Raw genomic sequence first — 922746 nt, 5'->3', positions numbered from 1 at the left:
TCGCGAAGCTGATCAACGTGAAGCCCGGCGACGTGCTGCGCTTCGACGTGACGGGGCTGACTGTCGAGGCGCCGGTGACGAGCGTGCGCAAGCTCGACTGGGGTTCTTTCAAGGTCAACTTCTTCGTGCTGATGCCGCCGGTTTCGTTGCAGGATTTTCCGGCGACGTTCATCACGAGCTTCCATCTGCCGGTGGACAAACAGTCGACGATCGATGGCCTGATCGCCGCGTATCCCAATCTGACCGCGATCGATACCGGCCCGATCCTCGCGCAGGTGCAGCGCGTGTTGCAGCAGGTGATCGGCGCGGTGCAATTCCTGTTCGCCTTCACGCTCGCGGCCGGCGTGCTGGTGCTGTACGCGGCGCTCGCCGGCACGCGCGACGAGCGTATGCGAGAATCCGCGCTGCTGCGTGCGCTGGGCGCATCGCATCGTCAGGTGCGGGCGGTGCAGGTGGCCGAATTCGTCGCGGTCGGCGCGCTTGCCGGCCTGATGGCGGCGCTCGGCGCGCAGATCGTCGGCTCGATGCTGGCCACGCACGTATTCGAGTTTTATCTGGACTTCGATCCGTGGCTGCTGCCGGTGGGCATTGCGGCCGGCATCGCGTGTGCCGGTGTCGGCGGGTGGCTGAGTTTGCGGCATGTGTTGGCGCGGCCGGCGCTGCAGTCGCTGCGCGACGCGTGAGTTTTCCTGGTGATGTCTTTTTGCTGTCGAGCAGGGTATGAGCGATTTGAACGACGAAGTGTCCTCGGACAAGCCGACGGCCTTCGAACTGGTGGGCGGCGAGACGCGCGTGCGCGACCTGGTCGACCGGTTTTACGACCTGATGGATCTCGAGGCGGATTTCGCCGGGATTCGCGCGCTGCATCCGGGGTCGCTCGAGGGGTCGCGCGACAAGCTATTCTGGTTTTTGTGCGGCTGGCTCGGCGGTCCCGATCATTACATCGGCCGCTTTGGCCATCCCCGTCTGCGCGCGCGGCATCTGCCGTTCGCGATCGCGTCGAGCGAGCGTGACCAGTGGTTGAGGTGCATGGCATGGGCGATGGAGGATGTCGGCTTGCCGGAACCGCTGCGCGAGCGCCTGCTCGGCTCGTTCTTCGAAACCGCCGACTGGATGCGCAACCGCAATGGCTGACACGCCGCACCACGCCACCTCGGCACCGTACTCGGTCGAAGCCGACTATGCGGCGCTCGCGCCGCGGGCGCGCGAGGTTCTCGACTGCTGGTTCGGTGCGCCGGGCACGCCGCAGCGCGGCACGGAGCGCAAGTTCTGGTTCAAGCGCGATGACGCCGTCGATACGATGCTGCGCGAACGTTTCGGTAACCTGATCGATGCGGCGAACGCGGGTGAGCTCGACGCATGGAAGAGCACGCCGTTGGGTGCGTTGGCGCTCGTCATCGTGCTGGACCAGTTTTCCCGCAACTGCCATCGCAATACGCCGCGCGCCTTCGCGACCGACGGCAAGGCGCTGCAAACCGCGCAACGGATCATCGCGAGCGGCGCCGATCGGCTGTTGCCGGACGTGCAGCATCGCGCGTTCGCGTATCTGCCGTTCGAGCACGATGAAACGCTCGCGAGCCAGCAGGAGTCGCTGCGTCTGTTCAAACAGCTTGCGGCGGAGCCGGGCGGTGACGGCTACTATCAGTACGCGCTGCGCCACGCGAAAGCGATTGAACGATTTGGCCGCTTTCCACATCGCAACGGGTTGCTCGGACGTGAATCGAGCGACGAGGAGATCGCGTTCCTGCGCGAGCCCGGTTCGTCGTTCTGACTCGACGCGGACGCGCGCGCGAGACACTCGGCCGGCGCGACGCGTTGCGCGGCTCTATTCGTCGCCGTGCAGCTTGCCCGCCATCGGCGTGCGCACGAAGACGCGCAACAGCTCATCCGAATCGCCCGGTCGCGCACCGGACCAGAACAGCCGCCATTCGCCGGCCGGCGGCCGCGCGTTGTCGCGGCGGCTTTCCTCGATCAGCCAGGTGCAGGCGGTCGTGCGCGGATCTTCGCTCGGCTGATGCACGATGCCCGTGTAGTAGAAGAGCATCGGCGCTTCGGATTCGCCGAGTCCGGCGCTTGCCATGCAGTCGCCGTCGTTCCATTCGATATCCATCTTCGCGCCGAGGTCCCGGAACACCGAGCGGTAGCTTTTCGCGTAGTCGAGCCACGGCAACAACAGCGTGCTGACGAGCCCCCAGACGAGCATCGCGCCCGCGCACCAGCTGAGCGCGCCGCGCCATTTGCCCGCGTACTTGAACGACGGCAGCAGCCACAGCCAGCCGATCGTCAGCAGCAGCGCGCCGACGATCAGCGCGGGCGAAATCGGCAGCACCCAGTCGAGCGGCAGCCAGCGGCCGAGCAGATGCAGCGACGCATGCGTGCTCGCGGGGGTCGTCATGATCGACCAGACGAGCCACACGAGCGCGGCCGCGCTGCCGAACAGCACTCGGCTAGTCATATCCCAGCCGGTATGCAGGCGCGCCGGCAAACGTTCGACGCCCTGCATCGCGACCAGCGCGAGCGGCGCGATGAACGGCAGGATGTATAGCTCGCGAACCGTCGCCGAGCTTTGCAGCACCGCGAAACCGATACCCGCGAACAGCACCGGCAACGCGACGCGCGGATCGCGCCAGCGCCGCCATGCGCCACCGGCGAGCGCGGCCAGCGCGAGCGGTACGACCGGAAAGCCGACGCTCAGCACGGTGCGCAGTACGAACAGGTGGCTCTCGTTTTCGGAGCCGAGCTCGGCGACCGAAAAACCGAAGAAACGCCCGACGTTGTTATCCCACAGCCACACCTTGAAGAGAGCCTCTGAGCGCAGGTAGAAGCAGATCGGCCAGATCAGCGCGAACGGCGCGGAGACGAGCGCGGCGAGGCCGAGCGCGCCGGCGAAGCCGCGGCTGCGGCATGCGGGATAGAGCAGCAGCGCCGCGCAGGTGGTGGCGCCGAACACGAGCGGTACGAACAGCCCCTTGGCGAGCAGCGACACGCCGACGCCCGCGCCGAACATCGCCGCGCCGCTGATGATCGCGTGACGCCGCCCGCGGGCATCGAGCGGTTTGGTGTACCGGGCGGCTTGCGAGTGCGTCGGTAAATACGACGCGGCGCGCGGGTCGTCACGCAGATGCACGAGTACGAGTTCGAACAGTCCGCAAAAGCCGAGCGCGGCGCCGGCCATCAGCGCGACGTCGGTCATCATGTCGTGCACGTGCTTGACGACGACGAGCGTGCCGCCGAACAGCGCGAGCGTGCCGATCACGCGCAGGTCGAACCAGCTCGACGCAGCGACCGCGCGACGCGCGACCCGCGCGGTGTAATACACCGTCAGGCCCGCGAACAGCGCACTCGCGAGCCGTGCCGCATCGTGCAGCGGCAGATAGCGGCCGAACATCCACGCGAGGCCCGTGGCGACCCAATCGTAGATCGGCGGCTTTTCGACGAAGGGCTGGCCGGCATTGGTCGGCACGACGAGGTCGCCCGTATCGAGCATGTGCTGGACGATGCCGAATGTGTAGGTTTCGTCCTGCTTCCACGGGTCGTGGCCGAGAATGCCGGGGGCGAGCCATGCGCACAGGATCGCCAGCGCGACCAGCCACAGCAGCGGGCGGATCGCCGCGAGCGCGCGCCAACGCTGCAGGCCGCGCGTTGCGCGGTCGGCAGAAACGGCGGAGCCCGATGGATGGGCGGTGTCGGCGCTGTATACCGCTGCGGCCGAAGCCGCGGGGTCCCCGGCCGCCGGCTGGCTCTGCGCGCCGGCAAACGGGTGCGCGGTGCTGGCGGAAAGCGAAGCCTCGTGCGCGCCACCTGCTGGAGCGGCCGAGGTCGGGGCCGTCGCGTTGGCACTGTGCGTGCGCCAGCGCGTGGACTGCTTGTGTTGCATGGAAGTCTCTGGTCAGCGTACGCGGCGGCGTTGGCCTCGTACTTATGCTTTGCTTACGTCGCCTGCAGATGCATACGATCTGGTCAATTGTAGCGCCGCATTATTACTGAAGATTACACACGAACGAACGCGCGCGCATTCGATGCGCGACTGTGCCGGTTTCATGAGAAATCGACCAGGGTTCGTGGGGAAAGAGGAGAGGGGGAGCGGGCTGGAAAGGCGCGGCCGTAGTGGACCGCGCCAAGTGTTTAAGGCTTGCGCCGCGTTGCGTGCGGCGTTCGCTCAGCGGCCGCCGGCGACGTCGAACAGCGCGCCCGTCACGTACGACGACGCGTCGCTGAGCAGCCACACGATGGCCTCGGCGACTTCGTCGGCGCGGCCGGGGCGGCCGAGCGGCGTGGTCGCGCCCAGTTGCGCGGCGCGCTCGGGCTTGCCGCCGCTCGCATGGATCTCGGTGTCGATCAGGCCCGGACGCACCGCGTTCACGCGCACGCCCTGCGGGCCGAGTTCTTTCGCGAGGCCGAGCGTCATCGTGTCGATTGCGCCTTTCGACCCCGCATAGTCGACGTATTCGTTCGGCGAACCGAGCCGCGCCGCCGCCGACGAAACATTGACGATCGCGCCGCCCGCGCCGCCGCGCTGGGTCGACATGCGCCGTGCCGCTTCCCGTGCGCACAGATAGGCGCCGAGCACGTTGACGTCGAACACGCGTTTCAGACGCGCGAAGTCCATATCGGCGAGCTGGCTCGACGGCGCGACGATGCCCGCGTTGTTGACGAGCGCATCGATGCGGCCGAAGGATTGCTGCAGCGTATCGAACATGCCGGTCACGTCGGCTTCGTTCGCGACATCGCCGGCGATCGGCACCGCGCGGCCGCCCGCGTGTTCGACCTCTGCGACCGTCTGCTGCGCGGCGGCGAGGTCACGCACGTAGTTCACGCCGACGCACCACCCGCGCGCGCCAAGCAGACGCGCGGTGGCACGGCCAATGCCGCGGCTGCCGCCGGTGATCAGAACAGCTTTCGTCATCGCAATCTCGTCGTTGGGGTGGTGCGTGCGCGGCGCGCTTCGCTCGGGTTCGGCGGACCCGGGATTCAGATCGCGTCGCTTTGGACCGCCGCCCATTTGTCGCGCGCGGGCGGCGCGTAGCGTTGCAGCTTGCCGATCAACGCGAGCGGATCGGCGTCGATCTGCAGCATGTCGAGATAGGTCTTGCGCATGAAGCCTTCGTCGACGGTGTGCTGAAGCAGGTCGATCAGCGGCGCGTAGAAGCCGTCGGTGTTCAGGAGTGCAACCGGTTTGCCGTGGTAGCCGAGCTGCGCCCACGTGAAGACCTCGAACAGCTCCTCGAGCGTGCCCGCGCCGCCGGGCATCGCGACGAACGCATCGGACAGCTCGGCCATCATCTTCTTGCGATGATGCATGTCCGGCACCACGTGCAGTTCGGTCAGGCCGTTATGCCCCACTTCCTTGCTGACGAGCAGCTCGGGAATCACGCCGATAGCGCGGCCGCCTTCGGCCATCACGGTATCGGCGATCACGCCCATCAGCCCCACCTTGCCGCCGCCATAGACGAGCGCGAGATCGGCCTCGACCAGCGCACGGCCGAACGCGCGCGCCGCCTGCGCATACAACGGTTTGGCTCCCATCGAGGAGCCGCAATAGACACACATCGACTTCATGCTCAACTGTCCTTCGATTCGTTGCGAGGCGCGGCGCCTTCACGCGGCGGCAGGTAGTCGTAGAACTCGCGCTTGGGCAGCGTGCCCGATACGAGGTCGTCGAACAGCTGCCGCGAGCGGCCGCGCAGGTAGGGCGCCATCAGCGAGACGATCTGCACGCTGACCTGATGCAGCTCTTCGCGGATCGCTTCCTGCTCGTTGTATTTGCGCGGATTCATCACGAACTGATATGACAGCCAGTACGTGCCGATCACGCCGACGTTGGTCGCGATCACCTGCATTTCCTGCGGCGTCGCGACCATTTCGCCGTCGGCGACGAGCTGTTCGCAGAACTGGCTCGCGAAGCGCACCTTATGGCTGATGATCTGCTTGAAGTGCGTCTCGAGCGTGCGGTTGCGCGCGAGCAGGTCGTTCAGGTCGCGGTACAGGAAGCGGTAGCGCCACGTGAAATCGACCATGTACTGCAGATACGACCACATCTCGTCGATGGTCGCGCGATGGTCGTCGGGGAAACGCAGACGCTTCTCGATCTCCTGCTCGAACTGGCTGAAGATGCTGTTGATGATGTCGTCTTTGTTGCGGAAGTGGTAGTACAGGTTGCCTGGGCTGATTTCCATTTCCTCGGCGATCGTCGTCGTCGTGACGTTCGGCTCGCCGATTTCGTTGAACAGCTTCAACGACAGTTCGAGAATCCGTTCGCGCGTGCGGCGGGGAGGTTTGGCTTCCATGTCGTCCGGCCCTGGTTATGCCGGGCTGGGCGCGTGGCGGCGTGCCGCTGCTGCGTGTTCCACCCGGATGCGGTTGGTATATTGAGCTCTCCCGAACCCGCCGACACGCGGCGGGCCCCCCCGAAAGGGCAGGATGAGGCGAGGCGCGGATCCGTTTGCGCGAGCGCTTTCCTGTGAGACTGTTAAACGATTATAAACCGAGCGTTCTAATACCCAACCGCCTGCGCGGATTTTCATCCTGTGGGGCGTGGCGAAGCGTGCGCTTCAACCCGCATCGAACCTCAAAGCCACGCGCGAACCCAGCCGACGACCAGCGGCCCGACGATGACTCCCCACGTCATCACACACATGCCGAGCGCGACCATCACGGCCGCACTGCCGAGATCCTTCGCGCGGCGCGACAACTCGTGACGTTCGAGCGAGATCCGGTCGATTGCCGCTTCGACGCTCGAGTTGAGCAGCTCGACGATCAGCACGAGCAGCACCGAGCCGAGCAGCAACACGCGCGACACGGGATCGACCGGCACCACGAGGCCGCACGGAATCAGGATCGCGGCCAACGTGAGTTCCTGACGAAACGCGCTTTCCTCGCGAATCGCAACGCGAAAACCGGCCAGCGAGTTTTTCATCGCGTGCCATGCGCGCGTGAGGCCGCGGTTGCCTTTGTAGGGGTTGAAGGGCAGCGGGGCGAGCGGGTCGTCGGGGCTGAGCGGTTCGTTGGGGGCGTCGTGGCTCGAGTCGCGAGTCGTGTCGTGGGTGGCGTCAGGTTGCACGCCACCCGCGACGCTGGCGCCGCCGGTCATGGTCCTCGCGCCGTTCGCCCGATGCACGGTATCCGCATGCCCGGTCATAACCGGCTCGCGTACGTCGTCGAACGGTTCGATGCTGGTGGTGTCGCGGGTGGACTCGACGGCGCGCAGTGCGCCGTTCGACGCGCCTTCGGCGCTGGATCGACTGCTTCGCATGGATGGCTCCGCGCGCCGCATCACGCAGCGGCGCTTTCCTCACGATACGCCGTCTCGCGCAGCGGCTTCAGATGCGCGGCGAATTGTGCGGACGCCGCTGCCCACGAGAAGCGCTCGGCCCATGCGCGCGCATGCAACCGATCGATCTTCAGTGCCTCCAGACACGCTTCGCGCAGATCCTCGTGCATTGCACCGGCGCCGCCGTCGCCGAGCACGTCGATCGGGCCGGTGACCGGATATGCGGCCACCGGCGTGCCGCATGCGAGCGCTTCGAGCAGCACGAGTCCGAACGTGTCGGTGCGGCTCGGAAACACGAAGACGTCGGCGGCCGCGTAGACCTTCGCGAGTTCGGCCTGCGACAGCACGCCCAGATAGTTGACCTGCGGATAGCGCGACTTCAGTTCGGCGAGCGCCGGACCTTCGCCCGCGACCCACTTCGAGCCGGGCAGGTCGAGCTGCAAGAATGCCTCGACGTTCTTCTCGACCGCCACGCGTCCCACGTACAGGAAGATCGGCCGCGCGGTGTTGAGCACCTTCGAGTCCATCGGACGGAAGATTTCGAGATCGACGCCGCGCGTCCACAGCACGACGTTCGTGAAGCCGAACTTCTCGAGGTCCTGCTTGACGACGGGGGTCGGCGCCATTACCGCGAGCGACGGCTTGTGGAACCAGTGCAGAAACCTGTAGGTCGCCGCGAGCGGGATGCGAAAGCGCGCCTGCACGTACTCGGGAAAGCGCGTGTGATACGCGGTCGTGAACGGCAGCTTGTGTTCGAGCGCATACGCGCGCGCGGCCATGCCCAGCGGACCTTCGGTCGCGATGTGCAACGCGTCGGGCGCGAAACGGTCGATGCGCTCGCGCAGCCGGCGGCGCGGCAGCAACGACAGGCGTATCTCCGGGTAAGTCGGGCACGGGATGGTGCGGAATTCGAGCGGCGTCAGCAGATCGACCTGATGGCCGAGCGCGGTGAGTTCGCGCCGGGTGTTCTTCAGCGTGCGTACGACACCGTTGACCTGCGGCTCCCATGCGTCGGTGACGATCATGATCTTCATCGCGTTGTTCATCGCTGCGGGCCCTGTGGAAGTGGAGAGTGGAAGTGCTCAGGCAGTGGCGCGGGCTTTTTGCGTGCCCGCCTGGGGCGCGCGCAGCGCAGTCCAGAAGATCACCTTGAGCTCGCCTTCATAAGTCTCGACGAGCGCCGACAGACTCTCGACCCAATCGCCATCGTTGCAATAGAGCACGCCATCGATCTCGCGCATCTCGGCCTTGTGGATGTGGCCGCAGACGACGCCGTCGCAGCCGCGGCGACGCGCTTCGTCGGTCATTACGCGTTCGAACGACGAGATGAAGTTGACCGCGTTCTTGACCTGATGCTTCAGGTATTGCGACAGCGACCAGTACGGAAATCCGAGCTTGCTGCGAATGCGGTTGAACCAGCGGTTCAGCACGAGGATCATCGTGTACAGCGTGTCGCCGAGATAGGCGAGCCATTTCGCGTGCTGGATCACGCCGTCGAACAGATCGCCGTGCACGATCCACAGCCGCTTGCCGGCGAGCGTCGTGTGGAACGCTTCGCCGCGTACGTGGATGTCGCCGAACGCGAGGTCGCAGAACTGGCGCGCGGCTTCGTCGTGATTGCCGGGCACGTAGATGACCTGAGTGCCTTTGCGCGCTTTGCGCAGCACTTTCTGCACGACGTCGTTGTGCGCCTGCGGCCAGTACCAGCCTTTCTTCAACTGCCAGCCGTCGATGATGTCGCCGACGAGGTACAGGTACTCCGATTCGTTGTGGCGCAGGAAGTCGAGCAGATATCCCGCCTGGCAGCCGCTCGAGCCGAGATGGATATCCGAGAGCCAGATCGTACGATAGCGATGCGGATCGTCGTGGCCGTCATCGGGATGATCGGCGTGGGCATCGAGTGATGGCGTCGCGGGCAGCGGCAGGCCGTGTTGAGTAGAACCCGGAGCGGGCCGGAACGCGACGGGGTCGACGCTCGGTCCGGTTTGACGAAACAGGGAAGTCGCGGACGTATTGGGGTCCATGGCTCACGCGTCGAGTGGCGGTGCCCGTATTGGGCCGGGTGCGCGTGACTGCGACGTGACAGTCATGAGAAGTTCTTATTACGGAGGGGCCTTGGCGGGGCCTGTTTTTTCGTTGTTCTGGCTTGGTTGGCCTCTCCTTGTTGTCTTATCGGTCTATTAGCGTTGCCCCTGTGCGGGGCGGCACCTACTTTCTTTGCTGCTGCAAAGAAAGTAGGCAAAGAAGACAGCTCAAACCGCCAACTCTTAAGCGGGTCCCCTGGCTTGGAAGGGGTAGTGGTGCATCTGGAATCCGGGCCCCCGTACATTCCCCGTTCGTGACAAAGCCGTCATCCCTCCCGCTCCGCACTGCGTGCGTCGCGGACGGGTCTGCCAGGGAAACCAATGGTTTTGCCCGCGCAGCGGGGACCCTCGGCTGCGCTTCGGCGACGCGCCGAAACAACCAGTGGTTTTTGAGCGGGGTTTCGGCGCGCGCAGCGCCGCCGGAAGAATGACAGCCTTGTCACAAGCGCGGAATGTGCGGGAGCACGGATTCCAGATGCACCACTACCTCATGCAGACCGAGGGACCCGCTTAAGAGTTGGCGGTTTGAGCTGTCTTCTTTGCCTACTTTCTTTGCAGCAGCAAAGAAAGTAGGTGCCGCCCCGCACAGGGGCAACGCTAATAGACCGATAAGTCAGCAAGGAAAGGCCAACACCGCACGAACAAAGGCAAAAAAGGCCTCACCCCGCCAAAGGAGAGCAACGCATTCGGCCCATCGCCCACGCGCGCTAGCGCCCCACCGCTACCACCCGCGTCCCCGCGAGCCGATCATGCAAAAACTGCCGCTGCGGATCAAAACGCCCACTCGCGGCCCACACCACGAACCAGACGCCCGCAATAACAAGCGTCTGCGGCACCCGCAACCCAAGAAGTGGATGCAACGCCAGCGGCGGCAAAAACCACAACCAGGCGAACACATACCGCGCAATCGCCCGCCCAACCGAAACCGGCGCGCCATCAGCGCCAACAACCCGTAATCGCCAGGTTTTCATCGGCAGCGTCTGGCCGCCGTGCGTCCAGAACCAGACGAAGTACACGCCAACCACGAGGCCGATCCAGCCGGCGAGCAGGTTGTGATGCGCGAGCCCGTTACGCTGCTGCGTCAGCGTGCTGAACAGATAGCCGGCGAGAAACACGACGCCGAACAGAATGACCGCTTCGTAGAGCAGTGCCGCGAGCCGTCGCCGGACGGTGGGCGCCGTGCCGCTGGGTGCGGCGGCAGGCAGGGTGGGGGTGGCGAGCGGCTGGGACACGTAATGGGTTCGGGGTCGGAATCAGGAGCCGTGGAAGATTGCCGGCGCTTCGGCAGGCGACACGGGCACCGGCGTCGCCGGTACGAAGCTGCCCGCCGCCGGAATCGCAGGCGTTGCCGGCAGCGAGGCCGCGGCCGGCGCGGAGGCAGCCGGCGCGGCGCTCGCCGCCGCGGCAGCACTGGCGCCGTGCTCGCGCGCATTCACGAACCGGTCGATGCCCTTGATCTCGTTGCGAGCCGATGGCGGCGCGCTGACGACGCTGGGGCGACGCTTGCGTTCGCTCGCGGCGAGCCGCTCCTTCGTTTCTTCGGGCAGCTGTTGGTACGCTTTCCACGCGTTCTGGCGCGCTTCGCGCGGCAACTCCTTCGAAACCTGGTAGTTTTCGCGCGCGACGCGGCGCTGATCGGGCGTCATGCGCACCCATTCACTCATGCGCTCATGCAGACGCTTTTGCGCATCCGGCGACATCTTTGCGTATCGCGACGCAATCTTGATCCACTTTCGCTTGCGTTCGTCGCTAAACGAATCCCATTGCGATGCGAATGGGGCCAGCGCGGCGTGGTCGGCGGCGCTCAGGTGTGACCACGCGAGGGGGCTATTGCTGCCCGGCAGGCCGGGCAATTCGACGGAAAGTGCGGGGGCGGGGGCGGGCGCGGCGACGTTGACGCCGGGCGACGGATTGCCCGCCGACGATGGGCTCGGGTGAAAGCGCGGATAGGTCGCGACAAACGACACCAGGGCCGCGATCGTGCATCCGAAAACAACGGCCAGGCCGCGCTTGTAACTCACCCGAGGAATCTCCCGCTCAGTGGGCGCGTGAAAGATACGCGTTGAAGCCGTGGTCGAGATAGGCATTGAGCGGTAGGTCGTCGCTTAGCATGGCGGCATCGATATCGGCAAGTTCGGCGGTCCGCTGGTGATCTTCCCAGTACGCGATGCCGATCAGGCTCACGACCAGCGCGGCCAGCGGCCACGCGAGCGCGAAGCGGCGCAGCGGCCAGCGGCGGCGCGGCTCGAAGCCTCCCTGCGGTAGCCCCGCCATCCCGGCCGGCATGCCGGCGAACGCAGGCACGAACACCGGCGCGCTGACGGCTTCGGGCTTTTTGCGCGCCAACGCGGCACGACGCGCGGCAGCGAGCCGGTCGACGGTGGCGGGAGGGAGGCTGGCGGTGTTTTCGTCAAGCGCGCGGCGCAGTTGACGCGCAAACTCGAGTTCTGTGTTTTCAAGGGAGCTCATAGCGTGATTCCTTTCGCCTTGAGCGCTTGCGCCAGCGTGTGAGTGGCCCGGGAGCAGTGCGTTTTCACGCTGCCTTCGGAGCAGCCCATTGCGGCGGCAGTCTCGGCGACATCCATATCCTCCCAATAACGCATGAGAAACGCCTCCCGTTGACGTGCCGGTAATTTCTGGATCTCGTTGTCGATCGACTGCAGGACCTGCTCTCGTTCGAGCTTCTGTTCGTTGCTCTCGGCGCCAGCCGAACCCGCCTCGGCCTCGAAGGTTTCCAGCGGATCGAACTCGTCATCGTCGGCATTGCCGAGCGACGAGAATAGACTAACCCAGGTGTTGCGTACTTTGGCACGGCGGAAATAGTCGTGCGTCGCATTCTGCAGAATACGCTGAAACAGCAGCGGCAGCTCGGCCGCCGGACGGTCGCCGTATTTCTCGGCGAGCTTGATCATCGCGTCTTGCACGATGTCGAGGGACGCATCGTCGTCCCGCACGGCGTAGACCGTCTGCTTGAATGCGCGCCTTTCGACGCCCGCCAGAAAATTGGCGAGTTCCTTGTCTGATGCCATCCGGTTGGGGTCGGCGCAGCAAGCGTGCGCGTAATCGGTCGAAAAATGTCGTAAAACTCGCGGATGCTAACAAACTTTTGCTCCGATAGGGGTGAAACCTGCTCAAGCTTGCATTTGCATGACGGTCGACATTCCGTCCGATCGCGCGCTCCTACGCACGAGCCAATGGCAATATTTTCTTGACCGCGAGCGCGCCAGAAGCTATCGTCGCTGGTTCGCAACATAAGTGAGTTGTCTCAATTGAGGTGTGGCCCAAGAAGCCCGCCTGCCAACTGGACGCGCCGCTTGAACCCGAGTCACGAGCCCGGCAGAGAGCACCCGATCAATTTTTTGCCGAAAATTCGAAAGGTGAATCAATGAATATGCCCAGCGCGGAATTCTCCACGTCGGATACGACCCCCCATCACGAAGCAGACTCTATCGGCGCCACCGTGCTCATGAAGGCACTGGCCGACGAAGACGTCGAGTTCATCTGGGGCTATCCCGGCGGCTCGGTACTCTACATTTACGACGAGCTGTACAAGCAGGACAAGTTCCAGCATGTGCTCGTGCGCCACGAGCAGGCCGCCGTGCATGCCGCGGACGCCTACGCGCGCTCCACCGGCAAGGTCGGCGTGTGTCTCGTGACCTCCGGCCCCGGCGTCACCAACGCGGTGACCGGCATCGCGACCGCCTATATGGATTCGATCCCGTTGGTCGTGATCAGCGGCCAGGTGCCGACTGCCGCGATCGGTCAGGATGCATTCCAGGAATGCGACACGGTCGGCATCACGCGTCCCTGCGTGAAGCACAACTTCCTCGTGAAGGACGTGCGCGATCTCGCCGCCACCGTCAAGAAAGCTTTCTACATCGCCCGTACCGGCCGTCCCGGCCCAGTGCTGATCGACATTCCGAAGGACGTGTCGAAGACGCCGTGCCAATACGAGCCGATCAAGAGCGTTTCGCTGCGCTCATACAACCCGGTCACGAAGGGCCACTCCGGTCAGATCCGCAAGGCGGTGTCGCTGCTGCTGTCGGCGAAGCGTCCGTATATCTACACCGGCGGCGGCATCGTGCTCGCGGATGCGTCGCGTGAATTGAACCAGTTCGCCGATCTGCTCGGCTATCCGGTCACCAATACGCTAATGGGTCTGGGCGGCTACCGCTCGAGCGACAAGAAATTCCTCGGCATGCTCGGCATGCACGGCACGTACGAAGCCAATATGGCGATGCAGCACTGCGACGTGCTGATCGCGATCGGCGCGCGCTTCGACGACCGCGTGATCGGCGATCCGAGCCACTTCGCGTCGCGGCCGCGCAAGATCATCCATATCGACATCGATCCCTCTTCCATTTCCAAGCGCGTCAAGGTCGACATTCCGATCGTCGGCGACGTGAAGGAAGTGCTGAAGGAACTGATCGAGCAGTTGCAGACGGCCGAGCATGGCCCCGACGCCGCGGCGCTCGCCGACTGGTGGAAGGACATCGAAGGCTGGCGCGCGAAAGATTGCCTGAAGTTCGACCGCAAGAGCGACATCATCAAGCCGCAGTACGTGGTCGAAAAGGCGTGGGAGCTGACCGACGGCAACGCGTTCGTGTGCTCCGACGTGGGCCAGCACCAGATGTGGGCCGCGCAGTTCTACAAGTTCAACAAGCCGCGTCGCTGGATCAATTCCGGTGGCCTCGGCACGATGGGCTTCGGCTTACCGGCCGCGATGGGCGTGAAGATGGCCCATCCGGACGACGACGTGCTGTGCATCACGGGCGAAGGCTCGATCCAGATGTGCATCCAGGAGCTGTCGACCTGCAAGCAGTACGACCTGCCGATCAAGATTATTTCGCTGAATAACCGCTATCTCGGCATGGTGCGCCAGTGGCAGCAGATCGAATACAGCAAACGCTATTCGCATTCGTACATGGATGCGCTGCCGGACTTCGTGAAGCTCGCCGAAGCGTACGGACACGTGGGCATGCGCATCGAGCGCACGGCCGATGTGGAACCGGCGCTGAAGGAAGCGCTGCGCCTGAAGGATCGCACGGTGTTTCTCGACTTCCAGACCGATCCGACCGAAAACGTCTGGCCGATGGTTCAGGCCGGCAAGGGCATCACCGAGATGCTCATGGGTTCGGAAGATCTTTAACGACGGGGCGTCTGGATAACTCCAGCGCCGGCTTCGTGATGCGCGCCTTCAAAAAAGGCGAGGGCAGACGAGGCGGCGCCGCTCCGCTCGCAGACATCGACACATCATCTGGAAGAAGCGAAACATGAGACACATCATTTCCGTCCTGCTGGAAAACGAACCAGGCGCGCTGTCGCGCGTGGTGGGTTTGTTCTCCGCACGCGGCTACAACATTGAAACCTTGACGGTAGCTCCGACCGAAGACCGTTCGCTGTCGCGCATGACCATCGTCTCCGTTGGCTCGGACGACGTGATCGAACAGATCACGAAGCATCTGAACCGCCTGATCGAGGTGGTGAAAGTGGTCGACCTTACCGAGGGCGCCCACATCGAACGCGAGCTGATGCTGATCAAGGTGAGGGCGGTCGGCAAGGAACGTGAGGAGATGAAGCGGATGGCGGACATTTTCCGCGGCCGCATCATCGACGTCACCGAAAAGACCTACACGATCGAATTGACGGGGGCGAGCGACAAGCTCGACGCCTTCATCGAGGGGCTCGATTCCACGGCGATTCTCGAGACGGTCCGCACGGGCAGCTCGGGCATCGGTCGCGGCGAGCGCATTCTGAAGGTCTGACGTCGCGTTTCGCAAGGCCGGGCAACGCGGTATCGCGCGGCTGGCAATAACAACATTCGCAGTACCTGAATTTCTCTGAATCATCGAATCTAGCCAAGGAACCGACATGAAAGTTTTCTACGACAAGGACGCCGATCTCTCCCTCATCAAGGGCAAGCAGGTCACCATCATCGGCTATGGCTCGCAAGGCCATGCGCACGCGCTGAACCTGAAGGAAAGCGGCGTGAACATCACGGTCGGTCTGCGCAAGGGCGGCGCATCGTGGAGCAAGGCTGAAAACGCCGGCCTGCAAGTCAAGGAAGTCGCGGAAGCGGTGAAGGGCGCGGACGTCGTCATGATGCTGCTGCCGGACGAGCAGATCGCCGACGTGTACGCGAAGGAAGTCCACGCGAACATCAAGCAGGGCGCAGCGCTCGCGTTCGCGCACGGCTTCAACGTTCACTACGGCCAGGTGATCCCGCGTGCCGACCTCGACGTCATCATGATCGCGCCGAAGGCGCCGGGCCACACGGTTCGCGGCACCTACTCCCAAGGTGGCGGCGTGCCGCACCTGATCGCGGTTGCGCAGGACAAGTCGGGCGCGGCGCGCGACATCGCGCTGTCGTACGCAGCGGCTAACGGCGGCGGCCGGGCCGGCATCATCGAAACGAACTTCCGCGAAGAAACCGAAACCGACCTGTTCGGCGAGCAGGCTGTGCTGTGCGGCGGTACCGTCGACCTGATCAAGGCCGGCTTCGAAACGCTGGTCGAAGCGGGTTACGCGCCGGAAATGGCGTACTTCGAGTGCCTGCACGAACTGAAGCTGATCGTCGACCTGATCTACGAAGGCGGCATCGCGAACATGAACTACTCGATCTCGAACAACGCCGAGTACGGCGAGTACGTGACGGGGCCGCGCATCGTGACCGCTGAAACGAAGAAGGCGATGAAGGCCGTGCTGACCGACATCCAGACCGGCGAATACGCGAAGAGCTTCATCATCGAGAACAAGGCTGGCGCACCGACGCTGCAATCGCGTCGCCGTCTGACGGCCGAGCACCAGATCGAGCAGGTTGGCTCGAAGCTGCGCGCGATGATGCCGTGGATCGCGAAGAACAAGCTCGTCGACCAGTCGAAGAACTAAGCGTCTCGATATAGCGAGGTCCGGCGCGGTGCTTCGGCGCGGCGGCCGGAACAGTCAAAAAGCCGTCCAAGGGTGCTGAACCCTGGGCGGCTTTTGCTATCCTACGGTTTTACAAAAACACAGAAGCCATCCATGAATTACCCTCATCCGATCATCGCGCGAGAAGGCTGGCCGTTCATCGCCATCGCGGCCGTCGTTGCATTACTGGTTCACGCCTTCGGGGGGTTCGGCTTTGCGTGGCTCTTCTGGCTGATCCTGATCTTCATCGTGCAGTTTTTCCGCGACCCGGCGCGTCCGATTCCGACGCAGGCCAACGCGGTGCTGTGTCCTGCCGACGGTCGTATCGTCGCGGTAGAAACCGCGCATGATCCTTATGCGAATCGCGAAGCGCTGAAGATCAGCGTGTTCATGAACGTATTCAACGTGCACTCGCAGCGCTCGCCCGTCGACGGTGCGATCTCGAAAGTCGAATACTTTCCTGGTGCCTATCTGAACGCGGCGGTCGATAAAGCCTCGCTCGAAAACGAGCGCAACGCGGTCGTGATCGAAATGGCCGGCGGCCAGACGGTCACGTCGGTGCAGATTGCCGGGCTGATCGCGCGGCGGATTCTTTGCTACGTCCGTGCAGGCGAGCCGCTGACCCGCGGCCAGCGTTACGGATTCATCCGCTTCGGTTCGCGCGTCGACGTGTATTTGCCGGTGGGCAGCCGTCCGCGCGTGTCGATCGGCGAGAAGGTGTCGGCGTCGTCCACGATCCTCGCCGAGCTGTAAAGCGGCATACAGGAGGTTGTCCGAATGGCCGCATTCAAACCGCGTCGACCCCGCAGCAGTGGACCGCTGCCGCGGCCGTTTCGTCGCAACAAGCCGCCGGTGGTCACGGAGTCGCCGGTCGCCGACAGCCGGCGCGCGCAGCGTCAGCAGTTCCTCAGAAAACGCGGCATCTACCTGCTGCCGAACGCATTCACCACGGCCGCGCTGTTCTGCGGCTTCTTCGCCGTCGTGCAGGCGATGAACGTGCGCTTCGAGATCGCGGCGATCGCGATCTTCGTCGCGATGGTGCTCGATGGCATGGACGGTCGCGTCGCGCGCATGACGCATACGCAAAGCGCGTTCGGCGAGCAGTTCGACAGCCTGTCGGACATGGTGTCGTTCGGTGTTGCGCCCGCGCTCGTGATGTACGAGTGGATCCTGAAGGACCTCGGCCGGTGGGGCTGGCTCGCGGCGTTCGTCTATTGTTCCGGCGCGGCGCTACGGCTCGCGCGTTTCAACACGAATATCGGCGTGGTCGACAAGCGTTTCTTCCAGGGCATGCCGAGCCCGGCAGCGGCGGCACTGATCGCCGGTTTCGTGTGGCTCGCCACCGACAACCGCGTGCCGCTGAAGCTCGTCTGGCTGCCGTGGGTCGCCTTCGTGCTGACCATCTACGCGGGCGTGACGATGGTGTCGAACGCGCCGTTCTATAGCGGCAAGGCGCTCGACGTACGGCATCGCGTGCCGTTCGGCGTGATCCTGCTGGTGGTGGTCGCCTTCGTGCTCGTGTCGTCCGATCCGCCGTTGATGCTGTTCGGTCTGTTCGTGCTGTACGGTCTGTCCGGCTACGTGTTCTGGGCGTATCAGGCGGTGCGCGGCCGGGCCAATCCGGCGCGTTCGATGTCGCACGACCGTTGAGGATTTGAACCGCGCTGCATCGCAGCGACGTACGAAAAACGGCAGCCTGCAGGCTGCCGTTTTTCGTTGGTTGGTGCCGTTACGCGGTCGCTTCGGACAGCGCCGCAGGCCGCCCCGGCGCGCATTGCGCGGTGGCTGGAATGCCGCTATAGTCGTCGGATCAGTGCGTGGGCGTGGCCGATTTTGCCGGGTCGGCGAGGCCGTTCACTGCGCCGCGCCATCATGCTTCGTTCACGCCTTTATGCGTTTTTGCGTTCCGTCCGCACCGGCCGCGATCATCGTGATCGCCCTACCTTGCCAGCGGCGGCGCTCATCGTCCCATTCCAAAACCAAGTCCCACATCTGAACGACTCCCGAGGAGGCCCGACATGTCCGACAAACTGATCATTTTCGACACCACGCTGCGTGACGGCGAGCAATCGCCCGGCGCGTCGATGACGAAGGAAGAGAAGATCCGCATCGCCAGGCAACTCGAACGGATGAAAGTCGACGTGATCGAAGCGGGCTTCGCGGCCAGTTCGAACGGCGACTTCGACGCGATCCATACGATCGCCGGCCTCGTGAAGGACAGCACGATCTGCTCGCTTGCGCGCGCGAACGACAAGGACATACAGAAGGCCGCCGACGCACTGAAGCCGGCCGACCATTTCCGCATCCACACGTTCATCGCAACGTCGCCACTGCACATGGAGAAGAAGCTGCGGATGACGCCCGAGCAGGTATTCGAGCAGGCCAGGCTTGCGGTGCGTTTCGCGCGCAAGTTCACCGACGACGTCGAATTCTCGCCGGAAGACGGCAGCCGCTCGGATTTGGACTTCCTGTGCCGTGTGCTGGAAGCGGTGATCGCCGAAGGCGCGACCACGATCAACATCGCGGACACCGTCGGCTACGGCGTGCCGGAACTCTATGGCCAACTCGTGAAGACGCTGCGCGAGCGCATTCCCAACTCGCACAAGGCGGTGTTCTCCGTGCATTGCCACAATGACCTCGGCATGGCGGTCGCGAATTCGCTCGCCGGCGTGCAGATTGGCGGCGCGCGCCAGGTCGAATGCACGATCAACGGGCTCGGCGAGCGCGCGGGCAATACGTCGCTCGAAGAAATCGTAATGGCGGTGAAGACCCGCAAGGATTACTTCGGACTCGACGTCGGCCTCGACACGACTCAGATCGTGCCGGCCTCGAAGCTCGTGTCGCAGATCACTGGCTTCGTCGTGCAGCCGAACAAGGCCGTGGTCGGCGCGAACGCTTTCGCGCACGCGTCGGGCATCCATCAGGATGGCGTGCTGAAGGCGCGCGATACTTACGAAATCATGCGCGCGGAAGACGTGGGTTGGGCCGCGAACAAGATCGTGCTCGGCAAGCTGTCGGGCCGCAATGCGTTCAAACAGCGTCTGCAGGAGCTCGGCATCGCGCTCGACAGCGAAGCCGAACTGAACACCGCGTTCGCGCGCTTCAAGGAACTCGCCGATCGCAAGGCGGAGATCTTCGACGAAGACATCATCGCCATCGTCAACGAGGAATCGGCGGAAGCGCACGAGAAGGAGCACTACAAGTTTCTGTCGATGTCGCAGCATTCCGAAACCGGCGAGCAGCCGCACGCGAAGGTCGTGTTCTCGGTAGAGGGTAAAGAGATCACCGGCGAAGCGCGCGGTAACGGACCGGTCGACGCCACCCTCAACGCGATCGAAACGGAAGTGGGCAGCGGCTCCGAACTGCTGCTGTACTCGGTCAACGCGATCACGACCGGCACGCAGGCGCAGGGCGAAGTGACCGTGCGGTTGTCGAAGAGCGGGCGCATCGTCAACGGCACGGGCACTGATCCGGATATCGTCGCGGCATCCGCGAAGGCATATTTTTCGGCGCTCAACAAGCTGTATTCGAATGCGGACAAGGTGAATCCGCAGCGCTCGGAGTAACGCGAGCATGGCGCGCCGGTAGCGCGCGATCGCTTGTGTGGATCGGAGGAGAAGCCCCGTGGTGCTCGGCACACGGGGCATTTTTCTGCCGTCATCGCGCAGCTGCGGCGGCGCGATATGACGAAACTACTCCGCCGTCGTGCGCCGCAGCGACCAGCCGCGCGTTGCGCGGGCCTGCTCGCGGACTTGAAATCTGACGTCGACGGTAATCCCACGGCGAGGCGCATCGGCGACGAACGCGTCCAGCAGTTCGCGCACGTCGTGATCGACGAAATCGGCGCGTGTCGCATCGACGATAACGGTGGCGCCATCCGGAATCTGCTGCAGATAGTGCTTGAGCGGCACCTTACCGAGAAACGACACGTCCTTGCGAAACGACAGCAGGTAGTGATCGCCATGCTGCGCGAGCACGATCGGGCCGCGCAGGTTTGCGTACAGCGCGAACAGCATGCTGCACAGGATGCCGAGCACGATACCGATCAGCAGATCGGTGACGAGCACACCGACGACTGTGACGATAAATGGTGCGAACGGCACGAATCCCTGCCGCGCGAGCCCGGCGAACAACGACGGCTTGGCGAGTTTGAACCCGGTGAAGATCAGGATCGCGGCAAGGCAGGCGAGCGGGATCAGGTTGATCACGCTCGTGAGCGCGAACACACTGACGAGAAGCAACACGCCGTGAACGATCGCCGAGAGTCGACTTTTTGCGCCGGCATGGACGTTCGCGGAGCTACGCACGATCACCGCGGTGATCGGCAGGCCGCCGATCGCACCGGCGATCAGATTGCCCACGCCCTGCGCCTTCAGCTCGCGATCGGGAGGCGCGCGGCGGCGCTCCGGATCGATCTGTTCGACCGCTTCGAGGCTCAGTAGCGTTTCGAGACTTGCGAGGATGGCGATCGTGATCGCAACGCGCCATATGTCGGGATTGATGAGCTGGGCGAACCGTGGGCCGAAGTCGGCCGACGCGAGCACGGCCTGCAGTGCCGCGAACGATTCCAGCGACGGCAACGCGACCCGCCCTTCGGCGGGCGGTGCCAACGATGGCGCGACGAGATTGAGGGCGAGCGTCGCGCCGATGCCGAGCAGCACCACTGCGAGCGGCGCGGGCATGATGCGCACGACAGCGAAGCGGCGCAGCGCGCGCGTTTCCCAGCCGGCGAGGATCGCGAGCGACAGCAGTGTGATCAGCACGGCGGTCAGTGAGATTGGGCCGAGCGGCGTTGCGACCGCCGCCGCCGACTGGACGGAGTCGGCGGTGCCGGACAGCCCCAGCGCAACGGGGAGCTGCTTGAGGATCAACAGCACGCCGATGGCCGCGAGCATCCCCTTGATCACCGGCGACGGCACGTAGGCGGCGTACCGGCCGGCCTTGAGCATGCCGAAGCCGAACTGGATGACGCCCGACAGCAGTACGGCCAGCAGGAAAGCGGAAAAGCCGCCAAGCCGTGCGATGCCGTCGACGACGATCACGACGAGGCCCGCGGCCGGGCCGCTCACGCTCAGACGCGAGCCGCTCAGCGCGGCAACCACGAGCCCGCCAATGATGCCGGACACCAGTCCGGCAAACGGGTCGACGCCCGATGCGTGAGCAATGCCGAGGCAAAGCGGCAGGGCCACCAGAAAAACGGCCGTTCCGGCGAGCACGTCGCTCTGGAGCGCGGAGAAAGAGGTTTGATTATCCATGGTGTCGAAGAGCGAGAGGTGGGACGATGGGCGACGAACAGGGATGGCCCGATGACGATTCCGCTGTCGGCTCCGTCCGCGGTTCGAATGGGACGGGCGACGCGCTTCGCTAGGCCGCGCTGTGCGCCGCGGTCGTGCAGGTCATCGCGTCGTCGGCGGTATAGCCGGAGGTGAGAACCTTGATGCGCCCGTCGTCGAGCGCAAAGATCCAGCCGTGCACGAGCGGCGCCGGCTCAGCCTCGTGCACGATCGGGCTCGCCCGTAGCTGACGCACCTGTTCGAGCACGTTCAGCTCGGCGAGGCGATTGACGCGATCCGGCTCGGTCGCCGCGCCGTCCAGCTCCGAGTGATGCGTTTTGGCGAGTGCGCAGAGCGGCGCGATACGGCGGTTCACATGGGGCAGCGCGGGGTCCGGCGGCAGCAGCGCGGCGCGCACGCCGCCGCAGCCATAGTGGCCGCAGACGATCACATGGCCGACCTTGAGCACCCGCACCGCGTATTCAAGGACGCTCGCGACGTTGTCGTCGCCGGGATGAAACAGGTTGGCGATGTTGCGATGGACGAACAGATCGCCGGGCTCGCAATGCGTGATCGTTTCGGCGGGCACGCGGCTGTCCGCGCAGCCGATCCAAAGAATGTGTGGATTCTGTCCGCGCATCAGGTCGCGAAAAAATGCCGGATTACGCGTCGCGGTTTCATGGGCCCACGCGACGTTGGCGACCAGTAGGTGTTTGGGTCGGTTCATCGTAGCAACTCCGTATGAGAGGCAATTGACCTGGCACCGGACCGAAACCGCGTCTGCACGTGATTGCGAGCCGGTGCCCGAACGGCGTTTACAATAACCTTTCTTTCGCAAATTTGTTGGCGTAAACAGGATAAAATTCTGTTTTATGCTTAAACAATAAAAAAGCCGCCTATCGAAGGCGGCTTTTTTGAGATTTGGTGCTTCTTCCGAAGAGGGTGCTCAGTGCTCAGAACAGGTTGCGGCGGTCGGGGTCGTGCAGCGGGTCGGGGGTCTTCTGCGTGAGGCGCAAGATGCCCTGGTCATCGAAGTAGAAGTTGTACATCATGTACCAGACGTTGTCTTCGAGATAGCGATAGGTCCAGACTTCGCGCCTCATCAGCGGGAAGTACGACGTTTCGACCGGGCGGCCGAAGTTCACCAGCACGTCGCTGCGTGTCCATTTGCCGATCTCGGCGCGGTAGAACTCGTTGGGCTGCAGCACCTGGCGCACGTTGATGATCTTGCCGGCTGCGTTGATGTCGGCGGCGGTGGTGGTTTCGCCCATCGGTTGGGTCGGCCACATCAGACGCTTGCCGCCGTCGGGCAGATCATAGGTTTCGCGCGGCGGACCGAGACGCGCGATGACCGTCGATGCGTCCGCTCCCTGTTGATACTGCTGCCACGGCTGGGCGCAGCCGGCGAGCGAGAGCACGCTCAGGCAAACGAGCGCGGCGCGGCGCAGACTGGCGCCGGCCGGGGCTGTGATAGCAGCCGCCGTGGGGTGGTGGCGGTTCGGCATGTATTCCTCCGATGGCGTTTGAATAGCGGTTCTTATCATCGAAACGCACTATTTTGACACGCGCTGTGGCGAAAGAACGGCGTTGCTTGAACGTGCGTCGCCACCAGACGGTAACGGATGCGCCGGCTTGCCTATTCCGTGCGCGTCATCCTATGATCCGCGCTTCGAAGATTCAGAGCGGACGACCATGACGGCGATGTGGCGAGGGGCGGCGGCGGTTGCGCTGACGGCGATTTCGATGGCGGTGGCGGGAGTTGGCGTGGCTGAGGCGGCGAATCCGGCCTCGACGGGCGCGAGTCAGGCGTCCGCGCAGGGGACCGTTCCGCCCACCGGCAAGCCGGGGAGCCGCGCGGCCACGCTGGCGGCAAGCCCGGCCGGTAATCACGCAAGCAAGTCCGCCGGCCTGCCGGCCGGCAAACTCGCCGGTACGCCGATCCAGCTCGCGCTGATCGAAGGCATGTCCGGCCCGTTCGCGAACGCGGGCGCGGCGGTCGAGCGCAATCTGCGTTTCGGTGTCGAGCAGGTCAACGCGCACGGCGGCGTGGAGCTCGCGGACGGCGCGCATCCGTTCGAACTCGTCGTGCTCGACAGCAAGGGCAGCACGGAGGAAGCGCTGACGCAATTGCGCGCGGCCGCGGATCGCCATATCGGCTACATCCTGCAGGGCAATAGCTCGGCGGTCGCCGCGGCGCTGATCGGCGCGATCGAGAAGCAGAACAGCCGCGAGCCGGACAACCGCGAACTGTTCCTCAACTACTCCGCCGACGACCCCGCGCTCACCAACGCGGACTGCAGCTTCTGGCACTTCCGCTTCGACGCGCACGCCGGCATGCGGATGGCCGCGCTCGCCGAGGTGATCGAGCGCGACAAGGCGGTGAAAAAGGTGTACCTGCTGAACCAGGATTACAGCTTCGGACACGACGTGAGCAGCCTCGCGCGTTCGACGCTCGCGGCGAAGCGTCCCGACATCGCGGTGGTCGGCGACGAATTTCACCCGATCGGCCGCGTGAAGGATTTCGCGCCGTACATCGCGAAGATCCGCGCGAGCGGCGCGGATGCCGTGATCACCGGCAACTGGGGCAACGACCTGACGCTGCTCGTGAAGGCGGCGCGCGAGCAGGGCCTCGACACGAAGTTCTACACGTTCTACGGCAACAGCCTCGGCGCGCCGGCCGCGCTTGGCGACGCAGGCGTGGGTCACGTGATCGCGGTGGCCGAGTGGCATCCGAATGTCGGTGGCGCGGCCTCCGACGCGTGGTACGCGGCGTTCCGCGCGCGTTTTCCGGCCGCCCAGGACGACTATCCGGTGCTGCGCATGCCACTGATGATCGAAACGCTCGCCGCCGCGATGAGCCGCGCCGGCAGCGCCACTCCGACGGCGGTCGCGAAAGCGCTCGAGGGCATCCGCTTCGACAACGGTATTCACGCATCGTGGATGCGCGCCGATGACCATCAGCTGATCCAGCCCCTCTACGTGATGCAGATGGACAAAGCCGGCACACCCGGCGTGCATTTCGATAACGAAGGGTCGGGCTATGGCTTCCGCACGGTGCTGGCGATACCAGCCGAGCGCACACTATCGCCGACGGTCTGCCGGATGCGGCGCCCCTGAGCGCCCGCGAGCGACACTCAATCCAGCCTTGCTGGCCCGGGGTTCGCGGCCGGAATCGGCTGTGCTACAATACGCGTCCCGTTGTTGGGCTGGGTTCTGATTCAGTTAATTCAGCCACGACCGGGACTCAGTAAATTGTGAAACGGGTATCCCACGGCACGGCCTTTCTTCCGTGACCGCCTGTCCAGTTATCAAGGAAATTGACATGTCCGCAGTTGAAGCAAGCAAGAAGTCCGAAGTCGTCGCGCAATTCGCACGCGCAGCCAACGACACCGGCTCCCCCGAAGTTCAGGTCGCGCTGCTCACGACCCGTATCAACGAACTGACCTCCCACTTCAAGGAGCACACGAAGGATCACCACAGCCGCCGCGGTCTGCTGCGCATGGTGAGCCGCCGTCGCAAGTTGCTCGACTACCTGAAGGGTAAGGACGCGGATCGTTACCGCAGCCTGATCGAGAAGCTGGGTCTGCGTAAGTAATCGGCCAGTCGTTCAGCAAGATGCCTGTGTCAGTTTCGCTGATACAGGCATTTTGTTTTTGCGCGGCGCGCTTCGTGTAACGCGCACCGCCTGTGATCCGCGGCGTAGGCCGGTTCGCGCGGCGTCTATGGGCAAGCGCAGTAGCAGTAGCAGAACAGCAGTAGAAGAAGCAGTAACAGGAAACAAGGCCGGGCTTCAGGGCGGAGTTTTGTGTCATTCCAGCGGTTCGCGCGCAGTCGCAGCACGTGACTCTCTGGAATGGCATAGCACGACTCTTCCCATGCGGCGCCGGCCTGGCGTTGCCGCGCCGCTCCGGTCCGCGCGGCATTACGATGAGGAAAAGCAATGACTATGTTCAATAAGATCGTCAAAGAGTTTAAGTGGGGGCAGCACAACGTTCGCCTCGAAACCGGTGAAATCGCTCGCCAGGCGGGCGGCGCGGTGATCGTCGACGTCGAAGATACCGTGGTGCTCGCCACCGTGGTCGGCGCGAAGACCGCGAAGCCGGGCCAGGACTTCTTCCCCCTCACCGTCGATTACATCGAAAAGACTTACGCCGCCGGCAAGATCCCGGGTGGTTTCTTCCGTCGCGAAGGCCGTCCGTCGGAAGGCGAGACGCTGATCTCACGCCTGATCGACCGTCCGCTGCGTCCGCTCTTCCCGGAAGGCTTCTACAACGAAGTGCAGGTCGTGATTCACGTGCTGTCGCTGAATCCGGAAATCCCCGCCGACATCCCTGCGCTGATCGGCGCCTCGGCGGCGCTCGCGGTGTCCGGTCTGCCGTTCAACGGCCCGGTCGGCGCGGCGCGCGTGGCCTACATCAACAACGAATACGTGCTGAACCCGACGCGTCCGCAGATGAAGGAATCGGCACTCGACCTCGTCGTCGCCGGCACGGAACGCGCGGTGCTGATGGTCGAATCGGAAGCGCAGCAATTGAGCGAAGAAGTGATGCTCGGCGCCGTCGTGTTCGGTCACGAGCAGATGCAGACCGCGATCGACGCGATCCACGAACTCGTCCGCGAAGGCGGCAAGCCCGAGTGGGACTGGCAGCCCGCCGCAAAGAACGAAGCGCTGATCGCACGCGTGACCGAACTCGCGCAGGCCGATCTGCTCGCCGCTTACCAGATCCGCGACAAGCAGGCTCGCTCGACCAAGCTGAAGGAAGTCTACGCGGCGACCTCGGCGAAGCTCGAGGAAGAAGCGGCGGCAGCGGGCACCGTGGCGGCCGACAAGGCGTCGGTCGGCAACGTGCTGTTCGACATCGAAGCGAAGATCGTCCGTACGCAGATCCTGAACGGCGAGCCGCGTATCGACGGCCGCGACACGCGCACCGTGCGCCCGATCGAAATCCGCACCGGCGTGCTGCCGCGTACCCACGGCTCGGCGCTGTTCACGCGCGGCGAGACGCAGGCGATGGTGGTCGCGACGCTCGGCACGAAGGGCGACGAGCAAAACATCGACGCGCTCGAAGGCGAGTACCGCGAACGCTTCATGCTCCACTACAACATGCCTCCGTTCGCGACGGGCGAAACGGGCCGCGTCGGTTCGCCGAAGCGCCGTGAAATCGGTCACGGCCGTCTCGCCAAGCGCGCGCTCGTCGCGTGCCTGCCGAGCGCCGACGAGTTCGGCTACTCGATCCGCGTCGTGTCGGAAATCACCGAGTCGAACGGTTCGTCGTCGATGGCTTCGGTGTGCGGCGGCTGCCTCGCGCTGATGGACGCCGGCGTGCCGATGAAGGCGCACGTCGCCGGTATCGCGATGGGCCTGATCCTCGAAGGTAATCGCTTCGCGGTGCTGACCGACATTCTCGGCGACGAAGATCACCTCGGCGACATGGACTTCAAGGTCGCGGGTACGGAACAAGGCGTGACCGCGCTGCAGATGGACATCAAGATTCAGGGCATCACGAAGGAAATCATGCAGGTCGCGCTCGCGCAGGCGAAGGAAGGCCGCATGCACATCCTCGGCAAGATGACCTCGGCCGTGGCCGGCGCGAACACCCAACTATCGGAGTTCGCACCGCGTATGATCACGATCAAGATCAACCCGGAAAAGATTCGCGACGTGATCGGCAAGGGCGGCTCGGTGATCCGCGCGCTCACCGAAGAAACCGGCACGACGATCGACATTTCGGATGACGGCGTCGTCACGATCGCGAGCACGAACAGCGAAGGCATGGCCGAAGCGAAGCGTCGTATCGAAGCGATCACGATGGAAGTCGAAGTGGGCCAGGTGTACGAAGGCACCGTGCTCAAGCTGCTCGACTTCGGCGCGATCGTGAACATCCTGCCGGGTAAGGATGGTCTGCTGCATATCTCCGAGATCGCGAACGAGCGTATCAAGGACATCAACGACTATCTGAAGGATGGCCAGCAGGTGAAGGTCAAGGTCATCCAGACGGACGAGAAGGGTCGCGTGCGTCTGTCGGCGAAGGCATTGCTGAACGACGCGCCGCAAGGCGAGCCGACGCCGCAGTAAGGCGGTAGCGGACAAACGGCCGGCCGTGTCATGCGCGCCGGCCGTTTTTCATGCAGGATGGATTGCGTTGCGCATTCGAATCGCAGCGGTGCGCTACGGCAGACGGCAGCAACGGGTAGGTAACGCAATCCAATCTTGGAGTTGACGCAGATGAAAGCGATCGAAATCACTGAATTCGGTGCGCCGGAAGTCCTCAAGCTGGCGGAGCGTCCGACGCCGCAGCTCAAGGCTGGCGAGGTGCTGATCAAGGTGGCGGCATCCGGCATCAATCGTCCGGACGTGTTTCAGCGCAAGGGCGGCTATGCGCCGCCGCCGGGAGCGTCGGATCTGCCGGGGCTGGAGGTGGCGGGCGAGATCGTCGGCGGCACGATCGACGCGAAGAACAACCCGTTCGGTCTGAAGATCGGCGATCGCGTGTGCGCGCTGCTCGCGGGCGGCGGCTACGCGGAATTTGCGGCCGCGCCGCTGCTGCAATGCCTGCCGGTGCCGACGGGGTTGTCGGATATCGAAGCGGCTTCGCTGCCCGAGACTTTTTTCACGGTGTGGAGCAACGTCTTCAATCGCGCGCAGCTCGGCCAGGGCGAGGGCGGTGCGAATGAAACGCTGCTCGTGCAGGGTGGTTCGAGCGGCATCGGCGTGACGGCGATCCAGATTGCGCACGCGCTCGGCTTCCGTGTGTTCGCGACCGCGGGCTCGGACGAAAAGTGCCGCGCGTGCGAAGCGCTCGGCGCCGAACGCGCGATCAACTACAGGACTGAAGATTTCGTCGAAGTCATCAAGTCGCTGACCAACGATCGTGGCGTCGACGTGATCCTCGACATGGTGGCAGGCAGCTACGTGCCGCGCGAATTGTCGGCTCTCGCCGACGGTGGCCGTATCGTACTAATTGCGCTGCTCGGCGGCGCGAAGGCGGAGCTGAACCTGAACGAAGTGTTGCGCCGCCGTCTGACGGTTACCGGTTCCACACTGCGACCACGGCCGATCGAGTTCAAGGCGCAGATCGCCGCGCAACTGAAGGAGCGCGTGTGGCCGCATCTCGAAGCTGGGCGCATCAAGCCGGTCGTGCATCGCGTGTTTCCGGCCGCCCAGGCTGCCGACGCGCATGCACTGATGGAAAGCGGCACGCACGTCGGCAAGATCGTGTTGACGTGGGGTCAGGAGGCTTGACGTCATCGGTTTGACCCGATCCACCCCACGCAGTAAAATTGCGCGTTTTGCGCGCGCCGGATCAATCCGACGGGCGGGCCGTGAGCGCAGGAACAAACTGCAGCGAGGCGCGAGCGAAGTCCGCCGGCAGCAGGCCGGACTGGCAAGACAGGACAATACGAGACGATGTCGAATCAACAACGAGCCAAACTGGTAGTCGGTAACTGGAAGATGCATGGGCGGCTCGCCGCGAACGCCGCGTTGCTGCAGGCAGTGGCACAGGGCGCCAGTGAATTGCCGGCCGACGTGCGCGTCGGTGTGTGCGTGCCGAGCCTCTATCTCGGGCAGACTCAGTCGCTGCTCGAAGGCAGCCCGGTCGTGTGGGGCGTGCAGGACGTGTCCGCGTTCACGCATGGCGCCTATACCGGCGAAGTGGCTGCGCCGATGGTGACGGACTTCGGCGCCACGTTTGCAATCGTCGGGCACTCGGAGCGCCGCGCGTATCACCGCGAAAGCGCCGAACTGGTCGCGGTGAAAGCGCAGCGTGTGCTCGAGGCGGGTTTGACGCCGATCGTGTGCGTCGGCGAAACGCTCGAAGAACGCGAAGCGGGTTGCACCGAGCAGGTCGTCGGCGGTCAGCTCGACGAGGTGCTCGCGAAGCTGTCGGCTCAGGAAGCGGCTCGCCTCGTCGTCGCGTATGAGCCGGTGTGGGCAATTGGCACCGGCAAGAGCGCGTCGGCGGCACAGGCGCAGGCCGTGCATGGGTTCCTGCGCGCACGTCTCGCGGCCAAGGGTGCGGCGGACGTGCCGTTGCTATACGGCGGCAGCGTTAAGCCGGACAACGCGGAAGAACTGTTCCGTCAACTCGATATCGACGGCGGCCTGATCGGCGGGGCGTCGTTGAAAGATCGGGATTTCCTGGCGATCTGCAAGGCGGCCGCTGCGACCAGCGTGGCTGGTTAAGCTGGGCGTCTCGGTGAGGATGACTCCATTTCGCGCAACACACAGTGTGCGGCGCGGTTAAATAAAGACTCAGGTGAGTGTGATGCTGTATTTGAAAACATTGATTATCGTCGTTCAGTTGTTGTCGGCGTTCGGGGTCATCGGACTTGTGTTGCTGCAGCACGGCAAAGGTGCCGATATGGGCGCGGCTTTCGGCAGCGGCGCGTCGGGTAGCCTGTTCGGTGCGACGGGTTCGGCGAACTTCCTGTCGCGTACCACGGCAGTGCTCGCAGCGCTGTTCTTTGCCACGACACTGGCACTCACTTACCTTGGTGCGTATCACGTGAAGCCGTCGGCAGGCGTGCTGGGCGCGGCAGCTACTGCGCCGGTCGCGGCTTCGGCGCCGGCTGCGGGCTCGGCCCCGGTGGCGGCATCGCCTGCAGCGCCGGCTTCGCCTGCGTCGGTTCCGGCGACGGGCGTGCCGAAATAAATTTTCGGCGGACGTGGTCTTGTGCGTTGAACAATCTGCTTAAGCAAGTTACAATTCAAGTCTTGAAGCGATTCGCGGGTTTTGCAAGTTGTTTTCCCGGATTGCATATAGTGCCGACGTGGTGAAATTGGTAGACACGCTATCTTGAGGGGGTAGTGGCGAAAGCTGTGCGAGTTCGAGTCTCGCCGTCGGCACCAAATGTTATCTAAATGCCAGCCGTTTGCTTCGCTTCGGCTGGCATTTTCACTTCTGGCGTATCGCTGTACGGCTTACGTCATGCGCGTTGAGGAAGTGATTTCGCGTCAGGGGTGCTATGCTCCTGACGGCACTCAGAACCAACCGATTGAGGATTGTCTTGAACCTCGCAGCCTATTTCCCCGTTTTGCTGTTCCTTATTGTGGGCACCGGTTTAGGCGTAGCACTGGTCAGTATTGGCAAGCTCCTCGGTCCCAACAAGCCCGACACCGAGAAAAACGCACCGTACGAGTGCGGCTTCGAAGCATTCGAAGATGCGCGCATGAAATTCGACGTGCGCTACTACCTCGTCGCCATTCTCTTCATCATTTTCGACCTTGAGACCGCATTCCTGTTCCCGTGGGGCGTGGCGTTGCGTGACATCGGCTGGGCTGGGTTCACGGCAATGATGATTTTCCTGCTCGAGTTCCTGCTTGGCTTTGCCTACATCTGGAAGAAGGGCGGCCTCGACTGGGAATGATGGATTAATCGCCGGTTTGCGTGGGTGGCCAGGCTTGCCGCCCCGTCTGGAGTGGAAAGCAAATGAGTATCGAAGGGGTCTTGAAGGAAGGGTTTGTCACCACTACGGCGGACAAACTGATCAACTGGACGCGCACCGGCTCGCTGTGGCCGATGACGTTCGGTCTTGCGTGCTGCGCGGTCGAGATGATGCATGCGGGCGCTGCCCGTTATGATCTCGACCGTTTCGGCGTGGTGTTTCGTCCGAGTCCGCGTCAGTCGGACGTGATGATCGTCGCCGGCACACTGTGCAACAAGATGGCACCTGCTCTGCGCAAGGTTTACGACCAGATGGCGGAGCCGCGGTGGGTGATCTCGATGGGCTCATGCGCGAACGGCGGTGGCTATTACCACTACTCGTACTCGGTGGTGCGCGGCTGCGACCGGATCGTCCCGGTCGACGTGTACGTGCCGGGTTGTCCGCCCACGGCGGAAGCGCTGGTATACGGCGTGATCCAGCTGCAGGCCAAGATTCGCCGCACTAACACCATCGCCCGTCAATAAGGCCAACGCCTCCCCACAATATGGCAAGCAAACTCGAGACCCTGAAAGCAAACCTCGAGGCGGCCTTTGGCGGCCTCCTGTTGAGCGTGACCGAGTCGGTCGGTGAATTGACGATCGTCGTCAAGGCCGGCGACTACCTCAACGTGGCAAAGCGTCTGCGCGACGATCGCTCGCTCGGTTTCGAGCAGTGTGTCGACCTGTGCGGCGTCGATTATCAGACCTATGCCGAAGGCGCTTACGACGGCCCGCGTTTTGCGGCAGTGCTGCATCTGCTGTCGGTACAAAACAACTGGCGTCTGCGGCTGCGCGTGTTCGCGCCGGACGACGACATGCCGATCCTGCCGTCCGTCGTCGATATCTGGAATTCGGTCAACTGGTACGAGCGCGAAGCATTCGACCTGTACGGCATCGTCTTCGAAGGTCACCCGGACCTGCGCCGCATTCTGACCGACTACGGTTTCATCGGTCATCCGTTCCGCAAGGATTTCCCGGTCTCCGGCTACGTCGAGATGCGTTACGACCCGGAAGAGAAGCGCGTCGTTTATCAGCCGGTGACGATCGAGCCGCGGGAAATCACGCCGCGCGTGATCCGCGAGGATCGCTATGGCGGTCTGAAACACTAAGAGAACGTCATGGCAGAGATCAAGAACTACACGCTCAACTTTGGTCCGCAGCACCCGGCAGCGCACGGTGTGCTGCGTCTCGTGCTCGAACTCGACGGCGAAGTGATCCAACGCGCCGATCCGCACATCGGTCTGCTGCATCGCGCGACTGAAAAGCTCGCCGAAAGCAAGACGTTCATCCAGTCGGTGCCGTACATGGACCGTCTCGACTACGTGTCGATGATGGCCAACGAGCACGGCTACGTGCTCGCCATTGAAAAGCTGCTCGGCATCGACGTGCCGCTGCGCGCGCAATACATTCGTGTGCTGTTCGACGAAGTCACGCGCGTGTTGAATCACCTGATGTGGATTGGCTCGCACGCGCTCGACGTCGGTGCGATGGCGGTGTTCCTGTATGCGTTCCGCGAGCGCGAAGACCTGATGGACGTGTACGAGGCGGTGTCGGGCGCGCGCATGCACGCGGCCTACTATCGCCCGGGCGGCGTCTATCGCGATCTGCCTGACGCAATGCCGCAATACAAGGCGTCGAAGATTCGCAATGCGAAGGCGTTGTCGAAGATGAACGAAAACCGTCAGGGTTCGCTGCTCGACTTCATCGACGACTTCTTTACGCGCTTCCCGAAGTGTGTCGACGAATACGAAACGCTGCTCACCGACAACCGGATCTGGAAGCAGCGTCTGGTTGGTATCGGCGTGGTCAGCCCGGAGCGCGCGCTGCAGCTCGGCATGACCGGCGCGATGCTGCGTGGCTCGGGCATCGAGTGGGATCTGCGCAAGAAGCAGCCGTATGAGGTTTATGACAAGCTCGACTTCGACATTCCGGTCGGCGTGAATGGCGACTGCTATGACCGCTATCTGGTACGCGTCGAAGAAATGCGCCAGTCCACGCGTATCGCGAAACAGTGCATTGAGTGGCTGCGCAAAAATCCGGGCCCGGTGATGACGGACAATCACAAGGTTGCGCCGCCGTCGCGCGTCGGCATGAAGTCGAACATGGAAGATCTGATCCACCACTTCAAGCTGTTCACCGAAGGCTTCCATGTGCCCGAAGGCGAGGCGTATGCCGCAGTCGAACATCCGAAGGGCGAGTTCGGCATCTATCTGATCTCGGATGGCGCCAACAAGCCGTATCGTTTGAAGATCCGCGCCCCGGGCTATGCGCACCTGTCCGCGCTCGACGAAATGGCGCGCGGCCACATGATCGCCGACGCCGTGACGATCATCGGCACTCAGGACATCGTGTTCGGCGAAATTGATCGCTAGGACGTATTCATCGGCGCGCGTCTGCGGTCGTCGCACCGCCACGCGGGTCAAGCAAAGGAACGCCGGGTCTGTCGCAGTATGACGTGAGCGACAGGTTTTCGTTCGGTAGGAATTGAAAGAGTCGTGTCTGAAAATGATCTCAGCTGAAGGCCTGAAAGAACTCGATCGTGCGGTCGCAAAGTACCCCGCGGATCAGAAACAGTCCGCCGTGATGTCGGCGTTGGCCATTGCTCAAACGGAGCATGGCTGGCTGTCGCCCGAACTCATGCAGTTCGTCGCGGATTATCTCGGCATGCCGGCAATCGCCGTGCAGGAGGTAGCGACCTTCTACACGATGTATGAGACCTCGCCGGTCGGCAAGTTCAAGATCACGCTTTGTACGAACCTGCCTTGCCAGCTCGGCCCGGACGGCGGTTCCGAAAGCGCCGCTGAATACCTGAAGCAGAAGCTCGGCATCGACTTCGGCGAAACCACGCCCGATGGCAAATTCACGCTGAAAGAGGGTGAGTGCATGGGTTCGTGCGGCGACGCGCCGGTGATGCTGGTGAACAACCAACGCATGTGCAGCTTCATGAGCCGCGAGAAGATCGACCAGCTGCTCGAGGAACTTTCGAAATGACGGCTTTACACGATCGTCACATCAAACCGCTGATTCTCGCCGGACTGAACGGCGACAACTGGCATCTCGAGGACTATGTGGCTCGCGGCGGTTACGCCCAGTTGCGCCGCATCCTGGAAGAAAAGATTGCGCCCGAGCAGGTGATCGCCGACGTCAAGGCGTCGGGTCTGCGCGGCCGCGGCGGCGCGGGCTTCCCGACCGGTCTGAAGTGGAGCTTCATGCCGCGTCAGTTCCCGGGCCAGAAGTACCTCGTCTGTAATTCGGACGAGGGCGAGCCGGGTACGTTCAAGGACCGCGACATTCTGCGCTTCAATCCGCATTCGCTGATCGAAGGTATGGCGATCGGCGCGTACGCGATGGGCATCACGGTCGGCTACAACTATATTCACGGCGAAATCTGGGAAGTCTATAAGCGCTTCGAAGAAGCGTTGGAAGAAGCTCGCCGCGCCGGGTTCCTCGGCGACAACATCATGGGCTCTGGCTTTTCGTTTGAGCTGCATGCGCATCACGGTTACGGCGCGTACATCTGTGGCGAAGAAACCGCGCTGCTCGAATCGATCGAGGGCAAGAAGGGGCAGCCGCGCTTCAAGCCGCCGTTCCCGGCGAGCTTTGGCGTGTACGGCAAGCCGACCACGATCAACAACACCGAAACGTTCGCGGCGGTGCCGTTCCTGCTCGCCATCGGCCCGCAGAATTACCTTGAAATCGGCAAGCCGAACAACGGCGGCACGAAGATTTTCTCGGTGTCGGGCGACGTCGAGCGTCCGGGCAATTACGAAATTCCGCTCGGCACGCCGTTCGCGACGCTGATGGAACTCGCCGGCGGCATGCGTGGCGGCAAGAAGATCAAGGCTGTGATTCCTGGTGGTTCGTCGGCGCCGGTGATTCCGGGCGAGATGATGATGCAGACCGACATGGATTACGACTCGATCGCGAAGGCCGGCTCGATGCTCGGCTCGGGCGCAGTGATCGTGATGGACGAGACGCGCTGCATGGTGCGCTCGCTGCTGCGCCTGTCGTACTTCTATTACGAAGAGTCGTGCGGTCAATGCACGCCTTGCCGTGAAGGCACGGGCTGGCTGTATCGCGTCGTGCATCGTATCGAGCATGGTCTCGGCCGCCAGGAAGATCTGGATCTGCTGAACTCCGTCGCGGAAAACATCATGGGCCGCACGATCTGCGCGCTCGGCGACGCGGCCGCGATGCCGGTTCGGGGCATGCTCAAGCACTACTGGGACGAATTCGAATATCACGTCGCCCACAAGCATTGCCTCGTCGGCGGCCATGCCGGCACGGCGGTGCCCGAAACAGTGGCTGCCTGACGGTGGCTGGCTGAGTCGGCCCGCCAGGTTCGGCTGACGGATAACTACCAGACGAACACCTCAACCGCAGGATTCATGGCCCGAAGCGGGCGATGAACAGGCGAACGATTGAGCGGTAACAGGTTAAGGAAGATTGACCATCATGGTTGAACTGGAAATAGACGGCAAGAAAGTCGAGGTGCCTGAAGGCAGCATGGTGATCCAGGCTGCGCATAAGGTCGACACCTACATTCCTCACTTCTGCTATCACAAGAAGCTGTCGATTGCGGCCAACTGCCGGATGTGTCTGGTCGATGTCGAGAAGATGCCGAAGGCCGTGCCCGCGTGCGCGACCCCGGTGTCGGCTGGCATGATCGTGCGCACCAGGTCGGACAAGGCGGTGAAGGGCCAGCAAGCCGTGATGGAATTCCTGCTGATCAACCATCCGCTCGACTGCCCGATTTGCGATCAGGGTGGCGAATGCCAGTTGCAGGATCTGGCCGTTGGTTACGGCAAGTCGTCGTCACGCTATAGCGAAGAAAAGCGCGTGGTGTTCCACAAGAACGTGGGTCCGCTGATCTCGATGGAAGAGATGTCGCGCTGCATTCACTGCACGCGTTGCGTTCGCTTCGGCCAGGAAATCGCCGGGGTGATGGAACTCGGCATGCTGGGCCGCGGCGAGCATGCGGAAATCACATCGTTCGTCGGCAAGACGGTCGACTCCGAGCTGTCGGGCAACATGATCGACCTGTGCCCGGTCGGCGCGCTCACGAGCAAGCCGTTCCGCTACAGTGCCCGTACGTGGGAGCTGTCACGCCGCAAATCGGTGAGCCCGCACGATTCCGTCGGTGCGAACCTCATCGTGCAGGTGAAGAACAATCGCGTGATGCGCATTCTGCCGTTCGAAAACGAAGCGATCAACGAGTGCTGGATCTCGGACAAGGACCGCTTCTCGTACGAAGGCCTGAACAGCCCCGAGCGTCTGACCAGACCGATGCTCAAGCAAGGCGGCCAGTGGGTCGAAACCGACTGGCAGACCGCGCTCGAATACGTGGTCAAGGGTCTGAAGGGCATCAAGAGTGACCACGGCGCGAACGCGCTTGCCGCACTGTCGAGCGCGCACAGCACCGTCGAAGAACTGTTCCTGTTGAAGCAGATCGCGCAAGCGGTCGGCACGCCGAACGTCGACTTCCGTCTGCGTCAGTCGGATTTCTCGGCGCCCGTTACTGGCGCGCCGTGGCTCGGCGGCACGATCGCCGATCTGTCGAACGTCGATGCGGCGCTCGTGATCGGCTCGGATCTGCGCCGTGACCATCCGCTGCTCGCCGCGCGTTTGCGCCAGGTCGCACGAGGCGGTTCGGCACTTACGCTGCTCCAGGCCACCAACGACGACGCGATGATCCCTCAGGCGCAACGCGTGGTCGCGGCGCCGTCGGCATGGCTCGAGGTGTTGGCAGGCATCGCCGGCGCGGTGGGCGAAGCGAAGGGCGTCGCGCTGCCGGAAGCATTCGCGGGCACGCAGCCGACGGACGCGCACAAGCAGATAGCGAAATCGCTGACTACCGGCGAGCGCCGCGTCGTGCTGCTCGGTAACGAAGCGGTCCGTCATCCGGACTTCGCGGCGATCCACGCCGCGGCGCAATGGATTGCCGAGGCAACCGGTGCAACGCTCGGTTTCCTGACCGAAGCGGCCAATACGGTCGGCGCGCACCTCGTGAACGCGCTGCCGGGCGAAGGCGGTCTGAACGCGCGCGAAGTGTTCGAGCAGCCGCGCAAGGGCTATCTGCTGTTGAATCTCGAGCCGGAATTCGACACGGCCAATCCGGCGCGGGCGCTTGCGGCGCTGAAGCAGGCCGAAATGGTCGTCGTGATGTCGCCGTTCCAGACCGGCGCCGACTATGCCGACGTGCTGCTGCCGATCGCGCCATTCACCGAATCGGGCGGTACGTTCGTCAATGCCGAAGGCACGGTGCAGGCGTTCAACGGCGTCGTGCGTCCGCTCGGCGACACGCGTCCGGCCTGGAAGGTGTTGCGCGTGCTGGGCAGCCTGCTCGGCGCGCCGGGCTTCGAATACGACACGGTCGAAGAAGTGCGTGCGGCCGCGCTCGGCGACGGCGAGCTGAAGTCGCGTCTATCGAACCGCACCAGCGCCGCGGTGACGCGCGGCCAGGCCGCGAAGGCGGCGGAAGGCAAGTTCGAGCGTCTCGCGAACGTGCCGATCTATCATGCCGATGCGCTCGTGCGTCGCGCGGAGTCGCTGCATCTGACCGCGGCGGCCCGTACGGCGAATTCGGTCGGCCTGCCGGCTGCGCTGTTCGACAAACTGGGTTTGAAAGAGGGCGACGCGGTGCGCGTTCGTCAGGGCGAGCAAGCGGTGCAGTTGCCGGCCGTGCGCGATGCGAATCTTGCGGAGACGGTCGTCCGCGTATCGGCGGCTACGCCTGCCGGTGCAGCGCTGGGCAGCCTGTTCGGTGAACTGGTGGTGGAGAAGGCGTAAATGAGCTTGTTCGATACGATCAACTCGGGCGGCGCCCAACTTCTCGGTGTGGCATGGCCCACGGTGTGGGCGCTCGTGCGCATCCTGGTGGTGGCCGTCGCGATCCTGCTGTGCGTCGCTTACCTGATCCTGTGGGAGCGCAAGCTGATCGGCTGGATGCATGTGCGTCTCGGTCCGAACCGCGTCGGTCCCGCCGGGCTCTTGCAGCCGATCGCCGACGTGCTGAAACTGCTGCTGAAGGAAGTGATCCAGCCCGCTCAGGCAAGCCGCTGGATCTACATGATCGCGCCGATCATGGTGGTGGTGCCGGCCTTCGCGGTCTGGGCGGTGATTCCTTTCCAGGCGGGCGCGGTGCTCGGTGACATCAACGCGGGTCTGCTATACGCGATGGCGATCTCGTCGATCGGCGTGTATGGCGTGATTCTGGCCGGCTGGGCGTCGAACTCGAAGTACGCGTTCCTCGGCGCGATGCGCGCCGCCGCGCAGATGGTCTCGTACGAAATCTCGATGGGCTTCGCGCTGGTGGTCGTGCTGATGACGGCCGGCACGCTGAACCTGTCGGGCATCGTCGGCTCGCAGGAGCAGGGCTTCTTCGCCTCGCACGGCCTGAACTTCCTGTCCTGGAACTGGCTGCCGCTGCTGCCGATGTTCGTCGTGTACTTCATCTCGGGCATCGCCGAAACGAACCGCCACCCGTTCGACGTGGTGGAGGGCGAATCGGAAATCGTCGCGGGCCACATGATCGATTACTCGGGTATGGCGTTCGCGCTGTTCTTCCTCGCCGAGTACATCAACATGATCGTGATCTCGGCATTGGCTGCAACACTGTTCCTCGGCGGCTGGAGCGCCCCGTTCGGGTTCCTGTCGTTCATCCCGGGCATCGTCTGGCTCGTCGCCAAGGTTTTCTTCCTGTTGTCGGTGTTCATCTGGGCGCGTGCCACGTTCCCGCGCTATCGCTATGACCAGATCATGCGTCTCGGCTGGAAGGTTTTCATTCCGGTCTGCGTGGTGTGGCTCGTGGTGGTCGGCTTCTGGATCATGTCGCCGTTGAACATCTGGAAATAAAGGGCGGACGAACCTATGACCGCAATCCAAAACTTCTTCAAGACTTTCTTCCTCACGGAACTGCTGAAAGGCCTCGCGCTGACCGGACGCTACGCGTTCCAGCGCAAGGTCACCGTGCAGTTCCCTGAAGAGAAGACCCCGATCTCGCCGCGTTTCCGCGGTCTGCATGCGCTGCGCCGCTATGAAAACGGCGAAGAGCGCTGCATCGCGTGCAAGCTGTGCGAAGCAGTGTGCCCGGCGCTCGCGATCACAATCGAATCGGAAACGCGCGCGGACAACACGCGCCGCACGACACGCTACGACATCGACCTGACCAAGTGCATCTTCTGCGGTTTCTGCGAAGAAAGCTGCCCGGTCGATTCGATCGTCGAGACGCACATTCTCGAGTATCACGGCGAGAAGCGCGGCGACCTTTACTTCACGAAGGAAATGCTGCTGGCCGTTGGCGACCGCTACGAAGCAGAAATCGCCGCCAACAAGGCAGCCGACGCACCGTATCGTTGAAGCGTTTTCCCGCTTGCAGCAAATGCGGCAGTAAAAGCAGTAACACGGCCTGCAGTCGGGCCGACCGCCGCGGCCTGAACGCCGCGGCACGGCGCACCTGTGTGGCGGTTCTGGCGGTTTCGTCCGCTTTTGCCAGCCACGGGTGCCAAAGAACAATGCCTGACGATGGCCTAACGATGAACCGGTAATCATGGAATTCACGACCGTACTGTTCTACATCTTCGCGCTGTTCCTGGTGGTTTCAGGGCTGAAGGTGATCACCTCGCGCAACCCGGTGTCGTCCGCACTGTTTCTCGTGCTGGCGTTCTTCAACGCAGCGGCGATCTGGATGCTGCTGGAGGCCGAGTTCCTCGCGATCCTGCTGGTGCTGGTCTACGTCGGCGCGGTGATGGTGCTGTTCCTGTTCGTCGTGATGATGCTGGACGTCAATCTCGACGTGCTGCGCAAGGACTTCAAACGCTTCGTGCCGATGGCCTCGGCGGTGGGCGCGATCATCGTGATCGAAACCGCGCTGATCCTGTGGCACGGCTACGGCGCGACCACCACGGCGCTGCACGACACGGCCGCGGCTGCCGCTGGCATGGGCGACTGGTCGAACACGCGCCTGATCGGCAAGGTCATCTATACCGACTACATCTTCGCGTTCGAAATTGCCGGCCTGATCCTGCTGGTTGCCATCATCGCGGCGATCGCGCTGACCACGAGCCACAAGAAGGACAGCAAGCGTCAGAACGTCAGCGCACAGGTCAAGGTGCGCGTGCAGGACCGCGTGCGCGTTGTGAAGATGCCGTCAGAGAAAACCGCGGCGACCCTCGCTGCGGAACAAGCGGCTGCCGCGGCAGCTGCAGCAGCAGCCGACTCGGCGCCGGCCAAGAACAGCTGAGCGGACAGGAGATAGAAATCATGTTGACCCTTGCCCATTACCTTGTCCTCGGCGCGATCCTGTTTGCGATCAGCATCGTCGGCATTTTCCTGAACCGCCGCAACGTCATCATCATCCTGATGGCGATCGAACTGATGCTGCTCGCGGTGAACACCAATTTCGTCGCGTTCTCGCACTACCTGGGCGACGTGCATGGCCAGATTTTCGTCTTCTTCGTGCTGACGGTTGCGGCAGCCGAAGCGGCGATCGGTCTCGCAATTCTGGTGACCCTGTTCCGTAGTCTCGACACGATCAATGTCGAGGATCTCGATCAGCTCAAAGGTTAATTTCAGGAAAAGCGGTTATGTCCACGATACTCAATGAAAACCTGCTGTTGGCAATTCCGCTGGCACCGCTCGCTGGTTCCCTGATTGCGGGGCTGTTCGGCAAGGCGATAGGGCGGGCGGGTGCGCATTCGGTCACGATCCTCGGCGTCGCGATTTCGTTCATCCTGTCGGTCATGGTCTTTTTCCAGGTGATGGACGGCGCGAGCTTCAACGCTACCGTTTATCAATGGATGTCAATCGGCAAGACCCAGGTCGAAGTCGGTTTCCTGGTCGACTCGCTGACCGCGATGATGATCTGCGTGGTGAACTTCGTGTCGCTGATGGTGCACATCTACACGATCGGCTACATGGCCGACGACGACGGCTACCAGCGCTTCTTCTCGTACATCTCGCTGTTCACGTTCTCGATGCTGATGCTCGTGATGAGCAACAACTTCCTGCAGCTGTTCTTCGGCTGGGAAGCGGTGGGTCTCGTTTCGTACCTGCTGATCGGCTTCTACTTCAAGCGTGAGAGCGCGATCTACGCGAACATGAAGGCGTTCATCGTGAACCGCGTCGGCGACTTCGGTTTCCTGCTCGGCATCGGTTTGCTGTTCGCGTTCGCCGGCTCGATGAACTACGGCGAAGTCTTCGCGAAGCGTACCGAACTCGCGGCACTGAACTTCCCGGGTACCGACTGGGGCCTGCTGACGGTGGCTTGTATCTGCCTGTTCATCGGCGCGATGGGTAAGTCGGCTCAGTTCCCGCTGCACGTGTGGCTGCCGGACTCGATGGAAGGCCCGACGCCGATCTCCGCGCTGATTCACGCGGCGACCATGGTGACGGCCGGTATCTTCATGGTCACGCGCATGTCGCCGCTCTTCGAACTGTCGGATACGGCGCTGTCGTTCATGATGGTCATCGGTGCGATTACCGCGCTGTTCATGGGTTTCCTCGGGATCGTCCAGAACGACATCAAGCGTGTGGTCGCTTATTCCACGCTGTCGCAGCTCGGTTACATGACGGTCGCGCTCGGCGCGTCGGCATATTCGGTCGCCGTGTTTCACCTGATGACGCACGCGTTCTTCAAGGCGCTGCTATTCCTCGGCGCGGGTTCGGTGATCATCGGCATGCATCACGATCAGGACATGCGCAACATGGGCGGCCTGCGCAAGTACATGCCGATTACGTGGATCACGTCGCTGATCGGTTCGCTCGCGCTGATCGGCACGCCGTTCTTCTCGGGCTTCTACTCGAAAGACTCGATCATCGACGCGGTGAAACTGTCGCATCTGCCGGGCTCGGGTTTCGCGTACTTCGCGGTGGTCGCAAGCGTGTTCGTGACCGCGTTGTATTCGTTCCGTATGTATTTCATGGTGTTCCACGGTGAGGAGCGCTTCCGCAATCCGAAGCACCCGGAATCGCCGATGGGCGCAGAAGCAGAGTCGCGTGGGCATGACGCGCACGGCCACGACGACCATGGTCATGGTCACGACGACCACGCTCACGAGCCGCACGAAACGCCGTGGGTGGTGTGGGTGCCGCTCGTGCTGCTGGCGATTCCGTCGATCGTGATCGGCGCGATCGGCATCGGTCCGATGCTGTTCGGCGACTTCTTCCAGCACGGCGTCGCGTTCGACAAGGTGATCTACATCAGCGAGAGCCATCCGGCGCTGCATGAGATGACCGAAGAATTCCAGGGCTGGGCGTCGATGGGTCTGCACTCGGTGTCGGGCCTGCCTGTGTGGCTCGCGCTCGCAGGCGTGGTGGTCGCATGGTTCCTGTATCTGGTCCGTCCGGATCTGCCCGCTGTCATCAAGCGCGCATTCGGTCCGATCTACACGTTGCTCGATAACAAGTACTACATGGACAAGATCAACGAAGTGGTGTTTGCGCGGGGCGCGGTGGCCATTGGCCGGGGTCTGTGGAAGGAAGGCGACGTGGTCGTGATCGACGGCATCGTCAACGGCAGCGCACGCTTTATCGGCTGGTTCGCGAGCGTGATCCGCTTCCTCCAATCCGGCTACATCTACCACTACGCGTTCGCCATGATCATCGGCATGCTGGGGCTCCTGACCCTGTTCGTAACGCTCGGCGGCAAATAAGGCGAGGGACACTCATGCACGCTTATCCGATTCTGAGCATCGCGATCTGGTTGCCGATCTTTTTCGGTCTGCTGGTCCTCGCGATCGGCAACGACGAGAACCCCGCCCCCGCGCGCTGGATTTCGCTGATCGGCTCGGTTCTGAGCTTCCTCGTCACGCTGCCACTGATCACCAGCTTCGATTCGAGCACCGCCGAGCTGCAGTTCGTCGAGCAGGCGAACTGGATCGAGCGCTTCCACATCACGTATCACCTCGGCGTGGACGGCATTTCGATGTGGTTCGTTGCGTTGACCGCGTTGATCACGGTGATCGTCGTGATCGCAGCGTGGGAAGTGATCACGAAGAACGTCGGCCAGTACCTCGCGGCCTTCCTGATCCTGTCGGGCATCATGGTCGGCGTGTTCAGCGCGGCCGACGGCCTGTTGTTCTACGTGTTCTTCGAAGCGACGCTGATCCCGATGTACATCATCATCGGCGTGTGGGGCGGGGCGAACCGCGTGTACGCGGCATTCAAGTTCTTCCTGTACACGCTGGCGGGCTCGCTGCTGATGCTGGTTGCGCTGATCTATCTGTACAACCAGACCGGCTCGTTCGACATCGCCACGTGGCAGCACGCGCAGATCGCGATGACGCCGCAGGTGCTACTGTTTATCGCGTTCTTCCTGGCCTTCGCGGTGAAGGTGCCGATGTGGCCGGTGCACACGTGGTTGCCGGACGCGCACGTGGAAGCGCCGACCGGCGGCTCGGTCGTGCTGGCCGCGATCATGCTGAAGCTCGGTGCGTACGGTTTCCTGCGCTTCTCGCTGCCGATCACGCCTGATGCGAGCCATTTCCTCGCACCGGTCGTCATCACGCTGTCGCTGATCGCGGTGATCTACATCGGTCTCGTCGCGATGGTGCAGGCCGACATGAAGAAACTGGTCGCGTATTCGTCGATCGCGCACATGGGTTTTGTCACGCTCGGCTTCTTTATCTTCAATCAGCTCGGCGCGGAAGGCGCGATCGTGCAGATGATCTCGCACGGTTTCGTGTCGGGCGCGATGTTCCTGTGCATCGGCGTACTGTACGACCGCATGCACTCGCGTCAGATCACCGACTACGGCGGCGTCGTCAACGTGATGCCGAAGTTCGCGGCGTTCGTCATGCTGTTCGCGATGGCGAATTGCGGCTTGCCGGGCACTTCCGGTTTCGTCGGCGAATTCATGGTGATTCTGGCCTCCGTCCAGTACAACTTCTGGATCGCGAGTGGCGCGGCAGTCACGCTGATTCTCGGCGCGGCCTATACGCTGTGGATGTACAAGCGCGTGTACTTCGGCGCGGTCGCGAACGACCACGTGAAGAACCTGCTCGACATCGACCGTCGCGAATTTTTCATGCTGGCTGTGCTCGCCGCACTGACGCTGTTCATGGGCCTGTACCCGAAGCCCTTTACCGATGTGATGCACGTATCCGTGGAAAACCTCCTCTCCCACGTTGCCCAATCGAAGCTGCCGTTGCCTCAGTAACGACGAGCGGAGGAATTTAAGACCATGCAAAACGCCCCTATGACTGCTCTGTTGCCCGACGCACTGGTGATGTTCGCCATTGTCATCGCGTGGCTCAACGACACGTTCGTCGGCCAGGAGGGTCGCCGTACCACGTATTTCATCGCGTTCTACTCGACGCTCGTCGCCGGGATCTGGTTCGCGATCAATGCGTTCGACCCGCAAGTGCATTACTTCTTCGATCACATGTACGTGGTCGATCCGTTCGCCAATGTGATGAAGGCAGTGGTGTCGCTCGGCTATGCGGTGACGATCGTTTATTCGCGTCGCTACCTCGAAGACCGTAGCCTGTTCCGCGGCGACTTCTTCCTGCTCGGCATGTTCTCGCTGCTCGGCCAGATCGTGATGATCTCGGGCAATAACTTCCTGACGCTGTATCTCGGTCTGGAACTGATGTCGCTGTCGCTGTACGCGGTGATCGCGCTGCGTCGCGAAGTGGCGTCGTCGAACGAAGCGGCGATGAAGTACTACGTGCTCGGCGCCCTGGCTTCCGGCTTCCTGCTGTACGGTGTTTCGATGCTGTATGGCGCGACCGGCTCGCTCGACCTGAACGAAGTGTTCAAGGCGATCAGCACGAGCCACTACGATCCGACCGTGCTGCTGTTCGGCGTCATCTTCATCGTGGCGGGCGTGGCGTTCAAGATGGGTGCGGTGCCGTTCCATATGTGGGTGCCTGACGTGTACCAGGGCGCACCGACGGCGATGACGCTCATCGTCGGCGGCGGCCCGAAGGTCGCGGCGTTCGCGTGGGGTCTGCGTTTCCTCGTGATGGGCCTGCTGCCGCTGGCGGTCGAATGGCAGCAGATGCTGGTGATTCTGGCGGCGCTGTCGCTGATCGTCGGCAACATCACCGGGATCGTGCAGCGCAACGTCAAGCGGATGCTCGCGTATTCGGCGATCTCGAACATGGGCTTCGTGCTGCTCGGCCTGCTCGCCGGCGTGGTCGACCAGAAGACCACGGGCGCCGCGAACGCGTACGGCTCGGCGATGTTCTACAGCATCGTCTACCTGATCACGACGCTCGGCACCTTCGGCGTCATCATGCTGCTCGCGCGCCGCGACTTCGAAGCGGACACGCTGGAGGACTTCAAGGGCCTCAATCAGCGCAGCGCGGTATTCGCGTTCGTGATGATGATCATGATGTTCTCGCTCGCGGGTATTCCGCCGGCAGTCGGCTTCTATGCGAAGCTCGCCGTGCTGCAAGCGACGATGAACGCCGGCCTGACCTGGCTCACCGTGCTCGCCGTGATCACGTCGCTGTTCGGCGCGTTCTACTACCTGCGTATCGTCAAGCTGATGTACTTCGACGAGCCGCAAGACAAGTCGCCGATCGTGGCGGACACGAGCACGCGCGCGTTGCTTGCGTTGAACGGCGTCGCCGTGCTGGTGCTCGGTATCGTGCCGGATCCGCTGTTGCGCGCCTGCTTGCAGGCGATCCAGCACACGCTGCTGCTCTGATGTCCGCTGCGGGCTGGTTTATCGTGCTGTTGGCGCTGGTCGGCGCCAACCTGCCGTTCCTGAATCAGCGCCTCTTCGCCGCGGTGCCGTTGAAAGCGGCGAAGAAAAGCGCCTGGCTCCGGATTGCCGAATTGATCGTGCTGTATTTCGTGGTCGGCGCGCTGGGCTTTTTGCTCGAAGCGCGCGCGGGAAATCGCTTCGAGCAGGGCTGGCAGTTCTACGCGATCACGTTCGCGCTGTTCGTCGTGTTCGCTTTCCCCGGCTTTACCTTCCAATATCTCGTCAAACGCCGCTGACGGCGTCCCGCCGTCGCGCGCGCCTGGCTGTTCTGAGGTCCGCACATGGCTGAGCTTCCCAATCACGACGCCGCGCTAACCGAGACTTGTATCGACAGCAAGACGGTCCATCAAGGACCGTTCATGACGGTCAAGTACGATACGGTCCGACTGCCCGACGGCAAACAGGCAACGCGCGAATACGTTCAGCATCCGGGCGCCGTCATGGTGATCCCCTTGTTCGACGACGCTCGCGTGCTGCTCGAAAGTCAGTATCGCTATCCGATGGGCAAGGTGATGGTCGAATATCCGGCCGGCAAGCTCGACCCGAACGAGGGCGCGCTGGCCTGCGCGGTCCGGGAACTGCGCGAGGAAACCGGCTATACCGCGCGGGAGTACGTGTACCTGACTCGGATTCACCCGATCATTTCTTACTCGACCGAATTCATTGATATCTATCTCGCGCGGGGCTTGACCGCGGGTGAGCGCAACCTCGATGAAGGCGAGTTTCTCGAACTTTTCACCGCGACCGTGGAGCAGGTATCCGAGTGGGTGCGCACGGGCAAGATCACCGATGTGAAGACGATCATCGGTACCTTCTGGCTCGAGAAAGTGCTGTCGGGTACGTGGCCGACCGAGGCGCCCGAAACGGTATAAGTTCGCGTCTGCCCGATAGCTGATCCGCGTTGCAGGTGAACGGAGCCCCTGTTGGTCGATGACCGGCAGGGGCTTTTCATTGGCTTCGCGGTTTCTTTCTGGCTCGAAAAATAAGCCGTCTCCTATGCCATCTGGCTGGCTCGTCGTGGCGCCGGCGGCCGGCTAATATGAACCTCTCGATCACCGAATTCGTCGTCGATTTTGTTTTGGATGACTGAAGTTAAAGATCGCAGTGATCTCATTTCTGCTCCGGCGCAGGTTGTCAATTGACAACCTGTGCCGGAGCGACTAAATTGGAGGTCTCGATGGTTCGAGCAAGGCACATGAAGAAAGAGATCGAGGCCGCATTGGCATACGCGGAGCAGCACGGCTGGCGCGTTCAGGACGGCGGAAGAGGTCATGCGTGGGGAAAAATCCATTGCCCGTACAGAGACGCCGAATGTCGTTGCGGGGAGTTCTGTATATCGAGCGTCTGGAGTACGCCGAAGAATGCCGGCAATCACGCCATGCACTTGCGGCGCATCGTCGGCAACTGCACGGCACGGCGCTAGTGGGTTCGTAGGTATCACGCAGGTATCAAGCAGGAATCGCAACAACCTGGGCTCAACGAAGACAGGAGTAACTTATGGAATATGTGTTCACGTTGAAATACCGCCTCGCTGCGGAAGAATGCGATGCAGACGCAATCGTCGAGCGGTTGGGCGAAGCGGGGTGCGACGACGCCACGATTGGCGTCGGGCAACCCGGCCGCCTCGGGCTGCTTTTCACCCGTGAAGGCGCGAGCGCGCTCGCGGCTGTCACCAGCGCGCTCAAGGACGTGAAAGGCGCGGTGCCGTCCGCGCAACTGATCGAGGCGGGACCTGACTTCGTAGGGCTGACCGACGTGGCCGAGGTGGCCGGCGTGTCGCGGCAAAACATGCGCAAGCTGATGCTGAACAACGCAATCGACTTCCCGTCGCCGGTCCACGAAGGCAGTGCGTCGGTGTGGCATCTGGCGGACGTGCTCGAATGGCTGACCGCGCGCGGCGGGTACGAGATTGAGATCGGTGTGGCGGATGTCGCAAAACTCGCGAAGCAGATCAATCTGACGAAGGAGGCCCGTCAGATTGAACCGCGTGTGAGCCGTCAACTGAGCAATCTCGTGGCGTAGCAGTGCGCCGCAAGCGGGCCGTAGAGCGGAGCAGATGTGGCACCGCTTCTAGCCGGGCCGCCTTCGGCAGCACCTGCCGTAAAGCGTTAAAATCGCCCACCCGCGTCATATTCCCTTGCGGCTGCTGGCGGTTGCGCGTCGGCTCTAAAGTTTTGCGAACGACCGTTCACAAATTTCCATTTTGCGCTAAACTGGCACGCAAGCCCTGATTCCACATGAAGGTCCTCGATTTACAGTGTCCGCATGGCCATCGGTTCGAAGGCTGGTTCGCTTCGACCGATGACTTCGAGTCGCAGCAGTCCCGCAAGCTCGTCGAATGTCCGATCTGCGGTGCGAACGAGGTGAGCCGTTTGCCGTCGGCACCGCGTCTGAATCTGTCGGGCGCGACCGACTCGAAGGCGCCGGCGGGCGTGGAGCAAATGCAGGCGCACCTGATGCGCGCGCTGCGCGAGGTACTGGAGAAGACGGAGAACGTGGGCGACCGCTTCGCCGAGGAAGCACGACGCATTCACTACAACGAAGCGCCTGTGCGCAGTATTCGCGGTGTCACGACACCGGAGGATGCGCGTGCCTTGGTCGAGGAAGGCATCGAAGTGATGCCGCTGCCGGTCCCAGCTGCGCTGAAGGAACCACTGCAATAGCGCGGTGGCTCCAGGCGGCCGGGCGGTGGCGGCCAGGAGACACTACGCATGAATCTAGACTATTCCCCCGCTGAAGACGCGTTCCGCGCCGACATCCGCGCCTGGCTCGAAGCGAATCTGCCTCGCGAGTTGAGCGACAAGGTTCTCAATCACAAACGGCTTTCCCGCGAAGACTTCGCAAGCTGGCACAGGCTGCTCGGCACGCGAGGCTGGTCGGCAGTCGCGTGGCCGCGCGAATACGGCGGCCCCGGCTGGGACGCGACGCAACGACATATCTGGGAAGAAGAGTGCGCGCGTATCGGCGCACCTTCCGTGCTGCCTTTCGGTGTGTCGATGGTTGCGCCGGTGCTGATGAAGTACGGTAACGAGGCGCAGAAGCGCCACTATCTGCCGCGTATTCTCGACGGCACGGACTGGTGGTGTCAGGGCTACTCGGAACCGGGATCGGGTTCCGACCTTGCGTCGCTGCGCACCCGCGCGGAGCGCGTCGGTGATCATTACGTGGTCAACGGCCAGAAGACCTGGACCACGCTCGGCCAGCACGCCGACATGATGTTCTGCCTCGTGCGCACCGACAGCGGCGCCAAAAAGCAGGAGGGCATCTCGTTCCTGCTGATCGATATGAAAACCCCGGGCATCACGGTGCGGCCCATCATCACGCTCGACGAAGATCACGAAGTCAACGAGGTGTTCTTCGAGGACGTCAAAGTGCCGGTCGACAATCTCGTCGGCGAAGAAAATCGCGGCTGGACGTATGCGAAATATCTGCTCGGCCACGAGCGTACCGGCATTGCGCGAGTCGGAGCGTCGAAGCGTGAGCTGGCGTTTCTGAAGCGTGTCGCGCTGAATCAGAAAAAGAACGGCAAGCCGCTGCTGCACGATCCGGTGTTTGCGGCGAAGGTAGCGAGTCTCGAAATCGAGTTGATGGCGCTGGAAGTCACCGTGCAACGGGTGGTAGCCAACGAGGCGGGCGGTCGCGGCCCGGGCCCGGAAGCGTCGATGCTGAAGATCAAGGGCACGGAAGTGCAACAGGGGCTCACCGAGCTGATGTTCGAAGCAATCGGCCCGCTGGCCGCGCCGTTCGACGTGCCGTTCCTAGAAGGCGAACGCGAGCACAGTCTTGCCGGCGACGACGATGCCGCGCCGCTTGCCGCGTACTACTTCAACTTCCGCAAGACGTCGATTTACGGCGGCTCGAACGAAATTCAAAAGAACATCATCGCGCAGATGATTCTCGGACTTTGAGGAGCGGCGCATGGACTTCACTTTCAACGACGAACAACAGCAATTTGCCGATGCGCTGCGCCGCTATCTCGACAGGAGCTACGGCTTCGAAGCGCGCCAGCAGATCGTGCGCTCGGAGGCGGGCGTATCGGCTGTGCACTGGGCCGCGTTCACCGAACTGGGGCTGACCGCGTTGCCGGTGCCGGAAACGCAAGGCGGCTTCAACGGTGGTCCGATCGACATGCTCGTGGTCATGCAGGAGCTCGGCCGCGCGCTCGTCGTCGAGCCGTTTTGGGCGACCGCGGTCGGCATCGAAGCGCTGCGCCTTGCCGGCACCGGCGACGGCGAAGATGCCGCGCTGCTCGAACGGGCGGCCCAGGGCGAAGCGAGGCTGGCCGTGGCGTTTCACGAGCCGCATGCGCGCTACGATCTGTTCGACGTCGCGACGACCGCGAGCGGGCAGGGTGCGCAGCACACGCTGAGCGGCACCAAATCGGTCGTGCTGCACGGCGCGCAGGCGGACCACTGGATCGTGCCGGCGCGCCTCGATGGCGAGATCGCACTCTTTGTCGTCGCGCGTGACGCGGCCGGCGTCACGCTCACCGAGTACCGCACGATCGACGGTCAACGCGCCGCGACGCTCGAATTCAATGGCACGCCCGCGCGCCGGCTCGCCGGCGAACACGCGGGGGCGGCAACCCTCGAGCAGATCGCCGACTACGGCACGCTGCTGCTGTGCGCGGAAGCGCTCGGCGCGCTCGACGCGCTCAATCACGCCACCGTCGAGTACACCAAAACGCGCCAGCAGTTCGGCCAGCCGATCGCGCGTTTCCAGGCGTTGCAGCATCGCATGGTCGAGATGCTGATCCACGCGGAGCAGGCGCGCTCGATCACGTATCTGGCTGCGATGCGCTACGCGAGTGAAGACGCGAACGAGCGCCGTCGAGCGATCTCCGCGGCAAAAGTTCGGGTCGGCCAGGCCGCGCGTTTCGTTGGTCAACAGGCGGTGCAGTTGCACGGCGGCATGGGTGTCACGAACGAAGTGGCGGCCGCGCATCTGTTCAAGCGCCTCGCGATCATCGGGACCACGCTCGGCGACGTCGATCATCATCTCGCGCGGTTTGCCACGCTGCCCGGATTTGCGGTCGCCGAAGACTGATCGGGCCGTTCCACCGGACAAAGGAGGTGCACGATGAAAATCAGTTTCGAAGACATGGAAGTGGGCTCGAGCCGCGAAATCGGCAAGCACATGTTCACGCGCGAGGAGATTGTCGAGTTCGCGCAGAAGTTCGATCCGCAGCCGTTTCATCTCGACGAAGCCGCCGCGGCCGAATCGCCATTCCGCGGCCTCGTCGCGAGTGGTTGGCACACCTGCTCGGTAATGATGGGCATGCTCGTGCGCAAGGTACTGGCGGATTCGACATCGATGGGTTCGCCCGGGATCGACGAGATCCGCTGGCTCAAGCCGGTACGAGTCGGCGACACGATCACGATGATGAACGTCATCGTCGACAAGCGCGTGTCGCAGAGCAAGCCGGATCGCGGCATCGTGTCGACACGCTGGGAGGGCATCAATCAGCACGGCGAAACGGTGATCACCGTGCGCTCGAACGGCATGTTCGGCCTGCGCAATCCGGGAGCGGCGGCATGACGGCGAGCGCGGCGACGCTGGTCGCTTTCGACAATGCGGGTGCTTTGCGCGCGCTCATCGGCGCCGAGCCGCTCGTCAGCGAGTGGCTGAGCGTCGATCAGGAGAGGGTCGACCGTTTCGCCGAGGCAACCGGCGATCATCAGTGGATTCACATCGATCCCGAGCGGGCCAAACGCGAATCGCCGTTTGGCGGCCCGGTCGCGCATGGGTTTTTGACGCTGTCGCTGATTCCGGCTTTGCTCGGCAAAACGGTGAAGATCGAGCAGCGCATGGGTGTCAACTATGGCTTGAACCGCGTGCGTTTCATGTCGCCGGTACTCGTGGGGTCGTCGCTGCGCGGGAAGTTCGCCGTCGAGTCGGTGACCGACGTCGACAACAGCGGCGTGCAACTCGCGTGGAACGTGACGCTGGAGTGTCAGGGCAGCGAACGACCGGTGTGCGTCGCGGAGTTCATCACGCGGCATTACTTCTAGCGTTTTCCCTTCGCAGACGAAATGAAAAAGCGCGAGCCGGCAGGCATGCCGCTCGCGCTTTCTGTTTGTGTCGAGCCGTCAGCGAGACGGCCGAAACTAGTGTTTCGCGTACTGCGTCGCACCAAACAGCACCTCTTTCGCCTTGTCGTCCGTCAGCGGCGCGCGCGCCGACGCCAGCACGTCGACGCCGCGCACCACCGCCGGCCGCGCAGCGATCTCTTCATGCCAGCGCTTCACGTTCGGCAAGGTCTCGAGCTCGATGCCCTGATTTTTCCACGAACGGGTCCACGGAAACGCGGCGATGTCCGCGATCGTATAGTCGTTGCCCGCGAGGTACCGCGTCTTGCCGAGTTGCGTGTCCATCACGCCGTACAGACGTCGCGCCTCATTGGTGTAGCGATTGACCGCGTATTCGATCTGCTCGGGTGCATACACGCGGAAGTGATGCGTTTGCCCCAGCATCGGACCGAGGCCGCCCATCTGGAACATCAGCCATTGCAGTGCCGCGTAGCGCGCGGCCGGATCGCTCGGTAGAAACTTGCCGGTTTTCTCGGCCAGATAAATCAGGATTGCGCCCGATTCGAATAGCGCGAAGGGCCGGCCGTCGGCGCCTTTCGGACCTTCGGAATCGACGATCGCGGGAATCTTGTTGTTGGGACTGATGGCGAGAAATTCCGGCTTGAACTGGTCGCCGGCACCGATGTTCACGGCATGCACGTTGTAGGGTAGGCCCGTTTCCTCGAGCATGATATGAATCTTGTGGCCGTTCGGGGTTGCCCAGCTATAGACGTCGATCATCCTGGCTCCTTTGTTCGTCGAAGCGGCGCCGCAAAGAGGGCGCCGCCGTTGCCGAAAATTAGAGCATAGATCGCGCGACGCTGCTTGCCGCGGGCTCAGTCCCCACGCTCACACCGAGCCGAAGCACTCAAACGCGTGTGACCGGCATCTCAACGCGAGCCGCCGCGCCCGCATCCATATGGCGCGCAAGTTCGAGCTTGGCGATCGCGTTGCGATGCACTTCGTCGGGGCCGTCGGCGAAACGCAGCGTGCGCGCCGACGCATAGGCATACGCGAGCGGAAAATCGTCGCTGACGCCGCCGCCGCCATGCGCCTGAATCGCCCAGTCGATCACCTGACACGCCATGTTCGGCGCGACCACCTTGATCATCGCGATCTCGCCGCGCGCGCCCTTGTTGCCGACGGTATCCATCATGTACGCGGTCTTCAGCGTGAGCAGACGCGCTTGCTCGATCATGCAGCGCGCCTCGGCAAGACGCTCCTGCGTGACCCCTTGCGACGCCACCGGCTTGCCGAACGCGACACGCTGCAGCGAGCGCTTCGCCATCAATTCGAGCGCGCGTTCGGCGAGACCGATCAGGCGCATGCAGTGGTGGATGCGTCCCGGGCCGAGACGGCCTTGCGCGATCTCGAAGCCACGGCCTTCGCCGAGCAGCATGTTGGTAGCGGGCACGCGCACGTTGTCGAGTGTGATCTCCATGTGGCCGTGCGGCGCGTCGTCGTAACCGAACACCGTGAGCGGGCGATGCACGGTGATGCCGGTGGCGTCGGCGGGCACGAGGATCATCGACTGCTGCTGATGGCGCGGTGCGTCGGGATCGGTCTTGCCCATCACGATATAGACCTTGCAGCGCGGATCGCCCGCGCCCGACGACCACCACTTGTGACCGTTGATCACGTAATGGTCGCCATCGCGCACGATGCTAGTCTGGATGTTCGTCGCATCCGACGACGCGACCTCTGGCTCCGTCATCAGAAACGCCGAACGGATCTGCCCTTGCAGCAGCGGTTCGAGCCACTCGCGCTTGTTCTCTTCGCTGCCGTAGCGCTCGATCGTCTCCATGTTGCCGGTGTCCGGCGCGTTGCAGTTGAACACTTCCGGCGCCCACGGCACACGGCCCATGATCTCGCACAGCGGCGCGTATTCGAGATTCGTCAGGCCCGCGCCGCGCTCCGATTGCGGTAGGAACAGATTCCACAGACCGGCGTCGCGCGCCTTCTGCTTGAGTTGCTCGACCAGTTCGGTCGGCACCCATGCGTTGCCGTTCTGGCGGTTGCGCGCGATCTCCGCATAGAACGCCTGTTCGTTCGGGTAAATGTGCTCGTCGAAAAAGGCGAGCAGTTTTTCGCGCAACGCCTGGACCTTCGGGGTGTAATCGAAATTCATCTTGGACCTCGCGGGTAACGGACTGCGAATGATGGGGAGCAGGGCGCGCCCTTGTGTCTAGAGAACCTTCTGCGCATAGTGCCAGGCGAGTTCGGCCATCGGCTTCGCGCGCCGGCCGGCGTCGAGCGCCTGCGCGTTCGATGCGGTACCGTCGACGACGCGCTTCATGATCCCTTGCAGGATCGCTGCGATGCGGAACATGTTGTAGGCCAGATAGAAATTCCAGTCGCCACGAATCTCGAAACCGGTGCGTTGGCAATAGCGCTCGACGTACCGCGCTTCATCGGGAATGCCGAGCGCGGCCCAATCGAGTCCCGCGATGCCGCGGAACTGCGTGGGGTCGACATGCCACGCCATGCAGTGGTAAGCAAAGTCGGCGAGCGGATCGCCGAGCGTCGACAGTTCCCAGTCGAGCACCGCGAGCACGCGCGGCTCGTTGCGATCGAAAATCAGATTGTCGAGCCGATAGTCGCCATGCACGACCGACACGCGCTCGTTCGTCTCGGCCGGCATATGCTGCGGCAGCCATTCGATCAGCCGGTGCATCGCGTCGATCGGCTCGGTCTCGGACGCCAGATACTGCTTGCTCCAGCGGCCGATCTGGCGCGCGAAGTAATTGCCTGGCTTACCGTAGTCGGCGAGGCCGGCGGTGGCGGCGTCGACACTGTGCAACGCCGCGATCACGCGATTCATTTCGTCGTAGATCGCCGCGCGCTCGGTGGGCGTCATGCCGGGCAGCGATTGATCCCACAGCACGCGGCCTTCCACGAACTCCATCACGTAGAACGCGCGACCGATCACGCTTTCGTCCTCGCACAGCGCGAGCATGTGTGCGACCGGCACGTCGGTGTCGGCGAGCGCGTGCATCACGCGATATTCGCGTTCGATCGCATGCGCGGACGGCAGCAGCTTCGCCGCGGGTCCGGGCTTCGCGCGCATCACGTACGCGCGCGACGGCGTGATCAGCTTGAACGTGGGATTGGATTGTCCGCCCGCGAATTGCTCGAGCGTGAGCGGCCCCTCGAATCCGTCGACATGTCCGGCCAGCCACGCGGCGAGCGCGTCGTTGTCGAAGCGTTGCCGCTCGTTGACCGGGCGGGTGCCCTCGAAAGCCGAGTAGTCCTGTCTGCGTGCGGGTTCGCCGGTCTGCGTGGCTTGCGCCATGTGTCTCCTCCAGTTCGGTGTCAGCTACGCTGGTATCGGATGAATTGTGCGTAGAGCATTTCCATCGTGGTGTTGCGAACGTCGCGATGCAACGGCGACGGCGGTGAATAGTTGAGCATGCGCAGCACCCAGTCGCGCGGCGCGGCGCCGACGTCGAGCGCATTGATGCAGCCGGTCGCCTGCGCCAGATGACCGAAGAACGTGCGGCCGCCGGCCGTTAGCGCGTGCGACAGGATCGCGCGATTGACGCCGCCGTGCAGCACCAGCAACGCAGTGTCCCACGAGGTGTCTTCGCGCAGCGCCGTGACGGCCGGCAAAATGCGATCGAACAGCTCGCCGATCGTTTCGCCGTCGAGAAAGCGCATGCTTTCCGGCACGATGCCGTCGAACACGCCGAGAAAGGCGGCCTCGATATCGCTCGGCGGTATGCCGCCGAGCCGTCCGCCGCGAATTTCTTGCCACGCGGGCTCGATTTCGGGCTCGATCTGCTGACCCGTTTCGGCAAGCACGCGCCGCGCGGTTTCGATCGTGCGGGGCAAGCCGCTGACGATCACGCGGTCGAAGCGCACCTGCTGTTCGGCGAACACGCGGCCCGCCGCGCTCGCCTGCTCGCGGCCGTTCGCGTTCAGCGGCACGGTTTCGGGATCGATCGCGCGGCCGGAGTCGTCGAAGTAGGTGACGTCGCCGTGACGCATCAGGAAGATGCGGCGACGTTTCGGCAGTTGGTAGTCGGGCATGTCGGGCGGCTCTGTCGTCGTTTATTTGTAGATGGGGGCGCGTTTTTCGAGGAACGCGGTGATGCCTTCGAGACCGTCGCGATGATGCAGCGACGCGACGAAGTTATCGCGCTCGGCGACCAGATGATCCGCGAGCGGCTGCGTACCGGCCGCGGCGATCAGCCCCTTGATGCGCGCGACCGAATTGGGCGAAATCGCGCCGAGCTCGTCGGCCCACGCGAGCGCGTTATCGAGCGCGGTGCCGGCTTTCGTGAGCCGGTTGACGACGCCGAGTTCGTGCAGACGCGCGGCGCCGATCGGCTTGGCTTCGATCAGTACCTCGGTGGCCAGCTGGCGCGGCAGCGCCTCGGCGAGAAACCACGAGCCGCCGCCGTCGGGCGTCAGGCCGACGCGCGCGTAGGACATCGCGAATTTGGCGTTGTCCGCGGCGACGATCAGATCGCAGGCGAGCGCGAGCGAAAATCCGGCGCCGGCCGCCGCGCCTTCCACCGCGGCAATGACCGGCTTCGACGATAGCCGCAGTGCCGAAATCCATTGAGCGAGCATGTCGATGCTATCGGCTTGCACGGAGGGATCTTTCGCGCGATTTTCGAGCAGGCGGTTCAGGTTGCCGCCTGCGCAAAAGAAGTTATCGGCGCCGGTGATCACGACGGCGCGAATCGACGGATCGCGCTCGACGGTATCGAATGCCTCGATGCCCGCGGCGTACATGTCCGGATGCAGCGCGTTGCGCGCACCGGGGTTCGACAGCGTGAGGACCAGTGTGGATTCGCTGCTGGCCGGGCGTGAAGCGAGCAGGGCGGCGCTCATGATTGGGTCTCCGTTGGGATGTCGGCGGCGTCGCGCTGCGTGAGCGCGAGGCCGAGTTGCGCGCGTCTTGCGAGCCATGGCGACGGACGATAGCGCGGTTCGCCGAGCACGCTGTGCATGTTGCGCAGGATCGTGAGAATGGTGGTGGCGCCGAGCGCGTCGCCGAGCGCGAGCGGTCCGCGCGGGTAGCCGAGGCCGAGCATGACGGCGAGGTCGATGTCCTCCGGCGTCGCGATCTGCTTCTGCGCGATGTCGCAGCCGATGTTGACGATCGTCGCGACCACCCGCTGCGCGACGAAGCCGGTCGAATCGCGGATCACGGTGACGGGGATGCCGTCGGCGGCGAACAGCGCATGCGCGCTATCGCGCGCGGCGCGTGTCGTGGCCGGCGTGGTCATCAGCGTGCGGCGTTGCGCGCCGACGAGCGGGAATAGGGCATCGACGGCGACGACGCGGCTCGCGTCGAGCGCTTCGTCGACCGCGGCCGTGGTCGCGTCGTGGCCGAACGGCGTGACGACGATCAGCGAACCGGCGGCGGGCGTCGCGCCTTCGTCGAGCTGTACGCCCGCTTTGCCGACCAGTTGCACGACGGCCTCATACGCGTCGCGGTCGCGTTGGCTGACCCACACGCTTTGCGGCAGCGTGGTCGGCGCGGGCGCTTCGGCGGCAACCTGCTGCTTACCGTCCACGTAGCGATAGAAACCTTCGCCGCTCTTGCGGCCGAGCAGTCCGCCCGATAGCCGCCTGCCCGTGATCGGCGACGGCGTGTAACGCGGTTCTTCGTAGAACTGGTGATAGATCGACTCCATCACCGGATGCGACACGTCGAGCGCGGTCAGGTCCAGCAGCTCGAACGGCCCGAGGCGAAAGCCGGCCTGCTCGCGCATGATGCGGTCGATGTCCGCAAAGCTCGCGACGCCTTCGCCCGCCACGCGCAAGCCCTCGGTATTCATGCCGCGGCCCGCGTGATTGACGATGAAGCCCGGCATGTCCTTCGCGCGCACCGGCGTGTGGCCCATGCGGCGCGCGAGTTCCATCAGCGCGTCGCCGGCTTCGGGGTCGCTGCGCAGGCCGTCGATCACTTCGACGACCTTCATCAGTGGCACCGGATTGAAGAAGTGATAGCCGACCACGCGCGACGGATCGGTGCATCCCGCGGCAATCGCGGTGATCGACAGCGACGACGTATTCGACGCGAGGATGCAGCGGCCGCTGACCACCGTTTCGAGCTCGCGAAACAGCGCCTGCTTCACCTCGAGCTTTTCGACGATCGCCTCGATGACGAGATCGCAGCCGACCAGCTCGCTGATCGCCTGCACGCCGCTCACGTTGGCGAGCGCGGCGAGCGAGCGCGACTGCTCCAGCTTGCCTTTGGCCGTCAATTTGGCGAAAGTCTCCGCGAGATAGTCGCGCGCGGCGCCGACGGCGGCCGCGTTGGTGTCGTAGAGCCGCACGCGCAGGCCAGCGAGCGCCGCGATTTGCGCGATACCGCGGCCCATCGCGCCGGTGCCGACGATGCCGATGGTCTCGATGCTGAAATTGCGAGAGTTCATTGTGATGCCCGACTCCATGGGTTATTTTAGAATAGCACGATCGTGCAATTTCTTGGATGATTCGATGGAAAGCCGCTACTTCAACCTCGACGCGCGGTCTCACACACCATGACACAAGGAGACACCCCATGATCAAGCTGTGCGGTTTTGCGCTGTCCAACTACTACAACAAGGTCAAGTTCGTGCTGCTCGAACATGGCATCGAGTTCGAGGAGCAGTTCGTGAAGCCGAGTCAGGAAGAAGCGCTGCTCGAGCATTCGCCGCTCGGCAAGGTGCCATATCTGCAGACCGAGCACGGCGACCTCTGCGAGTCGCAGTGCATCGTCGAATATCTGGCTGCGCGTTTTCCCGACAAGCGGATCTTCTGCGCCGATCCGTGGCAGGCCGCCAAGGAACGCGAAATGATCTTTTTCGTCGATGTACATCTCGAGCTGACAGTGCGCAATCTGTACAAGGAAGCGTTTTTCGGCGGCACGGTCAGCGACGCGACCAAAGGGCGCGTCGAGAAGCTGCTCACGCATCACATCGCCGGTTTCAAACGGATCGCGAAGTTCTCGCCGTATCTGTGCGGCGAGCAATTCAGCGTGGCGGATACCGCCGGCTACGTGAGCCTGCCGCTCGTCGGTATGGCGACACAGACCATTTACGGCCGCGATCTTCTGCTCGAAGCGGGGATCGACTGGAAGCGCTACGTGAAGACGATCAACCCGCGGCCGGCTGCGCAGCGCGTGACGGAGGATCGCAAGGCCTGTGTCGCGGCGTCGCGTGCGTCCTGAGGGAATGAGCGCAGTGCCATGAAGCGCGCATGGGTGCGAAGCGCACACCCGTGCCGCGCCGCGCGATGGCAAGTAACGTGGGTTCGTTCGTGGCATCGCGCAAGGCATCCTAGAGCCGCGCGAGCCGTTCGAGCGCGGTAGCGAGCGTGCCTTCCTGCTTGGCGAAGCAAAAGCGCACCACGCCCGACTCGTGCGCCTCGTGATAGAACGCCGAGACCGGAATCGCCGCGACGCCGATTTCGCCGGTCAGCCATTGCGCGAATTCGGCTTCGGGCAGGTCGCTGATCGCCGAATAGTCGACGCATTGAAAATACGTGCCCGTGCACGGCAGCAGCCTGAAGCGCGAATTCGCGAGGCCCGCGTGGAAGAAATCGCGCTTGCGCTGATAGAACGCCGGTAGCTCCACGTACGGCGCCGGGTCCTTCATGTAATCGGCGAGGCCGATCTGCATCGGTGTGTTGACGGTGAACACGTTGAACTGGTGCACCTTGCGGAACTCGGCGCTCAGCGCGGCGGGCGCGGCCACATAGCCGACTTTCCAGCCCGTCACGTGGTAGGTCTTGCCGAAGCTCGACACGACGAAGCTGCGCTGCGCGAGTTCCGGATAACGCGCGACGCTTTCATGCGGCGCGCCGTCGTAGACCATGTGCTCGTACACCTCGTCGGACAGGATCAGCACGTTGGTGCCGCGCACGATCTCCTCGAGCTTGCGCATGTCCTGTTCGCGCCACACGGTGCCGGTCGGATTGTGCGGCGTGTTGATCATGATGAGCCGCGTCTTCGGCGTGATCGCGGCGGCGAGCTTGTCGAACCGGATCGCGTAGTCGGGTGCGTCGAGCGTGACGAAAACCGGCTTGCCGCCCGCGAGTTCGATCGACGGCAGATAGCTGTCGTAGGTCGGTTCGATCACGATCACTTCGTCGCCGGGATGGACAGTGCAGAGAATCGCGGTCAGCAACGCCTGTGTGGCGCCCGCGGTCACGGTGATTTCGCTATTGGCGTCGTAGTGGCGGCCGTACAGATTCGCGATCTTGTCCGAAATCGCCTGACGCAGCGGCAGCACACCGGCCATCGGCGGATACTGGTTGTGACCGTCGCGCATCGCGTTCGCGACCGCGTCGACGATGCGCGGATCGCAGGCGAAGTCGGGAAAGCCCTGACCCAGATTCACCGCGCCTTTTTCCGCGGCGAGCGCGCTCATCACGGTGAAAATCGTCGTGCCGACGTTCGGCAGGCGAGACGGAAACGTGGGGCTCGTGGGCGTGTCGTGCGGTGCGTTCATGGCGTTGTGGGTAGCAGTGCGATAAGGTGGGCCGGTTCTCGAACTGTCGTTGCGAAGGGCGAAGCCTGATTGTAGGGAATCGCGACACGCTGTGCGCGCCGCGGGTGTCACGTTGATCGTCAGAAGCCGCCTGACGATGAACCTTCAACATGCGCTCGGCTCAACGCGCCACCCGGACGGTCGGATTCACGCGTTGACGGGCTCGCCCCCAGCATTCTGCGCGATGCCGATTGCCGCGACGAACGGTGCCGGTTGCGCGATCCTGAAGCCGAAGTCGCGCGCGATCCGTTTCGCGAGCTTCAGCACCGCACGGTCTTTCGACACGAGCCAGTCGGCCTGCGCCGCATGCGCAAGCTCGAGAAACTTCTGATCGTCGCGATCCTTGCATTGGGGCAGCGGCCGCGCGTCGGCGGCGGACTCGGTCGGCTCACACGGCTCGACCAGTTGCGCCAGCCGCGCGACGACCGCGAGCGCAGCGGCTTTGTCGACAATGCGGTGCGCGAACTGCGGATAGTCGAGCACGTAGGCGAGCTCGGCGAGGCAGCGCGCGTCGATCAGCGCGGCGAGCGCGCCGCTTTCGAGCGCGGCGGCGATCGGCCGCGTGTGAGGGTCGTCGAATACGAGTATGTCGATCCAGACATTGGAATCGAGTACGACGCGCAACGCGCCGCTTGAGGCGAGGGAACCGGGCATTCGTTACAATCGGGCTTTCGTCTTTGACCGCCAGGCACGGCGTGCCTGCAAGCCTCTATGATAATCGTTCTGTCGCCGGCGAAATCGCTCGACTACGACACCCCGCCGCACGTCAAAAAGCACACGATCCCCGATTTCGTCGATGACGCCGCCGAACTGATCAGCGGCCTGCGCCGTTTGTCGCCGCAACAGATCGCTTCGCTGATGAGCATTTCCGATCAGCTCGCGCACCTCAATTTTCAGCGTTACGCGGACTGGTCGCCGCAATTCGGCATGCACAACGCCAAGCAGGCTGTGCTCGCTTTCAACGGCGACGTGTACGAAGGTTTCGATGCGAAGACGTTGTCGTCAGCCGATCTCGACTATGCGCAGAATCACGTGCGGGTGCTGTCGGGCCTCTACGGCCTGCTGCGTCCGCTCGATCTGCTGCAGCCGTACCGGCTCGAAATGGGCACGCGTTTCGTCAACCCGCGCGGCAAGGATCTGTACGCGTTCTGGGGCGAGCGGATCACGCACGCGTTGAACGCGCAGTTGAAGAAGAATGCGGCCACCTCGCGCGTGCTGGTCAATTGCGCATCGGGCGAATACTTCAAGTCGGTCAAGCCGAAGCTGCTCGACGCGCCGGTCGTCACGCCGGTGTTCGAAGACTGGAAGGGCGGCCGCTACAAAATCATCAGCTTCCATGCAAAACGCGCGCGCGGCTTGATGGCGCGCTTCGCGGTGGAAAATCGCCTCGATCGTCCCGAGCAGTTGAAGGACTTCGAGACCGAAGGCTACGCGTTCTGTGCCGAAGCCTCGAACGACTCCACTTTCGTATTTCGCCGCCGCGTTGCGGAATAAACGTGCCGCTGCGCTAAAAAGGCAGCGTGAATTCAGGCAGGGAAGACTCCGATGACGTTATCGATTACGAGCAATTTCGACGCAGGCGCAGTTGATGTGCTGTCCTGCGAGGACGCCGGCAATATTCGCCTGCGCGTACGGCCCGACAGCCACGCCGAGTTTGCGCAGTGGTTCTATTTCCGCCTGTCGGGCGCGGCGGGCGAGCGCTGCGTGATGACCTTCGAGAACGCCGCCGCGTGCGCGTTCGCGGAGGGCTGGCGCGACTATCGGGCGGTCGCAAGCTACGACCGCGTGAACTGGTTTCGCGTGCCGACGTCGTACGACGGCCGCGTGCTGACGATCGACCATACGCCCGATTTCGACAGCATCTACTACGCGTACTTCGAACCGTACAGCGAGGAGCGTCATGCGGAGTTTCTCGGCGCCGTGCAGCAGATGCCGCACGCGTCGCTGACCGAACTCGGCAAGACGGTCGAAGGCCGGCCGATTTCGCTGCTCACGCTCGGCACGCCGCCCGCCAACGATGCCGCCAACGCCGCGCCCAAAAAGAACATCTGGCTGATTGCCCGGCAGCATCCGGGCGAGACGATGGCCGAATGGTTCATCGAGGGGTTCGTGAAGCGCCTCGCCGGTTGGGGCGATTGGGCGGGCGACCCGGTCGCGCGCAAGCTCTACGATCATGCGGTGTTTCACATCGTGCCGAACATGAATCCGGACGGCAGCGTGCGCGGCAATCTGCGCACCAACGCGGCCGGCGCGAACCTGAATCGCGAATGGATGGAGCCGGACGCCGCGCGCAGTCCCGAGGTGCTGGTGGTGCGCGACGCGATTCATGCGATAGGCTGCGACCTGTTCTTCGATATTCATGGCGACGAGGCATTGCCGTATGTGTTCGTCGCGGGCTCCGAAATGTTGCCGGGCTTCACCGAGCGGCAGAGCCGCGAGCAGACGGCGTTCATCGAGGCGTTCAAGCACGCGAGTCCGGATTTTCAGGACAAGTATGGCTATGCGGCGAGCAAGTATCGCGAGGATGCGTTGAAGCTCGCGTCGAAGTACATCGGCAACGAATTCGGCTGTCTGTCGTTGACGTTGGAAATGCCGTTCAAGGACAACGCAAATCTGCCCGACGAGCGGGTCGGCTGGAACGGCGAGCGCAGCGCATCGCTTGGCGCCGCAATGTTGCAAGCGATCCTGCGACACGTGGAGACGTTCGCCTGAAGAAGCGGACGGATGGACACAAAAAACGAGGCGCGCACGGCAAAAGTGCGTGCCTCGTTTTTTTATTGGGGCGACTGATCGGACGGTGGCGCGGCTCGATCAGCGCCAGATGTCATTGGCTCTTCTTCTTCGAGTTCTTGTTTGCCGTTTTGCTCGACGTCGTGCGCGACGATTGGCCCGAGCCTGTCTTCGACGACTTCTTCGACGTCTTGCCGCCGACCGCGTGCTTGCCTTTGCCGCCTTTGTGCTGGCCCGATCCCGCGCTATGCGCGCGGTTTGGCGGTACCGGATCGTTCCAGCTGAATGCGAGCATCTGCGAGCCGACGTAGCCGCAGCGGAATTTCAGATCGGCCGGCTCGCCCGAGTTGTCCTCGCGCACGCCGACGCCCTCGACGGTGACGATGCTGTCCACCTTGACGCGCTGCTTGCCTTCGTCGAACGAGTCGTTCCATGGCGTGACCGACGAGTGCGCACTGTCGAACGAACTGGACGGGAATTCGACGTGGTCGAAAGCGGTCGACGTGCTCGCGACGAAGTCGCCATGCGCGGCGCAGTCCGCGACGAGCGGATCCGCGTGCATTTCGGTGATAAATCTATTGACGAGGTCGTTGTGCTGTTCGAGCTGATCAGCGAATGCGGGAGCCGCGCAGATGAGCGAGAGACCCGCTGCGCAGGCTGCCAACCGGCCGATCACCCGCAGCAACCGGCTCGGTACATTGGTGCGATCCATCTAGTTCTTTAGACGCAAATAGGAGATGAGGCAAATAAGATGCCGCGCGCAAGGGTTGAGTTCAATGTTGCTGCAAATATTCTGCCTTGTCCTGATGGGGGCGCCCGGAAAGTCTCCAGTGACGAGGCGCTGATTATCACAGATGCGCCGCACGCGACGTCAAAGCGCGCATTCTCAGGTGCGCGGGCCGCCCAGACGATAGCGCCGCACGTCGTAGGTGGTCACCCATGCGGGACGGTAGACCGCGATCAGCGCGGTCGCCATGCCAGTGAACCATGCTTCGCCGGTGGCGAGCAGCAGCACGCTGAGCGCGTAGCCGATCGGCACCACGGTCATCGAACCGCCGGACACGACGATATGGATGCCGAGCGCTGCCGCGGCCGTCAACGACACGGCAATGGCGGGCGAAACGAAGCCCTGGCCGAAGATGAACATGAAAAGATTGCGCGGTAGCCACGCGGTGCAGATGCGCTGGAGCAAGGTCGAGATGGCGACGGGCAGGGCTCCGTACACGAGGAACGTCAGCGCGATGCCCTGCCACGGCGCATCGAAGACGACGGCGGCCAGCCCCGCGACCACCGCCATCGCGATCAGGGCGAGCCCCCAGTCGAACAGCGTGACGACGAGCGTGGCGCCGAGCAGGTGCATCACGGTGCCGTCGTCGAGCCAGGCGTTGCTCGACCACAGCACCGACACCGCGACGATTATCGCGAGCCAGACATGCTGGAGCGTGCCGTCCTGAAGTCTTTTGAAAGGTTTTTTCCACAGCGCGAGCGCGATCACCATCGCAGTGGCAATCCAGCCACCGACAGCGACCCAAAACGGAAGCGGTGTGTAGAGGAAACCCATGTGTCTCATATTACTCGTTGGACGAGAAAAGGTGTGAGCGGATTCCATGCCAGCCCACCCTCGACGCTGCGCGCATGCGGACGTTCCAACCCATGCGCGCGGCGTGCCCCGCGCCCCTCGTCATGCGGAACCCGGCCCGACCGACTTCCGCGCGGGCCGGCCGGGTGGGGCCTCACCGTACGACGTGGCGGGCTCCGCGGCCATCGGTAGCGCGCTGCTGGTGTCGCTGCCCGGCAACGGATACTGGAAGCGCGCACGTGTGCGGCGCCGGAGCGGAACTGGGCCAGGCTGCCCGCGGATGACCGGCCGCGCGCTGTGCTCGCCGTTGTTGCGCAGCACTTGCAAATGATTCGTGAGCCATCCGTTGTAAAGCGCGACCGCCGCGGCGCGATTGGGCGCACCAAGTTGCTGGAATATGCTCGTCAGGTGGATCTTGACCGTACCTTCGCTAATGCCGAGCGTGCGCGCGATCATCTTGTTGGTGCTGCCCATGTGCACGCAGCGCATGATCTGCTCCTGCCGCGGTGATAGCCCGCCCGAGAGTTTGTTGCGGCGGGGCGGCGGACTTTCTTCGTCGAACGTACGGATCGCGGTGTCGGTCGGCAGCGGCGGATCGATCGCCAGCGCGCCGGGCGGCACGTAGTGACCGCCGAGCAGCACCATTTCCAATGCGCGCACGATCAGGCAGGGATCGGTGTCGCGTGGAACAACGCCGAGCACACCTTCGTCCATCAGCGCGCGCACGAGCGCGGGCAAAGTCCCGTCGGTGAGCACGCTGATGCGCAGGTCCGGAAAGTGGCTGAGCAACGCACGCACCTGCGCAACCGACATCCAGTCCTCCCAGTCGATCACGACGAGATCAGGCCGATAACGCTTGAACGGACGTTCGAGCAGACGCCATTCATCGGCTTCTGTGAAGCGTGCCAGCCGGTCGATCTGCCGCAGCAAGGCCTTGAGTCCATCACGTCGTTCTGCGTTTGAATTGAGAATCGCGAAGCGCATGCATGTCTCCAGATGTATCGGGCGAAATGGCGCGACGCATCTGTGGGACTCGTGGAGCTGACTCGATCACGGCGATGCGTCACCGTGCCTATGATGACAAATTCCCTTCGTTTTGACGGCTGTCCAAAAGGCATAAGAAATGCGGGCAATCAACAAAAAAGCCCCGTATATACGGGGCTTTTTTGCGATAAGGCAGGGATGTCGACTTCGGTGTCAATGGAAATGGGGTTGCGCGGGCTCGGCGTCTTCGGGCATTTCCGCGTGGACGATTTCGCCGAGCGGGTCCGCATACAGCGGCACGCCGCAGTCGTCGCAATATTCCGGCTCGAAGCGGCCCGCGTGGCGGCGCACATCCGTGATGCCGGTTTCCTTGAGCAGCGCGACGATTTCCTCGAGCGGTTCGTCCGAGCCGGTGATTTCCTCCGGCTCCTCGTCGATGCCCGCCTCGCCGTTTTCGCGGCCGTAGAGTGGCCATACGACACCGTAGATCACGTCGTTGCTGCCCTTGCGCGTGAAGCCGACGCGGTATTCGTCGATGCGCCGTTCGCCGAAGCCGGCGACCACCGCGCGCAGATCCTGCGGCGCCGCGCCAATAGTGTCGAAAAGATAACGCACGGCGGTACGCACGGTGTGCGGACGCACACTTTCATCGGCGTCGCGGCACGCCGAGTAGTACGCATCCGGCAGCAGACATTCGAATTCGCAGCCCGGCAGCACAACCGACAGATTCGCGCCGCCTTGGGTGGCCCATTGCTCGAGACATTGGCCGCGCTCGATGCGAGTGCCGTGCTCTTCTTCCTGCCAGCGGAACGTCGCGTCGCCGACGGGAGCGGCGACTACGGCAAGCAAAAAGCGCGGGTCCGCCAGAATCGGCGAGGTCTCCGGCAGTTCGCCGAAATTGAGCTTCGCGTTGCCGCCGCTGACCGCGGCTTGCGCAAGTTGCTGGGCGATGCGCCACGTTTCGACGTGATGGCGCGGCAACTGGTCGATGCTGAACAGGAACGGAGCCATTGCCACGCGCGTGTTGGCGGCGAGCACGTGCGCTTGCAGGTGCGCGCGCAGGGCGTCGGCGGCGTCGGACTTGAGCGGGCCGGACGGAATCACGTAGCGGGTCCAGGCGAGCACAGGCGCGGCGATCAGCAGCGCCTCATAAGACACGCCTTCATGTTCGATCACGAACGATTCGCTGTGCGTTTCCGCCATGTCGGCCAGCGCGCCGTAGGCATCCGGATGGTTTTGCTGCAGATGGTCGAGCGCGGCGTCCAGCGTAGTCTGGTTGGCGTTGCGCACGACTTTGGCCAGCAGCGCGTCGAGCTTCGCTTCCCAGAAGCGATCTTCGGTACGGCTGCCCGACGCGAAAAGCGCGAGCGAGAGACCGACGAGCTTGTCGGCGTCGGGAGGGAGACGTTTGGTGATTCGCGAGCGCATAAATCCAGAAAAATTGGGGGCACGGAACCTTATATTCTAGTCTTTTCCAGGCAGCTATATGGATTGGCCAGCAATCTCCGGGCAATTTGGGCGCTTTCATCTCAAAAAATGCGGTCGCCACCGGTACAGTCGCAAGCGACTCGCAACACCCTGGCGGGATGGTATAAGACACCCCGGACGCCCAACTCGCTTCTATACTGACGGCGTTCAGCGGGCGCCTGACGGGCGTGTGTCATGTCATTGCCACGGTCTGGCGCATTAGGAGATTCATCGTGAAATCTGACCAACTGATCGAGCGACTTGCCGCGGTATTCGCATTGATTGTGCTCGTGGGTGGGTCGTTGCTGGTGCTGGCGCCATTTACGACCGCGCTGCTGTGGGGCGCCATCCTCAGCTACAGTTCCTGGGGACTCTACCGGCGACTCACTGGCGTGGTCGGCGGGCGGCGCAAGCTGGCCGCGACCTTGATCGTGCTGATTATTCTGGTCGTGGTGCTCGGGCCGTTCGTCTATGCGGGTTTCGCGTTCGGCGCGCATGTTCACGACATCGTTGCGCTGGTGCAAAGACTTTTCGAGTCGGGGTTGCCCGATCTGCCGCCGTGGGTGCAGCGGATCCCGCTGGTTGGTTCGAGCATCGGGGCCTTTTGGGAGCGCTTGACCAGCAGCAATTCCGAGTTGATCGCGCAATTGCGCACGCTCGCCGCTCCGGCTGGGAAGTGGATTCTGGCGGCGGCGCTTGCGGTGACGCATGGGCTGGGGCTGCTGGCGTTGAGCATCGTGCTCGCGTTCTTCTTTTATACCGGTGGCGAGGGGGCGGCCGCCTGGCTGAAAGCCGGCATGCGTCGAGTAGCCGGTGAGCGCGCCGAGTATCTGCTGGCGCTGGCGGGCAGCACGGTGAAGGGGGTGGTCTACGGGATTCTTGGTACGGCCCTCGTACAGGCGGTTCTCGCGGGATTCGGTTTCTGGATGGCGGGCGTACCGGCGCCGGCGTTGCTCGGGCTCGTGACGTTTTTTCTGTCGGTGGTGCCGGGCGGTCCGGTCATTGTCTGGTTGCCGGCAGCGATCTGGCTGTATCAGAGCGGGTCGACTGGATGGGCGATTTTTGTGGTCATATGGGGCCTGCTGGTAGTCGGCATGGCCGACAACGTCATCAAGCCGATCCTGATTGGCAAAAACAGTGACATGCCGTTGATTCTGGTGATGCTCGGCATCCTCGGCGGCGCGTTTGCGTTTGGTTTTCTTGGTGTTTTCATCGGCCCGACGTTGCTGGCGGTCGCTTATACCGTGCTGCATGATTGGACGATCGGCGCATCCGCCGTCCAGACGCTGGCGCCCGAAGTGAAAACCCCATCGATAGATGACCCGGGCCGTATGGGAAAGATCCCCTAAGGAAACCCCCAGGATTTCGCTTGCAAGTTCTGGCTGCGGCGACTAGGATTCCGCTCTTTCGCGCTCCGGACGCCGGGGTGCGGAGAAGCGGGAAGCCTTTGATGGCGTGGGCTTCAGCGGCGTGGGCAGGTTAAGCGAGTGATAAAAACCTGTTGACGATCCGACGGAAGCTCTCCATAATCTCGTTTCTCTGCTGCAGACGCAGCGACGCAAACGAAGCGGTGCCGGGTGGTGGTGGTTCAGGTGGTTCAGGCACGGCGGGTTTGGCGGACCGATCTTTAAAAACTAACAGTCGATAAGTGTGGGCGCTTGATGCGGAATGCGGCGGCGGATTCTCCGGAGTCTGCTGTCAGGCAGAAGTATCAGAAGCCTCACACAGTATTAGAGGAAGGTTTGTCTGTCGAAAGACGGATCAATCATCGTCAGTACGTTGAGTGAGCGACCGGGTTCGAGAGAGCCCGAACACAGTAACAGGTTTGAACTGAAGAGTTTGATCCTGGCTCAGATTGAACGCTGGCGGCATGCCTTACACATGCAAGTCGAACGGCAGCACGGACTTCGGTCTGGTGGCGAGTGGCGAACGGGTGAGTAATACATCGGAACGTGTCCTGGAGTGGGGGATAGCCCGGCGAAAGCCGGATTAATACCGCATACGCTCGGGAGAGGAAAGCGGGGGATCTTTCGGGACCTCGCGCTCAAGGGGCGGCCGATGGCAGATTAGGTAGTTGGTGGGGTAAAGGCCTACCAAGCCGACGATCTGTAGCTGGTCTGAGAGGACGACCAGCCACACTGGGACTGAGACACGGCCCAGACTCCTACGGGAGGCAGCAGTGGGGAATTTTGGACAATGGGCGCAAGCCTGATCCAGCAATGCCGCGTGTGTGAAGAAGGCCTTCGGGTTGTAAAGCACTTTTGTCCGGAAAGAAAACCTCGTGGCTAATATCCGTGAGGGATGACGGTACCGGAAGAATAAGCACCGGCTAACTACGTGCCAGCAGCCGCGGTAATACGTAGGGTGCGAGCGTTAATCGGAATTACTGGGCGTAAAGCGTGCGCAGGCGGTGCTGTAAGACCGATGTGAAATCCCCGGGCTTAACCTGGGAACTGCATTGGTGACTGCAGCGCTGGAGTATGGCAGAGGGGGGTGGAATTCCACGTGTAGCAGTGAAATGCGTAGAGATGTGGAGGAACACCGATGGCGAAGGCAGCCCCCTGGGCCAATACTGACGCTCATGCACGAAAGCGTGGGGAGCAAACAGGATTAGATACCCTGGTAGTCCACGCCCTAAACGATGTCAACTGGTTGTCGGGCCTTCATTGGCTTGGTAACGTAGCTAACGCGTGAAGTTGACCGCCTGGGGAGTACGGTCGCAAGATTAAAACTCAAAGGAATTGACGGGGACCCGCACAAGCGGTGGATGATGTGGATTAATTCGATGCAACGCGAAAAACCTTACCTACCCTTGACATGTATGGAATCCTGCCGAGAGGCGGGCGTGCCCGAAAGGGAGCCATAACACAGGTGCTGCATGGCTGTCGTCAGCTCGTGTCGTGAGATGTTGGGTTAAGTCCCGCAACGAGCGCAACCCTTGTCCCTAGTTGCTACGCAAGAGCACTCCAGGGAGACTGCCGGTGACAAACCGGAGGAAGGTGGGGATGACGTCAAGTCCTCATGGCCCTTATGGGTAGGGCTTCACACGTCATACAATGGTCGGAACAGAGGGTTGCCAAGCCGCGAGGTGGAGCCAATCCCAGAAAACCGATCGTAGTCCGGATCGCACTCTGCAACTCGGGTGCGTGAAGCTGGAATCGCTAGTAATCGCGGATCAGCATGCCGCGGTGAATACGTTCCCGGGTCTTGTACACACCGCCCGTCACACCATGGGAGTGGGTTTTACCAGAAGTGGCTAGTCTAACCGCAAGGAGGACGGTCACCACGGTAGGATTCATGACTGGGGTGAAGTCGTAACAAGGTAGCCGTATCGGAAGGTGCGGCTGGATCACCTCCTTTCCAGAGCTGTGCATTCATTGCACTCAAGTGCTCACGCTTATCGGCTGTGGTTAGAAGAAACGCAGACAGACTTCAGGGGTCTGTAGCTCAGCCGGTTAGAGCACCGTCTTGATAAGGCGGGGGTCGATGGTTCGAATCCATCCAGACCCACCACGGTCTTGTCTGGTGAGCTGAAGGGCCGGGGCCGCTGGAATATCTGTGGGACTGGGGGATTAGCTCAGCTGGGAGAGCACCTGCTTTGCAAGCAGGGGGTCGTCGGTTCGATCCCGTCATCCTCCACCAATCCTCAATGCGCAGGGTTCTGCCTGAAGGCAGAGCGTTGCGCATTGGCGATTGAGCCAGTCAGAGCGGTATGAGGCACAGGCTTCATACCGGCTGCCGTTCTTTAACAATCAGGAAGAAGTAGTAAAGAGATTCACGAAAGGCACCTGGAGATGGGTGCCGAGTAGGTGAATCAGGGTTGTGATTGTATCGATGTATTTTAAAGGTGATCGAAAGATTGCCTTGGAATACGGCGCAACACGAATACTCAACCTGTAGCGAGTGCGTCTATCCCCTCCGGGGATGGGACCCACGTAAGCGCTAAAGCGCTAACGTGGGTCGACACAGAGACACACCCGTTATAGGGTCAAGCGAACAAGTGCATGTGGTGGATGCCTTGGCGATCACAGGCGATGAAGGACGCGGTAGCCTGCGAAAAGCTCCGGGGAGCTGGCAAACGAGCATTGATCCGGAGATGTCCGAATGGGGAAACCCACTCCTAATGGAGTATCCGTAGCTGAATCCATAGGCTACGTGAAGCGAACGCGGTGAACTGAAACATCTAAGTAACCGCAGGAAAAGAAATCAACCGAGATTCCCAGAGTAGTGGCGAGCGAAATGGGATCAGCCGGTACACGTTATCTGTATTGTTAGTCGAACGCTCTGGAAAGTGCGGCCATAGCAGGTGATAGCCCTGTAGACGAAAACAGCATGGAAGAACTGGGTGTACGAGAAGTAGGGCGGGACACGTGAAATCCTGTCTGAAGATGGGGGGACCATCCTCCAAGGCTAAATACTCGTGATCGACCGATAGTGAACCAGTACCGTGAGGGAAAGGCGAAAAGAACCCCGGGAGGGGAGTGAAACAGATCCTGAAACCGCATGCATACAAACAGTCGGAGCCCCGCTTTAAGCGCTTTCGACGCATTCATGAAATGAATGCGTCAAAAGACATCAAGTCTGAAACATGACCACTGCGCGCTTGAAGTGGATTTAAGCGCGAGAGCGCTTAAAGCGGGGTGACGGCGTACCTTTTGTATAATGGGTCAGCGACTTACATTCAGTGGCGAGCTTAACCGATTAGGGCAGGCGTAGCGAAAGCGAGTCCGAACAGGGCGTCCAGTCGCTGGGTGTAGACCCGAAACCAGGTGATCTATCCATGGCCAGGTTGAAGGCACGGTAACACGTGCTGGAGGACCGAACCCACTAACGTTGAAAAGTTAGGGGATGAGCTGTGGATAGGGGTGAAAGGCTAAACAAACCTGGAAATAGCTGGTTCTCTCCGAAAACTATTTAGGTAGTGCCTCGTGTGTCACCTTCGGGGGTAGAGCACTGTCATGGTTGTGGGGTCCATTGCGGATTACTACGCCATAGCAAACTCCGAATACCGAAGAGTGCAATCACGGGAGACAGACATCGGGTGCTAACGTCCGGTGTCAAGAGGGAAACAACCCAGACCGCCAGCTAAGGTCCCCAAATATGGCTAAGTGGGAAACGAAGTGGGAAGGCTAAAACAGTCAGGAGGTTGGCTTAGAAGCAGCCACCCTTTAAAGAAAGCGTAATAGCTCACTGATCGAGTCGTCCTGCGCGGAAGATGTAACGGGGCTAAGTCATATACCGAAGCTGCGGATGCACAGTAATGTGCATGGTAGGAGAGCGTTCCGTAAGCCTGCGAAGGTGCACTGGAAAGTGTGCTGGAGGTATCGGAAGTGCGAATGCTGACATGAGTAGCGATAAAGGGGGTGAAAGGCCCCCTCGCCGTAAGCCCAAGGTTTCCTACGCAACGTTCATCGGCGTAGGGTGAGTCGGCCCCTAAGGCGAGGCAGAAATGCGTAGCTGATGGGAAGCAGATTAATATTTCTGCACCATTGTGAAATGCGATGGGGGGACGGATCGCGGAAGGTTGTCCGGGTGTTGGAAGTCCCGGTCCTTGCATTGGAGAAGGCGCTTTGGCAAATCCGGGCGCGCAATTCAAGGGTGCGAGGCGAGCCACTTCGGTGGCGAAGCAACTGGAAGGGGTTCCAGGAAAAGCCTCTAAGCTTCAGTTTCACAGTGACCGTACCGCAAACCGACACAGGTGGGCGAGATGAGTATTCTAAGGCGCTTGAGAGAACTCGGGAGAAGGAACTCGGCAAATTGGTACCGTAACTTCGGGATAAGGTACGCCCTCATAGCCTGACTGGCCTGCGCCAGAAGGGTGAAAGGGTTGCAATAAACTGGTGGCTGCGACTGTTTAATAAAAACACAGCACTCTGCAAACACGAAAGTGGACGTATAGGGTGTGACGCCTGCCCGGTGCCGGAAGATTAAATGATGGGGTGCAAGCTCCTGATTGAAGTCCCGGTAAACGGCGGCCGTAACTATAACGGTCCTAAGGTAGCGAAATTCCTTGTCGGGTAAGTTCCGACCTGCACGAATGGCGTAACGATGGCCACACTGTCTCCTCCCGAGACTCAGCGAAGTTGAAGTGTTTGTGATGATGCAATCTCCCCGCGGCTAGACGGAAAGACCCCATGAACCTTTACTGTAGCTTTGCATTGGACTTTGAACCGGTCTGTGTAGGATAGGTGGGAGGCTATGAAGTTGGGACGCCAGTCTCAATGGAGCCGTCCTTGAAATACCACCCTGATCTGTTTGAGGTTCTAACCTTGGCCCGTGATCCGGGTCGGGGACAGTGCATGGTAGGCAGTTTGACTGGGGCGGTCTCCTCCCAAAGTGTAACGGAGGAGTACGAAGGTACGCTAGGTACGGTCGGAAATCGTGCTGATAGTGCAATGGCATAAGCGTGCTTGACTGTGAGACTGACAAGTCGAACAGGTGCGAAAGCAGGTCATAGTGATCCGGTGGTTCTGTATGGAAGGGCCATCGCTCAACGGATAAAAGGTACTCTGGGGATAACAGGCTGATACCGCCCAAGAGTTCATATCGACGGCGGTGTTTGGCACCTCGATGTCGGCTCATCTCATCCTGGGGCTGTAGCCGGTCCCAAGGGTATGGCTGTTCGCCATTTAAAGAGGTACGTGAGCTGGGTTTAAAACGTCGTGAGACAGTTTGGTCCCTATCTGCCGTGGGCGCTGGATATTTGAAGGGGGCTGCTCCTAGTACGAGAGGACCGGAGTGGACGAACCTCTGGTGTACCGGTTGTCACGCCAGTGGCATCGCCGGGTAGCTATGTTCGGAAGAGATAACCGCTGAAAGCATCTAAGCGGGAAACTCGCCTTAAGATGAGATATCCCCGGGGCTTCGAGCCCCTTGAAGGGTCGTTCAAGACCAGGACGTTGATAGGTCAGGTGTGCACGTACAGTAATGTACTGAGCTAACTGATACTAATTGCCCGTAAGGCTTGATCCTATAACAGGTGTGTCTCGACCGGCGTTAGTGCCTGAGCACTGACGCCGGTCCGATCCCCGAAGGGGATTGGTGTGAACTCCCGCGGGAGCTAACAGAAACGCACGGTTGGGATTCAGTGTTGTGCCAGAAACAACACAACCCCCCACACTCGAATCCTTTACGCTTCTTCCCGATTGGCTGCGGCGCAACCGGTTGACTCCAACCCTGCGACGCAGCAACCCGTCATGCCTGATGACCATAGCGAGTCGGTCCCACCCCTTCCCATCCCGAACAGGACCGTGAAACGACTCCACGCCGATGATAGTGCGGATTGCCCGTGTGAAAGTAGGTAATCGTCAGGCTCCCCCCCAGTCAGAAACCCCACCCGCCGCGGTGGGGTTTCTGCGTTTACGCGGCCCAAATCAACAGCAACATGCTCGACCGAGCACGAACAATAAGCGTGGTCGGACGCCGTTGCCAGCCACTGCCAAAAGTAGCCTGTTGATCGACGCTTTTTTGCGCATACGACCTGCGCACAAACAAGCGTCTAGCTCGTCCCGAGCGCTGCTCGGTGGCGTTCCCGCGCTCAACGCTAGCCTCCCGCACGTATCTAAGGACACAAGGACTCTCTTACTATATCGGATAGTCTTATGCGTATCAGTAAGCCAAATCATTACGTGGAAAGGGCGGTTTCAAGGTCGAAGCGCAACGGCGGGTAGAGAACGACAATTACCTTGGCCGGTCCTTTGACAATTACCTTGGCCGGTGGTGAGGAGTCGGAGGCGGCGTAGCCGCCGGAGACGACGAACCGCCGGCGGCGCCGGAAGAGCGGGGTTTTACGATGGCTGATCGCATCGAACAAGAAGCGAACAGCCATGCCCGGAACCTACGTGACGGACCAGCAGGTCCGACTCTTTATGAGCAAGCGCAAACATCACACGCAAGAAGTCGCCGCGGCCATGGCGGGTATGAGCGTTCGCACGGCCCGACGCATTGAACATGAGGGCCGTCTGCCGTCGCAGAAGCCACCGCGGACGTGGCGCACACGTCACGATCCGTTCGCTGAAGTTTGGGAGGGCGAAGTCGTGCCGTTGCTGCGCCACGCGCCCCGGCTCAAGGCCATCACGCTGCTGTGCAAGCTGCAGGAGGCGCATCCCGGCCTGTTTCCTGACAGCATGCGGCGCACGCTTGAGCGGCGCGTCAACCAATGGCGCGCACTGGAGGGCCCTGGCAGGGAGATCTTCTTCACGCAGCAGCACCTGCCCGGCGTGCAGGGACTGTCGGACTTTACCGACATGCGGGATCTGCGCGTGACGATCGCCGGCGCGCCACTCGATCACCGGCTCTAAGTGTTCCTGGTAAAACGGTTTGACTTTGGCTAACCTGGCGTCTTGGTCGGTGCCGGGGTCGTGGATGAAGTGTGTCGTAGTGTTGAAGGCAGTCGAGGAGCTGACATTGCAGCAGATGTCGATCAATCACCGTCATCGGGATACGCGCACACGCGCGGCGGGCCTGTTGATGCTCGGACGTGGCCTCAAGGCCCGCGCCATTGCGGCGCAACTGGGCGTGAGTGGCCAGAGCGTCTACAACTGGTCGCACGCATGGCGCGAGCGGGGCATATGCGGCTTGATGGGCGCACATAACGGCGGCCGGCATGCGCTGCTGACTGAAGCCCAGATCGCTGTGGCCCTTGAGATCGCCCGCGCCGAACCGCTGACCCTTGGTGGCATTGCCCAGCGCGTCGAAGCCGCGCTCAACGAGCCGCTGCCCTGCAAGGTCGAAACGCTGGGCGAAGCTCTCAAGCGCAACGGCTTTTCGTTCAAGCGCAACCGCTACGCGCTCAAAAAAAGCGCAACGAAGAAGCGTTCGCAATGAAACAGGCCACACTCGAGAAACTCCAACAGGCTGCACGCGGGGACGCCGTGCGGTTGGTGTATCTCGATGAGGCGGGCTTCCATGGATCGCCGCCGGTTCAACGTAGCTGGTCACCACGAGGCTTGCCTCACCAGGTCGAACCGAACCATCACTGCCGCCGCAGCGTGATCGGCGCACTGGACTTCGGCGAAAACACGCTGATCCACGCCGCGCATACCGGCACCATTAAAGCCCAGGATGTCGAGTGCTTCATCGACAGTGTGCTCGCCACCGGGAACGGTCTGCCCACGGTGATCGTGCTGGACAATGCCAGCATCCATCACGGTATCAGCGACGCGACGCGCCAACGTTGGCTGCTCGAACATAAGGTCATCCTGTTTTACCTGCCTGCCTATAGCCCCGAGCTCAACATGATCGAGATCGTCTGGCGGCACCTGAAATACCGATGGCGTCGAGCCCTCACCTGGACGCGCGAGACCATCGATGCCGAACTCGCAGCACTGCTAAGCAGGTACGGCGCCGATTTTCAAATCAATTTTTCCTGAACACTTATCACTTCGTGCTCGCGTTCTCGCACTGGGAATACGCCTATGTCGTCGAAGGCGGCGAGAGCTTCGAGGCCCTCTCCACCGGTTTGCAGAATGCGCTGTGGCAGGCCGGTGGCTGCCCATACGAGCATCGCACCGATAGTCTGTCGGCTGCGTTCAAGAATCTGCAGACAGAAGAGGACTTCACGGCTCGCTACGACGCGTTGCTGGCCCATTACGGCTTGGCCGGCACACGTAACAACGTCGGCGTGGCCCACGAGAACGGCAGCGTGGAATCCTCGCACCGCCATCTGAAGGAGGCGGTCGACCAGGCGCTAATGCTACGTGGCCATCGCGACTTCGACGATCGTGCTGCCTATGACGCGTTTGTTCGCGAGGTCGTCATGCGGCGTAACCGTCGCAACGCGGCAGCGTTCAACGCCGAGCGCGAACACTTGCTGGATCTGCCCGCGCATCGCACGACCGACTTCATCGAAGAGGAGGCACGCGTGACACGCTGCGGCACCTTCACCGTGCGCGGGATTCTCTACAGCGCGCCGTCGCGCCTGATCAGCCACCGCCTGAAGGTCCGTGTCTACCCCGATCACCTCGACTGCTATCTATCCGGCGCGCTCGTACATAGCACAGCGCGGGGCTCCCATGCCGCCAATAGCCGCCGTCGCAAGCTTGACTACCGTTACTTCATCGAGGCACTCAAGCGCAAGCCCCAGGCGTTCAAGGGGCTGGCGTTTCGCGACGACTTGTTCCCGCGCGAGGCGTACCGCCGGACATGGGAGCGACTCGAGGCTCAGCTCACGCAGCGCGAGGCTTGCAAGGCCATAGTCGGACTGCTTGAACTGGCTGCCAATCATGGCGTCGAGGCGGTTCTTGCTGAGCGGCTCGAGGCATTGCTCGCTGCCGGCGAACTGCACGATCTCGAGCAACTGCAGAACGAATTCGCGCCGCGGCAGGCGCAGTGCCCGGACGTGGAGGTCGATATGCCGCCGGCGGCCCTCTACGACACGCTGATCGGCGAGGAGGTATCGGTATGAACGCGCCAGCAACCTACGATGCCGCCCGTATGGGGCTGATGCTCACCGAGCTGCGTTTGCCGACGATCGCGCGGCTATGGCCCGAGTTCACGCAGCGCTCAGACAAGGAAGGCTGGCAGGCCACGCGCCTGCTAGGCGCACTGCTTGAGCATGAACTGGCCGAGCGTGCGAAACGGCGCATTGAACGGCACCGCGTCGAATCGCATCTGGACCCGAGCAAGACGCTCGAGACATTCGACTTCGGCTTGGTGCCGATGGTGTCCAAGGCGCATGTGATGGCGCTCGCGAGCGGCGACTCGTGGCTCGAGAAAGGCGCCACGATCCTGCTGTTCGGGCCTCCGGGCGCCGGGAAGAGCCATTTAGGCTCCGGCATCGGCCATGCGTTGATCGACGCCGGATACCGGGTGCTGTTCACACGCACCGGCGAAATCGTGCAGAAGCTGCAGGCGGCTCGCCAGAGCCTGCAATTGCCATCGATGCTTGCCAAGCTCGATCACTTCGACTTGATCATCCTCGACGACCTGTCATACGTGCGCAAGGATCAAGCGGAAACGAGCGTGCTGTTCGAACTCATTGCCGAACGCTATGAGCGGCGCAGTCTGCTGATCACGGCCAATCAGCCGTTCTCCGGCTGGAGCGACGTGTTCCCCGATCCGTCGATGACGGTGGCCGCCATCGATCGCCTGGTCCATCACTCGACGATCTTCGAGCTGAACGTAGAAAGCTACCGGCGTCGCAGCGCCGACGACAACAAGCGCGCGCGGCGGCGTCAATTACCCCAACCCGAATCGGACGGAGCGACAACTATGACGAACTGAGCAGCGACAACTAACCCCGCCGACCGGCCAAGATAGTTGTCCCTCGGGCGGCCATCGTAATTGACTGCGTATTCCACGCAAAGAGAACAGCCATTCGACGGCAAAGTGAATCGTGATTCCACGGCAAAGTGAACAAGGATTCCACGCCATCGCGAACAAACGGAGCGCAGCGACGCGGGACCTTTACCTTTTTACTCGGACTGCGGCTTTGCGGTCAATCGACTGCGCGTCTTGCGCAGCGATTCGCCCGCGAGCGTGATGCGATGAGCGTTGTGCACCAGCCGGTCAAGGATCGCGTCGGCGACAGTGGGTTCGCCGATCGCCTCATGCCAGTGGTCCACCGGGATCTGGGAGGTAGCGAGCGTGGAGCGGTGCCCGTGACGGTCGTCAAGAACCTCAAGCAGATCGCGCCGCGCGGAATCAGTCAGCGGCGCCATTGCCAGATCGTCGAGAATCACGAGATCCGTCTTGGCAAGTTGGGCGAGCCATCGCGCGTAGCGCCCGCTGCCGTGTGCGATCGCCAGTTCCTCGTTCAGTTTCGGCACGCGCAGATAGCAGGCGGAGAACCCCTGGCGGCACGCCTGGATGGCGAAGGCGCAACCCAACCAACTCTTGCCGAGCCCGGTCGGGCCAACCAGGATCAGGTTCTGCCTCTCCCGAAGCCACTCACCGGTCAGCAGTCGGGCGGTGAGCGCCCGGTCCAGGCCGCGGGCGGTGCGATAGTCGATGTCCTCGGGCGAAGCGTCGGGGACCTTCAGTCTGGCCCGGCGCAGCCGGGCCGCCGTTTGTCGCGAGTCACGTTCACTGGATTCACGCTCGACCAGCAGCCCCAGACGTTCTTCAAAGCCCAGTCGGTCAATGCCGTCCTGGGACTGTTGCTCGGCAAGCGCCGCCGCCATGCCGGGCAGGCGCAGCGCGTGCAGTTTGTCGACAGTGGGATGATGCAGCATATAGACTCCCTTTCAGCTTCAGTGGTAGTACGAAGGCCCGCGCACGTTGGCATGCACAAGCGGCAGGTCGGCCTGCCCGGTGGCAGGTTCGGGCTCCCGGTCCAGGCCGTTCTTCAGCGTCGAGTCAATGAACCTGTAGTTCGGCGCTTTCAGATCGATCGCGCGGCGGCAGGCAGCTTCGAGCCGGTCGCGTCCGTAATCCTTGCCCATGCGCAGCACACCCAGGCAGGTGCGATACGACTGCTGGGGGTGCTTGCGGGCACCCAGCAGGTGCTGGATGACAGCCGCCGTATGCGGGCCGATGTCGGCGGCCCAGTTGCGCAGCCGCTCCGGGTCCCAGCCCTTGGCGACCGCCAGGTGCTCCGGCGGCATGTGCGCGTCGATCGTGGTGTGGTAGCGACGGCGAGCGCTTTTGCCGTGAGCGGCAATGCGTTGGCCGCGATGGAAGATCTCGACGGTGTTGATCGTGTGGCGCACGTCGACCTGTTCGCGCGCGTAGCGATATGGGACCGAGTAATAGTGCTGATCAAGTTCAACGTGATAGTCAGGGCCGATACGCGCGACCTTCCACTCAGCGTACTGATAGGGCTGCTCGGGCAAGGGCCTGAGTGCCGGACGATCGATTTCGTCGAAGACGCTACGGCGGGAGCCGGGCAGTTTCTTGAAGGGCCGGTTGTTCAGATCGCCCAGTAACGCGGCGACCGCCCGGTTGGCCTCGCCCAGGCTGAAGAAGCGCTGGTTGCGCAGGCGGGCGAGGACCCATCTCTGCACCAGGAGGACCGACAGCTCTGCTTTCGGCTTGTCCCTCGGCTTTTTACTGCGAGCCGGGATCACAGCCACGGAGTAATGCCTGGCCATTTCCTGGTAGGTTGGATTGATGTCCGGATCGTAGAACCCCGGCTTGTGGACGCCCGATTTTAGATTGTCGGGCACCAGGATCTCGACCAGGCCGTCATAGAACGCGAAGGCGCGCACGTGCGAGCCGATCCAGTCGGGCAACTGCTGGGTCCAGGTGAGCTCAGCGAAGGTAAAACCGGACACGCCGAGCGCGGCGACGAACAGTTCAGCCTCGCGGACTTCACCGGTGTCCGGATTGATGATGCCGAGCTTCTTGCCCGAGTAGTCGACGAACAGCTTCTGGCCCGGCACGTGCGTTTGCCGCATCGTGACAGGAAGCCGCTGCGCCCATTCCTGGTAAGCCTTGCAGAACCAGCTATAGCCGCAGCCGTCCGGATGCTGCGCCTTGTATTCCTGCCACAGCAGATCGAGCGTGACGCCTTTCCTGCCGATCTCGCGATGCACCGCCGGCCAGTCCGGCATGCCGCGCGTTGGCTCGCGCCGTGCCGGCGGCGGATACAGTCTCGCCTCGAGCGCCGCGTCGTCCGTCAGCAGTTCCGGTGGCAGGGGCCAGCCCAGCCCCGCCAGCCGCGTGCGGCGCAGGTAATGCCACACCGTCGTTGTCGAGGCACCGACCGCGTCGGCGATCTCCCTCTGGTTGCGGTCACACTCGAAATGCAGCCGCAGCACTTCCCTGATTTTGCGCATGGTCAACCTGACATTTGCCATTCGGCACTCCCGACAAAACTGTCGATCGTGCCACCGTTGACCCGCGTCGCCGCCACCCCGAAACCGTGTTCGCGATGGCGTGGAAACCCTGTTCTTTTTGCCGTGGAATCGGCATTAACTTTGCCGTGGAATTCGTGTTCTTTTTGCCGTGGAATCCCTGTTCACTTTGGCGTGGAATATTCAAATTGACAATCTACATTTCGCTTGAGCACTTTCTTCAGCACCGTTCGACCATGCTCATTTACACCATGGACGGCAAAAACGTTCTTCGCCAGATCGATGCCAACTGTCGTAATCTTCATGATGGGCGCTCCCCTCGGTCAGGTGGTTGCTTCGACACATCCACTTTGGCACGTTGATGCCGCTTCGGGTGGGGCGTCCATCCCATTAGTCTTGACGCTAGCTCGTTCGACGGCAGCGACCACTTCTGCTTGTGCTGCGCGATGAGTTCGAGAACGGCCTGCAGTCGCAGGTTCGCCTGTGGCGCGCTGACCATGCGGACCGCCGGCTTCTCCCTGAATCCGTCGTGAAGCGCGACCTTCCACTGGGCGGCAGACAGTTCAAGCGACACTGCCAGGATGACGCCCTCAGCATGTGGTCCGGTAACGTGATTTGCGTCCATGATGCCCTCCGTTGAGCAAACCTTGGCACGGTCAATCTTACGACTCGGGCCTTGACGACTCTCACGCTACATAGGATCTGATTGTTCGCCGGGTCGCTGCGCGCTGGCCAACGTGCGGCCGCAATCATGAGCCTCATCCGCTCAGCGCAACTCAACGGTCACGAACCCCACGCATATCTGAAAGACATCGGGACACGGCCGCCCACCCACAGGGCAAGCGACATCGCCGCATTGCTGCCACATAACTGGCAACCTCTTACCGCTGTCGCCTGATTCACCGTCCGTCAACGTGGGTTCGCCAGCCGCTTACCGCACGCACGCAAGGTGCCGGATCATACGGAAGTTGGCCTGTCCCTGCCACGGAAACGCGGCCAGCACCAGCCGGATCGCCATATCGAAAGGCGTGCGTCGGCCGATTCCGAGTACCTCTAAACGGCTCGATGCCAGATGACAGTTGTGCGGGCGCGGCGTCGCGTCGGTGGGTGTGCGCTGGGGCGTCAGATGCGCGTCGAGTTGCAACGCTTCTGCCAGGCGCACGGCGATCTCGTACTTGTTCATCGGTTCGTCGCCCGACCATTGCACGATGCCAGAGACCGTTTCGCCGCGCGCGTGCCGCTCGAGCATCTGTCGAATCACGAAAGCGACATCGGGCGTGAACGTAGGATAGCGGATCGCCCAAGCGTCCATCCTGGCAGCCTGGGCCCCCGGCGCCGCCGCCGCTGCAATCGCCGGCACGAGGCTAGTCACGGCCGATTCCGACCAACTGACGATCGGACCATATAGCAGCGGCAGACGCAGCACGCATCCGCCCTCGGCCGTGTCGGTCAGCGCTCGCTCGCCTTCGAGCTTGCTCTGTCCGTACGCGTTCAGTGGCGCAGGTGTGCTGTCGTGACGATAGGGCGGGTGCGTGCCGTCGAACACATAGTCGGTCGAGATCGACAGTGTCCACGCGCCGTGTCGGTTCGCCGCCCCGGCGATCATTCGCACGGCATCGACGTTCAGCGCGCGAGCAAGCGCCGGGTCGCGCTCGCATACATCGGGACGGCGCTCCGCCGCGGCAATCACGACGGCATCCGGCGCTACGCGGTCGATGAAACGCTCGACCGCAAAGCTATCGCGAACATCCAACGCGACCATTCGCGGAGACGTTCGGCTATATGCGGTGGAGACGGTCTGCCAGCCGGTCTGGCGCGCGAGTTCGTCGTTGAGCGCGCGGCCGAGCAATCCGGAACCACCTATTACGGCAACCTTGAACATGCGCGGCACCCTCAGCGCACAGACGTGACCGTGTATCCGGCCTCGTCAATCGCGGCCTTCAGCGCATCGACGGGTTGCGCCGACTCCACGAGCACGCAGCCGGTCGCGAGATCCACTTGAACCTGCGCGGCGGCGTCGTGCTCGCGAATCGCGCTCGTGACAGCGGCAACGCAGTGCTGGCAGCTCATGCCTTCTACATGGAGTTCGATTGTCATTGCAAAGACCTCGGCGGAATCAGATTGCGGATAGTCGAATTATGCCTGCCGTACCTTGTTTGGGTAGCTGACCTTCCCACCATGGGAAGGTGTAGGATCGATTGGAGTTCAGCCGCAACCTTGAGGAAACAGTCATGAACATAGGCGAAGCGGCCCGCGTGTCGGGCGTTACGGCAAAAATGATCCGCTACTACGAAAGTGTCGGCCTATTGACTGCGAAGGCGCGCACGAGTGCCGGTTATCGCGTGTATGGCCCGCAGGAAGTGCATTCCTTGCGCTTTATTCGCCAGGCTCGCCGGCTCGGATTTCTGGTCGAGGATATCCGGCGGCTGCTTGCTCTATGGCACGACCGCTCGCGTGCAAGTGCCGAAGTAAAGCGGATCGCGCTCGAACATGTCGCCGAACTCGATCGCCGCATCGCCGAACTGACGGACATGCGCGACACTCTCGCGCATCTGGCCGATCATTGCCATGGTGATGACCGGCCAGATTGTCCGATTATCGAGCGACTGGCGGACACCGATCTTGTATCGGGACAAGGTTGCCGTCCGCTTTAGCGGCTAATCGAACTGCAACCCGGCCTGCCGATTCTTAAGGTCGAGCGATTCATGCACCGAAAGTGCGCATAAAACTTGCGGAAATGACGTCCACTTAAAGGACGCCTGGATGAATCCCAATAAAATCAGGAACTGCATTGCACCTTACCGGTGCACTATTCCAAAACGGAATGCACACCATGCGGGCATTTCACTGTTCAGGTTGCACCTTGAGGCTATAATGCGGGTTAACCCTTTTGCGGGAAATCCCTGATGTCAAATCACCGGGGATTCGATCTGATCCTTGGAGAACATCATGTTTGCATTCATTCTTGAGAAGCTCAGCACCTGGTTCGAAACCGCGGAACGTAGCCGTCGTGAGGCATATCTCGCCTCGTCGTCGGATATCGTTCAGCTCGAACAGCGCATCCGTTCGCTCGAAACCAACGGCTATTCGCTGTAAGTTTCCGCTTTGAGTTTGACCTGGCGGCGCCTGCTTTTGCGCGGCCGTGCAGTTGCAGTACCAATGTCGAGCCCCGTCAAAGCGGGGCTTTGTCGTATCTGGACATCGAAATCCGCGTGTGCCTTCGACGTTTTTTCGAGTGAACGGCGCAAGAAAGCTGCTGATGGCGAATATCGACTAGCTTCGTAACGCGGCCCGCGGTAATGTATGGCGTTTTTCGCGCAAGACGGCATTCATAACCAATTGGGCTGTCCATGTCCTCCGTCCGTTCGCTGCAAACTTTCCGAGCCGTGATGGCCGCGGCCGCCATCGCGACGCTCGCCGCCCTCTGCGCCGCGTCGGACGCATTCGCAGTGTCCGATAACGGGCGTCCCCCCGTGATCCTCGATACGCTTGGCGGCGTCAATAATGGCCAGAGCGGTACCGTACTGCTGAGCTCGCCGCCTGCGCCGGAGCCGATCGTCGCCGCGCCGCCGATCGCGGCACCGGTCGAGCTGCCTGCGGAATCGTCGCCGCCGTTCGTGGTCGCGCCGTATATCCAATTGCCGGCGGGTGGTGGCGTGCCGCCGCGGCCGATGCCTCGAGCGGTGCCCCTTCCGCAATAGGTACCGACGGCGCGAGAGATCGTCGGCGGTGCTTCTGCGGTCCCGTTTCTCCCCCATACGCCAGCTTGCCTCGCACCCGACAATCTCATTCGGGTTTGGGCGCATGGCGTCCGTGAAACCGTCCGACGACAATCGTTGCACGCCTCGTCGCCGTGAGCTTCGATCTCGGCAAGTGCGCCTGCGTCACTGCTTCGAACGGAACACACAACAAGGAGACGTCACCATGCTCAATCAATGGATGCAGCGTGCGACGCGCACCTGCGTGATGCTGCTCGCACTGGCTGCGTTGCCCGGCGCTGGGTTCGCGAAGGACACGCCGGAAATGCCGACACTGACGATGGCCGTCGGCGGCTTACCTGGCCTGTACTATCTGCCGGTCCTCGCCGCACAGCAGCTCGGCTACTTCAAGGACGAAGGCCTGAACGTCACGCTCGAAGACTTCGCGGGCGGCTCGAAAGCGCTCGAAGCGGTGGTGGGCGGCAGCGCCGAAGTCGGCGCGGGCGCGTTCGAGCACACGTTGTTCATGCAGGCGAAGGGTCAGCACTATCGCGCGTTCGTGTTGATGGGCCGCGCACCGCAGATTGTGATCGGCGTGGTGAAGTCGAAGGCCGATCAGATCAAGTCGCTCGCGGACTTCAAAGGCGCGAAGGTCGGCGTGAGCGCACCGGGTTCGTCGACGGATCTCGTGCTCACCGTTGCGTTGCGCAAGGCCGGCGTGCAGCGCAGCGACATTTCGGCGATCGGTGTCGGCAGCGGCGCGACGGTGCTGGCCGCGGTGGGCAGTGGGCAGATCGACGCGCTGTCCAATGTCGATCCAATGATGACCAAGCTCACGCGTAGCGGCGCCATCAAGGTGCTTGTCGATACGCGCACGGTGAAAGGCACGCAGGAGGTGTTCGGCGGCATGATGCCCGCGGCGACGCTTTACGCGGCCGAAAGCTTCATCCAGAAAAATCCGAAGACAACGCAGGCGCTGACCAACGCGATCGTGCGTGCGAATCATTGGCTGCAGACTGCGAGCGACGCGGATCTGCTGAAGATGGTGCCGCAAGCCTATCTATTGGGTGACCCGACGCTCTATCTCGACGCCTTTCACAACGTGCGCGACGCGTATTCGCCGGACGGACTGATGCCCGCTGATGGCCCGGCGACGTCGCTGCGCGCGTTGTCGTCGTTCGATAGCCGGCTCGATCCGAAGAAGATCGATCTGAGTGCTACCTATACGAACCAGTTCGCGAGCAAGGCGGCCGCGCAGTTCAAGTGAGCGTATGCGGAGAACGGGTTGCGCAAGACAGGTGACGGGGAACCGCGCGCGGCACGCTCACGCGCCGCTCATCACGTTCAATTGCCGCGATATTCGACCTTGAACGTCGCAGCCTTGTCCTCGCCGAGCGTTTTGACGAGCCATGGCATCTGATCCTTCAGCGTCCTGGCGAGCGTATACGGCGGATTCAGGATGAACATGCCGCTACCGAACAGCCCATAGCCGTCTTCCGGCGGATTGCTGACGGTCAGGCTGACGTGCAGCCAGTTGTCCTTCTGCAGCTGCTTCAGTTGATCGGGAAAGCGCTGCGACTCAGGGCGCTTGACCTGCGGATACCAGACCGCATACGTGCCGGTCGGAAACCGCTTCAGACTTTCCTCGACACAGCGCAGCGTGCGCCCGTAATCGCGCTTGTCTTCATACGACGGGTCGAGCAGGATCAGCGCGCGGCGCGGCGCGGGCGGCAACAGCGTGAGAATCCCGTCGAAGCCGTCGCCCGCATACAGCATTGCGCGTCGGCCCGCGTCGCGAAAATTGTGGCGCAGGACGTCGATTTCGGTGCTGTGCAATTCGAAGAGCCGCATACGATCCTGCGCGCGCAGCTGTCGCCACGCAAGATATGGCGAGCCCGGATAAAAATGCAACTGGCCATCGGCATTGAGCGCGCTGACTTCATCGACGTATTCGGCGAACAGCGGCGGGAGATCGTTGCGGCCCCACAGTTTCGCAATACCCGTCTCGAACTCGCCGGTCTTCGTCGCGTAGCCTTCCTTCAGCGAGTAAACGCCGGCGCCCGCGTGGGTGTCGATATACCAGTAGGCCTTGTCCTTCTGGCCAAGGTAGCGCAGGAGCTGCAACACGACGGCGTGTTTCAGAACGTCGGCGTGATTGCCGGCATGAAAGGCGTGGCGGTAGCTGAGCATGATGAGAGGACGCTGAGAGAGCGCAGGCTGGCCCGAAGGAGCCGGCGACGCGCGGTCGCGTATTGTACGCGACCGCGCGTGCCCGGTTAGCCACCCGGTGCATGGCGCTGCGCGCGCGATTACTCGTGCGCGTCGCCGATGATCTCCTCGATCCGCTGCTTTATCTCCGGTGTGATGCGCTTGGCCACCTCGGCGGACTGCATGTTTTCGCCGATCTGTTCGACCCGCGAGGCGCCCGTGATCACCGTGCTGACATTCGGATTCTTCAGAATCCACGCGATCGCGAGCTGACCGACCGTGCAGCCGAGTTCGTCGGCGACCGCGCCGAGCTGGCCGACCACGTTGTTCCGGGTCGGGTCCGTGAGCTGCTGACGCAGCCAGTCATAGCCCTGCAACTGCGCGCGACTGTCGGCTGGCACGCCGTCACGATATTTGCCGGTGAGCAGACCCGATGCGAGTGGGCTCCACGTGGTCAGGCCGAGGCCGATGTCCTCGTAGAGCCGTTTGTATTCCTGCTCGACGCGTTTGCGGTGAAACAGGTTGTATTGCGGCTGCTCCATGACCGGCTTGTGCAGATGATGCCGCTCGGCGATTTCATAGGCGGCGCGAATCTCGTCGGCGCTCCATTCCGAGGTGCCCCAGTACAGCGCCTTGCCGCGCGCGATCATGTCGCTCATTGCCCACACCGTTTCCTCGACCGGCGTGTTCGGGTCCGGACGATGACAGAACACGAGATCCACATAGTCGAGCTGCAGGCGCTTCAGCGACGCGTCGATCGCGTTCATCAGGTACTTGCGGTTCAGCGTGTGGTACTGGTTCGGCGCTTCGTTGAGTCCCCAGAAGAATTTCGTCGACACGACGTAGCTCACGCGCGGCCACGCGAGCTCCTTCAACGCATGGCCCATGATCTCCTCGGATTTGCCGCCCGCGTAGACTTCTGCGTTGTCGAAGAAATTGACGCCCGCGTCGCGCGCCGCGGCAAGCGATTCGCGCGCGGCGCGGTGATCCACCTGGTTGCCGTACGTGACCCATGAGCCGATGGACAACTCGCTCACTTGCAGGCCCGAGCGGCCCAGACGTCGATAATTCATGCATGTCTCCTGGTTGGTGATGCCACGGGAATGGAGCCCGGATTCAGCCCGAAAGCGTCCAGTTTAAAGAGATACGGTTCGATGTGCGTTTTACCTATGTCGTGTACAGGGTTCATGCACAATAGCAAAGTCGGCCGCCGCGCTGCATCCGCCGAACGGTCTATACCGTTTGGCCGACTTCTCGCCGCGCGCGGTCTCGTGGTCTCATTGCTCATCAACTGCATGGAGGTTCTGGATGTCGTCTCTGAACTCGAATCTGAACGGCAAGGTTGCCGTCGTCACTGGTGCCGCGAGCGGCATCGGCAAACAGATCGCGTTGACCCTGTCGGCCGCGGGTGCTGCGGTCGCGATCGCCGACCTGAACCAGGACGGCGCGAACGCCGTGGCTGAAGAAATCAGAAAGGGCGGCGGTAAGGCAATCGGCGTGGCAATGGACGTGACGAACGAAGATGCCGTCAACCAGGGGATCGACAAGGTCGCCGAGGAATTCGGTTCGATCGACATTCTCGTTTCCAACGCCGGCATCCAGATCGTCAATCCGATCGAAAACTATTCGTTCTCGGACTGGAAGAAGATGCAGGCCATTCACGTGGACGGCGCGTTCCTGACCACCAAGGCCGCGCTCAAGCACATGTACAAGGACAATCGCGGCGGCGTCGTGATTTACATGGGCTCGGTCCACTCGCATCTCGCCTCGCCGCTGAAGTCGGCGTACGTGACCGCGAAGCACGCTCTGCTGGGCCTGTCGCGCGTGCTTGCCAAGGAGGGCGCTGCGCATAACGTGCGTTCGCACGTCGTGTGTCCGGGCTTCGTGCGCACGCCGCTCGTCGACAAGCAGATTCCCGAGCAGGCGAAAGAATTCGGCATCAGCGAAGAGGAAGTGATCAAGCGCGTGATGCTGGGCGGTACCGTCGACGGTATCTTCACGACGGTCGAAGACGTCGCGCAGACCGTGCTGTTCCTGTCGACATTCCCGAGCGCGGCGCTGACCGGCCAGTCGTTCGTCGTGAGCCACGGCTGGTACATGCACTAAGGGGCGGCCCATGGCGCAACGCAATCTGAAGCGGGCGCGGGCGGGCGTGTCGGGCGACGGGGAGGGCGCGGGTCCGTCGGTCGCCGCCCGCCCGCGCCGGCATCTCCGGTTGCCCAACTACGAAACTGTCGCGCTGATGCTGCAAGGCGGCGGCGCGCTCGGCGCCTATCAGGCCGGCGTCTTTCAGGGACTTTACGAAGCCGGCATCGAACCGAACTGGATCGCGGGTATCTCGATCGGTGCACTGAATACGGCGATCATTGCGGGCAATCCACCGGAACGACGCGTCGAGCGTCTGCTGCAATTCTGGGAGACGATCTGCCAGCCGGCGTTCGGGGCGCCCTTGCCGGCTCCGATCGAGCACCTGCTGTTCAATTCGAGCGAAGCGGTGCGCAAGGCATTTACGGCAGCGCAGGCAATGAGCGCGATCGTCGAAGGGCAAAAGGGCTTTTTCGTGCCGCGTTTCCCGCCGCCGTTGCCCACGGTGTCCGGTCCGCCGCAATTGGCGAGCTACTACGACACCACGCCGCTGAAGGCCACGCTCGAGTCGCTGTGTGATTTCGACCGGATTAATTCCGGCGAAATACGCGTGTCGGTGGGCGCGGTGAATTGCGGCACGGGCAATTTCGCGTACTTCGACAATACCCACACCACGCTCAGGCCCGAGCATTTCATAGCGTCTGGCGCGTTGCCGCCGGGCTTCGCGGCCGTCGAGATCGACGGTCAGTTCTACTGGGACGGCGGCCTGATGTCGAATACCCCGCTCTACGAGATGCTCCAGTCCACGCCGCGTCGCGACACGCTCGCGTTTCAGGTCGACCTATGGAGTGCGATCGGGCCGGTGCCGGACAACCTCACCGACGTGCAGGGGCGCATGAAAGACATCCAGTATTCGAGCCGTACGCGTCTCGTGACCGACATGCTGCAGCGCTCGCAGCGTTTCCGCCACGTACTGCGCGAGGTGCTGGACCGTGTGCCAGAAGACCAACGCGACGATCCGTGGTGCAAGCTGGCCGAAGATCTGTCGTGTTCAAAGCGCTACAACGTGATTCACCTGATCTACCGGCACAAGGAATACGAAGGACACTACAAGGACTTTCAATTCGGTCTGTCGACGATGCGCGAGCATTGGCGAAGCGGTCTCGAAGATATTCTCCGTTCTCTCGAGCAGCCCGACTGGCTCGATATGCCGGAAAACGATGCCGGCTTCGTCACGCACGATATTCATCGGGATTCGCGCTGATTCCTCGCGGAGAGCCCCGACGTTGCGCCAACCAAGACCGAACCGTCAGAAAACAAAAAAACGGCGCCCTTTCAGAAAAGGGCGCCGTTTTTACAGGCGGTGGCAGCGGCGAACCTGCTGCACTTGCACGGCAAACCTCCGCGCTGTGAATCGCCTTACTTCAGCACGTGAGCAATCGCGGTGGCGACGACGTCGAGGTTGCGCGTATTGAGCGCAGCCACGCAGATGCGGCCCGTGCTGACCGCATAGATACCGAACTCTTCGCGCAGACGGTCCACTTGCGGTGCCGTCAGACCCGAGTACGAGAACATGCCACGCTGTGCGTTCACGAAGCCGAAGTCACGATCAACGCCGCTTGCCTTCAGACGCTCGACGAGACCATTGCGCATCGCGCGGATGCGCTCGCGCATTTCGCCCAGTTCGCTTTCCCACGTCGCGCGCAGTTCCGGCGATGCGAGCACGGCCGCGACCACCGAGCCGCCGTGCGTCGGCGGGTTCGAGTAGTTGGTGCGGATCACGCGTTTCAGTTGCGACAGCACGCGCGCCGCTTCTTCCTTGCTCGCGGCGATGATCGACAGTGCGCCGACGCGCTCGCCGTACAGCGAGAACGACTTCGAGAACGACGAAGACACGAACACGTTCAGTTCCTGCGCCGCGAACAGACGCACGGCTGCCGCGTCCGCTTCGATGTTGTCGCCGAAGCCCTGGTAGGCGATATCGAGGAACGGCACGAGGTTGCGCGCCTTGACGACCTCGACGACCTGCTTCCACTGCTCGACGCTCAGGTCGACGCCGGTCGGGTTATGGCAGCACGCGTGCAGCACGACGATCGTGCCCGCCTCATAGCTGTTCAGCGCGCTCAACATGCCGTCGAAGTTCACGCCGTGCGTCTGCGCGTCATAGTACGGATACGATTCGACGACGAAGCCCGCGCCTTCGAACAGCGCGCGGTGATTTTCCCAGCTCGGATCGCTGATCGCGACCTTGCTATTCGGATTCACGCGCTTCAGGAAGTCCGCGCCGATCTTCAGCGCGCCCGTGCCGCCCAGCGCCTGCGCCGTCACGACGCGGCCGGCCGCGATCAGCGGCGAGTCGTTGCCGAGCAGCAGCTTTTGCACGGCGGCATCGTAAGCGGCGATACCTTCGATCGGCAGATAGCCACGCGGCAGCGCGGCTTCGACGCGAGCCTTTTCCGCCTCGCGCACGGCGCGCAGCAGCGGAATCTTGCCTTCTTCATTGAAGTACACGCCAACGCCGAGGTTGACCTTGGTGGCGCGCGTATCGGCGTTGAAAGCTTCGTTCAGGCCCAGAATCGGGTCGCGGGGAGCAAGTTCGACGGCGGAGAACAGAGACATGATGGGTGGGCAGCAGTAGTGAAAAGAGGGCGGCTTCGCGCGCGAGCGGCCTCATCTGGGGCGTCTGCGGCGTTTCGCGGGTGGGCGTGAGTTCGACGAAACGCGAAAATCGGGGACGGCCTATGGACAGCGGCGAGCGAGCGCAACTTCGCATTGTAACGAATCCGGGCGCTTTTTTCGGACGACCAGACGGGCAAAAGGCGATTATTTGCTTGAAAAACAGGCACTGGAGGGCCATGTGGCAGTAAGGAATTCGAGCGGGCGTGGCGATGTCGACGGCGCGAACAGGCCGAGGTGCGCTGTCCATTGGCGTTGACTGCGCCACGATGACGCGTGGCGTGGAGGACAGAGCCCGGGATGGGAGTTCGCGGTAAACCCCGTCAGGGCGCGCAAGTCCGCAAAGGGCCATAACACACCGGCGCCCAGGGCCGCCCTACGTAAGCCCGCTCGATCTTCGCTTTCCGCAACCCGTTAGAATGATTCTTTGCCCAAGGCCCGGTGCCGCCCCTCATGTCCGAACACCATCTGACTGAAACCGACGATACGCTCGACGAATCAAAATTCATCACGTTCGAAGGTTCACCGTTCAAGCTCTACCAGCCGTATCCGCCCGCCGGCGACCAGCCCACGGCCATCGACACGCTCGTCGAAGGCGTCGGCGACGGTCTCGCGTTCCAGACGCTGCTCGGCGTGACCGGCTCCGGCAAGACTTTCACGATGGCCAACACGATCGCGCGGCTCGGCCGCCCGGCGATCGTGTTCGCGCCGAACAAGACGCTCGCCGCGCAGCTGTATTCGGAGTTCCGCGAGTTCTTTCCGCGCAACGCGGTCGAGTACTTCGTTTCGTACTACGACTACTACCAGCCGGAAGCGTATGTGCCGCAGCGCGATCTGTTCATCGAGAAAGACTCGTCGATCAACGAGCATATCGAGCAGATGCGGCTGTCGGCGACCAAGAGCCTGATGGAGCGGCGCGACGTGGTGATCGTCGCGACGGTGTCGGCGATTTACGGTATCGGCAATCCGTCCGAATACCACCAGATGATCCTGACGCTGCGCACCGGCGACCGGCTCGGCCAGCGCGACGTCATCGCGCGGCTGATCGCGATGCAGTACAGCCGCAACGAAGCCGACTTTCAGCGCGGCTCGTTCCGCGTGCGCGGCGACACGATCGATATCTTCCCGGCCGAGCACGCCGAGATGGCGGTGCGCGTCGAGCTGTTCGACGACGAGGTCGAGACGCTGCAGCTATTCGATCCGTTGACCGGCCGCGTGCGGCAGAAAATTTCGCGCTTTACCGTGTATCCGTCGTCGCACTACGTGACGCCGCGCGATACCGTGCTGCGCGCCGTCGAAACGATCAAGGCCGAGCTGCGCGAGCGCCTCGAATTCTTCTATAGCCAAGGCAAGCTCGTCGAGGCGCAGCGCCTCGAGCAGCGCACCCGCTTTGACCTCGAAATGCTGCAGGAGCTCGGTTTCTGCAAGGGCATCGAGAACTATTCGCGGCACTTCTCGGGCGCGGCGCCGGGTGAGCCGCCGCCGACGCTCGTCGATTACCTGCCGCCCGACGCGATCATGATGCTCGACGAATCGCACGTGCTGATTGGCCAGCTGAACGGCATGTACAACGGCGACCGCGCGCGCAAGGAAAACCTCGTCGACTACGGCTTCCGGCTGCCGTCGGCGCTCGACAACCGGCCGCTCAAGTTCAACGAGTTCGAGCGCAAGATGCGCCAGGTCGTGTTCGTGTCGGCGACGCCCGCCGATTACGAGAAGAGGACCGCGGGGCAGGTCGCCGAACAGCTTGTGCGTCCGACCGGCCTCGTCGACCCTGAAATCGAGGTGCGGCCGGCGCGCAGCCAGGTCGACGACGTGCTTGGCGAGATCAACGAGCGCGTCAAGGCCGGCGACCGCGTGCTGGTCACGACGCTGACCAAGCGGATGGCCGAGCAGCTCACCGAGTTCCTGGCCGACCACGGCATCAAGGTGCGCTATCTGCACAGCGACATCGACACGGTCGAGCGCGTCGAGATCATCCGCGATCTGCGTCTCGGCGCGTTCGACGTGCTGGTCGGGATCAACCTGCTGCGCGAGGGGCTCGATATTCCCGAGGTGTCGCTCGTCGCGATTCTGGACGCGGACAAGGAAGGCTTCCTGCGCGCCGAGCGTTCGCTGATCCAGACCATCGGCCGGGCGGCGCGTAACGTGAACGGCAAGGCGATTCTGTACGGAGACAACATCACGGACTCGATGCGTCGCGCGATCGACGAAACCGAGCGGCGCCGTACGAAGCAGATCGCGTTCAACGCCGCGCACGGCATTACGCCGCGCGGCGTCGTGAAACGGATTCGCGACATGATCGATGGCGTGTACAACGTCGACGAAGCGCGTGCCGAGTTGAAGGAGCAGCAGACTCGCGCGAAGTTCGAGGACATGTCCGAGAAGCAGCTCGCCAAGGAGATCAAGCGCCTCGAAAAGCAGATGATGGAGCACGCGAAGAATCTCGAATTCGAGAAGGCCGCGCAGACCCGCGACCAGCTAGCGCTGCTGCGTCAGCGCGTGTTCGGCGCGAACGTCGGCGACCACGTGTCGGGCGTCGAATAGCTAGCGTCCCTCCACCGCTTTGTCCACCACGAAAGGGCGCGGTTACTTGCCGCGCCTGTTCACATCGGCCGGCGCTTTAGGTCCCGCTGCAGCCGTCGGCGCGGCCAACCTGGCCGTGACGAATTCCGTCCCTGTTTCCCCGCCGCACGAAGGTTTCTTAAGCGAGCCTTAAGACCCTGCTGACATCAGGCAGAGCGTGCTGACAGGTTTGTTCTCGTCAACGATCGATGATAAACTCGCCCCAATATTGAGAATGGTTCGCATTTAAATTTACATCTGACTTGCGGCCGCAGTGTTTCAATGAAATCGATTCCAGTCTGATAGAAACAAGGAGCTTCAATGCGGATTTCTTCCTTTGTGCGCGGTGGCGCGGCAGCGGTAGCTGCTGTCGCGGCGCTGTCGGCCTCGGCCGCCGAATATCCGATCGGCAAACAGCAGATCCAGGGCGGCATGGAAATCGGCGCGGTCTACCTGCAGCCGGTCACGATGGAACCTGAAGGCATGATGCGCAAGGCGTCGGATTCGGACATTCACCTCGAGTCCGACATCCACGCGGTCAAGAACAATCCGACCGGTTTCGCCGAAGGCGACTGGATGCCGTATCTGCAGGTGCACTACGAACTGACGAAGGCCGGCTCGAACCAGCCGTTGAAGGGGGACCTGATGCCGATGGTCGCGAACGATGGTCCGCACTACGGCGACAACGTCAAGCTGCAAGGCCCGGGCAAGTATCACCTGAAGCTGATCGTCGAACCGCCGATGCAAATGGGCCACATGGCGTTCGGCCGTCACGTCGACAAGGAAACCGGCGTGGGTCCGTGGTTCAAGCCAATCACGCTCGAATACGACTTCACCTTCGCTGGCATCGGCAAGAAGGGCGGTTACTGATCGGCGCGCGGCGCCAACGCGGTCGCTCAACATATCAGTGAATGCAGCAGACGGCGCGCGGACAGTCGGAGTCATATCTGGCGTTGGCGCGACGCGTTTTCCGGAAAGGGCAATGAGAATCAACCGAAAGATCGCGATGCTTGCCGCCACGTTTTTCCTGGCGGCTACGGCTCATGCAGCCGACCTGCCGACCTTCAAGCTCGAAATGAACGACGGCAAACTGAACCCGGCCCGCATCGAAGTGCCGGCAGGCCAGCGTATCAAGATCGAAGTGCGCAACACCGGCAAGGGCGCGGCCGAATTCGAAAGCGTGCAGTTGCGTAAAGAGAAGGTTCTGGCGCCGGGCGCCGATTCGTTCGTCGTGATCGCTCCGCTGGAGCCGGGCGAATACAAGTTTTTCGACGACTTTCACCAGCAGGCGCGGGGCGTGATCGTCGCGAAGTAAGCAGTGGTCTCGATCGAATGCGAACGCGAACTCGCCACGGCAAGCGGGCGCTGTCGGTCGCGCGAGGCAACGGAAGCGGGCAGTAGAAGGATCGAAGGGAGAGCTTGAATGGGTCAGATTCTGTTCATCGTGTGGCGGGAGAGCGTCGAGGCGCTGCTGGTCGTCGGCATCCTGTACGCGTGGTTGAAAAACGGCGACGACGACGCCCGCCGCGGCTTGTCGTACCTGTGGGGCGGCGTGGCGGCCGGCGTGATCGCGGCGGTGGCGCTCGGCGCGGCGCTGGTCGGCTTCACCGAGGTGCTCTCCGGTGACGCGCAGGATTACTTCCAGACCGCGATGGTGCTCATCGCCTGCGTGCTGATCGTGCAGATGGTGCTGTGGATGAAGCAGCACGGCCGCACGCTGAAGCGCGACATGGAACAGTCGCTGCAAAAGAGCCAGCGCGATTCGAACTGGTGGGGCGTGGCGCTGCTGGTCGCACTGGCGATCGCGCGCGAAGGCAGCGAAACCGTGATCTTCCTGTACGGCCTCGGCTTTGGCCAGTCGGGTCAGGTCGACGGCAGTCAGATGCTCGCTGTCGTGATCGGTCTCGCGCTTGCGTTCCTGACCTTCTACGTGTTGCAGCTCGGCGGCAAGATCATCTCGTGGCGGCTCTTTTTTCGCGTCACCGAAATCATGCTGCTGTTCCTCGGCGCGGGGCTGTTCCAGACCGGCGTCGACAAGCTGATCGACAAGGAAATCCTGCCGACGCTCGTCGACCAGCTGTGGAATTCGTCGGCGATTCTCGATGACTCGAGCACCTTCGGTTCGCTCGTCGCGACGCTGACCGGCTACCGCGCGCATCCGGCGCTGATGAATCTGCTCGCCTATGCCGTGTATTGGGCGGTCGTTTATCTGCTCGTGCGCCGCGCCAGTCGCAAGCCCGCGCAGCAGACGGTAGGGCGCGCGGCATGAGCGCCGTGATGGCTTCCCGGCCGGGCCGCCTCGCGGCGGCCGGCCAGTGGATGCAGCGCCACGGCGCGGTGATTCGCGGCATCCAGTGGGTCGTGGTCGCGGTGTATGCGTTCCTGATCGTCGTGCCCGCGCTGATGCCGCTGCCAAACGATACCGCGCATCTGTGGAACAACCTGACGCTCGCCGCGCAGTTCGTGTTCTGGGGCATCTGGTGGCCGTTCGTGTTGCTGTCGATGGTGATGCTCGGCCGCGTCTGGTGCGGCGTGCTGTGTCCGGAGGGCGCGCTCGCTGAATTCGCGAGCAAATTCGGCCGCGGCCGCGCGATTCCCCATTGGATGCGCTGGGGCGGCTGGCCGTTCGTCGCGTTCGGCATCACGACGATCTACGGGCAGATGGTGAGCGTCTACCAGTATCCGAAAGCGGTGTTGCTGGTGCTCGGCGGCTCGACCTTCGCGGCAATCGTGATCGGTCTGCTATACGGACGCGAGAAGCGCGTCTGGTGCAAATACCTGTGCCCCGTCAACGGGTTTTTTTCGCTTCTGTCACGGCTCGCGCCGTTTCACTACAAGGTCGACGAAGACGCGTGGCGCCGCTCGTACACGAACGGCGAGCATGGGCATCGCGTGATTCCGATCAACTGCGCGCCGCTCGTGCCGTTGCGCAACATGAAGGGTGCGGCGGACTGCCATATGTGCGGCCGCTGCAGCGGCCACCGCGATGCGATCGCGCTGACGTGGCGCAAGCCGTCGACCGAAATCGTGCAGTTGGGCGACAAGAAGGCGAACCCGTGGGACACCGCGCTGATCCTGTACGGCCTGCTCGGCATCGCGATCGGCGCGTTCCACTGGACCGCGTCGCGCTGGTTCATCGACCTGAAGATGTTCGTCGCGACATGGCTCGTCGATCGCGACATCACGTGGCCGCTCGACACCAACGCGCCGTGGTTCCTGTTCACGCATTACCCCGACCAGAACGACGTGTTCTCGTGGCTCGACGGCTCGCTGCTGATCGGCTACATCCTGTCGACGGCGCTTGTCTACGGCACCGTGCTGCTGCTGTTGCTGACGGGCGCGACGCGCATGCTCGGGCGCTTCGACGCAACGCGTCTGCATCACTTGACGCAGGGGCTGATTCCGATCGCGGGCGCGGGCGTATTCCTTGGTTTGTCGGCGACGACGCTGTCGCTGCTGCGCGCCGAGCACGTGTCGCTGTGGTGGGCGTCGGGTCTGCGCATCGCAATTCTCGTGATTGCGAGCGCGTGGAGCGCATGGCTCGCGTGGCTCGTCACGCGCCGCTACAGCGAGCGCTTCGTGCAACGCGCGCTGGCGATGTTGTGGTTCGTCGCGGCGCTAGCGGTCGTCAATAGCGCGTGGTGGCTGATGTTCTGGGGCTGGGCCTCGAAGTAAGTCTTCAGCCTGTGTCCGGTGCGAACGCAGGCGCAAGCGCAAACGAAAAGCCGTGGGATGGTGACACCCCACGGCTTTATCATTTTCAGCGATGTACGCCGTTGCGCGCATCGGCTTTCGAGCGAGAACCAAAAAAGCGGCCTGGCTTGCTGCGACGGCTGGCTTGGTGTCTGCACGAAGGGGTCTAGTTCTCGCGTGCAAACCGTCGTGGCTGGCTAATGCCTAACACCTCTCTGGGAGGTGGTCCCCACAATACCCGGTACTTACCTCGTGTCTTGCTACTTCGTCAGGATCAGCTTGCCGAGGCGCGTCGCACGCAGTTGATACGTGTCGCCGTTGTGCACGATGCTGATGTGACTATGGCCTTGCAGCAGCGCGTCGCTGCGCACGACCCGTTCCGACGTCTCGCTCTGGCCGGCGGTGCCTTGCGCGCCGGGTTTCGCCGCGGGCGCGGCCGTCGTCGACGATTGCGGGCGGCTGGTTAGCGCGGCCGCCGAGCGGCGCAGGCTGAGCGTGGAGGAGCGAGTCATATCGGTCATTCGTTTTAGCTTGTTCGTCGATTCGATGTGATCATTCTAAATGATAACCATTCCTATTTGCAAGATCGAGAAATTGATCGGGTCCGAGTTTTGATAGCTGAATGAAAGTGCGTCTAGATGGCGATTCTGGAAGCCATTCTGACATGGCCCCGCGAAAGCGCGGGCAGGGCGCCCGCGCGGTATGTCAGTGCAACGGTCCCGGTTCCTGCCCGGCCGCGACGTACTGGCGGATCAGCCGCACCGTATCGATATCGTTCTCGCGATACGCGGACTTGACGATCTCCTGCGTCTGCACGGCGTCCTGGTCGGTCGAGACGGGCAGCGTGGTCGCGTACTCGAAGCGTAGGAACAACTGCAACTCATCGGGCTGCTCGATCGTCATCGTCAGGGAGCCGCCGACGTGCTCGGCGGTCGGCAGGATGTCGTAGCGCACGCTTTCGGTTTCCTGCAGCGTGACGCGATCGCGCACAGTGGCGTGGCCGTAGTGCAACTCACGCTCGAGCACATTGCCGTCGCGCGACAGGATCGTGCAGCTGTCGAGACCCATCACGAACAGTTGCGGCTGCTCGGCGCGCAGCACGAGCCCTTCCCACAGCTGCTCGCGGGTCATCGATTCGACGAAGGGATTCAACGGATCGTTGATCTGAATAAGGTGTTCGAAATTCAAGACGACTGCGTCCTATGAAAATATTGCAATACCCGTGACCCGAACGGACGGCGTCCGACCGTCCTATGCGCGTTTGCTGCGGCTGTTAAGCGACCGCGAGCGCGGAGCGGATCGAGATCGTGTGCGTAAGGATCTTGTGCACCGGGCACGCATTGGCAATTTGCAAAAGCCGTTCCCGCTGCTCGCCGGAGAGTTCGCCATCGAGCATGATCTGACGGTCGATCGTCGAGCCTGCGTCGCCGGTTTCCATCGACAGTTTGACGCGTACGCCCGCGAGCGGCCAGCCTTTGCGCTGCGCGTACATCTTTAGCGTGATCGACGTACAGGCGCCGAGGCTCGACAGCAGCAGCGAGACCGGCGTCGGGCCGCGGTCGCCGCCGCCTAGCGATTCGGGTTCGTCGGCAAGCCACGTGTGCTTGCCGTCGTCGAACACGACCTGGAAATTCGTCGAACCGATGTGGGCGGTGACGGTGGGCTCTGCCATACGCGCTCCTCTGATAGGGATCTAATAGCGTCGCGCGCCGCGGACTGTCGAAATCAACGCGGGCCGCGCGACATGAGCCGTTATTGTGAACGAATTTACCGGCGTTCGCGGCCCGTGGCGGATGATTTGGCGGCGCGCGCGTGGCTGGTGGCAAGCTTCGCCTCGCGCCGACTGGCGTGACAAACGCGCGGCACGCGCTCGCCTGTCAGTGCGTGATCGTGCCCATCCGCCCGGCCTGATAGTCGATCACCGCCTGACGGATCTCGTCTTCGGTATTCATCACGAACGGGCCATAGCGCACCACCGGTTCCTTCAGCGGCACGCCGCCGAGCAGCAGCACTTCGAGTGGTTCGTCGCCGGCCGTGATGGTCACCGCGTCGCCGTCGTTGGCGAACACCACCATCGTGCGCGCGTCGATGTCCGCGCGCGCGTCGCCTTCGCCATACACGCCCTTGCCGGACAACCCATACGCGAACACGCGATAGTCGGCCGGTACCGGCTGGCGGATCGTCGCGCCCGGCTGCAACGAGAAATGCTGATACAGGATCGGCGTGTGCGTTTCGATCGCGGCCTTGACGCCGAGCGCTTCGCCCGCGATGACCTTCACGCGCACCTGACCGTCTTCGGACGTCGCGGCCGGAATGCGTGTCGACGGAATTTCCTGGTAGCGCGGCGCGATCATCTTGTCGCGACGCGGCAGGTTCACCCATAGCTGCAGGCCGTGCACGCGACCGCCGGTGCGCGTGAATTCCGGGTCCGGCATTTCGCTATGCACGACGCCCGCGCCCGCGGTCATCCATTGCACGTCACCGGCGTGCAGCGTGCCGGAATGGCCCGCCGAATCCTTGTGGCCGAACTGGCCCTCGAGCACATAGGTGACCGTCTCGAAGCCGCGATGCGGATGATCGGGCGCGCCGATGGCCTCGCCTGGCGCATAGTCGACCGGCCCCATTTCGTCGAGCAGCAGGAACGGATCGAAGTCCATCAGCAGACGCGTCGGAAACGGTCGATGAACGATGAATCCGCCGCCCTCTACTGTGCGAACCGACGGGAACGTGCGTTCGATCGTGCGTGACGTAGTCATCAATATCACCTCGAAAAATGGGGAATAGCGCGATTTCTGAAACATGGGGCTATTATAGGGACCGTTTTTGGCGGTGCCAGCCGTCCCTCAGCAATGGATTGTTCTATTCATGGAACGATGAGATGAAGATCGATTCACACAATCTGAACGACCTCATGTACTTTTCGCAGGTCGTCGAACATGGCGGATTTTCGGCCGCCGAGCGGATGCTGGGCATCTCGAAGTCGCGCCTGTCGCGTCGGCTCACGGAGCTGGAGGCGTCGCTCGGCGTGCGCCTGTTGCAGCGTTCCACTCGCAAGCTCGCACTGACCGAAGCGGGGCAGCTGTTCTACCAGCACTGTCAGGCGATGCTCAGCGAAGCGCAGGCGGCGGTCAATGTCGTGCAGCAGCTGCGCTCGTCGCCGCGTGGCACGGTGCGCGTCAGCGTGCCGGTTACGATCTCGCAGACGATTCTGTCGACGATCCTGCCGGAATTCATGCACCGCTTTCCGGAGGTGCGCGTCGTGATGCGCGTGACGAATCGCGTGGTCGATCTGTTCGAGGATTCGATCGACGTCGCACTGCGCGTGCGTTCGGATCCGCCGGAAAACGCGAACATCGTCGTGCGGCCGCTGTGGCGCACCGAGCAGATGCTGGTCGGCGCGCCGAGCCTGCTGCAGCAGAATGCGCCGCCGCTGACGCCGGGCGACCTGAACCGCTTCGAAACACTCGACGTGCCGACGAGCGACGGCCGCCACGTGTACAACCTGATCTCGCCCGACGGCACGCGCCATGCTCACGAACACGAGCCGCGCCTCGTGACCGCCGATCTGATGACGATTCGCGAGGCGGTGCTCGCCGGCGTCGGCATCGCCGCATTGCCGGAGATGATGTATGGAGCCGCGTTGAGAGCGGGGCAACTGTCGCCCGTGATGCCGGGCTGGAGTTTTCCGACGCCGCAGTTGTACGCGGTGTTCGTGTCGCGTCAGGGGATGGTGCCGGCCGTGCGCGCGTTCGTCGATTATCTGGTCGAGATGCTCGATCCGGATGAGGGCAAGCACATCATCGGCGAGTGTCCTGAGCGCGCCGAAAAAGCGGCGGCGCAGGGATCGGTGGCGAGGGCTTCCTCCGCTGTGTCAGCGGCGGTTTCATGAGGCTCTGTGGCAACTTGAGGGGGCACGGTGCGCCGCGGGCCGCTAGCGCGCTTCGGAAATCGTTTTTAGCATTTAAGCGCGGCCTGTCATGATTACTTTCAATGGTCGTTTGCTTGAATGCGCGCGCACACAGGCATATAGTGAAATCCCTTTCGCTAAGGAGTGTCCTATGCGAAAACTCATGGCCGCTATCATAGCGGGCCTGATAGGGCTGACCGCGTTGTCCGTGTCGACCACGGCCCTCGCATGCGGTGATAAAAGCTATCAGTCTTCGGCCGATGGCAAATGATCCCGCCGCCCGAAGGCGCCGAGTGCGCACAAAAAAAGGCCTTCATCCGACGATGAAGGCCTTTTACTTTTTGGCCCTGTTTAAAGGGATGTTCCCGTGGACGAGCGCGCTGCTCCGCTTGCCACGTTACCGCTTACTTCGCTTTGGGCTGCGTGACGAAACCGATCTTCGTCAGTCCGCCAGCCTGCGCGGCGGACATCACCTGAGCGACCTTCTCGTACGGCACCTTGCGGTCCGCATCGAGATGCAACTCCGGCTGCGGGCTCGCCTGCGCGGCCGCGGCGATCTTCGCGGCGAGCGCCGCATCGTCGACCTTGGTGCTGTCCCACAGCACGTTGCCGTCCGCGTCGATCGACACCGTCACCTGCGCGGGCTTCGTGTCTTCCCTCTGACTGCTCGCGTGCGGCAGATCGATCTTGACCGCGTGACGGATCACCGGAATGGTCACCATGAAGACGATCAGCAGAACCAGCATCACGTCGACGAGCGGCGTCATGTTGATCTCGTTCATCAGGCCGTCGTCATCGTCTCCGGCGAAAGGGCTCATTGCCATTGGGATGCCTCGTCGATCAGTTGGCGCGGGTTGCGAGACGCAGGCCGTCGCCGCGCTTGGTCGACGACAAACGGGCACCGGTCACGAAGAACGCATGCAGGCCGTGAGCGAAGCGGCTCAGCTTCGCGACGATCGCCTTGTTGGCGCGCGTCAGCGCGTTGTAGCCGAGCACGGCCGGAATCGCGACGAACAGACCAAACGCGGTCATGATCAGCGCTTCGCCGACCGGGCCGGCGACCTGGTCGATCGACGACTGGCCGCTCGCGCCGATCGCGAGCAGCGCGTGATAGATGCCCCAGACGGTGCCGAACAGGCCGACGAACGGCGCGGTGCTGCCGATCGACGCAAGAATCGCGAGACCGCTCTGCATGCGCGCGACGCTTTCGTCCATCGTGTCTTTCAGGCAGCGCGTGACCCAGTCCGATACGTCCATGCGGTCGTGCAGATGCGGCTGCGTCTGGTGATGATGGTCGGCCGCTTCCTGGCCCGACAGCGCGAGCGCGAGGAACGGGTTGTCATGTGGCGTCGAGGCGCCGCCGCCGAGCTTCTTCACGCCGTCGGCGAGGTCGTCCGAATGCCAGAACGCCTGCTCGGCGTTCTTCGTCAGGCGCTTCAGGCGCATCACGTTCCAGCCTTTGACGACGATCACGCTCCACGACATCACCGACATGATCAATAGCGCCAGCGCGATACCGCGCGTCACGAAATCCCCTTGCGCCCACACGTGTGCCAATCCGTAGTTTTGCATTGCAATTCCTTGTTTTTGAAAGCTTGCTTCAGTCGGTCAGATTGAAGTTGAAAGGCTGGGTGTACGCGGCCCTGACGGGCTCGCCGTTCTCGAGATACGGTTTGCAGGCGCTCGCGCGCACGGCGGCCACGGCCGCGTCGTCGAGACGGCTAAAGCCGCTGCTTTTCTTCAACTCGATGTTCTCGAGCTTGCCGCTCAGACCGACGACGAAGTGCACGTACGCGGTGCCGGATTCGCCGCGGCGCCGCGATAGAGCCGGGTATTCGGGCTGGCTGATATTGCAATCGAGGTGCGACACGTTTTTCGGTGCGCTGATTTCCATCGTCGGCTTGCCGATCGCGGGCGCTGCCGCGGTGGGCGGTGTCGCCGGCGCGGCGGGCGCGGGCGGCGTCGGATCGGGCGCCGCGACCGGCGTCGGCGATGGCGCAGCGGCCTGTGGCAACGGAGTTGGCGTCGGCTTGGGCGTCGGAGTCGGCTTCGGCTGGGCTTTCGGCCTCGTATGGACGGGCGGCGTTGGCCGGGGCGGCGGCGGAGCGATCGATTGCAGCGCGACCGGCGCGGCGAGCGGCGCGGGCGGCAGCAGTTCGGCGGTCATCACGTGCGATTCGAGCGCGACCGGTACAGGCTCGTGACGCAGCGTCATGATCACGGCGAGCAGAGCGACGTGAACCGCGGCGACTATGGCAGTGGCCGTCAGCGCGCGGGAATTCGGTCGGGTGGACGACGCCAGCGTGGCGCCGGCGGAAACGGGATGCGGAGCCTGCATGGTCAGTGTGGCAGCGCACCGTGCGGGCGGCGCGTCAAACAGGGCATCGTCATGTTCGGAAAATCAGCAGCGAAATGAACAAAGTAGTCACGAAACCAATCAGCAATTCCATCTCGAACTCCTTTCGAAGGGGGAGCGGGGTAGCTGGCTGGTGCGGGTACTGGCTTGCTGACGGCAGTGAGATAACGGAGTACGGCGGACAGTACTGCGGTTGTGTTGCAGACGTGCGGCACATTCAACGTCGCATCGGAGCGTTACATAAAGCGTGCGTGAAGCAGAGGGACTTTTAGATGCACCGACACGGCCTGCACCGGCCCTGCTAGTTGAGCTCAGGCTGCCTTGCGCTCGTAGAACGCGACTTGCACGACCTCGGCGACGCTCTGCACCTGCCGATGCTCGACCACGCCGCAACGGCTCGCGCAGACACCGCTTTGCAGCATCACGTCACGCACGGATTCCTCGCATTTGCCGCAGCACGAGGCGACGCCGAGTTCAAACTGCAACTCGTCGAACGAGTCGATGCCGTCCGCAATCGAGGAGCGGATTGTGCGGTCGGATACGGATTTGCAGACACAGACGATCATGGCAGGCGTCATAGCTAAAGTTAATGCGAATTATTATCATTTTGTTTGGTTCGTTTGGCAAGCGTCCCGTGCGATTTTTTGTAACAAAACCAGACTCTTGGAATGGATTTCGTCGGCAGGAAGGGCGGGGCGCGCGCCGGTTGCCGGCGCTAGGCGGCGCGAGAATCCGATGCGGCCGTGCGGCCCGACGGTATCGATACCTGCTCGACCGCGGCCTCGATCCGCAGCAGCGTGGCGGCGAGTTGCTGCTGATGGACGCCGTCGTCGGTGGAATAGAAGCGCGGCAGCGGCGTGCCCCCGGCCGACACGGCGGCGCGCAGGCCGTGCTGCTCGAGCACGCGTTCGAGCTGACGCGCGATCGCCACGCTCGTGTCGATCAACGCGAGCCGCTCGCCGACGATGTCGCGGATCGCCGCGTCGAGAAAGGGGTAATGGGTGCAGCCGAGCACCAGCGTGTCGGCGCCCGCGTCGAGCATCGGTTCCAGGTAGCTGCGCAGCAGTGCGTGCAGCTCGGCCGAGCCGACGTCGCAACGCTCGACCGCCTGCACGAGCCCGTGGCCGGGCTGGCACAGAAAGCGGCAGTCGGCGGCGTAGCGTTCGAGCAGCCCCTGGAAGCGGGCGCTGCGCAGTGTCGCCTGGGTCGCCAGCACGCCGGCGACGCGGCTTTTCGATTGCAGCGCGGCGGGCTTGACACCCGGCTCGACACCGACGAGCGGAATCGGCAGCTTTTCGCGCACCAGCGCGATCGACTGCGCGGTCGCCGTATTGCATGCGACCACGAGCGCCTTCGCGCCTTGTGCGGCGAGCCATTGGCCGATGGCCAGCGTGCGGTCGGTGATGAAGTCGTCGTCGCGCTCGCCGTAGGGCGCGTACAGCGAATCGGCGACATACAGCAACGCCTCGTCAGGCAGTTGCGCGCGCACCGCGCGCAGCACGGACAGGCCGCCGAGCCCCGAATCGAAAATGCCGATCGGCGCCTGCGACGCGGCGCCAGCGGCAACACTGCGGACAGTCGGGGACGGCGAAGGGGCGGGCATAGGCGAAAAAAACGAGCGTGAAGTGGCGGTCGGCGAAAGGGGTGAAACCACGGTGAGGCGCGAACGAGCGCGCAAGTATATCGCCCGTGCGGTACGGTCCGGCGCGAATGCCTGCTGGGCAGGCGTCGTGCCGCTACCGCGCGAAATGCTTCAGCGTGCTTCGATCAGGACTCGACCGAGCCCATCGCGCTTTGCTGGTAGTTCTGGATACCGACCTTGTCGATCAGATCGAGCTGGGTTTCGAGCCAGTCGATGTGCTCTTCGGTGTCGTCGAGAATCTTCGTGAAGATTTCGCGCGAGATGAAATCGCGCACCGATTCGCAGTAGACAATCGCCTCCTTGCAGGTGCCTTGCGAAATCTGTTCGAGCTTCAGATCGCATTCGAGGATCTCTTTGGTTTCCTCACCGATCAGCAGCTTGTGCAGGTCCTGCAGATTCGGCAGACCGTCGAGCACGAAGATCCGTTCGATCAGCATGTCGGCATGCTTCATTTCGCCGATCGACTCGTCGTACTCGTGCTTGCCGAGCTTGTCGAGGCCCCAGTGGCCGTACATTCGGGCATGCAGGAAGTATTGATTGATCGCGGTCAGTTCGTTCTTCAACTGCGCGTTCAGATATTCGATGACCTTCTTGTCGCCTTGCATGTTATTTCCTTTTTCGGGAACCTTGAATTTCCAACAACAATAAACGCCATGTCCAAAAAAGCCAAGAGATCCGATACAACCGTTGGCGGCGTTGGCGGCGTTGGCGGCGTTGGCGGCCTTGTGCGTGCGGCGCCTTGCGCGTGCATGACGCACGGAAAGAAAAAGCCGGGATCGCGGCCCCGGCTTTTCGACTGACCTGAGTAGCGTTAATCGCGACTCATCAAGCCGTGGCGACCGGAATCTTGCCGATCCTGGCTTGCCATTCCTTCGGGCCGGTCTGGTGCACGGAGGTGCCGTTCGAATCGACGGCGACCGTGACCGGCATGTCCTGCACGTCGAACTCGTAGATCGCTTCCATGCCGAGGTCTTCGAACGCGAGCACCTTCGCGCTGCGGATCGCCTTCGACACGAGGTACGCCGCACCGCCGACGGCCATCAGATACGCTGCCTTGTGCTTCTTGATCGCCTCGATCGCGACCGGGCCGCGCTCGGCCTTGCCGATCATCGAAATGAGGCCCGTTTGCGCGAGCATCGTCTCGGTGAACTTGTCCATCCGCGTCGCAGTGGTCGGGCCCGCCGGGCCGACCGCTTCGTCGCGCACCGGATCGACCGGGCCGACGTAGTAGATCACGCGGTTCGTAAAATCGACCGGCAGCTTCTCGCCCTTCGCGAGCATGTCGGCGATGCGCTTGTGTGCGGCGTCGCGGCCCGTCAACATCTTGCCCGACAGCAGCAGCGTCTGGCCCGGCTTCCAGCCCGCCACTTCTTCCGGCGTCAGCGTGTTGAGGTCGACGCGCTTGCTGGTTTCCGTGTTCGGTTCCCAGTGCACCTTGGGCCATGCGTCGAGCGACGGCGCTTCGAGCCTGGCGACGCCCGAACCGTCGAGCGTGAAGTGCGCGTGGCGGGTCGCCGCGCAGTTCGGGATGATCGCGATCGGCTTGGATGCGGCGTGCGTCGGCGCGGCCATGATCTTCACGTCGAGAACAGTGGACAGACCGCCGAGGCCCTGCGCGCCGATACCGAGCGCGTTGACCTTCTCGTGCAGCTCGACGCGCAGCTCTTCGATCCAGTCCTTCGGGCCGCGCGCGATCACGTCCTGAATGTCGATCGGGTCCATCAGCGATTCCTTCGCCATCACCATCGCTTTCTCAGCGGTGCCGCCGATGCCGATGCCGAGCATGCCCGGCGGGCACCAGCCCGCGCCCATCGTCGGCACGGTCTTCAGGATCCAGTCCACGATCGAGTCCGACGGGTTCAGCATCGCGAACTTCGACTTGTTCTCCGAGCCGCCACCCTTGGCCGCGACCTGCACGTCGACGGTGTTACCCGGCACGATCTCGTAGTGGATCACGGCCGGCGTGTTGTCCCTGGTGTTCTTGCGCGCGCCTTCGGGCGGGCTCACGATCGATGCGCGCAGCACGTTGTCCGGATTCAGATAACCGCGGCGCACGCCTTCGTTGATCATGTCGGTGACGCTCATCGTCGCGCCGTCCCAACGCACGTCCATACCGACCTTCACGAACACCGTGACGATGCCGGTGTCCTGGCAGATCGGGCGCTTGCCTTCGGCGCACATGCGGCTGTTGGTCAGGATCTGCGCGATCGCGTCCTTCGCTGCGGGGCTCTGTTCGAGCTCGTACGCGCGGCCGAGCGCTTCGATGTAGTCGAGCGGATGGTAGTAGCTGATGTACTGCAGCGAATCAGCGATGCTCTGAATCAGGTCTTCCTGTTTGATGACGGTCATGGCTAGCTCAGTGGGGAGTGGCGCTTGTTGTCGGATCGCAGCACGGTGCGGTCAGTCTTGCGCCTTCATGGGAGTGGAAACCTTGATGCCGCCCACGGCGTGCAATGCCGCGGGCCCTTCGAAATGTTTGGGGAGCGTGTGCGTGGTGTTCTGGTCGGGGCTGATGAAGGTCTTCAGCAGATGGATCGGCGAAATGCTGATCAGCGCCATCGACAGCTTCACTTTCAGCACGCCGGCGTTCACGTGATCGAGCCATTCCGGTTCGTCCGGATGACCGTCGAGGCCGAGGCGCGATACGAACGTTTCATACCCGCCGATGATCACCATGATCAGCAGGTTCGAGATCATCACCACGTCGATCAGGCCCAGCACGACGAGCATGATGCTGGTTTCGTCGAGCTTCATCGAGTCGGTGACCAGATGCCAGACTTCCTTCAGGAATAGCACGACGTAGACCGCCTGCGCGACGATCAGCCCGAGGTACAGCGGCACCTGCAGCCAGCGGCTCATGAAAACGAGGTGGGGCAGCGCGCGCATGGGGCGGCGCGGACGGGCGGAGGCGGGTCGCGAAGCGGACATAGGCAACGGTCAGATGAAGCGCGGGTGACGGAACAGGGGCCAGGCGCCGACGGCGGTGCGGGGCGCGGCCATTGAAGGGGCGCGAGACTCGCGTCAGGCGCGCTATTGTACAGCGTCGGTCGAATCTGCTGCTTTGCGGCGGGCAGCGCGCCCGCCACACCGGAATTACGATGCGATCGGCGGCACGCTGCGCGCCTTCAGGCTCGCGAGGCCGATACCGGCGACCACGCAGGCAAGCGCGATCCCGTGCGCGAGCGCGCGGCCGTCGGGCCGCTCCTTCAGGATCAGCCACGACAGCAGCGCGACGACCGCCGGAATCGTGCTCGTGATCACGCCGGCCGCGACCGCGCTGGTACGCGCGACGCCGTTGAGCATCAGCAGCGTGAAGCCGAAGGTGCCGAATAGCGCCTGCAAAAACAGGTTGATCCATTCGTCGCGTCTGACGCGGCGCAGTTTGGTCACGCGCAACAGCGGCCAAAGCACGGCCATCGCGATTACGAAACGCAGTAGCGCAAACAGCGGGACGGGGACGAAGGCGACGATCGATTTACCGATTCCGACGTTGCTGCCGACCAGCAGCATCGAGGTAATGAGAAGCAGGGCGTAGCGATTCAAGCTGGAATCCGGACGGCTAGTTCAGTTAGCATTGTAAAAGGCCGTGCGAGAGAGCATAAGGGTGCGAAAGGGTGCGAAAGCGGGCGCGCTGGCGGTGCGTCGAGTTCGCATCAACGGTATGCAGTGTGCTGCGAGCGAGCGTAGAAGGCTCTGTAGAACGGCGATCTTTTTCGCGCGCATCTCGTCTGATCAACGCGTAACTGCGTCGATGGCTGGCGCGATCTAAGGGTTTTCGCTTGCAGATCAACACGATGCGCGTAAGTGGCCGGTAAGTTGCAGCGCATATGGTTAAGCCTTGACGCGGGATAGGATCGCGCAGGGTGCCCGCATGCACGGATGTTGCGATGCCGCACGCGCACGCGTTTGACGGTATCGCGAGGTGGGAGACAGCGCCGCTCGTGGCGGCTCGAACAGGATGAGGCCCGCGCGCCCGAAGCGCGCCGGTACAGGTTTTACGTTTCATCTTCACCAAGGGGTTGTCGATGTCTGCGATTGAATCGGTTCTTCAGGAACGTCGCGTTTTTCCGCCCTCCGCTGACACTGCGAAGGATGCCACGATCTCCGGCATGGACGCGTACCGGGCGCTCGCCGCCGAAGCGGAGCGCGACTACGAAGGCTTCTGGGGGCGTCTCGCGAAGGAGACGCTGAGTTGGCACAAGCCGTTTACGAAGGTGCTCGACGAATCGAAGGCGCCGTTCTACACGTGGTTCGAAGACGGCCAGCTGAACGCGTCGTATAACAGCATCGACCGTCACGTCGAGGCCGGCAACGGCGAGCGCGTCGCGATCGTGTTCGAAGCCGACGACGGTACCGTCACCAACGTCACCTATCAGGATCTGCTGCAACGCGTATCGCGCTTCGCGAATGCGCTGAAAAAACGCGGCGTGAAGAAAGGCGACCCGGTCGTCATCTATATGCCGATGTCGATCGAAGGCATCGTCGCGATGCAGGCGTGCGCGCGGATCGGCGCGACGCACTCGGTCGTGTTCGGCGGCTTCTCGTCGAAGTCGCTCAACGAGCGGCTCGTCGACGTCGGCGCGGTCGCGCTGATCACGTCCGACGAACAGATGCGCGGCGGCAAGGCTTTGCCGCTGAAGAACATCGCTGACGAAGCGCTCGCGCTCGGCGGCTGCGAGAAGGTCACGAGCGTGATCGTGTACCAGCGCACCGGCGGCAAGGTCGCGTGGGACGCAGGGCGCGACCTGTGGATGCACGAACTCGCGCAGGCCGAGTCGGATCAGTGCGCGCCCGAATGGGTCGGCGCCGAGCATCCGCTCTTCATCCTCTATACGTCGGGCTCGACCGGCAAGCCGAAGGGCGTGCAGCACAGCACCGGCGGCTATCTGCTGTGGGCCGCGCAAACGCTGAAATGGACCTTCGACTGGCGCCCCTCCGACGTGTTCTGGTGTACCGCCGACATCGGCTGGATCACCGGCCATAGCTACATTACGTACGGGCCGCTCACGCTTGGCGGCACCCAGGTCGTGTTCGAGGGCGTGCCGACCTATCCGGACGCCGGGCGCTTCTGGCAGATGATCGCGAAGCACAGGGTCACGCTGTTCTATACGGCTCCTACTGCGATCCGCTCGCTGATCAAGGCCTCCGAGGCCGACGCTAAAGTGCATCCGAAGAGCTACGACCTGTCGACGTTGCGCATCATCGGCACGGTCGGCGAACCGATCAATCCGGAAGCGTGGGTGTGGTACTACGAGAACGTCGGCGGCGGCCGCTGTCCGATCGTCGATACGTGGTGGCAGACCGAGACCGGCGGCCACATGATCGCGCCGATGCCGGGCGCGACGCCGCTCGTGCCGGGTTCGTGCACGCTGCCGCTTCCGGGCATCATGGCTGCGGTCGTCGACGAAACCGGGCAGGACGTGCCGAACGGGCAGGGCGGCATTCTGGTGGTCAAGCGCCCGTGGCCGGCGATGCTGCGCAACGTGTGGGGCGATCCGGACCGCTACAAGAAGAGCTACTTCCCCGACGAGCTCGGCGGCAGGCTCTACCTCGCCGGCGACGGCGCGGTGCGCGACAAGGAGACCGGCTACTTCACGATCATGGGCCGCATCGACGACGTGCTGAACGTGTCGGGCCATCGTCTCGGCACCATGGAGATCGAGTCGGCACTGGTGGCCAATCCGCTCGTAGCGGAAGCCGCCGTGGTGGGCCGCCCCGATGCGACGACCGGCGAGGCGGTGTGCGCGTTCGTGGTGCTCAAGCGTGCGCGTCCGCAAGGCGAAGAGGCCGTGAAGCTCGCGAACGACCTGCGCAACTGGGTCGGCAAGGAGATCGGTCCGATCGCGAAGCCGAAGGACATCCGCTTCGGGGAGAACCTGCCGAAGACGCGTTCGGGCAAGATCATGCGTCGTCTGTTGCGTTCGCTCGCGAAAGGCGAGGAAATCACCCAGGACGTGTCGACGCTGGAAAACCCGGCGATTCTCGATCAGCTCGGCGAGTCGATTTAAAGCGTTGTAAGCGGATCTGCGCGGACGGCGGCGGCGTGTCGATCGACACGCTTGCGGGCACGCCGCGCAGACCCGTTATTCGAGCGGACGGCTTGCGTCACGGCGTTGCGCGGACAATCCCAATTGCCTCGCCGATGCCTTTTTGATACATAGGCGCATGGCCGCGCCGCACCTATCCTCCCACGCCAGGTTGAACCCCCCGCCCGAACCGCCGCCGGTCTCGGCGGCGATGGCGCTCGCGCATCGCAGGTACTGGCGTTTCAACCTCGCGCTGATCGCGGTGCTGATGACGCTTGGCTTCTTCGTCTCTTTCGTCGTGCCATTGCTGGCGCCCGCGCTCGGGCAGGTGCACGCAGGCGGCTTCATGCTGCCGTTCTACTTTGGCGCACAAGGCGCAATCCTGATCTACCTCGCGTTGATCGTCGTCTATATCGTGCTGATGCAGCGCGCCGATCGTCAGTTGCAGCACGCGTTCGAAGCGGATTCGCAGCGCGATGCGGCAAGCGGTCCCGCCGCGGATTCCACCACCGGCGCGAACGATGACGTCAAGATCGACACAGACGCGCCGGCCGCGCGCGGGCGCTGAGCCGATGAAGCTCACGCATCGGCTGATCCGCTCGTACGCGCTCTATACGCTCGGCTTTCTGATATTCGTCTACGTGATGTGGCGCATCGAGCGCAGCACCGGTCCCGGGGTGTGGGTCGGCTATGTGTTCCTGTTCGTGCCGATCGCGGTGTATGCGGTGATCGGCGTGCTGTCGCGCACGTCCGACCTGGTCGAATATTACGTAGCGGGGCGGCGCGTGCCGTCGGCGTTCAACGGCATGGCGACCGCGGCCGACTGGTTGTCGGCCGCGTCGTTCATCGGTCTGGCCGGCTCGATCTACGCGACCGGCTACGACGGCCTCGCGTACCTGATGGGCTGGACCGGCGGCTATTGCCTCGTCGCGTTCCTGCTCGCGCCGTATGTGCGCAAGCTCGCGCGCTACACGATTCCCGATTTTCTCGGCACGCGCTATTCGAGCAACGCGGTGCGCGGCCTCGCGGCGCTCGCCGCGATCCTGTGCTCGTTCGTCTATCTGGTCGCGCAGATCCAGGGCGTCGGGTTGATCGCGACGCGCTTTATCGGCGTCGATTTCGCGGTCGGCATTTTCTGCGGGCTCGCGGGCATTCTGGTGTGCTCGTTTCTGGGCGGCATGCGTGCCGTCACGTGGACCCAGGTCGCGCAGTACATCATCCTGATCCTCGCGATGCTGATACCGGTATCGATGATCGCGCACAAGGACGGCCTCGGCTGGGTGCCGCAATTCAGCTATGGGCGCCTGATGGAGCGCATGGAAGGGCTCGAGAAACAGGTGCGCGACGCGCCGCTCGAGGAGCGCGTGCGCGACGACTATCGACGCCGCGCCGCGCTGATGCAACTGCGGCTCGATACGCTGCCGCAATCGTTCATCGACGAAAAGCAGCGGCTCACGCAGGAGGTCGGCGATCTGCGCCGCCATAACGGTCCGTTGCGCGAGATCAAGGAGCGCGAGCGCGCGCTCGAACAGTTTCCGCGCGATGCCGCCGCCGCGCAGATCGTCTGGAGTCAGAAGCGCGACGACATGCTGATGCGGGCGAGCGCGCCGGTGCCGATGCAGGAACCGTTTCCTGCTGTCGGTGAGGAAGACCGGAGCACGCACACGCGTAACTTTCTATCGCTGCTGCTGTGTCTGTCGCTTGGCACGGCGAGCCTGCCGCATATCCTGACGCGCTACAACACGACGACTTCGGTGGCGTCGGCGCGGCGCTCGGTCGGCTGGACGCTCTTTTTCGTCGCGCTGTTCTATCTGACCGTGCCGGTGCTGGCGGTGCTGATCAAGTACGAGATCCTGTCGAATCTGGTCGGCCATCATTTCGCCGATCTGCCGCAGTGGCTGATGCAATGGCGCAAGGTCGAACCGAGCCTGATCAGCCTCGCCGATACGAACGGCGACGGTATCGTGCGCTGGAGCGAGATCCAGATGCAGCCTGATATGGTCGTGCTCGCGGCGCCCGAGATCGCGGGGCTGCCGTATGTGATGTCGGGCTTGATCGCGGCGGGGGCGCTCGCGGCGGCGCTATCGACCGCGGATGGTCTGCTGCTGACGATCGCGAACGCGCTATCGCACGACGTGTACTACCACATGGTCGATCCGAACGCGTCGAGCCAGCGGCGCGTGACGATCTCGAAGATTCTGCTGCTGGGTGTCGCATTGTTCGCGTCGTACGTGGCGTCGCTGAATACGGGGAATATTCTGTTTCTGGTCGGGGCGGCGTTTTCGCTGGCGGCGTCGAGTCTGTTTCCGGCGCTCGTGCTCGGCGTATTCTGGAAACGCACGACGCGGCTCGGCGCGGTGGCGGGGATGGTCGCGGGGCTCGTCGTGTGCATCTACTACATCGTGTCGACGTATCCGTTCTTCACGCAGATGACGGGATTCACAGGTGCGCGCTGGTTTGGCATCGAGCCGATCAGTTCGGGCGTGTTCGGTGTGCCGGCGGGTTTTCTCGTGGCGATCGGGGTGAGTTTGCTCGATCGAAAGGCGGACGCTTATACGATCGCGCTGGTCGACTATATCCGGCATCCGTAGGCGGTTTGCGCGGGGCTTTGGCCAGGGTGTGGCGCAGGGCGCGAAGTTTGCTATAATTCGGCTCCCCGCCGGAGAGATGGATGAGCGGTTTAAGTCGCACGCCTGGAAAGCGTGTATAGGTTAATAGCCTATCGGGGGTTCGAATCCCCCTCTCTCCGCCAGGACACCAATGAATACGGGCCTTTCGGCCCGTTTTTATTTTCTACCCGCCAAAGAACCCACCAAAAGCGAAAACTGCCTTTTGGCCCCGTGATCGACCCCTGTGAGGAGTATGTCGTGGCTGGGTTGTGCTGAGGAACATTGCTGATTCTTCGAAAACGTCGGGCGCTACGCGCGCGCGTGATACCTGTTGTCATTCCTGTCCACCCAAACTTCAGAACGGCCCCCTAACGCGTGCTCAAACGAGCTTGCTAATAGGCTGCGTCGTTCAACTCTTTGAATTGGCCGGCAAATCATCCGCCACAGTACCCATTCAGTTACCCTTCCAAGAACAGGCTGGATCGCTAATAAGAAACGGGAAAACAAAGTGCAATTCATTGGCAATGGACCGGATATTCCGGATGAGCTCTTACAGGCGCAAGAAGAGGGCCGCGTGGTTTTTTTCTGCGGCGCTGGTATTTCCTATCCCGCCGGCTTGCCGGGATTCAGGGGGCTGGTGGAGCAGATCTACCATCTCAACGGCACGGCTCCCACCGACATCGAGCGAGAGGCCTTCGACCGCGGGCAATTTGACGCGACACTCGATCTGTTAGAGCGACGTCTGCCGGGGCAGCGCCTTGCCGTTCGACGTGCGCTGGTGCAAGCGCTAAAACCCAAATTGCGCCGCAAGGGCGCCACCGATACGCAGGCGGCATTGTTACGGCTGGCGCGCAGCCGTGAAGGTGCGCTGCGGCTTGTCACAACCAACTTCGACCGCGTGTTTCACGCGGCGGCCAAACGCATAGGTCAAGCGTTCCAGACGTATGCTGCTCCGATGTTGCCGATCCCGAAGAACAGCCGCTGGAACGGGTTGGTCTACCTGCACGGCCTGCTGTCCGAGAAGCCGGACGACACGGTCTTGAACCGGCTGGTACTCACCAGCGGCGATTTCGGCCTTGCCTATCTCACCGAACGCTGGGCAGCGCGCTTCGTGAGCGAACTGTTTCGCAACTATGTCGTCTGCTTCGTTGGTTACAGTATCAACGATCCGGTTTTGCGCTACATGATGGATGCGTTGGCTGCTGATCGGATGTTAGGCGAAGTTACGCCACAAGCGTGGGCACTGGGCGATTGCGGGCCGGGACAGGAGCACCGCAAGACCATCGAGTGGGAAGCCAAGGGTGTCACGCCCATCCTCTACGAAGTTCCCGCCGGGAGCCACGACCATTCAGCGCTGCACCAGACGTTGCAAGCATGGGCGGAAGTCTATCGTGACGGTGTGCTGGGTAAGGAACGGATTGTCGTCGGTCACGCCCTGGCGCGCCCATCGGCAAGTACGCAGCAGGACGACTTCGTCGGCCGTATGTTGTGGGCTTTGTCGGACAAGTCGGGACTGCCAGCCAAACGTTTTGCCGATTTCAACCCGGTTCCGTCGCTGGACTGGTTGCTGGAGGCCTTCTCGGACGAGCGTTTTCAGCACAGCGATCTGAGCCGCTTCCGCGTGCCTCCTCACGACGACGTAGACGCCAAGCTGCGTTTCAGCCTGATTCGCCGACCGGCGCCCTATGACCTCGCACCACCGATGCTGCTGGTCTCCGGTGGTCTCAGAGGCAGTCAGTGGGATGACGTGATGGCCCATCTGGCTCGCTGGCTGGTACGCCATCTGGATGACCCGAGACTGATCATCTGGATTGCGCAGCGCGGTGCGCAGCTGCACGATCGCTGGCCGTGGCTGATCGAACACCAACTGGATCGCTTTGCCTCACTGGTGCGTGACAACAAAACTGCCGAACTGGAGGAAATCCGCTCACAGGCGCCAAGGGCCATCCCTAGGCCGTTGATGCGCACGCTCTGGCAGCTGCTGCTGAGCGGCCGGGTGAGAACATCGTGGCAAAACCCTGATCTGTAGCGTTGGCAGGGGCGATTGAAGCGCGAGGGGCTGACCACCACTTTGCGACTGGAGTTGCGCGACCTGCTCGCACCCAAGGTAAACTTGAAAAAGCCGTTTCGCTGGGACGACGAGGCAGAAAACACAAACGAGCCCGCGCGCTTGCGGGAACTGGTGGATTGGGAACTCGTGCTGTCCGTCGATCACGTCCACTCGGCCCTGCGCGATCTCACCGATGAGCACTGGATGTCCGCGTTGCCCCAGCTATTGGAGGACTTCCAGCAACTGCTGCGCGATGCGCTGGACCTGCTGCGCGAGCTGGGTGCGGCTGACGACCGCAGTGACCGATCGCACTGGGACCTCCCGTCGATTAGCCCGCATTGGCAAAACCGTGGCTTCCGCGACTGGGTAATATTGGTCGAGCTGCTGCGCGATGCTTGGCAGGCAGTTCGCGAGATCGATAACGGCCGCGCCACGCGGATTGCTCTGGCGTGGTTCGATCTGCCGTACCCCACCTTTAAACGACTGGCTTTGTTTGCTGCCAGTCAAGACGCTTGCATCGCACCCGAGCAATGGGTCAGCTGGCTGTTGGCCGATGATGCGTGGTGGTTGTGGGCTACAGATACAGGCCGGGAGGTGTTCAGGTTGTTGGTGTTGCAGGGGCACCAATTGGCAGGAACAATTCAGGAACGTCTGGAATCGGCGATCTTGACTGGGCCGCCGCGTGAAAAGTACCGGCATGACCTTGAACCGGACCGGTGGCAAGAACTGGTGGCACGTTCGGTTTGGCTGCATCTGGCTAAGCTGAATGCATCCGGCCTCGCACTGGGGGTAACCGCTCAGACACGGTTGGCGGAGCTGTCCAGCGCATACCCGCAATGGCAGCTGACGGTGAACGAGCGCGACGAGTTTTCGCACTGGATGAGCGGCACTGGCGATCCGGACTACGAGGACAACCGCGACATCGACATTGCCCCCCGCAAGCGGAGAGAGCTCGTGCAATGGCTCACTAAGCCGCTGCCCGAAGGGCAGCCGTTCTATGAAGACACGTGGCGCGAAGTTTGCCGAACTCGCTTCTTTCACAGCCTTTACGCACTATGCGATTTAGCACGTGATGGAGCATGGCCAGTCGGGCGATGGCGTGAGGCATTACAGGTCTGGAGCGAAGAGGCGACGACATTGCGATCTTGGCGATATGCCGCGCCACTGGTGCAGACAATGCCCGACACCGTCATTCAGGAAATTGTCCACAGTGTGACGTGGTGGGCTGAGGCCGCGTCCAAATCAATCAACCGACACGAGGCAATCCTGCTGAACCTGTGCCGTCGCGTCCTGGCTCTGCCGCTCGAAGCAGGCACGGGCATAACGCGCAATGGCGAGCCGATTGGCCAGCCGGTTACAGAGGCTATCAATCATCCGGTCGGCCACGTCACGCAGGCGCTGATCAATCTGTGGTTCAAACGGAGTCCGAACGACAACGATCAGCTTCCTGCCGATATCGAACCGTTCTTCACTGAACTGTGCGATGCGCGGGTCGCACGGTTTCGTCATGGTCGGGTCCTGCTGGGGGCGCAACTAATCGCGCTCTTCCGCGTGGACCGCTCGTGGACCGAGCAGTACCTGTTGCCGCTGTTCAGTTGGAGTCGTCCGGCCGAAGCGAAAGCTGTATGGGAAGGCTTCCTGTGGTCCCCACGTTTGTACCAGCCCTTGTTGATTGCATTCAAACCGCAGTTCCTCGAAACCGCAAATCACTACGCCGACTTGGGCGAACACCGTCAGCAGTTCGCTGCTTTCCTGACTTATGCGGCGCTGGGGCCAATCGAGGGCTACACATTGGACGAGTTCCGATCTGCCACTGGAGCATTGCCTCAAGAAGGATTGGAGGAGTCAGCTCAGGCACTCTCTCAGACACTTGAAGGCTCTGCCGATCAGCGAGAAGATTATTGGAGAAATCGTGTGCAACGCTTCTGGCAGGACGTTTGGCCTAAGTCCCGCGACCTTGCCACTCCTCGAATCGCGGAATCGTTAACCCGACTGATCATTGCTGCCCGCGCTGAATTTCCGGCTGCTTTGGCTGCGGTGCAGGACTGGCTGCAACCAATTGAACACCCCGACTACATTGTGCATCTGCTGCACGAATCGGGTTTATGCGGACGATATCCGCAAGATGCTCTGCATCTGTTGACGGCGGCGTAAATCCGCACATAAATGGCGGCACAAGGTTCACCAGGACCGTCAACAATGAAGCGCCGTTGACGGCCTCGGTCGGGGTGGCCGGTCCCAATCAGAATGGATCGCCGATGTCGTTGAGATTGGGATCCTCGGGAGGGGAATGCTGTTCGTGCAGCAGGTCATGCAGGGCGAGGTCATAGTGCATGCAGATCCGGGCACGCAGATCCCCGATGAGTTCGACGACGGCGAGCGCCTGTTCCGGCGACCAGTTGTCCGGTATCAGGAAGTCGAGCCCACGGGTGATGCCCGAAGGCAGGTGTGCCAGGCGCTTCATGATTTCTTCTCCGCACGCGCGCTACTGCGTCTGCTGGCGCGTTGCTCGGCCCTCTCGCGCGCTTCCTTGACCCGGTAGGACTCGCCCTCGATGGCAATGACTTCGGCGCGATGGACCAGCCGGTCAACGAGCGAGACGACACAGGCGGCGTTCGGGAACACCTCGTGCCATTCGGAGAACGGTCTGTTGGTTGTGACCACGGTACTTGCCGATCCGTACCTGCGGCTGACCAGTTCGAACAGCAGATCGGCGTGGCGGTTTGAGTACGAGAGGTAACCGACCTCATCAATCACCAGGACGTCAGGGGATGCATAGCGGCGCAGGCGTCGACGCAGCGCCGAATCGCTGTCCAGTGCGGCCAGTTCGCCGAGCATCTGACCGGCGGTAGTGAACAGCGCGGTGTGACCGTGCACGAGCGCCTGATAGGCGAGATTGAGCGCGAGGGTTGACTTGCCGACACCATTCGGGCCGATCAACACGACGTTGGCGGTATCCCTGACGAACCCGAGCGACATCAACTCTTCAACGGCAAGCCGGTCGCAGCGCGTGGGCCAGCTCCAGTCGAAGTCGCACAGCGGCTTGAAGTTGCCCAGGCGGGCATCGCGGATACGTCGCTCCAGTGATCGGCGGGCGCGCTCATCCTCTTCCCACTGCAACAGCGGCGCGACCCACTGTTCGGCGGCCACATCGGTCCAATGCGCGAGCAGTCCGTACAGACGCAGGGCGTTCGCGCGCCCATGAAGGTTCTCAGGCGTGTTCATCGGCGCCTCCCGCAAGCTGGTCGTAGATGTCGAGCCGGTGTGGTGTCACCAGCGTGTCCTTGTTGCGCACGTGTTCGGGCAGGATGAGGGTGACTGGCGGCGGGGCCTGCCGTGCCTCGCGCCGGCGCTCAAGCGCCAGACGTACCGGATTGGGATGAGGCGCCGCGTCGCTGGCAAGGGTTTCCTCGATCGCGGCCTGCAGTTCGGCCGGGCCATAGCGGTCGAGCAGTCGCAGCAGGTGCGTGGTGATATTGCCCAGATTGCCGCCACGCTCAGCGGCGTGCAGCATCAGGGTCCGGCTGGCCGGCGCAGCCCGGGCCAGATGATCAAGACCGCGATGGTGACGGGCCTCGTGCTTCCTTGCGACGAGCGCATCGATGTGTGCGGCAATCTCGATCTGCGCGCCGCGATCGTAACTGCGTTCATGGGTGGCGAGCAGATCGGCGCCGTCGAGAATGCGTACGCGCCGGGGATCAGCTCGTACCGTGAGCGTGCGTCGCACATGGGTATACGGGATCGTATAGTCGTTCAGGTCGAAGCGCACGTAGGGCGTCTTGCCGACCTTCACGGCGAGAAGCAGCTCACACGGGTACGGATTCTCCGGCAACGTGAGCAGGCTGGGCTGTTCGCGCCCGAAGGCCTCGCGCACGGTGATCATGGGTTCTTCGCGGCAGGGCCGCTCAGCAGCGGGTCCCGCGCACCAGATTGCCGCCTGGGCGTTGAGATCGTCGAGGTCCGTGAATCTGCGAGCGGCAAAGAAGCTCTCGCGTACAAAGCGGATTGCCCGTTCAACGCGCCCCTTCTCGTTGCCCCGTGCGACAGCCACCGGACGAGGCTCATAACGATGATGCGCGGCGAACGCGAGCAATGTCGGGTGGAAGCGGATCGCATCGCCCTGACGCTCAAGCACGGCGCTACGCAGGTTATCGTAAAGCAGAACCCTGGGGACCCCGGACCATGCTTCGAAGGCGCCGGCATGTCCTGCCAGGAAACTGTCCATACGGGCATCGAGGAAGAAGCGCAGATAGATCTGCCGTGACCACGACAGCACCATCACGAAGGCCATCAGCGGTCGTCGTGCCCGACCGATCTGCAGGTGACCGAAGCTGGCCCAATCGACCTGCGCCTGTTCCCCGGGCAGCGTGCGCAGGCGCAGGTAAGCCTCAGGTACCGGGCGTGGCCGGTGCAGCGAGATCAGGTGCCGGAAGTGGTGGTGACTGCCCCGGTAGCCGCGCTCATACACCATCGCATACAGGCGACTGGCCGTGAGCGAGGGAAACTTCTTTAGCGTCTCGTGGATGAACGGCAGGTAAGCATCGATCTGTGAGGCTCGCTGCACGGCGCCAATCCTGGGCAGGCCGGCCTGGGCCAGCACGCGCTGGACGGTGCCGCGGTGCACGCGCAACTGGCGCGCGATGGTGCCGCAACGCCACTTCTCCACGTGGTAATAGCGCAGGATCTGCGCCTCGAGTTCAGCTCCAATGGTCATGGGTCGTTTCCTGTTCTGTCAGTAGTAGTACGAACATCACGGAAGACCCGACGGCGCAGTGGCCCGATGCGTACAAGGCCCGAACAGATGCGGCGACAGAAGCAGCAAGGCGTCGATCCGGGCGCGGCGACAGTGGATGTCGATGCGGTGGCCGTCGTCGTCGAAGTCAGTGGCAGTAGAGCATTGGCGACGGGTGTCGGGGAACGCTGATGCGTCACTTTATTGAGGCGCTGACGATAGCGACGCATCCGTTCGGCATGTGCAAAGCGGCCACGACGACTGAGTTGATAGCGTTGGCCAGCCTCGCGCAGGCGGGCGCGGCGCGAGGCCTGTGAGCAGTCGCCACCGCAGTAAATCTGGCCGCGATCGCAACGGCGGCACACGACGACCTGCGCCCGGCAGCGGGCGCACAGAAAGAGGCGGCCAGTGGCCGGCATCGGCAGTCCCCGTCAATGCCGAAGCGGAATCGACGAGGCGGATCAGCCGTGCCATACTGGCCCGGCACCCGTACCCCGTTGTGCGCGTGTGGGGCTCGACACTGGAATGAACTTGGCGGTTAGGACCGGTGTCGGGCCTGTTTCTTCGGCGGTCAGTTGTAGTCGTTCTTCTACCGCATCCCGATTCCCGCGTCATCCCCCTGCCGAACCGAACATCCCCGGTGCGTCTGCGCTCGCCCTACGGGCTCCCTCCGACGCACCCGAATGTGAGCCTCATGAAACGTCCCAGAGTCGCCGGGCTGAACAGCAATCGCGTCGCCCGGCTGTCCGACGCCGCCATCCAATGTCGGATTCCGACCGCCATTCACAGCATCTGCTGGACACAGTTATTGTCGACCAACAATGGGTCCCTCGGGAATTGGAGCAGTGTTTGAACGAGATCGAGAGAGCGGCGCCAGATCTTCTACGAGACACCCGTTACCAGCGTTTGCGCGAGTATTCGCGGAGAAGAGGGATGTCTTAACGAAGGGAGTCGCACTCCATGACTTAGCTCCGTCCTTAATGTTCGCTTGGGGTCGCCTGTCCGCCTATCCGCCTATCGCCCTCGGGGGGCGGCCGAAACCGGCTGGCGGATTCAAAGCGGACGTTGGAGCCGGTCGTTCACGGTGTCTCCCAGGCACGCTGAGAAAGCCTGTTCACGAAGACGGCTCCCTCACCTGCGGCTAACCCGACGTTCTCAATGGTGCTCCCGGTCACGCACATCCGGCAGCCCGCGCGCAGCCATCGCATCAGCGATTGGCGGTGACGACGCGCTGTCTTCACGTGACTGGTCGACACCGCGGGCAGGAAGGGCGGTAGACGCGTTCGAAATGGTGACATCCGACGATTCGGGCCGGCTGGGCGCCGCGGACGCATTTTGTACGTCAACGCTGCTCGTCGCGCGCACTGTCGCCCCCGACAGATTCGCGTCATTGAGCGTGGGCGCAGGCTCACTGGCCATCGGCGTCGCGTCGATGGCGGGGGTATCGACGGTAGAAGCAGGCCGCGAATCGGGTGTGGAATGAGGTACGTTTTTTCCACCAAAAATAGCCAAGGCGACCACGAAGATGACAATCGCGCCGATGCCGGCACCAGCTCTCCTCGTGTTCGTGCTCCGGCAGGCGGGGCTGTGGAGAGAAACCGAACGTCCTTTCGGATACCAGGTATGCCCGCATGCACCGCACGTGTTTAGCGGTCTTTTAGCCATTTCTAAATACGAGGTTTGCGACCATTCCTCGGCTTACTGGGAGCAGCTCATGCCCATATCGCGATAGCCGACATTGCATTCATAGTGGTTGCCGTCTGCGGCAAGGTGAGCGTTGTCGGGAATGAAGACAGGTGCGCAACGGTCAACCGTGTAGTGATATCCGTAGTTGCATGCCCAGCCAGACGGATTCTCTGTACGCGATCCATTGACGACACCCCTCAGAGTAAGGGCGCGGTTGTCATGAGATGTGGTACAGGGCTCAGTCAGCGGAGATCGATGGGCATCTTCCAGGGCAAGAGCGCGTCGTAGTCGTCGACGGTCTGTGCCAGCGGGAGACGCTGTAACAGCCAGGTGAGATAGCGATACGGATCAATGCTGTTCGCCTTGCAGGTTTCGACCAGTGAGTAGAGATTGGCGCTCGCGTTTGCGCCATCGACGGTGTCAGCAAACAACCAGCCGCGGCGTCCCAGGCAGAACGGGCGAATGGAATTTTCGCAAGGGTTGTTCGATATGGGCCAGTTGCCGTCTTCAACGTAACGGATCAGCTTCGGCCACTGCCCGTGCAGATAGGTCAGCGCCTTGCCGAGCAGACTGTTGGGGACGACGCCAGGCGAGTGCTCAAGCATCAGCTTTTCGATAACATCGAGTACGCACGCGCTGTATCGTCGTCGCAATCGCTGTCGTCGCCCAGCCGTCCACGTCTGGCTTCGCGCTTCGGCCGCGAACAGTTTTCCGATCAGGCTGATGAAGCGTGTCGCGAGCAGATCGGGCGGGCGCGCTGCTTTGGGGACATTGTCTTCCGCCTTCACAAAGTACCGTCTTGCGTGCGTCCAGCATCCGAGGTGCACGAGCTGGTACTGTTCAGCGATGCCGTTGTAGGGTTCGTATCCATCGGTCATCAGGGCGGCACCTTTACGGACACCGGCAAACAGCCTGTCAGCCAGCCTGGCGCCACGACCTGGCGTATAGGTGAAGCAACGGATGGGGATGCCCGAACCGGTCATCTGCGCCCACAGATAGCTTTTCGTTTGCGGCTTTCGCCCTTGCTCCTTCAGGACCTGGAACGTCGTCTCGTCGCCGTAGATCAGTTCGGCATCGAGCAGCGCATCGCGCATCAGGTTGATGACGGGTTGCGTCGCAAGACCGACGCGGACCATGCTCGCGGCAATCGTGTTCGACGAGATGTCGCCGCCGAAGCGACGCAGCAGACCGGCCTGGCGATAGAGCGGCATGCCGAACTGGTACTTGCCGGTGGCGATCCACGCGAGCGCCGATTCACTCAGCAGCCCCCGCGGGATGATACGGGGCGGTGCCGGCGTAACCTTGATGCCGAGATCGCAACATAGGCAGGCGTACTTGATACGCTGATGCTGGGTGACTCGCAACTGCTCGGGAATGACATTGAGCTGCTCACTGATCTCGACGCCGATCTCGACGAGCGCGTGTCCGTCGTGATCGCAGAAGCGCTCTGCCTCAGGGAGTTCGTGTCGCACGACATCACGCGGCAGATTGGGATCGAGAGGCTTGCGGTGGCCGCGCTTCTTGCGCTTGTGGGCCGCGACCTCGGTTCCGGGGGTATCTTCCTGCGCGGGAGTGGCGTTCGCGCCGAGCGCTTCGGCTTCGTTGAACAGGCCGAACTGGTCCGAGGCGCGCGCTTCGCTTTTCGCGCCAAACAGTTCGCGACGGTAAGCGCGCAGTCGTTCCTCGGCGAGATCGCGCTCAGCTGTCACGAGGCGCAGTGCGCTGCGAACCTCCTCATGATCGCGCTGAAGCGAACCATAGGCCTCTCGCATCGCGAGCAGTGCCTTGAGTTCGTCGGCGTCGATGATCACGTTGATCGGCATACCGCTTAGACCGGCACGCCGGTGACGTGTTCAGCTCACGCGTGCATAATTTCGACTGGGATGTCGCTGGACTGCGGCAATGTCGATGCCCTCGATAAGCCAGTGCAACTGCTCGACGCTCAGTGTCGCGACCCGGTTCGCGCTGTCAGGCCACACGAAGCGATCGTTTGCCTCGAGTCTCTTGAGCATGAGCCAGAAACCGTTGCCCTGCCAGCCCAGGATCTTGATGCGATCGCATCTCCGGTTGGTAAACACATAGAGCGAGGAATCCATCGGGTTCAAATGCATGGCCTGCTCCACGAGAATCGACAGGCTGTTCATGCCATAGCGGAAGTCGACTGGTTCCCGATGCAGGTAGACCTTCAGGCCTTCGTCGAACCGGAACACGGCATCCTCCCCAGCATCTGGACCACGGCGGTCAGTTCGTCGATGCTCGCCTCGCCGAGATCAAACTCGACGCCGTTGGACAGTCGCACATGCAGTGCGAGCGTCAGCGATGGCGATGGCGATGGCGATGGTGACGGTGACGGCGACAGCGACGGCGGTGCGGTTGGCAGTGCTGGTGGTGCTGCAACGACAGGCACGAATGCCGTGGGCGAGGCGACAGGTGGGGAGCGTTTGCGCGAACCCGGGATGTCAATGGGCGCGCCATCAATCACCGCGAGCGCGCCCTCCAGTACGATTTCCTCCGGGGCATGCGGACGTTCCTGTTCGCCGGTAGCATCATCCTGCGATGCCGGCGATATGCCTTTCTCGCGCTCCAGCAGGTACTTCGTGATCCACTTGCGTAGCAGGTTGGCGTTGATCCCGTGCTCCTGCGCCAGGCGGGCAACCGACACGCCAGAACGCAGCGCTTCCTCAACTAGCGCACGCTTGCCTTTATCGTCGTAACGACGGCGACCGTCGCTGCTGCGTCGAACTACTCTTAACTCTGGATCTTTGTCAGCCATAGGTGTCCACCTCCGAATAGGTGGACACCTATGCTCCTCGCTCCTGTCCCCAGCGGCTAGACGCCGAAAATGGATCGCTTACGATTCTCTGCAGCATGTGCATTGACGGGCACGACGACAGGAGAGCAGCTATCTCCAGCGCGAACATATCCGATGTCGCACGCCCATCCACCCAAGCCACCGATGCGATGCGCATGAAATGGCATTGCTGGCATCACGCAGCCGGTGGGGTCTCTCTGATACCCAGGCGGACATGCCGGACTGGATGCAGTCATCGCGCCGTACTGCGGCATCTGGCCCGGACAACCCAGCCTATCTACTCCGGGCGGGCAAGCACCCGGCTGATAGGCGCCGGTTTGTGTACCTTGTGCAGTGACCTGGCCCGGCGCGCTCGTTTGCGGAGTAGACGCTGGGCTCTGGTTATACGAGACATCCGGCACTGTCGCGACCGGCTTGCCTCGGAAAGCAGCGAGGAACGAACTGAAGGTTTCTGGCGGTTGCAATGGCGTCTGAGCGAGCGCGCACTGTATTGACCCGAGCAGCGCCCCGGTGAGCGTCAAAGCCCTGAAAAACGAAAGCAGCTTTCTCATACGCTTTTCAGGACCACTAGGTCTGCCTCAGCTTGAGCCAGCGTGCGCGATGCCGTGTCGACACGAAGCTTTGCCGTCCCCCGAATTCCGATTGCAGTAGCGTGCAACTGCTGTAACTGTACCAATCCGTCGCGCAGGACCTTTTCCGATTGAGTTCGCTGCATTGCCAAGCTCGCATTCAATGCGCTCACATCCTGCTGCGGAACGCCGCGGCTCGGGTCGAACACAAATCGCGTCTCCACACGTTGACGCCAGCTGACAAGTCTCCCCGCCAGCGCATCTCCGAAGCCCGGCACACGCATGACTGCATGGTAGCTTACATCGCGGGCGGTCTCGATGTTGAAGGACGCCAGGGCACTGACCCGTGCAGGACCGATGCCATCAACGTCGGCGTCAGTGATGAGAAAGCGGTCGAGGAATACATCCATCTGTCTCTCGCGTACTCTCACATGCAGATCCTGCAGTCCACGCTGGTATGCGGCTGGCAGCCCGTCAATCCGCGCTTTCGCAGCAGACAACTGTTGATACAGGGCCGTAATACGTGAATCCTGAGTGAGTTTGTTGTACTCCTCCAGCTCTGCCTCAAAGAGCTTCTTGGCTGCCTTAACCGCGCCTTGCATCACGCCAAGCTTCCCGCCGACAGGATGAGTTATCAGCCCAAGGATTGCGCCGCCCACAACCAACCAGAAGAACCAGAGCTCAGGCTCGTACGCAGTGAATGCGAATGCGGCAATAGCGACCGCAGACACAATCATGCGATACCTACTTCTTGCGCGCTTCTGGGTCGCCTGCGGCTGACCAGTCACGTTGTGCTGGGGCGCGGCATACACCGGGAGAGCTGGCAGCATCGAAAGCGCCTGTATCTGCCTCCATATCGTGGCGAGGTCGCCACTGGTGGCAGCAGCGCCGGGGGCTCCCGTTCCGCCTTGAGGAAGAAATGCCGGCCGCCCGGCCCGCTCACGTTCACACCACGGACACTGAGTCAGGTGCGGCGGGTGTTTGTGGTTGAGCGCTTGTGGACACGTGCGCAGCGAACTGCGCAAGCGGTCGAGCATGCCGGTCCACTCAGCTGCTGCCGGCCGCCCTGAGCTCGTCCCCGTCTCCGTGAACGCCCGCTCAAAAGCACGGCCTATTTCTGGGGGGAAAAAAGCGAGGCTGATGGCGTCTGGTGGCAGGTCAACGTGGCGTTGCTTGCGGTCGGGACCATAGGCGAACCGATAACGTGCGATCGACTCTTCAAGAGGCACGTCATTCCCTCCGAGAGGAACGCCCGAGAAGGGATGCCGGCCGAGAAGAAGGAGCTGAAAAATCAGGACGGCCAGACCGAAGTTGTCGTGATTCCGTGTGCGCTCTAGCCCGCGTAGAGAGGTGACGGTCTGCAGCTCCGGCGGCGTGAACAGTTTGACACCCACATCGCACGAGAAGCGTCGAGCTCCTTCCAAAATCTGGAAGGAGTCGCAGTCAATCAGCTTGACGATGCCGTTGCGTCCAACGAGAAAGTTGTTTTCGTTGACATCGCCTATCACATGGCCGTGTGCGTGCACTGCCTCAAACGCTGCGGCAACGTTTCGCGCTGCATGTACGAGGAAGGTGTAGTCGGCTGCGGGAAAAGTCTGCTTGCGGCTGGCCGGTCCGGACAAATGATGAATAGGCTCAAGACCTTCTACCTTTTCCATCAGAAAACCAGCCACCGAGCCATCTGGCTGGCTCAGAACGCTAACCGGCCATGCAGAGATCTGTTTCAGGTATGAGTTGCCGATGCGGACCATTGCCCGCAGCTTATCCTGCTTGTCCTGCGGGAGCGCTGAGTGGTAGACCTTGGCGACTTCTCTCCGGTTCAGGCCGCCACATTCAAAAACGTTGCCTTCACCGCCACGTCCAAGCTGCCTGCCCAAGGCAACGACCGTCCCGGCTTCATCCCGTAACTGGGTCACAGCCGGCTCCGGAAAGGCGTGAAATCAGGATAAGCGTCTTGTCGTCGTCGGTCCGCGAATTGACGGCCTCCGAATCCATGAACGCTGCGAGAGACGAGGACAGGTCGTCCGAGTCGTCGGGCGCATTGCGGAGCACGGTGAACATCGGCTCGAAAAAAGGCGCGTGAACGGCGCGAGTCGAAAAGACGAGCGCTAGCCGCTGCAATCCGTCCGTTAAAAGAGCAAGGTCGTTCGACGTTTCCATGACGCGGTGCTGAATCCGCTGAGGAGCGTCTGCGTCCGTGACGAAGAAGGTCGTGTTCGCATATTCACCTCCCTCAGGCCAAAACACGCATTCGAGCTCGTCTCCCTGCCGCGCCACAATAGCGCCGTCGCCTATCTGGAAGTAAAGAGTCTGTTCGGCACCGATAATCGCGGCGACGACTGTGCAGGCAAAGTCCCTCATTGAGCCGTTGAGCTCGTTTGCCTTAGCCCGGATCGCGTCTCGGACAGCCTCCACAACGGTGACTGGTACGATAGCCTCGACGCCATTTGTACTGCGAGCCAACACATGACTCAGGTGGCGGACGCCGGCATCGCAGGTCAGCTCAGCACCGGTTTGCGCGAACTTCGCACTGCCGGCGCCATCTGCTGCAATTGCGATCAGGTAACTGGCGCCATCTTGAGCTGACACCTCGACCACCAAGCGGCTGTCCTGACAGGGAAGGTCCTGTCTTGAATGAGATGTCCCTGTTACTGAGGCGCTGACGTAGCGCCAGTTCACACCACCGCCCATCCCGTCGGTTGCCTGAGCGCGACCTCAGTTCCCGGCGAGGACTGGGATACCGAACCGAGCGAACCGGACAGCCAGCTGAAAAGTTCGCGGAAGCTCAAGCCTTTCAGACCGAGTGGGTCTCTGACCGAAATCTGCCGCAGCGTACTCATGTCTGCGTTGTTGACGCCGACTGCAAAAAATGCGAATTTTTTCGCATCTTCGCCGGCACGTACGCGCGCCGCTGCTGCTCTCCATTCGTCCGTTGGCCCACCATCCGTGATGAGAAAAATCCACGGGCGGTAGTATGAAATTCCACTCGCGCGATATTCCGCTTTGCGGGTCTCAAGCGCGTCAATAGCAAGATTGATAGCTGCGCCTATTGGCGTGTCGCCCCCAGCGGTGAGCACCGGGGGGACGAAGTTGTGCGCAGTATGAAAAGCGGTGTCAATCGTGACCGGTCCAAAAGAAATGACCGTTGTCTCCACACGCTTGGCCGCAAGTGCGTCAGCAAGCAGTTCCTGCCGGAACACCGCCAAACCGGCATTGAGTTCGTCGATTGGCGTACCGGCCATCGAACCCGATCTGTCCAGCAATAAAACGCACGGACAACGCGGCTCTGGATTATCTGCAAAACTGTCAGAACCGAACGCCAACTGTCGGGCGAACGGATTTTCGTTCTCTGTCATGGTCTTCTCGCAACGCTACGGTGTACACTCGCCCGAATCGCGCATAGTTATTTTTGCCGTTCGATAATAGCAGCCGAAAAACCATGCAGGCAAGCAAAACACCGGCTTATGTTGCTCTCGTATCCGCAGTGGCACTAGGTGCTGCACTGTCATCAGCAATCCATCCCCAAAAGCCTTCCGCTCCCCCGGCAGAGGTGCAGCAGACGGCTGCCAATGTGCTGCCTGAGTCGACGCCCGCAGTTTCGCGGGAGGAGACGGTTTCCTGGAAGCAGACCGTACTGAACTGGCAGAACGTTCGCCTCCAACTGGAAGCACCGTTGCCTGATGGCGCGACGCCTTCCTGTAGGACGCCCACCGGCGGTGAAGATGAAGTGGGCACCTGCTATCAGGTAGTTCCCGGTCAGTCTCCCGTTCTCTGGCGCATTGCGACGGTCACCCAGCGAGACCGGTTCGTACCAGCAAAATGGTTTGCGGACGCGCAGTCGGCGATCAAATCAGCCCTTCAACCCCAGCAGGTCGCCGACATGATCAACGCGGATCTGGCAACAAGCTGGGGATTCTCGCTAACAAACGTTTCGATGGTGAATTCCACGACCGTCAGGGACGGCATTGCCATCAAGGGCCAAGCTACATACCGGCCAGATCAGACGTCGACCAACGTTGTGACGATGACTTGTCTAGTCGCATTCGTCCTTGCGGCGAACAGGCCGTCGCAGGTTCTCTACTGCACAGCGAATGCTGACGATGCCGAGAAAAGCGGCGCCAGACTTGTAGCTTCACTGCGAAAGCTGAATCCTTCCTTTGATGTGCAGAGAAATTCCCTTCAGGCGATAGAGCGCACGACCTATCAGCGCTACCTGAAGACCCACGGTGGAACTGCTGCGAACCCTGAAGTCGTACAAGGCGAAATAGAGCATTTCGCTGCCACGACCGCCGACTGCCAGACCTACGGTGCGATTTCCCAAGAACGGTATCTGTGCAATGAGCAGCACGCCAAGGCGCGCATGGACCAACTGTCCAGTCTGTCCGCGAGGCAGTAAGGGGCTTCACCCATCCCGGAGAGAACCAGCAGCGAAGGCGTTGCCGCGTGCGCTAGCGAACAGAAGCGCAGACAGAGTGCGACTCATATTCCATTGCCGACCGTCGCCGGAAGATGGTTAAGCCCTGAGCTCGCGATTCGCTGTCGTTGGAGACATACTCTGCAGCCGTTATCAGCATGTCGTCGCTGATAGCCACGTATCCGATAATTCAAAAAGCCTCCAGCCATTCTGTTCCTGCCTGAACCTACGCGAAAGATGGGCCCCATTTTGAAAAGCGAAAACGGGTGTGCCGGTGGGGCGAATTTCACCACAGCACGGTCGGGTTCAGCTCCAAGAAATCAGAACAGTATCTCCCAGCAACTGGTGACGTCGACCCACGTCACGACTGAGTTGCAATACCTGCGCCCACTCGGACGGGCAGGCTGCTGCACTCAACGCACTGGAACTTAAATCGCGCGCAACGGCGCGCGCGGCGCTGCCAGATAGTTGCGCGCTGGTGAGACAGGAAATACCGCACAATGTGCGACCGCTCAAGGGAATTTACCTATCGCCATTTGCGACGAGGGAGCAGGCGTCTACCGCTCCTTTCTGGGGGGAAATGGCAATCAGTCACGTTGAGGCCCGCGGTATCAACCGCGACAGTAGCGTAAGAGAGGTATTTAGTTGACCGCAGCTACGGGAAATTGCTGATACGTGCGCCGCCCACACACTCGCAATAGCAGCAAAAACTTGGACGCGTTTTACGGTAGTGTCCAATCAACTCCCTTTATCGTGGGCCATCGGTTACAAGCCAAGCTGGACAAGGGTTTTGGTGTAATCGAGCGACTCTCGCGAAGCCGCGTCGGTTACATGCGAAACCTTGCTGGATCAGTGTTGTAACCAGTAACCTGTGGTACGGAAGTACTGTGGGGGGCTGGAAAAAACGCAACTAAACTGCATCCCGAAACGATTGGCGAAAGCACACGGCGGCGATGCAAGTTCTCGCCTTGTCTACCGTCAATTGCGAAGGCCGGCCGTTTGAACTGTTATAAGCCGCCGGTGGGTTAAGCGTTGTCGCGTTTGATTCGACCGATAGTCCGTCGCTGTGTGAGGCATGCTGGGCCGATATGGTCGTGCTCCAGTGACAAGGGCAGGAGTTGCAGGGTTTTCGAGGATCAAACCGTTGTTCTGCGATATGTGGCGAAAAGCACACTGAATAAAGTCACCAGCTGCGTATCATCGATTTTTAATGGAAAGCATGCGCGTCGATTGGAAAACGTGCGCACCGTCCATCTGCAGTTTCGATGATCGGCGCAGTCCTTTTTGCGTTGGCGGATGTCATTCTGATGTTTAGAGCCGCATTTTCATCATAACCCAATCCGAAAAGCACAAACAATCGAGGTTCGGCAATGATTAAACGACTCGCGGGCTGCTTACTGCTCAATTTGCTTCTTTCTCTCTCGGCGAATGCTGATGAGCCCGCACAAGTTGTTAGAACCGCTGGCGTAGCACAACTTGAGAATGTGCACGATTTTTTACTATTCGCAGCAAGCTCGAAGACACCAGCACGCGTCCCCGGACTCATATCTGCCGGAACATCCATTCGCATTGCATATCTCAAGGATGGCCAGGTTACGGAGGAAGACTTTCCGGCGACCGAAATCTATATCCGCGGCAACCTTTGCTGGATCGAGAGTAAACCGCGCGACCGATATGACTTAACGCAGGGAGACAGGATTTATGTGCAACCGTGCACGAAATTGCGATAGCTGCTGTCTCTCTCGCACGGCGCCGTTTTTGCGTTAAAGCGCCACACCGCCTTGCCAGCGGGTCAATCTAAAAAACTAAGCGTAGTTTTCCGCTACGAGTTTGAAACGTCAATTATTCGCGCCGAACCCGCGGCTCAAGTTGCGTGCGAGGTATTCCACCGGTTTTGAGAGCTGACGATCAAGCTGTAACAGATGTGCGGTGTTTGCCATGAGCACTATTGTCGCTCCCCGATGAGCCGGTTTTCGGACGCAGCCACGCATCAGGGCTTGCTATCCCGTAAAGAGGCATTGAACATATCGGCGCCAGCTCCTTTATCCAAAGTACCGGCATGTTAACCGCAACGAACTCCCCGGTCAGATCAGCAAACCGCTCGGCCTGGGCCCGGATCCGGAATGGTTTCGTAAGAGACACACCCTCACGATTGCAGACCTGCCAACCGCGCCTGCCCAGTACGACCCGACGGCAATTTGCTCTGACTGACAGTCGGGCCTGATCCAGCGAGAGCCGAAGCGTTGCCGCCAGCGATCGGGCGGCGCCGGGCAGAAGCTTTTGATAAAGCAACTCGGGTAGCCGACAATCACGCCAGCGGGCCGACTGCAACTCTGCGCTACTCCAGGCCAGCCCTTCGACTCCCAGGCGCTGCGCCCACCAGATCATCACCTTCATCGACAATAGCGGCCACTCGGTACGGAAAGGGGCGTGTGGCACCGCTGTTTCGCGTGGTTGATGAGGGTCCGTTCGGGCCTTTGCGTGCAAATCAGCGTGCCAGTCACTTTGTATCTCGTCAAGGAACAGCACCTGACGACCATCCTGCGTCCGACGAAGACTGGTACGGATGTGGACGAGCACGTTGCGGGTGCGGTAGTGCCGCGGCGTATAGTTGCCAGGCCAGTCATCGAGCTGAAGGAGAATCTCGCGGTAGCCATCGCCACCGGGCAAGGAATAGCGCTCCCACTTTGACAGCAGCTGATCCTTGCTCCATGGAGCGAACCGCTGGCTCATTCGATATTCAGCGAAGTCCATGGCATTGTCGGCGCTGTCAAATCCGGGCACAGACTGCTGGATGAAACGTCCGCGCTCATCCAGCACGCCCCACCAGTCGCCACGCTCCGTTAGTAGATCGCTATAGCGAGCGTGCACTACGGCCCAACCTAAGGAACGATGTTGGTATCGAATGAGATACTGCGCACCGTATCCTGTGCCCAACAGACCCCGACGTTTGAACTCTGCCTCGGGAATGCGCTGGCACTTCTCCTTCCAACCGGACTTCATCACGAAGCCAAAACGTGATTCGCACACGAGTTTCGGCGCCACATGGGAAAGGTCGATCATTGTCAGAATCTTCGCCTGTGTCACTGTTGCCGCGGCGGCAGTTGCCCGCAAGCGTTCGAGAACGCCTGACTCCAGCAGTTCTTCAAGCTTAAGCCCCTTGGTGGTCAATGATTTCAAAGTCGCAAGCCACTGCCTGACGCTGGCTCGCTTCAGACCTGAATCACAAATCAAGCGGGGCAAGGACGACTCCAGAGGTGGTACGGCCAGCTCAACGCAATAGTGGTTATCCGGCACTCGGGGGCGTCGCTCAAGCTCTCCCAGATAGCGAGTGACGATCGACTCGTACCACCGCAGGAAACGGCTTTGGTCCGGGACAGAACGGTGACGTAAATCCGCGATCCATTGATCAGCCGTTTTTCCTGTAAACCGATATGTGTCAAATCCGGGCTCCTTATAAATCACGTCAAGCAGCGACGCGTAGTCCCAGCAAGATGCCTGCGTCGGCAGTCGAAGACGCTGACGGCGATGCCGTTCATCGAATCGACTGATGCTCAGGCCCAGGCGTGAGCCTTTGGCGTGGCCCGGAAGAAGCGGCGGATGCGCGTCGTTCGACATGCCTTACCTCGCAAAACGGGGGGAAGTCGGGGGAATGGCGCACAGCTTCGGGACCTGTGCTCGCGAGTGAACACTGGCGGTATGGCGCGCCGGCGCAATCATCGAAGCCGCGATGGGGTTAGAGTCTGCCAAACCCGAGCCGTCAAGTACGTGCGACTGTCCGCATATCAGCTCGGGGCGTTCCTTTCCGTCAAAACCTCCCTTTTCGCCGGTTACCGGTTACAAACCACGCGGGACAAGGCTCCCGGTGTAATCGGGCGATTGTTGAAACAAGCCTTCAGTTACGCGCCAAGCCATACGGGGTAGAGGTTGTAACCCGTAACCGACGGAAAAGGAGCACATTGATGAGAATCGGAAAAGACCGGGGAGCGCTGCAAACGGGAGAGAAAGCCCGGAATCCCCATCATGGTTTGTGCGGTCTATAGCCGGACGTGTGAAGGTCCGGCCTACCGTTTAATCCAGAAAGCTGGGAGTCGGTACCACAGACGCAGCCGGGTCCTCTTCACCATCAGACGGCACGTCCGTCAGATAGCGCTGAAACGCCTCCGCGAACTGGTCCAGTGAAAGGCTCTTTTTCACCCGGTTGCCGAACCGGACGGAACGGCTGGCGATAGCAAATTCGCGCAGTTTCTTGCCGAGCTGGCGCGCATTCATCGGACGGCCACGGTTCCAGGTGCTCCAGGGGGCTTCGTCGTCGGCCAGCAACTCATCCAGGAGGTCGGCCAGCGGGAGGGTGGCTACGAGCTTCCGGTCAAACGCCGCGCGAATGTCGGTGAGCAGTTCGACACCGGCACTGGGTGTGGCGTCGTCGCTGTCGGACAGCACGAGCGCTGCATTGTGCGCGATCGCCGGCCACGCGCCGCCGGCGACTGCTGCAATCTGCATCAGGGGCTCCCAGTTGTCGGCGGCGCGGTCGTGAAGCGATTCCGGTGGCGTGGGCCGGGCGAGGCGCACGGCTTCCGCGTTGTCGCTGGTCCAGCGAGCGAGCTGGCTGCGCAAACGCTTGAACGGCTCTTCCTCGTTATGGCGAAGCTTTTCAACGCGCTCGTGGGGCAGCTTGCGCCGGAGTTCGAGCAGGATGGCGCGGTCCATGAGAGTGGGGGCTAGGTGCCCGATGCCGGCCAACGCTTTCGCCCCCCATGTGCTGAAGCGCTTCGGCTGATGATCGTCGCCGACGGTGCGGAGAGCAAAGGCACTCGGGCGCGTATGCCCGGAATTCAGCAGCCCGCGCAGGTCCTCGTTTCCCTTCAGTGCCGCGTCCGTTTCATCCAGCAGGAGCGTAGGACTCCATGCATCGATGGCGCGGTACAGGGCGGCCGGCGAGATATTGCTGCTCGCGAGCGGCCGGAAGACAAGGCGGCTCATCAGATCAAGAAGCTGCGTCTTGCCGCAGCGCTTCTCGGGCGCCGTAATGACCGCGAGCGGCGCAATTCCGACGACGTGCATCAGCCAGCTCATCGTGATCCACAGCGCCACGGCCTGCGCAGTTTCCAGCTGGCACACGATGAAACGCTGCACCGTCGTGACCAGTTCGTTGAGCATCGCCTCGCCATTCACAGTTTCATGCCACGGCTCGACCGGCTCAAACAGGTCACCGCCATCAGCATTCGCGCCTTCGGCGCGAGCCTCCTTCACCGCCTTCTCCAGATTCGACACCTTCACGCCGAGGCGCTTGGCCTCGTCTCTGGCGATCCGGTCGAACTCCAGGGCGGAGAGATCTGCGAGTCGGGCGACGGCTTCATCCAGCGATTCAGCCGCCTTGAGCTCGTTCACCATCTTCACGATGGTTGCGTAGGTGACGGGTACCACACCCGGATTCGGGCGCGCGCGCTCCCAGCGATCCTCGAAGCCATCCGGGTCCGCCTTGCTGCCCTGATCCGTCCACTTGAGTGCGACTTCTTTCGCGTCGTCTTCCAGGTCCGTATCGCAGAACTGATGGTTGATCGCGCAGATCACCCTGAACCATTCGGGCTCGGGCATCTCCGGATCGAGCCAGCGCAGGTCATCGCGCAGGCGTGCGATCGTGATGTCTTTCAGGCGCGGTACCGCGCCGACCAGCGCGTCGCCGTGAGCAATCGCATGGCTCGGGGTGGTCTGGCCGGTGCCGTCGAAGTAACGCGCGTAAAGCGCGTCAATGTTCGAGACGGGCGGAATCGAGTTGTCGCGGCCCGGCACGGCGTGGCCGGTGATCGTGAAGAAACGGCCGTGGTCGTAAATCTCCAGGCCCGTGTCGCCGTGCTGCTTCTGCTTGCTGCGCGGAATCGGGGCGCGCAGGATGATTTTCACACCGGTCGCGCTGGGGCTGATCTCCGCGTAACCGGGCGCGCACGCCAGGACGTCCGTTGCAATGTCATTGAAACCATTGAGGAGATCATGACAATCGTCAATGTCGATACCCGTCCAGCCGTCGCCGAGGAAAAAGCCCAGGCCGGCGAGCGACGGGTCACGGCCGAGCGCCTTGACCGCCGTGTCGTAATCGCTCCAGGTCGCAGGATCATTGGACTTCGCGAAGCGCAGCGTGTTTGCGTCGACCGGCGTTTTTCCCCACTTGCGGCGCTGCTCGTTCAACGAATATTTCCAGACGCACCAGCGCGGTTCGGCCTTCAGGGCGGCGGGGATATGCCCGAACTTGACCGGCAGCGCAGCGGGCCTTGCCGGCGTCGAGGCGACAGCGCGGGATGCGCTCATCGGCGCAGCTTCATCAGTGAGGGGGAGGGGCAAAGAAGAATTCAGCACGCTGCGCCTCCACCAAGCAGCACAGCGCGCAGCTCGCCCACATTCCATCGGGTCGAACCACCGATCTTGCGCGGTGCGGGGAGTGCGCCGCGCTTCGAGCGCTCCCACACCGTCGCGACGTTGCAGGCGCACAGCGCCGCAACCGTGCGAACATCGACGGCGGCCGCGTTCGGCAGCTCGTCGAAGTCTTTAAGGCTTACGTTGCGTTTCATCTTGAAACCTCGCTTGTTGTTGAAACAAGACGGATTTCAGAATCGGCGCATACGCCTATCAAGCAATCGGCGCGCTACGGCGACAGCCGTTGCTGCCAAGGGTTTCGGCGCCGCGGTTGAATCGGCGTAGTGAATCGGCGCAGCATTGAATCGGCACGCCGATTCATTTTTCCCCTGACTTTCTCCCGTTCCTCGCCCGACCACCGGTAAGGCCGGTGGGCAGCAGCCTCTCAATGCCAGAGGGACTCAGGTACTGACCACGCTCGCCCCTGTAGCCGTTGCCTTGCAATTCTGCTGCAATGGTCGTCGCGATTTTTCGTTTGGTGAGCGACTTATCGGCGTTGTACATCTCGCGCGACCGCTGTTCGACATGCGCGGCGATGGCCTCACGGCTGTTCGGTCGGCCAATCCCGAGTCTAGCGGTACGTGCTTTGTCCCGACGTAGCGAAGCATCCCCGGGGACGGCCGCACGGGCATCATGGCCGCCGGTCGACTCCCGCGCTATCTGTGCGACAGCCCTTCGCCATTCTTCGACCCACGAGTGATACACAAGTCCCCGTCGTTGGGCTATCTCAAGCCACTGATTCATCGTGCGGCTTGCCCCGGGCTCAGCCTGTTGCAAAGTCTCGAATGCAAAGCGTAGTTCTCGATATGCCTCGGGCACGGTCTTCCGCTGGGTAACCTTGCCAGTTGCCGTGTCCCGAATCGCGAGTTCCTCAAGGCTCGTCTCCACGACCTCTTCCGCTCGATATTGTTCTGCGACTTTGAAGTCCCTGGGATTAATCCTGCACAGGACAAGGGCTGCCTGCGCGGGCGTGGTTTTCTGCTCCTGGTCAAACCAGTATTCCGCGCTCATCGCTTCCGCCCACCAGCCAGCGAGTACTCCGGATCCGTCGGCCGATCCACATGCGCGACGTCCACCCAACCCGGAACTGAGTGTGGCTCACCGGCTGAAACGCCCGGAATTCCGTCAACGTCCGCGGCTGGCACCCGGTCGTGACTCAGGTCATGCTTGATATTTGCACCGACAGACTTATTTTCGGACATGCGTTGATGGTCCTTGCTCGTTGGCGATGTTTGGACTGTATTCATGCGCCACCTGGTGTCCTCGCATGGTGTCGCCGGTTCTGTTTGGCATTGCAGTGCGACGGCCCTTATGCCGTTCGCTGCATCGAAATGACGGCTCCTTTGGGAAGCGGTGTCGTTATGAAAACGGCCCAATCGGTCATCATCCGCCGCCGACGCTCCAGCACATCACCACGCCAGTAAGCCGCTTCGGAAGCGTCGCCTTTCACGTGCGCGAGTGCCACCTCGGCCAGCTCGCGGGGATAGTTCGTGTGCTCGCCCGCCCAGTCACGGAACGTGGAACGGAAGCCGTGCGGCGTGGCTTGCAGTCCGGCGCGGCGAAGAATCGCCAGCAGGGTCATGTCGGACAGCGTCTTGCCGGTCGGACTGGGGAAGACAAGAGCGCTGTCATCATCCGGTCGCGGCAACGCCGTGAGCAGCGCGACGGCCGCATCTGACAGCGGCACGCGATGCTCCTTCTTCGCTTTCATACGTTCGGCCGGAATGCGCCAGACTGCCTTGTCGAGGTCAATTTCGACCCAGGTTGCTCCGCGGGCCTCGCCCGAGCGGGCGGCAGTCAGGATGGCAAACTCCAGACAGCGCGCGGCCGTCGTCAGTGTGTCGCGCAGCGACACCATGAATGCACCCATTTCGTCGATGGCCATCGCCGGATGGTTGCGAACGCGCCTGGTCTTGTTCGGCGCGGCCAGCAGCTTGTCCAGATTGCCGCGCCACGTTGCGGGGTTCTCGCCGGCGCAGTAACCCTTCACACGTGCCCAGTCGAGCACGTTCTCGATCCGGCCGCGCAGCCGTGACGCGGTTTCGGTCTTGGTCATCCAGATGGGTTCGAGCACGGCAAGCACATGCTCGCGGCCGACATGCGCGACCTGAAGCCTGCCGATCAAGGGATAGGCATATTCTGCAAGCGTGTTGCGCCACTGGTTCGCATGCTTCGGGTTGCTCCATTCAGCGGACTTCGCCTCAATGAATCGCTTCGCGGCGTCTTCAAAGGTGATTTCGCGTGCCTGATTCGCCCGTAGCTGGCTGATTTTCTCCTTGCGTGCCAGCACCGGATCCACGCCAGCGGCGATCTGGTCGCGTTTGGCGCTGGCCTGTTCGCGCGCAGTCTTAAGCGACACGGCCGGATACGCGCCGAGGCCGATCTCGCGCCGCCTGGCGCCGACCATCACGCGCAGGATCCATGAGCGTGCGCCACCTGGCGTCACCTGTAACGCAAGTCCTGCAACCCCGCCGACCATGTGTAAGCCGGGTTCTGTCAGGCGTGACACCGCCAGTGCGCCCAGCTCCCGTGCAATCTTCGGCATTCATCTACCCCCCAATCTACCCACCATAAAGTTTACGATTGGGGCCGATGAATTGCAACGGGGACCGATTGATTATTGTGGGGTCTTGGCGGTAATGCGTTGAAAAACAAAGAAAAGTGCGACGGATTACGATGAATGACGAGTGGTCGCAGGATGCGTTCTGGCGGACCCTCTCTCCGCCAGGACATCCAATGAATACGGGCCTTTCGGCCCGTTTTTCTTTTCTACCAACACCGCTACCCACACGACATCGAGCGGTGTAATTCCCTGCCTGTTGGCGGCCGGTTGGGTGCGTTGTCTACGAACAACATAGGTCGGGTTTTCCCCGGAGCGCGGCTCGACAAAGAGACTAACCGGGGAACAAATGAAAAGCCCCGCTCGGGGCGGGGCTCATTAAGGCCTGGGCCTAAGTCTTTCTGGCAGTTCGGTCGGCATGGCAAGAGAAGAAAATACCCGACAAGCTCTATGGCATGCGTCGCCCCCGCCAAAGCTGCGCCATCTCCGTCGCGCGCGCGAGAATCCACATTGGGTCGTCTGCTCCAACAATGTTGCGGGAATTTGGTCTCATATATCTAATCGCTGCCTCGGGGATACTCGACGATAAATGAGACAGGGTGTCGGTACTTCGAGGCGAACACCTCGGGGTGAAATGCAAACATTGTCGAGTGGATGCCCCGGGTGATATCGAACCAACCTCGCGCGGCGACGAGTGGATTAATCGCTCAGAAGACGCTTCAATTCCTCGAGAAACGAAGTGGTCGTATAGCCCCACAACTCCGGATCGAAATCTTGCCCGTAATCCGTTTCAAACGCTGAATCCAGATCATCCGGGTGCTCGTTTATGAACGAATCTATTTCGTGGATCATTTCGAGATGGCTTTCCCGTGGGCAGTCCCTCCTGTAGCACGAAACAATTTCCGGAATCGTTTCTCCCCATAAATCAGAATCCTGATTAAGGTATGCGCCAAACAACTGATAAAGTTTCGGGTAACGCTCTGACAGCATAATTTTCGCCTTCATCCAACATATGCGGTAAAAATGTAGTACGGCATTCCATTGTAGGTTTGATATTTCAGTACAACGACAACCTCATTCATCCGCGTCATTTTTCCTGTCTGTCGTGCAATTCCATAGCCGACATCACTCGCCACACGCTGCGTCAGTGTAAGGGGGCCGCCACTACCTGAGCACTCCGCCCATTTCCTGATTTGTGTCGTATGGGCGCGCATTACTTCTGATATTGCCCATTCCGCCCGCTCCAGGTTCGTGAATGACGACACTCTTTTTCGATGCGGTTCAAGTCTCAGTCTTTCGCGCAATTGCGCTTCGGTCCGCCCCACGTGCTTTTCGAGTGTGTGCCCTCCCAGCCTCGGATTGAGCGCTTTTGCTTCATGCATTTGCAGATCGATCCGGCCCATCGTAACGCTGGCCACGCGTGCAGCCTTGATCGAGCCAGCGAACCCGAACGGCACGATCATATCGACTGACAGGCCGATGTTGTTCGCCATGTCAGGACCGGCGTTCATCGCCTCGGCCAGCTTCGCCGTACCTTGCTGGGTCAGCGTGACCGTATCCCGGCCCGTCCAGATTTGACGCAAACCTGCCGACGCCGTATCTGAGCCATGTACGCCGAACACAACACATCCGGCCTTGCTCGCCATCGTCGGTTCCGGCAGCACACATAGCGCTGCCGCCCCGACCATTTCCAGCACCCCGCCGACAACCTGCAAGCCGCCCCATAGCCGGTTGGAACGCATCTCGGTAGGGCTGATCGACTGACGGGAGAGCACTGCCGCTAGTTGCGGCGCACTGAGCACCACGCGCACGCCGTCCGAATTCTGTTGATACGACATTCCGGTGTCCTCTGTAGCTGTTGGGGCTGCTACGCTAGCAGGCGTCCACAGGGGTATGGAATGGGCGATGGATGATTTTAGGCTTTCGCTTCGATCAACGAAATGTCAACATTTGTGCGCGCCGGAATGCGCGCCGTAGCGCGTATGGACAGTCTGGATAAGAACGGTTCCGTTCAGCAAGGCAGCGCTCGTATAGCGCAGCGTGGACATAGGGTTTGGCCATGCCCCCGTCGTCGCGCGTCGTTGTTCCAGCAGGTCCGTTCGGTGAGTGGCCGTCTCAACGTTGTTTGCCGCGGAATGCGCGAGCGCGCGCTGCGAGGTCTCGCGCATAGATCCGCCGGGACAGAACACAAAGTCCGGTCAACGAGAATTTTGTGCACGCGGGATCGTCCCGAGAGGCGCGAAGCTTCGACAAGCCTCACCCCTCATCCCCCTCCCGCAACTCCCCCGTATTCCCCCGTTCCGCGCAAGCGCCCGTAACAGGCGGCCGCCCCCGCGTCGCCTCTGACAGCGTCACTCCCTGCTGAATCCCAGCCTTCGCCAGCATATGTGCGCTAATCGGCGCGGTGAGAAACAGAAACGCCGGAATCAGCAGCTCATGCAGGCTCGCGAAGTTGTTATGCGCGCTGAAATACACCACCGACGCGAGCACGATGCCGCCCACACCGAGCGTGGTCGACTTGGTCGGACCGTGCAGCCGCATGAAGAAGTCGGGCAGCCGAGCGAGCCCGACCGCCCCGACCAGCGTGAACAGACTGCCGGCCAGCAGCAGCAAACAAACGATCGCTTCGACAAAAGTTTCCATCGGCATACCCCACGCTAGTTGAGTTCGATGATGTCGCCGCGCTGCAGGTACTTGGTGAGCGCGACGGTACCCACGAAACCCATCACGGCAATCAGAAGCGCAACCTCGAAGAGCACCGTCGAGCGCAAGCTGATGCCGTACACGACGATCAACGCGATCGCATTGATGTTGAGCGTGTCGAGCGCGACGATGCGATCGGGCAGCGACGGCCCGCGCACGAGGCGCCACAGCGTGAGCAGGAACGCAATGCCGAGGATCGCGAGCGAGATCGGAATCACGATGGTTAGCATGCGAAGATCTCCATCAATGGGGCTTCATAACGGGACTTGATGAGCGCGATGAGTGCCGCTTCGTCGCCGAGATCGAGCACGTGCACGGAGAGGCGCGTGCGGTCGTCGCTGAGTTCGGCGCACAGCGTGCCCGGGCTCAGCGAGACCACGCTGATAAGCACCGTGAGCGCGATCTCGTGGGTGCTGTCGAGCGGCACGTCGATGAACGCCGGGCGCATCCGCTGCGTCGGGCCGAGCACGAGCAGCGCGACCTCGACGTTGGCCACGATGATATCGACCAACACATGCCAGGCGAGGAGCACGAGCAGCCACGGTCGGCCGAAGCGCACCGGTCGCAGCCACAAGCCTTCGGCGACGCGAAAGGAGATCGCGTAGCCGAGCGCGGCGCCGAGCAGCAGATTGCCCGGCGAGACGTCGTTCATCAGCAGCACCCAGCAGATGATCAGGAAGACCGCGAGCCACGGGTGGGGGAAGAGCCTTTTCAACATCGTCAGTTCCCCTGTGCGTCGGCCGTGGTCGCGGCCGCCGCTGATGGCGAGGAGCGCGCCGCGGGCAGGATCGCGTGTACGTAGGCGGCGCGATCGAATAGCTGTGTCGCCGTATCGGTGAGATAGTGCCGCACCGCGCCCGCGCCGAGCGTGATGGCCACGACGCAGCCGAGCAGGATCGCGCAGGCGGCGAGCTTCGCATTACTGTCACGCGGTGCGCGCTCCTCTTTGCCGGCGGCGGCGCGCGCGGCCGGCGCGGCCCACATCAGGCGCGTGCCCGTGCGGCTCAGCGCGACGATCGAGAGCAGGCTCGACAGCAGTACGGCCGGCCACAGCACGACTGCCGCGCCGAGCGGCGTGGCGGCCAGCACCATCGCCTTGCCGAGGAACCCGGACAGCGGCGGCAGGCCCGCGGCGCCCACCGCGGCGATCAGATAGAGCAGCGCGGCGAGGTTCGACGGCCACGGTGCATGCGCGCGCGGGACCGCTTCGACCGTAGCTTCGGCTTCGGTGTGAGCCGGTTCCCCGACCAGCACGGCGAGCGCGCCGGCCGTCTCGACCTGCAGCGGCTGCACCCGCGCCAGCGTCGCCACCGCTTCGCCGTCCGGGTCGGGCGAGATGGCCGCCGCGGCCGCGTCGTCGAGCGCTTCGAGCGAGCCGGGCTCGATCGAATTGGCATCGGCGGAAACGGCGGCATGGGCGGCGTGCGGGGTCGGGGCTTGCTCGGGTTCGAGCGTGTCGGCGAGCAGGAACAGCGCGCCAGTGCAGAGCGTCGTGCTGATCAGGTAGTAGAGCAGCGCGCTCCATGCAAGCGGCGTCTGTAGTGCGATCGCCGCGATCAGCAGACCCACCGAAACCAGCACGAGATAGCCCGTCGTGGTCTTGAGACTCGACACCGCCAACGCGCCCAGCGCGCCGAACACGATCGTCGCGATCGCGAGCCACCACGCCCACTGATGCATGAACGCATCGAGCACGCCGCCCGCCGCGCCGAACACGAGCGCGTCGCAGCGCAGCATCGCATAGATGCCGACCTTGGTCATGATCGCGAACAGCGCGGCCACCGGGCCGATGGCGCTGCGGTAGGCCTGCGGCAACCAGAACGACATCGGAAACACGGCGGCCTTGAGGCCGAACACGAGCATCAGCGTCGCGCCCGCGAACTGCGCGAGCGGCAGCGACTCCGGCCCGAGACGCGCCAGACGTTCGCCCATGTCGGCCATGTTGAGCGTGCCCGTGACGCCGTAGAGCACGCCGATCGCGACCAGAAAGAACGACGAACCGACGAGGTTCATCAACAGATAGTGCAGCCCGTTGCGCACCCGTCGCGCGCCGCCACCATGCAGCAGCAGCGCGTACGAGGCGATCAGCAGCAGTTCGAAGAACACGAACAGGTTGAAGAGATCGCCCGCGAGGAAGGCGCCGTTCAGGCCCATCAGCTCGAACTGGAACAGCGCACGGAAATAGCGGCCGCGCCTCGCGTCCTCGCTCGAGGTGCCGAGCAGGCAGCAGACCGCCAGCACGGCGGTGAGCACCAGCATCAGCGCGCCGAGCCGGTCGAGTTCCAGCACGATGCCGAACGGCGCGGGCCATGCGCCGAGCGCGTAGCTGGCGATCTCGCCTTGCGCGGCGCGCGCCATCAGCAGGCACGCGACGGGCAGCAGCGCGATGATGGCGAGCGCGTTCAGCGCGCGTTGCAGGCGTTTCGCGCGCGGCGGCAGCACGACGATGACGCCCGCGGAAAAGAGCGGAATCAGGATCGGGAGCAGGAGAACGTGGTTCATTCGACGGGCGTCTCCTCGTCATTGACGTGATCGTTGCCCGTGATCGAAAACGAGCGCAGCGCGAGCACCACGGTGAAGGCCGTCATTGCGAAGCCGATCACGATGGCGGTCAGCACGAGCGCTTGCGGAACCGGATCGACGTATTGCGCCCCCGCCGCGATGACCGCTGGCTTGCCGATCGCAAGCCGGCCCATGCCGAGCAGGAACAGGTTGATCGCATACGAGAACAGCGTGATGCCGAGAATCACCGGCAACACGCGTGCGCACAGCAGCAGGTAGATGCCGCACGCGCAAAGCACGCCGATCGCGATGGCAAAGGCGGCTTCCATCAGCTTTTCTCCACGGACTGCATGTCCTTGTCGCGTACGCCGAGGTGCGAGACGATCGTGAGCGTCGTGCCGACCACCGCGCCCGTTACGCCGAGATCGAACAGCATCGCCGTGGACAGTTCGATCTCGCCGATCAGCGGCACGTGCAGGTGCCCGAACGCACTGGTCAAAAACGGCTGGCCGAACGCGAGACTGCCGAGCCCCGTGGCCGCGGCGATCAGAATGCCGAAGCCCGCAAGCGCGCGGTAGTTGAGGTGGATGCGCGACTCGGTCCACAGCACCCCGCTCGCGACGTACTGCAGCAACAACGCGATCGAGAGGATCAGCGACGCGATGAAGCCGCCGCCCGGCAGGTTGTGGCCGCGCAGGAACACGAACACGGCGACGAGCACGGTGAGCGGCAGCATCAGCCGCGCGAGGATCGCGAGCATCAGCGGATGCGATTGCGACGACCATGGCCGGCCATCCGGCCCCGCATCGGGCGACTTCAGGCGCAGCCCGCGCAGCAGCGCCTTGACGGCGAGCCCCGCGACCACGAGCACGCTGATTTCGACCATCGTATCGAAGCCGCGGAAATCCACGAGGATCACGTTCACGACGTTGTGGCCGCCGCTGCCGGGCAGCGCATTGGCGAGGAAGTACGGAGCGATGCCTGGCACCGGCGCGCTCGTCATGATCCTGTACGACACGGCGCCGAGCAGCGCGCCGCCCGCGAGCGCGAGCACGCCGTTGCGCAGCCGGACGGGGAGCGGCTCGACGGCGCGTTGCAGCGCGGGCAGGAAATAGACGGCCAGCACGAGCAGCAGGATCGTGACCAGTTCGACGGAGATCTGCGTGAGCGCGAGATCGGGCGCGGAGAAGCGCACGAAGGCGAGCGACACGAGCAGGCCGCAGGTGCTCAGCATCACGAGCGCGTAAAGGGTGCGCGCACGCACGCACACCACGCCGACGGCGAGCAACGCCATCAGCACGAGGCCGCTTAGCGTGAACGGATCGGGCGGCAGGCGGGTGTGGCTGCCGCTCCAGGTGTCGAGCGCGACGAGCGGCACGCCCGGCACGATCAGCATCGCCGCGATCATCCATGCGAGGTAGGCCGGCAGCGAGCGCGTCTCGAACAAGCGCACGATCACGCCGGCGCTCTGTTCGAGACGCTGCACGAAGCGGTCGAAGATTTCGCTCGCGTTCAACTCGGTGAGCGCCGTGCGATGGTGGGGGAACGCATTGCGGCGCAGGAAAAAGAGCGCCGCACCCGCCGCGAACGACACCGCGCTCATCACGAGCGGCGTATTGACGCCGTGCCACAGGCTCAGGCTGTAGTCGGGCAGCTTGCCGCCGAGCGTGACCCACGCGGCCGACTCGAGCAGCCTGCCGATGCTTTGCTGCGGGAACAGGCCGATCAGCAGGCACAGCGCCACGAGAATCTCGACCGGCAGCCGCATGAAGCGCGGCGCCTCGTGCGGCGGATAGTGCGGCAGATCGCGCGGCGTCTCGCCGTCGAAAAACACGCCCCAGACGAAACGTAGCGAGTACGCCACGGAGAGCGCCGCCGCCACGATCGCGATGACCGGCACGGCGAGGTTCAGCGGCCCGAACATGCTTTGCGCGAGTGTTTCGCCGAAGAACATTTCCTTCGAGAGAAAGCCGTTGAGCAGCGGCACGCCGGCCATCGACAGCGACGCGACGCTCGCGAGCACGGCCGTATGCGGCATGTACCTGCGCAGGCCGCGCAGACGGCCCAGATCGCGCGTGCCGGTTTCGTGATCGACGATGCCCGCGGCCATGAAGAGCGACGCCTTGAACACCGCGTGGTTGACCGTGTGAAAGAGCGCGGCGACAGTCGAGAGCTGCGTGTCGAGGCCGAACAGCAGCACGATCAGGCCGAGATGGCTGATGGTCGAATAGGCGAGCAGGCCCTTCAGATCGCGCTGCAACAACGCCATCCCCGCGCCGCCCACCAGCGTGACGAGCCCGGCCACTGTCGCCGTGTAAGCCCAGAGGTGGGTACCTTCGAGGACCGGATAGAGACGCGCGAGCAGGAACACGCCGGCCTTCACCATCGTCGCCGAATGCAGATAGGCCGACACGGGTGTGGGCGCCGACATCGCGTGCGGTAGCCAGAAGTGGAAAGGAAACTGCGCCGACTTCGTGAACGCCGCGAACAGCGTGAGCAGCAGAATGGCCGGGTAGAGCGGATCGTGCTGCACCTTGTCGTGCTGGGCGAGCACGTCGTTCAGCTCGTAGCTGCCGCATACGTGGCCGAGCAACAGCACGGCCGCAAGCAGCGCGAGACCGCCCGCGCCGGTGATGGTGAGCGCCATGCGTGCGCCGCGCCTCGCGTCGGGCCGCGATGGCCAGAAGCCGATCAGCAGGAACGAGACGAGGCTCGTCAGTTCCCAGAAGATGACGAGCAGCAGCAGGTTGCTCGACAGCACGATGCCGAGCATCGCGCCCATGAAGAGCAGCAGCAGCAGGTACAGACGCGGCAACGAATCGCTGCCGGCGAGGTAGTAGCGTGCGTAGATGAAGACGAGCAGGCCGATCGCGAGTACGAGCAACGCGAACATGAACGACAGGCCATCGAGGCGCAGCGACAGCGCGAGGCCGATGTCGGGCATCCACTCATGGCGCCATTGCAGCACGTCGTGGTCGCCCATGCCCACGCGCTCGCTCAGCAGCAGCGCGCAGCCGAACAGCGCCGTCGCGAACGCGATCCAGGTGCAGAGCGCGGCGGCGCGCGGCCTCGTGAGCGCAATGAGCGCCGCGGCCATGAACGGAAGTAGGACGAGCCACCCCAGTACCATTCGATGCCCTCCGGGAGTTCGAGTGTTAGACGGTGTGGCTGGCCGGTGGGACTGGGCCGGCGTGCCACCAGCCGGGCGGCTGCCCACGGGGCACAATCATAGCCGCAAACAGCCCGGCAGGTTCACATCGATACATCAAGCATAAATATACGCACCGCGAAGCGGGCGGCGAGCCCGACTGATGCCCAATCATGCCCATTGATGCGGACGCGCGTTCGATTTAACACCCGTCGCGTGACATGCGGCGCGCTGATGCACCATAATCGGCAAACTTGACGATCAATCGAGGCGCCAAATTGAAAGGAACTGAACTGGATCTGTATGCAACTGAAGAGCCAGGCCACACTTTGGCTTTCAATCTTTTCGATGGCACATGGGTGTCCGATGTGCCGGGCTACGGTTTAGGTATGGCGCCCCATTTCGACGATGGGCGTCTCCACTGGTTCGAGATCATGTGCGGCGGCTTTTCCGGAAAAAGCGTGCTCGAACTCGGACCCATGGAAGGCGGCCATACGTTCATGATGGCCAAAGCCGGCGCTTCACGTGTCCTTGCTATCGAGGCGAATTCGAAGTCCTTTCTCAAATGCCTGCTCGTGCAGAATGCATTGAAGTTCAATGCCGAATTCATGTATGGCGATTTCAGAGAATTGCTGAAAAAGCGCGATCAGCGATTCGATCTGATTCTTGCAAGCGGCGTGCTCTATCACATGATGGATCCGGTATCGCTACTGGAAGATATGGCATATGCGTCAGATTCGATCTGCATCTGGACGCACTATTACGATGCCGAAGTCGCGCGGACGAATGCGAACCTGCAAAGGCACTTCGATCCGACGCCAACCGTCTCGGAGTTTCGCGGACGCGAAGTGCATCTCCACCGACATAGCTATCTCGACAGCATCAACAACGTAAAATTCATCGGCGGGACTGCTCCGCAAGCCAACTGGATGACCCGTGAAAGCCTGATGACGGTCCTCGACGCACTGGATATGACGGTGATCGTCGGCGTGGACGATCGCGAACAACATCCGGCCGGCCCGTCGATTCTTCTTTACGCTGCTCACATTCCGCATTTCAACGAGGCGCACTATCTTCAGCGCAACCCCGACGTAGCAGAAGCCGTTGCGCACAAGCACATCGGCTCTGGCGCGGAACACTACATCCGCTATGGCCGTGCGGAAGGGCGCTCGTTCGAGTGATCGACACCGCACGGCCAGCGTCGTGTTCAAGCCAGTTACCCTAAAACGCGAACCCGGAAAGTTTCCCGAAAATGAATACTCTCGAGAATCATCGCTTTTTCGATAAGCCCGTCGTCGCGGACGTTCCGATCGACAATCAGACCCAGGTCTTCAAATTCGAAAAATTTCCCGCGGCGGGCCCCGTTCCCTGGCTCGATCGACCGGATGCGCTGGAGCGGGTTGCCGAGCTGTTGTCCCAAGGCGTAATTAGCGAGCAGCAGGCCGAATGGTGCCGCAAATGGGTGAGCGACGGCTACCTGATCATTGAGGGTTTCTTCAAGACGGAACAGCTCGATGCGACGTGGCAAGCCTACGAAAACGCGATTGCCGACGGCACGCTGCGGCCGCCGCCCGAGCCGCTTTTCGAAGGCGATACGCTGCCTGGGCGCACGCTGAATCCGCATTTCAACGTGCCGGCTGTTCGCGAGATGCTGTTCGACGCGCGCATGAACGAGATCGTGAGTCTGCTGCTGGGCGCGAAATCGGCGCCGTTCCAGACGATCGGCGGTCACAAGAGCAGCGAGCAACTCGAGCATTCCGATTCGATTCACATGTCGACCTATCCGAACGGGTATCTGGTCGCGAACTGGATCGCCTTCGAGGATATTCATCCCGACTCCGGGCCGCTCGTTTATCACCCCGGCACGCACAAGCTGCCGTATCTGATGTCGACTGAATTGGGCATGCCGTTCGGTTGCGGGTATTCCGCTTATCACGACATCTACGAACCCGCGATTCAGAAGCTCATCGCTGAACGTTCATCGGGCCCAAAGCACTTCTACCCGAAAAAGGGCGATGTGCTGTTGTGGCATGCGAACCTGCTGCACGGCGGCAGCAAGATGCGCGATCCGGAGCACGTGAGTCGCAAGGCACTGGTTTGCCATTTTTTCGCGGATGGCTGTTTGTGCTATCACGACCTGACCGGCATGCCGTCGAGCCTGACGCCAATCGTCGACTTCGACGGCGAGGCGTACCTCGAGGCCAATCCGGACGTCGCCGCGAGCGGCGGCAATGCATTGCAGCACTACATCTACTACGGTCGATTCGAAGGTCGCCCGTTGAGCAGCGCCGAATCGTTTCGACGCAAGGCGCGGCTTGCCCAACTGCCTGACGGTTTCGATCCGAAGCTTTACCTCGAAGCGAATCCCGACGTCGGCGCGGCGGGCGTCGACCCGGTCGATCACTTCGTCGACTTCGGCCGCGCGGAGGGCCGGCCGTTGCGGCCCTGAGTCATGCGTGGCACCGAAGCAGGCGAAGGCGACCTGCTTCGGCAAGTTCGCGGAAGGTGCATGTCGAAACCTTTGTCCGCGTCTCGCGCGCACAGTCACCCGGGTTGACGACCCGCCTGCGCCCAAAGCATGCGTTCGAGCGCGCCCGCCCCGGCACGGGCCGCCCGCCATCACGCCGCCCGTGCCAGCCTCCTTTGTGCATGCCCCTCCGGTCTTGCTCTAAACTAGCGCCCGCCCAACCCACGCCCCGATGCGCCCCGTCACGAGCAACGACCGATGCCCCCAGCCTCCATCGATCCCGCCGATTCCCCGCATTTCAGCCTGCCGAAACACCCGCCGTTCCAGCGTTTCTGGTGCACCCGCATCCTGTCGTCGCTGTCGTTCCAGATGCTCGCGGTCGCGATGGGCTGGCATGTCTACGCGCTCACGCATAGCGCGTTCGCACTTGGCCTCGTCGGTCTCGCGCAGTTTCTGCCGATGTTCCTGCTGACGCTCGTCGTCGGCCATGTCGCCGATCGTTACGATCGCCGCCGCATCGCCGCCGTCTGCCAGAGCCTCGAAAGTGTCGCTGCATTGCTGTTCGCGATCGGCACCTTCGGCGGCTGGATCAGCGCGCCGGTCATCTACGTGCTGGCTGCCTGCGTCGGCGCGTCGCGCGCGTTCGAATCGCCGGCCGTGGGGTCGCTGCTGCCGGCCGTGGTGCCGCGCGGCTATCTGCCGAAGGCGACCGCGTGGGCGACGTCCGCCAATCAGACCGCGCAGATCGCCGGGCCCGCGCTCGGTGGTCTGCTGTACGGCATCGGTCCCGGTGCCGCGTATCTCGCGTGCACGCTGACGTTCGCGGCGGCAGCCGCGTCGGTGTGGAGCATTCCGTTGCAGATGAAGCCGGCGAGCCGCGCGCCCGTCACGCTCGAATCGATCTTTTCGGGCATCGCGTTCATTCGTCGCGAGCCGGTGATTCTCGGCGCGCTGTCGCTCGATCTGTTCGCGGTACTGTTCGGCGGCGCGACCGCGTTGCTGCCGATCTTCGCGCGCGACGTGCTGCACGCGGGCCCGCTCGGTCTCGGCCTGTTGCGCTCGGGCACGGCGATCGGCGCGCTCGCGGGCACGATCTGGCTCGCGCATTTTCCATTGCGCAACCGGCCCGGCGCGGCGATGTTCGGCGGCGTGATCGCGTTCGGCATCGCGACGATCGTGTTCGGGCTGTCGCATCAGTTCCTCGTGTCGTTGTTCGCGCTGATGGTGCTCGGCGCGTCGGACACGATCAGCGTGGTGGTGCGGCTGTCGCTCGTGCAATTGCGCACGCCCGATGAAATGCTCGGCCGCGTCAGCGCGGTCAATTCGTTGTTCATCGGGACGTCGAATCAATTGGGCGAGTTCGAATCGGGCCTGACCGCGGGATGGTGGGGCGCGCAGCCGGCGGTGCTGGTCGGCGGTGTCGCGACGATCGCGATCGCGCTGTTGTGGATGCGGTTCTTTCCGGAACTGCGGCACACGCGCACGCTCGAGCGCGAAGAGGCGCTCGCGGCGAGCGCCTGATTGCCAGGGCCTGGGCGCCATCGCCCGATCCATGACACGACGAGGAGACGAACCGCATGAGCCAGTCCGAACTGCACCCCGCCGCGCCGGTCGCGGCGACGATCTATCGTGGCGAATCCGTCGAGAACACGCATCTCGCGCACGTCGCGGTCGTCGATGCGGACGGTCGTCTGCTGTATTCGTTCGGCGACGCCGCGCGCATGACGCTCGCGCGTTCCGCGGCGAAGCCGGCCCAGGCGCTCGCGGTGCTCGAAACCGGCGCGCTCGAGCGTTGCGGTTTCGACGAAGCCGATCTCGCGCTGATGTGCGCATCGCACAGCAGCGAGCCGCGTCATATCGAACGCACGCGCGGCATGCTCGCGAAAGCGCAGGCGAGCGAGGCCGATCTGCGTTGCGGCGGCCATCCGCCGTTGTCGGATGCGGTGTACGTCGACTGGATCCGGCGCGGCTTTACGCCCACCGGCGTGTGCAGCAACTGCTCGGGCAAGCACGCGGGCATGCTGGCCGGCGCGGGTTCGATCGGCGCGGCGCTCGCCGGCTATGAACTGCCGGGGCATCCGTTGCAGGTGCGTGTGAAGCAGACGGTCGCGAGCGTCTGCGATCTGCCCGACGAGGGCGTGCAATGGGCGATCGACGGCTGCAATCTGCCGACGCCGGCGTTTGCGCTCGACCGGCTCGCACGTCTGTTCGCGAAGCTCGCGGCGGCGCAGGATCAACAGGAAACCGAAGCCGCCGCGACGACGCCGCGCGCGGCCGCGCTCGCGCGCATCTATCGCGCGATGACGTCGTACCCGGAACTGGTCGGCGGGGAGGGGCGCTTCTGTACGCTGCTGATGCAGGCTTTCGATGGCGCGCTGGTCGGCAAGGTCGGCGCGGACGGCAGCTATGCGATCGGCGTACGCGCATCGCGGCAGACCGCGCGGCTCGGCGCGAAGGGCGCGCTAGGCATCGCGCTGAAGATCGAGGACGGCAATCCCGCCGTGCTCTACGCGGTCACCGCCGAGTTGCTCGCCGTGCTCGATATCGGTACGCCTGAACAACGCGCGGCGCTCGACGGCTTTCATGCGCCGCAGCGGCTCAACACGATGGGCGTCGAGATCGGCCGGATGGACTTCTCGATCGAGCTTGCCGCGCATCGTTGAGCGCGGCGACCCGATTCACTGCTCGACACCCCAGACCTCAAGCCGCCGCCGCCTTCGCCGGCGCGGCACCCAGCGCATCACGGATCGCATCGGCGAGCTCGCTCGCCGCGAACTTCGCGACATAGCCGTTGGCGCCCGCGTTCTTCACATGCGCCTCATTGGCCGCGCCCGTCAGCGACGAGTGAATGATCACCGGAATATCGCGCGTGCGTTCATCGGCCTTGATCTGGCGCGTCAGCATGAAGCCGTCCATCTCCGGCATCTCCAGATCGGTCAATACGAGCGCGATGGTGTCTTTCGCGCGCGCGCCGTTTTTCTGCGCTTCGCGCGCGACCTGCTGCAGCGTCTGCCACGCTTCGTCGCCGGTCTTCGTCATGATGTAGTCAGCGCCGATCGCGGTGAGCGCCTGTTCGATCAGCTTGCGCGCGAAGCCGGAGTCGTCGGCGGCGAGGATCTTCGCGCCGCGGCGGATGCCGAGCGCCTGGCCGACCGAGGCCGGATCGACGCTCGGATGCTGCGACGGGAACACGTCGCGCAACACCTGCTCGACGTCGATCACCTGGGCGAGGCGCGAGTCGCCGGTATTGCCGTCGATGCGCGCGATGCTCGTGACGAGCTTGCCGCCCGCCGAGCCATCGGCCGACAGCACCTGGTTCCATTCGAGTCGCACGATGTCGTCGACTTCCTCGACCGCGAAGGCCTGCGTCGAACGCGCGAATTCGGTGACCAGCAGGATGTTCAGGCCGCGCGTCGGCTCGCAGCCCATCAACCGCGGCAGATCGATCACGGGGATGATCTGCCCGCGAATGTCGACCGCGCCCATCACGTAAGGCGACGATCCGGCGATCGGCGTGACGGTCGGCATCGTCGAGATTTCGCGCACCTTGAACACGTTGATCCCATACAACTCGTGCGCGTCGCTGCCCGGCACGTGGCCGAGGCGGTATAGCAGCAGCTCGAACTTGTTGGAGCTCGTCAGGTTGCTGCGTTCGGTGTGGCGCTCGTGATTGGCACGGTGGTCGTCTGCCATCGGAATCGTTCTCCAGAATTGCGGTGCTGAGCGGTGCTGAGCGTGCCTGTATCTGGTTATCGGCGCCGATGGCGAAAAATCCAGCACTGCGTGGCAGCGTCGAGCGGCGCGCGATTCACGCGAATACGGCAAACGTGTGCGCATTCATATGAGGGTTACCTAAGGTTACAGAAGCGACAGCAGCGTTTCACCTGCCCGACGGCGTGGCTTCTAGAATCGGCAGCGATAAAAGCGTGGCGTCGCGCTGGGCTCGCAAGCAGTCCGCAGCGTTTTGCATCGCGCGCTTCGTTCGCGGCGCACACGTGTCCGTCGTTTTGCTTTCAGATGCTTTCACCTCAAGGAGAACGTATGATCCGCCTGCCTTCCGTCCCTTCCGTCGCTTTGGCCCGCATCGCCGCCGTTGCCTGCTTCGGTGGTCTTCTGACGGCCGCCTCGGTGGCCAGCGCGCAGAGCGCCGCGTCCACGGACACGGGCCGCCTGCATGCCGCCGACCAGACCTTCATCGCGGACGGCACGCAAGCCGTCGCGACGCAGCGCGATGCCGCGCGTATCGCCACCGCGCGTTCGGCCGACCGCGACGTGAAGGCCTTCGCCGAGCGCGTGTCGAGCGACGACGCCAGGATCACCGACGCGTTGCGCGCGGCGAGTCCGCGCGGTGTCGACGTGCCGAAGAACGATCCCGATGCGGCCGCGCTCGCAAGCATCAACCACCTGCGCGGCGCGGACTTCGACAAGGTGTACATCGAGCAGGTCGCGCTCGCGGGTGAACAGAAGGCACTGTCCGCTTTCCAGGCGGAAATCGCAGCGGGCCGCGACGAGCAGTTGAAGGCCGCCGCGAAACAGGCGCTGCCGACGATCCAGCAGCACTATGCGATGGCGCAGGATCTCGCGAAGCGCAAGCATCTGTCCGTGGCCGCGCAATAAGCGGCGTCACGTCGCTACGCGGCAGGCGGCGGTACTTCGAACCCGGGCTTTTCGGCGATAATCGTGCGCTTCTTCCGACGATTCTTCGCGCCTCCGATTCCAGGTACCGCATGAGCAAGCACGCCAGTCTGCCGCAACAGTTGGACCATCTGCTTCGACAAGCCGTCGCGCTCCAGCAGAACGGCGCGCTCGTCGAAGCCGAAGAGATGTATCGCGAGATACTCGAACTGAAGCCGAAGCATGGCGATGCGTTGCGCTGGCTCGGCGAACTCGCGCTGCAAACGGGCCGCTTGCAGGAAGGCGTCGATCTGCTGAAGAAGGCGCTCGTGGTCAACGCGAGACAGCCGGCCGTGCATTCGAATCTCGCCTATGCGCTGAACGCGTTGCAGCGCCATGACGAAGCGCTCGCGTGTGCCGAGCGGGCGCTCGCGATGCAGCCGAAATTCGCCGATGCGTTGAACAATCGCGGCAACGCATTGGCGGCGCTGAACCGTCCGCTCGATGCGCTCGCGAGCTACGAACGCGCGCTTTCGCTCGTGCCGGAGTTTGCGCCGGCGTGGAACAATCGCGCATGCGTGCTGCGCGATCTCGGTCGCTATGCCGATGCGCTCGATAGCTGCGACCAGGCGCTCGCGTTGCAGCCGAACTATCCGGATGCGTGGAGCAATCGCGGCAACGTGCTCGGCGATCTGAACCAGCCGCACGAAGCACAACACTGCTACCAACGCGCGCTGGAACTTGCGCCTGCTTTCGTCGATGCATGGAACAACCTCGGTCTCGCGCAGATCGATCTGAATCAGCGCGAACAGGCGTTGTCGAGCTATCAGCGCGCGCTTGCGTTGAATCCGGCGTCGGTCGAAACGCACTGGAACCAGGCGCTGTGCCTGCTGCAAATGGGCCGCTTCGATACCGGCTGGCGCGAATACGAATGGCGTTGGGAGCGCAGCCGCATCAAGGCCGGCAGGCGCGCGTTCGCGCAGCCGTTGTGGCTCGGCGATGTTCCGCTCGACGGCAAAACGATTCTGCTGCATGCGGAGCAGGGCCTGGGCGACACGTTGCAGTTCTGCCGCTATGCGCCGCTCGTTGCGAAGCTCGGCGCGAAGGTCGTGCTCGAAGTGCCGGGCGCGTTGTTGCGATTGCTGTCGACGCTCGATGGTGTCGATCAGTTGATCGAAGCGGGGCAGCCGTTGCCGCCGTTCGATTGTCATTGCCCGCTGCTGAGCTTGCCGCTTGCGTTCGGCACGGACGAAGCGAGCATTCCGGCGGCGACGCCGTATCTTTTTGCGCAGCCGGCGGCCGTCAGCGAATGGCGTGAGCGGATCGAACACGACGGCAACATCAACGCGGATGCCAACGCAATCAGGCCGCTGAAAGTCGGCCTCGTCTGGGCCGGCGAGAACCGCGCGCAGATCGCCGAGCTGCGCAAGATCGACGCGCGTCGGTCGCTCACGTTCGAGCAACTCGCGCCGCTCCTCGAGGTGCCGAACGTTCGCTTCTTCAGCGTGCAGAAGGGCGCGGCCGCACCGCAATTAGCCGAAAGCGCCTACGGTGAACGCGTCGCCGATTACACCGGGCTGCTGCACGATTTCGCCGATACCGCCGCGCTCGTCGCCAGTCTCGATCTGGTGATTTCGGTCGATACGTCCACCGCGCATCTGGCCGGCGCGCTCGACAAACCTGTCTGGATCCTGAACCGCTTCGACACCTGCTGGCGCTGGTTGCTCGAACGCAGCGACACGCCGTGGTATCCGTCCGCACGTCTGTTCCGTCAACCGGCGCTCGGCGATTGGGGCGGCGCGATCGATGCCGTGCGCGATGCATTGGCGGATCTGAGCGCCCCGCCTTCGTGACGCCTTTTGGCGGACACGCGTAGACTGAACCTCCGTTCATCGATGGCAATGCCACGGAGAGTTCTTCAATGGAATACAGACATCTGGGTGCATCGGGTTTCAAGGTGCCGGTGCTGAGTCTCGGCACCGGTACGTTCGGCGGCAAGGGTGAATTTTTTGAGGCGTGGGGCGCGACCGACGTCGCCGAAGCGCGGCGTCTGATCGACATCTGCTTCGACGCGGGCGTCACGATGTTCGACACCGCCGACATCTATTCGAAGGGCGCGTCCGAGTCGGTGCTCGGCGAGGCGCTGAAGGGCAAGCGCGACAAGGCGATCCTGTCGACCAAGGCGACGTTTCGTTTCGACGACGATCCGAACGGCGTCGGCTCGTCGCGCTTCCATCTGATCCAGGCGGTCGATTCAGCGCTCAAGCGTCTGCAAACCGATTACATCGACCTGTTCCAGCTGCACGGCTTCGACGCGAAAACGCCGATCCCCGAAGTGCTGTCCACGCTCGACGACCTCGTGCGCGCGGGCAAGATCCGCTATATCGGCGTGTCGAATTTCTCCGGCTGGCATCTGATGAAGTCGCTCGATATCGCCGACCGTTACGGCTATCCGCGCTATGTCGCGAATCAGACCTACTACTCGCTGGTCGGGCGCGACTACGAGTGGGAGCTGATGCCGCTCGGTGTCGACCAGGGCGTCGGTGCGGTGGTGTGGAGTCCGCTCGGTTGGGGGCGCTTGACCGGCAAGCTCAAGCGCGGCCAGCCGCTGCCGGAGACGAGCCGTCTGCACAAGACCGCCGACATGGGGCCGCCGGTGCCGGAAGACTATCTGTTCCGCGTGCTCGATGCGCTCGACGAAATTGCCGCCGAAACCGGCAAGACCGTGCCGCAGATCGCGCTGAACTGGCTGCTGCAACGGCCGACCGTCGCGACGCTGTTGATCGGCGCGCGCAACGAGGAGCAACTGCGGCAGAACCTCGGCGCGGTCGGCTGGAATCTGACGCCGGAGCAGGTCGCGAAGCTCGATGCGGCCAGCACGGTGCGCCCCGCGTATCCGTACTGGCATCAGGAAGGCTTCGCGGAACGCAATCCCAAGGCGGTTTGAGCGGCGGGTCGACCACGTTCCAGGCGCCGCAGCCGGCGCAATGCACTGGTCCAGCGCGGCCGCACGCTGGACTAGCGCATCCCATCAAGCCAAACCGCCATTGGCCCGCAATACCTGCCCATTGACCCAACCCGCATCCGGGCCGACCAGAAACGCGACCACGCCCGCCACGTCTTCCGGCTCGCCGAGGCGTTGCAGCGGCGGCATCTTCGCGAACGTCTCGATCTGCTCGTCGGTCTTGCCTTCGAGGAACAGCGCGGTCGCGATCGGTCCCGGCGCGACCGCATTCACTGTGATGTTGCGCCCGCGCAGTTCCTTCGCGAACACACGCGTGAACGCTTCGACGGCTGCCTTGGTTGCCGTGTAGATGCCATAGCCGGGCAGGTTCAGCGCGAGCACGCTGGTCGAGAAATTGACGATGCGCCCGCCGTCGTTCAGGCGCGCGGCCGCTTCGCGCAGCGTGTTGAAGGTGCCGCGCACGTTGATGTCGAAGGCTTGGTCGTAGAGTGCGTCGGGCGTGTCGGCGAGCGGCGTGGGCTTCATCACGCCCGCGTTGTTGACGAGCACATCCACCTTGCCGAGTTCGCGTTCGGTGATTTCGAACATGCGACGTACGTCGCCGGGCTTCGACACGTCGGCTTGCACCGCGACCGCCTTGCCGCCAGCTTCGCGGATCGCGCTGACGAGCGCGTCGGCTTCGCCCGCGCTCGCTGCGTAGTTGACGGCGACCGCGTAGCCGTCGTTCGCGAGCCGCTGTGCGATCGCCGTGCCGATGCCGCGCGATGCGCCCGTGACGATGGCGACTTTCGGTTGTGGATTCGTGCTCATGATTGGTTTCCTCATAGAAGGTGGTGGATCGGTGAGGTGAATCATGAACGCTTTGCGGGCAGAGATAATCCGGTTAGACTCGCCTTCATCATTCCGTTTGCTTTAATAATCCGCCGCTATGGACCGTTTCGAGGAAATGCGCGTATTCGTGCGGATCGCCGAGCGCCAGAGCTTCACGCGCGCCGCCGACGATCTGCAAATTCCGCGCGCGACCGTCACCAACCTGATGAAGCGCCTCGAGCAGCGGCTCGGCGCGCGGTTGCTCGAACGCACGACCCGCACGGTGCGGCTCACGCCCGACGGTGAAGCGCACTACCAGCGCTGCGTGCGCCTGATCGCCGACATGGAGGAGGCCGAGGGGGCGTTTTCCAATCTCGCGCCGAAGGGGCTGTTGCGCGTGAACGTGCAGGGCATGCTCGCGCGGCACTTCGTGGTGCCGGCGCTGCCCGCGTTTCTCGCGCGCTTTCCCGACATCGAGCTGATGATCGGCGAGGACGACCGGCTCGTCGACCTCGTGCGCGAGGGCATCGATTGCGTGCTGCGCGCGGGCGTGCTGCAGGATTCGTCGATGGTCGGGCGGCGCGTCGCGCAACTGCAGCAGGTGACGGTCGCGAGTCCCGCGTATCTGGCCGCGTATGGCGAGCCGGCCGATCCTGACGCGCTGTCGACGCATCGCGCGGTCAACTACGTGTCGAGCGCGACCGGCAAGCCGGTGCCGCTCGAATTCCGTGTCGACGGGCGGGATGCCGCGCTCGTGCTGCCGTCGGCGGTGTCGGTCAGCGGCGCCGAACTGTACACGGGCGCGGCCCTCGCCGGGCTCGGCATCGTGCAGGTACCGCGTTACCGCGTGGATGGCGAGTTGGCGGCGGGGCGGCTGCGGGTCATTCTGGCGGACTATCCGCCGCCGCCGATGCCGGTGTCGGTGCTGTATCCGCAGAACCGGCAGTTGTCGTCGCGCGTGCGGGTGTTCGCGCAGTGGCTGCGGGAGATTTTCGAGCCGGTGAGTTGAGGGAGCGAAAAACGCAAAGGAATGCGTTTTCGTGGTTAACGCCTGGACATGTGCGCCTCGCATAATGTCATTCTCAAGCGCGCAGAAAGCCGCCCGTGATCGAGGGTGGACGCACAGAACGACCGGGGGATCTGATCATGAATCGTTTTCGTTCGCTGGGTGTGGCGACGGGCGCGGCGCAGTTCGCCAGTGCCGACATCCTCAGCCGGATGAGCACGGCGTCGCGCCGGCCAGGCGCCGCGCGCCCATTCGATCTGATTTTCGAACCGCGCGCGTGGCAAGGGCCCGCCGCGCCCGAGGCGACGGACCCGCAGTTCAAGATCCACGTGTTCGACACGATGCGCGCGTTCGAAAAACGCGGCGTCGACGCGATCGTGCTGCCATGCTTTCTGAGCCACACCTTCATCGACGAACTCGCGGCCAACGTCAGCGTGCCGGTCGCCAACGTCATGACCGCGCTGTCCGCGCACGTGCGGCGCACCTATCCGTCGGCGCGCCGAATCGGCGTGCTGACGTCGACAGCGATTCGCGCGAACGGCCTGTTCGAGCGCTACTTCGAAGCCGGGCGGTTCGACCTGTGCTATCCGCGCAACGACACCGGTTACGACGGCGTGACGAGCGCCGTCCTTGGTGTCGGGGGCATCCGCGATGGGCGCCTGCACGGGCGGCCCGTCGAGCTGTTGCGCGCGGCGTGCGCGGATCTGGTCGCGCAGGGCGTCGACCTGATCGTGCCGGGGCTCGCGGAGATCGGCCTCGTGCTGCGCGCGCTCGGGCGCATTGAGGTGCCGCTCGTCGATGCGAACCAGGTGTATGCGCGCTATGTCGCGGCGGCGCAGTACACGCAGCCGGAGCGGGCGTTCCGCCTGGGCGTAGTCGGCGGCATCGGGCCGGCCGCGACCGTCGATTTCATGGCCAAGGTCGTGCGCAACACGCCGGCCGCGCGCGACCAGGACCATATCCGGATCATGGTCGAGCAGAATCCGCAGATCCCCGACCGCACCGCGGCGCTGCTCGAGCGCGGCGACGATCCCACCCTCGCGCTGTACGCGGCCTGCAAGACGCTCGAGGACGGCGGCGCGGATCTGATCGCGATTCCGTGCAATACCGCGCATGCGTTCGTCGAGCGGCTCCAGCCGGCGCTGCGCGTGCCGATCGTCAATATGCTGACCTGTACCGCCGATTATCTGCGCGAGACCTTTCCGGGTCTGCGCGAAGTGGGCGTGCTGGCCACCTCGGGCACGCTCGCGAGCCGCGTCTACGAACAGGCGCTCGACGCGCACGGCCTGGTGCAGATCGCGCCGTCCGCCACTGCGCAAGCGCGTCTGATGAACGCGATCTACGGCCCGCGCGGCGTGAAGGCGGGGCACACGTCGGGCGACTGTTGCGACGACCTCGCGGCGGCCGTCGACGATCTGGTCGCGCAGGGCGTGCAGGTGATCGTGCTCGCGTGCACGGAGTTGCCGTTGCTGTTGCGCGAACCGGTGCTCGCGTCTCCGGGCGGGCGCGTGGTGCGGCTCGTCGATCCGACCGAGGTGCTGGCGAGGCGTTGCGTTGCGTATGCGCTTGGCGACGGTGTCGCACGTGGCACACCGGCGGGTTGCGCGACGCCGCAGGCGGCGGGGTGCTCGCGGGTTGAAAGCGCGCTCGGCTAGTCAGGCAGCGTGACCGCGGCGCAGCCGTTTGTGCCTCGCCGCCGATCCAGAGGTCAAGGCGCGTCTGCGCCCGCCATGGAAAACTGTATAAACATACAGTATAGTATCCCCCTACAGCCAGGCTTCCGGGCGCTCCTCGCGCCGACCCGGCTGCACCGAACTTGCGCGGTCGCGAGAGCCGGCCGTGAGAGGTGACCCACTCCTTCAGACGGTCGGAAAAATTGTCCTCCAACGACGCAACCCTTGACACCCTCGCTGACACTCCCCAAGGCGGCAACCCGAGCGGCAACAAGATCCAGGGCACGATCCGCATTCGCGGCGCCCGCCAGCACAACCTGAAAAATGTCGACCTCGACGTGCGCACCGGCGAAATGACGGTCGTCACGGGGCCGTCGGGCTCGGGCAAGTCGAGCCTCGTGTTCGACACGCTGTATGCGGAAGGCCAGCGCCGCTACGTCGAAACCTTCAGCGCGTACGCGCGCCAGTTCCTCGACCGGATGGATCGGCCGCAGGTCGACCGCGTCGACGGCGTGCCGCCCGCCATCGCGATCGACCAGACCAACCCGGTGCGCAGCTCGCGCTCCACGGTCGGCACGATGACCGAGCTCAACGATCACCTGAAGCTGCTGTACGCGCGCGCGGCCGAGCTGTTCGACCGCCAGAGCGCCTATCTGGTGCGGCACGACACGCCGGAGACGATCTACGCGGAACTGCTCGAGCGCACCGCGCAGGAGGAGCCGCGGCTCGTCGTCACGTTCCCGGTCGAGCTGCCGGAGTCGGCGTCCGCGCAGGAGGTCGAGCAGTGGTTGTCGGCGAGCGGCTATACGCGCGTGCAGGCGCAGCGCGAAGTCGATTCGCCGACCGGCAAGCGCAAGTTGCTCGACGTCGTCGCCGACCGCTTCCGGCTGCGCTCGGTGGATAAAGCACGCGCGATCGAGGCGATCGAGGCATCGCTGAAGCGCGGCGGCGGGCGCGTCAATATTTACGTGCTGCCGGCTACCTCGGACGAGCCGCAGGCCGAAGCCGCCGAGCCGCGCATCTGGCGTTTCTCCACCGGCTTGCACAGCCCCGAAAGCGATCTGCGCTATGCCGACCCGCAGCCCGCGCTGTTCTCGTTCAACTCGGCCTATGGCGCTTGTGATGCCTGCCGCGGTTTTGGCCGCGTGATCGGCGTCGACCTCGGTCTCGTGATCCCCGACGCGCGCAAGACGCTGCGCGAAGGTGCGGTCAAGCCGATGCAGACGCCCGCGTGGAAGGAGTGCCAGGACGACCTGATGCGCTACGCGGCGAAAGCCGACATCCGCCGCGACACGCCGTGGGGCGAGCTCAGCGAGCGCGAACGCAGCTGGGTCATCAACGGCTCGCCGGACTGGAACGGCAAGTGGCAGACGCATTGGTACGGCGTCAAACGCTTCTTCGACTATCTCGAATCGAAGGCGTACAAGATGCATATCCGCGTGCTGCTGTCGAAATACCGCAGCTACACGCCGTGCGAAACCTGCGGCGGCGCGCGTCTGAAAACCGAATCGCTGCTGTGGCGCCTCGGCAGCAAGGCCAATGCGAACGACGTGCTCGCGCCCTCGCAGCGCTTCATGCCGCGCGGCGTGAAGTGGTCGCGCGCGCAGCTCGAAGCGTTGCCGGGCCTGACCGTGCACGATCTCATGCTGATGCCGATCGAGCGCATCCGCCGCTTCTTCGACGACATCACGCTGCCGAGCGCGTTGCTCGACGACGCGCTGAAGCTGCTGCTCGCCGAAGTGCGCACGCGCCTCAAGTATCTATGCGACGTCGGTCTCGGCTATCTGACGCTCGACAGGCAAAGCCGCACGCTGTCGGGCGGCGAGGTGCAGCGTATCAACCTGACCACCGCGCTCGGCACGTCGCTGACCAAGACGCTGTTCGTGCTCGACGAGCCGAGCATCGGCCTGCACCCGCGCGACCTGAATCGCATCGTCGAAGCGATGCACCGGCTGCGCGACGCGGGCAATACGCTGGTCGTGGTCGAGCATGATCCGTCGGTGATGCTCGCGGCGGACCGGCTCATCGACATGGGTCCGGGACCGGGCGAGCGCGGCGGCTCGATCATTTTCGACGGCGCGCCCGAGGCGATTCGCTCGACCGGCACGCTGACCGGCGAGTACCTCGGCGGCCGGCGCCATGTCGCGGATGCCGCGCACTGGTCGCGTCGCGCGGTCGACGCGAGCACGCCGCGCATCGTGCTCGAAGGTGCGAGCGAGCACAATCTGCGCGACGTCACGGTCGAAATTCCATTGCAGCGGCTCGTCTGCGTGACCGGCGTGTCGGGTTCCGGCAAATCGACGCTGCTGCAGGACGTGCTGTATCCGGCGATGGCGCGCCACTTCGGGCTCGCCACCGAAGCGCCGGGCGCGTTCAAGGCGCTGAACGGCGCGGACCAGGTCACCGACGTCGTGTTCGTCGACCAGTCGCCGATCGGCAAGACCGCACGCTCGAATCCGGCCAGCTACGTCGGCGCGTTCGACGAAATCCGCAAGCTGTTCGCGAAGGCACCGCTCGCGCAACAGCGCGGCTACGGCCCCGGCATGTTCAGCTTCAATTCGGGCGATGGCCGCTGCCCGACCTGTGGCGGCTCGGGGTTCGAGCACATCGAAATGCAGTTCCTCTCCGACGTGTACCTGCGCTGCCCCGATTGCGACGGGCGCCGTTATCGCGCGGAAATTCTGGAGGTGAAGATCGAGCGCGACCAGCCGGTACGCGGGTTGAGCATTGCCGACGTGCTCGAACTGACCGTCAGCGAGGCTGCCGCGTACTTCGCGCAGGACGCCGAAGTATTGCGCGTGCTGCAACCGATCGTCGACGTCGGGCTCGAATACGTGAAGCTCGGCCAGCCCGTGCCGACGCTGTCGGGCGGCGAGGCGCAGCGGCTCAAGCTCGCGGGCTTTCTTGCGGAATCGGCACAGGCGCGCGGCGCACGCGGCGCGAAGCAGGTGATCGCGAAGCGTCTGTTCATGTTCGACGAACCGACCACGGGTCTGCATTTCGACGACATCGCGAAGCTGATGCAGGCGTTCGGCAAGCTGCTCGCGAGCGGTCATTCGCTGATCGTGATCGAGCACAATCTCGACGTGATCCGCGCGGCCGACTGGATCATCGACCTCGGTCCCGAAGGCGGCGACGGCGGTGGCCGCGTGTTGTGCGCGGGCACGCCGGACGAAGTGAAAGCGTGCGCCGAATCGCATACCGGCGAGGCGTTGCTGCAATACGACCGCGCGATGGACACCGCAACCGCGGCGGAGCCCCAGGGCATCCCGCTGCAGAAGGCCCTGAGCGCGGCCCGCGCACGTCGCGCGATCGAAGGCGAGGACGTGGTGCGCATCGTCAACGCGCGCGAGCACAACCTGAAGGCGCTCGACGTCGACATTCCGCATGGCAAGTTCAACGTAATCACCGGCGTGTCGGGCTCGGGCAAATCGACGCTCGCGTTCGACATCCTGTTCCACGAAGGTCAGCGGCGCTACCTCGAATCGCTGAACGCGTATGCCCGCTCGATCGTGCAGCCGGCCGGACGGCCCGAAGTCGACGCGGTGTATGGCATTCCACCGACCGTCGCGATCGAGCAGCGGCTCTCGCGCGGCGGTCGCAAGAGTACCGTCGCCACGACCTCGGAGGTGTGGCACTTCCTGCGTCTGCTGTACGTGAAGCTCGGCTTGCAGCACTGCATTCACGACGGCACGCCGGTCACGTCGCAAAGCGCCGAATCGATCGCGGCGCAGTTGCTGCGCGATCACAAGGGCCAGCATGTCGGCTTCCTCGCGCCGCTCGTCGTGAACCGCAAGGGCGTCTATACGGACCTCGCGAAATGGGCAAAAGCGCGCGGCAATACGCATCTGCGTGTGGACGGCGAGTTCGTGCCGGTCGATCCGTGGCCGAAGCTCGATCGTTTCCGCGAGCACACGATCGAGCTGCCGGTCGCTGACCTCGTCATCTCGGCCGATCACGAAGCGGAGCTGCGCGAAGCGCTCGATCAGACGCTCGACATCGGTAAAGGCATCATGCATCTGCTCGCGCCGCTCGACGGTCTGCACGACGCGCTCAACGGCGGCGAGTCCACCGCGAAGCTCGGCGACGTGAAGGTGCTGTCGACGAAGCGCGCGTGTCCGGTGTGCGGCACGAGCTACCCCGAGCTCGACCCGCGCATGTTCTCGTACAACAGCAAGCATGGCTGGTGCACGAGCTGCGTCGGCACGGGACTGTCGCTGACGCGCGAGCAGCGGGCCGCGTACGACGACACGATCGTCGTCGACGACAATCGCGGTCGCGAGCAGAGCCTGCCCTCGGAGGAGCAGGAACCGGAAGGACTCGTCGACGAGCCGTGTCCGGATTGCGCGGGCACGCGTCTGAATCCGGTCGCGCGCGCGGTCACGTTCGACTCGCAGGCAATCGTCGACGTCGCGCAATGGACCGTGTCCGACACGCGCGCGTGGATCGACACGCTGCGGATGACGGGCCGCGACGCCGAAATCGCGCGCGACGTGGTCAGCGAAATCGGCAGCCGGCTGCAGTTCCTCGAAGAAGTCGGGCTCGGCTATCTGAGCCTCGATCGCGCGGCGCCGAGTTTGTCGGGCGGCGAAGCGCAGCGCATCCGGCTCGCCGCGCAGCTCGGCAGCAATCTGCAGGGCGTGTGTTACGTGCTCGACGAGCCGACCATCGGTCTGCATCCGCGCGACAACCAGATTTTGCTGAACGCGCTGCGCAAGCTCGGCGACAAGGGCAATACGCTCGTCGTCGTCGAGCATGACGAAGATACGATCCGGCGCGCGGATCACATCATCGATATCGGGCCGGGCGCGGGCAAGCGCGGCGGCACGCTGATCGCGCAGGGCAGCGTCGCGGACCTGTCCGCACAGCCCGATTCGCTGACCGGGCGTTTCCTCGCACAGCCGATCGTGCATCCGCTGCAGCCGCGCCGCGAGGTCGTCGCGCCGGGCAAGCGTGCGGCCGCGGTGCCGGAGAACTGGCTGACCGTGCATGGCGGCAAGCTGCATAACCTGCGCGACGTGACGGTCGGCATTCCGCTCGCGCGGCTCGTCGCGGTGACGGGCGTCAGCGGCTCCGGCAAGTCGACGCTCGCGCGCGACGTGCTGATGACCAATCTGCTCGATGCGGTCGGGCGCTCGGTGCTGTCGTCGCCGGCCGCGCGCCGCGCGCGTGCGGCCGCCGAGGAGAAGCCGGCCGCGAACCGGCGTTCGAGCGTGCTCGCGCGCTCGGCGCCGCGCGCGCCGCTGAACGTCACGCACATATGGCAGGGCTGCGATTCGGTCACCGGCTGGGAAAGCATCGACCGCGTGCTGGAAGTCGATCAGACGCCGATCGGCAAGACGCCGCGTTCGTGTCCCGCCACCTACATCGGCGTGTGGGATGCGATCCGCAAGCTGTTCGCGGGCACGCTGGAGGCGCGCGCGCGCGGCTATACCGCGTCGCGTTTCTCGTTCAACACGGGCGAGGGCCGTTGCCCCGCATGCGAGGGCCAGGGCGTGCGCACGATCGGCATGAGCTTCCTGCCCGACGTGAAGGTGCCGTGCGACGTCTGCCACGGCCAGCGCTTCAATCCGGAGACACTCGCGGTCACGTGGCGCGGCAAGAACATCGGCGACGTGCTGACCATGGAAATCGACGAAGCGGTCGAGTTCTTCGCGTCGATTACGAACATCGGGCATCCGCTGCAACTGATGAAAGACGTCGGGCTCGGCTATCTGACGCTCGGCCAGCCATCGCCGACGCTGTCGGGCGGCGAGGCGCAGCGCATCAAGCTCGTCACCGAGCTGAGCAAGGTGCGCGACGACATCACGCGGCGTGGCCAGAAGCCGCCGCACACGCTGTACGTGCTGGACGAGCCAACGGTCGGGCTGCACATGGCGGACGTCGCGAAGCTGATTCGCGTGCTGCACCGGCTCGTGGATGGCGGGCATAGCGTCGTCGTCATCGAGCACGATCTCGACGTGATCGCCGAGGCGGACTGGATCATCGACCTCGGTCCGGAGGGCGGCGTGGGCGGCGGTACGATCGTTGCGGCAACGGATCCGGAAAGCCTGTCGCGCGTGGCCGCGAGTCACACGGGCGCGGCTCTGCGGCCGGTGCTCGCGCGCACGGCCGCTACGTCGACGCTGGCCGGCGAAGGGACGAATGGCTGAGGCACGGTGACGAGCGGTGGCGCGGCCGTTGCGCGCCGCGATGCCGTTCCCCAGCCGACTGTTTGCTCGCATTCCCAGACGCGCGCATCAGGTATGCCGTTGCAACTTCGCAGGTTGCAACGGCCGGCGCTTCGTCGCGTGTCCGCCACACATGATTGCTGCGCTGCATCCAATCATCCGAGGTTCGATCAATGCGGCGCATGCGCGCGTTTAAATCATACGAAAGAGCTCAGCGATGTTTCAAAATAGAAACATTTTTAGAACCTCCGATAAATCAGCATTTGGATATTAATTTGTGGTGCGGAGCGAATGCCACGGAAATGCCTAATGCCGCGGGGAATAAATTTACGCTTTGCGAATAAACTACCGAATTGCCCGGACATAATAGGGCGATAAGCAGTTCACAATTGAAACATTTTTGAACCGCGCAAGAAACGTACTCGGTAACGCGCAATGGCCGGGCTTCGCATTATCGGCAACTTTGTCCGAATGCGCGAGAGTGCCGTCCATCAAGGCTTTGCGGTAAGATCTCCTCAAGCTCTTCGTGCGGCTTGCATAGTTGCCCGGCCTGTCGCGCGCTCATATCAATTGCTCAATAACCGCTTTTCCTCAGACATGGGCTGTCGTGATGAGATTTGTTTTTCAAATTTACTATAGCGATCCATTCCGCTAACATCACGCTTAATCCTTTATGCGGCGTGAGTCTGCTTTTTCGCCGTAATAACGCATTCTCTCGTTCCGTCTGATGGCGGGGCAAATCGGGGTCCGCAACGTATGACCGTTTGGGGAAGATCATGCCGCACATGCACCTTGATACAACGAGAATTACGTGGCTACACACGCCCGCTTTGAACGTCCGTACTGCAGCGCGGCGAATCGGCATTCTGCTGTTCGACGGCTTCTGGCTGCTCGGCCCCGGTACCGTCGTGGAAATGTTCCAGACCGCCAATGAGTTCGCGGGCACGCGAGCGGGCGAAGATCCGCCCTACGAAGTGCAGTTCCTGTCGATGGACGGCGGCAATGTCGCCAGTTCGTCGTCGGCGCGCATCTGGACTGACCGCATCGACACGCGCTTTGGCGGCGGTTTCGACGCGCTGTTCATCGCTGGCGGCTACGGCGCCCACGTGGCCGCGCGCGACGAACGCCTGCTGAACTGGCTGCGCGCCGTGCAATCGCGCACACGCGCGATCGAAACGATCGGCGAGGGGCGCCTCGTGCTCGAAGCGGCCGGCCCGACCGAGCATGACGGCCTGATGAGCCGCTATCCGGGCGCGAGCGCCAGCGAAGGCGCGTTCAGCGCGGCCAACGACCGTCACGACTGCGCCCGCAGCGCGCTGATGTTCATCAAGCGCGACCTGGGCGCCGAGCTTGCGCGCAGCGTCGCCGATCGCGTGATGCCCGGCATGGCTGCGACGTGGGTGCCGCTGCCGGCCGAGGGCGGCACGCTGAGCGTCGCCGAAAAGATTCGCGCGGCCGCGCGCTGGATGGAGGCCAACTGCGACCGTCCGGTATCGGTCGCCGATGCCGCGCAGGTCGCCGCAATGAGCGAGCGCAATTTCCTGCGCCGTTTCAAGCACGAGATGCAGATCACGCCGTCGGACTACCTGCTGCAGGTGCGGCTGCGTATCGCGTGCAACTTCCTGACCGAGACCGAATTGCCGGTCGACAAGATCGCGCGTCGCAGCGGCACCGGCAACGGCGATCGTCTCGCGAAAATTTTCCGCAAGCGTATGGCTTTGTCGCCAACCGAGTATCGCGCTCGCAGCCGGGCGGCCACTGAGGCGTAGCATGTATCTTTAGCATGCGATAGGGCGCCCGCGTTGCGGGCGCGCCTCGTCTGTCGGACGCGGTCGCGAGAGCGGCCGTATGTTCGCTGGCCAGCCTTTTTACGAGCACAGTGGCGATGGGCAACAGGGTCATGGCGACGGCATTGCCGGAGGTGAAACTCATCGAGCCGGAAGTGTTCATCGACGAGTTCGGCTTCTGCTTCGAGAGTTTCAGCGCGGACGAGTTTTCGGACGACGTCGCGCAAGGTTTCAACTTCGTGCAGGACCGCCATCTGCGCGCCGTGCATGGCGTGCTGCGCGGCTTGCACTATCAGGTGCAGCGTCCCCAGGGGCGGCTGCTGCGCGTCGTGCGCGGCGAGATCTTCGACGTCTCGGTCGACGTGCGCCTGAACTCACCGAACTTCGGCAAATGGAGCGGCGAGTATCTGAGCGAAGCCAATCATCGGCAGATCTGGGTGCCGCCCGGTTTCGCGCACGGCTTCGTCGTGCTGTCCGATGTCGCCGAATGCATGTGGAAGACCACCGAGTACTGGTTCCCCGAGCTCGAGCGCTGCCTGCTGTGGTCCGATCCCGACATCGGCATCGAGTGGCCGATCGACTTTCAGCCCATCCTCGGCAGCAAGGATGCGGCGGGCCGTCGTCTGTACGAGGCCGAAAACATCTCGTGAACGACAGGGCCAACCCTACACGTCGGGCATCCAGTCAGTACGAGGTGCTCAACGTGAAGCGTCGCGCAAGCCATCCGCAATCCGTTCCGGTCCGCTATGTGGGTCGCGCGTTTGCGCCGCCCGGCGCGCAGGGGCTCAATTGCACGTGCGTGGATCAGACCATCGAGACGACCCGCGGCCGTGTGCTGCGCGGCGATTGCCATGTCGCGGTGTATGAAGGACACATCGTCGGCACGATGACGCTTTATGCTTCGGATGGCGAAGCATCGTGCGAGCTATACCGGCACGGCGATGTCGCGAGCCTGCGTCAGTTCGCGGTCGATCCCGCATGGCAGACGCGCGGCATCGGCACGTTACTGATCGCGTTCGCCGAACATTGGGCCGCGAGGCGTGGCTATGTGCAACTCGCACTCGATACGCCGCAACCGGCCACGCAGCAGATCGCGTTCCATGACGCCGCAGATCGCGTATGCGGCCTGAAGCGATGCCGCATACGCCTCCGGCATACGGAGAAAAGAAGCGGAAGGAAAGCAGAGTTGAAGCGCCCGATGCTTCGGCAACTATTGCAATATGCTGCGGCAAGTATTGCAACGGCGACAGCGGCCGCGCAATCCTCAACGCGGTACCCACGCAGCGTGGCCGGTTCGCATCGGGCGAGGCGTGAATTCACCGAACGCTGTATGCAGCCGTCAGCGTCGGATCACGCCCATCAGCAGGGTGACGAGGAAGATCACCAGGAAGATGAAGAACAACACCTTGGCGATTTCGGTTGCGCCCGCGGCAATGCCTCCAAAGCCGAACACTGCGGCGATGATGGCGATGATGAAGAAAATCACAGCGTATCGAAGCATGGTGCCTCCACCGGTGGATTGTTGAAATGACGTTTGAACGGCGCCCCGTTGCGTACGTCACGCGGCTTCACGGGTGAGATGCCGGCGAGCGGATTTCAGCAATAGATGTGCCATCGCTTGATTGCCGCCGACGTTCCAGCGATTCACGATCAGATAGCCGACGAGCGCCGCCCGCCAAGCGCAGCGGTCCGCCGCGCGCGGCGGCTGGCCCGTCGACGACATCGGCGGCCTCGCGCTGCGTCTGCCGGAGGTCGAGACGGGGCGCTATTTCGATGCCCGGGCGAAGGAGGCTTACCAGCAGTCGCTGCTGAAGTGTCCGGTGCTCGCGCGGCTGATGAACCTCGTGCCGCGCGACGAAGCCGATGCGCCCGCCGCGCGAGGCGAGCCGCAAGAATCGGCGCTGAAATAAGGCCCGCGTCGAACGCTCAACGCAATTGCGTGAACGCGAGCAGCAACACCATGCTGCCGATCGCGCCATCCAGCACGCGCCACGCGGTTGCGCGGCGAAACAGCGGCGCGAGCATGCGAGCGCCATAGCCGAGCGCGACGAACCACACCGCGCTGACCGTCATCGCGCCGAGCGCGAAGGCGACCCGCGCGCCTTCCGGCTCACGCGCGCCGGCCGTGCCGATCAACAGGAACGTGTCCAGATAGACGTGCGGATTGAGCCACGTGAACGCAAGCGTCATCAGGATGGTCGGCAGCGCGCGTTGCGCAGGCGGCGCCTGATCGCGGGACGCGCCGGCCGAGCCATCGAGCACCGCGTGTCCGGGCCGCACCGCGCGGCGCAGCGCGCTGATGCCGAACCAGGCGAGATACGCGAGCCCAACATAGAGCATCGCGTGCACGAAGCGCGGGAAACGCTCCATCAGCACCGCGGCGCCGCCGACGCCCGCGCCGATCAGAATGAAATCGGACAACGTGCACAACAGCACGATCTTGCCGACATGCGAGCGCATGATGCCCTGCCGCAGCACGAACGCGTTCTGCGCGCCGATCGTGACGATCAGCGACGCGCACAGCGCCGCGCCATGGGAAAAAGACAACCAGTTCATAAATGGTCCGGAAAAAGGAAAGCAGCGGGGATAGACGGGAAAATCCAACAGCGCTAGTCTGCGGGTTGGCATCTCATAAGAGAAGCTAATTTGCTTAATGCCGATTAAGGAACGCTAATGCTCGACTACGCCTTGCTCGACGCGCTGGCCGCCGTGGTCCGCCACGGCTCGTTCGACCGTGCCGCGAGCGAGCTCAATATCACGCCGTCCGCGGTGTCGCAGCGGGTCAAGCTGCTCGAGGAGCGCGTCGGCAGCGTGCTCGTGAAACGCGGGCAGCCGTGCGTCGCGACCACCTCGGGCGCGCTGCTATGCCGCCATACCGAACGCGTGCAACTGCTCGAAGCGGAGCTGAACGGCCGCCTGCCGGCACTGCCCGGCGCGCTCGTCGAGCAGTGGCCGGCACTGCGCGTCGCGGTCAACGACGACAGCGTCGGCACCTGGTTCATCGACGCGGTCGCGCCGTTCTGCGTCGAACGCGAAATGCTGCTCGACCTCGTGATCGAAGACCAGGACTACACCGCGCAGCGCATTCGCGACGGCAGCGTGCAGGGCGCGATCACGACGCAGGCCGAACCGGTGCAGGGCTGTCGCTCGACGCGCCTCGGCCGCATGCGATACCTGGCGGTGTGCTCGCCGGCGTTTTTCGCGCGCTATTTCGTCGACGGCGTCACGCGCGACAGCCTGCGGCGCACGCCGTGCGTCGACTTCAATCCGAAGGATCAGCTGCAAAAGCGCTTCATGCGGCGCATTACGCGCGCGGAACTCGATCCGCCGCTGCACTGGATTCCGCACGTCGCCGGTTTTTTGCGCGCGTGCGTGATGAGCCTCGGCTGGGGCATGTGTCCCGAGCGGATGATCGCCGGGCCTCTGCAGCGCGGCGAACTGGTCGAGATCGCGCCGGGCAAGCATATCGACGTCGATCTGTACTGGCAGAGCTGGCGTCTGTCGATCGGCTGGCTCGACGATTTCAGCGCGATGCTCAGAAAGCGGGCGGGCGAGTTTCTCGATTGACTACGCGGCGGTGCCGCATGCAGAAATGCGGCAGCTGCTATAGCAACAGCTCGATCGAATGAAACAGGCGGCGCTGTTCCGGGTCCTGCGAGCGCGCGCCTTCGTCGATCGTCTCGCGCAGGCAGTCGAGAAAGCAGGCGGCCGCCGGGCTCGTGGGCGCGCCACGCCGCGACGTGATGCTGATGACGGTTTCGTCCAGCGTTTCACGCAGCGGCAGCGCCCACAGGTTTTCCTTCGCGCGTATCGCCTCGACGAGCGGCCACGGAAAGATGCTGACCATGTCCGTGTGCGCGAGCAGGCCCAGCACGATCGCGAGCGAATGCGCGAGCACGATCGTGTGCGGCACCGGCATGCCGCGCTTGACGAACAGATTGTTCGACATCGACTCGCGGCTCGCCGGGTCCCAGTTCAGTATCCATTCCGCGTCTTGAAGGTCGAGCAGCGTGCGGCAGCCGGCCTTCGGATGCTCGCGCCGCGCGACCACCGCCGCATGCGTCGAAAAGAGCGGCGCGTTCTGAAACTCCGACTGCGGCGACGCGGGCGGCGGCCGACCGATCGAAAAATCGAGGCTGCCGTCGCGCAGACGCGGCTGCACGACCGCGAGCAGGCCTTCGAAAAATTCCAGTTGCACCTCCGGCATCCGCTCGCGAAAACGCCGCACGGCAGGCGGCAGAAAAGTCAGCGCGACCCACGGCGTGACGCCGATCGACAGCTTGCCGGCGGCGGCTCCGCGCAACGCCTCGATCTCGGCTTGCGCGCGCTGCAACTGGCCGAGCACGAGCCGCGCATGCACGACGAGCGCACGGCCGAACTCGGTGAACGCGACACCGCTCGCGCTGCGCACGACGAGCGGCGCGTGCAGATCGGCTTCGAGCTCGCGCATCGCCTTGGTCACGGCGGCCGGGGAAAGCCCCAGCGAGCGCGCGGCCGCCCGGATACTTCCGGTATCGGCGATCGCCGCCAAGGTATTGAGCTGATGCAGTTTCATTCGAATGAGATGCGTGAAAGGGGCAACCATGGGTTGGCACCCGCAACGATTTTACGCCTGCCGCCCGAATCTCGGCGCCGCTATGCTGGGTTCACGCTGACAGGGGCGCAACCAGTTGCATGGGATCGGACCAAGCGCTGAAGCGCCAGGTCCGATCGACAGGAGATGGTATGGACACGATGGTCATTCCGGCGGGCATCGCCGAAGTCGAACAGGAAATGATCGCGCTGCGACGCAGCATCCACGCGCATCCGGAGCTGGCCTACGAGGAGTTCGCAACCGGCGATCTGGTCGCCGACCGCCTGCGGGAGTGGGGCTACAGCGTCCATCGCGGCTTGGGGCAGACCGGCGTGGTCGGGCAACTGAAGCTCGGCCACGGCACCCGCCGGCTCGGCCTGCGCGCTGACATGGACGCGCTGCCGATCCACGAAACCACGGGCCTGCCGTACGCGAGCAAGCTGCCCGGCAAGATGCACGCATGCGGTCACGACGGCCATACGGCGATGCTGCTCGCCGCCGCCAGGCATCTGGCGCGCGAAAAAAGCTTCGACGGCACGCTGAATCTGATCTTCCAGCCGGCCGAGGAAGGGCTCGCCGGCGCGAAGAAAATGCTCGACGACGGCCTGTTCGAACAGTTTCCCTGCGACGCCGTGTTCGCGATGCACAACATGCCGGGCTTTCCTACGGCCAAGCTGGGCTTCATGCCGGGGTCGTTCATGGCGTCGTCGGATACGGTGATCATCAAGGTGATCGGCCGCGGCGGCCATGGCGCGGTGCCGCACAAGGCGGTCGATCCGGTCGTCGTGTGCGCGCAGATCGTGCTCGCGCTGCAGTCGATCGTGTCGCGCAACATCGCGCCGCTCGATATGTCGATCATCACGGTCGGCGCGATTCACGCGGGCGAAGCGCCGAACGTGATCCCCGAAACCGCCGAGATGCGCCTGTCGGTGCGCGCGCTGCGGCCCGAGGTGCGTGACCATCTGCAGCAGCGCATCACCGAGGTCGTGACCGGGCAGGCGGCCGTGTTCGGCGCGCGTGCCGAGGTCGACTATCAGCGCCGCTACCCGGTGCTCGTCAACGATGCGGCCATGACCGCGCTCGCGCGCCAGGTCGCGCTCGACTGGCTGGGCGTCGACGGGCTGATTCACGACATGCAACCGCTGACCGGCAGCGAGGACTTCGCGTTCCTGCTCGAACGCTGCGCGGGCAGCTATCTGATCATCGGCAATGGCGACGGCGAGGGCGGCTGCATGGTCCACAACCCCGGCTACGACTTCAACGACGCTTGCCTCGCGACCGGCGCGGCCTACTGGGTCAAGCTCGCGCAGACGTTCCTCGTTTGACGCGGCGGCGGCGCGCGAGCGCCTTGCCGTAGCAGCCACAAGATAATGACGGAGACACAGATGGACTATTCAGCCACACCGCGGTCCGCGAGCGCCAATGGGCTCGATGCGCTCGATGCGCTCGATGCGCAGCGCCTCGCCGATGAACCTCAAAAGCGCGTCGGCCACGCGAAGGCGATCGCCGCGATCACGCTCGGCAACGGCCTCGAGTTTTTCGACTTCACGATTTACAGCTTCTTCGCGACGATCATCGGCAAGCTGTATTTCCCGGTCGAAGGTCAGCTCGTGCAGCTGATGCTCGCGGTCGGCACGTTCGGCGTCGGCTTCATCATGCGGCCGGTGGGCGGCATCGTGCTGGGGGGCTACGCGGACCGCGCCGGACGCAAGGCCGCGATGAGCCTGACGCTGTGGCTGATGACGCTCGGTTCCGCGATCATCGCGTTCGCGCCGACCTATGCGGCGATCGGCGTCGCGGCGCCGCTGCTCGTGATTCTCGCGCGGCTGATCCAGGGTTTCGCGCTGGGCGGCGAGGTGGGCGCATCGACGGCGCTGCTGCTCGAATACGGCAGCGATCGCACGCGCGGCTTCTACGGCAGCTGGCAGTTCGTGAGCCAGGGGATGAACACGGTGGTGGGGTCGCTGCTCGGCGTTGCCCTGGCCGCGACGCTGTCGCCGGCCGCGCTCGAAAGCTGGGGCTGGCGCGTGCCGTTCTTGATCGGCATGGCGATGGGGCCGGTCGGCATCTATATCCGGCGGCATCTCGACGAGACGCTGCCGGGTGTTGAAGATGGCACGGCAGCGTCTGGCGGCGCTGTTGCGCAGGCTGCTTCGGATACCGTTGCGAAGCCCGCTGCGCAAGTTCCGTCGCTACCTGTGCGCGACCTGTTCCGCGACCACGCGCGCTCGATCACGACCGGCGTGCTGACGACGATCGGGGGCACCGCGGCGAACTACATCGTGCTGTTCTACCTGTCGACGTACGCGATCCGCATCCTGCATCTGCCGATGGCGACCGCGCTGTGGGCCGCGTGGACCGGTGCGGTGGTCACGGTGATCTGCTCGCCGTTCGCGGGCGCGCTGTCGGATCGGGTCGGCCGCAAGCGCGTGCTGTGGGTATCGCGCGTGCTGCTGATTCTCGCCGTCTACCCGGCCTTCATGACGATCAACGCGTCGCCGACGGTGCCGGTGCTGCTTGCGGTGGTCGCGGGCCTCGCGCTGCTCGTCACGTTCACCGCGGTGCCCAATATCGTGATGCTGCCCGAGCTGTTTCCGCGCGCGATCCGCGCGACCGGCATGTCGATCGTGTACTGCCTCGGCGTGTCGGTCTTCGGCGGCTTCGCGCAGTTTTTCGCGACCTGGCTGATCCAGATTTCGGGCAGCAATCTCGCGCCGGCGTGGTATCTGATCGGTTGCAGCGTCGTGTCGTTGCTGCCGTTGCCGTTCATGCGAGAGACCGCGGGTAGGGCGATCGATTGACGTGATGGCGATCGGGGTCCGCTGCAAAAAGAGGCGCGATCTTTTCGATCGCGCCTCTTTTGCCATTTGCCCTGCTTCACGCTGACTATCGGATCTTGATGACAACCTTACCCTTGGTACGTCCGGTTTCGACATAAGCCAAAGCCTCCTGGGTCGACTCAAACGGAAAGACCCGATCGATGACGGGTCGTATCGCTCGCGCGTCGATCAGTGCGGCAATCCGGCTGAGCTGTTCTGCGCTGGCCCGCATAAAGAGAAATGTATAGCTGACGTCATGACGTTTCGCGGCCTTTCTGATGCGATAACTCAGAAAGCGCATCAGCGTTTTCAGGAACCACGACGCACCGATCTCTTTCGCAAATTCGGCATCAGGCGGACCGGCGATCCCGATGAGTTTGCCACCCGGCTTGAGCACACGCAGCGACTTCTCGAGCGCATTGCCGCCTTGCGTATCCAGTACCAGGTCGTAGTCCTTCAGGATGGTCGCAAAGTCGTCTTTCCTGTAATCGATGACGATATCCGCGCCGAGTTGCTTCACCAGTTCGATATTCCGCGCGCTCGCTGTTGTCGCGACGGTCGCGCCCACATGCTTCGCCAGTTGAATGGCGAAGCTGCCGACACCGCCCGAGCCGGCATGTATCAGCACTTTCTGCCCTTTCTTCAATTGCCCTTTTTCGATCAGCGCCTGCCAGGCGGTCAATCCCACCAGCGGGATTGAAGCCGCTTCCTCCATCGTGAGCGCTGTCGGCTTGAGGGCCACGCCATCCTCTTTGACCGCAATGAATTCCGCGAAAGTGCCGATGTGATCCTTGTGCGGGCGCGCGTAGACCTCGTCGCCGGGATTGAATCGCCGCACGCGCGAGCCGACGCGCACGACAACCCCTGCCAGATCGTTGCCCAAAATCAGCGGCAAACGATAGGGCAAAATGAGCTTGAACTCTCCGTCTCTGATTTTGGCATCGAGCGGGTTCACGCCCGCGGCGTGGATCTGGATCAATACGTCGTCCTCGCACGGTTCTGGAACCGGCATATCGTCGGATCGTAAGCCATTCTTGCGTCCATATCGATCGACGACGAATGCTTGCATCATGGTTCCTTGTCAGTTGCTCGTTAAGTCTGGTTGTTTCGCTGGCAGTAGCACGGATGCAGAGCCTTTGAACAGGGAGGGGACAGTCACGTCGTCTACGTTGCCAGCCGCAGATCTTTGCGGATACCGGCGTCCACCAGTCCAGCGGGTGCAAATCTGCGCAGCAATCGCAGACGGGCGGCGAGTCCGCCAGCGGTATAGCGGAGTTTCGGACGAGCCGCGATGGCGGCCTGCAGTACGGTTTCGGCCACGACCTCGGGACCGTCGGCGCCCTCGACCACTTCCTTCACTCGCTTGTCCACGGCCGAGCGCACCTCGCGGTATTCGTCGAGAGGGGCGTCGGGCGCGATGAAGTTCGCGTCGAAAGGCGTCTTGATGTAGGCAGGTTCAATGACCGATACGCGGATGCCCAGCGTACGCAACTCATGGTCGAGCGACTCCGAATAACCTGCCACCGCGTGCTTGGTGGCGGAATACAGCGCCATATAGGGCATTGGTAGAAAACCGAGCACGGAACCGATGTTGATGATGCGGCCGCTGCGTTGTCGCCGCATATGAGGCACGACAGCACGCGTCATGCGGATGATCCCGAAGAAGTTCGTATCGAAGATCGTGCGTGCCTGGTCGATCGAACTCTCTTCCGCGGCGGCAGGGGCGACGCCGAAACCGGCATTGTTCACCAGCAGGTCGATGCGGCCCTGCAGGCGCAGCACTTCGCTGACGGCGGCTGCAACGGATGCATCGCTGGTCACATCGAGCGGCAGCATGTCGAACGACTGTTGGCCGGCTCGTTGGCCGCGCCGACTGGTGCCGTAGACCTTGTATCCGGCCTTCGCAAGCCGCTTTGCCGTGGCTTCGCCGATTCCTGACGAGGCGCCCGTCACGAGCGCTATTTTGGTTTGCATGATGTTCTTCCCAAGATGTCTTTGCGTGGTTGGTTGAGCGTTCGTTTCACTCGAATATGATGGCAGTCATATTTGTGGTCCAACGAAAACCGGCACAGGGCCGGCGTTTTTACGCATCAGTCGGTGCGAGTTTTTTCAATGCCGCTTCAAGAAAACTCTCCGATAGTTTGGGGTCGTCGACGGCACGCGCCATCACCATCGTGCCAACCATTGTGGCGACCATCAAAAGCGCCTGTTCGTGCCCGCCTGGCTGACCCCAATCGGGCAATTGGCGCGCAACGACATCGATCATCTCCTTGATGCGGCGGGTGGCCGCGCGCCGTACGGCCGGCGCCTGGCGCGGCATCTCCGAGCCGAGGGCAGAGATCGGGCAACCTGTCTCGATGCCCTCGCAATGCTCCTTCGACAGATAGGCGCGCATCATCGCCGGCAACGCCTGTTCCGGCGGCACGGACGCGGCGATACGCTCCGACAGCGCCACGGATTCAGCTCCGGCGCGGTCAGCGGCTTCGGCAAGCAGCACCTCGCGCGACGGGAAATGGGCATAGAAGCCGCCATGCGTCAGACCTGCCTCCTTCATGATGTCAGCCACGCCCGTGCCGTCGTAGCCGCTGCGCCGAATCGCGCGTGCGGCGACCTCGACGATGCGCTCGTGCGTGATTTCCTTGCGGCTGGCTGGCTTCCGGGTGATTGGTGGATTTTTCATGATGACCATCATATATCATTCCGGCGGGATTTGCAGGGGCCATCCAGAGACCGACGGTTCAGGCGGTAACCGCTAGAATTGCGGCTTTAGCCCGGAATACGCCAATGTCTTTTGCCTCGCTTGGCCTGATCGATCCCTTGCTGCGCAATGTGCAGGACCTCAATTACCAGACACCTACGCCGGTGCAGGCCAAGGCGATTCCTGCTGTGCTCAGTGGCAAGGACGTCATGGCTGCGGCACAGACCGGCACGGGCAAAACGGCGGGTTTTGCGCTGCCGCTGTTGCAACGGCTGGTGCAACAGGGCCCGGCGGTGTCCAGCAACCGCGCGCGTGTTCTGGTGCTGGTGCCCACGCGTGAACTGGCCGAACAGGTGCTGCAAAGCTTTATCGCTTACGGCAAAGGCCTCGACTTACGATTTCTGGCCGCCTACGGCGGTGTGAGCATCAACCCGCAGATGATGAAGTTGCGCAAAGGCGTGGACGTGCTCGTCGCCACGCCGGGCCGTTTGCTAGATCTCCATCGCCAGAACGCAGTGCAGTTTGATCAGGTACAAACGCTGGTGCTGGATGAAGCCGACCGCATGCTGGATCTGGGCTTTGCGCGCGAGCTCAACGCCGTCTTTGCTGCCTTGCCCGCTCAGCGCCAGACCCTGCTGTTCTCTGCCACGTTTACCGATGAGATCCGCGCCATGGCGGCGGGCATTCTGCGCGGCCCGGTCAATATCAGCGTCAGCCCGCCCAATGCCACGGCCAGTAAGATCAAGCAGTGGGTGGTGCCGGTGGATAAAAAGAACAAGCCCGACCTTTTCATGCACCTTGTGGCTGAGAACGACTGGCAGCACGCGCTGGTGTTCGTCAAAACCCGCAATGGCGTGGATTACCTGGCGGCCATGCTGGATGAAGCGGGCTATGCGGTCGAAACGATCCACGGCGACAAACCGCAACCCGCGCGCCTGCGTGCGCTGGAGCGCTTCAAGACGGGCGAAGTACATATGCTGGTAGCTACCGATGTGGCTGCGCGCGGGCTGGATATCGACGATCTGCCGCTGGTGATCAACGTTGATCTGCCGATCGTGGCGCAAGACTACGTGCACCGTATTGGCCGTACCGGCCGAGCGGGCGCCAGCGGCGTGGCGGTGTCCCTTGTGTGCGCCGATGAAGCCCCGCAACTGGCCGCGATTGAAGCGCTGATCCGGCAAACGCTGCCCCGTGAAGAAGAGCCGGGTTTTGAAGCCGAACACCGCGTGCCGCAAACTAGCGCGACGGGCCAGATCATCAAGAAACCCAAAAAGCCCAAGAAGCCCAAAGTGCCGCAAGCTGCGCCGGGCGCCATGCAGGTGCTCAGCAAAAAACCGCGCCCGCAAAGTGGCGAAAACAAACGCAAGCCTGCAGCGCAACGCGCTGTGGCCGCGGGTAAAGGCACAAGCTTGTCCAGCGGTAGCCCATTCAGCGTGCAAAAGCCACGCAGCAAACCCGCCAGCAAGCCAGCTGCGGGTTCACGTAAGCCGGCTGGCAAACCCGCTGGTGGTCGCGGCAAACGCCAACCCTGATCCGTGTGTGACGGCAACACACACGCCATTCCATCTCACATCATCCGACCTTAGCGGATTCCGCGTTTGATCAACGGAATGAGCGAGTCGATCGTCGCAGGTGTTTGGACACCTGCGCCGGTGTTGATGGTCAGTCCCGCGAAATGATAAGCAGCCGAGAGCACGCATTGCGTGACCGGCAGGAAGCCTTGCAGATAAAGTTGCTGGTCGAGCGTCGCGGTGATGTATTTGCTCTGCAGCCCCGAAATCGTGGCCGGTGCCAGATCGATGCCACCAATGATGATTTGCCCCGGCTTCTTGCCAGCCTGCTGGAGCGCCTGCGGAATGAACCCGGTTACACCGCCGTGCTGAGTCCCAATCGCCTTCAGATTAGGGTGCGCCTGGATAAAGGCGACCAGGATCGGCACGGCGAGCGATGAATCGGAATCCACCTGAGGTGAGATATTGAGCCTGGTCACCTTTACGCCGGCCTTCTCCAGCGTTTCGGCAAGGCCACGGTCAGACTGACTGCGCACACTCTCGTTGAACACACCGTATTCCAGCGCCTCGTCGCCCTTCTTGATCCCAGCGTTGAGCATCGCCTGCGCGGTGATCTGCCCGCCTACGTAGAGTTCGACGCCGGCGTAGCCGAAGCCCTTCGCGTCGTAAAGTTTCTGGTTCTCGGGTAGCGGCGTGTTGCCGACGGTAACGATGATGCCCTGGTCGACCGCCTGCTTGATCAGTGGTGCGAAGGCTGGATCGCCCGGATGGCCCATGATGCCGATGCACGTCGGATGCGCCGCCATCGCCTGGCGAAACTGCGCAAGCATTGTCTCTGGGCTCCAGGCCGAGAACTGCTCGATCACCTTGATGCCTAAGGCATGCCCCGCGTCCGCAGCCCCGGTCTGACGTGGCAGCGTCGCGCCGTCGCCAGGGTTTCCGCCCATCTGCATATACATTGTCATACCGGCGCCGAGCGGCCCAGTCGTGGTCGGCTCAGTGGCACCGGCCGTCTGCGCGAGGCCAAACGCGAGAATACCCGCCCCCAGGAGGGATCCCGTCATGATCTTGATCATTTCTGCTCCTTTCTCCTGATTTAACGGCTTTATCGCCCCCCAAGCCTGAATCTTTCGCGCAACACGCGCAGCTTGGCGGGATTCTCTACCAACAGATGCAGCGTCACAGCGACGATGAACACCACCCCTTCGATCGCCTGTACCCAGAAGCCGGCGATACCTGTCGCAACGATTCCGGCCTCCAGCATGCCTATCACGAAAGTGCCGAAGAAGGTACCCACGATCGTCGCCGTGCCACCAAACACCGAGGTTCCGCCGATGAACACGCCGGCCAGCGCCGGCAGCAGATAGCCCTGCCCCTGGGTTGAAAAATAGTTCAGATTCTCGAGCGTGAGCAGCACCGTGGCGAAACCGGCCAGCACACCCATCAGCGTGAACAATTTCACCGTCTCACGCACGACATTGATGCCCACGACCTTCGCCACGTTTCGGTTGTCTCCGATGAACAGCAGGTGCTCGCCAAAACGGTGACGATTGAGGATGAACCACATGAACACTGCAAGCCCGAGCGCCCAGAGCGCTTGCATCGGGATCACACCGAACAACGTGCCCGCGAATACTGCATAGGCTGAACCGTTGGCGAGCTCCTGTAGCGCATTGGAGAGCCCGCCGGACAGGATCGAAGCAACCCCAGCCCAGAGGAACTGCGTGCCGATTGTCACGATGATCGAAGGCACACCGACCACCGCGACCAGCACCCCGTTCACCACGCCGACCAGCGCGCCGCCCGCCAATGCCGCGATCGCGGCTAGCCAGGCTGATCCGGTGGTGTTCACGCACCAGGCGAACAGGAAGCCCGAGAATGCCATCACGGAGGGGAAGGACAGATCAATTTCCCCCGCCGCAACCACCAGAGTGAGCCCGATCGCCAACACCGCCAGCGGTGGCACGGTGGTCAGGAACGAGAAGTAGATTGGCCAGCCTAAAAAGACGCGCGGTGCGGTTGCCATGAACAGGCCGACCACCGACGCGAACACGACCAGGCTCGGCACTCCCTCGATGCGTGCAAAATCCGGCAGGCGAAAACGCACCAGCCGCGCCGGCTGTTCGTCTTTTATCGGATCACTCACGTCCTTGCCCCGCAGCCATCGCCGGCCCGTGCCCGCTCTGCTGTAGCGAAATCAAGAACCGGGTGAGTTCCTCGAGGCTCATCTCACCCGACTTCATATCCGCGACGATCTGGCCACGATCGAGCACGACGAGCCGATCGGCGAGCTCGTGCACATGGGCGAGGTTATGTTCGATGTAGATGCAGGCGCGGCCGGACTCCTTGATCGACCGTACGAAGTCGAGAACCTTACGTACCTCGCTAATGGCAAGCGCAACCGTGGGTTCATCGAGAATGATCAGATCGCTGTCGAAATACATCGCCCGTCCGATCGCGATGCCCTGGCGCTCGCCACCGGAGAGTTTCGCAATCAGCGAATCCGCGTCGATCCCCACGCCGCGGAAACCGAGCTGGCGCTTCAAAATATCGTTGGCAATGCGCCGCTGTTCGGCAACTTTGATGAAGCCGAACCGGTTGGTGATCTGCCGGCCGACAAAAAAATTACGCCACAGCGGCTGCTTCTCGCCCAGCGATTTTTCCTGATAGACCGTCTCGAAGCGCAGTCGGTGCGCCTCGCGCACCGAAAAGCGGTTCCAGTCGACCTCCTCGTCGCGGATGAACAGCTTGCCCGTGCTCGGCCGCACGACACCAGTCAGTACCTTGATGAGCGTCGACTTACCCGCGCCGTTATCACCGATCAGGCCGACGATCTCGTTCCGCCCAATGGCCAGATCGATGCCGGACAGCGCCTGTATCTTGCCGTAGGACAGGCTGATACCTTGGGCGCGCACGATATGCTGATAGGCGCACGTACCGGGCGCTGCCTGGTTCGGCATCACGCCACGCTCCAGCTCGAATGACCCACAGCGATGTTGTGAACGACGACAGCCATAGATCTTTCCCCTTTGCTTATCGATCGCCGCATCAACTTACGTTGGAAATGTCCCTGAAATTTAGCAAGCCTTAGAGTCCAGTTCAAGAATCGCTTACGAGAGCGCTTATATTTCATCGGGAAAATATTAGTCCTGGGCACTTGAACAACGCACAACCTGAGGGATAGAAGAAGCGCGTCGGAAGGGTCCCCACAGGACGAGCGGCCACAAACGCCCGGTCAAAAAGGCGCGAAAAGCAGAGGTATCGGCATGCATCCGCCACGCCAGCGGCTATTCTTCAGACGCTACGACTAACGCGGTTCAGGCCGGCTCTGCGGGTCGTCGTCAGCCATTCCGCGCCCCACGCGGAAAAGGGGGGGGTGCAGCGTCTCCAGCGGCAACCGGTTGGTGATGGGCGGCATCTGCGCAGGCTGCTCCGGTGGTCTTGGCAGCGACGTTTACTGGGACGTCCAGAGTACTGGGCAAGCGTCGAGCGGCGGCAATCTACCTGCATCCAACGGGCTCACCACGGCCCAGATGAGCAACCCGGCCAGCTTCGTCGGCTGGGACTTCGGGCCGAACGGCGTGTGGGTCATGCCGACGGGCGCCACGCATCCAGTGCTGCGGTGGCAAGTGGAACATTAGCCTGGCGCGACGTTGGTGGAATTGTCCATCGCGCAGACGACCTGAGACCGCAGTGGGTCGATCCGAGCCATCGGTCTTGATGATCGCACGCGGGATGAGCGCATCGCTACGTCTGGTGACATTCGGCAGTCCAATCGATCGTATCGCGTCAGCCACAGATCAACGTAACCTCTGCATCCAACGCCACTTTCGAACCATCAAGGCCCAACTCTCTCGGCGCTCGTACGTTAGATGGCTACCCGTTTCGGCTCTTCGAATTCCGGGACGACATCCCCGATCGCGCCGATTTTTACCCTTAATCGATGCCAGCAGGGATGCAAGGACGATCAACCCACCACCGATTGCCGCAAGCACAGATACCCCTTCCCCAGGCCAAACGCTAGCGAAAGGCGCCCATCTCGCGACGCTCAGAGCGAGCGCGGCGCAACCGAACGACACAAAGCCGGATTGCACGGCCGTCATCGCTAACGGAGAAACGGCGTTGACCTGCATGACGCGCTTCGTTGCGCATACCGGTTGAAGTTCAACGCGGTCGTCGACGCCGGACATCCGGCGCAGAGCCAGATCTCGGTTACCCAGCCAAAACAGATGGCGCCGGGTTCGCAGATTCGAGCCTGGGCTGACGTATGGTGTGCGAAGCTAAACGCTTCGTTCCTGTTTCGCCCCCGAACCCGTTTGTGAAGGCCTTGTCCGTTCTCCGCCGATCGAGCAGTTCCGAATGCTCAGTGGTTTGTCCGCCTGGCCATTACGTTGCGAAAGCGTTATCCGGTCACTCCTGCCTCGCCACTCGCCGGCCAGGGCACAATGGCAGGTGGTATGGAACGCCCCGGGTACTGCTCGAGGGATGATTCGTGTGCAGTCCTGGAAAGATATGTCGGACCGCTAATACTCAACGGGAGGCGAATGCACGGCGACGAGGACGATATCGAATCAAGTTGGCCGCCGCTGCTGATCGCGCACGTATCGGAGTACGCGATCTTCAGGCTGACCGGGCACGGCGAGGTCGCCAGCTGGAACCCCGGCGCGAGACGCATCAAAGGCTACGCGGCCGATGAAATCATTGGCCGGCACTTCTCCGTCTTTTACACGGACGACGACCGGCACAGCGGTGTTCCCGACGCCGCGCTGCGCGCGGCGCGCGAGCACGGCCAATTTGATTCCGAAGGCTGGCGCGTACGCAAGGACGGCACGAAGTTCTGGGCCAGCGTTCTCATTACGCCTCTTTATGCGGCTGACGGCACCTTCATCGGCTTTGGCAAGATTGTGCGCGACACAACCGACAAACGCATGGCCTATGAAGCCGTGATCGAAAGCGAGCGGCGGTTCCGGCTGCTGGTGCAAGGGGTAGCCGATTACGCGATCTTCATGCTGTCCCCCGAGGGCCACGTGACTAACTGGAATCTGGGCGCGGCGCGGATCAAGGGCTATGAGGCCAGCGAAGTGCTCGGAACGCACTTCAGGCGGTTCTACACAGCCGAAGAGGCGGCTCAGGGTCTGCCGGAACACGGCCTGCATACAGCCGCAACGGAAGGGCGGTTCGAGACCGAGGGCTGGAGGGTCAGGAAAGACGGCAGCCGGTTCTGGGCCAATGTCGTGATCGATGCAATCCGCGACGAGGAAGGGACGCTGGTCGGCTTCGCCAAGATTACCCGCGACGTGACGGAGCGCAAGACCGCTCAGGAGCAACTGGAAAAGGCACGCGCGGCGCTGCTTCAGTCCCAGAAGATGGAGGCGCTTGGAAAACTGACGGGGGGCGTCGCACACGATTTCAACAATGTGCTGCAGGTGTTACGCGGCAATCTGGAATTGCTCGAAGGCCGCCATGGCCGTGATGCCTGGACAAGAGAGCGCCTCTACAAGGCAATTGATGCGGTCGAGCACGGGGCCAACCTGGCCTCTCAACTGCTCGCGTTCGGACGCCGTCAGGCGTTGCAGCCCATTGTCGTGAACCTGGCTGTCATGCTGCGGAGCATGGACGACCTGCTCAGACGGGCGCTGGGCGAAGTGATTGAGGTCGAAACCGTCATTGCCGGCGGGCTGTGGAACACGCTGGTCGACCCGAACCACCTCGAGAACGTGGTGTTGAACCTGGCCATCAACGCGCGCGATGCCATGCCGGAAGGCGGCAAGCTGACGCTGGAGCTGTCGAACGCCATGCTCGACGAGCACTACAGCGCGCTGGCCGCTGACGTTCGCGAGGGGCAATACGTGCTGCTCGCCATCACCGACACTGGAACAGGGATGACCCGCGATGTCCTCGAGCGCGCTTTTGAGCCGTTTTTCACGACCAAGCCGGAAGGGCAAGGCACGGGCCTGGGCCTGAGCATGGCGTACGGGTTTATCAAGCAAAGCGGAGGTCACGTCAGGATCTACAGCGAGCCCGGGCACGGGACAACCGTGAAGATCTATCTGCCCCGCTCGATGGAGAAAGCCGTTGACCTCGAACCCAGACAGCCGGTGACGCTCACCGGCGGGTCTGAAACCATTCTGGTCGTTGAGGATGACAGACGCGTTCAGGCAACCGTGGTCGAAACGCTCAGACAGTTTGGTTATACCGTACTGAAGGCAGACGACGCCCAGAGCGCGCTCGTGATCGTGCAAAGCGGGATACATATCGATCTGATGTTCACGGACGTGGTGATGCCCGGCACGATGCGCAGCACCGAACTCGCGAAACTCGCGACCAGGGTGCTGCCGCATCTGAAGGTCCTGTTTACATCGGGATATACCCAGAATGCCATCGTCCATGGCGGCCGGCTGGACACGGGTGTGCATCTGCTGAGCAAGCCGTACAGCCGGGAGCAGCTTGCATCGAAAATCCGCCGGATGCTGGGGCCGGCCGGCACGACCGAGGTGCACCCGCCGGTCGCATCGCCGTCGGCAGATTCGCCGTCGTCCGAGCCGTCTCACGCGCCAGAAAGCTTCGCAATCCTTGTCGTGGACGACGACAGAAGCGCGCGGGAGGCGATCAGTGAACTGCTGACCACCCTGGGCTATGACGTGCGTCAGGCTGCCGATGGAGAAGCAGCAATGCGCGCATTGATGACAGGGAAGACCGATGTGCTTCTCACGGACATCGTCCTTCCGGGGCGGTCGGGTATCGAGCTGGCGAGAGCTGCCGTCGAGCGCAATCCGGGCATCAGGATCGTGTTTGCTTCCGGTCGCGACGCTCCGACGCCAGAGGAGGTCGGATTCGATTGCACGTCGCTGCGCAAGCCATTCGCGATCGAACAGTTGCATGCGCTGATCGCGGCGATGCACGGACAGGTTGAACAAGGAAGAAACGGGTAAGGGCAAAGCAGTCGCCGGCAGCCGTACGGCCTCGCGCCCGCTCCCGATCAGATATCAGGACAGCGAACAGATGAGTCGTTGAATAATGGCCTTCCGGGCATTCCAAAGCCGCTCGATCGATTTTGATGACCGATCCGAAGCGAGGCAGCGCCGACGTGGGGCAACGACCGGCAAGGGCCGGCCAATTTCAGCCACTCGAAAAGGCTCGTTGGTCGTCCCCTTCCGGCTGGACACGAAACACTCGTCGATGTTGATTTGATCCCTGGTTCACCGCTCCGCTTCGCCCGTCGTCTTGCTACGAGAATCAGCGGCCCAACGCGATGGCTAGCCAGGCGATGCATCGCGGGCCCCAGCACTTCGTTGTGCATTTTCGCGGCGCCACGTCGAAACGCTGCAGCCGAAGCGGCCGTTGAACCAGCGGGAAAACGCGCTCAGCGATGAGAAGCCTACCAGCGTAGCCACTTCAGACAGCGGCCGGTCGCCGCTACTGACATACCGCATCACCTGTTCAACCCGCACCGCATCGACAATCGACAGAAAGCGGTCACCCTGACGGGCGAGGTGGCGATTCACGGTCGTGCGATCCACGCCCAGATGCTGCGCGATCCGGTCGGCCGAGCAGGTGCCAGACGGCAAAAGCGCAATGACCAGTTTCCTGACCTTGTCGGACATGGTTGCGTTGGACTGAAGCAGCATCGAATCCAGATACTGGCGCACCTGCTGCGCCATGACCGGATCGTAAGCTGGAATCGCGGCGTCGAGATCCGCTGCGAGGCACACGATGCCGTCGAAATCCTGGTTGAACTCAACGGGCGCGCCAAATACACGCGTATGCATGGCGAGGCTGGCTGGAGCGCTGTACGTGAGACAGATGGTGCGCGGCTTCCACGCTGCGCCCAGCACCAGGCCAAGCGTCCGATACAGGACGCCCAGCATCAACTCCGTTGCCTGGCGCATCGAGCCGGGCATGCCGCCCATGAGGTCTTCCCGGATGATGGCGAGTCCTGCCGTTTCCTCGACGCGCATCACCACCGCTTCGTTCTGCAGGCGCAGATAGTGCGCCATCGATTCGAGCGCGCGGCGCAACGTCGGCTGTTCCCGCATCGCAAAACCGAGAGGGCCAAGGTTGGAGAGGTGGCGGGTCTCGGCCATGCGCAGCGCGAAATCCTCGACGGCAGCGGCCTGGGCGGAGGTTTCCAGCAACCGCGCCACTGCCTCGGCCGGAATCATGATGTCGGGGTTCAGCAACGCGGAACGGTCAATGCCGGCATCACTTAACTGCTGGTAGGGATCAAGGCCCACCGATCGGGCCACTTCGACGTAACTGGTCAGGGCGGCACTGCGAAGCAGATAGGACATATGGTTTTCCCTCGTGCATCAAAATGTAAATTTTTTGCCTCAATCTGTCAAACCGCTATTTGCCAGTATCCGATACTTGCCTCCAGAGACGCGTGATGACCAACGCGTACGGAAATTCGAGAAGTTCGAGAGGAGGCGAAACAATGAGCAATGAGACGAGCCGCAGCGCGACCCCGGTCTGCGATCAGCTGCGCGCAACCGGCAACTGGAATCCCGCCTGGGATCCCATTGCAGAACTCGATCCTGTCTGGGCCGAGAAATTCATGGCGATGGGCATGCACACCGTGATGTCGGGTGTGCTGGAACCGAAGGTGTTCGAGTTCCTCGCCATCGCGGTCGACGCGTCCTGCACGCATATGTATGCGCCGGGCACACGCCGTCACATCCGCCGCGCGCTCGAACTGCGCGCCACCAGGGAAGAAATCGCTGCGGTCTTACAGGCGGTGAGCGTCCTTGGCATTCATTCCTCCAGTCTCGGCGCGCCGATCCTGCTGGAAGAACTGGCCGCCTTCGAGAAGGCAAACGTCGACGCTGCGCAGGCCGTTGCCTGACGTCAGCGCCGTCACTTCATTAATTTTCAAAAGAGGAACACAGACCATGCATTTCCTTGACGACTCCCTGCTGCCTGAAAACCAGGAAAAACTCGTGATCCAGGTGGCGCCCTATGGGCCGCAATGGATCCCCGGCGATTCGGACGATATCCCGGTCACGATGGACGAGCAGGTGCAGAAGGCCGTCGACTGCTACAACGCAGGCGCGACCGTGCTGCACGTGCACGTGCGCGAGGAGGACGGCAAGGGCAGCAAGCGTCTGTCGAAGTTCAACGACATGCTTGCCCGTCTGCGCGATGCTGTGCCGAAGATGGTGCTGCAGGTCGGCGGCTCGATCTCATTCGCGCCGGAGAATGAAGGCGAAGCGGCCCAATGGCAAAACGATGACACACGTCACATGCTCGCGGAGTTGAACCCCCGTCCGGATCAGGTCACCGTCGCGATCAACACCAGCCAGATGAACGTGATGGAGTTGATGACCGAGGCCGACATCGCGGGTACCTCGCTCATGAACCCGGCGCTGCAGGCTGCCTATCGCGACATGATCGTGCCGTCCAATCCCTCATGGCACGTCGAACACATCAGGCGTCTCGTCGCCAACGGCATCCAGCCGCAGTTCATGCTGGGGAATCTGACGCAACTCGAAACGGTCGAGCGTCTTATTCGCAACGGTGCGTATAGCGGTCCGCTGAATATCAATTACGTGGCAATTGGCGGCGGCGCGGCCGGGTTGCATCCCGCCGACATGATCGAGTTTGCCCGCCGCACCCCGGAGGGCGCGGTGCTTACGTTCGAAACGCTGAACCGGAACGTGGTGCCGATGAATACGCTGGCGATTGCGCTGGGCCTGCATGTACGGGTCGGTATCGAAGACACGCTGTTCGGCCCGAACGGCGAGCGGGCGACTTCAGTGCAGCAGATCGAGCAGATGGTGCGCATGGCGCGCGAGCTCAATCGCGACATCGCGAGCGGCGAGGATGCCCACCGCATCTATCAGATCGGCACCCAGTGGGGCTCGGTCGACGAGACGCTGGACAAACTGCGCATGGTCCCTAATCGCACGTCCGGCCGGCGCGACGTGCCGGCACGCAAGGCTGCCTGAGGGGAGATAACGGGGCGCAACGCGGCAGCGTATCGCGTTGCGCCTCGCTCTGAACCCTCTCAGGCATGGAGACAGATGATGTTCTGGAAGAAAAACCCCTCTGCGGTTCTGGCATCGCTACTGGTGATCCACTTGCTGGCACATATCGACCGCAATATGCTGCTCGGTTTCTCGCCGCAGATCATTAAAGATCTGGCGCTCAGCAACACACAATACGGCTTTCTGGTCGGCGCGGTATGGGTGCTGAGCTTCGGCGTGATGGCGATGTTCATGGGCACCCTTGCGGACCGCTTCAGCCGCACCCGGGTCATCGCCGCCGGCGTGCTGATCTGGAGCGCCTGCACGCTGGCCTCGGGCCATGCCCAGAGCTTTGAGCAGATGGTGGTGGCGCGCTTTTTCGTTGCCAGCGGCGAGGCGGCGCTGGTACCTGCCGCGGTGGCCCTGCTGGCTGAACTCTTCTCGGAGAAGCGACGAGGCACGGCACTGGGACTGTTCTTCATGGGGATCCCCATGGGCGTCGGCTGCAGTTTCCTGCTCGCCGGCAGCTTTGGCGCCACGCATGGCTGGCGGACCACGTTCTATGTCCTTGGCATCATCGGCGTCGCCGTTGCCTTGCCGCTCGCGCTGCTCAAGGAAGACCGTAGCCAACTCGCACCGCAGGAACGCGGCGCGCCGTTCCTGCCGCAAGCGCTGGCGGTGTTGCGCACCGTCGGTGGCAACCGTGCGCTGGGCTTCGTGATCGTTGGTTTCGTACTGGTCCACCTCGTTTTTGCCAGCTTTTCCTTCTCGCAGTTGTGGCTCGTCAACGAACGCGGCATGAACGCGGCTGGCATTGCCACCAGGATCGGCGCGCTACAACTGGTGTTCGGCACGCTGGGCGCGGTGATGGGTGGCGTCATGGGCGATCGTGTGGCGAGCAAACTGCGCGGCGGACACGCCAGCTTCATGGCGCTCCTTGTCGTGATCTGCGCGCCGTTGATGCTGGCCTGTCGTTTCGTCCCGGTCAGTTCGCCGCTGTTCTACATCGGCATGTGCGCGGGATTCTTCCTGCCGCTGGCGGTGTACGGCCCGGGGGCGGCGGCGATCATGAGCATGGCACCCCAGAAGATGCGCTCGACGATCTTCGGTTTCACGATGCTGTCGATCAACGTATTCGCCCTTGCCATCGGCACCGTGGTCATCGGGATGGCCGCCGACCATTTCATCAAGGCTGGCGCCACCGCTCCGCTGACGGGTGTCCTGATCGCCACCGACGTGCTGACGATCAGTTCGGCGCTGTTTTTCGCCCTCGCGGCGCGCGCCTCGCGCAGGCAGCGTGCGCTCGCGCTGCAAAACATACAACCTGCGAGGTAATGGAAATGCAAGACCAACATCGAAATCTGGAAGGGCGTGTCGCCCTCGTCACCGGTGCCGGTCGTGGGATGGGCGGTGCCATCGCCGTTGATCTGGCCCGCGCCGGTGCACGGGTCGCGATCTGCGATATCGACATGCCGGCCCTCGAAGAAACGCGCGCTGCCGTGGAAGCGGCCGGCGCACCGTGTCTGGCGCTGCGCTGCGACGTCTCGTCCAGCAGCGAAGTCGCCAACCTGTTCGCCGCGATCGTCGAGCGTTTTGGGACGCTGCACATTCTCGTCAACAACGCCGCGCTCGTGCCGAACACGCCGATCGATACGGAACGCCGCAACAGGCATTACGCCTATATCACCACGCCCGTGCCGCGGCAATCGCTGGCTTTCACCAGCAGCATCAGCGACGAGGAGTGGCATCGTTACTGGGACGTCAACGTGCACGGCCTCTTTTACTGCACCCGCGAAGCGCTCAGGCTGATGCAGCCGCAGCGCGACGGCAGGATCATCAACATCGCGTCGATTGCGGGCATCTCGGCCATGAGCGCCCATAGCCCGCACTACAGCGCCACCAAGGGCGCGGTGGTCGCCTTCACGAAGTCGGTCGCAGCCGAAGTCGCGGGTGCCAATATCTTCGTCAACGCGATGGCGCCAGGGGGTGTGGCCACTCCCGAATTCACGGAATACTTCGAGGCCGCCGGTGAGGAAAAGCGCAACCAGTTCTGGCAAGTGGTGCCAGCCGGACGCCTGGGCACGATGGAGGAATACGCCTCGATGGTGACCTATCTGGCCGGCGACCACTACCTGGTCGGCCAGGTGATCAGCCCGAATGGCGGCGTAGTGATATGACCGGGTGCGCCGCGTGACCTGAAGCGATCACGCCTGAAAATCCTTGCATCGACCTCTTCAGCATCTGCCATAACAATCAGTTGTGCGAATAGGACTGTGAGCGCGTCTGGAGATCGGTCTTTGACAAAAGACGACTGACCGGCGGTAAAAGACCGCAGGCGCCCAATGGCTCGAATGCTGCCGCAGGCGATGTCGGCTCGTGACCCTGCTTTAAAGAATGGACGAACGAAATGAACGGTTTGATGCTGCAAAAGCAGTTGCTGATTTCCTCGCTGATCGTGCATGCCGATCGCCATCATGGGGATACGGAGATCGTGTCGCGGCGGGTAGAGGGTGACATCCATCGCTACACCTTCCGCGACTGTCACCGGCGCGCGCGACAGATGGCCAATGCGCTCACGAGTCTGGGCATCAGGCCGTCCGACCGTGTCGGCACCCTCGCCTGGAACGGTTATCGCCACATGGAGCTGTACTACGGCATATCCGGCATGGGCGCAGTGATGCATACGATCAATCCGCGCCTGCACGCAGACCAGATCGCCTACATCGTCGACCATGCGGAAGATCAGGTCCTGTTCTTCGATCTGACTTTCCTGCCGCTGGTCAAGGCGATTGCCGGCCGCTGCAAGACTGTCAAGGCGTTTGTCGCGATGACCGATCGCGCGCATATGCCGCTGGATACCGGCATTGCCAACCTGCTGTGCTACGAAGATCTGCTCGAGCGCAGCTCGTCGACCTACGTGTGGCCGAATTTTGACGAGGATACCGCCTGTGCGCTGTGCTACACGTCCGGTACCACCGGCAACCCGAAGGGCGTCCTCTACTCGCATCGCTCGTCGCTGCTTCACACGTTCGCTGCCGCACTGCCGGATGCGCTGAACTGCTCGGCGCGCGACGTGATCCTGCCGGTCGTGCCGATGTTCCATGTCAATGCGTGGGGCATTCCGTATGTCGCGTGCATGGTCGGGGCCAAGCTGGTTTTCCCCGGCCCCGGGTTGGACGGCCAAGCGCTCTACGAGCTCGTCGAAGCCGAGCAGGTCACCTTCGCGGCTGGTGTGCCGACAGTATGGCAAGGCCTGCTGACCTGGCTCGAGCAAGGCGGCCTGAACTTCTCGACCCTGAAGCGCACCGTTATTGGCGGCGCAGCCTGCCCGCCCGCAATGCTTCACACGTTCCAGGATGGGTACGGCGTGGAAGTCCTGCACGCATGGGGCATGACCGAACTGAGTCCGCTCGGGACCATCGGCGCGTTGAAAGCAAGGCACCTCGCACTGGGTCCGGAAGACCGTTGCGCCCTGCAATCCAAACAGGGGCGCGCGGTATTTGGCGTCGATATGAAGATCCTCGGTGAGAACGGCCAGGAACTGCCATGGGACGGCGTGAGCTCGGGCGATCTGCTGGTGCGTGGCCCTTGGGTGGTGCGCAACTACTTCCGCAATGAAGGTGGCAACCCGCTGCGGATCGATGCCGACGCGCATGGCTGGTTCCCGACCGGCGATATCGCGACCATCGACGCCGACGGCTTCATGCAGATCACCGATCGCAGCAAGGACGTGATCAAGTCCGGCGGCGAGTGGATCAGCTCGATCGAGATCGAGAACCTCGCAGCCGCGCATCCTGCGATAGCGAGCGCGGCCTGCATTGCGGCGAAGCATATGAAGTGGGACGAGCGGCCACTGCTTGTCGCCGTGAAACAGCCCGGTGCACAGGTGACAGCCGAAGAATTGCTGGCGTTCTTCGAAGGAAAGATCGCGAAATGGTGGACGCCGGATGCAGTCGTATTTGTCGATGCGGTGCCGCTTGGCGCTACCGGCAAGGTGCTGAAGAACCAGCTGCGCGAAGCGTTTCAGGACTATCTGTTGCCCTCATGAAGGGCAGGCTGTCTTTTTTTGTGTTGAGCATGGATGCAGCTCGTTACGGGTTTTCAAAGCAATAAAACTGGAGACGCAATGAAAGTGAAATGGGCAGCGGCGGCTGCGGTGGCTGCAATGGGAAGCACGGCATACGCACAATCGTCGGTGACGCTGTACGGCGTCGTCGATTCGGGGCTGTTATATCAAAGCACCACGGCGGCCTCGTTCAGTCCGGCGGCGAAGAACCTCGGAGCGGTCTATCGCTACAAGGACGGCGGGATCTACGCGAGCATCTGGGGCATGAAGGGGACCGAGGATATCGGCGGCGGCTATCACGTGAACTTCAAGCTGCAGGGGTCGTTCGACAGCGGCACCGGCAAGTTCGGCCTGGCGGATACGCCGGGCGCGGTGGCGCAGTTCAACCAGTTCGCGACGCTCGGCGTGTCGGGACCGTTCGGTACGGTGAACTTCGGTCGCCAGATCGTGCCGATGGCCTACGCGATGGCCGATACCGACGTGCGGGCGGGCCAGTATTTCGGCAGCATCCTGACGGCATGGCTGGGCATGAACCAGGCCGCAGGCTGGTCCGGCACCAGCACCAACGGACCGATCGGCGCGCTGTACGACAGCAATGCGATCGTCTACGAGTCGCCGACATTCGCCGGCGTGTCCGCAGCGCTCGAATATGCGCCCGGCGGTGTGGCAGGCAGCTTCCAGGGCGGCACGCGCGAGTCCGCCGTGCTCAAATACTCGAACTATGGCCTCAATCTGAGAGCCGTCTATTACAACGGTCACGACACCAATCCCGGACCGACGACGGTGCCCACCGGACTCGCCAACAACCGCCTCTACTACCTCGGGGCGCTGTACACCTATCACGCCTTCTCCATTTCCGCGTCATATACCAACGGCAGGAATCCGGCGCACGCGAATCTGGTCAACCTCGACCTGTATTCGGCCGGCCTCGGCTATCAGTTCTCACCGGCATTCAAGCTCACCAGTGGCGTGTACTACCTGAAGGACAGGAACAGCTCGGCCAACAAATCGCTCGAGGTCGCCGGAGGCGCCGAATACAGTCTGTCCAAGGCCACTTTGCTCTATGGCCAGGTGGGCTGGGTGAACAACCACGGAGATATGACGCAGACGATTACGTACGGCCAGCCCGTCGCGCCTGGCCTCGGGACGACGGCGGTCATGCTCGGGATGCGCCACTACTTCTAGGGATCCTCCGTATTGGGCTCGAAATGAAGACCTCTGGCCGGTGAAGCGTGCCGGCTCGCCCCGCGGTAGCAGAACAGCGATTCCAACGGGGATCCCACAAGACTCAGGAAGACTGGAGAAAGCAATGAAGGTAATCAGGGCACTCGAACTGGCGGTCGGCGCACTGATCGTGACGACATGGATCAATGCATGGTCCCAGCCTGGCGAATCGGGCAGTGGGCCAGCGTCAACCATCATGGCGTCGCCGGGCAGCGGCGCTTCGGCGAGTTCCAGGCAGGCTGATCGCGCGCTCGGCAGGCAGGTACGCGCTGCGCTCATGAAGGACAAGGAGATCAGTGCTTCGAACATCAGTGTCCGTGCGAGAGGTGGCGCGGTGACGCTGTTTGGCACGGTGCCCGATGCAGCGCAGATCGACAGGGCGGCCGGGGTTGCCGAAACCGTGCCGGGCGTGACAACCGTGAAAAACAATCTGACACTCAAACGCGTATTCGGCCAGTAAGTGGTCCTCGTCAGTAAGTCCGGAGCGCTGCCAGGCTTGCACCGAAGCGACACTGCTCTGCCTACGACGTCAGTCTGCCGGCGCATCCGGTTGGCGGACGGCGCAAATGGATCGATTGCGCAGATGAGCCCGGTTTCGTCGAAGGGGTGACGGCATTCGTCGGGAGGCAAAACACCCAACGTCGACCGAGCGTGCCGCACCGTTCTTCAGCATTATCGAATAGACGAACCGACAGAAAAGTGCTGCTGTCGGTAACGCCCTACCTTGAACGGATCTCGGCAGCACAGAGGTCGCGCTGATGTGTGGCAATCTGCCATGTGTTTCCCCACGGATCTCTTACCATCGCTCGCCTGTCGCCGTAGGGCATGTCGGTCGGAACTTCGAGTGAGATCGCATTCGCCGCAATCGCTCGCTGGTAGGTCGAATCGGCGTCCTCGACGTAGACATACAGAAATGCCGGCATCGGATCGCGAAGGCCGTCTCCGCCGCTAACCATCACGACGGAATCGCCGATCATGATTTCGGCAGGGCGCCCGTGACGGAATTCGCCCTGTGCCTGAAACACCATCTTGATGAATGTGATCAGGTTTTCCGGATCCCGTACGACGATTCGGGGCGTGACGGTATGCCATCCATCGGGCTGAAATTTAGCCATGTTGGGCAGCCTCGGAAGAGATTCGCAAGGGCATTTTCCTCCGAGCGCCGGATGTCCGCAAAGGGGGCGAACTCGGCCGAAATTTTTCGCTCGTCGCCACGGCGCAGCATCATTTCACATCGCCGAGCGCATCGAGCATCATTGACCAGACACAAACGTCCGCCGGTTGCCCGAATCGTTGCAGCCCGCGCTCTCGAGTCTCGCGATCGATTTCGCGCGGCCTGCAAGCGTCATTACTGGCCGGTTGCGCTCTTCACCGCGCATTGCCCGACGATACTCTCGCCGTCACTGAATTTGAACGTGACGGGAACCGTCGAACCGACCGTCAGCGGCTTCTTTTCCTTCTCGAACATCACGTGATAGCCGCCCGGCGCGAATGCGAGTGTCCCGTTGGCCGGGACGGTCACCTTGTCGACCATGACCATCTTCGACGTGCTCCCGGTAGTCTGCGTCTGATGCAGCATGGACATCCCGAACGCATCGGTGCTAACACCTTCGAGATCGACGGGCTTGTCTCCCATGTTCATCAGCTTGAAGTAGCCGCCGGACGGCACGTCGCCCGGCATCGAGCGGATCCAGCAGTCGGACACCATCATGGCGCCCGACGAAGCGGCGAAAGCGGTTAGCGAAGCAGCCGCGAGCGGCAGCGCGATAGCCAGGCGGAAGAAGGGGTGGTGCATGGCATAACCTCCTGTTCTACATTAAGGAAAATGTGATGGGTTGGCGGGACGTACGTCGCGGCACCGGGGCGCCGCTCGATCGTCATATCGGTCGCATGTCTACATGGTCGCTCCGCTATCCGCCCGTCGGCGACGTATGGCCCAGCACCGCAGCCAGCGCAAGTACGGCGAGCATGACGATCGCTTCGACAGAGAGAACGCCGTCGAAGCGGCGTTGCGCGGCAGGGTAATCCGGATCGTTCCGCTCGGCAAGCACGAGCAGATCGGGCAGAATCGCCATCCGGTTCCAGCCGCCGAGCAATGTCACCAGGACCACACATGCAAGCTTTGCGGCGAGCAACCGGCCCCAGTGTGTGCGCAGCAGCGGCGCGCTGGCCTGCGCCGTGTCCTGAACGGCGTTGTAGAAACCGGTGACGAGAACAAACACGAGCGCCGCCGTCGCCAGATGAGACAGCGCCGAGCAGAACGCAGCCCTCCGGCCGGGCGGACGGCCTGGTTCGCGTTCGAGGCGGCGCAACAGGATCGCGGCGACGATGACACTGCCGGCCCAAAGCGCAGTCGCGGAAAGATGGACGACGTGGATCGCCTCACGCCACGAGAAGTCGCCGGAGTCGGCCGCATGGCTCGCGGCTGCCTTGCCCGCGACCCACAGGACGAACCCCGCAGCAAAGAGCGCTGAGCCGCGCTCTTTCTTGAGGCCACTCAACGCCGCGAGCAGCGCGCCGGCAACGCCGATCGACCATGCCTTACCGAAGTGGGACTGCGTCAGTACTGGGGCGATAGCCGAACCAGCTTCACCGAGCGGCGAACCGCTCATGATTGCGGCCTGAAGCCAGAGGTACGCCAGGGCGGTGAGAGCGAGTGCGACTGACGCGACGGTCCGCCAGACTCGTGTCGTGTCTTGCCCAGGCAATCCGCTACGCGCGCCCAGGACGCCGCATGCAAGAGCGCCGGTAGCGACGGCAAACAGAATGTCCTGCATCGCGGCCAGTGCAATCTGGGCGACGACGAGCGGATCCACCGTTACTTCACCGTGAACGTGTAATGCCCCTGGGTGCGATGGCCGTCGTTGGCAACGGCGACCCACGAGACGGTATAGGCGCCCGGCACGAGGGGATTTAGCCCTACCGACATGTGCTTCCTGTTCGACGGGTCAACCGCAGCTTTGCCGCTCGTCACGGACTTGCCTCGCGAGTCGGTGACGGCGATCGAGCTGAATGCGGGCTCCAGACCATCGTCGAAGTCGATCGCCACGTCCTTCTGCGAGGTCGTGACGGTCGCACCGGCCCCCGGCGCCTCCTGGGTCGGGTAGGCGTGCGCCTGCGCGAGATTGCAGCCGGCGATCATCAGCGCGGCGATGGCCGCGCGTGCAATCGTGTGCAGTTTCATGAGAGGACTCCTTACACGTTAGAACAGCGGCTTGCCGAGTGTTTTCGGCGCAATATCGTCGAAGAAAAGATGGGCCTGTACCAGGATGCCCACATGCGAACCGCTCGCGCTGTTGATTGGTATCTGGGCTTCGACACCGAACTGGCCATAGCGGTTGATCCAGATGAACCCTGGATTGATTGTGCCAGTGGTTTGGCCCTGACTTCTCGATAGCGGAAACTCGACGATGGGAACAATGTTCGAGAGCGGCTGCGGCAAGCCGAAATCATGCACCTGCTGCTGCAGATAGGGCAGGCTGTACTGGACCGTGAAACCGTAGTCGAAAGAATTGGGCTGACCGGCCCCGGTGGTCAACGAAGGCCCAGCTTCGGCGGTAATGGCAACGGGTCGGAGATAGGCCAGTGAGTCAGGCAGATCGCCCATACCCTTGCCCACGTAGATCGTCGGCGAGATGGTCGAAAAGCTGTTCGCAATCGCGTGGCTGCCGGTTCCACCCAATTCCGCATGCACCCCGACTGAAGTCATGAATTCGTGCGGGGCGTTCACATACAGCAGATACTTCAGGCCGACTCCAAAGTTATCGAACCCGTGCGCAGTCGGATTGTTCTGCATCACGTAAGCGCCGTCGACGGACAGGGCAAGCCTTGACGTGATCAGCTTGTCGTACTCGAAGCTGAACGTATTGATGCTTTGATCGCCGTTGTCTCCAGGAACACGCAGATGCCCGTATTCGAAGTTAGCTTCATCGCCGACACCTGGATCATCGACAGCCAACGTTGACGGAAAGACGCGGTCGCCCGCGATGGCATGGGCAGCGGCTGGCGATGAGGCGAGCAGGAGCGCAGTTGCGGCGAACGAGATCGATGCCGTGGCGAAGAAGGGTTTCCCATGGCGCAAGGTATTGGCATTCATGTTTCATCCATTGATTGAGGTCGTCATTGCGCCGCCGCGTGTCAGTGAAGAGACACGACGACGCCTGGCGATGCGTTCGTGCACGGCATCGCCACCAGGACTCAATTCAGGATGAAATGGGGGGCGCGCGCGGCTGGGCGGATGCCAGCGGTTCGACGCGACGGATGCTCTCGAACCGCGTCGCAACGCGATGCTGGATGGCCCAGACCGTGACCGCAAATTCAGGCTGGACGCTCGGCAGCACGGGCATGTGCGCAATCAGGTTGCAGTAGCCGCAAGCATGCCAGTGAGCAGCCAGCGAGTGGGAGGTGTCCTCGTTGCCCGGCGGATTGCCTGGAGTCGAATGTGCGGAGCAGAGCGAGGCTGAAGGAAGCCCAGCCTCGTTGCGGTCAGCCAGTGCCTGCGAAACCGTCGGCGCGAGCGTTGCCATCAGGATTGCCAGCAATCCCAGATAGGAGCCCAATTTCCGGCAGAAACAGCTCAGCATAAGGCCGACGATTCGATATTGGTCTGGTGAAGGTGAATGCGGCGCATTATGCCATGTGTTACTTGCAGGCATCGACCTGTGACAGCTTGCCGTGTTGCCAGAAGTCTCAAGTCGGCCATGACCTTCGGCCCCAAAGTGCAAATTGGTGACAATCGATTCGGCGCGATAGTATTCGCACAAGAAGTAAGCCTCGCGAATCCTTTGACCGGAAGCCGTTCCCAATGAACATCGCCTTTTCCGATACAACCGAGTCCGACGCCGACACACTGGTCGCTATTCGTATCGCCGCGATGCGCGAGAGTCTGGAGCGCATCGGTCGTTTCGACCCGCAGCGTGCCCGCGAGCGCTTCCTCGCGTCATTCGACCCTGCGCGGTGTCGATTCATAGAGGTCGATGGCGTTCGGTCGGGCTTTATCCTCATCCGCCCACAGGCAGACTACTGGCTACTGGACCACCTTTACATTCTGCCGGCGCACCAAGGGAAAGGAATCGGCGCAGCCGTCTTGCGGGACGTCTTCGCGAACGCCGACGCGCAACGCATGCCAATCCGCCTCGGTGCTCTACGCGGCAGTGATTCAAACCGCTTCTACCAGCGGTACGGATTTGTACAGACTGACGAAGGAGAATGGGATATCTACTATGTGCGTCAGCCAATCGACACACAGGAAGAACGCTAGGCTGCATTGGTATTCATAGGGCGCGGCCCATCGCTGGAGTCGGCGACAGAAGTTCGAGCGTCCAGACGCCTAACCATGTACTGCCGAGTTCGGCCAGTAGCGGTCAGTCGGCACGATCGCCCAAATTGCCGACACCTGGACCAGGACTACATGTGACTTCGAGTAGACATCGAAGAGCGGGCGTTTGTGTGATTTCGAACAGAGCAGTCATGCCATAGCACGTAGTGTCGCGCTCATGCTTGCATTCGCCGTCGGAGTCTGGGTCGGTATTGATCGGGCCGATGCGTATTTCACGCTGGCAGTCAGCGCTGTCCTCATCGTCGAGCCTGCGACACGGTCGTGTAGAGATCGTGGAACTTGTGGCCGATGGCGGCGTGCAGCCGGTTCCACGCCTGCCAGAACGTGACGGAGGTGTCCGGCTTGCGGTGCAGCGACAAGTCGCCCGCACGAGGTGGTCCGAAACGCCGCTCGCGCGGTCCATGGCGCCGAGCTTCTGGTCCAGCACGCGAGCGAAGGCAAGCAGATTGTTACGCTGGTTCTGCAGGGCAACGCGCGTCGCACCGATGCGCGATGGATCCTCCGGTTCGCGCCGATGAAGTTCCTCGACGATGAAGTCGACATTTCTTATCGCTTCTGTGGGGCAGCGCACGAAATACATCGCGGGCCTATACATTTCCCTAAACTTTTTACGTCACAATCGTGCGTAAAAGCAAACGAGAGAAAGGGAGAGAAAGGGCAACGGCACCTTCGCTTTTTCTGGTTATTTATCGAGATGAAATATGCAATGATCGCCGCGGAATCAGCGGAGCAGGTCTGAACCCCGCGCGAGCAGACGTTCCGGCAACCCTGCGGCGGGCTCAAGGACCTGTTCAGTGCAGAGCTGGTCGGTTAGGCGATGAGCGAGCGTATGACCAGGCATCTGGTGATGCAGGCGGTGTTTCGGGCGGTCGCGTCGCACCGACCGCCGGCCGGTCTGATTCACCACACAGACCGCGGCAGCCAATATTGCGCGCATGCTTACCAGAATCTTGTCAGCCAGTTCGGCATGCAAGCCTCAACGAGCAGACGAGGAAACTGCTTTGACAACGCATCGATCGAATCATTTTGGGGCACGCTGAAGAGCGAGTTGACCTATCGTCGGCGGTTCGCCAGTCGGCAGCAGGCGCAGCAAGAGATCACGGAATACATCGAGATCCTTTATAACCGGCAGCGGACACAAGCGCAGCTTGACTATCTGTCTCCCGCGGTTTTCACGCAGCGTTTCTACTTGAACAAGATCGCTGCTAAACCCGTTGGCGTCCACGGATTCCGACCGGCCTCATTAACTCTCATGCCATGAATCCACGCCATAACGCTACTACTGCGCCGCAACTCACCCGTCCTGCGCACGCGGCATACATCGACGGTTTGCGTGCGGTCGCAGTGTTGTCGGTCATCGTTTATCACCTGTACGCGCAGTGGTTACCCGGCGGGCTTGCAGGGGTCGACATCTTTTTCGTGGTTTCCGGGTTTGTTGTCAGCGCATCCGTTGGAAACCTCGAATCGGTGCAGTTTTCGCGCTTCGTGTTCTATTTCTATTCGCGTCGAGTGCAGCGGATCGTGCCAGCGCTCGTGGTGTGCCTGCTGGTGACCGGCTTGTTTTCAGCACTGTTCATTCCAAACGCGTGGCTGAGCGATACCAACAAATACACCGGCTTCTTTGCTTTCTTTGGGTTGAGCAATGTGGTGCTCGCGTTCATCGGTGATGACTATTTTTCGCCACGCGCCGAATTCAACCCGTACCTGCATACCTGGTCGCTTGGGGTAGAAGAGCAGTTTTATCTGATCTTTCCGTTGCTTTTCTTCATGTGGGTGAGCAAACGTCCGAGAAAGACGCTTTGCGTTGTTCTGTTCGCCGGCGGGCTCGCTCTGTCCGTGTTGAGCGCATGGTGGCTTTCGAGGCGAAATGAGGGGCTAAACTTTTACCTGATTCCAGGGCGTTTCTGGGAATTGGCATCCGGTATCCTGCTATACCAGTTCCTCGCGCTCGCGAAGCGCCCGCTCGGCGTGATCGACCGCAATGGGACGCTGGGTTCGATGGCGTTGCTCGTTGGTTCGCTGGTGCTGCTTGCGGCCGGTTTCAAGGTCTTGCGCCCGGAGCAGCTTCCTTTTCCGGGAGCGCTGCTGCCGGTTGCCGGCACGCTTGGCGTACTGTACGCGCTGCACGGAAGAGCGCCGCGGGATTGGCTGCACAGGCTGCTCATTTCACCAGCGGTGACTTTCGTCGGCAAGATCTCATATTCGCTTTATCTCTGGCACTGGTCTGTGATCGTGCTGCTGCGGTGGACGACGGGGATCGATGCGCCTGTCTGGCGCGTGCTTGCGGCCGTACTGAGCTTCGCGCTGGCAACAGCGTCCTGGTACTATGTCGAGAATCCCGTGCGGCGCTCGGCGGTCCTGAAAGGCATGCGGCGTCCCGCTCTCGTAGGTGCGGGCTTAGCTACGTTGACGTGCGGAGCGCTGTTGTGGGTCGGCATTCAGGCAGCCCAACTGAAACTGAATCTGTCGCTGAGCGTGGTGTCACAACGTGCCGACGACTGGTATCCGAGCCGCCCCCTTGAGCCCAGCAATGACGGATGTCTGGACACGTGGAATAGGACGAAGCTCAACGGGGGGCCCGTATGGACATATTCACGTGCGGGATGTTCGCTTCCGGCGACCTATCGCGGGCGCCTGTACGTGATCGGCGATTCGCACGCGATGGCCTACAACAGGATGTTGCGCGAATTCGCCCGGGATACTGGCGTGAAGGTCTTCGCGTACAACAATGGAGGCTGTCCGTTCATTGCTTTGCTGCCGCGCAAACAAGATGAGGTGGCGAGCTGTGCGCCGGGGACGGATGCGGCAATCGCTCAAATCGAGGCGCAGGTCAGGCCCGGTGACGTGGTCTTCCTGCCTTCGCTGCGGCTGCCACGTTTCTCCGACGAGTGGGCCCGCTTCGACGACTCGAGTGCCTGGGGCTACATGTTTGGTCCAGAGGCCGTGCAAAGCCGGGTAGACGGCGTGCGAGAGGCCATTCCAATCTTGCAGAAACTGGCAGCCAAAGGGGCGAAGGTCATCCTGGAGGGGCCGACACCCGAGTTTCGGAGCCAGCCGTTCCGATGTTCGGACTGGTTCAATCGCGACAATCCCATCTGTTCCGGCGGCGACCGCATCGCCCGTGCGGATCTGGAAGCCTTGCGGGCGCCGGTGCTCGAATCCTATGCGCACATCGTGCAGGCGGTCCCCGAAGTTAGCGTATGGGACCCGTTGCCACCACTGTGCCCAGATTCGGTCTGCTCAACGCACACCGCCGACGGCCGGCCGCTCGTCTTCGATGGCGATCACCTCAGCGGCTATGCGAACAGGCTTCTGTTGCCAAGCTTTAAGCAGCTCGTCAGCAAGCTTATGGAAGCGGGGTCCGCGAGCTGATGCGGGGAAGAGTTCCGGCGATGGCTGGCGAGGTAGTTAGTCCGAAGATCGAGTACCGGCTGTGCGAGCTTGGGTACTGTCAGGTTGACGGAGGGGGCGACGAATATAATGGGGCATGCAGAAAGGTTCCCTCTCCGTTCTGCCGTCGGCCGATGCACCGGTTTCGTTCAAGGGCTATGGAGTGCCGTTACAACCTATAGGGACGCTCCCTTTTTAGCAAGGTCGGTTCGTGGTTCATGTGTCTGTTGCCAGGTTCCCCGCCATGGCGGGCATTGGGCATCCGATTCGCAGCCCGCGTTGTGCAGTGATTTATACCGGCAACGCCCTTGGCAAGGGAGCCGAGGCTGCGGCGAACCGGTTCAACCTCACCGGTTGCAAGGTATTTCTGGAAAGCGAAAATCCGGCCAGCGTGAGCGTCCGTTTCGGATCAAGATAACAGGCCGTTGCGCGTCGCGTGCTGCCGATCGCAGCTCGTGTGAAGTTCAGGCAGCGTATGCTCATTGCATGAGACTGCAACCGGCCACTTTGAGCCATTCGACATAACGATGTAGATCGTCGACAAAGCTTGTCTTCGCCACCAAAGGTCAGGTGATTGCCGAGCACGACGGGTGCATTAAGCGCAGTCACGACCCTGGCGAAACCATTTACGACTGGCGTCACTGCCTGGCAGTTCTGCAGCGTAAACCTGGAGCGCTTCGCAATGGCGCACCCTTCGCCGCGTTTCCAGCCAGTTCCGCAAGTTGCAGGTGTTTTTGAAGTGTCCCGGCGGGGACCGCGAGATGGTCGAGATTCTGGCGCTGGTCCTGCTGAACGACAAACAGATGGTGCTCGCAGCCGTCGAGCCGGCGTTCGGAGCCGGCGCCCCAAACAAGCAAACGGCGCTGAACATCCTGAGCCGGCTGATCGACAGCCCGCCTGTGCCGCCGCTGCAGACGCCGCAGGCCTTCCAAACTGAAGGTTGAGCCTCGGCCAACGCGTGCCGCTACGGCCGTTTGAGGGGCCGGAAGGACACCTCACGCCGATTGATGAATGCAAGGTCGCTTCGAAGGCTCCGCATTTTCCGACGTCGCCCATTTTCGGTTACTTGAAAAGGCTCTTCAGGTTTCCGCAAAGCAAGTCAAGCTGCTGTGAATGCCGCGACTTCGCTTGTCAAGGCGTCGATCGCGCTGCGTACGCGTTGGGGCAGATGGGGCGTTGCCGGCCAGATCAAAGAGATGTCCGACACGATGGCGCCTGCGGCTGGGAGCACTTCCACGAGTTCACCGGCCCGAAGCCGGTCACGTACTAGCCAGTGCGCCAGCCAGGCCAAGCCAAAACCCGCTGCAGCAGCATCAGAGATTGCTTCGATATCGTTGAGGTTAAGCTTTGCCGGCGGTGTGACGTAACAGGGCGAACCGCCCGTCCGTAGAAACGACCACGACTGAACCCGCCCACGCCGACCATAAGCGATCGCTTGATGAGCGGCAAGATCGGCGAGCGTTTCCGGTGTGCCATTTTCCTCGAGGTAGCGAGGTGACGCGCACACCAGCATGCGTTCTGTAGCAATCTCGCGGGTGATCAGGCCGGCGCTTTGTCCTGGAGGTCCATTGCGCACGCAGAGATCGAATCCATCGTCGACAAGATCGACTAGCCGGTCGCTGAAATGCATATCCAGTTCGAGTTTCGGATGCGCCGCGGAGAGTCGCAAGAGGATCGGCGCGACACATCGGCGGCCGAACAGCACGGGCATCGACACACGCAATCTGCCGCGAATCTCGGTACGACCGGAGTCCATGAGATCCTGCCCGGCACGTAACTCGACGAGCGCGCGCTGGCAATACTCGTAAAACGATTGACCGTCTTCAGTGAGACTTTGCGCACGGGTGGTCCGATGAAAGAGCCGCCCGCCGACGCGCTCTTCAAGGCGCGAGACCGCCTTCCCCACAGCGGAGCGTGACAGATTCAGCCGACGCGCGGCATCGGAAAAACTGCCGGCTTCCACCACGGCGACAAAAGCGGGAATGTCATTGAATTCCTCGGTCACGATCATCCTCTTTGTATCGTTTGGAGCGCCAATATCGAGAAAATATATCCGCACTGTAGACTAAAAATCGACGATACGATAAGTGATCGACTCAGATCAGCGAGTTCAAACGTCACTTTGGAGAATTGACATGATCGATCGCCGGCATTTTCTGGGAGTCACGCTCGGCTCCTTTCTCGTTGCCAGGATGGCCGAGTCCAAGCCGGTCCCTGCATCAACACGGTTAAGCGAACTCGGCCCGGAGAATCAGACGCTCGTCGAGCGCACGGGTCTTTGGGACGTGACCGAGACGGTGTGGAGTTCGCCGTCGGCACCGCCTGAGACAACGAGCGGACTGGTCGCCGAGCGTCGCTTGATTGGCTCGATGCTGCAGGAGTTCCTATATCCCGCCAACGATCGCGCGGCGATCCTGCGGATTGATTATCTCAGTTTCAATCGGGTTGAAGGCCGGTGGGATTATGTATCGATGGATACTCGCGCCGCAGTCGGCATCATGCCGGCATGGAGCTTCGCGCGAGGCGATGCGGACAATATCACCCTCACGTTCGAGCCATTCGCCTTGCCTGGCAACGGCGAAGCAGTCTCTGGCCAGATGTTGCGAATGGACGAGGTCATCAGCCATCAGGGACTTGACCGGGACAGGAAAGACCAGCATTTCATCATGGCGGACGGAACCGGGATGGCATGGCTCGCGCATCAGTATTCGTACACGCGTCGGGAGCGGCAATAGGTTGCTCGCCGGGTGGTCGGGTTCCGCCGATCGCCGACAGGCAGGGGGCGGCCATGAAGAGACAGCCGCATTCTTGCGCGAACGGCCGGAGTGTTCGCCGTTGCGGCCGTTGGGCCGCCGCGAATCTCGTAGACCGTGGATGTTGGCCTTCGAGAAATCCGACTGATCACAGCGGCCCCGTTTCCGCCACTCGCAAACCCCGTCGTTCCGCTGTGCAGCGCATGAACTGAACGCCGACGGCGGTTCGATCCAGCGCTAGTCGGCGTCACGCGGGGTTCGCGTCTCGACGCGTCACGCTGGCCTCTGGGCGACGACAAGTACCACGGCGAAATTCATAGCGACGCCCTACAAGCTTCTCTTGTATGTGGCCTATCCCGCATTCAATCACTGTGACGGCGAGACAAAATATGCGAGATACAGCGAGTGAGGTATTGCAATGAGTGACTCTCCTATCGGAACAGTTGCAGCATACCTAAGCGCCATAGCCGCAAGCGTCTCGGCCGTTTTCGCATTTGTCTCGGCAAAAACCGCCGCGAAGAAATCCAAAGCAGAGCTTGCGCACAACATGGAAGAACTCCGGCAAGCCAACGACCGGCATCGAGAGGCCCTTGAACAATCCGCCAAGCTTCATTCCACAGAACTCCAGCAAGCAAACGACCGACATAAACAGGCCCTTGAGGTAAGCCACAGAGACATGATGCTAAGCCTTGAGCAATCCGCTACGCTTCATGGGAAAGAGATGAACCTGGGGCACTACATAAACATCACACAGCGAGTATTCGATCTCGGTCACCTGTTCATCGATCATCCGCACCTTCGCAAGTATTTCTACGACAACGCAGTCGTGGATTCTAGCGAGGATATAGAGAAAATTACTTCTTTCACGGAATATATACTTGATTTCTTTTCTTCAATACAAGAGCACGAACGTCTTCTGGGCGATGGAACTCCGTCATGGAAAGAGTGGAATGAATATATTTCGGACTTTTTTGGTCGAAGCCCGTTCCTGTGTGTTTATTTTGCGGAGCGTGCTTCATGGTACGAACCGGGTCTCTTTGAAATATTTAGACCTGTAGGTAGATCCCAGGAAGAATTAATAAAAAAGCAACGTTCCGCGCTTCCTCGGAAGTCGGAACATCTATGATGGGACTGATCCGCAGCAAATGTTGCACAATTAAATAATTAAAAATGATGCAAGACAACGGCCATCTCGCAAAATTCGATAATACGTTGATGCTCTTGGGCTTTGGCAGCGTGGGACAAGGACTGCTGCCACTACTGTTTAGACATTTTGATCTTTCGTTGGCAAGGGTACTCGTTGCGTCGGCAAGCGATGAAGGAAGCGAGCAGGCCAACGCAGCGGGGTGCGAGTTCATAAACGCGCGCCTTGCGGCGGATAATTTCCAGCTTTTCCTGGCGCGCTACCTCAAACGCGGTGATGTGCTGCTGAACTTGGCCGTTAATGTGTCGAGCTTAGCCTTACTTCAGTGGTGTCAGCCTCGTGGCGTCCATTACCTGGATACCTGTATCCCCCGGCGTCATAGTAGTTGTCGCCTCTGAACTTTCTTATCAAGAAGAGTCAGAGGTACAAGTTGAAGACGAAACAAACGTATTCTGTTGAGTTCAAGGAGCAGGCGCTGTCGAAGGTTCTGCAGCGCGGGAGCCGAACGGTTGGCGCCGTGGCTGACGAATTGAACGTGAACGTACTGACATTAAGGAATTGGATGAGAGGCACCGCCGCCGCGAACCGGAGCTCGAGTTCTGGGCACACAAGGCGTCCGGAAGACTGGTCGCTGGAAGAACGCCTGATTGCCTTGCAGGAGAGCCACGGCCTGGCGGACGAAGCATTGAACGGCTGGTGTCGGGAGCGCGGCCTGTTTTTGCATCATCTCGCGCAGTGGCGAGCGGATTTTTGCGCCGTTGGCGCAGCCGGTAGCCGACGTGAGAGCGCCCAGGAAGTACGGGATCTGAAGCAGGCCAATGTTCAACTGCGGCGCGAACTGAAGCGCAAGGAGCAGGCGCTGGCCGAAGCTGCGGCGCTACTGGTGCTGCAAAAAAAGTACCGCGCGCTCCTCGGGGACGAGGCCGAATGACGGCCCCTGAAGAGCGCAAGGCATTGATCGGCCTCATCAACGAGGCGACCCTGGCCGGGGCTCGGCAGGCGCACGCGTGCGAGATTCTGGGGCTCAGCGCGCGCACAGTTCAGCGCTGGCAGCGGGGCGAGCCTGACGCGATGGACGGGCGCTCGTTACGGCACCACGAGCCGCGCCACAAGCTCTCTGCCGAGGAACGCGCCGAGCTTCTGGCAGTCGCGAACTCGGCCGAATTCGGTCATCTGCCGCCAAGCCAGATCGTGCCGCGACTGGCAGACCAGCAACGCTATATTGCCTCCGAATCGACGTTCTACCGGGTACTGAAGGCCGAGAAGCAACTCGCCCACCGGCGCAGCGAACGGCCGGCCCACGCTCGCAGCAAACCCCGTTCAGTTTGCGCCGACGCGCCGAACCAGCTGTATTCCTGGGACATCACGTATTTGCCGACGACGATCCGTGGACAGTATTTTTATCTCTACCTGTTTCTGGATGTCTTCAGTCGCAAGATCGTCGGCTGGCAGGTCTATGCCGAGGAAAGCAGCGTACTGGCCAGCGAAGTCCTCAGGGACCTCTGCGCGCGCGAAGCGATACGGCCCAACCAGGTGATTCTGCATTCGGATAACGGCGGCCCGATGAAAGGCGCGACGATGCTCGCCACCCTCCAGGCGCTGGGCGTCATGCCGTCGTTGAGTCGCCCGGGCGTGAGCAACGACAACCCTTATTCCGAGTCGCTGTTCAAGACCCTGAAGTACCGGCCCGCTTACCCGCTCAAAGCGTTCGATACCCTGCTGGCCGCACGTACCTGGGTCGGCGCACTGGTGCGCTGGTACAACGATGAGCATCGTCACAGCGCAATCCGGTTTGTGACGCCCGCGCAGCGTCATGCCAACCTCGATCAGGATATTCTGGAACGACGCACGGCGCTTTACGCGAGTGCTCGGCAGCGCAATCCGCTTCGATGGAAGGGCCGCACGCGCAACTGGCAGCGCGTCGATGCTGTGCATCTGAACCCTGATCGCATCGATGACCAGGGCATCCATCAACAACGCCGCAATCTGGAGCGAAAGGCCGCCTGAAATTTATTCGTTGAGGCGACAACTAGCTTGAAAATTTCCGGTATCGAACCCTGGCAGGGGCATCTACTCGATACCAACCTTCCACTGGCCGAACGAACAAACTATGTCTTGCGCGAAGCGGCTCTCGCCTTGAAGGAGCACGACGATTGGGGGTCGACGGCACTGCTTGCTCATGGCGCCAATCCCGGATTGTCTTTTCACTTCCTCAAGCACGCATTGCTGGATTTAGCCGCCATATGCGGCCTGCCGTTGGGCATGCCTGCGGCCTGGCCAAAAACGCGGGAACAGTGGGCATCACTGGCATATGAGCTTGACGTCCGGGTGATCCACGTCGCGGAGCGCGATAGTCAGGTGGATGTGCAACCCAAGCAGACTGATGAATTCGTCAACACGTGGTCCGTGGACGGGTTTCTTGCCGAGAGCTGTCAGCCGGCTGAAATTGGATGGGGCAGTCACGAAACGCTGCTCCCGCCCGGAGCGGGCGCGCACCTGCAAGGCTGCCGAAGTTCAATCTATTTGCAGAAGCGAGGTGCGGCAACCCGTATTCGCAGTTGGACTCCGGCCGACGGCGCTGGCAACGCTTTCCTGATAAGTTTGTTCGATGCGGTAGCGATGAGTGACTACCTGAGCATCCACTGCGATGGTCAGCTTATCTATAGGCCTACAGTCTGCTACGCTTACCGGCCGTGCGACGATACGGAGCAGTCACTCCTGGAGTTGGCTGCGCGCGACTGGCAACCGCAGGCTCGGCAGCGCTTGCTGAAAACTGGTCTCGTCAGCGGACAGGACGAATTGGGCGTCTTGTTGCTTAGCCCGCGTTTCGGCGGCTACTGGTATGGATCTCTGCTATCTCTGGAAGAGGCCCGCAGGCTAGCTCCAAACAACAGTGCTACTAGCCTTCAGGTCGCGGCGGGCGTGCTAGCGGGACTGCTATGGGTGCATAGTCATCCGCGCGCAGGTCTGGTCGACCCGGGGAATCTAGCACACGACTTTATTCTCAACATCGCAGGCCCATACTTAGGCAAGGTGGGCGGAGTAATGACTGACTGGACGCCTTGCGCGGACGGCAAAGGGGATCCCTACCAGTTCGACTGCTTCCTACTTTGACCTCTCAAAAACTACCTGCCGGCTCGTCAATCAGCGGTGCCGGCGACATGCTGGCTTTCGGCCACCGATCTCCAGGGCAATATGGGTTGCCGAGGCTCCGCCGGGCGTGTTGCGTAGTCGGGAGGTGAACGGCCGCTTTTCCCGCAGGTTGGGACATTCGCAGAAGCTCTCTGACGGGCAGCAACGGGTCGACAACAGCCGAGCGCATCGGGTGGTAGCCGGCCCATCTCCAGCCATTCGCTCGCGTGCGCCCGCACGTGCTCTATCGGCGGTTCCGCATTGCCAGCGGATGTTCACGCTCGGCGCGTCATCAGCCTTAATCAACAAATACCACAGGGGCAACAACTGCGGCGCAAAGGTTGAGCGCTGCCGGGAATTCCGATCTGAACCAGTTCTTCAAGCATTTGCTGATGGGTCTTCGGCTGGCTCGACTGAGCAAAAACCGCCACAGCGACGGCGCCAACCACGGCGACCACGAAAGCTTCAACGAACGATTTCATGAGCCGTGGGAGCAAGGTGGCCGAAATGCATCGGCGTCGGCAGCCTCACCAAAACTGAGCCAGCTACAAACCACCTCAGTGGGCAAAGGAGATCTTGACTTCTCCCGATCGACCGCTCAAACCGACTCCCGCAGCACCAGCTGATGCTGCAGGATGCGCGACGCTGGGCGTTGGCCGTCGAGCAGCGCCAGCAGCATTTCGGCCGCCGCGGCGCCCAGCTCGACCATGGGCTGGGCCACGGTCGTCAGCCCCGGCTCGAAGATGCCAGCGATGGGCACGTCGTCGAAGCCCATTACCGCCACGTCGTGCGGCACCCGCCGGCCGGCTTTGCTAAAGCCCTTGATCGCGCCGATGGCCAACGTGTCCGACACGGCGAACACGGCGCTCGGCGGATCCACCACCGCCAGCAGCTTTGCCGCCGCCTGGCTTCCGGCGGCGTAACTATTGTCGCCAGTAACGCAGACAAGCTCGGGCGCAGGCGCGAGACCGGCGCGCAGTAGTGCTGCGTCATAGCCCTCGCGGCGCTGACGCGCATACAGGAAGCGCTCATCGCTGGTGATGAAGCCGATGCGCCGGTGGCCCTTGTTGATGAGGTACTGCACGGCATCCGTACCGGCCTGGCGGTGGTCGATGCTGACATAAGGCACGTCACTACCGGGCAAGAATTCCGAGCAATTGACCCATGGCTTGCCGTTCGCCGCCTCGCGCCGGGCTGCCGGGTCGGACATGGGCACGAGATTGATGACGCCGTCGCTCAGACTGCCGGCCAGCGTCGGCAGCGAGGCGTCCGCCGTGCCAGTCCAGGCTTCCAGGTCCGCCGGAAGCAGCGTGTAACCGGCCTGGCGACTGACCGCGCCGGCCCCGCGCACGATCTCGGCGTAGTAGGGGTTGGCGAAATCCGGCATGAGCATCAGCAGAATGCGACTCTGACCGGTACTCAGGCTGCGGCCGAACGGATTGGCCCGGTAGTTCAGTGCCCGTACGGCTGCCTCGACCCGCTCACGCGTGGCCGCCGTCACGGCCTTCGTCCCGTTGAGCACACGCGACACCGTGGCAATGGAAACGCCAGCCTCGCGGGCAACGGCTTCGATGGAGGGTTTGCTTCGCATTGGTTCGTTCAGGCAGCGGCGGGTCTGTCACCAGCAGGAAGGTAACAATTTTAGCATCACGGGAAAAGGCTTTCCCCCTCCATGCGTCATCGAACCTCAAAACTGAGCGGGGATTCAGACTCGGCTTGCGGGAATCCATGGTGTTGCTGCAAACCGCAGCGTTATGCAATCCGCTTATCCGAAGCTTCTCGCGTACTCCTGTTTGTGCCGATCCCTGCTGCATAGGGTAAAGCCCCTGTTCCAGGTAAACGGGAAAGCGCTTACCTTTTGGCTTGCGCCCAGCTCCGTAGGCCATCCGTGCCGCATCCACCTTGACTCTTTGGATTGACGACCATGAATCAAGCCTTGCCCATTTCCATCCAGATTTACAGCCTGCGCAATGCGGGCGAACTCGACCGGCAGTTCGACATTGCCGCCCAGGCCGGATTTCGCCAGGTGGAGCTGATCGGGTCCTTGCTCGAAAATGCGGCCGACACCCGCAACAAGCTTCAGGCGCGCGGCCTTAGCGCCTCCTCCAGCCACCTCAGCATGGCCATGCTGCGTGAGCGTTTGCACGAAGTGACCGCGGCGTGCGAGACCCTCGGTATCACCCAGTTGGTTATGCCCGCGGTGCCGCCCGCCGAGCGCGACAGTGACGCCGCATACTGGCGGGCGCTCGGCAACGAGTTGGGCAGCCTCGCCCATCGGCTAGCCGCTCAGGGCATCGCCCTCGCTTACCACAACCATGATTGGGAACTCAGCGCCAAGGAGAACGGCGCAACGGCGCTGGAACTGCTGTTCGAGTCCGCCGGGGCAAGGCCGCTCGGCTGGCAAGTGGATGTAGCCTGGCTCGTGCGCGGCGGCGCCGATCCTCTGCCATGGCTTCGTCGTTATACGGGCCGCGTGGTCTCGGCCCATGCGAAAGACCTCGCGCCCGCGGGTGAAAAACTGGACGAGGACGGCTGGGCCGACGTCGGTCACGGCGTCATGGATTGGCCCACGCTGGCCGCCGCCTGCCGCGAAGCGGGGGCGCGTTTCCTCGCCGCCGAGCACGACAATCCCAGCGACGGCGAACGTTTCGCCCGCAATGCCTTTGCCTATCTGCACCAGCTCGGAGCCTGATCCATGAAACCTGTCTTCGTCGGCATCATCGGTTGCGGCAACATCAGCGATGCCTATTTCACCGGCGCGGCGAATTCGGAATTCGTCCGCATCAAGGCCTGCGCCGACTTGCGTCCGGAGGCCGCCCGGGCCAAGGCCGCGCAGCACGGCGTTGCCGCGATGACGGTGGCTGCGCTGCTGGCCGACCCCGACATCGAAATCGTCATCAACCTTACGGTGCCGCACGCGCATGTGCCGGTAAGCCTGCAGATTCTGGAGGCGGGCAAGCACGTCTACCTCGAAAAGCCCCTGGGTACCGAGTTCGCGTCCGCACGCGCGATGCTGGCGCGAGCCGAGGCTTCGGGATTACGCGTGGGCTGCGCGCCGGACACCTTCTTCGGCGCGGCCCATCAGGCGTGCCGCGCGGCGCTCGATGCGGGCCGCATTGGGCGTGCCATTGGCGGGGCCGTGGCCGTGTTGTCCCGCGGCATGGAGTCCTGGCATCCCAATCCTGAGTTTTTTTTCAAGCCTGGCGGCGGCCCGATTCACGACATGGGCCCGTATTACGTGACGCAGTTGGTCAACCTGCTTGGGCCGGTGGCACGCGTGTCTGCTTGCGCCACCATCGGTTTTCCCCAGCGCATCATCTCCAGTGAGCCGCTGAGGGGCCAGGTCATCGAGGTCGAGGTGCCCACCACGGTCAACGGTATCCTGCATTTTGAGGGTGGGGCCAACGTGGTGATGAGCGCCTCCTGGGACGTGTGGGCCCATCAGCGTGCGCCTATCGAGATCTATGGCACGGAAGGTAGCCTGTTGGGCGTCGATCCCAATTTCTTTGGCGGGAGTCCGCGCGTGGCTGAACGTGATAGCGGCTTTAAGCCGCTCGACACACAGGTCCATGCTTTTGGCGTCGACAACTTCACGTTGAGGAGCGGTGCGCGGGTGGCCAATTACCGCGCTGTGGGCGTGCTGGACATGGCCATGGCGTTGCGCCGAGGTCGGCCGCATCGCGCGAGCGGCGAACTGGCGTTACACGTGCTGGAGGTGCTGGATGCCTTCGAACGCTCGTCGCGCGAGGGGCGGCACATCGATATGGAGACCGTCGTGCAGCGACCCGTCGTCGTCCCATTGGGTCGAGGCGAAGAGGTGTTTCTCGCCGACTGATTCACCTGACTTCCGCAGTGGTCAAGCCGGTTGCGACGTGATCCGACTGCGACCATCAGATCACGCCCCGGCTCATCCAGCTCGCGCGACTCACGTCGCCGCCGACTATCCACGACCGGGCACAGCCGCGCCGTCGCCGTTGCTGGCCGTCGCCGCGTCGCGCGTCTCGGGCATCGCCGCCCACACCAGCAGCACCGCGAGCGCACCGGCCGCCGCGAGGCCGAAGAAGCTCACCGTGTTGCCGAAACGATCGGCGACGAAGCCCGCCGCCGTCGTGCTCAACGTCGCGCCGATGCCGGCCGCGAGCCCGAACAGGCCGATACACAGGTTGTAGCGGCCCTTGTCGCCGGCGACGTCGGCGGCGATCAGCGGCAGCATCACGCCGAACACCGCGGCGCTCAAGCCGTCGAGCATCTGCACCGGCACGAGCAGATAGGGGCTGCTGATGCCCGCGAACAGCAGCGCGCGGATCGGCAACGCGGAGAAGCCGAGCAGCAGAATCGGCCGGCGGCCCCAGCGTTCGGCCGAGCGCCCGACCCACGGCGACATCATCGCGACGATCGCCTGCGGCACGATGATGCATGCCGCGATCACGAGCTGCACGTTGTCTCCCATGCCGGCCGTCACTTCGCCGGCGGCCAGGTTCAGCATCGCCGCGTTCGACAGATGGAACAGCACGATGCACGCGGCGAACAGCAGCATGCGCTTGTCGCGCAGCAGCTCGCGCAGGCTTTCGCGCCGCTCGAGCTGCTCGGGGGTGGGCGCCGCTTGCGGCAGCTCGATCGTGTCGGTGCGCTGGATCATCGCGAGCGCGATCAGCGCGGGAACCGCGAGGCCCGCGGTCAGGACGAACACCGCGCGCGGCGAGTAGTACTCGCCGAACAGTCCCATCAGACCCGCCGCGACCGCGCTGCCGATCGACGCCCAGCGCGCATTGCGGCCGAGCCGGTCGCCGAGATTCGCGCGACCCACCAGCGCGAACGAGATCGCCGCGAGCGCCGGCGTCAGCATGCAGCTCGCGAAGCCGTGGAACACCTCGGCGGCGATCACCGGCAGCACGGTCGGGCTGATCGCGAGCAGCATCGCGCTGAGGATGATCGCGCCGATCGCCCACGCGGCCGCCGCTTTCTTGTTGCGCAACGCGTCGACCGCGGCGCCGCCGGGCACCTGGCTGACCATCGCGCTGATCGTGCCGACCGACAGCACCATGCCGATCTCGCCCTGGGTCCACTTGTGCGATGCGAGGTAGGACGCGATGAACGGCCCGAAGCCCGTCTGCACGTTGGCGACGAAGAAGTTGAGCCAATCGAGCGCGCGCAGACTTCGCGCCGTGACCATAGTACGGACCGTCATCGGACCGCCCGTGCGTTGGAAACCGCGACGGCCGACGACGCGGCCGGCGGCGCCGAGACCGCCGGCGCGGCGCTGGCGGCAGGCTGCGCGGGCGGCGCCGGCGACACCGCGCGAATCGGCTTGTCGCTCGCGTAGGGCGGCGTCGCGTTGATCTGCGCGTCGCTCAGATCGATCTGCGGATGCAGTTCCTTGTCGCGCGTGACGAAGCGCAGCGCCGACCAGTTCGCGGCGATCGTGCGCCGGTCGGGGCTGACCATGCCGCCGACGTCGAGGACGATCGCCTGCGGCTGCGCGTTGCCGTCGATCAGCACGTCGACCACCCGGCCCACCTTGGCGCCGTTCGCGCGCTCGACGGTCGCATCGAGCAGCGCCAGTTCCAGCGGGTTCGATTTGTTCGCGGTGCTCGGCACGGCCGTCGGGTTCAGCGTGATCGGCGCCCCCTTCGCGGTCGGCGTGAAGTGGAACGCGCCCCACGGGAAGTTCACCTTGCGGTCGCCGACGCCGAGGAAGCCCTGCAGATTGACGACCATCTCGCGCGGCTTGCCGGCTGCGTCGGCGATCATGTCGACCGCGCGGCCGACCACCTTGCCGTCGGGCTTCTGCACCTGGCTGTCGAGCAGCGCGCGCGCGTCGCTGCGCTCGATCGTGCGCAGCACGATCAGCGGCGGCGGCGGCGGGGGCGGCGGCGGAGCCGGCACGACCACGGGCGGCGGCGGTTCGACCTTGTGCGGCTTCACGACCGGCTTCTTCGGTTTCTTCGGCTCCTCGGGCCCCTCGTTCGCCTCGCTCTCGACCGGCTCGGACGCGGACGCGGCGACCGGCGCGCTTGCCGGCTCGACCGGCATCACCGTCGCATCGACGATCGGCGCCTGCTGCGTACCCCACAGCAGGCTGCTGCAGCCGGACAGCGCGGCGAACGCGAACAGCGCGGCCACGGTGCACAGCCAGCGCAACAGTCGAAGCACATCGAGCGAATGAGGCGAATCAGGCGAATCGAGCGGGCGAAGCGATCCAAGCGGTCCAAACGGGACAATCGGCAGGCGCCCGGCGGGGCGCGGAAAACCGCCAGTCATCAGGAAAAACTCCACGGGCAGGTGCGGACGGGCGCGATGAGCCGCCGCGGTTGGATGGGGCTACGGCCCAGAGTTTAACCTGCGCTGCCGCGCGGGCAGCCTTTCGCCGGTTGCGTTGCAGACGGTTTCGCCGATGCTCTGTCGGGATAGCCCTGCACGCCGCGTGCCTGGAACGCGATCGCCGGGGTGGGTTCGGCGCGTTTCGCGGCTGCCCGTATGCCGTAGGTGTATACGCGCGCAGCGCTCGCGCGAGCGACCGTCGCGCAAAAGATATAAGTCGCGCGACATGTCCGGCATGCCATTCATGCGATTGGACACATAGTTCGCTTCACCTACATTTCGACTCAGAAAAGCGTTACCCACACCAACCAATCCACGAGACGAACCTGATGACGGCCGCTTTAGCGGCCGTTTCAGCGCGCTGATAAAGGAGGCACTCATCATGATGGAACCCCAGGCCCTCGCGAATTCCGACGTCGCGAGCGAATCCTTCGACACCGAATCATTCCGCGGTAAGGGCTTTCTCGACCGCTACTTCGACATTTCCGCGCGCGGCAGCACGCAGCGCCAGGAGATCGTCGCGGGCATCACGACCTTCCTCGCGATGGTCTATTCCGTGTTCGTCGTGCCCGGCATGTTCGGCAAGGCAGGCTTCGATACCAGCGCGGTGTTCGTCGCCGTGTGTCTGACCACGGCGTTCGGCTCGCTGCTGATGGGCGTGTGGGCGCGTCTGCCGATCGCGATCGGCTGCGCGATCTCGCTCACCGCGTTCACCGCGTTCGGCCTCGTGCTCGGCAAGGGCCTGCATCCGACCGTTGCGCTCGGCGCGGTGTTCCTGATGGGCGTCGTGTTCACGACGATTTCGGTGACCGGCGTGCGCTCGTGGATTTTGCGCAACCTGCCTGTCGGCATCGCGCACGGCACCGGGATCGGCATCGGCCTGTTCCTGCTGCTGATCGCCGCGAACGACGTCGGGCTCGTGGTCAAGAATCCGGGCGCGGGGCTGCCGGTGTCGCTCGGCAATATTGCGGCGTTGCCGGCGCTGATCTCGGTCGCCGGACTCGCCGCGATCGTCGGGCTCGTGCGGCGGCGCGTGCCGGGCTCGATCCTGATCGTGATCGTCGCGATCTCGGCGATCGGGCTCGCGATCGATCCGGCCGTGGCGTTTCACGGCATCTTCGCGGTGCCGTCGTTGAGCGCGCCGGGGCATGCGTCGCTGATCGGCGCGATGGACGTGAAGGGCGCGCTGTCGATGGCGGTGCTGCCGAGCGTGCTCGCGCTCGTGATGACCGCCGTGTTCGACGCGACCGGCACGATCCGCGCGGTCGCGGGCCAGGCGGGGCAGCTCGACGAAAACGGCCGCATCATCAACGGCGGCCGCGCGCTGAGCGCCGATTCGCTGAGCTCGGTCTTCTCGGGCCTGCTCGGCGGCGCGCCGGCGGCCGCGTATATCGAGTCGACGGTCGGCGTCGCGGCGGGCGCGAAGACGGGGATGGCGGCGGCGGTCGTCGGTCTGCTGTTTCTCGTCGTGATGTTCTTCTCGCCGCTCGCCGCGCTGGTGCCTTCGTATGCGACCGCGCCCGCGCTGATGTACGTGGGGCTGCTGATGCTGTCGAACGTCAGCAAGCTGCATATGGACGACATGGTCGACGCGATGGCGGGGCTCGTGTGCGCGGTGTTCATCGTGCTGACCGCGAACATCGTGACCGGCATCATGCTCGGCTTCGCGACGCTCGTGATCGGACGCGTCGTCAGCGGCGAGTATCGCAAGCTCAATGTCGGGACCGTGGCGATCGCAGTCGTGCTGGTCGGGTTTTATGTCGGCGGCTGGGCGATCTGAGTTTCGTTGCGGCTCCTTGACTTTCGCGTCAGCGTCTCTAAACCTTAACCTTGAGGTCAAGCCCTGCATCCGCAGGAAAGGAGACGCAGATGGAACCGCAACATCGCATCGGCAGCCGGGAAGAGTGGCTCGCCGCGAGCCGCGCGCTGCTCGCCGACGAAAAAGCGCATATGCGCGCCGGCGACGAACTCGCGCGCAAGCGCCGCGAATTGCCGTGGGTCAAGGTCGACAAGGTTTATACGTTCGATACGCCGGAAGGCCGCAAGACGCTCGCGGAGCTGTTCGACGGCCGCAGCCAGCTGATCGTTTATCACTTCATGCTGGGCCCGGACTGGGAAGAGGGGTGCGTCGGCTGCTCGTTTCTGTCGGACCATATGAGCGGCATTCTCACGCATCTGGTCCATCACGACGTCAGCTATGTGACGGTATCGCACGCCCCGCTCGAGAAGATCGACGCGTTCAAACGGCGCATGGGGTGGACCTTTCCGTGGGTGTCGTCGAGCGGCAGCGATTTCAATTTCGACTACCACGTGTCGTTCACGCCGGAGCAGCTGGCGAGTAAAAAGGCGTTCTACAACTTCACCGAGCAGGACGTCGGCATCGACGAGCAGCACGGCCACAGCGTGTTCTACAAGGACGCAAACGGCGACGTGTATCACACGTACTCATGCTACGCACGCGGCGACGAGCGCTTCGTGAACACCTACGCGCTTCTGGACATCGCGCCGAAAGGCCGCAACGAGAACAGTAATCTGACCGACTGGGTCAGGCATCACGACCGCTACGACGACCACGCGCGCGCGGCTTGCCCGGCGTGCGGATCGTACACGGTGTGAAGCGGTGAAACGGTGAAGCGGGTCGACGAAGGGGGCGAGGGGCGCGCGCCGCGCTAGCTGGCGCGGCGCCTCTGTGCTGCACGAGCGCTGCATCAGTTCGCTACAGCGCCATCTCGAAGGCGGGTCTGAGGAACATTTCCATCGCCATCACGATGAGGCTCATCGCCGCGGCCGCGAGCGTCAGCACGCCGTATTCGTCGTAGCGCGTGTCGTACAGACACGCGACGACGAACAGAATCGCCATCAGGTTGGTCAGCCAGTCGAAGTTCAGCGCGAAGCTCATCGGTCGAATCGGGGCGTGTGTGCGACGGTGGAATCGCACCGTCAGGTGCCCGCGATTTTATCGAAAGGAGCTTACGGATTCGCAACGACCGCGCTTACACAGCTTACGTTGCGCGGCGCGCAAAGCCGCGTCAAACGGTGCTTTGCGGCCCCGTCATGTCGCGTTCGATCCATTCGATCACGGACGTGCGCCGCGGTTGCCAGCCGAGCAGTTTGCGCGCGCGTTCGCCGCGCACGCGGCTGTTCGAGCCAAGACCGTACGAGGCCATTTCGTAGCCCCATTCCTGTTTCGCGTCTTCGAGCGGCCAGTCCTGTGGCGCGCCGAGCTTCATCGCGCGTGCGATCGCGGCGCTCATGTCGCGGAACGACGCTTCGCCGCTTTCGACGAAATAGAACGTGCCGGCAGGGGTTTTATCGAGTGCGAGGCGATACAGCTCGGCGACGTCGTCGATATGCACGTTCGACCAGACGTTGCCGCCGCTGCCCACATGACGCACGACGCCGCTTTTCTGCGCCTGGCGCACGAGTCGCGGCAACTGCACGCTCGCGCTGCCGGCCACCGCGCCGTGACCGTAAATCAGCGTGTTGCACAGCACGGCCGAGCGCACGTTGCGTTGCGCGGCGTCGAGCACCAGTTGATCGATCGCGACGCGCGCGGCCTTGTCGGCGGTCGGGGTGGGCAGCGCGTCTTCGTGATATATGCGTGCTTCACCCGCTTCGCCGCCCGACGCATCGCCGACGATGCTCGACCCGCTCGTGTGCAGGAATACCTTGCCCGAACCGGCGAGTCCGTCGATCAGCGCGCGTACCGCGCCTTCGTGATCGCTGCTCGCGGCGTTGATCACCGCGTCGGCCGCTTGCGCTTCGGCGATCAGCAACGCTCGGTCGTCGAGCGTGCCGAGCACGGGCTCGATGCCGAGCCGCTGCAACTCGCCGCTGTGTTCGGGTTTGCGAATCAGCCCGCGCACCTGATGGCCGGCGCGCGCCAGATGCGCCGCGATCGAGCCGCCGATAAAACCGCTTGCGCCAGTAACGAAAATCTTCAAGACGTTCTCCTGAGGGAAATGCCAAGACCGCAATCTCTTGCATGGGATCGGAGTAAGCGCTAAAGCGCCAACTCCGATCGACAGGCACGCAGTATCGCTCGCGCGGATTCTCGCAAAAAGCGTGTTAGTCTCAAATCAATCTTGATCTGAAATCAACAATGAAAACCTCCACCGACGAATTGCTGGTGTTTGTCACCGTGATCGACAGCGGCTCGATTACCGCGGCGGCCGAGAAGCTGGGGCAGACCGTCTCCGGCGTGAGCCGCGCGCTCACGCGCCTCGAGCAGAAGCTCGACACCGCGCTCGTGCGGCGCACGACGCGGCGTCTGCATCTGACCGAGGAAGGCGACGCGTTCCTGCGGCGCGCCCGCGCGATCCTCGACGCGCTCGAAGAGGCCGAGGAGTCGGTCGCGCGCGGGCGGCAACGGCCGTCGGGGCGCTTGCGCGTCGATGCGGCGTCGCCGTTCATGCTGCATTGCGTGGCGCCGCATATGACCGCGTTTTCGGCGCTGTATCCGGAGATCCGGCTCGAATTGACCAGCAACGAGCGGATCGTCGATCTGCTCGAACAGAAGGTCGACATCGCGATTCGCATCGGCGCGCTGCAGGATTCGACGCTGCATGCGCGCGCGCTCGGCGAGAGCAGGCTGCGCGTGCTCGCGAGCCCGGCGTATCTGGCCGAGCACGGCGAGCCGACCACGCTCGACGCGCTGCACGCGCATCGGCTGATCGGCTTTACGGCGCCGGAGCATTTGAATCGCTGGCCGTTGCGCGAAGGGGGCACGGGAACGAAGCGCGCCAAGGGGCAGCGGGACGAAGCCGCGCTGCTGAAGATCGAACCGTCGATCACCGCATCGAGCGGCGAAACCTTGCGGCAACTGGCGCTGTCCGGCTGGGGCGTCGCCTGTCTGGCCGACTTCATGACCGCCGGCGACGTGCGCGAAAACCGCCTCGTGCCGATTCTCGGCAACCTGCTCGTCGATGAACGGCAGCCGGTGCATGCGGTGTACTACCAGAGCGCATCGCTCGCGGGGCGCGTGCAGTGCTTTCTGGATTTCATCGCGGCGCGGGTCAAGCTCTGATCCGCGTCGCAGAGCCTTCTGTCCTATAACCCAGATATCGGCGGAGCCGGCGTGTCCGGCTTCCCGCGCAGCGAGAGCGCGCCAATTTTGGCCAGATGGCGACCCGCGCCGCGAAGGTGTATATACAACTGTGGGCTAAATCACGGCGGCCACGCCGACCCATGCGTCCAGGACCTGCCGCCTACGACCTGCCGCCAAACCCGCCGCGCTCCCGCCGAGTCACGTGCCAAATAATGGAAATCCCCAGGCACGAAATCTCGAAAAACAAGTTGTATATACAAGACCCGCCGGCTAGACTTATTTGAACTTGTATAGACAGGACGACAACCATGATTCTGAAGCCCGGCTACCTGACCCTCCCGCAACTGCGCCAGATCGCGCGTGAGCAGTTCACCCTGCAACTCGATCCCGCGAGCCATGCCGCCATCGACGCGTGCGCGCAGGCCGTCGCCGACATCACCGCCAGGGGCGAGCCGGCTTATGGCATCAATACCGGCTTCGGCCGCCTCGCCAGCACGCACATTCCGCGCGATCAGCTCGAACTGCTGCAACGCAATCTGGTGCTGTCGCACGCGGTCGGCGTCGGCGAGCCGATGTCGCGCCCGGTCGTGCGTCTGTTGATCGCGCTGAAGCTGTCGAGCCTCGGCCGCGGCCACTCGGGCATCCGCCGCGAAGTGATGGAGGCGCTGATCGCGCTGTTCAACGCCGACGTGCTGCCGGTGATCCCGGTCAAGGGCTCGGTCGGCGCATCGGGCGACCTCGCGCCGCTCGCGCATATGTCGGCGACCCTGCTCGGCGTCGGCGAAGTGTTCGCGAAGGGCGAGCGCATGCCGGCCACCGAAGGCCTCGCGCTCGTCGGTCTGAAGCCGCTGACGCTGCAGGCGAAGGAGGGGCTCGCGCTGCTGAACGGCACCCAGGCTTCGACCGCGCTCGCGCTGTACAACATGTTCGCGATCGAAGACTTGTACCGCACGGCGCTCGTCGCCGGCGCGCTGTCGGTGGATGCGGCGATGGGCTCGGTCAAGCCGTTCGACGCGCGCATCCACGAACTGCGCGGCCATCGAGGCCAGATCGACGCGGCCGCGGCGTATCGTTCGCTGCTGCAAGGCTCGGCGATCAACGTGTCGCACGCCGATTGCGACAAGGTGCAGGACCCGTACAGCCTGCGCTGCCAGCCGCAGGTGATGGGCGCGTGTCTGGACCAGATGCGTCAGGCCGCCGAAACGCTGCTGAAGGAAGCGAACGCGGTCTCCGACAATCCGCTGATTTTCCCGGACACCGGCGAAGTGCTGTCGGGCGGCAACTTCCACGCCGAGCCGGTCGCGTTCGCGGCCGACAACCTGGCGCTCGCCGTGGCGGAAATCGGCGCGCTCGCCGAACGCCGCATCGCGCTGCTGATCGACGCGACGCTGTCGGGCCTGCCGCCGTTCCTCGTCAAGGATGGCGGCGTGAACTCCGGCTTCATGATCGCGCACGTGACGGCCGCCGCGCTCGCATCGGAAAACAAGACGCTCGCGCATCCGGCTTCGGTCGATTCGCTGCCTACGTCCGCGAACCAGGAAGACCACGTGTCGATGGCGACGTTCGCCGCGCGCAAGCTCGGCGATATCGCCGACAACACCGCGAACATCCTGTCGATCGAACTGCTCGCCGCCGCCCAGGGTGTCGATCTGCGCGCGCCGCACAAGACCAGCCCAAGCCTGCAGAAGGTGATGGACCTCGTGCGCAAGGACGTCGCGCACTACGAGCTCGATCACTACTTCGCGCCGGATATCGCGGCGGTCACGAAGCTCGTGCAGGCCGGCGCGGTCGCGAAGCTGAGCCCGTTCTCGTTCGCGTCGGAACAATGAGTCGTCGAGAGCGCGGATCACACCGATGAACGCACCTGCTTATCAGGGCATCAAGGACTTCATCCTCGCGCGCATTCATGCGGGCGAGTGGGCCGAAGGCGACCAGGTGCCCTCCGAAAACGAGCTTGCGCGCGAATTCAGCGTCGCGCGCATGACGGTCAACCGCGCGTTGCGCGAGTTGACCTCGGAGCAGGTGCTGACACGTGTACAAGGCTCGGGCACTTTCGTCGCCCGTCCCAAGTACGAGTCGACCCTGGTGGCGATCCGCAGCATCTCCGATGAAATCGTTGCGCGCGGTCATCGCTATCAGGCGAGGGTGCTGAACATCGGCGCCAGCATCGCCGATGCAGCGCTCGCCGAAGAGATGCAGGTGAGCGCGGGCAGCCCCGTGTTTCATTCGCGCCTGCTGCATTTCGAAAACGAGGAGCCGGTGCAGCTCGAGGAACGCTGGGTCAATCCGGCCGTCGCACCCGAATACGCGCTGCAGGACTTCACGAACACCACGCCCAACCAGTACCTCGTGCGCGTCGCGCCGCTGCAGCGCGTCGAGTACCGCATCGAGGCGCTCGCCGCCGACGAGATCACGCGCGAGCTGTTGAACATGAGTGAACGCGAGCCGTGTCTCGTGCTGCACCGGCGCACGTGGTCGCAAGGCGAGGTCGCCTCGATCGCGAATCTGTGGCATCCGGGCACCCGTTACCGCTTCACTGGGCATTTCTGAATTCGCTTTTTCGTCTTCGCCGAATCTTTATCGAACCTCTTCACGCATTATTGGGGACACCATGAACAATCCGAAACACGTCGATCCGCGTCTCGATCCGACTCGCACGATCCGCGCACCGCACGGCGCGGAAAAGACCTGCAAGACCTGGATCGCGGAAGCCGCGTACCGGATGATCCAGAATAATCTGGACCCCGAAGTCGCCGAGCACCCGCACGCGCTCGTCGTGTACGGCGGCATTGGCCGCGCCGCGCGCAACTGGGATTGCTTCGATCAGATCCTCGCGTCGCTGAAGGACCTGAACGAAGACGAAACGCTGCTGATTCAGTCGGGCAAGCCGGTCGGCGTGTTCCGCACCCATGCGGACGCGCCGCGCGTGCTGCTCGCGAACTCGAACCTCGTGCCGCACTGGGCGACGTGGGAACACTTTCACGAACTCGACCGCAAGGGCCTGATGATGTACGGCCAGATGACCGCCGGCAGCTGGATCTACATCGGCAGCCAGGGCATCGTCCAGGGCACCTACGAGACCTTCTTCGCGGTCGCGAACCAGCACTTCAACGGTGACCCGAAGGGCCGCTGGATTCTGACCGGCGGTCTCGGCGGCATGGGCGGCGCGCAGCCGCTCGCGGCGACGATGGCGGGCTTCTCGATGATCGCGGTCGAATGCGACGAGACGCGCATCGACTTCCGTCTGAAGACGCGCTACGTCGACAAGAAGGCGAAGACGCTCGACGAGGCGCTCGCGATGCTCGACGAAGCGAAGCGCGCCGGCAAGCCGATCTCGGTTGGCCTGCTCGGCAATGCCGCCGACGTGTTCGCCGAGTGCGTCGCGCGCGGCATCACGCCGGACTGCGTGACCGACCAGACGAGCGCGCACGATCCGATTCACGGCTACCTGCCGCAGGGCTGGACGGTCGGAGACTGGCGCGAGCGCATGAAGACCGCGCCGGAAAGCATCGTCACGCCGGCCAGGCAGTCGATGGCCACGCAGGTGCAGGCGATGCTGACGCTGCAGGAACGCGGCGCGGCAACGCTCGACTACGGCAACAACATTCGCCAGATGGCGCTCGAAATGGGCGTGGAAAACGCGTTCGACTTTCCGGGCTTCGTGCCGGCGTATATCCGGCCGCTGTTCTGCGAAGGCAAGGGCCCGTTCCGCTGGGTCGCGCTGTCGGGCGATCCCGAGGACATCTACAAGACCGATGCGAAGGTGAAGGAACTGATCCCCGACGATCCGCATCTGCACAACTGGCTCGACATGGCGCGCGAGCGCATCGCGTTCCAGGGTCTGCCGGCGCGGATCTGCTGGGTCGGCGTGAAGGATCGCTATCGTCTCGGCCAGGCGTTCAACGAAATGGTCAGGAACGGCGAGCTGAAGGCGCCGATCGTGATCGGCCGCGATCACCTCGATACCGGTTCGGTCGCGAGCCCGAACCGCGAAACCGAATCGATGAAGGACGGCTCGGACGCGGTCAGCGACTGGCCGTTGCTGAACGCGCTGCTGAACACGGCGGGCGGTGCGTCGTGGGTGTCATTGCATCACGGCGGCGGCGTCGGCATGGGCTTCTCGCAGCACGCGGGCGTCGTGATCGTCGCGGACGGCACGCAAGCCGCGCACCAGCGCCTCGGCCGCGTGCTGTTGAACGATCCGGCCACCGGCGTGATGCGTCACGCGGATGCGGGCTATGAACTCGCGCAGCAGACGGCGCGCGAGGCCGGTCTCAATCTGCCGATGCTGGGCCGCTGATCGTGACCATGGCCAACCACGCGGGCGGCATGGCAGGCGTCACGCTGATTCGCGGCGCCGACCTCGTGGCGGCGCCGTGGAAAAACGGCGGCGGGTTCACGCGTGAGGTCGCGGCGTTTCCGTCGCACGGCGGCGGGCAGCGCGCGGCGAGCGCCGACTTCGTGTGGCGCGTGAGCGTCGCCGATGTCGCGCAGGCGGGACCGTTCTCGCGCTTCGACGGCGTCGACCGGACGCTGGTGTTGCTGTCTGGCGCGGGCATGCTGCTCGATGAGCTGGGCGACGCGGGCGTCGCCTCGACGCATGCGTTGCGGCAGCCGCTCGACATCGCGCGCTTCGATGGCGCGACGCGCATCGACGCGCGGCTCGTCGACGGCGCAACGCGCGACTTCAACCTGATGGTGCGGCGCGACGTGGCGCAGGGCGAGTTGGACGTGTGGCGCACTGGCACGCAGCAGGATGCGCCGCGCGTGCTCGACGGCGACGTGGCGCTGCTGTTTTGCGCGGGCGGCGCGGTCACGGTCGGACTGGCGGCGGACCACGCGCAAGCCGTGCGGCTCGACACCGGCGACACGCTACGCGTCGATGGGCCGAACGCGCTCACTTGCACGCTGACGGGCGACGGCGCGGTGCTCGCGATCACGATCCGCTACACGCGATGACGAATCAACCGTGATAGGGCCTCACATGCGCTCCATCGCGGACAACCCATCCACAGACACGCAACGAGCGGCAAAGAGCACGCGATGAAGCAAACCGTCTGGCATCACCTGAATTTGTGCCCGCAGGGCGATCCTCGCCACACGCTCGCCGATGCCGCGATTGCGGTCGACGGCGGCCGTATCGCGTGGCTCGGCGCTTTCGCCGATTTACCCACGCCCTATGCCGCATGGCCGCACGAAGATCTGCGCGGCGCATGGGTGACGCCGGGCCTGATCGATTGCCATACGCACCTCGTGTACGGCGGCCAGCGCGCCGACGAATTCGCGCAGCGGCTCGCGGGCGTCAGCTACGAAGCAATCGCGCGACAGGGCGGCGGCATCGTGTCGACGGTGCGCGCGACGCGCGCCGCGGACGAAGCGTCGCTGTTCACGCAAGCGGCCGCGCGGCTCGAACCGCTGCTCGCCGAAGGCGTGACGGCGATCGAAATCAAATCGGGCTACGGCCTCGATCTCGCGAGCGAGCGCAAGATGCTGCGCGTCGCGCGTCAGCTCGGCGAGCGCTATCCGGTCACGGTCTATACGACGTTTCTCGGCGCGCACGCGTTGCCGCCCGAATTCGCGGGCCGAGCGGACGCGTATATCGACGAAGTCTGCAACACGATGCTGCCCGCGCTCGCGGACGAAGGCCTCGTCGATGCGGTCGACGTGTTCTGCGAGCGCATCGGTTTTTCGCTGGAACAGAGCGAGCGCGTGTTCAACGCGGCCGCGCGCTACGAGCTGCCGGTCAAGATGCACGCCGAGCAGTTGTCGAACGGCGGCGGCACCGCGCTCGCGGCACGGCATCGCGCGCTATCGGCGGATCACCTGGAGTTTCTCGACGAAGCCGGCGTCGCCGCGATGAAGGAAGCGGGCACCGTCGCGGTGCTGCTGCCGGGCGCGTACTACTTCATCCGCGAGACCCAGTTGCCGCCGCTCGAACTGCTGCGGCGCTACGAGGTGCCGATCGCGATCTCGACCGACAGCAACCCGGGCACCTCACCGGCGACTTCGTTGCTGCTGATGATGAACATGGCGAGCACGCTGTTTCGCATGACCGTGCCCGAGGTGCTGCAAGGCGTCACCACGCAGGCTGCGCGCGCGCTCGGCAAGAGCGATCGGCACGGTGCGCTGCAGGTCGGTCGCGCGGCCGACTTCGCGGTGTGGTCGGTCGATTCGCTGGCGGAGCTCGCTTACTGGATTGGCCGGCCGCTGTGCGCGCGCGTCGTGCGCGCGGGCGAAACCGTTTATACGCGGCGCGAGTCGCGTGTGACCTGAACTAGAACCTGAGAGATGACGCAATCCAATCAATCGCTGTTCGCCGCTGACGCGTATCTGCCTGAGGGCTGGCGCCGCAACGTGCTGCTCGAATGGGACGCTCACGGCACGCTGAGCGCGGTCACGACGGATCAACCCGAGGCGCCGGCGGGTGTGCCGAAGGCGGCGGGCCCGCTGATGCCAGGCATGCCGAATCTTCACTCGCACGCGTTTCAGCGCGCGATGGCGGGGCTCACCGAATATCGCGCCAATGCGACGGATAACTTCTGGTCGTGGCGCGACCTGATGTATCGCTTTGCCGCGCGCATCACGCCGGAAGGCCTCGCGAGCGTCGCGCAGTGGCTCTACATCGAGATGCTGAAGGCGGGCTATACGTCGGTGTGCGAGTTCCACTACGTGCACCACGCGCAGGACGGCCAGCGCTACGCGAATCAGGCCGAGCTTGCGCAACGCGTGGTGGACGCGGCATCGGCGAGCGGGATCGGCATCACGATGCTGCCGGTGCTGTATCAGTACAGCGGCTTCGGCGCGCGCGCGCCGCGCGACGATCAGCGGCGCTTCATCAATACGCCTGAGAGCCTGCTCGATCTGCTCGGCACGCTACGCGCCGCGCGCCCCGAACATGCGGCGCTGCGTTACGGCGTGGCGCCGCATTCGCTGCGCGCGGTATCGGAGGCGTCGCTGCGCACGTTGCTCGGCGGCATCGACGCAACCGTGCCTGTCCACATCCATATCGCCGAACAGACCGCCGAGGTCGACGCGTGCCTCGAAACCGAAGGCACGCGGCCGGTGCAATGGCTGCTCGATCGTTTCGATGTGGACAGCCGCTGGTGTCTCGTGCACGCGACCCACGTCGATGCGAACGAAACGCTCGCGCTCGCGAAGAGCGGCGCGGTCGCGGGTTTGTGTCTGACCACCGAGGCCAATCTCGGCGACGGCATTTTTCCCGCGCAAGACTATCTCGACGCGCACGGCCGCATCGGCGTCGGCTCGGATAGCCATGTCGGCGTCGATTGGCGCGCCGAGTTGCGTCTGCTCGAATACGGCCAGCGTCTGACGCGCCGGCAGCGCAACGTGCTGGCGTCGGCGCAAGCTCCGCATGTCGCGGATCGTCTGTACGCGGCCGCGCTCGACGGCGGCGCGCGTGCGACCGGCCGCGCGGTCGGCGCGTTGCAGCCGGGCCATCGCGCGGACTGGCTCGTGCTCGACGCCGACCATACGAGCATCGCCGGGCATGAGCGCGAGGCGTGGCTGTCAGGCGTCGTATTCTGCGAGCACGGCGATACGCCGATCCGCGACGTCTACGCGGGCGGCGTCAAGGTCGTCGACGATCGCCGGCATCGCGACGAAGAGGGCGCCTATGCGCGCTATCGCGCGGCGCTCGTGGAACTGCTCAAATAACGGCCATGACCCGCCGAACTGATTCTCCGATCCCACTGATTCCGGACTGACATGACTGCTTCGAACCTCACGCCGGTTTTCTCGCTGCATCAGGGAAGCCTGCCGCTGCTGATCTCGATCCCGCATCTGGGCACGCAAATCCCCGCCGACATCGCCGTGACGATGACACCGGTCGCGCAACGCACCGACGATTGCGACTGGCATCTCGATCGCCTGTATGCATTCGCGAAGCGCCTCGGCGCGTCGATCCTGACGCCGACCTACGCGCGCTACGTGGTCGACCTGAACCGTCCGCCCGACGGCGCGAACCTGTACCCGGGGCAGGACACTACGGGTCTGCTGCCGGTCGACACGTTCGACAGGGAGCCGCTCTATCGCGACGGCCATCTGCCCGACGACGCCGAAATCACGCGCCGTCGCGACGCTTACTGGAAGCCGTATCACGACGCGCTGACCGGCGAGCTCGCGGCGCTGAAGGCGAAGCACGGCAAGGTGCTGCTGTGGGAAGCGCATTCGATCCGCTCGCGCGTGCCGCGGTTTTTCGACGGACGTCTGCCGGATTTCAACTTCGGCACGTCGAACGGTGCGAGCGCCGCGCCGGGCCTGGCTGACGAACTGGCCGCGCTGGTCGGGCGTCACGGCGGCTACACGGCGATCGCGAATGGCCGCTTCAAGGGCGGCTATATCACGCGGCAATACGGGCAGCCCGAGCAGGGCGTGCATGCGGTGCAACTCGAGCTGTCGCAGATCACCTACATGGAAGAGCGCCTGCCTTATGCATACGATGAAGACCTCGCCGCGAAGGTCGCGCCACTGCTCGAAGCGCTGGTAACGACGGCTCTCGCTCGCGTGAAATCCGCCTGAAGCTTGTATTCCTTTCTCACCACGCGGATCACGATTGCTGCAGGAACGCGCGGCATCGCGGTCCGCGTCGGCCTGCATCGGTCAGCGTATCGCGAAGGTGTAACAGCATGTGTCCGTGATTGCGTGCCGGCGCGTTCATATGGAATGGTTTGAGCGTCGAGCGCGCACAGCGTATCGTGCGCCGGCTGTTTCAAGACGCGGCGCGTCATGAAAAAAAGCCCCGCGAAAACGGGGCTTTTTGATGTGCACCGCGTCCATCGGACACGGTTTCACCGCCATTAGTGGCAGCGCTTTTCCCAATGATGATGCACGTGCACCTTATGGCACTCGTGGTGATGCTCATCGGCCTGAGCGGGGACGATCGCGCTCAGCGTGGCAACGGCTGCGGCGATGGCGAGAACGATTTTCTTCATTACAAAACCCTTAAGTCAGTGTTGTGGAGCAAGCCATGCGGCACGACGCGTGCCGCATCGGCGTGTAAGCATGCCACATCAAGCGGCCGCGGATAGGACCGGCGCGCGAATACGTGTGTCAATGCAACATGCGATGTGTCGTCAGCCCTGTTTTAACGCGCTTTGCGCTGAATTGGCCGGTGCGTACCGTGTCAAATGTGTACCTTCGACATCTGGGCCCCACCGCACGCAAAGCGGCATAGCGGCATTGCACGCGACACCGCGAGACGACGACCCTTTCAAAACGATGACATGCGCGACGCGGTCATCGATTCATCAGGCGAAAAGATGGAAGACCCAGCGATGGAAGATTCCGACGAATTGCTGCTGCCAGTCTGGCGCGCGAACCTGGTGTTGCTGACCAGCGAGGTCGGCGCCGCGAGCCGGCTCGCGCGCATGATGACGTTTTCCGCGAGCTACCTGAAGCTGATGCTGTCCGGGCAACGCGAATTCAGCGAGGAATTCGTGCGCGGCGTCGAGGCCGTCACCGGTTTGCCGGGCGGCTGGATGAACGTGCCGCACACCGGTCACGAGATTCCGGCGAATGCGCGCGAGGCGATCGACAACGAGCAGCCGCTCGCGCGCTTTCGGGGCACCGCGCATCCGGTGCGCAAGAAGACGGTGTTGCGGCCCGAGCCGATTTTTGGGCAGCCGCCGCCCGCGCGACGCCTCGAGGAAGAAACGCTCGATGTCGAAGCGCACCGCCGTCACGCGCATTTTCGCAAGGTGCGCGATCTCGCGACGCAGGAAGTGCGGCGCTTCGAGCGGCATCTGCTGCACGCGCCGGTGGAGCTCGCATCGATGCGCGCGAAGGTCGAGGACGTAATGGCCGCGGCCGAACTCGATGACCGCATTCAAGCCGACCTGGAGGGCCGGCTTGAACAGATCGACAAGCACCGGCACATGCTGCTGCGGCACGTGGAAAAACTGCAGGCGCTGCTGAGCCAGCTCGACGACGGCGAGTGAAGACGATCGACGCCGGCCGCTGCGTCGCGGGTGCGCCGGTGACTTCAATGCCGCTCGAGCTCGACGCGGCAACGCCGACCCCGGCCCGAAACACACGGGTCGGCGATGTGCTACAACGACGACACGAACCTGTCCGAGGTGGATCTTGGGGAACGTCGTCGTCACGTTGGCGCACACGTCGATCGCGATGATCGGGCTCGCGTGCCGCGTGCGCCGCGTGCGCGCCGCGGCGTTGCTTGCCGCGCTATCCGCCGCGAGCGGCATCGTCTTGCCCCTTTGCGTGGCAGCCGGCGAAATCGCCACCTCCACCAACGAACGTGCCCCTGCGACGATCGAGCGCGACGTCCATTTGTTCGTGATCCAGAAGGACGGTTCCATCGAGGAACACGACGACACGCTGATGCGCGCGGACACGGCCAGCGGCGTCGACGAGATCGCGCAACGCTATGTGTGGTTCAACAAGGACATCGAGCAGGTGCAACTGCTGGCCGCCGAAACGATCGACCCCGACGGCACCGCGCATGCGGTCGGTCCCGAGGCGATCCGCGACGTGCAGGAGCCGCGCTCGTCCGGCGCGCCGAGCTTCGAGGACGGTGTGTTGCGCACCGTGATCTTCCCCGGCGTCACGATCGGCTCGCGCGTGCACCTGGAATTTCGCAAGACCCGCGCGAAGCCGCTGCAAGCGGGCACCTTCGCCTATCTGGTCGAGCCGTCGCTCGAGCCCGTCGACGAGCAGCGTCTGATCTTCGATCTTCCCGTCGACGTGCCGCTCTATGCGGATGCGCGCGGCTACGTCGCGATGCCGCCCGTCACCGCGAACGGCCGCACGCGCTACGAGTTCGACTACCGGCACGGCCCCTATGCGCGGCTCGAAGCGGGCGCGGTCGGCTACGCGAACTGGGGCGACCGGCTGATGGTGTCGACGGTGCCGGACTTCGCGAGCTTCGCCGCGCGCTATCGCGGTCCCGCCGAGAACGACGCGACCCGCGACGATCCCGCGATCATCGGTCTCGCACAGCAACTGACGGCCGGCCTTACCGATCCTCGCGACAAAGCCCGCGCGCTGTACGACTGGATGCGTCTGAACATCCGCTACGTCGCGCTTTTTCTCGGCGAGACGGCGGCGATTCCGCACAAGGCGGCCGACATCCTGCGCAACCGCTATGGCGACTGCAAGGACCACGTCGCGCTATACGGCGCGCTGCTCGCGGCCGTCGGCATTCGCAGCGAGCCGGTGCTGCTCAATCTCGGTCCGTACTACACGTTGCCCGAGGTCCCCGGCTACGGCGCGAGCGCGATCAATCACGCGATCATCTGGATTCCCGAGCTGGCGCAATTCGCGGATACGACGGCGGGCGGCACCGCGTTCGGCTATCTGCCTGGCGGCGTCATGGACCGGCCGGTGCTGCTCGTCGACGACGGCGTGCTCGCGCGCACGCCGGCCACTCAACGGCGCGAACGCAAGGCGCGCGTGCAGATCGACATCGACGAAAACGGCACCGCACATTATGCGTACCGCGTCGAGGATCAGGGCTATACCGCGGAGCTCGAACGCAACACGTTCCGCCGCGCGACGCGCCAGGGCGCGCAGCAGCTTGCCGCCAGGCGTCTGCTGCAAACGGGCTTGCACGGCTCCGCGCAATTGCAGACCGACGACGTCGCCGTGACCGGCGGTCCGTTCGCGACGACGATGCAGGGCAGCGTGCCGCATCTGATCTGGCCGGACGGCACGACCGCCGTGCGGGCGCTCACGAGCCTCGCCGGCGGCATGGGCTCGCAGGTCGAGGCGTGGCTCGCGGAGCCCGTCAGAACGCAGCCGTGGGCGTGCATCGGCGGGGAGTTCGATGAAACGCTGGAAATGAGCTTGCCGCGCTTCGTGCGCGTGACCGACCTGCCGACCGACAGCACGGTCGAGGACCCGTTGCTCACGTTTGCGTCGCACTACGTCTTCGATCCGGCGACGCGCACGTTGCAGCTCAACCGGCATCTGCGCGCCGCGTTCGGCCATCAGATGTGTACGCCAAACGAATTCGCGGCGATTCGCGACGACCTCGTGCGCATCGAGCGCGATCTCGATGCCGAGGTGGTCGTCCGGGCGGCGAGCGCGCGGCGGTAGCGCGCCCCGCGCCGGCCACGCGCCGGGCAGGGCCGCGACGATCTACTGGACGTGGAGCTTAGGTGCCGCTCTTCGTCACGACCGGCACCCACGCGCCGTTCTTCACCTGATACAGCGTCGACGCGCCGCTCTTCAACGCGCCGGTGCTGTCGAACGAGATCTTGCCGGTCACGCCGTCGTAGTCGATCGACTTGAGCGCCGGACGGTACACGTTCGGCGAGTCGGATCTGGCCTGCTGCATCGCCTTGATCGCGACCCACGCGCCGTCGTAGCCGAACGGCGCATAGGACAGCACGTCCGCGCCGAAGCGCTTCTTGAACTTCGCGTTGAAGTCCTTGCCACCCGGCAGTTGCGCGAGCGGGCGGCCGTATTCCCAGGCCATCGCGCCGTCGGACGCATCGCCCGCGAGCTTGATGAAGTCCTCGTCCATCACGCCGCCGCCGCCGACCAGCTGTGCGTTCAGGCCGAGCTGCTTCATGCGCCGCGCGAAGCCCGCCGCCTGGCTGTCGAGGCCGGCGAAGAACACGAGGTCCGCATTGGCGCCCTTGAACTTGGTGATCTGCGTGCTGAAGTCGACCGCGTGGTTGTCGGTGTAGTCGCGCGCGACGATGTTGCCGCCGTGCGCCTTCACGGCCTTCTCGAACTCGTCGGCTTCGCCCTGGCCGAACGCGGTGCGATCGTCGATGATCGCGATGCGCCTGGCCTTCGTCACCTCGACGGCATAGGCGCCCGCATTGCCGGCGTTCTGCGCGTCGGTCGAAATCACCATGAAGGTGTTCGCGAAGCCGCGGCCCGTGATGATCGGATTCGTCGCGGCGGGATCGAGCACCGGAATGCCAGCCTGCTCGTAGACCTGCGAGGCCGGGATCGTCGTGCCCGAGTTGAAGTGGCCGACGACCACCGCGACGCCCGAGTCGACCAGCTTCTGCGCGGCCTGCACGCCGACGCGCGGGTCGGCCTGGTCGTCCTGCGAGACGATCTCGAAGTGCGCGACCTTGTCGCCGATCTTGATCTTCTGCGCGTTGGCTTCGTCGATCGCGAGCCGCACACCGTTTTCCAGATCCTTGCCGTAGCCGGCATTGGCGCCCGTCAGCGGCGCGGCAAAACCGATCTTGACCGGCAGGTCGTCGGCGAAACTGGCAACAGGCGCGACGGCAAACATCGCACCCACGAGCATGGCCAGCGGTTTCAGCGTGTTGCGAAGACTCATGGTCTCTCCTTGCATCGACGGTTGTTATGAAAGCGGTACGACAGCAAAGCGGTACGACACGTGAGGCCGAGGCAAACCCTCGCGCATCGCAAGACTACGAAGGATCGCTCGCCGCTCACAATGCTGGAATACGCGCACTGGCGTTGAGCCTCGCAGCGTGTTCGCGACGTCAATCTGGGGCGAATATAGAAAGCCAAATTGCCGTCGTCTTGGCAATTCGTGGCGTTTTGGATGAGCATTTCGGCATAGGCCGCAACAGGTGCATGTGGTGCACATGGAGCGTGCGTCAGGCATGCAAGCTGGCTTGCCGTGCGAAGGTCCGCCTGGGCTGCGGATTACGGCATATGCTTAAGAAGCCGGCGCGAGCGCGCCGGCCGGTGTTGCGGTATTGCGTTGTCGGAGGAGATTCGAGCCTTTTGCCTAGCGCTCGCCTTGCTGGCGCAGCAGCTCTTCACGCAGACGCAAAAGCGGCGCCTTCGTGTCTTCGTCGGCCCACGTGTCGAGATCGTCGATCGCGCGCTGGCAGCCGTCGAGCACCACGTCGAGATCGACCGGCACACCGTTGTTCAGCGCGAATCCGATCGTCTCGGCGAACTGCTGGCAGTCGTCCTCGCCGTACGAGATGTCGAGATTGTCGGCGATGATTTCGGCGATGTTGCTGCGTGCCTTGTCGTCGGCCGTCACCATGTCGACGATGCCGCGCGCGACGGCGGCCGAGTAGTAGAGCGCGATATCGAGCCATTGCGCGGGATCGAAGTCGGGCTGGTCGAACTGGTTCTCGAAGAACTCGATCGCTTCCTGTTCGTGCGCTTCGTCCGCGTCGACGCTGATGCACAACTGCTCAAAAAATTCTTCCCGCTCGCTGCGGATATGACCGTCCATCGAATGCCTCGTCTGCTGAATGCCGGATGCTGAAAATGCCGTGGCGCGAGGGCGCAAGCCCTGGTCCACGCGGCACGCATTATAGGACGGCCGCCAGCAGGGTGCTGGCGAGGGCGCTCGGCAACGAGCGACGTGCCTAAGTCATCTAAGCCGTCTCCGCGACCCACGCATCGAACCACTCGCGCGGCTGGGCGATTTCGTTTTGCATCGCCACCAGTTCGAGTTCATAGCGTCCGGCCTGCCAGGTCGCCTTGACGACCGCGTTGACCGCGGCGAGCGTGTGCTCGAAGGCCGAGCGGATCGAATCGCCGAGCAGCGTGCGCGCGACGAAGACCGCGCTCGTCAGATCGCCGACGCCGACCGGCTGGCGCGCGAACGGATAGAGCGGACGCTGTCCCATCCACGCTTCGCGCTCGGTGACGACGAGCATGTTGAAGCGGTCGGCGGGGCTGTTGCGATCGAGCAGATGCTTGACGAGCACGAGCTTCGGCCCACGCGCGAGCAGCTCGCGGCACGCGGTGACGGCTTCCTCGAACGTCTCGATCTCGCGACCGACGAGGCGCTGCAATTCGATGTGATTCGGCGCGATCCCGTCGGCGACTTGCGGCATTTCTTTCACGAGGAATTCCTGGATGCCGGGCTCGACCTTGTAGCCGCCCGTGGCGCCCATCACCGGATCGCAAAAGTACCAAGCGCGGGGATTGGCCGCCTTCACGGCCTTGACGATGTCAATCACCGCCTGCGCCTGTTCCTTCGTGCCGAGATAGCCGGAGAGCACTGCGTCGCAGCGCGGCAGCATGCCGATCGCGCCGATGCTGTCGACGAGATCTTCCATCTGCGATGCGTCGATCGCGCTGCCGCTCCAATGCCCGTATTGCGTGTGATTCGAGAGCTGCACGGTGTTGAGCGGCCACACGTTGACGCCGAGCCGGCACATCGGAAACACGGCCGCGCTGTTGCCGGCGTGACCGAACACGACATGGGACTGGATGCTCAGAACGTTTTTCGTCATGGTAAGGCTCGCGCAACCGGTCATGCGCGATCAACAAAACACTGGAAGGGGAGGCTCGCGCGGGCGGCCCGATGGCCCGGGCGCCGTGCGGCAGACATGCCTGATACAGATGGTGCAGGAAAAACCCACGAACTGCATGGCCGGCAAGTCAGCAAACGATACAGGAGTTTGACAGCCGCGAGTTGATCCGTCCCCGTGCTGTTGCGCCGAACCATCAAACGCGCGTGAAGATTAACGAAACCTGACAGTTCAGCGTGCGGCCGGATGCTTCAGACGAGCTCGCGATACAAGGCCAGATAGCGGTCGGCCGACGCGCCCCAGCCGAAGTCCTGGCGCATCGCGCGCCGCTGCGTGGCCTTCCATTCGGTGCGGCGTCCGTACAGCGCGAACGCGCGGCGGATCGCCGAGGCGAGTCCCTTCGGATCGAAGCGTTCGAACACGAAGCCGGTGGCGAAATCGTCGGCGAGGTTTTCGAGCGATGCGTCGGCGACCGTATCCGCGAGACCGCCGATGCAGTGCACGAGCGGCAGCGACCCGTAGGCGAGCGCATAGAGCTGGGTGAGCCCGCACGGCTCGAAGCGCGACGGCACCGCGACCACGTCGCTGCCGGCGATGATCGTATGCGCGAGGGTTTCGTCGAAGCCGAGCTCGACCGCGACCGATTCCGGATGCGCCTGCGCGACCATCCTGAGGCCATTCTCGAGCGCCGGATCGCCGGTGCCGAACACGACCAGTTGCCCGCCGCGCTTGACGATCTCGGGCACCGCGCCGAGCAGCAGATCGAGGCCTTTCTGCTCGGTCAGCCGGCTCACCACGCCGAACAGCAGCGCGTCGCTTCTCTGCGCGAGGCCGAAGCGCTTTTGCAGCGCTTCCTTGCAGGCGAGCTTGCCCGCCAGTCTCGACGCGCTGTAGTGCGTCGAGAGCAGCGTATCGGTGGCGGGATTCCACACCGTGTAGTCGACGCCGTTCAGGATGCCGCTCAGATCGTGTGCACGATGGCGCAACAGTGCATCGAGCCCGCCGCCGTGCGCGAGCGTCTGGATTTCGCGCGCATAGGTCGGGCTGACGGTCGTGATGCGCTCGGCGTAGTAGAGCCCCGCCTTCAGGAACGACAGCTGACCATAAAACTCGACGCCGTGCATGTTGAAGAAATCGTGCGGCAGGCCGAGCAGGCCGAACTGATGCGCGGGAAAAATCCCCTGGTAGGCGAGGTTGTGGATCGTGAACACGCTGCGCGCGGGCGCGCGGCCGTGCTCGCGTTCGGCGGCCTTCAGGTAGGCGGGCGCGAGCCCCGCGTGCCAGTCGTGCGCGTGGACGATCTGCGGCGACCACGTCGGGTCCGTTTGCTGTGCGAGTTGCGCGGCGACCCAGCCGAGCAGCGCGAAGCGCTGCGCGTTGTCGCCGTACGGCACGTGTTCGTCGTTCAGATACGGGTTGCCGGGGCGATCGTACAGCGACGCGGCGCGGATCACGTAGACGGCGAGCCCGTTGGTGGGCAGCGTGCCGCGTTCGAGCGTCACGTTCGGCGCGCCGAAGCGGCTGCCCAGTTGCGCGACCGGCTGCAGATCGCGCAGGCCGGCGAGCACGGCCGGAAAGCCCGGCAGCAGCACGCGCACGTCGGCGCCGCGCTCGATCAGCGCGGACGGCAGCGCGCCCGCGACGTCGGCGAGACCGCCCGTTTTGAGGAGGGGATACAGCTCGCTTGCGACGTGCAGGGCGCGAATCGTCATAGGCCGGGTCTCTGTCGGGGTGGCAGGGTTGCTCGGGGTCGGCAAATAGTCAGCGGTGGTTCGGGCGAAGCCGGGTGAAGCAAGGTGAAGCCAGGCGACGCCTGGCCGGCGGCGCGTGGCCGCCGGCGCGGGCAGGCGGCGGGCGCGCTACTACGGATGCTCGCGCAACGCCTCCTGCGTGACCAGCACGACGCCTTCGTCGGTGCGATAGAAGCGCTCGGCGTCGCGCGCCGGGTCTTCGCCGATCACCGTGCCTTCCGGAATCGTGCAGCCACGGTCGATCACGACCTTCTGCAGGCGGCAACTCGCGCCGACCGTGACCTGCGGCAATAACACTGCCTCATTGATATTACAGAACGAACTCACTTTCACGTTCGATGACAGCACCGAGCGCGAAATCTGCGAGCCCGAGATCACGCAGCCGCCGCAGACGATCAGATTGGTTCCCGAGCCCTGCAGCCCCTTCATGTCGCGTACGAACTTCGCGGGCGGCAACTGCTCCTGGTATGTCCAGATCGGCCATGACTCGTCGTACAGGTCGAGCGTCGGTATCGTCGACGCGAGATCGAGGTTCGCGGCCCAGTACGCGTCGATCGTGCCGACGTCGCGCCAGTACGGCTCGACGCTCGGGTCCGACGACACGCACGACATGCTGAACGGATGCGCGATCGCCACGCCCTGCGTGACGACGCGCGGCAGGATGTCCTTGCCGAAGTCGTGATCGGTATCGATCGCGGCGATGTTCTCTTCGAGCTGCGTGTACAGGTAGTCGGCGCTGAACACGTAGATGCCCATGCTCGCGAGCGCCGTGTCGGGGCGACCGGGTATCGCAGGCGGGTCGGCCGGTTTTTCGACGAAGCCGGTCACGTGGCGATTTTCGTCGACCGCCATCACGCCGAACGCGACCGCTTCCATGCGCGGCACCTCGATGCAGCCGACCGTGCAGTCGGCGCCGCTGTCCGCGTGATCGGCGATCATGCGCGTGTAGTCCATCTTGTAGATGTGGTCGCCCGCGAGCACGACCACGTACTTCGGGCGGATCGAGCGGATGATGTCGAGGTTCTGGAACACCGCGTCGGCGGTGCCGCGATACCAGTGCGCGCCTTCGACGCGCTGCTGCGCGGGCCACAGGTCGATGAACTCGCCCATCTCGCCGCGCAGGAAGCTCCAGCCGCGCTGCAGATGCCGCAGCAGCGAATGCGCCTTGTACTGCGTGACCACCGCGATGCGGCGGATGCCGGAATTCAGGCAATTGGACAGCGCGAAGTCGATGATCCGGTATTTGCCGCCGAAGTGCACCGCCGGCTTCACGCGCTTGTTCGTGAGCGGTCCGAGCCGGGTACCGCGTCCGCCGGCGAGGACGATCGCGAGGGTAGTGCGCTGTAAGTCGTTCAGCCGTGCCGGAGTATTCATATTTGTCTCCTGTCGATCGGAGTGAGCCCTTCAGCACTCGCTCCGACCGCATGCAAGATGGTTGCTTGATTGATATACCCCCGGGGATGATCTGGTCGCTTCCTCTGCGCTGATGATTCGGGCTGCCTGGCAGTCGTGCCGCATTGCCGTTCTTCGCTGCCTGTTTTCGCGGGTCCGTCCGTCAGTTCTAGCACCGATTGGACGCGAGCGAATAATCTTTATTGCGGGGGCCGCGTGGCGGACCATCCTCAAACGATCGCCTGTTACGGCGCGCTTTTCGGTGCGGCGCAACACATTGGCCATGAGGTCGTGTCCGGACGATGCTTGAGCCCAGAACGCGCAATATGCATGCCACATCTCCGCGGCCGCGTGCCGTGTCCGCAGTGCGCGACTGGCGGCGGAGTTCGGCGGCGCATCGTAGAATCGTGCGCTCCCTGCCTCGTGCATCCCTATTGCGTTTTTTGCAGAGCATCCCGATGAACCTTCACCGCCCATTCCTGCTTGCCCTGTCGAGTGTCTGCGCCTGCGCCATGTTGTGCGCGGCGTCTGTCGCGGAGGCCGCCACGCCGGCGGGCGTGCCGGTCAGCGAGGCGAGCCCGGCCGTCGCGAGCGCCGCGGCCGCGTCTTCGCTCGACGATTCCGGCCCGGCCTACGGTCCGGAGCTGCAGGGCTTCAGCTACCCGGCGCCGGTCGAACGTTTCGAATTCACCTCGCAGGGCGTGCCTTTGCAGATGGCCTACATGGACGTGAAGCCCGCGCATGCGAACGGCCGCACCGTGGTGTTGCTGCACGGCAAGAATTTCTGTTCGGCGACGTGGGACGCGACGATTCGCCGGCTGAGCGATGCCGGCTATCGCGTGATCGCACCGGACCAGATCGGCTTTTGCAAATCGAGCAAGCCCGAGCATTACCAGTACAGCTTCCAGCAACTCGCGCGCAATACGCATGCGCTGCTCGATTCGCTCGGCGTCAGCGAGGTGACGGTGGTCGGCCATTCGACGGGCGGCATGCTCGCCGTCCGCTATGCGCTGATGTATCCGCGCGAAACACAGCAACTGGTGCTCGTGAACCCGATCGGACTCGAGGACTGGAAGGCGAAGGGCGTGCCGTCGCTGTCGGTCGACCAGTGGTATCAGCGGGAGCTGAAGACCACCGCCGACGGCATCCGCCGCTACGAACAGGCGACCTATTACGCGGGGCAATGGCGCGCGGACTACGAACCGTGGGTGCAGATGCTCGCGGGCATGTATCGTGGGCCGGGCAAGCAGATCGTCGCGTGGAATTCCGCGCTGCTCTACGACATGATTTACACCCAGCCGGTGGTGTACGAACTGGGGCAGTTGAGCATGCCGACGCTGTTGCTGATCGGACAGAAGGACACCACCGCGATCGGCAAGGACGCAGCGCCCGCTGCGGTGCGCGCAAAGATCGGTCATTATCCGGAACTGGGCAAGGCGGCCGCGAAGGCGATCCCGCATGCGACGCTGGTCGAATTCGCGGAACTGGGACACGCGCCGCAGATGCAGGACCAGCAGGCGTTTCACAAAGCGCTGCTGGACGGGTTGGCGGCGGTGCCGGGGAACCGGTGAGCATTCAAACGATTTGTTGTCTTCCCACCGAACTCCCAGGTTGTGCACGGCCAGGCTAAAAGGTCTAGGGGCTATTTTTTTCGGCTCTTCGCCGGATTTCCCGGGAGACCGCTCGCGGACCGGGTTTAGTCGGCCACGAGGCGAAAATCGCCAATGTGCAGAGAAGAATACCGTTTGCCCTCCGTTGGGCGAGAGCGCTCCGCGTGCGTTCGATTGCCAAAGACCGCATTAACAACCAATAATCAAGAAAACCGTTGCTGTCTCCGAAAGACAAGGTTGACGAAGGGAGTGCCAAGGTTGACAATCTGGAAGAACAAGGTTGTCAAAAGGTGGCATATGATCAGCAAGGTTCGAGAAAAGGGAGAGTTGGTGCGCCGGTTCATACTGGAGCACATCGAGAGTCATAACGGTGACATCGCTGCGCTGGCAGCGGAACAGTTTGGAATCACTCGACAAGCGGTGAACAAGCACCTCACAAGACTGCGCGACCAAGGAACAGTGACAAAGGACGGAACGGGGCGTGCGTCGAGTTACAAGCTCGTACAGCTATTTGAGCAAACCTTCTCCTATACGATTACTGAGTCACTAGCAGAGGATGTCGTCTGGCGGCAGGACATTAAAGACACTATCTCGCCACTGCCCGATAACGTAGTTAATATCTGGCATCACGGCTTTACTGAGATGTTCAACAACGCGATCGACCACTCCGGCGGCACGACGATTGCCGTCAAAATTACAAAGACTGCGATTTCTACGGAGGTCGTAATTTCTGATGACGGCGTCGGAATCTTCAAAAAGATTCAAACTGAATTCGGTCTGCTCGACGAACGTCATGCGATTTTCGAGCTTGCGAAAGGAAAGTTGACCACCGATCCTCGCAACCACTCCGGTGAGGGTATCTTCTTCACTTCTCGGATGTACGATAAATTTGAAATCCTTTCGGGTGGCTTGTATTTCAATCACGAGAGAGGCAAACCGGAGGACTGGCTACTCGAACGCTCTAAGGCACACCCTGGTACTGCTGTCTTTATGGAACTGAACAATCACACGGCAAGGACCACAAGGAAGGTCTTCGATGAGTTTACGGAGAGCGACGACTACACTTTCGACAAAACGATTGTGCCCGTTAACTTGGCTAGATATGGCGCCGACGAACTTGTGTCCAGATCACAGGCAAAAAGATTGTTGGCACGAGTCGAGCTTTTCAAGCACGTAATTTTCGACTTCAAGGATGTCGACTCTATCGGGCAAGCATTCGCCGATCAGATTTTCCGCGTTTTTGCCAAAGAACATCCGGAAATCGAGCTTGTACCGTTGAACACTAACGCCGAAGTGGCAAAAATGGTCAAGCGCGCGCAGGCGGCAAAGGACGGGGAGTGACGCTCACAAGAGGACTGCGCGCCCGCTGTAATAGATCCGGCGCCTCTGTTTCATTTGCAACACTCCCGCCGCTCATGCGACGTTCATTGTGTTGCATCGACCGGTTGAATCCGCCCTCGCGAATAGACATGTGCGCGCCGATCCTGTCCGTCGCATCGTTGGCCAACCACTCTGACGTTCACATCTTTTTGTCTCGCGAGACTTTTGCAATCTAGCTGTGGTCGCTGACGAAGCCGAATTGCATCATTCACTATGCGTATAGAGCCTGTTCTCGCGGCTCTTCAAGACTTCTGCCAGAAACCAGTACGCCTCGCCCCAAGCGTTCAGGACGCGCTCCTCCGCGGCGTCGCCGAGCACATCCTTGATGGCGGGAAGCAACGCGTTAGCGACCGCAGGATAGTGCTCGGGCTTAACACGCATCGCTACGTGGCGTGCGGCGATGTGCTCTATCGCCGCTGTCAAAATGTCGAGGTTGTCCGCGTTACTCGCAAACGCGAGTAACGCGGCAGCCAGTCGCTTCGGTTGCTCCCCCGACCTTTGGGCCGCCTCATCGAAAAGCTCTCTCATTTCCGGATCGACGAAAAGTCGCTCGTACATCCGGGTCGTGATCGCCACGCCATACTGTTGTATGACGGGAGCAGTAGATTTAACGATGGCAATCGTTTCTGGCGAAAGAGGAGCGCTCATGCTTTTCTCCGAAAGGAAGCTAATGAAAGAGCGAGAGCAGCCAAGTCTGGCTGGCTCGCCTGTGTCTGACGAATGTACTTACCCGGGCAAGGTGCCTCTGGCCGCCAAAAATCTGCCGAAGCGTGTCAATAGAGTGGTAGAGGTTCCTATTGCGAAGTCAAGCCTCGTTTGCGACACCGTAGAGATGCTTGGTGCGGTGGCCACCACGCCGTTGTCGACAGCCCTCTGTTCGACTGCCGCATAGCCCGCTGCCCCCCTGAACTCCTACCAAAACTACGAATTGCGGGTAAACGGCCAGGCAAGATAACCGCGGCATGAATCGCACAAGAGAGCGCGCCAATGCGCTCCGGAATCGAGCGCACAATTCAGGCGCGGCATGAGCACCACTTCGACGATTGCTAAGTGCGGGCCTCGTTACATTTCCGGTGATCGCAACGAGAATCTGCCTTGGGCAATCGCTGGTGACCTGCGGGCAGTGCTCGGTAGGGTCAATTCGCGGCCCTCGATAGCCGACATTGCAGATTGCCCGCAACCGAGATGGCGTGAATGGCGGCTGTACCTTGAACGCGGCCGCTTACCCTGCGGAAGACCGAACGACGGCATCGGGTCGAACTGGGACGTTCAAAGTTGCTTTGCCCCTTCACGTGGGCGATAGTTCAGAGGGTGGAATGACAAACCCAAGGCCCGCCAGATATAGCCGCTCACTCCAGCTGTAGCGATTCTGTAGCAAACCAAAATTCACCCCGCGGTACCGCGCCCATAGCCCCGCGCGGCAACAATCGACCGATATCCGAACGTTGCGATATGACAGCGCCTCTTCATCCAAAAAAACCGTCTTATTTTCGCTCGAAATCTGTCACCATTTCATGCGACACCGACCGTGAGCGTAGCGTTGGTCCTGCATTGCGGAAGTGTGTCCTAACGGGAGAGTCCTGATGAGCAAGAAGTCCGAAACGAGCGGTAAGAGCGGCACGAATGAGTCGACCGCTGCGACGCTGGCCGCGCTGGCGAATTACATCAGTGAGTTCGTCGTCAATGGGACGCTCGACAGCAGATGCGCCGCGAAACTAGTTAAGCGCCTGAGAAAGGAAGCCGAAACCATTTTGGAAAATGGAAGCGCGACAAAGCTGCCACAAAAGGATCTGAAGAAAGCGTTCGACACGGTTGACGCTGCAGTCCAAGACCACGATGCGAAACTGCTGGTCACAGCTAACGCAGCACTACGTACAGCAGACGAGGGGAAAAAGGCGGAAAAGTCGCACTGAAGACTCGCACGCCTTGACGCTGTAGTAGCTGCGTCCTTCAGATAATGTCTTCAACGGCGAGATACGCCGCAGAATCACCTGTAGAACGGTCAGTACCGGCCAGGAAGCGCCGGTCGCCTGTATCGCCAGGCAGACTTTCGGGTGAGCATTTTGCACCAGCAAGCGGCCGTTCGCGCGCCGACCTCGTCCACGCAACCGCGGGCATCCGCAGTCCGCGCGGCCGCCTCGTCCTCTCACGTGCACTGACATGGACCCGACCGGCCCGCTCAGTGATGGTCGAAGATCGCGAGTTGACCGCTCTTGTACATCTGCCGGACCTTCGTACGAAACGACGCCTTCGGCGACTTCTGGCACTCGGCAACAAGCGCGTCGATTGGTGTCGCAGTATCCTCCACCATCGTGTCAGTTTCCGTTACGCCGAGCTTGTCCACTCCCGCCACGTAGTAGACGACAGCGGGTCGGTAAGCTTCATCTACCGCCACGAAGTCCTCGCATTTCATTTTCAGCGGATTCATTTTTGTCGGGGCTTGCGCCCATGCCGGCATCACGATAACGGCTCCCAGAAGACAGGTGGCAGTCACAAAGCGCTTCATGTAACACTCCCAGACTCATGCGGGGGACGGCAAAAAAGGCCACCCGCTATTGATGACCCTCGGAAAGAACAAGGGAACTGACCGATTCGGCGATTCCGCAAGGTCTGCGTGCAGCGTGCGGAATTTCCTTCAAGCAGTATCGGCGCCGTCGGGAGTGAAGGCAATTGGACTTTGGTATATATCGCGCCAACTTGACTCAGAACCTGGGCGGCGTCGGTTCGGCGTGGCCTCCCCCGAAATTGCCCGCCTCTTGTAACGAACGCGAAGAGCGATAACGCCGCCCACGTCCCAGCAGTCGGAGTCAGACGCGCGCCAAATGTTTCTTTTCCCTGGCCTTGGCAGTTTGGTCTACTTCTTTGTCATTTACTTGCCCACTCTGCGGCAGTCGCGTGGTGCGAGGGCGGCAACGAGGGCCATCTCGCAGCTTGTCGATCCCAACCGAGCGGTGCGCGAGGCGCGCACGGAATTCGATCGCGCGCCGACCGTCGCGCATCGCATGCGGCTGGGTGCCGCGCTGCTCGATGCCGGAAATGCCGCCGAAGCCCTGGAGCATTACCGATCGGCGGCCAATGGGCCGTTCTCATCCAATCCGGCTGTACTCCAAGGGCTGGCGCGCGCGCAGTTTGCCAACGGCAATGCTTGGGCCACGCAGACACGCTGGAAAAACCGTTCGCCGTTCATCCCCTCGCCCGCCAGCAACCCGAGCCTGCCTTGCTGTATCCACGGCTTTGGCCACGAATTGCGCACCAGGCACGCGCGCCGCGGTCGAGACGGCGCTCACCGGCGCAAGCGATGCTGCACCCTGTTGCCTGTACGCCGATTGGCTAACGGCGCAGCCCGACGATGCCGACCGCCAGCGTGCGCGCGAACTTTTCGTGCACGATGCCAAGCATTGGCCACGCCACGCCCGTGATCATAATAGCGAGTGGCTGCAACGGGCCCAGGCCGCCCTAAGCCGATAATCCACGGGCGCTCGCGGCAGAGCGGCAGACTTCGAAAGGCGCCAGGCGTCAACGAATGGCGGCTGGACTTGTAATGGTCTAATTCCCTCGGACAGGTCGATAGGAGGACAATCCGGAATCGACGAGGAACAGAGCTAGATGACAAGGAAGCGCCGACAATTCGATGCCAGCTTCAAGCTGGAAGTGGTGAAGATGATACGAGACCAAGGCTTGTCGGTGGGCGAGGTTTGCCGGTCGATGGACCTTGGCGAGACGGGGGTACGGCGCTGGCTGGCGCAGTACGACGCGGAATGCGCGGGCGGTGCTGGCGCGGGCAAGCCGCTGACGGCCGAACAGCAACGCATTCGGCAACTGGAGGCGGAGAACCGGCAACTGCGTGAAGACAACTCCCTGCTAAAAAAAGCCTCGGCCTTCTTTGCACGGGAACTGAAGTGAGTTACCGCGCGGTAGCCCACTTGCAAGAGAAGGCCGTATCGGTCAGTGCCGCGTGCCGGGTATTGGGGGTAAGCCGCTCGGGCTACTATGCGCACCGGCGCGCCAAGCCGAGCCCAAAGCGCCTGCATGAGCAGACCCACATCAGGGCAGCATTTGCTGCCAGCGGCGCGAGCTACGGCAGCCGGCGTGTGATGCATGCCGTACGCGAGCAAGGGCTTCGCACGGGCCGCCATCGGGTGCGCACGCTGATGCGCGAAGCGGACTTGCGCACGACGTGGAAGCGCAAGTTCGTTTCGACGACCGACAGCAAGCATACGTTGCCGGTGGCCGAGAACGTGCTGGACCGTCAGTTTGACGTGGCTGAGCCGAATCGGGCGTGGGTTTCGGATATCACGTATATCCGCACGGCCCAGGGCTGGCTTTATCTGGCGGTCGTGCTGGACCTTTACTCGCGCAAGGTCGTGGGCTGGTCCATGGCACCCAGCATGCCGGCCGGATTGGTCATGTCGGCACTGACCATGGCGTTGCAGCAACGCCGGCCAGTGCCGGGATTGGTCCTGCATTCGGACCGTGGCAGCCAATATGCAAGCGACGCATATCAAGCCTTGCTCAAGCGGCATCACGTGGTTTGCAGCATGAGCCGCAAGGGAAATTGTTGGGACAATTCGGTGATGGAACGCTTCTTCCTGAACCTGAAGATGGAGCGCGTATGGCAGCGCCGGTACGCCAATCACGACGAGGCACGGCAGGACATCACGCAGTACATCGTCGGCTTCTACAACCCCGTGCGCTTGCACTCGACTTTGGGCTATCTGTCGCCCGCCGCCTACGAGGCGAAATCGACAGCAAAAGAACCTATCTGCCTGTCCGAAATTACTTGACCACCACAACTTTTAGAACGGGACGTTGGGGGCACGAAGACCCGAAGGTCTGCAAGGGGTCGGCATGAGCCAAAACGCATCGGGCAGCAGGCGGCCATCAAGCGTCATTCGCCCCCGTTAGACAGACGTTCAGACGTCGGCTCCGCATTGCAAACGGTCCCTGGCCTTTGGGACACGAGCGCCGGTATCGTCCATCGCCATAGGCTGTCCACAGCACGTGTCACAGGCGACTGGCAGAACCCAGTCGCGTCGTGGCGCAGTTTCGCGTTGATTTCGTAAAAGCATCCGCAGATGCCGGTCCGCGCCAGGCGGCCACAAGCGCACAGAATAAAAGCGCGAAGAAGGCGCAAAACGCAGAGATATCGGCATGCATCCGCCACTCCAGCGGCTATTCTTCAGACGCTACGACTAACGCGGTTCAGGCCGGCTCTGCGGGTCGTCGTCAGCCATTCCGCGCCCCACGCGGAAAGGGGGGTGTATGTCACGTCCAAAACTACCTCGGCGCACGCGACGCGCACTGCATCGTCGGCAGTCAGCCGGACGCCGGTGGCTCGTCATCGGCAGCGCGCTCACCGGACTGTCCTTTGCCCATGCGACGCTCGCGGCGGGCAAACTTCCACAAGGCGGCACTTACGTGGCCGGCGCCGGCGCGATAGCAAGCCAGGGCAACGGCCTCGTGGTCACGCAACCGGGTTCGACGCGCGGCGTGATCGAGTGGAACAGTTTTTCGATCGGCAGGAACAACAGCGTGACGTTCGACAACGGCTCGGGCGCGACGCTGAACCGTGTGACGGGCGGTTCGCCGTCCGCCATCTTCGGCAGGCTCAGTGCAACGGGGAGTCTGTATGTGATCAATCCGCAAGGCATCGTCGTGGGGCCATCGGGCGTGATCAGTACGGGAGGCCGTTTCGTCGCGTCAGCGCTCGATGTCTGCGACTCCGCGTTCATGCAGGGTGGTGGTTCCCTCACGCTGTCGGGCGAGCGGGACGCAAGCGTGATCAACCTCGGCAAGGTCAGTTCGAGCGGCGGCGATGTGTTCCTGATCGCGCGGGGCGCCGTGATCAACGCGGGCACTATCACAGCGCCCAACGGTACGGCCGAACTGGCTGCAGGCGAACAGGTGTTGTTACAGGATTCGGGCAGCAGCAGACAGGTATTCGTGCAGATGGGCAGTCAGGGCACCGTGGTCAATAGAGGGCACATAAAGGCCGCGCAGGTCAGCCTGCAGGCCGCCGACGGCAATGTCTATGCGCTCGCTGGCGGCGGCACGCGCATCCGCGCGACGGGTACCGCGAATCGTGATGGCCACGTGTGGCTCGTCGCCGATGGCGGCCGTGTCAGTCAACTCGGCAAGATCTCCGCGAGCAACGCGGATGGCAGCGGCGGAACGGTCGACACGCAAGCGGCACAACTGGCCTTTGGCAGGCATGCCGCCGTTCACGCGGGCAGATGGAGCCTTTTGACGCCGGCTTTCACGATCGATGATGCCGCCGCGCGCGCGTTGCAGCGCAGCCTGAACGCGGGCACGTCGATCGATGTCACGACCACAGGCGCGAACGGCGCAACGGGCGACCTGGGCATTGCTTCGAGCCTGAACTGGGGCGGTCCGGCTTCGCTCACGCTTGCCGCGTACCACAACGTCTCCGTGACGACGGGCACGACGATAGCGAACAATGGTGCGGGCAATCTGGCCTTGCGCTCCGACGCTTCGGGCATCGATAACGGCGGCAGCGTCATCAACAATGGCACCATCGACTGGTCGAAAAGTACGGGCATCGTCAGCACGCTCTACGATATGAACGGCAGTTACAGCCCCGGCACGCTTGTCGGCAATGCGGCCTGGAGCGCGCCGCTCTACAGCGGGCTAGTGACGCAGATAACCGGCTATAAACTCGTCAATTCGGTCACGGACCTGCAGAGCATCGAGAACGATCTTGCCGGCAACTACGCACTCGGCAAGGACATCGATGGGAGCAATGTCGCGTTCACAACACTCGGTCCCTCATCGATTCCGGCGTTCAGTTTCACGGGCCAGTTCGACGGTATGTGGCATACGATTTCCAACGTCTTGCCGAGCGATTTCGCGATTTTTGGTGAGATTGGCGCAACCGGTGTCGTGCGCGACGTGAACGTCAAGTCGAACGTCAGCACAACGGCTAACAATCTTTCCTACGCCGGGATACTCGCCGTTTACAACTACGGAATGATCGCCAACGTCTTTACATCCGGGGCCATTGTTTCAGAGACCAGCGGTTCAACCGACTGGTTCGCCGGACTTGTCTTTGAGAACGACGGGCTGATCGCGCGCTCGGGCAGCAGCGCAACCGTTCGGGCTGGTGTTGCCGGCGGGCTGGTCATCAGTAACGAAGGCACGATCACTGAGTCATACACAACCGGATCAGTCACCGCAGATAACGTTTTCGGCTACGCAGGAGGACTCATGACCAACAGCGACCACGGAACGACCACACAGTCCTTCGCGACGGGTCCCGTGAGTTCGGCCTCGATCTTCGTCGGCGGCATCTGCGCCTACTACGGCTGCGTTAGCATTGGGAGCGACGTCTACTGGAACGTACAGACAACGGGACAGTCGTCGGGCGGCGGCAACCTGCCAGCATCGAACGGGCTCACTACCGCCCAGATGAGCGCCCCGGCGAGTTTTGTCGGCTGGGACTTCGGTCCGAGTGGCGCCTGGACGATGCCGCCCGGGGCCACGCACCCCGTCCTGACCTGGCAAGTCACCGGGCAGTGAGCGATACCACTGCACCGACGCTTGCATGAGCGTCGGACGCGTCTCGCGACGCGGCAGACGAGTTTTTCGCGAGTTTCGCCTTGCCAACCCCAACGCGAAATAGCCCGATCCTGATATGGTCGCAAGGTCGTGCGGGGTCCCGGGCGTTGGCCTAGGATTGCAGTTAGGGATGTCATGTGCCAAAGCGTGGCTCGATTCGAACTTCCAGGGTGCCGTCACGCACGCACTGGCCACACCGACGGCATCAGGCGCGCAGGGCTGCGCGCCTCCTTTGCTGTCAGCCGTGGTAGAAGCCGTCGGTGACCGAGTTTTGCAGCACGCCGTCGACATAGACGCCGACAGGGTCGCCATCAGCGGACGTGAGGATCGAGCCGATGTGCTGGCCGGGTAGTTTCATCCGGCCACCTTGGATTTTGGTCATCTCCTGGTGATCAAGTTCTGCAGCGTTCTGGATGTCGTCGATGGTCAGCGTATTCATGATGTGTCTCCTTGAACAAGAGGGTTGTAGAAACATTTAAGCGGCCGGCTGCTTGCAGCACACAACGCACACGTCATGCCATCCGGGCGTGATCTGCGCGGAGCGCGCATCCCCAGTGAATCGCGATGATGCCAGTTTGGGCGCCACCATCACTTAGCCAAACGAAGTTGGAAAATCGCTGACATGGCCTTGTTTTCCTTCTCTTACACGTACTTCAGGTCTGCCTGCTTCGCTGTGCGCCCGCCACTCATGTGCGTTCCCCCACATACACACCGAGGAAGCCGCCGCGCCAAGGTGTTCGTTACGCCCCGGATTACCGTGCACAGGGCATCTGTGCTCATGCCACTTTTCGCCGCAGACGGGAGACAGAGACGATGCAGACGCGTGAACACTGGCAGCAACTCGCGTTTGCCGGCACTGCGGCCTACGCGGCATCCGACGTTCAAGACCCGAAGTCGCCATTTTTAATTCATCCACTGAAAGGAAATCACCCATGGACCTGAACCTGACAGGCAAGCTCGCACTGGTGAGCGGCAGCACAGCCGGCATCGGTCTCGCGATCGCCAGCACGTTGGCGCAGGAGGGCGCTCGTGTGATCGTGAACGGCCGCGCCCAGTCATCTGTGGACGACGTGGTCGCGCAACTGAAAGCGCAGACGGGCAGCGACGTGCAGGGATTTGCGGGCGATCTCAGTACCGCCGCTTCAGCAGAAGAGCTCGCGCGACGCTATCCGGACGTGGAAATTCTGGTCAACAACCTGGGCATCTTCGAGCCCAAGCCGTTTGAAGAGATTCCCGATGCGGACTGGCAGCGGTTCTTCGACGTCAATGTCTTGAGTGGGGTACGCCTCGCTCGCCTGTTTTTGCCTGCGATGAGGCAGGCCAACTGGGGGCGCATCATTTTCATTTCGAGCGAAAGTGCGGTGCAGATTCCAGCTGAAATGATCCACTACGGGATGACGAAAACCGCGCAGCTGGCGGTCTCGCGGGGGCTCGCCGAAGCCGTTGCCGGCACGGGCATTACAGTCAATAGCGTGCTGCCGGGGCCGACGAAATCGCGGGGAGTCGGTGAATTCGTGGAGACCCTTGCCAAGGCCGACGGCAAATCGTTTGAAGCGTTCGAAACAGAGTTCTTCGAGAAGGTCCGTCCCACCTCGCTCATCAAGCGATTTGGTTCGCCGCAGGAAATCGCGTCGCTCGTGGCCTATATCGCCAGTCCGCTTTCGTCGGCCACGACGGGAGCCGCGTTGCGGGCCGACGGGGGCGTTATAAAAAGCGCCTTCTAGACCCCGAAGGCATTGGGCCGGCTTCTCACACGACCGGCCCCAACTCAGTGCAAAGACAAGCGCGGCTTGCCATGAGTCGCCCTTTTTTCGTGCGTCGCCGTGTCCGCCGATCGGTTCGCGAACCGCTTATCTGGCCGCCATCATTTCATCGCGCACCTCGGCGCCGATCTCGAACGAGCGCAGCCGCGCGGCGTGATCGTAAATCTGCGCGGTCAGCATCAACTCGTTCGCGCCGGTCTGCTCGATGATCGATTGCAGACCTTCGCGGATTGCGTCGCGATCGCCGAGCACCGTGCAGGCGAGCGCACGCGCGACGTTGTTCAACTCCATCTCCGACGCGTCGAGCCGCTCGACCGGCGGCTGCAATTGTCCCGGCGTGCCGCGCCGCAGATTGATGAACTGCTGCTGCAGCGACGTGAACAGCCGTGCGGCTTCGTCGTTCGTGTCGGCGGCGAACAGATTGACGCCGACCATCGCATAGGGCTTCGCCAGCGTCGCGGACGGCCGGAACTGCGTGCGATACACCTGCAACGCGGTCATCATGTAATCGGGCGCGAAGTGCGACGCGAACGCGAACGGCAGCCCGAGCGCCGCGGCCAGTTGCGCGCTGTACAGCGACGAACCGAGCAGCCACAGCGGCACGTTCAGGCCCGCGCCCGGCACCGCGCGAATGCGCTGGCCCGCGACCGGCTCGGCGAAATACCGTTGCAATTCGACGACGTCGTCGGGGAAGGTTTCGGCGCTCGCCTGGAGATCGCGGCGCAGCGCGCGAGCGGTGGTCTGATCGGTGCCGGGCGCGCGGCCGAGGCCGAGATCGATCCGCCCCGGATACAGCGACGCGAGCGTGCCGAACTGCTCGGCGATCACGAGCGGCGCATGGTTCGGCAGCATGATGCCGCCGGAGCCGACGCGAATCGTCTTCGTGCCGCCGGCCACGTAGCCGATCACGACCGAGGTCGCCGCGCTCGCGATACCGGTCATGTTGTGATGCTCGGCGAGCCAGTAACGCTTGTAGTTCAGCTTTTCCGCGTGCTGCGCGAGTGACAGTGTGTTCCTGAACGCGTCAGCCGGCGTGGCACCCGCGGTGACCGGCGAAAGATCGAGAACCGAGAAGGGGATCATTGTCTGTTGATTGCGATGGGCGGCGCTTTCGCGCGATGGGGCATTGTGGCAAAGCGGCGCCTTTTCTGCTGGCGGCGCGGCGATGCCCCTGTCGACGGAAGGGTCGGCAGGACCGATGAGGCGCGCTGAGGCGCGACCCATGGCGCGGAAATTGCGCATGCGTAGCGTGTTCGTGCGGCGGTGCTTCGCATTCGCAGTGCGCCCGAATCAGCAATCCAGCGAGTGACCGTGCGCCGATCGGAATTCGAGTGTACGGTTAAGTATCGGTGCGGTGACGCGACCCGTTGCCGGACATCCGGAATGTAGCGAAGGAGTTCCCGATCCCATGAATGTCGTCAAAGAGTTTCGTACCCGGTCATTCCAAGACGTGTCCCATGCATTGCTCGACCGCGAGGAGATCGCGCTTGTCGACGTGCGTGAGGAAGATCCGCACGCGCGCAGTCATCCGTTGTTCGCCGCCAATCTGCCGCTGTCGCGGCTCGAACTCGACGCGCCGCTGCGGCTGCCGCGCCCGGCCGTGCCGATCGTCGTGTTCGATGCCGGCGAAGGCCTCGCGAGGCGTGCGGCCGAGCGCTTCGCCGAACTCGGCTATACCAACGTCGCCTTGCTGGAAGGCGGCCTGCAAGGCTGGCGCGAAGCGGGCGGCGAGTTGTTCAAGGATGTCAACGTGCCGAGCAAGGCGTTCGGCGAACTGGTCGAAAGCGTGCGTCATACGCCGTCGCTGTCCGCGCAGCAGGTGCAGGCGCTGCTCGATCGCGAGGCCGATGTCGTGGTGCTCGACGCGCGCCGCTTCGACGAGTTTCAGATCATGAACATCCCCGGCAGCATCAGCGTGCCGGGTGCGGAGCTGGTGCTGCGCGCGCGGCAGCTCGCGCCGGATCCGGCCACGCGCATCATCGTCAATTGCGCGGGGCGCACGCGCAGCATCATCGGCGCGCAGTCGCTGATCAACGCGGGCGTGCCGAATCCGGTGGCCGCGCTGCGCAACGGCACGATGGGCTGGACGCTCGCCGGTCAACCGCTCGCGCATGGCAGCGCTCGGCGTGTCGAAGGCGCGGTCGACGACGCTTCCCGTCTCGCCGCGGCAGACGGCGCGCGCGCGCTTGCCGACCGGGCGCGCGTGCGCCGCACGTCGCGCGACGAAGCGCGCCGCTGGGCCGACGAAGCGATGCGTACCGTCTATCGCTTCGACGTTCGCAACCCCGAGGAATACGAGGCGGGCCACGTTCCCGGTTTTCGCAGCGCGCCGGGCGGCCAGCTCGTGCAGGAAACCGACCTGTTCGTGACGGTGCGCGGCGCGCGCGTGATCCTCGCGGACAGCGACGGTGTGCGCGCGAACATGACCGCATCGTGGCTCGCGCAGATGAACGTAGAGGTGTACGTGGTCGATGGCCTGACGGCGGCCGATTTCGCCGAGAAGGGCATGGCGCCGTTGGCGCGCAACGCGGTCACGCCGCCCGACGTCGACGACATCGCGCCGGCCGAGCTCGCCGCGCTGCTGCAGTCGACGGGAACCGTCGTGCTCGACTTCACGAGCAGCACGCACTATCTGAGGCGGCATATTCCGGGCGCGTGGTTCGTGATCCGCAGTCAGCTCGCCGACGCGCTGCGCACACTGCCCGACGCGAAGCGCTACGTGCTCACGTGCGGCAGCGACGTGCTCGCGCGCTTCGTCGCGCCGGAGCTCGCCGCGGCGACCAGGCGGCCGGTGCAGGTGCTGCGCGGCGGCACGATCGCGTGGATCGACGCGGGCTTGCCCGTGGAGTCGGGCGGCACGCGGATGGCGTCGCCGCGGATCGATCGTTATCAGCGGCCGTATGAGGGCACCGAGAACGCGCTCGAAGCGATGAGCGCGTATCTGGAGTGGGAGCATGGGCTCGTCGCGCAACTCGCGCGCGACGGCACGCACGGCTTTCGTGTGATTTGATGGGCCGGCCATCCGGCGGCCGGCGATCCGGGGGCCGGCCATCCGGGGGCCGGCCATCCGGCACCCCTCTTGCGCCGCGCGAATCTTCTGCCGATTCGGTGTAAACGCGCTCTCGTCGAAACTCTCCGATGCGTTTAGATTAGCGGCATCTGGAAGGCTTTTCGAGGGACCAGGGCGGCCATAAAAGGCAGCGGTTTGTCATTCGGCGATGGCGCAAGGTGAGTAGCCAAGGTTGCTCATCGCTTCGTCTGGAGCAGACCGCTGCGCGTCGTCCGCGGTGCCTCGCGCAAGGCGGCTAATGAGCCGCCGTCACTTCCGGTTGATCCTATCGACCGACATGGCGACGCTGTACACAGCGTCGCCTTTTTGCTTCTGGCGTGCCCATCTCGACGGACCTCAGCCGATCCATTAGTGCTGCGCGCAACACGTTGCGTGCGTAGCCGCACCCGTCGCGCCCGCGTTGCTCGCGGTTTTCTCCGTGCGCGGTTATCCTTGTAGTACACACTACAGACCGGCCAGGCGCCGCGACGACAGATCCCACACATCCGGACAGGAACCGAAGTGAGCCTCAAACCACTGGGCGTCACGCTACTGATAGCGTGCTTTGCGCTGACCGGCTGCGACCAACAGCAGAGCGATCAAGCCGTGCAAAAACTCAAGGACTTTTTCAATGCCGTCAAACCGGACGCGTTGCTGCTCAAGAACATGACACCGGGCGTCACGACCGAAGCGCAAATCCTCGCGCAGATGGGCAAGCCCGAGACCACGCGCACCTTCACCGACGGCTCGAAGCGCTTCGAATATCCGCGCGGCCCGCAAGGCCTGAACACCTACATGGTCGACATCGATCGCGACGGCAAGCTGCAGGCGATCACGCAGGTGCTGACCGCGGACAACTTCGCGCAGGTTCGCTCGGGCATGACCGAGGACGAGGTGCGGCGCTTGCTTGGCAAGCCTGGACAGGTCGCGGTGTTTCCGCTGAAGCCGGAAACCGTGTGGAGCTGGAAATGGCGCGAGGGCGGCGTGACCGAAGAAGGCATCTTCAACGTTCACTTCGACCGGAACCAGAGGGTGTACACCACGTCACGCTCGGACGTGATCCGCGGGCGATAGGCGGGGGCAATGTCGATCAGAAGACGGCCGGATAAGCGGGCCGAAAAAGCGGGGCAGGCATGATACGTCGACGTCGATACAGCCGGATCGGGCTGGTGTTGGGGGGCGGCGCCGCGCGCGGCTGGGCGCATATCGGCGCGATTCGCGCGCTGCAAGACGCGGGCATCAGGCCCGACGTCGTGTGCGGCACGTCGATCGGCGCGCTGGTCGGCGCGGTCTATGCGAACGGCGATCTCGACTGGCTCGAGGAGTGGGTGTCGCGTCTCACGTGGCAGACCGTGGTGCGGCTGCTCGATCTGCGCATCTCGGGCGGCCTGCTTGGCGGGCGCAAGGTGATCCAGCTATTCGCCGACAAATTCGCCGGCCGCTCGATTGCGCAACTGCACATGCCGTTCGCGGCGGTCGCGACCGAACTCGACACGGGCCGCGAAATCTGGCTGCAGGACGGCAGCACGATCGACTCGGTGCGCGCGTCGATTGCGATTCCGGGCATCTTCACGCCGGTATGGCACAACGGCGTGTGGCTCGTCGACGGCGGGCTCAGCAATCCGGTGCCGGTGTCGGTCGCGCGTGGCATGCGCGCGGACTGCGTGATCGCGATCGATCTGAACAACGACATCCTGAACGGCCGCGACTTCGGCGGCGCGGTCATCGAAACGCCCGCGCTCGATCCCACCGCGCCGCCGCCCGTCGCGCTGCGCCGCAACGGCAAGCCGTGGCCGCGCTGGCTCGCGCCAGCCGAGGCGAGCGCCACCGACGACGTGCGCGTGCCGCCGAAGCCAAGCGCGCAGGTGCCGTCGATGCTGAGCTCGATCGCGCAAAGCATCGACATCATGCAGGTGCGCATCACGCGCAGCCGGCTCGCTGGCGAACCGGCCGATATCCTGATCCAGCCGCGTCTCGGCGGCATGGGCATCTTCGATTTTCATCGCGCGGCGCCAGCCATCGAGGAAGGGCGCGAGGCGGTCGAGCAGATGCTGCCGGCGATTCGCGCGCGGCTCGGGCTCGACTGAGCGCGAGCTGTCAGGCGTCGGAGCCGGCGTGGACGCGCTGATGCAACAGCGCGACGCCTTCGGGCGGTGCCACCGCCGTCGGCGCGGCCTATCGAAAAAGCGACCCAAAACTTGCGAAATCGCCGCACGGCCAGGCGCGCGCCGCGCGTACGACAAGACGATAACCCCTGTGAAACCAAGCGCTACGAGCGTTCCCTCGTGCGTCGAAGCGCCATGTTGCGTCGCAGCAAACCACCCGCCCGGTATTTGAGAAATTGATTTCAGCTTGCGAGACTCCGCGCCATGCCGGAGCAGCGAGCAGCCCATGAAGCCGCCGCCATCCGCGCCAATTCTACGAACCTGGATGGAGACACGCGTGTTCCTATACGGCTTTGGTCCCGTGCTGCTCGCCGGCACGCTTCAGACGATCGAGCTGTCCGTTCTGTCGCTGGCGGCCGCTGTGTTACTCGGCCTCGCGGGCGCGGCGGCGAAACTCTCGTTCAACCGGCCCTTGCGGGTCATCGCGACCGGCTACACGACGCTGATCCGCTCGGTGCCCGACCTCGTGCTGATGCTGCTGCTGTTCTACAGCATCCAGATCTGGCTCAATGATCTGACCGACATGTTCAGCATCGAGCAGATCGACATCGATCCGTTCGTGGCCGGCGTGCTGACGCTCGGTTTCATCTACGGCGCGTATTTCACCGAGACTTTTCGCGGCGCCTTTCTCGCGGTGCCGCGCGGCCAGCTCGAAGCGGGCAGCGCGTACGGCATGAGCGGCGTGCGCGTGTTCACGCGCATCCTGTTCCCGCAGATGATGCGCTTCGCGCTGCCCGGCATCGGCAACAACTGGCAGGTGCTCGTGAAGGCCACCGCGCTCGTGTCGATCATCGGTCTCGCCGACGTCGTCAAGGCCGCGCAGGACGCGGGCAAGAGTACCTTCAACATGTTCTTCTTCATCCTCGTCGCCGCGCTGATCTATCTGGCGATCACCACCGTATCGAACCTCGTGCTGATCTGGCTGAACCGCCGCTATTCGATCGGCGTGCGACACGCGGAGCTCTGAGCGTCATGATCGACATCCTCAATCAATTCTGGAAGGCGTATCTGTTCTGGGACGGGCAACGCCTGTCGGGTCTCGCGGTCACGCTGTGGCTGCTGATCGCGTCGATCGCGATCGGCTTCGTGTGCGCGGTGCCGCTCGCGGTTGCGCGCGTGTCGAAGAAGCGCTGGCTGTCGACGCCGGTACGTCTGTACACCTACGTATTTCGCGGCACGCCGCTCTACGTCCAGCTGCTGTTGATCTACACCGGCGTGTACAGTCTCGCGTTCGTGCGTTCGCACAGTCTGCTCGACGCGTTCTTTCGCAGCGGCTTTCACTGTGCGATCCTCGCGTTCGCCTTGAACACCTGCGCGTACACGACCGAGATTTTCGCGGGCGCGATCCGCTCGACCTCGCACGGCGAAGTCGAGGCGGCGCGTGCCTACGGCATGAGCGCGTTCACGATGTACCGGCGCATTGTGATACCGTCCGCGCTGCGCCGCGCGTTGCCGTTGTACAGTAACGAAGTGATCCTGATGCTGCACGCGACGACGGTCGCGTTCACGGCCACGGTGCCCGACATCCTGAAGGTCGCGCGCGACGCGAACTCGGCGACCTACCAGTCGTTCAACGCGTTCGGGCTCGCGGCGCTGATTTATCTCGTGGTGTCGTTCGCGCTCGTCGCGCTGTTCCGGCGCGCCGAGCGTCGCTGGCTCGCGCATCTCGCGGTGCGCACGCACTGAGCGCGCGTTGACGACATAGCATCGGGCGCCTCGAGCTTCGGCAGGGCGGCGTCCGCACCAGACCGATCCGTATTCTCACTGGGAGAGCATCTTGCTCCATACCACTCAAACCGAAGCTTGCAAGCTCGCCGTACAGGACATCCACAAGCGCTACGGCGACAACGAAGTGCTCAAGGGCGTGTCGCTCAACGCGAACAAGGGCGACGTGATCAGCATCATCGGCGCGAGCGGCTCGGGCAAGAGCACTTTCCTGCGTTGCATCAATTTTCTCGAGCGGCCGAACGCCGGGCAGATCATCGTCGACGGCGAAGCGGTCAAGACGAAGACCGATCGCGCCGGCAATCTCGAAGTCGCCGATCACAAGCAGCTGCAGCGCATCCGCACGAAGCTCGCGATGGTGTTCCAGCACTTCAACCTGTGGGCGCACATGAACGTGCTCGAGAACGTGATCGAAGCGCCGATTCATGTGCTCGGTCTGAAGCGCAAGGAAGCCGAGGACCGCGCGCGCGAGTATCTGGAGAAGGTCGGGCTCGCGCCGCGTCTCGAGAAGCAGTATCCGTCGCATCTGTCGGGCGGCCAGCAGCAGCGTGTCGCGATCGCGCGCGCGCTCGCGATGGACCCGGATGTGATGCTGTTCGACGAGCCGACCTCCGCGCTCGACCCCGAACTCGTCGGCGAAGTGCTGAAGGTGATGCAGAAGCTCGCCGAGGAAGGCCGCACGATGATCGTCGTCACGCACGAAATGGGCTTCGCGCGCAATGTGTCGAACCATGTGATGTTCCTGCACCAGGGCCGTACCGAGGAGGAGGGCAATCCCGCCGAGGTGCTGAGCGCGCCGCGCAGCGAGCGCCTGAAGCAGTTCCTGTCCGGCAGCCTGAAGTAACGCGCGGCTCGTTTTTCACGGACACCCGATGGCCCGCACGTCCACCCCGGCTCGCACGACCCAGGTCGCGATCGTGGCACTGCCGCCCGTGTCGATGTCGGGCGTCGGGCCGATCGTCGACGCGCTCAGTCTCGCCAATGAAATCGACGGCCGTGCGCTGTATCGCGTGCAGGTATGTTCGTGGGACGGCCGCGCGGTGCCGCTCGCGGGCGGCGCGCAATGGCCGGCCGATGCCGCGTTCGGCGACGCGATCGCATGTGACTGGCTGATCATCATCAGCGAGCGGTTCCAGCAGTTCGCCGACTACCGGCTGTTTCTCGCGAGCCTCGCGCGCGTCGGTCAGCGCACGCCGCTCGTCACCGGTATCCACCACGGCGTGTGGTGGCTCGCGATGGCGGGGCAGCTGTCCGGCTATCGCGTCAGCGTGAACTGGGAAACCTATCAGCAGTTCTCTGAACAGTTCGAACGCTCGATCGTCACGCAGCAGATCTTCGAAATCGATCGCGATCGCGCGACCTGCGCGGGCGGCCAGGCGACCGTCGACTTCATGCTCGCGATGATCGGCCGCGAGCACGGGCCCGAACTCGCGGAGCGCATCGCCGATACGCTGGGCGTAGGCGTGCTGCGCGCGGGCGAGGAGCGTCAGCGCATTCCGTTCGTGACCGCGCCGGGCGAGCGCCACCCGCGCCTGAACGACGCGCTGCTGCTGATGGAAGCCAATATCGAGGACCCGTTGACCACCGATGAAATCGCCGGCCTCGTCGGCGTCTCGCGGCGGCAGCTCGAGCGCCTGTTTCGCCAGTATCTCGGCTCGATGCCGTCCAAATACTATCTGGGGCTGCGGCTGTCGAAGGCGCGCACGCAATTGCAGCGCACCAGCAAATCCGTCGTGCAGATCAGCCTCGCATGCGGGTTTTCGTCGGCGGCGCACTTTTCGAATGCGTATCGGGAGCGCTTCGGCGTCACGCCGCGCGAGGATCGCCGCAACTGGATCGACCGCCAGACCGGCGCGCACGGCGGCGCGAGCGAGCCGCGGCCGGCCGCGCTGATCGAGCGGCCCGAGCTCGATTGACGCAAGCCATCTGAAAGCGAAACCGCGGCAAGTTCAGCGCAAAGCTCGACAGCCGCGACGCGCGGAACCTCATAGAAAGCGTCGCGTATGCGCAAGACGTGCGGCGCGCGGTTTCCTACACTAGCTGTATTACCTGTCACCCGTAAAAGGAATTGCCATGAACGACCTGACTGTGACACGCCAGACCTTCGACGAAGTCATGGTGCCGGTGTTTGCCCCCGCCGCCTTCGTGCCGGATCGCGGTCTCGGCTCGCGCGTGTGGGACACGCAAGGCCGCGACTATATCGACTTCGCCGGCGGCATCGCCGTCACCGCGCTCGGTCATGCGCATCCCGAGCTGCTGAAGGTATTGCATGAGCAGGGCAGCAAGCTGTGGCACATCGGCAATGGCTACACGAACGAGCCGGTGCTGCGCCTCGCGAAGCGCCTCGAAAGCCTCACGTTCGCCGACCGCGCGTTCTTTGCGAATTCGGGCGCCGAGGCGAACGAGGCCGCGCTGAAGCTCGCGCGCCGCGTCGCGTTCGACCGTCACGGCGCGCAGAAAGATGAAATCATTTCGTTCGCGCAGTCGTTCCACGGCCGCACGCTGTTTACCGTCAGCGTCGGTGGCCAGCCGAAGTACTCGGAAGGCTTCGGTCCGGTGCCGGCCGGCATCACGCATCTGCCGTACAACGACATCGAAGCGGCGAAGAAGGCGATCGGCGCCCAGACCTGCGCGGTGATCGTCGAGCCGATCCAGGGCGAGGGCGGCGTGATCCCGGCCGATCCGGCGTTCCTGAAGGCGCTGCGCGAAGCGTGCGACCAGCACAACGCGCTGCTGATTTTCGATGAAGTGCAAACCGGCGTGGGCCGCAGCGGCTTCTTCTACGCGTACCAGGACACCGGCGTGACGCCGGACATCCTGACCACCGCGAAGGCGCTCGGCAACGGCTTCCCGATCGGCGCGATGCTGACCACCAAAGAGCTCGCCGCGCACTTCAAGGTCGGCGTGCACGGCACGACTTACGGCGGCAATCCGCTCGGCTCGGCGATCGCGGAAAAAGTGGTCGAACTCGTCAGCGACCCGAAGCTGCTCGAAGGCGTACGCTCGCGCAGCGAAGTGCTGAAGGGTCATCTCGCGAAACTGAACGAGCGCTTCGGGCTATTTACCGAAGTGCGCGGCAAGGGTCTCCTGATCGGCGCCGAACTGAACGACACGTTCCGGGGCCGCGCGAAGGACTTCGTCACCGCGGCCGGCCAGCACGGCGTGATCATGCTGATGGCGGGCCCGGACGTGCTGCGCTTCGTGCCGTCGCTGATCATGCCGCTCGACGACATGGCCGCAGGCTTCGCGCGTCTCGAGACGGCGTTCGGCGAACTCGTCGGCGCGAACGCGCAGGCGGCGTCGCATTGATGTTCAGGCAGTCCCGCACGCCCACGCTGATGCAGCGGATCATGCGTCACATTCAACAGGAACGATGATGCTCTTCGTACGTCCAGGCCGCCTTGCCGATCTCGATGCGCTCGAGCATATGGCGCGCACCGCGCAGCCGGTGCTGCATTCCCTGCCGCACGACCGGCGCGCGCTCGAAGCGCGGGTCGCGTTGTCGGAAGACTCGTTTCGCGCGGAGGTCGATTTTCCGGGCGAGGAGTTTTATCTGTTCGTGCTCGAAGACTCGGAGACCGGCAAGCTGATGGGCACCGCGAGCATCGTCGCGGCGGCCGGTTACGCGGACCCGTTCTACGTGTTTCGCAACGACGCGCTGATTCATGCGTCGCGCGAACTGCATGTGAATCGCAAGATTCACGCGCTGACGATGTCGCACGAGCTGACCGGCAAGAGCCGGCTCGCGGGCTACTACATCGACCCGTCGCTGCGCGGCGACGCGGCCGCGCAACTGATGTCGCGCGCGCGGATGATGTACATCGCCGCGAATCGCAAGCGCTTCACGCCCGAGGTGTTCTCGCTGCTGCTCGGCGTGACGGACGAAAACGGTGTATCGCCGTTCTGGGAAGCGGTGGGGCGCAAGTTTTTCGGCCGCGATTTCGCTGACATCGAAGTCGAATCGGGCGGCCGCAGCCGCACCTTCATCGCCGAAGTGATGCCGACCTATCCCGTGTATGTGCCGCTGTTGCCCGAAGCGGCGCAGCGCGTGCTCGGCGAGCCGGACGCGAACGCGCTGCTCGCCTACGAGATTCATCTCGAGGAAGGCTTCGAGACCGACCGCTACGTCGATATCTTCGACGCGGGTCCGGTACTGACCGCGCAGGTGGATCGCAGTGTCAGCGTGAAGCACAACGAAACGCGCGTCGTGCGCGAGGCATCTGCGACGCGCGGCGCAACGTACCTGATCGCGCACAACGGCGCCGCCGGCGAGTTCCGTTGCGTGCTCGGCGATCTCGCGCCCGGCAAGGAGTCGGGCGCCGGGTTGTCACAGGCGGCGCGCGCCGCGCTCGGCGTGCGGGAAGGCGATGCGGTGCGCTGCGTGCCGCTGCATCAGCCGCAGGATGAACAATCGGGAGAAGCGCAATGATCGTCGTTCGCGTAGTGCAACGAGGCGATGTGGATGCACTGATGCGGCTCGCGCAGGAAACCGGGCCGGGCCTGACCACCTTCAAACCGGATCGCGATGCGCTCGCGGCGCGTGTCGAGCGCGCACGCCGCACGATGGAAGATCAGGCCGCGCCGCACGAGGCCGGTTATTTCTTCGTGATGGAAGACACCGCGACCGGCGACGTGGCCGGCGTCTGCGGTATCGAAACGGCGGTGGGTCTGCAGCAGCCGTTCTACAACTATCGCGTGAGCACGGTCGTGCACGCGAGCCAGGATCTCGGCATCTGGACACGCATGCACGCGCTGAACATCTCGCACGACCTCACCGGTTATGCGGAAGTGTGCTCGCTGTTCCTGAGCCCGCGTTATCGCACGAGCGGCGTCGGCGGCTTGCTGTCGCGCTCGCGCTTCATGTTTCTCGCGCAGTTTCGCGAGCGTTTTCCGCAGCGTCTGTGCGCGGAGTTGCGCGGCCATTTCGACGAGCAGGGCACGTCGCCGTTCTGGCACGCGGTCGGCTCGCATTTTTACCAGATCGATTTCAACGCGGCCGACTATCTGAGCTCGCACGGCCGCAAGGCGTTTGTCGCCGAGCTGATGCCGCGCTATCCGGTGTACGTCGAACTGTTGCCGGAAGAAGCGCAGCGCTGCGTCGGCCTCACGCATAACGACACGATTCCCGCGCGCCGCATGCTCGAAGCCGAAGGGCTGCGCTATGAGAATCACGTCGATATTTTCGACGCGGGTCCGGTGCTCGAATGCCATATCGCCGATTTGCGCACGGTGCGCGAAAGCGTGCTGGTGGCGGCTGAAATTGGCGAGGCAGCGGAGCAAGCCGCGCAGGACGGGCCGAAGTCGATGGTATCGAATACGTCGCTCGGCGATTTTCGCGTAGGCGTCGTGGCGGGCGTGCCGCGCAACGGTGTGTGCCGCCTGAGCGCGGCCGAGGCCGACGCGCTTCGCGTGCAGGCGGGCGATCCGCTGCGGGTGCTGCCGTTGAAACACAAACAGGGATGATCATGAGCGAGCTTTTCATCGACGGCGAATGGGCCGCCGGCACAGGACCCGTATTCGCATCGCGCAATCCCGGCACGGGCGCGGTGGTGTGGCAAGGCAACAGCGCGTCGGCGGACGACGTCGATCGCGCGGTACGTAGCGCGCGCCGCGCGTTCGCCGCATGGTCGGCGCTGACGCTCGACGAGCGCTGCGCGGTGGTGCGCCGCTTCGCCGCGCTCGTGACAGAGCGCAAGGAAGCGCTCGCCGAAGCGATCGGCCGCGAGACCGGCAAGCCGCTGTGGGAAGCGCGCACCGAAGCGGCCTCGATGGCCGCGAAGGTCGAGATCTCGATTCAGTCCTACAACGAACGCACCGGCGAAAAGCGCTCGGCGATGGCCGACGGCACCGCGGTGCTGCGGCATCGTCCGCATGGCGTGGTGGCCGTGTTCGGGCCGTACAACTTCCCGGGCCATCTGCCGAACGGGCATATCGTGCCCGCGCTGATCGCCGGTAACGCGGTCGTGTTCAAGCCGTCCGAACTTGCGCCCGGCGTCGCGGCGCTGACCGTGCAGATCTGGCGCGACGCGGGGCTGCCTGCCGGCGTGCTGAATCTCGTACAGGGTGAGAAGGACACCGGCATCGCGCTCGCGAATCACCGGCAGATCGACGGACTGTTCTTCACCGGTAGTTCGGATACGGGAACATTGCTGCACAAACAGTTCGGCGGACGGCCGGAGATCGTGCTCGCGCTCGAAATGGGCGGCAACAATCCGCTCGTGATCGGTCCGGTCGCGGACCTCGACGCCGCCGTGCACCACACGATTCAATCGGCGTTTCTGTCGGCGGGGCAGCGCTGCACGTGCGCGCGCCGCATCTTCGTGCCCGACGATGCGTTCGGCGAGCGTTTCCTCGCGCGCCTGACGGAAGTGAGCGCGCGCATCGGCGTCGGTGAATACAACGCCAAGCCGCAGCCGTTCATGGGCGCCGTGGTGTCGGCGCGCGCGGCCTCGCGTTTGATCGGCGCGCAGGAGCGTCTGCTCGCGAGCGGCGCGAAGGCTCTGCTGAAAATGGAGCAGCGCGATCCGCAACTCGGCTTCGTCACGCCCGCGATTCTCGACGTGACCGACGTAAAGGACCTGCCCGACGAGGAGCACTTCGGTCCGCTCGCGCAGATCATCCGCTACCGCAATTTCGACGACGCGCTCGAACGGGCGAACGATACGGAGTTCGGTCTCTCGGCGGGCCTGCTCGCCGACGACGAAGCGCTGTGGACGCATTTCCAGCGCACGATTCGCGCGGGCATCGTCAACTGGAACCGACCGACCAATGGCGCTTCTTCAGGAGCGCCGTTCGGCGGGCCGGGCCGCTCCGGCAATCATCGGCCGAGTGCGTACTATGCGGCCGACTACTGCGCATACCCAATGGCCTCGGTCGAGAGCGCGCAACTGAACATGCCCGCGAGCGTCTCTCCGGGCCTTCAATTCTAAGGATCGACGATGCTGCAAGCCACTGAAGCCAATTTCGACGGCCTGGTCGGCCCGACTCACAACTACGCGGGCTTGTCGTTCGGCAACGTCGCGTCGCAAAACAACGAGAAGTCGGTCGCGAATCCGAAGGCCGCCGCGCGCCAGGGTCTGCGCAAGATGAAGCAGTTGGCGGACCTCGGCTTTCATCAGGGCGTGCTGCCGCCGCAGGAGCGTCCGTCGATGCGTCTGTTGCGCGAGCTCGGTTTTTCCGGCGACGATGCTTCGGTGATCGCGCGCGTCGCGAACAACGCGCCCGAACTGCTCGCGGCGGCGAGTTCGGCCTCGGCGATGTGGACCGCGAACGCGGCGACGGTGAGCCCGTCCGCGGATACGCACGACGGCCGCGTGCATTTCACGCCGGCCAATCTGTGCAGCAAGCTGCATCGCGCGATCGAACATGAGTCGACACGCCGCACGCTGCGCGCGATGTTCAGCGACACCGACCGCTTCGTCGTGCACGAGGCGCTGCCCGGCACGCCCGCGCTCGGCGACGAGGGCGCGGCGAATCACACGCGCTTTTGCGAGCAATACAAGGCGCGCGGTGTCGAATTCTTCGTGTATGGCCGCAGCGAGTATCGTCGCGGGCCGGAACCGAAGCGCTATCCGGCGCGCCAGACGTTCGAGGCGAGCCGCGCGGTCGCGCATCGTCATGGCTTGCAGGAAGCGGCGACCGTGTACGCGCAGCAGAACCCTGAAGTGATCGACGCGGGCGTGTTCCATAACGACGTGATCGCGGTCGGCAATCGCAACACGCTGTTCTGCCATCAGCTCGCGTTCGTCGAGCAGCAGGCGGTGTACGACGAGCTGCGCGCGAAGCTCGCGAGCCTGCACGCAGGGTTCAACGTAATCGAAGTGCCCGACGCCCAGGTCAGCGTCGCCGATGCGGTGACGTCGTATCTGTTCAACAGCCAGCTGCTGACTCGGCCCGATGGCAAGCAGGTGCTGGTCGTGCCGCAGGAGTGCCGCGAAAATCCGCGCGTGGCCGCGTATCTGGATGAGCTGACTGCGCACAGCGGTCCGATCGACGAAGTGCTCGTGTTCGATCTGCGCGAGAGCATGAAGAACGGTGGCGGCCCCGCATGTCTGCGTCTGCGCGTCGTACTCGACGACACCGAACGCGCGGCGGTCGCGCCGGGTGTGTGGATCGACGACACGCTGTTCGGCCGTCTCGATGCGTGGATCGAAAAGCACTACCGCGATCGTCTCGCACCCGCCGATCTCACCGATCCGAAGCTGCTGGTCGAGTCGCGCACCGCGCTCGACGAGCTGACGCAAATCCTCGCTCTGGGTTCGCTGTATGACTTCCAACGCTGAGCACGCGATGGCGGCCCCGAGCGCGATGCTCGACGATTTTCTCGCGTGGACGCTCGCGGGGTCCCGGCCTGCCGCACATCAAGCGCAAGGCACGGGTGCGAACGGCGTGCGCTGGACGTGGCAGGGCGACGGTGTCCTCGTCATCGAGCCCGCGGAGCAGCACGCGGACATCCGTAGCGTGCTCGTGTCGGCCGGCGTGCATGGCGACGAAACCGCGCCGATCGAACTGCTGTCGCGCATCGTCGCCGATATCGCGCAGGGCCGCGCCGTGCTTGCATGCCGGTTGCTCGTGATTCTCGGCAACATCGAGGCGATGCGCGACGGCGGCCGCTATCGCGACGACGATCTGAACCGGCTGTTCAGCGGCCGTCATCTACAACTGCCGCACAGTCATGAGGCGCCGCGCGCGGCCGCGCTCGAACAGGCCGCGACGCGCTTTTTCGCCGACGCGTCAGTCGCGCCCGGCGCGCGCTGGCATATCGACATGCATACGGCGATCCGCGCGTCGGTGTTCGAGCGCTTCGCGCTGTTGCCGCATACCGGCAAGCCGTTTTCGCGCGCGATGTTCGAATGGCTCGGCGACGCGCGTATCAGCGCGGTGCTGCTGCACACGACGAAGGGCAACACCTATTCGCACTTCACCGCGCAAGCGTGTGGCGCTGCTGCGTGCACGCTCGAACTCGGCAAGGTGCGGCCGTTCGGCGAGAACGACCTGACACGCTTCGAGGGCGCGGATCTCGCGGTGCGCGCGCTGCTGGCCGGCACGCGAGCCGACGCGCAAGCCGCTCTGCCGCGTGTGTTCACCGTCGTCGATCAGCTGACCAAGCAAAGCGACGCATTCGAGCTGCTGCTCGCGCCGGACGTGCCGAACTTCACGCCGCTCATAAAGGGCAGCTTGCTGGCGCGCGACGGCGACTATCAATACACGGTGCAGCGCGACGAAGAGCGCATCGTGTTTCCGAACCCGACGGTCAAGCCCGGCCTGCGCGCCGGTCTGCTCGTCGTCGACACCACCGCCGACACACTGTCCAGGCTTGTCTAGACAGGTTCCATGTACAATCGCGGGCTTCGCGGCTGTCGCATCTAAGGGTCACGCCGGCCGCGCGAGTCCGAAGCGCGGCCGGCGTAATCCGCCTGTGCGCGCAGAATCGGCTCGGTTTCAGTCCACACCGTAAAGGAACATCCGTAATGAAGAAGAATTGGCCCAACCTGGCCGCGCTCGCGCTGTTCGCGACGGCGCTGTTGACGGCAGGCAGCGCGTCGGCGGCTGAGATCAAGGAAGTGCGCTTCGGCGTCGAGGCGTCGTATGCGCCGTTCGAATCGAAGTCGCCCGCTGGCGAGTTGCAGGGCTTCGACATCGACGTCGGCAATGCCGTGTGCGCGAAGCTGAAGGCCAAATGCGTGTGGGTCGAGAACTCGTTCGACGGCCTGATCCCGGCGCTCGAAGCGCGCAAGTTCAGCGCGATCAACTCGGACATGACGATCACCGACCAGCGTCGCCAGGCGATCGACTTCACCGATCCGATCTACACGATCCCGAACCAGATGATCGCGAAGAAGGGCAGCGCTCTGCAGCCGACGCCCGCATCGCTGAAGGGCAAGCACGTCGGCGTGCTGCAGGGCACGATCCAGGAAACCTATGCGAAGGCGCGCTGGGCGCCGGCCGGGGTCGACGTCGTGCCCTATCAGACGCAGGACCAGATCTACGCGGACCTCGCGTCGGGCCGTCTCGATGCGTCGTTCCAGGACGCCGAAGCGGCATCGAAGGGCTTTCTAAAGAAGCCGCAGGGCGCGGGCTTCGAGTTCGCCGGTCCGGCCGTCAGCGACGACAAGCTGCTCGGCGCGGGTGTCGGCTACGGCGTGCGCAAGAACGACAAGGCACTGAAGGATGCGCTGAACGGCGCATTGAAGGAGCTGAAGGCGGATGGCACGATCGACCGCCTCGCCGCCAAATACTTCGACGTGAAGGTCGTGCTGAAGTAGCGATGCATCGAAGTGTGCAAAACGGCCGCTCGTTGCGAGCCGTTTTGCTTTCTGCACGCGTGTCGCAAACGTTCAACAAATATTTCGAGATATTGCCTCGTAAGCCTGTTCGTGCCCAATGACGCTGCGATAAAATTGCGACGCACAGTGCCGCGCGCGACGGAGCTTGCAACGTCACTGAAACGCGCCAACGTGCAGCGAAAAACAGAACATAGCGGCCAGGCGCCAGCGGCGCCGAGCGGGGGACTGGAATGACCACCATCGCAATCGAGACTCTGAGCCACAGCGGCACGACCGACGACGCGTCGCTCACCGCCAGCTACGCAAGGCAGCCCATTCTGAATCGGGACGGCATGCTGTGCGGCTATGAGATCAAGGTGCGTGCGCCCGAGCTGCCGCTCGCCGACGCGGACCTCACCGCCCCACAAAACAATACCGATCTTCATCCCGACGTCGACTCCTTGCCGGGCCGCGCGCCCACGCCGGTGCAACGCGTCGCGCGCGCGATCGTGCGCGGGCTCGTGCAGGGCGACGTGCGCGGCGCGCTGACCGGCCATCCGGCCTACGTCGACGTGAGCCGCGAGCTGCTGCTCGACGACGCGATCCTGAGACTGCCCGCCGAGCGCTTCATGCTCGAGCTGCCTTCATCGCTCGAAGTCGACGACGCGTTGATCGCGCGTATCGTGTATCTGCATGGCCGCCGCTACCGCTTCGCGCTCGACGACGTCACGCAGCCCAACGAGACTTTCGCGAAGCTGCTGCCGTACGCCGAAGTCGTCAAGATCGACGTCACGCGCACACCGCGCGCGCTGCTGCCGAAGCTCGCGAGCGTGCTGAAGTCGGCTGGCAAGCTGCTGCTCGCATCAGGTGTCGATGCGCAGGCCGACTTCGAAACGATGCACGAGCTCGGCTTCGACCGCTTCCAGGGTTATTACTTCGCGCGCGCGCAAAGCTCGGCGACGCGCCGCGTCAGCGCGCCGCGCCACGCGCTGCTCAATCTGCTGCAACTGCTCGCGGGCGACCCGACGGTCGCGCAGCTCGAAGCCGAGCTGAAGCTGAACCCGGTGCTCGTCATGCATCTGATGAAGCTCGCGAATTCGAGCGGCCTCGCGGTCGGTCACAAGGTGACGACGCTGCGCGACGCGATCAACGCGACCGGCACCGACCGCATCGCGCGCTGGACGCAGCTGCTGCTCTACGCAGACGGCCGCAAGGTTGCGCTGGAGGACGATCCGCTGCTGCAACTCGCGGCCACGCGCGCGCGCTTCATGGAACTCGCGATCGAGCGCATGCCCGAGGCGGGCCGCGACGAAGCCGATGCGGCCTTCCTGACCGGTGTGTTTTCGTTCGTCGATGCGGTGTTCGGCGGCTCGCTCGAAAATACGCTGAACATCCTTACGCTGTCGCGACCGATCCAGGCCGCGATCCTGCATCGCGAGGGCAGGCTGGGTCTGCTGTTGAGCGCGGTCGAAGCGCTCGAAGGCGGCGCATGGGAGCGCGTCGCCACGCTATGCGAGCGTCTTGCTCCGTTGACCGTGGAAGAGGTCGCGCAGATGGGTCTCGCGGCCGGCGCATGGGCCGGCGTCGCGGATCGCAGCGCGGAAGGGCTCGAGCGGATCGAGGATTGAGTGGGGTAAAAGCCCCGCACGGTGCCCGGATAAAATCGTTTTCGGGCAAACACGGAACGGATCGAAGTGAAGCGGCGTGATCAACGATCACGCCAGGTCTTCACATCGTCTCCATTTCCCGCATCTGCCCCTGGCCGAAAAAACGTCCTAACTCCCGTGCCAGTTCGTTGAGCACGCTCATCTCCTTCTGCGAGATGCGGCGCGCCTCCTGCGTATGCGACCAGTCGCCGTAGAGCAGCGCGACCGTCTGATCGGTTTCGTCGACGATCGGCAGCAGCACGAACGCGCGCGCGTCGTCGAACGAGCGCCGGAACCACTCGGGCAGCCGCGCGACCATCTTCGGATCGCGCGCATTCTCGATGAAGATGCCCACCGAGTTCGCGATCGCGAGATGAAATACGTCGGGTTCGAACGCGGTGCTGAACGAGAGCCGCGGCAGCGCCGCGTCGATCTTCGGCCCGAAGCCGAGACGCGCCTTGAACGCGCCGCTGCTGTGCTTGACGTACACCACGGTGCGCGAGAAGCCGAGCGCCGCGAGCACGGTCTCGGCGGCCATCGCGAGCGTCGGTGCGAGCGGGCTGCCCTCGGGCAGGCCGCGCAGATCCTTCACCCCGATCTCGATGCGCGCTTCGGGTGTGAGCGCCTCGCGCGCGATCGCATCGGCATTCGCGCGCAACTCGACGATCTCGCGCATCACGCTGTCGCCGCCATCCTCACGCGATAGCGCGACGCTCATCTGCAGCAGCACCTCGGGGTCGGTGTTCAGCGCGCTGCTGTAGTCGTGCGCAAGCTCGCCGATGCGTGCCTCGCGCTCCCCCTCGGGCATGTTCTGCTGGGTGAGCACGTCGGCGACCGCGGTCGAGTAATTGGTGATCGCGCGCAGCCACTGTACCTGGCGCGGTTGCGTCACATCCTCCGGATCGAACTCACCCATGCCCGAGCGGATCGTGTCAGGCAGGCGCCAGCGCACCGCGGCTTCGGCGCCGATTTCATCGAACGTCACGCCGAGCACGAGCACGCACGCATCGGTTTCGAGTGCGCCGCCGTCGATATGGCGGCGAATCTGGTCCCATTCGGCGTCGAGATAGAACACGACCAGCAGCTTGCCGATCTGCCGCATCAGCGTGCAGACCACCGCTTCCTCACCGGCGCGCAGGTCGCCGCGCTCGGTCAGCTTGCGCGCGACGCAGCCCGACAGCAGGGTGCGGTTCAGTTCGAGTTTCGCGTCGATGCGGCGCGGCGCGCTTTGATGAAAGTGATCGACGATCTTCAGACCGACGACCAGATGGCCGACCGCATCCATGCCAAGCACCATCAGCGCGCGCGACACGGTCGTGATGTTGCCGCCGAACGCCATGTACATCGCCGAGTTCGCGAGCCGCAGCACCTTCTGGGTGAGCGCGAAGTCCGACAGCACCACTTGCACGAGGCCGGTGAAGTCGAGGTCGTCGTTGGTCACTGCCGCCATGGTGGTGCGCAGCGATTGCGACAGCATAGGGAAATCGCCGCGCTCGCTCATTCGCGTCCAGAGCCGGTCGAGCACTGCCGCCTTTACCATGTGAGTCCCGCAAAAGCCATACGTGTTCCAGTGAATGCCATGCCGGTCGTGAGCCGGCTTGTTGCGCTGCCTGGGCGTCGTGTCTGCATCGCCCGTTACGCGCCGTGCAACTGAAGCTCGCGCGATTCGAAGCGCTGCGCGAGTTCCTCGGACGGCAGCGCCTTGCAAACGACCCAGCCCTGAATGTGATCGCAGCCCATCTCGGTGAGCAACGCGCGTTGCGCTTCCGTTTCGACGCCCTCGGCTACCAGTTCGAGGTCGAGCGTCTGCGCAAGGCCGACGACAGCGCTAACGATTGCCTGATCGTTTCGCGAGGTTAGCAGATTCTCGACGAAACTCCGGTCGATCTTCAGCTTCGCGAGCGGAAAACGCTGCAGGTACGCGAGGCTCGAATAGCCGGTGCCGAAGTCGTCGACGGCGAAGCGGATGCCCATCGCGGTCAGCTCTTCGAGCAAGCCTTTCGCGTGCGCCGGATCGTGCATCAGCAGACTTTCGGTGATCTCGAAGACGAGGCGGCGCGGATCGATGCCGGTCAGCTCGATCGCCTCGCGCACCGAGTCCTTGAAGCGCGGATCGCGAAACTGCTGCGGCGACACGTTGACGGCCACGTACTGCAGCACAATGCCCTTCGCGTCCCACTGGATCAGTTGCATGCACGCGACCTTCAGCACCCAGTTGCCGAGAAAGTTGATGAGCCCGATCGACTCCGCGAGCGGAATGAACATCGACGGCGGCACGAGGCCATGCACCGGATGCGTCCAGCGAATCAACGCCTCGACACCGACCACGCCCCGCGTGCGGCTGCTCGTGATCGGCTGGAAGTGTAGCGAAAACTCGCCGTTGCGTACGCCGTCGTAGAGGTCGGCCTCGAGCTTGAGGCGCTCGGCGTCGGCCGGGTTGTCGTCGGGTACGTAGAACGCGAGCGTGTTGCCGCCCGCGGCCTTCGCCTGCAACAGCGCGTGGTCGGCCCAGCGCAGCAGGTGCGTGTCGTGGCCGCCGGTGTCGTTGGCGTGGCGCACGTCCGGGTACAGCGCGATGCCGATGCTGGCCGACAGGTGCACCTGCTGACCCTTGAACACGTACGGCTGCTGGATCGCGGTCAACAGACGCCGCGCCAGCGCTTCGGCGGCCGCCGCCGCGTCGGTGCGGCTCGCGGCAGGCTTCACGAGGATCGCGAACTCGTCGCTGGCGACGCGCGCGATCGTTTCGTTCGGGCTCGTCATGTTCAACAGGCGCCGCGACGTGTCGCGCAGCATCTCGTCGCCGGCGTCGTAGCCGAGTGCGCGATTCACGCGCTGATAGTCGTCGAGATCGAGCAGCAAGAGCGCGACCGGCGTGCCGTGCGCGTCGGCCTTCTGTTGCGCGTCGAGCAACGCGTGCAGCAAGCCCGACTGGTTCGGCAGGCTGGTCAGCCGGTCCAGATGCAGCGCCTGGGTCAGGCGCTCTTCGGTGGCACGCCACGACGACACGTCGAAGCCGGCGATCGCGTAGCCGTCGACGCCGTCGTGGCTGCTGCGCACGACCCGCAGCTCGACCGTGATCGGATAGGTCAGCGACTTGACGAGCCCGAGCGTCGCTTTCTCGACGTTGCCCGAGGCCGCCGCGAGCTTGAGCAGCGCGTCGAGGCGCGGTACGTCGGCGGGCGCGACCAGATCGTGCAGCGTCGCGGTTTTCAGGTATTCGCGGTGATAACCGATGAAGCGCAGGCTCGCGTCGGACACGTAGTTGAAGCGCAGCGCATCGTCGACGTGCGCGAGCAGATCGACCGCGCCGACCACCTGTTCCAGTGGGGGCGGGCGGTTCGCGCTGCTCGGCTGGTCGTCGTCCTCGCGCCGGCCGAACGCCCGCAGCCGGTCGATGACCGTGCGCAAGGAGCCCCGGCGGGGCGCGGTGATCGTGTTCGCTTCCATGTTTGTCGCTGGCAACCTCGGTTCGTCCGCGGGCGGGGCTGCTTGTCCGCCGCTCCGGGCGGCCAGGAGATAGCAGGCCGCCCCATCAGAACGAGATAACGACGCATGCGGGGAAATCTTTAGCGGCCCGTGGAGAAAAACATCTGGTAAGGAGAAGCCCGGCGCCGTCGCCGGGACGATTCGGTTAAAGTGACGTCGCCTCGCGGCCGTTAATACGGCGAATCCCCTTTATTTGGCGACGCTGATGACGTCGCGCTGCATAGACTTTCCGAACCTTGCACTGATGATCCATGTCCGAACGCCCCGTCGTCAGGTCCGCCAGAGCCCCACGGCCCGTCCCGCGGGACGTCGAGGTGCGTGATGTCCTCGCCGGCGCGTCGGCCGGCTATCGTGAGCACGGGGAGCTGGACGCTGCCCCGCAGTACGTCTATGTCGGCCGCCAGCCGATTCTCGATCGCGATGGCGCGCTTCACGCCTACGAGCTGCTGTTCCGTGCCGGAACGTACAACTACGCCGAAATCAGCGACGACACGCAGGCCACCGCGCAGGTGGTCGCGCGCACGATCGGCGGAATCGGCGTGCCCGCCGTGCTCGGCCAGCATCGCGGCTTCGTCAATATCGACCGCGCGCTGCTCTTTAGCGACATCGTCCATCTGATGCCGCCCGAGCGCTTCGTGCTCGAAATCCTCGAAACCGTGCGCTACGACGCCTCGCTCGCGCGTCGTCTCGGCGAGTTGCGCGGCGCCGGCTTCCAGGTCGCGCTCGACGACGTGCACGATCTGTCCGACGAGCTGAGCGCGATGCTGCCGTACGCCGACATCGTCAAGATCGATTTCGTGCAGACGCCGCGCCGCACCGTCGCGAAGCTCGCGTCGACGCTGCGCGGCCACGGCAAGACGCTGCTCGCCGAGAAGGTCGAGACGCACGAGGACTTCGCGCTCGCCCACGAGCTCGGTTTCGATCTGTTCCAGGGCTACTTCTTCGCGCGGCCGCAGGTGCTGGCCGCGCCGCGCAACCGCTCGCTGCGTCCGGGCCTGCTGCGGCTGCTCGCGCTGCTGTCGCGCGACGCCGGCATCGTCGAGCTCGAGGCGGAGCTGAAGGTCAACCCGGGCGTGGTCGTGCAACTGCTGCGGCTCGTCAATTCGAGTGCATTCGGCCTCGGGCGCAACATCGCGTCGCTGCGCGAGGCGATCATCGCGACCGGCACGCGGCAGATCGCACGCTGGGCGCAACTGCTGCTGTACTCGGACACCGGCGAGTTGCCGTGGCGCGCCGATCCGCTCGTGCAACTGGCGGCGACGCGCTCGCGCTTCATGGAACTCGCCGCGAACTGGCTGCGTCCGGCCGACGGCGAATTCGCCGACGCCGCGTTCATGACCGGGATTTTTTCGCTCGTGCACATCGTGCTCGACAGCACGCCGGACGCGGTGCTCGAGAAACTCGGCCTCGCGCCGCAGATTCGCGACGCGATCGTCGCGCGCAAGGGCGAACTGGGCGCGCTGCTGCTGATCGCCGAGGTCGCGGGCGAGGGCGGCGACGCGGCGCCGGTCGCGACGGCGGCGGGCTTCCACGCGCTGACGCCCGACGTGCTGTCGGAGCTGAACCTGTCGGCGGCGGCGTGGTTCGGCGCGCACGTGGCGGAATTGGGCGTTTGAGGCGTCGAGCTCGCGCGCCGCACCCTTTCGATTCGCTTGTGCTCCGGGCGACGACCCGCGCCGCGTGCGCATCCGTGGTCCAATAGGAAGTTCAGCGAAGGCCTGTGACGTCGGCCGAAGCTGTCTCCGATGGACCCGATCAATTGCGTGCGCTCACGCGTGGAGGAGCAGATGAAGACAAAACACATACCGGCGGTACTGGCCGCCGTCATGGCGTTCGGATTCGCAATGCATTCGCCGCTCGCCTCGGCAACCCTGAAGCCCGGCGATACGGCGCCGACGTTTACCGCCGAGGCCTCGCTCGGCGGCAAGACCTACACGTATTCGCTCGCCGACGAACTGAAGAAGGGCCCGGTCGTGCTGTACTTCTATCCGGCCGCGTTCACGAAGGGCTGCACGATCGAGGCGCACGAGTTCGCCGATGCGGTCGACCAATACAAGAAGTACGGCGCGACGGTGATCGGCGTGTCGCACGACAACATCGATACGCTGACGAAGTTTTCGGTCAGCGAATGCCGCAGCAAATTCCCGGTCGCGGCCGACGCCGACGCGAAGGTGATCAATGCGTACGACGCGGCCATGCCGTTGAAGGCCGGCATGGCGAATCGCGTGTCGTACGTGATCTCGCCCGACGGCAAGATCATCTACGAGTACACGAGCCTGTCGCCCGACAAGCATGTCGAGAACACGCTGAACGCGCTCAAGGAGTGGTCGGCTGCGCATAAGGGACAGTGAGGGGCAGTGAGGGGCAGTGAGGAGCCGAACGCGCCGTCGCGTTTGCCCGCGCTAGCCGACTAAAACCATTTGCCGGATGAGCTTGCGATGCCGATTGTCGTTGCGTTGATTGCGCTGATCGCGCTGGGGTACGGCGCGGTGCGTGCCTTTTATGCGCTGCAGGCCGCTTTCGGGCTGGCGGTGGCGGAGGGTGTGGCTGTGCTGGTTGCGTTGCTGATCGCCGGTGCGCTCGCGTACTGGCGGCAGCGGCGCCGCGAAGTCGCGCCGAACGTGCGCGACGGCGACTGGACGCACGAATTGAAGGGCAGTTGGGGCTCGGTGCGGCTCGCGGCGGCCAAGCGGCTCTGCGAGATTCGCGTCGGCGACCAGCAGGGCGCGTATATCTTCGCCGATCTGCTCGGCGCCGAAGCACAGGGCCGCGACGCACAGGCGCGGCTCGCGCTGAAGGTCAAGGACTCACGGCACGGCGAGTGGCTCGTGCCGATGTCGAACGAGCGGGCGGCGCGCCGATGGCAGCGGATTTTCTCGCTGGCCATCGAGCAGAAGCTGTGAGCGCCACCTTCACTACGTCATGACGACGTCGGCGCCGCGCCACCCGCGCGGCGTGCCTTTCTCGCCTCCCAGCGCACGCGGATGCGATCCATGTACAGATAGACGACCGGCGTCGTATAGAGCGTCAGCATCTGGCTGACGATCAGCCCGCCGACGATCGAAATACCGAGCGGCGCGCGCATCTCCGCGCCTTCGCCGCTGCCGAACGCGAGCGGCAGCGCGCCGAGCAGCGCGGCGAAGGTGGTCATCATGATCGGCCGGAAGCGCAGCAGACAGGCCTGGTAGATCGCGTCGCGCGACGACATTCCCTTGCGCGACGCGTCGATCGCGAAGTCCACCATCATGATCGCGTTCTTCTTCACGATGCCGATCAGCAGGATCACACCGATCAGCGCGATGATGCTGAACTCGGTCTTGAACAGCAGCAGCGCGAGCAGCGCGCCGACGCCCGCGGACGGCAGCGTCGACAGGATCGTCAGCGGGTGGATATAGCTCTCGTACAGGATGCCGAGCACGATATACACCGCCGCGAGCGCGGCGAGGATCAGGATCGGCTGGTCGGACATCGACTGCTGGAACGCCTGCGCGGTGCCCTGGAAGCTGCCGTGAATCGTGGCGGGCATGCCGATCTCGGCCATCGTGTCGTAGATCGCCTGCGTGGCGGTGGACAGCGACACGCCCGGCGGCAGGTTGAACGAGATCGTAGAGGCGACGAACTGGCTCTGGTGATTGACCGATAGCGGCGTGGTGCCCGGCCCGAAGCTCGCGATCGCCGACAGCGGCACCATCGTCTCCTTCGCGGTCGACACCGCCGAGCCCGACGACGCGCTCGACTTGCCGCTCGCCGCGATGGAGTTGATGGCCTGATTGCGCGCGGAGTCGGCTGCGATGCTGGCCGCGCTCGTCGCGGTGGTGGCGGCCGTGCCGCCGGTTGCCGCGCTCGTCGTGGTCGACGTGCTGGTCGCTCTGGACGTCACGGTGCCGGCCGGCGCGTTGGTGGTCTGCGCGCCGCTCGCGCTGCCGCCCGACGTGCTGACGAAAATCTGCTTCAGCATCTCCGGGCTCTGCCAGTATTGCGGCGCGACTTCCATCACGACGTGATACTGGTTCAGCGGGTTGTAGATCGTCGACACCTGGCGCTGGCCGAACGCGTCATACAGCGTGTTGTCGATCTGCGCGGGCTTGATGCCGAGGCGCGATGCCGTGGCGCGGTCGATCGTCACCATCGCTTCGAGACCGCCCTGCTGCTGGTCGGAGTTCACGTCCGCGAGCTCCTTGCGTGCCTGCAGCGCCTCGGTGAGCTTCGGCCCCCACTTGTACAGATCGGGCGTCGAGTCGGCGAGCAGCGTGAACTGAAACTGCGCGTTCGATTGCCGGCCGCCGACACGGATGTCCTGCACCGCCTGCAGGAACGTGCGCGCGCCGGCCACGTCGCCGAGCGGCGCACGCAGTTGCTGGATCACCTGGTCGGCGGACAGCTTGCGTTCGCTCTTCGGCTTCAGCGACACGAACATGAAGCCCGAGTTGGTCTGCCGGCCGCCGGTGAAGCCGACCACGCTGTCGACCGCCGGGTTCTTGCCGACGATTTCCATCATCTGCGAGAACTTGCCCTTCATTGCCTGGAACGACGTGCTCTGGTCGGCCTGGATGCCGCCGATCAGGCGCCCCGTGTCCTGCTGCGGGAAGAAGCCCTTTGGCACGATGATGTAGAGCGCGATGTTCAGCGCGATGGTCAGCAGCAGGACGAGGACGATCAGCAGCGGATGCCGCAGCGCCCAGCCGAGCGTGCGCTCGTAGCCGCGCTGCATCGACGTGAAGCCGCGTTCGAGCCAGCGGCCGAAGCGATTTTCCTCATGCTTTTCGTACGGTTCGCGCAGCAGGCGCGAGCACATCATCGGCGTGAGCGTCAGCGATACGACCAGCGACACCGCGATCGCGAGCGACAGCGTCAGCGCGAACTCGCGGAACAGCCGCCCGACGATGCCGCCCATCAGCAGGATCGGCAGGAACACGGCGACCAGCGAGATGCTGATCGACATCACCGTGAAGCCGACCTCGCGCGCGCCGATGAACGCGGCCTTCATGCGCGGCACGCCGTCTTCGATGTGGCGCGAGATGTTTTCGAGCACGACGATCGCGTCGTCGACGACGAAGCCGGTCGCGATGGTCAACGCCATCAGCGACAGATTGTCGATCGAGAAGCCCATCAGGTACATCGCGCCGAAGGTGCCGATGATCGAGATCGGCACGGCCACGCTCGGAATCAGCGTCGCGCGCCAGTTGCGCAGGAACAGGAACACGACCATCACGACGAGCGTGACCGCGATCACGAGGGTGCGTTCGGTGTCGCGCAGCGACGCGCGGATAGTAATGGAACGGTCCGAGGTCGGTGAAATGTCGACGTCGGCGGGCAGCGACGCGTGCAGTTGCGGCAGCATCGCCTTCACGCGGTCGACGGTCTCGATGATGTTCGCGCCCGGCTGCCGGTACAGGATCACGAGCACCGAGCGCTTGCCATTGAAGAGACCGAGATTGCGCAGATCTTCGACCGAATCGACGACTTCGCCCATGTCGGAGAGTTTGACCGGCGCGCCGTTGCGATAGGCAATGACGAGGTCCTTGTATTGCGACGCCTTGCTCGCCTGGTCGTTGGTGTACAGCTGTACGCGGTTCTCGCCGAACTCGATCGAGCCCTTCGGGCTGTTGGCATTGGCCGCGGCGAGCGCCGCGCGCACGTCCTCGAGGCCGATGCCGTAATGCGACAGCGCATGCGGCAGCAACTCGACGCGCACGGCCGGATTCGCCGAACCGCTGACATCCACTTCGCCAACCCCCTGCACCTGCGACAACGACTGCTGCAGCACCGTCGCGGCCGAATCGTAGAGCTGGCCCGCCGTCAGCGTGCTCGATGTCAGCGCGAGAATCAGGATCGGCGCGTCGGCCGGGTTGACCTTGTGGTAGGTCGGGTTGCTGCGCAGGCTCGCGGGCAGGTCGGCGCGCGCCGCGTTGATCGCCGCCTGCACGTCGCGCGCGGCGCCGTCGATGTTGCGGTTCAGGCCGAACTGCAGCGTGATGCGCGTCGAGCCGACCGAACTCTGCGACGTCATCTCGGTGACGTCGGCGATCGAGCCGAGATGCCGCTCGAGCGGACTCGCGACGCTCGTCGCGACGGTCTCCGGGCTCGCGCCCGGCAGCGACGCCTGCACCGAGATGGTCGGGAAGTCGACCTGCGGCAGCGGCGCGACCGGCAGCTTCGTGAACGCGAATACCCCCGACAACGCGATGCCGATCGCCAGCAGCGTGGTGGCGACCGGACGGGAGATAAACGGACGCGACAGGTTCATCGCTCAGTTCCCTGCATCGGTGGCGGGCGGCGTGGCGCTACCGGACGAATCGCCGCGGTTAAAGCGCTCGCGCAGCCGGCGGCCGAGCGAATCGAACGCGAGGTAGATCACCGGCGTCGTGAACAGGGTCAGCAGCTGGCTCACGATCAGGCCGCCGGCGATCGCGATACCGAGCGGCCGGCGCAGCTCCGAGCCCGCGCCGGTGCCGAGCATCAGCGGCAGCGCGCCGAGCAGCGCGGCGAGCGTGGTCATCAGGATCGGCCGGAAGCGCAGCAGACACGCCTGGTAGATCGCCTCGCGCGGCGGCTTGCCTTCCTCGCGCTCGGCGTAGAGCGCGAAGTCGATCATCATGATCGCGTTCTTCTTCACGATACCGATCAGCAGCACGATGCCGATGATGCCGATGATGTCGAGATCGTGGCCGGTGATCAGCAGCGCGAGCAGCGCGCCGACGCCGGCCGACGGCAGCGTCGACAGAATCGTGATCGGATGGATGAAGCTCTCGTACAGCACGCCGAGCACGATGTACATCGTGACGATCGCCGCGAGGATCAGGAACAGCTCGTTGGCGAGCGACGCCTGGAACGCGAGCGCCGCGCCCTGGAAGCGCGTCTGGAACGACGCGGGCAGACCGACGTCCTTCTCGGCCTGCTGGATCGCCTTGACCGCCGCGCCGAGCGACGAACCCGGCGCGAGGTTGAACGACACCGTGGTGGCCGGGAACTGGCTCAGGTGCGTGACCAGCAGCGGCGCGGGTTGCTCGATGAACTTCGCGATCGACGACAGCGGCACCTGGCCGCCCGTCGACGTGGAAGAGGGCAGGTAGATCGAGTTCAGCGACGTGGTGTAGTGCTGCATCGTCGGCTGCGCTTCGAGAATCACGCGGTACTGGTTCGACTGCGTGAAGATCGTCGAAATGATGCGCTGGCCGAACGCGTCGTACAACGCGTTGTCGATCGTGGCCGGTGTGATGCCGAAGCGCGCGGCGGTCGCGCGGTCGATCTCGATGAACACCGAGCGGCCGTTGTCCTGCAGATCGGTCGCGACGTCCGCGAGCTCGGGCGACTGCTTCAACCGGTCGACCAGCTTCGGCACCCACGTCGTGAATTCGCTGATGTTCGGATCGGTCAGCATGAACTGATACTGCGTCGGGCTGACGGTCGAGTCGATCGTCAGGTCCTGCACCGGCTGCATGTACAGCGACGCGCCCGGAATATGCGCGACGTCTTTCTGCAACTGGCGGATCACCTCGCTCGCGGTATTGCTGCGGTCGTCGCGCGGCTTCAGGTTGATCAGCATGCGGCCGCTGTTCAGCGTGATGTTGCTGCCGTCCACGCCGATGAACGAGGTCAGGCTTTCGACGTCCGGGTTCTTCAGGATCTGGTCGGCGAGCGCCTGCTGACGCTCGGCCATCGATGCGAACGACACCGACTGCGGCATCTGCGTGATCGCCTGAATCACGCCGGTGTCCTGCACCGGGAAGAAGCCCTTCGGCACGAACACGTACAGCAGGCCGGTCAGCACCAGCGTGAGCACCGCGACGACCAGCGTGGAGCGCTGACGGTTCAGCACCCACGTGAGCGCGACCGCGTAGCGCGCGATCACCCAGTCGACGAAGCGGTGCGCCTTCGCCTCGAAACGGTGACTGTCGTGCGGCGGCGTGTGGCGCAACAGCTTCGCGCACATCATCGGCACGAGCGTCAGCGATACGACCGCCGAGATGACGATCGTCACCGCGAGCGTGATCGCGAATTCGTGGAACAGGCGCCCGACCACGTCGCCCATGAAGAGCAGCGGAATCAGCACCGCGATCAGCGAGACCGTCAGCGAAATGATCGTGAAGCCGATCTGCTTCGAGCCCTTCAGCGCGGCTTCGAGCGCCGTGTCGCCTTCCTCGACGTAGCGCGCGATGTTCTCGATCATCACGATCGCGTCGTCGACGACGAAGCCGGTGGCGATGGTCAGTGCCATCAGCGACAGGTTGTCGAGCGAGAAGCCGCACAGGTACATCACCGCGAGCGTGCCGATCAGCGACAGCGGCACCGACAGGCTCGGAATGATCGTCGCGTAGATGTTGGCGAGGAACAGGTACATCACCAGCACGACCAGCACGACCGACATCGCCAGTTCGAACTGCACGTCGCGCACCGACGCGCGGATCGTCGTGGTGCGGTCGGTGACGACCTCGACGTCGAGCGCGGCGGGCAGCGACTGCTGCAACTGCGGCAGCAGCGCCTTGATGCTGTCGACCACCTGGATCACGTTCGCGCCCGGCTGGCGCTGCACGTTCAGGATGATCGCGGGCGTGTTGTCGACCCATGCGCCGAGCTTCGTATTCTCCGGTCCCGCCACGATGCTCGCGACGTCGGTCAGCATCACCGGACGGCCGCTCTTGTACGCGACCACGGCGCTCTTGTATTCGTCGGCATCGGTCAACTGGTCGTTCGAGTTGATCGTGTAGTTGCGCGTCGGACCGTCGAAATTGCCCTTCGGCGTGTTGACGTTCAGGTTCGAGATCGTGGTGCGCAGGTCGTCGAGATTCAGGCCGTACGCGGCGAGCGCGCGCGGGTTCGCCTGAATGCGGATCGCCGGGCGCTGGCCGCCCGACAGGCTGACGAGACCCACCCCGGCGACCTGCGAAATCTTCTGCGCGAGACGCGTGTCGGCAAGATCCTGCACCTGCGTGAGCGGCAGTGTCTTCGACGTGATCGCGAGCGTGATGATCGGCGCGTCGGCCGGGTTGACCTTCGCGTAGATCGGCGGCGCGGGCAGGTCGGACGGCAGCAGGTTGCCCGCCGCGTTGATCGCCGCCTGGACCTCCTGCTCGGCGATGTCGAGCGGCAGGTCGAGGCTGAACTGCAGCGTGATGATCGACGAGCCGGCCGAGCTTTGCGACGACATCTGGTTCAGCGACGGCATCTGCCCGAACTGCCTTTCGAGCGGCGCCGTCACGGACGACGTCATCACGTCCGGGCTCGCGCCCGGATAGAAGGTCTGCACCTGGATCGTCGGATAGTCGACCTCGGGCAGCGCGGACAGCGGCAGAAAGCGCAGCGCGACGAGGCCGACCAGCATGATCGCCGCCATCAGCAGCGCGGTGCCGACAGGACGCAGAATAAAAGCGCGGGATGGATTCATGCGGTAAGTGCCGTGCCTTTACTTTATTGCGATGCTTGCGCCGCGTGCCGGCCGCGATGCGCGTGCGCGCCCGAGGCGCTCGCCGGAGCGCTCGCGCCGTGCGCGCCGGACGCGCCACGCGGCCGCTCGGCCGGAATCGTGATCTTCGCGCCTTCGCGCAGCCGGTCCGAACCGTCGATCACGACGCGCTCGCCGACCGCGAGGCCCGACTGGATGCTGATGCGCTCGCCGTCGACCGGGCCGACCTTGACCTGGCGCACGGTGACCGTGTTGTCGGGCTTCACGACGTACACGAAGGTACCCATCGAGCCGTTGAGCACCGCCGAGGTCGGCACGATCACCGCGTTCCTGATCGTATCGACGAGCAGGCGAGTGTTGACGAACTGGTTCGGGAACAGGCCGTTGTCCTTGTTTTTGAAGATCGCGCGCAGTTTGATCGTGCCGGTGGTCGTGTCGATCTGATTGTCCATCGTCTTTAGCGAGCCGACTTCGAGCGGATGCGTGTTACTGCGATCGTACGCGGTGGCCGACAGCGACTCGCCGTTCTGCGTGTGCTGGATGATCTGCTGCAGATTGTCTTCGGAAGTCGTGAACACCACGCTGATCGGATCGAGCTGCGTAATCACGACGATGCCGTTGGTGAGGCCCGAGGTCACGTAGTTGCCCGGGTCGACCTGACGCAGACCGACGCGTCCCGACACCGGCGCGGTGATGCGCGCGTACACGAGGTCGAGCTTGAAGCTGTCGACGTTCGCCTGATCGGACTTCACCGTGCCTTCGTATTGCCGTACCAGCGACGCCTGCGTGTCGACCTGCTGACTCGCGATCGAGTCCTGCGCGAGCAGCGTCTGATAGCGCTTCAGATCGAGACGCGCGGTGGCGAGCAGCGCCTCGTCGCGCACCAGCGTGCCCTCGGCGTTGCGCAGTGAAATTTCGTACGGGCGCGGGTCGATCTGGGCCAGTACGTCGCCCTGCTTGACCATCTGGCCTTCCTTGAAATAGACGTCCTGCAGCACGCCGCTCAACTGCGGCAGCACGGTGACGGTGGCGAGCGGCGTGACCGTGCCGAGCGCGGTCAGCACGACCGGCATCTCGCCCTGCGTCGCGGCGGCGACGTGCACCGGCTGCGCCATGTTGGCCATCGCGTTCGGACCGCCGCGGCCGAAGCGGCCGCTGTGCGCGCCGCTCGCCGCCCCCGGCGCGCTCGCGCCGCTGCCGGGCCCGCCCCACGGATGCCAGCGCCACAGCACGACGCCGAGCACGACCAGCGCCGCGACGATCAGCGCGACGGTGCGGCCGCGGTGGCGTTTCACCGCGCCGGGCGCGCTCGATTGCGCGCCGTTCGCGGACGGCTGGGAAGCGGCAGGGTGTTGGGTTTCCGGGTGCTTTTGTTGTTCGTCCATCGGTTCGGTCGGGTGGCTGGCTTGATGATGTGAGCCGCCGATGCGGTCGCCGCCATTCGAAGGGCGGTGGGCCGGCACATGGGCGGCATGTCAGGCGGTCGTGGCGGCGGGCGCCGCGCAATGTTCAGCGCGATGCTACCCGAGGCGCGGGACAGGGATGTTAACGCAATGCGGAATCATCACGGCTGGACGCGGCCGTTTCGACGACGCTCACGGCTCGCGGCGCGCGGTCCCGCGACGGGATGCGTGATCGTACGTTGCGGCGTCTGTAACAGTCCAGCCGCGTATTTTTCGGTTGATTACGAAGGTTACAGCATGTCGGCGAATCGTCGGGCGAGGGCGGGCCGCCGTCGCCACTCTCGCAGATCACGGGCGGCTGGCGCCACGTTCGATCCGCGCGGGGCGCCGTTTGGCGCCGGTTGCCGCCGACGGCTTATTCGTCGAGCCGGCGCCCCGGCGTGCCGCCGATCTCCAGGACGATCTTGTCGACGCATTCGAGCAGCGCGGGCGCGGCGCGCGCGATCAGCCAGTCGCGCGGACATTGGTCGGCCGAGCCGCCGCAATTGACCGCGTAGCGCTCGCCCGACGGCCCGACGAAGCCGAGCGCGATCGCGTTCAGCCCGTTGTACCACTCGCCGGTGGCGATTGCGAAGCCGCGCTCGAGGGTGTCCTGGATCGCGCTTGCGAGACGGCTGCCGATATAGCCCCAATCGTCACCTTCGGCCGTCTGCAGGCCGACCAGCAGACGGTCGCGGTCCGGTTGCGCGAGCGCCGCGAGGTACGCCCGGCCGACGGCGGTGCGCGTCAAGCTCATGCGCGAGCCGATTTCGAGTCGCGACACGAGCACCGCCGAACGCGGCCGGATCGCGTCGATGACGACCATGTCGTAGCGGTCGCGCACCGCCAGATGCACCGACAACGCGGTGCGTTCCGCGAGTTCGATCAGAAACGGCCGCGCGCGCGAGCGGATGTCGAAGTTGCGCAGAAAGCCGTTGCTCAGTTCGAGCACCGACGAGGTCAGCACGAAGCGCTCGCTGTCGGGTAGTCGCAGCAGAAAACCGGTGCCGACCAGCGTCGCGGTGATGCGCGACACGGTGGGCTTCGGGATGCCGGTCAACTCGGCGAGTTCGCGATTGCTGAGTGGTGCGTGTGCGGCGGCGACGGCGCGCAGCACGGTCAGGCCGCGCGCGAGCGCGGTGACTTCATCGCCTGGGCCGTCTCGGTCTTTGCTGGCGGGGACGTTGGCGGCGACGGGTTGGTTGGGAGTGGATCGGTTCATGCGCTTTTATGGAACAGCATTTCAAATTGTTCGTGCGACAACCTGTTGATGGCCGCTCACAGTGGCAGGGACATCTCCAAACCGGGGCACCCATTCATACATTTTTAAGAAAAGTCATTGTATCGGAAGAAATTGCCGATCGATGGTCGACTACATCTTTTTGCTTGACTTAGTCAGCATAACCATAAAAAATGGAACCTCATTTCGAAAGTCGCTTGTCTGCGCTGCATTGTGGTGCGCGCGAGCGGAAAAATCCCAAAATCCAGGATCGATTGCCCGTCCAATGCGCTTGCGCCTTTCGAATTACCTTCTCTCAGGTTCTAGCACGGCCCTCGGAATGGCTAGAACTTTTTAAGGCGTCACGGCAACGTGACGCTTTTTTTTTGGTTGTTACGGGTGCACAACAAAGTCTGCAGGAACGTAGGCTTCGTCTTTCGGGTACTGCAAAGTCTGCAGCACCGGGAAAATTCACTGTGCGATACACAATTCTGACTGAGCTTTGGCTACCGTGAACGCGCTCCCGATAGGCGGGTGAGTGCTCGTCGACGAACTTCGGTGGCATTCAAAGTGCCACTTGTTGACAAGCGTCGCTCGACAGGTGGCCGCTCCAGCGCGCCGAACACGTATTCGTTCGGCCATTCGATTGTCCGCATTTTCATTGAGCCACGCAGCATCTCGCCGAAGTTCTGTCGTGCGGCGGTCCCCGGTGAATTTGCAAGCCACTCCCTAACGGCGCTCATTCTGTCTCGCGCCCGGCACAGACGCAGAAAGCTGTCATCGGACAGCCCACGGTCATTGGAGGCGTACCGCATCGTTCGCGAACGCGATCACCTTCGATACCCTATTTATCTACTTGCTCCAGCGCTTCGCTCTTTTGGATGAATTGCCGCCAGGTTGTTGAGGAGGATGCGGCGGCGGTGTCCGGCTGAGAATCTGATGCAGTTGATCCAATCCAACTCTCTTGATCATCGCGCGATCGCGGTCCCTTACGACAATGCTTATATTTTCCTTGCCGCCCTGAACCTGATACACCCAATCCACGTAGCGGCGGAGCGTCTCGTAATTCACCCCTCTGGTGCTTACCTGCATTTACCACAACACATCTGATCGACAAAGATCTTTCATAGCTGATTTTGCCGAACGCGATGGTCGCCACCTGGCAATCCTTTTGTCGTAACTGGCCACCGCATACGGACCGTTTTCATTCTTCCTTGACGCCTGCTGCCCGACGGATAATCCAGCCAACCGTGAGCCCCTGACCCAGGATCGACGAAACGACCACACAGTACGTCAACGCGAGGACGATGTCGCGCCCCGGTCCAGGCTGAATCGATAGTGCCAGTGCAACGGAAATGCCACCACGCAGCCCGCCCCATGTAAGCACACTCCACGCTCCTTTCGGTAGCCGGGACGCCCGCCCAAGAAGCATGACAGGCAGTCCCACCGACACGAGTCGCGCGAGCAGTGCGACCAGTGCCGCACCGGCGCCAGCGAGTAGTATCCTGCCGGGGAACTCGACGAGCAGAACCTCCATGCCGATCAATACAAAAAGAACGGCATTCAGAATCTCATCGATCAACTCCCAGAACATGTCCACGTATCGCCGGGTCGTCTCGGACATCGCGTCGGCGCGGCCGCGGTTGCCGATCATCACGCCCGCAACCACCATGGCGAGTGGCCCGGAGACATGCAGATGATTAGCGAGCGCGTAGCCGCCGATCACCGATGCGAGCGTCATCAGGACTTCGACCTGGTAATGGTCGACGCTTTTGAGCAGCCGATATGTCAGATAGCCTACGACGCCGCCGAATAGCAGGCCGCCGCCGGCTTCCAGGATAAATGCAGCCAACCCCGTCTGGACGGATGGAGTGACGCCCGTGCTGGCCATCGTGAGCAGCAGAGAGAAAAGCACGACCCCGACGCCGTCGTTGAAGAGCGACTCTCCAGTAATGACCACCTTCAGGCCTTCGGGCGCGCCTGCGGACTTCAGGATGCCCATCACCGCGACGGGGTCCGTCGGCGAAATCAGGGCGCCGAACAGCAGGCAGAAGGGCAGCGCGAGTTCGACTCCGCAAAGGGGGAGCAGTTTCCACATCGCGAATCCGATCAGCAGCGTGGAGGTCGCCGTACTGAGCACAGCCAGACTGATGATCTGGGTCCGGAAAGCCCTCAGCTTGCGTAAATCCACATGCATCGCGCCGGCGAACAGCAAAAGCGACAGCATGCCTTGCAGAAGCACCTCACTGAAATTGATCGAGTTGACGAGATGCTCTTCTGCAACGCGCAGACCGTGCGCGACGCCAAGCTTGTCCAGTCCAACGATCGCAAGGGAGAGTCCGAGCGCCGTTACCATGACGCCGATCGTCGTCGGAAGCCTCAGAAAGCGGTGATTCACATACGCCAGTAGCGCGGTGACGACCAGACAGATGGCAATGATGTCGAGCATGCGGCGTGGTGGGGGATGAAGGTTCTGGGCTGGATTGAGCGGACCAGCGGCGCTGGATCATGTGATCGGATTCGCACGGGAAATCTATGTTGAATTTTCTGCATCCGGACTCCAGCCGTGCCTTGGGAAACGGGAGTATACGCGGTTGCCAAACGGGTCATCCGGCAGACGCGTGGGGCAGCCAGGCGCCTGAAATCCTGTCCCAGGCATTAACCCGGACACGCTCAGGAACGGCCCGAGCGGTATTCGGAAGCGTTTATTGTGCCTCTCGAGTAGCCAATTCCGCGTGCGGTGCGAACGATGACCTCTTTGCACCGTCCTCCGCCTGTTGCCTGTTCACGACGTGGAGCGTGCGCGTCGGGAAAGCGAATTCAATACCCCGTCTACCAAATTGCGTCATCAACTCGAGATTGATTCCCTGCTGTATGTCCATGTACAGGTTGTAGGCGGGATCGGTGACGTAATACACGACTTCGAAATCGAGCGAGCTGTCGCCGAACCCCTTGAAATGCGCACGATCAAAGCGGGTCTTTCCGGCGGATTCGACTGCCTTCTGTACCAAGGCAGGAACGGCGCGCAATTGCTCGGGACTCGCATCGTATGTCACCCCGAAATTAAACAGAATGCGCCGCTCGGCCATTCGCTTGTAGTTGTGAATCGTGTTTTTCAGCAGTTCGGTATTGCTGCAAACGATCTGTTCTCCACTCAGACTCCGGATGCGCGTGGTCTTGAGTCCGATGTGCTCGATGCTCCCGGCAATCTCACCGAAGACGATGAAGTCGCCAATCTCGAATGGCTTGTCGAGTCCGATGGCCAGCGATGCGAAAAGATCACTCAGAATGCTTTGTACCGCGAGTGCGACGGCAACACCACCCACACCCAGGCTCGCGACAAACGCGGTGATGTTCACGCCCATGTTGGCGAGCACCGCCAGCATAAGAACGGACCACAGCAGCGCGCGCAACGTCCACGACAGCATGGTCGTGATGACCGGATTGTGGGCGAGCGTCTCTGTCGCTTGCAGCCGCCGCCTCTCGGTCCATAGCGTCACGCCACGGTTTATCCACAGGGCCAGCTGAAAACCGATGATGAGAAACCAGAGATGGCCAAGACGGGCGTCCCACCTGTCCGGCAATGTCAGAAACTTCGTGCCGACCAGCGCTGCTGCCGCGAGTAGCGTAAGCCGGTGCGTGCCTTCAATGACCTGAACCAGCATATCGTCGAGACGGGTTGACGTTCGTTGGGAGAGCATCGAAAGGCGCGTGATGGCGAACTTCAGCAGATAGATCAACGCCAGGTAGCTGACGATGGTCGCGATCGCCGCATAGACCCACTCGCTGGCAGGGATACCCAGAAACACGTTCAGGTCGAGCCACTTTTTCATCGATTTTCCTCCCCAATTGATTCCGAGTGACGGAACTCATAGACGTGAGCGGTGTAAGCGCTCGTACCGGTCTGTCAGGCCTCCAGGAAGATAGTTCCCCCAATCAGTTCGAGTCGGTCGCGTGGATGCGCATTCCCCTTTGACTCGATCTGGCGCGGCCCGGGCGCTCGTCCGGCTCACCTCTTCAGAAATCTAGTGTCGTGCATTTCCTGAGAAACTCGATGCATTCAGGCTGGTTTGGCCAGCACGACGAAGCCGTTGTACTCGTGAAGCTGCTCTCGCCGCTCAGCCATGTCGGTCTCCATCGTCAAGTATGCGGAACCGCCGTGCGCGGCTCAGTCCCGGTTTTCGTCGCACCATTTGATAGCCCACGCTTTCGCGCAAGATATGGCATCGGCCTCGTCGGCGAACGAATCGATATCACCTGAATCATGCGTTTCGACGCGGTCTTCCGCGTCGCCCGGTCCGCGACTGATTCTGGCTCTCGCAACGTAACGACCATCGTTAGCGCGGTGCGCCCGGCAATCGATGTGAAATGTTCCGTAGTCGTACTGCATCGCGGCACCTCAACATTCGTTTGTTACATCAGTTGTCACGCAATCAGTCTGCATGTGCTCTTCAGCGGGGCTGCAACGCGCTGTCGCGTGGGTACTCGAGCCGATTGCGTCGTCGGCGTAGGGCGGCACGATGCGCCAATCGCCGTCGGTTAGCTCGCGCGATCGGCTGAATGTCCCAGCACCGGTTCACGGTCGTCACTGCGCTCAGCAGCCGAGAGATCCCTCAGAAAACTCGAACTCCACCAGTGCACATCGAACTGGCGGATCCGCCCCATCAATGCTGCGTGACGACTGATCCGTTCTTCGATTGACATCGTCAGCGCGCGCTGAATGACGTGCGCTGTCCCGTGCGTATCGTACGGATTCACAAGAAGAGCTTCTTTCAATTGTTCCGCTGCGCCGGCAAATCGGGAGAGAACCAGCACGCCGGGATCGCCCGGGTCCTGCGCGGCGATAAACTCCTTGGCGACCAGGTTCATCCCATCGCGCAGTGGCGTGACAAGCGCGACGCGGCTTGCGCGATATAGTCCCGGTAGCCGCTTACGGGCGACGTTGCGATGAATATAACGAACCGGCATCCAGTCAAGTTCGCCGAAGTCACCGTTTATCGCGCCGCAGAGGCTGTCCATCTCGCGGCGCAGATCGTCATAGGCACCCACGTCTTCCCGGCTCGGGGACGCGATCTGGATGAGTGTTGCACTGTTGCGGTTCTCGGGGTAGTTCGCGAGAAGCTCACGAAACGCGTGCACGCGCTGCGGTAGACCCTTTGAGTAATCCAGCCTGTCGACGCCGAGAAGCAGGCGGCGTCGGGAGTACTCCTGTCGCATACGATCGAACATTTCGACACCCTCCCGGTCCTGCGCGAGAGCGGCGAACTCATCGACGTCGATTCCTATCGGATACGCCCCGACCCGCAACGTGCGATTGAAGGCCCGAAGCTGTGCGCCGGGTAGCGCGTCAGCGCCGGCTTCGGACTCTACGTAGCGCGTAAAATGCGTTACATCCGCTTCGCTCTGGAAGCCGGCCAGATCGTAGGCGAATAGTGAACGCATGAGCCATTCGTGCTCTGGAATGGCCGCCATGATGAGAGGCGGTGGCATCGGGACATGCAGAAAGAATCCGATCCGGTTGCCGCACCCCATCGCTCTGAGTTCGGCAGCAAGGGGGATCAGGTGATAGTCATGGACCCAGATGATGTCGTCGGGCCTGAGCAACGGTAGCAGCTTTCGCGCGAACAGCTGGTTGACCCGCCGGTACCCTGCTGCGAATCGTACATCAAAATTCGCAAGGTCCAGCCGGTAGTGGAATACCGGCCATAAGACATCGTTCGCGTATCCCAGATAGTAGCTATCGTAATCCTGCTGGTTCAGGTCAAGCGTCACCAGTTGTATGTTCCCGACTGTTTGCAGTCTGACGCTGGTCTCGCTGTCAGATTCGGGTGCCGCGTCGCGAATCTTGCCGCTCCAGCCAAACCACATCCCACCTGTCTGTTGCAGACTCTCTTTTACCGCTACAGCGAGACCTCCCGCTGCGGCCTTCCGGAGGTCAGCAGTGCGATTCGAAACAACAACAAGACGGCTCACTCAATCCCCCGGTTGGATACCGCAGCGCAAGGCAAGGGCGTGAGCGTGTTATCAGCAGGTCCGATTTGCCCAGCGCTACCGCTTGTCGCGAGGACAAAACCGCCTTTACCAAGCGTCCGTTCTTTACTACAGTGTGTAAGCAATCGTAACACAGTAGTGTTAGCGCTATTCAAAGCCGCGAAGTTCACTACGAATGGGCTGGAAAAAGGCTCAAGGTTAGGGCCGGTGAGTGGGTGGGACAGGAATTGAGCAAGAAAAACACTTTCCATTCCTATCGAGGCGCCACGGCGAAGTACATCCTGCAGGCGTTGCTGCAGCCTGCAGCTGGCTGCGGGATGTTGGTGGCAATCGTCATGATTGCGCTATCCGCTTTCGTGCTATATCAGAGCCGTCGCGATGCCGCAGAATATACTCGAATCAACCTTCGCAATATCGCCCTGATTGCAGAGCGGTGGAATCGTCGTCCTGGTCATCAGTCTCGACTACTTTCGCGCCTTGCTGTTTCGCTAATCGGGAAGGATGGCGTCACGATCATGCGTCAACCTCTCGGTAATGGGATCCTTGGGAAGGACATCAGCCAGTCCCATACATTTCGGCGATTCATCTCGGCACCCGAGGGAAGCTTTAGTGAAATCGCATCGATTGACGGTGTGCGCCGCCTTTATTGGTTCAAGAATTTTCCGGGGCTACCTCTGATCATAATGGTCGCCGCGGCCGAGCGTGATATGTACGCGCTTTGACGCACACGTGCAATCACAATCGGATCGCTCATGTGCATCTTTTTGGGGCTGTGTTTATTGCGCTTTCGTTTTCACTTGCGGCTCAGCTTCGTCGCCGGATACAGGCAGAGGATGAACTGCGTTTGATTGCACGTACGGATGTGCTGACTGGCTTGAACAACCGACGCACTCTTGACGAAATCCTGGCGAAGGAATGGAGCACGGTGAAGCGAAATGGCTCGGAGTTCTCCTTGCTGTTTCATCGACGTCGCCGAAGGGCTTTGACGGGTTGAGCTGTTCGTACCACGCGACCATCGCGGGATCTGCCCATTGTGAACGCGCCATCTCTGTCTTGAAGGTGCCGGGTGCGATGCCGTTCGCGCAAACCCCTTTGATTAGCGGGCAACAGGCGGTCGGGTATGGACTAGCGGAATCGCATAGTTGCCTCCGGACAGTTGATGGACGAGGCCCTGAAACTCGCTGACAAGCTGCTCGCCCAGCCACACAACGCCCTTCGGGAGACCAGGAAGATCATGAATACGGTTCTGCGTCAGAGTGCATCGCACGTGCTCGACACGACGCTAGCAGCGCAGCTTTCCGCCACGCTAAGCGATGAGCATCATCAGCTTGCAGGAGCATTTCTCGCTGGCCAGAAGCGCGCCCGGCGCGCCCCGGACTGCGGAGTACTCCATGCGCCCTCAGCTTTTCAGCATCCGTATTACCCAGCTTCTCGACATACGGCACCTGTCTGATTCAAGTTTGTTACTGACGCCTACAATGGCGGCGTCCGCCCGAGCCGCCGGCAGATTAAATTTCTGTTGACGGATGTTTTGAGGCTAGCCGATAGTCACTGCCGAAAAGACCCGTCAATTCCAGGCTCATGCGTGAAAGACACAACCCAATCTCCCTCATCGCGCGCTGACCATGTTTATTTCAGCGTGCGCGACGATATCTTCGACATGCGCCTGCTGCCCGGCGATCGTATGACCGAAGGCAGTATCGCGGATCGCTTCGGCGTTTCCCGCACACCGGCGCGCGAGGCGCTGCAGCGCCTCCAAAGCGACGGGTTGATGCGCGGCTATGTGCGCGGCGGCTGGGAAGTCGTGCCGATCGATTTCAAGCGCTTCGAAGATCTATACGAAATGCGCAAGCTGATCGAGACGTTTTCGGTCAGCCGGTTCTTTGGGGTCGACGGCGCCTTATCCGCGACCGCCTTGCAGATGCTCGAGCGGCTCGAGCGCATCTGGAACGTTCCTCACGCACAGCGCGTTCGCGATGGCCGCGAGATGGTGGCACTCGACGAAGCCTTTCACGAGGCGTTGGTCGTCGCCGCCGGCAACGCCGAGTTGAGCGCGGCCATGCAGCGCGTGACCGACCGCATCCGCGTGGTGCGGCGGCTCGATCTCGTCTATGGTGACTGCATCGATGACACTTACGACGAACACATTGCAATTCTCGCGGCCATCCGCAATCTTGCGGCGGACAGTGCCGTCGAGTTGCTGGGACGGCACATAGAAGGGAGCAGGGCGGAGGTGCGCACGCTGACGACCGAGCGCCTGCAACGCGCCCGCACCGCATTGGAGCCTCACAGCGCTCCCTATGCACCACCAAGGTTGCGCGGCACCATCTAGCAACATACGTTGGAGCGGCTCGAGCTTTTAAGCTCCTTCTGCAGTCAGCCTCTGCGGGAATTCTGGCTGATGGCACGGTTTTCGCATAGAGATGGGTATGTATACAAGCAAACCTCTATTGCTCCCATGGCATCCAAATTCCTGAATCCGGGCCGCGGAACCCGCGGCATGGCAGTTGCGCCCCACGCGCTCGCCGCGCAGAGCGCTCTCGCCATCCTGCGTGAAGGCGGCAACGCCGTCGAAGCGATGATTTCCGCCGCCGCGACCATCGCGGTCGTCTATCCGCACATGAACAGCATAGGCGGGGACGGCTTCTGGCTGATCTCCCGTCCCGGCGCCGAGCCGGTCGGCATCGAAGCATGTGGCGCGGCGGCGCTGGCCGCAACAATCGACGAATACCGCGCGCGCGGACTGGCGGCGATTCCCGTGCGCGGCCCGCTCGCAGCCAATACCGTGGCCGGCACGGTGTCGGGCTGGCAGCGCGCGCAGCGCTGGTCGGCTGAAACGCTCGGGGGCAGGCTGCCGGTCAAACGCCTGCTGGAAGACGCGATCCACTACGCGAAGCACGGCGTGCCGGTCACGTGCAGCCAGGCGCAGTGTGTGGAGAGCCGCCTTGCCGAATTGCGCCCGATCGCGGGTTTCACCGAAACCTTTCTACCCGGCGGTTCCGCGCCCGTTACCGGCGAGCGCTTCGTCGCACCGCGTCTTGCCGCTACGCTCGAACGTCTGGCCGACGCGGGCTTCGACGACTTCTATCGGGGCGACCTCGCACGTAGCATTGCCGGCGATCTGCAGTCGGCGGGCTCCCTGCTGAGCCTTGCGGATCTCGAACGGCACGAGGCGCGCCTGCGAACGCCGCTCGCGCTCAAGCACTCGCTGGGCACGATCTATAACATGCCCCCGCCGACCCAGGGGCTGGTGTCGCTGCTGATTCTGGGCATCCTCGATCGGGTGCTGACGAAGGACATGGACCCGCTTGGTCCCGAGTTCGTGCATGCGTGCGTCGAAGCGACCAAGCTGGCGTTCGCCGTGCGCGACGCCGAGATTACCGACCCGGATTACATGCGCGTCGATCCGCGTGAGTTGCTGCAGCCGGCCGCGCTTGACGCGATGGCCGCGCAAGTCTCGATCACGAAGGCCGCGCCGTGGGGCGCCGGTCGCGGGCCGGGCGATACGGTGTGGCTTGGCGTGACAGACAGCAACGGCGTCGCGGTGAGCTTCATCCAGAGCATCTATCACGAGTTCGGCAGCGGCATCGTGCTGGCGGGGTCGGGCATCAACTGGCAGAACCGCGGCTGCAGTTTTTCGCTCGACGAGCGCGCACGCAATCCGCTGATGCCGCTGCGCCGGCCTTTTCATACGCTGAACCCGGCGCTCGCACGTTTTGCCGACGGCCGTACGATGGTCTACGGCAACATGGGCGGCGACGGCCAGCCGCAATCGCAGAGCGCGGTTTTCTCACGCATCGCGAAATTCGGCTGGAATCCGCAAGCCGCGATCGATGCGCCGCGTTGGCTGCTGGGCCGGACCTGGGGCCAGTCGACCGACACGCTCAAGCTCGAAGCGCGCTTCGCGCCCGGCACAGTGGCCCGGCTCGAAGCGCTCGGCCACCAGGTCGAGACGATGCAGGCCTACGACGAGGCAATGGGACACGCCGGCGCAATCGTTCGGTATCCAGATGGATTGATTGAAGCGGGCTACGATCCGCGCAGTGACGGGGCAGCCGCGGGCTGGTAGACGCACACGCGCGCTTTTTTTCAATCGGATTGCAGGTCCGGCCTTTGAGGCCCGGAGGACGCTGCACGTCTGCCGGGCGCCGGCAGGCATTTGCTCAGTAAATGGAGTTTCGATGACCACACCCACACGCTCGCAATCCATAGCGTCGGCGGACCTCCGCAGCGCTTCGACCACCGTGACAGACAACCGTTGGCTTCAGCTGGGGCTGGGTCTCGTCTGCATGATGGCGATCTCGAGTCCGCAATATGTATGGACGCTGATGACCAAACCGCTTGCCGCGAAACTCGGCGTAGCGCTACCTGAACTGCAAGTCACGTTTTCGCTGCTGATCATATTGCAGACGTTTTTCTCGGCGTTTCAGGGCAAGCTGATCGACCGCTTCGGACCGCGCATGCCGATCTCGATCGGCACGGCGATGGCGGGCCTGAGCTGGATTCTGGCCTCGCAGGTGCATAGCGCGCCGATGCTCTATCTGACCTACGGTGTGATCGGCGGGCTGGGCACGGGCATTGTGTATGTCGGCGTGGTGGGGCTGATGGTGCGCTGGTTCCCGACCAGGCGCGGCTTCGCGGCGGGCGCGGTGGCTGCCGGCTATGGCATGGGCGCGATCGTCACGACGTTCCCGATCGCCACGTCGCTGCAGACACGCGGCATCGAAGCCACGCTGTGGATGTTCGGCATTGCGTTCGCAGTGGTCGGTCTGCTGGCTTCGCAGGGTTTGCGCGTGCCGCCTTCGCACGACGATGCCGCCGGTTCCGCGGGTTCCGCGGGTTCCATTTCCGCGCCGACGGTCGCGAGTTTTCGCCCGTCGCAGACACTGAAGACGCCGCTCTTCTGGCTGATGTTCGCGATGATGACCATGATGTCCACGTCGGGTCTGATGGTCACCTCGCAGATGGCCACCTTCGCCGCCGACTTCGGCGTGACCAGGGTGCTCGTGTTCGGCATGGCTGCGCTACCGCTGGCGTTGACAATCGACCGCTTCACGAACGGACTCACGCGGCCGCTGTTCGGCTGGGTGTCGGACAAGGTGGGGCGCGAGAACACGATGTTCTTCGCGTTCGCACTCGAAGGCATAGCAATGGCGCTGTGGCTGCTCACGCGCGATAACGCCGTGCTATTCGTACTGCTGTCGGGCGTGGTGTTCTTCGGCTGGGGCGAAATCTTCTCATTGTTCCCGGCGACGCTGACGGACACCTTCGGCACGCGTCACGCCACCGAGAACTACGGCTGGCTCTACATCTCGCAAGGGATCGGCTCGATCTTCGGCGGCCCCCTCGCGGCATTGCTGCATCAGCACGCGGGCAGTTGGGAGCCGGTGTTCTACACCGCGATCACGCTCGACATCGCCACCGCACTGCTGGCCATTGCCGTGCTTAAGCCGATGCGCCGCCGCTTTCTCGCCGCACAGCGGGGCGTTTGACTCCGCCCGCCGTCTGCCGCAATGCACACCGAACCGTCGTCGAGGAACAAACATGCCCGTTCAGCTTGCCTTACGCAATATCCGCAAATCGTTTTCGAACAAACTCGGCTCGGTCGACGTCCTCGGCGGTCTGACCTTCGATATTCACGAACGCGATTTCGTCAGCATCATCGGGCCTTCGGGCTGCGGGAAAACGACCGTGTTCAACGTGATCGCCGGCCTGCTCGAGGCGGATAGCGGCGATATCGTCTATCGCGGGCAAAGCGTCGACGGCTTACGCGGCAAGGTCGGCTACATGATGCAGCGCGACCTGCTGCTGCCGTGGCGTACCGTGCTGCAAAACGTGCTGATCGGACCGGAACTGTCGAACATGCCGGCCGCTCAGGCGCTCGACATGGCGATGGAATACCTCAACACGTATGGCCTCGCGGGCTTCGAACATGCCTATCCCCGCATGCTGTCGGGCGGCATGCGTCAGCGCGTCGCGCTCATCCGCACGCTGATCAACGATCCCGACATCATCTTGCTGGACGAGCCGTTCTCGGCGCTCGACTATCAGACGCGCCTGTACCTGGAAGGCGTGTTGATGGAAGCTGTCGAAACGTTCCATAAGACAGTGGTGCTCGTCACACACGACATCGACGAAGCGGTCGCGTTGTCCAGGCGCGTGGTCGTGCTCGGCGGCCGGCCTTCGCAGGTGAAGAAGATCTATGACATCGACATCGCCGCGCGCTCGCCGATCGGTGCGCGCAGCGACCCCAACTTCGCGGGTTACTTTCATGCATTGTGCGGCGAGCTCGATATTCAGACGGAGGTAAAGGCAGCATGACACAGTCCATTTCCATCGATAAATCGGCACCGGCACGGCGTGCACCGAAGGCTCGCGTGCGGTACGCACTTGACAGCGGCTGGGGCCGCTCGCTGCTGCAACTGGCGGCCGTGATTGCGTTCTTCGCCATCTGGGAAGGGGCGGCGCGCCTGGGCTGGGTATCGAATTTCCTCGTCGGCTCGCCGTCGAAAATCCTCGCGGCGCTCGTGCGCGACATGCAATCGCATCAGCTTTTTATCGACACCGGCTATACGCTTTTCGAAGCCATTCTCGGTTTCGTGTTCGGCACGGCGGTCGGATCGGTGTGCGGGCTCGCGCTGTGGTATTCGCCGTTCGTCGCGCGGCTGATCGAGCCATTCATCGTCGCGATCAACAGTGTGCCGAAGATCGCTTTCGCACCGATCGTGATCTTGTGGTTCGGCACCGGGTTGATCTCGAAGGTCGCGCTGGCCATTTCGCTGACCGCGATCGTCGCGCTGATCGCCGCGTATGAAGCGGCCAAAGACGCCGATCCCGATTTGCAGGCGCTGCTTGTCACGCTCGGCGCGAACAAAAACGATGTCTTCATGAAAGTGGTGGTGCCGTTCACCCTACCCTATGTGATCTCCACCTTTCGCATCAACGTCGGCTTCGGTCTGGTTGGCGCGGTGGTGGGCGAATTCATCTCGTCAGAGAAGGGCCTCGGGCACATGATCTTCACAGCGTCGAGCCTGTATGACCTCAACACCGTGTGGGCGGGCCTGTTCGTACTGATGGCGATCGGCTTCGTTCTGTACTTTTTGATCGACCTGCTCGAGCGCAAGCTGCTGCCGTGGCGGCAGGCGTCGAATACCACCACGCTCAAGGTTTAACCCATTTCCGGCAGTCCAACCACTTCATCTCAGGACAGACGATGGCACTAACCGCAAGAAAGGCGCTGACCGCGCTTAGCATCGCTTTAACAGTGAGCGTTGCAGCTGTTTCGACGCCGGCGCTTGCCGCAGGCAAGAAAGTGACTATTTCGCAGGCGTTCCAGTCGATGCTGTATTTGCCGCTCTATGTAGCGATCGACGGTGGCTTCTTCGAGAAGCAGGGACTCGACGTTAGCAAGCAGACGGCGGGTAGCCCGAGCGCGGCGCTCTCCGCCGTGCTGTCGGGCAGCGCCGATTTCTCGCTGCACGGGCCGGAGTGGACGGCCGTGGCCGCCGAGAAGGGCGCGGATGTCGACGTGATCGCCAACGTCGTGAACGGTGCGGCGGTGTGGATCGCGGTTGCGCCGGACGTGAAGTTCAGCGGCATCAAGGATGTGAAGGATCAGGTTGTCGTGTCGGGACAGATGCCGACTACGAGCACGTCGCTGTTCTTCAAGCTGTTGAAGGAGAACGGCATGTCCCAGAGTGACATCAAGCTGGTTCAGGTGCCGCTCGGCTCGGAGATCGGACCGCTGGTCGCCGGTCAGTCGAAGATCGCGGTGATGTATGAGCCGGGTCTCGATCAGGCCGTCGCGAAGGGCATGAAAGTCGTGCTCGGCTTTCCGAAGCTCTATGGCGAATACGCGTTCTCGTCGATCTCCGCCAAACGCAGCGTCGATCCTGATGCGGCCGCGAGGTTCGTGAAGGGGCTGCAAAACGCGCTGGTTTTCATGCAGGGCCATCCTGCGGAAACCGCGGCGATCGCTCGCAAGGAATTCCCGACGCTCGATCCCGTGGTGGTCGATGCAGCCGTCAAGCGCATGCTGGACGAAGGCGTGTATCCGAAGAACGTCGGCATCACGCCGAAAGCGCTGACCGTCGCGATGGACACGCAGATCGCGCTCGGCAACCTGAAGCAGCAACCCAGCTACGATAGGTTCATCGTTCAGAGTTACATTCAGCCGGCGCTTGCCGCGAAATGACACCGTTTGCCGACGCTTCCATGACCATGTTCCCTGCTTCTTCCACCGTCGCCCCGATTCCCACTATCGCCCGGATTCGCGCCGAGGTCGCCTCGGGCAATGCAGACGTCGCGCAGTACGTCGTGCGCGCCTACGATGCCGCGTGCGAATCGCAGGCGTCATTGCATGCGTTCTGCTATTTGCCGGAGATCGCGCCGGTCAATGCCGTCGATGCGACGGCGCCGTTGGCGGGCGTGCCTGTTGCGGTGAAGGACGTTCTGGATACCGCCGACATGCCGACCGAATTCAACTCACCCGCCTACAAGGGCCGACGCCCTGAGCACGATGCGTGGGTGGTGGCGCGTCTGCGTGCGGCGGGCGCGTCGATTATCGGCAAGACCGTGACCACCGAATTCGCCTGGCGTCAGCCGGGCGCGACCGTCAACCCGTGGAATGGCGGGTACACACCGGGTGGTTCGTCGAGTGGCTCCGCGGCGGCGGTGGCGGCGGGCATCGTGCCGCTCGCACTCGGCACGCAGACCCAGGGCTCGGTGATCCGGCCTGCGGCGTACTGCGGCATCGTCGGGTTCAAGCCGACTTATGGCGCGATCGCGCGCACGGGCGTGTTGCCGCTGGCGTGGTCGCTCGATCACGTCGGCATGTTCGCGACGCGCGTCGCCGATGTAGCTTACACACTGGCGCTCGTCACTGGGGCCGATGCAGCCGATCCGCACGTCTCGCACGTTCCGCACACTGCCGCGACGACGCGCGGCACTGGGACGCGGCGCATCGGCGTGCTGTCGAAACAGGTCGGCGGCGAAGTCGAGCCGGCGCAGCAGGCCGCGCTGGACAGGCTCGCGGCCCAGCTCGCGCGAGACGGTGCCGAGATAGTCTCAGTCGATCTGCCTGCCGAGATCTTCGAAACGTCCGCGCATGCGTTGAAACTGATGTCCGTGGAAGCGGCCATCACGCACGGCGAACTTGTAGACCGCACGCCCGAGCTCGTGAGCCAGGCAATGCGCGGTCTCGTCGAAGAGGGACGCAAGCTGCCCGTCACCACCTACGCCAGGATCAAGGCGGCGCAGATGCCGATGGCGCATCGCTTTCACGACTGGCTGACGCGCACGATGGCGCTCGATGCGCTGCTGGTCGCGCCGGCCACGGGCGAGCCGCCGCGCGGACTCGACTATACGGGCGACGCATCGTTCTGCGCACCGTGGACGTTCCTCGGTGTACCGGCCGTGACCGTTCCGGTGGGATTCGGGCCGGCGGGCTTGCCGCTTGGCGCACAACTGGTGGGCGCCGCTCACGGCGACCTGGATTTGCTGATGTTGGCGGAGTGGGTGGAAGCGCGCACTGGCTGGCAAGCGACGGTGGCTCAGCAGCACGGCTGAGCGCAGAGGCAAGGCTGGGGGCAATCGAAAACCGCATATCGCCGAGGGGCCGGTGAGCTGGCCTTTGCCATCGGCCGGTGTTGATGTTCGTAAATTCCGCTAGCCGTGTTCGCAGCAGCTATCCGGCGGCGAAGGCCAATATCCCTGAACTGGCGAACGTCAGGCATGTGTTCGTCAAGGCGAGCGCTCGTGTCAACAACCGCGCAAAGCAGTCATCAGCCGACGCGCGAGCGCGAGCGCCGAATGCGTGGCTTCCGGGCCCCAGAGAAATTGAACAGGGCCTAGGCATCCGGATCGAAGCAACGCGTTCAGATCGCGTCGACGTCGACCGAGCTTTCGTCGTGCGCGAGCAACTGGCTGTCCGGCAGGCGCAAGGGCACGAGGTTGTCAGCGAGTTCAGGCTGATCTGCGTGTTGACCGCCAGCTCCAGTTCGCCATCATGCCTCACCCGCGCGCGAATGGACGAACGGGACGAACGGCCCAGCTGAGCCGCTTACGAGTCAATTGCCCGATCTTCGCGTGCAACACCTTCACATCGACCGGGGGCTCGGCCGATGTCTGGCCCGTCTCGAACACTTCGGCAACACGCTCCTGCAGTTGCTTCTTCCAGTCCGTGATCCGGTTCGGATGCTCCTTGTTGCCGGCCATTATGACCGACTCACGTCCCAGCTTTTCCACTTACCGACCTGTCCGAATTCTCTCGGCGCCACTTCTGGCGCCGCCATGCGATCAGCAGCAGTAGCCGTGAAGGTTCGAAAAGAACTCCATATCCTCGTCCCAACAGGGGCGGATAGGTGTCGTAGTGCTACATGAGCAATCAATCATCGTCATGCACCCGCCAGTGCCAAAGTGACATTTTTTGACACACCTTTCCAACAGATTTGAGGTCGCGATCTCTGTACATTCTCTTCTCGGCGCGCAATCCACTTCGTGCGCCCTCTATGTAAAGGAGGATGCTCATGAAAACTCGAACGTTTGCCATGCTGGTGGGTGGGGCTTTGCTCACATGCATGACTGCTTCCGCATTCGCCGGCGTGGTCGTCGGTGTCGCCGTGCCGGCCCCCGTCGCTGTCGTTCCGGCGACACCTGTCTATGCGCCGCCGACCGTGGTCGTGCAGAACGGTTACGCAGCCGCCGCCGTGCCGGCGGCAGTCGCACCGGTTGTGACGGTTGCGCCAGCGCCCCCACCTCCCATGGCGGTCGTCGTCATGCCGCGTCGTCCTGAGATGTATGTAGTTACGGTGCCGCGTCGCGTCTGGATGCCTGGTCACTGGGTAGGTGGGGTTTGGGTGGCCGGTCACTGGTCGTGAATTCTCTGCGCCGAACCCGTCTCGTGCGATACATCACCCCGCTCCATCAAAGCAGCAATGCCATGTAGCACATCGCTTCGGCGCCAACGCTGCTTGCCGCGGTCTGCTGGTTGCCGACTTTGTGCTGCTGGGCGTCCTCGGTGCACTTACGGTTGGAGGGTGCATGAGGCTGAATGGACGTGCACCCAAACGATTGTCCCCCGCAGCGATAATTCACCATCGTTTACAGCTTGGCATCGCAGTGCACAGTGCCGCATGCGGCGCTAATGAATCTGGCGGAGCTCGCGCGACGCTATGGCAATTCGTCCGCCATCCTTTTGGACGCGCTGTACGGCACGACCGCGCAAGTGGATGAGTGCCTTTCCCGGGCAAGGATGCAGAGGACCCACTGCGATCCCGGGACTGGTCAATCGAATGCAAAAGGCATCTGACTGTTTTATGTATACCTGCGTAGCAGGTCATCGAGAGAGCGAGATGAAAGGAAGCGGTATGTCGGTATGGCGGGGTTCCCTTTTCGCGCGCAACGTATTGCTGTTGATTGTACTGATGCTGACAAGTCAGATCCTGGTCTTTGCCGTCTATCTGAACTTTATCCAGAAGCCCAGAGTTGACGATGGCGCAGCGCTCGTGGCATCGCAGATCCGGATCCTGGACCGGCTGTTGTCAGTACTGCCGGACGACGAGCGAAACCGGCAACTGCTCGAAATGAACGGAGCGCCCCAAGGTGAACTGCCGCCGCCACAGGCTCGCGACGGGTTGCCTCCCGACTACATGGCGCACCGCTTTTTCGGTCGACTGGCATCGGAACTTGCCCCGGACGAACAGCTTCGCTGGGAGCGCGACGGGCACCGGATCTGGGTGCGTCTCCATGTGCAGGACGTGCGGTACTGGGTGGCGCTGCGTGGAACCTCGGCCATGAGCAGTACGCTGCCTTGGGCGCTGATCGGTCTGTTGTTAAGTGCGGCCACCCTTCCTGCTCTTGGGGCCTATCTGATCCACCGGCCGGTCGAACAGGCGCTGCGCCGGCTGGCGCGCGCTGCCGGCACCATCGAGCGTGGCGTTTGGCCCGAAGCGGTTCCCGTGAGCGGCCCGCGCGAGCTGGCAACAGTAGCGGAGGCGTTCAACCGGATGGCGTCGACGCTCGAAGATCTCGAAGCGACGCGCGCCGAAATGCTTGCGGGCATATCGCATGATATCCGCACGCCGCTGACCAAGCTGCGCATGGCCATCTTCGCGCCGGAGTCATTCGAGGCCCCGGCCGCCAGTGCGGAACGCTTTGTCGAGGAGATCGACACGATCGTCCAGCAGTTTATCGATTTCGCCCGTGGGTGGGATAGCGAACCGGCGACGCACGGCGATCTGAACGCGCTGATCGAACAGCTCGCCGCCGACTATGCAGGTCTCGGTCGCACGTTCGAACTGTCGCTCGCGGAATTGCCACCTGTTGCGTTCCGACCGGTCGGCATGCAGCGCCTGTTGATGAACCTGATGCAGAACGCGGTCGTGTACGGTCAGGTCGGGCTCGCAGTCCGGACTACCATGGACGCGCGAAGTGTCACGATTGCGGTTGAGGATCGGGGGCCGGGCCTGCCTCAAGAGCTTCTGTCGTTGATAAAGCAACCATTCCGGCGCGGCTCAGAGGCGGATCGAAAGGGCGGGAGCGGCCTCGGCCTCGCGATAGCGGAGCACGTCGCACAGCAGCATGGCGGCACGCTCGATCTCTTCCAGAATGCGCCGTCCGGACTCAAGGCCGTGGTGCAAATTCCCATTTCTTAACGGGCACTTGTCGGCGCGATGACTGCGCCGTCGACATGGTGTGCCAGGGACTACGACTTAATGTGACGCTCGAGCCCCGCCCAAAGGGTCGGGCAGGGCAGCGTGAGCATTTGATGAGATGGCCATTTTTCAGGTTGTGTGATGAAAAACCTTACAAGATACTTTGCGCTACTTAGTATATTCATGGCCGGCGTCGTGGCCGTCGGGTGGTTCCACCAGGCTCACGCTCACCGTCAGACGGCTGTCGCACCAGATCCGATCCCCGTGAGCGCGGTTGCGGCTTCGGTTGCCGATGTTCCTGTCTATATCGACTCGCTCGGCACCGTGACACCGACACGTACCGTCACGGTCATCACGCAGGTCAACGGGATACTGCGTTCCGTCGATTTCAGCGAGGGGCAGACGATCAGGAAAGGACAGGTGATTGCACGCATCGATTCGCGGGCGCTCGAAGCGCAGTTGCTGCAGGCACAGGGTACGCTGCGTCATGACCAGGCTGTACTCGCAAACGCGAAACTGGACCTGCAACGTTATCAGCAGCTGATCAAAGCGGGCTCGATTACGCAGCAGACGCTCGATACGCAAGTAGCTACCGTCCAGGAGGACGAAGGCACCGTGCTGGCGGACACGGGCAACGTGAACAATCTGCAGGTTCAGGTCGGCTATTGCACCATCACGTCTCCCGTGGACGGCGTGGTGGGCCTGCGCCTGGTCGACCCCGGCAACTACGTGAGCAGCACCAGCACGACCGGTATCGCGGTCATCACGCAGCTACAGCCGGCGACCGTGATCTACTCGGTGCCGGAAGACTACCTGGGACGGATCCGGCGGGCGATGTCGCGGGGGGAGGTTCAGGTGCTGGCCTATGACCGTGACGGCAAATCGTTGCTCGCGAAGGGCTCGCTGCTTGCGGTCGACAACCTCGTCAATACGAGCGCCGGCACGATTAACGTCAAGGCCGTCTTCCCCGATTCCGGCAGCGCGCTGTTCCCGAACGAATTTGTGAATGTCCGGATGCAGGTCGACACGCTGCAGCGGATTCCGGTCGTGCCGACTACGGCGATCCAGCATGGCGCGAACGGCGATTTCGTTTTCGTGATCGGCGGCGCAGGCGCAGTGGTATTGCGCAACGTGAAGACCGGACCGGTAAAAGGCGACGACACGGCGATTCTCGATGGCGGGGTGAAGGAAGGAGAGCGGGTCGCGACCGACGGTGCAGACAGGCTCGATACCGGCTCGCTCGTGAAAGTCGTGGCGCACTGAGCGGAGTCGACGATGAACGCTTCACGAATCTTTATCGAGCGACCCATTGCGACCGCGCTGTTGATGATCGCGTTGTTTCTGGCCGGGGTGCTGGGATACATCCTGCTGCCTGTTTCGGCGCTACCGGAAATCGACTATCCGACGATCCAGGTCTACACGCAGTATCCCGGCGCAAGCCCGGATGTGGTCAGTTCGTCCATCACCTCGCCGCTCGAAAGACAGCTCGGCCAGATGTCGGGGCTGAAGGCGATGAACTCGACGAGCTCGAACGGCACATCGGTGATCACGTTGCAGTTCGATCTGTCGTGCTCGCTCGACGTCGCCGAGCAGGAAGTGCAGGCCGCGATCAATGCGTCCTCGAGCTTTCTGCCGGCTAATCTGCCGTATCCGCCTGTCTACAGCAAGGTCAACCCTGCCGACCCCCCGGTGCTCACGCTGTCGCTGACATCCGACGTGCTGCCGCTGACGAAGATCGAGGACCTGGCCGATACCCGGCTTGCGCAGAAGATCTCGCAGATTTCAGGCGTGGGCCTCGTCACGATCAGCGGCGGTCAGCGGCCGGCCGTGCGGGTGCAGACCGATACCGGCGCGCTCAATGCACTCGGCATGTCGATCGACGACGTGCGCACCGCGCTCGGCAGTGCCAACGTTGACCAGGCGAAGGGCAGTCTCGACGGAAAATACCAGTCGTATTCGATCGGCGCGAACGACCAGCTGCAATCGGCGGCGGACTATCGCGACCTGATCATCGCGTACCGGCAAGGCGCACCGGTTCGGCTGGCGCAGATCGCCAGGTCGATCGACAGCGCCGAGAATTTGCAACAGGCGGCGTGGACCAACAGCACGCCGTCTATCGTGCTGAACATCCAGCGGCAGCCGGGCGCCAACGTGATCGATGTGGTCGATAGCGTGCAGAAGCTGTTGCCGCAACTGCGGGCGAGCTTGCCCGCATCGGTGAAGGTCGCCGTGCTGACGGATCGCACGAAGACGATCCGCGCGTCGGTTGCCGACGTCGAAACGGAGCTGGCAATCGCCGTGGCGCTCGTCGTGATGGTGATCTTCGTATTCCTGCGCAATGTGCCCGCTACCGTGATTCCCGCAGTCACCGTGCCGCTCTCGCTCGTTGGCACGCTCGCGGTCGCGTACGGGCTCGGCTTTTCGCTGAATAACCTCACGTTGATGTCGCTGACTGTCGCGACAGGCTTTGTCGTCGACGACGCGATCGTAATGATCGAGAACATTACGCGCTACATCGAGGCTGGGGAAACGCCCCTGAGGGCCGCGATCAAGGGTGCGAAGGAGATCGGCTTTACGATCGTCTCGTTGTCCGTGTCGCTGATTGCGGTCATGATCCCGTTGCTGTTCATGGGCGACGTGGTCGGGCGCCTGTTCCGCGAGTTCGCGCTGACGCTGTCGGTCGCGATCGTCCTGTCGGCGTTCGTATCGCTGACGCTTACGCCGATGATGTGCTCGCGCATGTTAAAAGCGCACCCACATTCGCATCGGGTCGATTTCTTCGACCGGCTCAACAGCAGGTACATACGCGGTCTCGACTGGGTGTTGTCGCATCGGCGCCTGACGATCGCATCGGTGGTGTTGACGGCCACGCTGACGTTCGTCGTGCTGATGCTGATGCCGAAGGGCTTCTTTCCCGAGCAGGACACAGGTCTGATCGAAGGTGTCGTGCAGGCCGCGCCGACCATTTCGTTCCAGCGCATGATCGGCCAACAGCAGCAGGTCGTCGACCGGATCGCACGCGATCCGGCAGTCGCAAGTCTCTCGTCGTTTGTCGGCATCGACCAGACGAGACCGACGATCAATCAGGGCACGCTGTTGATCAACCTGAAGGACAAGGGCGAGCGAGCGCGCATCGACGAGGTGATCCGCCGCCTGACCGATGACACCGCAGGCCTCGCGGGCGTGCGCCTGTTTCTGCATCCGGTGCAGGATCTGACGCTCGACGACACCGTCTCGACGACGAGCTACCGGCTCGGCGTGCAGTCGACCGATCCGGCGCTGCTCACTCGCTGGACTGGCGAGCTGGTTGGCGCGTTGCGCGGCGATCCGGCGTTTGCCGACGTGCAGAGCGAGGCGATGCAGTCAGGCAATCAGGTGCAACTCACGTTCGACCGCGATACCGCGTCGCGCCTTGGCATCACGCCGCAGGCGATCGACGACGTGCTGTACGACGCGTTTGGTCAGCGCCAGGTGTCGACGATCTACACGCAGTTGAACCAGTATCACGTGGTGCTGGTCGCGAAAAACAACGCCGACGACCTTGCGCATCTGCTTTCAGGACTCTATGTCGATACGTCGTCGGGCAGCCTCGCGCCGCTCGCGTCGATGGCGACGATGAAGGTAATGCCCGCGCCGCTGAGGATTGATCGCAAGGGCCAGTTCCCGTATGCGGACGTGTCGTTCAATCTCGCTCCCGGATACAGCCTCGGCACGGCGATCGCCCGTCTTGAGCGGGTCAAGGAGCAGATAGGGTTGCCGCAGTCCGTCCAGGTGTCGCTGGAAGGATCGGCCGCGACCTTTCAGTCGTCGCTGGCGAGCGAAGGGTATCTGGTCGCCGCTGCCGTGATCGTGGTCTATCTGATGCTCGGCATCCTGTACGAGAGCTTCATTCATCCCGTCACGATCCTGTCCACGCTCCCCTCGGCGGCGCTTGGCGCGCTGCTGGCGCTGCTGATGACCGGAACCCAGTTCGACATCATGGGCCTGATCGGAATCGTGCTGCTGATCGGCATCGTGATGAAGAACGCGATCATGATGATCGACTTCGCGCTGGACGGGCAGCGCAACCACGGCCTGTCCGCACACGCTGCGATCCGGCGTGCGGCTGAACAGCGCTTCCGTCCGATCCTGATGACGACGATGGCGTCGCTGTTCGGCGCACTGCCGCTCGCGTTCGGCTCCGGCATGGGCTCCGAGTTGAGGCATCCACTTGGCATCGCGATTATCGGCGGCCTGTGCGTCAGCCAGTTGCTGACCTTGTTCTCGACGCCGGTGATCTATCTGGCGATGCATCGTCTGGAAAGACGCTTTGCCGCGGACGAGCCGATCGTAACGGAGTATGTGCAATGAACCTGTCTGGCCCATTCGTCAGGCGGCCCATCGCGACGACGTTGCTGGCGGTCGCCCTTGCGCTGTTCGGTATCCTGGCATTCAGGCTGCTGCCGGTTGCGCCGCTGCCCGAAATCGACTTTCCTACGATCCTGGTGCAGGGGCAACTGCCCGGCGCCGATCCGACGACCGTGGCCACCTCGGTCACAACGCCGCTCGAGCGGCAGTTCGGCCATATTGCCGGCCTGGCCCAGATGACGTCGGTCAGCTCGCGCGGGCAAACGCAGATCACGTTGCAGTTCGACCTGAGCAGGAATATCGACGGCGCGGCACGCGACGTGCAGGCCGCGATCAACGCGGCGAAAACCAACCTGTCGCCCAACATGGACGGCAGCCCGACGTATCGCAAGGACAATCCCGCGGATTCGCCCATCCTCGTGATCAGTCTGACCTCCGACACGGCCACGCCAGCCCAGCTTTACGACGCGGCGTCGACGGTGCTGCAACAGAAGCTGATGCAGACAACCGGCGTGGGCAACGTGGTGGTGGCCGGCGCCGCGCTGCCGGCGGTGCGGGTCGAACTGAATCCGGATCGGGTGAGCCACTACGGCATCAGTCTGGAGCAGATCCGCAGCACGATCGGGAATGCAAATGTCGATTTGCCCAAGGGATCGATGTCGGCGAGCGGGCAGAACTATTCGATCGGCGCGAACGACATGCTGTATTCGCCCGCCGACTACGGACGGCTGATCGTCAGGCAGAACAACGGCAACATCGTGCGTGTGTCGGACCTCGGCTATGTACGTCAGGATGTCGAGCAGCTCGAGAACTACGGGCTGTCGAACGGCAAGCCGGCCGTGTTGCTGGTCCTCTATAAGGAACCGGGCGCGAACGTGATCGACGCCGTCGACAACGTGAAGGCCGAACTGCCGGCGCTCGAGGCGGCGATCCCGTCGTCCATCAAACTGGCGATTTCGGTGGACCGTACGAAGACGATCCGTGGCTCGCTGCTCGACGTCGAAATGACGCTGCTTGTATCCATCGTGCTCGTGACGGCCGTCACGTTCGCGTTCTTCCGCAGCTGGCGCGCGACGCTCATTCCGGCGATCGTCGTACCGCTGTCGCTGCTGGGTACGTTCGGGGTCATGTACGTCCTTGGCTACAGCTTGAACAACCTCTCGCTGATGGCCTTGACCATTTCGACCGGTTTCGTGGTCGACGATGCAATCGTCGTCGTCGAAAACATCATGCGGCATCTGGCGCGCGGCAAGAAGCCCATCGAGGCGGCACTCGCAGGGGCGCAGGAAGTGGGCTTCACGGTGTTTTCGATCAGCGTTTCGCTGATCGCGGTATTCGTCCCGCTGCTGTTCATGGGTGGCCTGATGGGCCGGCTGCTGCGTGAGTTCTCGGTGTCGCTTTCCGTTGCGATCGTAATGTCGATGCTGATTTCGCTCACGGTCACGCCGATGCTGACGAGCATTTTCCTGCGCGCAGGACCGCAAGCCGGGAACGGCGACGAGCATCACGAGAACGGATTTTCTCGCCTGTACGGCACGTCGTTGCGCTGGGTCATCCGGCATCCGCTATTGATGGGTGGCGTGACGGTGCTGGTGTTCGTGCTGAACCTCTGGCTGTTCACCGTGGTTCCGAAAGGCTTCTTCCCGGAGGAAGACACGGGGCTGCTGCTTGGCACGCTGCAGGCGTCGCAAAGCATCTCCTGGCACGAGATGCAGCATCAATTCCAGATGGTCAACAAGGCGGTGCAGGAGAATCCGAACGTCGCGTTCGTGGGTGGCTTCGTGGGGGGAGCGAACGCGCTCAACAACGCACTGCTGTTCGTCACGCTCAAGCCCCTGGGTGAGCGTCGCGCGACGGCCGATCAGGTGATCGCTCAGGTGCGCCGACGGCTTGCCGATATGCCGGGGACACAGCTCTATCTGCAGTCGTTGCAGGACCTCGCGGCCGGTGGCCGACAGAGCGCCGCGCAGTACCAGTACACCCTTACCGCGGACGACCAGGCGACACTCGATCAATGGGTGCCGAAGTTGGTCGCGCAGATGCACAAGATGCCGGCGCTGGCCGACATCAACACCGACCAGCAGGACAAGAGCATGCAGGTCGGCATCGACGTCGACCGCGACTCCGCCGCGCGAATGGGCGTGAGCTTCAAAGATATCGACGAGGCGCTTTATGACGCGTTCGGCGAACGGCAGGTCTCGGCCATCTACGGGAGCGCGAATCAGTATCACGTCGTGATGGAGGTGGCGCCCGAGTACTGGACAAGTCCTTCGGTACTGAAGGACATCCATGTTCCGGCGAGCCCGGCGCTCGCCACGAGCGGCGCGTCGACGACCGCCGCCGGGGGGGCAACCGGCGCAAGCGCCGCTACGCCGTCGGCCGCGGCCCAGGCGAACGGTTCAGCGTTGGTGTCGCTCGCCGCGATGGCCCGGTTCTCGACCGACCCCAGCGCCATTTCGATCAATCACCAGGCTACGTTCCCCGCCATTACCGTATCGTTCAATCTGCGCCCCGGTGCATCGATCGGACCCGTGACGCAGCAGATCAGTCAGGCCGTCGCTGCGCTCAGAATGCCGGCGAGTATCTCCGGCGCGTTCGCGGGCACGGCAGCAGCGTTTCGTGAGTCGATGGCGAGCGAGCCGCTGCTGATCCTCGCCGCGCTGTTGTCGGTGTACGTCGTGCTCGGCATGCTGTACGAGAATCTGGTTCATCCTTTGACGATTCTCTCGACGCTGCCTTCTGCGGGCGTCGGCGCTTTGATCGCGCTGCTGCTCACTCACACGGAGCTGTCGATCATCGCCTTGATCGGCGTGCTGATGCTGATCGGCATCGTGAAGAAGAACGCGATCATGATGATCGACTTCGCGATTGCCGAAGGGCGTCAGCATGCACTGCCGCCGGAGGAGGCGATCGTGCGCGCGGGCCTGATCCGCTTCCGTCCGATCATGATGACGACGGTCGCCGCAATTTTCGGCGCGCTGCCGCTCGTGCTGGGGTCAGGCTACGGATCCGAATTCCGCAAGCCGCTCGGTATCTCGATCATCGGCGGTCTGGTGTTCAGCCAGGTCATCACGCTCTATACCACCCCTGTCATCTATCTCTGGCTCGATCGGGCGTCGCAGCGGTTGCGGCGCCGAAGGAAACACGCATGAAATCGCCCATCGGATACCTGTCGGCCGTGTCGGTCGGCATGCGCTGCTGCGCCTGTGCGCTCGGCGCCACGCTTTGGCTTTCGGGCTGCGCGGTCGGCCCGGACTATCACCAGCCGGCCGTAGCGATTCCAACGCAGTTCAAGGAAGCGGGCACACAGTGGCGACTTGCGGCGCCCAACCCGCAGGCATCGCTCTCAACCCGGTGGTGGGACGCGTACGACGATCCCGAGCTGTCCCGGCTCGTCGACGCAGCACTGCAGTCGAATCAGTCGATTGCAGGCGCGGCGGCCGCCTATCGGCTCGCGCAGGCCACCGTCGCTGCAGACCGGGCGAGCCTGTTTCCGACGCTCGGTGTCGACGCGTCGGCCTCGCACAGCTCGGGCACGACGACGCAATATGCGAAGGCCGACGCGAGTTGGGAAGTCGATCTGTGGGGCGCCGTGCGCCGGCAGATCGAGTCGGGCAAGGCGAACGCGCAGAGCGCGGATGCGACGCTTGCCGGCGAGCGCTTGTCGATTGCCGCGACGCTGGCGACCGACTATTTCGACATCCGCCAGCTCGATATCGACATCGACCTGTTGCGGCAGCAGGAGGTGGTCAACGGGCGGATTCTCGCGATCACGCGCACAGCGCTGGCACAGGGGACCGCGTCGCAAGTCGATCTGCTGTACGCGCAGGACACGCAGGAGGCGGTTGTCGCGAACCTGCAAATTTCACAGACCTCGCGCGAGCAGGACGAGCACGCAATCGCGGCGCTCACGGGTGTGCCGCCGGCTTCGTTGTCGATTGCACCGCGGCTCGACTATGTGTTTCGCCAGCCGGAGGTGCCATCCGTGCTGCCGTCTGCGTTGCTGGAAAGACGGCCTGACGTGGTCAGCGCGGAACGCACCGCTGCTGCTGCGAACGCGCTTATTGGGGTAGAGAAGGCCGCATTCTTTCCCGACCTCGATCTACGGGCACAGGGTCTCGTGCAACACAACACCTTCGCGACGCTGTTCTCATTGCCGACCCGGATGTGGTCGCTTGGTCCCTCACTTGCCGCCACGCTGTTTGACGGTGGTGCCCGCGTGGCCGCCGTGCACAAGGCGCAGGCGACCTATGACGAAGACGTCGCATCTTACCGCGAAGCCGTGCTCACGGCGTTCCAGAACGTGGAAGACAGCCTGTCGTCGCTGAACCATCTGCGCCAGCAGGAGCACGCGTTTGCCGACATTTACCAGCGCAACCGGCAGTTGCTGGAGAGCGTCGCCGCGCAACTGATGGCCGGAACCGCGAGCGAGCAGTCCGATTTGACTCAGCAAGTGACGCTACTGACGGCCAGACAGAACCTGAACGACACGCAGGGGGCACTGGCGAAAAGCGGCGTTGGGCTGGTGAAGAACCTCGGCGGCGGCTGGATGTCGTCGAAGAGTTAGGCTCGATCCCATGATGGCGGGCGCGCCGTTGTGACGCCGTCTGCCGATCTGCGCGGTCCAGAGTCCGGTAGCGCCCACGGCCGTTTTTCAAAGTCCGCGTCTCGAACTGCGTGCAAGGCCCCGTTACGTCCACTCGTGCGGTATCGCTTCCCCGCGACGTGGCTTGACATGACATGCAACACATTTCCAACAACATGTAGCGCACAGGTTCCCTACATTGGCGGCTGTGTCATGCGGGGTTCGCCAGTGGGGCGAATCCATCACTTGGAGAGTGTGCAGTGAAATTTAAAATCGTTCTCGTGTCTGCTGCCAGTGCGGCAATTTCTATGGTCGGCACGGCTGGAGGCGCCGCGGCGGGGGCTCTGATCGGCGCCGGGGCGGGCAACGCCGGTGCCGGCGCCGCAATCGGTGCGGGTGCCGGACTGCTGCTCGGCAGCATGATGGGCTCGGCGCAGCACAATCAGACCGAAGCGTCGTTGCAGCAGCAATACGACAACGCGTACGCGCAATGCATCGCGGCGAAGGGATATACGATCGAAACACCGCGTCCGGCAGCGATCGTCGTGCCTGTACGCCCCGTGCCACCCCGCGCCGTAATCTATGGCGCCCCCCCACCTTACTACTACGCACCGTACTGATTTCGCTCATATGGTCGTGGCATGGCTTGACCTGGAATTCTGCCGGCTGGAAATCCTGGGTCGAGCTTTGTCCCCCGGCTATTCCGTGCACGCCATTCATTTCTTAACGGAGTCTTTGATGAAACGTTTATTCATTATTCTGGCTGCAACGTTCGCTGTGTCGTCTGCGTTCGCGCAGAGCAGCATGCAGCAGATGTTGGAAGCGCGCTTTACTGCCGCGAATGCAACTCATGACGGCAAGCTCACGAAAGAACAGGCGGAGGCAGGTATGCCGCGCGTCGCAGCCCATTTCGATGAGATCGATACTACGCATCAAGGGTACGTGACGCTTGAGCAGATCGAGCAGTTCGCCGCACAGCATCAGCAGTAAGCGCTTGCAAGGCAAGCTTCAATACCCTCGGCTGGTTTAACCGTGTATTGAATATGTCCCATCGGGTCGCCTCATCACGTCGAATGATGGGGCTGCTGCGCGCTCCGGCAACCCCGACGCTAGCAACCCGCCATGCGCAAGCCGATAGCTGGAAGTCCTGCGGGCCTGGCGCACCGAAATCAATCCCCGCGTGGCCCCCCCAAATGCGGATTACGGTCTGGGACACGAGCGGCGCGGCGTCCCCAGCGGTAATGCCTGAACGCATCCCTAATGCCAGTCGCTGAGCCTCAATTGAAAGGAGTTGAAATAATGCTTGATGCGCGTGTTCTTTGTCGCTTTGCGCTTGCTGCCGGTTTTTGCATGAGTGCCGCGGTGCTTGGCGGCTGTGTAGTCGTTCCGGTGGGTCGTCCAATAATGGCCCGGCCACTGGTTGTAGTCCCTCGACCGCCACTGATCGTCGCTCCCGCGTACTATTGACCTGAGTCTATTCGTGTCCGCCCCGTGGGCGGGCGGGATGCATAGCGGCCGCTTTGCATCCTGTCCGAAGCTCGCCGCAGGGACGATGCGCAACTGCGTCCAGTTCACGGATAGCGACCAGGATATAACGGCCGCTCAAAAATCGTGTATATCTGAGTGAGTCAGTTAGCCGGCGCTCGACTTATCTTCGATTACCCTTGCCATGGCGTTCGCGGTGGTCACCACCTGGCCGCTGCTACCGTATAGTAGTTTGGCGACTGGTCGCGCTCGAAGTAATAAGCGCATATTCCGCGAAAGGCGCAACAGCAGCATGAGGGCAACCAGAGACCTCAGTTATGCGAATGGTGAGTCGATGTGCCGGCAGCATGCTCTTCGAGGTCCGGCACGAAGACGTATCCGCACCCGCGAACGGTCTGGATGAATCGTGGTGTCGACGGGTCAGTTTCCACGATGCGGCGCAGACGATAGACCTGAACGTCGATGCCGCGATCGGCGGACTCGGATTCCGCGCCATGAAGTGACTTGAGCAGACGCCGGCGGGTGAGTGTGCACATGGGAGAATTAACGAAAATCTGCAGCAGCGCAAACTCACTGGCAGATAAGGTAAGAGACGTCTCTGCGCTATTCAGAGTGCGCGACTGAAAGTCCAGCGTGAACGCGCCGAATGTGTAAGGTTGCCGTCGTTGGGGAATGCCCGCATCGGGTACGGCGCGCTGGCGCCGCAGCACTGACTGAATCCGTGCTACCAGCTCACGCGGGTTAAACGGTTTGCGGAGATAGTCATCGGCACCCAATTCAAGGCCAGCGATGCGGTCCTCTTCGTTGGCGCGGGCGGTGAGCATCAAGACTGGAATGTCGTCGCCTGATGCGCGCAACCTACGTAGTGCCGTCAAGCCGTCGACGCCCGGCATCATAAGATCGAGCACTATCAGGTCCGGGCGTTCGTGTTTGAGCCGGTGTTCGAGCGAACGCGCGTCATGTAGCACTGACACGTCGAAACCCCACCTTACCAGGTAGCGGAGAGTCGCATCACACAATTCGGCGTCGTCGTCGATTAGAAGAATCTGAGCTGACATAGGAAGAGAATAACGCTCACAAACGAGTGATGACCGGGGCCGCGACTAACCGCAATGCGAGCGCACCGCAGAAGCTGCAGCACACGATCGATCGAAGAAATGTAGGCGAATTTCATAACGCCAGGTGTTAGCAAATCATGTCAAGAAATGTCATCGACGGGGCCTGTTTTTCTGTCTGCAAACGCACGGGTGCACTCGCTTTCTCGCTGACCACGAGCGACAGATGTAATATGAGCAGTCAGGATGGCATGCCCGGTACATACGGGTGGCGCCGGGCGGTCGTGGGCTTTCGCCAGTCAGTGTTGTGGCCAGCACAAACGGTGACATCTTTTGACATACCTTTCCAACACATCCAGTGCGGAGATCCTTGTATATTCCGTTCGTCGAACCATACGGAACTTCCTGTGGCATGCAGGCCGCCCGGCGCAGCCCGCTTCGACGAGATTGTCGCCGCCCACCGAGGCACGTGACGGCGGTAGCAAAGCTAAGCGGTTCGCCGCGTAGCATCGGAAACAGGAACTAAAAGACAGGCGTTATTAGAGGTGTCTGCTTAATCATATGTCAGATGATCTGCCAACCGGTCGCATCATCGTGCTTGACGATGATGTTGAAATCCGCAATATGCTGCAACGCTTTCTGACGGCACAAGGTTTCTCGGTGCGCGCGGTGAAGACAGGCATTGAGTTGGACGTATTGATCGAGCGCTACCCGTTCGACCTGTTGATTCTCGATATCATGATGCCAGGCGAAGACGGCCTGTCCATCTGCCGTCGGTTGCGTGCTCGGAGAGAGACAATCCCCATCCTCATGCTAACAGCGCGTGGCGATCCCGCGGACAAGGTCGTAGGTTTGGAGATTGGCGCCGACGACTATCTCGCGAAACCGTTTCTGCCGAGCGAGCTGATAGCGCGGGTTCGGGCGATGTTACGTCGGCAGCAGTTTCAGGTGCGCCTGCAAAACGTGCGGGGCGAGACGCTGCTCGCAGGCGAGTCGCAATGCTTGCGGTTCGGCGCCTTCAGGCTGGACGTTCGGCGTAGAGAATTGATGTCGGACGAAGCGGGCATCGTCGAACTCGGCGCAGCTGAAATGCGTCTCCTGTGTGCGCTTGCGGAGACGCCAAACCGTCCCGTAAGCCGCGCAAATCTGATAGAGCGCGCGCGCGGGTCGCAGTATGAGGCGAGCGCCCGCAGCGTTGACGTGCAAGTTCTTCGCTTACGACAGGTGATTGAGACAGAGGCAACCTCGCCGCGACATATCCGCACAGTGTGGGGCCTCGGCTACATGCTCGTTGCAACCTCAAACTAAAGCGTCACCTGTTGGACGCTCGAAAGTGACATTCAAGCCGCTTCCTCTGCTTTCCGTGTACACCGCGCGCAACGCCTTGGCTACAGCGTTCATCGGGTCTCTTGCGCTGCAACTCCCGCAACTCGTGTGGCTCCCGACAAAGCGTCGAGCGTGCCGCGGCTGCTCGGGTAAAACAACAAGGCAGGGTAGTTTCCGTCATCGCTTGCGCGAACGTTCAGCTATTTCAGGCCCTGTCCAGCGCCTTGATCGCAAGCGCAGCGCCAGCCGCGCGCGTCTCGACGTGCAGCTTACGGAACAGATGTTCGAGGTGCTTGTTCACCGTGCGCGGCGCCATGCCGAGAATGTCGCCGATATCGCGATTCGTCTTGCCGCGAGAGACCCAGAGCAGCACTTCGGCCTCGCGCGCCGTCAAATTGAAGCGCGCCGCGAGTGCGCTGCTGTGCACAGTGTCATCGGTCTCCTTGAGGGTGAGGATCCACTCTCCAGGATCGGGAGCGGAGGTTGCGCTCGCAGAACGCCGCACGTGTCCTGCGGTGAATTCGAGGACGGCGCCGGTCGGACTCCCGCGCCCGAGCCAGTCCGCAAACCAGTCGCGCAACAGCGGCGGCAACATGGGGTGCGCAACCGCTTGCACGAGGTCATCGGCGTGGCTGGCCCGGTAGGCAGAAATTTGCCGTGCCGCTTGCGGACTCTGCCAGCGGATCGCGCCATCGGCGCCGACGATCAGCGCCGCCCGCGCATCGAGCGACAGTGCCGCGTGCGCATAGAGTTGCGCACGTGAGCGCTGCACGTGTGCGCCAATGCGCGCGCAAACCTCCTCGGGACGCACGGGTTTCGTCACATAGTCGATGCCGCCGACGCGAAACGCGCGCACCACATGCTCGCTTTCCGTTAATGCCGTCATGAAGATCACGGGCAGATGTTCGTGGCGAACGTCCTGCTTCAGGTGGCTGCAGGTCTCGAAGCCATCCATGCCAGGCATCATCGCGTCGAGCAATACGACGTCGGGCGTCACGCGTGCGAGGCGCTTGAGCGCATCTTCGCCCGAGAGCGCGACCAGCACCGCGTAACCATGTGCCTGAAGCGTATCGGAGAGAAATGCGAGGTTGTCCGGCGTGTCGTCGACAATCAACACGACGGGACGCTCGCGCAGCCACTCGGGCGACGCATCGGTGGAGTTCATCGCGCGCGCGTCAGACGTCCGCGGCGCGAGACAGTCGGTCGAGTTCATGCTCAAGCTCCCTTAGCTGAAAGCGTTCCGCCAAAGCGCGCAACACGTCGATCTGCTCCTGTAGCGCGGGCCAGGTCGCGCGCGCCGAGTCGAGTTGTTCGATCACGCCTTGCAGGTAGCCGACTTCGAGGTGTGCGCGCAGCCGCTCGAGCACCGCTTTCGGCCACGCGACATCCAGTGATGCGTGCCTGACGGGCGGCGTGGCTTGCGCGGACGTGGACGGCTCGGATGCGATCCAGTCGAGCACGAGTAACTGCGCGAGCTTGTCGAGCAACAAATTGATCTGGAGCGGCTTCACGAGATATCCGGCGCATCCGGTCGCGCTCGCGCGTTCCCGATCGTCGGCAAATGCATTAGCCGAAAGCAGCACGATCGGGGCGTTCGACAACTGGTTTTCGCGGATCAGCCGGCTGGCTTCGTAGCCGTCCATCAGCGGCATTGAGATGTCCATGATGATCGCGTCGACGCTGTGTGTCGCCAGCCAGCGCAACGCGTCGGGGCCGCTCTCCGCCTCGGCGACGTCGAAGCCGAGCGGCGTCAGCAGTTGCACGACGATGCCGCGCTGATCCGCGAGATCGTCGACGACGAGAATCGCGCGCTTCGGCCCGGTATAGCCGCGGATCGCCGCGAGTTCAGTGCGCGCGTCGGCTGCGCTGTTCACTGCTGGCGCGAACAGTCGCACGATGAAGCGGGTGCCGCGCCCGACCTCGCTGTCCACTTCCAGACTGCCACCGAGTGCCTGCGTGAGAAGCCGGCAGATCGTGAGCCCCAGTCCCGCGCCGTGATCGTGCGCATGCGCCGCTTCGCCTCGCTCGAACGGCAGAAAACAGGCGCTCCATCTCGGCCGGAGGAATTCCAGGGCCGGTGTCGACTACTTCGAACTTCAACGTGTCGAGCACGTGACTCACACGCAGCGTCACAGTACCCGTGGACGTGAAGCGAATCGCGTTGCCGATCAGGTTGGTCAAAATCTGACCCATGCATTTCTGGTCGGTACGCACGGTGGCGGGCAGGCGGCCTACGGTCTGCACGTCGAAAGCGAGCGTTTTCTCGAGCGCCTGCGGGCGCAGCATTGAGGTGACGTGCGCGACGAAATCCACCAGTGACACGCGTGCGATGTTCAGTTCCAGCTTACCCGCCTCGATACGCGCGACGTCGAGCAGCCCATCGACGAGCGCAAGCAGATGTTCGCCGCTGCGGTGAATCGTTCGCACGGCACTGTAGCGCGTCGGCGAAAACTCCTCTTTCGCCTGCAAAAGCAACTGTGCGTAGCCGAGAATGCTGTTCAGCGGTGTGCGCAACTCGTGGCTCAAACCGGACACGTAGCGGCTTTTCGCCTGATTCGCCGATTCGGCGGCGGCCGTCGCGCGCTTGAGCGCGGCGTCGGTTTTCTGGTGCGCGTCGATTTCCTGCATCAGCAATTCGTTTTGCCGTTGCGATTCTTCCTGCGTGACGCGACGGCTTTCGCGCTCCAGCACGAACCACCACGCCGCTATGCAGCCGACGAGAGAAAGCGCGAAGAATATCTTCAGAAAACTGTGGCCGATCGCGCTGTCGATCGACGATCCGTCGACGGCGAGCGAGGTCACACTCTGTGACCAGATCAGATAGAGCACGCTCGCGAGCACCGCGAGTATCGCGCACATGAGGCTGGCATAGTGCATGAGACGCAGCGCGGCTGGGCCGAGCCGCACGCGGGGAAACACGCGATGTAGCGCACGATCGGCTTGCGACGCGAAGCGTGCGTGCGGCTTGCAGCGATCGTGGCAGCGCGAATCGAGCGAACAGCACAGCGAGCAGATCGTGCCGCCGTAGGCAGGGCAGAAGGCTGTGTCTTCCGGTTCGAACGCGTTCTCGCAGATCGCGCAGCGAAGCGAAGTGGCGTTGCCCGTGGGTTGGGCGGCGCGCGCGATGTAGTAGCGTCCGCGCGTGACGATCGCGAGCACCGGAGCACAGGCGAGCGCCACGCCGAACGCGATGAACGACGACATGGCTTGTGCCAGCAAGCCGAACATGCCGCTTCGCGCGAGCATCGCGGCGGCGGCGGCGATCAGCATCGCGCCTACGCCGACGGGATTCACGTCGTACAGGTGTGCGCGTTTGAATTCGATATGACGCGGGCTAAGCCCAAGCGGCTTGTTGATGACGAGATCGGCGAACAGTGCGCCGATCCACGCGATCGCGATGTTTGCGTAGAGCGACAGCACCCTGGCGATCGCCTCGAATACACCCATTTCCACGAGCAGCAGCGCGATCATCACATTGAACACGAGCCACACCACCCGCCCCGGATGGCTATGCGTCAGACGGGCAAAAAAATTCGACCACGCGAGCGAGCCCGCGTACGCATTCGTCACGTTGATCTTCAACTGCGAAACGATCACGAACAGCGTCATCGCGGGCAGCGCCCAACTCGCGAGCCCAAACGGATCGAGCAGCAGGTGATAGGCGACGAGGTACATCTGGGTGGGCTGCGTGGCCTCCGCCGGACTGACTTCATACTGGATCGCGACGAAGGCGAGGAATGCGCCGCCGAGCATCTTGAGCGCGCCGGGCACGATCCAGCCTGGTCCCGCCGACAGCAGCGCGAGCCACCAGCGCGTGTGGTTCTTTGCAGTCAGCGGCGGCAGGAAGCGCAAGTAATCCACCTGCTCGCCGACCTGCACGATCAATGCAAACACCACGGTCGAGGCCTGCCCGAACGCGATCACGCTGAACGCGCGGCCTTGCGGAGCGAAGCCGGCAAAGGTCGTCCATTCGTGCACCAGATCCGGATGGTGCCACAGCACAGCCGCATAGGGCAGCGCGAACAGTACCAGCCACAGCGGCTGAGTCCAGCTTTGCAGCCGATTGATCAGCGTGATGCCGAACATCACGATCGGAATCACGACGAGCGAGCTCAGTACATAGGCGATCGCCAGCGAGATATGAAAATAGAGTTGCAACGCGAGCGACATGATGGCCGCTTCGAGCGCGAAGAAAATAAACGTGAAGACGGCATAGAGCAGCGACGTGAGCGTCGAGCCGATATAGCCGAAGCCCGCGCCGCGCGTCAGCAGATCCATGTCGACGCCATGGCGCGCGGCGTAAAAGCTGATCGGCAGACTGGTGAGCCAGATAAGCACCGATACGACCGCAATCGCCCAGACCGCGTTCGTAAAGCCATAGTTGACGACGAGACTGCCGCCAATCGCTTCGAGCACCAGAAAAGACACGGCGCCGATTGCCGTGTTGGCGACGCGCAGTTCCGACCAGCGTCGAAACGAACGCGGCGTGAAGCGCAACGCGTAATCCTCAAGCGTTTCGTCGCCGACCCACGCATTGTAGTCGCGCCGCACCTTGACGATGCGTTGGGTACTGGGCGTGCCCACTGACGGGTGACTCTCGGGCATGGAGATGATCTGGATTGGTGCGGAAATGATCGGATCGGTGTCTGATGCAAATTACATTCCACTGCGACTGCGGGGAATACGTCAATCGACGTATTCCGGTTGCCAATTTGGCTTTCTACATTGCGTCCAACCTCGAACCAGCTCTCGCAAGAAGCGCAGGGCGACCGATAAGGAGAATGTGATGTCCGCAGACGATCGAATCGATGATGATGCTCGCACACCGTCGCCGTTGCGCCGGAAACTGATCGGCGGCCTCGCCGCCGCGCCGTTGATGGCGCTGGGGCTGCCACGTACTTCATTTGCTCAAACGCCGCCCACCGCGAAGGTGAACACCACCGGACTGGCGGTGACCGATACCACGGTGACAGTCGGCCAGTTGCATTCGGCGACCGGCACGATGGCGATCTCCGAAACCGGTTCGATCCAGGCCGAACGCCTCGCGATCGAGCAGATCAACGCAATGGGCGGCGTGCTCGGGCGCAAGATCCAGATCATTCAGGAAGACGGCGCCTCCGACTGGCCGACCTTCGCGGAGAAGTCGAAGAAGCTGCTCGAGAACGATCACGTCGCGGCCGTGTTCGGCTGCTGGACCTCGGCCTCGCGCAAGGCAGTGCTGCCGGTGTTCGAGAAGGACAACGGGCTGCTCTATTACCCGACCTTCTACGAAGGCCTCGAACAATCGAAGAACGTGTTCTACACGGGCCAGGAAGCGACCCAGCAGATTCTCTGGGCGCTCGACTGGGCGTCGAACACGAAGAAGGCCAAGACGTTTTTCCTGATTGGTTCCGACTATATCTGGCCGCGTACGTCGAACAAGATCGCGCGCCGCCATATCGAGCAGCATCTGCACGCGAAGGTCGTCGGCGAGGAGTATTACCCGCTCGGCACGACCGAGTTTGCGTCGCTGATGAACAAGATCAAGCTCGCGCGGCCGGACTGCATTTTCGCGAGCGTGGTGGGCGGCTCGAACGTTGCGTTCTACAAGCAGCTCAAGGCGGCCGGTATCACTCCGCAGAAGCAGTTCCTGCTGACGCTGTCGGTAACCGAGGACGAAGTGCTCGGCATCGGCGGCGACAACTTCGCGGGCTTCTATTCGTCGATGAAATACTTCGAGGCACTCGATAACGAGAACAACAAGAAGTTCGTCGCTGCGTTCAAGGCGCGCTACGGCCAGAAGTCCGTAATCGGCGACGTGACCCAGGCCGCGTATCTCGGCCCATGGATCTGGAAGGCCGCCTGCGAGCGCGCGGGCAGCTTCGACGTGGACAAGGTGGTGGCGTCGTCGGCGGGCATCGACGTGGCCAATGCGCCGCAGGGCTATGCGAAGGTCGATGCGAATCACCACCTGTGGAGCCGCTCGCTGATCGGCCAGGGCCAGGCAGACGGCCAATTCAAGGTCGTCGCGCAGTCCGACCAGCCGATCCAGCCGAATCCGTTCCCGAAGGGCTACATGTAATCCGTTAACCGCAGCTGCGCGGCGACGCAACGCGCCGCCGCGCGAGGAGCGCTCGATGTCCGCCACCGACATTTTCAACATCACGCTGATGCAGGGCTTCGCCGGTCTGAGCCTGTTCAGCGTTCTGCTCCTGATGGGGCTTGGGCTCGCCGTGATCTTCGGCCAGATGGGCGTGATCAACATGGCGCACGGTGAATTCATGACGATCGGCGCTTATACCGTCTACATGTTTTCGTGGTTCTCGCAGAACGTCTGGCACGCGTTCACGCCGGTGTACTTTTTCTTCGCGATCGTCGCGGCGTTCGGCCTCGCGTTCGCGGCGGGCTGGCTCGCCGAATGGGCATTGATCCGCCATCTATACCGCCGTCCGCTCGACACGCTGCTCGCTACCTGGGGTCTGAGTCTCGGCATGCAGCAAGTGTTTCGCTCGACGTTCGGGCCGAAGGAAGTGAGTCCTGCGCTGCCCGACTGGCTGATGGGCTCCTGGGAGCCAGCGCCAGGCCTGGATATTCCAGTCAGCGGGATGTTCGTGATGGGACTCGCGCTGGTCATGACAGGTGGACTGCTGCTCGCGCTCTACCGCTCGCGCTGGGGCCTGCGCGTGCGTGCCACGGTTGCCAACCGGCCCATGGCCAACGCTGCCGGCATCAACACGCGGCGCACTGACCGGATGACCTTCGCGATCGGCTGCGGTATTGCGGGGGTGGCGGGCGCGGCGTTCACAGCGATCGGCTCGACCGGACCCACCAGCGGTTCTCTCTATATCGTCGATTCGTTTCTTGTCGTCACCTTTGGCGGCGCGGCGAGCCTGCTCGGCACCGTGGCCTCGGCGTTCGGCATCGCGCAGATGCAGTCGATCAGCGAGTTTTTCCTGTCGGGTTCGATTGCACGTGTTCTTACGCTGCTGACGGTCGTCGTGATCCTGATGCTGCGTCCGCAGGGACTCTTTGCGTCGAAGGTGCGGCGCGTGTGAGTGCGGGGCGCCGTGCACGGCTCATTCACTGATTAATTCGTATGGAGATGCACATGGAACCCATCCAAGCCGTGGCGGGGAGCGTTTCCCCGCGATCCGGTCCCAGCGCGCCGGGAGGCTGGCGCGCGCTCGCGATGCGGCTCGACGCGTCGGGCTACGTGGGCATCGCGATACTCGCGGTGCTGATCGTTGTCGTGTTTCCGCTTGTGCTGGATACGTTTCGCTTGAACCTGATGGGCAAGTACCTCACCTACGCTTTCGTGGCGATTGGCCTCGTGATCGCGTGGGGCTACGGCGGCGTGCTCAGCCTCGGACAAGGCGTGTTCTTCGGCCTCGGCGGTTACGCGATGGCGATGTTCCTCAAGCTTGAGGCGTCCGACCCGGCCGCCACCCACACGCAGACCACGCCCGGCATTCCCGACTTCATGGACTGGAATCAGCTCACCGCGCTGCCTACGTGGTGGAGGCCGTTTCATTCTCTACCGTTCTCGATCCTCGCCGTGCTCGTGGTGCCTACGGCTCTCGCGTTCGTCGTCGGTTATGCGATGTTCAAGCGGCGGGTGGGCGGCGTGTACTTCGCGATCATCACGCAGGCGGTCGCCTTGATTCTTTCGGTGCTGATCATCGGCCAGCAAGGATATACGGGTGGCGTGAACGGGATCACCGATCTGCGTACGCTGCTCGGCTGGGACATCCGCACCGACCACGCGAAGCTGGTTCTTTATTTCGTCAATGCGGTGCTGCTGATCGGCGCGCTGCTCGCCTGTCGCTGGGTCCAGCGCAGCAAGCTCGGCACGTTGCTGCTCGCGATGCGCGACAAGGAGGACCGCGTGCGCTTCTCCGGTTACGACGTCGCGATGTTCAAGGTGTTCGCGTTCTGCCTCGCGGCGCTGCTCGCGGCTGTCGGTGGCGCAATGTTCACGTTGCAGGTGGGTTTCATGTCACCGTCGTTCGTCGGCATCGTGCCGTCGATCGAGATGGTGATCTATGCCGCAGTCGGCGGGCGCATGTCACTGGTGGGCGCGGTGTATGGCGCGATTCTCGTCAACCTCGGCAAAAGCTGGTTCTCGGAGAGCCTGCCTGATCTCTGGCTCTATCTGATGGCGGCGATGTTCATCGGCGTAGTGATGGCCTTTCCGAACGGGCTCGCGGGTCTCTACGAAGAGCATGCCCGGCCGCGTATTCGCCGGTGGCTCGGCGCAGCGAACAAGGAGATCTGACGCATGAGCAACACTGACTTTCTGCTTGCGATCGAAGATCTGAGCGTGTCGTTCGACGGTTTCAAGGCGATCGATTCGTTGAACCTCTATCTCGAGCGCGGCGAATTGCGCGTCGTGATCGGCCCGAACGGTGCGGGCAAAACGACGCTGCTCGATCTGATTTGCGGCAAGACCAGGGAAACCGCCGGCAGCATCAAGTTCCGCAACGAGGAAATCACGAATCTCGCCGAGTTCCGGCGGGTGCGCAAGGGCATCGGCCGCAAGTTCCAGACGCCGTCGATCTACGAAAACCTGAGCGTCGCGCAAAACCTCGAAGTGTCGTTTCCGCGCGGACGCAGTGTGTTCGGCGCGCTCGCCTATCGCGAGGATGCCGAAGTGGCCGACCGGGTGCGTGCGGTAGCCGATGAGATCGGTCTTGCCGCTTCGCTCGATCTCGAAGCCGGGCTGCTGTCGCACGGCCAGAAGCAGTGGCTGGAAATCGGCATGTTACTGATGCAGGACCCCGAACTCCTGATGCTGGACGAACCGATTGCAGGCATGAGCGCGCGCGAACGGGAAGTCACGGCGGAACTGCTCGATCACATTTGCCGCAATCGCTCGATGATCGTGATCGAGCACGACATGGCCTTCGTCGAGCGGATCGCGCACAAGGTCACGGTCATGCATCAAGGCAAGATCCTCGCGGAAGGGCCGATGGCGCAGGTGCAATCCGATCCTCGCGTGATCGATGTCTATCTCGGCCACTGAATTTACACGGAGAACACATCATGCTGGAAGTCGACGATCTCGTGGTCAGCTACGGCCAGAGCGAGGTGCTGCACGGCATCGGATTTTCCGTGGCGAACGGCGAAAGCGTCGCGGTGATGGGCCGCAACGGCATGGGCAAGACGACGCTTTTCAAGGCGCTCATAGGCATGCTGCCCGCCAATCGCGGCACGGTGCGGGTGGGCGGCGCCGACGTGTCCAAAGACGAGAGCTACCGGCGCGTGGCGAAAGGGATCGGCTACGTGCCGCAAGGCCGGCAGATCTTCGCGTCGCTGAGCGTCGAGGAGAACATCCAGACGGGCCTCGAAAACGCGCGCAGCCAGCTCGTGCCCGACGATCTCTACGCGCTCTTTCCCGTGCTGTTCGACATGCGACGGCGCAAGGGCGGCAACCTCTCGGGCGGCCAGCAACAGCAGCTCGCGATTGCGCGCGCGCTCGCGACCGATCCGAAGGTGTTGCTGCTCGACGAGCCTACCGAGGGCATTCAGCCGTCCGTCATCAAGGACATCGCGAAGGCACTCAATCAGATTCGCACGAGCCGCAACATCGCCATCGTGGTGTCCGAGCAGGTGTTGAGCTTCGCGCTCGACGTCGCCGACCGGCTCTTCGTGATCGAAGGCGGCCGCTTCGTACATCAAAGCACCCGCGATGCAGGCGACACCGACCGCATCCGCGAATACCTCTCGGTATGAGTGCGGCGCACCGAACCGCATTTACTGACCCTCGAACCACGGAGCGAACGCAATGCCCGAAACTCTCATCAAGGTGGATCTGAACCAGCCGGCCTACGAAAACACGCAGGTGCACAACCGCTGGCACCCGGATATTCCGATGGCTTGCTGGGTCAAGCCCGGCGACGACTTCATCCTCGAAACCTACGACTGGACCGGCGGCTTCATCAAGAACGATGACAGCGCCGACGACGTGCGCGACATCGATCTGTCGATCGTCCATTTTCTGTCCGGCCCGGTCGGCGTGCATGGCGCGGAACCCGGCGATCTGCTGGTCGTGGACCTGCTCGACATCGGTGCGAAGTCCGAGAGCCAGTGGGGCTTCAACGGATTTTTCTCGAAGTCCAATGGCGGCGGTTTTCTCACCGACCATTTTCCCGCCGCGCAGAAGTCGATCTGGGATTTTCACGGCGTCTACACGAACTCGCGCCACATTCCAGGCGTGAATTTCGCGGGTCTGATTCACCCCGGCCTGATCGGATGCCTGCCTGATCCGAAACTGCTGGAAACCTGGAACGCACGCGAAACCGGCCTGATCGCGACCGCGCCGGAGCGCGTGCCGCCGCTGGCGAATCCGCCGTTCGCCGCGACCGCGCATATGGGGCAACTCACGGGCGACGCGCGTGACAAGGCGGCGGCGCAAGGGGCGCGCACCGTGCCGCCGCGTGAGCACGGCGGTAATTGCGACATCAAGGATCTGTCGCGCGGCTCGAAGGTGTTCTTCCCCGTCTACGTGGATGGCGCAGGACTTTCCGTCGGCGATCTGCACTTCAGCCAGGGCGACGGCGAGATCACGTTTTGCGGCGCGATCGAAATGGCGGGCTGGGTACACATGCGCGTGAATCTGATCAAGGGTGGCATGGCGAAATACGGAATTCGCAATCCGGTATTCCAGCCGAGTCCTATCACGCCGAATTACAACGACTACCTCATTTTCGAAGGCATTTCGGTCGACGAGCAGGGCGCTCAGCATTATCTCGACGTGACGGTCGCGTATCGGCAGGCTTGTCTGAACGCGATCGAGTATCTGAAGAAGTTCGGCTATTCGGGCGCGCAGGCGTATTCGTTGCTCGGTTGTGCGCCGGTGCAGGGGCATATCAGCGGCGTGGTCGATATTCCCAATGCGTGCGCGACCTTGTGGCTGCCGACACAGATTTTCGACTTCGACATTCGCCCAAATGCCGATGGGCCCATTCAGCACATCAAGGGCGGTGTGGATTTGCCATGCTCGCCGGATCTCGCGAACGTCTGAGCCAACGCTACCAGGAGAGCTTGTCATGCCGATCTACGACTTCGAATGCGTGAGTTGCGGTCCCTTTTCCGTCATGCGGCGCATGGCGGACCGCGAAAAGCCTTGCCGCTGTCCCGAGTGCGGAGGGGAGAGTGGCCGGGTGATCAGCGCGCCGTCGCTAGCCTTGATGGCGAATACACGGCGCTCCGCGTACGCAACGAACGAGCGCGCGCAGCACGCGCCGCGCCAGTCCGGTGACGGGGCGCCGTTGCGTCATCGGGCAGGATGCAGTTGCTGCTCGGGTGGCAGCGCGAAGCTTGCGGGATCGGCTTCGGACGGACTCAAACGGCCGGCAGGACGACCATGGATGATCAGCCACTAATGAGTGTGTGCTGAAGCGGAGCGGGCGGCCCGAAGTCCGCCTGCGATCTGAGGGACCTAAGGAGGATATGTCATGCGACATGGCGATATTTCGAGCAGCAACGATTGCGTGGGCGTCGCGGTGGTCAACTACAAGATGCCGCGTCTGCATACGAAGGCGGAGGTGCTCGACAATGCGCGCCGCATCGCCGGCATGGTGATCGGCATGAAACAGGGATTGCCTGGCATGGATCTCGTCGTGTTTCCCGAGTATTCGACGCACGGCATCATGTACGACCGGCAGGAGATGTTCGATACGGCGTCGACGGTGCCGGGCGAGGAGACGGAAATATTTGCGGCGGCGTGCCGCGAGGCCAACGTCTGGGGGGTGTTCTCGATCACGGGAGAGCGTCACGAAGAACATCCGCGTAAGGTGCCGTACAACACGCTTGTGCTGATCGACAATCGCGGCGAGATCGTGCAGAAGTATCGCAAGATCATGCCTTGGACGCCGATCGAAGGCTGGTATCCGGGCGATCGTACCTACGTGACGGATGGGCCGAAGGGTCTGAAGATCAGCCTGATCATCTGCGATGACGGCAACTATCCCGAGATCTGGCGCGACTGCGCGATGAACGGCGCGGAATTGATCGTGCGCTGCCAGGGCTACATGTATCCGGCCAAGGAGCAGCAGGTGATGGTGGCTAAGGCAATGGCGTGGATGAATAACACTTACGTCGCCGTGGCGAATGCCACGGGCTGGGACGGCGTGTATTCGTACTTTGGTCACTCGGCGATCGTGGGTTTCGACGGGCGCACGCTCGGCGAGTGCGGCGAGGAGGAGATGGGCGTGCAGTACGCGGAGCTCTCGCTGAGCATGATCCGCGACGCGCGGCGCACGATGCAGTCGCAGAACCATCTATACAAACTTCTGCACCGCGGGTACACGGGCACGATCAATTCGGGCGACGGCGCGAACGGCGTGGCGGCCTGTCCGTTTGGGTTCTATCGCGACTGGATCGAAGACCCCGACGGCACGCGCCGCCGCGTCGAAGCACTCACGCGCCCGACGCCAGGGACGCCGGAGTGTCCGATTGAAGGGATTCCGAACGGGGCGTGAGGATTGGTTCGCCGGGCGTTGTCACGTTCGCGCGCTGGTCAGCTACGATGACGTGATGAAGAAGACGAAATCGCTCTACCATGGCCATCGATTCCCGGCGTCAGTCATCAGCCACGCGGTTCGGTGGTATTTCCGCTTTCAACTCAGCCTTCGCGACATCGAGGAGCTACTGTTCGAGCGCGGCGTGGTTGTCAGCCATGAATCGATCCGGCGGTGGACGGACAAGTTCGGCGCCGGTTTTGCGCATCAGGTCAGGACTGCCCGTCGCAAGCCGGGCAGCACATGGCCCGCGAAAACAGAGATCCCTGAGCTGGCGAATGTGAAGCACGTGTTCGTCAAGGCCTGCGCGCGCGTGAACAACCGCGCTGAAAACAGATCCTATGAAGCGTCCAAGTCGTCGACTGGCTAACGCCTAAAATTGGCGTACCGAGGTTTGCTCACGGGAGAGCATCATGCGTACAGATCAGGGATACACGCGTACTGAGGAACCGGCGCTGGCGGTGTCACTCGAACTCGCCGCGGCGAAGTGGAAGGTAGCGTTGCACGACGGGCAGCGGGAGCAGCCGGCGGTGTACACCGTAGCGCAACCGCAAGCCCCCGCGCGCCTACAGGCCGTGCTGGAAGTGATCGAACAACAGAAGCTGAAGTGGTCGCTGCCCGCGGGCGTGCACCTTGTCGTGAGTTATGAAGCCGGCCAGGACGCGTTCTGGATCTATCGGGCGCTACGGGCACGCGGTATCGAGTGTCATGTGGTCGATCCCGCGAGCATTCCGGTCGAGCGCCACAAGCGGCGTGCCAAGACTGACCGGCTTGATGCAATCAGGCTGGTGATCAGCCTGCGCGCGTGGCTGCGCGGCGAGCGCGACCGCATGCACGTGGTGCACGTGCCGTCACCGCAGGACGAAGCGTCCCGCCATCTGATGCGCGACCGAGGGGAACTGCAGAAGGAGGTGCTACAGCATCGTGACCGGATGCGCAAACTGCTTGTCACGCTCGGCTGCTGGGATGAGGTTGACCACACGGCCTTCGCCGCCCGCCTCGCCCGTGACCAGGTGCGGTGTCACGACGGTGCGCCACTGCCGCGCGAGCTGCGGGAGCGGCTGCTGCGCGAGTGCGAACGGCTGGCGCTGGCCGTGCAGCAACTCGCGGCACTCGAGAAAACGCAACACGCTGGCCTGCCCGCACCCGCACGCGAAAGGATCGATCTTCTGACGCAGCTAAATGGCATTGGCCCGGTGGGTGGCTCGCGTCTGGCGCTCGAGCTGTTCTGGCGGGACTTCCATAACCGGCGCGAAGTTGGGGCCTGCGTAGGGCTCGTTCCACAACCCTACGACAGTGGCGAGAGCCAGGTGGACCAGGGGATCAGCAGGCAGGGCAACCGTCGCGTGCGCGCACTGCTGATTGAGATGGCGTGGTGCTGGATCCGTTACCAGCCTGGCAGTGCACTGACGCAGTGGTTCAACCAGCGCACGCAAGGCACGGGACCGAATCGCCGCGTGCGGCGCATTGCGATCGTCGCAGTAGCACGACGCCTCGCGATCGCGCTGTGGCGCTACTTGAAGGACGGCGTGATACCCGAAGGCGCACAACTGAAGTCAGTCTGAGCCCGAAAGGTATCGCGACAACGCAATCAAGGGAGGAACGATACCTGTCGATAGAGAGTTTGAAGTGAACATGCCCGTGTTGATGGCGGGTTGCTAACGCGACCGATTAAACAGATGGGGCATGCTCCCGGAACAGGTTCCGGCGTAACGCGCATAAAGGATGAGGCTGGCCATACGCCAGCGGATAGAAGTTGGTGAGACGTTGCTGTCTTACGCGCGCGATAAGCGGCTTCAGGCTAACGACGTCGACCGGCCTGTAGCCATGGTTGAAGTTGAGGGCGGGTGGAATCCGCCGGACTGCCGCGAAAATGCGGCTTGTATGGCGGCGAGCGCCATCACCCGCGCTTGCCGCCATACGCCAGCATGTCACCACTTTGCAGCGAGGAGAAAGAGACTTGACCTATCCTTTGTAAGCCAGTTCGCAAATGGCCTTGACAACTTTCTGCTCATAGAAGCCATCAACCCACGCGCGAACGCGAGCGCCGGATGCGAGGGTTTCGCTTGCCCGAACGCACGCAGTCATCTGCTGAGCGCCTCGCTCTATCGCAAACAGCTCGCCGCGCGATTTGAAGCGTGGCGTCTCTTCGCCGGCATTGCCCAAGCTCCGTCCACCGTGTTCTGAGACACGCCTATTGGTTGCGTTTTTTTACATCGCAGCTCTGCGCATTTATTTTATCACTGTTTTCTCATTAACGGGATGGCGGGCGGAGAGACGCGCGCGCTGGTTTCGGGCGATCTTCGCACACAGTGGTTTTTTTGCAGCTGCAATTGGTGCGGAAGCGCACATACCGGTTGCCGCGCCTCCATGAATCATGCTCCGCATATCGAGCCGCGTGAATGCTTTCAATTTAAAAATTAAAGAATATAAAAATGAAAGGAAACGCAATGAAGAGATATTTCCACGTAAGAAAAAGGAAAACAAAATGAAGGCGATGCTCCCGGGGCTGGACATCCTGCGGTTCCTGCTGGCCTGCTATCTGGTCGTCTTCCACACGCTCGTCATTTACCCCGAGGCGAGGGCGATGCCAATGGCCGACTTCTTCAAATTCGGCGGCTGCGCGACGAGTATCTTCTTTATTCTGTCAGGATTCATTCTATCGCACGTTTCGGTGGAAAAGAAAACTGGCGAAGCGATGAAGGTTTCGGCGTCGAAGTTTTTTATCAACCGTTTTAGCAATATTTATCCCATTCACATTGTTACGTTAGCGCTGAGCGTTGCATTAATGGCTGTGAATTCCCATCCCTTCGACACCGAACTGAGCAACCTCGATTCAGCACCGCCGATTGTGCACACCATGAGCGGTGTGGAAGTGGCGGTCAATGCGGTTTTACAGATTCTGTTATTGCAGGCCTGGAATCCCTTTTATCTGTCATTCAACATTCCGTCGTGGTCGTTGTCGACGCTGTTTTTTTTCTATTTATTGTTTCCGGCGCTCGCGTCACGCCTGCTGTCGATGCGCTTGAAGTCCACGATGCTGATGGCGATGTGGGGCGCCAGCCTGTTGCCGGCCGTGATCGTCGTTGCAGGCGGCTGGTATCAGGTGTGGCCGATCGGTGTGTTGCATACCAATCCGCTGGTGCGGCTTCCGGAGTTTCTGGCGGGCATTCTCGCTTACGGGATATTCGAGGCGAACGCCGAAAGCATTACCGGCATGATCGCGAGTTGCCGGTGGATCATATTCGCTGCTACAGGGGCACTTTTCATCGGCGCCACTTTTCTGTTTACGGCGGGAATGCGTTCGTGGGAAGTACTTCTTCACAACGGCGCACTCTTGCCCGCGCAAGTCGCGGTGATTTTTGTTTGCGCGAGCGCACTGCAAAACGCGTCGCCGCGCGTAACCGCCTGGACGAGACGGCTCGGCAACGCTTCGTTGTCGATCTTCGCGCTGCAATACCCGCTATTTATCGGCTTTCTCAAAGTGCAGAAGCTGCTCGGCATTCCGTATTCGCTGTTGTCATGCGTGCATCGACCGCATGTTTGCCGGGAGGCGGCAAGCCAGGTGCCCGTGCATTTTTCCGCCTATCCGGTCTATCTGATCCTGGTGCTGGTGGCGTCGGTGCTGTTTCAGGAGCGGGTCGTGGTGCCGCTCAGGACCAGGCTGCGCCGCGTGCTGAAGAGTCGCTGGGACGCAGCGCGGCCCGCGCCGCTGCCTGCGACGTCGGTGCCGAAGACACAGTGAGACGCGCTGCCGGCCAGGTGCAGGCGTTTGCGCATCCCGGTCCCGCACTCGTCGATGTGATCACATCGAAGCATGAGCTTGCCATGCCTCCGAAGGTGGAATTTGCCCATGCGAAGGGATTCAGCCTTTATATGCTGCGTGCGATATTGAACGGACGCGGCGACGAGATCGTCGAGCTGGCTCGCACCGAGCTCAGATGAAAACAGGCGCGAGCCCGATTGCCGACGGCTCGGGCCCGCGTCCGTGATCCTCGTCAACGTGTGCGCCTCAGCGCGCCAGCAACGAAACCGTCGCGATGCCGAGAATCGTCATGATCAGCGAAGTGCTCAGGTGAATCGCCACTTCGCCCGCCGCCCAGCCGAACCGGCCGTCCTGCAGACGCTGCACGACCTCCGCGGAGAACGTCGAGAACGTCGACAGCCCGCCCATCAGACCGGTGATGACGAACAGCCGCCATTCCGGCGTGAGCTGGGGCACACGCGCGAAGCCCGCGACCGCCACGCCGATGATGTAGCCGGCGATCACGTTGGCGGCGAGCGTGCCGAGCGGCAGGTCGCTAAAGACCGGGTTAAGTCGAATGCCGAGGAACCAGCGAAACAGCGAGCCGAGTGCGCCGCCAATCGCGACAGCGAGAAAAGACCAATACATGGAAGAGGATCGAAACCGGAATGTCGACAGACCGGTCGATGCGGGCGAGTTGATGCCGCGTCCGCATAACCGGGCGTAGCAGGCATCATCAGCCCCAAGGGCGGTTAATGGAGAATGCCATCTCCAGCCGCGAAGTCTAACATCGGCGCGCGCATTTGGGGACAGGCGCGGGATTCGCGCCTCTCCTGTTTCCCGCGAGCGCCGCCTTCGTTCACTCCGGCGTTGCCGAAATCTTGTGAATCGACAGATCGGCGCCGTTGTATTCCTCTTCCTGGTCGAGGCGCAGACCGACCGTCATGCGGATCACGCCATACACGACCGTGCCGCCGAGCCCCGACACGACGATTCCGCCGAGCGTGCCGATGACCTGCGAGGCGAACGACACACCGCCCAGCCCGCCGAGCGAATGGATGCCGAAGATCCCGGCCGCGATGCCGCCCCATGCGCCGCACAGCCCATGCAGCGGCCACACGCCGAGCACGTCGTCGATGCGCCAGCGGTTCTGCACGCAGGTGAACATGTAGACGAACAGCACGCCGGCGATACCGCCCGTGACCAGCGCGCCGAGCGGATGCATGATGTCCGAGCCCGCGCACACCGCGACGAGCCCGGCGAGCGGGCCGTTGTACGTGAAGCCCGGGTCGTTGCGGCCCGCGAACCACGCGCTCAGCGTGCCGCCGACCATCGCCATCAGCGAATTGACCGCGACGAGGCCGCTGATCTTGTCGAGCGTCTGCGAGCTCATCACGTTGAAGCCGAACCAGCCGACCGTCAGCACCCATGCGCCGAGCGCGAGAAACGGAATGTTCGACGGCGGATGCGCGGCGATACCGCCGTCGCGGTGATAGCGACCGTGGCGCGCGCCGAGCAGCAGCACGGCCGGCAGCGCGACCCAGCCGCCGAACGCGTGCACCACCACCGAGCCCGCGAAGTCATGGAACGGCGCGCCGAAAGCCTGCGTGAGCCAGTCCTGGATGCCGAAGCGGTCATTCCACGCGATGCCTTCGAAGAACGGATAGATGAAACCGACCAGCACGAACGTCGCGAACAGCTGCGGATTGAACTTGGAGCGCTCGGCGATGCCACCCGACACGATCGCGGGGATCGCGGCGGCGAACGTCAGCAGGAAGAAAAAGCGCACGAGCGCATAGCCGTTGTGCTGGGCGAGCGTCGCCGCGCTGTCGAAAAACTGCACACCGTATGCGATCGTGTAGCCGATGCAGAAGTACGCGATCGTCGAGACCGCGAAGTCCACCAGAATTTTGACCAGCGCATTCACCTGATTCTTCTTGCGCACGGTGCCAAGCTCCAGGAAGGCGAATCCCGCGTGCATCGCCAGCACCATGGCGGCGCCGATCAAAAGAAACTCGGTATCGGCGCCGTATTTCAGACTTTCCATCGATATGTCCCGCTTATGCCAAAAAAGTGCGCTATGTCAGCAAGAAGCGGGCCAAAGCTGTGCTGGTCGCGTCGACACGGTGCAATCGGGCACCGGGATGGGCATCCGGTGGGTTTTGAGCCATGCGCCGCCCGAGCGCGTCATGCACCTGAACAGAGATGAATAGCACAAGAAAAGTGCATAAATCGACGCCCTTGCACAGATTGACCCAGACGAGGGCGAAATATTCGATGTAAATTACATTTTCATTCGAAGTCCTGACGCAGCGAGATGCTGGTCGGGCGCGTCGATGCCCATTTCTGGCGCACTGTGCGCGAACGGCAGAAGCTGCCGTCGACGCGTTCGTGCCCCTCTTTCTTTTCCCGCGCAAACGCCGACATAATGTGCCGACTCCGTGCACGATCCGCCGGCCAACCCCTCCCATGGGCACGCATGAGACTGACCACTAAAGGCCTGCTTCTGATCGCGATCCCGGCCGTTTTCGAACTCGCGCTGCTCACCGGTGTCGTGAAGGCCCAGGCGGATGCGACGATGGCCGAGCGCTGGGCGATGCATAGCGAGGAGGTGTTGCGCCAGACCACGGAGATTCTCGATCCGGTGCTGGCCGAATCGGTCGCGCTGCGGGGCGCGGTGCTCGCCAACGACGCGCATTTCACCACCCCGATCGCGGTATGGATGGACGTCGACCGGCGCATCGACGAGCTCGCCGAACTCGTCGCGGACGATCCGGCGCAGGTCGAGCGCGTGGCCGAGGTGCGCCAGGCGGTGCAGGCGTACCGCCAGTGGTCCGACCGGATCCAGGACATGCTGCACGCCGGGCGGACCGGCGAGATTCTCGCGCGCTTCCACGATCTCGCCCAGGCCGACGTGCTCGATCATTTCCGTGTGGAGGTGACCGCGTTCCAGGCCGAGGAGCGCCGTCTCGATAGCTCGCGCTCGAATGCCGTCGCCGCCGTGCGCGAACGGGAACAGACGCTGATCGTCGCTGCGGCGTTGGGCTCGCTGCTGTTCGTCGCGCTCGCCGTCTGGATGTTCACGCGCGGTGTGCGCGGCCGACTCGCGCTGCTGTCCGACAACGCGGGCCGGCTCGCCGGCAACGAGCCGCTCGCGCCGCTCGGCGCGGGTAGCGATGAAATCGCGCGGCTCGATCTGACCTTGCACGAGACGAGCCGCCGACTGCTCGAAGCCGAGCGCATCGAAGCTCGCTTTCACGCGGACCTCGAGCGGCGCGCCGCCGAGCTCGCGCGCAGCAACGAGACGCTGCGCCAGCAGACCCAGGAAAACGAAATGTTCATCTACAGCGTGTCGCACGACCTGCGCGCGCCGCTCGTGAACCTGCAGGGATTTTCCAGGGAGCTGATTCGCGCAAGCGACGAGTTGCGCGACGCGGTGCGCGGTTCGTCGCTCGCGATCAGCACGCGCGAGCGGATCGAGCGCCTCGTCGACGAGGACATCGGCGAGGCGCTGCATTATCTGCAGACCGCGGTGCTGCGTGCGTCGCACATCATCGACGCGCTGCTGCGGCTGTCGCGGGTCGGGCGGGTCGAGTACCGGCGCCAGAATGTCGATGTGCGCGACATCGTGCAACGTGTCGTCGATGCGATGCAGGGCTCGATCCGTGCGCGGCGCGCGCGCGTGACGGTCGGCGAACTGCCCGCGGTAAGGGGCGATCCGACCGCGCTCGAGCAGATCTTCGCAAACCTGATTGGCAACGCGGTCAACTATCTGGACCCGGAGCGCGAGGGCCGCGTCGAAATCGGCACGACGCCTGCGCCGCCGGGCGTGCATTCGCTGCGGATCTTCTACGTGCGCGACAACGGCCTCGGTATCCCGGCGATCGCGCTGCCGCGCCTGTTCACCGCGTTCCAGCGGCTGCACGGCAATGCCGCGGCCGGCGAGGGCATCGGCCTCGCGCTCGTGCGGCGGATGGTCGAGCGACATGGCGGCCGCGTGTGGGCGGAATCGAAGGAGGGGGTGGGCACGACGTTCTATCTGTCGCTGCCAGAGGCGGGTGCCGCGGGCGCGAAACCGGCCGCGGCTGGCGCGGCTGCGCTCGCCGCGGCGGGTCCGGCTCCGGCGGCGCGCGGTGCGCGTCAGAGCGTGCCGGGCGCTGCGGGGCCAGGCTTGGGCGCAGGCGGCGGGTCGTCCGCGCGTTCGATCGACGCGGTGCGAGGAATCAGCACGCGGTAGGGGGCGCTCGATCGTGCGGCGCGGATGGCGCTCGCCCGCGCATCAACCGGCGAAAATCCGCCGCGGCTTCAGCAGTTTTCTGCCGCGCACCGACCAGTAGCAACCGCATGCCAGCAGCACGGCGATGCCGGCGAACGTTTCGGCCGGTGTTGGCCGAATGCCGGCAAGACCTTCGACGGCAAACAGGCCGTGCGCGACTCCCAGCAGCGCCGCCCACAGTGCACACGCGGCCTGCATCAGCAAACGGGTCCCTTTCATATGCCGAGCGCGGGTGTCGTGCGACCAGGTGGGCAGCCGGCGCGCGCAGAAAAAAACGATCGCCATCAGCATGATGACGAGGGTGACGATCCAGTCGATCAGTTTCATCGAAACAGCACTCCCCAAAAGCAGCCGCGACTATAGGGAGGTGTTTCGCCTGCAACTGTCGGAAGATTCTGAATTGTGGGGCGATGTTGAGGCGAGCGCCGCTGCAAGTCGACGCTCGTTGCTGCACGTGGTCTCGGGGCTCGGTGCGCGATCCGCGTGCCGCCCAGCTGCGAGTACATCGATGTGCTCGCCAGATTTCATCATCCTCGCAGGGTTCGGGCGCAATGCCAGAACAGCGGCTCAACCCATGCCGAACCGCCGCTTTCCTTACTCAGGCAGCGAAGTCGGTTGAATACGACAGCTGCTTCCACGTTTCCGTTTCCTGCGTCACATAAGCGTTTTTCGCAGCGATGGCGGCCAGCGTATCCGTCCCAAGCGGCAGGCGCAACGGCGGGGACGCCGCGTCGACCAGCGCGATCATCGCGGCCGCAAGCCTGGTCGGGTCGCCAGGCTGGTTGTGATTCAATTGCATGGCCTTGCGGCGAACCGCACCCGAGGTTTCGTCGTAATCGTCGATCACCTCGGGCGCCACGACCAGCGAGGACGCATCGAGAAAGTCGGTACGAAAATACCCCGGCTCGACGACTGTCGCGCGAATGCCCAGCGGTCTCAACTCGGCATGCAACGCTTCCGTGATGCCTTCGACGGCGAACTTCGTCGACGAATACACGCCAAAGCCCGCCGCGGCACGATAGCCGCCAATCGATGAAACATTGATCACGTGGCCCGAGCGGTTCGCGCGCATGATCGGCAATACAGCGCGCGTGACGTTGAGCAAGCCGAAGACATTCGTGTCGTACATGCGACGCACCTCGTTGTCGGCGGATTCTTCCACCGCGCCAAGGAGACCGAACCCGGCGTTGTTGACCAACACGTCGATGCGGCCGAATTTTTCAATCGCGGCCTGCACCGCCGCCTTTGCCTGGGCCTCGTTGGTCACGTCCAGCTCCACCGGCAGCAACGCAGCCGACTCGCCAAGACGCTCGCTGATCGCCCCGACCTTGCGTCCGGCGGCCACCACCGCGTTGCCGTCCGCGAGCGCAGCTTCAGCTATCAACGCGCCGATGGCTCGCGATGCGCCGGTGATGAACCATACCCGCTTGAAACCACCCTGTTGAACGTTAGCCATGATGTCTCTCCTGCGTGTGTGATGAAGTGATGCCATCGTAAGCTCGGCGATTGACACAAACTAGCCGTACATGATTGGCGACATAATCAATTTTTATTTGCTAATTGGGGCTTCGCAATACTGCCGCGGCAAGAGGCGCGCGACGAAGACGATCGTTGAGGAAAGGGTCGCCTTTTGAATCGCGCGGACGTCAGCTCCATCAGGTTCGACAGAGCCGCGACCAACTCGCCGGGGCAATCCGAAGCGGGCGCGCCGCGCAACGGCGGTATCATGGGCACGTCTTCGCATGTGCGAGCCGCCCGACGCGGCTCCTTCCAGATCATGATTTCATCTGTTTCCTCATCGTTATTGCGCCGCGCGGCGGTCGTGGTCCTCGTGTTCGGCACGCTGGCCGCGTGCCAGAAGAACGACGCGTCGGCCGGCCAGGTCGCGGGCAAGCTGAACGACGCCGCGCAGCTTGCCGGTCAGAAGCTCGATCAGGCCGCGAGCTACGTCGGCCAACAGGTCGACGCGACCAAGGACGCCGCGCAACAGAACCTCGACTCGGCCTCCGCGCCGTCGCTCAAGATCGATCCGGCCGCGCTCGCGTCGAGCGCGCAGGCCAACCTGCAGAACGCGGCGAGCGCGGCCAACGCGCAGCTCGGCAAGGCCGCGTCGATCACGGGCCAGGGCCTCGAAACGGCGGGGCGCAAGCTGCAGGCTTGGTCGGCGCAGAATGCGGGCGCGTCGGCTTCGTCGACTGCATCGACCGATTCCGCCGACGCGCAGAAGCAGATGGATAAATGACCCGCGCCGTTCGATCCGGTTTCGCCGTTTGACATTAGCTTTATATGTAATTACGATGGATACACATTGTCGTTTCGGGACGGATCTGCCGTGAACACGAGTAGCCGGTTTGCCTTTGCCGTGCATGTGCTCGCGCTGTTGTCGCTACAGGGCGGCGTGCCATTGTCGTCGGAGATGATCGCGGGCAGCGTGAACACCAATCCCGCGCTCATTCGCCGGCTTCTGAGCATGCTCTCCGACGCCGGCATCACCGCCTCGCAGATGGGCGCCGGTGGCGGCGCGTTGCTTGCGCGGCGGCCGGAACGGATCACGTTGCTCGACGTCTATCGCGCGGTGGAAGACGCACAGTTGTTCGCGTTGCATCGCGAGGAGCCAAATCCAGCGTGCATGGTGGGGCGCAATATCCAGAGCGTGCTGAGCGGGATCATCGACGAAGCGCAGCAGGCAATGGAAGCGACGCTGGCCGCGCGCACGCTCGCCGACGCGACCGCCGACGTGGTCCGCTCGGAGAAGCAGCGCGAGCGCAAGCGCCGTGCTTGAGCGTGTCTTCGCGCGCAAGACTCGTCGGCGGTGAACGATAGAAGCGCAGTGTCGTAGGGCGCGGGTCGAACTATTCCGGCACGCGTGCCAAACAAAGGAACGGGGTGAGCGCCCCGCTTTTTTTCTCGTTATATGTAACTATAGAAGTTACATATAAGACAACCTGAGGAGTACGCTGATATGAGCAAGCAACTGAAGATCGCCCTGTTTGGCGCGACTGGCATGATCGGTTCGCGGATTGCCGCGGAAGCCGCGCGTCGCGGGCATCAGGTGACGGCGCTGGTGCGCGATCCGGCGCGCGTGCCGACCGGCGTCGCGAATCTGCATGCGGCGCAGGCCGATCTGCTCGACGCCGCGAGCGTCGGCGCGGCGGTGCGCGGTCACGGCGTGGTCGCAAGCGCGTATGCGCCGCCGCAGGGCGATCTCGCCACCCTGACGCAAGCGACACGCGCGCTGGTCGAGGGGGTGCGCGCGGCGGGGCTGAAGCGCGTCGTCGTGGTAGGCGGCGCGGGCTCGCTCGAAGTCGCACCGGGCAAACAACTGGTCGATACCGACGGCTTTCCGGACGCGTACAAGGGTATTGCACTCGCGCACCGCGACGCCTTCGAGTACTACCGCGGCGTGACCGATCTCGACTGGACGTTCTTCGCGCCAGCCGCGCTGATCGCGCCGGGCGAGCGCACCGGCAAGTTCCGCACGGGCGCGAACACGCTGATTGCGGACGCGGACGGCAACAGCCGCATTTCGGCCGAAGACTACGCGATCGCGTTCGTCGACGAACTGGAGCAGGGCCGCTTCATCCGCCAGATCGCGACGGTCGCGTACTGACGAGCGGCGGTTCGAATTCGCCGGCCGCGCAAGCGTACTAACATTCGGTTACGCATGTTCGGCCGCGCCGGGCGAAACTGCGGCTACACTGGCGTCTGCCGTTTTCTTACGGATTGCCATGCAGTCATGCCCGTCGCGGCGTGAGTCCGAGGCTGCGCCGTCTGACGGCGGGCAGCAGCCGGCGATTCTCAGCGCCCCCCATCTCTCCTCCGCTCACACCGCTCGCGATACTGCCAGCGGCGACGCCCGCCCGCGCGCGAGCACAGATGCCGTCGGTTGGTTTGCCGCGCTGCTGTGCGCCGCGCTGATTCTGTGCCTTGGCGCGCTGCCGCGCATGGCGCAAGCCGCGGGCCCCGCGGTCGGTGGCGGCACACCGGTGATCCCGGCATTGCAGAGCCTGATCAACAGCGCGACGGTGAACGCGACGCCGGCGTCCGCGGCATCGGGGGCGTCGGCGCCCGAGGCGGCGTCGGCGCCGTCGCCCGCGAGCCAGGCGGAGCTGGCGCGCTCGCTCGACAGCGTGATCGCCACGCTCGACAACGACCGCCAGCGCAGCGCGCTCGTTGCCCAGCTGAAAAAGCTGCGCGACGTGTCGCAAAGCGCCGCGCAAACCGTCGGGCCACCCGCGCCCGCGTCCGCGCAACCTAGCCCGGGCCTGCTCGGCGCGATCGCCTCGGGCATCGCGTCGTTCGAATCCGACGTGCATCAGGGCCGCACGCCGGTGCGCTACTGGAGCGGGCGCGTGACGGCGGCCGGCAACGAGCTGTACACGATCGTCTCGGGCCAGGGACACGAGGGTGTCGGCACGATCCTGTTGGCGATGCTGGGGATGCTGGCCGGCTGGGGCGCCTGTGCCGGCGCGCTGATCTATCTGCAGCAACGGCTGCACCGGCGCTTCGGTGTCGAGCTGGTGCTGCGGCCCAATCCCACCACGCGCGAGCTGCTGATCTTCGCGTTGCGCCGCGTCGGTCCGTGGATCATCGCGTTCATCGCGGCGCTGCTGTTCATGCGCGCGATGCCCGATTCGCTCGGCCGCACGCTCGGCATGGTGGTCGCGTATGCAATCGTCGCGGGCGCGGTGTTTTCCGCGATCTGTCTGATCATGTTTTCGCTGTTCGGCTCGGGCCACCGCCGCGTCGCGGTGCGCCTGCTGATCGATCACGCGCGCCGCGTGCTGTTCGTGATCGGCGTGTGCGGCGCGCTCGGCGACGCAGCCGTCAATTACGACGTCGAGCATCAGCTCGGCACCAACCTCGCCGCGCTGATTTCGACCGCGGCCAACATGACGGCCGCCGTGCTGACCGGCTATTTCGCGCTCGCGTTTCGCCGGCCGGTCGCGCATCTGATCCGCAACCGGCCGTACGAACAGCGCAACGACCACAAGGCCGCGACCGATGCGTTCGAGGTGCTCGCCGCGCTGTGGCACGTGCCGGTGCTGGTGCTCTCGGCCGCGTCGGTGGTCGCGACGCTCGGCGGCGCCGGCTCCAGCGAAAACGTGCTGCAGATCTCGATCGTCACCGCGCTGCTGCTGGTGCTGGCGTTCTTCCTGTCGGCGATCGTGCTGCGCATGACGCGGCCGCGCAGCGCCCGCGCGCGGCGCCGCTCGCCGTATCTGACGCGGCTGCTGCGCTTTTGCGGCACGTTGCTGACATTGTTCATCTGGCTGTTTTTCTTCGAATCCGCGGCGCGTCTGTGGGGCGTGTCGCTGGCCGCGATGATCGAGAGGAACGTGGCGGCGCGCGGCATCGCGCATGCGATGACGGCGATCGTCGCCACCGTGTTCATCGCGTGGCTGCTGTGGATTCTGGTCGACACCGCGATCACCGAGACGCTCAATCCGGGCAGCCCGCGCAACAAGGCGCGCAGCCCGAGCATGCGCGCCCGCACGATGTTGCCGCTGGTCCGCAACGTGTTGCTCGTCACGATCATGACGATCGGTGCGATCGTCACCGCCGCGAACCTCGGCATCAACGTGACGCCGCTGCTCGCGGGCGCGGGCGTGATCGGTCTGGCGATCGGTTTCGGCGCGCAGTCGCTGGTGACCGACCTGATCACCGGCCTCTTCATCATCATCGAGGACACGATCTCGGTCGGCGACTGGATCGACGTCGATGGCGGGCATGCGGGCACGGTCGAGCATCTGTCGATCCGCACCGTGCGGCTGCGCGACGGGCAGGGCGCGATCCACGCGATTCCGTTCTCGCAGATCAAGATCGTGAAGAACCTGTCGCGCGATTTCGCGTACGCGGTGTTCGAGGTGCGCATGTCGTTCTCGACCGATGTCGACGAGATCACGCAGCTGATTCGCGAAGTCGGCGCGGAGCTGATGGCCGACTTCCGCTACCGGCGCGAGATGCTCGGGCCGATCGAGGTGTGGGGCCTCGACCGCTTCGATCCGAACTGGATGGTCGTCAAAGGGCAGATCAAGACGCGGCCGCTGCAGCAATGGAGCGTCGCGCGCGCGTTCAATTTGCGGCTCAAGCGCAAGATGGACGAGGCCGGCATCGAGATTCCGGTCGCGCATATGCGGGTGTACACATCGTCGAAGGATCGCGAGGGCGAGCCGCTGCGCGACGATGAGATGACCGGGTTCGTCGCGCCTGTGAATGCGGGTGCCGATGACAGCCGGCATGCGCATGGCGAGGCGCAGCAGCCGGCGCGGGACGGCGAGCGCGGCAAAACCCATCAAAGGGCGCATGAACCCACTCGCGAAAGAGACCGCGAAGCGGCACACGAGTATCCGCGCGAAGCTGAGTATGAGGTGGGCGTCGTTGGCCCGTCGGCGCGCGCGTCGACACAGGTGCCGCTTGCGCCCGCCCGTGACGTGTCGCACGAACCGCGTCCGGCGCCGCCGACGACCGGACAGACCGCGCCGATTCCGCCGCAGATTCCGACGGCGGGTGATGTGGGTGGGAAGAATTGAGGCGGGGGTGTGTTTGGGGGCCGTGCAACCGTCAAACCATCTCCGCCGCGTCGGCCATGCGCACGATGTCGTTCACGTGCGTGCCGATCCGCGCGCCTTCGACGCCATAGATATGCAGCGACACCGCCGGCGCATCACTGCTGTTGCCAAGCCGATGAATCGCAGCACGGCCGCCGCGCACGAACGACACTGCGCCGCGTTTGCGCGTCTGAGCGCGCAGCGCGCTCGCGCATTGATGCGCGTCGTCCCATTCGAAGACCGTTTCGCTCAGCTTGCCCTCGACCACCGCGTAACCGCACCAGGTGTGATGCGCGTGCACGGGGCTCGCCTGGCCGGGCTGCCAGACCAGCGCGGCAATCGCATAGCGGCCTTGCGGATCGGCGATGAGCAGATGGCGCCGATAGGTCTCGGCGGAACCTTCGCGTTGCATCGGTGCGAGCAGCGCCGGGTCGGCGGCCGCCTCGGCGAGCGCGAGCCGCATGGTGCGCGCGAAGAACGTCGAATGCGACGGCTCCGGAAATTTCGCGCAGGCTTCGAACATTGCGTCGAGCGTGTCGCACAGGCGCTCGAGCGGTGTGCGCCCGATCTCGCCCAGCGTTTGTGTCGGTAACGCGGCCGCTTCAAGTCGGGCCGGGTCCGGCAGCGACTTCAGGTAGTCGGGAAGGTGCTCGAAAGCGGTGGCGCGAAGGTCGTCGCTCATGGTTTTATTGCAGCGCGGGCGCTGCTGTTCGGCAATTTTCGGTATCGATATTTATACCGGTTTTCCCGGAGAAAGAGTTTCCATATAATTCCCTCGACCGTCAGAAAAGTAGAATAATTTCCTATGAGGGGTGGTGGTATGAGTATGGATATCATCGATCGGAAGCTGCTCGAATTGCTGCAGGCAGACGCGACGATGCCGATCGCCGAACTCGCGCAGCGCGTGAACCTGTCCCAGACGCCCTGCTGGAAGCGGCTGCAGCGCCTGAAGGAGGCAGGCGTGATTCGCGCGCAGGTGGCGCTGTGCGACGCGCGCAAGCTCGGGGTCGGAACCACGGTGTTCGTGGCGGTGCGGACGAATCAGCACACGGAGACATGGGCCGCCGCATTTACGCAGGCGGTGCGCGATATTCCGGAAGTGGTCGAGGTCTACCGGATGAGCGGCGAGACCGACTATCTGCTGCGCGTGGTGGTCTCCGATATCGACGACTACGACCGGATCTACAAACAGTTGATCACGGCCGTGCCGCTGTACGACGTGAGTTCGAGCTTTGCGATGGAGCAGATCAAGTATTCGACGGCGTTGCCGGTGCGGCCGGTTGTGACTGTCACAAATAACGGCTAACGCGCGACATGCGATGGGGCGGTGACGAACGAACGGAACACGGGTTCGCTACGATGGCGACGTGGTCGATGCATTTAAGGCGACGGGAGAGCACAGACCAAAATCACCAGCAGCGACACGAGGCAGACCGGGTGCCGTCAGGAGCGCCGCTTGCTGCCTCGACAGTAAACGCGCCACAGCGCATCCCTACTGCTCCCCCGGCTGCAACGCGTGCAAGCCCACGGGGCGTAGAATGCCGCCTTCTCCGACCCATCCGCGACTGCGTCGCGAATCGAGCCCGCTTCATGACCAGACCGCCGCGCAAGAAGAATCCGACCTTTGGCATCTCCGTCTTTATCGTGGTGGCGATCCTGCTGGTGATTGCCACGCTGTTCTATAACGCGATCCGCGAAAAGCACGAGTTCGACAGCCAGTCCACGCAGGTGCCGCCGGTGGCTTCGCAGGCAGCCGCGGCGGCCACCGCGATGAAACCGGCGAGCGGCGCCGCGCAATAACGCCCGCGCGCTTCCTGCTTCACTCCTCCGGCAGCCGGATCATGCTCGCGTCCTTGCGAATCTGCGCGGACGCCGCGAGCATCTGCTTGCATTGATGCGCGAGCAGCTTCGTGTCATGCACGGCATCGGCCGTATAGTCCGGCGATTTCTCCGTTTCGACGACCATCGCATCGAGCTCGCGACTCATCAGTTTGATCTGCTCGCCCTGCTCGGCGGGCAACGCGGTGCCGGCTTCGGCGGCGCTCAGGTTATCGCGCACGAGGCTCAAAGCGCGCTGCAGCGGCTGTAGCGAGATATCCTCGACCTGGTGCTGCTGTTGCGCGGAAGCGCGCAACAGCGGCGCGGCGGCCGTGATCTGCGACGCGAGCACATGGCTGCGCACCAGCAGACCGTTCAACTCCGGCACGAACTTCTGCGCGGACTTCGGTTCGAGCATCATCCGCTGGAACGCCTGACCGAGATTCGCGAACGCAACGTGAACGTTCTTGCGCGCGAGCCGATAACGGTAATCGCGGTCGAGCGCGGTCGCCGCGGCGGCAGCGGCGACCGATGCACCGCTTGCCGGCCGCGCGGTCGCGTTGCGGATCGTGGTGGCGTCATGGCTGGCCTCGTCCGCGTTCGCCTCGGCATTGGCGTCGGCGACCGGCTGTGCCACGCCGGCGCGCCCAGCGCCGCGCGCACCGACGCCACTCGCCACTTCGGCTCCGGCGACGGCGAGCGCCGGGCCGCCAAAGCCGATCGCCGGATCCGCCATCGCCGCCGCCGGCGCGCGCGCGCCCGCTTCGGTCACGGCCGCGACCACCGCCGCGGCCGGTTTACCGCTCCACCACCAGCTCGCCTCGAGATACTGCCGCGTTGCGCTGATCATGTTGTTGACGAGCTTGCCCATCAAGCGGTACTCCCAGTACGGGAACAGGTGGCTCGCCGCGATCGCGATCGCGCAGCCGACTACGGTGTCGATCGCGCGCTCGCCGATGATGCGCATGCTGCCCGGCGCGAGCAGATGGAACAGCAGCAGCACATACGATGACGTGAACACGACGCTCGCCGTGTAGTTGAACAGCAGCAGGCTGTAGCTCATCACCATCGACGCGAACAGCACGACCATCAGGATGTGCGGCTCCTTCACGAAGATGATCAGCGTGATGCTCGCCGCGCAGCCGATCAGCGTGCCGATGATCCGCTGCCCGTTGCGCTGCTTGGTCAGCGAGTAGCCGGGCTTCAGAATGATCACGGTGGTCATCACGATCCAGTACGCGTTCGTGAGCGGCAGCAAGCGGCCGAGCCAGAAGCCCACGGCGACCGCGATCGTCACGCGCAACGCGTGTCGAAAGCTCGGCGAGGCCATTGTCAGATTCGACAGGATCTGCCCGAACGGCACGCGCCGGCTCGACACGAAGCGGCTCAGCGCCTGGTCGATGCGCAGTTCGGTTTCGGTCGGGCTCGGCTCGGTGGCAAGGCTTCGGCGCATCTTGTCGATCAGCCGCGTGGCGCTCCAGATGCGGCGGAAATTCGACGACACGGCCGAATACGCCTCCGGGTTCTGCGTCGGCAGCTCCTGCTTGCGCATCAGTTCGATTTCATACTCGATCGCGCGCAATTCCGCCTTCACGTTCACGCGCATGCGCGGCGCCTGGTTCTGCAGCACCGCGAGGCCGATCTCCTCAAGATCTTCGGCCGCCTTGCGGATCAGATCGCGATAGAACACCAGCAGATCGGAGCCGCCGAACGTGCTGCGCACGAGCGTGTAATCGGTTTGCGCGCCGACGAACAGCTCGTGCAGATCGACGCTATTGATGAACAGGTTGTAGAGCATCGCGCGGCGTGGTTCGAGCTTGCCGCGCTTCAACCTGGGCAGATTGCGCAGCACCATGTCGCGCGCGGCGTCCTGGCGATCGACCGCGGAGATCTGCTTGTCGACGAGGTTGCGATAGCACTCGTCGAGATCGTTGTCGAGATCGTAGAAGGCCGCGCGCGCGAGCAGATAGTCCGCGCACGCGAACACGCTTTCGGCGAGCGCCTGCTGCTCGATCCGATGCATCATCCAGCGGCTCACGAAGGTCGACCAGTACGTGTACCAGAGGCCGCCGAGCAGGATCCACGACGCGTTGACGAGCGCCTGCAGCGGCGTGAAGTGTTCCTCCAGCGTCATGATCATCATGAACAGCGTCGCGAAGCTGATCTGCGGCCAGCGATTGCCGTACACGACGATCAGCGACAGCACGAACGTGAGCGGCACGACCGTGCACCACAGCGCGATCGGATTGACGGTGGCGAGGCCGGTGGCGAGCGCGGACAGAAAGCCGATCACCGAGCAGGCCAGCATCTCGTTGTGCTTGTACTTGAGCGGGCCCGGCATGTCGACGACGCAGGCGCCGAGCGCGCCGGTCGCGATCGTGAAGCCGAGGTCACGATTGTGAAACACGATCAGGCACAGGATGGCCGGTAACGACACGCCGACCGCGATGCGCAGGCCGCCATAAAAATACTGGCTATAAAGGAATTTTCTTATTTCGACCGAATAGCGCATCGACTACCTGAATCCATTCACCGAGAAAACCGCAGTTGGAAAGACAGCGCGAAACTGCCGTCGAGTCTAACTGATTTTGCGCGCGTTCTGACCTCGTCCATTCGGCGAGGTTATGCCTTGGGGATGGGTTTGTTATGCTGTCGCTTCAATGTCCGCCGTGGCTCGCGCGCATCGCTCGCGGGCCATCAGCGTGCCAAATGTGATCCGGAATCCATGCTTCAGCTCTTCTACTCGAACCGCTACGAAACGCTGGTGGGCGCGCTGCTCGGCGACCTCGCGCAAGCGCCGTCCGATCCGTGGACCGCGCGGCCCGTGATCGTGCCGAGCGCGGCCGTGCGCCGGCGGCTCGAGCTCGATATCGCCGCGCGCCAGGGCATCTGCGCGAACGTTAACTTTGGTTATCTCGCGCAATGGCTGTGGGCGCAGATCGGCGGCGTGATCGAGGTGCCGAAGCATTCGCCGTTCGCGCCGGACCGGCTCGTGTGGCGCTGCTACCGGCTGCTCGACGACTCAGACGAAGCGCTGCCGTGGAACGCGTCGCCGCGTCTGCGCACCTATCTCGATGCGGCCGACGCGTCGATGCGCTACGAACTCGCGCGGCGCGTCGCGACCGTGCTCGATCACTATCTGACTTATCGCCCCGAATGGCTGCTGCAATGGCACAAGGGCGGCTCGATCTTCGCGAGCGGTGCGGCTGACGACACCGGTCCGCGTCTGACCGGCGCGAGCGACACGGCGCGCGAGGACGAGCGCTGGCAGGCGGCGCTGTGGCGCGCGGTGCTCGCCGAGCTCGCGCAAGCCGGCGGTCATGCGCAAACATCCGCGGCCGCGCTGCCGCCCGCGTATCGGTTCCTCGATGAAATCGCGGCGCTCGATCTCGAGGCGATCTCGAATGCGCGATGGCCCGAGGCGGTCAGCGTGTTCGCGCTGCCGACCATGCCGCCGCTGCATATCGCGTTGCTGCGCGCGCTGTCGCGCTGGATCGACGTGCGTCTGTACGTGATGAACCCGTGCCGCGAGTTCTGGTTCGACGTGGTCAGCGAAGGGCGCGTGCAGGCACTCGACGCGGCGGGGCAGCTCGACTATCAGGAAGTCGGTCATCCGCTGCTCGCCGAATGGGGCCGCCAGACTCAGGCGCAGCTGCATATGCTGCACGAGCTGACCGAAAGCGCCGCATCGGCCGAGACCGGCGACTTCACCGAAAACCCGGAGCCGAGCTGGCTCGCCGCCGTGCAGAACGGCATCCTCGCTTTGCGCAATGAGGCCGATGCCGACGAGTTGCCTATCGAGCGCGGTATCGAGGTGCACGTCTGTCATAGCCTGTCCCGGCAGCTCGAAGTGCTGCACGATCGCCTGCTCGGCTGGTTCGACGAATTCGACGATCTACAGCCGTCCGACGTGCTGGTCGCGGTGTCCGATCTCGCGGCGGCCGGTCCGCTGATCGATGCGGTGTTCGGCACCACGCCTGCCGGCGACACGCGCCGCATTCCGTACCGCATTACCGGCCTGCCGCCGTCGCAGGCCAATCCGGTCGCGCGTCTGTTGCTCGACTGGCTCGCGCTGCCCGAGCGCAGCGTCGGCGCGCCGGATCTGATCGAATGGCTGCGCGTCGATGCGGTCGCGGTGCGCTACGGCATCGATGCGAATTCGCTCGAAGCCGCGCAGGAATGGCTCGCGGCCGCCGGCGCGCGGCGCGGGCTCGCGCCGCTCGAACCGTTGGCTGAACACGTGCCGGTCGCGCGTCATACGTTCGCCGATGCGCTGACGCGCCTGTACCTCGGCTACGCGATGCCGGCAGGCGGCGAACCGGTCGATGCGTGGCTGCCGGTCGAAGGCGCGGGCGGTTCGGATGCTGAACTGCTCGGCCGTCTGTCGCGTTTCGTCGACGACATCGACAGCTTCGCGACGAGCTGCGCGATCGAGCGCACGCCGTCCGACTGGTCGCAACTGCTGCTCGAAACGCTCGGGCAGTGCTTCGACGGCGGCGTCGAGTTCGCCGATTCGCTCGCGGCCGTGCGCGACGCGCTCGATGCGATGAGCGCCGCGATGCAGGCCGGCGCGCATGATGTGTTGCTGCCGGCGTCGGTGGTGCGCACCGCGCTCACCGAAGCGCTCGACGACCCCGCACGCGGCGGCGTGCCGTGGGGCAGCGTGACGTTTTCTTCGCTGACGAGCTTGCGCGGTTTGCCGTTCCGCGTGGTCTGCCTGCTCGGCATGGACGACGGCGTGCTGCCGTCGCTCGCGCGTGCCGACGAGTTCGATCTGATGGCCGCGTTTGGCAAGGCCGGCGACCGTCAGCGCCGCGACGACGAGCGCAATCTGTTCCTCGATCTGCTGCTCGCCGCGCGCGAGCGGCTCTTCATCGCCTACACGGGCCGCAGCATTCGCGATAACGCGCCGCTGCCGCCGGCCGCGCTCGTCGACGAACTGCTCGATCATCTCGCGCAGGCGTCGGCGGGCGAGGACGCGAGTCCGGCCGAGGTCGACAGCGCGCGGCGCGAGTTCATCGTCGAGCATCCGTTGCAGGCGTTCGCGTCGGACTACTTCGCGGCGAAGCCCGACCTGTTCACCTACGACGCCGATCGCGCCGAGCTGGCCACGTTGCTTGCCGAACCGCAGCATGCCGCCGCCACGCCGTTCTTCGATCAACCGCTGCCGCCGGAAGATATGCACGAGGTGGAGTTCGACGACTTCGTGCGCTTCTGGCGTCATCCGGCGCGCGCACTGCTGCGCGACCGGCTCGGAATCGCGTTGTCGGATGCGCAGGGCGAGTTGCTCGACACCGAGCCGTTCGATCTCGACTATGGGGGCCGCGACGCACTCGCCGAGCGCCTGCTGCCGGTCCTGCTAGACGCCGGCACCGACGACGAGGTGATCTATAGCCGCGTGCAGCGCGTCGCCGAGGCGAGCCCCGAGTTGCCCGGCGGCGCGACCGGCGCGGTCTGGCGCGCGCGCGAGCTGTCCGCGCTGCGGCAGTTGGCGCAAAGCGTGCGGCGCGAAGTGGCCGAGGGCGTCGAGCGTTTGCCGTTCGTGCTCGACGTCTCGCCGCGCTGGCCGCAAGGCGGCGATGGCACCGACGGCGCCGTCTCCCTGTTTGGCGACTACGACGCGCTGTTGCTCGAGTCCGCCGAAACGCCGCTGCATTTGCGCGGCACGTTGAACCTGCTGACCGGAACGGGACAAGTGATCTTTCGTTATGCCAAAGCCAGCGCGCGAGACTATCTGTCCGCGTGGCTCGCGCATCTGGTCTATTGCGCGGCGCAGCCGGACGGCCCGCGCCGCACCGTGTGGCACGGCAGCGGCGAGAGCTTCGAGCTCGCGCCCGTCGCGGCTCCGCTCGACGAACTCGCGCCGTTGGCTGCGCTCTTCAATGCCGGCCGCCGGCTGCCGCTGCGCTTCTTCCCGAAAAGCGCATGGGCGCGGCTCAGCGAAAGCGAATCGGCGGCGCAAGGCGTATGGGTCAACGACCGAGTGCGCGGCGAATCCGACGACCCCGCGTTGCGCATCGCGCTGCGCGGCACACCGCTCACGCTCGACGAGCCGTTCGGCAGCCTCGCCGCGATCGTTTTCAAGCCACTGATCCGGCATTTGCGGAGCGCCTCATGAGCGACGCGCTGCGCCATCAAAGCCTCGCCGCCGACGAACTCGACGTGTTCGCATGTCCGCTCGACGGCGTGAACCAGATCGAAGCGTCGGCGGGCACCGGCAAGACGTGGAACATCTGCGCGCTGTACGTGCGGCTGCTGCTGGAAAAGAACCTGAACGCGGATCAGATTCTCGTCGTCACGTTCACGAAGGCCGCGACCGCGGAGCTGCACGAGCGCATACGCGGCCGTCTCGCGGAACTGCATCGCGCGATCGAGATGGACGACGACGGCGAGGATCCGTTCATCCGCCGGCTGTTCGAAACGACGCTCGCGCCGGAGCGCGGTATCGAGCGCGAGGCCGCGTTGAAGGTCGTGCGCCGCGCGCTGCGCACGTTCGATCAGGCCGCGATCCACACGATCCACGCGTTCTGTCAGCGCGCCTTGCAGGAAGCGCCGTTCGCGGCCGCGATGCCATTCGCGTTCGAGATGGAAGCCGACGACGCGGCGCTGCGTTTCGAACTCGCCGCCGATTTCTGGCGCGAGCAGGTCGAGCCGGTCGCGCATGCGCATCCGGCGTTCGCCGCGTGGCTGGTGGCCAAGCGCGCCGGTCCCGCGTCGCTCGACGAGCAGCTGGCCCGGCGCCTGAAAAAGCCGCTCGCGCAATTGCGCTGGGGCAGCGTCGGCGCGGACGGCGCAAGCGCCGATCCGCAGGCCGGCTTCGATGTCGCGTGCGCGATCTGGCGGGCCGAACGCGACGCGATCGTCGCGCTACTGGCCGAGGCACAGGAGCGCCTGAGCAAGACCACGCACAAGCCCGATCACGTGAGCGCCGCGATCGCCGCGTGGACCGACTACTTCGCGCAGGGCGATTGCCATGCGCCGCCGCCGCGCGCCGCGCTGAAGCTGACGGCGTCGGCGTTGAAGAAGGCAACCAAGGTCAAGTTCGAGCCGCCCGCACATCCGTTCTTCGAGCATGCCGACGCGCTGGCCGCGGCCGTGGTCGCCGCCGAGGCCGCGCAGCGCGCGCGCTGGCTCGCGCTGGTGCAGACATGGCTCGACTACGCGCCGGCCGAGTTGGTGGCGCGCAAGCGCACGCGTCGCGTTGTATCGTTCGACGATCTGCTCGCGAATCTGTATCGCGCACTGGCCGCGCATGGCTGGCTCGCCGATGCATTGCGTAGCCGCTATCCGGCCGCGCTGATCGACGAGTTCCAGGACACCGATCCGCTGCAATTCGCGATCTTCAGCCGCATCTTCGCGCCGGCGGGACCGCTGTTCCTCGTCGGCGATCCGAAGCAGGCGATCTACAGTTTTCGCGCGGCGGATCTGCATACGTATCTCGCGGCGCGCGAGTCGGCGTCCGCGTGCTACACGCTCGCGGTCAACCAGCGTTCGACCGCACCGATCGTCGAGGCGTGCAACCGCATCTTCGAAGCGAACCGCCAGGCGTTCGTCCTCGACGGGCTCGACTATCAGCCAGTGCGTGCGGGCGAGCGGCGCCGCGCGCCGTTTACCGATCCCGACGCGAGCGGCGGCGATTTCCGTATCTGGACGTTGCCGCGCGGCGCAACGCCGCTGGACAAACGCAGCGCGCAGCACGCCGCGAGCGAAGCGTGCGCGGCCGAGATCGTGCGGCTTTTGCGAGGGGCGCGCGAAGGTGTCGTGACGATCGGGGACAAGCCGCTCGCACCGGGCGATATCGCCGTGCTCGTGCAGACGCACAGGCAGGGCAGCCTCGTCAAACACGTGCTCGCGGCGTGGGGCGTCGGCAGCGTGGAGCTTGCGCAGGCGTCGGTGTTCGCGACGCTCGACGCCGAGCAGATCGAACGCGTGCTGGCCGCCATCGACACGCCCGGCGATCTGCGTCGCCTGCGCGCCGCGCTCGCCACCGACTGGCTCGGGCTCGATGCCGCCGCGCTGTGGCGTCTCACGCAGGTCGCCGATGCGCCCGCGGCCGCGGCCGTTGACGAACCCGCGCCGGCGCTCGACGCCGCCGACGCGATGGGCTGGGTCGAGCGTTTTTCGCGCTACCGGATGCTGTGGCACGAACGCGGCTTCGCGGTGATGTGGCGCACGCTGGTGCGCGAGCTGCGCGTCGCGCAGCGGCTCGTCGCGGGTGTCGACGGTGAGCGTCGGCTGACCAACGTGAACCATCTCGCCGAGCTCGTCCAGGCGCGCGCGGCCACCCAGCCCGGCATCGCGCCTACCTTGCGCTGGCTCGCCGCGCAGCGCGAGCAGGGCGGCGGTGACGAGGCCCAACTGCGGCTCGAGTCGGATCGCAATCTCGTGCAGATCGTCACGGTCCATAAATCGAAGGGACTCGAATACGCGGTCGTGTTCTGTCCGTTCCTGAACGATGGCGGCTTGCGCGAGCCGCCCTCGTCGGGCTTGCCCGATGCGCGCGAGTATCACGACGACAGCGGCGACGCGGTGCTGCACTACGGTTGCGACGAAGAGGAAGCCGAGCGCGCCTCGCGTTACGCGGTGCGCGAGCAGGCGGCGGAACGCGCGCGGCTCGTCTATGTGGCGCTCACGCGCGCGGTGTATCGCTGCTATCTCGTCGCGGGCACGTATCTGTCGTCGCGCTCGACGAAGGAGTCGCGGCGCAGCGTGCTGAACTGGCTCGTCGGCGGCAGCGGCCACACGTTCGACGCCTGGCTCGCCGAGCCGCCCGACGAAGCTGCGCTCGCGGCGAGCTGGCAGGCGCTCGCGGGCGGACCGGTCACGTTGCGGGCGCTGCCCGAAGTGACGCGCCGCGTACCGCTCGAAAGTCTGCGGGATCAGGGCGCGCATCTGCACGCGCGCGCGAATCGGCGGCCGTTGCGCGATCAGTGGCGCATGGCAAGCTTCAGCGGGCTGATCGCGGCCGGCGGCAGGAGCGGGGATGCGCACGCGCCGCAGGAAGACGTGCGGCCCGACCACGATGAAATCGCCGATGCGCTACGCTCCGCGCCGCTGCTCACGCCGCTCGCCGCGGCGAGCGCCCCGGCGCATGCCGACGACGACATCCTCGGGTTCCCGCGCGGCGCGGCGGCCGGCGATTGCCTGCATCGGATGTTCGAACTCGCCGATTTTACCGAGGCGCGCACCTGGCCCGACGCGATCCGCGGCGCGCTGCGCGAGCGTCCGGCGCCGGCCGCGCCCGAGCTCGCCGCGCGCTTGCCCGCGATGATGCATCGGCTGATCGCCGACGTCGTCTCGACCGAACTCGTGCCGGGCATGACGCTCGCGCGGCTCGATCCGCGTCGGCGCCTGAACGAACTCGAGTTTCTGTTCGCGGCCCCATCGCTGGATTTTCGGGCGCTGCGCGAGCTGCTGATCGAATACGGCTATCCCGACGTCGCGCTGGAGCCCGGCGTGCTGCGCGGGTTCGTCAAAGGATTTATCGACATGATCGTCGAGCACGACGGCCGCTTCTGGATCGTCGACTGGAAGTCGAACCATCTCGGCGACACCGCCGCCGACTACGCGGCCGCGCCGCTCGAAGCGGCGATGACGAGTCACGCGTACCACCTGCAGGCGCTGCTTTATACGGTCGCGCTGCATCGCTATCTGAAGACGCGCGTGCGCGACTATGCATATGACACGCATATCGGCGGCTACCTGTATCTGTTCGTGCGCGGCGTGCGGCCCGACTGGCGCGATGTCGACGGTGCCGCCGGTGTGCACAGGCGGCGTGCGCCGTTCGAACTGGTGGCGCTGCTCGACGCGGCGATGATCGGAGGTGGCGCATGAGCACGCCCGGCACGCTTGATGAGCGCGCGGCCGCGCCGCTCGGGCTAGAAGACATCGGCGTCAACCTGCCCGCGCCGGCCGATTTCAGCATCGCGCTCGCCGAAGGGTTCGCGCGCCGTATCGGCATGCTCGCGCGGCGCGGTGGCGCCTCGACCGAGGTGGTGAAGTGGGCGGCGCGCGGCGCGTTCGCCGCGAGCCGCGCGACCGCCGAAGGGCACGTGTGCGTGCCGCTCGCGACGCTCGCGCGCCGCTTCGACGCGTCGAGCGCCGAAGTGCGCGCGGCGCTGCTCGCGAGCGGCATGGCAAGCGATGGCGCAGCGGGCGCGGCGGGCGCGGCGGCGTTGCGCCCGCTCGTGATCGACGCGCAGGGGCGTCTCTATCTCGCGCGCTACTACGACTACGAGCGGCGCCTGGCCCACGCCCTGGTCGCGCATGCGACGGGCGAGGCGAGCACCGCGAAGGCCGACGCCGACACCGCCCCCGCCGCTTCGCGCGAACGCCTGCTGCGCTACTTCGGTCCGCCGCGAGACGACGACGTCGACTGGCAACGCGTCGCGGCCGTGATGGCGCTGTCGGGGCGGCTGACGATCGTCAGCGGCGGCCCGGGAACCGGCAAGACCACGACCGTGGTCGGCGTGCTTGCGTGTCTGCTCGATGCGCGGGCCGATTTGCGCATCGCGCTGGCGGCGCCGACCGGCAAGGCGGCGCAACGGATGCAGGAAGCGTTGCTCGCGCGCGCGGGCGACCTGCCGCCCGAACTCGCCGCGCGTTTGCCGCAGACCTCGTACACGCTGCATCGATTGCTGGGGTCGGGGCCGGGCGGGCGCTTCCGGCATCATCGCGATAATCCGTTGCCGTATGACGTGGTCGTGATCGACGAGGCGTCGATGATCGACGTGGCGATGGCCACGCATCTGCTCGACGCGATCGGGCCGCAAACGCGGCTCGTGATGCTCGGTGACAAGGACCAGCTCGCCGCGGTCGAAGCCGGCGCGGTGTTCGCCGAACTCAGCGCGCGGCCGGCGTTGAGCGCGCGCGGATTGCAATGGGTCGCGCAGGCGCTCGACATCGACGAGGCGCGGCTCGCGCGGGCTTTGCCGCGCGCGTTGCGTGAAGTCGATGAAGCAGCGTTGGACGATTTATTTGCGCCGCCCGAGACGCCGCAAACCTTCGAGTCACCCGCGTCGGGCGATCTGTTCGGTGACGGCGTGACATCGGCGACTGGCGAGCAGGCAGATCGCGATGAGCGATCGGCGATCGAACGCAACCCGCTCGCGGACTGCGTCGTCTGGCTCGAGCGCAACTACCGGTTCGGCCTCGAGTCGCCGATCGGCCGTTTGTCCGTCGCGATTCGCAACGGCTCACCGAGCGCGGCGCTCGACGTATTGCAGATCGACCCGACCGAGGTCTGCGCCGCGGCGCTGCACGAGGACGCTCACACGACGCTGGCCCAGCGCACCACCGCAAGACTTGCCGGTGGCTTCGCGCCGTACGCCGACGCGCTTGCCAGGGCGCTCGCTGTCGATACGCCCGATCCAGTGCCGCTCTTCGACGCACTCAACCGCTTCCGCATCCTCTGTGCGACGCGGCTCGGACCTCGCGGCGTCGATCAGGTCAACGCGGCGATGGCGGCTGAGGTGCGCCGCGCCGCGGGCGTCACGCTCGCGGTCGGCGCGCAGTGGTTTGCCGGACGTCCGGTGATGGTGACGCGCAACGATTACGCGCTGGGTCTGTTCAATGGCGACATCGGCATTGCGCTGCCGGGCGCGGGTGGCGCGCTGCGCGTGTACTTCCGCACCGGCGACGGCGGTGTGCGCGCGGTGTCGCCGGCCGCGCTGCCGCCGCACGACACCGCGTTCGCGCTGACGGTCCACAAGTCGCAAGGTTCGGAGTTCGAGCAAGCGGTGCTGGTGCTGCCGTCGGCGTTCAGCCGGGTGTTGTCGCGTGAGCTCGTGTATACGGCGATTACTCGCGCGCGCGAACGCGTCGAGGTGATCGGCGCGCGGGCCGTGCTCGCGCAGGCGATCGCGACGCCGACGCAGCGTGATTCGGGGCTGGCCGCGCGGATTGCCGAAGCATCGCGTTGATCGCGCGGCAGCAGGCAGAAAAAGCGAAGTGGCGGACTTGTGGTGCGAGCGGCGCTCAACCGGCAACCCCGCTCGCCCGCTCGATGGCCTCGACGCGGCTGCGCATCGTCCTGCGATACCACAGTGTCCACAGCGCGAGTCCCGCGTAGATGCCGTAGCCGATCAAGGGCGACACGACGAGGAAGCGTTCGATCGGCCACGTCAGCGCCATCCACGCGCGTAGCGCGGTTTCGGCGGTCAGCCCGATGCCCCACACGAGCGTCATGGTTCGCATCGCGGTGGCGAGACCGGGGCGCTCGCGCCATAGCGCCTCGAAATGCGCGGCGCCGCCTTCCATTTCGCGCGCGACCGTCGCGCGCGCGAGGTAGAAGATCAGAGGACGACGCATCGGCAGTGACAGCAGGAACACGACGCCGACCGCGCCGGACACCAGCGACTCGCGCAACAGCAGCATGCGCGGACTGCCCCCGAGCGCCATGGCCGCGACCGACAGCACGATGCCCGCCACCACCATCACGCTGAGCGCATCGACGCGCCTGAAGCGCGCGAGCTCGATCGCGCTCCACACGAGCGGCGGCACGGCGGACGCGATCAGCGCGCCGGTCTCGCCGACCCGCGGCAACGCGAGCCGGTAAGCAAGCCACGGCAGCAGAAAGTTGACGGCCAGTTCGAGCACGAAACCGGGACGGATTTTCATATGAATTTACGCCGTAAGCGAAAGAACCAGTATCGATGAACCGGTCGGGCCGACGCAAATGGTTTTTTTCGTAGCGTTCGCGAGCCGGTGCGGCCGGGCGCCGCACCGGGCGCTCCGCCGCCTTCCCGCGAGTTCGGGCATCTCGCGCCGAGCGCTTGTACACTGACGCATCTTCCTTGCCGACCACCCATGACATCCCGCTATCCGGTCCCGCCCAACGAAATCGAATTGACCGCCGTGCGCGCGCAGGGGGCGGGTGGTCAGAACGTCAACAAGGTGTCGAGCGCGATCCATCTGCGTTTCGACGTGCGTGCCTCGTCGCTGCCGGAAGTGCTGAAGATGCGTCTGCTCGCGCTGTCCGACCACCGGCTCACGCGCGATGGCGTCGTGATCATCAAGGCGCAGGAGCATCGGACCCAGGAGATGAACCGCGCGGCGGCGCTCGCGCGGCTCGATGAACTGATCGAAAGCATCAGCGTGACCCGCAAGCATCGGGTCGCGACGCGGCCGACCCGCGCGTCGAACCTGCGGCGGCTCGACAGCAAGACCAGGCGCAGCGAGGTCAAGTCGGGGCGCGGCCGCGTGCACGAGTAGCGGCGTGGGTCGCTAACGCCCGGCGCCGCGTCTGCCGGTGCGCACATCCGGCAGCGACGCCTCCGGCACGAAGTCGACGCACAGCACGTGCGTGCCGTCGCGCTCGAACGCGATCGCCGCGGTGTAGCAGTCCTGACCATCGGCGAGCGAATAATGCGGCCCCATCATCGCGACGCGGCCCGGCGCCGCGAGCGCGTGCCGGAAATACGCGCGACGCGACCAGTTGCTGCGCGTCTCCGTATAGAGCGGCGCGAGCCGCTTCGGAGGCGGCGGGACCGACGCCGCCGTCACCGAAGGCTGGGTCTGCTCGCCCAGGCCGTCGGTGAGGAACACGCGGCGCGCTTCGGGCAGATGCCAGACCTTTTGCGCGGCCTGTTCGAGGTCACCGGTCGTCTTGTAGGTGTCGGCGGCGGCCAGCACCGCTTCCGCGAAGCCCTCGAACCCGAGCCGCTGGTGGCCGGCGTGCGCACGCTCGTATTCGGCGAACTTGCTCCAGATCGACGCGACGAGCGCAGGCACCTTCGTGCAGGCGGCCAGCACGCTGCTCTTTGGCTGACCGAACCAGAACCCCTGCACGAAATCGACGTCGGCCTGCATCAGGATCATCAGCTCTTCATCGGTTTCGACGCCTTCGGCGAGCACGAGCGTGCCCGACTGATGGAGCATCGCGATCAGATGGCTGATCATCGATTCGTCGCCCTCGCGCTTGCCCGCGCGCGCGACGAGCGAGCGGTCGAGTTTGACGATGTCGGGGCGGAAGCGCCACACGCGATCGAAGTTTGAGAAGCCGGTGCCGAAGTCGTCGATCGCGATCAGAAAATCGCGCGGCTGCGAGGCGGCGAGCATGCTGGCGACGGCGGATTCATCGTCGGCGGGCTGCTCGAGCACTTCGATCACGATGCGCTCCTGCGGCAGCCCGAAATGCGCGGACAACTCGTCGATGAAGGCGCGCTGCGGCCAGCCGGTTTCGAACACCTGCGGGCGCGTGTTCAGAAACAGCCACCCGGTGCTGATGCCTTGCTCCATGAAGTTCGCCACATGCAGGCAGCGCGCGATGCGATCGAGTTCGCGCGCTTCGGCGGCCGAGCGCGTGCCCGAGAACAATACTTCGGGCGAGACGGGCAGACCGACGGGATCGAACGCGCGCAACAGCCCCTCGTAGCCGACCACGCACTGATGCGTGACCGACAGCACCGGCTGGAACACGCTGTGCAATGTCAACGCGCGCCAGGTCGCGGTCCAGCCCGACTCGTCGCGGACCAGGTGCGGGAGCAGGCCGCTCACGGTCAATTCGCTGACGGATGGCATAGAAGCGGGCATGAAAGCTGACATGGGATCGTTGCGGCAAGGGAATGAAGGGGCACGCAAACCCATTCGGCGCGTAGCGCTCGCACACCCGAAGCGCCGCCGGAACGAAACGAATGCGTCCCGCGAACACGGAGGGCGGTACCAGCCACGCTGGACTCCGGCGAATTGGTCAAAATGAGTCTAGCAGTTTGCAGCGCGCGACAATGTGCGGGTTATCACAAACGCATGGGCGCAAAATTGTGTGCAAAACGGCTGCCTACGGCCGCGCGGCAATCCGTTGCGGTCATGCGCCGGAGCGTCCCGCGCGCTTGCCACGCGCGAAACCGATTCTCAATCGCAATGAGTTACCGTACCACGCCGAGGGTAGCAGGGCGCCCAGTGGTCGCCCGCCAAACTCCAGGCCGACGGTGCTCACATGCTAGTGCCGCTGTAGGCGCTGATGCGGCCATTCGGGCGGCGGGCTTGGCACTGCTCTGCCGGGCGGATTCTGGCGCGAAGTGCAGGAGCCGCGCCGGTTCGTGTTCACCGAGCGGTGGGAAGCCAGGATGCGCTCGCGGCGCATGCGAAATCCGCGCATATCCAGGCTTATAAGAAGGCGGCCGCGGATTGGATCGAGCACGCGGAGATTCGCGTGGTGTCGAAGATCGCCTGGATTCGGGCGCGGGCGTCAGCGGCGCGCGGACACGCTGGACAGGTGGGGCGGCCCTGAGGCCGCCGGCGCGCCGTCAGCGATCAGTGGGTTGCTTGCGGGACATCGAGAATCAGGATGATGGTCCAGTCGGCGTCGCCGTCATGGTGATACTGGCGCTCCGCGACAATGAACGGCTCCTGCTTGCCAGCCGGGCCGAGAAACAGCACGTCGCCTTCCATCGGCAGGCATTCGACGGGCGGCAGCGCGAGGTACGCTTCCTGACCGCCACGCGGCATCAGTTTTTCGATCTTGCGAGATGCTGCTTCGGTCCATTCGATATCAAGCTGGATGTTGCTCATGCTGTCCTCCGCACCAGGGTGCGCACGGGTTAGGGGATGCCGGCGGCTCGCCGGTCGGTGCGCGACTTTAGCATACAGAGAGCAGAGCGCCGGCGGCTTGCCAAGCCGGTGCGCGCTCGGAGTGCCTTGCCAGCAGCGAGCGGGTCGCACAAATAAAAAAAAGCCGAAACCGGCGCTGCCAGCTTCGGCTTTTTCACCTTCACGACGAGGCCGCGAGGCGAGATCCGCGAAGTCGTTCAGGTGCCCGACGCGTCGGCACCCTTCTTCGGATGATGCGGAGCCATCTTGTGATGCTTGGCCGGCGCGGCCGGTGCGCTTCCCATCGACTGCTCGCGGTTTTGCAAATCTTGCGCACGCTGCTCGACGTCGGCGGCCTTCGCCGGATCGGTGCTCGTCGTGATGCCGTTGTCCTGCGCGTGAGCCGCGCCGGCTGCGGCACACAAGGAAACCAGGATCGCCATGGACACTTTCTTCATCGTTACCTCCGTAGAATGGTGGTGGACCCGAGTATTGCCTGTCCAGTGGGAAAGACAATGCATTCTATCGAGCAAACTCTTCTCCAGCCGATGGCTTTGTAACCGTGCTCAACACTTGTTACGTTTTGTAATAGCTCGAGGCTGGTTGAATAAACCGCGACGTCCTCGAGTGCGAGTGCGAGAGCGGAGCGGCCTACATCGTTCGTCAGAACCAGCCGATCGCGCGATACAGGTGAAATTGCGCGAGGCCGATTAGCTCATGCAACGCTATCTCCGCGGCCACGAGATTGGCGAAGCGCGGCAGCACGCCGATCCGCGCGCGCCGCGCGCTCGAAATCTGCGGCTGCGGCTCGACGCCGAAGCGCTGAAAATCGAGCAGCGCACGCGGCATGTGATACGCGGAGGTGACGAGTATCAACGTGTCGTAATGTGATTGACCGACAATAACCGAGACGTTGCGCGCGTTCTCATAGGTCGTGCGGCTGCTTCGCTCGAGCACGATGTCCGAGCGCGCCACCTGCTGACGCAGCAGATAGGGCAGGTAGGTGTCGGCTTCGGTCGCGCTATGCCGCTGCGGATTGCCGCCGCTGACGATCACCCGGCACGTGCTCGCCGTGCGCTTGCAGGCCGCGTAGTTCTGCGCGCTGACCTCGATGCGCGAGAGTACGTCGCGCGGTGGCACCAGCACGTGGTCGTGGTCGTAGACCGTGCCGCCGCCGAGCAGGATGATCGCGGTGCGTGGCGCAAAGGTGGCGGCCGTGGCGCTCTGTCGTTGCGGCTGCGCCAGATCGAGCAGTGGCGCGGTTAGCCAGCCGGCCGCGAGCAGCCAGAACAGCGCGATCATGCAGACGATGAGCGGCCGGCGCGCACGTTTCCATAGCACGATTGCTGCAAAAAAAAGCGCTAATAAAGTGAATAGAATCAATTTAAATGGGGTAACGTATGTCTTTCGGGACAAATCCACGGGCCTGCCATCGCGCCGCGGCGGTTGCATCGTCGGTTCATGGAGAGAACGCTAACATGCCGTTCTGACGGGGGTTCCGAAAACGAGACCAGGCAGCACCTGGCGGAAATCCGCCGTCAGACAGGCGGCGAGCTTCCGACCAGGAGCGGGTGCTACGCGCGTCGCCGGTGGCGCAGTGACGCGTGGGCATGAATGTGTCATAGCTGCACTTTAAGAAAGAAGTGAGATGACCACGTATTCCAACGAAGCGGTACTTGAAGGGCTGCGGCGAGCGCAATATCGTCAGGTTCCCTGGGCCAGAAGGCCGGGTGTCTTCCAATATCTTCGCGCGCTGGGGCTGATGGACACCGTTCGTCAGCGAACCGTCGCACCGGCGCCAGGCTTTCATGCTCCCGTCGACATCGCGGTGCTCACCGAACGCGGCAAAGCGGAGTTTGCGCGGCTCGAGCACGACGAGCGTCTGCTCACATGGACAGCGCAACGCATGAACGATTATGTTCTCGGCGCGGCCGAACCGCAGTCCGCCGCGACAGCCGAAGTCAGATCTTAGCTCAAGGTTCATCGCTTATCTGAACGGAGTCACTGTCCGCCCGGGCCTGTCACCCCCTCGGCGGGCCGTCGCTGACGTCGACCGGTCGCCGTGCGCGTCCGGGGGCGAATCTCCGTTTCCCATCGACAAGGCGGCGACGCGATCCGCGCAGGTCGTTGCCGTTGCGCGCCTTTCATGCCATCAACGCCTCGAGGGCGAAAAAAAGCCCGTATCACGAAGATACGGGCATACCGGAATTACTACTGCCACGCTGTGCTAATGGCGTTGAGTCAGACTGGTGCCGCGTCCGGTGGTTCCCCGATCGTAAGTGCGCAATGCAAGATACTGGGCGACCGCGTCGCGCCACGCGCCGTCCGAGCGGCGACTCAGCAAATCATCGCCGCCGCTGATCCTCACGCGGCGCATCGGGCCGTGCCCGCACATTGCTGGCGATATCGCCGCGCAGATCGCCACGCGGCGTCGGCGGCGTGAAGTCGCGATTATGGGCCTCGCTCTGCTGCCACGCTTCCAGCGTGGCTTGGCGGTCCGGGCGCCAGTTCCACCCTTGCGGGCGTTGTTGCGCAATTGCGGGCGCGGCCATCGATGAAATCACAATGCCGCACAACACCAGTGACATTGGTTTCATTCCGAAATCCCCCTCAACCTCGAGCCCCTCGACTCAAGGCCTGTTTGCATAAGTATTAACGTATGCCGGGGGACGAAAGCACGTTGTAATTAATAGTAAATGGATGTTTCACCCGGAGCTATCGGGTAGTTTGGCAGTCTGAGGCAGCGCGCAAGGAGCGCTGTGGTGGGCGTCCGGGAGGCGCGACGAAAGGGGCGCGCGAAGCGGAGAAGACAGCGTCTCGCGGCGACCGTCAAATGCTGGCGGGTCGTGGGCGCGCACGCAATCGTGGAAAAGTCGGCTGGATAAAAAACCGGGCGCCTATAGGCACCCGGTGACCGCGTAGTTTCGCGTCAGGCCATCTTGACCGGCGCGCGCCACGATTCCGGATTGGTCCAGAACGCGCCGCGTAGGCGGTCGCGGCTCGGCGGTGCCGGCGGTTTCGCGGCCGTTGCGCCGATCCGGCCGCGCAGCGAGATTTCGCGGCCGCTCGTGCCAAGCCGTTTCACAATTTCAGCGAGCGTGCCATCGGCTTGCCACTCGTCGAAGCGCCGGCGGCAAGTCGGGGGGGACGGGTAGCGGCCCGGCAACTTGGACCAGCCTTCGCCTGTCGACAACACCCAAAGCACGGCGTTGACCACCGCCCGAGCTTCCACGCGCGGTCGACCGCGCCGTTCGCTGCGCGCCGGCTCGGCGCAGAACAAAGCCTCGACCAGCGCCCACTCGTTATCTCTCAAATCGTCGAACAGCATCATGTTTCACCTCAGCGAAGCTAACTCCGGTGCGCTGCCCCGCGCCGCGCACTCTTCACGCACTCGATAGGCGAGTGCCAAAGGGGACGGGCTTGCCACGGATTGCCGTCGGAAATCATGGCGCCCTCCCTGTGCGTTTCACAACGCACGAAGTGTGCCAATCTGCTGCCGATTGCCTGAAAGCCCCGTGGCGGCGGGCCAACGCGGGCGCCAACCAGGGCCGTATAAGAATCCAAAAAACCCATCTCGCAAATCGGGACAATCACCAATCTGGGGCAGAAAAGCCCGGCCGGCGTGCGTTCGCGCTTTTTTGCTGCATTGCAGCGGCCGCGTGGACGGTGCTATGCCGCATGTATTTGGTCGTACAATGCGCATCAAGCTGCGCTATTGATGAGGTGAACAAATGAATGTGACGCTGCGACAGCTCAGGGTTTTCATCGAGGTGGCGCGCTTGCAAAGCTTCAGTCGGGCCGGCGACGAGATCGGCCTCACGCAGTCGGCGGTCAGTCGCTGCGTACGCGAGCTCGAAAGCGAGATCGGCCTGAAGCTCATCGATCGCACGACGCGCGAAGTGCAACTAACCGACGTAGGCGGCAACCTCGTGGCGAGTGTGTCGCGACTGCTGGGGGATCTCGACGACGCGTTGCGCGAGATCCGCGAAATCGGCGAGCAGCGCCGCGGACGCGTGGTGGTCGCGGCGAGCCCGACCGTCGCGTGCCGGCTGATGCCGCGCGTAGTCGCGTCGTGCGGACAGCAGTTTCCTTATGTGACGCTTGGGCTGCGCGACGACGTGCAAAGCGACGTAGTGCGCAAGGTGAAGTCGGGTGAAGTGGACTTCGGCGTGATCATCGGCCCGTTCTCCGACGACGATCTGCTCAGCGAGACGCTGATGACGGACTCGTTCTGCATCGTGTCGCGTGACGATCACCGGCTCGCCGCGCGCAAACAGGTTACGTGGAAGGACCTCGACGGCGAGCAACTCGTGATGCTCGATTATGCGTCCGGCAGCCGCCCCCTCATCGATGCCGTGATGCAGGCGCAGGGCGTGAACGCCACCGTGGTGCAGGAACTTGGCCATTCGGCGACGGTGTTCGGGCTCGTCGAGGCGGGCGTCGGGATCAGCGTGCTGCCGTGGCTCGCGCTGCCGCTGCCGGCGGGGGCGTCGCTGGTCGCGCGTCCGCTGGTGCCGCGCGCGGAACGCCTCGTCGAACTGGTGCGGCGGCGCGACCGGTCGCTGTCGCCCGCGGCCGAGGCGGTGTGGAATCTGATCCGCCAGTTGCCGGGCCGGGCCGAGGAGTTGAATTAACGGGCGGGATCGCCTGCGATCCGTTCGACTGGTGGATTGGCGCCGGGCGCGGCCCGCCGCCCACACGCCGCCCACCGCCCGCCCACCGCCCGCCCACCGCCCGCCCACCGCTACTCGCTGCGCCGCTGTCCGGTTACCCGGCGCGCTAAACTACCATCTTCATCGCGCACGCCTTCGCGGTTGCGCTTCGAGCCTCTTATCCTTCACCCACCCGGAAGCCTCGATGAGCGAATTGGACCTGCCCGTGCCCTCCATCCCGAATGCGCGCGACGCCGTACGCGCGCTGCGTCCATCGCAAATCCGTGAAGTCGCGAACGCCGGTTTCGGCGTCGACGACGTGCTGCCGTTCTGGTTCGGCGAGTCCGATCGCGTCACACCCGCATTCATTCGCGACGCCGCGAGCGCCGCGCTCGCCGCCGGCGCGACGTTTTACACGCACAATCTCGGCATCGCGCCATTGCGCGCGGCACTTGCGGGCTACGTCAGCGAGTTGCACGGGGCGACGTCGCCCGAGCACGTCGCGGTCACGAGCGCGGGCGTCAACGCGCTGATGCTCGCCGCGCAGCTGGTGGTCGGCGGCGGCGACCGCGTCGTCGCGGTGACGCCGCTATGGCCGAATCTGGTCGAAATCCCGAAGATTCTCGGCGCGCATGTCGAAACCGTCGCGCTCGGCTACGGCGAACGCGGCTGGGAGCTCGACGTCGGGCGATTGCTGAGCGCGCTGACGCCTGACACGAAGATGCTGATGATCAACTCGCCGAACAACCCGACCGGCTGGGTGATGAGTCGCGACGACCAGCGCAGCGTGCTCGAACACTGCCGGCGGCACGGCATCTGGATCGTCGCGGACGAGGTCTATGAGCGGCTCTACTATTCCGGCGATGACGCCGCCCAGGCGGCCGGTGTGCGCACCGCGCCATCGTTTCTCGACCTCGCGACACGCGGCGAACGCGTGATCTGCGTGAATTCGTTCTCGAAAGCCTGGCTGATGACGGGGTGGCGGCTCGGCTGGATCGTCGCGCCGACCGCGTTGATGGACGACCTGGCGAAGCTGGTCGAGTACAACACGTCGTGCGCACCGTCGTTCGTGCAGCAGGCGGGCATCGCGGCGCTCGAGCAGGGCGAGCGTTTTACGCAGCAGCTGGTGCGCGACCTGAGGACGTCGCGCGATCATCTGGTGCGCGCGCTGTTGGCGGTTCCCGGCGTCGATGTGAAGGCCCCGCTGGGCGCGATGTATCTGTTCTTCTCGATGCCGGGCTCGACGCGCAGTCTCGATTTGTGCAAGGCGATGGTGCGGGAGGTCGGGCTCGGCGTGGCACCGGGCAGCGCGTTCGGGCCGCAGGGCGAGGGGTTCGTGCGCTGGTGCTATGCGTGCGATACGGTGCGGCTCGATGCCGGCGTCGAGCGCTTGACGCGGTTTCTGGCGCGCCACGCCGGGGCCTGATCATGCGGCCTCGTACGCCCCCCGCGCTTCGTGTTGACGCACCGCGAGCGGCGAAAAGCTACGAATCGTGAGAATCTTCTTGCTGTCGACTCGACCCGGGCGGGCGCGGCTACACCGGTCGGCGCCGCAGCAGAAGATGCACGGCAGATCGCGGCTTTACGCCCCGGTCGTTTTTGCGTAATATGGCGCTCAGTCACGCGATTCCTTTCAGGAATTTCGCCGCTCCGTCCGGCTGGGTCTGGCTCGATAAGTCTGTTCGCCACCCCCCGGTGCGTGCTCCCATCAATATGACCGATCAGAATCGGGCGAGCGCGTCTTCAGTTCCACATCGTCTGTTTGATCCGGTTCTTTGACCACAGGGTCTGACCTAGCTGCATGAATACCCAAGAGGCGAAGATCGTCCTCGAGACTGCCTTGATCTGCGCGCAGGAGCCGTTAAAGCTCGGCGAGTTGCGCAAGCTCTTTGCCGACGGCGTGTCGGCGGACACTGTTCGGACCTTGCTCGAAGACCTGAAGCGGGACTGGTCTGGGCGCGGTGTGGAGCTGGTCGGGCTGGCATCGGGCTGGCGGTTTCAAAGCAAGCCCGCGATGCGTTCGTACCTGGATCGGTTGCATCCGGAAAAACCGCCGAAATATTCGCGCGCGGTGCTCGAAACGCTCGCGATCATTGCCTACCGGCAACCGGTGACACGGGGCGATATCGAAGAAATTCGCGGTGTGACGGTGAATACGCAGGTCGTCAAGCAGCTCGAGGATCGCGGCTGGATCGAGGTGATCGGTCATCGCGACGTGCCGGGGCGTCCGGCGCTGTATGCGACCACGCGCCAGTTCCTCGATGACCTTGGTCTAACGGCGCTTGACGAGTTGCCTCCGCTTGCCGATCCGTCCGCACAACTGAACGCGGATCTGCTGGGTCAGCACGCGATCGAGTTTGCCGAGGGCGACGCGCAAAGCATGCAGCAGCCGGTGCAGGATGCCGGGCACGACATCGCGGGTGAGGCTGGCGAGCCGGCTCCGCCGGAAGCGGCGCAGCACGCCGCGTCGGGATTTGAAGCAGCGCCTCCCGAGACGGTAGCCGAGTCGACGCTCGAACCGGAGCCCCCCGCGGAAGCGACCGGGCAGGCCGGCACGACGAATGCGTCAGACGCGTCGAGCGCGCCGCACGACACGCAACAACAGCCCGAACCGGCACCCGCGGCAGCGCATGCCAGCGTCGCCGGCTCGGCACAGCATTACGATCCGGTCGCCCAGACCGATCCGGCAACACCCGCGCACGGCTCGGGCGTAGCTCGCAATACGGAGCACGTTGCCGAGCCGAATCCGATCGAGGCGGCGCACGGCGATCCCGAGGATCGCCGCGATGCCGCGCAGGACGCAGGTTTTCTGACCGACGACGAAACCGAGTCGCGCAGCGCCTGACGTAACCGAACTTTTTTGCCGCGCCCGCAACGGGCGCGCGCGACCTGACATTTTGAGGTTGTTTTGACACATACCCACGACACCGATTCGTCCGAATCCGAGCGCCCCGTGCCGTCGGCGCGGACCGACGAACGCACTACGCAAGCGGCGGCAGGCGAGGGCGAGCGCCCGGCTCATGGCCCGGAAGCAGAGGGCGAAGAGCGCCCCCGCCGCGGTCTGCGTCGCGGGCCGCGCAGCCTGATCGCGCGACGCCGCGCCGGCGCGAAGACGAAGGCAGCCGAGGGCGCGCCCGCGCAAGGCGCGCCGGTCGTCGCCGAAACGCCGCCGGACGGCGAGGTCGTCGCCCAGGTGCGCACGCCGCGCAAGGACGCGGGCGCGAAACAGGGCGGGCGTCGTAACGCTGGCGGTGCGAAGCGCGAGGGCGTATCACGCGAAGACCAGCGCGAACGTCAGCCGCGCGAAGGTCAACGTGAGGGCCAGCGCCAGAATCGCCGCGGCGCCGATGCGGCAGCGGAGTCAGCTCAGGACGATCTGTTCTCATATGTGACGTCGCCCGCATTCGATGCCGACAACACCACGACTGGCGGCGTACGCGCGCCGATGCTGCGCCGTGGCCAGGCAGCGGGCCCGAAGCGCGTGCTGTCGCCCGATGACGACGCGCCGAAGCTGCACAAGGTGCTCGCCGAGGCGGGCATGGGCTCGCGCCGCGACATGGAAGAGCTGATCATCGCCGGCCGCGTGTCGGTGAACGGCGAACCGGCGCACATCGGCCAGCGCATCATGCCGACCGACCAGGTCCGCATCAACGGCAAGCCGGTCAAGCGCAGGCTCGCCAGCAAGCCGCCGCGCGTGCTGCTGTACCACAAACCGACCGGCGAAATCGTCAGCCACGCGGACCCGGAAGGCCGTCCATCGGTGTTCGACAAGCTGCCACCGATGAAAACCGCCAAGTGGGTCGCGGTCGGGCGTCTCGACTTCAACACCGAAGGTCTTCTGATGCTGACCACCTCGGGCGATCTCGCGAACCGGTTCATGCATCCGCGTTATAGCGTCGAGCGCGAATACGCGGTGCGTGTCGTCGGCGAACTCGCCGAGGGTATGCGTCAGAAGCTGCTAAACGGCGTCGAACTCGAGGACGGCCCGGCGAATTTCTTGCGCATCCGCGACGGCGGCGGCGAAGGCACGAATCACTGGTACCACGTCGCGCTCGCCGAAGGGCGGAATCGCGAAGTACGCCGCATGTTCGAAGCGGCCGGCCTGATGGTCAGCCGGCTGATCCGTACGCGCCACGGCCCGATCTCCCTGCCGCGTGGTCTGAAGCGCGGCCGCTGGGAAGAACTCGAGGACAATCAGGTGCGCGCACTGATGGCATCGGTCGGCCTGAAGGCGCCGGCTGAGGAGCGCGGTAGCCGCAATGCGGCGCCGGAGCGTCGTCAGCCGGATCCGATGCAGACGTCGATGGGCTTTATCAACCGCGAGCCGGTGTTGATGTCGCACAGCCGCTTCGAGCAGCAGCCGCGCGGACAGGGTCGCCGTGGCGCGGCAGGCGGTGGCTTCGGCGCGGGCATGGGGGGCGGCACTGGTTCTGGTGTCGGTGTGGGCAATCGCGGCGCCGGGGGGCAGCGCGGCCGCGACGTCGACGGCAACCGCGCGTCGTCGCCCAACGGCAACCGTGCGCGCACTGGCGGCAAGCGTGCCGGCGCGTCCGGCGACAGCGGCGGCAATCGCGGGCCGGGCGGCAATCGTGGCGGCAACGCCAACCGTGCCGGCGGCAACGCGGGTTCGGGCGGCGCGAATCGTGGCGGCGGCACGGCGCGCGGTCGCTCGCGCGGCCGTTGAGCGGGGCGCTGTACCGCGTTTGAGGGGTGGCCGTTGAACGGCCATACCCTTTGGTGCAGTTCGCATGACCTGCCAGGCTGATATGACTCCCGGTGTCAATCGGGATCGGGTTTTTAGTTTCTCGAATTCATGTTGCCGGAATTTCCTCAGGGCGGCGTAGCAGTACATTTCGGCGGCGGATCAAGCTGATATCCGCGGGTTGGGTACCGCACTAAAGATGTCCGCCCAATGAGCCTGCCGCTATCTGGAACCGCAAGTCGGATGCAGTAGTCCGTTGCGTAGCCTGGTCGCGGGTTACTCGTCCCAAGCGAGAGTAGAAAGGCCTTCACGCGTTGCCGTGCGCGCTTCAGGTCGTCTTTGGCGCCAGCCACGTCCGTGCCAGATCGCGGAACGCTTCGTCGTCGTCGCTCGGCACGTACACCGCGGAGAGGTCACCGGCGCGCAAAGACCGCACAAGCTTGATCGCATTACCCCGCTCAGTCTTGACCCGTTCACCCGGTTTTTTCGGAATCAGCGATCGGGCGCACACGATGCACCCGAATCCCTTCTGCACGAGCTGCCGGTAAAGTCCGTAGCCGCATGGACCGGCCTCGCAGACAACGCAGATGTGCCGCACTTTCGACTGCAGGCGCCTGCACAGGTGATCGATATCAGCCTGCGTCATACCGATCTTGCCCAGCAGTTCGACTTCGCCCGAGCCCGGCGCATACGCGACTGTGATCGAGTCCTTGTGTACATCGAGACCGACGCACAGCGTGCTGTCGTCTTCCATGCTGGCCTCCGTGCCGGAAATCGCCGGGAGCGGCCGTGTCCGCACTGTGCTGCTCTGGCTGCAATGCTAACCCGCGCTTGATTCCTTACGGCGGGCCAGCCATTGCCTCACGGGAGTCATACTGCATACTGACTAGCAATGTCGAGTGCTTCCCGGCCGAGCCGTTTATCGTTTTTGGCGATTTTATGCCGCCTCTTGTTTGCCGCGTTCGCACGGCGTTCCGATGCGTCAAACGCCGTGCGAAACTGCGCTGAAGACCGACAGGACGCATCGCCGCAAAGTGTTGGCGTAGCCCGTCCGGCTCCCCTTCCCGACGGCTCGGGCGACCTTGCAAAAGCCCGGATTTGCCGCCACATTGTCGAAAGATTCCTATCAAATCAAGCGGAAATGCGCATCGCCCGGCGTTCCGCGGATTGCGTTTGGGCCGGAAAATGGCTACAATCGCGAAGTCGCTGGGCGTACGGTTTCATGTGCGGCTCAGGTGCGACCACCGGCAATAAGATGATGGGCGTTCAGCCCATTTTTTTTTGCCGCTCAGTTCATCGTGGTTCGGCATCTCGGGTTCGCACGAACGTGCGCCGGCTTGGCGCGCGGCCCGCATTGGTTGTTTGCAGAAGAGGCGAGGCTCGCTGCGCGAACATCTAAGAGGGCACTGTGCAACTGACGGAACTGATTGAAACCACGGTCGTGGGACTCGGCTACGAGCTCGTCGATCTCGAGCGCACCGGGCGCGGCATGTTGTGTATCTATATCGACCAGCCAGCCGGCATCGCAATCGAAGACTGCGAGAAAGTCACGCGTCAGCTCCAGCACGTTCTGACGGTCGAAAATATCGATTACGAGCGGCTCGAAGTATCGTCACCCGGTCTCGATCGCCCGCTGAAGAAACTGGCGGATTTTGAACGTTTCGCGGGCAGCGAAGCGGTTATCACACTGAAAAAGCCATTGGACGGTCGGAAATCGTACCGGGGCATTTTGCATGCTCCGCAAGGCGAGACGATCGGTCTGGAATTTGAAGGAAAAGAAGGGGCCGCGATGCTCGATTTCACGCTCGCGGACATGGACAAGGCGCGCCTTGTTCCGAAAGTTGACTTTAGGAGCCGCAAACAATGAGTCGCGAAGTGTTGATGCTGGTGGATGCGCTGGCACGCGAGAAGAATGTCGATAAGGACGTGGTATTTGCCGCGCTCGAAGCGGCTCTCGCTTCGGCCTCCAAGAAACTCTTCGAAGAAGATGCGGATATCCGTGTCCACATCGACCGTGAAAGCGGCGAGCACGAAACGTTTCGCCGCTGGAAGGTGGTGCCGGACGAAGCAGGTCTGCAGGAACCGGATCAGGAAATTCTGCTGTTCGAGGCGCGCGAGCAGCAGCCCGATATTCAGCTCGACGAGTTCATCGAGGAGCCGGTGCCGTCGATCGAATTCGGCCGTATCGGCGCGCAGGCCGCCAAGCAGGTGATCCTGCAGAAGGTGCGCGACGCCGAGCGCGAGCAGATCCTGAACGACTTCCTCGAGCGCGGCGAACACATCATGACCGGCTCGGTGAAGCGCCTCGACAAGGGCAACTTCATCGTCGAATCGGGCCGCGTCGAAGCGTTGCTGCGCCGCGACCAGCTGATCCCGAAGGAAAACCTTCGGGTGGGCGACCGCGTGCGCGCGTATATCGCGAAGGTCGACCGCACCGCGCGTGGTCCGCAGATCGAGCTGTCGCGTACGGCGCCGGAATTCCTGATGAAGCTGTTCGAGATGGAAGTGCCGGAAATCGAGCAGGGCCTGCTCGAGATTAAAGCGGCGGCTCGCGATCCGGGCGTGCGCGCGAAGATCGGCGTGGTGGCTTATGACAAGCGCATCGATCCGATCGGCACCTGCGTCGGTATTCGCGGCTCGCGCGTGCAGGCCGTACGCAACGAGCTCGGTGGCGAAAACGTCGACATCGTGCTATGGTCGGAAGACCCCGCCCAGTTCGTGATCGGCGCGCTCGCGCCGGCAGCCGTGCAGTCGATCGTCGTCGATGAAGAAAAGCATTCGATGGACGTCGTCGTCGACGAGAACGAACTCGCGGTCGCGATCGGCCGCAGCGGCCAGAACGTGCGGCTTGCCAGCGAGCTCACCGGCTGGCAGATCAACATCATGACGCCGGACGAATCTGCGCAGAAGCAGAATCAGGAGCGCGGCGTCCTGCGCGACCTGTTCATGGCGCGTCTCGATGTCGACGAGGAAGTCGCCGATATCCTGATCGACGAAGGCTTCACGAGCCTCGAAGAGATCGCCTACGTGCCGCTCAACGAAATGCTCGAAATCGAGGCATTCGACGAAGACACCGTTCACGAACTGCGCAACCGCTCGCGCGACGCGCTGTTGACGATGGCGATCGCGAACGAAGAAAAGGTCGAGAATGTAGCGCTCGACCTGAAGAGCCTGGACGGCATGGACGCCGACCTGCTCGCGAAACTGGCCGAACATCAGATCCAGACGCGCGACGAACTCGCCGAGCTGGCCGTGGATGAACTGGTCGAGATGACTGGGATGGGAGAGGATGCCGCTAAGGCGTTGATCATGAAAGCACGTGAACACTGGTTCCAGTGAGAAATGACCATGGCGCACTGAATTGAACGCGGCCGTCAGGCCGCATGACCCGATGCTAACCGCAAGGAATCGGTCCTTGCATTAAGAGGAATGAATGGCGAGTAACAACGTAGCCCAATTTGCCGCGGAACTGAAAATGCCTGCAGGCGTGCTGCTTGAGCAGCTGCAGGCAGCTGGCGTCACAAAAGCGAGCGAAGCCGACTCCTTGTCCGAAACGGACAAGGCGCGTCTGCTCGACCACTTGCGCAAGTCTCACGGCTCGACTGATGCAGACAAGCGCAAGATCACGCTGACGAAACGGCATACGTCGGAGATCAAGCAGTCCGATGCGACGGGCAAAGCTCGCACCATTCAGGTCGAGGTGCGCAAGAAGCGCACGTTCGTCCGCCGCGACGAGACTGTCGCGGAAGGCGGGGATGCATCGAATCATGTGGCCGAGAACGCCGACGCAGAAGATCTCGAACTGCAGCGTCGTGAGGAAGAAGCACGTCACGAAGCTGAGCTGCTCGAAAAGCAGGCGCAGGAGCTGAAGGCGCGCCAGGAACAGCTCGAGCGCGAAGAAGTCGACCGTCAGGCGCGCGAGCAGGCCGCGGAAGCCGAGCGTCAGCGCGCGGAAGAAGATGCAAAGAAGCGCGCATCGGTTGCGGCCGAGGCGGCGGCTCGCGAGAAGGCCCAGCAGGCGGCGGCGAAAGCCGCTGCACCGGTTGCCGAGAAGGCAAACGAGCAGGACGACGAACGCGCGGCAGCGGAACGCGCCGCGCAACGCGAAGCCGCGAAGAAAGCGGAAGACGCCGCGCGCGTGGCCGCCGAAAAGGCGCGCGCCGAACAGGAAGAAATCGCCAAGCGCCGCGCGGCGGCCGAAGCCGAAGCGCGCGCGATTCGCGAAATGATGAACACGCCGCGCAAGGCGCAGGTGAAGGCGCCGGAACCGGCACCGAAGCCCGCCGAGCCGGCCAAGGCGGCCGAAGCCAAGGGCACGCTCCATAAGCCGGCGCGTCCGGCTGGTGAAGCACCGGCGCGCCCGGCAGCGAGAAAGCCGGCAACCGCCGCGACTCCGGCGCCCGCGAGCGCACCGTCGGCGGGCGACAAGAAGAAGCCGGGCGGCGGTAAGAGCGGCTGGCAGGACGACGCAGCGAAGCGCCGCGGCATCAAGACGCGCGGCGATTCGAGCGGCGGCGTCGATCGTGGCTGGCGCGGCGGTCCGAAGGGGCGTGGCAAGCATCAGGAGCAGAACACCACGTTCCAGGCGCCGACCGAACCGATCGTGCGTGAAGTGCATGTGCCGGAAACCATCACGGTCGCGGATCTCGCGCACAAGATGGCGGTGAAGGCTTCGGAAGTTATCAAGGTGATGATGAAGCTCGGCCAGATGGTCACGATCAACCAGATGCTGGACCAGGAAACGGCGATGATCATCGTCGAGGAACTGGGCCACCATGCGCTCGCGGCGAAGCTGGACGATCCGGAAGCCATGCTGGTCGAAGGCGAAGCGAGCGACGCCGAAGCGCTGCCACGTCCGCCGGTCGTCACGGTGATGGGCCACGTCGACCACGGCAAGACCTCGCTGCTCGACTACATCCGCCGCGCGAAGGTTGCGGCAGGCGAAGCGGGCGGTATTACGCAGCACATCGGCGCCTACCACGTCGAAACGCCGCGCGGCGTGATCACGTTCCTCGACACGCCGGGTCACGAAGCCTTTACGGCAATGCGTGCCCGCGGTGCGAAGGCGACCGATATCGTGATCCTGGTGGTGGCCGCCGACGACGGCGTGATGCCGCAGACGAAGGAAGCGATCTCCCACGCGAAGGCTGGCGGCGTGCCGCTCGTCGTCGCGATCAACAAGATCGACAAGCCGGAAGCGAATCCGGAGCGCGTGAAGCAGGAGCTCGTCACGGAAGGCGTCGTGCCGGAAGAGTACGGCGGCGACTCGCCGTTCGTGCCGGTGTCGGCGAAGACCGGCGCGGGCATCGACGATCTGCTCGAAAACGTGCTGCTGCAGGCCGAGGTGCTGGAGCTGAAGGCACCGGTCGAATCGCCGGCCAAGGGTCTCGTCATCGAAGCGAAGCTCGACAAGGGTAAGGGTCCGGTAGCAACGATCCTCGTCCAGTCAGGTACGCTGAACCGCGGCGACGTCGTGCTGGCAGGCAGCGCCTACGGTCGCGTGCGTGCCATGCTCGACGAAACCGGCAAGCCGACCAAGTCCGCGGGTCCGTCGATTCCGGTCGAAATCCAGGGTCTGTCGGAAGTGCCGCAGGCTGGCGAAGAAGTGATCGTGATGCCGGACGAGCGCAAGGCGCGTGAAGTTGCGCTGTTCCGTCAGGGCAAGTTCCGCGACGTCAAGCTCGCAAAGCAGCAGGCCGCGAAGCTCGAGAACATGCTCGAGCAGATGGGCGAGGGCGAAGTGCAGTACTTGCCGCTCATCGTCAAGGCCGACGTGCAGGGTTCGCAGGAAGCGCTGGTGCAGTCGCTGCAGAAGCTCTCCACCGACGAAGTACGCGTGCAGATCGTGCACGGAGCGGTCGGCGGCATCAGCGAGTCGGACGTCAATCTCGCGACGGCGTCGAAGGCGGTCATCATTGGCTTCAACACCCGCGCGGATGCGCAGGCTCGCAAGCTCGCGGAAGCTAATGGCGTCGACATCCGCTACTACAACATCATCTACGACGCCGTGGATGACGTGAAGGCAGCAATGTCGGGCATGCTGGCGCCGGAGAAGCGCGAAGTCGTGACGGGCACGGTCGAAGTACGCCAGGTATTCAAGGTGCCGAAGGTCGGCACGGTGGCCGGCTGTATGGTCACGGATGGTTTCGTCAAGCGCTCGTCGTCGGTGCGCGTGCTGCGCAACAACGTCGTCATCTTCACGGGCGAACTCGATTCGCTCAAGCGGTTCAAGGACGATGTGAAAGAAGTCCGTCAGGGCTTCGAGTGCGGTATGTCGATCAAGAACTTCAACGATATCGTCGAAGGCGATCAGTTCGAAGTCTTCGAGGTCACCGAAGTCGCGCGTACGCTGTAATTCGCGCGGCACGGCACAGCGGGCGGAACGGGCTTGACGCCCGCTCCGCCCGTTGTTTTTGAGCCCACAGTGTCGAGTTTGTTGCTGGCTTGGTTGCCGCGTTCGTCGCAAATGGACTCTCACCCCGCCGCGGCGACCGCGACGCCGTCGTATCGAACGAATATCGAACACGGCTCGCGCGAACCAATTTTTTGCATCCGTCTTAGCGGAGCACACAACACCATGCCTAAGAAACGTACTACTCCCAATCGCAACGTGCAGATCGCCGATCAGATCCAGCGCGACCTGGCTGAGCTTCTGCGCGAGGTCAAGGATCCGCGCATCGGCATCGTCACATTTCAGAGCGTCGAGCTAACGCCCGACTACGCGCACGCAAAGGTCTACTTCACGACGCTGACGGGCGACCCGCAGCAAACGCTCGAAGCGCTGACGCACGCTGCCGGCCATCTGCGCAATCTGCTGTTCAAGCGCCTGCATATCCACACGGTGCCGACGCTGCATTTCCACTACGACAAGACGATCGAGCGCGCCGTGGAGATGTCGCGTCTGATCGACGAGGCAAATTCCACGCGCGCGAAAGACGACTGAGCGTCTGCCGTGCCGTGGCGTTCCATGTAGCGCGCGGCGCCTTTTTTCGCATTTCCCGAACGTTCTGCCTCCCTCGACATGACCGCACCTCAACGCCCCCGCGTGCCGCGTCGCGCGCTCGATGGCGTGCTCCTGCTCGACAAGCCGCTCGGCCTGTCGAGCAACGACGCGCTGGTTCGCGCGAAACGTCTTTATCTGGCGAAAAAGGCGGGCCACACCGGCACGCTCGATCCGCTGGCAACCGGCCTGCTGCCGCTGTGTTTCGGCGAGGCCACCAAGTTTTCGCAAGACTTGCTCGAAGCCGACAAGACCTACGAGGCGACGATGCGCCTCGGTATCCGCACGACCACCGGCGACGCCGAAGGCGAGGCGTTCGACATCCGTGCCGTCGACTGCGACGAAGCGGCGGTGCGGGCGGCTTTGCCGAAATTCATCGGCGAGATCGTTCAGATTCCGCCGATGTACTCGGCGCTCAAGCGCGATGGCAAGCCGCTGTACGAGTACGCGCGCGCCGGCCAGACGGTCGAACGGGAAGGGCGGCAGGTGACGATTCGCGCGCTCGAGCTGATTGCGTGCGCGTTGCCGGATGTGACGTTTCGCGTGACGTGCAGCAAGGGCACCTATGTGCGCACGCTTGCCGAGGATATCGGCGAAGCGCTCGGCTGCGGCGCGCATCTGGTCGCGCTGCGGCGCACGGGCGTCGGCGCGCTGACGCTCGAGCATTCGGTCACGCTCGACGCGTTGTCCGACGCGACTGAACTCGAACGCGACGCATGGCTGCAACCGGTCGACGCGCTGCTGTCGACGTTCCCGCAGGTCTGTCTGAACGACGATGACACGCGCCGCTTCCTTCATGGCCAGCGCCTGAAGCTGTCGTCGCTGACGATCGCCGCCGACGCGGTGAATGCCCCGCGCGTGAGGGTGTACTCGGCGCAGGGGCGGCTTCTGGGGGTCGCGAAGCCGGGCGAAGGCGTGCTCGCGCCCGACCGTCTGATCGTGACGACGGAGAGCTAGAGGTCGCCGTTTTGCCAGCCCGGCGCGGACAATAAAAAAACGGGATCGCCATCGAGCGATCCCGTTTCGATCATGCCCTCCGGTGGAGCGGTGTCGAACTAAGGCAACACCACAAACGCCCCCCTCAATGTGCCGCTCCCGCCGCCGCTCCCGCATCGCCGCCTGCCCGTTCCGGCCGCGTGATCCAGATCAGCGCGATCAGCGCGACAAAAATACCGGCCGAAATGAAGAACAGATCGTTTACGCCGAGCTGCGCGGCCTGCTGCGTGACCATGGTGTTGAAGAGACCGTAGGTCTGCTGCTGATCCAGGCCCGCCGCGCCCATCTGATGAATCGATTGACCGAACACTGGGTTGTAAGCATTCGCCTGTTCGGTCAGTTGCGCGTGATGCATGATCGTGCGGTGATCCCAGGCGGTCTGGAAGATCGACGTGCCGATACCGCCGCACATGATCCGCACGAAGTTCGACAGCCCCGAGGCCGCCGGAATCCGATGGCCCGGCAAGCCCGACAGCGTGATCGACACGAGCGGAATAAAGAAGCCGGCCATACCGATACCTTGAATCAGCGTGGGCAGCATCAGCGAGTACGTATCGACGCCCGTCGTATAACGCGAGCGCATCCAGAAACACAGCGCGAAAATCAGGAACGACAGCGTCGCGATATAGCGCGGATCGGTACGCGGCAGCACCTTGCCGGTCAGCGGCGACAACAGGATCGCGAACACACCGACGGGTGCCATCACGAGTCCGGCTTCGGTCGCCGTGTAGCCGATATCGGTCTGGAGCCACAGCGGCAACAGCACGAGATTGCCGAAGTAAAGCCCATAGCCGATCGACAGCGCGATCGTGCCGCCGGTGAAATTGCGTCGGCTGAACAGCGACAGATCAACCACCGGATGCTCGGCCGTCAACTCCCACACGATAAAAAACGCGAGCGCGATCACCGCGACGAGCGCGAGCACGACGACCGTCGTCGACGAGAACCAGTCGAGGTCCTTGCCCTTGTCGAGCATCACCTGAAGCGAGCCGACCCAGACGATCAGAAGACCGAGGCCGACGCCGTCGATTGGCGCCTTCCTGATGACCGAATCGCGGTTACGGAAGATCATCCACGTCGCGGCGGCCGCGACCGCGCCGACGGGAATGTTGACGTAGAAGATCCACGGCCACGAGATGTTGTCGGAAATCCAGCCGCCGAGGATCGGACCGGCAACCGGTGCGATCAGCGTGGTCATCGCCCACATCGATAGCGCCATCGGCGCCTTCGCGCGCGGATAGCTCGCGAGCAGCAGCGTCTGCGACAGCGGGATCATCGGGCCGGCCACCGCGCCTTGCAGCACGCGCGACGCAAGCAGGAACGGCAGGTTCGGCGACAGCCCGCACATCCATGACGACAGCACGAACAGCACGATCGACGCCATGAACAGCCGCACCTGGCCGATGCGGTCGGTGAGCCAGCCGGTCAGCGGCACCGAGATCGCGTTGGCCACCGCGAACGACGTAATCACCCACGTGCCCTGGTCGGACGATACGCCGAGGTCGCCGGAAATCGACGGGATCGACACGTTCGCGATCGACGTGTCGAGCACGTTCATGAACACGGCGAGCGACACCGCGATGGTGCCGATCACCAGTTGCGCGCCCTCGAGCGGCGGGTGAGGGACTTGCGCCTGAGCCTGAGCCATTAAAAGAGCCTTCCATGAATCATCGGGCGGAGCCTCAGCTCTTATGGGCCGCCGGTTTCGCGGCGGCCGCGGCGCTCGCCGCGGTCGACTTCTGCGCGCCGCCGTTCGCGTTCGTGCCGGCGTTTTCCGAGATGATGCGTGCGATTTCCGCATCGGCTTCCGCGCCGTACTTGTCGAAGACGTTGGTCTGGTAAACCGTGGACGGCGCCTGACCGAGCTGGCCGCCGGTGTCGTCCTTGATGTTCACGTCAGCCTGCATCGACAGACCGATACGCAGCGGATGCTTCTCCAGTTCCTGCGGATCGAGCGAAATACGCACCGGCAGACGCTGCACGACCTTGATCCAGTTGCCGGTCGCGTTCTGCGCGGGCAGCAGCGAGAACGCCGAACCCGTGCCGGCCGAGAAGCCGACCACCTTGCCGTGATACGGCACCGACGAGCCGTAGACGTCGGCCGTCAGTTCTACTGGCTGGCCGATGCGCATGTGCTTCAGTTGCACTTCCTTGAAGTTCGCCTCGACCCATACGTCATGCAGCGGCACGATCGCCATCAGCGGCGAGCCGGGCGATACGCGCTGGCCGACCTGCACCGAGCGTTTTGCGACATAGCCTGTGACCGGCGCCGGCAGAGTATTGCGAGCGTGGTTCAGGTATGCGTCGCGCAGCTTCGCGGCGGCGGCCTGCACGTTCGGGTGATCGGCGATCGTGGTGTTCGCGGTCAGCGCGCGGTTTGCCGCGAGTTGCTGTTTGGCGGCGTCGAGCGCGGCTTGCGCGCTCTTCACGGAGTCGCGTGCGTGCGAAATTTCTTCCTGCGATACCGCGCCGGTCTGCGCGATCGTCATACGGCGCTTCAGGTCGTCCTGGGCGCGCGACAGATCGGCCTGGCTCGCCGCGACCCGCGCTTCGTACTGGCTGTCGTCGGCGAACAGACCGCGCACCTGGCGCACCACCTGCGCAAGATTGGCCTCGGCCTGTTCGAGTGCGACGCGCGCGTCGGCCGGGTCGAGCACGACGAGCGGGTCGCCGGCCTTGACGACCTGGGTGTCGTCCGCGTTGACCGCGATCACGGTGCCCGTGACCTGCGGGGTGATCTGCACGACGTTGCCGCTCACGTAGGCATCGTCGGTGTCTTCATGGAAGCGCGCGACGAGGAAGTAGTACAGGCCGTACGCGACCGCGGCAATCAGGATCACGATGACGAGCAGCGTCATCATGCGCTTGCGTTTGCCGTTGTTCGCCGCTTGCGGTGGAGTGGCGGGCTGCTGGGGGGTGCTCATTGATGTGCTCCGGGTTCTTTTGAACGTCGTCGTTTATTCGAGTGTTCGTGTGTATGCGTGTGCGTCGGCGCGGGCGGGCTCGCTCAGTTCGCGGCGGTGCTCGTGGCGTGGTTCGCGGCGTGGTTTGCGGCGTTGGCCGATGCGGGAGCATCGGTCGGCACGACGAGACCGGTCTGGGTTGCGTCGAAGCCGCCGCCCAGTGCCTTGATCAGACCGATCTGCAGACTACGGCGGCGCATCTGCAGACCCGTGACCGTCTGCTCGGCGGCAAGGCGGTTTTCGTCGGCGTTGAGCACCTGCAGCTGCGGCGACAGGCCGGCCTTGTAGCGGATTACGGCGAGCTGGTACGCCTTGCTCGACGCGTCGAGCGCGCGCTGGGCGTCACCCTCCTGACGGTCGATCGAGCGGATCGACGACACCTGCGTCGAGACGTCCTGCAGCGCGTTGATCAGCGTCTGGTTGTAGTTCGCGACGTCGCCCTCGAAGTCGGCGTAGCGGCCCTTCAACTGCGCGCGCAACGCGCCGGCGTCGAAGATCGGCAGATGGATCGCCGGGCCGAACTGGATCTGACGGCTCGACGCGGTCAGGAAACGGCCCCAGCCGAACGCGTCGAAGCCGAAGCCGGCCGCGAGATTCACGTCCGGGTAGAACTCGGCTTTCGCTTCCTTCACGTCATGCATCGCGGCTTCGACCTGCCAGCGCGCGGCGACGATGTCCGCGCGACGCGCCACGAGGTCGGCCGGGATGTTGTCCGGCAGAGCGACCACGTCGCCGCCGGTGAGCACCGGCTTGTCGATCTGCAGGCCACGGTCCGGGCCTTTGCCGAGCAGCGCGCCCAACTGGTAGCGCACGACGGTGATCTGTCCGTCGAGGTCGGTCAGGTTCGACTGGCTCGTCGCGACGTTGCCGGCGGCGGTCTGCTTCTCGACGTTGGTGTCGAGGCCGGCCGTCACGCGGTCATTCGTGATACGGCCGACGTCCTGGCGGTTCGCGATTTCACGCGCGGCGATGTCGCGAAACGCATACAGCTGCGAGAGCTGGTTGTAGGTGCTCGCGACCGACGCGGCGAGCGTCACGCGCGCCTGCTGCATATCGGCCTCGGCGGCTTTCTGCTGCGACACGGCCTGGCCGAGCCGCTGACGGTTCTTGCCCCACAGGTCGAGATCCCACGACGCGCTCGCGAGCACGTTGTTCTCGCTATACCAGGTGCCGCCGAACGGAGGCGGGTAAAGGGAGTTTGCCGAGTACAGCTCGCGGGTCCACGAATAGCTCGCGCTGACCTTCGGGAACAGCGCTGCGCGCGAGCTTTCGATATACGACGAAGCCTTTGCGAGCCGCGCTTGCGCCTGGGCGATCGACGGGCTGCCCTCGAGCGCTTCCGCGATCAGCTTCGGCAGTTGCGGGTCGCCGAACTGGTTGGCCCAGTCGAGCGATGGCCACTGGCCGCCCTCGTTGGGCAGACTCTGCGTCGACTCGTACTGCGTCGGCGACGCGATCTGCTTGTCGCTTTTGACGCCGAAGTAGTTCGCGCACCCCGTGAGGGCGAGCGCCGTCACCGCGGCGGCGACAGCGGCCCGGCTCGACAGCGCGGGCGCGGACAGGGAAAGGGATTTCATCGCTCGACTCTTTTTTGAGTGGAATGTATTGATGGACGCAGCAAGCAAGCTATTACGATTTGCTATCGGGATGGCTTGCGGCGTCGCGGGAAAGTCCCGTGTGTTCGCCGGAATTAACGAGCACGCGACGCAGCATGCTCTTCAGGAAGCCCACTTCTTCCGGGGTGAACCCGTTCAGCAGGTTATCGAGCACGCCATTGAAAATGGCCGGCATGCGAGCCGCGATCGCATGGCCTTCCGGCGTCAACGCGAGGCGCACGACGCGCCGGTCTTCGTTACTGCGCACCCGCGTGAGCAGGCCGCGCTTTTCGAGCCGATCGATCAGGCGCGTGACGGCGCTTGCGTCGATACCGTATTCACGCGCCAACTCAGCCGCGAGCAGGCATTTGCCGCTTGCCACCATGAACAGGATGCTGCCTTGCTGGCTGGTGATGCCGAGTTCGGCCATGCTGCGCTGCGTGATCAGGTTTGATAGCGTCGATTTCACCCGCGAGATGAGATAGCCGACGCTTTCGCCGAGCTGGTACTCGCTGGGATCCGGCGTGAATTTGTTGGACGGCTGCGTCATGATTCTCGTGCGAATGCAATGGTTGACTAGGCATTAGTATAGCTGGCTGTTGATTGACGCGACAAGCGTTAATACAGCTTAGGCAAGGATTATTTCGCGCTCAAGCAACAAACCGTACCGAATGACGTAGGGCGGGGCAAGGCGCGATTCGCGCAACTCGCCCAGGCGCGGAGAGCGGACGGTCTATCGGGGAATACCAGAAAAGGATCATCCGTGCGTGCTATAATTTTGGGTTCCCAAAAGTGCGCTTTGGGCTTGTTGTCGTGGTTTGGCTCCTCAACCAGCAGCATAAGCAAGCGGCGCACTCAACCGTCTTCAGGTTTCCTATGACCCGCGCCCTACGCAACATCGCCATCATTGCTCACGTCGACCACGGCAAGACCACGCTCGTCGACCAGCTCCTCCGTCAGACCGCCACGTTCCGCGAGAACCAGCAGATCGCCGAGCGCGTGATGGACTCGAACGACATCGAAAAAGAGCGCGGCATCACGATCCTGTCGAAGAACTGCGCGGTGGAGTACGAGGGCACGCACATCAATATCGTCGACACGCCGGGGCACGCCGACTTCGGCGGCGAAGTGGAGCGCGTGCTGTCGATGGTCGACTCGGTGCTGCTGCTCGTTGACGCGGTGGAAGGCCCGATGCCGCAAACCCGCTTCGTCACGAAGAAGGCGCTCGCACTGGGTTTGAAGCCGATCGTCGTGGTCAATAAGGTCGACCGTCCGGGCGCGCGGATCGACTGGGTGATCAACCAGACCTTCGACCTGTTCGACAAGCTCGGCGCCAGCGAAGAGCAGCTCGACTTTCCGATCGTCTACGCATCGGGCCTGAACGGCTACGCGGGTCTCACGCCTGATGTACGCGACGGCGACATGCGTCCTTTGTTCGAGGCAATCCTGCAGCACGTGCCGGTGCGCCCGGCCGACCCGGAAGGTCCGCTGCAACTGCAAATCACGTCGCTCGACTACTCGTCGTACGTTGGTCGTATCGGCATTGGCCGTATCACGCGCGGCCGCATCAAGCCGGGCATGGCCGTCGCGGTGCGATCGGGCCCGGAAGGCGAAATCCTCAATCGCAAGATCAACCAGGTGCTGTCGTTCAAGGGTCTCGATCGCGTGCAGGTCGACTCGGCCGAGGCGGGCGACATCGTGCTGATCAACGGTATCGAGGAAGTGGGCATCGGCGTGACGATCTGCTCGCCGGAACAGCCGGAAGCGCTGCCGATGATCACCGTCGACGAACCCACGCTGACGATGAACTTCCTCGTCAACTCGTCGCCGCTCGCGGGCCGTGAAGGCAAGTTCGTCACGAGCCGCCAGATTCGCGACCGCCTGATGAAGGAACTGAATCACAACGTCGCGCTGCGCGTGCGCGATACCGGCGACGAAACGACGTTCGAAGTGGCCGGCCGCGGTGAGCTGCACCTGACCATTCTGGTCGAAAACATGCGCCGCGAAGGCTACGAGCTGGCCGTGTCGCGTCCGCGCGTCGTGATGCAGGAAATCGACGGCGAGAAGCACGAGCCGTACGAAAATCTGACCGTCGACATGGAAGACACCCACCAGGGCGGCGTAATGGAAGAACTTGGCCGCCGCAAGGGCGAAATGCTCGACATGGCATCGGACGGCCGTGGCCGCACGCGTCTCGAGTACCGTATTTCGGCGCGTGGTCTGATCGGCTTCCAGTCGGAATTCCTCACGCTCACGCGCGGTACGGGTCTGATGAGCCACACGTTCGATTCTTACCAGCCGGTCAAGGAAGGCGCAGTCGGCGAACGTCGCAACGGCGTGCTGATCTCGCAGGACGACGGCGCGGCAGTCGCGTACGCACTGTGGAAGCTGCAGGACCGCGGCCGCATGTTCGTGGCGCCGGGAGAAGCGCTGTATGAAGGCATGATCATCGGCATCCACAGCCGCGACAACGATCTCGTCGTGAACCCGATCAAGGGCAAGCAGCTTACCAACGTGCGCGCGTCTGGCACCGACGAAGCCGTGCGTCTCGTGCCGCCGGTTCAGCTGTCGCTCGAATACGCGGTCGAGTTTATCGACGACGACGAGCTGGTCGAAGTCACGCCAAAGTCGATCCGTCTGCGCAAGCGCTACCTGAAGGAACACGAGCGCCGCAGCGCGAGCCGCAACAAGGTTGCCGGCGAATAAGCCGGACTCGAATATCCGTCTGGATAGCAGGAAGCGGAAGCCACCTTCGGGTGGCTTCCTTGTTTTTGGCGCATCAAAACGTTTGGCGCTGCATCATGCCTGCCACTTTCCGGGGCGGCACACATGTAGACACCCATTGCGCCGTTCGCCTTCATTTCTCACAGAACACTGTTGCGCGCTGTGAAAAGGCACCCCGTCGCCCGCGAAACGCCCGCCATCACAGGCTTTGCGCCTGTGCCGTTCGCTATCTGGGCTTTTCGTTCTGTGCTATGCTCCCGGGTGCAAAGTTTTAGGTCCTTCCAAGCAAGACTTGATTCGCGCAATCCGCTAAACGGTCAGGCCGTGTCGCGGAAGGTTCGGTAACCCGCTATTTCTCGAGAAACTCGAAGAAAGGTGAGCGTAAAAATGATGAAGCAATTCCAGTCGAACTCTTATCTGTTCGGCGGCAATGCTCCGTACGTTGAAGAAATGTACGAAGCGTATCTCGATAATCCGGCGTCAGTGCCCGAGACCTGGCGCAGCTATTTCGATGCGTTGCAGAACGTGCCCGCATCGGACGGCAGCAACGCCAACGACGTGGCCCATGGCCCGATCGTCGAATCGTTTGCCCAGCGCGCCAAGGCCAATGCCTTCCTGCCGCGCGCAACGGCCGGCGGCGAAGATCTCGCAACCGCCCGCAAACAGGTTTACGTCCAGTCCCTCATCGGCGCATATCGCTTCCTCGGCTCGCAATGGGCCAATCTCGATCCTCTGAAGCGCCGCGAGCGTCCCGCGATCCCCGAACTTGAGCCCGCGTTCTACGACTTCACCGAAGCCGACATGGACCAGGAGTTCAGCGCAACGAATCTGTACTTCGGGTTCGAGCGCGCAACGCTGCGCGAGATCGTCAAAGCCCTGCGCGACACGTACTGCGGCACGATCGGCGCCGAGTACATGTACATCAGCGATCCGGAGCAGAAGCGCTGGTGGAAGGAACGCCTCGAATCGATCCGTTCGACGCCGAGCTTCAACAACGACAAGAAGAAGCACATCCTGAATCGCCTGACGGCCGCCGAAGGCCTCGAGCGTTTCCTGCACACCAAGTACGTCGGCCAGAAGCGCTTCTCGCTCGAAGGCGGCGAGAGCTTCATCGCGGCAATGGACGAAGTCGTGCGTCACGGCGGTCTGCGCGGCGTTCAGGAAATCGTCATCGCGATGGCTCACCGCGGCCGTTTGAACGTGCTGGTCAATACGCTCGGCAAGATGCCGGCAGACCTGTTCGCCGAATTCGAAGGCAAGCACGTCGATGATCTGCCGGCCGGCGACGTGAAGTACCACAAGGGCTTCTCGTCGGACGTCGCGACGGAAGGCGGCCCGGTTCACCTGTCGCTCGCGTTCAACCCGTCGCACCTCGAAATCGTCAACCCGGTGGTCGAGGGCTCGGCGAAGGCGCGTATGGACCGTCGCGGCGACGAAAACGGCGTTCAGGTGCTGCCGGTGCAGATCCACGGCGACGCGGCTTTCGCTGGCCAGGGCGTCGTGATGGAAACGCTGAACCTCGCGCAAACGCGCGGTTATGGCACGCACGGCACGCTGCACATCGTCATCAACAACCAGATCGGCTTCACGACGTCGGACCCGCGCGACTCGCGCTCCACGTTGTACTGCTCGGACGTCGTCAAGATGATCGAAGCGCCGGTGCTGCACGTGAACGGTGACGATCCCGAAGCGGTCGTGCTGGCCACCCAGATGGCGATCGACTTCCGCATGCAGTTCCACAAGGACGTCGTCGTCGACATCGTCTGCTTCCGCAAGCTGGGCCACAACGAGCAGGACACCCCGGCGGTCACGCAGCCGCTGATGTACAAGACGATTTCGAAGCACCCCGGCACGCGCGCGCTGTACGCTGAAAAGCTCGTTCAGCAGGGCGTCATCAAGGCCGAGGATGGCGAGGAATTCGTCAAGGCTTATCGCAGGGCGATGGACGAGGGCCACCACACGGTCGACCCGGTGCTCTCGAACTACAAGAGCAAGTACGCGGTGGATTGGGTGCCGTTCCTGAACCGCAAGTGGACCGACGCGGCCGACACGGCCGTGCCGCTCGCGGAACTGAAGCGCCTCGCCGAACGCATCACCACGATTCCGGAAAACTTCAAGGTTCACCCGCTCGTCGAGCGCGTGATCAACGACCGTCGCGCCATGGGCCGCGGCGAAGCGAAGCTCGACTGGGGCATGGGCGAGCACCTCGCGTTCGCGTCGCTGGTCGCATCCGGTTATGCCGTGCGCCTGACCGGTCAGGATTCGGGCCGCGGCACGTTCACGCACCGTCACGCAGTGCTGCACGACCAGAACCGCGAGCGCTGGAACGACGGCACCTACGTGCCGCTGCAGAACATCGCCGAAGGTCAGGCGAAGTTCACGGTGATCGACTCGGTGCTGTCGGAAGAAGCGGTGCTCGGCTTCGAATACGGTTACTCGACCGCTGAACCGAACACGTTCGTCGCGTGGGAAGCGCAGTTCGGCGACTTCGTGAATGGCGCGCAAGTCGTGATCGACCAGTTCATCTCGTCGGGCGAAGTGAAGTGGGGCCGCGTGTCGGGCCTGACCATGCTGCTGCCGCACGGCTACGAAGGCCAGGGGCCGGAGCACTCGTCGGCGCGTATCGAGCGTTTCCTGCAACTGTGCGCAGACCACAACATGCAGGTCGTTCAGCCGACCACGCCGGCGCAGGTCTTCCACCTGCTGCGTCGCCAGATGATCCGCCTGTTCCGCAAGCCGCTGATCGTCGCGACGCCGAAGTCGTTGCTGCGTCACAAGGAAGCCGTGTCGGATCTGTCGGAACTCGCGAAGGGTTCGTTCCAGCCGGTCATCGGCGAAGTGGACGAAACCATCGACGCGAAGAAGGTCAAGCGCGTGCTGGCCTGCTCGGGCCGCGTGTACTACGACCTGGTCGCGCATCGCCGCGAAGCGAAGGTGAACGACGTCGCGATCATCCGTATCGAACAGCTCTATCCGTTCGCGCACAAGCAGTTCGAAGCGGAAATGAAGAAGTACGACAACGCAACCGAAGTGGTGTGGGTGCAGGACGAGCCGCAGAATCAGGGCCCGTGGTTCTACATCGAGCACCATCTGAAGGAAGGCATGAAGGAAGGGCAGAAGCTGGCGTACAGCGGCCGTCCGGCTTCGGCTTCGCCTGCAGTCGGCTACTACGCGAAGCACTACGAGCAGCAGAAGGCGCTGATCGAAGGCGCTTTCGGCCGTCTCAAGAGCGCGTCGATCGCTAAATAAAGAAACAGACGAGCCGGGAAAGCGCAGTGCGCTTTCCCGCGCCGCGCCGAACGTTTCCCATGAGGTTCAGGCGCGGCGTTCACGGTTCGCAGGCGGTCGTGAAGAAGCGCCGTCACCCGATACGTATTCAGGATACTCATAATGGCTATTGTTGAAGTCAAGGTTCCCCAGCTCTCCGAGTCGGTCTCGGAGGCAACCATGCTGCAGTGGAAGAAGAAGCCCGGCGAGGCTGTCGCTCAGGACGAAATCCTCATCGAAATCGAGACCGACAAGGTCGTGCTCGAAGTGCCGGCACCGGCAGCAGGCGTGCTCGCGCAAGTCATTTCGAACGACGGCGACACGGTCACGGCCGAGCAGGTGATCGCGAAGATCGACACCGAAGGCACCGCGGGCGCCGCCGCTGTCGAAGCCGAAGTGAAGCCGGCTCCGGTCGCTGCCGCGGCTCCCGCACCGGCGGCTCAGGCCGCTGTCGCAACGGGGTCGAACACCGCTGCTTCGCCGGCTGCCGGCAAGCTGATGGCAGAGAAGGGTCTGGCTGCGGGCGACGTCGCCGGCACCGGCCGCGACGGCCGTATCACGAAGGGCGACGTGCTCGTCGCCGGCCAGGCTGCTCCGGCTGCCAAGGCCGCACCGGCTCCGGCTGCCGCACCGAAGGCTGCGAAGCCGTCGCTGCCGGACGTCAAGGCCCCGGCATCGGCCGATCAATGGCTGAAGGACCGTCCGGAACAGCGCGTGCCGATGTCGCGTCTGCGTGCTCGTATCGCCGAGCGTCTGCTCGAGTCGCAGCAAACCAACGCCATCCTCACGACGTTCAACGAAGTGAACATGGCGCCGGTCATGGAGCTGCGCAACAAGTACAAGGACAAGTTCGAGAAGGAACACGGCGTGAAGCTCGGCTTCATGTCGTTCTTCGTGAAGGCAGCTGTCCACGCGCTGAAGAAGTTCCCGCTCGTGAACGCGTCGATCGACGGTAACGACATCGTCTACCACGGCTACTTCGACATCGGTATCGCTGTCGGTTCGCCGCGCGGTCTGGTGGTGCCGATCCTGCGCAATGCAGATCAGCTGAGCCTCGCCGACATCGAGAAGAAGATCGCCGAATTTGGCCAGAAGGCGAAGGACGGCAAGCTGTCCATCGAAGAAATGACCGGCGGTACATTCTCGATCTCGAACGGCGGCGTGTTCGGCTCGATGCTGTCCACCCCGATCATCAACCCGCCGCAGTCCGCGATTCTCGGCGTGCACGCCACCAAGGAACGCGCAGTGGTCGAAAACGGCCAGATCGTGATCCGCCCGATGAACTACCTCGCGCTGTCGTACGACCACCGTATCATCGACGGCCGCGAAGCAGTGCTGTCGCTGGTCGCGATGAAGGATGCGCTGGAAGATCCGGCTCGCCTGCTGCTCGACCTGTAAGCGCACGTTCCACCGACGCCGGCCGGCGGTTCGCGCGGGCCGGCGTCATCCGTAGCACGTCTTTAGCATTCCGCAGTACAGGAACGGCGCGCGCCACCTCGGGTGGCCCGGCGCCGTTCCGCCATCAAAGGGATTGTCATGTCCAAAGAATTTGACGTCGTCGTGATCGGCGCAGGCCCTGGCGGTTATGTCGCCGCCATCCGCGCAGCGCAGCTCGGCAAGACCGTCGCATGTATCGAAAAGTGGAAGAACCCGGCCGGCACGCTGAAGCTCGGCGGCACCTGCCTGAACGTCGGCTGCATTCCGTCGAAGGCATTGCTCGCTTCGTCGGAAGAGTTCGAGAACGCGTCGCATCACCTTGCCGACCACGGCATCTCGGTGGAAAACGTTTCGGTCGATATCTCGAAGATGATGGGCCGCAAGGACGGCATCGTCGAGAAGATGACCAAGGGCATCGAATTCCTGTTCCGCAAGAACAAGATCACGTGGCTCAAGGGCCATGGCAAGTTCACCGGCAAGACGGACGCCGGCGTGCAGATCGAAGTGAGCGGCGAAGGCGAAGATGGTGCAAGCAGCGAAGTCGTCACGGCGAAGAACGTGATCATCGCAACGGGTTCGAAGGCGCGTCATCTGCCGGGCATTCCGGTCGACAACAAGCTGATCGCCGACAACGAAGGCGCATTGTCGTTCGACACGGCACCGAAGAAGCTCGCCGTGATCGGCGCAGGCGTGATCGGTCTGGAACTCGGCTCGGTGTGGCGCCGCCTCGGCGCGGACGTGACCGTGCTCGAAGCGCTGCCGGAATTCCTCGGCGTGGCTGACGAGGCGCTGTCGAAGGAAGCGGCCAAGCAGTTCAAGAAGCAAGGTCTCGACATCCGCGTCGGCGTGAAGGTCGGCGAAGTGAAGACGAGCGAAAACGGCGTGACGATCGCCTACACGGACAAGGACGGCAACGCGCAGACGCTCGAAGCCGACCGCCTGGTCGTGTCGGTCGGCCGCGTGCCGAACACCGACAACCTCGGCCTCGAAGCGATCGGCCTGAAGGCCAACGAGCGCGGCTTCATCGACGTGGACGACCACTGCGCGACGGCCGTGCCGAACGTGTACGCGATCGGTGACGTGGTGCGTGGCCCGATGCTCGCGCACAAGGCTGAGGACGAAGGCGTGCTGGTTGCCGAAGTGATCGACGGTCAGAAGCCGCACATCGACTACAACTGCATTCCGTGGGTGATCTACACCGAACCGGAAATCGCATGGGTCGGCAAGACGGAGCAGCAACTGAAGGCGGAAGGCCGCGAGATCAAGACCGGCCAGTTCCCGTTCATGGCTAACGGCCGCGCGCTCGGCATCAACAAGGCGGACGGTTTCGTCAAGATGATCGCCGACGCGAAGACCGACGAACTGCTCGGCGTGCACATCATCTCGGCGAACGCATCGGACCTGATCGCGGAAGCCGTGGTGGCGATGGAGTTCAAGGCGGCGTCGGAAGACATCGGCCGTATTTGCCATCCGCACCCGTCGCTGTCGGAAGTCATGCGCGAAGCGGCACTCGCCGTCGACAAGCGCGCGCTGAACATGTAAGCACGCACGCCTGACCGAAACGCAACCTTGGCATCACCAAAGGCGGGCGGGGTTCAATCCCTCCCGCCTTTCTTTTTGCAGCAACACGATGAACGTCACCGAATACTACGAAAAAGAACTGCAGACGCGCGGTTATCAATCCGATCCGGCGCAGCGCGCGGCGGTCGACCGCCTGCAGCGGTGCTATGAAGAGTGGGTCGCATACAAGTCGCGCCGCTCGAACGCGTTCAGGAAGCTGATCATTCACCCCGATCTGCCGCGCGGCGTGTACATGTGGGGCGGCGTGGGCCGCGGCAAGAGCTTCCTGATGGACAGCTTCTACATGATCGTGCCGTTGCATCGCAAAACCCGTCTGCACTTCCACGAGTTCATGCGCGAAGTGCATCGCGAACTCGAAGAACTCAAAGGCCGGGCCGATCCGCTCGACGAACTCGCGCGGCGCATTGCGAAGCGCTATCGGCTGATCTGTTTCGACGAATTCCACGTGTCGGATATCGCCGACGCGATGATCCTGTATCGCCTGCTCGACAAGCTGTTCGAGAACGGCGTGCAGTTCGTGATGACGTCAAACTACGCGCCCGACACGCTGTACCCGGACGGCCTGCATCGCGACCGCATGCTGCCCGCGATCGAACTGATCAAGCAGAAGCTCGACGTGATCAACGTCGACGCGGGGATCGATTATCGCCAGCGCACGCTCGCGCAGGTGGAGGTCTATCACACGCCACTGGACGCCGCCGCCGGCAAGGCGCTGCGCGACGCCTTCGCGCGCCTCGCCGCGGTGCCCGACGAAAGCCCGCTGCTGCATATCGAGAAGCGCGAGCTGAAGGCGCTGCGCCGCGCGGACGGCGTGGTCTGGTTCGACTTCGCGACGCTGTGCGGGGGCCCGCGCTCGCAGAACGACTACCTCGAACTCGCGACCCGCTTTCACGCGGTGATCCTGTCGGACGTGCCGCAGATGTCGGTGCGCATGGCGTCGGAAGCGCGCCGCTTCACGTGGCTCATCGACGTGTTCTACGACCACAAGGTCAAGCTGTTGATGTCGGCTGCGGTGCCGCCGGAGCAGTTGTACGTCGACGGTCCGATGGCTAATGAATTCACGCGTACGGTGTCGCGCATCGTCGAGATGCAGTCGAAGGAGTATCTCGACACGCCGCGCCGGATTGTCGACACGTCCCTAACCTGAGCTACCGCGCACGACACATTTTCAGGAATCGGAGTGGTCTGATATACAGCGCACGGATGACTGGCTATCTTTTGTCGTTGTTCTGACAAAGGAGGAAGCATGAACCCGTATCGCGAAATCACCGATGAAGAATGGCAGCGCGTTGCGCCACTGCTGCCCGAACTCCGGCCGCGTACCGAAATGCGTGGCCGTCCACTTGCCAATACCCGCTCGGTGCTCAACGGCGTGCTTTGGGTCATGTATAGCGGCGCCACCTGGTCCGCAATGCCGCGCCGCTACCCGCCATATCAGACCTGTCATCGCCGCTTCAAGTCGTGGTACGAATCGGGCGTGCTCAAGCACGTCACGGAGCAACTGCTCGGCACCGCGAGCGAAGATTTCTGCAGATTGATGGAAGCGCGTATGCGCACGCACGCGAGCGTGCAGCACAAGCGCGCCGCGTCCAAGCGCGTGCCCGCGGCGTTTCGTGTTCCGGCCGCCGCATACAATCCGGTACCGGCCACGTCGGTGCCGGCGTCGCCGATTGCTTACGCTGCACCGCTCAAGCAGGCAGCATGACCATCGCAAACAGCTTGCCCCAATGAAAACGGCCGCGCGATTCTTGATCGCCGGCCGTTTTTTATGTTGCACCTCCTGGCGCAGAGCGCGCATCGTTGCAGCATCATGCGCACATTCAGGCGACGTGCCAGGCGCCACGCATGCGCCGCACGTCGACCCTCATTGCTGCCGTATCCACGTTTGCGAGCGGCCAAGCAGCGCGACCCCAATGTAGCCACGCACCACGAGCTTGTTGCCGCCGTCCTCGAGATGCATCTTGCATTTGTAGACCTTGCCGTTTTCAGGATCGAGAATCTGGCCGTGATCCCACGCGTCGCCATCCTTCTTCATGCTGTTGATGATGGTCATGCCGAGGACCGGTTGATCCTTGCGCGCGTCGGTGCATTCGGTGCAACGGCGATCCGGCTGGTCGTTCGCGCCGAGACCCTTGATAACCTTGCCGTTCAGTTCGCCATTGCCGTCTTGTGTGATCTGCACGAGCGCCTTCGGCTGGCCCGTGTGATCGTCGATGGTTTGCCACGTGCCGATCGGTGTATCGGTCTGCGCCATCGCGGTCACTGCGCTGGCGAGCAGGGCGCCGGCGAGCGCGGCGTGACGGGCGGTGCGCAGCGCAAGCGCGCCGGCACGTCGAGTGAATTGCGTCATTGCCTTCCTCCTTGATATGAGACAGCGCGATCATGGTCGCGCGGCGTTATGGGCATCGTGGTCGGATGTGCGGTACCAGCCCTCGCGATGCGTAACGGTGCCAGCGGTGTGCCGTTTGCATCGTCAGCGCAGAATACGCGAAAGTGCATGCGTCGTTTGATAGTGGAGCTTCTAATCCGCTCGCGGCACTTCTGAAGCGTGTCAATTCAGCTGGTAGCAGAACCTCGCGTTGATGCGCGGACTGTGCGATGCGCTCTCCACCGGCGCATCACCGACCGCTTTTCCGACGGACACATCGAGGCTGTCGCAGTACGCATAGGTGAAGCCGAGCGTGATCGGCCGGTTGGCCTCGACCGTCGCGCCCCAGCCGGAATCGCCCGACGCATCGCCCGGCTCATGGCATGTCCTTGCCGACGAGCGGTGTGAAGCGTTGCGCGACTTCGTCGAACGAAATCGACTTCCCGCCGTCGACCTGCACGGTCAGGTTCGGACCGCGGTGGGGCGCCTCGATCAGCGGCAGGGAATCGAACGGACCGTCGTCTACCGCCGCGCCGGTGAGGCGGGACTACGCTTGTGCCTGTTATAGAAGCAAACGCGCAAGTACCATATTTTCGACGAAGAGCCCGAAACCCGCGAAAGTGAGTAATAATTCCCCGTTTTCTACTAAAACAAAATCTGTTCAACAGGTATCACATGGACCGAAAGTCGAAGCTACGAGAGATTGCTCTGGCCGCATGCATCGTATTGGGGGCCCTTCAGGGCGCGAATGCACAGGCTCTGGAGAACAGTGGTGCGAGCGGTACGGTCGTGTCCCAGCCGGGTACGACGAGTGCGTTTCCCGACACCTCGCAGGCCGGCCAGGCGGAAACCACTGCACTGACGCCGGATGAAAACCGGCAATCCGCCACCGGGAACGTGGCTGAATTGCAGCAGATGATCCACGGCCCGGATCTGAGCGAATTGCGCACCACGTATAACGGCAGCTATGGCGCGAGCCTGCTGTTCTACGGCAAGGAGATGACCTACTACGTCGCGCTGTTCCAGCAGAAAAACTTCTGGCGCGTGATCAAGTCGCAGGACGCCGCGCGCGCCGAGCTGATCTACAAGGATTTCGCGCGGCAGACGATGCAACTGTCGGACATCGAGATCCGCCGTACGCAACTCGAAGCGCAGAAGGCGTTCACGCAGCGCATGGTCGCGCTGTCGCAGGAACGCGCGAGCCGGCTGCAGGCCGACCTCGACGTCGCGCGTCAGCAGCAAAGCATCGTCGCGAGCCAGCAGGAGCAGAAGCGCGCCGAGGCGACCGAACTGGCGCAGCAGAAGGCCGCCGCGCAGGATCAGTTGCGCGTCGCGCAGCGCCAGGTGCGCGACCTGCAGCGTCAGCTCAATAGCGGCTTGCCGGTGCATTGAGCACGACGGTGTGAGCCTGGGTGGAGTGGCGGGACGGCGCGGAAATCGGTGCGGCGTCCGGCTCGTCCGCGGGCGTTACCGTTGTTATGTTTGATCGGTGCTTTCCATACCCCGCCAGCCCGCGCATGCACTTTTACCGCCGGGCATTTCGGCATTTGCACTCGGCATTTTTCGCGAGCCCTGACGGCTCGTTGCCGCGTCGTTGTGCGCCGCCGTCGTACGACGCAAGACGGCGCGACTTCAATGCCGCTTGCGCGTATCCGCTTGCGTTTTGCGCATCCGTTCGCGAGGCGGCTGCGTCACGTCGACGGCGATCGGATCGCTGGCGGGAAAGCTTTCCATCAGCGCTTCGTCGAGCCGCGTATCGGCGGACGTCGGGGGCGTCCGGCGCGTGCGCGCCGGTCGGGAGGCATGCTGGTTTTTGCTGGTCATGGCGCGCTCCTTCGGTAGAGGGTCGATCATTCAGCATAGCGCATCGCGGCTATCGGCGAACGACCGCCAGATGGCGCAGGCGCGTCGTTTAAAGCCGGCCGGCATCGATTCGTTCTCCGAGTGGTGTCCCGGCCGCGCTTGAGCCGCGCTTGAGCCACGCTTGAGCCGCGAACGACACCTCCATCGATTCATCACACAGCGAACCTGATGAACGGGAAAAAGCCGGCGGGCTCGCGACGAGTGCTCGCAGCCCACGTCGTGGAAACCGAACTGGAACACCTGGATTGGGCGACACACCTGGATTGGGCGACGCGGCAACCGGCGCTGCACCTGTTCGACGCCGGCTACTGACGGCGCCGCGTGCTGGCGGTCAAGGGGAGATTCGAGCTGACCGAGCGTCAGCTGACCCAACTGGAGAAAATTCTGCGGCGCCTCGGTTCGTCCGCGGAGTAGCGAGGCGCGGCCGCTACAGCTTCTTCGTATTTATTCCTGATTGCCGCCGGGGCTGCCGCCGCCGTGGTTGCCGCCGTGGTTGCCGCCATGATTGCCGCCATGATTGCCGCTTTCGCCGCCGGTGCCGAACAGACGCCGCCGCCGCGTGACGACCACCGGACCTTCGGAGTTGCCGCTGCGCTCGCTCGGCGTGCGTTCCGCCGACGGCGTGCCGTACGATTCGCGCCCTTCGCGCGGCTCGCGATGTTCGCGCGAACCATGGGGACCGCGCGCGCCATGTTCGCCATGCGACGTTCGGCCCGTGCGCGGCGCCGGCCGCGTGCCGGTGTCGAGCTGGATCGTGGAGATCGCGCGCTTGTAGATGCCTTGCAGGCCAACCGGCGTGCGCAGCATCACCAGGTACTGATCGAACGACTCGATGCATCCGGTCAGGCGGATGCCGTTGACCAGATAGATTTCGACGCGCTTTCGTTCCTTGCGCGCAGCGTTCATGAAGTCGTTTTGCGGATGCGATTCTGCGGAAGCCATGGACAATTCAGGTTAGATAGACGGTGGTTCGCCGCGATTTTACCCTTTCTACCCTATGCGGGGGCAGAACGCGTCGACGGGGCGAACTTTGTCCACTATAACGACTTGCGAGCACATAAGCATCCGATAACGCGGGACTGTAACGTTGAGTTACGAATCTGCTGGTCAATGTCGTCTTCTTCCGGTCTCTCCAGGCATTGCCGGCATGGTTGGCGGAAAAGGAAGAACATAGGGGCATGTTGCGCGACCACGGCGGCGGCGTCGAAGCGCCGCGAAAAAGCCCGGAGAAACAGCGCAGCGAAACAGCGCCACGACGGCGGTGGAATAAACCACGCGATCGCGGCGTTAAGTCCAGTATGGCAGTACCGCATTCCGCGGCCTGCCGCCCGCCGCGCCGGTCGGTCGATCGTGTGCCGGGCATCTGCCAGGAGGCTCACCATGAAAGCATCCCGTATTCTGTCAGCGCTCTTCGTCCTGCTCGCGCTCGCGTGCGGCTCCCTCGCGCACGCGGCCGATACCGACAACGCCGCGTCGGGTTCGAACAGCAACAGCAACAGCAGCGGCGGCGGTTACTAACGCCGCGACCGGGCCTGGCACGCCGGGTGACATTCGAAGCGGAAGTGATCGCGTGGCTGCCCCAGCTGCGCCGCTATGCGCGCGCACTGACGGGCGACCGCGCCTGGGCCGACGATCTCGTGCAGGATACGGCGGAGCGCGCGCTTGCGCGCTGGTCGGCATTCCGGCCGAACAGCAACCTGCGCGCGTGGCTGCTGACGATCCTGCGGCATCTGTACATCGACCAGCTGCGCGGGCGCCGCGAGATCGCCGTCGACGACGAAAGCGCGCCGTGGCGCAATCTCGAGGCGCCGCACGGTGAGGTCGACGGTCTGGTGCTGCGCGACGTGCAGCGCGCGCTGTACTGCCTGCCACTCGAGCAGCGTGAGGTGCTGCTGCTGGTGTGCGTCGAGGAGCTGTCGTACCAGGAGGCATCGAGCGCGCTGGGGGTGCCGATCGGTACGGTGATGTCACGGCTGTCGCGGGCGCGCGAGCATATGCGCGCGTTGCTGTGCGAGGAGCCGCCAGGGCCGATGCACGGACCGCAGCCCCGTGCGCCGCGGGCGGCGCATAAAGTCGCGCCGCTGAAAGTGGTGAGAAACCGACAATGAACAACGATGACTCCGATTCCGGCTTGCATGACGAGCTCGATCTGCGCGCGCTGTCGGCCTATGTCGATGGCGAATTGCCGGAAGAGCAGCGCGCCGCGATCGAAACGCAGCTTCGCCAGCATCCGCAGGCCACCGCGCGCGTGGCCGCGTGGCGCGCGCAGAAGGCGGCGCTGCGGGCGCTGTGCGGCGCGCCGGACAGCGATGCGCGGCAAGCGCAAGCAGGGCAGCGGGCCGACGATCGGCAGCAAACCGCTGAAGCCGGCGAGCGAAGCTATGCAGGCAGCCAGCCCACGGAGGCGGAGGAGCCGGCTTTCATCGTCGTGCGTCGGACGCGGCCGTGGTGGCAGCGCGCGGGTCTCGCCGCCTGCTGGCTCGCGGCTGGCGCCGGGCTCGCGCTGGCCCTCGGTCCGCTCGCGCCGCGGCTGACCGGCGGCGCGTGGAGCGGCTTCGGCGGACAGCCGGCCGGTTTTGCGCAGCGCGCGGATGTCGCGTACGCGGTGTACTCGCCGGAGCGGCGTCATCCGGTCGAAGTCGCCGCGAGCGAAGAGGAGCATCTGATCACCTGGCTGTCGAAGCGGCTGAATCGTCCGCTGTCGGTGCCGTCGCTGCAGGAGTATGGTTATTCGCTGGTGGGCGGCCGGCTGTTGCCCGGCGAGGCCGGGCCGGCTGCGCAGTTCATGTACGAGAACCAGGCCGGCGCGCGCCTGACGCTGTACGTGACCGGCGTCACCCGCGACGAAACCGCGTTCCGCCTGTTTCGCGACGGCAACCGCCGCACCTTCTACTGGATCAGCGACGGCATGGGCTACGCGCTGTCTGGCGCGATCGCGGAAGGCAAGCTGCGTGAGATCGCGATCGACGTGTGCAGCGAGCTCGGTGGTAAGCCTGACACGTGGCAGCAGTAGCGGGCGGTAGGGTGTCGTCAAGGCCGTCAGCGGCGACGCACGCATAGCTGCCCGCGCGACTGCACCCGCGGGTTGCCCGACCGACAAGGAGACGCCTTGCCCCAGACGCTGCCGCCCAACCTGTCCGCCGCGCAGTTCGAGCGGGCGCTCGCCGGCTGGCGCGCGATCGTCGGTGAAGCGCACGTGCTGCGTTCCGACGCCGGCCTCGCCGCCTATGTCGATCCGTTCGCGCCTGGCGAGCCGGGGGCGTTTGTCGCGAGCGCCGCGCTGCTGCCCGCGTCGGTCGATGAAATCCGCGCGGTGCTGCGCATCGCCAATCAGTACCGGATTGCGCTGTGGACCGTGTCGACCGGGCGCAACTTCGCGTACGGCGGCGCGGCGCCGCGTCTCAGCGGCTCGGTCGTGCTCGACTTGCAGCGCATGAACCGCATCCTCGAAGTCAACGAAACGCTCGCCTACGCGCTGGTCGAACCGGGCGTCAGCTATTTCGATCTGTACGCGCATCTGCGCGACAAGGGTTACAAGCTGTGGGTCGATCCACCGGCTGCCGGCTGGGGCAGCGTGGTCGGCAACACGCTGGAGCGCGGCTTCGGCTATACCGACTACGGCGATCACGCGGCGGCCCAATGCGGGATGGAGGTCGTGCTCGCCAACGGCGACGTGCTGCGCACCGGCATGGGCGGCGTCGAGATCGGCACCGCGTGGCAGCTGTATCAGCCGGGCTACGGGCCGTCGTTCGATGCGATGTTCATGCAGTCGAACTACGGCATCGTGACGAAGCTCGGCGTGTGGCTGATGCCCGCGCCGCCCGCGTATCTGCTCGGCGAAATCCAGTTTCGTCGCGAGGCCGATCTGGAGGAGATCGTCGAGATTCTGCGGCCGTTGCGGCTCGACGGCACGATCCGCAATCACGCGGTGATCGAGGGCGGATTGCGGCGCGCGGCGAGCCTGTCGCCACGCCGGCAGTGGTACGACGGCGCGGGCGCGATGCCCGAAAGCGCGGTGCAGGCGATGCTCGACAAACTCGGCGTCGGGCGCTGGAACCTGCATTTCGCGCTGTACGGCACGCCCGAGTTGATCGATGCGCGCTACGCGCTGATCGAGCGCGCGTTCGCGCGGGTGCCAGAGGCGCGGCTCACGGCGGCGCGCTATGCGGGCGATGCTCAGCCGACTGGCGGCGGCGATCGCAACATGGCCGGCATTCCCGCGATGACCGCGTTTCGCATGCTCGACTGGCGCGGCGGCGCGGGCGCGCACGTCGACTTCGCGCCGATCTGTCCGGCGACCGGGCGCGACGCGATGCGCCAGTACACGATGGTGAAAGCGCGCGCCGCCGAATACGGCTTCGACTACTACGGTGGCTTTACCGCGGGCGCGCGGCATCTGCATCATATTTTCGCGGCGATTTTCGATCGCGACGACGCGAACCAGGTGGAGCAGGCCGGCGCGCTGCTGCGCTCGCTGATGAGCGACGCGCGCGCGGCCGGCTACGGCGAATATCGCGCGCATCTCGCGTACATGGATTTCGCGGCCGCGCAATACAGCTTCAACGACGGTGCGTCGCTGCGCTTCGCCGAAACGCTGAAGGATGCGCTCGATCCGAACGGCATTCTCGCGCCGGGCAAGCAGGGCATCTGGCCGGCGGCGTGGCGCGACCGGCGGGGGTACACGTGAACGACGCGTGCGGACACACACGGCAGACCGAAGCGCAAACAGAACGGAACGTACACGCCAATGGACCGACGCACTTTCATGCTCACCGGTGCATGCCTCGCGACGGCCGCGGGCGGCGCATGGCCGTGGCTCGCGCAAGCCGCCGCGTGCGCTGACGATGCGCGCGCGTTCGCGATCGTCGACTCGACGCTCGAATGCGGCGCGACGTTCGCACGCTATGCCGCGCATCTTCGCTTGCCGACCTTCGAGACCGGCGACGATGCGGGCGCGCTCTGGTTCACCACCCTTGCGCCACTGCTCGACGATGGGCGGACCCCGCACGTGATGCCCGCGCTGATCGGCTTCACGCGCGCGTCCGATTACTTCGTCCTGCAACACCTCGCGCTTCGCACGGGACGCTTCGTCGAGCATCGTCACGAAGCGCGCGAGGGGCTGGATGCGCAACCCGCCCATGTGGCCTTCGCGCTGACGCCGCGCAGCGCGCGCTAGAACTTGTAGGCCTTGTTCTTCGGATCGAAGGTCGAATCGTCGAATGTCTTCGGCGTGATGCTCTCGAACACGATCTGCTCGAAAATCTTGCCGTCGTTGTCGTAAGACTGGACGCTGCGAAAGAACGGATGACGCAGATCGAGCCCGAGCGTCTCCTTTTTCGAGTAGAACTGCGGCTGGCCGACCGGTGTTTCGAACGTGAACGCGACGACGCGCACACCGTCGATGGTCTTCACTTCGATCTGCACCGAACGCGGCAAGCCGGCCTCGGTGTATTTTCTTCCTTCACTCAGGTATTGATCGGCAACGTACTCGGTGCCGAGATCGCGCACGCTGTGATTCGATTGCGAGCGTGCGAGCGCGCCGGTCAGCGACGTCCACAACGGCATCACGTTCATGATGCCGCCGAGGTGGCCGTAGGTTTCGTCGCTACGTTTCGATTCGTCGTAGATGATTTCCTGGCCCGCGTGCGCGCCGTCGGGCAGCCACTTCGCGTAGATGCGCAGCGGGTCGTGCGCGACGCGCACCAGCATGTGATCGGGCTTGTCGGGCCAGATGCCGCGAATGCGCTCGGAGCGCGACATCGTGAACTCGTACGACGGGTAGTCGTTCGGCCCTTCCTTGATATAGCGCGGCAGCGCGAGCGGATCGAGCGACTGGAACAGCGCGACCAGTTGCGCGTCGTCGAGCTTTTCGAGCGTGCCGCTTTGCTGCGCGGCGCGCAGCCATTTGACCTGCTGGTCGAGCGTCAGCTTGCCGACCTGCGCGGCCGGCGTGGTGGGCGGCTTGACGGCGCTCGCGGTGTTGAGCGGGGGCGGGCGGTCGTCGTTCTGCGCGAAGGCCGTCGGCACCGACAGCAGGCCGAGCGCGACGAGCAGCGCACCCAGCAAGCGCTGTCGCAGGCGATGCGAACGGGCGGACATGCGGTGCTTCATGAATTTCTCCAGAAAGTGACGCGGCCGCTCATGCAACATGCAAGGCAATAACGCGAAGCAACAAAGCAATAACGCTTTGAAGCAACGCTTATTCCCGTCAGGCAGACTTCTGTTTCGCGAGTTCCTCGTCGCGCAACGCACGGCGCAGAATTTTGCCGACGTTGGTTTGCGGCAGCTCGTCGCGGAATTCGACGAGCTTCGGCACCTTGTAGCCAGTCAGATTCTTGCGGCAGTACGCAATCACCTGCTCGGCGGTCAGTGTCGGCGTGCGCCGCACGATGAACACCTTCACGCGCTCGCCCTGCGCGGGGTCGGACACGCCGATCGCGGCGACTTCGCGCACGTCCGGATGCGCGGCGATCACGTCCTCGATTTCGTTCGGATACACGTTGAAGCCCGACACGAGGATCATGTCCTTCTTGCGATCGATCAGACGGATAAAGCCGCGCGAGTCCATCACGCCGATGTCGCCGGTCGCGAGCCAGCCGTCGTCGTCGATCACCTTCGCGGTTTCGTCGGGGCGGTTCCAGTAGCCCTTCATGACCTGCGGGCCCTTCACGCACAGCTCGCCCGCCTCGCCGATATTGGCCCAGCTGCCGTCGTCTTTCCTGAAGCGCACCTGCGTGGACGGTGCGGGCAAGCCGATCGAGCCCTCGAAGTCGCGCAGATTGGTCAGATCGACCGGATTCATCGAGACGATCGGCGAGCACTCGGTGAGTCCGTAGCCCTCGATGATCGGCTTGCCCGTCACCGCCTTGAAGCGCTCGGCGACGGCTTTCTGCGTCGCCATGCCGCCCGCCATCGCGAGCTTCAGGTCCGAGAAGTCGCGCCGACAGAATTCCTCGTTGTCGAGGAACGCGTTGTAGAGCGTGTTGACCGCGGTCATGCCGGTGAATTTTTCGTGACGGATGATCATCATCACGCGCTTCATGTCGCGCGGATTCGCGATCAGGATGTTGCGTCCGCCGAGCCCCATGAAGATCAGCGCATTCACGGTCAGCGAGTAGATGTGATACAGCGGCAGCGGCGTGAGCACCGTTTCGCCCTCGCCGGACAGCTGCCCCGCGGCCCACGCCTTCGCCTGCAACAGATTGGCGAGGATGTTCCGGTGCGTGAGCATCGCGCCTTTCGCGACGCCGGTCGTGCCGCCCGTGTATTGCAGGAACGCGATGTCTTCGTGGGTCGCGCGCACCGGTGTGTGCGGCCGCGCATAACCGGCCGAAAGCGCTTTCAGGAGCGGCACCGCCTGCGGCAGCTTGAAAGGGGGCACCATCTTTTTCACGTGACGCAGCATGAAATTGAGCAGGTGTCCCTTCAGGTTCGCGCCGTCGGCGAGCAGATCGCCGAGCCCGGTCACGATCACGTTGCGCACCTTGGTGCCGGGCAATGCATCTTCGAGCGTCTTCGCGAAGTTCTCGAACACGACGATCGTCTGCGCGCCGCTGTCTTTCAGCTGGTGCGCGAGTTCGCGCACCGTGTAGAGCGGATTCACGTTGACGACCACCGCGCCCGCCTTGATCGTGCCGAACAGCGCGACCGGATACTGGAAGGTGTTCGGCAGCATGATCGCGACGCGCTCGCCCGGCTCCACGCCGATGCTTTGCAGGTATGCCGCGAACGCGCTCGCCTTGCGGCCCAGTTCACCGTACGTCAGGTTCGCGCCGACGCTCACGTACGCGACGCGCTCGCGGAACTGTGCGATGCATTCGTCGAAGAACTGATCGATCGACTCGTATTGCGTGACGTCGATGTCGCGCGGCACGTCGTCCGGATAGGACGCGTACCAGATGCCGTCGGTGTTCGGAGCGGGGTGGGGCACCGGGTTTTGACGAGGCGTGCCGCCTGCGTCCGGCACGTGCAGCGGGGCTTGGGTGGGCTCGGTCATCGGTTGCCTCCTGAAAATGTTGGTATGCGCTGCCGCGCTAGCGTTCCAGAATCGCGACGACCCCCTGGCCGCCCGCCGCGCAGATCGAGATCAGCCCGCGTGCGCTGCCGGCCGGTTTGTCGAGTTGCGCCAGCATCTTCGCGAGCGCGGCGACGATACGTCCGCCCGTCGCCGCAAACGGATGGCCGGTCGCGAGCGAACCGCCGTTCACGTTGAGCCTGGTGCGGTCGATCGCACCGAGCGCGCCGGCGAGGCCAAGCTGCGTGCGGCAATATTCGTCATCCTGCCATGCCGCGAGCGTGCACAACACCTGGGCCGCGAACGCTTCGTGGATTTCGTAGAAATCGAAGTCCTGCAACGTGAGGCCGGCGCGCGCGAGCATGCGCGGCACCGCGTAGGCGGGCGCCATCAGAAGGCCTTCCTGCTTGTCGAAAAAGTCGACCGCCGCGGTTTCCGACCAGCTCAGATACGCGAGCACGGGCAAGCCACGCTCGGCCGCCCACGCTTCGCTTGCGAGCAGTACCGCGGATGCGCCATCGGTCAGCGGCGTCGAGTTGCCGGCGGTCAGCGTGCCCGCGTCGCGGTCAAACACGGGCTTCAGGTTCGCAAGCCGTTCGAGCGACAGGTCGGCGCGCAGGTTGTTGTCGCGCGCGAGGCCTTTGTACGGCGTCATCAGATCGTTGACGAAGCCGCGCGCGTACGCATCGGCGAGCTTGCGATGGCTCTCGTACGCGAGCACGTCCTGCGCCTCGCGCGAGATGTTCCAGCGCTTGGCCATCAGCTCGCAATGCTCGCCCATCGACAGCCCCGTGCGGGGCTCGCCGTTGCGCGGCAACAGCGGCTTGAACAACATGCCGGGCCGCAGCCTGCTGAGCGCGGCGATACGCTGAGCGGTACTCTTGCCGCGATTCGCTTCGAGCAGGATCTTGCGCATGCGCTCGTTGACGCCGATCGGCGCGTCGGACGTGGTATCGACGCCGCCCGCGATGCCCGCGTCGATCTGCCCGAGCGCGATCTTGTTGGCGACGAGGATCGCGGCTTCGAGGCCGGTGCCGCAGGCCTGCTGAACGTCGTAGGCGGGCGTTTCCTTCGCGAGCGTGGTGGACAGCACGGACTCGCGCGTCAGGTTGAAGTCGCGCGAATGCTTGATGACGGCGCCCGCCGCGACTTCGCCGAGACGCACGCCGTGCAGGTCATAGCGATCGATCAGCCCTTGCAGCGTGAAGGTCAGCATGTCCTGATTCGATGCGCTCGCGTACGCGGTGTTCGAGCGGGCAAACGGAATCCGGTTGCCCCCGATGACGGCGACGCGGCGCGCGGCAGGTTGCGGGTGGGACATGCTCGGCTCCTTTGGGTCGTTCCCAGATTATTGGTCGATGCGAACGGCGCGCTCGCGGTTCACAGCAGCCGCCACTGCATGCGCCCGCGCAAATGCGGCTTTTCCCCGGCGATATCGCGCACCTCGAGATCGCGCTCGATCAGCGAAGGCGATGCGCTCCACAGCGACGCTTCGCCCGGCAGCAGCATCGGCACCTTGAACTCGGCGCTGAGCGTTGCTTCGGCGAGCGGCTTCGGCGGCTGCAGCGACGACGCCGCGCGCGCGAGCGTCCACATGCCATGCGCGATCGCGCGCGGAAAGCCGAACGCCTTCGCCGACAGCGCGCTGATGTGGATCGGGTTGTAGTCGCCGGACGCGCTCGCGTAGTCGCGGCCCAGTTGCGGCGCGAGCTGCCAGCGCGCGATCCGTTGCAGCGCATCGGGGCCGAGCGTCAACGCTTCGAGGGGATGGCCGAGCGCCGGCACCGCGCGCTTCAGGTAGATGCTGTCGCCGTCCCACACCGCCTCGCCGCGCCGATAGATGCGCGTATGCACGACGAACGCCTGGCCCTTGTCGTGACGCAGCAGCGCGCCGAATTCGACCTCGATGCGCAGCAGGTCCTTGTAGGCGAGCGGGCGGCGCAGCCGCACGTGATTGGCCAGATGCACGAGACCGAGCGCGGGCCACGGAAACGCGGGGTCGGTCAGCATCAGCAGATGCAGCGGAAACGCGAGCAGGTGCGGGTAGGTCAGCGGCACGCCGTGCTCGGGAATGAAGCCGCACACGCGCGCATAGCGCCACACGGGGCCGGGCTCGAGCACGACGGCGGGGCGCACGAGCCGCAACGGCGGCAGCCGCGTGTCGCGGCCGCGCTTGACGATGCCCGTCAGCGCGCGCCCGTACAGCTTTGCCGGGGCGGGCAGCGTTTCGATGACGACGGTTTTCGGCCGCGCGCCGTCGCCCGGCGCGGGAGCGAGCTGACGGCTGCCGAACGGATCACGCGGTTCGTCCATACCCATGCTCCCGTTCAGGCGCCAATCAGGCTTTGACCGCACACGCGCACGACCTGGCCCGTCACGCCCGCCGAGCCCGGATGCGCGAGCCACGCGATGGTCTGCGCGACGTCGACGGGCTGGCCGCCTTGGCTCATCGAGTTCATGCGGCGGCCGGCCTCGCGGATCGCGAGCGGAATCTTCGCGGTCATCTGCGTTTCGATGAAGCCGGGCGCGACCGCGTTGATCGTGATGCCGCGCGCGCGCAGTGGCGGCGCCATGCTCTGCACCCGGCCGATCACGCCAGCCTTAGACGTAGCGTAGTTGGTCTGGCCGGGATTGCCCGCAATGCCGCTGATCGACGACACCGCGACGATGCGCCCGCCGTCGCGCAGGATGCCGCCCGCGAGCAGCGCGTCGTCGATGCGTTCCTGCGCGCTCAGGTTGATGTCGATCACGCTTTGCCAGACGGCGCCGGTCATCTTCGCGATGGTCTTGTCCTTCGTGATGCCGGCGTTGTGCACGACGATGTCGACGCCGAGCTCGTCGAGCGCGGCGGCGATCTGCGCGGGCGCTTCGGGCGCGGCGACGTCGAACGCGAGCGGGCTGCCGTTCAGCTGCCGCATCGTCGCATCGAGCGCGTCGCGCGCGGACGGAATGTCGAGGCCGATCACATGCGCGCCCTCGGCCGCGAGCACGCTCGCGATCGCCGCGCCGATGCCGCGTGCCGCGCCCGTGACCAGAGCACGCCGGCCGGCGAGCGGCTGGCGCCAGTCGAACGCGGGCGCGTCGTGCGGCAGCGCGCCATGTGCCGCGATCCGCACCACCTGACCGGACACATAGGCCGAGCGCGGCGACAGGAAAAAGCGCAGCGTCGCCTCGATGGCGTTTTCAGCGCCTTCCTCCACGTACACGAGATTCGCGGCGATGCCGCGCCGCGCTTCCTTACCGAGCGAGCGCACGAGCCCTTCGAGCGCTCGCTGGGCAGTCCACTGACGCGGGCTCGCGCAGGCCTCGGGCGGCCGGCCCAGCACGACGATGCGCCCACACTTGCCGAGCGAGCGCAGCGTGTCGTGGAAAAAGCCGTGCAGCGGTTCGAGCAGGCTGCTGTCGTCGATACCGCTCGCGTCGAACATCAACGCGGCAAGCTTGCCCGGCGCACCGGCTTCGGCCGGCTCGAAGCGGCCGGTCATCAGGCCGTGGCGATGGGCGAGCGGCACCCACAGCCCGGCGCTTTCGTGCGCGACGCTCGTCATGCCGATGGTGGCGATCAGACTCGCGAGCGCGTCGAACAGGTGCGGCTCGCGGCCCGCGCCGATCGCGATCAGTCCGTCGAACTCGGGCCGGTCCGCGCGATAGCGCCGCAGCACCTCGGGCTTCGGCAGCCCGAGCGAGCGCGCGAGACGGCCGCCGAACGGCGAGTTGACGAACTTCAGGTAGGAGTCGTTCATGTTATCGGTTGCTCTGCTGGACGCGCCGCGGGCAGCCCCGTGATTTTCAGGGGCGCCGGACGTGTGTCAGTGTGCCTTGAGTTGCGTGACTCGGGTACGGTTTGCCGCGCCGGGTCGGTCGTTTTTTCTGCGTGAGCGCGCGCATCAGGCCACCAGTTCCAGCGCCTTTTCGAGCGCCTGCTTGCGCTGTTGCAAGCTCGCGAGCAGGTCGAAGTCGGCCGGGAAATCGTCGACCTTGACGACCTGCGCGCCGTAGCGCGCGTAGTCGTCGAGCACGCGCCGCTCGTCCGCGTCGACGAGGCCCTGGCGTTGCGCCGCATCGGTCCATGCGGCGAACTGCGGCAGGCTTTGCGGCAGCGGTTCGAGCAGACCCTGCTTCACCGCCTCGCGCAGCTTCTGCTCGATTTGCGCGAACTGCGGATTGAGCGCGAACGCGAGCTCGCCATAGCCGAGCGCATCGACGTCGGGGTGCGGCACGTACGAGTCGGCGACGAGCCGCTCGCGCGCGGCGCCGGGCGTTTGCATCAGTTCGGCGATCTCGCTGCCGAGCCGGTCCGACGGCTCGCGATGCGGCAGGCCGAACGGGAACGCGAGCACACGCACGAGCGTCGCGGCGACCCGGTTCGGGTAGTTCGCGAGCACGCCGTCGAGCGCGTGCTGCGCCTTGTACAGCGCATCCTCGACGCCCCACCGCACGAGCGGCAGGTCGTCGTGCTGTCGGCCTTCGTCCTCGAAACGCTTCAGCGTCGCCGAGATCAGGAACAGCTGCGACAGCACGTCCCCGAGGCGTCCGGAGATGCGTTCGCGACGCTTCAGATCGCCGCCGAGCACGAACATCGACACGTCGGCGAGCAACGCGAACACGGCCGACAGACGTGTCGCCGCGCGATAGTACGCATGGAGCGGCGCATACGCGCGGCGCGGCTTCGCGATCAGCGCGCCGCCGCTCAGCCCATACACGGCACTGCGCACCACGTTCGACACCGTGAAATTCACGTGACCGAAGAACGCCGCGTCGAACTCGCGCAAGGCTTTCGCGCGATCGGGCTCGCGCGTCGCCGTCATTTCCTTCAACACGTACGGATGGCAGCGAATCGCGCCCTGGCCGAAGATGATCAGACAGCGCGTCAGAATGTTCGCGCCTTCGACCGTGATCGAGATCGGCATTTGCTGATACGCGCGCGCCAGAAAGTTCGACGGCCCCATGCAAATACCCTTGCCGGCGACGACGTCCATGCCGTCGTTGATGACCATGCGCGCGCGCTCGGTGATGTGATATTTGGCGATCGCCGAAATGACGGACGGCTTTTCGCCGAGGTCGACCGCCTGCGCGCACAGGCGGCGCGCGGCGTCCATCACGTACAGGTTGCCGCCCATGCGGCCGAGCGCTTCCTGCACGCCCTCGAACTTGCCGACGGCGGTGCGGAACTGGCGCCGAATCGCGGCATACGCGCCGGTGCCGCGCACGGCAATCTTCGCCATCCCGACATTCGACGACGGCAGCGAGATCGCGCGGCCCGCCGCCAGACACTCCATCAGCATGCGCCAGCCGTTGCCGACCTGGGCGCGTCCGCCGATCACCCAGTCGAGCGGAATGAACACGTCCTTGCCCGAGTTCGGGCCGTTCTGGAACACCGCGTTCAACGGCCAGTGACGGCGGCCGATGTCGACGCCCGGGTGGTCGGTCGGAATCAGCGCGCAGGTGATGCCCGGTTCGTCATTCGCGCCGAGCAGATGGTCGGGGTCGAGCGCGCGGAACGCGAGGCCGAGTACGGTCGCGATCGGCCCGAGCGTGATGTAGCGCTTGTCCCACGTGACGCGAAAGCCGAGCGTCTCGCGGCCCTCGTGCAGGCCCTGGCAAGCGATGCCGACATCGGGAATCGCGGCGGCGTCGGACCCGGCATACGGGCTCGTCAGCGCGAAGCAGGGGATTTCCTCGCCGCGCGCGAGACGCGGCAGATAGTAGTTCTTCTGCGCGTCGGTGCCGTAGTGCATCAGCAACTCGGCCGGGCCGAGCGAGTTCGGCACCATCACCGACACGGCCGCGGCCGAGCAGCGCGTCGCGAGCTTCATGATCACCTGCGAATGCGCGTACGCGGAGAACTGTTTGCCGCCGTACTGCTTCGGAATGGTCATGCCGAGAAAGCCGTGCTGCTTGATGAACTGCCATGTTGGCGGCGACAGGTCCTGCCAGACCATCGTGGTTTCCCAGTCGTTCGCGAGGTCGCACAGCTGCTCGCATTCGACCTCGAGGAACGTCTGCTCTTCGGCGCTGAGCATGGCCGGGCCATAGCCGAGCAGCGTGTCCCAGTGCGGGCGGCCCGAGAACAGCTCGGCGTCCCACCAGACCGTGCCCGCCTCGATCGCGTCGCGCTCGGTCGGCGACATCTGCGGCAGGATCTTGCGGAACGTGTCGAGCACCGGTTTCGCGAGCCATGCGCGGCGCAGCGGTTTGATCGTCAGCACGAGGGCGGGGAGTACGAACACGATCGCGAGCAGTGTCGTCAGCAGCGGGCCGGCCGCGCCGCTCACGAGCGCGGCCGCGACCCAGACGATCAGCGCCGCGAGCCACCATGAGGCGCGGGCCTGAACGTAGACGAGAGCGAATGCGGCGATGACGAGCGCCAGGATGAACCACGGCATGACGTTTCCTCCTCTGTGGTGACGCAATCGCCGGGCCAGCTGCGAGTCGCTCTCTTGCGTCGGGCGTTACCGCGTCTTACCGACTCGACTGACGGGCACGGCGCAGCTGCGCAACGTAGATGTACTGCTCGGGTAAGCGAGCTCGATCGGGTTCCATGTACGACGTGTGGTGGTTACGTCGAGTGATGACGCGATGACGCCGTGAGACTTCGTCAGGCGGTGCCGTGCAGCCCATGCTGATAGCTTGCCGGCGCCGCTTCGATAGTGCCGCCGCGGCTGTTGCTGTCGAACGTGTCGCGTGCCACTGCGCACCCGGCCGCCTCGCCGCTGGTGTGTTCTTGCGCACTGGCGAACGTGCTATCTACGCCGCCGTCGGTCGCATCGCCGAGCACGGCGGCGAACGCGGCCAGTTGCGAGCCGTCCGGCAGCGGCGCCTTCAGCGCGGAGACCATCAGCGACGCAAGGCGCGCGATGAGCTGCAGATCGTTCATCGACTTGCCTTGCGAGAACTCGGCAATCAGGCTGTCGGTATCGGTGCCGGCGAGCACCCCCGACAGCGCGCCGATCGCGAAATGCAACCGCCAGCCGAGCTCCTCGCGCGGCAGATGCGGCAGCGCGCGCTGGAACGCGTCGAAGAAGCGCATCGCCACCGCTTCGTAATGCGCGTTCAGAAAGTCGCGGATGAACAACGAGGGATCAGTGTAGGCGCGCCCGAGCAGGCGCAGAAACGCTCTGCCGCCGACACGCGGATCGCGCGACAGACGCAGCGCCGGAATGAACATCGCGCCGAGCACGTGCTCGCAGGTCAGGCGCGCGCCGAGCATGACGTCGAAGCGGTCGAGCAGCTTCAGGCGCTCCCGGTTCAGCTGATCGAGCCGGCGCGACAGCATCGAGTGAATCAGCGATTCCTTGCTGCCGAAGTGATAGTTGACCGCCGCGAGATTGACTTCGGCGCGCGAAGTGATCTGGCGCAGCGACATCGCCTCATAGCCGCATTCGATGAACAGCGTCTCCGCGGCGTCGAGAATGCGTGACTTCGTATCGCCGGCATGCCGGCCGGGTGTGCGAACTGCCATGTTGCCGTCTCCCACTTGCCGGGGCTGCCGGCTCGCAAACACGCGATTCAAATCGATATTTGAAACGACCGTTTTTTTTAGGATAAGAAAGGATGGTCGGTGCGATCAAGGGACGGGCTCGACGAACTCCTCTAGAAGAGCTGTCGGGGAGCCATGCTGGCGAAGCGCGGCGCGTCATGCCGCGCGGAAAATAAAAAGGCCGTCCCGAACGAATCGGAACGGCCTCGTGTCGTGTTGCGATGTAATCTGGCCTTGCGCTCGACGGCCGGGTTGACCCGGCTCCCACGCGTTGACGCGTATTGGCTAGCCGTCTGGTTCGAAAGCCTCGAGCTCTTAAACTTGTCCTCCGACCGCGCCGCCCGTCGATTCCGCGCCGACGACTTCACGCGCGGACTGCGTCATGTCGATGCCGCGGCGCTCGCGGCTGAACGGAATCAGCGCGCAGATCAAGATCGCGACGATGCCGATCACGACCGCCATCACGAGCGCGTAGTTGTTGCCGTGCAGTTCGGCGATTTTCGCTTGCAGCGGCCCGTTGACCGACGCAATCAGATTGCCGAGCTGATACACGAGACCGGGGAAGGTCGCGCGGATTTCATCGGGCGAGATTTCGTTCAGGTGCACCGGAATCACGCCCCAGGCGCCTTGCACCGAGATCTGCATCAGGAACGCGCCGAGCGCGAGCAGCATCGGCGTGGTCGAGAAGACCCACAGCGGCAGCACCGGCAGCGCGATCAGCGCGGCGATGAAAATCGCGCGCTTGCGGCCGATCTTCTCCGACGCCCAGCCGAAGAACAGACCCCCGCAGATCGCGCCGATGTTCAGCGTGATCGTGATCCACGACACCGTGTGCGCATCGAACTGGTGCTGTACGCGCAGGAAGGTCGGATACAGATCCTGCGAGCCGTGCGAGAAGAAGTTGAAGGCGGTCATCAGGATGATCGCGTAGATCGACAGACCGACGTTCTGCTTGAGCGTCGCGACGAGGCCAGGACGGACCTTCTTCTCGAGCGTCTTGAACGCGGGCGACTCCGGCACGTGCGCGCGAATGTACAGCACGAGCAGCGCGGGCAGCACGCCGACGAAGAACATGCCGCGCCAGCCGATGTGTTGATAGAACAGGCCGAACACGATCGAGGCGAGCAGGTAGCCGCTCGGATAACCGGCTTGCAGAAGACCCGAGACGATACCGCGCGACTTCGGCGGCACGGTTTCCATGGTCAGCGCGCCGCCGACCCCCCATTCGCCGCCCATTGCGATACCGAACAGCGCGCGCAGCACGAGCAGCGTCATCAGGTTCGGCGACAGACCGGACAGCAGTTCGAGCAGCGAGAAGCACGCGATGTTGAGCATCAGCGTCGGACGGCGGCCGTATTTGTCGGCGAGCCAGCCGAAAATCAATGCGCCGAGCGGGCGCATCATCAAGGTCAGCATGATCGCGACCGCGACCGACGGAATGTCCGTATTGAATTCCTGCGCGATATCTTTCAATACGAACACCATCAGAAAGAAATCGAATGCGTCGAGCGTCCAGCCTAGATAGGCGGCGATCGTGACGTTTCTCTGTTCCCGAGTCCAGCTCATCGATTGTTCTCCTGAGTCTCCACAAAACCGCGTTTGATCGCGGACGGCACCGTAGCCCTTGCGCCTTATGGCAAGCGCTTCACGGCGAGTGTACGCCGAGCATTAAGCGTCTGCGTGATTGAAGCCGGTTTTCTCCGTGTTAATCCGGAGAGCAATTTTCGTGCTGAATTCGTCATGCATGTTTAATGTCGGAAAAATGTAATTGCCGGTTCGATTCATGTTTGTATTTTGTAATGTTTATCGGGATTTCCCAGCGCCCATTTTTTATGAAGTTTATGGCAATGGCGTTTTGACGGGGCGGCCCGTGCCGGTCCGCGCGCCGCATCGAACCTTCATGTACAGTTATTTCGCCAACTGATCGACATATCGCTATGTCCTTGACGCCATCGCCTTCGCTGCTCGACGAGATGCTCGACGCTGTCGCGCGTCGCTATCGCCTGCCGGCGCTTGCGGCCGTCTGCGCGCCGACGCAGCAAGCGAGACCCGCCACCGTGCTCGCGCTCGCGATCGAGCAGGCTCGCGAGGCGAGCGCGCGTGGCGAAGCGCCGGATGCGGCGCACCAGCGCTTCTTCGTCGAGGCGCTCGCGCGCATGATTCGGGAGGCGATGCGCGAGGAAGCCGGCGACCCGGTGTTTCAGGCGATGCTGCTACGGCATCGCAGCACGGTGGTGCGCGAGTACGCGTCGCTGGCCGCGCACGCGAGCGTCGATCGCCGGCTGATCTACGCGGCCGTCAATGCGATCGCACATCCGGCCAAACAGCAGCGGCTGCTACCCGGCCTGCAACGCGACGCGCTGGCGCGTCTGCACGCGCTGGCGTTCGCCGAAGCGTGGCCCGAGCTGGCCGAAGCCGTGCAAGCTTGCATCGATACGCCGCAAATCGCGCACGACGCGGCGCTGCAACGCGGCCTCGCGCAATTGCTGGAGAGTGCCGCTTTGCAGCGCTTGCGCCGTCTTTACGCGCTCGCGTCCGACGAGCGCGTGCGTCAGTACCAGACGCTGTGGGATCGCCAGGGGCCGCGCCCGGGAAGCTCGACTGCCGTGGCACGAGGCTTGAGTTCGAAGCAGCGCGGCGCCGCGGTCGAGGCATCGGCCGCCGATGCGCTCGACGCGCTCGCGCGGCGCCTCAATGATGCGCAGGGTGCGCTCGCCTCGTACCGTGTCGTGAACTCGATGCGCGTGCCGGCCGCGATACCCGCGAGCCACGAGCGCGCGAAAACCGAATGGGACGTGGTGCTGCTGCGCCAGGCACAGCCCCCGGCCGACGCGGCGGCGTGGGACGTATGCCTGCTCGTCGAAGCGAAGGCATCGGTCGATGCGGCCACCTCCGATCTGCCGCGGCTCGTGCGTGGACTGACGCTGCTTGCGCATGCGGACCCGCACACCGTCTACCCGTTTCGGACGCAGCAGGGGACGGTGGGTTTGAGCGGCGCGTCGCTCGCCGCGCTGACGAGCGACGGGGCCGCTCTTCGCAGGACCGTGCTCTATTGCTGCGACGCCCCCGTCGAAGCGGCGCCGCGCGTGCTGGGCCCTGCGAGCCGGATGCAGCTGCTGTCGGCGCACGCCAGCCTCGATTTCGCGGCCGCACTGGCGGATGGCCGCGATGCCGATTGCGCGGTGCTGGAACCGGTGTGGCATCAGTTGCTCGAATCGCCGAGATGGCGGACGGCGCTCGACCAGTACGCGACGCTGCGCGAGGTCCGCGAATTGATGGTTCATCCGGACGACTTGCGGGCCGCCGTCGGCATCGCCGACGCAAGACGGTTGAGCGCGGCGCGCTAGGCCTGCCAGGTCTGCCTGGGGCCAACGCAAGCGCTGTGCCGCAGTCGCGGCGCGATTGCATTGGAGGTGGCGCGCGCGTTGCTCGTAGCGATAGATCGTCCAGCAAAAGGAGTGGTGATGGAAACGCCGTCGAAGCGACTGTCGGACACACAGGTGCAGGTTGCCAGCAAGATCTACGGATTTCGTTCGCCACAGGAGGCGGACCGTTTCGTGCAATGTCTGCGCGACGGCGACGCGAGCCGCTGCGTTGCGGACGTTCCGCCCGAGACAGCAACCGATGCCTATCCCCCCGGAACCCGCACAGGGTCGGGCGCGGGCATGACGATCGGGCCGCTGCCGGGCGGGCTCGATAGCGACGAGTAACGCGTTTGCGCCGGGTCGCCGGGGCGGGCACGGTTCTGACGCCTCGGCGATCAGAAAGACAATCTCGACCCGGGCAATCCGTCGAACCTGCAATCACGACATTTGCGACATGCGCGTATTGCGACATGCGCGTGTTGCGACGCCCGCGTCAGCGCACCGGCCCCAGCGACGCCGATAGAGGTGCGGAGCCGCCGCCCAGCGTCCGGTCGATCAGATAGCGGCCCTGTTCGACGCCGGCGCGCAACGCTTCCGCCTCGGTGAGCCATTCCGGCGTCACGGGCTCCACGTTGGCCAGATTGGCGGGTATCTCCAGCGGCCGGCCCTCGCGGGAAATCGACACGTCGGCGATCCAGGCGCCTCGCGAGTTCCGATGCGCGGTCACCGTGATCAGCGCGCCGCGGTGCGCGTCATACATCGCGTGGTGGGAGCCGCGCTCGGCGCGCGCGGCCGGCATCGCGCGTCCGTCCGCGCTAGCCATATCGGAGCCGGTCTCGCCGATGCTTGCGTCGGCGCTGCGGTCAGTGTGATCGGTTGGGGGGAGCGGGGTCATGCTGTCCTCGGCGAGCGAATGATCTGCCTGATTCGAGCAAGCGCTGTGCCGACACGGCGAACGCGTGCAGGCATCCGGCCAGGAACGGGCACGCGGCGTGCGATCGCTCAGCGCGGGCCCGGCTCTTGCGCTGCGTTCAGCGCTGGCGTCGCTTCGCTCTGTCGGCCGAGAGGCGAAGTCTTTGCTGATTGCGGCCGCCGCAAATGAATCGTAAGGAGGACGGAATGTCGATCCATGCGAAGGTCACGAGGTGGCGCAACGTCGGGCGATTCTGCGTCGAACGTGTAACCGACTATAGCGAACTGTTCGCGCTTGAAGTCGAGGAGACGCGAAAGCGTCTGGTGCGCGAGTTGAGCGCACTCATGGCGTTGGCAGTCGCGGGCCTGTTCACGCTGTCCTTCATTTGTATCGCGATCATCGCCACCGCGTGGCAGACGCCTTACTTCCTTGCGGTGGTCTGGGGCGTGGCCGGCGCGTGGCTGCTCGTGTGCATCGTGTCCTTGCTCTTCCTGCGGGCGCAGAAACCGGCGCAATCGCTTCACGTGCTCAAGGCCGAGATTCATTCCGATCTCGACGCTCTCAGGGAGTCGCTCAAATGAGTCAGCCACATCACGCAAATGAGCTTGCCCGGGTCACCATTCTGGAACGCATGGAGGCATCGCGAGCCGCATTGGTCGCGGCGAACCAGACTGCCGCGTTGCCGGCGGGGCGGGCAGCCTCGCGCTCCTCCGCCGGCAATGTGCTCGCGTCGCTCGCCGAGGCGCCGCATGTTGCGCTGCTTCTCGCGCTGGTGATCGGCGGCATCGTGCTGGGGCCGCGCCGCACGCTGTCGATCGCGGGCCGTTCCGGTCTTGCGGCGTGGATCGCCCGCAATGTGCGGCGGTCGATCGCGCAGTGACGCCCTGAGCGAAAGCAGCGATCGGACCAGGCAAAGCAGAATCGCCTGGTTCTTGAACGCACGACGGTCGCTATCGTCACGTGTTGCCGCGGTGCGCGGCAACGGGACTTTTCCTCGCTTCCTTTTCCAGCCCATCGCCTCAGCGAACCGTGTGCAACCCTACCAGCCTGCTAGACTGGAAGTTGCCCTGCAAGCCATGGAGGGAGATATGACGACCGTCTACGTCGTAAAGACCGGCGAAAAGTTCCTCTGCACCGCAGAGGACGGCGATATCGGCATGGCACCGGAGATCAAGGAAGCCACGTCCTTTCGCTCGTATGAGGAAGCGAATAAAGTCGCGAACGAGCACGCCGACCCCGGATACGAAATCCTGACCATCGACGTTAAGAAACGCTGACGAGGTGTTAGCTGTTCGCGCCAGACGCTCAGCGAATGAACGCTGGCAATTCAACACGCGCCATGCAATATGGCGCTCGATCGGGTGCGTCCGAAATCGTCGTCATGACGGCTTCGGGCATTCAGGCGGCGGCCGAAATCACTCTGCAAGCGCGCATGGCACGACACTCCACGCCGTCCCCGGCGGGGAGGGCATGCTCTGCAGCGGCGAACTGCTCAGACGGGCAGGCTTACGATCCGCCAAAGAACACCGGCTTCATCCCACTCGTGCTGGCCGGATGACCCATCTGCTGCGTACCGCTGGTCGCGGGGCCGTAGCCGCTGCTCTGGCCTGCGGCAGTGGCGTTGGTGGTCGGCATGTTGGTAGGAAAGTCGACGGTATTCGCATTGGCCGGATTGAAGCCGGCTTGCTCGAGTTGAGCGATTTCTGCCTGCACTTGCGCGTGCGTCAGCGCCCCGTCCGACTGCGCCAGCGATGCAACTGACACAGCCATGACCGCGACCGCGCAAGCTGTGTGGACTAACGTCTTCATGATGGCCCACCTCCTTGTTGGTTACTCCAACTGACTCGCGTTTCGCTTTTCGCGGTTCAGCTGATCAAAGATTAGGTGAGGAACCGTACAGTGGTCGTTTATTTTTCATGGTAGGGGGTTCGTCCATCAGCCGACGCCGGTCGACGCTCGCGCCCGAACGCTCCGATGTCGGCCGCGCATCCGAGATGCGTACCTCCGGACACGAGCCGACATCATCGAAGCGTGGGTCAAGCAGCCGTTCGCGGGTCGTCGTCGAACATCCGCATTCCCGCGGGCGCCGTCGTCAAGAAAGCTCAGGTGCGCGTAATCGAAGCCCCACCGTCCACCAACGAAGCGGTACCCGTCACGAAGGACGAATCGTCGGAAGCAAGGTAGAGCGCCGAGCGGGCAATCTCTTCCGGCTTTGCGACCCGCTTGAGCGCGTGCAGCCCGGTCACGAACGTCTGCGATTCGGCCGTATCGTTCATACCGCGATACATCTGCGTGTCCACCGCGCCCGGGAGGATCGCGTTGACGCGCACGCCTTGCGGGCCGTATTCAGCCGCGAGCGCTTGCGTCAGTCCGATCAGCCCGGCTTTGCTCGCGGCATAGGCGGCGGTCCCCGGGAAGGCGAACGAGTAGCCGACGAACGTCGACGTGAAGATGATCGACCCACCGCCTTGCTTGATCATTTCAGGAATCTGATGCTTGGCGCCGATAAACGCGCTCGTCAGGTTGGTGGCCAACGTCGCTGACCAGCCCGCTTCCGATACGCCTGTGGACGGTCCCATTTCACCGAGCGTCCCCGCGTTGTTGTAGGCGATGTCGAGGCGGCCGAAGCGGCTGACGGCGAGTTCGACCAGCGCTTTCGCGAATTCTTCGGATTGCACGTCCCCTGCCAGCGAGACAGCCGTGCCGCCGTCGCGAGCGATCTCGCTCACCAGCGCCTCGAGTTCAGCTTCGCGGCGTGCGGCCACGACAACTTTCGCGCCTTCGGCGGCGAACAGCCTGGCGGCGGCGCGACCAATGCCCGCGCTGGCGCCAGTGACGATAGCGACTTTTCCTGTCAAGCGTTGCATGTTGAATCTCCGGTTTGATCATCGGCCGATGCCCAATGCGTCGGCTCGTTGAGACGTACTATAAGATTCCGTTCTTGAGACAAAAAGACCAAAAATATGGCGATATCATTCAGCTTTTATGAATGACAGGAGTGCCATATGGACCGGCTGCGCGCGTTTGAGATCTTCGTCACCGTAGTCGACCGGGGCAGCTTTGCGCGCGCGGCCGACGCGCTCGAAACCTCGCCCGCGAACGTGACCCGCTACGTGAATGAACTGGAGGCGCATCTCGGTGCGCGGCTTCTGAATCGCACCTCACGCAGATTGTCTCTTACCGAGGCCGGTGAAACGCTTTATTCGCGATGCAAGGCAATCCTCGAAGACGTTGCGGAAACGGAAGGGCTCGTGTCGACAACGTCGATCGAACCGCGTGGACGGCTGCGTATCAATGCACCGGTCAGCTTCGGCATCCTGCATCTCGCGCCGCTGTGGCCACGGTTCATGCAGCAATATCCCGACGTCGAACTCGACATCACGCTGATAGATCGCGTCGTCGATATCGTCGAGGAGGGCTTCGATCTCGCCATCCGCATCTCGCGCGCCGGCACGGTCGATCACGCGGCGCGCAAACTGGCGACGTCGACAAACATCCTGTGTGCATCTCCCGACTATCTGAAGCGTTGGGGACATCCTGAAACGCCGACGGACCTGCTCGGACATCGATGTATCGGCTATACGTATGCCGCCACGGCGGACGAGTGGCAACTGATGGACAAAGACGGCAAAACGCATGCTGTCGAGGTCGACTGCCACATGCACACCAATAACGGCGACACCGCGCGCGCGGCGGCGCTCGCGGGGCATGGCGTGATCTGGCAGCCGACGTTTCTGATCGGCGAGGACCTACGCGCAGGCCGGCTCGTCCAGGTATTGCCTGAATACCGTTTGCCGGATATCGATGTGCTCGCGCTGTATCCGAGCCGTCGCCACGTGAGCGCAAAAGTTCGTGCGGCAATCGATTTCCTCGTCAACGCGTTCTCGGGCGTGCCACCGTGGGACGAGACGTGAAGGGGATGTCTGATGTGTGTCGGCTACCCGGAAACCGGATGCCTGCAATTGGGGAAGAGGCCGCCGGGCGCGGCGCGCTCGATAGCACGATTCAACTGGAATTCGGTCTGTCACCGTTCTTTAATGTGTCGTATGGCGCGTCATGCAGGAGACCTGACACACCCGATGAAAACTGCACATTGAATCACCGGCACGGTCGCCCTCCAACGAGTTCACGCAGTGGCAGGTCTGGATCAGCGATGTCCCGGAACAAGAACCGACGGGAGACATTCGTGAGAACATTCGACGCCATCATGGCTGGTCTGATCTGCTGTTCATGCACAGCCGCGGCCTACGCCGCCGACATCAAGGGAGCCGGCAGCACGTTCGCCGCTCCCCTCTACACCCGATGGGCCGCCGACTACCAGAAGTCGGGTGGCGGCAGGGTGATCTATCAGGGCACGGGTTCGTCTGATGGGCTCAAGCAGGTCATCGCCCGGGAAGTCGACTTTGCGGGCTCGGACGCGCCACTGACCGACGATCAACTGACCCGCAACGGCTTGCGGCAATTTCCAATCGTAATCGGCGGCGTGGTACCCGTCGTGAACCTTCCGGGGCTCAAAGCCGGCGAGGTGATGTTGACGGGGCCGGTCGTCGCCGACATCTTTCTCGGCAAGATTCAGTTCTGGGACGACCCGGCAATCGTGCGGTTGAACCCAAAGATCAAGATGCCTAACTACCCGATTGCCGTGGTGCGTCGCCAGGATGGCTCGGGCACGACGCTGATCTGGACTCACTACCTCGCGCAGGTCAGTCCCGAATGGAAGCGCAGGGTAGGCGAAGGCACTAGCGTGCGATGGCCGCTCGGCATCGGCGGTAAAGGCAACGAGGGAATTGCCACGTACGTCGGTTATCTGCCCGGCGCAATCGGCTATGTCGCATGGGATTTCACGAAACAGAACCGCTTGAAGTACGTTGCCATGACCAATGCGGCGGGTAATGTCGTTCAGCCCAGCGCCGCGACCTTCAGGGCAGCCGCGGCGAGTGCCGACTGGTCGGGTTCTCTCTCGCAAGCGCTGACCAACCAGCCGGGCAAGGATGCCTGGCCGATCATGGGCGCGACTTATGTGTTGCTTCCCGCGACGCCGATCAAGCCGGGCCACGACGAAGCCACCTTGAAGTTTTTCGAATGGGCGTTGAGTCATGGTGGGCCGACGGTCAACGCGCTGGATTACATACCGCTTCCGGACCTGGTCGTGACGAAGATCCGCGCACAATGGCCCGCCGATACAGGCGAAAAGTCGGTGCACAACGCGGTCGCAGTGCCGTGACCACCTCGTGGCGGATCGGGGAGTTCTGTCAATGCTCACGGCAGCCAGACGCCGTTACGCTCATCGAGAAACGTTCTGAAAAATCGCGCAATCGTGTCTTGCGCGTGTCGATTTCTCCTATGATCATTCGTCGTAGTCACTGGAGGCGCCGTTGCCTCCAGACACTTTCGTCTTCAAAGGGAAAACCCAAATGCGCGTTATGGTCATGATCAAGGCAACCCCCGAATCGGAAGCCGGGCAAATGCCGAGTACGGAACTCCTCACGGCGATGGGGCAGTACAACGAGCAACTGGTCAAGGCCGGCATCATGCAGGGCGGCGACGGGTTGAAGCCGAGTTCGGCCGGCGCTCGCGTGAGGTTCTCAGGGAAGGACCGCACCGTCATTGACGGCCCGTTTGCGGAAACCAAGGAATTGATCGCCGGGTACTGGCTCTGGCAGGTTCAATCGATGGACGAAGCGATCGAATGGGTAAAGCGCTGCCCGAATCCGATGGTCAGTGATTCAGAGATCGAGATTCGCCCGTTCTTTGAGCCTGCGGACTTTGGCGAAGCTTTTACGCCCGAGCTTCAAGACGAGGAAAATCGTCTGCGCAAGCAAATTGACGGGCAGATGCGTTGACGAACTTCACCGCATCGGTCTGCGCGGTATGCGCAGGCAATCCCACTCCGACTGTCTGAGACTTGACGCGGGCTTCCGATGCATTGTCCGGAAGCCCGATGCCACGGGTCGATGATTGCCGTCGTCAGTGGCTGTCGCCCGGCCAGGCGTTCGAAGCCGGTCGGTGCGAAGGTATCTGCTCGATCCTTTCGGCGCTCAGGTCGCTCGGGAAGCAATCGCCCACATCCGGTTCGGCTTGAAGATCCCGCCGTTGGCATTGGGCGGGTTCACGACCGTACGCAACTGCTTTTCGGCATATAGTTGGCGCGTGCGAAACGCTTTCCCCGGAGATCGACGCAATGCCTTATCTACAGCTTGATGTAAACGATCACTACTCTGTCGAGAGTAAAAGACTGCTCGCGGCGAAAATGAGTGAGACCTATGCCCGGATGATGTCGGTGGACGTCAGGCGAATCAGCGTAGCCATACGCGAACTCGGTCCCGGTAGCGTCTGGCGCATTGCGCAGGAGAGCGGAGAACCGGTGCCCGTCGCGTTGATGATGCTCGATATCAGAAGGGGGCGGCCGCCCGAGTCGCGCATGGAGGTGGCCAAAGCGCTTTGCGCGCTGTGCATCGAAATTCTTGGCTTGCGCGAGGACCGACTCAACGTTGAGTTCACTCAGCACTCCGGCGATGAGATGTATCACCCGGCGCTTGGAGGTTACAGCCCGGAATGGGAGCCGGGCGAGCGATGAGGGTCCGGCTTCCGCGGCCTGTATTTGCGCATGGCCGTGTGACGTCGCCGATATGCGGGAACCACGAGGGCGCCAGGATCGGATCCGCCTGCGTTGCGCCACGACCTGAGCCAAAGTAGGAGGAGGGCCATGAGCGGGCTTGCCACATACCTGGCGGGTAATCGGCGGACGCGACCGTGGTGGATTGTCCTGATCACGACGGTGTTCTGTTTCTTATGCCAGAGCGTCGTCGCGCAAGCGGACGACGGCGCGGCTCGCCTGCACGCGAAATATCAAAGTCTGACGCAGCAACTCGCGCACAACCAGTTTCAGCGACCGCTGTACCTCGAATCGCAGGAGTTGCCGTCGGCGCTCAAGGGCGATATTTACGGGCTGCTCAACTATCCTTTCGCGGTGGTCAGCGGCGCGCTCAACGACCCGACTCAGGGCCCGGCCAACTGGTGCGACGTGCTGATCCTGCATCTGAACACCAAATACTGCCACGCGTCGACCAGCGACAGCGGTACGATCCTCACCGTGAACATCGGCAAGAAAACCAGGGAATCGCTTTCGTCGTCGTACCGCGTGCAATTCGACTTTCGTGCGGCAGCGAGCACCCCTGATTATTTTCGCGTCGAGCTCACTGCCGCCAGGGGTCCGCTGAGCACGAAAGATTACCGTATCGTGCTGGAAGCGATACCGGTGGGCGATAACCGCACCTTTATTCACCTGACCTACGCGTACGGATATGGCACGGCGGGACGGATTGCCATGAAAACCTACCTGGCGACGATCGGCAGCGACAAGGTCGGCTTTTCCGCTACGCCCGATTCGTCGACGAGCGAGCCGCAATACATCGGCGGCGTGCGCGGCCTGGTCGAACGCAATACGATGCGCTACTACCTCGCCATCGATGCCTATCTTGGCGCGCTTTCCAGCCCGCCCAACGCCCGCCTCGACAAACGCCTCGCTGACTGGTTCGATGCGACCGAGCAGTATCCGCGGCAATTGCACGAGGTCAGCCGCGCCGACTATATGCAAATGAAGCACGACGAGTATCAACGTCAGCAGATCGCCCAGTGATCCGCGCAGCGGGCGGGGATCTGATCAATGCAACGCAATATCGTGTTGAAGGTTTTTTCGGGGGGATGTCGATCCGATGGTGCGTCGATCGTCGTTACCTGGTAAGACAAATGGCCAGGAACCTTGGATCTGCCGTTTTGCGCCAAGTCTGGCCGCCATCGTCATCCGACCTGGGAGCACACTGTGAACCGACTCGACAATCCGATCCTGCAAGTCCTGGAGGGCTACAAAGCCGCGGTATTGGCAAAAGACGTGGACGCGTTCGTTGCGCTATACGACCGCGATGCGCTGGTCTTCGACATGTGGGGGACATGGTCGTACAACGGCATCGCATCGTGGCGCGCCATGGTGGAGGGCTGGTTCGGTTCGCTGGGTACGGAACGTGTGATAGTCGATTTCAGCGCGGCGCAAACGATCGTCGCCGCGGACCTCGCCGTCGTTCACGCCTTCGCGACATATAAAGCCGTCGACGCCGACGGATCGGAACTGCGCTCCATGGACAATCGCCTGACCATGACGCTGGGGCAGCAGGCCGACGGATGGAAAATTGTCCACCAGCACACCTCCTCTCCGATCGAGGTCGGCACGGCGCAGGTAATTTTCAGGCGCTAGCGGTCTGGCGGTTCGACATCGCGCGTCGGCTCGCGAATAATCACGGCTGCGTGACTTTCCAATTTGCGACCTACCTTCTGTTTAAAGGCAGCCATGAAACCATTGCTTGCCGGCCGATGCCTTTGCGGTGCCGTCCATTACTCGGTGAAGGACGAATTCGTCTATGCGTTGAACTGCCACTGTTCAAGCTGCCGGCGCGCGACCGGCTCGGCGTTCAAACCCTTCGCGGGAATCGAGCGCGACAAGCTGCGCATCACTCGGGGCGAAGACAGCCTGTTGATTTTCGGCGATCAACGAGCGTCGCATGATGTGCGCTGCAAAATATGCGGAAGCCTGATGTTCTCAGTGGTTCGTCAGGGGCAATACGTTCACGTCACGTTGGGAACACTCACGGACTCGCCCGCCATGTCTCCCACTGCCCACATTTTCGTGGGTTCAAAGGCACCGTGGTATTCGATCACTGACCAATTGCCGCAACACGACGAATTCGGGTGAGTCTCTTTCCTATCGCAACATCGACTCGAAAGATCGCACCACAGCGGCGTCGAATCGCTGATGGAACGCCGCCCGATCGAAGCCCGGCGCGCTGTCGCAGATCTCCGGGCGCAGCCGCGCAAGACGCGCATCGCAAGGCGGCAGAAAGTCGTAATGGCCGGCGTTGGCCGCCACGCGATAGTCGGGAGCGCGGGGCAGGTCGTCCCGCACCGGCTCGTCGTACCAGGGATGCGGCTGATGACGATCGTCGGCGGCGCTCCACAGCTGGAGCGGGGCGCGCACGCCGCTCAAGCCCGCGCGGCCGAACGCGAAGCCGAACGAAGGCGCCGCGATGACGACGGCCTTGATGCGCGCATCGTGGACCCATACGCCGGTGGGAACATTCGCGCCGAAACGAACGTCGACGCCCGCATGCCGCAACGCTTCGCAGAGGTCATGATCCGGGTGAACTTCGCAAAACGGGGCGATTTTCGAAAGATCCGGGACGCCGCCCGCGGCCACGAGCACGGTGAAGCCACCGTTGGAAAAGCCGAATGCGCCGACGCGGTTCGCGTCGAGCCGCTCGCGCCCACGCCAGTCGTCGAGCATGTAGTCCACCAGCCGATGAAGCTGCGCGGGCCGGCGCCAGAGTTGCAGCACGCGGCTCTGGTCATCGAAAGTGTCGCCGGCGTGGCTGACCGCCGCCGCGACGAAGCCCGCGCGAGCCAGCGCGAGAGCCGTGTCGTAATGGGCGCCGTACCATCCGCCGCCGCCGTGCGACAGCACGATCAGCGGCAGGTGATGGCCTGCGATCGGCGCGTCGGCCGCGACGGTCTGGGTGACGTCGCCCAAGGCGTGCGGCGTGGCCGGCGCATCGGTGGGATACCAGATTCCGGCAGTGAGCGGCGGCTCGGCGCCATTCGGTATGTCGACCTTCTGAAAGCCGACCCCGGCGGCGAGGGCAGGCGCGCCAGGCGTCATGGCCAGAAGAAGGGCGACGATGGCCATCAATCTCACGGTTTTCTCCATGATCGTCGGCGGCGGGCTGAGCTCCGGACGGCTCGAGGTCTATGAGACCAAAGTCCAATTGAATATTTCAGGCGCGGGTTCAATAGTAGTGAAACGCCGCGTTCTGTCGACGACAAAGCCGGCGCGATTCTCTTCTTAAAATGCCGGAATTGCAGGCAGGCCTTGGTATTGGCGTCAAGAACGTTCCAGTGGGTTTGAGTTTTCGCGATTGCAGGCCTATCACGGTGTCGCCGCCGAACCGCGACGCGACCTGGCGGGAGAACAACTTATGCTGCTCACACCGATTCCGCAACGGACTCCGTCCCGAGAGATGCTCGACGTCCTGATCCGCGCCGGACTCGTCGCGGTCCTGGCCGTATTCTGTTTTCGGATCTTCGCGCCGTTTCTTAACCTGATGGCCTGGTCGGTGATTCTTGCGATCACGCTCTATCCGCTGCAGGTCCTGCTTCGCTCCATGCTCGGCGGCAAGGATGGCCTGATCGCGACGCTGATCGTCCTTGTCGCGCTTGTCGTGATTCTGGTGCCAACGTATGCGCTGGGTCTCGCGGTAGCCGATTCGGTCGAGAAATCGATCGCCATTGCCAGGAGCGGTACCTTCCGGATTCCGCCTCCCGCGGAGTCGGTGGCGAGTTGGCCGCTGGTCGGCCAGCGTGTGTACGACTTCTGGCAACAGGCATCGACGGACCTGACCGGTCTTGCGCATAAATTCGCCCCGCAGCTGAAGGAGGCCGGGCTCGCTGTGCTTGCAACGGTGACGGGTCTCGGTGCCGGCCTGGTGATATTTTTCGTCGCGCTGATCGTCGCAGGAATCCTGATGGCCCACGGTGAGAAGGGCTATCACAGCGCGGTGCAGATCGCCTCGCGCATCTCGGGCCCCGAGAACGGCGCTCAGATCGCCGACTTGTGCACGGCGACGATTCGTGCGGTGGCCCAGGGGGTAGTGGGCATCGCGTTTATCCAGATGCTGCTGATCGGCATCGGCTTCGTCGTGAAGGGGATACCCGGCGCGGGGTTGCTCGCGCTGGCCGTGCTGCTGCTCGGCATCATGCAATTGCCGGCCACGCTGATCACCATTCCGGTGATCGCCTTCGTGATCGTCACGGACGGCGTGAACACCGCAAACATCATCTTCTCGGTTTACGTGTTCGTCGCGGGCCTCGCCGACAACGTGCTCAAGCCATTGATGCTGGGCCGTGGCGTCGCGGTGCCGATGCCCGTCGTGCTGATCGGAGCGCTCGGCGGCATGGTGACGGGAGGCGTCATCGGGCTATTCGTTGGGCCCGTGATGCTGGCCGTCGGTTATCAGCTGTTCTGGCGCTGGGTCCGAGACCAGCCTCAACCCAGGCAACCCGCGCAACCCACGCAGACCCACGAACAGAAGCAGACCTGAAGCTCGAGGATGGCTCCGTGTCACCGTTGATGCGTCCGTACGGGATCGCAGTGCTTTTCGGGGCGGCGGTTGGCCTGAGCGGATGCATGCGGGTGGGCCCGGACTTCAAGCCGCAGCATGAAGCGTGGAGCGAGCACTGGAGTAGCGAATCGATCACGCGGGTCACGCAACAGGGTGCACAGCCCGATGTGCGCCAGTGGTGGCTGATCTTCGACGATAGGAATCTCGAACGTCTGATCGCCGAAGCCGACGCGCACAACGGCGACCTGAAGATCGCCGGACTGCGCGTGCTCGAGGCGCGCGCGCAACTCGGCATCGCGCTCGCGGGACGCTATCCGCAGGTGCAGCAGGCGAGTGCCGATGTACTGGCTTCGGCGCGCAAGCGCTCGGATGGTTCCAATCCGCGCTCGGGCGCCTTCGTGCAGTACGGCGCGGGCTTCAGCATCGGCTGGGAACTCGATTTCTGGGGGCGTTTCAGCCGCGCGATCGAATCGGCCGACGCCGGGTTCTTCGCCGCGCAAGCCAACCGCGACGATGCGCTGGTTCTGTTGCACGCGCAGGTCGCGGATACGTATTTCACACTGCGGGTCGCGCAGGCGCGGCTACGTATCGCTCGCGAGAACGCCCAGTTGCAAAAACGCAGCTACGACATCGCTCAAAAGCTCTTCAAGGCTGGCGAATCCGACGAACTCGACTTCCAGCAGGCGAAGACGCAGTACCTCGGGACGCTGAGCAGCATCCCCGATCTCGAAAGCCAGATCGTGCTTGCGCGTCATGCGCTGTCGGTGCTGATCGGGCGAGCGCCGGGTCCGCTGCCGGAACTCGACGTGCAGTCGGGCAAGGAAGGCGTGGTGCCGCTGGTGGATCATGCGGTGCTGCAGGACGTGCCGGCCGATCTGCTGTTGCGCCGCCCTGACGTTCGCGCGGCCGAGTATCAGATGGCTTCGCAGTCGGCGCTCATCGGCGTGGCACAAGCGGATCTGTACCCGTCGGTATCGTTGCTCGGCACGCTGACGTGGACCGCCAGTTCGCTCGCGGGCGCACCGAGCACACTGCTCTTTGCCGCGGGCCCGAGCGTGACGTGGAACGTGTTCGATTACGGCAGGATCACGAACAACGTGCGCGTCCAGGACGCACGGCTGCAAGAGTTGACGCTCGCTTATCAGAACACGGTGCGCGAGGCGGCGCGCGAGGCCGACGACGCCGCGACGGCGCTGCTCGCCGCCTTGCAGCGCGACACCATTCTGAATGATGCGCAGGGCGCGGCGCGGCGCTCGCTGACGCTCGCCAATACGATCTATCGGGAAGGGTATTCGGACTTCCAGCGGGTCCTCGATGCGCAGCGCGCGCTGTTCGCGCAGCAGGACGCGTACGTGGTCAATCGCAGCAATGCGCTCGGCAGTGTGATCGCGCTTTACAAGGCGCTCGGAGGCGGCTGGGAAACCGAACAGCCGCTCGTCGACGCGGCGACGCGCGCGCAGATGCGGCAACGCACCGATTGGGGCGACCTGCTCGACCAAACGGCGCCGTCTTCCGGTACGCCGGGGCAAGCCGAAGGGGCGTCACGATGAGCGATACCCAGGATACCCGCGAGCCTCGAACCGCGGCCCCGCCGAAGTCGTCGACGCCTGCCGCCGACCCTTCGGGCAGGGCGGTCAAATGGGTCGTCTGTCTGATCGTGCTGAGCCTGATCTGGTATCTGCTCGCCGACCGTTTCACGCCGTATACGCAGCAGGCGCGGATTCAGGCCTATGTCGTGCCCGTCGCCGCCGAGGTGTCGGGACGCGTGACGCGGGTGTTCGTCCACAACAACCAGGATGTCAACGCGGGGGACGTGCTGTTCGAAGTCGATAGCGAGCCCTACCGCATTGCCGCTGACCGCGCGCGCGCCGATCTGGAGTCCACGCGCCGGCAGGTCGGTGCCAGCACGGCCGGTATCGAGTCGGCACTCGCGGCGTTGCGGGCCGCCATCGCGAACGAGGTCAAGGCGCGCCAGGACAGCGACCGTCTCGAGCGGCTCTATCGTGAAGACGAGGGCACCGTCTCCCTGCGACGCCTCGAGGTCGCGCGGGCCACGCATCAACAGGCGCTAAGCCAGGTCGACGGGGCCCGTGCCGAAGTCGAGCGGGCGCGGGAGCAGCAGGGCGGAAGCGAGGCGGAGAATGCGCAGTTGCGCAGCGCCGCTGGCGCGCTGGAGAAGGCCGAACTCGATCTCGCCAACACGCGGATCAGAGCCCGCTCGAGCGGCGTCGTGACGGATCTGCGCACGGAAGTCGGTCAGTTCGCCGCGGCGGGCAATCCGGTCATGACGCTGATCGCGATCCGCGACGTGTGGGTCAGCGCCGACATGACGGAGAACAATCTGGGCCATCTCAAACCCGGCACGCGCGTCGAGATCGCATTGGACGTGCTGCCCGGCGAAGTATTCGGCGGGCGGGTTCGCAGCGTCGGCTATGGCGTGAGCGTGGGGCAGAGCACGCCGGCGGGCAGCCTGCCCACCGTGCAGAATAGCCGCGACTGGCTGCGTCCCGCGCAGCGTTTCCCGGTAATCGTCGAATTCGACGACAGCGAGCGCGCGCGTCTGCGCGATCTGCGGGTGGGCGGGCAGGCCGAAGTGATGGCCTTTCCGACCCAGGGCAATCCGCTCAATCCGCTGGGACACGCGTTCATCCGGCTGATGAGCTGGCTCTCCTACGTCTATTGAGAAGCCCATGCAGCCCGCGACCCAGCGCCTCGGTTATCGCGCGATACGTGTGGCCATCGGAACGGCGATCGCGCTTGCCGTCAGCTTTGGACTCGATTTCCCGATACCCGTCGTCGCGCCGGTATTCACGGTTTTTCTGCTGGCCACGCAGAATCGCCCGCTATCGTTGAAGGCCGGCGTGATTCTTTCGCTGGTCGTGGCGTCGACCACCGGCAGCGGCCTGCTCCTCGTTCCGTTGCTTCGTCACTATGCGTTGGCCGGCATCATGATCGTCGGCCTCATGCTGTTCTTCGCGTTTCGTTACGGGCTGCGTGGCGGCAACAATCTCGTCGCGACTTTTCTGGTCGCGGGACTGACGATGATTTCCGCCGCGGGCACGGCCGACTTCGAACTGGCCCTGACGGTCGTCGGCGCGCTGGCGAAGGGACTTCTGCTTGCCGTGCTGGCGTCGACGCTGGCGCACAGATTGTTTCCTGAAAGCATGGGCGCGCGAGAACAGCCCGCCGCGGCAGCGATGGCGGAAGACGAGGCGGCCTATATCGCGCTGCGTGCCGCGCTCGTCGTCATGCCGGCCTATCTGCTCGCGATGACCGACCCGGCGAACTACATGCCGATCATCATGAAGTCCGTCAGCCTCGGCAGACAAACCTGCACGACCTCGGCCCGCGGCGCCGCACGCGATCTGATCGGCTCGACGCTGCTCGGCGGTCTGCTCGCCATCGCGTTCTGGTTTGCGCTGAGGCTGTTCGTGCATTTGTGGATGTTCTTTCTGTGGATGCTGTTGTTCGGCCTGCTGGTGGGACGCAAGCTGTACGGCCTGCAACCCACGCGTTGTTCGCCGGGCTTCTGGCTGAACAGTCTCGTGACGATGATCATTCTGCTCGGGCAATCGGTGCAGGACAGCGTGGCGGGCAAGGATGTCTACACCGCGTTTGCCGTGCGAATGGGGCTCTTTCTGGCCGTAACGGCCTATGCGTATTTGATGCTTCTGCTTTTCGAGCAGCACCGCCGTGCGGAGTGAGGCGGGGCGGCATGCTGCAAAGCCGACCCGATGATCGCAACAGGAGCGTGCAATGGGAAATGCGACAGGCGATGGCGCGGTCCGTCCTCGGGCCGGCGAGATCCTGAAGGAAATGGCGATAACCCTGTGGTTTCTGAGAGCGATTCTGATCGGCCTGCTTCTACTGTTCGTCCTGCTGACGTTTGGCATGTACTACTGGGGCGCGCCCGTCGAGACAGCGAACCGGACACCGTCGCCGCTGGGTGAAACCGTGTACTTCTGCGCGATCACGGCGCTCACCATCGGGTACGGCGATGTCGTGCCCACTTCGGCGTTCGGCCGGATCGACGCCGCATGCCTCGGGCTGATCGGCGTGGTATTCACCGGCTTGATCGTGGCCGCGGCTGTACGAGGTGTGCAGGAGGCCGCGCATCGGGCGGAAAGGACGGGATAGCAGGATGAAGCCGTCGTGGCCGTCAGCGATGCCGTGCGGCGCGCGCGTGCCGGCTTCAACGGCCTTTTCGATGGGGCTCCCGACTATTGACTACCGGCGCGAAAAGGGGGAGCGTGTCTGTCTGGCTTTGGATTCGCTGTTGTCTCGATCAGTTCGACTATCCGAGGTAACCATGTGGATCTTCCGTTTGGAGGCGCCTCGCCGTGGGGGCGTCCGTATTCGGGAATGGCGCCGCCGCGTGCGCCATACGATCAGGCTTCTCGTCCTGCTGCCGGGCAGCGCCGCCACTGGGCTGGTCATCCTTGGCCGGTCCAATACCTCCATTGGCAAGCTCACGACCCGAGCGGAGGTGGACAGATGAAACCAGCGGCTTCCACGCGCTCCCGTCTGCAACATTCGCCCTTTCTGCAGGGGCTTTTGCCCTTCAATTCCGCTCAACTGCCGCACGACATCATCGCCGGGCTCACGCTGGCGGCACTCGGCATTCCCGAAGTGATGGGATACACGAAGATATCCGGCACGCCCACCGTCACGGGTCTTTATACGATCCTGTTGCCGCTGGTGGCGTTTGCGCTTCTGGGTGCTTCGCGTCAACTGGTAGTCGCGGCGGACTCCGCGACGGCCGCCATTCTTGCCGGTACGCTGACGACCGTGGCTGCGTTGGGCAGCAAGGAATACATCGGCCTTACGAGCACGGTGGCCCTGACGGTCGCTGTGATGCTGGTGATCGCGCGTATCTTTCGGCTCGGTTTTCTGGCCGACTTTCTTTCCCGTAGCGCACTGATCGGCTTCCTGACGGGGGTAGGCGTGCAGGTCGCGGCGGGGGAACTCGCCGGGCTGATCGGGCTCGCGAAGCAGGGGCACGGCCCCGTCATGCAATTGGTGAGCGTGGTTCAACGTGTCGCCGAGGCGAACTATCCGACCACGCTCCTTTCACTTGCCGTACTCGCGGTGATCATCGGGTGCAAGCGTCTCGCGCCGCGCGCGCCGGGTGCGCTGATCGCCGTGATCGGCTCCATCGTGGCGAGCGGGGCGTTCAATTTCGCCGGACATGGCATCGCGGTGACGGGCGAAGTGCCCGGCGGACTGCCGTCGCTGTTCATGCCGCCGTTGCACATGAGCGGGGTCAACCAGGTGCTGGCGACGGCGGCCTCGTGCTTCATCGTCATCATCGCGCAGAGCGCGGCGACGGCGCGTGCCTACGCCACCCGCAACAACGAGAAGGGCGACGACAATGCCGATATCATCGGACTCGCGGCGGCGAACGCAGCCGCAGCGTTTACCGGCACCTTCGTCGTGAACGGCAGTCCGACCAAGACCGAGATCATCGACGACGCGGGAGGGCGCACCCAGGTCGCCCACCTCACCACGGCCGTGATCGTGCTGCTGGTGCTGCTGTTCCTCACCAGGCCGCTCAGCCTGATGCCGGCCGCCGTGCTGTCGGCTATCGTCTTCATGATCGGTGTGAAGCTGATCGACGTGAAGGGGATGGTCGAACTGTTTCGCATGCAGAAGGACGAATTCGTCGTTGCGTTGCTCGCGGCGGGTGTGGTCGTGTTCGTCGATGTGATGCACGGTATTCTCGCCGCCGTCGTGCTGTCACTGATCGCGCATGCGCGGCATAGCTATCGCCTGCGCACGCGCGTGTTGACGCGTGGCCCCACCGGCCACTGGATCCCCCATCACGTCGAGCCGAATCTGCTCGCGGCACCCGGCATCGTCATCTACCGGTTCGAGGCGGATCTGTTCTATGCGAACACGGGGCGCTTCACGGAAGAAGTGCTGAAACTCGTCAACGAGGCGAGCGTTCCGTTGCGCTGGGTCGTGATCGACGCAACCGAGATCAACAATATCGACTACACGGCAGGCAAGACGTTGCTCCAGCTGGGTGCGGAACTCGACCAGCGCGGCCTGGGTATCGCCGTGGTCGCGGTTCCGTCTGGCGTGCGGCACGAACTCGAGCGGTATAAGGCCCTGCGGGTGAGTGGCGCGCATCGCGAGATCTTCGCGACGGTCGATGCGGCGATCGACGCACTACGCGATCTGTCGCCACCCGCATCCGCGGCTGCACCGGACGCCGACAAACCGAGATGAAGCAAAGTGAAGTGAAGTGAGATGACGAGGCCCCTTGATCCCGATTCGAAAAAGGAGTGACGCGTGTCCGATTCCGCTGCTGCAAAGTCCATGGAACCCGCCACGGATCAGGCTGATCCGAGGACGCTGGCGGCCCAGGAAGATCCGTCCACGCTGTTCGCGGGGCGTGGCTCGCTGGCCGCGCGCGTCGAGCAGGGCAAGGCGGCGCGCAAAAAGGCGCCGCGCGCGGAGCTGGGGACCTGCAAGATCGACGATCGCGATCCTGTTGCTCTGCTCGATGCGTCCAACGTGGGCCGGGTGCCGGAGCTGATACCGATCCGCTACGGGCGGATGGTCGCGAGTCCGTTCGCGTTCTATCGGGGTGCCGCGCCGCTGATGGCACACGACCTGTCGAAGCTGCCGCATTCCAACGTGACCGTGCAGCTGGGCGGCGACGCGCATCTGGCCAATTTTGGGCTGTTCGCGAGTCCGGAACGGCGCATTCTTTTCGGACCCAACGACTTCGACGAAACCCTGCCGGGCCCGTTTGACTGGGACGTGCGCAGGCTCGCTGCCTCGTTCGTGATAGCCGCGCGCGAACGCGGCTTTGCGATTCGCGACCAGCGCGCCGTGGCGCGCCGGCTCTGCGAGACCTTTCGGCAACGGCTCGCCGGATTGAGCGGCATGGACACGCTCGACGTCTGGTATTGCCAGTTCAAGGCGGCGAGCATGCTGGCGATTGCCGATTCGGTGGAGGAGAGAAGGAAAGAACTGGCGGTTATCGAAAAGGCGAGGCAGCAGTCGTCACGTTCCGTGATGACTCGCGCAACCGAGCTTGTTAACGGCAAGCTGCGCATCAAGGACGCACCGCCGCTCGTGTACCACGTCCCGCTCGAGAACCCGCACGACCAGAAACAGTACCAGGCGTTGGTACGGCGCTTCTTCGCCGACTACCGGTTAACGCTTCCCGATGACAGGCGCGCACTGTTCGATCGCTATGAACTGGTGGATGTCGCCATTCGCGTCGTGGGCATCGGGTCGGTGGGAACGCGTTGCTACGAGGCGCTCTTCATGGCCGACGGAGAGTGCCCGCTGTTCCTGCAACTCAAGGAGGCACGGGCTTCCGCGCTGGAGGGGTATCTGGCGCCGAGCCGCTATGCCAATCACGGCCAGCGTGTGGTGAACGGGCAGCGTCTGCTGCAGTCGGCCAGCGACATTTTTCTCGGCTGGTCGAAGATGCATCACACCGGCAACGACTTCTATGTGCGGCAATTGCGCGACATGAAGGGTGCGTTCGACTTCACCACGTTCGACGTCGAAGATCTCGGCGAATACGCGGTGTCCTGCGCTCACGCGCTGGCCCATTCGATGGCGAAAGCTGGCGACCCTGCGTTGCTCAGCGGATATGTCGGCAAGTCGGAGGTATTCGACGAAGCCGTCGTGCAATTCGCGCTCGCTTACGCGGAACAGAATGAGGCGGACTGGACGGTATTGAATGCGGCAGTCAAGGCTGGACGTATTCAGGTCATTCGTGAATGAGGTTCAAGTCCCAGCCTGACTTTTTCTAAACCACATCGGCTAATTGCCTTCCGGCATTTTGGACGAGTGATGGCTGGTAATCAGCCACTTGTGTCCATTCCACGCGTAGGTGAACGTATAGCGCGCCTTGACGACCGAGCCGTCCGCGAACTTGAAGGTGTAGAGCCCCGAGTCGATCGCCGTGTTGCATTCGATCATGATGTCGCGGAAGTCGATCGTGCCGACCGGTTTGTTTTCGAGGAAGCGTTTGAAATAGTCGAGCTTTTCGTCGGCGGTCAAACGCGGCTTGTTCGAGACGGTCGGCAGCAGGATCGAGTTCGGCGCGTAGTTCGCCACGACCTTCTGCGGGTCGCCGGTTTTCAGCGAGTCGTTCCAGCGATCGAACAGTGCGGAAATCTGCTTTTCGGAGGTGGGATGGCAGGCTTCGGACCTCGCGAATGCGTTGCCATGGGCCACGACCGCAACCATCGCAAAGACGACGGACGGCCCGTCTACGCTAATTCTCATGATGCCCTCCGCGATCGTTGCCGGTGGTTGTCCCGCCAGTAAATCGAAACTGCGCACGGCATATCCGCCACAGCATCGACATTAGAGGACAAGAACCCGGGTTATTTGCGTCGGTTCAGCTCGCTTCTTCCAGAACCACGACACTGCGCGCCTCCACGCGCGACTGATCGCTTTCGACAGCGCCCTGTTGCGCCGCTTGCACGATGTCCTGCGGACTGTCGCGCGCGGTATCGACGATACGCCGCCAGTGCCGCCCGTCGGGCGCGGGCAACTGGACCGTGCGGGCGCAATCGTCCATGTTGAACACCGCGTGCAGTGCCGGCTCGCCAGGCGCTTCGCCGCCCAGCGTGACGGCGAGAAGCCGCGCGCCTGGATCGTGCCAGCCCGGCTCGTTCAGGCGCTCGCCGTGCCATGCCGCATCCGGCCGAGTCTGCCCCGGCGAGGGCCGGCCGGTCAGGAAATACCGCCGCCGCAAACTTGCGTGGCGCTTGCGCAGCTCGATCAGCTCGCGCACGAAGCGCGACATGGCCGAGCCGGCTTCAGTGGGTGTCCAGTCGAACCAGCTGAGGGTGTTGTCCTGACAATAGGCGTTGTTGTTGCCGCGCTGGCTGCGCAGCACCTCGTCGCCGGCGAGCATCATCGGCACACCCAGACTCAGGAACAGGATGGCCATCACGTTGCGCGCCTGGCGATGTCGCAGACCGAGAATCCCGGCGTCGCCGGTCCCGCCCTCGGCGCCACAGTTCCACGACAGGTTGTCGGAGCTGCCGTCGCGATTCGCGTCGCCGTTGGCTTCGTTGTGCTTCGATTCGTAGCTGACGAGATCGATCAGCGTGAAGCCGTCGTGGCACGTCACGAAGTTGACGCTGTTGTTGGGCAGCCTGCCGTCGTCCGCATAGAGGTCCGAGCTGCCCGCGATGCAGGTCGCGACCGCCCCGATGAGCCCCGGGTCGCCGCGCACGAAACGGCGAATCACGTCCCGATAGCGGCCGTTCCACTCGGCCCATGCCATGCCGGGAAAGGCGCCGACCTGATACATGCCGGCGGCGTCCCACGCCTCCGCGATCAATGGCACGCGCGACAGCACACGCGAAGACTCGATCGCCCAGGGCAGCGGCGGATCGACCATCAGCTCGCCGCGCTGGTCGCGCGCGAAGATACTCGCCAGATCGAACCGGAAGCCATCGACGCCGAGTTCTTCCACCCAGTATTCGAGGCAGCGCACGATGAACGTCGTCACCAGTGGATGGTTGCAATTGATCGTGTTGCCGCAGCCGGTGTAGTCCCGGTAGCGGCGCCGGTCGGCCGCGTCGAGGTGGTAGAAGATATCGTTGACGAGGCCCTTGAAGTTGATGACGGGGCCCGTCTCGCCCGCTTCGGCCGTATGGTTGAACACGACGTCGAGCAGCACGGCGAGGCCCGCGGCGTGCATGGCGTCGGTCAGCGCGCGAAACTCCTGGGGCGCGCGTGCGGGATCGCGGCAGTAGCGAGGATGCGGGCTGTAATAGCTATGCGTGCTGTAACCCCAGTAGTTGCTCAGGCCGAGGGCCGCCGTGGCGGGCGGAACGTCCTGTTCGTCGAAGGCCATCACCGGCAGCAGCTCGACGTGGGTCACGCCGAGCTGCGTCAGGTACGGAATCTTTTCGATCAGGCCGGCGAAGGTACCGGGATGCTGCACGCCGCTCGACGGATCACGCGTAAAGCCGCCGACATGCAGCTCGTAGATGATCGCGTCGTCGAGTCCGCGCGAGATACGCCCAGGGGACGAGGGCAGGGGTTCCGTCACGATCGCGCGGTGGGTTTTGTGCCCGTTGGGATTCGGCTGGCCGAGCGCAGGCCGCGTCCACAGCACGTCGCTAATCGCGCGGGCATACGGGTCGAGGAGTTCGCGGTCGGGGTCGAACGCGTAGCCGCTAGCGCGCGTATCGCGCGGACCGTCCACCCGCCACGTGTAGCAGGTGCCGAACGGCAGCGCTTCGACCATCACATGCCAGTAGTAGAAGGTGCGGTTGCAACCGGCGGCGAGCGTGATGATCTGGAACGGCTCGGGGCTGTCAGCCGCGTCGTACAGCAACAGCTCGACGCGCGTCGCGTGACGGCAGAAGATGCAGAAATTGATGCCGCCGGGCACCGCCCACGCGCCCACGGGAAACCGCGACCCGGAGCGAACCGCATGAGCACGCACCGATCCCGTTTCAGGGTCATTGATCAAGGGTGATCCTCATCGGGCGGATCTTCCAGATCTTGTCGCAGTATTCGCCGATGGCGCGGTCGGAAGAGAACTTGCCCGAGCGCGCGGTGTTCAGGATCGACATCCGGGTCCAGCGCCGCGTGTCCTGCCAGGCGGCGCTCACGTCGTCCTGACGCGCCACGTAGGCGGCATAGTCGGCGAGCACGAGAAACGGGTCCGCGTGCGTCAGATTGTCGATCAGCGGGCGGAACATCTCGCGGTCTCCTCGCGAGAAATGACCGTCGGCGATCAGTTGCAGCACTTCGCTCAGTTCCGCGTCGTCCTTCACATAGTCCGCGGGGCGATAACCCGCGCGCTTCACACGTTCCACTTCGTCGGCGCTCAGGCCGAACAGGAAGAAGTTTTCGTCGCCGACCTCTTCGCGGATTTCGACGTTGGCGCCGTCGAGCGTGCCGATCGTCAACGCGCCGTTCATCATGAACTTCATGTTGCCGGTGCCCGATGCTTCCTTGCCGGCCGTCGAAATCTGCTCGGACAGGTCGGCGGCAGGGTAGATGAAGTGCGCGTTCTTCACATTGAAGTCCGGATAGAACACGACTTTCAGCCGCCCGTTCACCACAGGGTCGTCATTCACGACTTCGGCGATGCCGTTGATCAAACGGATGATCAGCTTGGCCGTCGCGTAGCCGGGCGCCGCCTTGCCGCCGAATACGAAACAGCGCGGTGTCAGCGCGAGCTGCGGATCACGCAGCAGGCGCCGGTACAGCGTGATGATCAGCAACGCGTTCAGATGTTGCCGCTTGTATTCGTGGATGCGCTTGACCTGTACGTCGAACAGCGCGGCGGTGTCGACGCCGATGCCCGTGACGCCCCGGATATGCTCGGCGAGCACGGTCTTGTTCGACTGCTTCACGCTACGCCAATGCTGCTGAAACGCGGTGTCGTCGGCATAGGCTTCGAGCTTGCGCAGTCGCGCGAGATCAGTGACCCAGCCGGCGCCGATGGTCTCGTCGATTAGCCGCGCGAGCGCCGGATTGCAAAGCAGCATGAAACGGCGCGGCGTGACGCCGTTCGTGATGTTGTGAAAACGCTCGGGCCACAATTCGGCGAAGTCCCGCAGCACGGTCTGCCTGAGCAGCCCGGAATGCAGTTCGGCGACGCCGTTGACCGCGTGGCTGCCGACCGTCGCCAGATGCGCCATGCGCACGAGCTTGTCACCGCGCTCGTCGATCAGCGACATGCGTTCGATGCGCGCGTCGTCGCCCGGATAGCGCTGCCGGACCTCGTCGAGGAAGCGGCGGTTGATCTCGTAGATGATTTCGAGCAGGCGCGGCAGCAGGTTGCGCATCAGCGGCAGCCCCCAGGTTTCGAGCGCTTCGGGCAGCAGGGTGTGATTGGTGTACGCGAGCGCGCGCCGCGTGATGTCCCAGGCCTCGTCCCACGGCACCTGCCTGTCGTCCACCAGCAGACGCATCAGCTCGGCGACGGCGATCGACGGGTGCGTGTCGTTCAACTGCACGTTGAACAACTGCGCGAAGTGTCCGACCGGTTCGCCCTTGATCTCGAGCAGGCGCAGCATGTCCTGCAGCGAGCACGACACGAAGAAGTATTGCTGCGCGAGACGCAGGCGCTTGCCGATCTCGGGCTCGTCGTTCGGATACAGCACCTTCGACAGCGTCTCGGAGATGACCTTTTCGTTGACCGCCTCGTAATAGTCGCCGGCATTGAAGTCCTGCAGGTCGAACGACTCGACCGCCTCGCTCTTCCACAGCCGCAAGGTGTTGCACGTGTTGACGTGATAGCCGGGCATCGGCGTGTCGCAAGCCACGCCCTTGACCTGCCGTGTGGGTGTCCAGCGCACGCACAGGTGCCCGCGTGCATCGGTTTCGTCGTGGGTGCTGCCGCCGAACCCCACGTAGTACGCAACCTCCGGGCGCACGATCTCCCATGGATTGCCCTTTTGCAGCCACTTGTCGGTGGTTTCGACCTGCCAGCCGTCGCGAATCTGCTGGTCGAAGATGCCGAACTCGTAGCGGATGCCATAGCCGATGGCCGGTATTTCCAAACTTGCGAGCGAATCCAGATAGCAGGCCGCGAGGCGGCCAAGTCCGCCATTGCCGAGCCCCGGCTCTTCCTCGAGTTCGAGCAGCATATCGAGGTCGACGCCGAGCGCGCGCAGCGCTTCGCGTGCGTTGGCCTCGATGCCGAGATTGACGAGGTTGTTGCCGAGTTGCGGGCCGATCAGGAACTCGGCGGACAGGTAGCAGGCGACCCGCACATCGCTTCTGGCGTAGGTCTGTACGGAGGTTGCCCAGCGGGCCAGCAGCCGGTCGCGCACGCTATACGCGAGCGCCATGTACCAGTCATGCGGGGAAGCGATCGCCGGATAGCGGCCCCGCAGGCACAGCAGATTGTCGAGCACGCCGCGTTGGAGCGCGGCGGCGCTCAGGCCGGTGCGCGCTGCATCCGCGCTTTGCTGCGAGGTCGTGGTGGGAGCGTCGGCCATGATGCTTTCCTCGGTGCATGCTGCGCGTGACGTTCAGAAGGGCCAGACCCAGTCGGCGACCTCGGTGCGGTCCGTGCCATGCGTATGCGCATAGTTCAGGTTGCTGACGATCGCGTTCCTCATGTCTTCCCTGAGATGCGCGGATCTGCCCTGCAAGCGCGGCACGCGGTCGAGCACGTCGATCACCAGATTGAAGCGGTCCACCTGATTGAGAATCGCCAGTTCGAGCGGCGTGTTGATGTTGCCTTTCTCCTTGTAGCCCCGCACGTGCAGATTCTCGTGATTGCGAAAGCGATAGGCGAGCTTGTGGATCAACCACGGGTAACCGTGGAAATTGAAGATCACCGGCTTATTGGTCGTAAACAGGCTGTCGAATTCGCGTTCGGTCGAGCCGTGCGGGTGCTCGCTCGCCGGCTGCATCCTGAACAGGTCGACCACGTTGACGAAACGCAGCTTCAGTTCGGGCAGACGTTCGCGCAGGATCGCCGTCGCCGCCAGCGCTTCCTGAGTGGCGACGTCGCCGCACGAGGCCATCACCACGTCCGGTTCGGCGTCCTCGTCGTTGCTCGCGCGCCGCCACACGCCGATGCCTTTGGCGCAGTGCACGACGGCTTCGTCGATGGTGGTGAATTGCAGGTGTTTCTGCTTGTCGGCGACGATCACGTTGATGCAGTCGGTGGTGCGCAGACAGTGGTCGGCGACCACCAGCAGCGTGTTCGCGTCGGGCGGAAGATAGACGCGCGTGACCGAGGGGCTCTTGTTGGTGACGAGATCGATGAAGCCGGGGTCCTGATGCGAAAAGCCGTTGTGATCCTGCCGCCACACGGTCGACGACAGCAGAATGTTTTCCGCCGACACCCAGGCGCGCCATGGCACGTGATTGCGGCTGATGTCGAGCCACTTCGCATGCTGGTTGAACATCGAATCCACCACGTGCGCAAACGCTTCATAGGTATGGAAGAAGCCGTGGCGGCCCGTCAGCAGATAGCCTTCGAGCCATCCCATCAGCGTATGTTCGGACAGCATCTCCATCACGCGGCCGTCGCGCGCCAGTTCGCCGCCGTCCTCGTCCTCGGGGAGCATCTCGGCCATCCACACCTTCTTGCTGACCTCGTAGATCGACTGCAGACGGTTCGAGGCCGTTTCGTCCGGGCCGAACACGCGGAAGGTGTTCATGTTCGCGCGCATCGTGTCGCGCAGAAATTCGCCGAGTGGCCGCGTGTTCTCCTGCAGCACCTTGCCTGCGTGCTGCACATCCACCGCGTACGCGCGGATGTCGGGCAGCTTCAGTTCGCGGCGCAGCACGCCGCCGTTCGCGTGCGGATTGGCGCTCATGCGCCGCGGGCCTTGGGGCGACAGCGCCTTGAGTTCGGGGATCAGCCGGCCCTCGGCATCGAAAAGTTCGGCGGGCCGGTAGCTGCGCATCCATTCTTCGAGCACTTCGAGATTCGCGGAGTTGTTGCGCACATCGGAAAAAGGCACCTGATGCGAGCGCCACGAGCCTTCGACCTTGTGCCCGTTGATCTGCTTCGGTCCGGTCCAGCCCTTGGGCGTGCGCAGCACGATCATCGGCCAGAGCGGCCGCTCGAGATTGCCGTTCGTGCGTGCCTGCTGATGAATTGCGCGAATTTCGCCGAGCACGGTATCGAGCGTGTGCGCCATCTTCCGATGCATTTCCGCGTGATCCGATCCTTCGACGAAATGCGGGGTGTAGCCGTAGCCGACAAAGAGCGCTTCCAGTTCTCTGCTGCTGATGCGCGACAGGATGGTCGGATTGGCGATCTTGTAGCCGTTCAGATTCAGGATCGGCAGCACGGTGCCGTCGCGGGCCGGGTTGATGAATTTGTTCGAATGCCACGCGGTGGCGAGCGGCCCGGTCTCCGCTTCTCCATCGCCGACCACGCAGGCCACGATGAGGTCCGGGTTGTCGAGCACGGCGCCATACGCATGCGACAGGCTGTAGCCAAGCTCGCCGCCCTCATGGATGGACCCGGGTGTCTCCGGCGTCACATGCGAACCGATATGGCCGGGAAACGAGAACTGCTTGAAGAACTTCTGCATGCCCTCGGCATCCGCGCTCTTGTCCGGATAGATCTCCGAGTAGGTGCCTTCCAGATAGGTGGGGCCGAGCACGCCCGGTGCGCCGTGTCCGGGACCGGCCATGAAGACGACGTCGAGATCGTCGCGTTTGATCACGCGGTTCAGATGCGCCCAGACGAACGATAACGCCGGGCTCGCGCCCCAGTGTCCGAGCAGGCGATACTTGACGTGTTCGACTTTCAGCGGCTCCCGCAGCAGCGGGTTGTCCAGCAGATAGATCATGCCGACCGAAAGGTAATTGCATGCGCGCCACCACGCATCGATCAGCTGAAGTTCGTCGCTGCCGAGCGCGGTCTGCTGCGAAGCGTCCGCCGCGGGATGTTTGCCCATACCGACGTCTCCTGTGCTTGCAGCCGCAACCCGAGGGTGTGGATCGTGTCGGGCCCGCTGCGCAGGCGCTTCGATGATTGATGGGGTCCGAATCGCGCCTGTTGGCGGACCTCTACAACCGGGTATTCTTCGCCAGCCGATGAACATCCATAACGCAGAATATGTTACTGCGTGAAGATTGCAAGGATGATCCGACACCGTCTCGCGCGGCCTGCGAAACCGCGTCTTGTGTTCAGGCCGCGATCCGATGCTCGTAGAACGGCCGGTCCCGATCATCGAGAATCGCGTACAACGCCGCCAGATCGCGCGGATCGGGATTCAACCACGCGTCGATATGCTCAGGCTTGATCGGAATGATGCAGCGATCATGGCCGGCAGCGGCCACCTCGGGTGGCGGATCATCGGTGATGGCCGCGAAGGACAATAGATCGGGCTCGCCTTTGCCGCTCCAGCGGGACCATAAGCATGCGACCAGCATGTCGTGCGGCGGATTGGGCCGGAACTCGAGCCGGACATTTTCATCTTTCTCGCCGGGCGCCGGTTCGCGGCCTTCCATTCGCGCGCGCGAAACGTTCTCATAGAAAGAACTGGCCAGCACGAGTCCATGCGAATAGCCGAATAGCGCTTTCCAGAAACTTTCGAGACTGTCCCGACGAGCGTTGTACGTGCCGGGATAGCGGGTGTCGTACGATGCGGGCTTGCCGGCCAGGCGGCACTGATAGCGCATCGGTTTGACGACGCGCTGGCCATTCTCCGTCACCATCACCGGCGCGTAGTAGCCTGGAAAGATGCGCGAGTCGCTTGCTTGGGGAGCGGTTCGGCCGAGGTCGTCGAGTCGCTCGAGCGTGCGGTCGATCTTGTCTTTCGCGATCCGTTTGCTCTCGGTCGCCGCCTTGGTGGCTTTGGTCTGCAAAGAGCGCTCGGCATCGGCGAAGCGGGTGCGCTGTTTGAACAGTTCCTGTTCGAGCTTCACGGTCTGCTGCGATCTGAAGCGCTCGATCAGCGCCCAGACTTCCCGTTGCGCGTCGGACTGCGGTTCCGAGAAGGCGTCTTCCATCGCTTTGGGAATCCTGGCCTGACCGTCCTCTGCGCGTTCGAAGAAAAGACGCGCGAATTCCTCGATGCTCATGTGCGCGCCGAACATGCGGACGTAGCGCCGGTAGTCCGCCAGAATCTGAGCCGAATAGCACATGGATGCCTCCGTTTGCTGTTCCGATGATACGCATTTGCGCGCTCGCGTCAGCAGAAGTCTCTGCTCGTCGTTTGCAACTCGCCCAACAGATGAGACATGTCGACGAGCCGCTGCGCGACGAGGTGCCGTACTTCTCCCTGACACTGCCACGTGCCGTATACGGCGAGCAGCGCGGCGCCCAACGCTTCTTTGCGCTGTTTTTCGAGCAGACTCGGCCAGATGATCACATTGACGTTGCCCGTCTCGTCTTCGAGCGTGACGAACACGACGCCCTTGGCCGTGCCGGGACGCTGACGCACCGTCACCAGTCCGCAGCCGCGCGCGAGGCGGCCGTCGCGATAGGTCCGCAGCGTCGAGGCCGGCATCAGCCGGTTCGCGAGCAACTGCGGCCGGAGCAGTTCCAGCGGATGGCGGTTGAGCGTCAGGCCGAGCGAACGGTAGTCGGCGACGATGTCGTTCGCTTCGCTCGGTGCGCCCAGTTCGGGCGTTTCGTCCTGAGTCGCCGCAGCCGCGAGCATATCCTTGTCCGGCACCGCGACGACCGATTGCCACAGCGCTTCGCGGCGGTTTCCCGCGAGCGCTGCCAACGCATTCGCATCCGCGAGCGCATGCAGGTCTTTGCGGTCGAGCTGCGCGCGGCGCGCGAGATCGTTGACGCTCGCGAACGGGCGAACCGCGCGCGCGTTCTCGATCCGTTCGGCGGCGCCGTCCTTCATGCCGCGCAGCAGCGAAAGACCGAGACGCACGGCGGGGCGCGTCGCCCCCGCACGGTGTTCGAGCGAGGAGTCCCAACCGCTGATCGTCACATCGACCGGCAACACCGTGACGCCGTGCCGCTGCGCATCCTGAACCAGTTGCGACGGCGAATAGAAGCCCATCGGCTGGCTGTTCAGCATCGCGGCGAGAAAGGCTTCGGGTTCGTGACGCTTGAGCCAGCTGCTCGCATAGACCAGCAGCGCGAAACTGGCCGCGTGACTTTCGGGGAAGCCATATTCGCCGAAGCCCTTGATCTGCTCGAAGATCGCCTCGGCGAAGGCCTGGTCGTAGCCGCGCTCCTGCATGCCGAGCACGATGCGGTCATAGTATTTTTCGAGTCCGCCCTTGCGTTTCCACGCGGCCATCGCGCGTCGCAGCTGGTCGGCTTCGCCGGCGGTGAAGCCGGCCGCGAGAATCGCCACCTGCATCACCTGCTCCTGGAAGATCGGCACGCCGAGTGTGCGGCCCAGCGCGGTCTTCAACGCGTCGCTCGGATAGGTCACGGGCTCGAAGCCCTGACGGCGCTGCAGATAGGGATGCACGGCGCCGCCCTGAATCGGACCGGGCCGCACGATCGCGACTTCGATGACGAGATCGTAGAACTTCTCTGGCCGCATGCGCGGCAGCATGCTCATCTGCGCGCGCGATTCGATCTGGAACACGCCGACCGTATCGGCGGCCGAAATCATCGCGTAGGTCGCCTCATCCTCGGCGGGGATGTCCTGCATGTCGAAACGTTCTCCGCGCTGTTCCGAAACGAGGTCGAGCGTGCGCCGGATCGCCGACAGCATGCCGAGCGCGAGCACGTCGACCTTCAGCAAGCCCAATGATTCGAGGTCGTCCTTGTCCCACTCGATCACCGAGCGGTCGGCCATCGCCGCGTTTTCCACCGGCACGAGCCGGGTGAGCTTGCCGCGGCTGATCACGAAGCCGCCCGAATGCTGCGACAGGTGGCGCGGAAAATTCAGCAGTTGCGAGGCGAGCTTCGCCCAGGCCTGAATCAGGGGCTGGTTCGGATCGAGGCCGGATTCCGCGAAACGCGCGAGCAGATCCCGACTGGTATCGAACCAGTGATGCGACTTCGCGACCGCGTCGACGATCTGCGGATCGACGCCGAGTGCCTTGCCCGTTTCCCGCAGCGCACCACGCGGACGATAGGTCGACACCGCCGCCGCGATCGCCGCCCGGTCGCGGCCGTACTTGCGATAGATGTACTGGATCACTTCTTCGCGCCGCTGGTGCTCGAAGTCGACGTCGATATCGGGCGGCTCGCCGCGCTCCTTGCTGATGAAGCGCTCGAACAGCATGTTGCCGCGCGCGGGGTCCACCTCGGTCACGCCGAGGCAATAGCAGACCGCCGAGTTCGCGGCCGACCCGCGCCCCTGACACAGAATGTGCTGGCTGCGCGCGAAGCGGACGATGTCGTAGACGGTCAGGAAATATGGCTCGTACTGCAGGTCCGCGATCAGTTCGAGTTCGTGCTCGATCTGCTGCTGCACGTGATGCGCAATCCCCGCGGGAAAACGCCGCTGCGCGCCGACATAGGTTTCCTGACGAAGATACGAGGCCGGCGTATGGCCGGCCGGCACCAGCTCGTCGGGATACTCGTAGCGCAGCTCGTCGAGCGAAAACGTGCAGCGGCTCATGATGTCGACCGTCGCGGCCAGCGCGTCTTGCGGGTACAGGTTGGCGAGCCGCAACCTCGAGCGCAGATGCTGCTCGGCGTTCGGCGCCAGATCATAGCCGCACTGATGGACCGGTTTGCCGACCCGGATCGCGGTCATCGTGTCCTGCAGCGGCTTGCGCGAGCGCACGTGCATCACGACTTCGCCGAGCGCGACGACGGGCACGTCGCGGCTGCGCGCGACGAACTCGACCGCGCCGCGATGCAGGTCGTCCATCGCGCGTTGATGGAGCACGAGGCCGACCCATGCGCGGCCCGTGAACGTTTCGTCGAGCCATTCGACCTGCGCATCGAGCGCGTCTTCGCTGGCCGGGAAATCCGGCACGAGAATCGCGAGGCAGTCGGGCATGCCGAGCAGGTGGCGATACTCCTTCTCCGGCCGCGACAGATCCTGCGGCGTGAGCCGGTATTCGCCCTTGGGCGCGCGCATGCGCGCCAGCGTGATCAGCTCGGACAGATTGCCGTAGCCGTTGCGGTTGCGGGCGAGCAGGATCAGCCCGAACGCCGGCGAACCATCGGCGTTGACGAGCCGGAAATACGAACCGACGATGAACGGCAGCTTCGCTTCTTTCGCCGCGACATGCGCGCGCACGACTCCCGCGAGCGAGCATTCGTCGGTGATCGCGAGCGCGGAGTAGCCGAGTTGCGCGGCACGCTCGGCCAGTTCCTCAGCGTGCGACGCGCCCCGCAGAAACGTGAAGTTGGAAAAGCAGAACAGCTCGGCATACGCCGGCAGCATCGTGAAGGTGGTGTCCATGGCCGCTCATCCGCGCCTATCAGCCGAACAGGCCATGCAGGAACCAGCGTTGCTCTTCTTCCGCGTCGCGGCTGCTCACGCGCTCGCGGTAGATCCAGTAGCAGCTCTGGTCGTCCGCCTGCGCGACGAAGTAGTCGCGCGTGACGAACTCGCCGTCGAACCAGCCGCTCTCGATGCGCTCGCCCGGCGACACCATGCGCAACGGCGAGCCATAGAACGGGCGGTGCTGGCGCATCAGCAGACGCACGGGCGTATCGAGCATCCACGTCGGGCGGGGCAGATTCTGCGGCAGCGGGCCGGGCTTGACCGGCTGCGACACCGGCAGCCAGCGGTTCGCGATCTCCGGACGATGATCGGCGCTCGGCGCGGGTTTCAGCACGTTCTCTTCGCCGAGCCGCGCGACCAGCAGTTCGAGCAGCCGCGCGTGATCCTCCTGCGAGCCGCCCGGTTGGGGAAACAGCGTGTCGGACGCGGGCGCGGCCGACTCGACGTTCGACGCGTCGAGCCGCAACGCGATCACGGGCGCGGCGAGCTCGATACGATGCAGCCGCTCCTTGAGCAGGCGCATCAGATGTTCTTCGCGCCAGGTCGGCTCGCCGAGTGCGACGTCGATCGTGGTCGGCTCGATCGCAGCGCGTCCGCGCTCGTGTTCGAGCGACAGGCGAATGCCGGTGAGCGCGAGCTGTTTTGCGCACAGCCATCCGCACAGTTGCACGATCAGGCGCTGCGCGCCGAACACCGCGCCATCCGCGTGTTCGAGCCGGTCCGGCATCTCGATGCGCGCCGAGAACGTGGGCGGCAGTTCGAGCCAGTCGAACAGTTCGGGCGCGGTCCCGAACGCGCGGTCGAGCGAGTCGAGCAGATGTTCGCCGCAGCGGCGCTGCAAGCCGGCGCGGGGCAGGCGGCGCAGATCGGCGATGCGCTCGCAACCGAGGCCCGTGAACCAGTCGGCGAACGGGCGGACTTCGGGCACGGCGAGCATCGGCAGGGCGGACAGGCGCAGGTCGAGCGACGCGAGCTTCAGCACGCGCCGGTTGCCGAACTTCGCGAGCAGCCACGCGCCCTGGCCGGTCGGCGCGGCACTGATGCGCGCGGTGAAGCCGAGCGCGTCGAGGATGGCTTTCGTATCGCGGCACAGCGCGAGCAGGCCGCCGAAGAGCCGCAAACTCGCGCCGATCTCGACGACGACCGTCGCCTCATCGAGCAGCGCGACTTCGGGCGAGAAGCGCATCAGCGCGATACCCACCTCGCGATGGGCTGCCGTTTCACGGCCGCTATCGCGCTCATACATCTCGGTCTGCGGCGACAGCGTCAGCACGCCGCCGCGCTTCATGCCCGGACGCACGCCTGCCGAGCGCGCGGCGGGGTCGGCCATGACCACCTTGTCTTTCTCCAGCACCGCGCAGCCATGCGCGGGCTCAGGCGACCACTTCGGTCTGAAGACCTCGAGCGGCAACTTTGGCAGATGAACGGCGAGAAAGACGCGCATGTCGGGAAAGCAGAACGGGAGTGGGTTGAAGGGGAATCGACAGGGGCTCTGCGCGAGCGGGCCCTCGTCGTTTCACGATGTCGATGGTCAGACCTTCGGCCGATGGCCTGAGCGCGAGCCGCAGCAGCGCGGGGGATGCCTCCTGCGCGGTGGCGAGCGGCCGCACCATGATGAAAAGCGTCTCCGACGACTGCGCGGCCAGATGCAAACGGCGCAGCGAGGACGCCTGCGCGTACTGCGCCCAGAAGATCAGCGCGCCGCAACTGCCGGCGCGCAGGATCTGCTCGGCGGACCACAGCGCGTCGGCGGTTTTCGGCGCATTGATCCGCAGCACCTGCTGCAGCGACAGGCCGATGTAGTTGAGCCCGAGGCCGTCCGGCGTATGCGGCGGTTGCACGAAGACGAGCGGACGCTCGCCGACGGCGCTGAGCGCCGGCTGCAACAGCCGCAGTTCGCCGACGCCGGCCTGCTGCACGAGCAGATCGACCAGCGCGCCGAGCGGCCAGCCACCGCCGGGCAACTCCGCCGACAGGGCCGGATAACCGGTATCGACGCTGCGGCCGCGGCCAGCGCCAAGCTGGGACGCCCGCCACAAGGACGGGTGAATGGCTTCCGGTGCTGGCAGGGCGGCTGTCATTTGCGAAAATACCTGTATGGATATACAGTATCCTACATGGTTTTATGAGATAGCGAACAGGCACTTTTTGGGGGGCGGGTTCATGGACATGCGAGTGCGCAAGCCAGCCGGGCATCCGATGCCGGAGATCGCGGCGTTCGTGGCCGAACTGAAAGCGGTGTTCGGCGAGCAGGACATCGATGAAGCGATTCGCCGCGGCAAGGCGGGCGAGCCGACGTTTCATGCGCGGGAAAACGGGCGCTCGGCGGGGACGGCGGCACCGGTTGCGGCGAACGTCTGGCGCGTGGATCGCGCGGTGCGCGACCGCCATTACTGCGAGGGTTGCGACGGCTCGTGCATTGGCAGCGCGAAGTCGTGCCGTCCATAATGGCAGCGGCCCTCAACCCCGGAGAACCCCATGTTGCGCACGTACCTCGGAAGTTGCCATTGCCAATTCGTGAAGTTCGAGGCTCGCATCGATTTCGACGAGGGCACGTCGAAGTGCAATTGCAGCTACTGCAGCAGGCTGCGATTCTGGCACGTGCAGGTGCGCCGGGAAGATTTTCGTCTTCTTTCGGATGAAGCCGCGCTCAGCGAATATCAGGGGCACAATGCGGTCGCGCATCACCCGTTCTGCAAACGCTGCGGGGTCCACGTATTCGATCGCATCGATATGCCGAACGGCACAGGGTATCCGTATATCAACGTGAACATCATGTGCCTCGATGAACTCGATCTCGATGCCGCGCTGAATGCGCCAGTCACCTATCGCGATGGGCTGCACGACGACTGGGGCAATCCGCCCGCGCAAACACGGCATCTTTGATTGCACCGGTCAGGGCGCTCTTCGCGGATGGTGGGGAATGTCAGGCTGGTGGGCATCCAGTTGATGGCGTTCGGACGTGAACTGGGCGAACTCGGGCTTGAAAGATCGCCGCGAGGCGATAGCGGGCTTTGACGCGTTGTACGACTGACCGCGCGCTGGATTCATTTCAAAACCTCGAAAAATGTAATAACATTGTGGTTACCTCGCATTGGGCTGGGTATAACATTGTATATACGGTATAGCCATGAAAACGACGATTCGCAAAATGGGCAACTCGCAAGGGGTGTTGATCCCCAAGCCGATACTTGCCCAGCTTGGTTTAGAGGATGAGGTAGACATGGAAGTCGAGAACGACGCGCTAGTAATTCGTCGTCCGCAGAAAGCTGTGCGCGAAGGCTGGGCCGTTGCAAGCAAACGGGTTGCGGAAACCGGCGACGACGCACTGGTGATGGGTGAGTTCGGCAACGCAGGTGATGCGGAGATAACGTGGTAGTGCGCGGCGAGGTTTGGCTAGTTGCTCTCGATCCGACGTTAGGTAGCGAAATCCAAAAGACACGTCCTTGCGTCGTAGTCTCTCCGCCTGAACTGCACGATCACCTTCGCACGGTCATTGTCGCCCCGATGACCTCGAAGGGCCGCCCCGCGCCCTTCCGCGTGCCGGTGACTTTCAAGCGAAAGCAAGGATTGATTTTGCTAGACCAAATTCGCACCGTTGATAAGGTGCGGCTGGTCAAGAAAGAGGGTTTTGTTGCCGGGAATACTTTGATGGACACCCTGAGAACGTTGCAGGAAGTGTTCGCTGAATGAAGGGGAAAGTACTTGGCGCGCAAGCGCTCCGCACGCCGGCCGGTAGCCGATCTGGACAGATTGAAGATGGCAAACCTACTTTACGTCGACAACTCGAACGTCTGGATCGAAGGAATGCATGTGGCGGCTGGCAGAGCATCGTCCTGGTCTTCGATGCATGGCAGACCGTCTCGAGGTACTCGCGGCCCATCGACACGCTCATACGGCCGGCCGCGATCAGCGATTCGAGCACGTCGGCAAAGGGCGTCTTGTCGATTTGCCCTTGCGCGGTCAACGGCGTGATAGCAGGGGTGTAGATGCCTTCGAATTTCATGATGTTGTTCCGGATAGAGGGAAACGGGAGTCGAGACGATGGGCGTGCCGTTGCCTGATCGGCAACGGCACGCCGGTGAGCGGGTTAGTGATTCAGCGATGCCGCCTCTTGCCGGCTCAGCGAGCACGTCTCTGGCGCGAGGGCAAGCGAAGCGGCGAGACCGATGAACGACACCGCCGCGGCTGCGACGCAGCATCATCCGACCGGAGACGGCGTCAGCGTTCGCAAAATGCCGCTCGGGCGCCCATGCCGCTTGCGTAGCGGCGGCTTCGCGCACGGCGATGCCCAACTCGCGGAGCGTCACCGTTGCCGCGGCGATTGGAGCGTCGTCGGCTGCATGCTGCGGGAGGGCGTCGACGATGTCGCCGCGGGTGAGGAAGCCACGCGTGAGGCCGAGTTCGATCAGCGCCTGAAGGGGGGCCGACGCGTCCCCGTCCGACGGACCGATCACGGCATCGGCCGCGGCCATCGTGCGTGCGCCGCCTGGCGGCGCACCCACGGACCAGCGCTCAAACGCGTGGCGCATAGACGTTGCACCAGCCGTCGGCCGAAACGGATTTGCCCGGGAACATCGGGCACGGTCCGGCGGAGTCGCCCGCTGCGCCAGTGTAGAAACGACAGTTCGCGCAGTTCTGGCCCGCGTGGTACTTGGGGAACTTCGCGGCGTCGACGCTGCTCGCTTTCGCACGATAGCCGAGCGAGTTGGGCGTGGCGTCGTTTTCATCGACGGCGGGCGGCGCGGCTAACGCGAGGTCGGCGCTGGCGAGCGCGGCACACAGGCCCGCGGCCTGGAGAATGAAGTGTCTGCGGTTGTGAGAGACCATGATGATGCCCTGAGAAAAGAAATGGGTCGTCCATGCCGCATTCGCTTGAAGCGGCGTGGCGTCGTAATGCGGTGCGAAGCAACGTGTTAGTGGCGCGGTCCGGCGTTCAGCGGTGTGGTCGAGGATTGCGCGGCTTGCGCGGTCAGCTTCGCGCTGCCGGTGTCGTAGCCATTCGTATAGAGCAGGAAGGCCATCAGATCGGCGTACTCCTCGTCGCTCATCTTGCCGGGATGGTCCGCGGGCATGTTGGTCGACATGTACTGGTAAATGCCGCCGATCGTCAGATGCGAGTTCGCCGCTGGCGCGAAGGCCGGTCCGATCAACGACGGCGCGGTGTTGCCTTCGAGCTTCTCGCCGTGGCATTTCGCACACGAATCGGCATACAGATGTTCACCGTGGGTGACCTGATCGTGATCGAACGACGGTGTCTCGGTCGTCGCCGCAACCTTGATGAAGCCGCCGGCGGCGGGCATGCCGCCCACGCGCCATAGGTCCGCACGCGGCGACGCCTGGGTCGGGCCGTCGAGATAGCGCGCGAGATTCGCGTGAGTGCTGGCCGTGGTCGCCGAACCGCTCGCGAGGGTGGTTGGCAGCGCCCAGTTGCGCGTGAGCGCTGCGAGCCGGCCATCGCTGCGCAGACGCGTGAGCGCGTCATCGATGCGCTTTTGCAGCGGCTGCGTGTCGGGCCCCGACGCGAACACCAGATTCCAGTCGGCATAGGGCGACTCGGCGACGGCAACCTCGAAGTGCTGCTGCGGGTGCGCATGCCGATACGCCACCACGGCCGGGTACCAGACGATCGCGCGCTGGGCGCGCCCTTTCGCGAGGGCGTCGACGGTCAGCTCGGAGGTGGTTTCCAGATCGAAGCGCGCGTTCTTCTGCTGGACCGCGATCAGTTGCGACGGGCTCGACCAGGTGGCGGCAATGGTGATCTTGCCGTCCGGCGCCGCGACGGGGGTGTTGGCCGCATGGACGCCGCGCAGCGTGACGCTGACGTAACCGGAGTGCAGATAGCTGTCGGAAAAGAGCAGGTGCGAGTCGGAGCCGTCGGCCACGCTCGAACGCGGAAAGCCCGCGATCACGTCGCAGTTGCGCTGCAGCGATGTCGAGAGCTCGCGAGCGGAGATGCCGTCGTCGCCGCCGTCGTCGTCGATGCCGCGCGGCGCGAATGTCGCGGTAATGCCCGCCGCGCTCAACACCGCGCGTGCAACAGACTTGTCCAGCTCGGCCGAAGGGCTGCCGGGCATCGTGCACACGCGGACGCTGGACGACGTCCGCGCGGCCGCCTGGGCGGCAACATGTGCGGCGCCGGCGACGAGCGCGCTGGCGAGAGCAAGGTGAGTGAATCGAATGTTCATGATGGTGCGTTCCTGTGATGGCGGGAACACCGCGCCCGCATGGGCTGCGTGCGGGCGCGGAAAGATGCGGCTGCGAAGGCCGGAGGGGCAGAACGATGCGGGTGCGGTGGCTGCGCCTAGCTGCGATCGAGCGCGAACACGTACAGCGTGCCGCCGCGCGGAACGTCCTTCGCGACGTCGGCCATCGGGCCGCCCCAGATCGGATTCGCACCGCCGTAGCCCGCGAGCACGGCCACGTATTCCTTGCCGTCGACTTCGAACACGGAAGGTTGCGCGACGATGCCGCTCGCGAGTTGCGGGCTCTCCCACAGCACCTTGCCCGTCGTCACGTCGAACGCGTACAGATGGCCGTCGAGCGAGCCGCTGAAGGCGAGGCCGCTGGCCGTGGTGGCGACGCCACCGTTCCAGGGCATCCTGGTCCAGTGACCCCACAGCTTCTTGCCGGTATTGACATCGATGGCCTGAAGCTCGCCATAACCCTGGCTGCCCGGTTCAGGCTGGATCTCGAAGCCTTCGCCGAGGTAGGGCAGACCCTCCATGTAGCTGACCGACTTGCCGGACAGGCTCATGCACGCATGCAGCGAGGGCACCACCGCGATGTGCCGCTCGGGATCGTAGGAAGTCGACCACCAGTTCTTGCCGCCGAGAAAGCTCGGGCAGGTGTTGATCGTCGTGCCGGCCTTGGGAAACCGGCTGGCGTCCTGAACTGGTTTGCCGTCGGCGGTATAGCCCGTCACCGACAGCGCCTTGACGAACGGCTCCGCGTAGATCAGCTTGCCGGTCTTGCGGTCGATCGCGTGGAAGAAGCCGTTGCGGTCGGCATGGATGATGGCGTCATACTGCTTGCCCTTGTAGCTGATGTTGGCAAGAACCGGCGTGTTGACGCCGTCGTAGTCCCACGTGTCGTTACTCGTGTACTGATAGTGCCACTTCAGGTCGCCGTTCTTCGGATCGAGCGCGAGCAGGGAATCGGAGTACAGATTGTCGCCGGGACGCAGCGCGGCGAGCCACGGTCCCGGATTGCCGACGCCCCAGTACAGCGTCCGCGTGGCGGCGTCGTAGGTGCCGGTCAGCCACGCCGCGCCGCCGCCATGTTCCTGCATGCCGTCGGGCCACGTATCGCCGCCCTTGTCGCCGGCATTCGGGATCGTATAGCGCTTCCAGATGATCGAGCCGTCGTCGGGATCGAGTGCGGCGATATAGCCGCGAATCCCATACTCGCCGCCTGATGTACCGACCACGATCGCGCCGTCGAGCGCGAGCGGCGCGAGCGAGAACGCGTAGCCGAGACCCGGTTCGAACATCTGCTTCTTCCACACGACATTGCCGCTCTGCGCGTCGATCGCGGCTACCTCGCCGCTCAGCATGGCCACGTAGACGTTCTTGCCATACAGCGCGACGCCGCGATTCACTACGTCGCAGCATGCGGTCTTGAACGATTCCGCGCCGAGCTTCGGCTCGTATTTCCAGAGCTTCGTGCCGCTCTTGACATCGAATGCATAGACGTTGTCTTTCGGCGTGCTGACGAAAAGGTAGCCGCCGTTGACGATCGGGGTTGCTTCGAAGCCTTGCTTGAGTTCCGCGGGGAACTGATAGCTCCAGGCCTCCTTGAGCCTGGCGACATTCGATGCATCGATCTGCTTCAGTGGCGAATGTGACTGGCCGCTATAGCTGCGGTAGTAGGTGAGCCAGCCCGGGTCGCTCTGTGCTTGAGCGAGGCGCTCGTAGGTCACGGCGGGGTAGTCCGGGGCGGCGTGCACGGCAGCCACGTTCAGTGCCATCGCGATCGCGATGCTCGCTCCAAGGACAGCCAGCCGGCCTGCGGCGGGCGAACGGTTCTTCATGGTCGTCTCCTGAGTGTTTGTCGATGCAGTGCCGGGAGAGGCGTCGCCCCTTTGTTCCGTGTCGATCCGGTTGCGGTGCCGTTACTGCAAGTCACATGCCATTTTTGTGGGCGAGTCCGAAAGGGCGGCGCGCCTGAAACGTGCGGCGGCACATATCGCGCGCAGGGCGCTCCATGTGTTGCGTCCCGGTACAACGCCGGGCGATGGAGTGTTGAGAAACAGGACAGTTGCAGCGCCGGCGCGCATCGCTCGGGTCGAGGGCGACGCCAGGATCGCGGGCGAAGCTGTCGCTGAAATGGATGGCCCGGAGCTTGCTTGAGAGGACGGAGAAAAGTCTGGCAAGGTACCAGGCTTTCCAGGAGGGAGACAATGCGCGATGACGTTCACCGGGCCGTGGCTCAGACTGCCATACGGTCCAATGACTTTCCCGTGCCGGCAATTCGGAAAGCGCACGAACGCTCCGAAACGTTTGGTCTGTGCGCGTCGGCGCGGCCGGAATACGAGGTTCTTTCGAACGCGGGTCTCGTGCTCAAACGCGAGCAGAACCGGGTGTTGTGCGCGCATGCGATGCCGGTGATGGAGTCGCTGCACGAGCAGATCGCCGACACGCAAAGCATGATCGTGCTGACCAATGCCGAAGGGCTGATCCTGCATTCGATCGGCGACGACGACTTCCTCGCGCGCGCGGAGAAAGTCGCGCTGCGGCCCGGCGCGAACTGGGCCGAGGACCGCCAGGGCACCAACGCGATCGGTACGGCGCTGGCCGAGCGCTGCGCGATGGTCGTGCACGGCGACCAGCACTACCTGGCGGCAAACCGCTTCCTGACCTGCTCGAGCGTGCCGATTCTCGATCCGTATGGCGACGCGATCGGGGTGCTCGACGTGACGGGCGACTACCGCAGCTACCATCAGCACACGATGGCGCTCGCCAAAATGTCGGTGCAGATGATCGAGAATCATCTCTTTACGACCACCTTTCACGAAACGCTGCAAGTGTCCTTCCATAGTCGTCCGGAGTTTCTGGGCACGCTGATGGAAGGCATCGTGGCGTTCACGAGCGACGGACGCTTTCTGTCGGCCAACCGGAGCGCCCAGTTCCAGCTCGGCATGTCGCTCGCCGGGCTGCGCGCGCATACGCTGTCGTCGCTGTTCCAGACCACGAGCGCGCAATTGATCAATCGCGCGCGCGTGAGCCTCGACCCGCACCTGATGCTCAACCTGAGCAGCGGCGCGGTCGTCTGCGCGCGCGTGCAGTTCAGGCGGGCATCGCTGGCCGAGGGCAGCCGCCCGGTCGCCGTGCACGACGGCGCCCGCGCGGTGGCGCGCGAGGAGCCGCCGCAGGCGGCCGCCGGACTCTCGCGTCTGAGCTATCTCGACACGGGTGACCCGCAGGTCGCCGCGGTCGTTGCGAAGGTCAGGAGAGTGATCGGCAAGGACATTCCGATCCTGATCAATGGGGAGACCGGCACGGGCAAGGAACTGCTCGCGCAGGCGATCCACAACGATTCGCCGCGCTGCGCCGGGCCGTTCATGGCGGTCAACTGTGCTTCGATTCCCGAGACGCTGATCGAATCCGAACTGTTCGGCTACGAGGAGGGCGCATTCACCGGGGCGCGGCGCAAAGGCGCGATCGGCAAGCTGCTGCAGGCAAACGGCGGCACGTTGTTTCTCGACGAGATCGGCGACATGCCGTACTCGCTGCAAGTGCGGCTGCTGCGCGTGCTGCAGGAACGCGTCGTCAACCCGCTCGGCTCGACGAGGAGCATCGCGGTGGACGTCGCGATCATCTGCGCGACGCACCGGGACTTGCGCGAGATGATCGCGCAAAACCGCTTCCGCGAGGATCTCTACTACCGGCTCAATGGCCTCGTGGTGCGTCTGCCGCGGCTGCGCGACCGTACCGATCTCGCGCTCGTGATCCAGAAGATGTTGCTGCGCGAATCGATCGCCAGCGCGAGCGGACGGCCGCTTCACGTCGCACCCGATGTCATGGCGATGTTCGAGCGCTGTCCATGGCCGGGCAACTTCAGGCAGCTTGGCAACCTGCTGCGCACCGCGGCGGCCATGGTCGACGCGGACGGCGAGATCCGGCGCGAGCATTTGCCCGATGACTTCTTCGATGATCTGCGCTGCGGCGTTTCGTCGAGCGGCGCGGCGGATACGCCGGGCTCGGGCAATGCGTTCGCGCCGGAGTGCGCGCGCCTGCAGGACGTGACCGTGTCGGTGATTGCCGCCGCGCTCGCGCGGCATGGCGGCAACGTTTCGGCGGCCGCGCGCGAGCTCGGCGTGTCGCGCAACACGATCTATCGCAAGATGCCCGCGGTCGAGCCGGATCGTGAGGTGGACGACTTCTGAACCCACCGCGCCGCTTTCATCAGCACTTCTGTTTCGCCCACGTGCTGTCACACCGTTGTTGCCTCCCGCAGCAGTGGTGCTCCAAAAATCAACACTGCCCATCTCCCGAACGCGTCGTATGGCGACGCGTTTGTCCCGCTTACGTCAGCGAATTGACGATGTCGGTGCCCATACCCAGGCGAAGGCTTGCGCGAGCCAAACGAGCCTCGCGTGGCGACATCGGCATGTCCTTTGCTTTGAAGGGAACGGCCGCGCATCGAGTGCGGTTCTTCCGTCCCATCGCAAACAAGGAGACATGCCATGCAATGGATTACCCCGTCGTACGCCGAGGTGCGTTTCGGCTTTGAAGTCACGATGTATATCGCCAATCGCTGAGCGGGCTGCGGCGTACCGCCCGCAGTGCCGTAGTGGCGCCGCGGGCGGCGCTCGCCTCGCCGGGCACGCCCGAGGCGCAGCAGCGCGCGCTCGATATCCTGCGGTTCAAACTCGATATTCTCTCGTCGATCCTCGATGCGCTCGAAAAGGCCTGGCCCCCATGAACACGCGTGACGCGGATAGCGGCGTGCCGCTGCGCCCCCGCCTGCGGAGCGTCTTCCGCCTGCAGTGGGAAGTGGCGCAGGACGCCTACGTGCTGCTCTATCCCGAAGGGATGGTGAAGCTCAACGCTAGCGCCGGCGCGATCCTCGCGCGTTGCGACGGAGAACACGAGCTCGACGACATCATCGGCGAACTCGAACGGCTTTTCGGCACGTCCGAACTTGCACCCGACGTCTACCGCTTTCTCGATCACGCGCGGCTGCGCGGCTGGCTGGACTGACTTGGCCCACGACCATCCCGGTCCTTCCGTGCCTGGCGGTTTGGTCAGCCAGATCAGCGGAATGATCGCGATAAAGATCACCGCCGATAGCCAGAAAATGTCGTTTAAGCCCAGCATCGAGGCCGCCACGCAAAAATCGCCGATGCCAGCGGTATAGATCGGACCGCGCAAAAAGAAAAACCCTCGCTGGTATGGCAATTTCCACAACACATTGGCGCCGGTGAGGACACCGGCGACCATGGATCACGAAGTAAGCGGAGGAAGGCGCGTCGAATGCCGACGCGACCGTCAAAGACGGCGCGCGTGCTTCGCCGATCTGACGCTCATTGCCCGCGGATGATGTTTGCGAGCCGATTGCCGCGCGTCAGCAAACATTTTGCGAACGTTGCACAATACGGCTTGGGGACACCAGCCGGAATTGGCCAGTCGTTAGCCGCCACGCCCGGCCGCCATCAAGCCGCCATTAGCCAGTCAATCATGCCAACAGCAGAGGTTGAGAGTCTGCCCAGTCAACTGCCGGGAATGCTGCCGCGATTATGGGCGTTCTCGCTGCGCCTGTGCGGCAACAAGCACGACGCCGAGGATCTCGTCCAGCGGGCCTGTGTCCGCGGACTCGAACGCGCCCATCAATTGCAGCCAGGTACTTCTCCTCTAAGCTGGATGTTTTCGATCGTTCATTCCACCTGGATCAACGAGCTGAGAGCGCGCAACGTGCGCAACCGCTCGAGCATGGAATGGGACGACGATTTTCTGCAGACCGTTGCTGATCCCGATGCGCGCACGCCGGAAGAGAACCTGCTGAATGGCGAGATCATCGCGGCCGTCAACCGTCTGCCCGAGGCACAACGGACCGTCATGCTGCTCGTGGCCGTCGAGGGCCTGAGTTACGCCGAGGCCGCCAAGGCGCTCGACGTGCCGATCGGCACGATCATGAGCCGCCTGTCCCGCGCGCGGCAGACCCTTGGGGCGCAATTCGGCAATCGTGAAGCCACGGCGGCGCGCTCATCCAGCAGCGAGCGAGAAGTGTGATGACGATCGACGACACCACCCTGTTAGCGTACGTCGACGGCGAATTGCCGCCCGACGAACGCGCACATGTCGAGAGCGCGATCGGCAAGTCGGACGACGTGGCATCGCGCCTGTCGATACTGCGGGCCTCGCAATTGCCGTACGCTGAAGCGTTCAGCCAGCAGGCTTTGCCGCCGGTACCGGAGACGTTGCGCCGCAAAGTCGACGAACTGATTCGACAGCATCTGGCGGGTGCGTCGGCACAAGGCGCGGTCAATGCCGCCGACGCAATCGATACCGCGACCAGCGGTGAGTCATCGATCCCGTCCGGTGGCAATGTGCATCGGCTGAAGCCGCGCGCATCATTGCCGTGGCTGGCGGTGGCGTTCGTCGCGGGCGTGTTCTCCTGCGGCATTGCGTTCCGTCTGTTGCCGCAACTGACCGGTGGCGGCGCCATCACGACGGCATCGAATGATCCGGGCGTGTCGCCGTGGATCGCTGCGGCCGCCGGCTATCAGCAGCTTTACACACGCGACACCGTCGCCTCGTTGCAACCCGACATGCGCGCGACCGCCGCCACCGCCGCCAATATTCGTCAATACGACAATCTGGCGTTGCAGATTCCCGACCTGCGCAGTCAAGGGCTCTCGTTCAAGCGCGTGCAGCGCCTGAGATTTCGTGGCAAACCGCTCGTGCAGATCGTCTACCTGCCGGAGCATGGCGGCCCCGTCGCGTTATGCGTGCTGAAAGAAGCGAAGGCCGACGCGGCGCCCGCGCGCGATCGCGTCGGCGGCATGGACGTGGTGGCGTGGCGGCGCGGCCAACTCGGTTATGCGCTGATCGGCGAGCACGGCGGCGTCGATCTCGAAGCACTCGGCAAACGCCTTTACGACGGCCAGGTGTCGACCACCATCGGCCGCACGGACGCGCATGACGATGCCCGGTCGGGCTGATCACCAGCGAGGCCATGGCTTGTTGCTGCGCTGGCTCGCGGTTTTCGCGGCGCCTATGTTACTGCTGGCGCTGTTCGTCTGGTGCGCCGGATGGTTCCCGCCGCGCCTGACTTCGCAGCGGATCGTCGATGCATTCGAAGCGACGACGACGCCGCACCCGGGCTTCCGGCGCAACCACGCGAAGGGCATCTGCATCACCGGACACTTCGACAGCAACGGCAACGGCGCGTCGGTATCGCGCGCAAGCGTGTTCGAACGCGGCAGCTACGCCGTCGTCGGGCGACTGTCGAGGCCCGGCGGCAATCCGCAACAAGACGACGGCGAAGCCCTGGTGCGCAGCTTCGCGTTGCTGATCGCGCTGCCGCGCGGCGAGCAATGGCGTCTCGCGATGAATTCGACGCCGATTTTCGCGGTGCGCACGCCGCAGGCGCTATTCGAACAGCTTCAGGCGGAAGCGCTGGATCCGCACACCGGTCAGGCGAACCCCGCAAAAATGCAGGCGTTTCTCGACGGCCATCCTGAGGCCCGCGCGTTTCTCGAATGGGTCCGCTTGCACCCGCCATCGTCCCGCTTCGACAACGCGGCCTATTTCGGTATCAGTTCGTTCCAGACTACGGATGCGCAGGGCGCGAAGCGTTTCGTGCGTTGGGAGGTGGTGCCGGACAGTCCCTGGCGTCCTGTCGAAGCACGCGCGCAAAGCGATCCAGACTTTCTGTCGCACGCTCTGATGACGCAACTCGCGAAGGGGCCATTGCGCTGGCATCTGGTGCTGAACGTCGCGATGCCCGGCGATCCGATCGACGACTCGACGCGGCAATGGATCGACTCACCGCAACGCGAGCGGGTCGACGTGGGCACGATCGTCATCGATCGCGCGCAGGCGCAGATCGATGGTCCCTGTCGCGACATCACGTTCAATCCGACCATCCTGCCCGATGGCATCGCGCCATCCGCCGATCCGTTGCTGGCCGCGCGGTCGTCGACATATAGCGTATCGTTCAATCGCCGAACTCGGGAGGAGGCCGTTGCCGGATCGAATGGTCATTGAATGTCGTCTCTACCGCGAGGTTTCGGGAGCGACGCCTGAGAAAACGGTTGGCAATCGCAAGTCCTGGCCAGTGATCCACGCTTCATCCGCGCGCTGCGTACGACCTGCGAACAACGCGCAACTACGGTTATCATAGAATTTGATGACGAACGGGCGGTGCCCGCCTGCGCCTTGCAGGCGAATGCTGATCGCGCTCAACCTCCTTTAAGCCTATCGTCCTATGAGACCCGACGACAGTAAATTGATCGCGTATGTCGATGGCGAACTCGACCCGTCCGAGGCGGCATCGATCGAAAAGGAACTCGCCGTTTCGCCTGAGTTGCAGGAGAGCGTCGATTTGCTGCGCGCGTCGCAGCTCCCTTATCGCGAGGCGTTTGCAACGCAGAAGCTACCGCCTTTACCGGGCGAATTGCAGCGCCGTATCGAAGCAATGGCGAGCGCCGCACAGCGCGACGAATCGAATCACGCATCCCATCAGCCGATAACCGCAAGAAAGCCGCAAACGCGGCTGTGGCTTGCCGCGGCATTTGTCGCCGGCGCGTTTTGCGCGGGCCTCGCGATGCGGCTCGGACCTGCATGGCTGGGCGTGCCCGGCAGTGGCGGCGCGATTGTCGCGTCGAACGACGCGACGTCGTGGATCCATGCAGCGGTGGGCTATCAACGGCTCTATACACGCGATACCGTTGCCGACATCACGCCCGACCTCGGCGCGTCGGCGAAGACCGTCACGGCGATCCGGTACGTCGACGGCATTGCATTGCGTGTGCCGGATTTGCGGGAGGCGGGGCTGTCGTTCAAGGCAGTCGCGCGCCTGCGCTTCAACGACAAGCCGCTGGTCCAGATCGTCTATCTGCCCGACCACGGCGCGCCGGTTGCGCTGTGTGTGATGAAGGACGCGCGGCCGGACCAGGCGATCGCGCAACAGCAGTTGAACGGCATGACCGTCGTATCGTGGCGGCAGAACGATCTTGTCTATGCGCTGATCGGCAAACCGGACTCAACCGATCTCCAGTCGATCGCACAGCGGATCTCGAACAGGAGCGTGGACGCGTTGTTCGCGCTTAACGATGCGCCTGATGCGAAGCCGAGGGATGCGCGTACATGAGCGCGGCGCGATCTGATCGCAGTGCGGGCCATTCCGCGTGACGGCGTCCGGAGTCAAGTTCTGCCGGTTTTTTGCGTGACGGGGTATGACAGGAGAGTCGTAGTGAAACGAAACGATGACCTCGCTGGTCGTTGTTTCGCTCTATTCAGTAAACGGCGAGCCGTGAGCCGTGATTCGTAATCGAGGTCATAGCCACAAACGATTGGTCGCAACAGTGGTTTTTGGATAAAGATGCCCTGCGCACGCGTTAGGACAAAATCGAAATGGAGCGGCGCTGCCTTTGGCAATTCTGCAAGTATCCGCGTTCAAGCCGTTGACGAACTCCATGCAACGGTCCCAGATAAAGAGGTGGCGTCAGATCCGCCAAACCTCTGCTCGGCGAAGAGACCAATCAACCGGTCCAGAGAAATTCTGTCTGGCCTTGTTCCTGATGTGACCGGTGTTACGACGTGACCCTCAAGCGGCACGTCGAGCCGTCGTTCAAGGGCTCTACTCGAAATTGGCCACTCAACCATGTCCACCACTGTCGTTGAGAGTTTGTCGGATCTTTTACCCGGAATGCTGCCCAGATTGTGGGCTTTCTCGTTGCGCCTGTCCGGCAATCAGCACGACGCCGAAGACCTGCTGCAACGTTCGTGCGTACGCGGACTCGAACGGGCGCATCAACTGCAGCCCGGCACGGCGCCGCTCAGCTGGATGTTCTCGATCATCCATTCCACGTGGCTCAACGAATTGCGGGCACGCAGCGTACGAGGCCGGGCGAGTGTCGAGTGGGATGACGCATTGCTAGCCGTCTCCGATCCTGCCGCGCGTTCTCCCGAAGATGTGCTGCTGAGCCGTGAGATCATCGCCGCCGTCGGGCGCTTGCCCGAGGCTCAGCGCGTGGTGATGCTGCTCGTCGCGTTCGAAGGATTGAGTTACGCCGAAGCCGCGCAGGTGCTCGATGTTCCGATCGGCACGATCATGAGCCGCCTGTCGCGCGCGCGGCAAAGCATTGGCGCGCGCTTCGACAGCGGCGCGGGACCGGCCGCACGTTCGGCTCCGCCTCGGGTCGAAGTCGGGCGATGACGATCGACGACGCCGACCTGCTTGCTTATGTCGATCGTACGTTGGCTCACGCGCGCGCGGCCGACATAGAGCGAGCGATGCACGAGTCCGTCGATATTGCGAATCGCGTGATATGGCTGATGGCATCGAAGTTTCCATACACTGAGATCGTTGGCCGGCAAAGCTTGCCCGCATTGCCGGTAGCGCTGCGGTTACGGATCGATCGCCTGATCGCGGCCGCCTGACGATCGATCGGCGGCGCGAGCCGGGAGATTCAGGGTGGCGGGTCGTCGAAGGCACGCAAAAAAGCCTCGCGATCCACCGACGCCGGCAGCGCGTCGGCCAGTCGCGCACGGAAGGTCGCTGCGTCCGCGCCACGCGCGGCCCGCTCGGCGATCACGTGTGCGAACGGTCCGACGTGCGATGCGAGCCGCCGCGCAGCGGCCTCGACGTGCTCGGCATCGAGCGGCATGCACGCCGCGGATGTCGATTCGATGGGCAGCGTGCTGCGCTTCGAGTCATTGCCCGAAGCGATCACGTGCTGCTTGAGCAGCGTATCGAACTCACGACGAGCGGCGTCGTTGGACAAATGGCGCGCAAGCTGAGCCGCCAGTGTTTGCGAGTCGGCCGCGTGCGATGCGGCGCGCCGCACGAGCAGCGAGGCAATGGGGCCGACGTGGCTGGCGAGCCGTTGCTCCAGCTGGGCCAGAAACTCGGGTGGCCAGTCTGGTCTGGCAGCCCCCGCCGCTGGCGCAAGCGCCTGGCGCAACGGCTGCGCGCGCACGACGGTATGGTCGGGATCGAGCCGCGCCATGAACGAGTCGTGCAGCGTCAACAAGGCGTTGCGCCAGCTTTGCGCGGACGCATAGCGGTCGTCCGGCCGTTTGGCGAGCGCCTTCAGCACCATGGCATCGAGTTCGGCGGGCAGGCTTGTGACATGCGTCGATGGGGGCGGCGGCATCTCGTTCATCACCTGATGCATCACGGCGGCTGGCGCGCCGCTAAACGGGCATTGCCCGCTCAGCATCTCGTACAGAACGACGCCGGCGGAAAACAGGTCGCTGCGTGCGTCGATCTCCGCGCCTGCATACTGCTCCGGCGACATGTAGCTTGGCGTGCCGATCATCATGCCGGCCTGCGTCAGGCGTCCTGTATCGAGCTGTGCGATGCCGAAGTCGGTCACCTTGCATTCGCCGCGCGGCGCGATCAGCAGGTTGGCGGGCTTGATGTCGCGATGGATCACGCCGAGTTCGTGCGCATAAGCGAGTGCATCGAGCAGTTGCGCGAACCACGTGAGCGCATCGAGCAACGGCATCATGCTGCCATCGCGGGCGTGCTGCGCGAGCCGTTGCGCGAGGTTCTCGCCGCGTACGTATTCGAGCGCGATGAACGCGACGCCTTGCGCCTCGCCATAGTCGAACACGCCGACGATGTGCGGATGCACGAGACGGCCGGCAGCGCGCGCTTCGTTGAGAAAGCGTGCGGTCAGCTCCGCACCGGATGGCTCCGCCGTGCCTTGTCCGTCGTTCAGTGACGGGGTGCGAATCGTTTTTAGCGCCACCTCGCGCTGGATATGCGGATCGGTCGCGAGATAGACCGTGCCCATCGCGCCGCGACCGAGCACCCGTTCGACCCGATAGCGGCCGATCTGTCGCGGAGTCGCGCCGGTTCGGGAAGTCATGGAGTCGTCCACGATGTGTGCGGCACGCTTACGCCTGGCGCTCTTCGATCATCTCGAACGCTGCGACGAGGCTCGTGCGCATCCGTCCGAACGACACCGCGAGCGACGCTATTTCATCGCTGCCGCCGGCCGGCAGTTCGACGTCGCCGAGTTTGCCGAGACTCACCTCGTCCGCGGCGCGCGACAACATCTGCAAACGCCGCGTGACGAGGAAGTGCACCATTGCGTTCAGCACGACGAGCACCACCGCGAATACAGCGGTCAGTGAGACCATCAGGCTGCGCCATACCGCACGGCCGCGCGCGATCGACTCCGACATCGGCACCGACACGAACTCTGCGCCGATCACGTCGTTCATGGTCCAGCCGAAACCGTTGGCCGGCCCGTACTTGTCGATCATCGTGTGCGGCGCCGCGGACGGCGTGCTGTGACATTGCATGCACGCGGCGTCGGTAATGCGGCTCGGATGGGCGAGAAACAGCAACTGCTCGCCGCCCGGCGTATGACGCTGTCCGGTGGCCTGTTTCAATTCCGGATGGTCGTGCAGATGAGCGATCACTTCGCTTTCCCAGTCGCTTGGCCGGTCGCGCGGGTTGGTCGGATTGAGCATCGCCGACTTGTACGAGAAGTTCGGAAACGCGCTCTGCAACGAGTTCAGCATTTCGATGGCCGAGTACGCCGGCACCGACTCGGGCACGAACGAATATTTGATCTGCGTCGCGAGCAGCGGCGTGATGTGTTGCGCCGTGTAGTTCTGCATCGCGCTGGCGGCGTTCAGAAGCACGTCCGCATCGTGACGCGTTTCGTCGAGCGCCTGCTGTTGCAACACACGATCCGCGACGAATCCGATGGCGGTCAGTCCGATCGCGAAGATCGCGATGAACACGAGATTGAACTTGATGGCGAGTGACAGCTTCATGGGCGAACCGGAGCGGATGGGTAAGCGGAACGGTAAGCGGAACCGTAGACGGAACCGTAGACGGAACCGGTCTGGATTGCGGGGCTCCGTATCACGGCACGCGGTGGCGGCGGAAAGACCACCGCATGCCAGTCCGGCAAATCGCGAATGCGCTGCACGACTGCGCGGCGAAACGCGGGATCGGTCAGGCGCGCCCGAAAGCGTGAAGAGAAACGCGTCGATGGATCCCTGCGCACCGCGAGTTCGCTGTCGAGCCAGTCCGATACGTCGTCGTAAGCGACCGGTCGGATGCTGCCGGGCGGCTCGTTGCGTGGATGGGCCGGCATCGGCAGCACACGCAACGCGTCGCGGAATGTAACGGGCATCGCGGCGACGAAAGCGGGATCAGGGCCTGCTGTCACGGCAATCGTGTCGCTCGCCGCGGGATGCATGGCGAAGCGATGCGCATCGAGCTTGAGCGGCGCAACATTGCCGTGCGAAGCGCCGATGCCGAGAATGCTGGCCGCGCCGCTCTCACAGAACACTGCATCGGTGTCCTGGACGTTGGCGTTCCGCTCATTGCCACTCCGATAGTTCGTTGCCGTTGCCGCGATGACCAGCACGGTATCGTTCGCGGGCGTGAATCGCGTGCGCGCGGTGTCGATCACAGGCGCGGCGCAATTCGCCGTGTTTGCGTCGCACGCGTGCAGCACCTTCAGCCAGCCCCCGAGCACCGCGATATGCCCGTCGCGCATCAGCATCACGCGAGTGCCATGACCCAGCGCGACGCTATTGCCCGCGTCGTCCTGGATCTGCACGCCTGCGCTCGTCGGCGTTTCGACCATATCGTCAAGCGCAAAGCGCTGCCCGACATCTGCCTGATAACGCCCCGTCTCATGAATGACGGTGACGGGCGCATCGGCCTGCACGAGCGTCCACGCCCCATTGGCATAGGGTGCAAGCAGCAGCAAGGCGAACGGTACAGACCGCTTGAAAAGTCCGAAGATCATCCGGATGAGCCTGGTTGAGCGTTTCAATTGGCGAAGCGCGGTGAATACGGCGCGTTATATCGCGCGAGTATCAACAGAACAGCCGGCTCGCGGGTTTATTCCAGGGTTTCGATGATCACAAACTCGCCTTCGCGTGTCCCATATGGTGAGCCTGTCTCTGCGTGACGCACGCACGAAAAGATCCAGTCCACGACACAACGGAATATCTGCCCGGCTGGGCTGTTCTGATTTGCGCAGACGGCGGCGAGTGTGATCTGGAACATGAACGCAACAGTTTCGACAGACGTGGAATAGATCGCGATGCTGCGCTGTTCTGGGTGCATGGACGACGCGTCTGCAACGCGGCAAGTCGAGTGCAGGCTCGTAAGACGCATCGCCGGATTCACGAAACCCTACGGATACCAGAGGAAATCAGCGCATGGCAACGAGACAGAGCAGTCAGAAATTCATCGCGCGCAATCGCGCGCCACGCGTACAGATCGAGTACGACGTGGAGCTGTACGGCGCGCAGAAAAAAGTGCAGATCCCGTTCGTGATGGGTGTGATGTCGGATCTGTCAGGCGCCAATGCCGGCGATCTTCCGCCGCTCGAAGCGCGCAAGGCGGTGGAAGTGGACGTCGATAACTTCGACAGCCGCATGCAGTCGATGAAGCCGCGGGTGAACTTCAGCGTGCCCAACACGCTGACGGGCGAAGGCAATCTGGCGGTCGATATCACCTTCGAAGGCATGGACGATTTTTCGCCCGCCGAAGTGGCGCGCAAGGTCGACTCGCTCGCGAAGCTGCTCGAGGCGCGCACGCAGCTCGCCAACCTCGGCACTTATCTCGATGGCAAGTCGGGCGCGGAGAAGCTGATCGCGCAGGCGATCAAGGATCCCGCCTTGCTGCAATCGCTGGGCGCGGCGCCGAAAGCCGCCGACACCGAACCCGCACAGGAGTGAGCGCGATCATGGAAAGCCAGAATCAGATCGAGCAAGACGTCGAGGGTGCATTGAGCGGCACCGACGATTTCGCCGCGCTGCTCAACAGGGAGTTCAAGCCGAAGAACGAGCGCGCGAAGCAGGAAGTCGAATCGGCCGTGCGTACGCTCGCTGCACAGGTGCTGCAGGATTCGCACATCGTTTCGGATGACTTGACGCAAACCATCAACGCGTATGTCGCCGAGATCGACCGCAAGCTCAGCGAGCAGTTGAACCAGATCATGCACCACGCGGACTTTCAGAAGCTGGAAGGCGCGTGGCGAGGGCTGCACCATCTCGTTACCAACACCGAAACGGATCCGATGCTGAAGATCCGGGTGGTGAACATATCGAAGAAGGAACTCGCAAAAAATCTCAAGCGCTTCAAAGGCGTTGCATGGGACCAGAGCCCTGTATTCAAGCGCATCTATGAAGAAGAATATGGTCAGCTGGGCGGCGAACCGTATGGCTGCCTCATCGGCGATTACTACTTCGATCACGGTCCGCAGGACGTCGAACTGCTACGCGGCATTTCGCAGGTCGCCGCCGCCGCGCATGCGCCGTTCATCTCGGCGGCGGATTCGACGTTGCTCGGCATGGAAGGCTGGAACGAGCTGGCCAATCCGCGCGATCTGTCGATGATCTTCACGACGCCGGACTACGCGGGCTGGCGTTCGCTTCGCGAAATGGACGACGCCCGCTATCTCGCGCTGACGATGCCGCGCACGCTTGCACGCCTGCCGTACGGCGCGAAGACCGACCCAGTCGATGGGTTCGACTTCGAAGAAGACACCGAAGGCGCGGATTCATCGAAGTACACATGGCAGAACGCCGCGTATGCGATGGCGGTAAACATCAACCGTTCGTTCAAGTACTACGGATGGTGCACGCGGATTCGCGGCGTCGAGTCGGGAGGAGCGGTCGACAGTCTGCCGGTGCATACCTTCCCGAGCGACGACGGTGGCGTCGACATGAAGTGCCCGACCGAGATCGCGATCACCGATCGGCGCTCGGCCGAACTCGACAAGATGGGGTTGATGCCGCTCGTGCATCGCAAGAATTCGGACATCGCGGCATTCATCGGCGCGCAATCGGTCGCGAAGCCGGAAGAGTACGACGATCCGGCCGCCACGGCGAATTCGAATCTGTCGGCACGTTTGCCATACATGTTCGCGTGCTGCCGTTTCGCGCACTACCTCAAATGCATCGTGCGCGACAAGATCGGCTCATTCAGCACGCGCGAGCAGATGGAGAGCTGGCTGTCGAACTGGGTCATGAATTATGTCGATGGCGATCCGGTGAATTCCAGCGAGGAAACCAAGGCCCGCAAGCCGCTCGCTGCCGCGCAAGTCGTCGTCGAGGACGTCGAAGGCAATCCCGGCTACTACACCTCGAAGTTCTTCCTGAAGCCGCACTACCAGCTCGAAGGACTCACCGTATCGCTGCGGCTCGTCTCGCGACTGCCTTCCGCGCAGGCGGCCTGAGGCTTTCTGCTGCATCTCACCTTGCAGGTAATCGTCCGGAGCGGCAGCGTTCCGGTCCTGATCGTTCGCCGCTACGGCGAGCGCACTCTTTGGCTCACAAATAGAGGTCACTATGGCATTCGACATGCACCTGAAATTCGGCTCCGGAGCGGTCACGATCCAGGGCGCTTCCAATCACTCGAAGCACAAGAACCAGGTTCCGATCATCGCGTGGTCGTGGGGCGCCAGCAATACCGGCAATCTGCACACGGGTGCGGGCTATGCATCGGGCGGCAAGGCCAACATTCAGGACATCACCGTCACGAAGTACATCGACAGTTGCTCGAACGCGTTGCTAAACGCTTGCTGCACGGGCGCGCGCGTCGACAACGCCTATCTGTACGTCACCAACGCAACGGGTCAGCAGACCGACTTCCTGACCATCGAGCTGAGCGAAGGGGTGCTGGTCACGTCGGTATCCACGGGCGGCAGCGGTGGCGACGAACGACTCACCGAGAACATCACGTTGCATTTCGGGAAGTTCAAGTACTCGTTCCAGCCGCAGGACGATGAAGGCAAGGCAAACGGCGGCACCAAGGATTTCACATTCGATATCCAGCAGGTCACCAAGCAGTAAGCAGGCGGCGATACCGGTCTTTTCGCCCGCTTTCTTTCATTGAATGGAGCACATCCAGTGACACTTTCTTCAGTCGATGTCAAACCTGAAAAGCTGCTCGCGGACGGTCATTTGAACGACGCGTTGCAAGCGTTGGCCGCGAAAGTGAAAAACTCGCCGGCGGACGCGACGCTGCGCGTGTTTCTGTTTCAGTTGCTTGCGTTGCGGGGTGACTGGGAGCGTGCCGGAACCCAGTTGACCGTGGCGGGCGAACTGGAACGACAAAACGCGTTGATGGTCGCCGCCTACCGTGCGGCACTGGTCGGCGAACGCGAACGCGAAGCCGTGCTGGCCGCCCTGCGTAACCCGGCAACGGTCGGCGAGCGGTCGGAATGGGAGCGCTTGCTGTTGCAGTCGCTGCAACAACTGTGCGACGGACGGTTCGCCGAAGCGCTCGCATTGCGCGCGCGAGCCTTCGACGAAGCGGAAACGGTGCGCGGCAGCATCGACGGCGTGCCGTTCGAATGGATCGCCGACGCGGACCCGCGTTTCGGGCCGTGCCTCGAAGTGATCCTGAAGGACAGCTATGCGTGGGTGCCGTTCTCGCGCGTCGCTGCGCTGTCTTTCGATGCGCCCACTGATCTGCGCGACAAGATCTGGGCGCCGGTGCGAATCACCTGGAAGAGCGGTGATGAGGCGATCGGCTTCGTGCCTTGCCGCTATTGCGGCAGCGAGCGAGGTGAAGACGTCGCGCTCGCGCTGGCAAAGCGTACGGCGTGGACCGATCTCGGCGACGGCTGTTTCGTCGGCGTTGGTCAGCGCATGCTGATCACCGACGTCGACGAATATCCCTTGCTCGACGTGCGCTCGATCACGTTCGAAACAGCTTGAGGGGGCGCACGTCATGGCAGAACTGATGCCCCAGGAGCGTCTGCAGCCGTCGCTGCTCGATCGTCTCACCGATTTCGATCCTGCGCAGCGCGAGGAGAGCCGGGAGCAGCGCGTCATTACGGCCGCGCGTTTGCGCGAATACGTGACACGCGATATCGCGTGGCTGCTCAACTGCACGCGGCACTGGAGCAGCGACGAGCTGACCGGATTCGCGCAGGTGGGTAATTCCGTACTGAATTTCGGCATCCCCGATCTTGCGGGTGCGGCGTTATCGGGTATCGATGTCGAGCTGTTGCAGAACCGGATCCGTTCGGCGCTGCTCGACTTCGAACCCCGTCTGATCGCCAGCACTGTTCAGGTGAGCGTCGAGGTCGACGAAGCGCGCATGGGCAGCCGTTCGCTGCGTTTCCTGATCGAAGCCGACATGTGGGCGAACCCGATGCCGCTTTCTCTCTATCTTCGCACCGACGTCGATCTCGAGACCGGCGTGTTTCACGTGTCGCAACACTTCGGCTGATCGTCATGGACCCACGACACTTGCGCTATTACAACCGCGAGCTGCAACACGTCCGCGAGATGGGCGCGGAGTTTGCGAGCGAGTATCCGAAGATTGCCGGCCGTCTCGGCATGGAAGGTCTCGATTGCGCTGACCCGTACGTCGAACGGTTGCTCGAAGGCTTCGCGTTTCTGGCGGCGCGCGTGCAAATGAAGCTTGATGCGCAGTATCCGGTGTTCACGCAGCATCTTCTGGAGATGATCTACCCGCATTACCTGACGCCGATTCCGTCGATGGCGGTCGTGCAGTTGTATCCGGATCAAGCCGAAGACCTTCCTGCCACCGGACACCCGGTCGCGCGGCACACGGTGTTGCGCAGTCTCACCGGTTTCGGCGAGCGCACGGCGTGCGAATACCGCACCGCGCACGACGTGACGCTGTGGCCGCTCGCGATCACCGAGGCGAGATACCTGGACACACCTGCGGCGCTTGCCGCCGCTGACCTCGTGCCGCCGCCGTCGAAAGCCGGGCAGGTCCGCGCGGGTTTGCGCCTGAAGTTCGCAACGCTTTGCGGCGTGCCGGCGAACACGCTCGCGCTCGACAGCCTGCCGGTCTATCTCGCCGGCGCCGACGATCTGCCGCGATGGCTCTACGAGCAGCTGATGGCCAACCGCATCGGCTATACGGTGCGCGCAACCGCGCCGGATGGGCAAACCATCGAGACACAGCATGACGCGTCGGCGCTGCGCGCCAAAGGCTTCGACGAAGATGACGCGATACTGCCCTACGGTGGCCGTTCGTTCAGCGGTTACCGGCTGTTGCAGGAGTATTTCGCGTGTCCGGAGCGTTTCCTGTTTGCCGAGTTCACGGAGCTGCGCCCGCTGCTCGCACGTTCGCGGGGCAACGAGTTCGAGATCGTGGTGTGGCTCGAGCGCAGCGTGACGCGCCTGCACAACGCGATCGATGCAGCCAACTTCCGCCTGTTCTGCGCGCCGGCAATCAATCTGTTCGAGCGCCGCGCGGACCGTATTCATGTGCAGCAGGGCGACACCGAGTATCACGTGCTCGGCGACCACACCCGGCCGATGGATTTCGAAGTGCATAGCGTGCTGGAAGTGCAGGGCTACGGCGATCGCCAGGAGCCGGAGCAAAGCTTCCTGCCGTTCTATCACAGCACCGCTCGCACATGGCACGGCGGGCAGGCGGCCTTCTACACGCTGCGCCGCGAGCCGCGGCTGGTCTCGAGCCGCCAGAAGCAACGCGGCGCACGCTCGAGCTACGTCGGCAGCGAAACGTTTATCGCGCTCGTGGATGCCAACGACGCGCCCTATGCGACCACGCTGCGCCAGTTAGGACTGCGGCTGCTGTGCACGAATCGCGATTTGCCGCTGCATATGCCGGTGGGCAAGTCGTACACCGATTTCACGCTCGATACCGACGCGCCCGTGTCGTCGATCCGCTGTGTGGCTGGACCGACCCGGCCACGCGCGCCGACCGCGACCGGCGAATCCGCGTGGCGGCTCATCAGCCACCTGCAGTTGAACTATCTGTCACTGCTCGACGAGGAAGGCGAAACGGGCGCGGCGGCGCTGCGCGAAATGCTCGGCCTGTATCACGACGAGTTCGACGCCGCGACGCGACGGCAGATCGAAGGCATCAAGCATGTCGCGGCGAAGCCCATCACGCGTCGCGTGCCGGTGCCCGGGCCGATCACGTATGGCCGCGGGCTCGAGATTACGCTGAGCTGCGACGATGCCGCTTTTGAAGGCAGCGGCGCATTTCTGCTCGCGTCGGTATTGCAGCATTTCTTTGCGCGCTATGTCTCGCTGAATTCGTTCGCCGAGACGGTGTTGCGCACGCTCGAACGAAACGAGGTGGCCCGATGGCCCGCGAATCCCGGCAAGCGCCCGATCCTGTAGTGCTCGAAGCCGCGTTGCGCGCGAGCCCGGAAGATTTCGAGTTCTTCGAGGCGATGCGCCGTCTCGAATGCGCGTATCCGCAACGGCCGCGGTTCGGTCATTCGACCAGGCCGGCCGAAGATCCTGTGCGTCTCGCCCATGCCGCGGCACTGGAATTTCCGTCGCGCAGCATCGCGCGTTTCGAGGCGGGAAAGGCCGGCCGGCCGGCACGGCTGGTTGGGCTGTTTCTCGGTTTGTTCGGACCGAACGGGCCGCTGCCGTTGCACCTCACCGAATACGCCGTCGATCGGGAGCGGAACGCGAAAGACCCGACGTTCGTCGCGTTTGCCGACGTGTTTCATCACCGGATGCTGAGCCTCTTCTATCGCGCGTGGGCCGATGCGCAGCCCACCGTGCAGCTGGACCGTCCGGAACAGGATCGGTTTCGCACCTACGTCGGCGCGCTGATCGGCATCGCCACGCCGCACCTCGACGCACGCGACGCGCTGCCCGATCAGTACAAGCGCTTTTTCGCCGGGCGTCTGGTGCCGCAAGCGCGCAATGCCGAAGGACTCAGGCGTTTTCTCGAGCACTTCTTCGGTGTGCCGGTGCGCGTGCTCGAGTTCGTCGTCGGGTGGATGCAATTGCCTCGGGACGCGCGTTTGCATATCGGCAAGAGCATGGCCTCGATGGGCCGCGACGCATTGCTCGGCACGCATGTGCGCGGCGCGCAGCAGCGCTTCCGGCTGCGCGTCGGGCCGCTGACCCGCAACGAGTTCAACCGTTTTTTGCCGGGCGGCGACACGCTCCTGCAACTGGTGGCGGCGGTCAAGTTGTATGTGGGCGAAGAGAAGGGCTGGGACGTGCAGCTCGTACTGAAGAAAGAAGAAGTGCCGCTGACGCATCTGGGTCAGGCGGCCCGCATGGGCTTCAACACGTGGATGGGCCGCTATGCGCAGCACAACGATGCCGACCAGGTCGTGTTGAGCCCGGCCGAGTGACGTCCGGCGTACGCATGTCCGGGCATCTTTCAACTGAACTGGCGACTGCTTCGCGGCCGCCTCTGGTCATACAGGATTGGAATCATGGCTGAAATAAGTCGTGGCGCCTTGTTCGGCAAGCTCAACGCGCTGGCCTATCGGGGTATCGAAAGCGCTACCGTGTTCTGCAGGCTACGCGGCAACCCGTACGTCGAACTGGCGCACTGGATTCATCAGATCCTGCAGCTGCAGGATTCGGATCTGCATCGCATCGTCAGGCATTTCGGCCTGGATCCGTCGCACCTTGCACGCGACGTCACGGTCGCACTCGAACGTTTGCCGCGCGGCAGTACGAGCATCTCCGATCTGTCGGCCGAGGTGGAAGAAGCGGTCGAGCGCGGCTGGGTATTCGCTACGCTGCTGTTCGGCGAATCCCAGGTGCGCACCGGCTATCTGATCGTCGGCCTGTTGCGTACGCGACACTTGCGCCACGCATTGCTCGATGTCTCGGGGGAATTCGACAAGCTACGCGCCGAGACGTTGGCCGACGACTTCGCCGGCATCGTCGAAGGCTCGCCGGAAGACGGCCAGCTTGCCACCGACGGGTTTCGTGCCGGCGCGGTTGCGTCCGGCGCGGTTGCGCCGGGCGAGAGCAGCGGTGCGATGGCGCCCGCGCAGATGGGCAGGCAACAGGCGTTGCAGCAGTTCACGGTCGATCTGACCGCGCAGGCGCGCGACGGCAAGATCGACCCGGTGGTCGGCCGCGACGCCGAGATTCGCCAATTGGTCGACGTACTGATGCGCCGGCGCCAGAACAACCCCATGCTGGTCGGCGAAGCGGGTGTCGGCAAGACGGCTGTGGTGGAGGGGTTCGCACTGCGCATTGCGCGTGCCGACGTGCCGCCGCCATTGCGCAACGTGCAGGTACGTGCGCTCGATATCGGCCTGTTGCAGGCCGGCGCGAGCATGAAGGGCGAGTTCGAAAACCGCCTGCGTCAGGTGATCGACGAAGTGCAGTCTTCGCGCAAGCCGATCGTCCTGTTCATCGACGAAGCGCATACGCTGGTGGGCGCGGGCGGTACGGCGGGCACCGGCGACGCGGCGAACCTGCTCAAGCCCGCGCTCGCGCGCGGCAATCTGCGCACGATCGGCGCGACCACCTGGGCCGAATACCGCAAGCACATCGAGAAGGATCCGGCGCTGACGCGACGTTTCCAGCCCGTGCAGGTGGACGAACCGAGCGAAGAGAAGACCATCCTGATGATGCGCGGTACCGCGAGCGTGATGGAGCAGCATCATCGTGTGCAGATTCTCGACGAAGCGCTCGAAGCAGCCGTCAAGTTGTCGCATCGCTATATTCCCGCGCGTCAGTTGCCGGACAAGGCCGTGAGCCTGCTCGATACCGCGTGCGCGCGTGTCGCGATCAGCCAGCACGCGGTGCCGGCGAAAATCGACGACACACTCAAGCGGATCGAGGCGCTGGAGACCGAGCAGACGATCATCGCGCGCGAGAAAAGCGTCGGCATGGAGGTGGAGGCTCGCGAGTCGCTCGCTGCAGCGACGCTCGACGCGGAACGGCTGCGTTTGCAGCAGTTCGAAGCCGCGTGGGACAACGAGAAATCGCTGGTCCAGCAGATTCTGGCGTTGCGCGCGCGGCTCGGAGGCGAGGCCGCGCCGGGCGAGAGCGCCGGTAGTGCGCGGGAACCGATTGCGCACGGCGACGCGAAGTCCGACGCATCGACAAACTCGTTCGCGCCGCCGGCGCTCGACGATGACACGAGGGCAGAGGTGCTTGCCGAGTTGAAACAACTGCAGGCGCAGCTCGCCGAGCGGCAGGGCGAAAACCCGCTGATCCTGGCGAATGTCGACTACCAGGCGGTCGCGTCGGTCGTCGCTGACTGGACCGGCATTCCGGTCGGGCGCATGGTCCGTAGCGAACTGCGGACCGTGATGAATCTCGCCGACCTGATGTGCGAGCGCGTCGTCGGTCAGGACCACGCGATGGAGATGATCGCCAGGCGCATCCAGACATCGCGCGCCGGTCTCGACAACCCCAACCGTCCGATCGGCGTGTTCATGCTCGCCGGCACGTCGGGCGTCGGCAAGACCGAGACCGCGCTGGCGCTCGCCGAGGCGCTGTACGGCGGCGAGCACAACCTGATCACGATCAACATGAGCGAGTTTCAGGAAGCGCACACGGTTTCGACGCTGAAGGGCGCGCCGCCAGGCTATGTCGGTTATGGCGAAGGCGGAGTGCTGACCGAGGCCGTGCGGCGTAAGCCGTATTCGGTGGTGCTGCTCGACGAAGTGGAGAAAGCGCATCCCGATGTCCACGAAATCTTCTTTCAGGTGTTCGACAAGGGCGTGATGGATGACGGTGAAGGCCGCTCGATCAACTTCAGGAACACCTTGATCCTGCTGACCACGAACGTCGGCACGGATCTGATCGCCGGCCTGTGCCAGGACCCGGAGCTGATGCCGGATGCGCAGGGCCTCGCCAAAGCGCTGCGCGAACCGTTGCTCGAGGTGTTTCCACCCGCGCTGCTAGGCCGGCTCGTGCCGATCCCTTACTTCCCGCTCAGTGGCGCGATGCTCGCGAAGATCGTGAGACTGCAACTGGACCGCATCAAGCGGCGTATCGAGGATCGCTATCGCGTGCCGCTCGACTATGACGAGGCCGTGGCGCAACTGGTCGTGAGTCGCTGCACGGAGAGCGAATCGGGTGGCCGGATGATCGATGCGATTCTGACCAACACGATGTTGCCTGCGATCAGCCGCGAGTTTCTCGCACGCATGATCGACGGCGTCGCGATCGAGCGGGTTGGCGTGAGCGTCGAGGACGGCGATTTTGCGTATCGCTTCGACGAGTGTGCGCCGCTCATCACCGCGATTCCCGGCATTCCTGATTAGTGTGACCGGGGCGCCACACGCTGAGGCGGTCGAAAGAAATTGACCTTTACGAGGAGTTCAAAACGTGAAAGCTATTCCAAAGATAATTCATATTATCTGGATTGGCGGCGATGTCCCGCAACGAAACCGCGATTGCATCATAACGTTTCCAAGGTTGAACCCCGATTGGGAGGTGAATCTCTGGATCGACGCCAATCAGTTGCTGACAGGCGAACGTCGCCGCCAGATCAGCGTACAACACAATGCCAGCACTACGCCGAACCAATGGGATGAGGTGGCTCAACGTTTGGGTAAGGACGGGGGCGATTCGGCAACGATGAGATATCTGAACCAGTATCTGAACATGCGCGGCGAGGATTTGCATGGAATGCGGGGCCGCCAGGTCAACTCGATCATAAACTTCTGCGAGCAGAACAGGATCAAGCTGCGCGAGGTGCAGCATGATTTGAAGATGGGTAAGAACTCTACGATTTACCGACGCGAATTGGTCAATCGCGGAGCCAACTTCGGTTCGGCCAGCGATATTCTGCGAATCGAGATTCTTCTTCAGCATGGCGGTCTCTATGTCGATACCGACGTCAGCTGCGTCAGTCCCTTGGGGGAAATCATCTGCCACCAGTCTTACCCGCGATTCTCCGCCGTGCATTCCGCCTGGTATCACGGAATAAGCGAGAGCGACTGGGTGAATCCAAACTGGTGGGAACAGCACGTCAGAGACGACCAGACGCCATCGATCAGCAACTCAATCATTGCGAGTCACGCTGGCAGCGGTGGCTTGAAGTCCTACAAATCGCTCATACACAGCAACTTCAGATCGATCAGGAACAGCGATGCTCTGCGAACAGAATATATGAATGACGTCCGGAAGAGCACGATCAGAATGACGGGACCAAAGGCAGCAGCGGAGAGTTCAGGCTTCAAAAAGGTCCGGGACAAAATGTTCGAGGAGCAAGTCCGCTCTGAGACCTCGGATCAGAAACTGCAGAACAATCTATTCATGCGAGATAACTGGTACTTCCCCATGCACAAGGTCAAGGACAGTTACTTTCACGATTGGCTTGGCGTATGAGTTCTTCGAGCGAATCCGGGATCACGTCAATATCGGGTTGATCCTTAACACGCAGGACGACCGTCCCGCGGTCGCGAACGACCCGGTGGACAGTTCGCGGCGACTGGTCAATAGGGGTTCGGATCCGCTCACTCAGGAGACCTATAAGGAGACCTATATCAAATTCATTTGCGCCATGGCGAAGGAATAGATCGCGTGGGCCGGGTGTTCTGTTTGCCAAAGGGCGTACTAATCGCGCCGGGAGATGGAGCGATGCCAGCAGGCAAAAACCGTCGACCTGGAGGCGTCCGGTTCGCAACAGCGGCGCCGATACCGGTTCGATCACCGCGCTGCGGCTTTCCGTCCAGTACGACTTACCCGCAACGTAAAGAAGGTTCGCAGATCACGTCATGGCCCACGCAATCACACTCACTTCCAGTCTCGGCAGCAGTCTCCTGTTCGCAAACATGACCGCGACCGAGTCGCTCGGTCGGCTGTTTTCATATCGGCTCGAAGCGATCAGCAAGAACGCGGAAGTCGATCTGCGTTCGCTGCTGGGCACGCCGATGACGGTGAAGCTTGTCACGCCGCAAGGCTATACGCGCTACTTCAACGCGATTGTCCGCGAAGGCGAGCAAGGCGGCTTCGTCAACATCGACAACGTGCGCTATGCGGTCTACACGTTCACGCTCGTGCCGAAACCGTGGTTAGCGACGCGCAGACGCGACTGCCGCATCTATCGAAGCATGAGTGTGCCGCAGATCGTCCAGTCGGTACTTGGCGACATCGGCTATAGCGACCTGAAGGTGAGCCTCAGCGGTAGCTATCCGCCGCGCGACTATTGCGTGCAGTACCGCGAAAGCGACTTCGACTTCGTCAGCCGGCTGATGGAGCAGGAAGGCATCTACTACTTCTTCACGCATACGCAGAGCACGCACACGATGGTGCTCGCCGATGCGCTCGGCGCGCACTCGAGCGTGGCTGGCTTCGAGCAGATTCCCTATGCGCCGCCGATCGAGCGGGGCAAGCGCATGAAGGCGTCGATCAGCGACTGGGAGACCTCTCGCGCGGTCAACGCGACGAAGGTGCAGCTCGACGACTACGACTATCTGAAGCCGAAAGCATCGCTGCTTGCCACCGAAGAGCTGACCGACATGGAGGACGTGCACAACGTGAGCGGCCTCGACATCTACGACTATGGGTACGACTACGTTGGCTACGACGAGCGTCTGTCCGACGGCCAGCGCTACGCGCAGGTGCGCGCGGATGCGTTGAATGTGCCGCTCGCGATGAGCGCCGGCCACACCGACGCCTGTGGTCTCGCCACGGGTGCGCTGTTCAGGCTCAAGGACTTTCCGCTTGCCGACGCGAATCACGAATACCTCGTGATCGACGCGGTGACGCGCCTCGTCGAGCCGGACTACTCGGCGGGCGGCGGTGGAGACGATGGCGAGGCGCCGTTCAGGTGCGGCTTCAAGGCGATCCGCAGCCGCCAGCTGTTTCGCACGATGCCGACGACGCCGCGTCCGGTGATCGCTGGCCTGCAGACGGCGGTGGTGTACGGCGATACGCCCGAAGACATCGCCGTCGACAAATACGGCCGCGTGCAGGTCACGTTCTTCTGGAATCGTCAGGGCAAACCGAACGCGCGGAACTCGTGCCCGGTGCGGGTCGCGCAGATGTGGGCCGGCAAGCGCTGGGGCGCGCAGTTCATCCCGCGCGTCGGACAGGAAGTGGTGGTCAGCTTTCTCGACGGCAATCCGGACCGGCCGCTGATCATCGGCAGTGTCTACAACGCCGACAACATGCCGCCGTACAACCTGCCGGACAACAAGACCCAAAGCGGTGTGAAAAGCCGCAGCCACGAAGGTGGCGGTAGTGACGACTACAACGAGATCCGCTTCGAAGACCGGGTGGGCCGCGAGCAGGTGCTGATTCACGCGCAAAAGGATCTGCGCGAAGAGTCGGAGCACGACCACGATGTACAGGTCGCGCGCAACTACACGCTGACGGCGGGCAACCAGATCAGGCTGGTCACCGGACTTGCCAGCATCACGATGAACAGCACCGGCGAGATCGCGATTCAAGGCACCAGCATCTCGCTTAACGGAGACATGAACGTGACGATGGCATCGGGTCTTGCGATGGAGATCAACTCGAAAGCGAATCTGAACATGAGTTCGATCGCGGCGATGGAAATCCTGTCCGAGGCCGATTGCCTCGTGCAGTCCACCAACCTGCAGTTGATCGGGACCGCGACGGCGGTACTGGGCGGCGCGGCTCCGATGATCTTATGAGCACGCCGTCGATTTTCGAAGCAGCGCGCCAGATGCGGCTTTCCACGCGCGCGCAAGCGTGCCTGCGGCCGTCGATGGCGGCGCGTTCGGCGGTGCAGACATTGCTCGACGCCGGACATTCAGCCGATGCGTTGAGCCTGCTGGGTCGTCTGCTGCCGCGCCGTTATGCGGTGGCGTGGGCGTGCCAGTGCGGCCGCCGTCAGACGCTCGACGAACACGACCGCGCAGGTCTCGAACTCGCGGAAGCGTGGGTGCGCGATCCCATGGAAGCGCAACGCGCCGCGGCGCTCGCGTTCGCGAAGACGCATCGCTACCAGACGATCGGCGCATGGACGGCTGCCGCCGCAGGTTGGTCGGGCGGCAACCTGAATCCGCAGCACGAGCGGCCGACGCCGCCGCCGGAGCATCTGACGGCGATCGCGGCGACGGCCGCGGTGAGCTACATGGCCGCGCTGGTTCCCGCGCGGTTCGATGCACGCCGTGCCGCGTTCGTGCGCGATGCGCTGGGCCTGCTGAGTGTTCCTGAAGGTATCGATGGAGGTAGGCAATGAGCGCCGCGCAGAGGCTGATTCTCTCGATAGAAGGCGAGGGGACTGGCGGCTTCGACGCAAGCCGCGAGCAGGTGTTCGACTGCCGCGATGGCAGCATCGGCCGTTCCGACGAGTGCGACTGGGTGCTGGGCACGGAAGGCGTGTCGCGTCTGCACGCGCTGGTGCGCTACCTGAACGGCATGTATTTCATCGAGGACCGCAGCACGAACGGCATGTCGCTGAACGGCGCGCCACTGCGAAAAGGCGATCCGGCCGCGCTGAAGCAAGGCGACCGCTTGCAGATCGACACGTTCGATGTCAGCGTGCGCTTGAGCGGCAACGGATCGACCGAACCGGACCCGCGGGCCGGCGCGGTCGATCCGGGGCGCACCGCGTCTTTCGGTGCTGCCGCGCCGGCCCCTGCCTGCGCACCGGCGCCTGCGCCTGCGCAAAACAGGGGTCCGCTGGACCTGAGCCTGCTGCTCGCGCCACGGCGCGCCACCCCGGCGGACGAGCATGCGGGCGAGGCCGAAGGCCTGATTCCGGGCGTCGCCGATGGATCGGCGCCGGGTGCGAGTCTCGATCCACTCGCGTTGTTCGATGTGCCATCGTCCTACGCCGACGAACCGCTGCCTCGCGTATCGTCCGCGCTTGGTTGGAACCACACGCCTGCGGCGGCCGACCGCTTCCGGCCGCCGCAGGCCGAGGCAGCACGGCTTGGTGGGCCCGTGCTCCCGGAAGACTGGGACGCGAGCGCGAGCCTGGTCGCCGCGCGTTCCGGGCAGGGGCGGTTCGAACCTTCTGAAGATGTGTCCATGACGACTGGCGGGATCCCGGCGCTTGTGCCCGCACCGTCGCCGCGACAGCAACGCTGGTCGGGAGATCTGACCGGACCATTCGCGGTTGCGCCAACGCACGCATCGACGCCGACGCAGGTGCCGCCGCAAAATCAAACGCAGTCGGAAACGCCGATGCATTCGCACGCGTCGCCGGACTCGCCGGACACAACACCCGTCGTGATCGCTGCGGCAGTTGCGTCGCCGGCAGTGCCTGCGGTTCCGACCGCTCCGCTCGCCTCTGCCGCCCCGTCGCCCGCCGGCGAAGACGCTCCCGAATTGATGGAAATGTTCCACATCGCCGTCGACGCGATGATGGACGTGCTACGCGCGCGCGCCGAACTGAAGAACAGTTTCCGGCTGCCCGCGACGTTGATCCAGCGTTCTGAAAACAACCCGTTGAAGTTCGCGCCGACCGCGCAGGAAGCCGTCATGAGGCTGCTCGCGCCGCCCGATGGCGGCTTCCTCCGCGGCAACGCCGCGCTGAACGATGCCGCCGACGACATCCGCAATCACCAGATGGCGATGCTTGCTGGCGTGCGTTCCGCGTTCCAGTCGCTGCTCGCGCATTTCGATCCGGCGAGGATCGAACGGGAAGCCGAAGGCAGCGTGCGCCGTTTGCCGCTCGGTGGCCGGCCGCGTCACTGGGAGCGCTACAAGGAACAGTTTGAAGAAGTCACGAGAAATCCCGATGAATGCTTCAGGCGGCTGTTCGGCGATGAATTCGCGCGCGCCTACGAAGAACAGCTCGGACGCCTGAAAAGGCGGCGCAACGAGCCAACGTAACCAGCCAACGCGACCCGCCGGCGCAACGCGGTGCGGCGAGGCCCGAGGCCGTCGCGCCCGCACTCGTCGCGCGACGTGTGACAACCCCTATCCGGTTCACCGACATGACCCAGAGCAACAAGGTGGTATGGAGCGAAGGCCTGTTCCTCAGGCCGCAGCACATGCAGCAGCAGGAACGCTATTTCGAGCGTTACGTCGAGCTGCGCGCGGGCAATCTGCGTCCGCACGCATGGGGCTTTCACGAACTCGAACTGGAAAGCGATCTGCTCGCAATCGGCAAGCTCGGCATCAAGCGCGCACGCGGCGTGTTTCCCGACGGCACGCCGTTCGCAATGCCCGGCGATGATCCACTGCCGCCGCCGCTCGATATCGATGCGAACTGGCGCGACCAGATCGTCCATCTGACCTTGCCGCTGCGTTCGCCCACGCAGCCGGACAGCGCATGGCCCGGCGCCGGCAGCGATCAGTTGTTCCGCTATCGCGTGCGCGAAGCCGAAGTGCGCGATGCGTCGGGCAGCATGGAAGGCGTCACCGCGCTCGAAGTCGCGGGCATGAGCACACGTCTTTTACCCGAATCGCAGCCGATGGAAGGCCTGATGCGGATTCCGTTGGCACGAGTCGTCGAGTGCCGCGCCGATCGGCGGGTGATCCTCGACGATGGCTTCGTGCCGACCGCGCAGAGCACCGAAGCGGCCGGGCGGCTTGTCACGTTCCTGTCCGAGCTGCTAGGCCTGCTGCATCAGCGCGGCGAGGCGCTCGCGGGACGTGTGAGCGAGACCGATCGCGGCGGTGCCGCGGAAATCGCGGACTTTCTGCTGCTGCAGGTGATCAACCGCTATCAGCCGCTCGTCGCGCATCTTGCCGAGGCGCCGCTGCTGCACCCCGAAGCGCTTTACCGGCTGCTGCTCGAACTGGCCGGCGAGCTGGCTACATTCACGACGCCGGGCAAGCGCGCGCAGGCTTTTCCGCCGTATCGGCACGAACTGCTGCGCGAAAGCTTCGAGCCGGTGATCGCGGCGCTGCGCATCGCGTTGAGCGCGGTGCTCGAACAGAGTGCTGTCGCGATTCCGCTGCAGCAGCGCAAGTATGGCGTGTGGGTCGGCATGGTGTCCGATCTCACGCTGCTGGACACGGCGACCTTCGTGCTCGCCGCGAAGGCCGACCTGAAGTCCGAAGACATGCGCCGGCAACTGCCGACGCAATCGAAGATCGGTCCCGTGGAAAAGATCCGCGATCTGGTGAACCTGCAACTGCCCGGCATCGGCGTATCGCCGATGGCGGTCGCGCCGCGCCAGTTGCCCTACATGTCGGGCTTCCTCTATTTCGAGTGCGACAGAAACTCGCCGATGTGGCGCATGTTGAAGACGTCCGGCGGCATCGCGATGCACTTCGGTAGCGGCTTCGCCGGTCTCGACCTGCAACTGTGGGCGATACGCGCATGAATACCACCAACGACCGTTCCGCCGACGCAACCCGGCGCGGCGATGCGACGATGGTGCGCCCGCAGCGCGCCGTCAACGGCGATCCCAACGGCGATCCCAACGCCGACGCCGGCGAGCTCACGCGCATCGTGCGGCCGGCATCGCCCACTTCGCGCGTGATGCCGGCAAACCGGCCGTCGCAGCCGCCTGGCCCGCCGCCGCTGCGCGCCGAGCTGGGCGACTTCCTGAGCGGTGTCGCCAATCCGCTCGTCCGTGCGGCCAATCCGCTGCTGCTGCTGACGGTGCAATTGCGGCACAGCGTTGCGCCGCCCACCGACGTCGGCCGTCTGCGCGAACAGGCGGTCGCACAGGTGCGCAGCTTCGAGCGCTACGCACAGGGCGCGGGCATCGACACGCAAACCATCGTGGCAGCGCGCTACGTGCTATGCACGATGCTCGACGAGTCGGTGAACAACGCGCCGTGGGGCGACCTGAGCGGCTGGGCGCAAAAGACGCTGCTCGTGACATTCCACGGCGAGGCCTACGGTGGCGCGAAGTTCTTCCAGATCCTCGATCGCCTGAGCGTCGACTTCTCGCGCCATCTCGATCTGATCGAACTGATGTACATCTGTCTCGCGCTGGGCTTCGGCGGACGCTATCTCGTGGAACCAGGCGGCCTCGCGCGCCTGGCCGACATTCAGGATGATCTCTATCGACGCATTCGCGGGCTGCGCGAAGCGCCCGCCGCGGAACTGGCGCCGCATTGGCGCGGCGTCGAAGACCGCCGCAATCCGGTGATGCGGCATGTGCCGATGTGGGTCGCCGCGTCGGCTGCGGCCGTCGTGCTGCTGGGTGCATTCCTGGTGTTTTTCACGAAGCTCAACGCGCTCGCTGCGCCGGTCGGCGCACAGCTTGCCGCGATCGGTCTCGAGAACACGCCGCCGCCGCAAACCGTCGCGACGCCCGCGCCCACGGCCGCGCGCGTGACGCTCAAGCAACTGCTCGCGCCACAGGAACAGGCCGGCCAGTTGAGCGTCGACGAACAAACCGATGGCCGCGCCACGGTGCGTCTCGCCGCCGCCGAACTGTTCCCGTCGGGCGGCGCCGACATCGCGCCCGACGTGGTGTCGCTCCTGCACCGGATCACGTCGGCGCTGAATCAGGTGAAGGGCAGGGTGATCGTCGTCGGCCACACCGACGACCAGCCCGTGCGTTCGCTGACCTTCAAGGACAACTTCGCGCTGTCGACGGCGCGCGCGCAGAACACGCAGCAGATTCTCGCGCAGGGGCTCGACGATCCGCGTCGTCTCGAAGCGAGCGGCGCTGGCTCGTCGCAGCCGATCGCGACGCCGGCCGATCTGCCGGCGAACCGCACGCGCAACCGTCGCGTGGAAATCCTGTTTATCCCGGAGCACTGAACCCATGAACACGCTGAAAAACTGGGTGACGTCCCGGTGGTTCACCGTCGCGATCGGATTGCTATTGATCGCTGCGCTGATCTGGCTGGGCGGCCCCTATCTCGGGATCGGAGAACGGCAACCGCTCGCGAGCGCCGCGGCCCGGCTGGCGCTGATCTTCGCGATCGTGCTCGGCTGGCTACTGGTCGAACAGGCCATGCAATGGCGCGCGCGGCGCAAGACGTCGCAACTGTCCGGCGAGCTGGCTGGACAGGACGCGCAGCTTCCGCTCGACGAACCCGGCAGCGCCGAACGCGAGCAGTTGCAGCGTCGCTTTCGCGAAGCAATCGATATGTTGCGAAAGACCCGCAGGAATGGCAGCAATCTCTACGCGCTGCCGTGGTATGTGGTGATCGGTCCGCCGGGCTCGGGCAAGAGCACCCTGGTGCAGAATTCCGGGCTCGAGTTTCCGCTCTCGGAGCGCTTCGGCAAGGAGGCGCTGCGCGGCATCGGCGGCACGCGCAACTGCGACTGGTGGTTCACCGACGAAGCGGTGTTTCTCGACACCGCGGGCCGCTACACGACGCAGGACTCCGATGCGGCCGCCGACGCTTCTGCGTGGCAGGCGTTTCTGACGCTGCTGCGCCGCTATCGGCGGCGCCGTCCGTTGAACGGCGTGATCGTGACAATGAGCGTGTCCGATCTGTTGACGCTCGACGAAGACGCGCGTCAGCAGCACATCCGCACCGTGCGCCGGCGCCTCGACGAACTCGCGCAGCACCTGAAGGTGGCGGTGCCCGTGTATCTCGTGTTCACCAAGTGCGATCTCGTGGCGGGCTTCACCGAGTTCTTCGACGATCTCGGGCCCGATCTGCGCAGTCAGGTCTGGGGCATGACGTTTCCCGTCGACGCGAGTATCGAAGGTAGCGCCTGCGCGCGCTTCGCGGGCGAGTTCGACCTGTTGCTGGAGCGTCTGAATACGCGCGTGATCGAGCGTCTGCATGGGGAGCGCGATCGCAGCCGACGCGCCGCCGTGCTCAGCTTTCCGCAGCAGCTCGGCGCGTTTCGCGAAATTGCGCGGCAGTTCGTCGAAGGCGCGTTCGGGCGTCATCAGTACGGCGCAGCGCCGCTGTTGCGCGGCGTCTATCTGACCTCCGGCACCCAGCAGGGCGCGCCGATCGACCGCATGCTGAGCGCCGTCGCGCGCACCTTCGGCGTCGACGCGGCACGCGTGCAGGGCGGCGGCACGCAACGCCGGACCTTTTTCGTCGAACGGCTACTGAAGGAAGTGCTGTTCCGCGAGTCGGGCCTCGCCGGCACCAATCCACGGCTGGAACGGCAGAAGCTCCTGATGCAGGCCGGGATGTATATCGGCATCGCGCTCGTCACGGCGCTGCTGATCACCGGCTTCGCCACCAGTTACACGCGCAACCGTCTCTACGTCGCGCAGGTGCAGGACACCCTGGAAGACCTGCCGCCAGCCAGCAGCCTCGCCGGCGCACCGGATCTCAAGACGTATTTCGCGCGTGCGCTCGCGCGCCTCGAAGTCATCTCCGGCGCGCAGGGCGTCGCGGGCCAGTATCAGGGCCACGTGCCCTGGCTGATGCGCTTCGGCCTGTTCCAGGGACACGCGTTGTTCGGGCAGGTGCATGCCGCGTATCTGCGCGAACTCGACGGTACCTTGCTGCCCGGCGTCGGCGTGCGCTTTCGGGAAGGACTCAACGCCAGTGCCAACGCTCCGCAGGCACTCTACGACTACCTGAAGGGCTATCTGATGCTCGGCCAGCCGCAGCATCTCGATCCCGGCGAGCTGGCCGCGCTCGCGCGCATCGAATGGCAACGCATGTTCCCGCAGGACCCGGCGATCCAGAACGCGCTCGACAAACACTTTTCCGCGCTGGTCGACGATCCGGCGAAGCCGCGCGCGCTGACGCTCGACAACGCGCTGATCGATCAGGCGCGCGCGACGCTGAAGACCGCCGATCTCGCGACGCTGATCTACGGCAGCGTCCAGCTCGACGCCGGGCGTTCGGGGGCGCCCCCGGTGCGACTCGACCAGTCGCTCGGACTGCTTGGCAGCGTGTTTCGCCGCAAGAGTGGCGCGCCGCTTTCGCAACCGTTCCCCGCGCTGTTCACGAGGCCGGTTTTCGCCGCCGAGGTGAACGGCGGAATCGATCGGTCGGTGGACGGCTTCGTGAAGGACTACTGGGTCTTCAACGCCAGCCGCATCGATCCGCTCGCGCGCTCGCGCTACGAACAGCAGGTGCTGGCACTGTACGAGCAGGACTACATCAAGGCGTGGGACGCGCTGCTCGCCGACCTGCAACTTCAGCCGGTGTCTGACATCCAGGCCGCGAGTGCGCTGGCCGCGAAACTGTCGGGTCCGAGTTCGCCGCTGAAAGCGCTGCTGCATCTCGTGCGTGACAACACCAGCGACATGCTGCGCGGCGCCACGGCTGACGGTGCAACTTCGGCTTCATCGGCCTTGTCGGCTTCGGCGGTGGGCGCGCAGGCGGCGTCTGTAGGCGAGAACCTGGTCGCGAGACGCGCCGCGAACACGCGCCTTGCCGGCGAATTGCGCGATGCGGGCGCAACGTTGCCGGACGGCACCACGACCAACGGCACCGCAAGCACCAAACCGGGTTCGGGCGAAGCGCCGGCCAGCCGGGCGGGCGCCGCCATTGAGGCGCATTTCGCGCAGTTGAACCAGATGAGCGTCGGCACGCCGGGCTCGACGCCGCTCGATCAGATGTCCACCGTGCTCGACCAGCTCGGCAAGAACCTGTTGACGATGACTGACCTGAGCGCACCCGGCGCGCAGAACAATCCGGCCGTGCTCGCGGCGCGCCAGGAGAGCGACCAGTTGCCGCCGCAGGTGGCTTCGCTGATTTCCGGCCTCACCGGCAAGAGTGCGGATCTGGTCGCGAGCGGAAGCAGCGCCGCGCTCGCCAGCCAGTTTCGCGAGGCAGCGGGCAACGACTGCGCGAGCTTTGTCGATGGCCGCTATCCGTTTGCGTCGAACCGTGCATCGGACATCCCCGTGCAGAACTTCGCCGAGCTGTTCGGCAATGGCGGACGGTTCGACAGTTTCTTCAAGTCGACGCTCGCGAAATCAGTCGACACGAGTGGCCGCAACTGGCGCTGGAAGCCCGGCGCGCCGGCCGGCCCCGACGCCGTGCTGAGCGAAGCGCAGAGTGCCGACGCGATCCGCCAGATCTATTTCCGCAACGGCGCGCAACTGCAGGTCGGCTTTACGCTGCTCGCGCCGCAGCTCGATCCGGCAATCGCGAAGCTGACCGTCGAAATCGACGGGCAGAAGTACGACTACGCGGCGAACGGCCCCGCGAGCATGACGATGACGTGGCCTGGACCGCAGCCCGGACACGTGGTCGTCAGTGCGTTCGATACGTCCGGCCAGCCGGTCGGCACGCCGCTGAAATTCAATGGCGACTGGGCGTTCTTCCACGCGCTCGATGCGGCCCGTCTGCAAAAGCAAAGCGACCTGCGCTATCTCGCGAGCTTCGACTTCGGCGGCCATGCAGTGAAGCTGCCGATCGCGCCCGCGAGTCTGAAGAACCCGTTCCTCAACGACGAAGTCCGTCGTTTCAGGTGCCCGCGATGAACGGTGGAGTCGGCTTCTTCGGAAAATTGCCCAGCGCGGGCGATTTTGTTCAGCGACGGCTGCCGTCCGCGTTCGTCGAAGACTGGGACCGTGACTTCCAGCGCGCGGTCGAAACCGGGCGCCGCGAACTCGGAGCGCACTGGGACGCCGCATGGCGACAGGGCGCGGCGTGGCGCTTCGTGCTGCCCGCACCGGTGTGCGGCAACGTCGCGTGGTGCGGTCTGATCGGACCGGCCGTCGATCGGCTCGGCCGTGCCTTTCCGATGGTGCTGGCTGCGCCCTGTGGCGGCGATGTCGCGACCGTGCTCGGCAATCATGCGTGGTTCGACGCGCTCGAGCGCGTCTATCGCAGTGCGCAGCACGAGGTCGTGAGCGTCGAAACCTTCGATGTGCGCGTGGCGGCGTTGCCCGGTCCGCTGACGCACGTGCGACCAGCGACCGACATGGCTGCGTTCTGGCGCGCGCTGCCGTGGGACGGCGGTCAATGGCGACTGGCGATGCCCGAAGGCGCGGCCGATGGGATGGTGCTGGCCGAGGCATGGTCGCAACTCGGCAAGCGGCCGGGGCCGTGGTGCCTCTGGTGGACCGAACGTGCTGCGTGCCTGCTGGCGACGCGTGGTTTGCCGTTGAGCTACGCAGCGCTACTGGAGCCGGTGGTGTCGAGGGTGGGCGACGTGGGCGACATGGGTGACATGGGTGACATGGGCGAAGCGCTGCGCGAGTTCGGCTCGGCATCCGCTCGTCAGTGGGAGTCTGTTGCGTTGCCGGGCGATGAAGAGATCGCTGCCGGGCAATCCGGTCTGGACGCGGAGGATGGTCACGATGATCGAGTGTTGCCCGTCGGTTCATCGGCAGCCGGTCACGCTGCAGATGCCAGCGATGCGCTGCTGCTACTCGACGACGGCCGCACGCTGGTGCTGAGTGCCGATGACGGCCCGTCTCACTCGCACCAACGTGCAGCGCGCGCCATCCGCGAGACGGCGCAGCGCAGTGCGGCGGATCTGCCCAGTCTGCGGACCGGCCTGCTGGCGCTGCACGCGCAGCTGCGCGGCGCCCGGCACGATGCGCACGATGCGCACGATGCGCGTTACGCAGCGGCAGCAAACGGCGCAGCCCTCGTCGCGCGCTTTGACGCAGCGCAGGTGCGACTGCTGCGGATCGGCGCCGCGGCAGCCTGGCACTGGCGGCGCGGCCAGTTGCAACCACTGTTCGTCGAGCGGGCGGCAGGCGCGGGCGGCGAATTTGACGATCTGCTGTTCGGCGATGCATGGCTCGCGATGCCCGGCATCGGCGCCTCCGAAGAGCCGGATTGCGACGAAGCGTGCATCACGCTCGAGGATGACGATCGCCTGCTGTTGCTCGTCAGCCGCGCGCTCATCCAGCTTCCGCACGCGTGTCTGCTCGAGGCGCTGGCATTGACCACGAACGAGGACGCCCGCCTGCATCTCGCGATGTGCGCGGGCCTCGGCACGCAGCCCGCGCAATGGCCGCTGGCCGTGATTGAAGCCGGCTCATGACGACGCATTGTTGCTCCGCCGGCCGCACCGAGACAGGCAAGGTGCGCCGCCGCAATGAAGATGCGATTCTGGTTCGCGAGGACCTCGGACTGTGGGCTGTGGCCGACGGTCTGGGCGGCCATTCGGCCGGCGACTACGCGAGCACGCTGATCATCGAACGCCTTGGTGCGCTGACGCGCGAAGGCAGCGTCTTCGACTTCATTGCTGCGATCGAAGACAGCCTGCAGCAGGTGAACACCGAACTGCGCGAGGCCGCCGTCGCGCGACAAACCGACGTGATCGGTTCGACCGTCGCGCTGCTGGTGCATGACCAGCAGTTCGTGCTGTGCGGCTGGGTCGGCGATAGCCGCGTGTACGTTCAGGAAAACGGCGCACTGACGCAACTCACTCGCGACCACGTGCATGGTCAACCGGTCGACATCACGCATTTCGGACCACGCGCGCCGGCAGGCGTGGGCACTGGCGTGCTGACCCGGGCGGTCGGCGTCGACGAGACGCTCTACGTCGACTGGGCCATGGCCGGCAGCCGTCCCGGCATGCAGTTCCTGCTGTGCTCGGATGGCGTCAACAAGGAGCTCAGTGATGGCGAATTGACCGCCGCCTGTCGCGAGCAGCACAGTCCACGCCGGCAGATCGAGCGCCTGTTCGAGCTCGCCCTTGCGCGTCGCGCGCGCGACAACATTTCCGCCGTCATCGTGCGGCTCGAAGCATCGTGAAATTTCCGCCATGAACCATCCGGACCCCATCCCTTCCGCTTATCACGGGCGCACGCCGAAGCTGGCCGCGCTATCCGACGCTTTCAGGACACGTTGTGAGCGTCAGATCGACGTTCTTCGCAGCGGTTCGGCACCCGCGAGAACTGGCGCGCGTTCCACCATTTCATCGTCCGCACGGATGGCCGGTGCGTTATCGGCATCCGTGCGCCGCAACCACGGCATGACTATCGTGCCGCCCGCGCTGTCGGTCCGCAGCGATGTCGTGCAGTGCGAGTGGCTGCGACCGAGGAGGCAGCAGGCATGAATGTGGACGAGCAGCAGGTCAACGACGCGTTGCGCGCGCTCGACGAAGCCCATCGACTACAGCGGATTCAGCGCAACGAATACCGGTACCGCCGACGCATGTTGTTCGAATCGCTGGGGCGGGACACTGCGGGTACAGGCGACACCGTGCGGCGGGTCGTGCTGTCGGGCGTCATGCAACAGCCGGACGTGTTGGCGGAAGGTCACGATGCCGGAAGTGCGGCAAGTGCTGAAGGGGGGGCAGTGCGCACGGACCTCGGCGCGCGACCGCTCGCCGCGTGGGCCGCCGTGCTGTTCGGCGTGGCCGCGGTGGGCGTCATGCTGTTTTGCTGGTTTGTCTTCGCATATTGAGCCGCGTTTTCGAAGCAGCCAGTCCGAGCGCAACAGCCGCTCAATGTTGCGCCGATCTGCAGGGATCATTCTTCGTCCGGCCCGGATAGCGTCTGCAGTTCTGCGAGGCCGCCGGGCGCGATGTTTTGAAGGACTTCCGCGAAGCGCTTGCCGACCAGACGTCTGGCTCGCTTGAGCAGGATCGGCAGCGGACTGGACGGTTCGTGACGTTCGTAGTAGTCGCAGATTTCGTCGATGCACAGGACGACGTCATCGGGTCCCTGGATTCGTCCGTTATCGCGCCGAGGGGCAGGGTTCGTGGGCGCGTCTTCGCCGGTCGACACCAATCCGGCGGCGAGCGCTTCGCCGCGCTCTGGAAAGCGCCGCGCCAACTGTGCATCGACGAACTTCTTCAACTCTTCGATATCGTCGGTCAGGTGGCCCAGATCGGGTCCAGCGGTACCCAGCTTTTCGCTCGCAATTGCATCAATGGCGCGCGCGTGCTCTAGCGCTATCGCGAGTGCTGCGGCCGCATCGGGCAACTGGTGTTCGGGGCAATCCATGCAGCACGCTTCGAGATCGATCAGCGTGGGCGCCGGCATGCCCTCCGCAGAGGGTGGCGGGGTGATTGCGCCCGTCGCGATACGCAGATCGCGCAACGAAAAGCGGCCGAGTCGCGGTGAGCTCACGAAGGGCGCGTTGCGGAAATAGGCGAGTACGCTCCGGGGATCGCCGAGCGGCATGATCGCGTTGGTGCGCGCGGTAGCGTCGTCGTTGTCGTCGGCGGCGTCCAATTGCGGGTGCGCCGCTTCCCAGTAACGTTCCAGCAGACCGCGAACCAGCCCCAGACCGGCGCTCCAGCCTGCAATGCCATGAATGCGGGTCGAGGCGGCGGTCAGATGGATGGCCACACGCAGGTCGTTGGTACGGTTGAACAAAGCCTCGGCGGCGGTTGCCACCTTATCCCAGTCCGGTTCTACGGCGGCCTTCAGGCTGTCGCCCATCGCCCGCTCGGATGTCGGTGTGGCGAGGCGCTCCAGCGCGATGAACTCTGGATCGTATTCGAGGTTTTCGCCTGTCGGCGTGCTGTCGTCGATGGGGCGGAGCAGGTGATCTGGATCGAATGGCGTCATGATTGGCTGGCGAAAAAGGAAGGGCGCTGAGACTACAACGACAGGGCGCGTCCAACGAGCGCGCGGCATCATACGGACAACAGCTAATGCCCCGTAGTTATTCCGTCTCAATTGATCGTCAGCCTGGTACGCAGATCGAACTGCCGGGCGGCTGCCCTGATCAATGTTCTGTCGTGAGTTGGCAGCCGGTTGCCGCTGCGCCGTAACTCCCGCGCGGGCCGCCACAGGGGCGGTCCGCGAGTTTGTTCAGATCAGACCGCAGCGCCGCCGTGACTGGCATCCCCCGCGTCGCCCCTACCGCTCCCCCGTTCGAGGGATATTTCCGGATCGCAATCGCGCCGATGATGGCGTCACTCGGGATGCCAGCGTACGCGACATATAACGACGAACCTGTGTCAGCCCGCAGTCTATTTCTCGACTCAAGGAGATGTTGATGCAGGACGCAGTGCAAGACTCGACGCCATCCAACCATGCCTATCCGCTGCTGATCAAGCATCTGTTGCACACGCCGTTCGCTCAGGCGCCGGACCAGGAAATCGTCTACCGCGGGCAGCTGCGGATGACCTACACCACGCTGCAGGAACGTATCGCGCGGCTCGCCAATGGCCTCGACGGGCTCGGCGTGCGGCACGGCAGCACGGTCGCCGTGATGGACTGGGACAGCCACCGCTATCTCGAGTGTTACTTCGCGGTGCCGATGATGGGCGCGGTGCTGCAGACGGTCAACGTGCGGCTGTCGCCGGCCGAGATCGTCTACACGATCAACCACGCGGGAGCGGAAGTCCTGTTCGTTCACACCGATTTTCTGCCGGTGCTGGAAACGATCAAGGATCAGCTGGAAAAGGTACGCACCTTTGTGCGGATCGACGAGCCGGACAGCGACGCATGCGCGCACACCATCCCGTTCGCGACGGAATATGAAGCGATGCTGGCGGCGAGTGCGACGCACTACGACTTCCCGGATTTCGACGAAAACACCAGGGCCACCACGTTCTATACGACGGGCACGACCGGCCTGCCGAAGGGCGTGTACTTCTCGCATCGTCAACTGGTTCTGCACACGATCACGCTGATGGCCGCGCTGGCGAGCCCGGTGTCGGGTCAGCGCTTTCACCGTGGCGACGTCTATATGCCGCTCACGCCGATGTTCCACGTGCACGCATGGGGCATGCCGTACATCGCGACGGTGCTGGGCGCGAAGCAGGTCTATCCTGGCCGCTATATGCCGGATCGTCTGGTGCAGCTGGTGCGAGACGAGGGCGTCACGTTTTCGCACTGTGTGAGCACGATCCTGCACATGCTGCTCAACTGTCCCGAAGGAAAGTCGGTGGACTTCAGCAAGTGGAAGATCGTCATCGGCGGCGGCGCGTTGCCGCACGGCATTGCGCGCGCCGCACTCGAGCGCGGCATCGACGTGTTCGCAGGCTACGGGATGTCCGAGACCTGCCCGGTGCTGAGTCTCGCGCAACTGCAGCCGCGCAGCGAGCCGCTCGACCTCGACGAAGAAGTCCGCCTGCGTTGCAAGACCGGACTGCCGGTTCCGCTCGTCGATCTGCGCATCGTCAACGACAACATGGAGGACGTCGTGCACGACGGCAAGGCATACGGCGAGATCGTCGCGCGTGCGCCGTGGCTCACCCAGGGGTACCTGAACAATCCGGAAGCGTCCGAACAGCTCTGGGCCGGCGGCTACCTGCATACACAAGACATCGCGAACATCGATACCACCGGCAATCTGCAGATCACCGACCGCATCAAGGACGTGATCAAGTCGGGCGGCGAATGGATCTCGTCGCTCGAGATCGAGAGCCTGATCTCGCTGCACCCGGACGTGTCGGAAGTCGCGGTGATCGGGATCAAGGACGAGAAGTGGGGCGAACGTCCGGTGGCGCTGGTGGTGCTCAAGGAGAACGGCAGGATCACCGAGGACGAAATCAGGCAGCACGTTCTCCAGTTCAGCCACACAGGGCAGATCTCGAAGTACGCGGTGCCGCAGACCGTCAAATTCGTCGACGCACTGGAAAAGACGAGCGTCGGCAAGATGAACAAGAAGTGGCTGCGCGAGCAGTTCGCGTAACCGGTGACCAGGAGCAGACACGATGAGCATCAAGGAATACAGCATTGCAAAAATTGACGACTTCGTTGGCCGCGAGCTGGGCCTGTCGGACTGGGTTGTCGTTGATCAGGCGCGCATCGACGCATTTGCGGCGTGCACGGGGGACCGGCAGTGGATTCACGTGGACGTGGAGCGCGCGAAGCGCGAGAGCCCGTTCGGCGGCACGATCGCGCACGGCTATCTGACGCTCTCGCTGCTGGCGGCGCTCGCGATCGAGATCGGTCTCATCCCCGAGGATGCGTCGGCCGGTCTCAACTACGGGCTGGACAAGGTGCGCTTCATGACGCCGGTGAAGGCCGGCGCGCGAGTGCGCAACCGCGTGACCCTCGTATCCGTGGAGAAGAAGGGCAGCGCACGGATCATCGTCAAGACGATGAACGAGTTGCAGATCGAGGGCGAGGACAAGCCGGCGCTGATTGCCGAGTCGCTGGCGATGCTGGTGGCTTGACCCTTACCCGTTGACAAAGCTGAATGCGTTGTTTGAGGAGCATCAAGATGGCAGCAATAACTGACAAACCGTCGCGAATCGACCAGACGGACGATCTCTCGGCGTCCGCCACCGAAGGCATGCTGGGCCCCAACCCGTTTGTCGGGCTGCGTCCACGCGACTTTCTGGCGACCGCGCAACAGATCGGCACCCAGGCGCTGCGGCAACCCGCGCTGCTCATGGAGCAGGAAGCGGCGCTCGTGCGCGAGCTGATCGCCGCGCTGTATGGCAGTGCGGAAGTTATGCCGCCGCCGGGCGACAAGCGTTTTGCCGACCCCGCGTGGCGCGACAATTCGTTCTACCGCCTCACGCTGCAGAGCTATCTTGCATGGCGCAACGCGATGACCGGATTCGTCGAGCGTTCCGCGCTGGACCCGAAGAGCAAGGAGCGCGCGCAGTTCGTGATGTCGCTGGTCACGGACGCACTGTCGCCGACGAACACGCTGCTCGGCAATCCCGCGGCGGTGAAGAAGCTTGTCGATTCCGGCGGCGCGAGCTTCATTGGCGGCGCGAAGAACCTCGTGACGGACATGCTGCAGAACCAGGGCATGCCCGCGCAGGTCGACAGGAGCGCGTTCGAGGTGGGCAAGAATCTCGGCACGTCGCCGGGCGCGGTGGTGTTTCGCAACGAGGTGCTCGAGCTGATCCAGTATGCGCCGGCGACCGCGAAGGTCTATAGCCGTCCGCAATTGATCGTGCCGCCGCAGATCAACAAGTTCTATGTGTTCGATTTGTCCGAAGGCAAGAGCATCGTCGACCATCTGGTGAAGAGCGAGTTCCAGGTGTTTGCGGTGAGTTGGCGCAACCCCACCGCGGCACAGAGCCACTGGGATCTCGACACTTATGTCAGCGCGCTTATCGAAGCGATCGCGGCGGTGCGCGATATCACCGGCAGCGACGATGTGAACCTGCACGGCGCGTGCTCCGGCGCGATGACGATTTCGGCGCTGCTCGGCCACCTCGCGAGCCGCGGTGAAAAGACCGTCAACGCCGCGACGCTGATGGTCGCCGTGCTGGACAGCTCTGCCGACTCGCAGCTCGGTCTCTTCGCGACGCCCGAAGCCATCGCGGCGGCGAAGCAGAACAGCATATCGAAGGGCGTGCTCGCCGGCGAGGAGATGGGACGCGTGTTCGCATGGCTTCGGCCCAACGATCTGGTGTGGAATTACTGGGTCAACAACTATCTGCTGGGCAAGGCGCCGCCCGCGTTCGACATCCTCTACTGGAATAACGACGCGACCCGGCTGCCCGCGCGGCTGCATGGCCAGTTGCTCGACATCTTCGCGGGCAACCTGTTCAGCAAGCCTGGCGCGCTGACGGTGCTCGGCACGCCGATCGACCTTGCCGGCGTCACGTGCGACAAGTACGTGGTGGCCGGTATGACGGATCACATCACGCCGTGGAAAGGCGTGTACAACACGGCGCGTACCTTCGGCGGCGACACGCGGTTCGTGCTGAGTTCGAGCGGGCACATTCAGAGCCTGGTCAACCCGCCCGGCAATCCGAAGGCGAAGTTCTTCCTCAATCCCGAACTGCCGGCGAATGCCGAAACATGGCTGGCCGGCGCACAGGCCGAAAAGGATTCGTGGTGGAAAAACTGGGCGGACTGGCTGCGCGAGCGTTCCGGCGAAAGTCGTGCGGCACCGACGGCGCTCGGCAGCGAGCGGCATCCGGCGGGCATCAAGGCGCCCGGGACCTACGTAATGGAAGCTTGACACACACCCTGATTGGCCGGGTTATGGCTGTTATTTTCCAGATGCAATTTTGTGGAGATTCGAATCATGGATTCAACCAACCCGAATAGTATTTTCGCTGAGTACACCAAGGTCTTCGGACAGTTCAAATTGCCTGGCGTCGACGTCGGGAAGATCCTCGAGTCGCGTCGCAAGGACATCGAGGCGCTCGCCGAAGCCAACACGGCCGCGTTCGTGGGCGTGCAGTCACTCGCCCGGAAGCAGGCGGAAATCATGCGCGCGATGTTCACCGAGCTCCAGTCGTTCGGCGCGCGGCTCGCCGCATCGGCAAGCCAGCCCGCGAACGCCGGCGAAGTGGTTCAACAGGCCTTGCACAAGGAGTTGAAAACGCTCCTGCAACCGAAGAAGTAACTCGGTATGGTGATATGGCATGCCGAACCCCCGATGAAGTGTTCCGCCAAAAGGTCGTCCGGATGACAGAGATGCAACTCACCCCTGAGTCTTTCTGCGGTATGCAGGTCCAGATGGTCGATCTGGACGGCCAGGTCCTGCGTGTCGCGACGTGCAAGGGCAGCGACGCTTCGCCGCCGCTCCTCATTTTCAACGGCATCGGCGCCAACCTTGAACTGGCGGAGCCGTTCGTCGCCGCGTTGGAGGATGTGAGCGTCATCATCTTCGACATCCCCGGTGTGGGCGGCTCGCCCGCGCCCCTCGTGCCGTACCGCTTCTCGACGCTGTCGGTGCTGACCGACAGGCTGCTGTCGCGGCTCGGCTACGACGGGCCTGTCGATGTGCTCGGCGTATCGTGGGGCGGCGCGCTCGCGCAGCAATTCGCGCGTCTCTATCCGGTGCGCTGCCGCAGGCTGATTCTCGCGGCGACCTCGCCGGGCGTCATCATGGTGCCGGCGAAGCTTTCGGTGTTGACGAAGCTGATCGGGCCACGCCGCTATACCGATCCGGACTACCTCCAGCAGGTGGGCGCGGAAATCTATGGCGGCGCGTACCGGCGGGATCCGTCGCTGCTGAAGGAACATGGCCGCCACATCCAGGCGCCGCGCGGCCGCGGCTACCTCTACCAGTTGCTGGCTGCTTCGGGCTGGAGCAGCCTGCCCTGGCTTGGCGCGTTGCGCCAGACCACGCTCGTGATGCACGGCAACGACGACCCGATCGTACCGCTTGCCAACGCGAAGATTCTTGCGGCTCGCATCCGCCACGCGAGCCTTCATGTCATCGACGACGGCCACCTGTTTCTCATCACGCGCGCGAACGACGTCGCGCCGGTGGTGCGCCAGTTCCTGCGGCGGGAGGCGAGTTGAGCTTTCTCGCGAACGGCGGAGAAGGTCCGCGGCGCGCCGCGGCCGATGCGCCGGCGTATCGGAAAGCCCCGCGTTTGAAGCAGATGCGGCGGAGCGCGACATGTCTGCTCGTGGTCATGATCGCGCTGCTCTTTGCGTGCGTGGTTTCAGCCGTCAGGGCTAGCCGCTCCCGACGAGCCCCAGCGCCTGCGCGCGCGCAACCGCCTGTGCGCGTTTGTCGACCGACAGCTTCACGAAGATACTCTTCACGTGCGACTTGACGGTTTCCGGCGCAATGCCGAGGGTGCGCGCGATTTCCTTGTTCGACTGCCCCTCTGCGATCAGGCCGACGATATTGCGTTCCCGTGCGCTCAGAGACGCCCGCTCGGTGTCGAGTTCGGGTTTCCTGTCCCGCTGGTACAGTGCGCGCCAGCCGTCGAGCAAATGATCGATATAGCGCAGCATGTCCTGCGACTGCGCGCTCGGGTGCGTGTCGTCGCGAACAGCCTGCAGCAGCGAGCCGATTTCCGGACACAGGTCAATGATCGACTGGTAGATACCGGCTGCCGCGGCGTCCTTCAGGACTTCGCGAAAGATTTCGACGGCGCGGGCCCGTTCGTTCGCACTCAGCCAGACGAGGGCAAGCACGGTTCGTAGCCGCAGCGCGAGATAGTCGGCATGCCGCGCATTGGCGCCCTGCAGCGCGACGGTCAGTGCCTCGACAGCGTCTTGCGGTCGCTTCCCGGCCATCGCGACATAAGCCGCGCCGAGTGCGTGATAGGTCTGCGTCTCTGACGAGACGGTGCCCGAAGGGGCGGAGCCGGCGGCCGCAAACTGCTTCAGTTGCGCGACACATCCCGCGGCTTGCGCCGTTCTTCCTTCCACCAGATAGAGCCGCGTGCGCTCGACGAGGGCGGCCGCGACCAGCCGGTCCCAGCGGCGCGCGTGTCCCAGCGCCTGTCCCTGATCGAGCAACGCGTAGGCTTGCGCGGTATTGGACCGCGCGGCTGCGATCCGGACGAGCAACCGGTAGGCGATCAACGTGCTGTCGAGCAGCAGGACAGCCAGCTCGATCACCGGCATAAGATCGGCAAGCAATGCTTCGGCCTCGTCGAGCCGGCCCTGCTCGTATCTGATCTGCGCGATCATCGGCGCGCACAACGCGGTGGAGATGGATTGCGGACCGGCATGAAGCTCGGCCAGTTGCAGCGCCTCCATGAAATACCGCTCCGCCAACCCGAAGTGCATCTGCTGCATCTCCGCATGGCCGAGCAGGCAGAGCCGGTAGGCCGAAGCGAACACATTACGCTGGTCTTCTTCGAGCGAATAGGGGATCCACGGCGTCGCATGGAGCGCGTCGAGGTTGCCCGCTTTCCAGTGCCCGAAGCGCACGACGTTGGACGCGACATTCGTGGTCCAGAGGTCGTTCGACGGCCGCTCGAGGCACGGCTGTGCGATCGCGAGCGCCCGTTGCGGATCGTCCTGCAGCGCCGCTACCACCGAGCGGATCACCTGGCATTCCCAGCGGATGTTGCCGGGGTCGGCGTTCGCGCCGGCGTCGCGCTCGATCGCGTCCAGCATCGCGAGCGCCTCGTCGGAACGTATCGCGAGCGCCATGCCCCATGCGATCGCAAGCGTGACCTTGACCTGTCCGCGCATGAGATGTGCCGGAAACCGCCGTTGCCAGCCGAGCAGCGTGAGCAGATCGCCTTTCTTGACGAGCGCCATCGCGCAGTGGCCCATCAACGAGATCGCCTCGTCGGTCGCGCCCGCGGCGATCGCGTGCCTGACGGCGTCGGTCCACTGTTCCTGCTCCGCATACCACTGGCACGCGCGGCGATGCAGGTCCGCCACCTCATCGCGATACTGCGTTTCCAGCCGCTGGCGCAAGTACTCGCCCATCAGGTGGTGGTAGCGGAAGCAGTGTCCCTCCAGATCCATCGGCTCCAGCAGCAACTGGCGCGCGGCGATCGTCTCCAGCATCGCCTGGCCGGATTCGGCGCCGGTCAGCGCTTCGCACAACGACGCGGTTAGCCGCTCGAGTATCGCTGTGCGCAGCATGAACTCGACCATCCTGGGCGGCAGGCGTTCGAGTATGTCCTGGAGGTAGGCCGCAAACGGCCGGGACGCGCCGGATGGCACAGCCGGTTCCCAGCCCAGTCTGGCTTCCTCCCGCAATAGCACCGACGCCGAAATGCGCAACGCCGCGGCCCACCCTTCGGTGTTCGCGAACAGCGACTTGACGCCCGTGGCGCGCAGCTTGCCGGGGCATGCGTGTTCGACAAAGCTGCACGTTTCGTCGAAGTTAAAACGCAGCGCCGACGCGTCGATTTCCATCAGATCGTTTTGCGCCCTCAGCCTCGCGAGCGGCAGCGCGGGGTCCGTGCGCGTACACACCACCACGTGCACATTGGATGGCGCGTTCGCGATGAAGAACGACATCGCTTCGTGAATCGCGGGAAGGCTGATCAGGTGATAGTCGTCGAGGAAGAGATAGACATCGTCGTCGACGTCGACGAGCTCGTTGATCAGCGTCGATACGACGGCGTGCGCGGGAACCAGCGACGCCTCTGTCGTGAGGCCGATTGCCGAAGCGCCGACATTGCAGCAGGCGTTGTGCAGCGCCCGCGCCACATGATGGAAGAAGCGCGCCGGTTCGTCGTCCTCGCTGTCGAGCGCGAGCCATGCGATCTGCGCGCCGCTCGCCCGCAGCCGGCTGAGCCAGGTGAGCGCGAGCGACGTCTTGCCATAGCCGGCGGGTGCCTTGATGACTGTCAGCCGACTGTTTTCGGTCTGCTCGGCAAGACTGACGAGCCGGGGCCGATCAATCAATCCCGCGGGCAGGCGCGGCGGAAAAACCTTCGTGGCAAGAAAGGGAGGCGGCCTCTTGAGGGGCGCTGCTTCAGGTACGTGCATCGGCTGCTCCGGGTGTTCGGATTGACGCTGGCTGCATCGCCCATTCCTGCTCCCGCGCCCCCTGTAAGGGGGATATGGCTCGGCGCGGCGCTGGGACATCATGGATTCCATAGAGGAGATCGAAGTTGAGCCAGCCGGACCTCGGTGTGCGCCGGCCGATCATGCCCGGATGGTTTGCCGGGCAACACGGAAGCCAGTGCGCTGCTCACGAAATGATACGCCCAACCACCTCGAAGGAGGAGACATGTCAGCCACATCCAGTCACATTGCAGTGCACAAACTCGGACCTCTTGGTGCGGAGCCCGAATTATCGGAAATGGGTCAGATGGTCCAGCAGACGGTCCATCGCTATGCGAAAGAAGTGTTGCGCCCGACAGGCGTCAAGCTCGATCGCATGACGCCTGAACAGGTGATTGCGCAGGGTTCGCCGTATTGGGACGCACGCGCGAAATTCGTCGAGCTGGGATTCGGTGTCGACGGGCTGCTCGAGCTCGAACCCGCCGAACGGGCGAAGACGATGTGCATTCTGTTCGAGGAACTCGGTTGGGGTGATTCGGGACTGGCGATTACGTATGGCGCGGGTCTTCTTCCCGCGTTGATGTCAGCCATGTTCAACAACCCGTTTTGCCGCGCGTTGACGCCGGACGAGAAGCTCGGCTGCTGGGCGATCACGGAGCCCGATCACGGCTCCGACATGCTCGACGCAAACGGCATGATCTTCCATTCGCAGGGCACGTACGGCCGGCCCAACTGCGTCGCGACGCTGCGCGGCGAAGAAGTGATCATCAATGGGCAGAAGTCCGCATGGGTGTCCAACGGTATCTCCGCGGACGTGTGCATTCTCTACTGCGCGGCGGACAGCGGCTTCGGCGTCGACACGAAGCGCGGCGTGGTGGTCATCGTGCCGCTGGATGCCAAAGGCGTGTCGCGCGGCAAGCCGCTCGACAAGATCGGTCAGCGCGCGCTCAATCAGGGCGAACTGTTTTTCGAGAACGTCACGCTCTCGAAGGACCACCTTCTCGCCGGTCCCGATCAGTATCTCGACGCGGTCTACGCGATCCACTCGCTCGCCAACGCGGTGATGGCGACGGTATTTACCGGCACCGCGCGCGCCGCGTTCGAGCTTGCGCTCGCCTACGCGCACGAACGCAAGCAGGGTGGCCTGCCGATCATCCGGCATCAGTCGGTCGCGTCGCGGCTCTTTCACATGTTCCGCAAAGTGGAGGCGTCCCGCGCACTCGCGCATCGCGTCGTCCACTACAACTTCACCGCGCCGCAGCCATCGCTGCATGCGGCGATGACGGCAAAGATCACCGCGACCCAGACTGCATTCGAAGTCGCCAACGATGCGCTGCAGATCTTCTGCGGCAACGGACTCACGCGCGAGTACCCGATCGAAAAGATCTGGCGCGATGCCCGTGCGTCGCTGATCGAGGACGGCTGCAACGAAATTCTTGCGATCAAGGGCGGCTACTACCTGATCGATCCGGAACTGCTCTGAACGGCGGCGGACGACTGCACAACTGAATGGATGACTAAAGGACGGAGACAAGGAAATGGCAACGGCTTACGAAGTGGTGCTCTACGGAGCAAGCGGCTACACGGGCAAGCTCACGGCGTGGAAGCTCGCCGAACGCGGGATCCCGTTCATTGCCGCGGGTCGTAACAAGCAGCGGCTGGCGGAGGAAATGGCGAAGGTGCCCGAGCTTGCCGGACACGACTATCAGTGTGTGGCGCTCGAGCATGAAACCGGCGCGCTCACCGAGCTGTTCAAGGGCAAGAAGGCGGTGATCAACATCGTCGGGCCGTTCATGCAGCTTGGCCGTCCTGTCGTCGAGGCGAGCCTTGCGGCCGGCTGCCACTACTTCGACACGACCGGCGAAACCGACTGGATGTCGCTGCTCAAGCGCACCTACGGACCATCCTTCGCCGCGAAGGATCTCGCGCTGTGTCCGGCCAACTCGTACATGTGGACGGAAGGCAATCTCGCCGCGGAGATCGCGCTTCAGACGCCGGGCATCGACACGCTCGACATGCTCTATCTCGGCGATTCGGAGGTGAGCGTCGCATCGACGATGTCGTTCCTGCGGATGTGCACGCAGCCGCAGTTCTATCTGCGCAACAACGAACTGGTGCAGTGGCCGTGGGCGACGTCGTACCAGGTGCACGTGCCGGGCGAGCACGTACTGCTGAATGCATTGCCCTGGAGCGGCGGCGGCGAGCCGATCTGGTACGAAGACGATCCGCGCGTGCGCAACTGCCAGACGCTCGTGTCGTTCAGGAATCAGGAGCGCTTCAACGGCGTGATCGGCCTCCTGAAGAAGTTCGAGCAAGAGTGCCGGCAGCTCGATGCGGCGAGGCAGGAAGAAGTCACCAACGAGTGGGGCAAGGCCGTGACGCAGGTCGAACCTGCGCGCGAGAACCCGGATGTCAACCGCTGCACGTTGTCATGCCAGGGGCGCGGCAATACGAACTCCGTCAGCGTGGTGCTGCGCGGCAACTCCCCTTATGCGCAAACCGGCGTGCTCGGCGCGGAAGCGGTACGCCGCGTACTGCGCGGGCAACTGCATGCGACCGGCTTCGTTTCGCCCTCGCAAGCGTTCGGCGCGCGCAACCTCGTTGCCGCCCTGGCCGAAGAAGGCTATCTGGCCTACGAAGTGAAGCACGTCTGACAGCGAACCGGACCGTCTGCGTCGCGCACGCGTGGCGCGGACATTTCACCGATGGAGAGTAGAGATGGCCAACGAAGTGTATATCGCGGGTGTCGGGATGACGCCCTTCGGCAAGCATCTGGACACGAGCGTCAAAGCGCTGACGCGCGCTGCGGTGGAAGGCGCGCTCGCCGACGCCGGCTGCGACCGCGCGCAATTGCAGGGTGCGTTTTTCGGCAATTCCACACAGGGGCACATGGAGGGCCAGCACATGATCCGCGGCCAGCTTGCGCTGCGCGCGATGGGCGTGGACAGGATTCCCGTGATCAACGTCGAGAACGCCTGTGCGAGCGCAAGCACGGCGTTCCATCTCGCGGTGAACTACGTGAGGGCCGGGGCTGCCGACATTGTGCTTGCGGTGGGTGCGGAGAAGATGTTCTCAACCGACAAGGCGCGCACGTTCAGCGCGTTCGACGGCGCGTGGGACGTGCACGACACGGAGAACGGCACGCGCCGGCTGCTCGAGATGGGCAGCGGTGTCGAGCCGCCTGCCGCAAGCGTATCGCCGAAGCCCTATAGCGTGTTCATGGATATCTACGCCTCGATGGGCCGCATGCATATGCGCGAGTTCGGCACGACGCAGCGCCAGTTCGCCGCGGTGTCCGCGAAGAACCACGGGCACTCGGTTCACAATCCGCTCGCCCAGTACCGCCAGGCGTATTCGATCGACGAGATTCTCAGTGCGCCGCCGATCACCTATCCGCTGACGCTGCCGATGTGCTCGCCCGTGAGCGATGGCGCGGCTGCCGCGATCGTGTGCAGCGCCGCCGGCCTCGAACTGCTCAACGGATCTCGCTCGCGAGCGATTCGCGTGCTGGCGTCCGTGCTGCAGACCGGCAGCGACAGGCCGGCCACCGCGCTCGACCGGCATCTGGTCCGGCTCGGTTCGCAGAGCGCGTATGAGCAGGCCGGCGTCGGCCCGCAGGATGTGTCGGTCGCCGAAGTGCACGATGCGACGGCGATCGGCGAAATCATCCAGTCCGAAGTGCTCGGGCTATGCGAGCCCGGCTTGGGCGGCGTCGCGGCGGAACGCGGAGACACCACGATCGGCGGACGGATTCCGATCAATCCGTCCGGCGGCCTCGAATCGAAGGGGCATCCGATCGGCGCGACAGGACTGGGCCAGCTCTACGAACTCGTGATGCAGCTACGCGGCGAAGCGGGCGCACGCCAGGTGGAAGGCGCGCGCATCGCGATCGCGGAGAACGGCGGCGGGTTGTGCGGCGTGGAAGAGGCCGTTGCCAGCATCACGATTCTCGGACGTTGAGGCGCAGCCGTGAGAACCGCGAACCGAACCGCATCTGCAAGGAGATGAAGCGTCATGAGCACCCGACCCGATACCACACTGGCGGCGCTGATCGCCAACCGCGTCGAGACGATGCCCGATCTCGACGTGCTGACTGTCGAAGGCGGCGGCGTGCGGCCTGATGAAGTACGCACCTACCGGCAGCTCTGGGAGAACGGTCAGCGCCTTGCCCAGGTGCTGATCGATCAGGGCATGCGTCCCGGCGAGCACTTCGCGCTCCTGATGGCCAATCACGCGGAGTTCGTCGACGCGATGGTCGCGGCCTCGATCTCGGGCACGGTGTTCGTGCCGATCGATCCGCGCGCGAAGGGCGACAAGCTCGCGTACATGCTCGAGAACGCCAGGTGCAAGGGCGTGATCGCCGCCGACTACGCGCTCGGCAATCTGATGGCCGTCAAGGATTCGCGCGCGCGGTTGCAGTGGGTGATCGGGCTCGAAACCGACGAGGGAGCGAAGCCGCTTGCCGATTTCACGGGCGTGGCGTCGTACCGCGCGCTGCTGCCGGCGCATGTTCCCGAACTAGCCATCGACACCGGCAGCCCCGAGTCCGCGATGCAGCTGATCTTCACGTCCGGCACCACCGGCGACCCGAAGGGCATCGTGATGACGCATCAGCGTTATTGCGGGACGTCGGCGGCGGTATCGGCGCTGTTCGGCTACGCGCCCGACGACCGGCCTTACTCGGGATTGTCGCTGACGCACGCGAACGCGCAGATCGTGACGCTCGGCGCGTCGCTGATGGCGGGCATGCGCGCGGTGCTGTCACGCCGTTTCACGAAGTCGCGCCTGTGGGACATCGCACGCAAATACCGGTGCACCTCGTTCACGTTGCTGGGCGGCATGACCACGGCGATCTACAGCGAGCCGAACAAGCCCGACGATGCGGATAACCCCGTGCGCTTCGTGATTTCGGCGGGCATGCCGGCGGCCATCTGGAATGCGTTCGAGACGCGCTTCGGCGTGCGGATCGTCGAGTTCTACGGCGCGGCGGAAGGCGGGATCACCGTGAAGCCGCTCGGGACCGGTCCGGTCGGCAGCATCGGCAAGCCGGTACCGATCCTGACACACCGCATCGTCGACGACGACGGCAACGACTGTGCCCCCGGCGTGTCCGGCGAACTGCTGTTCCGGCCGGCGGACGGCTCGCCGTTCAAGGTCGAGTACTTCGGCAATCCGGAAGCCTCAGCGAAGAAGTGCAAGGACGGTTGGCTGTACATGGGCGACGTTGTGCGCGAGGACGGGAACGGCTGGCTCTTCTTCGAGTACCGCAAAGGCGGCGGCATTCGCCACAACGGCGAGTTTATCGATCCGGCGCCGATCGAGAGGGTGATTGCCGAGTCGGGCGCAGCCGAGGACGTCTACGTCTATGGCGTGAAGGCCGCGTCCGGCGCGCCCGGCGAGAAGGATGTCGTCGCTGCCGTCGTGCCCAGGCACGCGGCCGGCTTCGACCCGCAGCAAGTGTTCCGCGCCTGCCGCGCGAAGCTCGAAGCGAGCTCCGTCATCACGTGGCTGCAGGTGGTGCCGGAAATCCCGAAGACCGCGTCGGAAAAACCGCTTGAGCGCTTTCTCGTCGAGATGTTCGAAGCGCGGCGCGACAACGTGTTCACCGAGGAGGGGGGCAAGCCTCGGTGACCTGATCGACCTTCCCGCATGCGCTGCCGCAAGCGAGCAGGCCGCGCGTGCTCCAGACGAACGATGCGACATCCGGGCCCGCCTGCTTACAGGGCCGGCCGGGTGGAGCGCTTTTTTTCGAAAAACGGAGTAGGCAATGAAAGTACTTGTTCCTGTCAAACGCGTCGTCGACGCGAATGTGAGGGTCCGCGTGAAGGCCGACGGCAGCGCCGTCGACATCGCCAACGTGAAGCTGTCGATGAACCCTTTCGACGAAATCGGCGTGGAAGAGGCCGTGCGCCTGAAGGAGGCCGGCGCGGCGTCCGAGGTGGTCGTCGCGTCGTGCGGCGTGCAGGGCTGCCAGGAAACGCTGCGCACCGCGATGGCGGCGGGCGCGGATCGCGGCATCCTCGTCGAGACCGACGCCGAGCTGCAACCGCTGGCGGTCGCGAAGCTGCTGAAGGCGCTGGTGGACAAGGAGCAGCCGCAGCTCGTGATCCTCGGCAAGCAGGCGATCGACGACGACGCGAACCAGGTCGGCCAGATGCTCGCGGCGCTGCTCGGCTGGCCGCAGGCGACGTTCGCGTCGAAAGTAACCGTCGAAGCGGGGAAGGCCACGGTGACGCGCGAGATCGACGGCGGCCTTGAGACGATCGAGGTCGATTTGCCGGCGGTGATCACCGCCGATCTGCGGCTCAACACGCCGCGCTACGCGACGCTGCCCAACATCATGAAGGCGAAGAAGAAGCCGCTCGATGTCGTGACGCCGGACACGCTCGGCGTCGACATCGCACCGAGGCTGACGACGCTGAAGCTCGCGGAGCCGCAGAAACGCGAGGCGGGCATTCGCGTGGCCGACGCCGCGGAGTTGCTGGACAAACTGAGAAACGTTGCACAAGTCATCTGACCGGAGGGAAGCAAAATGCCCGTACTCGTTATTGCTGAGCACGACAACGAGGCGCTGAAGAGTGCGACTCTGAACGCCGTCACCGCCGCCGCCCGTCTTGGCGACGATATTCATGTCCTCGTGGCCGGATCGCAATGCGCGAAAGTTGCTGAACAGGCGGCGCGCATCGCCGGCGTGACCCGCGTGCGCATTGCCGATGCCGCGCATTACGGCCATTCGCTGGCCGAGAATCTTGCCGCGCTCATCGTCACGGTGGCCGAGGAGTACAGCCATGTGCTCGCGCCCGCCACCACGACCGCGAAGAACGCGATGCCGCGTGTCGCCGCGCTGCTCGATGTGGCACAAGTCTCCGACATCGTCGCGGTCGAGTCCGCCGATACGTTCGTGCGCCCCATCTACGCGGGCAACGTGCTCGCGACGGTGCGCAGCGCGGACCGTATCAAGGTCGTCACCGTGCGAACGACAGCGTTCGCCGCGGCGCCGGCCGAAGGCGGCGCGGCGACGATCGAACCGCTCGCGCCCGCCTCTGATGTCTCCGGCTCACGCTTCCTGAGCCAGCAGTTGACGCGCTCGGAGCGCCCTGAACTGACATCTGCGCAGCGCGTGATCTCTGGCGGCCGCGGCATGGGCTCCGGCGAAAACTTCGCGCTGCTGGAGGACATCGCCAACAAGCTCGGCGCGGCGGTCGGCGCATCGCGGGCAGCGGTGGATGCCGGGTTCGTCCCCAACGACTATCAGGTGGGTCAGACGGGCAAGATCATCGCGCCGCAGCTTTACATCGCGGTGGGCATCTCCGGCGCGATCCAGCATCTGGCCGGCATGAAGGACTCGAAGGTGATTGTCGCCATCAACAAGGACGAGGAGGCGCCGATTTTCCAGGTCGCCGATTACTGGATCGTCGGCGATCTCTTCAAGGTGTTGCCGGAGTTATCCGGTGAACTGGACAAACTGCAACAGCGTTGATACCGGAGCACATGATGAGCATCTACATCGCACCGCTGCGCGACATGCGCTTCGTGATGACGAAACTGGCTGGGCTCGACGCAGTATCGTCGCTGCCGGGTTTCGAGGAGGCCACGCCCGAACTTGCCGAGGCCGTACTCGAGGAGGCCGCGAGGCTGGCGACCGAAGTGCTGGCGCCGCTCAACAAGCCTGGCGACGAGCAGGGCGCGCGTTTGACGCACGACGGCGTCGTGGCGGCGGACGGCTTTGCCGCGGCCTACCGGCAATTCACCGCCGGCGGCTGGAGCGGTCTTTCCGGCGACCCCGAATTCGGCGGGCAGGGATTGCCCGAACTACTGCATGCGGCCACGGTGGAAATGTGGAACGCATCCAACATGGCGTTCGCGCTGTGTCCGCTGTTGACGGCGGGTGCCACCGAGGCGTTGCGGCAGCATGGTTCGGAAGAACTGAAGGGTCGCTATCTGCCCAACCTCGTCAGCGGCGAGTGGACGGGCACGATGAACCTGACCGAGCCGCAGGCCGGCTCGGACCTCGCCGCCGTGCGCACGAAGGCCGTGCCCGAAGGCGATCACTATCGCCTTCATGGCCAGAAGATCTTCATTACGTGGGGCGACCACGACATGACGAGCAATGTGATGCACCTCGTCCTGGCGCGTACGCCCGACGCACCCGAGGGCGTGCGGGGCATCTCGCTCTTCCTCGTGCCCAAGTTTCTGCTGAACGAAGACGGCTCGGCCGGGCAACGCAACGATGTGCGCTGCGTATCGATCGAGCACAAGCTCGGCATTCACGCGAGCCCGACCTGTGTGATGAGCTTCGGCGACGAGGGCGGTGCAATCGGCTATCTGGTCGGGCAGGAGAACAAGGGCCTTGCGCACATGTTCACGATGATGAACGAAGCGCGCCAGAAGGTCGGCATTCAGGGGCTGGCGATCGCGGAGCGTGCGTATCAGCAGGCTCGCGAATATGCGAAGGAGCGCGTTCAGGGACGGCTGGCGGCGAGCAAATCCGCCAGTGCCGTCGCGATCGTGCATCACCCGGATGTCCGGCGCATGTTGATGACGATGAGGGCGCAGATCGAAGCGATGCGCGCGTTCGCGTACGTGATGGCCGCCGACATGGATCACGCTCACCGCCATCCGGACGCCGGTGAGCGCGTACGCCATCAAGCGCGCGTCGACCTGCTGATTCCCGTGCTGAAGGCATGGTGCACGGAGCTCGGCGTGGAGATCGCCTCGCTCGGCGTACAGGTGCATGGCGGGATGGGCTACATCGAAGAAACGGGCGCTTGCCAGTTCCTGCGCGACTCACGGATCGCGACGATTTACGAGGGCACGACGGGCATCCAGGCGGCGGACCTCGTTGGCCGCAAGCTCGCGTCGGATCGCGGCGCCGCAATGGCCGAACTCGTCGCGCAGATGCGCGAGGTCGCGCTGGAGCTGACGCGCAGCCCTGATGCGCAGCTCGCGCCGATCGGCACGGCGCTGGCTACCGGCGTACAGGCGCTCGAGGACGCGACCGGCTGGATGCTGCGCACGCTTGCGACGCAGGTCGACGAAGCACTCGCCAGTTCCGTCGACTATCTGATGCTGGCCGGTTACGTGTGCGGCGGCTGGCAGATGGCGCGCGCGGCGCTCGCCGCATCGAAACAATGCGCGGCGGGCGACGATCCGGACTTTCACCAGGCCAAGCTCGCGACCGCGCGCTTTTACGCCGACAAGATCCTGCCGAAAACCGGTGCGCTGACGGAAGCCATCCGCAGCGGCATGTCCGGCGCGTCGAATCTCGCGGCCGAGCAATTCTGAGCGGTGCGACTTATAGGAACAGATCGATTTACAACTATCAATTCGCTATACGAAGAAGGGGAGAAAAATGATGAAAAAATCGCATGCCTTGCCCTGATACCGGGCGCGAGATGTACCACCGCTTTCGCGCAGAGTGCGGGCAGTTTCGTCACCAGCGTGGGCGGGGCGTGGCTCGACTTTGGTCCTTCGCCCGTGACGTCCTTGCAGAGCACGTCGGCCGCGGGCACGTTCACGTCGACAGGAACCGGCGGCCAGATACACGACACGTCGATGTCAGTGGAACGCAAGGGATCCGTAGAGAACAAAAAACCCCGTAAGACGTTGATCTTACGGGGTTTCTCGAACTACATCGGCTTACGCCGGAAGAACTTGTGGTGCCCAGGAGAGGACTCGAACCTCCACGGTGTTGCCACCGCTAGGACCTGAACCTAGTGCGTCTACCAATTCCGCCACCTGGGCACGTCTTCAAGCTAGACCGCTATTTTAGCAAGATGATTAAGTTTGTCAATTCCTGCTTCAAACAAACTTGCTTTTCTCATCCGCTCGGTTGAACGCGCAGCGAAGTAATGCAATCGCTACTGAACCACCGTCCTGCTGATCCGGCAATCGAAACACGAACAACGATTTCGACTACCAGGCCTTATAAAAAAAGAGAGCCGCCAAAAGGCGGCTCTACTTTTGAATCTGGTGCCCAAGAGAGGACTCGAACCTCCACAGTGTTGCCACCGCTAGGACCTGAACCTAGTGCGTCTACCAATTTCGCCACCTGGGCAGGTGATGAACAGCAAAGACCGCAATTATAGCGACAGATTCCGACCTGTCAAGCGATTTGCCGAACGCGATTCAACCTCGCGGCGAGCCCGGCGCACTATGCGTCCCAACCACCGCCGCAGGCCCGCGTGGCGCCCGACACGGGTGTTAGAATGCCTCGCAGTAGTTCGTTGGCTCGATGCACATCCGGCGTCCCGACGCGAGTGTCGACATGCGATCAGGCAGACGCGCGTCGGCTGGCGTCGAACGAGCCGGACCCAGGCAGTTTCCGGTGCAAATCGCAGTGGAGCAGAAGAGCAGAAAGCAGCAGGTGCAATGACCGAGCCAGCGCAGCCGCCGTGCAGATGCAGCCGAGCGCGACTGCGCGTATTACGCAAACGCCTTCCAGGCCGGATCACATCGCCGACCGACGTCCATGCAACGAGAAAAAATCATCGACAAGCCCTTGAGCAAATTTCCGTATCCGATTCCAAGCCGCGAAGAAATCCTCGGCGTGCTGCGCACGAGTGAAATGCCGCTTGCCGCGAACGACATCGCCGAAGCCCTGTCGATCAAGCGCCAGGAGCGCGAAGGATTTTTCAAGCGTCTCGGCGCAATGGAGCGCGACGGCCAGATCCGGCTCGATCAGCGCAATCTCTATCAACTGACCCATCCGTCGAACTTCGTCGCGGGCCGCGTCCAGGGCCATCGCGACGGCTACGGTTTCCTGATTCGCGACGACGGCCAGGACGACCTGTTCCTGCCCAACGGCGAGATGCAGAAGGTCATGCACAACGACCGCGTGCTCGCGCGCATCGTCGGCTATGACCGGCGTGGGCGGCCCGAAGGGCACATCGTCGAGGTCACCGACCGCGCGAACAAACGCGTGATCGGCCGTCTGCTCAACGAGAACGGCGCGCTGATCGTCGCGCCCGAAGACAAGCGCATCGGCCACGACATCCTGATCACGCAGAACACCCGCAAGGCGAAGGTTGGCCAGGTCGTGGTGGTCGAGCTGACCGATTTTCCGAGCCGTCATTCGCAGCCGCTCGGCCGCGTGGTCGAAGTGCTGGGCGATATCGACGACCCCGGCATGGAAATCGAAATCGCGGTGCGCAAATACGGCGTGCCGCACGAGTTCGGCGAGGCCGCGCTGGCCGAAGCGGCGAAGCTGCCCGACGAAGTGCGCCCGGCCGACATTCGCCATCGCGTCGATCTGCGCGACGTGCCGCTCGTCACGATCGACGGCGAGGACGCGCGCGACTTCGACGACGCCGTCTATTGCGAGCCGGTGCAGGTGGGCCGCGGCGACGGCTTCCGCCTGATCGTCGCGATCGCAGACGTGTCGCATTACGTGCTTCCGCAAAGCGGGCTCGATACCGACGCGATCGAGCGCAGCACGTCCGTGTATTTCCCGCGCCGCGTGATCCCGATGCTGCCGGAGAAGCTGTCGAACGGACTGTGCTCGCTGAATCCGCAAGTCGACCGCTGCGTGCTCGTGTGCGACATGATCGTCACCGCGCGTGGCGACGTGAAGGCGTATCAGTTCTATCCGGGCGTCATGCATTCGGCCGCGCGGCTCACCTACACCGAAGTCGCCGCGGTGCTGAAAAACACCAAAGGCCCGGAAGCGACCCGCCGCGCCGCGTTGCTGCCACAACTGCAGAATCTGTATGGCGTCTACAAGGCGCTGTTCGCGGCGCGTCAGAAGCGCGGCGCGATCGACTTCGATACGACGGAGACGTACATCGTCTGCAACGCGCAGGGCAAGATCGAGCAGATCGTGCCGCGCACGCGCAACGATGCGCACAAGCTGATCGAGGAATGCATGCTGGCCGCGAACGTGTGCGCGGCGGACTTCCTCAAGCGCAACAAGCATCCGGGCCTGTTCCGCGTGCATGCGGGCCCGACCGCGGAAAAGCTCGAGAACCTGCGTACCTTCCTGCGCGGCATGGGCCTGACGCTCGGCGGCGGCGACACGCCGCACGCGAGCGACTACGCCGCACTGATGGCGCAGATCCGCGACCGGCCCGACGCCTCGATGCTGCAGACGATGCTACTGCGCTCGATGCAGCAGGCGGTCTACAGCCCCGACAACATCGGCCACTTTGGCCTCGCCTACGAGGCCTACGCGCACTTCACGAGCCCGATCCGCCGTTACCCCGACCTGCTCACGCATCGCGCGATCTACGCGATCCTGCAGGGCCGTAAGTATCAGCCGCAGCCGCCGCACGGCGTCGAGCTCAATACCGCACTGTCGCCGCGCGCCCGCGCGATGCAACAGGCCGACGAGGAAAAGCGGGGCGCCCGCGGGCGCGCGAACAACGTGGCGATCTGGGAAGAACTTGGGCTGCACTGCTCGGCGAACGAGCGCCGTGCGGACGAAGCATCGCGCGATGTCGAAGCGTGGCTCAAGTGCTATTTCATGCGCGACAAGCTCGGCGAAGAGTATGGCGGCATGGTCAACGGCGTCACGTCGTTTGGTATTTTCGTGCAGCTCGATTCGCTGTTCATCGAAGGCCTCGTGCATGTGACCGAACTCGGCTCCGACTACTTCCAGTACGACGAGATCAAGAACGAGCTGCGCGGCGAGCGCACCGGCATTCGCTACCGGCTGTCGGATCGCGTGCGCGTGCAGGTGAGCCGCGTCGATCTCGACGCGCGCAAGATCGACTTCCGCCTTGTGCGCGATACGCCGATCAAGCCGCCTGCGGCACGTGGCATCGCGGCGGACAAGGGAGAAGGCGCTGGCCCGCGCGTGCGCGTGATGCCGCCGGTGGAAAGTGGCGCGTCGGTGCCGGGTCCGCGGCGCAAGAAGGCCGCGCCCGCGCAGAGCGCGGCGCTCAAGGAAGCGCGCGTGGCGAGGAAGCACGGTGTCGCGATCAAGGCGGCGTCGAAGCAGGCACGCAAGAAGCGCTGAGGCTTTCACAGCGCCGGGACCGCGCGCAGCGGGCACGTGAGCACGTGCCGGTTGCGCGCGGTCTGCCTTTTGGTTTCATATTCATCACAGTGGCGCGCGTTGAATGCGCGCCCCATCAAAGGTTGTTCAGTCATGGCACGTCATAAGGTCTTATACGGTTTCCACGCAGTGACCGCGCGTATCCGGCACGATGCGTCGACGGTCGAGGATGTCTATTACGACGCGACGCGCAAGGACCGTCGTATGACCGAATTCCTGCATGCGGCGAAGGACGCGGGCGTGCGTCTGATCGCCGCCGACGAAACGCGTCTGTGGGGCCTCGCGCGCACGGAACGTCATCAGGGCGTGGTCGCGCGCGCGGGCGATCTGCCGCTTGCGCAGAATCTCGCCGAACTGCTCGACGGCATCAGCGGCTCGCCGCTGATCCTCGTGCTCGACGGCGTGACCGATCCGCACAATCTCGGCGCCTGCCTGCGCGTCGCCGACGCGGCCGGCGCCCACGCGGTGATCGCGCCGCGCGATCGCGCGGTGGGACTGAACGCGACCGCCGCGAAAGTGGCGAGCGGCGCGGCCGACACGGTCCCGTACATCACGGTCACGAATCTGGCGCGCGCGCTGCGCGAACTGAAGGACGCGGGTGTCTGGGTGGTCGGCACGGCCGACGACGCGCAGAAGAGTGTCTACGAAACGGAACTCGACGGGCCGGTGGCGCTCGTGATGGGGGCCGAAGGCGAGGGCATGCGACGCCTGACGCGTGAAACCTGCGATGTCGTCATGAACATTCCGATGGCGGGGACGGTGGAGAGTTTGAATGTATCCGTGGCTAGCGGAGTGTGTCTGTTCGAGGCTGTGCGGCAGCGGGCGGTGAAGAAGTAGTTTTCTGTCGTCGTTCTTGTTGTTGGCCGATTGTGGGCGCCCGGAACGCGGTGGTGGTTCCGGGCGTTTTGCTTTGAGCGCCTTCTCCGCGCCACTCCGGTAAACTACGGGTTTTTCACGCTTTTCCCGCCTCTCCCATGACTCAAGACGAACTCAAGCAACTGGTCGGCCAGGCCGCCGCCGATTACGTGAATGCCAACGTGCCGCAAGGCTCGGTGATCGGCGTCGGCACGGGCTCCACCGCGAACTGCTTCATCGACGCGCTGGCCGCCACCAAATCCCGCTATCGCGGCGCGGTGTCGAGTTCGCTCGCCACCACCGCGCGTCTGCAATCGCACGGCTTCAAGGTGCTCGACCTGAATGAGATCGACTCGCTGCCGGTGTACGTCGACGGCGCCGACGAAATCGATCACAGCGGCGCGATGATCAAGGGCGGCGGCGGCGCGCTCACGCGCGAGAAGATCGTCGCGTCGGTGTCGGAAGTATTCGTCTGCATCGCGGATGCGAGCAAGGTCGTCGAGACGCTGGGCCATTTCCCGCTGCCGATCGAAGTCGTGCCGATGGCGCGCACCGCGATCGGCCGGCGCGTGACGGCGCTCGGCGGCGTGCCCGTCGTGCGTGTGACGAAAGAGGGTGTGCCGTTTATCACCGACAACGGCAACGAGATCATCGACGTGAAGGGCTTGAGCATCAGCGACCCGCGCACGCTCGAGGCGCATATCAACGCATGGCCCGGCGTCGTCACGGTCGGCCTGTTCGCGGGCCGCGGCGCGAACCTGTGCCTGCTCGGCACGGACGCCGGCGTGCAAACGATCACGTACGGCCAGAATTGAGCGAATTGCGTTTCTGTTCGCTCTGACGCGTGTGAGCCGCTCCAACGGTTCACACGCGTTTTTTGTTGCGGTCGTGCCGCACGATCCCGCTTGTACCACCCGCCGCGGCGGCAATCGCGCGCACCTGGCGGAAAATGCCTTGCACCGTGCGAAGACAATTAGCCGCCGATGTCCGCCGCGCGATGTCCGACACGCGCGCGTCGCCGATCATCCGCGCGCCAAGCGCTTCGAAGCGCACGCGCAACGGACCGTCCGACAGCAGCACCACTGCGTCGCGCGCCGTGCAGCGCACGGCGAATTCCCCCAGGGCCGAACCCGGCCCTCCCAACTGACTGCTCCGATCGCCAGACGGCACGCGAGGCACGCGAGGCACGCGAGGCACGACGGCCGTCGAGGTCGCTCGCCCGTCGCTCGCGCAGCGCTCCGATCGTAAAGGTGTGGGCTGGACTGGCGAGCAGGCGTGGGGCGATACGTCAGGCGTAGTGCACATACGAAAGCGCCGGAATGAAGCCGTGTTTTTGCAGACGCGAACGGACTCTCCGAATTACTCGCGTACTGTCGCACGTCGAATGTGGGCACGCGCACGCACGCTCAGGAACGTGGCACATACACTCTTCTCTGAGGCCAGGTGGCGATTCGTGACAGACAGGACGGGATATGAAAGTGGCGATCGTGCACGATTGGCTGGTCGCTCCCGGCGGCGCCGAGAAAGTGCTCGGGCAGATCATCGAGTGCTTTCCCGACGCCGACGTTTTCAGCGTCGTCGATTTCCTCGAAGATCGCACGCCGCTTGCCGGTAAGCCGGTCACCACGTCGTTCATTCAAGGCCTGCCGTTTGCGCGCAGCCGTTATCGCGCCTATTTGCCCTTGATGCCGTTCGCCGTCGAACGGTTCGATCTGTCGAGCTATGACCTGATCATCACCAGTTCATGCGCAGTCGCGAAGGGCGTATTGGTCGGCCCTCATCAGACGCACATCAGTTACGTGCACTCGCTGATGCGATATGCGTGGGATCTGCAGCATCAGTATCTGCGCGAAGCGAATCTGCTGCGCGGGCCGAAGTCGTGGGCTGCGCGGGTATTGCTGCATTATCTGCGCGGCTGGGACGCGCAGTCGACGAATGGTGTCGATCGTCTGATCGCGAATTCGCAATCGGTCGCGCGGCGCATGATGAAAACCTATCGGCGCGATGCCGCGGTGATTCCGCCGCCCGTCGACGTGAACGAATTCGAACTGCGCACCGAAAAAGACGATTTCTATCTGACCGTGTCGCGGATGGTACCGCACCAACGCATCGATCTGATCGTCGAGACGTTCAACGCCACGCCGCAGCGCAAGCTGATCGCGATCGGCGACGGGCCGCAGATGGCGTCGATCCGCGCGAAGGCAGGACCGAACGTGACGGTCCTCGGCTATCAGCCATTCGGCGTACTGAAGGAGTATCTGGCGCGCGCGCGAGCCTTCGTGTGCGCCGCCGAGGAAGATTTCGGCATCGTGCCGCTCGAAGCGCAGGCCTGCGGCACGCCGGTCATTGCGTTCGCCAGGGGCGGGGCGCTCGAAACGGTAGTGCCGGTCGGCGACCCGCACCCGACCGGCGTTTTCTTCGCGCGTCAGACGGCGGTGTCAATGCTCGACGCGATCGACCGCTTCGAGCGGTTGAGCGCATACATCACGCCGGCGGCCTGTCGCGAGAATGCCGAGCGGTTTTCGGCTCAGGTGTTCCGGCGGGCGTTCATGGCCGAGGTCACGCGCACGATTGCGGCGGTCGCTCAGGGTCTGCCCGCGATGGAGCTGGGGGAGCAGGTGAGGTGGGCGCAGCCCGATCTCGCGACCCGGGAACTCGGCATCGCCAGCGACACGGCGCCGAAAAGCAGGTGGAGGCAATGAGGTAAGGGTCTTTCGCTGTTCTCGCCTCGTGGAGTTTTCGATAGGAGAGAAAGAGGTTTTCGTCGTCATGCAGTGATTTCGCAACGGGCAGTAACGAGCCGTTCTGACCAACGCGTCCAGGCGGCTCTTGGTGTGGGCGCGTCCGCTTCGCGCTTTGTGTCGGCAGCGCGTATCGCGTATCGCGCGATAGGCGCCGCGCGTGCAAGGCCAGCCGCGGCGGGCCGTCGTCAAGCAAGCAGTATTGGACTTCAAAAAACGACATCGGGGTGCGCGCCACGCGCTGTGGGCGAGATATTCGCCGGCGCGGCATGCCTCGCGTGGCCATAACGACCTGAAGCAGACGTTCGCTATCGTGATCGCTGAATTTCCTCACTGCGAAGTTCGCCGTGCCGGCAATTCGGCGTGTCACGGCGATTCACTACAACAGGCAGTCGTCATTCGCGCGTCACCGATTAACGCGCCGACGGCTTTTGGACGAGGACGAATTTAAACTCATGAATGCCGATCGCCTTCCGGGACCCTTTCCCGACATCTCCGCAACGTGGGCTGCGCTGAAGAGCCAGTTGCCGATCACGCCGATTCGCACCGAAGAGGATTATCACCAGATGGTGCGAGTCGCCAATTCGCTGTCCGATCATCTAAGCGGCAACGACAACGATCCGCTCGCCGATCTGCACGCGATCGTGACGGAACTGGTCGGTCATTGGCAAGCGCGCAACCTGACGATGCCAAAAGCGGAGCCGCGCGAGGTCCTGCGCCATCTGCTGATCACGCATGGTCTCAAGCAGAAGGATCTGGCCGGCATCGCGTCGCCGACCGTGGTCAGCGATATTCTCGCGGGGCGCCGCGCGATCAGCAAGAAAGTCGCCAAGGCGCTCGCGGTACGGTTTCAGACCGATGTCAGCGCGTTCCTGTAGAGGCGGTGTCGCGCGGCGGACCCGTCCATGACGTGCTCCGTCGCGGCTGCTCATCTTGCGTCAACCACGGCGGCTGTCGATCGGGCCGCCGGCGTTGGCGCTTCTATTCGCAGCGGCGTGTACGCGTTGTTGCCCGGTTGGGTGTTTTTCTCGAATGGAACGCAGGCGCATTCCGGCGATCCTTCAGCGCACCGCCTTCAGTACCCGCACTTCGCATGCGCCGCAGTGCCGGCACGATGACCGACACTCCCGGATGCGATTCCCTCGATGGCGTGGTCAGAACGCGTTGCGGCCGACAAAGCCCTTGAAAATCGTGATGAAGACGATCTTCATGTCGAACCAGAACGACCAGTTCTGGATATAGAAGAGATCGAACTTCACGCGCGCTTCCATCTTCTCGACCTTGGTGGTCGCGCCGCGATAGCCGTTGACCTGGGCCCAGCCGGTGATGCCGGGCTTGATGCGGTAACGGTGCATGTAGCCGTATACCTGGTCCTTGTACAGATCATCGTGTTCGACCGCATGCGGACGCGGACCCACCACCGACATCTGACCGAGCAGCACGTTCAGAAACTGCGGCAGCTCGTCGAGACTCGTGCGGCGCATGAAGCTGCCGAGCTTCGTCACGCGCAAGTCGTTGCGGGTCGCCTGCGTGATCTGGCCGCGCTCTTCCTCGTGCACGGTCATCGAGCGGAACTTGTAGATGCCGAACGGCTGGCCGTCGACGCCCTTGCGGATCTGCCGGAAAAACACCGGTCCCGGCGAGGTGAGCTTGATGCCGATCGCGAGCACGGCGAACACCGGTGCGAGCACGATGAGCGCGAGCACGGCGAACAGGCGGTCGAACATCAGCTTGGGCCACATCTGCGGCGACGAGAATGGCGTCGCGCTCAGATTCAGCGTCGGCAAACCGACGACATCGACGATCGCATGATTGAACAGCGACAGACTGCGCACGTCGGGAATGAAGCGCAGATTGACGAAGTCGTGTCTGAAGGTGCGCGTGAAGCGGTAGATCGTGTGTTCCTCGGAAAGCGGCAACGCGAGCCACACTTCGTTCACGCGGTCATTGCGTACCTTCGTCGCGAACGCTTCCAGATCCGTCAGCACGGGTAGGCGGGTCAGACGCGCGCCATACGCGTCGTGGCCTTGCACGCTGGTGTCGAACACGCACACCGGTTTGAAGCCCGCTTGCGGCGCATGCTCGAGATGCGCGAGCAGCGTGCGCGCAAACCCCGGTGCGCCGACGAGCGCGACGGTTCGCGCGTTCATGCCGCGGCGACGTACGAAGCGCAGCACCATGTGCATGATGCAGCGTGTCGCGATGATCAACCCGCCGGAGATCAGCGTCGAGTAGCCGAGCCACAGGCGCGACACCGCATCCGTCCGATGCAGCGTGAACGCGAGCAGGAGCGCGGTCGCGACCACCATGAGCCACGCGGCGGCGATTCGCGCGAGCACCGGCGCGAGCGCCTTGCCGCGCCACGTCTCATAGACCCCGAAGCCCGGAAACAGCAACAGAACCAGCACACACTTGAACGCGATCAGAAGACGCTCGGTATCGGCCAACGCGATCGGTGCGGAAAAGCGCATCCAGTGGGCGAGCAGACCGCCTGCAATCACGAACAGTGCGTCGAGACATCGAGCAGTAATCCTGAACATCGGAAAATCGACCCCGGTCATCGAGCCGCGTGCCGCTTATTCGACGGTCTCGGCCTGGCGCAGTCGCGGCAGCAGGCGATCGAATTCGCGTTTCACGAGGCCGTAGCATTCGCACGCGCGGGCTTCGAGGCCCTTGCGGTCGAGCACCTTGATATGACCGCGGCTATGATGAATCAGGCCTTCGTCGTGCAGCTTGCCGGCCGCTTCGGTGATGCCTTCGCGGCGCACGCCGAGCATGTCGGCAATCAGCTGCTGCGTGACGTTCAGATCGTTCGACGCCACGCGGTCCACCTCGATCAGCAGCCAGCGGCACAGTTGCTTGTTGAGCGCGTGATGGCGATTGCACGCGGCGGTCTGCGCGACCTGGGTCAGAAGAGCGTGCATATACAGCAGCATCAGGCGGCGCAGAAAGTCGGACCGCGCGAACTGCTGCTTGAGCGCCTGTGCGCTCATCCGGTAGGCGAAGCCCGCGCATTGCACCTGTACGCGGTTGGGCATGGTTTCGCCGCCCGTGAGGACCGGCACGCCGGTCATGCCTTCGCGGCCGACCGCGGCGATCTCGACGGAGCTGCCGTCTTCCATCGTCGAGAGCATCGAGATGATCGCGGTGGTGGGGAAGTACACATGATGGATCCGTTGACCCGAGTCGCATAGCAGTTGCTCGGTGCGCAGATGAACCAGTTCGAGGTGGGGAGCTAGTGCCTGCCATTCGTGCGACGGCATTGCGCCCAGCAGATGGTTACCGTGCAAATCGGATTGAAGCGTCAACATGATCGGTCCTCGCATGAAAGTCGCGCCTCGCGCGACTCTCTCCGTTTATTTGATCCGATGCCCGCATCCTCGGGAGTGGGCTGCCCGGCGAGCAGCTTGGATGAACAGCATCGGCCCCGTTTTAGGCCTGTCTGCCACCGCCTCTGTTGTTGCGCTCGTGTGCGGTGGCACTCTGTTGCGTAGAGGTAGTAGCGAGGACCGTGCCAACGTTAGGGAAAACGCCTGCTGATGCGGCGCAGCGAAGAAACCCGGAGCGCGTCGGGAGAGTAAAAGCGGCTTTTTGTTTCAGTTCTGCACACCCCCGCCGGACGGGGAATGCATCGTATGAAAGCTTTGGGTTTGGGCGAATCCCTTGATATCAAAGGCTTCACAACCAAAAACGGGGGTGCTGTCGAAGTTGTCTCAGATTTGAACCTGGCGCCGCATGCACGTTTTGAAGCGCTCCTCGTGAAGTGCCGGAAATGATTCAGAAGTGTTAAATGGAGTGCGTGCGCTGTCGCACGTAAGGCCTTTCAAAGCAGGCAACAGTTGCGTTCGAGCCAACAGTGAGCGAGCCGGGCAGACAGTTCGAGACCTGCGAAACGAGCTTTGGGGCGCTTCGCGTCCGTGCGACTAGTTCGGAATGACCACTAGCCGTAGAAGATGGCGGATAGCGCATTGATCGCGCGGACTTCCCCCTGGGGTGCCCCGCATGTTTCATCCACTTTAAAGACCGCGTTTGATGCGCGAGCAACGAGTTCTTGCGGCGACGCCGCGAAGGCGCTCGGCAGCGGTTCGAGTGCATGCAGCGGCACGATACAGCGCCGGTTCGGCGCGAGGTGGAACCAGTCGCGCGCCGCGCGATAACGGGGGTCAATGATATGAACGAAGCGCGCAAAGCGCTTCGTTTCGATCGCAAGCTGCCAGCCGCTGCGCTCGCCACGACGTTCGACCTCGACGGTCATACCGAGGTCATCACGCGCGTGCACGCTACGCTCGGGAAGATGAAACGCTTCGGACACGATCTCGCCACTCGCGGCATCGTAGAGCGTTGCAATCGTGACATCGTGCGCGCGTGGGCCGAAGCGGTACGCATGCGTGAAATCGAAGAACTGGCCCAGATGCGCGGCCGCACTGATGCGTTGCAGGCTGCGCGGGGCAAGCGTCAGCGCGCGTCGCGCGGATGTGAGCTTCACGCTGCCGTCGCGCAGACAGACCAGCTCGAGTTCGCCGCAAAACGTTTGCGCGCGCTCGTTGATCAGATGAATATCGAGGCCGTTCAGGCCTTCGTCGGTGAGCGTGATCTGCAACGGCTGCAGTGTCTGCGCGAAGCCGTGCAGCGCGCTTTTCGGCCGTCCCGTCGCGTCGATCACGCCCCAGCCCGCGCCCGCGCGCAGATCCTGCAACTGCCACACGAGGCCGCCGCCGCACGACGAGCCCGCGCGCCGCCACTCGGCGAACACGTCGCCGATCAGCTCGGCAACCACCGCGCGCGACAGATCCAGATAACGCACCGCATCTTCATAGCGCAAGCGCGCCGGCTCGACGCCGTAAAGCGCCTGCAAATAATGATCGCGCACGTCGTCGAAATCCCAGCCTGCGCCAGGATCGCGCGGCACGGCGGCTTTCCAGCGCGGATCGTGCGTGTGGATCGTGCCGAGCGCGTCGTGCAGCGTCGCCTCGTCGGGGACGTTGGCGAATGCCAGGCATTCGGCCGCGAAGCGCACCTGCGCGCGGCGCACGTCGGCAAGCGGGCGCTGATACGCGCCGACGCCGTAGTAGTGCGTGACGCCCTCGTTAGTCGAAAACGGCCACGCGCCGCCCGATGGCGAATTGCTGACATAGGGCACGTCCTCGCGATCGCGCGCGACGAGCGCAGGCAGCAGCTCGGTAAACAACGCTTGCGCTCGCTGCGCCGCGGGCAGTCCGAACATCGCCGCCTGCTGGTCGACCTCGCTGCCGCCGCACAGCACCGCGAGCGAGGCAAAGCGACGCGTGCGACTCAGGAACTGGCTCGCTTCGCGCTCGATCAATGCGCTGAACGCGGCATCGTTCGGGTAGTCGAAATTCGCCAGCGCGAAGTCCTGCCAGATCAACAGGCCGTACTCGTCGGCGAGCGCATAAAACAGATCGGACTCATAGAGCATCGTGCCGCCGACGCGCAGCATGTTCATGCCGGCGGCGCGCGCGAGCTCGAACGTATGGCGCAATTGCGTTTCGGTGCCTGCTAGCGTGACGAGATCGGCGCTGGTCCAGCACGCGCCGCGACAGAATACGGGCACTTCGTTCACGCGCAAGGCGAAACCCGCAGCATCGGCGCCGCGGTCCACTTCGATACGACGAAAGCCGATCGAGCCCAGAGACTGAGAGATCACGTTGCCGTCGACGAGCTGCAACGTCAGAGGATATAAAGTGGGCTCTCCATGCGTATGCGGCCACCAGCGTTTCGCGTGGGGCACGCGCACGTCGCCGGTGAGTGTATATGCATCGTGCCATTGCAAAGACGAAACATGGTCGCCGCAGGAAAGTGTCGCGCGGCAGGCCGCGACGTCGTGGGGGCGTACGAAACGTAAAGTCAACGAAACAACCCCATCCTCTTGCTCGAGCCGGCTGGTCAGATCAATCGTGTCGAATGCGTGCGGCGCGTCGCCGAGTATTTCGATCGGACGCCACGGGCCGACCGTCTGAATCGACGGACACCAGCCGGGCATATGGCCGAGCAGCGTGGTGCGCACGCTGCGAAGCGTCGGCGGCGACACGAGCCGCGGCCGCCAGCGGGCACGCGAGCGTTTGGCCGCCAACGCTGGCGTCAGTGAGCGAAAGCACAGCACGAGCGTCGCGCGGCCGTCCAGGTCGATATCCAGATCATGGGCGATGAACATCGATGCCGAATCGAGCCGCTTCACATCGTCGAGCCACACTTGCGCGAGCGTCGCGAGTCCATGAAAACGCAAGCGGCGCCGCCCCGTACCGATCAGCGTGACGCGATACCAGTGATCGTCAAATGCGAGCGGTGGCGGGTGATCGACATCGAGCAGACCGGCGGCGAGCCGCGCGCTCGCGACGGTGCCGGGCACCTGCGCGGCGAGCCAGCCTCGCGCGGGCAGATCGGCCGGCGACGCATAGGCGTGCGGCGGGGTGCTCAGACAGGCCCAGCCGGTGTCGAGCCGTTGCGGCCATAGCGAGGGCGCGGCGCGGGCAGTGCCTGCATCATGCGCTTGCGCGATCGCGCCGGTCGCGCGCGCACGGCCAGCATCGCCCTCGTCAGCGGGCGGATCGAGGGTCGACACATCCACGGTCAATTCCCGGAAAAACCGCGCGGCACGAAGTGCGCGCAACAACGCATCACCGTATTAGCGCACCAGAGCGGCCAGCGGTGGCAGCGTTTTTTCATAAGCGCTTTCAAGCACGTCGAAGCAGTCTTCGCAGGTATCGCGACGGCCGCGCGCGATCGCGCGAATGAGCCGGAACTGCATCACCATCGACTCCGACGCGATGCGTTGCGCGGCGGCCGGTATCGTCGGCGGGATCTCGAAGCCTTGCGCGAACAGCCACTGCAGATACTTCGACAGGAACTCGAAGTTCGCGCCGAGCTGCCGCATCAGATTGAACGAGTACAGATGGAAGTACGCCTCGTCGCGCTCGAACAGCGTATCGAGATGCGCGGGAAACGCGGCACGCCATTGCGAAATCGGATTGGTCAACGGACGCCGTTCCAGATGCGCGCACAGCAGTTCCGCCGACGCCTCCGCGAGCGCGGTGCCTTCGAGCGCGGGCCGCGCCTGCTTGGCGAACTCGACATAGGGAAACAGCAGATCGGGCTGCGCGGTGAAATGCGGCAGCTTGCGAAACACGCCGTCGTAGTCGTCGCCCTCGAGCCGGTGGTAGCCGGTGTTGTGGAAATAGCCGAGGCGGCGCGCGGCGGTATCGACGAAGTCGATGCCGATCGTGGTCTTCGGATGCTCGCGGCGATACGAGGTCGCGCGCGTATCGGGGAGGTAGTAGCCGTCGACCTCGACGAGCACGGTGTGGCCGCGCAGCGTCTGCGCGAGCACGCGTTCTTCGAGCGAGTCGTAGATCGCGAGCTCCTGCACCTGGGTGCCATACAGACGTTCGAGATCGTCGAGCGGAAACTTGAAGAACGTGAACTGATCGCCTTCGAAATCCTGCGTGACCGTGAACGCGAGCGCCGCGCGCGGATCGAGCCCGAAGCCGTGCAGCAGCTCGATCCACAGATCGACATAGCAGTTGGTCTCCTGCCACACGCGTTCGCCCTGATGCAGCGCGTGCGCTACGTGCTCGCGCAACTGCGTGCCGGCACCGGGCAACGCGTGGGTCTGCTGATGCGTCGGCGGATCGCCTGCGCGTCGCGGCAGCGACGAGTTGGCGAGCGCGGCGGCAAGCGCCGAAGTCGATGATGGATTCATGCGCGCTCCTCGGCGACGGTCGCCGTTGGCGTCGCCCGCGTTGCCTGCAGCGCATCCGCGACGCGGGTCTCGGTATCGCCCCACAGCAGCGCGCGCACGTCGTCCGGCCACGCGTCGACGTCGAGCCCATGATGACGGAACAGCGCGAGCGTGATGCGTTCCATGCCGAAGCCGACACAGCCCGTATGCGCGGTCGCGCCATCTTCGCAGGCGATCTTCCAGATCGCGCCGAAGTGGTCCATGTGATAGTTGAACGACAGGCAGGCCGTCTTGCCGCGCGGATCGGCGACCGCGATCAGCAACTCGAACTTGAGCGCCTGCGCGCGCTGACTATCGGCGACGATCTTGCCGCCGCGGCCGAAGAACGGATCGTTCGCGAGATCGACTTCGACCGGCAAGCCTAGCAGCTTCACAAGCAGCGAGCCGCGCTCGATCCACATCTGCCGGAACGCCATCACCTGCTCGGGGCTGCCGAGACGCACGTATTCCCGTTGACGGAACATCTGCATGCGGCCCGGATCGAGCGACGGCTCATGACGGAAGCAGTACGACAGCACGTCGACGGTGCGGCCGTCGGCGGGCAGCGCGCCGCGCCGCGCCATCACCGGATAGATCGGATAGCAGGCGGCCGGCGTCAGCACGACGCGCGTCGGTTTCTGTTGCGCGAGCCACGCGTCGCCACGGTCGTCGTCGCTGTCGGCCATCGCATCGTCGAGCGCGCGCAGCAGACGGTGGTGGCCCATGTCGTCGCCGCAAAACGAATGGATGGTGCCCGCGAGATTCGGAAAGCTCTTCAGGTATTCGCTATCCTCGAAGTCGGTGCGGCGCATCGCGGGCGGAAAACGCAATACTTCGGCTTGCTGATCTTTACCCAGTTGCGTAATCACGAGGTTCAGCCGGTCGATCACGTCCTCGAAAACCTGGCTCCGGCCATACAGTCCGTTTTCGCCGGTATCGATCAGCAGGCCGGCGGCCAGCATCTCGTCGCGCAGCGTGAGCGAAGGCCCCACGTCCGCGGCGGCGGCGGTATCGGTCATCAGCTTCATTCAGGGTCTCCCCGGCGCGGCAGGACGTTGCGCGAGCAGCAGACTCGCGGTGTTCTGCGCGATACGGTCGTTATTGATCATCAAGGGCGCCGAGTGCAGGTCGCGCAGATGGCGGCCGACGCTATAGGGCGTGCCGTTCTTGTAGCCCGCCATGCCGCAGATCATCAGCACTTCCTGTACCACCTGCAGCGCGGTGGTCGAAATGCTGGTCTTCAGCGTGTTCATGTCCGACGCGAAACCGAGCATCGCCGCGAGCGGGGCGTCCGCCGGGGTCGCGCCCTCGCGTGCCTGATGCGCGGCGCGCGCGGCTTCCAGCGCGACCGATAGACGCGCCTGCATCATCTGCAGCAGCCCGACCGCTTCGGCGAGCCGCAGGCCCGCCGGCGGCATCGTGCCGGGCTTCGCGCGCGCCTGCGCGCGGAAGAACGCTTTCGCGCGATTGACCGCGTCGACGGCGATGCCGGTCCATACCGACGCCCACAGCGTGTGCGACACGGGCAGCATGGTCTGATCGGCGATGTCGGCGAACGGCGTCGCGAGGATCTGTTCGGCCAGTCCCGTCGCGACGAGCCGGAAGCCCTCGCTGCAGGTGCCGCGCATGCCCATCGCGTCCCAGCCGCCACGCCGCTCGAGCTGCGTATCGGCGCGCAGCGCGACGATCAGCACCTGGTCGGACGCGGCCGCGTCGGCGGTGCGCCGCGCGGTCACGAGGATGCCGTCGGCGTGCGCGCCGTACGAGATCGTCGGGGCGAGCTTTTCGATCCGAAAACGCGCGCCATCGAGCTCCACCGAGCACGCGCTCGTGCGCATGTTGCCGCCGATCGTCTCTTCCGACGTCGCCGACGCGAGCAGCCATTGCTGCTCGGCCAGTTGTGCAAGCAGGCTCGCTTGCCAGGCGGAGGCGCCGCGATGAGAGTCGATGCACGCGACCTGGATCTGATGCATCGCATAGATCATCGCGGTCGATGCGCAGCCCTGCGCCAGCGTTTCGCAGATCGCACCGATATCGGCAAGCGACAGGCCCGCGCCGCCGAAAGCGGTCGGCACCATCGCCGACAGCAAACGCTCGGCCTTGAGCGCGTCGAACGCCTCGACCGGAAAGCGCGCCTCGCGGTCCACGGCGTCCGCGTACTGCGAGGCGATCGCCGCGCAACGATGCGCTGCAGCACGCCATTCGGGACCGGTATCGAGCGCGCTCAGCGCCCCGATGGCAGCGCCCTGGCCGTCGCCGGTCCGGGCGTCGGTAGTCGAGTTCGAGGCCGCCCCGCAGGCCGCTGCGGCGGCCTGACCCAGCAGCGGCGCACTCATGCCGCCGCCTTGGCCTGCTGCAACTCCGTCATCGCGGCGGCCATCGAGTCGATGCTCGAGAACAGGCGGCGCGTCAGCATACGGTCAGGAATTTCGACGTTGAATTCGTCTTCCATGGCAAGCATCAGATGCACGGTCGCGAGCGATGAGAGTCCGGCAGCATAGAGGTCGGCGTCGTCGGCGAGGCTTTCCACCGGGACATCCAGGCGTGCGGATTCAGAAAGGATGCGTCTCAATGCAGTTTTCATGCAGTGCTCCCCTTATGGTCAAAGGTCTGCCGATCGGTGCCGAGGTCGAATGACGTCGGCACCTGATTTTCGTGTGCAGGTTCGTGCGGTGCGAAGACCGCGGCGTGCGTTCGCGATGGTGCAGTGCGGTGTTGCAGGCGGGCCTGCGTGATGCCATCCGCGCTACCGGGCGCACGTGGCAAGACTGCGATTCGTTGGCTCGTATTTAAGATTCGTCAACCCCGAGCGTCAGTGCGATGGCGCACGGAAGCACATCTTTCGCGCACGTTACCGTGTAGTCGATGATGAGGGACCGTCATGGATCGGCCCGCCGTCGCGCACGGCAGGCATCGCCGGACCCGCCGAAAATTCTGACAGCCGGGGGCGTGATGAACTGGAAAACGCTGGAGTTCGATCAGCTATCTGCACGTGAGTTGTATGTCGTGCTGCGTGCGCGCAGTGCGGTATTCGTCGTCGAGCAGTCGCATGTATGCCTCGACGCGGACGGTCGCGACGAGCAGGCCTTGCATGTGTTCGCGGTCGAAGACATGGCGCGGCCGATGCCGGTGCTCGCCTATGCGCGGGTGCAGCCCGGCGATTCCGAAGATCCGGAAGTGACGATCGACAAGGTGCTGACGAGTCCGCTGCGGCGCGGCGACGGCACCGCCGAGATGCTGATCGAGCGTGTGCTCGAAGCGGTCGCCCAACGCTGGCCGGGCCGCGCCGCGCGCGTGAGCGCACCGCTTGGCTTGCGCGGGTTCTACGAGCAGTTCGGCTTTCGCAAGACGGAGGGACCGTACCTCGAACACGGTATGCCGTTCATCGGTCTCACGCGTCAGGTGCGCGGTGCTCAGGCGCGCTTCGGTCTGAGGCGCCGCGAGCGCGACGGCGCATCGTTCGTCAATACGTTCGAACTGTTGTGATGCCGCGTCGGCTGGGTACGTGTTTTCAGCCTTGGCATTCAGGTCCGCCGACCGTGAACCAGCGGTGGACCGGCGCCATTGATTGCGCGCGCCGGGACTCAGCCTTGTGCCCGTCCGGACGACGGCGCGCAACGCAGCCAGAGCCTGTAAAGCGCGTCGCGCAACTCGCTCGACCCGCGCAGCGACATGCCGAAGTTCGCCGCGCTCAACGCGAGCGCGACGACGATCGCCAGCAGCAACCCGCTGATCGAATCCGCGAGCGCGAGCGCGACGAGCAGAAACGCGAGATGCGCGAGCATGTTGCGCACGATCGTCCATGCATGCAGCCGTGAGAACGCGAGCAGCACCGAGTAATCGAGCAGCGCCTTCAGCACGACGACGACCGCCGCGCCCATGATGCCGAACCAGTGGATGCCGCACCACAACGCGCCGGTAAAGAACGGCAACTGAAGCCAGCTGACGCTCGCCACTGCCACGGGATGGGTCTGCGCCTGCAACAGGCTGCCGAGGATGCTCGACTGGCCGCTCAGCCACACGCCGAGAATCAGCACGCTCGCGACCGGCGCCGCGGCGGCGAGCTGCGGTCCGAGCCACAGCAGCAAAAACGGCTTCAGGGCGAACAGCGCGATGATCACGCATGGCGTAAATGCTCCATTGAGAAACGCGAGCGCGTTGTGCGCGAGCGCATCCGCATCCTCGCGCGACGCCGCCGACAGTCGCGGAAACAGGGTGCGCACCATCGCGAGCGGCAGCAGGTTCAATCGATTGATCAGGTTTTGCGGCGTCGCGTAGTAAGTGACGAAGCGCGCGCCGAGCAGTCCGCCGATGAACACGCGGTCGAGCGTCGAGGCGATCATGTTGGCGCCGGAAAACATCAGCAGCCAGCGGCCGTTGCGGAACAGCCCGATCATCAAGCGCCATTGCGGCATCCGCATACGGCGAATGCCGAGCGCGCGAATGGCGGCCACGCCCAGCATCAGGCCGCCGACGAAACGCGCGATCACGGCGGCTGGAATCGCGATCGCGAGTGACGGCGAAAAGCAGAGGACCGCCGCGATCGGCAGCAACTGGAACAGCGCGGTGCCGAGCGTCTGGTTGATGTTGTAGCTCGTGAAGCACTCGACGCCGGTAATCGCGCCCGCGAACACCCAGGTCACGTTCGCGATCGGCACAGCGAGCGCGATCCACGGCAGGCTCGCCATCACTTCATGCTGGAACGTCGGCTCGATTTTCACGCCGTAGGTGATGTAGACGATGGCTGCGGCATAAATCAGCGCGCCGCCGATGATGCCGGTACCGAGATTCATGAACCACGCACTCCAGAAGATCGGTTCGATCGAATCGTCGCTGGCCGCGCGAGCCTTGGCGATCTGGTTTTCGGTCGCCAGACTGGTGCCCAGATCGAGGACGCTGAAGTAGCCGATCAGCGCCCACACCAGATTGATCACCCCGTAACGCTCGGCGCCCAGCAGATGAATGTAGGTGGGCACGGTCACGAGGGAAACGAAGGTCGGCGCGACGGCGCCGGCAAAGTTGATGAAGATGTTCCTGACGATGCTTCGTTCCATGTTCCATTGCCGGGCCGGTGAGAAGGGCCGCGCGGACACACGCGGCGGCATCAACTTTTCGCAGGTCTTGCATCTTGCCCCCGGGCGCCGCGTGACTGTGTGGGTGGCCGTACAGATAGCCGCGATCGGGAGGGGGTTAAATGGCAAAGGTCATAGGGTAGCGCGGTGGTTGGCCACGAGCCGGCCGCGCGCACCGCATTGCGGAGCATTCCTAAGCGCGCCCGCGCCGTCTCCATCACGTAATGCTCGCGGCACGCTGCACGCAGTCGCGGGCATCGACCATAGCGCATGACCGACGCGATCCGCCGCGCGTCGGTCCACGTGCGGGGCATGCTGCACTGCACAGCACGCTCATCGACACACGCCAGCGCAGCGCGATTCGGAACCCAAACTAATGTGGCGCGACGCACATATGCGCGAGAGCACCTTTGTTGTAATCATTTGAAAAGGAAGAGTAAGGAGCGGACCGTGAGACCCATCGTCTTCGACGGCAAATTCGGCTGGTTGCATCCAGCCAACGGCCCGGATGGCGTCGTGATGTGTTCCCCGTTTGGCTACGACACGCTGTGCACGTATCGCGGCATGCGCCGGCTCGCCGAGCGCCTCGCCGCGCGCGGCATGCCGGTGCTGCGCTTCGACTACCCGGCGACCGGCGATTCAGCCGGCGACCCGACCGACGCCGGCCTGTGGCGCGCATGGATCGACAGCGTGAAGCAGGCGGTCGCGCAGCTGCGCGAGGCGACCGGCGTCGAGCGTGTCAGCGTGTGCGGTCTGCGTCTCGGCGGCATGCTGGCCGCGCTTGCCGCGCAGGAACTTGGGGATGTGCACGGTCTCGTGCTGATGTCGCCGGTGCTGTCGGGCAAGACTTACCAGCGCGAATTGCGCGCGCATTACCGGCAGTGGTTGAACGATCCGGCCGCGATGGATTGCGTGGTCGAGCCCGATACCGACGAGTTCGTCGAAGCGTATGGCTTTCGCATGTATCGCGACACGCTGCAAAGCCTGCTCGCGGCGGATCTGTATCGCGAGACGAGCCGGCCGGCCGCGCGCGTGCTGCTGCTCGATTCACTGAACCCGGCGCGCGCCGGTGCGCTCGCCGCGCATTACAGCGAACATGGTGTCGAACTCGAGCGGCACCCGTTCGACGAATACAGCCGCTTCATGATGGAACCGCTCGAAAGCGAAATACCGCACGCCGCGTTCGAAACCATCGAGAACTGGCTGCTGGCGGGGAGCGCGCAAACGGCCCAAACGGCCCAAACGGTGGCGCGCGTGCCCGAGCGAGGCGAAGAGCCGGCGGGCGGCCACTATGTCGCGCCGAGGCTGCACGAGACGCCGGTGTGGCTGAACGAGGGCAAGGTGTTCGGCATCTACTGCCGGCCCGACGGCGCCGCGGCGGCGCGCGCCCCGGCGGTGCTGCTGCTCAATACCGGCGCGGTGTCGCGGATCGGCAATGGGCGTTTCGGCGTACATTTCGCGCGGCGTCTCGCACGCCAGGGGATCGCGTCGCTGCGCATCGACGTCCGTGGTGTCGGCGACAGCATGCCGTCGTGCGACACGTTGAGCCTCGACGCGCTGTACTCTCAGTCGAGTGCCGGCGACGCCGCGTACGCGGCGCGCTGGCTTGCCGCGCGCGGTCATGCGGGCGCGCTGCTGCTCGGCATCTGCTCGGGCGCCTACACCGGGCTGCATGCGGCGACGCGCGAAGCGGCGGTGGTGGGCGCGGTGATCGTCAACGTGCAGAAGTTCAGATGGCATAACGTCTGCGACGAACACGGCAAGCCGATGATCCCGGTGTCCGCGTTCGGCTCGACGCGCAACTACATGCGCTCGATGAAGCAGCCGGGCAAATGGCTGCGCGTGCTCAAGGGCGAGACGGGCGGCTGGGGCCTCGTGCGCGAGCTGGTGGTACGCCAGCTCGCGCGGACCGGCGAAACGCTGGCCGACCGGATCGAGCAACTGTGTGGCCTCGAATTCGGCGCGCGTGACGAGCGGCATCTGTTCGCGAACCTCGAAGCACGGGGCGTCGACACGCACCTGGTGTTCGGTGTGCTGGACGAAGGCGTCGAGGAGCTCGAGCGCTACTTCGGCGTGCGCGGCGCGCGGCTCGCGCGCTTCACGCGCATTCACGTGGCCTTCTGCAAGCACACCGATCACGCGATCCTGTCGTCGGTGGCGCAGGAAAACATCATGTCGTACGTCGAGAACGTCTATCGCGGCGGCTTCGCGAAGCTGCGTCAGCCCGACAGCGCGGCGCTCGACGGCGAGCTGCACAGGCACGATGAACATCGCGCCGCGGGGGCGTTGCGTCCGTTCGGAGAAGCATAGGGAGCACGCGGACAGACAGGGCCGCCCAGGCCGCAGTGTGTGTCGCGCGCATACGACTGAACGCGCGTGCGACCACGAGGCACTTGCTGGCGTCATGCCGGCCCGTGAACAGGATCTGGATTCGACAGGATCGCAAATGAATCGAATGGTAGAACCAGGTAATCCGCCTGCGCCGCAGGGTGGGACCGCCGCCGCGCTGCGCGAACTGACCGTGCAACCGGTGATTCTCGCGAGCGGCTCCGGTGCGAGGCTGTGGCCGCCGTCGCGCGAACGCAATCCGAAGCAGCGGATCGGGCTGATGGGCGACCAGTCGCTGCTCGAAGCGACGCTGCGCCGGCTCGACGACGCGTTCGTCCCGGCCGCGCCCGACGCGGCCCGCACCACGCCGCCCGCCGCGCCGCTGGTGGTCTGCTGCGAGGAACTGCGGCTGCCGACGCTCGAGCGCGTCGAGCAGTACCGCAAGCCGGTGCGCATACTGCTCGAACCGATGGCGCGCAACACCGCTCCGGCGCTGACCGTCGCGGCGCTCGCCGCGCGCGCGTCGGCCGCGGCCGGCGACAATCCGATCCTGGTCGCGCTGCCCGCCGATCATCCGATCGTCGATCAAGCGGCGTTCGGCGCGGCGCTCGACGAAGCGCTCGCGCATGCTTCGCGGGACGCGATCGTCACGCTCGGCGTGCCGCCGCAGCGCGCGGCGACCGGCTACAGCTATATCCGCACCGCCGCGGCCTTGGGAAACCGGGGCGCGCGGACGATCGAGCGCTTCGTCGAGAAGCCCGATGCCGAGCTGGCCGAGCGCTACTTCGCGTCGGGCGAGTACTGGTGGAACAGCGGCATGTTCGTGGTGCGCGCGTCGGTGTGGCTCGACGCGATCGGCCTGTGCCGTCCGCTGATCGCGGCGGCCTGCAAGGACGCATTCGCAGGCGCGAGCATCGACGAGGCCGGCGCGCTGCATCTCGCGCGCGACGCGTTCGCCGCGTGTCCGTCCGACTCAGTCGACTATGCGGTGATGGAGCGCATGGGCAGCGACGCGCGTCTCGTCGGCGTAACGGTGCCGCTCGACGCGGGCTGGTCGGACCTCGGCGCCTGGGACTCGGTATGGGACGCGTCGAGCAAGGACGGCGACGAGCGCTTCCTGCTGTCGGAGAATCAGTCGACGTTGATTCCGCTGGGCGTCAGGCATCGGCTCGAAAATGCTGGCAAGCCGCCGCTGGAAATCATCGAGGTGCATTCGGACGGCGATCCCGGCGAAGACGACATCGTGCGCTTGCACGGCTGATGGACACCGAGCTGTTCGGCGTCAGCGCGGCGCGGAACCACCTGCGCCGCTTGCGCTTCGCACGACATCTTTGTTCGCCGGAATACGCAGGCGTCCGACCACGTCCGTGCAAATCAGACAATTTCATCACGCCAACGTGCGAATGCGCACAAATCAATCCCCGCAACGCAGGCACGCTTGACGAGCGAGCTTTGTGCCTGACGAAACAGATGGCGTTACACGAACGAAACAAATCTTCAGAGGGATAACCCTGTCAGGAAGTGTCCCACTGGCGCATCCGTTTCGAAGCTTGCAACGTATCGGAAAACGATTCTATTGGCATAACAGATACGTACGGGCCCTTCAATCAACAGGCCACGCGGGGTCAACACCGCTTCGGGGATATGTCATGGAACACGCAAACAAGGATCGCTCGTTGGTGAGCAAAGTCATGGACGGGCTCGTCAGCGGCATCGTCGAGGAAAAATACGGCGCGATTCTGCCGCCGCAGGATGTGCTGTCGAAGGAATTCGATGTGAGCCGCACCGTGATGCGCGAGGCGCTATCGATGCTGCTCGCGCGCGACATGCTCGACGTGCGGCCGAAGATCGGCACGCGCATCCGGCCCGATGAGCGACTGGCGCATGATCGACGAGGACGTCGTCAATTGGCGTTTCCGCGCGAAGCCCGATCCGATGTTTCTGCGTGACGTGATCGAGTTTCGCATCCTGATCGAACCGCGCGCGGCGGCGCAGGCGGCCGCGCGCGGCAGTGCCGCGGAAGTCGCGGCGATTCGCGAGGCGTTCGAGGCGTTTCGCATGATCCGTCCGGGCGAGGCCGGCTATCAGGAAGCCGACGAGCTGTTCCATACGCGCATCGTGATCGCGAGCGGCAACCAGTTCTTCAAGCAGATGGCGGCGATCATTCGCGGCGCGCTGTCGACCCTCAATCCGATCGTGCACGACCGGGAAGGGCTGTGGGAGAGTGCGATCGCATCGCATCAGCGCGTCATCGAAGCGATCGAGCGGCGCGATCCGAAGGAGGCCGAGATCGCTGCGCTCGCGATGATCGATTACGCGGCCGAGGAGGTCGGCGGGCGGTTTTCCTCGGAGCCGCCGGCGCGGGTTTGAGCGTGATTGCGAGCGCGGGCTGAGCGTATCTGTGAACGTCCGGCCGCGGGAGCGGCGGGGTGGGGTGTCGAAGGTCGGTACGCGGCAGTGATGCCGCATGGTTCGATTGGCCGGGTTCGCCGCGTTCGCAAGCGGCATCGGTGACAATAGCGGCTGTTCCGAGCCGCATGGACCTTTGCACACACGATGACAGATACGACAGCGGCACCGCACGCAGCCACTACCCAACCGACCGATCGGGCAGCGCAGGACACCACTTCATCGCGCGAGATCCGCTGGGGGATCGTCGGCACCGGCCGGATTGCGCGCCGCTTCGCGCAAGGACTCGCGTTCGTGCCTCGGACGCGGCTCGCGGCGCTGTGGTCGCGTCGCGTGGAACCGGCCCAGGCGTTCGCCGATGAATTCGGCGGCGCCGTCTGCGACAGTTTCGACACTCTGCTCGCGAGCGGCATCGACGCGCTCTATATCGCGACGCTGCAGGACAGTCACGCCGACTATGCGATCGCCGCGTTGCAAGCGGGGCTGCACGTGCAGTGCGAGAAACCCGCGTGTATCAATCGTCCGCAGCTCGAGCGCGTGCTCGACACCGCGCGCGCTTCGCAACGGCTCTTCATGGAAGCGATGAAGCCGCCGTTCTATCCGCTCTACAGCAGGTTGCGCGAGCACCTCGCGGCCGAGCCGATCGGCGAGGTCGGGCTCGTGCGCGCGGGCTGCTCGGTGCCGGGCGTGCCGGCCGATCATCCGTCGCTGTCGTTCGAGCATGCGGGCGGCGCGCTGCTCGATATCGGCATCTACGAGATGTTTCTCGCGGTCGACTGGCTCGGCGCGCCACGCGACGTGCAGACCTTCGGCCGGCTTGGCGCGACCGGCGTCGATACGTTCGCGAGTCTGAACAGCCAGCACGAGCGCGGTGGTATCGCGCAGCTATTCTGCGGGCTCGATCTGCATGGCAAGGGCGATGCGCTGCTGATGGCCCAAGGCGGTCACGTGACGCTGCACGAGCCGTGGTGGAACCCGTCGCGCGCGACGATCCGTTACGCGGATGGCCGCGTCGTCGAACTCGACGAACCGTTCGAAGGCGGCGGCTTGAACTACGAGACCGCGCACTTTTGCGAGCTGATCCGCGCGGGTGTGCTGGAGAGTCCGCTGATGCCGCACGACACGTCGCGACAGATGATCGCGATGGCCGACGCGGCGCGCGCGGCGTTGGGGCTCAAGTTCGCTGGGGAATGAGCCGCTGGGGGCAACGAAAAGGAGCGTGCGGCGCTCAGTGCCGCGTCGGCAGCGACAGCCGCCGCTCGTACCAGCGCTGCGCCCACTCGAGCACCTGACACAGCACCCAGTACACGGCCGCGGCCGCAAGATAAAGCGGCAGCGGCTGGTAGGTCGACGCGATGATTTCCTGCGCGCTGCGCAGCAACTCGGTCACCGTGATGACGGACACGAGCGAGGTGTCCTTGATCAGGCTGATCAGGCTGTTCGACAGACTCGGCACCGCGATGCGCAGCGCCTGCGGCGCGATCACGTAGCGCAGCGTCTGACGCCGCGACAGCCCGAGGCTGTACGAGGCGAGCCACTGGCCCTGGTGGATGCCCAGAATCGCGCCGCGCATGCTCTCGGACAGATACGCGGCGACGTTCGCCGACAGCGCGATCACGCCGGCCGGCGTCGGATCGAGCGAAATGCCGAAGCTCGGCAGACCGTAATAAATCACGAAGATCTGCACGAGCAGCGGCGTGCCGCGCATCACGCTCACATAGACGCGCGCGATCCAGTTCAGCGGACGGCTGTGGCTGATGCCCATCAGCGCGAGCATGGCGCCGCCGATCAGGCCGAAGATCATCGACAGGATCGCGAACTTGATCGTCAGCAGCGCGCCTTGTGCGAGCACCGGCAGCGATTGGAGCAGCAGGGATGTGATGGACATGGGCATTGTTCTTATTGACGCACAAAGCGCACATCATAAACTTTGGCGCGCGTTCAGGCGCGGGTCGCGCGATGCGGCTTGGGGTATACGCGACGCGCGGCTCGGCTCCCGCAGCTCGCGTGGGCCGCAAAAGCGCGAAGGGCGGCATCGTGATCGATGCCGCCCTTCGTTCGACTCCACGCGTGTTACTTGATCGGCTTGCTGACGTCGATGCCGAACCACTTGTCCGAGATCTTCGTGAAGGTGCCGTCCGCTTCGAGCTGGGTCATTGCGTCGTCGATCGCCTGCGCGAACTTCGGGTTGCCCTTTCTGAACGGAATGCCCGACGGGTTGCCCGGGCCGACGTTCGCGCCGGTGCGCAGCGGCAGGTTCGAGTTCTTCAGCAGGTACGCGAGCATCAGACGGTCGTTCAACGCCGCGTCGAGCCGGCCGGCGGCCAGATCACGCAGGTATTCGGGTGCGCCCGGGTAGGTCTTCACGTCGATGCCCGGCACTGCCTTCGCCATGTCCATGTAGTTCGTGCCGAGACCGACGCCGAGCTTCTTGCCCTTCAGGTCTTCGAGCGAGGTGAACTGGCGCGTGTCGTTCTTGCGCTGGATCAGTTGCGCCGCCGAGTACGTGTACGCCGGCGAGAAGTCGAGCGTCTGCTTGCGCGCGTCGGTGATGCCGACCTGGTTGACGATCACATCGAACTTGCCCGCCTGCAGACCGGCGATGATGCCGCTCCACTCGGTCGTGACGAACTCGGGCTTCACGCCGAGCCTGGCCGCGACCGCCTTGGCGATGTCGACGTCATAGCCGACCAGCTCGCCCGACGGCGCTTTCGAGTTGAACGGCGGGAAGGTGCCTTCGAGACCGATACGCAGCGTGCCGCGCTGCTTGACCTGGTCGAGCAGGTCTTCCGCGTGCGCGGTAACGGCGCTCAGCGACGCGCCGATCAGCGCGGTGGCGAGGAGCTTCTTCAACAGGCCGAATTTCATCGTGTTCCTTGTACGTCTGATGTTTTGACGGTCCAGAGCATAACAAACGAGCCTATCGCAACCTAAATACCGTTTGTTTATGTCTATATGCGGCGGCGCGGATGCCTAGCGCAACGCCTGCGCGCATTCGGCGACGAGCGCCGGACCGCGGTAGATGAAACCAGTATAAAGCTGCACCAGCGACGCGCCGGCCGCGAGCTTCGCGCGCGCATCGTCGCCCGAGAAAATGCCGCCGACGCCGATGATCGGCACGGCCTCGCCGACTTCGGCGCGCAGCTTGCGGATCACCTCGTTCGACGCGTCGAACATCGGCTTGCCCGACAGGCCGCCGGCTTCGTCAGCATGCTGCATGCCGGCGACGGCGGTGCGCGACAGCGTAGTGTTGGTCGCGATGACGCCTTCGAATTGGTGGCGCAGCAAGGTGTCGGCGATCGACTTGACCTGCTCGTCGTCGAGGTCGGGCGCGATCTTCAGTGCGAGCGGCACGAGCTTGCCGTGCATGTCGGCGAGTCTTTGCTGCTTGTCCTTCAGCGCGGCGAGCAGCGCGTCGAGTTCGTCGGCGCCCTGCAGCTGGCGCAGGTTCTTCGTATTCGGCGACGAGATGTTGACCGTCACGTAGCTCGCGAACGGGTACACGCGCTCGAGGCAGTACAGATAGTCTTCAGCGGCGCGCTCGATCGGCGTGTCGGCGTTCTTGCCGATGTTAAGACCGAGGATGCCGCGATAGCGCGCGGCCTGGACGTTCTTCACGAACTGGTCGACGCCGGCGTTGTTGAAGCCCATCCGGTTGATCACCGCGTTCGCCTGCGGCAGCCGGAACATGCGCGGGCGCGGATTGCCCGGCTGCGCGCGCGGTGTCACGGTGCCCACTTCGATGAAGCCGAAGCCGAGCGCCGCCAGACCGTCGATGCACGCGCCGTCTTTGTCGAGGCCCGCCGCGAGTCCGACCGGGTTTCGGAACGTCAGGCCCATCAGGGTGCGCGGCGAATCCGGCACGCGCGCCGCGAGCGCGCCGGCGAGGCCGGTGCGACCGGCGGCGCCGAGCATGCGCAAAGTCAGATGGTGAGCGTCTTCCGCGTCCATGCGAAAGAGTTGGGCGCGAACGAGCGGATAAAGGGAGCTGAGCACGGGATGAAGCCGGACGGCCGGAAAATGGGAACCCGCCATTTTACCGGCTTTGGGCTTTGATGAGACTGGTGGGGCGTTGCCAGGCGACGAGCAGGACCCGGCAACGACTCGACGGACGGCGCCTCGACTACGGCCTGAGCGGCCCGCGTCGTCCATGCATCGCGAAATCGACCGGCGGCAGGTCGATGCTGGCCGGATCGAGCACGCGCCACGCGCCGTCGATCAAGCCTTCGAGCGGCCGGAAATTCGCCTTGTACGCCATTTTCGGGCTTTCGCGAATCCAGTAGCCGAGATACACGTACGGCAGGTTCAGGCTGCGCGCCTGCTCGATCTGCCAGAAGATGTTGTAGGTGCCGAAGCTCGCGTGCGGCAGGCTCGGCTCGAAGAACGTGTACACCGACGACAACCCGTCGCCGAGGATATCGATCATGCTGATCATGCGCAGCGCGCCCCGCGCGTCAGGTAGCCCGTCAGGTCGCCCATCGGGCTGCAGCGGCGCTGGCTCACGAAACTCGACGAGCCGCGAGTTGATCCGGCTTTGCAGCAGGAACTGCTCGTACTGGTCGCGGCTGTCGCGATCCATGCCGCCGCCCGCGTGGCGCGCCGACTGGTAGCGCATATACAGCGCGTAATGCTCCTCGTCGTAGTGCAGCGGCGCGACGGTCGCAATCAGGTCGCCGTGCTTTCTCCATACACGCCGCTGCGTGCGGTTCGGCTGAAAACGCTCGACCGGCACGCGCACCGGCACGCACGCGCGGCAGCCGTCGCAATACGGGCGATACGTGAACACGCCCGAGCGCCGGAAGCCCGCCTTGACGAGGTCGGTGTAGACGTCCGAATTGATCAGGTGACTGGGTGTGGCGACCTGCGAGCGCGCGATGCGGCCGTCGAGGTAACTGCAGGGATAGGGCGCCGTTGCATAAAATTGCAGCGCGGAAAGCGGAGAAAGAGGCAGCTCGTTGGGATGAGTCACGTTGGCAGCTCTCGAAGCGTCTCTGGTAATGCAAACCCGGCACGCCCGGCGGTTGATGCCGCTATTCGATGGGCGGCGGACCGGATTCGGCCTGATTTTTCCTACGCCGCCCGCGCGAGGATGTCGAGCAGGGCGGTCTTGTCGAAGCGCCACGGGATGGCCGGCGCGCCGACAGACGCGCGAACATGCGCGACAAACGCCTTGCGCGCTATCTCGCGGCCGCCGAGCGACGCCAGATGCGACGTGTTCTGCTGGCAGTCTATCATTTCTATTTCGTGACGTCGCAAGTGGCCGACCAGCGCGGCCAGCGCCATTTTCGAGCCGTCGGTGACGTCGGTATACATCGATTCGCCGAAGAACATCCGCCCGAGCGACACGCCATACAATCCCGCTACACGCTTGCCCTCGAGCCAGGTTTCGATGCTGTGCGCGTCGCCCAGGCGGTGCAGCGACGAATAGGCTTCGACGACGTCGGCGGTGATCCACGTGCCGCGCTGACCGTGGCGCGGCGCCTGCGCGCAGGCGCGCATCACGGCGGCGAAATCGTGATCGACGCGGATTTCCCACGCGCCGTCGCGCAACACGCGCTTGAGCGTCTTGCGCAGCGATGGCGACACCTTGAACTCGGCGGGGCGCAGGATCATGCGCGGATCGGGGCTCCACCACAACACCGGCTGGCCGTCCGAATACCACGGGAAGATGCCGCGCCGATACGCGTCGATGAGGCGCGACGGCAGCAGATCGCCGCTTGCCGCCAGCAGACCGGGCGCGCCGCTCGCGGCGCCGAGCGCGCGCTCGACGGGCGGAAACGGGTCGTCAGCTCCGAGCCAGGGAACCATGCGCGCCGCTCAGCCTTCGCGCAGGGAGCGGAAGATGTCGCCGGTATGCAGGCCGAAACTGCCGGCCGCGCGGTCGGCGAAAAAAAAGCGCAGCGTCTGGCCGACGGTCGGAAACGCGATCTCGTCCCACGGAATCTCGTGCTCCTCGAACAGCTTCACTTCGAGGCTTTCCTCGCCGGCGACGACGTCGAGATCGAGCAGCCGCGCCATGTAGAACAGATGCACCTGATGCACGTGCGGCACATTCAGCAGCGAAAACAGGTTCTGCACCTCGACGCGGGCGCCGGCTTCCTCGAGCGTTTCGCGCGAGGCGGCTTCGGCCGTCGTTTCTCCCATTTCCATGAAGCCGGCGGGCAGTGTCCAGTAACCGTAGCGCGGCTCGATCGCGCGACGGCACAGCAGCACCTTGTCGTCCCACACGGGAACGGTGCCGACCACGTTACGCGGATTCTGATAATGCACGGTGCCGCAACTGCCGCATACGAAGCGCTCGCGATTGTCGCCCGGCGGAATGCTCAGACTGACGCCGTGGCCGCAGACAGAACAGAATTTCATTGGAAAGGGGACGAGAAAGGGTGATAGGAGTTTATCACCGGGGCGGGGGATTACTGAGGCGCCGACAGGGGCTGCGCGAGACGACGTCCAAGGCGGCGAGCGCCGTCGCGTCTGACATTGATTGACAGTCGATTTTTGGATGCGCTGATAGCATCGATCCTGATGGTTGCGATGGAGGCCACGGCGTCCACCGTGGTCATCTTTTCTCTCTTGTACATTGCCTCGTAGCTTGGCGCGTCATTCAGTTGACGCGCTTTTTTTTCGCCTGAGGGTGGGGCGGTCAAGGGGATCGCCAGAGCAAGGCCACAAAAACAAAAAAGGGTTACACGCCAATGCGTTGTAACCCTTCAATGATTTCGGTTGGTTGCGGGGGTAGGATTTGAACCTACGACCTTCGGGTTATGAGCCCGACGAGCTGCCAGACTGCTCCACCCCGCGTCCGTCGAAGAAAAGATTATAGACCAGCCAGACGGCCAGCGCAATAGCCATGTAAGAATTGGCTTCATTGCGCTTCGCTCTGCCCGCGCGACGTCGCCTATCGGAAAGGCTCTGGAAATCCGTGCGCGGACGCTGCGCTAGAATTCAGATTCTCCACGCGGCTCGCCGGATCTTCACGACCGCGGCCCCTTTGACTCTGATGCTCCGACCCGTTCTGAACCCCATGGATATCGCTCACGACCTGCAGGTCATCGCCATTCAGGAAAAGACCCTCGTGTTTCCCCGCTTCGATGCCGACCGCGCGTGGCAAGTCGGTGCGTATCTGCACGAAGTCGCGAAAGCGCGCGGCATTGCCGCTGCGATCGACCTGCGCACGTTCGGCCAGCCGCTGTTCTTCTGCCTGCTCGACGGCGCGACGCCCGACAACGTCGACTGGGCGCGCCGCAAGGGCAACACCGTCGCGCAATTTCGCCGTAGCTCGTACGCGATCGGTCTGAAAATGCAGCTCGCGGGCGCGACGCTCGCCGACAAGCACGGACTGCCGGCCACCGAGTACGCATCGCACGGCGGCGCGTTTCCGCTGGCGGTGGAAGGGGCGGGCGTGATCGGTTCGATCACGGTGTCCGGTCTGCCGCAGCGCGCCGATCATGAACTCGTGGTCGAAGCGCTGTGCGCGCATCTCGGTCACGACTACGGCAAGCTCGCGCTCGCGAAAAACTGACGCGATGCGCGTACCCCCGTATGCGCTGCTCGCGATCGCGATCGTCGCCGAAGTGATCGCGACTTCCGCGATGCGGGCCTCGGACGGCTTTTCACGGCTGCTGCCGTCGATGGTCGTCGTGCTCGGCTACGGCATCGCGTTCTATTGCCTGTCGTTGACGCTCCGAAGCATTCCAGTCGGCATCGTCTACGCGATCTGGTCCGGCGCGGGCATCGTGCTGATCACGCTGGTCGCGCTAGTGCTGTACCGGCAGGTACCCGACGTGCCGGCGATCATCGGGCTGGGATTGATCGTCGCTGGCGTCGCGGTGTTGAATCTCTTCTCGAAGATGCAGGCGCATTGAGCGCCCGCGCCAGCCGCCGCGATTGCCGCCAGGCACGTAAATCGGCTTACTTGCAGCGCACGATCATTGAGCGGCCCTTCACGTTCGCCGACGCCACGTTCGTGACGCTGCCGCCGGCGGTTCCGCCTTCGTCGTTATCCTTCGACACGATGTCGTAGCCGGTCGCGCCGCAGGCCTTACCCGCTTGCACGTAGCACGAGGCCCAACTCGAGCCGGCGTCGGCGCCGCTGCAGTTGACCGCGAAGCCGGTCTGGCCGTTCGGCAGATTGATCAGCGTGGTCGTGTTCGACGACGCGCAGCCGCCCAGTCCCGCGGCGAGCAGCAGCGCGGCGGGCAAGGCGGCCGACAGCGACGCGCGACGCACGAGGGCAAGCGCGGCGCTGGATCGGAGGCGGTGGAATCGGCCGGCGCGTCGCGGTTGCGTCGTGAATTGCATCGTGTTGTGTCCTTTCATTCAGATAGAGGGGGTCTGCCGGGTGGGGTCGGCCGCTGTGGAGCGCGAGGGCGCGCGCCACGGCTCAGGTCGTTTCGACCGTGATGCCCGCCGCGTTGAGGAGCCGCCGGGCTTCCGCGCCTTCTTCAGTGGCTGCGTCTTCCCAGATGCCGATCGCTTTCGGGATGTCGATGCCGTGACTTTCGGCGTACTCGAACCAGCGGTTCGCCGCATCCGGCTCGGGCAGTTCATGATCCTGCAGAAAATATTTTCCCATATTGCGCTCGCTGGCCTCGAAATGGCGTCGTAACAGGTACCGTGCGACAGCATGGAGCATGCCGGTATGGACCGTTCGACCAGCGCGCGCGGCTGAAGTGCGGCGCGGCTCTTTGGCGCGGCGCGGGGGGCGCGTCTCGCGAGCAGAACTTATCGCGCTGCAACGCGCCTTATCGTTATGGGACGGCTGCCCGCACACACCCCGTGCAGCGGCGCGCCGCATGCTGAAGCATCAGGGCGGCGCCGTTGCGACTGGCGCCAGCTCTGCAACCGCAACAGGAGGACGAAGATGGCTGAACGGGTCAGTGGCCCTTATCGCGGCTATTACATCAGCGCCGCCGCGCGCCTCGTGCCAGGGGGCAGCACGTCGGGCCCGTCGGGCGACGCGCACACCAAAGCGGACGGTACTTACGTCGGCACGGTCAGCCTCGCCGAGCTCGGCCCGGACGATCCGCACCGGATGGAAACGCTGCTCGAGCTCGGCGACCGGCAACGCTTCGACAGTGAAGAAGAGGCGCTCGCGTTCGTCGAACGGGCGGCCCGCGAGTATGTCGACCGATTGCTGGATGGGCCGTGAGCGTGTCGGCGATTTCCGTGCAAAGGGCCCGCCGATGGGCTCGCCAAGGCAGCGCGCGATGCCCTGAATCAGGCGCCCGCGCGCGCTGGACCGTGATCCGGCGGCGCGAGTACCATAGCGGGACTTGCGAGGATCGGGGGCCCGCAGCGGCCTTCCGCGCGAGCTACGTTCCCGCCGCCAACTTCTGACGAGGCGACCATGAAAATCCGTTTTCCCGAAGACGCGCCTGCTTACCGCGACTCCAACCTGACCGTCGTGTTTTCCGCGCTGGTGGACGGTGAGCCGGTGCCGTGCGCGATCTCGGTGGAAGCGCTCGAGGATCATTTCGGCGCTTACAGCGAGGACCTCGACGGCTGGCTGCGCGCGTTCGATGCGGGCCGGCCGCGCATCGAGGCCGTTGCGCGTGAGCATCTGCAGATCAGTAACGGCACTCCCGTGCTGCTCAAGAGTGGCCACTTTCCGCCGGGGCAGATGGCAGGCTAAGCGGACCTGCCTACGGACCGTCGGCGCCAGAGGCCGGGTGCAGGTCCATCTCGGCGGTTTTCACTTCACCTACGCATCGCCAACGCCTTGCCGCTAATTCATGTCGCGTGCCGGCACTACCTCGCGCGCCGCTTCGAAGCACCGCCTGATCCCTTCCTGATACGACGTCTTCCTGAGCGGCCCGATCAACGTCGCCAGCGCCGAATCATCGAGCACGACCGGCTCGGTCATCAGATAGTTCATCTCGACCAACTCGCGCATCAGCGGATTGAATAGCCCGAGCACGCGCAGCATGCCCTTGCCGGCCACCATCAGCTTCGGCCCGGAGCCCGCAAGCGCGTAGGCCTCGCGAGCCGCCTCGCGCTGCGTGATCGTGCCGGCGCCCGCGAGATGCCACCAGCGACCGTAGGCTTCGGGCGTGCGCGTGAGTCGTTCGACCACGGGACCGACATCCGGCAGATAGATGAATTCGTGCGGTACGTCGACGGGACCGAGCACCTGCGCGCGCTTGCCGGTAGCGGCGCCAATGAAGACACCGTGCAACAGGCTGCGCTCGACCCCCGGTCCGTAGAAATCGGGCAGTCGCAATACCAGCGTTTCGAGACCTTTCCGGCCATGCGCAGCCAGCACGAGCTTTTCCTGTTCAAGCCGCATGCGGCCCTTGAACGTGTGCGGCTCGCGCGGATGATCTTCTCGGACCGGGTTGCCGCGCGCGCGGCCATACGGATACACGGTGCCGAGCAGAATGAAGCGCTCGACACCGGCGGCCGTCACGCCAGCCAGCGTTCTCTCCATCAACGGCGGGTGCTGCGCGAACTGGTCGTACGGCACGCCGACGAGGTAGATCACGGTCTGCAGACCGGCGGCCGCGGCGCAGATCGAGGCGGGGTCGTCGGGGTTCCAGGTGGCGATCTCCGCGTGCGGGTCGTCACCGAAAGTCCGTTGCAATACCTCGCGCGAGCGGCCGACCACCCGGTAATCGCGGCCCGCCGCGCCAAGCGCCGTCGCGATGCTTTGACCCGCAGCGCCCGCTGCACCGAATAAACCGACCTTTCCCGTGGCTTGCATGACGACCCCTCAGATGGCGGCACGACATCGTCGCGCGCTCGTGGCTGCTCGATTTGACAGATGAAAATTTATTGAACATTGTTCAGTAAACGATGTTCAGTTTAAATTGACTTTTCAGTTTGTCAATCTGAAAATTGCGAGTCATGGGAATCGCCGAACGAAAAAACCGCCAGAAGCAGGCACTGCGCGAACGCATCCTCGATGCCGCGCGGCGCATCGTCGTGGGTGAGGGCTTTGCCGCGCTGTCGATGCGCAAGATCGCTGACGCGATCGAATATTCGCCCGCCACCTTGTATCTGCATTTCGCGAGTCGCGACGACATCGCGCGGGCCTTGTGCGCCGAAGGCTACGCGCGGTTGCTCGCGACCTTCGTGCCACTCGTGCAGATCGCGGATCCCGCCGAACGGCTGAAGGCGCTCGGGCGCGCGTACGTCGCGTTTGGCGTCGAGCATCCTGAAACGTACCGGCTGATTTTCATGGAGGACCCGAGCTATACCGGCGCGGCGCTCAGTGGCGGGGTTGGCACTGGCAAACACGACGGCAACACGGGCGACACAAGCGCGAACGCCGGGACCGGTGGTTCGACCGCCTCGCTGGGCAACGCCGCCGGCGGCGTTGCCGACGACGATCCCGACGAGGCCGCGCTGCACATCATGATCGACGCGCTCGACGAGTTGCGAGCAGCGGGGCGTCTGTCGGCGTCGGTCGCATCGATGGAGCCGGCCATCTGGGCCGAGGCGTTGTGGGCGAGTCTGCATGGCATCGTCGCGCTGAATCTCACGTGCCCGGTGTTTCCGAGCGCGCCGCTCGAGACGCTCGTCGGCGTGACGCTGGACGCATGGCTCGGTGTGCCGCAGGCCGTGGCGACGGGCGCATCGAACAGCGCCGCAGTCCGCGGCAAGAAAACCGTCGCGCGGCGCCACGCCAAGTCCGCCGGCTCCACGCACCCGGCCCCCGAGCTCCCCACCAAACGCAAAGCGGCAGGCCCGTGATAACGTTCAGTTCCACCTCATGCCGCGCCGCCGCGCCCAGTTCTCCATGTCCACGTCCGCCTCGCCCGCCACTAGCGACGAAATCGCGACCCACGTAGCCAACCGCATCGGTCTCCTCGAACTGGAGCGGCCGAAAGCGCTGAACGCGCTGTCGACCGGCATGATCCGCGCGATCCACGCGGCGCTCGACCAGTGGCGCGAAGACCCCGAGGTGCTGGCCGTCGTCGTGCGCAGCCGGCACGAGCGCGCGTTCTGCGCGGGCGGCGACATCCGCTTCATGTACGAAGCGGCGCAAACCGGCGACCGGGAGGCGCGCGATACGTTCTTCAGCGAGGAATACCGGCTCAATCACGCGATCTTCGTGTATCCGAAGCCGTATATCGCGTTGATGAACGGCATCGTGATGGGCGGCGGCATGGGCATTTCGCAGGGCGCACATCGCACCGGCGGCCTGCGCGTCGTCACGCAATCGACGAAGATGGCGATGCCCGAAACCCGTATCGGCCTCTTTCCGGATGTCGGCGCGAGCTGGTTTCTCGCGCGCACGCCCGGCGCGATCGGCCGCTATCTGGCGGTGACCGGCGAGACGATCGGCGCGGCCGACGCGCTGTACGCGGGCCTCGCCGATGCCTACATCGACGGCGCGGCGTTGCCCGCGCTCGTCGATACGTTGAGCCGCGAACCGTTCGAGCGCGGTGCTGATGTGGTTGCGTGCGTCGAGCGCGAGACGCTCGCGTATCAGGTCGCGCCGCGGCCCGAGGAGAGCGCGCTCGCGAAAGCGCGGACGTTGATCGACCGGCATTTCGCGCTGCCCGACGTCGCGCGGATACTCAAGTCGCTCGAACAGGAACGCGAGCGCGGTGGCGACGCGGCAGAGTGGGCCGAGCAGACGATCGCGGTGCTGCGCGAGCGCTCGCCGCTGTCGATGGCGGTCTCGCTCGAAGTGGTCACGCGCGCGGAAGGGTCGATGGCCGACGTGCTGCGCACTGATCTCGATCTGACGCGCTCGAGCTTTCTGCGCGGCGATACGGTGGAAGGCATTCGCGCACGCATCATCGATAAGGACAACGCGCCGCGCTGGCGTTTCGCGCGCATCGAGGACGTCAACCGGGCTGATGTGGAGCAGATGTTCGACAGCCCGTGGCCGGCGAACGAGCACCCGCTGCGCGCTCTACGCGGCTGAACGCGCGGCCTCGCGAACCCGCCCGCGCGAATCTACGCGTTGCGCGAATTCATGTTCGCCGCGCTTATTCCTCTGCCTCGCTCGCCATGAACGCGCGCATGAACACGAGCGCACCCCAGCCCCACATCGCGTTCGCCGTGAAGCCCACCGCGAGGCGCGGCAGCATGTTGCCGCTCGGCCAGATGCCGCGCAGCGGATCGACGACGAACACGCTCGCCGCCGTCAGCACGATGCCGCCGAACACGAACGCGGGTACCCACGGCGCGCGCCGATGCGGCGCGACGCGCAGCAGCCAGGCCATCAGCACGGCCCAGCACGCGCTCCAGATTGCGTTCGCGATGAACTCAGGCAGGCCGAGCGGCAAAAACGGCGCGGTCGAAAAACCGCTAGGGTCGATCATGCCGGCAGCGTGCATCAGCGCCAGCGTCGATTCGCGAAAGAACAAAGAAGCCAGAAAACCGGCGACGAACGGCAGAATAATTTTTTGCATGCATTGCACCGGCAACGTACAGGCGACTCGCAAGGCCTGTACCGGGTGATTGGAAACGAGCGCCATTATATCGACCGGGGTTGGGCGGCCGGGGCCGCGTGTATAAAGCGCAACAACCCTATGCGGTAGAACCGGGCTAATCACGAAAGCGGAAATCCTAAGCTCAATAAAATCGTTCAAAAGCCGCGGACCGCTCCATAGACTGTTTCCTCATGCAGACGGCTCGGGTGTCGCCGTCGTCCGATAAATCGAGCGCATCACGCGCACGTTGGTCGAGGAAAGCCGTCGCAATGTCGAGCCTCACGCCGAATCTCCGTTGTCGCAGGGCCCGCGCGCGGTCGTGTTCGCGGTGTCGTCCGCCAGGCGCATAACCTTCATCGATTTGACGCAGTTGCCGATGGCCTGAGTCCATCGTCCGTTTCTCAATCCTTCAACGCGTCGCAGCGCTTTGCCGGTTGCCGGCTCGATGCGCGCGGCCGGCGCTCGCGCTCACCGTTTTCATTACGTCAGGAACAGGCAGGAGCAACAACATGAATGTGTTCTGGTTCATTCCGACTCACGGCGACAGCCGCTATCTCGGTACGTCCCAAGGCGCACGCGCAGCCGACTACGACTACTTCCGGCAGATCGCCGTCGCCGCCGACACGCTCGGCTACGAGGGCGTGCTGCTGCCGACCGGCCGCTCGTGCGAGGACGCCTGGGTCGTCGCGTCGAGCCTGATTCCCGTGACGCAGCGGCTGAAGTTCCTCGTCGCGATTCGCCCGGGGCTGTCGTCGCCGGGACTCGCCGCGCGTATGGCGGCGACGTTCGACCGGCTGTCGAACGGGCGTCTGTTGATCAACGTGGTGACGGGCGGCGACGCGGCCGAACTGGCCGGCGACGGCGTGTTCGTCGATCACGACACGCGCTACGAAATCACCGACGAATTCCTGCATATCTGGCGCAAGCTGCTCGCCGCATCGCACAGCAACGAAGCGATCGATTTCGACGGCAAGCATTTGCGGTCGAAGGGCGGCAAGGCGCTATATCCGCCGGTGCAAAACCCGCATCCGCCGCTGTGGTTCGGCGGCTCGTCGGCGGCCGCGCACGCTATCGCGGCCGAGCACATCGACACCTATCTGACGTGGGGCGAGCCGCCCGAAGCGGTCGCGAAGAAGATCGCCGACATTCGCGCACGCGCCGCGGCGCGCGGCCGGCAGATCCGCTTCGGCATCCGTCTGCACGTGATCGTGCGCGAGACCGAGGAGGAAGCGTGGGCCGCGGCCGAGCAGCTGATCAGCAAGCTCGACGACGACACGGTCGCGCGTGCGCAGGCGTCGTTCGCGAAGATGGATTCGGAAGGGCAGCGCCGTATGGCCGCGCTGCACGGCGGCAAGCGCGGCGGGCGCGAGCAGCTCGAGATCTATTCGAACCTGTGGGCGGGCGTGGGGCTCGTGCGTGGCGGCGCGGGCACCGCGCTGGTCGGCAGTCCGGAGCAGGTGGCCGCGCGTATGAAGGAGTACGCGGCGCTCGGCATCGAGACGTTCATCCTGTCGGGCTATCCGCATCTCGAGGAATCCTACCGCTTCGCCGAACTCGTGTTTCCGCTGCTGCCGCAACGCTTCAGCAAGGTTGCCAATGGGCCGTTGTCGGGGCCGTTCGGCGAAATCGTCGGTGCCAGCTATCTGCCGAAGGCGGCGAGCGCGAGTTGAGCGCGCGCATAGCATGGGTCGCGCGGCTTGCGCGACACGCGCACGACGATCGACAGGCAAGGAGAAAAGCCAACATGAGTGACACCACTTTGAGCACGGGAACGGCGGCAACCCCGCAGCCCGCGTCCACGGCCCGCGCTGCCGCGCTGCGCCGTTTCGGCGCGCACCTGCTGCCGTGGCTCGCGCCGATCGCGATCCTGCTCGCGTGGGAAATCGCCGCGCGCAGCGGAGCGCTGTCGACGCGCGTGCTGCCCGAGCCGCTCGCGGTCGTGAAGGCCGCATGGTCGCTGATCCAGTCCGGCGAAATGTGGGCCGACGTGAAGGTCAGCACCTGGCGCGCGGTGTCGGGCTTCGCGATCGGCGGGGGCATCGGTCTCGTGCTCGGACTGGTGACGGGTCTCTTCAAACCCGCGGAAATCGTGCTCGATTCGACCGTACAGATGATCCGCAACGTTCCCGCGCTCGCGATGATTCCGCTCGTGATCCTGTGGTTCGGCATCGAGGAACGAGCGAAGGTGTTCCTCGTCGCGCTCGGCGTGTTCTTCCCGGTCTATGTGAACACGTTTCACGGCATCCGTTCGGTCGACGCGAACCTGATCGAGATGGCGCGCAGCTATGGCGTCAAAGGTTTCGCGCTGTACCGCCACGTGATTCTGCCGGGTGCGCTGCCGTCGATTCTGGTCGGCGTGCGCTTCGCGTTCGGTCTGATGTGGGTCACGCTGATCGTCGCCGAGACCATTTCCGCGCAATCGGGCATCGGCTACATGACGATGAACGCGCGCGAATTCCTGCAAACCGATGTGGTGGTGGTCGGCATTCTGCTGTACGCGGCGCTCGGCAAGCTCGCGGACATGCTCGCGAAGAGCCTCGAGCGCGTGTCGCTGCGCTGGCATCCGGCCTATCAGCGAGGAGCAAAAGCATGAGCGCAACGACGCTATCGACGACGTTCGGCGGTATCGCGGGCAGCGATCTCGAGACCGAACTCGCGCAGCCGCGGCTCGCGGATCACGACGCGAACGAGGCTGCGGGGGTTGAGCGGGACGGGGCGGCGGTGGCGCATTGCGGCTCGCAACCGAGCTTGCAACCCGCTACCGCCCTGGCCCGCAGCGACGCGCGCCCCGCGAGCGACTACGCGGTGCAATTGCGCGGCGTCGGCAAGCGCTATGGCGAGCGCGAGGTGCTGTCGGGCTTCGATCTGTCGATCGAGCGGGGCAGCTTCGTCGCGATCGTCGGCCGCAGCGGTTGCGGCAAGTCGACCTTGCTGCGGCTCGTCGCGGGTCTCGAAGAAGCCAGCTCGGGTGTGCTCGAAAAGCGCGCCGGGAACGGCGGTCCGCTCGACACCCGCATCATGTTTCAGGATGCGCGTCTGCTGCCGTGGAAAAGCGTGCTGCAAAACGTGATGCTCGGCCTCGGCCGCGGCGCGCGCGACGATGCGCGCGCGGTGCTCGCCGAAGTCGGCCTGCTCGAACGCGCGAACGACTGGCCCGTGCAACTATCGGGCGGTCAGCGGCAGCGCGTCGCGCTCGCGCGGGCGCTCGTGCATCGTCCGCAATTGCTGCTGCTCGACGAGCCGCTCGGCGCGCTCGATGCGTTGACGCGCATCGAAATGCACAGGCTGATCGAAAGGCTGTGGCGCGAGCATCGCTTCACTGCGCTGCTCGTCACGCACGACGTGCACGAAGCCGTCGCGCTCGGCGACCGGATTCTGCTGATCGAGGAAGGCCGCATCGCGCTCGATCAGCCGGTCGCGCTCGCACGTCCGCGCGCGCGGGCGTCGGCGGGCTTCGCCGCACTCGAAGACCACGTGCTGCAGCGCGTGCTGAGAAACGCGCCGAACGACGACACGCTGGCGCATCGCGCGTATCAGCCCTATGACCCGTACGGCTTGCCCGAACCCGGCCGACTCACGCGGCCGACCGAAGTGCGCTGGGCCGTCTGAGTTTTCCTGGCAAATCGATCCGATCCGTTATCAACTGCTTCTGTGGAGTTATCTGAAATGAGCATTTCCGCCATCAACGTGCGCAATCAGTTCAAAGGCAAGGTCAAGGAAATCATCCGCGGCTCGGTGGTGTCCGAGGTCGACGTAGAGACGCCGTTCGGCATCGTCACGTCGGTGATCACGACGCGCTCGGTCGACGAACTCGAACTGAAAGCCGGCTCGGAGGTGGTCGCGCTCGTGAAGTCGACCGAGGTGTCGATCGCGCGGCTTTGATGACGCTCCGCCGATGCGAGCGGCGTGCGCAGCGGCTATTTCGCGTTTGCGCCGCTGGCGGGCGGCTCGTGCGACATGTGGTCGTTGGTCGGCTTCGCCGGCCGCTTGATCGGCATGTTGTCCGGGTTGCTCGAACTGCCGGCGCCCGATGCCGCCTCGGGCGGTTTGGCCATCGGCGCATGGCTGTCCGGCGGCGCGCTGGGCGCCGTCTGCGCGACGGCGCTCGCGCCGCTCGCGAAGAGCGCCGCCAGCGCGGCGGCGGTGGCCGTCAACGTGGCCCAATTGCCTCGCTTCATGTCGTTCTCCTTCGATGTCGCGTGCCGTCTGCAGACACGCGGCTGTGTGCACGATTAGCTAGTAGCAGGCCGCGTTCCGGGGCCGCTGCTGGCGCGTTGAGGCGTGCTCCTAACGGTCACGCCGGTTTCAGACGCCAATTGCCAGGCTCGACGCTCCGGGGAGCGGCTCGTCAGGCGCGCACACCTGCATCCGCCGATGAAACTTGCTACGATGAATTGAGCATTCCGACGGAGACGGCCATGTCGAAGTCCTTGAGTCCTGAAGCGGTCGAAGCGTTGCGGCGTCTGAACGACGTCGGCGTCGGACAGACGGCGCCCGAAGTCGCGCAGTCCGTTGCGGCGGAGTTGCTGGCATGCGACCTGGTTGCCGAAGCGGGCAGTGGTGGGGTCGAAATCAACTGCAACGGCCGGCAGTATCTTTCCGGCGATTGCAACTGATCCGCTGATCGGCGTCCGGCCGCACGGCCGGTGTGTAGAGCGAGGCGGCGCGTCGCGGGTGAGTCGCGAGCAGGTGATTGGCCAGCGCGACACCAACTGGACGCGCGTGTCCGGCTACCCGCGATCAGCGAAACCACGGAGACGAGCATGGAGCCGAAGGGCGTCGACATGGGCGACTATCAGGCGCGCTATGGCGACTACGACATCGAGGTGGCGGTGGAACAGGTACTGACCGGCGTCAAGGCGCATTTCCGGGTGCTGCGCGACGATTCGACGGTGGTCGACTGGCAGCTCGTGCATATCGATAGCTTGTGGTCCACCGAGCATGCGGCCGCCGAGGCGGCTTTTCGCGCGGCGCGCGAATTGATCGATGCAGGGCTGGCAAGTTAGACGTGGATAGCCGCGTCGCGACAGAACGGGACGCCGTGTTCGGATGAGGCAAGGAAGCGGCAGGCGCACGAGACAACGGTTGCAAACCGAACGCTACCCGGGCAACGTACCGGGTACCACGGCTGCCGTAAATGCAACTGGGCGCCGGCATCGATACTGCATGCGCGGCGCCCAGTTTGATCGCTGCCTCAGAGGCAGCGGATCTGACGGTACTGCTGGCGGCTTAGTGGCCGAAGAACACCGATTGCGGACCCGACGTGGGTTCGCTGCGTGTGCCCGATTGCGTCGACACGCTATTCACGCCGCCGTATGCATTCGATTGCGCGTTGGCGCGTTCAGCAGCGACGGTCTGCGCGTTCTGGCCTTGTTGCGAAGCCGGCGCGCCAACCGACGGACGGTAGTACGGTGCCGGACCATAGCCGCTGGCGAAAGCGGGAGCGGCGATCGAGGCGGAAGCGGCAATCAGCAGGGCGGCGATAAACTTGGTCTTCATGGTAGGACTCCGATAACGTTTCGACTGCATTTCAGGAAGATGTTGCAGGAGCCAGTCAACCAGGTGTCTGCAACGTCGATGGAAGCCAGTGTATACCCCTACTATTGAAAATTTGTGCCGATAATCTGAAATTACTATTCTCGACGAAGAAACAATCGCTCAGACGTACGCACCGCAAGGCGGACCGGTGATCCGGCCCTGTTGGCCAAGCGGTTTTTGAGAGGCGGGAGAAGGCGGGAAGGGGTGATTGCGGGGCGGAAAACCGCACAGATATCGTGGAAAACGCAGAAGGCCGTCAGCAAAACAAAAACGGCGTTGTGATTGCTCACAACGCCGTTTGCCTGAATTCTTTGGGGTGGCTGATGGGACTCGAACCCACGACGACAGGAATCACAATCCAGCCGTCAAAATGCCTCGCAGCCGGGTCAGACAACGGTCTCACAAACTAAATTCGGAACAGACGCGCCTTTTCACGCACGGTGGCATGCGGGTTCGCGGTGAGTCGTTCCGAAAATTGGACCGTGCATTGCGCTTCTGGGACTGTATGTGCATGCAGTGGTGTTGGTGGTGGCCCGCTCGTTGCGAATTGCGACGACGAGCACAGGCTCAGATCGACCCGGAGCGGACTCGCGCATGCCGACCCATTAGCGTCTCTTCGCGGAGGTGGAGCGGACCGTGTAGCGGCAACGTCCGCGCTTGGATCGCTGGCGACATTTTCACAATGTGCGGAGCCGTCAGCGTATGCAACTGCTCGCCTTTCCTGCCGTTAGTCTGCAACGTCACCGGGCGTTCATTGGCGCTAAGCGATTGCAAACGACAAAGCGCCGGAGCGAATAACGAATTCGCTCCGGCGCCAAACGCAATGAAACTGTCGCCAGTTCTAAAAGACGATGGAAGGCCAACCTACGCGACGCAGTGTTGCAGACGACGAAGCGGCGACGATGCCGCTCGCCATGTGTGTCACTACGCCGGGCGGTTCAAACCGCGCGGCCATTCGGCCGATAGCCGATCAGCTTCCTTTGTAGATTGAATGATCCCAGCCCGGCTGGGCGGGTGCGGCGGTGCCTGACGAGCCCGGCTTGGTGGGTGCACCGAAGGCTGCGGAGCCCGAGTACGCCCCACCGTAGCCACTGAGCGCCTGCTGCTGGTCCCCCACGCTCTCCAGCGCGGTTTGGAGAGGTGCGTGGGATAGTGCGCGTCACCGTGGTTGCGGTCGTAGCCGGCTTGGTGCAGCTGGACGAGTTCCGCGCGCACCTGCTCACGCGTCAGGGGACCGTTGCTGCTAGCGGACGCGATCGTGGGCAGCGCGAGGATGGGCACGAGTACGAGAGCGGAGATAAACGTTTTAGCCATGGTTAATTCTCCAATTCTAAAAGTCAGAAACAGAAATATCAGGTTAGCGAAACGACAATCACGGGGCGCCGGTATGGAAGCGGACAGCTTCAATGTCGCGCGACCTGAGCAGGGCTTGCATGTGACACCTCCTCGATAACCATGAAGAATCGTACGGAGAGGAGCTATCCACAGAAAGCAGAAGAAAAGATGCATGAGGTTCGAAAAAACCGAACTTCCTCCGTCGTGCGCATCGGCACCTGAACGCTCAGGCATGCAGCGAAGCCAGCACCTTTTGCGTCACCCGATGGTGTCGTCCGGGCCGGGATCCGCTGGCGTAGATTTCCTCTTTCACGGCCGGCAGCCGGCCGGGCCAGCAGGCTGCTATATCGGGTCGCTGGGGGGCGCCCTTCATCGCTGCTACATGGTCTACGGGAGTTCGGCTGCAACGACACCCCCTGATAGCCGATTTACCGTCCTCCGCGGCGCCGCAACTGCGCCTTCGTTCACGCCAGGACCGACTCAGCGTCCGCTGAAAACAAAATAACAACATCAAAGTTGACGATAAAATCAACTTTGGGTGTAATGTCGCCACTCGTCGTCGCGGGCGAGCGATTGGGCGGCATTAATCTCAGGATCCCGAAATCAACCGAACCGCTCTGTTGATGTTGGCGCTGCTTGCCAGTCAGGGATAACTGGTGATAGCTGAGAGGTTCGCGCGTAACCAGAGCCACCAATTGGGCGTAGTTCCCCGATGCCGCGCTGGCGTCCCATTTAAATGGAGTGAAGGCAAAGATGAAGAAGATTCTGATCGCCGCTGCAGTTGTTTTCAGCACTGGCGTCTTTGCAGGCGAAGTCCACGTACCGCAGGTCTATCACGAAATCGCGTCGCTATTCGATCGGTGCAATGCGGCGCTAGTAAGGGGCGACGCGGACTCCGTTGCCAAGGTGGTGTACGCACCCGATCCTGAAGGCATCACTATGCGCCCGTATATCGAGGCAACGCTAAACGCGGTGCCGGTATATCCCACCGGACAGGCGTTCCAGACTTTCGTGTGATAGCCCAATTCCGGTGGCGGCTGTAGTGTAAGGCCATACCCGATGCAGTCGCGCTTTACGCCACAATGGTCCCCGGTCTGACCCGCGCAGGCGGCTTTGAGCCAAATCGGGGTTCGTCAAAACATCGCGTCGTTTGTGTTCGCGGCAGCGCCGTCGCGCCGGCGCCGACAAGAAAATCTCATGAAACTTGCCCGTGTAACTCTGCTCGTCATTCTCTTTTCGCTTCAAGCTTGTGGGGGCGGCGGGGGCGATGGCAGCAGTGGAAACAGTAGCAGTAACAGTAACAGTAACAGTAACAGCTCCTCAGATACCGGCTTCTACGCGCCGAGCTACGGTGACGCGAGAAGCGACACCCGCTATGAGGCCGACCTCTCCAGCGTCACCCGTCAGGTGATCAGCTACCAGGACGTGGGAAAGGACCTTGTTTCCAACGTCGGGGTCTCCGACTCGATGGTCCAACTCTTCGGCAACTACAAGGTGCGGCTGACCCAGGCGAGCAAGAACAGTTGCCCGAGCGGCCTGGAAGGTTGTGACACGGCCGATTCGGACTCCTTGGGGGTGGGCCACAGCGCTCTTATCACGAATCTCGAATCCCTGAAGAGCGATATCAAAGATCAGAGCGAACGGGGCACGTGCGTAGCGTTCTCCCTGAACGCCGCAACGGAATTGCTGCTCTCGAGGCAGCAGAACAGTACTAAACTGTCGGAACAGAACACGTACTTCCAGGGAAAGCGACTGACCAACACCTGGAACAACGCCGGACTCGACCCGTACGACACCATCGCTGCATTCGTCGACAACAAGACCAAGTTCGTTCCGGAGAAATCCTGGCCATACAATGGCGATGACAAGTATTGCACCAACTACAACCGCAAGTATCCCAATGCCACCTGCTCGGCTACCGAGGCGCAGGGTGGCGGCAGCGATACCCGGCAGCAGGATCCTACCGCAGCGAGTTCCTCAGGATTTCGGACGACCACGGCGCACAAGCTCTATGCGTCCATTGGCCGGATCAAGCAAGCGCTGTATCGCGGCTACCCCGTGGTCATGGCCATCAACGCGAACCTCGACTTTCAGGTTGCGACGTACAAGGGCGGCGTCGTGTCGTGGGTCATCAAGGCGGACAGCTGCGGGACCAGCCTGTGCGGTCACGAAATTCTAGTCGTCGGCTACCAGGACAGCGATCAGGTCGCGGGCGGCGGATATTTCATCATTAAGAACTCCTGGTCATCGGGCTGGGGCGACGGCGGGCTGGCCTATGTCACTTACGAATGGCTGCAACACAGCTTGCTGGACGCACAAGCGCTGGTTCGGATCGACAGCGCGGATTAGTAGCGCGAAACGGTATCGTCAACTGACATTACTGGTCAGCTTGACGTTGCCCTCGTCTCGCGAGTCCTATAGCTGAGGGAACTATGCCGCTTCGCCCTGCCGAGCGGTGAACCAGTTCTGTCGAATGTCATGGGAGGGGGGCGGCTGCGCCGCCCCGCCCCAGAACCCTGAAGAAAGATAGGGCAAAACCAGCAGCAAGCCCGACATCTCTTACATGGTCGCCTCCCATTCGCAAGGCAATTCTTGATCACGAGAAAGGGTGGTTGTGGACTTATGTCCGGACTCTATCGCGGGCATGGCACAAGCGAGAAGCCGAGTGCCAGGCAATCGCGGCAGTGTCCCGCATCGGCAGGCTCACCGCCACGGCGCTGGGCGAGAAAGCCTGCGCGGGCATCCTCCGCCGAGCCGAAAAGCGGGGCAAGGAATTGCCCCAACCCTTAGCGCGCGCACTCAAGGCGGTGGTGGACTCGGGACGGACTTCGAGTGCGACGGTGGCTTGATACCCGAAATCGCGCGAGCGCTCACGACGAGCAATCAGCGCATCGACGCGGAATCTGAAACGTTGCTCGTCGCGCACTCATTGCGAGGAGAGGGCTTCGACGCGAGCGAGGACGGAACTGGGCGCGGCACGCCGCTCGTCCCGGTCGCTGGCACCCTGACAAGCTATTGGCACCACAGCGGCGGTGCATCGGCTGGAAACAATCCCGGCCTTATTAACCCGGTATGCAGGAGGCGGCCAGGTCCGGTCAGTCCGACTTCATGCGCGAATGACGGGTGCTTAGACCGAACCGGCCGGTCGTGTGCACTGCTGCAGCGCGGCTTAAAGATCCTGGCCAGTAATCTCGATGCGCTCTCCACTCGATGGAGGTATTTTGCGTTCCGCAACTCCCACTAACTTTTGCTTTCCCAACTGAAACGCGAGCAGCAACTGCTTCTGGCTTTCGTCTGCCGCTCCGAGGTATTCGCAAACAACCTCCGGTCTGAGTTCGAAGGCGCAGTATCCCCACCCGAAGCCATACGCGGAGAACCACAGCGCTGACCGGTTGTCGACGATTGGGGTTGTCAGTTTGATGTATGACGAATCCATGGCGTTCGCCCTCCAGACTAGTGGTTGCCGAACTGGATTGTCCCACAACGCGTCCTCATGGCCGGGTGCCAGGCGACATCACGCCGCACTGATGACAGGCGGCTTCGGCTGGTTGTCGAAGGCTGCCCGGCGGGGTGGCATCTTCTGGCTGCATACCAGTCACCTAAATTGGCGCTTTGAATGGCGCATAGGGGTCGCGTGCTTCCGATCGCAGCTCGTGCGAAGTTCAGGCAGCATATGCTCATTGCATGAGACTGCAACCGGCCATCTTCAGCCCTTCGACCGCGCGTCGTGGCGAACATTCGGATATCGGCTCTGAGCCGGACATCGGACGCTCGCCGGCCGGCCATCATGTAACTCGTAGCCATTGACGGAGGGCGGAGGCCGGCGACGCGATACCCTGAGGTGCAGAGTACGAGGCCGCCTTACGCTGAAACGGCTGGATCGACGGGCACCGTGAACTGAAAGATGGCGCCGTTACCGCCAGATTTTGCACGGATCGAACGATTACCCCGAGATCAAGGCAGGCACGCCGGCATGTAATCGCGCGCGGTTAGCACATGGCTTGAGCACGCTGCCGGAGTCGGTAGGCTAAACACCGGCTGGGTTTAAGGTCTGTCTTGGTCGCGAAGAAGTTACGACTCTCATTGCGCGCCTGTCCGGAACAATCAGGCAATGAATCAAGAGGATCTGACTAACATCCTCTTCCTGCATATGCCATCGTAAACGGAGCACTTTTCGATGGAGGAGCAGCATGCTTAAGACTCGGAAGCTTGGACGTGAAGGACTTGTGGTGTCGGAGATCGCGCTGGGCTGCATGGGGATGTCCTTTGCATACGGCACGCCGGACGACGAGGAATCGGTCGCAACGATCCATCGGGCGATCGAACTGGGTTGTACGTTTTTCGATACTGCGGAAATCTATGGCCCATTCACCAACGAAGAACTGCTCGGCCGTGCGTTGAAGGGGCGCCGGCACGAGGTCACGATCGCGACCAAGTTCGGTTTTGCCTTTGAAAATGGTGTGCGCGGCCTCAATAGCCGCCCCGCGCACATCAAGGGAGTGATTGATGCTTCGCTAAAGCGCTTGCAGACCGATCACATCGATTTACTGTATCAGCATCGGGTCGATCCCGATGTGCCGATCGAAGATGTTGCGGGCACGGTGAAGGATGCGATCGCGGCCGGCAAGGTGCGCTTTTTTGGCTTGTCCGAAGCGAGCGTCGATACCGTCCGGCGGGCGCACGCGGTGCAACCGGTTTCCGCCCTGCAGAGTGAATATTCGCTGTTTGAGCGCGGTGTCGAAGACAAGGTCTTGCCGGCGCTTCGTGAACTCGGCATTGGTTTTGTGCCATATAGTCCGCTTGGCCGCGGGTTTCTGACCGGCACGGCGAAGCGGGCGGAAGAGTTGCCCGCCGATGACTGGCGTGCTGCCAACGATCCGCGAATTCAGGGCAGCAATTTCGACGCGAACATCAAGCTCGCCGACTTCGTCAAGGCGCTGGCGAAGGACAAGTCCGTGACGCCGGGCCAGATTGCCCTCGCATGGCTGCTTCATCAAGGCAACGATCTGGTGCCGATCCCGGGCACCAAGCGGCGCAAGTACCTCGAGGAAAACCTGGGGGCGGCTTCAGTCACGCTCACGGCAGCCGAGCTGGAAAGCATTCGCGCTTTCCTCTCGCAGCACAAGACGGCGGGTGCGCGCTACCTGCCGGCGATGCTATCGAATCTCGATCGGTAGCGCAGCACGGACGATCAGGCGAGCTCCGCGAGGCAAGCCTCGAAGGTGGCGATCAGGCGGTCGACGTCAGTCGTCGAGGTTCGGTTTGTTTTTATTGAGCGCCTTGTAGTACCTTCGGCAGTTCCACATTCTGATGCATTGGCGCTGGATGATCGTCAGGTCATCCAGCCGCTCCTGACGAGCGTCAACGCAAATAGCAGCTTTGGCCAAGGGTGCTTGAGTCGTACACCGTGAACGTCTGCTCTACCTCGGGAAGAGCCGTAGATGGCTCGCCATGTCGAACGTCGGTTCAGGATCGTGTGCGGTCGCCGACGAACCGCCGCCCGGAAGTCTCGGCAACTGGTGATGACCGTTGCATCGTGCCGATCAAACGCGAGAATGTCGACGAGTGGTGGGCCGAGTCCCCTCCCTCGCACCACTATTGGTAGTCAAGAAAAAACCGGCCCTTCGTCATTTTCGGGCGCCAGCCAGACTTCGGAGCGGGGACGTGTCCTCTTCGCCCCGACTGAGACGCAAAAAAGCCCGCTCGATGGCGGGCTTATTCCGAAATCCTCGTTTTCGTTCCGAATTTCACTTTGTGAAATCCACGAGCTTTCAATAAACGATTGATTCTAATGAATTCTGTGGGGTGGCTGATGGGACTCGAACCCACGACGACAGGAATCACAATCCTGGACTCTACCAACTGAGCTACAGCCACCACTAACATCCGCTTGACTTGCTCTAAAAACCTGTCTCGCCGACGAAGAAACGAGATTATAGGGACTAGATGGTGGTTTGCCTAGTCCTTTATTCAAAAATGTCGATGGGCTCGCGCAGATGCTGTCTTGCTTCGTCGAAGATGGTCAGATCACGGGCGGCAAGTCGCTTGCTGTCGGACAAAACTCGACGCCAACCACGCGCACCCGCTTCGCCGCGATACAGCCCAAGCGCATGGCGCGTGATCGCGCCGAGATAGGTGCCGCGCGCCATTTCGGTCGCGCAATACTCGATCAGTTTCGCTTCGACCTGCTCGCGCGTCAGCGCCGCCTGCGCAGAGCCGTAGAAGCGCGCGTCGACATCGGCGAGCAGGTAGGGGTTGTGATACGCCTCGCGCCCGAGCATCACGCCGTCGACGTGCTGAAGATGCGCGTCGACTTCGTCGAGCGTCTTGATACCGCCATTGATGATGATTTCCAGCTGCGGAAAATCGCGCTTCAACTGATACGCGTAGTCGTACTTGAGCGGCGGAATCTCGCGGTTTTCCTTCGGGCTCAGGCCCTTCAGGATCGCGTTGCGCGCATGAACGATGAAGACCTCACAGCCGGCTTGCGCGATCGTGCCGACAAAATCGCGGACGAAGCCGTATTCCTCGACCGTATCGACGCCGATGCGGTGCTTGACCGTGACTGGCACTGATACGACGTCGCGCATCGCCTTCACGCAATCGGCGACGAGTTGCGGCTCGTTCATCAGGCATGCGCCGAACGCGCCGCGTTGCACGCGCTCGGATGGGCAGCCGCAATTCAGGTTGATTTCGTCATAGCCCCATTGCTCGCCGAGCTTGGCCGAACGCGCGAGATCGTCGGGCTCGCTGCCGCCGAGTTGCAGCGCGACTGGCGCTTCGTCGGGCGTGAATGCGAGATGACGCGGCACGTCGCCGTGCAGCAGCGCGCCGGTCGTCACCATCTCCGTGTAAAGCCAGGTATGGCGCGAAATCATTCGATGCAGCGAGCGGCAATGGCGATCCGTCCAGTCCATCATCGGGGCAACGGACACGCGGCGGGGGCTGGGAATGCGAGGTAAAGACATGGAGCGGCCAGGCGGCTTGAATCAAAACAATAATTTTACCGCAAGGCCAGAAACCGCCGGGCGCGCTGGAGCCCTATCACTGTCGCGACAGAGGCGGGCACCGGTTCGCCAATGCGTCAATGCCTTAATGTCCATGTCCCCCCATCCCGCCGCCACTGCTCCACGAGCTGCCGCCGCCGTGCATGCCGCCGTATCCGCCACCATGCCATCCGCCGTCCCCGCCGTCCCCGCCGTCCCCGCCGTCCCCGCCGTCCCCGCCGTCCCCGCCGTCCCCGCCGTCCCCGCCATGCCCGCCGTGCCCGCCACCGCCATGCCATCCGCCGTGCCCGTGCCCGTGCCAATACCCATGTCGGTAATAGCAGCACGACCCTCCGAAACCGCCATAGATACCAACCGAGCCGTACGCCGGTCCGTAGTAAGGCGGTCCATACGCGTAGGGATAGTAGGGTTGCGCATAGCCGTAGTCCGCTGGCGGCGCGACGACGCATCCAGTGATGCTCGCTGCCGCGGCCGCTAGCAGCGTCATCGATGCAATGAGCCTGGTCACGATTTTCTCCTTCACGTAAACCTCAGAAAAACCGCGCGCAACGGAGTTCAGCCGCGTTTGTGTCCGAGCGTTACCGGCGCCGGCGCGGCGGTGCGCGCTCGGGGCTTCGACCACGCGAGCCGTTGCCGCGACGCTCGACCGTTTCGCCAATCTTCTCGCGTATTACCGAGCGGCGTTGCGGTAACACTTCGTTAACCATCTGATACGTTACTGAAGGGCGTGGCTGCTAACTTCCATCGGACGATTCGTCGTTTAAGTCGGAAGCGATTCGCTTGCCCGCCCCGTTCGATCATCTGCTCAAAGGCAACGTGCTGTATCGCCAAGGCGTGCGCTACAACGAGGCGGAATCGCTTGGCCCGCTCGCGCGCTTTGCCGACAAATACCCGTTCAACTTCATCAACGTCGGCCTCATTGATCTCGCGCTGCCGAACGCGCGCATCGATCATGGCCGCCGCTCGCGATTGCAGACCTGTCTATCGATTTTCTCGCGCATTTTTCACGACGTGGCGTTCGGCTGCCACCTCGGCGAGCTGGGCCGCTGTCAGCGCGCGTACGATGCGTTGATAACGCACTGGCGGCGCGTTCTACACGCGGGCGTGATGATCGAGATCGAGCACGAGGAGCTGGTCGACGCTTGGGAAGCGAACGTGCGTCGCATGCTCGCGCATTGCGGGCTCGAGTGGGACGAACGTTGCCTTGCATTTCGCGAGACGATGCGGCGTGTCAGCACCGCGAGTTCGGCACAGGCGCGCCGACCCTTGTATCGAACGTCGATGCGGCGCTGGCAGCCGCGAGGCGAATTGCGTGAATCGCTATGGGAAGGTCTCGGCCCGGACCTGACGGCGGCCGACGCTCAACGCGCGATCGCCGATACGTGATGCAGCCACGGGTACACGCCGGCAATGAACGCCGCGTAGATCACGGCCATCGTTACGCCGGCGGCCGTGCCCCAGATGTCGCGCGAGACCGCGCCCTGGCGAAAATGCACAGGCAGTCCGACCACGACGTAGCCGATCACGAAGAACAGGATGACCGCGCGCACCGGCGACAGATCGTGGCCGATGAATTCGAGCAATGCCGACAGGTTGAATTGCGACATGGACATGCAGGGAGTCACGAAGGCGGGGGATCGCACGGCGCCGGAACACATCGAAATTGTTCAGCGAATGACGACTGATCCGCTTCACTCCCGACGTTTCACAGCGCGACGACCTATGGCGATTAAAGGCCACGCAAACGCGATCCGCAAGAAAAAACCTGTATGAATTTGTACTGTCCTACATTGCTTGCAGTTTGCCTGCGCCGCGACTTTCAGCCGGCCTGGCAACGCTTTCACGGCCACGGTCTCAACGCTCCAGGGGCTTCGGTTTGCGCAAGGGGGCGAGCAGCGGTCTCAAGCCGTTGTGATCGATCTCGTGCATCAACGCGAGCAGACGGCCAATCTCGCCGGGCGGAAAGCCGTGGCTCGCGAACCAGTTCAGATAGTGGCCGGGCAGGTCGGCGATCACGCGGCCTTTATATTTCCCGTAGGGCATCACGCGCGTGACCAGCAATTCGAGGTGTTCGTGATTCATGGCAACGAAGTCATGATGAAACGCGCATCGAGAGCGCAAAGCGCGCAACGCGCAAGCACCCGGCGGCGCGCTGCAACGCATGGCCCCGCATTCTAGCCGTGCTGCAGGTAATGCGTCGGCGTGGTAACGTCTGCGCTTTCCGTTCACCTCTTCAACAGGACAAGTTAGATGGAATACCGCAGACTCGGCGACTCCGACGTGCAGGTTAGCCTGATTGGTCTCGGCACGATGACGTGGGGCGAGCAGAACACCGAGCAGGAAGCGCACGCGCAGATCGACTACGCGCTCGATCACGGTGTGAACCTGATCGACACCGCGGAAATGTATCCGGTGCCGCCGCGCGCCGAAACGCAAGGCTCGACGGAGCGCTACATCGGCACGTGGCTCGCGCAGCACAAGAGCGCGCGCGAGAAGATCGTGCTCGCCACCAAGATCGCGGGCCCCGCGCGTCAGCCGCACAATCCGCGTCATATTCGCGGCGAGGGCAACCAGTTCGATCGCAAGAACCTGACCGAGGCGCTCAACGACAGCCTCGAACGTCTGCAAACGGACTACGTCGATCTGTATCAGCTGCACTGGCCCGATCGCAGCACGATGACGTTCGGCCGTCCGTCGTATCCGTGGGTCGACGACGCGTACACGGTGCCGATCGAGGAAACGCTGACGGTACTCGCCGAATTCGTGAAGGCTGGCAAGGTGCGCCATATCGGCGTGTCGAACGAAACGCCGTGGGGCGTCGCGCAGTTTCTGCGCGCGGCCGAAAGACTCGGCTTGCCGCGCATCGTCAGCATCCAGAATCCGTACAGCCTGTTGAACCGCACGTACGAAGTGGGTCTGTCCGAGTACGCGCATCGCGACAACATCGGTCTGCTCGCGTATTCACCGCTCGCGTTCGGCTGGCTGTCGGGCAAGTACGAAGGCGGCGCGCGTCCTGCCGGCGCGCGCATCACGCTGTTCGAGCGCTTCCAGCGCTATAGCAAGCCGCAAGCCGTGCAGGCGACCACGCGTTACGTCGAGCTCGCGAAGCGCCACGGCGTGACCCCCGCGCAATTCGCGCTCGCGTTCGTCAATAGCCGGCCGTTCGTGACCAGCAATCTGATCGGCGCGACCTCGCTCGAACAATTGAAGGAAAACATCGCCAGCGCGGACGTGAAGCTGTCGCCGGAAGTGCTGGCGGAAATCGACAGGCTGCACGAGCTGCAGCCGAATCCGGCGCCTTGACGTCGAGGTAAGCGCGACGCGCTTGCCGTGGCGGCCCCGGTCGATTGCCTGGGCGGCCGCGGAAGGCGCAGCGAATCACTCGGCGTCGGCCGAACTCAACCCGCGGCCTTTGCCGTATCCACCGTCTCGCGCTTCGCCGCAAGCGGCGAATTCTCGCCGAGATCCCAGAACAGTCCCGCCATCATCTGCAGGCCCTCGCGCACCACCGGAGCCAGAAGGTGCTCGTTCGGCGCATGCTGCGAGCAGGCCGGATAAGAATGCGGCACCCAGATCGTCGGCAGACCGAGCGTGTCGGCGAATACCTCGTTCGGCAGCGTGCCGCCGAGATTCGGCAGCAGCGCGGTCTTCTTGCCGGTGGTCGCTTCGAGCGACGCGATCGCCCACGTGACCCACGGATCGTCGGGATCCAGCCGCGTGGCTGGCGCGCCGCGTTCGACGTCGATTTCGACCAGCTGAAAACCGTGCGCATCGAGATGCGCGCGCAGGTGCTCGCCGAGGTTTTCCCAATCGGTGCCGACCACGAAACGCAACTGGCAGACCGCGAACGCCGACGGCGGAATCGCGTTGACCGGGTTCTCCGGATTGCCCGCCTTGAAGGCCAGCACTTCGAAGCTGTTCCAGCCGAACACGCGCTCGGGCGCGGAAAGACCCGGCTCGCCCCAGTTGTCATCGACGGTGGGGTCGCCCGGACCGTTGCCCACCGTGATGTCGGCAAGTGCGCGGCGCACGGCCTCGGGGATCGGCGGCGGACGCAGGCCGTCGACTGCGATCACGCCGCGCGCATCGACGAGACTCGCGAGCGCGTTGGCGAGCACCGTCGCCGGATTGCGCAGCAAGCCGCCCCAGTTGCCCGAGTGATGCGCGCTGTCGCGCAGGTTCAGCGACAGCCTGAAATTGACCGCGCCGCGCGAGCCGAGAAACACGGTCGGACAACGCGCTGCGAGACGCGGACCGTCGGAGGCGATCAGCACGTCGGCGGCGAGTTCGTCGCGATGCGCATGGCAGATCGCGTCGAGCCCCGGTGAGCCGGTTTCCTCGCCCATCTCGATCAACAGCTTCGTGTTGAAGCCGAGTTTGCCGTCGCGCGCGGCGAGCGTGCTCGCGAGCGCGGCGAGGTTGATCGAGTGCTGGCCTTTGTTGTCGGCGGTGCCGCGACCGAACCAGCGCTCGCCTTCCACGGTCACCGCCCACGGCGTCAGCGGCGCGCGCCACTGGCTATCGTAGCCGCGCACGACGTCGCCGTGGCCGTAGATCAGCACGGTCGGCAGATGATCGCCTTCGTGACGGTTGGCGATCAGGAACGGACCGAAGCCATCGACCGGGTTATCGACGATGCGCGTGCTGAAGCCGAGGCGCTCCGCTTCGGGCTGGATTTCGTCGGTCAGATAGGACAGCAGCAGTGCGCCGCGATCGCTTTCCTGGCTTTCGGTGCGAAAACCGACGCGACGGTTCAGATCGGCGAGAAAAGCGCCGGATTCGAAGTGCCGGGTGGCAAGCTCGATGGCCTGGTTGCGGCTCATGTCGATGTCTCCGATGCGGGGGATGGGTGAAGGGGCGGAGGGCCGCGAGGCTCGATGGCTCGATGCTCGGCGCGGCGTTCAGGCGAATCGTCTGCAACGTGATTGCGACCGATTCTAGAAGCGCGCCATTTTTGTCACAATGATCATGTTTCGAAGCTTGCCTTGCCGGAAAAGCAAAGCGTCGCGCGTCGGCTCGAACCGCGGCACCCGCCCACCCATGGCACCGTTGCAACTGATTCGATCGAGGCGTCCAGGATGGCACGTTCACTGCATGGCATCGCGTTGCGTTATTTCGTCGAAGTCGCGCGCAGCGGCTCGCTGAGCGACGCGTCCGAGCGGCTGCACGTCGCGGTATCGGCGATCAGCCGGCAAATCGTGCGGCTCGAAAGCGAACTCGGCGTGACGCTGTTCGAGCGGCGTCCGCGCGGCATGACGCTGTCCGAGGCCGGTGAGCGGCTGCTGGCGTACGCGCAACGCAGCCTGCTCGAAGCCGAGCACGTGATGAAAGAGATTAGCGGCCTCGCGAGCTTGCACGGCAGCCGGATCAAGATCGCGACCGCCGAGGGCTTTGCGGTCGACTTCCTGCCCGCCGCGATTGCGGATTTCCGCGCCGAGCACCCCGGCATCGATTTCACGCTGACCGTGATGTCGCCGGCCGACGCCACTCGCCACGTGCGCGACGGCGACGTCGATATCGCGCTGTCGTTCAGCCTCGCGCCGGAGAAGGGTGTGAAGGTCGAGCACACCGAACGCGCGCCGGTGTTCGTGCTGCTGCGCGCCGATCATCCCCTTGCGGCGCGCGCGAAACTGTCGCTCGCCGAGGTGAGTCGCTATCCGCTCGTGTTGTCGGAGACGGGCACCACGATTCGCCAGTTGATCGACATCACGTGCGCGCTCGAAGGCATCCTCCTCGAGCCGGACCTGATCTGCAACAACAGCGGCGCGAGTTATCGCTACGCGCAGCGGTCCGGCGCGATCATGTTCACGGGGCTGCTGTCGGTGCGCGACCGCTATGCCGACGACGGCTTCGTCGTGATTCCGCTCACCGACCCGCAGATGCGCCAGCGCAGCATCCAGGTGCAGACGATGGCGAGGCGCGAGTTGCCCCCGTCGGTGCGCACGTTTCGCGACCATCTGATCGCGCGGATCGCGGATGCGAAGCCGGTCGGGGCGCAGGCGTCGAAGGTCGCCGGTGGACGCGGTAAACGTACGCCGCGGCGCCCGCGAGCCGATGCATGAAATGCGACACATGCCCCGCACTAAGCGGCAAATGTTCTCCCGGAATCCGAATCACGACCTAAACTGTGGTGGACGGCAAGGACGGCCCTGAGAAAACGACCCTGATGGTGCGCGCCACGATCAGGGGAAACGCGGAACAATGACAGTCGAACCGCGGACCTGCCGCCCAGCCCGCGATGCTGCAATGCACACAAGCGGCAATAGATGGACCCAAATAGAAACGCGGCGCGTCGTCCCGATGGCGCGTTGCCCACGACAGAGCGATAGGACCAACACAGCCATGGCGCAACAGAAAACCAATCCAAAACTCGAGCAGGCTCTCACGCGCGGTGATCTCGCGATCCGTCAGGCAAACTCGGCGCGGGCGACCGCCTTGTTGCGTGCGCTCGCCAAGATGATCGTCGATGCCTCGGCGACCATCGGCGTGGAAGCCTTCACGCTGATTCACGACGGCGACAAGATCTACGATCCCGCCGATGGTCTATGGCCACAGGCGCTGCTGATTTCGCTCGACGGTCCGGTCGAGGACGCCGATCCCGACGAATTGCGCACGGTGCGGCTGATCGCGGATGATCCGGTCACCGTGTTCCGGGTGGAATGGCAGCGCGCCGATGGCAAGATCGGGCGTCACGAGGGCGGCCCGTTCGCGACGGTCGCGTTCATCTCCGACGTCGATATTCCGTGGACCGATGACGAGGACTGAGCGCGCGCAACGATAGCAAACACGCCGTGCGACGACCGACGCGGCGTCGTCTTGCGCGGGTGCAGGCGCGACGCGCCGCCCGCGCGTTCGGCTTACTTCATCATGCGACGCCGAAGCAGGATCGCCGACACGATGAAGCCGCCGACCGCATAAGCGGCCAGCACGCTCACATGGAGCGCCGCGTGCTCCATCGGCCGACCGAGCATCGCCGGGCGCATCAGATCGACCGCATTGGCGAGGGGCAGCGCGGCAGTCACCGCTTGCGCGGCGCCGGGCAGTTGCGAGATCGGGAAGAACACGCCGGAGAGCAGCAGCATCGGCGTGAGCACGAGCGTCTGATAGAACATGAAAAAGTCGTATGACGGCGCGAGCGCCGTCACGATCATCGCGAGGCTCGCGAACGCGAGACCGGCCAGCACGATGACCGGCAGCGCGAGCAGCATCGACGGAAAACTCGCATAGCCGAGCGCGCCCGCCACCAGCATGATCGCCACACCCGACAACACCGATTTGCTGGCGGCCCACACCACCTCGCCGAGCACGATATCGCCGAGCGTGAGCGGCGTATGCATGATCGCTTCCCACGTGCGCTGCACGTGCATGCGCGAAAAGCCCGAATACATCGACTCGAAGCTCGCCGACATCATCACGCTCGACGGCACCGTGCCCGCCGCGAGGAACGAGATATACGACACGCCGTCGACGTGCCCGACCATCAGCCCGAGCCCGAGGCCGAGACCGAACAGATAGATCATCGGATCGGCGAAGTTGCCGAACATCGACGCGATCGCGAGCTTTTTCCACACCAGGTAATTGCGGCGCCACACCGCGATCCAGTTCGTGGCATTGGCGGGGAAGGCACCGAACGGTTCTTGCGCCGATGGCGTGCCGTCGTGGGTTTCGTAAGTACGTGCGTCCATCAAGTGTCTCGCTATGGGTTCAGTCCTGCATTTCGCGACCGGTGAGCCGCAGAAACACATCCTCGAGATTCGCCGGCCGATGCAGATAGCGCAAATCGGCGCGCTGCTTGAGGCGCATATGCACGGGCTGCGCGTCGTTCACATAACAGAACAGTGTCTCGCCGCTGATCTCGGTGCGCTCGGCGAGCGGCGCGAGTTCGTCGCGCAACGCAAACGGATCGGGGCCGTAGATCTCGATCACGTCGCAGCCGATTTCGGACTCGATCAACTCGCGCGGCGCGCCTTCGGCGATCTTGCGGCCTTCCTCGATCACGCACAGGCGATGACACAGCCGTTCGGCTTCTTCCATGAAGTGCGTGGTCAGCAGGATGGTCTTGCCGCGCGCGAGCAGCGAGCGCAGCCGCTCCCAGATCAGATGGCGCGCTTGCGGATCGAGACCGGTGGTCGGCTCGTCCATGATCAGCACGTCGGGATCGTTGATCAGCGCGCGCGCGAGCGTGAGGCGCCGCTTCATGCCGCCCGACAGTTCGCTCACGCGCGCGTCCGCCTTGTTCTCGAGGCGAGCGAATTCGAGCAGACCCGGCACCGCCGCGCGACACTGCGCGGCGCTCAGACCGAAGTAGCGGCCGAATACGAGCAGATTTTCGCGCACCGTGAAATCGGGATCGAGGTTGTCGAACTGCGGCACCACGCCGACGCGCGAGCGCGCGAGGCGCGCGCGGCCCGGGATCGGCTCGTCGCACAGCCGGATCGCGCCGGCGTCGGGCGCCGCAATGCCGAGCAGCATGCGCAATGTCGTGGTCTTACCGGCGCCGTTGGGGCCGAGCAGCCCGAAGCATTCGCCGGTGTTCACATGAAACGACAATCCGTCGACGACCGTTTTTTCGCCGTAGCTTTTCCTGACCTGATGGAATTCGATGGGGGCGGTGGGCATGGCTCGAGCAAGGCTCCGGAAGAAGACACAACGTACGCGCAAGACACACAACATACCTGCGATGCACGCATTGCGCACGCGAAGCCGCTTACTCCAGGTATCGGATCGCTGATGCGAGCGGGTGTCCGGGAACGCGTCGTGCGTGGGGTGCGATGCGCTCGTCGGTGTCGATTGGCGCCGCTGATTGGCGGTGGCACGACTGGCACGTCAACCGGCCCGCAGTGTGTCGACGCAGCGTTCGCAAACGAAGTTTTGCATTGCGGCATCCGTGTGCAAACGCTGCGTCGGGTCGCCCAACGCTTGTGCAGACTGGATCGGCATGCACCGAGTATGCACTTAGCGTTTTCCATCCCTTGCAAGCCGAATTGCGGCGCACCATGATTGATTCAGACCGCGCTTTCCGCGCGAATGGAGAAAACAGATGGCGAGCTACCAGAAAATCCTGTTGTGCTACGACGGCTCGCGCGAAGGCCGCAAAGCCCTGCGTTGCGGTGCCGATCTGGCGTTGGAACTGAAGGCGGAAACGCATCTGCTGTCGGTCGTCGACATGCGTTCGAGCATCGCGCAGAGCGCGGGCCTGTTGACGGACGTCGCCTGCGGCAGCTTCGAAAAAACGGCCCGCGAGATTCTGCAGGAGGGCGTGAACTGGCTGACCGAGCGAGGCGTGAGCGCGCAAGGGCATTTCGCATTCGGTCATCCGATCGACGAGATCGCCAATCTTGCCAACGAGTTGCAGGTCGACCTCGTGGTGGTGGGCCATCGCTGCCGGACCGGTTTGTCGCGGTGGTGGATGGGGGCGGGCAACACGCCGCTGCTCGACCGCGTGTCGTGCAGCATTCTGGTGGCGTGCTCGTCCGCGCAGGAGCAGCAGCAGGCGGCTGCGGCGTAATGGGCTAGTGAGGGACGCGAAGCCGCGCGCCCCGTCATCTAGCCCAGAGGTGAATAGACCCTGTCGCGTGGCCGGCCCCGATGGCCAGCCACGCATCCCATCCGGCCAGGCTTCAATCTCACTCGTTCAGATTGATCGCCGCGAGCTTCCACGTGACCAGACCTTCGCGACGAAAGATTGCCGAATAGTTCGCGTTACCTTCGCCACGCCGGTACGTGATGACAAACTCGTTGAGACTGCGATAGCCGGCCGTGCTTTGACGCCCGGGCGGCGGGGCGCTTGCCTGCGTGGTGGTGTCGCCCGCGGCTGGTGCGGCCGGCGCTTCGCCGCCCGCGGCTGGCGGCGCGGACGGTTGCTCGCCCGGCGTGCCGCGCGGCGGCATGCCGTTCAGCAGCGCCGCGACGCCGTCGGGTGTCGCATAGGCATCGACGAGCGGGCCGATCAGCGTCACGCCGATCACCGCGCCGATCGTGGCCATCTTGTTGCCGGCATCCGCCTCGAGCCGGCGTGTCAGCATGGCGCCCACCTGTTGCTTCAGGCTATCGCGTAGCGCGGGAAAGTCCACGTACTGATTGACGGTTTGCACGTCGCGCGCATCGGCGGCGCGTTTGAGATTGTTCACCGCGAGATACGGTGACGCATAAATAAAGCCCAGCGCGGCAATCACGATCACCACGATCAGCGTGATCAGCAGCGGCCGGGTGGCGCTGCCCTGTGTGCGTTTCCGAATTGTCATCGAATGGGACTCCACGTCAGTGATGATCTAACGTCGACCACGGCGAGGTCGAAACGACCCTATCCCACGCGAATCTCTGAACATCCGAAGTGCTTGTTGCATGCGTACTCAGGATTCGCTCAGGCTTCGAACACCGCGCCGTGCACGTTGGCTTCGTCGGCTATGCAACGATCGATCATACGGCATACGGCGTCGACCGTGCCGACCATGATCAGTCGCGACGGTCCATGATAGACCCGCACCGGCGCGCGACGCGCGGGCTCGGCGATGTTCAGCGCCGAATTCAGCGACACGCGCGCGAATGCCGGCAACGACGACGGCAGACCGGAAGCTTCGGCAGCCGCGTCGAACAGCGACGGCGTGCGCGCAGCGGGCGCCTCGATTAGCGCGCAGGGCGTGAGCTTGCGCAGATGGCGCAGACGGCCGAACTGGCGAAAGGGCAACAGGCGGGCAAGGCGTTCCATGAGTCTCTCCAGGCGATTCGGCGTAGATGCGGGCGTAAATGCGGGCGTAAATGCGGCTTGGGTTGGACAAACCGGCGCAAGCGTTCCGGCGACAGCGAAAGATCAGAACTCGCTGGGGCGGATCAGCCCGACCGCGATCCCTTCGAGCGCGAAATCGGCGCTGCCGGATTCCACGAAGATGTTGTCGTAATCGGGGTTTTCGGCGATCAGTTCGATGCCGTTCGGCCGGCGCTTCAGACGTTTGACCGTTACGTCGTCGCCAAGCCGCGCAATGATGATCTGGCCGTCCTTCGCTTCGGTGCGCTTTTGCACCGCGAGCAGGTCGCCGTCGAGAATGCCCGCGTCGCGCATCGACAGGCCGCGCACCTTCAGCAGGTAGTCGGGCTTGCTCGAGAACAGCGCCGGGTCACACGCGTAGTGCTGCGAGATATGTTCCTGCGCGAGGATCGGGCTACCCGCCGCGACCCGGCCGATCAGCGGCAACGACAACTGCATCAGGCCCGCATGCGGCAGGGTGAACTGATACGGCGCGTCCTCCTGCCCGGACAGCAGGCGGATGCCGCGCGACGCGCCGGCCGCGAGTTCGATCACGCCCTTGCGCGCCAGCGCGCGCAGATGCTCTTCCGCGGAATTGGCCGAGCTGAACCCGAGTTCGGCGGCAATTTCCGCGCGAGTGGGCGGAAAGCCGGTGCGTTCGATCGCGCGGCGGATCAGATCGAAAACCTGCTGCTGTCGTGCGGTGAGTTTTGTCATGGCCACTGTATGTATGAACAGGTGACTGTATTTTTATACAGTATTCGGCGCATTTCAAGCTTTACTTTAAGTTCGGCGCAAGGGTCGCGCAGGGGCGTCGTTTATCGGCGACATGACGGCGTTGTCGGCGTCCCAACAGCCGACGCATCTGTCGTTACCACTTTTAAGCATTAAAAAATGAAGAAACATTATTTTTAATAATGAAAGCGCTTCGATAGACTGGCCTCCGGTTGGCGCTCATGTGCACGTGACCGCGACGCAGAACAACACCAGACGCTCATCAGCGGACATCACGCGGAGAAAAATCGAAATGAACCATCGGCATATGGGGCTTGCGGCTCGAACCAGAAAACGGATCGCGGCGCTCGCCGTCGGCGCGGCGGGTGCGCTCGGCATGTTGGGCGCAAGCGGCGTCGCGCACGCCGACACCACGCTGTTGAACGTGTCCTACGATCCGACGCGCGAGCTGTATCAGGACATCAATCAGGCATTCGGCAAGGAATGGAAGGCCAGGACCGGCGAAGCCGTCACCTTCAGGCAGTCGCACGGCGGCTCGGGCGCGCAGGCTCGCTCGGTGCTCGACGGACTGCAGGCCGACGTCGTGACGCTTGCGCTCGCCTATGACATCGACGCGCTCGCGAACAAGGGGCTCGTCGACAAGAACTGGCAAAAGCGTCTGCCGGACAACGCATCGCCGTACACGTCGACGATCGTGTTTCTGGTACGCAAGGGCAACCCGAAGCACATCAAGGATTGGGACGATCTGGTGAAGCCGGGCGTGTCGATCGTGACGCCGAATCCGAAGACCTCGGGCGGCGCGCGCTGGAATTATCTGGCCGCGTGGGCGTACGCCGAGCATCAACCGGGCGGCAACGACCAGAAGGCCAGGGAGTTCGTCGGTAAGCTGTACAGGAACGCCGGCGTGCTCGATTCGGGCGCGCGCGGCGCGACCACGAGCTTCGTGCAGCGCGGTATCGGCGACGTGCTGATCGCGTGGGAAAACGAGGCGTTCCTGTCGCTGAAGGAGTTTGGTCCGGACAGGTTCGAGATCGTGGTGCCGTCGGTGAGCATTCTGGCCGAGCCGCCGGTCGCGGTGGTCGACAAGGTCGTCGACAAACACGGCACGCGCAAGGTGGCCGAAGCGTATCTGAACTTCCTGTATAGCGAGCAAGGTCAGGAGATCGCCGCGCGCAATTTCTATCGTCCGCGTTCCACCAAGGTGCCTGCCGATCTGACCGCGAAGTTTCCGAAGCTGAAGCTGTACACGATCGACGATTCGTTCGGTGGTTGGACCAACGCGCAGAAGACCCATTTCGCGGACGGCGGCGTGTTCGATTCGATTTATCAGCCGCAGTAACCACCGCCTGAATCACCGCCAGGGGCAAAAGGGCGCGCCCAATGGGCGCGCTTTCGGCTAACCGGGGTCCGGTGGCCAGCAGTGCGGCAGTACCGCAGTACGGCAGCACGGCAAAACGAACAACCGCGCGAGCATCAACCATGAACGAGTATCCAGCATGACCATGTTGACCTTCCGCAAGCCGAGCGCATTGCCCGGTTTTGGCCTGACACTCGGCATCACGGTGGCTTATCTGAGCCTCGTGGTGCTGATTCCATTGGCGGCGACCTTTCTGAAAACCGCGACGCTCGACTGGGATCAGTTCGTGCGCGCGGTCACGTCGCCGCGTGTGCTCGCGTCGTATCGGCTGACGTTTTTCTCGGCGCTAGGCGGCGCGCTGATCAACGCGGTGTTCGGCTTTCTCGTCGCGTGGGTGCTGGTGCGCTACACGTTTCCGTTCAAGCGTATCGTCGATGCGGTCGTCGATCTGCCGTTCGCGTTGCCCACCTCGGTGGCGGGCATTTCGCTCGCGGCCGTGTATGCGGGCAACGGCTGGATCGGCCAGTTCCTCGCGCCGCTCGGCATCAAGATCGCGTTCACGCCGGCGGGCGTGCTGGTCGCGCTGACGTTCATCGGCCTGCCGTTCGTCGTGCGCACGGTGCAACCGGTGCTCGAGGAGTTCGAGCGCGAGCAGGAGGAGGCGGCCGCGTGTCTCGGCGCGTCGCGCTGGCTCACGTTTCGCCGCGTCGTGCTGCCGGCCGTGTTCCCGGCGCTGCTGACCGGCTTCGCGCTCGCCTTTGCGCGCGCGCTCGGCGAATACGGCTCGGTGATCTTCATCGCCGGCAATGTGCCGATGAAGTCGGAGATCACGTCGCTCCTGATCATCACGAAGCTCGAGCAATACGACTATGCGGGCGCAACGGCGCTCGCGGTCGTGATGCTGGTCGTGTCGTTCCTGATGCTGCTGTCGATCAACACGCTGCAGTGGTATCTGCAGCGGCGCACGAGCCGCGGCAAGACGGGATCGGCGCCAGTGGCCACGAGCGTCGCCGCTATCGGTGGAGGTGTGCAATGAGCCGCGTTCCGACCCACCCGGCGAGCGTGGCGCGTCGCCCCGATCCGGTCAGCGAGCCGGCGGTCGTGCGCCGGCTGCTGATCGGCCTCGCACTGCTGTTTCTCGCGCTGTTTCTGGCCGTGCCGCTCGCCGCGGTGTTCTACCAGGCGCTGAACAAGGGGCTGCGTTTTTACTTCGAAGCGCTCGCCGATCCGGATGCGCTGTCGGCGATCAAACTGACGCTGCTCACCGCGGCGATCGCGGTGCCGCTGAACCTCGTGTTCGGCCTTGCGGCGTCGTGGTGTATCGCGAAGTTCGAATTCCGCGGCAAGGCGCTGCTGACCACGTTGATCGATCTGCCGTTTTCGGTGTCGCCGGTGATCTCCGGTCTGATCTACGTGCTGATGTTCGGCGCGCAGGGCTGGTTCGGCCCGTGGCTCGAAGATCACAACGTGCAGATCATCTTCGCGGTGCCGGGCATCGTGCTCGCGACGATCTTCGTCACGTTCCCGTTCGTCGCGCGCGAGCTGATTCCGCTGATGCAGGCGCAGGGCAACGACGAGGAAGAAGCCGCGCACGTGCTCGGCGCATCGGGCTGGCAGACGTTCCGTCGCGTCACGCTGCCGAACGTCAAGTGGGGTCTGCTGTACGGCGTGATTCTGTGCAATGCGCGCGCAATGGGCGAGTTCGGCGCGGTATCGGTCGTGTCGGGCCATATTCGCGGGCAGACCGACACGATGCCGCTGCACGTCGAAATCCTCTACAACGAGTACAACTTCTCGGCCGCGTTCGCCGTGGCCTCGCTGCTCGCGCTGCTGGCGCTGGTCACGCTGGGGCTCAAGCTGTTGGCCGAGCGTCATATGTCGGCGGAACGGTCGGCGGCGCGCGAAGTGCCTGCGTATGCGGGGCCCGTGTCGCCTTCCGGCGCTTCGCAGGCCAATAGCGCGCAGGCCGCTTCGCATTCGTTTTTCGTCAACGCCGCGCCTGCGTCGCAGCGACATCCGCTCAAGCAAGGAGAGCTGTAAATGGGTATCACCGTTCGTAACCTGCAAAAGCGCTTCGGCGATTTCGTCGCGCTCGACAACGTGTCGCTCGACTTTCCACCGGGCGAACTCGTCGCGCTGCTCGGGCCGTCGGGTTGCGGCAAGACGACGTTGCTGCGTGTGATCGCCGGCCTCGAATACGCGGATGGCGGCCGGGTCGAGCTGCAAGGCCAGGATGTCGCGGCGGTCGGCGCGCGTGAGCGCGAGGTCGGTTTCGTGTTCCAGCACTACGCGCTGTTCCGGCATATGACGGTGTTCGAAAACGTCGCGTTCGGGCTGCGCGTGAAGCCGCGCAAGGAACGTCCGTCGGAGAAGGTGATTCGCGAGAAGGTGCATGAGTTGCTGAAGCTCGTGCAGCTCGACTGGCTCGCGCAGCGCTATCCGTCGGAGCTGTCCGGCGGCCAGCGCCAGCGCATCGCGCTCGCACGTGCGTTGGCCGTGGAGCCGAAGGTGCTGTTGCTCGACGAGCCGTTCGGCGCGCTCGACGCGAAGGTGCGCAAGGAACTGCGCAGCTGGTTGCGTCGCCTGCACGACGATCTGCATATTTCGACGATCTTCGTCACGCACGATCAGGAAGAAGCCCTCGAAGTGGCGGACCGCATCGTCGTGCTCAATCGCGGGCATGTCGAGCAGGTCGGCAGCCCACAGGAGGTGTACGACCATCCGCAGACGCCGTTCGTCTACGAGTTTCTCGGCGCGGCGAACCGTCTGCACGGCAGCGTCGATGCGCAAGGCTTCGTCGTCGATGGCGCGGCGCTGCCGGTCGCGATCGCGGCGGGTTTTAGGGGCCCGGCGTTCGCCTATGTGCGGCCGCACGATCTGCAGTTGTATCCGCAGACGGCGGGGCATCGCGAGGGCATTGTCGTCGACGTGCGGCGCGTGGTGACGCTCGGCGGTTCGGTGCGCGTCGAGCTCGCCGGTCGCGAGGGCAATCTGCTCGAAGCCGAACTCGATCGCGAAACGTGGCGTGATCTGCAACTCGCGGTCGGCGACGGCGTGAGCGCGGTGCCGCGCGCGCTGCGGGTGTTTCCGGCGCAGTGAGATGGCGGCGCCGCTGTGCGGCGCTGTGGACAGGAGAGAACGTATCAGCCGTACCGCGTGGATCGCCTGGCATTTGCGGCTCCAATAACTCAACTCTGGCAGAACCGGAGACACAACGATGAATTTCCAGCAATTGCGCTTCGTGCGCGAAGCCGTGCGGCAGAACATGAACCTGACCGAAGTGGCGAACGTGCTCTACACCTCGCAGTCGGGCGTATCGAAGCAGATCAAGGATCTCGAGGACGAACTCGGGGTCGACATCTTCATCCGCCGCGGCAAGCGTCTGACCGGGCTCACCGAGCCGGGCAAGGCCGTGCATCAGTTGATCGAGCGGATGCTGCTCGATGCGGAGAATCTGCGCCGCGTCGCGCGTCAGTACGCGGATCAGGACAGCGGCCACCTCGTCGTCGCGACCACCCACACGCAGGCACGCTACGCATTGCCGAAGGTGATTCGGCAGTTCACGTCGGTGTTCCCGAAAGTGCATCTGGCGCTGCGCCAGGGCAGCCCGCAGCAGATCGCGCAGATGATCATCAACGGCGAGGCGGATATCGGCATCTCGACCGAGGCGCTCGACCGTTTTCCCGACATCGTCACGTTCCCGTGCTATTCGTGGCATCACGTCGTGGTGGTGCCGAAGGATCATCCGCTCGTCGGCCGAGCGAATCTGACGCTCGACGAGATCGCCGAATTTCCGATCGTCACCTACGACCAGGACTTCACCGGCCGCTCGCATATCGATCAGGCGTTCGCGAAAGTGGGTGCGTTGCCCGACGTCGTGCTGACCGCGATCGACGCCGACGTGATCAAGACCTACGTCGAACTCGGCATGGGCATCGGCGTGGTCGCGGCAATGGCCTACGACCCGAAGCGCGACAGCGAACTCGTCGCGCTCGACACGCAGCATCTGTTCGAGGCGAGCACGACGCGTGTCGGCTTGCGCAAGGGCGCGTTCCTGCGCGCGTACGCCTATCGGTTGATCGAGATGTTCGCGCCGCAGTTGAGCGAGGCAGACATCGCGGCGCAGTTGCGCGAGGCGGCTTAGAGCCGCGAGCAGCTTAGGGTGGGACTTGCACCCGTCGTCAATACTTGTGGTGATGAGTGCAATTGGGCACCGCATGAGATTTAAGCCCGCTCGCGCGTTGCGCACGCTCGCGCAAGCCGAACCCGCGTCCGGTCTTCCACACATGGCGACGCGAAGCGCATCGCTTACAATCGCCGCCATGAATACCTCGACTTCTCCCTCTCTCCCGATTCCCCCCGGCCATAGCACCGCGCCGACGCTGCCGCGCATCGCGGTGCTCGCGACCGGCGGCACGATCGCCGGCGCGGCCCCGGATGCGGCCAATACGTCGGGCTATCAGGCGGGCGTCGTCGGCGTCGATCAACTGCTCGCGGCGGTGCCGGCGTTGTCTACGGTCGCGCGAATCGCGCCCGAGCAGATCGCCAGCGTCGACAGCAAGGACATGTCGCTGCCGCTGTGGACCACACTCGCGCAACGCATCAACGCGCTGCTCGCGACGGACGACGTCGACGGCCTGGTGGTCACGCACGGTACCGATACGCTCGAAGAAACCGCCTATCTGCTGCATCTGACCGTCAAGTCGGACAAGCCGGTCGTGTTGACCGCGGCGATGCGCCCGGCGTCGGCGCTGTCCGCCGACGGTCCGCTGAACCTGCTAAACGCGGTGACGGTCGCCGCGCACGCGGCGGCACGCGGGCAGGGCGTGCTGGTCGCGTTTAACAACCGGATTCACAGCGCGCGCGACATTGTGAAAACGAGCACCTATGCGGTCGATGCTTTCCAGTCGCCTGAGATTGGCGCGCTCGGCTGGGTGCAGGATGGCCGCGTCGAGTTCCAGCGCGGCGTGGTGCGCGCGCATACGGTCGCGAGCGAATTCGCAATCGATGCGGCGTGGCCGCAGGTGGAGATCGTCACGAGCTATGCGGGCGTGTCGCGGATCGCCATCGATGCGCTGGTCGCCGCGGATGTGCGCGGCATTGTCGTGGCGGGAACGGGCAATGGCTCGATCCACCAGTCGTTGCAGCAGGCACTGGCGGATGCCGCGTTGCGCGGCGTGGCGGTGGTGCGCTCGTCGCGCGTGGGTTCGGGGCATGTGATGCGCAACGGCGCGGCGGCCGACGATGCGCTCGGTTTCGTCAGCGCGGGTTCGCTGAATCCGTACAAGGCGAGGGTGTTGCTGATGCTGGCGCTGGCCGCGGGTCACACTGCGCCGGCGGCGTTGCAGAAGGTGTTCGATACGTATTGATTGGCGAATCCGACAGCCGGACACCCGACGACGACGTCTGACCGACCAAGGCTTCCCCGTCACCGACGGGTGCCGCTGCGGACCCCACTTGCCGCTCTCAGCCCAGAGCGGCGCGATTTGCCCGTTGCGCCGCGTCGGCAACCCAAGCTGCCGTGCAACGAACGGGCGCCCCACCTGTGTTCACCGTGAGCTCGCCGATGCCGAAGCGGCAACCGGCGGAATCAACGGCGAGCTGAACTGAAGAGGAAGCACGAAGACCTCAAGCCGCCTTCGCTTCCTCGCTATCCGGCGCCTGCGCGACCTCATGATTCGCCATGATTTCGAGCGCGCGCACCATCGCCGAGTGATCCCACGCCTTGCCGCCGTTCGCGGCGCAGACGCTGAACAGTTGCTGCGCGCTCGCGGTATGCGGCAGCGCGATGCCGAGCTTACGCGCGCCATCGAGCGCGAGATTCAGGTCCTTCTGATGCAGCTCGATGCGAAAGCCCGGATTGAACGTGCGCTTCGTCATGCGCTCGCCATGCACTTCGAGAATCCGCGACGACGCGAAGCCGCCCATCAGCGCGCGCCGCACCCGCTCTGGGTCGGCGCCCGAGCGCGACGCGAACAGCAGCGCTTCCGCGACCGCTTCGATGTTCAGCGCGACGATGATCTGGTTCGCGACCTTGCAGGTCTGACCCGCGCCGTTGTCGCCGATCAGCGAGATGTTCTTGCCCATCAGTTCGAACAACGGCTTGGCCAGCGCAAAGGCTTTCTCGGGACCGCCGACCATGATCGTCAGCGACGCATCCCGCGCGCCGATTTCGCCGCCCGACACCGGCGCATCGAGATAGTCGACGCCGAGCGCGTTGATCTTCTTCGCGAACGCCTGGGTGTCGAGCGGCGAGATCGAGCTCATGTCGATGACGAGCTTGCCTTTGGTGAGGCCGGCGGCGACGCCGTCGTCGGCGAACAGCACGTTGGCGACGTCCGGCGTGTCCGGCACCATGATGATGACGATGTCGGCGGCCTGCGCGACCGCGGTCGAACTGGCGACCACGCTCGTGCTCTTCGCGATGTCGTCCGGTACCGGATACGCGCCGTTCACGAACAGCGCGTGACCGCCCTTGATGAGGTTGCGCGCCATGTGCGCGCCCATGATGCCGAGTCCGATGAAGCCGATCTTTGCCATGTGTGTGAATCTCCAGGGTTATAGGGGGCGTGCGTTGAGGCTTCAGGGTTCCGTCAGGAACCCCAAGGCGCCTCAAGCCGCCGCATGCGCCGCGCCGCGCGCCTGACCTGCCACGCTTTGCACCCAGCCGAGGCCGGCATCGGTCGTCGTGCGCGGCTTGTATTCGCAACCGACGTAGCCGTCGAAGCCGAGCGAGTCGAGCAGCGCGAACAGATACGGATAGTTGATCTCGCCGGTGCCCGGTTCGTGCCGCCCAGGGTTGTCCGCGAGCTGGATATGCGCGATCTGCGCGAGGTTCTTTTCGATCGTCGCCGCGAGTTCGCCTTCCATCCGCTGCATGTGATAGATGTCGTATTGCAGGAACAGATTGTCCGAGCCGACCTCGCGAATCACGTCGAGTCCATCGCGCGAACGGTTCAGCGCGAAGCCCGGAATGTCGTACGAGTTGCATGGCTCGACGAGCAGCCGGATGCCGGCCTTCTTGAGTTCGCGCGCGGCAAAGCGCAGGTTGTCGACGATCGTTGCGCGGGCGGTGTCGGCGTCGACGTTCGCGCCCGCAATGCCGACGAGGCAGTTCAGTTGCGGCACCTTCAAGGCGCTTGCGTATTCGATCGCGCGGCCCACGCCTTCCTGAAACTCGGCGACCCGATCGGGCAGGCACGCGATGCCGCGTTCGCCGGCTTCCCAGTTGCCGGCCGGCAGGTTGTGCAGCACCAGCTTGAGGCGGTTCTGCTGCAGACGTGCACTCAATTCGGCGATCGAATACGGATAGGGAAACAGGAATTCGACGGCATGAAAGCCGGCGTTGGCCGCTGCCGCGAAACGGTCGAGGAACGGCACTTCGTTGAACAGCATCGTCAGGTTCGCTGCGAATTTAGGCATGGTGCTTTTGTCTCTCAGGTCGGTCAGGGAGTGGCGCGCTGGTCTCGATGAGGCGAGGGCGCGGAGCATGAGCCCGGACCTCGCGCATCGAGCGCGCTGAATGCTGCGAATACCGCGAAGACGCAACGCTCAATCGAGCAGGCTGATCGCCGTCGGCGCGTCCTCGCGCTTTTCCGCGAGTTCCTCGAACTCGTTGATGGCGTCGATCTCGGTGCCCATCGAGATGTTGGTCACGCGTTCGAGAATCACTTCGACGATCACCGGCACGTTGAACTCGGCCAGCATCGACTGCGCTTTTTGCAGCGCCGGCTTCAGCTCTTCCGGCTTGAGCACGCGAATCGCCTTGCAGCCGAGACCAACGGCCACCGCGACGTGATCGACGCCATAGCCGTTCATCTCCGGCGAGTTGATGTTCTCGAAGCCGAGCTGCACGCAGTAGTCCATTTCGAACGCGCGCTGCGCCTGGCGAATCAGCCCGAGGTACGAGTTGTTCACGACGACATGCACGTACGGCAGCTTGAATTGCGCGCCGGCCGCAAGCTCCTCGATCATGAACTGGAAGTCGTAGTCGCCCGACAGCGCGACGATCGGCCGTTGCGGATCGGCCGCGCGCACGCCGAGCGCCGCCGGAATCGTCCAGCCGAGCGGGCCGGCCTGGCCGCAGTTGATCCAGTTGCGCGCCTTGTACACGTGCAGGAATTGCGCGGCGGCGATCTGCGATAAACCGATCGTGCTCACGTAGCACGTGTCGCGGCCGAACACCTGGTTCATCTCTTCGTAGACGCGCTGCGGCTTCATCGGCACGTTGTCGAAGTGCGTCTTGCGCAGCATCGTGCGCTTGCGTTGCTGGCAATCGGCAACCCACGCGGCGCGATCCTTCAGCTTGCCCGCGGCCTTCCATTCGCCGGCGACTTCGACGAACAGTTCGAGCGCGGCCTTCGCGTCCGACACGATGCCGAGATCCGGGCCGAACACGCGGCCGATCTGCGTCGGTTCGATATCGACGTGCACGAACTTGCGCCCCTTCGTATAGACATCGACGCTGCCGGTGTGACGGTTGGCCCAGCGGTTGCCGATGCCGAGCACGAAGTCGGACGCGAGCATCGTCGCGTTGCCATAGCGATGCGAGGTCTGCAGACCGACCATGCCGGCCATCAGCGGATGGTCGTCGGGAATCGCGCCCCACGACATCAACGTTGGGATCACCGGCACGCCGAGCGTTTCGGCGAACTTCACGAGCAGGTCTTCGGCTACGGCGTTCAGCACGCCGCCGCCCGACACGATCAACGGCTTGTCGGCATCGTTGAGCAGCGTCAGCGCTGCCTCGATCTGCTTGCGGGTCGCCTTCGGCTTGTAGACCGGCAGCGGCTCGTACGTGTCGATGTCGAATTCGATTTCGGCGAGCTGCACGTCGATCGGCAGATCGACCAGACACCGGGCCCGGGCGGCCCGAGCGCATCAGATGGAACGCCTGCTGGAACACACGCGGCACCAGCGCCGGCTCGCGCACGGTCACGGCCCACTTGGTGACGGGCTTGGCGATCGATTCGATATCGACGGCCTGGAAGTCTTCCTTGTACAGACGCGCGCGCGGCGCCTGGCCTGTGATAGCCAGAATAGGAATCGAGTCGGCCTGTGCGGAGTACAAACCGGTGATCATGTCGGTGCCCGCGGGGCCCGAGGTGCCGATGCACACGCCGATGTTGCCCGGCTGCGCGCGGGTGTAGCCCTCGGCCATGTGCGACGCGCCTTCCACATGGCGCGCGAGCACGTGGCTGATGCCGCCGGCTTTGCGCATCGCCGAGTAGAACGGGTTGATCGCGGCGCCCGGCACGCCGAACGCGGTATCGATGCCTTCTTTTTCGAGCACCAGAACGGCGGCGTCGACGGCTCTCATTTTGGCCATGAATGTCTCCTCAAGGTCGGGAATTACGTCGGTTGAGGGACACTGTAGGCCTGCGCCAAAGGTTTGATAAGATCAGTCCGGGTCGCTTATTCCGAAACAAAAAGTATGGAATGACGTGAAGCCCGGCGCACGGCCGGCATCAGCCCGGCAAGGGACACGTGGGAGACGAACATGGACCGCTTCAAACAGATCGAAACTTTCGTGCGGGTCGCCGATGCGGGCAGTCTCGCGGCGGCGGCGCTTGAGGAAGGGGTGTCGCCGGTGATTCTCGGGCGGCGCATCGATGCGCTCGAGAAGCGCCTCGGCGTGAAGCTGATGTATCGCACGACACGGCGGCTCGTCGTCAGCGAGGACGGCGCCGCGTTTCTCGAACGCTGCCGCGGGCTTCTCAGCGAATGGGATCAGGCGGAAAACGAACTGAGCGCGGGGCGCCGCGCGGTGAACGGCCATCTGATCGTGTCGGCGCCCGCCGCGTTCGGGCGTAAGCACGTCGCGCCGCTCGCGCCTGCATTTCTGCGCGACAAACCCGAGTTGCAGATGTCGTTCAATCTGACCGACCGGGTCGTCGATCTGGTGCGCGAGGGCTACGATCTGTCGATCCGCATCGGCGGCGCGGTCGATCCGAACTTCGTCGCGGTGAAGCTCGCGTCGAACCGGCGCGTGGTGTGCGGTACGCCCGACTATTTTCGCCGTCACGGCAAGCCGAAGACGCTCGAGGATCTGCCGGCCCACAACTGTCTCGCGTTCAATCTGCAAGGCGGGCAGAACCGCGGCTGGTATTTCCGCCGCAACGGCAAGCTCGCGACGGTGCGGGTGGGCGGCTCGCTCGACTGCAACGATGGCGAACTGCTGCATCGCTGGGTTTCGGAGGGGCTCGGACTCGGCTGGCGTTCGACGTGGGAAATCCAGCGGCAGCTCGCGCGCGGCGAGCTCGAAACCGTGCTCGACGATTATGCGCTGCCCGATTACGACATTCTTGCGGTCTATCCGCAGCAGCGCTTCGTGCCGGCGCGGGTGCGCTATTTCATCGACTATCTGAAAGACGTGTACGCGAGCGACGACTACTGGAACCGGCCATCGTACTAGCTGGCGAGCGGGGCGCGCAGGCGATCGCGGTCTTTCTTGCGAACGCTCGCCTGAGTCGGGAATAAACTCGGTCTATGGCCAGTTCTGCTGTGAAAGACACGTCGGGAACGACACCACGCGGGACGCGCAACAGCGACCCGCACGACGCAGCCGCCATGCCCTTGGAGGGGCCCACGTGGTCCAGACCGATTCAGACGCTGATGCCGACGCAGCGAAAAGCCGCCGCTTCCAGCAGCTGGCGTTGCCGCATCTCGACGCCGCGTACAACCTCGCGCGCTGGCTGTGCGGCAATCCGAACGATGCCGAGGACGTCGTGCAGGAAGCGTTCATGCGCGCGTTCCGCTTCTTCGATACGTTTCGCGGCGACTCCGCGCGGCCGTGGCTGCTCGCGATCGTGCGCCGCACCTGGTACACGGAATGGCGCCGGCGCGCGCCGTCGCACGACATGCTCGAGTTCGACGAAACGATGGACGACGCGACCCTCGACGGCTGGAGCGCGGGCGGCGACGATCCGCAAACGCTGCTGATCCGTGACGAGGATGCACGCCAGGTACACGACGCGTTGGCGCGTTTGCCGGTCGAGTATCGCGAGGTGCTGGTCTTGCGCGAGCTCGAGGAGATGGGATATCGGGAGATCGCGGTGGTGGCCGATGTGCCGATCGGTACGGTGATGTCGCGGCTCGCGCGTGGGCGGCGCAAGCTGGCGGAGGTGTTGATGGCGCAGCAGCGAGGCGGGGGGGAGTCGGTTGGCGGGGGGCGCAAAGGCGGGCAGGGTGACCGGCGCGGGTCGACGCAAGCGCCGCTGGAGCAGGGGGCGCAGTCCGGGCGAGTCGTGCAGTCGGCGGCAGTCGCGCCCTCGGGGTCGTCCACGCCCTGCGCGCCGTCCGACCGGTCACCGCGAAGTTCCGGCGACGGCCGCGCGGCATCATCGGCGGTCGTGCCCGCCACCGCAACAGTGACGCAACTCCGGGCGTTTGCCGACGGCCGGCCCCTCAACATTCCCGGCGCTGCCGCCGACCCCGCTCAGGAGACGCCGGATGGACTGTAACGAAGCTCGGCCGCTCCTCGAGGCGAATGCCGATCACGAACTGCCGGCACCCGATGCGCGCCGGGTCCAGCAGCATATCGAGAGCTGCGACGACTGCCGGCGCGCGAGCGACAACCTGCGCGCGCTGAGCGGCGCGCTGCGCGCGGCGCCGTATCATCGGGCGCCGCAGTCGTTGCGGGCGCGGATCGTGGCGGGCTTGCCCGGCGCGGTCGAGGGAGGAACTGCGGGGTTGGCCACGACGGCGGCGCCTGAAGATGCAGAGGAGGAGGCTACCGGCAGCGCTAGCGCCGGGATGACCGACATGGCGACGTACGAACCTCAGCGTCAGCGTCGCTGGGCGCGGCGGCCAGCGTGGCTCGACCGGTGGCTCGGTGGCTTCAGCGGTCCGGGTCGCTCGGGCGGTTCACGCGGCCGGCTAATCGGCTTCAACGGACCGCATGCCGCCGGCGGCGCCAACCGCGTGGTCGCGCGCGGCGGTCTCGCGGTGCTCGTGATCGCGCTGTGTGCGGCCACCGCTGTCCTGACGCTGACGCTGCGCCGTCCCGCCGAATTCACGCCATTCACCGACGAACTCATCGAAAGCCATGTGCGCGCGCAGGTTTCCGGCCGCGACATCGACGTAATTTCGACCGACCGTCACACGGTCAAGCCATGGTTCAACGGTCGGCTCGACTATTCGCCGCCGGTCGAGGACCTCGCGGCGGCCGGCTTCGCGCTGGAGGGGGGCCGACTCGACTACCTCGCGCACCAGCGGGTCGCGGTGCTCGTGTACCGCTACGGCAAGCACGTGATCGACGTGTATGTGTTTCCGCAGTCCACGACGCGTGGCATTGACGGCGCGGCGCCGGCATCGCTCGCCCACGACGGCTATTCGATCGCGCACTGGGACGCGGGCGGGCATGACCTGGTGGGCGATCTCGGACGCCGCGCCCGATGCGCTCAAGGGACTCGAAGCGGCGCTCAGAGCGCGTTTGCAGAGCGGCAGCCAGCGCACGGAAGCGGGTTGAGGGGCAAGAACGGCACGACTTCCGCGACCCACCACCCTAAGCTCTTGAAAACACATCCGATTCCGCCGCCGAATCGGCGGAATTCCTTGCAACCCGTCCCCATTCGGGTTACACTCTTCGGCTTCTCACTTGCCGCACCGGTTCCGACGCCCGGGCGGCTTCTATCCAAAAGTCAGCACAAGGAGTGTGTAATGCGTCATTACGAAATCGTCTTTATCGTGCATCCCGATCAAAGCGAGCAGGTACCCGCCATGATCGAGCGTTACAAGGGCACGATCACGTCGCACGGTGGTCAGATCCACCGCGTCGAAGACTGGGGCCGTCGCCAACTGGCCTACATGATCGAGAAACTCGCGAAGGCTCACTACGTCTGCATGAACATCGAGTGCGACCAGACCACGCTCGACGAGCTGGAACACGCGTTCAAGTTCAACGACGCCGTTCTGCGTCACCTCATCGTCAAGATGAAGAAGGCCGAAACCGGCCCGTCGCCGATGATGAAGGAAGTGCAGCGCGAAGAAGCCAAGAAGTCGGCAGCAGCTCAGCCGACCGAAGCGCAGGCTTAAGACTCATTATTTAAGCTGCCAGACACGCAGCGTCGCTTCGCTCACGTACACGAAGACATAAACAGGTACATGAACCGGCTGCAACTTACGGCGAGCGTCGTCGAACGCGAACCGGTGCGGTACACCCCCGCCGGCGTTCCGATTGCAAGCTGCACGTTGCACCACCGCACGGAAGTCGTCGAGGCGGGCATTGCCCGTCAGGTCGAACTGACCATGCAGGCGGTCGCCGCGGGCGAAGCGAGCGGTAAGCTCGAAAACTGTCAGATGGGCGTCGAAACGCTCTTCACAGGTTTTCTGGCTAAAAAGCACCGTAACGCGCGAACTCTGGTATTTCACATCACAGCATTGCAGGACATTGGAAAGGACTAATCATGCCCCGCCCGACTGGTAAGAAATTCGACAAGCGTCGTCAGCAACAGAACCCGCTCTTCAAGCGCAAGAAGTTCTGCCGTTTCACGGCTGCTGGCGTCGAGTACATCGACTACAAAGACATCGAAACGCTGAAGGACTTCATCGGCGAGAACGGCAAGATCACGCCGGCACGTCTCACGGGTACCAAGGCGCATTATCAACGCCAGCTGGATACGGCTATCAAGCGCGCACGTTTCCTCGCGCTGGTGCCGTACACCGACCAGCACAAGGCCTAACCCGACGACGCGATAAGGAGCATCCGAATGCAAATCATTCTTCTGGAAAAAGTCGTCAATCTGGGTAACCTCGGCGACATCGTGAAGGTCAAGGACGGTTACGCACGTAACTTCCTGATCCCGAACAAGAAAGCTCGCCGTGCAACGAAGGAAGCCCTCGCTGAATTCGAAGTGCGCCGCGCAGAACTCGAAAAGCACGCCGCTGAAAAGCTGGCAGCCGCTCAGGCTCAAGGCGAAAAGCTGGCAGGCCAGACCGTTCAGGTCAATCAGAAGGCTGGCGTCGACGGCCGTCTGTTCGGCTCGGTGACGAACGCCGACATCGCCGAAGCGCTCGGCAAGCAAGGCTTCGCAGTGGAAAAGGCGCAAGTGCGTCTGCCGGAAGGCCCGCTGAAGATGGTTGGCGAGCACCCGGTTCAGGTTTCGCTGCACACCGACGTTCTCGTCGATGTGACGGTGGCCGTGATCGGCGAGCACGTCTAAGCCGACCGCATCAAGCATCAGGCAGGATCAGCCAGCGTATTGCTGGTGAAGAGCAGGGGCCGGGAAACCGGCCCCTGCTTTTTTTTTGTGCCCGACTATCTCTCGCATATCCCCGTATTTGCGTTTTTTCCGCTCGCAGCCGTCGCCGGATTGCCCGATAATTCCTCCCCATGAACGCACCGTCCAAAGATCCCCAACTCGAGTCGCTGAAAGTCCCGCCGCATTCGATCGAAGCCGAGCAATCGGTGCTGGGCGGCCTGCTGCTCGATAACGCGGCCTGGGACCGCATCGCCGACTTCCTCGCCCAAAGCGACTTCTACCGCTACGACCACCGCATCATCTTCGAGCACATCGGCAAGCTGATTGCGGCCACGCGGCCGGCCGACGTGGTCACCGTCTACGAAGCGCTCGGCACTTCGGGCAAGGCGGAAGATGTCGGCGGCCTCGCTTACCTGAACGCGCTCGCGCAGAACACGCCGAGCGCGGCCAACATCCGCCGCTATGCGGAAATCGTGCGCGACCGCGCGGTGCTGCGCCGGCTCGTGTCGGTCGCCGATGAAATCTCCGCCGACGCGTTCAACCCGCAAGGCAAGGAAGTCCGGCAATTGCTGGACGAAGCGGAATCGAAGGTGTTCTCGATCGCCGAAGACGGCGCGCGCGGCACCCAGGGCTTTCTCGAGATCGGGCCGCTGCTGACTCAGGTGGTCGAGCGGATCGACACGCTCTATCACACCGCCAATCCGAGCGACGTGACCGGCACGCCGACCGGCTTCGTCGATCTGGATCGTATGACCTCGGGCATGCACGGCGGCGAGCTGATCATCGTCGCGGGCCGTCCGTCGATGGGTAAGACGGCGTTTTCGATGAACATCGGCGAATACGTCGCGGTCGAGTACGGACTACCCGTCGCGGTGTTCTCGATGGAAATGCCGGGCACGCAGCTCACGATGCGTATGCTGGGCTCGGTCGGCCGGCTCGATCAGCATCGCATGCGAACCGGGCGTCTGACCGACGAGGATTGGCCGAAGCTCACGCATGCGGTGCAGAAAATGAGCGAGGCACAGATCTTCATCGACGAAACCGGCGGTCTGAACCCGATGGAACTGCGCTCGCGCGCGCGCCGGCTATCGCGCCAGTGCGGCAAGCTCGGGCTGATCATCATCGACTATCTGCAGCTGATGAGCGGCTCGTCGTCGGGCGAAAACCGCGCGACCGAAATCTCGGAAATCTCGCGTTCGCTGAAGAGCCTCGCGAAGGAGCTCGACGTGCCGGTGATCGCGTTGTCGCAGCTGAACCGCGGTCTCGAGCAGCGGCCCAACAAGCGGCCAATCATGTCGGACCTGCGCGAATCGGGCGCTATCGAACAGGACGCCGACGTGATCCTGTTCATCTACCGCGACGAAGTGTACAACCCGGACAGCCCCGACAAGGGCACCGCGGAGATCATCATCGGCAAGCAGCGGAACGGTCCGATCGGTCCCGTTCGGCTCACTTTCCACGGCCAATACACGAAGTTCGACAACTTTGCGGGCGCGCAGAACTTCTACGGCGGCGAGTGACGCAAGGCGCCGTGGGCTGTTGTAACGGCGCTGTCGCGAGTGCGGCAATGATGGGCGGAACGGTACAATATGGCGGTTTTATGTCAGCCATAACGTGACCCATTTCCAGGATCCCAATGTTCGGTCGATTCATGCCCACCGAGGGCAAGTTCTTTGAAATCTTCAACTCGCACGCAACGTGCATCATCTCGGCAAGCCGCGAACTCGAGCTCCTGATCGACAATCTGCAGGACGCCGAAACCCACAAGCAGAACGTACAAAAGGCCGAGAAAGCGGCCGACAAGCTCACGCACGAAGCCATCGACCTGCTGCACAAGACCTTCATCACGCCGCTCGACCGCGACGAGATCCACAAGCTGATCACGACGATGGACGACATCCTCGACCTGATGGAGGACGTCGCCACCGCGATCTCGCTGTACGACGTGCAAGCGGTCACGTCGGAGGCGAGCCAGCTCGCGCATATCTGCACTGCGACCTGCGAGCGCGTGCAGTTTGCGGTCAGCCTGCTGTCGGACATGAAGCAGGCGAGCCAGATCCTGAAGGCCTGCGAGGACATCGACCGGCTCGAATCGGAAGCCGACCGCGTGCTGCGCGCGGCGATGTCGAAGCTGTTCCGCGAGGAAGACGACGTCAAGGTCCTGATCAAGCTCAAGGCGATCTACGAGCTGCTCGAAACGATCACGGACAAGTGTGAGGATGTGGCCAACATCATCGAAGGCATCGTGCTGGAAAACGCATAATGCAATCGATACAACTCGCTATCTGGGTCGTCACCGGCCTGGTTGCCATTGCTTTGGTGTTCGACTTCATGAACGGTTTTCACGATGCGGCGAATTCGATCGCCACGGTCGTGTCGACCGGCGTGCTGAAGCCACAGCAGGCGGTGGCGTTCGCGGCGGCGTTCAACGTCATCGCGTATTTCGTGTTTCACCTGAAGGTGGCCACGACCGTCGGCAAGGGCACGATCGACCCGGACATCGTCGACCACTACGTGATCTTCGGCGCGTTGGTCGGCGCGATCGCGTGGAACGTGATCACCTGGGTCTACGGCATTCCGTCCAGTTCGTCGCACGCGCTGATCGGCGGCCTCGTGGGTGCGGCGCTCGCGAAGTCGGGCTGGGGATCGCTGAACTGGGATGGCCTGATGAAGACCGTCGCGTTCATCTTCATTTCACCGCTGCTCGGCTTCGTGCTCGGCTCGTTTTTCATGCTGCTGGTGTCGTGGCTGTACTTCCGCACGCCGCCTAGCAAGGTCGACCGTCGCTTCAGGCGTCTGCAATTGTTCTCCGCTGGCCTGTACAGCCTGGGTCACGGTGGCAACGACGCGCAGAAAACCATCGGCATCATCTGGATGCTACTGATCGCCACCGGCTTCGCGTCGATGAAGGCGGACGCACCGCCGCTGTGGGTGATCGGCGGCTGCTATCTGTCGATGGGTCTCGGTACGCTGTTCGGTGGCTGGCGCATCGTGCGCACGATGGGCCAGAAAATCACGAAGTTGAAGCCGGTCGGCGGCTTCTGCGCGGAGGCGGGCGGAGCGATCACGCTTTTTACCGCCTCGGCGCTCGGCATTCCCGTCTCTACCACGCATACGATCACCGGCGCGATCGTCGGAGTCGGCGCGACGCAGAAGCTGAGCGCGGTGCGCTGGGGTGTCGCCGGCAACATCGTCTGGGCCTGGATTCTGACGATCCCGGCTTCCGCGGTGCTGTCCGGCGGGGCCTGGTGGCTGGGCCACCACTTCCTGTAATCACCATGCAATGCAGGCCTGCGCTGCCGGGTTCGGCTGAGTTTGGCTGAACAGCACGCGCGGGCTTCGGCTACATGCCGCCCATGGCATCGCACCGGTGTCCCTACGCAGTTCGACTAAAAAGCGCGTTGCACGACGCGTTCAGATCAGCGGCGCGTTCGCACCATCCATCGGAATGATCGCGCCCGTCACATAGCTCGCGCGGCGGCTCGCGAGGAACAGCGCCACGTCGGCGATTTCCTCCGGCTTTGCATAGCGCCCGAGCGGCATCCGGGCCTGGCCGCGCGCCAGCGCTTCGTCATTGCCGATGCCTTGCTGCGCCGCTTCCAGCCGGACCGCTTCCTCGACGCGCTCGGTCAGCGTCGAGCCCGGATTGATCGCGTTGATGCGGATGCCATAGCGCGCGTAGTAGTGCGCGAGGCCGACGGTCGCGAGCATCAGCGCCGCGTTGGCCGCGCCGCCTGCGATATGGATGTCGCTCGCGACCTTGCCGCCCATGCCGATGATATTGACGATCGTGCCCGGCTCGGCACCGCCGTTGGCTTTCGCGCGCTCGGCCATACGGCGCAGCACTTCCTGCTGCGGATAGATATACGGGAAATACTTCGCTTCCATCGTCGCGCGGAATGCGTCGGCATCGAGCGCCTCGGGGTCGTACCGGCGCGCGGCGCCGGCACTGTTGACCAGTACGTCGATCGGGCCCACGGCGGTGCTGACTTCCTCGACGATATCGGCGGCGCTGTGCGCTTCGTGCAGGTCGGCGCGCGTGCGGTGCACGTGGAATCCTTCCTGTTTCAGCTGTTCGTAGGCGCGCGCAAGGTTGGCGGGGTCGCGCGACACGATCGCGACCTTCGCGCCTTCCTGTGCGAAGGCGCGCGCGCACGCGAAACCGATGCCTTTGCTGCCGCCGGTGATGAGCACCACCTTATTTCTGAGCCCGAGTTCCATGGTCGTTACCCGCCGTCGAAAGAATATCGATGACGATAGCAGATCACGGCGTCAGAAGTTGCCGTTCGCGAAACGGGCGATCGGGTCGTCGCTGCTTTGCGTGGGTGCGGGCACGCCGTGGGAAGCCGTCGACGCACGCATGAGCTGCACGGATCCAGTGCCTTCGGTCTGCTGCATCTGCCGCGCCTGGCGTTCCGCGATGGAGGCGGGTGGCGGCGGTTCGAATGCATCGGCGGCGGCGTCGATCGGGTCGGGTGAAGGTTGGGCAAGGGTGCGGGCGGTCGTCGCGGACTGCATCGGTTGAGCGGGCGAACGAGCGCCGCTTTCAAACGTGCTCGCCTGAGCCGCGGGGACCATCGTCGCTGCCACGGCGCCCGCTGAGCGTGCCTGCAGCTGCGCGGCGCCGAGGCCCGACGGCGGCGGCTCGAATTGATCGGCTTGCACGACGGACGTGCCGCCGCCTGCACGGGTCGCCGGCGTCGCGCTCGCGACCGGCCGGGCCGTTGCCATCGACGCCGCGCTGGACAGCGCCGTCGGGCCCGCGTAGGTCGACGCTGCCGGAACTGCCACGGTTGTTGCCGTGCCCGTCGCCGCGACCGCAGCACCTCGCTCGGTTTGCGGCGCCGCAGCCTGATAGCTCGGCGTATCGAACGGCGCCGGCGTTGCCGCCGGTCCCGCCATCCGGCGGATGCCGTCGAAGCGCTTCGCCCAGTAGGGATTGGTCAGATAGTCGAGCCGCACGGTGCCGCCCGTCGATGGCGCGTTGACGAAGCGCAGCTTGCCCACGTAGATGCCGACGTGCGAATGCGCGCGCCCGGTCGTGTTGAAAAAGATCAGATCGCCCGGCGCGATTTCGTCCGGTTCGATCGACTCGCCGCGCCCGCTCATCTCGGCCGTCGTGCGCGGCAGGTTCACCGACGCCGCGCGCAGCACGACGTACCGCACGAGCCCGCTGCAATCGAAGCCGCTGTCGGGCGTATTGCCGCCCCACCGGTAGGGCACGCCGACGAGACTCATCGCCTGGATGGAGATTTCCTCGCGGCCGATGCTGTGATCGACGAAGTGGGGAAAGCCGGGCGGCGGCGCGCGATAGGCGCCGTTCGCGACGACGCTGCCGCCTGACCCGCGCGACGTCTTCTGCGGCGCGCCGGCACAGGCGGCGAGCAGCAGGACGGGCAGCAGCGATAAGGCGAGTCGGCGCATGAAGACGGCACGGGCGGTAAGCGCCCATTTACTCACTGAGGATGTCGGGATGGTAGCCGCCCAACAAGGCTGCGGCAAGAATTGTTGATAAATTACTTGAAGTTTGTGCGCTAAGTGTTGCCTGCGTGGAACGTCGACGCAACAAAAAAAGCCGCGTCCGGAACGAACCGGACGCGGCCTGCGATCAAACGCCGGAAAAAAACGGCAAACCTCTAGAGAATCTCCGACGCGTAGTCAGCGAGGCGCGAGCGCTCGCCGCGCGCGAGCGTTACGTGTCCGCTGTGCGCCCAGCCCTTGAAGCGATCGACCACATAGGTCAGGCCCGAACTGCCCTCGGTCAGGTAAGGCGTATCGATCTGCGCGATGTTGCCAAGGCAGATGATCTTCGTGCCCGGACCCGCGCGCGTGACGAGCGTCTTCATCTGCTTCGGCGTCAGGTTCTGCGCCTCGTCGATGATCAGATACTTGTCGACGAACGTGCGGCCGCGCATGAAGTTCATGCTCTTGATCTTCAGGCGCGAGCGGATCAGCTCCTGGGTGGCGGCGCGGCCCCATTCGCCGGCGGCGTCGTCGGTTTTCTGCAGCACTTCGAGGTTGTCGTCGAACGCGCCCATCCACGGCTGCATCTTTTCCTCTTCGGTGCCCGGCAGAAAGCCGATGTCTTCGCCGACCGGGACCGTCGCGCGCGTCACGATGATCTCGTTGTAGCGCTTGTCGTCGAGCACCTGCGCGAGACCCGCCGCGAGTGCGACCAGCGTCTTGCCGGTGCCGGCCTGGCCGAGCAGCGTGACGAAGTCGATGTCCGGATTCATCAGCAGGTTCAGCGCGAAGTTCTGCTCGCGATTGCGCGCCGTGATGCCCCACACGTTGTTCTTGTGGTGGCCATAGTCACGCAGCGTTTGCAGCAGCGCGGTCTTGCCGTTCAGTTCGCGCACCAGCGCATGAAATGCGGGCTCGCCGTTCTGCGGCTCCAGATAAACGAACTCGTTGACCAGCATCGATGCGCACAGCGGACCCGTCACGCGGTAGTACGTGGTGCCGGTTTTCGTGTCCTGCCAGCTTTCCATGCCCTTCGCGTGCCTGGTCCAGAAGTCTTGCGGCAGCGCGCGGATGCCCGTGTACAGCAGGTCGCTGTCCTCGAGCACCTGGTCGTTGAAGTAGTCTTCGGCGGGCAGACCGAGCGCATGCGCCTTGATGCGCATGTTGATGTCTTTCGACACCAGCACGACCTGGCGATCCGCGCGATCGCGCTGCAGCGCGCGCACGACGCCGAGGATCTGGTTGTCGGCCTTGCCTTCGGGCAGACCTTCGACCGGCTCGATCGCGGTCAGCCGGGTCTGGAAGTACAGCCGCCCGGACGCCTCGCGGCTGCCCAGACGCGCGAGCGAAATGCCGTCGGCCATGTCGCCCGCGTTCGCGACGAGCGCGTCGAGCGTGCGGCTCACCTGACGCGCGTTACGCGCGACTTCCGACATTCCCTTCTTGTGGTTGTCGAGCTCTTCCAACGTCATCATCGGCAGATAGACGTCGTGCTCCTCGAAGCGGAACAGGCAGCTCGGATCGTGCATCAGCACGTTGGTGTCGAGCACGAAAAGCTTCTGCACCTCGGCTGGCGTGGCGCCCGTGCCACGTTTCTTGCGCGTGGCGGCAGGGCTCGCTGCGGCGGGCGCGGCGGCTGTTTCGTCCGTGCGCTGCTTCGCGGCAGGCGCGCGTGCGACGATCGTCTGCGCTTCGGCCGCGTCGGCTTCGAGCTGCGCTCGCGCGGACGGAACCGGCTGCAACAGCGCGGCGGTCTGCCTGGTCTTGCGGCCGCGCGCGGGCGCGGGTTGCGCGGCGGGCGGCGACTCGACGGCGGGCACGGGCCACAACGTGGTGGCGGCGTTGGCAGCGTGCGCCATCGGTGTGGCGACATTGACGCGGCCGTAATCGGCCGACTCTGCGGATTCCCCTTCACGCGCCTGTTTTTTCGCGGTGGAGCGCGCGGGCGTGACGGCTTTGGCCTTGTATTCGTCAGGCGACAAAAGATTGCCGAGCTTGTTGGGGGGAGTAGGCAAAGGCATGGTTTCCCTCGGAATGATCGGGTCACATATCGTGCGCCGCCCGTCGCATTCTGACGATGCCCTCATGGGACATCGAGTTTGCGCAAGGAGGCGCGCATTCGGTCTAGAGATGCCGGTTCGCCTGGTTTTCGATAGGCTCCTTGACGGAAGCGCGTGAACCAATGAACGAACGGTCGCGCGCAATTAAAAAAGCCGCCGCCCCGGCATTCGGGGCAAGCGGCTCGACGATGATGCTCACGTTGCGCCTCACGCTCCGAACGGCACCGGTGGATCCGGTCAGGCGGCCGTCAGGGCTGGCGCAGCGGAGAACAATGTGGGGTGGACAGGCACTCATTGCGGGCCAATATAACGCGCATCAAAGCGCTTGTACAGCCTCCAGAATGTCGTCGACGTGGCCCGGCACTTTAACGCCGCGCCACTCCCGGCGCAGCACGCCATCGGCGTCGATGAGGAACGTGGAGCGCTCGATGCCCCGTACCTCTTTGCCATACATTTTCTTCATTTTGATGACGGCGAAGAGGGCGCACAGCGTTTCTTCCGGGTCGGAAATCAGCGGGAAGGGTAGTTCGAGCTTAGCCTTGAAGTTGTCATGCGAACGCAGGCTGTCGCGCGACACGCCGATCACTTCCGCGCCGGCTTTCTTGAACTTCGGATACAGATCGCGGAACTGCAACCCTTCGGTCGTGCAGCCCGGCGTGTTGTCCTTCGGATAGAAATACAGCACCACCTTCTTGCCCCGCAGCTTTGACAGCGTAATTTCGCCGCCCGTCGCGGCGGCGGTGAAGTCGGGGATGGGTTGGTCGACTGCGATGGACACGAGGTTCTCCGGTTATTGGGGCTGGCGTCGCTAGGTGCCGCGGCGTCGGCCGGTCTGTCGTCGAGGTTGTTGTTGTTCGGGAATACGGTCGGCGCGCGGTTGTCCGATCGTCAGACCCGGCAAGGAAGCGGGCAACAGGCGGGTAACAAGCGGCGCGCCTTCTAACGACTCCCGCGTCGCGGGCCTTCAGGGCTGGACGATCAGTTCGCCGGAGCGTCCCGGAATCTCGCCCCACGCGACAGGGTACGATGGCAGCGTGTCGCGGTCTAGCGTGGCGTAGTAATCGCCCATCGTCGCGAACGTATGGCCCTGGGCGCGCCAGCCTTCGAGCAACTGTTCGAAAACCGGCGCGAGTTTCTGTCCTTCGAGTTCCGCGTGCAGCGTGAACACCTGGTCGTGCGGATTTTTTTCAGTTTGTTTCAGCATCCACGCGGCGACGTTGTGCGTATCGACACCATCGACACCGAGCACTTCGTCGAGCGTCGGGAGCGTGGTCGGCATCTGCACGTGCTTCAGCGTCCTGCCGTCGACCACCGGCAGATATGGCGAGTGGCCGCGGCCGTCGGAAGCGTAGCGCATGCCCCACGCGTCGATCTGCTCGAACGCGTGGCCGTTCATCTGCCAGCCCGCGGCCCCGTGCGTGACGGGCGGCGCGCCGAATATCTCGATGAACCGCGCGTGGCTCCGCTGCATCTGCGCGACGGTCCACGCGCGATCTTTGGCGCGCACGTTGTCCTGCCAGTACACGTGATCCCACGTATGGATGCCGCACTCGAAGCCGGCTTCGTGGATCGCGCGCATCTCGGCCGCGGCCTTCGCGCCGATGTCCGGACCGGGTAGCAGCACGCCGTACATCAACTGCCTGACGCCGTAATGTTCGACCACCGACGTGCGCGACACCTTCTTCAGAAAGCCCGGCCGCAGCACGCGGCGCATCGCCCAACCGGTGTGGTCGGGCCCGAGGCTGAACAGGAAGGTGGCGCGCGCCTTGAAGCGGTCGAAGATGCGCGCGAGATTCGGCACGCCTTCGCGGGTGCCGCGCAGCGTGTCGACGTCGATCTTCAGGACGATGCGAGCCAAGGACGCGCCCTTATTGCTGTTCGACGAGTGCGCGGGCTTCCGCGACGTGGCCGCGATACGCTTCGAAAATCTTGCGCAGCGCTTCGTCGAAAGTCGACGTGGGTGCCCAGTTGAGTTCCTGCTTCGTATTGTCGATCTTCGGCACGCGGTTCTGCACGTCCTGATAGCCGTTGCCGTAGTACGCGCCCGACGACGTTTCGACCAGTTGCACCTTCCTGGCCGAGTCCGCGTATTCGGGGAATTCGGCCGCGAGTGCCAGCATCTTGTGCGCGAGCTCACGCACCGAGAAGTTGTTGATCGGGTTGCCGATGTTGTAGATCTTGCCGGTGGCGACGCCGTTCTTGTTCTCGATGATCTTCATCAGCGCGCTGATGCCGTCGTCGATGTCCGTGAACGCGCGCTTCTGCGCGCCGCCATCGACGAGGCTGATGTTCTCGCCGCGCACGATGTGGCCGAGGAACTGCGTGACCACGCGCGAGCTACCTTCCTTCGGCGTGTAGATCGAGTCGAGGCCCGGGCCGATCCAGTTGAACGGACGGAACAGCGTGAAGTTCAGGCCTTCCATGCCGTAGCCCCAGATCACGCGGTCCATCAACTGCTTCGAGCACGCGTAGATCCAGCGCGGCTTGTTGATCGGGCCGTACGACAGCTGCGATTCTTCCGGATCGAACTGCTCGTCCGTGCACATGCCGTAGACCTCGGAGGTCGACGGAAACACCAGATGCTTGCCGTACTTGACGGCCGAACGCACGATCGGCAGGTTCGCCTCGAAGTCGAGTTCGAACACGCGCAGCGGCTGCTTCACATACGTTGCGGGCGTGGCGATCGCGACGAGCGGCAGAATCACATCGCACTTCTTGACGTGATATTCGACCCATTCCTTGTTGATCGTGATGTCGCCTTCGAAGAAGTGCATCCGCTCATGATTGACGAGGTCGCCGAGACGTTCGGTCTGCATGTCCATCCCGAACACTTCCCAGTCGGTGGTTTCGAGAATGCGTTTGGACAGGTGATGGCCGATGAAGCCATTCACACCCAGAATCAGGACTTTTTTCATGAATGAGATTGGATGAGCTGGGCGAATTCCGCCGGACTGACGGCAGACTCGCCGCCGTCGTGCTGGTGCCGCAATTCGTGGATGTTGATCGTGCGGCCGTCGCCGCAGATCGCGAAAACGGCATTATCGCTTACGTGCAGGCCCGGGGGCAAATCCGAGCGGAGCGCGCCGGGCGCGGCCAGACGCGCGCGCGCGACGATGAAACGGCGCCCGTTCAGCTCGGTGAACGCGCCCGGATACGGCGGCGCGACCGCGCGGATCAGGTTGTAGACCTGTTGCGCGGACTGATTCCAGTCGATGCGGCCGTCTTCCGGTTTGCGCCCGCCGTAGTAGCTGCCATGCGCGAGATCGTTCGGCAGATGCGGCGCCTCGCCCGCGAGCAGTGCCGGCAGCACGCGCCACAGCGTTTGCTCGGCGGCGACCGTGACCTTGTCGAAGACCTGCGCGGCGGTGTCGTCGGGCAGGATCGGCACCGGTGTTTGCGCAAGGATCGCGCCGGCGTCGGGCTTCGCGGCCATTTCGTGCAGCGTTGCGCCGGTTTCGCTTTCGCCGTTGAGCACCGCCCAGTTGGTCGGCACGCGTCCACGATACTTCGGCAACAGCGAGCCGTGCATGTTGTAAGCGCCCCGTGCGGCGATCGCGAGCAGGTCGAGCGGTAACATGTGGCGGTAGTAGAACGAGAAGATGAAGTCCGGCCGCGCGGCGCTCACCGCGGCGCGCAGTTCGGGGCTCTTCGGATCGGCCGGCGTGACGACGGCAATGCCGTGCCCGGCTGCCACCGATGCGACGCTGCCGAACCAGATGTTCTCGCTCGGGTTGTCTTCGTGGGTCACGACGAGCGCGACCTCGACGCCGCGCGCGAGCAGCACCTGCAGGCAGCGCACGCCGACGTTGTGATACGCGAATACGACGGCGCGCGGCTTCATGGATGGTGTCCCTGGTCGGCGACCGGCACCGGCTGCACGCCTTGCACGACGGTCTGACGCGGCGCTTCGGCGACGGCCCCGCCGTCGCGTTGCTCGAGAATGGTCTGCACCAGATAACGCGGCCGCGCACGCACCTGCTGATAGATCCGGCCGATGTATTCACCGAGCAGGCCGAGCGCGAAGATGATCACGCCGAGCAGGAAGAACGTGATGGCGAACAGCGTGAACACACCTTGCACTTCCGCGCCGATGATGAAACGGCGAATCAGCAGCAGGACGAACAGCGCCGCAGACCCTAGCGACAGGATCACGCCGATGAACGACAGCCATTGCAGCGGCACTACCGAGAAGCCGGTGACGAGGTCGAAATTCAGACGGATCAGCGAGTACAGCGAGTACTTCGACTCACCGGCGAAGCGTTCCTCGTGCGCGACCTCGATTTCCACCGGATTCTGCGCGAACGTGTACGCGAGCGCCGGGATGAACGTGTTGATTTCGCCGCAGCGGTTGATCGTATCGACGATATGGCGGCTGTAGGCGCGCAGCATGCAGCCCTGGTCGGTCATCTTGATGCGCGTGATGCGCTCGCGCAGATGATTCATCGCGCGCGACGCCTTGCGGCGCCACAGGCTGTCCTGGCGCTGCCGACGGATCGTGCCGACGTAGTCGAAACCTTCGCGCATCTTCGCGACGAGCTTGCCGATTTCCTCGGGCGGATTCTGCAGGTCGGCGTCGAGCGTGATCACGATGTCGCCGCGCGACTGCTCGAAGCCCGCGAGAATCGCCATGTGCTGGCCGTAGTTGCCGTTCAGCAGGATCACGCGCGTGGTGTCGGGGCGCGCGCGGAACTGCCCGGCGAGCAGCGCCGCGGATTTGTCGCGGCTGCCGTCGTTGATGAAGATCGCTTCATAACCGGTGCCGAGCGCGTCGAGCGCCGGATAGAGGCGCGCGAACAGCGCGGCCAGTCCGGCTTCCTCGTTGTACACCGGAATGATGATCGACACTTCCGGTGCGACGGCGCGATGTTCCGAATAAGTCATGTCCGCTTATTTTCCGTAGTGTTCGCAAATTTCGTTGACCGCGCGGCACACGCGCTCGACGTCGCCTTCGTTCATCAGCGTGAAGAGTGGCAGCGTGACGGTGGTGGCGCCGAAGCGCTCCGCGTGCGGGAACATGCCTTCCTTGAAGCCGCGCGCGCGGTACAGGGAAAACAGGTGCAGCGCCGGGTAGTGCACGCCCGAGCCGATGCCGCGCTCCTTCAGCTCGCCCATGAAGCCGGCGCGGTCGATCGACAGCTTTTCGAGCGGCAGCGTGATCTGGAACATGTGCCAGTTGCTGTTTTCGAAGTCCGCGGGCGGCAGGCCGACGCCGAGCCGAACGGCCGCGCCGCCTTCGAGTTGCGCGAAGTACGCGCGCACGAGCTTCTTGCGCTGCGCGATGAAGCGCTCGAGATGCGGCAGCTGGCCGAGGCCGACACGCGCGGCGACGTCGGTCAGGTTGTACTTGCCGCCGAGCACGTCGCAGTCCATGCCGTCGAAGCCGGTGCGCGTGATGCCCTGCAGCCGGTACTTCTGCGCGAGCACCGCTTCTTCCTCGTTGTTCAGCACCAGCGCGCCGCCTTCGACCGAGGTCAGGTTCTTGTTCGCGTGGAAGCTGAACGACACGATGTCGCCGAGCTTGCCGATGCGCTCGCCGTTCCAGGTGGAGCCGAATGCCTGCGCGGCGTCTTCGATCACGCGCAGCTCGTGCGCGCGGGCGATCCCGTACAGACGGTCCATGTCGACCGGCAGGCCCGACAGGAACACCGGCAGCAACGCCTTGGTGCGCGGCGTGATCGCTTTTTCGAGCAGGTCGAGATCGATGTTGCGCGTGATCGGGTCGATGTCGGCGAACACTGGCGTCGCGCCGGTTTCGAGGATCACGTTGCAGGTCGACACCCAGGTGGCCGGCGTCGTGATCACTTCGTCGCCGGGGCCGACGCCGGCGATGCGCAGGCCGATTTCGAGCGTCGCGGTACCGGAATTGAAGGTGCGCACCGGGCGGCCGCCGCAGAACTCGGACAGCGCGGCCTCGAACTTCTGGTTCTGCGGGCCGGTGGTGATCCAGCCGGAACGCAGCACGTCGGCGACGCCCTGGATCGTTTCCTCGTCGATCTCGGGTTTGACAAACGGCAAAAACGGGACTTGTGACTGGCTCATGAATGCATCGCTCGATTGAAAGGGGCGCCGCCCGACGGGCGCGAAGTAAACCACAAACTACCCGCAAACCCAAGGCCGCGGCTTAAAAAACGCAACCGCACAGCTTACCGCGGCCTACCTTACGTCACGCTTAGGCGGCGCGTGTGCCGCGCCGGTTCCTACGCGGGGCGCCGCGCCTAGCTGCGCGCGAGCACGACCACGCCGACGAGAATGATGCCGATGCCGACCAGCTTCTGCACCGACATCACTTCGCCGAACAGGTACCACGCGGCGATCGCGTTGACGACGTAGCCCAGTGACAGCATCGGATAGGCGATCGACACGTCCACGCGCGAGAGCCCGATGATCCACACCGCCACGCTGATCACGTAGCAGGCGAGTCCGCCGATGATCGGCGGCTGGGTTGCCAGCTTGAAGCCGATGGGCAGGATGTTCGCACGGGTGAATTCGAAGTGTCCAACGGCATTCGTGCCGGCCTTGAGCAGCAGCTGCGCGCCGGCATTCAGCGTGACGCCGGCCAGGATGCAGAACAGGGAAATCGGGTTCATCGAACGGTCTGGTTCTCGAAAGGGTTAGGGCTTTGCCGCGGGCGTGGAGACGGGGGCCGGCGTGGCCGATGCCGCGGGCCTCACTTCCACGACTGCCGAGGCGGCGTTAGCGGGGGTAGCGGGGGTAGCGGGCGCTGCTGCTGCCGCTGCGGCCGGGGCGGCGGCGGGAGCCGCGTCGGCGAGCGGCTTCATCACCACCACGCGGCGCGGATCGCGCGCGATCACCTGCATCGGCACGCCTTGCTTGACGAGGCGGTCGTAGGTCGGCGGCGGGATCAGCGCGAGCGCGTAGCGATCGGCCTTCCAGCGCTCGATCCACGCGTCGACCGTCGGCACCCATTTTTGCGGCTCGACGGACACGCCGAATGCGAGCTCGTCCGGGTGCGCGACCATGATCATCGTGTGGCCGATGTAGAACGGCAGCGTGTGGTCGAGCACGCCGACCGAGTAGAACGGCGTGTCGGGCGGCAGCTTCGCGAGCTCGGCCTTGATCGCGGGCGCGAGCGGCGCGCCGGAACTCAGGCGCCCGAACACGTCGTGGCCGGTGCCCGCGATGGTGCCGAGCAGCAGCCAGCCCGCGCCGAACGCGGCGAGGCTGCCGAGACCGACTCGCGCGTTGGCGCCCACGCCGCCCTGGCCGCGGCGGTTCAGCCACAGCGCGAACAGCGTGAGCACGAACGCGACGGCTAGCGCGGCGAGCACCCACACGCGGTATTCGGCATACAGCTCGGCTGGATTGCGCGCGGTGCCGAAGCGCGGCAGGAACAGCGCCGCAAACGCGGCGACCACGAAAAACAGCGCGTAGCCCGCCAGATGCCGGCGCAGCTGCTCGCGCGTGACGAGCGGCAGATACATGCCGATCAGCATCGCGATCGGCGGCGCGATCGGCAGCGTGTAGGACAGCAGCTTCGAGTGCGACGCGCTGAAGAACAGGAAAATGAAGACGATCCACGTGAGCATCAGCGTGACCGGCGCGAAGCCGTTCGGCTGACGCGGCTGGCGCCACGCGTGGCGCACGCTTTGCACGGTTACCGACAGCCACGGCAGGAAGCCCACCAGCAGTACTGGCACGAAGTAGTAGAACGCGCCGGGGCGATTCTGCTCGGGCGTCAGATAGCGCTTGAACTGCTGAACGACGAAGAAGAAGTTCAGGAATTCCGGATTGCGCTGCTGCACGAGGACGAACCACGGCGTCACGATCGCGAAAAAAACGATCAGCCCGCTCACCAGATGCAGACGCTTCCACAGCGCCCAATCGCGCGCGATCAGCGTGTAGAGCACCAGCACCGCGCCCGGCAGGATCAGCCCGACCAGGCCCTTGGAGAGCACCGCCAGCGCCATCGACGCCCAGCACACCCACATCCAGCCGCGCACGCATGGGGGCCGCAGATTCGGGCGCTGGGCGAGCAGCAGCGCGCACAGCGTGAGCGCCATCCAGAGCGACAGGCCCATGTCGAGCGTATTGAAGTGGCCCATCAGGTTCCAGTACGGCGAACAGGCGAGCACGAGTGCCGCGAACACGCCGGTCGCCGCGTTGAACACGCGGGCGCCGGTAAAGCCGATCAGCAGCACGCCGGCGAAGCCCGTCAGCGCGGTATAGAGGCGCGCCTGCCATTCGCCGATGCCGAACCACGCGAACGTCAGCGCGTTCGCCCAGGTTTGCAGCGGCGGCTTCTCGAAGTACTTGTAGGCGTTGTAGCGCGGCGTGATCCAGTCGCCGGTCAGGAACATTTCGCGCGCCATTTCGGCGTAGCGGCCTTCGTCGCTCGGCAGCAGATGGCGCCAGCCGAGCGGCACGAACCAGATCACGGCGAGAACCAGCACCAGCAACAGGATCGCGGTGCGATTGAGCGGTAGCCTCGACGGCGTATCGTTCATGAAATATCAACCCTTCTTGTTATCGACGGCGCGCGCACGGGCGCGACGCGGGGGGCCAGAACCGGGCACGCTCAGGCCTCGATCAGCAACGCGGCCGCGACCTTGCGGCCCTCGGCCATCAGAATGTTGTAGGTGCGGCAGGCGGCCTTGAAGTCCATCGTTTCTACGCCGATGCGTTTCGCGGTCAGCGCGGCGGTCAGGCGCGGGTGCGGGAAGCGCAGCCGCTCGCCGCTGCCGAACACGACCACTTCGGGCGCGGCGTCGACCAGCATCGCGAAATGCTCGGCGCTCAACTGCTCGAACGACGAGACGGGCCAGGGAATGACCGGCGCGTCCGGCAGCACGAGAATACTGCCCGCGTGACGCACCAGATTGATTTCGACGTAGTCGGCGCCGTAGCCGGTAACGGTATTGAGCGCGCCGCTGGAATCCTGATGTAATTTCAAATTGGTTTTCCGAAGTCGTCGTGAGACGTCATGCGTGTTGCCGGCCTGGCTGCACGTCGCACAGGCCGCGCGGTTCGACGCGTGTGACACACGAGAAGGCCGAAAAGGCTTGCCGATGCGGGTGGTGCATTGCGGAAGTCGGCCAAAATCCGCTAAATTATAACTTTTTAGCCGCCTTGCGGCGCCCCTCGCTCAAGTGCCGCCACAAGCCGCGCTGGGCGCATCGCCGTGGCCCACCGGCCACCTGGGTTGGCATCGCCCGCTTTCGCTGCGTTTTTTTTCACGCCGGAACCCGAAAAGCCGCGGCCGCTCGACAGTTCGACCCCATTTCGCGACTGGCCGCCGTCGCGTCCGAATTCCCCGTAGCGGTGAATCCGAGCGGCCCGGCGTCGTCAGCCAGGCCCCGTTTGCCCAAGGTTTGCCCCAGCCATCAACCAGGATCAAGTGCCCGCCGTGAAACCAATTCTCAAATCCAACAAGTTGTTGAATGTCTGCTACGACATTCGCGGGCCCGTCCTCGAACATGCGAAGCGGCTCGAAGAAGAGGGTCACCGCATCATCAAGCTGAACATCGGCAATCTGGCACCGTTCGGCTTCGAGGCGCCGGACGAGATCATTCAGGACATGATCCTGAACCTGCCCAGCTCGTCGGGCTACTCCGACTCGAAGGGCGTGTTCGCCGCGCGCAAGGCGATCATGCACTACACGCAGAAAAAGGGCGTGCACGGCGTCGAACTGGACGACGTCTACATCGGCAACGGCGCGTCCGAGCTGATCGTGATGGCGCTCCAGGGCCTCGTCAACGACGGCGACGAAGTGCTGCTGCCCGCGCCCGATTACCCGCTGTGGACCGCCGGCGTGAGCCTCGCGGGCGGCACGCCGGTGCACTACATCTGCGACGAGTCGAATAGCTGGATGCCCGACCTCGATGACATCCGCGCGAAAATCACGCCGAACGCGCGCGCGCTGGTCGTGATCAACCCGAACAACCCGACCGGCGCGCTGTACTCGGACGAACTGCTGCTCGGCCTGATCGAGATCGCGCGCCAGCACGGCCTCGTGATCTTCGCCGACGAGGTGTACGACAAGATCGTCTACGACGGCAAGACGCACACGTCGCTGGCGTCGCTGTCCGAAGACGTGCTGACCGTCACGTTCAACAGCCTGTCGAAGAGCTACCGCTCGTGCGGCTATCGCGCCGGCTGGATGGCCATTTCGGGCCTGACCGGCGAGAACCGCCGGCTCGCGAAAGACTATCTGGAAGGGCTCGGCATTCTCGCGTCGATGCGGCTGTGTCCGAACGTGCCCGGCCAGTACGCGATCCAGACCGCGCTCGGCGGCTATCAGAGCATCAACGACCTGATCGTGCCGGGCGGGCGCCTGTACAAGCAGCGCGAGCTCGCCTACGACATGCTGACGGCGATCCCCGGCGTGAGCTGCGTGAAGCCCGAGGCGGCGCTGTACATGTTCCCGCGCCTCGACCCGAAGGTGTATCCGATCCAGAACGACCAGCAGTTCATCCTCGACCTGCTGCTCGAAGAGCGCGTGCTGCTCGTGCAGGGCACTGGCTTCAACTGGAAGACGCCGGATCACTTCCGTGTCGTGTTCCTGCCGAACGTCGACGACCTCGCGGATTCGATCAACCGGATCGCGCGCTTCCTCGACGGCTACCGCAAACGTCACACAGCCTGAGCCGGGGTCGCGTACGATGTGGCGCCTGATGTGTCAAATGAGGCGCGCCGCTCGTGCCACCCCCGACACCCTCGACACCCTTTTCAAACCTCTACTAGAAACACACGCTGCATGGAACCGATCAAAGTTGGACTGCTGGGCTTCGGCACGGTAGGCAGCGGGACCTTCACGGTACTGCGCCGCAATCAGGAAGAAATCAAACGTCGCGCGGGTCGCGGCATCGAGATTGCGCGCATTGCCGTGCGCAACCCGGCCAAGGCGACCGCGGCGCTCGGCGGCGAAGCCGGCAGCGTGGCGCTGACCGATGACTTCAACGCGGTCGTCGACGATCCTTCGATCGCGATCGTCGCGGAAATGATCGGCGGCACCGGTATCGCGCGCGACCTCGTGCTGCGCGCGATCAACAACGGCAAGCACGTGGTCACCGCCAACAAGGCGCTGCTCGCGGTGCATGGCACGGAGATTTTCGAGGCGGCGCGCGCGAACGGCGTGATGGTCGCGTTCGAGTCGGCGGTGGCGGGTGGCATTCCGATCATCAAGGCACTGCGCGAAGGGCTGACGGCGAACCGCATCCAGTACATCGCGGGCATCATCAACGGCACGACGAACTACATCCTGTCGGAGATGCGTGACCGTGGGCTCGATTTCGCGACCGCGCTGAAGGCCGCGCAGGAGCTCGGCTACGCGGAAGCCGACCCGACCTTCGACATCGAGGGCGTCGACGCGGCGCACAAGGCGACGATCATGAGCGCGATCGCGTTCGGCGTGCCGGTGCAGTTCGACCGCGCGTACGTCGAAGGCATCAGCAAGCTCGCCGCGATCGACATCAGATACGCCGAGGAGCTCGGCTACCGCATCAAGCTGCTCGGCATCACGCGACGCACCGACAAGGGCATCGAGCTGCGCGTGCACCCCACGTTGATTCCGGAAAAGCGCCTGCTCGCGAATGTGGAAGGCGCGATGAACGCGGTCGTCGTGCATGGCGACGCGGTCGGCACGACGCTGTACTACGGCAAGGGCGCGGGCGCCGAGCCGACGGCTTCCGCCGTGGTCGCCGATCTCGTCGACGTGACGCGTCTGCACACGGCCGACCCCGAGCACCGCGTGCCGCATCTGGCATTCCAGCCGGACAGCCTGTCGAACACCCCGATCCTGCCGATCGAAGAAGTCACGAGCGGCTACTACCTGCGTTTGCGCGTCGCCGACGTGACCGGCGTGCTCGCCGACATCACGCGCATTCTGGCGGACACCGGCATTTCGATCGACGCGCTGCTGCAAAAGGAATCGGAGCTCGTCGACGCGAACGGCAAGGGCGAAACCGACATTCTGCTGATCACGCACGAGACGGTCGAAAAGCAGGTCAATGCCGCGATCAGGTCGATCGAGGCGCTCGAGACCGTCGTCTCGCAAGTCACGAAGCTGCGCATGGAAGCGCTGAACTAGGCCGAACTATGAACTACCTCTCCACGCGCGGCGCCGGAGCCGGCGAGCGCCATACCTTCTCCGAGATCCTGCTCGGCGGTCTCGCGAAAGACGGAGGCCTGTATCTGCCGGCCGACTATCCGCGGGTCACCGCGGACGAACTCACGCGCTGGCGCACGCTGCCGTACGCGGATCTCGCCTTCGAGATCCTGTCGAAGTTCTGCGACGACATTCCCGCCGACGATCTGCGCGCACTGACGCGCAAGACCTATACGGCCGCGACCTACTGCAACGTGCGCGACGACGAAAGCGCCGCGCAGATCACGCCGCTGAAGACGCTCGGCGTCGAAGACGGCGCGCCGCTGTCGCTGCTCGAACTGTCGAACGGTCCGACGCTCGCGTTCAAGGACATGGCAATGCAGCTGATCGGCAACCTGTTCGAGTACGCGCTCGCGAAGCATGGCGAAACGCTGAACATTCTCGGCGCGACGTCGGGCGACACCGGCAGCGCCGCTGAATACGCGATGCGCGGCAAGAAGGGCATCCGCGTGTTCATGCTGTCGCCGCACAAAAAGATGAGCGCGTTCCAGACCGCGCAGATGTACAGCCTGCAAGACCCGAACATCTTCAACCTCGCGGTGCAAGGCGTGTTCGACGACGCGCAGGACATCGTGAAGGCGGTGTCGAACGATCACGCGTTCAAGGCGAAGTACAAGATCGGCACGGTCAATTCGATCAACTGGGCGCGGGTCGTCGCGCAGGTCGTCTATTACTTCAAGGGCTACTTTGCCGCGACGAAGTCGAACGCCGAGCGCGTGTCGTTCACGGTGCCGTCGGGCAACTTCGGCAACGTGTGCGCGGGTCATATCGCGCGCATGATGGGTCTGCCGATCGAGAAGCTCGTCGTCGCGACCAACGAGAACGACGTGCTCGACGAGTTCTTCCGCACTGGTATTTACCGCGTACGCAAGGCGGCCGAGACGTATCACACGAGCAGCCCGAGCATGGACATCTCGAAGGCATCGAACTTCGAGCGCTTCGTGTACGACCTGCTCGGCCGCGATCCGGCGCGCGTGCTGCAATTGTTCCGCGACGTCGAGGAGAAGGGCGGTTTCGATCTCGCGGCAAGTGGCGACTTCGCGCGCGTAAGGGAGTTCGGTTTCGTGTCGGGCAGCAGCAGCCACGACACCCGCGTCGACACGATCCGCGACGTGTTCCAGCGTTACGACACGATGATCGACACGCACACGGCCGACGGCGTGAAGGTCGCGCGCGAGCATCTGCAGCCCGGCATTCCGATGATCGTGCTCGAGACCGCGCAGCCGATCAAGTTCGGCGAGACGATCCGCGAGGCGCTGCTGCGCGAGCCGGAGCGGCCGGCGGCGTTCTCGGGGCTCGAGTCGCTGCCGCAGCGCTTCGAGGTCGTGTCCGCGGATGCGCAGCGGGTGAAGGACTTCATCGTCGCGAATACCGGCGAATAAGGGCGAGCGGGCCGCGTGAGCCGTTTTACGGCTCACGCGGGATGCCGCGTCGCTTCACGTTGATCGACGCTCACGCCCGCACTACGAGAAAACGCTGGCCGCACCCTCCGCGGCCACGCATCGAAAAACACCAAAAGCTCCCCATAACGCCCGGCCGCCCAGGCTAACGGCATCGGCCGCTACAATGTTCTTTTAACCTGCGGCTTCCACCCTCCAGATGTCCACACCCACGCCCCGCGCCCCGATGCTCGCCACTGCCGATGCGCTGGCGATCCTGCTCGACGCCGCGCGCGCGCTCGACGGTATCGAAACGCTGCCGACGCTCGACGCGCTGAATCGCGTGCTCGCCACCGACGTCACGTCGCCGCTCGACGTGCCGCCGATGAACACGAGCGCGATGGACGGCTACGCGGTCCGCATCGCCGATCTCGCGCACGGCAGCCGCCTGCCGGTCTCGCAACGCATTCCGGCCGGCCATGCGCCGACGCCGCTCGCGCCCAACAGCGCGGCACGCATCTTCACCGGCGCGACGGTGCCCGCCGGCGCGGACGCGGTCGTGATGCAGGAGCAGACCGAGGCGGCTGGCGACGAGGTGACGATCGTGCATCGGCCGCAGGCGGGCGAGTGGATCACCGCACAGGGCGCCGATATTCGCGTGGGCTCGGTGATCCTGCCGGCCGGCACGCGGCTCACGCCGCAGGCGTTGGGACTTGCCGCGTCGGTCGGATGCGCGCGGCTCGAGGTGCGCCGCCGCGTGAAAGTCGCCGTATTCTTCACCGGCGACGAACTGACGATGCCCGGTGAGCCGCTGAAGCCCGGCGCGATCTACAACTCGAATCGCTTCACGCTGCGCGGCCTGCTCGAGAAGCTCGGCTGCGACGTGACCGACTATGGCATCGTCGCCGATCAACTCGACGCGACCCGCGCGACGCTGCGAGAAGCCGCCGAAGCGCACGATCTGATTCTCACCTGCGGCGGCGTGTCGGTCGGCGAGGAGGATCACGTGAAGCCGGCGGTGGAGGCCGAAGGGCGTCTGTCGATGTGGCAGATCGCCATGAAGCCGGGCAAGCCGCTCGCGTTCGGCGCGGTGCGGCGTGGTGCGGGTGGTGCGGGTGGTGCAAATGGGGGCGAGCCGGCCGAAACGTTTTTCATCGGCCTGCCCGGCAATCCGGTGTCGAGCTTCGTGACGTTCCTGCTGTTCGTGCGTCCGTTCGTACTGCGGCTGGCCGGCGTGCAGGCGGTCGCGCCGCGCGCGCTGTCGCTGCGCGCGGACTTCACGCAGGGCAAGGCCGATCGCCGCAACGAGTTCCTGCGCGCGCGCGTCAACGTGGCGGGAGGGCTCGATCTGTTTGCCAATCAGAGTTCGGCCGTGTTGACGTCGACCGTGTGGGGCGACGGTCTGATCGACAATCCGCCGAACCACGCGATCAGCGCCGGCGAAACCGTGCGCTTCATTCCGTTTTCCGAACTGTTGAACTGAGGCCGGTCGTCCGCGGCATGCGCGGCGTAGACCGGCGGTATCCCGATGAAGATTGAACTCCGATACTTTGCGAGCGTGCGTGAAGCGCTCAATACGTCCGCCGAAAGCGTCGAGGTGCCCGACGGCATCGCGACCGTCGGCGATGTGCGCGCGTGGCTGCGCGTGCGTGGCGGCATCTGGGCCGAGACGCTCGCCGAAGGCCGCGCGCTGCGCATGGCCTGCAACCACGTGATGACCGGCGCGAGCGCTCGCATCACCGAGGGCTGCGAGGTCGCGTTCTTTCCGCCCGTCACCGGCGGCTGAACCGCGCTCTCGCACATCACGTTCACGCCAGCGACAAAAGCCCTCAGGAGCCGTCCATGCCCGTTCGCGTCCAGACCGAAGACTTCGACCTCAGCGCCGAGGTGGCCGCGCTGCGCGCGCGCAATCCGAGGATCGGCGCGCTCGCGTGCTTCGTCGGCACCGTGCGCGATCTCAACGAGGGCAGCGCGGTCGAGACGATGGAGCTCGAGCATTATCCGGGCATGACGGAGAAGTCGCTCGAGGCGATCGTCGAGCGTGCGCGCGAACGCTGGCCGGGCATCGAGGTGCTGATCGTGCATCGCGTCGGCAAGCTGTATCCGCTCGATCAGATCGTGCTCGTTGCGACGACGGCCGCGCATCGCGGCGACGCGTTTGCGTCGTGTGAATTCGTGATGGACTATCTGAAGACCGAAGCGCCATTCTGGAAGAAGGAGAAAACCGACGCGGGCGAGCGCTGGGTCGACGCGCGCGTGACCGACGATGCCGCGCTCGCGCGCTGGGGAATCGATTCGGGAAATCGGACTCCGGAGTAAACGGGTCGCGGGCCGCGGAGTTGCGACGGCGCACGCGGCGTCTTTGTGTGAGGGGCGTCGGCGCCGGCCGACGTTCACTCGTCCCGCGAGCGTCCGATGATCGGCACCGGGAACGGCTCCCCAGCCGGCCGCGACGGATGCTCGCCATCGTCTTCAACGTCGCCATCTCGCGGCCGACGCTTCGGCGCCACCCGCTCGAGCAGCGCCTGCTGCTCCGGCGGGATCTTGTAATCCCAGCCGAAACGGCTCAGTTGCAGACTCTGCGCGATCCGCAGCGCCGGCTCCATGAAACGGACCGCCGCGGCCGGCTGATAGCGCGATTCGACCGTATCGAGGAACAGATACAGCCAGCGGCTGAAATGCTGCGGCTCGATGCCTTCGAGCGGCTGATGCGCCTGCTGCACGTTGCCGCGATACTGCTTCGCGCCGAGCACGAGGCTGCTCCAGAATGTGCACATCTTCGGCAGATGGTCGTCCCACCGGCCCGCGAGCTTCGCGTCGAAGACCGGACCGAGCAGCGGGTCGGCACGCACGCGATCGTAAAAGCCATAGACGAGGTCGCCGATATTGGCGTCGGTGGGTTCGGCCGCGCGTTCGACCGGCGGCGCGGCGGGGAAAGACGGATTCATGCGGATTCCAGAAAATTGCGGTTGCCGATGACGGCTGAACTGAACCTTGACCCCCCGTTTTTCTAACAAACGGTTGATGCGGAAAAAGCTACTATTGCTATCCGAAACAGTTTTGCAACGCGATTCGCGGAACGTCGCCCGCCGGCCAGTCATGCCCGCCAGTCATGTTAGGGCGTAGCGCTCGTTCCCGGCAACTCTTGCGTCGACGCGGTTATCGGGACGTTCAAGGCACTTGCTCGCAGCCTTTCAAGCTATACCGGGACCTATGAGACTTACCGACTATACGGATTACGCGCTGCGCGTGCTGCTGTACCTCGCGGTGCGGGGCGACGGATTATCGACGATTCAGGACATTTCGCAAGCCTACGGCATCTCGAAGAACCATCTGATGAAGGTCGTGCAGCAGCTGGGCGAGCTCGGCTGGGTCGAAACCGTGCGCGGCCGCAACGGCGGCTTGCGGCTCGGCGCGCAATCGCTGTCGCTGAGCGTCGGCGACGTGGTGCGGGTCACGGAAAGCGACTTTGCGCTGGTCGGCTGTCTGCCGGACCGGCAGGGCCAACAGCGGCCTTGCGTCATCACGACGCAGTGCCGGCTGCGTGGCGCGTTGCAGGCGGCGAACCTCGCTTTTCTCGCCGAGCTCGATCGTTTTACGATCGGCGAAGTCGCGCAACCGAAAAGTCCGCTCGCGGCGTTGCTCGGGTTAGGCTCCACGATTCAGATGGTGCCGCTGCCGATTACGGTGGTCTCGGATAGCACGCGCGGCGGCAGTCCGGCGACGCTGGGCCACAAGAACTAGAACATCCGGCCGGCTCCCGGGTGCGCAAACCCGCCCGGCCGCGCCACTGGGGAAGGATCGCGGCAGTTCTTGCGCTCAAATGTTAAATAGTTGCGACCGAGGCCAAAAAAGCGCTTGAAACCCTAATAAAACGCCTCATTTTGGTGGTAATCGAAATTGGAGGTCTCTTGATGAGAATCGACAAACTCACCACTAAATTCCAGGAAGCGCTCGCGGACGCCCAGAGTCTGGCGGTTGGCCACGACAATCAGTACATCGAACCCGTCCACGTGCTCGGGGCACTCGTCGCGCAGCAGGACGGCTCCGCTCGCTCGCTGCTGTCGCGCGCCGGCGTGCATGTACAACCTCTACAAACCGCACTGAACGACGCGGTCACGCGGCTGCCCCAAGTGCAAGGCACCGATGGCAACGTGCAGATCGGCCGCGAACTGACCGGTCTGTTGAACCAGGCCGACAAGGAAGCGCAGAAGCTCAACGACACGTTCGTCGCGAGCGAAATGTTCCTGCTCGCGGTCGCCGACGACAAAGGCGAGGCCGGCCGTCTCGCGCGCGAGCATGGGTTGTCGCGCAAGGCGCTCGAAACCGCGATCGCCGCGGTGCGCGGTGGCTCGCAGGTGCATAGCCAGGACGCCGAAAGCCAGCGTGAAGCGCTGAAGAAATACACGATCGACCTGACCGAGCGCGCCCGCGCAGGCAAGCTCGACCCCGTGATCGGCCGCGACGACGAAATCCGCCGTTCCATTCAGATCCTGCAGCGCCGCACCAAGAACAACCCGGTGCTGATCGGCGAGCCGGGCGTCGGCAAGACCGCGATCGTCGAGGGGCTCGCGCAGCGCATCGTCAACGGAGAAGTGCCGGAAACGCTGAAGAACAAGCGCGTACTGTCGCTCGACATGGCCGCGCTGCTCGCGGGCGCCAAGTATCGCGGCGAGTTCGAGGAGCGCCTGAAGGCGGTGCTCAACGACATCGCGAAGGACGAAGGGCAAACCATCGTCTTCATCGACGAGATTCACACGATGGTCGGCGCCGGCAAGGCCGAAGGCGCGATGGACGCGGGCAACATGCTGAAGCCGGCGCTCTCGCGCGGCGAGCTGCATTGCGTCGGCGCGACCACGCTCGACGAATACCGCAAGTACATCGAAAAGGATGCCGCGCTCGAGCGCCGTTTTCAGAAGGTGCTGGTGGACGAGCCGTCGGTCGAGGCGACCATCGCGATCCTGCGCGGTCTGCAGGAGCGCTATGAGCTGCACCACGGCGTCGACATCACCGACCCGGCGATCGTCGCGGCCGCCGAGCTGTCGCATCGTTACATCACGGACCGCTTCCTGCCCGACAAGGCGATCGATCTGGTCGACGAAGCCGCGTCGAAGATCAAGATGGAAATCGACTCGAAGCCGGAGGAGATGGATCGGCTCGACCGTCGTCTGATCCAGTTGAAGATCGAACGCGAAGCGGTGAAGAAGGAGAAGGACGAAGCATCGCAGAAGCGTCTGCAGCTGATCGAAGAGGAAATCGAGCGGCTCAACCGCGAATATTCGGACCTCGATGAAATCTGGACCGCGGAAAAAGCGGCGGTGCAAGGCAGCGCGCAGCTGAAGGAAGAGATCGAGAAGACGCGTGCGGAAATCGTGCGTCTGCAGCGTGAGGGCAAGCTCGAGAAGGTGGCCGAGTTGCAGTACGGCAAGCTGCCGGGTCTCGAGGCGCAGCTGAAGGAAGTCACGCGCGCCGAGGCCGAGGAGCAGAACAGTCCGAAGCGTCCGCGTCTGTTGCGCACGCAGGTCGGCGCGGAAGAAATCGCCGAGGTCGTGTCGCGGGCCACCGGCATTCCGGTGTCGCGCATGATGCAGGGCGAGCGCGAAAAGCTGCTGCAGATCGAGTCGAAGCTGCATGAGCGCGTGGTCGGCCAGGACGAGGCGATCAGCGCGGTCGCCGATGCGATTCGCCGCTCGCGCGCGGGTCTGTCGGACCCGAACCGTCCGTATGGCTCGTTCCTGTTCCTCGGGCCGACCGGCGTCGGCAAGACCGAGCTGTGCAAGGCGTTGGCGTCGTTCCTGTTCGATTCGGAAGAGCATCTCATCCGTATCGACATGAGCGAGTTCATGGAGAAGCACAGCGTCGCGCGTCTGATCGGCGCGCCGCCGGGTTACGTCGGCTACGAGGAGGGCGGTTATCTGACCGAGGCCGTGCGCCGCAAGCCGTATAGCGTGATCCTGCTCGACGAAATCGAGAAGGCGCATCCGGACGTGTTCAACGTGCTGCTGCAGGTGCTCGACGACGGCCGCATGACCGATGGCCAGGGCCGCACCGTCGACTTCAAGAACACGGTGATCGTGATGACCTCGAACCTCGGTTCGCAGGTCATCCAGGCGATGGTCGGCGAGCCGCAGGAAGCCGTGAAGGACGCCGTGTGGGAAGAGGTGAAGCTGCACTTCCGGCCCGAGTTCCTGAACCGGATCGACGACGTCGTCGTGTTCCACGCGCTCGATCGCTCGAACATCCAGTCGATCGCGCGGATCCAGTTGCAGCGTCTGCACGAGCGGCTCGCGAAGCTCGACATGCAGCTGGTGGTGTCGGACGCGGCGCTCGAGCACATCGGCAAGGTCGGCTACGACCCGCTGTTCGGTGCGCGGCCGCTGAAGCGCGCGATCCAGCAGGAGATCGAGAACCCGATCGCGAAGCTGATTCTGGCCGGCAAGTTCGGTCCGAAGGATGTAATTCCGGTCGAAGTGCACGACGGCAAGCTGCTGTTCGAGCGCGTCGTGCACTGAAGGCGATGGCTTGATGACGCGAAGGGACGACGGCAGGCGAGTCGTTCCCGCCAACGTTAAGAAACCGGCAACGAAGGTGACTTCGTTGCCGGTTTTCTTTTGCCCGCCGATTTCAAACCGGTGGCATCACCGTGGAGCGAAGGTCTCTGCAAGCCGCCAGCGCATGGCGCACAGCGTGCTTAAGCGTTGCCCTTGTTGCCGAGCAGCGCCGACAGGCCGCCGAGCGCGCCGAGCACCGTGGTCGCGTTCAGCTTGCCATCGGCCGGCACTTCGCCTTCCGGCGTGGCCGCGTTGACGACGTGCGGCAGGATCTGCGACAGCAGACCCGTCACCTGATCCGGCTGGACGCCGGCCTTGGCGGCGAGACCGGTCACGGCTTCCGAGCCCAGCACGTTATGCAGCGCGTCGGGTGCGATCGGCTGGTTTTCGCCATTGCCGACCCACGACGACACGACGTCGCCGAGGCCCTTTTCCTGGAAGCGCTGGATCAGGCCGTTCAGGCCACCAGGCTGGTTGTTGACGAATTCGAGCGCGGCGGCGATCAGCGCTTGCTGGCCGCCGCCTTCTGGCGATTTGCCAAGCAGGGAACCGATGGTGTCGAGTAGGCTCATGACGGTCTCTCTTCAATGCCGGCGCGTATGACGGCCGGGCGGGTGACGTCGACGCGCGGTTGCGTGTCGCGGTGAAACGCAGGGCGGCAGCCCCGCCGGCATCATGCGCCGGACGCAGCCGCGGCGGATGCCGCCTTGCTCTTCTTCGCTTTCTTCTTCGAAGCCTTGGTGCCGGACGCGTCGGCCGGTGCGCTAGCCGCGACGGCCGGAGCCGAAGCGGCTGCCGCTTCGGATGCTGCGGCCTTGTCCTTCTTCTTCGACTTCGACGGCTTCGCGGCCGAGGCGGGGGCAGCCGCGGCCGGCGCTGCCGTCGTGGCAGCGGGCGCGGCGGCGGTGGTTGCCGCGGGAGCCGCCGGTGTGGTCTTCGTGGCCGACTTGGTGGACGTCTTCGCGCCGGTCGGCGGTGCCGACGAGCCGTTGATCGTCAGTCCGGCCGCTTCGAGGTTCTCGACCGATTTCTGGCCGATGCCCTTCACACGCGCGGCGAGATCGTCGGCGTTCTTGAACGGGCCGTTTTTGGCGCGTTCGTCGAGAATCGCTTTCGCATGCACGGGGCCGATGCCCTTGACCGATTCGAGCGCGGCCTGATCGGCGGTATTCACTTCCACGGCCGCGGCAAATCCGGCCGACAGCAACAAAGCCACAGCGACGCAAAGCATGAAAAGCTTCTTCAGCATGGCAAGCACTCCATTGAGGGCAAAAAGTTAGCCGGGAACGGACGACCTATCCTGTCAGCGGGCGCTGCGTTTAAGCATAGGACAAATCGCAGGCCCGATTTGAGATAGCGGACGATTTATACCGATCGATTGATGACAAGTAAATCCGCCACACAATATTTAAAGCTTTTAGCGGCATGCAGTGCCGGTGAATTTATCGGTCGATATCGGTCGCGATAACTCGTCTGCGATAAAGAATGAGCAACACAAAGGAATGACAGCGTCCGACGCTTGACTTAGAGTGCACTCGAAGTCCTAACCTGAGTCCGTCATGTCGAAACACTCAACCGCGCTCACCATCGGTCAGGTCGCCGAAACGATCGGCGTGTCCACGCACACGCTGCGCTATTACGAACAGGCCGGCCTGATCCGGCCGGTCGGACGCACGCAGACGGGGCATCGGCTGTACTCGCCGGCCGATCTCGACTGGTTGTGCTTCGTGATGCGTCTGAAGGCAACGGGCATGTCGATCTCCGGCATGCAGCAGATCGCCGCGCTGCGCGCGCAAGGCCATCCGACGATGCGCGCACGCCGCGACCTGCTGGTTGCGCATCGCACCGCGCTGCTCGCGCGGATCGCCGATCTGCAGAGCAACCTCGGCGCGATCGACGACAAGATCGCGTACTACGAGGCGGCCACGAGCGGCGCGCTTGAGCCCGACCCGGCACGACAGGACGACGAAGCCTCGTCGCCCTCACACCCCGATAAGGACTCGCAATGGACTACGCACACAACGACCGCTACGCGCGGGGCTGGGACAAGCTCAGGGAAATCGACGGTTCGGCGGGCGAGCAGGTAATCGCCGCGCTCGCGCCCGTCGCGCCGGAATTCGGACGCCTGTTGATTGAATTCGGCTTCGGCGACATCTACAGCCGGCCGCAGCTCGATCTGCGCACGCGTGAGATTGCGACGATCGCATCGCTCGCGACCCTCGGCTGCGCGCAGCCGCAGCTGAAGGTACATATCGAGGCGGCGCTGAACGTCGGCTGCACGCGCGAGCAGATCGTCGAGGTGTTCATGCAGATGGCGCTTTATGCGGGCTTTCCGGCCGCGCTCAATGCGCTGTTCGCGGCGCGGGAAATTTTCGAGGCCAAGGATCGGGAGGGGCAGGCCGCATACGCGGCGTGAGCGGGCTGAGCTGCGTGGGGAACGGAAAGGCGGATGCAGAACAGGTCGTCTCTCACTCCGGCTTGGGCGCAACTGACGGTCCGGTCGGTGCTATTCGTGGCCTTCCCAACCCTCCATCCCCTCAAACAGCCGAATCAACCAGCGCCGCCGCAGCCTCGCGCAAATAGCGCTGGCTCACGAATCGCCAGTACACGAGCAAGCCGAGCCCGGCAATCGCGAGACTTGCGGTATTCGCGACCCAGAAGCCGCGCGCGCCGGTCAGCCAGGGCGGCGTGAGGCCGGTCGTATCGAAGCCGAGCGCATAGCCGCCGCCGAGCCCGACTCCCCACAGCGCCACCGCATAGATGATGGTCGGCACGACCGCGACCTTGTAGGCGCGCAGCACGAACGCGGTCGAGATCTGCAACGCGTCGAACAGGTGGTAGCAGGCGACGATCAGCACCAGCGGCAACGCCTTCGCCGCCACCTGCGCGTTCGTCGTATAGCCGTCGACGATATACGGCCGCAGCACGAGCACGAGCGCGCCATAGCAGCACGCGATCGCAACCGCCATCGCGATGCCGTGACGCGACAGCGTGCGCGCCGCCTGCGGCCGATGCGCGCCGAGCGCCTGCGCGACCAGCGTCGACGACGCGATGCCGATCGACAGTGGCGTCATATAGAGCACCGCGCCGACGTTGCCGGCGATCTGGTGCCCGGCGAGCGTCGTCGTGCCGAAACGCGCGATGAAAAGCGCCATGAAGGTGTACGACGTGACCTCGATCAGATACGACAGCCCCATTGGAATACCGAGCCGCAGTTGCGCGGCCTGGCGCTTCCAGACCGGCCAGCAGAAGTGCGTGAAGATGCCGAGTGCCTTGAAATCGTCGACGCGCGCGAGCAGCAGCATGCCGAGCGCCGCGAGTGCCCAGTTGAGCAGCGTGCTCGCGAGCGCGCAGCCCGGACCGCCCAGCGCGGGCACGCCGAGGCCGCCGAAAATGAACCAGGTATTGAGCGGAATTTTCAGCAGCAGCGCGGCGATCTGCAGGAACATCACGAGCCGCGGTTTGGCGAGCGCATTGGCAACGGAGCCGTAGACCCGGAAGGCGAGGCCGGCGGGCAGCCCGAACGCGAGAATCCGCAGGTACGCGAGCGTGCGCTCGTGCAGCGCGTCGGGCACCCGCGACAACGCCAGCAGCGCTCCGGGGAAGAACAGGATCAGAAAGCCGATCACGGTCAGCGCGGCAGCAAGCCACCATGACTGGCGGACCTCTTCGCCGATCTCGCCGTAGCGACGCGCGCCGTACAGTTGCGCGGTGATCGGCTGCAGCGCGGTCAGGATGCCGGTCAGGCCGATATAGACCGAGACGTAGATCGACGAGCCGAGGCCGAGCGCGGCCAGATCGACGGCCGAGTAGCGCCCGACCATCGCCGTGTCGATCACGCCGAACGCGATGATGGCCAACTGGCCGATCAATACGGGCCACGCGAGCGCGGCGATCTTCCGTACGTCGGCGAACATGGTCAGTCGCGCTTCTTGTGCCAGTTGCGGCGCTTGCCGGGCGGCGGCTTGGGACGGTCGATGCGCACGTACAGGCGGAAGCGCTCGTCGCGGTCCGCCGCGCGGCGGCCTTCCCACACGAGCTTCCAGATGTAGTCGGGCATCGCGCTCGGGTTGCCGTAGTCCTGCGAGTCCTGACGCAGGATTACGTCGCAGTCCTGGTTGAACGAGAAATGCATGTCGCCGAAATACGCGAATGTCGCGATCTGCGCATTGCCTAGGCGCACCGGCGCGATGCACGTGTAGTCATCGGGCAAGTGGGCGGCGATCTGCTGCGCGACGTCGCGATAGGTCCGGCTGTAGTTGACGACCGGCAGCCACAGCGTCATCAGCAACACCCACATCAGCGTGGTGCCGGCGCTCGACAGCACGACGCTGCGCCACAGCACCTTCGGATGACGCGCGAGGCGCCAGCGCACCAGCAGGAACCAGCACACGGTCACCGCGACCGCGCACACGAACGACAGAATCTTGAACTGCGGCACGAAGCCGGGCGCGAGTCGCGCGAGATTGCGCGCGAGCGGATGCGGAAAGCCGGTCAGGCCTGCCACATACACGAGCCATACGAAGCTGCCGAGGATCGTGAAGCTCAGCAGCGCGAACCAGTCGATCGCGTTGATCGCGCCGCGCTTGAGCGTCGGCAGCGCGAAAGTGGCGAGTACCGCAAGTGGCGGCAGCAGCAGCATGTAGAGTCGGTTCGACTGATGGCTTTGCAGCACGACGAGCACGAACAGCGGCCCGATCACCGACAGCGGAATCGCCACGTGCGGCGCGCGCCGCAGTCCCTGCCAGCTGAACCACGACCACAGCGCGAGTGGCCAGGCGGGCCATGTGAAGAGCGGCAGGTTTTTCAGCGCATACGCGGCGACCGAGCCGGGCGGGCCCGCGAACGAACTCAGGCTCACGTGCAGCCACTGGTTCAGATACCAGACAGCGTCGTCCGGGAACGCGGTGAGCGCGATGATCGGCCACGACACCGCGAGCACGAGCGCCACGGGCAGACCCGCGAGCAGCAGCCAGCGCGATCGCGTTTCGCGTACGATCAGCGTCATCGCGAGCGTGCCGAGCAGCAGCGCGCCGACCAGCACCGGGCTGCTCGCGAGTGTGACGAGGCCGATCGCGAGACCCCAGATCAGCGCGCCCTGAATCGGCTTGTCGATCATGCGCACGAGGCCGTACACGAGCATCGCGATGCAGACGAACTGCGCGAGCTGCGGCGTGGTCTCGTGACCGCGCTCGGCGAGGCCGAAGCACGCGAGCAGGATCAGCAGTGCGCCATCGGCGAGCGTGCGGCCATAGTCGCGCGGTTCCGGCTCGCCGCCGAACGCATATTTGAATGGCTGCACTTCGGCGCGCCGGCCGAGCAGATACGCGGCGTACCAGACGAACGCACAGCCCGCGCAGAACATCAGGCCCGTGAACACGCGCGACGCGTTGCTCGCGTCGACCCACGGTGCGAGGATGCGGATCGCACTCGCGCCGAGCCAGTAGCCGAGCGGGCCGTCCTCAGTCAGATATTTGCCGACGAGATTCGGCAGCAGCCAATCGTGCGCGCCGCCGTTCGCCATCGTCCACATCACACCAAAGCCGGCTGCGTCCTCGTTCTTCCACGGATCGCGGCCGAACAGGCCGAACGAGGCGTAGACGATACAGATGGCCAGCAGCAGCCAGCGCGGCAACGCACTGGTCGCAGAGGCGGTGAGGCGAACGACAGGTCTCATGCGGTGTGTGGAGTCTGGATAAACGATGCAGCCGGAGCGGCCCGGCAGGTCAGGGCGCGAGGGCCCGTTTCGAGCATCCGGCATTGTAGTCGTGCCGTGCGATGCACGTCACGGCCGGTAACGCCCGGCAACGTCAATGGACAAGCTGTAACACAGTGTCGCGAAAGCGCGGCGTGCGACCCAGCGGGCGCACAAGCGCAGGCGACAAAAAAGGGCAGCTCGCGCTGCCCTTTCTGTTTGCTCCGTTGCCGGCCGGTAGCCGGCACCGTTGCGGTATTACTTTACTGCCTTGCCCGAAGCACGTGCGCCGAACTTCTTATTGAACTTCTCGACGCGGCCGGCCGTGTCCATGATCTTTTGCTGGCCGGTGTAGAACGGATGCGATTCCGACGACACTTCGATCTTCGCGAGCGGGTAGGTCTTGCCGTTGAATTCCGCGGTTTCGCGCGTCTGGATGGTCGAGCGCGTCACGAACCTGAAGTCGTTCGACATGTCGACGAACAGGACTTCGCGGTAATTCGGGTGAATGCCTTCTTTCATGGTCTTTCCTTTAATCTGGCGGTAGCCAACCCGCGTGCAGCCTCGAATGGGACTGCCTTCAGGCGCGAGCCACTTGCCTACGGTCGAAAAACCGCGATTATGCCAGAAAATCAGTCGCTTGGCGATTTTTCTGCCAGCGGATTCTCTTGCGGCGCAAGCGGCACCCACATTCGCGGCGTCTCAAAGGGGCGTGAACGTCAAACCGACGCGCGCTGGATCTTGCCGGTAGTAGCGCGCGAGCAGTCGGTACAGTTCCGGATACTCCGCCTCGAACGCTTGGGGCCGCACGAACAGCGCCTCGCTGCATACGGCAAAAAATTCCGACGGATGGTCCGCCGCATACGGATCGATCAGCGACTCGCGTTCGAAACGCGCCCAGCGTCGCTCGGGCACCGCGTCGACTTTCGCACAGAAGTGATCGTATGCATGGTCGAACACATCGGCCCATGTCTGCGCATCGAGCGGCGCGTGCCAGCGGCGCATCAGCGGCGGGTGGCCATCCGCTTCGCCGTTGAGCATGTCGATCTTGTGCGCGAACTCGTGGATCACGACGTTGTATGCGTCGCTGCCATCGGTCATCTGCGCGTCTTCCCACGACAGCACCACCGGGCCGCCTTCCCACGCCTCGCCGCTGGCGTCGTGTTCGATCTCGTGCACGACGCCATCTTCGTCCTCAACGGTCTTGCGGATCACGAACTCGCCCGGATAGACGATCACGCCGACCCAGTCGCGATACAGATCGAGGCTCAGGTTCAGCACCGGCAGGCACGCCTGCGCGGCGATGCCGACCGTCATCGCATCGGTCAGCTCGAGCTCGTGCGCGGTCGAGAACTCCTTCTGCGCGAGGAAGAGACTCGTCATCTCGCGCAGCCGCGCGAGATCGGGCGCTTCCAGATGCGTGAGAAAGGGTAGGCCGGCGAGTGTCGCCTGCCACAAGGAATCGTCGATCGCGTAGTCGCGCAGCGCGCGCTCGCGACGCCGTGCGCCCAGCCAGTTCGTGAGTTTCGACAGCATGCTTGGAGCCCACCTTCAGTCGATCTGTTTTTGCTACGCGGCGAACGGGCCGCCGCATATCGCGACGCCGATCAGAAAATAGAAACCGTCGAGCGACGCGAGCAAACTGGCGCTGCTGCGCAATCGACCGGCTGATCGACGCGATCGCGAGCGCGTGCGCTTCGCTCGCCGCATGACCGGCGGCGGCGGAGCCGCGCGCCAGCGTCGCGAGCGCGTTCTGGTAGACCGGATTGTACGGATTCACGGACTCCGCGAGGCGACTTTGATGCAGCGCGAGCCGGTGCTGCTCGACGATGATCACCGAGGCGGTCGCGAAGGAGATGGTCAACTGCCGGACGATGTTTTTCAGCCGGTAGCCGTGCGTGAACCCCTCCTCGATCAAGAAGATGCGGCACGTCAGATTCGCGACCGGCGGCACGATGAACAGCAACAGCAGGCCGCGCAGCAGCAGCGGCAGGGCGAGCGCCGCCTCGCCGACGTCCGGTGACATGCGTGTCATCCGCCCGGCGGCGAACGCGGCCACCCCGAAGCCCGGCACGATGATCCACTTCTTGCGCGGCAGCAGCTTCGCAAAACGCAGATAGACGAACAGCGCGCTCGCCGAAATCAGCGACGTGGCGCCGACGAGCCGCCCGGTGTTCTCGACGGGGTAGCCGAGGCCCCTCCGAGAAACCGCGTGTACGTTCACGCTGATGTTGAGGCGGCGTATTGTCTCTGCGGACGATGGACGAAAAAAAACCGCTCGCAGTTTGCGAGCGGTTTTTCATGCGTTGCAGTTGCCGACTAATACGGCCAGCACGAACGTCGCGCGTTAGCTGCCGCCGCCACGACGCATCATGTCGAAGAACTCGGAATTGCTCTTCGTCTGGCGGATCTTGTCGAGCAGGAATTCCATCGACTCGACTTCGTCCATGTCGTGAATGAACTTGCGCAGTACCCAGATCTTCTGCAGCGCTTCGGGCTTGATCAGCAGCTCTTCGCGGCGCGTGCCCGACTTGTTCAGGTTGATTGACGGGTAGACGCGCTTCTCGGCGAGACGGCGCTCGAGGTGCACTTCCATGTTGCCGGTGCCCTTGAACTCTTCGTAGATCACATCGTCCATGCGGCTGCCGGTTTCGATCAGCGCCGTGCCGATGATGGTCAGCGATCCGCCTTCCTCGATGTTGCGCGCCGCGCCGAAGAACCGCTTCGGGCGCTGCAGCGCGTTCGCGTCGACACCGCCCGTCAGCACCTTGCCCGAGGCCGGGACCACCGTGTTGTAAGCGCGCGCGAGACGCGTGATCGAGTCGAGCAGAATCACGACGTCGTTCTTCATTTCGACGAGGCGCTTGGCCTTCTCGATCACCATTTCGGCGACCTGCACGTGACGCGCGGCGGGTTCGTCGAACGTTGAGGCGATCACTTCGCCGGCCACCGAACGCTGCATTTCCGTCACTTCCTCCGGACGCTCGTCGATCAGCAGCACGAACAGCACGACGTCGGGATGGTTCTGCTTGATCGCGTGCGCGATGTGCTGAAGCATCACGGTCTTGCCCGACTTCGGCGACGCGACGAGCAGGCCGCGCTGGCCCTTGCCGATCGGCGCGATCATGTCGATGATGCGGCCGGTCACGTTCTCTTCGCCACGCATTTCACGTTCGAGCAGCAGCACCTTGTTCGGGTGCAGCGGCGTCAGGTTTTCGAACATGATCTTGTGCTTCGAGGCCTCCGGCGGCTGGCCGTTGACCTTGTCCACCTTCACCAGCGCGAAATAGCGCTCGCCGTCTTTCGGCGTGCGCACTTCGCCTTCGATCGTGTCGCCCGTATGCAGGTTGAAGCGGCGGATTTGCGACGGGCTGATGTAGATGTCATCCGTGCTGGCGAGGTAGGAGGTTTCCGGCGAACGCAGGAAGCCGAAACCGTCCGGCAGCACTTCGAGGGTGCCGTCGCCGAAGATCGTGTCGCCCGCTCTGGCTCGTTTTTTTAGAATGGCGAACATCAATTCCTGCTTGCGCAGGCGGTTCGCGCTTTCGATCTCGAGGCCATTGGCCATCTCGATCAATTGGGACACGTGTAGAGTCTTAAGCTCGGATAAATGCATACGGAGAACCCGCAGGAGAAGGTGCGACGAAATGAAATCTGGGAGGAGGGTGAGCGGAACCGCTCAAAGACTTACACGTCTTTTCGACGTTTTGTGGATTCTAGCATAGCACACGCCAATTTAAGCCAGTGCGGCAGCGTGGCATCTTTGTTGCAAAGCGTGTTGCCGGTTGACAACACGCTTGACCGGCGGGCGCGGCGGTTTGCTCACCCGATGCGCCCGATTCTCCAACTGCCTGCGGCGCGCGATGGACCCGCGAGCGCCGCGGCGTACTGCTTGCTTTACAGGTTGCCGTCGAGGAACGCGGTGAGTTGCGACTTCGACAGAGCTCCGACCTTCTGAGCGGCAACGGCGCCGTTCTTGAACAGGATCAATGTGGGGATGCCGCGCACGCCAAACTTGACCGGCGTGGACTGATGCTCGTCGACATTGATCTTCGCGACTTGCAGGCGATCGGCGTAATCCTTCGCGACTTCGTCGAGGATTGGCGCGATCATCTTGCACGGACCGCACCATTCGGCCCAGAAATCGAGCAGCACGGGTTTATCGGATTTCACGACGTCCTGTTCGAACGATGCGTCGCTAATATGCTTGATTTGTTCGCTCATTTATGAATACCTCTCTCGGTTCGAGGCCCGCCTGAATTGCTCGCCACGATACGTCAAAAACTGGGAATACTTCCGTTCGCTTTGCCGCATCCAGAGCCTCGCCGCGCATGCCTGTGAAAATCAGAGGAACCGTCTGAAAAAACGCCGGATTTTCACGCAATGCGCGGAAAGAGTCGCGTATGCGGGTCTTTCAACTGGCAGTGTAGCTTAATTCGCTATGCGTTGCCGATGGCGATAGTACTCATCAACGCAGTGGGGCTAATAGGCCGCCGCCGCAGCGTCGGCCGGTTTCTGCGGCTCACGGCGACCGCGTTGCAATCTAAATGGTGTCGCGCGCGGCGAACTCAAGTGCCGCGCGTGGCGCGCGTCGCCGCGGTGGCCGGGAGGGTGTCTGGCGGCGTGCAGAAAGCGGCCGCAAACCGCGCGAAGCCGTTCGTAGCGGAGCGTCGTTCGCGTTTTGCTCGTGTCAACAGTCGCACAATGCGCGCGGCAATGATAGAATCCTTCGTGACGGGCCTCCTCGCATGGAGGGATGGTCAACCTGGTCAGGTCGGGAACGAAGCAGCCACAGCCGTTTTCCACCAGTGCCGAGGGTCGGGCTCGTCACCTTTCCTTGCTTTTTTCTCCGCGGCCGTTTTCACGGCTTCTGCGCAGTTTCTCCTCAGTCATTCCGAGCTTTTGTATTGATCGTTCGCCGTCTTCGGATGGAGCGTCGTCGTGGCCGTTTCGCGCATTTCACGCGTCTTCCCGAATCGGTTTTGCGCGCCATTGTTACTGATACAATTTCCGGATGACCTATCAAGTTCTCGCACGCAAATGGCGGCCGAAGGATTTCGCTTCGCTCGTCGGACAGGAGCACGTGGTGCGCGCGCTCACCCATGCGCTCGACGGCGGCCGTCTGCACCATGCCTATTTGTTTACAGGTACGCGCGGCGTCGGCAAGACCACGCTGTCGCGCATCTTCGCGAAGGCGCTCAATTGCGAGACCGGCGTGACGTCGACGCCGTGCGCCGTATGCCGTGCATGTCGCGAGATCGACGAAGGGCGCTTTGTCGATTACGTCGAAATGGACGCGGCGAGTAATCGTGGCGTCGATGAAATGGCCGCGCTGCTCGAGCGCGCGGTGTACGCGCCCGTCGATGCGCGCTTCAAGGTCTACATGATCGACGAAGTGCACATGCTGACGAACCACGCGTTCAACGCGATGCTGAAGACGCTCGAAGAGCCGCCGCCGCACGTCAAGTTCATCCTCGCGACCACCGATCCGCAGAAGATTCCGGTCACCGTGCTGTCGCGCTGTCTGCAGTTCAATCTGAAGCAGATGCCGGCCGGCCATATCGTGTCGCATCTCGAACGCATTCTCGGCGAAGAGAACGTGCCTCACGAGGCGCAGGCGTTGCGCCTGCTCGCGCGCGCGGCCGACGGTTCGATGCGCGACGCGCTATCGCTGACCGATCAGGCGATCGCCTATTCGGCGAACCAGGTCAGTGAAGACGCGGTGCGCGGCATGCTCGGCGCGCTCGACCAAAGCTATCTGATCCGCCTGCTCGACGCGCTCGCGCAGGGCGACGGCGCGGCGGTGCTGGCGGTCGCCGACGAGATGGCCTTGCGCAGCCTGTCGTTCTCGACGGCGCTGCAAGACCTGGCGAGCCTGCTGCATCGGATCGCGTGGGCGCAGTTCGCGCCTTCGTCGGTGCTCGACGAATGGCCGGAGGCGGCCGACTTGCGCCGTTTCGCCGACGTGTTGAGCGCCGAGCAGGTGCAACTGTTCTATCAGATCGCGACGATCGGCCGAAGCGAACTGGGCCTCGCACCCGACGAATACGCGGGCTTCACGATGACGCTGCTGCGCATGCTAGCGTTCGAGCCGGCGCCGACAGGCGGCGGTGGCGGAGCGGCGGGAGCCGCTGGCACGCAGAGCGGTGCGGGCGGCGCCGGCGCCGGTGCGCAGCGCTCGGGTGCACCGACGGTTGCCGCGCTGCGCGCGCTGTCACCGTCGTCCGCGACGGCCATGGCAACTGCTGCGCCCGTTCGTGGACCTCAGGTAGGCGTTGCCGGCGAGGAGCAGGGCGACGCGATGAAATCGACCGCGCCGACTGCAAAGCCGATCGCGAAGCCCGCAGCCGACTCCGCGCAATCTGAAGCAGCACCGCAATCGCCCAACGCCGAAGTCGCCCGCGTGACAGAAGCGCCTGCCATTACGGCACCCCCGCTGGCGCCGTGGGAAGACGCGCCCGCGAATGCCGTCGCCACGATCGCCAGCTCGAGCGCGCCGGTCTCGAACGAAGTTTCCGACATCGCACCTTCGTCCGCACCGAGCGCGCGTGCAACTGCCGCGCCTGGTCGCGCGGAAGAGGCCACGTCACCGGAACCGGAAGCGCGGCCGGAATTGGCGGCGCCCGCTTCAATGGCGGCACCGGCGGCCGCAGCCGACTCCGTGCCGCGCCGCGCGGGCGGCGCCAGCGCCGCGCTCGACGTGCTGCGCAACGCCGGCATGAAAGTATCGTCCGACCGTGGCCGCGCTAACACGGACGTGTCCGCGAAGCCGGCCGCACCGAAGCCGGCCGCACCGAAACCCGCCGCGCCGCGTGTGGTCGTGCCGGTGCCGACGCCCGGTGCGTCACGCCGCGTGTCGCAGGACACCGCCGCGCAGGCTGCGCCCACTCGCGACGCAAATAGCGGCGCGAGCAGCAATGCGCAGCAGAACAGCCCGTCGACCCCACCATGGGACGACATGCCGCCCGACGACTACCTGCCGTTGTCGGCCGCGGACGACGCGTACTTCATTCCGCCAGACGACAACTTCGTGCCGGTGTTCGACCACGGCCCCGACGACGTCCGCATGGACGGCGCGGCCGCGCAGGCCGCCGCGCCGGCGCCGGTCGCCGATACGCGCCCGCTGCCGCCTGCCGTGCCGCTCGATCCGCTAGGTTTCACCGGCGACTGGCCGGCGCTCGCCGTCGACCTGCCGCTAAAGGGCATCTCGTATCAGCTTGCGTTCAACAGCGAACTGATGGCGCTCGACGGCAGCACGCTGAAGCTCAACGTGCCGGTGCCGCAATACGCAGAAGCGTCGCAGGTCGCTAAACTGAAGGCAGCGCTCGTCGAGCGGCTCGGCCAGAACGTCGACGTGCAGGTCGAAGTCGGCCCGGCGCGCCGTACCGCCGCCGCGCACGACGCGAAGCTGCGCGCGCAGCGCCAGCAGGAAGCCGAGCGCGAGATCAGCGCCGATCCGTTTGTGCAGTCGCTGATTCGCGAGTTCGGCGCGAGCATCGTGCCGGGCTCGATCCGCCCGATTACCCCGGACGCCGCCCCGAACGGCGCGTCGCCGGCCCACTGATCCATCGTTCGCGGCGTCGTCGCGGCGCGGCGCCGGAATGCCAGATTCCACGCTATCTAGAAGGAGCACGTCCATGATGAAAGGCCAACTCGCCGGGCTGATGAAGCAAGCCCAGCAGATGCAGGAAAACATGAAGAAGATGCAGGAGCAACTCGCGCAGATCGAAGTCGAGGGGCAGTCGGGTGCCGGTCTCGTCAAGGTGACGATGACCTGCAAGAACGACGTGCGCCGCGTGTCGATCGACCCGAGCCTGCTCGCCGACGACAAGGACATGCTGGAAGATCTCGTCGCCGCCGCGTTCAACGACGCCGTGCGCAAGGCCGAGGCGACCGCGCAGGAAAAGATGGGCGGCATGACCGCCGGCCTGCCGCTGCCGCCGGGTTTCAAGCTGCCGTTCTGAACCTGTTCTGATTGAGAGAGGGCTGAAGCGGGTGAGCGCCGCGGCGATTGATTGCCGCGGTGCGAACGCAGACGCTCGCCGCCGCGCGCCGCGTGCAGGCTGGAAACATCGAACCTGCAGCCGTGCGTGAAAGCGTCGTCGCGGCGTGAAAGCGCGGCCCGGTTCGAGCAACGCCCCCGCATCCCAATTCGCCCACCCGAGCACCTCCCACGTCGACGCCGATCCGCATGAAACAACCTTCCGCCCTGTCGGCGCTCGTCGAAGCGCTGCGCGCGCTGCCCGGTGTCGGGCCGAAGTCCGCGCAGCGCATGGCGTATCACCTGATGCAGCACGATCGCGAAGGCGCCGAAAAGCTCGGGCGCTCGCTGTTGTTCGCGACCGAGCATCTGCGTCACTGCGAAAAGTGCAACACATTTACCGAAGCGCAGATCTGCGAGGTCTGCCTCGATGAGGAGCGCGATCCGTCGCTGCTGTGCGTCGTCGAAACGCCGGCCGACCAGATCATGCTCGAACAGACGATGACCTATCGCGGCCTCTATTTCGTGCTGATGGGGCGGTTGAGTCCGCTCGACGGCATCGGCCCGAAGGAAATCCATTTCGACCGGCTCGTGAAGCGCGCGTCGGATGGCGTCGTCAAGGAAGTCGTGCTGGCCACCAATTTCACCAACGAGGGTGAGGCTACCGCGCATTACCTCGGACAGACGCTGAAGGCGCGCGGCCTTGCCGTGACGCGTCTCGCGCGCGGCGTGCCGGTGGGCGGCGAGCTCGAGTATGTCGACGCGGGCACGATCGCGCGCGCGATGCTCGACCGTCGTTCGATGTAGCCACGCGGCTTTCGTTGGTCGCCGCCATATCCGTCCAGGCACGCATCGTCGCAAGTCGTTGCAAACCAGACAGACCGGGTACACAACGATGCAGAACCAGGGAGACTCATGAGCGCCACCCCCGAATCAGGCGCGAGCGCCGCACCGCATGACGCGTGCGGTCCGCTCGCCGGCGTCAAGGTGCTGGAACTCGGCACGCTGATCGCCGGGCCGTTCGCCGCGCGTTTTCTCGGCGAGTTCGGCGCCGACGTCGTCAAGATCGAGGACCCCAAAGGCGGCGACCCGCTGCGCAAATGGCGCAAGCTGTACCCGGAAGTCGGCGGTACGTCGCTGTGGTGGGCCGTGCAGGCGCGCAACAAGAAGTCCGTCACGATCAACCTGAAAGCCGAAGAGGGCAAGGAGATCGTGCGGCGCCTCGCGAAAGAGGCCGATATCGTCGTCGAGAATTTTCGGCCCGGTCTGCTCGAAAAGCTCGGGCTCGGCTACGACGTGCTGTCCGCCGAGAACCCCGGCCTCGTGATGGTGCGTCTGTCGGGCTACGGCCAGACGGGCCCGTATCGCGACCGGCCCGGCTTCGGCGCGATCGCCGAGTCGATGGGCGGTCTGCGCCATATCACCGGCTATCCGGATCTGCCGCCGCCGCGCATCGGCATTTCGATCGGCGATTCGATCGCCGCGCTGCACGGTGTGATCGGCGCGCTGATGGCGCTGCATCACAAGCAGATGAATGGCGGCAACGGGCAGGTCGTCGACGTCGCGCTGTACGAGGCCGTCTTCAACATGATGGAAAGCGTGGTGCCCGAATACGGCGTCTACGGCATGGTGCGCGAGCGTACCGGCGCGTCTCTGCCGGGCATCGTGCCGTCGAATACGTATCCGTGCCGCGACGGCAGCATCGTGATCGGCGGCAATAGCGATCCGATCTTCAGGCGCCTGATGATCGCGATCGAACGCGACGATCTCGCCAACGATCCGGCGCTCGCGCATAACGATGGCCGCGTGCCGCGCACGCAGGAAATCGACGCCGCGATCGGCGCGTGGCTGTCCACGCGCACGATCGACGAAGCGCTCGCGGTGCTGAACGCGGCCGACGTGCCGGTGGGCCGCATCTACAGCGTCGCCGATATGTTCACCGATCCGCAGTTCATCGCGCGGCAGATGATCCAGCGGTTCAAGTGGCAGGACGGCAAGGAAATCACGCTGCCCACGGTTACGCCGAAGCTGTCGGCGACGCCCGGTGAGACGCGCTGGCTGGGGCCAGAACTGGGTGAACATACCGATGAAGTCCTGCAATCGCTAGGTTATGATGCTGACGGCATCGCGCGGTTGCGGGCGCAACAGATCGTCTGATGCGCACAGCGCAACGCATGGAGAAAGGCGCGTAAAGCGCGGCGCTGACGCACGATTCGCGCCTTGCGACCGGCAGCCCCACACCGTGGCCAAGCGCTTGCGCAACGCGCACACGGGCGGTCAAAAAGCCGGACGACAAAAAATCTGGAGACAACGGACCATGCAACGCAGAACCTTCCTCGCCGGCGGTGCGGCGCTCGCGGGCGCCTCGCTCGCGGCCACGCCGTTCGCTTTCGCGCAGGGCAAGCCCGAGACCACCAAGGTCGCCATCGCGGTCGGCGGCAAGAACCTGTTCTACTACCTGCCGCTGACGATCGCCGAGCGCCGCAACTACTTCAGGGACGAGGGGCTCGAAGTCGAGATTTCCGACTTCGCGGGCGGCTCGCAGGCGTTGAAGGCGGCAGTCGGCGGAAGCGCAGACGTGGTCTCCGGCGCGTTCGAACACACGCTGCTGTTGCAGGCGCAAAAGCAGATGTTCCGCGAATTCGTGCTGCAGGGCCGCGCGCCGCAGATCGTGCTGGCGGTGTCGAAGAAGACGATGCCGAACTACAAGTCGATCGCCGATCTGAAGGGCAAGAAGATTGGCGTGACCGCGCCGGGTTCGTCGACGGCGATCATGGCGAGCTTCGTCCTCGCGAAAGCAGGGCTCAGTCCGAAGGACGTCGCGTTCATCGGCGTGGGCGCCGGTGCCGGCGCGATCGCCGCGCTGCAGTCCGGGCAGATCGACGCGATCGCCAATCTCGATCCGGTCGTCACGCGCCTCGAGCGCGCCGGCGACGTGCGCGTCGTGTCGGATACCCGCACGCTCACCGATACGCACATCGTGTTCGGCGGCGACATGCCGGCGGGCTGCCTGTACGCATCGCAGTCGTTCATCACGAAGAACCCGAACACCACGCAGGCGCTGACCAATGCGATGGTGCGCGCGCTCAAGTGGCTGCAGAACGCGAGCGGCAGCGAACTGATCAACACGGTGCCGGAGACCTATCTGCTCGGCGACCGCGCGCTCTATCTCGACGCGTGGCAGCACGTGCGCGAAGCGATGTCGCCCGACGGCCTGATGCCCGCCGACGGTCCCGCGACGTCGCTGAAGACGCTGAAAGCGTTCGATCCGGTGATCCAGAACGCGCAGATCGATCTGTCGAAGACGTGGACCAACGACTTCGTGAAGAAGGCGCTCGCGACCGTCAAGGCATAAACGACGCGGCGCGCGCACAGGCGCATCGAATGGGACGTGGACAGGGCGATTCGCCGCGTCCACAGCCGTCGCCCCAGCGTCGCCGCGACAACTCCCCGCTAACCCGATTCCCGAAGCGAGCCGTACGATGACCGTTGCTGCCCTGGCGCTCGAAAACATCACCTGCACGTTCGCCGCGCGTGACAACCGCGCCCAGCGCTACACAGCAGTTAAGGACACGACGCTGCGTATCGAACCCGGCGAGTTCGTGTCGGTCGTCGGGCCGACTGGCTGCGGCAAGTCCACGCTGCTGAACATCGGCGCGGGGCTGCTCCAGCCGTCGACGGGCGGCGTCAGCGTGTTCGGCGAAAAGCTCAGCGGCCTGAATCGCCGAGCGGGCTATATGTTCCAGGCAGATGCGCTGATGCCGTGGCGCTCGGCGCTCGACAACGTGATGGCCGGCCTGTCGTTTCACCGCGTGCCGGCCTCGGAAGCGCGCGCGAAGGCCGAAGAGTGGTTGAAGCGTGTCGGCCTCGGCGGCTTCGGCGACCGCTATCCGCATCAGCTGTCGGGCGGCATGCGCAAGCGCGTCGCGATGGCGCAGACGCTAATCCTCGACCCCGACATCATCCTCATGGACGAGCCGTTTTCCGCGCTGGATATTCAAACGCGGCAGCTGATGGAAAACGAGCTGCTCGATCTCTGGGCCGCGAAGCGCAAGGCCGTGCTGTTCATTACGCACGATCTCGACGAAGCGATCGCGATGTCGGACCGCGTGGTGGTACTGTCGGCCGGGCCTGCGACGCATCCGATCGGCGAGTTCCGGATCGATCTGCCGCGGCCGCGCGATGTCGCCGAAATCCGTTCGCATCCGCGCTTCGTCGAGTTGCATGCGCAGCTCTGGGGTGTGCTGCGCGACGAGGTGCTCAAGGGTTATCAGCAGCAACTGACCGCTGTTTAAATGTGCCGCGCATCCCCGCCTGCGCATCGAAAAGAAGACGTGTTCAATAATCGTCCAAGGCAAACCAAGTCATGTGGAAGACGTTGCGCCCGAGCCGGGCGAATCTGGTGATCTGGCAGTGGCTGCTGCTCGTGCTGTGCTTCGTGCTGTGGTACGTGCTGACGAGCCCGACGCTGATACCGCCGTTCTATTTCGACGATCCGAACAAGGCGGCGTTTTTCTTTGGCGAGCCGCAGAAAGTACTGCAGCGGATCTGGGAATGGTTCACGGGCGGCGAGATCTATCTGCATCTGTGGATCACGCTCGTCGAGACCGTGCTCGCGTTCGTCTTTGGCACCACGATCGGGCTCGGCGTCGGCCTGTGGCTCGCGCTCGCGCCGACCGCGAGCGCGCTGTTCGATCCGTACGTGAAGGCCGCGAACTCGATGCCGCGCGTGATTCTCGCGCCGATCTTCGGCGTGTGGTTCGGCCTCGGCATCTGGTCGAAGGTCGCACTCGGCGTCACGCTGGTGTTCTTCATCGTGTTCTTCAACGTCTACCAGGGCGTGAAGGAAGTGAGCCCGGTCGTGCTCGCGAACGCACGCATGCTCGGCGCGAACCGCAAACAGCTGCTGCGTTTCGTCTATCTGCCGAGCGCGATGAGCTGGGTGTTTTCGAGCCTGCATACGTCGGTGGGGCTTGCGTTCGTCGGCTCGGTGGTGGGCGAGTATCTGGGCTCGGCGCGCGGCGTCGGCTATCTGATCCTGCAGGCCGAGGGCACCTTCGATATCAACACGGTGTTCGCGGGGATTCTGGTGTTGACCGCGTTCGCGCTGATTCTCGATGCGATCGTCGGGACCGCGGAGCGGCGTTTGATGAAGTGGCAGCCGCGCACCGGGGATACAGAGAAGTTGTGAACGTGGATCGCAAGCGGCGCGGCGGCCGAAATCGCAATCGGCCGCCGCGCCGTTTTTGATGCTGCTTTATTGGTTGTGCTACGGCGTGATGACCACCTTGCCGATCACGCGGCGCTCGGCCATGTCGCGCAGCGCGCGGCCGGTGTCGTCGAGCGAGTAGCGGGCCGACACGTAGGGCTTGAGCTTGCCTTCACGAATCCAGCCGGTCATCTGCTCGAATGCCGCGCGATTGCGCTGCGGCTCACGCTTTGCGAAGTCGCCCCAGAACACGCCGACCACGCTTGCGCCCTTGAGCAACATCAGGTTCAGCGGCAGCCTTGGAATCTCGCCATTCGCAAAGCCGACCACCAGATAACGCCCCCTCCAGCCGATGCTGCGAAACGCCGGCTCCGCATACACGCCGCCGACCGGGTCGTAGATCACGTCCGGACCTTTGCCATCGGTGAGCGCCTTGATGCGCTCGCGCAGATCCTCGGTGTTGTAGTTGATCGTCGCGTCCGCGCCGTGCTTCACGCAGGTCGCGAGCTTTTCGTCGCTCGATGCCGCCGCGATCACGCGCGCGCCGAGCGCCTTGCCGATTTCGACCGCCGCCAGCCCGACGCCGCCGGCCGCGCCGAGCACGAGCATCGTCTCGCCCGGCTGCAGCGCGCCGCGATCGACCACCGCGTGATGCGAGGTGCCATACGCGAGCGTGAACGCGGCCGCGAGTTCGAACGACACGTCATCGTCGAGCGGCACGCAGGCCGCGGCGGGCGCAAGCGCCTGCTCGGCAAAACCGCCGGAGCCGGTGAACGCGGCCACGCGCGAACCAGGCTTGAACTGCGTGACGTCTTCGCCCACCGCGCGCACGATGCCCGCGGCTTCCGAACCGGGCGTGAACGGCAGCGGCGGCTTGAACTGGTATTTGTTCTCGATGATCAGCACGTCGGGAAAATTGACGGCCGCGGCCTTCACGTCGATCACGACGTGGCCAGGCGGCGCTTCGAGATCCGCCAGGTTGTCGACGACCAGGCTCTCGGGCGGCCCGTACTGCTTGCAGCGAATCGCGCGCATCGTGTCTCCGTATCGTTCAGGGTTTGCACTGTTTTCGAGTGTAAAGTAAAGCGCACGACCGTGCGATTTATTGCGCTGCGGGTTACAACGTGCAGCGCGCTTTTGATGCGTCGCGCGCGCTTCTCGCGCAAGCCGTATTGCATTGCACAGCGCGAAGTACGCACAGGATGCCGATTCACGACGAGCGCGCACGGCCGCGCGTTCAGTGCGAAGCAGCATCTTTGCGTTCGATACAAGCATCCGCGCACCTGGAAAATACTGGCTCGCACGACGCTTGTGCACGCCACGCGGACACGCCGTCCATGTCGTTCGCGTGCCATCTTTCCTCGGTTACAATCGGCGCATGCGAATCCTACTCAGCAACGACGACGGTTATCTGGCGCCGGGCCTCGCCGCGCTTTACGAAGCGCTGAAGCCGATCGCCAACGTCACCGTGATGGCTCCCGAACAGAACTGCAGCGCCGCGTCGAATTCCCTGACGCTGTGGCGGCCGCTGTCGGTTCTGCGTTCGGCGAACGGTTTCTACTACGTGAACGGCACGCCGACCGACTCGGTGCACATCGCACTGACCGGCATGCTCGACCATACACCGGACCTCGTCGTGTCGGGTATCAACAACGGCCAGAACATGGGCGACGACACGCTGTATTCCGGCACCGTCGCAGCCGCCACCGAAGGCATCATGTTCGGGGTGCCGGCCATCGCGTTCTCGCTCGTCGACAAGGACTGGGCGCATCTCGAAGACGCGGCCCGCGTTGCCGCCGAAATCGTCGCGCATTATCTCGCGCGGCCGTTGCCGGGACATCCGCTGCTGAACGTCAATATTCCTAACCTGCCGTATGACGAACTGCGCGGCTGGCAGATCACGCGACTCGGCAAACGTCATCCGTCGCAGCCGGTGATCCGCCAGACCAATCCGCGCGGCGAACCGATCTATTGGATCGGCGCCTCGGGCCAGGCGCGCGACGCGAGCGAAGGCACGGACTTCCATGCGGTGGCCAACGGCGCCGTGTCGATCACGCCGCTGCAGCTCGATCTGACCTACACGCAAATGCTGCCCGCGGCGCGCGACTGGCTGCGCGCCGGGAGCGGCAGTTCATGACCGGCGAGCGCGCGAAGCGCTTTCCGTTAGGTCTCGAGGACCTGGTGCGCGAACCGCGCCGGCCCGAGGGACGTCCGGGTGAGATGCGCGCGGCGGCGCTCGCGGCGAGCGCGGCGTTGAACGCACGGCAGCAGTCGGCGAAACCGACGCAGGGCGGCGCAGCCGCACGGGCGCAAGCGAGGACCTCAGCTGCTGCGCAATCTACGCCGGCGACGCGACCCCAGGTGATTCCCCAGGCGAAGACGCAAAGCGCTTCGTTCGGTACGTCAACGGCGGCGACCGGTGCAATGCCGCCAAAGCCGCAGGCCGCGCCAGTCGCAAAGACAACGGCGAACTCGTTGGCTGGTGCATTGGCGGGGCAGCCTGTCAAGCAAGCACCAAAGTCGTCGGTCAAGCCAGGCAAAAACTCGACGCATGCGTCCGGCCACAGCGCACGCGCGACGCCATCGCCACTCCAGTCGCAACTGCAGCAAAGCGCGAAACCCGCGCCGAACGCCGCGTTGGCCGGTGCAATGAGCGGCGCGATGAACAACGCCTTGGCGCTGACCTCGGAACGGGTTCGCGAACGCATGGTCGAACGCGTGCGAGCCAATGGCGTCAGCGATCAGCGTGTGCTGAACGCGATGGCGGCGGTGCCGCGCCACATGTTCGTCGATCCGGGTCTTGCGGCCCAGGCGTACGAAGATGCCGCGCTGCCGATCGGTCATCACCAGACTATCTCGAAGCCGTCGGTGGTTGCGCGAATGATCGAACTCGCGGCGGCCGGGCGCGCGCTGAACACGGTGCTCGAAATCGGCACCGGTTGCGGCTATCAGGCGGCGGTGCTGAGCCAGGTCGCGCGCGAGGTTTATTCGATCGAACGCATCAAGCCGCTGTCCGAGCGCGCGAAGACGAATCTGCGTCCGCTGCGCATTCCGAATATCCGGCTGCATTACGGCGACGGGCGGCTCGGTTTGCCGTCGGCGGCCCCGTTCGACGCGATCGTGATCGCGGCGGCCGGGCTCGACGTGCCGCAGGCGTTGCTCGAGCAGCTTGCGATCGGCGGACGTCTGGTTGCGCCGGTCGGCTCGCAGGAAGGACAGAGCCAGGTGCTGACGCTGATCGAGCGCCTCGGCCCCGCGCAATGGCGCGAGTCGCGGCTTGATCGCGTTTTCTTTGTACCCTTAAAATCCGGAGTGATTTGACACCGATGAGTATGTTGCGCGCGATGCAGAGAACCACCCCGAATACCCCCCTGACCGTAACCCAGCGCAGCGTGTGCGTGCTCGCCTTGTCCCTGTTGATGACGGCCTGTGCATCCCGGCTCGACCAGGCGCCCGTCGTCGACCGCTCCGGCGGCGGCACGCTCGCCACCGCGCAGGGCGCGGCGCAACCGGCGGTGCCGCTCGGCCCGCCGCCGCCCGGCTACTATCGCGTGAAGCCGGGCGATACGCTGTACCGCATTGCGCTCGAAAACGGCCAGAATTACCGCGACATCTCGACGTGGAACAACCTGACCAACCCGAATCAGATCGAAGTCGACCAGCTGCTGCGCGTCGTGCCGCCGGGCGCGAATACCGCGGCCATGACGCCGGGCGTGTCGACCGCGCCGATCGGCAGCACGGGCGCGGTGCAAAGCGCACCGCTGAACAACAACGCGCCGGCCGTGGTCGGCGCCGCGATGCCGCCGCTCTACGGCGGCGCGACGAACGGTACGCCCGCGAATGGTGCGGTAGCTGCGCCTCCGGCCAATCCCTCTGCGGCGAGCGCCGACATCGGCAGCGCCGCGGCAGGCAACGTAGCATTTGCATGGCCGGTGCGCGGTCCGCTGCTCAACACGTTCAACGACTCGACTAACAAGGGCGTCAATATCGGCGGCTCCGCGGGCGAGCCGGTTAAAGCGTCAGCCGATGGTCGCGTCGTCTATGCCGGAAATGGGCTGCGTGGTTACGGCAATCTCATTATCATCAAGCATGATGCAACTTATCTCACTGCGTATGCACACAACCGCGCTTTGATGGTAAAAGAGGGGGACGCGGTTACGAAGGGGCAGAAGATCGCAGAGATGGGCAATAGCGATTCCGACCGTGTGATGTTGCATTTCGAAGTTCGCCGACAGGGTAAACCAGTCGACCCACTGAAGTATTTGCCGCCGCAATAAGCGATACGACCATGCCGAAATCGAAGCGCCGCCCGCCCCAAGCCGAGTCTGAGACGATCAGCGAAGTCACGTCTGCCGCAGTGGACGAAAGCGGCGCTTCGGAAGTGGAAGAAGAGGTCGCGGAGGAGCGTGATCTCGACGAACGCCAGAGCGGCCTCGACGACAGCGAGAGCGCTGACGCGCGCGAAACCACCGGCGAGGCGCCGCCCGACGCCGACGATTTCCGCGCACTGCTGCAGGCCGAGCTCACGGCCGACACGATCCAGCATTATCTGAATCGCATCAGCGTGAAGCCGTTGCTCACCGTCGAGGAAGAGCAGAAATATTCGCGCCTTGCCAAGGCCGGCGAGTTCGAAGCGCGGCAGGTGATGATCGAGCGCAATCTGCGGCTGGTCGTCAGCATTGCCAAGGGTTATCTGAATCGCGGCGTGCCGCTGCTCGATCTGATCGAGGAGGGCAACCTCGGCCTCATGCACGCAATCGAAAAATTCGATCCGACGCGCGGCTTCCGTTTCTCGACCTACGCGACGTGGTGGATCCGCCAGAGCATCGAGCGCGCGATCATGAACCAGGCGCGTACGGTGCGATTGCCCGTCCATGTGATTCGTGAGCTCAACCAGGTGTTGCGCGCGAAGCGCCATCTGGAAAAGAACTCGATGAATTCGGGGGAGGCGGCCGAGCGCCGCGACGCGAGCATCGACGACATCGCTTATCTGACCGGCAAGACCACCGACGAAGTCACCGACATCCTCGCGCTGAACGAGCACACCGCCTCGCTCGACGCGCCGCTCGATCTCGATCCGGCGAGCAGCCTGCTCGATCTGCTGTCGGACGACCAGAGCCAGTCGCCAGACGCCGAAGTGCAGCATCGCGAGCTCGAAACACTGACACGCGCATGGCTCGCGCGTTTGTCGGACAAGCACCGCCATGTGATCGAGCGGCGCTTCGGTCTGAATCACATCGAGCCCGCCACGCTCGAGGAGCTGGCCGACGAAATGGGCCTCACGCGCGAGCGTGTGCGCCAGATCCAACAGGAAGCGCTGGTGCGACTGAAGCGCTTCTTTGCCTCAAACGGTGTCCGCAAAGACGCCGTTCTCTGACCTGATGACACCGATTCTTGTTTTCGACATCGAGACGATTCCCGATGTCGCCGGCATCCGCCGGCTTGAAGATTTGCCCGCGTCGATGAGCGACGCCGACGTCGCCGAGCACGCGTTCGCCGCACGCCGCGAAAAAACGGGCAGCGATTTTCTGCCGCATCACCTCCAGCGGGTCGCGGCGATTTCCTGCGTGTTCCGTGACAACAACGGTTTTCGCGTGCGCTCGCTCGGTACGCCCGAGGACGGCGAGGCGACGCTCGTGCAGTCGTTCTATCGCGTGATCGAAAAGTACACGCCGCAGCTCGTGTCGTGGAACGGCGGCGGTTTCGATCTGCCGGTGCTCAACTACCGCGCGCTCGTCAACGGCATCCCCGCCTACCGGTTCTGGGATCTCGGCGAGGACGACCGCGACTTCAAGTGGAACAACTACATCAGCCGCTACCACGCGCGACACACCGATCTGATGGACGTGCTCGCGATGTACCAGGCGCGCGCGAACGCGCCGCTCGACGCGCTCGCGAAGATGTGCGGCTTTCCGGGCAAGATGGGCATGGACGGCAGTCAGGTGTGGCAGGCGTTCCAGCAAGGGCGTATCGAGGAAATCCGCAATTACTGCGAGACCGACGTCGTCAATACGTACCTGCTGTATTGCCGCTTCCAACTGATGCGCGGCGGCTTTTCGCCGTCGGAGTATGCTGACGAGATCAACCTCGTGAAGAACGCGCTCGCGCTGGAAAGCGCGCCGCAGTGGGCCGAGTATCTGGCGGCGTTCGTGCAGTAAGCGCGCGCGAGCAGAGCCTCCGCCGGGGAGCCGCAATCCGGGCCGCGATCCGCACTCGCTCCGCGTGTGGTCCGCGTGTGGTCCGCACCGCATCGCAGGCAAGCCCGGCGCTTCGTCTACAATCTCGCCTTTCCCCCATAGTTTGTCAGGAAGTCCGCAGGTGTCCCGAACTGCCCCCCCACGTCGCTCGCCGCGGCGCTCATCGAAGCATGCCAGGGCGCACGCCCCGGCGCCGGCGCCCGTCATTACCGGCAACGAACCGCTCATCGAAATCGTTTCGCTCGATATGGAAGCGCGCGGCGTGGGCCGCACCACGAGCGAAGACGGCACGCCGGGCAAGGTCGTGTTCGTCGAAGGCGCGCTGCCGGGTGAACTCGTCAGTTATTCGACGCATCGCAGCAAGCCGAAATTCGAGCAGGCCGAAGTCGTTCAGGTGTTCCGCGAAAGCGTGATCCGCACGACGCCGAAATGCACGTACTTCAACATCTGCGGCGGCTGCTCGATGCAGCATCTCGACATGCGCGCGCAGGTGGCGGTCAAGCAGCGCGTGCTCGAGGACAGCCTGCAGCATCTGGCGAAGCTGCGCCCCGAAACGGTGTTCCGGCCGATTCACGGGCCGTCCTGGGGTTATCGCTATCGCGCGCGGCTCGCGGTGCGCTACCTGCCGGAGCGCGGCGGCATGCGCATCGGCTTTCACGAGAAGAAGAGCAGCTATATCGCCGACATGAAGACCTGCGAGGTGCTGCCGCCGCATGTGTCGGCGATGCTGATGCCGCTGCGTTTCATGGTCCGCAAGCTGTCTATCTACGACCGCATGCCGCAGCTCGAGCTCGCGGTCGGCTCGTCGGTCACGGCGCTCGTCGTGCGCAACCTCGAACCGCTGACGGCCGGGGACGAGCAGGTGCTGCGCGAGTTCGCGGACGAGCACAAGGTGCAGTTCTGGATCCAGCCGGGCGGTCCCGACACGGTCACGCCGCTTTATCCTCTCGACGTGCAGCTCGACTACACGCTGCCCGAATACGGCATCCGTATGCCATTCAAGCCAACTGATTTCACCCAGGTCAATCACGCGATCAACCGCGTGCTGGTGAGCCGCGCGCTGCGCCTGCTGGCGCCGGCACGCACCGACCGCGTGCTCGACCTGTTCTGCGGGATCGGCAACTTCACGCTGCCGCTCGCGCGAATCTCGCGGGAAGTGGTCGGCATCGAGGGTAGCGAAGTGCTGACCCAGCGCGCGCTCGCGAATGCGGAGCTGAATGGCGTCGCCGGGCATACGTCGTTCGCGTGCCGCAACCTGTTCGAAGTCACCGCCGACGACTTGCGCGCGCTCGGCCACTTCGACAAGTTCCTCGTCGATCCGCCGCGCGAAGGCGCGCTCGCGATCGCGAAGGCGCTCGCGGAGATCGCGCAGAGCGGCAACGGGCCGCTGCCGACGCGCATCGTCTATGTGTCGTGCGCGCCGGCCACGCTCGCGCGCGATGCCGGGCTGCTCGTGCATGAGGCCGGCTATCGGCTGGTGGGCGCGGGCGTCGTCAATATGTTCCCGCATACGTCGCACGTGGAATCGATTGCGCTGTTCGAGCGCGATTGAGTCTCGCGGCGCGCATAAACGAAAACGCCACGACCGAGGTCGTGGCGTTTTCGTTTTCAGACGAAGGTCAGTGTGCCGTCGGCGCGTGAGGGCTCAGAACTGCCACCACGACTTCGCCGTGCCGGGCCGTGCGTGGCCGGTCACGTACGGGCTGTCGGGGAAGGTGCCGGCCAGCACGCGACGAGTGTCGTCGGCGAGTTGCTGGTTGTTCAGCTTCTCGTACGACAGGATCATGATGTGCAGCGCGTCTTCGATGGCCGGCGCGTTCTTGTACTCGCGCAATGCGAGCTGCGCACGGTTGATGGCGGCGACATAGGCGCCGCGGCGATAGTAGTAGTCCGCGGCGTGGACTTCGTGCGATGCAAGCGCATTCACGATGTAGCGCATGCGCTGGGCGGCGTCCGGCGCGTACTTGCTGTTCGGGAAGCGGTCCACCACGACCTTGAACGCGTCATACGACTCGCGCAGCGACTTCGGATCGCGCTCGCTCATATCCTGGCCCGAGAAGCGGCCGAACAGACCGAGGTCGTCGTTGAAGTGGATCATGCCCTTCAGGTAATACGCGTAGGCGATGTCCGGATGATCCGGGTGCAGCTGGATGAAGCGGTCGATGGCCTGGTCGGCGGCGGCGTTTTCGTTGTCTTTCCAGTTGCAGTACGCGACGTTGATCTGCGCCTGCTGGGCGAAGTGGCCGAACGGGTCGCGGCCCTCGAGCAGCTCGAAATACTTCGCGCACTTGCCCCAGTCACCACCGGTCAGGGCGTCGTTCGCCTCCGTATATAATTTGTTGTTGTTCCACGCTGCCGTTTCGTCGGTCTTCTCCGGCAGGCCGTGGCAAGCCGCAACAGCGACGACGGCCGCGGCGCACGCAATGTATCCGGCCACTTTCCGGGCCGCCTTCTTGATGGCCGCCAAATTGATCGCCGCTTCAGTGATGGTGTTCAAGGCTCGCATTTTCCAGTCTAGCTTTACGTCCAGGTGACCCAGATTCAATGACCCGCTCAAATACTCCAGGCGCCGCAGGCGCCGGGAATAGCAACGAAGATTATAGCGTAAGCGCCGACCCGGCCGACGCGTTGGGCGTCGATTCCCTCGACGACGATTTCTCCAGCGACGCGCTCGCCGCAAGCATCCCGCAAGGCTCTGCGGCCGCGGCGGCACCCGTGCCCGTGCGCGCGGCCGACGAAGCGCCGCGCAGTGTCGTGGTACCCGACGAACTGGCCGGCGAGCGCCTCGACAAGGTGCTCGCCAAAGTATTCCCGGAGTTCTCGCGCAGCCGTCTGCAAAGCTGGATCGAGGCACAGCGGGTGCGCGTCGACGGCAAGGCGGCGAAGATCCGCCAGCCGGTGCCGCTTGGCGCGACGATCGAGCTCGTGCCCGATCTGCTGCCCGAGCAGCTCGCCTTCACGCCCGAGCCCGTGCCGCTCGACATCGTCTACGAGGACGACACGCTCGTCGTCATCAACAAGCCGGCCGGCATGGTCGTGCATCCGGCGGCTGGCAACTGGAGCGGCACCGTGCTGAACGGGCTGCTCTACCGCTATGGCGAGTCCGCGGCGGGTCTGCCGCGCGCGGGCATCGTGCATCGGCTCGACAAGGAGACCTCGGGGCTGATGGTGGTCGCGCGCACGCTCGAGGCGCAGACCGACCTCGTGCGCCAGTTGCAGGCGCGCACGGTCAAGCGCCGCTACCTCGCGCTCGTGTGGGGCAACCTGCCCGAAGAAGGCACGATCGACGCGCCGATCGGCCGCGATCCGCGCGAGCGCACGCGCATGGCCGTGGTGACGGGCGCGGCCGGCAAGCCGGCGCGCACGCATTTCCGGCGCGTGGCCTCGGCGATCTGGCAGCGTCAGCCGGTCACGGCGATTCACTGCGATCTGGAGACGGGGCGCACGCATCAGATTCGCGTGCATTGCGCGCACATCGGTCATCCGTTGCTCGGCGATCCCGTGTACGGACGCGCGCGCGGCAAGCGCTCGGTCACGCCGCTGCCAGACGGCTTCGCGCGCCAGGCGCTGCACGCGTGGCGGCTCGGCCTGATTCATCCGAAGACCGGCCGCTCGATGCAATGGCGCGCCGAGGTGCCGGCCGACATCGAGGCGTTGTCGGCCGCGCTCGGTCTGGGTCGCGACGACGCGGGCGAGTTCGACGATGCGTATGGCGAGGATGAGGACTACGATGCATCGGTCGACGACGGCGCGTACGATGAAGACAGCGACCACGACGAGGACGATCACGCATGAGCACCTATCTCCCGGAGCTGGGTTTTGCCGATGTCGTGCAACCCGCATGGAACGTGTCGCCGCGCGTGCGCGCGCTCGTGACCACCCGCGACGGCGGCCTCAGCGACGCGCCGTTCGGCCGCTGGCGCGACGGCGCCGACCAGCCCGGCGGGCTGAATCTGGGCATGAAGACCGGCGACGATCCCGCCGCGGTCGCGAGCAATCGCGCACGGCTCGTCGCGCTTGCCGGTGTTCGCGAGGCCGCGTGGCTCGAACAGATCCATGGCGCCGGCATCGTCCGCGCCGAGGATGCGATCGCGCACGCGCGCGAGCATGGTGCGCCGGCGCGCGCCGACGCGAGCGTCACCGATGGCGCGGGCATCGCGTGCGTCGTCATGGTCGCCGATTGCATGCCGGTGCTGTTGTGCGACGAAGCGGGGCGCGCGGTCGGCGCCGCGCATGCCGGGTGGCGCGGACTCGCGGCGGGCATCGTCGAGCAGACCGCCGCGCGGGTCGCGGCGCTGGCGGGTGTGCGGGCGAGCGAGCTGCATGCGTACCTCGGGCCGTCGATCGGGCCCAGCGCATTCGAAGTCGGCGCAGACGTGCGTGACGCCTTCATGACCGGTGCCGACGATGCACAACGCGACGCGACCGCGCAGGCGTTCGTCGCGCATCCCGCGAATGCCGGCAAATATCTCGCCGATCTGCCGGCGCTGGCGCGCCTGCGCCTGCAGCGGCTCGGCCTTACGCGCATCAGCGGCGGCGATCTGTGCACGGTCACGTTGCGCGAGCGTTTTTATTCGTATCGCCGTGATCGCGAGACCGGTCGCATGGCCGCGTTGATCTGGATCGACGAACAGGCGCAATCAATTGCCGATTAATTCGGGGTGGCGCGCGGGCGCATCTTGTCATACTTTTAAAATCGAGCCGTGGTTTTATTTCGCGTGAATGCGCACCGGGTCGTTATTCGCGAATCCCACTGCCGACCCCTCGCTGACGGCCCGTTCCCCGGCCTTCACACGCATTTTTTGTTGCGCCGCCGGAAGGCCCGCCGATAGCGCGAATCGCCCGCCGGCTGTGTGGGCGACCGAACGAATAAATATGCTTAAGTGCCATGCGCCCTAGGAGTTTTTCGGATTTACCCGCGGCAGGCCTCATTTGATTCGTTAAAGCGCGATTTGCCATACAGGGAAAACGATAATTAAAAAACTATCGCACTGCGGCAAAATCGGGAGCAAGCATTGACATGCCTTGTGATGGGGAGCAAGAATGTTCCTTCTAAGCTCCTCGTCGTTCATGGGACAGGGCGTGACGAAGTCGCGAGCAATCGCCACGTGCGCACGGACCTGCCTCTCAACCCGTCCGCAAGGACTTACCGGTCAAAAGCAGGTATGGCAGCATCTCATTCCTCAGCTTCCCCCAGCACCGACTCCTCGAAGGAGCAGACGCAGCAGGCCGGTACGAGCGGTGCATCGTCAGCCGCAGGCATGCAGCAATTTCTCGACGCCTGGATGAACGCCTGGCGTTCGTTCGGCGCGCAGCCCAGTGGCACGGCATTTCAGATGCCCTCAATGCCGCAGATGCCGGACCTTGCACAGATAACGGCGGGCTTCCCGCAAATACCGGCGTTTCCCGGCATGCCCGACTTCAGCAAGCTGGCCGCCGGTGCGTTGCCGTCGTTGCCGGGGCTGAGCATTCCCACCGCCGCGATTCCGCCCGAGCGTTTGCAGAAGCTGCAGACCGACTATTCGCGCGAGGCGATGGAGCTGATCCAGCAGGCCACCACGTCGGCGATCAAGGCGCCCGAGCTCAAGGACCGGCGCTTTAGCGCAGACGCCTGGAGCGCGGCGCCCGCCTACGCGTTCACCGCCGCGTGGTATCTGCTGAACGCGCGCTATCTGCAGCAGCTGGTCGACGCGCTCGACACCCAGCCGAAAACCCGCGAGCGCATTCGCTTCGCGGTCCAGCAGTGGACCGCGGCGGCCTCGCCGAGCAACTTCTTCGCGCTGAATCCCGAAGCGCAGAAAACGCTGCTCGACAGTAAAGGCGAGAGCTTGCGCCAGGGCGTGATGAACCTGCTCGCCGACATGCAGCGCGGCAAGATTTCCCAAACCGACGAATCGCGTTTCGCGGTCGGCGAGAACCTCGCGAACACCGAAGGCTCGGTCGTGTTCGAGAACGATCTGCTGCAGCTGATCCAGTACAAGCCGCGCACGGCGACCGTGCGCGAGCGGCCGCTCCTGATCGTGCCGCCGTGCATCAACAAGTACTACATTCTCGACCTGCAACCCGAAAACTCGCTCGTCGCGCACGGGCTTGATTCGGGCCATCAGGTGTTCCTGATTTCGTGGCGCAACGCGGATCAGTCCATCGCGCACAAGACGTGGGACGACTACATCGGCGAGGGTGTACTCACCTCGATCGACACCGTGCGCAAGATCAGCGGCCGCGAGCAGATCAATACGCTCGGCTTTTGCGTCGGCGGCACGATGCTCGCCACCGCGCTCGCGGTGGCTGCGGCGCGCGGCGAACATCCGGCCGCGTCGATGACGCTGCTCACCGCGATGCTCGACTTCTCTGACACGGGCGTGCTCGACGTGTTCGTCGACGAGGCGCACGTGCAGATGCGCGAGCAGAGCATCGGCGGCAAGAACGGCGCGCCGCCGGGACTGATGCGCGGCGTCGAGTTCGCGAACACGTTCTCGTTCCTGCGCCCGAACGACCTCGTGTGGAACTACGTCGTCGACAGTTACCTGAAGGGCCGCACGCCGGTACCGTTCGACCTGCTGTACTGGAACAGCGACTCGACCAGTCTGCCTGGGCCGATGTACGTCTGGTATCTGCGCAACACGTATCTCGAGAACAAGCTGCGCGAGCCCGGTGCGCTGACCACCTGCGGCGAGCCGATCGATCTGTCGAAGATCGACGTGCCGACCTTCATCTACGGTTCGCGCGAAGACCATATCGTGCCGTGGCAAACCGCATATGCGTCGGCGCCGCTGCTCACCGGGCCGCTAAAGTTCGTGCTCGGCGCGTCGGGCCATATCGCCGGCGTGATCAATCCGCCCGCGAAGAAGAAGCGCAGCTTCTGGAAGCTCGATACCGACGCGAACACGCTGCCCGAACGCGCGGACGAATGGTTCGACGCGGCGACCGAAGTGCCCGGCAGCTGGTGGCCGGAATGGACCGACTGGCTCGATCAGTACGGCGGCAAGAAAGTGAAGCCGCGCGCCAATTTGGGCTCCGACGAATTCCCGGTCATCGAGCCGGCGCCGGGCCGCTACGTGCGGCAACGGGAGTAGGTTCACGCACAGGCTCGACGCGCGCGGACGGCATTGCTGTCGACGTCGGCATAGTGCGCAGTCGGCCGGTGCATAGGTGTTTGGCAGGTGAATGAGCGTCTGGTTGATGAAGGCGTGAGAGCAACGCAAGTTGCAACGCAATTTTTAACGTAACGGGCTGTGGCGCAGTTGGCCGGGATGCCCGGAGGATATGGAAATGACTGATGTTGTGATCGTATCGGCCGCTCGTACTGCAGTGGGCAAGTTTGGTGGGTCGCTGGCGAAGATTGCCGCACCTGAACTCGGCGCGGTCGCGGTGCGCGCCGTGCTCGAACGGGCAGGCGTGAAGCCGGAACAGGTGAGCGAAGTTATTCTGGGCCAGGTGCTGACGGCGGGCTCCGGTCAGAACCCCGCGCGTCAGGCGCTGATCAAGGCGGGTTTGCCGGCGGCCGTGCCGGGCATGACGATCAACAAGGTCTGCGGCTCAGGTCTGAAGGCCGTGATGCTCGCGGCCAACGCGATCATCGCCGGTGACGCGGACATCGTCGTGGCAGGCGGCCAGGAAAACATGAGCGCCGCGCCGCACGTGCTGCCGGGTTCGCGCGACGGTTTCCGCATGGGCGACGCGAAGCTGATCGACTCGATGATCGTCGACGGCCTGTGGGACGTCTACAACCAGTACCACATGGGCGTGACGGCCGAGAACGTCGCGCAGGAGCACGGCATCACGCGCGAACAGCAGGACGCGTTCGCGGCGCTGTCGCAGAACAAGGCGGAAGCCGCGCAGAAGTCGGGGCGCTTCAACGACGAAATCGTGCCGGTCGAGATTCCGCAACGCAAGGGCGAGCCGCTGCGCTTCACCACCGACGAATTCGTGCGTCATGGCGTGACGGCCGAATCACTCGCGAGCCTGAAGCCGGCGTTCTCGAAGGAAGGCACGGTCACGGCGGCCAACGCATCGGGTCTGAACGACGGCGCAGCCGCGGTGCTCGTGATGTCGCTGAAAAAAGCGGAAGCGCTCGGCCTCACACCGCTCGCGCGCATCAAGGCATACGCGAACGCGGGTGTCGATCCGAAGGTGATGGGCATGGGCCCGGTACCGTCTTCGCGCCGTTGCCTCGAGCGCGCGGGCTGGACGCCGGCCGACCTCGACCTGATGGAAATCAACGAAGCGTTTGCCGCGCAGGCGCTCGCCGTGCACAAGCAGATGGGCTGGGACACGTCGAAGATCAACGTGAACGGCGGCGCGATCGCGATCGGCCACCCGATCGGCGCGTCCGGTTGCCGGATTCTCGTCACGCTGCTGCACGAAATGCAGAAGCGCGATGCGAAGAAGGGTCTGGCGTCGCTGTGTATCGGCGGCGGCATGGGTGTCGCGCTCGCGGTCGAGCGCGTTTAAAGTACGCTGGGTACGCCGCGCGCACTCGCGACCGGTCGCGCGCGGTCTTCGCCGGCACAGGCATCTGGCTGCGCCGCACGTCAACTGGCGGTGCGGCGCGTTGCAACAGGTGACTCGTGTCGGCAGTGCGCGTTGCCAGACGGTCGCCCGGCGGCAACGCGAACCAGCATCAGGCGAAGCACGAGGCCGCCGGCAGGCGCCTCGACAACGATAACGGAGTGTGGTTTATGACACAGCGAATTGCGTACGTAACGGGCGGCATGGGCGGCATCGGCACCAGCATCTGCCAGCGTCTGCACAAGGAAGGCTTCAGGGTGATCGCCGGCTGCGGCCCGAATTCGCCGCGCCGTGCGAAGTGGCTCGACGAGCAGAAGGTACTCGGCTACGACTTCGTCGCCTCCGAGGGTAACGTCGGTGACTGGCAATCGACCAAGGACGCATTCGACAAGGTCAAGGCCGAAGTCGGCGAGATCGACGTGCTGGTCAACAATGCCGGCATCACGCGCGACGTCGTGTTCCGCAAGATGACGCACGAAGACTGGACGGCGGTGATCGACACCAATCTGACCAGCCTGTTCAACGTCACCAAGCAGGTGATCGACGGCATGGTCGAGCGTGGCTTTGGCCGGGTGATCAACATTTCGTCGGTGAACGGCCAGAAGGGCCAGTTCGGCCAGACCAATTATTCGACCGCGAAGGCCGGCATTCACGGCTTTACGATGTCGCTCGCGCAGGAAGTCGCGACCAAGGGCGTGACGGTCAACACCGTGTCGCCGGGCTACATCGGCACCGACATGGTCAAGGCGATCCGCCCGGACGTGCTGGAAAAAATCGTCGCGACGATTCCGGTGCGCCGCCTCGGTCAGCCGGGCGAAATCGGCTCGATCGTCGCGTGGCTTGCGTCGGAAGAATCGGGCTTCGCCACGGGCGCCGATTTTTCGCTGAACGGCGGCTTGCATATGGGCTGAGCCATCGGCGCGCCGGACCGGAAGGCGGCGCGCTTCGGCTCAGATGGTTTCGCCGGCGTCCCGGCTGCGCAATGGATCCCGTTGCACAACCCGGACGCCGTTTCCGCGTTTGCTTAACTCGAGCTTAAAGGCGTTACATGACTACTACTACAAAGAAAACGGCCGAACGACTGATCAAGAAATATCCGAATCGTCGGCTCTACGACACCGAGACGAGTACCTACATCACGCTGACTGATGTGAAGCAACTCGTGCTCGATCAGGAAGATTTCAAGGTGATCGATGCCAAAAGCAACGAGGACCTGACGCGCTCGATCCTGCTGCAGATCATTCTCGAAGAAGAGAGCGGCGGCCTGCCGATGTTCTCGTCGTCGATGCTGTCGCAGATCATCCGGTTCTACGGTCATGCGATGCAAGGCATGATGGGCACGTATCTGGAAAAGAACATCCAGGCCTTCATCGACATTCAGGCGAAGCTTGCCGACCAGTCGAAGAATCTCTATGAAGGCAAGGCGATGAACCCCGAAGTCTGGTCGCAGTTCATGAACATGCAGGCGCCGATGATGCAGGGCATGATGACCAGCTACATCGAGCAATCGAAGAACATGTTCGTGCAGATGCAGGAGCAGATGCAGAATCAGGCGAAGACCATGTTCGCCACGTTCCCGTTTACGCCGGGCGGCGCGGTCAACGCGAGCAATGCGAGCAATGCGCCGGCCACGCCGCAGGCCAATCCGGAGACGGAGAAGAAGTGAAGGAGTGAATGGCGGCGAGCTCGCGGGAGTGCAGCCGCCGACGCGCTACAATGGCGGCCCGCGCGGGGGGACGCTGTTCCGTCGGAACCGGATTCCGGCCGCGGCTCGATGTCCGTTGCGTCCACTGCTGGCACACCGCTGCTTGCGCCGTTACCGTTTCTTCCGCTGGACCCGTCCTATGTTTCAAACCGTCTCCCCGATCGCGTCAGCGTCTTCCGTTGCGAAGGCCGCGCGGATCATTCTGCTCTGACCCGCCGTTCACCCACACCGCTCATGAGCCGGCTGTTTCTCGCCCCGATGGAAGGGCTCGCTGACTATGTGCTGCGCGACGTGCTGACGAGCGCGGGCGCTTTCGACGGCTGCGTATCCGAGTTCATCCGCATCACAGGCTCGCTGCTGCCAACCCGCGTCTACGAGCGCGAGGCGCCCGAAATCCTGCACGCGAGCGTGACCGCCAGTGGCACGCCGATGGTGATCCAGTTGCTCGGCAGCGATCCCGAGTGGATGGCACGCAATGCCGCGTACGCGGCCATGCTGTCGCCCTACGGTATCGACCTGAACTTCGGCTGTCCCGCCAAAGTCGTCAATCAGCACGGCGGCGGCGCGATGCTGCTCGCGAACCCGAAGTTGCTGAACCAGATCGTCTCGGCCGTGCGCGCCGCGGTGCCTGCCGATATCGCGGTGACGGCAAAAATGCGCCTCGGCGTGTCCGACACGTCGCGGGCGATCGAATGCGCGCAGGCGCTCGCGGACGGCGGCGCGGCCTCGCTCGTCGTGCATGCGCGCACGCGCGACGACCGCTATCGGCCGCCTGCGCACTGGGAGTGGATCGCGCGCATCGACGACGCCGTCGACGTGCCCGTCATCGCGAACGGCGAAGTCTGGACGGTGGCGGACTGGCAGCGTTGCCGCTCGGTCAGCGGCTGCGCGGACGTGATGATCGGGCGCGGCGCCGTGTCGGATCCGTTCCTCGCGCAGCGAATCCGCGGGCTCCTCGACCCGTGTCCATCTGCCGACGAATGGCAGCAGGTGCTGGGTTCGATCGTCGGCTACATGAACAAGCTGCGGGCGCATGGCACGCTGACCCATGAGCACGGCCGCGTCAAGAAGTGGCTCAGCTACCTGCAGCGGACCTGGCCGCAAGCCGCCGAACTGCATGCGGCGATCCGGCGAGTGCAGGACTCTGACGAAATTCTTACGGTAATCGGCCAGGCGCTGGCGGCCGGAGCCGCGTCGGCGCCGACGCGTCAGCACGTTTCCAGCGACGAAAATGGCGAGCTGAATCAACCCGATCCTGCCGAACCCATCCCCGTTTGAAGACTGGAATTCAAAGACTTACGAGCGGTGGCGGTGGCGAACCGCTACAATTCAGGGTTTAACGTCTTCAAGCGGTTCCCCATGTCTTCCACCCCCTCGAACGCTCCGGCCGTGCCGGGCGCCACGCCGAAAGTCGGCTTCGTCTCTCTCGGCTGCCCCAAGGCCCTCGTCGATTCCGAGCAGATCATCACCCAGTTGCGCGCCGAAGGCTACGAAATCTCCGGCACCTATGACGGCGCGGACCTCGTGGTCGTCAACACCTGCGGCTTCATCGACGAAGCCGTGCAGGAAAGCCTCGACGCGATCGGCGAAGCGCTCAACGAAAACGGCAAGGTGATCGTCACCGGTTGCCTCGGTGCGAAGAAGAGTGCGAGCGGCTCGGGGCTGATCGAGGAAGTGCATCCGAAGGTGCTCGCGGTGACCGGCCCGCACGCGCTCGGCGAGGTGATGCAGGCGGTGCACAGCCATCTGCCGAAGCCGCACGATCCGTTCGTCGATCTGGTGCCCGCCGCGGGCGTCAAGCTCACGCCGCGCCACTACGCGTACCTGAAGATTTCCGAAGGCTGCAATCACCGCTGCACGTTCTGCATCATCCCGTCGATGCGCGGCGATCTGGTGTCGCGCCCGGTCGCGGAAGTGATGCTCGAAGCGGAGAACCTGTTCAAGTCCGGCGTGAAGGAACTGCTCGTGATCTCGCAGGACACGAGCGCATATGGCGTCGACGTCAAATACCGCACCGGTTTCTGGAACGGCAAGCCGATCAAGACGCGCATGACGGATCTGGTCGCCGCGCTCGGCGAACTCGCCGCGCAGTATGGTGCGTGGGTGCGCCTGCATTACGTGTATCCGTATCCGAGCGTCGACGAAGTGATTCCGATGATGGCCGAGGGTCCGTACAAGGGCCACGTGCTGCCGTATCTCGACGTGCCGTTCCAGCACGCGCATCCGGAAGTGCTGAAGCGCATGAAGCGCCCGGCCAACGCCGGGAAGGTGATGGAGCGCGTCAAGGCCTGGCGCGAGATCTGCCCCGATCTGACGATCCGCAGCACGTTCATCGCCGGCTTTCCGGGCGAGACCGAAGAGCAGTTCGAGACGCTGCTCGATTTCATCCGCGAGGCGGAGCTCGATCGCGTCGGCTGTTTCGCGTATTCGCCGGTCGAAGGCGCGAGCGCGAATGAACTCGACGGCGCGCTGCCCGATGAAGTGCGTGAGGAACGTCGCGCGCGCTTCATGGAAGTGGCCGAGCAGGTGTCGGCCAAGCGCATCGCGAGGAAGGTCGGCAAGACGCTGAAGGTGCTCGTCGACGAAATCAACGCGGACGGCGGCATCGGCCGCACCGCGGCGGATGCGCCGGAGATCGACGGCGTCGTCTATATCGCGCCGTCCGCCAAGGCGTCGAAGCGCTACAAGGTCGGCGATTTCGTGTCGGTGAAGATCACCGGCGCGGACGGCCACGATTTGTGGGGCGAGGTCTAAGCGATGACGCACAGCGCGGCCGCACAGCCTGAAGCTCACACACCGGACATCCTCGCGCTCGGCGAGGCGATGATCGAATTCAACCAGTCGGCGAAGGATCAACCGAACTACCTGCAAGGCTTCGGCGGCGACACCTCGAACTTCTGCATCGCGGCCGCGCGCCAGGGTGCGAGGACCGGCTTCGTGTCGGCGGTCGGCGCCGATCATTTCGGACGCCTGCTGGTCGATCTGTGGGAGCGCGAGCAGGTCGACACGTCGTTCGTGCGCATCGATGCGCAGGCGTCGACCGGCGTCTATTTCGTGTCTCACGGCCCCAACGGCCACGCGTTCGACTATCTGCGCGCGGGCTCGGCGGCGAGCCGCTATGCACCCGCCGATCTGCCGCGCGACGCGCTCGCGGCGGCGAAGGTCGTCCATCTGTCCGGCATCAGTCTCGCGATCAGCGTCAGCGCCTGCGACGCCGCGCTCGAAGCGATCGCGCATGCGCGCGCGAATGGCGCGCGCGTGAGCTTCGACACCAATCTGCGTCTTAAGCTGTGGCCGCTGGCGCGGGCGCGCGCGGTGATGCTCGAGGCGATCCGCCAGACTGACATCTGCCTGCCGAGCTGGGACGATGTGACCGAACTGACGGGGCTGACCGGCCGTGACGAGATCGTCGATTTTTTGCTGTCGCATGGGTCGGGCGTGGTCGCGCTGAAGCTCGGCAAGGACGGCTCGTATATCGCGACGCCGAACGAGCGGCGCGTCGTGCCGGGTCACGTCGTCGACGCGGTCGATGCAACCGGCGCCGGCGACTGTTTCGGCGGCGCCTTCATCGCGCGCATCGTCGCGGGCGACGATCCATTTGCCGCCGCGCGCTACGCGAACGTTGCCGCCGCGCTGTCCACGCAAGGTTATGGCGCGGTCGCGCCGATTCCGTCGCGCGAGACAGTCGAGCGGCGGCTGGCGAACTAGGTTTTACGTAAGCCGCGCGCGGCGCAGCATGGCCCGCGCTGGTGCAATCATCCAGGCAGACTGGAGAGACAACAGGAGGGACAAGCGATGCAACGGGACGTAGTGGTGGTAAGTGGTGTGCGCACGGCAATCGGCACGTTCGGCGGCAGCCTGAAGGATTTCGCGCCGACCGATCTCGGCGCGCGCGTGGTGCGCGAAGTGCTCGAGCGCGCGAGCGTGTCGGGCGACGAAGTCGGACACGTCGTGTTCGGCAACGTCGTGCACACCGAGCCGAAAGACATGTATCTCGCGCGCGTCGCCGCGATCAACGGCGGGGTCGCGCAGCATACACCCGCGCTGACCGTGAACCGGCTGTGCGGCTCGGGCTTGCAGGCCATCGTCTCGGCCGCGCAAAGCGTGCTGCTCGGCGATGCCGATATCGCGATCGGCGGCGGCGCCGAAAACATGAGCCGCGCGCCTTACTCGATGCCGGCCGCGCGCTTCGGACAGCGCATGGGCGACGCGCGTCTGGTCGACATGATGGTCGGCGCGCTCAACGATCCTTTCCAGTCGATCCACATGGGCGTGACCGCCGAGAACGTCGCGCGCAAGTACGAGATCTCGCGCGACGCGCAGGACGCGCTCGCGCTCGAGTCGCATCGTCGCGCGGCCCACGCGATCACGAGCGGCTACTTCAAGGAACAGATTCTGCCGATCACGATTGCGTCGAAAAAGGGCGACGTCGTGTTCGACACGGACGAGCACGCGAGGCTGAACGCAACGGCGGACGACTTCGCGAAGTTGAAGCCGGTGTTCGCGAAGGAAAACGGCACGGTGACGGCGGGCAACGCGTCGGGCATCAATGACGCGGCCGCGGCCGTCGTACTGATGGAGCGTAGCGTCGCCGAGCGGCGCGGCGTGAAGCCGTTGGCGCGGCTCGTGTCGTACGCGCATGCGGGCGTCGATCCGGCGTATATGGGCATCGGGCCGGTGCCGGCGAGCCGCAAGGCGCTCGAGCGGGCGGGTCTCACGGTCGCCGATCTCGACGTGATCGAGGCCAACGAGGCATTCGCCGCGCAGGCCTGCGCGGTCAGCAAGGAGCTCGGCTTCGATCCGGCCAAGGTCAATCCGAACGGCTCGGGCATTTCGCTCGGCCATCCGATCGGCGCGACCGGCGCGCTGATCACCGTGAAGGCGCTGTACGAGCTGCAGCGCATCGGCGGGCGCTATGCGCTCGTCACGATGTGCATCGGCGGCGGGCAGGGGATCGCGGCGGTTTTCGAGCGTCTGTGAGCGCGCACGGCAGGCCGGCGCGACATAGGTAGCAAGCAGGAACCAGCAACAAGGATCGACGGGATGCAGGAAGCGAAAGTGACGAAGGGTTCGGCAACGCGCGCCTTGCGCCGGCGCGCCGGCGTGGTGGTGAGTGCCGCCGCACTGTTGTGCACGGGCACGGTGCTGTGGATGCCGTCGCAGGCGTGGGCGGAAAGCGATGCGGTCAAGGCACTGGCCGCGCCGCCGCCGATCCAGCTGCCGCTGAAACCGAGCCCCGAGTTCGCGAAGTTTCCGCGCTACGTGGGCACGCTCGGCGCGCGGCCGATCGTGCTGCGGCTCGGGCCCAAGACCGACGATCCATCTGGCGTGCACGGCGAGTATCAGTACACCGATAGCGGCGAGGTGATTCTGATCGCCGGCGATCGCGACGGCGATACGCTCGAAGTCGAGGAATCGAACGACGGCACGCATATCACCGGCAACTGGGTCGGCAAGTTCGCGGCGGACGGCTCGCTCGAAGGCGACCGCATGAACGTCGACGATTCGAACCCGCAGGAATTCAACCTGAAGCCGCTGGCGGCAGCCGGTTCGGCCGGCGGTGCGGCGACGAGGCCTGCAACCCCCTCACCGCAACCGGCCGCGGCCAACGGCGCAGCGGCGGCTCCCCCGCCGGCACCCGCTGCCGGCGGGCACCCAGTGGGCGGCGTCAGCAACCTGCAAACGGGCTACTGATGCGCACGCGCGCCGGGCATCCGGAATCGCGCAGCGCGGCCGTTGCTTCAGGCTCGCTTCACTATGTTTTTCACCGAGCTTCACATGACTGAATCCAAATTCAAACATGGCCTGCAGACCCGCATCGTGCGTGCCGAGGACCAGATCACGCCGGGCTTCGAATCGTTCTCGACGCCCGTCACGCGCGCGTCGACGGTGGTGTTTCCCGACCTCGCCGCGATGCGCGCGCTCGACTGGAAAAACGACGCGCAATGGCGCTACGGCCTGCATGCGACGCCGACGCAGATCGCGCTCGCTCAGCGCCTCGCCGCGATCGAGGGCGGCAATCATGCGCTGCTGCAGCCGTCGGGGCTGTCGTCGATCTCGAACGTCTACTTCGGCCTCGTGAAGGCCGGCGACGACGTGCTGATTCCCGATAACGTGTACTCGCCGAACCGCGACCACGGCGACTGGCTCGCGCGCGATTTCGGTATCACGGCGCGCTACTACGATCCGCTGATCGGCGCGGGCATCGCCAGTCTGATCCAGCCGAACACGCGCCTGATCTGGATCGAGGCGCCCGGCTCGGTGACGATGGAAGTGCCCGACGTACCGGCCATCACGGCGGCGGCGCGCGCGCGCAAGGTCGTCACCGCGATCGACAATACGTGGTCCGCGGGCCTCGCGTTCCGGCCGTTCGACCACGGCGTCGACATCTCGGTGCAGGCGCTGACCAAATACCAGTCGGGCGGCGGCGACGTGCTGATGGGCGCGACGATCACGGTCGACCGCGACGTGCATGTGAAGCTGAAGGCGGCGCGCATGCGCATGGGCATCGGCGTGTCCTCGGACGACTGCTCGCTGATCCTGCGCAGCCTGCCGAGCATGCAGTTGCGTTTCGCGCAGCACGATCGCGTGGCGCTGTCGCTCGCGACGTGGTTGAAGAGCCGGCCGGAAATCGTCGCGGTGTTGCATCCGGCGCTCGGTGACTGTCCGGGGCACGAAGTGTACAAGCGCGATTTCAGCGGCGCGGGCGGACTGTTCTCGGTGGTGTTCGACGAACGGTACAGCGCGGCGCGGATCGACACGTTTTGCGAGTCGCTCGAACTGTTTTCGCTCGGCTGGAGCTGGGGCGGCGCGCATAGCCTCGCGATGCCGTACGACATCGCGTCGATGCGCACTGCGGCGCAGTGGCCGCGTCGCGGCACGTTGGTGCGCTTCTATATCGGTCTGGAAGACGAGGCGGACCTGCGTGCGGATATCGAGCAGAGCCTGGCCAAGCTGGCTTAACACGCGTTAGCCCTGTTCGACACGTTGTTCGAGAAGCCCGCCGGGATGTGTTCCCGGCGGGCTTTTTTGTTGCCCTGAGTATCAGGCAGACCCGACCGTTCGGCCGAATGTTCGATGCCGCGGCGCGACGCTACGATCGTGTGCTTGCCGGATAACGTTGCGGCGCTCGGGGGACGGGCTTGGATGAATCTTTTCTTCTGGCTGTTGCTGAACCTTGCGGTGCCGATTGCCGGGCCGATCTTTACGCTCGCGCTCGTCGCGCCCGCGTATGGCTGGCGCGTTGCCAGGACGATGATTGCGGCGTCGGTCGAGGACGGGCAACTGTTCTGGTGTGCGATCGGACTTTGCGCCGCCGCGATTTATGAGGCGGTGATGGCCTTGGCGCAGGGCAGCGGGGAGACGTCGATGCTTGCGTTGGGGATCGTTGGGTTCTGCGGGTTGGCGTTCGCCTGTTCCATAGCCGTGATGGCGTGCTTACTCAAGGTGCGGCGGGACGGCTTCGGCACCGCTATCGATCACCGGCAGACCGAGTCCGTGGTTGGCGCGCTATCACGTGGGGCGATAGGCACGTCAATTTTCATGACCTGCCTGGCGGCGCTTCTTCTATCCGCGGCCCTGCACATTTACCTCAATTAGTTTTATTGGATAGTGCAGCTCTTATACTTGTTCTGTCTTGTGGAGGAGCTTATGAAACAATTTATCCTGTCATTGGAAATAGGCAAAAATCACGATCGCATCATGAAGGGCGTGTTGATCTTCAGCATCCTGATTTCCATCGGCATGTTCGCGCTGTTCCTGCCGGCCATTTTCAACAGATAACGCAACGGTTCGCGCGGCTCGCTAGCGCGTCGGTCGTTGTGCCGACGCGAGCGATGACGAATCCCTCGAGCGCCAGCCTCAAACCAACCGCAGCAAACCGTCCAGTCCAACGAAATTGAACGACACGCTGGCTGCTTCCCGCACCACCGGCTTCGCCCGGAATGCAACGGAGAGTCCCGCTTCGGCCATCATTTTCAGGTCGTTCGAGCCGTCGCCCATCGCAATTGCGCGCGACGGTTCGATGCCGAGCGTCGCGCAGGTTTCGCGCAGCGTGCGCGCTTTCACGTCGGCATTGACGATCTCGCCCATCACATTGCCGGTCAGCTTGCCGTCGATGATTTCAAGCGTGTTCGCGCGCGTGAAATCGAGCCCAAGGCGCGTCTTCAGCTTCGCGGTGAAGAACGTGAAGCCGCCCGACACGAGCAGCGTTTTCAGGCCCGCCTGTTTCGCGCCGGCCAGCATGCGTTCGGCGCCAGGCGACAACCGCAGCCGCTCCTCGTACACGCGCTCGAGCGCGCTGGCGTCGAGCCCTTTCAGCAGCGCGACCCGACGAATCAGGCTCTCGTTGAAGTCCTTGATCTCACCGCGCATCGCAGCCTCGGTGATCGCCGCGACTTCGGCTTTGAGCCCGCAGAAATCGGCGATTTCGTCGATGCACTCGATCGTGATCAGCGTCGAATCCATGTCCATCGCGACGAGGCCGAAGTCGCTCAACTGGCGGCCGGTTTCGACGAACGCGTAGTCGAGTCGATGCGCATAGCAATACGCTTCGACGTCGGCGCGTTGCGCGAGGTTCGCGTCGGCGATGCGAATCGCGTGCTCGTCGATCACGGCGGCGTGCGAGCCGCGTGCGAGCGCGACGAGCGTTTTGTGGTGGTCGGCGGAAAGGGGGGCGACGCTTTGAATGACGAGGTTCATGGACGACCGGTGACGCGGGAAGAAAGAGGCGCGTGGCGCGCGGAAAATCCCGCTATTGTATCGGTTCTGTGCGTTGGCCCGTTGCAGGCGGCTATGCCGGGCTTGCCGTGCGCTCCGGCGGCGTGCGGTTCATACTGGCGCATCGAATCATGTGATGCAGTCGTCGCGTTGGCTGAAGCCGGCGATCGGCGCATCGCCGTAACGGAACAGGCCGAACGAATACGGTCACACGAACCCACCACCCCACACGGGCGCAACAAGACGCCCCACGGAGACAACGCATGACCCCGGCAACCGCCAGCGAGGCATCCTCCCTTGCCCGCGACTTCGATCTGCGTCATCTGAGCCCGGCGTTCTACGCCGATCCCTATCCGGTCTATCACGCACTGCGCAGCTATGAGCCAATCCGGCGCATGCCCGACGGCTCGCTGTTCCTGACGCGCTTTCGCGACGTGCAGGCGGTCTACCGCGACCCCAAGACGTTCAGCTCCGACAAGACCGTCGAATTCCGCCCGAAATACGGCGACTCTCTCCTCTACGCGCATCACACCACGAGTCTCGTGTTCAACGATCCACCGCGCCATACGCGGGTGCGCAAGCTGATCGCCGGCGCGCTGACCGCGCGCGCGATCGCGGCGATGGAGCCCGCGCTGATCCGGCTCGTCGACGGCCTGCTCGATGCGGCCGCGCAGCGCGGGCGTATCGATCTGATCGGCGAATTCGCGGCGGCGATTCCGGTCGAGGTCATCGGCAATCTGCTCGACGTGCCGCACGATGAACGCGCGCCGTTGCGCGACTGGTCGCTCGCGATACTGGGCGCGCTCGAGCCGTCGCTGACCGACGCGCAGTTCGAGCGCGGCAATCGCGCGGTCAGCGAATTCGTCGACTATCTGCGCGGCCTCGTCGCACGACGCCGCCGCGAGCCGGGCGATCCGCAGCACGACGTGCTGACGCGGCTGATCCAGGGGGAGGGGCCGGACGAGCAGCTATCTGAAGCCGAACTGCTGCAGAACTGCATTTTCATCCTGAACGCCGGGCACGAAACGACCACCAACCTGATCGGCAACGGGCTCGTCACGCTGAGCGAGTGGCCTGACGAGCGTGCCGCGCTGCTGCGCGAGCGGGAGTTGATCGGCACCGCGGTCGAGGAGTGCTTGCGCTTCGAGAGTTCGAACCAGCTCGGCAATCGCATGGCCACCGTCGATACCGAGATCGGCGGCGTCGCGCTCGCGCGCGGCACACCGGTCACGCTGTGCATCGGCGCGGCCAATCGCGATCCCGAGCAGTTTGCCGAGCCGGACCGCTTCGATATCCGCCGCGACCCGAACCGGCATCTCGCGTTCGGGTTCGGGATTCATCAGTGCTCGGGTCTGTCGCTGGCGCGGCTGGAAGCGCGGATTGCGATCGGGCGCTTCGTGCAGCGCTTCCCGGCGTATCGCGTCGATGGTGAGCCGACGCGGGGCGGTCGCGTGCGGTTTCGCGGGTTTGCGTCGGTACCGGTCCTGCTCGAGCCTTGATGCGGGCGCCGCGTAGACCGCGCGCACCAGGAAAACCGTAGGTTTTGCCGCCTCGTCGCAAGACTTACAACCCCATGACAGCACGCCGCCGAGCCGAACCGCTCCTGCTTTACGCGTGGCAGCAGTGTCGAGCGCGCCGAAACGCGGGCACGCTTGCTGCTTCGCCTGATATCTCAGGGCCATGGGACAGGGAGCGCGCGATGGCACACATGATCTGGAAGGGCGCAATCAGTTTCGGGCTCGTCCACGTACCGGTGCAGCTTTATCCGGCGACGCAGTCGGAGAAGGTCGGCTTCAATCTGCTCGACAAGCGCACGATCGATCCGATCGGCTACAAGCAGATCAACAAGCGGACCGGCAAGGACGTGACCCGCGACAACATCGTGCGCGGCTTCGAGTACGAGAAGGATCACTACGTCGTGCTGTCGGACGACGAAATCCGCTCGGCGAACCCCGAGGCGACGCAGACGGTCGACATCCTCGCGTTCGTCGACGCCCCCGACATCTCGTTTCTCTATCTCGATACGCCGTATTTCCTGACGCCCGACCGCAAGGGTGAAAAAGTCTATGCGCTATTGCGCGAGGCGATGACGGCGTCGGGCAAGATCGGCGTCGCGAGTGTCGTGCTGCACAACAAGCAGCATCTGGCGGCGCTGATTCCGCTCGGTCCGATGCTCGCGCTGAACACACTGCGCTGGGCCGACGAGGTGCGCAATTTCGACGAATTCAACGTGCCGCCCGAAGGCATGAAGGCCGCCGGCGTGTCGGCGAAAGAACTCGACATGGCGAAAAAGCTGATCGACGACATGAGCGAGCCGTGGGACCCGATGCAGTATCACGATACGTTTCGCGACGACATCATGGCGCTCGTCGAGCGCAAGATCCAGGCGGGCAAGACCGAGGAGGTCGTCGAGGTCGAAACGCCGCACGAGTCGCGCAAGTCCGCCGACATTCTCGACCTGTCCGATCTGCTGCGCCGCAGTCTTGGCCGCGGCAAGGGCAAGCAGGCCACCACGGGCCGCAAGCGCGCCGCCGACGAGGACGAGGATCAGAGCGATAACGAGGCCGAGTCCGATGAAGAGGCGGCCGCGCCCGCGCGCAAAAAGCCGCGCGCGGCAAGCACGGCGCGCAGTCGCAGCGGTAGCGGCGGCAGCGGGCGCGCGACGTCGAAAACCACCGCAACGTCCCGCAAACGGCGCGCGGCGGCCTGAGCGCGCGGCCGAGCCGTCTATGGCACCAAACGCACCGGAGTCATCGCCATGAACGACCGGCTCGACCACTATCATCGCAAGCGCCGCTTCGAGGATACGCCGGAGCCGGCCGGCGCGACGACCCGCAAGCGCGCCGCGAGCAAGACCGGCAAGCGCGCGACGCGTGCCGCGCCCGATACGCTCTCCTACGTGATCCAGGAGCACGACGCGCGGCGTCTGCACTACGACTTCCGGCTCGAACTGAACGGCGCGCTGCTGTCGTGGGCGGTTCCGAAGGGGCCGAGCCTCGACCCGTCGGTCAAGCGGCTCGCGGTGCACGTCGAGGATCATCCGGTCGAATACGGTACCTTCGAGGGCGAGATTCCGCCCGGCAACTACGGCGCGGGAACCGTGATCGTGTGGGATCGCGGCACGTGGGAGCCGGCGGGCGGCGCGGCCGAAGCCGCGCGGTCGTACGCGGCCGGCAAGCTCAAGTTTCATTTGCACGGCGAGAAGCTACATGGCGGCTGGACGCTCGTACGGAGCCACATGCGCGGCAGCGGCGACAAGGAGCAATGGCTGCTGATCAAGGAGCGCGACGAGGAAGCGCGCGACGAAAGCGACTACGACGTGCTGAAGAAGCTGCCGGGCAGCGTGCTGGCCGACGGAGCTTCGAAAGGCAGGAAAACGAAGCAATCGAAAGCGCAGACGAAAACCGCGCGCGACGGCAAGGCCACGAGCGCGGGCAAGCCGGCGAAATCCGCATCCTTGCGCCGCGCAGCCGATCCCAAACGCCCCGACATCGTCGCGACGCGCAGCGCGCAGTCGCTACGCGAACTCGCCGCATCGCCATCGATCGAAGGCGCGGTCAAAGCCGCCTTGCCCGCGAGCCTGAAGCCGGAGCTGGCGACGCTCGTCGACAGCGCGCCGCCAGGCGATGACTGGCTCTACGAAATCAAGTTCGACGGCTACCGCGTGCTCGCGCGCATCGACCACGCCTCGAAAGCGAAGGGCGGTGCCGTCAGCGTTTTCACGCGCAACGGCAACGATTGGACCGCAAAGTTCAGCAAGCAGATCGAGGCGCTCGCGGCACTCGATGTGCAAAGCGCGTGGCTCGACGGCGAAGCGGTCGTGCTCGATGAACGCGACGTGCCGAACTTCCAGTTGCTGCAAAACGCGTTCGATGCGCATCGCCCACAGGACATCGTGATCTATCTGTTCGATCTGCCGTTTCTGAACGGCTACGACCTGCGCGACGTGCCGCTCGAACAGCGCCGCGCGATTTTGCGGGCGCTGCTCGAAGGCGTCGACGATCGCGTGCTGCGCTTTTCGAACGACTTCGCGTTCAGCGCCGACGAGCTGCTCAAGAGCGCGTGCGACATGGCGCTCGAAGGCATCATCGGCAAGCGGCGTGACAGCAGCTATGTGTCGGGCCGCTCGCCGTCGTGGATCAAGCTGAAGTGCCGGCGCCGCCAGGAGTTCGTGATCGGCGGCTATTCGGAGCCGGGCGGCAGCCGCGCGGCGTTCGGCGCGCTGCTGCTCGGCGTCTACGACGCCGATGGCCGGCTGCAGTACGCAGGCCGCGTCGGCACCGGCTTCGACGCCGCGCTGCTGCGCTCGGTCAAACAGGCGCTCGACGCGCACGCGAGCAAGCGCATGCCGTTCGCGAGCACACCGCGCGAGCGCAGCCGCACGCCCGTGCATTGGGTCGAGCCGGTGCTCGTTGCCGAATGCAACTTCGCCGAATGGACGGGCGACGGCATCGTGCGCCAGGCGTCGTTCGTCAGCCTGCGCGACGACAAGCCGGCGCGCCAGATCGTCAGGGAAACCGCCCGACAAGGAGTCGACGTGCAACAGCAAACCGAAACCGCCAGCGCCGATACGCCGCAAACAGGCGCGCCGAAAAAGCGCGCAACCAGCAAGACCGCCAGTGCCGCCAGGCCCGCCGCCAAGGAAAGCGCGCCCGCCCGAACCACGGCAACACGCTCGCGGGCACAGAGCGAAATCGCCGGCGTGCGCATCTCGCATCCCGATCGCGTGATCGACAAGAGCAGCGGCGCAAGCAAACTCGAACTGGTGCAGTACTACGAATCAATCGCCGAATGGATGCTGCCGCATCTGCGCGAGCGGCCCGTCGCGCTGGTGCGCGCGCCCGAGGATATCGGCGGTGAGCTGTTCTTCCAGAAGCACAGCCAGAAGCTGTCGATTCCGCACGTCACGCAGCACGAGGGACTCGATCCGGGCCATCCTCCGCTGATCACGATCGACACGCTTGCCGCGCTGGTCGGCGCCGCGCAGATGGGCACCGTCGAGTTTCATACGTGGAATGCGGTCGCGTCGAATATCGAAAAGCCCGATCGCATGGTGTTCGATCTCGACCCGGACCCATCGCTCGGCTGGGAACGCATGGTCGAGGCCGCGCAACTGACCCGCTCGCTGCTCGACGAACTGGGCCTGAAGTCGTTCTGCAAGACGAGCGGCGGCAAGGGCTTGCACGTGGTCGTGCCGCTCGCGAAGCAGGCCGGCTGGGACGAAGTGAAGGATTTCTCGCAGGCGGTCGCGCAGCACATGGCGACGACGCTGCCGCAGTACTTCAGCGCCAAGATGGGCGCGCAGAATCGCAAGAAAAAGATTTTCATCGACTATCTGCGCAACAACCGTGGCTCGAGCACGGTAGCCGCATTCTCGGCGCGTGCGCGGCCGGGGCTCGGGGTGTCGGTGCCGCTCGCGTGGGACGAACTGGAGAGCACGACGAGCGGCGATCAATGGGGCATCCGCAATGTCCACGAGCGTGTGGACGGCCTCAGAAACGACCCGTGGGCCGACTACGCAAAGACGCGTCAGCGCATCACCGCGGCGATGAAAAAACGTCTGGGCGTCGCGTGATGAGCGCTCGTCCGGGGGGCTGAATCCAACCCGCGAATGCGCCGTGCGTACTTGGCGCGCGAACGCGCTTCGCGAAGGAGCAATGCAATGAAGACCCAGCCGCAATCGACCGATGGCGACCCGCAAGCCGACCCGCACGCGAACAAGGATCCGAAGTCGCTGCAGGAAGCCGCGGCGCCGCTGCCGCATGAAGCCGACCAGCATCCCGAGTCGCAGCACGAGGACGAGCCGCGCCATGTCGGCAAGCAGGCGCATGACGACATCGAGCATGGGCAGCAGGATACCGACCGCCGCGGCGGCGGCGAGTATCAGCAACGCACGCAGAACGACGCGCATGCCGATGTGAACTCGGATCGCAAGCAGGGCGGCGCAAAGGTCGGCAAGCGCTGACGTGGCGTAGCGGGCATCGCGTCTACGCGCCCGCCAGACCAACCGGCTCGCGATCCCAGTACGGCGGATCGCCGAAATGCGCGGCGACGAAGTCGATGAAGGCGAGCGTCTTCGGCGGCAGGAACGCGCGGCTTGGATACACGGCCCAGATCGCGACGTCGTCCGCGAGAGGATAGCTGTCGAGCACGCTGACGAGTTTGCCGCTGCGCAGATAGGGCGCCACGTCCCATGTCGATTTCAGCGCGATGCCGAAGCCCGCGAGCAGCGCGTCGCGAATCACCTCGCCGTTGTCGGTGACGAGGCGGCCGCTCACGCGCACGTCGAGGGGACCGGCGGGCGTCACGAAGCGCCAGTCGCGCTGCGCCGACAGGATGATGCACTCGTGCCGCGCGAGATCCGACGGATGATGCGGCGTGCCGCGCGCGGCCAGATAGGCGGGGGCCGCGCACAGCACGCGGCGGTTGACCGCGAGCCGCCGCGCGACCAGCGACGAATCCTTCAGCACGCCGACGCGAATCGCGACATCGATTCCCGCGTCGACCAGATCGACCACCTGATCGGTCAGGCGCAGATCGACGCTGACCCCCGGATAGCGGCGCAGAAACTCGCTGATCACCGGCGACACATGCTGACGCCCGAACGACGACGGCATCGACACGCGCAGCCGTCCCTGCGGCTCGGCCTGCGCGCGGCCGACCGATGCGCGCGCGGCGGCAGCCGCGTCGAGCAGCGCCGCGGCGCGCGTCATGAACACTTCACCGTCCTGGGTGAGGCTGATGCGGCGCGTGGTCCGATGCAACAAACGCGCGCCGAGGATCTTTTCGAGTTGTGCGATCCGCGCGCTCGCGACCGCCGCCGACAAACCGAACTCGCGCCCGGCCGCCGACACGTTGGCGAGCAGCGCGGCACGCACGAACAACGCGACGTCGAGCAGATCGAGCCGTTCGCGTGCGCTGGGCACGGACCGGCCGGCCGGGCTTGAATCGTCCATTATTCTGAAAAACCAAAAAATGATTCAGTGATTATGGCTGTTTTATCAGAATAAGAACCATCCTACGATACGAGTCATGCGTGCACATCAACCGAACCCACAAGGAGCAGCCATGAAAGCCGTCGGACTCTACCGTTATCTGCCCATCGATCACGCCGAAGCGCTCGTCGACGTCGAGATCCCGAAACCCGAAGCGACCGGCCGCGATCTGCTGGTCAAGGTCGAAGCCATTTCCGTGAACCCGGTCGACACCAAGGTGCGCGCGCCGAAAGACACGCTCGAGAAGACGCCGCGCGTGCTCGGCTGGGATGCGGCAGGCACCGTCGTCGCGGCCGGGCCCGAGGTCACGCTGTTCAAGGTCGGCGATTCGGTGTTCTATGCGGGCAGCATTACCCGGCCGGGGGCCAACAGCGAGTTTCATCTGGTGGACGAACGGATCGCCGGGCACAAGCCGGCGTCGCTCGATTTCACGCACGCGGCCGCGCTGCCACTGACCGCGATCACTGCGTGGGAAGCATTGTTCGATCGCCTCGGCGTATCGCCGCAGGGCGCCGACGCAGGCCGTACGGTGCTGATTTTCGGCGGCGCGGGCGGGGTCGGCTCGATCGGCATCCAGCTCGCGAAGCAGCTCGGCAAGCTGCAGGTGATCGCGACCGCGTCGCGGCCCGAATCGGCGAAATGGGCACGGGAGCTCGGCGCGGATCACGTCGTCGATCACTTCGGCGATGTGCCCGCGCAGATGAAGGAGATCGGCATCGAGCAGGTCGACTACGTGCTGATCTTCAACGACACCGACCGTAATTTCCCGGCCGCCGCGCAACTGATCAAGCCGCAAGGCGGCGTCTGCACGATCGTCGAGAACAGCGCCGCCGTGCCCGTCGAATTGCTGAAGGCGAAGAGCGCCGCGTTTCACTGGGAGTTCATGTTCACCCGCTCGATGTTCGGCACGACCGACATGATCGAGCAGCACAAGCTGCTGACCGAGGTCGCGCGGCTCGTCGATGCCGGCACGTTGCGCACGACGCTCGGCCAGGGCCTCGGCCGCATCAACGCGGAGAATCTGCGTCGCGCGCATGGGTTGCTCGAAGCAGGACGCGCGATCGGCAAGCTGGTGCTGACCGGCTTCTGAGATGAAATCGACGCGCAGAAAGCGCGTCGCCGCAAGCGGGTTAACACCCGGGCCGACACGACACGCGCGGCAGCGCGCTTGGCGTTAGACTGACGACGCAGCATGCCAAAACGGTTGCGTGTCTTGCGGCGAGGCCAGCCGGTATGAACCGGTCGGCCCTCGGCAGTGCGCGAACAGTGCACAGGCAGTCGCGTCGACGCGAGCGCGCAGCGGCACAACAAGGAGGTGACAGTATGAGCTTCAGCTTCAAACTCTCCGCCGTTTCCGTTGTCGCTTCTCTCGCCTGCGCGCTCGTGCCGGCTGCTCGCGCAGCCACGCCGATCACGGTGACCAACAAGGCCCCGCTCGACGGTCCGATCCGCTACACCGTTCGCGTCACGTCGAAACAGTTCGGCAATTCCCAGGAGACCCGCACGATCCGCTCGGGCGAATCGGACGACTTCACGTGGAAGACCGTGCCGCCCGGCGGTCCGGTGGCCGCGACGGACGCATGCCCGGACTATGCGTCGCTGCCGGTCGACGAGAATGGCGCGATGATCCGCCAGACGCAGATCCGCTTCGCGCCGGTGGTGTCGAGCGACGGCACCGCGGCCGTCCAGCTGAGCTTCCAGGCGCAGACGCCGCATGGCGTGAAAACCGTGACGAGCGGCGGCAAGACGCTCAAGTGTCCGAACGATATGCGCGTGAGTCAGATCGTGCGTTTCACGATGCCGGTCAACGGCACGACGAAAACGCTGACGCTGACCGACGGCACGCAGATCGCCGTCACCGCGAAGCGTTGAAGGTTCGAGCGTGCGGCGTGATGGCCGCGTGCGCGACCGTAGCACGCGCTAGCGCGTCATCCTTGTGCGTCATCCTTTGCGTGCCTCACGCTCGCCGAGCCGCGCCGGCAAGAACTGATGCTCGGCCGAAAAGAGCCGCCGGTACGTGAGCAGCACCGCGCCCACGGTCCCCAGCGCCGCTGCCGCGGCGATCAGAAACATGATGACGATCTGATAGCGCACCGCCTGCAATGGCGACTGCCCGGCCAGCACCTGACCGGTCATCATGCCCGGCAAACTGACGACGCCGACCACCGCCATCTGGTTCAACGTCGGCATCATGCCCGCGCGCACCGCCTGGCGCGCCGGCGCCTGGGCGGCCTCCCAGCGTGTCGCGCCGAGCGCGAGCGCCATGTCGACGCGGTCGCGCCGCGCGGTCAGCTCCTCGGTCATCCGCTCGATGCCGAGCGATACACCGGTCAGCGTGTTGCCGAGGATCATGCCGAGAATCGGAATCGCATATTGCGGCGCGTACCACGGATGGATGCGGATCACGACGAACAGTCCCACCGCGGCCACGAGCCACGAGCTGACCCAGATCGACAGCACGCTGTCGGCGCGTTGTCCGGCATAGGTGTGGCTGCCGCGCTGCGCGCCGGCGAAACCGGCGATCAGCGTCATCACGATCATCAGCGGCAGCACCACGTACCAGCGAGCGAAACTGAACACCCAGCCGAGCACATAGCCGATCGCGAGCAACTGGACCACGGTGCGCACCGCCGCCCATGCGAGCTTGCGCTCGAGATCGAGCTTCAGCGCGACCGACACCGCGCCATTCACGACGATCAGCAGCGTCGCGATCGCGACGTCCCATAAGCTCAGATTCTGCAGGCTCATTGGCGGGGCTCCCGACGCTGGTCCGCGGGAGCGCGTTGGTCCGCATCGCGCCGCACGGAAGTGTGTTCGGCCAGTACGCCGGCGCGCATCGTCAGATGCCGTTCGCTCATGCGTGCCGCCTGCTCGACATCGTGCGACACCCACATCGATGCGTGAGCGCCCGGCGCGGCATCGAACCACGCCTGCACGAGCGCTTCGATCGCGCGCGACGACGCCGGGTCGAGCGATGCGGTCGGCTCGTCGAGCAACAGCACTTCGGGCGCGAGTTGCAGCACGCGGATCAGTGCGGCGATCTGCGCTTCGCCACCCGATAATTCGCTTGCGCGCTTGCCGAGAAAGTCCTCGCCGCGGCCGGCCTGCATCGCAAGACTGGCCGCGCGCGTGCGATCGAAGCGCGCGTCGCGATATGCCCGCAGCTCAAACGGATAGCGCAGATTGTCTTCGACGCTGCCGTCGATCAGCGCGGGCCGCTGCCGGATATATGCGATTGCGCGCCGGTAGCGCGGAATCCGCGCACGCTCGAGCGGCGCGCCATGCCACAGGATGCGCCCCGCATCGACCGGATCGAGCAGCGCGAGCGCGCGCAGAAACACGCTCTTGCCGGAGCCGGACGGTCCGGTAATCGCGACGCGCTCGCCGGCGCGCAGGGCGAAGGTGGTCGGCTGCAACAGCGTCTGGCCGCGTTGCGCATCGCGCCGCACGATGCCGTCGGCGAGGACGAAGGGAACATCGGTCATGGTTGGAACGTCGTGGGGAGGGTGCGCCGGTGGGGCTGTCGGCAAAGCGTGCGCCATGATAAAACGACGAGGCGCAACAGCGCACGACCGACGCGGCGATTCATGCTCGCGCGCCAGGTACGATAACTGCTGCACGGTGCACAACGTAGAACAATACGCGGAGCTTTTCAATGGCAGGGTCGAGCGGCACCGGACGACGGGTCGGAAAAATCTTTGCATGGCTGCTGGCGGCGCTCGTGATCCTGATCGTCGCGCTCGTCATCTTCATCCTGAGCTTCGACTGGAACCGCGCGCGGCCTTACATCGACGACAAGGTCAGCCAGGCGATCGGCCGGCCGTTTGCGATCAACGGCGACCTGAAGGTGGGCTGGCGTCATGCGGTCGGCGAGACCGGCTGGCGCGGCTGGGTGCCCTGGCCGCGCTTTTCGGCGGCCAACATCACGATCGGCAATCCCGACTGGACCAAACAGCCGCAGTTCGCGATGCTCGACGAAATCGACTTCGAGGTCGAGGTGCTGCCGCTGCTCGCGCACGACATCGTGATTCCGGCGATCAACCTCGTGAATCCGTCGGTCGATCTGGAACGTCTTGTCGACGGGCGCAATAACTGGACCTTCAAGCTGCCGTCGTCGAGCGGACCCACCGAGTGGAAGCTCGATCTGCACGATATCGCGTTCGCGAAGGGCAACATCGCGCTGTCGGATCAGCAGAAGAAGGTCGAGGTGCAGATGGTCGTCGATACGCTCGGGCAGCCGATCCCGATCGGCGACGCGCTGAAGCAGCAGGAAGCGGCCTCGCGCAGCGCGTCGGCTCAGGCCGTCGGCCGGGCGGGCGCGCGCCAACTCGCCGCGCAGGCCGAGGCACAGGCGGCCTCGGAGGCGAAGGCGGCTTCCGCAGCGGCGGCTTATGAAGCGGCCACGCCCGACGTTGCGGGCGCATCGGGCGCGTCCGCAACGTCGGGCGTGGCCGCGGTTTCCGGCGCGCTCGCGACGAGCGGCGCCGCCGCCCCAGCCGAAACCACCAGTGGGAGCGCCAGCCCGGCCGCGGCTGTCTCGGGGGCGAGCGGCACCGCACCTGGCGCCAGGCGCGCGACGCCGCTTTATGCGATCGGCTGGACCGTCAAGGGCACCTACAACCGCACGCCGGTGTCGGGCAGCGGCAAGCTCGGCGGCGTGCTCGCGCTGCAAGACGCGAACCGGCCGTTCCCGGTGCAGGCCGATGTCAAGGCCGGCGATCTGCATATCGCCTTCGTCGGCACGCTCACCGATCCGGCGCATCTCGGGGCGCTCGATCTGCGTCTCTGGCTGCAGGGCAACAGCATGGCGCGCCTGTATTCGCTGACCGGCGTGACCTTGCCCGAGACCCCGCCCTACGCGACCGAAGGCCATTTGATCGGTCAGTTCAAATCGAGCGGCAACGTGTTCACGTATGAAGACTTCACAGGCCGGGTCGGCGGCAGCGACTTGAACGGTTCGTTGACCTATACCGCGCGCGAGCCACGTCCGCTGCTGCGGGGCGAACTCGAGTCGCATCTGTTGCAGTTCTCGGATCTCGCGCCGGTGATTGGCGCCGATTCGAACGCGAGCAAGGCGAGGCGAGGCGACGCGGCCGCGCAGCCGGGCAACCGCGCACTGCCGGTCGAGGAGTTCCGCACCGAGCGCTGGAAGGCGATCGACGCCGACGTCAAGTTCACCGGCCGGCGCATCATCAAGAACGCGAACCTGCCGATCACCGATCTGTACACGCACGTCGTGATGACCGACGGCGTGCTGTCGCTCGTGCCGCTGAAGTTCGGCGTCGCGGGCGGCTCGCTCGCGTCGGACATTCATCTCGATGGCAGCGCGGCGCCGCTGAAGGGCCGCTTCGCGATGTCGGCGCGGCACGTCAAGTTGAAGCAATTGTTCCCGAGCTTCAAGACGATGCAGAACGCGCTCGGCGAGATCAACGGCGATGCGTCGCTGTCCGCGACCGGTAATTCGCCGGCGGCGCTCGCGGCGACTTCGAACGGCGAGTTGAAGGCGCTCGTGACCGACGGCACCGTGAGTCGTCTGCTGATGGAGGCGGCCGGGCTCAACGTCGCGAACGTCGTCTATGAAAAGCTGTTCGGCACTAGCAACGTGAAGATCAATTGCGCGGCCGCCGATTTCGTCGCGACCGACGGCGTGCTCGAAGCGCGCGTGTTCGCGCTCGACACCGGCGACGCGGTGATCAACATCGACGGTCACGTGAATCTGCGCGACGAGACGATGGACCTGGGCGTGCATCCGCATACGAAGGGCTTCCGGGTCTTTTCGCTGCGCTCGCCGCTGTACGTGAAGGGCACCTTCAAGGATCCGCACGTCGGCGTCAATGCGGCCGCGCTCGCGTTGCGCGGCGGCGCGGCGGTCGGGCTCGGGCTGATCAATCCGTTCGCGGCGCTGATCCCGCTGCTTGCGCCGAGCAACAACAAGCCGCTGCCGTGCGCGCAATTGCTCGCGCAAGTGCGGCAGATGCCGAAGGCGCCGCCGCCGGGCGTCAAGCAGCAGCCGAAGGCGCCGATATCGCTCGAGGGCGCGCCCGTCAACAAGTCTTCGGGCGGCGCGTCGTCGCCAGCCGCGGTGGATCGTAAGCCAGCGACGTCGTCGCCGGCGAGCGCGGCCGAATACAAGGGCAGCTGAGGCGCGGCGAGCGCGTCGATGATGCGATCGCCGAATCAACGGCATGATGCCGCGTGAGGAGCTGCGCGCGGTTGCCGTCGAGCCAGGGTTTCGATGAAGCGAAGAGAACGACCTGTCAGCAGCCCTGAACTTCAGGGTGCCCGATTGGCCTATCTGAGCGAACGTGGTGTTGCATCGCCCGACGCATCCTGGCGACGCACGCCGCGCCGGGTACCGATTCGTGTCGCGCCGAACTCCATCAGAATCTTGCCGCGCGCACGGCTCGCGAACACGAGGAAGCCGAAGCCGTCGGCCTCGTACCAGTAGCCGCCGTTCTCGAGACCATCGAGCGGCTGCTCCAGCGCGTTGGTAATGGATTCGAGGCAGCGCCGCCGCAATTCGGCTGGTGCGGGGTAGGGCGGCTGTGCGCCGCGCACACTGCATAGAAGCACGTCGAGTCCGGGCAGCACGTGTGCATAGAGCACCGGTTCGTCCTGCGCGCGAGCCCGCGCAATCTTGGTGTCGAGTTGACCGAACGGCTTGAAATGCCGCAGAACCGCGAGGAACGACTCGTCGCCGTCCACCTTCGCGCGTCTACGCTTTTTCGGGAAGGACATAAAAATTCGCCTGAAAAAGAATTGCAAGAATCGCTGCGTCCTCATGCGACCACTCCCGGCTTTCGCGCGCCGCACGTCGATGTTTTATAGCATACGACAAGGCCGGATTCACGATGATTCGACGCTACCGCATCGCCCCACCGCCTCCCGCACGAATCATGCCGAACCGCCTCGCCGCGCGCATTCGCATCCCAGCACACCTTGTCTCCATCATAGACGCAGGCGGCGCGGAAAAAACATCCCATCCCAATAAAAAAGTCATCTTTGTGTGGTCGAGCGCTTGCTGGCGCGTCGTTGAAATATCTCTGATTCACGTCGATAATGGCCCGTCCAGCCGCGCGGCGCCCGCCTTGCAGGGCGCGACGGGTGCGCGCGAGCCCCGCCGTTCGAGTGACAGCCTGAACCACAGCCTGAACGCCCTGACGGAACCATGAAACTATTTACCAAAGGTCTGCTGCTGATCGCGATACCGAGCGTGGTCGAACTCGCGCTGCTCGGGGTCGTCTTCGATACCCAGGAGCGGACCGCGCAGGCCGCGCGATGGGTCGACAACAGCAAGCAGATCCTCTACGAGTCGTCGGCCATCGTCGATCCGCTGCTGCGTCAGGCCGCGCGCGTGCGCACGGCGATGGTGACGGGCAGCGCCTCGCTGATCGACCGCCATGCGGTGTGGGTCGACCTGAATGACCGGCTCGCGAAGCTCGATGCGCTCGTCGCCGAAACGCCGGCCCAGGCCGAGCGCGTGCGCAGCATGCGGCGCGCGATCGACGCGTATCGCGAACAGAGTGTCGCGATCTCGCAGGCGTTGCACGAGGGGCGCAGTCTACGCCCCTATATCGCGCTCGAAACCGGCGAGTTGCCGGAGCAGATCGCCGTGTTCCGCGACGAGTTGGCCCAGTTCGGCGCGGCGGCGTCGGCGCTCGACGTCGAGCGCTCGAGCGCGCTCCGCGAGCGGCGCGAGCTTCAGCAGCGCGTGCTGATCGCCGCGGTGTTCGGCTCGATGTTGATCTGGGCGGTCACCGCCTTCGTGTTCGCGCGCGGCATCGGCCAACGCCTCGAAGTGCTGACCGATAACGCCGAGCGGCTCGGCAGCGGCCGGCCGCTCGCGGCGCCGTTGTCGGGCAGCGACGAAATCGCCGCGCTCGACACGGTGCTACATCAGACCGATGCGCGTCTGCGCGAGGCGGAAGCCGGGCAGGAGGCGCTGAAGACGGAGCTCGAAGCACGGGCGCGCGAACTGGCGGCCGTCAATGAGGAATTGCGCCAGGAAACGCAGGACAACGAGATGTTCATCTACAGCGTGTCGCACGATCTGCGCTCGCCGCTCGTCAATCTGCAGGGGTTTTCGAAAGAACTGCACGTGTCGTGCGACGAACTCGACGTGCTCGTCGGACAGGCTCGTCTGCCGGAGAACGAAGCACGGCGCATGACGCAGATCCTCGATGGCGACGTGCGCGAATCGTTGCACTATTTGCGCACCGCGGTCGCGCGCGCGGCGGCGATCATCGAGGCGCTGTTGCGCATCTCGCGCGCGGGACGGCTCGAATATCAGTGGCAGCGGGTCAGCGTCGAGCGCGCGGTGGCGCGAGTCGTCGATGGGCTGCAAGGCACGATCGGCCAGCGCGCCGCGAGCGTCACGGTGCGCGAGCTGCCGCCCGCATGGGGCGATCCGGCGGCGGTCGAGCAGATCTTCGGCAACCTGATCGGCAATGCGCTGACTTTCCTCGATCCGGCGCGCCGCGGGCGCATCGAGGTCGGCGCGCTCGCGCCCGAACCCGTCGACGAAAGCGAGCCGCGCGCGGTCCGTATGCGCACCTATTACGTCCGCGATAATGGGCTCGGCATTCCGGCCGTGTATCTGTCGAAGGTGTTTCGCGCGTTCCAGCGTCTGCACGGGGACGTTGCAAGCGGCGAGGGGATCGGCCTCGCGGTGGTGCGGCGCGCGGTCGAGCGGCACGGCGGGCGCGTCTGGGTCGAATCGGCCGAAGGCGCCGGATCGACCTTTTTCGTGGTGCTGCCCGAGCAGCCGGCGCGCCTCTGAGCGCGGCGCACGCCGGCGCGGGCACTGCCGCTGCCATTCTCCCGGCGGCATGGATGACGAATCGTTGGCACGGAGAGCCTATGAATCACGCGCAAGCGGTCAGCATCGTTCTGATCGAAGACGACGACGGCCACGCGACGCTCGTCGAGCGGAATCTGCGCCGCGCCGGCATTTCGAACGGTTTCGTGCGCTTTCGCGACGGCCAGCAGGCGCTCGATTATTTCTTCGACCCCGCGGCCGTTGAGCCGTTGACCGACGCCGACGGCTGTCCCTATCCGCCGCGCGAGAATCTGGCGAATTTCGTCGTGCTGCTCGATCTGAAGATGCCGCGCGTCGACGGCTTCGAGGTGTTGCGGCGTCTGAAGGAAGCCCCCGAGACCGCCGCCGTGCCCGTGATCGTGCTGACCACGACCGACGATCCGCGCGAAATCGCGCGCTGCTACGAACTCGGTTGCAACGTCTATCTCTGCAAGCCGGTCGAATACGATGCGTTCATCGAGGCCGTGCGTCGGCTCGGCTTTTTCCTGCAAGTGGTCAAACTGCCGCCGGGGCAGCGGCTCGCGCCGCCCTGAAGCTGTCCGAAAGCCGTTCATGACAAGATGAGCACCGTATCGAGCCGGAGAGCACCTGCATGATCGAAGAAGTGTCCACGCCGCACGCCGCCTATGTGCTCGTCGTCGATGACGACGAGGGCATCTTGCGGCTCGCGCGCAAGTCGCTCGAACGCGCCGGCTGCCGGGTGACGATCTGCGCCGGCGTCGAGGCGGCCCGCGAGCGGCTCGCGAGCCGCGCCCCCGATCTGCTCGTGCTCGATTATCAGCTGAGCGGACCGGAGACCGGGCTCGATTTCTTCCGGCGTCTGCGCGCGGAGGGCGTGCGCATTCCGGCGATCCTCGTGACCGGCTTCACCGACGAGTCGCGCGTGATCGAAGCGCTGCGCGCGGGCGTGTCCGACGTGGTGCCGAAGTCCGGCGACTATCTCGACTATCTGCCAGAGGCCGTGGAGCGCGTGTTGTCGCAGGTGCGGCTGCAACGCGCGTCCGACGAAGCGCTACTGCTGCGCGATCGCGAGCTGCATTACCGCACGCTGTCGGAGACGTTGCCGCATCTCGTGCTGACCTGCGACGCGGCCGGCGATTGCGACTTCCTGTCGAAGCAGTGGTACGACTACACCGGCTTGCCCGAACATGGCTCGCAGGGTCTAGCGTGGCTCGACGCCGTGCATCCCGACGATCGCGAGCAGATCCGGCAAAGCTGGCTGAAGGCCGTCGCGAGCCGCAGCGGCGACTATCGGCACGAGCTGCGGATTCGCCGCCACGACGGCGAGTACCGCTGGTTCGACGTGCGCGTGGTCGCGATGCGCGATGCCGATGGCAACGTCAGCAAATGGTTCGGTAGCTGCACCGACATCCACTCGCAGCGCGAGGCGATCGAGGAGCGCGAGCGACTGCTCGAGTCCGAGCAGGCCGCGCGCCAGGCGGCCGAACAAGCGAATCGCGCGAAGGACCGTTTTCTCGCGATGCTGTCGCACGAATTGCGCACACCGCTCACGCCGGTGCTCGCGGGCGCGAGCGTGCTCGAGATGATCCCGGAACTGCCGGAGCAGGCGCGTGCGAGCGTGCGCATGATCCGCCGCAACGTCGAACTGGAGGCGCGGCTGATCGACGATCTGCTCGATCTGACGCGCGTCGCGAACGGCAAGCTGCGGCTGTCGCTGGAGACCGTCGACGTACACGAGGTGATCGACAGCGTGCTCGAACTCTTTCGCAGCGAAATCCAGGTCAAGCAGCAGGACGTGCATGTCGAGAAGCACGCGACGCATCACTACGTGCTCGCCGATCGCGCGCGGCTGCAACAGATGCTGTGGAACCTGATTCGCAATGCCGCGAAGTTCACGCCGGACGGCGGCCATATCTATGTGCGCACACGCGACGAACGCATGCAGGTGCAGATCTCGGTCGAAGACACCGGCATCGGCATCGAGCCGGAGCAGATCGGCAAGCTGTTCAATGCGTTCGAGCAGGGCGACCAAAGCATGACGCGGCAGTTCGGCGGCCTGGGTCTCGGTCTCGCGATCACGAAGGCTTTGACGGACGTGCACGGCGGCACTGTGACCGCGCAGAGTCCCGGTCCACATTGCGGCGCGACCTTCACGATCACGCTGCCGACCGCCGCCGCGCCGGCCCCCGCGCCGCCGGTCATCGTGCCGAGCAACGTGCAGCCGGCGAGTTCGCTGTCCGTGCTGCTGATCGAGGACCATGCCGACACCGCCGACGTGATGGCCCAATTGATGCGCGGCCTGGGTCATCAGGTGATGGTGGTCGGGCGCGTCGACGATGCGCTTGCCGCGACGCAGTTGCACAGGTTCGATCTGGTTGTCAGCGATGTCGGATTGCCCGATGGCACCGGTCTCGATTTCGTCAAGGCGTTTCGCGAACATTCCGACGTGCCAGCCGTCGCGCTGACCGGCTTCGGCACCGACGAGGACGTGCGCCGCTGTTTGAGCGCGGGCTTTACATCGCATCTGACGAAGCCGGTCAATTTCGGCCAGCTCGAAGCGATGATCGAAAACGCCGCGCAATTGAAGCGGCGAAAGGATGAGTAAGGTTCGATAAAGCGCAGCGCGCTGAAGGCAGCGTGAAAACACAAAGGCCTATTGCGACGCCGATCGCAACAGGCCTTTTGATTTCACTGGTTCAGGCCGTCCAACCCGAGCTTGATTCGACGATTAACGCTGCTGGTTCGTCAGCGAATCGCGGATCTCGCGCAGCAGCAGCACGTCTTCCGGCGGCGGCGGCGGCTCCGCCGGCGCGGCTTGCGGCTCCTTGCGCAGTTTGTTGATGAACTTGACCATCAGAAAGATGATGAACGCGAGAATGATGAAGTTGATCGTCGCGGTAATGAACGAACCGTAACCGAACACCGCCACGCCACCCGTCTGCAGGTCTTTATATGATTCGGGGTTGCCTTTGTAAGTGGCCGGAATATGGCCCAGGCGAACGAACAGATTGGAGAAATCGAGGCCGCCGGTAGCGACCCCGACAACCGGCATGATCAGGTCTTTAACCACGGAATTGACAATGGTGGAAAACGCGCCGCCGATAATCACACCGACCGCCAGATCCATCACGTTGCCTTTGAGGGCAAATTCTTTAAATTCCTGGATCATGCTCATACATACACCTCCCTGATGTGAATAGCCGAATCATACCAACCCGAAGCGGATAGGCTAGTGCTTTAGCCGCAAGGCAACAAGCGCATTTGCTGCGCGTCGCTATTGAGGAAACTGTGACTCGCTATGGCGCGCGCGCTCCAGATGCGCGGCAAAACTGACCGGGTCGATATTGGCGCCGCACAGCAGCACGCCCACGCGTTTGCCCTGCAACTGTTCGCGCAGCGGTCCGAGCAATCCGGCCGTGGCGGCCGCGCAAGCCGGCTCGACCGCGAGCTTCAGCTGATTGAACAGAATCAGCATCGCCTCGCGCAACTGGTCGTCGGACACGGTGACGATCCGATCGACATGGCGGCGGCACAGCTCGTAGCTGTATTGCTCGGTATGCGGCGACATCAGCGAATCGGCGATGCTGTGCATGTGGCCCATTCTGACCGTATGGTTGGCGGCGAAACTCTTGCTCATCACGTCCGAGCCTTCGGGTTCGACGCCGTACACGTGCACGTTCGGATTCGCGAGCCGCAGCGCGGTGGAGACCCCGGCCGCGAGTCCGCCGCCGCCGATCGGCACGATCACCGCTTCGAGGTCGGGCGTTTGCGTGGCCCATTCGTAGCCGAGCGTCGCCGAGCCGAGCACCGTGCGATAGCCGTTGAACGGATGCACGAAATAGCGGCCTTCCTCGGCCTCGACGCGGCGCACCAGTTCGAACGCTTCGGCGAGATCTTCCGCATAGACGATGTCGGCGCCGTACTCGCGGCACAACGCGACGCGGGCCGGATTCGCCGCGCTGAACAGCACGACCTTGGCGCTGACGCCGAGCCGCATCGCCGCATAGGCGACCGCCACCGCGTGATTGCCGCCCGACACGCAGGTGACCCCCGCGCTCTTCTGCGCGTCGTCGAGCGCAAGCAGGTTCGTGAAGGCGCCGCGTGCCTTGAAGCTGCCGCCCGCCTGCAGCAGCTCGAACTTGAAATTGACGACGGTGCCGCGCAGCGACGAGAAGTCGAGCCGGTCGAACACCGGCGTGCGCGCGACCCAGGGCGTCAACGCGAAGTGCTGCGCGGCGATGTCGTCGAGCGTGGGGATCCGCTCACCGTCGATCGTGTGATCTGTGTGCTGCGGCATGGCGCTGGACATGGCGGTCGCTCCGGAGTCGTCGATGCCGCTGAGGCCCGTGGCTCGGCGCGCAGGTTCACTGCGGCTGCGCGCCGCTGCAACGAAACGGGCTAAGCGGCCTCGACCGACATGCTGTGGATGAACTTGCGCAAGAAGCGCTCGCACGCGACGAGCTGCTCGAGCTCGACGAATTCGTTCGCCTTATGCGCCTGCTGGATGTCGCCGGGGCCGCAGACGATGCTCGGAATCCCCGCGTTCGAAAACAGGCCGGCCTCGGTGCCGTATGCGACCTTGCGCTTGTCCTGGTCGGCCGTCAGCGCGCGGACGAGCTGCGTGATCGCGGCCTGTTCGGACGAATCGAGTCCGGGCGCCGCGGCGATCTTCGTGATCTCGATCGCGGCCGAGGGATGCTCGCGCAGCATTTTCGGCAGCAGCGTTTCGCGCGCGTAGCTGTCGATGCGCGCGAAGATCGGCTCGGGATCGAGCGTCGGCAGATTGCGGAACTCGAACTGGAACTGGCATTCGGCCGGCACCGTGTTGATTGCGTTGCCGCCCGTGATCGTGCTGGTCTGCGCGGTGCTGAACGGCACGTCGTACAGTTCGTCGAAGGGGCCTTGCGCGCGGAACTGGTCGGCCATGTCGCGGATGTAGCAGATCAGGCGAGCCGCGTACTCGATCGCGTTCAAACCCTTCGGCGTCAGCGACGAATGCGCGGCCTGGCCGCGTACGCAGCACTGATACGCGTTGATGCCTTTGTGCGCGATGATCGGGCGCATGCTGGTCGGCTCGCCGACGATGCAGCCGTCCGGCTTCACGCCGCGCTTCATCAGATCGGCGATCAGAAGCGGCGCGCCCACGCAGCCCACTTCCTCGTCGAACGACAGCGCGAAGTGGATCGGCTTCGCGAGCTTCGTGCGCTGCATGTCCGGCACGAGCGCGAGCGCCGCGCCGATGAAGCCCTTCATGTCGCAGGTGCCGCGGCCATAGAGCTTGTCACCGCGAATCTCCGGCTTGAACGGATCGCTGTCCCATTGCTGGCCGTCCACCGGCACGACGTCGGTGTGGCCCGACAGCACGACGCCGCCGTTCGTTTCGCCGTCGTGCGCGGGAATGGTCGCGAACAGGTTCGCCCATTTGCCGCCCTTGCCGTGCGTCAGCGTCGCGTCGATACCGACCGCGCGCAGTTCGTCGCGCACGGTTTCGATCAGGCCGAGGTTTGGATTGCGGCTCACCGTGTCCATCGACACGAGACGGGTGACCCAGGGCAGAGATATCGGAGAAGCGGGGGACGCGGAGGTGGCGGACGACTGCAACGATTGCGCTGTTTCAGCGACGTGAGACATGACATGACTCCAGCGTTTTGTGTCTATCGATCATATCCCAAATTGCATTTTCGTAAGGATGTCCAAAAAGCCGGGCTCGCGTTGGCGCAGCGCAGCATCGATGCAAAAAACGGGGGACGTCCCCCCGTTTTCTGCGGTTTTCACGAGCCTGTGCGCGCAGCGTGCCGCGCTCAGCGAGCCGGCGCCGCCGCCGTGCCGCGGCTCGGCGAACCGAGCGCGCGCAAGGTCTCCTTGACGGTCGCGACGCGCACCGCGAGATCCGGGCTGCGCGTTTCGATACGCAGCCTGTCCTGACCCGCGAGCTTGATGTGCTTGTGCTTCTGCACCATCTCGATGATCCGCATCGCGTCGACGGGCGGATTGGGGATGAACTGCAGGCCGATCACCGCTTCACCGGCATCGATCTTCGAAATGCCGAGCGGCTTCGCGGCGAGCCGCAGTCGATGCGTCTCCACCAGCGCATGCGCCTGCGGCGGCAGCTTGCCGAAGCGGTCGATCAGCTCTTCCTGGATGCCGTCGATCGAATCGTTGTGTTCGCAGTTCGCGAGGCGCTTGTACAGCGACAGACGTTCCTGCACGTCGCCGCAATAGTCCGACGGCAGGATCGCCGGCGAATGCAGGTTGATCTCGGTGGTCGCGGCGAGCGGCGCGGTGAGGTCTGGCTCCTTGCCGTTCCTGAGCGCCCTCACTGCGTCGTTGAGCATGTCGGTATAAAGCTGGAAGCCGATCTCGTGAATCTCGCCCGACTGCTTGTCACCGAGCACCTCGCCGGTGCCGCGAATTTCGAGGTCGTGCATCGCGAGATAGAAGCCCGAGCCGAGTTCCTCCATCTGCTGGATCGCTTCGAGCCGCCGTTGCGCCTGCTTGGTGAGCCCCTGCGGATCGTGCACGAGCAGATACGAGTACGCCTGGTGATGCGAGCGGCCGACGCGGCCACGCAGCTGATGCAATTGCGCGAGGCCGAACTTGTCGGAGCGGTGGATCAGGATCGTGTTCGCGCTCGGCACGTCGATGCCGGTTTCGATGATCGTCGTGCACAGCAGCACGTTCGCGCGTTGCGCGACGAAGTCGCGCATCACCCGCTCCAGTTCCCGCTCGTGCATCTGTCCATGCGCGACCGCGATGCGCGCTTCGGGCACCAGCTCTTCGAGCATCTGCCGGCGATTCTGGATCGTCTCGACTTCGTTGTGCAGGAAGTAGACCTGGCCGCCGCGCTTCAACTCGCGCAGCATTGCTTCGCGAATCACGCTGTCTTCCTCGCGCCGCACGAAGGTCTTGATCGCGAGGCGCTTTTGCGGCGCCGTTGCGATCACCGAAAAATCGCGCAGGCCTTCGAGCGCCATGCCGAGCGTACGGGGGATCGGTGTCGCGGTCAGCGTCAGCACGTCGACTTCCGCGCGCAGCGCTTTCAGCGCCTCCTTCTGACGCACGCCGAAGCGATGCTCCTCGTCGATGATCACGAGTCCGAGCCGCTTGAACTGCACATCGGACGATAGCAGCTTGTGCGTGCCGATCACGATGTCGACCGCGCCTTCGTTGATCTGCCGGATCGCCGCGTTGACTTCCTTGGTCGACTTGAAGCGCGACAGCTCGGCGATGCGCACCGGCCAGTCGGAGAAGCGGTCGCTGAAGGTTTGCGTGTGCTGCTCGGCGAGCAGCGTGGTCGGCGACAGCAGCGCGACCTGCTTGCCGCCCATCACCGCGATGAACGCCGCGCGCAATGCGACCTCGGTCTTGCCGAAGCCGACGTCGCCGCACACGAGCCGGTCCATCGGCTTGCCGCTCGTCATGTCGCCGATCACGGCCGCGATCGCGGCGGCCTGGTCCGGCGTTTCCTCGAAACCGAAGCTCTCGGCGAACTTCACGTAGTCCTTCGGTTCGAGCGCGAACGCGTGGCCCTCGCGGGCGGCACGGCGGGCGTACAGGTTGAGCAGCTCGGCGGCGGTGTCGCGGATCTGCTGCGCGGCCTTGCGCTTGGCCTTTTCCCACTGGCCCGAGCCGAGCGAATGCAGCGGCGCGCTGTCCGGATCGGCGCCGCTATAGCGCGAGATCACGTGCAATTGCGCGACCGGCACGTAGAGCTTGCTGTCGCCCGCGTATTCGAGGTGCAGGAACTCGGTTTCGCCTTCGCCGAGATCCATCGTCACGAGACCCATGTAGCGGCCGATACCGTGCTGCGAATGCACGACCGGGTCGCCGAGCTTCAGCTCGGACAGATCGCGCACCATCGAATCGACGTTGCTCGCCTGTTCCTGGCGGCGGCGTCCCGAGCGGCGCGCGAGCGGCCCGTACAGCTCGGTTTCGGTGATGATCGCGATGCCGTCGCCCGCCAGCGCGAAGCCGTTCGCGAGCGGCGCGACGCCGAGCGAGAAACGCGCGTCGCTCTTGAGCCAGTCGGCGAAGCTGTCGGCCGAGGCGGGCTTCAGCTGGTTGTCGGCGAGCAGTTGCAGCAGCGTCTCGCGGCGGCCCGCCGATTCGGCGGCGAACAGCACGCGGTTCGGCGTCGTGCTCAGATACGCGCGCAGCGCCGAGACGGGATCGTCGGCGTGACGATCGATCGCGAGGTTCGGCAGCGCGATCGACCAGGCGCCGTCGCCGTTGGTGGGCAGCACGAGCCGTGCGAACGGTTTCGCGAAGGTGAAGAAATCCTCGTCCGACAGGAACAGCTTCTGCGGTTCGAGAATCGGCCGGTCGCGGTCGTGCGACAGGAAATTGAAGCGCTGCTTCGTGTCGTTGGTGAAGCGCCGGATCGCCGCGTCCAGATCGCCGACGAACGCGAGTTGCGAACCGTCGGGCAGGTAATGGAAGAGGGTGGCCGTCTCCTCGAAGAACAGCGGCAGATAGTATTCGATGCCCGCCGACGGCACGCCGTTGCCGATGTCTTTATAGATCGACGCGCGGCTCGGATCGCCCTCGAAAGTCTCGCGCCAGCGGCTGCGGAATGCGGTGCGCGCGGCCTCGTCGAACGGGAATTCGCGGCCCGGCAGCAGGCGCACGTCCTTGACCGGATAGAGGCTGCGCTGCGTGTCGGGGTCGAACGCGCGGATCGAGTCGACCTGGTCGTCGAACAGGTCGATCCGGTAGGGCAGCGGCGAGCCCATCGGAAACAGATCGAGCAGCGAGCCGCGCACGCAATATTCGCCGGGACGCACCACCTGGCTCACGTGCTCGTAGCCGGCGAGCGTCAGCTGCGCCTTCAGCTTCGCTTCGTCGAGCCGCTCGCCTTGCGAGAACGAGAATGTGTAGGCGGCCAGAAACGATGCAGGCGGCATCCGGTACAAGGCCGTCGTGGCCGGCACGAGCAGGATGTCGCAGCGGCCTTCGCCGAGATCGTGCAGCGTTGCGAGACGCTCGGAGACGAGATCCTGGTGCGGCGAAAACGTGTCGTAAGGCAGCGTCTCCCAGTCGGGCAGGAGGCGCACGCGCGCGTCCGGCGCGAAGAAGCCGATTTCCTGCGACAGCCGCTGCGCGTCGACCGCGCTTTCGCAGACCACCGCAAGCAGCGGCATCTTCTCGCGATACGCGAGATGGTAGCGGGCGATCAGCAGCGCGTCGGACGAACCGCGCGTGCCGTCGAAGGCGAAACGCTGGCCGGCCTTGACGAGCGCGACGGGCGGGGAGGACTGCGAGGATGCGGCGATGTCTGACATAAAGGAGAAAAAGGGGCGGCTCGGGGCTCACGCGACGGCCAAGTTTACGCGTGTACGGGCGTGGATGCGAAGGACCTATTATAAAATCCGTCCTTTACTTTGATTTGGCGGCATCCGCACTCGTGACTTCCCGTCTCTTTGCCCTGATCCCGTGCGCAGGCTCCGGCAGCCGTTCCGGTGCCGCGATGCCCAAGCAATACCGCACTGTCGCCGGCCGCGACATGCTGCATTACTCGCTCGCCGCGTTCGACGCGTGCAGCGAATTCACGCAGACGCTCGTCGTCATCGCGCCCGACGACCAGCACTTCGACGCCCGCCGCTTCGGCAATCTGCGCTTCGCGGTGCGTCGCGTGGGCGGCGCGTCGCGCCAGGCGTCGGTGCTCAACGGTCTGCACGCGCTCGCCGAGTTCGGCGCCCACGACGCCGACTGGGTGCTCGTGCACGACGCGGCCCGGCCGGGCATCACGCCGGCGCTGATCCGTACGCTGATCGGTTCGCTCAAGGACGATGCGGTCGGCGGCATCATGGCGTTGCCGGTCGCCGATACCTTGAAGCGTATCGACCGCGCGTCGGCCGATGGCCGCATCGCCCATACCGAAGCGCGTGACGGCTTGTGGCAGGCGCAGACGCCGCAGATGTTCCGCATCGGCATGCTGCGCGAGGCGATCCTGCGCGCCCAGGCCGACGGCCACGATCTGACCGACGAGGCGAGCGCGATCGAATGGTCGGGCCACGCGCCGAAGCTCGTGCAAGGCAGCCTGCGTAACTTCAAGGTCACGTATCCGGAAGATTTCGATCTGGCCGAGGCGATTCTGAGCCGCCCCGCCGGTTCGTGAAACCGCGCCTGGGCACATTGGAAAGATTTAGAAAGGCTTTAAAGAAGCTTTAAAAGCTTCAGCACTTGAGGACGTGACGCACATGGATTTCAGAATTGGGCAGGGCTACGACGTGCATGCGCTGGTGCCGGGACGCGCGTTGATCATCGGCGGCGTAACGATTCCGTACGAGCGCGGGTTGCTCGGTCACTCGGACGCGGATGTGCTGCTGCACGCGATCACCGACGCGCTGTTCGGCGCGGCCGCGTTGGGCGATATCGGCCGCCACTTCTCCGATACCGACGCGAAGTTCGCCGGCGCCGACAGCCGCGTGCTGCTGCGCGAATGCGTGGCGCGCGTGAAGGCGGCCGGCTTTGCGATCGGCAACGTCGACAGCAGCGTGATCGCGCAGGCACCGAAGCTCGCACCGCATATCGAAGGGATGCGCGCCAATATCGCGGCGGACCTCGGTCTGCCGATCGAGCGCGTGAACGTCAAGGCAAAGACGAACGAGAAGCTCGGTTATCTCGGCCGCGGCGAGGGCATCGAGGCGCAGGCCGCGGTGTTGCTGGTCAGGAGCTGAACGGGATTTTTGTTTGGGTGACGGGCGGTGCCGCTTACAGCGTCGCGCCGCCAATCGCCCGATTGCTCGGACACAGCTCGTCCGTTTGCAGGCCGTCGAGGATGCGCAGCACTTCTTCGGGATTACGGCCCACGTACAGATTGTTGACCGACACGTGCTGGATCGTGTTGTCCGGATCGACGATAAAGGTCGCGCGCAGCGCGACGCCCGCTTCCTTGTCGCGCACGCCGAGCTGGTCGATCAGCTCGCCTTTCACGTCGCCGAACGAGTAGTGGTTGAGCCGGTCGAGCTCCTTGTACTCGCGGCGCCACGCGAGCTTCACGTATTCATTGTCGACGCTGCCGCCGAGCAGCACGGCCTCGCGGTCCTCGAACTCCTTGACGAGCTTGCTGAATTCGACGATTTCCGTCGGGCAGACCAACGAAAAATCCTTCGGATAGAAGTAAATGATTTTCCATTTGCCTCGAAACGACTGCTCGGTGATGTATTCGAACGCCGAGACGCCGTGTTCTTCGTGATGGTTGAAGCCCGGCTTGGCGGCAATGACGGTGAACGCTTCGAGTTTATCGCCAACGGTTTTCATGCAAAGGCTCCTTCGGAAGTCGCAACAAGCGGCTCACGCGCTTCTCGCGAGCGGAAACTCGATCGTCACTTCAAGCCCTGGTCCGGGCGAGCGGTTGCGCAGCCGTAGCGCGCCGCGATAACGGGCGACGAGCCGCTGCACGATCGCCATGCCGAGGCCCGTGCCGTTGGCCTGGGTGCGCGCCGAATTCACACGATAGAACGGCCGCGTGACGAGCGCGAGCTGGTCTTCGGGAATGCCGGGGCCTTCGTCGACCACCGAGAGTTCGACGCGCGAGTGCGACACGCGCGTTTCGAGAATTACGTGCGGCACACCGTCGCCGTCGCTGAGGCCATATTTGCGCGCGTTCTCGAGCAGATTGCCGACCACGCGACGCATGTCGGTTTCATCGGCCTCGATCACCGCCGACGGAGCGAGCCGCGTGATCAGCCGCATGCTGTCCTCGCTTTGCATGCGTGCGGCGAGTTCGCTCGCGATCACCGAGAGGTCCACCGGTTCCGGCACACGCTGAACGGGACGCGCGTAGTCGAGGAAGCGGCCGATGATCATGTCCATCTGCTCGATGTCGTCGACCATCGCGTCCTTGGTGGGCTGATCGGACGGGCTCATTTCGGTCTCGAGCCGCAGCCGTGCGAGCGGCGTGCGCAGATCGTGCGAGATGCCCGCGAGCATCAGCGCGCGGTCCGCCTCGAGCTGTTCGAGGTCGCGCACCATCTGGTTGAAGCTTCGATTGGTTTCGGCGGCCACACCCATGCCGCGCTCGGGCAGCGGCTCGGGCGATTGCCCCGAGCCGACCCGGCGCGCGGCCATCGCCAGACGCGCGAACGGCCGGTTCACCAGACTCGTGATGAACGCCGCGCCGAACAGCGACAGCGCGAGCGCGAACACGCCCCAGCCGGCCCATTGCAGGCCGGTGGCGTTGTCGAGCTGATCGCGGTCGAGCGCGACCCAGTAATCGTCGTCGTCGATCTTGAAGCTGATCCATACGCCGTTGATATCGTTGACGCTCTGCGCGATTATGGTGTCGTCGCCGAGACGGCCGCGGATGTCGTGCTCGATCAGGCGATTCAACGATTCGTCGGGCTGGAGTTTGTATTTGTCGGTGGCTTCGCGCGGGTACACGCGCACCCCTTCGTTGCTCTCCAGATCCTGCAACAGCGCGCGCCGCAGGTCGGGATCGGAATAGAGGAGTGCGGTGCGCGTGAGCTTGACGATCGCGACGAGTTGCAGAGCCACGCGCTGCGCGCGCGGCTCACGCTCGATCACGCGAAAGCTCTGGAACCACGCGGCGAGACTGACTGCGATCAACAGCGCGATCAGCAGAAAGGTCCGCCAGAAAAGGCCGCCGAACGCGAGCGTCAGGAGGCGCCGGTCGATCCGCATGGGCCCTTCTTATGTGACACAGAAACGAAAACGGAGCACAAACTCAGGCTGCACCGTCGGGGATGAAGACGTAGCCGAGGCCCCACACGGTCTGAATGAAGCGCGGGCTGCCCGGATCCGGCTCGATCAGCTTGCGCAGACGCGAGATCTGCACGTCGAGGCTGCGGTCGAAGACCTCGTATTCGCGCCCGCGTGCGAGTTCCATCAGCTTTTCGCGCGACAGCGGCTGACGCGGATGACGCGCGAATACCTTCAGCACCGAGAACTCACCGGTGGTGAGCGGAATTTCCTGGCCGGCCTTGGTCAGCGTGCGGGTGGCGAGATTCAGCGCGAACTCGCCGAACTCGAAGACCTCGGTGGTCTCGGACGGCGCACCCGGCAATTCGGACGGCGACTGGCGACGCAGGACCGCGTGAATGCGCGCGACCAGTTCGCGCGGATTGAACGGCTTGGGCAGATAGTCGTCGGCACCCATCTCGAGGCCGACGATGCGATCGACATCCTCACCCTTGGCCGTCAGCATGATGATCGGCGTGCGGTCGTTGCTGCCGCGCAGTCGCCGGCAGATCGACAGGCCGTCCTCACCGGGCAGCATCAGATCGAGCACCAGCAGATCGAAGCGCTCGCGCACCCAGAGCTTGTTCATTGACGGCGCATTTTCGGCGACGTAGACGTTGAAGCCTTGTTCGCCGAGGTAGCGGCGCAGAAGATCGCGCAGGCGTGGATCGTCGTCGACGACGAGGATTTTCGAAGGGTTTTTGGTTTCCATGGTCGGCATCTTAGCGCGATTAGAAAGTGGTGCGCGGTTACACCATTTCCGGGGTTACAGTCGGTTACAAAATTTACCCGCGGTGTGGCGCGACGTAAAGTATGCGCGTTTAGACTGCTTTACTGAATGCGGCTGTTCGGTGGATACTTCACTCGACAAAACTCTCGCACCCGGCTGTTACCGGGGTTTGTATACGCATCTGAGGTAGCCGGTTGCCGCGCCACGAAGGGAACAACATGAAGGGAGGGGTTTGGCCAAACGTGCGCCTGAGCGTGATTGTACTGGCGGTTGCCGGTACGCTGGCAGGCACACTGGGCCCGACGCTCGCTCATGCGCAGCCGTCCGCGGATAGAGCGGCGAGCGAGCATGCGCCCCGCCCGGGTAATGGCAGAACCAGCCGCCACAACCCGAGCATCGATCGCCCTGCCTCTGACGCGATGCTGCGCACCGCGGTTCCCCCCGATCTCGATCAACGTCGCCGCGACGGGCATATGACGCCCGAAGAGCGTCGGCTGTTGCGGCAGCACATCGAAGACGCCGTGCGCGAGTTGTACAAGCGTTAATCCCAGCGCGCGCATTGCCGCGTGAAAAATCCCGTTGCACTTACGAGCGCGCGCCGCGAAGCGATATCGCGACCTCCCGACTGTATTCAAGCCGATCCCAACGCGCGCCGAGCGCAACGCATGGACGCCGGATCAGCGTCACATCTCCGACACGCCGGACCCGGCACGCGTCGAGCCGATCGCCATGCAGTTTCGCGCGAGCGGTTATGACATCGAGGTGACGCTACGCGCGCTCGGCGAGAACCTATTCTATCCGCCGAACGTCAAAGGATGGCCGGGCGGCGCGTCCTGGATCAACAGTTCGACGCTGAAAGGCGGCAACGACGGTTTGAACACCGTGATCCCGTTCGCCGATCCCGCGTACCTCGTGCTGCGCAAAAACATCGGCATCAAACGCGAACAGATGATCCAGATCGACGAGCGCACCGCGCTGCATCCCGCCTTGGAGCCGCTGATGCCGCTCTGGCGCAGCCGGCAGCTCGCGATCGTGCAGGGCGTCAGCTATGCGCAGCCGAACCTGTCGCATTTCCGTTGGATCGAGATCTGGGATACCGCGTCACGCTCCGACCAATATCTGCGCGACGGCTGGCTCACGCGCGCGTTCGCGATGAGGCCGGTGCCCATCGGTTTCGCGGCCGACGGCGTCGTGATCGGCAGCGCCGAAATGGGGCCGCTCGCAAACGGCGCGCGCGCGATCGCGCTGGTCAATCCCGCGCAGTTCGTCAGGGCCTCTCGACTCGCGACGCCAGTGTCCTTGCACGAGCGCAATCCCGCGCTCGCGCCTATTCTCGACGTCGAAAACGACATCGTGAAAGCGGCCGATCGTCTGCGTGCGACGCAAGGGCAGCCTCAGTTGAAGACCGCGTTTCCGGGCGGCGCGTTCGGCAGTTCGATCAAACCGGCAATGCAGGTGCTGGCCGCTTGGGACACGCCGAATAGGGCCGGTGGAACGATACGCTCGTGATGACGTACGCGGAATTCGGGCGCCGTCCGCGCGAGAACCAGAGCAACGGCACCGATCACGGCACGGTGGCGCCGCACTTCGTGACGGGCGGTCGCGTGCAGGGCGGTTTGTTTGGCGTGCCGCCGATGCTTGCGCGGCTCGAGGGGAATGGCAACCTGCCGGTCGGCGTGGATTTTCGCCAGCTTTATGCGACGGTGCTCGGGCCCTGGTGGGGGTTGGACGCGCCTGCGACTCTGCAGCAGCGGTTCGAGCCGCTGCCGTTGCTGCGGGCGTGAGCGCTGGGCGCTGGGCGCGAATCGACGCGCCCGGCTGTCAGGCTACTTCGCGCGCCACGCGATCCATAGCTTGCGGATCGGCGTCAACGCGATGCGTTGATGCAGCACGTGATAACCGTCGCGCTCGATTTCATCGAGCAACGCCAACGCGAGCGCCGCGAGCGCGAGCAGCGTGCGCTGCGCGCGCCGCGCGCTGGCGGGCACCGCGGCGAGCGCGGTCTGCACCGCGTCGCGCGCGCGATTCGTTTCGAACCGCATCAGCTCGGTGAAAGCGTCGGTGTATTTGCGGTTGATCAGATCGGCGGCGGTGACGTTGTAGCGTTGCATCTCGTCGATCGGAACGTAGATGCGGCCGTGCCGGGCATCGTTGCCGGTTTCGGCGACGAACTGCGCGAGCATCAGCGCCTCGCCGAGCGGAGCGGCCCACGCCGACCCATGCGCGGCATCGTCGGCCGATCCGGTTGCAGCCGCGCGCGACACCAGCGACGCAAAATTGCCGCCGACACCATGCACATAGCGGCGCAGGTTCGGATAGTCGAGATAGCGTGCCTGGTCGAGATCCATCTCGAAGCCCGCGAGCAGTTCCTGCAGAGCCCGATATTCGGCCTGCGCGTCGGGCAGATAGGCCGCGAGTGCCTTGGACACCGGATGCGACGGCGAGCCCGCGGCCAGCGCGGCGATTTCTTTCTGCCACCACGCGAGCTTCGTGCGGCCGACCGCCGGATCGCTCGTCTCCTTGACCGTTTCCTCGAACTCGCGACGCAATGCGAAGAGCGCCGTCAACAGCGGCTGACTGGCGGCGCGCGCCTGGCGAAGCGCATAGTAGGTGCTCGATCCTGGGGGCGCCGCTTTCTGCTGGCAATAGTCGTCGAAATTCACGGGATGAGAGTGTGGGGAAGGACTGGCGAGACGGGCGCCGACGTCCGTTGCGGCGCCCGTCTCGACGAGCCGAAAATTGTAGCATCGGCGTCGCGCGCGCAGATACCGCCGGGTGCAGACAAGCGCGAATCAATCGGTTAGAATCTCGCGCTTACGCTTTCGGGCACGTGTTCAGCGCGCTTGGGAGTGCACAGGACAATCGGGCGCGACGCATTGCGGCGTACCCGGCTGCGAGGGTGGCGAAATTGGTAGACGCACCAGGTTTAGGTCCTGACGCCCGCAAGGGTGTAGGGGTTCGAGTCCCCTCCCTCGCACCACTTATTGGTAGTCGAGAAAAACCCCGTCAAGTCTTTGGACCGACGGGGTTTTTTCTTTTTTGCGCGGTCTTCTGAAAGGCCTCAGTGTTGCTCCGCTGCCTTTCATCGCGACCGCGCGACTCAGGCACCCGGCGTTCCCGGCGCTTCCTGCGAGCCCGGCAATTCCGCTTGCGCGGCGCCTTCGAGGAAACGGCGCGTCGACTCGAACGCCTGCAGCATCTGGTCCGGCCACGGCGTTTGCAGCATCACCGCCTGATGATTTTCAAATGCCGACGACAGCAGTTTCGCCAGTTCCGGCGAACGAAGATGCCGCAGCACGACGCTGACCGCGATCGCGGTCGCCTGGCTCGCGCCGGCGGTCTGGAGTTCCGACGCGGTGAGTGCCGCGACCTGTTTGTTGATGTCCACTGAAACGTCCCTGGATGAAAAAGAGGGTGAAGGCGCGTTGACCGAGGCTCAATTTTGACACGCGCCGCCCAATGCCGTGAAACGGCGCTTTTCAAACACGGCCGGTTCGCCGCGCGCTATCACTCCCGCGCGTTCATGGCACGGATCACCTTGTCGAGCGCCGCGCCGAACGCGGCCCTTTCCTCTTCGTCGAGGCACTCGAACATATCGCCGTTCCACTTGCGCGCGATCGGCATCACTTTGCGATACAGCGCGCGGCCTTCCTGCGTCAGCGAGACCAGCACGACGCGGCCGTCCGCGGCGCTCGCTTCGCGCTGCACGAGTCCCTGCCGGATCAGCGCTTCGGCCGCGCGACTCGCCTGGCTTTTGTCGAGATTGGCATGGCGTGCCAACTCCATGATCGAGAACGGTCCGAACGATCCCACCGTCGCAATCACCCGCGCTTCGGGCAGCGTCACGTCGAGCTTCGCCGCGTAGCGCGCGCTGATGCCGCGCTCGGCCAGTTTGTTCAGTACATGCAGACGATACGTGAGGAACTGCTCGAGCCCGGCTTTGGCGGAGTCCTTCATGGTCACCCCGTGATGAGTGGAACGGTCGTGGCGCTGTGATTGTTGCGGCAACCGTTTCACGGGTCAACGCACGCCGTATTTCAGGCGCGTCAGCTGCTCGGCTTCGTTGGCGAGCAGGCGCGCCGCGTCGCGAATCGCGACGTCGAGCGTGATCGGCCCCGGCGCCGGAGAAAAGCAGCCGCCGAAGTATTCGGCAAGACGCGGCAGCGCGGCGGGGTCGATCGCGCCGGACAGCAGCGTGGCGGGCACGCCCGCGGCGCGCGCATGCGCGCAGGCGATGAACGGCGCCTTGCCGTGCAGCGTCTGTACGTCGGAACGGCCTTCACCGGTGATCAGCCAGTTGGCGCCCGTGAGCGCGGCGTCGAGGCCGATTTGCCGCGCGACGGTTTCCGCGCCCGGCTCGAACTGCGCGCCGAGCATGTGCAATGCGAAGCCGAGGCCGCCCGCCGCGCCCGCGCCCGGCAGGTCACGCGCCGTGCGGCCGAGCGCGGCTTCGAGCAGATCGGCGAAGCGCGCGAGCGCCGCGTCGATCGGCGCGACCTGTTCTGGCTTCACGCCTTTTTGCGGACCGAAGATCGCGGTCGCGCCGTGCTCGCCGGTCAACGGATTGTCGACGTCCGACATGCCGACGAACTGCGTGTCGGCAAGCCGCGCGTCGAGCAGCGACGCATCGACCCGCGCCACGCGCGCAAGCTGCTCGGGTGTGCCTTCGAGTACGTTGCCTTGCGCGTCGAACAGTTGCAAGCCGAGGCCGGTCAGCAGGCCGGCGCCGCCGTCGTTCGTGCTGCTGCCGCCGAGCGCGACGAAAAAGCGCCGCACGCCGGCATCAAGCAGCGCGCGAATCGCTTCGCCCATGCCGCGCGTGCTGCGCGCCTCGACCGGCACGCCCATGCCGACGGGGTCCGTAATGCCGACGATTTCCGCCGTTTCGATGATCGCGCCGCCGTCCGTGAGCAGGCCCGTCAGCGCTGCGCGCGTCGGACCGGCCGCGCCGCGCACGCTAAGCGTGCGGCGCTCGCCGCCGCTCGTGAGCATTGCGTCGAGCGTGCCTTCGCCGCCGTCGGCCATCGGACAGATGCGCATGCTCGCGTCGGGGCGTGCGCGCTGGACGCCGGATGCGATCGCCTGCGCGACCTGTTCCGCGCTGAGCGAGCCTTTGAATGAATCGGGAGCGATGACGACGACAGGCGAGGACGACGAATTCGGCATGGTGTCTCTGAGAGGTTTGAGTCGTTGTAAGCGGTTGCTGGAGCGGATGAAGCGACCAGTTGCTGGTGACCGGCGGTGGCGGCCCGACCGAGTGCGTTAGCTTATCAGCATGGGGGCGTCGGCTGAATATGTCGAAAGGCATAGGCGGGATCGCCGCCACGACACGTCGGCCGCGAGCGGGTGCGAGCGTCCACGCGAACGTTCTGTTGCATGACGAAAGAGCGCCGAGGAACGCACGACGCTAACCGGATAGCGATGCCAGCGGCAAATCGCGCTCGCTGTGTCAAAACTAACCGAAAATGGCCCTCAAAACGCCCGGAATGCAGGGAAAACTCGATGCAATCATCGAATCCCGGCTAGGCGCGCAAATAGTTTGCTAAAATATTCGGCTCTTTGGACTCAACCGTGCTGCCGACGGCCTGCAAGCCCGCGGCGCAGGTGCGTGATCGATGCAATCGGCGCAAATCGATGCGAAGCGACATCGACGGGCAGCACGGAGAAGATAACTGATTCGCTCGAATAATTTTAGGACGATTGAAGTCATGGCTAACGTTGTTGAAAACCTCGGCAAGCTCGAACGCCGCGTGACGATTTCCCTGCCGAAGGATGCCGTGCAGAAGGAAGTGGATTCGCGTATCCGTCAACTCGCGAAGAACGTGCGCATGCCGGGTTTCCGCCCGGGCAAGGTGCCGCTCAAGATGGTGACGCAACAGTATTCGGGCCAGGTGGAAGCCGAAGTGTTGAGCGACAAGGTCGGCAAGGAATTTTTCGACATCAGCCGCACCGAAAACCTGCGTGTCGCGGGTCAGCCGAGCTTCGCGCCGAAGACCGACGCTGGTGAAGGCAGCTACGCGTTCGACGCGACCTTCGAGGTGTATCCGGAAGTGAAGCTGGGCGACGTCGCCACGGCTGAAATCGAGCGCACCATGACCAGCATCAGCGAAGCGGAAATCGACCGCACACTGGACATCCTGCGCAAACAGCGCGTGCACTTCCACGCTCGCGGCGAGGCAGGCGAGCACGGCGACGGCGGCGCGGACACGGCCGCCAAAGACGGCGACCGCGTGACGGTCGACTTCGTCGGCAAGATCGACGGTGAAGCATTCCAGGGCGGTAGCGCCGAAGACTTCGGCTTCATCCTCGGCGAAGGCCGCATGCTGCCGGAATTCGAAAAAGCGGCGCTCGGCTTGAAGGTCGGCGAAGCGAAGGAATTCGACCTGAAGTTCCCGGACGACTACCACGGCAAGGAAGTGGCGGGCAAGACGGCGCAATTCACGATCACGATGAAGAAGATCGAATGGCCGCATCTGCCGGAAGTCGACGGCGAATTCGCGAAATCGCTCGGCATCGAAGACGGCGATCTGACCAAGATGCGCGCTGAAATCAAGGACAACCTCGAGCGCGAAGCGAAGCGCCGCACGCAAGCCATCGTCAAGAACCAGGTGATGGACGCACTGCTGAAAATCTCGGAGCTCGACGTCCCGAACGCGCTGATCGAGCAGGATCAGGAGCGCCTCGTCGCGATGGCTCGCCAGGATCTGGAACAGCGCGGCGTGCCGAACGCGAAGGACGCGCCGATCCCGGCCGCGATGTTCAAGGAGCAGGCCGAGCGCCGCGTCAAGCTGGGTCTCGTGCTGGCCGAACTCGTGAAGGCGAACGAACTGCAGGCGAAGCCGGAGCAGATCCGTGCCGAAGTCGATGAATTCGCGAAAAGCTACGAAGACCCGAAGGAAGTCGTCCGCTGGTATTATTCCAACCAGCAACGTCTTGCTGAAATGGAAGCGTATGTCGTTGAAGCCAACGTCGTCGACTTCGTCCTCAGCAAGGCCAAGGTGACGGACAAGGAAGTGAGCTTCGAGGAACTGGCAAGCGCAACGGCGCAAGCGTAAGCGTCGCTGCAACGGCGTGCCGGCTGTCGGAGCGACCGACGGCCGGCACGCCGTTTTTTTGTGCCATGAATCTGTGTGACGTACCGGATCCGGTCGTGCGGCGCACACGAAGACGGCACTTGAATACGGGCTCGTCGCACCAACCTGTGTCCAGCAGCTAATATTCAGAATATTTCCAGACAAGGATCCATTGCATGACCTTTCGCGCCCAAATGCTGGACACGTTGACCTCCCAGTCGTCCCGGGATCTCGAAGCGCAGGCACTCGGTCTGGTGCCGATCGTCGTGGAAACGAGCGGTCGGGGCGAGCGCTCCTATGATATTTATTCGCGTCTGCTGAAGGAACGCATCGTGTTCCTCGTGGGCGAAGTGAACGACCAGACGGCCAATCTGGTGGTTGCGCAGATGCTGTTTCTGGAAAGCGAGAATCCGGACAAGGACATCTACTTCTACATCAACAGTCCGGGCGGCTCCGTGTCTGCCGGTATGGCGATCTACGATACGATGCAGTTCATCAAGCCGGACGTCTCGACGCTGTGCATGGGGCTTGCGGCGAGCATGGGCGCGTTCCTGCTCGCGGCCGGTGCTAAGGGCAAGCGTTTCGCGCTGCCGAATTCGCGCGTGATGATTCATCAGCCGCTCGGCGGCGCGCGCGGCCAGGCATCGGACATTGAAATCCAGGCGCGTGAAATCCTGTACCTGAAGGATCGGCTGAATCATCTGCTCGCGCACCACACCGGTCAGCCGGTCGAACGTATCGCGCGTGACACCGACCGTGACAATTTCATGTCCGGCGATGACGCGCAGGCGTACGGCCTCGTCGACCAGGTGGCGCACAAGCGTCCCTGATCTGGTACGGTTTTGCCCTGCTGTTTTGCCCACTGTTGCGGCAAAACCGTCATCGGGTCGGTTGTGAATGTTCAACTTCCGTCCGGGCGTCTGCGGCAAGCGCCGTTATCGTGCTCACTAGCCCTGCCGCGCCCAAACTGCGTGGCGGGGGCAAACGGCGTATTATCTAATCCGGTGTCCGGAGGCTCACACATCTATGGCGGACAAGAAAGGTTCTAACAGCGAAAAGCTGTTGTATTGCTCGTTTTGCGGCAAGAGCCAGCATGAGGTCAAGAAACTGATTGCTGGCCCGTCGGTATTCATCTGCGATGAATGTATCGATCTGTGCAACGAAATCATTCGTGACGAGGCTGCAGGCGCGGGCATCGAGGCCGGCTTGTCCAAGTCCGATCTGCCGACCCCGCAGGAAATCCGCGAAATTCTCGACCAGTACGTGATCGGTCAGGAGCGCGCGAAAAAGATCCTCGCGGTCGCGGTCTACAACCACTACAAGCGCCTCAAGCATCTCGACAAGAAGGATGAAATCGAGCTGTCCAAGAGCAACATCCTGCTGATCGGCCCGACCGGCTCCGGCAAGACGCTGCTTGCGCAGACGCTCGCGCGCCTTCTGAACGTGCCATTCGTGATCGCCGACGCGACCACGCTGACGGAAGCCGGCTATGTCGGCGAAGACGTCGAGAACATCATTCAGAAGCTGCTGCAGAATTGTAATTACGAGGTGGACAAGGCCCAGCGCGGCATCGTCTACATCGACGAAATCGACAAGATCAGTCGCAAGTCCGACAACCCGTCCATCACACGCGACGTGTCGGGCGAGGGTGTGCAGCAGGCTCTGCTGAAGCTGGTCGAAGGCACGATGGCGTCGGTGCCGCCGCAAGGTGGCCGTAAGCACCCGAACCAGGACTTCATCCAGGTCGATACGACGAACATCCTGTTCATCTGCGGCGGTGCGTTCGACGGCCTCGAGAAGGTCATCGTCGATCGCACCGAGAAGACCGGCATCGGTTTCGGCGCGAGCGTGAAGAGCAAGCAGGACCGCGACGCCGGCGAAGTGCTGCGCGAAGTGGAGCCGGAAGATCTGATCAAATTCGGCCTGATTCCGGAGCTGATCGGCCGTCTGCCGGTGGTCGCCACGCTCGGCAAGCTCGACGAAGCGGCGCTGATGAAGATTCTCGTCGAACCGAAGAATGCGCTGGTCAAGCAGTATCACAAGCTGTTCAGCATGGAGCGCGTCGAGCTCGAAATCCGTCCGGCCGCGTTGCAGGCCGTGGCGCGCAAGGCGATCCGCCGCAAGACGGGCGCGCGGGGCCTGCGTTCGATTCTGGAACAGGCGTTGCTTGATGTCATGTACGACCTTCCGCAAATGAAAGGTGTCAGCAAGGTCATCATCGACGACAACGTTATCGACGGCGACGGCAAACCGCTGCTGATCTACGAAGACGCGCCGAAGGTCGCGGGTTCGAACTGATCGGCTTTCGAGTTCTGCAAAAAGGCCGTTCATGGCGACGTGAACGGCTTTTTCGTTTATCGTGTGGTCAGGCTGGTTGTTCTCAACTATGGAGTCACTGAACCTTCGGAGTCACTGAACTTTTCCCACACGCGGAGGCTTGCAAAATTTTCTGCTGGCCTCACCTATCGAACGAACTGATTCCACTCATGGGGAAATGAAATGTCAGGAACCCAACTCCTCCCGCCGGAACGCATTACGCTGCCGCTGCTCCCGCTGCGCGACGTAGTCGTTTTCCCGCACATGGTGATTCCGCTCTTCGTAGGCCGCCCGAAGTCGATCAAGGCTCTCGAAGCAGCGATGGAAGGCGGCAAGCACATCATGCTCGTCGCCCAGAAGACGGCTGCGAAAGATGAGCCGACCGAAAAGGACATGTACGAAGTAGGGTGTATCGCCAACATCCTGCAGATGCTGAAGCTGCCCGACGGTACCGTGAAGGTGCTCGTCGAAGGCTTGCAGCGCGCGAAGACGCTTTCCATCGAAGAACAGGAAACGCAGTTCTCGTGCGAAGTCATGCCGCTCGAACCTGACCACGCCGACAGCGCTGAAACCGAAGCGCTGCGTCGCGCGATCGTGTCGCAGTTCGACCAGTATGTGAAGCTGAACAAGAAGATCCCGCCGGAGATCCTGACCTCGCTGTCGGGTATCGACGAGGCAGGGCGTCTCGCCGACACGATCGCGGCGCATTTGCCGCTCAAGCTCGACCAGAAGCAACACATCCTCGAGATGTTCCCGGTGATCGAGCGGCTCGAGCATCTGCTCGCGCAACTCGAAGCCGAGATCGACATCCTGCAGGTCGAAAAGCGTATCCGCGGGCGCGTGAAGCGTCAGATGGAGAAGAGTCAGCGCGAGTACTACCTGAACGAACAGGTCAAGGCGATCCAGAAGGAACTCGGCGAAGGCGAAGAAGGTGCGGATCTCGAAGAACTCGAGAAGCGCATCACGGCCGCCCGCATGCCGAAGGAAGCGAAGAAGAAGGCCGACGCCGAGCTGAAGAAGCTCAAGCTGATGTCGCCGATGTCGGCGGAAGCGACGGTCGTGCGCAACTACATCGACACGCTGATCGGCTTGCCGTGGCGCAAGAAGAGCAAGGTCAACAACGACCTGTCGAATGCGGAGCGCGTGCTCGACGAAGATCACTTCGGTCTCGAGAAAGTGAAGGAACGCATTCTCGAGTATCTCGCGGTCCAGCAACGTGTCGACAAGGTCAAGGCGCCGATCCTGTGCCTCGTGGGGCCTCCGGGCGTCGGTAAGACTTCGCTCGGTCAGTCGATCGCGCGCGCGACGAACCGCAAGTTCGTGCGCATGGCATTGGGCGGCGTGCGTGACGAAGCCGAGATTCGTGGCCACCGTCGCACGTACATCGGTTCGATGCCGGGCAAGATCCTGCAAAGCCTGACCAAGGTCGGCGTGCGCAATCCGCTCTTCCTGCTCGACGAAGTCGACAAGATGGGTCAGGATTTCCGCGGCGATCCGTCGTCGGCCCTGCTGGAAGTGCTCGATCCGGAACAGAACCACACGTTCGCCGACCACTACGTCGAAGTCGACTTCGATCTGTCGGACGTGATGTTCGTCGCGACGTCGAACTCGCTGAACATTCCGCCGCCGCTGCTCGACCGGATGGAAGTGATCCGTCTGTCCGGTTATACGGAAGACGAGAAGGTCAGCATCGCGCAGCGTTATCTGCTGCCGAAGCAGAAGAAGAACAACGGCCTCAAGGATGGCGAGGTCGATGTGACGGAAACCGCGATCCGCGACATCATTCGTTACTACACGCGCGAAGCGGGCGTCCGCTCGCTCGAGCGTGAAATTTCGAAGATCTGCCGCAAGGTCGTGAAGATGCTTCTGCTGAAGAAGGCGGAAGGCGCGGTGAAGGTCGACGGCAGCAACCTCGACACGTTCCTCGGCGTGCGCAAGTACGACTTCGGTCTGGCCGCGAAGGAAAATCAGGTGGGCCAGGTCACGGGTCTCGCGTGGACGGAAGTGGGCGGCGATCTGCTGACCATCGAAGCCGCGGTGATGCCGGGCAAGGGCAATGTGATCCGCACGGGTTCGCTCGGCGACGTGATGAAGGAGTCCGTCGAAGCGGCGCGCTCGGTCGTGCGTTCGCGTTCGCGTCGTCTTGGCATCAAGGACGAAGCGTTCGAGAAGCAGGACATTCACATCCACGTGCCGGAAGGCGCGACGCCGAAAGATGGTCCTTCGGCTGGTATCGCGATGACGACCGCGCTGGTGTCGGTGTTGACCGGTATTCCGGTGCGCGCCGATGTCGCGATGACGGGCGAAATCACGCTGCGTGGCGAAGTTCTGCCGATCGGCGGCCTGAAGGAAAAGCTGCTGGCGGCGCATCGCGGTGGCATCAAGCTGGTGCTGATTCCGGAAGAAAACGTCAAGGACTTGACGGAGATTCCGGACAACGTGAAGAACGCGATCGAAATCGTGCCGGTCCGCTGGATCGACAAGGTGCTCGAACTTGCGCTCGAGCGTGTACCGCAGGCGTTACCGGAAGAAGAACCGAAGCCCTCGGCGCCGGTTGGGGCTGAGCCGGGCAAGGATGCCGCGACGGACGTCGTCAAGCACTAAGGTTCGATGCGCATCAGAATGCGCTGACGCCAAAGCATTCTGCAGCGGTGTCGTTCGCTGAAGCAGAAAACCCGCGGTCAAGAGCCGCGGGTTTTTTTTGCCCGCGCGGCTTCGTCGCCAGGCCGCATCGCCAGTCTTTCCGCTGCAACATACTGTGACAAAAGCGCCCCTCCAAAATAACGCCGATCAGGCTCAACCCCGGTTGACACATGGGTTTCGGCCGCTTCTAATGAGGCGGCCTGGCGTTCGCGCCGGCCGCGTGGCGGGAGGTGCTGGAAAGCACTGTCACGATTGCCAATAAACATTCACGGGGGTTTGAATGAACAAGACGGAATTGATCGATCACATCGCACAGCAAGCCGACATTTCGAAGGCCGCGGCGGGCCGTGCGCTCGATGCAGTCATCGCGGGCGTCAAAAACACGTTGAAGAAGGGCGGATCTGTGACGTTGGTCGGCTTTGGCACGTTCGCGGTCGGCAAGCGCACCGCGCGCACCGGACGCAATCCGCGCACGGGCGCCGCGATCAAAATCAAGGCAGCGAAAGTTCCTAAATTTAGGCCTGGCAAAGCTCTGAAGGATGCGCTAAACTAGTGCGCTTGCTGCTTGAGGAATTGCTTAACCCGACTGCATGAACGATTCACGGGGAGGGCAGCGGCAAGGCAGAAAACACATCAAGCACTGAATCAGGAAACGGGTGCTTAGCTCAGTTGGTAGAGCGGCGCCCTTACAAGGCGTAGGTCGGGAGTTCGAGCCTCTCAGCACCCACCAGTTTCAGATTCGGCCGCAGTGTTTCCAGTCGCAAAAGTGCAGTATAAGGAGTGGTAGTTCAGTCGGTTAGAATACCGGCCTGTCACGCCGGGGGTCGCGGGTTCGAGTCCCGTCCACTCCGCCAGTATCCACGAAAGGCGAACTCCGGTTCGCCTTTTTTGTTGCCCGCTGTTGTAAGATCGGGCCTTCTGTTTTTGGCACCCCTCACGCATGCTCGATTTTTTCCGCAATCACCAACGCCTGATGATGTTCATGCTCATCCTCGTCATTTTGCCGGGGTTGGGTTTCGTGGGTATTCAGGGTTTCCGCGGCTTCCTTGACGAAAGTGCAAACGTCGCGAGTGTCAACGGTCACAAGATCACCCGTGTCGAATATGACGACGCGATGCGCCAGCAGATCGACCGCGGGCGTCAGATGCTCGGCGCGAAGTTCGACATGAAGTCGTTCGACACGCCGGAGCGCCGTCGCCAGATGCTCGACGGCATGATCGAGCAGCGTGTGCTTGCCGACGAAACGCAGCGTCTGCATCTGAGCGCATCGGACGAAGCGGTGCGGCGCGCGCTGCTGTCCGATCCGGTGATCTCGTCGCTGAAGAATCCCGACGGGTCGATCGACCTCGACCGCTACAAGCAACTGCTCGCGATGCAGGGCATGACGCCCGATCAGTACGACGAGCGCGTGCGCTACAACCTCGCTATGCAACAACTGCCCGCGAGCATCGAGGCGAGCGCGTTCACGTCGAAGACGCTCGCGCAGCACTTGACCGAGCTCGCGCAGCAGCAGCGTGAAGTGCAGGGCATCGCGTTCCATCCGCACGATTACGCGGCGAAGATCCAGCCGACCGATGCGCAACTGCAAGCGTACTACGACGCGCATCGCAACGACTTCGCGACGCCCGCTACGGCGACGATCCAGTACCTGGTGATGTCGCCGGCCGCGCTGAGCGCATCGGTGCAGCCGAGCGACGCGGACCTGAAGAAGTACTACGACGACAACATCGCCCACTTCCGCACCGAAGGCGAAGTGCGCGCGAGCCATATCCTGATCGCGGCACCGAAGGACGCGAGCGCGGCCGACAAGGCCAAAGCGAAGCAGAAGGCCGAGGAGTTGCTCGCGCAGCTCAAGGCGCATCCGGACCAGTTCGCGCAGATCGCGCAGCGGAACTCGCAGGATCCGGGTTCGGCATCGAAGGGTGGCGATCTCGGTTACTTCGGCCGCGGCATGATCGCGGGCGGCCAGGCGTTCGACGACGCGGTGTTCGCTCTGAAGAAGGACGAAATCAGCGGCATCGTCCAGACCGACTTCGGTTTCCACATCATCAAGGTCACCGATATAAAGCCGGCGGTCACGAAGTCGTTCGACGAAGTGAAGGACCAGATCGCCAGGGAGCTGAAGACGCAACTGGCGAGCAAGGCATTCACCGACAGCTCGGAAGGTTTCACGTCGCTCGTCTATGAAAAGGCCAAGAGCCTGCAGCCGGCCGCTGACAAATTCAAGCTGCAGATCCAGACCGCGACGGTCACGCCGCAGCCGGATCCGAAGCTGCCGCCCGACAGCCCGCTGAACAACCCGAAGTTCCTCGCAGCCGTGTTCGCGAACGACTCGGTATCGGCGCACAACAATACGCAGGCCATCGACGTCGGCAACAACACGCTGATCGCCGCGCGTGTGACCGACTACAAGCCCGCTGCCGTGCCCGCATTCGACGTGGTGAAGGACGCGGTGCGTCAGAAGGTGATCGCCGTGCAGGCGAACGAAGCAGCGCACAAGGACGGCGTCGCGAAACTGGCCGAGTTCGAGAAATCGAAGACGACCGCCGGTTTCTCGTCGCCGCTGAAGGTGTCGCGCAATGACGCGCAGGGCGTGCCACCTGCCGCACTGAGCGCAATCTACAAGGTCGATGCGCAAAAGTTGCCGGCCTACGTCGGTGTCGATCTCGGCGACGACGGCTATGCGATCTATCGCGTGAACCAGATCGTGCAGCCCGCGGCCACCGACGCGCAGCATCTCGCTGTCGCGCAGCAGCAGATCGCGCAGGTGGACGCGCAGTCGCAGACCGAAGCCTATCTGAAAGCGCTGCGCGAGCGCTCGAAGGTGAAGTTCTACGGTACGCTCGACAGCGCCGCCCAGCCGTCCGATTAGTAAGCCGCAGTAAGCATTACCTGCTCGTCCAAAAAAAGCCCCGCATTTGCGGGGCTTTTTTTATCTACAGCCGGGTGGCAGCTTTACAGACAGCCGCTGATCGCGCCGGTGGCGTTGCCACCGCCAGCGCCGCCGGCGCGAAAGCCGACCCACGTGCCCTTGCCGCTATACGAAGGACGGACCACCGCGGCCGCGCCGTTGGGCGGCTGCTGGCCCGGGACGTAGACGTCCATGGCCTGATCGTTGGCGAGGATGGTTTGCGAGACCACCTGTTGTTGCGAACTATCCGCCCATTTCTGCGCGATGCAGGTTGCGACGGCGCGAGGCGGCTGCTGGCTTTGACCCACCGACTGAACGCCGGCCGGCGGTTGAGCCGCGCAGGCCGAGATGGCAATGGTCAAAGCGATTAACGGTAAATATTTCAACGTTATCTCCTCAGAAGTCGCTCAAGAATGAGCCGGGTCGCAGGGATTGCCCATATGTCGAACGGCTCGGCGATCCGTGTTCCCCAGGTTCCGGAAACAAGTCGTTAGCAGGTCTTTCAGTGCGGCGAACTTGTGCGAAGAAGTGGCTTGACAGCGGGCCACACGTTGTCGAGTAGCAGCGGCTGTGCCTGCTGCGTCGGGTGGAGCTGATCGGCCTGGAACATGTCCGGTTTATCCGCGATGCCGGCGAGAAGAAACGGCACGAGCGGCACATGGAACTCCTTCGACAGCTGGCCGTAGAGGCCGTGGAACTTTTGCGTATAGTCGGGGCCGTAATTGGGCGGCACGTACATGCCGACGAGCACGACCTTCGCGTGGCCTTGCTGCGCCTGTTCGATGATCGTGCGCAGGTTGTCCTCGGTCGTCGAGAGCGGCACGCCGCGCAACGCGTCGTTGGCGCCGAGCTCGACGATCACGATGCTCGGTTTGAGCCGTTCCATCAGCGCGGGCAGACGCGCGCGTCCGCCGCTCGTCGTGTCGCCGCTGATGCTCGCATTGGCGACGCTATAATCGATGCGCTCTTCGGCCAGACGCTGACGCATCAACGCGACCCAGCCCGTATCGCGGGGCAGCCCGTACTCAGCGGAGATGCTGTCGCCGAGCACGACGATCACCGGCTTTGCGGGTTCGGGCGTATTCGCCGCGTGAGCCCGCAACGGTAACGAAACCAGCGCGGCGGCCATCATGGTCGCGCCGAATGCCGCAGACAGCGCCGCGGCGCGAGGGGCGATGGCGCGCACTTTCAACCTACGCTTCACCATGCCAAACAGAACTGATCCAGTCATTGAAGTGCGGGGTTTGTGCAAGAGGGTTAAGGATGCTGCGGGCGAACTGACGATTCTCGATGACATCGATCTTGCCATCGATGCCGGCAGCAGCGTCGCGATCGTCGGTGCATCCGGGTCGGGCAAGTCTACGCTGCTCGGCTTGCTCGCGGGATTGGACAGTGCTAGCGCGGGCTCGGTTCGGCTGCTCGGGCGCGAACTCGGCGAGCTCGACGAAGACGGCCGCGCCGCGTTGCGCAGCGGCGCGGTCGGCTTCGTGTTCCAGTCGTTTCAGTTGATGCCGCATCTGACCGCGCTCGAAAACGTCACGTTGCCGCTCGAACTGCAAGGCGGCATCGGCACACGCGAGGCCGCCGCGCGTGCGCGTGAACTGCTCGAACAGGTTGGGCTCGGACAGCGTACCGGTCATTATCCGAAGCTGCTGTCGGGCGGCGAGCAGCAGCGCGTCGCGCTCGCGCGCGCGTTCGTCACGCGCCCGGCGATCCTGTTCGCCGACGAACCCACCGGCAGTCTCGACGCGGCCACCGGCCACGCGGTGATCGATCTGATGTTCGAGATGAATCGCGCGCACGGCGCGACGCTCGTGCTCGTGACACACGACATCGAACTCGCGCGGCGTTGCGATACGACGGTGACGATCGAAGCGGGGCGGCTCGCTTGATGGTCCGGCGGATCACGGGCTTGCGCTCGCGTACCTCGGGCATGTCGTCGTCGAAGCAAAAACAAAGCGGGCCATAGCCCGCTTCGTTCTGTTTGTGGCGCGTTATCGCCCGCTATCGTGCGCTCCAGACTTCCATTCAGCGCTTCAACGCAGCCCGGGCCCGCGCGATCAGCGCCGCCGTCGACGAGTCATGCTTCTTCACGTCGGCACTCGCCGCGCCCAGATCGGCCTCGACCACCTTGCCGAGAATCTTGCCGAGTTCGACGCCCCACTGATCGAACGGGTTGATGTTCCACACCGACGCCTGCACCAGCACCTTGTGCTCATAAAGCGCGATCAGCGCGCCGAGCGTGCGCGCGGTCAACGCGTCGAGCAGCAGCGTCGCGGTGGGGCGGTTGCCGGGGAACGTCAGGTGCGGTGCGAGTTCCGGCTTGTCGGGGCCGGCCACCTTCTTCGCTTCCTCGAGCGTGCGACCCAGCATCAACGCTTCGCTCTGCGCGAAGCAGTTCGCGAGCAGCTTCGGATGATGGCTCGCGAGCGGATGCTCGGGCGTCAGCAGCGCGATGAAATCGATCGGCACGATCGTCGGGCCCTGGTGCAGCATCTGGAAAAACGCGTGCTGACCGTTCGTGCCCGGCTCGCCCCATGTGACTGCGGAAGTCGCATAGTCGACGAACGCGCCGTCGAGACGCGCGGACTTGCCGTTGCTCTCCATTTCGAGCTGCTGCAGATACGACGGCAGGAAATGCAGCGCCTGCGAATACGGCGCGACCAGATAGCTCTGCGAGCCGAAGAAGTTGCGATACCAGATGCCGATCATGCCGAGCAGCACCGGCAGGTTCCTGTCGAGCGGCGCGGTGCGGAAGTGCTGGTCCATCTCGTTGGCGCCGGCGAGCAGTTCGTCGAACTGTTGCGGACCTACCGCGATCATGATCGACAGGCCGACGGCCGACCACAGCGAGTAGCGTCCGCCGACCCAGTCCCACATCGAGAACACGTTCTCTTGCGCGATGCCGAACTTGACGACTTCGGCGGTATTGGCCGACACACCGACGAAGTGCTTCGCCAGCGCGCTTTCCGGGCAGCCTTTCTGGATGAAAAAGTCGCGCAGCGAGCGCGCGTTGGTCATCGTCTCCAGCGTCGTGAAAGTCTTCGACACGATGATCGCGAGCGTCTCTTCGGGATCGATCTGCTGCATCACGTTGTACAGATCGGCGCCGTCCACGTTCGACACGAAGTGCGTCGAGATCTCGGGCGTCGCGAGATGATGCAACGCGTGCACGACCATCTTCGGCCCTAGATCCGAGCCGCCGATGCCGATGTTCACGACATGACGGATCCGCTTGCCGGTATAGCCGGTCCATGCGCCGCTGCGGACCTGCTCGGCGAACGCGGCCATTTTCTTGCGCTCGGCCTGCACTTCGGCGAAGAACGGCGCCTTCGGGTCGGTTGCGCGCAAGGCCGTGTGCAGCGCGGCGCGGCCTTCGGTCGGGTTGACGACCTCGCCCGCGAACATCGCGTCGCGGCGCTTTTCGACGCCGGCTTCGCGGGCGAGTTGCACGAGCAGTTGCAGGGTTTCGTCGGTGATGCGGTGCTTCGAGAAATCGGCTGAGAGACCGCCGCCCGCGAACGTGAAGCGTTCGGCGCGCGTGGGAGCGGGATCGTTCTCGGGGGCGAACCAGTCGCGCAGATGCGCATCGCGAATCGTGTCGTAATGCGTCTGCAGCGAGGACCAGGAGGGGAGCGAGTTCTGGGTCATAGCGTCCGTCTAACCAAGGGGCACGAAGGAAGGCGCGCGCATGAAGCGCGGCCGAGAATGATGCGGCGATGCAGTCAGAGCGATGCCACGCGGCCCGGAGCGGGACAGGTGCCGACGATACTTCGCGAAGCGGGTGAACTTCGCGAAAACGCGAGGCGGCGCTCGCGCCCGCTGGAGTATCGCCGCGACCCGCGATCGATCCGACGCGCGGCGCAGGCAATCAGTATAGCGGGGATGCGCGACGGGCAGCAGTGCGTTGCGCGCGCTCGCGATGATTGGGATCGCGATGTTTCATCGGTGTGAACGAGCGCCGCGAACGCGATTCGTATTCAGAGCAATCGCGCGCGTCAAGCAAGCGGCGCCGAATAGAACAGCCGGTTCAACAAGGTACGCACCATCGGTGCCAGCTCGCCGGCCGTCAGCCCGGCGGGGCCGTGGCCCTGCGCGGTCAGAGCATCGGCGGCGAGGCCGTGCAGATAGACGCCCGCGAGCGCCGCCTCGAAGCGTGGCAGATGCTGCGCGAGCAGCGCGCCGATGATGCCGCCGAGCACGTCGCCGGTGCCGCCCGTCGCGAGCGCGGCGTTGCCGGTCGGGTTCAGCGCGAGGCGGCCGTCGGGCGCGGCGATGATCGTGCCGACACCCTTCAGCACGACGACGCTCGCAAAACGCGCCGCGAGCGCGCGTGCGGCCGCGAGACGGTCGCGTTGCACGCTCGCCGCATCGCTGCCAAGCAGGCGCGCCGCTTCGAGCGGATGCGGAGTGAAAATGCACGGATCGCCTTGCACGCCGCGCGCGGTGACTTCCGCGGCGAGCGCGGGATCGTTGGCGACCAGGTTCAGCGCGTCGGCATCGAACAGCTTGGGCACGTCGAGTTGCAGCACGTCGTGCAGTACCCGCGTCGCGCGTTCGCCGTGCCCCATGCCGCAGCCGATCGCGAGTGCGTCCATCGAATCGAGCGGCAGCGTGTCGATCGGATGCAGCATCAGTTCGGGGTGCGGCGGATCGTAGGGCGGGGCGCCTTCGCCGAGCAGCGCGACGTGGACCTTGCCCGCGCCGGTGTAGAGCGCCGCGCGTGCCGCCAGAATCGGCGCGCCGCACATGCCGGTGTCGCCGCCGACCACCGCGAGGCTGCCGAAGGTGCCCTTGTTGGTCGCGAAGTTGCGTGGGGGCATGAAGGGGCCGAAGAGATCGGGCGCGCTGAGCTGGATCGCCGCACGTGAGGCGCTGGTGGCAGCGTCCTGGCTGCCCCCGCCGTTGATCCCTGCCACGAGCCCGATCGGTGCGACCGTCACTCGCCCGGCGAGATCGCGGCCTTGCGCGGTGAAAAGCCCCGGCTTCGCGCCGATGAACGTGATCGTGTGCGTCGCATGGACCGCCGCCGCGCCGTTGCCGCCGATCACCGCGCCGGTGTCGCTGTCGAGCCCGCTGGGCACATCGAGCGCGAGCACGGCGCCTTGTGTCGGGCGCGCCTTCGTGCAGTGCGACAACTGCCGCGCGAGCGTCGCGAAGACGCCGTCGAGCGGCCGCGCGAGACCGATGCCGAACATACCGTCGACGAGCCAGCCATAGCCGTCGAGCGAGGCGGGCGACGCCGCGTCGATCGGCACGCCGGCGGCGCGCGCGGCGTCGAGCGCCCAGCGCGCGTCGGCGGGCTTCACTTCAACCGGCATACAGACTTCTACTGCGATGCCGGCCTTGTGCAGTTCTGTCGCGACGACCAGCGCGTCGCCGCCATTGTTGCCGGGGCCGGCGACCAGCCACGCGCGCTGCTGCGACTTCGTCACCGACGTATCCGCGGCAATCCGTTCGAGCAGCCAGCGCGCGGCCGCGTGACCGGCGCGCGCCATCAGCGTGTGCTCGGGCAGGGCCGCGGCGGCCTGGGATTCGGCGATCCGCAAGTCGGTCAGCGTCAGTAGCGGCAGCGCAAGCGGCTGCGAGTCGGTCAGCGGATCGAAAAGGGAGAGCAGCGAGTTTTCTGCGTCTGTCATGGCGAAACCTGGCGGTGCGCCCGCGGCGCGGCGGGCAGACTTTGGAATCGCTATGTTAGTGCCGATAGGCGCACGGCGTGCGGCTGTTTCGGTGCGTGCGGCGGAAGCGGCGCGATGAACGCGGGGTATCGACAGCGGGCTGTCAGCCCGCCATACCCGCCTGGAACCGCACGAAACCTTACTGGAACCGCTCCGGCCTCAATGCAGCGAGCGTGTCTTGCGGCAACGTCGGCGTCTGTCCCGACATCAGCTGTGCAACGAGCTTGCCCGCGCCGCAGGCGAGGCCCCAGCCGGCCGGGCCATGCCCGACGTTGATGAACAGCCGCGGATGCAGCGCGTTGCCGATCACCGGCAAGCCATCGGGCGACAGCAGTTTCAAGCCTTCCCACGGCAGCGCCGCCGAAATGCGCGCGGCGCCCGGAATCCAGTCGTGCGTCGCCTGGCCGAGCAACGCGAGCGCCTCCTTGGTCAGCGCTTCGCCGAGCGGCTTGTCGATCTGGCTCGCGCTTTGCAGCACCGCGCCGCCCGCGATCCGCAGCCGATGGTTCATGCGGCTGATGCCGATGCGCTTGACCGCATCGACGATCGCGACGTGCGGCGCGCATTCCTCGTGCGCGATCGGCGCGACCAGCGAATGCAGCCGCAGCGGATGCAGCGGCAGCCTGAGCCCCGCGCGTTCGAGCAGCGCGAGGCTGCCGTAACCGGCGGCAACCACGACCGCGTCGGCCTGGACCACGTCGATCTCGCGCGAGCGGGGCGCGCCGTCGCGCGGCGCCAGTTCGACCGCCGCGCGCTGACTTTCGAGACGAATCCCGGTCACCTCGCAGTTCGGCATGAACTGCACGCCGCCTTGGGTATCGAGCACCTGTTTGACGAGCTTGGTAAAAAGCGGACAGTTCGCGGTGCGCTCGTGCTCGAACAGCACGCCGCCGGCGAATTCAGGATCTGTGGGGACCGCATGCTCGAACGCCGCGCATTCGGCCGGGCTCAGCACGTGATGCGGCACCTCGAACCGGTGCAGCAGATCGAGCGCGGCTGCGTTCAGCTCCCATTCGTGGGCGCTGCGCACGAGGTACAGCAGACCGCTCGCCTGTTCGAATTCGAGGCCGAAGCGGGCTTCGACGTCGGCCATCGCATCGCGCGAGGATTCGATCAGCGGCCGCAGCAGCGCGTACTGGCGCGCGAACGCCTCGGGCTCCTGCCATGCTCCGAGCTGCTTGATGAACTGCCGCGCGGCGCCGTTGAAGCCGGTCTTGCTGATCACGCCATTTTTCGCGTTGTAGCGGCTCGCCATGAAGGTCGGGCCGAACCAGACGTCGAGCGGCGTCGGCAGCACGTTGCCGCCTTGTCCGTAGGTGGCGCCTTGCGCGACGGTCGCGTGACGCTCGACGACGCATACCCGGTGGCCGGCCGCGCGCAGGTGATAAGCGGTGGCGACGCCCGCTACCCCGCCGCCAATGACGATGACATCCATGCTCTGATTCGATGTGCCGACGGGCGGCTCGCGCGCGTTCCCGCTGGCTGTGACATGCGGCGCGCCGCCGGGTGAAACCCGGGCCGCGTGCGCCGATCTGGTGAAACGCGAATGATAGCAGTCAAAACACCCGCGCGGCGACGCGACGGGCACCGCGGCGACCGCCTCGCGCGGGGCCGGCGCGGCCCGCCGCCCACGCACCCCGGAGCCCGCTGGAAGCCCGTTCCCGGGGTATAATCTGCGACTTCCTTTCCGCCTCACGTCGCCTGCATGCGCGGCTCCCCGGCATCAATGAGCGACGCAACGTCAAGTCCCATGGCCCACTTCTCGTGTTTCCCCGGCGCTTCGGCCCTCTCCGATTTCCGTCAAACCCGCCTGCTCGACACGCTCACGCGCATCGACCCGAATATCACCGGCGTGCGCGGGCAGTATCTGCACTTCGTGAATGCCCAGACCGAACTGTCCGCTGAAGATAGCGCGAAGATCGAGGCGCTGATGCACTACGGCGATCCGTTCGAAGAAGGCAAGGAGCGTGGCACGGTCGAGACCGTCCTCGTCGTGCCGCGCTTTGGCACCGTGTCGCCGTGGGCCAGCAAGGCAACCGACATCGCGCATCTGTGCGGGCTCACTCAGGTGCGCCGCATCGAGCGCGGCGTCGAGTACTCGGTGACGCTGAAAAGCGGCCTGCTCGGCGGCAAGAAGACGCTGTCGGACGAAGCGCGCGCGGCCGTCGCCGCCGCGCTGCACGACCGCATGACCGAGAGCGTCGCGCCGTCGCGCAACCACGCGTTGCATCTGTTCGACGAATTGCCGGCCAAGCCGCTGCAAACCGTCGACGTGCTCGCGAGCGGCCGCGCCGCGCTCGAAACCGCCAACGCGGAACTGGGCCTCGCGCTCGCCGACGACGAAATCGACTATCTGGTCGACGCATTCACGAAGCTCGGCCGCAATCCGACCGACGTCGAGCTGATGATGTTCGCGCAGGCCAACAGCGAGCACTGCCGCCACAAGATCTTCAACGCGGACTGGACGATCGACGGCGAGAAGCAGGACATGTCGCTGTTCAACATGATCCGCAACACCGAGAAGCTGAACCCGCAGGGCACGATCGTCGCGTATTCGGACAACTCGGCGATCATGGTCGGCGGCATGGCCGAGCGCTGGTTCCCGCGCACGCCGGCCGACCTCGGCGCGAGCGAATTGCCCGAGCACTATGGCCGCAGCGTCGAGCTCACGCACACGCTGATGAAGGTCGAAACGCACAACCACCCGACCGCGATCTCGCCGTTCCCGGGTGCCGCGACCGGCGCAGGCGGCGAAATCCGCGACGAAGGCGCGACCGGACGCGGCGCACGTCCGAAGGCGGGCCTCGCGGGCTTCACGGTATCGAACCTCGAACTGCCGGACGGCGTCGAGGCGTGGGAAAACGCCCGCGACACCGCTCAGCCGCTCGTGCAGCGCAATCCGGCCGACCAGCACGAAGCGTACGGCCGCCCGGACCGCATCGCCTCGCCGCTGCAGATCATGATCGACGGCCCGCTCGGCGCCGCCGCGTTCAACAACGAATTCGGCCGGCCGAACCTCGGCGGCTACTTCCGCACCTACGAGCAGAACGTCGCGGGTCTCGTGCGCGGCTATCACAAGCCGATCATGATCGCGGGCGGCATCGGCAATATCTCCGACCAGCACACGCACAAGCACGATCTGCCGGAAGGCTCGCTGCTGATCCAGATCGGCGGCCCGGGCATGCGCATCGGCATGGGGGGCGGCGCCGCGAGCTCGATGGCGACCGGCACCAACACGGCCGAGCTCGACTTCGACTCGGTGCAGCGCGGCAACCCGGAAATCGAGCGACGCGCGCAGGAAGTGATCAACGCGTGCTGGCAACTCGGCGACAAGAACCCGATCCTCAGTATTCACGACGTCGGCGCGGGCGGTCTGTCGAACGCGTTCCCCGAAGTGGTGGACGGTGCGGGCAAGGGCGCACTGTTCGAACTGCGCAAGATCCAGCTCGAAGAAAGCGGTCTGTCGCCGCGCGAAATCTGGTCGAACGAAGCGCAGGAGCGCTACGTGCTGGCGATCGCGCCGGCCGATCTGCCGGTGTTCGAGGCGATGTGCAAGCGCGAGCGCTGCCCGTTCGCGGTGATCGGCAAGGCCACCGCCGAGCGTCAGCTGAAGCTCATCGATTCCGAACTGCAGGAAGGCGCGCACCAGCCAGTCGATATGCCGATGGAAGTGCTGCTCGGCAAGGCGCCGCGTATGCACCGCGACGTAAAGCGTGCCGAGCGCAGGCTCGAACCGGTCGACGTGACCGGCCTCGCGCTGCAGGACCTCGCGCAGAGCGTGCTGCGTCATCCGACGGTCGCGAGCAAGTCGTTTCTGATCACGATCGGCGACCGCTCGGTCGGCGGCACGACCGCGCGCGATCAGATGGTCGGTCCGTGGCAGGTGCCGGTGGCCGACGTCGCGATCACGACGATGGACTACGCAGGCTTCAGCGGCGAAGCGATGACGATGTCCGAGCGCACGCCGCTCGCCGTCATCAACGCACCGGCCTCCGGCCGTATGGCAGTCGGCGAGGCGATCACCAACATCGCGGCGGCGCCGATCGCGTCGCTCGACAAACTCAAGCTGTCGGCTAACTGGATGGCCGCGTGCGGCGCGCCTGGCGAAGACGCCGCGCTCTACGACACGGTCAAGGCGATCGGTATGGAACTGTGCCCGGCGCTCGGTATCGGCATTCCGGTCGGCAAGGATTCGCTGTCGATGCGCACCCGCTGGGAAGAGAGCGGCGTCGCGAAGGAAGTGGTCGCGCCGGTGTCGCTGATCATCTCCGCGTTCGCGCCGGTTGAAGACGTCCGCAAGCATCTGACGCCGCAACTGCAGCGCGTGAGCGAAGTCGGCGAGTCGGTGCTGATTGCGATCGATCTCGGCCGCGGCAAGCAGCGTCTGGGCGGCAGTATTCTCGCGCAGGTCACGCAGCAGGTCGGCGACACGGTGCCGGACGTCGACGATCCGGAAGATCTGAAGCGCTTTTTCAACGCGATCCAGGCGCTCAATAGCGACGGCAAGCTGCTCGCGTACCACGACCGCTCGGACGGCGGCCTGTGGGCGACGGTTTGCGAAATGGCGTTCGCGGGTCACGCGGGCGTGTCGCTGAACGTCGACATGCTCGTGCTCGACGCGCACCACGAATCCGATTACGGCGACGCGAAGGACTGGGCGAAGCAGACCAGCGGCCGCCGCGACGACCGCACGCTGCGCGCACTCTTCAACGAAGAGCTCGGCGCCGTCGTGCAAGTGCGCGCGGCCGATCGCGACGCGGTGCTCGCCGCGCTGCGCGAACACGGTCTGTCGGCCTGCTCGCACGTGATCGGCAGGACCAACGAGCGCGACGTGATCGAGATCTATCGCGACGCGAAGAAGCTCTACGAGGCGCCGCGTGCCGAATTGCATCGCACGTGGAGCGAAGTGAGCTGGCGCATCGCGCGTCTGCGCGACAACCCGGCTTGCGCCGACGCCGAATACGACGCGCTGCTCGACGCGGCGGACCCTGGCATCACGCCGGTGCTGAGCTTCGATCCGGCCGACGATGTCGCCGCTCCTTTCGTCCCCCAAGGGGACTTCCTTCGGGGCGTCCCCCAAGGGGACTTCCTTCGGGGCGTCCCCCAAGGGGACTTCCTTCGGGGCGTCCCCCAAGGGGACTTCCTTCGGGGCGTCCCCCAAGGGGACTTCCTTCGGGGCGTCCCCCAAGGGGACTTCCTTCGGGGCGTCCCCCAAGGGGACTTCCTTCGGGGCGTCCCCCAAGGGGACTTCCTTCGGGGCGTCCCCCAAGGGGACTTCCTTCGGGGCGTCGGCAAGGGCGCGCGTCCGCGCGTCGCGATCCTGCGCGAGCAGGGCGTGAACTCGCATCTGGAGACGGCCTATGCATTCGATCGCGCCGGCTTCGACGCGCACGACGTGCACATGAGCGACCTGCTCGCGGGCCGCGCGAACCTCGCCGATTTCGCGGGTGCGGTCGCGTGCGGCGGCTTCTCGTACGGCGATACGCTGGGCGCCGGCGAAGGCTGGGCCAAGACGATCCGCTTCAACGCGCAACTGGCCGACATGTTCGCCGCGTTCTTCAGTCGTGGCGACACGTTCGCGCTCGGCATCTGCAACGGCTGCCAGATGATGAGCAGCCTCGCGTCGATGATCCCCGGCGCCGAAGCATGGCCGAAGTTCACGCGCAACAAGTCGGAGAAGTTCGAGGCACGCTTCTCGCTCGTCGAGGTGCAGGCATCGCCGTCGCTCTTTTTCGCCGGCATGGAAGGCTCGCGCATTCCGGTCGCGGTCGCGCACGGCGAGGGCTTTGCGGACTTCTCGCAGCAGGGCGACAAGTCGAAGGTCGCGGTCGCGATGCGCTATGTCGATCACCGTGGTCAGGCGACCGAGCAGTATCCGTTCAACCCGAACGGTTCGCCCGAGGGCATCACCTCGGTCACGACGGCCGACGGCCGCTTCACGGTGCTGATGCCGCACATGGAGCGCGTGCATCGCGCGGTGCAGATGAGCTGGCATCCGCAGGGCTGGGGCGAGATCGGCACGGACGCGAGCCCGTGGCTGCGCGTGTTCCAGAACGCGCGTCGCTGGCTCGGTTGATGAGTCAGGGGGCTGCCGCCCGCGTGCGGCGGCTCCTGTTTGCGGCAGCCACGCACGCCGCCGCTGCAAATCTTGCGGCAACAAAAAAGCCGCCCACGGGCGGCTTTATCGCATTCAGGCTTCAGAGCCAGGCGGACTATCCGAAGACAATCTGCCCGCCGACCCTTACTGAATCTTCGCGTTCTTGCGCAGATTCTCTTCGAACGCCTGCAGCTTTTCCTGCTGGATCTGCTGCACGATCTGCGCGCGCACCTGCTCGAGCGGCGGCGGCGTGACGGCGCGGATGCCGTCGACACGGATGATGTGCCAGCCGAATTGCGTATGCACCGGCGTGTCGGTCATCTGGCCTTTCTGCAGATGCGTGGCCGCGTCCGCGAATTCAGGCACGTAGGCCTTCGGGTCCGACCAGTCGAGATCGCCGCCGTTCTTGCCCGATCCCGGGTCCTTCGAGTACTGCTTGGCCAGGGCCTCGAAGCTCGCGCCGGCCTTGATCTTCGCGATCAGGTCCTTCGCCTGTTGCTCGTTGTCGACGAGGATATGGTGCAGGTGATATTCCTTGCCGCCCGCATCCTTGACGAGCGCGTTGTAGCGCGCGGTGATTTCGGCGTCGGTCGGCTGATTGTTCTTTACGAAGTCTTCGATCAGCGCGCGCAGCACGACAGTTTGCTGCGCGACCGCGATTTGCGCCTTGACGTCCGGACGGTTCGGCAGCCCGCGACGCAGCGCTTCCTGCATCAGGATTTCGCGATTCACGAGCTCTTCGCGCACGGCCTGCTGCAGTTGCGGCGTGTCCTGCTGTCCCTGGTGAACCAGTTGCTGGATCAACGCATCGGCGCGCGACTTCGGAATCGGCGTACCGTTCACCACGGCGATGTTCTGTGCGAATGCAGGTGCGGCCGCGAACGCAGCCAGCAATACCCAGAGGCGGGTTTTCTTCAAGGTCATCGAAAGGTTCCTAGCGGGGCAACAAAGCAAATTCTTCGGGCGTATACGCCGTGATGGCAAGGGCATGAATGCCGCGCTGCATGGCATCGGCCAGCGCATCATACACCATGCGATGCCGCGCCACGCGGGGCTTGCCGGCAAACGCGACGGCCACGATCGTGACACTGAAATGACCGCCGGCGGCGGCACCAGCGTGGCCCGCGTGCTGCGCGCTGTCGTCGGTGATGCGGATCGATTCGACGGGCGCGAGCGCGGCCGCGAGGCGCGCCTCGATCAGCGCGGCGCGCTCGGCGGTGGTGGCGTGCATGAACAGGTCGCTCATGTCATTCCTCCTTCATGTACTTCGATAGCCACAGGCTCTGTCCGACGATGAACACGAGCAGGCAGCCGGTCGCGCCGAACAGCTTGAAATTGACCCACTGATCGGTCGTGTAGTGATACGCGACGAACAGGTTCAGCAGACCGAGCAGCACGAAAAACACCGCCCAGATCAGGTTCAGCTTGCCCCAGATCGCGTGCGGCAGCGTGATCTGCTTGCCCATCATCGCTTCGATCAGGTTCTTGTTGAAGCCGAGCTGCGACACGATCAGCGCGACGGAAAACGCCCAGTACAGCACGGTCGGCTTCCATTTGATGAAGGTGTCGTTGTGCAGCACGAGCGTCGCGCCGCCAAATACGACGACGACGCCGAGGCTCACCCACAGCATCGGGTCAACCTTGCGGTGGCGGAACGCCACCCACGCGATCTGCACCAGCGTGGCGACGATCGCCACTGCCGTCGCCGTGAAAATGCCCCAGATCTTGAAGGCGACGAAGAACAGGATGATCGGGAACAGATCGAACAGGAATTTCATTATCTGATCGGGAAGTCGGAGAGTGAGTCGAACGTTGAAGCGCGCCCGCCTGGCGTGCAAGGTGCGCGGTGCCCGCTGGCGAGCGGGACGGCCGCATTGGAAGGGCGCCGCGCGCACTTTCAATGCGGCGCCGAAGGCGGGCAGGGATGCTGCCGCGCCGCGTTACTTGGGCTCGAATTGTAACGCAGCCGAATTGATGCAGTAACGCAGACCGGTCGGCGCCGGTCCGTCCTCGAAGACGTGGCCCAGATGCGCGCCGCAGTTCTTGCACTGCACCTCGATGCGCAGCATGCCGTGTGAGCGGTCGGTCTTCTCGGCGATCACTTCGCCGTTGATGGGGCGGAAATAGCTCGGCCAGCCGCAGCCGGCGTCGAACTTGGTGTCCGATTCGAACAGCGGCGTGCCGCAGCACACGCAGTCGTAGACGCCGCGTTCCCAGTGATCGTCGTAGCGGCCCGTGAACGGGCGCTCGGTGGCCGCATGGCGCGTCACCTGGTATTCCATGTCGGTCAGCTGCTTGCGCCACTCGGCGTCGCTTTTCTGTACGGCTGGGGCGTCATGCTTGAGATCGTCGGGGTTGTTCATGGTCGGGTTCCTGTCTCGGGTTTGTCTCGGTGCTTTCTCGTGGGGCGGCCGTGGCGAATCAACCGCGCCGGCGCGTCATGACGAACAGCTCACTTCCAGTGAGTTCGCCCAGTCGGGCGGCAGGCCCGCATACGACGCGTATTCGGGCTGCTCGTCGAACGGGTGACGCAACACGGCCGCGAGCCGTTCCACCTCGGAGAAATCCTTCTCCTTCGCGCGTTGGATCGCCGTTTCCACCAGATGGTTGCGAAGTACGAATTTGGGGTTCACGCGATTCATTGCAATGGCGCGCGCAACGTCGTCGCGTGACTCTTCGGCGAGCCGCGCGCGATAGTCGTTCGCCCATGCGTCGAAGGCGACGCGATCGAGGAACAGGTCGCGCACCGGCGTGTCGCCGCTCGCATCGTGTTTCGACAGGCGCGCGAGATGGCGGAACGTCAGCGTGAAATCGGCGCGGTTCGCGTGCATCACTTCGAACAGCCGGTTGACCAGCGCGTCGTCGCCGTCGCGGGCCTGTTCGAGGCCGAGCTTCGCGCGCATGCGGTTTTCGAGCGCCGGCGCGAAACGGTCCTTGAAGCCGGCTAGCACGTGCTGCGCATCTTCGACCGCCTTGTCGGCGCGCACGCTTTCGTCGTGCTTCTCGCCGAACAACGGCAGCAGTCCCTGCGCGAGGCAGAACAGGTTCCAGTACGCGATTTGCGGCTGCAGCCGGTAGGCGTAGCGGCCCTGCGTATCGGAGTGATTGCAGATGTGGCCGGCATCGAAGCCATCCATGAAACCGAACGGGCCGTAGTCGATCGTCAGGCCCAGGATCGACATGTTGTCGGTATTCATCACGCCGTGACAGAAACCGACCGCCTGCCAGTCGACCATCAGATCCGCGGTGGAGCGCACCGCCTCGGCGAGCAGCGCCAGATACGGATCGTCGGCCTCCTTGCAATGCGGATAGAAGCGCTCGATGACGTGATCGGCGAGCGCGCGCAACGCGTCGACACGATCGTTCGCGTAGAAGTGCTCGAAGTGGCCGAAGCGCACGAAGCTCGGCGCGACGCGCGTGACCACCGCGGCGGTTTCGATCGTCTCGCGCCGCACCGGCTGGTCGGAGCCGATCACGCACAATGCGCGCGTGGTCGGAATGCCGAGATGATGCATCGCCTCCGAGCACAGATATTCGCGGATCGACGAGCGCAGCACCGCGCGGCCGTCGCCCATGCGCGAATAGGGCGTGCGGCCCGCGCCTTTGAGCTGCAGTTCGTTGCGCTCGCCGTCGTGTTCGAGCTCGCCCAGACCGAGCGCGCGGCCGTCGCCGAGCTGGCCGGCCCACACGCCGAACTGATGCCCCGAGTACACCGACGCATAAGGCAGCGTGTCGGCCGGCCGGTCGCGCGTCGCATTGCCGCAGAACAGCTCGATAAAGCCCGGATCGCGCTCGATGCCCTCGGGCATCCCGAGCCGCGCGGCGGTCTCGGCCGAGAAGCCGACGAGATAGGGTGCGTCGAGCGGCGCGGCGGGCAGGCGCGTGAGGAACGTGCCGCCGAGCCGCGCGAACGCGTTGGCTGGGGGAGTGGCGAGTGTGTTGGAAAGATCCGTCAAAGCTGCGGATAGCCCTGCAAAGCTTGGGGAAAACGACATGTTGAGCGCCTCTGGATTAGCCGATATTGTAAGTCCGCGCCCGCGGCGCTGCTGGGCGGCCGCCTTCATCGTTCGGACCATGCTGCTGCGCTCGACGCCGCCATGATCTTGCGCCAACCCATCGACCCACTAACAAGCCGAGGAGACCCCGCCTTATGACGACGCCGCTGCTGGGCCAGATGATGGACGTGCCGCTCACCGTGTCATCGTTGCTCGCGCATGCCGCGCGGCATTTCGGCAGCACCGGGATCGTGTCGCGGCGCATCGAAGGCGACCTGCATCGCTACACCTATCGCGATTGCGAGCAGCGCGCGAAGCAGCTCGCGCAGGCGCTCATCGCGCTCGGTGTCGAACCGGGCGAACGCGTCGCGACGCTCGCGTGGAACGGCTACCGGCATCTCGAAGCGTATTACGGCACCACCGGGTTCGGCGCCGTGTGTCACACGATCAACCCGCGGCTTTTCCCCGACCAGATCGCCTACATCGTCAATCATGCCGACGACGCGTACGTGTTGTTCGACACGACGTTCGCCGCGCTGGTCGACACGCTCGCGCCGCAGTGCCCGCGCGTGCGCGGCTGGATCGCACTATGCGATGAAGCGCATCGGCCGCCGATGCAAACGTCGGTGCTGTGCTACGAAACGCTGATGGACGGGCAGGACGGCCGCTTCGACTGGCCCGCGCTCGACGAGCGCCAGGCGTCGTATCTCTGCTATACGTCGGGCACGACCGGCAATCCGAAAGGCGCGCTGTATAGCCATCGCTCGACGGTGCTGCACGCGTTCGGCGCGGCGTTGCCCGACGCAATGAACCTGTCGGCGCGCGACTCGGTGCTGCCCATCGTGCCGATGTTCCATGTTAACGCATGGGGCCTCGCGCACGCGGGGCCGCTGACCGGCGCGAAGCTCGTGTTCCCCGGCAAGGATCTCGACGGCAAGTCGCTGTACGAACTGATGGAGAGCGAACGCGTCACGTTCTCGGCCGGCGTGCCGACCGTGTGGCTCGGTCTGCTGAACCACCTGCGCGAAACGGGCGCGAGGTTTTCGTCGCTCGAGCGCACGGTGATCGGCGGTTCCGCCTGTCCGCCCGCGATGCTGCGGATACTCGAGGACGACTACGGCGTGCAGGTGATCCATGCATGGGGCATGACGGAGATGTCGCCGCTCGGTACCTTGTCGAAGCTGACCTGGGAGCAGAGCCAGCGGCCGCTCGCCGATCAGCGCAAACTGCTCGAAAAGCAGGGTCATGCGATCTACGGCGTCGACATGAAGATCGTCGGCGAGGATGGCCGCGAGCTGCCTTGGGATGGCGTCGCGTTCGGCGATCTGCACGTGCGCGGGCCGTGGGTCATCGACCGGTATTTCCGCAAGGAAGACTCGCCGCTCATCGACGGCTGGTTCCCGACCGGCGACGTCGCGACGATCGACCCCGACAGCTTCCTGCACATCACCGATCGCTCGAAGGACGTGATCAAGTCGGGCGGCGAATGGATCAGCTCGATCGACGTCGAGAACGTCGCGCTCGCGCATCCGGCGGTCGCGGAAGCCGCGTGCATCGCGTGCGCGCATCCGAAGTGGACCGAGCGCCCGTTGCTCGTCGTCGTCAAACGCGCGGGGCAAGACGTCACCCGCGACGAACTGCTCGCGCACTACGACGGCAAGGTCGCGAAGTGGTGGATCCCCGACGACGTCGTGTTCGTCGACGACCTGCCGCACACGGCGACCGGCAAGCTGCAGAAGCTGAAGCTGCGCGATCTGTTCCGCGACCACGTGCTGCCGTCCGCGCTCGAAGACGGCCGCAGCTGTCCGCTGACCCCCGAGTCCCAGGGGAAACCCCATTCCGGAATAAATTGAACGTTCGTTCTTTTTTGGTGTATCGTGCCTGCTGACCCCGGAACCGTCGCTTGAAAAAGTCTGACCATAAGCAGGCTCGATGAACCGGACGGGCGGCGCATCATGCGCCGCCTCAATGCATGGATCGCACGGAGGCACGCAGATGGCAGTGGACTACACAACTCATGACGGCGTGGCCGTTCTCACGCTGAACAATCCGCCCGTCAATGGGCTCGGTCTGTCGACGCGCGCGGGTATCGTCGAAGGGCTCGAGCGCGCGCAGAACGATCCGGCCATCGAGGCCATCGTGCTGACGGGCGCGGGCAAGGCCTTTTCGGGCGGCGCCGACATCACCGAATTCAATACGCCGAAGGCGACCCAGGAGCCGACGCTCGCGACCGTCATCAAGGCCGTCGAAGGCAGCGCGAAACCGGTCGTCGCGGCGATCCACAGCGTCGCGATGGGCGGCGGCCTCGAACTTGCCCTCGGCGCGCATTACCGCGTCGCCGCGGCCGGCGCGCAGATCGCGCTGCCCGAAGTGAAGCTCGGCATCCTGCCGGGCGCGGGCGGCACGCAGCGTCTGCCGCGCGCCATCGGTCTGGAAGCGTCGCTGAACATGATCGTGTCGGGCGCGCCGGTGCTCTCGGAAAAGCTCGCCGATTCGGGGCTGTTCGACGAAGTCGTCGCGAATCCCGCCGAACTGGCCGAAGCCGCGCTCGCGTTCGCGCGCAAGGTCGGCGCCGAGGCCGGCCCGCATCCGAAGGTGCGCGAGCGCAAGATCGAACATCCGAATGCGGCCGGTTTCATCCAGTTCGCGCGCAATAGCGTCGCGGCACTCGCGAAGAACTTCCCGGCGCCGCATAAATGCATCGACGCGGTCGAAGCCGGTGTGAAGGACGGCTTCGACAAGGGCCTCGCATTCGAGCGCGAATGCTTCATCGCGCTCGTGCAGACGCCGGAGAGCCGCGCGCTGCGTCACGCGTTCTTCGGTGAGCGGGCGGCGAGCAAGATTCCCGACGTGCCGGCAGATACTTCGGTGCGCGACATCGAGCGGGTGGCCGTGATCGGCGCCGGCACGATGGGCGGCGGCATCGCGATGAACTTTCTGAACGCGGGCATTCCGGTCACGCTGCTGGAAACGAAGCAGGAGGCGCTCGACCGCGGTCTCGCGACGATCCGCAAGAACTACGAGGCGACCGTCAGGAAAGGCAAGCTGAAGCCCGAGGTGATGGAACAGCGCCTCGCGCTGCTGAGCTCGACGCTCTCCTACGACGACCTGAAGCACGCCGACATGATCGTCGAAGCCGTGTTCGAAGAGCTGGGCGTGAAGGAGCAGGTGTTCCGCCGGCTCGATGAAGTCGCGAAGCCCGGTGCGATCCTCGCGTCGAACACGTCGACGCTCGACGTCGACAAGATCGCCGCGTTCACGAAACGTCCGCAGGATGTGGTCGGCATGCACTTCTTCAGCCCGGCCAACGTGATGAAGCTGCTCGAAGTCGTGCGTGGCAAGGAGACCGCGAAGGACGTGCTCGCCACCGTGATGAAGCTCGCGAAGAAGATCAGGAAGACCGCGGTGGTGTCGGGCGTGTGCGACGGCTTTATCGGCAACCGGATGATCGAGCAATACGTTCGTCAGGCGCTCTTCATGCTCGAAGAGGGCGCGTTGCCAGCGCAGGTAGACAAGGCCATCGAGAAGTTCGGTTTCGCGATGGGGCCGTTCCGCATGAGCGACCTCGCCGGCAACGACATCGGCTGGGCGATCCGCAAGCGCCGCTATCTCGAACACCCCGACATTCACTACTCGAAGATCGCCGACCGTCTGTGCGAGATGGGCCGCTTCGGCCAGAAGACCGGCGGCGGCTGGTACGACTACAAGGCGGGCGATCGCACCGCATACCCTTCGGGCGTGGTCAACGAAATGATCGGCGAGTACTCGAAGGAAACCCACTCTGAGCGCCGCAAGATCAGCGACGAGGAAATCGTCGAGCGTCTGGTGTTCGCGCTCGTCAACGAAGGCGCGAAGATTCTCGAGGAAGGCATCGCGTCGAAGGCGTCGGATATCGACATGGTCTATCTGACCGGCTACGGCTTCCCGTTGCATCGCGGCGGCCCGATGCTGTACGCGGACACGGTGGGGCTCTATAACGTCGAGCGCGCGATTCGCCGCTATGCGGCGCGGCCGAACGGCGACGCGTGGAAGCTCGCGCCGAGCATCGCGAAGCTCGCGGCCGAAGGTCGCGGGTTCAACGGCTGAGCGCGGCTGGCTTCAGCCCACGAATTGAGCGGTGCGGGTTCCCTCCGCATCGCTCGCGTCAAACGACAGAGGCGGCGCGGTGATGCGCTTATGAACGCACGGCAGTGAGCCGGCGCGCCACTTTTGACACTGCAATTGGAGACATGCATGACTGACGCCGTAATCGTATCCACCGCCCGCACGGGTCTCGCCAAATCGTGGCGCGGCGGTTTCAACATGACGCACGGCGCGACGCTCGGCGGCCACGTGACGCAGGCCGCGGTCGAGCGCGCGAAGCTCGATCCGGCGCGCGTCGAGGACGTGATCATGGGTTGCGCGAATCCGGAAGGCGCGACGGGCGGCAATATCGCGCGGCAGATCGCATTGCGCGCGGGCTTGCCGGTCAGCGTGCCGGGCATGACCGTGAACCGTTTCTGCTCGTCGGGATTGCAGACGATCGCGCTTGCGTCGCAACGCGTGATCGCCGGCGAGGGCGAGGTGTACGTCGCGGGTGGCGTCGAGTCGATCTCGTGCGTGCAGAACGAGATGAACCGCCACATGATGACCGACGGCTGGCTCACCGAGCACAAGCCGGAAATCTACTGGTCGATGCTGCAGACCGCCGAGAACGTCGCGAAGCGCTACTCGATCTCGAAGGAACGCCAGGACGAATACGGCGTGCGCTCGCAGCAACGCGCGGCGGCCGCGCTCGAAGCCGGTAAATTCAAGGACGAAATCGTGCCGTTGACGGTGCTCGCCGGTGTCGCCGACAAGGCGAGCGGCCGTCTCTACACGAAGGAAGTGACCGTCAGCAGCGACGAAGGCATCCGCGCCGACACGACGCTCGAAGGCGTGTCGAAGATCCGCACCGCGCAGCCGGGCGGCGTGATCACCGCGGGCAATGCGAGCCAGTTCTCGGACGGCGCATCCGCTTGCGTCGTGATGAACGCGACGCTGGCCGAACGCGAAGGGCTGCAACCGCTCGGCATCTTCCGCGGTTTCGCGGTGGCCGGCTGCGAGCCCGACGAGATGGGCATCGGGCCGGTGTTCGCGGTGCCGAAACTGTTGAAGAAAGCCGGCCTCAAGGTCGAGGACATCGGCCTGTGGGAGCTGAACGAAGCGTTCGCGGTGCAGGTGCTCTATTGCGCCGACCAGCTCGGCATTGCGCACGACCGCCTGAACGTGAACGGCGGCGCGATCGCGGTGGGCCATCCGTACGGCGTGTCGGGAGCGCGGCTCGTCGGCCATGCGCTGATCGAAGGCAAGCGGCGCGGTGTGAAGTTCGTCGTCGTGACGATGTGCATCGGCGGCGGGCAGGGCGCGGCGGGTTTGTTCGAAGTGGTTTGAGCGGGCGTGGGCCGGCGTCATTACCAGCCCGTGTCCGACGACGGCAGGCTCAGCGTCCCCTGATCGGTGAATCGCGTCGTACCGGTCACGCCACCCGCGAGCTTGCCGCGCAGAACGTACGGAACCTGTCCCGACTGCGCGGCGCCGGCTAGCGCAAAGGCTTGACGAACCGCGGCGAAAGCCGGCACGGTCAGCGGCACGGTAACGACGGTTTCACCGAAGCGCGGCACGGTGCCGCTCTGGTCGCTGACGCCGCTGGCGAACGGCTTGCCGTTCAGTTCCAGATCGAGCGACACGCCGTTGAAGCTGACCGCGGAGTCGTTGGGATTCTGCACGCGCAGCTTGACGTTGAAGCGCATCTCCATGCCCTGGCCAGCGATCGGCTCGATGCCCGCCACATTGACGCGCAACGGGTCGGCGCCGAACAGGCCCGCGCAGCCAGCGAGTGTCAGCGTGACAGCGACGACGGCGGCGAACAGGCGCCACACCCGTGAGACGCGGCCCGGCAGCAGCGCGCGAAAGAATGACATGACCTGCACCTCGAACGAAGCGGGTTGGTCATGCATTGTAACGGGCCACGTGGCGCGCGCAGCGACGTTTCAGGCGGCGCGCCGCCACCGTGTGCGCACGACGCAAGCGAGACGCCGAGCGGCTTGCAGAACGAAACCGCGCGCGCTGTGTTCAGCGTGTGCAGGCAGCACGATGAACGCAGCGCGATTGGCTTGCGTCGCGCGGATCGACACGACGCCACGTTGCGAGGTCATAAACCGCTCGCCTTCGTGCAACGTGAGCGACGTGAGCGGGGCGTCGTTGCCGAGCCAGGCCAGCGAATGATCGCGGAAGACGAGTTGCAATGCACCTTCGACCGCGATGATCGAACTGCGCGCGCGCAAGTCGTGCAGGGCCATCTGACCGGCGGCAAGATGCGACGCCGCGGTGCAATCCAGTTCTGCACCGGGTAACAAGCGATCGTGGTATGGACGCACAGGCATGACCGATTCCTTTAAACCGTCTTCGTGTCACACAGCTTAGGGAATCCGTCCGGATGAAAACAGCCGCAGCTGTCGACAATCTGAACCGGTACAGTGGTGCGTTTCGTCACGCTGTATCGGTCCGAATCACGTCGATGTGTATCTGTCGCGGCGCGCGGACTATCCGCACCATCGGTTCATGAGCGAACCCCTTTTCACACCGCAAGGTCCCTCGACGGACCGGCCAGCCGAGCGCCAGCCGCTTTACCGGCAACTGGCCGACCAATACCGCCGCGCGATCGGCAACGGCGCGCTGCGCCCGGGCGAGCGCATGCCGTCGATGCGCGCGTTCATGCAGCGCCACGGCGTGAGCCTCGCGACGGCGACCGAGAGCTATCGCGAACTGGAACGCGCCGCGCTGATCGACGCGCGGCCGCGCGCCGGCTATTTCGTGCGCGTGCCGCCGACGGCTGCGTTGCCCTGCGCCGCCGAGCCCGATCTCGCGATGCAGCCCGGCGCCGCCGCGCAGTTCGTCGGCATTCACTCGGAGATTTCGGCGCTCGTGTCGAAATTTCAGCGCTATCCGCACGCGCTGAATCTCGGCGGCGCGACCGCGTCGCCCGATCTCTATCCGACCGATGCGTTGCAAAAGGCCGCGGTGCGCGCGTTGCGCCGGCGGCCCACCTTGCTGACCGCCGTCGGGCCCGATCAGGGTGATCCGGCGTTGCGCGCGATCATCGCCCGGCGCGCGCTCGAGGCCGGCATCCAGATCGGCGCGGACGACATCATCATGACGCACGGCGGCGTCGAAGCGATGAACCTCGCGTTGCGCGCGGTGACGCAGCCGGGCGACACGGTCGCGGTCGAATCGCCGTGCTTCTTCGGTTTGCTGCAGGCGCTCGAAAGTCTCGGTCTGCGCGCGCTCGAAATTCCGACCAGCCCGAGCACTGGCCTCGCGATCGAGGCGCTGGCGTTCGCGCTACACACGCATCCCGACATCAAGGCGGTCGTGGTGGTGCCGAATCTGCAAAACCCGCTCGGCAGCGTGATGCCCGACGCGCACAAGGCGAGCCTCGTCGAACTGTGCGCGCACGCCGGCATCGCGCTGATCGAGGACGATCCCTACCGCGAGCTCGTCGATGCCGCGCCGCCGCCCCGCTCGCTGAAGGCGTGGGACACCGATGGCACCGTGATCCATTGCACATCGTTCAACAAGACGCTGGCGCCTGGCATGCGCGTCGGCTGGATCAACGGTGGCCGGTGGCATCCGCGCATCGGCATGCTGAAGTTCGCGCAGTCGCGCCACAACGAGCAGTTGTCGCAAGTCGTGCTCGCCGGGTTCCTGGAGACGAGCGCGTACGAGCGCCATTTGCGGCGTTTGCGCGAGAGCTTGCAGCTGCGGCGCGAGCGGATGGCCGCGGCGGTGGCGGCATCGTTTCCCGACGGCACGCGGTTCACGCCGCCGCGCGGCGGGATGTTTTTCTGGATCGAATTGCCGCGTCACGTATCTTCGTCGGCTTTATTCGACGCCGCGTTGCATGACGGTATTCGCATCATGCCGGGCACGGTATTTTCGAACGCCGGGCGTTTCGATCACTTCATTCGGCTCAGCTGTCCGAGTGCGGATCTGGATCTGACCGACGAAGCGGTGCGCAGACTGGGGCGCCTCGCGACACGGATGGCAGCTCATGCGCCAACGCGATAGCGGGTATCATTTCCCGCCGTAGGCTCGACACGCGCCGTCGGCTACGAAATCAGATATCTGAGCCATGACCGATCCATCCACCTCATCCAGAACGGGCCATGCATCGTTGCCCGAAAGCCCCTTCATCGACCGTCTCGGCGCACAGTTGTTGTCGGCCGCCGACGGCGTCAGCGAAGTCGTGCTGCCGTTGCAACGCGATCATATGAACACGTGGGACGTCGCGCATGGCGGCGTCACGATGACGCTCGCCGACGTCGCGCTCGCGATGGCCGCGCGCAGTCTCGCCGGCGACGGCGTCGGCGTCGTCACCGTCGAGATGAAGGTCAACTTCATGCAGCCGGGACGCGGCGAGTTGCGCGCGACCGGCCGCGTGCTGCATCGCTCGACGACGATGGCCTATTGCGAAGGCGAGATCCGCGACAGCGAAGGCCACTTCGTCGCGAAAGCGCTCGGCACCTTCAAATACATGCGCCGCCTCGCGGTGGGCCGCGACGTCACGCGGCAGCGTCTGCGCAGCGACCCGGCGGCGAAGCCCGGTCCGAGCGACTGAGCACCCAACAACCCAAGGAGACGACCGCATGGCCCAGATCAATCGCCAATTGCTGCTGGTTTCGCGCCCCCAAGGCGAAGCCACGCCCGATAACTTCAAGCTCGTCGAAACGCCGCTCGCGCCGCTCGCCGAGGGCGAAGTACGGGTGCGCAACCACTACCTGTCGCTCGATCCGTATATGCGCGGACGCATGAACGACAGCAAGTCATACGCGGCGCCGCAGCCGCTGAACGAAGTGATGATCGGCGGCACGGTCGGCGAGGTCGTCGAGACGAGGAATCCGAAGTTCGCGGTCGGCGACAAGGTCGTCGCGATGTTCGGCTGGCAGGAGTACGGCACCTCCAATGGCACGGGCATGCAGAAGGTCGACGACACGCATGTGCCGCTGTCGGCGTATCTCGGGCCGGTCGGCATGCCGGGCGTCACCGCATGGTACGGGCTGAACCGCATCATCGCGCCGAAGGCCGGCGAGACGGTGGTCGTCAGCGCGGCGAGCGGTGCGGTGGGCAGCGTGGTCGGCCAGCTCGCGAAGGCGGCGGGCGCGCGCGCGGTCGGCATCGCGGGCGGCGCGGACAAGTGCCGCTATGTGGTCGAGACGCTCGGCTTCGACGCGTGCGTCGACTACAAGGCCGGTAACCTGTACCAGGACCTGAAGGCCGTCACGCCCGACGGTGTCGACGGCTGCTTCGAGAACGTCGGCGGCAACGGGCTCGACGCGACGCTCGCGCGCATGAACGCGTTCGGGCGCATCGCGTTGTGCGGCTTCATCGCGGGCTATGACGGCCAGCCGCTGCCGCTCAAGCATCCGTCGCTGATGCTGACGCAGCGGCTGCTCGTGCAGGGCTTCATCGTCAGCGAACACATGGACGTGTGGCCCGAGGCGCTCAAGCAGCTCGGTTCGCTCGTCGCGCAGAAGAAGCTGCACTATCGCGAGACGATCGCGCAAGGGCTCGAAGCCGCGCCCGAGGCATTCATCGGCTTGCTGAAGGGCCGTAACTTCGGCAAGCAACTGGTCAAGCTGATCTGAGCGCGACGTCGTCATGCAACGGCAAGCCGCCGCTCAATCAGGGAGTCACAGGATGTTCGAATTCGCGGGCAAGGTGGCGGTGATCACCGGCGCGGGCAGCGGCTTTGGCCGCGCGTTCGCGCACAAGGGCGCGGCGCTCGGCATGAAGCTCGTACTCGCGGACGTCAACGCGGACCAGCTCGCGCAAACCGTCGACGCCTTGCGCGAAACCGGCGCCGAGGCGATCGGCGTGCCGACCGACGTATCGAACGCCGCGCAGGTCGAGGCGCTCGCGCAGGCGGCGCTCGCCGCGTTCGGCAAGGTCCACGTGCTGTTCAACAACGCGGGCGTCGGCACCGGCGGCTTCCTGTGGGAAAGCTCGGCGAACGACTGGTCGTGGGTGTTCGGCGTCAACGTGATGGGTGTCGCGCACGGCGTGCGCGTGTTCGCGCCGATCATGCTCGCGCAGAAGGAGCCCGCGCATATCGTCAATACGGCGTCGGTGGCGGGGCTGCTGGCGCCGCCGGCAATGGGCATCTACAACGCGTCGAAGCATGCGGTGGTGGCGCTGACCGAGACGCTGTATCACGACCTGAAGCTCGCGCAGGCCGGCACGGGCGGCGAGGTCGGCTGTTCGCTGCTGTGTCCCGCCTTCGTGCCGACCGGCATCGCGGAGGCCGAGCGCGCGCGTCCCGACGAGTTGCGCAACGCGGGCCGGCCGACGCGCTCGCAGATCGCGGCCGGCAAGCAGTTGCAGCGCGCGGTGCAGTCGGGCAAGCTCACCGCCGACGATGTCGCCGACATCGCGTTCGAGGCGATCGCCGCGCGGCGTTTCTATATCATCACGCATCCGGGCATCATGGCGACCGTGAAGCTGCGTCACGAGGACATCGAGCAGTTGCGCGAGCCGTCCGATCCGATGTCGCTGAAGCCCGAGGTGAAGAACGCGCAGTAGCGGCCGGCTGCGCGGCCGGTGCGCCGGCTTTTGTCAACCCTTGGCGCACTGCGCGCCGCCCGATGTGCGACGCGCACCGCGTTGCCGAAACCATGCCGCTGAATCCCACGATCGAGCAGGTGCTCGACATGATCGCGCGGGCCAAACGCCCGCAGTACCACCAGATGAGCGCGCAAGCGGCGCGCGCGTCGTACGAGAAAAGCGCGCCGATCCTCGAGATCGCGAGCGCGCCGATGTTCTCCGTCGAAGATCTGCGCGTGCCGACGCGCGACGGCGCGACGATCCGCGCGCGCTTCTACTTCCCGGTCGAGCCGGGCTGGGCCGAGCCGCTGCCGGCGTTCGTGTACTACCACGGCGGCGGCTTCACGGTCGGCAGCGTCGATACGCACGATGCGCTGTGCCGGATGTTCGCGCGCGACGGCCAGTGCGCGGTGCTGTCGGTCGATTACCGGCTCGCGCCCGAGCACAAGTTTCCGACCGCTGTCGACGATGCCTTCGACGCCCTCAGCTGGCTGCACGCGCACGCGGCCGAATTCGGCATCGACGGCACGCGGCTCGCGGTGGGCGGCGATAGCGCGGGCGGCACGCTCGCGACGGTTTGCGCGGTGCTCGCGCGCGACGCCGGCCTCGCGCTCGCGCTGCAATTGCTGATTTATCCGGGCACGACCGGCCATCAGCAGACCGACTCGCACTCGCGCCTCGCCGACGGCTTCCTGCTGTCGGGCGACACGATCCAGTGGTTCTTCGAGCACTACGTGCGAGATAGCGGCGATCGCGACGACTGGCGTTTCGCGCCGCTCGACGGCGAGCGCGGTGCGCCGGATTTTCGCGGCGTTGCGCCCGCGTGGATCGCGACCGCCGAATACGATCCGCTCAGCGACGAGGGCGATGCCTATGCGGAGAAACTCCGTGCGCTCGGCAATCCGGTCACGCTCAAACGCTACGCCGGCATGATCCACGAGTTCTTCAAGATGGGCGGCTTCGTGCCCGAAGTCGCGCAGGCGCATGCGGACGCCGCGGCGGCGTTGCGCGCGGCATTCGGCATCGGGTGAGGGCGGTGATCGCGAAGCGATGAGCGGCCGGCGGCGAATGCGCCGGCCAGGCGGTGCTCAAACGATCACGCCACGCTCATCCGGTCGCGCTCGACATTGAACGCGAAGCTGCGCTCGAAATCGCCGGGCCGCACGATCCGGTGCGAGCCGTTGTCGTCGCTGCGCTCGGCGACCGCGACGCCGATCACGTCGCCATAGGCGGCGACGCGCAGCGCGGTGGTGCTGCGCGTGCCATAGTCAGGCGATTCGATGAACGCCGCCGACAGCACGCGTTCGCGTTCGAGCGGAATACCGGTCGACGGCAATTCGTCGTCGCGCGCGAGCCGCGGATCGCGCATCAGATCGATCAGGCGTTCGAGCGGCGGCATCGGATCGCGCGCGAGCAGCGTGCCGAGCTCGCCGCGCTTTTTGACCAGCTTCGGCCACGCGGTATCGAGCACCGCGTTCGAGATGCCGTGCGTGCCCGGCGCGAGCAGCGCGGGACCGCTGTTTGCGTCGACGGCGCCGCGATTGCAGTACCACGCGAGCTCGCGACGCGTCCAGTCGCCGACCAGCAGATTGAAGCCGTTGTAGATGTCGCCGGATTGCGCGACGTGCCGCAGATACGCGAGCGGCGTCTCGTGCGGATTGCCGTCGGCGTCGCGCGCGGCGCTCGTGAGCCAGTCGCTGACGAGCGTGCCGCGGGTCGGCGCATCGGCGCGCATTTCGCCCGGCGCGCGGTAATTGGTCAGCGCGGCGAAGCGGCCGTCGCGCGACAACCCGAGCCACGTGCCGCCGCCCACGAGGTCGCGGCCCCCCAGCACCTCCGGCGCGTCGCGCCACCAGCCGATCGGCTCGGCGGTGCGGCGGAAGAACTCGTCGCGATTCGCGGCGAGCGTGAACAGCGGACCATCGAGCGCATCAGGTCGCCAGTCGAAAACGATCAGGCACATCGGGGAGCATCTCCCGTTCAGAGCATGGGGCGGCCGCCTGATGCAGCGACGCAGGCGGCAAACGAAAGCGGCAAAAAACAGACGAGAATAAAGCAGTCAATAAAAAACGGCGCTCGATTGCGCCGCTTTTTACCCTCTCCAACGATCAGACTTCGGCCGGCAGCCCGTAGGGCAGCGCCAGGAAGCGCAGCGCGGGGCCGCCGGCCGCGCCGACATGTACGCTGCCGCTGTCGAGCGCCGTGAGCTTGATCTCGACCAGCAGATCGACGCCGCCGCCTTGCGCCGATGCCGCGTTGACGATCATCCCGCACGGCTGGGCCGGATCGTCCGAGTGGAACAGCTCGGTGCCGGGCCGCACCGTGTCCAGCTCGCCGGCGACGTTGGCGAGTGACGTGCGCCGCTTGATCGTGCCGCGATACTGGCTGCGCGCGACCACTTCCTGACCCGGATAGCAGCCCTTGCGGAAATTGACCGCGCCGAGCACGTCGAAGTTGACCATTTGCGGCACGAACTGCTCGACGACCGGCTGCGTGATGCGCGGCTCGCCCGCGCGGATGTCGAGCCAGTCCCACACGGCCGGCGACACGCGCTTTAGCCTGCCGTCGAGCGACGGCAGCAGCGCTTCGATCTGAGCTTTGGGGCCGATCCACAGATAGCGCAGCCGCTCCAACGCATCGGGCACGCGGATCAGCGTGCCCGCTGTGCCGTCGACCTGCACGTGCACACCGTCGGGCAGCGCGTCGAACACGCCGGACAGCGCGCCGCGCACGTCGCCCGCGAGGCCGACCACCGCGATCTCGCCGCTCGCGTCGGCGAGCTTGGCCTTTGCGCGCAGCACGAACATCGACAACCGCTTTTGCACCGCGGCCTGCACGTCTTTCGATACCAGCAGGCGGATCGTATCGCCGCTGCGCCAGCTGAGGAACGACGCGAGCAGCCGGCCCTTGGCCGAGCAGTAGCCGGAGAGGCGCGCGTTCGCGGCGTCGAGATGCTGGACGTCGTTGGTCAACTGGGCGTGCAGGAAGCTCGCCGCGTCGTCGCCGGTCGTGTCGATCACGCCGAACTGCGGTAGCGGCATGTACGCGCCATGCTCGAGCACGGCGGCGAATTCTTCGGCCGACGGGCGCGGCAGGATGGGCAGGGTGGCGGGCGCCGCCGCGGCGGGAGTGAGACCGGAAGCGTTACCTGAGGCGTTCACGAGCGGTGTGTTCATGGATTCCGGGAACAGTCAATTCTGACTTTGGCTAAGGCAAACAGTCATTATATTCAGTCCAGCCCTGTCGCGTTTCGCAAGTCCCTGGCGAATGAAGGCTTTCCGAGAGCCTTGCGCAGCAGGGGATTGCACGTTATCACCCTCCGGCTGTGCCCATATTGTGACCATGTTGGCGTGTTCTGCCAGAGGGTCCGGCGCAAGATGGGCGGGCACCCGACGTGCTCGGGTCTTTCGCGGCGGCGTGCAGGTCGCCCCTGAACCGTCGTTTGAAACTGTCAACAACGGCCAAAAGCGGCAGGAGCCGAAAAGGCGTTTGGTCGGGAATTGTCGAACCTTTGAAACTCTGACCTATGTTGTGACAGCGTACGACTCGAGTAGCATCAGACCGACGCCAGCGGATTTCATATTGTTTTTTCCGGCCGTGACCATCTGGTGCCCGCATCTATACAATACAGGTCGCAAAAGGCCGAAAGGGCTGCAAAACGGCACAGTCTCAATGTTGACCGACGCAAGACTTTCCCGTTAAAAATCAGTTCGTTGCCATCTAAACGCTAATTCTTTCCTGTCGTGTCCCTTCTGAAGAAATGTTTCGTCGCCGGCGCGCTCGTCGTTGTGCTGGCTGCGGCGGCCATCGCCGCTGGATACTACTGGGCCACCCGCCCGCTCGAATTGACCCCGGCGCAACTCGACGTCACCGTCAAGCCGCACAGCAGCCTGCGCAGCGTCGCGCTGCAGCTCAATCGCGGCGGCGTGCCGGTCGAGCCCGAGCTGTTCATCGCGATGACGCGGTTGCTCGGGCTGCAAAGCGAGCTGAAGTCCGGCAATTACGAGTTCAAGAGCGGCATCACGCCCTACGAGGTGCTGCAGAAAATCGCCCGCGGCGACGTCAACGAATATGTGGCGACGGTCATCGAAGGCTGGACCTTCAAACATATGCGCGCTGAACTCGATGCCAATCCCGCGCTGAAGCACGACACGCTCGGCATGAGCGACGCCGATCTGATGAGCGCAATCGGCGCGCCCGAGGCGTCGATCGGCAACGGCGAAGGGCTGTTTTTCCCGGATACCTACCTGTTCGACAAGGGCACGAGCGACCTCGACATCTATCGCCGCGCTTACCGTCTGATGCGCGTGCGTCTCGACGAGGCGTGGCTCTCGCGCGCGCCGAACCTGCCGTACAAGTCCCCGTACGACGCGCTGACGATGGCGTCGATCGTCGAAAAGGAAACCGGCAAGGCGTCCGACCGGGCGCTCGTCGCCGCGGTGTTCGCCAACCGTCTGCGCGCCGGCATGCCGCTACAGACCGACCCGACCGTGATCTACGGAATGGGCGACAGCTACGCCGGCCACATCAGGAAGAAAGACCTGCAGACCGACACTCCATACAATACCTACACGCGGATGGGCCTACCGCCGACGCCGATCTCGCTGCCGAGCGTCGCGTCGCTGCAGGCGGCGATGAACCCGGCGCAAAGCAACGCGCTGTACTTCGTGTCGCGCGGCGACGGCAGCAGCATCTTTTCTGACACCCTCGGCGAACACAACAAGGCCGTGGACAAATACATTCGAGGGCAATGATGGCGCGCGGCAAATTCATTACGTTTGAAGGCATCGACGGCGCGGGCAAGACCACCCATCTGGGCTGGTTCCGCGAACGGCTCGAGGCGAAGCTCGCGCCGAGCGGCCGCTCGGTCGTGATGACGCGCGAGCCGGGCGGCACGCCGCTCGGTGAGCAGATCCGCGATATCGTGCTGCATCAGAAGATGGATCTCGAAACCGAGGCGCTGCTGATGTTCGCGCTGCGCCGTCAGCATCTGGCCGAGGTGATCGAACCGGCGCTCGCGCGCGGCGATTGGGTGCTGTCCGACCGTTTTACCGATGCCACTTTCGCCTACCAGGGCGGCGGCCGCGGCTTGCCGCGCGACAAGCTGGAGACGCTCGAGCGCTGGGTGCAGGGCGGTTTCCAGCCGGATTTGACCGTGCTGTTCGATTTGCCGCCCGCCGTCGCCAACGAGCGGCGCAGCGCGGCGCGCAATCCGGATCGTTTCGAGAGCGAGTCGGCGGCGTTTTTCGAGCGCACGCGCGCCGAATACGTGCGCCGCGCGGAAGAAGCGCCATATCGATTCGCTATCATCGACTCTTCGCAGAGCATCGTTCAGATTCAGAGGCAGCTTGAGGAGTTGATTGCAACCCTCTGATTCAAAATAGATATAACCACTTCTTATAATCTCGTGCGAAATTCACTCGACATCTGAAGTAGCGCCTACAACCGATTGATTCAAAAAGACAAACGATGATCTATCCGTGGCAAGCCGATGACTGGAATCGCCTGCAGCAGCTGCACGGCCACTGGCCGCACGCATTGTTGCTGCACGGCCAGGCGGGCATCGGCAAGCTGCGTTTCGCGCAGCACCTCGCGCAGGGTCTGCTGTGCGAGGCGCCGCAACCGAACGGCGAGCCGTGCGGCGCGTGCGTGGCCTGCAACTGGTTCGCGCAGGGCAATCATCCCGACTACCGCATCGTCGTGCCGGAGGCACTCGCCGCCGAAGCCGGCCTCGCGAACGCCGCGAACGGCGCCGACGACAAGGCCGAAAAAGCCGATGGCGACGAAGGCAAGAAGACCCGCACGCCGAGCAAGGAAATCAAGATCGAACAGATCCGCGGTCTGCTCGACTTCGTCGGCATCGGTTCGCATCGCGGCGGCGCGCGCGTCGTCGTGCTGTATCCGGCCGAGGCGCTCAACGTCGCGGCCGCCAACGCGTTGCTGAAGACGCTGGAAGAGCCGCCCGCGGGCGTCGTGTTCCTGATGGTGTCGGCGCGCCTCGACCGTTTGCTGCCGACCATCATTAGCCGTTGCCGTCAGTGGCCGATGAGCGTGCCCGCGCCGGACACCGCCGCGCAGTGGCTGGCCGCGCAAGGCGTCGACGACGCCCGCGCGCTGCTCGCCGAAGCGGGTGGCGCGCCGCTCGCCGCGCTCGCGCTCGCCAGCGACGAAAACCGTCCGCTGCGCGACTGGACGCTCAAGCAGCTCGCGGCCGGCGCCGGGTGCGACGCATTCGCGTGCGGCGAGGCGCTGCAGAAGCTCCCAGTGCCGCTCGTGCTCGGCTGGCTGCAGCGCTGGATGTACGATCTGCTCGCGCAGCGCACCGCCGGCGCGCCGCGCTATTTCCCGCAGGCGTCGGCCGCGCTCACCCGCTGCGCCACCCAGGCCGACGCCAATGCATTCGCGCGTTTTCTGCGCACCGTCACGCGCCAGCGCGCGGTCGAGAACCATCCGTTGAACGCGCGGCTCGTGTTCGAGGAACTGTTCATCGGCTATCGCGCGCTGTTTGCGTGAGCCCGCAGCCGGACAGCCTTCCGTCGTTTTTTCATTCAAGCCAACCGCCATGAGCCTTTCCTACCGCGACGCCACGCTCGACGATCTGCCCGCGATCGTCGCCATCTACAATTCGACGATCCGGTCGCGCCAGGTCACCGCGGACCTCGAGCCGGTCAGCGTCGAGAGCCGGCATGGGTGGTTTCATGCGCACAGCCCGCAGAAGCGGCCGCTGTGGGTGGTCGAAGATCCGAAGCAGACGGGCCGCGTGATCGCGTGGCTCAGCTTTTCCGATTTTTATGGCCGGCCGGCTTATCAGCGCACCGCCGAAGTCAGCATCTATCTCGACGAAAGCGCGCGCGGCCAGGGACTCGGCAAGCAACTGCTGGCGGCGTCGCTCGACGCGGCACCGGGTCTTGGCATCGATACGGTGCTCGGCTTCGTGTTCGGTCACAATGAAGCGAGCGTGCGGCTGTTCCGCGGCTTCGGCTTCGATGCATGGGGCACGCTACCGCGCGTCGCGGTGCTGGACGGCGTCGAGCGCGATCTGGTAATTCTTGGCAAGCGTCTTGCGCACGCCAACTGAGCGCAAGCCCCTTTTTCGCAGGACCTGACCATGTTTGTCGATTCACACTGCCACATCAACTTCGAAGGACTCGCGGACCGTCTGCCGCAAGTGCTCGAAAACATGCGCAGCCATTCGGTCTCGCACGCGTTGTGCGTGTCGGTCGATCTTGAAACGCTGCCGTCGGTGCTGGACATCGCCAGCCGCTATGACAACGTGTACGCGTCGGTCGGCGTGCATCCCGATCACGAGCACATGCGCGAGCCGAGCGTAGCCGAGCTGGTCGAGCTGGCCGGGCACCCGAAGGTCGTCGCGATCGGCGAAACCGGGCTCGATTACTACCGCCTCGAAGGCCGCTCGATCGACGACATGGAGTGGCAGCGCGAGCGCTTTCGCACGCACATCCGCGCCGCGCACGCGACCAGCAAGCCGCTGATCATCCACACCCGCTCGTCGTCGGAAGATACGTTGCGCATCATGGCCGAGGAGCGCGCCGGCGTGCCGGGCGGCGTCATGCATTGCTTCACCGAACCGTGGGCCATCGCCGAGCAGGCGCTCGCGCAGAATTTTTACATTTCGCTGTCGGGCATCGTCACGTTCAAGAGCGCGACGGATGTGCAGGACGTCGCGCGCCGCGTGCCGCTCGACCGTCTGCTGATCGAAACCGACTCGCCGTACCTGGCGCCGGTGCCGTATCGCGGCAAACCGAATGAACCTGCGTACGTCAGTTATGTCGGACGCTTCATCGCGCAGCAACGCGAGATGCCGGACGAGGCGCTGGCCGCCGCCACCACGCAAAACTTTTTCAGACTGTTCGGACTCGCCGCGCCGGCCGGAATCTGAGCCAAAAAGCCGCGTAACATCAAAGGGATAGGAAGATTTCCTAAAGTACCATATGAAAAACATTTCGACGTCGTCCGCTGATTTCCAACCGCTGTCCGCCGGGTCGGCCGCCCGGGCTCTCGCGCCGGCGCGCCGTCTCGCGTGCGCCGCCGCGCTCGCGTGCGCGGCGCTCGTCGCGGTGCCCGCGCATGCGGCGCCCATCGACTCGCTGATCAAGTCGGTCAAGTTCGACGACGTCGACGGCGTCAACAAGCTGCTCGCGAAGGGCATGGACCCGAACAGCGTCGACAATCAGGGCATCCCGCTGCTCGTGATCGCCGCGCGCGAGAAATCCGACAAGGTCGCGGCCGCGTTGCTTGCGAATCCAAAGACCGATATCGAGATTCAGGACAAGGCCGGCGAAAACGCGCTGATGATGGCGTCGCTGGTCGGCGACCTGAACCTCGTGAATCTGCTGATCGCGAAGGACGCCGAGGTCAACAAGAAGGGCTGGGCGCCGCTGCACTACGCGGCCGCGAACGGCCACGACGACATCGTCAAGGTGCTGCTCGACCACTCGGCCTACGTCGACGCGGGCTCGCCGAACGGCACCACGCCGCTGATGATGGCCGCGCGCGGCGGCCACGTTTCTACCGTCAAGCTGCTGCTCGACAACGGCGCGGACCTGTCGGTGAAAAACCAGATCGGCATGACCGCGCTCGATTTCGCCAAGACCTACAAGGAGCCGGACGTCGTCGAAGGGCTCACGGCGCGCATGCAGCAGACGCAGCAGCAGAAGCAATGACGTTTTGTCGGCAGGCGCCTCGCCATGCCGTGCCGCTTTGCAGCCGTTTTGTCCGAGCCGCGCGGCTGCCGGCCTGCTGCCGCCGCGTAAAACAGTGCAGAATGACGACTTCGGCGCGCCGCGTAGCGCGCCGTCCGGACGCGGCAGAAAGACCGCGTGAATAAACAACCCTGGAAAGGAACACCATGCTGCGGGCTTTGATTTTCGCCGGCGCGCTTGCCTTGCCGCTTTCGGCAGCCGCGTTTACGGGAGGCGACCTCAACAAGCTGTGCACCAAGACGGACGTGGCTTCGCGTAGCGCCTGCGCGGCCTACATCGAAGGCGCGGCCGACGGCATCTTCAACACGATCGACGCGATCGGCGGCACCACCGGTCCGCGCGTCGGCCAGTACTTCTGCCTGCCGCCGGATGCGCGCTCGGCGCAGTTGACCGACGCGGTGCGCAAGTACATCGCCGAGAACCCGAACGCCGCGGGCTACAACGCGAGCACGGCGATTTCGCTGGGTCTCGGCAAGGCGTTTCCCTGCAAGAGCGGCGGCTGATCGATAAGCGCGGCGCATCGAAGAACCCGTTGTAACGCCCAGGCGCGCCGCCGCTCATCGAGCCCGGAGGAAGATGCCCGTTATGCCTACTATCGACGACTTCTACCGCGTGGCGGCCGCGCCGCTGCATACGTGGCTCGGCACGCTGATCGTGACGGCCATCGTGGCGATCGTGGCGAGCGGCATTCACCGCTTCGGCGCGCGCATCGTGAAGCGTCTCGCGCGGCCGCACGCGCTGACGAGCGTCGTGCTGCGCTACATCGACAAGCCGTCGCTGTTCGCCCTCGTGATCCTCGTGTTCGCGTGGGTCTGGTCCGAGGCACCCGACACCCTCAACTTCATCGAACCGGTGCGCGACATCACCGGCATCGCGCTGATCGCCGCGCTGACGTGGCTGTCGGTGCGCTCGGCCGCGGCGATCGGCGAAGCGATCATCCGCGCCCATCCGCTCGATTCCTCCGATAACCTGCAGGCGCGCCGCATCCATACGCAGGCGCGCGTACTCGCGCGCTCGGTGATGATCGTGATCGTGATCATCGGTGTCGGCGGTGCGCTGATGACCCTGCCCAACGTGCGGCAGATCGGCGCGAGCCTGCTGGCGTCGGCGGGTGTCGCCGGTCTGGTTGCCGGTATCGCAGCGCGGCCGGTGCTCGGCAACCTGATCGCCGGTTTGCAGATCGCGCTGTCGCAACCGATCCGCCTCGACGACGTCGTCGTGATCCAGAACGAGTGGGGACGCATCGAGGAGATCACCGGCACGTACGTGTCGGTGCGGCTGTGGGACCAGCGCCGGCTGATCGTGCCGCTGCAATGGTTTATCGAAAATCCGTTCTCGAACTGGACCCGCAGCAGTTCGCAGATCATCGGCACCGTGTTCCTGTTCGTCGATTACCGGATGCCGCTCGCGCCGCTGCGCGAGGAGCTTGCGCGCATCGTCGAGAACGCGCCCGAGTGGGACCGTCGCGTGCAGGTGCTGCAGGTGACGGACTGCACCGAGCGCGCGATGCAGTTGCGCGCGCTCGTCAGCGCGCCCGATTCCGGCCTTGCGTGGGATCTGCGCTGCCGCGTGCGCGAAGGGCTGCTCGATTTCGTTCATCGGCATTACCCGGAATACCTGCCGCGGACGCGTGCCGAGGTGTCGGCGGAGCTGGAGACGAGCGGCGCTGGCCCGAGCGACTGGCTGCCGCGCAGCCGGCAGGCGCCAGCCGGCAGCACAGCAGCGCATACCGAAGCCGATCCGGTGGCGAGCCGCATCGGCCGCACTGGCGCGGGCGAGGTCGCGCAGAAGGCGAAGGAGCAGGCTTAGCCGGGCGTTGCGGATCGCGAATCGCGCGTGGCGAGTGGCAAATCGCGAGTTGGGTATCGCGAGCGGCGAGCGGCGACCGCCCTCGGCAAGCCCGGCGGTGCGCGGGCACGCCGATTGCTGCTCACGGGCGCGCCACGCCTGCTCAGGCGTCGCGGCGCATCGCAAGAATGACGGAGAACATGCACTATGGGCCGATTGATCGTCGTGTCGAATCGCGTCGCGACGCCGACGGAGACCAAGGGATCGGCGGGCGGACTCGCGGTCGGCGTATTCGGCGCGCTGAAGGATGCAGGCGGCGTCTGGTTCGGCTGGAGCGGCGACGTAGTCAGCGAAACGGTCGCCAACGCGGGGCCGATGCTCGAGCAGGACGGCGCGGTGACCTTCGCAACCGTCGGCCTCACGCGCAAGGACTACGACCAGTACTACCGCGGCTTCTCGAACGCGACGCTGTGGCCGGTATTCCACTACCGCAACGACCTCGCGCGCTACGAGCGCGAGGAGTACGCGGGCTACCGGCGCGTCAACGCATGGCTCGCTCACAAGCTGGTCAAGCTGCTCGAACCCGACGACATCATCTGGATTCACGACTACCATCTGATCCCGTTTGCCGAGGCGCTGCGCAGCGAGGGCGTGACGAACCGCATCGGCTTTTTCCTGCATATTCCGTTTCCCGCGCCGCAGATCCTGCTCAACATTCCGCCGCACGAGGAACTGGTGAAGTCGATGTCGTGCTACGACCTGCTCGGCTTCCAGACCGCCACCGACCAGCAGGCATTCCACGACTACGTGACGCGTCACGCGCGCGGCACGGTGAGCGCGGAAGGCGTCGTGGAGGCGTTCGGGCGCAAGCTGCGCACCGGCGTCTACCGGATCGGCGTGTTCCCCGACGAAATCGCCGAGCAGGCCAAGCGCTACGAAAGCCGCCAGCACGTGCTCGAGCTGAAGCAAAGCCTCGAGGGGCGCAAGCTGGTCATGAGCGTCGACCGGCTCGACTATTCGAAGGGACTGGTCGAGCGCTTTCGCGCGTTCGAGTTGCTGCTCGAACGCTCGCCCGAATGGCGCGGCAACGTCACGCTCGTGCAGATCGCGCCGCCTACGCGCTCGGACGTCGCGACCTATCAGAAGATCCGCCAGGATCTCGAATACGAGGCAGGGCGCATCAACGGCCGCTACTCGGGGCTCGACTACACGCCGATCCGCTATCTGAACCAGCAGTACGACCGCTGGAAGCTGATGTCGCTGTTTCGGGAGTCGCAGATCGGCTTCGTCACGCCGCTGCACGACGGCATGAACCTCGTCGCGAAGGAGTACGTGGCCGCGCAGAATCCCGACGATCCCGGCGTGCTCGTGCTATCGATTTTCGCGGGCGCGGCCGCCGAGCTCTCCGGCGCGCTGCTCGTCAATCCGCACGATGCGATCGGCATGTGCGAGGCCTTGCAACGCGCGCTGCAAATGCCGCTCGACGCGCGCCAGCGGCGTCACGAGATCAACATGGCCGCGCTGCGTAAGAACGATCTCGGAGTGTGGCGCGACAGCTTCCTCAGGGATTTGCGCAGCATGCCCGTGCGCGGGTCGGGCGAGGGCGGCGGCCACCAATGACGGCGCGGCGACGGCCCAAAGCCCGCGCAAACCCGGCGCGTGGCCGCGTGTCACCGGATGTAAGCCGTTTGTAACAGCACCGAGCAATTGCAAGACCTGCGGCTCTTCGACCGATGCCAGGGAATAATTCCCCGTAGCGACGATGCATGCGACGCTTAGGGACCGCGCGCATTGTTCCGACGTCATGGCGCTGTCATACTCGGCGTCGCCGACGGCATCGCGATTGCGCGCCAGCCGCCGGCTCACGGAGACACAATATGAAGATTGCGCAGATCGCCCCGCTGACCGAATCGGTGCCGCCGAAGCTCTACGGCGGCACGGAGCGCGTCGTGTCGTACATCACCGAAGCGCTGGTCGAGCAGGGCCACGACGTGACGCTGTTCGCGAGCGGCGACTCCGTCACGAGCGCGAAGCTCGAAGCGGTGTGGCCTCGCGCGCTGCGGCTCGATCCGGGCATTCGCGACCGCATCGCGCCGCATATGCTGTTGATGGAACTCGTGCGCCGCCAGGCCGAAGAGTTCGACGTGCTGCATTTCCACCTCGACTACTACTCGTTCTCGGTATTCAAGCGGCAGGACACGCCGTTCGTCACGACGATGCACGGCCGGCTCGATCTGCCCGAGCAGCAGCCGGTGTTCGACACGTTCAACACCGCGCCCGTGATCTCCATTTCGAACGCTCAGCGTCATCCGCTGCCGCAGGCGCACTGGCTCACCACGGTCTATCACGGCTTGCCGGCGCAGCTCTATACGCCGCAACCGGTCGAGCAGAAGTACCTCGCGTTTCTCGGCCGGATTTCGCCGGAAAAGCGCGTCGATACGGCGATCCGCATCGCCGGCCGCTGCGGCATGCCGATCCGTATCGCCGCCAAGGTCGATGCGGCCGATCGCGAGTACTTCGAGCGCGATATCCGGCCGTTGCTCGACCTGCCGTACGTCGAGTACATCGGCGAGATTGCCGATCATCAGAAGGCCGAGTTTCTGTCGGGCGCGCATGCGCTGCTGTTTCCGATCGACTGGCCGGAGCCGTTCGGTCTCGTGATGATCGAGGCGATGGCTTGCGGCACGCCGGTGATCGCGTTCAACCGCGGCTCGGTGCCCGAAGTGCTCGAAGAGGGCATGACCGGGTTCATCGTCGAGGACGAGATCGGCGCGGTGGCGGCCGTGAACCGGCTGCACAAGGTGTCGCGCGCGGGCGTGCGGCGGCGTTTCGAGGAGCGCTTCACGTCGCACCGGATGGCGCGTCAGTATGTGGAGGCGTATCAGTCGGTGATTCGCGCACAGAAGCGCTCGAGGTTCAAGGTGGTCGATTCGTCGGGCGGTTGACGCGGGATCGTTGGGACGTGTCGAAGCGAAGGACGGCGGTGCGCGATGCGCGGCGCCGTTTTTTTGCGCGCGAGTTTTTCCGTTCCCGAGCGTCGGCATCGGCATCCATAACAAAAAGGCCGCGCGACGACCCGCACAGGGTCCTCCGCGCGGCCTTCGCCGCGATGCGCGCAAGTGATCAGTGGAGCGCGCCGATGAGCGCGCTCAGATCTTCAGCCGCGTGACCTTCGTGCCTTGCAGCGAGACGTCGCCCATCAGGCCCGCGTTCGTCAACACGAAAACCTGCACCGGCGCGGTGGCCGTGGTCGTGTCGACGGCGCCGTTCGCGCCGATCTTCACGAGCGCGACCGATGCATCGACGCCGGCCGACCAGCCCTCCGCGTTGCGGAATTTATCGAGCGAATCCTGCGTCATGAACAGGAAGATGATCGCCTTCGACTGCGCACCCGCCTGCAAGCCGAACGAGCCCGACGCGGCTACTACTCGTTCTCGGTATTCAAGCGGCAGGACACGCCGTTCGTCACGACGATGCACGGCCGGCTCGATCTGCCCGAGCAGCAGCCGGTGTTCGACACGTTCAACACCGCGCCCGTGATCTCCATTTCGAACGCTCAGCGTCATCCGCTGCCGCAGGCGCACTGGCTCACCACGGTCTATCACGGCTTGCCGGCGCAGCTCTATACGCCGCAACCGGTCGAGCAGAAGTACCTCGCGTTTCTCGGCCGGATTTCGCCGGAAAAGCGCGTCGATACGGCGATCCGCATCGCCGGCCGCTGCGGCATGCCGATCCGTATCGCCGCCAAGGTCGATGCGGCCGATCGCGAGTACTTCGAGCGCGATATCCGGCCGTTGCTCGACCTGCCGTACGTCGAGTACATCGGCGAGATTGCCGATCATCAGAAGGCCGAGTTTCTGTCGGGCGCGCATGCGCTGCTGTTTCCGATCGACTGGCCGGAGCCGTTCGGTCTCGTGATGATCGAGGCGATGGCTTGCGGCACGCCGGTGATCGCGTTCAACCGCGGCTCGGTGCCCGAAGTGCTCGAAGAGGGCATGACCGGGTTCATCGTCGAGGACGAGATCGGCGCGGTGGCGGCCGTGAACCGGCTGCACAAGGTGTCGCGCGCGGGCGTGCGGCGGCGTTTCGAGGAGCGCTTCACGTCGCACCGGATGGCGCGTCAGTATGTGGAGGCGTATCAGTCGGTGATTCGCGCACAGAAGCGCTCGAGGTTCAAGGTGGTCGATTCGTCGGGCGGTTGACGCGGGATCGTTGGGACGTGTCGAAGCGAAGGACGGCGGTGCGCGATGCGCGGCGCCGTTTTTTTGCGCGCGAGTTTTTCCGTTCCCGAGCGTCGGCATCGGCATCCATAACAAAAAGGCCGCGCGACGACCCGCACAGGGTCCTCCGCGCGGCCTTCGCCGCGATGCGCGCAAGTGATCAGTGGAGCGCGCCGATGAGCGCGCTCAGATCTTCAGCCGCGTGACCTTCGTGCCTTGCAGCGAGACGTCGCCCATCAGGCCCGCGTTCGTCAACACGAAAACCTGCACCGGCGCGGTGGCCGTGGTCGTGTCGACGGCGCCGTTCGCGCCGATCTTCACGAGCGCGACCGATGCATCGACGCCGGCCGACCAGCCCTCCGCGTTGCGGAATTTATCGAGCGAATCCTGCGTCATGAACAGGAAGATGATCGCCTTCGACTGCGCACCCGCCTGCAAGCCGAACGAGCCCGACGCGGTGCTGTAGTAGCCGACCGTCGTGCCGCCCACCCGCAATGCGCCTTCGCCATACTGGCCGCCGACGATCAAGCCCGCCTGCAGCACCGACGGGAACACCAGCACGCCGCGCGCCTTCGACACCAGCTCTCGCGAGCCCGGCACGGTCGTGAACAGCTTGGACAGCGTGCCGTCGACGCTGGCGTCGATCGACTGTCGTTTCGAGGCGTCGATATGAGCATTGTCCGGCGTGTTGCCCGTCGTCGTGCACCCGGCGAGTGCAAGGCCTCCGAAAGCAAGCGCAGCGGTCGTCTTCAACATGAAGTGTCGTCTTTGCATCGTTTTTCTCCGTCATGGATCCGGGGCGCAACCGTGGTGGTGTCGCCTGGTTGCCCTTGAGTTATAACACAGGCTGGTGCAAAAGGCGCGTTGCGTCACAACGCGAAAAGCCTTATGGGACAAGGGTTTGAGCCTGACCGCAAGAAGTCTTCCCAGTAAATTTGACCGGCCTTGCGCGCGACTTCCAGGCACGCGTCGAGCGACGATCCGAGGGGCGACGCCGAACAGCGCCCGAGTCGCGGCGATCGTGGGGACGCTTCGGCGTGGCCGCACGATGCGCCGGTTTTTACCGATTCGCGTCGCGCGGCGGCCCATCGACATGGCAATGAGAATGTTGTTTCTGCGCGGCAAATTGCGGCGAAGTGCAAGCGGCGCGGCCGCCGCTCACCCGTGATTCGCCGGACTCTTGACCGCGGGCGGGCGCCGCAGCGCGCGGCGCACCATGCCGATGATCGCGCCGATCGCGAACAGCATAGCCGCCGGCACCATCCAATAGCCGACAAACGCGTGCCACAGATAGGCGAACAGCGTCGAGCGGCGCACGCTGTATTCGTTGATCGCGTCCTGCTGGCGCGGCGCGTTGGCGGCCAGCACGTCGGCCGGGCAGCCGGCCGCCTTGGCCTCGTCGGGCTTGCCATGGCAATGCGCGGGCGCCCCGGCGGCGCGCTGCGCCTGGGTGAAATTCCAGGTGGTGAGCGCGCGGTCGAGATCGACCGCGTTGTACGACATTTCCTCGCGGATCTCGTTGACCGCGACGATCGCCACAGGCACGGCCCAGAATATGATGACCAGCAACCACCGCCTTAACCAGCGGTTTTTGTGCTTCGATACCATCCTTGCCTCCGATCGATGCTCAGTAGCACCAACGACAAGATGGCGGCCCGCGTAGTTGTCTGGTTCTATATGAGTGAAGGTGGGCCGTCTCCGCAGCCATCATAGAAGAAAACGGCGCGTTGCGGCGGGTGGACGACGAAGCGGGGGGGCTCGATCGGAGCGCCGCGTGGGCGCAACGATGCGCCGGCGCCGCGTCGATCGGAGGGCGCCGGCGTGAGGGACGGCTCCGTCTTTCGCTCAGTTGGCCGGCGCCGAGGAGGACAGGCAGGTCTTCATGAAGGCCTTGCGGTCGTCGCCTTTCTTGTCGCCCGCCTGCTTGTTGCACACCTTCATCTTGTCCTGCTGGCTCATCGGCGCGGCGGCGGCCGGCTTTGCGGAAAGACAGGTTTGCATGAACGCCTTGCGCTCGTCGCCTTTCTTGTCGCCGGCCTGCTTGTTGCAGTCGGCCATCTTGGTTTGCTGGCTGTTCTGCGCAAACGCCGGCGATACGAGTACCGCGCCCAACACCAGCGTGGCGATAGCGGATTGGATTTTCATGGGACACTCCATCGGTGGTGAAAACGTTTCTGATCGTTCATGCGCGCGGGCGACGACGGCATCCATGGGCCCATCGGCGCATCCATTATGGCAAATGCCGTCTGCCAGAACGGCTCAAAATGCATTCCGGTTGACAGCGGTCCGCGCTCGTTTTCCCTGAGCAGCGTGGCGCAACCGGCGCTGCGGCGTTTGAAACAATCGAATGAACGAGAGCGCGAATTTTGTCATGCAATGCAGATTGCTCGGGGCGATTATTTCAAGCTTATTGAAACGAAATTACGGTTTCCGCTATTTTGATCTATGGTTAACGGGCAATGAGAATGTTCATATTGCTGCGAATGCAACTGAATAGAAAATAGGCATGAAATTCGGTAGTCGCGGTTATCCTCAACTGCGCTCCGGTGCATGCCGCTCCCTGCCGACCCTCAACCTCGCGAGACTCACCATGCATTACCTGTTGATGTACGAGTTGGTACCCGACTATCTGGAGCGGCGCGGCGAGCACCGTGACGCGCATCTGAAACTCGCATGGGCCGCCGCCGAGCGCGGCGAACTGCTGCTGGCCGGCGCGCTCGCGGAGCCGACGGACGGTGCGGTGCTGCTCTTCACCGGCGCGTCGCCTGCGGTGGCGGAGGCCTTTGCTACCGTCGATCCGTACGTACTCTCCGGACTGGTTACGCGTTGGCGCGTGCGCGAATGGACCACGGTCGTCGGCGAGCATGCTTCGAAACCAGTGCGCCCCTAACGTCGTTCGAAGCGACTTCGTCGCTTCTGTCACGCCTCGAACTCCGCGCATGCGCGGCCGCCGCGTGTGCGCCTCCCGTTGCCTCCATGTCACCGCGCGGGCGCGTCGCAGTCCTTTCGCCGACGCTCGAAACCGATGTTCACATCAACCATCAAAGTGCATAGAAATGCATGCTGGATCGGCAATTACATTTCTAAAGCCCATTCTGTTCGGTCATGCGGTATTGTGCTGTGCAATAGACAGATCCGATGCCAGATAAGCAGAGGCTTCTGTTACGGCAATACGAGAATCGACGCAGCGAAACCGACAAGATTGTTTCTATCCGTAACACTTGTCTCAACTGTACTCATGCAAAGATTGGAATGGTATGCTTCGTGCACAAATTTTCCCACGCACGAGTGAGACCGCGTTTTGTGCTTCGTAATAGGGAAGAGCCGCACCACGTGTGGGCGGGCTGCTCCAGCGAGCCGAACGGACCAAACAAATTTGTGCAACCGAGGGCCGCACACGGGTCGTGAACGCTGAGAACCCGTGGCAGGCCCAACGCCGCGGCCAGGCCAGGCCGCGTGGAGAAAATCCAATGTTTTTCGATGAGCTAAACAACGACGAATGGGCGCTGCTCGCGCCGCTCGTCTCCGACGAGCCGGCCGTCCGTCTGAACCGGCGCGGCCGGCCGCGCGCCGAACCGCGCATCGTGACGAATGCCGTGCTGTGGATCATGACCACCGGCGAGCCGTGGTCGAAGCTGCCGGGCCGCTATCCGTCCGGTCCCACCTGCCGCCGCCGCTTCGAAGAGTGGCAACTGAACGGCACACTGCTGGAGATGGTCCGTCTGCTGTCGCAGAGCGGGCGTACCTTCGCATACATTCCCCAACCGGCGCCGCCCGTTACGGCCAGACCCGCGGCACCGGTTGCGCAAACCCCGAGCCCGAGCGAAGACAATAATCTGCGCGGCGTGTCGTGGAAGAGTCCCGAGTCGTGGCAGGCGCCCGGCGTCGCGAGCGCGTTGAGCCAATGGCGTACGGCCGATCCGATCGGCGACATCACGCGGCAATTGTCGGGGCTTGCGCCGGCGAGCGCGGTGGCGACATCGGCGTTCGCGACGTCCGCAGTGGCGACGTCCGCGATGGCGGCGGAGATGCGCGTCGAACCGGCCGCATCCGGACCGGTCGACGACCCGCGCCCGTCGCTGACGCTGGGCCTCGCCCCGCGCGGCATGCAGGTCGCCGATTCGGGCGGTTATCTGATCTACGTGGTGGTCGAGGAAGTGCCGAACGCGATGTATCGCGGGTGGGCGGAGATCATCAGGGACGGCAAGCGCGTCGAGCGCTCTGGCCTCGTCGGCCCGCGCTTCGCGGATGCGCAGCACGCGCAGCAGTTCGCGCTCGACTGGGCGCGTCAGTGGATCGATCGCGAATGCGCGACCGACGCGGCGGCCACGACGATGGTCCACGCAACGGCCGCGTCCGCGTCGGCGAACCTTGCGCAGCGGTCCGCGGACCGTTCGTTGTCAGGCCTGCGTCATGCGCCGGAACCGGCATCGGTCAATGGCATCGCGAATCACCCGGGCAATCACGGCGCGCCGTTGCACGGGCCGCTGAAGCCATCACTGAATGCATTGCGTGGGCCGCTGCGCCGCTATCCGTCGGACACCGCAACCGCGGGCGGGGCAAGCACGCCCACGGTGACGACCGACAGCGGCACCGCGGAGCGCTTTTCCGCAACCTACAAAGAACTCATCTCATACGTGGGATGAGCCCGGCGGTCCCCGCGGCCGCTTTGCGCCGCCGCAGGTTCCCGCTTCGTCATTGCGACCGCTCGCGCCTCATTGCCTTCCGTACGTATCGTCGAAGCGCACGATATCGTCTTCGCCGAGATACGAACCCGACTGCACCTCGATCATTTCGAGCGGCATCTTGCCCGGGTTTTCGAGGCGATGCGTAACGCCGAGCGGAATATAGGCCGACTCGTTTTCGGACACGATAAAGCGTTCGTCGCCGCGCGTGACGAGCGCGGTGCCGCGCACGACGATCCAGTGCTCCGCGCGGTGATGATGCATCTGCAGCGACAACCGCGCGCCCGGCTTCACGACGATCCGCTTGACCTGGAAGCGCTCGCCGGTGTCGACGGAATCGTAGTTGCCCCACGGCCGATGCACCTTGCGATGATTGGCCGCTTCGAGCCCGCCATCCTCGCGAATCCGGTTGACGATCTTCTTGACGTCCTGCACGCGTGACTTGTCGGCGACCAGAATCGCATCGGCGGTCTCGACGACGACGAGATCCTGCGTGCCGACGCAGGCAATCAGTCGTCCTTCGGAATGCGCGAAGGTGGAGTTCGCGCCTTCGAACATCACGCGGCCGCGGCTCACGTTGCGATCGGAGTCCTTCTCGCTGATGTCCCAGATCGCGTCCCACGAACCGACGTCGGACCAGCCGGCCGCAAGCGGCACGACCACGCCCGACGCGATACTCTGATCGGCGCCGAGCTTTTCCATCACCGCGTAGTCGATCGAATTCGACGGCGAGCCGCTGAACGCATCGCGTTGCAGCCGGAAGAAGTCGCCGTCCGCCGTGCTGCCCGCAAAGGCCGATTCGCATGCTGCGTAAATGGCCGGCTGAAAATGGCGGATCGCTTTGAGCCACGTCGATGCGCGCACGATGAAAATACCGCTGTTCCACCAGTATTCGCGTGATTCGACATAGCGCTGCGCGAGTTCCAGATGCGGCTTTTCGACGAAACGGTCGAGGCGATGTGCGACGGGGCGAGCCGCTGCTGCGGTCTGCGCATCGTCAGAACCGAGCGGCGCGCCGATGCGGATATAGCCGTAGCCGGTTTCGGCACGCGTCGGCACGATTCCCATGGTGACGATATGGCCAGCGGCCGCATGCTGTACGCCGGCGGCGACCGCCGCGTGAAATCCTGCGCTGTCGGTGACCGCGTGATCGGCGGGCATCACGACCATGATGCCGTCTTCATCCTGCGCGGCGACGGACAACGCAGCCACCGTCAACGCGGGCGCGGTGTCACGGCCCGCGGGTTCGAGTATCAGCCGGCTCGGCTTGGCGCTCGTGCGCAATTGTTCGGCCGTCGTGAAGCGCTGTTCTTCATTGGCGACGACCACGAGCTGGCCGGCAAGCGGATAACCGGCTTCGAGCCCATCGAGACGGCGGGTCGTCGATTGCAGCAGCGACTCTTCGCCGAGCAGGCCGATCAGCTGCTTCGGATGCTGCTCGCGCGACATCGGCCACAGCCGGGTGCCCGAGCCGCCCGCGAGAATCACGGGATGAACCTTGAGCTTGACGCTGGTTGCGGTTGAGGGCATGGGCGATTGGGCGGGGGTGGGACGGGTGCCGGCAGGCGTGACCGGGGCCGGAGCTGTCATGGTGAACTCTCCTCGAGGCTGGATGAATGCGTCGAGTTTTATCACGAAGTCGCGAATCAATAAAAGCGCGTTAAATACAATTCCGATAAAAGGCTCGTCGCATTCATTCGAAATTCACCAAAAAATGGCTCGTCTATTTATTTATAAATAAAAATTACCTGAAAAAATCAGCAAGCATTTTTTTCGCTTAATGATGCGCAAGAATGACAGCACGAGTGGAGCCCGAGCTTCGCGCCAGAACTGTTGGCAAAGCGAAAGATTCTATGTGAAAGCGCTCGAATGGGCTTCCCGGAACCTTCTGTCGGGCCCATTGCGGCAACAATTACCGCACAAAATGCATAAAAAATGCCGAAATTTTGACCGATACAATTTGAGATTTTTTGCGGTCTTGTCGTGGGAATTTTAATACCGCTTTATTGAGGTATGAACAAGGGTATTCACTCATTCGCATTCGGATTTTGCGGTCTGTCCATTCAGGCTCATTCAGTCCGGTCGCGCCGCCAGGCAGATCGGAAATAAAAAAGCCCAACGATGAAACCCGCATGCAACAGCCATTTCAACCAACCGACGGATCGCACTTGACTGACGAACAGAGGGGCGGCGCATGCTGAGCGTTCTAGCGAGAATCATCGACATCGCCATGGTCGCGCTCGCCGCGGTGCTGGCGGCGGGCGTGCACAGCGGCAGAGTGGTATGGCTCGACGATATGCAAAGCGTGTCGCTTGCGTTCGGCTGCCTGCTCGTGGTGGTGTTCTTCCCGCCGCTCGGCATCTATCAGTCGTGGCGCGGCAAGCCGCTCTACGATCTGCTGTCGCGCGTCACGGGCGGCTGGCTGATGGTCGAAGTGACCGGCGTGCTGATCAGCTTCAGCGTGCACCGCGCCGACAGCCTGTCGCGGCTGTGGCTCGTTTACTGGGCGCTCGCGTCGATCGTGCTGCTGGTCGTCACGAAGGTGATCGTCTATTCGATCCTGCGCGGGCTGCGCCGCGAGGGCTTCAATCAGCGCGCGGTCGCGATCGTCGGCGGCGCGCCGTACGGCCGCTTCCTGATCGAACAGATGCGCGGCCGTCCCGAAGCCGGCTTCAAGCCCGTCGTCGTGTTCGACGAGGACGGCACGATCAATCCCTACGAAGACCCGGACGCGGCGCACGCGGTCGCGGGCGTGCCGGTCGAGCGCGACTATCAGCGCATGATCGAACTGGTACGGCAGCGCGCGATCCGCGAGTTGTGGCTCGCGCTGCCGATCTCGAAGGAGAAGGCGATCCATCGCTTCGTGATGGATCTACGCAACGACTTCGTGAACATCCGCTTCATCCCCGACGTCGGCAGCCTGACGCTGTTCAATCAGCCGATGGTCGAGCTGCTCGGCGTGCCCGCGATCAATCTGGCCGCCTCGCCGATCACCGATCTGCGCGTGCTGCCCAAGCGCGTGTTCGACAGTGTGTTCGCGCTGGGCGCGCTGACCGCACTGGCGCCGCTGATGCTCGCGATCGCGCTGATGGTGAAGCTCAGCTCGCCGGGGCCGGTGTTTTTCCGCCAGCGGCGCAAGGGCATCGACGGCCGCGAGTTCGAGATCTTCAAGTTCCGCTCGATGAAGGTCCACACGGAAGCGGCCGGCAAGATCACCCAGGCGACGCGGCGCGATCCGCGCATTACCGCGGTCGGCGCGTTCCTGCGCCGCACCAGCCTCGACGAACTGCCGCAGTTCATCAACGTGCTGCGCGGCGAGATGTCGGTGGTCGGTCCGCGTCCGCATGCGCTCGAGCACGACGACATCTACAAGGATCTGGTGAAGGGCTACATGCACCGCTACCGGATCAAGCCGGGCATTACCGGCTGGGCGCAGATCAACGGTTACCGCGGCGAAACCGATCGCATCGAAAAGATGATGGGCCGCGTAAAGCTCGATCTGTACTACATGCAGCACTGGACCTTCTGGCTCGACATCAAGATCGTCGTGCTGACGCTGTGGAAGGGCTTCGCGGGCAGCAACGCCTATTGAACGCGGGGTGCCGGGCCGCGCCGATGCCACGCATCGCGCGAGCGCATTCCTGAATCAACTTTTTTACCGAGGTGCAATCCATGAACCTGACGATCATCGGTAGCGGTTATGTCGGCCTCGTGACCGGCGCGTGTCTGGCCGACATCGGCCACGACGTGTTCTGTCTCGACGTCGACGCGCGCAAGATCGACGTGCTCAACAACGGCGGCGTGCCGATCCACGAGCCGGGGCTGCAGGAGATCATCGCGCGCAATCGCCGCGCGAAGCGCCTGACGTTCTCCACCGACGTCGAGGCCGCGGTCGCGCACGGCGACATCCAGTTCATCGCGGTCGGCACGCCGGCCGACGAGGACGGTTCCGCCGATCTGCAATACGTGCTCGCGGCCGCGCGCAACATCGGCCGCCATATGACCGGCTTCAAGGTGATCGTCGACAAATCGACGGTGCCGGTGGGCACCGCATCGCGCGTGCGCGAAGTGGTGGCCGCCGAGCTGGCCGCGCGCGGCGTCGAGCAGATGTTCTCGGTCGTGTCGAATCCGGAGTTCCTGAAGGAGGGCGCGGCCGTCGAAGACTTCACGCGGCCCGATCGCATCGTGCTCGGCTGCGACGAGGACGTGCCCGGCGAAAAGGCGCGCGAACTGATGAAGCGCCTGTATGCGCCGTTCAACCGCAATCGCGAGCGCACGCTGTATATGGACGTGCGTTCGGCCGAATTCACCAAGTACGCGGCCAACGCGATGCTCGCGACGCGCATCTCGTACATGAACGAGCTCGCGAATCTGGCCGATCGCGTCGGCGCGGATATCGAGGCGGTGCGCCGCGGCATCGGTTCCGATCCGCGCATCGGCTATGACTTCCTCTACGCGGGTTGCGGCTATGGCGGCTCCTGTTTTCCGAAGGACGTGCAGGCGCTGATCCGCACCGCGGCCGACCACAACGCGAACCTGCGCATTCTCGAAGCGGTGGAAGCGGTCAACGATGCACAGAAGCAGATCCTCGCGCAGAAGATCGTCGCGCGTCTCGGCGAGGATCTGTCGGACCGCACGTTCGGCGTCTGGGGTCTCGCATTCAAGCCGAACACCGACGACATGCGCGCGGCGCCGAGCCGCGAGCTGATCGCCGGGCTGCTGGGCCGCGGCGCGCGCGTGAAGGCCTACGACCCGGTCTCGATCGACGAAGCGAAGCGCGTGCTCGCGCTCGATCTGAAGGACGTGCCGCAGCAGCATGCGCGACTTTCGTTCGTGAGTGAAGAGATGGAAGCGGCGAGCGGCGTCGATGCGCTCGTGATCCTGACCGAATGGAAGGTCTTCAAGAGTCCAGATTTCGATGCGCTGAAACGCATGCTGAAGACGCCGCTGATCTTCGATGGCCGCAATCTGTACGAGCCGGACGTGCTGCTCGAACTCGGCATCGAGTATCACGCGATCGGCCGGCGGCATGCGTTGCGCAACGCGCCGGCGCGTGTCGGCGCGAAAGGTTCGATGCAGGCGGCGGACCTCGCCGCGACGGCAGCCTCCGGCCGCTGAGGCCACCGCGATCGCCGCGCGAGAGAGTCCGCCATGTTCGACAACGTTCTGATCGTGTGCCACGCCAACGTGTGCCGCTCGCCCGCCGCCGAGATGCTGTTCAAGGCGAGCCAGGCGCGCGCGCCGCGCTCGGGGGCCGCACCTATCGCGTTTCATTCGGCGGGCATTCGTGCGGTGAACGGCCACGGCATGGACCCGGTGATGCGGCGCCTGCTCGCAGAGCGCGGCGTCGCGGCCGGCGTTCACCACGCGCGGCGCCTCGAGCGCTCGCTCGTGCGCGCGGCCGATCTCGTGCTGGTGACCGAGCGCGCGCAGGTGAGCAAGGTCGAAGCGCTCGATCCGTCGGCGCGCGGCAAGGTCTATCCGCTCGGCAAGTGGGAAGCCGATTCGGACGTCGCCGATCCGCACGGCGGCGCGGAAGACGAATACAGGGAGAGTCTCGTGCTCATCGAACATCTGGTCATGGGATGGCTGAAAAAAATATGCTGAAGAAACCCCGCATCGAAAACTCATTCGCAAGCTTGCGCACGAAGCTCGCCGCCTCACTTCTGCTGACCTCCTTTTTGTCGGCCTGCGCGACCGCACCGGGCAATTACCTCGACACGTCGCGGCTCAAGGACAACGATCAGGCGCCGAGCGAAACCTATCCGGTCCATCTGATCGACGCGAACCTGATCATGGCGCAGGCGCAAGCCGCCGCCGCGAAAACCCAGCCGTTGCCGCCAGCGGCGCTGTCCGATCCGTCGCTGTACGTGTACCACCTCGCGCCGCAGGACATTCTCGGCATCACCGTGTGGGATCACCCCGAGTTGACCACGCCGCAGGGCAGTACCTTGTCCTCGGGCGGCAATACCACGCAGACGATCGCGGGTGCGTTGCAGCAGCCGTATACGGCCGCGCTGCCGGGCCAGGCCGATCCGTACGGCCAGACCATCGCCGCCGACGGCACGATCTTTTTCCCGTTCGTCGGCCGCATCCAGGCCGCGGGCAAGACCACGACCGAGCTGCGCGCTCAGCTCGCCGCGCGCCTCGTGCCTTATATCCGCAATCCGCAGGTCGACGTGCGCGTGCTGTCGTATCGCGGCAAGAAGGTGCAGGTCACGGGCGAAGTGAAGCAGCCGGGACCGCTCGCGGTCAGCGACGTGCCGCTGACGCTGGTCGACGCGATCACGCGCTCGGGCGGCACGAACCCGGACGCCGACATCCAGCGCGTGCGACTCACGCGCAACCACAAGCTCTATGTGCTCAATGCCGATCGCATGCTCGATCAGGGCGATACCACGCAGGACGTGATGCTGCAGAACGGCGACGTGGTCAACGTGCCGGACCGCACCGACAGCCGCATCTTCGTGCTGGGCGAAGTGAAGACGCCGATCCAGGTGCCGATCGCGCGCGGCCGCATGACGATCGCCGACGCGCTCACGCAAGGGGGCGGCATCCTCAACACCGACGCCAATCCGCGCCAGATCTACGTGATGCGCGGCATGCGCGAGCATCCGACCACGCCCGAGGTGTTCCGCCTCGACATGACGCAGCCGGACTCGATCATGCTGTCCTCGCAGTTCCAGTTGCAGCCGCTCGACGTCGTGTACGTGGGCACCGCCGCGTCGACCACGTTCAACCGTGTGTTGCAGCAGGTGCTGCCGAGCGTGCAGACGCTGTTCTATCTGAAGCAGCTGACGCGCTGAACGTTTGGCCTGTAACGTCCCGCGCCGCCGTTGTCCGGGCGGTGCGGGACGTGCAACGAAAGCAGAAGTACCGCTGACGCGAAAGCCGAAGCCAACGACACGGGATGGAACAGTGAGCAATCAACTCTCTCCACACATGGCTGGTCCGATCAAGACCGAAGAAGAAGACGTCGTCCTCGGACAACTGGTGCAGGTGATCCTCGACGACATCTGGTGGCTGCTCGCGATCACCGCGATCATCGTCGCGATGGCGGTCGCGTACTGCTACCTCGCCAAGCCGACTTATTCGGCCGATGCGCCACGTGCGCGTCGAGCAGTCCGACAGCATGTCGCAGGCGCTCACGCAAACGCAGACCGGTGCCGCGATCACGAGCGGCTCGACGTCGCTGCCGACCGACGCCGAGATCGAAATCATCAAGAGCCGTGGCGTGGTCGCGCCGGTCGTGCAGCAGCTGAAGCTGAACTTCAGCGTTACGCCGAAGACGATCCCGCTGCTCGGCAGCATCGCCGCGCGCCTCGCGACGCCGGGCCAGCCCGCGCGCGCGTGGCTGGGGCTCACGTCCTACGCATGGGGCGGAGAAAAAGTCGACGTCGATTCGATCGACGTGACGCCGTCGCTCGAAGGCGAGAAGCTGCTGCTGCGCGTGATCGACGCGCAGCACTATGAACTGTTCGCGCCGAACGGCTCGCTGCTGCTGCGCGGCCAGGTCGGGCAGCAGGCGCAGGGCGGGGGCGTGACGATGGTCGTCAACACGCTGATCGCGCGCCCCGGGCAGGAGTTCACCATCGTGCGCTCGAACGATCTCGATGCGATCACCGCGTTCCAGTCGGCGATCACGGTGCAGGAGCAGGGCAAGCAGACCGGCGTGATCCAGATCTCGCTGGAGGACAAGAGTCCCGAGCATGCGGCGCTCGTCGCCAATGCGCTCGCGCAGTCGTATCTGCGCGAGCACGTGTCGAACAAGCAGGCCGACGCAAGCAAGATGCTCGATTTCCTGAAAAGCGAGGAGCCGCGCCTGAAGGCCGATCTCGAACGCGCGGAGGCCGCGCTGACCGCTTATCAACGTCAGTCCGGCTCGATCAACGCGAGCGAAGAGGCGAAGGTCTACCTCGAAGGCAGCGTGCAATACGAGCAACAGATCGCCGCGTTGCGTCTGCAGATGACGCAACTCGCCGAGCGCTACGGCGACGACCATCCGACGCTCGTCGCCGCGCGTCAGCAGATGACCGAGCTGCAGGCGCAGCGCACCAAATACGCGGACCGCTTCCGCGATCTGCCGGCCACCGAAGTGAAGGCCGTGCAGTTGCAGCGCGACGCGAAGGTCGCCGAAGACATTTACGTGCTGCTGCTCAATCGTGTGCAGGAGCTGTCGGTGCAGAAGGCGGGCACCGGCGGCAACGTCCATATCGTCGACGCCGCGCTGCGCCCCGGCGCGCCGGTCAAGCCGAAGAAGATGCTGATCATCTCGGCGGCCGTGATTCTCGGGCTGATCGCGGGCACCGGTTTCGTGTTCCTGCGCCGCAATCTGTTCAAGGGCATCGACGACCCCGATCACGTCGAGCGCGCGTTCCATCTGCCGGTGTTCGGCCTCGTGCCGCAAAGCGCCGAGCAGGTGCAGCTCGAAAACAGCTATGCGCGGGGCGGCGAACGGCAGCGTCCGGTGCTTGCGAACGCGCGGCCGAAGGACGTGACGATCGAAAGTCTGCGCAGCCTGCGCACTGCGATGCAGTTCACGCTGATGGACGCGCGCAACTGCATCGTGATGCTGACGGGGCCGATGGCCGGCGTCGGCAAGAGCTTCCTGAGCGTGAACCTGGCGATGCTGCTCGCCCATTCGGGCAAGCGCGTGTTGCTGATCGACGGCGACATGCGGCGCGGCACGCTCGAACGTTACGTGGGCGGCTTGCAGGAAAACGGCCTGTCCGAGCTGCTGAGCGGCCAGATCTCGCTGGAGGAAGCGATCCGCGGTTCGAGCATCGAGGGCCTGAGCTTCATCTCGTGCGGCCGCCGTCCGCCGAATCCGTCCGAGCTGCTGATGTCGCCGCGACTGCCGCAGTATCTCGACGGCCTCGCGAAACGCTACGACGTGATCCTGATCGACACGCCGCCGGTGCTCGCGGTGACCGATGCGTCGATCATCGGCGCGTATGCGGGCTCGACGTTCTTCGTGATGCGCTCGGGCATGCACAGCGAGCTCGAGCTGGCCGATGCGCTGAAACGCCTGCGCTCGGCGGGCGTTCACGTGCAGGGCGGCATCTTCAACGGCATGCCGGCGCGCTCGCGGGTCGGCTACGACCGCGGCTACGCGGCGACTCAGGCATACCTGAGCACGTGACGCGGGCTCCGCACTGCAGCACCGACTTCTGCACGACAGGAACAGAGGACATCACGATGAAACTGACGGTACTGGTACCGACTTATCGCCGCCCGGCCGATCTGGCGCGCTGCCTCGCGGCGCTCGCGCGGCAATCGCGCGCGCCCGACGAAGTAATCGTGGTCGCGCGCGTCGACGACGACGCGACCCATGCGTGCCTGCGCGATCCGTCCACGGGCGGCCGCCTGCCGCTCGTGATCGCGCCGGTGGACATACCCGGCCAGGTCGCGGCGTTGAATCGCGGGCTCGACGCCGCGAGCGGCGACGTGATCGCGATCACCGACGACGACGCCGCGCCGCGCCGCGACTGGGTCGAGCGCATCGCGGCCGCGTTCGAAGCCGATGCGCGCCTCGGCGCGCTGGGCGGGCGCGACTGGGTGCACGAGAAAGGGCGCGTGCTCGACGGCGAGCGGCCGCTGGTCGGCAAGGTGACCGCGCACGGCAAGATCATCGGCAATCATCATCTGGGTGTCGGTGCGGCGCGCGAGGTCGACATCCTGAAGGGCGCCAACATGAGCTACCGGCGCGAAGCGGTGCGCACGATCCGCTTCGACGCGCGTCTGCGCGGCGCGGGCGCGCAGGTGCACAACGACATGGCGTTCAGCCTCGCGGTGAAAAACGCGGGCTGGAAGCTCGTGTACGACCCGCAGATCGCGGTCGATCATTTCCCGGCCGAGCGTTTCGACGACGACAAACGCGACGCGCAGACGATGGCCGCGCTGCGCAACGCCGCGTTCAACTTCCATCTGATCCTGCGCGACCAGTTGCCGCCGCTGCGCCGCGAAGCCGCGTGGTGGTGGTGGACGCTGGTGGGCACACGGCTTTATCCGGGCCTCACGCATGCGGCGCTCGCGCTGCTGTCGAAGCAGGCGCAGTTGAAGCTGTCGCGCTGGCGCGAGGTTCGCGCAGGCGCCCATGAGGCGCGGCGCGCGCTGTCGAAGAGCGGAGTGTCCGCATGAGCACGAAGGTTCACGTTCATCTCTTTTACGGCGCCGATCCGCGTTTTTATCGCAAGGGCGACGATATCGGCTGCCTGTACGGTTATCACCATGCGCAGTCCGAAGCATTCGCGCTGACTTATTCGCAAGACGCGCGCGAAAGCCGGCCCGTGCGGCTCGTACGGCGCGCGCTGAAGGCCGCGCTCGGCTTCGATTTCATCCATACGTGGCGCAATCGCGCGGAGATGCTGCGCTCGGACGTGATCTGGACGCATACCGAGCAGGAGTGGCTGTCCGCCGCGCTGATGCTGCTGCTGTGCGGGCGCAAGGCGGGGCCGGGCGCGTCGCCGCTGCTGCTCGCGCAAAGCGTGTGGCTGCTCGACAAGTGGCCGTCGTACGGCATCGTGCGCAGCTGGTTGTATCGCAAGCTGATGACGCGCGCGGATCGCTTGACCACACTCGCTAGCGAAAACGCCGGGCTGTGCCAACGCTATTTCCATCGCGACGCGACGCCGCTGCTGTACGGCCTGAACACGCGCGACTTCCCGGTCACCCCGCCGACGCACTGGACGCCGCGCGCGCCGCTGCGCATCGCGGCGATCGGCAACGATCGCGACCGCGACTGGGAGACGCTGATCAAGGCGTTCGGCAACGATCCGCGCTACACGGTGAAGCTCGCGACGCGGCGGCGCATTCCCGCGTCGCTGCGCGCGTCGAATGTCGAGATCGCGCTGTTTTCCGGCATCAAAAAGCAGCACGAGCTGTACGACTGGGCCGACGTGATCGTCGTGCCGCTGCGGCCGAACTCGCACGCGTCGGGTATCACGGTGATGCTCGAAGCGGCGGCGGTCGGCAAGCCGATGGTCGCGACCGACGTCGGCGCGCTGCGCGACTATTTCCCGGCCGACGAAGCCGCCTACGTGCCGCCGTTCAATCCGCAGGCACTGCGCGATGCGCTCGACCGGCTCGCCGCCGAGCCTGACGAGGCGCTGCGCCAGGCGCAGGCAGCCGCGGCCGGTCTGCTCGCGCGCGATCTGACCACCCAGCACTACGCGATGCAGCACGTGCGGATCACGCGCGAGATGCTGAGCGCGAGCGCGCATGCCGGCGCGGCCACGCACGCGCAGCCCGCCGCACCCGGGCGCGAATCGCGCGGAGGCCTATAAGCGATGTCGACGATTCCGCGCGCGAACCCGTTGCCGCCGGCAGGCGCGGCCAACGCCGGCCCTGCAAAACACGCCGCGAGCGGGCTGCTGTCAGGCGGCCCGCGAGAATGGCTGCCGCCGCTCCTGCTGTGGCTGATCGCCGCGGTGCTGATCGTCGCGCATCAGGGCACGGTGCTCACGCTGGCGTTCCCGGTGCTGGCGATCCTCACGGGTCTGTGGCTCTACTTCAAAAGCCCGGCGCGCTACATCGGCTTCATGTGGTGGCTGTGGTTCCTGAGCCCCGAAGTGCGGCGTCTCGCCGACTGGTCGAAGGGCGCGTTCACGCCGACGAGCCTGATCCAGGTCGCGCCGCTCGCCGTCACGATGATCAGCGGGCTGTCGCTGCTGCGCTACTACCGGCTGCTCGCGCAGCGCCGAGGCTTGCCGGTGCTGCTGATTCTGCTCGGCCTGATCTACGCGTTCCTGATCGGCGTGATGTCGAGCGGCCCGCTCGCGGCCACCTACGACCTCGCGAACTGGCTCTATCCGATCCTGATCGGCTTTCACATCATGGCGCACACGCGCCAGTATCCGCAGTATCGCGACACGATCATCAACACGTTCATCTGGGGGATGGTGGTGATGGGCGGCTACGGCCTGATCCAGTTTTTCATCATGCCGCCGTGGGACGCGCTGTGGATGCTCGGCTCGCAGATGAACTCGCAGGGCGACCCGGTGCCGATGGGCGTACGCGTGTTCAGCACGATGAACTCGTCGGGCCCGTTCGCGTTCGCGATGATGGGCGCGATGGTGTTCGTGATGGCCGCGCAGCATCGCGTGCGCTGGATCGCCGCCGCGCTCGGCTTCTTCTCGTTCGCGCTGAGCCTCGTGCGCTCGACGTGGGGAGGCTGGGTCATCGCGCTCCTGATCCAGCTCGTGAAGTCGAACAACAAGGTGCGCGTGCGCATCGTCGCGAGCGCGGTACTGCTCGCCGGCTTGTGCGTGCCGCTGCTCGCGGTCGGCCCGGTGGCCGAGCGGATGCAGGCGCGGCTAAACACGATCGTCAATCTGCACGACGACCAGAGCTACGCGGCGCGTAACGAGTTCTACGCGACCTTCGCGAAGACCGCGTTTACCGACGTCTCGGGCGAGGGCATGGGCGCGACCGGCACCTCGACGAAACTGTCCAACGACGGCGGCCAGCTCGGCCAGTACGGCAACTTCGACAGCGGCGTGATGAACATTCCGTTCGTGCTCGGCTGGCCCGGCACCTTGCTGTACATGTCCGGCATCGTGTGGCTGCTGACGCGCGCGGTGCTCGGCTCGTTCAGGCTGCGCGACGACAAGTTCGTCTCCGCGTGCCTGAGCCTGTGTCTTGCGACCTTCGCGATGCTCGTGTTCACGAACTCGCTGGTCGGCACCGGCGGCCTGCTGCTTTTCATGGGCGCTTTTTCGATTCTTTCCGCGGTTCACCACGAAAAAATGAACCGCGCACGCACGCTATTTCTCCACGGAGGCACGGATTGAGAGTCGCCATTGTCACGCATGTAGTGCGCCATAACGACGGCCAGGGGCGCGTCAACCACGAGATCGCGCGCGCGGCGCTCGACGAGAACATCCGCGTGACGCTGGTCGCGTCGCACGTGGCGCCCGAGCTGCTCGCGCATCCTAACGTGCGCTGGGCGCCGGTGAAGATCGGCCGCTGGTGGCCCACCAATCTGCTGCGCCAGCAGGTGTTCGCGGCGAAGAGCGCACTGTGGCTGCGCGCGCATCGCCGCGACTACGACGTGCTGCACGTGAACGGCTTCATCACCTGGATGCGCGCCGACGTCAATACCTCGCATTTCGTGCATAGCGGCTGGTTCGCGAGCAAGTACTACCCGTTCGGTCTCACGAAGGGCGTGTGGTCCGCGTACCAGTCGGTCTATACGCGCTGCAACGCGTTGCTCGAGCGCTGGGCGTACCGGCGCTCGAAGGTGATCACCGCGGTGTCGCAGAAGGTCGCCGACGAAATCCGCGCGATCGGTCTCACGCCGCGCAACCGCGTGGACGTCATCTACAACGGCGTCGACACGCAGGGCTTCGCGGCGGCGAGCGGCGATCGCGCAAAGTTCCAGCTACCAGACGATGTGTTCCTGCTGCTGTTCGTCGGCGACCTGCGCACGCCGCGCAAGAATCTCGGCACCGTGCTCGCCGCGTTGAAGCATCTGCCCGAGCATGTGCAGATCGCGGTGGCCGGCTTTCTGCCGGGCAGCCCGTATCCGGACGAGGCGAAGGCGCTCGGCATCGCGCATCGCGTGCATTTTCTCGGGCTCGTGAAGGAAATGCCGGTGCTGATGCATTCGGTCGACGCGTTCGTGTTCCCGTCGCGCTACGAAGCGATGAGTCTGTCGCTGCTCGAAGCGATGGCGGCGGGGCTGCCCGTCGTGACCGCGCGCACGGCCGGCGGCGCCGAGATCATCACGCCCGAGTGCGGCATCGTGCTGGACGATCCCGACGACCCGCAAGCGCTCGCTCGCGCGGTCGCGCAACTCGCCGGCGACGACAGCGCGCGCCACGCGATGGGCAAAGCCGCGAGCGAACTCGCGACCGGCTTCGGCTGGGCGCGCATGGCCGCGCAATACATCGCGCTGTACCGGCAGCTGGCCGGGCAGCAGGAAAACCGCCGGCGCAGCCAGACGGAAGCGACGGTCGTCGCGCAGAACGATGCGCTGACGCTGAACCATCTCGCCGGACAGAAGAGCGTGGAATGACCGCGCGAAGCGCGCCATCCACGTCTACACATAGCAACTCACCGCAAGCAACACACAGGGGCACACCATCATGACGACTGGCTCAATCAAATCACTGCAGATCGGGATGCACTGGTTTCCCGAACGCGCGGGCGGCCTCGACCGCATGTACTACTCGCTGGTCGGCGCGCTGCCGGGCGCGGGCGTCGCGGTGCGCGGCGTCGTCGCCGGCTCGCCGCAAGTCGCGGCCGATACCGGTGGCGCGATCAACGGCTTCGGCTCCGCCGCGCAATCGCTGCCGCTGCGGCTAATGGCGGCCCGCCGCGCGCTACGCCACGAAATCCGCACGTCGCGGCCCGATGTGATTTCGTCGCACTTCGCGCTCTATACGTTTCCGGGGCTCGACGTGACGCGCGGCATTCCGCAGGTGTCGCATTTTCAGGGACCGTGGGCCGACGAGAGCCACGTCGAAGGCGCCGATTCGTTCGGCCAGCGCGCGAAGCGTTATCTGGAGCAGTCGGTATACGCGCGTTCGTCGCGGTTGATCGTACTGTCCGACGCGTTCGGCAAGATTCTCACGACGCGCTACGGCATCTCGCCGGAGCGCGTGTGCGCGTGGTGCCGGGCTGCGTCGATGTCGAGCAGTTCAATCTGCCGGTCACGCCGGCCGAGGCGCGTCTGCGTCTGCAGTTGCCGCAGGACCGACCGATCGTGCTGGCGGTGCGACGGCTGGTGCGGCGCATGGGTCTCGAAGATCTGATCGATGCGGTGAAGCTGCTCAAACGCAGCGCGCCCGACGTGCTGCTGCTGATCGCGGGCAAGGGTCGGCTCGAAGGTGAGCTAGAGGCGCGCATCGCCGACGCGGGGCTCGAACACAACGTGAAGCTGCTCGGCTTCGTGCCCGATCAGCATCTGGCGGCGCTGTATCGCGCGGCCAATCTCAGCGTCGTGCCGACCGTCGCGCTGGAAGGCTTCGGGCTCATCACGGTCGAATCGCTCGCGTCGGGCACGCCGGTGCTGGTGACGCCGGTCGGCGGATTGCCCGAGGCGGTGGCGGGATTGTCGCCCGATCTGGTGTTGCCGGAGACCGGCGCAGCTGCGATCGCCGCGGGTCTCGCCGGCGCGCTGAACGGTACGCTGAAGTTGCCCGATGCGGATGCATGCCGCCGCTATGCGCGCGAACGCTTCGATAACGCGGTGATCGCGAAGCGGGTCGCGGCGGTGTATGCCGAAGCGATTGCGGGGAGCGTGCTGCATTGAAGCGCAGCGGCGGCGGTTCAATCGAATGAAAAAAGGGCGAGGCTCGGATCGCTGCGTTCGGGCCTCGCGTTCATGTCGCCGCAAGACCGGCAAAAAAACAGGCCACAAATAACGGCACTTTTCTATTGAACTTGAGCCCGGATCAGCCCTTGGCCGCGATTTTCCGACCTTATTTTTCAAATCCCTGAAACGTGGCGCCCGGCGTCGACTTCGTCACGTTGACGTCACACATCCGCGACGATAATCCTCGCGCCCGAAAGTACAAAAACACACGGGCGTCCCGCCAGAAAGCGGGGACCTTGTATTTTCAGATCTCGGGGATTCTCAGATGACCATCCGCCACCGCATCACGCTTCTCGTCATTCTGATGCTTGTCGCGCTATCCGCCATTGGCGGATACGCCGTGCTTCAGACCCGCAACAGCGCCGCCAACGTCAGGCAGGTCACCCAGGGCGTCGTGCCGAGCGCGCTCGCGTCGGCAGACCTCGTATCGCAGGTCAAGGACGTGCAGCTCGCGATGATGACGCTCGTCTATGCGCCTGACGCGAACATGGTCTCGCAGGCTCAAGACCTGCTGAAGAGCAAGGAAGCGTCGTTGCAGTCGGCGCTCGACGTGCAGGCGAAGGCCGCGCAAGGTCAGGCCCAAACCGGGCTCGTGAGCCAGGCGCGCGACAGCCTCGCGAATTATTTCAACGCGGTCAACGACACCGCGAAGATGAAGGCCGACGGCAAGAACGAACTGGCGCAGGCCTATCTGTTCGCGAACGTCGCGCAATACCGCGATGAACTCGAAGGCATCGTCGAGACGCTGCGGATCGAAAAGAACCGCCAGAAAGATGCCGCGATCGACGAACTGAACAGCGCGCTCGCCACCACGACGACGGCGATCGGCGCCGCGACCGGCGCGGCCATCGTCGTGCTGTTGCTGATCAGCGCGCTGCTGTATCGCCAGATCACCCGGCCGCTGAGCCGCATGCAGGTGGAGATGAGCGAGATCGCGGCGAGCCAGGACTTCACGCGCCGCGTGCCGGTCGGACGCATGGACGAGATCGGTCATTCGATCGTCGCGTTCAACGGCATGATCGAGAAGATCCAGCAAAGCTCGCTGCAACTGAAGCAGAAGACCGCCGATATCCAGGCGATGCTGCAAAACATGCAGCAGGGGATTCTGACGGTGGTCGAAGGCGTGGTCGTGCATCCGGAGTACTCCGCCTATCTCGAGGCCATCTTCGAGACGCGCGAGATTGCGGGCCGTCCGTTGCTCGATCTCGTGTTCGGCGGCACCGGGATCAACAGCGATGCGCTCTCGCAGATCGAAGCGGCGCTGCAGGCATGCATCGGTGAAGACAGCATGAACTTCGAGTTCAATCAGCACCTGCTCGTCAACGAGATCGCCAAGCCGATGGCCGATGGCCGCGTGAAGACGCTCGACCTGAGCTGGTCGGCGATCACCGACGAACACGACGTCGTGCTGCGTTTGATGCTGTGCGTGCGCGACGTGACCGAACTGCGCGCGCTCGCCGCCGAGGCCGGCGAACAGAAGCGCCGGCTGGAAATGATCGGCGAGATTCTCGCGGTGAGTCAGGAGAAGTTCCATCACTTCGTCGAAAGCGCGACGGGCTTCATCAGCGAGAACGAACGGATCATCCGTCAGCATCACGAGCCGAGTCACGAAGCCGTCGCCGAGCTGTTCCGCAACATGCACACGGTCAAGGGCAATGCGCGCACGTACAGCCTTCAGCATCTGACCGGCATCGTCCACGAAACCGAACAGCGCTACGACGCATTGCGCCGCGCTGACAGCAGCGAAGCGTGGGACCAGCAGCTTCTGATCGAGGATCTGCAGCGCGTGAAGGCCGCGCTCGACACCTACGCGACGATCAACGAAGTGAGCCTCGGCCGCAAGGGGCCGGGCCAGAGCGGCGCGGTGGATCGCTACCTGATGGTCGATCGCGAGTTGATCCAGAAGCAGCTGGATCTGCTCGAAAGCGCCGATCCGGCCGACCGGGACGCGCTCGTGTCGATGCGCGAATCGTTGCAGCGCGAACTGCGCCTGTTGGGCACCGAATCGGTCTACGAAGCGCTCGCGGGCGTGCTCGACTCGCTGCCGTCTCTGGCGGCAGAACTCGGCAAGGAGGCGCCGGTCGTCAGCATCGACAACAACGGCTACCGCGTGCGCAGCGAGGTCAGCCATACGCTGCGCAATGTGTTCACGCACCTGCTGCGCAACTCGGTCGACCACGGCATCGAGCCTGCCGCCGAGCGTGTCGCGAACGGCAAGGACGCGGCCGGCGTCATCGAACTGGAAGTGGGCGTCGACCATCACGCGCTGCAGATCACCATCAGCGACGACGGCCGCGGTCTCGCGCTCGCGAAAATCCGCGGGGCCGCGATCGAACGCGGCTGGATCGACGCCGATGCCGCGCTCAGCGACGAAGCGATTGCCGAAATGATTTTCCGTTCCGGCTTCTCGACCGCGCAGACCGTCAGCGAGATTTCGGGCCGCGGCGTCGGCATGGATGCCGTGCGCGATTTCGTGCGGCGCGAGCATGGCCGCATCGAATTGCGTTTCACCGACGATCGTCGCGGCGCGGACTATCGCCGCTTTCAGACCGTCGTGTCGTTCCCCGAGGACTGGGCGGTGGACAGTCTCGAAGCGTCCGCCGATGCAGCGCGCGAGCGTGACGCGGATGCGTTAGCAGGCTGACGGCCTGATGGATTGAACGAAGCGATGGGAGCAGGTTGTGCTTGAAAGTTATCTTTTGGCCGCAGGCGTTGGCGGTATCCTCTGTGCACTCGCGACGGGAATTTTTTATCGTCGGAAGCTTCGCGCGGGTGCGCAGGCGCAGCGTGTCGACGCGCTCGCGCGGCAGGCCCTCGAGCAGCAACTCGACGCGGCGGTCCGGCTCGGCGAGCAGGCCAACAGCGAGCGCGCCGCACTGGAGTCGATGCTCGCCGATCTGCGCGCGCAAGCCGGGCAGTGCGCGCACGATCGCGAAGCGTTGCAGGCGTCGCTCGACGCCGCGAGTTCGCGAAGCGACGAATGGCTGCAGCATGCGACGCGGATCGCGCACGAGGCGGGCCGTCTGAAGACGCTGACCATCACGTTCGAGCGTTGGCACGAGCAGATGATTTCGCTGATGTCGCAGAACCGCGACATGCACAAGAAGAATCAGGAGCTGTCGTCGATCGTGCAGCACGTGCTGATCGTTTCGCTGAATGCGTCGATCGAAGCGGCGCGCGCCGGGACCGCGGGTCGCGGCTTTTCGATCGTCGCGGGCGAAGTACGCTCGCTGGCGTCGCGCTCGCAGGAGTTGTCGAAGAGCTATCGCGAGAGTCTGCATCGCAACGACCTGACGACGGCGGCGACGTTCCAGGACATCCAGGCCGGCGGCAAGATGATCACGGCGTCGCTCGGCGGCGTCGAAGTGCTGGCGACCCAGTTCCAATCCCGGCTCGAGCAGGCCGCGGCGTGATTACCGATCAGGCGAAGCAAAGCATCGCGGACATCTTCTGTCACGCGGCCCGCGCGAGATTGCCCGCGACGCCGGGCGATTCGTGCGAGATCACGGCGGTGCCGAGGTGGGATCGCGATCATCCGGCCGGACCTTGCGCGATGGCGTTGACGATCTCGTCGATCGGCTTTCGTCTGCTGTTCGTGCTGCATTTCGGCAAGGACGACGCGACGCACGCCTACTACGCCGGCGGCGACGCGACGCGTTCGCTGTCGGACACGCTGATGGAACTCGGCAACCTGTGCTGCGGCTACATGAACCAGCAACTGGTCAATCATTTCCCCGATCTTGGCATGTCGACGCCGTATGAATTGAACAGCGCCTGTGTCGAGTATCTGGACGACTTGCGGCCCGATCACGTGTGGGCGTACGAGCTGACGATCGGCGGTGCGGCCCGGCTGGGTGTCACGTTATGTCTATGCGCGCAGGCGCCCCTCGATTTCAAGGCTGAACTCGCCACGGCCGACGAGGCCGAAGGCGAACTCGAACTTTTCTAGCCCCTCAACACTGCACTCGCAGACTGAAACACGATGAATACCAGCAAGCCCGTCAGCAAGGTGCTCGTGCTCGACGACTGTCCGGCACACGCGCAAGCGCTGAAGCTCTTTTTCGACGAACACAACCTGATCGCACTGAAGGTGCGCGACAGCAACCGCCTCGGCTCGGTACTGGCCACCAATATCGATCTCGGCGGCGTTCTGCTGGCGGATAACTACGGCGGATCGGTCGAGCAGGCGGCGACGACCGCCGCGCGCATCAATGCCTTGCGCCCCGAACTGCCGGTGATCCTGCGTTCGAGCGGCCATGCGCCGCTCGAACGGCTTCCGAAGCCGTTGACGAACGCGGCATGCGCGCATTTCAATGCCGCCGATCTGACGGCGCTGCGTGAAGCCGTCGATCGATACATCTTCAGCCTCGACTTCCCGAACGCGCTCGTGCGCGGTATCGCGGAGATCACGCAAGCGCGGCTCGCCACGTTGTTCGACGGCGTCACGGTGCAACGCGACACGCCCAGTATCGTGCGCGATCGAATCATCTTCGGCGAGGTCTTCAGCCTGATTCCGCTCGAAGGCAACTGGTGTCGTGGCTATATGTTGATGCAGGCCGAAGAGGAGCCGCTGCTCGGCATGATCGATCGCGATCGCGCGGCACGCGACCCCGGCATGGGCGCGGGGCAACCGGGCTTTCGCGATCTGAACGACGTGCTCGGCGAATTGACCAATCTGATCTGGGGGGCATTCAAAAACCGCTTCCTCGCTCAGCAGAACGCTCGCGAAGCAAGTCAGGTGCAGGTGCCACTGCTGGTCAATCACAAGCATCGCTACATCTCGTTCGGCTCGGACAATCCGCAGTTGCGGTTTCAATATCGATTGAGCGACGCCGCGAGCGGACAGTCGGTGTCGATCGACCAGCGCTTCGTTTTCAACCTGAGCTGGTCACCCGAAGATTTTTCTGAAAACGCGGTGGATGTCGACGATCTCGTCGAGTCCGGCGAACTCGATCTGTTTTGATACGACGCGTCGGTGACGCAAGGGAATGGTTATGGCAAAGATTCTGGTGGTGGACGATTCGAGCACGGTACGCGATGAAGTCGCGGGTTTTCTGGCGAAAAACGGTCTCGACGTCGCGACGGCCATCGACGGCAAGGATGGCCTTGCGAAGCTGAAAATGGATTCGAATATCCGCCTGATCGTCAGCGACGTGAACATGCCGAATATGGACGGCCTGACGATGGTCGAAAAAATCCGCGGCGAACTCGCGAACAAGACCGTCAACGTGATCATGCTGACGACCGAAAGCAGCCCCGCGATGAAGGAGCGCGGCAAGGCCGCCGGCGTGAAGGGCTGGATCGTCAAGCCGTTCAAGGGCGATGCGGTGCTGGAGACGTTCCGGAAACTGGCGGGTTGACGGGGCAGTGTGCGGCGAGCGCCGCCGCACACGGATGCCGTGTTAGAACGTCTCGTGGTGCTCGTTGCGCGCGATGTCCGCCTGCACCATCATCTGGCAAAGCTGTTCGAGCGAGGTTTGCGGTTGCCAGCCGAGCGTGTCGCGCGCCTTGTCCGCGCAGCCGATCAGCAGGTCCACTTCGGCCGGCCGATAGAACTTCGGATTGACGCGCACGAGCGTCTTGCCGGTTGCCACGTCGATGCCGGTCTCGCGCTCGTTCTTGCCCGACCATTCCAGCTGATAGCCGGCCGCCGTGAACGCCATGCGCACGAAATCGCGAACCGTTTCGGTGCGGCCGGTCGCGAGCACGAAGGTGTCGGGCGCGTCGGCCTGCAGCATGCGCCACATGCCCTCGACGTATTCGAGTGCGAAGCCCCAGTCGCGCTGCGCGCTCAGGTTGCCGAGTTCGAGCACGTCCTGCTTGCCGAGCTTGATCTTCGCGACCGTGTCCGAGATCTTGCGCGTGACGAATTCGCGGCCACGTAGCGGCGATTCGTGATTGAACAGAATGCCGCTGCTCGCGAACAGGTCGTACGACTCGCGATAGTTGATCGTCGACCAGTGCGCGAACAGCTTCGCGACGCCATACGGGCTGCGCGGATAGAACGGCGTGCTTTCGCGTTGCGGCACCGCCTGCACGAGGCCGAACATCTCGGAGGTCGACGCCTGGTAGAAGCGTGTCTTCGGGCTCAGGATACGCAGGCCTTCGAGCAGATTCAGCGCGCCGACGCCGGTCACTTCGGCGGTGGTCACCGGCTGGTCGAACGACACGCCGACGAAGCTCTGCGCGGCGAGGTTGTACAGCTCGTCGGCCTGCGTGCCGTCGAGCAGGCGCAGCGTCGAGCCGAGGTCGGTGAGGTCGTGTTCGACGAGACGCAGATTCGGATGATCGAGCACGCCAAGCTCACGCATGCGCCAGAAGTTGACCGAACTCGTGCGCCGGTAGGTGCCGGTCACGTGATAGCCCTTGTCGAGCAGCAGCCGGGTCAGATAGGCGCCGTCCTGTCCGGATACGCCGGTGATGATCGCTTTGCGTGGTTGGCTCATAGCTTGCCTTCTAGTTTGTGAGAGAAAAGAGAACGGAACGCGCCTAAGGGCCTGGCTCAATGCGCGTTGTCCAGCAGCCGCCGCACCAACGGTTCGACGACCCGATAATCCTGTTCGGCCTTCAGCCGGTACAACTCCGGCTTTGGATGCGCGCCGTCCGACATCAGCGACTTCCAGTCGGGCAGGCTGCTCACATACGCGTATTGATCGACGAGCGGCACCTGCTGTTCGGCTGCCACGCGTCGCGTCATCGCTATCATCGCGGCGAGCCGGGCGTTGAGCCGGTCATCGGGCATCGGGTTCGAGGTCTGCAAAACAGGCTCCTTGCCGAGCGCTCGCGCGGTTTGCACGAGCGACGTCTCGGCCGCGTAAAACTGCTCGGGCGTCTGGTTGTGCATCACTTCGTTGATGCCGTAGTTGATCAACACGATCCGCGCGGGCGAGGCGGCGAGACGTTCGCGCCACGGCAGTCCCGCCGTCGGCCCCGCGCGACGATTGCCGGTGCCGTCGCGCAACTGCCAGGCCATCGTGCCGCCGACGCCGTAGTTCGTGACGCGCACGCGCTCGCCGTCATGCGCCTGCAACGTTTGCTGCAGATACGTGACGGCGTTGCGGGCTTGCGGGCCGCAGTGGCCATCGCTGCAGGTGATGCCGAGCGTGGTCGAGTCGCCGTAAGCGTCGATCAGCAGTTGCGTCGGCGATGACACTGCCGGCTCGGCCACGGCCGCGCGCGTTGCCGGCGCGATCAGCATCAGCGCCGACACGACACCCAGCAGGTGGGCAGCAACCACAGCCGGGCGGTTCATGCGCGGCCTTGCGGTGCTTGCCGTGCAACGTTGGCGCCGGCGCGGCTCGTCTTTCTCGACCCGCGCGCGCCGAAAATCAGGCGCTTCTCGAATGCGAACCACGTGATGCTCGCGTACACGAGCGTGATAGCGAGCGCGATTGCGGCGCTCAGATAGCGATTCAGATGCAGCGGCCACACCATGTACAGCACGCTCAGGTGGATCAGGTAGATCGTGTAGCTGATGGTGCCGATATAAACGAGCACGCGATTGCACAACAGCCGCTTCACGATGCCCTTGCTCTGCAGCGCGATCACGACGATCGACGTACACAGCACCAGCGACACGCTATACAGCCCGGCATTCGACAACGGCGTATTCGCTGCGCGAAAACGCGGGTAGTGCAGATGCAGCCATGCCAGCACCGCAAGCGCGGCCAGAGCGCCGAGCACCGCGAGTCCCTTGAACGGTTCGAGCGCATTGCGATCGCGCCGCACGGCAACCGCGAGCAGCGCGCCGGCCGCGAGCAGATCCATGCGGAACGGCGTCAGGTAGTAGATCGGCCAGAACGAATCGAACCACGGCGTCGCGAGCGCGCGCAGCAGCGGCACCAGAACGATCAGCGCGGCCGCCACCAGCCCAAGCAGACGCTCGGGCACGAGCAGGATCACGAACGGCCAGAAGATATAAAACTGCTCCTCGACCGCGAGCGACCACAGCACGTTGAGGCTGTCATGACCGCTTTGATTAAGCGCATCGCCGATATTGGTCGCGAAGAACGCGTACCAGTACCAGTGCTGCGCCCACGCGAGGCCGAACAGCAGCGACGACACGGCCATCAGCAGCAGGTACGGCGGCAGGATGCGGCGCGCGCGCCGCGCATAGAAATAGCTGAAATACGACTGCTGGCGCGACTTGCGATCGAGCAGGATGCCGCTGATCAGAAAGCCGCTCAAAACGAAGAACAGATCGACGCCCATCCATAGCGGCGCTTTCAACGCGTGCTGCGCGAACACCGCGAGCACGGCGATCGCGCGCAGACCGTCGAGCTGCACGATGCGGGAATGGGAGGGCGCGAGGGGCAATGCGCTGGCTGTCATGAACCGTCCATGGTGTAAAGCGGATGGGCCGGGCGAAGGGCCGCGCGGTTCGCCACGGATTGCCAGCGAACAGGCGCGCGCTTCGCGTCGCAACTGAAGTGCAATCGATTCTAGGGAAAAGAAACTCGAGAAAAAATCCGTTGGAATGGGCTAATTGAATCAGATTGAAACAGGGTATTTCTTTGGCCATTATAGAAAGATTTATATGCTTATGTGGTGAGCATCGGGCAATCCGTAATAAATGCGCATTGCGGGATATCACATCGGTAGGAAAGGGAGATCGTCGCGACAGAGGCGACTGACGGCGAGGCTTGCGCTTTTATCGATTTTTAAAATCGTTTCTTTTTGCGACGTATAAGCGGACGAATTTTTTTGAATTATTTTCGATTTTCGTCGCCGCATTTTTTCCGCGTAACTTAGCCGTGCGGACGGCTGCCTTCAGGCGCCGCGCTTCAATCGGTTGCGCTTCGTTTCGCTTTGCCACATCACTGAATTTCGCCCCGAGCGGGCGCAGGTCCGCGTGCATCGCGTTGACCGGACATCGACTGGAGGTTCCGCCTTGCGCCGTATCACGTTCAAAAGCTGGTTCGCCCTGACGGCCTGCGCTGCCGGCGTCGTCGCCGCATCGGCCAGTCTGCCGGCTCGCGCCGAAACCGCTTTGAACGCGAAGACCTCATGGATCGGCAACAGCTTCGGCTTTGGCGATGGCACATGGACGCAGATCGATATCACCGCGATCGCGGTCACGCCCGACGGCAAGGTCTATACGAACGCGCCGTGGGACGAAAGCGGCGCTGAAGCGAGCGTCTATCAGGACGGCAAGATGCTCGGCTTCGCGGGCGGCACGCATGGCTGGGGCAACGCCGGCGGCAATGCGATCGCGGTCAACCGCAAATATGCATTCGTTGCGATCGCGGTCGGCAATGAAAAGGGACGCCTGGTCGAGCCGGGCGTGTGGCCGGACAAGGGTAAGCAATGGTTTGGTATCTCGCGGCGCCTGATCGGCGAGCCGAAGCGCGTGGCACCGTTTCAGCCCGCGGCTAAAAACGCGGACTTGCACGCGCAGCTCGCGGCCGGCTTCCGGATGATGAACGAAGTGCCGACCGGCACGAACGCCGAGATCGGCGGGCTCGCCGCGAACGACACGACGCTGTTCGCGGCCAATACCGCGCGCAATCGCATCGAAGTCTACGATGCCGAATCGATGCAGCAGAAAGCGACGTGGAACGTGCACGAGCCTGGACGTATCGCGCTCGCGCCCGACGGCACGCTATGGGTGCTCAGCGGCACGCGCGGCGATCGCGCGCCGGGTATCGAGCATTACACGGCGACCGGTCAGCGCATCGACGAGACCATCACGCTGCCGGCCGATACGGTCGCGGTCGACCTCGCCGTCGATGCGCAAGGCCGCCTCCTGATCGCCGATAACGGTCCGCGCCAGCAGGTGCTGTTCTTCACGAAGCGCGACGGCCGCTACACGGAGTCGGGCACGCTCGGCGAGCGCGGCGGCATTTTCAGCGGCGTCGCGGGCAAGCCCGGACCGTTGCGATTCAACGGGTTGACCGGCGTGGGTGTCGATGCGCGCGGCAACGTGTACGTGTCGACCAATGGCATCGGTCCGCGTTACGAGCCGATCGGCGCGGGCCTCGGCGCAACGCTCGAAAGTTATGCGCCGAACGGCAAGCGCAACTGGCAGGTCGAGGGGCTGCTGTTCGTCGACGGCGCGTGGATCGATCCGGCCCGGCCCGACAGCGTCTATACCGGCAACAAGCGCTTCGAACTCGATTTGTCGAAGCCGTCTGGACAGGACTGGAAATACGCGGGGTTCCTGTCGAACCGGTTCAAGTACCCGGACGATCCGGTGTTCCATACCGACCAGTATCCGGGTCTGCCGATCGCGCGGCGGTTGAAGGGGCACACGTTCCTCTATCTGACCGACATGTATGCGGATCATCTGAAGATCTATCGCTTCGATCCGCAGCATGACGGCGAGACCGCGATTCCATCGGGATTTATCGCAGGTCGCGAGCGCGCGGTCGCGAAGGTGCCGAATGCACCGCCGGGCGGTGACTGGATCTGGCGCGACACGAATGGCGACGGGCGCTTCGATCGCGACGAATACACGCTGAACACGAGCGGCACGAAGCTCGCGGGCGGCTGGGGCTGGTGGGTCGATATGGCCGGCGACATCTGGCGTACCCGGGATACGAAGGGCATCTATCGCTTCCGTTTCGGCGGACTCGACGCGAAGGGCAACCCGGTCTACTCGTACTCGAACCTGACGCAGTACCCGGTGCCGGCACCGTTCAGCGAACTCCATCGCGCGATCTATGAACCCGATACCGACACGATGTACGTGAGCGGCTATACGGCCGATATGCCGACCGCGCAGGGCTTCTGGAAGGAAGTGGGGCGCGTGCTGGTGCGCTACGACAAGTGGTCGAGCGGCAAGCCGGTGCAGCGCTACGCGATCACGCTGCCGTGGCAGACGCAGAGCAAGCCCATCGCGACGATCATCGGCGTCACGGTCGAGGGGCAATACGTGTTCGGCGTCGAGCCGGTCGGCGCGGTGCACGTGTGGGACAAGGACAGCGGCAAGGAACTCGGCGTGATCCGGCCGGGCCCCGAAGTGGGCCGCGCGTCGGGTTGGGTCGACGTGCCGAACGGTATCAGCGCGACGAAGCGCGGCGATGGCGAGTACCTCGTCTTCGTCGAGGAAGACGCGCGCGGCAAGGTGCTGATGTATCGCTGGAAGCCTTGAGGTGCGTTGGCCTCGCTGACGCAGCCCCGCACGCAATCTAACCGCAAAACCGAAGGGATTCGATGGACAAAGGCATTCTCAGGAACGTGGCGATCAACTTTTTCGGGCTCGTGCTGCCGACGTTCGTATCGCTCGTGACCGTGCCGTCGTATATCCGGCTGCTCGGCGTGGAGCGCTACGGTGTGATCAGTCTCGTGTGGACGCTGATCGGCTACTTCGGGATTCTCGATCTCGGCATGAGCATGGCCGCGCAGAACCATATTTCGAAGGCGCGCGCGTCGGGCGATCAGCAGGAAAGCGCGCGCGTGTTCTGGAGCGCGACGTGGCTCAATCTGACGACCGGCGTGGTGGGCGGTCTGATCATCTACTTCGGCGCGTTCCTGTACACCGCGTATTTCACGAAGGTATCGCCCGAGCTGCAGCACGAAGTCTATATGGCGCTGCCGTGGCTCGCGGTCGCGATTCCGATCGCGAACGTGTCGTGGGTGTTCGCGGGCGCGATCAATGGCGCGGAACGCTTCGGCGTCTACAACACGAACCAGACGATCGGCACGTTCCTGTTCCAGCTGCTGCCGCTCGGTGCCGCGTTGTGGCTCGGCGCGACTTTGCAGAACGTACTCGCCGCGGCAGTCGTCGCGCGGATTCTCGCGGCATTGCTGCTCGGCCGCTACGCGCTGAAAGTGCTTGAAATACGCAGCATTCAGCCGCCGCGGCTCGGCGTCGCAAAGGGGCTGTTCAACTTCGGCGGCTGGATGCTGATCGCGAGCGTGACGACGATGGTCGCCGATTCGCTCGATCGCGTAATGCTCGGTTCACGGCTCGGCGCGCGTTTCGTCACGTACTACACGGTGCCGCAGAACCTCGTCACGCGTCTGAACATCGTGCCGACCGCGCTGGTACGCACGCTGTTTCCGCGGCTTTCCGCAGTCGGCCGCGCCGACGCCGACACGATCACGCAGCAATCGCTCGAATTTCTGAACGGCGTGTTCACGCCGGTCGCGCTCGTCGCGATGCTGGTGCTCGAACCGTTCCTGCATCTGTGGGTTGGCAACGAGATCGCGACGGTCGCGGCGCCCGTGGGCCGCATCATGATCGTCGCCGTGTGGCTCGTCGGCCAGGCGAACGTGACGCGCATCCTGATTCAGTCACAGGTCAATCCAGCCACCGCCGCGCGCATCGGCCTCGTCGAGTTGCCGCTTTTCGCCGGCGCGTTGTGGCTCGGTATCACGCATTTCGGGCTGACGGGCGCGGCGGTCGCGGTCGCTGCCCGCGCGCTGTTCGACTACGCGGTGCTGCTGCGTTTCGCCGCGATCCGCGCGCGCCAGATCGTGCTCGACATGCTCGCCCATCTCGCCTTCCTGCTCGCCAGCCTGTGGCTCGCCAGCTTCCTGCCGAGCCTCGCGCTCGCGATCGCCGCCGGTGTGCTGATGGTCGGCGCGAACGTCGCGTGGTCGATCACGATGACGCCCGCCTTGCGCAATCTTGCGCGTTCACTGCTATTGCGACTGAATCCGAGGAAAAGCGCATGAATCACGACGTCCTTGAAAAAAAACTGTTGAGGCCCGCGACGCGCAGCGCGCTCGACGAACTGACGAGCGTGCCCGGCATCCAGCCGGCACCGCGCCGTACCGCACCGCGCGCGAGCAAAAGCGTGCGCATCGCGATCGTGCACGACTGGCTCGTCACCTACGCGGGCGCGGAGAAAGTGCTCGAGCAGATCATCGCGTGCTTTCCCGATGCGGATCTGTTCAGCCTCGTGGACTTTCTCGACGATCGCAGCTTCCTGCGCGGCAAGCCGGTGACGACGTCGTTCATCCAGAAGTTGCCGCTCGCGCGCAGCAAGTACCGCTCGTATCTGCCGCTGATGCCGCTCGCGATCGAGCAGCTCGACGTGTCGGCGTACGACGTCGTGATCTCGAGCAGTCACGCGGTCGCCAAGGGCATTCTGACCGGTCCCGATCAGGTGCATATCAGCTACGTGCATTCGCCGATCCGCTATGCGTGGGATTTGCAGCATCAGTATCTGCAGCAGTCGAAGCTGACCAACGGCCCGAAGTCGGCGCTGGCGCGGCTGATTCTGCATTACATGCGCAACTGGGATATCCGCACGTCCAACTCGGTCGACGGCTTCGTCGCGAACTCGGCGTTCATCGCGCGACGCATCAAGAAGGTGTATCAGCGCGACGCGCAGGTGATCTTCCCGCCGGTCGATGTCGAGGCGTTCACGCTGTGCACGGAGAAGGAAGACTTTTATCTGACCGCCTCGCGCATGGTGCCGTACAAGAAAATCGATCTGATCGTCGAGGCGTTCGCGCGGATGCCCGAGCGCAAGCTCGTCGTGATCGGCGACGGACCCGACATGGCGAAGATCCGCGCGAAGGCGGGGCCGAACGTCGAGATCATGGGCTATCAACCGTTCGAGGTGCTGAAGGACCGCATGAGCCGCGCGAAGGCATTCGTGTTCGCGGCCGAAGAGGACTTCGGCATTTCGGTGGTCGAGGCGCAGGCTTGCGGCACGCCGGTGATCGCGTACGGCAAAGGCGGGGCGCTCGAAACGGTGCGCGATCTGTCGGAGCCGAAGCCGACCGGCATGTTCTTCGATGAACAGGATACCGACTCGATCATCGCTGCCGTGAATCGTTTCGACGAGCTTCGGCACCGGTTCCTGCCGGAGAATTGCCGCGGCAACACCGAGCAGTTTTCGGCCGCGCATTTCCGCGAGCGCTTTTTCTCGCAGGTGCGCGCGGCGGTGCCCGCGTTGCGCACGGCGACGCTGCCGGCCTATACGCCGTATCGGCCGGCCGTGCAGGGCGCCGCGAACGTGCCGCGCATTCTCGCCGTCGATCAGAGCGGCGTGCTCGGCGGCGCCGAACTGTCGCTGCTCGAAATCGTCAAGGCGCTGCGCTCGCGCATCGAGGTCGTGCTGTTCGACGACGGGCCGTTCAACACCGCACTCGCGAAAACCGGCGTCGAGGTCACTGTACTCGATGCCGGCGCGCTCAAAAATGTGCGCAAGCAGGGCGGTTCGATGCCGAAAGGTCAGGCGTTGAAGGGACTTATCTCGCTCGTGCGTGCCACCGCGAAACGCGCGCGCAAGGTGGATGTGATCTACGCGAACACGCAGCGTGCGATGGTGATCGGCGCCGTGGCCGGCAAGCTCGCGAGACGGCCGGTGGTCTGGCATTTGCGCGACATCGTCAGCGCCGAGCATTTCGGCGGCAAGCAGCTTGCGATCATCAAGTGGTGCGCGCGGCTCGGCCTCACGCACGTGATCGCCAATTCGGCTGCGTCGGCGCAGGCGTTTGCGGAGCTCACGCGGTTCGACAGCAAGCGCATCGACGTCGTGTTCAACGGGATCGCCGCGGAACCGTTCGACGCATTGCGCACGGTGCCGCAAGCCGTGCTGCGCGAGCGCCTGAGTCTGCCGCGCGACGCGTTTCTCGTCGGCTCGTTCAGCAGGCTTGCGCGTTGGAAGGGACAGCATGTGCTGCTCGAAGCGATGGTGCTCAATCCGCAGATGCATGCAGTGCTGGTCGGCGCGGCGCTGTTCGGCGAGGACCAGTACGAGAGCGAACTGCGCGCCTTCGTCGCCGCGCAAAAGCTTGGCGAGCGCGTGCATTTTCTCGGCTTCCAGCACGATATTCCGGCCTGCATGTGCGCGGTCGATGCGGTCGTGCATACGTCGATCACCCCGGAGCCGTTCGGTCGCGTGATCGTCGAGGGGATGCTCGCGCAGCGGCCGGTCGTGGCGTCGCGCGCAGGCGGCGTGCTCGAAATCATCGACGACTACGAGAACGGCGTGCTGTGTACGCCGGGCGACGCGCATGCGCTCGCCGATACGCTCGCCGAATTGCGCTCGAACGGCGACTTGCGCGACAAACTGGTCAGGAACGGCTATCGAACCGCGCAGGAGCGCTTCGGCACGCGCAGCTATGTGGATGGGGTTGCGCAGATTCTGACCGGCGTGGCAGCGCGGTGACGAGGTGATTTTTACGCGAGGGTAGACGAGGGCTTGGCCAGTCCTTGCTTGGCGTAGCGGAGCGAAAGTCTCGAACGACTTTCGCTCCGTTTTTTTTTGCGCTGTGCGGGAGGTGGGTCAGCGGCCGTTAGTTGTCTGTATCAGACCTGATCAGATGATCAAGCCTGTTTTTTGTTATTCGGGTCATGCAGTCCCATGTTCGCGCCTGGAAGTGGTGAGAAATCGAATATGTGATCCGGTAAAGCCGCCAAGTCTCCCGGCTCGCCACAGGCGTTCCGGTACCTTCACGTTTCTGGGGCTCGATTGGCCGTTTTCTGAACTGTGAGGAAGCACCGGACGAATTGATCATCTAAACGGATTGCGGTCAATAGATTTAATTCGAAATAGGACGGTTTTTGACAAACATTGACAATAGTTCTTGCTGGAGCCTATGGCCCCCGAAGGCGAGAGCCAACAAAAATGCGGTATTGAGCCGCTTTCTTTGTTGAGTCACGATACGGGAAAGATGCGCATGAACATGAGATTTCCGGAGTCATTGTAAATATATGTCAAAACGGTTTTATCTCAAATTAAAGTCCTTGACCGTGACCCGTTTAGATGATTAATTCGCCGGGTGTTTTTTCTGGAAGATCAGCAGAGGTCAAATGGAACAGCAGAAACAGGATGAAACCGGCGTCAAGGAAGAGTGCCAGCTCTGCCGTATTACCTATTCAATCTACTCAAACTTCCCGCCAATGCCGTCCGCAATGGCGCTGAACGCCGAAACCGGCGAATGGTTTCCGTTCGATAGGCTGAAGTCGTATTCAAACGGTTACGACATGGCCGAAGCCCTGGGTTACTCATGGGCGTGCGATTGTCGCGAGCGTAAGGCAGCGCCAGCGCCGCAGAATGCAGAAGAGGATCTCGAACATTATTTCGAGCTTGTTGACGCGAATACCGGGACTCCCGTCGAAGGCATGACCTACAAGCTATTGAGCGACGGACGCATGGTCGTTGAGGACGCGCCGCTTGCAGATGGTAAAACGCGTTCATTTCCGATGAAGAATCATCCGCATCTGACCGTCGTGGCTTGGCGTGCGGGGAATGTCCGATGAGTGATCCGATCAGTAACGATATGCGATTGCTGGCCGCGATCGCTTACGGAGAGGGATCCACAGCGAATGATTCGAACGAAATCGGAGGAATCGCGTTTGCCGTCGCCAACAGGTGCCGGGCATGGGGTGGGAAAACGGTGTCCGAATTGCGCGCAGTGGATCCGAACTATGCTTACGCGTGGAATGGTTCGAACCAGCGCTTCAATAAACTAATGTTCACCCCCGACGAAAAACTCGATGCCGGTCCTGGGATGAAGCTCGCCGTCGAATGGGCTCGAAAAGCATTGCGAAACGAAGGCCCGGACCCGTCTAACGGCGCGTTTTGGTGGGACGGTCTCGACTTCAAGACCGACTACGCGACCCATCCAAAAGTCCAAATCGGATTCAAGTGGGGCGATCCGTCCCACAACATCTTCAGGATGCAAGAGAACAAACGCTTGTTCATCATGCGATGGCGGGTTGTGAATAAGAAGACCGGAAAAATTGTCGACGGGGCTGAACGAGGTCGTTACGACTCGGTTTGGGTTTCCACTGCTGCCCACGGAAGCACGATTTTTTGGACGCTTAACCCCGACTACCTGAAAGCGACAGGAGCGAAAGCATACCGATGAGAATCATAACGATACTGGTGGCGGCTTTGGTCGCCCTATCTAGCAGCGCAGATGCCGCTCAGTCTTACGACGGCTACGAAGCCTTCTACATTGCCCAACCGGGGGCAGTGTTTGGCGTCCCAATCAAGCAGAACGGTGACCCGACCGAGCAAAACGCCGGCGTGGTCTATTCCGACCCAGGCGAGCCAGGCATTTTTACGAAGCTACAAGGCAAACTGGAACGGAATACGCTAAATATTGAACTCTGGGGAAATCGCCTGGCAGTCAACGGCAAAACCTATCGCTTTGCGGACGCTACGACGTTTCCCGGAGAGCATGTGTCCGAAATCTTTCCGCAATCAGCCAATGTATTCATTGCTGCGCGAACCGATACCCATCCGCTCCTACTCTGCGTGGAAGGGCACGGCAGCGGTTCGGGCGAAGCCGCAAGTCGATACCAGCAGATCTCCCTCCTGGTAAACCCTCTGGCGCGCAACCCGACGTTTCTGCATCTGCCAAGTCTACTTTCTTCATGTCGGGCCGTAGTGGCGACGAAGGACGGCAAGCTTGCCTTTCCGAAGAACAGTTACGTTTTCGACGATGCACAGGCATCCCGCGTTGGCCTCGTAGTGTCGTACTACACGTTTGAGAAACAGCGCTTTGTCCCGGTCCCGGCTTTAAAGCAACTCCGGCTCAGATTTACGCATCCAGAGATACCGTTTCAATTTTCCATTCAGGACAAGAACTAAGGCAACGCTAAATAAGTACCTGATTTTCGCAAATGGCCACGTAGCGACAAGGCTTTGCGGGGAGCGAAAAGGACTTAATCAGCGTAGCCCTAAGTATCGACGTTGCTACGTCATTGCCGCGGAGAGCAGGTCTCCCATGAGTAGAAAGCTGAGTTGCATGGATGGCGCGCTGGCCGCCATGAATACGGCGGCCATGACCCGACGGGGCGTTAAAAGGACTCATGTCGCTCCTGCGCGCCACCGCGAGACGCGCGCGCAACGTGGACGTGATCTACGCGAATACGCAGCGCGCGATGGTGATCGGCGCGGTGGCCGGCAAACTCGCGCGACGGCCGGTGGTCTGGCATCTGCGCGACATCGCCAGCGCCCGAGCATTTTGGCGGCAAGCATCTCGCGATCATCAAATGGTGCGCGCGGCTCGGTCTCACGCATGTGATCGCCAATTCGGCGGCGTCGGCACAGGCGTTCGCGAAGCTCACAAGTTTCGACAGCGCGCGCATCGACGTCGTATTCAACGGGATTGCCGCGGACCCGTTCGACGCGTTGCGCACGGTGCCGCAAGCCGTGCTCCGCGAGCACCTGAATTTGCCGCGCGACGCCTTTCTTGTCGGCTCGCTTTCAGAAAGCAGCCGACGAATTGATCATCTAAACGGAACGCGGGTAATAGATCGAATTCGAAATATGCAAACCCGATTCCAAAAGGCGCGTTATCGCTATCTATTCGAAGTTTTGCAGTATCTCAAATGGCGAGTTGATTCACGAGTGCACCCATTATGCGGATACTTTTAATTCGATCGATGAGGTATATGCAGATACCGAGTCAGGTGCGAAGTACTTTGCGAAAAATCATCCTGATATCGCAATCAGGAATGCAGACAACATAACCGGTTATATTGCAACATTCGATGGGCGAAATATCAGATGAGTAAGAAGCTGGAAGTGAGGGGCAGTGTTGTGATCGTAGCGCTTGCCATTTCGGCTTGTCTTTATGGATCGGCTGGCGCATGTACCATCGGGGAAGAAGCAGAGATAGAGTTGCCATTCAATACGACTGCGCTGACCAATGCAAACAGGCTCGCAATTATGGATGCCGTAATCGAGGCGAAAAAATGGCCCGACGTCCAGATTCAGGCGGTTATCATGGCCGGCGCATATACCGTAGAACGCAATCTGGATCGGTTGAAAGAAGACCGGGCTAGAAGCGTCAAGGTGTATTTGCAGCAGCTTGGTATCAGAAGTGAAAACATTCTGATCGAGAAGCATACTTTCACGGATGAAATGGTAGTGAAGCGTCCTGATGGCACACTTGGTTATCGTCAGGTCTTCGTAGAGTTCAAGCCGATTTGTAACGGTAGCTGCGCGTGGATGTGCGACGATCCAAGGGTGACGCCGCGCAGCAAGGTTATCAACCCATAAGCACAAGAACAGGGCTCCGCCGAAGCGGGGCCTGTTCATAGACAGGTCACGCAGGCACGCGGCACCACCGCGACTGGGCAAAGGCGACATCGCCGATGAACTCGATGCCGGTAAGCACAAAGCCGTTAGGGATGTGTTCAAAACGCGCTCAAGCCGCGATGTTCGGTCATATCGGTGTGGACACCGACTCGTTGATTTTTGTCTCGCCATGCTGCCATGGATACCGTGAGCATGACCCGACGTCCAGATTCCGTTAGCGCCTTTCAGGCTTAAAACTCGCCGACCACTTCATCGCAGGCAACTCAACGAGCCGATAAAACACATAGGCGGCCGGCACCGCGACCAGCATATAGCCGAACGACGGCCAGATTGACATCTGCAGCGACGAACGAAACAGCCACGCCGACAGCAGTACGAAGATCGGCAGATGGATCAGATACAGCGAGAAGCTGAAGTCGCCGACGCGCGACAGCAGGCGCGACAGCGCGTGCGACCCTGCGCGAAGCAGCGCGAGCACGCCGCTCGCTTCGCATTGCGGGTCCTTGCGCGCATCGAGTGTCTTGTACAGATAGCACGCGAAGCCGAGCGCCCATATCTGGAACGCGCCGTACTGGCCGAAGTGAAACGCGACGCAGCCTGCCGCGATCAAGGCCGCCGCGAGCACGTACAGCGATGCCGGCGCACGCGCCGCTCGCACGCTGCGCGCTTTGGCGTCGGCGATCCACGCACCGAGCATCCAGGAGAACCAGTACGACGTGAAGAACTGCAGATCGTGGCGCTCCAACCCGTACGCGGACGCAACGTTGATCGCGCCGACGAGCGCGAGCACGGCGTTCATGCCGATGCGTCTGCGCAGCGCGAACAGCAGCGGATAGATCGCATAGAACTGCACTTCGAGCGACAGCGTCCACAGCGCGCCGTTCGAGCCATACGTTTTACCCGCCATACCCTGCAGCGAAAACAGGTTGACCAGAAACGGATGCCAGCCGATGTCGCGAATCTTGTGACTGACGGGCGGCAATTGCAGGCTCAACGAATCGAGCGCGAAGGTCAGTACGAGCGCCGCGAGCAGCACCGGGTAGATGCGCGCGAAGCGCCGCAGCCAGAAGTTGCCTGCATCGAGCCGGTAAGCGGGATTGCCCGCGAGCCGCAGCGCGCCGCCGCGATGGATGCAGTAGCCGCTGATGACGAAGAACATCGGCACACCGGCCGAGCCCCATGCGATCGGAAACGTCAGATACGCGGCGAGACTACTGGGACTCAACGAATGTCCGACGCTCTGATGAAACGCCTGCATGCCGACCCACACGATCTGGCGGCAATGAAAGTAGGCGACCAGCAGCGCGGCGAAGCCTCGCATCGCGTCGATCGCGTGCTCCTTGCTGGCGCTATCGACACGCGCGTCGCTGCGCGCATGCGCCGTGGCCGGGTTTTTCTCCGGGCGCGGCAGCGGGGAGAGGGGCAGGGATGAGCCGGCGGCATCCAGTGCTGGGTCGCTCATACGCGGTCCTTATCTGAAGCGGAAAAGAGAAAAAATTGACGCGGAACAGGCCTTCGAGCGGGCGTCTTGCGCACCCGCGACGCATCCATCCTAGAGCACCGCAATCCTGAAAAATGATTAAAAAAATCCATTTCGCATTGAATCCGACATCTATTTTGTGACGAATTGTAATTGCGCGTCGACGTATGGGGTATCGAATTATTTATCGCTTTTGTCGTGCTAATTTAAAGCAAGGATTTTCTGACCCCGAGGTGAAGTCATGAACCTGCATTTACTGGCCGGCGTGGCCGTCCTGCTGATCCTGGTGGCCGCCTCCGCCTACCGCGATGCCTTGCGCAACGAGCCGATCCGTAGCTACCGGATGAACCCAGGCAAGCTGCCACCGGTCGACGAACAGGAATGACGTGCTGCCGAAGCCGGTCATCGGGTCGCCAGGCGACCCGTGCCAGGGGTCGTCCGAAAGGTAAGACTTTCGGATTTGCTCGATCACCAACTGGCAATAGATACGTAATAATTTCCTCAATTTTTCACAATATCGCATTGCGATTAATGCGCGAATTATCCGAATTGAATCGGAGAAAAGCCGCCTCCGTGAACCTCGCAGTTTTTCTGCTAGTCTTGCGCCGGCATTGATTGGCCGCAAGGTCCGCGAACACACCAATTTCTAACCGATGTGGGAATGCCTACCATGCTGAAAGTCACCAAAGCCGTGTTTCCCGTAGCGGGCCTCGGGACACGATTCCTGCCGGCTACCAAAGCAAGTCCGAAGGAAATGCTGCCGATCGTCGACAAGCCGCTGATCCAGTACGCGGTCGAAGAAGCGATCGACGCCGGCATCACCGAGATGATCTTCGTGACGGGCCGCAGCAAGCGCGCGATCGAAGATCACTTCGATAAATCCTATGAGATCGAGTCCGAACTCGAAGCGCGCAACAAGCAGAAGCTGCTCGACCTCGTGCGCAGCATCAAGCCGGCCAACGTCGACTGCTTTTACGTGCGCCAGGCCGAAGCACTCGGTCTCGGCCATGCGGTGCTGTGCGCCGAAAAACTGGTGGGCGACAGCCCGTTCGCGGTGATTCTCGCCGACGACCTGCTGCATAGCGCGAAGCCCGTGATGAGCCAGCTCGTCGATACTTTCAACCACTATCACAGCTCGGTGATCGGCGTCGAAACGATCGCGCGCGAGGACAGCCGCTCGTACGGCGTCGTCGATGGCCGCGAGTGGGAAGACAACGTGATCAAGCTGTCGGGCATCGTCGAGAAGCCAGCGCCGGACGAGGCGCCGTCGAATCTCGGCGTGGTGGGCCGCTACGTGCTGATGCCGACGATCTTCAAGCATATCCGCGCGCTGAAGCCGGGCGCGGGCGGCGAGCTGCAACTGACCGACGCGGTGCAGTCGTTGCTGACCGAGGAGCAGGTGCTAGCGTATCGCTACTTCGGCACGCGCTTCGATTGCGGCAGCAAGCTCGGCTATCTGAAGGCGACCGTCGAATTCGCACTGCGCCATCCCGAGGTGAAGGTTGAATTCGAGGCATATCTGCAAGCCTATATGAAGAACGAAGCGTCAGGTGGGGAGGCGGCGCAATTGACGGCAGAAGCCGCGTGAAGTGACACGACCTGGAAGGAAAAACGGGCGCCGCATTGCACGGCGCCCGTCGTCGTTTCGGCCGGACGGCCTCAACCCTGCTTCTTCACCTCGAGCCGGAACTTGTGCAGCAACGGCTCGGTATATCCGCTCGGCTGCTGGCGCCCCTCGAAGACGAGCGCCTGCGCGGCCTTGAACGCGATCGTGTCGAAGCCCGGCGCCATCGGCTGGTAGAGCGGATCACCGGCGTTTTGCGCGTCCACCACCTTGGCCATGCGCTTGAACGTCTCCTCGACGAGCTCGCGCTTGATCACACCGTGATACAGCCAGTTGGCGATGTGCTGGCTCGAAATACGCAGCGTCGCGCGGTCTTCCATCAGGCCGACGTTGTGGATGTCCGGCACTTTCGAGCAGCCGACGCCCTGGTCGATCCAGCGCACCACATAGCCGAGAATGCCCTGCGCGTTGTTGTCGACCTCGGCGCGGATTTCGTCGTCGCTCCATTGCGCCTTTTCGACGACCGGAATCGTCAGCAGGCCGTCGAGCAGTTCGTCGCGCACCGTCGCATAGTCGGTGCGTTCGAGTTCCTGCTGGACCGCCTGCACGTCGACCTGGTGATAGTGCAGCGCGTGCAGCGTCGCCGCGGTCGGCGAGGGCACCCACGCGGTGTTCGCGCCGGCCTTCGGATGGCCGATCTTCTGCTCCAGCATTGCGTGCATCAGGTCGGGCATCGCCCACATGCCCTTGCCGATCTGCGAGCGGCCGCGCAAGCCGGCGCTCAAACCGACCAGCACGTTGCTGCGCTCGTACGACGTGATCCACTTGCTCGACTTCATGTCGCCCTTGCGCATCATCGGGCCCGCTTCCATCGCCGAGTGCATCTCGTCGCCGGTGCGATCGAGGAAGCCCGTGTTGATGAACGCGACGCGCGCCGACGCTGCGGCGATACAGGCGAGCAGATTCACGCTGGTGCGGCGCTCCTCGTCCATGATGCCCATCTTGATCGTGTTGCGCGGCAGCTTCAGCAGGTCTTCGACGCGCGCGAACAGTTCGCTCGCGAACGCGACTTCGGCCGGTCCGTGCATCTTCGGCTTCACGATATAGATCGAGCCGGTGCGCGAGTTCAGCTTGTTCTCGCGGTCGCGCAGCGCGCACAGCGTCGTGATCACCGCGTCGAGAATGCCTTCCGGAATCTCGTGGCCGTCTTTCGTCAATATGGCCGGGTTCGTCATCAGATGGCCGACGTTGCGGATGAACAGCAGCGAGCGGCCATGCAGCTTGACCTGCGACTTGCCGTCGGCGCCGATGTATTCGCGATCGGCATTGAGCCGGCGCGTGAAGGTCTTGCCGTTCTTCGTGACCTGTTCGGTCAGGTCGCCGTTCATGAGGCCGAGCCAGTTGCGATAGAGCTGCACCTTGTCGTCGGCATCGACGGCCGCGACCGAGTCCTCGCAATCGATGATCGTGGTGACCGCCGCTTCGACGACGATGTCCTTCACATGAGCGGCATCGGTCTTGCCGATCGAATCGTTCGCATCGATCTGGATCTCGACGTGCAGGCCGTTGTGCTTGAGCAGCACCGCCGACGGCGTACTCGCGTCGCCCTGATAGCCGACGAACTGCGCGGGTGTCTTCAGCGCCGTGGTGCCGCTCTTCAGCGCGACGACCAACTGGCCGTTCTCGACGCTGTAGCGCGTTGCGTCCGCGTGCGAGCCGTTCGCGAGCGGCGCGGCCTGATCGAGGAACTTGCGCGCATACGCGATCACGGCTGCGCCGCGCACCGGGTTGAAGCCCTTCTGCTTTTCCGCGCCGTTCGTTTCGGGGATCGCGTCGGTGCCGTACAGCGCGTCGTACAGGCTGCCCCAACGCGCGTTTGCGGCGTTCAGCGCGTAGCGCTGGTTCGACAGCGGCACGACGAGTTGCGGGCCGGCCTGTCCGGAGATTTCGCTGTCCACGTGGTCGGTCGTGGCCTGGACGCTGGCGGGCACGGGCACGATGTAGCCGATGCCTTCGAGAAACGCACGATACGCGCGCAGATCCCGCACCGGGCCGGGATTGGCCCGATGCCAGTTGTCGAGTTCGCTTTGCAGGCGGTCGCGCTCGGCGAGCAACGCCCGATTTTTGGGCGCCAGCTCGTGCACGAGGGCGTCGAATCCCGACCAGAAGGCGGCGCTGTCGATTCCGGTGCCGGGCAGGGCTTCGGATTCAACGAACTGGTCGAGGTTGGCGGCGACCTGCAGTCCGCCGCGCGGGTTCATCTGAGTCATCGACTGCTCCATCTGTTATGGGACCGACGAGGGGGCATCGGTCCGCGTTGTGCCTCGGGATTGCTTTGACGCTCGGCGCTTTACACGCCGAGCGCCTGAATGCCGGCTTTTGCGATCTGCGCATCCTGCTCCGACTTGACGCCCGACACGCCGACCGCGCCGACCACGTGGCCATCGACGATCACCGGCACGCCGCCTTCGAGCGTGCCCTGCAGCGGTGCGCTGAGGAACGCGGTGCGGCCGTTGTTGATCATGTCTTCATAGACCTTGGTTTCGCGCCGGCCGAGCGCCGCGGTGCGCGCTTTTTCGGTCGCGATATACGAGGTGGAGGGCGCCGCGCCGTCGAGACGCAGCACCGCGAGCGGATGGCCGCCGTCGTCCGCGACGACGATCGCGACAGGCCATTTGTTCTTCTCGGCTTCCGCGCGGGCGGCATCGACAATGCGGGTCGTCTCGGCGACGGTCAACATGGGTTTGGTCAACATAATGAATTTCCTGTCTCGGTGATGGGAAGGTGGCGTCTACAGCTTCTTTCGGTAACCGGCGATGCGGCGCTTCAGGAGATCCTCGGGGCTCCGTTGCAAGCTTCTTGCGGCTCTCCGGCGCGCGGCTGATCCGACGATTTTACTTCCGCGCGAGGCAGCGCGAAACGGCGGCCTCGCCAGGCGGCTCTGCCCGTGCGCTCGACAGTGCCGCCGCAACGCCACGCGCCGGGCGGTCCACAAGCGCGGCCTGGTTCAGAAATAACGAGGTAGACCAGCAGATGAGCTGGTTTTCGAAGCCTTCATTGCGGCCAGACAATGGTCGCGCCGCGAGCCGTAGCGGGGGCGACGGCTCCGGTTCATCGTTGGATGACAGCGGCAAGCGGACTAGGCCCGGTTCACGCTTTCACGAGTGATCCAGACCCGCGCATGGGCGACGCGAACACCGCTTAGCCGCCCACGAACCAGTCGAAACCAGTGGAAGGCAGCCGAAACTGGCTGATACGCCCGAAGAAACGTTCGATCTGCGTTCGACCTGTTCAGGTCGGTTTCCCGCACTCGCCGACAATGAGGCCAACCGGGGCAGCAGCATTGACTATGATCGCGCTGTCAGTCCGGACCACACGATGACGGCTTGGCGGTGCAACCCAGTCAGCGAGCGGGGGGCGTTGATGAATGGCGATCGCGGAGAAATCCTTGCACCCAGTTTTCGGGGCGACGTCCGAGGTCGGGTGCGCGATGGCAAGGTGGGCGAAGCCCAAACATATTCCAGCGCATAGTGCAGGCAGCGTACGCATGGTGTGTCCTCCTTGTGCGAGAGAACCAGTAAAGTGCCAGTCAACTGTCTGTCAGCTTCGATCAGTGGGGCATCGCAGCGATCAACCTTGCTCCGCGTCGGTAGTGGCGGATCGATCGTTGGCTCGTTGAAGGCACGACAGGCCTGGTACGCTTTCAATCTATGCAGTGGCGATTAAAGCAGGCTTAAAGGCTTTCCCCGTGCCGGCACGATGATGATCGCCCGTTCTCTCCACTGTGCGGGGACGCCTTGTGGCAGGTGCCTGACCGTTCGCCCGACGCAACCCCCGACCCGCGCGAGTGGGTGATCGTCTACCGGACCGAGCGCGGGTTCTGCTGCATGTACCGGGGCGAGCCGGTCGAATTCGACGAGATGCTGGACGTGCAGATGTGGTCGAGGAAGAGGACGTGCGGCTCTGGTACTTCGGGCTTTGAACTGGTCCGCGCGTCGTGCGCTACGCAATTGCACGCCTTCGTCTGAATGAATTGGTGTCGAACTGCCCCGATTGACGTTTTATCGAAGAATGCAGCATTCACTTGAATTTATGTCACAACATGCCTATCCTGGCGGCGAGTGGTGCGGAACACGGTACGGCGATATTGCTGGTTGTTGCATAGGGTCCGAGAGAACGTCCACTCGTCTTCAGGCGACAGAAGGCGATCCCCTCCGCCCAGCTTAACGGCTGGGCTTTTTTTTAAATTGACCCATACGTGATGGTGAATCCGTTCGCCACTTTCTTTCGATTCCTTGACAGAAGAACGCTGCAACATGCTCGGCGGCTGTCGTTCCGCTATGGGATTTTCTGGCTGGGCGCGGTGGCCACGGGTCTCGTCGCAGTTCTGTATGCGCACCTTATTGACGCATGTCATGACATATTTCGGCGCATTACCGCCGTCCGCTGGTGGCTGCCTTTCCTGCTCACGCCGGCTATCGGCGCGGCCAGCGTATGGATCAAGAGGCGGTTCATTCCCGGCGCGAAAGGCAGCGGCATTCCTCAGGTCATCGCCACGCTGCATGATCGCGGCGGACTTGCGCCGCGGCTTTTGAGCATCAGGATCCTGATCGGCAAGATCGTGGTGTCTTTTCTGTCGATCGTCGGCGGCTTCACCATCGGCCGCGAAGGCCCGACCATCCACGTCGGCGCAGCGCTGATGTTTAATCTGCGGCACTTCTATCCAGCGCGCTTTCGGGCAATCCGCGGGTTCGATCTCGAACGCAGGCTCGCCCTCGCCGGTGCCGCCGCAGGCCTGTCGGCGGCGTTCATTTGCGGTAGCGTGAATTCAACGGTGGGCGATCGGATTGCTGAGGACTTGATGCCGCCGGATTCATCGGGTCCCTGGGCCGGGATCAGGTTGTCGAGCGGCTCGTGCGCGGCGGCCGTTGCGTGTCCCATGGCGCGATGGTATGCGGACCGCGCCGAGCCACCCTCGGGCTCTTCTTCGGCGAACCTGTCGAGCGAGGCGAACGGCGAAAGCCTGACGGCCGCCGAGGAGCACTTTAAGTCGCGCACTTCTTTCGGCGCAGGCAGTTTCGCGCTCAGCGCCTTGGGTTTCGCGGCTTCGCGCATCAATTGGTGATCTCGATCTCGGTAGGTGATAGGCGACCGGCGCGACATCGCGCGCTCGACCGGCCGCCACGGATCGATGTAGCGGTAGCGAGGCGGGCTGGTATTGCGTGACCGTAGCAGGAACTTCCCGCGTCCTCGACCGTATGCCGCGGCTATGCCTCCTCGCCTTTTTCATCCCGTCCGATAGCGATGCTCGTCGACGACGCAAACATGTAACGCGGCACATCCAGATTCTGGGGCGCGGGTTTGTCTTTGAACACTCGACCGGCCAGGTCGTAAGTCGAGCCGTGACAAGGGCACAGAAAGCCCCCGGGCCAATCGTCGGGCAGACTGGGTTGCGGCCCGGGCTGGAAGCGGGGCAGCGGGGTGCAGCCGAGATGGGTGCACACGCCGATCACAACGAGTATGTTGCGATGATCCGGGCGCGACCGGTATTCGTTGTTGCAGTAGGCCGGCAACGGTATCGAGAACGGATGCGCGGTATGCGGGTCGGCGACCATCGGGTTGGCCTTGAGCACGGCCGCCAGCATCTCGTTGGTTCTGTTGACGATGAAAATCGGCTTGCCGCGCCACGCCACGGTCATCATGCTGCCAGGCTCGAGTCTGCCGATGTCGGCGCTGACTGGCGCCCCGGCTGCCCTCGCACTCGCTGGCGGCGCAAACGAGTCGACAAAAGGAACGACGACCGCCACGCCTCCTATGGCGCCGACGGCCGATGTGGCGATGAGCCATCTGCGGCGGGTTTCGTCGAGAGGCTCGCTGGAACCGTTTTTCATGGCAAGCTCCAAGTCGGTTCGGTTGCCCATCGCGACTTTTCACGAGTACCGGTTGCCGAATGCACCGCCGCGGTCGTCACGCGCCGGAAAGCCGGCGAATCGGATCGCGTGCGGCCAGAAAGGCGAAACGCCGGTCTACATCGACCACAGGAACACTTCATGCGCATGCGACGACGGAGCGATATTCACGTCCCTGCGCTCCGTCTTGCCGTTATATGTGGCGCTCACGCTATACCGGCCGTGAGGCAGCGACGCCAGCAGGAAAGGACCCTTTGCGGTGGTCTGCAATATCGTATCGCCGTGCATGTCGGATAGCGTCACCGGGATATTCGCAAGGTATTCGTTGCCGCTAGCCGCCTTGCCCGCAAACTCGAGCGTGAGTGGATACCTTGGCATGACCTCCTTGATAGCGGTGGATTGGCCAAGGCCGATCCCGCCGCTCAGGAACGTAACCTCACCCTCGTGCTGTACCGCGGGTAAAGGCTGAGTTGCCGCGAACGCGTATTGGACGCTTGCGCCCAGTGCGAGTGCCGTCAAGCCAACTTTGACGATTGTGTGCTGGTTCATTTCGAACTCCTCGTAAAGTGTGGCGATGAGGTACGCGCCGCCACTGCGCTGCCAGGGTCTATTTACATATATAAACAGACCCTAGCCCATGTCGATGGTGACGAACATGCGCTGTCCGTCGCGTTGGACCAATAGCGCGACCGCGTTACCGCTGTTCGCCGCTTTCCGCCGGAACTGGGCGGGACTTGATACATGAGTGCTGTCGACCATCAGGATGATGTCTCCCGGTTCGATGCCGGCGAGCGCGCCGGCCCCCGTGCTTTTTTCGACCAGGACACCACCTTCGACACCTGCGTCGTGTCGCTCCTGTGCGGTCAAACCACGCACGGTCAACCCATCGGGAGCTGTGACCTGCGCAATGGCCGGGGTCTCGGCAGGAGTGGCATTCAGACTGCCAAGCGCGACTGTCGTATCGTGCGTGGCGTTATCGCGCCAGTACACGAGATGGACGGATGTGCCCGGTTTGAGATCGGCTACTGTGACGGGCAACTGGGTCGAATCTGGAATATCAACGCCATTGATCTTCATGATGACGTCGCCTGCTCTGAGACCGGACCTGGCAGCCGGTCCTCGCGGGTCGACCGAGCTGACGAGCGCCCCTTGCGGCCTGTTCAGACCGAAAGATTGCGCAAGCGGCCAGCTGACATCCTGAATCGTGATGCCGAGGCGTCCGTGTTCCGCCTCGTGGTGCAGTTGCAACTGTCGGGCAACTTTCATCGCTTCATTGATCGGCAGCACGAACGCGGCTCCTTCAACGTCGCCGATCTCTTTCGTGATAGGCATTTCGATCCCAATGACGTTGCCGTTCAGACTGAACACCGGGCTACCTGCATCGCCCGCATTTTCGGTCACGTCAGTCTGGATAAGCGGTACATACGACTCGCCTGGCAAAGGTCGCGACATGTTGCTGATGATGCCTGCCGTCACCGTGTCGTTCAGTCCATAAGGGGAGCCGATCGAGACGACCCACTGACCGGCCTTGTTCGCGGACGGTGAGCCAATTTTGACTGTCGGCAGTTTGGTGGCGGGAATCTTGAGCAGCGCGATACCGCTCGCTGGGTCGTCGCCGACCACCGTGGCCTTGAACCTGCGACCGTCCTTTAGCGTCACGCTGATTCGGGTTGCTTTGGTTATCAGGCTGGAGTCGGTGAGAATGTAACCATCGGCGGCGATGATGAATCCAGAGCCGCTGCGTTGCGAAGCCAGGCCTGTCGCGCCAGGAGGGGCGTAGGCGAACTGCTGGAACTGCCGGGTAAAAGGATCGTCTTCGCTGCCGGCCGGCGGCCAGAGGGGAGTGAAGGTGGCGACGGGTTGAGCCGCTGTCACGCTGATATTGACGACTGCTTTGCCTTCTTCGCTGACGAGGCGCGAGAAGTCCGTCACTATTGCGGGCGCCGTGTCGTGGCCTGGAAGCCTGGCAGCCGGCACATCCGCTCCAGAGCTTACGTTGTTCGGAGGGGATTGCGCCATGCAGCCCGCGGACACCGCCGCGGTCAGACATTCCACGATCAGGAAGTACTTGAGGTTGTCGCGTTGCATCACATGCCCCCGACACGAGCAGCTGAGTCGGATGAGTCGGAGTAACGCGTCTGTCCGATGCGTCCTCCATGCTGCTGTGATTCGACTCTAGGTCGCCACTTTTAAAACAAGCTTAAAAAAGCCCGATGAGAGGGTCCGGCTCGCACGTCCACGTCAACGCTGATTTCGGTACTATACGGATCTACTTTCAGTCCCCGATCTTCGCCGGGACTGCGCTCCCGACGCGCGTGCAACCATGCCTACCATCAACGAACTGTTCGTCTATCCGATCAAATCCTGCGCGGGCATCGCGCTCACCGAGGCGCGGCTGTTGGCGACGGGCCTCGAATACGACCGCAACTGGATGATCGTCGATCCCGAAGGCGCGATGTTCACGCAGCGCGCGTATCCGCGCATGGCGCTGATCAAGGTCGAACTCGGCGCAAAGGATCTGATCGTCAGCGCGCCGGGCATGCGTGAGCTGCGCACGCCGCTCGATGCCGCGCGGCTCGCCGCGGCACCCAGGGTCGCTACCGCGGTGTGGCGCGACGCGGCCTACGGGCTCGACACCGGCGAAGAAACGGCGGCCTGGTTCACGGAGTTCCTCGGTCTGCCCGCGCGCTTGCTGCGCTTCGATCCCGAGCGGGAACGCGTCGTCGATCCGGACTATACGGACAGCACGGGGGGCGCCACGACCTTTTTTGCCGATGGCTTTCCGCTGCTGGTGGTCGGCCAGGCCTCGCTCGACGATCTGAACGCGCGCCTGAACGGCAAAGGCGCACCGTCGATCAGAATCGATCGCTTCAGGCCCAATATCGTGCTCAGCGGCCTCGATGCCTATGAAGAGGACTATGTCGAGACACTCGCCGTCGGCGCGAATGCGGACTCGAGCGCGCGCGTCGAGTTACGGCTCGTCAAGCTGTGCTCGCGCTGTCCGATGCCGACCATCGATCAGGCGCGTGGCGCGCCCGATCCCGACTGGCCGAACGAGCCGACCGACACGATGCTCGGTTACCGAGTCAGCGAACGCTTCGACGGCGCGGTCACGTTCGGCAACAACGCGCTGGTCGCGAGCGGGGCGGGGGCCTGGCTGCGCGTCGGGCAGCAGGTCGACGCGGAGCTCGGGTTCGGCGATTGATGGGATGAAAGGCGGGCGAGGCCCGCTTCGAGCGCCGATCAGGCTGCCCGCGCCATGGCCGACGCGGGTAGTGTTTGCCCATCTCGATTGCCGCGAACTTCGCGTTCCCAGCAAGGCGCTTCGGCGCTCTCGCCAACCGCATTGCCCACCAGAATCACCGCCGGACTGCCGAAGCCCGCGCCGAGTGCATCGGCGGCGAGCCGATCGAGCCGCGTCAACAGGCGCCGCTCGCCGCCGCCGCCGGCCCACTGCACGACCGCGGCCGGCGTTTCGGCCGGCAGGTGCGCGAGCAACGCGGCGGCGATGCCGTCGATGCGCCGCATGCCCATATAGATCGCGAGCGTCGTGCGCGTCGCGGCGAGCGCGGCCCAGTCCGGCTCGCCGTGATCTTCGGTGTGCGCGGTGACGAAGCTCACGCCGTGGCAATGCCGCCGATGCGTGAGCGACATGCCGAGACCCGCGGCGGCCGCGAAGCCCGACGAGATGCCGTTGACGATCTCGACCGCGAGGCCCGCATCGCGCAGCGCCGCGAGTTCCTCGCCCGCGCGACCGAACAGCAGCGCTTCGCCGCCTTTGACGCGCACCACGTGCAGACCCTTCAGCGCATAACGCCGCATCAGCCGCTCGATGAACGCCTGCGGCGTCGAGCGGCAGCCGCCGCGTTTGCCGACGCGAATCACGCGCGCCTGCGGCGCGAGCGTCACGATGTCGGGATTCGCGAGGTCGTCGAGCAGCACGACGTCGGCGGCCGCGAGCGCCTTGACGGCCTTCAGCGTCAGCAAGTCGAGGTCGCCCGGGCCCGCACTCAGCAGCGTGACCTTGCCGGTGTTGGTGTTCATGTTGGTGTCCTTATGCCGTTGGTTTCCGTTAGCCCGAAACGAAAACGGCGCCCGCCCGTGAAGATCACGAGGGGACGCCGTTGTCCATTGCATTGCCTGTCGACGGTTGAGTCTGCGCGTCGCGACGACGTTGCCGCGATGACGTTGCGCAAGAGCAATGCAAGGACCACGCCATCGATCCGATCAAGGCGCGCAAGCCGTTGCCACACATTGCGATTCACGCGGAGAACATGACGGCGATCGCACGCCCGTGCGCCTTCGTTTCGCACGTCGACAGTGCTGCGTCGCACCATCCCTGTGCTTGGCCGCCTCAAAACGCGTCGCGCGCGGGATCCGGTCCGAAGCCGCGCGAGTTGCCGCAAATCCCCGCCACACCGCGCTTTCGGGCGCATTTATCGAAATTGGCACAGCCCTTGCAACAAGCGTTGCCATCGGACCAACGTGGGTTCGTCGCGCTTGCAGCACAACTGCACGCGCCCCGCAGCACCCAACAGGACAACGGCGTCCCCCGAATTCGGCCCCTCGGCTGGATTCGCGGGACGCCGTTTTTATTTCCGCAATCGCTTTCGCCAGATACCAGAGGACAGCGCGCTCATGAAAATCATCGTTATCGGTCACGGGATGGTCGGCCACAAACTGGTCGAATGCCTGGCGCAACGGGCCGCGCACGATCTCGACATCACGGTGCTGGGCGAAGAATCGCGACCGGCCTACGATCGCGTGCATCTGTTCGAGTTCTTCTCGGGCAAGACCGCCGATGACCTGTCGCTCGTCGAGCCGGGCTTCTTCGAGCGCCACGGCGTGCAACTGAAGCTGAACGCGCGGGCGGTCGCGGTCGATCGCGACGCGCGCACGGTGACGGTCGCGACCGGCGAAACGCTGCCGTACGACCGCCTCGTGTTCGCGACCGGCTCCTATCCGTTCGTGCCGCCGGTGCCGGGCCGCGAGCGCGGCGACTGCTTCGTCTATCGAACGATCGACGATCTCGAAGCGATGCGCGAATGCGGCGCCCGCTCGAAAACGGGCACGGTCGTGGGCGGGGGCCTGCTCGGTCTCGAATGCGCGAAGGCGCTGCGCGACATGGGTCTGCAAACGCACGTGGTCGAATTCGCGCCCCGCCTGATGGCGGTGCAGGTCGACGACGGCGGCGGCCGCGTATTGCGCGGCCGGATCGAAGAGCTTGGCGTCACGGTGCACACGCAGAAGAACACGACGGCGATCGTCAACGGCGAAGCGGGCACGCACCGCATGCAGTTCGCCGACGGCAGCCATCTCGACACCGACATGATCGTGTTCTCCGCCGGCATCCGTCCGCGCGACGATCTCGCGCGCGCATGCGGCCTCGAACTCGGCGCGCGCGGCGGCATCGCCATCGACGACGCGTGCCGCACCAGCGATCCGCACATCTATGCGGTCGGCGAATGCGCGCTGTGGCACGGCCAGCTGTTCGGGCTCGTCGCGCCCGGCTACGAGATGGCGCGCGTGGTCGCGAAGCAGTTGCTCGGCGACCCGGCCGAATTCGCCGGCGCCGACATGAGCACGAAGCTCAAGCTGATGGGCGTCGACGTCGCCAGCATCGGCGACGCGCACGGCAATACGCCGGGCAGCCGCACCTACCAGTTCAGCGACGAACGCAAGCAGATCTACAAGAAGCTCGTCGTGTCCGATTGCGGCAAGCATCTGCTCGGCGGCGTGATGGTCGGCGACGCGAGCGAATACGGCACGCTGCTGCAGATGATGCTGAACCGCATCGAGCTGCCAGCGTCCCCCGAATTCCTGATCCTGCCGCAAGCGGACGGCAGCGCGAAGCCGGCGCTCGGCGTCGAGGCGTTGCCCGCGGCCGCACAGATCTGCTCGTGCAACAACGTGTCGAAGGGCGAGCTGTGCGCAGCCGTGTGCGCGGGCGCGACCGACATCGGCGCGTTGAAGAGCGCGACCGGCGCGGGCACCTCGTGCAGCGGCTGCGTGCCGCTCGTCACTCAGGTGATGAAGGCCGAGATGAAGAAGCAGGGCCTCGCGGTGAACAACCACGTCTGCGAGCACTTCCCGTATTCGCGCCAGGAGCTGTATCACCTCGTGCGCGTCGAGGGAGTGCGCCGTTTCGGCGCGCTGCTCGCGAAGCATGGCCGCGGGCTCGGTTGCGACATCTGCAAACCGGCGGTCGCGAGCATTCTCGCGTCGTGCTGGAACGAATTCGTGCTGAAGAAGGAGCACGCGTCGCTGCAGGACACCAACGACTACTACCTCGCGAACATCCAGCGCGACGGCACCTATTCGGTCGTGCCGCGCATGCCGGGCGGCGAAGTGACGCCCGACGGCCTGATCGCGGTCGCGCAGGTCGCGAAGAAATATGGCCTCTACACGAAGATCACCGGTGGCCAGCGTGTCGATCTGTTCGGCGCGCGCGTCGAGCAATTGCCGTCGATCTGGGAAGAGCTGATCGCGGCCGGCTTCGAATCGGGTCACGCGTACGGCAAATCGCTGCGTACGGTGAAGTCGTGCGTCGGCTCGACGTGGTGCCGCTATGGCGTCGGCGATTCGGTCGGTCTCGCGGTCGAACTCGAGAATCGCTACAAGGGCCTGCGCACGCCGCACAAGATCAAGTTCGGCGTGTCGGGCTGTACCCGCGAATGCGCGGAAGCGCAGGGCAAGGACGTCGGCGTGATCGCGACCGAGAAGGGCTGGAATCTGTACGTGTGCGGCAACGGCGGCATGAAGCCGCGTCACGCGGAACTGCTCGCCGCGGACCTCGATAAGGCGACGCTCGTGCGCTATATCGACCGCTTCCTGATGTTCTACGTGCGCACCGCCGACCGACTGCAACGCACCAGCGTGTGGCGCGACAACCTCGAAGGCGGGCTCGACTATCTGATCGACGTGATCGTCGACGATCGCCTTGGCGTCGCCACCGAGCTCGAAGTGGAAATGCAGCATGTGGTCGACACGTATGAGTGCGAATGGAAAAAGGCCGTCACCGATCCCGAAACGCGCAAGCGCTTCCGCCATTTCGTCAACAGCGTCGAGTCCGACAGCAACGTCGCGTTCGTCGAGGAGCGCGGACAGATCCGGCCGGCAACGCCCGCTGAGCGGCAGGTGCAGCGCATCGGGATTCCCGTTGTCGTCGAGACGGTTTGACCGCATCCGATTCCCGCTTAACTCAAAAGGAGCCCAGTCATGAAGAACGAACGCTTGCCCCGCGCCTGGACCGCGGTCTGCGCGCTCGACGACATCGTGCCGAACACCGGCGTTTGCGCGCTCGTCAATGGCGAACAGGTGGCCGTGTTTCACGTCGATGGCGGCCAGGTCGAGTCGCCGGCCGAGCCCACGGTCTACGCGATCGAAAACTTCGATCCGGGTTCGCAAGCGGCGGTGCTGTCGCGCGGACTCGTCGGCAGCCTCGGCGAGCGCATCGTGGTCGCGTCGCCGATCTACAAGCATCACTTCGATCTGCGCACCGGCGAATGCCTCGAAACGCCGTCGTATTCGGTCAGCGCATTTGCCACGCGCATCGAAAACGGCCAGGTGTGGGTCGCGGTTTGAGGTAGCGGCCTTTGTCCATCGTTCTGATGTTTCAACCCGATCATTCGCGCATGTCTGCTACCAGCGTAAAGAGCGTGTGTCCGTATTGCGGCGTCGGCTGCGGCATGGTGCTGCACGTCGAGGACGGCCAGGTCGTGAAGATCGCTGGCGACAAGGAGCATCCGGCCAACCTGGGCCGGCTCTGCACCAAAGGGCAGTCGGCCCACGTCGCGCTGCGCAAGTCGGGTCGTCTCGAAGGCGCGTTCGTGCGTCGTGCGCGCGACGAAGACCCGGTGCCGCTGCCGATGGCGCAGGCGTTGAGCGATACCGCCGCGCGTCTGCGGCGCGTGCTCGACGAGCATGGCCCCGATGCGCTGTCGTTTTACGTGTCGGGGCAGATGTCGCTCGAAGCGCAGTATCTGGTCAACAAGCTCGCGAAGGGCTTTATCGGCACGAACAATATCGAAGCGAATTCGCGCCTGTGCATGGCGAGCGCGGCGAGCGGCTACAAGCTGTCGCTCGGTGCGGACGGCCCGCCCGGCTCGTACGAAGACTTCGATCACGCGGATCTGTTTTTCGTCAGCGGCGCGAATATGGCCGACTGCCACCCGATCCTGTTCCTGCGCATGATGGATCGCGTGAAGGCTGGCGCGAAGCTGATCGTCGTCGATCCGCGCCGCAACACGACCGCCGTGAAAGCCGATCTGTTCCTGCAGATCAAACCCGGCACCGACCTCGCGCTGCTGAACGGTCTGCTGCATCTGCTGCACGAAAACGGCGCAACGGACGCGGCTTTTATCGCCGAACACACCGAAGGCTGGGACGCGATGCCCGCGTTTCTGGCGGGGTACACGCCGGAGAACGTCGCCCGCATCACGGGCCTCGCCGCCGACGACATCCGTCGCGCCGCGCAGATGATCGCGTCGGCCAAAGACTGGATGAGTTGCTGGACGATGGGCCTGAACCAGAGCACGCACGGCACGTGGCACACCAACGCGCTGTGCAATCTGCATCTGGCGACGGGCCGCATCTGCCGGCGCGGCAGTGGACCGTTCTCGCTGACGGGCCAACCGAACGCGATGGGCGGCCGCGAAATGGGCTATATGGGCCCTGCTCTGCCGGGGCAGCGTTCGGCGCTGGTCGCCGCAGATCGCGCGTTCGTCGAAGCACTGTGGGGCATCGCACCGGGCACGCTCAAAGCGGACGCGGGCCACGGCACGATCGACATGTTCGCGCGCATGGCCGCGGGCGACATCAAGGCGTGCTGGATCATCTGCACGAATCCGGTCGCGACCGTCGCGAACCGGCAGACCGCGATCGCCGGTTTGCGCGCGGCCGAACTCGTGATCGCGCAGGACGCGTTCCTCGATACCGAAACGAACCGCTACGCCGACGTGCTGCTGCCCGGCGCGTTGTGGGCCGAAGCCGAAGGCGTGATGGTCAACTCGGAGCGCAATCTGACGCTGATGCAGCAAGCCATCGAACCGCCCGGCGCGGCGCTGCCCGACTGGCAGATCATCGCGCGCATCGCGTGTGAAATGGGCTTTGCCGATGCGTTCAGCTATGCGAGCGCCGACCAAGTGTTCGCCGAACTCACGCGCGCGGCGAATCCGGCGACCGGCTACGACCTGCGCGGCGCGAGCCATCGCCGCTTGAAGGACTCGCCACTGCAGTGGCCGATCGCGTCGGCCGATTCGTCCGAGCGCAATCCGCTTCGCTATCTGAATGACGGCGTGAGCCAGACGCTCAGAGAGTCGGAAGATGGCGGCCACCCGCGCATTGCTTTTCCGACCGCGAGCGGCAGGGCGAAGTTTTTCGCGCGTGCGTATCAGCCCGCGGCCGAGTTGCCCGATCGCGAGTTTCCGATCGTGTTGAACACGGGCCGTCTGCAGCATCAGTGGCACACGATGACCAAGACCCGCAAGGTCGCGATGCTGAACAAGCTGAACCCGGGACCCTTCGTCGAAATTCATCCGGACGACGCGGCCGAACTCGGGATTCGCGCGAAGGACGCGGTCGAGATCCGTTCGCGGCGCGGCCGCGCGGTCCTGCCCGCCGTCGTCACCGATCGTGTGAGCGCGGGTCAGTGCTTCGCGCCGATGCACTGGAACGACGTGTTCGGCGACGAACTGTGCATCAATGCGGTGACCAACGACGCGGTCGATCCGGTTTCTCTGCAACCCGAACTGAAAGTCTGCGCGGTCGCGCTGAGTCCGGTGACGGCGGATCGCGACGCGAGCACTCGCAATGACGAGGATGCGCTCTCTACGCCCGCCGACGCAGCGGTTTTAGCGCCCAGCGCCAAGGATCAACCCATGCCTCGTATCGAAGTCCTCACGACTTTGCTGCAATTGCCGCCCGAGCCCGCGCCCATGCCGTCGCTCAGCGATGCGGAGCGCGCGTATCTGGCGGGTTTCGTCAGTGGCCTGCGTTCGGCCGAAGCGCAAGGTCTCGCCAACGTGCCGGTGCTGCCGCACAGCGCACCGTTCGATGCGGTGAAGCGGCTCTATGTCGATGGTCTGCTTGCGGGACTGTATAGCCGCAGCGCGACGACAGCCCAGACGTCGACCGCTGCCTTGCGGCTGAATCTCGCACAGGAAGAGCCACGCGAATCGGGCGTGCGCATCGTGCGCGTGCGGCCGAAGGTCACGCTGTTGTGGGCCTCGCAAACCGGCAACACCGAATCGCTGACCGAGCGTTACGCGACGCGTCTGATGGAATCGGGCTTCGAAATCCGCACCGCGTGCATGGCCGACTATTCGTTCGCGACGCTCGCGAAGGCGCAATACGTGCTGCTGATGACGAGCACGTTCGGCGACGGCGATGCGCCCGACAATGCGCAGGACTTCTGGACGCAACTGAACGCCGCCACGGCGCCGCGCCTCGACGGCGTGCGTTTCGCGGTGCTCGCGCTCGGCGATCGCAACTACGATCAGTTTTGCGGTCACGGCCGCCGTCTGGACGAGCGGCTCGCCGCGCAGGGTGCGCTGCGTCTGACCGAGCGCGTCGATTGCGATATTGAATATCCGCAAAGCGCCGATGCATGGCTCGAACGCGTGATCGTCTGCATCAAGCAGGCGGATGCCGCGCTGTACGCGGTGCCGCCGGGCGGCATGATCAACGCGGTGGTGGGCGCGGTGCCGACCAAGGCGCGGCCGGCCGCGTCGCGCGTCGTCGGCAATCTGCGCCTGAACCGGCAGGGCGCCGCGAAGGATACGCGCTACGTGTCGCTGCAAACGGGCGAGACGAACCTCGAATACGAAGCGGGCGATGCGCTCGGCGTGTGGCCGAGCAACTGCCCCGAACTCGTCGACGAACTGATCACGCTGAGCGGTTTGCACGCGGAGGCATCGGTGCACGTCGCGGGTATCGGCGACATGCGGCTCGCCGATGCGCTCGGCAAGCACTACGAGATCGCGCGGCCGAGCGCCGAAGCGCTGGCGTTCGTCGCGGCGCGCAGCGGCAACGGCGCGCTGGGCGATCTGCTCGCGCCCGAACGCAAGGCGGATCTGAAGCAATGGCTATGGGGACAGCAGCTCGCCGACGTATTGCACGAGTTTCCGGTGAGCCTCTCGGCCGCTGAGCTGACCGGCATGCTGAAACGCCTGCAGCCGCGTCTGTATTCGATCGCATCGAGCCCGAAGGCGCATCCGGGCGAAGTGCATCTGACGGTATCGGCGGTGCGGTATACGAATGGGCGGCGGCACCGCAAGGGCGTGTCGTCGACGTTTCTCGCGGATCGCGCAAGCGACACCGATGTGCCCGTGTTCGTGCAGAAGTCCGCGCATTTTCGTCCTCCTCATCAATCGGACACGCCGATGATCATGGTCGGGCCGGGCACCGGCATCGCACCGTTTCGCGGCTTTCTGCACGAACGGCAGGCACGCGGCGAGCGTGGACGCAACTGGCTGTTCTTCGGCGAACAGCATGCCGCGACCGACTTCTACTATCGCGACGAACTCGAAGCGATGCGCGCGAGCGGTCTGCTGACCCGGCTCGACGTCGCGTTCTCGCGTGACCAGGCCGACAAGATCTATGTGCAGGACCGCATGCGCGAACACGGTGCGCAACTGTGGGCATGGCTCGAAGACGGTGCGCATTTCTATGTATGCGGCGACGCGAACCGGATGGCGCGCGATGTCGATGCGGCGCTGAAGGACGTCATCACGACTCACGGTGGCATGAGCGAAGAGAAAGCACTCGAATACGTGAGCCGTCTAACGCGCGAAAAGCGTTATGCACGCGACGTGTATTGAGCCGCCGATGCGTTTCAGAAGATGCCTTTAAAAAGGCCTCGCAACAGACAGCACGATGGTATGACGCTCGCATGTCGAGTCCGAGTGAAAACTCTGGGCGATATGCCGGCGCAAAACAGAAGTAACGCAGCAACTGGACTACTACCCGGAATTTTATTTACCGAGGATCTCTGATGAAAAACGTGATGCACTCCCTGCGAAGCGGTGATTGGCGCGCACTTGTCGCCTGCTTTCTGTATTTCGACACGGGCTTCACCGTCTGGGTGCTGTATGGGCCGCTCGCGCCGTTCATCAGCAAGAGCATCGCGATGACACCCGCGCAGCAGGGTCTACTCGTCGCGGTGCCGGTGTTGTCCGCGGCGATTCTGCGCGTGACGCTCGGCAATCTGTATCAGTCCGCGCACGGCAAACGCATTGCGTTGATGGGCGTGCTGCTGTCGGCGGTGCCGACGATCGTGCTGCCGTTGCTGCAATCGGTGCCGTCGTACGAAATGCTGCTGGTGCTCGGCGTGTTCCTTGGCGTCGGCGGCGCCAGCTTCGCGGTCGCGCTGCCGATGGCCGGCAGCAACTATCCGCCGAAAGTGCAGGGCCTCGTCTTGGGGCTGGCCGCGGCCGGCAACATCGGCGCGGTGCTCGACGGCTTCCTGTTCCCGCAACTGGCGACGCGCTACGGTTGGCAGCTCGCCGCGGGCGGCGCCTTGCCGCTGCTCGCGATCGCCGCGATTACGCTGTACTTCTGGGCCAACGACGCGGGTGTCAAAACCGGCAGCGTGCTGCGCGCCTTCGGCAGTTTCGCGACGACGCTGGTCGGCCTGATCGCGCTCGTGCTGCTCGTCGAAGCAGGGCTATTCGGCGCGGGCAAGGCCGGCGTGCTGCTGCTGCCGGTGATCGGTGCGCTGCTGGCGATCGCGGTGCTGCCGCAACGCTACCGCTCGGTGCTCGCCGAGCGCGATACGTGGGTCATCATGTTCGTCTATAGCATCACGTTCGGCGGTTTCGTCGGCATGTCCTCGTATGTGTCGCTGCTGCTGACCAACCTGTATCAACTGTCGAAAATCGACGCGGGCCTGTTCATGGCGCTGCTCGCCGCGACCGGCGCGATGGTGCGCCCGCTCGGCGGCCTGATTGCCGACCGCGTGTCGGGCGTGCGCGCGCTGACCGTGCTGCTCGCGATCATCGCGGTTTGCGATTTCCTGTTCGCGGCGGCGATGCCGTCGCTTGCGGGCGGCATTGCGTTGCTGCTGTGCCTCTATGTCGCGTTCGGGCTCGGCAATGGCGCGACGTTCCAGCTCGTGCCGCATCGCTGGGCCGGCCGTACCGGGCTGATGTCCGGCATCGTCGGGGCGGCGGGCGGCATCGGCGGCTTCTATCTGCCGGTCGTGATGGGCATCGCGAAGGAAAGCACCGGCAGCTATCAAATGGGCTTCGCGACGTTCGGCACGCTGTCGGCCTGCGCGTTCCTTGCGATCGTCGCGCTGCGCCGGCCGTGGATGGCGTGGTCGATGCAAACCGGCGTCATGCACGCGCATGCGACGGAGTAAGGCGCGGCGCGCGGCGTCCGGTCGTGCCGGCGCCGCACGCATCATGCTCTGAACAAAGCGCAGTCGAATGCTTGCATATCGGAGGCGGTGCTTCTAATATGCAGTCAGGAGGCTGCATATGAACTCATCGACCGATCGCATCGAAAAGCAGGTTCTGTTGAAGGCGCCGCGCTCGCGCGTCTGGCGTGCGCTGTCCAACGCCGAGGAATTCGGCAAATGGTTCGGCGTGAATCTCACCGGCAAGCAGTTCGTCGCGGGGCAATCCACGCAGGGGCACATCACCTATCCAGGCTATGAGCATCTGCTGATGAACGTGCTGGTCGAGCGTGTCGAGCCCGAGCATCATCTGTCGTGGCGCTGGCATCCGGCCGCGATCGACATCACGATCGACTACACGCCTGAGCCGACCACGCTCGTGGAATTCGATCTGAGCGACGTCGAGTCGGGCACGCTGCTGCGCGTCGTCGAATCGGGCTTCGACCAGTTGCCGATCGGGCGCCGCGCGCAAGCGTTCCGGCTGAACGACGGCGGCTGGGAGCAGCAGATGGTCAACGTCGAGAGATATGTCGGCGCGAGCTAGGGCGGCCCCCGCGAGGGCGGCCCTCAAGGCGGCGACACTGCGCAGTTCGGCGGCGGTGTTCGCGGCGCTCGGTGACGAGACGCGTCTGCGGCTTGTCGCGGCGTTATGCGCGGGCAGTGCGATGTCGATCGCGCAGCTGACGGCCGGCACCGACATCACGCGGCAGTCGGTCACGCAGCATCTGCAGGTGCTGGCCGACGCGGGCCTCGTGCACGACGTGAAGGTCGGACGCGAGCGCCTGTGGGCGTTCGAGCCCGCGCATCTCGACGCGGCACGCCACGCGCTCGACGCGATTTCGCGGCAGTGGGATCGGGCGCTGCTGAAGCTGAAGACGATGGTCGAAGAATGAAGGGCGGGCGTCCGTAGTGATTGCACGAATCGAGCCGGCACGCGGATTGGCCGCCTGCCGGTAGGCTGTACGCGACGGCGGGTGCCGCATTTTTTACCGACTGCGAGCGGCACATCGTGCACGGAAGCGCGGAACAACGCAAAAGGGGCCAAAAAATTGGCCCCCAATCCGCTGCAAAAAAGGAAGAAAAACGAGCCCGCGACTAATCGGCGATCCGCTTGTCGGCCAGCGCGTTCTGGCAGTCGGCCAGAACCTGCCGGACGAGCCGGGCTTGCGGGTCGAGTTCGTCGGTATCGAGAATTTCTTCAACCGCGTCGCGCGCCCAGTCGGCATCGACGAAGCGCGCGTGGCGCCGCGCGATTTCGACCGCGGTGGCCGACAGCTTCGCGACGCACAGCCAGTCGGCTTCGCGCGCGCGGCGGTCGAGCCACTTGTGCGCGGACTGCACGTGAAACGCCGCGTCGGGCCAGTCTTCGTTCAGATAATAAGCGCCGAGGCTTCCGCATGTGAGCCAGCACAACAGCTCCACGCGGTCACGGGGACTCAGATGTTGGCGTACATCACTCATGGCGACGCTCGCTGCAGTAAATGGCTTCCCGGTGAGGCCGGCGGGCGCCGTCCTCCGCTTTTTGCACACGCTTTTTACAAACATTAGCATGCGGAATTCCCGGGCGGCAATTCCTGACCACCCTTAGCGTGCGGCGCCGCCACAGGTGGCGTTTTCGGGCGGTGCGTCAGCGCGGTGCGCCGGTGATCTGATCGCCCCGGGACGACCCGCCGCAGCCGAAGCGCCGGCATTTACCGGCTCGCAGCGGTTCCCGGCGCGGCTTCAACGTTCGCCGCGCGTCGCGACGATGAAAAGCCGCGGAAACGGCAGCAGCACCGTGCCATCGGCGAGCGCCGGGTAGGCTCTGACGATTTCGTCGCGATAGCGTTGCACAAACGCGCCGCGTTCGGCGTCGTCGAGCGCGGCGAGAAACGGCCGCAGCGCGCTGCCCTTGAACCATTCGACCACCGCGTCGGCGCCCGCGAGCGGGTGGTGATAGATCGTGCGCCACACGTCGACGCGCGCGCACAGCGGCTTGAGCAGCGCGTAGTACCAGTTTGCGTCGTAGCGCATGGTGCGCTCGACACCCTTCAGCTTCGTCGCCCAAGGCCCGTCGATGGCGATTTCGCGCAGCAGCCGGTGCGCCGGTTCGTCGAGATTGTCGGGCATCTGCACGGCGAGGCTGCCGCCCCTGGCAAGTTTTGCCACCAGCGCGGGGAACAGCCGCTCGTGGTCCGGCACCCATTGCAGCACCGCGTTCGCGAGGATCACGTCGTAGGGGCCGTGCGCGTCCCACGTCGAAACGTCGCTGATGTCGAAACGGAATCGCGGCAGCCGCCGACGGGCCGCCGCGATCATCTCGGCGGAGCTGTCGATGCCGCTGACCGACGCGCCCGGCACCCGCTCGGCCAGCACCTCGGTCGAGTTGCCCGGGCCGCAGCCGATGTCGACCGCGAGCCGCGCGCCGTTCAAGGGCACCGCCGCGAGCAGATCGCGGACCGGCCGCGTGCGCTCGTTCTCGAACAGCATGTACTGCTTCGCGTGCCAATCGCTATGCTCGTTCGTGGTTTTGTCGGTCATCTTTTGCTCCTTCGCGGGGTTCGTTGCGGCCATTCTCGGCCGCTGACAGCCCGGAGTAAAATGAATTTATGATCCGGATTACTTCATTTTTCTAATGAAAATCGACACGCTCGGCGTGCAGGCTTTCGTCGCGATTGCCGATCGCGGCAGCTTCCAGAGCGCGGCGGATTCGCTGCACGTCACGCAAACCGCGATCACGCAGCGGCTGCGCAAGCTCGAAAGCTATCTCGGCGTCACACTGATCGAGCGCACCACGCGTTCGATGGCGCTCACCGAAATCGGTCGCAATTTTCTGCCGCAGGCGCGTCGGCTGCTCGGCGAGCTGGCGGACGCGCTCGTCGAGATCCGCGAAACGGGCATCGCGCGACGCGGCGACGTGTCGATCGCGTGCGTGCCGACCGTCGGCGTGCAGTATCTGCCGCGCATCCTGCAGGCGTATTCGGCACGCTATCCGCACAATCGCATCAAGATTCTCGACCACGCGTCGTCGGCGGTGGAGGAGGCCGTGTTGCGCAGAGAGGTCGAGTTCGGCATCAATATCGCGCGCGAGCATCATCCCGATCTCGCCACCGTGGCGCTCACCGAAGACCGCTACGTGCTGATCTGCCACGAGGACCATCCGCTCGCGAAGCGGCGGCGCATCGCATGGCGGCAGTTGCAGCCGTTCCCGCTGATTTTCGCCGGCGAGGTCAGCGGCAATCGCGCGCTGCTCGACGTCGCGCTGGAATCGAGCGAGCTCGCGCTGCGTTCGTTCTACGAGGTGCAGCGCAGTTCGACCGCCGTCGGACTCGTCGCGCAACGCGTCGGCGCGGCCGTGGTGCCCGCGCTCGCGCTGCAGAGCGGCGCGTATCCGAGCGTGCGCACCGTCGAGCTCACGCAGCCCACCGTGTCGCGCACGCTGGTGCTCGTCGCGCGCAAGACCGCGCAGTTGTCACCGGCCGCGCAGGCGCTGTACGACATGATCCGCGAACAGGCGACGCTGAAAACCGGATGACGGCGCGCCGCGCGCAAGGCAAACTGGCTGGCTTCCGAGTTTCATTCCTTCAACCCGTTCAATCCACGCGACACCCAACGACTCATGCTGCAGATACTCGGCAAGACTACCTCGATCAATGTGCGCAAGGTGTTGTGGACCTGCGCGGAACTTGGGCTTGCGTTCGAACAGGAAGACTGGGGCTCGGGCTTTCGCTCGACCGAGGTCGCCGAATTCCGCGCGCTGAACCCGAACGCGATGGTCCCCGTGATCCGCGACGGCGACTTCGTGTTGTGGGAATCGAACTCGATCATCCGTTACCTCGCGAACCGTTATCGCGGTGACGGGCTGTATCCGGCCGATCCGGTCGAGCGCGCGCGCTGTGATCAATGGATCGACTGGCAGGCGAGCGAATTGAACCGCTCGTGGAGCTACGCGTTTCTCGCGCTCGTGCGGCACTCGCCCGAGCATCTGGACCCGCGCCAGATCGCCGCGTCGTGCGCGAACTGGTCGAAGCATATGGCGATCGTCGAGCAGCAACTTGCGCGCACCGGTGCGTATATCGCGGGCGACGCGTTTTCGCTCGCCGATATTCCGATCGCGCTGTCCGCGCACCGCTGGCTCGAAACGCCGCAGCAGCACGACGATTTGCCGGCGCTGGCCGCTTATATGGCGCGCCTGGCCGGGCGCGACGGGTATCGCAAGCATTGCCGAAACGGCACGCCGTAATCGTTGATTCGCGCGCTTCTGCAATCTGTCGATGCTTACAGAATCCGCCTTCAATGCTTACGCTCTGCTTGCGGATTCCCGCGCTCGACGGCTTCTGCGCGGTGCACCCCGCGTCGCCTACAATGGCGGCCATCTAGCGACATTGAAGGTTCAACGATGCGGTTAACGAAATTCGTGCTGGCTTTGCTGGCGGCGTGCTTCACTCTGAACGCGAGCGCCGAAATGACGGCCGCGCAATACAAGCGCTGGGCACACGCCGACAACAACTCGATCTATGCGGCGTACATCACCGGCACGATCAACGCGTTCGGTTGGGCGAACGGCGATCTGGTCGCGAGGAAACAGCCGCAGTTGTTCTGTCCGCCACCAACGCTCGCGATCGGCAACCAGACGGTCTATCCGTTGCTCGATGCGTTCTTCGCGAACCATCCGGGCATTTCCGAGGATTTTCCAATCGGGCTCGCGATTCTGCGCGCGTTGCAGGGCGCGTATCCGTGCTGACGTGTTGAAGGAGTGAGGGGAGTGAGGGGAGGGAGGCGAGGAGGGGCAACCTCAGGGGCGAACTCGCGAAGCGGGCCCGCCCCCCGGTGGATCAAACCTGCACGAGATTCGCAATCTGCACGTCCGGATTGACGTCCGCGTCGTAATCGACGCCCTTCATTTCAAAGCCGAACAGGCGCAGGAAATCGGTCTTGTAGCCCGCGAAATCGGTGAGTTCGTAGATGTTGTCGTTGCTCACCTGGTTCCACAGCTCCTGCACGCGGCCTTGCACCTGCGGATCAAGTTCCTTGTAGTCGGCGCGCAGACGGCCTTCGTCGTCCAGATGCGGCTGGCTGCCATAGAGGCTGTCCTTGTACAGGCCGTAGACCTGCTCGATACAGCCTTCGTGCGTGCCTTTTTCCTTCATCACCTTGAAGAGCAGCGACAGATAGAGCGGCATCATCGGAATCGCCGAGCTTGCCTGCGTGACGACTGCCTTCAGCACCGCGACGCGCGCATCGCCGCCCTTGGCCGCGAGCGTTGAGCGGATGCCGAGCACTTTCTGGTCGAGATCTTTCTTGGCCGCGCCGATCGAGCCGTTCCAGTAGATGTCGTGGGTGATCTTCTCGCCGAGGTAGGTGAACGCGGTGGTCCTGGCGCCGTCGGCGAGCACGCCGGCTTCGCCCAACGCGTCCATCCACATCTGCCAGTCCTCGCCGCCCATCACCGCGACCGTGTGCGCGATTTCTTCCGGCGTCGCCGGTTCGAGCACGGTTTCCTTGATCACTTCCTTGTCGGTGTCGATGCCGCGCAGATTGACAGCCTTGCCGATCGGCTTGAGCACCGAGCTGAACACTTCACCGGTCTTCGGGTGCTGGCGCTTCGGCGCCGCGAGGCTGTAGACGACCAGATCGACCTGGCCGAGATCGCGCTTGATCACTTCGATCGTGCGCGCCTTCACTTCGTCGGAGAACGCGTCGCCGTTGATGCTGGTCGCGTACAGGCCTTCGGCGGTGGCGAACTTCTCGAACGCCGCGGTGTTGTACCAGCCGGCCGTGCCAGCCTTGGTTTCGCTGCCGGCGCGCTCGAAGAACACGCCGAGGGTCGACGCGCCCGAGCCGAACGCTGCGCTAATGCGGGCGGCGAGGCCATAGCCGGTCGACGCGCCGATCACGAGCACCTTCTTCGGGCCGTTGGCGATGGGGCCGCGTGCCTTCACATACTCGATCTGTTCCTTGACGTTGGCTTCGCAGCCGGTCGGATGGGTCGATACACAGATGAAGCCACGCACACGCGGTTTGATGATCATGAAGCACCTCTTGTCGGAATTGGCGACATTATAGTGGCCCCGCCGGAGCCGCACTCCATGCCGGGAACGAAGCAAAAACCGGCGCACCCCCCACATCTTGGTACGATTGCGCCTTTCCCAGCCGACGACAGCAAGTGAAGCGCCTCTTTTCCTCCTTTCTGGCGGCCCTCGACAAAGGGCTGACGCTCGCGAACCCGCTGTTCGCGAAGGCCGCGTGGCATCTGCGCCATCCGACCCGCCGCACGTTCGCGTGGGGGCTCGCCGCGCTGCCGGTGCTATTCGTACTGTACGTGCTGCTGCTGATTCCGTTCACGCCGAGCATCGGCGACATCCGCAAGGCCAAGATCGAGCAGCCCGCGCAGATCCTGTCGGCGGACGGCAAGCTGCTCGCCGAGTTCAAGCCGTCGAACCGCGAGTGGGTCAAGCTGAAGGACATCTCGCCGAACGTCGTGAACGCGCTGATCGCCACCGAGGATCACCGCTTCTATCAGCATTTCGGGCTCGACTGGCGGCGCACCGCTTCGGCCGCGCTGCACACGTTCTCCGGTGAGCGCCAGGGCGGCTCGACGATCACGCAGCAGCTCGCGCGCAATCTGTATCCCGACGAAATCGGCCGCGCGCCGACGTTGACGCGCAAGCTGAAGGAAGCGATCACCGCACTGAAGATCGAGGCGTTCTACACGAAGGACGAGATCCTCGAAACCTACCTGAATACGGTCCCGTTCCTGTACAACGCGTACGGCATCGAGATGGCTGCGCGCACCTATTTCGACAAGTCCGCATCCGACCTGAACGTGCTCGAAGCGGCAACGCTGACCGGCATGCTGAAGGGCAACGCGTACTACAACCCGGTGCTGAACCCCGAGCGCGCCTTGCAGCGGCGCAATACGGTGCTCGCGCAGCTGGTCAGGTACGGCAAGCTGACACCCGCCCAGTACGACACGCTCGCCCGCAAGCCGCTGCGTCTCGACTTCGAGCGCCAGATCGAGCCGCCCGGACCCGCGCCGCACTTCACGCAGCAACTGCGCAAATGGCTCGTCGCGTGGGCCGATCGCAACGACTACAACATCTATTCCGATGGACTCGTCGTGCGCACGACGATCGACTCGCGTCTGCAGACGATGGCGACCCAGGCGGTCACGCTGCAGGGCAACCAGTTGCAGAACATCGCGAACTCCGCGTGGGGCACGCGCGCGGGCTGCTCGGCGGACAAGGACCTGCTGCGCACGTTCCTGCGCGAAACGCCTGACTTCCGCGCGGCCAGAGACACGGGCCTCGCCGACGACGACGCGCTGAAACGCCTGCTCGCCGATCGCAAGCTCGTGCAGAGTGTGTGCGACACGAAGACGCGCGTGCAGGCCGACTTCCTCGCAATGGACCCACGTACCGGCGAGATCAAGGCGTGGGTCGGCAGCCGCGACTTTGGCGTTGATCCGTTCGATCACGTGCAGCAGGCGCGCCGTCAGCCGGGCTCGACCTTCAAGCCGTTCGTCTACGCGGCGGCCTTCGAGGCCGGCGCGAAGCCGGACGACAAACTGCCGGACAATCCGGTTCAGATCGAACTCGCCGGCGGCGAAATCTGGAAGCCGAACGACGAGGACGAGCCGAGCGGCCGCATGATCAGCCTGCGCGACGCGCTCGCCTATTCGCGCAACCGCATCACCGCGCAGGTGATGGAGTCGGTGGGTCCGAACAGGGTCGCCAAGCTCGCGCGCGCGATGGGTGTGCGCGACAGCCAGCTCGACCCGGTGCCGTCGCTCGCGCTCGGCACGAGCCCGGTCACGCTTAAGGAAATGGTGTCGGCGTACGGCACGATCGCGAACCTCGGCGGCTACGTCGAGCCGCTGATGGTCACGCGCATCGAGGACCGCAACGGCAACCTGCTCGCCGAGTTCAAGCCGGCCACGCCGAGTCGCGAGCTGCCCGCCGACACGGCGCGCACGCTCGTCGACGTGATGCGCGACGTGGTCAGCCGCGGCACCGGCGCGAGCATCCGCACGCGCTTCGGCGTGCGCGGCGATGTCGCGGGCAAGACCGGCACGACCCAGGGCAACGCGGATGGCTGGTTCATCCTGATGCAGCCGCAACTGGTGGCGGGGGCATGGGTCGGCTTCAACGACAGCCGCGTGACGCTGCGCAGCGATTACTGGGGGCAGGGTGCGCATAGCGCGCTGCCGATCGTCGGCGATTTCTTCCAGCGCGCGCAGCGCTCGCGGCTCGTCGACAGCCACATGAAGTTCGATACCGCGCAGCAGCCGGGCTGGTTCGCCGAGCGCGCCGAACGCCTGCGCGACTGGATCGGGCACCTGTTCACGCGCACGCCGGCGCAGCCGGACAAGCAGGTCGTGGCGCGTGCTCCGGCGCGGCGCGCGCCGGTGGCGTCGGTGCAGCCGCCGACGTCTGCCGTGGCGGCACCGGCGGCGGCGTCAGAGGCAGCGGGCGCGTCCCCGGTGCAGGGCGAAGCGCGCGCGTTGCCGCCGTTGCTGCCGGCGCCGGGGTCGGGGTCGGCTCCCGCGCCGGCGCCGGGTAATACCGTCGACGGTGAAGCGCACGGCGGCGGTGCCGCAGCGCTCGCGCCAACCCCGACGCCGGACGACATCGTGCCGCCCGATGCGGGCGGTCAGGGCACAGAAGGGTCGAATAACGGCAGCGGGGCGAATTGAAGGCGACCCGGGCAGGCTGCCCGGGTGCGTATTGAACGGCGCGTGGGACTAGCGCTAAGACCCCGCGACCCCCGCTTCACCCGGCGGTCGCGCATGCGGATTGCCATGCGTCGTCTCGAGCGACGTGTCGTGATGCAGCAGCAACACCGCCGCCATGCCGATGAGTCCCGCGCCCGACAGGCATAGCAGCCCGGCACCGAAGCCGCCGGTGCTGTCCTTGATCCAGCCCATCGCGAACGGGCCGAAGAAGCCCGCCAGATTGCCGAGCGAATTGATCGCGGCGATGCCGCCCGCGGCCGCCGCGCCCGACAGGAACGCGGCCGGCAAGGTCCAGATGACCGGCAGGCAACCGAAGATGCCGAAGCCGGCAATCGATAACGCGATCATCTTCTGCACCGGATTGTCGAGGCCGGCCGCGGCCGCGATGCCGGCCGCCGCGACGAACAGCGCAATCGCGACGTGCCAGCGGCGTTCGAGGTGGCGATCCGAATGCCGTCCCCACAAAATCATGCTGACGAGGCCGACCACGTACGGCAGCGACGTCACGAAACCCGTCTGCAGATTAGTGAGGCCGAACGACTTCACGATCTGCGGCAGGAAGAAGCTCAGGCCGTAGTTGGTCGCGTTCGCCCCGAAATAGATCAGCGCGATGGCGAGCACGCGCGGATTGATCAGCGCCTCCTTCACGCTGAAGTGGCGCACCGCCTCGCGATGCTCGCGCTCCTGCTTCTGCCGCGCGATCAGCCAGTCGCGCTCCTCGGTGCTGAGCCAGGTGGCGTCGGCGGGCTTGTCGGTCAGATACAACAGCACCGCGACCGACAGCAATACCGCCGGCACCGCCTCGATCAGATACAGCCACTGCCAGCCGCCGAGTCCGCCGCGGCCGTCGAGCGACAGCAGCGCGCCGGAGATCGGGCCGCCGATCACCGTCGACAGCGGAATCGCCGCCATGAAATAGCCGACCACGCGCCCGCGATACGCGGCCGGAAACCACAAGGTCAGCAGAAAGATGATGCCCGGGAAAAAGCCGGCCTCGGCGACGCCAAGCAGAATGCGCAGGCCGAAAAACACGTGCGCGGGCGAGAGCCCGGTGAAGCGCGCGATGTCCGGGATAAACGCCATCGCGCCCGCGAGAATACCCCACGTAAACATGATCCGCGCGATCCAGCGGCGCGCGCCGAATCGTTCGAGCAGCAGGTTCGACGGCACTTCGAAAAAGAAGTACGCGATAAAGAACACGCCCGCGCCGAAGCCGAACGCGCTCGCGGACAGATCGAGCGCCTTGTTCATCTGCAAGGCCGCGAAGCCGACGTTGACGCGATCGAGATAGGCGATGAAATAGCACAGTATCAGGAACGGCACGAGCCGAACCGTGACGCGATGAAGGGTACGTGCCTCGAGATCCATATATGTCTCCTCCGGTTCGGCGACCGGTGTATGCCGCTATGTGGTGGGGTCCGTCTGCGGTTCGAAATGCCGGTCCGTCGAACAGGCATCGTTACAGACTAGACGCTCAAAAGGGATTCCGGAAGGTCTTTTGTGAACCATGTGGTCCGCTCATTGCCGAGGCCGTCGCGGCGTGGCGCTCGCGTCCATTGTTAGGACTCGCGCAACAGTGTTTTCGGTTGTATCGGCTGATCTTGGTCGAACGATTCCGGATAATTGCTGCCTGACTAATCAGTTAAAAATGCAGGTGATCCACGATGTCGAATCAGGGTTCGGACATGCTCGCTGAGGCGCGCAAAACGGTGCGGGTACGCGAAGTCGCGTTTGTCGCGCGAGCGGAAAGCACGGAAAGGAAGAGGGCGCCGCTGCCCACGCGCATGCGCGGGGTGGCGGCGGTGGCGCTCGCGTGCGCGAGTCTCGTCGGGTGCGCATCGAGCACGGACGTGGTCGCGAGCGGCAAGCCCGGCAGCTACACGGTCGCCGCCAGCGCGACCGGAGGACGCATGGCCTGGGCGCGCGCGCACGAACTCGCGATGAACGAGGCGCGCGACTACTGCGATCGTCGCGGTATGCAAAGCAGCGTGAATACGGAGACGGTCAGCGGCGTCAGCGCGATGACCGAGCACGGGTCGTCGGTCAGTTTCGAGTGTCATTCGCGGTTCTGACGCAGCGTTGCGCGCGGGCGGCGGGTGCCGCCGCCCCATGACGATCACTTTTTATCGAACCTCACCAGGTGTAACCACTTATCGCGACTCGCGTGGTGACATGCCGCCGGGACGCCGGCAGTCCTCAGTCTTCGCGTGGTTTGGCGTTGGTCGAACGTTTGACGAACGGTGCGCCCGAGAAGCCCACCATCGCGCGGCCCTGCACGGGTGATGTTTCGCGGGCGCGGCGGGCAGGGCGCGCGGCCGTTTTTTCTGTTCGCGCCGTCTCGATCTGCCGCGAGAGCGTGTCGATACGCTCGCGCAACAGGTCGGTCGCCGCCACCCGTTCAGCCAGCAACGCATCCTTTTCCGCGAGCTGCCCGCGGGTCGCGGCATGCCGCGCAGCGGAGGCAGCCAGTTCTGCCTTTGATGCGGCCAACTCGTCCCGAATCGCGTCGCGCTCGGCCCGCGATTCGGCTTCGAGCGTCGCCGCCCGCTCGTGACTCGCCTGGAGCTCCTTGCGCAGACGTTGCGCCGCCGCTCGTTCACCGTCGATTTCGAGCAAGGCGCGCTTTTCCGCCGCGGCGAGCCGCTGCTCGTTCTGCTCGTGCGAGCGGCGCAGCTTCGCGAGTTCGTCGGCGAAATCGCGGCGGGCATCGGCGAGCGCGGCGGCTCCTGCCGCGATTTCTTCCTTCGATGTCGCCAGTTGCGCCGTCAGCATGTCGTTGGCCGTCTGCAGCTCGACGATGCGCGCGTCGAGTCCGGCAATCCGCGCGCGCAGGGTCGCGACATCGTTGGCCGCCTGTTCGGCTTTGTCGACGGCGTCCTGACGCTGCCTGTCAGTGATTCCGCGCAAACTCCTGCCGGCGGATTCTCAGTTAAGTTGTTGAAAATTAAAAGATCGCGAGATATTTCAAGAAGCTTTCGTATCACATTGCCGTGGACCCAAGTACGCGCAAACTCATGTCAAAATATTCGTTCCCACTGAAAATGCATCTCAATGGTTCTGTGTCGGTTTCGTAGATCTTTTTTGTGAGTTTGCGATACTGCCTCGCAGCTGTTCGCTAACGACAATCTATTGCTGATCTGAGGACGCCTTTATTTCGTTCAGAGTGTGAGTAATGTTGTCAATTCCGATGATGAAACCGATACGCCACGCGGGTTCCGAGTTGACGACATTAATTTCTTCCGCGGGTGCCCATCATCTTTCTCACCGGTCATGGCTCCATTCCGATGTCGGTGCGTGCGATCAAAGCTGGCGCGCATGAACTCCTCGCCAAGCCGATTGACGATGAACCACTGCTTGAGGCCGTCAGGCGCGCGCTCGCACAGGATGAATCCAACCTCGCCGAACACGCATTCAATGCGGGAGTGGTGCGGCGCGCCGCCTTGCTTACGCCGCGTGAAATGGACGTCTTTGAGCATGCCGTGCAAGGCAAGATGATAGAGCAGATCGCCCATGAATTGGGCGCGCAGGAGGTAACAGTGAAGTCCATAAGCGGTGCGTGCCGGACAAGATGCAGGCCAAGACGCTGATCGAACTGGCGAAGATGTGGGAGTTGATTCGCCGGGCGCGATGAGGCTTCAGACGCGGTGAATATCGCGCCGGATATCTGACCCCCGTAAAGTCGCCGGCGCATTGGAGTGATGGCAGCTATGAGTTTCGTGTGCATCGTTGACGATGACGCCTGCGGAGCGCTCATAGACATGCACGTCGTGCCCCGTGCATGTCAGCGTCAAAGCGCATGCGAGCCCTGCGATTGAACCACCTGCGATTGCAATTTTCATATTGCCAGCAACGCCATGTCTATACGTCTATTTGCCGGCGCAAGCTATCACCGCCCAAAGGCATGTCGCGCAGCCGCTTTCCGGTTGCATCGAACAACGCATTGCCGAGCGCGCCGGCGGTCGGTCCCATCGAAGCTTCGGCAGCGCCGAGAAACGGCGCACCAGGACGATTGATGAGATGGACGTTCAAACTGCGCGGAACGGCGGAGAAGCGGAGGATCGGGTAACTGCTCCAGTCGAAGCTTCTGATTTTCCCGGTATCGAACTTCAACTCTTCGTAAAGCGTCCAACTGGCCGATTGAATCACTCCGCCCTCGATCTGATTACGGATACCATCGGGGTTGACGATCTGCCCGGAGTCGACCGCGACCTCGGCGTGTTCGAGAATCACCTGACCCGTCTCGGGCACGACGGAAATCTCAACGGCCATGGCCACATAAGCCATCAGGTTTTTGTATTTACCGAAGGCGAAGCCGACGCCGTGGTTCGGTTTGCGCGGCGCGCGCGGCCAGCCGAATTTTGCAGCCGCGAGCTGAATGACCTCGCGTGCGCGCGGGTCCTGCATATGCTTGAGCCGGAACGCGACCGGATCGGCGCCGACCGCGGCGCTCAGCTCATCCATGAACGTCTCGATCGTGAAGACGTTCATGTGCGCGCCGAGTGAGCGCATCGCCGACGTATGCAACGGCATGCTCGGCGAGAAGTTGTTCATTACGTGCAGGTTCGGGAACGTGTACAGCGGAATCGCGTTGCGATCGCCGCCGCCCTCGGGCTGCACCATCGGCACTGACGGCGCCGATATGAACGGTTTCTCCAGCATGGTCGCCGGAACGAGCCGGCCCGCGTTCACGATCCGCTCGTTATGCGAACTGCTCCACAGCGCATAGTTCCAGCCTACGATGCTCCCGCTCGCGTCGAGCGAAGCAGTCAGTTCGGTGACCATGGCGGGCGTGAAGTGGTCCCACGTGTGTTCCTGTTCGCGCATCCATTGCACACGAACCGGCCGGCCGGCCATTTCGCGGGCGATCAACGCGGCGTGCGCGGCTACGTCGTCCGCGCCGTTGTGGCCGTAGCATCCCGATCCCTCTACGTGAATGCAGCGTACGTTCTCCTTGGGCAGCGACAGCATTTCCGCAAGGCCATCGCGCAGCGGATAGACGCCTTGCGAGTGAGTCCAGACGGTCATGTTGCCGTCCTTGAATTGTGCGACCGAGCAGGAAGGGCCGATCGAACCGTGCAACATATAGCGCTTGGTGCACTTTGCGCTCAGCGTTCTCACAGCCGTTCCGGCCGCGCTGCGGGTGTTCGCGATCTCGATGTGTTCGGTGGCGATCTGCTTCAGATCGCGGTGCACAGTGGCTGGGTCGGGCAGAGCGCGCCCTGCGCTCCACTCGCTTCCCGCTGCCAATGCACGTTGTGCCTGCACGGCCTGCCATTCGCCTTTAGCGACTACCGCGAGCATGCTGCCGTTTCTGATGACGTTGACCACGCCCGGCATCTTCAGAATGTCGGGTGAGTTGGTACGCAGCAGCTTCGCGTCGTAAACCGGCGGCAACACTACACGCGCATGCAGCATGTCCGGCATGAACATGTCCTGAACATAACTCGGTCCGCCGGTCACCTTGACCGGGATGTCCAGCCGCGGCAATGACCTACCGACCACTGCGAACGTTGCGGGGTCTTTCAACGGCGATACGGGCGACGCCATGCGATGCAGACCGGCGGCGCCGACCGCTTCGCCATACGTCATCGTCCGGCCGTCTGGCGCCGTGATGACCGCGTTGTGGGCTTTCAGCACGCTGCTGCTGACGCCGAAGCGTTTGGCTGCTGCGTCGACGAGCAGCCCCCGCACCTGCGCCGACGCGTTTAACAACGCGCTGCCGCTGTCGGCAATGGTGTGACTTCCCGCCGTGAGTCCTTCGTCCGGTGAGGCGCCCGTGTCGGCGGTCAGAAACGTGATCAGCGACGGCGCCATGTCGAGCTCTTCCGCCGCGATCTGCAGCAGCGCGGTGCGCACGCCGGTGCCGAGTTCAACCTTGCCGGTGTAGACGGTCACTTTGCCCGCTGCGTCGATCTTGATCCACGCGTCGAGAAACGGGTTGGTCTTCAGGCTGCCCGCGAGCGCCTCGGTCGCTTTGGCCACGTGCACGGCGGCGCCTTCGTCCGCGATCACTTCTTGCGCCATGACCTTGACGCCGGGGAGCAGACTGAAGCTCACCATGAGCGCACCGGACATCATGAAGTGGCGGCGCCCCTCGTTGAAATCGTCGTCCTTGATGCTCATTGCGTGCCTCCGTTGCTCGCCGCGCTGCGGGGCTTGCCGGATGCCGTGTCGCCGGGCGGAAGGTGCGCGACTTCGCGGATCGCAGCGAGGATACGCATATGGGTGCCGCAACGGCACAGGTTCGGCTCCATATGCTCGCGCAGTTCGCGCTCGCTTGGCCGCGGATTGCGATCGAGCAGCGCCTGCGCGCGCATGATCATGCCGGCGATGCAATAACCGCACTGTGCGGCCTGATGTTCGATGAAGGACTTCTGCAGCGCACCGGGATGGTCGGCCGTGCCGAGGCCCTCTATCGTACGCACGGAACGGGCGCCGATCGACGACACCGGAACCAGACACGAAAAGACGGCCTGGTCGCCGACGATCACCGTGCACGCGCCGCATTGTCCAAGCCCGCAGCCGAACTTTGCGCCGTGCAGATGCAGGTCATTGCGCAGCGCATAAAGCAGTGGCGTCGACGGATCGATATCCAGCGCGTGCTGCACGCCATTGACGGTAAGGTTGATCATCGCGCCTTGTTCTCCTCTCTGACTTTTGCCACGGTGGCTTCGACGTCGTTCCACGGGCCGCGCTGCGAATAGGTTGCGCGAATGTAGGACGCGACATCGGCGATTTGCTGATCGTTATAGACCTCGCTGAAGGCCGGCATGTAGTTCATGCTGTCCTCCCCATGCCAGCCGTTACCGCTAAGGATCATCTGAGCGGTGTTACGTGGCGTCGGAGCATTGACGGCAGTGCTGAACGCGAGCGTGGGGCGCTCGCCAATCGATTGCATCGGCGCGGCGGGGCCGTGGCATTGCGCGCACGACGCGGCGAACAGGAATGCGCCGCGTTGCGCCGCAGGCGATGGTTCGTCGTGTGCTGCAGCGTCAGCAAACGCGTTCGCAACGGCCGGCTGCACTTTCTGTATCGACAGGATGTACGCGGCCATCGCGTTCACATCTTCCTCAGGCACGGTGGCGAGATCGCGAGTGACGGGCAGCATGGGACCGGCCGCGGCGCCGTGTTCGCTTGCACGACCGCTGCGCAGATACATGACGAGCTGATCTTTGGTCCACGGTTTCGGCGCCGAGCCAAGTGCATTCAGTGGGGGGGCCTCCCAGCCGTCGACAATGCCGCCGTCGAATGCGTGTCCCGATTTTTCACCGCCAATCGCGTTGAGCGGCGAATGACACGAGGCGCAGTGTCCGAGGCCATCTACGAGTCGCTTTCCGCGATTCCACTGGGCATCTTCCGAGGCATCCGCGGCCTGCTCGCCGGGGTGAAGGAACAACACGTTCCAGAAGGCTAGCAAGGGACGGAAGTTCAGCGGGAAGATCAGTTCGTTCGCGGGCGTGCTCGCGTTGACCGGCTCACGTGTCATCAGATACGCGTAGGCCGCCGAGATGTCGCCATCGGACATGCGCGTAAAGTGAACATAAGGAAACGCGGGATAGAGCAGGTGACCATCACGGGAGACGCCATGACGCACCGCTCGCGTGAACGCTTCCAGCGACCAGCCACCGATGCCCGTCTCGACGTCGGGCGTGATATTGGTCGCGTAGATCGTCCCAAACGGCGTTGCAAGCGGCAAGCCGCCGGCGAACGGCTTGCCACCCCTGGCGGTATGACAGACGATGCAGTCGCCCAGCGCCACGACTCTCGCGCCGGCGAGCCTCGTCTGCGCATCGAACGACGAAGCCGGCGGAGGCTGTAGGGGAGCAATGGCGGGTTTCCACATCAGCAGCGTGGCGACGATCAGCGCGGCCAGGATGACTACGCCTCCCACCGCCAACAATTTAAGCTTTCGAGTCATTCACCCACCTGTCACAGAAGTCTTGAATCGAGTCTGCACACCGCGCTGTGCGCGCGGCCAACGGGATGCCTCCGTCATGCGTGAGCGCCGCTGCTATGGAACGGATAGTCGATATAACCGGAGTGGTCGCCGCCGTACCAGCCGACCGGCTTTGGTGTTGCGAGCGGTGCATGGGTAGCAATGCGCTCGACCAGATCGGGATTGGCGATATACGCGCGCGCAAACGCCACCAGATCGGCTTCGCCGTCACGGATCAATGCGTCTGCCTGATCGATGGAAATGCCGCCGTTGAGCATCAAGGTCCCTGAGAAGACCTTGCGCATGCGTTCAACGATGCGCGGCAAATCCGGGGCCCCGCTCCAGCCGTTCGTGTCAGCGGCGTGAAGGTAGGCGACGCCGAATTCGCTGAGCATCTTGCCGACGTAGTCATAGGTGCCGTCCGGATCCGCGTCGCGCACGTTGTTATAGTGCGCATACGGCGAAATGCGGACGCCGACGCGATCGAGGGGGACCACTGAGCCGATCTCCGTGAGCGTGTCGCGAAGGAAGTTCGCGCGGTTCGCCAACGAGCCGCCGTATCGGTCATCCCGCCTGTTGGTGGTCGAAGAGAGGAATTGATGCGGCAGATAGCCGTTTGCCGCATGCACTTCGACGCCATCGAACCCGGCTTCGATTGCGTTGGCCGCGCCTTGCTTGAACTCCGATATGGCGAGCTTCACTTCGTCGGTCGACATAGCGCGCGAAGGCGTGGCGTGGATCTTGGTGTACTGGCCGTTTTGCAACTGTGCCCACACCTGCAATTGCTCGAGATCGTCATTCAGGCCCGAGGGCGACAACGGCGCCTCGCCGCCGAGCAACGCGAAGGAGGCAACTCGTCCGCCGTGCCACAGTTGCATAAAGATACGGCCGCCGGCGTCGTGTACCCGGCCCGTGATCTTGCGCCAGCCGGCGATCTGCTCGGCCGTGATGATGCCCGGCGTGAGCTCGAAGGATGCCGACGCCGAACTGACATTGGTCGCCTCGGTGATGATCAGCCCCGCCGACGCGCGCTGTGCATAGTACTGCGCCATCATGTCCGTCGGACAGCCGCGCAGCGGTGCACGCGAGCGTGTCATGGGGGCCATCACGACGCGATTCGGTAAGCGCAGCTGATGCAGGTCGTGAGCGCTGAGAAGGGATGACATCGTTGTTCCTTTTTGCGAACGATTTAGCGTCGTTCAGATGCGTGACAGTACCGAGCAGCATATCGATGACACCACAAGAATTCCTGAAGCCACGCTGAATTTTTGTGAAACCGGAGGATGTCTGTCCGGCCTCCTAATAAAGACCTATCGCGTCAGGCCTGGCGGGCGGCGTGCGGACGGCCGATCGCCAGATAGTGAAAGAGCGCGACGAGCGGGAAGGCGGTGGCGACGCCGGCGACCAGCGGCCAGCCACCATGCTCATAGAGCGGACTGGCCAGCGCCGAGCCGAATGCGCCGCCTACAAAGATACTGGTCATATACAGCGCGTTCAGACGGTTTCGGCTCGCGGCATGCAACGCATAGATTTCGCGTTGTCCCAGTACCATGTTCATCTGCACGACGAAATCGAGGACGATGCCGGTCGCGACCAGCCCGATCACGCCCCACGCGGGATGGATCAACGCAGGCGTATAGGCGAGCGCGCCCACCACCAGCGCGATCAATGTCGCGCGCACCGTGAGGCCCGCGTCGGCGAGGCGGCCGGCGACCGGCGCCGAGGTCGCGCCGATCGCGCCAACCAGCGCGAAGATGCCGATCGCGGTCTGCGAGAGCCCGAACTGCCGGGTCAACTCGATCGGAATCGCGGTCCAGAAGAGGCTGAACGAAGCGAACATCAACGCCTGATACAACGAGCGATGGCGCAGCACCGGCATCGTGCGGAGCAGATGACCGAGCGAGCCGATCAGCTGAAAATACGTGGCTTGGTGATCCGGCTGGCGGCGCGGAATAGTGAGCGCGAGCACGCTGGTGACGATCGCCATCAGCACGGCCGCCGAGCCGAATACCGCGCGCCAGCCGAAGTGCCCGGCCACCACGCTGGATATCGGGCGCGCCAGCAGAATGCCGAGCAGCAGTCCGCTCATGATGGTGCCGACCACCTTGCCGCGCGACTCGTCCGGCGCGAGATGGGCGGCGAGCGGAATCAGGATCTGCACGGCCACGGAACTGAAGCCGATCAGCAGCGAAATCCCGAGCAACCAGCCTGGCTGGTGCGCGAACGCGGCGGCGCCCAGGCTCACGATCGACACCAGCGCGGTGGTGATCATCAGCTTGCGGTTTTCCAGCAGATCGCCGAGCGGCACGAGAAAGAACAGCCCCACCGCGTAGCCGATTTGCGTGAGCGAGACGATCAGGCTCGCCGTGCCGCCGGACATGTGAATGTCCGGCGCGATCAGTTCCGTGATCGGCTGCGCGTAGTAGAGATTCGCGACGATCGCGCCGCAGCAGAAGGCGAACAGCGCGACCAGGCCGCCTGTCAGTTTGGTCTGGCCTGGGCTTCCGGCGGTGATGGATGCGTCGGTTGACATGAGTAACTCCTGAAAATGAAAAAGTGGAAATGCGGAAAAGAAGCGGAAAAGCTTTGGAACTAACCGGCGATATTCATCAAACGGTCGCCGAGCGAAATGCCCAGATCGGTCATGCGCTTGCCGCGTTGCAATTGCTGGCTCTCCCAACGCTTGAGCAACGAATCGATGCTCGTGTCGGCCTGCCCGGCGCCCGACAGCGCAAGCGCGAGCGCATGTGCGTTGGCCGCCGCCTTGGCGGTGTTGCCGGCCGTATGCGGACGCGGCACCGATGCCGCGTCGCCGATCAGCACCACGCGTCCGAACACCATCTTCGGTGTGCGTAGGTCGACGATCGGCTGCATGAACGGGTCGTCGGTTGCATCGACCAGCGCGCGAAACGTCGGCCCGAGCAAGGTTTTCGCATCGAGCCGCAACTGCCCGACATCGGCGCGCTTGGTCGTGCCCGGCGGCAGCGAGAACGCACGCGCCGCGCCGTGACGGTCGACCAGCAGCGCATTGAGCTGATCGCGGTTGTACTTGCGATACCAGACCCAATTCCAGCGACGCTCGCCGGGCACGGTCGAGTCGTTTTCGCCGGGAATCAGATAGGCGAGTGCCGAGTGTTCGTCGCCCTGCTGGAACGTGAAGCGCTCGCGCAACGTGTCCGCCGCGAAGAGCGGCAAATCGGGTTCCGCGATCAGTCCGCGCCATGCCACATAGCCCGCATAGACCGGCACGATCTCGGGCAACAGGCAGCGCCTGAGCGTCGAGCGGATACCGTCCGCGCCGATCAGCAGATCGGCGCGCTCGCTGCGGCCGCTTGCGAAGCGCGCGACGACTTGTTCGCCGTCCATGCGAAAGTCGCTAAAGGTCTCGCCGGTATGCAGATGCTTCGCGGGCAGCGCGTTCCTCATGGCGCTGTACAGCAGGCTCCATGAAGTTTGCATTTGCGGCATGAACAGCTGCTCGACGCGCTTGTCCTCGCGATCGAGATAGAGGCGTTCGCCCGATGCCACGCCCGGCGGATCGGGCAGGGCGACGCCCGCGAACTGCAGCGCGTCCAGCACGTCCGGTTGCAGCACGATGCCACCGCCGCGGCTATCGAGCTGCTTCGGCGAGGTTTCGAACACGTCCACGTCCCACCCGGCCGCGCGTAGGGTGGTGGCTGAGAACAGTCCGCCGAGTGAACCGCCGATCACCACGGCGCGCGGTTTGCCGAGTGCGCTCATGCCGCGCTCCGTTGCGTCGCCGCCCGCAATGCGTGAGCGAATACGGCGGGCGGTTGCGCGCCGCTGATGATTTCGCCAGCAATGGCAATCGTCGGCACCGAATGAATGCCCCGGCGATCCGCTTCGTCGCGCGCCGCCTCGATTTGCCGAGCGCCGGAGGCGGAACGCAGATAAGCGCGGGTTTCGCCGGCATGGAAGGCGTGTTCGGCGGCGATATCGACCAGCGTGTCCAGCGAACCGATGTCGCGGCCTTCCGAAAAGTAGGCGGCATAGATGGCTTGATACAGCGCGGCGGCCTGCCGGGGCTGATTGCGCGCTTGCGCGAACTGCATCAGACGATGCGCAAGCCGCGTATTCGGCGTGCGCAGCACCTTGTCGTAATTGAACTGGGCGCCTGCCGCGAGACCGGCTGCGGTGACCTGCGCATCGAGGCCTTGCGAGCGCGCCCAACTGCCGAATTTGCGCGTGCGATAGCTGCGCCGCTCCATGCCTTCGACAGGCATCGCCGGATTCAATTCGAACGGCACGTAACGGATCGAAACAGCCGCATTGGCGCCGGATTCCGCGAGCGCCGCGGCGAGATTCCGTTGGCTGATCCAGCACCACGGACAAATGAAGTCGTAATGGACCTCGACCTGAATGGTTTGCATGTTGGACCCCTTCGCTAAGTAACGAGGACAGCTTATTCGTTGCGTGTCGTTCGCGGAATGTGGCTAAAATACAATCCCGCGTTGCGTGTGGCGCAATCAACCTCCCGTTGAGACCGTACATGGACAAACTCCTCGCCTTGAACACATTGCTCGAAGTGGCCGACGCCGGCGGCTTTTCGAAGGCCGCGCAGCGCCTGGGCGTCGCCCCCTCGTCGGTCACGCGTCTGATGGACGCGCTCGAGGCTTCGCTCGGTACGGCGCTGCTGACCCGCACGCCGAGAAAGGTCAGCCTCACCGACGCAGGCATTGCGTATGTCGAGCAGGTCGGCAAGGTGCTCGACGATCTGGCCGAGGCGGACGAAAGCGTGTTCGACAGCGGCGCGTCGCCGGTCGGCGCGCTGCGCATCGCGGTGCCGTCCGCGTTCAGCCGTCTGCGGCTCGCGCCGCATCTCGCTGCCTTTCTCGCGGAGCATCCGCGCGTGTTTCTCGACGTGGTGGTTGCCGATCACTACGCCGATCTCGCACTCGACAGAATCGATATCGCGATTCGAATCGGCCCGCCCGATCGCGACGCGAACCTGGTCATCAGAAAGCTGGCGGACAATCCGCGCTATGTCGTCGCGAGTCACGACTACCTCGAACGCAGCGGCACACCGCCCACGCCGCAGGCGCTCGATGCCCACGAGTGTCTGCGGGTCGCGTATGGCGGCGGTTACCGCACGCGCCAGATCTGGAGCTTCCGTCGCGAGGGCGGGGAACAGCGGGTCGAAGTGCGCGGGCATCTGCTGTCGAACAGCATCGACATCCTGCTGGAAGCCGTTATCGCCGGACGCGGCATTGCGTTGCTGCCTGAATGGCTCGTTGTCGCGGAGATTCGCGCGGGACGCCTGATGCGGCTGTTCGAGCAGTTCGAGGCGACGCCGCACAATGGCGACGCAGTGGTCTATGCGGCGTATCTGCCCAATCGCCGCCATTCCAGCAAGGTGCGCGCGTTCCTGCGGTTTCTCGAGGCGCAGCTTCAATCCCCGCTGGAAGGCTGACGCGTTGCGCTCGCGTGGTTACGAATGGTTCTGTCGCGGTAAGGCGATTTTGGCGGACGATCGCGATATGATAAGGATTACTTACATCGCCAGCGAGTAGAATTGCCGAGCGGCCGTGCCAGCTTTACTTTTGTTCACAAACTGGTCTATAAACAAAATTCTTTTGAAAGAAAATCAAGAATGAATATCACCCTCGACGAATTGGCGACTTTCATGGCCGTGGTCGATACCGGCTCGATGACGGCAGCTGCCCAACATCGCGACCTGACAGTGTCGGCGGCCAGCCGGACGCTGGGGCGCCTCGAGGAAAAGTGAAAACGACTTTGATGCGCCGGACCACGCGCAGGATGGAGCTGACCGAGGAAGGGCGCGCGTTCCTTCAACACGCGCGCGCCAGCATCGATTCCGTGGAAAGCGCGGAGGAACAGATGGTCGCGCGGCGGGAAAACCCATCGGGGCTCCTGCGGATCAATGCAGTGTCGCCTTTCATGCTGCACGTGATCGCACCGCTTGTGCAAGGCTACCGCGTGCGCTATCCGCACGTTCACCTGGAGCTGAACACGAACGACGGCATCATCGATCTACTCGAGAGCCGCACCGATGTCGCTATTCGAATTGGCCGGCTCACGGATTCGACGCTGCATAGCCGGCTTGTTGGCAGTAGCCGCATGCGTGTTCTTGCGGGCCTATTGCGAAGGCCGCGCGCGATGCGATGGGCAAGACCAGACTGCGGGCAGTCGCCGATCGTGGCTATTACAGTGGGCCGCAGATCAAGGCGTGCGCGGATGCAGGGATTGCAGTCATGCTGCCGAAGCCCACGACGTCAGGCGCGAAATACCATGGCCGGTTCGACAGGGCCGATTTCATCTACATTGCGCGGGACGACGAATATCAATGTCCCGCCGGTGAACGCGCAATTTATCGCTCAACCCGGGAAGAACACGGTATGCAACTGCGTCGTTACTGGAGCAGTGCCTGTCCTCAGTGCCCCATGAAATCACAATGCACGCCAAGCACAGAACGCCGCATCACCCGATGGGAACATGAGTCGGTGCTGGACGCGGTCCAACGCCGGCTCGACAGGACGCCGGATGCGATGACCGTGCGCCGGCGAACCGTCGAACATGTCTTTGGAACGTTCACGCATTGGATGGGCTACACGCACTTCCTGACGCGCAGGCTGCCCAATGTAGGTACCGAGATGAGTTTGAACGTACTCGCCTACAATCTCACGCGAGTGCCGAGAATCCTGGGCTTTAAGAAAACGATGAAGGCGATGCGGCTGGTGGGTGCATGAGCACCCCGTGGGTCCTGAAACAAAGCCCTTAAACTCGCCTGGAACGCATCGGAGGGGTTCACTGTAGATTGTCAATTACGATGGCCGCCCGAGGGACAACTATCTTGGCCGGTCGGCGGGGTTAGTTGTCGCTGCTCAGTTCGTCATAGTTGTCGCTCCGTCCGATTCGGGTTGGGGTAATTGACGCCGCCGCGCGCGCTTGTTGTCGTCGGCGCTGCGACGCCGGTAGCTTTCTACGTTCAGCTCGAAGATCGTCGAGTGATGGACCAGGCGATCGATGGCGGCCACCGTCATCGACGGATCGGGGAACACGTCGCTCCAGCCGGAGAACGGCTGATTGGCCGTGATCAGCAGACTGCGCCGCTCATAGCGTTCGGCAATGAGTTCGAACAGCACGCTCGTTTCCGCTTGATCCTTGCGCACGTATGACAGGTCGTCGAGGATGATCAAGTCGAAGTGATCGAGCTTGGCAAGCATCGATGGCAATTGCAGGCTCTGGCGAGCCGCCTGCAGCTTCTGCACGATTTCGCCGGTGCGTGTGAACAGTACCCGGTATCCGGCGTCGATCAACGCATGGCCGATGCCGGAGCCTAAATGGCTCTTCCCGGCGCCCGGAGGCCCGAACAGCAGGATCGTGGCGCCTTTCTCGAGCCACGAGTCGCCGCTCGCGAGCGCCATCACGTGCGCCTTGGACACCATCGGCACCAAGCCGAAGTCGAATGTCTCGAGCGTCTTGCTCGGGTCCAGATGCGATTCGACGCGGTGCCGTTCAATGCGCCGTTTCGCACGCTCGGCCAGTTCATGCTCAAGCAGTGCGCCTAGCAGGCGCGTGGCCTGCCAGCCTTCCTTGTCTGAGCGCTGCGTGAACTCGGGCCATAGCCGCGCGATCGTCGGCAAACGCAGCTCGGTGAGCATCAGCCCCATACGGGCGGCATCGTAGGTTGCTGGCGCGTTCATACCGATACCTCCTCGCCGATCAGCGTGTCGTAGAGGGCCGCCGGCGGCATATCGACCTCCACGTCCGGGCACTGCGCCTGCCGCGGCGCGAATTCGTTCTGCAGTTGCTCGAGATCGGGCAGTTCGCCGGCAGCGAGCAATGCCTCGAGCCGCTCAGCAAGAACCGCCTCGACGCCATGATTGGCAGCCAGTTCAAGCAGTCCGACTATGGCCTTGCAAGCCTCGCGCTGCGTGAGCTGAGCCTCGAGTCGCTCCCATGTCCGGCGGTACGCCTCGCGCGGGAACAAGTCGTCGCGAAACGCCAGCCCCTTGAACGCCTGGGGCTTGCGCTTGAGTGCCTCGATGAAGTGACGGTAGTCAAGCTTGCGACGGCGGCTATTGGCGGCATGGGAGCCCCGCGCTGTGCTATGTACGAGCGCGCCGGATAGATAGCAGTCGAGGTGATCGGGGTAGACACGGACCTTCAGGCGGTGGCTGATCAGGCGCGACGGCGCGCTGTAGAGAATCCCGCGCACGGTGAAGGTGCCGCAGCGTGTCACGCGTGCCTCCTCTTCGATGAAGTCGGTCGTGCGATGCGCGGGCAGATCCAGCAAGTGTTCGCGCTCGGCGTTGAACGCTGCCGCGTTGCGACGGTTACGCCGCATGACGACCTCGCGAACAAACGCGTCATAGGCAGCACGATCGTCGAAGTCGCGATGGCCACGTAGCATTAGCGCCTGGTCGACCGCCTCCTTCAGATGGCGGTGCGAGGATTCCACGCTGCCGTTCTCGTGGGCCACGCCGACGTTGTTACGTGTGCCGGCCAAGCCGTAATGGGCCAGCAACGCGTCGTAGCGAGCCGTGAAGTCCTCTTCTGTCTGCAGATTCTTGAACGCAGCCGACAGACTATCGGTGCGATGCTCGTGTGGGCAGCCACCGGCCTGCCACAGCGCATTCTGCAAACCGGTGGAGAGGGCCTCGAAGCTCTCGCCGCCTTCGACGACATAGGCGTATTCCCAGTGCGAGAACGCGAGCACGAAGTGATAGAGCCGGTGATCGAGTGGCGCGCCGGCGATCGTCACGCGCAGATCCCGCATGTCGGTAAAGTCCGACAGTCCCTGCACGCCGGGCAGGTGCTGCTGCGTGAAGAAGATCTCCCTGCCAGGGCCCTCCAGTGCGCGCCATTGGTTGACGCGCCGCTCAAGCGTGCGCCGCATGCTGTCAGGAAACAGGCCGGGATGCGCCTCCTGCAGCTTGCACAGCAGCGTGATGGCCTTGAGCCGGGGCGCGTGGCGCAGCAACGGCACGACTTCGCCCTCCCAAACTTCAGCGAACGGATCGTGACGTGTGCGCCACGTCCGCGGTGGCTTCTGCGACGGCAGACGGCCCTCATGTTCAATGCGTCGGGCCGTGCGAACGCTCATACCCGCCATGGCCGCGGCGACTTCTTGCGTGTGATGTTTGCGCTTGCTCATAAAGAGTCGGACCTGCTGGTCCGTCACGTAGGTTCCGGGCATGGCTGTTCGCTTCTTGTTCGATGCGATCAGCCATCGTAAAACCCCGCTCTTCCGGCGCCGCCGGCGGTTCGTCGTCTCCGGCGGCTACGCCGCCTCCGACTCCTCACCACCGGCCAAGGTAATTGTCAAAGGACCGACCAAGGTAATTGTCGTTCTCTATTCACCTTCTCGTCGACGCCGTGATAGCCGTAAAGGCAGTCAAACGCGTCGCTGGATCAGGGTCACGCGCCGCATTGAAATTCCATCGGGTTTCCACACGACCTGGGTCGGTTTATGCCTTTCGCGTAGACTGCCGCATGTTTGCTGACGGCGCTTCTCGATTGTCATCCCGAGATGTGCCGCCTCCGGGTTCCCCGCTGCTCCTCAGGAACCGCCTCGAGGACAAACAGCATTTCAGCCTTCGGGACACCAGCGTATTTTCCTGGCGCTATGTCGGCGATTCACCGCCCCCGTTCACTCGGACGGGATCTCCGACACGTACGCCAAGCTGCGTCGCGGCGCTGCCGCGATTCACGGCGATCTCGACGAGCCCGATTGAGTTCTCGTACCAGAAGGCTTGACCGGCCATTGCATCGGAAAAGACCCGGGCATATTCGACACCGGTATCTGCGATGCTTAGCCGTGCAGTCCTCGGCACGGTTCCGGCCCGCAGCCCCGTCATTGCATTGCCGTAGTGATCGACGTAAACGACCTCGGCGAAATCGTCTGCATCCAGGTGCACGCGCAAGCCTGTCCTCTCAACGAGCTTGTCGGGAGGCAACTCGCCGCGGCTGATCCATGCTGCCATCGGGGCGAACAGGTCACGACCATGAAATGAGGCGGATAGCGCGGCGGGACGCCATGTAATCTGCCAGGTCAGGGTACGCGCCGCGCGCGCCGCCACGACCGAGAGCAGCCCGTTGTCCGGCCCGACGAACCACTGCCCGTCGGCTTGCAGCACGACGGCATCCCGCTCGCCGCCCACGCCGGGATCGACCACGGCCAGGAAGACACAATCCGGCGGATACCACTGCGCAAGCGCCGCGAGCAGATGCGCGCCTGCCTGCGAGTCGTAGTTCGGGGCAGTATGCAGCATATCGATAATGGGGGTACCGGCTGCCGCATGTCGCAGCAAGGCGACCCTTACCTGTCCGACATAGAAGTCGTCGGCCCCGAAATCGGTAAAGAGTGCGAGCATCGCGTAGCCTCCTTGCAGTCCTGTGCCGCCTCGTCGGTCAGCGTTCCTCCCATCGCGATGGCGAGTAACCGCGATGCGCATGTCTCCTGTTCCGCTCTGGCCGGGGCAGGCCTGGCGAAGCATCGCCCCGCGCGGGACAGGTTTCGATTGTAAGACCTCGTTTCGCGACAGTATCAAGCGGGTCGGATGTCGCCGGTACCGGAAGTTGAGCGCGCTTGGTCGCCAGATGAAATGGAGGTCAGCGTGCGTCGATCGCCTACACTTGCTAATGGCATTCGGGTCCCATCGTCGCACGTCGTCACGCAACGCCAAGGAAACAGGATCCCATCCTGGCGATCGATTCGCGCTCGCCCCGCGCACCGCTACCCCCAACGGTGAAACTGCGCGTGGGGCGCCTTACTCAGGTCGCGCTACGGAAAAGATCAGCGAGGCAATCGATGAGAGTGAACCAGCCAGCGCGCACAGAGTTGCCCGGGCAAGTCGTACTCGTCTTTCAGGGTGGTGGCGCGTTGGGCGCGTATCAGCTTGGTGTCTATCAGGCGATGGACGAAGCGGGCATACAGCCGGATTGGGTGATCGGCACCTCCATTGGCGCGATCAACGCAGCCTTGATCGCCGGGAATCCACCGGAGCACCGTTGTCGACGGCTGGAGGAATTCTGGAACCAGGTGACCGACCGCACCCGCCTGGACGTGCCTGCTGCCTGGCCTGGCTGGGACAAGATCTTTGCAAAATGGATGATCATCGGCGGCGGCATCGAGGGATTCTTCCAGCCCAATCCGGCATCCTGGCTCGGACCGCTCGCCCGGCTCGGCGTGGATCGAGCGTCGTATTACCTGATTGCGCCGTTGCGCGATACGCTTTGTTCGCTGGTCGACTTCGATCTGCTGAACGCCGGGCATCCGCGACTGACCGTGGGCGCAGTTCACGCCTGCACGGGCGCGATGCGCTACTTCGACTCGCGCGACCAACGGCTGAATGCCTCGCACATCATGAGCTCGGGCGCGCTGCCACCCGCGTTCCCGGCCGTGCGGATTGACGGAGAGCCGTATTGGGACGGCGGCGTTTATTCCAACACCCCGGTCGAGGTGGTGCTGGATGACAAGCCCCGCAAGAGTTCGGTCATCTTCTCGGTACAAGTGTGGAACCCGATCGGCCCTGAGCCGGAAAGCATATGGCAGATCTCGGAGCGGCAAAAGGACATCCAGTACGCCAGTCGCACCGACAGTCACATCGCGCGTCAGCAGCAGATACACCGTCTCCGCCATGTGATCCGCGAACTGGTTAAGCGCTTGCCGGAAGCCGAGCGCGCCTCGTCCGAAGTCCAGGAGCTTGCCGCCTGGGGGTGCCAGACCACCATGCGTATGATCAAACTTGCTGCGCCCCGCCTGGACGGGGACGACCAGTTGAAGGATATCGATTTCACCCCAGCCGGCATTGCTTCCCGACAGCGCGCGGGCTATGAAGCAGCAATGCGGGCCATTGCCGCGCGCCCGTGGGACGCACCGATGGACCCAGTAGAAGGATTGACCGTCTACAGCGCGGATGAAGACGTAACCGGTGAGAGACGCGTTTGACGCCTGCCCGAATAAAGACCCGTCGCCGTTGACCGAATGATGCGATTGATGAAATTCCCGGTGGCCGGTGATGGCGTAATGCCAGGTTTCTTCGGCGCTCCGGGTGCAGGCAAGGCCGCGCTGATTGCCCGTCCGCAGGATCAGAGCTCGCGACGTATAGCGCGTCGCGCAGCGATGAACTTTACTTCGGCCGCCCGCCGCAGCTGAAGCACTGCGCCAGGTCGAATGGGCGGCCAAGGCCGTGCACCGTGCACCAGTAGAGAGGACGTGCGCAGCGATGCGGTCTCGCCGATTTGCGCGATTTCCCTGTGCAGCCGGCAACATGGCGGGGCGTCGGGCGTCGGGCGCCGCAGCGAGGCTGCGCCGCTCGTTCTTCTCCCGCCCGCGCACAAAGCGCGAATCTGGGCGCCACCTAAGCGCCGCGTCGCGTGCGCATTCGCCTGCCGTCTTGCGCCTGGCGATGCACGAAGTCGGTCGGTGTCAGTTCAAGCGTTGTGGTCGGATGGGCGAGCAGCTTCCGTTCGGTGATGGCCCGGATGCGGCTGTAACCGTCACGAAATGTCTTCAGGATCCGCGCGTCGCTGGCCTGCGGTTCAAGCCAGAAGCAGGCTTCCAGCGCCCGGATGGTAATGACGCATCCAACCGTGCTCTGATGGGGGAGGCCGAAGGCCACTCCGCGGCGATCCGCGAGCACTTGCGGTTCAAGGTCGAGGAGTTCCATAACCGGTCAGGGACGACGCTTCAAGAAGCGTTAAGAGCATTTTTGCACAGGCGATGCAATCTGAATATGGGACGGCTGTGCTGTACTGCGCCGGGGCGCTGACATCCGCAATACGAAAAGTCACCGGCCTCACCAGCCGATGCGGTGTTTCGCATCGGTTTCATCATGCCGGCGATCGTCGTCAGCATGAAGATACACGCTGGTGGTAGTAAGCGATGCATGCCCGAGGTTGTCGCGCACGAGGCGCAGATCTACTTTCTGGTCGGCCATGTGCGAACCGGCAGTATGTCGCAGCCAGTGAGCAGACGCCGCCTGGAGCAGGTCCGCGCGTGACAGGAATTCTCCGCCGCGTTCACGCAGCCGGTCGGCGGCGCCTGCAAACACGTTTTTCACGATCGCGTGCAGCGCGGCCCGCGTGAGCGGTGCGTTTGATCGACCGTCAGCGTTGCTGCGGGCGAGTTCCGTCCTGCTTCCTGCGGTTTGTCCCGCCGTACTTCCGATTGGGAGCACAAGTGGCGTTGCCTCACCGGGTGAGGGCAGGGCCGTCATCCCGAACGATTGCCGGTAGCGCCTGAGCTCGGTCATCAGTTCGCGCGTCGCCGGTACCAGCCGTTCCCTGTCGCCCTTGCCGTGTACGGTCAGCCACCAGCGCATCATGCCATCCGCATCGCGCCGCACGAAAAACTGACCCATCGTGTTGCCACCGACCTCGGCGATGCGCAGGCCGCCCAGATACAGCAGCGTAAAGAGCCAGCGCACGCGGTGATGGTGCGCGCGGGTGCGGGCCGTATCCTGTGGCATCGACGTGATGTAGTCCTTTACCTCCTGCCAGAGGCCCGGTTCCAGATAGCGGGCAATGCGCGGCGCGGCATGCCGCACACGCTGGCGCGAGAGCGCGAGCGGGTTGCCGGCCAGATACCCCGCCTGCACCAGCCATGAAAACAGCACGTTCAGAATGACCATCGCCTGCCGGGTGCTGGCAGGGGACAGTGGGCCGTAGAAAGGTCTCCAGCGCGCGTCGCCGCGCGGATGCTTGCGACCCCTGCCCGAGACCCATGTTGCGGCGGGCTGCGGGTCTGCGAGAAAGCGCTGATAGCGGACAAGGTCCTCGTGGGTGAGTGACGACAGCGGTTTGCCTGGCTGCACGAGCGACCAGAGCAGCAGCCGCTCGGCTTCCTTGCGGTAGCTGTCGAAGGTCGCCGGCTTGTCGGCAAAGCGCGCGAGCCATGCCTGTATTGCCTCCAGGTCATTTGCCGCGGCAATCTGCGCATGGCCGCCGATCGCGCGGTTCGATCCCGTGCGACCGTCAAGCGCCGCAGGGATAGCGAGCGTTTCGAGCGGAGCGGGTTGCAGCGCGACGCCGCTGCGGGCGGCCGAAGTCGACATGAAGGTGAGCTTTTCCGGGGGGCGCGTCGAGGCGCGCAATGGTAGACGGTCCTGCGTGGTAATTTCCAACATTATAGCCGTAATGTCAAAATATGGTCGTTGATGCGTTAGATATGGGGCGGTTTACGTTGTATTACGTTGTATCATTTATCAGATTCCACACCAGCATGCTTCCATGGCCGACGCCCTCCCTGTCGAAACCCGTCTCGCCGCTGAAATCGACCGTCTGAAGGCCGAAATCCCGAAGACGCGCGAGCTGTACCGCGAGGTCTGCGCGCTACTGTTCTTCCGCTTCGGGATCACGCCGACCGCGAACCGCCTCTACCAGCTGGTGAAGCGGGGCAGCATGAGCACGCCGACCCAGGTACTCGGTGAATTCTGGGCCGAACTGCGCGAAAAGAGCCGGGTGCGCATCGAACACCCCGACCTGCCCGCCGATCTGGGGCCGGCTGCCGGCGAACTGGTCGCGGCGCTCTGGACCCGCGCAACCGCCTCTGCCGAAGCCGCGCTCGACGCGCTGCGCGACGAGGTCGAGGCGCAACGCGTTGAGGCGCAACGGTCGGTCGTTGCTGCCCGCGACGAACTGGGTCGCGTCGAGACCGCGCTCGAACAGCGCACGGCGGCGCTCCTTGCCGCGCAGGTCGAGGTGCGCGAACTGGAAAAGGCGCAGGCCGAGGGCCACGCGGCGCGGCAGGCGTGCGAGGCCGAGGTCGTCCGGCTCAAGGCCGAGGCGCTCGTGCGCGACCGTGAACTGGACAAGGTGCGCGAAGGTTTCTCGCGGGATCTCGAGAAGCTGCGCGAGAGCGCGGAACGCGCCGAAGAGCGCCTGCGGGCGTCGGAAAAACGCGCGCTGCTGGAGATCGACCGCGAGCGGGGTACGGCCGCGAAGCTGCAGAAGGACCTCGATGCCGCGGTGAAGCGGGCCGACAGTCGCGAGGCGGACCATCACAGGGCGGTCGAGGTGCTGCGGGCGCAGATCGGGGACGCGCGTCACCAGGCGGGCATGCTGCAGGGACGGCTCGATGCCGTGCTGGCCACGAACGTCGCGCTGCAGCAACAGCTGGCGGCACTGCGGCAGGCGGATACACGCGACGCCCGGCCGGCCCGAGCGAAGGCCGCGTCTGCCCGTCCAACCGCGGCGCGCCCTGCACTGACGCGCCCCATGCGGCCGCCGGCCACGCCGGGCACGCCGGGCGCGTCGGGCAAGCCATCTGCGACACCCGCGTCACCGGCGACGGCAAACAAACCTGTGGCACGTCGCAAGCGGGGGTAGGCGCGATGGAAGACAGGAACAGCCGCCCGCGGAAACGGCACAAAGCCCCGGCCTGTGCCCCCAGCCTCGTCGCGTACGAAGGCGCGGATGCTGATCCTGTTGAGCGGTGGTTCTGTGAAACGTCAGATGCGAGAACCGATCCGGAAATCACCGAAGCAGTCGTCCGGTTCATTGAACAGCATGGTGCGCGTTCGGTCGTCGGCGTCGATCGCATCATGGGGTGCCCGCATGAGGAAGGCATCGACTATCCGGACGGCGAAACCTGTCCCCGGTGTCCGTTCTGGAGCGACCGTGACCGGCGGAGCGGCGGGTTGATCAGGTGAGGCCAGTTTGGTGCTCTCGCGACTGTACGCGGGGCAACCGGCGTTGAAGCTGGGTGACGCTATTTCGCGTGCGGAAGACCCTTCAATCTGTCCAATATGCGGGACCACCCGGATTGCTCCGCTCCCGAGCCTCCTTCTATCTTCAACTCCCCGCTGCCAATCGCAGCCAGACGCGCCATCGGTAATGCGTCGCCGACAGCGACCTTGGCCGGGCAGGCACGACCCACAGGTCAGTAGCCGCCGCAATCCCCTACGGCACCCACTCGAACGACCAGGAGACAGGAATGCTCAGCGCCCATGAATTTGCGACATTGATGCTCGTCAGGGACTCGGCCGACCATCTTGCCCAGCGGCAGGAACTTGACACATTGCTCGAACGCCAGCTTGTCGCCATGGAGCAACTTGCCGGCGGTACGGTGCGGCCTCGCATTACGCAGGACGGAGATTCCCTCCTTCGGGCCTTCGCACGCTGTCACTGAGATGTCGCACCCTATGAGCCCGCAAGCCAATATGATGCAGGCTTGAGCGTTGTTCCGGACACTTGTCGCGGCCCAACTTCGAGGGCCGCCCGATCTGCACTGGGACAGCGCGAGCATGACGCCGTTTATGCGCCGAATTTTACGACCGGGCTGACGACCGCGGCGGCTCGCGTGTGCTGCCAGGCGGGTCCGTACATGGCAACATGGCACGTCAGGCGGTTCGACTCCTCGTCGCTGGATGCTAGCGGGGAAAGTGGGCGGACAAAACGCGGCTCGAGCACACGTTCGGGCACGCGATACCGTGGACGCTTACCTGGCGCTCGTCGCTTTCTCCGAATCATTACCCGTCTGGGCTGCCCCGATAGGTGGCACGGCGTCGTTCATCGACGGCAGCGCTTCCTTCGGCGCTGCCGCGGCGGCAATGTCGCCAGCCTGAGCAGAGTCGGCCTTCAGGTAGTGGTCGACGAGCGCAAAGAAACGCTGATAGAAAACGCCGGCAGGAATCGTCTCGCTCGCAACCTTCACCATCGAGTCATCGCTTGAGCCGATCGGCAGCGACAGCGATCCGAACACGCTCAGTCCGACGCTCGCCGACGTGTTGCTCTTCTTCAGCGCATAGCGATCCTGCACCGCGTTCACGTACGCGGTACTGCTGTTGCCTCTGGTGTCGTCGGCGGTACAGACCACATGGATTTCGATCACCGCGTGCGTATCGCCGGTGGGCTGGAAATTTTTCGAGCCGTCGACCGAATCGGGCCTCGTTGAACTGGCGATATACCCCTGGCTGAGCAACGCACGGCGGGCCGCTTCGCAGGCGGGTTCCGTCTTCGCGGCGAACTTGTGCATATAGGGGCTATCGCCTGCGTCGAACTGTTCTTGCTGATAAAGCGGCTTCGGTGTCGAGCACGCAGACAGTGCGCTCGCAAGCGCAAGCACGAAAGCCGCGGAGGAAAAGCGGAGCTGGGTATGCATGGCTGTATAGGGGGATCGGCTCGAGCGGAGAAGGGGTCCAAAGCCAGAAGGCCGGACACCCAATGCTCTTTCGCAGCATGAGAGGGACACATCACGCGGCCGATCCGAAAGTGAACGGGCCGCGCCATTATAGTTTTCTTTCCCTACAACTACCTTCGACGGTGTCGTGAGCGCAGGTCCGTTCGGATACGGGTTGAACAAGGTTCGCCATGAACGCCGCAAAAAGTCCGTCGCGGTGATCGCACGGCCGTCACCGAGCTTGTGCGCGCGACCGTTCTTGCTGGATAAGGCGAGCGGCTCGAAGAGACACTGTGCGCCCGACCTGAAGTGCGGAACATGGAGCCTGGCACGGCGATCGATAAGGCGGTTAAGAAGGCGGAGCGCAGTCTTGCCGCATATCGGGCGCAATAGTAGACCACGAAGGCTGCCACGCCGATCATCGCAGAGTGGCCTGCATCCGCGCGTGCTCGCCATGCTGTTCGGTTGGATCGGCTACCCCTCGTAGCACACCGGGGTACGACGACGTACGATCAGCGGATACAGGTCTAGGTACGCAACGGCCTCTCCAGCGCGTAACGCCGGCAATGTTCGAGGTATTCGGCTTCGTGCATCACCAGCAATTCCACGATGCTGTGCCACAGGCCACGACGGCGCATCGGCAGATTTCGGGCGGCTTCTCCTGAGTTCGGCGGAGCCACGCTTTGCGGGTTGCCGCATCCGGCGAGGTCAGGTCGCGGCGCGCGGGCTGGATGTCTGCCATACAGGCCAGCCAAACGCTCACTGGTGAAACGCATTTGCCACGTTGTAATGAAACGCGAATCGCAACGCAATTCCGCCATGATCGCCGCACGCGAGTCCCCTTCGTCGGGCAGCAAGATCAACCGCGCACGCCTCACCTGGCCAACGGCCATCGTGCGGCTGCGCTGCATCGACATCAGTTCTTCGCGCTCGGTTTCACTCAGATTCATTTGGTCCTGCACGATTAGATCAGTGCAGTTTCATTGGTTCAATGGACTAGTGACCAAAGAAGAACGGAGACAAGGGAATCCCGCAGGCTGAAGAGCAGACCATCGGCGGTCATTAAGGCGTCGATAGATATGGAGTGCATATTAATGGCGTTGCGTGGCTGCGGCGCGCTGCAGGAATCACTGATCGGTATCGGCGCGGCCGCGTCAGCAGCTCTCTGGCGTAGATCGCATCACCCAGGTTACGCCACGAAATGCTGCTATTGAGAGAAGAAAACTTATCGTAATAGATGTATTGTGAATTCCATTTCGGAGAAAAGCCGGTACCAATACCCCGACCGTATTCCTCTTCGCAACTGAAGATGGCACGATTTCCGCTTGGGCAGGTGGGTGAATCCGGCGAACAACGCCGTGATCGCGGTCGATAACTCGTCCAATCCCTCCGCCGCCAACGGGGCTGTCTACAAGGGGCTGGTGTTCGGAGTGAATGCGCAAGGCGGATTCCTGTTTGCGACGAACTTCCGTTCGGGTCGGATCGATGTATTCGGGCCGAACGGTTCAGACGGCCTGTTCACGCCCGCGACGACCGACGGTGGCTTCGCCGACCCGAACATCCCAGCCGGCTATGACCCGTTTTGGTATCGCGAACATCGATGGGGATCTTTTCGTCACCTACGCGAAGCAGGACAAACAGAAGCACGACGACGATGCAGCCGCGGTCGTGGATTCGTCGACGTATTCGATACCGACGGCCGCCTGCTGCGTCGCTTTGCAAGCTGAGGGACGCTCGACTCGCCGTGGGGTATCACGCGCGCATCGTTTGCGTTCGGCCGCTTCAGCGGCAAGATTCTCGTTGGCAACTTCGGCGATGGTCGAATCAATGTCTTCGACAATGACGGCTCGTTCGTCGATCAGTTGGAGAATGAGTTCGGCAATCCACTGGCTATCGACGGTCTGTGGACTCTGATACTCGGTGGCGGGCGCAATTCGAGTCCAGACACGCTGTATTTCTCGGCAGGTCCTTAACAAGGAGACAAATGGACTCTTCGGGATCATCGCTCCAGTAAGCGGCTCCAGGGAACGAGCGTCCGGGCAGCACGGACAATAGCCGGCAGCGCGCCCCTGGGCAACTCCAGAAGCGCGATGTCGCTGACCCATTGACGATATCGATTCAAGTTCGAGACGAAGGACCTCACCTCAGCCGGTCGCGGAACTCGCCAGACGTGACCGGCTGTTCATTGTTCCGTGGTGCCTGAAGGCCAGAATGACTCGTGGTACGGCAATTCCCGTCCTTCCACACTGAGCTTTACCCACAAGTCTGGTTATCAACTGGATCGAACGGTGTAAACTTGAGTCATTCTGTCGATGCAGCGGCAGCGGATAGGCGATCAGGGACCGTGACAGCGGCACTGGACACGCAAAACGTGCCACCTGTCCCGCACAACATGCCATCCGATGACGGCGCCACCACCATGCCACTGGCTGTGAATAATGGTGGTGAGTATTGAGAGAACGGGGTATGGCAGGTTTGCATCATGAAGGCAAAGGTTCTGTTTGCCATGCTGCTGCTTGGCGCGATAGATTGCGCTGCGGAGCCAGGTTATTACAACACGTGCGCGGCGTATCCGAGTTATCCGTGCGAGTTCTATGCCGGGTGTCCGTCTCGCGGCCAGCCATGCGTATTCCTTGGCGGCGGTTTCCACCGCTTCCACGACTTTGACCATGACGACGGCTTTCACCATGGGTTCCACGGTGGCAGCACTCACTTCGAGCAGGGCGGGGGCCAAAGCGGCGGTCATGGCGGACGCCACTAGGCACCGGCACAGGCTCGCACGTGCAGTCGCGATATGAAATGCATGGATTATAGAGTGTGAGGCGCCACACGAGCATCCACGATGTCGCCGATCGACGAGACGCCTTGGAGCGTTGCAGGTACCACCTGCCCGGCGACGAACGCCGCGACCAGCGCTGGCACGCGCGGACTTCGGTCACGCCGGGACGGCCATCGACACATCGAACAATTTCCTGATTACTTGCCCTTGGCTGCCGCGGCACCTTTCTTGGCGCCCGCAGCCCCCGCTCTGGCCGTGGAGGTCGCCGTGGTGGCTGCGGCTCCTTGCGCCTTCGCTATCATGTGCTCAGCAATCAGTTCTGTCTGAAATCGATTGATAGTGTCGGGATCCGTAAATATGGTCTGCGTGTTGTTTTGCGCCTTGTAACCTGGGCCGCCCGGCTTGCCCTTGACAACGAACGTCCCCTCGCCGGACGCCGACCAATTCGTTGATCCCTCCCCGCCGACCTTGCCATCGGCCACGAATCCCTTCGTGTGACTGATCTGATGGGTAGCCGATTGTCCGATCACAAAGTACGTGTTGAATTTGGCAGGGTCCTGTGCGATATCGGAATCGAGAAGCTTCTTTTCATGAACACCGCCAGCCTGGCTCTTGTCAAGGGTGATCATCATGGTGATGCTCGGGTCACGGGCTTGCTGCATGAGAATATCGTTGAGTTCGTCGTCGTCAAATCCAAACATGTTCATGTACAGGGAGACACTTGCACGGGAAAGGACGTACTTCAGGATGTCGTGAACGTCGTCACGTCCTACGTAGAACAGGTGAAAGTCCTTGCTCGCCGTGTTTGAGTAGCTTTTCTCGCGCGTGTATTGCTGCAGTTCAAGCAGATCGAATTTCTGCAGGGTCTGCGTGACATCGGGATATGACGTTGCTCTTGCTGATTTTTGCTGCCATTTCGGAGCCTCCTCGCGTAGCACTGAGAAATCTCAGCAGTCGCGGTGGGCTGACAGACAGAAAACCGAGCGACCGATGAGCGATAGCAAAACTTCGATGGGACTGCAGGACTTCGACAAAGCCGCCGTTCGAAACGTCGGCACTACCGCCGAACGATGAAAGGCGCACCGTCAATGTGCGTCGGGAACGGCCGATTGAACCGCCCCGGGTTTCCCACTGTGACCAATACTGCTGAGGCAGCTGCGTGCGGTGTGAAATGCAGCGATTCGCTCAACGAGCGTGAATTGCACTTCGCGTGCTTTTCCGCCCGGGCCCCGGCTAGACGAATTGCGCCGACCCGAGCACCCGGTAGTTAGGATTGGTACTGCCCGTCGGATTGCGGTGGCCGTGCCCGAACCAGGCTTTGGGCGCATAGGCGGGGCGGTCGTATTCACAACTGCCGTAGCTCGCCCAGAAGAGTTCCCAGTGTGCGCCGTTCGCGTGGCCGAACACGATGGTGCCGCCGGTGAACTCGACGTTCGTACGCGACTGTCCGAGCTTGCGGTTGATCTCGACCATCGCGCCTGCGTTGTAAGCCGGCTTGGCCACGTTGCCGAGCGGCAGCAGGTTCAGCCCGAGAGGAGCCGCCGCAAGGTGGCCGCGCGCGGTGTTGTACAGGTTATTCAGGTAAGCGGTGCAAGCCGGCAGTTCCAGCGTCGGCTGCAAGCCGCCCAGGTGACCGCCGGGCGCATTGGACTGGTTGTTCGCGTGGTAGACGACGATGGACCCCGGTACGCCGTGCACGCTGTCGACGTAGACCATGCAGCCAGACAGGTTGGTCGTCAGAAACGACTGCGGCGCGCCTGCGCCGCCGGGCGGCGGGAGCACCATCGAAGTGATTTCGTCGGTCGCGAACGGTAGGAAATAGGTGTCACCGGCGGGCGCGGCCTGCGGATTCAGGCTCGTGAGGCCGGCAATGCCGACGCCGACATTCATCGCCGGATTAAGGTTGACCCGGCAGTTCGCCGCCGTGTAGTGGCGGTGCAAGCCGTTGACCAGCGGCACGAACGCCCCGCCATTGAAGTTGCCGGTCGATACCGTGGTCGGGAGGGTACGACAGTTGGCGACATTGATGGGCATTCCGGGCGGCCTCCGGTTCGCTGTGGCGAGTGGCTTGCACGACGATACGCGGAAGTTCTTCCCGTCGTCAACACGCGCTGCGAAGCGCGCGGGAATTTTCACGTGGCCGCCGCCGTCAGCGCCGGCGCCGCGCTTGTATCTGGCGGCGCATGGCCAATGCTTCTGCGGAAAGAGTTGCCGGTCAGTTGCTGTGGCGCTCGAGGTTGCGGGCTACTCATTGGGGGAAACAAGGTATGCCCTGCTGCTGTGTTTCCGTGGACAAAAGGAGCTCCTTCTATCGGTGGAAAGCAGAGCGCAGCACCGCTGAAATGACAGCGCTCGGCATGAGTGTGTTCATGCGATGGGGATCGCGCTGCCGTTAGCTTGAAGTTAGACGAACTATGGATTCAAAGTTGTTTGACCACCTTTGTCGTAATGCCACAAAAACACGGCCCTCACCGGTTCAAAACTTACCGGTTTAGTGCTGTTGAGGAGTCAAGGTAACGACATAAGAGCCCTTTCGAGCAATACACCGAACAAGCGACGGCCGTTCTCGAGAAAAATCGTGGGTGTCCCGGTGACACTAAGTTGCCTGCCGAGCGCGACATTTCTCTTTAAAGCCGATGTATCGCACGCGCTTGTCATGGTTGGTACCCGGTTATCCCGCGTCCAGGAGCGCCATGCTGTCGCACGGTCCGCAGAACACCAGATCGCTTGCGCCTTGAGCGCCGAGTCCGGAGTCCGGCGTTAGCACCGGAAACAGAAATGTGTAGACCGTGATGTTGCCCACATCTTCCAGCGTGGTCTCAAGCTGCTTACAATATCCGCAATCAGGATCGGCAAATACTGCTATCTTGCGTGCGCCATTCCCTTTCACCTGCTTCAGCGCGTCTTGAACGGGAAGACTTGCAAACTCAATCTTGTGCGGAGTCTCAGCGAAACTCCGCTTCGACGGCGCGAAGGGCAGAAGAGCGCAACATGGCCAAGCAGACGATCGCTGAGTCAGGATGCGGCCAGACCGGACCTGCGAGAAGCCGGTCAGCGGCTCGTCGGGGGTAAAATTCATTCCGGTCGTGCGGCTCGCGGACTTGTCGCCGGCCGTGCGACTCAGTGCATGCCGACACGCATCAATATTTCGAAAGGAAGGGCGAGTAGCCCGGCACCCGCCACACCGAGACACCACAGCACGATGAACCAGAAGACGCGCCTAAGTTTCGTATCGCCGCCGTGCTCCGGAGATGCTCCCGGTGCATGGCCCACGCTCTCGTTCCGCATCGCGCGCTCCTAGTGGTACTCGGCGCCGCGGGCGAGCTTTCCCCTGAAGACCCAATAGCCCGCGGTCGTATACGCAATGATGATCGGCAGGATCACAAGGGCGCCTACCAGCGTGAACACCTGACTCGACCGGGGCGCCGCCGCATCAGCGAGGGTGAGCGAGTAGGGAATCGCGTAAGGCCAAATGCTCACCAGCAAACCTATGTAGCCCAGCAGAATGAGAGCCAGCGCGAGGATGAACGGCGCAATATGCATGCGGCGCCTGACTGCGCGAAACATGAACAATGCGACGATCGCAACCAGAAACGGCACCGGCACCAACTGGGGGAACAGCCCCGGGTCGAACCAGCGTTTCGCGATCTGCGCGTCCGCCAGCGGCGTCCAGACGGATACGGCGATCATAAAGACCAGCAGCACGAGCGTCAGCGGCCAGGCGAGCTCATGCATCCGCTTTTGCAAATCCCCCTCCGTCTTGATGACGAGCCAGCATGCGCCCAGCAAGGCGTACATCGACATCAGGCCCAGGCCGCACATCAGGTTGAAGGGCTGAAACCAGAAAAACGCGTCGCCGGAAAAGGTATGGTTGGCGATCGGTATGCCGCGCAAATACGTACCGAGAATGACGCCCTGAAAAAACGATGCGCCCGCGGACCCGGCAAAGAACGCCAGGCTCCAGAGATTCTTCGTGCGAGTCGCCTTGCCGCGAATTTCGAAGGATACGCCCCGAAAGATCAGGCATACCAGCATGGTGACGATCGGCAAGTAAAGTGCGGACAGTGCGATCGAATAGACGACCGGAAAGGCCGCATACAGCGCCGCCCCGCCCAGCACGAGCCAGGTTTCGTTACCGTCCCAGACAGGCGCGATCGCGTGCATCATCATGTCGCGCTCTGCGTCATCGGGAAAGAACGGGAAGATCAGACCGATCCCGAGATCGAACCCGTCGAGCACGACATACATGAACAGCCCGAATGCGATGATCGCAGCCCAAGCAAGTGTGACGCCCATTTTCGGCTCCTGTCGTCCCGTGAAAGATCGCGCGGCTACTCGGCCGCGGCCAAGGGCCTGCGTCCCGTGTGGTCGGCATCGGGCCGCACCACCGCCTTGCGCGGCGCGTCCACCTCCTCGGGCTCCTCAGGCCCCATCCGAAGGAGCCGCAGGATATAGTAGATGCCGGTTCCGAACACCACGCTGTAGACGATGACAAATGCCATCAGCGAGACTCCGACCCCCTGCGACGTAACCGGCGAAACGGCGTCGGCAGTTCGAAGCACGCCGTACACGACCCACGGCTGGCGCCCGACTTCGGTCGTGATCCATCCCGCAACCAGCGATATGAAGCCTGTCGGCCCCATCACCAGCACGAAGCGCTGATACCACCTGCTCTCGAATAGCCGCCCCCCGCGCCGCAGCAGCGCGCCGACGAGCGCCAGCAGGATCATCAACATGCCGAGTCCCGCCATCAGGCGGAAAGTCCAGAAGATGATCGACGAATCGGGCCTGTCTTCCTTGGGGAATTCCTTGAGACCGCGAATTTCGCCGCTCCAGCTGTGAGTCAGGATCAGACTGCCAAGGTGGGGGATCTGAACAGCGTAGCGAGTCACCTCTGCATTCATGTCAGGAAAGCCGACCAGGTTCAACGCGGTCCCGCCCTTCTCGGTTTCCCATAGCCCTTCGATGGCCGCGATCTTGGCCGGCTGATATTTGCGCGTGTTCAACCCGTGCTGGTCACCGACCAAGGCCTGGATCGGCGTGAGGAACAGCAACAGCCACAGCGCCATCGAGAACATGGTCTTGACGGCGGGATCGCGTCGGCCCTTCAGCAGATGCCATGCGCCGGTCCCGGCGACCACAAGGGCGCCGACGATGAATGCCGCGATCGCCATATGGGCAAGTCTGAACGGGAACGATGGGTTGAAGATGACCTTGAACCAGTCGACTGGAACAACATGGCCGCCTTCCACCGTGATGCCCTGTGGCGTCTGCATCCAACTGTTGGACGCAAGAATCCAGAACGTCGAGATCAGCGTGCCGATGGCGACCATCAGCGTTGCGCCGAAATGCGCATTACGACCTACCTTGTCCCAGCCGAACAGCATGATCCCGAGAAAGCCCGCTTCGAGGAAAAATGCCGTCATGACTTCGTAAGTCAGTAGCGGGCCCGTTACAGGGCCGGCAAACTGCGCGAAGCCGGCCCAGTTCGTTCCGAACTGATAGGCCATGACAACACCGGACACCACGCCCATGCCGAACCCGACCGCGAAGATCTTGGCCCAGTAGACGCAAAGGTCCTTGTAGTGCTGCTTGCGCGTACGGATCCACGCGCCTTCCAGAACGGCCAGAAAGCTCGCGAGGCCGATGCTTAGCGCCGGAAAAATAATGTGGAACGATACGGTGAAAGCGAACTGTATTCTCGACAGATCCAATGCGCTCGGGTTCATGGCAACCGCTCCAGGCAATTTACAGCGCTCAGGCTCGATGTAGCGACGTCATGACGCTGCATCCCGGTCGCTGGACTTTCTGCGCGTGGGGTGGCGCTGCCGATATCGGCGAGCAACACCCGAGCGTGTCAAACGGCCGGCGCATCCGCTCACTTCGCGTCAGGGCAAGCATCACTAGCTGGATCGAGCCGCTTGCACGCTGCGGGCCATTGGTACAAGGTCAGCGAGCGTATACCTTGCGCACCGCGTATCAGTACGCCCTGAATGTCTGCCGGAGCGGTTGTGCAGGCCGACCTTGTGCGGAAATTCGGCCCACGGGAAGGCGTCGACCTTCAACACGTCGTGCAGGAATTCGACCAGCTCGAACGTATTGCTACGCACTTTCTTGACCTCGGCCGTCTGGTCGATCGCGGTCAGATGGTGGCGCACATGATGCACGCAACTGCCGCTGGGCGCGACGATGTAGTCGACGTCCGCTAAGTTCTTGACGAACAGTGCTTCGGTTGCCGCGGCGTCCCGCTCGCAGCCGCTATTACCCGTATCGGTTGTCCGCAACAGGTCTGGTCGAGTGGATACGCAACCTCGCAGCCGAGCCGTTCGAGCGTCGCTACGCGAACTTCGTGAAAGATTGCGTCGATGAAGGACGGGATGAATAGAGCCACCTTCATGGTTAACCCTCCATTGAGGACCAGATAGGCAGATGACCGTTTTCGTCTAACCTCAATTGGCCACGCGGCTTCTTGACGTTGTGGCCAGTTGAGTCTAGTTCACGCGCCGACTTGTCGTTTCCACTTTTTTCGGGGCCAGTTTACTTGGCGGAGGCCGGGCCGTCCCAAGCCACTATGCGGCGAGAGGGCATTGCCATGGAGCCGATCGAAGCTCCCCGGCCGGATGGCACTTTTTTTAGTTGGCTATGTGGCGACCGCTCGCGAAACTGCCGCCACCGGATCGGGCCTTCATCGACCAGGTGCTGGCCGACACGCTGGTCCGACGGATCGTACTGGCGCGCGTTCGAGACTATTTCCGGCACAGGAAGTCAGGAGAAGAGCATGCGAGTTGAAGTGATGCAGCATTACGGCCGACGGTACCGCTGAATCAGGCCGGCTACTTCGAGACCACGCACCACCAGCAACTGATAAAGGACATCAAGGGTGCGATCTTCGAAGGGCGGCTGATCGCGGTGTGCGGCGTCATCGGCAGCGGCAAGACGATGATGCTGCGCCGGCTTCAGCAGGCGCTGGAAGACGAGAAGCGCGTGACGGTCTCGAAGTCGCTCGCGATCGAAAAGCACCGCATCAAGCTGGCAACCTTCATCGCTGCGCTGTTCTATGACCTGTCGACCGAGAAGCAGGTGCGCATTCCGACGCAGGGCGAAAAGCGGGAACGTGAACCGACCAGGTACTTCCTGAGTACGTTGCCGGCTGACACGCCAATCAACGAACTCGTGTGACTCGCAAAACTGCGCTGGCGTATCGAGCGCGATTATCAGCAGCTCAAGCAGGAGCTCGGCCTGGGCCGTTTCGAGGGGCGCAGCTGGCGCGGCTTTCATCACCACGCGACGCTGCGCATGGCAGCTTATGGCTTTCTCGTTGCTGAGCGCCCGGCGGCGCAAAAAAACTCCAGTCCTCCGGATCGGGCGGGACCAATGAGGCTCTGCTGTCGAGGCCGTGGGTAGCAGACCTCGACGTCGATGAATCCGTCCAGGCGAGAGGTCTTTTCCATTCTAGCCCTTGCTATAGCGTTCGCTCGCGCGCTTGACGAATGATTCGACGAACGTGTTCGCGATGTGGCTCAACACCGGCCCGATCAGCTTCTCCAGGATGATGTTGGAGAATTCATAGTGCAGCGCGAATTCGATCTTGCAGGCGTCCTCGCGCAGAGGAATGAAGTTCCAGTAGCCCGTGAACTTCTTGAAAGGGCCTTCGGTGAACTCCATATCGATGCGAGTCGGCCGCTGCTGCTTGTTGTGCGTGGCGAAATGCAGGTGAATACCCTTAAAGCGAATATCGATCCGTGCTTCCGCGCTCGTTCCGTCCTGGTGCCGGATTTCGACGCCACCGCACCACGGCAGGAAGTTAGGGTAGTCGGCTACATCGGTCACGAGGTCGAACATGCGTTCGGCGGAGTAGCGGATCAGGACGGCTTTCTGGAGGTCTGCCATATGCGGGTATCGGAGAAGCGACATCGGACGTCGCGGCCGCAGTGGCCGACACGCCCGACGTGGCGAGTACGTGGTGTCAGCAACTCGCCTGGCGGGTCGCTTTCAACTGGGTTGGTGCATCTCACATGACGGAAGCTCGTTCCTTGGGCGTTTGGCGAGCTGGGTCTCGTTTTGCAGATCATGTATCTGCGTTATCCGGCGACAAATCGTTCCCGTTCGAGACGGGGGCGTGTATCGGCGTGGTGCGCCGGCAGATTCCGGACCATGACCGTCTGCGGCGTCGACAGCGGGATGCTGGCCGCACGTAACCGCTTGAGGATCTCGAACAGCAGATCGCTCTTGATATCCCCCGTGATCCGGGGGCTGCCGACATAGCCGGTTACGCTCAGCGTAATGCCGTCGGGCGTCAGTTGACTGAACATGACTGACGGCGCCGGATGGTCGAGAATCGTCGGATGCGCCTGATAGGCACCCAGCAGAAGGTCGCGGACCTGTTCGGGATCGATGTCCAGTGGAAAGGTGAGGGTGAGCGTAGTGACACCCTGGGTACGGTCTCCCATCGTTACGTTCCGCAGGTTCTGCGAGATCAGATGAGAGTTGGGGACGATGACTGTCGAGCGGTCTGCCAGTTGTATTTCTGTCGCGCGCACGTTGATACGCCGGATGTCTCCCTCCACACCGCTGATACTCACCATGTCCCCAACTTTTACCGGACGCTCGGTGGTTGTGTCGCGATAAGGATAGCCGGGCGAAAAAACGAATAGACGATCAGGACTGCTTATGCCATCAGAGAATAGAACTGCTCGGCTGCGGTGCGCTTGATTCCAGCATCTTTCATCTGTCCCTTCCTGATCATGTGCATGATTTCGATGCCCGACAGGATGATGCGTGCGCAACGGAAATCCTTGAAACCCATCATTGGTTTGACGATGCGTTTGATGGCACGGTGGTCCTGCTTGACGATGTTATTCAAGTACTTCGTCTGGCGAACCTTGATGGGTGTCTCGAGTCCGGCGTTGATCGCCTCGAGCGCAGCCAGATTAGCGCTGCTTCCGTCGATCGTCACCGTCTGCGGCAATCCATGCTGGTTGATCGATTTCTCGAAATAGCGTTGCGCTGCAATCTTGTCCCGTCTGGCACGCAGCAGAAAATCAACCGTGTTGCCTTCCTTGTCCACGGCCCGGTAGAGATACCGCCATTCACCCCTGATTTTCACGTAGGTTTCGTCCATCCTCCAGCTCCTGCCGACCGGGCGCTTGTGGCGACGAAACGCCTTCTCGAGCACCGGCAATATCTTGATGGCCCAGCGGTGTACCGTTGAATGGTCGACCTCGATTCCGCGTTCGGCCATCATCTCCTCCAGATGACGCAGACTCAGTGGATACGCGACGTACCAGCGCACACACGTCAGAATCACCTCCAGTGGATAATGCAGGCGCTTCAGCACCTTGGCCAACCCCGGGTTCGGCATCTTCATCGATTCACTCACCAGCGACTTTGTATCAGCCGGATTCTACCGCCCGTCCCTTACTGCGACACAACCGTTTGTTTGTGTTCTATCAGCAAGCACATGTTGTGCGTTGTCTGTGCGAAGTGACCCACGTGTTTAGTCATCATGCGCAAGTGAATGGCCGTTAAGCATTTGAGAACGGTCGCTTTCGTTGCAGCGACACGAATGATGGCAACGGGTCGTCTTCGGAAGTCGGGTGATCAATCTAACGGCGTAAGCATTTACCTACTGAAGGTCAAGGTCTAATGCCCGCCGCATGAACTCCCGGCGCGAGTCGCCGGCGAACACGAATATCCCGCAGAAGCCCCCAAACGCTCATCTCCTCGCGCCGCTTTCAACACCATTCGCGACGGAATAAGGTCCGTTCGTCGCATGCTCCTCGAAAACAATCCGACCGCCGCACAGACTGCAGGCATCGAGTCCCGCTCATCCTGCCATGGAGAGCCAGCATGCCTGCCATCATCGCTGTGCATATCGCCGCTGCAACCCTTTCTGTCATACTCGGAAGCACCGTGCTTCTCGCCGAAAAGGGGACGGCGCGCCACAAGTGGCTCGGCCGTCTCTGGGCGGCGGCGATATTCGCCACGGCGCTCAGCTCGTTCGACATCCGCGAACTGAACCCGGGACATTTCTCGTGGGTGCACGGGCTGTCGTTGCTGACGTTTGTCAGTGTCGGACGAGCGATATGGGCGATCCGGCAAGGCAACGTCCGCGGTCACCAGCTTGCCATGCGCGGGTCGTTTATTGGTCTCGTCGTGGCCGGTATCGCTGCAGTGGCGACGCCGCACCGCCTGCTGAATATCATCGTGACGGGGTGGATCGCATGATTCCTGGCAGTAACGTCAAATTCCCCGACGCGTCCGCCGGGTTGCCAACCCCGACGAAACAACTGCTGGCCGAGTATGCCCGCGAAGCGGTGCTCGTCGTCATCGGCAACGCAGTGATCGCGGCTGGCCTCACCGTGGTCGGCATCGGGAAGAGCCTCGGGGAAAACATCGTCTTCAGCGAGGCGATCGGGCTATCGATCATGCTGCTGCTCCACGTCGGCCGCTTTCGTCTTCAGCGGAAGAACATGCTCACTGCGCCAAGGCTGGCCGTGGTGATGGTTGGCGCGATCATCGCTGGCGCCGCGCTCGGGCGCGTCATCGCAAGCGTGCTGCTGGGCCTCGACATCGACAAGACGTTCGCTGCCAAAGACATCGCCACGACCGGCTGGATCGCACTTGTCGCAACGCTGCTGGTCACCTGGTATGGTTGGTCGCGAGCCCGGATCGCCGGTCTGAGCGAGCAGGTGGCCCGGACTGCGTGGCTACAGGAAGCTGCCGAAAAAACCGCGCTGCGTGCCCGCTTGCAGGCATTGCAGGCGCAGATCGAACCGCACTTTCTGTTCAATACGCTCGCGACTCTGGACAGCCTCATCGTGTCCGATCCTCCACGTGCACGTGAACTGCTCTGGAGCCTCAACCGGTTTTTGCGGGCAACGCTGGAAGCGTCGAGAGCCGAAAGCGAGACGCTTGCGGATCAGTTCGCGGTGCTGGATTCGATGCTTGCCGTGCACGCGATGCGCCTCGGCCCGAGACTCACGTATTCGCTCGATCTGCCTGTCGATTGCGCGGACCTCGCGGTGCCACCGATGCTGCTGCAACCGCTTGTCGAAAACGCACTGAAACACGGTATTCAGGCAGCGGTGGCAGGTGGTCGGGTCGAGCTAAGGGCAAAGCGCGGCGAACAGCACGTCGAACTCACGGTCACGGACACCGGTCCCGGTTTCGGTGCGACGCCGGCTACGCAGGGCACGGGCATCGGACTTGCGAACGTGCGGGAACGTCTTGCAGCGCTCTATGGCGGACGCGCTTCGCTGACGCTCATCGAGAGCGTGCCGCACGGTACCGTCGCGAGAGTTCTGCTTCCGGTGGAAGTTGCTGATCGACGGGAGGGAGATCAGAAGCCATGAAGATCCGCCAGTCGGGCACAGCGGCACAGAATGACGACGGCAAGACCCCTTCGCCGGAGATGTCTCGCGCGCCGACTGCGCTGATCGCCGAGGACGAGCCGCCGATTGCGGCCGCGCTTCAGCGGGAGTTGGGGCGGGCATGGCCAGCATTGCAGATAGTCGCGACCGTCGGCAACGGCCGCGATGCCATCGAGCGTATCGGAGCATTGCAACCGGACGTCGCGTTCCTCGACATCTCTATGCCGGGCGCGACCGGTCTCGATGTTGCGCGCGCGTGCGCGAATCTCGCGACGCCGCCGCAGATCGTGTTCGTAACCGCGTACGACCAGTATGCGTTGGACGCCTTCGATGCCGCCGCCATCGACTATCTTCTGAAGCCTGTCGATGCCACGCGGCTCGCGCGCACAGTCGACAGGTTACGCACGCTGCTTGCGCGCGCGCCATCGGATGCGGCGCCCGGTGCGCATGTGCAGGCGGACCTGCAACGGCTCCTCGGTCAGCTGGAGCAGATCACGCGCAACGTTCAACTGCGCTCGCAGGACAGTGCACGCAGTGCGCCGCTACGCTATCTGCGCGCATCCAGCGGAAGCGACATCAGGATTGTGCCGGTGGACGAGGTGTTGTACTTTGAGGCTGCCGACAAATATGTTGTCGTCACGACGCGCACAGGCGAACTGCTGATTCGCACGAGCCTCAAGGAACTGTGTGCGCAACTGGACCCGGCGCGCTTCTGCCAGGTGCACCGAAGCACGGTGGTGAATGTCGACCAGGTGGAAAGCGCATCCGTCAGCACGTTAGGGAAAATGTCGCTCAAGCTGCGCGGCCACAGTGGCGAGGTTGCCGTGAGCAAACAATACGCGCACCTGTTCCGGCAGATGTGAGCCGGCAAGCATCGCCGGGGACACGTCGAACGCACAGTGACGGATCCGTTTCAGTAGCGGGAGTCAGTCGCGATGTACGGGCACAGTACGCGTCGCATTCGCCGGCGAACTGCGAACGCAGCAGTGCCTCTTCCGTGTTGATGTATGGTCCCCAAGCCGCCTTGATCGCTGAATCGTTCACGGGGCGGCCTGCGTTACAGCGACGCATCGCTCGGCTACCAGTTGGCTTCCGTCATTGCCGGCGGCCCTGCACCGCTGATTGCCACCGCGCTCTCCGCTTACTACCATTCGGGCTACGCAATCGCGCGCTATGTCCTCGCGTGCGCGGTGCACAGCTTGATCGCCGCTTCGCGACTGGGCGATTAAACGAACAAGGACATTTCGCGGGAACACGACGACCCGCGAGCGATGGGCGACGGCGGACATGCTACCCCGACTGCGTGATCGATCAGTGTGGCGCCGCAGGTCGGACACGGATCGGTCGAGCAGCGGCCTTGCCCCTTGCAGCGCCTGCAATTGGCGCAGGTCTGCGCGGTTTCATATGCTTGTCCACTTTTCCAACATCCGTCTTGTAGCTAGGCGTCTGCGCGGGCGGATCGTTGTCGGCCAGCGCTCTGCCCGTTGTCGGCCAATTTCTGCCGCTCGCCCGCCGCGCAGACCGGCCACTCGGACGGCTGGTCCACTCCGAAACCTGCCCGGTGTTGACGGCGGCGTAAATCCGCACATAAATGGCGGCACAAGGTTCACCAGGACCGTCAACAATGAAGCGCCGTTGACGGCCTCGGTCGGGGTGGCCGGTCCCAATCAGAATGGATCGCCGATGTCGTTGAGATTGGGATCCTCGGGAGGGGAATGCTGTTCGTGCAGCAGGTCATGCAGGGCGAGGTCATAGTGCATGCAGATCCGGGCACGCAGATCCCCGATGAGTTCGACGACGGCGAGCGCCTGTTCCGGCGACCAGTTGTCCGGTATCAGGAAGTCGAGCCCACGGGTGATGCCCGAAGGCAGGTGTGCCAGGCGCTTCATGATTTCTTCTCCGCACGCGCGCTACTGCGTCTGCTGGCGCGTTGCTCGGCCCTCTCGCGCGCTTCCTTGACCCGGTAGGACTCGCCCTCGATGGCAATGACTTCGGCGCGATGGACCAGCCGGTCAACGAGCGAGACGACACAGGCGGCGTTCGGGAACACCTCGTGCCATTCGGAGAACGGTCTGTTGGTTGTGACCACGGTACTTGCCGATCCGTACCTGCGGCTGACCAGTTCGAACAGCAGATCGGCGTGGCGGTTTGAGTACGAGAGGTAACCGACCTCATCAATCACCAGGACGTCAGGGGATGCATAGCGGCGCAGGCGTCGACGCAGCGCCGAATCGCTGTCCAGTGCGGCCAGTTCGCCGAGCATCTGACCGGCGGTAGTGAACAGCGCGGTGTGACCGTGCACGAGCGCCTGATAGGCGAGATTGAGCGCGAGGGTTGACTTGCCGACACCATTCGGGCCGATCAACACGACGTTGGCGGTATCCCTGACGAACCCGAGCGACATCAACTCTTCAACGGCAAGCCGGTCGCAGCGCGTGGGCCAGCTCCAGTCGAAGTCGCACAGCGGCTTGAAGTTGCCCAGGCGGGCATCGCGGATACGTCGCTCCAGTGATCGGCGGGCGCGCTCATCCTCTTCCCACTGCAACAGCGGCGCGACCCACTGTTCGGCGGGCCACATCGGTCCAATGCGCGAGCAGTCCGTACAGACGCAGGGCGTTCGCGCGCCCATGAAGGTTCTCAGGCGTGTTCATCGGCGCCTCCCGCAAGCTGGTCGTAGATGTCGAGCCGGTGTGGTGTCACCAGCGTGTCCTTGTTGCGCACGTGTTCGGGCAGGATGAGGGTGACTGGCGGCGGGGCCTGCCGTGCCTCGCGCCGGCGCTCAAGCGCCAGACGTACCGGATTGGGATGAGGCGCCGCGTCGCTGGCAAGGGTTTCCTCGATCGCGGCCTGCAGTTCGGCCGGGCCATAGCGGTCGAGCAGTCGCAGCAGGTGCGTGGTGATATTGCCCAGATTGCCGCCACGCTCAGCGGCGTGCAGCATCAGGGTCCGGCTGGCCGGCGCAGCCCGGGCCAGATGATCAAGACCGCGATGGTGACGGGCCTCGTGCTTCCTTGCGACGAGCGCATCGATGTGTGCGGCAATCTCGATCTGCGCGCCGCGATCGTAACTGCGTTCATGGGTGGCGAGCAGATCGGCGCCGTCGAGAATGCGTACGCGCCGGGGATCAGCTCGTACCGTGAGCGTGCGTCGCACATGGGTATACGGGATCGTATAGTCGTTCAGGTCGAAGCGCACGTAGGGCGTCTTGCCGACCTTCACGGCGAGAAGCAGCTCACACGGGTACGGATTCTCCGGCAACGTGAGCAGGCTGGGCTGTTCGCGCCCGAAGGCCTCGCGCACGGTGATCATGGGTTCTTCGCGGCAGGGCCGCTCAGCAGCGGGTCCCGCGCACCAGATTGCCGCCTGGGCGTTGAGATCGTCGAGGTCCGTGAATCTGCGAGCGGCAAAGAAGCTCTCGCGTACAAAGCGGATTGCCCGTTCAACGCGCCCCTTCTCGTTGCCCCGTGCGACAGCCACCGGACGAGGCTCATAACGATGATGCGCGGCGAACGCGAGCAATGTCGGGTGGAAGCGGATCGCATCGCCCTGACGCTCAAGCACGGCGCTACGCAGGTTATCGTAAAGCAGAACCCTGGGGACCCCGGACCATGCTTCGAAGGCGCCGGCATGTCCTGCCAGGAAACTGTCCATACGGGCATCGAGGAAGAAGCGCAGATAGATCTGCCGTGACCACGACAGCACCATCACGAAGGCCATCAGCGGTCGTCGTGCCCGACCGATCTGCAGGTGACCGAAGCTGGCCCAATCGACCTGCGCCTGTTCCCCGGGCAGCGTGCGCAGGCGCAGGTAAGCCTCAGGTACCGGGCGTGGCCGGTGCAGCGAGATCAGGTGCCGGAAGTGGTGGTGACTGCCCCGGTAGCCGCGCTCATACACCATCGCATACAGGCGACTGGCCGTGAGCGAGGGAAACTTCTTTAGCGTCTCGTGGATGAACGGCAGGTAAGCATCGATCTGTGAGGCTCGCTGCACGGCGCCAATCCTGGGCAGGCCGGCCTGGGCCAGCACGCGCTGGACGGTGCCGCGGTGCACGCGCAACTGGCGCGCGATGGTGCCGCAACGCCACTTCTCCACGTGGTAATAGCGCAGGATCTGCGCCTCGAGTTCAGCTCCAATGGTCATGGGTCGTTTCCTGTTCTGTCAGTAGTAGTACGAACATCACGGAAGACCCGACGGCGCAGTGGCCCGATGCGTACAAGGCCCGAACAGATGCGGCGACAGAAGCAGCAAGGCGTCGATCCGGGCGCGGCGACAGTGGATGTCGATGCGGTGGCCGTCGTCGTCGAAGTCAGTGGCAGTAGAGCATTGGCGACGGGTGTCGGGGAACGCTGATGCGTCACTTTATTGAGGCGCTGACGATAGCGACGCATCCGTTCGGCATGTGCAAAGCGGCCACGACGACTGAGTTGATAGCGTTGGCCAGCCTCGCGCAGGCGGGCGCGGCGCGAGGCCTGTGAGCAGTCGCCACCGCAGTAAATCTGGCCGCGATCGCAACGGCGGCACACGACGACCTGCGCCCGGCAGCGGGCGCACAGAAAGAGGCGGCCAGTGGCCGGCATCGGCAGTCCCCGTCAATGCCGAAGCGGAATCGACGAGGCGGATCAGCCGTGCCATACTGGCCCGGCACCCGTACCCCGTTGTGCGCGTGTGGGGCTCGACACTGGAATGAACTTGGCGGTTAGGACCGGTGTCGGGCCTGTTTCTTCGGCGGTCAGTTGTAGTCGTTCTTCTACCGCATCCCGATTCCCGCGTCATCCCCCTGCCGAACCGAACATCCCCGGTGCGTCTGCGCTCGCCCTACGGGCTCCCTCCGACGCACCCGAATGTGAGCCTCATGAAACGTCCCAGAGTCGCCGGGCTGAACAGCAATCGCGTCGCCCGGCTGTCCGACGCCGCCATCCAATGTCGGATTCCGACCGCCATTCACACCCGGTGCCCGGCGCAGGCATATCGGCCTTTTTAGGTCGTTGGTCGATCGACGCCCGTGCGGCAACTGAGCGATTGGAGAGCGGCTGTTCGTCGGGCGACTCGTGTGACTGTCGATCGGCTCAGCGCTTGATGGTCGATGCTATTGACGCTGCCGCGCCTTCTCCAAGGTCCCACCATACGCCTGCCATTACGGCGAGCGCTTCGCGAGCGACAGATGCGAGCAAGTGTTCGTTCGGCGCATGCTGCGAACAGGCGGGGTAGGAATGGGGAATCCATATGGTCGGCAAGCCAAGCGTTTCAGCGAATACAGCGTTAGGCACGGTTCCACCGAGATTAGGTATGAGGGCTGGACGCTTGCCACAGGTGCGCTCGATCGACGTCATCGCCCAGCTCACCCAAGGATGCGTAACGTCAAGTCTTGTTGCTTTCGTTACCGACGTTACCTTCACCTGCACGTCCATAATTCCGCACTTTGCGAGGCGATTCGAAAGGTGTTGCTCAGCGTTTTCCCAATCCGTTCCAATCACGAAACGCATCTGGCAATAAGCCTTGGCGGTCGGGGGAATAGCACCAACGGGTGCCTCAGGATTTCCGGCCGTGAATGCTAGAACTTCAATCGTATTCCACGCGAGAACCCGCTCCGCGATCGTTAGGTCCGGCTGCCCCCAAGTGGGGTCGATGGAAGGCGCACTACTGTCTTTGCCAATCTGAATATCGGCGATCGCATTGCGCACGGCGTCCGGTATCGGTGGAGGTAATAACTCAGTCACCAGCAGTCGTCCGTTGTTGTCGACGATCGACGATATCGCGCTCGCCAGCACAGTGGCGGGATTTCGAAGGACGCCACCCCAGTTTCCAGAATGGTGGCCACCTTCGCGCAAGGCCACAGTCAGCTCAAAGTTCAGTTCGCCCCGCGACCCAAGGAAGACGGTCGGTCGCTCGGCGGACACACGTGGGCCATCAGACGCAATGAACAAGTCGCCGGCGAGGGAGTGGCGTTCGGCCGAGCACAGCGCGTCGAGCCCTGGCGAATCGATTTCTTCACCTGTCTCGAAGATCATCTTCACGTTGTAGCGGAGCTTGCCTTTCCGGGCTTCGATAACTGCGGCAAGTGCGGCAAGGTTGACTGAATGCTGGCCCTTGTTGTCCGCGATCCCACGTCCATACCAGCGATCGCCTTCGACAACAATGCGCCACGGCTCCAGCCCAGAGCGCCATTGCGCGTCGTAGCCTCGGACAACGTCTCCGTGCGCGTAAGTGACTACGGTAGGCAGAGCGTCGCTTTCCCATCGCGAGGCAAGAAGCATGGGTGCATCGACATCGGAAGGATTGCGCACGCATCTCGTCTCGAATCCGAGCCGCTGAAGTACGGGGGCGATCTCTTCCGCCAGATACGACAGCAGCGCAGGTGCTCGGGCGGGATTTTGGCTTTCTGTCCGATAACCTACACGTCGTTCGAGGTCGCGCAGGAAGTCGCCGGAGTCGAAAATCTGCTCCGCCAGACTGATAGCGGCTTGCCGATCGCCTGTCTCGTTCATCTTGCCTTCTCACCTGGTTACAGTTGTGCGGACCGAGCGAGCTCACTGGCCAGCAAGCGCCACCCGAGCGACCTCTGCGAAGTAGCGAGCACCCGTGTCGAGAATGTCGTCGTTGAAATCGTAAGCAGCGTTGTGCAATGGAACATTGCCGCGCTGCGAAGCATCCCCGTTACCGATGAAGATGAAGTTGCCCGGCACGACCTGAAGGAACGCGCCAAAGTCCTCGAAAATCATCATCGGTTGTACGTTAGCGTCGACCTTTTCTGAACCGACAACGTTCGCAGCCGCGGTAACCGCTGTGTCCACGCACTCCGCGCTGTTCACGGTCGGGGAGAACTCATGCGTATAGCTAAAATCACACTCGATACCGTTCGTGCGACAGATACCATCGCTGATCTCACGCATCCGAGATTCAAGCAGGTGCTGAACCTCTGGAAGATAGCTGCGCGTGTCGCCCTTGATCGTCACTGTCGATGGAACCACATTGCGAAGTCCATCCGTTATGAACTCGGTGCAAGAGATTACGGCAGAAAGACTCGGGTCGAGATTTCGCGAGACGACCGTTTGAAAAGCCAGGACGATCTGAGAGGCGACCACGATCGGATCAACGCCCATATGGGGGCGCGCCGCGTGTGTGCCGCGTCCGCGAACGACGATCACGAAATTGTCCTCGCTCGCCATGATCCCGCCTCGGCGGGTCGCAAACCTGCCTGCAGGCATGCCCGGCATGTTGTGCGCGCCGAAGATCGCTTCGACCGGGAAACGCTCGAACAGTCCGTCCGCCATCATTGCTTTCGCACCGCGACCGTGTTCTTCGCCGGGTTGAAAGATGAACCGGACGGTGCCATCGAAGTCCTTCCTTTCCGCAAGCAGCCGCGCGGCCCCGAGAACCAAAGCCATGTGCCCGTCGTGGCCGCACGCATGCATTTTGCCCGGGGAGCAGGAAGCGTACGCGCGACCGGGAGCTTTCTCGGCGATCTCCAGTGCGTCCATGTCGGCACGCACCCCAATGGCTCGACGACTGTTGCCGACCTTCAGGTTCGCAACCAACCCCGTCCCGCCGATATTGCGATGCACTTCGAGGCCGAGCGCCGAAAGAACCCGTGCAACATAGTCGGACGTCCGGACTTCCTCGAAACCCGTCTCCGGGTTCTGATGGAGGTGATGTCGCCAGCTGCGCAAGCTTTCCTGCAATGGACGGTCCAGCGCGTGATCCAGTCCAACAGTCGTATTCATCATTGTCACCGTACCGCGCAGCCGTGCAGCCACTCCTGCTGCCGCGCCAGCACGGATTGAGCGGTCTCTCCAACGAGTTCGGCGTAGGTATTGGGTGCCGTGGCACCTTCCGTACTGATCACCAGCACCCGCGATTCAGACGTCAGGCCCACCGCACGAGCTTGCTCCGGGTTTTGCGCCAACACCGTCACACCGGCGAATCCCGCAGCGCCAGATTCGCCGACAACCAGCGGCGCATCCCTTTCAGTGCCTCGTGCCAGCGTTTGCATCGCCTTCACCGCGTCATCGTCTGAAATCGTCATGAAGTGGTCGACGCATGGTTGAAGAAACTTCCACGCGAGCGGGGATGCTTCACCACAAGCCAAACCCGCCATCACGGAGTCGACCGAGCCGGTTGCAGTCGTCGCGTACCCTTCGATTGCGCTCTGATAGAGGCAATCCGCCTGTTGAGGCTCAACCACGATGAAGGTTGGACGCTGAACACCGTAGTGCTCCCAGAGATAGGTCGCAATGCCAGCAGCGAGGCCCCCAACGCCGCCCTGAAGAAACACATGTGTAAGAGGGGCCTTCGACGGCGAGCTTTCGAGCTGCGCGATAACCTCGTCAGGAATGACGCCATAGCCTTGCATGACATCGCGCGGGATGACTTCGTAGCCTTCATAAGAAGTGTCCGACACGACATGCCAGCCGTTCGTCTGGGCGAGATGCGCTGCATGTTCCACTGATTCGTCGTAGTTGCCGGTGATCCGGATGATCTCAGCGTTGTATACGGCGATCGACTTTTCACGCTCAACGCTTACATTGGCGTGCAGCACGATCACGCAGCGGCACCCGATGGCTTGCGCCGCCGCCGCAAGGGACTTTCCGTGGTTACCATCGGTTGCACTGATCACAGTGAGACCTTCAAGCAGGCCGGAGTATCCGCCATTGATCAACAGTCGTGGATCGAACGTCGCTTCCGAACTCCACAGCCGAGCGATAAGGCGCATCAACGCCACGGGAGCGCCTAACGCCTTGAAACTGCCAAGAGGCGAACGTACCGACTCGTCTTTGAGACACAGTTGTGCAACGCCCAAAGCTTCTGCTGCGTCGGGAAGATCCCACAACGGCGTGACCGATCGGTTAATCTGATCCCAGTGTGAGAGCCAGATACCGCTTTCCTGCGCTGACTTGATATTCATCACTACGCGCAGGTCTTCCGGATAGCCGCTGCGGGACGCGTGGGGATTTTTGATCAGCATAACGACCTTTACTCCATGTGAGGTGCCCGAACAGGCACGCGATTCTTCCGTGACAACTAAAACAGCCTGAATGGCGAAAGTGAGTCAGTCACAATAATATTTCATCACCACAGCAATTACGTCTCTATTACCGGGGAGAAAATGCAAATTCTTATCGCCCTTTGCTCGAAATTCGTAGGCCGAAAAGCAAGCGAGCGGACCAATTTGCTCGATCCCACGAAGCGCGCGTTCACAGATAGAGGTTGGGCTCTATTTACCGAAGGTTCAAATGAGAGTCAACATGTCAGCAAACTCGGGGCCGTGACGTGCTTGCCTAGCTTTAAAATCGGCTGATCCGCTCAATGCGCAAAGAACGGCCGCGCCAGGCTTCGAGCCTGGCGCCGATTGGTTTTCATCGTTCGAAAAGAACGCGAGGCGAACGCGTCAATCGTTCTCCGCCTTCCTGCCTGACGACTACCGTCTCGCTCAGCGCGATCCCCGCCGCCGAGGTGTAGACGTGAAACACCATGCCCTCCTCGAGTTTCCAGTCAGCTATCGGAGTAAAGCAGCGGTGAAGATCGCTGGTCCGCTGGGTGGTGATCGGGGTCAAGCCGAGCGTGTATCCAGTGATGTTCTCGTAGGTTTCACGCAGGCCGGCTTCGATTACTCCCCGTCGAACAATGCTGTCTATCTCGGATGCAATCGCTCCCGGTCGCATTGCCGCGATCTGCCGATCCTGAATCTCGGCAAGCAACGCCGTTACGCGCTTCTGTTCAGAGCTGGCACCGCCCACAGCGACACAACGCATGATGCGAGCGGAGTAACCCCGCAGGCGCGGCAAAAGCTCGATATGAACCAGGTCTCCGGCTTTCAAAGGCCGTTCGGGCATGAATCCATGCAACGAATCCCAACCTGTAGCGACCGTGATCGGGCCAATGAATCCGTCGTCGAAACCGAGCTTATAGACTTGCGCTGCCGTTTCGGCAGCAACAATGCGAGGAAGTACACCCTCACCGATCGAAGAAACCGTGTGTTTCAGCGCCTCGTCGACAAGCGCGGAAGCTCGCCGCATCAGTGCGATTTCTTCTTCGGACTTGCAACGGCGCAGATCCCACAGTGAGCGGTTCAGATCGCAGATATCTGCGCGCGGAAGAAGCTCGCGCAGATCCCTCATCCGCGCAACGGTAAATGAGTGCGATTGAAAATCAACCGCCACACGCTCAAGTGCGAAATTCAGCGTTCGGGCAGTTCCAACCAAAAGCGGCAGTGGATCTTCCCAATCAAGAAAGCCAACAATGTGTTTGAACCAGCTCCGCTCCTTCGCGGGTGCCATGTCCAATTTTCTCACGAGCAAAACCGGCTCGCCGACAGCCGGAACTGCACACGCGCGCCAAAGGTTTTCGGTCGTCCAGTAGCCGGAAAGCCAGCCCATCATCTCCGGCTCGTCCAGAATTGCGACGTCGATCTGCCGCGCGCGAAGTTCTCGTTGAACTAATTCAAGTCGGTTGCGGTATTCGTCGATAGTGAAAGCAAGGTCCGTCATGGTTCGTCCTACGTCTAAATGCTTAATTGATGGCCCACATCTCTCGCGGGGCCCGAACGGTCAGGACGTCGGCAAAACCGTCCTCTGTAATGGTGATGTTCTCCTCGTGGACGATCATCTTGCCTGGCTCGTACTCCATACCAGGCTCGATGGTGATGACCATGCCAGGCTCCAACACTGCCTCGTCCGCCGCACTGTTTGACGGAGGCTCGGTGACCTGAAGGCCAAGTCCGTGACCGAGCCGTCCGACGTTGTTGCCGCGCATACCAGCCCCTTCGAGGACTTCCATCATCGCCTTCCAAAGATCCCGGACCTTTGTGCCGGCTCTCGCGGTGTTGATCCCAACTTCAGTTGCGACCCAGACTGCATCGTGAACTCGACGAGCATCGTCCGAGATTTTTCCGACGGCGTAGTTGCGATCGAAATCGCAAAAATATCCATCGATGGTCGCGCCGACGTCGATAATCAGCACATCGCCGTCCCTCAACTCACGCCGGCTTCCGCGTGCGATGATCTGATCGTATCCCCCGGGCCCCGATGCACACGCTACGTACGGAACTGTGTGAGCGCCTTCCAGGAGAATGTCCACCGTCAGATCCCGAGATACCTGCGCCTCAGTCACCCCCAGCTTCGCGATTTCCGGGACTGATGCGAAGGAGCGGCTGACGATCTGACAGGCTTGACGGATTTTCTCGATTTCGGCAGGTGACTTAATGTTGCGCACTTCCCAAATGCAAGGCGACCCGTCAACCGCCTCAGACGTCAACAAGTCGCGCAGCCGCAGAAAGTCGAGTACCGGCATACGCAAGGCGAACTCACGACCCAGCTCGAATCCAACCGTTCCGAAGCGGCGGGGCAGATCGTTCACGACGGACGCGAGAAGCGACACGCCCTCGTCTTCGGGCCGAGGCGAGGGCCACGTCTCCACGCTACCCGCTACGCACTGCTTCACGACAACTTCAGCAATGGACGGGACAATCGCGATGGTCGGGCCGCTGGCTGGAATAACGAGAAACCAGGGACGGGTGGGGCTTTCCCAGAACTGACTGTCCAGACCTGTGAAGTAACGAAAATTCGCAGGCGTCGTTAGCACCAGCGCATCCAGTTCCGCTTTACGCATAGACGTCTGCGTTCGTTCCAGGCGAGCATCGAACTCGCTTACCGGGAACGGCAAAGAGGTCATCATTTTTGTTCCTATCGAAGCTGAGGGGTCCGTTATCAAGCCGTTGCCGTGACGTGCTCGTGCTCTTCCCGGCATCCCTTCAAGAAGCGGGCCACGCGGGAATCACGCGGCATGGCTTGGTACTGCGCGGGCGTCATGTCGTGGGCGACGACGCCACCCTCCATGAAGAGAATGCGATCGGACACTTTCATTGCGAAGTCGATTTCGTGCGTGACGACGATCATTGTCATGCCTTCTCGAGCAAGGTCTTCGATGACACGCAAGACTTCACCAACCAATTCAGGATCAAGCGCCGACGTCGGCTCGTCGAACAGCACGATCGACGGCTCCATCGCCAACGCCCGCGCAATGGCAACTCGTTGCTGTTGGCCTCCGGAGAGTTGGTGCGGATACTTGTACGCATGCGCCCCCATGCCCACCTTGTTGAGCAACTTCAGACCGTGGCGCTCCAGCATCTCACCCTTGAGTCGGGAATGATATTGCGGGGCCAGGGTGACGTTCTCCAGGGCGGTGCGGTGAGGAAAGAGATTAAAGCTCTGGAACACCATGCCGATGTGCAGAATGCCTTTGTGATAAGCGGCACGCGACTGATGGGAGATTTGGTGATTTGAGAGGAAAGGCTTGGTGTTGAGTCTTACGTCACCGTCGTCGATCAATTCGAGTCCGTTGAGCGTTCGAATCAGCGACGTTTTGCCCGATCCGGACGGCCCGATGACAGAGATCACTTCGCCCGTCATCACCTTCAGATTGATGCCTTTCAGTACATGGTGGCTGCCGTAGTGTTTATGGATATTCACTGCCTCGATAGCGGGCGTTGGCTTGCGGTCGGGCACGACAATTGGAACGACCTTTTCGGCCACGGCTGCATCGCTGGTACGAACGTCTCCGCTTCGGCGCGTGAAATCGAGGTGTTTCTCGACATAACTGAGGAGATACCCGAAGACCGTTACGATGAGTACGTAATAGACCGCCACAGCGAGCATCGTTTCCAGAACTTTGAAGTTCTGGGTATACAAGCGCTCGCCGACGAGCAAGATTTCCTCAAGCGAGATAACAGACACCAACGACGTCAGCTTGACCATGCTGATGTACTCGTTGATGAGGGCCGGAAGGGCTACACGGAACGCCTGCGGCAGAACGACGAGCCGCTGGAGACCGAGATAGCCAATGCCAAGTGCTTTTCCGGCCTCAAGCTGACCCTTATGAACGCCCGCAAGGCCGCCCCGGTGGATCTCCGCTACGTATGCGGTTTCGCTGAGTGACATGGCTATCAGCCCAGCCCAAAACGCATTAGAAAGGAAGGAGCCGGTCCACGGAAAAATCTGCGGAAGGTTGTAGACAAAAATCAGCAGCACGAGCAAAGGCAGGCTGCGGAAAAACCAGACGTAGCTGCGACACGCCCATGAGACTGGTCGCCACGTGGACTGCTTCCCGAGAGCGAGCAGAAAGCCTGCGACGATGCTGATGAGCCATGAGGCCAGACTCAGTTTGATGACTAACCACACGGCACTCCAAAAGTCCGCGAAAGTTAGCAGCGAGAGAGCGTAGTGCCAGTCGAAAATCATGGGGTGTCTCCAACAATGTCAGCCGATTGCTGTTGAGGAACCTTGTTACTGTGCGGTTCCCATCGCCTTGGCGATTTCGGCCTCGGTCGGTGCAACAACGTTGTATTTCTTCAGAAGCGCCTGATATTCGCCCTTTGCCTTCATCTGAGCGATTGCAGACTCGATTTGAGACTTGAGTTCTTTGTTGCCTTTCTTCATCGCGAGCCCACATACGACGGGATCGAGCGGACTGTTCGACGTGAGCTTCAAACGGCCGCCGGACTTGTCGACGATGAGGCCCGCGATCGACACGTCTTCGTACTGTGCGTCGATGCCTTGCGAGAGGATGGCTTGAGCCGTCTCAGCGGATGTATCGTACTCGCGCACCTGAACGGCCGGTTTGCCTTGAGCAACGCAAGCCTTATCCGACGCGGCATTGATGTATTTGATCCATGCTGCGCCCTTGATCGAGCCGATTCGCTTTCCGCACAGATCGCCAACGGTCTTGGGGTTCAACCCACCCGTTGAGCTAACCATGAGGGAACCGCCGGTCATGAAGTACGGCACGAAGTCGACGACCTTGGTGCGCTCCGGCGTGACGTACAAGGCCGATGCAACGATGTCGTAACGCCCGCCCGTGACGCCCAAAATCAGATTCGCAAATCGCGTGTCGACAAACTTCGTCGTGTCGTTCATGTAAGAGGCGACCTTGCCAACAAACTCCGGATCAAAGCCGGCCGGTTTGCCGTGATCGAGATAGGTGTGAGGCGGTAGCGTCATGTCGCTGCCGACCGACAGCACGCCGGGAGTCAGCGTAGGCGCGGCGTTCGCGGCGCCGCATGCCAGGGCAGACGCTGCGGCAAAGGCAGCCAGTTTCAGAAAGCCTGCGGACGAACGATTCTTCATGCTGAGCTCCATGTGTGTCCCGTGGAAGAGCAAGCGCTGCCGTACACGTTGAACTGGAGCGAGGATTCGTCTTCAGCCAACCGGTGTGATATAACGCCTGATGAAGAAAGTTTATTTCGCCAGCCAATTTAAAAGTTATCTATTTTTGCCCGTAAAACGAGAAAATTTCTCATGCCTACTCGCCGACCTAGCTTGGAACTGGACGACTTCGATCTGAAGATCCTGGAGATCGTGCAGCGCAACAACCAGACTCCGCACCGAGAAATAGGCCAGCAGATCAATCTTTCAGTGCCGTCCGTCGCGCGGCGCCTGCAACGCTTGCGGGGTACGGGGGTGATTGCGTCGGATCGCAGTGTCTTAAACCCCGACGCTTTGGGCACACGGATCACGGTCATTGCGCACGTGTCCGCCGAGAATGAAGCCATCGAGTTGTTAGATGAGATGCGAGCCCGATTCGAAGCGTGCGAACAGGTCCAACAGTGCTACTACGTCACCGGCGACGTCGACTTCATCTTGATTCTTTGCTGTCGAGATATGGCTGAGTACACGGCTTTGACTCGCTCGTTGTTCTTCGCTGAAGGAAACGTCAAGAGCTTTCGTACCTTCGTTGCGATGGAGCGCGTCAAGATAACCCTCAATGTTCCGATCATGTAAGCGTCGCGGCCGAGCGAGCCAGTAAATCCAGCGATTCGTCCTGCCATCTGTCAACTACGTGGCAGCCCCGGCTTTACGCTAGTTGGACACGAGATACTCAGCTTATGGTCTGTGAGGGAAGGCCTGTACGCGCAACGATGGTTCTAGCGGGGTTCTGTCGCGCTAATGCGCTGGGGTAAAATTCAGCGAACGGAAATTGCAGACGCTCAAGATGACCAGGACGACAAAGACACCGCGTGAGACATTGCCGCCTGGGATCGCCAAGGTGCTGAAGCGACTGCACTACCCACTGGAGGTAATTTTGCTGTGCGTGCGGTGGTACGTGGCGTACTCGCTGAGTCTGCGCAATCTGGAAGAGATGATGGCGGAACGCGGTTTCGAGGTAGACCATTCGACGGTACACCGCTGGGTGATCAAACTCGTGCCCTTGTTCGAAAAAGCGTTTCGCCAACATAAGCGGCCGGTCGGCAAGAGCTGGAGGATGGACAAAACGTACATCAAGGTGCGCGGCCAGTGGAAGTACTTGTATCGTGCGGTGGATAAGGCCGGAAAGACCGTCGATTTCCTGCTGCGAGCCCATCGTGACAGGGCTGCCGCGCGTCGCTACTTCGAGAAATCCATCGATCAGAACGGCGAACCGGAGACCATCACCGTAGACAAAAGCGGTGCCAATCTGGCCGCACTGCAAGCCATCAACGCCGAACGGAAAACGCCCATCAAGGTGCGCCAGGTCAAATATCTGAACAACGTTGTCGAACAGGACCATCGCGCGATCAAACGTATCGTCAAACCCATGATGGGTTTCAAGGATTTTCGTTGCGCCCGCATCATCCTGTCGGGCATCGAACTGATGCATATGATCCGGAAGGGCCAGATGAAAGATGCTGGCGCAGAGCGGACCGCTGCCGAGCAATTCCATTCGCTCGTCATGTAAGAAGTCCTGACCATATCGGACTTGCTTATCCTTCCGCCTTTATCGCGACACAACCCCTGACAGTGCTTTTTCCCATTCTGTTCGCTGCGGCTGTGTTCACGCCGCAGCATCGGGTGATCCGTCAAACTGCTTGAAATCCGATTCAACTTGTGAGTGTCATGGTGAAATTGTCGCTATCTCCAACATCGAACATTCGCATGCCGATGATGCGCGATGCCGTGTCTCCAATCTGATAGCAGCGGTTGAAGGGAGCCGCATTTTCCGGCGCGTACACCGGGTAGGGTCCAGCCCAGACAACGCTTCGATCCGCATTCTCCGCGTAGTAGCACCAGTATCGATTGTTCACGTCATCGAGATCATTCGCGTATGGGACAGTGCTGCCGCCAGGCGCCATGTGGTACCAGCCGATAGCTTGCCAATTGCCACCTTCCCCGGAGCACACGTCCGGTGAATAAAACATGTATGACACCCAGAGATCCTGAGTCGTCGCATTGACGAACTTAAGCATGGGAGCCTCCCTTCGAATGGTCGCGTACGACAGGTTTGTACGCCTGCTTCTTGCTTGGCGCCGCCTGGAGCGCGTCGTATTCAGCGACGCTTTCAGTTCCCGACTTGTGAAGCAGAACACCTTCGGCCTCTTTTGTCTTTTGTCCCAAGGACACGCGCGCGTTGCCTGCTGGTAACTTCGGTGATGACATGGCCTGCATCTCCAATTGAATTGACCTAAGACGCTATTGCAAAGATCGACAATGCGGCGTTCCGAGGCGAAACTTGGTCGATATACGCGTCGCCGCAAGGCGCGAATCGACCGCGCTGCCGTGTCGGCAGCAACTCCGCAGGAGGCCTGATGGGTGCAATTCACAACCTGCCTTCGAAAACGACCTGGGCCGAACGTTTTTGAAAATGCGGTTTGTTTCTCTGAGCCCCTGCATTGATGGTCGAAAAGATATCAACCCGCCTAAAACGCCAGGCGCGCACGAAAATGGTGAATTGGACCTGTTCAGCGATACCGAATCGGACTCCGTGAGACGGTAGCCGCGAGAGGGCCGCAGCCATCAGAAACTGTATCCAGTCGGCCATCTTGGTCAACCGACTCTAGCCCAACTGCTACCGGTAGCGCCCACCGCCCGTCAGGAGTCCTTGATCTCCACATCGTGTGCCAAACCGCTCAGTTACATTCCCAGTGTTTGGCGGGCTAACGTTTCTTTTCCAAGTTGCAATCGCTTTTGCCAGGCTTCTTGCCTAGCTTGTTCTGTTCCATTTTACGACGCTGCGCTCCCATCTCTGAGTTTTGCGACTACGTCTTTCACGGCGTGAACCGGGTTCAGCCTTGCTGTACTCGCTTTTAGCCGCCTTTGATCCGGTGACCTGTTGCCAACCGTGGGAAGGATCGAATTTTTGCGCGTAACCACCGCTCAGTACTTCGAAGGCGCTTCGCGCGTGACCTTTCAGGTCCATGGCGGTCTGCGCATGTTGGTGCGCAAACCAGTTCGGGGTGACGAAATCAGTCACCAGGATGGTGCCGATCGAATAGCCATACTCGTCGTCTTCTACGGGGTCGCAGACTTCGCCCGCCCAGAATGTACCATTCGGGTCTTGATACGCACTGTTCAGCCACGGGTCGACCGCCATTTCACAAAGCTCGTGTGTAGCGCCCACGCTAACACTCGATCTAGCGGCCAGTATAGTTTTGACAAACACTTTCGAGATCGGCAATCCGTCGTCGGTCAAATCGTGATAAGCAAGTGCACCTGCTTGATCGCTGTCGTCGAGAAACACTAGCCACCAAGTTCCAGTGGGCGGCGCATTGCCCGTCGGAACCATGGTGAACGTTGCAGTGTCCACGCCCCATACCGGCCTGAGATCCTGGTTCCATTGTTGGGTAAACGCCGCCAACATGCTTTGGACGTCTGCGCTGGGATAAGTTGTAGATTCGTTGATAACCGAAATGTCTGGCATAAGTCACCTCGTGCAATTTGCTTCAGGTTGTACGTCGGAATGAGGGCTTCTGTCCATCCTCGATGTCGCTGCCTCGTCGGACTCGATTCGTCGTCTGGATAGTCGTGAGAAGACGTATCTAGTTGATTGGGTATAGATCAGTGACAAGTCCAAATCAAGGCTGTCTTCATCGCACTGTCGAACGAGTGAAATTTGAGAAAAATTACGCCAATTCGTAGAATTGAAACGCCCAAAAAATATTCGCGGAAAGCATCCTTAATATAGAGCTATTCGAAAAGGTTTCTGCGGCTATGCGAAATGCATCGATTGCTCCGATTCCAAATACCTTGCCGTCGACACCGGCCCGGAGTTCGTTGGCAAGTTGCGGATTAAAACCAGGGCAGGTTACCCGGCTCACCTAACCGCGACGATCGCTCACGATTTCCTGGCTTCGCACCAATTTCATGTTGGCGTGGCCTTGCAAAAAACAATTCATCGTCTATTTTTCTTTCATACCACCGTAATGCGTCCATTTCGATTCTTCCTTGCTAAGAGCGGGGCGCTTTTCCGGCAGCCATATCATATGTAACGAACGATCTTCATATTTTGCGAATTCAGCCGACGCGTCTAAATAGCAAGTGCTGCGACAGTACTATTAGGTCATGAGTGGTTGGAAGACCGATTTGTTGTCAGACTTGTAGTTGACATCGACGTCAAATTGTATTTTCTTGCTTAGTTATGCTTAGCAAGTGATGGTTTGGACGTTTATTTAATAATCGCGCTAGCTTAATGTTGGCGCGTTTCGTCGCTGTTTTGCTGCGTCTTTTTTTAAGGAGAAGTCAAACAATTTCGCTCACTAAATTTGGTTTTCGAGCGCAGCGCCCAAAAAACAGACTGTTTTGGAGGTGTTTGCCGACAATTTTTGAGCGCCCATAGGAGCTGAGGCTTCGGGCAGAACCAGTGGAGAACTGCAAATGGCGTTTAACAATGTGGGTTCCTTTTATCTCGCCGCGGGCGCGACTGGCCGATATTCGATATCGTTTGGGGGCGCCGATCATGGGGCACAATTCATCGGAGGCGATCCGGCGAATCCGGGAGGCTGCCTCCAGACGAACTATCAGACCAAGACGATGAATACCGGCGGCACGATTACGTACTGGGTGACAATCCAGAACATCGGGAACGTTGGGACGAACTTTAGCCTCCAAGGAGGAGGCTACGCTGGGGGATATAACGGCGTGGGTTCCTTTTACCTGCCGGCTGGCGCGACGGGTCGATACAATATCTCCTACGGTGGCTCCGATCACGGCGCCCAGGCGATCGGCGGTCAAGTCGAAAATCCTGGGGGCAGTTTGCAGGCCACAAATCAAACCAAATGCATGAACGCGAACGGCACGATCACGTATTGGGCGACGATCCAGAACATTGGGAACGTTGGGACCAACTTCGCTCTTCAGGGAGGCGGCTATACGAACGGTTTCAACAATGTCGGTTCCGCCTTCCTGGCCCCTGGAGCGAGCGGTCGTTATTGGGTCTCATTCGGCGGCGGCGACCATGGAGCCCAAAGCATCGCCGCGCAAGTTGAAAATCCCGGTGCCTGTATCCAGGCAAGTAATCAGGCAAAATGCCGGAACACGGATGGCACAATCACCTATTTTGTGACGTTTCAAAACATCAGCGGCGTCGCGACGAATTTTGCTTTTCAAGGAGGAGGGTTCATCTGATGCCAGATTCCACCACGTCAAAGACGATCAAAATGTCGATCGTACTGGATTCGAGCGGACGAATCGTAGGAGCGTCCAAACCGAAAGACTATCGTCCCGCGAAAGGGGAGCAGCCAGAGGTGACGGCGGGGCAGGCTGCCGATCGCGGGCAGTCGATCGCGGAGATCGAAGTTTCGCCGGAGTTGGCAGATCTCAATGCGAGCGACTTGCTCTTGCGCTTGTCGGAGGAGGCCTCCGTGCGGGCTTTGGTCGCTGACTTACCAACTGCGGGCGCCGCTCCAACGGCGGGCGTCGCGATCGCGAGTGCGACACCGGACGCAACTGCGGCGAGCAGGGCGGGCTCGCAAGACGTGTCCGCCGGAACCATAACGGCCGGGTCCGCATAGGCCTGCGCGGGGAGTCGCCCGCCTTTCGGCCGAGAGGTGGGCGGCGGTCGCGCGGCGGCTGGACGGAGTTCGCGTGAGCGAATCTCGCACCGCTTGCTGCGACCGGACGGTGGCAGAAATCCGTCGGAAATCCTCGCGACGGCCCGCCTTTCGCGACGGCATTTCCTTAAGCCTTGTTCTGCTGAATCCCGGCAGGCTTCTACGATTTGCGTAACGTCGACAACCCACGATGATCAGGAGACGCAAATGCCAACCACAGTAGATTTGACAAAACGACTACCGCGCGGCGCGCTGCCTTCGCCTCGGCACGAACTCGCCGCAGCTATGCCGCATGTTCCGGATTCGAAAATATTGGTCCCCCCTAGCTTTCTGATGTGGCCGGTTCAAATGTCGTCCTGGAATAACTACGTCTATGGTGACTGCGTTTCCGCCGAGGAAGCCTTCGCCAAGGCCACCGCCGTATCGGGGACATTCATTCCCGAGGCGACGGTGGTTAATTGGGCAGAGGGACATGGCTATTTAAACGGCGCTACTCTAACGGCCGTCATGACGACGATGCAAACGAATGGGTTCGAACTCAACGGCAAGACATACGACGACGGCCCTTACAACTCGGTTAACTGGAACAACGCCGCGATTCTGCAGAGCGCCATATACAGCCACGGACCTGTGAAAATCGGCGTCGGGGCTGAGGACTTCCAAACGAATGCCGATGGCAAGGTTACGCCGGGAACAAGCGGCTGGACCATGTACAACTACCCGAAGCACCAACCGGAGGATCACTGCGTGAGCCTTTGCGGTTACGGGACCTTGGCGGAATTGGTCGGTTTATTCCGGCAGCATAATGTCACCGTCCAAGCGCCGACGGGAATGCCCGTGGGCCTCAGCTATGCGATGTTCACCTGGAATTCCATCGGGATCGTCGATCACCAGTCGATGCTGAACATGACCTACGAGGCGTGGATTCGTAAGCCAGTGACGATCATCAAGTAAGCCACCCAGGCTCGGCTCGGTCATGCTTGCACGTGGGGTCACGAAATAGCTTGACCCTAAGAGATTTCCTGTTATCAGTGCTGGCGCTTCAGCAAAATCGAGATCATCCTAGTCGGCATGAACGGAAACGTGATTAAGGTACCCAACCGTTTGTATTCACGTTTTTGAGGGAGACGGAGATGACTACCAAAATGCCGCGCGGGGCGTTACCGACACCCCGAAGTGAACTCGCCGCGTCAGAGCCCTATCGGCCTGAGTCCGGCGGGGAAATCTTCGTTCCAAGCGGCGAGTTTCCGACGCCCAATCATGAACTTGCTGCTGCCCAACCCTATAGAGCGGGCGGCGCCGCGCCCGAAAGCTTCATCGCTTGGCCAATCGGAATCGGCTTTTGGGGGAACGATAAGGTAGGGAATTCGAGTTGGGCAGAGGAAGCTTTTGCCAAGGCCTGCGCCGAACCCAAGGTGTTCATCCCGGACGACGTGGTGCTGTTCACTTCGCGGGAATGCGGTTCGTCGAATTTCGCCGCGTTCATGCAAATGCACGGGTTTCAAATCGAACGTAAAAGCTATTTGGATGGGCGGTTCAATTCAGTCGAGTGGACGAACGCGCCGGCTTTAAATGGCGCCATCGCCAATGTCGGGCCGGTGAAAATCGGCGTAGCCTCGGCGAATCTCGCCTCCGGCCCGCACGGCCGAGTCACACCTGGGAAGAGCGGTTGGGCAATCTATGGTCTCCCGACGGGCGAGCCTGAAGATCACTGTGCGAGCCTTTGCGGCTACGGGGCCTTGGTGACGTTGGTCGAGCTCTTCGAGCGGCACGGGGTCGATGTCACTTTGCCACCGGACATGCCTACGGGATTATGCTACGCGATGTTCACTTGGGGCTCCATCGGCATCGTCGACTGGCAATCGCTGATGAACATCACGGGCGAAGCTTGGGTTCGAAATCCGGCGACGATCACCAAGGACTTCAACGAGTAACCATCTGGCACGGCTGTCGCATTGTGGCCTCGGAGCCTGAGTGTCTGCCTTTCCCGCCGGGTGATGGGAAAGTTGTGGTGACTTCCCCATATCGGGGTCTACCTAGTGGTGAGTAGCCCCGGAGAATTTCGCTCCGGGGCTCTCGCAGAACCGGATGTGAGTTCGCACCTCATCCGGCGCCCGTTACCGGGGGGCGAACAAGGTAAGCACAATATCCTGACGCTCCTATGTCAAGCGAAGGCTGTAGAGTCCGCTAGATCGGCGAGAATGAGAGGGTAAAGTTCTCGCACTAAGTACCGCTTCAGGCAGCGGTGAATTTCCTTCTTCGACATACCCTCATGGCTGCGACGTTGCACGTATGACCTTGCCCCTGTTTCGCGAATCCCATAGCTGAGAGATTTATGCGGCTCGCCCGTGTTGAGCGGCGAACCAGTTTTTCTCGAACGTCATGGGGCTGACGTAGTCGAGCGTCGAGTGTAGCCGGCGCGAATTATACAAGCCGTCAACACAACGCCCATATCAGCGAATCAAAGGAGGTTCTCTACCGCTGGCATCCGTGGTACGGGCACACGGTATGGATTTTCACCACGATAGAGAGGAAGAACGCCGAGTCAGTGTTGCGCTGTGGGCGAGAGCCGTTCGACACGGCAGGCTTGCTGGAGGTGCCGCAATGGATGTTCGATCCCGTTGCCTGCTGTCGCATTACCTCGGCAACGTCTCCCGCCGTCAGCTGTGAAGCATTGAGGGAACTGAAGTACCTGCTGGCGCAGGCGCCTGCTGCCACGCCGCGCGGTATGGTACAAGCCGAGCACCATCCTTTGCTCCGTACAGGAGGTGCTGATGCGACGCCAGACAAACCCCCAACCGGGCGGTCAACTCGACCTGTTCCGTCCCTTTCCGAAGACACCACAATGGGCGCACCTGCCGCAGGAGGTCCGGCAGCAGACGGTGCGTTTGCTGGCGCAACTGCTGCGGCAACACCGTCGCGGGCTGCTCGCCGCCGTACACGAGCCGGAGGTGCGCGATGAGTGACAAGATTCGGGCGCAGCATCTGGCGCGCAAGGCCATGCTGTACGTGCGCCAGTCGTCGGCCTATCAGGTCAGCCACAATCTGGAGAGCCAGAAGCTGCAGTATGCGATGCAGGATCGTCTGCATCAGTTGGGCTGGAACGAGATCGAGGTGATAGACGAGGATCTGGGACGCTCTGCGGCCGGAACGCAAACGCGCACGGGCTTCGAACGGATGGTCGCAGAGGTCTGTCTTGGGCACGTCGGCGCAGTTGCCGCTCGCGAGGTTTCACGATTCGCGCGCAACAGTCGCGAGTGGCAGCAACTGGTTGAGGTGTGCCGCGTCGTCGACACGGTGCTCGTCGATCAGGAGACCGTCTACTCACCGCGGCAGAGCAACGATCGTTTGCTGCTCGGCTTGAAAGGCAGCCTGAACGAATACGAGCTGGATCTGTTGCGTCAGCGTTCGCTCGAAGCTCGTCGGGAGAAGGCCAAACGCGGCGAACTCATTGTCGCGGCGCCGGTGGGTTACTGCAAGACCGAAGACCAGCGCCTGGAGAAGGATCCGGATTTGCGCGTGCAGGACGCCATCCGCTCGGTATTCCGCCAGTTCGGCGCGATTGGTTCGGTGCGTCAGACGTTGTTATGGTTCCTGGAGCACGGCCTGCAGTTGCCGGCATGCATGCCGCGCGGCGAAATCCAATGGAAACGGCCGAGCTACGGCACGGTGTACCGGATCCTGACCAACCCGATCTACGGTGGCACGTATGCCTATGGCAAGACCGAATGCGCGATCCATTACGAGGCTGGGGAACCACGCAAACGTGATCGCCGCAAACCACGGGATCAGTGGCTTGCGCTCATTCCGAATGCCCACGAAGGGTACGTTGACTGGGACGAATTCGAACGGATCCAGTGTGCCATTAGCGGCAACCTGCGTCTGGCCGGACACGCTGGCGCCCCGAAGAACGGTGAGGCCCTGCTGTCGGGACTGTTGCGCTGCAGGCGCTGCGCGAGCAGGCTGACGCTACACTACACGGGTAACAGGCACGACGCCTTGCGCTATAGCTGTCATCGCGGCTGGATGGACAAGGGGCAACCGCGTTGTATTGCGTTCGGTGGCACACGCGCGGACGCGGCCATCGCCGAGGCGGTCTTGCAGGTCGTTCAACCGGCGGCAATTGAGGCAGCAATCGTGGCGCGCGAAGAAGAGACCCTGAAGCAGGACGAAGTGCTGGCCGCGTTGCAGCGGGATCTTCAGGCTGCACGCTACGCCGCGCAACGCGCGCAGAAACAGTACGATGCTGCTGACCCCGAGAACCGGCTTGTCGCCGACGAACTGGAGCGGCGCTGGAATCATGCGCTACTACGCGTAGAGGAACTGGAATCGCGTATCGAGCAACAGTCGGGCACATCCGGCCAGATACCGCCTACCCAGCCAGAGGAGTTTGCCGATCTTGCCACTGCATTGGAATCGATCTGGCCGCAGGCCGACGCCCGCCTGAAGAAGCGCATAGTGCGCACCCTGATCCACGAAGTCGTCGTTGACGTTGACGACGCAACGAGCGAAATCGTGCTCGTCATTCACTGGAAGGGCGGAGTACATACCGAGATTCGCGTGCCGCGGCGGCGCCGCGGAGAGAACACTACGCATACGTCACGTGAAGCAATTGATGCCGTGCGCCAGCTTGTCCGTATCTGTCCGGATCTGGTGATCGCCGGCGTACTCAATCGCAATGACCTGCGAACCGGCCGGGGTAACTTCTGGACCCAGGAGCGAGTCACCGCGTTGCGCAGCCACCATCAGATCCCGGTCTATTCGAGCGAACGACGTGCTGCTGAAGGATGGATGACGTTGACCGAGGCATCGGCGTTCATCGGTGTGAGCCCCGGAACGCTCAGGCTCGCAGTTGAGCGCAACAAGATCCCAGCCGAACATCCGTTACCCAACGGGCCATGGATCTTCAATCGCAATTCGCTGACCGGGGACGCAGTTACCGAACTCGTCGGACGGGCTCGCGCACGGCGTGGACACCCCACAATACCAACGACACAACAGGGCTCTCTAGATTTATCAACAACATAGCGAGGTTGGGCAGTATGAAACGCACTTGTCAAAGCCAAGCCAGTCGACGATTTCATCCATTGCCGCACGCCGGGTCGCAAAGTGCCGGCCATGCAGGCGTGCAACTTTCAACGAACCCCACAGGCTTTCGGTCGGTGCATGAGATTGACCCGCAAAAACGGACACCTATCCTTTTGATCAGGAGGTGTCGAAATGGGCAGGCATCGTACCCCATACCCTGTGGAATTCCGGGCCCACATGGTCGAGTTGGTGAAGGCCGGAAGAACGCCTGAGGAGCTGGCGCGCGAGTTCGAGCCGACCGAACAGACCATCAACAACTGGGTCGCGCAGGCCGATCGTGATGCGGGTGTGCGTCATGACGGACTGACGACGGCCGAGCGGCAGGAACTCACGCGGCTACGTCGTGAGAACCGGCAACTGAAGATGGAGCGAGACATTCTCTCGCAGGCGGCGGCCTGGTTCGCGAGGGAGACGGGAGCCGTTCCACCGAAGGGCGGTACGGATTCGTGAGAGCGAACCGGGCCCGCTGGCCCATTGCGAGGATGACGCGGCTGCTCAGGGTCTCCACGAGCGGCTACTACGCATGGCTGGTGCGTGAGCCATCGAAACGCTCGTGTGGCGATGCGCAACTGCTCGCGCGCATCCGCACGCTGCATGCGAGTTCGCGCGGTACGTATGGGGCACCACGTATCCATGCGCAGCTCGCGCGTGAAGGCGTACACGTCGGACGCAAGCGGGTCGCACGTCTGATGCGCATGGCCGGTTTGCGTGGTGCGAGCCGGCGGCGCTGGCCGCACACTACGCGGCAACGCGTGGGAGCACGCCGCGCTCCGGATCTGGTGCGTCGGCACTTCCGTGCCGAGGAGGCGAACGTGCTGTGGGTGGCGGACGCCACCTACATCCCGACCGGCGAGGGGTTTCTCTACCTGGCCGTTGTCCTCGACGTGTTCAGTCGCCGCATTGTGGGCTGGGCGATGTCAATTCATCTGTATGCCGAACTGATGCTGCGCGCACTGGATATGGCGTTGCTTCAGCGACGCCACGAGGGCGTCATTCTACATTCGGACCAAGGATGTCAATACACATCCATTGCATTCGGGCGGCGCTGCCGCGAAGCCGGCGTACAACCGTCGATGGGGACGGCCGGCGACGCGTACGACAACGCGATGTGCGAGTCGTTCTTCGGCACGCTCGAAGCGGAACTGCTTTCGCGCGAACCCTTTGCTACCCATGAACAGGCCCGGCAGCGCATCTTCTGGTTCCTGGAGGGCTGGTACAACGTACGCCGCCTGCACAGCAGCATTGGCTATCGTTCGCCGCTTGAATTCGAGAACATCAACGTTAAAGGGCAAACCGTGTCGCCTTGCGGGTTGCCCACCGGCGGGCAGCGTCATGGTCGTGAGAGGCGACCCGCCGCCCGCCCGTGGGCAACCCGCGACTCAACGCTTAACGGAGGCTTCTATGGGGCATTGGAAGTCAAGCCCTTTCGCGATCCATTTTCCCGTCAGTTATCTCCCATTCGAGAGCGCGAGAGGTTATCCACCACCGGCCAACGGGTCGCCTGTCACGACCATGACGCTGGCCGGTGGTGGATAACCTCTCGATAAGATGATTTGCAATCCTCCATATCAAGCGAGAACAGCAGTGAGGTCGGGGTGTCTGAAGTCCGGACAAGTTGACCGGACCAACTTCTATCCGTGCCGGCCACCAGACCGGTCACCACATACCGCATGCGCAAGGCGCTGGAACCACCCCATTACGGACGCGCCCCATCTAGAACCACGGTTATCCGCCGGACAACCCACCTCCGTTCCGGGCGCGCCAAACCTTCAAACGCTGCTGCCGCTCGACGTTGGCTGTTCAGGTCGCCGTCACCTTCTTCGCAGGCGGCTTGAGGGTTGCCCCGAGGGGAATCTCGCCGAATTCCAGATAGCGCCATAGCGCGACCGCCAGACGTCTGGCAAGTGCCACAATGCCGATGCGTCGCATACGCTTGCCACCGCCTGCAAAGCGCTCGTTGAACCAGTCGCTTAGCTGGCTGCTGCGCTGGAAGCGCAACCAGCTCCACGCCAGTTCCACCATCAGCCATCGGGCTCGCTTGTTGCCGATCTTGCTGATGCCCTGCTCAACTTCACTGGTACCGCTGGCATAGGGCGTCGGGGCCAGGCCCAGGCAGCCGGCCACTTCACGGCGGTTGTGAAACTGTCGCCAGCCGAACAGTTCCCTGACCAGGACCCAGGCACTGCCCGTTCCGATACCCGCGAGGTGCGCGAGCCGCGCAATCGCGGGTTGCACACCGCTGCGCACCTCGCGCTGCTGCTGTGCCTCGAGCGTCCTGATCTGCCTGGCAGCCAGCGACAGCCGCTCACATTCGCGCTCGATCTCGGCGCGCAGGGCTGGCAACAGCTGAGTGGTGTGCTCGGCCCACCAGTGCGCCCACGCGCGGCCACCGATTCGCTCGGGCCGCAGGTTGTGAAGTACCAGCAGCGAGCGGATGCGGTTGCTATGGGCAGTGCGCTCCTGGCGCAGGCGATCGAGTTCACGGTGTACCCGCCGCTCATCTTCCTGTTCGGGAGTCGGGATGCGCGCGACCGCCCACACCCGGCGTTCACCAGCGTAGTAACGCATCAGCATCGACAGCAGTTTGTCGCTGTCAAGCCGGTCAGTCTTGGCGCGACGTCTGCGCCGGTTCACTTCTATGGGGCATTGGAAGTCAAGCCCTTTCGCGATCCATTTTCCCGTCAGTTATCTCCCATTCGAGAGCGCGAGAGGTTATCCACCACCGGCCAACGGGTCGCCTGTCACGACCATGACGCTGGCCGGTGGTGGATAACCTCTCGATAAGATGATTTGCAATCCTCCATATCAAGCGAGAACAGCAGTGAGGTCGGGGTGTCTGAAGTCCGGACAAGTTGACCGGACCAACTTCTATCCGTGCCGGCCACCAGACCGGTCACCACATACCGCATGCGCAAGGCGCTGGAACCACCCCATTACGGACGCGCCCCATCTAGAACCACGGTTATCCGCCGGACAACCCACCTCCGTTCCGGGCGCGCCAAACCTTCAAACGCTGCTGCCGCTCGACGTTGGCTGTTCAGGTCGCCGTCACCTTCTTCGCAGGCGGCTTGAGGGTTGCCCCGAGGGGAATCTCGCCGAATTCCAGATAGCGCCATAGCGCGACCGCCAGACGTCTGGCAAGTGCCACAATGCCGATGCGTCGCATACGCTTGCCACCGCCTGCAAAGCGCTCGTTGAACCAGTCGCTTAGCTGGCTGCTGCGCTGGAAGCGCAACCAGCTCCACGCCAGTTCCACCATCAGCCATCGGGCTCGCTTGTTGCCGATCTTGCTGATGCCCTGCTCAACTTCACTGGTACCGCTGGCATAGGGCGTCGGGGCCAGGCCCAGGCAGCCGGCCACTTCACGGCGGTTGTGAAACTGTCGCCAGCCGAACAGTTCCCTGACCAGGACCCAGGCACTGCCCGTTCCGATACCCGCGAGGTGCGCGAGCCGCGCAATCGCGGGTTGCACACCGCTGCGCACCTCGCGCTGCTGCTGTGCCTCGAGCGTCCTGATCTGCCTGGCAGCCAGCGACAGCCGCTCACATTCGCGCTCGATCTCGGCGCGCAGGGCTGGCAACAGCTGAGTGGTGTGCTCGGCCCACCAGTGCGCCCACGCGCGGCCACCGATTCGCTCGGGCCGCAGGTTGTGAAGTACCAGCAGCGAGCGGATGCGGTTGCTATGGGCAGTGCGCTCCTGGCGCAGGCGATCGAGTTCACGGTGTACCCGCCGCTCATCTTCCTGTTCGGGAGTCGGGATGCGCGCGACCGCCCACACCCGGCGTTCACCAGCGTAGTAACGCATCAGCATCGACAGCAGTTTGTCGCTGTCAAGCCGGTCAGTCTTGGCGCGACGTCTGCGCCGGTTCACTTCGATACTGGCTGAATCCACCACCAGGTTCGTGATCTGATGTGCTTCCAGACAGCGGTGCAGCCAGAAGCCGTCACGCCCGGCTTCGTAACAGCTCCGCACCGGAGCATCGGCCGCCAGATGACAGCGCGCTTTGGCCTTTGCAATCGCCGTGAAAACTGCGGCCGTATCGCCGGCGGCCACGGTGCAGCGGCTCGGCGCGCGCACCCCATCGCCCAGGGAGAGCTTCCAGCTCCTGTCACCCAGTTCGAAGGCGACATACAGCGATCCGGTGATGGTTGTATCCTGCCCGCGAAGGGCCGTGCGAGGCGCATTCATTTGCGTACTCCTCTCGGAAAACGGGTGTCGGGATCCTCGTTTTACTCCAGGAGGCTTACTTCCGTGGCGCCCTTCCATAGTATCTAGATCACATCAAATCGCTGGCTGCAAATCCGTCCGTCGAACCGGGCCAATCTCAGCATTGTCCCAGCAGTCGCCGCACCGACTCATCGACGAGCGCATGCTGTAGGCCTTCAGTGTGTCCTGGAACAGCCCGCTGCAATACTGGCTACCCCGGTCGCTATGGACGATGACGCCAGCCCCTGGACGGCGCCGGAACCACGCCATACGCAGCGCATCGGTGACCAGTTCCGCTTTCATGTGTGGCTGCATCGACCAGCCCACCACCTGCCTGCTGAACAGGTCAATGATGACCGCCAGATAAACCCAGCCTTCAGCCGTCGCACAGTACGTGATGTCGCTCGTCCAGACCTGGTTCGGCGCCGTTGCTGTGAAGTTACGCTCCAACAAGTTCGGCGCCACCGGCAGGTTGTGATTCGAGTTCGTCGTCGCGATGTACTTGCGCTTGTGTCGGGCACGGATGCCATGCTGCGCCAGCAGCTTGCGAACACGCTCCTTGCCCACGCGCACGCCGCGCGCAACGAGCTCTTTCCACATGCGCGGCCAACCATATTCGCCCTTGACCTGCACGTGAATTGCCTTGATGTGCGCGAGCAGGGCATCGTTGTTGATACGGCATCTGTGCGGCTTGTCATCACCGCTGCGCTGCTGGCGCTGATGATATCCGCTGGGACTGATTCCCAGTACTTCGCACAGCATCGAGACTGGCCAGTGGCGTCGATTCCGGTCAATGAACGCGCACTTCACATCAATTCCTTTGCGAAGTACGGTAAGCGCTCATTCAACCCGCGTCTGTCAGCCCCTTGCGCTCTGATATCGAATCAGCTAAGCAGTGACATCGGTGCCGGGCGCAGGCTTGCCCAGTTTCCACGGCAAGAGGGCCTCGTAGTCGTCGGCACTATTCGCATACGGCAATGCCTTGAACAGATCAATCAGGTATTGATAGATATCGACGTTGTTGGCGCGACACGTTTCAACAAGCGAATACAAATTCGCACTTGCCTTCGCGCCAGCCACCGTGTCGCTGAAGAGCCAGTTTTTTCTTCCAATTACATATGGACGAATCGAATTTTCACAGGCGTTGTTGCATATTGGCCAGAGACCGTTTTCAACATAACGGCATAGCTTCGGCCACTGTCCGCTGAGATAGCCCAGCGCCTGTCCCAGCTTGCCCGAAGGCAATGTCGTTTCAAGATACTGATCCAGCAACGTGTGGATCCTGTTCAGCACCTTGCTGCTATATCGCCGGCGAAGTACCGTACGGCGTTGCGGCGTCATTTCCGCTTCCTTCGCGCGCGCCTCCGCGGCATAGAGCCGGCCGATCAGAAGAAGAAACTGCGTGGCGGGCTGATGGGGACCGCGCGATTCCTTGGGCAGCAGTGCTTCAGCCTCGAAGAAATAACGACGGCAATGACTCCAGCAACCCAGATGGACCAGGTCATTGGCTTTCGCGATGATGTCGTAGACATCACCGCCGTCGCTCATCAGCGCTGCGTGCTTACGCATGCCGGCCCACAGGGCGACACCATATTTTGCATCATGGCCTGACGCGTAGCTGAACAGCCGCACGGGTGGCCCGACGACATTCATCTGCACCCACATCGCACTTTTCGTCTGCGCGGCCTTGCCCGATTCCTTGAGAACCTGTACGTTGGTTTCATCGCCTTGCGCGACCTCGTCGTCGAGCAGCACATCGCGCATCAGATTGATAACCGGCTGGATCGACTGGCCGAGCCGGATCACACTCGCGGCCAACGTATTACGCGAGATGTTCCCACCAAAGCGACGCAGCAGCGCCGCGATCCGGTATAGCGGCAGCCCGTCCATGAACTTCGACAGTACGATCCATGCCAGTGCCGCTTCAGTGAACAACCCTCGGGGAATAATGCGAAGTGGTGCCGGGGCGACCTTCAGACCATGATCGCATTTCCTGCACGCATACTTGACCCGCTCGTGACGGATCACCTGGATCTTTTGCGGGATGATGTCGAGCTGCTCGCTGACCTCGACGCCGATCTCGAACAGTTCGGTGCCATCCTGCGCACAGAACCGCTCGGCCTCCGGTATCTCGTAGCGAACCACTACGCGCGGCAACGCCGGATCCAGCGGCTTACGACCGCGCTTCTTGCGTTTGTGCGCCGCCACCTCGGTGTCCGGACCGTCTTCCAGTGCCGGCAGCGTCGCCGCTGTCGGCGCCAGCATCTCGGCTTCGTTCAGGAACAGATCTTCTTGCCGGGGATCGCGCTTCTCGCTCTTCGCACCGAACAACCTGCGCAACATGACCTGCAGCTGCTCTTTTGCGAGATCGCGTTCTACCTTCGCTACCCGCAACTCGCCGCGCAGTTCATCGTGTTCGACGCGCAACGCCTCAAGCGCATCGCGCGCGGCGATGAGCGCGTTGAATTCTTCGACGGTAATCGAGAGGCGTTCGCGGGTCATGCCGCAACCATAGCGAATCGCTGGGCCTAATGGGTATACGTATTTTTGTAGCAGCCCGAACTCACTCGAAGCTCGCCTCAGCAGCAAACGCTACGAGCGATCAAACTCGCTCGTAGCGTCGTACGGGATGCCTGTGCATTGCCTGCAGATCGATACCTTCGAGCAACCAGTGCAACTGCTCGGCGTTCAGCTCAAGCACCGTTTCGCCGCCACGTGGCCACGCGAACCTGTCAGCTTCCAGGCGGCGCAGCATTAGCCAGAATCCGTTGCGCTCCCACAGCAGCAGTTTTAGACGGTCGGTACGTCGGTTACGAAATACGTAAACCGCTCGCGCGAATGGGTCCAGCCCCAGCGCGTGCTCCACGATCGTCGACAAGCCGGCAATGCCCTTGCGGAAATCTACAGCGTCGCGATGGACGTAAACTTTCACATCAGCGTCGAAGCGGAACATGGCGGCTCCCCAGTGTCTCCACCATCGCTGTCACCAGCGCCGCATCATGACTGGCGCACTCCAGCCGCAAGACAACGCCGTTGGGCAGTTCGGCGACCAGCCATGAACCCTGAGCCGCCTGTGCGGGTATCGACATCTCGCGCGGCTCGCAGGCCACCGCATGAGCCCGGCTGACCGCAACCACGGGAACAAAGGCGGGCGAGTTCTCGACAACCTGGTCCGTGGCTACGCCGCCGGGTTGCTGCTGCTCGTACTTGCTAATCCACTTGCGCAGCAGATTTGCATTCAGCCCGTGCTCGAGAGCAATGCGGGCCACGGAAACGCCCGGCCGCAAGCAGGCCCGCACGAGTTCATCCTTGGCTTGAGGATCGAAGCGACGACGACGCCCCTCGCGCTCAAACCCCGTTACCAGGCGTTCCTTCAGTTTGCTGTCCTCTGGCATGGTGTCCACCTATTCGTTGAAGTGGACACCAGCTTGCCCTGGCATTCATCGCGACGAAAGTACGTGGTTCATTGAGCGCTTACGAAGTACGCCGCGGCTTTTTTTGTGATGTCGAGCTCCATCTTCAGGCGAGACACTTCCCCTCGCCCGGTACAAGGTTGGTCACGGTGAGCTGGCCTAGGCTGGGGCACAAATCGTAGCCAACTTCAGGGCGCGTGTTTGATCGGGTGCGTCGCGTGTACGCCGCTCCCACCGAGCCGCGCCTACGAAGCAATCGGACCGAACTTCTTGCGGCAATCCCCCGACAGGCTGGCGTTGCCGTCGGCATTGATATTGACGACCCCCAATGGTGCGTAATGATGGCCGATGCCGTCGGGGGACTTTGCCAACTGGACGACGATGGCGTTGCCCTGGCTGTCCACACCGGCCTCGGTGGGCCATTCGACGTCGCCGGTGGCGGTGCGCGCGGGGATCAGCCAGTAGTCGCCACTGCGGTACTGGTTGGCGGGGCGGTTGCCGAAAGGCGGCTGGAACTGGATCTGGACTCCGTCTTCGAGTTCGAGCCAGGTGTCGCCGCTTGCTTCGAGAATGAGCGCCGCGTTATCGCTTGCCAGTTGCAGTCCGCCGTCGGCCTGGTCGCCCTCCTTTTGGTCCCAGCGCCGCAAGAGCGGATGGAGCGCCGGGTCGCCCTGAATCGAGGTTGATCCAGAGAGCGTCACGGTTCTGCTACTGCTGTCAATCGCCTGGATCTGAAGCAGCGACTGCGCCTGGTTAGCCAGAACGCTGTCGTCGTCCTGGAGGTCCACCCAATCGCCTTCCTTGATCCCCAGCCTGTCGTCTCGGCCCAGGCTGGCAAGCACCGCGGTGGTCGTGCCGTTGCCGGTGTTGACGCTGACGATGGGGAAGGCCACCGAGCCGTTTTCCCTCGACCATTTGAATGTGGCGGCGCTGGACTTGCCCGCGGTGCTGCCGTCCCATGCCGTGCCCAGGCGGTGGATTTCGACCCGGTAGAGCTGGTTTTCCGGCCCCGTGTAGCGGGCACTTGGGGAGATGATGCAGGGGTCGGCGGAGGCCGTGGTCTGTTTTGCCCTCGACTTGAGGCGGCCCTGGTTGGCGCCGAACAGCCGGGCGAGGAATCCGCTATCGCTGGGCTGGAAGTTGTCGCAGGCGCTGGACTTCTCGCTTTGGATGCCACGCGATCCCGCCAGCGCCTTGACCTGCCAGACGATCTTCGACCGCGCAGCGGTATCGGGGCCGAGGAGCGCCACCTCCCTGATGTCGTCGTCCTCGATATAGGTGATGAGCCGCTCCCAGACGTCCAGGTAGATGAGCGCGTCGCCCTGAGCCAAAGCCGGTGCGCCGGGGAAGTCCGGCTGGGTGAGGTAAGTAACGATCCGCCGCAGCGAAGGCGCCGTCGCGCTGGCGATCGATGGCGCGCCCTGGAGCCCTAGCGTCATCGTGCCCTGGACCGCGGAAGTGATCTGGACGACCGTGGGCTGGAAAGCCGGTTGTACGTTCGGGATCTGCACGGCGTCGAAGATTTCGACCAGCTGGCCGTTGGCGAACGGTATGCCGTCAACGGTCCATTGGTCGACGATGACGCTGACAGTGGTGGCGTTTGCGGGAACGTTGCCGCCTGGGGAGGCAGCCAGGTTCACCACTTGGCCGTCCACGTCGCATGGGATTCCGTCCACGTAATAGCGTCCGGCTCCGATACGGAAGTCGCCTTTGGCCTGGGATTGGGGCAGGGCGGTGAGGGCGAACCCCCAGTCGAGTGTGGGTCCGCCCTGGGGACCGATGATGTCGGCGGCCAAGGTTCGAAGGGCGGCGAGCAACAACTCGCCCTGCTCGTTCCAGTCGGCGTCGAGCTGGACCCGGCCTTGCTGCATCAGGACCCGGTCGAAGTGGCGCAAGGCGTCGAAGGTGTTCCGCGTCAGGTCGGCTTTCACGGCAGTCTCCGGAGATCGGCAGTTTCAGGGTTCAGCTTGCAAACAGGATGCCGGCGTCGAATCCTGCCGGCGAGTATTCGGCAAGGCGCGTCATGAGGTTCGACGCGCGCTGGGGCTGGTACAGGTCATGGAAGACGCCCATTTCGGATTCGTCGTCGGCGCCGGATTTGATTTCGCAGGCGCAAGCGGTGGCAAACTGGCAATAGGTGGGAGTGCCATAGCGACTGCTGGTGAATTCGGGCTCGACCCGCAGCCGCTCCGCGGCCTGCATGCGGTCGCGCTCTTCGGCGTCGATGTCGCCTTTTGGGTACAGCGCGGAAACGGCAGCCAGCACGCCGTCGGGCTGGCATTCGTAGCGGCGCGGCGTTCGCGACCCGGGGGCAACGTAGCAGAAGCGCACGCAGCCCTCCTGGCGCCTGCATACCAGCACCGATCCCATGAAAATGGAGTTCTCGGCGAGTTCAATAGCATGCGCCGCGACCTGGCCGAAGACGGTGCTGCGGGCAATCGTGACGGTGACATACGCGCACAAGCTCTGTGGCGCGCCCAAGGCCGGCTGGTCGTTTGCCGTCGCGTCGACGATGCTGTCGCTGATACGGATTATTCCCGGTTCCTTTTTCGCTTCGTTTCGGTCCACCTGGATTGCGCCGACGATGCTGTGCTCGATGGTGAGGCAATCCGGAGAATCGATCAGGTCGAGGCTGGCATCGGTCGGGCGACGCGGTTTGCAGTCGCATTCGAGGCCCCAGCCGGGAACCAGGGTCGAGTGGCGGATGACGACTCCGGCGATGTCGCCGTCCACCTGAACGCCGCGACCCGTGACAAGGAGACCGTCGAGGACGAACCAGCTTCCTGCTTCGCCGCTCACGGTCAGGTCGTCGGGCGCCGAGGTTTGCCAGTCGAGGAGCCGGATCACCGGCCGGGTGCCGTTGGCCGCCCGCAGTTGCAGGGTCTGTTTCGCCTTGAGGGTGATGGATATGGGCTCGACATAGACGCCGCTGTCCGCGATCTCTACGACCGCGTCGGCGGGCTGGTCCTGGGTCCATCGGGCGAGGGCGTCGCCGATCTTGCCGTACGCCTCGTTCTCACCGACGCGATAGATGGCAGCCCCCGCAGGCTGGGAAATCGGCCGGTCGTATTCGCCGCCGCCGATGTCGGCGGAAAACCCGTAGACGTACGACACCCAGACCCCCTGCTTCCTCGGTTGGCCATGCGGGAAGGCGATGCGTCCCAGCTCGGGATCGACCGCGACGGTGTTGGGTAGCGGCCGATAGCTCCAGCCGGAGAGGTCGGCGGCGACAATCTGTCCCGGCGGCACCGGCTGGGGCGGGGTGCCGACCCAGATCGTAAAGCTCCCGTTCGGGCCGTAGTACGACGGAATTCCGGATGTGGACGATTCCGGGTCTTCGCCGGTTTCAAGCCTGGCGAGCCGGCGTCGGGTGATCGGCTCAGGCAGGTTCAACGGAGTAGGTGAGACGCCCGGCGCTGCCGGTTGGGCCAGGGTGTAAAGCGGGCTGTCGTTGCCCAGGACGCTGAAAGTGAAACAGTTGGGCGCGACCTCCTCCAGGCAGCAGGCGGGCGTTCGGGTGACGGTGTAGGGCTTGATCCGCCAGACGAAAACGCCCACTTCCGGGATGTTGAACCTGCCACGCCCCCGGTGCGAGTCGATGCGGCGCACGTCCACTGTGTGCGCCAGTTCGTCGAAAGGCCCGCCCAGGTCGTCGAGGGCGTCGCCATCGCGCAGGTTTGCGGTCCGGCCGCGGCCGGGCTGAAGATAGCTGATGTTCTGGGTCACCGAGAGCAGGCGATAGAACTCGACCGCTTTCGCCGGCCAGCCGCCGACCGCTCGCGCGAGGTCTTCAAGGAGCGACAGGGTGCCCTTGCGGCGCCGGTAGTGGATGGTGTTCGCCACTTCCTGGCGCGGGATAAGCAAGGATTCCTCAGCAAGTCCCCTCGTGGTCGCAGGGTTCGCCAAGTCGTTCGGATTGTTGAGTGGCACGTAGCCGACCAGGGCGCCGATATACGGGACAACCCATTCATCGCAGGTCTCGATGAACCAGTTGTCGTAGAGTCGGGCAATGTCGGCGTCGATGCCATTCACCTGCTCGGAGATCACCTGCAGCAGGGCGCGCAGGGGGTAGCCGCGCTCCGCGTCCCGCAGTTGGTGAATGACCGGCAGCAGTTCATACAGGCGGTCGGGATTTGCGGGCTGGCTTGGGGTGCTCACGATCCGATCTCCGTCAGGATCAGGGTTCCCGGAATGTCCGGGGTCAGGATCACCAGTTCAGCGGGCAGGATGCGCTGGGTCGCGTCGGTGGCGGCTGGGTTGGAGCGCGCCAGTTCAGCTTCGACGTAGTCGTTGAGCTTGAGGGTGGACGCTAGGGTCGCCAGTTGGGCGGCAGTGACCGCTTCGCCGATGCCGTCGAATATCCGCAGGTCCACGTAGTTCACCCCGGGCACCCCCTGCATGATGGCGATGGCCTCCGACGCGAATGCGCTCTGCCCCAGGTCCCGGGCGTCGAAGCCAAAGGCGGCGAGTAGGGTGGCGGTCAGGTTCGTGACGACGGACTCCCACTCGTAATCGGGCTGGAGTGCGATTCGCGCCGAAATGACCAGCAGCTTCAGGCGGCGCAGGGCCAGAAGCACAGCCATCTGGGAGTCGCCATGGGTGTTCAGGGTGTCGAACAGGTTGCGATACAGGTCCGAAGTCGCGTCGATGGGAATGTCGCCGGCGCCGGCGATAGTGACATGCACCACCTGGCGGCGGCCGTCCGAGAGTCGCACTGACGACGCCTTGCCGATGCCGGCGAAGCTTCTGGAGAAGTCGGCGTAGTCGACGATCGAAACCAGCCGATCGAGTGCCATGACTGCCAGCGGCGCGTTCACCCGCGCTTGCAACAGGCTGTCGCGGTCTGCGCCGCCGGATGCGGCAAGCGGGTTGATGACGCCCTGGGCGCCTTGGGGGTGGGTCGCCAGTTGGCTGATGCTCCCGGCCGCGACGTTGCCCGCCGCCCCGATCCCGTAGCGGTAGGTCGCCTTGACGTTGGCCGACCCGGTGGGCACGCCAGCGCCGTGGTCGCCGTTGCCGAAGACTACCTGGGTTTGGTCGGTGTCGTCGGTTTCGGTGATAAAGCCGCGCGACGTGGGTGCAAGGCTGAACAGGTCCGGCGCCTCGTTCCATTCGATGTCATTCACACTCACCGTGAGTGTGCTGGCTGCGCCTGCAGGCGTCGCCGCCGCGACATAGGTCAGCGGCTTCTGCCCCAGGCCGAAAGCGAGGAAGGCCTTGCTGGCGTCGCCGTCGCCGAGGACCTCGCCCACCGTCTGGCCGTGGGTCGCCTCGGTGACGTTGCCGTAGATCGCTACCGAACTGCTGTCGTAGCTGTAGGCGAGCTGGTTGGCGAGGGTCAGGATGGTATGCACCGGCGCCGACGAGATTCGCCAGGCGAATACCTGTCCCAGCACGGCGCCAGGGATGGTGCCGCCGGCATAGGGGACGCCGTTCGGGTCCGCCAGCAGGCCGGCGAAGTCGGGGAAATTGCCGGCAAGCTCATCCTGGGTCGGAACGTAGGCATTCACGTAGAGGCCCGGCGCCAGCTGGACCTGGTCGCAGAACTGCTGGTTGGCGTACGTCGCCGGTGGCAACAGGGCGGTCAACTGCGCCAGCCCGGCGGCGTCGCCCGCCAGTTCGCCCACCACCAGCCGGTCGCCCTGAGTGTTGGCGTCGGTGGTATAGACCGACCCTAGGAAGGGAACAAGGTCCGCAGGGAAAAGCGCGCACAGGGGCGCACGGGAGCCCTGGTTCACCGCCGCGACCATGACCAGTTCGCTTGCCGTGACGCCAGTCGTATTGGCAATGTCGGTGCGTTCGCCCGAAACGATGATCCAGCGCCCGGGTTCGATGCCGTCGTAGAGCTGGGCGAGCTCCAGGGTGTCGCCTTCGACGTCTGTGTCCAGGGGCTCATCGGCGAGTTCGAGTTCCTCCGGTTGAGCCCAGATCGTGACTCGCCGCAGGGTGGAGACATCCTCGACATCCGCTACAGCCGCTAAAGCCGCTCCGACCGCGCCGACGGCGGCGGGCGCTGGCGAGGGCGGCACCGTGGCTCCGGACTTCGGCAGCCACCTGCCGGAGGTATCGAGGTCGAGTTGGGTGACGCGGGCGGCCATTCCGTAGTCGGACCGGGATACCGGCCTGACCAATGTGGCCCGGGCGATGATGGGATCGCTGCGGCTCGCCGATACGGATTCTATGTCCTCGCTGTCGAGAATCACCCAGCTGCCGGTAGTGATCTTGTCGTAGCTGGCATCGAGCGAAACCGTGCTGCTCGTGTCGTCGTCCGCCAGTGGCCATTCGAAGTACTGCGGCGTCGAGTTCTGGGTGGCAGCGGCCCGCTGGGGCGCGTTTGCGCCATACGGCGATGCCTTGACCCGAAAGGCATAAACACGGACCTGGCTGGCGGGCGCCGCGATTCCCGACCAGGCCTGGTAGAGCGTGCCGGCGGCTCGGGGCTTGAACGCGGCTAGGAGCCGCGGCGCCGTGTCCGCCTGAGGCGAGAACGTGGCCGCCACCGTCCGTGCCAATCGCAAGGAATTGGCGGGCTGGAGGGAGGGCAGAAGCGCCAAAGAATCGACGATGGACGCGAGCTTGGCAATACCCGATGCGGCAAGTCCCGTTCGGATGGGGACGAACCCAGGCCCGGACACGGGAACGCTGCTGCCGTCGAGATTCTGAACCGAGGGGACCAGGTCGGTCAGCAGGTTCACGAGATCGCTGACCCAGGCCTCGAGCCGGCTGAACTGGCGACGTGCGGCGGCGTCCTGCACCGCCTGAATTGCGGGAATGAGCGCCGAGACGTAGGACGCGGCGGTCGTCAGGTCCGGCGCAGTATTGACGGCACTGATCACGTTGGCGAGGTCGGCAGCGACGCCGGCGGCCAAGTCGCTGCCCGCGAAAATGGTCGATGCCTCGTCAATGAAGGGGTTGAGGGCGTTCGCGACCATCTCCTGGGCATTGTGGCCCTGTCCTTCGAAAAAGGGCTGGCTCAGGATGACCTCGGTGCGGTTTTGCGCCGACTGCGGCGTGACGGTATCGACGAAGCGGAACACCTGCTGGCCCGGCTGGCGCACGCCTTGGGTGTCCACGATCTGCTCGGCGCTGCCGAGTTCGATCAGGAGCGCGTCTCCAGCCTTGAGGTTGGTTGATGTGCCAGCGAAGTACAAGGTGTCCCGGGTTGCTGCGTCGGTTCCCGAGTCGGCCGCCAGGGTGATGACCTGCGGCCGGGCGAGCCGGGGCTGGAGGGTGTTCCAGCTGTCCCGGGTGACGAGGTCGGCGGAAGTCTCGAAGAACTGCGCGGTCTGTCCGGTTCCCGGCTGGCTTTGCGCACGGGTGCCGGCGGGCAGCGTTCCCTGGAATCCGTTGGCGACAGTGAAGGCCAGATAGACGCTGGCGGAAACCCCGGGCCGGAGCGTGTAGCCGGTGAGCCGCGCCAGTTCGAGGACCGATCGCCGCTCCGTCGCGGTCATCAGGTAGCCTTCGTTGGCGATCCGCTCCTGGTAGAAGGTGAGCACGTCGCCGACGAGCGCCCAGGCGTCGAGCAGGGCGATGGCCGGATCGTCGGGAGCGCGGGTGCTGAGCAGGGATAGCGGCCGGATGCGGGTCGTCTTGCCGGAGTCGTCGGTTACGTCCAGGGTGAGCGTGGACAACCGGGCGATCATGGTTTCATAAAAAGTCGCCCAGGTGCCTGCCCGGTAGGCGATCGCCGGCAGCCCGGGCCGGTTCGATTCGATCGAGGGGGTGAGGATCTCGGTGCCTACACAGCAGCCGCAGAGCGAATTCCCGCAGGTCGCTTTCATCTTCCACCCCGCATGTCCAGGGTCAGCCTGCCGTTTTCGGGAAAGTTCGGGTCGCTGTCGAGCCGGGCGATTTCGAGTGGACCCAGGGTGAGAACGCCGCACGGAGGCACTTCGTCGGAGAGCGACTCGCCCGCAACCGGCTCCACAAGTTCCCAGCGTTCGAGCCGGGAGACCTTGACGTTCTGGACGCCGGGAACCGCCTGCGCAGCGGCGACGATGCTGCTGACCATCAGACCGGTGCCGAAGGTCAGGCGGTCGGGATGGAAAAAGCCCAGGCTGCCGTCGGCGAGCACCCGGTTGCTGAAGACGCCCAGCAGTGCCGCTTCTACATGGGCTTGCAGGTATCCGGGCAGGACGCAGACCGTAAGCGCGAGGTCGATGGCAACGTACTCGGCGGGGGACACCAGCAGGTCGTGGCCGATGCGCCGATAGGGTTCGAGGTAGGCGGCGACTTCATCGGTGAGAGACGGCGGTGCGCTTTCCCGGCCCAAGGGGTCGAGAGCGGTGAGCGCAGTCAACCAGCTTCCGGTCCACCGCAGCACGGCCTTTGCGCCCTGGAGCGGAAGAAAGGGTCCGCCGCAGGCGGGACGCTCGGCATGCCGCCTCGTGTTGTCTGCGGCCAGCGCCGCGTAGTCGTCGGCGATGATCGCCCGCTCGATGACGTCACGGAAGGCGTAGGGAGCGAAGCGCTTGACGTCGGCTACCGGCTCGGGGGCGGTGCCGCCGGTGGCGGCCATCGGATTGCCTACGGTGACGGTGATGCCGCTCAAGGTCTCGTTTTCCAGCACCAGGTAGCAGATCGTTCCTGCTCCGACATTGCCCGCCGGGCCGTTGCCGGTGCGGTAGTCGGCGCGGAACATTGTCCCCGCATCGGGTTGGCGTCCGAGGCTGCCGTCGCCGAAGCGCAAGTGTCCGTAGCCGTCGTCGTCCATCTCGACGACGAAAACCCTGTCGTCAGGCCCGGACTCCAGGAGGTCGTAGCGGGGCTGCCAGGTTTCGAGCAGGGCGCTCAAGTCGGCGATCAGATCGGCCTTGAGCGCAGGCGGCATGGGGCTGCCGCCGGTATAGCCGGCAAGCGCCTGGCGCGTCGCGGCGGACAGGCGCGACAGGAGTTCCCGGGTGTTGATATCGGTTTGGGTGATGAGCCGGTAAGCCAGGCCGGTGGGGTCGGCGAGGTCGTCGAAAGTGAACAGCGGCGGGATGGAGCAGGGCGGGGCCGGATCGGCAAGCTCGGGGCACACCGGCGCAGCGGAAATCGCCTTCAGTGAAATGAGCGGCAGCGCCTGACTCGGGTCCTGGGAAATCAATGCCGCGGCGGAAGCGCAGGCCGGAAGCGGAACGCCGAAGCTCAGAGGGCGCTGCGAGAGTGCCGGAGTGAAGCGTTCGGCGACGATGGTCATTCCAGCCGGCTCGCAGTCGCCTGCGCAGCGGGGCGCGGTGGACGCGGTGCCGACAGTTCCCAGCACTTCGCTCTGACTGGCGCCGTTGTCCACCAGCACGACGTTGCCGTAGGCGACGCTGACGTTTTCCAGGCAGTTACAGTCCGGCGGCGGGGCCTTGACCGAAATGCACAAGGGGAAGGTGAGGGCGTCGTCTGGGTCCCATTCGATATCGACTACCGGCGTTCCCGGATAGTCGCCCTGGTGGTACAGCGGATCGATTGCAGGTGTCACTTTGGTCAGCCGCACCGCCTGCCGATGGGCTGGATCGGCATCCGCCGGGTTGCCGGTATTGGGGCCGATGACTTCCTCCAGGATCAGGACGTCTCCGGGTTTGAGCTGCAATACGCGCATCGTCCCCGGCGGATCGCCCGCGACCGTTGCGGAACCCTGTGCCGGATCTGTGGCAGGGGACGGCACCCAGCGGTCGATCAGCGTCGCAGACGTGGTCCCCGGTGCCAGGCAGCACTCGCAGTCGCCCCAGGCATAAAAGCGGATTTCGCTGTGGTCGATGACAAGATCGATCGTCCCGGAACCCGGCAGGAGCGGCAGAAATACGTCGTAGTCGGCAGGCGGCACCGGCTCCAGGTCTGAGGGCGTGAGCAGGGTCCGGTTCGGCACGCCGGGAAAACTCGTGATGAATTCGATTCCGCCAGCGTCAATGGGCTCGAAGGTGTCGGTAGTGACAGTAATCCAGGCGCGGGCGTTGCACCCCTCGTGCATGGCGTAGTCGGTGAGCCGGACGTGGCGCCGTACTGAAATGCGCTGGCGCGCGGTTCCCAGGTAGGCCTCGGTCGCCACCGCGTCCTGGTAGTAGGACAGATAGTCGCCGACGTAGGCCAGCAGTTCGATCAGGGTGATCTCAAGGTCGGGGACGTGGGTTTCCTGCCACTGCGGCATGATCAGCGCCAGCCGGTCGAGGATCAACTGGCGGAAGCTGGCGTAGTCCTTGGCCAGGTAGTTGATCTCGGGCTGCGAGCGTATGGGCGGCGGGCAGGCCTGGGGGACCTTGCAGTCCAGCCCGGTCGGACACGCGGCCTTGAATTTCACGTCCACGCTGGCGTAGCGCGGGTCAAATCCCGCCATGGGCAAGGAGGTGGGCTTACCGTGGTCGTCCACGGCGACCACCGACAGCACATAGACCGAAAAGTCTCCCGGCTTGTCCACCGCCACTTCCATGAAGTCGTCTAGGGTCGTGTCGGTCTGGCGATGGATCTGAAGTCCGACGATGGCGACATCGCGAATGCGCCTGCCGCCGGTCAGCGTCAGGTTGGCCATTTCGATTCGCTGCGGCGCGCGGCCGAGGAACCAGACAACCAGCGTGCGCTGGTCGTCGCTCGGCTCGGCGAAATCGAGCCCGAACAGGGGCGCCTTGCGCACATCGCGCCGCCGCCGCTCGTCCTTGCATACCGTCTGGCAGGTCGTCGTCATCGCTTGCTCCGCTCAACTCGCACCGCTTTTCTGGAAGGTCTCGGTTTGCACTTCCTGGGTGCGCCGGATCATGTACTTGACGGTCACCGTCAGGGTCGAATCCACTGCGCTCACTTCCAGGTTCAGGAGATCGATCAGGTCTCCCAGGTAGCGCTGCAGCGCTGCCTGCAGGGTGAATTGCAGCGCTGCAGCGAGTTCGGCGGACAGCGGCGCGAAGACCATCTGCATCAGACCGCTGCCGAAGTCGGGCCGGTTCACGCGCTCGCCCGGGTTGGTGAACAGCAACTCCTCGATCATGTCGCGGATGTGGTCTTTCATATCCGTGGCGGCGGTGCGGCCCCGGGAGTCGAAATGGAAGGGGAAGTCGATGTTCATGGCGTGCCTCAGGTGGCTCTCGGGTGGCTCTCAGGTAGCGGTTACCCGGGTCTGGGTGGCTGCGATGATGAGCGGGGTGCCCGACGGTGCGCACAGACCGACGCTCGACAGGATCACTAGGGGCTGGCCGTTCGACGTGACCCGCACGGTGCCGACAGTCCATTGCCCTGTGGCGCAGGGGCCGTTGCCGGAGGGCGGCGGCGGCAGGGCACAGCCGGTGACGGCGTAGGGCCCGGCGATCGTCACTGTCGGCTGGCCCATGACCAGGACGCGGGGGTTGGGTACGGTCGGCTGGGCCTGCCCGCCGTGGGAGCAGGTGACCGTCGCGCCGACATGGACCAGGAATCCGGGCATGCTGTTCTCCGCGTATTCGTCGGGTCACCGTCAAGTCACCACTAGGGCGCCGGCGTTCACCGTCACCGTCGGCCCAGTCATGACGATGCTCGCGCCCTTGCCGTTCTGGATGTAGATGCCGGTGTCGTTGACGATGATGGTTGCGCCGGTCGCGCTCTTCAGCATGATGCCGCCGGTGGGGCCGGGCAGATCGCTGATGACGACCGCGTTCTGGAGCGTCGTCTGGATGACGATGTTGGGGTCTCCCGGAACGCCAGCCAACGCCAGCGCCGGCACTTCGGCTGCGGTGCCCCACCAGCCGCCGCTCCACACTGGCCGGTCCGGGTCGCCTGCCTCGAACTGGATCCAGACGCCGGCGCCGACCTGGGGCACCATGAAGGTTCCCATCTGCTTGCCAGCGAGCGGCACGCAGGGCGTGGCCCAGGTGGACGGCGTGATGCCGCCGGCGTCGGGCACCGTCGCCATGATGCGCCCGAGCTGCATCGGGTCCACGTTGTTCATCACCGTGCCCCGGTAGATGCCAAAGTATTGCGGGCCGTCCCTCATTTCGCCCCTCCGTCCGCGTTACGGGCTCACCGACGAGACCGACGAGCCGGTGCCACCCCGGCTCAGGGTGAAGCTCTGCTTGTACTCGCCGCGCTTGATGCTGTGGCTAACGCTCTTGACGTAATACTTGCCGTCGTAATAATTGCCGGCGCCGCGTACCGCGGCGAGCTGGCGGGCCTTGAAAACGTGGCCGAAGCGCAGCACGTCGAGCGACCCGTTGGCGCTGATGGCGTCAACGGTCTGGAATTCCGAGGCCAGACCGGCGAGCGCGGCGCCGGCGGGGCTTTCGTTGGCCATCGGTTTCAACTGGACGCTGCGCAGCGGCGTTGGCGCATGGGCGGCGAGCGGCGCCTTCAGCAGATCGATGTTGGGCACCGGGATGGGGATGGGTATTTTGGTGATGGGCTCGATGATGGTGACCAGGTACTGGGTCGCCAGGGTGCCGTCGTAGGAAAAGCTGATCGAATCCAGATTGGTGCTGGCGTCCAGATTGATCGACAGCGCGGGCTGGGGACCGCCGAACAGCTTGCTCAGGTCGGGTCCCCAGTACGCCAGGCTCTTGCCGGGAGTCGGCCCCGGGTCCAGGTAAAAAACGGCGCCGTCGTTTTTTGCCAGGGTCGTGACGAAGCGGTAGTCGGTGCCCTGTTGCTTGATGAAGCGCTCGAGGGGATTCTCGAAAGTGGGGATGCTCGCCGGCAGCGCGAGTGGAGTGACGCCGAGGACGGCGTACTTGGCGAGAATCGCCTCGACGATGACGAAGTTGGGCAGCGCCGGGTAGGGGATGCCGGTCAGGTCGATGAAATCCATGAGCGCGGTCAGGTCGAGCCCGGTGATCGACAGGGTCGATTTCCCGGCGGCGCTGCTGGGAGCCAGTTCCTGCCGGGTGATGATGCCGTCCATCAGCACTTCGGTCGCGCCGTTGACGGTGACGGCAATGACGACCCGCTGGCGCGGATCGAACTTGCCGGCGTCGTGCATCTGGCGCACCAGAGAATTCTTGCCCAGGCTGAACTTCAGTTGGAACCCGCCTTGGGCACCCACGGTGGAACTGACCGAGACCTCCTGCAGCGCCTCGATCACGGGCTCGGGGACCGGGCTCGCGTTGAACCCGCCCATCAAGAGGGTGAGGTAAAAGCCCCGGTTCACATCGAGCTCCCGGTGACGCCTTCGGGCAGCGTGATGGCCACCGTTGCGCCCGGGGTCGCCGTCAGGTCGTCGGGGCGCATCGCCCGGTTGGCATCGCACAGACGCCAGAACAGCGTCGCATCGCCGAGGTATTGCCCGGCGAGCCGATCGAGCCGATCGTCCTGGACGACGGTGTGCTCCTGGATGACCTGGAAGCGCTCGGGCGGAGGAACGAAGCGGCGCAGCAGGTAGACGATGGGCTTTTCGCAGCCCGGCGGCGACAGCATCGAAGTCGGCAGTCCGAAATATCGGCTGTTGGGCGCGAACAGGTTGTTCTGCAGCGAAGTCTGCGCCAGCAGTGCCGCCACCGGGTCGTTGAAGAGGGGATCGCTCATGATATTCCGCTGATACCGAGTGCGCTAAAGGTGCCGCCCTGGAACTTGCCTGCCAGGTTTTCCTTCTGCCTCTGGTAGGCCATGTAAAGGCTGCCGCTCTTGTCAGAAAATTCGAGGTCGTCGATGGTGAGCACCCGAAGGCCCAGGCTGACCTTGGCACGCAGCGGATTCAACGCCGGGTCGAAGGCTTCCTCGGTGATCGAGAGTTCGGTGATGCGCACCGGCGCGATCCGGCTCGCGCTCCACACGAACAGGGTGAATGGCGCCAGCATGGGCATGATCTCGAGCACCCCCTGCTGCGCCAGGTTGAAATTGTTCTGGAGCGTGCTGCTCGCCGGATAGACGATGGTTTCAAGGGCGGCAAGATGGGGCGCGATGCCGAACTGCAGGGTCGTAGCATCCCCCGCCTCCAGTTGGTCGGTGGCGTCGATCTCGGCGTCGAGCTTGATCGTCTCCACCGGCGGGCCGGTCAGCCGCAGCGCCTCGGACCGGTCGCCGCCTTCCTCGGCGCCCTTGATCTTGAGCGTGCGGCTCAACGTGTCCGGGTTGTACTGGAGGACGATGATGCCGTTGGGCAACAAAGTGAACTGGTCCGGATCGAGCAGGACGATGCCGCCCTTCAGCACGCGGGGGGAACCGGGAAAGGCGCTCATTTTTTCTTCTTCTTCCCGGGGGAGTCGACGCCGGCGCCGACGGCATTGGGCAGATCCACGTTCACCAGGGCGTCGTTCCCATCCGGCTTGCCGCTGCCAGCGGTGATGGTTCCAACTCCCACTTTCAAGGTCTTGGCCTCGACTGCCGGTGCAGTGGCCGCATTGGCCGAGAAGTTCACCGCGGCGCGGAAGCGCTGGACGGTGTAGTTTTCGTTGAACTTGGGGCCGCCGCCGCCAAAGAAGCCGCTTTCCTGCATCATCTTCCTCGGTGGCGTGTTGCTTCCTCCAATAAGCATCCTGACGCTTGCGCTTCCGTCGTCCGCGTGGGCGCCCGGGCGCGCCTTGAAGGTGATCGCGGTATTGGCTTCCATCGTGCCGCCCAGGAAACCGACGGCGTCGCCCGGTTCGGTGCCGCCGTCCTTGATGTCCTTGCCGGCGGTGCGCAGGGTCATGTAGAAGCTCGCCTGGTTGTCTTTTCCCTGGCTGACGGTGAGCAGGCGCCACGTTTGTGTCTGGTCCTTGTCGTCCAGGGGCTTGAACAGCTTGGCTTCCGATGTCCTCGTCTTGTCGGCAGGAGTCGTCTTGGTCGTGCCGCCCCGGCTGGTAATCTTTTTGGCACTGGCGCCCTCGCCTTGGGTTCGCTCGACGTCGGTGCCGGTCGAAGTCGCTACATCCTGGCCTTGCGTCTTCTCAGTTTCGGTCGTTTTCGTGACCGACTCCGGATCGGCGTTCAGCTGAAGTTCTTCCTTTGACGGATCCTTGAATTTGTCGACGCCCTTGATTTCCGGGATGTCCGCGTCGGTGACCGAGATGCCGCCGGTAGTCGGCTCGGCGACCGGGGGGTCTTCTGCCGCCTGGGCGGAGCGCTCCGCGAAGTTTGCCGAGCGGATCGCGGCAAAGGCACCGAGGACGCCGGTGATCGCGCCGATTCCTCCGTAGATGCCGCCGGTGATGGCGCTGGCCTTGGCCGCATCTGCACTCGTTTCGCCGGCGGATGTCTGGCGCCGGGTGTAGTCGCTGTTCGGAGACGTGTCCGTGAATCGCTGGATCTGAAGTTGACCGCCCGCGGGCGCGTTGGCCTGTAGCTGCCGCGCTTCCGGAATTTCGTTGCGGGGCGCAGGTTCGGCAGCCTGCCGGCGAGCATCCTGCTCGAATGCATCGGCCGGATCGCTCACCGAAAGTCCGTCGGCGACCGCCGTTCCCGCCACCGGCCCCTGGGACTGCTGGACGACGTGGGTCAGTTCGTGGGCCATGAGGCGGTCGCCGGCGGCGGAACCGGGGGAGGGCTGGCCGCCGGCGAAGACGACGTGCGAACCTGCCGTGTAGGCATGGGCGCCGACGGCGCGGGCGGATTCCGCGGCGTGATCGTCAGCATGGACCCGCACCTGGCTGAAGTCGTAGCCGAACCGGGGCTCCATCGTTTCCCGGGTGGCTGAATCGAGTGGCGTTCCCGGCGATTCGACCACCGAGCGCACCCGCTCCGGCGCGTCGTGGTCAATCGCCGGACCAGCGGCGTCGCGCTGAATGCAGACGTGGCGGCCCAGAGTCGGCGAACGTTCGAACGCTCCGGTGCTGCCCCGGTTCGGAGTCGACTGACCTTGAGACTTGGTAAGCGATGCGCCCTGCTTGCTCATGGCATCTTTCCTTTCTTTGCCGCGCCGGCACCCGCGAGTGCCCCGTGCACTGAGTGGGCGATGGCCTGCCCCAAGCCATGGCCAGTGGCCGATCTGTTGCCGGTAGCTTGCAGCGGGGGCGCGTCGATCCTTGCAAGACGCCTGCCTGCCGCCAGTTCGGGGCCAAGACTGGACCTCGCCAGGAGCCGCGCCAGTTCGGACTCGACTGCGGCGCGCAGCCGCGCCGCCTCCGCTGCCCGGGATCCCGACGGCAGCGGCATGCTATCGAGCACCAGACGGTCGATATGGACGCGGATTTTCATGCGGCCCCCAGCTTTCCCTGACGCCTGAACTCAATCTCGTTCACGGTCCGGCCTAGTTTCTTCAGTTCGGCGCGGGAGGCGTCCAGCACCAGAGCCTGGGTCACCGGCGTTCCCGCGTGAGCGGCGGTGAAGGCAGCATTGAGCGCAATGCTGTGGATGTTGCCGCCGGTGAGGTTCAACTGGGCCAGGGCATCGAAATCGAGTCCGGAGGTCGGCGTCCTGGGTGGGAAAACCTTCTCCCACATGGACTTTCGTTCGGCATATGCCGGAAACGGGAAGGTGACGATGAATCGCAGCCGGCGCAGGAAGGCCTGGTCGAGGGCGCTTTTCAGGTTGGTCGCCAGGATGGCGAGGCCCCGGTAAGCTTCCATGCGCTGCAGCAGGTAGTTGATCTCGATATTGGCGTAGCGGTCGTGGCTGTCCTTGACTTCGCTGCGCTTGCCGAACAGGGCGTCGGCTTCATCGAAAAACAGGATTGCGCCGCCGTCCTCCGCCGCGTCGAACAGCCGGCGCAGGTTCTTTTCCGTCTCGCCGATGTACTTGCTTACCACTGCCGACAGGTCGATGCGGTAGAGGTTGAGCCGCAGTTCGCTGGCGATGACTTCGGCGGCCATGGTCTTGCCGGTTCCCGACTCGCCGGCAAAAAGCGCGCTGATTCCCAGTCCGCGGCTCATCCGATCGGCAAATCCCCAACTGCGATAGACCTGGCTGCGCGAGTCCACCTGGCCTGCAATCTGGTGCAACAGCGACGATTCCGCAGCGGGCAGCACGAGGTCATCCCAGCCCGCCTTGGGGATAAGCCGCTGGGCAAGCTGGTCGAGTCGCGGCCGGGTCACTTCGAGGCAGGCGTCCCACAGCCGCTCTGCCGGCGCTGCACTGCCTGCCCCTTCGTCTGCGGCGACCGTTTTGGCGATGCGACGGATGTCTTCGACGCCGAGCTTGAACTGTGACGCGAGCTGGGGGGCGATCGGGGGTGGCGGCGAACCGCTCTGTCCCAGGACCGGGCCGAGAACGGCAATCCACAGCGCTTCCTGTTCGTCGGTGTCGGGTTTGTCGACATCGACTACAAAGGAGTCACGCGCGGCCAACGGAACAGGTTCGGCCGCGTCGGCGAATGAGATGCCGCCGATTTCCGATAACAACCGGCCCAATTCAGCCGGCGTCCGGGGGCCGGCTTCGGTCCGAGGCGCATCGACGTAAAGCGCCAATGGCAGCATCACGCTTTCCCTCTGCCAGAGACGCTGCAGAGTTTCCAGTTCGTGTGCGTCCGCCGGAATGGCTTCCGCCGGCAGCCGATAGAGATGGACGCCCAGCCGGCGCGCCACCAGCGCCGCAATGAACGCTTTGCTGGCGCTGTCGCGGCCGGCTAGTTGCACCAGCGGGAACATCCCGGCCGGCGCCGCCGACTGCAGCCTATGAATGATGGCGTCCACCTGTGCGGCATACGAGGGCGGCAGGTTGTCGTCATCGGCTGCGGGGACGGCGCTCACCAGCATGGCGAGCCGGTCGTCCAGGTAATCCATGCCCTGGATGAAATGGACGATGCGCTCGTCGGCACGGATCGGGCTTACCGACAGAGGGTGGCTGCGGGACTGGTGGATCTCGATCAGGCGCCAGTAGCGCAAGGGATTCTGCGGAGACAGGGCGTCCCAGGCGGCATTGTCGAACAGTGCCAGGGCGAGCGCGAAAGTCGGGTAGGCGTGCCCCGTGTGGCCCTGAGCACGCTCGCAAAGGCCGGCGATGTCCGGGTCCAGTTCCATCGCCGTACAGAGCAGCAGGATTTCCCGTTCGAACTGGGAGAGCCCGAGCAGTGCCGACAACCGCATCAGCACCGGCGCGGGGTTGGTCTGGGCGGCGGCAGCGGCGTATTCCGCTTCGGCGCGCGCCAGGGCGTCGTCTCGGGCCGGCGCAGGCAGGGGCTGCGGCGCATGGGGGGCGCGCTCTTCGGGCGCCACGGCCCCGGGAGAGCGCCTTTGCCACCAGTGGGCGGGCCCAGTTCTGGGGGCCGGGGGTGGAGCAGGCAGTCCTGGCGCCGGATATTCCCTCGATTCACCTGGGTGCCGGCGACCGTGGTGTTCGAGCTTCATCTTTAGCCAGGCGAGCGCCGCAGCCAGGTAGCGCGAATTCACTTCCTGCCAGGTGGGAGCGGTGGCGGTGTTCATGTGATCGTTACCTGTTGCGTCGTATCGAACACCGGCGGCGACACCGAGTTGTCTACGAGCAGGCTGTCCACGCCGTCCACCCGCAGCCGCACAAAATAGCTGCCGGCCGTCAGGGTTACGGTGGCAGCGAGGCTGCCAGTCGCTGCCGCGACGTCGGCCAGCGCGACGTCCTGGTCGGAGACAAGGAAAGATGCGTGCTGGCCGGGCCACAGCCAGGGGCTGCACGAAATGGCAAAGGCGACGCTGCCGGCAGGGGCGCTCTTGGGTGTGACGACGATGGCAGGCGCAAGGGAAAAAGACAGGGCGTTGGTCGTTCGCCGGAAGCTCTCGCCGGGGCGCTGGACGGCGAAGGCGATCGAATACGTTCCCGCAGGCCAGGCGGCAGGCTGGCCGGGGGGGATGCGTACCGTGACTTTGGTCGAGGTGGAACCCGGCTGGGGCGCAAGTTCGACGGGCTGAGACCAGAGGGGGTGGTCAAAAATGACGCCGAGGAGGGTGCCGTCGAGGAGCGCGCCCGATAGCGTCAGCAGGTCGCCTAGGCGCGCGCTTGCCTGCTGGCCCGGCGGCTGGATCTGAGAGAGGGCCGGGAAGGGCGGCAGCAGATTGCCCTGGGAAATGGGGCCTTTGTCCTGGGGACCCCGGGTCAACACTGGTAAGGGCGTCTTCACCGGCTGGGTGCTGTCGATCAGCGCCACTGAAATTTCGTAGCCCACCGACAACCGGTACTGGGTGGCAAATCCGGTCCACAGCTTGGATATCTGCTCGATATCGAGGGGCTGGAGGGTGATGCGCACCCGCTCCACCTGCCGCTCCAGGTCGCTGCCGGGAAAGGCAAGGCGGATTTCGTCGGGACCCAGCAGCGCATGGTCGTAAAGCAGACTCATCGCCCGGCCCATCAGGTGATGGTCGAAGGGCTGGCTGTTGTCGTTTTCGCGGCCGAACACGGTGACGAGGTAGTGGAGGTTGATCGCCAGCGGAGGCACCCCCGTCTCGCCGGGTTTCACCAGACCCGGCACATCCATGTTGCGCCAGGCAGCATTGGGCAGGATCTGGTAAAGGAAAAGATTAAGCTGGTTGCTGGTGATCGTTCCCCGCGCCTTGTCCGGCGGCAGCCCGGTGATGGCGGTATCCGCCAGGTCCGGGTCGGCGTGGATGCCGTTGCCCAGGATCGCCTCCAGGGTCGCAGTCGTTGCCGCGATGGCGAGGGCATTGCTCATGATCTGCCCGGTCCCGTTGACGCACTCCGCCGCTGGCGCAGGTACTCGTCAAGCGTCATGACCGCCGGCCTTGCCGCTTCCTTGCGGCTGGACGGCCGGGATTCGGCGCCGCGGATTTCGATCCGGCCGATGCTGACCTCGACCACCGTCTCGCTCGCGGGCACAGGCTGTTTGGCGCCGTGGTGCGGCGCGCGTTCGTCCTTCGGCTGGTTCCGCTGCCCTGCGACCGATGCCGCGATCCGGGCCAGGAGTTCGGCAGGCAGTGCCGGGGCGGTCAGCGTCACCGGCGCATTGGCCAGACCCCGCGGCGAGGGCGGCGCGCGCAGGGTGTCCGCGACGTTTCCGGGAGCGGCGGCAGAATCCGGCCTGCGCGCAGCGGAAGGGGGGAGGCTGACCGCGCTTTCAGTCAGGCGGGGTCGCAATGCCGAATCCGGCGGGCGATCCCCGTCGGCAGCATCGGGCTCAAGGCGACGGGGCGCCAGGAACCGGGGCGGAGCGGCCGGTTCGTGTCTGACCGGGACTGGCGTCTGTGCCTCGACCTGCGCTGGCGGGCGGCAGGCCTCGAAGTCCTCCTGTGGCCGCTGTGGAATCGCTTCGTGCGTGGGTGCCGTGCTCGGGACATCGGAACCTTGGCGCGCCACCGCGATCCGGGACGCGGGGGCATCGAAATCCTCTGCCGGGCCGGAATCGATTGCCGGCAGGCTCGGGGCGGAGGTGACCAGCGGTTCGAACAGCCCTGGCAGCCTCGGCCGGATCGATTCAGGCGGAACCGCCAGGCTGCGTTCCGCCAGCCGGGAGAAGAAGTCGCTCATGCGTTCCCCCTCATGATCCGGCCAACTCCAGGTAGACCTGCCGGCGCGCCGGGCTCAACTCCAGGATGTCGCGCTCGGACCAGCCGTAGGCGCGGGCAAGGACATGAACTTCCCGCAGTATGCGGCAGGCCCAGGCCTCGATTTCGCTCCAGAAGAACGGAACGATATCGAACGGTGCCTGCCAGTGGTATCCGCAAGTCGGGCAGCCCAGGTCCACACGCATGTCCGCCAGGGGATCGGCTTTTGCCAAGGCTTCTGCCGCTGCGGCAACGACTTCCGGCGGCAGGTGGTCCGCTCCGATCGGGTCGCCGTTTATCGAAGCGCTCACCAGGCTGCGAGCAAACAAGTGTGAGCGCCGAGCCTCGGCGTCGGAATCAAGGGAGAGCGCGGCCACGTCGACGCTGTTCGGCGGACGCAGGCAGAGATCGTAGCAAGCAAACGAAATCCCGATTTCGGTCTGCGGTGGCTCATTCCGCCACGGCGCAAAGTGCGATGCTGCGTCGAAGGAGAACTCGACCTGCTCGCCACATGCCGGACACGTTGCACGGCTGGCAAGGGTGGCGCCGAAAATCCAGGCGCGCAGGGCAAGCAGACGCGAATCGCGCTCGCCGATGGGCAACGCTGCCAGGGAATCGGAAGCCGCCTCAGGGCTCGCCGCAGCAAGCAACACCAAGGCCCGGTCCACCGGACCCCGGGACAGCCCGTCCTCCCACGCGCACAGCAACTCGGCGGCCGACAGGGGGCGCATGGCGGATCATCCGGCGGCCGGGTTCGAGAAGCTCGGTTCGGTGGGCTCAGGGACCGACTGGTCCCGCTCCCAACCTTCGTTTTCGAGCTTGATGTGCTGGATGGCTACCGCGTTGGCATTGGCGTCGAGGTCGGGCAGCGCCTGATACTCGGACACCCAGCAACGATAAACCTTGTACGCCAGCGCCAGTTGACCCGCCTCGTTGTACACCTCAATGGTGATGTCCTTGCGGAAATTCTGGAGCGAGACTTCAGCGCCGAGGCCGGCGCCGATCTGCCAGACCTTGTTGGCCCACTGCTCGAAGGCCACGTCATGGGTGACCCCGCGCTCCAGAGTGATGGCATCGAACTCGGTTCGTCCCGGGGACTTGCGGCTGCTCGACGGATCGCCTCCTTCGCGGTGCTTGACCACTTCGGTGGTGCGCTTCAGGAGGCCGACCTTGCTGACGCCGGCGACATAGCGGCCGTCCCAGCGCACGCGGAATTTGAAATTCTTGTACGGATCGAAGCGCTGAGCGTTTACGGTGAATTGAGCCATGAGCGCCTCCTCAGGTTGCGATCTGCCCAGCCATCTGCTGGATCTGGATGACGACAAACTCCGCAGGTTTCAGGGGCGCGAAGCCGACGGCGATGTTCACAATTCCCAGGTTGATGTCGTTCTGGGTCGTGGTCTCGTTGTCGCACTTGACGAAATACGCATCCTGCGGTGTCATGCCCTGGAATGCACCCTGCCTGAACAGGTTCTGCATGAAGGCGCCGACGTTCAGCCTGATCTCGGACCATAGGGGATTGTCGTTCGGCTCGAAAACGACCCACTTCAGTGCGCGGTAAAGGCTCTCCTCGATGTAGAGCGCCATGCGCCGCACCGGAATGTACTTCCATTCGGAGCCCATCTGGTCGTTGCCCTGGAGGGTGCGCGCGCCCCAGACAACGGTGCCATAGACACTGAAATTGCGGATGCAATTGACCGCCGCCGGATTGAGCGTGCCGTTCTCGATGTCGTTCAGCGGCTGCGAGACGCCCAGCACACCGGTGAGGCTGGCTTCGGTCCCAGCAGGCGCTTTCCATACGCCCCGGTTCGAATCGGTGCGTGCGTAGATTCCGGCCATAAATCCGCAAGGCGGGAAGCTGCCGGGCTGGTTCGACATGAGCGGGTCCGGCGCACTGATCCAGGGGAAATAGAAAGCAGCGTTCGCCGCGTTGTCGCCGGCGGTGATCTGGGTTGGCGGCCCCTGACTGGTCTGCAGCGACTTGAAGGTGGCATCCTGGTAACAGTCAGCAATAAGCATGGCCCGGTGGTCGTGACAGAAGCCTTCCAGGGTGCTCAAGGTCGCTGGGTCCGCTTCGCCGGGGACGCAAAGCAGGTTAAACAGGTCCACGTGCTCAAGCAGGTCGACGCCGACGCCGCTACCCGGCAGGACCGCGGTCTCGAAAGCGCCAGCGGGCATGCTGCTGGTGGACGCCGGCGCCAGGATGGTGCCGTCGGCGCCGCCGGTGAGTGGCGAGGGCGTGGCGGTGTCCGCCGGCGGATTGGGATTGACGCCGATCACCGTCGCCGTGACGTAGGACGACCCGTTGTTCACGATTGCCTGGACGTAGCGGCTGTCGCTGCTGCTCATCGACAGATTCTCGAAAGACTCGACCAGGACCGGCGGGGCGGGAGTGGGCGGCAGACTGTACACCTGGAGCTGGAATCTCCCCGGGGTCGCCAGGTTCTTGATTTTAATGCCGTAGGCACTGCCCCACAGCCCCGGGCTGTTAGCGCTGGCCGTCAACACGCCGCTCAGGGTGACGCTCGCCGCTACGCTGCCGGCGCCGACGATGCGAATGACGTAGGCCTGGGTGCCGCCGTTGGCGAAGAACTGGTAGACCGAATAGCCAAGCAAACTGCGGCTGTCCATGCTACCGAACTCGCGAGTGAAGTCCATCCAGCTTTGCACCAGGGTTGCGCTACCCACCGCTCCCTGTGGCGCCCAGCCGACAAAGGCCGCAATCGACGTGGCGACTCCGGTGATGGTACGCACGCCACTGGGGATCTCTTCGATATAGACGCCCGGATAGTTGACTGTGACAGGCATGTGCCGCCTCCTTCTATGGCAGGTTGCGTCAGACGGCCGCCGGGCGCATCCGACTTTCCCGGCTTCCCCGACGAGGTCGGTAACCCTGCCGCACTGGTGGCGCAGGGGCAGCAGCGATCAGAACCGCAGCGAGCCATGCCGGGAAGGTATGCGTCGCCGTTCGGCTGGTAACTACACACCCGCCGACGCGGGAACTCCTCAATAGTACGAAAGGCGTAATACGAACGAATGCTGATACCTGGCTTTCCGTACCGCATTTGCCGGCGTCATCGAACGCCGGCGGCGCCCGGGACGCAGGGACATGGATGAAGCGCCCTGAAAACCCTCGACAAATGAGGGCACCCTACACATCGATCACGACCCGCAACTTGACGCCCCAACTGCCTTCGTTCGCCGCCTCGAACCTGTAGCTCCCAAAACTGAGTCTGCCCGCGCAGCGCGCGCCCGACAAATGCTGTAATGGACGTCGCCATGCCGGTGAGGGTGATCACGCGACTCGGAATTTCCTCAACGCACACACCTGGATAAGTCATTGCCTCAGGCATGATCTATCTTTCTTTCGATTCACCATCGAACACTACGTCGCCGATGCATCGTCCCCTGGCAAGCGCCCGACGCGACACTTCGCCGCCTCTCACTCTTTATGTCATGCGCAATTTGCGGTATCGCACAACGTGCGTTTATAGCCAACGAATGGAAAAATGCAAACCATACACTCAGACTAGAGTGAGTTGACGATCAGCGCCCCGGGAAATGCCATTTACGTTTTTTTGGTAAATCGACAAAAGGATCGTTCTTGTATAGCGAAACCTGTCCGTCGTTGCTACCAGTGCAAAAGAGCGACGAGATCCGGGCGCTTCAAGACGAACATGCCGAACTTCACGCCACGCGCGCCTTATTATCTGCTATGTGTTCACGAAAAATTTACTTTGAATTTCGAACCATATCCGCTGAGCAGAATTTCCAGCTCCGCATCGATGGTTTCTGTCGTCCACGTCGCGAATCGCCGCCAGTGGTACTTGAAGTGCTTCCGTACGATCTCGATGAGATTCAGTTTGGGGCTGTACGGCGGCAGATAAAACAGGAGTGCTTTGTGTTCAATGAACCAGCGGTCCAGGGTGAGCTGATCGATTCCGTGACGAATGCTCGCGTTGTCGAGCACGATCACGGTCGGCCTACCATCGCCCTGACATTCATTGAGAAAACCCTCAACGTGAGGCCCTTTGACCGTATGGCTGGTTTCTACGTGGACGAAACTGTTCTCAGCGAAGTTCAGTGCGCCCATCACATTCCGTCGACAATGGTGGTTGGGCTCAATGGCATGGGGCAGTCCACGTGGTGACCAGCTACGCTGCACCGGCGATGATCCGCAAAAGCCGGCCTCGTCGAAATAGAACAGGCGACACTGGCCATCGCGCGCGACGACCTGAAGCTTCTCAAGCGTGGCCTGTTTCATCTCGAACTCCTGTTCATTGCGCCTTTTTTCAGCGAGAAGCGGTTGCGCTTGAAAGTGAAGCCCGCACGCTTGAGGGCTTCACCCAGCGTTTCTATCTTACAGGGCAGCGCTTGGGCTTTTGCCTGCTCAACGCGTCGAGCTATCTGGGCCAGGGTAAGCGGCTCGGCCCGCGCAATCTCCAGCGCGACAGCGACCACGTCATCGCGAAGTGCACGCGGCCGACCACCGTTGTGACTGCACATGAGCGCGCAAACGCCTCCAATACGCCACGCGCCCGCCCAGCTGTAGACAGCCCGGTCGCTCACGCCGAGGGCTTCACAGACGACCTTTGGCTTATCCCCGCGAGCGAGCATCAAAAGACCAGTGGCGCGTCTGCGCGTGTTGTTGAACCGGTGATTGATCGCCATCTCCTGCAATGTGATCTCCTCAGCCTTTAAAAGCTTCACACGGAATTTCATCGACACCTCGGTACCAGGGAAAAATCCAGGCTACCGAAATCCACGCAGTTTTACCAGGAACACTTAGCGGATAACAATTAAAAGCCAAAACGTACCTCTCTACAGGCCGACAGGCACTGCAGATGATCCGGTAACGAAAGTGAAATTTCGACTGCCGTATGACTGACAACATCATTCCCTTTGTTATTGCCATGACAACAACCGTACAAACGCTCATGACATCTGCATCAAATCTAGGAGAATTTGCACTCTTGTCAAGCCAGATCCGCACAGTCTGGTGATGGGAAGCGGCGATGACAGGCTATGCACGATTTAGGTGCTACGCCGCAGCGTGATTTTACGAATTCGCTCACTCTTGGCATTGAACTTAAACAACATGGGTTTGTTCTTAAATTGGCTTCTGCCAAATTGAGCATGACGCGGTTAGGGAATTCTTGACATCAGAGATCCGAAAACATACAGTGAATCGAACCAGTGTTTGTCTGCATGATGTGGAGCTGACAAAAATTTTCTCGGTAAGCTCAAGACGGCACAAGCATGTTTGCTTTTTCTTAAGAATACCTTAGGACACGAAATAATTATTTCACTCCCCAGATGATGCCAGTTTCAATCCGGTATGGTGCCGGAACCAGCTGCGGCAGCTGCGCCACCAATTCGGCGCCAACATGATCAGCGGATGCAGCAATAGCGGCTTCACCAGCAGCACGAATTCTGTCTCCGAGGGAAGACACTCGATACTCCTCAATTGGCTGGTTGCAGCAAATGCCGACAATGCGCAGCCGGGATATTCAGATGAGTACTCCGATCATTGTCACCTTGATGATTGTCAATGATTTGCCCACGTGTGTCGAACGCTCGCCCAACAGGCTGAACATTGCCGGTTGATCGGTTGCACGGAAGGTCGGCGGCACCGAATCATGCAAACGGCATATTTCGCCCTCTTGCCGGCATTGGGACCGCGGTGGCGGCAACCATTCTGAATTATCGGGTCATGCCGTCTGACGCGATCGCGATGACCTTTTCACAGGGTGTTGATGGACAACGGTTGAAGTGTTGAAGCGGTTGCGAAGTCTACGATCTACCTGCTGAGGAGAGCGGAACAAAGTGGGGGCTGGAGCCTCTATGCCGCCTCCTTCCGATCCTCTTCCGCCTGTGCTCTCATCCCCGGAAACCATCGTCCGAACGTGTTGCGCAAATCGTCGTTCAGAACCTGCGCGCGAGCTTGAAGAAGCAGGTGCGCGCCGCGCTGGGTCCAGCGCATTTGCTGTTTCTTCACAAAGCGCTTGCTGACCACATAGTTCACGGTTGATTCGACGAACGCCGTTGAGATCGTCTCGTCGTGCCGATAGCGGTCACCATAGTTCGGGACGAACGCCTCGTTGGCCACGATATAGCCGCGGAATTCGCGCACCGCTTTCAACATTTTCGGCTTGTTGGCCGGATTCTTTTCCAGCATTTCCAGGCCGTCGTCAACCTCGTCAATCCGTTGCAGGGCATGCGGCACGTTGCCGTGCCAGAGATTCCATTTGACGCTCTCCAGGTGCTTTTTCAGATCGGCCAGAAGGGCGGCTGTTGCCGGATCCCTGTCGATGGGTCCCAGTTCCGCCGCCATCCCTTTGACCATCTGCCCCATGACGGTCAGTCGCATCGTGATGTGAAACCAATCCAGCAGATGTTCGGATTCCGGGCTGAGATACGTCTGCAGATCGCGAACGGTGTCACCGCCGTCCGACATGAACACGACCTGCTGATTCATTTGCAGGCCCTGTGACTTCAGCACCTCATACAACCTGCGCTTGGGTTTCTCGTCGTACTGGTTGACGAAGGCAAAGACCTTGGCGCTGCCTTCGGTCTTGACGCTCTTGCCAGCAATCACTTCGAACCAGCCCGCCGTTCTGGATCTCTGGTCCGACGCGTGAACATAGCCGCCATCCAGGCCGACCGTCAAGGGCGGCCCCGGCGGCGGCTGTTTCGCCCACTCGTTGGGACAGCCTTCGATGAACGTACACTGTTCATCGCCCAGTTCGCTCTCGATCCGTTCCGCGACGGCATGGAGTTGTCGCCGCACCGTCGCAGGTGTGATTTCGTCGGCGATGGGCAAAACTTCGCTCAGCACTTCGACGCTCAGGCCATAGGACATCAGCGACGCAAACCTGGTTTCCAGATACAGCAGTTCCGGCGCCGTATGCGTACTGAGCAGTTCGGCTAGCGGGCTTGAACTATGCCGGCCCGGCTTCTGGCAAGGGCAATCGTAGAGCCGGGGACTGGCAAGGTTCAATTTGCCGAACACGGTTCGATAGATGATGGGATGTTTTCCCTTGTGGGTTCGAGGGCGGCCACAGTGCGGACAGCTCTCAAACCGCGCGAGGTATTCCCCAACCTGCGCCGTAACGATGGTTTGCTGCATGCCGCGCAGCAGCGACCTGGCCTCCGCAAGCGTCAGGCCCAGTTCCTCTGGTCGCAGCGAGCTCCGTTCCAGTCGCGCGACGTCCTCGATTTTCTCCGCTTCGCCATTCTCGGCATCAATCACCACCTGTATTCGAATCTTCACGGCCAGCTCCTTTTCACTGCCACTTCCAGGATTCGTCATGCGTTGCGTATTGCTTGAGGCGGCGGTTGACCGCGGGCCGGTCGAAGCCGTCCCAGGTCAGCCATTCGCGCAGCTCGTCGATTTCCCCGATCCGATTGCGAATCGATTCCAGATCGTTGGCGTCGAGGTCGTCCCGGATATCTTCGACCAATTCCTCGACTGCCAGCGGGACTTCGTCACGGCGCGTCATGAAGGCATGTGGGCCACCGCAGTCTTCTGGCGGCGCTCGACGCTTGCCACCGATGCAGTACGGATAGATGCGTTTCCCCTCCAGCCCCAAGCACGCCTCTACACGCACCTGGTGTTCCCATCCATCGTTCAAATCGTATTCGTAAAGAAACCGTTCGTTGACACGAAAGCGGAAATCGCCCAACTGGACGTGTTCTGGTTCGGTTGAGCAGCCGATTCCACCGTCATGGTAGACGCCGTAGTCCTGGCCATGGATATGAAAGCGGTTCAGATGCTCATCGCTCCAGCCAAAGGCGATCTGCAGGATGTAGTGCAGATCGGTGATCGTGCTGTCACTGCGCACCAAAAGCCGTCGCCAGATCATCGGACTGATCTGGCGAAGCCATACGTGGAGCCGATAAATCCCGACGCCCGGTTCTTCGTCCATGATCGAGCAAGCTTACCAAAATTCGGGGCCATACCTTCCAGCCCCCACTTTGTTCCGCTCTCCAGATTAAAGGGAAACTGGCCTTGAGCCTATTGGCTCGCGACGATAACTCGGCTGTCGTCGTGATGAATGCAATCAATGCTATTTCAGCGCAGGTTCAGATTGCACGCGCAAAGCTCGGTTTGCCCCTTTCTGCAACGGCGGTTGATGCCAGTTTCAGTGTGCGTTCGCCATCCGGTCAGCCGAATCGAGCATGCTGACCAAAGGAACCACACCGTCGGCGTGATCCGTCTCCATCAAGCTCGGCCAGTTCCCTGAAACCCGGCGGAATATCATCGCGCCAGCCAGGAAGCCGAGCAAGGCGAGTGTCGCGCTGCCCAATCCATCAGCAATTGCGTCATAGAGTCCGCCACCGGCCACGAGGTTGTCCATCGAGAGCACAAACGGAAGTGCATTGATGAGCCGACGGTCACGGCGCGCGGCAGCACCCAGAACCAGCACGCAGCATAGATAGATCGCGAGCGTCGGCGGTGCGGCAAACGGATACCCGAATAACGAACTGGCCGCCGACGCGATCGCATCACAGACGCCGAACATCAATGCCAGCTCCAGGCGTACGTTCCACGCGAGCGGTGACATACCGATCGCCAGACAGCAAAGGCCGCTATCGATACCAAGGAAAAAGCTCGAAGTAAGAGGGCTCATGGATATCTCCGTGTAGCGGAGTAGGACGACGTGACTAGCACGCGCTTACGCCAGCGTCAGAACGAGCAACTCGCCGCCATAGGTTGGCACCAGTACCCGGCCATCGGCGGCCACAGGACGATTGAACTTCGGATGCAGCACGTTCCAGTTCCAGTCCTGTGAATCCCAAAGCGGCACGATTTCGCCGCTGCCGTCGGCATAGCGTCCGAAGTCCTCGGCGTCATAGGCGAGCAGACGGGTATTGGTGATCGTCATGTTGGCATCACCGTAAGGGATCATCGCCCAGACGATCGCTTCGCTTCCCGCATTGGCGGACAATGCGATGCTCCAGCCCGGCATGCCGCCATAGGGCTCCGTGCATTCGGGTGACGCATAAGCTTCGCTGCATGCGAGGTACTTCGATGACCTGTCGGGATTCAACTGCCACGCGCGCAAGTTGCCGTTTTCACCACCGCAGAAATGCATCCAGCCTCGCGATGCCGACTTCCACACAACCGGCGTGCCGTGCAAATGGTGCGTGCGATTCGCCGCGAAGACGTTGAGCGCGCTCGGATCGATTGGAGCAGGGTTGACCGAGGGGTCGTAGTAGGTATAGAGGATGGGCGGCGCCGCCAGCTTGCCAAAATTTGCCGGCACGCGAGCGGGGGCGAGATCGACCTGTGTCGTGTCGCCCGGAAGATCGAGCCGAATCGTGTAGAGAATCCCATCTTTACCGGAAACCAGCGCAATGCCAAGCTCCTCGATTAACACGATCCCTGACGAGCCGAGATCCTGATCGGACCAGGTGGCGCCCATATCTGCCATGCCCAGCCGGGCCAGATGCGGACCCACGCGAAAATTCGACGGCACGCGTGCCGGCAGCAGCGCTGCCGCGGCTTCCCCTCCCGGATTCTTTCCGAGGCGGCCATCGTCGGTCCATGGGGTCCACCAGCCGGTGACGACGAATTTCGCGTTTGCGGTGTCCGTGGGCGACGTATAGCGCAGGCGCACGACGCTCTCGCCGAAATCGTGCGTGCCATCGAACTCGCCGTTTCCTGTCACGAGCCAGATCGAGCCATCGCTCTGAATGGCCGGTGCCGACCCGCTCATCCAGATGCCCCCGCCATTGCCGCGAGAGGTCGAGCACCAGCATGCCGTACAGGCCCACCTACGGGTGTCGATTGCGATCAGCCAGCCGCGGGCTTCACCGCCGCTCTCCGCAATGGTTCCGAACGGGATCAACACGGTCTCGTTGAGCAGCGCCAGTGCGCCGCGTTGTTTACGTTCCAGGGATCTGAACTCGAGCTTCGGCAGACCTTCTCCAGGATCGAATTCGACGCCTTCGAGGTCGATCGCGGGATGGGTTTGGGCTCCCGTCGCGATGTCGAGCGACGCCAGAAAGTGGTGTCCGTCCTGCCAGTCTCCGCTCGGACTGGACCAGTAGCACACGTACAGGCGCCCTTGAGCCGAGTCGATGACCGGCGTCGATAGGATGCCCCAATGGACATTGATGGGATGCGCGTCGATCGCATTCGATTCGTTGATCGGCGGACCCAGATGCGTGCTCCAGAGCAGTTCGCCCGTATCGGCATCCCACGCGTAGATCCAGTTTCCCATCGTCGCCTGGACGATCGTGTCGTGCGTGCCTTCACCCACTCCCGCGCCAGCGAGATACAGCGGCTGTGCCTCCAACCTCGGGTCATCCGGGGTACGGAGCACGAGCGCCTGCTTGAGGCCGCGGGTTCGCACCGCAGCGGGTGTGAGGACGATTTCGCCGGTGTTCGCGCCGGAGCGGACCGTGTCGAACGAACGGGTCGTAACGGATACAGTCATGATCGACTCTCCTCAAGCCGCTGTGCCCCGTTATAGGTCACGGTCAGCTCGTAGGGCATGGGGCCGGCAAATCCCGAACCGCTCAACGTGACGGTATGCCATCCAGCGGTGCCGGTAGTCAACTCAAGGGGGGCCGGCGCGTCACCGTAAACGGTCGTTTTGCGCCCGATTACGCGTTTGTCTGGCCCTGCAATTTCGAGCAAGGCGGAGGCACCACGCGTCCATGCCGTGCCGTTCGGTTCAAGCAGCACGCTGATCGGACTGCCTAAGCTGGCATAGACACGGGCGACACTTCCGGTGCCGCTCCTCAACGCAGGCAGGTCAAGATCA

Annotated in this window: 776 protein-coding genes, 11 tRNA genes, 3 rRNA genes, 1 other RNA gene, 51 pseudogenes and 1 riboswitch (2 of these 843 running past the window's edge); of the genes and pseudogenes, 480 read left to right on the top strand and 362 right to left on the bottom strand. The window is 63.7% G+C overall.

What is annotated here, in order from left to right:
• The 3 genes in view from OKW30_RS13245 to OKW30_RS13235 are tightly spaced (at most 37 nt apart) and all read left to right on the top strand, a layout consistent with a single transcriptional unit that may run on beyond the window.
• Positions 1-683, top strand: partial view of an ABC transporter permease gene (locus tag OKW30_RS13245; RefSeq protein ID WP_429347751.1) — the final stretch only. It extends 1807 nt beyond the left edge of the window; 683 of the gene's 2490 nt are visible here — the last part of the coding sequence; the start codon falls outside the window, past its left edge; it ends in the stop codon at positions 681-683.
• Between the two features lie 37 nt (positions 684-720).
• Positions 721-1134, top strand: coding sequence for a group II truncated hemoglobin (locus OKW30_RS13240; RefSeq protein ID WP_429346881.1), 414 nt, complete (start codon positions 721-723; stop codon positions 1132-1134).
• Positions 1127-1771, top strand: a complete 645-nt coding sequence (locus OKW30_RS13235; RefSeq protein ID WP_429346880.1) for a DUF924 family protein — start codon at positions 1127-1129, stop codon at positions 1769-1771. Before OKW30_RS13240 ends, OKW30_RS13235 begins: the two co-directional genes overlap by 8 nt.
• Positions 1772-1825: 54 nt before the next feature.
• Here the strand turns inward: OKW30_RS13235 and OKW30_RS13230 are convergent, their stop codons facing one another.
• From OKW30_RS13230 to OKW30_RS13180, 11 genes are all read right to left on the bottom strand, one after another.
• Positions 1826-3877 (bottom strand): ArnT family glycosyltransferase, encoded by a 2052-nt coding sequence (locus OKW30_RS13230; RefSeq protein ID WP_429346879.1) that lies wholly within the window; start codon positions 3875-3877, stop codon positions 1826-1828.
• Between the two features lie 282 nt (positions 3878-4159).
• Positions 4160-4906: an SDR family oxidoreductase gene (locus OKW30_RS13225; protein WP_184021746.1), complete on the bottom strand. Its 747-nt coding sequence runs from the start codon at positions 4904-4906 to the stop codon at positions 4160-4162.
• A gap of 65 nt (positions 4907-4971) precedes the next feature.
• Positions 4972-5559 (bottom strand): TIGR00730 family Rossman fold protein, encoded by a 588-nt coding sequence (locus OKW30_RS13220; RefSeq protein WP_184072033.1) that lies wholly within the window; start codon positions 5557-5559, stop codon positions 4972-4974.
• A 2-nt stretch (positions 5560-5561) separates the two neighbouring features.
• Positions 5562-6287: a TetR/AcrR family transcriptional regulator gene (locus tag OKW30_RS13215; protein WP_018419991.1), complete on the bottom strand. Its 726-nt coding sequence runs from the start codon at positions 6285-6287 to the stop codon at positions 5562-5564.
• Between the two features lie 281 nt (positions 6288-6568).
• Positions 6569-7252: a diacylglycerol kinase gene (locus OKW30_RS13210; RefSeq protein ID WP_429346878.1), complete on the bottom strand. Its 684-nt coding sequence runs from the start codon at positions 7250-7252 to the stop codon at positions 6569-6571.
• A gap of 20 nt (positions 7253-7272) precedes the next feature.
• The gene (locus OKW30_RS13205; protein ID WP_184072139.1) at positions 7273-8304 is read right to left on the bottom strand and encodes a glycosyltransferase family 4 protein; all 1032 of its coding nucleotides are present in this window, start codon (positions 8302-8304) and stop codon (positions 7273-7275) included.
• Positions 8305-8352: 48 nt separating this feature from the next.
• Positions 8353-9294, bottom strand: a complete 942-nt coding sequence (locus OKW30_RS13200; protein ID WP_184072037.1) for a UDP-2,3-diacylglucosamine diphosphatase — start codon at positions 9292-9294, stop codon at positions 8353-8355.
• A gap of 767 nt (positions 9295-10061) precedes the next feature.
• Positions 10062-10586, bottom strand: coding sequence for an RDD family protein (locus OKW30_RS13195; RefSeq protein WP_429346877.1), 525 nt, complete (start codon positions 10584-10586; stop codon positions 10062-10064).
• Between the two features lie 21 nt (positions 10587-10607).
• Positions 10608-11375 (bottom strand): DUF3106 domain-containing protein, encoded by a 768-nt coding sequence (locus OKW30_RS13190; protein WP_429346876.1) that lies wholly within the window; start codon positions 11373-11375, stop codon positions 10608-10610.
• 16 nt (positions 11376-11391) lie between these two features.
• The gene (locus tag OKW30_RS13185; protein WP_184072110.1) at positions 11392-11823 is read right to left on the bottom strand and encodes a DUF3619 family protein; all 432 of its coding nucleotides are present in this window, start codon (positions 11821-11823) and stop codon (positions 11392-11394) included.
• Complete coding sequence (locus OKW30_RS13180; protein ID WP_184072111.1) at positions 11820-12383, bottom strand: RNA polymerase sigma factor; 564 nt, start codon at positions 12381-12383, stop codon at positions 11820-11822. The genes OKW30_RS13185 and OKW30_RS13180 overlap by 4 nt, the downstream gene beginning before the upstream one ends.
• A gap of 356 nt (positions 12384-12739) precedes the next feature.
• Between OKW30_RS13180 and OKW30_RS13175 the strand changes: the two genes are divergently transcribed.
• The 6 genes from OKW30_RS13175 to OKW30_RS13150 all read left to right on the top strand — a co-directional run bounded on the left by OKW30_RS13175 (position 12740) and on the right by OKW30_RS13150 (position 19826).
• Positions 12740-14503 (top strand): acetolactate synthase 3 catalytic subunit, encoded by a 1764-nt coding sequence (locus OKW30_RS13175; RefSeq protein ID WP_184028488.1) that lies wholly within the window; start codon positions 12740-12742, stop codon positions 14501-14503.
• A gap of 124 nt (positions 14504-14627) precedes the next feature.
• Positions 14628-15119 (top strand): acetolactate synthase small subunit, encoded by a 492-nt coding sequence (ilvN, locus tag OKW30_RS13170; RefSeq protein WP_018420000.1) that lies wholly within the window; start codon positions 14628-14630, stop codon positions 15117-15119.
• A 106-nt stretch (positions 15120-15225) separates the two neighbouring features.
• A complete protein-coding gene (ilvC, locus tag OKW30_RS13165) occupies positions 15226-16242 on the top strand; it encodes a ketol-acid reductoisomerase (RefSeq protein ID WP_008920617.1) in 1017 nt (338 codons plus the stop codon).
• Positions 16243-16374: 132 nt separating this feature from the next.
• On the top strand, positions 16375-17013 hold the full coding sequence (locus OKW30_RS13160; protein ID WP_184059342.1) for a phosphatidylserine decarboxylase: 639 nt from the start codon (positions 16375-16377) through the stop codon (positions 17011-17013).
• Between the two features lie 24 nt (positions 17014-17037).
• Positions 17038-17910, top strand: coding sequence for a CDP-diacylglycerol--serine O-phosphatidyltransferase (gene pssA / locus OKW30_RS13155; protein ID WP_018420002.1), 873 nt, complete (start codon positions 17038-17040; stop codon positions 17908-17910).
• A 368-nt stretch (positions 17911-18278) separates the two neighbouring features.
• Entirely contained in the window at positions 18279-19826 is a 1548-nt protein-coding gene (locus tag OKW30_RS13150; RefSeq protein ID WP_018420003.1) for a 2-isopropylmalate synthase, read from the top strand.
• A 126-nt stretch (positions 19827-19952) separates the two neighbouring features.
• Here the strand turns inward: OKW30_RS13150 and OKW30_RS13145 are convergent, their stop codons facing one another.
• The 3 genes from OKW30_RS13145 to OKW30_RS13135 form a co-directional block, all read right to left on the bottom strand.
• A complete protein-coding gene (locus OKW30_RS13145) occupies positions 19953-21515 on the bottom strand; it encodes a SulP family inorganic anion transporter (protein WP_187627013.1) in 1563 nt (520 codons plus the stop codon).
• Positions 21516-21624: 109 nt separating this feature from the next.
• A complete protein-coding gene (locus OKW30_RS13140; protein ID WP_018420005.1) occupies positions 21625-22260 on the bottom strand; it encodes a carbonic anhydrase in 636 nt (211 codons plus the stop codon).
• A 226-nt stretch (positions 22261-22486) separates the two neighbouring features.
• Positions 22487-23038: a hypothetical protein gene (locus tag OKW30_RS13135; protein ID WP_429346875.1), complete on the bottom strand. Its 552-nt coding sequence runs from the start codon at positions 23036-23038 to the stop codon at positions 22487-22489.
• Between the two features lie 187 nt (positions 23039-23225).
• Between OKW30_RS13135 and OKW30_RS13130 the strand changes: the two genes are divergently transcribed.
• The 30 genes from OKW30_RS13130 to OKW30_RS12985 all read left to right on the top strand — a co-directional run bounded on the left by OKW30_RS13130 (position 23226) and on the right by OKW30_RS12985 (position 51682).
• Positions 23226-24650 (top strand): branched-chain amino acid ABC transporter substrate-binding protein, encoded by a 1425-nt coding sequence (locus tag OKW30_RS13130; protein WP_429346874.1) that lies wholly within the window; start codon positions 23226-23228, stop codon positions 24648-24650.
• A 205-nt stretch (positions 24651-24855) separates the two neighbouring features.
• Positions 24856-25128, top strand: a complete 273-nt coding sequence (gene rpsO, locus OKW30_RS13125; RefSeq protein WP_008920609.1) for a 30S ribosomal protein S15 — start codon at positions 24856-24858, stop codon at positions 25126-25128.
• A 345-nt stretch (positions 25129-25473) separates the two neighbouring features.
• Positions 25474-27609, top strand: coding sequence for a polyribonucleotide nucleotidyltransferase (pnp, locus tag OKW30_RS13120; protein ID WP_176078899.1), 2136 nt, complete (start codon positions 25474-25476; stop codon positions 27607-27609).
• A gap of 150 nt (positions 27610-27759) precedes the next feature.
• The gene (locus tag OKW30_RS13115; RefSeq protein WP_184028504.1) at positions 27760-28776 is read left to right on the top strand and encodes an NAD(P)H-quinone oxidoreductase; all 1017 of its coding nucleotides are present in this window, start codon (positions 27760-27762) and stop codon (positions 28774-28776) included.
• A 165-nt stretch (positions 28777-28941) separates the two neighbouring features.
• On the top strand, positions 28942-29718 hold the full coding sequence (gene tpiA / locus OKW30_RS13110) for a triose-phosphate isomerase (RefSeq protein WP_184072118.1): 777 nt from the start codon (positions 28942-28944) through the stop codon (positions 29716-29718).
• A gap of 82 nt (positions 29719-29800) precedes the next feature.
• The gene (gene secG / locus OKW30_RS13105; protein WP_184010188.1) at positions 29801-30187 is read left to right on the top strand and encodes a preprotein translocase subunit SecG; all 387 of its coding nucleotides are present in this window, start codon (positions 29801-29803) and stop codon (positions 30185-30187) included.
• A gap of 112 nt (positions 30188-30299) precedes the next feature.
• A tRNA-Leu gene (locus OKW30_RS13100) sits at positions 30300-30384 on the top strand.
• A gap of 158 nt (positions 30385-30542) precedes the next feature.
• Complete coding sequence (locus tag OKW30_RS13095) at positions 30543-30902, top strand: NADH-quinone oxidoreductase subunit A (RefSeq protein WP_018420012.1); 360 nt, start codon at positions 30543-30545, stop codon at positions 30900-30902.
• Positions 30903-30964: 62 nt separating this feature from the next.
• The gene (locus tag OKW30_RS13090) at positions 30965-31444 is read left to right on the top strand and encodes a NuoB/complex I 20 kDa subunit family protein (RefSeq protein ID WP_006052903.1); all 480 of its coding nucleotides are present in this window, start codon (positions 30965-30967) and stop codon (positions 31442-31444) included.
• A 20-nt stretch (positions 31445-31464) separates the two neighbouring features.
• Positions 31465-32067: an NADH-quinone oxidoreductase subunit C gene (locus tag OKW30_RS13085; protein WP_090803764.1), complete on the top strand. Its 603-nt coding sequence runs from the start codon at positions 31465-31467 to the stop codon at positions 32065-32067.
• Between the two features lie 9 nt (positions 32068-32076).
• Positions 32077-33330 (top strand): NADH-quinone oxidoreductase subunit D, encoded by a 1254-nt coding sequence (locus OKW30_RS13080; protein WP_184072120.1) that lies wholly within the window; start codon positions 32077-32079, stop codon positions 33328-33330.
• Positions 33331-33463: 133 nt separating this feature from the next.
• Positions 33464-33949 carry an NADH-quinone oxidoreductase subunit NuoE gene (gene nuoE, locus OKW30_RS13075; RefSeq protein WP_429346873.1) on the top strand — a complete coding sequence of 162 codons (486 nt, stop codon included), beginning with the start codon at positions 33464-33466 and terminating at the stop codon, positions 33947-33949.
• The gene (gene nuoF / locus OKW30_RS13070) at positions 33946-35271 is read left to right on the top strand and encodes an NADH-quinone oxidoreductase subunit NuoF (protein WP_184072121.1); all 1326 of its coding nucleotides are present in this window, start codon (positions 33946-33948) and stop codon (positions 35269-35271) included. The genes nuoE and nuoF overlap by 4 nt, the downstream gene beginning before the upstream one ends.
• Before the next feature lie 142 nt (positions 35272-35413).
• A complete protein-coding gene (gene nuoG, locus OKW30_RS13065) occupies positions 35414-37747 on the top strand; it encodes an NADH-quinone oxidoreductase subunit NuoG (protein WP_184072122.1) in 2334 nt (777 codons plus the stop codon).
• Complete coding sequence (gene nuoH, locus OKW30_RS13060) at positions 37748-38812, top strand: NADH-quinone oxidoreductase subunit NuoH (protein WP_090803771.1); 1065 nt, start codon at positions 37748-37750, stop codon at positions 38810-38812.
• 15 nt (positions 38813-38827) lie between these two features.
• Entirely contained in the window at positions 38828-39316 is a 489-nt protein-coding gene (nuoI, locus tag OKW30_RS13055) for an NADH-quinone oxidoreductase subunit NuoI (RefSeq protein ID WP_008920597.1), read from the top strand.
• Positions 39317-39506: 190 nt separating this feature from the next.
• Positions 39507-40199: an NADH-quinone oxidoreductase subunit J gene (locus OKW30_RS13050; RefSeq protein ID WP_184072123.1), complete on the top strand. Its 693-nt coding sequence runs from the start codon at positions 39507-39509 to the stop codon at positions 40197-40199.
• Between the two features lie 20 nt (positions 40200-40219).
• Complete coding sequence (nuoK, locus tag OKW30_RS13045; protein WP_006052894.1) at positions 40220-40525, top strand: NADH-quinone oxidoreductase subunit NuoK; 306 nt, start codon at positions 40220-40222, stop codon at positions 40523-40525.
• A 17-nt stretch (positions 40526-40542) separates the two neighbouring features.
• Positions 40543-42609, top strand: coding sequence for an NADH-quinone oxidoreductase subunit L (gene nuoL / locus OKW30_RS13040; RefSeq protein ID WP_429346872.1), 2067 nt, complete (start codon positions 40543-40545; stop codon positions 42607-42609).
• A 14-nt stretch (positions 42610-42623) separates the two neighbouring features.
• Entirely contained in the window at positions 42624-44114 is a 1491-nt protein-coding gene (locus OKW30_RS13035) for an NADH-quinone oxidoreductase subunit M (protein WP_429346871.1), read from the top strand.
• 24 nt (positions 44115-44138) lie between these two features.
• Positions 44139-45611, top strand: a complete 1473-nt coding sequence (gene nuoN, locus OKW30_RS13030; RefSeq protein WP_184028613.1) for an NADH-quinone oxidoreductase subunit NuoN — start codon at positions 44139-44141, stop codon at positions 45609-45611.
• Positions 45611-45907, top strand: a complete 297-nt coding sequence (locus OKW30_RS13025) for a DUF2818 family protein (protein ID WP_018420024.1) — start codon at positions 45611-45613, stop codon at positions 45905-45907. The genes nuoN and OKW30_RS13025 overlap by 1 nt, the downstream gene beginning before the upstream one ends.
• A gap of 45 nt (positions 45908-45952) precedes the next feature.
• Positions 45953-46543, top strand: coding sequence for an NUDIX domain-containing protein (locus OKW30_RS13020; protein WP_090803782.1), 591 nt, complete (start codon positions 45953-45955; stop codon positions 46541-46543).
• Positions 46544-46848: 305 nt separating this feature from the next.
• Entirely contained in the window at positions 46849-47094 is a 246-nt protein-coding gene (locus OKW30_RS13015; RefSeq protein WP_429347750.1) for a hypothetical protein, read from the top strand.
• A gap of 74 nt (positions 47095-47168) precedes the next feature.
• Positions 47169-47693: a helix-turn-helix transcriptional regulator gene (locus OKW30_RS13010; protein WP_184028637.1), complete on the top strand. Its 525-nt coding sequence runs from the start codon at positions 47169-47171 to the stop codon at positions 47691-47693.
• 215 nt (positions 47694-47908) lie between these two features.
• Complete coding sequence (locus tag OKW30_RS13005) at positions 47909-48334, top strand: DUF1178 family protein (RefSeq protein ID WP_184072125.1); 426 nt, start codon at positions 47909-47911, stop codon at positions 48332-48334.
• Between the two features lie 48 nt (positions 48335-48382).
• Positions 48383-49579, top strand: coding sequence for an acyl-CoA dehydrogenase family protein (locus OKW30_RS13000; RefSeq protein ID WP_090803787.1), 1197 nt, complete (start codon positions 48383-48385; stop codon positions 49577-49579).
• Between the two features lie 10 nt (positions 49580-49589).
• The gene (locus OKW30_RS12995; RefSeq protein WP_429346870.1) at positions 49590-50717 is read left to right on the top strand and encodes an acyl-CoA dehydrogenase family protein; all 1128 of its coding nucleotides are present in this window, start codon (positions 49590-49592) and stop codon (positions 50715-50717) included.
• Positions 50718-50750: 33 nt separating this feature from the next.
• Positions 50751-51209: a MaoC family dehydratase gene (locus OKW30_RS12990; protein ID WP_090803790.1), complete on the top strand. Its 459-nt coding sequence runs from the start codon at positions 50751-50753 to the stop codon at positions 51207-51209.
• The gene (locus OKW30_RS12985) at positions 51206-51682 is read left to right on the top strand and encodes a MaoC family dehydratase (RefSeq protein ID WP_184072126.1); all 477 of its coding nucleotides are present in this window, start codon (positions 51206-51208) and stop codon (positions 51680-51682) included. Before OKW30_RS12990 ends, OKW30_RS12985 begins: the two co-directional genes overlap by 4 nt.
• Positions 51683-51778: 96 nt before the next feature.
• Here OKW30_RS12985 and OKW30_RS12980 read toward each other — a convergent pair whose 3' ends face one another.
• The 6 genes from OKW30_RS12980 to OKW30_RS12955 form a co-directional block, all read right to left on the bottom strand.
• Positions 51779-52480: a glutathione binding-like protein gene (locus OKW30_RS12980; RefSeq protein WP_429346869.1), complete on the bottom strand. Its 702-nt coding sequence runs from the start codon at positions 52478-52480 to the stop codon at positions 51779-51781.
• Between the two features lie 127 nt (positions 52481-52607).
• Complete coding sequence (locus tag OKW30_RS12975) at positions 52608-53867, bottom strand: acyl-CoA dehydrogenase family protein (RefSeq protein ID WP_184072128.1); 1260 nt, start codon at positions 53865-53867, stop codon at positions 52608-52610.
• Positions 53868-53924: 57 nt separating this feature from the next.
• Positions 53925-55031, bottom strand: coding sequence for a phosphotransferase (locus OKW30_RS12970; protein WP_184059299.1), 1107 nt, complete (start codon positions 55029-55031; stop codon positions 53925-53927).
• 20 nt (positions 55032-55051) lie between these two features.
• On the bottom strand, positions 55052-55768 hold the full coding sequence (locus OKW30_RS12965) for a histidine phosphatase family protein (protein ID WP_429346868.1): 717 nt from the start codon (positions 55766-55768) through the stop codon (positions 55052-55054).
• A gap of 21 nt (positions 55769-55789) precedes the next feature.
• Positions 55790-56578: an oxepin-CoA hydrolase, alternative type gene (locus tag OKW30_RS12960; protein WP_090803799.1), complete on the bottom strand. Its 789-nt coding sequence runs from the start codon at positions 56576-56578 to the stop codon at positions 55790-55792.
• Positions 56575-58131 (bottom strand): 3-hydroxyacyl-CoA dehydrogenase, encoded by a 1557-nt coding sequence (locus OKW30_RS12955; protein WP_429346867.1) that lies wholly within the window; start codon positions 58129-58131, stop codon positions 56575-56577. The genes OKW30_RS12960 and OKW30_RS12955 overlap by 4 nt, the downstream gene beginning before the upstream one ends.
• Positions 58132-58259: 128 nt before the next feature.
• On the opposite strand from OKW30_RS12955, the gene OKW30_RS12950 reads away from it, so the two are divergent.
• Positions 58260-58907 carry a glutathione S-transferase gene (locus OKW30_RS12950; RefSeq protein WP_090803802.1) on the top strand — a complete coding sequence of 216 codons (648 nt, stop codon included), beginning with the start codon at positions 58260-58262 and terminating at the stop codon, positions 58905-58907.
• A 109-nt stretch (positions 58908-59016) separates the two neighbouring features.
• Here OKW30_RS12950 and OKW30_RS12945 read toward each other — a convergent pair whose 3' ends face one another.
• Both OKW30_RS12945 and OKW30_RS12940 read right to left on the bottom strand, forming a co-directional pair.
• Positions 59017-60189: a pyridoxal phosphate-dependent aminotransferase gene (locus OKW30_RS12945; RefSeq protein WP_187626995.1), complete on the bottom strand. Its 1173-nt coding sequence runs from the start codon at positions 60187-60189 to the stop codon at positions 59017-59019.
• 186 nt (positions 60190-60375) lie between these two features.
• Positions 60376-60882 carry a putative toxin-antitoxin system toxin component, PIN family gene (locus OKW30_RS12940; protein ID WP_429346866.1) on the bottom strand — a complete coding sequence of 169 codons (507 nt, stop codon included), beginning with the start codon at positions 60880-60882 and terminating at the stop codon, positions 60376-60378.
• Between the two features lie 57 nt (positions 60883-60939).
• On the opposite strand from OKW30_RS12940, the gene yaaA reads away from it, so the two are divergent.
• Positions 60940-61722: a peroxide stress protein YaaA gene (gene yaaA, locus OKW30_RS12935; RefSeq protein WP_429346865.1), complete on the top strand. Its 783-nt coding sequence runs from the start codon at positions 60940-60942 to the stop codon at positions 61720-61722.
• 51 nt (positions 61723-61773) lie between these two features.
• A complete protein-coding gene (locus OKW30_RS12930) occupies positions 61774-62940 on the top strand; it encodes a M14 family metallopeptidase (RefSeq protein WP_429346864.1) in 1167 nt (388 codons plus the stop codon).
• A gap of 112 nt (positions 62941-63052) precedes the next feature.
• Here OKW30_RS12930 and OKW30_RS12925 read toward each other — a convergent pair whose 3' ends face one another.
• From OKW30_RS12925 to OKW30_RS12910, 4 genes are all read right to left on the bottom strand, one after another.
• Positions 63053-63670, bottom strand: a complete 618-nt coding sequence (locus OKW30_RS12925) for a BspC domain-containing protein (RefSeq protein ID WP_429346863.1) — start codon at positions 63668-63670, stop codon at positions 63053-63055.
• 174 nt (positions 63671-63844) lie between these two features.
• Positions 63845-64519 carry an energy-coupling factor ABC transporter permease gene (locus OKW30_RS12920; protein WP_184028785.1) on the bottom strand — a complete coding sequence of 225 codons (675 nt, stop codon included), beginning with the start codon at positions 64517-64519 and terminating at the stop codon, positions 63845-63847.
• 120 nt (positions 64520-64639) lie between these two features.
• A complete protein-coding gene (locus OKW30_RS12915; RefSeq protein ID WP_090803814.1) occupies positions 64640-65521 on the bottom strand; it encodes a response regulator transcription factor in 882 nt (293 codons plus the stop codon).
• Positions 65522-65734: 213 nt separating this feature from the next.
• Positions 65735-66949 (bottom strand): DUF2863 family protein, encoded by a 1215-nt coding sequence (locus OKW30_RS12910; protein WP_184028728.1) that lies wholly within the window; start codon positions 66947-66949, stop codon positions 65735-65737.
• A gap of 272 nt (positions 66950-67221) precedes the next feature.
• Between OKW30_RS12910 and OKW30_RS12905 the strand changes: the two genes are divergently transcribed.
• From OKW30_RS12905 to rrf, 6 genes are all read left to right on the top strand, one after another.
• Entirely contained in the window at positions 67222-68337 is a 1116-nt protein-coding gene (locus tag OKW30_RS12905; protein ID WP_429347749.1) for an AI-2E family transporter, read from the top strand.
• A 478-nt stretch (positions 68338-68815) separates the two neighbouring features.
• Positions 68816-70348, top strand: a 16S ribosomal RNA gene (locus OKW30_RS12900).
• 76 nt (positions 70349-70424) lie between these two features.
• Positions 70425-70501 (top strand) — tRNA-Ile (locus OKW30_RS12895).
• A 53-nt stretch (positions 70502-70554) separates the two neighbouring features.
• Positions 70555-70630 (top strand) — tRNA-Ala (locus tag OKW30_RS12890).
• A 344-nt stretch (positions 70631-70974) separates the two neighbouring features.
• Positions 70975-73960, top strand: a 23S ribosomal RNA gene (locus OKW30_RS12885).
• A 227-nt stretch (positions 73961-74187) separates the two neighbouring features.
• Positions 74188-74301: ribosomal RNA gene (gene rrf, locus OKW30_RS12880) — 5S ribosomal RNA — on the top strand.
• Together the 16S, 23S and 5S rRNA genes with 2 tRNA genes alongside form the textbook arrangement of a ribosomal RNA operon.
• Before the next feature lie 311 nt (positions 74302-74612).
• Here rrf and OKW30_RS12875 read toward each other — a convergent pair.
• Positions 74613-74816, bottom strand: coding sequence for a hypothetical protein (locus OKW30_RS12875; protein WP_429346862.1), 204 nt, complete (start codon positions 74814-74816; stop codon positions 74613-74615).
• Between OKW30_RS12875 and OKW30_RS12870 the strand changes: the two are divergent.
• The 5 genes and pseudogenes from OKW30_RS12870 to istB (OKW30_RS12850) all read left to right on the top strand — a co-directional run.
• Positions 74815-75285 (top strand): annotated as a pseudogene (locus OKW30_RS12870) (IS21 family transposase); the annotation flags it as partial. The gene OKW30_RS12875 and the pseudogene OKW30_RS12870 sit on opposite strands and share 2 nt — an antisense overlap.
• Before the next feature lie 67 nt (positions 75286-75352).
• A complete protein-coding gene (locus OKW30_RS12865; RefSeq protein WP_429345692.1) occupies positions 75353-75814 on the top strand; it encodes a helix-turn-helix domain-containing protein in 462 nt (153 codons plus the stop codon).
• The gene (locus OKW30_RS12860) at positions 75811-76359 is read left to right on the top strand and encodes an IS630 family transposase (protein ID WP_429345693.1); all 549 of its coding nucleotides are present in this window, start codon (positions 75811-75813) and stop codon (positions 76357-76359) included. The genes OKW30_RS12865 and OKW30_RS12860 overlap by 4 nt, the downstream gene beginning before the upstream one ends.
• A 5-nt stretch (positions 76360-76364) precedes the next feature.
• Positions 76365-77393: pseudogene (locus OKW30_RS12855) on the top strand (Mu transposase domain-containing protein); the annotation flags it as partial.
• Entirely contained in the window at positions 77390-78211 is an 822-nt protein-coding gene (gene istB, locus OKW30_RS12850; RefSeq protein ID WP_184074568.1) for an IS21-like element helper ATPase IstB, read from the top strand. The pseudogene OKW30_RS12855 and the gene istB (OKW30_RS12850), both read left to right, overlap by 4 nt.
• A gap of 191 nt (positions 78212-78402) precedes the next feature.
• Here the strand turns inward: istB (OKW30_RS12850) and istB (OKW30_RS12845) are convergent, their stop codons facing one another.
• The 4 genes and pseudogenes from istB (OKW30_RS12845) to OKW30_RS12830 form a co-directional block, all read right to left on the bottom strand.
• The gene (istB, locus tag OKW30_RS12845) at positions 78403-79161 is read right to left on the bottom strand and encodes an IS21-like element helper ATPase IstB (RefSeq protein ID WP_184071868.1); all 759 of its coding nucleotides are present in this window, start codon (positions 79159-79161) and stop codon (positions 78403-78405) included.
• 18 nt (positions 79162-79179) lie between these two features.
• Complete coding sequence (gene istA, locus OKW30_RS12840; RefSeq protein ID WP_184071870.1) at positions 79180-80727, bottom strand: IS21 family transposase; 1548 nt, start codon at positions 80725-80727, stop codon at positions 79180-79182.
• 200 nt (positions 80728-80927) lie between these two features.
• Positions 80928-81029, bottom strand: a pseudogene (locus OKW30_RS12835) (IS110 family transposase); the annotation flags it as partial.
• Entirely contained in the window at positions 81026-81349 is a 324-nt protein-coding gene (locus tag OKW30_RS12830) for a hypothetical protein (RefSeq protein ID WP_262421670.1), read from the bottom strand. The gene OKW30_RS12830 and the pseudogene OKW30_RS12835, both read right to left, overlap by 4 nt.
• An 81-nt stretch (positions 81350-81430) precedes the next feature.
• Between OKW30_RS12830 and OKW30_RS12825 the strand changes: the two are divergent.
• Positions 81431-81622, top strand: a pseudogene (locus tag OKW30_RS12825) (transposase domain-containing protein); the annotation flags it as partial.
• A gap of 33 nt (positions 81623-81655) precedes the next feature.
• Here the strand turns inward: OKW30_RS12825 and OKW30_RS12820 are convergent.
• Together OKW30_RS12820 and OKW30_RS12815 are read right to left on the bottom strand one after the other, a co-directional pair.
• The gene (locus tag OKW30_RS12820; RefSeq protein WP_429346861.1) at positions 81656-82606 is read right to left on the bottom strand and encodes a dTDP-4-dehydrorhamnose reductase family protein; all 951 of its coding nucleotides are present in this window, start codon (positions 82604-82606) and stop codon (positions 81656-81658) included.
• A gap of 11 nt (positions 82607-82617) precedes the next feature.
• On the bottom strand, positions 82618-82821 hold the full coding sequence (locus OKW30_RS12815; RefSeq protein ID WP_429346860.1) for a heavy-metal-associated domain-containing protein: 204 nt from the start codon (positions 82819-82821) through the stop codon (positions 82618-82620).
• A 134-nt stretch (positions 82822-82955) separates the two neighbouring features.
• Between OKW30_RS12815 and cueR the strand changes: the two genes are divergently transcribed.
• The 4 genes from cueR (at position 82956) to OKW30_RS12795 (ending at position 85689) form a co-directional block, all read left to right on the top strand.
• Positions 82956-83378 carry a Cu(I)-responsive transcriptional regulator gene (gene cueR / locus OKW30_RS12810; RefSeq protein ID WP_018418651.1) on the top strand — a complete coding sequence of 141 codons (423 nt, stop codon included), beginning with the start codon at positions 82956-82958 and terminating at the stop codon, positions 83376-83378.
• A gap of 295 nt (positions 83379-83673) precedes the next feature.
• Positions 83674-83820: a DUF3563 family protein gene (locus tag OKW30_RS12805; protein WP_018418650.1), complete on the top strand. Its 147-nt coding sequence runs from the start codon at positions 83674-83676 to the stop codon at positions 83818-83820.
• Between the two features lie 254 nt (positions 83821-84074).
• Positions 84075-84425: a hypothetical protein gene (locus OKW30_RS12800; protein WP_260336535.1), complete on the top strand. Its 351-nt coding sequence runs from the start codon at positions 84075-84077 to the stop codon at positions 84423-84425.
• Between the two features lie 223 nt (positions 84426-84648).
• Positions 84649-85689: an ABC transporter substrate-binding protein gene (locus tag OKW30_RS12795; RefSeq protein WP_187619694.1), complete on the top strand. Its 1041-nt coding sequence runs from the start codon at positions 84649-84651 to the stop codon at positions 85687-85689.
• Positions 85690-85766: 77 nt separating this feature from the next.
• Here OKW30_RS12795 and OKW30_RS12790 read toward each other — a convergent pair whose 3' ends face one another.
• Both OKW30_RS12790 and OKW30_RS12785 read right to left on the bottom strand, forming a co-directional pair.
• Positions 85767-86612, bottom strand: a complete 846-nt coding sequence (locus OKW30_RS12790) for a 23S rRNA (adenine(2030)-N(6))-methyltransferase RlmJ (RefSeq protein ID WP_184070208.1) — start codon at positions 86610-86612, stop codon at positions 85767-85769.
• Positions 86613-86731: 119 nt separating this feature from the next.
• On the bottom strand, positions 86732-87703 hold the full coding sequence (locus OKW30_RS12785; RefSeq protein ID WP_184062158.1) for a potassium channel beta subunit family protein: 972 nt from the start codon (positions 87701-87703) through the stop codon (positions 86732-86734).
• Between the two features lie 235 nt (positions 87704-87938).
• On the opposite strand from OKW30_RS12785, the gene OKW30_RS12780 reads away from it, so the two are divergent.
• Both OKW30_RS12780 and OKW30_RS12775 read left to right on the top strand, forming a co-directional pair.
• Positions 87939-88736: a 3-hydroxybutyrate dehydrogenase gene (locus OKW30_RS12780; protein WP_090803833.1), complete on the top strand. Its 798-nt coding sequence runs from the start codon at positions 87939-87941 to the stop codon at positions 88734-88736.
• A gap of 10 nt (positions 88737-88746) precedes the next feature.
• A complete protein-coding gene (locus OKW30_RS12775; protein ID WP_429346859.1) occupies positions 88747-89979 on the top strand; it encodes a patatin-like phospholipase family protein in 1233 nt (410 codons plus the stop codon).
• Positions 89980-90134: 155 nt separating this feature from the next.
• Here the strand turns inward: OKW30_RS12775 and OKW30_RS12770 are convergent, their stop codons facing one another.
• Entirely contained in the window at positions 90135-91334 is a 1200-nt protein-coding gene (locus tag OKW30_RS12770; protein WP_429346858.1) for an amino acid aminotransferase, read from the bottom strand.
• Between the two features lie 510 nt (positions 91335-91844).
• Between OKW30_RS12770 and uvrB the strand changes: the two genes are divergently transcribed.
• The 5 genes from uvrB to OKW30_RS12745 all read left to right on the top strand — a co-directional run bounded on the left by uvrB (position 91845) and on the right by OKW30_RS12745 (position 97631).
• Entirely contained in the window at positions 91845-93938 is a 2094-nt protein-coding gene (gene uvrB, locus OKW30_RS12765; RefSeq protein WP_429346857.1) for an excinuclease ABC subunit UvrB, read from the top strand.
• A 339-nt stretch (positions 93939-94277) separates the two neighbouring features.
• Complete coding sequence (locus tag OKW30_RS12760) at positions 94278-94826, top strand: iron transporter (protein WP_184032585.1); 549 nt, start codon at positions 94278-94280, stop codon at positions 94824-94826.
• A gap of 112 nt (positions 94827-94938) precedes the next feature.
• On the top strand, positions 94939-95271 hold the full coding sequence (locus tag OKW30_RS12755; RefSeq protein WP_429346856.1) for a cupredoxin domain-containing protein: 333 nt from the start codon (positions 94939-94941) through the stop codon (positions 95269-95271).
• A gap of 108 nt (positions 95272-95379) precedes the next feature.
• Positions 95380-96225: an FTR1 family iron permease gene (locus OKW30_RS12750; RefSeq protein ID WP_429346855.1), complete on the top strand. Its 846-nt coding sequence runs from the start codon at positions 95380-95382 to the stop codon at positions 96223-96225.
• Positions 96222-97631: a 4Fe-4S binding protein gene (locus OKW30_RS12745; protein WP_429346854.1), complete on the top strand. Its 1410-nt coding sequence runs from the start codon at positions 96222-96224 to the stop codon at positions 97629-97631. Before OKW30_RS12750 ends, OKW30_RS12745 begins: the two co-directional genes overlap by 4 nt.
• A gap of 278 nt (positions 97632-97909) precedes the next feature.
• Here OKW30_RS12745 and hemP read toward each other — a convergent pair whose 3' ends face one another.
• From hemP to OKW30_RS12725, 4 genes are all read right to left on the bottom strand, one after another.
• On the bottom strand, positions 97910-98170 hold the full coding sequence (hemP, locus tag OKW30_RS12740) for a hemin uptake protein HemP (RefSeq protein WP_184070191.1): 261 nt from the start codon (positions 98168-98170) through the stop codon (positions 97910-97912).
• 184 nt (positions 98171-98354) lie between these two features.
• The gene (locus tag OKW30_RS12735; protein WP_184070189.1) at positions 98355-98837 is read right to left on the bottom strand and encodes an SRPBCC family protein; all 483 of its coding nucleotides are present in this window, start codon (positions 98835-98837) and stop codon (positions 98355-98357) included.
• Between the two features lie 85 nt (positions 98838-98922).
• Positions 98923-99321 carry an OsmC family protein gene (locus tag OKW30_RS12730; RefSeq protein ID WP_184044399.1) on the bottom strand — a complete coding sequence of 133 codons (399 nt, stop codon included), beginning with the start codon at positions 99319-99321 and terminating at the stop codon, positions 98923-98925.
• Between the two features lie 205 nt (positions 99322-99526).
• Positions 99527-100405, bottom strand: a complete 879-nt coding sequence (locus OKW30_RS12725; RefSeq protein WP_429346853.1) for a pirin family protein — start codon at positions 100403-100405, stop codon at positions 99527-99529.
• A 122-nt stretch (positions 100406-100527) separates the two neighbouring features.
• Here OKW30_RS12725 and OKW30_RS12720 point away from each other — a divergent pair, with 122 nt between their 5' ends.
• Complete coding sequence (locus OKW30_RS12720) at positions 100528-101538, top strand: LysR family transcriptional regulator (protein WP_429346852.1); 1011 nt, start codon at positions 100528-100530, stop codon at positions 101536-101538.
• A 422-nt stretch (positions 101539-101960) separates the two neighbouring features.
• Here the strand turns inward: OKW30_RS12720 and OKW30_RS12715 are convergent, their stop codons facing one another.
• The 9 genes and pseudogenes from OKW30_RS12715 to OKW30_RS12675 all read right to left on the bottom strand — a co-directional run.
• On the bottom strand, positions 101961-102380 hold the full coding sequence (locus OKW30_RS12715; protein WP_090803854.1) for an ExbD/TolR family protein: 420 nt from the start codon (positions 102378-102380) through the stop codon (positions 101961-101963).
• A gap of 16 nt (positions 102381-102396) precedes the next feature.
• The gene (locus tag OKW30_RS12710) at positions 102397-103128 is read right to left on the bottom strand and encodes a MotA/TolQ/ExbB proton channel family protein (protein ID WP_429346851.1); all 732 of its coding nucleotides are present in this window, start codon (positions 103126-103128) and stop codon (positions 102397-102399) included.
• 28 nt (positions 103129-103156) lie between these two features.
• Entirely contained in the window at positions 103157-103894 is a 738-nt protein-coding gene (locus OKW30_RS12705) for an energy transducer TonB (RefSeq protein WP_184070180.1), read from the bottom strand.
• 329 nt (positions 103895-104223) lie between these two features.
• Positions 104224-104478 (bottom strand): (2Fe-2S)-binding protein, encoded by a 255-nt coding sequence (locus OKW30_RS12700; RefSeq protein ID WP_090803857.1) that lies wholly within the window; start codon positions 104476-104478, stop codon positions 104224-104226.
• 149 nt (positions 104479-104627) lie between these two features.
• Positions 104628-105515, bottom strand: coding sequence for a glutamate racemase (gene murI, locus OKW30_RS12695; protein WP_429346850.1), 888 nt, complete (start codon positions 105513-105515; stop codon positions 104628-104630).
• 164 nt (positions 105516-105679) lie between these two features.
• On the bottom strand, positions 105680-106159 hold the full coding sequence (gene bfr, locus OKW30_RS12690; RefSeq protein WP_184070176.1) for a bacterioferritin: 480 nt from the start codon (positions 106157-106159) through the stop codon (positions 105680-105682).
• Between the two features lie 220 nt (positions 106160-106379).
• A complete protein-coding gene (locus OKW30_RS12685; protein ID WP_184032610.1) occupies positions 106380-107903 on the bottom strand; it encodes a fumarate hydratase in 1524 nt (507 codons plus the stop codon).
• A 51-nt stretch (positions 107904-107954) separates the two neighbouring features.
• Positions 107955-108440, bottom strand: coding sequence for a TIGR00645 family protein (locus OKW30_RS12680; RefSeq protein WP_221307810.1), 486 nt, complete (start codon positions 108438-108440; stop codon positions 107955-107957).
• A gap of 246 nt (positions 108441-108686) precedes the next feature.
• A pseudogene (locus OKW30_RS12675) lies at positions 108687-109097 on the bottom strand (EamA family transporter); the annotation flags it as partial.
• Positions 109098-109579: 482 nt separating this feature from the next.
• On the opposite strand from OKW30_RS12675, the gene acs reads away from it, so the two are divergent.
• The 6 genes from acs (at position 109580) to OKW30_RS12645 (ending at position 118393) form a co-directional block, all read left to right on the top strand.
• Complete coding sequence (acs, locus tag OKW30_RS12670) at positions 109580-111562, top strand: acetate--CoA ligase (RefSeq protein ID WP_429346849.1); 1983 nt, start codon at positions 109580-109582, stop codon at positions 111560-111562.
• A gap of 157 nt (positions 111563-111719) precedes the next feature.
• A complete protein-coding gene (locus tag OKW30_RS12665; protein WP_429346848.1) occupies positions 111720-112148 on the top strand; it encodes a DUF4212 domain-containing protein in 429 nt (142 codons plus the stop codon).
• Between the two features lie 4 nt (positions 112149-112152).
• Positions 112153-114171 (top strand): sodium:solute symporter family protein, encoded by a 2019-nt coding sequence (locus OKW30_RS12660; RefSeq protein ID WP_429347748.1) that lies wholly within the window; start codon positions 112153-112155, stop codon positions 114169-114171.
• 70 nt (positions 114172-114241) lie between these two features.
• A tRNA-Ser gene (locus OKW30_RS12655) sits at positions 114242-114332 on the top strand.
• A 365-nt stretch (positions 114333-114697) separates the two neighbouring features.
• Positions 114698-116218, top strand: coding sequence for an SIR2 family protein (locus OKW30_RS12650; protein ID WP_429346847.1), 1521 nt, complete (start codon positions 114698-114700; stop codon positions 116216-116218).
• Positions 116219-116233: 15 nt separating this feature from the next.
• On the top strand, positions 116234-118393 hold the full coding sequence (locus OKW30_RS12645; protein WP_429346846.1) for a hypothetical protein: 2160 nt from the start codon (positions 116234-116236) through the stop codon (positions 118391-118393).
• Between the two features lie 88 nt (positions 118394-118481).
• Here the strand turns inward: OKW30_RS12645 and OKW30_RS12640 are convergent, their stop codons facing one another.
• The 3 genes from OKW30_RS12640 to istA (OKW30_RS12630) are packed head-to-tail and all read right to left on the bottom strand — an operon-like array spanning position 118482 to position 120953.
• Positions 118482-118703 carry a hypothetical protein gene (locus tag OKW30_RS12640; protein ID WP_429345678.1) on the bottom strand — a complete coding sequence of 74 codons (222 nt, stop codon included), beginning with the start codon at positions 118701-118703 and terminating at the stop codon, positions 118482-118484.
• Positions 118700-119464 carry an IS21-like element helper ATPase IstB gene (istB, locus tag OKW30_RS12635; protein WP_429345679.1) on the bottom strand — a complete coding sequence of 255 codons (765 nt, stop codon included), beginning with the start codon at positions 119462-119464 and terminating at the stop codon, positions 118700-118702. The genes OKW30_RS12640 and istB (OKW30_RS12635) overlap by 4 nt, the downstream gene beginning before the upstream one ends.
• Entirely contained in the window at positions 119451-120953 is a 1503-nt protein-coding gene (gene istA / locus OKW30_RS12630) for an IS21 family transposase (RefSeq protein ID WP_429345680.1), read from the bottom strand. The genes istB (OKW30_RS12635) and istA (OKW30_RS12630) overlap by 14 nt, the downstream gene beginning before the upstream one ends.
• Before the next feature lie 66 nt (positions 120954-121019).
• On the opposite strand from istA (OKW30_RS12630), the gene OKW30_RS12625 reads away from it, so the two are divergent.
• Together OKW30_RS12625 and OKW30_RS12620 are read left to right on the top strand one after the other, a co-directional pair.
• A complete protein-coding gene (locus OKW30_RS12625; protein WP_176133875.1) occupies positions 121020-121163 on the top strand; it encodes a hypothetical protein in 144 nt (47 codons plus the stop codon).
• Positions 121163-121288: a hypothetical protein gene (locus OKW30_RS12620; RefSeq protein WP_256211476.1), complete on the top strand. Its 126-nt coding sequence runs from the start codon at positions 121163-121165 to the stop codon at positions 121286-121288. Before OKW30_RS12625 ends, OKW30_RS12620 begins: the two co-directional genes overlap by 1 nt.
• Before the next feature lie 838 nt (positions 121289-122126).
• Here the strand turns inward: OKW30_RS12620 and OKW30_RS12615 are convergent.
• The 7 genes from OKW30_RS12615 to OKW30_RS12585 all read right to left on the bottom strand — a co-directional run bounded on the left by OKW30_RS12615 (position 122127) and on the right by OKW30_RS12585 (position 129394).
• Entirely contained in the window at positions 122127-122483 is a 357-nt protein-coding gene (locus tag OKW30_RS12615) for a hypothetical protein (RefSeq protein ID WP_429346845.1), read from the bottom strand.
• A 416-nt stretch (positions 122484-122899) separates the two neighbouring features.
• Positions 122900-124480 carry an IS66 family transposase gene (tnpC, locus tag OKW30_RS12610; RefSeq protein WP_429346844.1) on the bottom strand — a complete coding sequence of 527 codons (1581 nt, stop codon included), beginning with the start codon at positions 124478-124480 and terminating at the stop codon, positions 122900-122902.
• A gap of 30 nt (positions 124481-124510) precedes the next feature.
• Positions 124511-124867 (bottom strand): IS66 family insertion sequence element accessory protein TnpB, encoded by a 357-nt coding sequence (gene tnpB / locus OKW30_RS12605; RefSeq protein ID WP_090812713.1) that lies wholly within the window; start codon positions 124865-124867, stop codon positions 124511-124513.
• The gene (locus tag OKW30_RS12600; protein ID WP_429346843.1) at positions 124843-125430 is read right to left on the bottom strand and encodes a transposase; all 588 of its coding nucleotides are present in this window, start codon (positions 125428-125430) and stop codon (positions 124843-124845) included. The genes tnpB (OKW30_RS12605) and OKW30_RS12600 overlap by 25 nt, the downstream gene beginning before the upstream one ends.
• Positions 125431-126016: 586 nt before the next feature.
• Entirely contained in the window at positions 126017-127954 is a 1938-nt protein-coding gene (locus tag OKW30_RS12595; protein WP_429346842.1) for a helix-hairpin-helix domain-containing protein, read from the bottom strand.
• Positions 127935-128729, bottom strand: a complete 795-nt coding sequence (locus OKW30_RS12590) for a PP2C family serine/threonine-protein phosphatase (protein WP_429346841.1) — start codon at positions 128727-128729, stop codon at positions 127935-127937. Before OKW30_RS12590 ends, OKW30_RS12595 begins: the two co-directional genes overlap by 20 nt.
• Complete coding sequence (locus tag OKW30_RS12585) at positions 128714-129394, bottom strand: vWA domain-containing protein (RefSeq protein ID WP_429346840.1); 681 nt, start codon at positions 129392-129394, stop codon at positions 128714-128716. Before OKW30_RS12585 ends, OKW30_RS12590 begins: the two co-directional genes overlap by 16 nt.
• An 83-nt stretch (positions 129395-129477) precedes the next feature.
• On the opposite strand from OKW30_RS12585, the gene OKW30_RS12580 reads away from it, so the two are divergent.
• A complete protein-coding gene (locus OKW30_RS12580; RefSeq protein WP_429346839.1) occupies positions 129478-130434 on the top strand; it encodes a hypothetical protein in 957 nt (318 codons plus the stop codon).
• 1926 nt (positions 130435-132360) lie between these two features.
• On the opposite strand, the gene OKW30_RS12575 is transcribed toward OKW30_RS12580, so the two are convergent.
• The 13 genes from OKW30_RS12575 to OKW30_RS12515 all read right to left on the bottom strand — a co-directional run bounded on the left by OKW30_RS12575 (position 132361) and on the right by OKW30_RS12515 (position 147758).
• Entirely contained in the window at positions 132361-134070 is a 1710-nt protein-coding gene (locus tag OKW30_RS12575; protein ID WP_429346838.1) for a hypothetical protein, read from the bottom strand.
• A gap of 453 nt (positions 134071-134523) precedes the next feature.
• Positions 134524-136806: a DUF3631 domain-containing protein gene (locus OKW30_RS12570; protein ID WP_429346837.1), complete on the bottom strand. Its 2283-nt coding sequence runs from the start codon at positions 136804-136806 to the stop codon at positions 134524-134526.
• Entirely contained in the window at positions 136800-137018 is a 219-nt protein-coding gene (locus OKW30_RS12565) for a helix-turn-helix transcriptional regulator (RefSeq protein ID WP_429346836.1), read from the bottom strand. The genes OKW30_RS12570 and OKW30_RS12565 overlap by 7 nt, the downstream gene beginning before the upstream one ends.
• A 163-nt stretch (positions 137019-137181) precedes the next feature.
• On the bottom strand, positions 137182-137874 hold the full coding sequence (locus OKW30_RS12560) for a hypothetical protein (protein ID WP_429346835.1): 693 nt from the start codon (positions 137872-137874) through the stop codon (positions 137182-137184).
• 298 nt (positions 137875-138172) lie between these two features.
• Positions 138173-139408, bottom strand: a complete 1236-nt coding sequence (locus tag OKW30_RS12555; RefSeq protein WP_429346834.1) for a tyrosine-type recombinase/integrase — start codon at positions 139406-139408, stop codon at positions 138173-138175.
• A gap of 714 nt (positions 139409-140122) precedes the next feature.
• Entirely contained in the window at positions 140123-140428 is a 306-nt protein-coding gene (locus OKW30_RS12550) for a contact-dependent growth inhibition system immunity protein (RefSeq protein ID WP_311540107.1), read from the bottom strand.
• Positions 140425-141261, bottom strand: a complete 837-nt coding sequence (locus tag OKW30_RS12545) for an RNase A-like domain-containing protein (protein ID WP_184070164.1) — start codon at positions 141259-141261, stop codon at positions 140425-140427. Before OKW30_RS12545 ends, OKW30_RS12550 begins: the two co-directional genes overlap by 4 nt.
• Positions 141262-141679: 418 nt before the next feature.
• Positions 141680-142072, bottom strand: coding sequence for a Na+/H+ antiporter subunit G (locus tag OKW30_RS12540; protein ID WP_090803870.1), 393 nt, complete (start codon positions 142070-142072; stop codon positions 141680-141682).
• A gap of 8 nt (positions 142073-142080) precedes the next feature.
• Positions 142081-142356: a K+/H+ antiporter subunit F gene (locus tag OKW30_RS12535; RefSeq protein ID WP_184070162.1), complete on the bottom strand. Its 276-nt coding sequence runs from the start codon at positions 142354-142356 to the stop codon at positions 142081-142083.
• Positions 142350-142844 (bottom strand): Na+/H+ antiporter subunit E, encoded by a 495-nt coding sequence (locus tag OKW30_RS12530; RefSeq protein ID WP_184070160.1) that lies wholly within the window; start codon positions 142842-142844, stop codon positions 142350-142352. The genes OKW30_RS12535 and OKW30_RS12530 overlap by 7 nt, the downstream gene beginning before the upstream one ends.
• Positions 142845-142846: 2 nt before the next feature.
• The gene (locus OKW30_RS12525; RefSeq protein WP_429346833.1) at positions 142847-144628 is read right to left on the bottom strand and encodes a monovalent cation/H+ antiporter subunit D; all 1782 of its coding nucleotides are present in this window, start codon (positions 144626-144628) and stop codon (positions 142847-142849) included.
• Positions 144625-144957: a Na+/H+ antiporter subunit C gene (locus tag OKW30_RS12520; protein WP_090803875.1), complete on the bottom strand. Its 333-nt coding sequence runs from the start codon at positions 144955-144957 to the stop codon at positions 144625-144627. Before OKW30_RS12520 ends, OKW30_RS12525 begins: the two co-directional genes overlap by 4 nt.
• Positions 144957-147758, bottom strand: a complete 2802-nt coding sequence (locus tag OKW30_RS12515) for a monovalent cation/H+ antiporter subunit A (RefSeq protein ID WP_429346832.1) — start codon at positions 147756-147758, stop codon at positions 144957-144959. Before OKW30_RS12515 ends, OKW30_RS12520 begins: the two co-directional genes overlap by 1 nt.
• A 296-nt stretch (positions 147759-148054) precedes the next feature.
• Here OKW30_RS12515 and OKW30_RS12510 point away from each other — a divergent pair, with 296 nt between their 5' ends.
• From OKW30_RS12510 to OKW30_RS12495, 4 genes are all read left to right on the top strand, one after another.
• On the top strand, positions 148055-148957 hold the full coding sequence (locus OKW30_RS12510) for a class I SAM-dependent methyltransferase (protein ID WP_429346831.1): 903 nt from the start codon (positions 148055-148057) through the stop codon (positions 148955-148957).
• 71 nt (positions 148958-149028) lie between these two features.
• Positions 149029-150225, top strand: a complete 1197-nt coding sequence (locus OKW30_RS12505) for a phytanoyl-CoA dioxygenase family protein (protein ID WP_429346830.1) — start codon at positions 149029-149031, stop codon at positions 150223-150225.
• 276 nt (positions 150226-150501) lie between these two features.
• The gene (locus tag OKW30_RS12500) at positions 150502-151764 is read left to right on the top strand and encodes an MFS transporter (protein WP_429346829.1); all 1263 of its coding nucleotides are present in this window, start codon (positions 150502-150504) and stop codon (positions 151762-151764) included.
• A gap of 56 nt (positions 151765-151820) precedes the next feature.
• Complete coding sequence (locus OKW30_RS12495) at positions 151821-152906, top strand: asparaginase (protein WP_429346828.1); 1086 nt, start codon at positions 151821-151823, stop codon at positions 152904-152906.
• A 37-nt stretch (positions 152907-152943) separates the two neighbouring features.
• On the opposite strand, the gene OKW30_RS12490 is transcribed toward OKW30_RS12495, so the two are convergent.
• Entirely contained in the window at positions 152944-153936 is a 993-nt protein-coding gene (locus OKW30_RS12490; RefSeq protein ID WP_187629180.1) for a chemotaxis protein, read from the bottom strand.
• A 348-nt stretch (positions 153937-154284) separates the two neighbouring features.
• Here OKW30_RS12490 and OKW30_RS12485 point away from each other — a divergent pair, with 348 nt between their 5' ends.
• From OKW30_RS12485 to OKW30_RS12475, 3 genes are all read left to right on the top strand, one after another.
• A complete protein-coding gene (locus OKW30_RS12485; RefSeq protein WP_184070144.1) occupies positions 154285-154860 on the top strand; it encodes a DUF4142 domain-containing protein in 576 nt (191 codons plus the stop codon).
• A gap of 110 nt (positions 154861-154970) precedes the next feature.
• Entirely contained in the window at positions 154971-156710 is a 1740-nt protein-coding gene (locus OKW30_RS12480; RefSeq protein ID WP_429346827.1) for a tetratricopeptide repeat protein, read from the top strand.
• Between the two features lie 68 nt (positions 156711-156778).
• Positions 156779-157804: an aldo/keto reductase gene (locus OKW30_RS12475; protein WP_184070140.1), complete on the top strand. Its 1026-nt coding sequence runs from the start codon at positions 156779-156781 to the stop codon at positions 157802-157804.
• An 84-nt stretch (positions 157805-157888) separates the two neighbouring features.
• Here OKW30_RS12475 and OKW30_RS12470 read toward each other — a convergent pair whose 3' ends face one another.
• Positions 157889-158632: an SDR family oxidoreductase gene (locus OKW30_RS12470; protein ID WP_429346826.1), complete on the bottom strand. Its 744-nt coding sequence runs from the start codon at positions 158630-158632 to the stop codon at positions 157889-157891.
• Positions 158633-158750: 118 nt separating this feature from the next.
• Here OKW30_RS12470 and OKW30_RS12465 point away from each other — a divergent pair, with 118 nt between their 5' ends.
• The 6 genes and pseudogenes from OKW30_RS12465 to OKW30_RS12440 form a co-directional block, all read left to right on the top strand.
• Positions 158751-159641, top strand: a complete 891-nt coding sequence (locus tag OKW30_RS12465; protein WP_429346825.1) for a LysR family transcriptional regulator — start codon at positions 158751-158753, stop codon at positions 159639-159641.
• Between the two features lie 137 nt (positions 159642-159778).
• Positions 159779-161293 (top strand): amino acid racemase, encoded by a 1515-nt coding sequence (locus OKW30_RS12460; protein WP_429346824.1) that lies wholly within the window; start codon positions 159779-159781, stop codon positions 161291-161293.
• 221 nt (positions 161294-161514) lie between these two features.
• A complete protein-coding gene (uvrA, locus tag OKW30_RS12455) occupies positions 161515-167463 on the top strand; it encodes an excinuclease ABC subunit UvrA (protein WP_429346823.1) in 5949 nt (1982 codons plus the stop codon).
• 794 nt (positions 167464-168257) lie between these two features.
• On the top strand, positions 168258-169250 hold the full coding sequence (locus OKW30_RS12450) for a GlxA family transcriptional regulator (RefSeq protein WP_184032677.1): 993 nt from the start codon (positions 168258-168260) through the stop codon (positions 169248-169250).
• Between the two features lie 116 nt (positions 169251-169366).
• Positions 169367-169918 carry a dTDP-4-dehydrorhamnose 3,5-epimerase gene (gene rfbC, locus OKW30_RS12445; RefSeq protein WP_184070130.1) on the top strand — a complete coding sequence of 184 codons (552 nt, stop codon included), beginning with the start codon at positions 169367-169369 and terminating at the stop codon, positions 169916-169918.
• Positions 169810-170358 (top strand): annotated as a pseudogene (locus OKW30_RS12440) (GNAT family N-acetyltransferase); the annotation flags it as partial. The gene rfbC and the pseudogene OKW30_RS12440, both read left to right, overlap by 109 nt.
• Positions 170359-170607: 249 nt before the next feature.
• Here the strand turns inward: OKW30_RS12440 and OKW30_RS12435 are convergent.
• The 3 genes from OKW30_RS12435 to OKW30_RS12425 form a co-directional block, all read right to left on the bottom strand.
• Positions 170608-170769: a DUF1328 domain-containing protein gene (locus OKW30_RS12435; RefSeq protein WP_013089029.1), complete on the bottom strand. Its 162-nt coding sequence runs from the start codon at positions 170767-170769 to the stop codon at positions 170608-170610.
• Between the two features lie 57 nt (positions 170770-170826).
• Positions 170827-170991, bottom strand: a complete 165-nt coding sequence (locus OKW30_RS12430; RefSeq protein ID WP_184062126.1) for a hypothetical protein — start codon at positions 170989-170991, stop codon at positions 170827-170829.
• A 203-nt stretch (positions 170992-171194) separates the two neighbouring features.
• A complete protein-coding gene (locus OKW30_RS12425) occupies positions 171195-171824 on the bottom strand; it encodes a LysE/ArgO family amino acid transporter (protein WP_184070126.1) in 630 nt (209 codons plus the stop codon).
• A gap of 117 nt (positions 171825-171941) precedes the next feature.
• On the opposite strand from OKW30_RS12425, the gene OKW30_RS12420 reads away from it, so the two are divergent.
• The gene (locus OKW30_RS12420; RefSeq protein ID WP_429346822.1) at positions 171942-172835 is read left to right on the top strand and encodes a LysR family transcriptional regulator ArgP; all 894 of its coding nucleotides are present in this window, start codon (positions 171942-171944) and stop codon (positions 172833-172835) included.
• Between the two features lie 37 nt (positions 172836-172872).
• On the opposite strand, the gene OKW30_RS12415 is transcribed toward OKW30_RS12420, so the two are convergent.
• A complete protein-coding gene (locus tag OKW30_RS12415; protein ID WP_184070122.1) occupies positions 172873-173823 on the bottom strand; it encodes a LysR substrate-binding domain-containing protein in 951 nt (316 codons plus the stop codon).
• A 170-nt stretch (positions 173824-173993) separates the two neighbouring features.
• Here OKW30_RS12415 and OKW30_RS12410 point away from each other — a divergent pair, with 170 nt between their 5' ends.
• Positions 173994-175166, top strand: a complete 1173-nt coding sequence (locus OKW30_RS12410; protein WP_429346821.1) for a M20 aminoacylase family protein — start codon at positions 173994-173996, stop codon at positions 175164-175166.
• 60 nt (positions 175167-175226) lie between these two features.
• On the top strand, positions 175227-176642 hold the full coding sequence (locus tag OKW30_RS12405) for an MFS transporter (protein ID WP_429346820.1): 1416 nt from the start codon (positions 175227-175229) through the stop codon (positions 176640-176642).
• A gap of 85 nt (positions 176643-176727) precedes the next feature.
• Here the strand turns inward: OKW30_RS12405 and OKW30_RS12400 are convergent, their stop codons facing one another.
• From OKW30_RS12400 to OKW30_RS12390, 3 genes are all read right to left on the bottom strand, one after another.
• Positions 176728-177729 (bottom strand): NADP-dependent oxidoreductase, encoded by a 1002-nt coding sequence (locus tag OKW30_RS12400; RefSeq protein WP_429346819.1) that lies wholly within the window; start codon positions 177727-177729, stop codon positions 176728-176730.
• Between the two features lie 95 nt (positions 177730-177824).
• Complete coding sequence (locus tag OKW30_RS12395) at positions 177825-178634, bottom strand: oxidoreductase (protein ID WP_184032694.1); 810 nt, start codon at positions 178632-178634, stop codon at positions 177825-177827.
• Positions 178635-178743: 109 nt separating this feature from the next.
• The gene (locus OKW30_RS12390; protein ID WP_429346818.1) at positions 178744-179352 is read right to left on the bottom strand and encodes a TetR/AcrR family transcriptional regulator; all 609 of its coding nucleotides are present in this window, start codon (positions 179350-179352) and stop codon (positions 178744-178746) included.
• A 92-nt stretch (positions 179353-179444) separates the two neighbouring features.
• Here OKW30_RS12390 and OKW30_RS12385 point away from each other — a divergent pair, with 92 nt between their 5' ends.
• On the top strand, positions 179445-180890 hold the full coding sequence (locus tag OKW30_RS12385; protein WP_429346817.1) for a DEAD/DEAH box helicase: 1446 nt from the start codon (positions 179445-179447) through the stop codon (positions 180888-180890).
• A gap of 50 nt (positions 180891-180940) precedes the next feature.
• Here OKW30_RS12385 and OKW30_RS12380 read toward each other — a convergent pair whose 3' ends face one another.
• The 3 genes from OKW30_RS12380 to OKW30_RS12370 are packed head-to-tail and all read right to left on the bottom strand — an operon-like array spanning position 180941 to position 183829.
• Positions 180941-181945 carry a substrate-binding domain-containing protein gene (locus OKW30_RS12380; RefSeq protein WP_429292600.1) on the bottom strand — a complete coding sequence of 335 codons (1005 nt, stop codon included), beginning with the start codon at positions 181943-181945 and terminating at the stop codon, positions 180941-180943.
• A gap of 29 nt (positions 181946-181974) precedes the next feature.
• Positions 181975-183015, bottom strand: coding sequence for an ABC transporter permease (locus OKW30_RS12375; RefSeq protein ID WP_429346816.1), 1041 nt, complete (start codon positions 183013-183015; stop codon positions 181975-181977).
• Positions 183008-183829, bottom strand: coding sequence for an ATP-binding cassette domain-containing protein (locus OKW30_RS12370; RefSeq protein WP_429346815.1), 822 nt, complete (start codon positions 183827-183829; stop codon positions 183008-183010). Before OKW30_RS12370 ends, OKW30_RS12375 begins: the two co-directional genes overlap by 8 nt.
• A gap of 450 nt (positions 183830-184279) precedes the next feature.
• Here OKW30_RS12370 and OKW30_RS12365 point away from each other — a divergent pair.
• Positions 184280-184510 (top strand): annotated as a pseudogene (locus OKW30_RS12365) (filamentous hemagglutinin); the annotation flags it as partial.
• 903 nt (positions 184511-185413) lie between these two features.
• The gene (locus OKW30_RS12360; protein ID WP_429346814.1) at positions 185414-187801 is read left to right on the top strand and encodes a PAS domain S-box protein; all 2388 of its coding nucleotides are present in this window, start codon (positions 185414-185416) and stop codon (positions 187799-187801) included.
• A gap of 324 nt (positions 187802-188125) precedes the next feature.
• On the opposite strand, the gene OKW30_RS12355 is transcribed toward OKW30_RS12360, so the two are convergent.
• Positions 188126-189160, bottom strand: coding sequence for an AraC family transcriptional regulator (locus OKW30_RS12355; protein ID WP_184070107.1), 1035 nt, complete (start codon positions 189158-189160; stop codon positions 188126-188128).
• Between the two features lie 143 nt (positions 189161-189303).
• Here OKW30_RS12355 and OKW30_RS12350 point away from each other — a divergent pair, with 143 nt between their 5' ends.
• The 7 genes from OKW30_RS12350 to OKW30_RS12320 all read left to right on the top strand — a co-directional run bounded on the left by OKW30_RS12350 (position 189304) and on the right by OKW30_RS12320 (position 196581).
• Complete coding sequence (locus tag OKW30_RS12350) at positions 189304-189711, top strand: carboxymuconolactone decarboxylase family protein (RefSeq protein ID WP_429347747.1); 408 nt, start codon at positions 189304-189306, stop codon at positions 189709-189711.
• Between the two features lie 46 nt (positions 189712-189757).
• Complete coding sequence (locus OKW30_RS12345) at positions 189758-190813, top strand: 3-keto-5-aminohexanoate cleavage protein (protein ID WP_429346813.1); 1056 nt, start codon at positions 189758-189760, stop codon at positions 190811-190813.
• A 78-nt stretch (positions 190814-190891) separates the two neighbouring features.
• Positions 190892-192166 (top strand): MFS transporter, encoded by a 1275-nt coding sequence (locus tag OKW30_RS12340; protein WP_429346812.1) that lies wholly within the window; start codon positions 190892-190894, stop codon positions 192164-192166.
• 5 nt (positions 192167-192171) lie between these two features.
• The gene (locus OKW30_RS12335; protein ID WP_184070103.1) at positions 192172-193008 is read left to right on the top strand and encodes an SDR family NAD(P)-dependent oxidoreductase; all 837 of its coding nucleotides are present in this window, start codon (positions 192172-192174) and stop codon (positions 193006-193008) included.
• A 230-nt stretch (positions 193009-193238) separates the two neighbouring features.
• On the top strand, positions 193239-194879 hold the full coding sequence (locus tag OKW30_RS12330) for a 3-(methylthio)propionyl-CoA ligase (RefSeq protein ID WP_429346811.1): 1641 nt from the start codon (positions 193239-193241) through the stop codon (positions 194877-194879).
• A 78-nt stretch (positions 194880-194957) separates the two neighbouring features.
• Entirely contained in the window at positions 194958-196082 is a 1125-nt protein-coding gene (locus OKW30_RS12325) for a porin (RefSeq protein WP_184070099.1), read from the top strand.
• Between the two features lie 124 nt (positions 196083-196206).
• A complete protein-coding gene (locus OKW30_RS12320) occupies positions 196207-196581 on the top strand; it encodes a BON domain-containing protein (protein ID WP_429346810.1) in 375 nt (124 codons plus the stop codon).
• Positions 196582-196840: 259 nt separating this feature from the next.
• On the opposite strand, the gene OKW30_RS12315 is transcribed toward OKW30_RS12320, so the two are convergent.
• The 6 genes from OKW30_RS12315 to OKW30_RS12290 all read right to left on the bottom strand — a co-directional run bounded on the left by OKW30_RS12315 (position 196841) and on the right by OKW30_RS12290 (position 200704).
• Complete coding sequence (locus OKW30_RS12315; RefSeq protein ID WP_187629190.1) at positions 196841-197236, bottom strand: VOC family protein; 396 nt, start codon at positions 197234-197236, stop codon at positions 196841-196843.
• Between the two features lie 233 nt (positions 197237-197469).
• Positions 197470-197916 (bottom strand): copper chaperone PCu(A)C, encoded by a 447-nt coding sequence (locus OKW30_RS12310; protein ID WP_244145121.1) that lies wholly within the window; start codon positions 197914-197916, stop codon positions 197470-197472.
• A 115-nt stretch (positions 197917-198031) separates the two neighbouring features.
• Positions 198032-198937, bottom strand: coding sequence for a CopD family protein (locus OKW30_RS12305; protein ID WP_429346809.1), 906 nt, complete (start codon positions 198935-198937; stop codon positions 198032-198034).
• Between the two features lie 2 nt (positions 198938-198939).
• The gene (locus OKW30_RS12300; protein ID WP_120294174.1) at positions 198940-199305 is read right to left on the bottom strand and encodes a copper resistance CopC family protein; all 366 of its coding nucleotides are present in this window, start codon (positions 199303-199305) and stop codon (positions 198940-198942) included.
• An 18-nt stretch (positions 199306-199323) separates the two neighbouring features.
• Positions 199324-200217, bottom strand: a complete 894-nt coding sequence (locus OKW30_RS12295) for a hypothetical protein (protein WP_184070093.1) — start codon at positions 200215-200217, stop codon at positions 199324-199326.
• 106 nt (positions 200218-200323) lie between these two features.
• Positions 200324-200704, bottom strand: a complete 381-nt coding sequence (locus OKW30_RS12290; protein WP_184070091.1) for a DUF2946 domain-containing protein — start codon at positions 200702-200704, stop codon at positions 200324-200326.
• A 221-nt stretch (positions 200705-200925) separates the two neighbouring features.
• Between OKW30_RS12290 and OKW30_RS12285 the strand changes: the two genes are divergently transcribed.
• Complete coding sequence (locus OKW30_RS12285) at positions 200926-201381, top strand: GNAT family N-acetyltransferase (RefSeq protein WP_429346808.1); 456 nt, start codon at positions 200926-200928, stop codon at positions 201379-201381.
• Between the two features lie 314 nt (positions 201382-201695).
• On the opposite strand, the gene OKW30_RS12280 is transcribed toward OKW30_RS12285, so the two are convergent.
• Positions 201696-201818 carry a hypothetical protein gene (locus tag OKW30_RS12280; RefSeq protein ID WP_429346807.1) on the bottom strand — a complete coding sequence of 41 codons (123 nt, stop codon included), beginning with the start codon at positions 201816-201818 and terminating at the stop codon, positions 201696-201698.
• Between the two features lie 14 nt (positions 201819-201832).
• Here OKW30_RS12280 and OKW30_RS12275 point away from each other — a divergent pair, with 14 nt between their 5' ends.
• From OKW30_RS12275 to OKW30_RS12260, 4 genes and pseudogenes are all read left to right on the top strand, one after another.
• Complete coding sequence (locus tag OKW30_RS12275) at positions 201833-202198, top strand: hypothetical protein (protein WP_429346806.1); 366 nt, start codon at positions 201833-201835, stop codon at positions 202196-202198.
• Positions 202199-202234: 36 nt separating this feature from the next.
• A pseudogene (locus OKW30_RS12270) lies at positions 202235-202720 on the top strand (IS3 family transposase); the annotation flags it as partial.
• Positions 202717-204831 carry an acyltransferase family protein gene (locus OKW30_RS12265; protein ID WP_429346805.1) on the top strand — a complete coding sequence of 705 codons (2115 nt, stop codon included), beginning with the start codon at positions 202717-202719 and terminating at the stop codon, positions 204829-204831. The pseudogene OKW30_RS12270 and the gene OKW30_RS12265, both read left to right, overlap by 4 nt.
• A 561-nt stretch (positions 204832-205392) precedes the next feature.
• Positions 205393-205781: pseudogene (locus OKW30_RS12260) on the top strand (IS21 family transposase); the annotation flags it as partial.
• A 167-nt stretch (positions 205782-205948) separates the two neighbouring features.
• Here the strand turns inward: OKW30_RS12260 and OKW30_RS12255 are convergent.
• Complete coding sequence (locus OKW30_RS12255; protein ID WP_429346804.1) at positions 205949-206860, bottom strand: LysR substrate-binding domain-containing protein; 912 nt, start codon at positions 206858-206860, stop codon at positions 205949-205951.
• A 124-nt stretch (positions 206861-206984) separates the two neighbouring features.
• On the opposite strand from OKW30_RS12255, the gene OKW30_RS12250 reads away from it, so the two are divergent.
• The 6 genes and pseudogenes from OKW30_RS12250 (at position 206985) to OKW30_RS12225 (ending at position 212504) form a co-directional block, all read left to right on the top strand.
• Positions 206985-207584, top strand: a complete 600-nt coding sequence (locus OKW30_RS12250) for a hypothetical protein (RefSeq protein WP_429346803.1) — start codon at positions 206985-206987, stop codon at positions 207582-207584.
• Positions 207585-208020: 436 nt separating this feature from the next.
• A complete protein-coding gene (locus OKW30_RS12245; protein WP_184070061.1) occupies positions 208021-208728 on the top strand; it encodes a hypothetical protein in 708 nt (235 codons plus the stop codon).
• A 44-nt stretch (positions 208729-208772) separates the two neighbouring features.
• On the top strand, positions 208773-209144 hold the full coding sequence (locus OKW30_RS12240; protein ID WP_429346802.1) for a saccharopine dehydrogenase NADP-binding domain-containing protein: 372 nt from the start codon (positions 208773-208775) through the stop codon (positions 209142-209144).
• 32 nt (positions 209145-209176) lie between these two features.
• Positions 209177-210753, top strand: a pseudogene (locus tag OKW30_RS12235) (IS3 family transposase).
• Between the two features lie 27 nt (positions 210754-210780).
• Positions 210781-211860 (top strand): saccharopine dehydrogenase C-terminal domain-containing protein, encoded by a 1080-nt coding sequence (locus tag OKW30_RS12230; RefSeq protein ID WP_429346801.1) that lies wholly within the window; start codon positions 210781-210783, stop codon positions 211858-211860.
• A 359-nt stretch (positions 211861-212219) separates the two neighbouring features.
• Positions 212220-212504 (top strand): hypothetical protein, encoded by a 285-nt coding sequence (locus OKW30_RS12225; RefSeq protein ID WP_429346800.1) that lies wholly within the window; start codon positions 212220-212222, stop codon positions 212502-212504.
• Here the strand turns inward: OKW30_RS12225 and OKW30_RS12220 are convergent.
• Entirely contained in the window at positions 212477-213469 is a 993-nt protein-coding gene (locus OKW30_RS12220) for a LacI family DNA-binding transcriptional regulator (RefSeq protein ID WP_184009354.1), read from the bottom strand. The two genes, OKW30_RS12225 and OKW30_RS12220, sit on opposite strands and share 28 nt — an antisense overlap.
• A 333-nt stretch (positions 213470-213802) precedes the next feature.
• Here OKW30_RS12220 and OKW30_RS12215 point away from each other — a divergent pair, with 333 nt between their 5' ends.
• Positions 213803-214570, top strand: coding sequence for a sugar phosphate isomerase/epimerase family protein (locus OKW30_RS12215; protein ID WP_184070055.1), 768 nt, complete (start codon positions 213803-213805; stop codon positions 214568-214570).
• A 3-nt stretch (positions 214571-214573) separates the two neighbouring features.
• The gene (locus OKW30_RS12210) at positions 214574-215713 is read left to right on the top strand and encodes a Gfo/Idh/MocA family protein (RefSeq protein ID WP_184070053.1); all 1140 of its coding nucleotides are present in this window, start codon (positions 214574-214576) and stop codon (positions 215711-215713) included.
• A gap of 105 nt (positions 215714-215818) precedes the next feature.
• Here the strand turns inward: OKW30_RS12210 and OKW30_RS12205 are convergent, their stop codons facing one another.
• Positions 215819-217066, bottom strand: coding sequence for an MFS transporter (locus OKW30_RS12205; RefSeq protein WP_187612001.1), 1248 nt, complete (start codon positions 217064-217066; stop codon positions 215819-215821).
• Positions 217063-218139 (bottom strand): PRC-barrel domain-containing protein, encoded by a 1077-nt coding sequence (locus OKW30_RS12200; RefSeq protein ID WP_429346799.1) that lies wholly within the window; start codon positions 218137-218139, stop codon positions 217063-217065. Before OKW30_RS12200 ends, OKW30_RS12205 begins: the two co-directional genes overlap by 4 nt.
• A 445-nt stretch (positions 218140-218584) precedes the next feature.
• On the opposite strand from OKW30_RS12200, the gene OKW30_RS12195 reads away from it, so the two are divergent.
• Together OKW30_RS12195 and OKW30_RS12190 are read left to right on the top strand one after the other, a co-directional pair.
• Positions 218585-219979 (top strand): NCS2 family permease, encoded by a 1395-nt coding sequence (locus tag OKW30_RS12195; protein WP_429347746.1) that lies wholly within the window; start codon positions 218585-218587, stop codon positions 219977-219979.
• Between the two features lie 89 nt (positions 219980-220068).
• Positions 220069-220815: a DUF899 domain-containing protein gene (locus tag OKW30_RS12190; RefSeq protein ID WP_018418562.1), complete on the top strand. Its 747-nt coding sequence runs from the start codon at positions 220069-220071 to the stop codon at positions 220813-220815.
• 100 nt (positions 220816-220915) lie between these two features.
• On the opposite strand, the gene OKW30_RS12185 is transcribed toward OKW30_RS12190, so the two are convergent.
• Together OKW30_RS12185 and OKW30_RS12180 are read right to left on the bottom strand one after the other, a co-directional pair.
• Positions 220916-221098 carry a hypothetical protein gene (locus OKW30_RS12185; protein WP_018418561.1) on the bottom strand — a complete coding sequence of 61 codons (183 nt, stop codon included), beginning with the start codon at positions 221096-221098 and terminating at the stop codon, positions 220916-220918.
• Between the two features lie 130 nt (positions 221099-221228).
• Complete coding sequence (locus OKW30_RS12180; RefSeq protein WP_429346798.1) at positions 221229-222143, bottom strand: NAD-dependent epimerase/dehydratase family protein; 915 nt, start codon at positions 222141-222143, stop codon at positions 221229-221231.
• Between the two features lie 158 nt (positions 222144-222301).
• Here OKW30_RS12180 and OKW30_RS12175 point away from each other — a divergent pair, with 158 nt between their 5' ends.
• From OKW30_RS12175 to hutG, 8 genes are all read left to right on the top strand, one after another.
• Positions 222302-223225, top strand: a complete 924-nt coding sequence (locus tag OKW30_RS12175) for a LysR substrate-binding domain-containing protein (protein WP_429346797.1) — start codon at positions 222302-222304, stop codon at positions 223223-223225.
• A 329-nt stretch (positions 223226-223554) separates the two neighbouring features.
• The gene (hutH, locus tag OKW30_RS12170) at positions 223555-225075 is read left to right on the top strand and encodes a histidine ammonia-lyase (RefSeq protein WP_184070043.1); all 1521 of its coding nucleotides are present in this window, start codon (positions 223555-223557) and stop codon (positions 225073-225075) included.
• Between the two features lie 25 nt (positions 225076-225100).
• Positions 225101-225796 carry a histidine utilization repressor gene (gene hutC / locus OKW30_RS12165; protein ID WP_090803957.1) on the top strand — a complete coding sequence of 232 codons (696 nt, stop codon included), beginning with the start codon at positions 225101-225103 and terminating at the stop codon, positions 225794-225796.
• Between the two features lie 61 nt (positions 225797-225857).
• Positions 225858-227546: a urocanate hydratase gene (gene hutU, locus OKW30_RS12160; RefSeq protein ID WP_184070041.1), complete on the top strand. Its 1689-nt coding sequence runs from the start codon at positions 225858-225860 to the stop codon at positions 227544-227546.
• Between the two features lie 8 nt (positions 227547-227554).
• Positions 227555-228205 (top strand): HutD/Ves family protein, encoded by a 651-nt coding sequence (locus tag OKW30_RS12155; RefSeq protein WP_429346796.1) that lies wholly within the window; start codon positions 227555-227557, stop codon positions 228203-228205.
• Between the two features lie 84 nt (positions 228206-228289).
• A complete protein-coding gene (gene hutI, locus OKW30_RS12150; RefSeq protein WP_429346795.1) occupies positions 228290-229519 on the top strand; it encodes an imidazolonepropionase in 1230 nt (409 codons plus the stop codon).
• Positions 229520-229534: 15 nt separating this feature from the next.
• Positions 229535-230920, top strand: coding sequence for a formimidoylglutamate deiminase (locus tag OKW30_RS12145; RefSeq protein ID WP_429346794.1), 1386 nt, complete (start codon positions 229535-229537; stop codon positions 230918-230920).
• A gap of 51 nt (positions 230921-230971) precedes the next feature.
• Positions 230972-231784 carry an N-formylglutamate deformylase gene (gene hutG / locus OKW30_RS12140; RefSeq protein ID WP_429346793.1) on the top strand — a complete coding sequence of 271 codons (813 nt, stop codon included), beginning with the start codon at positions 230972-230974 and terminating at the stop codon, positions 231782-231784.
• 278 nt (positions 231785-232062) lie between these two features.
• Here the strand turns inward: hutG and OKW30_RS12135 are convergent, their stop codons facing one another.
• Complete coding sequence (locus tag OKW30_RS12135) at positions 232063-232197, bottom strand: hypothetical protein (protein ID WP_260336532.1); 135 nt, start codon at positions 232195-232197, stop codon at positions 232063-232065.
• Positions 232198-232539: 342 nt separating this feature from the next.
• Here OKW30_RS12135 and OKW30_RS12130 point away from each other — a divergent pair, with 342 nt between their 5' ends.
• On the top strand, positions 232540-233202 hold the full coding sequence (locus tag OKW30_RS12130; RefSeq protein ID WP_184032871.1) for a hypothetical protein: 663 nt from the start codon (positions 232540-232542) through the stop codon (positions 233200-233202).
• A gap of 145 nt (positions 233203-233347) precedes the next feature.
• Positions 233348-235318 (top strand): DUF3857 domain-containing transglutaminase family protein, encoded by a 1971-nt coding sequence (locus OKW30_RS12125; protein WP_429346792.1) that lies wholly within the window; start codon positions 233348-233350, stop codon positions 235316-235318.
• 58 nt (positions 235319-235376) lie between these two features.
• On the opposite strand, the gene OKW30_RS12120 is transcribed toward OKW30_RS12125, so the two are convergent.
• From OKW30_RS12120 to glgC, 5 genes are all read right to left on the bottom strand, one after another.
• Positions 235377-236528 (bottom strand): branched-chain amino acid ABC transporter substrate-binding protein, encoded by a 1152-nt coding sequence (locus OKW30_RS12120; RefSeq protein ID WP_184070029.1) that lies wholly within the window; start codon positions 236526-236528, stop codon positions 235377-235379.
• A 420-nt stretch (positions 236529-236948) separates the two neighbouring features.
• Positions 236949-237410 (bottom strand): hypothetical protein, encoded by a 462-nt coding sequence (locus tag OKW30_RS12115; RefSeq protein WP_184070027.1) that lies wholly within the window; start codon positions 237408-237410, stop codon positions 236949-236951.
• 145 nt (positions 237411-237555) lie between these two features.
• Positions 237556-238422: a pyridoxal kinase PdxY gene (gene pdxY / locus OKW30_RS12110; protein WP_184070025.1), complete on the bottom strand. Its 867-nt coding sequence runs from the start codon at positions 238420-238422 to the stop codon at positions 237556-237558.
• A 269-nt stretch (positions 238423-238691) separates the two neighbouring features.
• Positions 238692-240152, bottom strand: coding sequence for a glycogen synthase GlgA (gene glgA, locus OKW30_RS12105; RefSeq protein WP_184070023.1), 1461 nt, complete (start codon positions 240150-240152; stop codon positions 238692-238694).
• Between the two features lie 150 nt (positions 240153-240302).
• The gene (gene glgC, locus OKW30_RS12100) at positions 240303-241565 is read right to left on the bottom strand and encodes a glucose-1-phosphate adenylyltransferase (RefSeq protein WP_187631227.1); all 1263 of its coding nucleotides are present in this window, start codon (positions 241563-241565) and stop codon (positions 240303-240305) included.
• Between the two features lie 476 nt (positions 241566-242041).
• Between glgC and OKW30_RS12095 the strand changes: the two genes are divergently transcribed.
• Both OKW30_RS12095 and OKW30_RS12090 read left to right on the top strand, forming a co-directional pair.
• A complete protein-coding gene (locus tag OKW30_RS12095) occupies positions 242042-243154 on the top strand; it encodes an alpha/beta fold hydrolase (RefSeq protein ID WP_184070019.1) in 1113 nt (370 codons plus the stop codon).
• A gap of 336 nt (positions 243155-243490) precedes the next feature.
• Positions 243491-244534: an STAS-like domain-containing protein gene (locus tag OKW30_RS12090; RefSeq protein WP_429346791.1), complete on the top strand. Its 1044-nt coding sequence runs from the start codon at positions 243491-243493 to the stop codon at positions 244532-244534.
• Positions 244535-244777: 243 nt separating this feature from the next.
• On the opposite strand, the gene OKW30_RS12085 is transcribed toward OKW30_RS12090, so the two are convergent.
• Positions 244778-245221 carry a globin domain-containing protein gene (locus tag OKW30_RS12085; RefSeq protein WP_184070017.1) on the bottom strand — a complete coding sequence of 148 codons (444 nt, stop codon included), beginning with the start codon at positions 245219-245221 and terminating at the stop codon, positions 244778-244780.
• Positions 245222-246156: 935 nt separating this feature from the next.
• Between OKW30_RS12085 and OKW30_RS12080 the strand changes: the two genes are divergently transcribed.
• Positions 246157-246486, top strand: coding sequence for a hypothetical protein (locus tag OKW30_RS12080; protein WP_429346790.1), 330 nt, complete (start codon positions 246157-246159; stop codon positions 246484-246486).
• 266 nt (positions 246487-246752) lie between these two features.
• On the opposite strand, the gene OKW30_RS12075 is transcribed toward OKW30_RS12080, so the two are convergent.
• Positions 246753-247079 carry an HdeA/HdeB family chaperone gene (locus tag OKW30_RS12075; RefSeq protein WP_184070013.1) on the bottom strand — a complete coding sequence of 109 codons (327 nt, stop codon included), beginning with the start codon at positions 247077-247079 and terminating at the stop codon, positions 246753-246755.
• A gap of 316 nt (positions 247080-247395) precedes the next feature.
• Between OKW30_RS12075 and OKW30_RS12070 the strand changes: the two are divergent.
• From OKW30_RS12070 to OKW30_RS12060, 3 genes and pseudogenes are all read left to right on the top strand, one after another.
• Positions 247396-248041, top strand: a pseudogene (locus OKW30_RS12070) (hypothetical protein).
• Between the two features lie 138 nt (positions 248042-248179).
• A protein-coding gene (locus OKW30_RS12065) for an IS3 family transposase (RefSeq protein ID WP_429346789.1) occupies positions 248180-249357 on the top strand; the annotation gives its coding sequence in 2 pieces (ribosomal slippage) (positions 248180-248447 and positions 248447-249357; 1179 coding nt in all).
• A gap of 478 nt (positions 249358-249835) precedes the next feature.
• The gene (locus OKW30_RS12060; RefSeq protein ID WP_429346788.1) at positions 249836-252109 is read left to right on the top strand and encodes a filamentous hemagglutinin N-terminal domain-containing protein; all 2274 of its coding nucleotides are present in this window, start codon (positions 249836-249838) and stop codon (positions 252107-252109) included.
• Between the two features lie 277 nt (positions 252110-252386).
• Here the strand turns inward: OKW30_RS12060 and OKW30_RS12055 are convergent, their stop codons facing one another.
• Complete coding sequence (locus OKW30_RS12055; RefSeq protein WP_184044241.1) at positions 252387-252587, bottom strand: hypothetical protein; 201 nt, start codon at positions 252585-252587, stop codon at positions 252387-252389.
• A gap of 493 nt (positions 252588-253080) precedes the next feature.
• On the opposite strand from OKW30_RS12055, the gene OKW30_RS12050 reads away from it, so the two are divergent.
• Positions 253081-253872, top strand: a complete 792-nt coding sequence (locus tag OKW30_RS12050) for an SDR family NAD(P)-dependent oxidoreductase (RefSeq protein WP_184070003.1) — start codon at positions 253081-253083, stop codon at positions 253870-253872.
• A gap of 126 nt (positions 253873-253998) precedes the next feature.
• Here the strand turns inward: OKW30_RS12050 and OKW30_RS12045 are convergent, their stop codons facing one another.
• Positions 253999-254994: an LLM class flavin-dependent oxidoreductase gene (locus OKW30_RS12045; protein WP_090805675.1), complete on the bottom strand. Its 996-nt coding sequence runs from the start codon at positions 254992-254994 to the stop codon at positions 253999-254001.
• Between the two features lie 325 nt (positions 254995-255319).
• On the opposite strand from OKW30_RS12045, the gene OKW30_RS12040 reads away from it, so the two are divergent.
• The 15 genes from OKW30_RS12040 (at position 255320) to OKW30_RS11970 (ending at position 272743) form a co-directional block, all read left to right on the top strand.
• Positions 255320-256921 (top strand): rhodanese-related sulfurtransferase, encoded by a 1602-nt coding sequence (locus OKW30_RS12040; RefSeq protein ID WP_429346787.1) that lies wholly within the window; start codon positions 255320-255322, stop codon positions 256919-256921.
• 561 nt (positions 256922-257482) lie between these two features.
• Positions 257483-258034, top strand: coding sequence for an outer membrane protein assembly factor BamE domain-containing protein (gene bamE / locus OKW30_RS12035; RefSeq protein ID WP_090803993.1), 552 nt, complete (start codon positions 257483-257485; stop codon positions 258032-258034).
• Between the two features lie 59 nt (positions 258035-258093).
• Positions 258094-259047, top strand: coding sequence for a patatin-like phospholipase family protein (locus OKW30_RS12030; RefSeq protein WP_184069999.1), 954 nt, complete (start codon positions 258094-258096; stop codon positions 259045-259047).
• A 355-nt stretch (positions 259048-259402) separates the two neighbouring features.
• On the top strand, positions 259403-260092 hold the full coding sequence (locus OKW30_RS12025) for an ABC transporter permease (RefSeq protein WP_090805677.1): 690 nt from the start codon (positions 259403-259405) through the stop codon (positions 260090-260092).
• A 5-nt stretch (positions 260093-260097) separates the two neighbouring features.
• Positions 260098-260811 carry an ABC transporter permease gene (locus OKW30_RS12020; protein ID WP_429346786.1) on the top strand — a complete coding sequence of 238 codons (714 nt, stop codon included), beginning with the start codon at positions 260098-260100 and terminating at the stop codon, positions 260809-260811.
• A 91-nt stretch (positions 260812-260902) separates the two neighbouring features.
• Complete coding sequence (locus tag OKW30_RS12015) at positions 260903-261694, top strand: ABC transporter ATP-binding protein (protein WP_184044229.1); 792 nt, start codon at positions 260903-260905, stop codon at positions 261692-261694.
• 28 nt (positions 261695-261722) lie between these two features.
• Entirely contained in the window at positions 261723-262766 is a 1044-nt protein-coding gene (locus tag OKW30_RS12010; RefSeq protein WP_184069995.1) for a GlxA family transcriptional regulator, read from the top strand.
• Between the two features lie 157 nt (positions 262767-262923).
• The gene (locus tag OKW30_RS12005; protein WP_184069993.1) at positions 262924-264159 is read left to right on the top strand and encodes an aspartate aminotransferase family protein; all 1236 of its coding nucleotides are present in this window, start codon (positions 262924-262926) and stop codon (positions 264157-264159) included.
• A gap of 67 nt (positions 264160-264226) precedes the next feature.
• The gene (aruF, locus tag OKW30_RS12000) at positions 264227-265279 is read left to right on the top strand and encodes an arginine/ornithine succinyltransferase subunit alpha (protein ID WP_184070215.1); all 1053 of its coding nucleotides are present in this window, start codon (positions 264227-264229) and stop codon (positions 265277-265279) included.
• Positions 265276-266313, top strand: coding sequence for an arginine N-succinyltransferase (astA, locus tag OKW30_RS11995; protein ID WP_184069991.1), 1038 nt, complete (start codon positions 265276-265278; stop codon positions 266311-266313). Before aruF ends, astA begins: the two co-directional genes overlap by 4 nt.
• Before the next feature lie 2 nt (positions 266314-266315).
• Positions 266316-267779 carry a succinylglutamate-semialdehyde dehydrogenase gene (gene astD, locus OKW30_RS11990; RefSeq protein ID WP_184069990.1) on the top strand — a complete coding sequence of 488 codons (1464 nt, stop codon included), beginning with the start codon at positions 266316-266318 and terminating at the stop codon, positions 267777-267779.
• A 12-nt stretch (positions 267780-267791) separates the two neighbouring features.
• Positions 267792-269132 (top strand): N-succinylarginine dihydrolase, encoded by a 1341-nt coding sequence (gene astB / locus OKW30_RS11985; protein ID WP_429347745.1) that lies wholly within the window; start codon positions 267792-267794, stop codon positions 269130-269132.
• Complete coding sequence (gene astE, locus OKW30_RS11980) at positions 269116-270174, top strand: succinylglutamate desuccinylase (RefSeq protein ID WP_429346785.1); 1059 nt, start codon at positions 269116-269118, stop codon at positions 270172-270174. The genes astB and astE overlap by 17 nt, the downstream gene beginning before the upstream one ends.
• A 146-nt stretch (positions 270175-270320) precedes the next feature.
• Complete coding sequence (locus OKW30_RS11975) at positions 270321-271115, top strand: ABC transporter substrate-binding protein (RefSeq protein ID WP_429292654.1); 795 nt, start codon at positions 270321-270323, stop codon at positions 271113-271115.
• Positions 271116-271366: 251 nt separating this feature from the next.
• The gene (locus tag OKW30_RS11970; protein ID WP_184069984.1) at positions 271367-272743 is read left to right on the top strand and encodes an EAL and HDOD domain-containing protein; all 1377 of its coding nucleotides are present in this window, start codon (positions 271367-271369) and stop codon (positions 272741-272743) included.
• A gap of 100 nt (positions 272744-272843) precedes the next feature.
• Here OKW30_RS11970 and OKW30_RS11965 read toward each other — a convergent pair whose 3' ends face one another.
• Both OKW30_RS11965 and OKW30_RS11960 read right to left on the bottom strand, forming a co-directional pair.
• Positions 272844-274301: an HDOD domain-containing protein gene (locus OKW30_RS11965; protein WP_429346784.1), complete on the bottom strand. Its 1458-nt coding sequence runs from the start codon at positions 274299-274301 to the stop codon at positions 272844-272846.
• A 95-nt stretch (positions 274302-274396) separates the two neighbouring features.
• Positions 274397-276211, bottom strand: a complete 1815-nt coding sequence (locus OKW30_RS11960) for a putative bifunctional diguanylate cyclase/phosphodiesterase (protein WP_429346783.1) — start codon at positions 276209-276211, stop codon at positions 274397-274399.
• A 353-nt stretch (positions 276212-276564) separates the two neighbouring features.
• Here OKW30_RS11960 and OKW30_RS11955 point away from each other — a divergent pair, with 353 nt between their 5' ends.
• The 3 genes from OKW30_RS11955 (at position 276565) to OKW30_RS11945 (ending at position 279153) form a co-directional block, all read left to right on the top strand.
• Positions 276565-277866, top strand: a complete 1302-nt coding sequence (locus OKW30_RS11955) for an EAL and HDOD domain-containing protein (RefSeq protein ID WP_429346782.1) — start codon at positions 276565-276567, stop codon at positions 277864-277866.
• A gap of 171 nt (positions 277867-278037) precedes the next feature.
• On the top strand, positions 278038-278601 hold the full coding sequence (locus OKW30_RS11950; protein ID WP_429346781.1) for a peroxiredoxin: 564 nt from the start codon (positions 278038-278040) through the stop codon (positions 278599-278601).
• Positions 278602-278688: 87 nt separating this feature from the next.
• Positions 278689-279153: a hypothetical protein gene (locus tag OKW30_RS11945; protein WP_090804017.1), complete on the top strand. Its 465-nt coding sequence runs from the start codon at positions 278689-278691 to the stop codon at positions 279151-279153.
• Positions 279154-279170: 17 nt separating this feature from the next.
• On the opposite strand, the gene OKW30_RS11940 is transcribed toward OKW30_RS11945, so the two are convergent.
• From OKW30_RS11940 to otsA (OKW30_RS11900), 9 genes are all read right to left on the bottom strand, one after another.
• A complete protein-coding gene (locus tag OKW30_RS11940) occupies positions 279171-282497 on the bottom strand; it encodes an efflux RND transporter permease subunit (RefSeq protein ID WP_187626720.1) in 3327 nt (1108 codons plus the stop codon).
• A 3-nt stretch (positions 282498-282500) separates the two neighbouring features.
• Complete coding sequence (locus OKW30_RS11935; protein ID WP_429346780.1) at positions 282501-285635, bottom strand: MdtB/MuxB family multidrug efflux RND transporter permease subunit; 3135 nt, start codon at positions 285633-285635, stop codon at positions 282501-282503.
• Between the two features lie 23 nt (positions 285636-285658).
• Entirely contained in the window at positions 285659-287038 is a 1380-nt protein-coding gene (locus tag OKW30_RS11930) for an MdtA/MuxA family multidrug efflux RND transporter periplasmic adaptor subunit (RefSeq protein ID WP_429346779.1), read from the bottom strand.
• Between the two features lie 433 nt (positions 287039-287471).
• Entirely contained in the window at positions 287472-288317 is an 846-nt protein-coding gene (locus OKW30_RS11925; protein WP_429346778.1) for an IclR family transcriptional regulator, read from the bottom strand.
• 849 nt (positions 288318-289166) lie between these two features.
• Positions 289167-289385: a hypothetical protein gene (locus tag OKW30_RS11920; RefSeq protein WP_429346777.1), complete on the bottom strand. Its 219-nt coding sequence runs from the start codon at positions 289383-289385 to the stop codon at positions 289167-289169.
• A 133-nt stretch (positions 289386-289518) separates the two neighbouring features.
• Complete coding sequence (locus tag OKW30_RS11915) at positions 289519-290763, bottom strand: cation:proton antiporter (protein ID WP_429346776.1); 1245 nt, start codon at positions 290761-290763, stop codon at positions 289519-289521.
• Between the two features lie 256 nt (positions 290764-291019).
• The gene (locus OKW30_RS11910; protein WP_429346775.1) at positions 291020-292147 is read right to left on the bottom strand and encodes a mechanosensitive ion channel family protein; all 1128 of its coding nucleotides are present in this window, start codon (positions 292145-292147) and stop codon (positions 291020-291022) included.
• A 335-nt stretch (positions 292148-292482) separates the two neighbouring features.
• The gene (locus OKW30_RS11905; RefSeq protein ID WP_184069963.1) at positions 292483-292704 is read right to left on the bottom strand and encodes a hypothetical protein; all 222 of its coding nucleotides are present in this window, start codon (positions 292702-292704) and stop codon (positions 292483-292485) included.
• Between the two features lie 149 nt (positions 292705-292853).
• Positions 292854-294287, bottom strand: a complete 1434-nt coding sequence (otsA, locus tag OKW30_RS11900) for an alpha,alpha-trehalose-phosphate synthase (UDP-forming) (protein WP_184069961.1) — start codon at positions 294285-294287, stop codon at positions 292854-292856.
• A gap of 497 nt (positions 294288-294784) precedes the next feature.
• Here otsA (OKW30_RS11900) and OKW30_RS11895 point away from each other — a divergent pair.
• The 10 genes and pseudogenes from OKW30_RS11895 to OKW30_RS11850 form a co-directional block, all read left to right on the top strand.
• Positions 294785-295266, top strand: a pseudogene (locus tag OKW30_RS11895) (sensor domain-containing diguanylate cyclase); the annotation flags it as partial.
• A 198-nt stretch (positions 295267-295464) separates the two neighbouring features.
• Positions 295465-295758: a hypothetical protein gene (locus tag OKW30_RS11890; RefSeq protein ID WP_429346774.1), complete on the top strand. Its 294-nt coding sequence runs from the start codon at positions 295465-295467 to the stop codon at positions 295756-295758.
• Positions 295759-295890: 132 nt separating this feature from the next.
• Positions 295891-296637, top strand: a complete 747-nt coding sequence (locus OKW30_RS11885; RefSeq protein ID WP_184044496.1) for a GntR family transcriptional regulator — start codon at positions 295891-295893, stop codon at positions 296635-296637.
• Between the two features lie 168 nt (positions 296638-296805).
• Positions 296806-298374, top strand: coding sequence for a gamma-glutamyltransferase family protein (locus OKW30_RS11880; RefSeq protein ID WP_429346773.1), 1569 nt, complete (start codon positions 296806-296808; stop codon positions 298372-298374).
• A gap of 112 nt (positions 298375-298486) precedes the next feature.
• Complete coding sequence (oxlT, locus tag OKW30_RS11875) at positions 298487-299797, top strand: oxalate/formate MFS antiporter (RefSeq protein WP_429346772.1); 1311 nt, start codon at positions 298487-298489, stop codon at positions 299795-299797.
• A gap of 52 nt (positions 299798-299849) precedes the next feature.
• The gene (locus OKW30_RS11870; RefSeq protein ID WP_184071163.1) at positions 299850-300626 is read left to right on the top strand and encodes an ABC transporter ATP-binding protein; all 777 of its coding nucleotides are present in this window, start codon (positions 299850-299852) and stop codon (positions 300624-300626) included.
• Positions 300623-301477 (top strand): ABC transporter permease, encoded by an 855-nt coding sequence (locus tag OKW30_RS11865; RefSeq protein WP_184039818.1) that lies wholly within the window; start codon positions 300623-300625, stop codon positions 301475-301477. Before OKW30_RS11870 ends, OKW30_RS11865 begins: the two co-directional genes overlap by 4 nt.
• Positions 301478-301518: 41 nt before the next feature.
• The gene (locus OKW30_RS11860; protein ID WP_184039821.1) at positions 301519-302499 is read left to right on the top strand and encodes an ABC transporter substrate-binding protein; all 981 of its coding nucleotides are present in this window, start codon (positions 301519-301521) and stop codon (positions 302497-302499) included.
• 20 nt (positions 302500-302519) lie between these two features.
• Positions 302520-303872 carry an amidase gene (locus OKW30_RS11855; RefSeq protein WP_429346771.1) on the top strand — a complete coding sequence of 451 codons (1353 nt, stop codon included), beginning with the start codon at positions 302520-302522 and terminating at the stop codon, positions 303870-303872.
• 116 nt (positions 303873-303988) lie between these two features.
• Positions 303989-304142 (top strand): annotated as a pseudogene (locus OKW30_RS11850) (IS6 family transposase); the annotation flags it as partial.
• Positions 304143-304370: 228 nt separating this feature from the next.
• Here the strand turns inward: OKW30_RS11850 and OKW30_RS11845 are convergent.
• Positions 304371-304502: pseudogene (locus OKW30_RS11845) on the bottom strand (IS3 family transposase); the annotation flags it as partial.
• Positions 304503-304831: 329 nt separating this feature from the next.
• Between OKW30_RS11845 and OKW30_RS11840 the strand changes: the two are divergent.
• The 8 genes from OKW30_RS11840 (at position 304832) to OKW30_RS11805 (ending at position 316880) form a co-directional block, all read left to right on the top strand.
• Positions 304832-305182: a hypothetical protein gene (locus OKW30_RS11840; RefSeq protein WP_429346770.1), complete on the top strand. Its 351-nt coding sequence runs from the start codon at positions 304832-304834 to the stop codon at positions 305180-305182.
• Positions 305183-305656: 474 nt separating this feature from the next.
• Entirely contained in the window at positions 305657-306958 is a 1302-nt protein-coding gene (locus OKW30_RS11835) for an ATP-binding protein (protein ID WP_429346769.1), read from the top strand.
• Between the two features lie 264 nt (positions 306959-307222).
• Positions 307223-308221 carry an efflux RND transporter periplasmic adaptor subunit gene (locus OKW30_RS11830; RefSeq protein WP_429346768.1) on the top strand — a complete coding sequence of 333 codons (999 nt, stop codon included), beginning with the start codon at positions 307223-307225 and terminating at the stop codon, positions 308219-308221.
• Positions 308222-308233: 12 nt separating this feature from the next.
• Positions 308234-311308 carry an efflux RND transporter permease subunit gene (locus tag OKW30_RS11825; RefSeq protein ID WP_429346767.1) on the top strand — a complete coding sequence of 1025 codons (3075 nt, stop codon included), beginning with the start codon at positions 308234-308236 and terminating at the stop codon, positions 311306-311308.
• Positions 311305-314457, top strand: a complete 3153-nt coding sequence (locus OKW30_RS11820) for an efflux RND transporter permease subunit (protein WP_429346766.1) — start codon at positions 311305-311307, stop codon at positions 314455-314457. Before OKW30_RS11825 ends, OKW30_RS11820 begins: the two co-directional genes overlap by 4 nt.
• Entirely contained in the window at positions 314454-315872 is a 1419-nt protein-coding gene (locus tag OKW30_RS11815; protein WP_429346765.1) for an efflux transporter outer membrane subunit, read from the top strand. The genes OKW30_RS11820 and OKW30_RS11815 overlap by 4 nt, the downstream gene beginning before the upstream one ends.
• Before the next feature lie 278 nt (positions 315873-316150).
• Positions 316151-316510 carry a glycine zipper domain-containing protein gene (locus tag OKW30_RS11810; protein ID WP_311540338.1) on the top strand — a complete coding sequence of 120 codons (360 nt, stop codon included), beginning with the start codon at positions 316151-316153 and terminating at the stop codon, positions 316508-316510.
• 118 nt (positions 316511-316628) lie between these two features.
• Positions 316629-316880 (top strand): EF-hand domain-containing protein, encoded by a 252-nt coding sequence (locus OKW30_RS11805; RefSeq protein WP_429346764.1) that lies wholly within the window; start codon positions 316629-316631, stop codon positions 316878-316880.
• An 806-nt stretch (positions 316881-317686) separates the two neighbouring features.
• Here OKW30_RS11805 and OKW30_RS11800 read toward each other — a convergent pair.
• Positions 317687-318433, bottom strand: a complete 747-nt coding sequence (locus tag OKW30_RS11800; RefSeq protein WP_429346763.1) for a response regulator — start codon at positions 318431-318433, stop codon at positions 317687-317689.
• 558 nt (positions 318434-318991) lie between these two features.
• Here OKW30_RS11800 and OKW30_RS11795 point away from each other — a divergent pair.
• Entirely contained in the window at positions 318992-319738 is a 747-nt protein-coding gene (locus tag OKW30_RS11795; RefSeq protein ID WP_429346762.1) for a response regulator, read from the top strand.
• 223 nt (positions 319739-319961) lie between these two features.
• Here OKW30_RS11795 and OKW30_RS11790 read toward each other — a convergent pair whose 3' ends face one another.
• Both OKW30_RS11790 and OKW30_RS11785 read right to left on the bottom strand, forming a co-directional pair.
• Complete coding sequence (locus tag OKW30_RS11790) at positions 319962-320921, bottom strand: response regulator transcription factor (RefSeq protein WP_316251734.1); 960 nt, start codon at positions 320919-320921, stop codon at positions 319962-319964.
• Between the two features lie 10 nt (positions 320922-320931).
• Positions 320932-324361 (bottom strand): annotated as a pseudogene (locus OKW30_RS11785) (hybrid sensor histidine kinase/response regulator).
• 181 nt (positions 324362-324542) lie between these two features.
• On the opposite strand from OKW30_RS11785, the gene urtA reads away from it, so the two are divergent.
• From urtA to OKW30_RS11720, 13 genes and pseudogenes are all read left to right on the top strand, one after another.
• Positions 324543-325817, top strand: a complete 1275-nt coding sequence (gene urtA / locus OKW30_RS11780) for an urea ABC transporter substrate-binding protein (RefSeq protein WP_090804068.1) — start codon at positions 324543-324545, stop codon at positions 325815-325817.
• 55 nt (positions 325818-325872) lie between these two features.
• Positions 325873-326790, top strand: a complete 918-nt coding sequence (gene urtB, locus OKW30_RS11775; protein WP_090804070.1) for an urea ABC transporter permease subunit UrtB — start codon at positions 325873-325875, stop codon at positions 326788-326790.
• A gap of 53 nt (positions 326791-326843) precedes the next feature.
• Complete coding sequence (gene urtC, locus OKW30_RS11770; RefSeq protein WP_184071190.1) at positions 326844-328010, top strand: urea ABC transporter permease subunit UrtC; 1167 nt, start codon at positions 326844-326846, stop codon at positions 328008-328010.
• Between the two features lie 3 nt (positions 328011-328013).
• The gene (gene urtD, locus OKW30_RS11765) at positions 328014-328757 is read left to right on the top strand and encodes an urea ABC transporter ATP-binding protein UrtD (protein WP_090804072.1); all 744 of its coding nucleotides are present in this window, start codon (positions 328014-328016) and stop codon (positions 328755-328757) included.
• A gap of 20 nt (positions 328758-328777) precedes the next feature.
• On the top strand, positions 328778-329467 hold the full coding sequence (urtE, locus tag OKW30_RS11760; protein ID WP_184071192.1) for an urea ABC transporter ATP-binding subunit UrtE: 690 nt from the start codon (positions 328778-328780) through the stop codon (positions 329465-329467).
• Between the two features lie 52 nt (positions 329468-329519).
• Complete coding sequence (fmdA, locus tag OKW30_RS11755; RefSeq protein ID WP_184039865.1) at positions 329520-330758, top strand: formamidase; 1239 nt, start codon at positions 329520-329522, stop codon at positions 330756-330758.
• The gene (locus tag OKW30_RS11750; RefSeq protein ID WP_429346761.1) at positions 330685-331119 is read left to right on the top strand and encodes an FmdB family zinc ribbon protein; all 435 of its coding nucleotides are present in this window, start codon (positions 330685-330687) and stop codon (positions 331117-331119) included. Before fmdA ends, OKW30_RS11750 begins: the two co-directional genes overlap by 74 nt.
• 72 nt (positions 331120-331191) lie before the next feature.
• On the top strand, positions 331192-332217 hold the full coding sequence (locus OKW30_RS11745; RefSeq protein ID WP_429346760.1) for an aliphatic amidase: 1026 nt from the start codon (positions 331192-331194) through the stop codon (positions 332215-332217).
• A 106-nt stretch (positions 332218-332323) separates the two neighbouring features.
• Positions 332324-332462 (top strand): annotated as a pseudogene (locus tag OKW30_RS11740) (IS6 family transposase); the annotation flags it as partial.
• A gap of 207 nt (positions 332463-332669) precedes the next feature.
• Positions 332670-333821 carry an IS110 family transposase gene (locus tag OKW30_RS11735; RefSeq protein WP_429346759.1) on the top strand — a complete coding sequence of 384 codons (1152 nt, stop codon included), beginning with the start codon at positions 332670-332672 and terminating at the stop codon, positions 333819-333821.
• Positions 333822-334265: 444 nt separating this feature from the next.
• Positions 334266-334443, top strand: a pseudogene (locus OKW30_RS11730) (IS6 family transposase); the annotation flags it as partial.
• Between the two features lie 211 nt (positions 334444-334654).
• Positions 334655-336001: an acyltransferase family protein gene (locus OKW30_RS11725; protein WP_429346758.1), complete on the top strand. Its 1347-nt coding sequence runs from the start codon at positions 334655-334657 to the stop codon at positions 335999-336001.
• Between the two features lie 23 nt (positions 336002-336024).
• Positions 336025-336201 (top strand): annotated as a pseudogene (locus OKW30_RS11720) (ubiquinone-dependent pyruvate dehydrogenase); the annotation flags it as partial.
• Positions 336202-336268: 67 nt separating this feature from the next.
• Here OKW30_RS11720 and crcB read toward each other — a convergent pair.
• From crcB to OKW30_RS11705, 3 genes are all read right to left on the bottom strand, one after another.
• Positions 336269-336649 (bottom strand): fluoride efflux transporter CrcB, encoded by a 381-nt coding sequence (gene crcB, locus OKW30_RS11715; protein ID WP_184071198.1) that lies wholly within the window; start codon positions 336647-336649, stop codon positions 336269-336271.
• A 72-nt stretch (positions 336650-336721) separates the two neighbouring features.
• Positions 336722-336783: riboswitch (Fluoride riboswitch) on the bottom strand.
• A gap of 77 nt (positions 336784-336860) precedes the next feature.
• Positions 336861-338048 (bottom strand): ammonium transporter, encoded by a 1188-nt coding sequence (locus tag OKW30_RS11710; protein WP_429346757.1) that lies wholly within the window; start codon positions 338046-338048, stop codon positions 336861-336863.
• Positions 338049-338293: 245 nt separating this feature from the next.
• Positions 338294-338428: a hypothetical protein gene (locus OKW30_RS11705; RefSeq protein ID WP_260336579.1), complete on the bottom strand. Its 135-nt coding sequence runs from the start codon at positions 338426-338428 to the stop codon at positions 338294-338296.
• A 52-nt stretch (positions 338429-338480) separates the two neighbouring features.
• Here OKW30_RS11705 and OKW30_RS11700 point away from each other — a divergent pair, with 52 nt between their 5' ends.
• Entirely contained in the window at positions 338481-340238 is a 1758-nt protein-coding gene (locus OKW30_RS11700) for a sensor histidine kinase (protein WP_429346756.1), read from the top strand.
• A gap of 42 nt (positions 340239-340280) precedes the next feature.
• Here OKW30_RS11700 and OKW30_RS11695 read toward each other — a convergent pair whose 3' ends face one another.
• Positions 340281-340604 carry a hypothetical protein gene (locus OKW30_RS11695; protein ID WP_429346755.1) on the bottom strand — a complete coding sequence of 108 codons (324 nt, stop codon included), beginning with the start codon at positions 340602-340604 and terminating at the stop codon, positions 340281-340283.
• Between the two features lie 271 nt (positions 340605-340875).
• Positions 340876-341733, bottom strand: coding sequence for an oxidoreductase (locus OKW30_RS11690; RefSeq protein WP_429346754.1), 858 nt, complete (start codon positions 341731-341733; stop codon positions 340876-340878).
• Positions 341734-342054: 321 nt separating this feature from the next.
• On the opposite strand from OKW30_RS11690, the gene OKW30_RS11685 reads away from it, so the two are divergent.
• The 4 genes from OKW30_RS11685 (at position 342055) to OKW30_RS11670 (ending at position 346810) form a co-directional block, all read left to right on the top strand.
• A complete protein-coding gene (locus OKW30_RS11685; protein ID WP_187626836.1) occupies positions 342055-342519 on the top strand; it encodes a hypothetical protein in 465 nt (154 codons plus the stop codon).
• 90 nt (positions 342520-342609) lie between these two features.
• On the top strand, positions 342610-343059 hold the full coding sequence (locus tag OKW30_RS11680) for an Rrf2 family transcriptional regulator (protein ID WP_184071206.1): 450 nt from the start codon (positions 342610-342612) through the stop codon (positions 343057-343059).
• Positions 343060-343239: 180 nt separating this feature from the next.
• The gene (locus OKW30_RS11675; protein ID WP_429346753.1) at positions 343240-343887 is read left to right on the top strand and encodes an NAD(P)-dependent oxidoreductase; all 648 of its coding nucleotides are present in this window, start codon (positions 343240-343242) and stop codon (positions 343885-343887) included.
• A gap of 118 nt (positions 343888-344005) precedes the next feature.
• The gene (locus OKW30_RS11670; RefSeq protein WP_429346752.1) at positions 344006-346810 is read left to right on the top strand and encodes a mechanosensitive ion channel family protein; all 2805 of its coding nucleotides are present in this window, start codon (positions 344006-344008) and stop codon (positions 346808-346810) included.
• A gap of 31 nt (positions 346811-346841) precedes the next feature.
• On the opposite strand, the gene OKW30_RS11665 is transcribed toward OKW30_RS11670, so the two are convergent.
• On the bottom strand, positions 346842-347510 hold the full coding sequence (locus tag OKW30_RS11665) for a cysteine dioxygenase family protein (RefSeq protein ID WP_184029966.1): 669 nt from the start codon (positions 347508-347510) through the stop codon (positions 346842-346844).
• 138 nt (positions 347511-347648) lie between these two features.
• On the opposite strand from OKW30_RS11665, the gene OKW30_RS11660 reads away from it, so the two are divergent.
• On the top strand, positions 347649-348134 hold the full coding sequence (locus OKW30_RS11660; RefSeq protein WP_184044147.1) for an Lrp/AsnC family transcriptional regulator: 486 nt from the start codon (positions 347649-347651) through the stop codon (positions 348132-348134).
• A gap of 284 nt (positions 348135-348418) precedes the next feature.
• On the top strand, positions 348419-348628 hold the full coding sequence (locus OKW30_RS11655) for a hypothetical protein (protein ID WP_184029963.1): 210 nt from the start codon (positions 348419-348421) through the stop codon (positions 348626-348628).
• Between the two features lie 19 nt (positions 348629-348647).
• On the opposite strand, the gene OKW30_RS11650 is transcribed toward OKW30_RS11655, so the two are convergent.
• Positions 348648-351158: an FUSC family protein gene (locus OKW30_RS11650; RefSeq protein ID WP_429346751.1), complete on the bottom strand. Its 2511-nt coding sequence runs from the start codon at positions 351156-351158 to the stop codon at positions 348648-348650.
• 213 nt (positions 351159-351371) lie between these two features.
• Here OKW30_RS11650 and recC point away from each other — a divergent pair, with 213 nt between their 5' ends.
• Genes recC through OKW30_RS11635 form a run of 3 tightly spaced genes read left to right on the top strand, consistent with a single transcriptional unit; the run spans position 351372 to position 360567 of the window.
• Positions 351372-354764, top strand: coding sequence for an exodeoxyribonuclease V subunit gamma (gene recC / locus OKW30_RS11645; RefSeq protein WP_429346750.1), 3393 nt, complete (start codon positions 351372-351374; stop codon positions 354762-354764).
• Positions 354761-358480, top strand: coding sequence for an exodeoxyribonuclease V subunit beta (gene recB / locus OKW30_RS11640; protein ID WP_429346749.1), 3720 nt, complete (start codon positions 354761-354763; stop codon positions 358478-358480). Before recC ends, recB begins: the two co-directional genes overlap by 4 nt.
• The gene (locus OKW30_RS11635) at positions 358477-360567 is read left to right on the top strand and encodes an AAA family ATPase (protein WP_429346748.1); all 2091 of its coding nucleotides are present in this window, start codon (positions 358477-358479) and stop codon (positions 360565-360567) included. The genes recB and OKW30_RS11635 overlap by 4 nt, the downstream gene beginning before the upstream one ends.
• A 55-nt stretch (positions 360568-360622) precedes the next feature.
• Here OKW30_RS11635 and OKW30_RS11630 read toward each other — a convergent pair whose 3' ends face one another.
• A complete protein-coding gene (locus OKW30_RS11630; RefSeq protein WP_184029948.1) occupies positions 360623-361264 on the bottom strand; it encodes a VC0807 family protein in 642 nt (213 codons plus the stop codon).
• Between the two features lie 189 nt (positions 361265-361453).
• Between OKW30_RS11630 and arfB the strand changes: the two genes are divergently transcribed.
• Complete coding sequence (gene arfB / locus OKW30_RS11625; RefSeq protein ID WP_429346747.1) at positions 361454-361858, top strand: alternative ribosome rescue aminoacyl-tRNA hydrolase ArfB; 405 nt, start codon at positions 361454-361456, stop codon at positions 361856-361858.
• A 12-nt stretch (positions 361859-361870) separates the two neighbouring features.
• Here the strand turns inward: arfB and OKW30_RS11620 are convergent, their stop codons facing one another.
• Positions 361871-363166, bottom strand: a complete 1296-nt coding sequence (locus tag OKW30_RS11620; protein WP_429347744.1) for an EAL domain-containing protein — start codon at positions 363164-363166, stop codon at positions 361871-361873.
• Between the two features lie 491 nt (positions 363167-363657).
• Here OKW30_RS11620 and OKW30_RS11615 point away from each other — a divergent pair.
• Positions 363658-363815, top strand: a pseudogene (locus OKW30_RS11615) (putative quinol monooxygenase); the annotation flags it as partial.
• 83 nt (positions 363816-363898) lie between these two features.
• Here the strand turns inward: OKW30_RS11615 and OKW30_RS11610 are convergent.
• From OKW30_RS11610 to OKW30_RS11600, 3 genes are all read right to left on the bottom strand, one after another.
• Positions 363899-364156, bottom strand: a complete 258-nt coding sequence (locus OKW30_RS11610; protein ID WP_090804111.1) for a DNA-binding protein — start codon at positions 364154-364156, stop codon at positions 363899-363901.
• Between the two features lie 236 nt (positions 364157-364392).
• A complete protein-coding gene (locus OKW30_RS11605; RefSeq protein WP_090804113.1) occupies positions 364393-364632 on the bottom strand; it encodes a hypothetical protein in 240 nt (79 codons plus the stop codon).
• A 205-nt stretch (positions 364633-364837) separates the two neighbouring features.
• Entirely contained in the window at positions 364838-365557 is a 720-nt protein-coding gene (locus OKW30_RS11600; protein WP_409259021.1) for a YdcF family protein, read from the bottom strand.
• A gap of 265 nt (positions 365558-365822) precedes the next feature.
• Between OKW30_RS11600 and OKW30_RS11595 the strand changes: the two genes are divergently transcribed.
• Positions 365823-366146: a hypothetical protein gene (locus tag OKW30_RS11595; RefSeq protein WP_187626757.1), complete on the top strand. Its 324-nt coding sequence runs from the start codon at positions 365823-365825 to the stop codon at positions 366144-366146.
• A 373-nt stretch (positions 366147-366519) separates the two neighbouring features.
• On the opposite strand, the gene OKW30_RS11590 is transcribed toward OKW30_RS11595, so the two are convergent.
• On the bottom strand, positions 366520-366771 hold the full coding sequence (locus tag OKW30_RS11590; RefSeq protein ID WP_090804114.1) for a hypothetical protein: 252 nt from the start codon (positions 366769-366771) through the stop codon (positions 366520-366522).
• A gap of 335 nt (positions 366772-367106) precedes the next feature.
• Positions 367107-367502: pseudogene (locus OKW30_RS11585) on the bottom strand (transposase); the annotation flags it as partial.
• A 403-nt stretch (positions 367503-367905) separates the two neighbouring features.
• Between OKW30_RS11585 and OKW30_RS11580 the strand changes: the two are divergent.
• From OKW30_RS11580 to rluB, 4 genes are all read left to right on the top strand, one after another.
• On the top strand, positions 367906-368808 hold the full coding sequence (locus OKW30_RS11580) for a LysR family transcriptional regulator (protein WP_184071227.1): 903 nt from the start codon (positions 367906-367908) through the stop codon (positions 368806-368808).
• A 223-nt stretch (positions 368809-369031) separates the two neighbouring features.
• Entirely contained in the window at positions 369032-370252 is a 1221-nt protein-coding gene (locus OKW30_RS11575; RefSeq protein WP_429346746.1) for a pyridoxal phosphate-dependent aminotransferase, read from the top strand.
• A 375-nt stretch (positions 370253-370627) separates the two neighbouring features.
• Complete coding sequence (gene scpB, locus OKW30_RS11570; RefSeq protein ID WP_429346745.1) at positions 370628-371671, top strand: SMC-Scp complex subunit ScpB; 1044 nt, start codon at positions 370628-370630, stop codon at positions 371669-371671.
• A 63-nt stretch (positions 371672-371734) separates the two neighbouring features.
• Positions 371735-373510 (top strand): 23S rRNA pseudouridine(2605) synthase RluB, encoded by a 1776-nt coding sequence (gene rluB / locus OKW30_RS11565; RefSeq protein ID WP_184071232.1) that lies wholly within the window; start codon positions 371735-371737, stop codon positions 373508-373510.
• Positions 373511-373812: 302 nt separating this feature from the next.
• Here the strand turns inward: rluB and OKW30_RS11560 are convergent.
• Positions 373813-374282, bottom strand: a pseudogene (locus OKW30_RS11560) (IS110 family transposase); the annotation flags it as partial.
• 654 nt (positions 374283-374936) lie between these two features.
• On the opposite strand from OKW30_RS11560, the gene rimP reads away from it, so the two are divergent.
• The 5 genes from rimP to truB all read left to right on the top strand — a co-directional run bounded on the left by rimP (position 374937) and on the right by truB (position 381485).
• Positions 374937-375395, top strand: coding sequence for a ribosome maturation factor RimP (gene rimP / locus OKW30_RS11555; protein ID WP_006052964.1), 459 nt, complete (start codon positions 374937-374939; stop codon positions 375393-375395).
• A complete protein-coding gene (gene nusA, locus OKW30_RS11550) occupies positions 375392-376867 on the top strand; it encodes a transcription termination factor NusA (RefSeq protein ID WP_176120042.1) in 1476 nt (491 codons plus the stop codon). Before rimP ends, nusA begins: the two co-directional genes overlap by 4 nt.
• Before the next feature lie 94 nt (positions 376868-376961).
• Positions 376962-379883 carry a translation initiation factor IF-2 gene (gene infB, locus OKW30_RS11545; RefSeq protein ID WP_429346744.1) on the top strand — a complete coding sequence of 974 codons (2922 nt, stop codon included), beginning with the start codon at positions 376962-376964 and terminating at the stop codon, positions 379881-379883.
• A 222-nt stretch (positions 379884-380105) separates the two neighbouring features.
• On the top strand, positions 380106-380471 hold the full coding sequence (gene rbfA, locus OKW30_RS11540; RefSeq protein ID WP_008922231.1) for a 30S ribosome-binding factor RbfA: 366 nt from the start codon (positions 380106-380108) through the stop codon (positions 380469-380471).
• 78 nt (positions 380472-380549) lie between these two features.
• Entirely contained in the window at positions 380550-381485 is a 936-nt protein-coding gene (truB, locus tag OKW30_RS11535) for a tRNA pseudouridine(55) synthase TruB (protein WP_187626762.1), read from the top strand.
• 124 nt (positions 381486-381609) lie between these two features.
• Here the strand turns inward: truB and OKW30_RS11530 are convergent, their stop codons facing one another.
• From OKW30_RS11530 to OKW30_RS11515, 4 genes are all read right to left on the bottom strand, one after another.
• Positions 381610-383172 (bottom strand): DHA2 family efflux MFS transporter permease subunit, encoded by a 1563-nt coding sequence (locus OKW30_RS11530; RefSeq protein WP_429346743.1) that lies wholly within the window; start codon positions 383170-383172, stop codon positions 381610-381612.
• A gap of 34 nt (positions 383173-383206) precedes the next feature.
• Complete coding sequence (locus OKW30_RS11525) at positions 383207-384448, bottom strand: EmrA/EmrK family multidrug efflux transporter periplasmic adaptor subunit (protein ID WP_429292702.1); 1242 nt, start codon at positions 384446-384448, stop codon at positions 383207-383209.
• A gap of 83 nt (positions 384449-384531) precedes the next feature.
• The gene (locus tag OKW30_RS11520; protein WP_429346742.1) at positions 384532-386064 is read right to left on the bottom strand and encodes an efflux transporter outer membrane subunit; all 1533 of its coding nucleotides are present in this window, start codon (positions 386062-386064) and stop codon (positions 384532-384534) included.
• A gap of 52 nt (positions 386065-386116) precedes the next feature.
• On the bottom strand, positions 386117-386632 hold the full coding sequence (locus OKW30_RS11515; protein WP_184071244.1) for a MarR family winged helix-turn-helix transcriptional regulator: 516 nt from the start codon (positions 386630-386632) through the stop codon (positions 386117-386119).
• Between the two features lie 326 nt (positions 386633-386958).
• Here OKW30_RS11515 and typA point away from each other — a divergent pair, with 326 nt between their 5' ends.
• The 6 genes from typA (at position 386959) to OKW30_RS11485 (ending at position 396796) form a co-directional block, all read left to right on the top strand.
• Positions 386959-388788: a translational GTPase TypA gene (gene typA, locus OKW30_RS11510; RefSeq protein WP_187618988.1), complete on the top strand. Its 1830-nt coding sequence runs from the start codon at positions 386959-386961 to the stop codon at positions 388786-388788.
• A 405-nt stretch (positions 388789-389193) separates the two neighbouring features.
• On the top strand, positions 389194-392055 hold the full coding sequence (locus tag OKW30_RS11505; RefSeq protein ID WP_184029901.1) for a 2-oxoglutarate dehydrogenase E1 component: 2862 nt from the start codon (positions 389194-389196) through the stop codon (positions 392053-392055).
• A 141-nt stretch (positions 392056-392196) separates the two neighbouring features.
• The gene (odhB, locus tag OKW30_RS11500) at positions 392197-393471 is read left to right on the top strand and encodes a 2-oxoglutarate dehydrogenase complex dihydrolipoyllysine-residue succinyltransferase (protein ID WP_184029896.1); all 1275 of its coding nucleotides are present in this window, start codon (positions 392197-392199) and stop codon (positions 393469-393471) included.
• Between the two features lie 138 nt (positions 393472-393609).
• A complete protein-coding gene (gene lpdA, locus OKW30_RS11495; RefSeq protein ID WP_429346741.1) occupies positions 393610-395052 on the top strand; it encodes a dihydrolipoyl dehydrogenase in 1443 nt (480 codons plus the stop codon).
• Between the two features lie 88 nt (positions 395053-395140).
• Positions 395141-396238 carry a cell division protein ZapE gene (gene zapE, locus OKW30_RS11490; protein ID WP_090804139.1) on the top strand — a complete coding sequence of 366 codons (1098 nt, stop codon included), beginning with the start codon at positions 395141-395143 and terminating at the stop codon, positions 396236-396238.
• Positions 396239-396337: 99 nt separating this feature from the next.
• Positions 396338-396796 carry a transposase gene (locus OKW30_RS11485; RefSeq protein WP_184029885.1) on the top strand — a complete coding sequence of 153 codons (459 nt, stop codon included), beginning with the start codon at positions 396338-396340 and terminating at the stop codon, positions 396794-396796.
• 159 nt (positions 396797-396955) lie between these two features.
• Here OKW30_RS11485 and OKW30_RS11480 read toward each other — a convergent pair whose 3' ends face one another.
• Together OKW30_RS11480 and OKW30_RS11475 are read right to left on the bottom strand one after the other, a co-directional pair.
• The gene (locus tag OKW30_RS11480; protein WP_184066797.1) at positions 396956-397441 is read right to left on the bottom strand and encodes a DUF2147 domain-containing protein; all 486 of its coding nucleotides are present in this window, start codon (positions 397439-397441) and stop codon (positions 396956-396958) included.
• A 201-nt stretch (positions 397442-397642) separates the two neighbouring features.
• Positions 397643-397840: pseudogene (locus tag OKW30_RS11475) on the bottom strand (ShlB/FhaC/HecB family hemolysin secretion/activation protein); the annotation flags it as partial.
• On the opposite strand from OKW30_RS11475, the gene OKW30_RS11470 reads away from it, so the two are divergent.
• Together OKW30_RS11470 and OKW30_RS11465 are read left to right on the top strand one after the other, a co-directional pair.
• On the top strand, positions 397761-398027 hold the full coding sequence (locus OKW30_RS11470) for a hypothetical protein (protein WP_184071250.1): 267 nt from the start codon (positions 397761-397763) through the stop codon (positions 398025-398027). The pseudogene OKW30_RS11475 and the gene OKW30_RS11470 sit on opposite strands and share 80 nt — an antisense overlap.
• Before the next feature lie 107 nt (positions 398028-398134).
• A complete protein-coding gene (locus OKW30_RS11465; protein WP_429346740.1) occupies positions 398135-398851 on the top strand; it encodes a DUF2968 domain-containing protein in 717 nt (238 codons plus the stop codon).
• Positions 398852-399091: 240 nt separating this feature from the next.
• Here the strand turns inward: OKW30_RS11465 and OKW30_RS11460 are convergent, their stop codons facing one another.
• Positions 399092-399283, bottom strand: coding sequence for a hypothetical protein (locus OKW30_RS11460; RefSeq protein WP_090805694.1), 192 nt, complete (start codon positions 399281-399283; stop codon positions 399092-399094).
• A gap of 207 nt (positions 399284-399490) precedes the next feature.
• Between OKW30_RS11460 and OKW30_RS11455 the strand changes: the two are divergent.
• Positions 399491-399736, top strand: a pseudogene (locus tag OKW30_RS11455) (hypothetical protein).
• A gap of 30 nt (positions 399737-399766) precedes the next feature.
• On the opposite strand, the gene hfq reads toward OKW30_RS11455, so the two are convergent.
• On the bottom strand, positions 399767-400264 hold the full coding sequence (gene hfq / locus OKW30_RS11450) for an RNA chaperone Hfq (RefSeq protein WP_429346739.1): 498 nt from the start codon (positions 400262-400264) through the stop codon (positions 399767-399769).
• 438 nt (positions 400265-400702) lie between these two features.
• On the opposite strand from hfq, the gene OKW30_RS11445 reads away from it, so the two are divergent.
• From OKW30_RS11445 to OKW30_RS11425, 5 genes are all read left to right on the top strand, one after another.
• Complete coding sequence (locus OKW30_RS11445) at positions 400703-400840, top strand: hypothetical protein (protein WP_184029857.1); 138 nt, start codon at positions 400703-400705, stop codon at positions 400838-400840.
• 26 nt (positions 400841-400866) lie between these two features.
• Positions 400867-401430 (top strand): sigma-70 family RNA polymerase sigma factor, encoded by a 564-nt coding sequence (locus OKW30_RS11440; protein WP_184071260.1) that lies wholly within the window; start codon positions 400867-400869, stop codon positions 401428-401430.
• Positions 401427-402335, top strand: coding sequence for an anti-sigma factor family protein (locus tag OKW30_RS11435; protein ID WP_429346738.1), 909 nt, complete (start codon positions 401427-401429; stop codon positions 402333-402335). The genes OKW30_RS11440 and OKW30_RS11435 overlap by 4 nt, the downstream gene beginning before the upstream one ends.
• A gap of 96 nt (positions 402336-402431) precedes the next feature.
• Positions 402432-404009, top strand: coding sequence for an FAD-binding oxidoreductase (locus OKW30_RS11430; RefSeq protein ID WP_184071264.1), 1578 nt, complete (start codon positions 402432-402434; stop codon positions 404007-404009).
• Between the two features lie 60 nt (positions 404010-404069).
• Positions 404070-404498 carry a hypothetical protein gene (locus tag OKW30_RS11425; protein ID WP_429346737.1) on the top strand — a complete coding sequence of 143 codons (429 nt, stop codon included), beginning with the start codon at positions 404070-404072 and terminating at the stop codon, positions 404496-404498.
• Here OKW30_RS11425 and OKW30_RS11420 read toward each other — a convergent pair.
• The 8 genes from OKW30_RS11420 to OKW30_RS11385 all read right to left on the bottom strand — a co-directional run bounded on the left by OKW30_RS11420 (position 404495) and on the right by OKW30_RS11385 (position 416382).
• Entirely contained in the window at positions 404495-405433 is a 939-nt protein-coding gene (locus OKW30_RS11420; protein ID WP_429346736.1) for a DUF1571 domain-containing protein, read from the bottom strand. The two genes, OKW30_RS11425 and OKW30_RS11420, sit on opposite strands and share 4 nt — an antisense overlap.
• A gap of 97 nt (positions 405434-405530) precedes the next feature.
• Positions 405531-407318 carry an AMP-binding protein gene (locus tag OKW30_RS11415; RefSeq protein ID WP_429346735.1) on the bottom strand — a complete coding sequence of 596 codons (1788 nt, stop codon included), beginning with the start codon at positions 407316-407318 and terminating at the stop codon, positions 405531-405533.
• Between the two features lie 37 nt (positions 407319-407355).
• On the bottom strand, positions 407356-408657 hold the full coding sequence (locus OKW30_RS11410) for an acetyl-CoA C-acetyltransferase (RefSeq protein WP_429346734.1): 1302 nt from the start codon (positions 408655-408657) through the stop codon (positions 407356-407358).
• A gap of 59 nt (positions 408658-408716) precedes the next feature.
• Complete coding sequence (locus OKW30_RS11405) at positions 408717-409649, bottom strand: MaoC/PaaZ C-terminal domain-containing protein (protein ID WP_090804158.1); 933 nt, start codon at positions 409647-409649, stop codon at positions 408717-408719.
• Positions 409650-409663: 14 nt separating this feature from the next.
• A complete protein-coding gene (locus OKW30_RS11400) occupies positions 409664-411079 on the bottom strand; it encodes a 3-oxoacyl-ACP reductase (RefSeq protein ID WP_429346733.1) in 1416 nt (471 codons plus the stop codon).
• Positions 411080-411223: 144 nt separating this feature from the next.
• A complete protein-coding gene (locus tag OKW30_RS11395; protein WP_429346732.1) occupies positions 411224-413722 on the bottom strand; it encodes an acyl-CoA dehydrogenase in 2499 nt (832 codons plus the stop codon).
• A gap of 212 nt (positions 413723-413934) precedes the next feature.
• Complete coding sequence (locus tag OKW30_RS11390) at positions 413935-414798, bottom strand: TetR/AcrR family transcriptional regulator (RefSeq protein WP_429346731.1); 864 nt, start codon at positions 414796-414798, stop codon at positions 413935-413937.
• A 333-nt stretch (positions 414799-415131) separates the two neighbouring features.
• Positions 415132-416382, bottom strand: coding sequence for an MFS transporter (locus OKW30_RS11385; protein ID WP_184071280.1), 1251 nt, complete (start codon positions 416380-416382; stop codon positions 415132-415134).
• 371 nt (positions 416383-416753) lie between these two features.
• Between OKW30_RS11385 and OKW30_RS11380 the strand changes: the two genes are divergently transcribed.
• Entirely contained in the window at positions 416754-418163 is a 1410-nt protein-coding gene (locus OKW30_RS11380; protein WP_429346730.1) for a 3-deoxy-D-arabino-heptulosonate 7-phosphate synthase, read from the top strand.
• A 117-nt stretch (positions 418164-418280) separates the two neighbouring features.
• Positions 418281-418526 (top strand): hypothetical protein, encoded by a 246-nt coding sequence (locus tag OKW30_RS11375; RefSeq protein ID WP_090804167.1) that lies wholly within the window; start codon positions 418281-418283, stop codon positions 418524-418526.
• A gap of 148 nt (positions 418527-418674) precedes the next feature.
• Here the strand turns inward: OKW30_RS11375 and OKW30_RS11370 are convergent, their stop codons facing one another.
• Positions 418675-419076 carry a DUF6566 family protein gene (locus OKW30_RS11370; RefSeq protein ID WP_429292725.1) on the bottom strand — a complete coding sequence of 134 codons (402 nt, stop codon included), beginning with the start codon at positions 419074-419076 and terminating at the stop codon, positions 418675-418677.
• A gap of 224 nt (positions 419077-419300) precedes the next feature.
• Between OKW30_RS11370 and OKW30_RS11365 the strand changes: the two genes are divergently transcribed.
• The 3 genes from OKW30_RS11365 to OKW30_RS11355 all read left to right on the top strand — a co-directional run bounded on the left by OKW30_RS11365 (position 419301) and on the right by OKW30_RS11355 (position 420371).
• Positions 419301-419675 (top strand): phage holin family protein, encoded by a 375-nt coding sequence (locus tag OKW30_RS11365; RefSeq protein ID WP_184071286.1) that lies wholly within the window; start codon positions 419301-419303, stop codon positions 419673-419675.
• A complete protein-coding gene (locus tag OKW30_RS11360) occupies positions 419672-419974 on the top strand; it encodes a hypothetical protein (RefSeq protein ID WP_260336580.1) in 303 nt (100 codons plus the stop codon). Before OKW30_RS11365 ends, OKW30_RS11360 begins: the two co-directional genes overlap by 4 nt.
• A gap of 208 nt (positions 419975-420182) precedes the next feature.
• Positions 420183-420371 carry a hypothetical protein gene (locus OKW30_RS11355; protein WP_090805701.1) on the top strand — a complete coding sequence of 63 codons (189 nt, stop codon included), beginning with the start codon at positions 420183-420185 and terminating at the stop codon, positions 420369-420371.
• A 229-nt stretch (positions 420372-420600) separates the two neighbouring features.
• On the opposite strand, the gene OKW30_RS11350 is transcribed toward OKW30_RS11355, so the two are convergent.
• Together OKW30_RS11350 and OKW30_RS11345 are read right to left on the bottom strand one after the other, a co-directional pair.
• Positions 420601-420903 carry a DUF4148 domain-containing protein gene (locus tag OKW30_RS11350; protein ID WP_090804172.1) on the bottom strand — a complete coding sequence of 101 codons (303 nt, stop codon included), beginning with the start codon at positions 420901-420903 and terminating at the stop codon, positions 420601-420603.
• 293 nt (positions 420904-421196) lie between these two features.
• Positions 421197-421961, bottom strand: coding sequence for an SDR family oxidoreductase (locus OKW30_RS11345; RefSeq protein ID WP_429346729.1), 765 nt, complete (start codon positions 421959-421961; stop codon positions 421197-421199).
• A gap of 138 nt (positions 421962-422099) precedes the next feature.
• Here OKW30_RS11345 and OKW30_RS11340 point away from each other — a divergent pair, with 138 nt between their 5' ends.
• The 7 genes from OKW30_RS11340 (at position 422100) to OKW30_RS11310 (ending at position 427840) form a co-directional block, all read left to right on the top strand.
• Positions 422100-423008 (top strand): LysR family transcriptional regulator, encoded by a 909-nt coding sequence (locus tag OKW30_RS11340; protein ID WP_184071288.1) that lies wholly within the window; start codon positions 422100-422102, stop codon positions 423006-423008.
• Between the two features lie 272 nt (positions 423009-423280).
• Positions 423281-424318: a phosphate ABC transporter substrate-binding protein PstS gene (gene pstS / locus OKW30_RS11335; protein WP_429346728.1), complete on the top strand. Its 1038-nt coding sequence runs from the start codon at positions 423281-423283 to the stop codon at positions 424316-424318.
• A gap of 190 nt (positions 424319-424508) precedes the next feature.
• The gene (locus OKW30_RS11330; RefSeq protein ID WP_184071339.1) at positions 424509-424937 is read left to right on the top strand and encodes a YciI family protein; all 429 of its coding nucleotides are present in this window, start codon (positions 424509-424511) and stop codon (positions 424935-424937) included.
• 338 nt (positions 424938-425275) lie between these two features.
• Positions 425276-425671 (top strand): tautomerase family protein, encoded by a 396-nt coding sequence (locus OKW30_RS11325; RefSeq protein WP_184071289.1) that lies wholly within the window; start codon positions 425276-425278, stop codon positions 425669-425671.
• 129 nt (positions 425672-425800) lie between these two features.
• A complete protein-coding gene (locus OKW30_RS11320; RefSeq protein ID WP_184071291.1) occupies positions 425801-426733 on the top strand; it encodes a hypothetical protein in 933 nt (310 codons plus the stop codon).
• 183 nt (positions 426734-426916) lie between these two features.
• Positions 426917-427345: a YybH family protein gene (locus OKW30_RS11315; protein ID WP_429346727.1), complete on the top strand. Its 429-nt coding sequence runs from the start codon at positions 426917-426919 to the stop codon at positions 427343-427345.
• Positions 427346-427438: 93 nt separating this feature from the next.
• A complete protein-coding gene (locus tag OKW30_RS11310) occupies positions 427439-427840 on the top strand; it encodes a GFA family protein (protein WP_429346726.1) in 402 nt (133 codons plus the stop codon).
• Between the two features lie 9 nt (positions 427841-427849).
• On the opposite strand, the gene OKW30_RS11305 is transcribed toward OKW30_RS11310, so the two are convergent.
• Positions 427850-428827 carry an alpha/beta hydrolase family protein gene (locus OKW30_RS11305; RefSeq protein ID WP_429346725.1) on the bottom strand — a complete coding sequence of 326 codons (978 nt, stop codon included), beginning with the start codon at positions 428825-428827 and terminating at the stop codon, positions 427850-427852.
• Between OKW30_RS11305 and OKW30_RS11300 the strand changes: the two genes are divergently transcribed.
• From OKW30_RS11300 to OKW30_RS11265, 8 genes are all read left to right on the top strand, one after another.
• Positions 428820-428987, top strand: a complete 168-nt coding sequence (locus tag OKW30_RS11300; protein ID WP_184071345.1) for a hypothetical protein — start codon at positions 428820-428822, stop codon at positions 428985-428987. The two genes, OKW30_RS11305 and OKW30_RS11300, sit on opposite strands and share 8 nt — an antisense overlap.
• A 129-nt stretch (positions 428988-429116) precedes the next feature.
• Positions 429117-430238, top strand: coding sequence for an AI-2E family transporter (locus OKW30_RS11295; RefSeq protein ID WP_429346724.1), 1122 nt, complete (start codon positions 429117-429119; stop codon positions 430236-430238).
• Positions 430239-430267: 29 nt separating this feature from the next.
• Positions 430268-431809 carry a TolC family protein gene (locus OKW30_RS11290; protein ID WP_429347743.1) on the top strand — a complete coding sequence of 514 codons (1542 nt, stop codon included), beginning with the start codon at positions 430268-430270 and terminating at the stop codon, positions 431807-431809.
• Complete coding sequence (locus OKW30_RS11285; RefSeq protein WP_184071301.1) at positions 431806-432942, top strand: HlyD family secretion protein; 1137 nt, start codon at positions 431806-431808, stop codon at positions 432940-432942. The genes OKW30_RS11290 and OKW30_RS11285 overlap by 4 nt, the downstream gene beginning before the upstream one ends.
• Positions 432943-432949: 7 nt before the next feature.
• Complete coding sequence (locus tag OKW30_RS11280; RefSeq protein ID WP_184071303.1) at positions 432950-433963, top strand: DUF2955 domain-containing protein; 1014 nt, start codon at positions 432950-432952, stop codon at positions 433961-433963.
• Between the two features lie 52 nt (positions 433964-434015).
• Positions 434016-434396 (top strand): potassium channel family protein, encoded by a 381-nt coding sequence (locus tag OKW30_RS11275; protein ID WP_184029705.1) that lies wholly within the window; start codon positions 434016-434018, stop codon positions 434394-434396.
• A gap of 357 nt (positions 434397-434753) precedes the next feature.
• Entirely contained in the window at positions 434754-436490 is a 1737-nt protein-coding gene (locus OKW30_RS11270; RefSeq protein WP_184071307.1) for a SulP family inorganic anion transporter, read from the top strand.
• Positions 436491-436553: 63 nt separating this feature from the next.
• Entirely contained in the window at positions 436554-438008 is a 1455-nt protein-coding gene (locus tag OKW30_RS11265; protein ID WP_429346723.1) for a DUF2252 domain-containing protein, read from the top strand.
• Between the two features lie 39 nt (positions 438009-438047).
• Here OKW30_RS11265 and OKW30_RS11260 read toward each other — a convergent pair whose 3' ends face one another.
• The 8 genes from OKW30_RS11260 to imuA form a co-directional block, all read right to left on the bottom strand.
• On the bottom strand, positions 438048-438515 hold the full coding sequence (locus OKW30_RS11260; RefSeq protein WP_184071311.1) for a nuclear transport factor 2 family protein: 468 nt from the start codon (positions 438513-438515) through the stop codon (positions 438048-438050).
• 115 nt (positions 438516-438630) lie between these two features.
• Positions 438631-440727, bottom strand: a complete 2097-nt coding sequence (gene glgX, locus OKW30_RS11255; RefSeq protein WP_429346722.1) for a glycogen debranching protein GlgX — start codon at positions 440725-440727, stop codon at positions 438631-438633.
• Positions 440717-443212 (bottom strand): glycogen/starch/alpha-glucan phosphorylase, encoded by a 2496-nt coding sequence (locus OKW30_RS11250; protein ID WP_429346721.1) that lies wholly within the window; start codon positions 443210-443212, stop codon positions 440717-440719. Before OKW30_RS11250 ends, glgX begins: the two co-directional genes overlap by 11 nt.
• 33 nt (positions 443213-443245) lie before the next feature.
• Positions 443246-445642, bottom strand: a complete 2397-nt coding sequence (locus tag OKW30_RS11245) for a phosphoketolase family protein (protein ID WP_429346720.1) — start codon at positions 445640-445642, stop codon at positions 443246-443248.
• 232 nt (positions 445643-445874) lie between these two features.
• Positions 445875-446834: an SOS response-associated peptidase family protein gene (locus OKW30_RS11240; RefSeq protein ID WP_429346719.1), complete on the bottom strand. Its 960-nt coding sequence runs from the start codon at positions 446832-446834 to the stop codon at positions 445875-445877.
• A 47-nt stretch (positions 446835-446881) separates the two neighbouring features.
• Positions 446882-450031 (bottom strand): error-prone DNA polymerase, encoded by a 3150-nt coding sequence (locus OKW30_RS11235; protein ID WP_184071319.1) that lies wholly within the window; start codon positions 450029-450031, stop codon positions 446882-446884.
• Positions 450032-450050: 19 nt separating this feature from the next.
• Complete coding sequence (locus OKW30_RS11230; protein WP_429346718.1) at positions 450051-451520, bottom strand: Y-family DNA polymerase; 1470 nt, start codon at positions 451518-451520, stop codon at positions 450051-450053.
• Positions 451450-452157: a translesion DNA synthesis-associated protein ImuA gene (gene imuA / locus OKW30_RS11225; RefSeq protein ID WP_184029676.1), complete on the bottom strand. Its 708-nt coding sequence runs from the start codon at positions 452155-452157 to the stop codon at positions 451450-451452. Before imuA ends, OKW30_RS11230 begins: the two co-directional genes overlap by 71 nt.
• A gap of 82 nt (positions 452158-452239) precedes the next feature.
• On the opposite strand from imuA, the gene OKW30_RS11220 reads away from it, so the two are divergent.
• The 4 genes from OKW30_RS11220 (at position 452240) to OKW30_RS11205 (ending at position 453769) form a co-directional block, all read left to right on the top strand.
• On the top strand, positions 452240-452524 hold the full coding sequence (locus OKW30_RS11220; protein ID WP_429346717.1) for a hypothetical protein: 285 nt from the start codon (positions 452240-452242) through the stop codon (positions 452522-452524).
• A 30-nt stretch (positions 452525-452554) separates the two neighbouring features.
• Entirely contained in the window at positions 452555-452962 is a 408-nt protein-coding gene (locus tag OKW30_RS11215; RefSeq protein WP_429336273.1) for a GFA family protein, read from the top strand.
• Between the two features lie 244 nt (positions 452963-453206).
• Complete coding sequence (locus OKW30_RS11210; RefSeq protein ID WP_090804210.1) at positions 453207-453455, top strand: AbrB/MazE/SpoVT family DNA-binding domain-containing protein; 249 nt, start codon at positions 453207-453209, stop codon at positions 453453-453455.
• Complete coding sequence (locus tag OKW30_RS11205; RefSeq protein ID WP_090804212.1) at positions 453449-453769, top strand: type II toxin-antitoxin system PemK/MazF family toxin; 321 nt, start codon at positions 453449-453451, stop codon at positions 453767-453769. Before OKW30_RS11210 ends, OKW30_RS11205 begins: the two co-directional genes overlap by 7 nt.
• Positions 453770-453973: 204 nt before the next feature.
• Here the strand turns inward: OKW30_RS11205 and OKW30_RS11200 are convergent.
• From OKW30_RS11200 to OKW30_RS11180, 5 genes and pseudogenes are all read right to left on the bottom strand, one after another.
• A pseudogene (locus OKW30_RS11200) lies at positions 453974-454082 on the bottom strand (dihydrodipicolinate synthase family protein); the annotation flags it as partial.
• A gap of 271 nt (positions 454083-454353) precedes the next feature.
• A pseudogene (locus OKW30_RS11195) lies at positions 454354-454551 on the bottom strand (RNA polymerase sigma factor region1.1 domain-containing protein); the annotation flags it as partial.
• Between the two features lie 40 nt (positions 454552-454591).
• Positions 454592-454906, bottom strand: a complete 315-nt coding sequence (locus OKW30_RS11190) for a high-potential iron-sulfur protein (RefSeq protein ID WP_184064164.1) — start codon at positions 454904-454906, stop codon at positions 454592-454594.
• 86 nt (positions 454907-454992) lie between these two features.
• Positions 454993-456264, bottom strand: a complete 1272-nt coding sequence (locus OKW30_RS11185) for a c-type cytochrome (RefSeq protein ID WP_429346716.1) — start codon at positions 456262-456264, stop codon at positions 454993-454995.
• Between the two features lie 116 nt (positions 456265-456380).
• Entirely contained in the window at positions 456381-458108 is a 1728-nt protein-coding gene (locus tag OKW30_RS11180; RefSeq protein ID WP_184064158.1) for a methanol/ethanol family PQQ-dependent dehydrogenase, read from the bottom strand.
• Positions 458109-458477: 369 nt separating this feature from the next.
• On the opposite strand from OKW30_RS11180, the gene OKW30_RS11175 reads away from it, so the two are divergent.
• The 11 genes and pseudogenes from OKW30_RS11175 to OKW30_RS11125 all read left to right on the top strand — a co-directional run bounded on the left by OKW30_RS11175 (position 458478) and on the right by OKW30_RS11125 (position 466686).
• On the top strand, positions 458478-460463 hold the full coding sequence (locus OKW30_RS11175) for a sigma-54-dependent Fis family transcriptional regulator (protein ID WP_429346715.1): 1986 nt from the start codon (positions 458478-458480) through the stop codon (positions 460461-460463).
• 300 nt (positions 460464-460763) lie between these two features.
• Positions 460764-460838, top strand: coding sequence for a pyrroloquinoline quinone precursor peptide PqqA (pqqA, locus tag OKW30_RS11170; RefSeq protein WP_090805708.1), 75 nt, complete (start codon positions 460764-460766; stop codon positions 460836-460838).
• Between the two features lie 65 nt (positions 460839-460903).
• A pseudogene (locus OKW30_RS11165) lies at positions 460904-461002 on the top strand (pyrroloquinoline-quinone synthase PqqC); the annotation flags it as partial.
• Positions 460999-461280 (top strand): pyrroloquinoline quinone biosynthesis peptide chaperone PqqD, encoded by a 282-nt coding sequence (pqqD, locus tag OKW30_RS11160; RefSeq protein WP_429346714.1) that lies wholly within the window; start codon positions 460999-461001, stop codon positions 461278-461280. The pseudogene OKW30_RS11165 and the gene pqqD, both read left to right, overlap by 4 nt.
• Before the next feature lies 1 nt (position 461281).
• Entirely contained in the window at positions 461282-461437 is a 156-nt protein-coding gene (locus OKW30_RS11155; protein WP_429346713.1) for a hypothetical protein, read from the top strand.
• A gap of 320 nt (positions 461438-461757) precedes the next feature.
• A complete protein-coding gene (locus OKW30_RS11150) occupies positions 461758-462309 on the top strand; it encodes an RNA polymerase sigma factor (protein WP_429346712.1) in 552 nt (183 codons plus the stop codon).
• On the top strand, positions 462309-463241 hold the full coding sequence (locus OKW30_RS11145) for an anti-sigma factor (RefSeq protein WP_429346711.1): 933 nt from the start codon (positions 462309-462311) through the stop codon (positions 463239-463241). Before OKW30_RS11150 ends, OKW30_RS11145 begins: the two co-directional genes overlap by 1 nt.
• Positions 463225-464289 carry a catalase family peroxidase gene (locus tag OKW30_RS11140; RefSeq protein WP_187618854.1) on the top strand — a complete coding sequence of 355 codons (1065 nt, stop codon included), beginning with the start codon at positions 463225-463227 and terminating at the stop codon, positions 464287-464289. Before OKW30_RS11145 ends, OKW30_RS11140 begins: the two co-directional genes overlap by 17 nt.
• A 220-nt stretch (positions 464290-464509) precedes the next feature.
• Positions 464510-465394 (top strand): anti-sigma factor family protein, encoded by an 885-nt coding sequence (locus tag OKW30_RS11135; RefSeq protein ID WP_429346710.1) that lies wholly within the window; start codon positions 464510-464512, stop codon positions 465392-465394.
• Between the two features lie 513 nt (positions 465395-465907).
• On the top strand, positions 465908-466462 hold the full coding sequence (locus tag OKW30_RS11130) for an RNA polymerase sigma factor (RefSeq protein WP_184064137.1): 555 nt from the start codon (positions 465908-465910) through the stop codon (positions 466460-466462).
• A complete protein-coding gene (locus OKW30_RS11125) occupies positions 466459-466686 on the top strand; it encodes a hypothetical protein (protein ID WP_184064133.1) in 228 nt (75 codons plus the stop codon). The genes OKW30_RS11130 and OKW30_RS11125 overlap by 4 nt, the downstream gene beginning before the upstream one ends.
• 29 nt (positions 466687-466715) lie before the next feature.
• Here OKW30_RS11125 and OKW30_RS11120 read toward each other — a convergent pair whose 3' ends face one another.
• The 3 genes from OKW30_RS11120 to OKW30_RS11110 are packed head-to-tail and all read right to left on the bottom strand — an operon-like array spanning position 466716 to position 470030.
• The gene (locus tag OKW30_RS11120; RefSeq protein ID WP_429346709.1) at positions 466716-468122 is read right to left on the bottom strand and encodes a serine/threonine-protein kinase; all 1407 of its coding nucleotides are present in this window, start codon (positions 468120-468122) and stop codon (positions 466716-466718) included.
• 28 nt (positions 468123-468150) lie between these two features.
• Positions 468151-469041: a c-type heme family protein gene (locus tag OKW30_RS11115; protein ID WP_184064128.1), complete on the bottom strand. Its 891-nt coding sequence runs from the start codon at positions 469039-469041 to the stop codon at positions 468151-468153.
• Positions 469038-470030: a hypothetical protein gene (locus OKW30_RS11110; protein WP_429346708.1), complete on the bottom strand. Its 993-nt coding sequence runs from the start codon at positions 470028-470030 to the stop codon at positions 469038-469040. The genes OKW30_RS11115 and OKW30_RS11110 overlap by 4 nt, the downstream gene beginning before the upstream one ends.
• Positions 470031-470448: 418 nt before the next feature.
• On the opposite strand from OKW30_RS11110, the gene tssB reads away from it, so the two are divergent.
• The 18 genes from tssB to OKW30_RS11020 all read left to right on the top strand — a co-directional run bounded on the left by tssB (position 470449) and on the right by OKW30_RS11020 (position 495066).
• A complete protein-coding gene (gene tssB, locus OKW30_RS11105) occupies positions 470449-470970 on the top strand; it encodes a type VI secretion system contractile sheath small subunit (RefSeq protein ID WP_184064122.1) in 522 nt (173 codons plus the stop codon).
• Positions 470971-470978: 8 nt separating this feature from the next.
• Complete coding sequence (tssC, locus tag OKW30_RS11100) at positions 470979-472472, top strand: type VI secretion system contractile sheath large subunit (protein WP_184064118.1); 1494 nt, start codon at positions 470979-470981, stop codon at positions 472470-472472.
• Positions 472473-472584: 112 nt separating this feature from the next.
• A complete protein-coding gene (locus tag OKW30_RS11095) occupies positions 472585-473088 on the top strand; it encodes an Hcp family type VI secretion system effector (protein ID WP_090804249.1) in 504 nt (167 codons plus the stop codon).
• A gap of 57 nt (positions 473089-473145) precedes the next feature.
• Complete coding sequence (locus OKW30_RS11090; RefSeq protein ID WP_429346707.1) at positions 473146-473958, top strand: type VI secretion system accessory protein TagJ; 813 nt, start codon at positions 473146-473148, stop codon at positions 473956-473958.
• 13 nt (positions 473959-473971) lie between these two features.
• Positions 473972-474475, top strand: coding sequence for a type VI secretion system baseplate subunit TssE (gene tssE, locus OKW30_RS11085; RefSeq protein WP_429346706.1), 504 nt, complete (start codon positions 473972-473974; stop codon positions 474473-474475).
• Positions 474476-474480: 5 nt separating this feature from the next.
• On the top strand, positions 474481-476373 hold the full coding sequence (tssF, locus tag OKW30_RS11080; RefSeq protein ID WP_429346705.1) for a type VI secretion system baseplate subunit TssF: 1893 nt from the start codon (positions 474481-474483) through the stop codon (positions 476371-476373).
• Positions 476337-477353 (top strand): type VI secretion system baseplate subunit TssG, encoded by a 1017-nt coding sequence (tssG, locus tag OKW30_RS11075; RefSeq protein ID WP_429346704.1) that lies wholly within the window; start codon positions 476337-476339, stop codon positions 477351-477353. Before tssF ends, tssG begins: the two co-directional genes overlap by 37 nt.
• Before the next feature lie 84 nt (positions 477354-477437).
• Positions 477438-480242, top strand: coding sequence for a type VI secretion system ATPase TssH (gene tssH, locus OKW30_RS11070; RefSeq protein ID WP_429346703.1), 2805 nt, complete (start codon positions 477438-477440; stop codon positions 480240-480242).
• A 64-nt stretch (positions 480243-480306) separates the two neighbouring features.
• Positions 480307-481311, top strand: a complete 1005-nt coding sequence (locus OKW30_RS11065) for a TcdA/TcdB catalytic glycosyltransferase domain-containing protein (protein WP_429346702.1) — start codon at positions 480307-480309, stop codon at positions 481309-481311.
• A 389-nt stretch (positions 481312-481700) separates the two neighbouring features.
• The gene (tssI, locus tag OKW30_RS11060; protein WP_429346701.1) at positions 481701-483587 is read left to right on the top strand and encodes a type VI secretion system tip protein TssI/VgrG; all 1887 of its coding nucleotides are present in this window, start codon (positions 481701-481703) and stop codon (positions 483585-483587) included.
• Positions 483584-484138, top strand: coding sequence for a DUF6931 family protein (locus OKW30_RS11055; RefSeq protein ID WP_184064096.1), 555 nt, complete (start codon positions 483584-483586; stop codon positions 484136-484138). The genes tssI and OKW30_RS11055 overlap by 4 nt, the downstream gene beginning before the upstream one ends.
• Complete coding sequence (gene tagH, locus OKW30_RS11050; protein ID WP_429346700.1) at positions 484135-485739, top strand: type VI secretion system-associated FHA domain protein TagH; 1605 nt, start codon at positions 484135-484137, stop codon at positions 485737-485739. The genes OKW30_RS11055 and tagH overlap by 4 nt, the downstream gene beginning before the upstream one ends.
• Before the next feature lie 104 nt (positions 485740-485843).
• Complete coding sequence (tssK, locus tag OKW30_RS11045; RefSeq protein ID WP_429346699.1) at positions 485844-487181, top strand: type VI secretion system baseplate subunit TssK; 1338 nt, start codon at positions 485844-485846, stop codon at positions 487179-487181.
• Positions 487178-488578 (top strand): type IVB secretion system protein IcmH/DotU, encoded by a 1401-nt coding sequence (gene icmH / locus OKW30_RS11040; RefSeq protein WP_429346698.1) that lies wholly within the window; start codon positions 487178-487180, stop codon positions 488576-488578. The genes tssK and icmH overlap by 4 nt, the downstream gene beginning before the upstream one ends.
• A 4-nt stretch (positions 488579-488582) precedes the next feature.
• Positions 488583-492179, top strand: a complete 3597-nt coding sequence (tssM, locus tag OKW30_RS11035) for a type VI secretion system membrane subunit TssM (protein ID WP_429346697.1) — start codon at positions 488583-488585, stop codon at positions 492177-492179.
• Complete coding sequence (tagF, locus tag OKW30_RS11030) at positions 492176-493696, top strand: type VI secretion system-associated protein TagF (RefSeq protein WP_429346696.1); 1521 nt, start codon at positions 492176-492178, stop codon at positions 493694-493696. Before tssM ends, tagF begins: the two co-directional genes overlap by 4 nt.
• The gene (locus OKW30_RS11025) at positions 493693-494412 is read left to right on the top strand and encodes a PP2C family protein-serine/threonine phosphatase (protein WP_184064080.1); all 720 of its coding nucleotides are present in this window, start codon (positions 493693-493695) and stop codon (positions 494410-494412) included. The genes tagF and OKW30_RS11025 overlap by 4 nt, the downstream gene beginning before the upstream one ends.
• Before the next feature lie 273 nt (positions 494413-494685).
• The gene (locus tag OKW30_RS11020) at positions 494686-495066 is read left to right on the top strand and encodes a hypothetical protein (RefSeq protein ID WP_429346695.1); all 381 of its coding nucleotides are present in this window, start codon (positions 494686-494688) and stop codon (positions 495064-495066) included.
• Between the two features lie 65 nt (positions 495067-495131).
• Here the strand turns inward: OKW30_RS11020 and tssA are convergent, their stop codons facing one another.
• Positions 495132-496403, bottom strand: a complete 1272-nt coding sequence (gene tssA, locus OKW30_RS11015; RefSeq protein ID WP_429346694.1) for a type VI secretion system protein TssA — start codon at positions 496401-496403, stop codon at positions 495132-495134.
• A 208-nt stretch (positions 496404-496611) separates the two neighbouring features.
• Between tssA and OKW30_RS11010 the strand changes: the two genes are divergently transcribed.
• The 5 genes from OKW30_RS11010 (at position 496612) to phaZ (ending at position 501791) form a co-directional block, all read left to right on the top strand.
• On the top strand, positions 496612-498255 hold the full coding sequence (locus tag OKW30_RS11010) for a fatty acid--CoA ligase (RefSeq protein WP_429346693.1): 1644 nt from the start codon (positions 496612-496614) through the stop codon (positions 498253-498255).
• A gap of 22 nt (positions 498256-498277) precedes the next feature.
• Positions 498278-498742, top strand: a complete 465-nt coding sequence (locus OKW30_RS11005; protein WP_184064068.1) for a MaoC family dehydratase — start codon at positions 498278-498280, stop codon at positions 498740-498742.
• Positions 498743-498789: 47 nt separating this feature from the next.
• Entirely contained in the window at positions 498790-500496 is a 1707-nt protein-coding gene (locus OKW30_RS11000) for an alpha/beta fold hydrolase (protein WP_429346692.1), read from the top strand.
• A 66-nt stretch (positions 500497-500562) separates the two neighbouring features.
• Positions 500563-500886 carry a phasin family protein gene (locus OKW30_RS10995; protein WP_429346691.1) on the top strand — a complete coding sequence of 108 codons (324 nt, stop codon included), beginning with the start codon at positions 500563-500565 and terminating at the stop codon, positions 500884-500886.
• Positions 500887-500957: 71 nt separating this feature from the next.
• The gene (gene phaZ / locus OKW30_RS10990) at positions 500958-501791 is read left to right on the top strand and encodes a poly(3-hydroxyalkanoate) depolymerase (RefSeq protein WP_429346690.1); all 834 of its coding nucleotides are present in this window, start codon (positions 500958-500960) and stop codon (positions 501789-501791) included.
• A 159-nt stretch (positions 501792-501950) separates the two neighbouring features.
• Here phaZ and OKW30_RS10985 read toward each other — a convergent pair whose 3' ends face one another.
• On the bottom strand, positions 501951-504602 hold the full coding sequence (locus tag OKW30_RS10985; protein WP_429346689.1) for a LuxR C-terminal-related transcriptional regulator: 2652 nt from the start codon (positions 504600-504602) through the stop codon (positions 501951-501953).
• A gap of 328 nt (positions 504603-504930) precedes the next feature.
• Between OKW30_RS10985 and OKW30_RS10980 the strand changes: the two genes are divergently transcribed.
• The 7 genes from OKW30_RS10980 to OKW30_RS10950 all read left to right on the top strand — a co-directional run bounded on the left by OKW30_RS10980 (position 504931) and on the right by OKW30_RS10950 (position 513989).
• Positions 504931-506187 carry an acyl-CoA dehydrogenase family protein gene (locus OKW30_RS10980; protein WP_429346688.1) on the top strand — a complete coding sequence of 419 codons (1257 nt, stop codon included), beginning with the start codon at positions 504931-504933 and terminating at the stop codon, positions 506185-506187.
• A gap of 55 nt (positions 506188-506242) precedes the next feature.
• Positions 506243-507358: a saccharopine dehydrogenase family protein gene (locus tag OKW30_RS10975; RefSeq protein WP_429346687.1), complete on the top strand. Its 1116-nt coding sequence runs from the start codon at positions 506243-506245 to the stop codon at positions 507356-507358.
• Positions 507359-507422: 64 nt separating this feature from the next.
• On the top strand, positions 507423-508664 hold the full coding sequence (locus OKW30_RS10970; RefSeq protein ID WP_429346686.1) for a thiolase family protein: 1242 nt from the start codon (positions 507423-507425) through the stop codon (positions 508662-508664).
• Between the two features lie 54 nt (positions 508665-508718).
• Positions 508719-510335, top strand: a complete 1617-nt coding sequence (locus OKW30_RS10965) for an AMP-binding protein (RefSeq protein ID WP_429346685.1) — start codon at positions 508719-508721, stop codon at positions 510333-510335.
• Positions 510336-510471: 136 nt separating this feature from the next.
• On the top strand, positions 510472-511221 hold the full coding sequence (locus OKW30_RS10960) for an electron transfer flavoprotein subunit beta/FixA family protein (protein ID WP_187626831.1): 750 nt from the start codon (positions 510472-510474) through the stop codon (positions 511219-511221).
• Between the two features lie 15 nt (positions 511222-511236).
• Positions 511237-512184: an electron transfer flavoprotein subunit alpha/FixB family protein gene (locus OKW30_RS10955; RefSeq protein WP_184064037.1), complete on the top strand. Its 948-nt coding sequence runs from the start codon at positions 511237-511239 to the stop codon at positions 512182-512184.
• Between the two features lie 14 nt (positions 512185-512198).
• The gene (locus OKW30_RS10950; protein WP_184064034.1) at positions 512199-513989 is read left to right on the top strand and encodes an acyl-CoA dehydrogenase C-terminal domain-containing protein; all 1791 of its coding nucleotides are present in this window, start codon (positions 512199-512201) and stop codon (positions 513987-513989) included.
• 372 nt (positions 513990-514361) lie between these two features.
• Here the strand turns inward: OKW30_RS10950 and OKW30_RS10945 are convergent.
• Both OKW30_RS10945 and OKW30_RS10940 read right to left on the bottom strand, forming a co-directional pair.
• Positions 514362-514448, bottom strand: a tRNA-Leu gene (locus OKW30_RS10945).
• 226 nt (positions 514449-514674) lie between these two features.
• Positions 514675-514761, bottom strand: a tRNA-Leu gene (locus OKW30_RS10940).
• A 414-nt stretch (positions 514762-515175) separates the two neighbouring features.
• Here OKW30_RS10940 and rnr point away from each other — a divergent pair.
• The 3 genes from rnr to rpiA all read left to right on the top strand — a co-directional run bounded on the left by rnr (position 515176) and on the right by rpiA (position 519368).
• Positions 515176-517659 carry a ribonuclease R gene (rnr, locus tag OKW30_RS10935; protein ID WP_429346684.1) on the top strand — a complete coding sequence of 828 codons (2484 nt, stop codon included), beginning with the start codon at positions 515176-515178 and terminating at the stop codon, positions 517657-517659.
• 132 nt (positions 517660-517791) lie between these two features.
• On the top strand, positions 517792-518535 hold the full coding sequence (rlmB, locus tag OKW30_RS10930; RefSeq protein WP_184029367.1) for a 23S rRNA (guanosine(2251)-2'-O)-methyltransferase RlmB: 744 nt from the start codon (positions 517792-517794) through the stop codon (positions 518533-518535).
• Between the two features lie 137 nt (positions 518536-518672).
• A complete protein-coding gene (gene rpiA, locus OKW30_RS10925; protein ID WP_184063918.1) occupies positions 518673-519368 on the top strand; it encodes a ribose-5-phosphate isomerase RpiA in 696 nt (231 codons plus the stop codon).
• Positions 519369-519417: 49 nt separating this feature from the next.
• Here the strand turns inward: rpiA and OKW30_RS10920 are convergent, their stop codons facing one another.
• The gene (locus OKW30_RS10920; protein ID WP_260335697.1) at positions 519418-519696 is read right to left on the bottom strand and encodes a hypothetical protein; all 279 of its coding nucleotides are present in this window, start codon (positions 519694-519696) and stop codon (positions 519418-519420) included.
• Between the two features lie 329 nt (positions 519697-520025).
• On the opposite strand from OKW30_RS10920, the gene OKW30_RS10915 reads away from it, so the two are divergent.
• Positions 520026-521255, top strand: a complete 1230-nt coding sequence (locus OKW30_RS10915) for a glycosyltransferase family 4 protein (RefSeq protein ID WP_429346683.1) — start codon at positions 520026-520028, stop codon at positions 521253-521255.
• 494 nt (positions 521256-521749) lie between these two features.
• Complete coding sequence (locus tag OKW30_RS10910; protein ID WP_184063912.1) at positions 521750-522172, top strand: helix-turn-helix domain-containing protein; 423 nt, start codon at positions 521750-521752, stop codon at positions 522170-522172.
• Between the two features lie 276 nt (positions 522173-522448).
• On the opposite strand, the gene OKW30_RS10905 is transcribed toward OKW30_RS10910, so the two are convergent.
• From OKW30_RS10905 to OKW30_RS10875, 7 genes are all read right to left on the bottom strand, one after another.
• Positions 522449-523834 (bottom strand): undecaprenyl-phosphate glucose phosphotransferase, encoded by a 1386-nt coding sequence (locus OKW30_RS10905; protein ID WP_429347742.1) that lies wholly within the window; start codon positions 523832-523834, stop codon positions 522449-522451.
• Between the two features lie 36 nt (positions 523835-523870).
• The gene (locus OKW30_RS10900; protein WP_090804319.1) at positions 523871-524605 is read right to left on the bottom strand and encodes a Crp/Fnr family transcriptional regulator; all 735 of its coding nucleotides are present in this window, start codon (positions 524603-524605) and stop codon (positions 523871-523873) included.
• 629 nt (positions 524606-525234) lie between these two features.
• On the bottom strand, positions 525235-527922 hold the full coding sequence (locus OKW30_RS10895; protein WP_429346682.1) for a glycosyl hydrolase 2 galactose-binding domain-containing protein: 2688 nt from the start codon (positions 527920-527922) through the stop codon (positions 525235-525237).
• Positions 527923-527937: 15 nt separating this feature from the next.
• The gene (locus OKW30_RS10890; RefSeq protein ID WP_429346681.1) at positions 527938-529011 is read right to left on the bottom strand and encodes a DUF1839 family protein; all 1074 of its coding nucleotides are present in this window, start codon (positions 529009-529011) and stop codon (positions 527938-527940) included.
• Positions 529008-530057, bottom strand: coding sequence for an amino acid--[acyl-carrier-protein] ligase (locus tag OKW30_RS10885; protein ID WP_429346680.1), 1050 nt, complete (start codon positions 530055-530057; stop codon positions 529008-529010). The genes OKW30_RS10890 and OKW30_RS10885 overlap by 4 nt, the downstream gene beginning before the upstream one ends.
• The gene (locus OKW30_RS10880) at positions 530058-531365 is read right to left on the bottom strand and encodes an acyl-CoA dehydrogenase family protein (protein ID WP_184063903.1); all 1308 of its coding nucleotides are present in this window, start codon (positions 531363-531365) and stop codon (positions 530058-530060) included. It lies immediately after the preceding gene.
• Positions 531362-531613, bottom strand: coding sequence for an acyl carrier protein (locus tag OKW30_RS10875; RefSeq protein WP_013089253.1), 252 nt, complete (start codon positions 531611-531613; stop codon positions 531362-531364). Before OKW30_RS10875 ends, OKW30_RS10880 begins: the two co-directional genes overlap by 4 nt.
• Positions 531614-531981: 368 nt before the next feature.
• Between OKW30_RS10875 and OKW30_RS10870 the strand changes: the two genes are divergently transcribed.
• Complete coding sequence (locus OKW30_RS10870; protein WP_429346679.1) at positions 531982-532515, top strand: GNAT family N-acetyltransferase; 534 nt, start codon at positions 531982-531984, stop codon at positions 532513-532515.
• Positions 532516-532613: 98 nt separating this feature from the next.
• Here OKW30_RS10870 and OKW30_RS10865 read toward each other — a convergent pair whose 3' ends face one another.
• Complete coding sequence (locus OKW30_RS10865; protein WP_184063901.1) at positions 532614-534083, bottom strand: oligosaccharide flippase family protein; 1470 nt, start codon at positions 534081-534083, stop codon at positions 532614-532616.
• Between the two features lie 468 nt (positions 534084-534551).
• On the opposite strand from OKW30_RS10865, the gene OKW30_RS10860 reads away from it, so the two are divergent.
• The 4 genes and pseudogenes from OKW30_RS10860 (at position 534552) to OKW30_RS10845 (ending at position 540032) form a co-directional block, all read left to right on the top strand.
• Entirely contained in the window at positions 534552-536411 is a 1860-nt protein-coding gene (locus OKW30_RS10860) for an alpha/beta hydrolase (RefSeq protein ID WP_429346678.1), read from the top strand.
• A gap of 136 nt (positions 536412-536547) precedes the next feature.
• On the top strand, positions 536548-537690 hold the full coding sequence (locus OKW30_RS10855) for a mannose-1-phosphate guanylyltransferase (protein WP_429346677.1): 1143 nt from the start codon (positions 536548-536550) through the stop codon (positions 537688-537690).
• A gap of 388 nt (positions 537691-538078) precedes the next feature.
• Positions 538079-538799: pseudogene (locus OKW30_RS10850) on the top strand (FadR/GntR family transcriptional regulator).
• A 186-nt stretch (positions 538800-538985) separates the two neighbouring features.
• Positions 538986-540032, top strand: coding sequence for a Gfo/Idh/MocA family protein (locus OKW30_RS10845; RefSeq protein ID WP_429346676.1), 1047 nt, complete (start codon positions 538986-538988; stop codon positions 540030-540032).
• 34 nt (positions 540033-540066) lie between these two features.
• Here the strand turns inward: OKW30_RS10845 and OKW30_RS10840 are convergent, their stop codons facing one another.
• From OKW30_RS10840 to OKW30_RS10810, 7 genes are all read right to left on the bottom strand, one after another.
• A complete protein-coding gene (locus OKW30_RS10840; protein WP_184029308.1) occupies positions 540067-540726 on the bottom strand; it encodes an amino acid ABC transporter permease in 660 nt (219 codons plus the stop codon).
• A 185-nt stretch (positions 540727-540911) separates the two neighbouring features.
• On the bottom strand, positions 540912-541706 hold the full coding sequence (locus OKW30_RS10835) for a cystine ABC transporter substrate-binding protein (RefSeq protein WP_090805719.1): 795 nt from the start codon (positions 541704-541706) through the stop codon (positions 540912-540914).
• 105 nt (positions 541707-541811) lie between these two features.
• The gene (locus tag OKW30_RS10830) at positions 541812-542873 is read right to left on the bottom strand and encodes a quinone-dependent dihydroorotate dehydrogenase (RefSeq protein WP_184063892.1); all 1062 of its coding nucleotides are present in this window, start codon (positions 542871-542873) and stop codon (positions 541812-541814) included.
• Positions 542874-542961: 88 nt separating this feature from the next.
• On the bottom strand, positions 542962-543807 hold the full coding sequence (locus OKW30_RS10825; RefSeq protein WP_184063890.1) for an arginyltransferase: 846 nt from the start codon (positions 543805-543807) through the stop codon (positions 542962-542964).
• A gap of 101 nt (positions 543808-543908) precedes the next feature.
• Positions 543909-544646, bottom strand: a complete 738-nt coding sequence (aat, locus tag OKW30_RS10820) for a leucyl/phenylalanyl-tRNA--protein transferase (RefSeq protein ID WP_184063888.1) — start codon at positions 544644-544646, stop codon at positions 543909-543911.
• Between the two features lie 9 nt (positions 544647-544655).
• Positions 544656-545201, bottom strand: coding sequence for an NUDIX hydrolase (locus OKW30_RS10815; RefSeq protein ID WP_090804352.1), 546 nt, complete (start codon positions 545199-545201; stop codon positions 544656-544658).
• Positions 545202-545562: 361 nt separating this feature from the next.
• Positions 545563-545639, bottom strand: a tRNA-Met gene (locus OKW30_RS10810).
• Between the two features lie 223 nt (positions 545640-545862).
• Between OKW30_RS10810 and OKW30_RS10805 the strand changes: the two genes are divergently transcribed.
• Entirely contained in the window at positions 545863-546360 is a 498-nt protein-coding gene (locus OKW30_RS10805) for a heme-degrading domain-containing protein (protein ID WP_184063886.1), read from the top strand.
• A gap of 4 nt (positions 546361-546364) precedes the next feature.
• Complete coding sequence (locus OKW30_RS10800) at positions 546365-546703, top strand: DMT family transporter (protein WP_184068636.1); 339 nt, start codon at positions 546365-546367, stop codon at positions 546701-546703.
• Positions 546704-546749: 46 nt separating this feature from the next.
• On the opposite strand, the gene OKW30_RS10795 is transcribed toward OKW30_RS10800, so the two are convergent.
• Both OKW30_RS10795 and OKW30_RS10790 read right to left on the bottom strand, forming a co-directional pair.
• Positions 546750-547139 (bottom strand): hypothetical protein, encoded by a 390-nt coding sequence (locus OKW30_RS10795; RefSeq protein ID WP_090805720.1) that lies wholly within the window; start codon positions 547137-547139, stop codon positions 546750-546752.
• Between the two features lie 82 nt (positions 547140-547221).
• Complete coding sequence (locus OKW30_RS10790) at positions 547222-547413, bottom strand: hypothetical protein (RefSeq protein WP_187630069.1); 192 nt, start codon at positions 547411-547413, stop codon at positions 547222-547224.
• Positions 547414-547701: 288 nt separating this feature from the next.
• Between OKW30_RS10790 and OKW30_RS10785 the strand changes: the two genes are divergently transcribed.
• Both OKW30_RS10785 and OKW30_RS10780 read left to right on the top strand, forming a co-directional pair.
• The gene (locus OKW30_RS10785; RefSeq protein ID WP_090804360.1) at positions 547702-547989 is read left to right on the top strand and encodes a hypothetical protein; all 288 of its coding nucleotides are present in this window, start codon (positions 547702-547704) and stop codon (positions 547987-547989) included.
• A 198-nt stretch (positions 547990-548187) separates the two neighbouring features.
• A complete protein-coding gene (locus OKW30_RS10780; protein ID WP_184029285.1) occupies positions 548188-548472 on the top strand; it encodes a DUF1488 domain-containing protein in 285 nt (94 codons plus the stop codon).
• A 93-nt stretch (positions 548473-548565) separates the two neighbouring features.
• On the opposite strand, the gene OKW30_RS10775 is transcribed toward OKW30_RS10780, so the two are convergent.
• Positions 548566-549540 carry an NAD-dependent epimerase/dehydratase family protein gene (locus OKW30_RS10775; RefSeq protein WP_429346675.1) on the bottom strand — a complete coding sequence of 325 codons (975 nt, stop codon included), beginning with the start codon at positions 549538-549540 and terminating at the stop codon, positions 548566-548568.
• 143 nt (positions 549541-549683) lie between these two features.
• On the opposite strand from OKW30_RS10775, the gene OKW30_RS10770 reads away from it, so the two are divergent.
• Together OKW30_RS10770 and OKW30_RS10765 are read left to right on the top strand one after the other, a co-directional pair.
• Complete coding sequence (locus OKW30_RS10770) at positions 549684-550532, top strand: TetR/AcrR family transcriptional regulator (protein WP_429346674.1); 849 nt, start codon at positions 549684-549686, stop codon at positions 550530-550532.
• 46 nt (positions 550533-550578) lie between these two features.
• A complete protein-coding gene (locus OKW30_RS10765; protein ID WP_429346673.1) occupies positions 550579-551715 on the top strand; it encodes an enoyl-CoA hydratase/isomerase family protein in 1137 nt (378 codons plus the stop codon).
• A 64-nt stretch (positions 551716-551779) separates the two neighbouring features.
• Here OKW30_RS10765 and OKW30_RS10760 read toward each other — a convergent pair whose 3' ends face one another.
• Complete coding sequence (locus OKW30_RS10760; protein WP_090805723.1) at positions 551780-552205, bottom strand: hypothetical protein; 426 nt, start codon at positions 552203-552205, stop codon at positions 551780-551782.
• Between the two features lie 530 nt (positions 552206-552735).
• Here OKW30_RS10760 and ssuD point away from each other — a divergent pair.
• From ssuD to OKW30_RS10740, 4 genes are all read left to right on the top strand, one after another.
• Complete coding sequence (ssuD, locus tag OKW30_RS10755; protein ID WP_429346672.1) at positions 552736-553896, top strand: FMNH2-dependent alkanesulfonate monooxygenase; 1161 nt, start codon at positions 552736-552738, stop codon at positions 553894-553896.
• A gap of 74 nt (positions 553897-553970) precedes the next feature.
• Positions 553971-554819, top strand: a complete 849-nt coding sequence (gene ssuC / locus OKW30_RS10750) for an aliphatic sulfonate ABC transporter permease SsuC (RefSeq protein WP_429346671.1) — start codon at positions 553971-553973, stop codon at positions 554817-554819.
• Positions 554816-555835: an ATP-binding cassette domain-containing protein gene (locus tag OKW30_RS10745; protein ID WP_429346670.1), complete on the top strand. Its 1020-nt coding sequence runs from the start codon at positions 554816-554818 to the stop codon at positions 555833-555835. Before ssuC ends, OKW30_RS10745 begins: the two co-directional genes overlap by 4 nt.
• Positions 555836-555892: 57 nt before the next feature.
• Positions 555893-556108: a TOBE domain-containing protein gene (locus OKW30_RS10740; protein WP_429346669.1), complete on the top strand. Its 216-nt coding sequence runs from the start codon at positions 555893-555895 to the stop codon at positions 556106-556108.
• Positions 556109-556143: 35 nt separating this feature from the next.
• Here OKW30_RS10740 and OKW30_RS10735 read toward each other — a convergent pair whose 3' ends face one another.
• Entirely contained in the window at positions 556144-556404 is a 261-nt protein-coding gene (locus OKW30_RS10735) for a hypothetical protein (RefSeq protein ID WP_090804375.1), read from the bottom strand.
• 240 nt (positions 556405-556644) lie between these two features.
• On the opposite strand from OKW30_RS10735, the gene OKW30_RS10730 reads away from it, so the two are divergent.
• Both OKW30_RS10730 and OKW30_RS10725 read left to right on the top strand, forming a co-directional pair.
• Positions 556645-556842, top strand: a complete 198-nt coding sequence (locus OKW30_RS10730; protein WP_013089281.1) for a hypothetical protein — start codon at positions 556645-556647, stop codon at positions 556840-556842.
• Between the two features lie 147 nt (positions 556843-556989).
• Positions 556990-557232, top strand: a complete 243-nt coding sequence (locus OKW30_RS10725; RefSeq protein WP_018418205.1) for a DUF6566 family protein — start codon at positions 556990-556992, stop codon at positions 557230-557232.
• Between the two features lie 223 nt (positions 557233-557455).
• On the opposite strand, the gene OKW30_RS10720 is transcribed toward OKW30_RS10725, so the two are convergent.
• The 3 genes from OKW30_RS10720 to OKW30_RS10710 all read right to left on the bottom strand — a co-directional run bounded on the left by OKW30_RS10720 (position 557456) and on the right by OKW30_RS10710 (position 559893).
• A complete protein-coding gene (locus tag OKW30_RS10720; protein ID WP_184003324.1) occupies positions 557456-557725 on the bottom strand; it encodes a hypothetical protein in 270 nt (89 codons plus the stop codon).
• A 963-nt stretch (positions 557726-558688) separates the two neighbouring features.
• On the bottom strand, positions 558689-559078 hold the full coding sequence (locus OKW30_RS10715; RefSeq protein WP_429346668.1) for a DUF4148 domain-containing protein: 390 nt from the start codon (positions 559076-559078) through the stop codon (positions 558689-558691).
• A gap of 485 nt (positions 559079-559563) precedes the next feature.
• Positions 559564-559893 carry a hypothetical protein gene (locus tag OKW30_RS10710; protein ID WP_184063848.1) on the bottom strand — a complete coding sequence of 110 codons (330 nt, stop codon included), beginning with the start codon at positions 559891-559893 and terminating at the stop codon, positions 559564-559566.
• Here OKW30_RS10710 and OKW30_RS10705 point away from each other — a divergent pair.
• Positions 559853-560116 (top strand): hypothetical protein, encoded by a 264-nt coding sequence (locus OKW30_RS10705; protein ID WP_184063845.1) that lies wholly within the window; start codon positions 559853-559855, stop codon positions 560114-560116. The genes OKW30_RS10710 and OKW30_RS10705 overlap by 41 nt on opposite strands.
• A 180-nt stretch (positions 560117-560296) precedes the next feature.
• Positions 560297-561448: a C1 family peptidase gene (locus OKW30_RS10700; protein ID WP_184063842.1), complete on the top strand. Its 1152-nt coding sequence runs from the start codon at positions 560297-560299 to the stop codon at positions 561446-561448.
• Positions 561449-562268: 820 nt separating this feature from the next.
• Here the strand turns inward: OKW30_RS10700 and OKW30_RS10695 are convergent.
• On the bottom strand, positions 562269-562535 hold the full coding sequence (locus OKW30_RS10695; protein ID WP_429346667.1) for a hypothetical protein: 267 nt from the start codon (positions 562533-562535) through the stop codon (positions 562269-562271).
• Positions 562536-563289: 754 nt separating this feature from the next.
• Between OKW30_RS10695 and OKW30_RS10690 the strand changes: the two genes are divergently transcribed.
• Positions 563290-564276 carry an aldo/keto reductase gene (locus OKW30_RS10690; RefSeq protein ID WP_429346666.1) on the top strand — a complete coding sequence of 329 codons (987 nt, stop codon included), beginning with the start codon at positions 563290-563292 and terminating at the stop codon, positions 564274-564276.
• Positions 564277-564900: 624 nt separating this feature from the next.
• Here the strand turns inward: OKW30_RS10690 and OKW30_RS10685 are convergent.
• The 3 genes from OKW30_RS10685 to OKW30_RS10675 form a co-directional block, all read right to left on the bottom strand.
• Positions 564901-564976, bottom strand: a tRNA-His gene (locus tag OKW30_RS10685).
• 89 nt (positions 564977-565065) lie between these two features.
• Entirely contained in the window at positions 565066-566067 is a 1002-nt protein-coding gene (dusA, locus tag OKW30_RS10680; protein ID WP_429346665.1) for a tRNA dihydrouridine(20/20a) synthase DusA, read from the bottom strand.
• A 124-nt stretch (positions 566068-566191) separates the two neighbouring features.
• Positions 566192-566614 (bottom strand): hypothetical protein, encoded by a 423-nt coding sequence (locus OKW30_RS10675; protein WP_429346664.1) that lies wholly within the window; start codon positions 566612-566614, stop codon positions 566192-566194.
• Positions 566615-566886: 272 nt separating this feature from the next.
• Between OKW30_RS10675 and OKW30_RS10670 the strand changes: the two genes are divergently transcribed.
• Complete coding sequence (locus tag OKW30_RS10670; RefSeq protein ID WP_429346663.1) at positions 566887-567492, top strand: sulfotransferase family protein; 606 nt, start codon at positions 566887-566889, stop codon at positions 567490-567492.
• On the opposite strand, the gene OKW30_RS10665 is transcribed toward OKW30_RS10670, so the two are convergent.
• Together OKW30_RS10665 and OKW30_RS10660 are read right to left on the bottom strand one after the other, a co-directional pair.
• Positions 567468-567713, bottom strand: coding sequence for a hypothetical protein (locus OKW30_RS10665; RefSeq protein ID WP_184064178.1), 246 nt, complete (start codon positions 567711-567713; stop codon positions 567468-567470). The two genes, OKW30_RS10670 and OKW30_RS10665, sit on opposite strands and share 25 nt — an antisense overlap.
• Before the next feature lie 247 nt (positions 567714-567960).
• Positions 567961-568188, bottom strand: coding sequence for a DUF3820 family protein (locus OKW30_RS10660; RefSeq protein WP_429346662.1), 228 nt, complete (start codon positions 568186-568188; stop codon positions 567961-567963).
• A gap of 168 nt (positions 568189-568356) precedes the next feature.
• On the opposite strand from OKW30_RS10660, the gene OKW30_RS10655 reads away from it, so the two are divergent.
• Positions 568357-569409 (top strand): NADP(H)-dependent aldo-keto reductase, encoded by a 1053-nt coding sequence (locus tag OKW30_RS10655; RefSeq protein ID WP_429346661.1) that lies wholly within the window; start codon positions 568357-568359, stop codon positions 569407-569409.
• Positions 569410-569504: 95 nt separating this feature from the next.
• Here the strand turns inward: OKW30_RS10655 and OKW30_RS10650 are convergent, their stop codons facing one another.
• On the bottom strand, positions 569505-570929 hold the full coding sequence (locus OKW30_RS10650) for a M20 family metallopeptidase (protein WP_429346660.1): 1425 nt from the start codon (positions 570927-570929) through the stop codon (positions 569505-569507).
• A gap of 255 nt (positions 570930-571184) precedes the next feature.
• Between OKW30_RS10650 and OKW30_RS10645 the strand changes: the two genes are divergently transcribed.
• Positions 571185-572168 carry a LysR family transcriptional regulator gene (locus tag OKW30_RS10645; RefSeq protein ID WP_184063820.1) on the top strand — a complete coding sequence of 328 codons (984 nt, stop codon included), beginning with the start codon at positions 571185-571187 and terminating at the stop codon, positions 572166-572168.
• Positions 572169-572448: 280 nt separating this feature from the next.
• Positions 572449-572871, top strand: coding sequence for a hypothetical protein (locus OKW30_RS10640; protein ID WP_090804526.1), 423 nt, complete (start codon positions 572449-572451; stop codon positions 572869-572871).
• 92 nt (positions 572872-572963) lie between these two features.
• Here OKW30_RS10640 and OKW30_RS10635 read toward each other — a convergent pair whose 3' ends face one another.
• A complete protein-coding gene (locus OKW30_RS10635; RefSeq protein WP_187631424.1) occupies positions 572964-573791 on the bottom strand; it encodes an ABC transporter permease in 828 nt (275 codons plus the stop codon).
• Positions 573792-573810: 19 nt separating this feature from the next.
• Positions 573811-574725, bottom strand: a complete 915-nt coding sequence (nodI, locus tag OKW30_RS10630; RefSeq protein ID WP_184063813.1) for a nodulation factor ABC transporter ATP-binding protein NodI — start codon at positions 574723-574725, stop codon at positions 573811-573813.
• A 421-nt stretch (positions 574726-575146) separates the two neighbouring features.
• On the opposite strand from nodI, the gene OKW30_RS10625 reads away from it, so the two are divergent.
• Complete coding sequence (locus OKW30_RS10625; RefSeq protein ID WP_018418191.1) at positions 575147-575614, top strand: universal stress protein; 468 nt, start codon at positions 575147-575149, stop codon at positions 575612-575614.
• A gap of 118 nt (positions 575615-575732) precedes the next feature.
• On the opposite strand, the gene OKW30_RS10620 is transcribed toward OKW30_RS10625, so the two are convergent.
• From OKW30_RS10620 to lexA, 3 genes are all read right to left on the bottom strand, one after another.
• Positions 575733-576350 carry a DUF2939 domain-containing protein gene (locus tag OKW30_RS10620; protein ID WP_184063810.1) on the bottom strand — a complete coding sequence of 206 codons (618 nt, stop codon included), beginning with the start codon at positions 576348-576350 and terminating at the stop codon, positions 575733-575735.
• A gap of 119 nt (positions 576351-576469) precedes the next feature.
• Positions 576470-576814 (bottom strand): hypothetical protein, encoded by a 345-nt coding sequence (locus OKW30_RS10615; RefSeq protein ID WP_184043952.1) that lies wholly within the window; start codon positions 576812-576814, stop codon positions 576470-576472.
• Positions 576815-576916: 102 nt separating this feature from the next.
• Positions 576917-577567 carry a transcriptional repressor LexA gene (lexA, locus tag OKW30_RS10610; RefSeq protein ID WP_184029221.1) on the bottom strand — a complete coding sequence of 217 codons (651 nt, stop codon included), beginning with the start codon at positions 577565-577567 and terminating at the stop codon, positions 576917-576919.
• Between the two features lie 310 nt (positions 577568-577877).
• On the opposite strand from lexA, the gene OKW30_RS10605 reads away from it, so the two are divergent.
• From OKW30_RS10605 to OKW30_RS10580, 6 genes are all read left to right on the top strand, one after another.
• Positions 577878-578924, top strand: a complete 1047-nt coding sequence (locus tag OKW30_RS10605; protein WP_429346659.1) for a sulfate ABC transporter substrate-binding protein — start codon at positions 577878-577880, stop codon at positions 578922-578924.
• Between the two features lie 157 nt (positions 578925-579081).
• Entirely contained in the window at positions 579082-579978 is an 897-nt protein-coding gene (gene cysT, locus OKW30_RS10600; RefSeq protein WP_429346658.1) for a sulfate ABC transporter permease subunit CysT, read from the top strand.
• Positions 579975-580982, top strand: a complete 1008-nt coding sequence (cysW, locus tag OKW30_RS10595; RefSeq protein ID WP_429346657.1) for a sulfate ABC transporter permease subunit CysW — start codon at positions 579975-579977, stop codon at positions 580980-580982. The genes cysT and cysW overlap by 4 nt, the downstream gene beginning before the upstream one ends.
• On the top strand, positions 580983-582041 hold the full coding sequence (locus OKW30_RS10590) for a sulfate/molybdate ABC transporter ATP-binding protein (RefSeq protein ID WP_429346656.1): 1059 nt from the start codon (positions 580983-580985) through the stop codon (positions 582039-582041). It begins immediately after the preceding gene.
• A 118-nt stretch (positions 582042-582159) separates the two neighbouring features.
• A complete protein-coding gene (locus OKW30_RS10585; protein WP_184063795.1) occupies positions 582160-583086 on the top strand; it encodes a CysB family HTH-type transcriptional regulator in 927 nt (308 codons plus the stop codon).
• A 178-nt stretch (positions 583087-583264) separates the two neighbouring features.
• The gene (locus tag OKW30_RS10580; RefSeq protein ID WP_187631418.1) at positions 583265-584311 is read left to right on the top strand and encodes an asparaginase; all 1047 of its coding nucleotides are present in this window, start codon (positions 583265-583267) and stop codon (positions 584309-584311) included.
• 259 nt (positions 584312-584570) lie between these two features.
• Here OKW30_RS10580 and OKW30_RS10575 read toward each other — a convergent pair whose 3' ends face one another.
• The 3 genes and pseudogenes from OKW30_RS10575 to gcl form a co-directional block, all read right to left on the bottom strand.
• Positions 584571-585482, bottom strand: a complete 912-nt coding sequence (locus OKW30_RS10575; protein ID WP_429346655.1) for a 2-hydroxy-3-oxopropionate reductase — start codon at positions 585480-585482, stop codon at positions 584571-584573.
• Between the two features lie 72 nt (positions 585483-585554).
• A complete protein-coding gene (gene otnI, locus OKW30_RS10570; RefSeq protein WP_184063787.1) occupies positions 585555-586364 on the bottom strand; it encodes a 2-oxo-tetronate isomerase in 810 nt (269 codons plus the stop codon).
• Between the two features lie 129 nt (positions 586365-586493).
• Positions 586494-588270 (bottom strand): annotated as a pseudogene (gene gcl, locus OKW30_RS10565) (glyoxylate carboligase).
• 171 nt (positions 588271-588441) lie between these two features.
• Here gcl and OKW30_RS10560 point away from each other — a divergent pair.
• The 10 genes and pseudogenes from OKW30_RS10560 to OKW30_RS10515 all read left to right on the top strand — a co-directional run bounded on the left by OKW30_RS10560 (position 588442) and on the right by OKW30_RS10515 (position 596416).
• On the top strand, positions 588442-589356 hold the full coding sequence (locus OKW30_RS10560; RefSeq protein ID WP_184029161.1) for a substrate binding domain-containing protein: 915 nt from the start codon (positions 588442-588444) through the stop codon (positions 589354-589356).
• 175 nt (positions 589357-589531) lie between these two features.
• Complete coding sequence (locus tag OKW30_RS10555) at positions 589532-590404, top strand: RNA polymerase sigma factor (RefSeq protein ID WP_429346654.1); 873 nt, start codon at positions 589532-589534, stop codon at positions 590402-590404.
• Positions 590394-591411 (top strand): annotated as a pseudogene (locus OKW30_RS10550) (anti-sigma factor family protein). The gene OKW30_RS10555 and the pseudogene OKW30_RS10550 overlap by 11 nt, the downstream one beginning before the upstream one ends.
• A 191-nt stretch (positions 591412-591602) precedes the next feature.
• Positions 591603-591977, top strand: coding sequence for a 30S ribosomal protein S6 (rpsF, locus tag OKW30_RS10545; protein WP_090804556.1), 375 nt, complete (start codon positions 591603-591605; stop codon positions 591975-591977).
• Positions 591978-592046: 69 nt separating this feature from the next.
• Entirely contained in the window at positions 592047-592346 is a 300-nt protein-coding gene (gene priB / locus OKW30_RS10540; RefSeq protein ID WP_008922420.1) for a primosomal replication protein N, read from the top strand.
• Between the two features lie 2 nt (positions 592347-592348).
• Positions 592349-592624, top strand: a complete 276-nt coding sequence (gene rpsR / locus OKW30_RS10535) for a 30S ribosomal protein S18 (protein WP_013588504.1) — start codon at positions 592349-592351, stop codon at positions 592622-592624.
• A gap of 27 nt (positions 592625-592651) precedes the next feature.
• A complete protein-coding gene (gene rplI, locus OKW30_RS10530) occupies positions 592652-593104 on the top strand; it encodes a 50S ribosomal protein L9 (protein ID WP_187618805.1) in 453 nt (150 codons plus the stop codon).
• 170 nt (positions 593105-593274) lie between these two features.
• Positions 593275-594663: a replicative DNA helicase gene (locus tag OKW30_RS10525; RefSeq protein ID WP_187628322.1), complete on the top strand. Its 1389-nt coding sequence runs from the start codon at positions 593275-593277 to the stop codon at positions 594661-594663.
• A 116-nt stretch (positions 594664-594779) separates the two neighbouring features.
• On the top strand, positions 594780-595406 hold the full coding sequence (locus OKW30_RS10520; RefSeq protein ID WP_018418171.1) for a DUF47 domain-containing protein: 627 nt from the start codon (positions 594780-594782) through the stop codon (positions 595404-595406).
• The gene (locus OKW30_RS10515; protein WP_184029113.1) at positions 595406-596416 is read left to right on the top strand and encodes an inorganic phosphate transporter; all 1011 of its coding nucleotides are present in this window, start codon (positions 595406-595408) and stop codon (positions 596414-596416) included. The genes OKW30_RS10520 and OKW30_RS10515 overlap by 1 nt, the downstream gene beginning before the upstream one ends.
• Before the next feature lie 141 nt (positions 596417-596557).
• Here the strand turns inward: OKW30_RS10515 and OKW30_RS10510 are convergent, their stop codons facing one another.
• The 13 genes from OKW30_RS10510 to OKW30_RS10450 all read right to left on the bottom strand — a co-directional run bounded on the left by OKW30_RS10510 (position 596558) and on the right by OKW30_RS10450 (position 609577).
• Entirely contained in the window at positions 596558-597364 is an 807-nt protein-coding gene (locus OKW30_RS10510; RefSeq protein ID WP_184063767.1) for an SDR family oxidoreductase, read from the bottom strand.
• A gap of 51 nt (positions 597365-597415) precedes the next feature.
• Entirely contained in the window at positions 597416-598567 is a 1152-nt protein-coding gene (locus OKW30_RS10505; protein ID WP_429346653.1) for an NlpC/P60 family protein, read from the bottom strand.
• A gap of 212 nt (positions 598568-598779) precedes the next feature.
• Complete coding sequence (locus OKW30_RS10500) at positions 598780-600627, bottom strand: PhoH family protein (protein ID WP_184063761.1); 1848 nt, start codon at positions 600625-600627, stop codon at positions 598780-598782.
• A 103-nt stretch (positions 600628-600730) separates the two neighbouring features.
• A complete protein-coding gene (locus OKW30_RS10495) occupies positions 600731-600865 on the bottom strand; it encodes a hypothetical protein (RefSeq protein WP_260321379.1) in 135 nt (44 codons plus the stop codon).
• Positions 600866-600982: 117 nt separating this feature from the next.
• Complete coding sequence (locus OKW30_RS10490) at positions 600983-601444, bottom strand: peroxiredoxin (protein WP_184063758.1); 462 nt, start codon at positions 601442-601444, stop codon at positions 600983-600985.
• Positions 601445-601630: 186 nt separating this feature from the next.
• The gene (locus OKW30_RS10485; protein ID WP_184029077.1) at positions 601631-602524 is read right to left on the bottom strand and encodes a polysaccharide deacetylase family protein; all 894 of its coding nucleotides are present in this window, start codon (positions 602522-602524) and stop codon (positions 601631-601633) included.
• Between the two features lie 10 nt (positions 602525-602534).
• Positions 602535-603581: a bifunctional UDP-4-keto-pentose/UDP-xylose synthase gene (locus OKW30_RS10480; protein WP_429346652.1), complete on the bottom strand. Its 1047-nt coding sequence runs from the start codon at positions 603579-603581 to the stop codon at positions 602535-602537.
• The gene (locus OKW30_RS10475) at positions 603578-604507 is read right to left on the bottom strand and encodes a formyltransferase (protein WP_429346651.1); all 930 of its coding nucleotides are present in this window, start codon (positions 604505-604507) and stop codon (positions 603578-603580) included. Before OKW30_RS10475 ends, OKW30_RS10480 begins: the two co-directional genes overlap by 4 nt.
• The gene (locus OKW30_RS10470; protein ID WP_184063750.1) at positions 604504-605547 is read right to left on the bottom strand and encodes a glycosyltransferase; all 1044 of its coding nucleotides are present in this window, start codon (positions 605545-605547) and stop codon (positions 604504-604506) included. The genes OKW30_RS10475 and OKW30_RS10470 overlap by 4 nt, the downstream gene beginning before the upstream one ends.
• Positions 605548-605553: 6 nt before the next feature.
• The gene (locus OKW30_RS10465; protein ID WP_187628316.1) at positions 605554-606705 is read right to left on the bottom strand and encodes a DegT/DnrJ/EryC1/StrS family aminotransferase; all 1152 of its coding nucleotides are present in this window, start codon (positions 606703-606705) and stop codon (positions 605554-605556) included.
• 176 nt (positions 606706-606881) lie between these two features.
• Positions 606882-607253, bottom strand: coding sequence for an SMR family transporter (locus tag OKW30_RS10460; RefSeq protein WP_013089326.1), 372 nt, complete (start codon positions 607251-607253; stop codon positions 606882-606884).
• A gap of 24 nt (positions 607254-607277) precedes the next feature.
• Positions 607278-609131, bottom strand: coding sequence for an ArnT family glycosyltransferase (locus OKW30_RS10455; protein WP_184063744.1), 1854 nt, complete (start codon positions 609129-609131; stop codon positions 607278-607280).
• A 71-nt stretch (positions 609132-609202) separates the two neighbouring features.
• Positions 609203-609577 carry an Mth938-like domain-containing protein gene (locus OKW30_RS10450; protein ID WP_090804589.1) on the bottom strand — a complete coding sequence of 125 codons (375 nt, stop codon included), beginning with the start codon at positions 609575-609577 and terminating at the stop codon, positions 609203-609205.
• A 444-nt stretch (positions 609578-610021) separates the two neighbouring features.
• Here OKW30_RS10450 and OKW30_RS10445 point away from each other — a divergent pair, with 444 nt between their 5' ends.
• From OKW30_RS10445 to OKW30_RS10420, 6 genes are all read left to right on the top strand, one after another.
• On the top strand, positions 610022-611269 hold the full coding sequence (locus tag OKW30_RS10445; RefSeq protein WP_311539526.1) for a pyridoxal phosphate-dependent aminotransferase: 1248 nt from the start codon (positions 610022-610024) through the stop codon (positions 611267-611269).
• Positions 611270-611380: 111 nt separating this feature from the next.
• Positions 611381-612712 (top strand): homoserine dehydrogenase, encoded by a 1332-nt coding sequence (locus OKW30_RS10440; RefSeq protein WP_184029020.1) that lies wholly within the window; start codon positions 611381-611383, stop codon positions 612710-612712.
• A gap of 8 nt (positions 612713-612720) precedes the next feature.
• Positions 612721-614172: a threonine synthase gene (gene thrC / locus OKW30_RS10435; protein ID WP_429346650.1), complete on the top strand. Its 1452-nt coding sequence runs from the start codon at positions 612721-612723 to the stop codon at positions 614170-614172.
• 244 nt (positions 614173-614416) lie between these two features.
• Positions 614417-615652: a molybdopterin molybdotransferase MoeA gene (locus tag OKW30_RS10430; RefSeq protein WP_429346649.1), complete on the top strand. Its 1236-nt coding sequence runs from the start codon at positions 614417-614419 to the stop codon at positions 615650-615652.
• 45 nt (positions 615653-615697) lie between these two features.
• Positions 615698-615955, top strand: a complete 258-nt coding sequence (moaD, locus tag OKW30_RS10425) for a molybdopterin converting factor subunit 1 (RefSeq protein WP_184063732.1) — start codon at positions 615698-615700, stop codon at positions 615953-615955.
• Positions 615956-616011: 56 nt separating this feature from the next.
• Positions 616012-616488, top strand: coding sequence for a molybdenum cofactor biosynthesis protein MoaE (locus OKW30_RS10420; RefSeq protein ID WP_090804601.1), 477 nt, complete (start codon positions 616012-616014; stop codon positions 616486-616488).
• A 74-nt stretch (positions 616489-616562) separates the two neighbouring features.
• Here the strand turns inward: OKW30_RS10420 and OKW30_RS10415 are convergent, their stop codons facing one another.
• The gene (locus OKW30_RS10415) at positions 616563-617117 is read right to left on the bottom strand and encodes a group III truncated hemoglobin (RefSeq protein WP_429346648.1); all 555 of its coding nucleotides are present in this window, start codon (positions 617115-617117) and stop codon (positions 616563-616565) included.
• Between the two features lie 265 nt (positions 617118-617382).
• Here OKW30_RS10415 and OKW30_RS10410 point away from each other — a divergent pair, with 265 nt between their 5' ends.
• Entirely contained in the window at positions 617383-617913 is a 531-nt protein-coding gene (locus tag OKW30_RS10410) for an Rrf2 family transcriptional regulator (protein ID WP_184064880.1), read from the top strand.
• A 170-nt stretch (positions 617914-618083) separates the two neighbouring features.
• A complete protein-coding gene (gene clpB / locus OKW30_RS10405) occupies positions 618084-620681 on the top strand; it encodes an ATP-dependent chaperone ClpB (protein ID WP_184063726.1) in 2598 nt (865 codons plus the stop codon).
• A gap of 179 nt (positions 620682-620860) precedes the next feature.
• Here clpB and OKW30_RS10400 read toward each other — a convergent pair whose 3' ends face one another.
• Positions 620861-621292, bottom strand: a complete 432-nt coding sequence (locus OKW30_RS10400) for a YidB family protein (protein WP_018418148.1) — start codon at positions 621290-621292, stop codon at positions 620861-620863.
• Positions 621293-621393: 101 nt separating this feature from the next.
• The gene (locus OKW30_RS10395; protein ID WP_429346647.1) at positions 621394-621969 is read right to left on the bottom strand and encodes a ComEA family DNA-binding protein; all 576 of its coding nucleotides are present in this window, start codon (positions 621967-621969) and stop codon (positions 621394-621396) included.
• 310 nt (positions 621970-622279) lie between these two features.
• On the opposite strand from OKW30_RS10395, the gene OKW30_RS10390 reads away from it, so the two are divergent.
• Together OKW30_RS10390 and OKW30_RS10385 are read left to right on the top strand one after the other, a co-directional pair.
• The gene (locus tag OKW30_RS10390; protein WP_184063717.1) at positions 622280-622807 is read left to right on the top strand and encodes a MerR family transcriptional regulator; all 528 of its coding nucleotides are present in this window, start codon (positions 622280-622282) and stop codon (positions 622805-622807) included.
• Positions 622726-623136 carry a carboxymuconolactone decarboxylase family protein gene (locus OKW30_RS10385; RefSeq protein ID WP_090804613.1) on the top strand — a complete coding sequence of 137 codons (411 nt, stop codon included), beginning with the start codon at positions 622726-622728 and terminating at the stop codon, positions 623134-623136. Before OKW30_RS10390 ends, OKW30_RS10385 begins: the two co-directional genes overlap by 82 nt.
• A gap of 121 nt (positions 623137-623257) precedes the next feature.
• On the opposite strand, the gene OKW30_RS10380 is transcribed toward OKW30_RS10385, so the two are convergent.
• The 7 genes and pseudogenes from OKW30_RS10380 to trxA form a co-directional block, all read right to left on the bottom strand.
• A complete protein-coding gene (locus OKW30_RS10380) occupies positions 623258-624637 on the bottom strand; it encodes an MATE family efflux transporter (protein ID WP_184063711.1) in 1380 nt (459 codons plus the stop codon).
• A 2-nt stretch (positions 624638-624639) separates the two neighbouring features.
• The gene (locus OKW30_RS10375) at positions 624640-626397 is read right to left on the bottom strand and encodes an ArnT family glycosyltransferase (protein WP_184063708.1); all 1758 of its coding nucleotides are present in this window, start codon (positions 626395-626397) and stop codon (positions 624640-624642) included.
• A gap of 276 nt (positions 626398-626673) precedes the next feature.
• On the bottom strand, positions 626674-626937 hold the full coding sequence (locus tag OKW30_RS10370) for a type B 50S ribosomal protein L31 (protein WP_090804621.1): 264 nt from the start codon (positions 626935-626937) through the stop codon (positions 626674-626676).
• A 180-nt stretch (positions 626938-627117) separates the two neighbouring features.
• Positions 627118-627951: a zinc-dependent peptidase gene (locus OKW30_RS10365; protein WP_429346646.1), complete on the bottom strand. Its 834-nt coding sequence runs from the start codon at positions 627949-627951 to the stop codon at positions 627118-627120.
• A gap of 33 nt (positions 627952-627984) precedes the next feature.
• Positions 627985-628612 (bottom strand): annotated as a pseudogene (locus OKW30_RS10360) (MFS transporter); the annotation flags it as partial.
• A gap of 150 nt (positions 628613-628762) precedes the next feature.
• The gene (gene rho, locus OKW30_RS10355) at positions 628763-630031 is read right to left on the bottom strand and encodes a transcription termination factor Rho (RefSeq protein ID WP_184028958.1); all 1269 of its coding nucleotides are present in this window, start codon (positions 630029-630031) and stop codon (positions 628763-628765) included.
• Positions 630032-630312: 281 nt separating this feature from the next.
• Positions 630313-630639, bottom strand: a complete 327-nt coding sequence (gene trxA / locus OKW30_RS10350) for a thioredoxin TrxA (RefSeq protein ID WP_013089343.1) — start codon at positions 630637-630639, stop codon at positions 630313-630315.
• Between the two features lie 509 nt (positions 630640-631148).
• On the opposite strand from trxA, the gene ffs reads away from it, so the two are divergent.
• From ffs to OKW30_RS10310, 8 genes are all read left to right on the top strand, one after another.
• An RNA gene (ffs, locus tag OKW30_RS10345) (signal recognition particle sRNA small type) lies at positions 631149-631247 on the top strand.
• A 182-nt stretch (positions 631248-631429) separates the two neighbouring features.
• Positions 631430-633979, top strand: a complete 2550-nt coding sequence (locus tag OKW30_RS10340; protein WP_429346645.1) for a DNA polymerase III subunit gamma/tau — start codon at positions 631430-631432, stop codon at positions 633977-633979.
• A gap of 73 nt (positions 633980-634052) precedes the next feature.
• Positions 634053-634379, top strand: coding sequence for a YbaB/EbfC family nucleoid-associated protein (locus OKW30_RS10335; RefSeq protein ID WP_008923976.1), 327 nt, complete (start codon positions 634053-634055; stop codon positions 634377-634379).
• Between the two features lie 227 nt (positions 634380-634606).
• Entirely contained in the window at positions 634607-635203 is a 597-nt protein-coding gene (gene recR / locus OKW30_RS10330; RefSeq protein WP_018418135.1) for a recombination mediator RecR, read from the top strand.
• 108 nt (positions 635204-635311) lie between these two features.
• On the top strand, positions 635312-636553 hold the full coding sequence (locus tag OKW30_RS10325; RefSeq protein ID WP_429346644.1) for a CaiB/BaiF CoA transferase family protein: 1242 nt from the start codon (positions 635312-635314) through the stop codon (positions 636551-636553).
• 160 nt (positions 636554-636713) lie between these two features.
• Positions 636714-637751 carry an ABC transporter substrate-binding protein gene (locus tag OKW30_RS10320; protein WP_429346643.1) on the top strand — a complete coding sequence of 346 codons (1038 nt, stop codon included), beginning with the start codon at positions 636714-636716 and terminating at the stop codon, positions 637749-637751.
• Positions 637752-637878: 127 nt separating this feature from the next.
• Positions 637879-638691 carry an ABC transporter ATP-binding protein gene (locus tag OKW30_RS10315; RefSeq protein ID WP_184003433.1) on the top strand — a complete coding sequence of 271 codons (813 nt, stop codon included), beginning with the start codon at positions 637879-637881 and terminating at the stop codon, positions 638689-638691.
• 71 nt (positions 638692-638762) lie between these two features.
• Positions 638763-639587 carry an ABC transporter permease gene (locus OKW30_RS10310; protein ID WP_090804632.1) on the top strand — a complete coding sequence of 275 codons (825 nt, stop codon included), beginning with the start codon at positions 638763-638765 and terminating at the stop codon, positions 639585-639587.
• Between the two features lie 78 nt (positions 639588-639665).
• Here the strand turns inward: OKW30_RS10310 and OKW30_RS10305 are convergent, their stop codons facing one another.
• Positions 639666-640640: an NADPH:quinone oxidoreductase family protein gene (locus OKW30_RS10305; RefSeq protein WP_429346642.1), complete on the bottom strand. Its 975-nt coding sequence runs from the start codon at positions 640638-640640 to the stop codon at positions 639666-639668.
• 343 nt (positions 640641-640983) lie between these two features.
• On the opposite strand from OKW30_RS10305, the gene surE reads away from it, so the two are divergent.
• The 6 genes from surE (at position 640984) to rlmD (ending at position 647354) form a co-directional block, all read left to right on the top strand.
• Positions 640984-641742 carry a 5'/3'-nucleotidase SurE gene (surE, locus tag OKW30_RS10300; protein ID WP_184063695.1) on the top strand — a complete coding sequence of 253 codons (759 nt, stop codon included), beginning with the start codon at positions 640984-640986 and terminating at the stop codon, positions 641740-641742.
• Positions 641739-642926 (top strand): protein-L-isoaspartate(D-aspartate) O-methyltransferase, encoded by a 1188-nt coding sequence (locus tag OKW30_RS10295; RefSeq protein ID WP_184063692.1) that lies wholly within the window; start codon positions 641739-641741, stop codon positions 642924-642926. The genes surE and OKW30_RS10295 overlap by 4 nt, the downstream gene beginning before the upstream one ends.
• A 5-nt stretch (positions 642927-642931) precedes the next feature.
• Positions 642932-643882 carry a peptidoglycan DD-metalloendopeptidase family protein gene (locus OKW30_RS10290; RefSeq protein ID WP_184028933.1) on the top strand — a complete coding sequence of 317 codons (951 nt, stop codon included), beginning with the start codon at positions 642932-642934 and terminating at the stop codon, positions 643880-643882.
• An 11-nt stretch (positions 643883-643893) separates the two neighbouring features.
• Positions 643894-644982 carry an RNA polymerase sigma factor RpoS gene (gene rpoS / locus OKW30_RS10285; protein ID WP_018418126.1) on the top strand — a complete coding sequence of 363 codons (1089 nt, stop codon included), beginning with the start codon at positions 643894-643896 and terminating at the stop codon, positions 644980-644982.
• A 4-nt stretch (positions 644983-644986) separates the two neighbouring features.
• Complete coding sequence (locus tag OKW30_RS10280) at positions 644987-645763, top strand: 3'-5' exonuclease (protein WP_184028919.1); 777 nt, start codon at positions 644987-644989, stop codon at positions 645761-645763.
• Between the two features lie 160 nt (positions 645764-645923).
• On the top strand, positions 645924-647354 hold the full coding sequence (gene rlmD, locus OKW30_RS10275) for a 23S rRNA (uracil(1939)-C(5))-methyltransferase RlmD (RefSeq protein ID WP_184028916.1): 1431 nt from the start codon (positions 645924-645926) through the stop codon (positions 647352-647354).
• Between the two features lie 93 nt (positions 647355-647447).
• Here the strand turns inward: rlmD and OKW30_RS10270 are convergent, their stop codons facing one another.
• Positions 647448-648308, bottom strand: a complete 861-nt coding sequence (locus OKW30_RS10270; RefSeq protein WP_429346641.1) for an outer membrane protein assembly factor BamD — start codon at positions 648306-648308, stop codon at positions 647448-647450.
• 38 nt (positions 648309-648346) lie between these two features.
• Here OKW30_RS10270 and OKW30_RS10265 point away from each other — a divergent pair, with 38 nt between their 5' ends.
• The 14 genes from OKW30_RS10265 to OKW30_RS10200 all read left to right on the top strand — a co-directional run bounded on the left by OKW30_RS10265 (position 648347) and on the right by OKW30_RS10200 (position 663800).
• Positions 648347-649597, top strand: a complete 1251-nt coding sequence (locus OKW30_RS10265) for an RluA family pseudouridine synthase (RefSeq protein WP_184063686.1) — start codon at positions 648347-648349, stop codon at positions 649595-649597.
• Positions 649594-650457 carry a peptidoglycan editing factor PgeF gene (gene pgeF / locus OKW30_RS10260; RefSeq protein WP_184063683.1) on the top strand — a complete coding sequence of 288 codons (864 nt, stop codon included), beginning with the start codon at positions 649594-649596 and terminating at the stop codon, positions 650455-650457. Before OKW30_RS10265 ends, pgeF begins: the two co-directional genes overlap by 4 nt.
• A 606-nt stretch (positions 650458-651063) precedes the next feature.
• A complete protein-coding gene (phaC, locus tag OKW30_RS10255) occupies positions 651064-652878 on the top strand; it encodes a class I poly(R)-hydroxyalkanoic acid synthase (protein ID WP_184064175.1) in 1815 nt (604 codons plus the stop codon).
• A gap of 196 nt (positions 652879-653074) precedes the next feature.
• Complete coding sequence (locus OKW30_RS10250; RefSeq protein WP_184063680.1) at positions 653075-654256, top strand: acetyl-CoA C-acetyltransferase; 1182 nt, start codon at positions 653075-653077, stop codon at positions 654254-654256.
• Positions 654257-654483: 227 nt separating this feature from the next.
• Entirely contained in the window at positions 654484-655224 is a 741-nt protein-coding gene (locus OKW30_RS10245; RefSeq protein ID WP_184003457.1) for a 3-ketoacyl-ACP reductase, read from the top strand.
• Positions 655225-655361: 137 nt separating this feature from the next.
• Positions 655362-655979 carry a polyhydroxyalkanoate synthesis repressor PhaR gene (gene phaR / locus OKW30_RS10240; RefSeq protein WP_184028813.1) on the top strand — a complete coding sequence of 206 codons (618 nt, stop codon included), beginning with the start codon at positions 655362-655364 and terminating at the stop codon, positions 655977-655979.
• A gap of 273 nt (positions 655980-656252) precedes the next feature.
• The gene (locus OKW30_RS10235) at positions 656253-657296 is read left to right on the top strand and encodes a tRNA dihydrouridine synthase (RefSeq protein ID WP_187628299.1); all 1044 of its coding nucleotides are present in this window, start codon (positions 656253-656255) and stop codon (positions 657294-657296) included.
• An 81-nt stretch (positions 657297-657377) separates the two neighbouring features.
• Positions 657378-658772: a 30S ribosomal protein S12 methylthiotransferase RimO gene (gene rimO, locus OKW30_RS10230; protein WP_184043864.1), complete on the top strand. Its 1395-nt coding sequence runs from the start codon at positions 657378-657380 to the stop codon at positions 658770-658772.
• Positions 658773-658775: 3 nt separating this feature from the next.
• The gene (locus OKW30_RS10225) at positions 658776-659726 is read left to right on the top strand and encodes a sugar kinase (protein WP_429346640.1); all 951 of its coding nucleotides are present in this window, start codon (positions 658776-658778) and stop codon (positions 659724-659726) included.
• Between the two features lie 87 nt (positions 659727-659813).
• A complete protein-coding gene (gene bktB / locus OKW30_RS10220) occupies positions 659814-660998 on the top strand; it encodes a beta-ketothiolase BktB (RefSeq protein ID WP_184003465.1) in 1185 nt (394 codons plus the stop codon).
• Between the two features lie 63 nt (positions 660999-661061).
• The gene (locus OKW30_RS10215; protein ID WP_429346639.1) at positions 661062-661712 is read left to right on the top strand and encodes a hypothetical protein; all 651 of its coding nucleotides are present in this window, start codon (positions 661062-661064) and stop codon (positions 661710-661712) included.
• An 84-nt stretch (positions 661713-661796) separates the two neighbouring features.
• Positions 661797-662981 carry a cystathionine beta-lyase gene (locus OKW30_RS10210; protein ID WP_184063669.1) on the top strand — a complete coding sequence of 395 codons (1185 nt, stop codon included), beginning with the start codon at positions 661797-661799 and terminating at the stop codon, positions 662979-662981.
• A gap of 183 nt (positions 662982-663164) precedes the next feature.
• The gene (locus OKW30_RS10205; RefSeq protein WP_429346638.1) at positions 663165-663617 is read left to right on the top strand and encodes a hypothetical protein; all 453 of its coding nucleotides are present in this window, start codon (positions 663165-663167) and stop codon (positions 663615-663617) included.
• A gap of 51 nt (positions 663618-663668) precedes the next feature.
• Entirely contained in the window at positions 663669-663800 is a 132-nt protein-coding gene (locus OKW30_RS10200; RefSeq protein ID WP_260321381.1) for a hypothetical protein, read from the top strand.
• Positions 663801-663878: 78 nt separating this feature from the next.
• Here OKW30_RS10200 and serB read toward each other — a convergent pair whose 3' ends face one another.
• Positions 663879-664718, bottom strand: coding sequence for a phosphoserine phosphatase SerB (gene serB / locus OKW30_RS10195; protein ID WP_187617514.1), 840 nt, complete (start codon positions 664716-664718; stop codon positions 663879-663881).
• A gap of 281 nt (positions 664719-664999) precedes the next feature.
• Here serB and OKW30_RS10190 point away from each other — a divergent pair, with 281 nt between their 5' ends.
• The 4 genes from OKW30_RS10190 (at position 665000) to OKW30_RS10175 (ending at position 670701) form a co-directional block, all read left to right on the top strand.
• Entirely contained in the window at positions 665000-666235 is a 1236-nt protein-coding gene (locus OKW30_RS10190) for a cytochrome P450 (RefSeq protein WP_429346637.1), read from the top strand.
• 200 nt (positions 666236-666435) lie between these two features.
• Positions 666436-667446, top strand: a complete 1011-nt coding sequence (locus OKW30_RS10185) for a Ku protein (RefSeq protein WP_429346636.1) — start codon at positions 666436-666438, stop codon at positions 667444-667446.
• Positions 667447-667494: 48 nt separating this feature from the next.
• Positions 667495-670311: a DNA ligase D gene (ligD, locus tag OKW30_RS10180; protein ID WP_429346635.1), complete on the top strand. Its 2817-nt coding sequence runs from the start codon at positions 667495-667497 to the stop codon at positions 670309-670311.
• Positions 670312-670398: 87 nt separating this feature from the next.
• Positions 670399-670701, top strand: a complete 303-nt coding sequence (locus OKW30_RS10175) for a hypothetical protein (RefSeq protein WP_429346634.1) — start codon at positions 670399-670401, stop codon at positions 670699-670701.
• A gap of 22 nt (positions 670702-670723) precedes the next feature.
• On the opposite strand, the gene OKW30_RS10170 is transcribed toward OKW30_RS10175, so the two are convergent.
• Complete coding sequence (locus OKW30_RS10170) at positions 670724-671692, bottom strand: LysR substrate-binding domain-containing protein (protein WP_429346633.1); 969 nt, start codon at positions 671690-671692, stop codon at positions 670724-670726.
• Between the two features lie 112 nt (positions 671693-671804).
• Here OKW30_RS10170 and OKW30_RS10165 point away from each other — a divergent pair, with 112 nt between their 5' ends.
• The gene (locus OKW30_RS10165) at positions 671805-672821 is read left to right on the top strand and encodes a zinc-binding alcohol dehydrogenase family protein (protein WP_429346632.1); all 1017 of its coding nucleotides are present in this window, start codon (positions 671805-671807) and stop codon (positions 672819-672821) included.
• A gap of 233 nt (positions 672822-673054) precedes the next feature.
• Positions 673055-673603 carry a DUF6013 family protein gene (locus OKW30_RS10160; RefSeq protein WP_429346631.1) on the top strand — a complete coding sequence of 183 codons (549 nt, stop codon included), beginning with the start codon at positions 673055-673057 and terminating at the stop codon, positions 673601-673603.
• A gap of 69 nt (positions 673604-673672) precedes the next feature.
• On the opposite strand, the gene OKW30_RS10155 is transcribed toward OKW30_RS10160, so the two are convergent.
• Both OKW30_RS10155 and OKW30_RS10150 read right to left on the bottom strand, forming a co-directional pair.
• Positions 673673-674479: an ABC transporter permease gene (locus OKW30_RS10155; protein WP_184063642.1), complete on the bottom strand. Its 807-nt coding sequence runs from the start codon at positions 674477-674479 to the stop codon at positions 673673-673675.
• Positions 674476-675216: an ABC transporter ATP-binding protein gene (locus tag OKW30_RS10150; RefSeq protein ID WP_429346630.1), complete on the bottom strand. Its 741-nt coding sequence runs from the start codon at positions 675214-675216 to the stop codon at positions 674476-674478. Before OKW30_RS10150 ends, OKW30_RS10155 begins: the two co-directional genes overlap by 4 nt.
• Before the next feature lie 170 nt (positions 675217-675386).
• Between OKW30_RS10150 and OKW30_RS10145 the strand changes: the two genes are divergently transcribed.
• Positions 675387-677873 (top strand): AsmA family protein, encoded by a 2487-nt coding sequence (locus tag OKW30_RS10145; protein WP_429346629.1) that lies wholly within the window; start codon positions 675387-675389, stop codon positions 677871-677873.
• Positions 677874-678022: 149 nt separating this feature from the next.
• Here the strand turns inward: OKW30_RS10145 and OKW30_RS10140 are convergent, their stop codons facing one another.
• Complete coding sequence (locus tag OKW30_RS10140) at positions 678023-678514, bottom strand: hypothetical protein (RefSeq protein WP_184063633.1); 492 nt, start codon at positions 678512-678514, stop codon at positions 678023-678025.
• A 68-nt stretch (positions 678515-678582) separates the two neighbouring features.
• On the opposite strand from OKW30_RS10140, the gene OKW30_RS10135 reads away from it, so the two are divergent.
• From OKW30_RS10135 to OKW30_RS10120, 4 genes are all read left to right on the top strand, one after another.
• Positions 678583-678903: a hypothetical protein gene (locus OKW30_RS10135; RefSeq protein ID WP_184063630.1), complete on the top strand. Its 321-nt coding sequence runs from the start codon at positions 678583-678585 to the stop codon at positions 678901-678903.
• Entirely contained in the window at positions 678900-680510 is a 1611-nt protein-coding gene (locus OKW30_RS10130; protein WP_429346628.1) for a sensor histidine kinase, read from the top strand. The genes OKW30_RS10135 and OKW30_RS10130 overlap by 4 nt, the downstream gene beginning before the upstream one ends.
• Positions 680511-680590: 80 nt before the next feature.
• Complete coding sequence (locus tag OKW30_RS10125) at positions 680591-681082, top strand: response regulator (RefSeq protein ID WP_429346627.1); 492 nt, start codon at positions 680591-680593, stop codon at positions 681080-681082.
• Positions 681083-681141: 59 nt separating this feature from the next.
• Positions 681142-683115, top strand: coding sequence for a hybrid sensor histidine kinase/response regulator (locus OKW30_RS10120; protein ID WP_184063621.1), 1974 nt, complete (start codon positions 681142-681144; stop codon positions 683113-683115).
• 123 nt (positions 683116-683238) lie between these two features.
• Here the strand turns inward: OKW30_RS10120 and mscL are convergent, their stop codons facing one another.
• From mscL to mfd, 4 genes are all read right to left on the bottom strand, one after another.
• Entirely contained in the window at positions 683239-683685 is a 447-nt protein-coding gene (mscL, locus tag OKW30_RS10115; RefSeq protein WP_429292952.1) for a large conductance mechanosensitive channel protein MscL, read from the bottom strand.
• A gap of 99 nt (positions 683686-683784) precedes the next feature.
• The gene (locus tag OKW30_RS10110; protein WP_429346626.1) at positions 683785-684819 is read right to left on the bottom strand and encodes a threonine ammonia-lyase; all 1035 of its coding nucleotides are present in this window, start codon (positions 684817-684819) and stop codon (positions 683785-683787) included.
• A gap of 89 nt (positions 684820-684908) precedes the next feature.
• Positions 684909-686141, bottom strand: a complete 1233-nt coding sequence (gene argE / locus OKW30_RS10105) for an acetylornithine deacetylase (protein ID WP_429346625.1) — start codon at positions 686139-686141, stop codon at positions 684909-684911.
• A 170-nt stretch (positions 686142-686311) separates the two neighbouring features.
• Entirely contained in the window at positions 686312-689791 is a 3480-nt protein-coding gene (gene mfd, locus OKW30_RS10100) for a transcription-repair coupling factor (RefSeq protein ID WP_429346624.1), read from the bottom strand.
• 122 nt (positions 689792-689913) lie between these two features.
• Between mfd and ispD the strand changes: the two genes are divergently transcribed.
• Together ispD and ispF are read left to right on the top strand one after the other, a co-directional pair.
• Complete coding sequence (gene ispD, locus OKW30_RS10095; RefSeq protein WP_184063609.1) at positions 689914-690627, top strand: 2-C-methyl-D-erythritol 4-phosphate cytidylyltransferase; 714 nt, start codon at positions 689914-689916, stop codon at positions 690625-690627.
• An 82-nt stretch (positions 690628-690709) separates the two neighbouring features.
• The gene (gene ispF, locus OKW30_RS10090) at positions 690710-691189 is read left to right on the top strand and encodes a 2-C-methyl-D-erythritol 2,4-cyclodiphosphate synthase (RefSeq protein WP_018432029.1); all 480 of its coding nucleotides are present in this window, start codon (positions 690710-690712) and stop codon (positions 691187-691189) included.
• Between the two features lie 34 nt (positions 691190-691223).
• On the opposite strand, the gene OKW30_RS10085 is transcribed toward ispF, so the two are convergent.
• From OKW30_RS10085 to ompR, 3 genes are read right to left on the bottom strand one after another with little or no spacing between them, the layout of a single operon-like run.
• Entirely contained in the window at positions 691224-691772 is a 549-nt protein-coding gene (locus tag OKW30_RS10085; RefSeq protein WP_429346623.1) for a peroxiredoxin, read from the bottom strand.
• Between the two features lie 33 nt (positions 691773-691805).
• Positions 691806-693155 carry an ATP-binding protein gene (locus OKW30_RS10080; RefSeq protein ID WP_184063603.1) on the bottom strand — a complete coding sequence of 450 codons (1350 nt, stop codon included), beginning with the start codon at positions 693153-693155 and terminating at the stop codon, positions 691806-691808.
• Positions 693156-693198: 43 nt separating this feature from the next.
• A complete protein-coding gene (gene ompR / locus OKW30_RS10075) occupies positions 693199-693933 on the bottom strand; it encodes a two-component system response regulator OmpR (protein WP_006048917.1) in 735 nt (244 codons plus the stop codon).
• A gap of 227 nt (positions 693934-694160) precedes the next feature.
• Between ompR and OKW30_RS10070 the strand changes: the two genes are divergently transcribed.
• On the top strand, positions 694161-694487 hold the full coding sequence (locus tag OKW30_RS10070) for a hypothetical protein (protein WP_429347741.1): 327 nt from the start codon (positions 694161-694163) through the stop codon (positions 694485-694487).
• A gap of 307 nt (positions 694488-694794) precedes the next feature.
• Positions 694795-695726 (top strand): annotated as a pseudogene (locus OKW30_RS10065) (DUF1501 domain-containing protein); the annotation flags it as partial.
• Between the two features lie 42 nt (positions 695727-695768).
• Here the strand turns inward: OKW30_RS10065 and OKW30_RS10060 are convergent.
• The gene (locus OKW30_RS10060) at positions 695769-696605 is read right to left on the bottom strand and encodes a squalene/phytoene synthase family protein (RefSeq protein ID WP_184063599.1); all 837 of its coding nucleotides are present in this window, start codon (positions 696603-696605) and stop codon (positions 695769-695771) included.
• Between the two features lie 230 nt (positions 696606-696835).
• On the opposite strand from OKW30_RS10060, the gene OKW30_RS10055 reads away from it, so the two are divergent.
• Positions 696836-696922, top strand: a tRNA-Leu gene (locus OKW30_RS10055).
• Between the two features lie 120 nt (positions 696923-697042).
• Here the strand turns inward: OKW30_RS10055 and OKW30_RS10050 are convergent.
• The 3 genes from OKW30_RS10050 to OKW30_RS10040 form a co-directional block, all read right to left on the bottom strand.
• Positions 697043-697330 (bottom strand): hypothetical protein, encoded by a 288-nt coding sequence (locus OKW30_RS10050; protein WP_184063597.1) that lies wholly within the window; start codon positions 697328-697330, stop codon positions 697043-697045.
• A 119-nt stretch (positions 697331-697449) separates the two neighbouring features.
• On the bottom strand, positions 697450-697899 hold the full coding sequence (locus tag OKW30_RS10045) for a MarR family winged helix-turn-helix transcriptional regulator (RefSeq protein ID WP_184063596.1): 450 nt from the start codon (positions 697897-697899) through the stop codon (positions 697450-697452).
• A 63-nt stretch (positions 697900-697962) separates the two neighbouring features.
• A complete protein-coding gene (locus OKW30_RS10040) occupies positions 697963-699108 on the bottom strand; it encodes a glycerate kinase (protein WP_429346622.1) in 1146 nt (381 codons plus the stop codon).
• A gap of 542 nt (positions 699109-699650) precedes the next feature.
• On the opposite strand from OKW30_RS10040, the gene tig reads away from it, so the two are divergent.
• The 8 genes from tig to OKW30_RS10000 all read left to right on the top strand — a co-directional run bounded on the left by tig (position 699651) and on the right by OKW30_RS10000 (position 708846).
• Positions 699651-700997, top strand: coding sequence for a trigger factor (gene tig, locus OKW30_RS10035; protein ID WP_184063592.1), 1347 nt, complete (start codon positions 699651-699653; stop codon positions 700995-700997).
• A gap of 194 nt (positions 700998-701191) precedes the next feature.
• Positions 701192-701845 (top strand): ATP-dependent Clp endopeptidase proteolytic subunit ClpP, encoded by a 654-nt coding sequence (clpP, locus tag OKW30_RS10030; protein WP_013089401.1) that lies wholly within the window; start codon positions 701192-701194, stop codon positions 701843-701845.
• A 196-nt stretch (positions 701846-702041) separates the two neighbouring features.
• Positions 702042-703313 carry an ATP-dependent Clp protease ATP-binding subunit ClpX gene (gene clpX, locus OKW30_RS10025; protein WP_013089402.1) on the top strand — a complete coding sequence of 424 codons (1272 nt, stop codon included), beginning with the start codon at positions 702042-702044 and terminating at the stop codon, positions 703311-703313.
• A 201-nt stretch (positions 703314-703514) separates the two neighbouring features.
• Positions 703515-705935, top strand: a complete 2421-nt coding sequence (gene lon, locus OKW30_RS10020) for an endopeptidase La (protein WP_018418078.1) — start codon at positions 703515-703517, stop codon at positions 705933-705935.
• 319 nt (positions 705936-706254) lie between these two features.
• Positions 706255-706527, top strand: coding sequence for an HU family DNA-binding protein (locus OKW30_RS10015; RefSeq protein WP_018418077.1), 273 nt, complete (start codon positions 706255-706257; stop codon positions 706525-706527).
• 101 nt (positions 706528-706628) lie between these two features.
• A tRNA-Val gene (locus tag OKW30_RS10010) sits at positions 706629-706704 on the top strand.
• A gap of 47 nt (positions 706705-706751) precedes the next feature.
• Positions 706752-706828, top strand: a tRNA-Asp gene (locus OKW30_RS10005).
• Between the two features lie 86 nt (positions 706829-706914).
• The gene (locus OKW30_RS10000) at positions 706915-708846 is read left to right on the top strand and encodes a SurA N-terminal domain-containing protein (protein ID WP_429346621.1); all 1932 of its coding nucleotides are present in this window, start codon (positions 706915-706917) and stop codon (positions 708844-708846) included.
• An 83-nt stretch (positions 708847-708929) separates the two neighbouring features.
• On the opposite strand, the gene OKW30_RS09995 is transcribed toward OKW30_RS10000, so the two are convergent.
• Both OKW30_RS09995 and OKW30_RS09990 read right to left on the bottom strand, forming a co-directional pair.
• Positions 708930-709271 (bottom strand): hypothetical protein, encoded by a 342-nt coding sequence (locus OKW30_RS09995; RefSeq protein ID WP_184063586.1) that lies wholly within the window; start codon positions 709269-709271, stop codon positions 708930-708932.
• 116 nt (positions 709272-709387) lie between these two features.
• The gene (locus OKW30_RS09990; RefSeq protein ID WP_184063583.1) at positions 709388-710092 is read right to left on the bottom strand and encodes an arylesterase; all 705 of its coding nucleotides are present in this window, start codon (positions 710090-710092) and stop codon (positions 709388-709390) included.
• On the opposite strand from OKW30_RS09990, the gene OKW30_RS09985 reads away from it, so the two are divergent.
• A complete protein-coding gene (locus OKW30_RS09985) occupies positions 710091-710777 on the top strand; it encodes an ABC transporter ATP-binding protein (protein WP_026225394.1) in 687 nt (228 codons plus the stop codon). The genes OKW30_RS09990 and OKW30_RS09985 overlap by 2 nt on opposite strands.
• Before the next feature lie 136 nt (positions 710778-710913).
• Here OKW30_RS09985 and pgi read toward each other — a convergent pair whose 3' ends face one another.
• The 3 genes from pgi to OKW30_RS09970 all read right to left on the bottom strand — a co-directional run bounded on the left by pgi (position 710914) and on the right by OKW30_RS09970 (position 715998).
• Positions 710914-712536, bottom strand: a complete 1623-nt coding sequence (pgi, locus tag OKW30_RS09980) for a glucose-6-phosphate isomerase (RefSeq protein ID WP_184063580.1) — start codon at positions 712534-712536, stop codon at positions 710914-710916.
• Positions 712537-712883: 347 nt separating this feature from the next.
• Complete coding sequence (locus tag OKW30_RS09975) at positions 712884-714524, bottom strand: NAD(P)H-hydrate dehydratase (protein ID WP_429346620.1); 1641 nt, start codon at positions 714522-714524, stop codon at positions 712884-712886.
• A 178-nt stretch (positions 714525-714702) separates the two neighbouring features.
• Positions 714703-715998, bottom strand: coding sequence for an FAD-dependent oxidoreductase (locus OKW30_RS09970; RefSeq protein WP_429346619.1), 1296 nt, complete (start codon positions 715996-715998; stop codon positions 714703-714705).
• Positions 715999-716313: 315 nt separating this feature from the next.
• On the opposite strand from OKW30_RS09970, the gene purL reads away from it, so the two are divergent.
• Positions 716314-720639: a phosphoribosylformylglycinamidine synthase gene (gene purL / locus OKW30_RS09965; RefSeq protein ID WP_429346618.1), complete on the top strand. Its 4326-nt coding sequence runs from the start codon at positions 716314-716316 to the stop codon at positions 720637-720639.
• A gap of 165 nt (positions 720640-720804) precedes the next feature.
• Here the strand turns inward: purL and OKW30_RS09960 are convergent, their stop codons facing one another.
• The 5 genes from OKW30_RS09960 to OKW30_RS09940 form a co-directional block, all read right to left on the bottom strand.
• Positions 720805-721584 carry a peptidylprolyl isomerase gene (locus tag OKW30_RS09960; protein WP_184063566.1) on the bottom strand — a complete coding sequence of 260 codons (780 nt, stop codon included), beginning with the start codon at positions 721582-721584 and terminating at the stop codon, positions 720805-720807.
• Between the two features lie 10 nt (positions 721585-721594).
• Positions 721595-721906, bottom strand: a complete 312-nt coding sequence (locus OKW30_RS09955; RefSeq protein ID WP_013089413.1) for a BolA family protein — start codon at positions 721904-721906, stop codon at positions 721595-721597.
• A gap of 1 nt (position 721907) precedes the next feature.
• Positions 721908-722438 (bottom strand): septation protein A, encoded by a 531-nt coding sequence (locus OKW30_RS09950; RefSeq protein WP_085481354.1) that lies wholly within the window; start codon positions 722436-722438, stop codon positions 721908-721910.
• A gap of 162 nt (positions 722439-722600) precedes the next feature.
• The gene (msrB, locus tag OKW30_RS09945) at positions 722601-723023 is read right to left on the bottom strand and encodes a peptide-methionine (R)-S-oxide reductase MsrB (RefSeq protein WP_184033490.1); all 423 of its coding nucleotides are present in this window, start codon (positions 723021-723023) and stop codon (positions 722601-722603) included.
• A gap of 75 nt (positions 723024-723098) precedes the next feature.
• Positions 723099-724655 carry a protein adenylyltransferase SelO gene (locus OKW30_RS09940; RefSeq protein ID WP_429346617.1) on the bottom strand — a complete coding sequence of 519 codons (1557 nt, stop codon included), beginning with the start codon at positions 724653-724655 and terminating at the stop codon, positions 723099-723101.
• Between the two features lie 155 nt (positions 724656-724810).
• On the opposite strand from OKW30_RS09940, the gene OKW30_RS09935 reads away from it, so the two are divergent.
• The 3 genes from OKW30_RS09935 (at position 724811) to OKW30_RS09925 (ending at position 730067) form a co-directional block, all read left to right on the top strand.
• Entirely contained in the window at positions 724811-726508 is a 1698-nt protein-coding gene (locus OKW30_RS09935) for a 3-(methylthio)propionyl-CoA ligase (protein ID WP_184063561.1), read from the top strand.
• 142 nt (positions 726509-726650) lie between these two features.
• Positions 726651-728741 carry a 3-hydroxyacyl-CoA dehydrogenase NAD-binding domain-containing protein gene (locus tag OKW30_RS09930; RefSeq protein ID WP_429346616.1) on the top strand — a complete coding sequence of 697 codons (2091 nt, stop codon included), beginning with the start codon at positions 726651-726653 and terminating at the stop codon, positions 728739-728741.
• Between the two features lie 147 nt (positions 728742-728888).
• Complete coding sequence (locus OKW30_RS09925; RefSeq protein WP_429346615.1) at positions 728889-730067, top strand: acetyl-CoA C-acyltransferase; 1179 nt, start codon at positions 728889-728891, stop codon at positions 730065-730067.
• 20 nt (positions 730068-730087) lie between these two features.
• Here OKW30_RS09925 and OKW30_RS09920 read toward each other — a convergent pair whose 3' ends face one another.
• Both OKW30_RS09920 and OKW30_RS09915 read right to left on the bottom strand, forming a co-directional pair.
• Positions 730088-730597 (bottom strand): LEA type 2 family protein, encoded by a 510-nt coding sequence (locus tag OKW30_RS09920; RefSeq protein ID WP_184063551.1) that lies wholly within the window; start codon positions 730595-730597, stop codon positions 730088-730090.
• A 69-nt stretch (positions 730598-730666) separates the two neighbouring features.
• Positions 730667-731059 carry a hypothetical protein gene (locus OKW30_RS09915; RefSeq protein ID WP_429346614.1) on the bottom strand — a complete coding sequence of 131 codons (393 nt, stop codon included), beginning with the start codon at positions 731057-731059 and terminating at the stop codon, positions 730667-730669.
• Positions 731060-731237: 178 nt separating this feature from the next.
• Between OKW30_RS09915 and OKW30_RS09910 the strand changes: the two genes are divergently transcribed.
• From OKW30_RS09910 to OKW30_RS09890, 5 genes are all read left to right on the top strand, one after another.
• Positions 731238-732743, top strand: coding sequence for a PLP-dependent aminotransferase family protein (locus OKW30_RS09910; protein WP_429346613.1), 1506 nt, complete (start codon positions 731238-731240; stop codon positions 732741-732743).
• A 64-nt stretch (positions 732744-732807) separates the two neighbouring features.
• Positions 732808-733293 (top strand): PaaI family thioesterase, encoded by a 486-nt coding sequence (locus tag OKW30_RS09905; protein WP_026225390.1) that lies wholly within the window; start codon positions 732808-732810, stop codon positions 733291-733293.
• 28 nt (positions 733294-733321) lie between these two features.
• The gene (locus OKW30_RS09900) at positions 733322-734320 is read left to right on the top strand and encodes an NADP-dependent oxidoreductase (RefSeq protein ID WP_429346612.1); all 999 of its coding nucleotides are present in this window, start codon (positions 733322-733324) and stop codon (positions 734318-734320) included.
• Between the two features lie 52 nt (positions 734321-734372).
• Complete coding sequence (locus tag OKW30_RS09895) at positions 734373-735254, top strand: SDR family oxidoreductase (protein ID WP_429346611.1); 882 nt, start codon at positions 734373-734375, stop codon at positions 735252-735254.
• A gap of 92 nt (positions 735255-735346) precedes the next feature.
• Positions 735347-736306: an alpha/beta hydrolase gene (locus tag OKW30_RS09890; RefSeq protein WP_184063535.1), complete on the top strand. Its 960-nt coding sequence runs from the start codon at positions 735347-735349 to the stop codon at positions 736304-736306.
• Positions 736307-736371: 65 nt separating this feature from the next.
• Here the strand turns inward: OKW30_RS09890 and OKW30_RS09885 are convergent, their stop codons facing one another.
• Together OKW30_RS09885 and OKW30_RS09880 are read right to left on the bottom strand one after the other, a co-directional pair.
• Entirely contained in the window at positions 736372-737238 is an 867-nt protein-coding gene (locus OKW30_RS09885) for an NRDE family protein (protein ID WP_184033520.1), read from the bottom strand.
• Between the two features lie 145 nt (positions 737239-737383).
• Positions 737384-738451, bottom strand: a complete 1068-nt coding sequence (locus OKW30_RS09880; protein ID WP_184063532.1) for a YgfZ/GcvT domain-containing protein — start codon at positions 738449-738451, stop codon at positions 737384-737386.
• Between the two features lie 567 nt (positions 738452-739018).
• On the opposite strand from OKW30_RS09880, the gene mltG reads away from it, so the two are divergent.
• From mltG to OKW30_RS09830, 10 genes are all read left to right on the top strand, one after another.
• On the top strand, positions 739019-740029 hold the full coding sequence (gene mltG, locus OKW30_RS09875) for an endolytic transglycosylase MltG (protein ID WP_184063529.1): 1011 nt from the start codon (positions 739019-739021) through the stop codon (positions 740027-740029).
• On the top strand, positions 740029-740649 hold the full coding sequence (gene tmk / locus OKW30_RS09870; RefSeq protein ID WP_184063526.1) for a dTMP kinase: 621 nt from the start codon (positions 740029-740031) through the stop codon (positions 740647-740649). Before mltG ends, tmk begins: the two co-directional genes overlap by 1 nt.
• A 95-nt stretch (positions 740650-740744) precedes the next feature.
• The gene (locus OKW30_RS09865; RefSeq protein ID WP_090804783.1) at positions 740745-741788 is read left to right on the top strand and encodes a DNA polymerase III subunit delta'; all 1044 of its coding nucleotides are present in this window, start codon (positions 740745-740747) and stop codon (positions 741786-741788) included.
• Between the two features lie 49 nt (positions 741789-741837).
• Positions 741838-742353, top strand: coding sequence for an N-acetyltransferase family protein (locus tag OKW30_RS09860; RefSeq protein ID WP_429346610.1), 516 nt, complete (start codon positions 741838-741840; stop codon positions 742351-742353).
• A gap of 30 nt (positions 742354-742383) precedes the next feature.
• Positions 742384-743175, top strand: coding sequence for a TatD family hydrolase (locus OKW30_RS09855; RefSeq protein WP_429292982.1), 792 nt, complete (start codon positions 742384-742386; stop codon positions 743173-743175).
• Positions 743176-743227: 52 nt separating this feature from the next.
• Positions 743228-743959: an ankyrin repeat domain-containing protein gene (locus OKW30_RS09850; protein WP_187628256.1), complete on the top strand. Its 732-nt coding sequence runs from the start codon at positions 743228-743230 to the stop codon at positions 743957-743959.
• Between the two features lie 185 nt (positions 743960-744144).
• Positions 744145-744501, top strand: coding sequence for a Rap1a/Tai family immunity protein (locus OKW30_RS09845; RefSeq protein WP_090804794.1), 357 nt, complete (start codon positions 744145-744147; stop codon positions 744499-744501).
• Between the two features lie 82 nt (positions 744502-744583).
• Complete coding sequence (locus OKW30_RS09840) at positions 744584-745807, top strand: mechanosensitive ion channel family protein (protein WP_429346609.1); 1224 nt, start codon at positions 744584-744586, stop codon at positions 745805-745807.
• Between the two features lie 186 nt (positions 745808-745993).
• Positions 745994-747406 (top strand): alpha,alpha-trehalose-phosphate synthase (UDP-forming), encoded by a 1413-nt coding sequence (gene otsA / locus OKW30_RS09835; RefSeq protein WP_184033549.1) that lies wholly within the window; start codon positions 745994-745996, stop codon positions 747404-747406.
• Positions 747407-747663: 257 nt separating this feature from the next.
• Positions 747664-748731 (top strand): glycosyltransferase family 4 protein, encoded by a 1068-nt coding sequence (locus OKW30_RS09830; RefSeq protein WP_184063508.1) that lies wholly within the window; start codon positions 747664-747666, stop codon positions 748729-748731.
• A gap of 204 nt (positions 748732-748935) precedes the next feature.
• Here OKW30_RS09830 and OKW30_RS09825 read toward each other — a convergent pair.
• Positions 748936-749205: pseudogene (locus OKW30_RS09825) on the bottom strand (YSC84-related protein); the annotation flags it as partial.
• Between the two features lie 3 nt (positions 749206-749208).
• Here OKW30_RS09825 and OKW30_RS09820 point away from each other — a divergent pair.
• Positions 749209-749988 (top strand): annotated as a pseudogene (locus OKW30_RS09820) (glycosyltransferase family 4 protein); the annotation flags it as partial.
• A 204-nt stretch (positions 749989-750192) separates the two neighbouring features.
• Here the strand turns inward: OKW30_RS09820 and OKW30_RS09815 are convergent.
• From OKW30_RS09815 to OKW30_RS09805, 3 genes are all read right to left on the bottom strand, one after another.
• The gene (locus OKW30_RS09815) at positions 750193-750780 is read right to left on the bottom strand and encodes a BPSL1445 family SYLF domain-containing lipoprotein (RefSeq protein WP_429346608.1); all 588 of its coding nucleotides are present in this window, start codon (positions 750778-750780) and stop codon (positions 750193-750195) included.
• Between the two features lie 384 nt (positions 750781-751164).
• Positions 751165-751614 (bottom strand): hypothetical protein, encoded by a 450-nt coding sequence (locus OKW30_RS09810; RefSeq protein WP_090804804.1) that lies wholly within the window; start codon positions 751612-751614, stop codon positions 751165-751167.
• A 237-nt stretch (positions 751615-751851) separates the two neighbouring features.
• Positions 751852-752151, bottom strand: coding sequence for a PsiF family protein (locus tag OKW30_RS09805; protein WP_184063499.1), 300 nt, complete (start codon positions 752149-752151; stop codon positions 751852-751854).
• Positions 752152-752190: 39 nt separating this feature from the next.
• Between OKW30_RS09805 and OKW30_RS09800 the strand changes: the two genes are divergently transcribed.
• The 3 genes from OKW30_RS09800 to OKW30_RS09790 all read left to right on the top strand — a co-directional run bounded on the left by OKW30_RS09800 (position 752191) and on the right by OKW30_RS09790 (position 754652).
• Positions 752191-752448: a hypothetical protein gene (locus OKW30_RS09800; protein ID WP_184063496.1), complete on the top strand. Its 258-nt coding sequence runs from the start codon at positions 752191-752193 to the stop codon at positions 752446-752448.
• 148 nt (positions 752449-752596) lie between these two features.
• A complete protein-coding gene (locus tag OKW30_RS09795) occupies positions 752597-752896 on the top strand; it encodes a YciI-like protein (protein WP_187628324.1) in 300 nt (99 codons plus the stop codon).
• Between the two features lie 580 nt (positions 752897-753476).
• Positions 753477-754652, top strand: a complete 1176-nt coding sequence (locus tag OKW30_RS09790; RefSeq protein ID WP_429346607.1) for a transposase — start codon at positions 753477-753479, stop codon at positions 754650-754652.
• A gap of 69 nt (positions 754653-754721) precedes the next feature.
• On the opposite strand, the gene OKW30_RS09785 is transcribed toward OKW30_RS09790, so the two are convergent.
• Positions 754722-756281 (bottom strand): mannose-1-phosphate guanylyltransferase/mannose-6-phosphate isomerase, encoded by a 1560-nt coding sequence (locus tag OKW30_RS09785; protein ID WP_429346606.1) that lies wholly within the window; start codon positions 756279-756281, stop codon positions 754722-754724.
• Positions 756282-756885: 604 nt separating this feature from the next.
• Between OKW30_RS09785 and OKW30_RS09780 the strand changes: the two genes are divergently transcribed.
• The 15 genes and pseudogenes from OKW30_RS09780 (at position 756886) to OKW30_RS09710 (ending at position 775370) form a co-directional block, all read left to right on the top strand.
• Positions 756886-758283 carry an undecaprenyl-phosphate glucose phosphotransferase gene (locus OKW30_RS09780; protein WP_184033583.1) on the top strand — a complete coding sequence of 466 codons (1398 nt, stop codon included), beginning with the start codon at positions 756886-756888 and terminating at the stop codon, positions 758281-758283.
• An 80-nt stretch (positions 758284-758363) separates the two neighbouring features.
• Positions 758364-759809 carry a UDP-glucose dehydrogenase family protein gene (locus OKW30_RS09775; protein ID WP_184003582.1) on the top strand — a complete coding sequence of 482 codons (1446 nt, stop codon included), beginning with the start codon at positions 758364-758366 and terminating at the stop codon, positions 759807-759809.
• A gap of 33 nt (positions 759810-759842) precedes the next feature.
• Entirely contained in the window at positions 759843-760298 is a 456-nt protein-coding gene (locus OKW30_RS09770) for a low molecular weight phosphotyrosine protein phosphatase (protein WP_429346605.1), read from the top strand.
• Positions 760292-761497 (top strand): polysaccharide biosynthesis/export family protein, encoded by a 1206-nt coding sequence (locus tag OKW30_RS09765; protein WP_184063484.1) that lies wholly within the window; start codon positions 760292-760294, stop codon positions 761495-761497. Before OKW30_RS09770 ends, OKW30_RS09765 begins: the two co-directional genes overlap by 7 nt.
• Before the next feature lie 136 nt (positions 761498-761633).
• Positions 761634-763833 (top strand): annotated as a pseudogene (locus tag OKW30_RS09760) (polysaccharide biosynthesis tyrosine autokinase).
• Between the two features lie 56 nt (positions 763834-763889).
• Positions 763890-764831 carry a glycosyltransferase family 2 protein gene (locus tag OKW30_RS09755; RefSeq protein ID WP_184063481.1) on the top strand — a complete coding sequence of 314 codons (942 nt, stop codon included), beginning with the start codon at positions 763890-763892 and terminating at the stop codon, positions 764829-764831.
• Positions 764828-765976: a glycosyltransferase family 4 protein gene (locus OKW30_RS09750; protein WP_429346604.1), complete on the top strand. Its 1149-nt coding sequence runs from the start codon at positions 764828-764830 to the stop codon at positions 765974-765976. The genes OKW30_RS09755 and OKW30_RS09750 overlap by 4 nt, the downstream gene beginning before the upstream one ends.
• Before the next feature lie 3 nt (positions 765977-765979).
• Positions 765980-767482, top strand: a complete 1503-nt coding sequence (locus tag OKW30_RS09745) for a glucose-6-phosphate isomerase (RefSeq protein ID WP_429346603.1) — start codon at positions 765980-765982, stop codon at positions 767480-767482.
• Entirely contained in the window at positions 767479-768708 is a 1230-nt protein-coding gene (locus OKW30_RS09740; protein WP_184033600.1) for a glycosyltransferase family 4 protein, read from the top strand. Before OKW30_RS09745 ends, OKW30_RS09740 begins: the two co-directional genes overlap by 4 nt.
• Before the next feature lie 70 nt (positions 768709-768778).
• A pseudogene (locus OKW30_RS09735) lies at positions 768779-769947 on the top strand (glycosyltransferase family 4 protein).
• A 328-nt stretch (positions 769948-770275) separates the two neighbouring features.
• Positions 770276-772654 (top strand): ATP-binding protein, encoded by a 2379-nt coding sequence (locus OKW30_RS09730; RefSeq protein ID WP_429346602.1) that lies wholly within the window; start codon positions 770276-770278, stop codon positions 772652-772654.
• Positions 772655-772691: 37 nt separating this feature from the next.
• Positions 772692-773423, top strand: coding sequence for a methyl-accepting chemotaxis protein (locus OKW30_RS09725; protein WP_429346601.1), 732 nt, complete (start codon positions 772692-772694; stop codon positions 773421-773423).
• Complete coding sequence (locus OKW30_RS09720) at positions 773420-773959, top strand: hypothetical protein (RefSeq protein WP_429346600.1); 540 nt, start codon at positions 773420-773422, stop codon at positions 773957-773959. The genes OKW30_RS09725 and OKW30_RS09720 overlap by 4 nt, the downstream gene beginning before the upstream one ends.
• 33 nt (positions 773960-773992) lie before the next feature.
• Entirely contained in the window at positions 773993-774973 is a 981-nt protein-coding gene (locus tag OKW30_RS09715; RefSeq protein ID WP_429346599.1) for a chemotaxis protein CheX, read from the top strand.
• 31 nt (positions 774974-775004) lie between these two features.
• Entirely contained in the window at positions 775005-775370 is a 366-nt protein-coding gene (locus tag OKW30_RS09710) for a response regulator (protein ID WP_184033613.1), read from the top strand.
• A 42-nt stretch (positions 775371-775412) separates the two neighbouring features.
• Here the strand turns inward: OKW30_RS09710 and gmd are convergent, their stop codons facing one another.
• From gmd to OKW30_RS09690, 4 genes are all read right to left on the bottom strand, one after another.
• Complete coding sequence (gene gmd, locus OKW30_RS09705) at positions 775413-776456, bottom strand: GDP-mannose 4,6-dehydratase (RefSeq protein ID WP_429346598.1); 1044 nt, start codon at positions 776454-776456, stop codon at positions 775413-775415.
• Positions 776457-776512: 56 nt separating this feature from the next.
• Positions 776513-777262: an SGNH/GDSL hydrolase family protein gene (locus tag OKW30_RS09700; RefSeq protein WP_429346597.1), complete on the bottom strand. Its 750-nt coding sequence runs from the start codon at positions 777260-777262 to the stop codon at positions 776513-776515.
• The gene (locus OKW30_RS09695; RefSeq protein WP_429346596.1) at positions 777259-778341 is read right to left on the bottom strand and encodes an acyltransferase family protein; all 1083 of its coding nucleotides are present in this window, start codon (positions 778339-778341) and stop codon (positions 777259-777261) included. Before OKW30_RS09695 ends, OKW30_RS09700 begins: the two co-directional genes overlap by 4 nt.
• Before the next feature lie 319 nt (positions 778342-778660).
• The gene (locus OKW30_RS09690; protein ID WP_429346595.1) at positions 778661-778867 is read right to left on the bottom strand and encodes a hypothetical protein; all 207 of its coding nucleotides are present in this window, start codon (positions 778865-778867) and stop codon (positions 778661-778663) included.
• Between the two features lie 33 nt (positions 778868-778900).
• Between OKW30_RS09690 and OKW30_RS09685 the strand changes: the two genes are divergently transcribed.
• From OKW30_RS09685 to OKW30_RS09650, 8 genes and pseudogenes are all read left to right on the top strand, one after another.
• A complete protein-coding gene (locus OKW30_RS09685) occupies positions 778901-781102 on the top strand; it encodes a hypothetical protein (protein WP_429346594.1) in 2202 nt (733 codons plus the stop codon).
• 62 nt (positions 781103-781164) lie between these two features.
• Positions 781165-782631 (top strand): flippase, encoded by a 1467-nt coding sequence (locus OKW30_RS09680; protein ID WP_184063444.1) that lies wholly within the window; start codon positions 781165-781167, stop codon positions 782629-782631.
• A complete protein-coding gene (locus OKW30_RS09675) occupies positions 782628-785081 on the top strand; it encodes a glycosyltransferase family 4 protein (protein WP_429346593.1) in 2454 nt (817 codons plus the stop codon). Before OKW30_RS09680 ends, OKW30_RS09675 begins: the two co-directional genes overlap by 4 nt.
• Positions 785082-785725: 644 nt before the next feature.
• The gene (locus OKW30_RS09670; protein WP_429346592.1) at positions 785726-786175 is read left to right on the top strand and encodes a hypothetical protein; all 450 of its coding nucleotides are present in this window, start codon (positions 785726-785728) and stop codon (positions 786173-786175) included.
• Entirely contained in the window at positions 786172-786786 is a 615-nt protein-coding gene (locus OKW30_RS09665) for a hypothetical protein (RefSeq protein ID WP_429346591.1), read from the top strand. The genes OKW30_RS09670 and OKW30_RS09665 overlap by 4 nt, the downstream gene beginning before the upstream one ends.
• On the top strand, positions 786783-787514 hold the full coding sequence (locus OKW30_RS09660; protein ID WP_429346590.1) for a hypothetical protein: 732 nt from the start codon (positions 786783-786785) through the stop codon (positions 787512-787514). The genes OKW30_RS09665 and OKW30_RS09660 overlap by 4 nt, the downstream gene beginning before the upstream one ends.
• 206 nt (positions 787515-787720) lie before the next feature.
• Positions 787721-788147: pseudogene (locus tag OKW30_RS09655) on the top strand (glycosyltransferase); the annotation flags it as partial.
• Between the two features lie 288 nt (positions 788148-788435).
• On the top strand, positions 788436-788930 hold the full coding sequence (locus tag OKW30_RS09650) for a hypothetical protein (RefSeq protein ID WP_429346589.1): 495 nt from the start codon (positions 788436-788438) through the stop codon (positions 788928-788930).
• 253 nt (positions 788931-789183) lie between these two features.
• On the opposite strand, the gene OKW30_RS09645 is transcribed toward OKW30_RS09650, so the two are convergent.
• Positions 789184-790431 (bottom strand): acyltransferase family protein, encoded by a 1248-nt coding sequence (locus OKW30_RS09645; RefSeq protein ID WP_429346588.1) that lies wholly within the window; start codon positions 790429-790431, stop codon positions 789184-789186.
• A 259-nt stretch (positions 790432-790690) separates the two neighbouring features.
• On the opposite strand from OKW30_RS09645, the gene OKW30_RS09640 reads away from it, so the two are divergent.
• Together OKW30_RS09640 and galU are read left to right on the top strand one after the other, a co-directional pair.
• Entirely contained in the window at positions 790691-790834 is a 144-nt protein-coding gene (locus OKW30_RS09640; protein ID WP_184074077.1) for a hypothetical protein, read from the top strand.
• Between the two features lie 285 nt (positions 790835-791119).
• Positions 791120-792037, top strand: a complete 918-nt coding sequence (galU, locus tag OKW30_RS09635) for a UTP--glucose-1-phosphate uridylyltransferase GalU (RefSeq protein ID WP_184074075.1) — start codon at positions 791120-791122, stop codon at positions 792035-792037.
• Between the two features lie 71 nt (positions 792038-792108).
• Here galU and OKW30_RS09630 read toward each other — a convergent pair whose 3' ends face one another.
• Positions 792109-794283 carry a malate synthase G gene (locus OKW30_RS09630; protein WP_429346587.1) on the bottom strand — a complete coding sequence of 725 codons (2175 nt, stop codon included), beginning with the start codon at positions 794281-794283 and terminating at the stop codon, positions 792109-792111.
• An 80-nt stretch (positions 794284-794363) separates the two neighbouring features.
• Positions 794364-794768 carry a heme-binding protein gene (locus tag OKW30_RS09625; protein WP_184033654.1) on the bottom strand — a complete coding sequence of 135 codons (405 nt, stop codon included), beginning with the start codon at positions 794766-794768 and terminating at the stop codon, positions 794364-794366.
• 1506 nt (positions 794769-796274) lie between these two features.
• Between OKW30_RS09625 and OKW30_RS09620 the strand changes: the two are divergent.
• Positions 796275-796823, top strand: a pseudogene (locus tag OKW30_RS09620) (chloride channel protein); the annotation flags it as partial.
• Positions 796824-797280: 457 nt separating this feature from the next.
• On the opposite strand, the gene petA reads toward OKW30_RS09620, so the two are convergent.
• The 3 genes from petA to OKW30_RS09605 all read right to left on the bottom strand — a co-directional run bounded on the left by petA (position 797281) and on the right by OKW30_RS09605 (position 800010).
• The gene (petA, locus tag OKW30_RS09615) at positions 797281-797904 is read right to left on the bottom strand and encodes a ubiquinol-cytochrome c reductase iron-sulfur subunit (protein WP_429346586.1); all 624 of its coding nucleotides are present in this window, start codon (positions 797902-797904) and stop codon (positions 797281-797283) included.
• 135 nt (positions 797905-798039) lie between these two features.
• A complete protein-coding gene (locus OKW30_RS09610; protein WP_429346585.1) occupies positions 798040-798471 on the bottom strand; it encodes a carboxypeptidase regulatory-like domain-containing protein in 432 nt (143 codons plus the stop codon).
• Between the two features lie 81 nt (positions 798472-798552).
• On the bottom strand, positions 798553-800010 hold the full coding sequence (locus OKW30_RS09605) for a trypsin-like peptidase domain-containing protein (RefSeq protein ID WP_429346584.1): 1458 nt from the start codon (positions 800008-800010) through the stop codon (positions 798553-798555).
• 235 nt (positions 800011-800245) lie between these two features.
• On the opposite strand from OKW30_RS09605, the gene OKW30_RS09600 reads away from it, so the two are divergent.
• Positions 800246-801127 carry an MOSC domain-containing protein gene (locus OKW30_RS09600; protein ID WP_429346583.1) on the top strand — a complete coding sequence of 294 codons (882 nt, stop codon included), beginning with the start codon at positions 800246-800248 and terminating at the stop codon, positions 801125-801127.
• A gap of 38 nt (positions 801128-801165) precedes the next feature.
• On the opposite strand, the gene cobA is transcribed toward OKW30_RS09600, so the two are convergent.
• Complete coding sequence (cobA, locus tag OKW30_RS09595; RefSeq protein ID WP_429346582.1) at positions 801166-801966, bottom strand: uroporphyrinogen-III C-methyltransferase; 801 nt, start codon at positions 801964-801966, stop codon at positions 801166-801168.
• Positions 801967-802560: 594 nt separating this feature from the next.
• Between cobA and nirB the strand changes: the two genes are divergently transcribed.
• The 6 genes from nirB (at position 802561) to OKW30_RS09565 (ending at position 812211) form a co-directional block, all read left to right on the top strand.
• On the top strand, positions 802561-805101 hold the full coding sequence (nirB, locus tag OKW30_RS09590; protein ID WP_429346581.1) for a nitrite reductase large subunit NirB: 2541 nt from the start codon (positions 802561-802563) through the stop codon (positions 805099-805101).
• Between the two features lie 39 nt (positions 805102-805140).
• Positions 805141-805506, top strand: coding sequence for a nitrite reductase small subunit NirD (nirD, locus tag OKW30_RS09585; RefSeq protein ID WP_184074058.1), 366 nt, complete (start codon positions 805141-805143; stop codon positions 805504-805506).
• Between the two features lie 50 nt (positions 805507-805556).
• Positions 805557-809741: a molybdopterin-dependent oxidoreductase gene (locus OKW30_RS09580; protein ID WP_429346580.1), complete on the top strand. Its 4185-nt coding sequence runs from the start codon at positions 805557-805559 to the stop codon at positions 809739-809741.
• A 173-nt stretch (positions 809742-809914) separates the two neighbouring features.
• A complete protein-coding gene (locus OKW30_RS09575) occupies positions 809915-811282 on the top strand; it encodes an MFS transporter (RefSeq protein WP_184074054.1) in 1368 nt (455 codons plus the stop codon).
• Positions 811283-811400: 118 nt separating this feature from the next.
• A complete protein-coding gene (locus tag OKW30_RS09570) occupies positions 811401-811862 on the top strand; it encodes an SRPBCC family protein (RefSeq protein WP_184074052.1) in 462 nt (153 codons plus the stop codon).
• Complete coding sequence (locus OKW30_RS09565; protein ID WP_429346579.1) at positions 811846-812211, top strand: ArsR/SmtB family transcription factor; 366 nt, start codon at positions 811846-811848, stop codon at positions 812209-812211. Before OKW30_RS09570 ends, OKW30_RS09565 begins: the two co-directional genes overlap by 17 nt.
• 202 nt (positions 812212-812413) lie before the next feature.
• Here the strand turns inward: OKW30_RS09565 and OKW30_RS09560 are convergent, their stop codons facing one another.
• Positions 812414-812779 carry a hypothetical protein gene (locus OKW30_RS09560; protein WP_429346578.1) on the bottom strand — a complete coding sequence of 122 codons (366 nt, stop codon included), beginning with the start codon at positions 812777-812779 and terminating at the stop codon, positions 812414-812416.
• A 261-nt stretch (positions 812780-813040) separates the two neighbouring features.
• Complete coding sequence (gene tam, locus OKW30_RS09555; RefSeq protein ID WP_429346577.1) at positions 813041-813838, bottom strand: trans-aconitate 2-methyltransferase; 798 nt, start codon at positions 813836-813838, stop codon at positions 813041-813043.
• Between the two features lie 94 nt (positions 813839-813932).
• Here tam and OKW30_RS09550 point away from each other — a divergent pair, with 94 nt between their 5' ends.
• The 3 genes from OKW30_RS09550 to OKW30_RS09540 all read left to right on the top strand — a co-directional run bounded on the left by OKW30_RS09550 (position 813933) and on the right by OKW30_RS09540 (position 816041).
• On the top strand, positions 813933-814832 hold the full coding sequence (locus OKW30_RS09550) for a LysR family transcriptional regulator (RefSeq protein WP_184074046.1): 900 nt from the start codon (positions 813933-813935) through the stop codon (positions 814830-814832).
• Positions 814833-814916: 84 nt separating this feature from the next.
• Positions 814917-815540, top strand: coding sequence for a glutathione S-transferase family protein (locus OKW30_RS09545; protein ID WP_429346576.1), 624 nt, complete (start codon positions 814917-814919; stop codon positions 815538-815540).
• A gap of 156 nt (positions 815541-815696) precedes the next feature.
• Positions 815697-816041, top strand: a complete 345-nt coding sequence (locus OKW30_RS09540) for a hypothetical protein (RefSeq protein WP_429346575.1) — start codon at positions 815697-815699, stop codon at positions 816039-816041.
• Positions 816042-816132: 91 nt separating this feature from the next.
• On the opposite strand, the gene fabV is transcribed toward OKW30_RS09540, so the two are convergent.
• Positions 816133-817329, bottom strand: coding sequence for an enoyl-ACP reductase FabV (fabV, locus tag OKW30_RS09535; RefSeq protein WP_429346574.1), 1197 nt, complete (start codon positions 817327-817329; stop codon positions 816133-816135).
• A 134-nt stretch (positions 817330-817463) separates the two neighbouring features.
• Here fabV and OKW30_RS09530 point away from each other — a divergent pair, with 134 nt between their 5' ends.
• Complete coding sequence (locus tag OKW30_RS09530) at positions 817464-819992, top strand: penicillin-binding protein 1A (RefSeq protein ID WP_429346573.1); 2529 nt, start codon at positions 817464-817466, stop codon at positions 819990-819992.
• A 54-nt stretch (positions 819993-820046) separates the two neighbouring features.
• On the opposite strand, the gene OKW30_RS09525 is transcribed toward OKW30_RS09530, so the two are convergent.
• Positions 820047-821399: an MFS transporter gene (locus tag OKW30_RS09525; RefSeq protein WP_184074042.1), complete on the bottom strand. Its 1353-nt coding sequence runs from the start codon at positions 821397-821399 to the stop codon at positions 820047-820049.
• Positions 821400-821695: 296 nt separating this feature from the next.
• On the opposite strand from OKW30_RS09525, the gene OKW30_RS09520 reads away from it, so the two are divergent.
• Positions 821696-822103 (top strand): hypothetical protein, encoded by a 408-nt coding sequence (locus OKW30_RS09520; RefSeq protein ID WP_429346572.1) that lies wholly within the window; start codon positions 821696-821698, stop codon positions 822101-822103.
• Positions 822104-822227: 124 nt separating this feature from the next.
• Here OKW30_RS09520 and OKW30_RS09515 read toward each other — a convergent pair whose 3' ends face one another.
• Positions 822228-822938, bottom strand: a complete 711-nt coding sequence (locus tag OKW30_RS09515) for a hypothetical protein (protein ID WP_260336696.1) — start codon at positions 822936-822938, stop codon at positions 822228-822230.
• A 377-nt stretch (positions 822939-823315) separates the two neighbouring features.
• On the opposite strand from OKW30_RS09515, the gene OKW30_RS09510 reads away from it, so the two are divergent.
• On the top strand, positions 823316-823618 hold the full coding sequence (locus OKW30_RS09510; RefSeq protein ID WP_409340079.1) for a response regulator transcription factor: 303 nt from the start codon (positions 823316-823318) through the stop codon (positions 823616-823618).
• A 48-nt stretch (positions 823619-823666) separates the two neighbouring features.
• Here OKW30_RS09510 and OKW30_RS09505 read toward each other — a convergent pair whose 3' ends face one another.
• The 8 genes from OKW30_RS09505 to OKW30_RS09470 all read right to left on the bottom strand — a co-directional run bounded on the left by OKW30_RS09505 (position 823667) and on the right by OKW30_RS09470 (position 832358).
• Entirely contained in the window at positions 823667-823870 is a 204-nt protein-coding gene (locus tag OKW30_RS09505) for an NAD(P)-binding protein (protein WP_409340078.1), read from the bottom strand.
• Between the two features lie 19 nt (positions 823871-823889).
• Positions 823890-826154, bottom strand: coding sequence for a molybdopterin cofactor-binding domain-containing protein (locus tag OKW30_RS09500; RefSeq protein WP_429346571.1), 2265 nt, complete (start codon positions 826152-826154; stop codon positions 823890-823892).
• Positions 826151-826663, bottom strand: a complete 513-nt coding sequence (locus OKW30_RS09495) for a (2Fe-2S)-binding protein (protein ID WP_184074037.1) — start codon at positions 826661-826663, stop codon at positions 826151-826153. Before OKW30_RS09495 ends, OKW30_RS09500 begins: the two co-directional genes overlap by 4 nt.
• On the bottom strand, positions 826660-827949 hold the full coding sequence (locus OKW30_RS09490) for a c-type cytochrome (protein ID WP_429346570.1): 1290 nt from the start codon (positions 827947-827949) through the stop codon (positions 826660-826662). Before OKW30_RS09490 ends, OKW30_RS09495 begins: the two co-directional genes overlap by 4 nt.
• Positions 827950-828023: 74 nt before the next feature.
• Positions 828024-829133 (bottom strand): alkene reductase, encoded by a 1110-nt coding sequence (locus OKW30_RS09485; protein WP_184074033.1) that lies wholly within the window; start codon positions 829131-829133, stop codon positions 828024-828026.
• A 152-nt stretch (positions 829134-829285) separates the two neighbouring features.
• The gene (locus tag OKW30_RS09480; RefSeq protein WP_184074031.1) at positions 829286-830500 is read right to left on the bottom strand and encodes an MFS transporter; all 1215 of its coding nucleotides are present in this window, start codon (positions 830498-830500) and stop codon (positions 829286-829288) included.
• A gap of 59 nt (positions 830501-830559) precedes the next feature.
• A complete protein-coding gene (locus OKW30_RS09475) occupies positions 830560-831708 on the bottom strand; it encodes an FAD binding domain-containing protein (RefSeq protein WP_429346569.1) in 1149 nt (382 codons plus the stop codon).
• Positions 831705-832358, bottom strand: coding sequence for a DsbA family oxidoreductase (locus tag OKW30_RS09470; RefSeq protein ID WP_184074027.1), 654 nt, complete (start codon positions 832356-832358; stop codon positions 831705-831707). The genes OKW30_RS09475 and OKW30_RS09470 overlap by 4 nt, the downstream gene beginning before the upstream one ends.
• A 119-nt stretch (positions 832359-832477) precedes the next feature.
• On the opposite strand from OKW30_RS09470, the gene OKW30_RS09465 reads away from it, so the two are divergent.
• The 3 genes and pseudogenes from OKW30_RS09465 to OKW30_RS09455 all read left to right on the top strand — a co-directional run.
• Positions 832478-833398 carry a LysR family transcriptional regulator gene (locus OKW30_RS09465; RefSeq protein WP_184074025.1) on the top strand — a complete coding sequence of 307 codons (921 nt, stop codon included), beginning with the start codon at positions 832478-832480 and terminating at the stop codon, positions 833396-833398.
• A 180-nt stretch (positions 833399-833578) separates the two neighbouring features.
• Positions 833579-834162 (top strand): annotated as a pseudogene (locus OKW30_RS09460) (LysR family transcriptional regulator); the annotation flags it as partial.
• Positions 834087-834695: pseudogene (locus OKW30_RS09455) on the top strand (transposase); the annotation flags it as partial. The pseudogenes OKW30_RS09460 and OKW30_RS09455, both read left to right, overlap by 76 nt.
• Before the next feature lie 135 nt (positions 834696-834830).
• Here OKW30_RS09455 and istB (OKW30_RS09450) read toward each other — a convergent pair.
• Both istB (OKW30_RS09450) and istA (OKW30_RS09445) read right to left on the bottom strand, forming a co-directional pair.
• Complete coding sequence (istB, locus tag OKW30_RS09450) at positions 834831-835652, bottom strand: IS21-like element helper ATPase IstB (RefSeq protein WP_184074568.1); 822 nt, start codon at positions 835650-835652, stop codon at positions 834831-834833.
• The gene (gene istA, locus OKW30_RS09445; RefSeq protein ID WP_429346568.1) at positions 835649-837148 is read right to left on the bottom strand and encodes an IS21 family transposase; all 1500 of its coding nucleotides are present in this window, start codon (positions 837146-837148) and stop codon (positions 835649-835651) included. The genes istB (OKW30_RS09450) and istA (OKW30_RS09445) overlap by 4 nt, the downstream gene beginning before the upstream one ends.
• On the opposite strand from istA (OKW30_RS09445), the gene OKW30_RS09440 reads away from it, so the two are divergent.
• A complete protein-coding gene (locus tag OKW30_RS09440; protein ID WP_429346567.1) occupies positions 837147-837455 on the top strand; it encodes a hypothetical protein in 309 nt (102 codons plus the stop codon). The genes istA (OKW30_RS09445) and OKW30_RS09440 overlap by 2 nt on opposite strands.
• 120 nt (positions 837456-837575) lie before the next feature.
• Here OKW30_RS09440 and OKW30_RS09435 read toward each other — a convergent pair whose 3' ends face one another.
• Positions 837576-838325, bottom strand: coding sequence for an SAM hydrolase/SAM-dependent halogenase family protein (locus OKW30_RS09435; protein WP_184074091.1), 750 nt, complete (start codon positions 838323-838325; stop codon positions 837576-837578).
• 437 nt (positions 838326-838762) lie between these two features.
• Between OKW30_RS09435 and OKW30_RS09430 the strand changes: the two genes are divergently transcribed.
• Together OKW30_RS09430 and OKW30_RS09425 are read left to right on the top strand one after the other, a co-directional pair.
• The gene (locus OKW30_RS09430) at positions 838763-839902 is read left to right on the top strand and encodes a patatin-like phospholipase family protein (RefSeq protein WP_184074094.1); all 1140 of its coding nucleotides are present in this window, start codon (positions 838763-838765) and stop codon (positions 839900-839902) included.
• 48 nt (positions 839903-839950) lie between these two features.
• Complete coding sequence (locus OKW30_RS09425; RefSeq protein ID WP_184074096.1) at positions 839951-840109, top strand: hypothetical protein; 159 nt, start codon at positions 839951-839953, stop codon at positions 840107-840109.
• 205 nt (positions 840110-840314) lie between these two features.
• Here OKW30_RS09425 and OKW30_RS09420 read toward each other — a convergent pair whose 3' ends face one another.
• Together OKW30_RS09420 and OKW30_RS09415 are read right to left on the bottom strand one after the other, a co-directional pair.
• Positions 840315-840623 carry a DUF1488 family protein gene (locus OKW30_RS09420; RefSeq protein ID WP_184074098.1) on the bottom strand — a complete coding sequence of 103 codons (309 nt, stop codon included), beginning with the start codon at positions 840621-840623 and terminating at the stop codon, positions 840315-840317.
• A gap of 129 nt (positions 840624-840752) precedes the next feature.
• A complete protein-coding gene (locus OKW30_RS09415; RefSeq protein ID WP_184074145.1) occupies positions 840753-842009 on the bottom strand; it encodes a tyrosine-type recombinase/integrase in 1257 nt (418 codons plus the stop codon).
• A 175-nt stretch (positions 842010-842184) separates the two neighbouring features.
• On the opposite strand from OKW30_RS09415, the gene OKW30_RS09410 reads away from it, so the two are divergent.
• The 3 genes from OKW30_RS09410 (at position 842185) to OKW30_RS09400 (ending at position 844084) form a co-directional block, all read left to right on the top strand.
• Positions 842185-843282, top strand: coding sequence for a DNA-binding protein (locus tag OKW30_RS09410; protein ID WP_184074100.1), 1098 nt, complete (start codon positions 842185-842187; stop codon positions 843280-843282).
• 5 nt (positions 843283-843287) lie between these two features.
• Positions 843288-843605 (top strand): hypothetical protein, encoded by a 318-nt coding sequence (locus tag OKW30_RS09405; RefSeq protein ID WP_260336701.1) that lies wholly within the window; start codon positions 843288-843290, stop codon positions 843603-843605.
• 284 nt (positions 843606-843889) lie between these two features.
• Complete coding sequence (locus tag OKW30_RS09400; RefSeq protein ID WP_184074102.1) at positions 843890-844084, top strand: hypothetical protein; 195 nt, start codon at positions 843890-843892, stop codon at positions 844082-844084.
• 366 nt (positions 844085-844450) lie between these two features.
• Here OKW30_RS09400 and OKW30_RS09395 read toward each other — a convergent pair.
• Together OKW30_RS09395 and OKW30_RS09390 are read right to left on the bottom strand one after the other, a co-directional pair.
• A pseudogene (locus OKW30_RS09395) lies at positions 844451-845056 on the bottom strand (DUF2242 domain-containing protein); the annotation flags it as partial.
• 545 nt (positions 845057-845601) lie between these two features.
• Positions 845602-845991: a helix-turn-helix domain-containing protein gene (locus OKW30_RS09390; RefSeq protein ID WP_429346566.1), complete on the bottom strand. Its 390-nt coding sequence runs from the start codon at positions 845989-845991 to the stop codon at positions 845602-845604.
• 370 nt (positions 845992-846361) lie between these two features.
• Between OKW30_RS09390 and OKW30_RS09385 the strand changes: the two are divergent.
• Positions 846362-847129 (top strand): annotated as a pseudogene (locus OKW30_RS09385) (TIGR03118 family protein); the annotation flags it as partial.
• Between the two features lie 280 nt (positions 847130-847409).
• On the opposite strand, the gene OKW30_RS09380 reads toward OKW30_RS09385, so the two are convergent.
• The 7 genes and pseudogenes from OKW30_RS09380 to OKW30_RS09350 form a co-directional block, all read right to left on the bottom strand.
• A complete protein-coding gene (locus tag OKW30_RS09380) occupies positions 847410-847820 on the bottom strand; it encodes a hypothetical protein (RefSeq protein WP_184074104.1) in 411 nt (136 codons plus the stop codon).
• Positions 847821-848050: 230 nt separating this feature from the next.
• Positions 848051-848791, bottom strand: coding sequence for a hypothetical protein (locus tag OKW30_RS09375; protein ID WP_311540551.1), 741 nt, complete (start codon positions 848789-848791; stop codon positions 848051-848053).
• A 295-nt stretch (positions 848792-849086) separates the two neighbouring features.
• A complete protein-coding gene (locus tag OKW30_RS09370) occupies positions 849087-849887 on the bottom strand; it encodes a hypothetical protein (protein WP_184074105.1) in 801 nt (266 codons plus the stop codon).
• Positions 849888-850361: 474 nt separating this feature from the next.
• Positions 850362-850791, bottom strand: a pseudogene (locus OKW30_RS09365) (DsbC family protein); the annotation flags it as partial.
• Positions 850792-851150: 359 nt separating this feature from the next.
• Positions 851151-852149, bottom strand: coding sequence for a cytochrome d ubiquinol oxidase subunit II (cydB, locus tag OKW30_RS09360; protein ID WP_184074106.1), 999 nt, complete (start codon positions 852147-852149; stop codon positions 851151-851153).
• A 35-nt stretch (positions 852150-852184) separates the two neighbouring features.
• The gene (locus tag OKW30_RS09355) at positions 852185-853582 is read right to left on the bottom strand and encodes a cytochrome ubiquinol oxidase subunit I (protein ID WP_184074107.1); all 1398 of its coding nucleotides are present in this window, start codon (positions 853580-853582) and stop codon (positions 852185-852187) included.
• A 279-nt stretch (positions 853583-853861) separates the two neighbouring features.
• Positions 853862-854250: pseudogene (locus OKW30_RS09350) on the bottom strand (heterodisulfide reductase-related iron-sulfur binding cluster); the annotation flags it as partial.
• Positions 854251-854963: 713 nt separating this feature from the next.
• Between OKW30_RS09350 and OKW30_RS09345 the strand changes: the two are divergent.
• Positions 854964-855257: pseudogene (locus OKW30_RS09345) on the top strand (transposase); the annotation flags it as partial.
• A 48-nt stretch (positions 855258-855305) separates the two neighbouring features.
• Here OKW30_RS09345 and OKW30_RS09340 read toward each other — a convergent pair.
• The 3 genes and pseudogenes from OKW30_RS09340 to OKW30_RS09330 form a co-directional block, all read right to left on the bottom strand.
• Positions 855306-855743: a type II toxin-antitoxin system RatA family toxin gene (locus OKW30_RS09340; RefSeq protein ID WP_184074109.1), complete on the bottom strand. Its 438-nt coding sequence runs from the start codon at positions 855741-855743 to the stop codon at positions 855306-855308.
• Between the two features lie 191 nt (positions 855744-855934).
• Positions 855935-856465: pseudogene (locus OKW30_RS09335) on the bottom strand (mechanosensitive ion channel family protein); the annotation flags it as partial.
• A gap of 56 nt (positions 856466-856521) precedes the next feature.
• Positions 856522-857220, bottom strand: a complete 699-nt coding sequence (locus tag OKW30_RS09330) for an IS6 family transposase (RefSeq protein WP_184074110.1) — start codon at positions 857218-857220, stop codon at positions 856522-856524.
• Between the two features lie 482 nt (positions 857221-857702).
• On the opposite strand from OKW30_RS09330, the gene OKW30_RS09325 reads away from it, so the two are divergent.
• The 4 genes and pseudogenes from OKW30_RS09325 to OKW30_RS09310 form a co-directional block, all read left to right on the top strand.
• Positions 857703-858080, top strand: a complete 378-nt coding sequence (locus OKW30_RS09325) for a DUF2306 domain-containing protein (protein WP_184074112.1) — start codon at positions 857703-857705, stop codon at positions 858078-858080.
• The gene (locus tag OKW30_RS09320) at positions 858077-859207 is read left to right on the top strand and encodes a sensor histidine kinase (RefSeq protein WP_260336705.1); all 1131 of its coding nucleotides are present in this window, start codon (positions 858077-858079) and stop codon (positions 859205-859207) included. The genes OKW30_RS09325 and OKW30_RS09320 overlap by 4 nt, the downstream gene beginning before the upstream one ends.
• Before the next feature lie 59 nt (positions 859208-859266).
• Positions 859267-860088 (top strand): LytR/AlgR family response regulator transcription factor, encoded by an 822-nt coding sequence (locus OKW30_RS09315; RefSeq protein ID WP_260336706.1) that lies wholly within the window; start codon positions 859267-859269, stop codon positions 860086-860088.
• A 137-nt stretch (positions 860089-860225) separates the two neighbouring features.
• A pseudogene (locus OKW30_RS09310) lies at positions 860226-860532 on the top strand (MFS transporter); the annotation flags it as partial.
• A 360-nt stretch (positions 860533-860892) separates the two neighbouring features.
• Here OKW30_RS09310 and OKW30_RS09305 read toward each other — a convergent pair.
• From OKW30_RS09305 to istA (OKW30_RS09295), 3 genes and pseudogenes are all read right to left on the bottom strand, one after another.
• Positions 860893-861114, bottom strand: a complete 222-nt coding sequence (locus OKW30_RS09305; RefSeq protein WP_429345678.1) for a hypothetical protein — start codon at positions 861112-861114, stop codon at positions 860893-860895.
• A pseudogene (istB, locus tag OKW30_RS09300) lies at positions 861111-861876 on the bottom strand (IS21-like element helper ATPase IstB). The gene OKW30_RS09305 and the pseudogene istB (OKW30_RS09300) overlap by 4 nt, the downstream one beginning before the upstream one ends.
• Positions 861863-863365, bottom strand: a complete 1503-nt coding sequence (gene istA, locus OKW30_RS09295; protein WP_429345680.1) for an IS21 family transposase — start codon at positions 863363-863365, stop codon at positions 861863-861865. The pseudogene istB (OKW30_RS09300) and the gene istA (OKW30_RS09295) overlap by 14 nt, the downstream one beginning before the upstream one ends.
• A 66-nt stretch (positions 863366-863431) precedes the next feature.
• Here istA (OKW30_RS09295) and OKW30_RS09290 point away from each other — a divergent pair, with 66 nt between their 5' ends.
• Both OKW30_RS09290 and OKW30_RS09285 read left to right on the top strand, forming a co-directional pair.
• The gene (locus tag OKW30_RS09290; protein ID WP_176133875.1) at positions 863432-863575 is read left to right on the top strand and encodes a hypothetical protein; all 144 of its coding nucleotides are present in this window, start codon (positions 863432-863434) and stop codon (positions 863573-863575) included.
• Complete coding sequence (locus tag OKW30_RS09285; RefSeq protein ID WP_256211476.1) at positions 863575-863700, top strand: hypothetical protein; 126 nt, start codon at positions 863575-863577, stop codon at positions 863698-863700. Before OKW30_RS09290 ends, OKW30_RS09285 begins: the two co-directional genes overlap by 1 nt.
• Positions 863701-864291: 591 nt before the next feature.
• Here OKW30_RS09285 and OKW30_RS09280 read toward each other — a convergent pair.
• The 7 genes from OKW30_RS09280 to OKW30_RS09250 all read right to left on the bottom strand — a co-directional run bounded on the left by OKW30_RS09280 (position 864292) and on the right by OKW30_RS09250 (position 873342).
• Positions 864292-865710, bottom strand: a complete 1419-nt coding sequence (locus OKW30_RS09280; RefSeq protein WP_184074118.1) for a M20 family metallopeptidase — start codon at positions 865708-865710, stop codon at positions 864292-864294.
• Positions 865711-865752: 42 nt separating this feature from the next.
• A complete protein-coding gene (locus OKW30_RS09275) occupies positions 865753-866946 on the bottom strand; it encodes a M20 aminoacylase family protein (protein WP_429346565.1) in 1194 nt (397 codons plus the stop codon).
• Positions 866947-866951: 5 nt separating this feature from the next.
• A complete protein-coding gene (locus OKW30_RS09270; RefSeq protein ID WP_184074121.1) occupies positions 866952-868187 on the bottom strand; it encodes a diaminopropionate ammonia-lyase in 1236 nt (411 codons plus the stop codon).
• A 391-nt stretch (positions 868188-868578) separates the two neighbouring features.
• Positions 868579-869709: a M24 family metallopeptidase gene (locus OKW30_RS09265; RefSeq protein WP_429346564.1), complete on the bottom strand. Its 1131-nt coding sequence runs from the start codon at positions 869707-869709 to the stop codon at positions 868579-868581.
• Between the two features lie 22 nt (positions 869710-869731).
• The gene (locus OKW30_RS09260; RefSeq protein WP_184074125.1) at positions 869732-870895 is read right to left on the bottom strand and encodes a M24 family metallopeptidase; all 1164 of its coding nucleotides are present in this window, start codon (positions 870893-870895) and stop codon (positions 869732-869734) included.
• Between the two features lie 32 nt (positions 870896-870927).
• Positions 870928-872457, bottom strand: a complete 1530-nt coding sequence (locus OKW30_RS09255; protein ID WP_184074127.1) for an amino acid ABC transporter permease/ATP-binding protein — start codon at positions 872455-872457, stop codon at positions 870928-870930.
• A gap of 45 nt (positions 872458-872502) precedes the next feature.
• The gene (locus OKW30_RS09250; RefSeq protein WP_184074129.1) at positions 872503-873342 is read right to left on the bottom strand and encodes a transporter substrate-binding domain-containing protein; all 840 of its coding nucleotides are present in this window, start codon (positions 873340-873342) and stop codon (positions 872503-872505) included.
• Positions 873343-873534: 192 nt separating this feature from the next.
• Here OKW30_RS09250 and OKW30_RS09245 point away from each other — a divergent pair, with 192 nt between their 5' ends.
• Positions 873535-873996 carry an Lrp/AsnC family transcriptional regulator gene (locus tag OKW30_RS09245; protein ID WP_311540552.1) on the top strand — a complete coding sequence of 154 codons (462 nt, stop codon included), beginning with the start codon at positions 873535-873537 and terminating at the stop codon, positions 873994-873996.
• A 211-nt stretch (positions 873997-874207) separates the two neighbouring features.
• A complete protein-coding gene (locus OKW30_RS09240) occupies positions 874208-874930 on the top strand; it encodes an IS6 family transposase (RefSeq protein ID WP_429347740.1) in 723 nt (240 codons plus the stop codon).
• A 142-nt stretch (positions 874931-875072) separates the two neighbouring features.
• On the opposite strand, the gene OKW30_RS09235 is transcribed toward OKW30_RS09240, so the two are convergent.
• Positions 875073-875438: a hypothetical protein gene (locus tag OKW30_RS09235; protein ID WP_429346563.1), complete on the bottom strand. Its 366-nt coding sequence runs from the start codon at positions 875436-875438 to the stop codon at positions 875073-875075.
• Between the two features lie 734 nt (positions 875439-876172).
• Positions 876173-876889, bottom strand: a complete 717-nt coding sequence (locus OKW30_RS09230; RefSeq protein ID WP_260336703.1) for a hypothetical protein — start codon at positions 876887-876889, stop codon at positions 876173-876175.
• Positions 876890-877842: 953 nt separating this feature from the next.
• Here OKW30_RS09230 and OKW30_RS09225 point away from each other — a divergent pair.
• The 3 genes from OKW30_RS09225 (at position 877843) to OKW30_RS09215 (ending at position 880951) form a co-directional block, all read left to right on the top strand.
• On the top strand, positions 877843-878592 hold the full coding sequence (locus OKW30_RS09225; protein ID WP_429346562.1) for a hypothetical protein: 750 nt from the start codon (positions 877843-877845) through the stop codon (positions 878590-878592).
• Between the two features lie 632 nt (positions 878593-879224).
• Complete coding sequence (locus tag OKW30_RS09220; protein WP_184074141.1) at positions 879225-879971, top strand: hypothetical protein; 747 nt, start codon at positions 879225-879227, stop codon at positions 879969-879971.
• A gap of 179 nt (positions 879972-880150) precedes the next feature.
• Entirely contained in the window at positions 880151-880951 is an 801-nt protein-coding gene (locus OKW30_RS09215; RefSeq protein ID WP_184074143.1) for a hypothetical protein, read from the top strand.
• Between the two features lie 230 nt (positions 880952-881181).
• On the opposite strand, the pseudogene OKW30_RS09210 reads toward OKW30_RS09215, so the two are convergent.
• A pseudogene (locus OKW30_RS09210) lies at positions 881182-881316 on the bottom strand (IS110 family transposase); the annotation flags it as partial.
• Positions 881317-881791: 475 nt separating this feature from the next.
• On the opposite strand from OKW30_RS09210, the gene OKW30_RS09205 reads away from it, so the two are divergent.
• From OKW30_RS09205 to OKW30_RS09195, 3 genes and pseudogenes are all read left to right on the top strand, one after another.
• Entirely contained in the window at positions 881792-881983 is a 192-nt protein-coding gene (locus tag OKW30_RS09205) for a hypothetical protein (RefSeq protein WP_133660304.1), read from the top strand.
• 34 nt (positions 881984-882017) lie between these two features.
• On the top strand, positions 882018-884045 hold the full coding sequence (locus OKW30_RS09200) for a recombinase family protein (RefSeq protein ID WP_429346561.1): 2028 nt from the start codon (positions 882018-882020) through the stop codon (positions 884043-884045).
• Between the two features lie 192 nt (positions 884046-884237).
• A pseudogene (locus OKW30_RS09195) lies at positions 884238-885376 on the top strand (IS3 family transposase); the annotation flags it as partial.
• A 529-nt stretch (positions 885377-885905) separates the two neighbouring features.
• On the opposite strand, the pseudogene OKW30_RS09190 reads toward OKW30_RS09195, so the two are convergent.
• The 31 genes and pseudogenes from OKW30_RS09190 to OKW30_RS09040 form a co-directional block, all read right to left on the bottom strand.
• A pseudogene (locus OKW30_RS09190) lies at positions 885906-886745 on the bottom strand (IS110 family transposase); the annotation flags it as partial.
• A gap of 397 nt (positions 886746-887142) precedes the next feature.
• Positions 887143-888294 carry an IS110 family transposase gene (locus tag OKW30_RS09185; RefSeq protein ID WP_184074566.1) on the bottom strand — a complete coding sequence of 384 codons (1152 nt, stop codon included), beginning with the start codon at positions 888292-888294 and terminating at the stop codon, positions 887143-887145.
• A gap of 138 nt (positions 888295-888432) precedes the next feature.
• Positions 888433-889143, bottom strand: a pseudogene (locus OKW30_RS09180) (IS3 family transposase); the annotation flags it as partial.
• Between the two features lie 57 nt (positions 889144-889200).
• Complete coding sequence (gene tnpC / locus OKW30_RS09175; protein ID WP_429347739.1) at positions 889201-890814, bottom strand: IS66 family transposase; 1614 nt, start codon at positions 890812-890814, stop codon at positions 889201-889203.
• A 100-nt stretch (positions 890815-890914) separates the two neighbouring features.
• Positions 890915-891265, bottom strand: coding sequence for an IS66 family insertion sequence element accessory protein TnpB (gene tnpB / locus OKW30_RS09170; protein WP_429346560.1), 351 nt, complete (start codon positions 891263-891265; stop codon positions 890915-890917).
• Positions 891246-891707, bottom strand: coding sequence for an IS66-like element accessory protein TnpA (gene tnpA, locus OKW30_RS09165; RefSeq protein WP_429346559.1), 462 nt, complete (start codon positions 891705-891707; stop codon positions 891246-891248). The genes tnpB (OKW30_RS09170) and tnpA overlap by 20 nt, the downstream gene beginning before the upstream one ends.
• A gap of 263 nt (positions 891708-891970) precedes the next feature.
• Entirely contained in the window at positions 891971-893656 is a 1686-nt protein-coding gene (locus tag OKW30_RS09160; RefSeq protein WP_184074151.1) for a DUF6519 domain-containing protein, read from the bottom strand.
• 31 nt (positions 893657-893687) lie between these two features.
• Entirely contained in the window at positions 893688-895883 is a 2196-nt protein-coding gene (locus tag OKW30_RS09155; RefSeq protein ID WP_429346558.1) for a hypothetical protein, read from the bottom strand.
• Complete coding sequence (locus OKW30_RS09150) at positions 895880-899509, bottom strand: putative baseplate assembly protein (protein ID WP_429346557.1); 3630 nt, start codon at positions 899507-899509, stop codon at positions 895880-895882. The genes OKW30_RS09155 and OKW30_RS09150 overlap by 4 nt, the downstream gene beginning before the upstream one ends.
• Positions 899506-902379 carry a putative baseplate assembly protein gene (locus tag OKW30_RS09145; RefSeq protein WP_184074156.1) on the bottom strand — a complete coding sequence of 958 codons (2874 nt, stop codon included), beginning with the start codon at positions 902377-902379 and terminating at the stop codon, positions 899506-899508. The genes OKW30_RS09150 and OKW30_RS09145 overlap by 4 nt, the downstream gene beginning before the upstream one ends.
• Before the next feature lie 12 nt (positions 902380-902391).
• The gene (locus tag OKW30_RS09140) at positions 902392-902754 is read right to left on the bottom strand and encodes a GPW/gp25 family protein (protein WP_184074158.1); all 363 of its coding nucleotides are present in this window, start codon (positions 902752-902754) and stop codon (positions 902392-902394) included.
• Between the two features lie 30 nt (positions 902755-902784).
• On the bottom strand, positions 902785-903108 hold the full coding sequence (locus OKW30_RS09135; RefSeq protein ID WP_429346556.1) for a hypothetical protein: 324 nt from the start codon (positions 903106-903108) through the stop codon (positions 902785-902787).
• A gap of 30 nt (positions 903109-903138) precedes the next feature.
• A complete protein-coding gene (locus OKW30_RS09130) occupies positions 903139-903654 on the bottom strand; it encodes a phage baseplate assembly protein V (protein ID WP_175197592.1) in 516 nt (171 codons plus the stop codon).
• 18 nt (positions 903655-903672) lie between these two features.
• Positions 903673-904800 carry a hypothetical protein gene (locus OKW30_RS09125; protein WP_184074162.1) on the bottom strand — a complete coding sequence of 376 codons (1128 nt, stop codon included), beginning with the start codon at positions 904798-904800 and terminating at the stop codon, positions 903673-903675.
• A complete protein-coding gene (locus OKW30_RS09120) occupies positions 904797-905174 on the bottom strand; it encodes a LysM domain-containing protein (protein WP_184074178.1) in 378 nt (125 codons plus the stop codon). The genes OKW30_RS09125 and OKW30_RS09120 overlap by 4 nt, the downstream gene beginning before the upstream one ends.
• Positions 905171-905827 (bottom strand): hypothetical protein, encoded by a 657-nt coding sequence (locus OKW30_RS09115; RefSeq protein ID WP_429346555.1) that lies wholly within the window; start codon positions 905825-905827, stop codon positions 905171-905173. Before OKW30_RS09115 ends, OKW30_RS09120 begins: the two co-directional genes overlap by 4 nt.
• On the bottom strand, positions 905824-907461 hold the full coding sequence (locus OKW30_RS09110) for a DUF4157 domain-containing protein (protein WP_429346554.1): 1638 nt from the start codon (positions 907459-907461) through the stop codon (positions 905824-905826). Before OKW30_RS09110 ends, OKW30_RS09115 begins: the two co-directional genes overlap by 4 nt.
• A 298-nt stretch (positions 907462-907759) precedes the next feature.
• Complete coding sequence (locus tag OKW30_RS09105) at positions 907760-909925, bottom strand: ATP-binding protein (RefSeq protein ID WP_429346553.1); 2166 nt, start codon at positions 909923-909925, stop codon at positions 907760-907762.
• Complete coding sequence (locus tag OKW30_RS09100) at positions 909922-911142, bottom strand: DUF4255 domain-containing protein (protein ID WP_184074188.1); 1221 nt, start codon at positions 911140-911142, stop codon at positions 909922-909924. Before OKW30_RS09100 ends, OKW30_RS09105 begins: the two co-directional genes overlap by 4 nt.
• Positions 911139-911954, bottom strand: a complete 816-nt coding sequence (locus OKW30_RS09095; RefSeq protein ID WP_184074190.1) for a hypothetical protein — start codon at positions 911952-911954, stop codon at positions 911139-911141. Before OKW30_RS09095 ends, OKW30_RS09100 begins: the two co-directional genes overlap by 4 nt.
• 10 nt (positions 911955-911964) lie before the next feature.
• Positions 911965-912702, bottom strand: coding sequence for a phage baseplate protein (locus OKW30_RS09090; RefSeq protein ID WP_184074192.1), 738 nt, complete (start codon positions 912700-912702; stop codon positions 911965-911967).
• A gap of 6 nt (positions 912703-912708) precedes the next feature.
• Positions 912709-913239: a phage tail protein gene (locus OKW30_RS09085; protein ID WP_184074194.1), complete on the bottom strand. Its 531-nt coding sequence runs from the start codon at positions 913237-913239 to the stop codon at positions 912709-912711.
• Positions 913240-913249: 10 nt separating this feature from the next.
• Complete coding sequence (locus tag OKW30_RS09080; RefSeq protein WP_184074196.1) at positions 913250-914779, bottom strand: phage tail sheath family protein; 1530 nt, start codon at positions 914777-914779, stop codon at positions 913250-913252.
• Positions 914780-915692: 913 nt separating this feature from the next.
• Positions 915693-916235 carry a transposase gene (locus tag OKW30_RS09075; RefSeq protein ID WP_429346552.1) on the bottom strand — a complete coding sequence of 181 codons (543 nt, stop codon included), beginning with the start codon at positions 916233-916235 and terminating at the stop codon, positions 915693-915695.
• On the bottom strand, positions 916232-916693 hold the full coding sequence (locus tag OKW30_RS09070) for a helix-turn-helix domain-containing protein (protein WP_184074200.1): 462 nt from the start codon (positions 916691-916693) through the stop codon (positions 916232-916234). Before OKW30_RS09070 ends, OKW30_RS09075 begins: the two co-directional genes overlap by 4 nt.
• A gap of 578 nt (positions 916694-917271) precedes the next feature.
• Positions 917272-917424 (bottom strand): hypothetical protein, encoded by a 153-nt coding sequence (locus tag OKW30_RS09065; RefSeq protein ID WP_429346551.1) that lies wholly within the window; start codon positions 917422-917424, stop codon positions 917272-917274.
• Between the two features lie 389 nt (positions 917425-917813).
• Entirely contained in the window at positions 917814-919244 is a 1431-nt protein-coding gene (locus OKW30_RS09060; RefSeq protein WP_429346550.1) for an ISKra4 family transposase, read from the bottom strand.
• A gap of 13 nt (positions 919245-919257) precedes the next feature.
• Positions 919258-919899: a plasmid pRiA4b ORF-3 family protein gene (locus OKW30_RS09055; protein WP_184074203.1), complete on the bottom strand. Its 642-nt coding sequence runs from the start codon at positions 919897-919899 to the stop codon at positions 919258-919260.
• Positions 919900-920115: 216 nt separating this feature from the next.
• Positions 920116-920538: a hypothetical protein gene (locus tag OKW30_RS09050; protein ID WP_429346549.1), complete on the bottom strand. Its 423-nt coding sequence runs from the start codon at positions 920536-920538 to the stop codon at positions 920116-920118.
• A gap of 111 nt (positions 920539-920649) precedes the next feature.
• Complete coding sequence (locus OKW30_RS09045; RefSeq protein WP_184074207.1) at positions 920650-922416, bottom strand: hypothetical protein; 1767 nt, start codon at positions 922414-922416, stop codon at positions 920650-920652.
• Positions 922413-922746, bottom strand: the 3' portion of a protein-coding gene (locus OKW30_RS09040) for a hypothetical protein (protein ID WP_429346548.1). It continues 1442 nt past the right edge of the window; 334 of the gene's 1776 nt are visible here — the last part of the coding sequence; its start codon lies beyond the right edge, outside the window; the stop codon is at positions 922413-922415. Before OKW30_RS09040 ends, OKW30_RS09045 begins: the two co-directional genes overlap by 4 nt.

The organism is Paraburkholderia sp. Clong3 (assembly GCF_050436485.1).
Lineage (GTDB): Bacteria > Pseudomonadota > Gammaproteobacteria > Burkholderiales > Burkholderiaceae > Paraburkholderia > Paraburkholderia tuberum.
The sequence above is the reverse complement of the archived record's forward strand: the minus strand, read 5'-3'. Positions and strand labels throughout refer to the sequence as shown.

Excerpts from the sequence above, each read along its gene's own strand:
- OKW30_RS12680 (WP_221307810.1), bottom strand. The coding sequence starts at position 108,440 with ATGCGCGCGCTGCCCCACCTCGTTTTCATGAGCCGCTGGCTGCAGGTG.
- OKW30_RS11505 (WP_184029901.1), top strand. The coding sequence starts at position 389,194 with ATGATGAAGCAATTCCAGTCGAACTCTTATCTGTTCGGCGGCAATGCT.
- trxA (WP_013089343.1), bottom strand. The coding sequence starts at position 630,639 with ATGAGCGAACAAATCAAGCATATTAGCGACGCATCGTTCGAACAGGAC.
- OKW30_RS12155 (WP_429346796.1), top strand. The coding sequence starts at position 227,555 with ATGGCCAACCACGCGGGCGGCATGGCAGGCGTCACGCTGATTCGCGGC.
- OKW30_RS09315 (WP_260336706.1), top strand. The coding sequence starts at position 859,267 with ATGTCTCGCGCGCCGACTGCGCTGATCGCCGAGGACGAGCCGCCGATT.
- OKW30_RS09850 (WP_187628256.1), top strand. The coding sequence starts at position 743,228 with ATGAAAAACATTTCGACGTCGTCCGCTGATTTCCAACCGCTGTCCGCC.
- OKW30_RS11965 (WP_429346784.1), bottom strand. The coding sequence starts at position 274,301 with ATGGTAAAGGCGGCAGTGCTCGACCGGCTCTGGACGCGAATGAGCGAG.
- OKW30_RS12640 (WP_429345678.1), bottom strand. The coding sequence starts at position 118,703 with ATGAAGCGCCTGGCACACCTGCCTTCGGGCATCACCCGTGGGCTCGAC.
- OKW30_RS12710 (WP_429346851.1), bottom strand. The coding sequence starts at position 103,128 with ATGCAAAACTACGGATTGGCACACGTGTGGGCGCAAGGGGATTTCGTG.
- OKW30_RS11190 (WP_184064164.1), bottom strand. The coding sequence starts at position 454,906 with ATGGTCTCTCACAACCGCAGACACTTCATTCTCCAGGCCGCGGGCCTG.
- otsA (WP_184033549.1), top strand. The coding sequence starts at position 745,994 with ATGGGCCGATTGATCGTCGTGTCGAATCGCGTCGCGACGCCGACGGAG.
- OKW30_RS10525 (WP_187628322.1), top strand. The coding sequence starts at position 593,275 with ATGAACGCACCGTCCAAAGATCCCCAACTCGAGTCGCTGAAAGTCCCG.
- OKW30_RS10880 (WP_184063903.1), bottom strand. The coding sequence starts at position 531,365 with ATGAGTGCGCCGCTGCTGGGTCAGGCCGCCGCAGCGGCCTGCGGGGCG.
- OKW30_RS11410 (WP_429346734.1), bottom strand. The coding sequence starts at position 408,657 with ATGTCCCACCCGCAACCTGCCGCGCGCCGCGTCGCCGTCATCGGGGGC.
- OKW30_RS10665 (WP_184064178.1), bottom strand. The coding sequence starts at position 567,713 with ATGTCGCAATTCAACCTGTCGGCATTGCTCGAATTCATCGGCCACGAT.
- OKW30_RS12805 (WP_018418650.1), top strand. The coding sequence starts at position 83,674 with ATGTTTGCATTCATTCTTGAGAAGCTCAGCACCTGGTTCGAAACCGCG.
- rpsF (WP_090804556.1), top strand. The coding sequence starts at position 591,603 with ATGCGTCATTACGAAATCGTCTTTATCGTGCATCCCGATCAAAGCGAG.
- OKW30_RS10170 (WP_429346633.1), bottom strand. The coding sequence starts at position 671,692 with ATGGACGATTCAAGCCCGGCCGGCCGGTCCGTGCCCAGCGCACGCGAA.
- OKW30_RS10135 (WP_184063630.1), top strand. The coding sequence starts at position 678,583 with ATGATTCGACGCTACCGCATCGCCCCACCGCCTCCCGCACGAATCATG.
- rfbC (WP_184070130.1), top strand. The coding sequence starts at position 169,367 with ATGGGCAACAGGGTCATGGCGACGGCATTGCCGGAGGTGAAACTCATC.
- OKW30_RS13200 (WP_184072037.1), bottom strand. The coding sequence starts at position 9,294 with ATGGACCCCAATACGTCCGCGACTTCCCTGTTTCGTCAAACCGGACCG.
- OKW30_RS12390 (WP_429346818.1), bottom strand. The coding sequence starts at position 179,352 with ATGATGGTCATCATGAAAAATCCACCAATCACCCGGAAGCCAGCCAGC.
- OKW30_RS09320 (WP_260336705.1), top strand. The coding sequence starts at position 858,077 with ATGATTCCTGGCAGTAACGTCAAATTCCCCGACGCGTCCGCCGGGTTG.
- OKW30_RS11735 (WP_429346759.1), top strand. The coding sequence starts at position 332,670 with ATGCGTACAGATCAGGGATACACGCGTACTGAGGAACCGGCGCTGGCG.
- OKW30_RS12080 (WP_429346790.1), top strand. The coding sequence starts at position 246,157 with ATGAGCAAGAAGTCCGAAACGAGCGGTAAGAGCGGCACGAATGAGTCG.
- ssuD (WP_429346672.1), top strand. The coding sequence starts at position 552,736 with ATGAATGTGTTCTGGTTCATTCCGACTCACGGCGACAGCCGCTATCTC.
- OKW30_RS12960 (WP_090803799.1), bottom strand. The coding sequence starts at position 56,578 with ATGAGCGCCGCCCTGCTCGCTTCACGCCCGGCCAGCAGCGAATCCACA.
- OKW30_RS11415 (WP_429346735.1), bottom strand. The coding sequence starts at position 407,318 with ATGACCGAGCCCACCCAAGCCCCGCTGCACGTGCCGGACGCAGGCGGC.
- OKW30_RS09115 (WP_429346555.1), bottom strand. The coding sequence starts at position 905,827 with ATGAGCGCCTTTCCCGGTTCCCCCCGCGTGCTGAAGGGCGGCATCGTC.
- OKW30_RS11975 (WP_429292654.1), top strand. The coding sequence starts at position 270,321 with ATGAAGAAGAATTGGCCCAACCTGGCCGCGCTCGCGCTGTTCGCGACG.
- OKW30_RS10340 (WP_429346645.1), top strand. The coding sequence starts at position 631,430 with ATGACCTATCAAGTTCTCGCACGCAAATGGCGGCCGAAGGATTTCGCT.
- OKW30_RS11375 (WP_090804167.1), top strand. The coding sequence starts at position 418,281 with ATGGAAACGCCGTCGAAGCGACTGTCGGACACACAGGTGCAGGTTGCC.
- OKW30_RS11420 (WP_429346736.1), bottom strand. The coding sequence starts at position 405,433 with ATGAAGCACCGCATGTCCGCCCGTTCGCATCGCCTGCGACAGCGCTTG.
- OKW30_RS11620 (WP_429347744.1), bottom strand. The coding sequence starts at position 363,166 with ATGCCATCCGTCAGCGAATTGACCGTGAGCGGCCTGCTCCCGCACCTG.
- OKW30_RS10125 (WP_429346627.1), top strand. The coding sequence starts at position 680,591 with ATGAATCACGCGCAAGCGGTCAGCATCGTTCTGATCGAAGACGACGAC.
- OKW30_RS09830 (WP_184063508.1), top strand. The coding sequence starts at position 747,664 with ATGAAGATTGCGCAGATCGCCCCGCTGACCGAATCGGTGCCGCCGAAG.
- OKW30_RS12965 (WP_429346868.1), bottom strand. The coding sequence starts at position 55,768 with ATGCCCGACTACCAACTGCCGAAACGTCGCCGCATCTTCCTGATGCGT.
- OKW30_RS12460 (WP_429346824.1), top strand. The coding sequence starts at position 159,779 with ATGAATCGTTTTCGTTCGCTGGGTGTGGCGACGGGCGCGGCGCAGTTC.
- OKW30_RS12045 (WP_090805675.1), bottom strand. The coding sequence starts at position 254,994 with ATGATCCCCTTCTCGGTTCTCGATCTTTCGCCGGTCACCGCGGGTGCC.
- OKW30_RS09895 (WP_429346611.1), top strand. The coding sequence starts at position 734,373 with ATGTTCGAATTCGCGGGCAAGGTGGCGGTGATCACCGGCGCGGGCAGC.
- OKW30_RS12750 (WP_429346855.1), top strand. The coding sequence starts at position 95,380 with ATGGGTCAGATTCTGTTCATCGTGTGGCGGGAGAGCGTCGAGGCGCTG.
- istA (WP_184071870.1), bottom strand. The coding sequence starts at position 80,727 with ATGGCAAATGTCAGGTTGACCATGCGCAAAATCAGGGAAGTGCTGCGG.
- OKW30_RS12385 (WP_429346817.1), top strand. The coding sequence starts at position 179,445 with ATGTCTTTTGCCTCGCTTGGCCTGATCGATCCCTTGCTGCGCAATGTG.
- OKW30_RS10865 (WP_184063901.1), bottom strand. The coding sequence starts at position 534,083 with ATGGAACGAAGCATCGTCAGGAACATCTTCATCAACTTTGCCGGCGCC.
- ompR (WP_006048917.1), bottom strand. The coding sequence starts at position 693,933 with ATGCCGACCATGGAAACCAAAAACCCTTCGAAAATCCTCGTCGTCGAC.
- OKW30_RS11870 (WP_184071163.1), top strand. The coding sequence starts at position 299,850 with ATGCCCGTTCAGCTTGCCTTACGCAATATCCGCAAATCGTTTTCGAAC.
- OKW30_RS10380 (WP_184063711.1), bottom strand. The coding sequence starts at position 624,637 with ATGTTCGCCGACGTACGGAAGATCGCCGCGCTCGCGTGGCCCGTATTG.
- OKW30_RS10765 (WP_429346673.1), top strand. The coding sequence starts at position 550,579 with ATGTCCACGTCCGCCTCGCCCGCCACTAGCGACGAAATCGCGACCCAC.
- OKW30_RS09285 (WP_256211476.1), top strand. The coding sequence starts at position 863,575 with ATGCGTCACTTTATTGAGGCGCTGACGATAGCGACGCATCCGTTCGGC.
- OKW30_RS09110 (WP_429346554.1), bottom strand. The coding sequence starts at position 907,461 with ATGAGCAAGCAGGGCGCATCGCTTACCAAGTCTCAAGGTCAGTCGACT.
- OKW30_RS10840 (WP_184029308.1), bottom strand. The coding sequence starts at position 540,726 with ATGTCCATCACATCCCTGCTGCTCCAATCGCTGCCGGTGCTCGCACAA.
- OKW30_RS10000 (WP_429346621.1), top strand. The coding sequence starts at position 706,915 with ATGCTCGATTTTTTCCGCAATCACCAACGCCTGATGATGTTCATGCTC.
- cysT (WP_429346658.1), top strand. The coding sequence starts at position 579,082 with ATGACCATGTTGACCTTCCGCAAGCCGAGCGCATTGCCCGGTTTTGGC.
- OKW30_RS09650 (WP_429346589.1), top strand. The coding sequence starts at position 788,436 with ATGAGTAAGAAGCTGGAAGTGAGGGGCAGTGTTGTGATCGTAGCGCTT.
- ssuC (WP_429346671.1), top strand. The coding sequence starts at position 553,971 with ATGAGTGACACCACTTTGAGCACGGGAACGGCGGCAACCCCGCAGCCC.
- OKW30_RS10805 (WP_184063886.1), top strand. The coding sequence starts at position 545,863 with ATGGATATCGCTCACGACCTGCAGGTCATCGCCATTCAGGAAAAGACC.
- istA (WP_429345680.1), bottom strand. The coding sequence starts at position 120,953 with ATGACCATTGGAGCTGAACTCGAGGCGCAGATCCTGCGCTATTACCAC.
- OKW30_RS10250 (WP_184063680.1), top strand. The coding sequence starts at position 653,075 with ATGACTGATGTTGTGATCGTATCGGCCGCTCGTACTGCAGTGGGCAAG.
- OKW30_RS12130 (WP_184032871.1), top strand. The coding sequence starts at position 232,540 with ATGGAAGATTCCGACGAATTGCTGCTGCCAGTCTGGCGCGCGAACCTG.
- OKW30_RS12745 (WP_429346854.1), top strand. The coding sequence starts at position 96,222 with ATGAGCGCCGTGATGGCTTCCCGGCCGGGCCGCCTCGCGGCGGCCGGC.
- OKW30_RS11135 (WP_429346710.1), top strand. The coding sequence starts at position 464,510 with ATGAGACCCGACGACAGTAAATTGATCGCGTATGTCGATGGCGAACTC.
- OKW30_RS11690 (WP_429346754.1), bottom strand. The coding sequence starts at position 341,733 with ATGGCTAACGTTCAACAGGGTGGTTTCAAGCGGGTATGGTTCATCACC.
- OKW30_RS10165 (WP_429346632.1), top strand. The coding sequence starts at position 671,805 with ATGAAAGCCGTCGGACTCTACCGTTATCTGCCCATCGATCACGCCGAA.
- OKW30_RS09400 (WP_184074102.1), top strand. The coding sequence starts at position 843,890 with ATGCTCAGCGCCCATGAATTTGCGACATTGATGCTCGTCAGGGACTCG.
- OKW30_RS09495 (WP_184074037.1), bottom strand. The coding sequence starts at position 826,663 with ATGATCAACCTTACCGTCAATGGCGTGCAGCACGCGCTGGATATCGAT.
- OKW30_RS11710 (WP_429346757.1), bottom strand. The coding sequence starts at position 338,048 with ATGGAAAGTCTGAAATACGGCGCCGATACCGAGTTTCTTTTGATCGGC.
- OKW30_RS09770 (WP_429346605.1), top strand. The coding sequence starts at position 759,843 with ATGTTCGACAACGTTCTGATCGTGTGCCACGCCAACGTGTGCCGCTCG.
- OKW30_RS09390 (WP_429346566.1), bottom strand. The coding sequence starts at position 845,991 with ATGTCGATGCAGCGCAGCCGCACGATGGCCGTTGGCCAGGTGAGGCGT.
- OKW30_RS09605 (WP_429346584.1), bottom strand. The coding sequence starts at position 800,010 with ATGCAACGCGACAACCTCAAGTACTTCCTGATCGTGGAATGTCTGACC.
- OKW30_RS10045 (WP_184063596.1), bottom strand. The coding sequence starts at position 697,899 with ATGAAGGACTCCGCCAAAGCCGGGCTCGAGCAGTTCCTCACGTATCGT.
- OKW30_RS10730 (WP_013089281.1), top strand. The coding sequence starts at position 556,645 with ATGTCGAAGTCCTTGAGTCCTGAAGCGGTCGAAGCGTTGCGGCGTCTG.
- OKW30_RS12865 (WP_429345692.1), top strand. The coding sequence starts at position 75,353 with ATGAAGTGTGTCGTAGTGTTGAAGGCAGTCGAGGAGCTGACATTGCAG.
- OKW30_RS11855 (WP_429346771.1), top strand. The coding sequence starts at position 302,520 with ATGACCATGTTCCCTGCTTCTTCCACCGTCGCCCCGATTCCCACTATC.
- OKW30_RS11150 (WP_429346712.1), top strand. The coding sequence starts at position 461,758 with ATGCCAACAGCAGAGGTTGAGAGTCTGCCCAGTCAACTGCCGGGAATG.
- OKW30_RS11660 (WP_184044147.1), top strand. The coding sequence starts at position 347,649 with ATGAGTATGGATATCATCGATCGGAAGCTGCTCGAATTGCTGCAGGCA.
- OKW30_RS10225 (WP_429346640.1), top strand. The coding sequence starts at position 658,776 with ATGACGCACAGCGCGGCCGCACAGCCTGAAGCTCACACACCGGACATC.
- OKW30_RS12770 (WP_429346858.1), bottom strand. The coding sequence starts at position 91,334 with ATGTCTCTGTTCTCCGCCGTCGAACTTGCTCCCCGCGACCCGATTCTG.
- OKW30_RS09885 (WP_184033520.1), bottom strand. The coding sequence starts at position 737,238 with ATGTGCCTGATCGTTTTCGACTGGCGACCTGATGCGCTCGATGGTCCG.
- nuoE (WP_429346873.1), top strand. The coding sequence starts at position 33,464 with ATGATCTCAGCTGAAGGCCTGAAAGAACTCGATCGTGCGGTCGCAAAG.
- OKW30_RS12085 (WP_184070017.1), bottom strand. The coding sequence starts at position 245,221 with ATGAGCGCTCCTCTTTCGCCAGAAACGATTGCCATCGTTAAATCTACT.
- OKW30_RS09090 (WP_184074192.1), bottom strand. The coding sequence starts at position 912,702 with ATGCGCCCCCTGTCGGCCGCCGAGTTGCTGTGCGCGTGGGAGGACGGG.
- OKW30_RS09990 (WP_184063583.1), bottom strand. The coding sequence starts at position 710,092 with ATGGTGAAGCGTAGGTTGAAAGTGCGCGCCATCGCCCCTCGCGCCGCG.
- OKW30_RS09575 (WP_184074054.1), top strand. The coding sequence starts at position 809,915 with ATGAAAAACGTGATGCACTCCCTGCGAAGCGGTGATTGGCGCGCACTT.
- OKW30_RS10855 (WP_429346677.1), top strand. The coding sequence starts at position 536,548 with ATGAATCGAATGGTAGAACCAGGTAATCCGCCTGCGCCGCAGGGTGGG.
- OKW30_RS12520 (WP_090803875.1), bottom strand. The coding sequence starts at position 144,957 with ATGGAAGCCGCCTTTGCCATCGCGATCGGCGTGCTTTGCGCGTGCGGC.
- OKW30_RS10130 (WP_429346628.1), top strand. The coding sequence starts at position 678,900 with ATGAAACTATTTACCAAAGGTCTGCTGCTGATCGCGATACCGAGCGTG.
- acs (WP_429346849.1), top strand. The coding sequence starts at position 109,580 with ATGTCTGCGATTGAATCGGTTCTTCAGGAACGTCGCGTTTTTCCGCCC.
- bfr (WP_184070176.1), bottom strand. The coding sequence starts at position 106,159 with ATGCAAGGCGACAAGAAGGTCATCGAATATCTGAACGCGCAGTTGAAG.
- OKW30_RS10280 (WP_184028919.1), top strand. The coding sequence starts at position 644,987 with ATGACACCGATTCTTGTTTTCGACATCGAGACGATTCCCGATGTCGCC.
- OKW30_RS12055 (WP_184044241.1), bottom strand. The coding sequence starts at position 252,587 with ATGAATACGCTGACCATCGACGACATCCAGAACGCTGCAGAACTTGAT.
- OKW30_RS12435 (WP_013089029.1), bottom strand. The coding sequence starts at position 170,769 with ATGCTTCGATACGCTGTGATTTTCTTCATCATCGCCATCATCGCCGCA.
- OKW30_RS12395 (WP_184032694.1), bottom strand. The coding sequence starts at position 178,634 with ATGCAAACCAAAATAGCGCTCGTGACGGGCGCCTCGTCAGGAATCGGC.
- urtB (WP_090804070.1), top strand. The coding sequence starts at position 325,873 with ATGTCCGCCACCGACATTTTCAACATCACGCTGATGCAGGGCTTCGCC.
- OKW30_RS10335 (WP_008923976.1), top strand. The coding sequence starts at position 634,053 with ATGATGAAAGGCCAACTCGCCGGGCTGATGAAGCAAGCCCAGCAGATG.
- OKW30_RS09150 (WP_429346557.1), bottom strand. The coding sequence starts at position 899,509 with ATGAAAGCGACCTGCGGGAATTCGCTCTGCGGCTGCTGTGTAGGCACC.
- OKW30_RS11795 (WP_429346762.1), top strand. The coding sequence starts at position 318,992 with ATGTCAGATGATCTGCCAACCGGTCGCATCATCGTGCTTGACGATGAT.
- OKW30_RS09570 (WP_184074052.1), top strand. The coding sequence starts at position 811,401 with ATGAACTCATCGACCGATCGCATCGAAAAGCAGGTTCTGTTGAAGGCG.
- OKW30_RS12430 (WP_184062126.1), bottom strand. The coding sequence starts at position 170,991 with ATGTCGTCGACGGGCCAGCCGCCGCGCGCGGCGGACCGCTGCGCTTGG.
- OKW30_RS09250 (WP_184074129.1), bottom strand. The coding sequence starts at position 873,342 with ATGAAGAATCGTTCGTCCGCAGGCTTTCTGAAACTGGCTGCCTTTGCC.
- glgC (WP_187631227.1), bottom strand. The coding sequence starts at position 241,565 with ATGAATACTCCGGCACGGCTGAACGACTTACAGCGCACTACCCTCGCG.
- OKW30_RS10460 (WP_013089326.1), bottom strand. The coding sequence starts at position 607,253 with ATGAACCCGATTTCCCTGTTCTGCATCCTGGCCGGCGTCACGCTGAAT.
- OKW30_RS09225 (WP_429346562.1), top strand. The coding sequence starts at position 877,843 with ATGGCGTTTAACAATGTGGGTTCCTTTTATCTCGCCGCGGGCGCGACT.
- OKW30_RS11130 (WP_184064137.1), top strand. The coding sequence starts at position 465,908 with ATGTCCACCACTGTCGTTGAGAGTTTGTCGGATCTTTTACCCGGAATG.
- OKW30_RS11355 (WP_090805701.1), top strand. The coding sequence starts at position 420,183 with ATGACGACCGTCTACGTCGTAAAGACCGGCGAAAAGTTCCTCTGCACC.
- OKW30_RS11465 (WP_429346740.1), top strand. The coding sequence starts at position 398,135 with ATGGACCGAAAGTCGAAGCTACGAGAGATTGCTCTGGCCGCATGCATC.
- OKW30_RS10690 (WP_429346666.1), top strand. The coding sequence starts at position 563,290 with ATGCTTAAGACTCGGAAGCTTGGACGTGAAGGACTTGTGGTGTCGGAG.
- tmk (WP_184063526.1), top strand. The coding sequence starts at position 740,029 with ATGGCGCGCGGCAAATTCATTACGTTTGAAGGCATCGACGGCGCGGGC.
- OKW30_RS12550 (WP_311540107.1), bottom strand. The coding sequence starts at position 140,428 with ATGAAGGCGAAAATTATGCTGTCAGAGCGTTACCCGAAACTTTATCAG.
- OKW30_RS09070 (WP_184074200.1), bottom strand. The coding sequence starts at position 916,693 with ATGAAATTCCGTGTGAAGCTTTTAAAGGCTGAGGAGATCACATTGCAG.
- phaR (WP_184028813.1), top strand. The coding sequence starts at position 655,362 with ATGACTACTACTACAAAGAAAACGGCCGAACGACTGATCAAGAAATAT.
- OKW30_RS11520 (WP_429346742.1), bottom strand. The coding sequence starts at position 386,064 with ATGAAATCCCTTTCCCTGTCCGCGCCCGCGCTGTCGAGCCGGGCCGCT.
- purL (WP_429346618.1), top strand. The coding sequence starts at position 716,314 with ATGGCCCACTTCTCGTGTTTCCCCGGCGCTTCGGCCCTCTCCGATTTC.
- ispF (WP_018432029.1), top strand. The coding sequence starts at position 690,710 with ATGGATTTCAGAATTGGGCAGGGCTACGACGTGCATGCGCTGGTGCCG.
- tnpA (WP_429346559.1), bottom strand. The coding sequence starts at position 891,707 with ATGCCAGAGGACAGCAAACTGAAGGAACGCCTGGTAACGGGGTTTGAG.
- OKW30_RS13145 (WP_187627013.1), bottom strand. The coding sequence starts at position 21,515 with ATGGATAATCAAACCTCTTTCTCCGCGCTCCAGAGCGACGTGCTCGCC.
- hfq (WP_429346739.1), bottom strand. The coding sequence starts at position 400,264 with ATGGCTTCCGCAGAATCGCATCCGCAAAACGACTTCATGAACGCTGCG.
- dusA (WP_429346665.1), bottom strand. The coding sequence starts at position 566,067 with ATGTCTTTACCTCGCATTCCCAGCCCCCGCCGCGTGTCCGTTGCCCCG.
- OKW30_RS10410 (WP_184064880.1), top strand. The coding sequence starts at position 617,383 with ATGAGACTTACCGACTATACGGATTACGCGCTGCGCGTGCTGCTGTAC.
- OKW30_RS10640 (WP_090804526.1), top strand. The coding sequence starts at position 572,449 with ATGGCGCAACAGAAAACCAATCCAAAACTCGAGCAGGCTCTCACGCGC.
- OKW30_RS09520 (WP_429346572.1), top strand. The coding sequence starts at position 821,696 with ATGTCGAATCAGGGTTCGGACATGCTCGCTGAGGCGCGCAAAACGGTG.
- OKW30_RS09810 (WP_090804804.1), bottom strand. The coding sequence starts at position 751,614 with ATGGTATCGAAGCACAAAAACCGCTGGTTAAGGCGGTGGTTGCTGGTC.
- OKW30_RS11235 (WP_184071319.1), bottom strand. The coding sequence starts at position 450,031 with ATGGACACCACCTTCACGATGCTGCCGGCGTATGCCGAGCTGTTCTGC.
- OKW30_RS13050 (WP_184072123.1), top strand. The coding sequence starts at position 39,507 with ATGGAATTCACGACCGTACTGTTCTACATCTTCGCGCTGTTCCTGGTG.
- OKW30_RS12485 (WP_184070144.1), top strand. The coding sequence starts at position 154,285 with ATGATCCGCCTGCCTTCCGTCCCTTCCGTCGCTTTGGCCCGCATCGCC.
- OKW30_RS09750 (WP_429346604.1), top strand. The coding sequence starts at position 764,828 with ATGAGCACGAAGGTTCACGTTCATCTCTTTTACGGCGCCGATCCGCGT.
- OKW30_RS12820 (WP_429346861.1), bottom strand. The coding sequence starts at position 82,606 with ATGTTCAAGGTTGCCGTAATAGGTGGTTCCGGATTGCTCGGCCGCGCG.
- OKW30_RS10560 (WP_184029161.1), top strand. The coding sequence starts at position 588,442 with ATGGACCGCTTCAAACAGATCGAAACTTTCGTGCGGGTCGCCGATGCG.
- OKW30_RS13215 (WP_018419991.1), bottom strand. The coding sequence starts at position 6,287 with ATGGAAGCCAAACCTCCCCGCCGCACGCGCGAACGGATTCTCGAACTG.
- OKW30_RS09500 (WP_429346571.1), bottom strand. The coding sequence starts at position 826,154 with ATGAGCATCAAGGACGACGATTTCAACGAGGGGCGCCGCCACTTCATG.
- OKW30_RS13000 (WP_090803787.1), top strand. The coding sequence starts at position 48,383 with ATGAATCTAGACTATTCCCCCGCTGAAGACGCGTTCCGCGCCGACATC.
- OKW30_RS10775 (WP_429346675.1), bottom strand. The coding sequence starts at position 549,540 with ATGCAAGCCACGGGAAAGGTCGGTTTATTCGGTGCAGCGGGCGCTGCG.
- OKW30_RS12915 (WP_090803814.1), bottom strand. The coding sequence starts at position 65,521 with ATGCGCTTCGCGATTCTCAATTCAAACGCAGAACGACGTGATGGACTC.
- cysW (WP_429346657.1), top strand. The coding sequence starts at position 579,975 with ATGAGCCGCGTTCCGACCCACCCGGCGAGCGTGGCGCGTCGCCCCGAT.
- OKW30_RS12300 (WP_120294174.1), bottom strand. The coding sequence starts at position 199,305 with ATGAAACTGCACACGATTGCACGCGCGGCCATCGCCGCGCTGATGATC.
- OKW30_RS11215 (WP_429336273.1), top strand. The coding sequence starts at position 452,555 with ATGTTGCGCACGTACCTCGGAAGTTGCCATTGCCAATTCGTGAAGTTC.
- OKW30_RS10965 (WP_429346685.1), top strand. The coding sequence starts at position 508,719 with ATGAGCACCCGACCCGATACCACACTGGCGGCGCTGATCGCCAACCGC.
- OKW30_RS12950 (WP_090803802.1), top strand. The coding sequence starts at position 58,260 with ATGATCAAGCTGTGCGGTTTTGCGCTGTCCAACTACTACAACAAGGTC.
- OKW30_RS10620 (WP_184063810.1), bottom strand. The coding sequence starts at position 576,350 with ATGACAATTCGGAAACGCACACAGGGCAGCGCCACCCGGCCGCTGCTG.
- OKW30_RS13175 (WP_184028488.1), top strand. The coding sequence starts at position 12,740 with ATGAATATGCCCAGCGCGGAATTCTCCACGTCGGATACGACCCCCCAT.
- aruF (WP_184070215.1), top strand. The coding sequence starts at position 264,227 with ATGCTCTTCGTACGTCCAGGCCGCCTTGCCGATCTCGATGCGCTCGAG.
- OKW30_RS09970 (WP_429346619.1), bottom strand. The coding sequence starts at position 715,998 with ATGGATGTCATCGTCATTGGCGGCGGGGTAGCGGGCGTCGCCACCGCT.
- OKW30_RS09525 (WP_184074042.1), bottom strand. The coding sequence starts at position 821,399 with ATGGATCTCGAGGCACGTACCCTTCATCGCGTCACGGTTCGGCTCGTG.
- hutG (WP_429346793.1), top strand. The coding sequence starts at position 230,972 with ATGACTGCTTCGAACCTCACGCCGGTTTTCTCGCTGCATCAGGGAAGC.
- OKW30_RS11445 (WP_184029857.1), top strand. The coding sequence starts at position 400,703 with ATGAAAGCATCCCGTATTCTGTCAGCGCTCTTCGTCCTGCTCGCGCTC.
- OKW30_RS12310 (WP_244145121.1), bottom strand. The coding sequence starts at position 197,916 with ATGCACCACCCCTTCTTCCGCCTGGCTATCGCGCTGCCGCTCGCGGCT.
- OKW30_RS10900 (WP_090804319.1), bottom strand. The coding sequence starts at position 524,605 with ATGTTGACGCTTCAATCCGATTTGCACGGTAACCATCTGCTGGGCGCA.
- OKW30_RS12030 (WP_184069999.1), top strand. The coding sequence starts at position 258,094 with ATGATACGTCGACGTCGATACAGCCGGATCGGGCTGGTGTTGGGGGGC.
- OKW30_RS11110 (WP_429346708.1), bottom strand. The coding sequence starts at position 470,030 with ATGATCTTCGGACTTTTCAAGCGGTCTGTACCGTTCGCCTTGCTGCTG.
- OKW30_RS13160 (WP_184059342.1), top strand. The coding sequence starts at position 16,375 with ATGAATTACCCTCATCCGATCATCGCGCGAGAAGGCTGGCCGTTCATC.
- OKW30_RS12320 (WP_429346810.1), top strand. The coding sequence starts at position 196,207 with ATGAAGGTAATCAGGGCACTCGAACTGGCGGTCGGCGCACTGATCGTG.
- OKW30_RS09370 (WP_184074105.1), bottom strand. The coding sequence starts at position 849,887 with ATGCCCATCAATGTCGCCAACTGTCGTACCCTCCCGACCACGGTATCG.
- OKW30_RS11460 (WP_090805694.1), bottom strand. The coding sequence starts at position 399,283 with ATGACCAGCAAAAACCAGCATGCCTCCCGACCGGCGCGCACGCGCCGG.
- OKW30_RS11400 (WP_429346733.1), bottom strand. The coding sequence starts at position 411,079 with ATGAACGACTCCTACCTGAAGTTCGTCAACTCGCCGTTCGGCGGCCGT.
- OKW30_RS11320 (WP_184071291.1), top strand. The coding sequence starts at position 425,801 with ATGAGCGGGCTTGCCACATACCTGGCGGGTAATCGGCGGACGCGACCG.
- OKW30_RS10440 (WP_184029020.1), top strand. The coding sequence starts at position 611,381 with ATGGAACCGATCAAAGTTGGACTGCTGGGCTTCGGCACGGTAGGCAGC.
- OKW30_RS11825 (WP_429346767.1), top strand. The coding sequence starts at position 308,234 with ATGAACGCTTCACGAATCTTTATCGAGCGACCCATTGCGACCGCGCTG.
- OKW30_RS12910 (WP_184028728.1), bottom strand. The coding sequence starts at position 66,949 with ATGCGCTCGCGAATCACCAAACGTCTCCCTCCCGACGCCGACAAGCTC.
- OKW30_RS12415 (WP_184070122.1), bottom strand. The coding sequence starts at position 173,823 with ATGAAACTGCATCAGCTCAATACCTTGGCGGCGATCGCCGATACCGGA.
- OKW30_RS12560 (WP_429346835.1), bottom strand. The coding sequence starts at position 137,874 with ATGAGCGCGGAATACTGGTTTGACCAGGAGCAGAAAACCACGCCCGCG.
- OKW30_RS12940 (WP_429346866.1), bottom strand. The coding sequence starts at position 60,882 with ATGCCCGGTTCCCTCGCCTCAAGCGGCGCGTTGCGCGTCGTACTCGAT.
- thrC (WP_429346650.1), top strand. The coding sequence starts at position 612,721 with ATGAACTACCTCTCCACGCGCGGCGCCGGAGCCGGCGAGCGCCATACC.
- OKW30_RS11835 (WP_429346769.1), top strand. The coding sequence starts at position 305,657 with ATGAAAGGAAGCGGTATGTCGGTATGGCGGGGTTCCCTTTTCGCGCGC.
- phaC (WP_184064175.1), top strand. The coding sequence starts at position 651,064 with ATGCAGCAATTTCTCGACGCCTGGATGAACGCCTGGCGTTCGTTCGGC.
- glgA (WP_184070023.1), bottom strand. The coding sequence starts at position 240,152 with ATGACGATTCGCGCCCTGCACGTCGCAAGCGAGCTGTATCCCCTCCTC.
- OKW30_RS10625 (WP_018418191.1), top strand. The coding sequence starts at position 575,147 with ATGGCGAGCTACCAGAAAATCCTGTTGTGCTACGACGGCTCGCGCGAA.
- OKW30_RS10480 (WP_429346652.1), bottom strand. The coding sequence starts at position 603,581 with ATGAAAAAAGTCCTGATTCTGGGTGTGAATGGCTTCATCGGCCATCAC.
- OKW30_RS10650 (WP_429346660.1), bottom strand. The coding sequence starts at position 570,929 with ATGAGCCGCAACCAGGCCATCGAGCTTGCCACCCGGCACTTCGAATCC.
- OKW30_RS10615 (WP_184043952.1), bottom strand. The coding sequence starts at position 576,814 with ATGGAACGCCTTGCCCGCCTGTTGCCCTTTCGCCAGTTCGGCCGTCTG.
- OKW30_RS12145 (WP_429346794.1), top strand. The coding sequence starts at position 229,535 with ATGACGCAATCCAATCAATCGCTGTTCGCCGCTGACGCGTATCTGCCT.
- OKW30_RS11140 (WP_187618854.1), top strand. The coding sequence starts at position 463,225 with ATGCCCGGTCGGGCTGATCACCAGCGAGGCCATGGCTTGTTGCTGCGC.
- hutH (WP_184070043.1), top strand. The coding sequence starts at position 223,555 with ATGATTCTGAAGCCCGGCTACCTGACCCTCCCGCAACTGCGCCAGATC.
- OKW30_RS09100 (WP_184074188.1), bottom strand. The coding sequence starts at position 911,142 with ATGAGCAATGCCCTCGCCATCGCGGCAACGACTGCGACCCTGGAGGCG.
- OKW30_RS10500 (WP_184063761.1), bottom strand. The coding sequence starts at position 600,627 with ATGCCTTTGCCTACTCCCCCCAACAAGCTCGGCAATCTTTTGTCGCCT.
- OKW30_RS09580 (WP_429346580.1), top strand. The coding sequence starts at position 805,557 with ATGTCTGCTACCAGCGTAAAGAGCGTGTGTCCGTATTGCGGCGTCGGC.
- OKW30_RS11180 (WP_184064158.1), bottom strand. The coding sequence starts at position 458,108 with ATGAAGAACCGTTCGCCCGCCGCAGGCCGGCTGGCTGTCCTTGGAGCG.
- OKW30_RS12505 (WP_429346830.1), top strand. The coding sequence starts at position 149,029 with ATGAATACTCTCGAGAATCATCGCTTTTTCGATAAGCCCGTCGTCGCG.
- OKW30_RS12360 (WP_429346814.1), top strand. The coding sequence starts at position 185,414 with ATGCACGGCGACGAGGACGATATCGAATCAAGTTGGCCGCCGCTGCTG.
- OKW30_RS13140 (WP_018420005.1), bottom strand. The coding sequence starts at position 22,260 with ATGAACCGACCCAAACACCTACTGGTCGCCAACGTCGCGTGGGCCCAT.
- OKW30_RS12050 (WP_184070003.1), top strand. The coding sequence starts at position 253,081 with ATGGACCTGAACCTGACAGGCAAGCTCGCACTGGTGAGCGGCAGCACA.
- OKW30_RS12005 (WP_184069993.1), top strand. The coding sequence starts at position 262,924 with ATGAACGACCTGACTGTGACACGCCAGACCTTCGACGAAGTCATGGTG.
- OKW30_RS10270 (WP_429346641.1), bottom strand. The coding sequence starts at position 648,308 with ATGCGAGCCTTGAACACCATCACTGAAGCGGCGATCAATTTGGCGGCC.
- OKW30_RS12985 (WP_184072126.1), top strand. The coding sequence starts at position 51,206 with ATGACGGCGAGCGCGGCGACGCTGGTCGCTTTCGACAATGCGGGTGCT.
- OKW30_RS11010 (WP_429346693.1), top strand. The coding sequence starts at position 496,612 with ATGCAGGACGCAGTGCAAGACTCGACGCCATCCAACCATGCCTATCCG.
- OKW30_RS09270 (WP_184074121.1), bottom strand. The coding sequence starts at position 868,187 with ATGCTGATCAAAAATCCCCACGCGTCCCGCAGCGGCTATCCGGAAGAC.
- OKW30_RS11805 (WP_429346764.1), top strand. The coding sequence starts at position 316,629 with ATGAAACGTTTATTCATTATTCTGGCTGCAACGTTCGCTGTGTCGTCT.
- OKW30_RS09745 (WP_429346603.1), top strand. The coding sequence starts at position 765,980 with ATGTCGACGATTCCGCGCGCGAACCCGTTGCCGCCGGCAGGCGCGGCC.
- OKW30_RS10160 (WP_429346631.1), top strand. The coding sequence starts at position 673,055 with ATGAGCTTCAGCTTCAAACTCTCCGCCGTTTCCGTTGTCGCTTCTCTC.
- OKW30_RS10365 (WP_429346646.1), bottom strand. The coding sequence starts at position 627,951 with ATGCTGTCGAAACTCACGAACTGGCTGGGCGCACGGCGTCGCGAGCGC.
- OKW30_RS12410 (WP_429346821.1), top strand. The coding sequence starts at position 173,994 with ATGGACACGATGGTCATTCCGGCGGGCATCGCCGAAGTCGAACAGGAA.
- OKW30_RS11275 (WP_184029705.1), top strand. The coding sequence starts at position 434,016 with ATGGGAAATGCGACAGGCGATGGCGCGGTCCGTCCTCGGGCCGGCGAG.
- OKW30_RS11280 (WP_184071303.1), top strand. The coding sequence starts at position 432,950 with ATGCAGCCCGCGACCCAGCGCCTCGGTTATCGCGCGATACGTGTGGCC.
- OKW30_RS10185 (WP_429346636.1), top strand. The coding sequence starts at position 666,436 with ATGGCACACATGATCTGGAAGGGCGCAATCAGTTTCGGGCTCGTCCAC.
- OKW30_RS10210 (WP_184063669.1), top strand. The coding sequence starts at position 661,797 with ATGACTGAATCCAAATTCAAACATGGCCTGCAGACCCGCATCGTGCGT.
- OKW30_RS09715 (WP_429346599.1), top strand. The coding sequence starts at position 773,993 with ATGAATACCAGCAAGCCCGTCAGCAAGGTGCTCGTGCTCGACGACTGT.
- OKW30_RS09220 (WP_184074141.1), top strand. The coding sequence starts at position 879,225 with ATGCCAACCACAGTAGATTTGACAAAACGACTACCGCGCGGCGCGCTG.
- OKW30_RS10885 (WP_429346680.1), bottom strand. The coding sequence starts at position 530,057 with ATGAAGCTGATGACCGATACCGCCGCCGCCGCGGACGTGGGGCCTTCG.
- OKW30_RS09540 (WP_429346575.1), top strand. The coding sequence starts at position 815,697 with ATGCGGTTAACGAAATTCGTGCTGGCTTTGCTGGCGGCGTGCTTCACT.
- OKW30_RS12315 (WP_187629190.1), bottom strand. The coding sequence starts at position 197,236 with ATGGCTAAATTTCAGCCCGATGGATGGCATACCGTCACGCCCCGAATC.
- otnI (WP_184063787.1), bottom strand. The coding sequence starts at position 586,364 with ATGCCTAAATTCGCAGCGAACCTGACGATGCTGTTCAACGAAGTGCCG.
- oxlT (WP_429346772.1), top strand. The coding sequence starts at position 298,487 with ATGACCACACCCACACGCTCGCAATCCATAGCGTCGGCGGACCTCCGC.
- OKW30_RS10305 (WP_429346642.1), bottom strand. The coding sequence starts at position 640,640 with ATGCGCGCGATTCGCTGCAAGCAGTACGGGCCGCCCGAGAGCCTGGTC.
- OKW30_RS10390 (WP_184063717.1), top strand. The coding sequence starts at position 622,280 with ATGTCGAAACACTCAACCGCGCTCACCATCGGTCAGGTCGCCGAAACG.
- OKW30_RS11665 (WP_184029966.1), bottom strand. The coding sequence starts at position 347,510 with ATGAGCGACGACCTTCGCGCCACCGCTTTCGAGCACCTTCCCGACTAC.
- istB (WP_184071868.1), bottom strand. The coding sequence starts at position 79,161 with ATGCTGCATCATCCCACTGTCGACAAACTGCACGCGCTGCGCCTGCCC.
- OKW30_RS12800 (WP_260336535.1), top strand. The coding sequence starts at position 84,075 with ATGTCCTCCGTCCGTTCGCTGCAAACTTTCCGAGCCGTGATGGCCGCG.
- OKW30_RS12540 (WP_090803870.1), bottom strand. The coding sequence starts at position 142,072 with ATGCCGATGGAAACTTTTGTCGAAGCGATCGTTTGTTTGCTGCTGCTG.
- nuoF (WP_184072121.1), top strand. The coding sequence starts at position 33,946 with ATGACGGCTTTACACGATCGTCACATCAAACCGCTGATTCTCGCCGGA.
- OKW30_RS09915 (WP_429346614.1), bottom strand. The coding sequence starts at position 731,059 with ATGCCTGTGCGTCCATACCACGATCGCTTGTTACCCGGTGCAGAACTG.
- OKW30_RS10910 (WP_184063912.1), top strand. The coding sequence starts at position 521,750 with ATGAATGCCGATCGCCTTCCGGGACCCTTTCCCGACATCTCCGCAACG.
- OKW30_RS09380 (WP_184074104.1), bottom strand. The coding sequence starts at position 847,820 with ATGACCGCCGCTTTGGCCCCCGCCCTGCTCGAAGTGAGTGCTGCCACC.
- hutU (WP_184070041.1), top strand. The coding sequence starts at position 225,858 with ATGAACAATCCGAAACACGTCGATCCGCGTCTCGATCCGACTCGCACG.
- OKW30_RS09680 (WP_184063444.1), top strand. The coding sequence starts at position 781,165 with ATGGACAAAGGCATTCTCAGGAACGTGGCGATCAACTTTTTCGGGCTC.
- OKW30_RS12995 (WP_429346870.1), top strand. The coding sequence starts at position 49,590 with ATGGACTTCACTTTCAACGACGAACAACAGCAATTTGCCGATGCGCTG.
- recB (WP_429346749.1), top strand. The coding sequence starts at position 354,761 with ATGAGCGACGCGCTGCGCCATCAAAGCCTCGCCGCCGACGAACTCGAC.
- OKW30_RS12135 (WP_260336532.1), bottom strand. The coding sequence starts at position 232,197 with ATGAAGAAAATCGTTCTCGCCATCGCCGCAGCCGTTGCCACGCTGAGC.
- OKW30_RS10725 (WP_018418205.1), top strand. The coding sequence starts at position 556,990 with ATGGAGCCGAAGGGCGTCGACATGGGCGACTATCAGGCGCGCTATGGC.
- OKW30_RS13090 (WP_006052903.1), top strand. The coding sequence starts at position 30,965 with ATGAGTATCGAAGGGGTCTTGAAGGAAGGGTTTGTCACCACTACGGCG.
- OKW30_RS10995 (WP_429346691.1), top strand. The coding sequence starts at position 500,563 with ATGGATTCAACCAACCCGAATAGTATTTTCGCTGAGTACACCAAGGTC.
- arfB (WP_429346747.1), top strand. The coding sequence starts at position 361,454 with ATGACATCCCGCTATCCGGTCCCGCCCAACGAAATCGAATTGACCGCC.
- OKW30_RS13235 (WP_429346880.1), top strand. The coding sequence starts at position 1,127 with ATGGCTGACACGCCGCACCACGCCACCTCGGCACCGTACTCGGTCGAA.
- OKW30_RS12930 (WP_429346864.1), top strand. The coding sequence starts at position 61,774 with ATGACGTTATCGATTACGAGCAATTTCGACGCAGGCGCAGTTGATGTG.
- OKW30_RS12480 (WP_429346827.1), top strand. The coding sequence starts at position 154,971 with ATGAGCAAGCACGCCAGTCTGCCGCAACAGTTGGACCATCTGCTTCGA.
- OKW30_RS09935 (WP_184063561.1), top strand. The coding sequence starts at position 724,811 with ATGACGACGCCGCTGCTGGGCCAGATGATGGACGTGCCGCTCACCGTG.
- OKW30_RS10510 (WP_184063767.1), bottom strand. The coding sequence starts at position 597,364 with ATGGAACTCGGGCTCAGAAATAAGGTGGTGCTCATCACCGGCGGCAGC.
- OKW30_RS09200 (WP_429346561.1), top strand. The coding sequence starts at position 882,018 with ATGCTGTACGTGCGCCAGTCGTCGGCCTATCAGGTCAGCCACAATCTG.
- OKW30_RS10875 (WP_013089253.1), bottom strand. The coding sequence starts at position 531,613 with ATGAAAACTGCATTGAGACGCATCCTTTCTGAATCCGCACGCCTGGAT.
- OKW30_RS13010 (WP_184028637.1), top strand. The coding sequence starts at position 47,169 with ATGGAATATGTGTTCACGTTGAAATACCGCCTCGCTGCGGAAGAATGC.
- OKW30_RS10645 (WP_184063820.1), top strand. The coding sequence starts at position 571,185 with ATGGCACGTTCACTGCATGGCATCGCGTTGCGTTATTTCGTCGAAGTC.
- OKW30_RS12425 (WP_184070126.1), bottom strand. The coding sequence starts at position 171,824 with ATGAACTGGTTGTCTTTTTCCCATGGCGCGGCGCTGTGCGCGTCGCTG.
- ilvC (WP_008920617.1), top strand. The coding sequence starts at position 15,226 with ATGAAAGTTTTCTACGACAAGGACGCCGATCTCTCCCTCATCAAGGGC.
- recR (WP_018418135.1), top strand. The coding sequence starts at position 634,607 with ATGAAACAACCTTCCGCCCTGTCGGCGCTCGTCGAAGCGCTGCGCGCG.
- OKW30_RS12575 (WP_429346838.1), bottom strand. The coding sequence starts at position 134,070 with ATGTCGAACGACGCGCATCCGCCGCTTCTTCCGGGCCACGCCAAAGGC.
- OKW30_RS12715 (WP_090803854.1), bottom strand. The coding sequence starts at position 102,380 with ATGGCAATGAGCCCTTTCGCCGGAGACGATGACGACGGCCTGATGAAC.
- OKW30_RS11610 (WP_090804111.1), bottom strand. The coding sequence starts at position 364,156 with ATGAGCAACATCCAGCTTGATATCGAATGGACCGAAGCAGCATCTCGC.
- OKW30_RS12545 (WP_184070164.1), bottom strand. The coding sequence starts at position 141,261 with ATGTCGTATCAACAGAATTCGGACGGCGTGCGCGTGGTGCTCAGTGCG.
- tssF (WP_429346705.1), top strand. The coding sequence starts at position 474,481 with ATGGACCCACGACACTTGCGCTATTACAACCGCGAGCTGCAACACGTC.
- OKW30_RS10320 (WP_429346643.1), top strand. The coding sequence starts at position 636,714 with ATGCAACGCAGAACCTTCCTCGCCGGCGGTGCGGCGCTCGCGGGCGCC.
- OKW30_RS09230 (WP_260336703.1), bottom strand. The coding sequence starts at position 876,889 with ATGCCAGACATTTCGGTTATCAACGAATCTACAACTTATCCCAGCGCA.
- OKW30_RS09050 (WP_429346549.1), bottom strand. The coding sequence starts at position 920,538 with ATGTCACCGCTCGCGTGGAACGTACGCCTGGAGCTGGCATTGATGTTC.
- OKW30_RS09185 (WP_184074566.1), bottom strand. The coding sequence starts at position 888,294 with ATGAATGCGCCTCGCACGGCCCTTCGCGGGCAGGATACAACCATCACC.
- istA (WP_429346568.1), bottom strand. The coding sequence starts at position 837,148 with ATGCCCGGAACCTACGTGACGGACCAGCAGGTCCGACTCTTTATGAGC.
- OKW30_RS11935 (WP_429346780.1), bottom strand. The coding sequence starts at position 285,635 with ATGAATCCATCCCGCGCTTTTATTCTGCGTCCTGTCGGCACCGCGCTG.
- OKW30_RS09940 (WP_429346617.1), bottom strand. The coding sequence starts at position 724,655 with ATGTCGTTTTCCCCAAGCTTTGCAGGGCTATCCGCAGCTTTGACGGAT.
- OKW30_RS10190 (WP_429346637.1), top strand. The coding sequence starts at position 665,000 with ATGACCCCGGCAACCGCCAGCGAGGCATCCTCCCTTGCCCGCGACTTC.
- OKW30_RS11745 (WP_429346760.1), top strand. The coding sequence starts at position 331,192 with ATGCGACATGGCGATATTTCGAGCAGCAACGATTGCGTGGGCGTCGCG.
- OKW30_RS10800 (WP_184068636.1), top strand. The coding sequence starts at position 546,365 with ATGCGCGTACCCCCGTATGCGCTGCTCGCGATCGCGATCGTCGCCGAA.
- OKW30_RS11630 (WP_184029948.1), bottom strand. The coding sequence starts at position 361,264 with ATGAAAATCCGTCCCGGTTTCGTGCTCGAACTGGCCGTCAACTTTCTG.
- OKW30_RS09690 (WP_429346595.1), bottom strand. The coding sequence starts at position 778,867 with ATGCACGCGGACCTGCGCCCGCTCGGGGCGAAATTCAGTGATGTGGCA.
- OKW30_RS13020 (WP_090803782.1), top strand. The coding sequence starts at position 45,953 with ATGGCTGAGCTTCCCAATCACGACGCCGCGCTAACCGAGACTTGTATC.
- OKW30_RS11395 (WP_429346732.1), bottom strand. The coding sequence starts at position 413,722 with ATGCCGTGGTTCATCCTGGCGCTCGTCATCGCCGCATTCGCTCTCGTC.
- hutC (WP_090803957.1), top strand. The coding sequence starts at position 225,101 with ATGAACGCACCTGCTTATCAGGGCATCAAGGACTTCATCCTCGCGCGC.
- OKW30_RS09485 (WP_184074033.1), bottom strand. The coding sequence starts at position 829,133 with ATGTCATCCCTTCTCAGCGCTCACGACCTGCATCAGCTGCGCTTACCG.
- OKW30_RS10830 (WP_184063892.1), bottom strand. The coding sequence starts at position 542,873 with ATGGCGGGTTCCCATTTTCCGGCCGTCCGGCTTCATCCCGTGCTCAGC.
- OKW30_RS12625 (WP_176133875.1), top strand. The coding sequence starts at position 121,020 with ATGCGTACAAGGCCCGAACAGATGCGGCGACAGAAGCAGCAAGGCGTC.
- OKW30_RS09355 (WP_184074107.1), bottom strand. The coding sequence starts at position 853,582 with ATGAACCCGAGCGCATTGGATCTGTCGAGAATACAGTTCGCTTTCACC.
- urtC (WP_184071190.1), top strand. The coding sequence starts at position 326,844 with ATGGAACCCATCCAAGCCGTGGCGGGGAGCGTTTCCCCGCGATCCGGT.
- tagH (WP_429346700.1), top strand. The coding sequence starts at position 484,135 with ATGAGCGCCGCGCAGAGGCTGATTCTCTCGATAGAAGGCGAGGGGACT.
- nusA (WP_176120042.1), top strand. The coding sequence starts at position 375,392 with ATGAGTCGCGAAGTGTTGATGCTGGTGGATGCGCTGGCACGCGAGAAG.
- OKW30_RS09600 (WP_429346583.1), top strand. The coding sequence starts at position 800,246 with ATGCCTACCATCAACGAACTGTTCGTCTATCCGATCAAATCCTGCGCG.
- infB (WP_429346744.1), top strand. The coding sequence starts at position 376,962 with ATGGCGAGTAACAACGTAGCCCAATTTGCCGCGGAACTGAAAATGCCT.
- pnp (WP_176078899.1), top strand. The coding sequence starts at position 25,474 with ATGACTATGTTCAATAAGATCGTCAAAGAGTTTAAGTGGGGGCAGCAC.
- tssG (WP_429346704.1), top strand. The coding sequence starts at position 476,337 with ATGGCCCGCGAATCCCGGCAAGCGCCCGATCCTGTAGTGCTCGAAGCC.
- OKW30_RS10370 (WP_090804621.1), bottom strand. The coding sequence starts at position 626,937 with ATGAAAGAAGGCATTCACCCGAATTACCGCGAAGTCCTGTTCGTCGAC.
- OKW30_RS09490 (WP_429346570.1), bottom strand. The coding sequence starts at position 827,949 with ATGACTCGAAAGCTTAAATTGTTGGCGGTGGGAGGCGTAGTCATCCTG.
- OKW30_RS11390 (WP_429346731.1), bottom strand. The coding sequence starts at position 414,798 with ATGGCAGTTCGCACACCCGGCCGGCATGCCGGCGATACGAAGTCACGC.
- OKW30_RS09255 (WP_184074127.1), bottom strand. The coding sequence starts at position 872,457 with ATGATTTTCGACTGGCACTACGCTCTCTCGCTGCTAACTTTCGCGGAC.
- OKW30_RS09930 (WP_429346616.1), top strand. The coding sequence starts at position 726,651 with ATGGCAGTGGACTACACAACTCATGACGGCGTGGCCGTTCTCACGCTG.
- OKW30_RS10395 (WP_429346647.1), bottom strand. The coding sequence starts at position 621,969 with ATGCTGAAGAAGCTTTTCATGCTTTGCGTCGCTGTGGCTTTGTTGCTG.
- OKW30_RS10315 (WP_184003433.1), top strand. The coding sequence starts at position 637,879 with ATGACCGTTGCTGCCCTGGCGCTCGAAAACATCACCTGCACGTTCGCC.
- serB (WP_187617514.1), bottom strand. The coding sequence starts at position 664,718 with ATGAACCTCGTCATTCAAAGCGTCGCCCCCCTTTCCGCCGACCACCAC.
- astA (WP_184069991.1), top strand. The coding sequence starts at position 265,276 with ATGATCGTCGTTCGCGTAGTGCAACGAGGCGATGTGGATGCACTGATG.
- OKW30_RS11220 (WP_429346717.1), top strand. The coding sequence starts at position 452,240 with ATGGACATGCGAGTGCGCAAGCCAGCCGGGCATCCGATGCCGGAGATC.
- rimO (WP_184043864.1), top strand. The coding sequence starts at position 657,378 with ATGTCTTCCACCCCCTCGAACGCTCCGGCCGTGCCGGGCGCCACGCCG.
- OKW30_RS12725 (WP_429346853.1), bottom strand. The coding sequence starts at position 100,405 with ATGACTACGTCACGCACGATCGAACGCACGTTCCCGTCGGTTCGCACA.
- OKW30_RS12565 (WP_429346836.1), bottom strand. The coding sequence starts at position 137,018 with ATGAAACGCAACGTAAGCCTTAAAGACTTCGACGAGCTGCCGAACGCG.
- OKW30_RS11480 (WP_184066797.1), bottom strand. The coding sequence starts at position 397,441 with ATGACGCAATTCACTCGACGTGCCGGCGCGCTTGCGCTGCGCACCGCC.
- OKW30_RS13205 (WP_184072139.1), bottom strand. The coding sequence starts at position 8,304 with ATGAAGATCATGATCGTCACCGACGCATGGGAGCCGCAGGTCAACGGT.
- OKW30_RS12335 (WP_184070103.1), top strand. The coding sequence starts at position 192,172 with ATGCAAGACCAACATCGAAATCTGGAAGGGCGTGTCGCCCTCGTCACC.
- rplI (WP_187618805.1), top strand. The coding sequence starts at position 592,652 with ATGCAAATCATTCTTCTGGAAAAAGTCGTCAATCTGGGTAACCTCGGC.
- OKW30_RS11305 (WP_429346725.1), bottom strand. The coding sequence starts at position 428,827 with ATGGCCATCGTCGCCCTTCTTCTGGCCATGACGCCTGGCGCGCCTGCC.
- tig (WP_184063592.1), top strand. The coding sequence starts at position 699,651 with ATGGCTAACGTTGTTGAAAACCTCGGCAAGCTCGAACGCCGCGTGACG.
- zapE (WP_090804139.1), top strand. The coding sequence starts at position 395,141 with ATGAACGTCACCGAATACTACGAAAAAGAACTGCAGACGCGCGGTTAT.
- astE (WP_429346785.1), top strand. The coding sequence starts at position 269,116 with ATGACTTCCAACGCTGAGCACGCGATGGCGGCCCCGAGCGCGATGCTC.
- OKW30_RS12210 (WP_184070053.1), top strand. The coding sequence starts at position 214,574 with ATGAAACCTGTCTTCGTCGGCATCATCGGTTGCGGCAACATCAGCGAT.
- OKW30_RS12555 (WP_429346834.1), bottom strand. The coding sequence starts at position 139,408 with ATGCCGAAGATTGCACGGGAGCTGGGCGCACTGGCGGTGTCACGCCTG.
- pqqD (WP_429346714.1), top strand. The coding sequence starts at position 460,999 with ATGAACACGCGTGACGCGGATAGCGGCGTGCCGCTGCGCCCCCGCCTG.
- OKW30_RS09955 (WP_013089413.1), bottom strand. The coding sequence starts at position 721,906 with ATGAGCGACCTGTTCATGCACGCCACCACCGCCGAGCGCGCCGCGCTG.
- OKW30_RS11840 (WP_429346770.1), top strand. The coding sequence starts at position 304,832 with ATGAAAACTCGAACGTTTGCCATGCTGGTGGGTGGGGCTTTGCTCACA.
- scpB (WP_429346745.1), top strand. The coding sequence starts at position 370,628 with ATGAATACCCAAGAGGCGAAGATCGTCCTCGAGACTGCCTTGATCTGC.
- OKW30_RS11285 (WP_184071301.1), top strand. The coding sequence starts at position 431,806 with ATGAGCGATACCCAGGATACCCGCGAGCCTCGAACCGCGGCCCCGCCG.
- OKW30_RS11685 (WP_187626836.1), top strand. The coding sequence starts at position 342,055 with ATGATTTCATCTGTTTCCTCATCGTTATTGCGCCGCGCGGCGGTCGTG.
- OKW30_RS12340 (WP_429346812.1), top strand. The coding sequence starts at position 190,892 with ATGTTCTGGAAGAAAAACCCCTCTGCGGTTCTGGCATCGCTACTGGTG.
- OKW30_RS11300 (WP_184071345.1), top strand. The coding sequence starts at position 428,820 with ATGGCCATCAATCTCACGGTTTTCTCCATGATCGTCGGCGGCGGGCTG.
- OKW30_RS13035 (WP_429346871.1), top strand. The coding sequence starts at position 42,624 with ATGCACGCTTATCCGATTCTGAGCATCGCGATCTGGTTGCCGATCTTT.
- OKW30_RS12115 (WP_184070027.1), bottom strand. The coding sequence starts at position 237,410 with ATGGACGGTCATATCCGCAGCGAGCGGGAAGAATTTTTTGAGCAGTTG.
- OKW30_RS10975 (WP_429346687.1), top strand. The coding sequence starts at position 506,243 with ATGGCAACGGCTTACGAAGTGGTGCTCTACGGAGCAAGCGGCTACACG.
- OKW30_RS11295 (WP_429346724.1), top strand. The coding sequence starts at position 429,117 with ATGCTGCTCACACCGATTCCGCAACGGACTCCGTCCCGAGAGATGCTC.
- OKW30_RS11905 (WP_184069963.1), bottom strand. The coding sequence starts at position 292,704 with ATGCAGTACGACTACGGAACATTTCACATCGATTGCCGGGCGCACCGC.
- OKW30_RS09890 (WP_184063535.1), top strand. The coding sequence starts at position 735,347 with ATGCCGCTGAATCCCACGATCGAGCAGGTGCTCGACATGATCGCGCGG.
- OKW30_RS09625 (WP_184033654.1), bottom strand. The coding sequence starts at position 794,768 with ATGTTGACCAAACCCATGTTGACCGTCGCCGAGACGACCCGCATTGTC.
- OKW30_RS09665 (WP_429346591.1), top strand. The coding sequence starts at position 786,172 with ATGAGTGATCCGATCAGTAACGATATGCGATTGCTGGCCGCGATCGCT.
- pgi (WP_184063580.1), bottom strand. The coding sequence starts at position 712,536 with ATGACCCAGAACTCGCTCCCCTCCTGGTCCTCGCTGCAGACGCATTAC.
- OKW30_RS09730 (WP_429346602.1), top strand. The coding sequence starts at position 770,276 with ATGACCATCCGCCACCGCATCACGCTTCTCGTCATTCTGATGCTTGTC.
- OKW30_RS11370 (WP_429292725.1), bottom strand. The coding sequence starts at position 419,076 with ATGACCCCGCTCCCCCCAACCGATCACACTGACCGCAGCGCCGACGCA.
- OKW30_RS10695 (WP_429346667.1), bottom strand. The coding sequence starts at position 562,535 with ATGGATTCGTCATACATCAAACTGACAACCCCAATCGTCGACAACCGG.
- OKW30_RS09610 (WP_429346585.1), bottom strand. The coding sequence starts at position 798,471 with ATGAACCAGCACACAATCGTCAAAGTTGGCTTGACGGCACTCGCACTG.
- OKW30_RS11925 (WP_429346778.1), bottom strand. The coding sequence starts at position 288,317 with ATGAACCGATCCACTCCCAACCAACCCGTCGCCGCCAACGTCCCCGCC.
- OKW30_RS11385 (WP_184071280.1), bottom strand. The coding sequence starts at position 416,382 with ATGAGCTGGACTCGGGAACAGAGAAACGTCACGATCGCCGCCTATCTA.
- OKW30_RS09420 (WP_184074098.1), bottom strand. The coding sequence starts at position 840,623 with ATGGAACTCCTCGACCTTGAACCGCAAGTGCTCGCGGATCGCCGCGGA.
- OKW30_RS10325 (WP_429346644.1), top strand. The coding sequence starts at position 635,312 with ATGAGCGCCACCCCCGAATCAGGCGCGAGCGCCGCACCGCATGACGCG.
- OKW30_RS10915 (WP_429346683.1), top strand. The coding sequence starts at position 520,026 with ATGAAAGTGGCGATCGTGCACGATTGGCTGGTCGCTCCCGGCGGCGCC.
- OKW30_RS12490 (WP_187629180.1), bottom strand. The coding sequence starts at position 153,936 with ATGGCAGACGACCACCGTGCCAATCACGAGCGCCACACCGAACGCAGC.
- OKW30_RS09260 (WP_184074125.1), bottom strand. The coding sequence starts at position 870,895 with ATGATGACCTCTTTGCCGTTCCCGGTAAGCGAGTTCGATGCTCGCCTG.
- OKW30_RS12465 (WP_429346825.1), top strand. The coding sequence starts at position 158,751 with ATGGACCGTTTCGAGGAAATGCGCGTATTCGTGCGGATCGCCGAGCGC.
- OKW30_RS12345 (WP_429346813.1), top strand. The coding sequence starts at position 189,758 with ATGCATTTCCTTGACGACTCCCTGCTGCCTGAAAACCAGGAAAAACTC.
- OKW30_RS10150 (WP_429346630.1), bottom strand. The coding sequence starts at position 675,216 with ATGACCGATGTTCCCTTCGTCCTCGCCGACGGCATCGTGCGGCGCGAT.
- OKW30_RS09710 (WP_184033613.1), top strand. The coding sequence starts at position 775,005 with ATGGCAAAGATTCTGGTGGTGGACGATTCGAGCACGGTACGCGATGAA.
- OKW30_RS09215 (WP_184074143.1), top strand. The coding sequence starts at position 880,151 with ATGACTACCAAAATGCCGCGCGGGGCGTTACCGACACCCCGAAGTGAA.
- OKW30_RS10960 (WP_187626831.1), top strand. The coding sequence starts at position 510,472 with ATGAAAGTACTTGTTCCTGTCAAACGCGTCGTCGACGCGAATGTGAGG.
- cobA (WP_429346582.1), bottom strand. The coding sequence starts at position 801,966 with ATGAACACCAACACCGGCAAGGTCACGCTGCTGAGTGCGGGCCCGGGC.
- nuoI (WP_008920597.1), top strand. The coding sequence starts at position 38,828 with ATGACCGCAATCCAAAACTTCTTCAAGACTTTCTTCCTCACGGAACTG.
- typA (WP_187618988.1), top strand. The coding sequence starts at position 386,959 with ATGACCCGCGCCCTACGCAACATCGCCATCATTGCTCACGTCGACCAC.
- OKW30_RS12945 (WP_187626995.1), bottom strand. The coding sequence starts at position 60,189 with ATGAACGCACCGCACGACACGCCCACGAGCCCCACGTTTCCGTCTCGC.
- urtD (WP_090804072.1), top strand. The coding sequence starts at position 328,014 with ATGAGCAACACTGACTTTCTGCTTGCGATCGAAGATCTGAGCGTGTCG.
- tnpC (WP_429346844.1), bottom strand. The coding sequence starts at position 124,480 with ATGCCGATCAACGTGATCATCGACGCCGACGAACTCAAGGCACTGCTC.
- urtE (WP_184071192.1), top strand. The coding sequence starts at position 328,778 with ATGCTGGAAGTCGACGATCTCGTGGTCAGCTACGGCCAGAGCGAGGTG.
- OKW30_RS11365 (WP_184071286.1), top strand. The coding sequence starts at position 419,301 with ATGTCGATCCATGCGAAGGTCACGAGGTGGCGCAACGTCGGGCGATTC.
- OKW30_RS10470 (WP_184063750.1), bottom strand. The coding sequence starts at position 605,547 with ATGACTTATTCGGAACATCGCGCCGTCGCACCGGAAGTGTCGATCATC.
- OKW30_RS09465 (WP_184074025.1), top strand. The coding sequence starts at position 832,478 with ATGGACAAACTCCTCGCCTTGAACACATTGCTCGAAGTGGCCGACGCC.
- OKW30_RS11945 (WP_090804017.1), top strand. The coding sequence starts at position 278,689 with ATGCCGATTGTCGTTGCGTTGATTGCGCTGATCGCGCTGGGGTACGGC.
- OKW30_RS11940 (WP_187626720.1), bottom strand. The coding sequence starts at position 282,497 with ATGAACCTGTCGCGTCCGTTTATCTCCCGTCCGGTCGCCACCACGCTG.
- OKW30_RS12920 (WP_184028785.1), bottom strand. The coding sequence starts at position 64,519 with ATGGGTTTCCTCTACACACCGCTTCCGTTTTGGGTCGCTGTCGGTGGC.
- hemP (WP_184070191.1), bottom strand. The coding sequence starts at position 98,170 with ATGACCGATATGACTCGCTCCTCCACGCTCAGCCTGCGCCGCTCGGCG.
- cydB (WP_184074106.1), bottom strand. The coding sequence starts at position 852,149 with ATGGGCGTCACACTTGCTTGGGCTGCGATCATCGCATTCGGGCTGTTC.
- OKW30_RS11530 (WP_429346743.1), bottom strand. The coding sequence starts at position 383,172 with ATGGCTCAGGCTCAGGCGCAAGTCCCTCACCCGCCGCTCGAGGGCGCG.
- OKW30_RS12370 (WP_429346815.1), bottom strand. The coding sequence starts at position 183,829 with ATGCCGAACCAGGCAGCGCCCGGTACGTGCGCCTATCAGCATATCGTG.
- OKW30_RS11245 (WP_429346720.1), bottom strand. The coding sequence starts at position 445,642 with ATGGGCAAACATCCCGCGGCGGACGCTTCGCAGCAGACCGCGCTCGGC.
- OKW30_RS10120 (WP_184063621.1), top strand. The coding sequence starts at position 681,142 with ATGATCGAAGAAGTGTCCACGCCGCACGCCGCCTATGTGCTCGTCGTC.
- OKW30_RS09670 (WP_429346592.1), top strand. The coding sequence starts at position 785,726 with ATGGAACAGCAGAAACAGGATGAAACCGGCGTCAAGGAAGAGTGCCAG.
- rbfA (WP_008922231.1), top strand. The coding sequence starts at position 380,106 with ATGCCTAAGAAACGTACTACTCCCAATCGCAACGTGCAGATCGCCGAT.
- petA (WP_429346586.1), bottom strand. The coding sequence starts at position 797,904 with ATGAAAAACGGTTCCAGCGAGCCTCTCGACGAAACCCGCCGCAGATGG.
- rlmB (WP_184029367.1), top strand. The coding sequence starts at position 517,792 with ATGGCACGTCATAAGGTCTTATACGGTTTCCACGCAGTGACCGCGCGT.
- OKW30_RS10085 (WP_429346623.1), bottom strand. The coding sequence starts at position 691,772 with ATGAAAACCGTTGGCGATAAACTCGAAGCGTTCACCGTCATTGCCGCC.
- OKW30_RS12190 (WP_018418562.1), top strand. The coding sequence starts at position 220,069 with ATGGAACCGCAACATCGCATCGGCAGCCGGGAAGAGTGGCTCGCCGCG.
- odhB (WP_184029896.1), top strand. The coding sequence starts at position 392,197 with ATGGCTATTGTTGAAGTCAAGGTTCCCCAGCTCTCCGAGTCGGTCTCG.
- OKW30_RS09135 (WP_429346556.1), bottom strand. The coding sequence starts at position 903,108 with ATGCCCGGATTCCTGGTCCATGTCGGCGCGACGGTCACCTGCTCCCAC.
- OKW30_RS09075 (WP_429346552.1), bottom strand. The coding sequence starts at position 916,235 with ATGAAACAGGCCACGCTTGAGAAGCTTCAGGTCGTCGCGCGCGATGGC.
- OKW30_RS12220 (WP_184009354.1), bottom strand. The coding sequence starts at position 213,469 with ATGCGAAGCAAACCCTCCATCGAAGCCGTTGCCCGCGAGGCTGGCGTT.
- OKW30_RS10815 (WP_090804352.1), bottom strand. The coding sequence starts at position 545,201 with ATGAAATTCTGTTCTGTCTGCGGCCACGGCGTCAGTCTGAGCATTCCG.
- ilvN (WP_018420000.1), top strand. The coding sequence starts at position 14,628 with ATGAGACACATCATTTCCGTCCTGCTGGAAAACGAACCAGGCGCGCTG.
- OKW30_RS11960 (WP_429346783.1), bottom strand. The coding sequence starts at position 276,211 with ATGGAAGCGAACACGATCACCGCGCCCCGCCGGGGCTCCTTGCGCACG.
- OKW30_RS09675 (WP_429346593.1), top strand. The coding sequence starts at position 782,628 with ATGAATCACGACGTCCTTGAAAAAAAACTGTTGAGGCCCGCGACGCGC.
- OKW30_RS12400 (WP_429346819.1), bottom strand. The coding sequence starts at position 177,729 with ATGCAAGCATTCGTCGTCGATCGATATGGACGCAAGAATGGCTTACGA.
- OKW30_RS10400 (WP_018418148.1), bottom strand. The coding sequence starts at position 621,292 with ATGAGCCTACTCGACACCATCGGTTCCCTGCTTGGCAAATCGCCAGAA.
- OKW30_RS09120 (WP_184074178.1), bottom strand. The coding sequence starts at position 905,174 with ATGAGCGATCCCCTCTTCAACGACCCGGTGGCGGCACTGCTGGCGCAG.
- OKW30_RS09130 (WP_175197592.1), bottom strand. The coding sequence starts at position 903,654 with ATGAGGGACGGCCCGCAATACTTTGGCATCTACCGGGGCACGGTGATG.
- pssA (WP_018420002.1), top strand. The coding sequence starts at position 17,038 with ATGGCCGCATTCAAACCGCGTCGACCCCGCAGCAGTGGACCGCTGCCG.
- OKW30_RS09055 (WP_184074203.1), bottom strand. The coding sequence starts at position 919,899 with ATGGACGAAGAACCGGGCGTCGGGATTTATCGGCTCCACGTATGGCTT.
- OKW30_RS10415 (WP_429346648.1), bottom strand. The coding sequence starts at position 617,117 with ATGAATCCGTCTTTCCCCGCCGCGCCGCCGGTCGAACGCGCGGCCGAA.
- OKW30_RS10780 (WP_184029285.1), top strand. The coding sequence starts at position 548,188 with ATGAAAATCCGTTTTCCCGAAGACGCGCCTGCTTACCGCGACTCCAAC.
- galU (WP_184074075.1), top strand. The coding sequence starts at position 791,120 with ATGCTGAAAGTCACCAAAGCCGTGTTTCCCGTAGCGGGCCTCGGGACA.
- OKW30_RS12925 (WP_429346863.1), bottom strand. The coding sequence starts at position 63,670 with ATGGATCGCACCAATGTACCGAGCCGGTTGCTGCGGGTGATCGGCCGG.
- OKW30_RS10515 (WP_184029113.1), top strand. The coding sequence starts at position 595,406 with ATGCAATCGATACAACTCGCTATCTGGGTCGTCACCGGCCTGGTTGCC.
- OKW30_RS10430 (WP_429346649.1), top strand. The coding sequence starts at position 614,417 with ATGCTCGCCACTGCCGATGCGCTGGCGATCCTGCTCGACGCCGCGCGC.
- OKW30_RS11930 (WP_429346779.1), bottom strand. The coding sequence starts at position 287,038 with ATGGACGAACAACAAAAGCACCCGGAAACCCAACACCCTGCCGCTTCC.
- OKW30_RS10740 (WP_429346669.1), top strand. The coding sequence starts at position 555,893 with ATGAGCATTTCCGCCATCAACGTGCGCAATCAGTTCAAAGGCAAGGTC.
- OKW30_RS09975 (WP_429346620.1), bottom strand. The coding sequence starts at position 714,524 with ATGACAGACGCAGAAAACTCGCTGCTCTCCCTTTTCGATCCGCTGACC.
- tssI (WP_429346701.1), top strand. The coding sequence starts at position 481,701 with ATGGCCCACGCAATCACACTCACTTCCAGTCTCGGCAGCAGTCTCCTG.
- OKW30_RS11290 (WP_429347743.1), top strand. The coding sequence starts at position 430,268 with ATGCGTCCGTACGGGATCGCAGTGCTTTTCGGGGCGGCGGTTGGCCTG.
- OKW30_RS12775 (WP_429346859.1), top strand. The coding sequence starts at position 88,747 with ATGGCGCAACGCAATCTGAAGCGGGCGCGGGCGGGCGTGTCGGGCGAC.
- OKW30_RS10785 (WP_090804360.1), top strand. The coding sequence starts at position 547,702 with ATGGCTGAACGGGTCAGTGGCCCTTATCGCGGCTATTACATCAGCGCC.
- OKW30_RS10980 (WP_429346688.1), top strand. The coding sequence starts at position 504,931 with ATGTCAGCCACATCCAGTCACATTGCAGTGCACAAACTCGGACCTCTT.
- OKW30_RS12245 (WP_184070061.1), top strand. The coding sequence starts at position 208,021 with ATGAGTGACTCTCCTATCGGAACAGTTGCAGCATACCTAAGCGCCATA.
- OKW30_RS09475 (WP_429346569.1), bottom strand. The coding sequence starts at position 831,708 with ATGAGCGCACTCGGCAAACCGCGCGCCGTGGTGATCGGCGGTTCACTC.
- OKW30_RS11605 (WP_090804113.1), bottom strand. The coding sequence starts at position 364,632 with ATGAAGAAAGTGTCCATGGCGATCCTGGTTTCCTTGTGTGCCGCAGCC.
- OKW30_RS10235 (WP_187628299.1), top strand. The coding sequence starts at position 656,253 with ATGAGCCGGCTGTTTCTCGCCCCGATGGAAGGGCTCGCTGACTATGTG.
- OKW30_RS09305 (WP_429345678.1), bottom strand. The coding sequence starts at position 861,114 with ATGAAGCGCCTGGCACACCTGCCTTCGGGCATCACCCGTGGGCTCGAC.
- cueR (WP_018418651.1), top strand. The coding sequence starts at position 82,956 with ATGAACATAGGCGAAGCGGCCCGCGTGTCGGGCGTTACGGCAAAAATG.
- OKW30_RS11125 (WP_184064133.1), top strand. The coding sequence starts at position 466,459 with ATGACGATCGACGACGCCGACCTGCTTGCTTATGTCGATCGTACGTTG.
- OKW30_RS09775 (WP_184003582.1), top strand. The coding sequence starts at position 758,364 with ATGAACCTGACGATCATCGGTAGCGGTTATGTCGGCCTCGTGACCGGC.
- OKW30_RS09755 (WP_184063481.1), top strand. The coding sequence starts at position 763,890 with ATGAAACTGACGGTACTGGTACCGACTTATCGCCGCCCGGCCGATCTG.
- OKW30_RS11115 (WP_184064128.1), bottom strand. The coding sequence starts at position 469,041 with ATGAAGCTGTCACTCGCCATCAAGTTCAATCTCGTGTTCATCGCGATC.
- OKW30_RS09800 (WP_184063496.1), top strand. The coding sequence starts at position 752,191 with ATGCGCGCGGGCGACGACGGCATCCATGGGCCCATCGGCGCATCCATT.
- OKW30_RS12175 (WP_429346797.1), top strand. The coding sequence starts at position 222,302 with ATGAAAACCTCCACCGACGAATTGCTGGTGTTTGTCACCGTGATCGAC.
- OKW30_RS10215 (WP_429346639.1), top strand. The coding sequence starts at position 661,062 with ATGCAGGAAGCGAAAGTGACGAAGGGTTCGGCAACGCGCGCCTTGCGC.
- OKW30_RS10295 (WP_184063692.1), top strand. The coding sequence starts at position 641,739 with ATGACCGGCGAGCGCGCGAAGCGCTTTCCGTTAGGTCTCGAGGACCTG.
- OKW30_RS09880 (WP_184063532.1), bottom strand. The coding sequence starts at position 738,451 with ATGAACACACCGCTCGTGAACGCCTCAGGTAACGCTTCCGGTCTCACT.
- OKW30_RS09140 (WP_184074158.1), bottom strand. The coding sequence starts at position 902,754 with ATGAACATCGACTTCCCCTTCCATTTCGACTCCCGGGGCCGCACCGCC.
- OKW30_RS10040 (WP_429346622.1), bottom strand. The coding sequence starts at position 699,108 with ATGCCGAATTCGTCGTCCTCGCCTGTCGTCGTCATCGCTCCCGATTCA.
- OKW30_RS10770 (WP_429346674.1), top strand. The coding sequence starts at position 549,684 with ATGGGAATCGCCGAACGAAAAAACCGCCAGAAGCAGGCACTGCGCGAA.
- OKW30_RS12095 (WP_184070019.1), top strand. The coding sequence starts at position 242,042 with ATGAACCTTCACCGCCCATTCCTGCTTGCCCTGTCGAGTGTCTGCGCC.
- OKW30_RS11800 (WP_429346763.1), bottom strand. The coding sequence starts at position 318,433 with ATGTCAGCTCAGATTCTTCTAATCGACGACGACGCCGAATTGTGTGAT.
- clpP (WP_013089401.1), top strand. The coding sequence starts at position 701,192 with ATGACCTTTCGCGCCCAAATGCTGGACACGTTGACCTCCCAGTCGTCC.
- ligD (WP_429346635.1), top strand. The coding sequence starts at position 667,495 with ATGAACGACCGGCTCGACCACTATCATCGCAAGCGCCGCTTCGAGGAT.
- OKW30_RS11575 (WP_429346746.1), top strand. The coding sequence starts at position 369,032 with ATGAGCGAATTGGACCTGCCCGTGCCCTCCATCCCGAATGCGCGCGAC.
- OKW30_RS11260 (WP_184071311.1), bottom strand. The coding sequence starts at position 438,515 with ATGAGAATTAGCGTAGACGGGCCGTCCGTCGTCTTTGCGATGGTTGCG.
- OKW30_RS11345 (WP_429346729.1), bottom strand. The coding sequence starts at position 421,961 with ATGCAACGCTTGACAGGAAAAGTCGCTATCGTCACTGGCGCCAGCGCG.
- tssB (WP_184064122.1), top strand. The coding sequence starts at position 470,449 with ATGGCAACGAGACAGAGCAGTCAGAAATTCATCGCGCGCAATCGCGCG.
- OKW30_RS12535 (WP_184070162.1), bottom strand. The coding sequence starts at position 142,356 with ATGCTAACCATCGTGATTCCGATCTCGCTCGCGATCCTCGGCATTGCG.
- OKW30_RS09470 (WP_184074027.1), bottom strand. The coding sequence starts at position 832,358 with ATGCAAACCATTCAGGTCGAGGTCCATTACGACTTCATTTGTCCGTGG.
- OKW30_RS10290 (WP_184028933.1), top strand. The coding sequence starts at position 642,932 with ATGAGTATGTTGCGCGCGATGCAGAGAACCACCCCGAATACCCCCCTG.
- OKW30_RS10015 (WP_018418077.1), top strand. The coding sequence starts at position 706,255 with ATGAACAAGACGGAATTGATCGATCACATCGCACAGCAAGCCGACATT.
- OKW30_RS11310 (WP_429346726.1), top strand. The coding sequence starts at position 427,439 with ATGAAACCATTGCTTGCCGGCCGATGCCTTTGCGGTGCCGTCCATTAC.
- tssK (WP_429346699.1), top strand. The coding sequence starts at position 485,844 with ATGACCCAGAGCAACAAGGTGGTATGGAGCGAAGGCCTGTTCCTCAGG.
- OKW30_RS09905 (WP_026225390.1), top strand. The coding sequence starts at position 732,808 with ATGACCGATCCATCCACCTCATCCAGAACGGGCCATGCATCGTTGCCC.
- nirB (WP_429346581.1), top strand. The coding sequence starts at position 802,561 with ATGAAAATCATCGTTATCGGTCACGGGATGGTCGGCCACAAACTGGTC.
- tssC (WP_184064118.1), top strand. The coding sequence starts at position 470,979 with ATGGAAAGCCAGAATCAGATCGAGCAAGACGTCGAGGGTGCATTGAGC.
- OKW30_RS09700 (WP_429346597.1), bottom strand. The coding sequence starts at position 777,262 with ATGAACCGCCCGGCTGTGGTTGCTGCCCACCTGCTGGGTGTCGTGTCG.
- OKW30_RS12530 (WP_184070160.1), bottom strand. The coding sequence starts at position 142,844 with ATGTTGAAAAGGCTCTTCCCCCACCCGTGGCTCGCGGTCTTCCTGATC.
- truB (WP_187626762.1), top strand. The coding sequence starts at position 380,550 with ATGACCGCACCTCAACGCCCCCGCGTGCCGCGTCGCGCGCTCGATGGC.
- OKW30_RS11590 (WP_090804114.1), bottom strand. The coding sequence starts at position 366,771 with ATGAAACCAATGTCACTGGTGTTGTGCGGCATTGTGATTTCATCGATG.
- OKW30_RS10845 (WP_429346676.1), top strand. The coding sequence starts at position 538,986 with ATGACAGATACGACAGCGGCACCGCACGCAGCCACTACCCAACCGACC.
- recC (WP_429346750.1), top strand. The coding sequence starts at position 351,372 with ATGCTTCAGCTCTTCTACTCGAACCGCTACGAAACGCTGGTGGGCGCG.
- moaD (WP_184063732.1), top strand. The coding sequence starts at position 615,698 with ATGAAGATTGAACTCCGATACTTTGCGAGCGTGCGTGAAGCGCTCAAT.
- OKW30_RS11005 (WP_184064068.1), top strand. The coding sequence starts at position 498,278 with ATGAGCATCAAGGAATACAGCATTGCAAAAATTGACGACTTCGTTGGC.
- OKW30_RS09860 (WP_429346610.1), top strand. The coding sequence starts at position 741,838 with ATGAGCCTTTCCTACCGCGACGCCACGCTCGACGATCTGCCCGCGATC.
- OKW30_RS12200 (WP_429346799.1), bottom strand. The coding sequence starts at position 218,139 with ATGACTGGCGGTTTTCCGCGCCCCGCCGGGCGCCTGCCGATTGTCCCG.
- OKW30_RS09865 (WP_090804783.1), top strand. The coding sequence starts at position 740,745 with ATGATCTATCCGTGGCAAGCCGATGACTGGAATCGCCTGCAGCAGCTG.
- OKW30_RS11175 (WP_429346715.1), top strand. The coding sequence starts at position 458,478 with ATGCGCGATGACGTTCACCGGGCCGTGGCTCAGACTGCCATACGGTCC.
- OKW30_RS09280 (WP_184074118.1), bottom strand. The coding sequence starts at position 865,710 with ATGAACGAGACAGGCGATCGGCAAGCCGCTATCAGTCTGGCGGAGCAG.
- OKW30_RS11425 (WP_429346737.1), top strand. The coding sequence starts at position 404,070 with ATGGACCGACGCACTTTCATGCTCACCGGTGCATGCCTCGCGACGGCC.
- OKW30_RS09410 (WP_184074100.1), top strand. The coding sequence starts at position 842,185 with ATGGCCGACGCCCTCCCTGTCGAAACCCGTCTCGCCGCTGAAATCGAC.
- OKW30_RS11595 (WP_187626757.1), top strand. The coding sequence starts at position 365,823 with ATGACCACGTATTCCAACGAAGCGGTACTTGAAGGGCTGCGGCGAGCG.
- murI (WP_429346850.1), bottom strand. The coding sequence starts at position 105,515 with ATGCCCGCCCCTTCGCCGTCCCCGACTGTCCGCAGTGTTGCCGCTGGC.
- OKW30_RS09785 (WP_429346606.1), bottom strand. The coding sequence starts at position 756,281 with ATGACAGCTCCGGCCCCGGTCACGCCTGCCGGCACCCGTCCCACCCCC.
- OKW30_RS10950 (WP_184064034.1), top strand. The coding sequence starts at position 512,199 with ATGAGCATCTACATCGCACCGCTGCGCGACATGCGCTTCGTGATGACG.
- OKW30_RS09235 (WP_429346563.1), bottom strand. The coding sequence starts at position 875,438 with ATGCTTAAGTTCGTCAATGCGACGACTCAGGATCTCTGGGTGTCATAC.
- gmd (WP_429346598.1), bottom strand. The coding sequence starts at position 776,456 with ATGAGCCAACCACGCAAAGCGATCATCACCGGCGTATCCGGACAGGAC.
- OKW30_RS12265 (WP_429346805.1), top strand. The coding sequence starts at position 202,717 with ATGAATCCACGCCATAACGCTACTACTGCGCCGCAACTCACCCGTCCT.
- OKW30_RS11970 (WP_184069984.1), top strand. The coding sequence starts at position 271,367 with ATGACCACCATCGCAATCGAGACTCTGAGCCACAGCGGCACGACCGAC.
- OKW30_RS09545 (WP_429346576.1), top strand. The coding sequence starts at position 814,917 with ATGCTGCAGATACTCGGCAAGACTACCTCGATCAATGTGCGCAAGGTG.
- OKW30_RS12760 (WP_184032585.1), top strand. The coding sequence starts at position 94,278 with ATGCGGATTTCTTCCTTTGTGCGCGGTGGCGCGGCAGCGGTAGCTGCT.
- argE (WP_429346625.1), bottom strand. The coding sequence starts at position 686,141 with ATGTCTCACGTCGCTGAAACAGCGCAATCGTTGCAGTCGTCCGCCACC.
- OKW30_RS09925 (WP_429346615.1), top strand. The coding sequence starts at position 728,889 with ATGACTGACGCCGTAATCGTATCCACCGCCCGCACGGGTCTCGCCAAA.
- OKW30_RS12830 (WP_262421670.1), bottom strand. The coding sequence starts at position 81,349 with ATGGACGCAAATCACGTTACCGGACCACATGCTGAGGGCGTCATCCTG.
- OKW30_RS11790 (WP_316251734.1), bottom strand. The coding sequence starts at position 320,921 with ATGAACTCCACCGATGCGTCGCCCGAGTGGCTGCGCGAGCGTCCCGTC.
- OKW30_RS09430 (WP_184074094.1), top strand. The coding sequence starts at position 838,763 with ATGAGAGTGAACCAGCCAGCGCGCACAGAGTTGCCCGGGCAAGTCGTA.
- OKW30_RS10375 (WP_184063708.1), bottom strand. The coding sequence starts at position 626,397 with ATGAGACCTGTCGTTCGCCTCACCGCCTCTGCGACCAGTGCGTTGCCG.
- OKW30_RS12955 (WP_429346867.1), bottom strand. The coding sequence starts at position 58,131 with ATGAACTCTCGCAATTTCAGCATCGAGACCATCGGCATCGTCGGCACC.
- uvrB (WP_429346857.1), top strand. The coding sequence starts at position 91,845 with ATGTCCGAACACCATCTGACTGAAACCGACGATACGCTCGACGAATCA.
- OKW30_RS12860 (WP_429345693.1), top strand. The coding sequence starts at position 75,811 with ATGAAACAGGCCACACTCGAGAAACTCCAACAGGCTGCACGCGGGGAC.
- tagF (WP_429346696.1), top strand. The coding sequence starts at position 492,176 with ATGAACGGTGGAGTCGGCTTCTTCGGAAAATTGCCCAGCGCGGGCGAT.
- nuoN (WP_184028613.1), top strand. The coding sequence starts at position 44,139 with ATGCAAAACGCCCCTATGACTGCTCTGTTGCCCGACGCACTGGTGATG.
- OKW30_RS12495 (WP_429346828.1), top strand. The coding sequence starts at position 151,821 with ATGAGCCAGTCCGAACTGCACCCCGCCGCGCCGGTCGCGGCGACGATC.
- OKW30_RS11820 (WP_429346766.1), top strand. The coding sequence starts at position 311,305 with ATGAACCTGTCTGGCCCATTCGTCAGGCGGCCCATCGCGACGACGTTG.
- OKW30_RS12040 (WP_429346787.1), top strand. The coding sequence starts at position 255,320 with ATGAATGTCGTCAAAGAGTTTCGTACCCGGTCATTCCAAGACGTGTCC.
- OKW30_RS10070 (WP_429347741.1), top strand. The coding sequence starts at position 694,161 with ATGAAGGGAGGGGTTTGGCCAAACGTGCGCCTGAGCGTGATTGTACTG.
- OKW30_RS10455 (WP_184063744.1), bottom strand. The coding sequence starts at position 609,131 with ATGAACGATACGCCGTCGAGGCTACCGCTCAATCGCACCGCGATCCTG.
- OKW30_RS09510 (WP_409340079.1), top strand. The coding sequence starts at position 823,316 with ATGTCGGTGCGTGCGATCAAAGCTGGCGCGCATGAACTCCTCGCCAAG.
- OKW30_RS12470 (WP_429346826.1), bottom strand. The coding sequence starts at position 158,632 with ATGAGCACGAATCCACAACCGAAAGTCGCCATCGTCACGGGCGCATCG.
- hutI (WP_429346795.1), top strand. The coding sequence starts at position 228,290 with ATGAAGCAAACCGTCTGGCATCACCTGAATTTGTGCCCGCAGGGCGAT.
- istA (WP_429345680.1), bottom strand. The coding sequence starts at position 863,365 with ATGACCATTGGAGCTGAACTCGAGGCGCAGATCCTGCGCTATTACCAC.
- OKW30_RS11095 (WP_090804249.1), top strand. The coding sequence starts at position 472,585 with ATGGCATTCGACATGCACCTGAAATTCGGCTCCGGAGCGGTCACGATC.
- OKW30_RS10760 (WP_090805723.1), bottom strand. The coding sequence starts at position 552,205 with ATGCAAAAAATTATTCTGCCGTTCGTCGCCGGTTTTCTGGCTTCTTTG.
- OKW30_RS09695 (WP_429346596.1), bottom strand. The coding sequence starts at position 778,341 with ATGACAGCCAGCGCATTGCCCCTCGCGCCCTCCCATTCCCGCATCGTG.
- OKW30_RS10745 (WP_429346670.1), top strand. The coding sequence starts at position 554,816 with ATGAGCGCAACGACGCTATCGACGACGTTCGGCGGTATCGCGGGCAGC.
- OKW30_RS09240 (WP_429347740.1), top strand. The coding sequence starts at position 874,208 with ATGACCAGGACGACAAAGACACCGCGTGAGACATTGCCGCCTGGGATC.
- OKW30_RS11635 (WP_429346748.1), top strand. The coding sequence starts at position 358,477 with ATGAGCACGCCCGGCACGCTTGATGAGCGCGCGGCCGCGCCGCTCGGG.
- OKW30_RS10955 (WP_184064037.1), top strand. The coding sequence starts at position 511,237 with ATGCCCGTACTCGTTATTGCTGAGCACGACAACGAGGCGCTGAAGAGT.
- OKW30_RS11650 (WP_429346751.1), bottom strand. The coding sequence starts at position 351,158 with ATGCGCTATTCGGTCGAAATAAGAAAATTCCTTTATAGCCAGTATTTT.
- OKW30_RS10720 (WP_184003324.1), bottom strand. The coding sequence starts at position 557,725 with ATGAAGACCAAGTTTATCGCCGCCCTGCTGATTGCCGCTTCCGCCTCG.
- OKW30_RS12790 (WP_184070208.1), bottom strand. The coding sequence starts at position 86,612 with ATGCTCAGCTACCGCCACGCCTTTCATGCCGGCAATCACGCCGACGTT.
- OKW30_RS09550 (WP_184074046.1), top strand. The coding sequence starts at position 813,933 with ATGAAAATCGACACGCTCGGCGTGCAGGCTTTCGTCGCGATTGCCGAT.
- OKW30_RS10905 (WP_429347742.1), bottom strand. The coding sequence starts at position 523,834 with ATGTTCAGGATTACTGCTCGATGTCTCGACGCACTGTTCGTGATTGCA.
- OKW30_RS11910 (WP_429346775.1), bottom strand. The coding sequence starts at position 292,147 with ATGAAAAAGTGGCTCGACCTGAACGTGTTTCTGGGTATCCCTGCCAGC.
- OKW30_RS12255 (WP_429346804.1), bottom strand. The coding sequence starts at position 206,860 with ATGATCGTGACCGAGGAATTCAATGACATTCCCGCTTTTGTCGCCGTG.
- OKW30_RS11435 (WP_429346738.1), top strand. The coding sequence starts at position 401,427 with ATGAACAACGATGACTCCGATTCCGGCTTGCATGACGAGCTCGATCTG.
- OKW30_RS09415 (WP_184074145.1), bottom strand. The coding sequence starts at position 842,009 with ATGTCGACTTCGGCCGCCCGCAGCGGCGTCGCGCTGCAACCCGCTCCG.
- OKW30_RS12795 (WP_187619694.1), top strand. The coding sequence starts at position 84,649 with ATGCTCAATCAATGGATGCAGCGTGCGACGCGCACCTGCGTGATGCTG.
- OKW30_RS10970 (WP_429346686.1), top strand. The coding sequence starts at position 507,423 with ATGGCCAACGAAGTGTATATCGCGGGTGTCGGGATGACGCCCTTCGGC.
- tpiA (WP_184072118.1), top strand. The coding sequence starts at position 28,942 with ATGTCGAATCAACAACGAGCCAAACTGGTAGTCGGTAACTGGAAGATG.
- istB (WP_429345679.1), bottom strand. The coding sequence starts at position 119,464 with ATGAACACGCCTGAGAACCTTCATGGGCGCGCGAACGCCCTGCGTCTG.
- nodI (WP_184063813.1), bottom strand. The coding sequence starts at position 574,725 with ATGCCCACCGCCCCCATCGAATTCCATCAGGTCAGGAAAAGCTACGGC.
- lexA (WP_184029221.1), bottom strand. The coding sequence starts at position 577,567 with ATGACAAAACTCACCGCACGACAGCAGCAGGTTTTCGATCTGATCCGC.
- OKW30_RS11705 (WP_260336579.1), bottom strand. The coding sequence starts at position 338,428 with ATGTCGGCGTTTGCGCGGGAAAAGAAAGAGGGGCACGAACGCGTCGAC.
- OKW30_RS13210 (WP_429346878.1), bottom strand. The coding sequence starts at position 7,252 with ATGCGAAGCAGTCGATCCAGCGCCGAAGGCGCGTCGAACGGCGCACTG.
- OKW30_RS10635 (WP_187631424.1), bottom strand. The coding sequence starts at position 573,791 with ATGGACGCACGTACTTACGAAACCCACGACGGCACGCCATCGGCGCAA.
- OKW30_RS09765 (WP_184063484.1), top strand. The coding sequence starts at position 760,292 with ATGCTGAAGAAACCCCGCATCGAAAACTCATTCGCAAGCTTGCGCACG.
- OKW30_RS11185 (WP_429346716.1), bottom strand. The coding sequence starts at position 456,264 with ATGAACATTCGATTCACTCACCTTGCTCTCGCCAGCGCGCTCGTCGCC.
- OKW30_RS10080 (WP_184063603.1), bottom strand. The coding sequence starts at position 693,155 with ATGCGGATCGACCGGCGCCTCCTGACGCTCGCGTTCGGCGGCCTTTTC.
- OKW30_RS09265 (WP_429346564.1), bottom strand. The coding sequence starts at position 869,709 with ATGACGGACCTTGCTTTCACTATCGACGAATACCGCAACCGACTTGAA.
- OKW30_RS09405 (WP_260336701.1), top strand. The coding sequence starts at position 843,288 with ATGGAAGACAGGAACAGCCGCCCGCGGAAACGGCACAAAGCCCCGGCC.
- OKW30_RS12780 (WP_090803833.1), top strand. The coding sequence starts at position 87,939 with ATGTCGTCTCTGAACTCGAATCTGAACGGCAAGGTTGCCGTCGTCACT.
- OKW30_RS11360 (WP_260336580.1), top strand. The coding sequence starts at position 419,672 with ATGAGTCAGCCACATCACGCAAATGAGCTTGCCCGGGTCACCATTCTG.
- OKW30_RS10175 (WP_429346634.1), top strand. The coding sequence starts at position 670,399 with ATGAAGACCCAGCCGCAATCGACCGATGGCGACCCGCAAGCCGACCCG.
- OKW30_RS12975 (WP_184072128.1), bottom strand. The coding sequence starts at position 53,867 with ATGAATTTCGATTACACCCCGAAGGTCCAGGCGTTGCGCGAAAAACTG.
- OKW30_RS12700 (WP_090803857.1), bottom strand. The coding sequence starts at position 104,478 with ATGATCGTCTGTGTCTGCAAATCCGTATCCGACCGCACAATCCGCTCC.
- OKW30_RS10605 (WP_429346659.1), top strand. The coding sequence starts at position 577,878 with ATGAACCATCGGCATATGGGGCTTGCGGCTCGAACCAGAAAACGGATC.
- OKW30_RS10700 (WP_184063842.1), top strand. The coding sequence starts at position 560,297 with ATGAAACTTGCCCGTGTAACTCTGCTCGTCATTCTCTTTTCGCTTCAA.
- OKW30_RS12405 (WP_429346820.1), top strand. The coding sequence starts at position 175,227 with ATGGACTATTCAGCCACACCGCGGTCCGCGAGCGCCAATGGGCTCGAT.
- OKW30_RS10655 (WP_429346661.1), top strand. The coding sequence starts at position 568,357 with ATGGAATACCGCAGACTCGGCGACTCCGACGTGCAGGTTAGCCTGATT.
- OKW30_RS11675 (WP_429346753.1), top strand. The coding sequence starts at position 343,240 with ATGAGCAAGCAACTGAAGATCGCCCTGTTTGGCGCGACTGGCATGATC.
- OKW30_RS13185 (WP_184072110.1), bottom strand. The coding sequence starts at position 11,823 with ATGAGCTCCCTTGAAAACACAGAACTCGAGTTTGCGCGTCAACTGCGC.
- OKW30_RS11145 (WP_429346711.1), top strand. The coding sequence starts at position 462,309 with ATGACGATCGACGACACCACCCTGTTAGCGTACGTCGACGGCGAATTG.
- OKW30_RS12250 (WP_429346803.1), top strand. The coding sequence starts at position 206,985 with ATGATCGATCGCCGGCATTTTCTGGGAGTCACGCTCGGCTCCTTTCTC.
- OKW30_RS10385 (WP_090804613.1), top strand. The coding sequence starts at position 622,726 with ATGGACTACGCACACAACGACCGCTACGCGCGGGGCTGGGACAAGCTC.
- OKW30_RS11230 (WP_429346718.1), bottom strand. The coding sequence starts at position 451,520 with ATGCGCGTCTTTCTCGCCGTTCATCTGCCAAAGTTGCCGCTCGAGGTC.
- OKW30_RS11890 (WP_429346774.1), top strand. The coding sequence starts at position 295,465 with ATGGACGAGGCCCTGAAACTCGCTGACAAGCTGCTCGCCCAGCCACAC.
- OKW30_RS10155 (WP_184063642.1), bottom strand. The coding sequence starts at position 674,479 with ATGAGCCTGCAGAATCTGAGCTTATGGGACGTCGCGATCGCGACGCTG.
- OKW30_RS12450 (WP_184032677.1), top strand. The coding sequence starts at position 168,258 with ATGCCGCACATGCACCTTGATACAACGAGAATTACGTGGCTACACACG.
- OKW30_RS11580 (WP_184071227.1), top strand. The coding sequence starts at position 367,906 with ATGAATGTGACGCTGCGACAGCTCAGGGTTTTCATCGAGGTGGCGCGC.
- OKW30_RS12475 (WP_184070140.1), top strand. The coding sequence starts at position 156,779 with ATGGAATACAGACATCTGGGTGCATCGGGTTTCAAGGTGCCGGTGCTG.
- OKW30_RS12325 (WP_184070099.1), top strand. The coding sequence starts at position 194,958 with ATGAAAGTGAAATGGGCAGCGGCGGCTGCGGTGGCTGCAATGGGAAGC.
- OKW30_RS09480 (WP_184074031.1), bottom strand. The coding sequence starts at position 830,500 with ATGTCAACCGACGCATCCATCACCGCCGGAAGCCCAGGCCAGACCAAA.
- OKW30_RS12720 (WP_429346852.1), top strand. The coding sequence starts at position 100,528 with ATGAAGATCGATTCACACAATCTGAACGACCTCATGTACTTTTCGCAG.
- OKW30_RS09805 (WP_184063499.1), bottom strand. The coding sequence starts at position 752,151 with ATGAAAATCCAATCCGCTATCGCCACGCTGGTGTTGGGCGCGGTACTC.
- mscL (WP_429292952.1), bottom strand. The coding sequence starts at position 683,685 with ATGAGCATGATCCAGGAATTTAAAGAATTTGCCCTCAAAGGCAACGTG.
- mfd (WP_429346624.1), bottom strand. The coding sequence starts at position 689,791 with ATGTCAGACATCGCCGCATCCTCGCAGTCCTCCCCGCCCGTCGCGCTC.
- OKW30_RS10795 (WP_090805720.1), bottom strand. The coding sequence starts at position 547,139 with ATGCAATTCACGACGCAACCGCGACGCGCCGGCCGATTCCACCGCCTC.
- OKW30_RS12515 (WP_429346832.1), bottom strand. The coding sequence starts at position 147,758 with ATGGTACTGGGGTGGCTCGTCCTACTTCCGTTCATGGCCGCGGCGCTC.
- OKW30_RS11000 (WP_429346692.1), top strand. The coding sequence starts at position 498,790 with ATGGCAGCAATAACTGACAAACCGTCGCGAATCGACCAGACGGACGAT.
- OKW30_RS09095 (WP_184074190.1), bottom strand. The coding sequence starts at position 911,954 with ATGAGCGACTTCTTCTCCCGGCTGGCGGAACGCAGCCTGGCGGTTCCG.
- tnpC (WP_429347739.1), bottom strand. The coding sequence starts at position 890,814 with ATGACCCGCGAACGCCTCTCGATTACCGTCGAAGAATTCAACGCGCTC.
- OKW30_RS10835 (WP_090805719.1), bottom strand. The coding sequence starts at position 541,706 with ATGAAATTCGGCCTGTTGAAGAAGCTCCTCGCCACCGCGCTGATCGGC.
- OKW30_RS12665 (WP_429346848.1), top strand. The coding sequence starts at position 111,720 with ATGGCCGCGCCGCACCTATCCTCCCACGCCAGGTTGAACCCCCCGCCC.
- OKW30_RS13225 (WP_184021746.1), bottom strand. The coding sequence starts at position 4,906 with ATGACGAAAGCTGTTCTGATCACCGGCGGCAGCCGCGGCATTGGCCGT.
- OKW30_RS11750 (WP_429346761.1), top strand. The coding sequence starts at position 330,685 with ATGCCGATGGGCCCATTCAGCACATCAAGGGCGGTGTGGATTTGCCAT.
- OKW30_RS11525 (WP_429292702.1), bottom strand. The coding sequence starts at position 384,448 with ATGAGCACCCCCCAGCAGCCCGCCACTCCACCGCAAGCGGCGAACAAC.
- OKW30_RS09505 (WP_409340078.1), bottom strand. The coding sequence starts at position 823,870 with ATGAAAATTGCAATCGCAGGTGGTTCAATCGCAGGGCTCGCATGCGCT.
- tssH (WP_429346703.1), top strand. The coding sequence starts at position 477,438 with ATGGCTGAAATAAGTCGTGGCGCCTTGTTCGGCAAGCTCAACGCGCTG.
- OKW30_RS12500 (WP_429346829.1), top strand. The coding sequence starts at position 150,502 with ATGCCCCCAGCCTCCATCGATCCCGCCGATTCCCCGCATTTCAGCCTG.
- OKW30_RS09815 (WP_429346608.1), bottom strand. The coding sequence starts at position 750,780 with ATGCAAAGACGACACTTCATGTTGAAGACGACCGCTGCGCTTGCTTTC.
- nuoK (WP_006052894.1), top strand. The coding sequence starts at position 40,220 with ATGTTGACCCTTGCCCATTACCTTGTCCTCGGCGCGATCCTGTTTGCG.
- OKW30_RS09780 (WP_184033583.1), top strand. The coding sequence starts at position 756,886 with ATGCTGAGCGTTCTAGCGAGAATCATCGACATCGCCATGGTCGCGCTC.
- OKW30_RS09985 (WP_026225394.1), top strand. The coding sequence starts at position 710,091 with ATGCCAAACAGAACTGATCCAGTCATTGAAGTGCGGGGTTTGTGCAAG.
- OKW30_RS10145 (WP_429346629.1), top strand. The coding sequence starts at position 675,387 with ATGGCAGGGTCGAGCGGCACCGGACGACGGGTCGGAAAAATCTTTGCA.
- OKW30_RS09560 (WP_429346578.1), bottom strand. The coding sequence starts at position 812,779 with ATGAGTGATGTACGCCAACATCTGAGTCCCCGTGACCGCGTGGAGCTG.
- OKW30_RS13025 (WP_018420024.1), top strand. The coding sequence starts at position 45,611 with ATGTCCGCTGCGGGCTGGTTTATCGTGCTGTTGGCGCTGGTCGGCGCC.
- OKW30_RS10205 (WP_429346638.1), top strand. The coding sequence starts at position 663,165 with ATGAATCTTTTCTTCTGGCTGTTGCTGAACCTTGCGGTGCCGATTGCC.
- yaaA (WP_429346865.1), top strand. The coding sequence starts at position 60,940 with ATGATAATCGTTCTGTCGCCGGCGAAATCGCTCGACTACGACACCCCG.
- astD (WP_184069990.1), top strand. The coding sequence starts at position 266,316 with ATGAGCGAGCTTTTCATCGACGGCGAATGGGCCGCCGGCACAGGACCC.
- OKW30_RS09910 (WP_429346613.1), top strand. The coding sequence starts at position 731,238 with ATGAGCGAACCCCTTTTCACACCGCAAGGTCCCTCGACGGACCGGCCA.
- OKW30_RS13230 (WP_429346879.1), bottom strand. The coding sequence starts at position 3,877 with ATGCAACACAAGCAGTCCACGCGCTGGCGCACGCACAGTGCCAACGCG.
- OKW30_RS10520 (WP_018418171.1), top strand. The coding sequence starts at position 594,780 with ATGTTCGGTCGATTCATGCCCACCGAGGGCAAGTTCTTTGAAATCTTC.
- pgeF (WP_184063683.1), top strand. The coding sequence starts at position 649,594 with ATGAGCACCTATCTCCCGGAGCTGGGTTTTGCCGATGTCGTGCAACCC.
- OKW30_RS10245 (WP_184003457.1), top strand. The coding sequence starts at position 654,484 with ATGACACAGCGAATTGCGTACGTAACGGGCGGCATGGGCGGCATCGGC.
- priB (WP_008922420.1), top strand. The coding sequence starts at position 592,047 with ATGAACCGGCTGCAACTTACGGCGAGCGTCGTCGAACGCGAACCGGTG.
- OKW30_RS11210 (WP_090804210.1), top strand. The coding sequence starts at position 453,207 with ATGAAAACGACGATTCGCAAAATGGGCAACTCGCAAGGGGTGTTGATC.
- OKW30_RS12195 (WP_429347746.1), top strand. The coding sequence starts at position 218,585 with ATGGAACCCCAGGCCCTCGCGAATTCCGACGTCGCGAGCGAATCCTTC.
- OKW30_RS13240 (WP_429346881.1), top strand. The coding sequence starts at position 721 with ATGAGCGATTTGAACGACGAAGTGTCCTCGGACAAGCCGACGGCCTTC.
- OKW30_RS09660 (WP_429346590.1), top strand. The coding sequence starts at position 786,783 with ATGAGAATCATAACGATACTGGTGGCGGCTTTGGTCGCCCTATCTAGC.
- OKW30_RS12525 (WP_429346833.1), bottom strand. The coding sequence starts at position 144,628 with ATGAACCACGTTCTCCTGCTCCCGATCCTGATTCCGCTCTTTTCCGCG.
- OKW30_RS12990 (WP_090803790.1), top strand. The coding sequence starts at position 50,751 with ATGAAAATCAGTTTCGAAGACATGGAAGTGGGCTCGAGCCGCGAAATC.
- rpsO (WP_008920609.1), top strand. The coding sequence starts at position 24,856 with ATGTCCGCAGTTGAAGCAAGCAAGAAGTCCGAAGTCGTCGCGCAATTC.
- OKW30_RS12590 (WP_429346841.1), bottom strand. The coding sequence starts at position 128,729 with ATGGGCGGTGGTGTGAACTGGCGCTACGTCAGCGCCTCAGTAACAGGG.
- OKW30_RS12285 (WP_429346808.1), top strand. The coding sequence starts at position 200,926 with ATGAACATCGCCTTTTCCGATACAACCGAGTCCGACGCCGACACACTG.
- OKW30_RS11915 (WP_429346776.1), bottom strand. The coding sequence starts at position 290,763 with ATGCTCGACATCATTGCCATCTGTCTGGTCGTCACCGCGCTACTGGCG.
- OKW30_RS09640 (WP_184074077.1), top strand. The coding sequence starts at position 790,691 with ATGAACCTGCATTTACTGGCCGGCGTGGCCGTCCTGCTGATCCTGGTG.
- OKW30_RS09325 (WP_184074112.1), top strand. The coding sequence starts at position 857,703 with ATGCCTGCCATCATCGCTGTGCATATCGCCGCTGCAACCCTTTCTGTC.
- clpB (WP_184063726.1), top strand. The coding sequence starts at position 618,084 with ATGAGAATCGACAAACTCACCACTAAATTCCAGGAAGCGCTCGCGGAC.
- OKW30_RS11515 (WP_184071244.1), bottom strand. The coding sequence starts at position 386,632 with ATGACGCAGCCGTCCAACAAATTCACGCCGGATCCCAGCGAGTACCAG.
- OKW30_RS09565 (WP_429346579.1), top strand. The coding sequence starts at position 811,846 with ATGTCGGCGCGAGCTAGGGCGGCCCCCGCGAGGGCGGCCCTCAAGGCG.
- OKW30_RS09790 (WP_429346607.1), top strand. The coding sequence starts at position 753,477 with ATGTTTTTCGATGAGCTAAACAACGACGAATGGGCGCTGCTCGCGCCG.
- OKW30_RS11860 (WP_184039821.1), top strand. The coding sequence starts at position 301,519 with ATGGCACTAACCGCAAGAAAGGCGCTGACCGCGCTTAGCATCGCTTTA.
- OKW30_RS11880 (WP_429346773.1), top strand. The coding sequence starts at position 296,806 with ATGGCAGTTGCGCCCCACGCGCTCGCCGCGCAGAGCGCTCTCGCCATC.
- OKW30_RS09855 (WP_429292982.1), top strand. The coding sequence starts at position 742,384 with ATGTTTGTCGATTCACACTGCCACATCAACTTCGAAGGACTCGCGGAC.
- OKW30_RS09205 (WP_133660304.1), top strand. The coding sequence starts at position 881,792 with ATGCGACGCCAGACAAACCCCCAACCGGGCGGTCAACTCGACCTGTTC.
- OKW30_RS11485 (WP_184029885.1), top strand. The coding sequence starts at position 396,338 with ATGAACCCGTATCGCGAAATCACCGATGAAGAATGGCAGCGCGTTGCG.
- OKW30_RS13220 (WP_184072033.1), bottom strand. The coding sequence starts at position 5,559 with ATGAAGTCGATGTGTGTCTATTGCGGCTCCTCGATGGGAGCCAAACCG.
- OKW30_RS11405 (WP_090804158.1), bottom strand. The coding sequence starts at position 409,649 with ATGGACGAACCGCGTGATCCGTTCGGCAGCCGTCAGCTCGCTCCCGCG.
- OKW30_RS09340 (WP_184074109.1), bottom strand. The coding sequence starts at position 855,743 with ATGGCAGACCTCCAGAAAGCCGTCCTGATCCGCTACTCCGCCGAACGC.
- OKW30_RS11950 (WP_429346781.1), top strand. The coding sequence starts at position 278,038 with ATGAAGACAAAACACATACCGGCGGTACTGGCCGCCGTCATGGCGTTC.
- OKW30_RS12215 (WP_184070055.1), top strand. The coding sequence starts at position 213,803 with ATGAATCAAGCCTTGCCCATTTCCATCCAGATTTACAGCCTGCGCAAT.
- rho (WP_184028958.1), bottom strand. The coding sequence starts at position 630,031 with ATGCATTTATCCGAGCTTAAGACTCTACACGTGTCCCAATTGATCGAG.
- OKW30_RS11350 (WP_090804172.1), bottom strand. The coding sequence starts at position 420,903 with ATGAAGACGTTAGTCCACACAGCTTGCGCGGTCGCGGTCATGGCTGTG.
- OKW30_RS09795 (WP_187628324.1), top strand. The coding sequence starts at position 752,597 with ATGCATTACCTGTTGATGTACGAGTTGGTACCCGACTATCTGGAGCGG.
- OKW30_RS11700 (WP_429346756.1), top strand. The coding sequence starts at position 338,481 with ATGAGACTGACCACTAAAGGCCTGCTTCTGATCGCGATCCCGGCCGTT.
- OKW30_RS12090 (WP_429346791.1), top strand. The coding sequence starts at position 243,491 with ATGATCAGCAAGGTTCGAGAAAAGGGAGAGTTGGTGCGCCGGTTCATA.
- OKW30_RS10585 (WP_184063795.1), top strand. The coding sequence starts at position 582,160 with ATGAATTTCCAGCAATTGCGCTTCGTGCGCGAAGCCGTGCGGCAGAAC.
- nuoH (WP_090803771.1), top strand. The coding sequence starts at position 37,748 with ATGAGCTTGTTCGATACGATCAACTCGGGCGGCGCCCAACTTCTCGGT.
- istB (WP_184074568.1), top strand. The coding sequence starts at position 77,390 with ATGAACGCGCCAGCAACCTACGATGCCGCCCGTATGGGGCTGATGCTC.
- OKW30_RS09900 (WP_429346612.1), top strand. The coding sequence starts at position 733,322 with ATGGCCCAGATCAATCGCCAATTGCTGCTGGTTTCGCGCCCCCAAGGC.
- OKW30_RS12585 (WP_429346840.1), bottom strand. The coding sequence starts at position 129,394 with ATGACAGAGAACGAAAATCCGTTCGCCCGACAGTTGGCGTTCGGTTCT.
- OKW30_RS12620 (WP_256211476.1), top strand. The coding sequence starts at position 121,163 with ATGCGTCACTTTATTGAGGCGCTGACGATAGCGACGCATCCGTTCGGC.
- OKW30_RS12785 (WP_184062158.1), bottom strand. The coding sequence starts at position 87,703 with ATGAATTATCGACGTCTGGGCCGCTCGGGCCTGCAAGTGAGCGAGTTG.
- tssM (WP_429346697.1), top strand. The coding sequence starts at position 488,583 with ATGAACACGCTGAAAAACTGGGTGACGTCCCGGTGGTTCACCGTCGCG.
- crcB (WP_184071198.1), bottom strand. The coding sequence starts at position 336,649 with ATGTATTGGTCTTTTCTCGCTGTCGCGATTGGCGGCGCACTCGGCTCG.
- OKW30_RS13130 (WP_429346874.1), top strand. The coding sequence starts at position 23,226 with ATGACGGCGATGTGGCGAGGGGCGGCGGCGGTTGCGCTGACGGCGATT.
- OKW30_RS10200 (WP_260321381.1), top strand. The coding sequence starts at position 663,669 with ATGAAACAATTTATCCTGTCATTGGAAATAGGCAAAAATCACGATCGC.
- OKW30_RS12290 (WP_184070091.1), bottom strand. The coding sequence starts at position 200,704 with ATGCTGAGCTGTTTCTGCCGGAAATTGGGCTCCTATCTGGGATTGCTG.
- OKW30_RS09630 (WP_429346587.1), bottom strand. The coding sequence starts at position 794,283 with ATGACTCAGATGAACCCGCGCGGCGGACTGCAGGTCGCCGCCAACCTC.
- OKW30_RS13005 (WP_184072125.1), top strand. The coding sequence starts at position 47,909 with ATGAAGGTCCTCGATTTACAGTGTCCGCATGGCCATCGGTTCGAAGGC.
- OKW30_RS11270 (WP_184071307.1), top strand. The coding sequence starts at position 434,754 with ATGAAACCAGCGGCTTCCACGCGCTCCCGTCTGCAACATTCGCCCTTT.
- OKW30_RS11380 (WP_429346730.1), top strand. The coding sequence starts at position 416,754 with ATGTCCTTGACGCCATCGCCTTCGCTGCTCGACGAGATGCTCGACGCT.
- icmH (WP_429346698.1), top strand. The coding sequence starts at position 487,178 with ATGAATACCACCAACGACCGTTCCGCCGACGCAACCCGGCGCGGCGAT.
- OKW30_RS09045 (WP_184074207.1), bottom strand. The coding sequence starts at position 922,416 with ATGACTGTATCCGTTACGACCCGTTCGTTCGACACGGTCCGCTCCGGC.
- OKW30_RS09840 (WP_429346609.1), top strand. The coding sequence starts at position 744,584 with ATGCCTACTATCGACGACTTCTACCGCGTGGCGGCCGCGCCGCTGCAT.
- OKW30_RS12020 (WP_429346786.1), top strand. The coding sequence starts at position 260,098 with ATGATCGACATCCTCAATCAATTCTGGAAGGCGTATCTGTTCTGGGAC.
- OKW30_RS09845 (WP_090804794.1), top strand. The coding sequence starts at position 744,145 with ATGCTGCGGGCTTTGATTTTCGCCGGCGCGCTTGCCTTGCCGCTTTCG.
- OKW30_RS10715 (WP_429346668.1), bottom strand. The coding sequence starts at position 559,078 with ATGGCTAAAACGTTTATCTCCGCTCTCGTACTCGTGCCCATCCTCGCG.
- lpdA (WP_429346741.1), top strand. The coding sequence starts at position 393,610 with ATGTCCAAAGAATTTGACGTCGTCGTGATCGGCGCAGGCCCTGGCGGT.
- OKW30_RS12295 (WP_184070093.1), bottom strand. The coding sequence starts at position 200,217 with ATGAATGCCAATACCTTGCGCCATGGGAAACCCTTCTTCGCCACGGCA.
- OKW30_RS11120 (WP_429346709.1), bottom strand. The coding sequence starts at position 468,122 with ATGACTTCCCGAACCGGCGCGACTCCGCGACAGATCGGCCGCTATCGG.
- OKW30_RS11330 (WP_184071339.1), top strand. The coding sequence starts at position 424,509 with ATGCGCGTTATGGTCATGATCAAGGCAACCCCCGAATCGGAAGCCGGG.
- OKW30_RS11250 (WP_429346721.1), bottom strand. The coding sequence starts at position 443,212 with ATGGCCGACGCTCCCACCACGACCTCGCAGCAAAGCGCGGATGCAGCG.
- OKW30_RS09105 (WP_429346553.1), bottom strand. The coding sequence starts at position 909,925 with ATGAACACCGCCACCGCTCCCACCTGGCAGGAAGTGAATTCGCGCTAC.
- OKW30_RS10575 (WP_429346655.1), bottom strand. The coding sequence starts at position 585,482 with ATGGCAAAGATCGGCTTCATCGGACTCGGCATCATGGGCGCGCACATG.
- lon (WP_018418078.1), top strand. The coding sequence starts at position 703,515 with ATGTCAGGAACCCAACTCCTCCCGCCGGAACGCATTACGCTGCCGCTG.
- OKW30_RS10735 (WP_090804375.1), bottom strand. The coding sequence starts at position 556,404 with ATGAAGCGAGGCAATTGGGCCACGTTGACGGCCACCGCCGCCGCGCTG.
- tam (WP_429346577.1), bottom strand. The coding sequence starts at position 813,838 with ATGACCGACAAAACCACGAACGAGCATAGCGATTGGCACGCGAAGCAG.
- OKW30_RS10465 (WP_187628316.1), bottom strand. The coding sequence starts at position 606,705 with ATGAGCCAGTCACAAGTCCCGTTTTTGCCGTTTGTCAAACCCGAGATC.
- OKW30_RS09440 (WP_429346567.1), top strand. The coding sequence starts at position 837,147 with ATGGCTGTTCGCTTCTTGTTCGATGCGATCAGCCATCGTAAAACCCCG.
- OKW30_RS10265 (WP_184063686.1), top strand. The coding sequence starts at position 648,347 with ATGACCCGCTCAAATACTCCAGGCGCCGCAGGCGCCGGGAATAGCAAC.
- imuA (WP_184029676.1), bottom strand. The coding sequence starts at position 452,157 with ATGACAGCCGCCCTGCCAGCACCGGAAGCCATTCACCCGTCCTTGTGG.
- OKW30_RS12730 (WP_184044399.1), bottom strand. The coding sequence starts at position 99,321 with ATGGCAGAGCCCACCGTCACCGCCCACATCGGTTCGACGAATTTCCAG.
- OKW30_RS10660 (WP_429346662.1), bottom strand. The coding sequence starts at position 568,188 with ATGAATCACGAACACCTCGAATTGCTGGTCACGCGCGTGATGCCCTAC.
- OKW30_RS12815 (WP_429346860.1), bottom strand. The coding sequence starts at position 82,821 with ATGACAATCGAACTCCATGTAGAAGGCATGAGCTGCCAGCACTGCGTT.
- surE (WP_184063695.1), top strand. The coding sequence starts at position 640,984 with ATGCGAATCCTACTCAGCAACGACGACGGTTATCTGGCGCCGGGCCTC.
- OKW30_RS10790 (WP_187630069.1), bottom strand. The coding sequence starts at position 547,413 with ATGGGAAAATATTTTCTGCAGGATCATGAACTGCCCGAGCCGGATGCG.
- OKW30_RS10870 (WP_429346679.1), top strand. The coding sequence starts at position 531,982 with ATGAACTGGAAAACGCTGGAGTTCGATCAGCTATCTGCACGTGAGTTG.
- OKW30_RS12185 (WP_018418561.1), bottom strand. The coding sequence starts at position 221,098 with ATGAGCTTCGCGCTGAACTTCGACTGGCTGACCAACCTGATGGCGATT.
- OKW30_RS12010 (WP_184069995.1), top strand. The coding sequence starts at position 261,723 with ATGGCCCGCACGTCCACCCCGGCTCGCACGACCCAGGTCGCGATCGTG.
- OKW30_RS09290 (WP_176133875.1), top strand. The coding sequence starts at position 863,432 with ATGCGTACAAGGCCCGAACAGATGCGGCGACAGAAGCAGCAAGGCGTC.
- OKW30_RS09435 (WP_184074091.1), bottom strand. The coding sequence starts at position 838,325 with ATGCTCGCACTCTTTACCGATTTCGGGGCCGACGACTTCTATGTCGGA.
- OKW30_RS13085 (WP_090803764.1), top strand. The coding sequence starts at position 31,465 with ATGGCAAGCAAACTCGAGACCCTGAAAGCAAACCTCGAGGCGGCCTTT.
- fabV (WP_429346574.1), bottom strand. The coding sequence starts at position 817,329 with ATGATCATCAAACCGCGTGTGCGTGGCTTCATCTGTGTATCGACCCAT.
- OKW30_RS12980 (WP_429346869.1), bottom strand. The coding sequence starts at position 52,480 with ATGATCGACGTCTATAGCTGGGCAACCCCGAACGGCCACAAGATTCAT.
- OKW30_RS11670 (WP_429346752.1), top strand. The coding sequence starts at position 344,006 with ATGCAGTCATGCCCGTCGCGGCGTGAGTCCGAGGCTGCGCCGTCTGAC.
- tnpB (WP_429346560.1), bottom strand. The coding sequence starts at position 891,265 with ATGTTCCGCTTCGACGCTGATGTGAAAGTTTACGTCCATCGCGACGCT.
- OKW30_RS09920 (WP_184063551.1), bottom strand. The coding sequence starts at position 730,597 with ATGTCATTCTTTCGCGCGCTGCTGCCGGGCCGCGTCTCACGGGTGTGG.
- OKW30_RS10505 (WP_429346653.1), bottom strand. The coding sequence starts at position 598,567 with ATGCGCCGACTCGCCTTATCGCTGCTGCCCGTCCTGCTGCTCGCCGCC.
- tssE (WP_429346706.1), top strand. The coding sequence starts at position 473,972 with ATGGCAGAACTGATGCCCCAGGAGCGTCTGCAGCCGTCGCTGCTCGAT.
- nuoL (WP_429346872.1), top strand. The coding sequence starts at position 40,543 with ATGTCCACGATACTCAATGAAAACCTGCTGTTGGCAATTCCGCTGGCA.
- OKW30_RS11815 (WP_429346765.1), top strand. The coding sequence starts at position 314,454 with ATGAAATCGCCCATCGGATACCTGTCGGCCGTGTCGGTCGGCATGCGC.
- secG (WP_184010188.1), top strand. The coding sequence starts at position 29,801 with ATGCTGTATTTGAAAACATTGATTATCGTCGTTCAGTTGTTGTCGGCG.
- OKW30_RS09960 (WP_184063566.1), bottom strand. The coding sequence starts at position 721,584 with ATGACCTTGAAGAAAACCCGCCTCTGGGTATTGCTGGCTGCGTTCGCG.
- OKW30_RS12355 (WP_184070107.1), bottom strand. The coding sequence starts at position 189,160 with ATGTCCTATCTGCTTCGCAGTGCCGCCCTGACCAGTTACGTCGAAGTG.
- OKW30_RS11025 (WP_184064080.1), top strand. The coding sequence starts at position 493,693 with ATGACGACGCATTGTTGCTCCGCCGGCCGCACCGAGACAGGCAAGGTG.
- OKW30_RS12420 (WP_429346822.1), top strand. The coding sequence starts at position 171,942 with ATGCTCGACTACGCCTTGCTCGACGCGCTGGCCGCCGTGGTCCGCCAC.
- rpiA (WP_184063918.1), top strand. The coding sequence starts at position 518,673 with ATGACTCAAGACGAACTCAAGCAACTGGTCGGCCAGGCCGCCGCCGAT.
- bktB (WP_184003465.1), top strand. The coding sequence starts at position 659,814 with ATGCAACGGGACGTAGTGGTGGTAAGTGGTGTGCGCACGGCAATCGGC.
- OKW30_RS09145 (WP_184074156.1), bottom strand. The coding sequence starts at position 902,379 with ATGACGACGACCTGCCAGACGGTATGCAAGGACGAGCGGCGGCGGCGC.
- OKW30_RS12685 (WP_184032610.1), bottom strand. The coding sequence starts at position 107,903 with ATGACCGTCATCAAACAGGAAGACCTGATTCAGAGCATCGCTGATTCG.
- OKW30_RS09275 (WP_429346565.1), bottom strand. The coding sequence starts at position 866,946 with ATGAATACGACTGTTGGACTGGATCACGCGCTGGACCGTCCATTGCAG.
- OKW30_RS11055 (WP_184064096.1), top strand. The coding sequence starts at position 483,584 with ATGAGCACGCCGTCGATTTTCGAAGCAGCGCGCCAGATGCGGCTTTCC.
- rnr (WP_429346684.1), top strand. The coding sequence starts at position 515,176 with ATGCAACGAGAAAAAATCATCGACAAGCCCTTGAGCAAATTTCCGTAT.
- OKW30_RS10580 (WP_187631418.1), top strand. The coding sequence starts at position 583,265 with ATGAATACCTCGACTTCTCCCTCTCTCCCGATTCCCCCCGGCCATAGC.
- OKW30_RS10110 (WP_429346626.1), bottom strand. The coding sequence starts at position 684,819 with ATGTCCAGCGCCATGCCGCAGCACACAGATCACACGATCGACGGTGAG.
- OKW30_RS12380 (WP_429292600.1), bottom strand. The coding sequence starts at position 181,945 with ATGATCAAGATCATGACGGGATCCCTCCTGGGGGCGGGTATTCTCGCG.
- OKW30_RS11240 (WP_429346719.1), bottom strand. The coding sequence starts at position 446,834 with ATGTGCTATTCGGCTCAGATTCTGGCGGACTACCGGCGCTACGTCCGC.
- OKW30_RS10310 (WP_090804632.1), top strand. The coding sequence starts at position 638,763 with ATGTGGAAGACGTTGCGCCCGAGCCGGGCGAATCTGGTGATCTGGCAG.
- OKW30_RS09085 (WP_184074194.1), bottom strand. The coding sequence starts at position 913,239 with ATGGCTCAATTCACCGTAAACGCTCAGCGCTTCGATCCGTACAAGAAT.
- OKW30_RS11340 (WP_184071288.1), top strand. The coding sequence starts at position 422,100 with ATGGACCGGCTGCGCGCGTTTGAGATCTTCGTCACCGTAGTCGACCGG.
- fmdA (WP_184039865.1), top strand. The coding sequence starts at position 329,520 with ATGCCCGAAACTCTCATCAAGGTGGATCTGAACCAGCCGGCCTACGAA.
- pdxY (WP_184070025.1), bottom strand. The coding sequence starts at position 238,422 with ATGACGAAAAACGTTCTGAGCATCCAGTCCCATGTCGTGTTCGGTCAC.
- msrB (WP_184033490.1), bottom strand. The coding sequence starts at position 723,023 with ATGAACAACCCCGACGATCTCAAGCATGACGCCCCAGCCGTACAGAAA.
- nuoG (WP_184072122.1), top strand. The coding sequence starts at position 35,414 with ATGGTTGAACTGGAAATAGACGGCAAGAAAGTCGAGGTGCCTGAAGGC.
- phaZ (WP_429346690.1), top strand. The coding sequence starts at position 500,958 with ATGCAACTCACCCCTGAGTCTTTCTGCGGTATGCAGGTCCAGATGGTC.
- OKW30_RS11695 (WP_429346755.1), bottom strand. The coding sequence starts at position 340,604 with ATGAAACTGATCGACTGGATCGTCACCCTCGTCATCATGCTGATGGCG.
- OKW30_RS13080 (WP_184072120.1), top strand. The coding sequence starts at position 32,077 with ATGGCAGAGATCAAGAACTACACGCTCAACTTTGGTCCGCAGCACCCG.
- OKW30_RS13135 (WP_429346875.1), bottom strand. The coding sequence starts at position 23,038 with ATGCCGAACCGCCACCACCCCACGGCGGCTGCTATCACAGCCCCGGCC.
- OKW30_RS12205 (WP_187612001.1), bottom strand. The coding sequence starts at position 217,066 with ATGACGGTCCGTACTATGGTCACGGCGCGAAGTCTGCGCGCGCTCGAT.
- OKW30_RS12330 (WP_429346811.1), top strand. The coding sequence starts at position 193,239 with ATGAACGGTTTGATGCTGCAAAAGCAGTTGCTGATTTCCTCGCTGATC.
- OKW30_RS12705 (WP_184070180.1), bottom strand. The coding sequence starts at position 103,894 with ATGCAGGCTCCGCATCCCGTTTCCGCCGGCGCCACGCTGGCGTCGTCC.
- rpsR (WP_013588504.1), top strand. The coding sequence starts at position 592,349 with ATGCCCCGCCCGACTGGTAAGAAATTCGACAAGCGTCGTCAGCAACAG.
- OKW30_RS09425 (WP_184074096.1), top strand. The coding sequence starts at position 839,951 with ATGAAATTCCCGGTGGCCGGTGATGGCGTAATGCCAGGTTTCTTCGGC.
- OKW30_RS10475 (WP_429346651.1), bottom strand. The coding sequence starts at position 604,507 with ATGAAGCCGCGCGCCGTCGTATTCGCGTATCACAACGTCGGCGTGCGC.
- rpoS (WP_018418126.1), top strand. The coding sequence starts at position 643,894 with ATGCCGAAATCGAAGCGCCGCCCGCCCCAAGCCGAGTCTGAGACGATC.
- OKW30_RS12660 (WP_429347748.1), top strand. The coding sequence starts at position 112,153 with ATGAAGCTCACGCATCGGCTGATCCGCTCGTACGCGCTCTATACGCTC.
- OKW30_RS12060 (WP_429346788.1), top strand. The coding sequence starts at position 249,836 with ATGTCACGTCCAAAACTACCTCGGCGCACGCGACGCGCACTGCATCGT.
- OKW30_RS13180 (WP_184072111.1), bottom strand. The coding sequence starts at position 12,383 with ATGGCATCAGACAAGGAACTCGCCAATTTTCTGGCGGGCGTCGAAAGG.
- OKW30_RS12120 (WP_184070029.1), bottom strand. The coding sequence starts at position 236,528 with ATGAGTCTTCGCAACACGCTGAAACCGCTGGCCATGCTCGTGGGTGCG.
- OKW30_RS10140 (WP_184063633.1), bottom strand. The coding sequence starts at position 678,514 with ATGAGGACGCAGCGATTCTTGCAATTCTTTTTCAGGCGAATTTTTATG.
- OKW30_RS09080 (WP_184074196.1), bottom strand. The coding sequence starts at position 914,779 with ATGCCTGTCACAGTCAACTATCCGGGCGTCTATATCGAAGAGATCCCC.
- OKW30_RS12240 (WP_429346802.1), top strand. The coding sequence starts at position 208,773 with ATGATGCAAGACAACGGCCATCTCGCAAAATTCGATAATACGTTGATG.
- istB (WP_184074568.1), bottom strand. The coding sequence starts at position 835,652 with ATGAACGCGCCAGCAACCTACGATGCCGCCCGTATGGGGCTGATGCTC.
- OKW30_RS13115 (WP_184028504.1), top strand. The coding sequence starts at position 27,760 with ATGAAAGCGATCGAAATCACTGAATTCGGTGCGCCGGAAGTCCTCAAG.
- OKW30_RS12350 (WP_429347747.1), top strand. The coding sequence starts at position 189,304 with ATGAGCAATGAGACGAGCCGCAGCGCGACCCCGGTCTGCGATCAGCTG.
- OKW30_RS09645 (WP_429346588.1), bottom strand. The coding sequence starts at position 790,431 with ATGAGCGACCCAGCACTGGATGCCGCCGGCTCATCCCTGCCCCTCTCC.
- OKW30_RS11655 (WP_184029963.1), top strand. The coding sequence starts at position 348,419 with ATGACCAGACCGCCGCGCAAGAAGAATCCGACCTTTGGCATCTCCGTC.
- OKW30_RS11325 (WP_184071289.1), top strand. The coding sequence starts at position 425,276 with ATGCCTTATCTACAGCTTGATGTAAACGATCACTACTCTGTCGAGAGT.
- OKW30_RS10890 (WP_429346681.1), bottom strand. The coding sequence starts at position 529,011 with ATGAATCCATCATCGACTTCGGCGCTTGCCGCCGCGCTCGCCAACTCG.
- OKW30_RS12970 (WP_184059299.1), bottom strand. The coding sequence starts at position 55,031 with ATGGCGCAAGCCACGCAGACCGGCGAACCCGCACGCAGACAGGACTAC.
- OKW30_RS12075 (WP_184070013.1), bottom strand. The coding sequence starts at position 247,079 with ATGAAGCGCTTTGTGACTGCCACCTGTCTTCTGGGAGCCGTTATCGTG.
- OKW30_RS12580 (WP_429346839.1), top strand. The coding sequence starts at position 129,478 with ATGCAGGCAAGCAAAACACCGGCTTATGTTGCTCTCGTATCCGCAGTG.
- OKW30_RS13015 (WP_429347750.1), top strand. The coding sequence starts at position 46,849 with ATGGTTCGAGCAAGGCACATGAAGAAAGAGATCGAGGCCGCATTGGCA.
- OKW30_RS10705 (WP_184063845.1), top strand. The coding sequence starts at position 559,853 with ATGAAGAAGATTCTGATCGCCGCTGCAGTTGTTTTCAGCACTGGCGTC.
- OKW30_RS10590 (WP_429346656.1), top strand. The coding sequence starts at position 580,983 with ATGGGTATCACCGTTCGTAACCTGCAAAAGCGCTTCGGCGATTTCGTC.
- OKW30_RS11865 (WP_184039818.1), top strand. The coding sequence starts at position 300,623 with ATGACACAGTCCATTTCCATCGATAAATCGGCACCGGCACGGCGTGCA.
- OKW30_RS09330 (WP_184074110.1), bottom strand. The coding sequence starts at position 857,220 with ATGAAGATGCCGAACCCGGGGTTGGCCAAGGTGCTGAAGCGCCTGCAT.
- clpX (WP_013089402.1), top strand. The coding sequence starts at position 702,042 with ATGGCGGACAAGAAAGGTTCTAACAGCGAAAAGCTGTTGTATTGCTCG.
- nirD (WP_184074058.1), top strand. The coding sequence starts at position 805,141 with ATGAAGAACGAACGCTTGCCCCGCGCCTGGACCGCGGTCTGCGCGCTC.
- OKW30_RS12600 (WP_429346843.1), bottom strand. The coding sequence starts at position 125,430 with ATGGCTGACAAAGATCCAGAGTTAAGAGTAGTTCGACGCAGCAGCGAC.
- aat (WP_184063888.1), bottom strand. The coding sequence starts at position 544,646 with ATGGTTCCCTGGCTCGGAGCTGACGACCCGTTTCCGCCCGTCGAGCGC.
- OKW30_RS09950 (WP_085481354.1), bottom strand. The coding sequence starts at position 722,438 with ATGAAATTCCTGTTCGATCTGTTCCCGATCATCCTGTTCTTCGTCGCC.
- OKW30_RS12875 (WP_429346862.1), bottom strand. The coding sequence starts at position 74,816 with ATGGCTGTTCGCTTCTTGTTCGATGCGATCAGCCATCGTAAAACCCCG.
- OKW30_RS10420 (WP_090804601.1), top strand. The coding sequence starts at position 616,012 with ATGCCCGTTCGCGTCCAGACCGAAGACTTCGACCTCAGCGCCGAGGTG.
- OKW30_RS12755 (WP_429346856.1), top strand. The coding sequence starts at position 94,939 with ATGAGAATCAACCGAAAGATCGCGATGCTTGCCGCCACGTTTTTCCTG.
- urtA (WP_090804068.1), top strand. The coding sequence starts at position 324,543 with ATGTCCGCAGACGATCGAATCGATGATGATGCTCGCACACCGTCGCCG.
- OKW30_RS13150 (WP_018420003.1), top strand. The coding sequence starts at position 18,279 with ATGTCCGACAAACTGATCATTTTCGACACCACGCTGCGTGACGGCGAG.